The following is a 917,382-nucleotide window of genomic DNA, read 5'->3' as shown; positions in this document are numbered from 1 at the left end:
GCAGCTGGAAGGCGATGCCCGCGCACCGCCCGGCGGAGCACAGGGCCGCGGTGGTCCGGTCGTCGGCGCCCGCCAGCGCCGCGCCGAGTGCCAGCGGGCGTTCCACCGTGTACAGCGCGCTCTTGAGGCAGGCGATGCGTACGGCGCGGCTCAGCGACGCCGTCCCGGTGGCCTGGGCGTGCAGATCGAGGTACTGGCCCGCCACCATCTCGGTGCGCATGGCCTGCCAGTGGTGGCGCATGCGCCTGCGGGCCTCGGTGTCCAGGTCCGACTCGGCCACCAGGTCGTCGGCCCAGGCCAGCGCGAGGTCACCGGCGAGGATCGCGGCGGAGCGGCCGAACGAGCCGCCGGAGCCGCGCATCGCGCGGCCCTCGTGCTGCCGGGCGAAGTCGACGTGCACGGAAGGGGCGCCTCGGCGCAGCGCCGAGCCGTCCATGACGTCGTCGTGGATCAGCGCGCACGTCTGGATGAGTTCGAGGGCGGCGGCCACGTTGAGGGCCGCGACGGCCTGCGGGCCGCCGTCGGCGCCGCCGCCCGCCCGCCAGCCCCACCAGACGAAGGCGGCCCGCCAGCGCTTGCCGCCGCGCAGGGCGAAGCGTTTCACCCGTTCGGCGACATCGTCCGCGAAGACGGCATCGACCGCGGTGGCCTCCGACAGCCTGGTGTCCAGGTACGCGCCGAGCACCTCCTCGACGGCTCCGGCGATGTCCGCGTCCGCGCGGGAGAGCGGCGCACCGCCCTGACGGTCCGCGTGACCGCGCCGCGCCTCGTGCCCGGACGGCTGCGCACGGCCGCCCGTGACCGGTTCGCCGTGCCCCGTGGGGTGGCCGGCGGGGAAGGTCCGCATCGCCCTGGTGGGGGGCATCGCTTGTCCTCTTCTCGCGTCTTTACGGTCGTCGGGTCACCCTTGATTCCCCCCGGAACGCGTTTACGGATGCACCAGCGTTTGCCCGATCTCGCGCGGATGTCCCAGCAGGCTCGGCCGACCGGGCGAACGCGCGGCCCGGCCCGAGCCCGCGCCGACTACTCCGGCGCGGGGGTCCGACCGGCCGAGGCCCGGAGGCCCGTCACGGCGCGCAGAGGTCGGCCACCGTGTCGATCGCCTCTTCGAGGCCGCGCGGCCGGAGCGTGCCCGGGAGGGGCGGGCCGGACCAGCCCGGTCCCGCGACGAGCACCGCGGGACGCGTGCGTGCGCCCCGTATCCCCCAGCCGATGGAGCCGATGTGCTGGGCGAGCGGGCGGCTGGCCGTCGTCCGGGACTGGCTCCACAGCACGACGGCCGCGGGTCCGGTACGACGTACCGCTTCCTCCAGCGCCTCGGCGGGTACCGCCCCGCCGAACATCCGCACCAGGACGCCCCTTTCGCCCAGACCCGCGGCGAGCGCTTCGAGCGGCAGGGTGTGCGTCTCCCCCGGTACGCAGGCCAGCAGCGCGGGGGCGACCCGGGCGGGTCGCCCGGCCGGCGCGACCGCGAGCCTGCGCAGGGCCGTCGAGATGTGCCAGGACATCAGGTGTTCGACCTCGATGTACCGCTCGCCGGAGCTCTCCCATTTACGTCCCACCGCCCGCAGCGCCGGCATGATGACGGAGTCCCAGGCGGTGACGAGGCCGTGTTCCGCGATCGCGGCGGCCAGCAGGTCGTCGATCGAGTCCGCGTCGAGCCGGACGGCCGCGCGGGCCAGCCCCCGGCACTCCTGGCGGACGTCGCCGAGAGGCAGCCCCGTGCGTGAGCCGGGTCCGCGCCGCGGCGGCCGGTCCGCGCCCGGTGGAGGATCCGGGCGTACCGGCGCGGCGCGCTCCGCGGACCGGGCGGGCTCCGCGGCGTCGGCGCCCGCGAGAGCCGCGCGGGCCGCCTCGGCGGGAGGCACCCCGGAGCTGGTGAGCCGGCACATCCGTTCCAGGACGGCGATGTCCTCGGGCGTCCAGCGCCGGTGCCTGCCGCCTTGGTGGGCGGCGGGCCCGATCCCGTAGCGCCGGTCCCAGGAGCGCAGGGTCGTGGGCGAGATGCCCAGCGCCCTGGCCACGGCCCCGGTGCTCAGCCCCGCGGCGAGGCCGACCGGCGACGATACGGCCGGGGGGACCCGGGAGTCACTCACTTCCTCACCATACGGCTCGGATCTTCGCCATACGACGCAGAACCGATGCATGTTGCCGGGCTGTGGCGGTTCGGAAACGCTGTGCCGACCGCAGCGCAGCCGGCCGCGTCCCGGCCGACGGGAGGAGCGACGCCCATGGTGCCCACCACCGCACAGAGCCCGGCCCCGTCCCGCGCCTCGGAGCGGTCGCCTGCCGATGAGGCCCCGGACGCAGAGGAGTTGGCAGCCGGCCTGGTGCGTGGGGACGAGCGCAGCTTCGCCGCCGTCTACCATCTGTGGAGCCCGCTGGTCCACACGCTGGCCCTGCGCGCGCTGCGGGACCCCCGGGAGGCCGAGGACGTGACCCAGCAGGTTTTCCTCGCCGCCTGGCGCGGACGCCTTGGCTACCGGCCGGAGCGGGGACCGCTCGTCGGCTGGCTGGTGGGCATCACCCGGCGCAAAACGGCCGACGCCCTCTCGGCCCGCACTCGGCAGGGCGACCTCACCGCCGCGGCGTCGGCCGCCTGGCACGGCGCACCGGCGGTCCGTGGTCCCGGCCCGGAGGCGGCCCTGGACCGGGTCCTGGTGACCCAGGCGATGCGGGAGCTGCCCGGCATCCAGCGCGACATGCTGTGTCTGGCCTTCTACGCCGATCTCACGCACGCGCAGATCGCCGAGCGGACCGGCGTCCCCCTGGGCACGGTCAAGAGCCATGTGAGGCGAGGCCTGCACCGGCTGCGGCGCTGCCTCGACGGGCAGGCCGACGTACAGGCATGACCTGCCCGAGCAGGCGGGGTCGGGGCAGCCACGAGTGCGACCGGGCAGTCCGGGCAGTCCGGGCAGTCCGGGCAGTCCGGGCAGTCCGGGGAGACGAACGACGCGCAATCGGCGCAAGCTGCGAAAACGGGGCAGTGGGGCGACTGTGGAGAGGGCGGTGTATCGCACACGCGCCGCCGGGGGCACCACCCAGGAGGCAGTCATGCGGCTCAAGGACGAACTGCCGGTCGATCACCGGCTGGCCATGGTCTACCGGGCGGGCGCCGCACTGTGCGGGGTCATCCTGATCGTCTTCGGAAGCCTGGGCTTCGCCGACCGGCTCGGCTTCTTCGACACCACCGGCTCCCGGGTCGCCGGCCTGTCCACCAACGGTCTGCTGAGCCTGATCTCAATCGTCGTGGGGCTCGTGCTCATCGGCGGCGCCGTCGCCGGCGGCAACACCGCGTCGAACGTGAACATGGCGGTGGGCGCGCTGTTCGTCCTGAGTGGATTCGTCCACCTCTTCATCCTCGACCGCCCCGCGAACATCCTCGACTTCAGCATGTCCAATGTCGTTTTCAGTTTCGTCATGGGCCTGCTGATCATGACGTTCGGCATGTACGGCCGGGTCACGGGCGGCCTCCCGCACGACAACCCGTACTGGCGTCTTCGCCACCCCGACCGGGCCGCGCGCGAGGATTCCGCGCGCCGCGCCGGACCTGTCGCCACCCGGGGCCCGCGCCCCGTGTCCGCCACCCCGGCCGGGGCTGCCCCGGCGCGCATCCAGCAGGGGCCCTCGGACGGTAGGGGTAGGCGCAGGACGACCTGATGGCCCGGCCGAGATCCAAGGCGGACGGTGGTGGAAGTTCACCTTGATCACACCCAATTGGCCGAGCTGGCACTGGCTCGCGAGACCCCCGAGGAGCCGTACGCCGAGACCACGCACCTGCTGAGGTGCGCGCACTGCCGAACGGAACTCGACGCGCTGCGGCGGGTCGTGGAGGCGGTGCGCGCCGCCTCCCCCGCGTTGCCGCTCGTCCCGCCTCCCGAGCACATCTGGGACGCGGTCGCCGAGGACGTGTCGCGGGAGACCTGAGGCACGAGAGGCGACGGAGTCAGGAGCGCCGTACGGGCGACCGTCGCACTGGGCCGACCGGGTCACACCCCGCGTCTCCGCGCCGCAGCGGGGTATGCGTGCTTCGACGGGGCCCGACCGAGGGGAGGCGACCATGAGTACCGAGGCCAAACTGATCCTGACGGCCGTGGCCGTAGTAGTGGTCGCGACGCTGGTGCTCACCGCGGTGCTGCTGGTCCGGCTGGTACGGGCGAAGCGGCACCTGCGGCAGGCGGGCGTGCCCGTGGGGAACAAGCTCGCCTTCTGGGGTGCGCTGCTCTACACGATCAGCCCGATCGACCTGCTACCCGACCCCATTCTCCTCGACGACATCGGCGTACTGCTCGTGGCACTGCACTCGCTGCGTGCCGCGGCCGAGGCGGCGGCGGGCCGGGGCGGTCAACCGCTCGCGGCGGGCCTGCCGCCGGTGGAGCACGCGGGGCAACGACGGTAGAGGTCGGTGACGACCGAGGTGGCCTGCTGCCCCGCACTTCGTTCCACGACGAGGTGCGGGGCAGCAGGCGACTGATCGGCCGGACACCCCCTAGATGAGCCCGAGCCGCTCCAACGGGAACGGCGGGCGGGCCAGCGGACCGACCGCGAGCCTGGTGAGCGGCAGGACGTTGTCGTCGCCCGCCGTGCGGTTGGCGTGGAGCACGCCGCAGCCGGCGCAACGGTGGACGAGTATCCATTCACCGTCACCGCGCACGGAGATGGCGAGGGGCTCCATCCGGGCACCGCAGTCGGCCGCGCGGTCGCCCGGGGTGTCGTCGAGGTGACGGCTCCACAGGCAGTTCGGGCAGTGATTGCGGTGGGTGGTGCCTGCGGCGGCCATCGATACGTCGAGACCGCAGTTGAGGCAACGGAAGGACTCGGCGCGCGCCTCGGTGCGCGCCCGTCTGGAGGTGTTGCGGGTAGTGGTGTCACGAGTGGCGTTGTCGCGTGTGCTGGTGCGACGAGTGGTGGCGTTACGGGACATCGTGAGAACGACTCCTGAAGAGATGCGTGGAGGAACGTGGCCGTAGCTGAACGCCGTCTCGCATCAAGGGAGTTGGTACCGGTACGGCGAAGCCGTCAGGGCGTCGCCTGTGCGGAGGACCTGCCTCGATCGCGAGAGCGGTTCCGCGGGGCCCGTGTCATACAGCACCACCCATCTTCTTCAGGTCGGGACGACTCAATGAAAGCGGCGCACCGGCACGGCGGCAACCGATTATTTCCACGCGGGCGAGCGCGGCAGGATCGACGGGCTCGCGAGCCGCACCAGTTCGAGAGCCTGCGAGCTGAACCAGTCGCCGGCCTTCGGGGCGGCCGTGTCCCGCTCGGGGTCCTCGGGGCCGCTCGTACCGCGTAGGCACAGGCCGTCCGACTCCCCCGGTGTCTTGATCCACAACCTGGCGTCGTGCAGCGGGTCCTTGGTCGCCGTACTGGGGCGGGCGCCGAGCCCCCGTCCCGGCGGGTTGCACCAGTCCTGCGGGTCGAGGTACTTGCCCGCCGGCGGAGTCCACGGGCCGCGCCCATTGCGACTGCTGTCGGTGATGAAGTGCTTCAGGTGGTCCGGGGTGGTGTGCGGCTGCTTGTCGAGCCAGGTCAGGGCGCGGGCGCGCGGCCATCGCTGCTCGGCGCAGGCCGTGGCATTGCCGCCCCTCCCGACATGGGCGAGGCAGGCCGAAATGAGCCTGCCGTACCAGGCGTTGGCGCTGTCGGTGCCGAAGTTGGACACGTTGACGCTGAAGCCCGCGGCCCCCTCGATGCCGCCCTTGACCAGGCGGGGCACGATGCTGCTCACCGCGTGCCAGGCCGGGTGGCCGATGTCGAGGTACACCTTGGCGTGCGCCAGGCGCCCGAGAACGGTGACGGCATGACCGAGGTCGGCGTAGCGCGCCTCGGTCCTGGCGGCGACGGCCTTCGGGCAGTCGGCGGGCAACAGGGCGAGCGCGTCGGGTTCAAGGACGACCAGCGCGGGAGCCGGGCCAATACCCCGGGCGACTGCGGCGATCCAGTCCCGGTACCGGGGGCTGTCTTGAGCGCCGCCCGCCGAGTACTGGGCGCAGTCACGGCCGGGGATGTTGTAGAGCACCAGGGCGGGCAGCGCCCGCCGTCGGACGGCGTCCTGGACGACCCGGCGCGTTTCGCGCTCGGCCGCCGCCGGATCGCCGCTCGGCAGCCAGACGGCCTGCGGAGCTTGGACCATGGCCAGGATCCCGGCGGCTTCGCGCGCCTGTCCGGCGCCGGTCAGCGCGGCAGCCTGGCGGTACGCCGCGGGGTTGGCCGCCGGGGTGTAGAGCTTGGTGGCCGCGGGGGTGGTGACCGGATCCTGGACCGCGGCGGGGGTGGTGGCCGCGGCGGGAGAGCCGAGGAGCAGCGTCGAGGTGAGGGCGAGCGGGAGACCCACCGGGAGGAGCCTGCCGAAGATCCACCCGCTGAGCCGCGAGGCGGTCGATGAGGTGGCCGGTGAGCCGATCGCCGGGTTTGTCGATGTGCTTGGCGGTGTGCTGGGCGGCGCATTCGTCGGTGTGCTGTGCACGCGGTCGCTCCGTGGTCGCGAGGGAGTGGTGGGAGCGCCCCCACGGTGTACACGTTCCCCATCAGGTCGCGTGGCGCAGGCCGCCCTGGCGAGGCACCACGGTGCGTATGAGAAGGAAGAGGCCCGCGCCGACGGCGTACCAGAACAGGTCCGGTGCGTTGAAGGTCGAGCCGAGGACCAGCCGGGCGATGACGCTGTGCTGTGACAACTCGGCCGGTACGCCGGTGAGTTGGCCCAGCTCGATCAGCCAGCTGAGGCCGAGACCGACAGCGGCGGCCACCCGGCGCGTCCCGGCCACGGGCGCGATCAGGACGACAAGCGTGCACAGGAGGACGGTGTAGAGCACGTCCCCCGCGTACTTGGCGAGGTCTCCGTCCGCGACCGCCCTGATGCCGAGCCCGGCGCAGAGCGTCACGGCGGCGGCCCCGGCCGCGGCGAGGCGGGTGCGGCGGGCCTCGATCGTCACGGTCACGGCGGTCACGGTCGCCACTTTAGGTCCTGCGCCCGTCGGACCGGCGGGCCGACGCATCGGGCCCGTCGTGTTCGGACCTGCGGGCGGCTGCCCCGGGGCCCGCCGCCTCGGCCGTCCGGCACCAGGCAGCGGCCGTCAGGCGTCCGGCACCAGGCGCCCGGTATCAGACAGCGGTCGTCAGGCGACGGACCCTATCCGCCCCGCGGGCCGCTGCGGGCCCTCGTGGTGGATGGGGGTGTGCGCGCCGGTGAGGGAGACTCCGGTGCCACCGCGCCGGGCGGCGACGATCTCCGCCGCGATGGACAGGGCCGTCTCCTCCGGCGTACGGGCGCCGAGATCGAGGCCGATCGGCGAGCGCAGGCGGGTCAGTTCGAGCTCGGTGACGCCGACCTCGCGCAGCCGCTTGTTGCGGTCCTGGTGGGTGCGGCGGGAGCCCATCGCGCCGACGTAGGCGACGGGAAGCTTGAGGGCCAGTTCCAGGAGCGGGACGTCGAACTTGACGTCGTGGGTGAGTACGCACAGCACGGTACGGCTGTCGGTGGTGGTCGACTCCAGATAGCGGTGCGGCCAGTCGACGACGATCTCGTCGGCGTTGGGGAAGCGGGCCTCGGTCGCGAAGACGGGCCGGGCGTCGCACACGGTCACGTGGTAGTTCAGGAATTTGCCGACCCGCACCAGCGCGGCGGCGAAGTCGATGGCACCGAAGACGATCATGCGGGGGGCGGGCACGCTCGACTCGACCAGCAGGGTCAGCGGCCGGCCGCACAGCCTGCCGTCGGCGCCGATCTCCAGGGTCGCGGTCCGCCCGGCGTCCAGCATCGCGCGGGCCTCGTCGGCGACGGCGCGGTCCAGCTCCGGGTGCCCGCCGAAGCTGCCCTCGTACGCCCCTTCGGCCCGTACGAGCAGGGCGCGGCCCATGAGCTCGGCCGGTCCGTCGGTGATCCGTGCGACCGCCGCCGCCTCCCCTCCGGCGGCGGCGGACAGCGCGGCCGTGAACACCTCCCTCGCGGGAGAGTCCACGCGTACCGGGGTGACGAGTATGTCGATGACTCCGCCGCAGGTCAGACCCACAGCGAAGGCATCCTCATCGCTGTAGCCGAAGCGTTCGAGCACGGTCTCGCCGTCCTGGAGCGCCTGTTGGCACAGCTCGTAGACCGCGCCTTCCACACACCCGCCGGAGACCGACCCGATCGCCGCGCCGTCGCTGTCGACGGCCAGGGCGGCGCCGGGCTGCCGGGGCGAGCTTCCGTTCGTCGCCACGACTGTGGCGACGGCGAAGTCACGTCCCTGCTCGACCCACCGGTTGAGTTCTTCGGCGATGTCCAGCATGGCTGTCTCCTTACGGGGTGAGGAAGGGAGGCGGGTCGCTACTTGACGCCCAGCCAGCCCTCGATCGGATGGAGCGCGAAGTAGGCGAGGAAGACGACGGCCAGCACCCACATCAGCCAGCCCACCTCTCGCACCTTGCCCTGTGTGACCTTGATCAGCACGTGGGCGATGACGCCGGCCGCGATGCCCGCGGTGATGGAGTACGTGAACGGCATCAGCACGGTGGTCAGGAAGACCGGGATGGAGGTCGCCACGTCGTCCCAGTCGATGTGCTTGGCGTTGGTCAGCATCATCGCGCCGATGACGACCAGCGCGGCGGCGGCGACCTGCGTCGGGATGACCTGGGCGAGCGGGGTGAAGAAGAGGCAGAGCGTGAACGCGAGGCCGGTGATCACGCTGGCGAAGCCGGTGCGCGCACCGTCGCCGACGCCCGCCGTGGACTCGACGAACACCGTCTGGCCCGAGGCTCCGGCGAGGCCGCCGATCGCGCCGCCCGCACCATCGATGGCCAGGGCCTTGTTGAGGCCCGGCATCTTGCCGTTCTTGTCGGCGAGTCCGGCCTGCTGGCCGATGCCGATGATGGTGCCCATGGCGTCGAAGAACCCTGCCAGCACCAGGGTGAAGACGATCACGCCGACGGTGATGCCGCCCACGTTGCCGATGCCGTCGAAGGAGACCTTGCCGAAGAGGCCGAAGTCGGGGCTGCTGACGATGGAGCCGGTGATCTCGGGGGCGTTCAGACCGCCCCAGGCCTTCTTGTCGAGGCCCGCGAACTGGTGGACCAGCGCCGCGAACACCGTGCCGCCGACGATCCCGATGAGGATCGCGCCGGGCACCTTGCGCACCTGGAGGAGGAAGATCAGCACGACGGTGAAGGCGAAGCACAGCACCGGCCAGCCGGTCAGCATGTCGGCGGTACCGAGCTGGATCGGCTTGGCGCCGGCGATGCCGCCGTCGCCGGGCATGGAGGTCACGAAGCCGGCCTGCACCAGACCGATGAGGCAGACGAAGAGGCCGATGCCCATGGTGATGGCGTGCTTGAGCGCCAGCGGGATGGCGTTCATGATCAGTTCACGCAGACCGGTGACGACCAGCAGGATGATCACGAGGCCGTAGATGACGCACATGGCCATCGCGTTGCCCCAGGTCATTTCCGGGGCGACCTGGAAGGCCATGACGGCCGAGACGCTCAGTCCCGCCGCGAGGGCCAGCGGCACATTGCCGATGAAGCCCATCACGAGGGTGGTCGCGGCGGCGGCGAAGACCGTCGCGGTGGTGAGCTGGTCACCGTCGAGCCTGGCGCCGGTGGCGTCGGGCACCGAGAGGATGACCGGGTTGAGCAGGATGATGTAGGCCATCGCCATGAAGGTGGTGATGCCGCCGCGCACCTCGCGGGCGACCGTGGACCCTCTGTGCGTTATGTGGAAGTACCGGTCGAGCCAGGACCGGCCGGCGGGCTGGCGCGTTCCCGCGCCGGCTTCCTCCGCCGTCGTCTTCGGCTCTGTGGACTGCTGGGTCATGATGCCTGACTCCCAAGGTTCAAAGGGGCACCCGCGTGGAGACTGGAGATACGGGATTTGGGATGCTGCCGGTGGCTGCACGACCCGGGGGACGGCCCGAGACGAACGGGATGAGCGGTTACTGAGGGTTCTGTTCTGCGGTGCTCTGTGGCGCGGTGGTGCGTGTGGTGCCTGTGGTGCGAAGAACCGCGAGCGGTGCGGTACTTGTGGCCCCGGGCGGCGCAGGCGGCGGAAGTGTGACGTTCCTGGAGGCTTGGCGCCGCCCGGGGAGCTTGGGTGGACTCAGGTGCCCGTGAGGTGCTCGGGTCGTACCGGCGTCCTGTTGAGTTCCAGACCGGTCGCGTTCCGGATCGCCGCGAGGACGGCCGGGGTGGACGAGAGGGTCGGGGCCTCGCCGATGCCGCGCAGTCCGTACGGCGCGTTCTCATCGGCCAGTTCGAGTACGTCGACGGGGATCGTCGGCGTGTCGAGGATGGTGGGGATCAGGTAGTCCGTGAAGGAGGGGTTCTTCACCTTCGCGGTCACCGGGTCAACGATGATCTCCTCCATGACCGCGACGCCCAGGCCCTGGGTGGTGCCACCCTGGATCTGGCCGACGACGGACAGCGGGTTGAGCGCCTTGCCGACGTCCTGGGCGCAGGACAGCTCGATGACCTTGACCAGGCCGAGCTCGGTGTCCACCTCGACGACCGCGCGGTGCGCGGCGAACGAGTACTGGACATGGCCGTTGCCCTGGCCCGTACGCAGGTCGAAGGCCTCGGTGGGCCGGTGGCGCCACTCCAGCTCCAGGTCGACCGACTCGCCTTCGAGGACGTCGACCAGGTCGGCGAGGACTTCGCCGCCGTCGGTGACGACCTTGCCGCCTTCGAGCAGCAGCTCGGCGGTGGCCCAGGCGGGGTGGTACGAACCGAACTTGCCGCGGCCGATCTCCAGGACCTTCTCGCGGACGTTCTCGCAGGTGTTCTTCACCGCGCCGCCCGTGACGTACGTCTGACGGGACGCCGAGGTGGAGCCCGCCGAGCCGACCCGGGTGTCGGCCGGGTGGATGGTCACCTGGGTGACGCCGAGCTCGGTGCGGGCGATCTGCGCGTGAACGGTGACGCCGCCCTGGCCGACCTCCGCCATCGCGGTGTGCACGGTCGCGACCGGCTCGCCGTTGATGACCTCCATCCGCACCCGGGCGGTGGAGTAGTCATCGAAGCCCTCGGAGAAGCCGACGTTCTTGATGCCGACCGCATAGCCGACACCCCGTACGACACCTTCGCCGTGCGTGGTGTTGGACAGTCCGCCGGGCAGGGCGCGGACGTCCGCGTCCTCGCCGGCCGCGAGCCACTGCTGCTCGGGCGGCAGCGGCCTGGCCTTGATGCGGCGCAGCAGCTCGGCCACCGGGGCCGGGGAGTCGCACGGCTGCCCGGTCGGCAGCAGCGTGCCCTGCTCCATGGCGTTGAGCTGGCGGAACTCCACCGGGTCCATGTCCAGCTTCGCCGCGAGCTTGTCCATCTGCGCCTCGTAGGCGAAGCACGCCTGGACCGCGCCGAAGCCGCGCATGGCGCCGCAGGGCGGGTTGTTGGTGTAGAGCGCGAGGGCCTCGATGTCGACGTCCTCGATGACGTACGGGCCCACCGAGAGGGACGAGGCGTTGCCGACAACGGCCGGGGAGGCCGAGGCGTAGGCGCCACCGTCCAGCACGATCCGGCACTTCATGTGCGTGATCTTGCCGTCCTTGGTGGCCCCGTGCTCGTACCAGAGCTTCGCCGGGTGGCGGTGCACATGGCCGAAGAAGGACTCGAACCGGTTGTAGACGATCTTGACCGGCTTGCCGGTGCGCAGGGCCAGCAGGCTGGCGTGGATCTGCATCGACAGGTCCTCGCGGCCGCCGAAGGCGCCGCCGACGCCCGAGAGCGTCATGCGGACCTTGTCCTCGGGCAGGCCGAGGACGGGGGCGATCTGCTTGAGGTCCGAGTGCAGCCACTGGGTGGCGACGTAGAGGTCGACGCCGCCGTCCTCGCCGGGCACGGCGAGACCGGACTCCGGGCCGAGGAACGCCTGGTCCTGCATGCCGAAGACGTAATCGCCGGAGACGATGACGTCGGCGCGCTTGGCGGCCTCGTCGGCGTCGCCGCGCACGATCGGCTGGCGGTGCACGATGTTGGGGTGCGTGACGTGACCGATGTGGTGGTCGTCGCGGCCCTCGTGGATCAGGATCGCGTCGGGGGCGGTCGCGGCTGCCTCGTTGGTGATGACCGGCAGGTCGACGTACTCGATCTGGATCTTCGCGGCGGCGCGGCGCGCGGTTTCCGGGTGGTCGGCGGCGACGATCGCCACCGGCTCCCCGTGGTGGCGGACCTTGCCGTGGGCGAGAACGGGGGTGTCCTGGATCTCCAGGCCGTAGTTCTTCACCGCGGTGGGCAGGTCGTCGTACGTCAGCACGGCGTAGACGCCGGGCAGTGCCAGCGCCTCGGCCGTGTTGATCGACTTGATCTCCGCGTGGGCGACGGTGCTGCGCAGGGTGTGACCCCAGAGCATGTCCTCGTGCCACATGTCGGAGGAGTAGGCGAACTCGCCGGTGACCTTGAGGGTGCCGTCGGGGCGCAGCGTCGACTCGCCGATGCCGCCCTTGGTCTTGGAACCCTGGGTGATGTTGGTGGGTGTACCCGTGGTGGCCATCTCGCTCAGACCGTCTCTTCCTGACGGGCGGCCGCGAGGCGGACCGCGTCGAGGATCTTCTCGTAACCCGTGCAGCGGCACAGGTTGCCGGAGAGCGCCTCGCGGATGTCCTGGTCGGACGGGGACGGGTTCTTCTCCAGCATCTCGTCCGCCATGACGAGCAGGCCCGGGGTGCAGAAACCGCACTGCACGGCGCCCGCGTCGATGAACGCCTGCTGGATCGGCGACAGCTCGCCGCCCTCACCGGCCTGGCCGTCGGAGGGCTTGGCCTGCCAGCGCTTCGCCTGGTCGACGGTGGTGCCGCAGGTGCCGGAGGCACCGGAGACGCAACCGCCGCCGGGGTGCTCCGCCGTGCGGTGCCCGGCGTAGTCCGCCAGGCCCTCGACGGTGACGACCTCGCGGCCCTCGACCTGGCCGGCCGCGACGAGACAGGAACAGACCGGTACGCCGTCGAGGCGGACCGTGCAGGAGCCGCACTCGCCCTGCTCGCAGGCGTTCTTGGAGCCGGGGAGCCCCATGCGCTCGCGCAGGACGTAGAGGAGGGACTCGCCCTCCCAGACGTCGTCGGCCTCGTGCTTACGGCCGTTGACCGTGAAATTTACTCGCATGGTTACGCAGCTCCTTCCAGCGTGCGGCCGGCGCCGCGGTACTGCTCCCAGGTCCAGCCCAGCGTGCGGCGGGCCATGATGCCGACCGCGTGCCTGCGGTACTTCGCGGTGCCGCGCACATCGTCGATCGGGTTGCAGGAACCGGAGGCCAGCTCCGCGAACTGCTTGGCGATGGACGGCGTGATGATCTTGCCGCTCTCCCAGAAGCCGCCCTCTTCGAGCGCGGCGTTCAGGAAGTCCTCGGCGGCGCGGGCGCGCACCGGGGTGGGGGCCGCGGAGCCGATGCCGGTCTTCACCGTGCGGGTCTCCGGGTGCAGCGCCAGGCCGAAGGCGCAGACGGCGATGACCATCGCGTTGCGCGTGCCGACCTTGGAGTACTGCTGCGGCCCGTCGGCCTTCTTGACGTGCACCCACTTGATGAGCTCGTCCGGCGCCATCGCGTTGCGCTTGACGCCGGTGTAGAAGTCGTCGATCGGGATGCGGCGGCTGCCGCGCACCGACTCGACCTCGACCTCGGCGCCCGCGGCGAGCAGCGCCGGGTGGGCGTCGCCGGCCGGGGACGCGGTGCCCAGGTTGCCGCCGACGCCGCCGCGGTTGCGGATCTGCGGCGAGGCGACGGTGTGCGAGGCCAGCGCGAGGCCGGGCAGTTCGGGCCTGAGGTGTTCCATGATCTGGGCGTACGGGACGGAGGCGCCGAGCCGGACGCTCTCCTCGCCGACCTCCCACTCCCGCAGCAGGCCGATGCGGTTCAGGTCCAGGAGGTACTCCGGCCGACGGTGGTCGAAGTTGATCTCGACCATGATGTCGGTGCCACCCGCGATCGGCGCAGCTGAGGGGTGCTCTGCCTTAGCGGCGAGCGCCTCCTCCCAGCTGGCGGGGCGAAGGAAGTCCATGAGCGGCTCTCTTCTCGGTATTCGGGTCGTTCAGTTCAAGCCAACAGGCCGATGGGCCTCTCGACGAAATGTTCATGTGCTGTTAACGCCTTGTGGCCCAAGTACACAAGCCGTGCCCCGCCTGGTGCAGTCACTGAAACCATGAAGGAGTTGGCTGGTCGACTCTCATGTCTTGTAGATTCATATGAAAGGCGGGGCTCAGTAACCTCACCGTTTTCCACCGGCAACAACGAGACAGATCGGCGGCGACACCATGCGGCTGCGCGCACTGCTGGAAACCGATGCGCTGGGCCTGCGGCTGCTGGGCGGCGAGGACGAACTCGACCGCACGGTGCGTGGGGTCATGACCACCGACCTACGGGATCCCAGCCGTTATCTCACCGGAGGCGAGCTGGTGCTCACCGGACTCGCCTGGCGGCGTGATGCCGCGGACTCCGAGCCTTTCGTACGAATCCTGGCCGGCGCGGGTGTCGCGGGGCTCGCGGCGGGCGAGGCCGAGATGGGCGCGATCCCCGCCGATCTCGTGGAGGCGTGTACGCGCCATCGTCTGCCACTTTTCGCGGTCACCGAGGCCGTTGCCTTCGCAACCATCACCGAGCATGTGGTGCGCCAGGTGTCCGGCGAGCGGGCCGGCGACCTGGCGGCGGTCGTCGACCGGCACCGCAGGCTGATGACCTCGGGACCGGCGGGCGGCGGCCCGGAGGTGGTGCTCGACCTGCTCACCTCCGACCTCGATCTGCGGGCCTGGGTGCTGTCCCCCACCGGCCGGCAGATCGCGGGCGCGGGCGCGCCGCTGCCGGCCACCGTGAGCGCGACGCTCGCGGGCGAGCACCTGGCCGCGGTCCGGACCGGCCGCCGCGGGCCGCACCGGACCACCCTCCAGGGCACGACGTACTCGCTGTTCCCGATCCGCGGGGCCGGACGCGGCGCGAGCCAGGTGGCGGCCTCCCGCGATGTGCGCGAGACGGTGCTTTCCGACTGGCTGCTGGCCGTGGAGGCGGACGCGGGCGACTGGCCCGCCGCCCGGCTCGACCTGCTCCAGGGCGTGACCCAGCTGATCGCCGTGGAACGCGACCGGCGCGACGCGGCCCGCACCGTACGGCGCAGGCTCGCCCAGGAGGTGCTTGAGCTGGTGCAGGCCGGCGCGCCCCCCGCGGAGATCGCGGCCCGGCTGCGAGTGGCGGCGCCGGTGCTGCTGCCGGGGCTCGGCTCCGCGCCGCACTGGCAGGTCGTGGTGGCGCGGGTCGACTGGAACGAGGGCGAGGAGATCCCGGCCGGTCCGGTCGCGCAGTCGCTCCTGGAGGAGATCCTGGTCGATCCGATGGTCGTCGGGTCCGACACCTCCGACCGGATCGCGGTGGCGCACGCGGGCGACGAGGCGATCGCGCTCGTACCGCTGGCGGCCGTGTCCTCGATCGGCGGCGACGGCGCCGACGCGGACAGCGAGGGTGACGGCGAGGCCCGGATGCTCGGGCTGCATGCCGATGTCCTGCTCGAAGCGGTACGTGCGCCGCTGTCGGGCGGCCTGGCCGACGACGGCCGGCTGACCCTGGGTGTCAGTGCCGCCGTGAACTCGGCGGAGGGCCTGCGCGGGGCGCTGGAGGAGGCCCGGCACGCCCGCCGGGTGGCGGCGGCGCGGCCGGGCCGGGTGTGCGCGGCCGGCCACCACGAGCTGGCGTCGCACGTCCTGCTGCTGCCGTTCGTGCCGGACGACGTACGGCGCGCCTTCACGGCGCGGCTGCTGGACCCGCTGCGCGACTACGACCGGCGCCACCGCGCGGAACTCGTGCCCACCCTGGAGGCGTTCCTCGACTGCGACGGTTCGTGGACGCGCTGCGCGGCCCGGCTGCATCTGCACGTGAACACCCTGCGGTACCGGGTGGGTCGGATCGAGCAGCTGACGGGCCGTGATCTGTCGCGTCTTGAGGACAAGCTGGACTTCTTCCTGGCACTGCGGATGAGCTAGGAGCCCCGATCGGCCGACCGGGTACCCCCAGAGGGCCCCGCCCGGCCGGTCGGCCGTCTCCCGGGGAGCGCCGCCCGGGAGGCCGGATGCCCCAAACCGGGCACTTCCGCCCACCCTTTGTGAATCCGTTCACCAGACCCCTTGGCCCGGGGTGCCAATCCGTGCTGAGATTCGCCCACTACTCACAGCTCAATGGTGTGCTCGGGGAGGGCAATGTGGCGCAGTCCGCCATGTCTGGTTCCGGAATGACCGCAGGGGACGGAAGCCCACTCCAGACCGCTGTATGGCGGTTGCGCTCACGCGGTTGCTGGACGGACGCCGCGGCGTTGCTCGAACCACATGCGGCCACGCCGGCCGCCGCACTCCAGCGGGCCGCGCTGCTCGTCGAGCGCTGTCTGTTCACCGAGCAGGGCTGGGCCGAGGCGGAGGACGCCCTGCGCACCGCGGAGGCCGTCGCGCGGGAGGACGACGAACGCGGCGCCGCGGCCTGCGAACGCGGCCACCTCGCGTACGCCTCCACCGTGCTCGGCACCCGCGACCGCGCCGACGAGGCACGCGCCGCGCTCGGCAGGGCGGCCGCGCTGCTGGCTCCCACCGCGCCGGCCAGGCCACTGCTCGACTTCCGCCGCGGCCTGATCGCCGAGCACATATCCGACTCCCCGCAGTCGGCCCGCGCCGCCTACCGCCGCGCCCACGCCGGAGCCGCCTCGCACGGCCAGACCCTGCTGCTCTCCTTCACCTGGCGCCACCTGGCCGGACTCTCCCTGCGTGACGGGGAGTTGGCGGACGCCAGGCACGGCTTCGCGGAGTCCCTGCGCATCCGGGAGGAGCTCGGATACCTGGTGGGCACGGCCCCCGCGCTCGCGGCACTCGCCGGGGCGGAGCCGGAGCCGGAGGCGACCCGGCTGCGCGCGGAGGCCGGCCGCCTGTTCCGGCTGCTGGACGGCGTCCCCACCTGGCTGGCGGCGCAGCTGACACCTCCGACGGCGGCTTAGCGGCTCGGACAGTGGTCGCGCCGTCAGCGGCCGGCGGTCACCGGTCGGCGCCCGCGAAGTGCTCCCGTACGAGTGACTGAACCACCGTCAGATCCTGGGCGACCAGCGCGTCGAGCAGCGCCAGATGCTCCGAGGCGGCCGCGACGAGGTCCGCCCGGCGGCCCAACGGGTCACCGGTGGCCAGCGGCCACTGGGAGCGGCGGTGCAGCTCGTCGGCGACCGTCACCAGCTGGCGGTTGCCGGCGAACTTGAGCATCGCCCGGTGGAAGGCCCGGTCCGACTCGGCGTACGCCGCGCGGTCCCCGGTGGCCGCCGCCGCCGTGGTGGCCTCGGCCAGCGGGCGCAGGGCACGCCAGTGGGCGGCCGGGACCGTACGGGCCAGCCTGAGCATGACGGGAACCTCGATCAGGGCCCGCACCTCCGCGAGTTCGGCCAGCTCCAGGGCGCTGCGCACGGTGACGCGGAAGCCCCGATTGGGGACGACCTCGACCGCGCCCTCCAGGGCCAGCTGCTGCATCGCCTCGCGCACGGGTGTCGCCGAGACCCCGAAGCGGGCGCCGAGTCCGGGACCCGAGTAAACCTCCCCCGGTACGAGCTCACCGCTGACCAGGGCCGCGCGCAGCGCGTCCAGGACCTGGCCGCGCACGGAGTGGCGCTGAACGGCCCGGGGGGCGACGGGCTCACTATGTGTGTGCTCGCCGCGCACCTGCTCCGGAACCCGGGTGGCGTAGCCGGGGGCGGAAACGTGCGGGGGTGCGACGCCCCACGGTCTGCCCTGCTCCATCCGGGTCCTCCTCCGGTGCCGTTGTCCCATATGCACGATAGGCGGGCGGGGACACAGTTCAAACCTCGAATTGATCGGGTAAGGTAAGGCTTACCTGCTAACGATCGCGATTCGGTGGTCCTGCATGACCGTCCACACGCTCTTCCCCGGCGTCACCGCGTCCCCTGTCACGGACTCGTACGCACGCCTCGCCGAGGTCTTCTCCGGTCTGCGGATCAGGGAGCTCGACGACGCCGAGCAGGTCCCGAGCGGCGCCGGCTGGGTGGGCGCACAGGATCTCGCGGCCGGTGGCGACGCCCTGGACGCCTTCCTCGCCTGGGACAACGCACAGGTCCTCCGGGACTACGGCCAGCAGGCCCGGCCCGATGTGATCGCCAGCTTCGGCCTCCACCGGTACGCGTGGCCCGCCTGTCTGCTGGTCACCGTGCCGTGGTTCCTGCACCGCCGGGTGCCCCGCGTCCCCGTCGAGGACGTCGCCTTCCAGCGCACGCTGGGCCGGATGACCGTACGGGTCAAGGAATTCGCCTGCCTGCCCGACGACCCCGCGGCCGACCTCCCCGGCGCCCGCGTCGTACCCGACGAGGAGGCCCTGCGCGCCGAGGTCAGGGCGTCCGTCGCCGAGCACCTCGGGCCGGTCCTCGACGGCTTCGGGCCACGGATGCGGCGCGGGAAGCGCGCCCTGTGGGGCATGGCGACGGACGAGATCGTCGAGGGGCTCTGGTACATCGCCCACCTCGTCGGCGAGGAGCGCCGCGCGATGTCGGAGCTGGAGCTGTTGCTGCCGGGTACGACCAAGCCGTACGCGGGCACCGCCGGCTTCCGTGAACTGACCGGGCCGAACGGCGAATCGCTGCCGACCCGGGACCGGGCGAGCTGCTGCCTCTTCTACACCCTGCGCCCCGAGGACACCTGTGTGACCTGTCCCCGGACGTGCGACGCGGAGCGGGTACGGAAGCTGAGCCAGGAGGCGGCGGCAACCGCCTGACGGCACGCCACCCGATCGGGTGGCGTAAATCGAACCCAACTCTCTTTTCCCGTACGCCGGTTCGACCGGATCGCACTCATTCGCATGGCCGGGGACTCCCTTGGCGTCCTCTTGCACCGAAAGCCTCTTCGCGTCACCGCGGTTTTGCCAATATGGCGCCGAAACGCCCTACCGCGATGCAAGGGACACCGCATGAGACTGACCGACATATCGCTGGACTGGCTGCTTCCGGGCGGCGTACTGCTCGTGGGGGTCCTGGCGGCGGTCGCGGTGCTCGCGCGCGGCAAGCGCGCCGGTGGCAAGGCAGCCGCGGCCGACGACTCCTGGGAACGCACCGAGGAGCGGCGCAGGCGCAAGGAAGCGGTCTACGGCACCGCCTCGTATCTCCTTCTCTTCTGCTGTGCGGCGGTCGCCGCCGCACTCTCCTTCCACGGCCTGGTCGGCTTCGGCCGGCAAAACCTCAGCCTCGCCGGCGGCTGGGAGTACCTCGTCCCGTTCGGCCTCGACGGCGCGGCCATGTTCTGCTCGGTGCTCGCCGTCCGCGAGGCCAGCCACGGCGACGCGGCCCTCGGTTCGCGCCTGCTGGTGTGGACGTTCGCGGGGGCGGCGGCCTGGTTCAACTGGGTTCACGCGCCACGGGGGTTGGACCACGCGGGCGCCCCGCAGTTCTTCGCCGGGATGTCGCTCTCGGCCGCGGTGCTTTTCGACCGCGCGCTCAAGCAGACCCGCAGGGCCGCGCTGCGTGAGCAGGGCCTGGTGCCCCGTCCGCTGCCGCAGATCCGGATCGTACGGTGGCTGAGGGCGCCCAGGGAGACCTTCGGCGCCTGGTCGCTGATGCTCCTGGAGGGTGTAAGCACCCTGGACGAGGCGGTCGAGGAGGTCCGCGAGGACCGGCGCGACAAGGAGCAGAACCGTATCCGCCGACGGGAGCACCAGAAAATGGAGCGTGCCCAGTTGAAGGCCATCAACCGACAGCACCGGGCCTGGGGCCGCGGTCGCGGCGGCGGCCGACAGGTCGAGATCACCGGCGGCAGCGCCGCCCCGAGCTCGGGCTCCGCGCCGCAGGCCGTCGCGGAGCCTGCCATAGCAGAGCCAGGACAACTGCCGCTTCGGTCAAGGCCCTCCCTTCAGGCAGCGAAGGGAACTGACATGGTGACGGTCGACCTCACTACCGAGGACGACACCCAGACCCTGCCGCGACTCGACTCCCTGGAGCAGAAGCTGAAGGATCTGGAACAGCAATTCGGCTGAGCCGAAGCTCGGCGAGCAGTCCGTGACCGCGCATCCCGCCCTGGTGGCGGACCGGCCCGTTACGCCAGTCCGCCACCTTTCATGTCGAGTCCGCCGCCACTGAGGTCCAGATCGAACCAGACGACCTTGCCCACACCCTGCGCGCGGACCCCCCAGGCGTCCGCGAGGGCCTGCACCAGCATCAGCCCCCGGCCGTGCGTACTGTCACCGTCGGCCGCCACCTGCGTGCTGGGGTGCCGGGGCACCAAGTCCCTTACCTCCACGCGCAGTTTGGAGGCGGTGAGGGTGACCGTGACCTCGGCGTCGTGTTCCGTGTGCACGAGAGCGTTGGTCACCAGCTCGGTGGTGAGCAGCTCGGCCGTCTCGGCCCGCCCCGAGTCTCCCCGGAGCCTCAGTAACTCACGTAGCGCACGCCGGACTTCGGGCACCGCCGCGAGATCCGAACGCCCGAGTCGGCGTCGTAGATGACCCAGCCCGCCGGCTGCCTTCTCCTTGGCCGCTTCCGCTGTCTCCGGTACGTCCGACGACCCGTGCTTGGCTGCCCTTCGTCCGCCCGCCTGGTGCCCTGCCATAGCCCCCACCCGCACGCTGGATCGGTCCTCTCTCTCGAACAGGTTCACGGGATGCATGCCCCGCAGGCGGGAGGGGCACGCATATGGATTTATCAACAAGTAGTCAGGCTTGGCTCGTTGTTGCCTCGCCGTGGACGCGCCGGGGCTACGGCCTCGGCACGTTGCGCAGATTGGATCGGGCCATCTGGAGCATCCGACCCACCCCGCCGTCCAGTACGACCTTGCCGGCGGACAGCGCGAACCCCGTGACCATCTCCTTGCGGATCTTGGGCGGGATGGAGAGCGCGTTCGGGTCGGTGACCACATCCACCAGGGCCGGGCCCTTGTGCTTGAAGGCGTCCTTGAGCGCGCCCGCGAGCTGCTTGGGCTTCTCGACGCGCACGCCGTAGGCACCGCAGGCTCGGGCGACCGCCGCGAAGTCCGGGTTCTTGTTGGTCGTTCCGAACGACGGCAGGCCGTCCACCATCATTTCCAGCTCGACCATGCCGAGCGAGGAGTTGTTGAAGACGATCACCTTCACCGGCAGGTCATACTGCACGAGGGTGAGGAAGTCGCCCATCAGCATGCTGAATCCGCCGTCGCCGGACATCGAGATGACCTGACGGTTGAGGTCGGTGAACTGGGCTCCGATCGCCTGCGGCATCGCGTTGGCCATCGAGCCGTGGGTGAACGAACCGATGACGTTGCGGCGCCCGTTCGGCGTGATGTAGCGGGCCGCCCATACATTGCACATCCCCGTGTCGACCGTGAACACGGCGTCGTCGTCGGCCAGTTCGTCGAGGACCGACGCGACGAACTCGGGGTGGATCGGAACCTGCTTCTCGACCTTGCGGGTGTACGCCTTCACTACGCCTTCGAGGGCGTCCGCGTGCTTCTTCAGCATCCGGTCGAGGAACTTGCGGTCGGGTTTCGCCTTCACCCGCGGTGTCAGACAGCGCAGTGTTTCCCGTACGTCGCCCCAGACCGCCAGGTCGAGCTTGGAGCGGCGGCCCAGGTGCTCGGGCCGCACATCCACCTGGACGATCTTCACGTCGTCCGGCAGGAAGTCGTAGTACGGGAAGTCGGTGCCCAGCAGGATCAGCAGATCGCACTCGTGCGTGGCCTCGTACGCGGCGCCGTAGCCGAGCAGTCCACTCATGCCGACGTCGTACGGATTGTCGTACTGGATCCACTGCTTGCCGCGCAGGGCGTGCCCGACCGGCGACTTGACCCGCTCGGCGAACTCCATCACCTCCGCGTGCGCGCCCGCCGTCCCGCTGCCGCAGAACAGCGTCACCCGCTTCGCCTCGTCGATCATCCGGGCGAACTTCTCGATCTCCGCCTCGCCGGGGCGGACCGTCGGGCGCGTGGTGACCAGTGCGTGCTCGATGGCCCGCTCGGAGACCTCGGCGGACGCGACGTCGCCGGGCAGCGCCACCACGCTGACGCCGCTGCGGCCGATCGCGTGCTGGATCGCGGTCTGCAGGACACGCGGCATCTGCTGGGTACTGGAGATCAGCTCGCTGTAGTGGCTGCACTCGCGGAAGAGCTGATCGGGGTGGGTCTCCTGGAAGAAGCCCAGGCCGATCTCACCGGACGGGATGTGCGAGGCGAGGGCGATGACCGGGGCCATCGAGCGGTGGGCGTCGTAGAGGCCGTTGATCAGGTGCAGATTGCCGGGGCCGCAGGATCCGGCGCAGGCCGCGATCTTGCCGGTGACCTGGGCCTCGGCGCCGGCGGCGAAGGCTCCGGCCTCCTCGTGCCTGACCTGGACCCAGTCGATCGCGGGCGTACGGCGGATCGCGTCGACGACCGGGTTGAGGCTGTCCCCGACCACGCCGTACAGGCGCTGCACCCCCGCGCGCACGAGGATGTCGACGAACTGCTCCGCCACCTTCTGCTTGGCCATGGAATGCGCACACCCTCTCGGAACGTCGGCTGGTTCGTCGCGGCGCTGCCGCCGAGTCCATCAACCCATGGCGGGCGCCGTTACGCCTCCCAGACCGCCACCGCGGTCCGGTCGTCCGCATACCCCTTGACCCTGAGCCGGATGTCCGCGAGATACTCCGCGAGGCCCGGCGGGTCGGCGCTCGCCCAGCGCTCGGCGAGCTCGTCGGCCAGTGCGGCCTCGCCACGCAGCGGCTCGGCGAGGCCACCGCTGCACAGCAGGAGGGTGTCACCCGGGCGGGCCACCGAGGCCCGGAAGCGGAAGGGCTCGGTGGGCGGCGGCCTGCTCTCGACGTACGGCGAGGGGCCCGTCGTGATGCCGAGGTCCATGGTCAGGCGGTCGCCCTCGGGGCTCTCGGCCGGGACCGAGCCGAAGCCGACGACGGGTTCGCCGACGGCCTCGGTCTCGGGTGCGAGGGGCTCGATGTCCTGCCAGGCGCCGTCGCGCAGCCGGAAGAGGCCACCGCCGCCGACGCCGAAGAAGACCCTGGTCCGGCACTGCGGATCGGCGGAGAGCAGCAGGCAGCGCAGGCTCGCGGTGTACTCCTCGGGCTCCAGGCCGAGGTCACCGGCCTGGGCGCGGAGCTTGCCGTAGCTACGGTCGGTGAGACGGCGCAGGCCCGACTTCAGGTCGCCCCTGCGGCCCGCCCTTATGTCGTCGGAGAGCCGGGCGTGGCTGCGGCCGACGGCCTCACCGATCGACCGGCACGCGCCGGTCGCGGCCAGGTGCGCGCTCTCCGAGGCGCGGGCCCCGCTGGCCACCGCCACCAGGACGAGGGCGCCCACCCCGCTGCCGAAGCGGGCGGTGAGCAGTGCGTCGCGCCGTGGCTCACCCCGGTAGCGGGCCGAGTCGCCGCGCACGGAGGCGCCGCGCAGGGTGTACGTGCCGTACTGCGCCCCGTCGAGCACGGTGTCCGCGACGAGGGTGTCCAGCTCGTGCGGGTCGGCGGAGGGCAGCGCGGTGGGCTCGGCGTCGTAGGTGGGCGGACCGTCCCCGACGTAGTCGCCCCGGGGCCACCGTCCAGGAGCACCGCGCGGCGCGGCGCCCGCCGGGGCCGGCGTGGGCCGGGCAACGGCGGGCGGGGCGTCAGGAGTGGCCGGTCGCGGTGGCTCCGCCGAAGGCGGCCGGGGGCCGGAGGCGGCGGGGACGGCGGGCTGCGGCGGGCGCTCCGCCGGGGCCGGGTGCCCGGCGTCGGGCCGCGAGGGCGCCTCCCGGCCGGGGGCCGGAGGCGGCGGGGACGGCGGGCTGCGGCGGGCGCTCCGCCGGGGCCGGGTGCCCGGCGTCGGGCCGCGAGGGCGCCTCGGGGGCGGCCGGTCGCCAGGAGTCCGGGAGTGTGGGGACGGGCGGCAGGTGCGGGCGCTCCGGCGGCTCGGGCTCGCGTGCCTCCGGGACCGGGGGGACGCCGGGCGGCCGGCGGGGGCCCGGGGGCGTCGGCCGCCAGTCCTCCGGGGGCGCGGTCGCGTCCCAGGCGGCGCGGCGCTCGGCCGGGTGGTGGGGCGCCGGACCGGGCACCGGGCGCCAGCCCTCCGGGGGCGCGGCTCCCGGGGGCGGGCCGGCGGAGGTGCCGGACGGCGGGGGCCGAGTGGGCGTCGCGGGCCGCGCGGGTGCGTCGATCGGGGCGGGTGGCCGCGGCGGCTCCGGCGACTCCCAGGGAGCGCGCCCGCGCGGCACGACCGGCGGCGCCGGTGGGACCTGTGGGGTCGGCGCCGGTGGCTTCAGCTCCGGTGGAGCTGGAGACCGTGGTCCCGGTGTCGTCGGGGCCACGGACGGCTTCGGTGCCGGTGAAGGCGGTGGCTCCGGTGCGGGCGGTCCCGCCTCCGGTGGTCCTACCGTGCCCACCGCCGAGTGGAATCGGTCGTCCAGAGTGTCGCCCGCCGGCGCGGGGCCCGTGTCCGGGGTGATCTCGTCGTCGTACAGCCGACTCCACCACTCGTCCTCGTGCGTGGTGCGCCTCTCCCCCTGCTGGCTCATGCCCCTATTGTCCACCGCGGAGGCCGTGCGAAAACGGGTCATCAGGAAAAAGTCGTCCGCCGGGCGACCCCACCCCCCACGGGAAGGACGCCCGGCGGACGGGTCGTGGCTAACGCACGTCGTACGCGCGCACCACGAGCTGGGTGACGGAGTTGCCCTTGGCGTCCGTCAGTTCGGTCTTCAGCGTGACCGGCTTGCCCGTCGCGCCCGCGTGGTTCACGGTCGCGGTCCAGGTGCTGGACTGCTGTGCGACCTCGGACTCGGTCCAGGTCAAGCCGTCGTCGTAGGAGTACGAGAGCTTCGCCGCCGTCAGCGCCCCCGGCGTGTAACCCCCGTGGCCGCTCACACTGAGGGCGATCTTCTGGCCGTCCTGAGCGGGGAGCGTCTTGCGGTCGTCCGCCGGGAGTTGGTAGCCCGGGAAGAGCAGCGGCACGCCTTGGGAGTAGGCGCTCTCGTCAGGCTTGGAACGGAACTTCCAGACCGTCCGCGTCTCGGTGGAGCGCTTCCAGACTGCCGTGGGCTGCCCGAACTTGGTGGTGGACAACGCCAATTCGTACTCCGCTTCCTCTGACGGTACGTCGAAGACTCCGAATGGGTAAGGAGATTCACCGATCATCTCACCGTCACGGCTCAACTGCGTCGCCGCGACGTGCGGGGTGGCCATCGACGTACCGGACATGGCCTGGTAGGCGTAGACGCCCCGGCCGCCCGCCGCCGCGGCGGATATGGCGAGGCCCTTGAGGTCGGGGTGCTCGGCGTCCGCGCCGGTGTCGAGCACGGCGACCCTGGTGCCCTTGCCGTCGTAGCCCGCGACCCAGGCGAGGTCCGCCCCGACCTGCTCGGACGGCGCGACCGCGGTGACGGCCAGGACAGCGGCGGTCGCCACCCCCACCGCCGTACGCGATATCGGGCGCATCGCTCTCCCCGTGCCATTCCGCACATAGGGAGCAAACGCCCTATGTGTAGAGGCTGTTGGTGCTGCGGTGGCGCCACATTGGCAGAGCGACGGGCGGTGCAGGGATGATGTATGCGGCGGGTTTGTGCCGTGGCCGATTTCCGCCACGACCTGCCAGATCCGCGTCCGGGGAGGGGTCCAGGAGTGCTGGGAGCCATAGGTCTCGATGAGGCACAGGAGTCGACGTACCGCGCGCTCGTCGCTGTCGGCGCCGGGGAGGTGCCCGACCTCGCCCACCGGCTGGCGCTCCCCGAGGCCGATACGGAGCGTGCGCTGCGCCGCCTGGAGAGCCATGGGCTCGCCGCCCAGTCCTCCGCCCGCACGGGACGCTGGGTGGCGGCGCCCCCGGGGGTGGCGCTCGGCGCGCTGCTCACCCAGCAGCGGCACGAGCTCGAACAGGCCGAGCTGGCGGCGGCGCTGCTCGCCGAGGAGTACCGCTCGGAGGCGGCCGAGCCGGCCGTGCACGATCTGGTCGAGGTGGTGACGGGCGCGAGCGCGGTCGCCCACCGCTTCCTGCAGCTGCGACTGGGGGCGTCGAGCGAGGTCTGCGCGCTGGTGACCGGGCGGCCGACCGTGGTGGCCGGGCGGGGCAACGAGACGGAGGAGCGGGCGTCGGCGCGCGGGGTGACGTATCGCGTGGTCATCGAGCGTGAGGTGCTGGCGCTGCCGACCGGCATCAGCGAGTTGTCCGCCGCGCTGGGCCGCGAGGAGCAGGTCCGGGTGGTGGAGAAGGTGCCGACCAAGCTGGTCGTCGCGGACCGCACGCTGGCGATGGTGCCACTGACCGGGCGCGGCGCGGAGCCGGCGGCGCTCGTCGTCCATGCCAGCGGGCTGCTGGAGTCGCTGATGGGGCTCTTCGAGGCGGTGTGGCGCGAGGCGCTGCCACTGCGGCTCGCGGCGGGCGGCGGCGTGGCGGAGGAGGCGGTCCGGGGACCCGACGCCACCGACCTCCAGGTGCTTTCGCTGCTGCTCGCCGGGATGACGGACGCGAGTGTGGCCAAGCAGCTGGACCTGGGGCTGCGGACCGTGCAGCGGCGGGTGAAGGGGCTGATGGAGCTTGCGGGCGTGACGACCCGGCTACAACTGGGCTGGCACGCGTACGAGCGGGGCTGGGTGGCCCGGGACCGGCCGGGCGGGGACGGCCGCGGCGGCGCGGGCCGGGCCGGGAGCGGCCCGCCCCGACTCCCTTGACCTGCGAGAACGCTCCGGCTCCTGCACGCTTGACAGATGGGTACGTGGCAGCTCGTCGCGGTCGGCCTGGTGATGCTCCTGGGTCTGCTCGGCGTGCTCGTCCCCGGTGTGCCGGGCCAGGCGATCGTCTGGGCGGCCGTGCTGTGGTGGTCGCTGGAAGCCCCTACGAGCCTCGCGTGGGGCATCCTGATCGGCGCGACGGCCATGCTGCTGCTCAACCAGGCACTGAAACCGCTGCTGCCGAGCCGCCGGCGCCATGAGTCGGGGGCTCCGTCGCGCACGCTGCTCGTGGGCGGTGTCGCCGGGATCGTCGGTTTCTTCCTGGTGCCGGTGCTGGGCGGCATCGCGGGGTTCGTCGGGGGGATCTACGGGATGGAGCGGACGCGGCTGGGCAGCCACCGGGGCGGTTGGGCGTCCACGCGCACGGTCATGCGCGCCGTCGGCCTTCCGGTGCTGGTGGAGCTGTTCGCGTGCCTGCTGGTGGCGGGGGCGTGGCTGGGCGCGGTGCTCTGGGGCTGAGGGGGCGAAGTGGGCGCCCCTGGCCCGATGTGGGGGCCAACGGGCGTGTGAGGGTGGCCCCATGACCGCTTTCAGCGAAACAGAACGCGCGTATCTCAAGACCCAGCGCCTGGGACGAATGGCCACGGTCGACGCCAAGGGCCAGCCGCAGGCCAACCCGGTCGGTTTCTTCCCGCAGGACGACGGCACGATCCTGGTCGGCGGCCATGCCCTGGGCACGACGAAGAAGTGGCGCAACCTTCAGGCGAATACCAAGGTGGCCCTGGTGGTCGACGACATCGTGAGCTTCCAGCCGTGGGCGGTGCGCGGGGTGGACATCCGGGGCGAGGCGGAGCTGCTGACCGGGCCGCACGAGCTGGGCCCGCACTTCAGCGACGAGATCATCCGGATCCACCCGAACAAGATCCACAGCTGGGGGCTGGACACGCCGTGACGGCGTGACCGGGTGACCGTCACGCCGTTCCCCGGCATCGGGGCGCGGGCGCGCCGGTCACCCGGGCGACGCCCTCGCGCCCCCGGCGCCCCGGCAACCGGCCGGCCGCCGCCCACCCCTACACCGCGCCTCGCATGCCCTCCGCCCACAGGTGACGCATCGCGTACGAGCGCCAGGGGCGCCAGGCCTCCGCGTCCGGCTCCCCGGCCGGTGCCACATCGGGGTCGCCGAGCGCCCGCATCCGGATCAGGCCCGCGGTCCTGGCGGTGATGCCGGGCAGCGCCAGGAGCGCCTGTTCGGCCTCCTCGCGGTCGGCGCCCGGGTCGAGGCGTACGCCGCCGTCGGCGAGCGCGGTCACGAGGACGCGCAGCGCGGGGTCGTCGGCCCCGGCGAGAGCGCCGGGCTCCGGGAAGAGGTGGCTGAGCCCGCCGCACGGCAGGTCCAGGGCCTTCCCGTATGTCTCGACCAGCCGCACGGCGCCCTCCCGGCCGACCAGGGTCCGTACCGCCAGCTCGTCCGGGTCAGCGGCGCCGGGTGAGCGCAGCCCGGGGTGGGCGGCGACGAGCGGGGCGAGGCGGGGGTCGGCGGCGAGCCGTTCGTCGACGGCGTACGGGTCGGCGTCCAGGTCGAAGAGCCTGCGCAGCCGCTGCACGGCGGTGGTGAGGTCGCGCAGGTCGGTGAGGTGGATCCGAGCCTCCAGCCAGCCGCTGTGCGCCGCTTCGTCCACGGCGGCCATCCCGGTGCCGTGCGGCAGCCGCAGGGTGCGCCGGTAGGTGCGGGCGCCGGGCGCGCCGATGACCTCCTCGACGCGGGGCAGCGCTTCGCGCGCGAGGAGGCCGAACACCTCGCCGGCCGCGTACGCCCCCCGGTACGCGAGCCGCAGCGGAATCCCGGCCGCGAGGGCGGGCGCGGCGGTGCTGTCGGCCGCCCTCGCCCCCGCGCCGCCGCCGGTTTTGGTGCCCGACTCCCCGCGCAGCTCGCTCGGGGTGCGGGCGTAGATCTGCCGGATGGTGTCGTTGAACTGCCGCACGCTCGCGAAGCCCGAGGCGAACGCGATCTCCGTGATGGGCAGCCCGGTGGTCTGGAGCAGCACACGGGCGGTGTGCGAGCGCTGCGCGCGGGCCAGCGCGACGGGCCCGGCGCCCAGCTCGCCGGTGAGCTGGCGCTGTACCTGCCGGGTGCTGTAGCCGAGCCGCCCGGCCAGGCCCGGCACACCCTCGCGGTCCACGATTCCGTCGCCGATCATCCGCATGGCGCGGCCGACGACGTCGGCGCGCGCGTTCCAGTCGGCGGAGCCGGGTACGGCGTCGGGCCGGCAGCGGCGGCAGGCCCGGAAGCCGTTGCCCTGGGCGGCGGCTGCCGTCGGATAGAAGCGGACGTTCTTGCGCTTCGGTGTGATCGCGGGGCAGCTCGGGCGGCAGTAGATGCCGGTGGTTGCGACGGCGAAGAAGAACTCGCCGTCGAAACGCGCGTCGCGGCTGCTGACCGCCTCGTACCTGGTCTCTTCGTCCATCACCCTCTCAGTGTGCGCCGGTCCCGGACTCCGGGCTCGCGGGATTCGGACACCGCGTACGGGCGTGCGCGGACACCCGGCGGGAGCCTGGCGGAACTCAGCGCCCGAGCCTCAAGGGCCGGACAGGTCCGGAACCGGGCCCGTCCGGCGCTTGAAACGGGTCAACGATGCCGGCCCCGCTTGGCCTCCAGGGCAGCCCGGCCCTGCGCGGACTTCAGCCGCCACTCACGGCCGATCTCGGCGCGCATCCTGACGTCGGTCTTGGCGGCGATGTGGCGGTTCTCCCGCAGCAGCTTGCGGTAGCTCTCCAGCCGGCGTGCCGGCAGTGAGTCGTCGGCCAGGGCGGCGAGCACCGCGCAGCCCGGCTCCGCCTCGTGGGCGCAGTCGTGGAACCTGCACGATTTGGCCAGGTCCTCGATCTCCGAGAAGACCTGCCCGACGCCCGCCTCGGCGTCCCACAGCCCGACCCCGCGCAGTCCCGGCGTGTCGATGAGTGTTCCCCCGCCGGGCAGCGCCAGCAGATTGCGGGTGGTGGTGGTGTGTCGGCCCTTGTCGTCCACGTCGCGGATGCTCTGCACCTCCATCACGTCCGCGCCGAGCAGGGCGTTGGCGAGAGTCGATTTGCCCGCGCCCGACACCCCGAGCAGCACACTCGTACCGCCGGAGAGCACGGCGGCGAGTACGTCGATGCCGTCGCCCGTCGCGGCGCTGACGGGCAGCACCTGCACGCCGGGAGCGGCGGAGGCGACGTCCTCCACGAGGTAGGAGAGCCCGGTGGCATCCGGCACCATGTCGGCCTTGGTCAGCACGACGACCGGCTGCGCCGGGCTCTCCCGTGAGGTCGTCGCACCGTGCAACAGCGCGTCGCCGCTGGAGCTGGACATCGCGAGCGCGAGGAACCGCTCGATGCGCCCGAGGTCGAGCTCGGCCGCGAGGGACACACAGATGACGATGTGGTCGATATTGGTGGCCAGCACCTGGCCTTCGGAGCGCTTGGACGAGGTGGACCGCACAAAGGCGGTACGCCGCGGCAGGACAGTCCGTACGTACTGCGGATCGCCGCCCGGGTCGACGGCGACCCAGTCGCCGGTGCACACGACCTTCATCGGGTCGCGCGGCACCACGAATTCGGTTTCGGCCCGGACGGTGCCGGCCGGGGTGACGATGTCGCACCGGCCGCGGTCGACCCGGACGACCCGGCCGGGCAACAGGCCCTGCGCGGCATGCGGGGCGAATGCGGAGGCCCAGTCCTCGTCCCAGCCGTAGGCGGCGAGGGCACGCCGGTCGTCGGACGTGCCGGATGCACCGGGCGGGTCAGAAGTACCGTACGTGGAGAGGGTGTTGGGCGATGTGTTGAACGAGCTGGACAAGGGGGGCCCTTCGGAGGGTGGCCCCGGCGGCGCGCTCGGAAAGCGGGATGGGTGTCAGCCGGAAACCACAGGGGTGGAAACGATGATGAACTCCTGAACGCGGGCAGCGCCCGCCACCTTGGTGGTCATCAATGTCCTCGCCTCCTGCTTCTTCAACGAACCGGTACACCCCGGGACGGCACACAGCGTCGCCCGGCAACACCGAGAACCTAGCCCGGCGCCGACGCCGGGTGCCAGCCATTTTCCGGTCGGCCCCCGGCCCACCGGGCCGGGTCAGCCGTCCGGGGGGAACGACTGCTCGGTCCAGATGGTCTTCCCCGACCGCGTGTACCGCGTTCCCCACCGCTGGACGAGCTGCGCGACGATGAACAGCCCCCGGCCCCCTTCGTCGTCCTCGGCGCTGTGCCGCAGGTGCGGTGAGGTGTGGCCGGTGTCCGCGACCTCGCACAGCAGGGTGCGGTCGCGGATGAGGCGCAGGTGCAACGGCCCCTCGGCGTACCTGATCGCGTTGGTGACCAGTTCACTGACGACGAGCTGCGTGGCGAACGTCAGATCCTCCAGCCCCCAGTCGCGCAACTGCCCCGTGGCCAGCTCACGGGCGTGGCTCACCGCGACCCGCTCGGCGGGCAGCTCCCAGTCCACGACCTGGCGGGCGTCGAGTTCGCGGGTACGGACGAGCAGCAGAGCCGTGTCGTCGGCTGTCGTACCGTCGGGCAGGAGCTCCGCCACCGCCCGGTCGCACAGCTCCTCCAGCGAGGCCTGACGATCACTCAACACCCGTCCCAGCGTGTCGAGTCCCACATCGATGTCACGGTCGCGCGCCTCGACCAGACCGTCGGTGAAGAGGGCCACCAGGCTACCCACCGGCAGCTCGATCTCCATGGACTCGAAGGGCAGACCACCGAGGCCCAGCGGCGGACCGGCCGGGAGATCCGGGAACGTCAGCCGGCCGTCGGGGTACACGATCGCGGGCGGCAGATGTCCGGCGCGGGCCATGACACAGTGGCGCGAGACCGGGTCGTAGACCGCGTAGAGGCAGGTCGCCCCGGTGGTCACATCCGGGTAGGAGCCGGCGTCCTCGCCGGAGGCGTCCGGCTGCTCCTCCGCCGCCTGCCCCACCAGATCGTCGAGCCGGGTCAGCAACTCGTCGGGGGACATGTCCATTTGGGCGAAGGCGCGCACAGTCGTGCGCAGTCGTCCCATGGTCGCGGCGGCCTGCAGGCCGTGGCCGACCACGTCCCCCACCACGAGGCCGACCCGCGTCCCGGACAGCGGGATCACGTCGAACCAGTCACCGCCCACCCCCGTCTGGTCGTCCGCGGGGAGATAGCGGTAGGCGAGGTCGACCGCCGACTGCCGCGGCACGTGCTGCGGCAGCAGTTGACGCTGCAGAGCGAGGGCCGCGGTGCGTTCGCGGGTGAAGCGGCGGGCGTTGTCGACGGACACGGAGGTACGGGCCACCAGCTCGTCGGCCAGGGCGACTTCGCCGCTGTCGAAGGCGGCGGCCCGAGAGCCACGGACGAAGGTGACGAGCCCCAGGGTGCCGCCTCCGCCGCGCAGGGGTACGACCAGGGTGTTCTCGTCGAGTACGAGACCTCCGGAGGCGAGGCAGCGGTCCTGGGGCGAGCCGGGCGGATAGTCCACGGGGAGCGGCTCGCGTGGCTCCGCTTCCGGGAGCCCGTCGGCATCCCGGGGGCGGCTCGGGCGTTCCCGCTCCCCGGGCGCCTCCGGGCCGGCGCCGGGCGGCGCGGCCGGTTCCGCCGCTTCCCCGGACTCCTCCGCACACTCCTCCGTGTCCGGCTTCGCGTCCCCCGACGCCCCCTCCTCGGCGTCCGGCGAACCGCCGGAGCGGCAGGCGACGCGTACGAGACCCATCTCCGCCGAGCCACCGGTGACCGGCACCTCGCCCTCAAGGACCGCCTTCCCGAGGTCGACGGTCACAGAATCGGCGAAGTCCGGGACCGCCACTGCGGCGATCTCCTCGGCGGTGACGATCGCGTCCAGCGTGGTGCCGACCCCGCGGCCCGCCTCGACGAGCAGGGCCAGCCGGTTCTGCGCCTGGTAGCGATCAGTGATGTCGAAGGCGTCCTCGCAGACCCCGAGCACGTGCCCGTCGGCGTTCTGGAGCCGGTAGTAGGAACAGGACCAGAGGTGGTCCTTTCCCGGGTCACTGGGCTGCTCGGCGCGGAAGTGCAGGTCCAGGACCGGTTCGCCGGTGTCGATCACCTGACGCATCACCGCGTCGAGGGCCTGTGGGTACCCCTGGGTCACGAAGATCCCGCAGGGGTACAGCTCATCGGCCCGCATGCCGCGGAACGCGGCGAAGGGGCGCCCGATCTCGCGTTCGTACGAAGCGTTGCACCAGGTCAGCCGCAGGTCTGTGTCGTAGATGCCCAGGCCCACGGGCGACTGGGTGGCCAGCCCGTGCAGCATGGACAGCCGGGACTCCCACAGCCGCAGGCCCTCCAGCTCAGCCGCGACGAGGATGCGCTGGGGCGCGCCGGCGGGCGTACTGGCACCCTCGGTACCCGGCAGGAGACACACCGCGGTCGCGACCAGCAGCTCATGACCGTCCTGGCGCCGCGCGACCCGGATCTCGCTGCCGCCGATCGGGGGGTCCAGGGCCGGGAGGGGCTCCTCCGGCGAAGGGAGCGCGGACAGGGGCCGTGACGGCAGGAACGTGTCGAGAGGCCGTCCAACGATCTCGCCGGGCCGGTAGCCGAGGAGCGCCTCCGCCGCTGGACTCCATCCGACGACCATGTCCTGGGCGTCGAGTACCGCCGTGGCCGCCCTGGTGACGTCGAGGGGACCACGGAAGTCGGCACTCTCTGCCGCGTCCCACGCGTTCACGGCGCCACACCAGCACGGTTCATTGCCTCCAGAATCAGCCCTCGCCGGGACCGGCACAACCGCGACGCACAAGACGGCGGGCGCGGTATTCGCCCGGGGATCGCCGCGGTCTGCGCTCAGCGCACGCCGCGCGGGCGGAACTGCACGCTGATGCGGGGCCCCACGGGTCGCGCCGTCTTGGGGATCGCGTGCTCCCAGGTGCGCTGGCAGCTGCCGCCCATGACGATGAGGTCACCGTGGCCGAGCGGCCTGTGCACCGGGGACGGGCCCGGTCTGCGTGGTCTCAGCGCCAGCTGCCTGGGCGCTCCCAGGGAGACGATCGCGACCATGGTGTCCTCCTTCCGGCCCCGGCCGATCGCGTCCCCGTGCCAGGCCACGCTGTCCTGACCGTCCCGGTAGTAGCAGAGCCCCGCCGTCGTGAACGGCTCGCCGAGTTCGGCCGCGTAGTGCGCGCCCAGCGCGGAGCGGGCCTCGACGAGCTTCGGGTGCGGCAGGGGGTCGTGTGCGCCGAAGAAGGACAGCAGCCGGGGTACCTCCACCACCCGCTCGTACATGACTCGCTGCTCGGCCCGCCATTCGACGCCGCGCGCGAGTTCCTCGAAGAGCGCGTCCGCCCCGGTGAGCCACTGGGGCAGGACGTCGATCCAGGCGCCGTGCCCCAGATCGGTGCGGCGCAGTCCTTCCAGGGGGCGCAGCCCGACCTCGTCCTCCTGGTCGAAGAGTGAGCTCTGCAGGTGTACGGCCATGAAAGAAGCGTACATCGAATCAAACACCTGTACGAATACATGGGCTCCCCGCATGACCTCCGGGGCGCGGCTCCGACGGCGAACGACCGCGCGCAGAAGGGCGGCGACCAGCTGGAGGGTCACGGCGCCATCCAGGCGGCCGTCCAGGCGGTGAGCACGAAGGCGCCCCCGTGCGGCATTGCCGGCGCGACGCGTCGTCAGCGGCGCCACGGCCGCCACCACGCCCTCGTCGGCGAGGCAGGCCAGGAACGCCGTGGCCGGACAGACCTTCGGCCTCGGGCGCGAGTCCATAGGCGGGCGCACATTCGCCTCCGCCGATGTAGGCCACGACGCCCAAAGGATCAAGGGCGAGCAGGAGAGGGCAAGGTCACAGCCTTCCCCTCTCCTGCACCTTTGCACGGTTCCCCTAACATCTGAGCATGACGGTCCTCCCCGATGACGGGTTTTCGCTGGCCGCCGAGTTCCCGGACGCGACCCATGAGCAGTGGCAGAGCCTGGTGGCCGGCGTACTGCGCAAAACGGGTAAGGATGTCCCGGACACGGCGGCCGAAAGCCTGCTGTCCACAGCTTTCGACGACGGGCTCACGGCCCGCCCCCTCTACACCGCCGCCGACGGCGCGTACGCGGACAGCTCCGGCTATCCGGGTTTCGCACCGTTCGTCCGCGGCGCCACACCGGCAGGCGGCGCGGTCGCCGGCTGGGACGTGCGCCAGCGTCACGACCGGCCCGATCCGGCGCGTACCAACGAGGCCGTACTCGCGGACCTGGAGAACGGCGTCGCCTCCGTATGGCTCAGCGTCGGCGCGGCCGGCGTGCCCGTTTCCGGCATCGCCACGGCCCTGACCGGCGTCTATCTCGACCTGGCCCCCGTCGTACTGGACGCGGGCGACGAATTCGCCGAGGCCGCCCGGGAGTTGCTGCGCCTGTACGAGGAGCGGGGCGTCGCACCCGAGGCCGCGCTCGGCAACCTCGGCGCCGACCCGCTCGGCCACGCGGCCCGCTCCGGCGACCACGCCGCGCTCGCCTCCCACACCGAAGCCGCCGCCGCCCTCGCCGCGCTCTGCCACGAGAAGTACCCGGGGCTGCGGGCGCTGACCGTGGACGCGTTGCCGTACCACGAGGCCGGCGCGTCGGCCGCCCAGGAGCTGGGCTGCTCGCTCGCCACCGGCGTGTCCCTGCTGCGCGACCTCACCGCGGCCGGGCTGTCCGTGGAAGCGGCCTGCGGCCAGCTGGAATTCCGGTACGCGGCCACCGCCGACCAGTTCCTGACGATCGCCAAGCTGCGCGCCGCCCGCCGGGTGTGGGCGCGTGTCGCCGAGGCGTGCGGAGCGAAATCCGAGGCCGGGGCGCAGCGTCAGCACGCCGTGACGTCCTCGGTGATGATGAGCCGCCGCGATCCGTGGGTGAACATGCTGCGCACCACCGTCGCCTCGCTCGCCGCGGGCGTGGGCGGCGCCGACGCCGTGACCGTGCTGCCCTTCGACCACGCGCTGGGGCTGCCGGACGCCTTCGCCCGCCGCATCGCCCGCAACACGTCGACGATCCTGGTCGAGGAGTCGCACGTCGGCCGGGTCATCGACCCGGCGGGCGGCTCCTGGTACGTCGAGCAGCTCACCGACGAGCTCGCCCAGGCCGCCTGGGCCTGGTTCCAGGAGATCGAGCGGGCCGGCGGCCAGGCGGCAGCCCTGGAATCCGGCCTGGTGTCCGAGCGGATCGGCGCCACCTGGCAGAGCCGCAAGGAGCAACTGGCGAAGCGGCGCGAGCCGATCACCGGGGTGAGCGAGTTCCCGCTGCTCGCGCAGGCTCCGGTCGAGCGCGACCCGCTGCCCGCCACGCCCGGGGGCGGCCTGCCGAAGGTGCGCCGCGACGAGGACTTCGAGGCCCTGCGGGCCCGCTCGGACGCGCACCTCGCGGCGACCGGCGCCCGGCCCCGGGTCTTCCTGGCCGCCATCGGCCCGGCCGCCGCGCACACCGCGCGCGCCTCCTTCGCCGCCAACCTCTTCCAGAGCGGCGGCATCGAACCGGTCCACGACCCGGTGTCCGTCGACGCCGCGTCGGCCGCCGCCGCGTTCGCGGCCAGCGGGGCGTCGGTGGCGTGCGTCTGCTCCAGCGACGCCCTCTACGCCGAACACGCCGCCGGGGTGGCCGAGGCACTCAAGTCGGCCGGTGCCCGGCGGGTCTACCTCGCGGGACGCCCCGGCGAGCAGCGTGAAACGTTTGAGCGGGCCGGGGTCGACGAGTTCGTCGTCGCGGGCGGCGACGTGGTCGCCGTCCTCACCTCTGCCCTCGACCGAATCGGAGTGGCGTGATGCGGATCCCGGACTTCTCACAGGTCGAGCTCGGGCAGCCGGGCGAGGCCGCGGCCACGGCCGGGGTCTCCGACGACCAGTGGCGCACGGCCGTCAAGGAGAGCACCGGCAAGGGCGACGGTGACCTGGTGTGGAACACGCCCGAGGGCATCCCCGTCAAGCCGCTGTACACCTCGCAGGACCTGACCGGGCTCGACTTCCTCGGCACGTACCCGGGCATCGCGCCGTATCTGCGCGGCCCGTATCCGACGATGTACGTCAACCAGCCGTGGACGATCCGGCAGTACGCCGGTTTCTCCACCGCCGAGGAGTCCAACGCCTTCTACCGGCGCAATCTCGCCGCCGGCCAGAAGGGTCTCTCGGTCGCCTTCGACCTGCCGACCCATCGCGGCTACGACAGTGACCACCCGAGGGTGACCGGCGACGTCGGCATGGCGGGCGTCGCCATCGACTCGATCTACGACATGCGACAGCTCTTCGACGGCATCCCGCTGGACAGGATGAGCGTGTCGATGACGATGAACGGCGCCGTGCTGCCGGTGCTCGCGCTGTACATCGTCGCGGCGGAGGAGCAGGGCGTACCGCCCGAGAAGCTGGCCGGGACCATCCAGAACGACATCCTCAAAGAGTTCATGGTCCGCAACACCTACATCTATCCGCCCACGCCCTCGATGCGGATCATCTCGGACATCTTCGCGTACACCTCGCAGAAGATGCCCCGCTACAACTCCATCTCCATCTCCGGCTATCACATCCAGGAGGCCGGAGCCACCGCCGACCTGGAGCTGGCGTACACCCTCGCCGACGGCATGGAGTATCTGCGGGCCGGCCTCGGCGCGGGACTCGACGTGGACGCGTTCGCGCCCCGGCTGTCGTTCTTCTGGGCGATCGGCATGAACTTCTACATGGAGATCGCCAAGCTCCGTGCGGCGCGCCTCCTGTGGGCCAGGATGGTCAAGACCTTCGGCCCGAAGAACCCCAAGTCCCTCTCGCTGCGCACCCATTGCCAGACCTCGGGCTGGTCGCTGACGGCGCAGGACGTCTTCAACAACGTCACCCGCACCTGTGTCGAGGCGATGGCCGCCACCCAGGGACACACCCAGTCGCTGCACACCAACGCGCTGGACGAGGCACTCGCCCTGCCCACCGACTTCTCCGCGCGCATCGCCCGCAACACCCAGCTGCTGCTCCAGCAGGAGTCGGGGACCTGCCGGGTCATCGACCCGTGGGGCGGCAGCGCGTACGTCGAGAAGCTCACCCACGACCTCGCCCGGCGCGCCTGGGAGCACATCGAGGAGGTCGAGGCGGCCGGCGGCATGGCGCAGGCCATCGACGCCGGCATCCCCAAGCTGCGCGTCGAGGAGGCGGCGGCCCGCACCCAGGCCCGCATCGACTCCGGGCGCCAGCCGGTCATCGGCGTGAACAAGTACCGGGTGGAGACCGACGAGCAGATCGACGTGCACAAGGTCGACAACTCCTCGGTGCGCACCCAGCAGGTCGAGAAGCTGCGGCGGCTGCGGGCCGAGCGCGACGAGGATGCCTGTCAGGACGCGCTGCGCGCCCTGACCGCGTCCGCGCGGGCGGGCGCCGACCAGACCAACGGCCTGGACGGCAACCTCCTGGCGCTGGCGGTCGACGCGGCGCGCGCCATGGCGACCGTCGGTGAGATCTCCGACGCGCTGGAGAAGGTGTACGGGCGCCACTCGGGCCAGATCCGTACCATCTCCGGCGTGTACCGAACCGAGGCAGGCACCTCTCCGGCGGTGGAGGCCACCCGCGTCCTGGTCGAGGAGTTCGACCGGGCGGAAGGCCGCCGTCCGCGCATCCTGGTCGCCAAGATGGGCCAGGACGGGCACGACCGCGGCCAGAAGGTGATCGCCACGGCCTTCGCCGACCTCGGCTTCGACGTGGACGTGGGCCCGCTGTTCCAGACGCCGGGCGAGGTCGCGCGCCAGGCGGTCGAGGCCGACGTGCATATCGTCGGGGTCTCCTCGCTGGCCGCCGGGCACCTCACGCTGGTGCCCGCGCTGCGGGAGGAACTGGCCGCGGAGGGACGTGAGGACATCATGATCGTCGTCGGTGGGGTGATCCCTCCACAGGACGTCGAGACCCTGCACCAGGCCGGCGCCGCCGCCGTCTTCCCGCCCGGCACCGTGATCCCGGACGCGGCGCAGGACCTGGTGAGGAAACTCGCCGCCGCACTCGGTCACGAGCTCTGAGCCGATGGCGCCGACGATCGACATCGACACCTACGTCAAGGGCGTGCGCGCCGGGTCGCGGGCGTACATCGCCCGCGCCATCACGCTCGTCGAGTCCACCCGGGCCGATCACCGGGTGCTCGCCCAGCGGCTGCTGACAGAGCTGCTGCCGTACGCCGGGTCGGCCCGCCGGATCGGCATCAGCGGGGTGCCCGGCGTCGGCAAGTCCACCTTCATCGACGCGCTCGGCACCCGGCTCACGGGCCTCGGGCACCGGGTCGCGGTGCTCGCCGTCGACCCGTCGTCCAGCCGGACGGGCGGCTCCATCCTGGGCGACAAGACCCGGATGGAGCGCCTGGCGGTGGACCCGGCGGCCTTCGTACGGCCGTCGCCCACCTCGGGCACGCTGGGCGGAGTGGCCAAGGCAACGCGCGAGACCATGATCGTGACGGAGGCCGCTGGGTACGACGTGGTGCTGGTGGAGACGGTCGGAGTCGGCCAGTCGGAGACCGCGGTGGCCAACATGGTGGACACCTTCCTGCTGCTGACTCTCGCCCGAACCGGCGACCAGCTCCAGGGCATCAAGAAGGGCGTCCTCGAACTCGCCGACGTCATCACGGTCAACAAGGCGGACGGCCCGCACGAGCGCGACGCGCGGTCCGCGGCGCGTGAACTGGCCGGTGCGCTGCGGCTGATGCACCCCGTGGACGCCGCGTGGACTCCGCCGGTGCTGTGCTGCAGCGCGCGCGAGGGCACGGGGCTCGACGCTCTCTGGGAGCGCCTCGAACAGCATCAGGCGCTGCTGGACACGACGGGCCGGCTCGCGGCGAAGCGGCGGGATCAGCAGGTCGACTGGGTATGGGCGATGGTCCGCGACGAGCTCCTGGGCCGGCTGCGGGTCCACCCGGAGGTACGGGAGGTCACCCCGGACCTGGAGCGTCAGGTCCGCGACGGCGAACTGACGGCGACGCTGGCGGCGGAACGGATCCTGGAGGCGTTTCAGCAGGGGCGGCGGCCGGAGACGGGCTAGGGGCGGGGCGCTGCGGGGCGGTTCCGGTCTTCCACCGGATTCCCTCCGACGACGCGCCTGCCCGGCGGACGGGGCGGGCCATGGCGGAACCCGCCCCGGCGACGGTCACCGCGGCCCCTTCGGCCACTTGGGCGACCATGGCATCAGATCCTTGATCGCAAGAGCCTTGATCAGACGCTGGAAGGGACCCACGAGATCATGCACGTCGACGCCGCCCACCCCCCGACCGACGACACCGTTCTGCTGGACACCCGGGGTCGCACGGGCCGCATCACCCTGAACCGCCCGCGCGCCCTCAACGCCCTCACCCACGCCATGGTCCGCCGGATCGAAGCGGCTCTCACCCGGTGGGAGCAGGACGACGACGTACGGACCGTGGTCATTTCCGGAGCCGGCGAGCGCGGGCTGTGCGCGGGCGGCGACATCCGCGCGATCTACGAGGACGCGCGCACCGGCGGCGCCGCGTCGGCGGCCTTCTGGCGCGACGAGTACCGGCTCAACGCCCGGATCGCCCGCTTCTCCAAGCCGTACGTCGCCCTCATGGACGGCATCGTCATGGGTGGCGGGGTGGGCGTATCGGCGCACGGCGACGTGCGGATCGTCACCGAACGCTCGAAGGTCGCCATGCCCGAGACCGGTATCGGCTTCGTCCCCGATGTCGGCGGTACGTATCTGTTGGGGCGGGCGCCGGGTGAGCTGGGCACCCATCTGGCCCTCACCGGGGCACCGGTGGGCGCGGCGGACGCACTGCTGTGCGGGCTCGCCGACCACTTCGTACCGGCCGGGCGGCTGGAGGAGTTCGGCGACGCGCTCGCCGGACTGGACGCCGCGGACGCGGTGGGCCGGTACGCGTCCGCCGCGCCCGAGGGGGAGCTGGCGGGGCACCGGGAGTGGATCGACGGCTGTTACGCGGCCGGATCGGTCGAGGAGATCGTCGAGCGGCTGCTCGACAGCGGCATTCGCGCCGCGAAGGAGGCCGCCGAGGTGATCCTCGCCAAGTCACCGACCGCGCTCAAGGTGACCCTCGCGGCGGTGCGCCGCACGCGGACGCTGGGCTCGCTGGAGGACGTACTGGACCAGGAGTACCGGATCTCGTACGCCGCTCTCTCCTCCCCCGACCTGGTGGAGGGCATCCGTGCGCAGGTCATCGACAAGGACCGCAGCCCGCGCTGGTCGCCCGCGGAGCTCGCGCGGGTGACGGACGCGGACGTGGCCCGGTTCTTCGAGCCGGCGGGCGACGGCGAGCTGGGGCTCGGCGCGGGAGCGGCCACTCTCCGCTGACATCGGCGGTGCGGGCAGGACGCCACCGGTGCCGGCGGTGCGGGGCCGCCCCCGTCAGGCCCGCGGCACGGGCTTGCGGGCCTCGATCAGGAAGCGGGTCGTGTGCGCCACGAAGGAGCCGTCGCGGCGGATCTGCTCGTCCAGTTGCCGCAGCCGGTCGCGGTACTGGTCGACCGTGAAGCCGGGGACCATCCAGATCACCTTGCGCAGGAAGTACACGACGGCGCCGATGTCGAAGAAGTCGGTGCGCAGGGTCTCGGGACGCAGGGTGACGACTTCGAGCCCGGCGGCCTCTGCCGCACGGCGGGCGTCGTCGGGGTGGCGGCCACGGCGGACCTCCTCGGGCTGCGGCCCCAGGAAGTACTCGACCACCTCGAAGACGCTGGCGGGGCCGACCTGCTGGGAGAAGTACGTACCGCCCGGACGCAGCACCCGCGCGATCTCGTCCCACCAGACGGTGACGGGGTGGCGGCTGGTCACCAGCTCGAAGGCGTCGGCGGCGAACGGCAGCGGCGGCTCGTCCGCGTCCGCGACGACGGCCGCGCCGAGCGGGTGCAGCAGCGCGGTGGCCTTGGCGACGTTGGGCGGCCAGGACTCGGTGGCCACCATCAGGGCGGGCAGCTCCGGCGCCCCGGCGAGGACTTCGCCGCCGCCGGTCTGGATGTCCAACGCGGCGGACACGCGGGCCAGCCGCTCGCCCATCGCGCGTTGATAGCCCCAGGAGGGGCGCTGCTCGGTGGCGCGGCCGTCGAGCCAGGAGAAGTCCCATCCGTCGACGGGGGCGGCTGCGGCCTCGGCCACCAGGTCGTCAAAGCTTCGTGACATACCTTGATCTTCGCGGCGAACGGGGCGGGGCGCGAGCGAATATCGTGCGGGCCGGCCGGGGCGGCCCTGCGGTGCTGCCCCTGCCCGCCCCTGCCCGCTGTGCCATTCCGGGGGCCGGCCCCCGGGCTCTCTGCGGGCGTGTCCGCGCGCGCCGGATGAGGGTTTCGGGAGGGGCGGGGACCGGCCCTACAGGGCCTCCGACCGGCCCGCCCGCCCGCCCGCGCTCAGTGTTCCGCCGCCGGGAGCGTCACCTCGAAACGGCAGCCCCCCACCACGTTCCGCACATCCGCGCGCCCCGCATGCGCCTCCACGATGCCCCGGACGATGGCCAGCCCCAGCCCCGCCCCCGCCGGCGGCGTCCGCGCCTCCGTCCCGCGCCAGCCCGTGTCGAAGACCCGCGGCAGGTCCTGCTCCGGGATGCCCCCGCAGCCGTCGGTGACGGAGAGTACGACGGTGTCCGTACCCGGCTCCCCCCGCCGCGCGGCGACCGCGACCGTCCCGTCGGCCGGGGTTCTGCGGATCGCGTTGACCAGCAGGTTCGCCAGGACGCGGGTCATTTCCTTGCCGTCCACCTCGACGGGCAGCGGCTCGACGCCGTCACCGACGAGGCGCACGCCGAGCTCTCGGGCCAGTGGGTCCGCGCCCGCGAGGGCGTCGCCGACCAGGTCGTACAGGGACATCCGGCTCGGGCTGAGGGCGAGCGCGCCCGCGTGGATGCGGGACAGCTCGAACAGGTCGCCGACCATGGAGTTCATGCGGTCGACCTCGGTGCGGATCTGCCGGTAGTAACGCTCGGGATCGGCGACCAGGCCGTCTTCGAGCGCCTCGGACATGGCGCGCAGGCCGGCCAGTGGCGTACGCAGATCGTGCGAGATCCACGCGACGAGCTCGCGCCGCGAAGTCTCCAACGCCCGCTCCCGCTCCCTCGATGCGCCCAGCTTCACACTGGTGGCGGCCAACTCCCTTCCCAGTGCGTCCAGTTCGGCAGTGGCCGCGCGGGCGGGCGCGGCGAAGCTGCCACCGTCGCCGAACGAACGGGCCGCCAGGGTGAGGGCGTTGCTGCGGGCCGCCACCCAGCGACCGAGGATCAGCGCGGTGGCGAGGGAGACCACCGCGGCCATCGCGATAACCGTGGTGACCACGCCGAGGTCGTGCCGGTTGAGGAACATCGCCCAGGCGACGGAGAGGGTCCCGGCGAGCATGGCGGTGACCGCGACGGCGGCGATGACGGTCAGCGAGACCACCACCGAGCGGTGCCGCAGCAGGCGCAGCGCGAGCGCCCCAAGGAGTCCGGCGGCCGCGGCGCCGAGGAAGGCGAAGGCGGCCATGATCAGCAGTGCGCGCACGGCGGTCAGCCCTCTTCCTTCCGGGGCACGTCTGCCGCCGTCCGGGGCAGACCTTCCGGAAGGCCTTCAAGGTCCGCGCACACGGCCCCCGGAAGCCCTTCAGGGTCCGCGTGTGCGGCCTCCAGTGGCCCGTCCGGGTCCGCGGGTACGTCGAACCGGTACCCCACGCCCCACACCGTCCGGATCAGCCGCGGCCTCGCCGGATCGTCCTCGATCTTGCCGCGCAGCCGCCGCACATGAACGGTGACGGTGGACAGATCGCCGAACTCCCAGCCCCACACCTCCCGCATCAGCTGCTCGCGCCCGCACACCTGGCCCGGACGCCGCAGCAGATACGCGAGCAGGTCGAACTCCCGCAGGGTCAGCGCCAGGTCATGGCCGTCCCGGGTGACGCGGCGGGCCCGGGGGTCCAGGTCGATCCCGGCGGCCCGCAGCCGCGGTCCCTCCCGGCCGTCGGCCGACCGGCCGCGGCGCAGCACGGATTCGACCCGGAGCACCAGTTCGCGCGGGCTGAAGGGCTTGGTGACGTAGTCGTCCGCCCCTATTTCCAGGCCGAGGATCCGGTCGTCCTCGTCGCCCCGCGCGGTCAGCATGATCACCGGCACGGGGCCACGGGCGCGCAGTACGCGGCACACCTCCAGGCCGTCCATGCCGGGCAGCATCAGATCAAGGACCACCAGGTCGGGCCACCGCTCGGCCGCCGCCCGCAGTGCGGCGGGCCCGTCGGCGGCCCGGACCACGGCGAAGCCGGCCCGGTCGAGATAGCGGGCGACGACCTCGGAAACCGTCGGGTCGTCGTCGACGACCAGGACATGCACATCGCTGCCGTGCCGCTGGTTCTCCATACCGCCACCGTAGGCCGCCCACCAGGGGCGACCACCTTCCTGGGGCCTTACGAATCCATGACGTCCATGACGTCCGTTTCCTTCAAGAGTCGCGCGCGCCTCCCCGCCTACGGTGAATCCATGACTCCACGACTCGATGCGATCGGCCTGATCGTCGCCGACATGGCCGCCTCTCTCGCCTTCTACCGCAAGCTCGGCCTCGATGTTCCGGCCGAGGCCGACTCCCGGCCGCACGCCGAGGCGACCCTGCCCGGCGGTATGCGTGTCCTGTGGGACACCGAGGAGTCCGTTGCCTCCTTCGACCCGGGCTGGACCCGGCCGCAGGCAGGTGAGCGGCTCGGTCTCGCGTTCCTGTGCGACAGCCCGGCCGAGGTCGACGCGACGTACAGCACCTTGATCACGGCGGGATACGAGAGCCACCTCAAACCCTGGGACGCCGTCTGGGGGCAGCGCTACGCGGTGGTGCTGGACCCCGACGGCTGCGGCGTCTCGCTGTTCGCCAACGCCACGTAGGCGCCGAGGGTCAGCCCGGCCAGGTCACGCATCTCGCGGGAGAGATGGGCCTGGTCGGCGCAGCCCGCGGCGATCGCCGCGTCGGCGTACGTCGAGCCGCCACGTACCAGCGCCAGCGCGCGCTGCAGCCGCAGGACCCGGGCCAGCGTCTTGGGCCCGTACCCGAAGGCGGCCAGCGAGCGGCGGTGCAACTGACGGGCGCCCAGGCCCACGGCGTCGGCGGTCGCGGCGACCGTACGGCCCGCGTTCAGCTGCCCGGCGACGGCGCGCAGGACGGGATCGGGCGGCCCGGTGTCCGCGGCAAGGCGCAGCACCAGGTCCTCCAGGGCGGCGGCCGGGTCCGGGGCGCCGGCGATCCGGGCGGCACGGGCACGGACCGTGGCGCCGGGCCACAGATCGGCCAGCTCCACCCGCCGGTCGCGCAACTCGTGCGCCGGTATCCCGAGGATCGCGGGCCCGGCGCCGGGTGCGAACCGTACGCCGGCGTACGCGGCGCCGGGCTTGTCGCCCCCGGGGTGGGCGTGGGTGTCGGGGCCGGCGACGAGCAGCCTGCCCTCGGACCAGAGCAGGTCCATGCATCCGTCGGGCAGCACGGGGTGTGCGACGGCGGGGGCCGGTGGCGCGGTGTGCGTCCACACGACGGCGCCGTCGAGCCTCGATGCCCACTCGGCGTACATACCGTCCAGGTTAGGCGCGCCTCCCGGGCCGGGGAAGGTCAAGATCGCTGTGGTAGCTTGCGGCTGCCAGTCGAACCCACATTTGGGTCAGGGAATCCGGTGCGAATCCGGAACTGACGCGCAGCGGTGAGGGCGACGGGCGCGGTATCGGCCACTGGACGAGCAGTCCGGGAAGGCGCCGCGTCCGGACGACCCCGAGTCCGAAGACCTGCTGGCAGCCCCGGCCGCACACCCGCTGACCGGGGTGCGACGACCGACAGGCTCCGCGACCGGGCCTCAGACGGAAATGGCTCCTGTGCTGCCTTCCCCTCCTGCCCGCCCCGCCTTTCACCGGGCCCTGGCCGCGGGTCTGCTCTCTCTTGTGCTCGGCGTGCTGACTGCCTGCGGTGCGGGTTCGACGAACACCTCGTCCGACTCGGGCAAGTCCGGCCGGGACGGTTCCGGGTATCCCAGGACCTTCAAGAACTGCGGCCGCGAGGTGACGATCGAGAGCCCGCCCGAGCACGCCGTCTCGCTCGATCAGGGGTCCACCGAGATCCTGCTGTCCCTGGGGCTCGGCGACCGGCTGGCCGGTTCGGCCACCTGGACCGACCCGGTGCTCAAGGAACTCGCGGCGGAAAACGCCAAGGTGCCGCGGCTCGCGGAGAACAGGCCCTCCTTCGAGCGGGTGCTCGCCGAGGAACCCGACTTCGTCTCCGCCTCGTTCGTCTTCACGTTCGGTGAGGGCGGTGTCGCCCCGCGCGCCGACTTCGAGAAGCTCGGTGTGCCCACATATCTCTCGCCCGCCGACTGCGAGAAGTCCAACACGGGCGACGGCGACGGTTCGCGCGGCGAGCCGCTGACGATGGAGAGCGTGTACGGCGAGATCCGCGACCTCGCCCGCGTCTTCGACGTGGAGGAGCGCGGCGAGAAGCTCATCGGTGACCTCAAGGGACGCTACGCCACGGCCGCCAAGGGCGTCGATGCCGGGGACACCACGCTGCTCTACTGGTTCGCGAACTCCGACTCCCCCTACATGGCGGGCTGTTGTGGTGCGCCCGGAGTGGTCACCGAGGCGCTCGGTGCGAAGAACGTCTTCGACGACACCCATGACGAATGGCCCCAGATCAACTGGGAGAACGTGGCCGACCGCGACCCCGACGTGCTCGTCGTCGGTGATCTGACCCGCCGGAGCGAGAGCGCGGAGACGGCCGCCGCGAAGATCAAGTTCCTGGAGACCAATCCGGTCACCCGGCACATGACCGCGGTGCGGAAGAAGCGGTACGTCCTGCTGAGCGGACAGGCCATGAACCCCTCGATCCGTACGATCGAGGGCGTCGAGAAGGTCGGCGCCGCACTGCGTACGTACGGACTCGCTGGTTGAGCGCGGTGAGCGAGGACGGCGCGCGGAGGACCCGCCCCGCCCTGCGAGTGGGCGGGGCGCTGTTCTGGGTGGGCGGACTGGCCCTGCTCCTCGCCTCCATCGCCGTCGCGATCACTTTCGGCCCCGCCGACATCGAGGTCTCCGACGTCTGGGCCGTGGTCGCCGACCGGGCGGGCTGGGGCCACTCCCGGCTTTCGCCGATCCGCGAAGGCATCGTCTGGGAGCTGCGGCTGCCGCGGACCCTGCTCGCCGCGGTGTGCGGCGCGGGCCTGGGGGTGTGCGGGGCCGTGCTGCAGTCGTTGCTGCGCAATCCGCTCGCCGACCCCTTTGTCCTCGGGGTCTCCTCCGGCGCGTCCACCGGCGCGGTCCTGGTGGTGATCCTCGGCGTCGGCGGCGGCCTGGTGTCGCTGTCGGCCGGTGCGTTCCTCGGTGCGCTGTGCGCCTTCGGGCTCGTCCTGGTGCTGGGTTACGCCTCGGGCGGGACGACGGACCGGGTGCTGCTCGCCGGGGTGGCCGCCATGCAGCTCTTCTCGGCGCTCACCTCCTTCGTCGTCATCTCGTCGGCCGACGCCGAGCAGACCCGTGGCGTGCTGTTCTGGCTGCTGGGCTCGCTCGCCAACGCCTCGTGGGCCGACGTCTGGCTGTGCGCCGCGGTGCTGGCCGTGGTGCTGGTGGTGTGCGGCGCCAAGGCGACGGCGCTCGACGCGTTCGCCTTCGGCGAGGAGGCCGCGGCGTCGCTCGGGGTCTCCGTCGGCCGGACCCGGCTGCTGCTGCTCGCCGCGACGGCGCTGCTCACGGCGACGCTGGTCAGTACGTCGGGGGCCATCGGGTTCGTCGGCCTGGTGCTGCCGCACGCGGCCCGCGCGATCGTCGGTACCGGTCACCGTCGACTGCTTCCGGCGACCGCGCTGGCCGGCGCGGTGTTCCTGGTGTGGATCGACACGGTGGCGCGCACCGTCCTGGATCCGCAGGAGCTGCCGGTGGGCGTCATGACGTCACTGATCGGCGTGCCGGCCTTTGTCGTCATCCTCTACCGGGGCCGGAGGCTGCGATGAGTCTGCGTGCTGCGAGCGTGTCGTGGCGGACCGGCGAGGCGCTGATCGTCGACGGGGTGTCCCTGGACGCCGCCCCGGGGTCGACCGTGGGACTCCTCGGGCCGAACGGTTCGGGCAAGTCGACGCTGCTGCGGCTGCTGGCCGGGGTGAGGCCCACGTCGTCGGGCGTGGTGTCGCTGGACGGCGTACCGCTCGGGGAGCTGAGCCGCAGGGACGTGGCGCGCCGGGTGGCCGTGGTGGAGCAGCACGCGGTGACCGAGGTCGACATGAGCGTGCTGGACGTCGTACGGCTGGGGCGTATCCCGCATCGCCGGGCGTGGTCCGCGCCCACGGCGGCCGACGACGCGGCGGTGCGGGACGCCCTCGCGTACACCGGGCTCCGGACCATGGCCGGACGGTCGTGGCACACACTGTCCGGGGGTGAGCGGCAGCGGGCGCAGATCGCCCGCGCGCTGGCGCAGGAGCCGCGCGAGCTGCTGCTGGACGAGCCGACGAACCATCTCGACGTGCGGCACCAGCTGGACCTTCTCGAGCTGGTCGTACGGGCCCCGGTGACCAGCGTGATCGCGCTGCACGACCTCAACCTGGCCGCGATGTTCTGTGATCGGCTGGTGGTGCTCAAGGAGGGCCGGGTGGTGGCGGCGGGCAGTCCGGAGAAGATCCTCACCGAGGAGCTCATCGCCGAGGTCTACGACGTCCGTACGGTCGTGACGGCGGACGGGCCGCAGGGGCGTCCCTCGGTGCGGTTCCTGTCGGCGGCCCGCTAGGGGCGCGGTCTCCGGTGCTTATGGGGCTCTTGGGGCTCCTTGTTCTCCCGTGCCTCGCGGGCCTCCCGTGCCTCCCGTGCCTCGCGGGCCTCCCGGGTCTCCTTGTCGCGCCCGGTGTGCAGCCGGGACTTCAGATCGTCCGGGGGCAGGAACCTCGACCAGCGCTCCGGGAACTCCGAGGGCATGTCCGGGTCGGACGCGTCGTAGTCGTCGCCCGCCGCGCGCACGGCCTCCGCGCGCGCTATCACCGCAGCCGCCTGGGCCGTGCGTACCCGGTCGTTGGCCTCGCGGGCCGCGGCGGTGGCGACGGAGGGCCAGACGCGGTCGATGGCCGCGTTGACCGCGGCGCCGACCAGGACGGCGAAGGCGGAGATGCCGATCCACAGGAGCACGGCGATGGGGGCCGCGAGGGAGCCGTAGATGGTGAAGCCCTCGACGGTCCTGGTCAGGTAGATGCGGAGCAGGAAGCTGCCGAACACCCACATGCCCAGGGCAACCAGCGCACCCGGCACATCCTCGATCCAGGGCGAACGGACGGGCACCGACACGTGGTAGAGCGTGGTGAGGAAGACGATGGACAGCAGTATCACCACGGGCCAGTACAGAACGCTGACGACTTCGGTGCCGAACGGGACGAGGTCCACCACCCGGTCGGGGCCCACGACCATCAGCGGCAGCACCACCGCGCCGATGATCAGCGCGACGATGTACAGCAGGAAGGCGAGCAGCCGGGTCTTGACGATGCCGCGGTGGCCGTCGAGTCCGTACATCACCGTGATGGTTTCGATGAAGACGTTGACGGCCCGGGAGCCGGACCACAGGGCGATCGCGAAGCCGATCGAGATGATGTCCGGGCTTGCGCCCTTGGTGACGTCCGCGAGGAGCGGCTTGGCGAAGTCGTTGACGCCGCGGTCGGACAGCACGGCCTCGGCGGCGGTCAGGATGTTCTTCTCGATGGAGGCGACCGACTCGGCGCTGGTCCACGCGTCGACATAACCGAGCAGACCGATCATGCCGAGCAGCAGGGGCGGCAGGGACAGCAGGGTGAAGAACGCGGCCTCGGCGGCGAGACCCAGGATGCGGTACTCGATGCACGAGTTGACCGTGTCCTTCAGCAGCAACCAGGCCAACTTGCGCTTGGAGACGTTGCGGTAGAGGACTCTGGCCCGGTGGAGCCGGCCCTCGGGCCGTTCGGGTGTTTCTTTTGCTGCCTGCACCTCCTTACCGTAGCGGCATGGCAGTCAGCACCCACACAGTGACCAATCAGCCTCCGCCCCTGGTGGGGTACGACGTCTTCACCGCCGACCGGACCCTGTCCGAGGCAGTGGAACGGCATACGGACCCCTCGATCCTCGACGAAGTACAGGGCGAACTGTCGGAGCTCGGCCGGAGCGCCGGATCCGTGCAGGCCCAGGAATGGGGGACGCGGGCCAATGACAATCCACCGAGCCTGCGGACGCACGACCGCTACGGGAACCGGATCGACGAGGTCGATTTCCATCCGTCCTGGCACCATCTGCTCGGGTACGCGGTGTCGGCGGGCCTGACCGACGCCTGGGGCAGGCCGGCCGGGCATGTCCGGCGCGCCGCCGGTTTCCTGGTGTGGACGCAGGCCGAGGCGGGGCACGGCTGCCCGCTGTCCATGACGCACGCGGCGGTCCCCGCGCTGCGCACGGACCCGGCGCTCGCCGCCGAGTGGGAGCCCCGGCTCACCTCTCATGTGTACGACCAGGACCTGCGGGCCGGGGCGCTCAAGGCCGGGGCGCTCTTCGGCATGGGGATGACGGAGAAACAGGGCGGCAGCGACGTCCGGGCGAACACGACGAACGCCGAGGCGCTGGCCGGTGAGGGCGAGTACCTGCTCACCGGGCACAAGTGGTTCTGCTCGGCGCCGATGTGCGACGGCTTCCTGGTGCTGGCGCAGGCGCCGGGCGGCCTGAGCTGCTTCCTGGTGCCGCGGGTACTGGCGGACGGGACGCGCAATGTGTTCCGGATCCAGCGCCTCAAGGACAAACTGGGCAATAGGTCCAACGCGTCGAGCGAGGTGGAGTTCGACGGGACCTGGGCGCGGCTGGTCGGTGAGGAGGGGCGCGGGGTGCGCACCATCATCGAGATGGTGGCGGCCACCCGGCTCGACTGTGTGATCGGCTCGGCGGCGCTGATGCGCCAGGCCGTGGCGCAGGCCACACACCACGCGGCGTACCGGAGCGCGTTCGGCGGCAAGCTGATCGACAAACCGCTGATGCGCAATGTGCTGGCCGACCTGGCGCTGGAGTCGGAGGCGGCGACGACGCTCGCGCTGCGGCTCGCCGCGGCGTACGACAGCGACACCGAGCAGGACCGGGCCCTGCTGCGGCTCGCGGTACCGGCGGCCAAGTACTGGGTGACCAAGCGGTGCACGCCGGTCACGGCCGAGGCCCTGGAGTGTCTGGGCGGCAACGGCTACGTCGAGGAGTCGGGCATGCCGCGGCTGCTGCGCGAGTCGCCGCTCAACTCCATCTGGGAGGGCTCGGGGAACGTCCAGGCCCTGGACGTCCTGCGGGCGTTGCAGCGCGAGCCACAGGCGCTCAACGCCTTCCTCACCGAGGTCGGGCAGGCACGCGGCGCCGATCACCGGCTGGACGGGGCGATCAAGGGGCTGCTGACCGAACTGGCCGACCTGGACGGCATGGAGGGCCGGGCCCGGCGGCTGGTGGAGCGGATGGCGCTGGTGCTGCAGGGCTCGCTGCTGGTGCGCTGGGCGCCGCCGGAGGTCGCGGACGCGTTCTGCGCGTCGCGGCTCGGCGGGGACTGGGGTGCGGCCTTCGGGACGCTGCCGCACACCCTCGACCTGGGGTCCGTCGTGGAGCGGGCGCGCGCGGAGGTGCCGGACATCCCGTAAACGCTGCGGCTCGGCCGGGTTGATGCCGCGCCGACGCGGCATCAACCCGGCCGAACACAAGCCAGCCTCGTACAACCGGGCCGGGGCGCGCGAGGGTTGCATAGAGTTGCATGGCGTTGCACCGGTTGTACGGAGTGCACTGCACGGGGGCCGACGGCGAGGCACGATGGCCGTGACCGTCTGACGTCGAGTGTCCGTGCCCGTCGGGGAGTATCCAGTGAAGTTCCGACCACCCGACAGCGCTCTGCCGGTTTCCCGGCATACCGCCGAGTCCGTTCGCGCGCTGCACGGCATACGGGACGCCGTGCTCTCCGGCGAACCCTCGCGCATCGCGCCGCGTCCCGTCATCGACGCCTCGTGGCAGCGGATGATGCGTATCGGGATCGATCCCGAGCGCTCCACCAGCAGCCTCCTGCTGCCGGCCGAGGAGATGGAGCGGCGTCGCAGGACCACCGCTCTCGGTGAGCTGCTGCCCTCGCTCAGCAAGGGGCTGGCCGCGATCACCGACGCGTCGCAGCAGATCATGATCGTCACGGACGCGGAGGGCCGGGTGCTGTGGCGCGACGGCAACCGCGGGGTCATGCGCCGGGCCAACGGCATCTGTCTGGAGGAGGGCGCCGCGTGGAGCGAGGACTCCACGGGCACCAACGCGATCGGTACCGCCCTGGAGTCGGGTGTGCCCGTCCAGGTGCACTCGGCCGAGCACTTCGTCCGTACGCTGCACAACTGGACGTGCGCGGCGGCGCCGGTGCACGACCCCAGGGACGGGCGGCTGCTGGGCATCATCGATGTGAGCGGGCCCGACTCCACGTTCCACCCGGCGATGCTCGCGCTGGTCGACTCGGTGGCGCGGCTGGCCGTCGGTGAACTGCGCGACCGGCATCTGATGACGGTCGAGCGGCTGCGGTCGGTGGCTGCGCCCGTCCTGTGCAGGCTGGGCGGCCGGGCGCTGGCGGTGGACTCGCACGGCTGGCTCGCCGCGGTGACCGGGATGCCGCCGGTGGACAGGCTGCCGCTGCCCAGGACGTTCCGCGCGGGCCGCAGGTGGCTGCCGTCGCTGGGGATGTGCACGGTGGAGCCGCTGCCGGGCGGCTGGCTGATCCGCGTGGACGAGTCCCCGTCGGCCCCGGACGAGGCGGCGGCGAACCGGGTCGTACTGGATCTGAGTGAGCGACGGCAGTCGACGGTGACCGTGTCCGGCGCGGCGGGGCAGTGGACCCAGGCGCTCTCCCCGCGCCATGCCGAGCTGCTGTACCTGCTGAGTGCGCACCGCAAGGGGTGCAGCGCGGCGGAGCTGGCGACCGAGCTCTTCGGGGATCCGACGCGCACGGTGACCGTGCGGGCGGAGATGTCGCGGCTGCGGAGGCACCTCGCGGAGGTCCTCGCGCACCGTCCGTACCGCTTCGTGGACGAGATGGAGGTGTCGGTCGTTCCCCCGGCGCACCCGGCGGACCTGCTGGCGCACTCCACGGCCCCGGCGGTTGTGCGTGCGCGGCTCCGGCAGCGGGATGCCGCGGCCCGGGACGCGTCCGGCGGCTGACGGCCGGGGTCCGCTTTGGCCGGAGCGGCGGGGCGTGGTTCTCTGGCTGCCATGAGCAGCAGCACGGTGACCACATGGTCCCTGGAACAGACCTCGCCCGCCGATCTGCGGCCGGCCGTGGAGCCCGCCGGAGACGTCCGGATCGTGCGGGCCGAGGTCCCCTCCCCCGAGTTCAGCCGCTTCCTCTACACCGCGGTGGGCGGTGACATCCAGTGGACCGACCGGCTCGCCCTGACCTACCCGCAGTGGCGGGAGGCCGTGGAACGGCCCGGGACCGAGACCTGGGTGGCGTACGAGAAGGGCACCCCGGCGGGCTACGTCGAGCTGGTGGCGCAGGACGAGGGAGCCGTCGAGGTCATGTACTTCGGTCTGATCCCCGCCTTCAGGGGGCGGCGGATCGGTGGGCATCTGCTGTCGTACGGCGCCGCCCGTGCCTGGGACCTCGCGGACCGGTGGCCGGGCCGGCCGGAGACGAAGCGGGTGTGGCTGCACACGTGCAGCAAGGACGGGCCGCACGCCATGGACAACTACCTGCGTCGTGGTTTCCGGCTGTTCGACACGAAGACGGCCGACGAACCCGATGTGATGGTCGCGAGCCCGTGGCCCGGGGCGCGGGCCTGACCGGCCCACCCGCCTCCCGCCTCCCACCTCCCACCTCCCACCTCCCCCCGACGCCGGGCGTCGGCCTCCGTATCGGCCCTTCAATGGGCCTTCCGTAGCCCGTTCCGCGAGTGACCGACAACACACCATCTCGCTCTTCGAGACAGAGTTGTCCACATATTGGGCAGTGGTGGACTGGCCCGAGATGCGCGTGACACGCTTCCGTCATGTCTTCAGCTGGAGTTGCCTTGGTGAGTCGGCGGCACGTCGACCTCGGCCGCATGTCCAGCGCCATCTGTCCGGCGGGCTGACAGCACCAGCACTGCCGCGTTCTCCGCCGTCGCGGACGAGCCGATTCCCCTTGTCGCACATGTGACCTCCGGCTGCCTGCCGGACCACCTCGTCATGTCGCGCCTGACCGCGTTCGCGCAGGTCGCAGAGGTACGGTCGACATCGTTCCGCACCCCTTCGAGCCGCCAGAGAAGGACGAACCACCATGGCCGCCACTCCCGAACAGCACGCCGCCCCCGCGCCCCGCCGCAAGGCCGGACGCCACCGTGGCGAAGGTCAGTGGGCCGTGGGTCACTTCACTCCGCTCAACGGCAACGAGCAGTTCAAGAAGGACGACGACGGTCTCAATGTGCGGACACGCATTGAGACGGTCTACTCGAAGCGCGGATTCGACTCGATCGACCCCAATGACCTGCGCGGACGTATGCGCTGGTGGGGCCTCTACACCCAGCGCAAGCCCGGCATCGACGGCGGCAAGACGGCGATCCTGGAGCCGGAGGAGCTGGACGACGAGTACTTCATGCTCCGGGTCCGCATCGACGGCGGCCGGCTGACCACCGAGCAGCTGCGTGTCATCGGTGAGGTCTCCCAGGAGTTCGCGCGCGGGACCGCCGACCTCACCGACCGCCAGAACGTCCAGTACCACTGGATCCGCATCGAGGACGTGCCGGAGATCTGGCGCCGCCTGGAGGGCGTGGGGCTCTCCACCACCGAAGCCTGCGGCGACACCCCCCGGGTGATCCTCGGCTCCCCGGTGGCCGGCGTCGCCGAGAACGAGATCATCGACGGCTCGCCCGCCATCGACGAGATCCAGCGCCGCTTCATCGGCAACCCCGACTTCTCCAACCTGCCGCGGAAGTTCAAGTCCGCCATCTCGGGCTCCCCGCAGCTCGACGTGGCGCACGAGATCAACGACATCGCCTTCGTCGGCGTCGAGCACCCCGAGCACGGCCCCGGCTTCGACCTGTGGGTCGGCGGCGGCCTGTCCACCAACCCCAAGCTCGGCGTCCGGCTCGGCGCCTGGGTGCCGCTCGACGAGGTACCCGACGTCTACGGCGGTGTCATCGGCATCTTCCGCGACTACGGCTACCGGCGTCTGCGCAACCGGGCCCGTCTGAAGTTCCTCGTCGCCGACTGGGGCCACGAGAAGTTCCGCCGGATCCTGGAGGACGAGTACCTCAAGTACAAGCTGGTCGACGGCCCCGCGCCCGAGCAGCCGACCGGGACCTGGCGCGACCACCTCGGAGTGCACAAGCAGAAGGACGGCCGCTTCTACGTCGGCTTCGCACCACGCGTCGGACGCGTGGACGGCACCACGCTGGCGAAGATCGCCGACCTGGCCGGAGCGCACGGCTCGGGCCGGCTGCGGACCACCGCCGAGCAGAAGATGATCGTGCTCGACGTCGAAGAGGCGCAGGTCGATTCGCTGGTCTCCGGGCTTGAGGCCCTGGACCTCCGGGTCACCCCCTCGCCCTTCAGGCGCGGCACGATGGCCTGCACCGGCATCGAATTCTGCAAGCTCGCGATCGTCGAGACCAAGGCGCGCGGCGCCTCGCTCATCGACGAACTGGAGCGTCGCATCCCGGAGTTCGACGAGCCCATCACCATCAACCTCAACGGCTGCCCGAACGCCTGCGCCCGCATCCAGGTCGCCGACATCGGCCTCAAGGGCCAGCTGATGCTGGACGCCGACGGCAACCAGGTCGAGGGGTTCCAGGTCCACCTGGGCGGCGCGCTCGGCCTCGAAGCCGGGTTCGGCCGCAAGGTCCGTGGCCTGAAGGTCACTTCGACCGAACTGCCCGACTACGTCGAGCGGGTGCTGCTGCGTTTCAAGGACCAGCGCGCGGACGACGAGCGCTTCGCGACCTGGGCGCTGCGGGCCGACGAGAAGGACCTGTCATGAGCGAGCGAGCGGCGCCCTTCCACTGCCCGTACTGCGGCGACGAGGACCTGCGCCCCAACGAGGCGGGTCACGGCGCCTGGGAATGCGCGGCGTGCAATCGCGCCTTTCAGTTGAAGTTCCTCGGGCTGCTCAGCCGGGGAGTTCGGCGCAATGACGGTGGAGGGGACGAGATATGACGCTTGTTCAGGAAGACCGCAAATCGCAGGATGAGCTCAAGTCGCTGGCCGAACAGGCCGGGCGGGACCTCGAAGACGCCTCCGCCCTGGACATCCTCAGGTGGGCCGCCGAGACCTTCGGTGACCGCTTCTGCGTGACGTCCTCCATGGAGGACGCGGTCGTCGCGCACCTCGCCTCGCGTGCGAGGCCCGGTGTGGATGTCGTGTTCCTCGACACGGGTTACCACTTCCCGGAGACCATCGGCACACGGGACGCCGTCGAGGCCGTGATGGACGTCAATGTCATCACGCTGCTGCCGTGGCAGTCCGTCGAGGAGCAGGACGCCGAGTACGGGCCGAAGCTCCACGACCGCGACCCCGACCTGTGCTGCGCCCTGCGCAAGGTCGCACCTCTTGAGGACGGGCTGAAGGGCTACCACGCCTGGGCGACGGGCCTGCGCCGCGACGAGTCCCCGACCAGGGCGAACACCCCGGTCGTCAGCTGGGACGAGAAGCGGCAGAAGGTCAAGATCGCCCCGATCGCCCGCTGGACGCAGGACGACGTGGACGCGTACGTGACCGAACACGGCGTCCTCACCAACCCGTTACTCATGGACGGTTACGCGTCGGTGGGCTGCGCCCCCTGCACCCGCCGGGTCGAGGCGGGCGAGGACGCACGGGCCGGCCGCTGGGCCGGCAGCAACAAGACCGAATGCGGGCTGCACGGCTGATGACCAATGATCAGGAGAACCACGTGACTGGGGCCACCATCTGGCTCACGGGTCTGCCGAGCGCCGGCAAGACCACCATCGCGCACGCGCTGGCGGACCGGCTGCGCGGCGAGGGCCACCGGGTCGAGGTGCTCGACGGCGACGAGATCCGCGAGTTCCTCTCGGCGGGCCTCGGCTTCGGCCGCGAGGACCGGCACACCAACGTCCAGCGCATCGGCTTCGTCGCCGAACTGCTGGCGTCCAACGGCGTGAAGGCCCTGGTGCCTGTCATCGCGCCGTACGCCGACAGCCGCGAGGCCGTTCGTAAGCGCCACCAGGCCGAGGGCAGCGCGTACCTGGAGGTGCATGTCGCCACACCGGTGGACGTGTGCTCCGTACGCGATGTGAAGGGCCTGTACGCCAAGCAGGCGGCCGGCGAGATTTCGGGACTCACCGGGGTCGACGATCCCTACGAGGAACCCCGGTCGCCCGACCTGCGGATCGAGTCGCACCAGCAGACCGTGCAGGAGTCCGCGGACGCGCTGCACATACTGCTCACCGAAAGGGGTCTGGCATGACGACGACCGCCGGCACTGCCACCGAGGGCCTGGAAAGCCCCTACGCGCTCAGCCACCTGGACTCCCTGGAGTCCGAGGCCGTGCACATCTTCCGCGAGGTGGCGGGTGAGTTCGAGCGACCGGTGATCCTCTTTTCCGGCGGCAAGGACTCGATCGTCATGCTGCATCTGGCGCTCAAGGCGTTCGCGCCCGCGCAGGTGCCCTTCTCCCTGCTGCACGTCGACACCGGGCACAACTTCCCGGAGGTGCTGGAGTACCGCGACCGCGCGGTGGCCGAGCACGGGCTGCGGCTGCATGTCGCCTCCGTGCAGGAGTACATCGACGCCGGGAAGCTCCGCGAGCGCCCCGACGGCGTCCGCAATCCGCTCCAGACCGTGCCGCTGACCGAGAAGATCCAGGCCGAGCGGTTCGACGCGGTGTTCGGCGGCGGGCGCCGCGACGAGGAGAAGGCGCGCGCCAAGGAGCGGGTGTTCTCGCTGCGCGACGAGTTCTCCGCGTGGGACCCGCGCCGGCAGCGCCCCGAGCTGTGGCAGCTCTACAACGGCCGCCACGCGCCCGGCGAGCATGTGCGGGTCTTCCCGCTCTCCAACTGGACCGAGCTGGACGTGTGGCAGTACATCGCCCGCGAGAAGATCGAACTGCCGGGCATCTACTACGCCCACGAGCGCGAGGTCTTCCAGCGTTCCGGCATGTGGCTGACGGCGGGCGAGTGGGGCGGCCCCAAGGAGCACGAGCAGGTGGAGACGCGCCTGATCCGCTACCGCACCGTCGGCGACATGTCCTGCACCGGCGCCGTCGACTCCGACGCCACCACGCTCGAAGCCGTGATCACCGAGATCGCCGCCTCCCGGCTCACCGAGCGGGGTGCGACCCGTGCCGACGACAAGATGTCCGAGGCCGCGATGGAAGACCGCAAGCGCGAGGGGTACTTCTAAATGACCACCATCAACGAGCAGTTGAGCACCACCACCCTGCTGCGCTTCGCCACCGCCGGCTCCGTCGACGACGGCAAGTCCACCCTGGTGGGCAGGCTGTTGCACGACTCGAAGTCGATCCTCACCGACCAGCTGGAGGCCGTCGAGGCGGCGTCCCTCAAGCGGGGTCAGGAGGCGCCCGACCTGGCGCTGCTCACCGACGGGCTGCGCGCCGAGCGTGAGCAGGGCATCACCATCGATGTCGCCTACCGCTACTTCGCGACGACCCGCAGGCGTTTCATCCTGGCCGACACCCCCGGGCATGTGCAGTACACCCGCAACATGGTCACCGGCGCCTCCACCGCCGAGCTGGCCGTCGTCCTGGTCGACGCCCGCAACGGTGTGGTCGAGCAGACCCGGCGCCACGCGGCGGTCGCGGCGCTGCTGCGCGTCCCGCACGTCGTGCTCGCCGTCAACAAGATGGACCTCGTCGAGTACGCCGAGCCCGTATTCGCCGCCATCGCCGAGGAGTTCACGGCGTACGCCGCCTCCCTCGGCGTCCCCGAGATCACCGCCATCCCGATCTCGGCGCTGGTCGGCGACAACGTGGTGGAGCCCTCCGCGCACATGGACTGGTACGGCGGCCCCACCGTCCTGGAGCACCTGGAGTCGGTGCCGGTCAGCCACGACCTGGCCGACTGCCCCGGCCGCTTCCCGGTGCAGTACGTCATCCGCCCGCAGACCGCCGAACTGCCGGACTACCGCGGTTACGCGGGCCAGATCGCCTCCGGCGCACTGCGCGTCGGCGAGGCCGTGACCGTGCTGCCCTCCGGCCGTACGAGCACGGTCACCGGGATCGATGTGCTCGGCGACCCGACGGACATCGCCTGGGCGCCGCAGTCGGTGACGGTCACCCTCGCCGACGACCTGGACATCTCGCGCGGCGACATGATCGCGCCGAGCGCGGCGGCTCCGCGCACCACCCAGGACGTCGAGGCGACGGTCTGCCATGTGGCCGACCAGCCTCTGGTGGTGGGCCAGCGGGTGCTGCTGAAGCACACCACACGCACGGTCAAGGCGATCGTCAAGGACATCCCGTCCCGGCTCACGCTGGACGACCTGTCCCAGCACCCGGACCCCGGGCAGCTGGTCGCCAACGACATCGGCCGGGTGCTGGTCCGCACCGCCGAGCCGCTGGCGCTCGACGCGTACGCCGACTCACGGCGCACCGGTTCCTTCCTGCTGATCGACCCGGCCGACGGTACAACGCTGGCGGCCGGCATGGCGGGCGACTCGTTCGCCGCCCCCGACGCTGTGGCCGAGATCGACGACGACGGCTGGGACTTCTGATGAGCATCGACATCTACGCGACGTTCGCCAGAGAAGGCGGTCGCATCGGCAGCGGCACGCTCGGCGCGGGCACGGGCGGGGTCGCGCGATGTGCGCGATGACGTACGCGCACCGCATGCGCGCCCGCACCCCCCACAAGCCGTACAGACGAAGACCTGCCGACTTCCCGGTCGCGTCACACGTGACGTAGCACCGGGCCAACGAGAGGAACACCTCCCGTGCGTGCCAACCGACCCTCCCTGCGCCGCAGTATCGCTGCCGCCGCCGCTCTTCCGCTGCTGATCGGCGTGCTCGGCGCGTGCGGTTACGGCTCCGAGGCCGAGAAGGACAGGACGGCGCCGGTCGCCAAGGGCGAGAAGGTCGGCGGTGTGGACGAGGTGCGGATCGGCTACTTCGCCAACGTCACCCACGCCACCGCCCTGGTGGGCCTCCAAGAGGGCCTGATCCAGAAAGAGCTCGGCGGCACGAAGGTCAAGCCGCAGGTCTTCAACGCGGGTCCCTCGGAGATCGAGGCCATGAACGCGGGCGCCATCGACATCGGCTGGATCGGCCCCTCCCCCTCGATCAACGGCTACACCAAGTCGAAGGGCGAGAACCTGCGGATCATCTCGGGTTCGGCCTCCGGCGGTGTCTCGCTCGTCGTCAACCCGAAGAAGATCAAGTCCCTGGGCGAACTCAAGGGCAAGCGCATCGCCACCCCGCAGCTCGGCAACACCCAGGACGTGGCCCTGCTCAACTACCTGTCGACCAAGGGCCTGAAGGTCGACGCGGACACCGGCAAGGGCGACGTCACGGTACTGCGCCAGGAGAACAAGGTCATCCCGGCGTCCTTCCAGTCCGGTGCGCTGGACGGCGCGTGGGTCCCGGAGCCGACGGCGTCCAAGCTCGTCGCGGACGGCGGCAAGGTGCTCCTCGACGAGAAGAAGCTGTGGAGGGACGACAAGTTCGTCATTACGAACGTGATCGTCTCGCAGAAGTTCCTCAAGGAGCACCCCGACGTCGTCGAGGCCTTCCTGCGCGGCTCGGTGAAGACCAACGACTGGATCAAGGCCAACCCGGACAAGGCCAAGGCCTCGGTCAACGCGAAGCTCAAGGCCGACTCCGGCAAGGAACTGCCTGCGAAGGTCCTCGACCCCGCATTCGACAACGTCGACATCCTCAATGACCCGCTCGCTTCGACGCTGCGGGACGAGGCCGATCACGCGGTGAAGGCCGGTCTCCTCAAGGGCCCGCTGCTGGACGGCATTTACGACCTGACGCTGCTCAACAAGGTCCTCAAGGCCGAGAAGCAGCCCGCCGTCGAAGACGCCGGGCTCGGCGCCAAGTAAGCAATCCGTCGTATCCGGCAACGCCCTCAGGAGGTGACGCTCATGGCCACCACACTCGTCAAGCAGGCCACCGCGCCCGTAGACACGCTGTCGTACGCGGCCAGGATCGACCAGGTGTCGAAGTCGTTCGGCCGGCCCGGCGCGCAGCAGCTGGTGCTCGACGACATCAGCATCGATGTCGCGCCCGGTGAGTTCGTGACCCTCCTGGGGGCTTCCGGTTGCGGGAAGTCCACCCTCCTCAACCTGGTTGCCGGGCTGGACAAGCCTTCGTCGGGCGCGATCGACGTGCCCGGCGGGCGCCCCGCCCTGATGTTCCAGGAGCACGCGCTCTTCCCGTGGCTGACAGCGGGCAAGAACGTCGAACTGGCCCTCAAGATGCGGGGCATGGCCAAGGCGGAGCGGGCGCCGGAGGCGGAGCGGCTGCTCCGGCTGGTGCGGCTCACCGGCGCGTACGGCAAGCGGGTGCACGAGCTGTCCGGCGGCATGCGCCAGCGTGTCGCGCTGGCCCGCGCACTCGCCCAGGACAGCCAACTGCTCCTGATGGACGAGCCGTTCGCCGCGCTCGACGCCATCACCCGCGATGTGCTCCACGAGGAGCTCACTCGCATCTGGTCGGAGACCAACGTCTCTGTCCTCTTCGTCACCCACAACGTCCGCGAGGCCGTCCGCCTCGCCGAGCGCGTGGTGCTGCTGTCGTCCCGGCCGGGACGCATCGCGCGCGAATGGCGGGTCGACATCCCGCAGCCGCGCCGGATCGAGGACTCCGCGGTCGCCGACCTGTCCGTCGAGATCACCGAACAACTGCGGGGGGAGATCCGCCGACATGGCCAGCACTGACACAAGCTCCAAGAGCGACCTCGCCGGCCTGGAGGCCGGCCTGGACGCCTTGGAGACCCACACCAGCGAGCGGGTGGGCCTGGGCAGGATTCTGCTCTCCAAGGTGGTGCCGCCGTTTGTCGCCGTCGCCCTGGTGCTCACCTTCTGGCAGGTCGCCGCGGTCTCCGACCTCAAGCCCGACTACGTCCTGCCGGGGCCGCTCGACGTATGGAACTCGATCGAGCAGATGTGGCTCGATGGGACCCTGCTCGGCTACATCTGGACGAGCATCTCGCGCGGCGCCCTCGGCTTCGCCGTCTCGGTCGCCATCGGCACGCCGCTCGGTCTGCTCGTCGCGCGGGTCAAGGTCGTCCGGGCGGCGATCGGGCCGATCCTGTCGGGCCTCCAGTCGCTGCCCTCGGTGGCCTGGGTGCCTGCCGCGATCATCTGGTTCGGGCTGACCGACGCGACGATCTACGCCGTGGTGCTGCTGGGCGCCGTGCCCTCCATCGCCAACGGTCTGGTGGCCGGCGTCGACCAGATCCCGCCGCTGTACCTGCGGGCCGGACGCACCATCGGCGCGACCGGCGTCAACGGCATCCGCCATGTGCTGCTGCCCGCCGCGCTGCCCGGCTACTTGGCGGGCCTCAAGCAGGGCTGGGCGTTCTCCTGGCGCTCGCTCATGGCCGCCGAGCTCATCGCCAACTCTCCCGACCTGGGCACCGGTCTGGGCCAGCTGATGGAGAACTTCCGTACCTACAGCGACATGTCGGGGGTGCTGGCCACGATCATCCTGATCCTGATCGTCGGTATCGGCATCGACCTGCTGCTCTTCTCCCCCTTGGAGCGCCGCGTGCTGCGCAGCCGCGGTCTCCTGGTCAGGAGCTGATCCACCATGCACGGCCAGGTCCTTCTCCTCGTCGCCCACGGCAGCCGCGACCCGCGGCACGCGGCCACCGTGCACGCGCTCAGCGAGCGTGTGCGGTGGCTGCGGCCGGGCCTGCGGGTGGAGACCGCCTTCCTGGACTTCAACGCTCCCGCCGTCCCGCGGGTCCTGGAGCGGCTGGCGGCGCAGGGCGTGCGGGACGTGGTCGCCGTACCCCTTCTGCTGACCCGTGCCTTCCACGCCAAGTCCGACATCCCCGCCGTGCTGCGCGAGGCGTCGGCGCGCCTCCCCCAGCTGCGCGTCCACCAGGCCGAGGTCCTCGGCCCGTCGCCACTGCTGCTCAGCGCCCTGGAGCGGCGGCTGTACGAGGCCGGGCTCACCCCCGGGGACAAGCGCTCGACCGGTCTTGTCCTGGCCTCGGCGGGCTCCACAGACCCGGAGGCGATCGCAGTGATCGCTGAAATCGCGCGGGAGCTGCGGCACACCGGTTGGTGCGCCGTGCGGCCTGCTTTCGCCTCCGCATCCCTCCCCCGAACCGAGGACGCGGTACGGGAACTCCGGGCGGCCGGGGTGCGCCGGGTGGCGGTCGCCCCGTACGTCATCGCGCCGGGCCGGTTGCCCGACCGCATCGCGAACGGCGCGGAGGACGCCGACGTGTGCGCCGACGTGCTCGGTGACGCACCCGAGCTGGCGCGGCTGATCCTCACGCGCTTCCACGCCCACCAGGAGCAGCTCGCGCCCTCCATGTCGGCCTGACGGTGCCGTTTCGCCCGCCCGACCGCGCCGGGCCGACCGGATTTTGACGCGCCGTCAATTACGTTACGGCTGCGCGAGGGAGACCCGGCGGGGCCCGTCCCGCCTCAGTCGAAGCGCGGGCTGCCGGTGCGGGTGCGCTTGAGCTCGAAGAAGTCCGTGTGGTTGGCCAGGACCCGGAAGCTGTCGAAGAGGCGCGCCGCCTCCTCCCCGCGCGGGATCGCGTTCAGGACCGGACCGGACCGGACCGAACCAGACCGTGCCGTCGACGTGGATCGTCGGCGTACCCACATAGGAGCCCGCCTCCGGGTCCTTGCCCGCGTCGTGGCTGCGGCCCAATTCCTCGTCGTACACCGTGGAGTGCGCGGCTTCGGCGAGGTCGGCCGGCAGGCCGAGCTCGGCCAGGGCCTGCGCCGTCACCTCGTCGAAGTCCTCGTTCTTCTGCTGGTGGATGCGGGTGCCGAGCGCCGTGTAGAGGTCGCGCAGCACGCCGTCGCCCCGCTGCCCGGCCGCGGCGACCGCGACCCGGACCGGGCCGATCGATCTATCCACCAAGTCGCGGTACCAATCCGGGAGTTCATTGCCCTTGTTGTGCAGGTACAGGCTCATGACGTGGAAGCGCAGATCGATGTCGCGGTGCTGCTCCACCTCCAGCATCCAGCGTGACGCGATCCAGGCGAAGGGGCAGGCCGGGTCGAAGTAGAAGTCGACGGTCGTGGTCCGTGGGGCTGAAGCCTGTGCGGCTGCGGTCTGGGCGGCGGTGGTCATACGACGAGGTTAGCCAGGAGGTGTCCTGGACTCCCGGGCCATTCAGGTGTTGCCTCAGTGGGCCACTTCGGTCGTTTCCGCCGCCGCGTCGAGCACCTGCACCAATTCGCCGACGGTCATGGAGCCGGCCGCCCGGCGCTCGCGGGCGAAGGTGTTGGCGAGACGCTGCAGGGTGTCGTTGACCGGCGTGGGGACGCCGTGGAGCCGGCCGAGCAGGGCGATCTCACCGTTGAGGTAGTCCGCCTCGATCGTGCCCGTGCCGCGGTCGAGGCTCTGCCAGGAAGAGCCGCCGACGCGCTCCGAGCCGTCGAAGGGATCGAACTTGATCCGGCCGTCACGCGCCTCGGACTGCTCCTCCTTGCCCGCGGCCCCGATGCCCGCGGCGGCGAGCACGGCCTGCCCCTCGGCGAGCGCGCGTGCGAACAGGGACCGCCCCTCGTCACTGGTGAGCAGGCCGGAGACGGCCTCGATCGCGTTGGCCAGATTGCTCAGCAGCTTGGCGTACTTCCAGCGCATCACGTCCGGCACGACCGGGGCGAGGAAGCGGGACTTCTCCAAGTCGGCGGCGATGTGCCGGGTGGTCTCGTCGGTGCCCGTGGGATACCTGCCGAGGTGCAGCATGCCGGACAGCGGGGTCCCCGCGGCGGAGACCGCACCCGGCTCGATATGCATGGCGGGCAGCCAGACGCACATGGCGTGGACGCGGCGGAAGCGGCGCAGTGCGAGGCGTTCGCTCTCGACGCCGTTCTGCGCGCAGACCAGGGGCAGCAGTTCGCCCGCGGTACCACCGCCGGTGACGGGGCAGGCGCTCCAGGCATCGAGCGCGGCCGTGCTGTCCTGGGTCTTCACGGCCAGGACGAGTACGTCGTCGCGCCGCAGCGGCGTGAGCTCGTCCGGGCCCTGAACGACGGGCAGTTGATGGACCTGGGTGCCTTCGGGGGTGGTCAGCCGCAGACCTGCGGCGCGCAGGGCCTCGTAGTGAGCCCCGCGTGCGACGAGCACCACGTCGTGGCCGCTCTCGGCCAGCCGTCCGCCGATGGTGCCGCCGACCGCTCCTGCTCCAATGATGATGTAGCGCATGTGTGCGAGCCTGCCATACGGACGCGCTCTAGGAGGCGGCACTGAACGGAGTGCCCTGGTGGAAGTAGAGGAGCCAGCCGCTGTCCGTGAGACGCCACAAGGAGCTGCGGTGCGAGCGGCGTTCGCCCGACTGCGTGTCGAACGTGAGGTGCACCAGGTCGGGGGCGAGTTGCACGCCTCGCATCCCTGAGGTGGTGACCGGCCTGGGCGCCGAGGCTCCCTCGGCGGTGAGCGCGGCGAGGATCGACTCCCGGTCCCAGTGGCGGCCCGAGGTGCCGAACTCACTGAATTCCGGGTGGAGGAGTTCCGCGAGGAGCTCCGCGGAGGCGCGGACGGCCGGGTCGAGGAGGCGCAGTTCGGCCTCGATGGCCGCCTCGACGGCGGGGGACGGCTCAGTCACGGGTCATCTCCACCAGCTTGACGACGGTGTTCCAGTTGCGGCTGGTGGCGACGACGCCCTTGAAGAGGGCGGGTCTGGCCAGTGCCTCGCCGAGCTTCGAGCGGCCGAGGCCGTTCGGGGCGTACAGATACAGGGCGCGGTCGCCGAGCCTGAACTCCTCGGGCAGATACGCCGCAGGGTCGATCCGCGCGAAGCGCTCGGCGGTGAGCGGCTCGGAGCAGTAGGTGACGTGCAGTTGCTTGCCCTCCAGCTCCGCGGCCGGGAAGGGGCAGGCGTCGGCGACGGCGCTCAGATAGGCCGCGCTGCGGACCAGGACGTCGACGGCGAACCCGAAGCGTGTCTCGATGGCCTGCCCCAGGCTCGCGGCGAGCGCGTCATCGGCCGCGTCGGCGTCGCTGGTGAAGACCGCGTTGCCGCTCTGCAGGTAGGTGGCGACGTTCTCGTGGCCCAGTTCGGTCATCAGGACCCGTAGTTCCGCCATCGGGACCGTCCGGTGCCCGCTCACATTGATGCCGCGCAGCAGCGCCGCGTAGGTGGTGGTCATGAACAGAAAGATAGGCGCACGCACAGCGAAGAGAGGCGGTCGCCGCACCCCGTGGGGGAGGGCACGGCGACCGCCCGTTCAGTGCTGCGAGGCAATCCCTACTCGACGACCTTCAACAGCTTGTTCGGGGTGCCGGCGCTCGGGTTGTTGATCTTATCCGGGGTCGCGCCCCCGGTCAGCGCCGTGGCGACCTGCTCCGGGGTGGCGTCCTGGTGGCCCGCCAGGTAGACCGCGGCGGCGCCCACGACGTGAGGGGTCGCCATGGACGTACCGGAGATGGTCTTCGTGCCCTCGTCGCTGTCGTTCCACGAGGAGGTGATGTCCGAGCCCGGCGCGTAGATGTCCACGATCGAGCCGAAGTTGGAGAAGTCGGACTGCGCGTCGCCCTTGGTGCTCGATGCGACGGTGATGGCCTCCTTCACCCGGGCCGGGGAGCTCTGGCTCGCGTCGCCGGAGTCGTTGCCCGCGGCGACGCCGTAGGTGACGCCGGAGGCGATGGACTTGCGTACGGCCTCGTCCAGGGCCTCGTCGGCGCCGCCGCCGAGGCTCATGTTGGCGACGGACGCGCCCTTGTGGTTCGTGGTGACCCAGTCGATGCCGGCGACGACCCCTTCGGTCGTGCCGGAGCCGTTGTCGTCGAGGACTCTGACGGCCACGATCTTGGCCTTCTTGGCCACGCCGTGGGCGGTGCCGCCGATGGTTCCGGCGACGTGCGTGCCGTGGCCGTTGCCGTCGTCCGCGGAGTCGTCGTTGTCCACGGCGTCGAAGCCGTGGGTGGCGCGGCCCGCGAGGTCCTTGTGCGTGATGCGGACACCGGTGTCGATGACGTACGCCGTGACACCCTCACCCGCGCTGTCCGGGTAGGTGTACTTGCTGTCGCCGGCCGTGTCGGCCTGGTCGATACGGTCGATGCCCCAGGACGGCGGGTTGTCCTGGGTGGCGTCGATGCTGAACTTCTTGTTCTGCACGACCTTGCTGACGGCCGGGTCGGCGGCCAGGCGCTTGGCCTCGGTCTCCGAAAGTCCGTCGGCCGAGAAGCCGTTGACAGCGGACTTGTAGTTGCGCTTCAGCTTGCCGCCGTACTCCTTGGCCAGGTCCTGCTTGTCGGCCTTCTGGTCCAGCATCACGATGTAGCTGCCGGCCACGGCGCCCTCAGCGCCCACCCCGTAGACGGTCCCCTGCGCGGGGGCCGCTCCGGCGAAGGGGGAGTTGAGCAGGGTGACACCGGCCGCGGCCGCGACCGCGGTTATCGCCGCGGTGAGCCTGATCCGACTGGTGCGCTTGTGAATTGCCATGAAGAGGGGTCTCCTCGTTCAGATTTGTGGGGGGATCAGCCACCGGCCAGGAAGATCTCCGGTGACTGGGTCGAAACACTTACTGATTGACGCGCTCAGATCAAGGCCTACATACGCCTGTTACTTACTAAACAACCTTTCGTAATAAAAAATGGGGTGGGCCTCCCCAAGTCGGACACACCCCTCGCAACTCCTTTACGTGTAAGGGGCGTTCTTCCATCTCTTCCACCTCGGCGAGGAGCCCGTCGGCGCACAGGGAGGAGACGCGCGATCTACGCCCCCCCCTGCACGCAGGACGAGACCGGCCTTCCGCCGCCATAGCTTCGAAGCAGGTCGCGGCGCGGTGCCGCCACCACTGATGAGGGGGCGACGGGGCATGGGCGACACGGAGGACACGACGGGGTGGGCGGGCCGGCCACCGGGCGGCGCACCACGGGGCATCGCCGCCGGTGAAGGCCAAGAGCCCCGAGTACCGCCGGCCCGCGCCCTCGGTGGAGTTGGAGAAGGTCAGGGTCTGACAGTCACCCTACGGCGCGTATACGCGTCATCCGGCGGGCAGTTCGGCCTCGATGAGGTCGGCTGCCCGCTTCGTGCCGCCCTCTGACTCCATGCCGAGGCGGATTTCCTCGGCCCTGCGGGTCACCTCGGGGTCGGCCAGCAGGCCGAGGACCGCCGTCCGGAGCGCCTCCGCGGTGGCCTCCTCGGTGTCGATACGGCGGGCGACACCCAGCGACACAAGCATGTCGGCGTTGCCGAACTGGTCGACGGCCTGCGGTACCGCGACCATCGGGGTGCCGGTGGCGAGTCCTTCGCGGCTGCCGCCGGCGCCCGCGTGGGTGATGAAGGCGTCGGCCTGCTCCAGGATGTTCAACTGGGGTACCCAGCTGTGGACTTCGATGTTCCCGGGGATGTCGCCGAGGTCGGCGGCGTCGACGTGCTTGCCGATCTGGAGGACGACGTGCCAGCCGGGCAGGGAGCCGAAGGCCTCGATGCAGGCACGGTAGAAGGCGGGCTGCTTGGTGAACGTGGAGCCGAGCGAGACCAGCAGTACCTTTTCGGCCCCGTCCGGGCGCCGCCACTCCCCCTGCCCCGCGCGCCTGCCCTGGCAGGCGCCGACGAAGGTGTAGACGGACCTGTCGACCCGGTCGGCGTTGGGCTGGAGCACCTCGGGGATCAGCACGACGCTGCGGCGGGGCCGGCCCGCGAACCGGTCGGGGTCCGTGTCGGGCAGGCCGCCCGCTTCGAGCCAGCTCCGGAAGCGGGCGAAGTACGCCTTGCCGCGCTCGCTCTGCCTGAGCTCGCGGAACAACGGTTCGGCGACCTCTTCCTCGTACCCCTGCCAGGCCACCAGGTTCGGGGAGAGCGAGACGGCGGGCACGCCCCAGCGGTGGGCGAGGAGCTGCGCCGGATAGGAAGTGATGTCGTGGATGACGAGGTCGGGCTCGTCACCCCGGTACGCCTCGATCAGCTGCGGCAGCGTCTGGACGGCGTCGGCCAGGAACGGCTCGATGTTGTCGATCAGTTCGGTGCCCCACGCCTCGGGGTCGTCGTCGGTGGGCAGTACCGAGGTGTAGACGACGGCCTCGGCGCCGGCTTCGGCGACCTTGTCGGCGAAGGACGCGGGGATCGCGTAGGTGACGCGGTGACCACGGGCGACGAGCTCGCGGATCACTTCGATGCTCGGGTTGACGTGCCCGGCGGCGGCGATCGAGAACATGGCGATATGGCTGCGCGCACGCTTCGGTGAAGTCATGCCCGTACCATAACGAGACGAGACGTCTCGTGCAACACGTTTGAACACCGCCGATCAGCGCTGATAGCGGGCCAGCACCAGATTCCCGTCCTTTACCAGGCGTTTCTCCAACTCGTCACGGTCGATCGCACCGCTGTAATACTCCTGATAGGCGGGGGTGGCGACCTTGTCCTTCCACTCCGGATATCCACGCACCGACTGGGCGGGCGCCGAACGCAGATGCTCGGCGAGGGCGGTGCCGGTGGCCCAGTCGTCCTTCTCGGTACGCAGCGACGGGTCCTTCAGCGCCCGGCCACCGGTCGGCAGCATCCAGTCGCCCTTGGCCAGCCGCACCATGTTCGCCGGCTGGAGCAGGAAGTCGATGAACTCCACCGCCTCCTTCTTGTACGGGCTGTCCTCGGCCACCGAGAGGGTCTGCGGGCTCACGCCCTGGGCCAGGCCATCGCTGCCCGCCGGGGCGGGCAGTACCTTCCAGTCGAAGCCCTCGGGGGCCTGCTGGACGATCTGCTGGCGGAACGAGAAGCCGAGCGGCACCATCGCGTACTTGCCGCCGAAGAAACCGGGCAGCGTGTCGGAGCCACCCATACCCAGTGTCGAACTGGACGCGCTGCCATCGGTGTTGACCTGGTCGTGGACGGTCCGGGGCACCACCGCGTCGCCGTCGGTGAAGCGCACCTTCGCCTTTCCGTCCTCGCCGCGGTGGAAGAGCTCGCCGCCCGCCGAGAGCCCGAGGTTGAGGGTGGCGGAGACCGGCTCCTTCAGCGGCCAGGCCACGCCGAACCTGCCCTTTGCGGTCAGCTTCTTGGCGACCTGCCGGAACTCCTGCCAGCTCCATGGCTTCTCTGCGGTGGGGATACGGACCCCGGAGGCCTTGAGGAGCTTCTCGTTGGCGATCAGGACACGCGGCTCCTGGAGGAACGGAACGCCGTAGATCCCCTTGTCGAACGTCGTCGTCCGCCAACTGCGCTGCGGGATGTCGTCCTTGAGGCGGGCGGGCAGCAGCTTCCGCAGATCGGCGAGATAGCCGCCGTACGCGAAGTCGGCGAGGTCGTCGGACGCGTCGTGGATGATGTCGGGGGCCTCACCGCCCTCGAACGACGTCAGCAGCTGGTCGTGGACGCTGTCCCAGCTGCCCTGGACGTACTCGACCCGGACCTCGGGATGTGCGGCGTTCCACTCGTCGACGAGCTCCCTGTTGGCGTCGACGGACTCCTTCTGCCAGGCCAGGGACTGGAAGCGCAGGGTGATCCGCCCGTCGGCCTCCTTGTCGCCGTCCGAGCAGCCGGTGAGGAGCAGCGCGCAGACGGCGGCCGCGGCGGCGAATCGGGTGGGGATCGCGGTGCGCATCAGGCCTTCACCGCCCCGGCCATCATGCCGCCCGTGATCCGCTTCTGAATGATCGCGAAGACGACCAGGGAGGGAAGGGTGGCGAGGAACGTGGCGGCGGCGAGCGGGCCGAGGTCGGCCACGCCCTCCGCCCCGAGGAAGTGGGTGAGCACGACGGGCAACGTCTGCTTCTCCGGAGTCTTGAGCAGGACGAGCGCGAAGAAGAACTCGTTCCATGCGGTGATGAACGCGAACAGCGCGGTGGCGACGATGCCGGGGGCCAGCAGCGGCGCGGTGACCGACACGAGCGTACGCAGCCGGCCCGCGCCGTCGACGGATGCGGCCTCCTCCAGCTCGCGCGGCACGGCCCGGACGTACCCGACCAGCATCCAGAGCGCGAAGGGCAGGGACCAGACGACGTACACCATCACCAACCCCACCAGAGAGTTGATCAGGTGGAGGTTCTTGAGGATCAGGAAAAGCGGAATGATCACCAGGACGAACGGGAACGCCTGGCTGATCACGACCCAGCCGGTGGCGGCGGCCGACAGCCTATTGCGATGACGGGCCATCACATAGGCCATCGGGGTCGCGATGACGACGGCGATCAGAGCGGCGCAGAGCGCGGCGATCAGGCTGTTGGCGGCGGCCTGGAGCAGCGGCTGTTCCTCGAAGGCCTGCCGGAAATTGTCGAGGGTCGGACTCTTCGGGATCCAGGTGGGGTGCAGGGAGCCGAGCTCCCGGGGCGGCTTGAAGGCCGTCGAGATGAGCCAGAGGAAGGGGAAGGCGAGGAAGACGAGGTATCCGAGGAGCGCGAAGTACTGGCCGGCGCGCGCGGGCCTGCTGGTGCGGAGCGTCACTGGTCTTCGTCCCCCTTCAGGCGGCCGACGAGGTAGAGGGCGAGCAGCACCGAGATCACGGCCACCATGACGCAGCCCATGGCGGCGGCATACCCGAACTGGCCGTAGCGAAAGGCCTCTTCGTAGGCGAAGAGCATCGGGAGCCGGGTGCGGCCCCCGGGGCCTCCGTTGGTCAGGACGTAGACCAGGGCGAAGGAATTGAAGTTCCAGATGAAGTTGAGCGCGGTGATGGCCAGGGCCACGGGCTTGATGGCCGGCCAGGTGACGGTGCGAAAGCGCCGCCAGGCGCCCGCGCCGTCGAGGGCGGCGGCCTCGTGCAGCTCGTGCGGGGTGTTCTGGAGGCCGGCGAGCAGGGCCACCGTGGTCTGCGGCATGCCGGCCCAGATGCCGACGATGATCACGGCGGGCAGCGCGGTGGCCAGGCCCGTGAGCCAGTCACGTCCGTCACCGAGGCCCAGGTCACGGATGGTCTCGTTGAGGATTCCGGCATCCGGGTTGTAGACGAGACGCCACATGATGCCGACGACCACCTCGGGCATCGCCCAGGGGATGATCGCCAGCGATCTGGCCAGCCAGCGGAAGCGCAGATTCTGGCTGAGCAGCAGGGCGAGGCCGAGCGCCAGCAGGAACTGCGGGACGCTCACCCCGACGGCCCACAGCAGGCCGATGCGGAAGGAGTCCCAGAAGAGCGTGTCGTGCAGCAGGTCCTGGAAGTTCAGCGCGCCGACCCACTGGGTGGGTGCGCTGCGGCCCGACTGGGAGTCGGTGAAGGCGAGGGCGATGCCGTAGAGCAGCGGGCCGACGCTGAGGATCAGGATCGGGATCAGCGCGGGCAGTACCAGGAACCAGGCCCCATGATCCGCCGTGCTGCCCGGCCGCTTCCTGGACCGTGCCTTTGCGGTCTCCCATGTCACTGATTCGACTCCTTCGGGCGGCTCATCCTGGTCTGGCCGCCCCGGCGGCCTCCGTCATCGTGCTGACGGGCCGTTGGTTCGTCAAGCCAACCTGCGAGGATGCGAGACTTCGGTCACGGGATCCTGGATCACCGGGAGATATCGCGAGGAGATGTTGATGGACGAGGCACGGGCGCGTGAGGTGCTGGCCGCGGTGCGGCCCGGGTCCCGTGCGGAACTGCTGGCCCTGGGCGAGAACGCGGTGTTCGCCGTGGGCGGCCTGGTCGTCAAGGTCGGCCGCCGGGACATCGAGCTGCTGGCGCGGGCCGAGCGCGAACTGGCCGTGGCGCACTGGCTCGCCGCCTCGGGCGTCCCTGCGGTGCGGGCCGCCGAGCCCGAGCCGCGCTGGGTGGACGGCCATCCGGTGACCTTCTGGCACCGGCTGCCCGAGCCCGTACGCCCGGCCGAGCCGCGTGACGTGGCCGAGCTACTGCGCCAGGTCCACGCCCTGCCCCCGCCCCCCTTCGCGCTCCCCCCGCGCGAGCTGCTCGGCGGGGTCGAGCGGTGGCTGCGACTCGCGGGCGACGCGATCGACCCGGCGGACGCGGCGTATCTGCGTGAGCGGCGCGACGGCTTCGCCACCGCCGCCGCCGCGCTCACCCCGCGGCTGCCGCCGGGCCCCATCCACGGCGACGCGCTCCCCCGCAATGTCCACGTCGGCCCCGAAGGCCCTGTGCTGGTGGACCTGGAGACCTTCTCCGCCGATTTCCGCGAGCACGACCTGGTGGTCATGGCCCTGTCGCGGGACCGCTACGGTCTGGCGCCCGAGGCGTACGACGCGTTCACTTCGACGTACGGCTGGGACGTGCGCGAGTGGTCCGGCTGTACGGTGCTGCGCGGCGCCCGTGAAACGGCCAGCTGTGCCTGGGTGGCCCAGCACGCCCCGTCCAACGCGGCTGCGCTGACGGAATTCCGGCGGCGCGTCTCCTCACTGCGTGACGAGGACCCCGAGGTGCGCTGGTACCCGTTCTGAACGGGCGCGGAGTGTGCGGCCGTGGGGACCGAGCGGCCCGCCGGGCCGCTCAGCCCGCCGCCGGGGCCAGCTCACGCAACGGCCAGGTCGCTTCGACGACCGCGTCCGGGGTGCCCTTCTTGCGGAGGAACTCCTGGAAGCTCGCCGCCCATTGGGCGTACCACTCGATCTGGCGCCGGTGCAGCTCCGGCGGGGCGAGTGCGGCCACCTCGGCATGGCGCTCGGCTATCGCGCAGGCGACGCGGACCGCCGCGAGGGCGTCGGCGGCAGCCTCGTGCGCGCCGTCGAGCACCACGCCGTACTCGACGCAGACCGCTTCCAGCGTCCGCTTGCCCTTGCGGTAGCGGTCCACGGCGCGGTCGATCGTGTACGGGTCGACGACCGGGCCCGCCTCCGCGCCGCCGAGGCGCTCGGCAAGCGGCGGCAGACCGTGCCTGCGCAGCTCCGCGGCGAGCATCGTCAGGTCGAACGCCGCGTTGTACGCGACGACCGGCACGCCGCGCGCCCAGTACTCCGTGAGGGCCTGGGCGATCTCGTCGACCACCTCACGCGCGGACCGGCCGTCCGCGACCGCCCGTTCACTGCTTATGCCGTGGATGGCCGACGCCTGCGCCGGGATGCGGATGCCCGGGTCGGCCAGCCAGCCCCGGCGGCGGACCGACTCGCCGTCCTTCACTTCGACGACCGCGGCCGTCACGATCCGCGCCTCGCGCGGATCGGTGCCCGTCGTCTCCAGGTCGAAGCCGACCAGCGTCTCCCGGTGCCAGCCCATGGCGACTCTCCTTCATGATGCGTGTGCTTCCCCCGTGGTTTTCCCCGGCTGGAAATAACCCTCGCACGCACCACTGACAGTCAGGAGACAGGCCGCGAGTCCGCCCACACGGATTCGAATTCCTCCCGATACGTCTCGAAAAGTCCGTGCTCGGTGTCCTGACCGTGCCGGACCACTCCACGCCCGCCGCCCCGCAGGACCAGCACCGGCGCCTCCATGCCGCGCGCCCTGCGCAGATACGACTGGACGACGGCGAGACCGTCCGAGCCGTCCCCGTCCACCAGGTACGCGGTGAAACGCGGCGTCTCGTCGAACACCTGGATCTCGAACGCCCCCGGGTCGCGCAGCTTGGAGCGCACCCGGCGCATGTGCATGATGTTCATCTCCACCGAACGGCTCATCTCGCCCTTCTTCAGACCCAGTTCGCGCTCGCGCCGCTTGACCGCGCTGCTCGCCGGATTGAGGAAGAGCAGCCGGACCCGGCAGCCCGACTCGGCGAGCCGCACCAGGCGACGGCCCGAGAAGTTCTGCACGAGGAGGTTCAGGCCTATCCCGATCGCGTCGAGCCGCCGGGCCCCGCCGAAGAGATCCTCGGCCGGCAGCTGGCGCTGCAGACGGACCCGGTCCGGGTGGACGCTGACCACGTCCGCGTACCGGTCCCCCACCAGCTCCTCGACCGCGTCGACGCGCAGCCGGTCGGACGACGGCACACCGGCCCCGCTGCCCAGGATTTCGAGCAGCCTGGCCGACGCCCGCTCCGCCTGGGCGAGCACCGCCTCGGACAGGGCCCGGTTGCGGGAGACGACGTTGCGCGTGACCTCCAGCTCGTCCAGGGCCAGCTCGACATCGCGCCGGTCGTCGAAGTACGGCTCGAAGCAGGGCCAGTGCTGGACCATGAGCTCCCGCAGCTGCGGGAGCGTGAGGAAGCTCAGGACGTTGTCGTCGGCCGGGTCGAGCAAATAGCCCTTGCGTCGGCTGACCTCCCGTACGGCCACCGCGCGCTGCACCCACTCCTGGCCCGCCGGCCCGGCGGCCGCGACGACCCAGTCCTCCTCGCCGTGCACCGGCTCGTAGATGGGGCGAAGCACGGCGGCCACGACGGCGCGCAGCCGCTGCTCCACCAGGTTCAGCCAGATGTAGGCCCGCCCCGCCCGCTGGGCGCGCGTACGCACCTCGCTCCACGCGTCCGCGCCCCAGTCCAGCTCCGCCCCGATCTCCACCGGCCGCGCGAGCGAGACCGCTCCGGGTGGGACGTCTGTGGAACCCCCCTCGTGACTCGCGTCACCGGGGGGCAGTTCCAGCCCTCCCGAGCTCACCCACGCACCGCCTTCAGCTCCTAAAAGCCCCCGTCTTCAACGATCAAGGAAGGGTACTCCGGGAGCGGGAGGCGGTGCAGCAGGATCCACAGGGTCTTTTCTCAACTCCCCTGGTCGTGCTGTCCGTTCTGTCCGGCGAGATCGGCCGGAGTGAGCGGATTCATAGCGGTTACGTCCCTGGGTGCGAGGTGGAACCCCTGCCAGTGGACGGGCATGGGCTGCTGGTCCTCGTCCCGGGCGATGTGATGGAACCCGATGTTGACCCACGCGATCGGGGTCTTGAGCGTCTCCCCGTTCACCCATTTGTCGACGCTCTTGGGCGCGTTGGCGCCCCCGCAGTCACGGATGTTGTTGCTGGCGAACTGCTCGCACGCGCGGTGCTGGGTGAAGTACACGTCATGCTGGGTGAAGCCGCGGCCCGGGTACTTGCTGGAGGAGCCGGGGACGATCTCGTAACTGCGCGCGTGTCCGTCCTTGTTCTTGCCGGTGGCGCTGACCATCCGCCACCACCGCATGTTCTTGGCGTCGCCGGCGAGTTCCTTGGTCACCGGGGTGCGGGTGGTCGCGGTCTTGGGCGTGCCGTTGCCCTGCGGCACGGTGACCTTCGAGTCGTACTGCTCGACGCGGTTCTGGGAGTTGCCGTCGAGGCCGAAGTTCAGCCGCCAGAAGACGTTGTGGCTGTGGCTGGTCGCGTAGTCGCGCGCGCCCTTGCCGATCGGCCAGCCGCGGCCGTCGGCGGCGTCGTAGTCACCGGGCGAAAGGCTGCCGGTGGCACCGACGTTGGCCGAGATCGTGCCGTCGGAGGAGAAGCGCCACTCGGTGATGTACTCGTACCAGGACACCTTGTTGACGGTGTAGACGAGCAGGTCCTTGCCCTGCGCCTGCCAGACCTTCGTGCCCATGTCGTTGGCGAGCCGGTACGCGTGCCCGCGCGCACGCGTGGTGGTGCACAGCCCCTTGACGTTGCCCACGTCGCGGACCTTGACGGTCTTGATGGTGCCGCCGGGGCACTCGGCCGGCTTCAGGTTCTGAAGGCCGTAGCCGAAGCCGAAGCCGGTGAGGTCGTCGTACTCCGCCCTGCCGTTGTCGTACGGCACGTGGACCTGTGCGAGCTTGCCGGTCGTCAGGACCCGGATCGGCTTGGGCTCGCCCTTGGGCTGGTACGAGACCCGTTCGAGGACGAGGCCCGCGTCGCTGTCGTAGCTCCAGCACATGCGCCAGGTGGTGCCGCCGTCGAGCTTCTGTTCGATGCGGTACGCGGCGCTGCAGTCGGCCGACGGGGCCGGGGCCCTGGGTGCGGTCCGGGCTATCTCCTTGGGAGCCGCCGCCGTGGCGGTGCTCCCCGTGGCGGCTGCCAGGCTGCCGAGCAGGGCGGCCACGGCGAGGGTCGCCGCGGCGCGTCCGCGGACGCGCGAAGCTCTGTCGAAGTGCATGAAAGGGAACTCCCTCGTACGGAAGTGCGAGATGTGGGATGTGGAATGCGGGGCGACGGGCGGGCGGGTCAGTCCGTGCGGCCGACGGCCCTCGCGCTCAGGTCGACGACGAGGTGCTGGGTGTCGATCCACGGCCCGTTCTTCACCTTGGACGTGATGCGGACGCACCGGTGTTCACCGCAGGCGGCGAGCACCGCGGGCACGCGCGCCTCGCGCTCCTGCCGGTAGACCCCACCGTTCACCTGGAGCTGGTCCACGGAGGTGAGGGCCTTGCCGGTGGCGTCCCGGTAGTCCTTCTTCAGGCCCTCGCCCAGCGGGCTCCCGAGGATCAGCTCGGCCGCCTCGCGGACCTCCCGCGGGTTGGGTGAGGGCTGGACTCCCTGGACGCTGGAGGAACGCTCGACCTTGCCGGTGGCGAGGTTGACGGTCCTCGTGACCAGTTCGTCGGTCTTGTAGTCGTAGTACGAGACGTCCGCGCGGCGCGGCGGCGCGGCGGCGTCGGCCTCCGACGGCTCGGGTTCCCGCAGATTCGTGGCGAGATGCTGGGGACCGCGGTCCCCCTCGACGTCCTGCCCGCTCGCGAACCGCGCGGGCGTCATCGCGAGCTTCTCCACCCGCTCCAGCTCGTCGTCGGTGAGGGGGTCCCGGCCGATCCCCTGCTCCCCGTCCGCCGCGGCGCCCTCGACGATGCCGGGCTCGGGCGCTCCGGCCGCGCCCCCCTGCCCGTTCTGCCTGCTCTGTCCTGTCTGTCCGTTCCGGTCGCCCTGATCCCCCTGGGCGGAGCCGGCGGCTGCCGCTCGTCCGGTGCCACGCCCGTTCGCCGCGTCGTCGGCTCCGGCCGAATCCGGCAGCGTAATCCCGATCATCACTGCCGTGCCGGTGACCGCTATAGCGGCTCCTGCCAGCACTTTCCCCAGATGACGGCGCACTGTCTGGTGCACATTGCCCCCCTACTGATCCCCCCGGCGCCCTGCCGCCACGCTGGTCGCGCCGGCCACTTCCGGCGACAACTGGCATACCGGGTATGCGTGGTCACCCGGTAGGACGGGTCGAAGTCCTAGGAGGTTGCCCTACTTTCCGGGAAGATCTGAGCCAAGTGCCCCGCATCAGCCGGATCAGAAGTGGAAGAGTCTTGTCTATGCAGGTCTGGCCGGGAGAGGCATACCCACTCGGCGCCACGTACGACGGCGCCGGCACAAATTTCGCGGTCTACTCAGAGGCCGCAGAGCGAATCGAGTTGTGCCTGCTGCACGACGACGGTTCGGAAACGGCGGTGGAACTGCGCGAGGCCGACGCCTTCGTGCGCCATGCTTTCCTGCCCGGCATCATGCCGGGTCAGCGTTACGGGTACCGGATCCACGGCCCGTACGACCCGCAGTACGGCCAGCGGTGCAACTCGGCCAAGCTGCTGCTCGACCCCTACGCGCGCGCCATCAGCGGAAAGATCGACTGGGGCGAGGCGGTGTACGGCTACCACTTCGGGAAGCCGGACTCGCGCAACGACCTGGACTCGGCGCCGCACACGATGACTTCCGTCGTGGTCAATCCGTACTTCGACTGGGGCGACGACCGCCCGCCGCGGACCGACTACCACCGCACGATCCTCTACGAGGCCCATGTGAAGGGCCTCACGATGCTGCACCCCGATCTCCCGGACGAGCTGCGCGGCACGTACGCCGCGCTGGCGCATCCGGCGGTCATCGGGCATCTGACGGAACTGGGGGTCACCGCGCTGGAGTTGATGCCGGTGCATCAGTTCGTCAACGACCACAGGCTCGCCGACGCCAACCTGAGCAACTACTGGGGCTACAACACCATCGGCTTCTTCGCGCCGCACAACGCCTACGCGTCGTGGGGCGACCGGGGGCAGCAGGTGCTGGAGTTCAAGTCCGCGGTGCGGGCGCTGCACCAGGCCGGCATCGAGGTCATCCTCGATGTCGTCTACAACCACACCGCGGAGGGCAACCATCTGGGGCCCACGCTGTCCTTCCGCGGCCTCGACAACGCCTCGTACTACCGGCTCGCCGACGATCCCCGCTACTACATGGACACCACAGGGACCGGAAACTCCCTGCTGATGCGCTCCCCGCACGTGCTCCAGCTGATCATGGACTCACTGCGGTACTGGGTCACCGAGATGCACGTGGACGGCTTCCGCTTCGACCTCGCGGCGACGCTGGCGCGCCAGTTCCACGAGGTGGACCGGCTGTCGTCCTTCTTCGACCTGGTCCAGCAGGATCCGGTGGTCAGCCAGGTCAAGCTGATCGCCGAGCCCTGGGACGTGGGCGAGGGCGGCTATCAGGTCGGCAACTTCCCGCCGCTGTGGACCGAGTGGAACGGCAAGTACCGCGACACCGTGCGGGACATGTGGCGGGGTGAGCCGCGGACGATCGCCGAGTTCGCGGGGCGGTTGACGGGGTCGTCGGACCTGTACCAGGACGACGGGCGACGGCCGCTGGCCTCCATCAACTTCACCACCTGCCACGACGGATTCACGCTGCACGACCTGGTCTCGTACAACGAGAAGCACAACCACGAGAACGGCGAGGACAACCAGGACGGCGAGAGTCACAACCGGTCGTGGAACAGCGGGGCCGAGGGCGATACGGACGACCCGGCCGTCCTTGAGCTGCGCGCCCGTCAGATGCGGAACTTCATCGCCACGCTGATGCTGTCGCAGGGCGTTCCGATGCTCTCGCACGGCGACGAGTTCGCCCGGACCCAGCGCGGCAACAACAACGCGTACTGCCAGGACAACGAGATCTCGTGGGTCCAGTGGCCGAAACCGGCCACGGCCGACGGGGAGGAGGACGAGCAGGACAACACGCTGCTCGCCTTCACCCGCGCCATGGTGTGGCTGCGGAGGGACCACCCGGTCTTCCGGCGCAGGCGGTTCTTCCACGGCCGCCCGGTGGAGGGCACGCACGACGACCTGTCGGACATCGCGTGGTTCACCCCGGAGGGCGAGGAGATGGCCCAGCCGGACTGGCAGGCGGCCCACGCCAAGGCGCTGACCGTCTTCCTCAACGGCCATGCGATCTCGGAGCCGGGGCCGCGGGGCGAGCGGATCTCGGACGACTCCTTCCTGCTGATGTTCAACGCGAGCGCCAAGACGCTGGAGTTCACGGTGCCGGTGAATCACGGCAAGCAATGGCTGGTCGTGGTGGACACGGCGCGGCCGGACGGGGTGGCGCCGGGCACCGGGCCGAAGGTGGCCGGGGGCGAGCAGGTCACGATGATCGGACGCAGCCTGGTGGTGTTGCAGCGGCCGGCCTAGGCGGACCGGCCCTCGATCGCCGGACGGGCTCACACGGTGTGAGCCCGTCCGGCGCTTTCCGACCCGCTCGGCGCCCGCGTCCCGCCCGTCGGCCGGCCCGACATCCCGGTCCAGCCTTTCGACCCGCTCGGCGCCCGCGCCCCCGGGTCCGGGCGGGAGCCCCATGCCAACACCCCGCACAGGGCCGCGGCCCCCACCGCCACCGCGAACGCCGCGGGCGGCCCCTGTGTCTCGGCCAGCCGACCGGACACCGCGAGGGCCAGCGCCTGGCCGCCGACGATTCCGCTCGTCAGGAAGGCCATGGACTCCGCCAGCCTGCGCTCGGGGACGATCCGTTCGGTCAGGCCGAAGATCGTGATCAGGTGCGGTGCGTAGGCGACGCCGAGCACGACGACGACGGCGTACAGCGCCCACAGCGTGGTGACGAACAGGAGCGGTACGGAGAGCACGATCAGCGCCGCCGTCGCGGCCCGCCAGCGGGTGGTCAGCGGGATCCGGGCCGGGACGGCCGCCATCGCCAGGCCGGCCACCGCGCTCATGACGCCCATCGCCGCGTAGACGAGCCCGGCCTGTCCCGGCTGCCCGAGCCGCTCCGTGAGTGCGGTGATGCCCGCCTGCGAGGCGCCGAACATCGCGCCCTGCAGGACCATCGCGGCGCGCAGCGCGTACACCTGCCCGGGTAGTCCGGTACGGACGGACGACGCCGTCCGGGACGCGGGGCGTACCCGCGTCGCCGTCGGATGCAGGGCGAACCAGGTGCCGCAGACGGCCAGCAGGCCCGCCGCCACGAACAGGGCGGCGGCCGGGTGGGCGAAGGCCACGGCGAGGCCGACGAAGGCCGGACCGAGGACGAACGACACCTCGTCGAGGGTGCCTTCGAAGGACAGCACGGCGGCGACCACCCGCTCGTCCGCGCCGGACTGCCGGGCGAGAGCGACCGAGCGGGTCCGGGCCATCGGCCCGACCTGCGGCACGCTCGCCCCGGCGAGCGCGCCGACGAGGGCGAGCGGGAGGGTGGCCGTCCGGTCGAGGGCGGCGAGCACCAGCGCCGTCACGGCGACCGCGTTCACGAGGGCGGCGGCCAGGACGACGGTCCGCTGCCCGTGCCGGTCCGCCATTCGGCCCAGGACGGGGCCGCCCAGTGTCTGGCCGGCCGCGAGCGCACCGCCGACGAGTCCCGCCGTGGCGAGGCTGCCGCTGGTCTCGGCGACCAGCAGGAGACTCCCGAGCTGGCACATCGCGGTCGGGAGCCTGCCGAGGAAGGAGACGACGGGCAAGACCGGCCCGGTCAGGGCGACAACCTCGCGGTAGGTGCGAAAAGTTCCGGACATCGGTCGACCGTAGGTCTCCTTCCGGAGACGGACGCATGGGTCGATGACACAGAAGCCTCGAATGCGGGTACGTACGTTCGCATGACGCCGACCGCCACCTATCGCCTCCAGCTCCATTCCGGTTTCCCCTTCTCGGCCGCCGAGGACGCGGTGCCACAGCTGGCCGCCCTCGGGGTCTCCCATCTGCATCTGTCGCCGGTCCTGGAGGCCGTACCCGGTTCGCAGCACGGGTACGACGTCGTGGACCACGCGCGCGTGCGGGCCGAACTGGGCGGTGAGGAGGGGTTGCGCGCGCTGTCCCGCACCGCGCGGGAGCACGGGCTCGGCCTGGTCCTCGACATCGTGCCGAACCACATGGCCCTGCCGACTCCCGAGAGCCTCAACCGCCCGCTCTGGGACGTGCTCAAGGAAGGACCCGCTTCCGCTTGTGCCCGCTGGTTCGACATCGACTGGGAGGCGGGCGGCGGCAAGGTGCTGCTGCCCGTGCTGGGGCACCCGATCGGTGACGAGCTGGACGCACTGCGGGTCGACGGTGAGGTCCTGCGCTACTACGACCACGAGTTCCCGCTGCGCGAGGGCACGGCGGGGCTGCCGCTCACCGAGCTGCTGGATGCCCAGTGGTACCGGCTCACCTGGTGGCGGCTGGCCCGGACGGAGCTCAACTACCGGCGTTTCTTCACCATTTCGGAACTGATCGGGGTCCGGGTGGAGGACCCGGAGGTGTTCGCCGCCTCCCATACGAAGATCATCAAGCTGGTGCGGGACGGGGTGGTGGAGGGGCTGCGCATCGACCACCCGGACGGTCTCGCCGACCCCGAGGCCTATCTGACCCGGCTGGCGGAGGCGACCGGCGGTGGCCTGTGGACCGTCGTGGAGAAGATCCTCACCGGGCAGGAGCGGCTGCCGGCGGAGTGGCCGGTCGCCGGGACGACGGGATACGACGCGCTGTACCGGATCGGCGGCCTGTTCACCGATCCGGTGGGCGTCGGCCAACTCATCGACCACTACCGGGATTTCGCGGGCCCGGCCGGCGACCGGGGCGGCTACTGGGAAGCGACGGTGCGCCGGTCCGCGTACCGGGTCGTCACCCATGAGCTGGCCGCCGAGACCCGCTTCCTGGTCCGCACGGCCGAGCGCATCTGCGCGGCGGACCCCGCCCTGCGCGACCACGCGCCCTGGGCGCTGCGGACCGCGGTGCGGGAGCTGCTGGTCCGGGTCCCCGTCTACCGGCCGTACGTGACGGCGGGCGGCCCCTGCCCCGAGAGCGCGGAGGCCGCCGTTCCGATGGCGGCGGTGCGGCAGGTGAAGGCCGCGTTCTCGGTGGCCGAGGAGGCGGCGGTCGTCGATGTGGTGCGCGACCTCGCGCTGGGCAGGCTGGGATCGGGCCCCGACCACGCGGCGTTCTGCGCGCGCTTCGCCCAGACCTCGTCGGCGCTGCGCGCCAAGTCCGTCGAGGACACGGCCTTCTACCGGTACGTGCCGCTGCTCTCGGCGACAGAGGTGGGCGGCGATCCCGGATTCCCCGCGGTGGCCCCGGCGGACTTCCACGACTTCTGCACCCGCCTGGCGCGCGACTGGCCGGCCACCGGCACGGTGCTGTCCACCCACGACACGAAGCGCAGCGCCGACGTACGGGCCCGCATCGCGGTGCTGTCCGAGTGCCCGCAGCGGTGGGCCGGGCTGCTGACCGAGCTTGCGGGCGTGCCCGCGCCCGACCCGCATCTGGCCTGGACGGCCTGGCAGACCGCGCTCGGTTTCGGCGCCCCCGACGCGCAGCGGCTGACGCCCGCGCTGCTGAAGGCAGTCCGGGAGGCGGGGCTGCACACCAGCTGGACCGAGCAGGACCCGGCGTACGAGCAGGCGGTGGCCGACTTCGTGGCGGCGGGGCCGGCGGGACCGCCGTTCGAGGCGGTGGCGGCATTCTCGCGGGAGCTCGACCCGTACGTACGGGCCAATGTGCTCGGGGCCGCGCTGGTGCACCTGACGATGCCGGGGGTGCCTGATGTCTACCAGGGCACGGAGCACGAGTCCCTCGCCCTGGTGGACCCGGACAACCGGCGGCCCGTCCGGTTCGACGGCGACAGCGGCGGGGACAAGGCCGATGGCCTGTCCGCCGAGAAGTACGCCCTCACGAAGGCGGCCCTGGGACTGCGGCGCCGGCGCCCGGAGGTCTTCGGCGAATCGGGGACGTACCAGCCGCTGACCGTCACGGGCCCGGCGGCCAGGCACTGCGTGGCGTTCTGCCGGACCGGCCGCGCGGTCACGGCCGTCACCCGGCTGTCGCTGCGGCTCGCGGAGGCGGGCGGCTGGCGGGACACGGAGCTGGAGCTTCCGGAGGGGGGATGGGCCGATCTGCTGGCGCCGGGACGGGAGTTCACGGGGTCGGTGCGGCTGGCCGGCCTGTTGGCGGAGGGGCCGGTGGCGCTGCTGGTGCCCGTGGGTGATGAGGTCGAGTGAGGCGGGCAGGGACTCGGGCCGGCGCCGCCGGATCTGACCCGCGGTCGTCGCCGGCGCCCTCGCCGGGACCTGCCTGAACAGCTCCGTAAGGCCATGCGTCGCGCAACAGCTCAGCGAAGGCGGCTGCCGCCCCGGTGAGTTCGACGCGTGAGAAGACGGCGAGGGTGCGTCGCCAGGGCGGGTCGACGGCGAGCACCACGCAGTCCTCACCGACGGCTCCGCGGACGATGTGCGCGGGAGCGGTGGCGACGCCGACGCCCGCAGCGGCCATCCGGACCGCCGTCGACGTGTGTTCGGTACGGACCACCGTGCGCGGCGCGAAACCGGCCTGCGCGCAGGCCCAGTCCAAGAACCGCAGCCCGTCGATCACCGGTTCCATCGCGCAGCGGATCCAGCGATGCCCGGCCAACTCCACCAGGCGCACCGACGTACGCCCCGCGAGGTGGTCGTCGAAGGGGACAACCAGCACGATCTCCTCCTCACCGACCGCCAGCGCGGGCCCCTGCCAGTGGCTGGGCACCGGGCCCACCGCGAGATCGGCGACGCCTCGTTCGACCTGCTCCTCCAAGGCCTCGGTGGTGGCGTATTCGTGCAGGTGGATCGTGACGCCGGGGTGCTCGCGCCGCCAGCGGGCGAACACGTCGGGGAGGATGCCGACAGCCACCGCATGCACCGTCGCGATGTGCAGTTCGCCGCCCTCGGCCCCGGCTGCGGCACGGGCGGCGCGCTGAGCCCGGGCGGCGCTGCGTACGGCGAGTTCGGCGTGCGGCAGGAAGGCGCGACCCATCACGGTGAGGCGCACGCCGCGCGTCATGCGGCAGGGCTGAGCACCGACGAGCGGGGGTTCGTCGCGCCCGCAGACTGGTCCCGTCTGGAGACCGCCGTGCCCGGCATCCATGTGGTCGGCGATCTGCTGCCGCCGCCCTCGCTGGGCCTGGCTCACGCGTCGTTCGCCGAGGGCCTGTTGGTGGCCGAGACTCTGGCCGGGGTGACCTCGCCGCCCGTCGACTACGCGGCGGTCCCCCGGGTCACGTACTCCTCGCCGCAGACCGCCTCGGTCGGCCTGAGTGAGGCGGAGGCAAGGGCGCTGGACCACGATGTCGTCGTCAACACCATCCCCCTGACGGCAGTCGCCAAGGGCATGGTGCATGGACAGGGCGGCGTGGTGAAGGTGGTCGCCGAGCGCGGGGGGAGGGTACTGGGCGTCCACATGGTGGGTCCGCATGTCTCCGAGATGATCGCCGAAAGCCAGCTGATCGTCGGGTGGGACGCGGAACCGGGCGATGTGGCCCGGCACATCCACGCGCATCCGACGCTCTCCGAGGCGGTCGGCGAATCGTTCCTCACGTTGGCCGGGCGGGGCCTGCATCAGCGGTGAGGGGCGGGGACGCCACCCCCTTGCGCATGGTCACCGGGCGCCGGGCGAGCCCGGATCGGGCCGCGTGCCGATGACGACCGTGGCCTCCAGCTCCTCACAGCCGACCACCCGTGGGATCAGCCCGTTGCGGATGAACGTCTCCATCGTCCGCGTCGCCTGCCGCTCGCTCGTCTCGATCAGCAGGTGACCGCCGGGCGCCAGCCACCGCCGTGCTTCGGCGGTGACCCGCCGCTGGACGTCGAGCCCGTCCGCGCCGCCGTCGAGCGCGACCCGCGGCTCGTGTATGCGGGCCTCCGGGGGCAGCAGCCCGATGGCCTCGGTGGGGACATACGGCGCGTTGGCGACCAGGACGTCGACGCGGCCCCGCAGCTCCGCGGGCAGCGGCTCGTAGAGGTCGCCCTGGTAGACCCGGCCGCCCGCCGCGGCGACATTGCGCCGGGCGCACCGCACCGCGGCGGGCTCGACGTCGGCGGCGTGCAGCTCGATCCCGTCCAGGACCAAGGCCAGCGCCGCGCCCACCGCGCCCGATCCGCAGCACAGGTCGACGACGACGGGCCGGGGCCTGGCGAAGGCCACGGCGACCGGGCCGGTGCCCGGCCGGGCGGGGGTGGCGGCGCAGGCCGCCCGGCGGACGAGCGCGGCGGCCTCGCCGACGAGGAACTCGGTACGGCGGCGCGGCACGAAGACCCCGGGGTCCACCGCCACTCTCAGTCCGCAGAACTCCGCCCAGCCAAGGACGTGTTCGAGGGGGAGGCCGTCGGCGCGCCGGTCCACCATGGCGGCGAGATCAGCGGGTGTACGGGCCGTGGAGAGGATCAGCTCCGCCTCGTCCTCGGCGAATACACAGCCGGCGGCACGGAGCCTGACGATGACGGAAGCAGTGAGAGGTGAGGGGAAAACCGGCATGGGAGCCTTTCGGGATGCCTCTGGGCACTCCCGCGGTCACCGGTGTCAGCGTTGGACCGCACGGTCGTGAAGGGGGAGCACCCGACCTGATACAGCGGTAATGGGTCCCACCTCCTTGATCGTTTGTGTCCGAGATGCCGACATTACCCGAGCCGGGGGCCGGGCGCTACAGGACTTTCGCACCCCTGTCCCGCCCGGCCCCCGGCATCACACCCATCCCTGTCACTCCCGCATCAGGCACCCCGGAGACCTCCCGGGACCGCGGTGCCCGTCGGCAGGAACCGGTCCTCGTCGGGCGCCGCGCCCCGGCCCTCGCCCGCGCCGGGCAGCCCGCCGGTGCCGCCCGTCCGCAGCGGCCACCAGCAGCGCTCGCCGAGCAGCGCCATCGCCGAGGGCAGGATCAGGGCCCGCAGCACGACCGCGTCGAAGAGCACCGCCACTGTGAGCCCCACGGCGAGCTGCTTCATCTCGATCCGGTCGATGAACAGGAAGCTGACGAAGACCGAGACCATGATGACCGCGGCACTGGTGACGACGCTCGCGGAGCCCGCGACCCCGTCCACCACGGCCTCTCGCGTGGGAACGCCCCGCCGCACCGCCTCCTTGATCCGGCTGACCACGAAGATCTGGTAGTCGGTGGAGAGCCCCACCAGGATGGCGAAGACCATCAGTGGCATCCGCGATCCGACGAAGCCGGTGGAGTCGAAGCCGAGCAGCCCCTGGGCCCAAGTCCCTTGGAAAACAAGGGTCAGTACGCCCCAGGAGACCAGTACGGTCGTCAGGTTGAGCAGCACGCCGAGCGCCGCCATGACGACGGAGCGGAAGGCCGCGTACATGACGGCCAGGGTCGCCAGCGACACGAAGAGAATCACCCAGGGCAGCCGCTCGGCCTGGTGCGCCGCGTAGTCCGCGCCGTACGCGATCTCGCCGCTGACGGTGGTCTCCGTGCCGGCCACCGCACCGACGGTCGCGGGGATCAGCTCGTCCCGCAGCCGCTCCAGGGACCGCTCACCCTCGGCGGAGTTCTCGGCGTACGGAACGGGCAGTCTCAGCAGGGCCGTGCGGCCGTCCTGGGACATTCGGACACCCGGTTCGCTGTCCTGGGCGAAGAGTTGGTCGCCCCTGGTCCGGTCGGCGAGCCGGCGCAGCGCGGACTCGGCCTGCCCTGCGTGGGCCGCGTCGGACCGTACGAGGACGAGGTGCGCGGTCCCCTGCGAGGGATAGGCGGCAGTCATCCGGTCGTACGTGGCGACAGCGGGCACGCTGTCCGGGAACGTCTCCTTGCCCTCCGTACCCAGCTTCATGTTCAGGGCGGGCAGGGCGAGGGCCGCCGTGGCGGCGACACCGATGAGCAGCGTGGCCAACGGGCGGCGCATCACCGGCCGCAGCAGTGTCGTCCATACCCGACTCTGCCCGGTGCCGCCCCGCCGTACCTTGCGGCGGCCGTCCGTACGGTTGGCCAGTTTGGCGAGCAGCGCGGGGAGCACGGTCAGTGAGCCGGCCACCGCGACGAGGGTGACCAGGATGGCCCCCGAGGCGATCGACGAGAAGATCACGTCGTCCATCAGGTACAGGCCGCCGAGCGCGAGGGCGACCGCCAGGCCCGAGTCGACGACGGCGCGCCCCGAGGTGGCCGCGGCCAGTTCGACGGCGGTGGCGTGGCTGATGGTGCCGCCCGTGCGCTCGCGCTCCTCGCGGGCCCGCTTGAGGTAGAACAGCGAGTAGTCGACGCCGACCGCCATGCCCAGCATGAAGATGACGCTCAGCGCCGCGCCGCCCGCGTCGGGGGTGATCCAGGACGCGAGACCGTAGAGGCCGACCGCGCCGGTGAAGGCGAAGAGCGCGAGCAGCAGCGGGATTCCGGCGGCGAGCACCGACCCGAAGACGACGAACAGGATGATGAAAGTGACCGGCAGGCTGATCGCCTCGGTCCGCTGGAGGTCCTGCCCCTGCTTGTCGTTGACGCCGTTGGAGATGGACGCGTTGCCGGTCTGCTCGATCCGCAGCTCACCGTGGTCGCGCCGGACGGCCTCCGTCTGCTTCAGCAGCGCGTCGACGTCCTCCTTGGCGGTCTCCTTGTTTCCGCGCAGGGTGACGGCCACCATCAGCGCGGATTTGTCGCGCGCGGCGGCCGGCTTCGCGACCGAGACGACGGCGGGCAGGTCCACCATTCGGCGCGAGACGTCGCGCGCCGCGTCCTGCGCGGCGGCCGTGTCGAGCTTCCCGCGGCCCGCGGTGATCAGGATCTGCTCGACGGGCGGCGGCGTGAGCTTCCCGGCCGCGGCGATGGACTCGGCCCGCCCCGCCTCCCCGATCCAGAAGTCGGAGAATTCCCCCTTGTTGGTCCCGGTGGCGGCGCCCGCGCCGACACACACCACGACGAACAGCAGCCATCCCACGATGGCGCGCCATGGATGCGCGGCGCACCATCGTGCGGTTCTGACGGTTACCGGATCTCTGCTGCCCGACATGCGGGTTCCTCCCCCTGGAAACGGTCACTGTGTGCGTGATCAGCGTCCAGGTTCGGGTCACCCCTGGTCACTGGTACCAGCGGCCGTAACGCACTGGGGTTACCCCCACCTCGCGGATCGGGTGCGGCCAGGGTCCGGGAGAGCGGGCTCAGCCCGAGGAGAGCCGGAAGCTCATCCGGCCGAAGCTCACCTGGTCCCCGTCGTGCACCAGGACGGCCCCGGTGACCCGGCGCCCGTTGACCGAAGTGCCGTTGGTCGAGCCGAGATCGCGCAGGATCCAGCTGCCGCCCCGCAGGGACAGTTCGGCGTGCACGCGCGAAACCGTGTCGTGGCTGAGTCGCAGTCCGTTCGCCGGGTCGCGGCCGATCCGCAGCGGGTACGGGCCGGGTTGGGGGAACAGCAGCTTCGGCAGCCGCTCCGACTGCCAGGCCCTGCGCAGCCGCACCGTGAACGCCGACGCCCGGCCCACCGCCGCGAACAGCCCGCGCGCCCAGCGGCCTTCGGTCTCCAGGTCGGCGGTGAGCACGGCCAGTTGCTCGGACCTGCGGGCGACCAGGGCGAGTTCCATCCGGCGCATGAAGGTGTCGTGCGACAGCTTGCCTTCGGCCGCGCCCTCTCTGAGTATCCCAAGGGCACGGTCCCGCTCGGCGTCGGACAGCCGCGCGGGATAAGTGGGGAACTCGAAGGAGGACGTCACAGAGCTGATTGTCGGGCCGACCTGCCCGAGGTGTCCAGAAGAGCATGACATCTCGTACGACCTGCCCTGCCCGGATCAAACCCATTCGAGATCCCGGGGATCGTTGCTAGTGTCTGCCGCCCCGCACACCACAAGGAGACGGCTTGGCCGCCACACCGCAGGACTTGGGCCCGGAACCGCAGTCTGTCCCGGACCCCGCACTGACTTTCCGGCCGCTCACCGAGAGCGACGCGCACCTCTTCGGCTCCCTGCCCGACGCCGGCCTCGTGGGGCGCGCGATCACCGGCCTCCGGTACGCCACCGTCGGGGCGGGCGGCGAGTACCGGCCCGAGTGGACCTGGGTGGCGCTGCGCGACGGCGTCGTCGTCGCGCGGGCCGCCTGGTGGGGCGGGCCCGACGACACCGAGCCGGTGCTGCTCAACTGGTTCGACTTCGCCGACGGCGAGGACGCGGCAGGCTCCGAACTGCTGCGCCGCGCGCCGCTGTCCGTCGAGTACGAGCTGATCCTCCCGGCCGGCTGGCGCGAGGAAGCGGCCGTACGGGCCGCCGCCGAGGCCCGGATCGCCGCCGTGGAAGCCGCCGGGATGAAGCTCCTGGTCGAGCGTTTCCGCTACGCGTGGACACCGGAGTGCGGACTGCCGGAACGGCCGGGCCGGCTGGAGTTCCGGCCGGAGCCCGACGACGAAGTGATCCTCGATGTGCTGCGCCGGGTCCAGGCGGGCACGCTGGACGCCCACGCGCTGCACGCCATCGCGCAGGCCGACAGCACGGCGAGCGGCCTGGAGGCCGCCGCGCGGGAGGAGCTGGACTTCTTCCGCTGGTGCCCGTCGCCGCGCGAGTGGTGGCAGCTCGCATACACCCGGGACGGCGACCTGGCCGGGCTCCACATCCCGGCGCGCAACACGCAGGGGCCGTGCATCGGCTTCATCGGGGTCGTACCGGAGCAGCGCGGCCACGGCCACGCGTACGACCTGCTCGTCGAGTGCACGCGTTTCCTGGCCGCGGAGGGTGCGCAGGTCATCGCCGGAGCGACCGATCAGACCAATACGCCGATGGCCGCCGCGTTCGCCAAGGCCGGACATCCGGTGATTCAGGAGCGGATCCACTTCGTCTGAAGCACGATGGTGTCGGCATCGACGACGAGAGGGGCCGCCAGTGCTTTTCGAGGTGTGGGCACCGCATGCGGACCGGGTGACGCTCCAGTTGGCGGGCAGCGCCGTGGCGATGCGGCGCGATCCGGGGCGGGACGGCTGGTGGGCCGTCGAGGCGGACGCCGACGAAGGCGCCCGCTACGGCTTCACACTGGACGAGGGCCCGGTCCTGCCCGACCCGCGCTCGCGCCGCCAGCCGGACGGGCCCGACGGACTCAGCGCCGTCGTGGACCACGGTTCCGCCGGCCCGCCGGGCGCCTGGGCGGGGCGCCCGCTCCCCGGGGCGGTCCTGTACGAGCTGCACGTCGGTACGTACACCCCGGAGGGCACCTTCGACGCCGCCGCCGAGCGGCTCGGGCATCTGGTGGAACTGGGCATCACCCATGTCGAGCTGATGCCCGTCTGCCCGTTCCCCGGCGTCCACGGATGGGGGTACGAGGGGGTGTCGCTGTGGGCCGTGCACGAGCCCTACGGCGGACCCGAGGGACTGAAGCGCTTTGTCGACACGGCGCACGGGCTGGGCCTCGGCGTCGTACTCGACGTGGTCCACAACCACCTCGGCCCCGCCGGCAACTACCTGCCGCTCTTCGGGCCGTACTTCACCGACACCCACCACACGCCCTGGGGCTCGGCCGTCAACCTCGACGCCCCGGGCTCCGACGAGGTCCGCGCGTTCCTGCTCGGCAGCGCGCTGTCCTGGCTGCGCGACTACCGCGTCGACGGGCTGCGGCTCGACGCGGTGCACGCCCTCGCCGACACCCGCGCGCTGACCTTCCTCGAAGAGCTGTCCACGGCCGTCGACGCGCTCTCCGCCGAGACGGACAGGCCGCTCTTCCTGATCGCCGAGTCCGACCTGGGCGACCCGCGAACGACGACACCGCGCGAGTCGGGCGGGCTCGGGCTGCACGCCCAATGGAACGACGACTTCCACCACGCGCTGCACACCGCACTCACCGGCGAATCCCAGGGCTACTACGCCGACTTCGCCCGCGCCCCGCTCGGAGCGCTCGCCAAGACGCTGGGGCACGCCTTCTTCCACGACGGTACGTACTCGACCTTCCGGGGCCGCGCGCACGGCCGTCCGGTGGACCGGGTGAGGACCGCTTCGCACCGCTTCCTCGGCTACGCCCAGACCCACGACCAGATCGGCAACCGGGCACTCGGCGACCGGCTCTCCGCCTCCCTGTCCCCCGGCCTGCTGGCCTGCGCCGCCGCGCTCGTGCTCACCGGGCCCTTCACCCCGATGCTGTTCATGGGCGAGGAATGGGCGGCGCGTACGCCGTGGCAGTTCTTCACGGACCACACCGACCCGGAACTCGCCGAGGCCGTACGCCAGGGCAGGCGGCGGGAGTTCGCCGCGCACGGGTGGGCGGCGGAGGACATCCCCGACCCGCAGGACCCGCGGACCAGGGAGCGTTCCTGCCTCGACTGGTCGGAGCCCGCGAGTGAGCCGCACGCGCGCGTGCTGGCCTGGTACCGCGAGTTGATCGCTCTGCGCCACGCGCGGCCCGACCTGGCCGACCCGGATCTGGCGGCGGTGAAGGTCGCGTACGACGAGAGCGCGCGCTGGCTCGCGTACCGCCGCGGTGACATCCGCGTCGCGGTGAACCTCTCGAAGGAACAGGCCACGATCGGCCTGGGCCGCAATGGGCGCAGCCGCGTACTGGCGGCGTGGGAGCCGGTGGCGGCGCCGGCCGCCGACGGGCTGCTCGTGCTGCCGGCCGAGTCGTGTGTGGTGCTCGGGCCCGACGTGGCGTGAGGGCCAGGGCGGGGTGGGGGTAAGAGCCCCACCCCGGGCGTCTCAGCCGACGATCGCCATGTCCCGTGCCGTCGTGTTGAGGCGGCGGCCTCCCGTCTCCGTGACCGTGACGATGTCCTCGATCCGCACGCCGAAGCGGCCCGGCAGGTAGATGCCGGGCTCGATCGAGAAGCACATGCCGGGCACCAACGCCCGCACCTCCCCCTCGATCATGTACGGCGGCTCATGCGTGGTCACGCCGATCCCGTGCCCGGTGCGGTGGATGAACCGCTCCCCGTACCCCGCCTCGGTGATGACCGCGCGCGCCACCCGGTCCACGTCCTGGCAGGCGATGCCCGGACGTACCGCGTCGAAGGCGGCCTGCTGGGCCTCCCGTACGACGTCATGGACGCGCTGCTCCTCGGCGCTGGGGGCGCCGACGTGGACCGTGCGGGAGGTGTCGGAGCCGTAACCGTCCTTGAGGCCGCCGAAGTCGAGGACGACCATGTCGCCCTCCTTGATGAGGCGCGGGCCTGCCTCGTGGTGCGGGCTGGCGCCGTTCGGGCCGCTGCCGACGACCGTGAAGTCCACCTGCTCGTGTCCGAACCGCGTCAGGAGGTGGGCGAGTTCGGCGGCCACCTCGCTCTCGCGACGGCCGGAGAAGCGGACCTTGACGATCTCCTCGTACGTGGCGTCCGCAGCCGCGCCCGCCGCTTCGAGGCGCGCCAGCTCGGACGCGTCCTTGACCGCCCGCAGCAAGGGCAGGGCGGTGGTCAGTGACTCGTACGAGGTGTCGGGCAGTTCCCGCTGGAGGCCCAGGAGGTGCATCGCCCAGGCGTTGTCGCTGATACCGAAGCGCCCCCGCGCGTCGAGGAGCGGCGCGGTGACGTCGTACGGGTCCTTGCCGTCGGTCCAGTCGCGCAGGGTGAACGCGGCGGCTCCGGCGGCCCGTTGGGCGTCCGACGCCTCCAGCGTGGGGACCACCAGGACGGGGTCCTGTCCCACGGCCAGGACCAGGAGCGTCAGCCGCTCGGTGATCGCGGTCGGCCGGTAGCCGGTGAGGTGGACCAGGTCGGGGCCGGGGGCGACGAGCAGTCCCGCCAGCCCGGCGTCGGCGGCGGACCGCACGGCGCGGGCCATGCGGACCCGGTAGTCGTCGGCGGTGAAAGGGGCGGGCGTATCTGACATGGCCTCATCCTGCCCGGCGCGGTGGGTCCCCACCAGCCGTCGGCAGGACGGTGCCCGGCGCGAAGGACACGACGAGGTCGGCGCGGTCGCGGCCCTGCCGCACCAGGCGGGCGTTGGCCTCGTCCGAGGTGCGCGCGAAGTGTTCGGCGCGCTGCCGGGGCTTGCCGAAACGTTCATGCCGGTCGATGAGCCTACGCATTCGCTCGTCCTGGTCGAGCTCCAGGAACCAGACCTCGTCGAGCAGGTCCCGCACGCCCGCCCAGGGGCCTTCGTCGAGCAGCAGATAGTTGCCCTCGGTGATGACCAGCGGGACGTCCAGGGGCGCGGGGACCGCGATGCTGCCCGCCACCGGCTCCTCCAGGGACCGGTCGAAGGCGGGCGCGTAGACGACGGTGCCCGGTGGCTGGGGACTGCGCAGCCGCGCGAGGAGTGCGGTGTATCCGGCGGCGTCGAAGGTGTCGGGGGCACCCTTGCGGTCGGTGCGTCCCAGCCGCTCCAGCTCCGCACCCGCCAGATGGAAGCCGTCCATCGGGACGAGTACGGCGGCCCGGCCGAGGCGGTCGGCGAGGTGCGCGGCGAGGGTGGACTTCCCCGCGCCCGGGGCGCCCGCGATGCCGAGGACGCGGCGACGGCCGGGGGCGATGAGGCGGTGGGCGCGGTCGACCAGGTGCTGCGGTTCCATGAGGGCATTGTGGTCGCGGCGGGCCGAGGTGGTACGTATGACTTCCGCCCTCCGACCGGAAGAGGCACCGCCCATGTCGCACATCGCTCTGACCGCCCTCGTCGTCCGTGACTACGACGAGGCCATCGCCTTCTACACCGACGCCCTCGGATTCGAGCTGGTCGAGGACACCGGCCGGGGTGACGGCTCCCGGTGGGTCGTCGTCCGGCCGCGCGGCGCGGGCGCCGGTACGGGACTGCTGCTCGCTCGGGCGAAGGGGGACACGCAGCACGCGCGCGTGGGCGATCAGACGGGTGGCCGGGTCGGATTCTTCCTGTACACCGAGGACTTCGCGGGCGACCACGCGCGGATGGTGGCGGCGGGGGTCCGGTTCGTGGAGGAGCCGCGGCATGAGGTGTACGGGTCGGTGGCGGTATTCGAGGACCTGTACGGGAACCGGTGGGATCTGCTGGAGCCGGCGGTGTGAGAAGCGTGCGGGGGGACGGGGGGCGGCTCGGGTGCGGGGTGCGGGGTGCGGGTGCGGGGTGCGGGTCGGCCGGGCGCGGGGGTGCGGGTGCGGGTGCGGGCGCGGGTGCGGGCGCGGGTCGGCCGGGCGCGGGTGCGGGTCGGCCGGGCGCGGGTGTGAGCGGCGAAGCGCTGCCATATGCAAGCTTGGTGGCGACCTCACCCCGGCAACTTGCATGCGACACGGGGGTGAGAGCGCCGTATGGGCGGGGTCTGCCGGGCATGGGGCCACCCGATGTTCCGCAGGAGTGCTGAACTTGAGGGGACCCCGAGGAGCAACTCCCGAGGGTCCAGGTGCCAAGGTTCCGTTTCTCGCGCCTACCCGCCCGATAAACAGCGACGGTTGTACATGTGATACCCCTCCGGATAGCCCATGTTCACCGAAGTTGGGTCGCGCATCGAAAACGCACTCGCCCCTCCGTCTGCCGCACCCCACCCCCCGCCCGCTACTGCCAACGCGGCGCGCGCGTGCTCTCCCGCTGTTCTGGTTCCCGGACTCCTTCCCCGAGGGCCGTGAGCCCGATCCGGGCGCCGTCTGGCGCAGCCTCAAGGCCTGGCGGGCCGAGGACGACGTCGACCTGCCGTACAACACCTCGACCGTGCCGCTCGCCGAGCGCTTCACCCCTCCCCCGGCCAACCCCACGGCCCGCACCGACCAGGCGCGCGTCTCGGCGCTCGTCTCGTTCGGCCCCACCGCCGGTAATCCCTCGCAGGGTTCGGCGAAGGCGGACTACTAGGCACTCACCCACTGGGCGTATCTGGAGGAGCTGGTCTTCTGGGGCGGCTCGTCGGGCGAGGGCATCATCCTCGCGCCGAACGCCCCAGTCGTGGACGCCGCGCACCGGGCCGGTGTACGGATCCTCGGCAATGTCTTCCTGCCACCCGCCGCGTACGGGGGCAAACCTGCGGTGGACCCGTGAGCTGGTGGGGCGCGACGCGTTCGGTCGCTTTCCGCTCGCCGACAAGCTGATCGAGGTGGCGCGGGCGTACGGCTTCGACGGCTGGTTCCTCAACGGCCAGACGGGCGGCGGAGACCGGCAACTGGCAGCCGATTTCGAGGAGTTCGTGCCGGCGCTGCGTGCGGGGGCGCCCGAACTGAGGATCACCTGGTACGACGACTTCAACTCCCGGGCGGCGTACGGCGGCTGGCCGGCGCGACCGTGCGCACCGGCGACGGCTGGACCACGTCCTCGCTCACGTTGCCGCGCGGCGCCGTGCACGCGCTGGGTGTACGGCTGACCGGCACCGGGACAGGCACCGGCGGGGCCTGGCGGCTTGGCGCACTGTCCGTGCGCGGTGGGCCCGCGACCGCTCCCGGCGCGCCCACCGGGGTACGGGTCGAGGCCGCGCGCGTCCTCGCGCCCGGCGCGGCGGAACTGCGACTGCACTGGCGGGCGACCGCGGGCGCGCGCCACTACGAGGTGCACCAGGTCCTCACCGGCGGTGGGCGGCGTTTCCTCGGCGGCACGGCGGGCATCGCGTACTACGTGCCTCGCTGCGCCGTACTGCGAGCGAGGCGGTCACCTCGCTCGAAGTGCGCGCCGTCGGCCAGTTGCTGAACCCGTCACGTCCCGCCCCGGTCACCCACACCTGGTAGTCACTCCCCACCTTCTCGTCCCAGAACATCGGAGCCACCCTCATGCACGACGACCGAGGCATCGTTGAACACCGCCTGCGCCGAGTGCTCAAGGACCGCATCCTGCCGGCCGTCCACTCCATGCCCGTCCCGCTGGCCATCGAGCGGTGGGAGGCGCCGGGCGAGCCAGTCCCGGTCGCGGAGGGCCTGGCCGCCACGTACGGTCCGGCCGCCGCGGGCGACCTGTGGGGCCCGGCCTGGGGCACCACCTGGTTCAAGGTCACCGGGCGGGTCCCGGCCGAGTGGCGCGGGCGCACCGTCGAGGCCGTCATCGACCTCGGCTTCGACCGGCAGATGCCCGGCTTCCAGTGCGAGGGCCTGATCTACCGGCAGGACGGGGAGGCGGTGAAGGCCCTCAACCCGCGCAACGACTGGGTGCGGATCGGCGAACCGGCCGAGGGCGGCGAGGAGGTCCTGCTGTACGTCGAGGCGTCCTCCAACCCCGTCCTGGTCGACCACACGCCGACGTACGAGGGCGACAGGCTCACCTCGGGTGACGAGCCGCTCTATCGCGTCGAGCGGATGGACCTCACGGTCTTCGAGACCGAGGTGTGGGAGCTGGTCCAGGACCTGGAGGTGCTCGGCTCCCTGATGACGGAGCTGTCGCAGGGCGACGCCCGGCGCTGGGAGATCCTGCGGGCGATCGAGCGGTGTCTGGACGCCGTCGACCTGACGGACGTGCCGGGCACCGCGTCGGCGGCCCGCGCGGAGCTGGCCGGGGTGCTGGCCTCCCCCGCGAACGCGTCGGCGCACCGCATCAGCGCGATCGGGCACGCGCACATCGACTCGGCGTGGCTGTGGCCGCTGCGCGAGACGGTGCGCAAGGTGGCGCGTACGTCGTCCAACATGGTCAACCTCATGGACGACCACCCGGAGTTCGTCTTCGCGATGTCGCAGGCGCAGCAGCTCGCCTGGATCAAGGAGCACCGGCCGGAGGTCTTCGCCAAGGTCAAGAAGAAGATCGCGGACGGGCAGTTCGTACCGGTCGGCGGCATGTGGGTGGAGTCCGACACGAACATGGTCGGCGGCGAGGCGATGGCCCGTCAGTTCCTGTACGGCAAGAGGTTCTTCATGGACGAGTTCGGCATCGAGACCAACGAGGTCTGGCTGCCGGACTCCTTCGGCTACACGGCGGCGATGCCGCAGCTGGTGAAGCTGTCCGGGTCGAAGTGGTTCCTGACGCAGAAGATCTCCTGGAGCCAGGTCAACAAGTTCCCGCACCACACCTTCCGGTGGGAGGGCATCGACGGCACCCGCGTCTTCACGCACTTCCCGCCCGTCGACACCTACAACTCCGACCTCGGCGGCGAGCAGATGGCGCACGCGGCACGCAACTACCGGGAGAAGGGGCGGGGTTCACGCTCCATGGCGCCCTTCGGCTGGGGCGACGGCGGTGGGGGTCCCACCCGCGAGATGCTGGCGCGCGCGGAGCGCCTGCGGGATCTGGAGGGCTCGCCGAAGGTCACGGTCGAGAAGCCGTCTGCGTTCTTCTCGAAGGCCGAGGCGGAGTACCCGGACGCGCCGGTGTGGGCGGGCGAGCTGTATCTGGAGCTGCACCGCGGTACGTACACCTCACAGGCGAAGACCAAGCAGGGCAACCGGCACAGCGAGTCGCTGCTGCGCGAGGCGGAGCTGTGGTCGGCGACGGCCGCGGTGCGTGTCGCGGGCTTCGGCTATCCGTACGAGGACCTGGAACGGATCTGGAAGACGGTGCTGCTGCACCAGTTCCACGACATCCTGCCCGGCTCCTCGATCGCCTGGGTGCACCGGGAGGCGCGGGAGACGTACGCGCGGGTGCGCGCGGAGCTGGAGGCGATCACGGCCGCCGCGCAGACGGCGCTGGCGGGCGAGGGGTCCGACACCCTGACCTTCAACGCGGCGCCGCACGAGCGGAGTTCGGTGCCGGCCGGCGGCGCGTCGGTCGCCGACCCGTCCCCGACGGCCGACACGGTCACGGCCTCGTCCCGCCCGGACGGCGGCTTCGACCTCGACAACGGGCTGCTGCGCGTCACGGTCGACGCACGGGGTCTGGTGGTCTCGGCGTACGACGTGGCGGCGCGGCGGGAGGCGGTGGCGCCCGGTCTGGCGGCCAACCTGCTCCAGATCCACCCCGACTTCCCGAACATGTGGGACGCCTGGGACATCGATGAGTTCTACCGGCACAAGGTCACCGACCTGGTGGACGTCGACACGCTCGCCCTCACCGAGTCGACCGGGGACCGCGCGGTGCTCACCGTCGCCAGGTCCTTCGGCGAGTCGACGGTCGTGCAGCGGCTGACGCTGCGCTCGGGGGCGAAGGTCCTCGACATCGAGACGGACGTGGACTGGCACGAGACGGAGAAGTTCCTGAAGGCGGCCTTCCCGCTCGATGTGAAGGCCGACCGGTCGGCCGCCGAGACCCAGTTCGGTCATGTCTTCCGCGCCACCCACACCAACACGTCCTGGGAGGCTGCCAAGTTCGAGATCTGCGCGCACCGCTGGATCCAGGTCGAGGAGCCCGGCTGGGGCGCGGCGGTCGTCAACGACTCGACGTACGGCCATGACGTCACCCGGGACGTGCGGGTGGACGGCGGGCAGACCACGACGGTCCGGCTCTCCCTGCTGCGCGCCCCGCGCTACCCGGACCCGGAGACCGACCAGGGCAGCCACCGCCTGCGCTTCGCGCTCGCACCGGGCGCCACGGTCACCGACGCGGTCCGGGAGAGCCATTGGATCAATCTCCCGGAGCGCACCCGCACGGGCGACACCAGCAGCCCGGTCGCGCCGCTGGTGTCCCTCGACAACGACCGGATCGTGGTGGAGGCGGTGAAGCTGGCCGAGGACCGCGGCGGCGATGTGGTCGTCCGTATCTACGAGTCGGGCGGCGGTCGCGGCACGGCGACGCTCGCCGCGGGCTTCCCGGTCACGTCGGTGGTGGAGACGGACCTGCTGGAGCGCCCGTTGGCGGACGGGTCCGGGTACGCGCTGACGGGCGACGGGACGGTGGAGCTGTCCCTGCGGCCGTTCCAGATCCTCACGCTGCGGCTGGGGGCGGGCGCGTAGCGGACGACGGTACGGGCGGCCCCCCGGTGGGGCCGCCCGGTGCGGGCGGGGCCGTGCGGGCGGCGGCGTAATGCGATGTACCGGCACGTTCGCTGCCCGTAGCATCCGCCCACGTGTCCTTCGAACTTCACGACCGCGCCGTCGTAGCCGATACCCACAACGACCTGCTGATGGCGGTCACCGACATCCTGCATATCACCGGGGTCGTCGGCGTCGAACACGTGGGCCTGGGACCGGACTTCATCGAGGAGGTCATCGGCGACGTCACCCCGCCGTGCTGCGAGAAGGACTACGGATTCCCCTGGGCGCTGCCCGGCATCGAGGGCCCCCGCGGGCTGCCGCTGGTCACCGAGGCACTGATTCGGCGGGGCCTGCCCGAGGACGATGTACGCAGGATCATCGGCGGCAATGTGCTCGACCTGTTCCGCAAGGAACTGGGGCGGCCCGCCTAGAGGTTGTCGTGCGGGTGGGGCGCTCCCCACGGAGCGCCCCACCCGTACGGACGGGTTCGGTGCGCGTTCAGTACCGCGTGGAGACGGTCGCCCCTTCGAATCCCTGGGCGGCGTGCAGGCTGATGTAGTGCGCCCCGGCCCTGGGGTTGTCGACGGTCAGGGTGTGGTCGTTCCCGACGCCGGTGGATCTGCTGGTGTGGCTGGTGGTGGTCGCCCATCCGGTGGCGCTGTAATAGAGGTCGGCGTTGCCCGTACCACCGGTCGTGGTGATCTTCAGCTGGGTCGTGCCGACCGGTATGTAGAGGTACAGGTAGGCGTAGTTGCCCGTGCTGGCCCGCAGTGCGCTGCGTGCGCAGTCCTCACCGAGCAGCCGGGCGTCGCCGCCGGTGCACTCGGGCAGGGCGGGCGGTGTGGTGGTGGAGCCGCAGTCGCCCGCCGCGCACGCCGTCAGCCAGGCGTTGAACCCGGCGTCGTAGCGGGTTCCGATGGTGGACGTCAGGTGGGTGCGGGCCGCGCCCCAGTTGCCGGTGCGGTAGTGGCCGAGCACCGTGTCGATGTCCGCGCGGTGCGACTGGAGCAGGTAACGGACCGCGAGATAGCCCCAGTTGTAGACCCTGGTCTGGTCGGCGTTTTCGTAGGTGGTGTCGAACAGGGTCCGCAGGGTGTGGGTGTGCGCCCCGGCCTGGGCGATGGCGTCCTCGTAGACGACTTTCCGGTACGAGTAGGAGATGTACTCCGCGAAGCCCTCGATCCACCAGATGGTCGGGGTGCTGACTCCGGCGCCGAAGTCGCCGGACATGTTGAACCGGCCGTCGAGGTAGTGCGTGTACTCGTGGTTGAGGTTCCAGATCTGGAACGCGGGCCTGAGCCACTCGGCCTCGTAGGCGATGAACCGCGGCTGGTTGCCCACGGCGGCGGGGTCGCCCTCCAGGTACATGCCACCGTTGTTGGTGTCGATGCCGTAGATCGCCCCGGCGTAGGTCTGGTAGTCGGTGCTGGAGTCGAACGCGATCACTTCGATGGTGGTGTTGTTGTCCCCGGCCACCGGGCCGTTGTCCCGTGCGACGTCGTGGAAGTAGGCGTCCTGCTCGCGCAGGCTGGTGCAGCTGGTGGCGAGTTCGGCGGTGGACATCTGCTGGGCGAGGATGCGGATGCTGGGGCTGCAGGTGTGGCTGACCGGCAGCACGGCGCGCCTCAGCCGGTTGGCCAGGTCGCAGATGTCGTAGTAGGCGCAGTTGGTCCGGTCGAAGTAGTCGGCCATCTCCGCGACGCCGACCCAGAGCGGGGCGGTGCGTCCGGTCATGGAGCTCTGCTTGAGCAGCGCTGCCGCCAATGGCCTGACCTTGGCGCGCAGCGACGCCTCTTGGAGGAAACGGCCCAGCTCGCGGCCCGCGTTGGAGGCCAGGTACGACTGGGCCGTGCCCAGCAGGTCCAGGTGGCCGGAGGCGAAGGCGTGCAGCGCGTCGATCAGGCTCGGGTCGGCCTCGACGGCCCTGACAAACTCGGGCAGTTGATGCCCGCGGAAGGTCACGGTGTACACGTTGTTGACGGCGTTGAGCATGTACCAGGAGCTGTTGTACGAGGAGTTGTACCCGGCGAGCAGCCGCTTGACCACGTGCAGGTATCGGGCGTTCTGCTCCGCGCTGTCGATCAGCGTGACGGCCTCGGCCAGGGTCTCGCCGTTCGCGTCGGTGACGTCGGAGGAGCGCGGGGCGGCGAAGAAGGTGTCGAGTCCGCCCTGGATGGCGGTGCGCAGAGTGGGGCCGTAACCGCCCACGACGTCGGGGTTGTAGTACTGGACGTAGTAACCGGCCCGCAGGAACAGGACCAGTTGCGGCATGCCCGTGCTGCTGTCCCCGGGGTAGGCAGCCGAGCCGTCGCGCAGGGCGTTGGCGATGCTGACCATCTGGGCTTCGCGGAAGGCGAGATACGCGTTGTTGCCCTTGATGCCGAACAGGGTGTTGACACAGTCGATGGTAGTCGACTTGACGTGCTGGACCAGCGCGCCGCCGGTACGTCCGGTGAAGTCCTCGACCCGGCACTCGGCCGCGGCGCCCGGGGCCTTCATCGACGGTGCGGGGTGGCTCGGCCGGGCGGCGCCCGGGTCGTCGTAGTCCCTCTTGAGGGCGTCCTTGGAAGCGCTCAGCGGCGGGCGGTCCGCCGGCTTCAGGGGCTCGCGGTCCGCGTGGCCGGCGTCCTCGGCGGACGCGGTGGGCGACTGCGCGGCGGGGCCGCCCGGCTTTTCGGCGTCGAGGGCCCTGGACGCGGGCGCCGTTACGGGCGCACCGGGGCGCGGCTCGGCGGCGCGGCTCGGCGCGGCGAGCATGCCGATGCCCAGGCAGGCCGCCAGAACGAGCGTGGCCAAGCCGGTGAGTCTCTGTCGTACGGTTCGGTTCTTCACGTGCCGCCTCCCAGCGGGGTGAAGGCCGCGCGGCGCGCGGCCGTGGGGGTCTCCGGGAGTGAGGCGGGGCGGGGATCCGTCCGCACCGGGGAGAGTCACGGAGCGGATCCGGCCGGCCTCTGGTGCGGCCGTCGACGCCCACGTTGTGACATGGGCACGACCGCCTCTCGCGGCAGTACAATGGCACATGTCACATGGCCTTGGAAGACGCTGCGCGCACATTCGTCGGACGGCGGGTGACGGAGCAACTCCCGTACCTGGTCAGGGGATCGCGGCAGCACTTCGGGACGCTGCGCGCACGACGAAGCGCGCGCACGACAAAGGGATTTCGTACCGCGGGCCCGGGGATTCGGGTGTGCGTCAGCTGCCGCCGGGGCGCTGCTGACCGTCGGCCCACAGCGAGCGGACATGTGACATATGGGCGAGCATGCACGCCTCGGCGCCCTCGGCGTCCCCGGCGACCAGCAGGTCGAGCAGCTCGATGTGCTCCTCGGCCGAGGCCGTCAACTGGCCCGTTTCGGCGAGCCGGTTCAGGCCGAAGAGCCGGGAGCGCTTGCGCAGGTTCCCCACCTCTTCGACCAGTCGGCGGTTACCGGCCAGCGCGAGCAGGCCGAGGTGGAACCGGCGGTCGGCCTCCAGATAGCCCAGGATGTCGTGATTGCGCGCGGCTTCGACGATCTCCAGGGCGATCGGGCGCAGCACTTCCAGCTGCTCGGGACGGGCCAGCCGCGCGATCCGGCCGACAGTGGGGACTTCGATCATGGCGCGGAGTTCGGTGAAGTCGTCGAGGTCCTGCTCAGTCAGCTCGGTGATCCGGAAGCCTTTGTTCCGGACCGCCTCGACGAGCCCCTCCCGGGCCAGGTCGAGCATGGCCTCGCGGACGGGTGTCGCCGAGACGCCGAACTCCGCGGCGAGCGCGGGAGCGGAGTAGATCATGCCCGGCCGGAGCTCCCCGGCGATCAACGCGGCCCGCAACGCGTGCGCCACCTGATCACGGAGGTGCTCCTGCGCCGAGATCACGTTGAGCGAGGTCAGGCGGGCCATGTCTGTTCCTCCAGCGACGGGCGGGGCCCCAACAGTACAATGTGACGTTTTGATTTCGGCCTCCCCGTGCGACCCCTTACTGAGCCGTACAGGGGCGCGCCGGGTCGTACGGACGAGGGGCGGGACGGCGGATGAGAACAGGGGGGCATGAGGGGTGGATCAGGGCCGGTACCGGTGCCGGCCGGCGCCCGCCCCGACTAGGGTGTCCGGAGGGCCCACCCCTTCATCACCCGAGGCCGGGGGTTTGGACCAGTACCCGGTCACCCGTACGATCGCCGCGTTCGGTGTTCTGCCGAGAGCGCCCACCCGGGCCCTGGAGAGCGGGACTTGTACGTGAGGGCTACTCACTGGTTGGGCGCGATACGCACGGTCCACGACCGTCGCCGGGAAGTGCGCCCCTGGCTGCGCGGGGAGTTCCTCCCCTGGCTGAGCACCGGCCTGGTGGCCGCCAGACGCGGCCTGGCCCTCTCGATAACCTCGCAGCTGGGCTGCTATCCGCTCGTCATCCTGTCGGTCGTGTCCCTGCCGCTGCTCCCGCTGGGGGTCGGCATCTTCACGCTCCCGATCATCTCCGTCGCCGTCCGGAACCTGGCCGATCTGCACCGGCGCTTCGCCGGCGAATGGTGCTCGATCTCCATCGCGACGCCCTACCGCCCGCACAAGGACGAGAACTTCGAGCCGCTCGACCTGCCCAGCAGCCTGCGGCGTTCGAGATCGCTGCTCGCCGACCCCGCGACCTGGCGCGATCTGCTGTGGATGACGATCAACATACCCTTCGGCCTGGTGGCCGGCCTGCTGCCGGGATGGATGATCATCTACGGCATTCACGGGGTGGTGGCGACTCCCCTGTTCTGGCCCTGGATGGACGACACCTACGGGTACGCGCTGACCTGGCCGGTCCGCAGCCCGTACACCGCGGTCCTCGCCTTCTTCCAGGGCCTGGTGTTCCTGTTCTTCGGCTTCTGGTCGGGGACGCGGCTGCTGCGGCTGCACTCCCGGTTCACGTACAAACTGCTGGCGCCGACCGAGAAGACCCGCCTGTCCCTCCGCATAGCGCAGCTGACCGAGACCCGCTCGGAGGCCGTGGACGCGCAGGCCGCCGAGCTGCGCCGGATCGAGCGGGATCTGCATGACGGCGCCCAGGCCAGGCTGGTGGCCGTCGGTCTGAAGCTCGGCCTGGCCGACCAGGTGTTCAAGAAGGACCCCGACACCGCCTACCGGCTGCTGACGGACGCGCGGAAGGCCAGCGGCCAGGCCCTGGTCGAGCTGCGGGACCTGGTGCGCGGCATCCATCCGCCGGTGCTCGCGGAGCGTGGCCTCGACGGCGCCATCCGGGCGCTGGCCCTGGACCTCCCGATGCCGGTGGAGGTCGACATCGTCCTGCCGGGCCGGCCGCAGGCGCCGGTGGAGTCCGCGGGGTACTTCGCCGTCGCCGAGGCGCTCACCAACGCGGTGAAGCACAGCGGCGCCACCGCGGCGTGGGTACGGCTGCGGCACGCCAACGGAAAGCTGAGCATGACGGTCGGCGACAACGGGAAGGGCGGCGCGGTGTTCCAGGACGCCGGTGGACTCCACGGACTGCAGCGCCGGCTCGCGACCTTCGACGGAACGCTCGAACTCAACAGCCCGGTGGGCGGACCCACCACCGTGACCATGGAGTTGCCATGCGTGTTGTGATTGCCGAAGATCTGGCTCTCCTCCGGGAGGGCATCACCCAGCTGCTGACGGTCAACGACTTCGAGGTCGTGGAGGCCGTGGACAACGGCCCCGACCTGCTGCGGGCGCTGCTCCACCACCGGCCCGACGTCGCGGTGGTCGACGTACGGCTCCCGCCGACCTTCACCGACGAGGGGCTCCAGGCGGTCACGAAGGCCCGTCTGGAGGTCCCCGGGCTGCCGGTCCTGGTGCTGTCCCAGCACGTGGAGCACCTGTACGCACGGGAGTTGCTCTCGGACCACCGCGGGGGCATCGGCTATCTGCTCAAGGACCGTGTCTTCGAGGTCAGCGAATTCGTCGACTCGGTACGACGGGTGGCGGCCGGCGGTACGGCGATGGACACCTCGGTCGTCTCCCAGCTGCTGGCCAAGAGTTCGGCGCAGGAGCCGATGCAGTCGCTGACGGCACGGGAGCGCGAGGTGCTCGGGCTGATGGCGGAGGGGCGGACCAACGCGGCGATCGCCAGGCAGCTCTACATCTCGGAGAAGTCGGTCGGCAAGCACACCAACAGCATCTTCGCGAAGCTCGGTCTCACGCCCTCGTGCGACGACAACCGGCGGGTGCTGGCGGTGCTCGCCTCGCTCAACCTCTGAGGTTCGGGCCCGGGGACGTACTCCGGACCTCGGGACATCTCAGGATTTTGCGGTTCCGGGGTACTGGCTTCGCTGTTCCCGGGTCCCGGCCTCCGGGCCTCGCCCCAGGATCTCCGAGGTTCGGTCCGGGTCTCGCCCCAGGGCCTCCGAGGCTCCGCGTCTCCGGCGATCCGGAGAGGATGGCGCCGAGGCGCGGCGGGTCAGGCCTCCTCGACCAGCCCTGCGATCTGGAGCTCTTCCACCCAGCGGCCGAGGGCGACCCGCACCCGCAGCGAGTCCATCATCCAGGCCCTGCTCAGCTCCGTCGCCGTGGCGTCCAGCCGCCACTCGTGCTGCTGGAGAGCGACCCACATCGCCGCCCCCTGGGGCCCGCAGGTGAACCGCTCGCCGGTCGCCCTGTGCAGCAACTCCAGCTCGCCGTCGGCCGCGACGGCGGAGATCACGTCGGACACGGGCCGGGCACGGTCATCCCCCAATAGCCTGCATCAGGAAGGCATCAAGCATAAGTACATTACTGAACTTTAATTCGTCACAGGGCAGCCAGGGAGAGGACAGCTAAGAATCATGGGAGAAGCCACCGGAGTCACCAGTCCATGGATTCGGCAGTTTCATCCGGCTCCGGATGCGCCGGTCCGGCTGATCTGCTTCCCGCACGCGGGCGGTTCGGCTTCGTTCTATTTCCCGGTGTCCCGCGCGCTCGCGCCGACGGTCGACGTCGTCACGATCCAGTATCCGGGCCGGCAGGACCGCCGGCACGAGGAAGGCATCGGCGACCTGCACGACCTGGCCGAGGCGCTCGTCGCGGAGCTGCGGCCCCGGACGGACAAGCCGTTGGTGCTGTTCGGACACAGCATGGGCGCCACGCTGGCCTTCGAGGTGGGTCGCCGGCTGGAGCGGGAAGGGATTGTTCCGCTGGCCCTGTTCGCCTCGGGGCGTCGTGCGCCTGGGCGGGCCCGGGACGAGACCGTGCATCTGCGTGACGACGAAGGGCTCGTGGACGAGCTCAAGGAGTTGAGCGGTACGGAGCCGGGTGTGCTCGGGGACGAGGAGCTCCTCCGGATGATCCTGCCCGCCATCCGCAGCGACTACCGGGCGGCCGAGACGTACCGCTACCGGCCGGGACCCGATCTGAGCTGCCCCGTCCACGCGTTGGTGGGCGACAACGACCCGAAGGTGACCGTGGACGAGGCCCGTTCCTGGTCGGATCACACGAGTGGGCCATTCGAGCTGAAGGTGTTCAATGGTGGGCACTTCTACCTCGCCCCGCACGCGGCCACGGTCAATCGCCTCCTCGCCGACTGCGCCGCGGCGCACCCGGCCGGCGCCGCCTAGCGGGTGCGCGGGGATCACTCTGCGAATGATCCCCGCGACACGCCGACTCCCTTGTGCCTCAGGCGGGTTGGGCCGGTCAGCAGCCCTGCGCGTGTGCGCGGGAGGCTTCGCCCTGCCCTGCGGAGCCGATCGCCGGGATGCCGAGGTCGTCCTCCTACTCAACGGGCGCCCTGCCCGGTTCGCGCCGCAGGGACAGCCCTTCCAGCAGCTCGTCACGGCTGCTGACCTGGAGCTTGCGGTAGATCCGGGTGAGGTGCTGCTCGACCGTGCTCACCGTGATGTACAGCTTGCGGGCGATCTCCCGGTTGGTGTGGCCCACGGCGGCCAGGGTGGCGACGCGACGCTCTGCGTCACTGAGCGCCGTGGAGGCGTCGTCCCTCTTGACCTCCGACTCCTCCTTCGCGGACACGAAGGCGTCCCCGGACAGGCCCCGCAGCAGCTGCGTCGACACGGCGTCCGTGTGACACAGCTTCGCCTCCTGCACGGCGCGGCGGCCGGCGGTGCGGGCCTGACCGAAGTCCCCGAGCGTGTGGTGGGCCCGACTGAGATCGGCCAGGGCCCGTACGAGTTCGAGACGGTTGCCGGAACCCTGGAGCAGGTCCACGGCCTTCTTCAGCAGCTTCGGACGCTGGCTGATCTCGCTGGCCCCCTCCTGCACCCGGATGGAGATGCCTCGGATGAACGCGCCCTGCGCACCGGGGCGTTCCATCTGGCGCGCCACCAGTTCCCGGGCCACTTCGGGCCGGGCGAGGCGCAGATATGCCTCGGCGAGGTCGCTGCGCCACGGCATCAGTGTCGGTACGTCGGCCTCCCACGCCCGGACCTTCTGCCCGCAGGCCTGGAAGTCGCTGAGGGCCGCCAGCGCACGGTCGACGGCGAGATGGTGATGCCCTCTGGCCCGCAGATAGAGCGTGCCGAACGCCGTGTCGAACATGGCCTCGGGGACCAGGTGGTTGAGCAGTTCCGCCGCGCGCTCATGTCTGCTCAGTGCCGTGTTGACCATCACCAGGGTGGCGATCGGCAGGCCGATCAGCACCCCCAGCTCTTGGCCTGAAGCCGTCCGAACGCCGCCTCGGCCTGCGCCTCGGCGATGGCCAAGTCCCCCTGACGCAGGGCGATTTCCGCCCGTACGCTCCCGAGCACCGCCTGCCAGGTATTGGCCCGGCGCCGCACGGCCTCCTCGATCAGCCCGTCGCACCACATCGCGGCGAGGTCGGGGCGGCCGGAGAACTGCAGGGCGAGCAGCGCGAACGCGATGATCTCCAGCGTGGTGTCGCTGAGCCGGCAGCCCTGGAGGATGCATTCCGCGCTGATTACGGCGGCGTCATCGGTGTCGCTCTCCAGGACGTTGGTGAGCGTCGCGGTGGCGCGCGCCCAGGGGTTGCCGACGGAGCCGCCCAGCTCGGGGTGGCCCAGGACCATGCGGCCGCCCTCCTGCGGCGGGATCCGGTGGGCCGGGCCGCACATCGACTGGAAGATGAGGCTCAGCTCCGCGGTGAGCTGCGCGTCGTCCAGGTCGCCCGCCTTGTGCAGGATCTTGCGGGCCTCCGTCGCCCCTTCGAGGTCGCCCTGCCAGAGCAGATAGCGGATGACGTTGACCGCGTCGCGGCCCATGAGGTCGCCGCTGCGCACGGCGGCCTGCAGGGTGTCCATGTGCGGCAGGATCGTGGCCGGGTTGATCCGCCAGGCCGCGCGGGCCAGCATCGCCGTGATGGCGACCCGCTCGGCGTCGGTCGTGCAGGCCTCCAGGGCCAGTTCGAGGCACTTGAGCGCGTGTTCGGCGTCATTGCCGGCGAGCGCCTGGGCCGCGGCGTCCCGCAGGACCTCCATGGCCCAGCGGCCGACGGCGCTGTCCGCCGCGATCAGGTGCTTGGCGATCTCCGCGGTGCTGGAGCCGAGCTTGTGCAGCAGTTCGGCGCAGTGCCTGTGCAGCTGCGAGCGGCTCTCCGCCTCCAGGCTGTCGAGGACGGCGGCGGCGACGGGGCCGGGGAATCCGGACGCGCCGCGCAGCCCGGACGTACCGAGGATGTCGAGCATCTCACCGGCCCGCTCCGGCATCATCCCGAGGAGCCTGCCGATCAGCGCCGGGGAGGCGTACTCCCCCAACACCGCCTGCCCCTGGGCGACTTCGAGGAGCGCCGGTTCCCAGCGGTGCAGGCAGCCACGGACGGCCTGGCCGAACGCGACGCCGGGCAGCACCTCGGTGAAACCACGCACCACGGGCTCGTCGAAATGCCCTGGATGTCCTCGATGAGCGCACGGACGAGCATGGGATTGCCACCGGTCAACTCGAAGCAGGAGTTGACGAAGGTGTCCGGTATCTCGGGCCCGAGCGAATGCACGAGCAGCTCTTTGACCCCGATGCGCGACAGGGCGTCCAGCCTGATGCGGTGGTGCGGCTGCCGGGTGGTCTCGGCATGGAAGAAGGGTCTGGCCAGTCGGGGCCGGGACCATTCGTTGAGCACCATGAGGACCCGCGCGGAGCGGATCCGTCGCTGGAGGGTCGAACGGCAAGCGCTCGGGGAAGCTCCTCGCCGTCAGCGACCTCCATGCCGGAATATCCGACAACCAGGACATCGTAGCGGGCATACATCCACAATCCGACGACGACTGGCTGCTTGTCGCAGGTGACGTCGGTGAGATCAGCACGGATATCGAGCGAACGCTCAGGCTCCTCGCCGGGCGTTTCGCCAAGGTGATCTGGGCGCCCGGAAATCACGAATTGTGGACGGTCCCGCAGGACCCTGTCCAGCTCCGTGGCGAGCAGCGGTACCGCTATCTCGTGGAGCTACTGCGGACCCTGGACGTGGTGACTCCGGAGGATCCGTATCCCGTCTGGGAAGGCCCGGACGGGCCCTTGACCATTGCGCCGCTCTTTGTGCACTACGATTACAGTTTCCGCACGGATCCGACGCTGACCAAAGAGGAATCCCTGGCCCGCGCAAGTGACGCCGGAATTGTCTGCACGGATGAATACATGCTGCATCCGGCGCCTTATTCCAGCATGGACGAATGGTGCCGGGCCCGAGTCGCGTACAGCGAAAAGCGTCTGGCCGAAGTTGATCCCGGGGCGCCCCTCGTCCTGGTGAATCACTATCCTCTGGTGCCCGACCCCACTCATGTACTGCATTACCCGGAGTTCGCCCAGTGGTGCGGCACGGAGCTGACCGGCGACTGGCACCGCAGATATTCCACGGCGGCGGTTGTCTACGGCCATCTGCATATCCCGCGTACCACCTGGTACGACGGCGTCAGATTCGAAGAAGTCTCCATCGGATATCCTCGCGAGTGGCGCGCCCGAGGTCTGGTCCGCGGCACTCTGCGTGAAATCTTTCCGGACTGGGAGCAACGGTGATCGAGGAGATCGTGCCCGCGGCGGTCGCCTGCGCCGACCGTTTCGACGACGCGGACCCCGTCTCGCCGTTCCCGCAGGAGGAGGCGGTGGTCGCCCGCTCCGTGGACGAGCGCCGGCGTTCGTTCCACACCGCGCGGCACTGCGCCAGGATCGCCATGGCCCAACTGGGCGTGCCGGCCGCGCCGGTGCTGCCCGGCGAGCGGGGCGAACCACTGTGGCCCACCGGCACGGTCGGCAGCATGACCCACTGCGCCGGTTACCGCGCGGCGGTGCTCGCCACCGCCGGTGACGTGCTCGGGATCGGCATCGACGCCGAACCGCACCAGCCGCTGCCTGACGGCGTACTGGACACGGTGTCCCTGCCCCAGGAGCGCGGGATGCTGGCCGAGCGAGCGGCGCAGCGGCCCGAAATCCACTGGGACCGGCTGCTGTTCAGCGCCAAGGAGTCCGTGTACAAGGTGTGGTTCCCGCTGAACCGCAGCTGGCTCGACTTCGAGCAGGCGGACATCGTCCTGGACCTCGACGGAACGTTCACGGCCCGCCTCCTGGTACCCGAGGGGCTACGGGTGAACGGCGACCGCGTCGGTGTGCTCTCCGGACGCTGGCTGGTCAGGGCCGGTCTGGGGCTCACCGCCATCGCGCTGGAGGCGCCGGGGGCCCGGCCCACCCGTGCGCGATGACCGAGGCGGTCCCGGCACCCCCTAGTGCCGGGACCGGGGCGCGGAGCGTCCGGGGCGGGGTCGACCCTCCCCCGGAATAAGGGCCATAACGGGATTCCGGCGCCCTGACCAGGACCGCAGACTTGAGGCCATGACGCTCGAAGCTGCGATCACGCCAGATGTCCGGCCGGTCCCGCAGGCGACCGGCAGCGATTTCGCCCAGTTGTCCCGCAGGATCGTCCAGGCCGGTCTCCTCGACCGGCGCCCGCTCTACTACACCGTCAGATTCACCCTCGTCGGCCTCGTCTACCTGGGTGGCTGCGCGGCGTTCGTCGTGCTGGGGGACTCCTGGTCGCAGCTGCTCGTCGCGTTCGTGATGTCCCTGGCCCTGCTCACCAGCGAGCTGGAGCAGTGGTGCGGCGCCCCGCTGAGCAGGGACATCCTGTTCAGCCACCCCACCGTCGCCGAGATGGCCGCGGAGGTCGTCCGGGCCGTGGAACAGACAGGGCGCCAGGCCGCGGCCTGACGGCCGTCCGTGGGCGATGCGGGGCCGCCGGGCCGCGCATAGGGGATCGCCACCCGCACATTAGGGGTGAGGAGTCGTAGTGGCACGGTCTCCCCGCCGCCTTCAATGGTCACCACTCGGGTGGCCCGCACAGCGTTGAGGAGCGGTGATGGAATTCCCTGTCATACCGATCGGAGCAAGTGCCTGGGACGCCATGATCGGCTCCGGCTTCGCCCAGGCGCTGCAGGAAGGTCTCTCCCGCGCGACCCTGACGGCGTCCGCGGCCCCGGCCGCCATGCCCGCCGTCGCCCCGGCCGCCGCGCGCCCGGCGGGGCCGCCACCGGAGTTCTTCGACGCGGTGCTGCGCCGCTTCGAGGCGGCCCTGCCGGACACGGTCGGCCAGGTGCTGCGCTGGGAGAGCGCGGTGCGCCAGAGCGTCCTGCGCCAGGCCCGCGCCCTCCTCACGACGGCGCTCGGCGTCCCCGCCGACCTCCCGCGCCCCGAGCCGGCCGGGGACCCGCTGCCGCAGTACAGCACGGCGGCCTCGGTGCTGCTCCTGGAGTGCGTCGTACTGGAAATGATGGAGAGCGGTCACTCGGACCCCGACGCGGTACGGGCTCTGAGTGCGGCGATCCGCGCGAACGAGGCGGCCGACGCCGCGGCCTTGGCCGCCCCCACCCGCGCCGAACGGCTCAGGGCCCCCAGCCCGCTGCGCAAGCCCGCCGCGGCGTGATGCGGCCGGCCCGGTCTCAGGCCTCGTCGGGCGTCAGCCGCAGCGAGATCGAGTTGATGCAGTACCGCTGGTCGGTCGGCGTCGCGTAGCCCTCGCCCTCGAAGACGTGGCCCAGGTGCGAGCCGCACTTCGCGCAGCGGACCTCGACGCGGGCCATGCCCAGGGTGCGGTCCTCGATCAGTTCGACCGCGTCCGTGTCCCTCGGGTCGTAGAAGCTCGGCCAGCCGCAGTGCGACTCGAATTTCGTGTCGGAGCGGAACAGCTCGGCGCCGCACGCCCGGCAGTCGTAGGCACCAGTGGTCTTGGTGTCCGTGTACTCACCGACGAAGGCGGGCTCGGTGCCGGCCTTGCGCAGCACGGCGTACTCGGCGGGGGTCAGTTCCGCGCGCCACTGCTCGTCGGGCTTCTCTACGTCGTACGACATGTGATGCGTCCCTTTCAGTTCGACGGGCCGGCCGACAGGCGGGACAGGATGGCCGGACCGAGGTCCGTGACGTCGCCCGCTCCCATCGTGAGAACGAGATCGCCCGGCTTGGCCATTCCCGCGATCACGTCCGGGACGGTTTCCTTGTCGGAGACCGCGGTCACATCGGCGCCCGCCGTGCGCGCCGCGTCGATGATCAGGGCGCTGGTGACGCCCGGGATCGGGTCCTCGCGGGCCGGGTAGATATCGAGGATCACCGAGGCGTCCGCGAGCGTCAGGGCCTGGCCCATCTCGGTGGCCAGTTCCTGGGTGCGGGAGAAGAGGTGGGGCTGGAAGACGACCAGGATGCGGCCGGAGGGCGAGTCGCCCGCGCCCGCCGCGCCGCGCATGGCTTCCAGGTCGGCGGTCATCTCGGTCGGGTGGTGCGCGTACGAGTCGATGACCTGTACGCCGCTCTCCTCGCCCTTGAGCTGGAGGCGGCGCTTGACGCCCGTGTACTTGCCGAGGGCCGACGCCAGGTTGTGGGCCGGAATGCCCAGGGCCACGCCGGCGGCGAGGGCGGCGACCGCGTTGTGGGCGTAGTGGCTGCCAGGCACCGACACCGTGAAGGTGAGGAACTTGCCGCCGAGGACGACGGTGACCTCGCTCGTCAGGCCGCGCGGGCTGACCTTGTGGACCCGGACGTCGGCCCCGGCGGACGCGCCGTAGGTGACGACCTTCAGGGTGGACAGGTCACGCAGCCGCGACGTCAGTTCGACGGCGCCGGCCTGGTCCGCGGAGATGACGAGCGTGCCGCCGGGGACGACCTTGCCGACGAAGGTCTCGAAGGAGTCGTAGATCTCGTCCATCGACGCGTAGTTGGCGTGGTGGTCGAGCTCGGCGTTGAGGATGATCGCGACCTCGGGGGCGTACTTGTGGAAGCTGCGGTCGCTCTCGTCCGCCTCAGCGACGAAAATCTCGCCGCCGCCGTGCCGCGCGTTGGTGCCGGGCCCGGCGAGGTCGCCGCCGATGGCGTACGACGGGTCGCTGCCCAGCTCGGTCAGGGCGACCGCGAGCATCGAGGTCGTGGTGGTCTTGCCGTGCGTGCCCGCGACGGCGATCGCCCGCAGACCCTCCATCAGCGAGGCCAGCGCATCCGCGCGGTGCACCACGGGGACGCCCAGCTCGGCGGCGCGGACCAGCTCCGGATTGTCCGCGCGGATCGCGCTGGAGACGACTACGCAGGTCGCGTCGGAGGCCAGGTGCGCGGCGGCGTGCCCGATGTGGACCGTGACGCCGAGGTCGCGCAGGGCAGCGACGGCGGCGGATTCCCGCGCGTCGCTGCCCGCGACCTGAGCGCCGCGCCGGGCCAGGATCTTCGCGATGCCCGACATTCCGGCGCCGCCGATGCCGATGAAGTGCGGTCGGTCCATCGAAGTGGGCAGGCCGGGTGCCATACGTGTGTCTCCCAAGGTGCGGCGTGTGAGCGGTGCCCCAGCCTATTCGTTGTGGGAGAAGAGCTTGAGCACCGGTACGCCGACCTTATGGCGCGCGCGGGACGCCCAGTCGCGGTGGAAGAACTCCTCGACGTAATGGGGTGCTGTCAGCACGAGCACCTCGTCGGCGCCGGTCTCCGTCACCACGGACTTGAGCAGGTCCAGCGGGTGGTCCTCCACGACCTGGCCCACCGCCTGGCTGCCCGACGCCCGCAAGGACGCCAGGGACTCCGCCAGGGCGCGTTCCGCGGGCACCCGCGCCTCCTTGCCCTCCGGCTCGTCGCCCTCCCGGACCGCGTCGTCGAGCTCACCCAGCGCGACGTCGTCGATGCTGCGCAGCAACCGGTCCGCCTGGTCGCCGCGGGGCTGCATCAGCACGACGAAGGAGACGGTCTCGTCCCCGTGCAGGGTGGTGACGAATTCCACGTCGACGGGAGTCAGAGGCTTCTCGATCATCAATACGCTCGTGAACACGACGGGCGCCCTTCTCTTCTTCGAGGGCCGGTGCACTTGGGTAGCGCGGCCGGTCCTGCGGAAACCATCCTTCCCCGTGTCCGCACGGGGTCTGCGAGAGTAAGTGTGCCCAACGGGAGCAAACCGGAACGGTAAATTCCGCTGCCAGTTGTCAAATCCGACGGTACTGGGTGTAAAGGAACCCGGCCTCCTCCAGTACCGACGCCAGCGCGAACCGCTCCGGCACCGCCACCTGCGGCCCGTCCGCGATCCGCTGCGCGCGGCCCGCGGTCAGCGTGGGCGAGACGGTCAGGCACAGCTCGTCGAGTACGCCGCCGGTGATGAACTGGGCGAGCAGCCGCGGACCGCCCTCGGTCAGCAACCGGGTGAGCCCGCGCTCCGCCAGCGCCGCCACCGCCTGCGACGGTACGACCGCCGCCCCGTCCCCGGCGATCAGCACCTCGACCCCGGCCGCGCGGGCCGCGCGGATCCTGTCCGAGGGGGCGGTGGCGCCGGTGAGCAGCAGGGTCGGGACGAGCGGGGACGTGAACAGCGGCAGGGAGAAGTCCAGGTCGAGGCTCGCGCTGACCACGGCGACGGCGGGCGCGGGGCCCTGTCCGGCCGCCGCCCTGCGGGCCGCGAAGGCCTCACGCGCGCGCGCCGGGCGGTAGCCCTCCAGCCGTACCGTTTCCGCACCGACGATCACCACATCGGCGAGGCCCCGCAGGGTGCCGAAGATCCGCATGTCGGTGCTGGAGGAGATCGGCTGCGAACGGCCGTCGTGCTGGGCCGCGCCGTCGAGCGAGGAGACCATGTTGGCCCGCAGCCAGGTCCCCGCTCCTTCGGTCGCCTTCGGATACGCGTAGGCGTCGGCCAGCTCGTCGAGGCTCCACTCGCGGTCGGCGGCGGAGACCCTGGCAGGGGCCGTGGCGGAGACTGTCTCGTCGGTCACAGGGAACAGGCGTCGCATGCCGTGCAGTCTGGCACGGCCCTAGAGTGGAGTGTTGTGTCGTCCTCCATCGCCGCTCAGGGGCAGAGCCCCCTGGCCGAAGCGGCCCCGTTGTCCCTGTGCGCACGCGCGCCGCACGTCCGTGCCGACCGGATGGTCGCCGAGATGGTGCCGCCGCCGCGCTTCGACTCGGTGCGCTTCTCGTCGTACGTGCCCGACCCGAATCAGCCCAGCCAGACCGAGGCCGTCCAAGTGCTCGGCGCCTTCGCGGCGGGCCTCGGCGGGGCGTCCGCGATCGGTGGGGGCAAGCGGCGCTGGTTCGCGAAGAAGCCCGCGGCGCCCACCGGCCCGCGCGGCGTCTACCTGGACGGCGGCTACGGCGTCGGCAAGACGCACCTCCTGGCCTCCCTGTGGCACGCCACGCCCGCGGACCGCGAGCAGAAGGCCTTCGGCACCTTCGTCGAGCTGACGAACCTGGTCGGTGCGCTGGGCTTCCAGCAGACCGTGCAGACCCTCAGCGGTCACCGTCTGCTGTGCATCGACGAGTTCGAGCTCGACGACCCGGGCGACACCGTCCTGGTGTCCTCGCTGCTGCGCAGGCTGGTCGAGGCGGGCGTCGCCCTCGCCGCCACCTCCAACACGCTGCCGGGCAAGCTCGGCGAGGGCCGGTTCGCCTCCGTCGACTTCCTGCGGGAGATCCAGGGCCTGTCGGCCCACTTCCGCCCGCTGCGGATCGACGGCGAGGACTACCGCCACCGGGGGCTGCCCGAGGCCCCCGCGCCGTACTCCGAGGAGCAGGTCACCAAGGCGGCGTACGCCACCGAGGGAGCCAGCCTCGACGACTTCCCGCATCTGCTCGACCATCTCGCCAAGGTCCATCCGAGCCGGTACGGGGCTCTCACGGACGGGGTGCGGGCCGTCTGCCTCACCGATGTGCGGCCGGTGGCCGACCAGTCGACGGCGCTGCGCCTGGTCGTGCTCGCCGACCGGCTGTACGACCGGGAGGTCCCTGTCCTGGCGTCCGGGCTGCCCTTCGACCGGCTGTTCAGTGACGAGATGCTGAACGGCGGGTACCGGAAGAAGTACTTCCGGGCGATCTCCCGGCTGACCGCTCTGGCGCGCGACGCGAAGGAGCTGATCACCCAGTAGGTTTGGGGCAGTTCCGCTCCAGATCCGCGAGAAGGGTTCCACATGGCCACCACGCGTCAGGCACACACCGTCTGGGAGGGCGACCTGCTGAAGGGCACGGGCACCGTGACCTTCGATTCGTCCGGCATCGGCGACTACCCGGTCTCCTGGCCGTCGCGCGCCGAGAAGGCGAACGGCAAGACCAGCCCCGAGGAGCTGATCGCAGCCGCCCACTCCAGCTGCTTCTCCATGGCGCTGTCCAACGGGCTCGCCAAGGCCGGCTCCCCGGCGACCAGGCTCAACACGCAGGCCGATGTGACTTTCCAGCCCGGCGAGGGCATCACCGGCATCCACATCACCGTGCAGGGCGAGATCCCCGGCATGGACGAGGCGGACTTCGTGAAGGCCGCCGAGGACGCCAAGGCGAACTGCCCGGTGAGCCAGGCGCTCACGGGTACGACGATCACGCTGACCGCGTCGCTCGCCTGACCCACGCTCCAGCCGGCACTCACCGGCACCCGGCGTCACCTGACACCCTGCAGCGGCCGGGGCGGGGAAACGCCCGGGGCGGCGCGCCACTCACCGCGGCGCGCCGGAGCAGGCATTGTGGCCCGCATGGTTCACGTACCACTCATTGCGTGGTACACACGTGCGGGTCACATTCCTGTCCGCCAACAGGGAGTTGCCCATGTCCGCACCGTCCGCATCCGCAGCATCTTCCACACCGGCCGGAGCATCCGGACCGCCCACCTCATCTGCCCCACCGGCCCCGTCGGCCTCACGGCGACAGGTCCTGGCCCGCACCGGCGCCCTGGGCGTCGGTATCGCGTTCGCCGGGTCCGTATCGGAGATCTTCGCGGGCACCGCGGCAGCGCAGGGCCTCGGCCGCAGTGGCTACGGACCGCTCGTGCCCGACCCCGCCGGACTGCTCGATCTGCCCAAGGGCTTCCGCTACAAGGTCCTCTCCCGGGAGGGCGACCCGCTCCGCTCGGGCGAGGGCAGAGTGCCCGGCAACCACGACGGCATGGCCGCGTTCAGGGGCCATCGGGGCCGCGTCGATCTCGTCCGCAACCACGAGAACCGGCACACCGCCGCGATCGGTGTCCCGACGGTCGAGGGTCTGACGTACGACCCCGGCGCCAAGGGCGGCTGTACGGCCATCGCCCTGGACGGCCGCAACAACGTCCTCGGTGAACGCGTCGCCATCGCCGGCACCGCGGTCAACTGCGCGGGCGGGCCGACCCCTTGGGGCACCTGGCTCACCTGTGAGGAGAACGAGGAGAAGGCCGGCACCAACGGCTACACCAAGGACCACGGATTCATCTTCGAGGTCGACCCGGTGGACCCGCGCCGCAGCGGCGCCGTCCCGCTCACCGCGATGGGCCGCTTCCAGCACGAGGCCATCGCGGTCGACCCCACGAGCGGGGTGGTCTACGAGACCGAGGACGCGTTCCAGAAGCCCTTCGGGCTCTTCTACCGCTTCCTTCCGGAGAAGCCGCAGGGCGGCAGGGGCTCCCTGCGCGCCGGCGGCGAGCTGCAGGCGATGCGCGTTCCCGGTGTACCCGACCTGTCCGCGATCCAGGAGACCGGCGCGACGTTCACCGGGGTCGAGTGGGTGGACGTACCCGACCCGCTGGCGAAGGAGACGCCGGTCCGGCTGCAGGACTTCGGCAGGAAGGGCGTCACGCACGCCCAGAAGCTGGAGGGCTGCTACTGGGGTGAGCAGGCGGTCTACTTCGTCTCCAGCTTCGCGAAGAGCGCCGAGGGCTCGGCGGCCGACCACTTCGGGCAGGTGTGGAAGTACGAGCCGCACAGGCGGCGCCTGACACTGGTCGTGGTCTTCGGTCCGAGCACGGACATCCAGCTGCCCGGCGAGTCCCCCGACAACATCTGCCTGGCGCCCCGCGGCGGCCTGATGGTGTGCGAGGACGGCAGTGGCACGCAGCACGTGTACGGGCTGACCAAGCGGGGCGAGGTGTACGCGATGGCGCGCGGCCGGCAGAACATCGGTACGCCGGAGGCTCCGGAATGGGGCGAGTTCGCCGGGGTCACCTTCTCGCCGGACTGCGAGACGATGTACATGAACTGCTACACGCCGGGGACCACGTTCGCCGTGACGGGCCACTGGAACCACTGAGCCAAGCCGTACCACCGCCCGCCCGCGGTCGCGGTCTGTGCGGTCCCGTCGCAGGATCGGGGGGACCGCACACGGCCGGCAGAGGACCGCAGAGGGGCGCGCAGTGGCCAAGAAGAAGCCCAAGCAGCAGCGGCCGGAGAAGTCGCCGCAGGGAACACGGCAGAGCCCGCGGCAGCCCCCGCTCACGGACCTCCTGCGCGTCCCCGGCGGCGAACGCGTCGATCTCTCCGCGTACGACGCGAAGGCCACCCCCGGTGGGCCGCCCGACAAGGCCGCCGGCCTGGTAGCGACCACCCTGATGGGCGAACGCCTCGCGGATCTCCAGGAGCGCCTGTACGCGGCGAGCACCGCGGGCGACCGGCGGCGCGTGCTGCTCGTGCTCCAGGGCATGGACACCAGCGGCAAGGGCGGCACGGTCAAGCACGTCATCGGCCTCTTCAACCCGTCCGGCTGCCGGATCAGGTCCTTCAAGACGCCGACGGCGGAGGAGCGCAAGCACCCCTTCCTGTGGCGGATCATGCGAGGTCTGCCGGAGCCGGGCGAGATCGGCATCTTCGACCGCTCGCACTACGAGGACGTCCTGATCGCCCGGGTGCGCAGGCTGGCGCCACACGGCCAACTCAGCCGCCGCTACAGCCAGATCAACCGTTTCGAGAAGACCCTCGCCGACGACGGCGTGACCGTGGTGAAGGTCTTCCTGCACATCAGTTACGAACAGCAGCGCAGGCGGCTGCTCGAACGCCTCGACAACCCGGAGAAGCACTGGAAGTTCAACCCGGGCGACATCGAGGAGCGCGCCCTGTGGCCCGCCTACCAGGAGGCCTACGAACTGGCTCTGCGGCGCTGCTCGACCGGGTCGGCGCCCTGGTTCCTGGTCCCGGCCGACCGCAAATGGTACCGCGACTGGGCCATCAGCAAGCTGCTGCTGGAACATCTGGAGGGGCTGGACCCGCAGTACCCGAAGGCGGACTTCGACGTGCCGGAGTGCCGGGCACGGCTGCTGGACATGGCCTGACCGTGAGCGCGGGCCGGACCGCGCCGGAGCGCCGCAGACGGATATTGTCTGATTGATCGGTTAGTTTCCGTCAGTGATCAATTTTGCGCAGAGACTGGTGACCGCGGCTGCCCTGGGCGCACTGCTCACGGGCTGCGGCAGCAGCGCGGACACCGCCCGCTCCAAGGCCGCGCCGCCGCCGCCCGCCGCCCCTTCCTTCCCCCGTGAGGCCCGTCCCGGGCTGCCCGCGCCGCCGACCCTCGCGCCGGGCCCCGGCGGGCTCACCCCCGTCTTCAAGCACGGCCGCGCCACCGGGGCGCAGCCGGCGAAGACCGTGGCGCTCACCTTCGACGCCGACATGACCGCAGGTCAGGGGCCGCGCGCGGCGGGCGGTGAGCGGTTCGACAATCCCGCTCTGATCTCCTCGCTGCGCAGGCTCAAGGTTCCGTCGACCGTCTTCATGACGGGCCGGTGGGCCGAGGAGTATCCGCGGCAGGCCCGCTCCATCGGCCGGGACCCGCTCTTCGAGATCGCCAACCACTCGTACAGCCACTACGCCTTCGCGAACCCTTGCTACGGGCTCCCGACGGTGTCCGGGCCACGGATGCGCGCCGACGTGGAGCGCGCCTTCGCCGCCTTCCGCAAGGCAGGCGCGCGGCACATCGTGCCGTACTTCCGCTTCCCCGGCGGCTGCTACGACGACCGCGCGCTGCGCGCGCTGGGCCCGGCGAAGGTGACGGCGGTGCAGTGGGACGTCGTCAGCGGCGACGCCTTCGCACGGGACGCGGACGCCGTCGCCGAGCAGGTGCTGGCCGGTGTACGGCCAGGATCGCTCGTGGTCATGCACTGCACCCGCAGCGCCGCGCCGGTCACGGACGCGGCCGTCCGGCGCATCGTGCCGGAACTGCGCGAGCGCGGTTATCGTTTCGTCAAGGTCTCCGAGCTCATGGAGCAGTCCTCGCAGCGGCAGGGCCGGCAGGAGCGGTAGGGCGGGCGGGGCGCTCGTAGAGCGTCTCCATGCCGTCCTCCTCGTCCCACAGCTCTCCGACCTCCGCGAAGCCGAAGCCGGCGATCGTGGCCTCCGAGGCCACGTTCCCGGGGCTGATCGAGGCCCGCACGGTGATGGCACGCGGATCGGCTGCGGCCCTGCGCAGCAGCTCCACGAGCATGGCGCGGGCGTGCCCCCGGCGGCGGAACTCCGGCAGCACGCCGTAGCCGACCTCGACCATGCCCACTTCGTCGGGCGGACCGTGGAACCCGGCGTGCCCGACGACGCCGCCGTCCGCCCCGCAGGCGAGAGTGCGCAGAATCCAGGGTGCGCCGCCGGGGTCGTCGGCCAGCTGGCCGAGCCGGTAGCGCCACAGCCACATCAGGCCGTCGGCCAGGAAGTAGTCGGTCAGCTCGACCCCGGTCAGAACACCGGCTTTCGCCAGGTCCTTGTCCAGCAGAGCGGTCATGGCCGCGGCGGGCAGCTCGACGAAGCGCAAGGGCGGTGCGAGGGGATTTGTCATCGTGCGGATCATCGTCGGGCGCCGGGAACGGTGTCCACCGGGTTTTATCCGGAGCAGGCGGTGCGCTGCGCCTCCTGCCACTCGCAGACGGGGCAGTACACAACACCCTTGACCGACTCGGAGTACTCGGTCGGCTCGCGGCACAGCACACACGCGGCAAAGGGCGGACCGCCCGCGACGGGTGTCTCGTGCGCCGGGCTTTCGCAGTACGGGCCGCTGTCTTCCATGTCCACGAGCCTACTCAGCGCGTACGGTCCCGCTCAGCCGCGTCGCGAACTGAGCGCACCGGCCACCGCAGCCGCCCCGCCCGCGATCACCGCGGCGGCGACGAGCGGCAGCACGGGCGTGTGCACGACACCCGTGTGCGAGCCGGTGACCAGGCCGGACACCGCCGCGTGCGCGGGTGAGCCGGTCACCACCAGGGTCAGCAGCGCCCCGAGTGCGGTGGCCGCCAGCGACCATCCGGTGCCGCGCAGCAGCGGCCAGGTGCACAGCGCGCCGACAGCGGTGCCGATCAGGGCGCAGGTCAGCGCCGCGAGCAACCCCGCCCCCGCGGCCGGGAGCAGCGGGATCAGCACCTTGTTGTCGCTGCTGACCGCCCTGCTGATCGCGGTCACCAGCACGGTGCCCAGGACACCGAGCGCCGCGGTGCACAGCAGCGCGGCGAGCAGGGACGAAAGGTGCACCCGGGCCGGACTGGTCGCGGCGGCCGCGCAGTGCCGGGCCGCGTCCGGCTCGTTGGTGACACAGACCCGGGCGAGCCAGGCCCCCGCGGGCAGCAGGACGGCGGCGGCGTACCCGAGCGAGTCCAGGACGGGCTGCCCGGACTGCACTCCGACGGCGAGGAAGGCCGCGTACAGCAGAACGGGCGCCAGCCAGCGCTGCGAGCGCATCAGCAGCGCGGTCTGGTACCGCAACAGCGCGCCGCTCATGCCCGCTCCCCGTCGGCCCCGGCGACGGCCCTTCCCGGGGCCCGGTCCGCGGCGGGAGGGCCCTGGTCCGCGGCGAGAACGGCCCGCACATGCCACGGCGGTCGAGCCGTCAGCAGTGCGCGCAGCACCCCGTCGGAGTACGCGGCCGACACCGTCAGCCGCACGGCCCCCTCCGGGCCCGGCTCCGGAACCGGCGCCCCGGGCAGGCCGGGCGGCAGCGCGGCGCCACCCGGGGCCACCGCGTCGATCCGTACCGGCGGCCCCGTCGCGACGGCCTCCGCCGACGCGGTGATCGGCATCAACGCACCGCCCTCGACCCGGTGCACCTGGTCCACGGCGCCGACGAGCCGCCGCAGGTCGTGGTCGACGAAGACCACCGTCGCACCGCCCGCGACACGCTCGGCCACCGCCCGGTCGAACGCGTCGCGGGCCAGCACGTCGAGGCCGGTCCACGCCTCGTCCAGGACCAGCAACTCCGGCTCCCCGAGGAGCGCCTGGGCCACCGCCACCTTCTGGCTGGTGCCCTTGGACAGCTCGGCGAGCGGCGTGCGCGCATGCCCGGCCGCGCCGAACCGCTCCAGCCACTCCCCCGCCCGCTCCCGCGCCGCGTTCCGGCCGAGGCCGTGGATGCGCCCGAGGTGAGTGAGGTAGCCCGCGGCGGTGAACGGCAGCGCCGCGGGGAAGCGCTCGGGCACGTACGCCGTGCGCGGTCTTTCCAGGACCCGTCCGGCCATCGGCGCGTCGATCCCGGCCAGCAGCCGCAGCAGCGTCGACTTGCCGCTGCCGTTGGCGCCCTCGATGCGGACCAGGCCGCGTGCGGGCAGGTCGAGGTCGACCCCGCGCAGTACCCAGGGACCGCCGAGGCCGTACCGGCGGCCCACCCCTACGAGTTTCAGGCGGCCGGCTTCGCGGTGAGCTCGCTGGGCCGCACGATCACGAAACCGTCGCCCTGGAGCATCAGCTGGACCGCCTCGCCGGAACCGCCGCGCACCATCGATCCGACGGACTGCGAGCGGTGCAGGCTGGTGTTGAGCTGCGCGCTCCAGCCGACCACCGCGTCGGTGTCGACGTACACGGGCTGCTGCTGAGTCACCGGGATCACGATGGGGTTGCCCTCGCAGATCACGGCGAGCTTGCCGTATCCGGTGAAGAGGCTGTTGAAGAGCCCGCCGCCGGTCATGCCGGCGCCCTTCACGGTCTTGATCTCGTACGAGAGGGTCGCGTCGAAGCACAGCACATTGCGGCCGTTGACGGTGAGCGCGTCGCCCTGGTCGATGTCGACGATGAAGCAGTTCTGCGCCTCGTGCGCGAACCACGCCTCGCCCTGGCCGGTGACCGCCATGAGGGCCAGGCCCTCACCGGTGACGGCGCGCTTGAGCATGCCGCCGATGCCCTGGCCCTTGCGCTCGAACTGGAGATTGCCGCGGAAGGCGATCATCGAGCCCTGTCGCGCGTGTATCTCGCCGTTGACGGCGTACTTGACCGACTTGGCGTTCTGGAGGGTCATCCCGGGGACTGTGGCCTGCTGCGCCATGTTCTCTGAGGCAAAAAGATCGCTCTTCATGAGGAGCATCCTCACCCGGAGGGCCTGCCTCCGCCAAGGTGCCAGGGCAATCCGGCTGTGAGCTGTGCGAGACCCGGCTGGCAGACTGGGCGAGTGAGCACCGACGACACCCCCGACAGTCCCTTCCGGCACGAGCAGACGGCACGCGACGAGGCGCCGCAGTACGTGCTGCCGCTGGTCGTCCACATCGAGAAGACCGAGCCCCCTGCCCGTACGGACGCGCTGGAGACCGCGGCCCGTGCGGTGCTGGTGATGCTCTCGGACGAGCGCTCGCTGGGTGAGGGCGAGTGGGCCGAGGCCGTACGGGACTGGCAGGACGCGCGGATCCGCAAGGTGGTGCGGCGGGCCCGCGGGGCGGAGTGGCGCAAGGCGTCGGCGCTGCCCGGCATCACGGTCACCGGAGGTGGAGTCGAAACGGTGGACGCGGCCGAGGTGGCGACGGACACGGCCGGGGGTGCGACGGGCCCGGCGAGCGCCGCCGAGGTGCGGGTCTTTCCGCCCGTGCCACTGGACGGCTGGCCCAAGGAGCTGGCGAAGCTCCAGGTGTCGGGGACGGACCTGGACGACCCGGAGCCGCCGCCCGCCCCCGACCCGGCCGCCCCCGTGCTCTGGCTGAGCCCAGAGCTGGGCATGTCGGCGGGCAAGGCGATGGCGCAGGCCGGGCACGGGGCGCAACTGGCCTGGTGGGAGCTGTCGGAGGTGGAGCGCGATGCCTGGCGGGACGCCGGATTCCCGTTGTCCGTACGAACGGCGTCGGCCGCCAGGTGGCGGGAGCTCACCACGAGCGGGCTGCCGGTCGTCCGGGACGCGGGGTTCACGGAGATCGCGCCGGGCTCCTGCACGGTGGTCGCCGACCACCCCGCGCTCCGCCTCTCGCGACACGTCTGAAACAGCTTCCTCCTGAGTCACGTTGAACACGTCGACTCCGTCACACGTACCTACGAATACCTGTGATTGGGTTGTCCGGCCGTTCAGTAGGCGGTTGGTTCGACGGTGGTAACGCATCGGCTCGGGAGACACATTTTGTTGCGACGTATCAACGGCACAGCGCTCATCATCGCGGCACTTGTCGCCACCCTCGGCGCGCTCGCCTTCCCCGTGTGGTCCTACGCGGACCGCTCGGGAACGGGCGAGGCGAATCTCAACGCCTCGTCCGTCGGGACCCAGTGGGGCCCGCTCTCCGCCGCCGACCGCGATCTGCTGGTGAAGGTGCGGCTGGCGGGCCTGTGGGAACTGCCCGCGGGCCAGCAGGCCATCGAGCGGGCGCCCAGTCAGGCCATCAAGGAGGCGGGCGACCACCTGATCGTCGGCCACTCGGACCTCGACAAGCGGGCCCGTCTGGTGGCCGCGCAGCTCAACGTGCCGCTGCCGAACCAGCCCACGGAGCAGCAGCAGGGCTGGCTCAGGGAGCTGTCGGCGGCCAGCGGCCAGGAGTACGAGCGCAAGTTCGCCAACCTCCTGCGCAACGCGCACGGCAAGGTCTTCTCGGCGATCGCCCAGGTCCGGCACACCACCCGCAACTCCCTGATCCGGCAGCTGGCGACCGACTCCAACCAGACCGTCCTGGACCACATCACCATGCTGGAGGCCACCGGCCTCGTCGACTTCGACGCCATGGCCAACGAGGCGGCGGGTGGCGCCACCGCGAGTCCCAGCGGGCCGCCGCCCCCCAATGGCTCGGTCACCGTGCCCTCGGCGCCGGCCGTGCAGCCGACCGGGGGGCAGAGCGCCACATCGGAGCCCTCCGCGCAACCGACCGGGGAAATCGGCAAGCCCGCGGTCAATACGAACCGCCCCGAGCCCTCGCCGTAGCAGGAACCGCGCCGCGGCAGGAACCTCAAATCAACCTCTGAACGTCCCCTCCTGCGGGTTCGATGCCGTGCGCCGGGGCCATTACCCCTGCACGAAGCGCAGGAGGGGGACACGCACATGGAGCGTCTGGGAATAGGAATCGGCTGGCGTCCCGAGATCGCGGACACGGTGGAGCGGCTGCCCGGCATCGACTGGGTCGAGGCGGTCGCGGAGAACATCTGCCCCGGCCACATCCCCGAATCCCTGCTGCGCCTGCGCGCCCGCGGCACGAAGGTGATCCCGCACGGGGTCTCGCTTGGCCTGGGCGGCGCGGACCGCCCCGACGCCGGCCGCCTGGCCGACCTGGCGGCCCGCGTGGAGGCCCTGGGCTCCCCCTTGGTCACCGAGCACATCGCGTTCGTACGGGCGGGCGGCCCGCTCACCGCCTCGCCGCGGCTGGAGGCGGGGCATCTGCTGCCGGTCCCCCGCACCTGGGAGTCCCTGCACGTGCTGTGCGAGAACGTCCGGGTCGCGCAGGACTCACTGCCGGTGCCGCTCGCCCTGGAGAACATCGCCGCACTGATCAACTGGCCCGGCGAGGAGATGACAGAGGGCCAGTTCCTGGCCGAGCTGGTGGAGCGCACCGGCGTACGGCTGCTGATCGACGTGGCCAACCTCCACACGAACCGGGTGAACCGCGGGGAGGACCCGGCCGCGGCGTTGGACGAACTCCCGGTGGAAGCGATCGCGTACGTCCATGTCGCGGGCGGCGTGGAGAAGGACGGTGTCTGGCACGACACCCACGGGCATCCGGTGACGCGCCCGATCCTGGACATCCTCGCCGAGCTGCGCTCCCGCACGGATCCTCCGGGGGTGCTCCTGGAGCGGGACGAGAACTTCCCGTCGCCGGCGGAACTGGCGGCGGAACTGGCGGAGATCCGTACGACACTGACCGCCCGGCGAGCACGGCCGACGACCGACGGGACCCCACGGCCCGGCGAAGGGCACGTCGAAGGGACGAACCCGCTTGCCGCGCCCGCGCCGCGCGGCGAAGCACGCGCCGCCGGAGGGCCGGGGGCGGGCGCCCGGCTCCGGGAACGGAACGCGGAAAGGGCGGACCCGCCCCCCGCGACCCCGGCCGCACCACGCGCCACCGCGAGCGCCGCCCGGGGTCCGGGGTCCGGCGCCCGGCTCGGGGAAGGGGCGGGCCGGGGGGAAAGCGCCGCCGGTCCCCGCGCGCACGTCGCGCTCGCCCAGACCGCCCTCCTCTCCGCCCTCGTCGCCGGCACCCCCGCCCCCGAGGGCTTCGACTCCACACGCCTGCGCGTCCAGAGCCGCGCGCTCGTCGGCAAGCGGGCCGACGTCGTCGCCAAGGTCGCTCCCGAGCTCGCGAAAATCCTGGGCGACGGCTACCGGGCCGCCTTCTACGCCTATGCCAAGTCCCTCCCGATGTCGGACGGTTACCGCCGCGACGCACTGGACTTCGCCGAGCGGCTGCTGGTCACCGACCCGCCGGCGGACGCCTCCGTGCGCCGCCGGCTGTCCCACTGGTGGCAGGACCACTCCGGCCCGCGCCCGACCGGGCGGGCGACCCGCATCGTCCGGGCTGCGCGTGCCGCGATCACCCGGGAGGCGAAGTGACAGGCCTCCGAGCCCACCGGGGGCAGTCCACATGCTGAACAGCCCATGGCGCCCCGCCGGGCCCTTCGCGTAGACATCCGCCATGTTCTGGGTGCTCTTCCTCGTCGTGGCCTGCGTGGCAGCGGTGACCGCCTGCGCCAGGCTCTGCCTCGCCGCGAGCGCGACCGCCGCGGCCGACTTCGAGGCGGCCTCGGAGGCCGGCGCCACGCGGCGCGGACTGAGCCTGCCCGAGGCCGCGTTCCTCACCGGCGGCCCGGCCAGGGTCGCGGATCTGACCCTGCTCTCGATGCACCGCCGCCGCGGGCTGCTGCTCGCGCACACCGGTTGGGCGACCGTCGTGGACCCGGCGGGCCGCGACGACCTGGAGCGCTCCGTCATCCGCGCGATCGGCTCCGGCGGGCAGGCCAGGACGGCGGCCGTACGGACCGCCACGGCGGCCGCGAGCGCCGTGCAGGGCGTGGCCGACCGGCTGGTCGCCGCGGGCCTCGCCGTCCCCGACGCGACCAGGGCGTCCCTCGACACCGCGGTGCGCGCGGTGCGGGGCGCGACGCTGCTCGTGTCGGCGCTGGGCGCCGTGCCCCTGCTGATGCCCGATCAGGAGCAGTCCGTCCGGCTGCACATCGTGGCATGGTTCGCGCTGCCGCTCGTCCTCAGCCTGGGCTGTCTCCTCGCGGCCCGGATCGAGGTCGGCTCGTACACCCGCCGGGCCTCCCCCGCCGGTCTGCGCATGCTCGGAGCGCTCGCGCTCGCGCCCCGGCCGCCCGGCGACCATGACGACGCCGATGCCGCGTTCCTCACCGGCGTCGCGCTGCACGGCGCCCACGCCGTCGCGGACCCCGATTTGCGAGCGGCTCTGGCCGACACCGAAACCGGGCACGAGACATCGGCATGACGCATCGGGGTCATTGATCCCGACACCGCACCCAGGTGCTTTACATCGCCACGCGTCCCATCAGGATCCCTTTTGTCAGGTAATCGCATGAAGGGACGACAGCGGTGAGAGCAGTTGTGATGTACGGGACCGTGGCATCCCTCGGTTCCCTGGCAGTGACGGCCCTCGTCGCCGTCCCCGCGGGCGGCGCCGAACCGCGCGCCGCCCAGCCCCGCGCCGCCGACACCCGCACCGCCGAGACCCTCGGTACCGCGGAGGCCGCCCGGCGCGCGGCCGCCGCCGGTATCGCCTTCGGTGCCTGCCCCAAGGCCGAGGACCTGCCGGCCCCGGCGCGGTGCGGCACGGTCAAGGTCCCGCTCGACTACGCCAAGCCCTCGGGCCGTCTGATCACCCTGACCGTCAGCCGCGTCAAGGCGGCCGGGAAACCTGCGAAGCGCCTGGGCGCGCTCGTCTACAACCCCGGCGGCCCCGGCGCCTCCAGCATGTACTTCCCGATGGCCGCCGAGCTGCCCGAGTGGAAGCGCATCGGCGCGGCGTACGACTTCGTCGGCTACGCGCCGCGCGGCGTCGGCCGCTCCGCCACGCTCTCCTGCCAGAGCCCCAAGGACTTCACGAAGGCACCGACGCAGGACCCGGCCGAGCCCTCGGCGGCGTACCGGCAGCAGCGGATCGACGGTGCCAAGGCGTACGCCGACGGGTGCGCCCGCAACGCCGGCGACGCACTGCGCCACTACACGTCCCTGAACAACGCCCGCGACCTGGACGTCCTGCGGGCGGCCCTCGGCGAGCGCAGGCTCACCTTCATGGGGGCCTCGTACGGCACCTACTTCGGCGCCCTGTACGCGACGCTCTTCCCCACCCATGTGCGCGGCATGGTCTTCGACTCGGCGGTCAACCCGGCCCCGGGACAGATCTGGTATCGCAACAACCTCGACCAGTCACTGGCCTTCGAGGGCCGCTGGGCGGACTTCCGCACCTGGGTCGCCAAGCACCACAGGACCTACCGGCTCGGCGATACGCCGCAGAAAGTACTGGCCGCCTACGAGAAGGTGCGCGCCGCGGTCGCCAAGAAGCCGGCGGGCGGCACCGTGGGCGCCGGTGAGCTCCAGTCGGCGTTCCTCAGGGCGGGTTACTACGACGACTACTGGGCGATGCGGGCCACCGCGCTCAGCGAGTACCTCAAGGGCAACCCGCGGCCACTGATCGACCAGGCCGCGCCCAAGCCCGAGGCCGCGTGGGACGACGAGAACGGCAACGCCGTGTACACCGCCGTCGAGTGCAACGACGCGCCCTGGCCGACCGACTGGCAGGTGTGGAACCGCGACAACACCAAGCTGGCGGCGCGCGCGCCCTTCGAGACCTGGGCCAACGCCTGGATGAATCTGCCCTGCGCCTTCTGGAGCGCGCCGCGCCAGGAACCGCTGGAGGTGCGGGTGAAGCCGGGCGCGCTGCCCCCGACGCTGATCCTGGCCGCCGAGCGGGACGCGGCGACGCCGTACCCGGGCGCTCTGGAGCTGCAGAGGCGACTGCCCGGGGCCGCGCTGGTCACGGAGCGGGGCGCCGGTACGCACGGCATCGGCGGTGGCGACAACGCGTGTGTCAACGGCCATCTGGAGAGGTATCTGCTGACCGGCCGGACGCCGGTGCGGCGCGCACAATGCGCGCCGCACCGGGAGCCGAACCCGGTGTCGCTGGACGAGCGGGCAGTGGCCCGAAGGCCTGCGCCCGCCGTCTGATCTTCCGGGCCAGGATGACGGAACCGCCGTCAGGCGAGCCCCGCCACCAAGTCCGCGACGTCCTTGCGACGTCCGGTGTAGAAGGGCACCTCTTCGCGTACGTACATCCGGGTCTCGGACGCGCGGAGGTGCCGCATGAGGTCGACGATGCGGTAGAGCTCGTCGGCCTCGAAGGCCAGCAGCCACTCATAGTCGCCCAGCGAGAACGAAGCGACGGTGTTGGCGCGCACATCGGGGTAGCCGCGGGCCATCTTGCCGTGCTCGGCGAGCATGCGGCGGCGGTCCTCGTCGGGCAGCAGGTACCAGTCGTAGCTGCGTACGAAGGGGTAGACGCTGATGTAGTCGCGCGGTGTCTCGTCGGCCAGGAACGCCGGGATGTGCGACTTGTTGAACTCGGCGGGCCGGTGCAGCGCCATGTTCGACCAGACCGGCTCCAGCGCGCGGCCCAGCTTGGTGCGGCGGAAGAGGTTGTACGCGTCCTGGAGCTCGTCCGAGGTCTCCGCGTGCCACCAGATCATGACGTCGGCGTCGGCGCGCAGGCCGGACACGTCGTACGTGCCACGCACGGTGATGTCCTTCGCCGCGAGCTTGTCGAACAGCTCCTGCACCTCGTCCGCGTAACCGGCGCGGTTCTCGGGCAGCACGTCGCGCAGCTTGAAGACGGACCACAGCGTGTAACGGATGACGTCGTTGAGGTCCTTGGCCTTCTTGCCAGCGTTCGGACCTCGGGGGGATGTCGCAGTCTCCGGGGCATCAGTCATAGGGCTATTCTCCCGCGCCGTGATCCGTGCCCCGCGCCGGGGCCAGGGTGACCATGATCTCGTCGGCGGCACGCGCGGCGCTCGCGACACAGGCGGGGATGCCGACTCCGTCGTACGCCGCCCCGCAGACCCGCAGACCGGGGAGCTTCGCCACCTCTTCGCGGACGCGCGCGGTGCGGGCGGTGTGCCCGACGGGGTACTGCGGGAGGCCTCCGATCCAGCGGGTGACCTCGGTGGCCACCGGCCGGGCCGCGAGCCCGGTCGCGGCGCCGAGATCGCGCAGTGACACACCGACGAGCTCGGCGTCCTCGCGGTGCAGGTGTTCCTCCTCGCCGTACCGGCCGATGGAGGTCCGCAGCAGGAAGAGGTCGGGGGCGCCCGCGTCCACCCAGCCCCACTTGCGGGTGGAGAAGGTGGCGGCCTTGATCGTGTGCCCGTCGACGGGCGGCACCAGGAAGCCGGACCCCTGCGGCATCCCGGCCATGTCCTCCCGCCGGAACGCCATGGTCACCAGGGCCATTGAGGCGTACTCGACGGTCGACAGCTCGGTGGCCGCGGCCGGTGACTCGGCCCCGAGGAGCGCGGAGGCCGCCCAGGCGGGCGACGCGAGAACAACGGCGTCCGCCTCGATCAGCAGCGCGTCGGTGCGCACGAGCCAGCCGGTGGCGCCGCGGGTCAGCCCGATGACCGGGGCGTCCAGCAGGATCTCGCCGCCCCGGGCGCGCACGGAGTCGGCGACGGCGTGCGGCAGCGTGCCCACGCCCCCTTCGATGCCCATGAACACGGGACCCGTCTGCTGCTTCTCGTCGGCTCGTCGCTGGATGTCGCGTACGCCGTCGAGGAGTGAGTCGTGCGTCCTGGCCGCCTCGAAGAGTGCCGGTACGGCGGCCCGCATCGAGGTCCGGTACACATCTCCCGCGTACACCCCGCCGAGCAGCGGCTCCACGAGCCGGTCGACGACCTCGCGGCCGAGGCGGGCCGCGACGTACTCGCCGATCGCGATGTCCTCGCCGACCTCGGTACGGGCGAGTTCGTGGTCCTGTCCCATGCGGGCGAGGCCGTTCTCGGAGATGACTCCGCCGAGCACCGCGGGGTCGCCGGGCACCCCCATGACGTGTCCCTTGGGCATCGGCTGGAGGGTGCCCCGGTTCCACAGGGACGCGGTGGCGGTGGCGGGCGGTTGAAGCCGGTCGCCGAGCCCCACCTCGCGCGCGAGATCAACCGCTTCGGGCCGTCGCGCGAGCATCGACTCGGCGCCCAGGTCGACGGCCGCGCCCGCGATCTCACCCGCCAGCAGCTTGCCGCCGAGCCCATGGGTGGCTTCGAGCAGAGTCACGCGCACGCCGGCGCCGGTGAGCCGGTGCGCGGCGGCGAGACCGGAGATCCCGCCGCCGATGACGACGACATGGCGCGCGCGGGGGTCCACGTGGTGCGAAGAACGCTGCATGGGTCCACTCTCTCAAACCCTGAACGAGTCCCGAACGTGACCGCTTCGGGACCCGCATTGGGCAACCCGTTCTGATGCCTCCCACGTCGAACCGGCAACATTCATCACCAACATTCGGGGGAGCCGACATGCGTGCAGTACGTACGCCCGGGCATCGTTCTCTCAAGGTCCTCGCGGCCGCCCTGCTCACCGCCTCGCTGGCACTCGGGGGGTGCGCGGGCGGGGACGGCGAGGGCGCGACATCGAACGACAAGGCCGCGGCGCCCGAGGAGCGGGGCTACGGCGGCGTCGCCGACGGCCCTGACGAGGACGCCGGGGCCAAGGGCCCGGACAACGGGAACGCGTCGGGGGCCGGCAAGCCCGCCGATCGCGCGGGGCAGCAGAAACTCCCGCGCGCCGCGAGCCACGTCGTCCGCACCGCGTCCCTCGACATTCAGGTCGACAGCGCGCCCAAGGCGCTCGCCAGGGCCCGTTCGGCGGCCGAGAGGGCGGGCGGCATCGTCGGAAACGAGAGCACCGAGCGGACCGAGGACGATCATGTCTTCTCGCGGGTGGTCCTGCGGGTCCCGCAGGACGCGTACGACGCCGTGCTCAAGGAACTGGCGGGCACCGGAAAGCTGCTGAGCCGCAAGGCCGAGGCCAAGGACGTCACCGGTGAGGTGGTGGACGTCGAGAGCCGCATCACGTCGCAGCGGACCAGCATCGCGCGCATCCGCGTGATGATGGACAAGGCGACGAAGATCAGCGATCTGGTCATGACCGAGAGCGAGTTGACCACCCGTCAGACGAATCTGGAGGCGCTGCTCGCGCAGCAGGAGTCGCTGAAGGACCGCACGACCATGGCGACGATCACCCTCGAACTCTCCGAGACCGAGCCGAAGAAGGACCCCAAGGACGACGACCCCGGTTTCCTGGACGCGCTCGGGGGCGGCTGGGACGCGTTCGTCACGACCCTGAAGTGGGTCGCCATGGCGCTCGGCGCGGTCGCTCCGTTCGCCGCCGCGCTCGCCGTGCTGTATCTCCTGTGGCGTCTGCTGCGCGACCGGCTGCCGCTGCGGCGGACACCGGCCCCGGCTGCCGCCGCGGCCACTCCGGTCGGGCCGCCCGCCGGGGAGAAGCCGCAGGAGTGAGACTGTTCTCAGGGTTCACACACTGAGGAGGACACGCGATGGCGGCGGAGCGACTGGTGGTCATCGGGGGCGATGCGGCGGGCATGTCCGCCGCATCGCAGGCCCGCCGGCTCAGGGGCAGGAAAGAGCTGGAGATCGTCGCCTTCGAGCGCGGCGACTTCACCTCGTACTCGGCGTGCGGCATCCCGTACTGGGTCGGCGGCGAAGTGGCGGGCCCCGACGCCCTGATCGCCCGTACGCCCGAGGAGCACCGCGAGCGCGACATCGATCTGCGGGTCAGGACCGAGGTCACCGGGATCGATGTCGCCGGGCAGCGGGTCCGCTCCCGCGACGCCGCATCGGGTGCGGAGTCCTGGACCGGCTTCGACAAGCTGATCGTCGCGACGGGCGCCCGTCCGGTGCGGCCTTCGCTGCCGGGCATCGACGCGCCCGGGGTGCACGGCGTACAGACCCTCGGCGACGGCCAGGCCCTCATCGACACCCTGGAGAAGACGAAGGGCCGGCGGGCGGTGGTCGTCGGCGCCGGTTACATCGGGGTCGAGATGGCCGAGGCGCTGGTCCGGCGGGGCTACGAGGTGACGGTGCTCAACCGCGGCGAGCAGCCGATGGCGACCCTCGACCCGGACATGGGCCGTCTGGTGCGCGACGCGATGAACGGCATGGGCATCACCACCGTCTCGGGGGCCGAGGTCACCGAGGTCCTCACCGGCGACGACGGCCGGGTCACCGCGGTCGCGACGAAGGACGCGCGGTATCCGGCTGATGTCGTGGTCCTGGGCATCGGTGTCGAGCCGGAGACCGCCCTGGCCCGCGCGGCGGGGCTGCCGCTCGGCGGGTCCGGGGGGCTGGTCACCGATCTGTCGATGCGGGTGCGGGGGCACGACAACATCTGGGCGGGCGGCGACTGTGTGGAGGTACTCGACCTGGTGTCGGGTCGGCTGCGCCACATCGCGCTCGGCACCCACGCGAACAAGCACGGCCAGATCATCGGGTCGAACGTGGGCGGCGGTTACGCCACGTTCCCGGGGGTCGTGGGCACGGCGGTCAGCAAGGTCTGCGACCTGGAGATCGCCCGCACGGGGCTGCGCGAGAGGGACGCGCGGGCGGAGGGCCTGCAGTTCGTGACCGTGACCATCGAGTCGACGAGCCGCGCCGGTTACTACCCGGACGCGTCGATGATGACGGTGAAGATGACGGCGGAGAAGCGCACGGGGCGGCTGCTCGGCGTGCAGATCGTCGGCCGGGAGGGTGCGGCGAAGCGGGTGGACGTGGCGGCGGTCGCACTCACCGCGCGGATGACGGTGGACGAGATGACGGCCCTGGACCTGGGGTACGCGCCGCCGTTCTCCCCCGTCTGGGACCCGGTCCTGGTGGCGGCGCGCAAGGCGGTGGCCGCGGTGCGGAAGGCGGGGGCGTAGGGGCTGGGGGCGCCTGCGGCGGGCTTGTCCCCTTACCCGCCCCTTCCCGGCACCGGGGCAGGCCCCGGACGCCCCAGGCCCCGGACGCCCCAGGCCCCGGTCCTCAATCGCCGGACGGGCTGAAAGATTTCTTTCAGCCCGTCCGGCGCGCAGGCGCCCGCTCCTACCGTGCCGTCTGCTCGTGGACGTCCTCGACCAGGCGGGTCAGCGCGTCCGGGTTCGTCGTCGGCAGCACCCCGTGGCCGAGGTTGAAGATGTGCCCGTCGAGGCCCGCCGCCGCGTCCAGCACCTCGCGGGTCTTGGTCCTGACCGCCTCGGTGGTGGAGAAGAGGACCGCCGGGTCGAGGTTGCCCTGCAGCGCCTTGCCGGGTCCGACCCGCCGCACCGCCTCGTCCATCGGGACGCGCCAGTCGACGCCCATGACGTCCGCGCCGGCCTCGCCCATCAGACCGAGCAGCTCGCCCGTACCGACACCGAAGTGGATGCGCGGGACGCCGTACCCGGCGACCGCTTCGAAGACCTTGACCGAGGCGGGCATCACCGAGCGCCGGTAGTCGGCGGGCGAGAGCGCGCCGACCCAGGAGTCGAAGAGCTGCACGGCGGACGCGCCGGCCTCGATCTGCACCTTCAGGAACGCCGAGGTGATCTCCGCGAGCCGGTCGAGCAGATCGGCCCACAGCTGCGGGTCGCCGTACATCAGGGCCTTGGTGTGCTCGTGGTTGCGCGAGGGACCGCCCTCCACGAGGTAACTCGCGAGAGTGAATGGCGCACCCGCGAATCCGATGAGCGGAGTGGACCCGAGCTCGCCCGTGAGGATGCCGATCGCCTCGGTCACGTACGCGACGTCGTCCGGCGTGAGGTCGCGCAGCTGTGCGAGATCGGCGCGGCTGCGGATCGGCTGGGCGACGACCGGGCCGACGCCCGGCTTGATGTCCAGGTCGATCCCGATGGCCTTGAGCGGCACCACGATGTCGCTGAAGTAGATCGCCGCGTCGACCTTGTGACGTCGTACGGGCTGCATGGTGATCTCGGCGACCAGGTCGGGCCGCATGCACGAGTCGAGCATCGCGATTCCCTCGCGCACCTTCAGGTATTCCGGCAGCGAGCGCCCCGCCTGCCGCATGAACCACACCGGCGTGTGCGGCACGGGTTCGCGCCTGCATGCCTTGAGGAAGGTGGAGTCGTACGTCTGGCTCTGCGGTCGGCCCGAGGGGCGGTGGTTGGCACTCACGCCCAGAATCTTCGCACGCGCGCCGAAGCCGTCGTCCCGGGCAGGGTGTCTGTCCCTGCGCGAAGCCCTCGTTCCGCCTACTCTTCCCCGCATGGCTCCGGCTCAGGGACGACTTTCGGATGATGCTGACGACATGGGTGGCACGGAGGACAACTCCGCCCCGCCCGCGTTCCGTCAGGCGGTCGACGCCCTGCGTACGGCGAGGCTGCGTCCAGGGATCGAGGTCGATCCGACCCGACCGCCCAAACGACTCGCGGCGTACGCCTACGCCCTGGAGGCGGCGGTCGTCGACGGCGAGGACGATCTGGCGGACGGCCGACTGGTGCTCCTGCACGACCCCGCGGGGCACGACGCCTGGCAGGGGACGTTCCGGCTGGTGACGCTCGTACGGGCGGAACTGGAGCCGGAGATGGCGGCCGACCCGCTGCTGCCCGAGGTGTGCTGGTCCTGGCTGACCGGCGCACTGGAGTCGCGCGGCCTGTCGTACGGGGAGGCGAGCGGCACCGTCACCCGGGCCGGCTCGCACTACTTCGGTGGGCTGGCGGACCGGCGTCCCGCGACCCAGATCGAGATCCGTGCGTCGTGGACCCCCCGCGAGGGCCGAGGCGGCGTACCGGACACCGCCGCGCACCTGGCGGCCTGGTGCGATCTGCTGTGCCAGCTCGCGGGGCTGCCGCCGGCGCCCGTCGGCGGGCCGGGTTCCGGCTCGGTGGACGCGGGTGCGGGCGTGGTGTCGCTGCCGCAGCGGCGCGGGCCCCAGACCTCGTAGGAGAACGTGCCGGGGCGCGCCTTCGGGCGCGCCTTTCGCGCGCCCGGGGCGCTCGGGGCGCGTTCCCCTCGCGTTCCCATTTCTTCACATGATCGATCGTTTGTCTGAATTGCCCGAATTGTTACTCACTAAATCGTGATCTTTCCCTAAAGGAGAGCGGCACTGCTGCCGAAGAGGTCATTGACCCTTCCAGCACGGTTCGCCCCGGCTTCATCCCCGAGCCGGTCCGTCCGCCACTCCCCCCAGGAGGCCTGGTGTCCGTTCTCCTCGAGCAGCCCGCAAGCCTGGTCGCCTACCGCCCGAACAAGCCGACGGCCATGGTCGTCGTAGCCGACCCGCGCGTCCGCTCCACCGTCACCCGCCACCTGTGGGCCCTTGGAGTGCGCGACGTCATCGAGGCTTCGTCCATCGCGGAGGCACGCCCTCGCATCGGCAACCCGCGCGACATCTGTGTCGCCGATGTCCACCTGCCCGACGGTTCCGGGCTGACCCTGCTGTCCGAGACCCGTGCCGCGGGCTGGCCCAACGGCCTCGCCCTCTCCGCCGCCGACGACATCGGCGCCGTACGCAACGCCCTCGCGGGCGGCGTGAAGGGCTATGTCGTCACCGGCACCCGCACGAACATCGGGCATCCCAACCGCCCCGGCGCCGCCCCCATCGGCGCCGCGGCAGCACGAATGCACCGCCGCCCCCCGGGGTCCCCGAGCCACCCGGGCGGCTACCGCGAGCTCTCCGGCCGTGAGGTCGAGGTGCTGCGGCTGGTCGCGGAAGGCCAGTCCAACAAGGCCATCGGCGTCTCGATGGGACTGTCCGCCCTGACCGTCAAGAGCCACCTCGCACGCATCGCGCGCAAGCTCGGCACGGGTGACCGCGCCGGCATGGTCGCGGTGGCTCTGCGCACCGGAATCATCCACTGACCGGTTCGCAACCCTCCAGCGTCCGCCGACGGAACGTTCCGTCGGCGGGCGCTGTCCATACACAGATACCCTTTGCACGTGACCGACGCCCAAGAGACGACCGCAGCAGAGCCAGACCTGCGAATCCCCGGGGACGAGCGACGGCTGCCGCCGCCGTCGCAGGCCCCGGCCGACGTCGAACCGGCGCCGATTCCCTTGCTGGAGCCCCGCGAGGGCATCCCCCCCGTGGTTACCACCGCCGAAGCACTGGCCGAGGTGGTCGCGGCGTTCGCCGCGGGCACCGGACCTGTCGCCGTCGACGCCGAGCGCGCGTCCGGCTACCGCTACGGCCAGCGGGCCTATCTCGTACAGCTGCGCCGTGCGGGCGCGGGCAGCGCGCTCATCGATCCGGTCGGCTGCCCCGACCTCTCCACCCTCGGCGACGCCCTCGCCGACACCGAGTGGATCCTCCACGCGGCCACCCAGGACCTCCCGTGCCTGCGTGAAATAGGCATGGCCCCCTCCCGGCTGTTCGACACCGAGCTCGCCGGCCGGCTCGCGGGCTTCCCGCGCGTGGGGCTGGGCGCGATGGTCGAGTCCGTCCTCGGATACGCCCTGGAGAAGGGCCACTCCGCGGTCGACTGGTCCACCCGCCCGCTGCCCGAGCCCTGGCTGCGCTACGCGGCGCTCGATGTCGAGCTCCTTGTCGACCTCCGGGACGCGCTGGAGAAGGAGCTCGACCGGCAGGGCAAGCTGGACTGGGCCCACCAGGAGTTCGACGCGATCGCGTCGGCTCCGCCCGCGCCGCCGCGCAAGGACCCCTGGCGGCGCACCTCGGGCATGCACAAGGTGCGGCGGCGTCGGCAGATGGCGATCGTGCGCGAGCTGTGGAACGCCCGGGACAAGATCGCCCAGCGCCGCGACGTGTCGCCCGGCAAGGTCCTGAGCGACACCGCGATCATCGAGGCCGCCCTCGCCGTGCCGCTGGACACCCAGACGCTGACCGCGCTGCCCGGCTTCGGCCACCGCATGGGCCGTCGCCAGCTCGACCAGTGGCAGGCCGTGGTCGACCGCGCCAGGGCGCTGCCCGACCTGGAGCTCCCGCAGCCAGGCCAGGCCATGACGGGCCCGCCCCCGCCGCGTTCCTGGGCGGACAAGGACCCGGTCGCCGCGGCCCGTCTGTCGGCGGCGCGGGCGGCGGTCACGGCTCTCGCCGAGGAGCTGAACATGCCGCAGGAGAATCTGATCACCCCGGACACGGTGCGCCGGGTGTGCTGGGAGCCGCCGGCGGACCCGTCACCGGAGGCGGTGGCGGCCTCGCTGGCGACGTACGGCGCACGGCAGTGGCAGATCGACCTGGTCACGCCGTTGCTGACGATGGCGCTCGGCGCCGCCGCCTGACCGCGCCCGCCGCGGCAAGGCCACACCGAGCCCCACGGGCCGCCTCCTTCGAGGCGGCCCGTGGGGTTTTCCGACTGTGACGTTCGACGCTCCCGCCGTGGGGGGTGGGCAGCTTGGTTACCCGCAAGTAGCATGGCGGTACGCAGCACGCCTTCGCGGCGTGCGTGCGTGCTGCAGTGCCACCCCGTTCCCTGGAGGAGAGCCATCGTGCCTCGTACCGTCAGGGACGTCGTCTTCGTCGACGGCGTCCGCACCCCGTTCGGCAAGGCGGGCCCGAAGGGCATCTACCACGAGACCCGCGCGGACGACCTCGTCGTCAAGTGCATCCGGGAGCTGCTGCGCCGCAACCCGGATCTCGACCCCGCCCTCATCGACGAGGTCGCCCTCGCGGCGACCACGCAGATCGGCGACCAGGGCCTGACGCTGGGCCGCACCGCCGGCATTCTCGCGGGTCTGCCCACCACCGTCCCCGGCTACTCCATCGACCGCATGTGTGCGGGCGCGATGACCGCCGTGACCGCCATCGCGGGCGGCGTGGCCTTCGGTGCCTACGACATCGCCGTCGCCGGCGGTGTCGAGCACATGGGCCGTCACCCCATGGGCGAGGGTGTCGACCCGAACCCGCGGTTCGTGTCGGAGAAGCTCGTCGACGAGTCCGCCCTCTTCATGGGCATGACCGCCGAGAACCTGCACGACCGGTTCCCGGCCATCACCAAGCAGCGCTCGGACGAGTACGCGGTCCGCTCCCAGGAGAAGGCCGCCAAGGCGTACGCCGACGGCAAGATCCAGGCCGACCTGGTGCCCGTCTCCGTGCGCCGCACCAACTCGGACGCCGGCGAGACCGGCTGGGGTCTGGCGGTGTCCGACGAGCCGATGCGCCCCGGCACCACGCTGGAGAACCTGGCCGGCCTCAAGACTCCGTTCCGCCCGCACGGCCGGGTCACCCCGGGCAACGCCGCGGGTCTGAACGACGGTGCGACCGCCTCCCTGATCGCCGCCGAGGACGTGGCGCGCGAGCTGGGTCTGCCGGTCAAGATGCGCCTGGCCTCCTACGCCTTCGCGGGCGTCGAGCCCGAGGTCATGGGCATCGGCCCGGTCCCGTCGACGGAGAAGGCGCTGGCCAAGGCCGGTCTGTCCATCTCCGACATCGGACTGTTCGAGGTCAACGAGGCCTTCGCCGTGCAGGTGCTGGCGTTCCTCGACCACTACGGCATCGCGGACGACGACCCGCGCGTCAACCAGTACGGCGGCGCGATCGCGTTCGGCCACCCGCTGGCCTCGTCGGGCGTACGCCTGATGACGCAGCTGGCGCGGCAGTTCGAGGAGCAGCCGCACGTCCGGTACGGCCTCACCACCATGTGCGTCGGCTTCGGCATGGGCGGATCGGTCATCTGGGAGAACCCGCATTTTGACGGAGGCAACAAGTGAGCACCACTACCGCTGAGCTTCTGAAGGGCGCGGCCGAGCTGTTCCCCGGCGAGGTCGTCACGCAGGCGCACGTACGCCACATCGACCTGCCCTCCCACGCGGGGCGCTTCGCGCTCATCACGCTGGACAACGGCCTGGACCACACCAAGCCGACCACCTTCGGGCCGCAGTCGCTGGGCAACCTCGACCGCGCCATCGACCAGGTCGAGAAGGAGGCGTCCGAGGGCACGATCGTCGGCGTCGGCATCACCGGCAAGCCGTTCATCTTCGCGGTCGGCGCCGACCTCAAGGGCGTGGAGCTGCTGAAGCGCCACGAGGACGCGCTGGCCATCGGCAAGGGCGGCCACGACGTCTTCCGCCGCCTCTCCGGCCTCGCCGTCCCCACCTTCACGTACTACAACGGTGCGGCGATGGGCGGCGGCGTCGAAGTCGGCCTGCACTGCTCGTACCGTACGGTCACCGCCGCGCTCCCCGCCTTCTCCCTCCCCGAGGTCTTCCTCGGGCTGGTTCCGGGCTGGGGCGGCTGCGCGCTGCTGCCGAACCTGATCGGTGCGGACCGAGCGGTTTCGGTCATTATCGAGAACTCGCTCAACCAGAACAGGCAGCTCAAGGGCAAGCAGGTCTTCGAGCTCGGGATCGCGGACGCGATCTTCGAGGGCGCGGACTTCCTGGAGCAGTCGCTGATCTGGACGTCCGCGGTGCTGCGCGGCGAGCTTCAGGTCGCACGGCCGGAAATCGACCGCGGCGCGGCCTGGGACCAGGCCGTGGAGCGCGGCAGGGCGATCGCGGACTCCAAGGTGCACGGCGCGGCCCCGGCGGCGTACCGCGCACTGGAGATCATCGCGGCGGCGAAGGACGGCGACCTGGGCGCCGGCTTCGACGCCGAGGACGTCGCTCTCGCCGACCTGATCATGGGCGGCGAGCTGCGCAGCGGCATCTACGCCTTCAACCTGGTCCAGAAGCGCGCCAAGCGCCCGGCCGGTGCGCCGGACAAGTCGCTGGCCCGCCCGGTCACCAAGGTCGGCGTCGTCGGCGCGGGCCTGATGGCCTCGCAGCTGGCGCTGCTCTTCCTGCGCCGCCTCGAGGTCCCCGTCGTCCTGACGGACATCGACCAGGAGCGCGTCGACAAGGGTGTGGGCTACGTCCACGCCGAGATCGACAAGCTGCTCGGCAAGCGCCGCATCAACCAGGACAAGGCCAACCGCTACAAGGCCCTGGTCACCGGTGTGCTGGACAAGGCCGACGGCTTCGCCGACGCGGACTTCATCATCGAGGCGGTCTTCGAGGAGATCGGCGTCAAGCAGCAGGTGTTCGCCGAGGTCGAGGCGGTCGCCCCGGCGCACGCGATCTTCGCCACCAACACCTCCTCGCTCTCGGTCTCCGAGATGGCGTCGAAGCTCAAGCACCCCGAGCGGGTCGTGGGCTTCCACTTCTTCAACCCCGTCGCGATCCTGCCGCTCCTGGAGATCGTCCGCGGCGAGCAGACGGACGACGCCGCACTGGCCACGGCCTTCGGTGTGGCCCGCAAGCTGAAGAAGACCGCGGTCCTGGTGAAGGACGCCCCGGCGTTCGTCGTCAACCGCATCCTCACCCGCTTCATGGGCGAGATCCAGAACATCATCGACGAGGGCACCCCCGTCGCGGTCGCCGAGAAGGGCATCGAGCCCCTCGGTCTGCCGATGTCCCCGCTGGTCCTGCTGGAGCTGGTCGGCCCGGCCATCGGTCTGCATGTCTCCGAGACCCTGAACCGTGCCTTCCCGGAGCGCTTCACCGTCTCGGAGAACCTGGCCGCGGTGGTCAAGGCCGGCAAGCGCGGCTTCTACGTCTACGACACGGGTGCGCCCGTGCTGGACCCGGAGGTCGAGGCGCTCCTCAAGCAGGGCGACCAGGTCCTGACCGCGGACCAGGTCCGCACCCGTGTCCTGGACGCGGTGGCGCAGGAGATCGGCCTGATGCTCGACGAGGGTGTCGTGGCCGAGGCCCAGGACATCGACCTGTGCCTGATCACCGGCGCCGGCTGGCCCTTCCACCTGGGCGGCATCACGCCGTACCTGGACCGTGAGGGCTACTCGGAGCGCGTGTACGGCAAGAAGTTCCTGGCGCAGGGCGTGGCGAGCGTCCCCGCGTAACACCTGACGGACATGACGGAACGGGCCGTACGGAGAGAATCCGTACGGCCCGTTCCGTATGTCCCGCCGGGCGGCGCCGCGCGCTCCCGGGCCGGCCGTGACGCGCGGCGGTGCGTGCTCTCAGGCGCGGGCCCAGGCCGCCAGGGCCAGGCCCTCCTCCGGCTTCTGACGGGCCACGTGGAGCCCGCCGTCCGCGCCGATGACCGCCATGACCACGCGGCCCTTCGCGTCCACCGCGAGCGCCGGTGCGCCCAGGGTCTCGTCGCCCGTTTCCGTCCACCACACGCCGTCCGCCTCCGCCTGCGTGACGCAGGCCGCCAGGACGGGGTGGCCGTCGCCGCCGCGGTGGGCCAGGACCGTGCAGTCGTGGCCGTCGATCGCGGTGCGCAGGACCGCGAGGGGGCCGTCCGACGGCGTGCCGCCCAGGGGGACGCTGTCCGCCCCGGGACGGTGTGCGGTGATGCCCTTGGAGGCCGCGTCGTTCCAGTAGTAGGTGACCGCGCCCTCGGCGGTCTCCAGCCCCGTGACGGTGCCCGCCACCGGGCTGAGCACGATGTCCTCGGCCTGCTTCAGCTCACCGCCCGGCTTCTCCTGCGTCCAGCGCAGCGCCCTGCCGTCCGCCGCGGCCAGCACCTCCACCGTGCCGGCGGCCGTGGCCACCGCCGCCGGGTGGTCCTGGGTCCTGCTGCCGCGCAGGTCCTTCCAGTTCTCCCACTTGCCGTTCGCGGCCTGCCTGCGCATCTGCACGCCGCCGCCCGCGTTGCGTACGAAGACATGGACCGAGCCCGCCGCGTTGACCGTGACGGCCGGGGCGCCGATCCGCGCGATGCGGTCCGCGTCCGCGTACGGGTTGCCCAGCGAGTGCCAGGCGGTCAGCGGACGGCCCGTCTGGTACTGGATCGCGTGCACGATGTCGACGGCCGGCCCCTTCTGGACGGCCTGCCCCTTCCGGCGGCGGCCGATGAGGTGCACATAGCCGTCCGGCCCCTGGGCCAGGACCAGATCGTCGATGTCGGGGGCCGGGAAAAGCTCGGGGCCCGACCAGTCGGGGCCGCCGGGAACCGTCTCCGTCCAGCGCAGCACCCCGCCGGGGGTGGGCGCGTACGCCGTGAGCCTGTTGTCCTTGCCGCGCAGCAGCCAGCGCGCGGACCGGGGGGCGGTGGCCGCCGGGGTGCCGGACTGCGGCGGCGGAAGCTTTCGCTCGGACTTGCCTGCGGCCCGCGGCCTCATTGGCGTCACGCCAGCCTTCCGTGCATCGGTGCTTCCTGCTTTCGAACAAGCATAGCGTTTTGGCTGGTGGCGACCGCTGCGCATGCCACGCTGATGGTATGAGAACTCTGGTGATCGTGGATGCGGCGAATGTCGTCGGGTCCGTCCCGGACGGCTGGTGGCGCGACCGGCGCGGGGCGGCCGAGCGACTGCGGGACCACCTCGGGACGTACGCCGAGCAGGGCATCCCCGGCCACCGAGGCCCCCTCGACATCGTCCTCGTCGTGGAGGGCGCGGCCCGCGGCGTCCAGTCCGTGCCCGGGGTGCGGGTCGAGTCGGCGCCCGGCAGCGGGGACGACCGGATCGTGGAGCTCGTGGTGGAGACGGGGGCGAGACCCGTGCTGGTCGTGACCGCCGACCGGGAACTCGGGCGAAGGGTCGAGGCGTACGGCGCCCGGTGCGCCGGTCCGCGCACGGTGCGGCCCGCGCCTGGCGACGCGGGCGCGGAGCGTGCGTAGGCCCGTCCCGGCGCTCGGCCCCGCAGTCCACATCCGAAGCGGGACGTACGGGGCCGGGCGCGCGGTGGGCAACTGGGCTTCTGTCAGCGGGACTTGCGGCTCATCCGGCTGTGGCTGCGCCCGTACGCGAAATAGATGACGAAGCCGAGCAGCATCCAGATGCCGAACCGCAGCCAGGTCTCGGCCGGGAGGTTGAGCATCAGCCAGAACGAGGCGGCCACCGAGAGGATCGGGACCAGCGGCACCCACGGGGTGCGGAAGGACCGGTGCAGCTCGGGCCGGGTGCGGCGCAGCACGATCACGCCGAGGGCGACCACGACGAACGCGAAGAGCGTGCCGATGTTCACCAGCGTCGCGAGTTCGTTGATGCTGGTGAAGCCCGCGACGATCGCGATGATCACGCCGAGCAGGATGGTCGGGCGGTAGGGCGTGCCGAACCTGGGGTGCGTGACGGAGAAGAACCGCGGCAGCAGCCCGTCGCGGCTCATCGCGAAGAACACCCGGGTCTGCCCGAGCAGCAGGATCAGACACACCGTGGTGAGACCGACCGCGGCGCCGAAGCTGATGACACCGGCGTAGAAGGGGTGCCCGGTCGCCTTGAAGGCATCGGCCAGCGGGGCGCTCACCGAGAGCTCGCTGTAGTGCTGCATGCCGGTGACCACGATGGACACGGCGACGTAGAGCACGGTGCAGATCACCAGCGAGCCGAGGATGCCGCGCGGCATGTCCCGCTGCGGCAGTTTCGTCTCCTCCGCGGCGGTGGCCACGACGTCGAAGCCGATGAAGGCGAAGAAGACGACGGATGCGGCGGTGAAGATGCCCATGACGCCGAAGTTGGTGGGCTCGTAACCGAACAGCAGCTGGACCAGGGGCGCGTCCAAGCCCGCGCCGGCGGGCTGCTTCACGGAGTCGGGGATGAAGGGCGTGTAGTTCTTCGTGTCGATGAAGAAGGAGCCCGCGATGATGACGATCAGCACCACGGTCACCTTGATGGCGACGACGATCGCGGTGATCCGGGCGGACAGCTTCATGCCGATGACCAGGACGACCGTGAGCAGCAGCACCAGCACGAAGGCCAGGATGTCGAAGCCGAAGCCGTCCGCCACGTCGGGCCCGGAGAGCGCTTCGGGCATCTGCCAGCCGATGTTGTCCATCAGCGAACGGACGTAGCCCGACCAGCCGACCGCCACCACCGCCGTGCCCAGCGCGAATTCGAGGACCAGGTCCCATCCGATGGTCCAGGCGACGAGTTCGCCGAGGGAGGCGTACGAGAAGGTGTAGGCGGAGCCGGCCACCGGGACCGTGGAGGCGAACTCGGCGTAGCACAGGGCCGCGAGGGCGCAGACGATGCCCGCCGCGACGAAGGCCAGGGCCGTCGCGGGGCCCGCGGTCTCCTTGGCCACTTTGCCCGTGAGGACGAAGATGCCGGTGCCGATGATGACCCCGACGCCGAAGACCGTCAGGTCGAGGGCGGAGAGGGATTTCTTGAGCGCGTGCTCCGGTTCCTCCGTGTCGAGGATCGACTGTTCGACCGTCTTGGTCCGGAACACACCGTCTCCGGCTGGGCCCGGGTCCTGCTGCGTACTCACGGCGTACCTCCGCGTGTCGACCCCCGCCCAACCTGAAATGAGCGAGTTGCACCCATGATCGGAGCGAATCGGGGGGCACACGCGTGCCGCCGCCCGGTATCACTCCACAGTTGACCCTTTCGGGGTACCCAGAACGGCACACCCGGCACAGGAAAGGCGAAAAAAAGGCCGGGCCCGGAGCGTGCTGCTCCGGGCCCGGCCTCTTCGTACGATCAGCCGTCAGGCGTGTCAGTCGCGCGCGACCTCGGCCGTCGCGTCCGTCAACCGGCCGTCCAGCTTGGCCACCAGGCCCGTCACCTGACGGGCGATGTCGGGCGCGGTGAGCCCGATCTCGGCCATGACCTCCTTGCGGGAGGCGTGGTCGAGGAAGCGCGACGGGATGCCGAAATCGCGCAGCGGTACGTCGACGCCCGCGTCGCGCAGCGCCTGGGCGACGGCGGAGCCGACACCGCCGGCCCTGCTGTTGTCCTCGACGGTGACGACGACGCGGTGCTGCTCGGCGAGCGGCGCGAGCGCCTCGTCGACCGGCTTGACCCAGCGCGGGTCGACGACGGTCGTCGTGATGCCCTGGGCGTCGAGCAGGGCCGCGATCTCCAGGCACATGGGCGCGAGCGCGCCGATGGAGACCAGCAGGACGTCGGGGCGATCGGCTCCGGCGTCCGCGTCGCGCAGCACGTCCATGCCGCCGACTCGGCCCACGGCCTGCACCGCGGGGCCGACCGCGCCCTTGGAAAAGCGCACCACGGTCGGGGCGTCGTCGACGGCGACGGCCTCGCGCAGCTGGGCGCGGAGCTGGTCGGCGTCGCGCGGGGCCGCGATCCGCAGGGTCGGGACGCACTGCAGAATCGACATGTCCCACATGCCGTTGTGCGAGGCGCCGTCGGTGCCCGTGACCCCGGCCCGGTCGAGCACGAAGGTGACACCGCACTTGTGCAGGGCCACATCCATCAGGACCTGATCGAAGGCGCGGTTGAGGAAGGTGGCGTACACCGCGAAGACCGGGTGCAGGCCGCCGGTGGCCAGACCGGCGGCGGAGACCGCCGCGTGCTGCTCTGCGATCCCGACGTCGTAGATGCGCTCGGGGAAGGCCTTCTGGAACTTGTGCAGGCCGACGGGCTGGAGCATCGCCGCGGTGATCGCCACGATGTCCTCGCGCTCCCGGCCGAGCTTGACCATCTCCTCGCCGAAGACCGAGGTCCAGTCCATGCCGGAGGCGGCGATGGGCAGACCCGTGTCGGGGTGGATGACACCGACGGCGTGGAACCGGTCGGCGTCGTCCTCCAGGGCGGGCTTATAGCCGCGGCCCTTCTCGGTGATGCAGTGCACGATGACCGGGCCGCCGAAGCGCTTGGCGCGCAGCAGCGCCGACTCCAGGGCCTCCAGGTCGTGGCCGTCGATCGGGCCGACGTACTTCAGACCGAGGTCCTCGAACATGCCCTGCGGGGCGATGAAGTCCTTGAGGCCCTTCTTCGCGCCGTGCAGGGTCTCGTAGAGCGGGCGGCCGACGACCGGGGTGCGCTCCAGGAAGTCCTTGCCGCGGGCCAGGAAGCGCTCGTAGCCGTCGGTGGTGCGCAGGGTGGCCAGGTGGTTGGCGAGGCCGCCGATGGTCGGGGCGTACGAGCGTTCGTTGTCGTTGACCACGATGACCAGCGGGCGGTCCTTGGCGGCGGCGATGTTGTTCAGCGCCTCCCAGGCCATGCCGCCGGTGAGCGCGCCGTCGCCGATGACCGCGACGACGTGGTCATCCTTCGCCAGCACCTCATTGGCCTTGGCGAGGCCGTCCGCCCAGCCCAGCACCGTGGAGGCGTGCGAGTTCTCGATGACGTCGTGCTCGGACTCGGCGCGCGAGGGGTAGCCGGACAGGCCGCCCTTGGTGCGCAGGCCGACGAAGTCCTGGCGGCCGGTGAGCAGCTTGTGCACGTACGACTGGTGCCCGGTGTCGAAGAGGACCTTGTCCTTCGGGGAGTCGAAGACCCGGTGCAGCGCGATCGTCAGCTCGACGACGCCGAGGTTGGGGCCCAGGTGTCCGCCGGTCTTGGCGACCGCGTCGACAAGAAAGGAACGGATCTCTGCGGCCAGCTGTTCCAACTGCTCAGGGCCGAGCCTGTCCAGATCGCGCGGTCCCGTGATGCGGGTCAGCAGAGCCACCCGTGCCTCCTTGCAGTTGAACTGTCTGGCTTGCCGGTCTACCGAGTCTAATGTTCCGCTCGCGACTGTGGACGGCGGGCGGTGCGTTCTGTGTCACTCGGGCGGCCTACAAGGGGCCGTACACGCAGGCGTGCCCGGCATCAGTGTTCGATGCCGGGCACGCCTGCGGTTCCGCGGTCAGGCGCGGCCCGCGGTCTTCTGGGTCTTGCGCGTGATGGAGTCGATCACGACGGTGGCCAGCAGTACGCCACCAGTGATCATGTACTGGACGGGGGTGGCGATGCCTTCGAGCGCCAGCCCGTACTGGATGGACGTGATCACCATGACGCCGAGGAGCGCGTTCCAGGTGCGACCGCGGCCACCGAAGAGGCTGGTGCCACCGATGACGGCCGCGGCGATGACGTTCATCAGCAGGTCACCGGCGCCGGCGCCCTGGTTGGCCGCGGCGATCTTGGAGGCCCAGAACAGGCCGCCGATGGCCGCGAACATGCCGGCGATGGCGAAGACCGAGATCCGGACCATCTCGACGTTGATACCGGCACGGCGGGACGCCTCGACGCTGCCGCCGAGTGCGAACACCTTGCGGCCGTACGTGGTGCGGCGGAGCACGAAGTCCGTCAGCACCAGCACGACCAGGAAGAGCACGACGGCAAGCGGCGTGCCCTTGTACTGGTTGAACATGATCGCGGCGGCGAAGGCCACGATCCCGAGCAGGACCGTGCGCAGCACGATCTCGCTGAGCGGCCTGGACGGGATACCGGCCGCGTTGCGACGGCGGCTGTCGGTGTAGGACGAGAAGAAGAACGCCGCCACCGCGAGGAGCGCCAGGCCGTAGCCGGCCGCCACATCGGTGAAGTAGTACGTGGTCAGCTGGCCGATCAGGCCGTCGCCGTCCAGGTTGATCGTGCCGTTCTCACCCAGGATCTGGAGCATGAAGCCCTGCCAGAACAGCAGGCCTGCCAGGGTGACGGCGAACGCCGGGGCGCCGATCTTGGCGAAGAAGAAGCCGTGGATGGCGCCGATGAGCGCGCCTCCGGCGATGGCGGCGAGCAGCGCGAGCCACTCGTTGACGCCGTTGGTGACGCTGAGCACGGCGACGATCGCGCCGGACACACCGCTGACCGCGCCGACCGAGAGGTCGATCTCGCCGAGCAGCAGCACGAAGATGACGCCGACGGCCATCATGCCGGTGGCGACCATGGTCACCGAGATGTTGTTGATGTTCTGCGCGGTCAGGAAGTTGGAGTTCAGTCCCTGGAAGATCGCGCAGATGATGATCAGGCCGACGACCACGGGGATCGAGCCGAGGTCACCCGCGCGCATCTTGCGCTTGAACTCCGACAGATAGCCGCCGAAGCCCTGCTCGCGTACGAGCAGTCGCGGGTCGATGGCGGTAACCGCGTCGGCCGCGGGGGCCGGTGCGTCCACGGCGCCCGGTGCGTCCTCGGGGCCCGAGGTCTTCTTGATGTTCACTTCTGGGCCTCCCCATTGCGCGCCGCACGACGGGTCACGGCGTTCTCCGTGGCACCTGTGATGGCGGAGATGATCTCTTCCTGCGAGGTGGTCTTCACATCGAAGACACCGTTGTTCCGGCCCAGCCGGAGCACGGCCACCTTGTCCGCGACGGCCTTCACATCGGCCATGTTGTGGCTGATGAGGATGACCGCGTGGTTGCGCTCGCGCAGCCGCTCGACCAGGTCGAGGACCTGGGCGGTCTGCTCGACGCCGAGGGCGGCGGTGGGCTCGTCGAGGATGACGAGCTTGGGCTCACCGAGCATCGAGCGCGCGATGGCCACCGTCTGGCGCTGGCCACCGGAGAGCGAGGCGATCGGGATGCGCACGCTGGGGATACGGATCGAGAGCGTGGTCAGCAGCTCACGGGCGCGGCGCTCCATCTCGACCTCGTTGAGGACGCCGCGCTTGCGCAGTTCCCGGCCGAGGTAGAGGTTGCCGACGACGTCGAGGTTGTCGCAGAGCGAGAGGTCCTGGTAGACGGTCGCGATGCCGAGCCCCTGGGCGTCGTGCGGCTTGTTGATCGCCACGGGCCTGCCCTCCCACTCGATGACTCCGTCATCGATGGGGTGCACACCGGCAATGGTCTTGACCAGTGTGGATTTTCCGGCGCCGTTGTCGCCGACGAGGGCGACCACTTCGCCGGCGTGGACCTCAAGCTCTACGTCGGTGAGCGCCTGGACGGCACCGAACCGCTTGGAGACCCCTCGCAACGCCATTACGGGCGTAGCGGACACTTGAACCATCTCCTTCGCCGCCTGACCGGCGGGGATGCCGCGCCGGGGTGGGGCGCGGAGGCTGAGCAGAAATGAACGGAAAGGACGAGGTGTTCTGTCCGGCACCCCGCCAGTGCGGCGGGGCAGTTGAAGGCGGGGCACCGGACAGACTTCAACGGTGGGCAAATCCCTTGCGGGGCAGGGGACTTGCCCACCGGTCGGGCTACTTCAGGCCGAGCTTGTCGCACGCCGCCTTGTACTTCGGCGTGCAGATCTCGCTGACCGTGTAGATGCCGTCCTTGAGGACGGTGTCCTTGATGTTGTCCTTGGTGAGCGAGACAACCGGGATGATCTTGCTCGGGACACCCTTGGCGGACGCGCTGTCCGTCTTGTCCGCGGCGAAGGAGTCGAGCTTCTCGCCCTTGGCCAGCTTGACCGCCATCTCGGCGGCCGCGGAGGCCTCCACGGGGTACGGCTTGTAGACGCTCATGAACTGCTCACCGGCGACGATGCGCTGCACGGCGGCCAGCTCGGCGTCCTGACCGGTGACCGGCGGGAGCTTGGTGATGCCGGCGGCCTTGAGGGCGGTGATGATGCCGCCCGCCATGCCGTCGTTCGCGGAGTAGACGCCGTCGATCTTGTCCTTGCCCAGGGCGGAGATCGCACCGTCCATGTTGGCGTTGGCGTTGACCGGCTTCCACTCCTTGGTGTCGTAGCTCTTGCCGATCTTGACCTTGCCCTTGAGCTCCGACAGCGCGCCCTTCTTGTAGAAGGCGGCGTTCGGGTCGGTGATGGCGCCGTTCATCATGACGATCTGGGCGTCCTTCTTACCGCCCAGCGCCTCTACCAGCGCCTTGCCCTGCACGCGGCCGACCTCTTCGTTGTCGAAGGAGGTGTACGCGTCGATCGGGCCCTCGGCGAGGCGGTCGAAGGCGACGATCGGGATGCCCTCGTCCTTGGCCTTCTGCACCGAGTTCTGAATGGCCTTGGCGTCCACCGCGTCCACGATGAGCGCGTCGACCCCGTTGGTGATCATGGTGTCGACCTGCTGGTTCTGGGTCGACGCGTCCTGCTTGGCGTTGGCGTAGACGACCTCGCCCTTGCCGTCGGTCAGTTCCTTGACCTTCTTCTCGATCTGCGGCTTGTCGAACTTCTCGTACCGCGCCGTCTCGTTCTCCGGCAGGAGCAGGCCGATCTTGAGATCGTCGCCCTTCTTGGCGCCGGACTCCTTGGCCTTGTCGCCGGACTCCTTGGCGCTGCCGCAAGCGGCGAGGGAAACGGCCATAGCGGTGGCGGCCACGGCCACGGCGGCACGACGCATCTGCGTGTTCACTTGAGAAACCTCCCTGACGAGGCCGCGACGTTGCGGCCGAGGTGGCTGGAAGTCAACTCGGCCCCGCTGCCAGCGTCAAGGAGTAAATCCTTAACGAGATGACAACGGTGCCATTCGTTATCTAAGTGAAGGCAGGTGTACCAGCGGGCAGCGCACTGTCCAGAAGGGTCGAATCGCCCATTTCATTGAGTACCAGAGCCAGCGCGCCGAGCACTTCCGCCCGGCCGCCGAGCGCCCCGGGCAGTACGGAAAGTTGCCGCGCCGCACTCGGAATGGCGTAACGGGAGACCGAATCGCGGATCGGCCCCAGGACCAGCTCCCCCGCCTCGGCGAGGTCGCCGCCGAGGACGACCCTGCTGGGGTTCAGCAGATTGCACAGGGTCGCGACCCCGCTGCCGATGTGACGACCCACGTCCGCGATGACGCGGCGGCAGCCGGGATCGCCCTCGCGGGCCAGCTGCACCACCTTCTCCATGGTCAGACCGGGCTCGTGGCTGGACTGGAGCAGGGGCAGGACGTACCGGGCGGCCGTGAAGGTCTCCAGGCAGCCGCGGTTGCCGCAGCGGCACACAGGGCCCGATTCGTCGAGCGTGATGTGCCCGATCTCGCCGGCCGTTCCGCCGGGGCCGCGGTAGATCTGGCCGCTTATGACCAGACCGGCGCCGACGCCGCTGGCGACCTTGATGTACGCCAGGTCCTTGACCCCGCGCCCGCTCCCCCAGACCAGCTCGCCCAGCGCGCCGAGGTTGGCGTCGTTGTCGACGTACACCGGCACGCCCAGGCGCCCGGCGAGCTCCTCGCTGGGGTTGATGCCCTTCCAGCCCGGCAGGATTGAGGTCGAGCCGAGCGTGCCCGATTCGACGTCGATGGGCCCCGGCACGCCGAGCCCGACGCCGATGACCTTGTCCTGGCTGATGCCACTGGCCGCGATCAGCCGCTTGACCAGGTGTTCCGCCCGGTCGAAGCCCTCGGCGGAGGAGGCGTCGACGTCCAGCGGCTCGGCCTCTTCGGCGAGCACCTGATGGGCCAGGTTGCCGACGGCGACGCGCAGGTGCGTATGACCGAAATCGACGCCGATGACGATGCCCGCGTCACCGCTCAGCGAGACGCTGCGGGCCCGGCGTCCGCCCGCAGAGGTCGAGATGACCTCGACGGTCCCACCGTCCTTCAACTCGCGAACGATATTGGAGACCGTGGCTGCGGAGAGCCCTGTGGTCCTGGCGATCTCTGCCTGGGTGAGGGAACCCGCCATGCGAACGGCGCGTACGACCCGTTCGAGGTTGGCCCGGTGCAAAGACGTCTGCGACCCCGGAGTCTCCATTGACTCATCCACTCCTGCCCTAGGCGGACGGCCCGAGGGCCGTCCCGGGCGGGGCCGCATCGATGAGGACCCCACCCTTCCTCCAACATATGAACTCTAAGCTGAGCCTTTCGGGTTGTCCCCCGTCAAGACCTTGAGCATTGCAAGACAGCCGCAGGACACACCGAACCGCCCGCCGGCGTGCTGCCGGCGGGCGGTTCGGACGAGGCGGACGTGCTCCCCGACGGGCGCGCTACTTGATGGCTCCCGCGGTCAGGCCCGCGACGACCTGGCGCTGGAAGATGATGTACGCCGCCAGGACCGGCAGCATCGCCATCACCAGGCCCGCGAAGAGGCCCGACCAGTCGCCCTTGTAGCCCTGGCTGGTCGCGAGCTCGACCAGCCCCTGGGAGAGCACCCGGTTCTCCGGGTCGTTGTTGAGCACCGTCGGCAGCATGTACTGGTTCCACTGCCCCAGGAAGTTGAAGATGCCGACGCTGATCAGGCCGGGCTTGGCCATCGGGATCATCACCTGGAAGAACGTCCGGGTGTGCGACGCCCCGTCGATCATCGCCGCTTCCGCCACCGAGCTGGGCAGCGTACGGAAGAACGAGGTGAGGAAGAAGACGGTGAAGGGCAGCGAGTACGCGATGTAGACCATGATCAGGCCGGGGAGCGTCTCAAGGAGCCCCATGTTCTTCAGTACGTAGAACAGCGGGACCAGCGCCAGCATGATCGGGAAGCTCATTCCTCCGACGAAGAGGAAGTAGATGAATCGGTTCCCGGGGAAGTCGAAGCGCGAGAGGACGTACGCCGCCATGGAGCCCAGCAGCAGCGTGCCGACGAGAGAGAAGGCCACCACGATGATCGTGTTGAGGAAGTACTCGCTCATGTGCGCCTCGGACCAGGCCCGCGACCAGTTCTCGAAGTGCAGCCGGTCCGGCAGCGACCAGGGCGATTCGAAGATCGAGGCGTCGTCCTTGAAGGACGTCATGACCGCCCACAGGAGTGGCATGACGACCATGAAGGCCCACAGGATCAGGATGCCGTGCGAGAAGACGTTGAGCGTTCCGCCGCTCACGTCCCTCTTGGGCTTGGCGGGCCCCTGTCCGACGGTCTTCGACACGGGCGGGGCGTCTTCGGTCGCGCCGGCGGGCGGGGTGTCAGTGGTCTTCATCAGAACTCCAGCCGCTCACGCCGGCCCACCCGCATCACCAGGGCCGCGAGGGCCAGAGTGATGACGAGCAGCGCCACACCGATCGTTGTCGCATAACCTGCCTGGCCGTCCCTGAACGCCGTTTGGTAGACGTACAGCACCAGAACGGTCGTCGAGTAGTCGGGGCCGCCGGGGCCCACGGTCATGATCTGGACGACCGCGAAGGACTCCGCGCCCAGCGCGAGGATTCCCATGTAGACCCAGCCCGACTGCACGGTGTCCCAGAGCAGCGGGATGGTGATCCTGAAGAACGTGGTGAACCGGCTCGCGCCGTCGAGCAGCGCCGCCTCGTAGAAGTCCTTGGGAATGGACGCCATTCCGGCGGAGAAGAGCACCACGAAGAAGCCCACCGTGCTCCAGACGAGCACCGCCATGACCGACCAGAGGGCGATGTCGGGGTCACCGAGCCACGAGGGCTGAATGCTGTCGAGGCCGATGGCCCGCAGCGCCCCGTTGATCGCGCCCTCGTTCGGGTTGTACGCGAAGGCGAACAGCACCGCGACGATCGCGATCGAGAGCACCTGCGGGAAGAAGTACGCGATCTTGTAGAAGGACGAGCCGCGGACTCCCCCGATGGCGGCGCCCTTACGGCGCCGCCCGCCCACGTTGAGCATGAAGGCGAAGAAGAGTGCGAGGCCGAGCGTCACCAGCGGCAGCAACAGCGCGAACAGCAGGCTGTTCCACAGCGAATCCCAGAAGATGTCGTCCTTCAACATCTTGCTGTAATTGTCGAAGCCGACCATCTTGAAGTCCGGGCTCAGGCCGGTCCAGTCCGTGAACGAGTAGTAGATGGACTGGATGAACGGCCAAATGACGAAGATTGCGTACAACGCCAGTGGGGCCGCCAAGAACCCCACAATGAACCGGTACTTGCCGTGTTGCATGGTTACCGACCCCGATCTTCCGGCGTGTGCCGCCGCTGGTGACGCTTACTCACTGGTGCTTGTAGTGCTTGATCGACTGATCCTTGGCCGTCGCGTCGGCGAAGGCCTGGATCTTCTTGATGGTCTCGGCCGGGGTCGCTCGGCCGGCCATCATCTCGCCGAGACCGGCGACACCGATCTGCTCCTTCTGGAGCTTCACGTACCAGTCCTGCATACGGGGGTTCACGACGTTCTCTCCGGCCTTCTCCAGCGCCGCGGTGGCGGACGTGAGGCCCGGGGTCAGCTCGATGCCTTCCGTGCCGCCGTTGAGGGCGGTCAGGGACTTCACGCTGGTGGTGAAGTTCTTCGACGACGCCTCGCTGAGCATGATGCGCAGCTGCTCCATGCCGCCGTCGGGGTTCTTCGCCGACTTCGGAACGATGAACGGCTCACCGCCGGACGCCCAGATGGTGCCGAAGGGCAGCTTGTCCGAGCTGTCGAGGCCGGTCGGCGCGCCCACGGACAGCTTGAAGTCCGCCGGCATCGTCTTGGCGGCCTCGTTCTCCACCCAGGAACCGTTCGGGATGAAGAGCGCCTGGCCCTTGGTCCAGGCGGTCTGCGACTGGATGTGGTCGATGCCCGGGGTGCCCTTGAGGATGTAGCCCTTCTTGAAGAGCTCGTAGTACGCCTCGAACGCGGCCTTGACGGCCGGGTCGCCCCAGGCGTTCGGCTCCAGGTTGTCGATCTTGTCGAGGACCTCGCGGCCACCGATCTTCGCGATCATCGGGTAGAGCGAGAACGGCAGGTAGTACGGGTACTTGCCCGCGTACGTCCAGCCGGCGATGCCCTTCTTCTTCGCCTTCGCGCAGACCGCGAGCATGTCGTCCCAGTTCTCCGGGTACGTCACGTCCAGCTTCTCCAGCGCGGTCTGCGAGTACCAGACGCCGTAGACCGTGTACGCGTAGTACATGATCCAGACCGGGTCGCCGTCGAACTGGCCCATCTCGACGATGCCCGGCCGCAGCGTGTCGCGGACCTTCTTGCTCGGGTCGTCGACGGACGGCGAGTCGAGCAGCGGGGTCAGGTCGGTCAGCTGCTTCTTGCCGACCAGTACACCCATGTCCATCTGCTCGGCGCCCGAGTTGTCGATCAGGTCGGGCGGCGTGCCACCGTTGAAGCGCGGCTGCAGCTGGGAGCGGATCTTCTGCGTCGAAGTGAACTTGACCTTCGCCTTGGGGAAGTTCTTCTCGTAGATTCCCTTGGCGTCCTCGGCGTACTTCGTGCCGAACCCACCATCGAAGATCACGATCTCGAGAGCCGCGCTCTCATTGACGCCAAGGGGGTTCTTGGCGGTCTTCTTGCCCTTGTCGACCTTGTCGCCGTCGCCGCTGTCGCCGCTCGCGCAGGCGGACAGGAAGCTCATCGTCGGAACAGCGATCAGGCCGAGAGCGGCCGAACGCTTGATCAGGTCGCGACGGCCAAGGCCCTCATTGTTCTGGGCGGAGGTGGATCCCATGCTCAAGTCCTCGCCTTCTACAGGACTCAGGCGGTGTACCGGTCGCCCGTCCATATTCGCCTCAGGCGAAGGGGCCCCGCCACCGCGGTCAAATGACGCTGGGTCGTGCTCGGTTACAGAAGATACGGGCACGGCGTGCGCAGCCGACAACAAGGCTTCCCCCCACCGTTCCCCGTCCCCCCGGTCCGCGTCCAAAAAATGTGGTGCAGACGCCGACAGGTATAGTCCACTTCCCGCCAACTGAGCAAGATCGAAAGCAAGTTTGGGCAGCAGTCTTTCCCGAGTTGAGACCTCGCGGATATCTGGGGAACGCGCACGTAGCCGTCAGGATCGCCGCGCGCAACCCGGCGCGCCCTCTTTGTCTCACCCGGCACTTACAACACCCTTGACACTGTCGACCACTTGGCTCCCTACTAGGTGCTGCGCACCACTTATGACAACGTTGTCCAAGGGGAGGAACAGCCCGGGATGCCACGCAGACCTCGCTCCAGACAAGGCCACACGGCAGCCGCCCTCGTTACGGCCGCCTCGCTGCTCGCCGTGACGGCGCCCTCCGTGGCCGTCGCCCAGCCCGCACAACCCGCGCCCGCTCCGCGTTCGTTCAGCTCCTCCTTCGAGGAGGACGAGCCGCAGCCGGACTGGCGCAATACCGTCGAAGTCGGACCTGACGGGAAGAAGCGCACATCCGGGGTCGACGGCGGCTTCGGCGCCGGAATCCCGGGCAATGCGACCGACCGGGTCGTCGAGGTCCGGGCCAGCAGCGAGAACGCGGGCGGCGGCGAGACCAAGGAGAACCTCGTCGACGTCCAGCCCTCGACCAAGTGGCTCGCCTTCCAGTCCACCGCCTGGATCGAGTTCGACCTGGACGAACCGGCGAAGCTGGTGACATACGCCCTCACTTCGGCCAATGACCATGCCGAGCGCGACCCCAGGGACTGGGTTCTCAAGGGGTCAGCCGACGGCAAGGAGTGGACGTCCCTGGACTCCCGCGAGGGGCAGGCCTTCGAGAAACGCCTGCAGACGAAGACCTACGACTTCGAGAACACCCAGGCGTACGCGCACTACCGTCTTGAGATCAGCCGGAACAACGGCGCCTCGGACGCCACTCAGCTCGCGGACGTTCAATTCTCGAACGGTGACACCAGCGCCCCCGTCCCCGAGGACATGCGCAGCCAGGTAGACCGCGGCCCCTCGGGCTCGCCCACGGCCAAGGCCGGCGCGGGCTTCACGGGCAAGCGGGCCCTGCGCTATGCCGGTACGCACAAGCCGGACGGCCGCGCGTACTCGTACAACAAGGTCTTCGATGTCGACACGCGCGTCACCAAGGACACCGAGCTGTCCTACCGGGTCTTCCCCTCCCTCCCGGAGACCGACCTCAATTACCCGGCCACGAACGTGTCGGTGGACCTGGCCTTCACCGACGGCACCTATCTGAGCGACCTGCGCGCCCTCGACCGGCACGGCGCCGTGCTCTCCCCGCAGGGCCAGGGCGCCTCCAAGACCCTGTACGTCAATCAGTGGAACCACAAGGAGTCGCGGATCGGCGCGGTCGCGGCGGGCCGGACCGTCGACCGGGTGCTGGTGGCGTACGACTCCCCCAAGGGCCCCGCGAAGTTCAGCGGCTGGATCGACGACGTCACCATCGCCCCCAAGGCGCCCGAGATGCGCCTGGCGCATCTCTCGGACTACGCGTCGACCACTCGCGGCACCAATTCGAGCGGCTCCTTCTCGCGCGGCAACAACATCCCGGCCACCGCGGTCCCCCACGGCTTCAACTTCTGGACGCCGGTGACCAACGCCGGATCCACCAGCTGGCTCTACGACTACGCGCGCGGCAACAACGCGGACAACCTGCCGACGATGCAGGCGTTCAGCGCGAGCCACGAGCCGAGCCCGTGGATGGGCGACCGGCAGACCTTCCAGCTGATGCCGTCGGCCGTGGCGGGCACCCCGGACGCGGCCCGCACCAAGCGCGCGCTGCCCTTCCGGCACGAGAAGGAGAGCGCGAAGCCGCACCACTACGGCGTCACCTTCGAGAACGGCCTCAAGGCCGAGATGACCCCGACGGACCACGCGGCGATGATGCGGTTCACCTACCCGGGTGACGACGCCAGCATGATCTTCGACAATGTGTCGAACGCCGGCGGTCTGACCCTCGACCCGGAGACCCGCTCCTTCACCGGCTTCTCCGACGTCAAGAGCGGCCTGTCCACCGGCGCCACCCGGCTCTTCGTGTACGGCGTCTTCGACGCGCCGGTCACCCAGGGCGGCAAGCTCAGCGGTGGCGGCGGCAGCGACGTGACCGGCTACCTGCGCTTCGACGCGGGCGCCGACCGCACCGTGAACCTGCGTCTGGCCACCTCGCTCATCAGCCTGGACCAGGCGAAGAAGAACCTCGCCGACGAGATCCCGGCCGGCTCCCGCTTCGAGCGGATACAGAACCGGGCGCAGGACGCCTGGGACGGCGTTCTGGGCCGGGTCGAGGTCGAGGGCGCGAGCCGCGACCAGCTGACGACCCTCTACTCCAGCCTCTACCGCCTGTACCTGTATCCGAACTCCGGCTTCGAGAACACCGGCACCAAGTCGCGTCCGAAGCAGCAGTACGCGAGTCCGTTCTCCAAGCAGACCGGCCCCGACACCCCCACCCACACCGGCGCGAAGATCGTCAACGGTGAGGTGTACGTCAACAACGGCTTCTGGGACACCTACCGGACGACCTGGCCCGCGTACTCCTTCTTCACCCCGAAGAAGGCCGGCAAGCTGGTCGACGGCTTCGTCCAGCAGTACAAGGACGGCGGCTGGATCTCCCGCTGGTCCTCGCCCGGCTACGCGGACCTGATGACCGGCACCAGCTCGGACGTCGCCTTCGCCGACGCCTACGTCAAGGGCGTGAAATTCGACGCCGAGGCGGCGTACGAGGCGGCGCTGAAGAACGCCACCGTGGTGCCGCCCGCCTCGGGTGTCGGCCGCAAGGGCATGGAGACCTCGCCCTTCATCGGGTACGCCTCCACCGAGACGCACGAGGGTCTCTCCTGGTCGCTGGAGGGCTACAACAACGACTTCGGCATCTCCAAGATGGCGGAGGCGCTGTACAAGAAGACCAAGAAGCAGCGCTACAAGGCGGAGGCGGACTACTTCCGCGACCGCGCCCAGGAGTACGTGAAGCTCTTCGACGACAAGGCCGGCTTCTTCCAGGGCCGCGACCTCAAGGGCGACTGGCGCGTCCCGTCGGCCACGTTCGACCCCCGCATATGGGGCTACGACTACACCGAGACCAACGGCTGGGGCTACGCCTTCACCGCGCCCCAGGACTCCCGCGGTCTGGCCAACCTCTACGGCGGCCGTTCGGGCCTCGGCGACAAGCTCGACAGCTACTTCACCACCCCCGAGACGGCGAGCCCCGAGTTCGCCGGTTCGTACGGCGGCGTCATCCATGAGATGACGGAGGCGCGTGACGTACGGATGGGCATGTACGGGCACAGCAACCAGGTCGCCCACCACGCCACGTACATGTACAACGCGGCCTCCCAGCCGTGGAAGACGCAGGAGAAGGTCCGTGAGGTCCTCTCGCGTCTCTACACCGGCAGTGAGATCGGCCAGGGCTACCACGGCGACGAGGACAACGGCGAGCAGTCGGCCTGGTACCTGTTCTCCGCCATGGGCTTCTACCCACTGGTCATGGGCGGCGGCGAATACGCCGTCGGCTCCCCCCTGTTCACCAAGACGACCGTGCGCATGGACAACGGCCGCAAGCTGGTCGTCAAGGCTCCGAAGAACAGCGCGAAGAACATCTACGTCCAGGGGCTGAAGGTCAACGGCAAGCCCTGGAAGTCCACGGCGCTGCCGCACGACCTGCTGGCGCGCGGTGGCACGCTGGACTTCGACATGGGCTCCAAGCCGTCCGCCTGGGGCGCCGGCAAGGACGCCGCGCCGGTCTCCATCACCAAGGACGACAAGGTGCCGGCGCCGCAGTCGGACGCGATCAGCGCGAGTGGTCCGCTCTTCGACAACACCTCGGCCACCAAGGCGGAGTTCGAGTCGGTGGAGCTGCCCGTCGGGTCCGCGACCCGCGCGGTCCAGTACACCCTCACCTCTTCGGAGCACGCCAAGGCCCCGACGGGCTGGGAGCTGCAGGGCTCCGACGACGGTGCGAAGTGGACCGGGATCGACAAGCGGTCGGGTGAGGTCTTCGGCTGGGACCAGCAGACTCGGGTGTTCACGGTGGACGACCCGGGCACATACCGGCACTACCGGCTGGTGAGCACCGGGCCCGCGACGCTCGCGGAGGTGGAACTGCTCGCCAAGTAGGCGCACTTCGGGCCGGCGCTGCTGCCGGCGCACGCGAGAAGGGCCGCATCCCCGGTGACGGGGATGCGGCCCTTCAGCGTGTCGCGGGTGCCGATCAGCTACGGATCAGGCTGCGCAGCACGTACTGCGACGTGCTTCACGAACTACTAGTATTAGTCACATGATTTACAAGACCAGAGATCCCCGTGCCTTTCGGGTGCCCCGGCGATGACGTCGACCACTGCGAAGAGGCCCCTTCGTGTCGGGATCTATTGCCGCATCTCTCTGGACAAGAGAGGCGATGAGCTCGGCGTCCAGCGGCAGCTCGACGAGGCGCGGAGCATCGCGCGTTCGCGAGGGTGGACGGTCGTCGCCGAGTACATCGACAACTCGAAGAGTGCGTTCGCGAAGAACGTCAGACGGCCGAAGTACGAGGAGATGGTCGCGGCCGCCAAGAGCGGCCAGATCGACGGGGTCATCGTGTGGGATCTCGACCGCCTCACCCGTCAGCCTCGTCAGCTTGAGGACTGGTGCGACATGGGCGAGGCCCGTGGGTTCATCCTCGTGACGGTCGACGGCTCGCACGACCTGTCCACGGAGAACGGCAGGATGTTCGCCAGGATCAAGGCCTCGGTAGCGCGCCAGGAGTCCGAGCATAAGGCGAAGCGCCAGAAGTTCTCCAACGAACAGCGGGCCAAGATGGGACGTCCGCCGCACACCGGCCGGGCCTTCGGGTACAACATCGACGGCACCATCCGAGAGGACGAGGCCGAGCTCGTCCGCGAGATGTTCTCGCGGTTCGCTGCAGGGTCCGGTCTTCACACGATTGCGCGATGGCTCGGCGAGCAGAGTGTTCTCAACACCCGCGGTAAGCCGTGGGGCCGGGTCGGGGTGCGGGACCTCCTGCTGAACCCTAGGTACATCGCCCAGAGATGGGTTCTGCGCACTCAGCAGGATGGCACGCGCCGTCGCGAGTACGTCGGCCCAGGCGACTGGACGCCTCTGGTGTCCGAGGACCTCTTCCGGGTGGTCGGTGACGTGCTGTCGGACCCTGCGCGACGGGACAAGTACGCGCGGAAGGGCAATGCACGGCTTTACATTGGGGCCGGCACCTTTTTGTGCGGCGAGTGCGAAGAGCCGATGCACACCGGCTACAGCGGGGTGAAGAACGGCGGGACGCCGTACCGGACGTACAGGTGCCCGAAGTGGCATGTCGTGCGGAAGGCGGAGTACGTCGAGGCCGTCGTAGAAGGAGCGATGTGCCGGCGCTTGCGCGATCCGAAAGTCGTTGCTGCGATGGCCTCGGAGAACAACCCCGCGGGGGAAGTTCGACGCCTGCGTGACGAGGCGAACGGACTGCGAGCCCGGCTCGACCAGATCACGATGGACTACGCGGCGGGAGAGCTGAGTGCGCGGCAGCTGAAGGTGGCGACGGAGGTCACCGAGAGCAAGCTCGTGGATGTGGAGTCCCGTCTGGCTCGCATCGGGGCGTCCAACGCCCTCATGGGGCTGATGAGCGCACCCGATCCTGCCGCCGCATGGATGGCGCTCGACGACGTGAACGCGCAGGCCACGGTCGTGAAGGCTCTGGGTGAAGTCCTCGTGCGCAGACAGCCTCGCGGTCGCCGCCCCTCCGAGGCGAACCGGGAGAAGTACGTAGAATGGCTGGAAGGCCTCGCCTCTTCGATCGATATTCGTTGGCATGAGGAGCCGCAGTTCTCGGTCGTTTGAGGTTCCTGCGCTGGGATGCGTCAGGGGAGCGCCTGGCTCGCGATCCTGGAGCCCTGAACCATGAGTCCCTCGACACGCTGCCTCAACGGGCTGCCGGCCATCAGGGCGAAGTAGCCCTGGAGTTCAATCCCCATGGCCGCGTACGGGTGGTCACGGCCGTGCTGGGCGACGAGGTGCTGGGTGGCCCGGTGGGTAGCCTGCTGCGCGGCTGCCCACTGTCCGGCTCGGTCGGCTGCTCGCGCGGTTTCCAGGAGGCGGGTGTCCTGTGGGATGCCCTGGTACCAGACCGGATCGGGGGTGGTGTTGATGGCGGCCGGCTCTGGGCGGGGGTGGATGGTGCCGTCGGCGGCGAGCTGATGGTGTTCAACGTGTCCGTCGGCGTGGCCGATGCTGAGCCGGATCGGCCTGGCCTGCCGCCCGGCCGCGGTGCACAGTGGGCCGCACACGCCCTCGATGAGGACCTCACGCGGTTCGGGGCCCGTACGCAGGAGTCCCTGGGCATGAATGCCGCCGCTCGGGAGGATGAGGATCGTTTCGTGGATGTCGACGGTGGGTGACGATTCCAGGGGCACCGCGGTCTCCCTTGAAGTGGGGTGGGTGGGCGGCGGGTCAGCGGGAGTCGACCATGGCGTGAGCGGGGCGTTTTGTTGTAGACCGACTCGGTCTTGCCGGGGGTGATCTGAAGGCTCGAGTGTTTGACGAGGCTCTCTTGCTTGTGGGCGAGCGGTGCGATCACCAGTACGCCGGAGTCGGCGCGCAGCGCGTAGACCTTCTGGTGGAGCGCGGTCGCGGGGAAGAAGTTCACCGTGGCCCGCGGTCCGAGGTTGTCTCCGCGGTCCTTGTAGGTCTTGAGGATGCTTTTCGCGCTGTCGTTGGGAGGGACAGTTTGCCGCCGTCCTTCGCGCCTCCCGTGGTGAAGAGGTCTTCGACAGCGTTGGTCACGTTGAGGGGGGTCAGCTGGCCGACCGTGGTCTTGGTGTCGGCGGTCGTGGCCAGGCCGTCCTTGACCTCGGGGGCAGGAAGAGTGCGCTCGGGGAAGAGAGAGACGACCTTCTTCCAGGTGTTGGCGGTGTCGGGGGACTTCTCGAAGATCATGACCGTGTGGTTCTTGCCGGTCGTGGTTGCCTCGGCTGCGAACCAGTTGCCCCTGTCGGGGATGTAGAAGGTGCGGTGGGTGAAGAAGAACGGTTTGCCGGCCAGCTTTTTGTCCTTCGCGCTGAGGGTGTGGAACTGCTCGTACTCGGCCTTGCTGCGGGCGTAGAGCTGCCCGGCCTCTACGGTTGCCAGGGCGGCAGCGTCGCGGGCTTTGTTGGCCTTGTTGTTGATCTCCTGATAATGATCAAGTTTACCGATCACGGTTCGAGCCTCCGGGTCGTTCGTTTGAGTGATCAAAACCCACGTCTCGTGTCCCTTTACCGATCCGCCTTGTTGCCTTCGTGACGTAGCGCCAACGAGCGAGGAGAACGGGTGCGGAGCTCGGTGGTCCTGGGGAATCTGCGGGTACAGAAGATGGCTCGAGCCGGGGGCGGTTGGTCGTACACGATCGTGTGGCCCGATGTCACGGTGGACGAGGAGGCGGACAGCTACCTGCGTACGCACGAGGGCAGCGGGTCCCAGAAGACGTATGCCTACTTCTTGGTTGATCACCTGCGCTGGCGTATCCGTGAGCGTCTGACGACGGAGAAGATCACGATCCTCGACATCTTCCGGTACCAGGGGGCGGTCGGCGCCAAGGTGGACATGCCGTACGGGCAGCCGTGGCGAGTGCCGCCGAAACGCCCGTACGGGACGCCAGCCCTGCAGGTCCTGGCGGCCTGCCTGAAGGGCTTCTACCTCCACCAGTGCGCCGTGCGGGGCGTGAACAGCGAACTGCGGGACGCTCTGGACGTCCACCGGCTGCCCACGCAGGCCGACCGCAACCGGGCCTTGCTGGGGCACGTGAAGACCTCAATGCCGACCAACCCGCTCGCACCGAAGGGTGGGACCCGGCGCCGCCACCCCAAGATGCTGCCGAACGGCACCCGGCCTGAGCTGATGGACGTGGTGAACACCGCCCGGGACAGGATGGTGGTGACCTGGCTGTCCGACACGAGCTTGCGCATCGGCGGCCTGGCCGGGCTGCACCTGGTTGACCTGCACCTGCGCGACAACGCTCCGTGCGGCGACTGCGTGAGCCCGCACATCCACGTCTGCCACCGGTGGGGCAACCCGAACGGGGCGGCAGCGAAGATCAAGCCGGACTGGGCGATGGTCGACGGGGTGGTCACCAAGGGGGAGATCTACCGGGTCAGCCCGGCCATGGTCAGCCGCTACTACGAGTACATGACGACGGAGTACGCCCAGTACGCCGCAGGCCACGGCATGCTCCTGATCCAGTTGTCCGGTCCGCGCCGCGGCGAGCCGTGGTCGGCGGACGCGGCCCGCGGGATGCTGCGGCGAGCCGGCCGCCGGGCGGATCTGCCGGGCCGGATCAAGCCCCAGGCATTCCGGCACCAGTTCACGAACAACGTCATGGACGTCACGGACAACGATCCGCACGTAGCCAAAGCCGTCGGAAACTGGGCCTCGGCACAGATGGTCGATGAGGTTTACGGGCATCCTGACCTGCACTCTCCGCAGTTCATTACCGCACTCAACAAGGTGTGGGGTGAGGAGGAGTGACTTCGACGGCGAGACTGCTGCCGCTGGTCGTTCCGGAACCTCGGACGCCGAGCGGGCCGAGCCGCACGATGCGCGACCGGCTGGAAGTGCTGACCGCGCTGATCGCGGCACCGAGCTTCGACCCGGTCTTCCGGCCCGACGTGATGCACATCCCGCGCGACCACCCGGTCTATGGCTGGGGCTGCGGCATCACCGACTGCGAACGCACCCGCGACGCGCACTACGACTACTGCAAGGAGCACAGCGACGACTGGAGGGCCGTCCGGGAGGCCGGCGGGAACATCACGGACTTCCTGGTCACCGCCCAGCCCAAGAAGCTCCGGGCCTGGCTGATCCCTCCGCCCTGCCTCATCTGCCCCGACGTTCCGCCCCGCAGCCAGAATCAGCTCTGCTACTTCCACGCTCAGCAGTGGAATTCCCACCGCCGCCACCTGCGCAAGAAGCATCAGCAGGAGGCCGTCTTCGAGGACTGGCTGGGCAAGGCCCGGCCGTTCGTGGGGTTCGGCCCTGCCAGGTGAGGTCCTGCCCCTACGGCGCTGACCACCCCCTGCAGCTGTGTCACCGCCACCGCACCAGCTACATCCGGCACAAGCATCCCGGCGGGGCCCGGCTGCCGAGGTATTGGAGCCGTGAGCTGGCGAAGACCGGCAAGCCGGTCCAGGTCAGCTACGACGACAAGTCCGCGTTCCGCAGGTGGTGCGACGAGCAGGACCCTCCGCACCGCGTCAACGGCAACCTGACGCTGCTGGGCCTGCGCCCGCTGATCAAGGCCGAGATCAAGTGGTGCATCTTCCACCACACCGTGGGTGAGGAAGGCAGCATCTGGCCCATCTCCTGGATCCAGCGGCTCATCGACGAGTGCCGCCGCCAGGACGTGAACTCGATGGCCGACCTCGACCTGGACGCCTGCAAGCTCCACGTGCGTCAGCTCGCCAAGGTCACACACCACTACCTGCGGCTGATCTACTTCACCCGCGAGGACACCAAGGACGCCGGATTCATCGAGACCGAGCACTTCGGCATCCGCTTCCCCAAAGCCCGCAGCCACATCGATCTCACCCGCATCACCCAGCGCTGGCTGCGGGACATGTGCTGGGACCTGATGGCCGCCCGTCTCCTCGTCGGCCACAATCGCTCCCGGGCTGCCTTCGATTTCGACCGCCGGGGCTGCAACGAGCTCAGCGCCTACCTGGAGATCGAGACCCCGGCCGGCGGCCACGACCCGACCCTGCTCACTGAAGCCCACATGATCGACTTCGTGGCCGACCAGCGGCAGCGCGTCCGGAACAAGCTGCCCTCGCTCGGCCAGCGCGCCAAGGGCAAGGCCCTGGAGAACGGGATCGCCACCCCTGGCACGATGGCCACGATCTTTGACGGCGCCCGTCGGGTCCTGCGATCCGGCCTGGAAACCGGCGAGATCGAACGCCTCGGTCTGGACCGCCGCTTCGTCCTCGCTCTGCCTTTCGGACCGAAGACCAAGGGACGGCGCAGGCCCTTCTCTGGCGAGGTCGCCCGCGCACTCGCCATCGAGAAGAACCTCGAGGCGCTGGACGCGATGGACGTCGAGGACCGCGGGCTGCGGGACGCCTGGGAGGGCCTGGTCGTCACCGGACGCCGGTGCACCGAGGTCCTCGATGTCCGCCTGGAATGCATCAGCCGCGTCGGCAAAGTCCCGATGTTCTGGCACGACCAGACCAAGGTCGGGAACATCGATGAGGGCATCCGCATCCCCGAACGCTTTTACCAGCGGATCGAGGCACGGCAGGTCAAGACCATCGCGCGTTTCGTCCAGCGCAAGGGCCGCCCGCCGACGCCCGAGGAACGACTCGAACTCGCCCTGTTCCCCAGGAAGCACACCAACCGCGAGCTCCTCAAGGGCTGCGGCTACGGCTGGTTCCACACGCTGTTCAAGAGCTGGGTCCTCACCCTCGACATCGGCAAGGCCGTCCCCCATCAGGCCCGCCACACGCTGGCCACCAACCTCTTGAAGGCCGGCGCCAACCTCTCGCAGGTCAAGCGCTACCTCGGTCAGGTCTCCGAGGCGATGGCCGAGCACTACACCCACATCGCCAACACCGACCCCAAGCTCAACGACGCCCTCTATGCGGTCTGGACTAGCGGCCCGGGATCGCTCGAGCCCGGCATCGTGCTCTCCGGCCGCGAGCCGATGACCAGGGGAGAAGCCGAGGCGATGCTCATCGACCTCACCCGCAAGTCCACGCCGGCCGAGGGCGGCTTCTGCACCTACCAACCGGTCGTCGACGGTGACGCCTGCCCCTGGAAGCTCAACTGCCACTCCTGCACCGAGTTCGTCATGTACGGCGCCGACCTCGTCTACTGGCACCGCAAGCGCGAACACTGGCGGATGCTCGCCGAAGGGGCCTCGGACGACGCCACCCGCGACTACATGCACAAGCTCTTCGAGCCCACGGGCCGCGCGATCGACGGCCTGGAACGGGCCCTCGAAGCAGTCGGCCTGCTCGAGGAAGCCCTTCAACTCGACCTGCGCAGGCCCCAGGACTACTTCGGCCGGGTCTGGTCCTCCGCCTTCCGCGCCGAGGAACTCGTCCGCCAGGCCGAGGTCGACGATCTCGATATCGAGCTCGATGACGAGTACGCCATCGAAGTCACCGAGTGAGGCGACGCCATGACCACTCTCGGTGGCTGCCTTGGCCACGTGCAGGGCAGCCGGGTAATCGCCGCTGTCGAATACGGTCCTCGCCATTCGGGTCGCGGCGTCGACCACCTCAGCGGCGGTGTCAGCACCTTGGACTCGCCGCAGAAGGTGCGTCGCATGGCGTGCGAGATGCCCTTCAGTGCGCGTGGCGGGTGCTCGGTGTGCCTGCGCGACAACCTCGGCGTCGAGGAGACGGGCGGCCGAAGCGACAAGGAGCGCGCTCTGGTTGTTCGGCACGGCCGCCGCCACGCTGTCCAGCAGTGCACCGTGTGCCGTGATGCAGCCCGCCGCATCGCCGCGCGCCGCGAGATCCACGAGTGAGACCAACGAGTAGCGCAGCAGGCCCTGCAGCGCGGTTTCGACCCTTACTCCGAGCAGTGGCGGATGGGCTGTGTTCAGGTGTGTTGCGTCAATGGCCTCGGGGCGTAGCGCTGAGAGTGGTATCGGGTCCGAACTCCAGCAGGACAACAGGCGCAGGAGTGTGAGGCACTCGGGATTCCCTTCTTGCGCCAGGGCAGATAGCGAGATCTCCCACGTGCGGCTCACGAGCTGTGGCGCGGTCTTCGCGGGGTCGCCTGGAACTGCGGTCGGGTCGATCTGCTCGGTGGGTGTGTCGTCCTGATGCTGGCGATGGTCACTCATGGGTCGGCTCTCCAGAGGTCGACGGGACAGGGATGGTCCGGGCACTTCGCGAAGGGGAGGCCGTCGGGCCTGTGTCGGCGTCTCGGGGGTACAGGGACGCGCTCGCGCGTATGGGGCGGGAAGGAACCGACGCGGGCGCGGGCGCTGCGGAGCGCTGGTCCGGCCCGCGTCGGTCTGTGAGAAGTGAGGGTTACGGGATGGGCGGGGTCGGCGCCGGATTTGTGCCGTAAGCGTTGGCACAGCCATAGGGCACGTAGCCCCGAATCCTGGCGCGGTCGCTCTTGCGCGTGACCGTTCCGCGCGTATACCAGGCCTTTTCTGACTTTTTGTATGCGAATTGGTCATAAACAATTTTGTCGCCGCGATAGGCGATGCCTCGCGCGGTGGAGTTCTTCGCCGGGCTCTTGCGGACTTTCGCTGCGCTGCAGCTGATCTTCCCGGTGCCGGAGCCCGCGGCCTGGGCGGCAGGTGCGACGGCCAGGCTGGTGCCAACCAGGGCGGCGCTGACGGCGACGGCCGCCGCGAGACGTCCGATGTGCTTCAGGGGGGTCATGTCGACCTTTCTGGTTTGGAGTTCGGGTGGGGGCGAGGGCGTGTGGGACCGGCGGGCCGCGTGACTTCGGTGGTCCGCTCAGGGGTTCCGCGGGCCGAGGTGAAGCCATCCTGGTGAGGAACCGGAGGGGGCGGTGAACAGCCGGCCGCCCAGCGGGAGGCGGGACGCGGCCGGCCCCGTAACGGCGCCGAGTGTCGGCAGCGGTAGTGGTGGTGGCCCCCCTCGGGGCGCTGGCCTGTAGTGCGCGGAACAACGGGTTCTCCTGGGTCGGTGGGGCGATGGCAAGTGGGAGGAGACGGTGGAGCTACCGCCGGATGGTCAGTTGACCGGGGCGGTCTGTTTCCGGTCGGCGCTCGGGCCGGAAGGAGCGTTCGTATGCCTGGAGGTGCTGCGGTTCGCTGGCGAAGAGGTGGTCGTGGCGGGCCATACGGCGGATGACGAGGAGCGGCACAGGGGCGCGGTTGACCGCGAAGCGCGGGTTGTGCACGGCCGGGGCCGGGCAGTGCGGGTGGAACTGGCCCGCCATCAGGCCGCGTCGCATCACGGCCGTCTTACTGTCTGCGTGGACCCGGTCGAGTTCGCCCCAGTACTCCGGAAGGAGGTCCTCGAGCAGAACGATCAGGGAGTGCAGATGTTGGGCACAGGGAGGCCACGGATGGTGGTCGAACTCGTCGAGCGCGGCGGCGAGTACGGACTGGAGCCAGGCGCTGGCCGTGGCGGGGCTGGTCAGTAGGAGGTCTCGGGGCTGCGGGGCGCCGACCGGGCGCACGGCGGCGGCCCGGATATGGACGACGCCTTGGTGGCGGGCTGCGTTGGCGTACGGGCAGACGGCGCCCGCGCGGCCCAGGGACGGGTGCGCGACCGTGATGTAGGTGTCGAACCAGGTGCTGATCACGGCGCGCTGGGCGGTTGTCGGTGGCGTCAGGTGCACAGGCGGGCTTCCGTTCCGGTTGCTTCGCGGGCTGGTCAGGGCTGGCGCAGGTCGCGGCAGAGTTCGTCGAGAGCGGACCGCGTGACGTGGCCGACGGTGATCAGGTGGGCGGTGGGGCCCTCGCAGGCGAGGTGCCATTTGCGGACGATCCAGTCGGCTGGGCGCTCGAAGCAGACCGTGAGGGAGTCGGTGGTGCGCGTGGGGTGTGCGCCAGCGCGGGTGAGTTGGTCGACGGCGTACTGCGCGGTTTCTAGGCAACGCAGGATGTGGGCGCGCAGGCCGGTGTGGCCCTGGCGTCGCAGCGCGGACCAGAGCAGCAGGACGGCCAGTCCGCTCCGCGAGCAGCCCAGGGTCCGCGCGGAGGCCTTGGTGTATTCGCTGGCGATGACCGGGGCGTCCACCAGGTCCTTGCGGGCGAGGACGACGCCGCAGGGCACGGGGGCGCCGATGATTTTGTGGCCGCTGATAGAGATCGAATCTGTGCCGTGCGCGAAGTTCCAGCGCGGGGCAGAAGGGGCGTGGGCCGCGATCAGCCCGCCGGAGGCGGCGTCGGCGTGGACGTAGACGTCTCCCGCTGCCGCGGCTTGTTTGCGGAGTTCGGTGACGTCGTCGTAGGCGCCGCGCATCGTGGTGCCGATGGTGGCCACGACGATGGCGCCCGGGCCTCGACCACCGTGCGGGCGTACGCGGCGGTGGACGAAGGAGGCGACTTTCAACGCCTCGGGGTCGAGTGCGCCTTCATCGTTGCTGGGCACGGTCACCAGCGGCAGGCCAAGGAGGCCGGCGGCCCTGGCGACGCTGTAGTGCGCCTGGTCGGAGGCGTAGACCTTGGCGTGCGGCAGGTGTCGGCGTGCGGTGGCCAACCCGAAGAGGATGCCCTCGCTACCGCCGGAGGTGACGTAGCCGTAGATGTCGTCCGGCCGGGCGTCGGCGGTCTGCGCGAGGAAGCGGACTACGGCTTGTTCGTAGGCCTTGGTGTGGACGCCGCTTGCGTCGCCGCTGGTGGGGTCACCGACGTTGTTGGTCAGGACGGCCAGGGCGGGGCTGAGGTCGCTGAAGTCGAAGTCGAGGTTGCCGGGGAAGCCGAGGACGCGCGGAGCTTCGCTGCGCAGCGCGCTGGTGAGGTTCAGCAGCCGGGTGGTGTCAGCAGCCGGGTCGGCAGGTGCGTCGGCGATGTGCAGTTCGGGCACCTGTGGCACGGTGCCCGGGGCTGGACTGGTCGTCACTGTGTCGGTCACGGGCGGCCTTCCAGGGGTGGCTGGAGCTCGGGCGCGATGGATTGGAGTGCGGCAAACAAGCGGTCTCTCCTGGGCGGGAGGTAGTGGTGCGGTCGAGGGTGACGCTGGCGCGGTCAGCCGATCTCGCAGATCGGATCGAGCACGGCTTTGCCGCGGTAGGGCGCTACGGCCCGGGACCTGCTCTCCGGGCGTGGTGGTGCCGGAAGCCGGAGCGTGGCGAGGGCGCTGCGGAGGAGTTCGAACTCGTCGGCGGTGGTCGGCGCCATCACGCGGATGCCGCCAATGCGGCCACGGACCGTCCCGTCAAAGGCCCGGACGGCGATCCCGTACTCCTCGAGGTGCGCGGCCGTAGCATCGGGATCCTTGAGGTGCACGAAGCGGTAGTGGATGGCCGAGCGAATGACGGCGGTGCCGAACCGCTCGGTCAGGAGCTGTTCAAGGGCCTGGGCATCGCGGCGAATGCGCGGCAGGGCGTGCTGTGCCCAGGCTCTGTCGGTGAGCGCGGCGGTGGCGACAGCGATGTCGAGCAGCGACAGGGGCCAGGTCGGCAGCTGGAGCTGCACGGCGCGATGCAGCACGGGGTTGCGGGTCCACAGGATGCCCGCCCTCGTCGCCGTGATGCCGAACGACTTGCCCGTGGATTGCAGTACGACGAGGTTGACCGCGTCCGCCCCGGCGAGGCTCGCGCCGGGCCCTTGGAACTCGATGTATTCCTCGTCGACCACCAGCGTGCAGTGCGGGTACTCGCGGCATGCTTCGAGCAGGTCGGCCGAATCGACGTACAGACCAAGAGGGTTGTTCGGATTGCTGAGGATGACGTAGCGATGCTTGGCCATGGCCTGGCAGACCCGTTCGAGACGGTGCGATGCGCTATCCGGCTGCCCGGCCGGCGGGTAGAAGGTCGCGTAGCCGAACCGCCGCATCGTCTCGGTGTACTCGGGGGTGACGAGGGCTACGTCTTCGTCCTGGAGATATCGGGCGAGAATCATGAGGAACTCGGTGACACCGCGCCCGCAGAGCAGAGCGTCCTCGTCGACGCCAAGGTGCTCGGCGTACGCAGACGTATAGGTCTTCTCGGCCCCGTACGGCGGCGGCCCCAGATCGCTGCGGCGCTCGGCGGCGAACGCGGCCAGGGCGCGCACCGCGCTGTCGGGTGGGCCCAGGCGGTTGGAGCAGACGCTCAGATCGAGGCTGATCGGGCGGCCGGTGTGGGAGGTTAGGTCTCCGCCTTGGCGGGCGTCCCGGAATGTGTCTTGCTGCTGGTAGGTCATTGATGTCTCCATGTCTGGTTCCGGAAGGCGGCGGACGAGGTCGGGGCTGGTGGGGGCGGGTGCGCTGCCGGGAGGTGCATCACGGGCGTCGAGGTCGTGTGGGCTGTCCGTACAAGCCGAGGTGTTCGGCGGATCGGATCACCCGATGGTTCTGGTCGATGGCCCGGTGCTCGTCCGCGATGAGCAGGAGTTGCCCGGCGATCTGATCGGCTCGCACTGGTGTGTCGGCGAGCAGGGCCGTGCCGGCGGCCCACTCGCGGCTTTGGAAGGGGGTGGCGGCACGGTGCTCGGCGGGAAGTGTGGCTACCGAGGAGTGCCAGGAACTGCACAGCGGCGGGTTCTCCGGTTCGGCGATCAGTAGGCGGCGGTCGCCGGTGCGGTGGGCGCGGCAGTGGCCGGGCGGCGGTGGGCGATCCCAGCGAGCGGCAGGCACAGGGCGGCTCCCAGAAGGCCGGCGGCGAGCGTGGTCAGCAGCAACGCCCAGACGGCGGGCGGCCAGCGTCTTGGTATGGGTGGTTGGGGAGCCTTGATCGTGGTGTCGGGCGCGGTGGTGGCTGACACAGACGCTCCAGGGATGGCGGTTGGGGGACGTTCCTGGCAGGCGGCCGGCATCAGCGGTTCGTTGCGCCAGATGGATGGGTGGGGGCGCCGCCGTGGGCGGGCGGCGCCCCCACGGGCAGCCAGCGCCCGGGCCGCGCAGGGGGGCTGGCGGCGGGGTGACCGTTCCGGGGGTGTGAACGGTGGGGGCTGGCTGGCTGGGGCCTGGCCGACGGGAGCGGAGGTCCGTCAGTCGGCCAGGGGCTGTGAGGTCTAGAGGTCCGGGGGCCAGTGGGCGCTCAAGGTCGTCGCCTCAGGTGGGACGGCGATGGCCGACGATGCGGCCAGGCGTGCGGTACGCCAGGAGCACGCCCGGTGGGGAGAGGAAGAGGTAGACACAGCAGCCTTCGGGGTTGGGGGTGGAGTGGGCCAATGCCGTGGTCGGCTGGGGAGAGGCGTGCACCGGTCCGGGCAGGCCGCTCCGGTGCCTGGCCGCGCTACCCGCCCAGCTGGTACAGGCCGTCGCTGCGGACCCACCCGCGGGTTCCCTTGACCAGCCCGCTCTTGGACCTGGCGGAGAGCTGGGTGTAGTACCAATTGCCGCGGCTGCACAGGAGCTTGAGGCGGTCGCCGTTGTAGAGGGAGCCGCGACTGGTGTAGCCGGTGCCGGGTCCGCCCCTCATGTTCCACCCGTTCTTCTTCACCTTGCCGGTCTCGCCGTGAGTCCAGTTCACGGTGCAGTTGGAGTGCTCACCGACGGCATGGGCGGCCGGGGCGGTGGCCACCGCCAGGCCGGCCGTCACCGACAGGGCGAGGGCGAAGGAGGCGGCCAGACGTGCGGGTGCGCGGAGCTGCATGAGTGTCCTTGGGGTCGAGAAGGAAACGGAGGGAGCGTGCGTGGAAGCGTGCAAATGCGGAGCGCACTGTCTCGGCGACGAACTGGATTGCACCTGTTCGCTCTTCTGCGGGCGGCGGCTTCGGGAACCGGCGAACGTGAGGGGAGCGGGAGGTAGGAGCGCGCTGCGGCGGAGTGAGGGGACCTCGTGCCAGCACCGGCGGAAGAGCGCCGGGCGACGGGATCAGGTGCAACGCGGCAGGAGCAGCTACTGGGAGTCGGCCCGCTCCTGCCGCGCGCCGCTCGCTCCCGGATCGGATCTTCCCCGAGCGTGCCGGTCGCGGATCTGGTAAATCCGCGCCTGGCTATGAAGGCGCCGCCGGGCAGAGCAGGTGCTAGCCGCTGAGCCCTATGGCGCCGAGGTTCTGAGGATGGCCCGGCTCCGCCGAGGAGTGTGGGTGGCCGCCGTACGTCACCACGTCAGTGAGCGGTGTCGGCTGGATCGTCGCGTGCCTGTTGTTCATTCGGTTCGCCCCGGCGAGTCGGGGGGTCTTGGGTTCAGGAGAAGGCCGGCGCCCTGCTGTTGCGGGAGACGCTGGTCTATCCTGAGTTCCGCTGACGTGGTCCAACACGCCGGTGGAAGACCCCGGTGGGTTCCTTGGATCTGCTGGTGGTGACTCTGCTGAGAGTCGTTTTGCTCAGACCCCTGCAAGGGCCTGGTTGTGCACTGGTGAGAGCGGGTGTCCTGACGGGTGGTTCCAGCCACCTGGGATGCCCGCTCTCCTGGTGTTCAGTGGCTTGTCGCTGCTCACCTGATCGGCTCCCCCGCTGGCGAGTTCGGCATTCGCCCCACTCGCCCCACGACCGGTCGGGCTTGCAACGGCAACGCTAGGCATATGCGCATTGAGATGCCATTACACCTCTGCACAAACTGACGGGCAATACCTGTCGACTGTGCACCAGCGGGCCTCATCGCAGCGCGGAGGTGCACCATTCACCTCAGAGCGCTACCGGGAATGCACACCGAAGAGTTCCTCGGATTACTCACCCAGTCACTCGGCGAACCACCTGACCTACCGTCAACACCGTTTGAGCCAAGCGTCAGTGGTCAAACCATACCCGCCTACTCGAATGTTTCCCGACTGACAACAGGGAAGTGAATCCACGCCCTGACCGGCCACTACCCGCCTCGTTTCCCATGGCCAGGGCGGTCTCTGTGGTATTCATGCAGTGTGATCGACATTCCCGCCGAGCCGATGCTGGCGGCTTCTGTCGAGACGTTTACACTGCCGCCGAGGTGGTTTGCCGCACCAAAGTTTGATGGATTTCGGGCCATCGCCGCGCGCCGCGTTGACGGCCCGCCCATTCTGCGTTCACGCAGCGGCAGTGATCTATCAGCTGCATTCCCGGAGATCTCCGACGCGATCCGGCAACTGCCCTACTCCGTCGTGCACGACGGAGAGCTGATCATCTGGGACGAGAACAGGCTCGCCTTCGAATGGCTCACGCAAAGATTGCACCGCCGGGGCGCCGCCGCACGGCAGGCCGGGATCCGTGCACCGGCTCACTACGTGACATTCGATCTTCTGCACGTCGACGGAAGCAGCCTTCTCGCACGTCCCTACACCGAGAGGCGCCTTGCCCTGGAGACGCTCCTTCGCCGGGAGGATCTCGTCGCCCCCTGGACGCTGTGTCCGTCAACCGACGACATCGAGGTAGCCCGCAGCTGGCTGACCTGGTCGGTAGTGGGGGTGGAAGGTTATGTCTTCAAGGACGGCGGCCAGAACTACCGGCCGGGAGCGCGCTCCTGGCGAAAATACCGCGTACGGGATACCCAGGAATTTGTCGCGGGCGCAGTCACCGGGCCCCCAGCCGCCCACGGACTCTACTGCTCGGCCGGCACGACTCCCAGGACCGCCTGCAATACGCGGGGCGCACGACACCCCTGTCCCCCGCGAAGGCCCGGCACGCCGGGGCCGTCCTGCGTCCGGCGGAGGACGAGCACCCCTGGACCGGGCACACGTTCTCCGCCGGCTGGGGGACGCGGGACAAGCGGCACGTAGAACTGGTCACTCCGACGGCCGTCGTCGAGATCAGCGCCGACATCTCCCGCGATACGCACGGCCGTCTGCGCCACCCCGCACGATTCGTGCGCGTGCGGGCGGACATGGCCGTCGCAGACGTGCCCTCGTTCGTCACCATGCGACCGGCCAGCTGAGGGAGCAGGCCGAATCAGTCCGGGTGGCTGTCTCAGGCCACGACGCACAGATCCTGGCCACTGGGATGGGGGCGGAGGTCGAACTCACCGGTAACTACGTGCAGGGCGAAATAGAGGTCGCGAATGCCGTTGAGGCCCGCCAGATCCCGCTGCATATGGGTCTCCACGGCCCGCAGGTGGGAGCGGACGGTCACTTCGGAAAGGCCGAGGGCACGCGCCGCCGGCTCGACGCGCGTGTCGAAAGCCAGCCACGTTCGCGCGGTGGATACCAGGTCACGTCGGTCTTCTTGAACCGGCCGCACCAGCGTCTGCGCCCAAGCCTGCACCTGGGGAGCGGCCAGCAGCCCTTTCAAGGAGGGCAGCGGCTGCGCTCGCGCCGATTGGCTCGGCACGCAGTCTCGTTGCGTGACCAGTTCCAGGGCCAGGGCCACCCCAATGCGATCGCCGACGCGGCCGAAGTCGACCCGGAGAACCTTAGCCGCCCGCGCTGTGCGGCGCATGACGGTGTTGCGGTGCAGGTGCAGTCGGCGGGCCGCGACTGTGTAGGGGTAGGCGAGGGCAGTGGGCAGGGTCTCACGCATGGACTCCCACTGCGACGCGTCGCCCATCAGCGGCTGGAGCAGGCGGCAGGCCCAGCGCTGCGCGTCAGTCTGAGGCAGGAGGCTGACGAGGTCGGCCCCGTGTACCGACAGGGCCACGCAGTCCGGCTGGAGGACAGCGATCCGCTGGGCGGTGAGCGCCTCTTGCAGAGCATCGGCGAGCAAGGTCATCGAATAGATTCCGCTGCCTCCCAGGCACGAGTCGGCACCCAGCGTGCCCACCAGGCGAGTGAGCTCGGCGGAGACTTCTGCGCTAGTGTCCTCATCGCCGATCGGATGCACGACCAGGATCCGCCGCTCGTCCCGCGGGTCTGGCACCACAAGGGACTGGCGGCCGATAGCGGTGGTACAGCGGCGCGTGGCGTTGTCCCGTCGCGCCTGGGTGGTTTCCACCACGAAGACTCGGGCAGTTTGAGCATCCAGAAGCCCGGGCGCCAGTTTGGCCATGACCCGCCGGGCCTTGTCGACCTCACCGTCCAACAGGAGCTCCAGTGCTGCGCTGCGCGCCGAGTGACAGGCGCCGGAGGCTGCGCGGTACTCGCGGTTCGCCTGATCCACGAGGCCCAGCAGTTTTGCCGCATGGCGCAGCAATCGCAGGTCCGCCTCGTCAAAGGGGGTCCGGCGGGCCACCGCGAGGACGGTGTCGGCCGCCGGGGCCAAGGAGATGAGCTGTGTGTGCGGCCTGTAGAGCGCCTCGGGCAGGTTGCCGTCGATGGACTGGCGGATGATGGCCTGCGCGAGCTGCTCGGCGGCCGTGGCCGGCGACGCCGCGAGCACCCGTTCCGGTGCGCTGACCAATACCTGCACGTCGAGTGCCCTAGTGCTGCTCCGCGCAAGTTCGTGGAGGGGTGTTGATCAGGAGGTCTTGAGCGGGGTGCCGTCGTAGGTCCAGCGGTAGGGCTTGGCCTTCTCGTTGTGCGCGATGACGTAGTGGTCCATCTTGTCGATCAGGTCGTCGCGGCTGGAGAAGTCGCCGTGCCGCAGGACCCGGCGGGTCAGGGCGGAGAAGAACAGTTCCACCTGGTTGAGCCAGGATGCGTGCGGCGGGGTGAAGTGCACGCGCCAGCGCGGATGAGCTTGGAACCACTTCCGGGTGTGTTTGGCGGTGTGGGAGGAGCCGTTGTCCAGCACCACGTGGATCTCCTTTCCGGGCTCGATGACCGCATCGAGCCGGGCAAGGAAGGCGGTGAAGGTGACCGCGTTGTTCCGGACGATCGGCTCGCTCAGCACCTCGCCGGTGCGTATGTCCATGGCCGCCACTATGGAGGCGGTGCCGTGCCGGCGGTATTCGAACTCCTCGCGGACATCCCGGCCCGGTGCGGCCGGGACGCCGGGGTGCCTGCGGGAGCGGGCGGCGATCGCGGTCTTCTCGTCGATGGACAGAACCACCGCTCCCTCGGGCGGATTGCGGTAGAGGCTGCACACATCGGCGACCCGCTCCCAGAAGTCGGGGCTGTCACGGCGGGTGAGCCAGCCACGCACCCGGTGCGGCTTGAGGTCCAGGTCAGCCAGAATCCGGCCGGTTTGAGAGGCGGATATCTTCGCGAACACGGTGCCCGCCACCTGGGCGGCGATCGTGCGGTGTGACCAGGTCGACTCCGGATGAGGCGGGGCACTGGTGGCCGCTGCCACGATCGCGACCCGCACCTCGCTCCCGTAGGTACGAGGGCGCCCCGAACGTTGCGCGTCCAGCAGGCCCTGAAGTCCGCCCGCCGCGAACCGGCCCCGCCATTTACGGACCGTGTTCACCGAAATCCCCAGCTCACGGGCGATGCTCCCGTTGGTCAGCCCGTCCGCCGCGGCGAGCACGATCCGCGCCCGCAGGGCCTGACGCACCTGTGCTGTCACCGACGACGCCGCCCGCACCAGCCGATCCCGTACCCCTTCGTCGTCGTCCAGCACGATTGCGACTGCCTCCGCTACCAGCACCGATCCCCTCGCCTCCCCTGCGATCTGCCGGTGATCATGGCGCATCGCGGGGAAGGGCGTGCAGGATGGGTCCCGTGCCGAAGAACCCGCCGGAATCGATGCAGCACTCCCTGCGTCAGCGCCTGAACGACCACGCCCGCAACCGCTGGCCCCAGCTCGCCGGAGTGAAGGTCCGTTACCGGGCCGGATTCGCCTACGTGGAGGGTGAGTTGACGGACGGCGAGTGCCTGCCACTGTGCCGCCTGCGCTTCACCGGCGTCCTGCACACGTGGGGCTTCGCCCTCTACCTCGCCAGCCGAGACGGCTACGAAGACAACATCCTGCCCAGCGGCCTCCCCGCAGGCTCACCCGAAGAAGCCCTCGACTGCGCCTGCCACCTCTACCTCGACACCTGAACACCCCTCCACGAACTTGCGCGGAGCAGCACTAGCCAGCCAGTCGGCGATGCGCTGCATGGCCCGAGGGTCAGCCAGCTGCGCGGGCAACTCCTGCACCAGGGAGCCGAGTTGGGCAGCACGCCGCTCGGCGAACATGAGCCGGTGCTGCTGAATCGCGTCGTGCACGCCTTCCCAGCGCTCAGGCGGTGCGGTCGTCACCAGGAGGGCAATGTCCAGGTGACGAGCGGCTTCCAGCGTGGCCTGGGGAAAAGGCTGACGTGCACCGGGAGCGGCACTGGCGATCAGCCCCGCGCTGCCGTCGCGGCTCATGCGCTGGAGCAGCGAATCGAGCACGGTCGCGATACGGCCGCGGAGGCGGAAGGGCACAATGTCGGTGATCAGAACCGCAGCACCGTCCGGCAGTTGAGCGGGGGCCCCGTGCTCGAGCAGCTGCTCCGGCGTTACGGTGACCACACCGGTGAGCTCCATCGCCTGGGTGAGCGCGGGACGATGCGCAACGAATGCCAGTTCGAGTTCAGGTTTACGGGTGGGCAGCGTGGCCAGCGTTGGCATCGAGCCTTCCTCAAAGCAATCCGGATGAAGCCGTTAACATGCCGTGCGTCGCGCGGCGAGTCTGCACAGCGCGGCCGCCATGTCTTCCGATCGAGGGGACGCCGAGGTTCATGCAACATCTCCGTGAGTGATGACCCGCAGGGGCGCGAAAGGGCGTGGGGCAGCCGAATTGGCATCTCCCGTTTGAGACTGGGTAGTTGGACGACCACACGCAGCGATCATGCTGCACTCGCTCGCCGCTGTCAACTTTTGTAGCCCTCATCGCTCACCGCGCGGCCAGTTAGGCTACAAATTTGGTACATGATGTTGTGTGGACCCCCGGCGGAAGCGGTAGCGTGATGCCCGGAGAAACATTGAGTCGAGTGTGAAAAGAGCAGGAGACCGCCCTTCTATGGACACGCCCGATACGCCCGGAGGGCGAGATGTTGCGGCGGTTGTGGCTGCGCTTTCGAAGCAGATCGAGGCCCTGGGCAGCACCCCCGAGGGTCTGATTGATTTCGCGCACATCGAGGCGACGACGGCCATCCCTGCCGGTGTCGCGCAGCGCCTGTTTTCCGGCGCGACAGTCCCGCCGGAGGAACTCAACCTGTCCTTCCCCGAGCGCCTGAAGTTCCTGCGCCGTACCCGCCCGCGCGCCGACGGCAAGCAGTACTCCGCAGAACAGCTCGCGCACCATCTGGGCATCTCCAAGCCCACGATGACGGCGGTGCTGCGCGGTGACCGCAATCCCAACTTGGAAGTGAACACCGGCCTCGAGCGCTTCTTCGACGTTCCCCCGGGCTTCTTCACAATGAGTGGTGACGAAGCTCTGATCAAGGCGCTGGAACGGGTGAGTGACCAGGTCCTGTTCCTCTGTCGTTTCAAAGGCGTCGAGATCGAGCACATGGCGCTACGCGGAAGCATCGCGGCCGGTGATGACGAACTGTCCCAGCAACTGCGGCAGGCCCTCCTCAGCGGGTTCACCGCCCCCGCACCGGCGACGGCGCAGCAGCCCGAAGAGCGAGAACTGAGGGAGTTCACGGACACAATGCGCGCGATGCCGGCCGGGCGCCGGCGCAGCGTCATGCGCGTGGTGCGCGGCGTCCTCGGGCTGGCCCATTCCGACGGCTCCGACGGCTCCGACGGGTCGGCCCCGGCCGCCCAGTAACTTTTTTCACCGCGGCGGTAGACGCCTGTTGTCTACCGAGCCTGCCGTGAGGCCCGGTACTGACGTGCCAGGACCCCCAGAAGTGAGGGCACGGAGGGCCGCGCACCTCCGTCAGTCAGGCGGCCCCCCTTCTTGCTCACCGCACTCAGCCGGAGCTCCTGCACCCGCAGCAGGGCCGTGATGAACGGACGGTTCTGCTGCGCCACCAGGGGCACCAGCCGCGTACTCGCGGACAACCGCGGACGTGCCAGTTCCACCTGTTCCTGAATCAGTTGCTCCAGCTCCGACCGGACAGTGTCCGTGGGCGCAAGGAGGTCCGCGAGAGACAGGCCGTGGCGCCCCAGTTCCGCATCGGGGATGCCGACTTGCCCTTGCGCCGCGTCCTCGGCGAGGTCCTCCAGGAAGTCCACGCGCTGCATCGCCTCGATGAGGTCACGGCAGCCGTCCTCGAACGCGTCATGCTCCGCCGCGGGGGCCAGGTCCAGCAGACTGGCTACGAGCATGAAGGCGGGCAGCGAGTATCCGTCGACATAGCCCTGCAGTTCGTCCTCGGTGGCGAAGCCGGCGTAGTCCACCTCGTGACGCGCACCGTGCAGGAAGTCCTCGACTCTCCGTTTCAGTTGGGGATGACGGACGGCGGCGTCCGTGAGAGCGCGGAGGGTCGCGTCGCTGGCGGGTGCTCCCTCAAGTGCCTTGCGGGTGACGGCCGCCCACTCCCCCAGGGCCGTTCTGCGGGCCTCGGTCCTGCCGGTGTCGATACGAGTGTCGGTCTCGTGCATGAAGGCCGCCGCAGCGATCACGGGCGGGTGCAGGGGCGTCGGCAGGAGCAGCCGGACGGTCAGATACTCCTCGGTCTTGAAGCGCCGGACGAGACTGCGCTGCTGGCCGTACGCAGTGTGCAGGTCCGGCGCGGTGATTCCGGACTGGCGCAGCGTGCGGGTCCACGTGATCATCTCTGATTCCTTGCCAGGCGGGTGGCTACTTGAACAGGAGTGTGCGCGCGGTGTGCAGCATGACGCGCGGGCTCATGAGGGCCCTGGGGTGGCGACGCATGTGGACAACGTCCATGTACGGACCGTTGACGCGGGGGTCGACGATGGAGGCACGGGTGACTTGATCACCTGCCCAGCGCAGGACCGGGTAGCCGAAAGGGTAGGGCCCGTTGACGTGAGGCTGCGCGAGGTCGGCCGTGGTGGTCACTTTCCAGGCCGCGTCGATGACGGCCGCTGTGCTGCGGAAGTAGTGGCGGGCCGGCCGGTTTGCGGGTGTACCGGAGGTGAGGTGCCGGGCGAGTGCGGCTGCCTGGAGCGTGGCCAGCGTCATTCCCTGGCCGTAGATGGGGTTGACGGAAGCGAGAGCGTCCCCAAGCGCCACGAGGCCTGCGGGGAACCGTGGAAGGTTCGCGTAGTGACGGCGCTGGCTCTCGCGGAAGTGGTAGGCCGTGGGTTCGCCGTCCATCTCACAGGACCGGGCGACCTGCTGGAGCGGCTCGACGCTGCGGAGCATCCGCTTTCGGAACGCATCCGCGTCGCGGCCAGGCCGGTAGTCGTCGTATCCGGCTATGACGACGTTCCATCGCTGGTGCTCCACTGCGACCAGGGCGCCGGGCTCGCACAGCGCGGGCAAATAGTTGTTGGCCGGTCCGGGGGTGGCATGTGCGATGACCGTGGTGGGCAGTTCCTCGCCGCGGTGGAAGCGGGCCGTGGCGTACCCGAGCGAGATTCGCATCCGTTCGGTGCCCGGTGCCGGCCACCCTGCCTTCTCCAACCACTGTCCCAGGCGGCTGGAGCGTCCCATGGCGTCGACGACGAAGTCAGCGGCCAGCTCGGTCACGCGGCCACTGTCGATGTCCCGGCAGGGGACGGCGTATACACAGCCGGAGCGGATACGCACGGCCAGGGCCTTGGCCTTGAGGAGCTGCACGTTGTCCAGTGCGAAGACCCGGCGGCGCACGTGTTGTTCGATGAATGCCCGGGTCGCTCCGATCATGCGTGCGTTCGCTGTGGCGACTTTGAGTCGGCCGTCGACGAAGAACTGCACCTGATCGCCAGTGCCCAAGTGGGCTCCCGCCGACACCATCTCCTTCGTGATGCCTGGGAAGAAGTGCTCCAGCTGATCGTGGCCCATGGACAGCAGGGCATGAAGCTGGGACCGCTGCGGCGCCCCCGGGCTTTCGGACGTGCAGGTTCCGTCCGGCTCCAGGACGACGATCTCGTCCGCGTGGCCGTGCAAGGCCCGAGCGGCGAGTAGGCCCGCGAATGATCCCCCGAGTACGACTGCCCGCACCTGAACCCCCTTCGAGCCAATCGGCTCTCATAGTGCACGTCAATGTCTCCGTTTCCGGCAGCAGGCCGTGCCAGTCCTACCGGTCTTTGCCGGCTGGCTCGTCGCGCAAGGAGCTGTGCGCAGCGGTGCTTCGCCTGGCTGCCGTGAGCTCGAGCGCAGGCGCGACGAGCGGGTGGGTGAGGGCACGGGCAACGCGCACCAGGCGGGCCCGCTCGTCCTGCGCCGCGGTGTTCGCTCCGGGCAGTGCGCCCGCCGTCTGGTCGGCCCCGGACGGCGGGCGTACTCGCCGCTCCCCTGCGGCTCGGGCAGCCTCAGCGGAGGCATGATACCGAGCGGCGGCATCGCGCAGCACAGCTGCGGTGACGACTGCCTCTAGCTCGTCCGCGGGAAGCGGGCGGCCTTTGATGTCGCGGACAGCCTGTGCTGCCTCAGCGCTGGCCCACGGCTGCACGGCCCGGATGCCGTCGAGGATCTCGATGATCCGTCGCGTCATCACGATGCGGAGGATTCCCCAGACATGGGGCTTGGCGCTGGTCGGGCTGTACATGAGTCCTTGATCGATGTCGCCCACGACGAGCTTCCACAGGGGCTGGAGCGCGACCGTGTCGCGGCGGTCACGCAGCCAGGCCGTGACGGCGGTGCCGCTCACGCCGTAGCAGGTGCCCACGCAGCCGAGGATGCCGAAGTAGGAACCGAGCATTCCAAGGGTCTGTAGCTCTTGGTGCCCGAGGGCCGCGAAGACAACCGCTGGTGCCGAGCACAGGACGTAGCCGAAGGTCACGAGCATGCTGCCGCCGAACCAGCGCAGGGCGTGGCGGATCCGGGGGTCCGTGCCTGAGGTCCGTCGGGTGCGTTGCCAGGTGTTGAGTGTTCCGCAAGACAGTACGACGAGCAGAATCCCCAGAAAGACCTGTACGTACGGGTCGTCGGCCTGCTGGGTGTTGAACAGGAGGGGGTCGGCTGGACCATCGAGATCGGCGTGCAGGAACGCGACGACCATCGCTAGGATCGCCAGCCCGTAGCCGGCCGACCAGAGCGCGACGGTCCTGCGCACGGTCGAGCGAGGTGCGTCGTCGGGCGGCGTCCACAGCAGCGTGAGGATGTGGGTGTTGGCGTAGGCGAGCAGGATTCCGGCGTAGATGGGCAGTGTGGCGATTCTCGGTTCGCCGAACTGTGCGCCCAGGATCCGGTACCCGGCGGGCGAGGCCATGGCGTACACGACGCCTCCGTCGAAGAACCCGGCTGCGATGAGTGCGAGAGGGAGCGAGGGCTCACGCAGGAAGGCAAGAGCCTTTAGTCCGGCAATGATCAGGAAAATGACCGCCATCGCCAGGTAGACGGCGGTATTCACGTCAAACACCGGCGCTCCTGTGGGTGAAGATGGAGGTGACGGAGTTGGCGCTCCCGCGTAGGAGCAGGTGGCGTTCGAGCATCACGGTGGCGAAGATTTCGACGCGGCGTTCCTGTGTGGTGTCGTAGTGCGAGCGCTTGAAGAAGGCGCTCACCTCGTCGGCCTTCAAACCCGGGAACAGCTGCTTGGCCAGGTCTGGGTCCAACGGCTTGTGCGCCTCCGCGGAGCCGACGATCCCGCGGCTGGGCGCGTCGTAGAGGAGGTGCCCCAGCTCGTGTAGTTTCGCGTGGAGTTGGGAGAGTTCGCTGGCTCCGGAGTCGACGACGATCGAGTCGAAGTGGCGGCTGGAGCCGCAGCCCGCGCTCACCGGCAGAGGCTCGGCGCGTACGGTGATCGGCCGTCCGCGCCGGGCCGAGACGAGTTCGATCAGGTCGTCGATGTCGCATACGCCTGCCAGGCCCACGTCCTTGCGGATGGCCCGGGCTGTGCGGCGGGTGTCACGGTAAATGGCGAAGCCGTCGAGCAGGTCTCGCCACCGGCGAGTGGTCCGGCGGGAGAGGGCCGCTGCGCGGCGAGGCCGCGCCGTGTCGGCACCCTCGTTCGTCCCGGTGCCGGCTCCCTCCGCTCCCCGGCAGTTACATCCCGCCTGCGCGAAGGTCAGAGGGGCAAGAGCGAACGCGTGGTTCCAGTTGTGCATTTCGACGGCCAGGAGGTGACGGGGGCCGGGGTGCGGCTGTGCGCTGCTGACGCACTCGTGCGGTTTCGGGGGCGGGGTGGGGCTAGTCAGACCTCGTTCAGTGGGGCTGCCCAGACCCTTGGCGTTCGCTTCGGTGACGCCGTCCCCGTTCTGGGCTGGCCGTCGTGGATCACTCCTGGTCATGCGCGCTCCCCGCCCTGATCCCCGTTAAGGTCCACCACACCTGGCTCGCTCCACTGGTCCAGTGCGGCACGCGCGTACCGGCGGAGCACCCTGCGGTGGTGAGCTCGCTTGATCGCGCTGCATTCACCACCTGTAACTGCAAGGTCACTACAGCAGGTTGGACATACTCAACGGGTTGCGAACACAGATTGCAAGGTACAAACTGTGCACTGCCTGCAAGTTGCGGAAAGTGTCGAAAGGAGAGCGTGTGGCCCGCGAGAGGTCTGGTAGGACCGTCGCGCACCGCGTTCTCGCCACCCGGCTGAAAACCCTCCGTGAAGCCGCGGGCATATCCCGAGGGCAGGCCGCCACGGCGCTCGGAGCCCATGCGGCAACCGTCCGCCGCATCGAACTGGCCGAGACCTCCCTTGACGAGGGTCAGGTCCACACGCTCCTGACGGCATACGGAGCGTGCTCTTCGGAGATCGGGGAGTTCCTCGGGCAGCTCGCGACTGCGAACCTCCCCGGGTGGTGGCATCAGTGGCGGTCTGTCATGGACCCGTGGAAGCTGGACCTGATGAGCGTGGAGTCGGCCGCCCACATCATTCGTGTGTGGGAGCCCGTGCTCATTCCCGCGCTGCTGCGCACTCCGGCCTACGCTCGCGCCGTCGACGACGTCCGCAGACCGGACCTGTCGGCCGCGGACAAGGACCAGCGGGCTGAACTGCTGTCCGCACGCCAGGAGCGGCTACGTGAACAGAACACGCGCATCTGGGCACTCATGTCAGCCACAGCGCTCCGCACAACTGTGGGTGGCGAGGGCGTGATGGCAGAGCAGCGGCAGGCCTTGCGGGACGCAGTTGAGCGCCCTGATGTGACCTTGCAGATTCACCCGCAGGAGGGGCCCATGCATGTCATGACCGGCATGCCGACGGTGACCCTGTACCGGGTCGACGTACCCGAGATCCCCGACCATGTGGTCCGTGAAGGAGGGCTTCCGGGAACCGCCGACGTTTCCGACGCACTCGGTGTGGTGACGGCGTATCACGTACTGCTGGACCACGCCTGTGTTGTCGCTCCTCATCCTGACAAGTCGAAGGAAGCACTGGTATGACCGAACCGACTCCTGTGTCCCCCCAGATCGACACTTCCGTCGCGCACAGCGCGCGCGTCTGGAACTACTGGCTGGGCGGCAAGGACCACCATCCCGCTGATCAGGAGGCAGGCGACGCCTACAGCAGCAAGTACCCCAATATCGTTCCATTCGCCGGAGAATCACGGGACTTCCTGCGGCGCACCACCAACTTCCTCGCCAAGGACGCCGGCATTCGGCAGTTCATCGACCTGGGCGCCGGGCTCCCCACATACAACAACACCCACGCAGTCGCACAACGGATAGCGCCCGACTCCCGCGTGGTCTACGTCGATCACGATCCCATCGTGCTGCTGCACGTGCACGCACTACTCACCAGCACCGATGAGGGCGACACCGCCTACGTGCAGACGGATATGCGTGACACCGACGCCATCCTGGAGGGCGCGGCCAAGACGCTGGACATGACCCAGCCGATTGCTCTGGTCATCAACGACGTGCTGGGTCACATCGTGGAATGGGACGAAGCTCGCGGCCTGGTGCGCAGGTTGGTTAGCCATCTCCCCTCGGGAAGCTACCTGTCCCTGAGCCACTCCACCGCCGCGGACGAGGAGCACCAGGCGGTGCAGGATGAATACAATGCCTCCGGAGCGATTCCCTACATGTTCCGCGAGCCGTCGGTCGCCATCGAGCTCTTCGAAGGCACGGAGCTCGTCGAGCCCGGCTTTACGAGCTGGCCTCGCTGGCGCCCGGACGCGAACACCGGGCGCCTGACCGACCGCGCGGGTTGGGGCGGGGTAGCGCGGATCACATGACCATGAGCAGTTTGGGGCCCGCAGCTGCCTCCCCTGAGGAGGCGACGCGGTACCAGGTGGTGCGACGGCTCACCCGTGCAGCAGCCCACTCCGACGCTCAGCTGATCGCTGAAGCGGCAGCCTTGGCCGACGGCTGGGCTGTTCTCGTCGACCACCTGGGGCGCCTCATCTGCGGGGCACCCGCCACAGCCGGACCCGAGGGGGTGCGTGCCGCCGCGCACCCCCAGGTCCACCCGCATCTGACTGTCCGCAAGATGACCGGTGCCGTCCTGGTCATAGGCCCAGGTTCGGCAACGTCCTCGTCACGCACCGATCTGATCGCGCGAACCACCGTCGATTTGTTCAGGATGCGCGCCCGCATTCGCCGGGAGGAAGAGACACACCACGCCGAGCTGCGACTGCATACCGCAGTTCTGCATCTGCTGCTCAAATGCCAGCCCGACCTGGCCATCGACGTGCTGGGTGGGCCCGTCGTCACGCACGCGACGGTGTTCCGTCTCGCCGGGCAGTCGGTGCAGGCAGCGCAGCAGGCGCTGTTGCGAGCCACCCAGCCCAGCGTGTCCCTCAGTAACACCCGCATGCTGGTGTGTGTGAAGGGACAGGAACTGGTGGTCGTCGCCCTACACGGTACCGGTGATGACCGCCGCCGTGCACTCCCCCTCGTCAGGCGCATCGCCGACCAGCACCAGTTGGCGGCCGGTATGTCGGGCCCCGTGCCGCTCGATATGGTTGCCACCGCATGGGCCGAGGCCGGAAGGGCACGGCACAGTTCAGCGGATGGCTGCCTGACCTCCGCCACCGGCATGGGCGCACACGGGCTCCTCCGCGTCGTGCCCGAACATCGCCTCGCCGCCTGGTCCGCAGCAATTCTGCACCCCCTGGACCGCGAGCAGCACCGGACTCTCGAGGCGTCCCTGCGCTCGGGATCCACGCGGGCCACAGCCGCGGTGCTGAACGTGTCTGAAGGAACCGTCCGCACACGACTTCGCGGAATCAGCACGCTACTCGGCACCGAACTGGACCACCCCACCGTGCAGGCGCAACTGCTGCTGGCCGTGCGTACACCGGCCGCGCCGGTTCAGTCTGCCTCCTCTGCGCGCCTCCTCCCCGATCCACCGCTGCCCACCGACCTGCTCAACTCCGACCAAGCCCACCGCTGGGCTTCGGCACGTCTCAGCCCCCTGGATATGCCACAACGCATCGCCCTTCGCTGCTGGCTCCAGCATCGAGGCCGTACCGCTCCTGCCGCTGCTGAGCTGAATCTGAGTCGGAGCACGCTCACCGACTGGCTGGCAAAGTGCGGCAAGGTTCTTTACCTAGACCTGTCATCCGCGACAGTGAGAGCGGAACTCCATCTGGCCGTCGAGACGGTCGCGACACTTGCTGACACATCAGCCCGGCTGCCGCGACGCGGAGGCAGAACGTATCGAGGACAACGGACATAGAAGGAGCGATCAGAAGCCCCGGCCAGCGGAAGAGCCGAACGCCGTCAGATGGTCCTGGGGCCGCGACGTCGCGATGTCCGTAGACCGTTCGTTGCCGGGATACGCCCCCGGACAGCCAACCGAGGTGGCCGCGGCTCCGGCGTTTGCCTTGTACGGCCCTTCCGCCCGCCCGGGCGGCGTTCCCGGCGGGGTTCGCACGGTTGGTGGCCCGCGCGCGTGGCCGGGAGCGGCTGCGGCTGATGTTCGCGGAGCACCTGGGGCTGACGCCGTGGCTGGAAGGCTGTACGCAGGGCCGGGAGGTCCTGGCGGCCATGGAGTTGGAGTACAGCATGGAGGCGCCGGACGACGAGGTCGCCCATGAGGCGGTCCGTGCTGTCAACCCGCGGCAGGCCGCTTTCCGTCGCCGATGGGCGAACGAGCGGCGCCGTGTCTACGACGGGCTGCAGACGTACCTGGCCTCACCTGCTCATCTCGCGGCCAGCGACCAGGCGCACGCCGCGATGATGGACGCCTTCCGCCGGCAGCACGACGCGTAGCTCGGTGAGAAGTCCGACGGCACCGGCCGGTAGAGATGACTACTCACGGGCCCCGGGGACGCGGGGCCCGTGAGATAGGGGTCGGCCGGGCCAGGGGAGCGAAGCCTGGGCCCGGACTTACCCTTTCGGCGAGCAGCCCGCCACGACGGTCACTTCCCGGCCACGTCCACAAGGCCTTCGGAGCGTCCGCCAGGGCCAAGAAGCAAGCAACACGATTCCGCTTCGTCAACGTGTCCTCGAAAAGGCGCGCCCGGCCGTCACTGCTTCGCGCACTGCACGGTGCAGGAGGCCTCCCTGTTACTGGGCGGTGCCGCGAGACGGGCCTGGCAGCGCTGATGAAGACCCTCGCTTCAGTGCGTCCGCACTGTGGAAGCACAGCCTCCAAAACGACGCTCACAAAATGTTCCAGCGGAGTTGCGCAGCCTCGTCGCGCAGTCCTGCAACTCGGCGCTCGACTTCTGCCAGGCTTGGTGGGGCATGCATTGCCTTTCTGGCATTCGTCGTGATCATACGAAGTTCACGCAGGTCGCGGAGCGTCGCGTAGCCGGGCCACCGCGTTACGTCGTAGCCGTAAGAATCGGCGAACTCCTGGTAGTGGGGCTGGCCATAGCCGAATCGGCGACAGTGGACCTCGACGGTGACCAGGTCCCATTCGGGCTGCCCCAGGGCAACTGTGTCCCAATCGCAGAGCACTGCGTCCCCCTTGTCGTCGTGTAGGGCATTGCGGTGCTGGGGATCTCCTTGGAGGACACCTTCAGGCAGAAGGAACTCGACTTGTCCCAGTTCGGCTTCTAGGCGGTCCACTCGGTCGGTGAGGTAGCGAAGTGTTCGCCTGGAGAGGGAGGTGGTGGCCGCGATCGAGAAGCGGATCGCTCGGACGTTGTCATGGCGCGGCAGACTCAAGGCCGGAACAGGCAACGTGTGTAGGGCATAGAGCGGTTTGGCGAGTTGCGCTGCAGCGACAGGGTGATCTGGCTGCGGGAGATACGCCCAGAAGGTCACGGGGTGTCCGTCAATGACGACAGGCTGGATCGCATCGCAATAGAGGGGAACGGTGGGGAAGCCATGATCGATTAGGAACCGGACAAACCGCACCGTGCGCTCGACGTCGGCCGAGCGTGACCCACGACGAGCGATCTTCACTACGACGGGAGCGTGGGCCAGCAAAATGACGGCGTTGGTGTGACCGCGGAGCAAGCGCGCGCCGGAGCTATCGAGTCCCGCGACCGCACACGCGCGGTCCAGAACGTGATGCATGTCTGCCTCTTCGAATCCGCCATTGATCGGCGCCAGTGCTGTCATGGGCTCAAGGCTCGCTGACCGGTTGCCGACCTGTCACCTCTGGCCTGGGGGCAACGCCAGGATCTCGTCCAGGTCTCGCGCCGCTCGACTGCTTCTTACCGCAGGGGGGAGCACCCCGATGACCTGGCGAGCACGCTCTTCGAGAATGGGTGTGCGCTGCGCCGGAAGGACGCCCAAGTAGGTCGCCCCGGCGAGCTGGCAAGCCGGGTCTTCGAATTTAGTGGGGGTGCGACGGTGACGACCTGACGGTTGGTCACCGTCCGTGATGGGCCTGCAGTGCGGGTGCCCCGGACGCGAGAAGCCCGCAGGTCTTCGTGATCATGGTTGTTCTCTACGCAACCGATCATGAAAACCCACGGACTTGAGCACTCACGATACCGAGATCAACAGGGACGCGACACGACTGCTGAGGCTGGAGGGGGTGAGTGTGACCAAGGTCAAGGACGACGGAGCGGGTGGATCGACGGTGTACGTCGTGACGAGCGAGGACTCCGCGAGGGCTTGCCCCTCGTGCGGGGTTTTCGCCACGCGGTTGAAGGACTACCGCACCACCGCCCCGAGACATCTGTCCTGCGGCGGGCGCCCGGTGAGTATCCGCTGGCGCAAGGCGCGCTGGCACTGCACCGAAGTAGCCTGCGCGCGCGGCTCGTTCACCGAGGCGATACCCCAGGTGCCCGCCCGGATGCGTACCACTGCCGCACTGCGCGAAGCGGCTGGTGCCGCAGTGGTCGACGGCGGCCGCACCGTGGTACAGGCCGGCCGGGATCTGGGCCTGTCCTGGCCGATCGTCCAGCACTGCTTCGAGCACTACGCCGCGGAGGTTCTGCCCGAGGACCCGCCGGTGACCGAGGCGATCGGGATCGACGAGACCCGGCGGGGCAAGCCGGTGTGGAAGCAGGACCCGGACACCGAGAAGTGGGAGCTGGTGGCGGACGCCTGGCACATCGGGTTCGTCGACGCCATCGGCGGACGCGGGCTGTTCGGGCAGGTCGAGGGCCGCAACGCGGCCTCGGTCGCCGACTGGCTGAGCGCCCAGCCCACCGCCTGGCGCGAGCGGATCTGCTACGTCGCCATCGATCTTTGCTCCACCTTCCGCGCCGCGATCCACCGCGCACTGCCCCACGCGAGGGTGGTCGTCGACTGCTTCCACATCGTGCAACTCGCCCAGCGCCACCTCGCCGACCTGCGCCGACGCCTCACCTGGAAACAGCACGGCCGCCGGGCCCGCAAGGGCGACAGCATCTACACCGTCCGCAAACTCCTGCGCCGCAACAACGAAGACCTCACAGACAAACAACGCGACCTCCTCAAGGCCGAGTTGGAGTCCATGGGCACCTACGGGAAGCAGATCTACGCGGCCTGGCAGGGAAAGGAACTCCTGCGCGACCTCCTGGGCCTGGCCGTCACGCGCCGGCACGTCACCCCCGACCCCTCCGCGATCTCCACCGCACGCCACCGCTTCTTCGCCCACGTCGCCGACCACGCTCACCTGCCCGAACTCGTCACCCTCGCCGAAACCGTCGAGCAGTGGTGGGACGGCATCGAGACCTACCTGACCACCGGCATCACCAACGCCGCCTCCGAAGGCAACAACCGCCTCATCAAGCTCGAAGCACGTAACGCCTTCGGCTTCCGCAACCGAGCGAACCAACGCCTGCGCTCACGCTGTGCAACCACGCGCCGCAGCCGACGGGAAGCACACCCCCACTAAATTCGAAGACCCGGCAAGCCTCGGTCGGACTGCGGTCCTGCGCCAGACAGATCGCTGCCTCGAGGTGGAGCAGCGCTGGATCGATTCCCGTGCGCGCGGGGTACATCTGCAAGGCTTCGGCTTGTACTTCGCGGGCTTTGCTTGTGTGCGCCATCGCCGTGTAGGCACCGCTCAGGTAGAGGAGGAGGCGCCTGGGTGGGAAAGCGAAGGCATCGTTGTCAGCCCCGGGCTCGCACCGATCGAACACGCTGCGGGCGTACCGGATTGCTGCTTCAGCCGCCTCTTTGTCTCCCCGCTGAGCCAAGGCCCGGGCTTCTGCGGCTGCGGCGAAAGCTCCGGTTGCGATAGGCCTTGCGCGAGAGATCAGGCGGGCCTCCCGGGCGAGGGATATCGCACCTTCCAGGGGACCGTAGTAGTAAGGCAGCATCGCAGCCTGCGCTCTCACTCGCGCCCGCAACTCGACGTTGCCACTGTCGTCAGCCGCGGTGCGCGCAGTATCGTACCAGGCCCGGGACCGAGGAAGGCTTCCCAGCTTCATGAGGGCGTCAGCGACGAGCGTGGCGAGCAGCGCCGTCATTTGCGAGAGCCGTATCTGCACTGATGCGGGCTGGCGGTCGATGGCGAGGTCCTTGACCTCGTCCACGTGGTCGAGAAGTACCTGGAGCATCGGTGCGGGTGGGGTGTAGACGTACTGCTGCCGGACCCATAAGAGACGTTCGTCAAGCAGATCTAGCTGTGTGGTGTTCACGCTCGAAGTTGCAAGGGTGCGGTCCACTGAGCGGCGTGCTGCGTCGACACGATCCGCAAACGGGTCCAGGTGCCGGGCGGGCTGAACTTCAGCCGACAGATGGTGGGATGGTGCCACCAGTATTTGGCTCGGTAGTCGTACGTCGTAGCGCGGGCCCAGGCCCAGGCCAACTGGGTCGGTCTCATAGAGCCTGCACAGGATCTCCACCGCAGCCCGGCGAGGCTCATGACGGCCATTCTCCCAAAGCCCCAGCTGGACGTTGTCCGCGCGCGGAGGGTCTGCGCCCGTCTCCTGTGCGAGCTGTCGGAAGTAATCGGCAGCTGCTCGCTGGGTCCATCCCCGTGCAAGGCGCTGCGCACGCAGCCTGGTGACGGAGCAGCACTCATGAATCAACAGGGCAATTTGATCAACTGTTCGAGTCTTGCTCGCAGGTACTTCCCGGATGCGTTTCGCGCAGGTGGGTCCGTGCGGTGTTGAGCGGTGCTCCATGTGCCTGTCTCCCCTCGCTCTGCATGAGTGAGCCTAGTGAGCGTTCGCCAACTGTGCGTCAAAAATTTGTGACTTGTTCAAAGTCGGCCGCCCAGTTTGTGGACTCGGCTGGCCCGAGTACCAGATTTGTGATTTATGCCAGTTGCCTGCGGGGGAGCCCCCCGGCGAACCTTGCGACTCGCGGATACAGGAATGGAAAGAAGCATGGTCACCGCAGCCCCGTCCGGATCGCACGCTGATGTTCGCTACACCTGGGGGAATCAGTGATCGTCGCGCTAGCAGGACTCCCATCGCCGGCAAGGACCTACCTGGCTCAAGAGCTCGCCGCGCGACTGGCTGGCGTTCTTCTGGACAAAGGACTTCTGCGCGAGCACCTCTTCCCGCCAACCCACATCACCGCTTCTCCGGAGCAAAGCGAATATCTCTTCGAGGTCATGCTCAAGGCGGCTGTCTGGCATCTGAACCACTGTCCCGAGCGCGTCGTACTCCTCGACGGTCGTACCTTCACCCGCGGCAGCGATTTGCGCGCCCTGCAACATTTTTCAACCGGAATAGCCCAGCCGCTGCGGGTCATCGAGTATGTGGCCTCCGGGCCCTCCAGCGCCGACCAGCAAGGACAAGCAGCCGCTTCCGTCAGCGCCAGCGTGCCCGAGGGGCAGTCGGCAGTCGGCAGTCAGTCCAGTCCCCAAGCTCCATCTCAGCACGACGTTGTCCCAGCCCCGCTGTCTGACGCTCGCACTCAGGTTCCTCTCGAAAAGGGAGCCGACGTCGCGGATATGAAGGGCCACACCGGGCTATCCAACTGTGCGGCAGCTCGTTCCGTAGGGCTATCAGGTCCGTCGGGATAACAAGGGAGCTCCGAACACGGCTCCCCCGTGATGAGGCAAACAAGTCCTCCAACTCCCGCCGCGTGCAGCCAAAACGACGGCCCTGCGCATCCCGCTCGGGCTGGGCTGTAGCCGGCAACGGCCCCCACGGGACCTGAAGAAGGAGTCCAAGTGCACCACTTGACGCGGGAGCAGCCGGACGCACGGCCGTGCGCCGCTGTCATGCACGACGGCGCAGGCCGAGGAGCGTGTGCAGTGGCGGATCCCCCCTTCAACATCCATATTCCCGAGAAAGTAGTTGCGTTGGCATCGCCCCGTCGCTTCCAGGCGGCGGCTGCATTTCCGGCCGCGCGGGCGGTGATCCCACAGGTACGCCGTGGGCTGCTCACTCTGCTGCGGCAATCCGGCCTGGCCGAGGTTGCAGACCTAGCCGTTCAGGCTGCGCATGAGGTCGTCGCCAATGCTGTGACACACGGATGTCACGGGTTCGCCCCGGACACCGAGGTCACCATGACGGTCACCTGCGACGGCCAGCGGCTTCGGCTGGAGGTCTGGGACCCGTCGACCACCAAGCCGCGCGTGCGACCAGCGACGCACGACGAGGTAGGCGGCCGCGGCATGCTCCTCGTCGCCGCCTTCGCGGACCGTTGGGGCGTCCAATCACCCGAAGAAGGCGGAAAGATCGTCTGGTTGGAACTGCGCGTCCCGGCCAGTCCGGAGGCGCAGTGAGCCTCACTACTTTAAGCCGGGCGGCCTCACGAAAGCACGTGGCCCGAACGACGGCCGGTGCCCGCTCTGTAGTCGCCGCGACCAGGGAAAACATCGCCCCGCTTCTGGACGAGGACACCCCTTTCCCCGAAAGCGATCAGAACGTCCACGACCTCGCGCTCAGGCTGCGGGGGCATGTGATGCAGCTCGGCCCGGCTGCTGGCGACGTCGATCAGAGGGCGGCCATCTTCCGTGAACATCTGCCGCCGACTGCGACCACTCGCACCGTCGGCCTTCAGGCCTGTCGCTCCCGCGATTCGTGGCACTGACCGCTCGCGAATCACTTCCGTACCCCTGTTCCCCGCCTTGCGTCGCAAGGCTCTGGGAACGCCCGCACCTACTGAGACGGATATTCCATGGCTGGGCGTATCGAGGACTACGCACTCATCGGAGACATGCAGACGGCCGCCCTGATTTGCCGGGACGGCGGCATCGACTGGCTGTGCTTGCCGCGCTTCGACTCTCCTTCTGTCTTCACCCGCCTCCTGGGGACCGAGGAACACGGCTGCTGGCAGATCGGCCCCGCCCGTCCCGACGGGGCTCAGGCCCCGGATGCGGATCGGCGCGGCTACCGGGGGGACTCGCTCATCCTCGAGTCCGAGTGGGACACCCCGACCGGCACCATTCGTGTCATCGACTTCATGCCTCCTCGTGACGGCGACAGCCCGCAGCTCATCCGAATCGTCGAAGGGGTCAGCGGCACGGTTGAGGTCGAATCCGCATGGCGGCCACGTTTCGGGTACGGAAAACACCGGCCCTGGATCTACGAACATCAGGGCCGCACCGTCGCGATAGACGGGCCGGACGCGCTTTGGCTGGACGCCTCTGTGGACACTGTCCAGAAGGAAGACGCCCTGGTCAGCCGGTTCACCGTCGCCGCCGGCGATGCGGTGACGTTTGCCCTTAGCTGGCACTTCTCCCACCACCACACGACACCAGAAGTCCCGGACACCTGGGCTGCGTTAGGGGCCACCGAGGAATTCTGGCGCCAATGGGTGGCGCGGTGCACCTACGAGGGCCCGTACCGGGGTGCGGTCGTCCGCTCCTTGATCACGCTGAAGGCCATGACGTACGCGCCGACCGGCGCGATCGTCGCCGCGGTGACCACCTCTCTCCCCGAGACGATCGGCGGCATGCGCAACTGGGACTACCGCTACACCTGGCTCCGCGACGCCTCGATCACCCTGTCCGCCCTGCTGCGCACCGGCTACCGCCAGGAGGCCGAGGCGTGGCGGCATTGGCTCCGGCGGGCCGTGGCCGGCAACCCTGACAACCCCCAGATCATGTATTCGATCCTTGGCGAGCGGAATCTGCCCGAGCGGGAGTTGCCCTGGCTGCCCGGGTTCGAGGGCTCCAGACCGGTGCGAGTGGGTAACGACGCCGCCGACCAGCTTCAGCTCGATGTCCCCGGCGAGGTCATCGACACGCTGTATCTGGCCCATGTGCATGGCATCGCCCGGTGCGAGCGCACCGCAACCCTGCACCTCGGGCTCGTCGACTACCTCAAGCGGCGCTGGCAGGAACCGGACGACGGCATCTGGGAAGTGCGCGGCGGACGACGCCATTTCGTGCACTCCAAGGTCATGGCGTGGGTTGCAGTCGACCGCACGGTTCGCCTCGTGGAGGCTGGCGTCCTCGACGCCGACCTGGCCGAGCTGGCCGAGCTCCGCGACGCCATCCACGCCGAGGTGTGCAAGAAGGGCTACGACCCCGAGCGGAACACGTTCACCCAGTCCTACGGATCCACTGAACTGGACGCGGCTCTGCTGCTGCTTCCGCGCACCGGGTTCCTCCCGCCGGATGACCCGCGGGTCATCGGCACGATCGTCGCGGTGCGCCGCGAGCTCGCGACGGACGACGGCCTGGTCCACCGCTACCCGACCGACGGCGACCACGTGGGCGTCGACGGCCTTGCCGGTGACGAGGGGAGCTTCCTGCTCTGCTCTTACTGGATGGTCGACGCCCTCGCGCTCACCGGCCAACTGGAGGAGGCCCGGGACCTGTTCGAGCGGCTGCTCGCGCTGCGCAATGACGTCGGCCTGCTCGCCGAGGAATACGACGTGGCCTCCGGCCGGCAGCTGGGGAATGTCCCGCAGGCGTTCTCGATGATCGGCCTGATCGAGAGCGCCGTCCTGATGAGCGAGCTGGAGCGGGCGGCTGTGTCGGTGATCGCCGCATGAACACGGTGCCCACGATCCCGGGCCTCTTCCCTGACACGATCACCGCCGGTGCCCCGGTCACTGTCGAGATCGGCCGTCGCTGTGACACCGCGGCCATGCCCGAGCTAGCAACCCGCCGGATCCTCCCCCCCGCTGGGTCACATCAACCCGCACCCGGTGGGGGCCGCGATGGCCCGCGGGAACGAGTGGGTGCTGATCCTGCCGCCCCACTCCGGCCGCGGTATGTGCTGGCCCTGCCCGGTCGACCACCGTTACAGCGGAGTTCTGGCCGTGCCCCCGCTGAGCTTCGGCCCGGCCGAGGGTCTCCACCGGGCCCGGCGCGGCAACAGCGAGGGCCGTGTCTACTCCGCGCCGCTGCCCCGGGTCAGTGGGGAGGTGCCGAGCGCATGAGCACCCGTACGGAGTCCGCCCTCAAGGCTCCCAAGCCCCGGCTCCTCCTGCCGGAACACGCCTACGACTACGAGTACTGGGCTCGGCGTCTGGTCCACCTCGAGCTGTTACGTGACGCGGTTGCATTGGCGCTCTTCCGGGCCCCGCTGCTTGCCGTGCCGACGGGAGCCACTCGCCGAGGCGGCCAGCTGCACATGGGCGAAGGCTCCTTTGCCCACCAGGCCGTTTTGGCGCTGGAAGGGCTGCCGGGGTTCGCGCAGCTGTCTCACAGCGGCCCGATCGTCGAATGGGGCGACAAACCGCCAGCGCTCTGCCGGCCGAAGGAACGCCTCCAGTTCTATGGCCTGCGCGTTCTGGCCGAGGAACTCGCTGACCACGCGTGGCCACCTGCCGACAGGGGGCACGGCACGGAGACGGGACGCTGGCCTCCCGCATCCGAGCAACCACCCGGCCGAAACTCGCATCCTCGCGAGACCGGTTCGACCGTCGCAGCGCTGGCCCTTCCCTAGGCCGCCCGCGACGCCACGTCCCGTTCTGGTGCCGTGCCGGCCACCCCCGCTACGGCGCGGCACCAGAACGGCTCCCACGAAGACCCGACGGAACACCACCGTCTTGACCGGAGAGCTGATGAGTTCCCTACTGAGCACTCGCCACGCCTGGCGACTGCACCTCAGCGAGACCCCGCTGCCCGCCATGCTGCCGCGTGAGACCGATGTTGTCCGCGTCAGCATGGGGCTCGGCATGGCCGCGCTCGACGTGATGATCGATTCCGGGAATCGGGTCGGCCCGCTGCTGTGCTGCATCACCCACCGACGGCTGCTCGTGCCGGTCGAGGTCGGTACCGCCGATCTGTGGATGGCCGCGCACTCGGTCTGCGACACGGGGCCGTCTCTGCAGTGCTCGAGGCAGGGTGCCCAGTCGGTTTGCCACCACCGCTTCTGGGTCGCCCCGCCCGAATCGCTGGCATACCCGACGACCGACCGGCGGACTCTGCACGACAGCCTCAGCCTGGTGCGCGCCCAGATGCGCAACGTCGACCGGTACCCGATGGGACTTCGCGTACGGGAGATGTGCCATGTCTGATCACGTAGCCCAGGTTTCGGTTCGATCCAGCCGACGCCGACGCGCGCACGCAGGCGACAGCGTGGACCTTCCGCCCGCCTTCACCGCCAGCGCTCTCACGGGAGCGGCTGTGGCCGGTGGCTGGCTGCTCGACGACTTCGACGTGTTGCCCGCCCCAGTCTCCATGGCTATAGCTGTCGCCGGGGCCGCCTGCGTTCTGTGGTGGACGGGAGCGCGTGCACTGTCCGCTCGCCGGAGCCTGACGCGGGGAGATGAAGTCCGCGGGGAGCGTGATGACGCCCTGCGGACTCTGGAAGCAGTCATTGCTGCCATTGAAGAAGGCCGGCAGAGCGTACGTTGGGCGGCCGAGCAGGCTGAACAGGGCGTCGCGCACACCAACTTTGCACCCGCCACCGCCCCGTCCCGCACCGGGGACGTCCGCGTTGACGCGGTTGCCCTCCTGAAGCAGGCCTTCGAGGAGTCGTGGCGGACGGTGATGGCGGCCGCGTCCCGCCAGCACCAGAAGCTCAACGCCCAGGCCGAACTCGCCGAGATCTTCAAATCGATCTCTCCTCGTCTGCAGAGCCTGGTCAACCGCAGCATCACCGTGATCTCCGAGGTCGAGCGGAACATTGAAGACCCGGAACTGATGGCCGAGCTCTTCCGCGTGGATCACCTGCTCACCCAGATTCGACGCGCGGTCGAAAGCCTCGCGGTCCTAGGCGGCAACACTCCTTCGCGTGACAGCGCGCCCGTCATGCTGGCCACGGCAATCCGGCGCGCCGTCGCGGAAATTCCCGAGTACCAGCGCGTGCGCGTGGCGCCGTCCCAACACACAGCCGCCGCGCTGCCGGGTTACGTCAGTCCGAACGTGGTGCACCTGCTCGCCGCTCTGATGGAAAACGCCACCGCCTTCTCCAGCGACAGAGTGGAGGTCTTCACCCATCAGGCCGGCGGTGGGATAGCAATCGAACTACTCGACCGCGGTGCCGGCATGTCGCAGCGGAAGCGGGAAGCTCTCAACCGTCTGCTGGCCGCCCCCGAGACGGAAGATCCCCGTGCCCGCCTCCGTGAGGGCAGGATCGGGCTCCTGGTCGCCGCCCTCCTCGCGAAGCGCCACAAGATCACCATCCAGCTGGCGCCCAACATCGTCGGCGGGACCCAGGCCGTCGTGCTCCTCCCGCCGGATCTGCTTGTCTCCCCCGACATGCAGAACCTGAACAACAGGCCCCCCGCCCATGACTCGCGTCTCTCCATGCCGTCCGGCCCCGCACGGCGGGCACCCGCGGTACCGCGCCCGGACGAGACGGCCGAACTGCCTCGGCGCATCCCACCTGCCCTGCCGGGCGAAGCGTCCCCTTCGGCGTTGCCCGCTCAGAACCAAGGCCGACCGCCCCTGCCGCGTCGCGGCGAGGCCGGGACGCGGGTCCCGCTTCCCGCCCAGCAGGCACCGGCAGGAAACGCAACCGGCGGCCTGATGGCGAGCTTCCTGTCCCGCAGGCCGTCCACGGACACCCCCGCCCCCCATCCGCCCGAGTCCTGAGACACCCCTTGTCCCCTCGCCCCTCCCACCCCCGACCAGGAGACATCCATGCACACCGACGGCAACCCCACCACGGGCACCTCCGCGCGCGAGCACCTCAGTGGACTGCTTGAGGGGCTTCTCAAAAGGGCGCCTGGGGCCACCCGTGCCCTCCTCAGCTCCGGTGACGGGCTGAAGCTGGCCTTCACCGAGCAGTCGCCCGACGACGCCGACAGCCTGGCGGCCGTCATCTCCGGGCTGTACTCGCTCGGGCGGCAGCAGTTCAAGAACACCGCGGGCGGGATCCGCCAGGTGGTCGTCGAGCATGACGGCGGCCGGCTCTTCGTGATGAGTGCGGGCGCGGAGTTCACGGACGACAGGGCGGTGAACACCGTCCTGGCCGTCGTGGCCGCTCCCGGCGCGGACGCGGGTCAGGTCGGCTACGAGATGGAGACCTTCATCAGGGGTCTTGACGAGCATTTGGTCGTGCAGGCCCGGCCCAACTCCTTCAGCGGGTCGGGGATGTGACGTGGCGCCCGGCGGCTGGAACGACAGCTCCTTGGAGGATGTCCGCCCCTACACGATCACTGGAGGCCGAACCCACTCCAACCACCTGCTGCACCTCACCACTTGCCTCATCACCCGCCCGGCCGCCCCTAGGGCGGCCCTCCTCCCGAGTCCCGAGTGCGAGGCGCTGCTGCTGCACTGCAGCGGCGTCCCCCGCCCCGTTGCCGAGCTCGCCGCCCGGCTGGGCCAGCCCGTGCAGGTGGTGAAGGTGCTGATCGGAGACCTTCTCGACTGCGATGCGCTGGCTCTGGCCAATCCCTACGGAGCCACGCCTGATGACGACGTACAGCTACTGGAGGCATTGATTCATGGCCTACGCAGTCGGCTCTGAGCCTGGGAGCGCGGCGGCTCCCCTGGCGGAGCTGAAGATCGTGGTGGCCGGCGGCTTCGGCGTCGGCAAGACCACGATGGTCGCCACGCTCAGCGAGATAGCACCGTTGACGACCGAGGAGGTCCTCACCGACGCCGGCCGTGGCATCGACGACCTCACCGGAGTGGCGAACAAGACCACCACCACCGTGGCCATGGACTTCGGCCGGATCACGTTCGCCGACCCGCCACACCCCATGATCCTTTTCCTGTTCGGCACACCGGGGCAGGAGCGCTTCTGGTTCGCCTGGTCGGACCTCTCGTACGGAGCGGTCGGAGCGGTCGTCCTTGCCGATACCCGGCGCCTGGGCGATTCCTTCGCCGCGGTCAGTTACTTCGAGCAGTTGCAGACGCCCTTCGTCGTCGCCATCAACGAGTTCGACGGCGCCTACCGCTACACACCCGACGAGGTACGTCAGGCCCTTGAGCTTGACCCCGGGGTACCCGTTCTCACCTGCGATGTCCGAGAGCGCGCATCCGCCACGACCGTCCTGATCCGACTCGTCGAACACAGTCTTCGGCGCCGCCCTCACCTCACCTCCGGAGCTCTCGTATGACCTTCTCCGCTGATGTCCCACACCTCGATGCCCCCCAGACCGAACGGGACGCACTCCTGCGAGCCCTCGGCCTGTCCGGCCCCGAACCGGAGCTCGACGCGTTCGCCACGCAACTGGCCCAAGAGGCCGACGCCCCCTACGCGATGGTCAACATCTTCGGAGCCGAGCAGCAGTTCTTCGGGCTGCACACCCCCGGCGAGGAGAGCGAACTGCCGACCGTCGGCCGCAGCATGCCCCTCGATCACGGCTTCTGCCCCGAGGTCGTCGACCGCAAAATGGCTCTGGTCTTGCCCGACGTGTTCGCCTCCCCGCGGTTCGCGGGCAACACCGTCGTCGACCTCATCGGGATCCGCACCTACGCCGGGGCTCCCCTTCTCCACGGCGACACAGTGCTGGGCACCGTGTGCTTCGTGGGCCCGGTGCAACGGGATCTGAGCACCGGCCGGAGCTCCCTGGCACTCATCAAGCAGCGACGCGACGACGTCATGAACTTCCTCTACCGGCGCGCAGGCATCCAGCCGTAACCCGTCTTCGCACGCCGTACGCCACGAGCCAACAGGGAGGGGAGCCCACACCATGTCCGACGTCTATCTCGAAGAACGCCACCACCAACTCCGGTTTGAGGTCCGTGCCTTCGCGGAGTCCAAGGTCGCGCCGCGCGTGGCGGACATGGAGCGCACCGGAGGGATCGAAATCGAGCTCGCGTCGGACATCGCCCGCCAGGGATGGATCGGCGTCACCGTCGACAAGGCCTACGGCGGCATGGGGGCCGGCCATCTCGCCAAGACCATCATCATCGAGGAGCTGTCCCGGGTCAGCGGCGCGATGGGCGCCATGGTTCAGGCCTCCCAGCTCGGCGTCGCGAAGATCATCCATTTCGGCAGCGAGCAGCAGAAACGTACGTGGCTGCCCTCGATCGCCGACGGCTCGTGCCTGCCCACCATCGCCGTCACCGAGCCCGACGCCGGCAGCCACGTGCTGGGCATGCAGATGACCGCCCGGCGCAAGGGACGCCACTACGTCCTCAACGGCCGCAAGATCTACATCGGCAACTCGCACATCGGACACCTCCACGGGGTCGTCGCCCGCACCGGCGAGGGCTCCGCGGGCCTGACCGCTTTCCTCGTCGAAGCGGACCGGCCCGGCCTGACCCTGCCCCCGCCGGGCCGGACCCTCGGGCTCCACGGGTTCAGCTTCGGCGAGCTGCACTTCCACGACTGCCGAATCCCGGTCGGCAACCGCCTCGGCCGGGAGGGAGAGGGCCTGGACGTCGCCTACTCCTCCAGCGTCCTGTACGGGCGCCCCAATCTCACCGCCGTCGCCCTGGGCATCCACCAGGCGATCCTGGAACAGAGCTCCTCCTTCGCCAGCGAGCGCGTCCGCTACGGCAACGCGCTGCACCAGCTGCCCAACATCAAGCTCAAGATCGGGCAGATCCAGTCGCGCGTCATGACCGCCCGACTCGCTGCCTACCACGCCGCCCACCTCCTGGACACCGGCGCGAGCTGCGACCCCGACCTGATGAACGCGAAGCTGATCAACGTCGAGCTGGCCCTGGACTCCGCCCGGGCCGCGATGGAAGTCCACGCTGCGGCCGGGCTGATGGACGACGTCCCCATAGGCCGCTACCTGCGCGACGCACACCACATATTCGCCCCCGCCGGCACCTCGGACATCCAGCTGCTGCGCCTCGCCGAGGTCGCGCTCGGCCAGAGCAAGGGCCAGTGGTCGCATCGGTTGTCCGCCGTGCTCGCACCAGAGCAGGCCCGCTCGGCTCTTACCTGATTCCGGCGAGTCCGGCTCCAGCACCCTCGCGGTGATCGATACAGCAAGTACGCGGCCACATGGCCCGTTTTCGCCTGACTCCGGACCGGAGGACCACCATGCCCACTGCCCCCACCAGCTCCCTCGACCTGTTCGACGACCGGGTCCTCACCGACCCCTACCCGGCCTACGAGGCGCTGCGCGCCATGGCGCCCGCCGTCTACCTCCAGCTCCACGGCGTACTGGCGATACCTCGCTACGAGGACGTCCGGCGCATCCAGCAGGACTCCGACGGATTCAGCTCCCAGGACGGCGTCGCCCTGACCGCGCTGGCCAACGAGCAGATCCTGTCCGGCACGGTCCTTGCCTCCGACGGCGACACCCACAACCGGCTGCGCCGGGTCCTCTCCCGCCAGCTCGGCCCCCGCGCCATATTTCGGACGCGTCGGGACATCGTGGCGCGCGCCGACGCCTTGGTCCTCCAGCACACCCAGCACGGCACCTTCGACGCGGCCGCCCTGGTGGGCCAGTACGTGGCCGACAACGTCATGAGAGTCATGGGCCTGCCTGAGGAGACCCGCAACCGTCTGCTGACCGGCGCCCCAGCGACCTTCGACGTGTTCAGCCCCAAGAACGACCGCTACGACAAGGCGCTCCCGATAGCCGGGGCCATGACCGAGTTCCTGCGCGCGCACGTCACGCGGGACAGCGTCACCCCGGGCTCGTGGATGAACACCATCTTCAACGCCGTCGATGCCGGGAAGATCGACGAAGCCGACGCCGTCCCCCTCGCTTCGGCCTACACCGCCGCCAGCATGGACACCACCATTCTGGGCCTGACCGGCGCGATCGAGCAGCTTGCCCGGCACCCCCGCCAGTGGACTGCCCTGCGCGCCGACCCCAACCTGTCGGAAGCCGCCTTCCACGAGGCGCTGAGACTCGAGACGCCCATACAGGGGTTCGGGCGCCTGGCCAGCCGGCCCGTCGACGTGGGAGGGATCCACATCGACGCCGGCGAGCAGGTGTGGCTGCTCTACGGGTCGGCCGGCCGCGACGAGCGACGGTGGGGCGCGGACGCCGACACCTTCAACATCCGGCGCGCCCAGGTCGATCAGCACCTCGCCTTCGGGGGCGGGCGCCACCACTGTGCCTGGATCCCGCTGGCCGTACTGCAGGCCCGCGCACTGCTGCGTTCCCTGGCCGCCCACTGCACCCACATCACCCCGGCCGGCAACCCCGAGCCGGTGCTGAACAATCTCCTGCGCGGCTACTCCTGCGTGCCGGTCACCGTCGAGGAAGCCCCGCACTCCACGCACGCCCAGACCCCGGGCGCGACGGCGGGGAGGGCGAGTTGACCACCTGTCCGGCCGACGCGTTACGGCCCGAGACGGAGCGCGCCGCTCTGTTCGTGCGCCATAGCGGATGCGCCTTGTCCGTGGGCCCCGGTTTCGAAGTCGCCGTCGTGCCCGTGCCCCTGGCCCAGGAGGCCGTCGGCCGTCGGCCCAAGAGCACGGTTGGCGCCGTGGCCGCGGCGGAAGGCGGGTGGGCCTTCTTCGTGGGCCTGGCGGCGGTAGCGGCTGCTGAGCGGTCCCGCTGGCTGAGCGCGCTGCGCGTGAGCATCCTGCGGTCGCTCACCGCAGGGCATCACCGACCGGCCCAAGGTCGCGCTGTACATCCTGGTCAGGGACGCCAACAGTGCCGCCGGTCGACGCGCATGGGCGCTCGCGCACGCCCGCCGAGCGGGCTTCGAGGTCACCGCGACCTTCATCGACGACGCCTGGCAGAGCGATCCGGAGGCCCGTTTCGCCTTGGCCCGTGCCTACGCGGCCCTGCGCCACGGCGAGATACACGGCCTTGTCGCCGCCTCGCGGGTCGACAACTCCTCCTGCGACGCCACGTACGAGCAGGAGCTCCGCCGACTTCGGGCGGTTGGCGGCTTCCTCCACCTGGCCCTCGACGCAACCCGACTTTGACCAGGAGAGATCGTGCCGCGGCAAGTCCTCCAGCGGCGCGCAACGACTCGGTCGACTCGAAGGTTCGCCCCCAGCCCACAACGCGCTGACCGAGGCTCACCGTCGGTCTTCGCTGGTCCAACAACGTTCCGGAGTACATCTCATGCCTTCCATCGACGACCCCGCAGGCGAGCGTCCACCAGCCATCGAGAGAAACATGGCAACCCCAGAGGTGATCGCGGCCCTGCGTGAGTCACTCCGCGACATGATCGCCGAGGAGCGCCAACAGGTCTCGGGAGCACCGCACACGCTTGCCATCACACGAGGCCGGAACAGTGTCGTGCTCAAAGAGATCGTTGAAGCCCACGGGTGGCCCACCGGCACGCTGGTCGGCGACCGGGCGGCGTTGAACGCTCTGATGATTCTGCTCCACTGCTTGGACCTGCCCTTCCTCCACGCCTGCTGCATTCGCATTGTCTCCGCTGTAGCCGCAGGTGACTGTGATCCGATCCACGGCGCCTACATCGAGGACCACTGCGCAGTTCAGGAGGGGCGGCCTCAGCGCTGGGGCACAAAGATCGACCCGGCCACCCTCCTCCCTTACTTGCTGGAGGATCCCGAGCCTGTCGTCGACCAGCGCAGAGCCGGCATTGGACTGCCCACGGTCAAACAGGAACGGACCCAACACCAAGCAGCCCGCGGACTCCGCGCTTGCCTGCCCTGACACTCGACCCGCTCACGGATGGCTGTCGGTTGCCGTGCAGTTCCCCTTCTCTGACTCCCGGAGCTCCCTCTGTGACCACAGCATCCGAGACCCACAGTCCGTCCGGACGACCCGGCGGCAGGCCCAAGGGTGAGTCCCTCGCCTTCCTGCTGGCAGGCGAAGGCATCGGCTATGCGGGATCTTCCGTCCACAATATTGCCCTTCCAACCCTCGCGGTCCTCTACCTCGGCGCCACACCCGGTCAGGTCGCTCTCCTCGCCTTCGTCACGACAGTTCCGGCGCTGCTGGTCTCCCTACCCGCCGGGGTGCTGCTCGACCGATACCCCCTACGAGCCGTCCTTGTCACCACCGACCTCGCGGCGGCGACCGTGGCCGCCGCGATTCCGGCCGCGGCCCTCCTCGGCGTGCTGACCATGCCGCTGCTCTACTCCATCGCCCTGGCGCTGGGATCCCTGTCGGTACTGCACACGGCTGCGTCGATGGCCGCCGTTCCTCTCCTGGCGGCCCCCGGACAGCTCCACCGAGCCAATGCCCGCTTCGCCGCCGTCATCACTACCGCTGGCGTTACCGGGAGCGCCCTGGGCACTGTCCTCGTCTCAGTGGCCGGTCCCGCCCGCGCGCTGATCGCCGACGTCGTGTCCTTCGTCGTCTCAGCATGCTGCGCGGTCCGCTTACGGGCCCTGCCCGTGCCCGGCCGGGCACGGGTGGCCCGGCGGCCGATGCTCGAAGAGATCCGCGAGGGCCTCCGCTACTCCGCCAGCGACCGTGTGCTGCGACCCCTGTTCCTAACCCTGACAGCTACCGGCATTGGCAGCGGACTGACTACCACCCTGCTGTCCTACCACCTGCTGACCACCGTGCGGGTGGGCACGACCGGACTCGGCCTGATCATTGCCGCGAGCAGTCTCGGCGGCCTCACCGGCGCCCTCATCGCACCCCGCCTCGTCCAGCGCTACGGCTCCGGCACCGTCCTTGCCGTGGGGTTCATCGTCCACGCCCTGATGCAGGTCCCGCCGCTCGTCGCCACACCGGGCCCGGCCTGGCTCCCGGCTCTCACCCTTGCTGGGTATGGCCACTACGCCGCAGCCACGTGCGTGGGCACCACTCAGCGCACCGTGCAGCAGTGGAACAGCCCGCCACGTCTGCGGGCACGCGTCCAGCAGACCGCGCTGTGGCTGATCAACGGCGGCCGCCCCCTCGCGGCCCTCGCGGCCGGAGCTCTCGCCGCGCTCACCAGCGTCCGCGCCGTCATGCTCACCGGCATCCTCGTCCTGCTCCTGTCCGCAGCCACGCTGTGGCGCTCTCCCGTCCGCTCCCTGATGGCCAAGGACGGAGGGACCGTCCGATGAATCTGACCGACGACGCGAACCGGGAGGCCCAGTGCTGTGAAGCGGGGGCTGGGTCGGGCCGCCGCCGATGTCCGGTGCTGCTGGCGGTCACCGACGTCAAACCGGAGGAAGGTGCCGTGCCGGTTGCGGGCGGCTCAGAGTGCGGCCGGTGCGTCGAGCAGGGTGCGCTGCCACTGGGCCGGATCCATCTCAGCGGCGGCGTCCGCCAGGCTGCGGGCGGAACCGGTCTTCAGAGCGGCCCTGCACCTTTCGATCTTGCCGTCGGTGCGATAGCCGATGATCCGGTACTCCAGAGCCCGGTAGAGGCAGTCCAACTTGTCGGCGTCGCGGGCACACCTGGCTTCGGGAGTCTCACCGGCTTCGAACTCCTCGACGGCCAGCGCCACGGCGCTCCCGACGGCCGGGTGCGTGCCGGCCACCTGGTCGGCGGTCACCTTGCGCGGGTCGGCGGTCGTGACATAGCGGCGGGTGACCGGCGTCTGGTCGCCGATACGGGTCTCATGGAGGTCGTGGAGCGCGCACAGCAGGGCGGTGCGGGCGGGATCGGCGCCCTCCATCGCGGCCAGTGCGACGCCGATGACGGTGGTGCGGTGGCTGTGCTCGGCGACGGTCTCGGTGGCAGAGATGGGAACGCCGTCGTAGGGCCAGCCGGTGCGCGTCTGGTTCCGCAGGGCGCCGGCTTCGAAGAGAAGGGCGGCTGTGGCGGCGGTCTCGGCGTCTGTGGGCGTGTGTTCGGGCACGTGGTGTCTCCTGGCGGTGCGTCAATTCGTCTGCTGGAGACGGTAGTGGACCGATTCGAGGTCGCGCCGCGATACCGGGGAGGGGAAGGCGGCGTCGAGGAGTTCGGCCGTCCGCTCGCGCAGGTGCCGGGCGGCGGCAGGGTCGGCCAGCGGCAGCCAGGGATGAAGGCTGAGCAGGGTGTGGAGGGAGTGCACGTACAGGTCGAGGGTGCCTGGCGCGTCGTGGAGCGAGCCGACCAGCTGCTGGAACAGGTGCAAGGCATTCCACGCGGCCGGGTCCGGCCGGTGGAGGAACCCGTCGTCCGGTTGGGTGGGCGGCATGGATCCGAGCCAGTAGCCCCAGTACGCGAGGTTGGCGAGCTCGCTGTGCTGATCCCTGGCCAAGGCCTCGACGAAGTCGCGCAAGGGCGCGGGGTCGCCCTGGCGGGCGGCGACCGTCGCGGCGGTGCGGGCCTCGATCCACCGCGGTGTGTAGTCGCGCAGGGCCAGGGCAGGGCGCATGGTGCGCAGCGCCTGCTCGGCCCAGTCCTCGGCGTCGGGGGCCGGGTCGTAGGACGCGAGGTAGAGGCTCTGGCGGCGCAGGAGCAGGCCGCGCTCCCCTGCCCGGTCGGCGCTCTCCGCGGTCCGGCGCAGGTGGGTGAAGAAGTCTGCCCGGTCGGCGGACCCGAGCTGGGGTCCGGCCGGGGCGGGGCCGCGGCGCGACCGGGCGGCGCGTGCCCGCAGGGCTGGCGGGGTGATGCCGCGTACCGCCCAGGCGACCAGGTGCGCGGTTTCTCGGGACTGCACCCAGCCCGCCAGGGGGTGGTCGGCGGGGTTGCCCAGCGGACGCAGAACGGCGGTGAGGATTCGTTCGGCGTCCATCGCGGCGTCCAGCCATCCGAGGAGGACTCCGTCGGCGCCCAGGAGCGCCATGGTGCGGCGCAGTTGCAGCAGGTCCATCGTGCGGACGTTGCCGAGCGGCCGGCGCCCGCTCTCCCAGCCCTGGAGGGTGCCGAGGTCGATGCCCAGGTGCTCGGCCAGGCCGGTCTGCGGAAGGGGGATGCTCTCGCGCAGCATCCGAAGGACGAACCCCGAGATCACACCGATCTCCGCCCGGCTTCGGCTCCCGGTCCCCATGGCGGTTCCCTCCGGTCGCCCCCGGCCGGACCCTGCGTCCGCCGGCGCGGGCAAACCCGTACCGGGAGTGAGTCTTCATCACCACGCCGTTTTCCTAGGCTAGTTCGGCGGGCCGGACCGCAGTTGCGGTTCGGGACTTCGACTGGGGGTTCGGCGCTCTGCCGACCCCGCTCTACGTCCGGCCGTCCGGGCGTCGTTGTCCGCCCCCGTGTTCCTGCTTCCGGTCCGTCGTGCTCGTTCGGGTACCGACCGAACCGGTCGAATGTTCGAGAGGAGATCCGACATGCAGTCTTCGTTGGTTCGGGCGTGCTCCGCGCAGCCCGCGTCCGCCGGGTTCAGCAGTCCGGCCTGGCTGGTGACTCCCGGCATCACGCCCGCGCGGTTCGACACGGCAATAGGCTCCGGCGCCCAGATCGTGCTGCTCGGTCTTGAGGACTCGGTGCCGGCCGAGGCCAAGGCCGATGCCCGGGCAGCCGTGCTCGCGTTCGCCGGTGCGCGGACGCAGGCTGCCGGGGGGCCGCTGCTGGGCGTGCGGATCAACTCGGTGGACGGTGCCGAGGGCCTGCGGGACGTCGCCGCGATGGCCGAGGGAAGTCTGTGGCCGGACCTCGTCGTGGTGCCCAAGGCCGAGTCGGGTTGCGTCATCGAGGCCGTGGTGCGGGCCGTGCGCAAGGCGCACGCGGCGACTCAGGTCTGGGCGCTGATCGAGTCCCCGCAGGGGATCGTCGGCCTGCCCGGCATCGTGCGCACCCCGGGTCTGGCGGGGGTGCTGTTCGGCGCCGCCGACTACGCGGCGGCGTCTGGGTGCCGGATCACGTCCCGGGCGATGTGGTACCCGCGCTCGCAGCTCGTCACCGCGGCAGCCGCCGCCGGGATCCCGGCCGTGGACTCCCCGTACTTCTCCCTCGATGACCAGGACGGGCTGCGCCGGGAAGCGCTGGAGGCGGTCGAGCTGGGCTTCGCGGGCAAGGTGGCTGTCCACCCGAACCAACTTCTCGTCATTGCACAGGCGTTCGCTCCGAGTCCGCGCGAGCTGGAGAGCGCTCGCGCGGTGCTTGCCGCAGCCGCCGGGGCTGGCGGCGGCGTCACCAGGGCGGGCGGCGCGATGGTGGGGCCGCCCCTCGTCGAGGCCGCCCTCGCCGTCGTCCGCCGGGCCGGCCACAGCCCTGCCCTCACCACTGCCCCCGCTCCGAAAGCGAGTCGATGATGGAGAACAAGCAGCCCCCGTACGTCCCGGCCGGATTCCGCCCGGTGGAGGACGGCCGGATCCGGGAGGTCGTCGGCCTGGGTCTGACCGACCTCGCCCCCGGCCTGGTCATCGAGCACCGGCCGGCGCGGACGGTGACCGAGGCCGAACACGTGCAGGTCCTCGCGCTGATGGGCAACGAGGCGCCCATCCACTCCGACACCGAATACTGCCGCCGCACCGGGCAGCCGCAGGTACTGGTGTGCGGAATGCTCACCCTCAACGTCGTGCTCGGCATGACGGTCCGTTCCACCAGCGGTATGACCACCGGCAATCTCGCCCTGGACGAGGTCTGCTGGATGGTGCCCGTCCACGTCGGCGACACCCTGTCCGCGCGCAGCACCGTCCTGTCCGCCCGCCGCTCGGGCAGCCGCCCCGACCAAGGCATCGTCACTTGCCGGGTGGAGGGGTTCAACCAGCGTGGCGACCTGGCCGTCACCGGCACCCGCACCTTCTTCGTCCCCGTCGACCCGGACGTCGTCCGCGACGTCACCGGCTACTAAGGGAGCCGGACCGTGGACGTTCAGTTCGTTGAGGCCGACGACGGCCGGTGGGAGGAGTACGGCGCTCTCGCCCGTCGTGCCTACGGGCAGCCGGTGCCCGACATCACACGCTTGGGCCCGCACGCGGACCGCCGGGTGGCGGTGCGCGGCGGCCGGGTCGTCGCCGGGGGCATGGGCCTGCTGGTGCCGCAGTGGTTCGGCGGCAGGCCGGTGCCCGCCGCGAGCATGGGCTGCGGTTGCGTCGCCCCGGAGGAGCGCGGCGGCCGCCTCGCGGCCCGCCTCGTTCAGGAGCGGGTGCGTGTGTTGCAGGAGAAGGGTGCGGTCCTCGCCACGCTGTGGACGGCCTCCAACGGCTATGTGCGGCGGCTGGGCTGGGAGGCACCGGCGCAGGTGTTCTCCTGGACGGTGCCGACCGCCGCCCTCCAGCAGGCCGCCGCAGACACGATGAAGATCACCCACGGCGACACCGCGCAGTTGGGCCAAGTACGCGACCGGTTGGCCGGGCGGTGGAACGGACCGTGGCAGCGCCCCGCCTGGTGGGGCTCCTGGCAGCAGGAGGCGCACCCGGACCTGGCGACCTACGCGTTCGCCGAACACGGGCGGGAGCCGAGTGGCGTCCTGAGTGTGGCGACGGAGCGCACCCCGGGTGGCCGGCAGTTGGTCGTCCACGATTTCTGGGCGGCCGACGGGCCGGCCGCCGACGCGATGCTCGCCTTCCTCGGCCGGCACCACGGCCGCGTCCCCACCGTGATGTTCGAGCGCACCGGCCTGCCGCCCGGCTCGCTGCTGCACCAGCGCCTGTCGAGCGTCGGCACGGCGACAGCGAGATCCTGGCATCCGTGGATGCTGCGGGTTCTCGACCCAGCCCGCGCCGTCGAGCTGCGCGGCTGGCCCGGGCACCTGGACGACGAACTCGTGCTCGACCTCGCCGACCCGGACGGCGCCGGCTTCAGCCGGCACACCCTGAGCATCGGTGCAGGCCGCGCCCGCCTCACCCCCGGCGGCGTACGCGGCCGCAGCGCCGACGTCACGTTGACCGGGGGGCAGTTCGCGCTCTGGTACGCCGGCGGCTACCGCAGCCCGGCCGCCGCCGCGCTGGCGGGCCTGCACGGGGAGAGCTCCGTCCTCGCCCGCCTGCTGGCCGCCACCGCCGACCGGGAGCCCTGGCTGGCCGACTACTTCTGACTCCCGACGGCGCGCACCCCGCTCACCGTCCGACCGTTGAACCGGCAGCACCAGCGAGGAGACGACCAGTTGAACCGCGGTCCGCCCCGCGCAACCGCGCGCACGGCTCCACCGAATCCGCCCGCTCCCACGCCCGTTCGGAGACCTACCGTCATGACGACCGCCAAGCCCTTCCCGCCCGAGCTGCGCGACTGGGTCGCCCTCCACCTGCCCGGCCTGGACGCGAACGAGGACCGTTCCTGGCCGCGCAGCACCTCCCTCGTATGGCGCGTGAGCGCAGGGGACCGGGACGCCTACGCGAAGATCAGCCCCAGCGCCCTCGAATTCGAGCGCGAAGTCGCCGGATACGCCTTCGCCGCGGCGCACCTGGGCGAGAGTGAAGCGCCGCGGCTGCTGGCCTGCAACCCGGACCTGCGAGCGATCCTCAGCTCGCCGCTGCCCGGCCGCGTCGTGCGGGACCTGCCCCTGGAGACCAGCACCGAGCTGCACCTGTACGAGGTGGCCGGGCGGCTGCTGCGCCGCTGGCACGACGCATCCGCGCCCGGCACGGACGCGGACCGCGCCGCGGTGCGCTCCGACATGGAGGACAAGGCCCGCGAGGCCGCCGACTGCCTGGAGGACGTCGCGTCGCACCTGGCCGCCGACCGGCTCGCCCTGGTCGAGGCGGCCTCGAAAGAGCTCGCCGGCCTCGCCGAGGGTCTGCCGCTGGTCTACCGGCACGGCGACTACGAGACCCGGAACTGGCTGTACGACGAGGACAGAGGCCGCCACGGCCTTATCGACTTCGCGACCGCCGCGCACGGCGTCGCCGCATCCGAGTTCGTGTGGCTGTTCGGCGCCATCTGGTCAGTCCGCCCGGAGCTGCGCGAAGCGTACTTCACGGGCTACGGCCGGCCGCTGACCGCCGAGGAGAACCGGCTGCTGCAGCTGCTGACCGTCCGCCTCGGCGTGTCCTACCTGCGCAACGGCCTGGCCAAGGACCGCGACGAGCTCGTGGCACGCGGCCACCTCGTCCTCGACCGGATGGCCGCCCACCGGCCGTAGTCCGAACCGCACGCGGACCCGGGGCGGACCCGGGGCCGCGCTCTCCTCGCCCTCTTCCCGCAGAGACCCGGATCAGGAGCTGCCCGATGCCCCTCGCCCCCGACCTGCCCCTCGTCATTGCGTCCAGCGTGTGGGGCGGCGTCCCGCAGCCACTGCGCGCCGCCGCGCCCGCCGACGCGGCCGGCACCTTCGTCACCGCCCTCACCCGGCGCCGCGCCGAGCAGGCCGCCACCTGCCCGCCCGAGCGCCGCACCGAGCGGGAAGGGCAGCTGCGCTCCGCCATGACCTGGCACCGCTTCCACACCCGCGCCCGCACCTGATCCGCCCCGGCCCCCGCCCCCTGACCGGCCGCCCGCTTGGGCCGGTCCCGCCCCGCATGCCGCCGAACGGGAGTCCCATGTCCGACACCGCCCCCTCCACCCGCGCCGCGCCCGCCGACCCGGCGAGCGTGCAGGTGCCGATCGCCGAGGTCACGGACCTGATGGCCCGCACCTGCACGGCCGCGGGCGTCCCCGACGGCGCGGGCCGCCGGGTGGCCGACCACTTCCTGACCGGCGAACTGCGCGGCAAGCCCTCCCACGGGCTGGCGAAGTTCGCCTTCGAGTCCCGCCTCTTCCCCGAGCGGCAGGCCCCGCCCGAGATCGTCCGTAAACGCGGCGCGTTCGCCGTCGTCGACGCCCACCGTGAGATCGGACCGCTCAGCGCCCACTTCGCGACCGCCGCGGCCATCGAGCGGGCGCGTCGTCTCGGCGTCGGCCTGGTCGGGGTCATCAACACCCAGCGCTACGGCGTCCTGTCCACATTCACCGAGGCCATCGCCGCACACGGCCTGATCGGCATCGCCGCCAACACCTCCCGGCCCGAAGCCGTCCCGGCCGGCGGCGCCACTCCCGTCCTCGGCGTCAATCCCCTCTCCTTCGCGCTGCCCACCCTCGGCGAACCCGTGAGCGCGGACATGGGCACCACCCTCGCGCCGATGGGCGTGCTCTGGGAGCACCGCCGCTCGGGCCGGCCCCTGCCCGAGCAGTGCTTCGTCGACGCCGACGGCCGCACCACCCGCGACCCCCACGCCGCCTCCTCCGCGATCGTCTTCGGCGACCACCGCGGCTTCGCGCTGTCCCTGCTCCTGCAGACCCTGACCGGCTCCCTGTTCGGCTTCCCCATGGGCCGCGACGTCGACTCCACCTGGAGCACCGGCTACGCCTTCATCGCCCTCGACCCCACCTTCGCCGCCCCCGACGCAAACGCGGCCGCCGCGAACACCCGCCTCGCAGACCAGCTGCGCACCGCCGCGGCGGCCGACGGCACCTGGCGCATGCCCGGCGATAGGGGCCGCGCCCGCGAGGCAGCCGCCCGCAGAACCGGGACCATCCCCGTCCCTGTCCCGCTCCTCGCCCGTCTGTCGGCCCGGGCCGCCGGCGACTTCACCTCCGACTGATCACCAGGAGAGCTCCCGTGACCCCCTTGCAGTTCCACTGGTTCCTGCCGACCGGCAGCGACGGCCGCACCCTGACCACCGGGATGCGCGGCACCCACGGACCCGGCCATGACACCACCGCGACTGGCGGCCCCGGAGCCGACCGGCACCGCGCCCCCGACCTGCGCTACCTCACCCAGATCGCGCAGGCTGCCGAACACATGGGCTTCGACGCGATCCTCACCCCCGCCGGCACGTTCAACGAGGACCCGTGGATCACCTGCGCCGTCCTCGCCCAGGCCACCGAGCGCCTGAAATTCCTGGTCGCGCAGCGTCCCGACTCCATATCCCCCACGCTCGCCGCGCAGATGGCCGCGACGTTCCAGCAGCAGACCCGGGGCCGGCTGCTGCTGAACGTCGTCACCGGCGGCGACCGGGCCGAGCAGGCCCGCTTCGGCGACCACCTCGACAAGGCCGCCCGCTACGCGCGCACCGACGAGTGGCTGACCATCCTGCGCGGCGCCTGGGCACCCGAGCCGTTCGACTACCAGGGCGCGCACTACGACGTACAAGGCGCGGCCGTCTTCTCACCCCCTGAGAGCGGACAGCGCAAGATCCTTGTAGGCGGACATTTTGGATCCCGCTTGGCGGACAGCTGATCTCCCTGTCGGTACGGCCGTTCGTGTGTTTTCGAACCCAGGTACCGAACTGGTGATCCCTCCGGGGGTTTGCTCGCTGGTGTGAGGACAACGAGCTGGACCGCGCCGGAGGGACCGTGAAGAAGTCTTGCAGGGAGATCATGGAAATCTACGAGGCCCTGGACGCCACCGGGTGTGCGCATTCGGCTGCCCAACTGGCCGGGGTCGACCCGAAGACCGTCCGCAGGTACGCACGGATGAGGGACACCGGTCAGCCATCTGACGCACCGGTGATGCGGCCGAAGCTGATCGACCCGTTCCTTCCCAAGATCGAGGAATGGGTGGAACGTTCGCAAGGCAAGGCCCGCGCGGACAAGCTCCACGAGCGCCTGGTGCTGCTGGGGTTCACCGGCGATGAACGCACCACGCGCCGGGCGGTGGCGGTCGCCAAGGGCCGCTGGGACGCAGGGCACCGCAGAACGTATCGCCCATGGATCACCGAGCCGGGGCTGTGGGTCCAATTCGACTGGGGATGGGGCCCGAAAGTCCCTGGTCCCGGCGGCGGTGCGCCCCGCGTGACACTGCTGTTCTGCGCATGGCTGGCCTGGTCCAGGTTCCGGGTGGTGATCCCGGTCTGGGACCGGACCCTGCCCACGCTGATCTCCTGCGTCGACTCGATGCTGCGGGCGATCGGCGGAGTGCCGACCTATGCGCTGACCGACAACGAGAAGACGGTGACCATCGACAGGGTCGCCGGTGTCGCGGTCCGCCACCCCCAAATCGTGGCCGCGGGACGGCACTACGGCCTTCAAGTACATACGTGTGTGCCGTTCGACCCCGAATCGAAGGGCGGCAGCGAGGCCACGGTCCGCGTCGCGAAGGCCGACCTGGTGCCCACCGACGCCAACCTGCGGCCCGCCTACGACTCGTTCGCCGAACTGCGCGGGGCCTGCGCGATCTTCTGCCAACAGGTCAACAACCGGGTCCACCGTGAGACCGGCCGGGCCCCTTCCACCATGCTCGACATCGAGCGCACCCGCCTGCACGCGCTGCCCGCCGGCCCGCACACCCTCGCACTGGGCGAGTCGAGGCAGGTGCTGCGGGACCAGACGGTGCGCTTCGGGTCGGTGCGCTACTCGACCCCGCCCGGACTGGTCGGCCAGGAAGCGTGGGTGCGCGTCGACGGCGACGAGCTCGTCGTGGTCTGCGACCTGTCCCAGCTCGCCCACCGCCCCGAGTGGATGCAGGGCCCGGCCGGCCTGGCCGAGGTCGCCCGGCACCAGATCGCCCTGCCCGGGCGTCCGGTCATCGACACCGCCCACTACCCCGACCACCCCCAGGAGATGGACGGGTCCCCGCGCCCGCCCAAGGTCAAGCCCGGCAACGACGCCGAGGAAGCCTTCCTGGCACTGGGCCCCGGGGCGAAGTCCTGGCTGATCGAGGCCGCCGCGGCCGGAACCACCCGGATCCGGGTCAAGATGGCGGGCGCCGTCGAGCTCGCCGCCCTGGTCGGCACCGCCGAAGTCGACCTCTCACTCGGACTGGCGGCCATCAACCGGCGCTTCGCCGAGGGCGACCTGATGTCCATCGTCCAGCACCGCAAAGAGGCCGCCCGCCCCGCCGACCTGGTCGTCGCCGACGAGGCACACTCCGCGCAGCCCGGCACCGGCGCCTGGTCCGACTTCGGCCGCCCCGCCACCTGATCCCCCGTTCCCGGGCCGCGAAGCGGCCCGGGAACGGACAGTCCCGAACCATCCAGCAAGGAAAGGCAGTTGCCCATGGCCACCACAGCCGTCATCGATCCGCCCGAGCTGATCCCCGCCCCGTCCCCGGTCCCGCCCGCGCCTCTCGCGCCGCCGATCCCGGCCGAGCTGGACGCGGTGCTGCGAAGGATGCGGTTCCCCTACCTCCGCGCGGCGGCCCCCGACGTACTGGCCACCGCCCGGGCCCAACGCTGGGACCCCGCCGAGGTCGTGCGGATCCTGCTGGAGGCCGAGGCCCACGGCCGCAACGAGGCCACCCGCCGCAACCACCACCGCCAGGCCGGCCTGCCCTCCGGCAAGACCTTCGAGTCCTGGAAGGAAGCCGACTCCTCGATCCCGCTGCCCACCCAGCACGCACTGATGACCCTGGAATGGATCGGCCGCGCGGAGAATTTGGCTGTCACCGGGCCGTCGGGGACGGGCAAGAGCCACCTGGCGGAGGCCCTGGCCCACAAGGCCATCGACGCCGGGATGCAGGTCGCCTGGTTCACCCTGGAATCGCTGACCACCCACCTGGGGCGGGCCACCGTCGACAACACCGTCACCAAGGCCATCGCGAAGATCACCCGGTGCGATTTGATCGTCGTCGACGACATCGGCATGCTCCCGTCCGGACAGGCCGCCGCCGAAGCGTTTTACCGTGTCATCGACGCCGCATACGAGCGCCGCTCGGTGATCGTGACCTCGAACCTGCACCCCTCGGGATTCGATTCGATCATGCCCAAAACCCTGGCGACCGCGGCCGTCGACCGGCTCCTGCACCACGCCCACATCATCCTCACCGAGGGCTCCTCGCTTCGGCTCACCCAAGCCACCACAGGCCAGGGTGTCACCCCGTTGGCCTGAGCCCGACCGAGGGACAAATAGTCATACCGGACAGGGAGATCAGCTGTCCGCACACGAGGACCTGAACTGTCCGCTCACCCGGATGTCCCACTGTCCGTGGACACCCCCCGACCCTCTGCCCGGCGTGTACTTCGGCGGCTCCTCCACCGAAGCCGCCCCGGTCGCCGCCCGGCATGCGGACGTCTACCTCACCTGGGGTGAGCCGCCTGCCGACGTCGCCGCCAAGCTGGAGCGTATCCGCGCCCTGGCCACCGACGCCGGGCGCAGCGCCCCAGGGTTCGGGATCCGGTTCCACGTCGTCGCCCGCGACACGAGCCAGCAGGCCTGGGCTGCCGCCGAGCGCCTGCTGACCGGGATCGCCCCGGCGCACGTCGCCCGGGTGCAGGCCACCCTGGCCGGCAGCCAGTCCACCGGGCAGGCCCGCCAGAGCGGCCTGAACGCCGCCTACCGCGACAGCGGCCACACGTCCGATCTGGAGGTGTGGCCGAACGTGTGGGCGGGGGTGGGGCTGCTGCGCGGCGGCGCGGGCACCGCGCTCGTCGGCTCGCACCGCGAGGTCGCCGACCGGATCAAGGAGTACGCGGCGCTCGGCATCGAGGAATTCATCCTGTCCGGGTTCCCCCACCTGGAAGAGGCCTACGAGGTCGGCGAAGGCGTGCTGCCGCTGCTCGGCGCCGGCGCCGGCCGTGTGGCGGTGGGCCGGTGAGCGCCGCGGTGAACGTGCTGGTCGTCGGTGTCGGCCCGCACGCCCTCCTCAACCACCTGCCCGCGCTGGCCGCCGCGCAGGACACGGGCCTGGCCGGGACCCTCACGGGCGTCGACCTGCTCCACGCTGCCCCTGCGGTCGAATACGGCACGCCCGGCCGGCCGCGGCGGATGCCCGTCGTCACCGTCGAGCCGTTCCCCGCCTCCCGGCGTGCCCTACCCGGCGGGGTGCGCCGGGTGCTGGACGGGGTGGTGGAGCGGGAGCGGATCGGCGCGGTCGTCGTGGCGACCGAGCCGTCCGTGCACCTGCCTTATGCGCTGTGGGCGATGGAGCGGGACTTGCCGGTGCTGCTGGACAAGCCGCTGACCGTTCACCCGGGCGCGTCCACCGACCCGGCAGCCGCGATGGCGATCGCCGACGACTTCGACACCCTGCTGGCCGCCTACCGGGCGGCGTGCCGGCGCGATCCGCGGATGGTGGTCAGCGTGCTGAGTCAGCGCCGCTGGCACCCCGCGTTCCGCCGGGTGCGGGAGCTGATCGGTGAGGTCGCCGAGGCCACGAACTGCCCGGTCACCTCCGTCCAGTCCAGCCACGGCGACGGCCAGTGGCGGCTGCCGGACGAACTCGTCGAGCTCGGCTACCACGGCTTCGATCGCGGCTACGGCAAGGCCGCCCACTCCGGCTACCACCACTTCGACACCGTCCCGTGGTGGCTCGCCGGCGGCGAGCGCCCGGGCAAGGAGATCGACGAGATCGAGGTACACGCCGCGTGCACCAGGCCTGCCGACTTCCTCGCCCAGCTCACCGTCGCCGACCACGAACGGCTGCTGCCCGGCTTCGCCGACCGCAACCCGTACACCGGGGAGGACCTGGACCGGCTCACCGCCGGCTTCGGCGAGGTCGACGTGTTCCTCAACGTCGCCTACCGCAGCCGCGGACGGGTGATGGCGCTCGGCAGTCACAGCCTCGCCCACACCACGTTCTCCCAGCGCGGTAGCCTCCACCCGGTGCCCGGTGGCCTGTACAAAGGCAACGGCCGGATCGGGCAGGAGACCCACATCGTCCAGCAGGGGCCCTTCCAGGCCCTGCACCTGCACGTCCTGCAGACCCTCCACGGCGACCAGGACGGGACCGACCGGCTGGCGGCGGGCGGCGCCGACCACATCGAGCTCCACGTCTTGCGCAACGACCAACTGCGCCCCGACTGGCAGCGGCATCGCAGACTCGGCTTCACCGACCTCGCCCAGGGCAGCGGCGAGGGTGCGGTGCTGCCGACCCAGCGCTCGGCCCGCACCTGCGCCGTCACCGAATTCCTCTCCTACCTCGCCGGCCGCACTCCCCGCGCTCTGCTGGCCTCGGACCTGGCCGACCACCGGCGGCCAGCCCGTCTGATGGCCGCCGCCTACCTGTCGATGGGCCGACGCTGGGCCGACGGCGGGCGGCCCGCCGCCCCCGTCGTCCTCGACTTCCGCCCCACAGCCCCGGCCGAGCGCGCCGGACGGCTTGTCGCCGCCCTGGGAGCAGCACGATGACCGCACCCCTCGCCGCCGACCGCACCGCGCCCGGCCTGGCCGCGGTCCTCGGCCCGCACCTGCACCGAGTCCTTGCCGCGTGCCACCCCCACACCGGACGTCTCACCCGCGTTCAGGCGTGCACCGACGGCAACGTCAGCCACGTCTTCCGCGTCCACGGCGAGGCGGGCAACGTCATCGTCAAGGTCCGCGGCCGCCGTTTCGCCCACATCGCGCACATCGCCACCGACCCGGCGCTGATCGCCCTCGAGCACCGCGCCCTGACACTCCACCACGGCCTGCTGCCCGATCTGTTCCCCAACGCTCTGGCGTTCCTGCCCGAAGCGCACGCCATGGTGATGACCGATGTCTTCCCCGACGGCCGCACCTGGCGCGAGCACCTCGACCAGCGCGACGCCACGGGTGAGGAGTGCACGCGCCTGGGTACCGCCCTGGGCCGCATCCACCGCGCTACCGCAGCTCTGCCGCCGCTGCGTGACGGCGACGGCGACGACATCTTCCGCGCCGAGCACGCCTACGGCTACTGCCTGCGCGCCTGCGGCCACCGCGCCCTCGACCAGGCGTGCCGCCGCCTGGAGGCCCTGCCCGGCCGGCAGCTGATCCTCGGCGACCCCTGCCCGAAGAACCTCAGCCTCGCCGCCGGACACACCGCGTTCGTCGACCTGGACAATGTGCACCACGGTGCGCCGCTGTTCGACACCGGCTACCTCCTCGCCCATCTGGTCCTGCACCACGCGGCCCGGCCCGCACGCCTGCGCCCGCTCGCCGCCGCGTTCCTCGACGCCTACGCCTCCACCCTTCCCGGCCCGGTGTGGCCCTGGCGCGGCGACGCGCTCCTCGCGACGGTGGCCGCCGGGGTGCTGCTGTACCGGCTGGAGGCGCGTACCGTCCCCTACCCGCCGACCGCCCCACCCGCCAGCGCCGAGCGGCTGCGGCGCACCCTGCGCGGCCTGCTGGATGCCGGGCCGTTCACCGTTCCCGGCCTGCTGGACGCAGCCTCCGGGCCGGTGACGGCGTGAACCTCCCCCCCGCCCCGAACGGTGACCATCCGGACCTCCTGGTCCCGCTTGCCGAACTGAGAGCCCGCGGCATCCATATCGACGACGTCCAGTCGCTGGCCTACGACCAGAGCCCGTTCGCCCGCCCCACCCCGGCCTGGACCCGCCGCCCCGCACCGGGCGTGGTCCTCACCGCCCGCCCGGTCGGCCTCGGCGAAGACTGCTTCACCAACGTCTACACCCTCACCGTCGACCTCGACCGAGCCCGGTGCCGGCCCGTCTCCTCCCCGGCCGGCTTTCACCTGCGCCATCTCGTCACCGGGCCCGCCGTCGCCGCGGTCTCCGGCGCCTTCGCCTACATCTCCGACGACCCCAACTACCAGCCCGCCGAGCCCTGCCTCGACCTCGCGGTCCGCGACCACCACGCCGCCAGCCTGCCCACCGTCACCAAGCCTGCCCTCCTCATCCACCGTGGCCGCCCGGTCGTGCGTACCCTGACCGCCACCGGCACCCTCACCGTCGCCGGCCACCCGCACACCTGGACCGGATCCAAGGAAACCCCGCCGCACCCGGCCCCGCCCGGCCACCTCGCCGTGTTCGGCGCGGCCAACTGCCGCATCCGCTACCACGACGACCCCCGCACCGGGTTCCGCCGCGACGTCGACGCAGCCGCCAACACCACGCCCCGCAACGCGGATGTCCTCGACTGCACCGTCACCTCCACCCCCACCGGCCCGCGGATCACCGCCCTGTACCCCGGCGGCGGCGCCGACCTGTTCGCCGGCGCCTACGTCCTGCGCAGCCACCCGCCCTGGCCCGCCCACCTCGCCCCGGGCACGCCCGTCCACGTCATGGCCCTCGACACCCTGGACACCGCCGACGTCGACAGCGCCCTGTCCCTCGGGCCCTCCGCCGCCAACGCCGCCGCCGGACTCACCGCCGCCTGGGACCAGAGCCTCGGGACGAGTCCCTTCCGCCCCGACGCCCGCTACGCCCGCACCCTGCTCGCCCTCGACGGCCGGCACCTGACCCTGACCGTCCTGGACGGCGCTCCCCTCGCCCCCGCCTTCCGGGGCGTCACCGTCCAGGAGGTTGCCGAGCTGTGCGAGCGCGCCGACCACGACCCGGCGGCGGTATTCCACCTCGACGGCGGCCAGACCTCCAAGATCGCCTACCGGAGCAGCCGCGGACCGGCTGACGCCGTCGGCAGCCTCCATTACCTGCGCTGGCCCCGCCACCAACACGAGTCCTTCCGCTGGCAAGGGCTCGACGGCCGCCGTCTGCACAGCGCTCTGCAGATCACCGCCACGGAGGAGCCGAGTTGACCGCCGCCCGGTCCGTCCTTGTCGTCGTCGCTCACCCCGACGACGCTGAGCTCGCCATGGGCATGCGCCTCCGCGACCACGTCCTCGCCGGCGACCGCGTCCGGGTCCACTGCCTGAGCGCCGGGCGAACCGGGAGGGACGACGGTGCTGCGCGCCGCGACGAGTGCCTGGCCGCCGCGAAGATCCTCTGCATCGGCGGCTACACCTTCTCCCAGATCCCCGACACCCGCTTCACCGACCACCGCGGGGCCATCAACGCCACCCTGTTCGACGCCTTCGCCGCCGAGCGCCCCGACGTCGTCTACACCCACTACCCCGACGACCAGCACCTCGACCACGCCGTCACCGGCGAGGAGGCCACCACCGTCGCGATACGCGAAGCCGCCGACCTGATCCACTTCCGCTCCCCCTACAGCCGGAACTTCGAGCCGAACCTCTACTTCGTCGGCACCCCCGATCTCCTGGCCGCCAAGCAGGCCGCCCTGGCCTGCTTCGCCTCCCAGCAGCAGCTCGACATGGCGGTCTTCGGCGGCCTGACCGCGCTGGCCTACCGGCAGCACGTGCACCACCGTGTCGTCGAACGCTTCCCCGACGGCGCCCACGGCGCCGAGATGTTCCGCACCGCCCGCCAGATCATCCACGCCACCCGCCCCGGATCCCTCTGCGGGCAAGGCCCGAACCGACCGTGAAGCCATCGTGAAGGGAAGAACCTCATGACTGCCATGCTTGAATCCTCAGCGGCGAAAGCACCGAGCACACCCACGTTCCTCGAACTGGAAATCACCCGGCGCTGCCAGCTGACCTGCGGGTCACACTGCTACGCCGAGGCCGGCCCCACCCAGGGGCACGGCACCTTGACCGCCGCTGAGTGGCGCCGCATCATCAGCGAGGCCGCCACCCTCGGCACGGAGCGGATCCAGCTGATCGGCGGTGAGCCCACGCTGCACCCCGCCTTCGCCGAGCTCGTCGACCACGCCCTCTCGGAAAGGCTCAAGGTCCTCGTCTACTCGAACCTTTACCGCGTCCGCGCCGAGCACTGGGCGCTCTTCGCGCGGCCCGGCGTCAGCCTCGCCACCTCCTACTACGCTGATACCGACGACGGCCACGACCAGGTCACCGGACGCAAGGGCTCCCACGCCGCCACCCTCGGGAACATCATTGAGGCACACCGCCGCGGTATCCACGTCCGCGTCGGGATCGTCGACGTCCTGGAAGGACAGCGCGTCGCCGAGGCGCGCGCGCAACTCCAGAAGCTCGGAATCACGGACATCCACACCGACCGTGTCCGTGCCGTCGGCAACGCCTCCAAGGGCACAGTCATACCGTCCACCTCCGCACTGTGCGGCCGATGCGCCAACGGCATGGCCGCGATCCTGTCCGACGGGACCGTCACCCCGTGCGTCCTGGGCCGATTCCTGCCCGGCGGCAGTGTGCGGGCCAATACGCTGCGAGACGTGTTCGCCTCCCAGTCCTGGCGCCAGGTTGCCGCGAGCATCCCTGCCAGTCGCCACGACCCGTGCGGCCCCGACTGCGGCCCCAACGACGACTCGTGCAAAGGCGGCGGCACCTGCGACCCCTCCTCCGGCATCACCCCGACCACCGCGCGCTGAACAGGGAGAACCTCGATGGACTGGGAATCAGCGGCACGACAGCTCGCAGCCAGCACCGCCATCCGGCCGGAGTCCCGCTGGTACGAACCCCTGGCCACCACGCCGCGTCACCCATTCGTTCCCCACTGGTGGACTAGGGAGAGTGGAAGCGACGGCCGGCCCGTATGGTCCCTACGCGACGGTGCCGCTGACCCTGAGCAGTGGTTGCGGGAGGCCTACAGCGACAGCACGCTCGTTACCCGCGTGGGCCGCCATCACGCCGACCATGCAGGCCCGGGCCAGGCCCTCGTCCGCCGAGCCGACCAGTACCCCACTTCCTCCTCCACGCTGCCCTCGCTGGTCCTGCTGATGTACCGGTCCGCGTGCATCGCCGACGCCTCCCGCGTGCTGGTGACCACCGGAAGCGGCTACGGCACCGCTCTGGCCTGCGCCCGGCTCGGCGCCGACCACATCACCAGCGTGGACATCGACCCCTACCTGGTCTCGGCGGCACGACAGCGGCTCGCCGACACCGGCCACCACCCTCGACTGGAGGTCTGCGATCTGACGAAGACCCTTCCCGACGGCAGCTACGACCGGATCGTCTCCACCGTGTCGATGCCCACCGTGCCCGTCTCGTGGCTGGAGGCACTCGCCCCTGGCGGACGGCTGGTGACCACCCTCGCCCGGACCGGGTTGATCATTGTCGCAGACAAGACCGGCGACGGCGGGGCGACCGGATACGTCGCGCCGGAGCCGGCCGGCTTCATGAGTACGCGGCACGGCGAGGACTACGACGACATCCTCACGGACGACGCGCCACTGTGGCAGACCGCCCAGCACGCCGACGGCGAGACCGTCAGCACCAGCCGCTACCCGTTGATGTACGTGCCGGACACGTGGGACGTGCGCTCCACCCTCGAAGTCCTCGTACCCGGCATCGGCCACCGCCAGCACACTGCGGACGACGGCACCCGCACCGTGTACATGCTGCACGAAGACGGCTCGTGGGCCCGTGCCACAGCGGCGCAGCGCCGGGACTCCCCGACCGTGCACCAGGGCGGGCCGAGGCGGCTGTGGGACGGGCTTGATCGCATCCGCACGTGGCTCGTCGTGGACGGTGACCTCCCCATCCGGGGCGCCGCGGTGACCATCACCCCCGAAGGGGCCGCCACCCTCTCGCGAAGGGGCTGGTCGGCCGCCATCTCCTGAGCAGCGCCCGGGTCGCAGTCGTGCCGGACACGGTGGTGACCCTGGTAGGACCGACAGGGACCTGCCCCTCCTTCGCGAAGGGATCACATGCTTAGGCGATGGCGATCGAGCTGGGCGGCGGCTCCCGCCGGTTGGCGAGCACGCGGGTGGCCGCGGCGAGCGAGGAGGAGGGCGTCGCGGGTCTGGGGTTCGTCGCCGCGCGGCGTACGCCGGGCCAGAGAGTCCGCGACCGCGAAGGTAGCCGCGGCTGGCACCCGTCGGTAGCGGGCAACAGCGAGTACACCGGCCGCCTCCAGATCGGCGACGACGACTCCCTCAGCCGCGTACTGCTGTACTTCGGTGGCGCTTTCCCGGTACAGCGCATCGGTGGTCCACACGCACCCTTGGCGGACCGCGATGCCGGGTGTGGCGGCCTCGTCCCGCAGGTGTGCGGTCAGCTTGTCGAACACAGCCCGCAGCTTCGGCTCACTGTTGGGCAGCGGCTTGTCGAAGACCTTCTTCCCGGCCGGGGTGAGCCCGTGCCCGTGGTGGGCTGACTTGCCGACGTCCAGGCCGAGGAACACGCCCACGTCTTGGATCCGGCAGGTCTGCATAACGTGGATGCGCAAGCACGACACCCGAGCCGAGGCCGGCACCGTTAACGTCCCTGGGAAGGCGCGATGTTCGAGCCCGCGAACTGTCCGGCATTGCGCCGGACCGGACGGTGGCCGGACCTCTGATCAGCGTCGGCCTGATCGGCCAGGGAGGACTGGTAGAGCAGGACGACGCCGGCGGTGTGGCTGAGGTCAGCGTCATGGTGGCGGGTGCGGATGTAGGCGGCGTGTTCGGCGGGTCGGTGAGTGCGGGGAGCAGGTACTTGTCGGCGGGCAGAGGGACGCCGGTGACCGGGTGCGTCACGGGGCGGCGGTCCGCTGCTCGATCGCGGCCCCTTCTCCCGGGCGGAACAACGAGCCAACGACGTCCACGATGTGCTGAGAACAGAACGTCAAAGATGTCTTGAGCCCTCACACATCAGCGTGGCAGGCGTCAGTGGTTGCGGCCGGTCTCGGCGTCGAGTGGGGCGACGTACAGCGGGCCGCCTTGTCCTCCCGGGCGGTGGATCACGCCGTCTCGGATCAGGTGGTCGACGACCTGCTTGTGCGTCCTCTTGTCGCACCGGTAGGTCGCGGTGAAGGCCGTGCGCGGGGGGAGCTGATCGCCCGGATTCAGGCGGCCCAACTCGATATGCAGCATCACATCAGCGAGCACGTCATCGGCGCTTCGGAGACTTGCGCGGTGAATGTGTCCGTTCCGAAGCCGTAGCACTTCCTCGGGACGGTAGCGGGAGAGCTCCTCTGGGGAGAGGCCGAAGCGTGCGCCGACGTCCGCTCGATGCTCCGGATCGAGGACGGCCATGGTCTCCTGCACGATGGCGGCGGTGATGTCCGCGCGCGCTTCCTGGTAGGCCCGTGACAGCGCTGCCAACCGGTCCACCTCTTTGCGGGTGTACCGCTTCGACTCGTTGGTCATGAACGGTCCGTGTCTCTCGGGTCAGACACCCCATGTCGTTTGGTGTCAAGCGGCATGGGGGTGGGCGTGGTGGGACCAGGCGGTTGCTTCGTCGTAGTGGGTGCGGGTTTTGAGGCAGCCGTGGAGGATGCCGACGAGGCGGTTGCCGACCTGGCGGAGGGCGGGGTTGTAGCCGACTTCGCGGGCGCGTTGCTTGTCGTAGTACTTGCGGACTCCGGGTGAGGCACGCAGGGCGGAGAACGCCTGGGTCTGGAGGGCGTCGGCGAGGCGGTTGTTGCGGACGTAGCGGGCCTGGACGTGGTGGCTTTTGCCGGAGGCCCGGGTGATCGGGCTGGTGCCGGCGTAGTTCTTGCGGGCTTTCGCGCTGTCGTAGCGGGTGGGGTCGTCTCCGAACTCGGCGAGCACCCGGGCGCCGGTGATCTCTGCGATGCCGGGCATCGAGAGGTAGATCTCAGCGTCCGGGTGCGCCAGAAAATGCGCCTTCACCTGCGCTTCCATCGCGGCGATCTGCTCGTTCAGCGCGATCAGCAGCCGTGCGTGGGCCTCGGTGGTGGCCGCGTAGGCGGCGGTGACCGGCTCGGGCAGGCCGAGCTGCGGTTCACGCAGAGCGGTGCGGATGCCGGCCGCCTTCGCGTCGCGGTTGTGCCGGCGGTGGCGGGCCAGAACGGCGGCGATCTGGGTACGGGTCAGTTTCGCCGCCACTGCCGGAGTGGGCGCCTTGATCAACAGTTCCAGCGCGTCAGTGCTGGTCAGCGTCAGATCCGCGTAGGCGTTCAGGGCGGCGGGGAAGTACTCACGCAGCGCGGTGCGCAACCTGTGGAAGGTGCGGGTGCGTTCCCAGATCAGGGTCTGGTGGGCGCGGGCGACGACCTTGACGGCCTGGGCCGCCTCGCTGTCCCCGGCCACCGGCCGCAGCTGGGCCCGGTCGATGCGGACCATATCGGCCAGCGCATGGGCGTCGCCCTTGTCGCTCTTGGCCCCGGAGGAGGCGTACCGCTCCTTGAAACGGACGACCTGGCGCGGGTTGATCGCATAGACCTGGTAGCCGGAGGCGATCAGGGCCTGCACCCACGAACCGCGGTCGGTTTCGATCCCGATCACCACCTCTTCCGGTTCCAGATCCTGGCCGCCGTGGCGGGCGATGAGTTCGTGCAGTCTGGCGATGCCGGCCACCCCCTCGGGCAGGTTCGCGGCGGCCAGCCTTCGGCCGGTCTCGTCCTGAAGTTCGACATCGTGGTGATCCTCGGCCCAGTCGTCACCGATCAGCAGCAACAGACCCTCCCCAGTCACGTACTTGACAAGACGGTGCAGCCTGCGGAAGGCACGGCGCGCGGCCTAATGGATCTAGTGCTCACGCCCTGACGGGCGGGCACGCCACCCCATCAGCGGTCTGGCCTCCCGGCCGACCATCAGGGGCACGGTCTGACCCCAGAGCTCGAACGGCTCCGGCGGCGATAGTGCTCACCTGCTGGCGGCTACGGAACCGAGCATTCCCCGGTTCCGTAGCTCCCATTAGGCGGCGGGCAGACGGGCTCACCCAGTATCCCGCTTTCGGAGTAGGCATCGGTTCACGAGAGTGGCCCCGCCACGAGGGGCGCGGCCAGGGGCTCGGGAGGCGTCTCCCAGTGTGGCAGGCGACAACGCTCAGGCGGCGGCCCACGACTGCGGGGCCGGGAGCGGAGCTTGACTAGTGAAGAGGCAGTATTCCAACCCTTCGCTATTGCTCTCAGTTAACCCGGTGCCGCGGCTGGGTCAGTTAGAGCAAGGCCCGCCGAGGGCGCCGACGCTAGCCATTCGGCTCGTCGCGTGCTTCGCCGCCGAGTCGCTGCCGCTCCGACGGAAGCGCATCCTGAGAACAGCTCTGAGAAGGGATGGCGTCATGGGAACCTGCGGCTTTCTCGCGATGCAAATCGATCTGTTCATGCTTAAAGCCCGAGTCTTCCCCGAATGGGAGCGCTTGGATGCGCGTACCAAGGCAAACGCGAGCTGTCTCAACGGTCGGCTCCTGGTCCACTACCTCGTGCCTGGGACCCTGCATGACTTCCGCGAGGGTTTCGCTGGAGGAGACGGCGGGCTCTGGGCGACGCCTACCCCCTACAGTTCAGGTGACGCTGCGTGCTACCTACGGCTCCCGTGCCCGCAAGTAGCACGCACCCATGCCGTCCTGATCGACCCTACGCAAGTGCCAGAACTGAGAGGGCCGAGACGTGTGCAGCGAGGTGACGGGCTTGAATTCCTGTTGCCGCTGGGTGTGCCGGCTGACGCCATCCTCGACCAGACAGAGATGGAAGTCCGATGACCGGCCACCTGTTGCGCAAAGCTCTGGAGCACGGCATGAAGAACGTCCAAACCGCTACTTACGACTGAATGTATGACGGCGTCGCACGGCACGGCGCCATGGAATGGACGCTAAAATCTGATTTCGATGCCGCCGGACTCATTCGCATCGTCTCGGCGTTCGAAATCCCGCCGCCCGGGGATGACGGTCCTGCGCTGTTCGAGCTGCGAGGCTACGCCTGCGATAGAGAAGACCGCTGTTCAGAGGACGTCGCCTTCACAGGCAGCACGCCGGAGCCAGACATGCTCGACAAACTCGTAGATCAGCATTTCGCAGCCGTCGAGGCGCTGAACGCGGACGACCTTCGCCCCTTGCGGGCGCGGTAGTCGCCTTCGTAAAGCTGGCGTCGACGACCAGATCCGTTTGACTGGGGAAGAGGCTCGTCGTGGGGCTCGCCGTCGCGGCAGTGCCAGCCGGGGCCGGCGGAGTGTGTGGGGTGGGGGTGGTGGCCATCGTGTCCTCGGGCTCACCGATCCTACGAATGACCGACGCAGGCCCGCGCGAAAACGGTAGGACAACCTCAGGGCGTTGGCGTCCTCGCGTTCGTTCGACGGCGAGGCGTCGCAGCAGTTTCTTCTTGGACGCAGGAAGGTAAACCAGCAGCGGGCGTCCGTCGGCGGCCCGGACTGACTTCTTCCACTCGTCGCGGTCGGAACGACGCTGCCGTCCACATCGACCGCACGGCGCGCAGCGAATCAGACTCGGTGCGAAAATCGCAGCATCAACACTGCAACCTGTTATAATAGCAGGATGATTGAGTAGTCTGGGGATCAAGGCAGCACTCCGATGGTGCTGCCTATCCAGGCAAATGCCAGACCGACGCAAGGATCGCGGGACGAGGGACGGACTCGATCGGAGCTCGCCGCGCAGGGCGCGGACGCACGAGACATCTCAGCGATGAACGAGAGGGTCGCCGATACCGGCTCATCGACTCTGTAGATCCGGAAGCGGCTTCAGCGCAGACCGCCTGTGTCGTCGTGCTCTTCGCCGACTGGGAGTGGCCGACGGTTGTCCCCCGGATCCTCGCCGTAGATGACCGCGGAGACCGCGCTGTCGTAGGCATCGTTGAGGCCGTTGCCGCTTGTGCCGAGCATGTTCTCCCAGTCGATTCCCATGCCTACGAGCCTAGCCGTACTGCTCGAGGATCTCGGCGGTGCGGAGATTGAGCTCGTCGGCCCGGGTGAAGATCGCGGCTTCCGGTTCAGGGGTGATGCGCCCCTGAGTCCGCTGGGCCTTCCGGGTTCCGGTGAGGTCAGGCGCAGGTGCCAACCCTCCGCGCCTCAGGCGAGGGTGGGCATGTAGGTCTCGGGCGAGTCCCGCCATGGGGAGCTGCGGGTCGGCCTGGGCGGCGGCGAAGGCCCGGCAGGACGGCCAGTCGAGCTCGCCCCCGTCGTACGGCTCCGCGTGGGCGTCCTCGAGCAGGCGGTCGTCGCGCTCGCGCCTGGCGATGGAGAACCACGACGGGGCTGGCGTCCGGTTCCCCAGTCCACCCACCGGCCCGGTAGGTCGAGGTTGCTCTTCGGGGAGCCGGTCGCCTCGATGTACCCGCCGGTGAACACCACCTCCGCCACCCGCTCGCCGCCGCTCACGCGGATCTTGGCGACCCCGGTCATGTTGGGGCGGTCGTGATCGGCAGCGGGACGGCGACCTGTCCGACGCCGGGCCCGCGGCAGCAAGTTCGGCCAGAACCGACCGGTGGCGGAAGCCCGAGACGGGGAACGTCTACGACCGGGAGTTCAACCAGGCCGCCCGCAACAGCGTCATGCGCCTGGGTCTGCGACCTCTCCGGCTGGCTTGGGGCGGGCATCACGCATCCGGGCGTCGAGAGCGGCCTGGGTCTCAGGGTCGAGCTCGTAGTCGCCGGCGGTTTCAGGGTTGACGTCCCGCGCGTGAGAGCGGAAGGCATCTCGCTCGGCGGTGAGCTGCTGAATGGTCTGGGTGATCCGGTGGATCTTCTGGCGCAGCCTCTCCCACTCCTGCTCGGCGAGGGCGAGTTCGGCGAGCTGGTTCTGGATCTCGGCTTCGTTCTCGCGGGCGTAGTTGTCGCTCACCAGTGTGATCAGAGGGACCCCTAGAGCCTCGGCAGCAGTGACCGCCTCGTCAAGCCTGACCGCGCGGGTCTGCTGCTCGATGCGCGTGATGGCGGTGGAGTCAACGTTCGTGCCGAGCAGTGCGGCCATACGGCGCGCCAGTTCCGCCTGACTGATGCCGAGGCGTTCGCGTTCTTGACGAAGTCGGCGGGCAAAAAGGTCACCGGGCAGTGGGTTCATGACGGTTTGGCACTTCCTGGTCAGATCGCGATCGACGGAGGTATCTGAGGGTGGCCTGCCTCGAAATCGAGCAGGCCAGCGTCGCAGCAGTGCTGGAGCAGCACATTACACATCCCACCCTGCGGATTCCACAGGCGTCCGCCACAGCCCCGCAGCCGCGCGTCGCGATGCCGATTCGCCTCGTTTTCGAGTCTCTTTCGGCTCTTCACAGATAGCCCCTTCCGTGATTTCTACGATCCCTCATTCGAGTGGGGTAGATTGACCATTACAGATATGCACGAATACGAGTCGACAGGGTAGTCGGCGGCATGACACCGATCACTGAACCATCTGTCAGCGCCCGTCCCTCTGGGCGATCTGTGCTTGTGGCCTTGCGACTCGCTGTCATGCCGCCGAATGATTCGAAAGGTGAGAGGAAAGAACCATGACGAAGATCTACGAGGCAGCCGTCCTCACACAGGCCTCCCTGCCGGGCGCAGCCTGGGACCTGACCAGCTTCCTGCAGAACGCCAAGTCCCAGATCCAGCTCTGGGGCGGTCTTCTGCTCATGCTGCTCGGCGCTGTCGGCCTGGTCTGGGGCGGCGTACTCCTGATCAAGAAGCTGATGGCCAACCCGCAGTCCGCGGGCAACCAGCAGGGCTGGGCCACGATCGCGCTCCTCATTCTCGTCGGCGGAGCCCTGGGCACTGGCGGGTGGTCGCTGATCTCGACGATCGGCTCCGGCGGCCAGCAGACCATCACGGACCTCGGCGGCGGCACGGTGATCGCCCAGACCGCCGATCAGGTCAACGGGCTCCTGAGCGGCCCTTTCAAGTAAGTGGCCGTCACAGACCGTGCACACGACCGGGAAGAGAGACGTCGAGCGAACCGGGCCGGTTGAGGTGCAAGGCCTCCTCCGGACCGGTTCGCCATATCAGGGCCACAACACAGCGCAGGCACGAAAGAGAGCAGGGCATGGGGATCAAGGACAAGGCGCTGGCCTTCAGCAGAAAGTTCAGGCTCGATTCGCACCACGCGATCGAGCGCTTTGGGGTGTTCTTCGGCATCTTCGCGGTCACGGGCGCGATCGTGATCAGCACATCGGGGGTCTCGGCGTACCAGGCGGGGCATGACTCGCTGTCACAGACGGCGCTGTACACCAGCGACTTCAAGACGTCGAAGACGAATCTCGACGGCACCGTCGACGGGGTCTACATCAACAAGAGCGGCAACAAGGCGCTCGTGATGATGCACTTCGGCCCGACCGCTCAGATCTCGTACAACGCCACGGACTACAAGGCGTTCCTGCTCGGGTCGGACACCTCGCTGAACAGCGAGCCGGTCAGCACCAGCGGGATCATGGGCTCCTTCTACGCCTTCGGTTCGACCGGCTACGTCGGGGTCCTCCTGAACGCCGACCGGGCCTTCGACCGCCAAGTGTTGAACCTGACGGTCCGCGCGAACGCCGAACTCACCACTCCCGGAGCGAAGCAGACGCAGAGCAGCGGCAAGCTGGCCGGCGACGAGACCTTCTCCAAGTACGACCAGTGGCGGGTCTTCTTCAACCCCGGCGCGTCCGGGGTCCAAAAGATCGCGGCGCTCGATGCTCTGGCCTTCGATCCAGCGCAGGCCTATTACGAGGTCGCGCTCAAGGAGAAGGAGACCGAGGCCAGGGATGCCCTGGACCAGAAGCTCGTCGAGATGCGCACGAATCTGACGCAGATTCAGTCGTATACGTCCGACCTGCAGACGACGAAGATCGACGGTCTGTTCCTGCGTCCGCCGACCGTCCCGGTCTCGATCGCCACCGACAGGATCACGGGTGTCTCCGCAGCCGAGGCCAAGGGCGGCGTCTCGACGCTGGCGCTGCAGACCAAGCACGTCGTCCCGGGCGGCTTCGACCTCAACTGGCGTGCAGACAACGTCTACGACGGCTACCTCGACGCCCTGGTGCCGGCCGGACAGAGCTACGCCCAGTTCTTCACCAAGAAGCGTGACGGGGGCTCGGATCCGACGAGCCAGCAGATCTCGGACATGCAGTGGACTCTCTCGGACGGCACCAGCCTCACCAGGGATTACCAGTCGTCTGACGTGACGATGCGCCCGCTCATGAACGTCATGAACAACCTTTCACAGGCCTATCAGAACTACTCCAGGAACAAGTCTCTGTACGAGTCGGACCTCTCGCTCGACCTGCTCCGACTGGACGTGAGCCTGCGGGACGTGCAGTCCAATAGCACCATTCGCGACGACAAGGGCTTCCTCACCACGCTCCATTGAGTGCGGTGAGGAAGTGACGCATCCCGTTACCTGGCATTGAGCCGGAAAGGAAAACGACATGGCCACCGACAAGCCGAATTGGAGTCCCAAGAAGGGGACAACGAAGGACCAGCCGAGCACGTCGGTGAGTCAGGGGATACCCCGGGAGGGGCGCGGGACCAAGAGCCTCGGCACTGAGGAGGGCACCGAGAAGCCTCCCGAGGGCAAGGCCAGCGTGCCCAAGCAGTTCCCGGGGCCGGGTTCTTCTGGCGCAGCGAACACTGCGCCGAAGATGCCGGACGCGGCGAACATCGCAGAGACCGCAGGCAAGGCGGCTGGTGCCGCGAGTGCTGGGTCGAAGATCAAGCAGGGCATGAACGGCGTCGCCGGAAGCATGGCCGGAGTCGCGGCCCAGAAGGCGATCGAAGGAGACGGCAGCAGCGCGACCCGGCGTCACGCCGGGCGTTACGCGGGAGCTGCCGTCTCTGGTGCTGTGGCCGGCGCACAGGCTGGCGGGCTTCCGGGAGCTGCCGTTGGCGCAGCGAAGAACATCGGCGTCGAGGGGGCCCAGGACGCGGTCAAGGGCGTATCCAAGGTCACCGGCGGCGGCCCGGACGCCAAGCCGGCCGACCAGCGCGAGCTGGGTGTCGGCGGCACGGGCTACGAGCGCGGTGCGTCGAAGGGCGACGAGGGCCTGGGCTCGAAGGCGGCTAAGGGCGTCGGCGGTGGCGCGGCCGCTGCTCCGCCGGCCATGGGTGTGGTTATGGCCATGGCTTTCCTGAACTGGCTCAAGTCTATGTTCTTCGGCGCCATGGCGATGGCCGTCAACGCCGGGAAGCTGCTGTGGACGATCATCGTCAACATCGCTAAGGCGGTTGGTCATGCGATCGCTGCGCCGTTCATGGCGATCGGCAGCTTCATAGCCAACATGGGCGGCGCGGTCCTGGGCGTCACTGTCACGGCGACGATGGCCCCTGTAGCGGCAGCGATGTCGGGCGCCGTCGCGATGACCACCACCGCGGCCCTGCTGGGAACGGTCTTCACTGGCGTCCTCAACTCGACGGCGCTGACCGAAGGCAGCATCAACGCGAACGGGACGGCGTGCGTCGTCAACGCGGGTAGCGTCGGCAACGGTTCCGGGGCCACCGTCCCGGCGGACATGGAGAAGAACGCCAAGGAGATCTACTCGGTACTCAGCAGCTGGGGGATGCCGAAGGAGAACATCGCGGGCATCCTCGGCAACTGGTCACAGGAGTCCGGGATCGACCCGACGAGCGTGCAGAACTTCCCGACAGGGACGTATGCCGTGACCGCCGTGAAGGCCAGCGCCGCACAGAACACGGACAACGGCATCGGTCTCGGGCAGTGGACGTTCGGCCGCAACGCGTTGCTGCGCCAGTACGCGAAGAGCAAGGGCGTCGACTGGTTCACGATCAAAGCCCAGTTGGCTTTCATGGTCGATGGTGACAACGCGGGCGATGTCACGGTCTTCAAGGACATGCTCAAGAAGTCGCAGGGCTCGCCGCGTGCTGCGGCGCTGCACTTCCACGAGAACTGGGAGCGCTCGGCTGACGGCGCGGCCGGGCTCACCGCACGAGGCGACAAGGCCGAGATGTGGTTCGGCAAGATGAGCGGCTGGTCGGTCGACAGCTCGAACGTGGGCGGCGTTGAGAACATCGTCGGCGGGATCATCGAGAACATCGTGAACGGGATAAACACGATCCTGGGAAACTGCACCTCCAAGGGCGGCAGTTCCGTCTCGCTGAAGGACGGCGGGATGACACAGGAGGAGACCCAGGCCTTCGTTGACCTCTTCAACAAGAAGGGCGGGAAGTTCCTGGATGACCGGTACGGTCCGGACGGCGGCCCGGGTTCCTGCAACGGCAACCACGCGATGAACTGCGTGTCGTTCTCGACCTACTTCGTGAACAAGTACACGACGTTCCAGACCTACCCAGCCGGTGACGGCAAGGAGACGGCGTACACGATTGCGAGGGAGACCGGCAAGCAGATGTCCTCGACCCCGACGGCGTACTCGGTGGGCTCCGGCCCGAGCTCCGCCCCCGCCGGCCACACTCTCGTGGTGCTCGGCGTCCAGGGCGACAAGGTCATCCTCGGCGAGGCCGGCTACTGCGCTTTCATGGGTCGGGTTCGCGTCGACAGTGCGGCGCGGATGGCGGCCGAGGGCTGGAAGTTCGTGGACTTGTCGGATGCGATGCTCCCCTCCGACAAGATCAAGACGGTCTGATGCGCTGCATCTGACCTGGGAGTGAGAAGCCGGTGCCGGGTGACCTGGGCACCGGCTTCTCCATGTCCGGTCGGGGGCCTGCACGCCGTCTTCGCTTTTCGGCACTCTTATTGAATGGATTCGCACTCGGCCACGAATGTTTTTCTGTATAGACTTTAGTCGTTTATGAGAGCAGCGTGGAGTGAGGAGTGTATTCGGTGACGACAGTCCATGACGAGTCCGAGAGCACGGGCCCCGAGCAGGAGAGCGGGTCGATGCCCGAGGAGAAGCCCGCGGCACCGAAGACGCACAAGAAGGTCACCGGAGCTGAGCTCGAAGAGCGCTTCGCGGGCTGGACGATGCGCCAACGCGAACGGATCCAGGCACGCAGCCCGGAGGACAACGCGCGTCTGATCCGACGCAGCGTGACCGCATTGATGGGGACCGGGATCCTCACCCTGGTCGTCGCCACGGGCGTGGTCGGCGAGAGCTTCAAGGCGAGCACGGCGGACAACGAGGCCCAGATCATCCAGCTTAAGGGGCATCTGGATGATGCCCAGTCCACTCCCGCGAAGGCGGACGCCGGCGCGCGGCTGTCCAAGCTCACCGAGGCGGCAGCCGCCGACGCGAAGAAGGTCGCGTCCGGGGAGCAGACCTTCGCCACGTTGTACCACCAGGCCAGCGTCCAGCCCAGCCCGAACAACGGGGCTCCGAACCAGGCCACGCTGGAGATCATCAAGCACCGGCGGGACATGGCCCCGCTGTTCAGCAAGGGCTCCTTCGTGGTCAGTGACAAGGAGGCGTACAGCACCTCGTCGCTGACGCCGTTCGATGCGACCACCGAGATCGATCCGCGCCACGCCTGGTACATCCGCTACGACGGCCAGAACGCAGCTGCCCCGAGCACGTACGCATGGAAGGTCGAGACGGTGATGCCCGATCTGAGCGCGAAGGACGGCTCGGGCGCGACAAACCAGGCAAAGGTCGTCTGGCTGTGTCGGGACACGAAGAGCGGCGAGGTGCTCGCCTGGGCGAGCGCGCGCTACGTACGCAACGGGACGACGGGGGACTTCGACCACTTGGCGCTCGTGGTGACCGCCACTGGGGCTCAGTACGAGAACCACGCGATCAAGATGCCGGCCGGGTCCGGAGTCCCTGAACTCAGCGACACGGGCACACGGAAGAAGGACGGGAAGCGATGACGGAGCAGACGGCAGCACCCACGCGGCGGGGATCCTTCCGGCGTAACCTCTCGGTCCTGGTGACGGCAGCGGTCCTCGCGGTCGTCGCGACGGTTGCCAGTGTGACCTGGAGCAGCCAGCACGCGGCCCTGGCTGAGCAGGAAGCCCAGATCAACGACGTCGAGGGACAGCTGGCAGGCATCCAGAAGAAGAACGCCGAGCAGGTGAACGCGGACGTTATGGCGGTCCTGGGTGTCAGCCAGAACCGGCTGAGCACCGACGGTGAGCGCATCACGTCGCTGCTCTCGATGGCCTTCACATGGGACTCGGGACAGGGTTACGAAGCGGCGCGCGCGAGCCTGAAGAGCCGGTTCGGTCTCACCGAGAACGAGACGTTCCTGAAGTCGTTCATGCCTCCGTCGAGGTTCAACGAGGACTCCCAAGGGCGGCGTTACTACTACATCGACACGGTCGGCCTGAACTCGGCCCTCGGTACGGATCCGGACGTCGAGGTCGTCGACGTCAAGGCGGGCGTCTACACCTACGCCGTCCTGGCCGACGTCGAGGTCACCTCCGACGCGGCGTCCCAGAACAAGGCGAGCAAAGCCAGTGTCACGGCGCACCGGCGCGCGCTGCTCTTCCTCACGGTCGACGCCCAGGGCAAGGTCTCGAATCTCTCCGGCACCCCAGCGAGTGGTGAGACTCGCTATTCCAAATGACACAGACTCCCTTTCGACTCGCCTTGTTGATAGAGTTGTCCTGATATTTGAGTGGGACGGCGAGTTGGGGACTAATGGCATCGAAACAGACCGGTGCGTCGGGTGGGGGTGCGGTGCGCAGGACGCGCTTCGTCGCGACGTCCGTGTCCTCACAGGAGGGTGCGGACGCTCCTGAGCAGACGGAGCCCGCGGGCGGCCTGCGCAAGCGCACCCTCGTGGCCGGCGTGAGCATGGGTGTGGGCGCACTGCTGTGCTTCGTACTCTCCGCGGGGTTCTCCGGCGGTCAGGGCGCGGTGAGCGTTACAGCTGCGCCGGAGATCTCCTCTCTCCAGGAGCAGATCAGGATCACCGAGGCGAAGACGGCGGCGCTGCCGAAGGTCGACGACGCCGAGCGTGGTCTGACCGCGGCCCTGACTGCGGCTGGTCAGGTCGCGAAGCTGCAGAACGACTACCGCTACCTGACCCCCAGCGTTGCGGCAGATGGCGGCTCGCTCGACACGGCGATGTCTCAGTCGACGCTGCGCAACCTCATCCCCTACTTCGCCCCCTCGGTGCACCAGGCGGACCTGGGGCCGTGGTACCTGCTCGCCAGCGACAAGGACGGGGCAGCTGGCGTTGGGATCCCGATGAGCTTCAACTCCGGCTTTGAGTGGATCACCCAGGTGCCCTACCTGGTCAACAACGACAGCACCATCACGGTGACCTGGCTGGCGATGGAGACCAGGACAGGTGCGGGCGAGAAACCGGCGGTGCTGGCCTGGGCCCGCGCCGATTACGGCCTGGTCCACAAGGCGTTCGTGAACATCCAGACCGGCACGACGGCCACGGGCGAGGCCCTGAAGCAGGAGGTGAAGGCACCGTGAACGAGGAGATCAAGGACAAGCTGCGCCAGCACGCCGGGAAGATCCTGCTCGGCGGCACCGGGGCGCTACTCGCGCTCTCGGTGCTCACGCTCGGCTCCAGCCTGCTCAGCGACGGCCCGGCCGCGACGGACACAAAGGCTGATGCACTGGACCAGAAGCTCGAAGGCAACCTCGGCGACGCCCAGACCAAGCTGGCGACGCAACACGCGGCGCTGCTGGCCCAGCTGCCGGGCATGGACATCGAGCGGGTGAACCGTGACAGGGCGACGGGCCGGTCCCTTCTGCTCAGTCTCACCGACAGCTCGGCGTCAACCCGGGCCGTCAAGGAGCAGCAGGTGCTGCTCGACGCGCGCTACGGCTTCCTCGACCACGAGTCCCGGGCACTCACCGAGTTCGTGCCGGAGTGGATGACGGCGACCGGAGCCACAAAGGGCGCTGGGCCGACGTACACGCTTGCTGATCTGGACATTGATGTGAGTCAGGTGCAGGGCCTGAACTACTCCTACACGGGGATGGCCCGGCTCGATCCGGTCCGCGTTGGACCGGATCAGAACAGCACTGCCAAGAGCGAGTTCACGGTCTTCACCTACTCCACCTCTCAGGACGGCACGGTGACCTCGCTGGACGCCTATCGGGCCTCCAACAAGACCCGCGACGCCCTCGCTGCCGCCAGCGAGGAACAGCCCTCCCCCAAGCCGACCGGGTGAGCGGAGCGCCCACCCCTTCAGCACGCACCCCAGAAGACCCCGACGAGACGTAAGGACACGAACATGTCGACCCAGACCCTGGAGAAGACCGAGACGACCGCCCCGACGAGCACAGCCGCGACGGCGAAGAAGACCACGGCGAAGCCCGTGAAGGAGCAGAAGGACTCGAAGCTGCGCACCGGATGGCGGCGTCTGGCCCCGAAGAAGGAGGCCGGCAGGTTCTCCGTCGTGGTGTGGGCGGGGTTCTTCCGGGCCATCGTCCTTCTCGCCGACTACCTGCTGGCGTTCATCACGGCCATGGTCATCATCCCGCTGCTGGGCGCATGGCTGCACCAGCAGTCGGGCGCATCCCGGGGTGCGCTCAGTGTGGACGGAACCATCGCCATGTGGCTGATGCCGCTCCTCTTCCTGGTCGCACTGCTGGCCGCGGGCGAGATCGTCGTGATGCGCGGCATGTGGCGCTGGGCAACGCGGATGATCGCGAAGATCCGGGACGCCCGGGGCGAGGCCATCGGGGCCGACGTCACACCGAAGTCCACGACGAGGACCACCAACCAGAGCAAGACCAACCGCAAGAGGAGCAAGTGATGCGCACCGCAGGACTGACGATGAACGACGTATGGGCTCACCGTGTCCTGCGTGAACGGGGAGTGGAGACGTACCGGCTGGAGGGGGTGACCGCCGAGCTCGGCGTCATGGTCGAATCGCTCGACCTCAAGCACCGGGGCAAGGAGGAGAACTACCGCCCGTATCTGCACATGACGGGCGAGCTCCGCTCGGTCACCCCGGCCAAGGCACTGCCGTTCGGCATCTCCCAGGTGACCTACTCCCCCGGCCACGGCGAGAAGGTCGATGCTTTCTACGAGTTCGATGACCAGCAGCTGGTCGTGCTCGCCAGCAAGGGCTACTTCACGAGCGGCTTCGCAGTGCCCGAGCAGGTCACTGGGATCGAGTGGGAGATGCCGGCCACGGCGGACATGCTCGTGCTCGCTCCCTCGGGAGCACAGACCGAAGACACGCCCGTCGTCTTCACCCAGATCCACGGCATCGGGGGCTTGGAGATCGATCTCGAGTCCAGCGGCTACGACCTCGCCGGTTACTTCGCCGACCACTCCAAGGACGGCGTCCCGCGGACTGAGACTGTGGTCGATGCACGCGGGCTGAAGGCGCGCTCGGACGCGATCAACTCCCTGTTCACCGAGGACGAGCTGGGCCTGGACACCGAGGCCAAGCAGATCGTCGGAGCGCCCGTGCCCGAGGCAGCGCCGGTTGTCGACGGCATGAGCGCTCGCCTGCAGCAGGTCGAGGCGGAGATCGCCGCCGAACGGGAGCAGTACCAGACCGAGCGTGCGAGCACTGAGGGCACCACAGAGAACCTCTACCGGGAGCGCGTGGCTGCACCGCTACACAGGGCCGGAGAGCAGAAGGTGCCGTTCGCTCCCCCGGTCCCGGCCCGTGAGGCGCAGCGCGACCTGAACCTGGATCTCGACCTGAAGCTGGAGGAGCAGGAGCAGGAGCAGGAGACCCCTCGACGTGAGGTCAAGCCCGTCCCGAGCCTGGACCAGCGCAAGCGTCAGGTGGCCCAGCGTGCGGCCGATCTGGACTCCGGCGAGGACTTCGAGCAGGGCTTGGGTTCCTGAGGATAGATCAGGCATCACGAGCGCGGCCCCGGTTGCTGGCGGACAGCAGCCGGGGCCGTAGTGCATCGGTACCGAAACAGGAAGGAGAGCGACGATGGGCCTGAAGCAGGACATCGTGATCGTCAATGAGTTCAGCGTGCCGCTGCCCGGCGGCAAGGGATCGCGCGGCGCGACACCGGGCGACTACATCACCCGGTACATGGCCCGCGAGCAGGCGACGGAGTCACTGGCTCCGATCCAGCGCCTGCGCACTGACGATTTCATCCTGCGCTACATGGCACGGGAGTCCGCCGTCGAGCGCGTCGGTATCTCGCGGGGCGCCGCGAAGCATGAGATGCGCCAGGCCCAGGGCAAAGGCGGCGTGGCTTTCGGCTACGGCTCGGTCTCGCTCTCCGACGAGCAGCTCAAGGCGGCCAGCAAGGACATCCAGCACTACTTCGACGCCGGGCACACCGTATTGAAGACCGTGCTGTCCTTCGACGAGGAGTACCTGCGGAAGCACAAGATCGTCGACGAGGACTTCCACTGCGAAGCCCGCGGTGACTACCGCGGCCACATCGATCAGATGAAGCTGCGCATGGCGATCATGCACGGCCTGGAGCGGATGAGCTCGGGCACCAGCGGCTTCGACGACCTGCGCTACGTCGGGGTCATCCAGGTCGACACCGAGCACGTGCACTGCCACCTGGCCATGGTCGACGGCGGCCGGGGCCAGGTCACGACGAACGGCACACAGCGCGGCAAGCTGCTGGACCGGCACAAGTCCCGGCTTCGCCGCGGCGTCGATGCCTGGCTCGGCGAGAAGCAGGCAGTGGCTCACCTCTCCAACGCCGTCGGCTACGAGCGGCGCAACGTCACCACCTTCATCAAGCGGTGGGCGCACGAGCGAATCCGCGCCGAGTCCCTGCCGCAGTTCCTGCTCGCCTGCCTGCCTGCGGACCGAACGCTGTGGCGCGCCGGCTCGAACGACGCTCGCATGCGCAAGGCGAACCAGCTGGTGACCGAGCTCGTGAAGGAGCAGCTCGAACGTGCCGGATCCCCGATGCCGGAGGCCCTGGAGCGAATCGTGGACTACGCCAACGAGCGCCGCGCGAAGGAGTCCCTGAGCACGGAGGAATGGCAGAAGCTGGTCGCGCAGGGACGCGTACAGATCATGGAGCGCGCCGTCAACGGCGTCTACCAGATTCTTCGGGCGATGCCGGAGTCGGAGCTGCGGGTGCGCACGCCGATGCTCGAAGTCATGGGGATGGACTATCAACAGATGGCGGCGCTGGCCGCGGATCGGCAGGGGAACGACGAGAACGCGGAAGCTGATCTGCTCTCCTTCGGCTTCCGGCTGCGCAGCTACGCCTCACGTCTGCAGCACCACCGGGAGAAGGTCGGGGTCTACCGCGACCTCGCGCACCAGTGGGAACAGGCCGATAAGGCCGGCGTGGCCGCTGAGGACTCGCGCCCGCTCTACGACTTCTACCGCTTCGAACATGGCTACCACCGGCGGTTGGTGAGCAAGTACAGGCGCTTCCTGCCCTTCCTCGGGGACGCCGGCCGGTGGTACGAGCAGCAGCAGGAGGTGGCGGCCTACGGCCAGCGGCTGCTTTCGCTCATGGCGCTGCGCGCGGATGCCTCCCTGCAGCGGATGAAGGACCCCGAGGAAGCCGAGAACCTGGGCCGGACAATTTACGATCAGCCCGGCGGCAGGCTCCTGACCGAGGGCAAGCGCGGCCGGGCGGTGCTGGACGCGCGCATCCGGACGATGAAGCAGTCCTATGACCAGAAGCTGGACGGCTTGCGGGCCGACCTCGCTTCCTCCGGCCTGGTGCTGAGCGTGGGGTCGAGTGCCGAGGATCCGGCGAGTACGGAGACCGACGCGGTCAACACGGACTTTGAGATTGTTGCCGGTGCCGCGTATGACTTCGACGAGGTCAAGGCCCTGGACCTGCACCACCTGGGCTACGACTTCGTCACCGACGTCGAGATCGGGCCGCACGCACGCCAGAACTTCGTCGAGACGACCAGGGATCGCCGGCGGCTGCTGCTGGCGGCGATGGACTACCTGGACCAGTCCGGCCAGGCCGAGGCAATTCCCGATCTGCCGGTGGACGATGTCGCGGCGATGACACGGGTCTCCCGGGAGCTGACGCCTCAGCAGACGGACGAGGGATCTGGCTCGCTCGTGTTGCGTTCCCGGATAGCGGAGCTGCGCGGCGAGCGCGAGCGGGCCGAGCGGATGCGGCGGTCCAAGGCTTCGTCGCTGGACGCCGGCCTCGTCGTGCGGGTCCAGGCCCAGGTCGATCAGGCTGTGACCACAGCGGATGCCGGGATGGCATTCGACTCGCATCCGACTTCTATCTCGACCGACTTGGAACGTGACCAGAAAGACTACTTGAAAGTCTTGCCGTATGCTCTATGGCAGTAATAGCGTGAAGGGCGTTCGGCGGGGACCCGACTCCTTGTCCGGCGATGTGACTGATCGCGGGCCGCCTTGTCAGGTGGCAGTCGAAACAAACGGAAGGAAGAGATAGTGGCACTTCTCAAGGGCAAGGGCGCGATGACCGGAATCAACCTCATCGCGAAGGTCTACAAGAACGGTGTCACCAAGGACGGCAAGTCCCAGTACGCCGACGTCCAGCTCGACGCTCGAGATCCGCGCGGTCCGGAACAGACGAACCTGCATCTGAAGTCCGATCGGGTTCAGGGTGAGGACGACAAGGTCCGCTACAACAACGGCGCTCCGTACTCCACCGGTCAGATGGAGGAGATCGTCAAGGTCGCGGGTCCGAACACCGAGCCGATCCTGAACAAGGACGGCAACGAGGTCGGCACCATCTACGGCTTCAAGGGCAACGTGATGCCCGCGACGCGCGGCACTGGCCTGGTGGTCAACACCAAGTCCGTCGAGGCCTCCGAGTTCAAGGTCGACGACAAGACGCTGGACAACCAGTTCGCGTCCATGCGCGCCGCCCGCGAGGCAAGGACGGCGGCCAAGGAGTCGCAGGTTCAGGCCCCGGCTCCCGAGGCCAAGCAGCAGGCAGCCGAGGTCGAGGTCGATGAGCCGGCGGTCGGCTGAGACTGAGGTTGAGTCAAGCCTTATTCGAAAGGCTCCTGGATGTCACTTGGCGAACTCGCGGTCGTCGCAAGCGGAATGCTCGCTGTCGCGGGTGCCTCGACATACTCGCGGCGCCGCTCTCGTCAGGGCGATCAGCCGGCTTCGCACGGGCCCATGCTTGGTGCCTTCCCGGTCGCCGGCTATCCGGATCCGCGTAGCGGTGTTGAGACATTCGCGGCCTTCACGCAAGCGGTGCCACGATGCTGGCGGGCGATCAGATCAGCTGCCATCCATCACGCCTGCCGGGAGCCTCGCGCACACCGGAGCGGACGGGAACACGACGCTGGCCCTCACCGGGGCCGGCACCTACGGCTGGATCCGCCAGGACATGATCAAGTTCCCCTCGCCGACTGACTCCGGCTCCTGTACGGCCGCTGCCATCCCGAAGCGGCGGCCTGGGCAGACCCCCTCCCCACACTCGGAATAGCTACGCAGCTCCAGGCGCGTGCCGGCAGCCGCGGCCGTCCCGGCTTTCGCGCTGCCTGCGCCAGCGAGCGTGCGGTCAGTCCTCTTCTTGGAGTACGTGTTGTCAACTACTCGTGCGTTCACCCCAGTCCCGTCGATTCCTGCTGCACTGCCACCCAGTCCTGACCGCGAGCGGCTGTCCGTCGTCTGGGTGCTGGTGGTGGGCGCCACCCTGATCCGCGCTGCGGGATTCAGCTTTCCGTTCCTCTCCTACCGTCTCGCTGAGCTGCACTTCTCCGCCCAAGGGGTCAGCGTCGTGCTCGCCTTGTTCGGTGTCGGCTGGCTCGCTGGTCAGATCCTCCTGGGCCGGGCAGCTGACGCTCTGGGGCGTCGTTCCACGCTGGTCGGTGCGATGGTTCTGGCTGCCCTTGCGCTGCCCGTCCTGGCCGAAGCCGCGACCCCGGTCACTGTTGCGGCGGCGGCCGTCGTCGCTGGTCTCGTGTATGACGCGCCGCGTCCGGTCATCTCCGCAGTGGTCGCGGACTACGTCCCGGACGACGTCACCCGAACACGCATCGCGGGGTGGCGACATTTCGGGATCAACGTCGGTGCCGCGATCACCGGCGGTGCCGGCGGTCTCCTGGTGGACATCACCGGCCTGTCGGCCTTGTTCTGGATCAACGCGGGCGCCTGCGCCCTTTTCGCCCTGGGCGCGCTGCGCTACCTGCCCGCAGACCAACCGAAACCCACGGCTCCGACGGACACCGGCAACCTCCGCACCGCGCTGCGCGACCTGCGGCTGTGGATGCTGTGGTGCGCCAGCTTCACCGCTCTGATTCCAGTGGCAGGGCTTTTCAGCATTCTCCCGCTGCTGATGACCGACGCCGAACTGCCCGCGTCCGCCTACGGCTGGACGCAGGTCGCCAGTGCCTGCGCGGTACTCGTGCCGTCCGTACCGCTCAACGCCTGGCTGGCACGCCGGGCCGCCCGAGGCGCCTCGCTGGTGCCGCTACTCGCGGTCAGCGCGCTGATCCTGGGCCTCGGCCTCGGCTCAGCTGGCTTCGCCACTACCACCCTGGGGTACGTGTTGGCGGCCTGCGTCGGCATACCCGGCGAGATCATCCTCTTCGTCACCGCAACCATGATCTTGGACCGGCTCGCCCCCGCGCACGCACGAGGTCTGTACGCAGGAATCTGGGGAGCCACCCTGGCGGCCGCTGTCATCTGCGCGCCCCTCATCGCGGGCTGGTCCCTCACCCACGGCGGTCCGCACCTCGTCGCCGCGATGACAGCGCTCTGCGGCCTTCTCGGCGCTGCCCTGTGCGTGCCGCTCGCAGCCCTGATGCGCCACGAGCCGAGCCTACCCACCGCCCCCGCCTGACCTTCCTCCAAGGCCACCTCATCCGCACCCCAGCCCCTCACTGCCCATCCCATCCGACACCCCCTCACCCCCTGGAGATGTCATGTCCTCACGTTCGTTCCTCCTCCTGATCGGAGCCGGCGGGGACGGCGGCGCCCCCTACCGCGAATTCGTCCTGTCCCGCATCGCCTCCGCGGGACACCCCATCGTGCTCGTGGACACCGCTGCGCCCGCATGGACGATCCCCTACCTGGCGCCCGACCACCCCCACGTCTGCGCAGACCTGAGCGATCCCGCCGCCGTGGCCGCCGCGGTCAAAGCCTTCGCCGCGGACCACAACATCGGCGGCGTCATGGCCTACATGGAGCACCACGTGGTGACCGCGCCCGAGATCGCCCAGATGCTGGGCCTGCCTTCGAGCTCTGCGGAGGCGATGGCTGCTGCCCGGGACAAGGCCACCACGCGTCGGCTGCTCGACCAGCACAAGGTCCCCTCCGCCCGAGCCATGGAAGCGCCCACCCTGGAAGCGGCTCTCACTCACGCCGACACGATCGGATATCCGGTGATGGTCAAGCCCCGGTCACAGGCCGGCAGCGCCGGCGTTGTCCGTGCGGACAACCGCGGCCAGATCCATGAGGCGTACAAGCGGGCCAGCAGCGAGACGGTGGCCGGTCTCGAGCAGTACGGCCCCGCCGGTGTGCTCGTCGAGGAGTACCTCGATGGAGCGGAGATCAGCGTGGAAACCGCCGTGCTCGGCGCGGGACAGTCCCGCATTTTGGCCGTCACCCGGAAGCTGCCCGCACCGCCTGGAACGACGCAGGAGTTCGGGCACGTGATCGACGCCGCCGACCCCCTGCTGCACGATGCCGACCTCGCACATGTCATCTCCGCAGCCGTCGACGCCCTCGGCCTCACCCTCGGAGTCCTGTGCATCGAGGTGATGCTCACCGCGACTGGCCCGCGCATCGTTGAGATCAACGGCCGGCTGGGCGGCGATCTCCTGCCCCTCCTGGCCCAGCACGCTCTCGGAATAGACCTGGCTCAGATCGCCGCCGCCCTCGCCACCGGCACCATTCCGGCGCTGGAACCCACGACCCACGCGGCCGCGGCCATCCGCTTCGCCTATCCCTTCGAATCCGGCGTACTGGAGCGCCTGGCGTTACACCCCGCCGTCGGCCGAATACGCGAACTGGAGCGGGCCGTTCTCAGCCAGCGACCCGGGGCCTTCGTGTCCGCTCCGCCGCACTCCACGCTCGATGACCGACTCGCCTACTGGGTGGTCACCGGCCCGAACACAGCCGACTGCCACACCTCCCTGGACCAGGTCGCCCAGCTCATCGACGTCGCCATCACCGCTCCCGCCGCGATGACCCACTGCGTCCGCTAACTGCCCGGGCAGCTCGCGCCGTCGAACCGGCAGTCGTACTCATCATCTCCACCTCACCTGCTGGCTCTTCCTGGCAGTTCATTAGGCAAGTCACTTGTCGGAATCAAGACTGTCGGATTGCACACAGACCGGCGCCAGCGTTGGTGCAGCCGCCAACCGAGCCCACGCGAAGCTGCTCACCATCACGATACGGACGTCGGCTATTCTGCGATGCGCTTCGGGCATCCGAAGCGGAGGTACGGAGCCACTACGCAAGCGCTGCACCCGTTACTGCGGTCGTGCTGTGCGTAGCACAAGCTGTCCTCTGCAGGCGCATCAGATACACGGCGGCCGTAGGCTGCCATACGAATGGGGTGGGGATTGTCCAGTCATCGGCTGTCTAAAAAGGGCCGCTACATAGCCTGGGCGACGACGGGTGTCGTCGTCGCTGCGGGTGCCGGAATCGCAGCACAGACGTCCATGGCGGCCACCGTATGGCCTGCGCAAAAGACCTACACCGGTCGAGCGTTCGATACGTGCACTGCGCCCTCTCTCGCAGCGATGAAAGCGTGGAACACCAAGTTCTACGGCGCCGCCGCTGTCTACATCGGCGGCAAGAACCGTGGCTGTGCCCAGCCCAACCTGACCAAGTCCTGGGTGAAGTCGGTCAACGCCACCGGCTGGAAGCTCATCCCGCTCTACGTCGGCGCGCAGCCGCCCTGCCAGAAGAGCGCGAACCCGGAGAGGCTCACGTCATCTACGGCCGCCTCCCTCGGCGCGAGTAACGCCAAGGACGCGGTGGCCAAGGCGTCAGCGCTCGGGATGAAAGCCGGGAGCCCGATCTACCTGAACATGGAGTCGTACGACATCACCGACAAGGCGTGCAACGACGCCACCCTCACCTACGTGCGCTCCTTCACCAAAACGCTGCGGAACGCAACCTACCGTGGCGGCCTCTACGGCTTCAGCAGCTCCAGTGCCAAGGCCATCGCCACCGCCACGAACAAGACGGACCTGCCAGGCAACCTTTGGTACGCGCTGTGGGACAAAAAGAACACGACCACCACCGACTGGCCGTGGAACCCCGCTCAGTACACCAACCACAGCCGCGGCCACCAGTACATGGTCAACAGCAGAGAAACGCGGGGCGGTTACACCATCACAGTCGACCGCAACGCCTGGGACGCCCCTGTCGCCATCATCGGCTGAGAAGCTCTAACCAAGCGAGACCCCGGCTGGTTGGGGGAGGCCAGCCGGGGCAGCTCAGGGGCGCACGGGGTACCCGAAGGGTGAGGTTACTGCGTCACCGTTGGTGTGCGCCGGTTCCTCTCGGCCCGTACTTCCATCAGGGACACCGCGATCGCAGCCAGGAGCAGGGGGAAGGCGACAGCGTTCGCGACCTGGGGGACGTCAGCGGCTCGCAGCAGGCTGGCTGCGATGGACAGCACAAGAAGGCTGAGGGGGAGGAACCTGCGCCACGCGGGCAGGCCGCGCATTCTGGCGACGCGCGCCGAGTACCACAGGGTGAAGCCGAGTATGGAGATGCCGATGATGGCGATGACGAACAGCATGAGTGTCTCCCGTGCGGGGGTGGGCAGGCTTTCACCAGTTGTTGAAGGCTGTAAACGGATGTGGCGCTCCGCAGACGGATCCGCGGAGCGCCACATTACTCAGGTTCGGTCAGTGTCCGGGTCAGCCTCTGGTGTAGACGATGCGGTAGTAGGAGACGTAGGTCCGTGATGTTCGGGCCCAGCTCCAGCCGCCGGTGCGGGTCCACTTGTAGCCCGACCATGCGACGCGGTACGTGGTGCGGTCGCGGTAGGAGTACTGGTAGCGGGTCTCGAAGGACGCGAGGATCTTCTGCCGGCCCCAGCCGTACCAGGCCACCACCTTGCACTTGAAGACGTACTGCTTGCGGTACTTGTACTGGCGCTTCCAGGAGCTGATGGGCAGCGGGCCCCAGTCACCGCTGACGACGTCCCAGAACCAGTGGTAGTTGTAGCTCTGCCAGCTGCCATAGCTCCAGCCGGTGGTGCGCAGGACGGTCGTATAGCTGCGGCCGGTCCAGGCGTGCTTGGGGACTCGGCAGGTCGCGCAGCCGGTCACGTCCTCGTTGTTGATCGGGTCGGCGCAGGCGTAGTCGTAGGCGTTGCAGCTGCCGCCGGGGACGGGGTCTGCCGACAGGAAGCGCCCCAGGGTGGGGCTGTAGAGGCGCACGCCCATGAGGGTGAGATCCGTGAGGGTCTCGCCGGAGCGGTGCTGTCCGCCGTGCCAGCCATAGCGGGTGGCGGCCTGGTCCGCGGTGCGGTTGCCGTACTCGTCGGTGTTGAGGACCGTGGCGGCCTGTCCGGCGGTGGTGGGCAGCTGGATCGCCACGTCACCGTGCAGGTTGACCAGTTGCAGGACGGTTCCGCCGGTTTTGGCGGTAGTCGCGGCGAGCTGGCCGTCGAAGCCGTTGACGCTGCGGGTCAGGGCGCCGGTGGTGGTGTCTTCGACGATCCAGCGCGGGGTGTCGGCGTCGGAGCTGTAGTGGTTGAGTTTTGACTGGGTCTTGGTCCAGGTGCCCGAGGCGTTGGTCTCGACCGTCCAGGCGCGGGAGCGCAGCTGGGAGTCGAGGGTCCAGATCTGGCGCTGGTTTCCGGTGGCCTGCTGGCGGACCAGGTCGTTGGTGTAGTACGCCAACGTGGTGCCGGGGGCTGCGGTGGTGCGGCCGAAGGCATCGTAGGAGTAACCGGCGTCGACCAGGCGGTCGGCGCTGTCGTAGGTGTGACTGGTGGTCGTCGCACCTGCGGTGGTGCACTCCAGTCCGGGGGCCGCAGCCGCGGTGGCCAGGGTCTTGCGGTTGGAGTTCTTGTCGAAGGTGTAGCTGCGGGTTACGCAGGTGCCGTCGACGGCGTCGTCCGCTGCCCGGGCGAGTCGGCCGGCCTTGTCGTAGGTGTAGGTCTCTCCGGCGGTCTGGCCGGCGGAGCCGGTGTAGGAGGAACGCTGCCCGTGAACGGTGGGCACGATGGTTTCGGAGAAGAGGACTTCCCCGTCGCTGTCGCGGCTGTAGCTCCGGTCGGTGGGCATGCCTGCCGGGTTGGTGCTCTGGCGCATGGTGAAGCCGCCGGGCAGTTTCCGGGTCAGGACCTGGCCATCGGCGTCGTAGGTGACGGTGAACTTACCCGCTACCGAGTCGGTGATGGAGGTGGGAAGTCCCCGGGGGTCGGTCGTGGTGTCGTAGCCGTAGGCGGTGCTGGAGGGGATGTTGTCGCTCACCAGGAGCGGCTGCCCTTCGGCGTCGTACTGGCTGGTGGTCACGCCACCGTCGGCGTCGGTGTAGGAGATCAGCCGTCCGAGCTGGTCGTAGTCCTTCTTGACCGTTCCACCGTCGGCGGATGTGATCGTGGCGACCTTGCCACTGTCGGGGTCGTACGTCGTGGTCACGGCCGGGACGGCAGTGCCGGTCCCTCCGCTGATGGTGACCTTCGATGCGCGGCCGGCGGCGTCGTAGATGGTGGTCGTGACGCGGGTGCTGCCGTTGGCGGTTTCGGTCAGTTTGGCGGTCTCGCCCCACCGGTCGTACTCGGCGGTCGTGGTCACCAGCTCGGAGGGGTTGGATCCGCCGCCGGTGACCGTAGCGGCCGGGCGGGTCCGGCATTCCTCGTCGGCCCATTCGGGCGTTCCGCCGCAGACGCCTGTGCCGTCACCGGTGTAGTAGTCGGTGATCTGGGTGCCGGCGTCGGTTCCGCTGGAAGCGGGCAGGCTGCGGCTGATCAGGCGCCCGGAGCTGTCGTAGGTGGCCTTCTCGGTGATGGCCAGACCGCTCGGGTCCTGGATGGTGCTGGTGAGCTGGCCCTTGACCCAGTCGTAGACCGTCTGGGTGACCCGCGCGTCGGCCGTGAGGGCCGGCCAGTTGCGCAGTTGTGCGCTCACTGTGCTCTTGGTGACCTTGTCGGAGACGGAGGCCGTGCCATCGGTGGGGCGCCCGTTGTCGTATTCGCTGACTGTGCGGTGCCGGGCTATGGCTTGCTCGCCCGAGGCAGCCACCGTGGTGGTGCCCTCCTTCAGGTCCGCTTCCAGCACGACTCGGTGCAGCGGGCCGAGCGTTTCGATCTCACGAGAGCCGTCGGCGTTGTAGATACCGCGGTTGGAGAGCAGCTCCGCTCGCTCTGCCGTCGGCAGAGCAGTAATACCGAGGTCCGCGAGCTGTGCCTTGGCGGGGTCGGTGCCCCCGAGCGCCAGGGCGCGGTTGGCAGCCGACAGCTCCCTGACCGCGTTGCCGAACTGGTCGTACTCGGTGGTGGTGATGTTCTTGCCGGCGTCAGCGGTGTTGACCTCTCGGCCGGAGCCGTCGAGGTAATGCACCATGGCTCGCCGGTAGTCGCCTGCCGTCAGGGCTTGGCCGTCATTCGAGGAGGGCACCGCGTCGGTGGGGAAGACGGCGGTGGCGTCGGTGGGGGCCTCAAGCTGTCCCCACGCCTTGACGTCACTGGCGCTCAACAGGTGAGGCGCCTTTGTCCCGGTCATCGGAACGCCGTAGACGATGGACGTCTGGGCGGTATTGCCGTCGGCTTCTCCGGCGGATCCGGCCTTGAGGGTCGGCCGGGTGACCTTGAGCAGCATCCCCTCACCGGAGAGCGGGTCGCTGCCCACCTTTCCGTAGGTGAAGCTCCACGGCAGCTGCGCGGGAGGCTTCATCTGGGTGACGCGCCCAGCACTGTCGTAGGTGTAGGACATCTTCAGCGCGGGGCTGATCCTGGGGTCCCAGGTCTCGCGCAGACGCCCGGCGTCGTCGTAGGTGTACGACGCCACAGCGGTCGTGGTGGATGCCGAGGCGCCGGGGGACGTCGCCCACACGCGGATCTCGGAGACCTGGCCCTTGAAGTCGCCCAGGGACGAGCCGGTCGCGGTGGTGGAGGCGGCGTACACGAACTCCAGGACCCGGCAGCCACGGGTCGACGGGGTGGCCTCACAGGTGCCGAGCGTCACCGCGCTGGTGGCCGCGATGACCCGCTTGGGCCGGGCCAGGACCTTGCCGTCAACGGTGACGGCTTCAGAGACGACCTCGGTGGTGGAGTTGGCCTGTCCGTCGATCAGCGAGCGGGAAACGGGCCATGCGGTACTGGAGCCCGCCACGGGGCTGAACGTGGTGACGCTTCCGTCGGTGTTCGACAGGGTGAAGTCACCGGATGTGAAAGCGCCCTTGAGGGTCAGTTCCTCGCTGCCGGGCTCGGGGATCCAGCCGGTCTTGGCTGCATTGGCGGTGAATGAGAACGTCTCCCCGTCCGACGTGACGACGTCCAGGGAGGTTGCCGAGGTCTTGCGCAGCTCGGAGTAGTCAGACTGGACCGCCTGGGCGACCGTACCCGCCACCCACTCCTTGCCGAAGATCGGCGCCTGGCTGTCCTGCTTGGCGCCGGCGTTCGGCGAGCGGGAAGAGACACTGCGGGTGACGGTCATGTCCAGCACTGACACATCCGTGCCCGACAGGGTGAAGTCACCGGTGAGAAGGTTGAGCGAGCCGGGGCCGGCCTCGGCTGCCGCGGCGCCATCAGCGTTGCGGTCGACCACGACCGCCAGCGGCTGAGTCTCGCCGCTGGCACTGACCGGGCCAGTGAAGTCGGCCTTGATCTGAACCGAACCGTCCGGGTCGACTGTGTCAGTGGCGTTCCACACCAGGGCGGCATTCTTGCCGTTCGTCAGCGGCACCGGCCACGTGGTCAGCGGCGTGCCCCCAGCCGTGACGTGACCGGCGGGGATCGGCGTCCACGCATCGGCCTCCGAGCGCCGCCAGGAGAAGGATACCTTGTCGTACTTGCCGGCTTCGGCCTCTGCGACCAGCGGGACGCGGCGTGCGGTGCGCTCGCCGTCGGCCGGCTGAATGAATCCGCCCGGTCCGGCGTGGAAGGTGTACTCAACCGGTTCCGACTTGTTGTCCGCCTTGTCCACGGACCGCACCTGAAGAGTGTGGGTGCCGTTCTTGGGCGGGGTGACGGAAATGGTCTTGTCCGCGCTCGCGCCGCTGGTGGCCACCTTGGACCAGGTCACTCCGTCCAGGGACCACTCGACCCAGTTGTGGTCGGCCGCAGGCGGGGCGACGGTGAAGCTACCGGCCTGCCCGGCCCCCTTGACCCACTTGCCCAACGGGTAGTCCGTCGAGGTGATCTTCGTCGGGGCCGAGGGAGAGCTAGTGTCGACGGTGAACGTCCTCCACGCCGACCAGCCCACATTGTAATGGCTGCCGTCATATGGCGAGGTGCGGAACTTGTAGGTCTTGCCGTTGCTCAGTACGCCGGAGGGCACGGTCACCGAGGCGACCTGCCCGGACGGGACGAACGGCGAGACGATGACGTCGCCGACTTGGGTGTTGGTGGCGTTGTCGAAGATCTGGAAGGTGCCGTTGACCTTGTCACCGTTGGCGTCGACGAACGTGTCGCGCAGCGTGGGCGTGACGGTGTTGACGGTGTAGGCGCCGGAGTAGGAGAAGTACGGGGGACCTGCTTCCTGCTTGGTGCCGGTGCGCGGCCGGTAGTTGTAGGTGACGACCAGCTTGGGCGGGTTGGCGGCGGCGTTGGCCGAGTTGACCCGCTTCCACTGCGCCAGCACATTCTCGTCGGTTGCCCGCAGTCCCATGTGGCCGCGGGTGGCCTTGGCCGACGCCCAGTCCTGTACAAGCGTCGTGACGTTGGCGTTGATCCACCCGTCGGACTGGGTGGTGCACGAGGTGTTGCCGCGTGTTTCGGTGGAGGTGGCCTTCTTGGCCGTCATGGTGGGGCGGTTCGTCCACCGGCTGGACGTCGAGGCAGCACCGGAGGACCACACCTCCCACGGGTATGCCTTGCAGTCCACGTCGTTGCCCGAGTGGAAGTTCCACAGGGACAGCTTCGCGTCGGATACGAGCGCATCCTGGATCGGCGTGGTGTTCCAGGAAATGAAGGACTGTGCGGTGCGGGGGGTGCCGTCGGCGTTCTTCGTTCCCGGGTTGCCCAGGTCGAGCTCGACGTCGTTCGACCAGTCGACGGTCTCGCCCTGTTGGACATAGGTGTCGAAGACGCTGGAGAGAGAGGAGGTGGAGGGGTCCACCGTCACCGGGTACTTCGTGGCCGGGTCGGCGAGGAACTCCGCATCTGGGGTGATCACCAGGTCGACGCTGGAGCCCCTGGCCACCACCTTCATGGCGACCGGCACTCGGCGGGTGTGCTCACCGGAGCGCTCGTCGACGGTGGCGTCCCACATCACCGGCGCAGGCATTAGCGCCTGCTTCTTGTTCCTCTTGTCCGTGAACAGAACGCTGCCGTCGGCCTGCTGCTTGGCTTTCAGACCCTTGGACTTCAGAGGCAGTGTGTACGCGTAGCCGTCGGTAGCAGGCTTCTGCTTGATCTCGACGAACTGCTCGAATCCGGTACGGGTGGCCTCGACCACCACGTCCGCGCCAGGCACGGCGTTGACGTACTCAGCCCGTGTGCCGTCCAGCTTCGGTGCGGGCAGCCCGCCCTTCCACTGCAGCGTGATCTGCTGCTCGCCCTCACCGAGCGTCACCAGGTCCGTCGCCTTGGACGCCTGCGCCGCCTTGAGTGACTTAGCGGGAGTGCCGGTCTTGCCCGCGAGCTTCAGTCCGCGAGGGTGGGCCGTAGGCTCGACCGAGCCGTCAGAGCCCTGAACGAGTTCGAGATCAACATCCCGCCACCCGCCAGTGGTTTCGTCTTCGAACCGGACCGGGCCGGCGGCGAGCTCAGTGGTAAGCGAACCGTCCTTGTTGGCCCAGGTCGTGGACGTCTCGGTCCGCTCTGAGAGGGCCTCCACACGCTTACCGGACAGCCGCGCGGTAACCCGCGCAGATGGGATATCCGCTGCTTGCGTGGCCGTCGGCTTCTTCGGCGCCGAAGGCGCCCTGGACGCCGCGGCGTCCGCAGGACTCGCACCGTCGATGAGCGTGACCGACAGGGCCAGCGTGAGTGTGCCCGCTATGAATCGCAGGCTCCAACTTGACCATGGCGTACCGCGCCCTGATCGCGCGGGTATATGAACCGTCATCATCCCTCGGTCTCTTGCTGTGTGCATTTCACTTATGTGATGCATACGTGAAGGTACCGACAAGGAAAAGACAGGGAAGTGTGACAAGAGGGTTCAAGATCGACAGCGCGACGGAGGGCCACCATGTGAAATACGCCACTACCTCGCCCCCAACATACTCGCATACCCAGGTTCTGGTGAGTGACACCTCAATTTGCTCCTGATGTACGGATGTTGGCAGCTGGCGGTGTACCTTCTGGCGAGCCTGTACGTGCGGAGAAGCCGGCGTAGGTCCTGCTGACAGGGCGAGGGAGCGAGGGGTGGGGCTGCGTGAAGCGGCATCGGATATGGGGCACGGCCGCGGCCGTGGTAACCGGGTTGACCGGAGTGCTGATCTTTCAGGGAGCGACCGGCGGCGTGGACGGGCCTACCGGCACAGACGCAAAGCCGGAGCCGGTCAAAGCCAAGGCGTACTCCCAACAGTTGCTGACCAGTCAGGACGGGAGCGCCGCGTCACTGGGCCGTCACGACGCGAAGCCGTTCAGCATGCTGGGCATGACATGGACGGACCCGGGCGCGCGCATCACGGGCAAAGTCGAGGTCCGTACCCGCGACATGAAGACCGGGCAGTGGTCACAGTGGCTTCGGCTGGACGGTGACAGCGGGCAGGGGGAGAACGGCGCGGCCCGGGGTGGCACCGAGCCGGCGTGGGTCGGCCTCTCCAATGCAGTCGAGGCCCGGGTGAACTCAGGTGGACAGACGGCAGCCGGACTGCCCGCCGGATTGCGCCTGGACATGGTCGATCCCGGCCCCGGCGGTGCGAGCGGCATGAAGCCCGCTGCGTTCGCCGTCGAGGAGACCGGCGAGCCGACACCCTCTCCGTCGGACTCCGCTGAGCCGGGACAGGACGCCACGGTGGAGCCGGAGACGTCCTCCAGCCAGGAGCCGCCCATACAGCCGCCAGTCAGCGAGCCGTCGGCCGAACCCACCACGCCACCCACTGAGCCGACCGCCTCCCCCTCCCCGTCCCTGACAGAAAGCCCGAGCCCAACTGCAAGCGCCCCGGCGACTCCGTCGCCCACCACTCCAAGCCCTCCCATCACGTCCCGCGCCGACTGGGGGGCGGATGAGTCGATCAGCCCGGAAGCGCCGGGCTATCTGCCAGAAGGCAAGATCAAAGCGGTAGTGGTGCACCACACCGCCGAGTCCAACACCTACACCTGCGATCAGGCACCGGCGGTGGTCCGCGGCATCTACGCCTACCACGTCAAGCAACTGGGCTGGAAAGACGTCGGCTACAACTTCCTCGTCGACAAGTGCGGCACCATCTACGAAGGCCGCAAGGGTGGCGTAGACAAGCCGGTCCAGGGCGCCCACGCCTACGGCTTCAACGCCGAAACCACGGGCATCTCCGTCCTCGGTACCTACACCGACGCCGCCCCCTCCCAGGCTGCGATGACCTCTGTCGCGCGGATCGCCGCATGGAAACTCGGCCAGTACGGCGTGAACCCCGCCGGCACCACCACACTGACCGCCGGAGATGCGGGCACCAACTACTTCCGCAAGAGCTGGGCCAAAGGCGCTCAGCTGTCTTTCCCCGTCATCCACGGCCACCGCGACGGGTACAACACCCAGTGCCCGGGCAACGCGTTCTACAGCCAGCTGGCCACCATCCGCACCTGGGCATCGGGCCCCGTCTCAGGGCTCGCGGTCAAGTCCGTCACCGGCGCCGGCCTGTACGGGACGAAGTACTACACCAAGGCCGACATCACCGTGAATTGGTCGGCCACCACACCGAATGCGCTGATCAAGCAGAACGAACTGCTCATCGACGGCAAGCCCGTCGCCACTGCCGCGGGCACGGCCACCTCGGCAAAAGCGAAACTCGCCATCGGCAGCCACACTGTGGCCGTCCGCGCCACTCACATATCCGGGAAGACATCGACCAGCTCAGCCGCGACCGTGATCGCAGAGACGACCACTCCCTCCTTCACCACCAAGCCCGCCCTGGCCCTGCGCACCGGCACAGTGAACACCACAGCAGTGCCCCTGACACTGAGCTGGAAAGCAGCCGACAGTGCCGCGCTCAAGGAAGTCCGCCTGACCGCACCGGTAGCCAAGACCTACGGACCGGCCACGGCCAGTGCCTCGCACACCGCCCCATCCGGCACAGCCAGGGCCTGGAATATGACGGCCTACGACTACGCGGGCAACACCGCCTCGGCCTCGGTCACCGCCACACCGGTAATCCTCCAGGAGACCGCAGCCATCAAGTCCGGCACCTGGACGACGAAGTCGTCCTCCAGCTACCTGGGCGGCAAGTCGTACTCCAGCTACCTGGGCGGCAAGTCGTACTCCAGCTCATCCAAGAACGCCTCACTGACATGGACGTTCACCGGCCGCTCAGCGGCATGGGTCGTCTCCCGCGCTTCCACCTCCGGCCAGGCGTACATCTACGTCGACAGCACCAAAGTCGCCACCATCGACCTCAAATCCTCCACCACCAAATACCGTGAAGCCCTCTGGGCCAAGACCTGGAGCAGCAGTACCAAGCACACCGTCAAGATCGTCGTCGTCGGCACGACCGGTCGTCCGGCCATCACCACCGACGGGCTCGTCTACATCAAGTAGACATAAGCTGGGCCGGGCGCCTCGTGCAGCGCCCGGCCGTCAGCTCCATCACGAAGCGGACGACAGAGGTCGGGTCTCCGGCGCTGGGTACGGCGAGGCCGGGAACGAGCTCGACCGGCTGCTGAAGGCACCGGCCAAGGACCAGAGAGGCTGAAGATTCGCCCACGGGGACACCCCTGGCGGCGGCTTCACCAGGATGCTCGCTCTGCGCGCCGCGCATCGTCCACAGGTCGACCCGACGAGCCGTGCACCCCTGGATGCGGAGCAGTTGTGACGGCTGCCGCACTCTTCCCGTGCGGCAGGCCGGTCCGTCGAACACTTCGCAGGCGTCATCCATGACGTCATCGCCTGGAAGCTGACGCTGCAGGATCCGTCATCGACGTGGTGTTGATCGTCGCGGAGCCGGAAGGCGAGTGACGTTTCCTTCATGTCCGAGGCCGTCCTGAGCCTGGTGGAGCTCCAGATCAAGCTCGGCAATGATCCGCCGGAGCGCGGCGCTGGTTTTCTGCTCGTGGGCCAGTGCCTTGGTGGCGTCGGCCAGCCGACCCTTCAGCTGGGCGTTCTGCTCTGCGAGTTCTTGCATCGCGGCGGGAGTGCAGTGTTGCGCCTTCACCCGCGCCTGGAACTCCTCGACGAGGTCCTTGTGGTCGCCGTAGGCGACATCGCGCCGGAGACCGGACTCGCGCAGCAACTCGGAGGCAGTGAGATTCCCGGAGGCGGAGCGCAGGGGCGTGCCGGCCAGGAGGCGATCAGCAGCGGCTCTGAGCGCGGTGCGTTCGGCTTCCAGGTCCCGGGGACGACGGCTCATGCGGTATCCTCCTCGGCGCCAGGGACGCCCTGTACGTGGTGGCGGTCGATGATCCTCGACAGCTGGGTGGCCTGCGCCGCCGCGCGGTCGCGCCGCGGTTTGGGGGTCAGTGGATCAGTCGCGTCGGCCCGATGCCGCTCGCGGCGGAGCTGCACGTCTTCGATGTCGCGGTCGGTGTAGGCGAGGTTGGTGCACGAGGATCGGCACTCCGACTCGTCCGGTGTGTCATCGTCCGGCAGTCCGAGTGCGAGTTTGGCCTTGCGGCAGGCGGCCGTGGCCGCGCGCCATACGCAGGTCATGCCCTGTCCGTGATAGATCGCGGGATCCGCCTGCTCGAGAAGGCGTTCCGCGCTGCCGGCGCTCGTCACCACTCGGCCCCCGAACGACGCGGTGCGCTCCACGCGGGCCCGGTATTCGTCGGCAGAGGGGCCGCTGACGTGTTCACCGGCTGCGAGGTGCTGGCTGTCCTGTTCGACCTGGTCGATAATGAACTCGAGTTTCTCCACGGCGACGTCGTGCAGCCAGGAGGGATCGGCGTACCCGGCATAGCTCATGGTTACTTTTGTATTGATATGGCCGTATTGGAGTGCGGCTGCGATCAGTCCTCGCGGCTTGCGGACGATGAAGCGGGCGAGTGTGCGACGGTAGCGGGCGGCGTTGATGCGGCCAGCGGGATCGGCAGGGATGGTGGCGTCGCTATCCGCCCTGCGGTAGGTGGAGTTGATCCAGGAGATCAGATCCTGGATGTCGTCGTTCATGGCGCGGCCTCTGCGGGCGTTGACCGTGGCGGGACGTTGGTCGTGGGCGTGAATCAGGCTCGAAGGAAAGAGCATCGGCAGATCATGTAGTTCTTCCAGGAGGCCGATGGCGGCGTGCACCACGTCCACGACGACCCACGGGCGCAGGGGCTCGGAAGCGTCTGGCTGGTCGGGGACACGGTCGAAGCCCTTACCGCGGAAGCCGTGGACCAGGAGCTCACCTGTCTCTTCGTCCGTATCGCGGCATCCCCGGCGGAGATTGAGGACCTCACCCGGGCGCATGCCGGAGAGGTAGCAGACCGCCGTGAACAGTGCGGCAGACAACAGCCTTACCAGGGTCGGGAGTTCTGCGACAGTGATAGGGCGCTCGGCCCAGGGGCGGCCATGGGCGCGACCGGCGATGCGGCCGATGCCGGTAAAGGGCTCGGTCGGCAGATCACTGTCGGCAAGGAGGCCCAGCATGGGCGCGGTCATCGCTTGGCGAAGTCCCTTCGGGATGCCTATGAGTCGTTTGATGTGCCCGTGATTGGCGCCTCCGCCTGCTTCGTGGCCCGGCAGGGCGATGTCCTGTTGACGGCAGTACGAGAGGTATGTGCGAAGCCGTTCCTCCCGTGTGCCGGAGTACCGGGCCTGCGAGTGGTGGTTCCCGGCCTCCAGTTGCTGGTACTCGTGCCAGGCGTCCCGAATGTCAGGTCCGATGTCCTCGATCATCACCAGGACCCAGCCCAAGAGGGCCTCCATGGTCCAGTCGGCAATGCGGGGTACCTCGTTCTCCCTCCCCGTCCCTGCCGGTGCCCCGACGACCTCCTTGGCGGTCTGGCCGGGCCAGGGGAAGTCGCAGTCGAGGCGGCACTGGGTGGGCATGTGCTCGCTGAAGAGCCAAAGCAGGCGCAGCGCGCTGATCAGGTCGGATTTTCGGCGACCGGTGCGGTTGAGGCTCAGCACGTAGGTCCGGAAAGTCTCGAGATCGGCGTCGCGTACCTCGGAGAAGTCGTGGATCCCCTGTTCGTCCAGCCAGAGCGCCAGGACCCGCATGTCGATGATCCAGTAGGGGAGGCTGCCGATGCTGGCCTGCTCGGCGGGGCGTTGCCGCCCGCCCGGCTCTACTGGAACGGGGTGGTCAAGGGCTGCCAGGAAGAACGTGCGGAAATGCTGGCGCAGTGTGGCGGGAAAGCTGGGCCAGGAGATGGCCGAGATCTGCACGTGCGCGTCGCGGTGGGCCGGCTGGACATGCCATATCTCGTCTCCGAATCGCGACATGCGCGAGGCCGGAGTGCCGATCCGAACAGGCCGTCCTCGGAGGATGAGGACGTCGTCGGCAGGCCAGTGCACCTGGCCCGGAAGACTGCTGTTTCCCGACGCGGGGGTGGTCGAGGAGGTCGAGGGGGTGGTCATCGGAGATCCAGCCTTCCGCTCAGCAGGTCGTCGACCAGTTCGCTTTGCCCGTCGCTCAGCTTGACGCGGGCCTGCTCTCGTTCGGCAGGGGTGTAGTGACGAAGGATGTCCTCGAGCCGGTCGTTGGCCGCTTGGTATTTCGCGCGCCAGGTCCGGGGCTCGGAGTTGGGGCGGGTGGCGAGAAGTCGGTCGCGGACAACGATCTGAACGGGCAACTGGTGTGGGAGAGCACGAGCGTTCTCGCACCCAAGGCACACGAAGAACGAGGCCGTGCACGGTGTCCCCGGCGGCGTGTCGGGCCCGGACAAGTGATCGACACATCCGGTCAGCACCGTGTCCTGCTCCCCCGCCAACAGCCCCTTCAGGACTTCCGGGTCAAGCCCGGTCTCAGCCGCTGCCGCTTCCGGGTCCTGTGCCGCGCGCTCGACGAAGTCCGGTGTGAACACCGGGACTTCCATTGCCGTGCGTGCTTTCGCGACCTGTTCACGCAGTACCTTGCCGACTACGGTGCGGCTTTGTTCCTGCACGGTGGGGCTGCGTTTGAGGTAGTGGTCCCGCAACGTTTCGCGGCTGTGGGCGACCGGGCGACGCTTCAGTTCCAGCGAACTCTGGCGGATCCGCCTCACCTGTACGGCGGGCGGCCCTCCGGCAACCGCTTTGCGCATAGAGGGGAATCCCCGCGTCTGGCTCCAGTGCTTCACGTGCACCTGGGTGTTCCACATGTCCCTGCCGACGGCGGAGCGCCGCTTGGGGCTATAGCTGATGAACGCGCAGCTCTCCCCGCTCAGGCGGCGTGCGGTCTCGGTCAGTTCCAGCAGCAGCTGGTACATCCTCAGCGGCGAGTGGAAGAGACGGGGCTCGGTGTCCTCGGATTCGGAAAGCTCGCGAAGGGAGGCGGGGAGGTCCTCGAGTGCGGCGACCATGTGCTCGCGGTCGGGGCCGCGGCGTGGTTTGCTCTCCTCGATCAAGGCCACCGCCTGCGTCGTCACGCCGCCATCGGGCCGGGTGTGCGGAGCCGGCCACGTCTTGACGGTGCCGAAGTTCTCTGCGGTCAGCGCGCTCAGCATCAGCGCGAAGGCCGTCGACTCGTCGCGGGTGAGGCTCAGCATGCTGGTGATGGCCATGGCGCCGCCGAGCCGGGCCACCTCGTCCCGCAGGGCACCGGATTCGTTCCGGGGCAGATCCCCCGTTGTGGCGAACTCCTCCAGCATTCTTCTTCCCAGGGCTTCTTCCCTGCTGCCCGGTATGAGTTCACTGTCCCGGAAGCGGGCCAGCAGGCGCACTCCCGCACGGATGCGGTCCCGGCTGATACGGACATCGCGGCGCAGCGCGGTCATGATCTGCTGCCACTCGTGGTCGCTGTACGCCATGACCTGTTCCGCTGTCGTGGCGGCGGGAAGCCGTGTGCGCAGGAGATCGCGGAGGGCTGCTTCCGTCAGGTCTTCGCGCTTGCGCATGAGGCGCCGCAGAGATTGCAGGTGCAGCCGTAGGCTCGTCGGATGGTCCTCGTACCGGTCCCGGAATATCTGGAAGTGCTCGGGTGCCAGTTCGCCCGGCGTCGCCGGCACACGGCCGGCCTCGGAAAGCACCACCGTGAAGCGGTGGAGTATCCAGTGGTATCTCTTCGCCGTGGCCAGGCGCTTGCTGCCGCCGCGCGCACCGCACCGGGCCGCCAGCAACACGGCCATCCACTGCTGCATCGCAAGCGGTGCCGGGAAGGAAGAGAAGTCGAGGAGGTGGCTCTTCCCGCTCTGTTCCTCGTAGAAGACCACCGTCGTCTGATCCCCATCGGCAGGCAGCCGCTCGGGAGGCTGCCAGTCCGGGGGTGGCTGGGCTGCTCGTCGGCCGCCTCGCCGGCGCCCGCTCACAGGGCGCCTCCTGGACCGGTTGCCGCGGCAACGGGCATATTAGTGGAGCCGCCGTGCCGGGCGAAGATGCGGACCAGGGAGTCGACACCGGCCTGTTCGTCGTCATCGAGCAGCGACATCAAGTAGGACAACTGCAGCCCCGTGAAGGGCTCCAGGTAGTGCTCCCGGGTGGTGTCCGGGTGTTTATGGCCGAGCAAGATCGCCAGCTGTAGCCAAATATCTCCCAGTTGATCTCGGAAGTCTTCGATCTCCTCCGCGGTGAACCCCTCCAGCCGCCGCTCTTCCAGCAGGGACAGGATCGAGAACCATTTCAGGGCGAAAGAGTGCCTTGTGCCCGCAGAAGCCGTGTGCGGATCACTCCGTGTTGGTATGGAGCTGGCGAGTCTCGGAGCCGGCGTTCGCTGCACTGACGATGAGCCGTGTTGCATTGCGGGCGTTCTCAAGTGACGGAGCCCACACTTGCGGGTGCCCTGAGGTCAGCCGCGAGGCAGTTCGGGTCGGCTCAGTGATCATGCGCTCTTCCCGCTGTCAGCAGCCCCTGACGAAGAGCTTGGCTCTGGTCTGTGGCCATGTGGTGTGCACGTAGTAGTCCTCGGCTGCGCGCCAACGTTTGATCCACTCCTCGGGATTTTCGCCCCGCGCTCGCACGCGCTGCAGGCAGACGTCTCGCGGGGTGTCGACGTAGGCGGTGAAGTGGTAGTAGCGGGCCAGCTCCGGGCGGGTGGAGTAGACCCCTTCGATGATCACCACGGTTCCAGAGGCGATCTCGCGCCAGGCTCCGAGTTGTCCGGTGGTCCAGTCATAGATCTGGTAGCGCGCGGCCTGGCCGTCCCGCAGCGGGATCAGGACCTGGTCCCGGAGGCGTTCCCAGTCGAAGTAGCGGTGGTAGCCCTGTTCCGCGTCGAGTTGCTCTCGCTCGCGGTCGGGCATGGGACGGTAGAAGTCGTCGACGTGGACGATGACGGCGCCGTCGAGGTGTATGGCCACTGCTGCAGCCAATGTCGTCTTGCCTGATCCTCCGGTGCCGTCGATGGCGACGATCCTGGTGGCGGCCTCCTGGGTCCGGGCCAGGTTCAGGAGGCCGTCGGCAACGTCCTTCGCTTGCTCAACTACGTCCACGAGTTGCTGATGCGCCGACAGCTCGGTGGTCCGCGCGGCGCTCGACAGCACAATCCCCTTCGCTTCCCCGAGGTCCCCAGGGCTGGCTCCCAGCAGTTCCCGGGTGACGACGATCGAGTCAAGGACCCCGGCTCCGAGGTCCCGCAGCCGGCGCTGGACGTGCTCCATGCCCTCGTCTTGGTCCAGCAACAGCTCGCACTGCTCGACCAGGTGGGCAAGTCGCGCGGCATGCTCTGGTGAGAGGCCCCGGATGTTTTCGAACATGGGAGCTCCTCGTGGTCGGCGTGCAGGGCGGGGACAAACTACTTTCTGCGCACCCCAGGAGGCCACTTGTTTCCTGGCCGCCTGAGGTGGGCCGGTTGCGGGCCGTGAGTCAGCTGCACGATCCGATCGAGGTGCTGCGGGCGGTGGGGAGCCGGGTCACGCGGTTGGCCCCTGCAGCGGTCGCTCGCAGGTGGACGATCTCTTCGTGCTGGGCGGCGAGCCGGGCGAGGGCCTGGTGGCGGAAGTCAGTGAGCTCGTCGATGGTGCCTGCGGAGCGGGCCAGTCGTTCCTTCAACGCGATGACCTCGGCTTTCAGGCGTGCGATCTGGGCTTCTCGTGGGTCGGTGACCTCTCCGGCTTGTTGCAGGGCTTGGAGGCGGCGTTCGAACTCTCCTCGCAGGTGGGAGTAGGGGCGGGGGCCGTAGAACGCGGTGCGGTCGATATCCGCTTCTCGGGCGAGGGTCTTGATGTCGCATTTTCCGCCGGGCGGGATCTCACCGCGTAGGAGCCGGTCCATGGCAGCTCGGATGCGGTTTTCGTTCTCGGTGCGCTGGGCGGCGGAGATTCTCAAGAGGACTCCTCGTTCCTGGTGTCGCTGGCGGCGTCGATCTCGGCGACGACCCGCAGGGCTCGATCGAGGTCGTCCTGGAGCCGGGTGCGTTCGGTCTTGCGGGTGGTGCCGAGCTGGCCGATGAAGACCTTTGTTCTGTCGGCGTGCTCGGCCCAGACGGGCCGGTGCCCGGGGTGGTGGGTGGCCTGCGGGCACCGAGCGGAGTCGCACATCCCGATCATCGGACGGTCCGCGGCAGGGGTGCCGGCGAGTTTGAGGCAGAGTGCCCGCGAGGGGTCGGTGAACCAGCAGTAGTTCGCCGGTCCGAGGTGCAGGACCTTGGCGCGTTTGGTCAGGAGGTTCAGAACGTCGCGGTCGTTGCGCTGGGTTTTCGGGGCAGCCGCCGAGGCCGCAACGAGCTGGGCGTCGATGCTGGCGAAGAACTCGGTGAGGCTGCGGGCGCCGGGACCGGCGGGCAGGATGCCCTCCTGGTAGTTTCGGAACTCCTCCAGCACCAGCTGGAGATTGCGCTCGCTCTCGTGCTTGTTGACCTCGACCAACAGCTCGGCCTGGGCCCCTCCGGGGCGGGCAGCATAGCCTTCCGTCGTGGCCACCGCGATATGTTTCATGTGGATCTTGGTGGCCAGGACACCGCCGGGCCGGTAGGCCATTTCCAGGGACAAAGACCGCCGCAGCATCCGCAGATTGACGGGCCCCTCGGGGATCGGCAACAGGCCAAGTCGCAGGCCAGCCTCGGAGTTGGCCCAGTTCTTGAACCATTTGGAGCGGACGTCGAACGAGAACCTGCCGATCAGCAGGGTTCCCTCGTCCGGGGCGTCGTGCAGTTGCTCGAGGAGCTCGATCGCGTGATAGACCGGCTCGATGACGACCCACTCGTCATCGGTGCCGCCCAGCGGCTGCCCTTTGACGATCTTGCTTGCGATCCGGTAGCGGGTCAGGCCCGGGACGGCCTCGCCGGGCGGTCGTCGGCAGCCGATGCGCAATTCCATCAGCTCACTCGCGCGCATGCCTGAGATGGCGGCAACAGTGATGATCGCGGCGGTTCGGACGATGCCGACCAGGGCGACGGCCTGGGCCCGGGACATCGGCAGGGTCCAGGGCGGTGATGAGGTCCCGTCGGCCCCGGGGACCAGGTCGGCATCGCGGCCGAACGGTCTCTCGACGCCGACCTGCGCGAGGGTGTCTTCCAGGATCGGCCGCATGGTGGGCAGCCATGGTTGGCAGAACTGGCTCAACCCGGCCCGGCGGGCAAGGGTGCCCATGGCCACCGGGAGGAGTGGATCGCCCGCGGTCCAGCCCTGGGCGAGCCGTTTCGAGACGTAGTGGTCGTCCAGCATCGGCAGGGCTGTGCACGTTCGTATGTACTCGTCGAGGGTTTCGCTGAGCTCCCGGACCGGGACGCGGTTCTTGGGGCCGATGCGCCGGAGTCCTTGGGCTTGCCGTGCCGAGTGGAGGTCGGATTCGCGGATCTTGTGCGCCAGGTCGACGGCGTGCGGGCACAGTGTGGACATCAGGTAGAGGGCGGCCGCGAGCATCGGCTGCATGATCTCGTCCGCGACCGGGCGGGTCTTGTTCTCGGTCCGGCCGCTGGGCATCTCCGCGATAGCGGAGGCGGTGGCACCGCCCCAGGGCCGCAGTTCGGCGGACACGCGGTCGGCGGTGAACAGATCGCGGTAGTTCACCAGGTCGACGACGACCTGGGCGGCCGATCGTCTGGTCGCGTGGCTGTTCTCGCCGATCACAGCTCCGTCCTCGTCGAGCACGTAACGGCGGTGAGCCAGGTATGCCTCGCAGTCCCGGGTGGTGATCTGCAGCAGACTTCTGGTCGCCCGGCTGCTGAGCCAGCCGAAGAAGCGGACAAGTTCGTCGAGGCGACCTCGGCAACTGGTGACGTGGAGCGGGTTGCGGAAGGCGCGGGGCAACGGAGCGACCGCGCGGTGGCGTGGTGCGAGCATCGCCAGGACCAGTTCCTTGGCCACCAGTCGCCAACGCGTGTTCGCGATCGGGGTGAAGTCGAAGCGCCTCAGCGAGGGGCTCAGTTGCGTCGGAAGGCCGATGACGTCGGCGAAGCCCCAGACATCGTCCTCGAACGCGGGGCGAGCGGCGTTGTCCGGCAGAGCCAGCCCGGCTTCGTCACAGATATCGGCGCCGGCAAAGACGGCAGAGCGTCCGTCGAAGGTGGGAGCGGGAGCGGTGCTCATGCGGTCATCTCCTCGGGTCGCAGGGGAACTTCGTCGTCCCGGTCGACGACGTGGGCGGCGGCCGAGGTGACCACGACCGGATCGAAGCGGTCCAGGACCTGCTGGATGCGGGCCGCGTAGGGGCCGAAGACCGCCATGAAGTGGGCGGCGGGCATCTGCTGCCACTGCCGGGAGAAGAACGCCTTCAGCCGCAGCAGGCTGACCGCGTGCCGCGGTGCGAACACCGCCAAGGGACACAACAGGCAGACCCAGGGGCGGGCCGGACAGGGCTTGCCCTTCGGGCCGTGCAGTCCGGACAGCTGATCGCCGCATGCAGCAGTGAACACATCCCGCTGCCCGCCGACCAGCTCGGCGATCACCTCGTCGTCCAGCTCAAGGTCCGCGACCAGTTGCGGGTAGCCCTCCGCGAGAGCGGCGGCCTCTTCTTCGGTGATCACCGTCGGCGGATGAGACCTGCGGAGCAGGTCATGCTGGGCGTCTTCGATCACTGCCTCGACCGCGCGGTGCTGGGCTGGTGTCGTGGCCGTCAGATAGTGGTCGCCCTCGACGGCCGGGGTGTGGTTCGGGTCGATGGTTGCCCGGCCGCTGCCGGTCCACGCGCTCTTGTCCCGCATCGCCTCGTGCGTGGTGCGGATCCGCGAACGGTGGATCTTCATGGGCTGCCCGTCGTCCCCGACCACCTGGTGCCGCTGGATCCACCGCTGGATGGCGACGCGGTCGAACTGCCTCACCCGGCGGTCACCGCCGGCCCGGCTCAGGCCCAACCACAGTTTGCGGCCCTCGTCCGGCGGAACGAAGCTCCGCAGCAGCGTGGAGTGGGCCAGCCACTGCTCCAGCAGGCGCACGGCCCCGCGCGGCAGATTCAGGCTCTCGGCCGCGGTGCGGCCCTTGACGTAGGAGAGCAGGATCGTTGAGTCCCCGGCCCAGTCGACGTCCGTCGTGACCAGGTCCTCGATGCCGTCCGGCACAATGCCGGAGTAGATGCTGAACAGCAGTCGGTAGGCGATGAGGACGTTCAGGTGCGGGAACAAGGCTTGCGTCGCGTCATGGAAACCGCCGCGGCGGTGAACCAGGGCGGCCGAGATGCCGACGTTGCGGCCGAACTCGGAGATGCTCACCGGCCCGACGGTCGCCAGCAGCCAGCGAAGATTCTGGGGAGTCCATCCGCCCTCAACGGGATGCTGTGCGTGAACGACGACGGTCAGGGCCTGCCGGTGAGCCGCGTACGACTCCTCGACAAGCCGTCGGCAGAGGTCGCCCAGTCGCTGCCATTCGGTCTCCGAGTAGGGAGGCAGAGCGTGGTGGTTCGGCTGGACGTTGAAGTTCCGTCCGGCCGCGAGCTCCAGCACGCCGTCCGCCAGCAAGCCGCCGACCTGGCCGAATGCCTCCACCATCGCGCGGGTGCACGCCTCCCGACCGCCCGAGCACCCCATCAAGTACTCGGCCAGCCTGCCCCGCTTGAGCCGGTCGAGGCCGCCGATGAAGCCCTGCGCAGCCAGGGCCCGCACCATGCCCCGAATCGCCTGGACGTAATGGTTGACCGTGCCAGCGGAATCCGCGGTGCCGTGCGGGTGGATCAGATCCACCAGGCCGATGGCCAACTGCCGGGCCAGCAACGGGTTCGGTAGACCCTCCAACGAGAATTCCGCGCGACTGCCGTCGCTGAACACGCAGGTGATTCCCAGGGGTTGGTCGATCAGCATGGTCGGCATCAGACAGTCCCGTCCTCGAGGTCATCGGTGAACTCGGCGGCGACTTCCCGTTCGGCGGCCGCGTTGTCGGTTAGCCCGGCCGCAGCGCCGGCCCCCACGTAGGCATCCCGGAAAATGCGTGTAGTGTCCAGGCGCCGGAGGTACTTTTCCGTGGTCAGGACGGTGGTATGACCTAGCAGATCGCGGAGCACCAGCAGCGGGTCGGCCTTGCTGAGGTAGAAGACCAGGGCGGCGTCGGCATCGGTGTCCCGTACGAGTTTCGCGGCCTGCCGGTAATGCCCGGTGACCAGGTATTCCAAGGTCCTCATGGAGAAGGTATGGCGACATCGGTGGGGCCAGACGTGCGGGAACCGCGGCTCGAAGCGGGCCCGGATCCGGTCCGATGTGCGCTCGAAGACCGTGGCCCAGGCCGTGAACGGGCCACCGCCGTTCTTCACCGCCAGCAGGCACGAACCGCCCTCCGGGGCGACCAGACGACGACGCTCGGCCGGCGTCAGTGACTCCCAGGGGCGGCGGACCCCGTTGATCAGCCCTCCCCGGGCATCCGGATCGGTCACCATCAGCGGTTCGCCCCAACGCCGCGGCGGCCGCCAGGAGGAGCCGCCCGCCGTGGCGGCCCGGTCCAGCTCGAGGTAGTCGTGCAGCCCGGCCAGAGCCTCGTAAGAAGTCCACGTGGTGCGGAACTTCTTGCCCTTGGCGATCCCGGCCGGCACCGGGAACGGGATGGGGACCGCGGTCAGCTCCGGCGGCAGGGCGGGGATCTCCCAGGGCAGCAGGTAGGTGAACTCCTGCAGCCGCATTCCGGTGGCCAGCGCATGGTCCCCGACCGCCGCGTTGCGGATCAGCTCACGGCCGTGGAAACCGGTGTCCTGCGAGCCGTCCGGGGCCAGCCCCCGCAGCCCCTTGCGGAACAGCTCGGTGAAGTCCGGCTCCAGGTACTTGATCGTCACGTGCGGCTTCGGAGTGCGGCGGACCGCCAGGTTCACCTTCACCTCCCGGCCGGTCCCGGCGAACAGCGCCCGCGCGGCGCGGTAGGTGAACGGCTCGGCCGTCGCGTACTCCTCGTGCATCGCCCACCGGTAGAACAGCGACAGGATGCTCATGTGCTGGCCCCACGTCGTCGCCGCGAACCGGGCCTTCAACGGGCCCGCGGCCCGGTGCTCGGCGTACCGGCTCAACGCGGCCTTCAGTCGCACCCGCGAGTCGAACAGGTCCACCCCGTGCTCGGCCAGGAACTCCATCCACTCCTTGACCACCCGCGCGTAGTTCTCCCACGAGCTCGGCGCGGGCGCCCCGCTGGCCGGGAGCTCCCGCAGCCACCGGTTCACCACCGCTGTCGGGCGCGGTGCGGCCGGGCCGTCCTCGAAGCGCAGGTCGTCGTCAATGAGCACGGGCATCCCCTCGGGGATCAACGGCCGATGCTCGATATCCCAGGACTGCCAGCCCCGGGACGAGAAGAAGTTCAGGATCATGAGCGCTGACAGTAGAAACACCACACGGCTGAGCGCAATGCCCAAACACCCTGGTCAACAGCTCAGCTGGAGTCAATCGCTACACGGAAACTAAGCAGAGACAAAGTGCCGGCACATATGGGCCGTTGCCCACAGCGGGCATTCGCCACGGATCCGCTCGCGCTCCTCCTCGGACAGGCGCCCATCCGGATCGGCTCTGCGCACATACGCTGCCGCGACACGCTTGTTCGCATCGTCGAAGGTGTCCTCCCAGCTGTGGACCTTCTTCGGCAGCCCGCTCACCGACAGCCACAGGCAGAGCGGCTCCAGCCCACCGGGGGTCCGGCGGAAGAGCATGCGGCGCTCGTCCGGCGACAGCACGTCCAAGGCCAGCGTTGCCGGCCCGCTGCTGCCCTCGACGTAGAGCTCACCGGACCGGGGGTTGTGGCCGGTGACAATCCGCACACCGCGCAGCCGGTCGTACCGGCCCCGCCTCTGTGCGCGGCCGATCGCCTCCGTCCGGGAGCCCTCCAAGGGATCCGCGTAGCCTTCCACCGACTGCAGTACGCGTCGCGGGATCCAGTACTTCCGGCCCTCTTCACCGCCCTTGATGCACTTCGCCGCCAGCCACGCCTCCCCCATCCGCTCTGCGCCTGAAGCGGGGAGTTCAACGTCAAGGACGCTGGCCCACTCCCGAACCCGCAGACCCGTGCCGTACAGACCATCGACGAAGGCGCAGTCCCGGTCCTCGTTGACCCCCTTCCATCCGTCCCGACGCAGACCATCGAAGTCGAATCCGCGCAGACCGATGTTCCGCCACTGCTCCAGCGCAGCCCTCAGCAACCACTTCACCTGACGGCGCCTTGAGCCCGCCGGCCGCAGCGGATCCCGCCGCTGTTGCGTGTAACCCGGTCCGGGTCTCCAGCTGGCTTCGTCCGCGTCGTCCGCGTCGTCCGCCTGGACGGTAGGCACCGGGTTGAACACTCCGTAACGTGAACTCGCCCAGGTGTAGAAAGAGTTCAAGGCGGCGCGATCCGTATCGAACGAAGTCGGCCGGATTCGTTCATCATTGCGCAGGTCCGTGATGCGCCAGTCCTTGAACGCTTCGACATCGCGTACGCTCGCGCAGTCCCACGAACTGCCGATGGCATCCAAGAAGTCCAGCCACACGATCAGCGCGTACGCATACCGACGCCAGGTGCTTGCTTCGTGTCCCGCCATACGTCCCGTGCGGAAGAACAGGTTGATGCGAGGGTCCGGCCGACCTGACGGAGAGATGATCACAGGGGTTCCGTGGCGTGCACCGTTGCGGGCCGCTCTGGCGAGCAGATCACCGAACCTCAGAATATCGGGATCATCGGTGGGTGGGGGCGGGATGGTGAAGTCATAGAAATCCACATTCCAGTGCTCGAGTACGTTCATGAGTCCCTCCTGAGACGCCCTGAACCGACAACTCAGAGGAGCCTAGAGAATGCCCGGCCACTGCGCACCCGACGCGGGCGGCCGGGCCGGGGCCCGCCGCCCCGCGTGCCCGCCCCGCGGCATCGCGAGCCCGACCACCCGGCGAAAGACACCTCGTCATGACGGCACTGACTCCCGCCGCCACCGGGCTGACCGCGTTGCTCGCCCGCCGGACGTAACGATGCGGCTGACCTGACCGACCTGCGGAGACGACTCCAGACGCATGGCGGGCCGCGTCACAGCTTTCCGTCGGCGCCAGCATCAGGCGAGCCGGGAGCGCGGTTCAACCCGGTGGTGCGTGAGCGCCAGCCACAAACTCGGCAGCCGGCGGCTCCCGCCCCCGGGGTGATCACCTCTGCGGACGCGCCGAAGGCTTCACCCACGCGGACCTAGTCGGACGCATGGTCGCGTTGGTGGGTAAGGCCGGCGCGGAGGGGAGCAATAAGGCCCCCGCCAGCGAGTGCTTCAACTACCAGTTCGAGGAGCCCCAGCCGCCGGAGGGCAACGAGCCCGAGTACGGCGGGCGAGCGACCGGCGACCAGAGCGCGGAACGAAAGGCCCCGGAGCCCACTCAGCAACCTTTCATCTTTCCCATTCAATACCCTATCAAATGCTAATCATGATAGGATTTCGACTAATTTTACAGTTGAATCTTCAGTCCAGTCGAGAGGTCTTGCGCGGTATGTTTCAAGAGGTACGGCTCAACGAGCGCTACCGGCTCTTGTCCAAGCTCTCCGAGCCACTGAAGAAGGCCGAGCGCGACATCGTCGGCCGCGAGCACGAGACGACACAGCTGCTGGCCTCGATGAGCCGTCCTGAGCTGTGCAACGCGCTCCTGCTGGCCGAAGCTGGCACGGGCAAGACGGCCCTGGTCCAGGCCACGATGCTGGTGGACAAGGACCGTCTCTACCTCGAAGTGGATCCGGCGCGCATGATCTCCGAGGCGGGCACCGCCGAGAACATGGCCGCGATACTCAAGGCCTTCTTCGACGAGGCCGAGGACTTCATCAAGGACGAGAAGCACGAACTGATTCTCTTCATCGACGAGTTCCACCAGATCATTCAGCTCTCCGACGCCGCCGTCGAGGCGATCAAGCCGGTCCTCGCCGCCTCGGGAACCCGCGGCATCAGGGTCATCGCGGCGACGACCTACGAGGAGTTCCACAAGCACATCTCGCCGAACCAGCCGCTCGTCGAGCGCCTGCAGCGCATCAACCTCAACCCGCCGGACCAGGCGACGACCATCAAGATCCTGCAGGGCATGGCCGAACGGTACGGGGTGGCTGACGAGTTCTACGACGACCACATCTTCCGGCAGATCTACGAGTACACCCAGCGCTACATGCCGGCCAGCGCCCAGCCGCGCAAGTCAATTCTCGTGCTCGACTCCATGGTCGGCTGGACTCGCCTGACGCACCGGCCGATGGACCGGGACCTGCTCTCGGACGTGCTCATGGAGTCCCTGAACGTCAACGTGGCCTTCAAGGTCGACGGCGCGAAGATCAAGAAGCAGCTGGACGAGAAGGTGTTTAGCCAGGACTGGGCAACCGGTGCGGTGGCACGTCGTCTGCAGCTGTCGGTGGCGGACCTCAACGACAAGGGAAAGCCAATGGCGAGCCTGCTGTTCACGGGCTCCACTGGTGTCGGCAAGACCGAACTCACCAAGCAGCTGGCGAAGCTGCTGTTCGGCGACGACCAGCGGCACCTGATCCGGTTCGACATGACGGAGTACGCCGAGGACTCGTCGTTCGCGGCCTTCCGCTCCGAGCTCACTAAGCGCGTGTGGGACCTCTCCCACGCGGTGCTGCTCTTCGACGAGGTCGAGAAGGCCTCGGCGATGGTCACGCGCGTGCTACTGCAGGTGCTCGACGACGGCCGGCTCAACGACGACAACAACCGCGAGGTGAGCTTCCTCAACACGTACATCGTCCTGACGACGAACGCCGGCTCGGAGATCTACAAGAGCATCTCGCAGTACGCCGCCGACGATACAGGCTCGGGCAAGCAGCTGATGGAGTACGAGAAGCTCATCCGCCGCTCAATCTCCTCGACGACGGGCGACAACCGGTTCCCGCCCGAGCTGCTGGGCCGTATCGACGCGATCGTGCCTTTCCAGCCGCTGTCGCTGCCGACGCAGCAGAAGATCGTGCGGAAGGAGCTGCGCCAGATGGTGCAGGAGGTGTTCGTCAAGCACAACGTGCGGGTCGACGTCGATTCGAGGGTCCTGCAGTACCTCATCGAGGACAAGGGCGACACCGACTCTGATGCTGGTGGCGCACGTGCGGCCGTGGCGAAGCTGACCGACGAGGTCACCACCGCGGTGGCGACCTTCCTCAACGAGCACCCCTCGGAGCGACGGATTCGCATCGACGTCATCGGCGACCTGGTCAGCGACGACAAGAACCTGCTGAGTTCCGATGCCTACGTCGAGGTCAGTGCGGTGCGATGAGTCGGTCAACGACGGCGGGAACCAGTTGACTCGCGAGTCGATAGTCCTTTCATTCCCTATAGTTGCCTACTTTAATAAGAGGACGATAGGATACTCATAAACCAGACGAACTGTGTTCTTTTAGCGAAGGGATCGGCATCAATGGGCATTCTGGGAACGGCAGCGGCCCGCCAGAAGAAGGAACGGAAGAAGAAGCCCGACGAGCTTCTGGCCTCCGTGGTGAGAGAGACGGCGATCTCGGCTGCGGTCGAGCTGCTGCGGTCGAACACTCCGTTCGTCTTTCCCAGCGGTACGGCCTGGGTGATGCTCGCGCTTGCAGCCGACGAGATCGGCGGCTTGAGCAAGCGGCACGGCCGGGACGAGGCGAAGGGCTCGATCATCGAGCTCATCAGCTCCGACCAGATCCGCACGGTGGCCACGGCGGAGATGATCGAAGAGGAGGTCTTCGGCATCATCCCCACCGACGAGACTCTCGCGCGCATGGAGGAGTACTCGCTGCTCACCAGTGCCACTTACGCCTGGGCCGTCGTGTGGCAGAAGCCCAGCGGCGATCTGCTCGTCGATCTGGTGAACGATGCGACCTTCGTGCAGGCGCGCTCTGTCGCCGCAGGCAGCACGAGTCTCGAAGAGGCCCTGGGTGAGAAGGCGTGGGCGGAGCACAGCGGCCCGGTTGCCGAGGCTGGGGCCACTGGCACTGTCCCCGCGGTCCTCGGGGAGGACGAGGGGGATGTGATCTTCGACGAGATCCCCGGTGACGAGGGGGCTGACGGGGGCCCGGACGACGAGCCGATCTTCAGCGACGTCGTCGACGATGAGGGGGTGGACACACCCATGTTCGACCAGGACGACGCGGGCACCGCTTCGGTCGAGTCGGGGCCGGACTACGACGGCGACGAGGTGGCCGGCTACGAGGGTTTCGACGAGACCGACGCCGGCTACGGCATCGAGAGTGAGTACCAGGAGGCGGGCGACACTGTGCTGCTGGCCGATCAGGCCCAGGCGCGCGACGTCATCGCCCGCCGGTTCCTCTCCGAGGAGCTGGACCTGGATGTCCGGCTCAATGAGTTCAACGCCACCTTCGCCATCGGCGCACCGGTCGTGCAGATCGCTGTGCCCGAGGGCGCGACGGAGTGGCTCGGGGACCAGGTCGCCCAGCTCAACCGGCAGTCCAACGCAGACTTGATGCAGCTCCGTTCCGCGCACGAGGATGAGCTGCGTGCGCTCTACGTCAACCTCATGTCGGCGCACACCGAGCAGGTCATCCGGGATGTGGCCACCGACCGCGAGGGCTCCCGGTACAAGCTGCTGAAGGATGCCGCCGAGGCCGAGCACCAGCAGCGGCAGACGGAGAAGGACGAGAAGATCCGATCCCGCCGGGCGGAGATCGCCAAGGACTACGAGTCGCAGGCCTCCAAGGTGGCCCAGCAGGCGGCCCTCTCGGCGGAACTGCAGTACAAGGAGCGCAACCGCTCGAAGATGGAGCGCGAGCAGATCGACTCCGTCGCCGAGATCGAGCGGGACATCGAGGACACCCACGCGCACAACCAGCAGGAGATCCTGCGGGTCCGGCGTTCGGACGCGACGCTGAAGATGCAGACCGGGCAGACGCGGATCTTCGAGGTGCTGGCCGAGCGGCAGTCGGAGTACCTGGCGGCCGAGGAAAAGCGCCTGAACCAGTGGAAGTCCGAGATCCAGCGAATCGTCGACGACAACCGCAAGGCCGACATCGCTCAGTCCGAGACGCTGGCCGAGCACTTGCGGACCACGGACGAGATCGGCGCCCTACGCCGGGAGCAGCAGGGCCTCCTGGAGTCGGTGCGCACTGAGCACGCCGACCGGATCCGCCGGATGGAGGACGAGCTCGAACGCAACCGCAAAGACGCCATCACGCAGATGACGGCTCGGGACGCCGAGTGGCAGCACAACCTCGATCTGGAGAAGGAGAAGACCAGCTCTCAGGTGGCGCGGGCCACCGACCTGCTCCAGCAGCTGTCGACGGTCGAGGGTTCAGTGGCCAAGCGGTACAAGGCGCGCCTGACGGAGATGCAGGCCGACAAGGAGTCCTACGCCAACGAGCTGGCGCGGGCCTCCGAGATGCAGAGCCGCTCGAACAAGATCCTCGTCGTCATGATCGTCACGCTCTCGCTCCTGATGGGCGTGGCCGGCTTCATCGTCGGGGTGGTCTTGACCCGTTGAGCGATCGGTCATGACCGACGGGGCGATCTGACGGCGCATGGGGCGCGCGTTCCCCATGCGCCGTCGTCGTCTGCGCAGACAGGCGCGCAGGACAGCAGGACAGCAGGACAGCAGAACGAGCGAGGCTCGAGAGTAAGGGATCCCGATGGCCACGAACAGGCGGAAGGCGGCACGGCCGGAGGCGAGCAGCTGGGACAAGATCTCAGCGCGGACGCCCGGCGAGACGCTGACGAACCGAGACGTCTACGACAACCAGCAGCTGGACCGCAGCAAGTTTCTGACCCTGAGGTCGACCAGACCGGGCATCGTCGTCGCGGTGATTACCGGCGTGCTGGTGACGATCGTCGTCTGGGTCTTCTACTCGCTCATCGCCACGGCGGTGCTCTCGGTGGGCGCGTCCGTGGGTTCGGGCGTGCCCAGCAGCAGCACCGGCATGCCGAGCGCGTACTACGTCCAGGACACCACGACGGGTGCGGGCGGCTCGGTCGTGAAGTGTTACCGGCCCCTGGCCAAGGACGGCAACCCGGAGCCGAAGGCGAAGTGTTACCCCAGCGCTGAGGCTGTTCCGGTCCCCAGCTGGTACACCGCGGCGAAGGATGGCAAGCCCAGCGCCGAGAGGCCGGCTGAGCCCAAGAAGAGCGCGACGACGGTCGGCGAGCAGCTGGCCGACGTCTCGGGGTTCAAGCTCTTCATCACGCTCGGCTCGGGTCTGATGGTCGCCCTCGTCATCGGCACGTGGTTCTCGCGGAAGGTCGCCGCGGCGAACCTGATGAACACCACGAGCGATATCAACCAGTACCAGAACGACCAGCACATCGCCCTGCCGGAAGAGATCCAGCAGAACTACGACTGGTTCCCCGACGCCGGTGCTCACTCGAGCGTGCAGGTCAGCTCGATGCTCAGCCACATGATGCTCAGGAAGAAGGGCCTGGGCACCGTCAAGGTCGCCCAGCGCGCCAAGAAGGACGTCATCGATGAGGAGGGGAACCTCGTCTACTACGCCGGCGAGGTCATGGACGACGACGAGGGCAATCCGCTGATGCAGACCCTGCCGATCATCGACGAAGACTTCGGCGACGAGCTGTTCGAGGCATCAGGGCTCCCCAAGGACAAGGGGCTGCGCCAGAAGTACGACACCACGCTGATCCCGTACAACCCTGACGACAAGAACCCGGACAAGCTTGGCTTCGGGTCGGGCAAGTACAAGACCGTCGCTGACCTGATCAAAGAAGACTGGACGTTCCCGGCGTACGAGGTCCAGCGTCCGGCCGGGGCGTACGTGGTCGATACGGCGCCGGTGAACACCATGGTGCTGGCCATCACCCGGGCCGGCAAGGGCCAGACCTACATCGAGCCGGTCATCGACATGTGGTCGCGGGAGAAGAAGCCTTCGAACATGGTCATCAACGACCCCAAGGGCGAGTTGCTGGTGAAGAACTACGTGGCCCTGGTCACGCGCGGGTTCGAGCCGGTGCAGTTCAACCTGATCAACTCCATGAAGACCGACATCTACAACCCCCTGGGGCTGGCGGCCGACGCGGCGCGTGAGGGCAACTTCACCAAGTGTGCACTGTACGTGGAGAACATCGCCGGGATCTTCTTTCCGCTCGACGGCGGCGAGGACCCGGTCTGGCCCAATGCCGCCAACAACGCCTTCAAGCGCGCGGCCTACGGACTCATCGACTTCTACCTGGAGGAGGAGCGGGAGCTGCGCAGCGCCGCAGCCGTGCTGAATATGGACCCGGCGCTGCTGGAGCAGAAGCTCGATGACCTCTGGGGCAAGGTCACGCTCTACAACTGCTACCAGCTCTTCGTGCAGATGAGCTCGAAGAAGATCAAGAACCCTGAGGCCGAGCTGGAGAAGCGGGTCAAGGCCGGCGAGTTCGAGAACAACGAGGACGCCCTGGCCGAAGATCAGGAGAAGGCGGCGGCCCAGGCCTTCATGTGGGAGGGCAAGGCTGATCAGGACATGCTCAGCCTGTACTTCAACGCGAGCGAGGAGCTGCCCCGCAACAACATGCGCACGTTGGTGGGCAACGCCCACAATGCGCTGCGCTCGATGGCCGGGGCGGAGAAGATGCTGGCCTCGGTATACGGCATCGCGATCACCGCCATGTCGTTCTTCACCGACCCCACGATCTCAACGCTGACCTCGGGCAAGCCCTCGCAGAACACCGACCTGGCCGGCCTGAGCTTCCCGCGCCGCCTCGGCGTGCGCTTCGCGCCGAACTACGTCAAGCGCGACCACCTCGTCGGTCAGCAGGCCGTGTGGTCGGCCTACACAGACCCGATGTTCACCGAGAACCTGGGCGAGGACTTTGAGCACGAGGAGATCGTCGGCCGCGAGGGCTGGGCCCGGTACAACTTCAAAGGCAAGTTCCCTGGCGACGAGGCCTGGCTCAAGCTAGAGCTGGTCAACCCGCAGACGAAGATGCTGGTGCGGACCTTCTACTTCAGCTTCACGAAAAACTACCGGCTCTCGCTCAACGGCCGGCACTACGTGGTCGAGCCGGTGACGGGCAAGAAGATCGTGAAGAACGGCGTCATGCGTGAGCTGAAGCCGGTGCGTGAGGGCGGCACTCGGGACGGGAAGATCCTGTCCTTCCAGCCCAGGGAAACGCTCTACCCGGACACGCGACTCGACTTCTCCGGCGGCGGCAACCCGGAGAAGGTCTCGTATCAGGCACGGGCGATTACACAGACGCTGTCGCGCTACTCGGAGTCCCCGAAGGCTCTGTTCCTGGTGACTCCGCCCCACCTGATGAAGTACGCGAAGCTAATCCTGATCTTGGTCAAGCAGCTGTTTGACGTGAGCGCCGACCAGGCGTACATGACGAAGTCGAACCAGAAGCCGCTCTACCGCACGCGGTACATGCTCGACGAGCTCGGCAACCTGCAGTCAGAGGGCAAGGGCATCGACGGTTTCGAGACGATGCTCTCCATCGGCCTGGGGCAGGAGCAGCAGTTCACGCTCATCCTGCAGACACTGCAGCAGCTGCGCGACGTGTACGGCGAGAGCGTCGACAAGATCGTGCAGGGCAACACCTCGAACATCGTCTTCTTGAAGTCCACGGACGATTCGATGATCGAGACGCTGGAGAAGATGAGCGGCAAGACACACCGGTCGTACCGGGACAGCAAGCAGATCAGCCAGGATCTCGACAAGGTCATCGGCGGAAAGACCGAGGGCCGGGTCTCCTACACGATGAATACCAAGGAGGAGCCGCTGATCAGCTACAACGACATGGCATTCCTCGCGCCGCGCAACTCGATCGTCTTCCGGGCCGGCGATGCGCCGATCTGGAACCGCAACCAGACGATCCTGCCGATGTCGTTCCGGCTACTGGGGAACACGATCAAGCACCCGGGGCACACGTACTCGCTGCAGACGATCCCGACGCTGTCCAGTGCCATGGACTTCGACGTGCGTATGAACCAGCCGGACTTCGTGAAGATGCTGGAGAAGCGCATGCGGCAGGCGGTCAAGGCCGCGGACGCAAAGGCGCAGTACAAGGAGATCTACGGCTACCAGGAGGTCGACATCGAGCGCCTGGACCCGGATGTCTACGCCGACGAGGTCATGGAGGTCATCACCACGATGACCACGGTCGACGAGGGCCAGGACCCCAATGCCCCGGTGGTCGTCGACCCCGACGAGTACGAGGGGATGAGCATGTTCGACGAGGCCCAGTTCATCGAGAACGTCGAGGTCGGGGTTGCAGCCGCCGAGAGTCAGGCAGTCAGCGTCGAGCGGCAGCGTCTGCTCTACGCCGAGGGGACGATCAGCAAGGAGATGCTGGTCAATCCCGACGGCTCGGCGAAGGTCAAGAGCCTGGACATCGAGATCGGTGAGGCCTACAAGTCGGCGCAGACTGAGTTGGAACAGGACCGCGAGCACTTCTCGGTCGGCGGCGACGGCGAGCTGCGCAGCGCCGATGGGTCTCAGACCTACATCAGCCAGATCCGCTCGGACTCGTACGCCAATGCGGCCCGCCGGATCAACGGCCACGTGAAGGACGAGGACTCGCGGGTGTTCGCCGAGGAGGACGTCACCGAGGAGGACCTGAAGTCGCTGGTGACGGTGAAGGTCCACTCGGCCTTCTACCAGTACCTGGCCTCGCTGCCGAGCTGGGAGGTGCTGGCCGACGGCCGGTTCGACCGGGCCATGGGCATCGAGATGAACTCGAAGTAGCCGGCGGCCACTTGGGGGCCAGGCAAGGATCACGACCAGTGCCGAGGCCGTCTCTCGACTAAGAGAGACCGCCTCGGCACTGGTCTTTCCGAATGGCCTCTCGCTTCCTTTAGATAGGCGGAGTATGCTCTATAGATACTTATGTAACTCCGAGCATTTATAGGAGGTCGATTAGCTATGAAGAAGGCATACGGGCTGCGCAGGTACTTCTACGAGTACGTCTACTACAAGGCAGTCGAGCAGGCCCGGGAGCAGACCGGACAGGTCATTCCGATCTCCCAGGCCAAGGCGATCCGTGCCCGGGCCGACGAGATCCTCGGCCAGCGGGGCACCGCACTGGCCGACCCGCGGCTGGGCGTCACAGACTGCCTCACCACCGTCGATCAGGCATTCGGTGAGCGGGTGTCCGACTACGAGCTGCAGTTCGTTGACCATTCTCCGCAGAACGAGCGCTACCAGCAGTCGCAGCGGGAGTTCACCCGCGCCACCGGCGTCGGTGACCAGGTCGACCCGAAGTCGGCCCGGCTGCCGATCAGCCCCTACGACCCCGACTGGTCCGAACGCGCGACTGTGAAGCGCGCCGGGACTGCGCTGGTGTACCTGCCGGACGACACGATCGGACGCGTGGCCGGTGGCGAGGTGGAGACCCTGGCCGACCCGCGGCGCGGAGACATGGTGCTCTGGCGCATCGACGACGACGGCAAGCCGTTCGAGGCAGGCCGTGCGATGACGAACGACGACGCCGCTGGACTCACCGCGCTGATGGACAAGATGAGCCAGCAGGAATACGACCAGGTGCGCGAGTGGGTCATCGACGGCGGCCGGGACCGGCAGACGAACCGCGTTGACCGCAACCGCTTCATGTCCCAGCGCGCCGTGGCGCGCTCGGCAGCACTGCTCGAAGAGCTGAAGGCTCAGGGCGTGTCCTACGAGGTGATGCGCGACCGCGAGCCAGGCCAGATCAAGGCGAAGATCGCCGGGACCGGCATGGAGATCCGTCTCACCGACACGCGTCAGGAGGAGTACGCCGGAGCCCGGATCTACGACAACGGCACCGTGCTGCGCTACTCGACGAACTACCGGGTCCCCGGCGGCATGGCGGTCCATTCCCCCTCGCCGGCGGAAGCTGTCCAGCTGCTGCGCTTCGCCCAGGGCCATCGCGTCGAGCGCACGGATCTGCCGGGGCACCCCGCCGGCGAGACCGGCACGACGCACCAGGAGCGCGGCCGTGGCCGCACGGTGGTGCATGTGCCCGACAGCTACCATGTCGACCGCGAGTCGATGTTCGTGGTCGGCGACTACGTGGCACCCGGTGAGTCCGGCCCCCGGCCCGGCTCGAAGGTGATGCTGCGCCGGGACGCGAAGAACCGCTCGCTGCCGGCCTTCTTCATCGACGCCGAGCCAGCCGAGGCCTATGCGAAGGTCGCCGTCGAGAGTGCTCGGGAGAACCTACAGGCAGCCCTTGGCGTCGAGGATCTCATTGCTCGCGCCGAGGCCGAGCTGGAGCGAACCGGCGGACAGCTGGATGCGATCGAGCCGCCGGAGTACTCGGCTGACTCTGAGGTCGCTGCGATCCAGCGCTCGTACTGGGACGTGCTCACCGGCGCGCACAGCGATCTGCTGCGCCCGGGTGCGACCGAAGAGATGTACCAGGAACGGCTGGAGGAGATCGGCGAGCTGCGGGCCGAGGAGGTGCCCGAGATGGGCAACCTCGTCTACGGCGGCACTGCCGTCGAGAAGGTCCGACAGCACGCTGAGGACGTCCCCTTCGAACTCATCGGGACCTGGGAGGCGGAGCCCCACAACGTCGACGGCGAGTGGATCGATCAGCGCTTCAACCCGGACCGGGTGGCGCGGTACATGACCAGCCCCACAGGGCAGTGGTCGAATCTCGACAACCTCGCCTCGGCGCTTCGTCGTTGCGGGATCTCCCCCGACGAGATGATGGGCTCGAGCTTCCAGACGACCCGGTTCAAGGACCGGCTCGTCCGCTTCAACGCCGAGCGCTCCGTGCCAATCGCCGATCACGAATCTGCGTTCATGCGGCGCATCGGGGTCACCGTGCGTGAGAGCATCGAGCGCAACGCGGCGACGGTCTCCGAGATCCTGATCGACGAGCAGGGCGTCATCCGCTGGGGCGGCGAGAAGCTGCGCCGTGACGGCAAGGGGACCCCGATCTCGGGTGAGATCGGCCAGATCTTCGATGTCGGGGAGTACGGCGAGATCACCACCGCCTTCGCCAGCGGGGAGAACGCCCTGGTCGTGCCGGGCTACGAGGCCACGATCACAGCCCAGACTCCGGGCGAGGCTCCGACCTCGGTCGAGGAACGCACCCGCCTGCGCGGCTACGAGCAGCTCATGCACGAGCGCATCCAGTACCAGATCGCCGGCGACCTCATCGCCGGGCGCAGCGAGACCGGCGAGCCCTCCTCGCTTAACGCGGTCTACTCGCAGCTGTACGGCACAAAGCACCCGATCGACTTCATCGAGCGCGCCACCACGTACCAGCTCGAAGAGTCCACCGGCGAGATCAAGAAGCACCTGGAGGAGTGGACGGCCGCGATCCTGCAGACCGAGGCGCGCCGTGTGCGCTACTCCAACGAGATCAAGGCAGGCTCGACGATCTACGCCGAATACCGGGCCCAGCGCGACCGAACTGACCCGGCTGACGACAACCGCTTCGACGCCTGGCGGCTCACCGGCGGGCGGAACATGACGGTGCTCACCGGCAAGGACCGGAACAACGTCGCCGCGCCCAGCGGCTACTTCGACCCGGTGATGACCGGAGGCGCGACCAACCAGGGCATCGTGCGGTACCTGACGACTCAGGCCCAGGCCGGTGCCGACGGCCGGATCGTGCCGGGCGACGAGAGCGTGGCCGGACAGCGTGCGCCGCTCATGGCTCTCCCCGAGCTCGAGACGCTGCGGTACGACCCGTTCGACCGCCAGCAGATGACGGCCTCGACGATCATGCAGTCTTCTGAGGTCACCGCGCCGGCGAAGACGGCGCTGATGACCTTCGGCGGCTGGACAGCTGACGACCCGATCGTGGTGTCGAAGGAGTTCGCCGAGCGCCACCGCATCCGCGGGGCCGGCGGCCAGGAGCGAGATCTCGTCGTCGGCGACAAGATCTCGGATCTGCACGGCAACAAGGGCGTGATCTCGCTGATCGTCGACCGGGACATGCCACGGCAGGACGCGCAGGAGCAGGATGTCGTCGAAGAGGTCAACTGGTTCCGGGCCAACCCGGGCCTAGACGTGGTGATGAGCCCGTTCAGCCTGATCTCCCGGCGCAACGCGGGCTCGGCGCGCGAGCTGATGAGCGGGAATGTCTCCGACCTGCGCTCCCCCAACGGAGAACTGCGGCCGAGCGCCCTGGGCGAGATGCGCTTCGTGGTCACCCATATGGCCGTCGACGAGAAGACGAAGATCTACGACGACAAACAGGTGCGTGCTGGCAAGGGCCGTAAGGCCTCCTCGCAGCTGGCCTGGGCGCTGCAGTCTCAGGACTGCCCGTCGATCATGCGCGAGTTCTACGGCCACAACAGCGGGGCCGAATCGAACCTGCGCGAGTACCTGCTGGTGACCGGCATGGACGTGGAGGCTGACGGCACACTGCGGGTGGTCGGCCAGGCCGAGGGCGTCGACGAGCGCCCCGAGCGCCGGTTCATCCCAATGCCCGAGCTGCTGCGCACTCAGCCGCGCAAGGAGGGCCAGCTCCCGGGACTCAACACCACGGCGATGCGCAAATCCTTCGGCGATCTCATCGGCAACCGCGGTGGCGACATGGAGATCCCGTTCCCGCTCACGTATCCGACCGGTGAGCAGACCGAGACGATGAGCGCGAGCTCGTGGAGACTGCCGGTGATGTCCTCGCATCTGCGCAGTGGCCAGGAGTTCGAGGACGGGGCCTCCGTCACGCACGACTACACCCGCAGCTACCAGGACGTCTTCGTCGATGCCTGCCGCTACCGCTACATGACCGAGCAGCTGGACAGCCAGGGTCTGCCCGCGGAGAAGCGCGCCGAGGTGCGCCGCGGCATGAGCGAGTCGGTCTCGCGCGCTCAGCGCGCCTTCGAGGCGATCACGACCGACGTGCAGAACCGGGTGCTGACAGGCAAGAACAACATCTTCAAGACCGGGCTGATGGCCTCGCGGCTCACCGACTCAGCGACGATGGTGTGGGCCTCAGACCCACGGCTGGACGTCGACCAGGTTGCGCTCAGCTCGGTCAAGGCCGAGCAGCTGGGGCTGGCCGAGGGCGACCACGCGCTGGTGTGGCGTGACCCGGTGCTCCGTGACGCCGGCGTGCGCTACATGCGGGTCGCGATCGACGACCGGCTCACCGGTGCCGCGATCAACCCGGTGATGGACGCCTGCTTCGACGGCGACTTCGACGGCGACGCCGTCGCCGTGGTGAAGCTGCACAGCGGGGCCGCCAAAGCTGAGGCCCTGGCGAAGCTCTCGGTGCCAGCCAACCTGTTGGACACCGGAGTGGTCAAGGGCGATGGTTCACACCCGCTGGCCATGCAGGTGTCGCTGGACACCCAGGTCGCGCTCTTCAAGGATGCCGGACTGGCTGAGGAGTTGGAGAGTTCGCGGAGCGAGGCGAACCGGCTCCGGCTGCAGGCGCTCACGGGCGCAGAGTCGCCGGAGGACATCAAGCTCAACCAGCAGGTCGTGACGGAGGAGCTGAGCGGGCTGTACCGCCAGGCGCAGCGTGGCGAGTTCGGTGCGGCACTGACGTTCTCGGATCGCGAGGCGCACCTGCAGAGCGTGCGCAAGGTCTGTGTCAAGACCGGCGCCAAGGGGAGCGAGAAGAAGCTCACCGACTACACCCGCAACCTGGGCGATGCGCAGGGCACGCCCGGCATCACGCAGGCCGACCAGGAAGCCTCAATGTTCGCCACGGCGATCAAGGCCCACGGCACCGGCCTGGGCGGCTCGTTCAGCCAGCGCGCCGTGCGCGCGCTGCGCGGCGAGGACCTCAAGGCCGTCCTTGAGGTCACCTACCCGGTGACCCAGTCGATCCTGCAGGCCAAGCACGACGCCGCCGAAGCCCGGCACAAGTACGCGATGCTCCAGGGCCCCGGCCGCGATCTCTGGAGGGGCCGCAGCATCGAGCACGTCGGCCCGGGCCAGTGGCGCACGGCATTCCTCGACGGTGAGCCCGTCCAGGCTACGGCCGAGGAGTGGGAGAAGCAGTTCATTGAGTTCTACAAGTCCAAGGAGGGCTTCGGAGTCACGGTCAACCCGGACTATGTGGCCCGCGTGGCAAGTGCGCTGGAGGACCCGAAGACCGGGCTCATCCGCAACTTGGAAGAAGATGCGTCGCTGCGGGGCACCGTGATGGACCGGATGGCCTATGGCGGCGCGTTCGCCGATCTGGTCGAGGCGGCGAAGAACCGCGAGAGCGTCTACGACGGCGAGAAGAACGAGCAGTTCGCGTCCTCGGGGACTCGGAAGGCTCGGGCGGAGATGTCCCGGCAGCTCGATCAGCTGGGCTCCGCCGAGACGCACAGCCTGGACAACGCCGTGATCGCTGTCGATGACTCGGTTGTCAAGCGCGACGTGATCTCTCAGGACGCGGGGGCCTCCCGCACCCGCGGCTCGCATCGCCGCTCTGCGCATGCCGTGCGCGTGGGCGCGCCGCGTCCGGTTTACACGCCGAGCATCGAGATCGATCAGCCGCAGGGCAACGACGACGAGTACGGGATGGGGAATTGAGGTGGTACAGCACAAGGAACTCGGAACGGGACCCGCGGACCGTCGGCGCGCGTCCAAGGCGCTTCCGGTTGACGACGATCGGCATCAGGCCGATGAGCCTGGAGGCAACGCGTATTCCTACGGGGACTCGCGCTCGGACGAGCCGATCGACGCCGAGGTGATCGACGAGCCGGGACCGGAGGACGCAGACGGTGCGCGCGCCTGGCGTGAGCGGCTCCGGGACCGTGCCCGCGGGTTCTTCGGTGAGAAGACCGGGGAGCGGATGGCCGCCCGTGAGCGCGTGCACCGGATCGACGTCGACCGGGCCGAGGACGAGCGCGAGGGCCTGGATCAGCGCGAGCAGCTGCTCAAGCTCCGGGCTGAGACACGGCTGGCCGGTGAGAAGTACATGACCTCGCTACGGGACTCGAAGCTGCTGGTGCCCGGCTTCAACGACGATGAGCGGATGCAGGATCTCGGCGTCATGCACCACGTCTACATGCAGATGATGATGCAGTCGTGTCTCAAGCCGCTCTCGCGCGGAGTGAGCGCCAACTCGATCATCCAGGCGGTCGGCATGGTGATGACGATGCGGATGCTCGCCCCGGACTTCAAGAAGGAGATGGACAGCCACCTCCAGCCCCTCAAGGACAAGATCCAGAAACGCATCGACACCAGGACCCGCGGCATGGTCGCCTCTGCCGAGAGCGGCATCGCGCACCGGCAGAGGATCTTCAAGGACGTGCCGAGCGACGCCCGGCGCGAGCGCCTCATCGGCAGCACGGATCCGCGTGACCACCTGACGAAGAAGTGGCTCAAGCGCTTCGACGCCATGCAGCGCCGTGAGCGCGGCCACCGGGAGATGTTCACTCCAGACTCGGCAGCCATGACCGAGGTCGCACTCATGGAGAACGCCTTCTGGAAGATGCGTGAGCCGGGCGCGGACGCTGGCCTGATCCGCGATAGCTACCAGGCGATGCGCAAGCGGCTGCACGAGCAGATGAGGGAAGACGGCCTGGAGCGCCAGGAGGTCGTCCAGCGCGCGCGAATGATCATCGGCGAGCGGATGGAGTACGAACCCGAGCTGCGCACGATGTTCAACGGCGTGGCCCACGGCCGGATCGTCAAGGCCCCTGCGCACGAGGAGCGGATCGCGAGCTCGAACTGGGTCCGCACGGTTTGGAGCGGGGAGTTCGACGACCAGCTGGGCCAACGTCTGCCCGAGGAAGGGATGTTCACGCTGCGCCGGCCCATGGACGCGGACGCCCACCAGATCCAGCTCGCCGAGACGATGAAGACCTCGCTGCTCAACGCGCTGGGCCGCGGCGACCAAGAAGGCTACGGGGGCAACATGCTCGGCTACCTGGTCAGCTTCGCGGCGCAGAAGCAGGGTCTGGACACCAGCGGGCTGCCCGACATGCTCCAGCACCGCCTGGACCAGTCCGAGGTGATGATCGCGAGCATGGATATCGACGGCCTGCCGCCCGAGGAGCAGCAGCGGGTCTACTCCAACGCTTACGTCGACGCGATGGAGGCAGTGAACGAGAAGTACCCGGACCTTGAGGCTGAGCTGAAGCGGAGCCTCGGAGAGAACTGGCAGCAGACGCTGCAGACGGCGGTCGACGACCCGGGCGCCTTCTTCGAGGAGCAGCGGCGCAAGCCGCGGTCGCGCCCTACGGGCCCGTCGGCCGAGCAGGAGGCCGGCCCACAGAACGACGGCCCGAACGCTGAGACCGATTCCGAGGACTACCAGCCCGCCTGAGGGCGATCCGAGAACACGAACAAGGAGCAGGAGGACGGGTCATGAGCCAGGAACAAAATGAGGGACAGCAGGTCAGGTTCGGATCGCGTTTCGCGCAGATGTTCGGCTACGTCACGCCGGAGGATCGGAGCCGATGGGAGCAACAGCGGGCGCAGAACAAGTCCAAAGTCAACGCGATCAAGCAGGGCGCGAAGTCGTCGCTGGGTTCGATGATGGAGTTCGGAGAGCGCAACATCGGTGCGAAGCTCGATGCGGCCCACCGCGTGGCGGCGCAGCAGCGGTTCGAGGAGTCCCACGACAAGGTCGTGAACCAGCGCCGCGATCCGGACACGCGGAACATCATCGAGTCGGTCGACTACGAGCCCAAGGACGACCGGGAGGAGATCGAGCCAGATCTGGAGCTCTAGTCAAATGAGTCGCGACAGACGTAGCGAGTGCACTCGATAAGCCCGGCTCTCCTTCTCGACTCATGACTATCCTCAGTAGACTGGTTTCTTAGCGAAGCGGCCGCATGAACGACGATAAGACAGGGTGCAGGCATGGAGACGACGGCGAATCCGCGTGTCAGTAAGCGCGAGTTCATCTCGCGGGTCGCGACTCGCAGCGAGTTGCCGATCCGGGTGGTGAACAAGGTGTACGAGTCGTTGCTTGGTGAACTCACGGGGGCGGTCAGCTGCGGAGAGACGGTCGTGCTTACGAGCTTCGGCCGCTTCTACCGACAGGACCATAAGGGTCACAAGGTGCGCTTCGGCAAGAGCAACGTCGACGACTACGTGGTTCTGAAGTTCTCCGCCTCGAGCAGCTTCAACCGCCGGCTGGGGGGCAATGAGGACGACATCTCGCCGGAGACCTACGGGACGATCGAGGATGCCGACGAATTCGAGAACGTCACTGAGGACCGTGAGCTACGGGCCGCATCGTAGACAACGACGAGCCAGCAGAAAAGAGAACCCCCGCGATACCTGTGCATCACGGGGGTTCTCTTTATGGCGGGACGAGCCCAGTTGCGAGGCTCAGCCGTCGGCGATGGCGAAGATCAGCACGAGCACGACGACCGGGACGATGAGCACGCCGGCCCCTGCGAGGAGGTGCTCCCACGCCAGCGGCGAGTTGATCCATCCCATGAAGTTGTTCCACAGGCCGGCGACGGTGCTCGCGATCGAGGCGAAGAAGCCGGTGACCCATCCGACGATGACCGCCAGACTGACGCTGCCGATCAGACCGAGGGCGACGATGGCACGAGCGCTCTTGAATTTGGTCCTGAACATGACGCTCCGCACTACTTCCGGTCCTCGAAGAGCAGGTAGTACAGCCCGATGTGCGGGATGACGAGGGCCGCCAGCGCGATCCAGGCTCGCCCCGGGTCCTCAACCACCCAGCCGATGAAGTCCTTGACGGGTCCGACGTAGGCCAGTAGGGGGGCGAGCACCTCAGGCGGAAGATGATGTGGAAGATGCCGTAGGCCATGCCGAGGGCAACTGCCAGTCCGATGCCGCGCCGTACGAAGAGGGCGGAACGAGGACCGATCCGTCGGCGGCGTCCCATGCCTGCGCTGGACTGGCGTTCGATGTCAGGAGCAATCGCCAGAGCCGCTGGCTCGTAGTCGCACATCGTCACCACCTCACCCCTATCGAATCGCCATTGACTCCATTAGCTGAGAGGCCCTCAACAAGGAACAGAGTAGCGGATTGCGGGTCATTCGAACTGGAGGCCGGGCTCGTTCATGGATAGCGTGTCGAAGCTGCCGATCGAGCGCCGTCGGGGTCGCGAGGGACTCGCAATCGGCTCGCGCTGCGCAGCCAGCTCGGCGAGAGAGAATCCCACAGGGCGCCCCAGACGCTGGCCGGCCATGTAGTAGGCCTGCCCGTTCGCGCGTTCACCCAGGGCGATGATCTCGCGGGCGACGGGCTCACCCGGGCGCTGCGGCGCGCGCTCCCGCCAGACGATCCGGTGCGAGGGCTTCGCATTCGGATCTGCGCCGACGTACGTGGTCTCGCAATCAGAGAGGTCAGGATAACTGGGCATGTACTCCAGCGGGTGCGCGCTCGGCGCGCCCTGCTTGATCCGGCCCAGCTGGTTGAGAGCCACGCGCAGGAGCCGGTCCTCCGGCCCATGAGGGTGCATCACCGCGGCGTCGTGGAGCGCCTGGAGGTCCTGCTTCAGACCGGTCGTCGGCAGGAGGCGGATGGAAGGCTGATGCTCACTCATCACGCTTCTCCTGCTGGGCAGCACGATGCTCATCCGCCCACTGCTGACCGAGCGGGCCGAGGCTCTCAGCGAGTTCTTCGACGGTCACCCCCGCCTCGCCGGAGGCGTCGGACTCCTGGATGCGGCGGGAGAGCTCGGCCTGGAAAGCAGCCTCAGCGTGGACGTGGGCCGTGTGGTCGTACTTCATGAGGCGCACGAACGCGGCGAAGGGGATGATCGCGGCCTCGGGCTTGTTGCCGTCTCCGAAGATCAGCGGCGTGATCTCGCCGCGGCGATAGAGGTTCAGCATCGTGGCGAGGTTCTCGCGCCCGAGCTGGTCGACCGGGACGACATTGACGGAGAACCTCGGGAGTTCGGCGTCGGGAGTGCCGTTGTCGTGAGCGTTGCTGTTGTGAGTCATAGCTTCAGTCTAATCAGTCGGGAATAGATTGCGGTCGACTCGCATGCGACGGTTCTCATCGAGTCGATAAGGGCATCAAATGGTGGATCACTCCGTCTCGTAGAGGCGGGACGGGGCAAGAGAAAGAGGAGACCGTGCTCCAGCCCCGCACCGTGCGGGGCTGGAGCACGGGCGCTGATGGATGGACGGTCGCGACTTCAGAAGTTCCCCTCGTCGACCTGCAGGCAGACGATGCCGAGCGAGCGCCACAGGGCTACCACTCGGTCACGGTCGTCCAGGGCCAGGAGGACGTCGTAGGCGTCACGAATGTGGGCGTTGAACAGCTCGTGCTTGACGGCGTGGTCGGGGCGTATATCCCCCTGGCCGCGCATCAGCAGCAGAGCATCGTCAGCCCACTCCCCCAGGTGCTGGCCCAGCCAGCCCCGGGTCGCAGCGCGGACGCTGTACCCCCGGTCGTCACGCTCGGGCCGGCCAGAGCAGAAGATGATCTGGTGGCCAGCGTCGCGCAGCGCGTTCACCGTATCGATGATCGGCGGGTTGGGCAGATCCCAGACCACCAGGCGGTAGTCGTGATGGCCCCGCAACAGCGTGCCATCGGACAGCACATGCTTGGCGACCGTCCCGTCGATGTCGACGATGACGGCTCGGGGCCGGCGCGGCGTCCCGATAGCCGTGAGTGCGGTCATGACTGGTGTGTCCCTCCTTGTCGAGGCTTGTGCTTCAGTCGCCCTGCGGCGGAGAGCCAGGGAACTTGCGCACGAGGGAGACAAGAAGTGGCGCGAGGGTGTTGAACGGGCCCGCTGCATGCTGCGTTCCGTGCGGGGAGGCGAGGCGGACAGGGATCTCCGGCAGGGTCCCGGACTCGCCGCACTCGAGGCATGCCCAGGTCCAGCCGACGACGGGAGCATGGACGAGATTGCCGTCCTGGACGACCCAGTCGTAGCGGGCGGCCAGGCCGTGCTCGTCGTCGGCGACGAAGTCGGCGTCGAACAGCTCAGCGGGCACGGCGAGTTCAGGCATCGGTGGGCTCCTCTCGGCTGGCAGCTGGCCCCGGCAGCGCCGGGACATCGAATGACGAGGCTTCGATGGATGATCCGGCACCGGTCAGGCGGACCACCTCCAGGACGTGAGCCTCGATGTCGGCGCGGGCCTGGGCGACCACCTGCTCGCCGGCCTCCACCAGCGAGTCGACGGCGAACTGGGCGTTGCTGCCCACACCGGCGACGGCGTTCTCCAGTGCGCTGAGTGCTTCCTTGGTGGCCCTCACGCCCTTCTTCTCGTGGATCGCCTCGTGCAGTGCCGCCGTGGCGGCCTTGACACGGGCGTACATCCGGTCGGTGACCTCGCGGACCTCCCGCAGGCTTTCGGCGGTGCGGGGCTGATGAGGGATCTCGGGCACGAAGGGGTCGTGCTCGGTACGCCGGATGGTCACCGGCACGCCGCTGCCGAGACCCATGGAGGACACGAGCGAGCCCCACTGCGCGAGGCTCATCTCTATCTCCACGAGCTCTAGGCCTGGATGGACCCAGTCGTGGTTGAGGTCGCGTTTGCGCGTGGCCTGGTGGACGGAGAGCGAGATGGTCTCGTTGTGGAGCAGGTCGGACTGGAACAGCGAACGACCTGAGCCACTTCTTCGCGTCACCACCGCGACGCCGAAGGCGGGGTGGATCTCACCGCCGTGCTCCGCGTCGATCGCTGGGACCTGGGTTGGACGGCGGCTCATGCTGGCACAGCCTCAGGGGTCTCAGCCTGCTGGGCCTGGTACTCGTGGTAGAGCCGTACGGCCAGGTCGATGCAGTAGCAGGTGCAGAAGCCACCCATGCCAGCGTCCCAGAACGACCAATCGGGCAGCGGCTGCAGGGGGCTGTGCGGTCGTGCGGACTCGGTGGCGATCCGCTCGGTCATGCTCGCTCCTCGGTGGCGTATTCGATGACGATGGCGGTGTCGCGGACGTGGAAGCGGAGAGCCTCTCCGGGGATCGGCTCTGTGCTGGCGAGCTCGTGCGTCTCCCGGTAGGCGTTGGCAGCCACGGCCCACGCTTTGCTGATCTCCTCCGCTGCGGCGCCCAAAGGCTCGGGGGCGGGGATGATCCAGCGGTGCACACTGTGGGTGACAGTCTCGAACGTGAAGTCAGCCACGAGCCACCGCCACCTTGGACGGGGCTTCCACGATCACGTCAATGTGGGTGAGGTGGATGCCGCCCGTGCAGCCCTCGACGGACACCACAGGGTCGCCGTAGCCGAGCGACCAGGCCGGAGTACGCGTGACGGTCGTCAGGGCGCGGCACAGGTTCGCGTCGGCCTCTCCCACGAAACGACCGTCCGCCTGCCGCTTCCGGACCGCGACAGCCAGCGGGTCCTCCGGGCGGACACCGGAGTACGCGACCACCGGCGTACTAATCGGGTACAGGGCGTTCCACTGCTCGTCGTTCACCGGCTTCCCTCCTCGTTGTCGGCTGGCGGCCGGTGCGGGATGTCGATCCCTTCGCCCAGGGCAGGCTCGTTGTAGGAGGTGAGAACTGCTTGCCACTTCCGCCGGAAGCGGGCGGCCTGGACGAGCGACCACGCCGTGGTCACGATCTGCGCGCACACCAAACCCGTCATCGGCGACGGTGTCTCGCCCGCGGCCACGAGCCAGATGCCGGTCACGACCAGGGCTCCAGCCACGCCGCTCAGGAAGGCTTGGGCGAGCAGCCGGAGGAGCGGGAAGCACGTCACGACGCCACCTCTCCAGCTACCGAGACATCGAGCTGGCCGATCGAGAGGTGGGGGGCCCAGTCGTCCTCGCCGTACGCGCACGGCTCCCAGGTGTCCTTGAAGAACCGCCAGCCGAGCGCGATCCGCTTGCCGTCCTCGGGGTGGGTAGTGATGCTGTCGCAGCGGAACCTCCAGCTCGCTTGCGGGAACTCGGTGTTGACGTAGGTGTGGCCGGGCTGGAAGAAGACCGGCTCCGCGGCCCGGGCGGCGTCGTACTGGGCGACTGCCCACACGGCGGCGTGGCACTGGTACAGGAAGTGGTAACCCAGCTTGTGAATGTTCCACTCGGCGAAGTCGTCGAAGACGAAGCCCGCGGTCTGCCGAACCCGGACGTAGTGATCGTCGCCCTTGCCCTTGTGGGTGAGGAGGTTCCAGCAGGCAGCCGAGCTGTACGAGTCATGGTCCGCACCCTTGCCGCAGGAGCACTCGGACCGGTACTGCATGCCGAGTTGGAACTCGCTGACGAGGCGGAGGGCGTTCTGCTCGTCGTCCATCCAGTGGCTGTCGAGGATTTCCTCCCGAACTGCGGTCTCCAGGCCGGCGGGTGCCCGGCCGTCCTGGACCGCTTCGGCAACCAGGTCGCGAATCTTGTGATCCAGGCGCGTCCGGTCGTACTCCTCGACGGTCTGGCGGCCGTTGACGAGCTTGCTCGCCCATGAGTTCGGGTTCGGCCGACTGCCGCGGATCCAGTTGAGCATGTCCTCGGTGTCCAGGCCGAACCTCTCGAAGTGGTAGCTGCCGTGGGATCCGGTGACGAGGAGGTTGTACGGCCAGGTGACGAGGCTGATCCGGGACATGCCAGAGAGGCCGGTGAATTCGAGGTGGCGGAAGACGCCGTCCTCGCGGTGCACGGTCAGCTTGTGGGTGCTCGCGTCGTTGGCGAAGTGCGCGGCGGCGCGAGCTTCGTCGGTGCCGGGTATTGGGGCGGTCTCTCGGGGAGTCTTCCGGAGTTCCTCTGGTTGCCCCAGGAGCGCTGCGCCTTCTTCGGCAGTGAGGGCAATGGTCGAGGTGACCTCGTGGTGGTTTTCCGGCGACCCGCCCGACAGTCGCTGGGGGGCGATTGAGGTCCCAGGTGCTTCGGGGTGCTGTGTGGAGCTCTGTGGCCCGTGCGCGGCGGTTGTCATAGGGTGCTGCTCCTGAGTGAGGGTTCAGTCGGTGAGGTTGCTGACTGGTTCGTCAGTAGGGGCTTCAAGTCCGGGAGGTCTGGGTTTCGGTGGCGTCGCGTTGCCGGTCGGCCGCGAAGCGGTCGTGGGACTCGCGGAGGAGTTCGATGAGCCGGAGGGTGCCGGCGAACGCGTCGGGCTCGGGGGTGAGGTCATCGAGGAGGTCGGCGACCTCGCATTCGTCGATCTCGATGTGGATGCGGCGTTCGCCGTGGCGGTGGTTGGTGTAGATCCGGTCCATGACAAGTCCCTATGCGCCGTCGGTGTCGGTGGGGGGCTGGGCGGTTGGGGCGCTCGGTGGGGTAGGGGTCTCGTCACCCTTGACCGTGTCGCAGAGGGTGCAGTCACTTCGTGCGAACGGGCACCGCAGAGCTTCTTCCTGGCCCCAGCAGAAGTTCTCGAACTCCGGGGTGCCGGTGAGCGTGATCGCCTCGAGGGGGTACGAGCCGTCCCGGCGCCGGACGTAGATGGTGACGCTGCGAACCGAGCCGCCGGCGGGCCTGGGCGGTCTCGCGTCCGGACTCTTCGAGGTGGCGCCCGAGCAGGTCGACCAGGGGCTTCAGGTCGCGTCGGTCGAGGTCAGTCCTCGTTCTCCTCTTCGTCCACCTCGTCGGTCCCTTCGTCGACGTACATGGCCAGGAAGGGGTCGTCGAGCGGATCGACGGCATGCTCCTCGGCAAACTCGTCCTGGTACTTGCGGGGATCGCCGCCCCCGGGGTGGTTGCGTACCTTGCCAATGACGTCGGCGATCCAATCGAGGGCGTTCGCGCCGGACCAGTCCGGCGAGGTGCCAAGGCCGAGCGCGATCGCGTCGACTGCGTCGGTGTCGGTGAGGGGTGTGTGTTCCCCGCTGCCGTTCGCGCGGGAGAGCGGCAGCTCGCAGTCCGGGATGAAGCCCATGGCCACCAGCACGCTCTCGGGCAACTTGTAAGCGTTCCAGATCGCGCTGGTCGCATCCGTGCGGCTGTCGCCGTTGGCGAGTCCGCCTGAGAGGTAGATCCTGTAGTCGGCGACGGTGAGGAAGACCGTCCCTCGGGAGTCGAGTGCCTTTTCGAGGTTGTCGATGATGGCGAGACCGGCGCGCCGGGCGTACTCGATGAGTACTGCACCGTCCTCGCCGACGAGGTCGAACTCGCCATAGAGGCCCGTCAGCAGCTGCTCCAGCTCTATCGGGGGGTCGTCGAAGTTGAAGAGTGACAGATCCTCGATCTGCTCAAGCAACTGGCGGCCGCGGTCGAAGTCCGGTGGCTCGGCACGTTCGGCCGGGAAGGCGATGGTGGCGATGAGCATGCTTGTGCCCAAGACGATCTGCTCCTTCAGTGAAGTTGGTTCAGCAGGTCGGGTGTGTCGGGGTGGTCAGTACCTCTTGCGCCGGCGTGCGAGACGCCAGCGGTAGAGGGGGCTCGGCACGTAGTTGGACTTCCGCTGGTTGTGCCGGCGGCAGAGCAGCTGGCCGTTCCACAGTTCAGTCGGCCCGCCACAGCTCCAGGGGAGTATGTGATCGGCCTCGGTCCCCTCTGCCGGGCACCGGAACCAGAGGGGCGGCGTGTGCTCGCACCGGCTGTTGGCCTGGCGAATGAGCTGCTGCTTCTGGGACCAGCTGAAAAGTCTGGCGGGGTCCCGCCAGCGCCGCTTACGGCCAACGCCGATGGCGAGGCACAGGATGCCGAGCGCAGCGACGGCCAGGCAGGCGAGCATCACAGTCGGATCTGGCTGCATGGCGCTCAGTGCAGCTCGTTGCCGAAGGGGGTCAGCTCACGCCTGATCGCCCAGAACGGGCCCTCGGAGTCGAAGACCGTAACGAGACGGGCCTTGCCGAGACAAAGGTTGGCCCTTCGGGGCTCACGATGCTCTGGGCCGGGGTCGGGCTCGGAGACGATGCGGTACTTGGGCATGGTCGAAGGCTGCTTTCTCTACAAGAACGCGTGAGCCGGACAGCGAACGCCGAGGAGACCGGAGTGGCTCCTCGGCGGTTCGGATGGGGGCGTCCTCAGAAGTCGATGGAGTACTTCGGGGGACGGCGCAGGGTCACCGCGGCGGCACGCAGGTCCTTCTCGTCGTCGGGCGACCTGTCGTCCTCGTCACGGAGGTCGGTGAGCGTGAAGGCACCATCCGGGAGCAGGTAGCCGTCCTCGGACGGGACGGCGTCGCGCATGCGGAACTGCAGCCCGGTACCGGTGTCCCAGTCGTTGATGGTCTGCAGGCTGTCGCTGTTGAACAGATCGACACGACCGTCGAAGACGTCGGTGTCGCCGTTCTTCCAGGTGATGTGTGCCTCGATCCGCGAGCTGGCATGTTCGCTGCGCTTGATGTTCAGGTCACCGATCACTTCAGCGAACGACTCGCCCAGGCGCAGCTCGAAGGCGATCGCCCGTAGATGGTCGAAGTTGATGTCGTACTTCCGCGAGAAGTCGACGATCTCGGCCACCTGCTTCTCGGCCACTCCGGGCACCTGGTCGCGCAGGTAGGTGGCGACCGTGTCGGGGTCGGGGTAGGCGAAGCGCATGTGGTAGTGGAAGCGGCCGGGGCGGTTGCGCATGTAGTCGTTGACACGGTGCAGCTCGTTGACCGACAGGACGTAGAGGCGCTTCGTCGTGCTCAGCCCGTCGAACAGGCTCAGGAACTGGTTCTGCGACTCGTCGTCCTCGTTGGAGAAGATCTTTTCGAACTCGTCGAAGACGACGACAACTTCGCCCAGCTCGTCGAGGAAGGCGGCCAGCCCCGGCGTGTCGTGCTGCACGAGCACGGTGGGCAGGTGGTGCTCCTCGCGCATACGCTCGGCAAGCAGGCGGAGCATGAGGCTCTTACCCATGCCCTTGTCGCCGGAGAGGATGACGCCGAGCGAGCGGTCCATGGCGGAGTAGCCGGTGACGAGCCGCTGTACACGGGAGGCGTGGCTGCCGTAGACGGTCTCTTCGGCGGATGCCAGCGGCTCCGTCTGGCGCAGGCTGTAGCCGGCCATCTGGGAGAAGGAGATCGTGAAGGTGGCCACGGGCAGATCGGCGAAGGTCTGCACGGAGTCCCCGTAGAGGCGGAACTCCCCGCCGGAGGCGACGATCGTGGATGCGGGCATGGAGATTTCTTGCTTTCGCACGGGTATGTGGGTGGTGGCGGCGCAGCGGCACTCAGCTGATCGGAAGCACGCTGCTGTCCGGGCGGTAGACGCCCTCGTCCTCGTTGAGCACGGACTTGGTGAGGGTGACGGTGGCCGGCATCAGGAGTGTTGCGACAAGCGCGGCCAGGCGCTGCTCGTCGGCGAGCACGATCTTGGGGATGTGGCCAGGCGAGGTGAAGAAGTGCTCGGCGCGCTCGATGAGGCTGGCTGTACGGGCCATGCGGTCGGGGAAGTGCTCGGCGACCGTCTGGCCGGGTCCGTACTCGGTGATGACCGAGTAGAGCGCCTTGGGGGCCGCGCTTTTCTTCGCGGTGGCGCTCACATAGAGCTGGATGCCCCACTCGCGGCAGAGCTTGGCGAGGGCGTTGACGACCTCGTCCGGGGTGGCGCAGAGCTCCTGGAGGTTGCTCTGCCGCTGTGCGATGTAGGCGTTGTGGAGATCGCGGATCCGGGCGGCCCTGGTGGCCGTGATGGTGTCGGCCAGGACATCGGAGTCCGTGAGGATGCCGACGCACATGCGCAGCCGCTGCTCGGGCGACTCGTAGTGGTCGTGGAACACGATCCGGTCTTGGTGGCAGATGATCAGGTCGTAGGTGGCCAGCGGGCCGGGGGCGAGCTCGTCGGAGTCGCCCTGTGTGCCAAGCACGGTCATGGCGTGCTCCTTCGGGCTGCGTCATTCAGGAGTGTGAAGTGTGGAAGACCGCAGAAGCGGGTGTTCTCGACGAGCGAGACACCCGCCCCTGCAGCATGGGGTGGCGGCGGTTGGTCAGACGGCCGCGGTGACCGCGGAGCGGTCGTCGGCGCTGCCGGGAGCAGCGCTGTCGTTGTCGTCCAGGAGATCCGGATCGATGCCGAGGGCGCGAGCGGCGTTCCTCTTGTCGCGCTCGGTCAGAGCCGTCACGATCTGCTCGTAACTGCTCTGGATCGGAGGGTTCTTCACGGTGCCGTAGCCGAGTACGTACTGGCTCTTCATGGCACGGGTGAAGGCGACGTAGAACATCCGCTTGGTGCCTTGGGTCATCTTCGTGTCCTCCCTGTAGAGGACGACAGCGTTGTCGAATTCGAGACCCTTGGCGCCGTGGATCGTCGAAACGACCAGGTCGGCCTTGGACTCGAGGTTCTTCCGCTTGCGCTCCCGGTTCTTCTGCTTGTTGATGTTCAGCTTCTGCTGGTTCCGCTGAATCTCGAAGGAGAGCAGGTTGTCGCGCAGCCGATCGAAGAACGCCTTGTGCGTGAGCGTGCCCTGGTGGCAGAGCGTGACCCAGCCGTTGATGGTCGCGCTGTTCTCGATCCACCACTCGGAGATCGTGCGCAGGATCGCCTTCTCAACGTTGGCGTTGGCAGCGTTCTTCGTCAGCTTGTCCATGTTGTCCTTGATCCCCTGGGAGACCACGAACGCGGCGTTGGTCGGCGGTGCCTGCAGGACGTCGTTCCAGAAGAACTTGATGTACTTCGAGAAGATGTCCGTGGCGTAGACGCGATCGCTGACCAGAGAGGCGACGTGGCGGTCCGGGTAGCGCTTTTCGAGCACATCCTGGATCAAGGACACTTCGCGGCGCGAGTAGGCCAGGAAGGCCACCTGCTCGCCCCGGTCCAGACACTTGTCCACGTAGTCGGGGATGACCGTGTTGCGCACGATCGCCTGCAAGTCCTGGGGTGACGAACCCAGTGAGTCTGGCCACCTCTCGGTACTCCAGGGTGACCTTCTCCTGGAACGAGTCCGCCGTAGGCATTGCGAGTGAGTTCGCCTGCAGCTGGATGTTGGCGAACTGGTTGGTCTCCAGCCCGCCGAGCACGACGTTCGCGAAGTCCAGGATCTCCTGGTTGCTCCGGTAGTTCGTCATGAGCTTGAAGGTCGCGAAGACCCCCGAGCCCTCCAGCGTGTTGAGCGCGCGCGGGTTCGCTGAGCGGAACTCGTACAGCGTCTGCGAGGCGTCGCCGACGATGAACAGGGACTGAGCGTGCTTGGTGATGTACTTCAGCACGTAGATGAACTCGAACACGCTGTTGTCCTGGACCTCGTCGATGATGAGGTACTTCGACTGCACGTGGGCCGGCTCGGCCATGTCGTCGATCTTCTGGTAGCAGATGATGATCTGCAGCTCCAGCGACGTCTGCTCGATGCGGTCGAGCAGGGAGATCACCTCGTCGAAGTGGCTCTCGATGAAGGCGTTCAGGGCCGTGAAGGCACCGGTCCTGTTCTGGTCGACCTCCAGCAGGCGGTGGCGGAACGTCGCCGCGAACTGACTGTTCGGGTAGAAGATGTCGATCGAGTTGATGATGGTGTCGATGGCCGAGACCTTGTGCCGCGGGTGGTTCATCGAGTAGATGTCGATGATCATCTTGGCGATCGTCATCGAGCCGACGTCCGGGTTCTTCTCCGTGATGTTGTCGGCCGCGGCGTTGGTGAACGACAGCACCGTGATGTCCGAGGCGGGGACCCCACAGGCTTCGAGGTACTTGATGCGCTCGAGGATCACGGTCGACTTGCCGGTTCCGGCTCCGGCCTGGGTCATCACCAGCGGCTCGTGCGTGGTGAGCGCGTCGAGCTGCTGCTTGGACAGGTGGGCTGGCAGTGCCGGAGGCGTGGCCGGCTGCGCGGGTACGACCAGCTGAGCCTTCATCTGCTCCAGGTGGTCGAGCGTGCGGTTCATCAGGAGGCTGAGGTTCTGCTTCGACAGCTTCGTGGCGATCCGGTCGGAGAAGGTCGCATCGATCTGCTTGTGGATCTGGCGGTATGCCTCCAGCGGGACGTTGTAGTTCTCCAGGTAGCGCAGCTGGACGGCGAGCATGTTCAGCTGCTGCTCCGTCGGGCCCGCGGGCATGTCCTGGATGTAGCGGCAGACCTCGTCGGCGATCGTCTCGGAGTCCCAGATCTGGGCCAGACGCGTGATGCGCTCGTAGATCGAGTACTGGCGCATCCACTCGTCGAACTCATCGTCGAGGTTGGAGGCAGTCAGGCCGGCGGATGTGAGCACGTCCTGGACGTAGTCGCGAGCGTTCTCCAGCGGGCTGGTGTCCCACTGCAGGAAGACGGCGGCGTCGCGGTTGCCGTAGCCGACCGAGCGCGAGACTGCGGTCGCGCGCTCGGGCTCGGGGAGCCCCTTCTTGAAGAAGTACAGCTCCACCCGGTACTGGATGACGAGGTCGCGCGCGGACTTGCCGCCGGACTTGTCCTGGTAGAACACGAGCGCCTGCGGCGTCATGTCGAAGGCGACGTCCCACTCGTCGAATCGGCTGGACGAGGTGTCGACAGCAAAGCGGTCGTCGACGTGCGGGCTCGGCAGGGTGAAGGACCCGCCGGCGTTCAGAGCACGGCGCGTGATCGGTGCGAGCGGGATCGATGTCGTGGTGATGTCGTGCTGCGTCGAACTCTGCTTGACCTCGATATCGGTGGCCATGGCGTAGGCGGTGTTGGTAGCAGTATTGATCGGCAGCAGGGACTCGTTGAGCAGGCCGATCTTCTTGCCGTTGCCGGTGAGCTTCGAGGAGAAGAACTTCGGGTCGACGGCCTTCTGAGCAACGGCATTGGCCGAGAGGTCGAGGTCATCAAGCAGAACAGGCATGCCATTGCCTTTCTTCGGTGAATCGAGAGGCGGATTGGGAGGAGCATGAATCACTTCGCGCGGCAATTCCGACAAGATGTGCATAGTCAGTCGAATGCTCGAAGGCGAGCGAAAAGCGCAGCGACAAGGCTGGATCATGGGCGCAGGTACGAACACGGGCGGGGCTCTCGTCAGCTGACGAGCCCCGCCCGTGTTCCTCTCAACCCACCCGTCAGGGGCCGTTAGGCCCCTGAATCCGGGGTATGTGGCGAAGCCACGCCCCGGACACCGCGCGCTACCCAGGCGCGCGGTCGTTCATCAGCGGCAGCTCATCTCACTTCGAGGTCGAGTCCGAGCGCCAGTCGGGACCATCGACGGCAGCATCGTCGGCATCGAGATCCCAGGGCCAGGCCGTGACCAGGGATCCTGTGGGATCGATCTCGATCAGGCCAAGCATGAGGCCCAGTTCGCGGAGTTCATCGGTGCTCCGGACATGGGTGGCGAGGATCGCTCGGGCTGCGGCGGAGAGCTCCATGGCTCGCTTTCGATGCTCTTGGCGCAGAGGTTCAGGGAGCATGGTGGACATGACTGTCCCCCTTTCTGAGCAATGAGGGCGTGAGGATGAGGTACGCCGAGCGTTCCTGTTCCGGATGTTCCGGAACAGGAACGCTCGGTTCGATGCGGACGGCTGCTCAGTCGTCCGACGGGGATGCCGAGGATGTGCCGCCGGTCTGGGCAGCGAGCAGGCAGTCCTCGATCCAGGTGCGAACAGCCTTGCGCGCCGGCCGCGCACCCTGGGAGTCCACATAGGTGGTCTCTTCGATGGCGCGCAGCTCGTCGTCGGGCATCGATACGGGAAGCGCCTGGGCCAGCCGCGGCTTGGCCTCGACGATCCGCTCACGCTGCCGCTCGTAGTCGGCGGCCATGATCTGCCGGTAGGTCTGCCGGTCGATAGGGTTGAACCCCACGACCAGTGAGAACCGGCCCAGCAGCTCGGCGTCGAAGAACTGCTCCAGCGCCTTGTTGAGGCTCTGGTTCGAGATGGTCTTCGGGTTGTTGCCGAAGCCGATCATCTTGCCGTCGAGCGAATCACGGGCGGCGTTGGTCGTGCAGATGACCAGGGCCTTGGAGAAGTCCAGCATCTTGCCATGGGCGTTGCGGATGTAGCCTTCGTCGAACGCCGAGAGGAACAGGCGCTGCACAGCCTTGTCGGCCTTCTCGAACTCGTCGAGCAGGATGACCCGGTGGGGGTTGGACTCCAGCGTGTCGAACGGGAGCTCCTGGTTGGAGTCCGATCCGACATAACCGGGAGGTGCGCCGATGATCTTCGACGTCGACCACTCGCTGTGGAATTCGGTCATGTTGAGGATAATCGGCTCGGAGCCGGTCGTCTCCTCAGCGATGATCTTGACCGCCTCGGTCTTACCCACACCCGAGGCCCCGGCAAACAGCCACGTCGTGGGCGTCTTCGTCGGGAACAGGTTGAGCTCTTCGCGGGCCAGACGGTCCGTGAGCTTGGCGAGCACGTCGTCCTGGCCCTGCAGGCGGCCGGTGAGCGTGGCGCTCAGCGCGGCGACGTCGGGGTCCTTGCGCTGGGCGTTTCCGGTCATCAGGCGCTTGGCCACATCGAGCACACGAGTGTTCGTCAGCGGTACCTGCGGGATGGACCGCAAGGTCTGCGCGAGTGCCGTGTCGCCGGCGACCTCGGCTTGAACGATGAGCTTCTTCTGCTCCAGGACCCGATCGGCCATTGCCCGGTCGAGCAGCGTGATGGCGTGGTCCGGCCGGTGCTGGCCAGCCCGGGAGTTCGCTTCGGCGATCTGCACCACCGAGGCCAGGACGTCGTCGGTGACCCCGATCTGGTAACGGTAGTGCGCCACCAGGCCGGGACGGACCGCAGTCATCACGGTCAGTGTCTGCTCCACACTCAGCTCGTCGACGATGAGTCGGGTGAAGCGACGGGCGAAGGCCGGGTCCTCGTCGAAGGCCCGAGACTCGGTGCTGGTGGTCGCACCGATGACGGAAATGTCGCCGCGGGCCAGGGCCGGCTTGAGGATCTGCGAGATCTTGCGGCCGACGGCGTCGCCACGGCTGCCGGACCCTCCGGTGATCTGGTGGATCTCGTCCATGAACAGGATGGCCTTGTTCTTGGGGTCCGAGGCGAACTCGACGATCGCCTTGACCTTCTCCTCCAGCGAGCCAACGATGCCGGTCCCGGCGATGATGTTGGTGATGGGCAGCTCGTAGATCGTGTAGTCCTTGAGCTGGTCGGGAATGAGGGCGTCGCCGAGCGCGATGCGCCGTGCGATGTCCTCGACGATCTTCGTCTTGCCGACGCCGGCGGAACCGACCAGCAGAGCGCTGGGCTTGGTCTTGCTGATGATGACCGAGAGGACCTGCCCGATGAGCGTGTCACGGAACATGGTCGGATCGGCGTTCTTGAACTTCTCGTTGTAGTCGACGAGGAGCTCCTTGACGTCATCGGCGCTGCCACCGCTGGACGGCAGTCCCACGGACGGGAACTGCGGAGGGAAGCTGCCGCCACCGCCGTTGCTCTTGTCGTCGTCGGAGCCGCCGGGTGTGAAGTTGCTGAGACCCACCGGGTCCTCCTTCGGTGCGGGTCGCTCGGCGTGGTGGCGCGCTGGGCGGATGCGCCACGGTGTCCCGAGCAGGGATATGGATGAGTGAGAGGGAAAATTAGGGGTCGTCAAAAGCGGCACTGCTCTTGGCGGTTTTCGAGGAGCGCGGCGGCAACCTCTTCGAAAGCGGCGACCGCCTTGCGAAGATCAGCGACGATCTCCGCGGCGATCTCGGCCGGGTTTCCGTTTTCTTCCGCGTCCCGGGCGGGGATGTCGCGCGCAGGCCAGACCGTGGGCCGTGCGTCGGCCGGACGGGTGGCAGGAATAGTGACGAGGACGGTGTCGACGATCGTCCCGGACTGGGCGAACGCCCGGGCCGGAAGTGCTTCGCCGAGACCACCGCGCTGTTCCACGAGCTTTCGGAAGGCTGTGGTGCTGCCGGTCTGTTCAGTGACGGTCCACGACATGACCGACACCAGCAGCCCATTCGGTTTCAGGAACCGTAGGGCGTGGGTGACGTGGGCCATGTCGGTGCCACGGGTGAACGGTGGGTTCATCAGCACCCGGTCGAAGCGGGGTTCGGCAGGGATGGTGACGAAGTCAGCGAACTGCACCCGGCGCGCCACATGCGTATCGGACAGGACGGTGGCGTATCCGGGGTCCCGTTCGATGCAGTTCACGATCGCACCGCGGGCTGCTGCGGCTGTGGCTATGGCTATGGCACCGGAGCTGGCAGACGGTTCCAACACGGTCATGCCGGGCTCAAGGGCGGCCAGAGCGATGAGCTGGTCGACAACGGGTTCGGGTGTGGGGAAGTACTGAGCAAGGGTGCGCTTCTCCCCCAGGGGCACGACCTCACCGTTGGCAAGCACTGGGGCGAGCACCTCGGCGGCGTGGACGGGAAAGAGGTGCGCACCCTCGGTCTTCGTCCATCGACCGCCGACCGCTTCGAGGACCTCGTTGACGCGCTGGTACAGGGCGGGAGTCAAGCGGGGGCCGACGGGCATCAGGCGATGGCCATCAGTCTTGGTACGGCCTGACAGGGCTGCGAGCACATCCGTGGGGATTCGCATCGGAGGTTCCTTCAGTGCAGGATGCTCGGCGTGATAGATGAGAGAGAAGGTCAGGGTCACCAAGAGCGGTGCCGGCCAGGGAAGTTGGTCGCACGGCACGCTCTTGGCGGCTCTTGGAGGGCGCAGGGTCAGACGACCATGCCGAGGAGCCTCTGCCGGATGCTCGGGTCGATGTGCTTCATCGAGTCGGCGTAGCGTGTGGCCAGGTCCACCATGAACGACCAGTCCATGGCGGAGCACGGCGCGTAGTACAGGTTCTTCGGGTGGTCCTGACGCGTGGACGGCGGCAGCCACTCGAAGTCGGTGACCATGAGCGAGAGCCTGCGCTGGCGCACCCGGCTGGCGTTGATGTACTGCCAGATCTGGGTGTACTCGGTTCCGCCCGACACCTTCGGGATCCTGCGGAACTCCTTCCAGATCTGAGCCGTCGACTTGTTCTCCGTGCGCAGCATCACCTCTTGGGACAGGAAGTGGCTGAACGAGTTGAAGTACAGGTTGATGTTGAGCTTCTTGGCGATCCGGATGAGCATCATGACCGCCTCCTGGTAGTTCTCCTCGGAGATCGAACCGGAGGTGTCGATGTAGATGTGCAGGTCGGGCATGTACTGCACCGAGGTGATCCGGCCGGGCTTGTTGAAGTCGTCCGGGTTCCGGCGGTTGGCCTTGAGGAAGGTCGCCTTCGTCGTGCGGAAGATGTTCTGCGACTTGTTGACCTTGCCCATCCGGCGCAGCACGCGGGTGATGTCCTTGAACAGGTCGAGCTTGCTCGGCGGCTGCTTGCGGAACGCCACCTGGGCGCTACGGCTGCCAGGCTGGCCCGGTGGCTGCGTGGCTCCCAGAGCGGCGGCCCGGGCGGCGGCCCGTGGCAGCGACGTGAGCTTGGACAGCGACGTGTTCGAGACGACCTTCACCGGTGAAGCCAGCGACTGTTTGATGAGGTTCCACTCCCCCGTGATCTTCGCCGCGGTGGCCCGGGCGTGGGCCTCGACGTTGACCAGGACGAGGGAGCGCGGGCAGAACAGCTCCCCGACGGTGAACGGCAGGACGCCGGTGTCCAGGGCGGTGTTCTGCTGGCTGGCCTGGGCCCGCTGCTGCTCGACGTAGTTCATGAGCATGTGCACGAGCACGCGAGCAAAGGAGTGCTCGTCGTTGGCGTCAGAGTCGTCCTTGCGCACCAGCAGCGAATCGGTGAGCCCCTTCAGGGACAGGGCCGTGAAGTCGTTGAGCAGCTTGGTGGTGGCCGGCGGTAGCGCGTTGGCCATCGTCTGCGTCTGCTGGGACAGCCAGATCTTGAAGGCGTCGAAGGCCGCGGAGGACTGGAACCAGAATCCGAGGGTGTCGGGGTGGAAGGTGTAGGCGACCGAGGCGAAGAAGGCGCTCGCCTCGCCGGTCCCCGCCAGCAGAGCCTTCGCGGCCGGGAGGACATCAGCCTGCGCGGTGTAGAGCACCCGCGGGGAGGGCGCGGGCATCTTGTGCTGCTGCCCGGCCTGGACGGCGAAGAGCTCGGCGACTGGCAGCGGTGTGCCCTGGTCGAAGTTGATCAGGGTCTGCCCGAGCAGCTCCTTGACCGTCTGCTCGCTGGCCACGTTCAGCGTGTCGCCGAGGCAGCTCAGGACCAGATCCGGGATGTCCCCCGTCAGATCAGCGCCCTGGGCGTCGGTGATGCTCGCCGAGGCGTTGGGGTTCAACGGCTCCAGCAGCGGGTCGATGAGGGTCTGCTGGATCGCCGGCGTCGGGTCGTAATCACCGGTGCACGAGATGGTGTGCAGTGCGTCGAGTACGGCCGGCTTCTGGTTCGTGACGGTGATCGTCATGGGTCGTGGTCTCCTTCTGAGGACAAGGCAGCGGCAGAGCGCCGTCGGTGGTGGGGAGCTGCAGCAAGGACGGCAGCCCGCAGCAGTCCCCACCACCGGTGAGCGAGCAATCAGAGGAAGGCCGAGAGGACCGGCTTGGCCTGGTTGACGATCGGAGCGTCGATCTCCATGAAGGCCTCCAGGTTCTGGCGGTCGATCTGCTGGCTGGTCACCATCTCGATGAGCGTGCGGGTGTGCTCCGGCTCGATTTGGGTGATGGCCTGGGCCAGCTGCTCGATGAGGCGCGCGTTGTCCTTGCTCTCCTTGAGCGCGTACAGCAGCGATCCGGACTTCTCGTTGTCGGTCAGCGTCGCGACGAGCGCTGCCATGTCGGTCATGTTCGGTGCGGCCTTCAGGCTCTGGTAGCAGTTCGGCTTCGGGACGTTCACCCGGTTCTGCTGCACGCCGCCGGCGTTGTTCGCCAGGTCCTGGGCGATGGTGGCCACGAGCTGTGTGGTGAACATGGTGTCTCCGACGTAGGCCTCGATGGCCTCGTTCAGCAGCGAGGTCTCGCGGTCGCCGATCTGGATCGGGGTGGCCAGGTACTGCGCCAGCTGCTGCGGGTCGGCCACGTTGAGCCACTTCGACAGGTTGTCGATGGTGCGAGGCGTGGTGAGCTGGTTCATCTCCTCGCCGCCGTCGAACAGCTCGGCCATTGTGACGTTGCCGTTGTTGTCCTCGTCCTGACCGTCGGCGACGATGGCCTCGGGCGTCGACTTCTGGAAGATGAGCCCGGGGTACTGCGTGAGCACCGTCTTCACCCAGGGGTTTATGTTGTCGCCGAGGACGGACATGAGGGTTGCGGCGTCGGGCTCGACGTGGAAGATCGCGAAGCGGGACAGGCTTGCCTCGTCGAGCGAGGTGACGTTGCCCCGGTCGTTGCCCGCCACGACGATGCGGACGTTCTTGGGCAGCTCGACGTACCCCATGCGGCGCAGCGTGACCAGGGTCAGCGCGCCGGAGGTGACGTCGGAGGTGGTGCGGTTGATCTCGTCGAGGAAGAGGATCGGCCACTCGCGCGGGTTCTTCTCGGCGTAGTCGATGCACTCCTGGATCACCTGGTGCGGGTAGAAGACCTGCTTGTAGCTCTGCGTGCCGTCGTCCTTGGTGTACGACACCAGGCGTGCGCCGGTGAGGTCGGCCTTGTCGGCAAGCTGGTTGCACGGCAGCGTGAAGGCCTGCGTGCCCATGGAGTAGGCCAGGTCCTCGACGAAGCTGGACTTGCCGATGCCGGGTTCGCCCATGAGAGCGGGCGTCGCGCCGACCTCGAGGGACTGCTTGATGAGGGTAATTAGGGTGTCGTTGAACTTCATGTCGATGTCTTTTCTGCGCGTGGGCGAGGAAGAGAGAGAAAGAGAAGAGACGTCGGAGGACGGCACCGCTGCTCTCGGCGTCGCCGAGGCTGCATAGGCCGTGAACGGTCCTGTGGCGCGGGCCGCGCCGTCGGAGCCTGGCGGAGACCTGCACTCCCCCCATTGGTGGCGATGGAGCCCCGCTGCACATCGCCACCCGATCGCGCTCCGCGCGATCCAGCCTGTCCCCCACCTGTGCTCGGCCTCTCCGGCAGCATTCGTCACCCACCCCACCCGCTGCCGGAGGCAGCAGATGAACCAGGAGCAGAAGCAGGCACAGGCACAGAGCGTCAGTTGGTCGACGAGGAATGGGCCTCGCGGTCGGCCACGAGCGCAGCCGCCCGGTCGAGGAGGAAGGGCCGGCCGTTGCGCCGCTCGCTGTGCTTGGGGCGTGCAGGAATGACGTCGAGCGCCACCTTGTAGAGCAACCACGCGGTGTCGCCCGTCGAGTACTCGACGCCGAGGGCGCTGTAGGCACGCAGTTGCGTCCGCATCCAGCCGTAGAGCGAGGCGAGAACCGAGAACTCCCAGCGGGACATGTCGTGGTTGAAGTCTCCGGGATCCCGGAGCTGGTGGTGTGCACTGGCCAGGGTCTGCTCGACGATGGCCTGCGAGTACGGGATTTCGGGCATGTCCTCGGCGGTGTCGACAGCTGATGCAGAAGCACCGGAGCTGTCGCTGGCCCTCACGGCTAGCTGCGCGTAGAGGTCCTCAATGGAGGCGAAGGCCGGCGCGGTAGTTGCTGCGTCGACGTGGACGACGATGCGACCGGGTACCGACTGGCGGGTGAAAGTCGCCCAGTGGTCCAGGAGCAGCTCGTACCAGCCGTGTTCCTCACGCAGGACACGCTTGCCGGCGGCTACGGGTAAGTCGTGGAAGTTCTTCGGCAGCGGCATGACGAGATGGAAGCCCCGGCCGGACATCGACAGCTCCGAGTAGAGGATGCCCGGCAGCCGCAGCAGGTCTGTGGCCACACCTGGCGGGCAGTCTGCCTCGATGTCGAGGACGAGTAGCCCGTCTGTCTGGGCTTGGAGGTAGAAGGCGGTGTTCGCGGCGTTCGGTATCGCCGCGGTGAGTTCGTCGAGGGTGAGCAGGCAGGTCTCGTCCAGAGCAAAGGCTCCGCGTAGTGGGCCGGCGTGCTTGCAGCTGGACGTGCAGCCGTCGAGCAGGTGGCGTACATCGATCGGGACCTTGCGCTTCTGCGGCTTGGTGGGATCGTCGGAGGTCTCTTCCCCGATCTGTCCGGAGATGGTCCACCGACAGGCACTGGCTAGAGTGCGGATCGCGGGGTTGCCGTAGAAATGCGGGAACCAGGCATGAGGATCGGCTGGAGTCATCGTGGCGCGCGCACTTTCGATCGGAGGGGTCAGGAGGGGGAGAGAAAGACAGGGCCCCCGCACTGCACGGATGCGAGTACGGGGGCCTTATCGACGGTCAGCGTGGATCAGCCCTGGTAGGTGATCCCCACCTCCTGGGCCGGGCCGGAGCCATTCCGAGGGCCGGTGGCCACGGGCGAGCCCACGGCCGAACCGGCGTCCTTGAGGGAGGCGTTCTCGACCTCAAGACGCGCGAGCTTCTGCTCCAGGGTCTCCTTCTGGTCAGGAGCCGGAGCGGCGACAGGCGCGGGAGCAACAGCGACGTTCGCCGGGGCGGTCTGAACCGCAGCCTGCGCGGCCACGGCCACGGGTGCGGACACAGGCTGCGGGGCCGGGAAGGACAGGCCCTCCTCGACCTCGGTCGCCACCGGGACGGCGGCGGCAGGGGCAGCACCGGCAGGAGTGGCCTGAACGGGGCGCGGCGTGCCGTTGAGCACGATGCCACGCGCAGCCAGCTCAGCCTGGTCGACGCCGCCGGTATTGTAGTAGCGCGGCGCCTCGTGAACGATCACCTGTTCGAGGGCCAAGCCGCGGTTGTTGAAGTTCTTCGGCTTGTAGGTGCGCAGCACGAGCGTGACGTCGAGGCCCTGCGCAAGCTCGTGGCCGGACTCGTCCTGATCGTAGGTGCCGTCGCCCTTCAGAGAAGGGATCACGATGACCGGCAGGGTGCTGCCCTTGGAGTCGATGGAGTAGTTGGGTCCGGCTTCGGGCCGCTTCGGGGAGTCGTAGCGGCGCTCGGAGACGAACTGCTCCTCAAGGGTGGGGTTGTTCGGATCGGCGAACTGGACCTCGGCGTGAATGATCGTCGCGGTGGTGTGCGGCTTACCGATGGGGTTCATGCCGTTCTTCGTCTTGCGCTGGTCGCTGGTGACGAGCTCCGCGCCTTCGATGAGGCGGGCGAGTACGGCGAAGCCGAGCTTCCCGCGGATGAAGACGTTCTTGCCCTCGGCGATCTGGCTGGCGGAGATGGAGTAGCTGGTCATGATGCTGCGGTTCCTTCGCTCGGTCTGGCGGTCGGCGGTTCAGGGGCCCATTGGAGCCCTATCAGACAGGCTTCGGACTGCCATACAGGCCCTTATTCTATCAACTTCGATTCATCTACGAGTAGAATGTTGATGTCGGTCACGAATGGTTTGTGCGCGTTATTCGGAGAGGAGTTGGGGCAGGGATGACCGCTACGGTTCAGAGGCCAGTGGGGACGGCGCTGAAGCCGTCGGGCAGATGAGAGCACCTGCCGGGAGTCACGTGGGCCCGATGGGCTTCGGCAACTAACCCGTCAGCGTCATGGTGGGCGGAGCGGCACTCTTCGCCGGGTGGGGCCTGACGCAGCTCGTGACGTCCGACGGCGGCCTCATCCAGGCGCTGCAGGGCAATCGCGCCCCGGTCGAAGCACCGGGGAGTCCCGGCGAGAGGACCGCCGGAGGTGGCAGCGCCCAGCAGCCGAGCGAGGGCGGCGCGGGAAAGCAGGACAAGAGCGGGGCGAGTCAGGATCCGGCGCCCGGTCGCGGCGACGAGGACAAGCACAACGGATCGGGTGCACCGACCGAGGCGAAGCCCGCGCCGAAGGCGATGCCGTACACCATCAAGTCAGGCGATACGCTCATCGCGATCTCGGGGACGACGGGGGTGCCGATCGGCATTCTGGTCGAGACGAACAGAACCCAGAACCCGGATCTCATCTGTGCGAGGGCTTTGCTGCTCATCCCGCCGGTGACGACCCGGCAGGACGGTACTGCCGTGTACCGAGCCTGATTCGATGCCCTGACTGCCTCGTGGCGATCAGAGCATCGTCGTCTTCTCAGGTGGAGGATTCTGCTTCCCGGCGAGCCTGCAGATCCATCAGTCGTGATGCGCGCTGGTGCCGTGCCCGGGGAGAACTACATAGCCGTACCCAGTGCAGCCGCTAGACCTCGTCGTTCACGGACCGGATGCCACCAGAGCGCAGTCCTACGGGTATTCGAGCTTGTACTCGCCGAGCAGCTTGACCGCTAGGTCGTCCATGCTCAGCGGTTTGCTCATGGATTCCGCTCATGGGAGTCGACGGTGTCGAAGACGAACCGCGTGACCCCGTAGGGCTCCCCGCGAGGCGTCACCCGGGGCCGGCGTAAGCCGGTCCACGGCCTGCCTGCACTCGGCCAGGCCTGTGTTCGACACCCGGATCAGCTGCGCTGATCCCCTCCCCTATTGCGAAAATGCGGCACTGTAACAACGTCAGAGATCAGGCGACCCCACCGGCCAGGCTGTCGATGGGATCGCCTGAGGGACAAGTTCGTGGTCTTTCACGCCGCATCAGTGTCATCGGACTCACCCCTGCCAAAAAGGAATCCGCGGACCTCGCCGTTCTTCATCATGTCCTGCAGATGCGCCAGAAACACCACGCGCTGCGTAGCCCGGCGATCGGCTAAGGGCTCGTACTCGCGCAGTACCTCCAGGTTGACGACCCAGCCGTTCTCGCGAGAGATGGCCTGGTAAAGGTGAGAGTCCGGCACGACGTCCATGCCGGTGAAGGCGTGATCGAACTCGGGCGTGATGTCGAGGTGTTGATTCGGCTCGTCGATGTAGAGCGTGTCGACGCCGACCTGCTGGCCGGCCTTGTCGAATGCCACGAGGAACAGACGGTCTGCCCTGGTGGTGTTGTCGACGTGGACCGCTGCAACATTCGCGTCATCGATGAAGCCCGTCTGCCTGAACCGCTCGGACACGCGAGCACGAGCCTCATGGCACCACATGATGCGCCGGGCTTCGTTGAAGCCTTTGAACTCGTCAGAGTTGGACGCTTCTGAGTGGGGGTGGATCATCGGCGTGCTCCTTCATATGCGAGATTCGGGAGGTTTGCGGTGCCAGAGGGCGTAATGGCTAGGACACACGCCTCGAAGCAGCGAGCCTCTCCCGTCCTTCATTGCGGCGCGGCAGGACCTCTCAACGGAGGATCACTTGCACAAGCAACGCTACGCATATGCAACAGGTGGCGCCATTACACCTCTGCACAGACCGACCGGTTGGATGTTTCGGCTCTGCACCTAACAGTCACCAAGCAGCCATCTGGGAGTGCAGGTGTGCACCTTCTGCGAGATGTTCACCTCGGGGGTGCACACCACTGACGCCGGCGCCCCAGGGCAGCCAATCAATTGACCACCAAAGCCTGCACCAGTGTCGACACCGCACGCTCAAGACCTTGCCCCACAGTCAGGCTCTTCCGACCGAGAAGGCCAAGTCCATCTCCACCAGCTCCGACTCACCGCACAAGCAGAATGATGTGCGAGCTTCGACATTGAGGGGATCCCACCCACCTCAGACACCCGTGACCCCGCATGCGGCTCACGCATAGGGGGTCACGATTCACTTTAGCGAACGAAGGAGCCAGCTGACTGGACTCTCGGCCTGGCTCAGGCCACAACTCGCAAACCGTCATCGGGGCGATCCGTGAGAGGGCCTTGACCCAAGGCCCCTAGCCGACTGGCCGTACCACGGAGATTCCCCTCACGACCGTCCGGCCAGCGTGCAGCGGCACCGTCCGCCGCCTCTCTGGTCAACCCGTGGACCAGCCCGGCAGAGCCTCCAAACGGCGGCGGCGGTCCTCGGGCTGCTTCTCCTCCCGGATCAGCTTCTTCTGCTGAAGCATCCACCGGTAGATGCCAATGCCGTTGATCGACTGATCAAAGGGCACCTTGATATCGTCGTGCTCGGCCGCCCAGGCCGCGAGAACGTCAAAACTTGCTTCCCACTGAGCGGCGATGCCGTCCCAGACCCGCTCAGGACGTTCCTCCAGGGTCTCTGCCTGCGCGGGGGGTAAAGTGCCCTTGCGGTAATCAGCGCGCTTCCTGGTGACGGTGTGCCCGAGAGCGAAGACGATGCCGTCCTTCTCCACCTTGTACGCCTGCGGAACCCGGGCGTGCTCGTGCTCGGCGGCTATCCAGCGGAAACTGCTTGCCGACTACGAGGTTGCCATCGGTCGAGCAGCCGGAGTCCGGCCAAACTCGGCCGGAGGTTCTGGTGAAGATCACGAGGTCGTCGTCCCGGATGGCTGCGACGGCCTGCTGCATGTGGCGGGGCCGCTCGCCGAACAGCACGATGTCTGGGCGGGTGCGCGTGATGCCGTCAGGAGCGACTGGAGGCGCAGTGCCGGTTGACACATCGCCGGGCACGTAGTTGGACAACGGGCTGTTCTTCCTCAGCCGGCGGGCCTTGAGGATCGTGCCGTGAGCTTCGAGGACCCGGGTGGATCCTGCACGCTGGTGTAGGCCTGCCGCGAATTCCGAAGCGCCGCGATACTCGAACCGGCATGACCAAAGGGGTCACGAGATGAGACTATGCAGCGAAATCTGAGTTCTGGAAGAACAAGCCGTCAGCGTTCCCAGGGGTGGGCCGGTGGGTGAAGGGGCCGCACGTTCCTGGGTGTCCGGCGCCGGGCTTGCAGTTGAACAGGATCGGGCGGCTACGGCTCTTGCGGCAGACACGGGGGCTCATGGCGTGCGCCTACGGCAGTACGGCGCGAAGCCCGTTGGTGAGCAGGGCCACGGCCGCAGACAACTCGCGGGGCGTGGTCAGCGCGCCCAGCTGGGCGGCCGCAGCCGAACTGCTCTGCCCAGCAGCGGCATTGAGTGCCGCCTGAACGGCATGGCGGACGGTTTCCGTAACACGCATCTGGACTTCGGTGTCCTCCAAGTCGGCAGCTGTGACCTGCCCGCGCCCCATGAGACGGTTGGTCCTGGAGGCGACATCAAGCGTGGTGAGCGCGTCGTCGTCCGCTGCGGGGGCGAGAGCGGAGAGGTTCGCGCCGCCGAAGGCAGTACGGAAGCGTGACGGGCAGTGGGTGTGAAGGTTCATGGCGAGCTCGGCGGCGAGGCCGCGGACGGCTACCAGACCGTAGGTGTTGGCCAGTTGCGTCATGAGCCCGAGCGCTGCGTGAAGATCCCCCTGTCTGAGGGCTATCAGGTAGGCGTCAGTGACGGTGCGTATGAATTTCTCGGGAATCGCTGTGCTGGACACGGTGTTTTCCCCGTTCGGGTGTTCGGGTGGTTGCGCGCCGGCGAACTCGCGGGTGATGGGGTTGTCCCAGTCGTGATCGGTCATGAGAGCGCTGCTCCTTGGGCTTGTTGGGTACGGCAGCTGACTGTGGCCAGCAACGAAACTGCCGGTGGAGCTGGGCTGGTCGCTCCAGCACGGCCCAACCGGCAGGCGGGTGTTTCCACTGGCTCCCGAGCCGGCTGTGCCGGCCCAACGCTTGCGCTTCAGAGCGCATCGTCGAACCACCCATCGTGGTCACTGAGGTCGATCACCACTGATTGGCCCGTCGCACTGTCGGTGGCACTGACGACGCAGGTATCCCCGTCAGTGGCACCGTCGCGGTCGAACTGGTCCGCCCAGACCTGGCGAAAGGCCCCGAGAGCTGTGCTCCCTTCAGCGTCGATCTCCCAACTCACCAGCGGAAATCAGACCGCCGCGAGGAGCTTCAGAGGATCCGCCATAGGCTTGCATCGCAGGACCGAGTCAGTGCAGAACTCGCTGACGTGGACACGAACGTGGTGCCCCAGAAACGAGCAGCCGGGATCTTCGTCAAAGCGTAAGAGCCGTCTCTTTCGGGGTCGTGGAACGGGCGGCAGAGCCGACCCTGCGTCGTTCAGGCGTCGAGTAGCACGCAGACGGGGCACTCGGGTGCCCCGGGCGACGCGTTGCGCTGCACGGTGTAGCCGCACAGGCAACCGTGGGACGTGCCGTCGCTCACGTGCATGTAGGCGTCTTCCCGCCCTCGGGTCTGGTTGCGGGCATCGGTGATCTCACCGGGCTCGACGAAGCTGACACTGGTGACGCCAGTCGGGGCGAGGTTCCCAGTGATGGCCTTCTTGAGGGCCACCACATTCGGATCGTCGTCATCGACGTCCAGACCGGTGAACGTGAAGTTCTGGTCTGCTGGGTTCGACTTGGGGCTCTTGCCGGGCCTGCCGGCGGTGAAGTCCTGCATTGTGTGCTGCCACTCCTCTGTCGTGTTCTGGCACGTCCAGCGCTTCGTAGTACTCATAGCGGGCGCAGGAATACGAAAGCCCTAGAGGGATCCCATCCTCCCCAGGGCTTCTCATCGCCTCACGCCGTCGTCCGAGACCCATCAGCGGAAGAAGCAGTCGTGCCGTTCGTCGTTGCACTCGTGCGACGGGCGCTGGCCGTGCGGGCGCTGCCGGAATGGAACGTTAGGCAATCGAGCCTCCCCGATGTCCACTGGTGGCCGATGCGTGGCCCGACCGGTGCACTGACGGGTCTCATAAGTGTCTTGCTCGGTGCGTCGGCGATCAGCGACACCCTCGCGTGCGGCCGATTGCACCAGAACGTCTCGTATGGGGCATCACCGGGACTCGGAGAGACCCCTGACGTGACGTCGACGTACAACCAGGGAACGGGACGGGTACGCGAACACCGGCCCGTTCCGGCATCGCCCCCACCCCCGGGTCGGCTACGCCGACCCAGACTCCTGCGGCCAGCGCCCGTGGGGCGCGAAGCCGAGGGGGCACTCCGTCAGCCATCGGAACGTGACGTGAGGCGTTCCTCCCACGGGACGAGCGTGCGGCCTCGATGGCGAGCACCATGCGGCCGATCGCCGATCTGCTCGACCTGGGCAAGGCCGACGCCCCGCCGAGTGACGGGACGGCTCCTCACACTGTGAGGAGCCTCGGGGCCAGGGCCTCTTGGTGTGGGTGGTCTCTCTCAGGCGATGCGCTGACAGATCGTGCTCCCAGAGAGGGGTTCAGCTTTCAGACCCGCTTGGAGGCCCAGAGGTCGTTGAGGTCCTCGCGGATCTCTGCCTCCAGGGCCGCGAGAAGCGCCTGCTCGGCGTTGAAGTCCCCGGAGACGGCCTCAATGAGGTCGTCCTGGACCTGCTGCTTGCCAGCGAGCACCGAGGGGATTCGCTCATCCTGCGTGCCCTTGGCGATGAGCCGGTGGACGGTCACCGGCTTCGTCTGGCCCGTGCGGAAAAGCCGGCCGTTGGTCTGCAGGTAGTGCTCGAGCGAGAACGGCAGTGTGTACCAGATCAGCGTCGAGCCGCCGTGCTGCAGGTTCAGGCCGTGCCCGGCAGCGGCAGGGTGTAGCAGCATCACCGGGATCTGCTTGGCGTTCCACCGGCGGACCATGTGGCGCGAACTGTCGAAGGCCTGCGCGTCGATGCCGGCCCTCCGGAGCCGCATGAGTAGCTGCTCCTTGTCGGACTTGAAGTGGTAGGCGATGAGCACGGGGTCGCCGCCGTTGTTCCGCACCAGGTACTCGGTCATCTCGATCTTCTTGTCGTGGATGACTTCGTACCGCCCCTTCGTGGTCGGGTCGTCAGGATCCGCGCTGTAGAGCGTGCCCGAGGCGAACTGCATCAGCTTGCTCGTCAGCACCGCCTGGTTCGCGGCAACGATCGATTCGACGCTCTGCGTCAGCTTCCCGTCGTCGTCGGTGAAGGTCTGCACGATGTCCAGCACCAGGTCGCGCTTGAAGTCCTTGTAGGCCTGGAGCAGGTCCGGCGGAAGCGTGACGTTGACGTCCTGGATGCTGAGCGCCGGGAGCTGCAGGCTCGTGTTCCGCGCGCTCATCACCAGATGCGAGATGGCCTGATGGATCTCAGCCTCGGCGTTCGGCGTGGGGATCCACTTCGCCGGCGTCGTGGTGCCGGGCACCATCTTCGGCGTGAACCAGCGGTTGCGGTACGCGGTGATGTTCTCTCCCAGCGCCCTGCCTTGGTCGAGCAGGTAGACCTGGCTCCATAGGTCATGTAGCGAGTTGTGCGTCACCACGAAGTCCTTGGTGAGGAACAACCCCACTTCTGCGGCGACCGTGATGCACTGTGCTGGGGCAGTGCCGACGGGCTCGATGCTGCGGATTGCCCTCTCGCGGACACGCCAGCGCTTCTCCCAGCTGCTCGCCTTCCTCGTCAGCCGAAATGGGTTCACCGGCAGACCGAAGGAGAGGACATAGTGGCGGCGCATCATGGAGAATTGGCCGGACGGCATCTTCTGAGGGCCTTCGCGCTGTTCGAAACGCTGAGTGACATAGCCACCCAGGGACCAGATGAGGTGCTTCACGCCCGCAGCCAGCTGTGGCGACGAGGTGCTGAACTGCGAAGTCGATCCACGGCCGGTTTTGCTGGAACCATCGGTGTCACACAGTCCTCGCAAAAGTTCGAGCCGAACGCTCTCGTCGTTCCACATGTAGGACTCGGGGATGAATTTCTCCCAGCTTCGCCGGCCATACAACCCGAGTTCCTTGAGTGCCTTCTTCACAGGGTTGGGGGCTTGTCCCCTGCGGGGCCCGGGCATGCTGCCCCCGTGCTTCCCGGTCGTGATGTAGTAGGCGTGAGCCTTCGAGTCCTTACGAGGGGTTTTGCGAGAAAGTCGCATCCCTGAGGGAAGTGCATCCTCGACGTACTGCCTGATCTCGTCGTCCATGGTGGTGAAGGACGGACAGTGGCTGATGTTGCCATCACCAAGAAGCACGCCGAGAAGGTAGGGGTCCAAGGGGACGTTCTGCGAAGGCATTCGGACCGAAGAGACCGTCGGGATGGTCCATCGCGGAGCTCCGTTCTTGTCCATGAGCCCGATCTCAAGATCGGTCGCACGGCTGCGGCTGCGCGCCTTCGTGAGCTCACCGGTGGGGATGACTAGCGGGTCAAGCTCCTTTCCTCGGCGACTGCGGCTGTTGACAGCCCAGAGGTGGTCCTCGGTGCAGTCGACGAAGGTGCCATCGCTGAAGGTGATACGGAAGATGGGCTTGTCCCCCTGGGGCCATACCCCGACGACTTCGGTTGGCTGACCATCAGCGCCGACAACAAATTCGCCGATCTGCACCTCGCCCATGGGCTTCCAACCGGTGGGCGTGAGGATCGGGCTGTCGAGTGTCAGCGCGTTCGGAGCCGGCGTTCCAGTCAGCTCGATGAGCCGGTTCATGGCCGGCCGCACCGTCGCCAGAGCCTGGAAGCGTTGCGAGTCGCGCGCCTTGAAGCCCTGGGACTCGTCGATGATGACCGTCTGGAAAGGCCAGATGATGGTGTTCTGGCCGTTGATGTTCTGGATCGGCAACTGGTCGACCAGACCGAAGCGGCACTGAGCGCAGCCTGCGCCGGAACAGGTTCGGCAGTCATAGGCTTCCCACGTCACCAGGGCTGACTTGAGCAACTCCTGGATCCACGCGCGCACCGCGGTCTTGGCGGGGGGCCGGCCGCTGGCTCTGGCGACCGTCACAGAACGGTACGTGTCGATCAACTCCTCCCGACCCGATGGCCCCTGGGCCTGGAGCAGGCCCAGGATTGCCCTCACCTCCGGCGAGGCGGTAGGAGGAGGCACTGCGCCCGGCACCGGCGTGAGCAGTTTCGTCTCCTGGGGCGACTGGGTGAGCAGTTCCTGGTTGACGAAGTACATCGTCGGAGGATCGGTGGCGACCTCCTGGAAGCGCTGGAGGCGCTTGGCTTTGGGAAGCTTCCTGTCGTTCTCGTCGACGATGAGCGACTTCGTTCGGATGGGGAAGCCCCACTTCTCGATCTCGTCGATCCAGGTGGAGCGTGCTATTGCCACGGGGGCAATGACCAGGATGTGGCCCAGCGGGCGGACGGTCTGCAGGACTGCGAGGGTTGTGAGGCATTTGCCGGCCCCGATGTCGAGCCAGGCGCCAGCGAAGGGGTGGTCGACGAGGAAGTCGTGAAGTAGCTGCTGATGCGGCATCAGCGAGATCGGGGCCGGAGAAGTAGCCGTGGTCATGGTGCTGGTCTCTATTCTGTTCGGGCGAACGGCCCTTGATGGGCTCGTCAACCGGCTGGGCGCGGTCATCGGCGCGCAGCTGGCGGCTGCCGCAGGCGGTACGGGCGATGCCGGCGTCGTCGACCGCGACGCGGTGGACGACTCGGCCGCCACCGGACGATGGCGCGGGTCCTGAGCTGGATGCATTCGGGCACGTGGGTTTCCCCAGGGCGGGCCGGGATCATCCGGCGGCAGGGGCGGGGCGGTTGGCGAGGGCATCGAGGACGTGGGCTTGCCAGAGGGTGGTGCCGTGCCCCCGGAACCGGGTTCTCCCGGCGTCCCAGCCGCACGTGCAGCGCAGGAGCGCGCGATCGTCGTCGTAATGCCACGACGGGCAGTGAGGGGCCTTGCCGTTCCACAGGACGGCGGCGTGGTCCGGGCAGCCATAGCCGACGGCCGAGGACCGGAACCAGCCCGTCTCAACCTCGGCGATGTTGAGCTGTCGGTGGCATCCCGGAATTACGCACAGACGCACGAGCGTGCCCTCCTGCTCCCATCGATGAAGAGCGTTCACGGCGGCGTCTGCGTGGGCCAGCCACTGGGACCGGGAGTGCTCCCATTCGGTGCCGGTGTGGCGGAAGGCCAGCGATCCGGCTTTCTTGGCCATGGCATCGGCGAGGTGCTGGCGCAGCCGGTCGGCAGGCTGCGGGGCGGTTTCAGGCTGGGTCATCGCTGGGCTCCTCGGGTGCGGCAGGGACGACGGGCTGCTCGTCGCCCCCGGGGGTGAAATCGGCGGCGGTGTACGGGGGGAGGCATCGACGGACCCTGACGCCTACGGTGGTCTCGATCCCGTCGTCCGTGCCGCTCGATCAGGTCGAATCAGGTGTCGTGACAGTCGCCGGGCCGCTGCTCTTCCCACTCCAGGCGGACGGCGTCTTTGTCGGACCAGGAGGCCACCCAGGCGGTGGTTGCGCCCTTCGCGGCGGTTTCGCTGTTGGTGCAGCCGATGAGGTAGTCGGACACGTTGCCCGGCTCGTACACGGCCTCCCAGTCGGGGATGGCTGCGGCGCGCGCGGTGTCAGCCCTGGTGCTCTGCGTTGATCGGAGGGGTCTTGAGGAGGTGCGCGATGAACGCGTCGACACTCGGCTTGTCGTCGACGACGTGGACCTCGGCCCCGTGCCGGCGCAACTTGGCGTGCGTGCGCTGTTGTAGCTTCCGCAGCTGACCGCCGGGGCGTTTGACCTCGACGAACATGGTGCCGCGGGGGGCGACGACGATCCGGTCGGGCACTCCCGCGCGGGCCGGCGAGACGAACTTCAGACACAGGAAGCCGTGTGCCCGGCATTGGGCAAGGAGGTAGCCCTCGATGTCCCGCTCGCGCGGGGACGTCATCGGCTCTCACTCTTCTCGTCCGAAGAGGCGGTCGGTGCACCGTACTTCAGCTCACCGGGCTCGACGAGCCGGAGGCCCGTGGAGTGTCTGTACATTCGGGAGACGCTGAGGGTGGAGTGTTTCGTGCCGTAGTGATCCCGGACTTGGGCCTCCCCGTCCGCAACGGACTCGATGACGACGCGGCGGTTGTCCTGCCGGGTGTCGAGGTTCTCCCAGATCTGGCCCGGGCGGACCAGGATGCCCTCGCGGGTAGTGTTCTTCTCCTGTTGGGCCTCGGCGCCGTCGCCCTGGGCGGAAGTGTCGGTCGGCACAGCGTCGTCACTCAGGCGCCGCCGGCGCCCACCGGGCTGGACTGGTTCAGTTGCGGCACTCACAACTCGTCGCCCCCCCCTGACGGTGTGGACGGGAGTGTGGTCTGGAACATGACGTCTCTCGATTCTCTTGCCATGGCGAGCCAGACTCGCCTTCATCTCAAATTCGACTCGGGCGCCGAGCAGCGTCGTGTCGGCGCGACCCGGCGCCCTGCGGTCCGATGGTGGTGCGGGGAGCTGATCAGGCGGCGTTCTTCCAGTTCTTTCTGAACGTCTCGTCGAGCATCTGGGTATAGATGTCGAGGTCGATGGCCCCGATGAGCTGCTCGACCCGGGAGGCCGGCAGCGTACGAAGGTCGTCGTTGATGACGACCACCGACCAGCACGGGTCGATGCCGTTGATCCGGCGGATCACGACGTCCTGGTCATCGGGCAGCAGCTTGAGGCCGTCGGAGGTGCTGGCCTCGCTGCGGTTCTTCGCCCACCCGTGGTGGCGCAGGATCTCCAGCGCGACGGGATCACGCCGTACCCCGGCGCTGCCGGACTCGCGACGCTTGCTCTGGCTGGCCGGGTTCACCTTCCACGCCCCGGCGTTGTGCAGGCTCACGGCACCCTCGGTGCCGTCGTGGACGATGAAGACCCGGTTGGCCATCTGCAGGGCCCGCGGGTTCACCAGCTGCGCATCGGCATCCTCGTTGTCGTCATGGTTGGGCCCGCCGCCGACCGGGTCGGCGGCGAACGGGTAGGTGATTGATCCACGCGACGCGGCGAGGACGTTCTGGAACAGCAGCAGCGTCCGCACGGGATCGGCTGGGTCGATTGCCTCCTCGATCATCTTCCGGCCCAGCACGGGATCGAACGGCTCGGCGAGAGCCTCCTCTCCCCTGTTGGCGACGGTCTGCAGGTATCGAGCCAGGGCGAAGTCGATCACGGCCGGGTGAGCCAGCGACTTCGTCGGGGTAGGACCTGCGTGGCAGGCCAACGTCCCACCCGAGGCGGTGATGATCGGGCTGTCGGCGACGCTCCGGTCCTCTCCGGGCGACTCCAGCTCGAGCCGGTTGTTCGAGTCCTTGCTGATGAGGAACATCAGCTCCGGTTCGATGTCGATGCCGATGGCGGCCTGCTGCTCGGCGAGCACCCGGTTGTTAGTGGCCTCATCGAAACCGTTCTCGCCGCCGACGACGGAGTAGAGACCGTCGGTGTTCGTCGAGATGATCCGCGCGCCGGCCAGCGTCTGGGCCTGCCCGATCCGCCAGCTGAACAGCTGGCCGATGATCCGCATCGAGATGGTGCGGTTGTTCATCCTGATCGGGGTCCGGTGCGCGGCGTCAGCAGCCCCAGAGGCCGAGTTGAGGATCAGCTTCGTGCCGTTGCGCAAGGTCGTGAGCCGGACCTTCTCCTCGGCGGAGATCCCCGGCTTCTTCATCTCGAAGCCCAGGCGCTCCTTCTCGAAGAAGATCGTCGTGTAGCGGTCCTCGCCCAGCTCGGGATTGTAGAACGCCCTCATGTTGCGCAGCAGGCTCGGGTAGTAGCTCGTGAAGTCCTCGTGGATGACCAGGCCTGCCGAGGTACGTGCGTACTTCGGGTGCAGCTTGGTGGACCTGTCGGACTTCGCGGTGAACAGCTCGGGCGCCTTCCTCGCCGGCTCATCGCGGTAGACGGCCTTGACCGCCGAGGCGACGGCCAGGACGACCCTGCCGTCGAGTACGGTCCCGTCGGCCAGGCGCACGTGCATCGCCTCGGTGCCCGGGCGCTGAGTGTCCAGCAGCTGTGCCGGATCACGCACTTGGTCCTGCGCGCACGCGAGCTGCTCAGCCTGGTCCGGGTCACCCTTCTTCGGCTTGCGGTACTTCACCTTCCTCGGGTCCGAGCCCAGCAGCACGAGCCGCTTGTCGACGGCCGTGCCGTCGGGCAGCGCGAGCAGGTTGTGCTGGCGCTTGGCCTCGGCGACGAAATCCTTCGCGTCCGGGTAGAGGAGCTTGGCGAGGCCGATCATGGCTGCCTGTTCTCGGTGCTCGAAGGAGTCGGCGTCGAAGACGGTCATGTCCGCTTCCGCGCCGTGTATGCCGCCTGTGCTGAACGTCGCGAAGCACGACGTCGGGGAGGCGTCACGGTGGAAGTAGGGCACGTTGTTCGGTGTCTTCGGCAGCTCGCGCAAGGACTTGGCCGGGAGGTCGAACAGGTCGCGGTACCCCTCGGAGTCGTTGAAGTTCTGTCCCTCGATCGAGCGGTAGTAGTTGACGACCTGCATGAACTGGCGGTGCGCCTGCGCCTGCGCTGGCGTCGCGGCCGGGTCCCTGGCAGGGTCGGGCGCCACGTGCTCCTCGAAGAAGCGCACGCACTCTTCGAGCACGTTGACCTGTGAGATGCCTCGCTCGTCGGCAATTTCCCTGGCCGGGTAGAGGAACGACACGGCCTCGATGTCGTTCAGCGAGGTGTACGGCGCGAGGATGCGGCCGACGAACTTCGCGGAGGACGAGTCGATGGTCAGGCGGTCCCGGCGCACCGAGCCGTTCTTGGCGTAGACGGTCTCGGAGTACTGCGCCAGCAGGCCGGCCTTGAGGTCGAAGTTGCTGGCGTAGGCCGGGTGCTGGAAGAGCTGTGCCAGTCCCAGGCAGTCGGAGACGTTGTAGGCCAGCAGCTCGTAGAGATCCTCGATCGCGGCGATCGAGGTGTCGTGGCTCAGCTTTTCGGACTCCTTGATCTGGCGGCCGAGCATCCCGAGCAGGCGCTTGAGGCTCACCTTGGTCTGCAGCTCGTTGAGACGGGCGACGTCCAGGTGCCGGCCTGAGTGCATCATGGCGCGGCGGATCTTGGCGGCCGGGCCGTCCCAGCCGAGGTAGCCGGGCATGTACTCGATGTGCTCGTTGAACAGCCTGTCGTTGTGCTCGCGCATCTCGCGCGCGGTGGTCGGCTGGACAAGGCGACCGGAGTGCGGAGCCGGGAAGGTCTCCATCAGGTAGAGCGCGAGCATGGTCATGTCGTAATTCAGCGAGTTGAACCCGGCCAGAAACGGGTGCTTCAGCGGGTCGTACTCACGATCCGTGTCGCAGACCGGGCGCAAGGTCGCCGGATAGGACGAGACCTCGCTTCGGTCGTTGACCTGGTCGGCGTTCGAGAGGCCCATCAGCTCGGCAAGACGGAGGTTGCCCCGCTCGCCGCGCAGGTTCCACAGCTGGACGCTCACCGCGGGCAGGCCCGGGTTGGAGCGCACCACGGCTTCATAGAGCGCCTGCGGGTCCACGGCGTCCGAGAGCGGCTGGACATCGGAGAGGAAAAAAATCTCCAGGTCGTCGACGGCTCTGTCGGGGTGCGGAGTATAGGCACACAGAGTGAAGGCGTCCGACAACGACTCAATGTCGTAAAAGGTGAAGCGCGCCTTCGAGGCCGTGATGGGTGTGCGCTGCGTGGTCATGGTGGGAATCTCCTTTCGTCGGTCCGACCATCAGGGCCGGTGTCTGGGGAGGAAGCACGCGCGGCCATAGATGGAGTTGTAAGAAGAGCGTCAGCGCGGGACGTCCATGAGCCAGGACGCCTCACCCATGAGCCGGGCCCTGTCCACGGGGTCTGCCGTGATCTGCGAGCGGACGATGAGGTGGTGATCCGCTGCTCGCGTGCGCCGGTCGGACATCGCCGTGATCAGGCGGCCCTGGCCGCAGGCGATGTCCGACTACGCCTGGGTGGCTTCGCCGAGTACGCCAGCAGTTTTAGTCATGGGTGCATCAGCCGTGTTCGTCAGCGGTGTCGTCGGTCGGCCCGGATGCACCCGCCTGCCGGAGCAGTCCGCGGTAGTTGGCCTGCAGCGTCGGCTGCGACTTCTTCTTCGGGTCGCTGCCGGTGTAGTTCGGGTGCATCCACTTCTTCAACTCGTACTCGGCGATGAGTACCTCGGGGGTGTGCATCATCTGGCCGGGCCGAATCTTTCGGTTCTTGTCCGGGCAGTGCCACAGGGCGTCCGGCCGGACGATCGCCACGAGGTCGGTGATGAACTGCTTGTTGCTCACCGGCGAGCCCGACGGCGAGACGTCGGCGAACCATGCCTTGTACAGGTCATAGAGGAACGTGAACGGTGCCAGGTCCCAGACCAGTCGCTCGCGGACCTCCTCCCAGAAGGCGCGCACGGGGTCGTTTGCCTCCTTGTATTCGGCCAGGACTGCCTTGGTCGCCACCGGCTCGGAGAGCTGGTAGTAGTCACCCGGAGCTGACGCGCCTGCGCGGTTGACCGCGTACCAGAAGACGTACTCCAGAACCTCACGGCGCTGGAGGTAGTCGTCCTTGATGTACTTCTTCTCGGCCCCCGTGAAGCTTTTGGTGAAGGGTACGAAGAGCTGCCGGCGGTAGAACGACTCGGACTTGTCCTTCACGCGCGGGAACTCGTTCAGGCACTGGACCATGAAGCCGAAGAACTGGTAGGCGATCGGCATCCGGTACTTGCGGTTGATCTGGATGACGTCGTTGGTCACGATCGCCTTCAGGTTGGCCGCCTTGTCGATGAAGGTGCCGACGTCGTTTTCGTCGACGATGATCGCGTTGGCGCGCACCAGCGGTTCCAGCGCGAAGTCCTTGCCGAAGTCCGAGAGCGCGATCGAGGTATGCGCGCCGCTACCGACGAGGTTGCGCATGAGCGCGCAGAGCGTGCCCTTACCGTTGTTGCCCTGCTCCGAGTAGAACCAGGCGGTCTTGCCCCAGCGCACATGCGGCCGGATGATCGCGCCGATGATCTCCCAGATCAGGTCGGCGAGGCCCTCGTCACCGGGCTGGTCGAAGAGTTCTTCGATCCAGGCGACAACTTCCCAATCTCCGTCCCCAGGATGTGTGATGACCTGCTGCGGGGCGTCGTCCACGTAGTCGACGTCGTTCTTTGTCAGCAGCACGATGCCGGGGTCGAAGGGGTGGACCTGCTTGGGCTCGAAGTGGAAGTCCTTGCCGAAGATCGTGACGTCCAGCGGCTCGGTGCCGTAGAAGACGATGCCGTTGCGCGCGGCGATGAAGTCGCGGTTCGTGCTCTGGTGCCGGCGCGGGCTGTCTTCGCGCAGGACGGCCAGGACCTCGGCGAACTCCTTGAGGGTCAGCTGGGTGTTGTACATGCGCGCCGTGGTGCGGATGTCGTCCTCGCTGGTGGTGTACGTCCCACGCGCGCGACCTGCGGCCTGGTACATCGCCAGCAGGTCGTACTCGCGGTCGGTGTCCTTGGCGTTGGGCGCGATGCGGATGACATGGTGCAGACGCAGGAGGATCTGCGCGACCTGCCAGTACGTCAGATATCTCGGCAGGGGGTATTTCAAGGCGGCCATGGCCGCCTTGAAGTTCTCGGCCTTGATGACGCTGCCCACGATCGCCAGCAGTTCCTTCTCCAGCACGCGAGGCGTCGGAGGATCGGTCGGGGCGATCTGGTCGAGGTAGGCGGCGGTGACATAGGTGACGATCTCGTTCGGCGGAGCCATGTCGTCGCGGTTCGAGAAGTACCCCATGACGCTGGCCAGGACGTCGGCGACGGGGTTGGTGCGCGGTCCGGCGTTGGAACCGGCGGCAGGTACGGATGTGGGGGCATCAGGAGGCGTCATGCTGCTGCTTTCTCGATCGTGATCGAGTTCCTGTCGGCGATGAGTGGGAAGCCGATTGAACTCGTAATCGAATGGAACGCGATCTTGACACTATGCCATCCGAGCGCCCTTTCGCAACGATTGAGCCACCCATCAACAAGAGGGTCGACTGATGTACTGGATAGTGATCAATGGGTGATCGAAAGGTCCACCGCCAGCGACTCCGTCGGGCGCATGCCGCACGGAGTCGCTGGCTTCTCGTGCTCGACCACGCACCCGCGGGCGGCGTGAGACGCCCGGCCTGCGGTCGAGGTTCGGAGGAGTTCTTCTGACCGGCCGAGTCGGCTGTCACCAAAGCATCGACTGGGCGCTCTCCAGGAGATCCCGAGAGTCACATACCCACTACGGGTATCCGAGCTGTGTACCACTTGACGTGGTACACCTGTTTTCCCAGGTCAGAGCAGTAACTTCGAGAGTTCAAGAGCAGGGTGTACCACATGGCATTTTCAACGTGGTACAGGCGTTTGCCCAGGTCAGGCAGTGTTTATATACCCCCCGTACCACTTGTACCAGGAAATGGAGACTAGATACACGCGCAGGGGGACAAGAGGGCAGACTGGCGAGCTGGGGCTGGAGCCGCCTGGATCACTCCCGACCGTGTCCCCTATGTAAACGGCAAAAAGAACGCGGTACTCGTGGTACGCGGGCGGGAAACGTCGGCTGACCTGGCAAAACGTCGTACCACGTCGACGCCCCCACGTGGTACACCCGATGCGGAAATGAGCCTCGCGGTACAGGTGTTTACCCAGGTCAGACGCTGTTTTCAGGTGCGTACCACGTCTCGTGGTACAGCCGGCAGCTCGATGCGCCCCCTGACGACCAAGTCGAGGCGGACCACCGCGCCGAGTCGCCGTGCGGCTCCCAGGTAGCGTGGCCGAGCCTCAGCGGGACTGGAAGCCGCACGGAACATCCTCGGCGTCCCGAGGCTCACAGAAGGCTCCTGACGCGTCCTTCGAGCGCGAGTCAGAACCCTGTCCGAGCCGTTCGCCCATGAGGCTCCCACTGGAAGCGAGAGGGCATTGGACCGATATTCGATGCTCATTGCGAGTAATCCGCGACAGCTGCTATCGTTGACGCCAGGTGATCGATGTTGCACTGGAACGTGAAAACAGAGAGGCCGGAGAGCATCCCCGTGGGAAGGGAGCTCTCCGGCCTCTTTGCATGTGCTGATGAGTGTGAGGCGTGGATGGCGCGAATCACCCAGGGGTGACTGTGCTCCCGCCTCGCTGGTATCCCGCATTGGGGGACTCGGGACTGCGGCTACGGGATCGCTCGTCCGCTTCGACGACGTAGAGGATCTCGTAGGAAATCGTGGTGTTGAGGTTGGGCCGGTTCTTGCTCTGGCTCTTCTTCATCGTGATCTTGCGGAAGCCGCGAACGGCCTCAGCGCGATCGAAGAACCGGCGCAGCCTCGCGTTCACGCGCTCACGGGCCTGTTCGGCCGTGATGCCCATGTCGGAGACGACGAAGACGTGCGTGTGACCGCGATCGAAGGTGGGCTTCTCACCAGTGTCGAGGTCCAGACGGATCTTCGCACGGCTGATGTCGAGCGTGTCGGGACGGACGAGCTGTCCTCGTGAGTCGTACGCGCAGGTGCTGACGATAGCCATGGTGAGATCCTCTCCTCTCCCGATGAGTACGACTGAATTGTTACTTTCAGTCACCCCCCCCCGGTGACCGGATCACCCCGGTCACCACGAGCACGCCCTCCGCACGAGGGACCCGGCGGCTGAAAGGCCGCCAGGTCCCGCACGGAGGGCGCCATCGTTATTCAGAAGAGGCTGAGTACCTCGCTCACTGCATCGCGCACTCGCCTCCCGCGCCCTGGACTGCGCCTGGCTCAGTCCCGCCGGCGACCCGCCGGTAGAGCCCCAAGGCACAACCAGCGAAGGCCAGGCACAGGAGCACCGCGGAGGCGGGGTTCGCCAGAGCGCCGAGCGCCTGTGCTGGGACAAGGGCGGCAGCGAGGTTGAAGCCCAGGTGCAGGAGCACGCAGGGCCACAGCGCGCGCGTGCGTTCGTAGACCAGGGCCAGGAGCACCGCCAGCGGCAGGGTCGAGGCGAACTGCACGGCGTTGCCGTGCAGCAGGCCGAACACCACGGCGGTGACCAGCGTGGAGGCGAGGATGTTCACCCGCTTGCGCAGCAACGAGTAGATCAGCCCTCGGAACAGGGCCTCCTCCCCCGCAGGAGCCGCGACCAGGGTGAGCAGCAGGGTCGCCAGGGTTCCAGCCGCGTGCCTGGTCTGGTTCGAGGCGTCGAAGCCGGCAGACCCGACTGTGACGTGGATCCACAAGGCCAGCGACTGACCGGCGAGGAAGGCCAGGGCCGCGCAGCCGAGGACGGTCCATCCGAAGCGTGGGATCTCCGACCTCGGCCGCGGGGCCGGCGCATACGCGAGCCACCGTGGCCGCTGGATCCTCACCGAGCCGACCAGGACGACGACGAGCATGCCCAGGACGGAGGTCGCGACGATCGGCTCTCCGATGAGGAGGACTGCGAAGGTGCCGAGGCCGAGGTAGACCGCGACGACGGCGAACGGCACGAGGGCGCACCACCCGATGCCGAGCAGACGCGAAGTGATCGGTGGCGTCGTCATGGTCTCCTCCTCTACGGGGTTCAAGCAGCCGTGGTGATCTGCTCGTTGATGACGGCCTGGACGCGGGTGTCGCCTCGGAAGGTATTCAGCTGCAGCGTCGCCGTGAAGCGCAGCGTGCCGAGTTCGGTGCGGCTGGCGCGCTGCACGAAGCTCTGGATCACGTCGAACTTCTCCTCGGCGACGTTCCACCACAGGCAGGACAGGCCGGACCGGGTGACCAGGCGCAGGTGCTGCGATTCGGATCCGATCCGGTTCACGCGTAGGCCCAGGGGCTCGATCGCGATCTCGACGACCGGCGCGGTGAAGCCGTGCCCGAAGGGCTTGAGCACGTCGGTCCGGCGCACCAGCTCGAACAACGGCTGCAGGTCCTCGAGGCCGGCGTCGCAGTCGGCATCCGGGCCGAGCACGAGATCACCGTTCGGACCATCGGTACTGACGGCGAGCCGGGCGACCTGAGTGGCCTCCTGCAGCACGGCGACAAGATCGCCCACCTTCTCGGCCTTCGCGACGCGGACGCCGCATGCCTGCTGGTGTCCGATGGCGCTGAGTCCGTCGTGCGGCTCCAGGCTGGTGATGATGTCGAACCACCCCGGCGCGCGACCGGAGCCGCTGACGAAATCGTCGGGACTGGTGGGGCGGTTGAGAACGACGACCGGGTAACCGTGTAGCTCCATCATCCGGTTGGCCAGAAGCCCGTACATGCCCGGGTGGGCGTCCGAGAAGTACACCCACGGGGCCAAGGGCTGGTCGCTGGTGGCGAGTTCTTCCATGTGTTTGATGACCAGCTGCTTGCGCAGCTCGTTGCTCTCGATCACCTGGCGGGCGGCCTTGAGCTTCTCGTCAGCACCGGCGGCCGTGAACACCGCGAAGCACGGCTCAAGCGAGGCCCCCGTGCGCCGGGGGCTGTTCATCGCCGGGGCGAGGTAGAAGCCGAAGAAGCCCTCGTCGAGGTCGTCGATGTCTCGGATCTTGCCGACCTGCGCGAAGGCCTTGAGCACGATCGCGAAGCCCTCGAAGGCCCGGAGGAAGACTGGGTGGTGCGGCTCGGTGCGCAGCAACTGCATCAGGATCGACTGTTCGACGTCGATGGCATCGGGGTCAGCGTCGAACCCACCCCAGGGATTGGGGATCGTCTTCGGCGCGGCGACGCGCAGCAGCCGGGCGATCGAGATCGCGTCGCGCACCAGCTGGCGGTTCTCGTACAGCACAGGCATGACGTCGGAGACGGTGCCCAGGCCGGCGAACAGACGCAGCAGGTGGATCTCCCAGAGCTTCTCGGGCCGGTGCACGCGGGTGTATGCCTCGATCACCTGGTAGAGCACGTGGGCGCCGCAGATCCCGGTGTGGGCGTAGGTCTCCTGGATCCGGCACGGGTCGACGGTGATGTCCGCAGTCGAGCCCGGCGCGAGCTCCTCGTGATGATCGGTCACCAGCGTCGTCCAGCCCAGGGCACGCGCGGCGGCGACGCCGCGGTGGGAGTTCACTCCCCCGTCGCAGGTGAGCAGGACCCGGGTGCCGGGCCACTTCGCCTGGATCTCGGCGATGTCCTCGGGCGCGAGCTCGTGGCCGCGGCGGTAGTCGGGCAGGTGCAGCTCGACGTCGAAGCCGAGCTCGGACAGGCCCGCGTAGCCGAGAACGCCGGAAGAGATGCCGTCCATGTCGAAGTCGGGGGCGATGGTGATCTTCTTGCCCGTAGTCCGGGCGTCATGAAGGGCCTCGACCATCTCGGCCAGGTCCAGGAGCTCATCGTGCTCGGTGGACTCGATCTCCTTCAGGTACTGATCCGACCAACCCCGGCGCTGGCACAGCAGCTCGAAGAGATCGGTGTCCTCGTCGGTGAGCGAATGGTCGTCGACGGTATAGAGCGTGGGCATGGCGGGGACCTCTCGATCCGGGTTGTTGGCCGGTGGAGCACGGGGTAGGCGCCACCCCTTACATTGCTGTGATTTTAGCAGTCTCATTCGAGACCACTGCCCATATAGCAGCGCTTGGGAGTTTCATTCGGGTTCTAAATGACACGCTTATCTCGAATAGCTGAGACAGACTTTCCAAGGCCCTTGCGAATCGGCTATTCTCGCCGGTATGGCCATTCGAAGCATTATCGAGTCAGATCTCAGCGGGAAGCCGGATGCAACTACAGCTACGTTCGGCTTGGGTGACACCTGGTACGAGGTCGACCTCACACCTGAGGAGCAGAAGAAGCTTGAGGAGGCGCTGAAGCCGTACCTGAAGGCCAGCCGGAAAGCCGGACAGTCGGCACCCAAGAAGCGAGTCGTCCCCGAGACGACTCCCGAGGAGCGCGACAAGATCCGCGAGTGGGCCAAGAAGGAGGGCTACGACTTCGCAGAGCGCGGGCGTATCCCCAAGACGGTCATGAAGGCCTATGACGAGGCGCACGACATCGATCGGAGCAAGTAGCGCTGAGCCTGGTGTTCGCCTCCCGGCCGCCCCCCATCCGTCCTTGAAGGGCCCTGCAGCACACTGCAGGGCCCTTCGTGCGTCTCAGAACGGCGGCAGCGACGGATGGATCACGTTGGTCGTCTTGATCCCCGCGGCTCGCGCGCGAGACCTGCAGTGGATGGTGCCGTGCGAGAAGTGCCCCGGCGTATGCGGCATGAGCTGCTCCTGGCCTCGCCGCGGACATCCGGGCTTCCGGTAGAGACCGAGGAAGGCCGTGCACAGTACCTGAGCCCCGGCCTCGCAGAATACCTGGGCGGCATCGACCATCTCCTGGTTGCGTTGGAAGCCGGCCACTCTTCCAGTGGGTCGACCAGTCGGCGGGGAAGGTGATGATCTCGAAGCCTGCGTCCCGCCACAGCAGCTCGGCTATGGCGTCGGCACCCTTAGGGCAGTGCCCCGAGAGGAGCACCGGCCGGGTGACGTTCTTGGGGCCCCAGTCGCGCCAGGCGTCATTGAACGTCTCACGCATGCTCCTCTCGTCGTTCCATCTGCGGGAACCGGTGACGAGGACGACGTGCGAGAACGATTCTGGAATCATTTCAGCAATCAATCGACTCTCCTCTCCCCGTGACTCGGCGGTCTCCACAGCTGGAGTCGAGAGCTGCGGCCATGCTGTCCGGGCAGGCGTGGCGGCCTGCCTGTCGCTGGCTCATACCGGCCGACTGGTACTGGACTCGATGATGGCCAGGTCCTTCTCCAGGTGGAGCTCGACGCGGATCCGATCGTCGCTACACATCGGCATGAGGTGGACGGTGTACCTCCCGTCATCGCTGCGGGAGACGTGCACGGTGACGACCGTGCTGTCCTCGTCGTCGGTGAAGTCGACGTTGCCGATGTCGTCGGCTTGGCCGGAGCGCATCACCTCGACGACAGCTTTGCTGTCGGGCTGCCACAACTTCGGTTCGCAGCGGGCCCCGGTGTCGTAGGGCGAGAGTTCGGGCTGGGATTGCGTCATGGCGATGCCTCTTCGTGGTCTCGGGTACCGGTGGCGAGCATCGGGCGCGGACCCCGGCGGAGGGTGATATCGATGTTCGACGGAGCGCCCGTGCCAGCTCCGCTGGCTTGACGACCCGGCAGATTTCGCAGGCGTGATCTGCTCCCGGATGGGTCGCGCAGCGACCCGTCGGCCGGGGTGTCACTTCCCGCCTGAGCCAGGCGCACAGCGCCAGGCGATCCACCACTGCTGCACCCTTTGCTGCTGTCCACATCTGTGGACAACTGGAGTGGGGCAGTGGTGGGGCTTCCTCTCTCAAGCGCAGCGCTGGGCATAGCCGGAGGGAGCGTCTGTCGGCGGCGGCTGAATCCTGGTTCTGGATCACTTTCAGTGCCAGGGCCACGGAGGGTCACCGAAACCGCAATCATGAACGGCCTCGCGCGTTGAGGAGGACTCGTTTGCGGAGGAGGTCGAAGTTGGCGCGGCCGAACATCTGCCTCTTCAGCATTTTGATCTTGTTGTTGTGGCCTTCGACGGCGCCGGAGCTGTAGCAGAGGCTGAGGCCGGCGACGACAGCATCGAGGTCTTGACCGAGGCCGGTGACGAAGGTGTGCAGGGCGGGCAGGTTGTCGGCCGTCACGCTCTCAATCCACTGATCCAGGTGCTTGCCCTGACGGTTGTTCATGAGTTCGGCGAACGCGCGGACGTGGTGGGCGGTCTGGTCGAGTGCTGGGCAGCGCGCCAGGATCGCTTTGAGCTGCTGGGCTTGGTCGTCGGTGAGGCGGTCGGGGTGGCGGGTGAGCCAGCTGGTCACGTTCCGCACTGATGGCGCTTTGCGGGGAGGGTCGTGCGGGAAGTTCTCGCGGAGTTTGGCCACGTACTTCTTCACGACGTTCACGCCGCCGGGGTAGCCGCGCTCGCGTACTTCCTCGAAAAGGCGGCGGCCAACGGTGCAGCCCTCGGCCCACCGCTGGTGGAGATAGGGCTTATATGGGTCGAGGATGCTGGTGCGGCCGGTCCACCGGCCGACCAAGAGCTCGTCCGTGCCCGCCGCATTTGCATAGCGGCGAACGGTGTTGCGGGCGAGCCCGAGCTGGCGAGCGATCGCGCGCAGGCCGACGCCTTGGCTGAGCAGAGCGTGGACTGCCGCGTGCTGTTCCCGGACGCGGTCGGAGAGCCTGCCAGTTGTCCGGAGCCCGGCAGGAGAGGGTGGGTCGAGGTCCACCGCGTTCTTCATGGCCGCGCTGACCTGGGACGTGGTGGAGTCGTGCGGCTCACGCAGCAGAGCGCGGTGCTGGACGACGGTCTTCTCAACGGCCTCGGCGAGGTTGGACCAGATGTGCCACCGGTCCGCGACGTGGACGGCGTCCGGGGCACCGAGTCGTCCGGCCTCGGCATAGGCGGTGGCGCGGTCTCTGCAGATCACCTCGATGCCGGGATGGTCGGCGAGCCATCGGGCGACCGTCGACGTCTTCCGGTCTGGCAGTAGGTCGATGGGCTGGCTGGTTTCGATGTCGATCAGGATCGTGCCGTAGTTGTGGCCTTTACGGAGCGCGAAATCATCCACCCCGAGCACCCGCGGTGTCGAGGCCGTGGGCTCAGCCAGGCGACGGATCAATCGCAGCAGCGTCGACCTGCTCACCCTGGCCGCCAGGGCATGGGACAGACGAGCGCCGGCCCGGCCAGCCAGCATCACCGCCACGCGCTCCAGCACCATCTGCAGTCCTGCGCTTCGCCTGCCGTGCCGGACGGTCAGCCCGTCGACCTGTTCGGCGAACGTCGACTGCCTGCAGGAACGTTGACCACAGCGGAACCGCCGTACCTGTAACTCGATCAGTACCGGGCGCCCGCCGACCGCGCTGTCGGCAAGCCGCCGTACATACCTGCTGTGCACCCGAGACGACCGTGCTCCGCACGCTGGACAGGCCACTGGCCCCGCAGCCGTCCGGGCCCGTACAACCACCAACTCGCCATCGGACACGACATTTTCGATCACGACACCTTCAACCTGGTGGAACCACAGGTCCTGGAGGACGACATCAGCCACAGCCGTTCATGATTGCGGTTTCGGTGACCCTCCGTGGCCCTGGCACTGAAAGTGATCCAGAACCACGATTCACCCGTCGCCGACAGCGTCAGCGACCGACGGACCTGTGAGCGAAGCGAACGGTGGAACCCGTCGGCTATGCCGACTAACACGTCCTCGGAGCGCAGCGGAGAGGCCGAGCGAAGCGAGGGTCCGCAGGACACGTGTTATCAGGTTCCCTTATGCCCTTTTTGCTTTCTTGCCGTCGTCATCGCTGTTCCACGGCTGGAGCGTTAGCAGAAGCCTGGAACATCAGGGGAAACGGTCCGTACCCTCTTGCCCCGTACCCCTCCCCCTTTTCCGCGCAGCGGGGGTACGGGTCTGGCTGTTTCGCCTGGTCATTGCACCTTCTGGCTGTACTGCTGTTTTGCCGTCCGTGATACGGCCGTGCCCCCGCGCTGATCCACCCTCGCGAGGTACGAGCGAGGTGTGGGTACGGGTCTGCTCCTGACGGGGCGCAGCCCCGGTTCATCGCCTTGCTGCCGCAGGCGGCACAGCCCTCGCCGCGCAGCGGATCCTTCCTCTCGCGACACCGTCGCTCCGGCTGTGGACGACGCTCTGCTCCATCGCTCGCTGCGGACGGTGCAGCCGGCCTCGCCCCATCGCGTTGTGCTGGCTGCACCGACGTGGACTCCACCTCGCTCCGGTCGTTGCTCCGGTGCTGCCGCGGCAGCGTGCCAGCACTTTATGCACCGCGTCCGAGGCGGGCGTTCCGCACTGTGCCGACGACGCACGTTCCGGCCCCGGGCTGTGCTCCGTCTCGCGCTTGCGCGGCGAGCCCGGGGTGGTTCTTCGTGGACGCATCAGAAGAAGAGAGGCCCGGCTGTTGCGACCCATCTGCCCATCGAGCACAGCGAACAGCTCCAGCGTCATCGTGCCGTTGTCGACTTCCTCCAGGGGCTGCTTCCGCAGCAATGGCCTCTGCTCTTCTGCTCCCACGGGCCCTTACTGCGGAAGCAAGTCGTTCCCCGCAGGCTCACTGCGTGCGGGGACCTACTCCCCCTTCGCTCCTTCTCCCTTTCGCTCCTTCTCCCTCTGCTTTCCTCTGCGCGACCATGACGGCCCGATGCTGCCCCTGTACCGACCGACCGTCGCACCAGCGCTGTGCCAGCACCGTGCCGGCGGCTCGTCGGCGGCTGTCTTGATCTCGCTCCGCCGGCGTTCCGTGGCTGCGCTGCCGAAGTCCGCCGAAGGGCTTCGGCAAGGGGCACAGACAGGCTCTTCGGCCCTATGAAACGGTGCCTCCCGCGCGTCTCCGAGGTGACTCATCGGGACACACAGGGGACGCGACTGGAACAAGCATAAGACTCCGACTGTCGCTGTTGGGTCTCTCAGAGTCCCGTACGCGTCCTCATGGTGTCTCGCGCGCGCCCCGACAGCGCCGCACTGGCGTCGCACGCAGACCCTTCGGAGGACTCACCTGTGCAGGGATTCCGGGTGGCGTCTCTCAGGAGACACGACCGGGACGCCAATGGGGCCTCATCCGTACTCCAATGCGGCTCCTCGGGATCAGTGCTGTGACCGCAGGTGTCTCGCAGGCGTCCCGCATGCGCACTTGCCGCGTCGCAGGTAGGGCGCAAAGGCGCACGGCGGCGGCGGCCTGCGTGCGGTCGCCCCAGGTGGAGGTACGGGAGTGCCTCACAAGCGCCCCCGCCGGTACTCGATAGGGACTCGAACAGCGTCTCCCTTGCGTATCGAATGGGACTTGCATAGGACGCGACAGGGGCACTAGAGTGAACTCGCATCGATTCGCATGCGAGGTGAAGCGCGAAAGGCGGTGAGTCCATATGGCAGGGCGAGAGACATCCGGCGAACGACCGGATGGAGTGCAGGATCGAGTGGCGGGGCGAGGTGAGTGCGATGGCGAATCAGTCGGGTGAACCTCGCAAGGTCCGCTGGACCGTGCCCGCTGCCGATAGCTCGGTGATCGAGTGGCTCAATGAGCAGACGGACATCTCGCAGTCGATTCGACTGCTCATTCGGGAGTCCATTCAGCGCGACGGATACGTCGACGTCTACTACAAGCCTGTCGAGCAGCTGCCGCGTCGCGGCCGGCCGCCGCTGGAGAGCACCGAGCAGCGCGAGGACGATGAGGCGGTCACCGAGCGCCGTCCGGCCGCTAGGCCGGTTCAGCTGCAGCCGCAGCCCGTGGTCACCGACCAGGCCGACGCCGTCGTCGAGAAGACAGCACCAGCGCCGGTAGCCCAGCCCGAGGCGGTTCCCGCACCGGTTGAGACGGCCGAGGAGCCCGTGGCAAGCGCCCCCAGCGCACCGCCGGAGCCGCCGAAGCAGGCATCCATCGACGAAATCATGGCGAGTACTCGGCGCTGAGTGACGCGGTGAATTTCATTTTCCAGGCAGACAACACAGACACCGAAGGACCGAATTCATGAGCGCCAACAGCAACGACACCCTCACTCTTACCGGCGGCATCGACGTCGGCAACGGCTACGTCAAGGGCGTCATCCAGAACACGAAGCAGGGGACTTTCGACGAGATCGATCTGCCCAGCGCGGTCGTCTCGACTTCCCGCACCTCGCCGAAGGTGCCGCTCCCCGACGCGGATGCGGCCTCCGTGCTGGCCGGCGACTTCTACAACCAGATCGACTGCTCGCTCACCACTCCCCTGGTGGCGGCGTCGGACCGCCGGATCTTCGGCCGGGCGGCGCTGAGCGTGCGCGGCTCGAAGTTCACCGAGTTCGAGGTGCTGGGCAAGCACTCCAAGGCCGATCAGGAGCTGAGCAAGGTCCTGGTCCTGGGTGTCTTCGCCGCGAAGGCCCTGCGCGACTACGTCCGCGAGAACGGCGCGCTGCCCGATCACGAGCTGCGCGTGCAGGTGCGCGCCGGCCTGGCGCTGCCAATCTCCGAGTTCGTCGCGCGCCGCCACGCCTACGCCGCCGAGTTCATCGGCCTGCTGGGTAGCTCCGACCCCGCGGTGCACCTGGTGACGATCAAGAACTTCAGCACCCCGGTCTCGGTGCGCCTGCAGTTCGTCGACGTCCAGGTGATGGCCGAGGGTGCCTCCGCGCAGTTCGCCATCACCGACAAGGGCGAGCCGCTGGCCCAGGCTCTTCTCGATGATCTGCGCACTCGCGACGCCTCCCTCGTGGAGGGCGTCTCGGCCTCCGATCTGGTGGCGGTGCAGCACACCATCGGCGTCGACGTCGGCGAAGGCACCGTGAACTTCCCGGTCTTCACCGACGGCCGGTTCAACCCTGAGGCGGCGGCCACGCTCGACGAGGGCTACGGCACCGCCCTGATGAACGCCATGGAGCGCATGAGCGAGTCGGACGCCACGCTGCAGTTCTCCTCGCGCAAGCAGCTGGCGGACTTCCTCCACGCGGAGCCGTCGGTGCTGGTGAAGAACCGTCACCAGCGTTCCGCCGGCTTCGTCGAGGACGAGGCCGGCTACCTGGTCGACGAGATCGTCTCTTCCTTCGGCGACGTCCTCTCCCAGGCCGGCGCGACGACCGAGGTCGTCTACGTCTACGGCGGCGGCTCGGGCCCGATCAAGCACCTGCTGCACCCGGTGCTGCTGAAGGCCGCCGGCGACGTGCCCGTGCTCTACCTCGACTCAAGCTACTCGCGGCACCTGAACCGCGAGGGCCTGTACATCGCGGCACGCCACGTCGAGCAGCAGGCCCTCGCTGCGAAGCCCACGGGCAAGCGCAGTAAGGAGGTGGCCTGATGTGTGAGGCACTGGATGCGCTTCCGGGCTCCGCCGCGGTCCTCACGCCCGGCTCGAAGAGCGCCATCGAGCCGAGCGTATGAGCGGCTACCGCGAGATCGTGAAGCTGCTGGCGGCGAACACCGGCGCGAAGCGGATGAGCGAAGTCTTCGACAACTTCGTCGAGATGGCGGCGCTGGCTCTGCGCAACGCCGTGGACGTCCGCGGGAGCGAGGCCTGGGAAGCGCGCGAAGCGCAGTACCTCCAGATCGCCGACCGCTACAGCAGAACAGAGCTGGACCGCTTCGCGCACGCCCTGGTACTGGTGACCACGGAGATGGAGCGCGAGCCCTGCGACGTACTCGGCCGCCTCTACATGGAGTTGGAGCTCGGCAACGAACGGCTCGGCCAGTTCTACACGCCCTACGACATCGCCCGGCTGATGGCCGAGATGCAGATCGGCTCGGTGGTCGAGCAGGTGCACAGGGACGGCTTCGCCAATTTGTATGAACCCAGCTGCGGCGCGGGCGCGTTCATGATCGCCCTGTCGGAGGCCATGCTCGAGCACGGTCTGAATCCGCAGACGCAGCTGCACGTGACGGCGGAGGACATAGCGCCGCAGGCCGTGCACATGATCTACGTCCATCTGACGCTGCTGCACATCCCCGCGGTGGTGCGCCGTCGCGACGTCCTCACGCTGGAGACCTTCGACGCGTGGCCCACTCCCGCTCATGTCCTGGGTGGTTGGAGCCGGAAGCTCAGGCTGACCCGGGCGGTCAATGGATCACGGCGGCTGACCATCGTGTCACCTCAGGAGACCACCGAAAAACCCGCTGCTGCTCTGGAGGTGCAGCGATGACGAACCCGCAAGAACGAACCGATCTCTCTGACGTCGAGAGCGACGACGCCCCGGCCGTGCAGCCGCCCGCCGGTCCTCCTCCACGAAGGCCGCCCATGAGCACCGACGCACGCACCGACGTCGCCCGCCAGCACGCCACCCCGGCCACCGGCCCCGACTCCACGAGCGTCGGCGAGCAGACGGCCGATCCCTACGTCCGGCACGAAGCCGCCGACCCCGGACACAGCGAGGCTCTCGCCCCTGCGGATCAGGAGACGGCAGCCGAGTCGTGCCCGGCGTGCCAGCGCAACGAAGTACGCGCAGGACGCTGCGGCGGATGCGACGCCGCCGTCGGTGCCGAAGCAGCGGAGGCCGCGCTGGCGGGCATGCCCCGGAACGCAGGCGTTCTGGTGCGCGAGGCAGCGGAGCTGGGCTGGGACGTGCGCGCGGAGCGACGCTGGACCGGCCGCCTGTGGGTGCGCGCCGCAGTGATCTCCGGGCTTGTGCTGGTGCGCGCCGGGGTGGAGGAGACAGAGCACGTGTGCGCGTGGAACGAGGCGACGGGCAAGCTCGTGACTTCCGCCTCGACCGGCGGGTTCAAGGCGGTACGTGAGGCCATCAAGGCCGTGCGCGTCGTCTCGCGTGAGCAGGAAGCCACGGGCCGGACGGTGTGGGGTCGGGACGCTGCGGAATGGGTCCGGCAGATGGACGGCGCCGTGGTCAAGGTCAGTGCCGCCCTGTGCGATGCGCGGGACATGTTCAACGCCCTCGACGGCTCCACGCCGACGGGCGCGCGGGCGGTGGAGCTGGCCTCCGTCGCCTACGCGGAAGCCAAGACGGCGGAGCGGTCAGCCACCGACGCCGTCAAGACGGCGCGGGCGTGGCTGGCCGAGACCAACGGCGACGACGCGCGAGGGTGTGCGTCGTGGCGGCGCGCGGTCGTGCTGGCCGGGCAGCACGTCAAGGAAGCCGGGGAGACGATCGCGGACGCCGTGGCGCGCGCGGCGCGGGAAGCGCTCGCCGCTGTGATCGTCGAGGAGGCGCAGGAGGGTCTGAACGCCCAGGAGGCCGGGTGGCGTGAGCGGCTGGCTGCGTCGGGCCGTGAGCCGTCGGCGCGCGGGTACGCCGGGCTGATCACGATGTTTGAGGACTCCTCGCGCGCCTGGTGTGCATGGTTCGACGGCTACACCGACTACGACGGCGTGCAGCATTCAGGGCAAGGTGACCCGTCGCGGTCGTTCGTGGAGCAGTACGACGCCTGGGGAAAGTCGAAGCACTCGGACCGGTCGGTTCACGTCCCGTCGCGGTACACCTCCGCCTCCCTGATCGCCGGTGACCGTGTCGCCGCCGCCGCCGTGGCGTTCACGCTGGCCGTGGTCGACCGGATTGAGGGGCGCGGCGCTGAGACCCTGCGGAAGGCGGAGGCCGCCGTCCGCAAGAACCCGCAGGGGTTCGGCACCGGAAACGACCGCAAGCACCTGGCCGACTGGTCCAAGTACCCGCACAACAGTTACGGGGAGCCGGCCCGGCTTGCCGAGCACGCCCGCGCCGAGTGGGCGGCGCTCGAGACCGCTCAGGCTGCGTACAACGGCGTTGAGGACTTCCACAACGCCCTGTACTGGGATGCGTACTACGCGGGCGAGCGGGCGAACGCGCAAGCGGCGGCCGACCGTTCCGGGCTGGCCGGGCGTGATGACGCCCGCGCGGAGCGCGCGGAGTCCGGTCGTTCGGCGGCCCAGTGGGCGGCAGCTGTGGAGCGGCTGACGGCGGCCCGTGTTCGTGTGCGGGAGGCGGTGGTGCTCGCCGCCGGTGACGTGGAGCGGGCGCAGGCGTGCGGGGAACGCGTCCGGGAGGGTGACGCGCTCGCTGATGACGTGTGGTCGGCCGTCCGCTTCTGTGAAGAGGCGTACGACGACGTGAACCGTGCGAAGCGGGACGCCGCCCGCTATGCGGAGTCGGCACAGACCTACCGCGAGGCGGGCGCCCTGTCGGACTACGTGGCTGAGTGCGCGCGCATGGAGGATGCCGCCGCCCGTGCCGAAGCCGGACGTGAAGAGACGCTGAACCTGTACGGGTGCGCGTTCGATGATGCCGCGAAGGCGGAGGAGACTCGGCACGCCGCGTGTGCCGCACTGCCCGAAGGGGAGCGTCCGGCGGCCGTTGTCGCTGAGGTGACGGACTTCAAGCCGTGGGGCGCCGGGCTGCGCCTGGTGTGCGCGTGCGGCGCGGTCCACGCGCCGACCGTGCCCGTGGTCGACGGCGACGGCGCGCACGTCGGGGCCCTGGTGAACGCCACCGACTGGATGGTCAACGGCATGCTGAAGGCAGCCGGGCTGCGCGCCACGGTCGGCCGCGACCAGTGGTCGCGGGGGGTGCTGTTGGCCTCGGTCGACGGCACCGAGGCATGCCACGGCTGGCGCATTCCGGTAGAGGCAGCGCCGGTTGTCTCGCACTGCCGGGGGTGCGGGTTGAGGGTGGCGGACGGCTCACCGTGGCACGCCACGTGCACGCCAGGAGAGCCCACCCCGGTGGCCATGGGGGCTGCTGTCGGGGAGACGTCCGAGGTGGCGCTCGTCGCGGAGTGCGAGCGGATCGCTTCCCTGTCGGGGCGTGAGCTGGCCGAGGAACAGCGGGAGCGGGCGGCTGCCACGGTCGCCGAGGTCGCCGACGCTCCTGGCGCGTCCGGTGACCGGCACGGCATATGGCGGCGGCGGAGCTGACGGCGGCTGAGGCGGCCGTGTCCCGCTACACCGACCGCGGCGCCGGGCAGCCGGGGGAAGCCGACGACGACGTCGCCGCCGCCGCCCCGCTCGCGGCGGCGCTGGGCAAGGGCGAGTCGATCGCGGCCGTGTCGTTTCTGGACGGGCGGGAGCCCGCCGCCGGTTGGGTACTGACGACGGCGGCCGGGCACGCGTTCCGGATCCGGCCCGTCGCCTACAACCGCCTGGCCGAGGACCAGTGGGAGGCTGGACACGATGCTGACGGCTCGTACTGGTGGGCGGCCAACCTTGAGGACCGGCCGCTGACCAACGTGCTCGCCCGGATCCGCGAGGACTCCGCCACCCGTAGCCGGTTCGCCTCCCTGTGGGCGAAGTACGGGCAGTACACGGTGCAGGCTCCGGCGTTCGCGTGCACGCCGGACCGTGTGGAGCTTGAACCCGGCGTGCTCCTGATCCGCCGCTTCGGCGCCGTGGGCCTGGTCGCCGAGTGCCGTTGGGGATTCGAGCACCGGACCGCCGCCGATGGCCGCCAGGGCTGCACGGGTGAGGCCTGGGCCCGCAAGGGGCCCGACAACCGGCAGTACGTCGCCGAGTGGAAGGTATGGAGTTCCGCCCTGGAAAGCGTGGCGAACTCCCGCCTCCGCGTGATCTCCGTGTGCCCCGACAACGACACGGCGGCCGACGCCGACGCGTACTGTGCGATGTCCACGCCCTACGTCGGCAAGTGCAGCGCGAAGCGCTCCGGTGCCCGCTACTGGGTGTCTGTGGTCACCGATCAGGGCTGCGAACTCGGCCGGTTCGTCGCCTGCGCCCGCTGCCTTTCCGGCCGGATCCTGGACGACGCCCATGGGAGCAGCCGGTACTTCGGGCGCGAAGTGGTCGACCTCACCCGCGACTTGGCCAAGGGCGACCCCAAGACCTGCGCCTTGCACTGGCGGCAGTGGGGCGATCGCGCGGCCGCGCGTGAGCGGGGCGGCGGCAAGAAGGCGCAGGACGAGGCGGCCACCCTGGCCGCCGACCTGCGCGCCGACCGTGCCGCCCTGGTCGCCTCGGTCCGGGCGACCAGGGCGAGCCGGGCCGCGTTCTCCGACCGGCTTGATGCCGAGACCACCGTCGAAGACGCGGAGCGCTCCACCGAGGCCGGCGACCACCAGGCCGCCGAGGAGTACGTGGGGCGCGCGTCCGACCAGGCGTCGGCAGTCGTCGAAGCCGCCACCGTGCCGGACACCGCCGGGTGCAGTCCGGCCGCCGAAGCCGTCGAAGAGGCGGAGCAGGCGGATGAAGCCGCCTGCGAGGCTGTCACTCGCTCCGCCTGTTCGAGGGCGGCGGACAGTGACACAGGCCGGTGGCTCGATGAGAGCAACGCCCGAACCGAGCTGCCGCGTATGGGCTGGTGCGTAGGGCTGGCCGATGTCCTGGCAGCCGTGTACGCGGGAGACCTGCACGCGGACACGTCCGGGATCGTTCGCCGCCGTGAGGGCCAGGGCCGCCGGGTGCGGGCCGCCCTGGTCGAGCTGCTGGCGTCCGGCGGCTACATCGCGGTACCCCGCGCCGGTCGGCGCGGGCCTGTCACGGTCACCCCCGACGGCGTCACCGCGCACCGTTGGTGCGTCGCCGCGCCCGATCTGCTGCACGCGGACGAGCGGGCCGCCTACCGGGCGCGGGTGCGGCTTCACCACACCGGCCGCACCAGCAAGCAGACGGCGCGGGACCGCGCCACGCTCCTTACCCCGCTACCGCACGGGGCGGAGGAGGCACGTCGTCGCGCCGCACAGATGCGGCAGGTAGAGCAGTGGGCCAAGGAGATACAGGCCACGCGGGAGCGGCTTGCGTCGGAGCAGGCGGAGCAGGATGCGCAGGCCGAGCAGGAGCGGGCGGCCAAGTGGGAGCGGATCCGGCAGGAGTCCGCGGCACTGCAGGCGGCGGAGGACGACCGCCGCGATGACGGGCGAGTCATGTCACAGTACGGACCGGCCGAAATCGTCATGGGCACGGGCAAGCGCCGTGTAACGGTGCAGCGGATCAGCCCGAGCATCTGGAACGCGACGACGCACGGAACTGTCTACGTGGTGTCGAAGGAGGACTGCGAAGACTGGCCCTGGCTGGTCATCGCGCCGGACGACACGCGCATCGGCGTCTGTTCGGTGATCAATGACGCGCCGTACGCGGACAGTGTCCGGGACATCGTCCGCGCCCACGCCGACGCCATGGAGCGCGGCGAGACGCTTCCCGAGTGGGCGCCGCCCTGCGCCGCCGCTGAGCCCGAGGGGACCGGCCAGGGTCGGTCGGCGACCATCGGCGGCAGCTGCGGCGCAGAGCGGACCGCGAAGGAGCTGGGGCCGGAGCCGAACGGCCCCGAGGGCGTCGACCGCAGGGTGACCGCTGTTGGCCTCTCGTTGCCCGTCGGCTCGCCCGCGGTCGGAAAGGCGTACAGCAGCGTCGTTCCCGCGCGGGCGGTCGGCCTGGACCTGATCGGCTCCAGGTGGGTGGCCGAGTGCGACCGGCACGGCCCCGTTCCCATGAGGCTGAACAAGTTCGGTGACGCGGTCGCCGACGTCGCCGCTGCCTACGTCTACGACAATGAGCAGGATGCGGCTGATGCTGCCCGCGCCCACCTGGACGTGCACGCTCGGGCAGACGCCGACGTGATGACGCCGGAGGACATCGACGCCGCCCGGGCGCTGAACTTTTCCCGCGACCAGTGGTGGACATTGGGGTGGATACGTGACGGCAAGGTGCGCGAGACCCCCGAAGGGTTCAGCGCCTACGACGTCAGCCCGGACCGCGCCGACGTCTCCAAGAGGATCAGGAAGAACCTGCTTCCGCGCCTGTGGGCGGCCAGGTTCGTGCAGGTGTTCGCCGTCGCCCCCGGGGTGCGCGCGTTCGGTCTCACCGACGAGGGAGAGGGGGCGTTGCGTATGTGGTCCAACGCGATACGCATCAACGCCGTCACGGAGCCGGAGAAGGACACCCGGCACACGGCCGTGAAGGACTCCCCCTATCGGTGGCTTTCCGCCGGAGAGACCTGGCCCGGGGAGCAGAAGAAAGCGCAGGCCGTAGCGGACGCGGAGCAGGCAGCCAACGAGCAGGCCGCCGCACTGCGGGCCGCCGAGGACAAGGCGGCGGCCGCGCGGGCCGCCACCCCCACGGCTGACGAACTGACCGTGTTGGAGGCGCTGAGCGCCGAGGGCCTGGACGCGGAGGCGGCAGCCGTGCTGTCGGCCGCGTACATCGGCCATGTGGTCACCCGCCACCGTCCCGGTGCAACCTCGGTGCGCCTCGATGAGGGCCCGGGCGAGGACGAACAGCGTGTGACGCGTACCTACAACGTCAACGGTGTTGAGAAGCAGGTCACGCCGGAGACTGCCAACGCGCTGTCTGCGATCCCCGCGAACCTCACCGACGCCACGGCCGAGACGTGGCACGCGCTGTGCACGTCGGTGGACGAGCGGTACGGGGTGTACCAGCTCAACCTGGCCGCCGCCATCGAGGCAGGCGCGGCGGCGCTCGCACTGCTCGACCAGGCCGAGATGAGCACAGACCTGGAGCCGGGTGACGAGGTGGTCGTTTCCAACCGCGAGGTCGTGGGCGACGACGCTGCCGCGGCGATCGAGGGGAAGGGCGCGACGCTGCACAGCGTCCCGGAGCCGCATCAGTCGACGAGGACCTTTGGCTACGTGCGGACGGCGAACGGGTCCGCGGATTCTCAGCGTGCCGTCATCGTGAAAACGGTCGGCGCGATCCGGATCTTCTCAGATGAGGGCGTCTCAGGAACCACCGCAGGCACTGACCGCCCCGGGTTGCGCGAGCTGGTGGCGGAGCTGCAGGCAGGCGACGAAGTCGTCGTCTGGCGGTACGACAGGCTCGGACGGACCCTCGAGGCGATGCGGGCCGTCGTTGAGCTGGTCATCGCGAAGGGTGCGACGCTGCGCAGTCTTACGGAGTCCCCCGCCGAGGGGTTGTTTTCGATGAAGTTCATGATGGCTGTTGCCGAGTGCGAGCACGCCTGGAAGCTGGAGAAGTAGGAGCACCGCCGGCCGCTGGCGAGAAAAGAAGATCCCCGTGGAGACGTGCGCTCCACGGGGATCTTCGGCGTTCAGAGTGGGTGTCAGGCACACTGTTCGATGCACGTACCAGTACGGCGGCAGCGTCGCCCGTACTGGCCACGCGCGCTGCGTTGCCGGTCGGTTGCTCAACGGTGCCGCGCCACTCGTCGCCGAGCGGCAGCCACTGCTCGCTGTCGTGCTGCTCGGTGCGCCACACGGCCGAGACCAAGGGGTGTTCTTGACGATGCGGTGCACGTACGTCGAGGTGAGCAGCAGGGCGTCGGTGGTCTGTAGCGCGGGTGTACCGCTCACGTAGGCGTCGAGCACGAGCTCGTCGCGGACCTTGTCGAGGGCGACCGCCTCGTGCCGGATACGCCGGGCATCGTCGTACGTGATCGTGCCGTCGGTCCCCTTGGCCGGCACCGCGGCCTCGACTACTTGCCGCGTCCACTCGACGACCGGGGCGGGCATCGGCACGTCATCGTGGCTACGCAGCGCAGCCACATACGCCGCCGGACTCCCGGGGCCGGTCGCACTGCGTACGGTCGTGCCCTCGGCGTGCGTGGTCACGGCGCGGTGCGCCCCTTCCGACTCGCAGACGCCGCACTGCGGCCGCCGCTGGGGCGTGCGGTGAGCGTGGACATGCAGGGTTTCTCCTCGGGTTGGTTCGGGTTCCGTGGCCGTGGGCGCCCCGCCCAGATGCAGGGCGCCGCAAGGGGGTTGGGGTGTCAGGCGCTCTGGCCGGTCTGTTGAACGTCATTGAAAAGGCCGGCGAGGTTGTTCGCGCCCTTCAGTGCATGGGTCTCGGTCTCAGCGATGGCGACAGCTAGCCCGGAGTGGTGACCGATGCGCCACCGGTAGAAATCGCCGTAGTTCACGGTGTCGGGCAGCTGGTACACGTGCAGGCCCGGCACCGGAGACGTGGATGGCCCCGGGGAGGGTTCGGGTCGGGGTCAGTACGGCTGGGGAGAATCCGCAGAGTGTGGGGTCGGTGCGGTGCGGGTCAGGCTGCGGTGGTGACGTTCGTGCGGAACTGGCGGACGGTCCCCCGGTGTCCACAGCCATCTCGGCGCATGTAGCACTCGATCGGGTCTTCATCGCGGAAGCCGTCGTCGTCTGGAATGACGCGGCCAGGGAAGTGGTCGTTGTCCGGCTGGGAGACGCCCAGGAAGCTGATCCCGTCGTCGAACATGACCACATTCATCGTCATCTGCACCACGAAGGCGGTCTCGTTGGAGCACTCCGGGCACCGAATGCCCGCAAGGTTCTGGGTGTTCATGGCCACCTTCAACATTGGTCGTCGATGATGTTCTTCAGAAGCTGATCCGGATCGGCTCCGCCGATCTGCTCGCCTCTCACGAGAAAGAAGAAGCCCCGCCGCAGGGGTGGAAGCTCCACGCGACGGGGCCATGGTCACCGCTCTACGGCGGCCTTGCTGCGCGGGATGCGCCGGTGCGCCTCGCCCGACCTGCGATGTCCATGACACTGAGTGCAGGCGATGAACTCCGGACTCAGATGGGACGAGGATCGTTGCTCCTTCACTCCGAGGCCTCCCATCGCACGAGTGCAGTGATCAGTAGCAGAACCACCAGCCGCAGCCGCGCTCGTCGAGGCAGCGCACGCCGCCCCCGATGCCGTAGCACTCCGGGTTGATTTCACAGTCGGGGCAGGTCTTACCGGTGAGCTCGAAGCGGCCGCCGTCGACGACGGCGACGTCGCCCGCGAACCAGCCGGCAGTCGGCACGGACTTGCCGTAGAGCCGAGCCAGCACGGCGCAGCTCGCGCGGTGGGCCTGGTTCAGCTCAGAGTCGTAGACCTCGTCAGCGACGACCAGGTTCCTGATCCAATCGGCCAGCATCGAGATCGTGAACCCCGCGGGCAGCTCGATCCGGTGTTTCTGGAGCACACCCATAATCGCCGCCTCGGGGGTCAGATTCTCGGTCCGGCGGGAGTGCTCGATCGCCCGGGCGAGCGGGCGGCTGACGGTCGAGAGGGAGACATTGCGGTGCTCACCCTCGGGCAGCAGGGAAGCAGTGTTGGATGCAACAGCGGTCATGGTCCCGGTCCTTTCGTCGCGACCCGAGCGGGCCTGTCATCAGAGACAGAGAGCCCCCGGCGCTGCTTCGCTGCGTATGGGCACGGAAGAAGGAACCCCACTCCGGTGCATCCGCATCGGGCCGGGCTTCTACTGGCCTGGCGCTCTACCGGCGGCTGTCCCGGATCGCCATGAGCAGCTCGCCGAGCATGTTCTGCCCCGGCGTCCCGGCATGGACCGGGCAGAGGCACGAGCCCCAGAACTGGTCGTGTCAGTGGTTGGTCTCCACGAGATCGAGGTTGCCGGGGCCTCCGGCCGCACGGCGAGGTCGGGCAGCGCGAACTTCGCGACGAGCACCTGCTGCATCACGCGCACACGGCCGCCGGTGTTCCATCTGGGGCGCAGCGCCGCCTGGCGGCCGAATCGCTTGCGCTGCCCCGGCGTCGCCGCGGCGAGGATCTCCGCTCGCTCGGCGGGGTCGATCGTTTTCAGTGCGTTGAAGGTGTGCTCGCCGGAGGCGCTCGTGCCGCCGAGCAGGGGTATCTCGAAAGGAACGGTGTCGAGGTTGGAGAGGAAGTCGAGCTCGTCTCCTCGAAGTCAGGCACAGGACTGCGAAGTCGACCCGAATCCGCGGCCACGGATCCCCACCTGCACAGGAAAGATGCCTCCCCGGCGCAGCACGGGGCTGCAGCCGGGGAGGTATCGATCACGCGGCCACCACGTCCCGGACCGGCAGCGCGAGCTGTTGCAGTCCGAGCGCGTGCTCGTACACCGGGATCCCGTTGCCGGTGATGGCGTCGAGCACCAGCTGAGCAGAGCACTTCTTCAGTTCCTTGACCGCGTCGCGGTTGTTGGTACCGAGGCACTGCGTAATGCCACTCTCGTAGTTGATCTCGATGTTGAGCCGTACGCGGCCGTCCGCGTCGTCGATCACGGCGACGAAGATGTCTAGGCCCAGCATGTGCGCGTAGCCGGCGATGCAGTTGTTGAGCTGCGATCCCCATCGAGCCAGAGCGTCCGCGTCGCGTGCGACGACGAGCTGGAACCCGCCGACGCGCATGCCGTCGAGCTTCTCGGCGACGTCCGCGGCCCACGCCGCGCGCTTCTTCTCGCGGGAAAGGCGCTCCTGACGGTAGCGCTCGGCCCGCGCTTCGCGTTCGCGCTGCTCAGCGGTCATCAGCTCCCGCCGGTACTCGACCAGAAGCTCGTCGGCGGCTTGACGGAACTCCGGGTTCTTCCACAGCTCCCAGGTCGCGGTCGGCAGGCCACGGCCATCGAGCCGGGCGATCTGCTCGTTGTAGCTCTGCATCTCGCGCAGCGCGTTCACCTCGTCGATCATGGCGCTGATCGCCTGGTTCGAGCGCGCAACCGAGCGGCTTTCCACCCGGGTCTCGGGTATCGAGCGAACCAGGGTCTCCAGGTCCTGGGTGCTGCGAATGTGACGCTGCCCCCGAACCTTGATCAACTCGGGCAGGAGGTCCAGGTCGCGCATCTGCACGTAGGCATTGCCGAGGCCCCGCACGGTGTCCCCGATGATCCGGACACTCTGCGCAACGGGTTGGGCGAGGACCCGCCCCAGGATCGGCCGGGGCACGCAGCGGAACAATGTCCGGGCCCGCACGAGTTCGGCCGGCCTCAGGGAGATGTAGTGGTTGCTCTCGGTGCGGCGCATCGACTCGATGATCCAGTCGATCGGCACGAGCCCGCGGAACAGGCGGAACCAGTTCAGCACGCTCATGTCGTGGGACTGACGCGAGTCCGCCCTAGTCAGCATTCGCTCGGCCAGGCGTTGGATCTCGCGCGCCAGAGGCTTGCGGTAGCGTGTCTTGCCGAACACGTTCTCCGCGACCGTCTTGTAGTCCTCGGCGTCCAGGAAGTGCATCTGGCCCGAGTGTCCGAGTCTGCGGGGCAAGACATGTTCCAGTAGCGGGAACCGCTCGTTCACCACGGGCAAGTCGCCGATCAGGCGCAGGGCCTCGCCCTGCAGGTGCTGGAAGATCAGGTTCATCTGTGCCTGGATCTCACGCCACCCGTGGCCCTCGAAGTCGGGCCCCTCGATGACGCGGACGTCCAGGTCGATGACGTCCCATTCGTAGCGGAGCAGGGCCTGGTTGCCGAGCTCGTGCAGAAGCTCCGCGAGTTGGTACTCGCCGCCGGCGAAGAGATGCTGGGTACGGTTCCTCCGGCTGTCGTTCTCCAGCACGCGGAGCGCCACGAGCCCGACCTTGGTACGCAGCAGCGAGAAAGCCTGCACGGTCTGCCAGTAGTAGAAGACCTTGCCGGAGGCGCGCATCCGATGCACGCGACGCCACACCGAGCCCGACACGGTCACGCGGCCATCGGGTGCGGTACGCGCGACAACACGAAGGCTCGTGCCGGTGCGGACGCCCTCGACGGTCGGCTCGATCTGGTCCTTGAGGAACTTGACGTGCAGCAGCACGCGCTCGCTGTTCTCGGACATGGGTGCCTCCCGCGGAGTGTGGAACGTGGATTGCGAAGACGCTGCAGGACGCAGCACCGGCCACTCGGCAGTGCTCGTCTGAGAGGCACCCGGGATCGGCTTCGCCGATCTGCTTGCGAAAAGGAAGAACCCCGTTGCCGTAGCGCGAAGCTCAGACGACGGGGTCCTGTGAGTGGGTCGCGGTCAATGCCCAGGCGCTCTCGATGCGCGTCGCACCGGAGCCGTCATGCAGCTCGTGCACGCGAAGGCGCCCAGGATTCCAGGAACCCTGGGCGCGCGGATGAATTGGTCAGCGGTCCTTAGGCGATGCGCACAACGTGAGCGAAGGTCACGGTCTCTGCGGCATCGCAGTCGAAGCCGCGCTCCCCGGAGTGGCGGATATCCTCGACGGGATCCGCGTCCCGCGCACCACGACCAGGCGGCCAACCGCCGCTGGCGCGGCGCTCGGGGTGGCCGGCCGCCGGCCTTCGACAAGGAGATCCACCGCGACCGCAACGTGGTCGAAACGATGCTTCGCCCGCCTCAAGCAGTTCCGTGGCGTCGCGACCAGGTTCGACAAGCTCGCCGACCCCTACCGAACCGGCGTCGTCCTGGCCTCCTTGATCCTCTGGCTCCGCGAACCGGCCAGGTGATCATTTGTCAGACAGGCCCTAGCGGGGTCTACCGGGCAGCTTCGCTGCGAGTTCCGGGTGGGCCGCGTTGATGTACCGCATCGCGACTTCCTCGTAGGGGTGGTCGAGGGGCTCCGCGTGGTCGGGGCACGTCGGATCGACGTACGCCGACCCCGTGTTGTCGTATCCGGAGAGTCCGATGTCGGACGGGTAGAAGCAGAGCCCGCAATAGACGGGTTCAGGGTCATCCTCGGGGAGGCGGTGATCGGAAGCCTCGACGGTGGAGTCGTCGTTCGGATCGACAGAATGTGCCGTGCTCATGAGGCGCGCCTCACTATGGCGCTGGCCATCGTGTCGAGGAAGACCACGATGGCCCGGTCGATGTCTGGTCGGCACAACACAGGCGCGGTAGTCCTCACTACAGAGCTCAGATCCGGTCCTGGGAGCGCGCCACCATAAGCTCGAAGATATCGAGGTGCTGCTGGAAGAGCGCGGCCTTCTCAAGCTCGCCGTCGGCGGTGCGCACTGCAACGTTGGCCGCGAGGAACGTGCGCAGGTCAGCGATCTTTTCGGCGTTCGTCCTCTCGCCAGCGGAGACGAGTTTGAAGTTTCTCTGGGTCGTGACCATGACGGTTCCTCTCTGTGATGTGGTCTGTCAGCAGCGGCCGTCGTGCTTGGCGGTGTGTCGGCGCACAACGGCTTTGGCGTGAAGTGCCGACCGGCGTGTAGGGCCTCGGCGTGCTCGGCCTCCCGCCGGTCGGTCTGTCGAGCTGCGCGGCGGCCGGCCCCTGCTGGATGGCCACTTCGCGCAGCGCCGCGATGGTGAGCGCGATGACGCCGGCGATGGCCCGCGGATCGTCGCGCAGCTCGTAGACGATGTCGAGCATCCGCTCCCGGCCGGTGCTCCCGTGCGGTACCTGCTCGAGCACCCGCTGAACGGTCGCCCGCGCCCGGCCGGTGGCGGCAACCTGGTCCTCGACGTTGCACAGCGCGCCTCGTCGAGTCCCTTGCCGAACAGGGTCCGCTGCTCCTCGGCGGCCGTCAGGACAGTGAGGGCGGCGGCGTCCTCGGGCACCAGGCGGTCGAGGTCCGGGACGCCGGCGCGGGTTCGCAGGTGGTCCGGGCAGTCCTCGAACACGATGACGGCCAGGCAGAACGGCGATGTGGAGCGTGTGGAAGGCGGAGAAGTCCGCGGCGTGCGCCGCGAGAACGGGCAGAGTGGGCCATGGAGTATTCGGCGGCGCGCTGCTGCACGATCGGCCAGTAGGGGTTCACCGGTAGTCCCCGTCCCACGTGTCGTCGTACGGGCCCTCACCATATCCGCCGGCCTCGTTCTCCTGCGCGTCGGCCTCGGCCCAGCGTTCCTCGTCGGCCGCGTCGAGCGCGTACTCCAGGCTCCGCTCCTCGTCCGGGTCGTACGGCTCGCGAGCATCGTCGGCCATCTGCGCCCAGTACGCGGCCTCTTCCTCGGCCTCGTGCTCCGCGCGTTCCTTGAGGCTGAGGCTGGCCAGCCACGCCTCGTGCTTCTCGCGTTCGGCCGTGTCCCGGGCCTCGCAGTAGCCCTGCCAGACAGGGGCGGGGAAGTGGGGTTCGAGCGAGCACCAGCCCCAGCCGCCGTCGTACTGGCGGTGGCCGGCGGGGCGGGTGCAGCGTCCGCCGTCGAGTGGGTGCACGATGCCCGAGCAGAGGAGGACGAGGTCCTTCGACGGGGTGCGGCGGGGTGCGCCGCGCAGCTCGGCGAGGACGTCGGGGTAGCGGCGGCCGGAGCTGCGGGCGATCTGCCGGGCCTGGCGCTTGAGGTGGTCACTGCCGGTTTTGGTCACGGTTGTCTCCACAGCGGGATCCCACGCTTCCCGCCGGACGTCGCATGATGGACTGCCGGGCAGTCGCGGGTGAACTCCGGCCAGCCCCGTAACCGTCGTGGGGCGGGGCGTCTGGCAGGGCATGGGAGACATCACCACGGCGCACCTGTCCGGGCCGGGCACGGGGTTCGTTGAGATCGTCGCGTACGACGAGGCCACGGTTCGGCAGATCGCGGACCGGCTATCTGCCTCCTGGGCGTCGAGCGGTACGCCGGGGTCCGGCAGGTCGGGCGCGTACCCGGGTAGACGACGTTCACCGGCCGGGTGTACCTGGACACCACCCTCCCGGCGCCCAGGCAGCCCCGGGTACTGCCAGCGGACTGGGTGCGGTTCTTCTCACCGCCCTAGGGCGGCCGGGGCGACGGCGTGAAGCCGACATGCGTGCGCAGCCGGCGGAACGGCACGGCGTGCGAGCGGCAGGCCGCGGAGTGGCCGCGCGGGTACGGCGCAGACGATCCTGGGGCGTACTGGTCGCACCTCACCGAGGAGGAGCAGCAGGAGTGCCTGCGGGTCCGGCAGGCGTACAAGTCTGCGTTCTGGGCGCTGAAGCGCGCGCACGAGCAGGACGCCGGGCACGGCCGGAACGAGCGGTGCCAAGACTGCACGTGGCCCTTCGGGAAGATGCCGCCCGCCGCCTTATAGGCCCCCAGGCGGTCAGCTGTTTTGACGGGTGGTGATCCGGGCCGCGTCGCCAGGGGGGGATGCGTTTCGGCCGTGTCGCCGGTGTATGTGACGAACAGCCCGCGAGCGGGGCATCCTGAGCGGCATGGACTTCCAGCCGGTTGAGCGCGCCTCGGAGGCGTTCCAGCAGTCACTGACCGTGGAGGAGATCGAGAAGGTCTGCCGACGGGCCTTCGGGGGCGCCGCCACGCCGGTGTCCGCTGTCGAGCTGGGCACGGGGATGTACAACAACGTCTATCGCGTGACGGTGGCCGGACAGGAGCGGCCGGTGATCCTCCGGGTCGCCCCGGAGCCCGCCCGGCAGTTCCGGTCCGAGCGTCATCTGATGCGCAACGAGTACGCATCCGTGCCCTACCTCACGGTGATCGCGCCGCTGATGCCGCGGGTCATCGCGGCGGACTGGTCGCACGATGTGATCGGCCGGGACTGGATGGTGCAGGGTCTCCTCGACGGCGTCCCGGCTCCCGAGCGCCTCGGCGACTATCCCCGTACGGCCTGGCCGACGTTCTTCCGGCAACTGGGCGGCATCACCCGGTCCGTGCACGACGTGGGCGGACCGCACTTCGGACCCGTCGACGGCCCGGGATACGCCACCTGGAGCGAGGCGGTGATTGCGTCGCTGGAGGAGATCGCCGCCGACCTGGACGGCGTCGGCCTGGACGCTGCCGACGTGCGGAAGGTCGCCGCGGTGGCCGCGCACGACCGTGCCGTGCTCGACGAGGTCACCGAACCCAGGCTGCTGACCGGGGACCTGTGGACCGTCAACGCCCTGCTGGCCCCTGCATCCCCCGAGCCGGTGATCACCGGCGTCATGGACTTTGATCGCTGTCTATTCGGGGACCCGGCGGCTGACTGGACCATCCGCATGGCGACGGCCAAGGCGGACGAGCGGACCGCGTTCTGGGAGCCCTACGGCGCGCTGGACCGCTCGCCCGCGGCGGTGTGGCGGGCGCGGGTCTACGAGGCCCGGCACCTGGGCGCGATCCGTCTGGAGCGCCACCGGCTGGGCAAGGACTCGGTCGGTGAGAGCTACGGTGCGCTGGCCGAGGTGCTGGCCGGCCTGACCTGACCGGTGTTCTCCGGGAGCGGTTCGACGTGGAGGCGGACCCGGCGCAAGAGCGCGTCGGCCCGCTCCTCGACCTCGCCGGAGTCCGGGCCGGTGACCACGAACGACCCCAGCCGGTGCCCGTTGGCGCCCGGCTCGTGGACGGTGCCGCCGATCGCCGCCCGCCAGCGGACGAACGGTACGCCCAGCCCCGTCTTCGGGAACCCGCACACAGACGTCAGCCGTCCGGCGTGCGGGCTGGTCACGAACCGCACGGTCGCGTACCCGCGGGCGGTCGGGGCGAGCGCGGCCGGGCGGGCGAGGGCGACGTCGAGCAGCGCCGCCCAGACGTCGATGCCCAGGGCGTGCTGGATCAGGACCCCGATCTGCCCGGCGGCGAGGCGGGCGCCGATCTCGATGACCGCGCACCGCCCGTCCCCGCCGACGATGACCTCGGTGTGCGAAGCGCCGTTGCGGATGCCGGCCGCGTCGATGGCCGCCTCTACTTCCCGGTACACGGCCGCCTCGATGGCCGGGGGCAGGCGGATGGGGAGGCTGTGCCCCGTCTCGACTCGCTTCGGACCGCCGGTCACCTGCTTGCGGGTCACGGCGAGGTGCGTCGTGGTGCCGTCCTGCGTGAGGGACTCGATGCTGTACTCCGTCCCTGCGGCGTACGCCTGGACCAGGACGCGCGGGTCGCCGCCGCTTGCGTACATGCCGATCACCTCACGGGCGGCGTCGGCGGCCGCGGCCGCACCGGCCGGGCCGGTCACCACCGTGACCCCGGCGGAGCCCGCCGCGGACAGCGGCTTGACGACGCACGGGAAGCCGACCCGCGGGTCCGCCAGTGCGGCCCGCAGCCCGGCCTCGTCCCCGGCGAGGACCGAGTGCGGGGCGCGCACCCCGGCCGCCGCGAACGCCTCGGCCATGGCGGCCTTGTCCCGGGCCGCCCGCGCCCGGCCCGGATCGTTGCCCGGCAACCCCAGCTCGGCGCAGAGGCGCGCGGCGAGCTCGGTCAGGTACTCGTTGACGGTCAGCACCGCGCCGACACCGCAGCGGCGGGCATACGAGGCGATCTCGTCGAGAGCCCTGTCGGGCCGGGTGAAATCGGTGACGGCCCGCCCGGCCAGCAATCCCTTCAGCTCCGGTCCGTAGCCCGCGTACGCCGCAGCGGTGGTCGCGGCGTGGACCTGGTGCCCCCGGGCGGCGGCCGCCCCGGCGAGGGCGCCCGCCTCGGGGCCGGCCGCGTCCAGCAGCAGCACGCCCGGCAAGGTCACGACAGGTAGTCCTCGAAGCCGCCGGTGCGGTGCGTGTCCAGGGTGAAGCAGTGGAACCCGCCCCCGAACAGGCGCCGGTGCCGGTGCCGTACGGGCACCACGTCGAAGCCCTCGGCCTCCAGCAGCTTGGCCAGGCCGGTGCACTCCCCGTTGACCAGTACCGTGCGCTCGTCGACCGACAGCACGTTGAGGTCGATGTAGGGGCTGGTGAGGACCAGGTCCTCGTAGTCGTCATACACGGGGAACGCTCCCGAGTCCGGCTCCGGCGGCACGATGTAGCGCCACGAGCGCAGCGGTTCGGGCATCAGGTCCCGGATGCCGTCGTGCCGGGCCAGGAACACGCCCGGCTTCAGGGCGAGGACCATGCTGTCGATGTGGTTGTCCGCCATCCGCCACACCCGGTGGACGCGGTACTCGTGGCCGAGGTGCCTCTCCAGCCACTCGGCGCCCCGGGTGTGGTTCTCCTGCGCGACGTTGACGACCAGGTCGCGGCCCAGCCGCAGCACCTGCGCGCCGTCCAGCATCATCTCCACGCCGACGTCGTACGGACTGGCCTGCGGGTCGTCAATGGCCTCCGTCGGCCCGCCCAGGGTGGTCGCGGTGTCCCGGGCGTACGACAAGTCGAAGCTGTTGTCGGTGAGGGTGGGGCGGGGCATCGTCGTCCACCGCGCGCCCTCCTCCCAGTAGGCGGTGAAGACGGGGGCCAGGAGCCGGGTCTCCAAGTAGCGGGAGCGGATCGCGGGCGGCATCTCGATGATCTCGCCCCCGAGGATCAGCGTGTTGTCGCGGACGTTCAGCGCCGGGGTCGGGGCGGCCTCCCATCCCAGACCCGCGATGGGCTTCGCGTCCGGCGGCAGGTGCAGCGGCCGGTGCACGGCGACCCCGAGCCCGGCGAGAGTGGCCGCCAGGTCCTCCACGTCCTCGTGCAGCTCCTCGGCGTACCGCGCCTTGATGGTCCAGCTCTCCCGGTGGCCGGCCGCCGCCTTCATCAGGCGCGGATAGGCCCAGTCCGACCGGAAGCCCTTCAGGTTCTCGTGGTGGAACAGCTCGAAGCTGACGTCGCGGTCGTGTCCCACGTAGTTGGCGGCGGACCCGACGATGACCTCCTTGAGCGGGGTGAAGTCGTCGTGACTGTTCACGCGCATGGGTGTTCCTCTCCGATGTGCGGGGCGGTCAGGCGGTGCGGGGCGCGGCGGTGACGTGCCGGTCGGCGAGCGCGCGCCCGCGGCGGACCCGCAGGGTCAGGCCGCCGTCGCCCTGCGGCTGAAGGGTGCGCTGCTCGCTCCAGCCGGAGAACCGGAACTCGGCGTTGTCGACCGGAACGAGCGCGAACGTGCGCCCGGCGACGATCAGGGCGAGGGTGTCGTCGGCGTCGCGGTCGATTCGGGCGGGGATGAGGGAGCCGTCCAGCGGGGCGGGTGCGTCGAAGTCCGCGAACCCGGACGGCAGCAGTGCCTCGTACGGCAGCCCGGCGGGCCAGGTGGGAGTCTTGGCCGGGTCGGTGTGGTTGAGGAGGACCTCGCCGCGGGTGAGGAGTTCCTGCCAGGAGTTCGGGAACCAGGCCGCGAGGTCGGCGGTGAGCAGGGCGTCGATCACGGCGTGGACCCGGGTCACCGTCTGGCTGGTGTTGCGGACCAGGTGCTCGCGGGAGAAGTCGCCGTACCAGCAGGTGCCCGGCTGCCAGCAGTGTTCGACGCCGTCCAGGACGAGCACTGCGCCCGGGTCGGTGACGACGGGGATGTGCAGGCGCACGATGCCTCGGTCCAGGCGGTACTTGGGGTCGCAGTGCGCCTTCGAGACGGCGCCGGGCCCCAGCGCCATCAGCCGCACCGCGTTCAGCGGGGCCGGGATCGAGCCCAGGATCTCTGCGAGGTAGGGGAGCTGGTCGAGCCAGCGTGTCGCCTTGAACGGCTCCGGGCCAGGGCCGCCCGGGTCGGTGCGCTCCGGATCGCCGCCGAGGCTCCGCAGGGGCAGGACCCTCCAGTCGATCGCGGCGGGCTGGCCGGCCTGTCCGCCGTAGGTGTGGGTGCGCTGCACGTTCCAGGTGTGGGTGGTTACGGCCGTGAGTTCGGCCGCGAGCCGGCCGGAGTCGAAGACGGGAGAGAGTTGGGCGGCCTCGGCGGCCGCGGTAAGGGAGGTGGTCATGGCTGGGACTCCCGGTCAGGAGGAGAAGGACACGGCGCCGGTGCCGATGTGCCGGCTGGCGTCGTAGGTGCCGGCGGCCACGGTCGCGAACCGCGCGTCGAGCCGATCGAACGCGGCCGTGTGGCCCTCGGCGGGGTCGTAGGCGAGGCAGAACACGAACTGCGCCGGCTCCCCGGGGGCGAGGGGGATGGCGGGCATCGACACGATCGCCCCGGTTCGTGTGGCCGGGTTGTACGCCAGGCCCAGCTCGTCGAGCGCGGCCAGGAAGGCGGCGAAGGAGGGCACCGCCCAGGTGGGCGGGACGTGGTACTCGACCACCTGCCGGGCCGGGGCGGCGGCGACGTCGACGATGCCGTGGGCGATCGACTGGTAGATGTGCAAGGACCCGGAGACCTGGGCGTTGACCTCGGTGAACACCACCCTGCCGTCGGGCAGGACCAAGGCGTCCGCGCTCAGATGCCCGCGGTAGCCGAACGCCCGGTACGCCTCGGCCAGCCGGGCGCCGCCGTCCAGCAGCGCCGCCCGTACCGGCTCGGTGACGCCGTCCAGCGGCACGACCTGGTGGCTCAGGCGCCGCCCGACGTACAGCAGGCGGCCCGTCTCGGTGGCCCGGGTGCCGTCGTCGGAGGCGTAGTGCTCGGAGTACACCGCATCCGCGCCGGGCGCGAACTCCTCGATGACGACCGGCCACCGGCCTTCCCCGCTCGCCCACGGCCACCGCTGGGCCCAGTACGCGGCGATGCCGTCCGGGCCCGGGGCCAGGTGGTGCAGGTGCCGGGCCCCGACGTGATCCACGGCCATCTCCGGCTCGCGTACGAGCAGCTGGTTGCCGACCCCGGCCCCGTTGTGGGCCTGCTTGACCACGACCGCCCCGGATACGGAGTCCTTCAGCAGTGCGCCGGTCGATTCGGTCGCTTCGGCGAGGCTGCGGCAGATCCGGCCCGGCAGGATCGGCACCCCGGCCGCCGCCGCCAGGGCCCGGAAGTTCGCCTTGTTGTTCCCGATCTCCCCGCCGCCCTGCCCGAAGAAGGCCGCGCCGGGGAAGCGGCCGGCCACGCCCAGGGCGTCGGCGAGCCGTGATACGGCGGCCGACGGCCACAGCGCGAACACCTCGCTGACCCCGCCGGCCCCGCCCTCGCCGAGCGCGGCCCGCACCTGCTCCACGAACGCGGGCTCGGTCAGGGAGGCGGGATCGAGCAGCCTCTCGCCCCACGCTCCGGGCGGGGCGACCAGCACGGTCAGCTCCTCGCGCTTCACTCCCGTGTGGGCCAGGGCGTAGTCGACGAACGCCTCATCCGGCTCGCAGCACAGGACGAGCAGGTCACCGGGGCGGGCGAACCACAGCAAGCGCTGCGTCCAGGCCCGCATGTCGTGGCGCTCACGGATGGACGGATCGATGTGGTTGCCGATGACGATGCGCACAGCGGACTCCTTCAAGACGTGAGCGGGCGAACGGCGCGCGGCGCCGGGGCGGGGAGAAGATCAGGGGAGGAGGGCGGCGGGCAGCGTGTCGAAGGCCCGCATGGTCGCCGTGCGCCGCCGTACGCCCTCGCCGACAGTGGCCAGGCGGGCGGGGTGCTCGTTCAGGGCCGCGACCAGGGCACGCAGCCCCGCCTGGGCGACGGTCGTCCCGATGCAAGCGTGCGGCCCCCACCCATAGCCGAGATGCCGCTTCGGCGTACGGTCCAGCATCAGCTCGTCGGCTTGTGTGAAAGCAGCCGGGTCGCGGTTGGCCGCCGCGAACAGCGGGACGACCTTCTGCCCGGGGGCGATATCGACGCCACCGATCCGGCACGAGCGCACCGCCGTGCGCGTGGTGCCCTGCACCGGCCCGTCGAAGCGCACCAGCTCATCCACCCCCGTGGCCAGCAGCGACCGGTCCCGCATCCGTTCCAGGGTTCCCGGGTGGGCGAGGAGGGTGTGGACTGCGTTGCCGACGGCGGCCGCCATCGTGCTGTAGCCGCCCTGGAACATCACCCTCGCCGTGTTCTTCACGTACAGCCGGGCGAGCGCGTCGGAATCGGGGGCCGCTGCCTGCCGCGCGTGGGCCAGCAGGCCGGGCCGGGCCGAGGACGCGAACCAGGAGTCGACCAGGTCGCTCAGCTGCTGGCGGGCGATCCGGCCCGGCTCCACGAGCGCCGGGTTGAGGCCGCCGTCCATGCTCCGCATGATCGCGTCCGACACCGCGGCGAACTCCCCGTACGGCGGGGGCTCGACACCCAGCAGATCGGCCACGACCGCCACGGACAGCGGCACCGCGATCTCGGCCATCACGTCGAACGGGCCCCCGCCGACCAGTTGGTCGAGCCGCTCCCGCACCACGATGCGGGCACGGTCCTCGACCGCAGTCAGGTCCTGGGCGCGCAGCGCGCTCATGAACAGGGAACGGACCCGGCTCTGCTGCGGCGGGTCGAGCGTCTGCACGCTCAAGGACGGCTCGGGCACCGTGCCCCCGGTGCGCCGCAGGTCGCGGGCGAAGCTCTCGTGGTCGCGCAGCACCCGCACGCTGTCCGCGTACCGGGTCAGCGCCCACGAGTCCATGCCCGCGTGCCAGAACACCGGCTCACGCATCCGCAGTTCGGCCAGCACCGGGTACGGGTCGCGCAGGACCTCCGTGTCCAAGGGGTCATAGCGGTCAGTCACAGACGACATCCCGGGTCCTTCCAGAGCGGGAAGGGCGGGCCCACCGCAGCGGGCCCGCCCCGGATTCCTCGGGCTCAGTGGTCGTACGACATGGCAGCCCCTCCCTATGCGTTGGCGACGGTGGGCGTGCTGTGGGTGGCGAAGGCTCCGGTCGGCCCTCGCCCGGCGGGCGGGGAGGTGCAGCCCGGCGGACGGGAAAAGGCCGTAGGGACGGTTTCGTCACCGCTTTCCGCCCAGTTACACGGGTGCCGGGCGGAACACGACGAGTACAGCGGCCGCCGGTCGCGGTGCCCAGAGGAAACGCCTATCCCCGCCCTATCCCCGGTCTTCCGGAACGGCTCTCCCAGGCACACAGGGGGTGGTGCAATAGGCGGGTGGACGACGAAATCCGCCACCCCCTCGCGCACGCCAGGAACGAGCGCGGATGGTCGCAGGAGGAACTGGCCCGCCGTATCCGGCAGGCCGCCAAGCGCCGTGGCCTGCGCTCGGGCACCAGGGGGTCAAGGGTCTCCAAGTGGGAGACCGGCCGCGCCGCCCCGGACGAAGACGAATCCCAGCCGCTGATCGCCGAAGTCTTCGGCATCGACTACGCGGCCGTCGCCCATCTCGGCTGGCCCAACTGGCTCCCGGGCCAGGACACACCGCTGCCCCTGGGCCCGCACAACGCCGTTCCCTCACTCCGAGAGGCCCTGATGACCTCCCTGGACCGCCGGTCGTTCCTCGCCTACACCAGCGGTTCGCTGGCCGTTCTCGCCCACCAGTGGGCCATTACCGAGCCCGGACGGTTCGCGCGCTTCGCCGCGCCCGGTGAAGTCGACGCCGAGATGCTTGACTGGCTGGAGGAGAGCGGGGCGGAGCTGATCCGTCTCGCCACCGAACGCAGGCGCCGCACCCGTCATCTGCTCGACGCGCACCTGAGCACCGTCACCGAGTTCATCAGCGAGTCCCGCTACACCTCAGCCGCCGGTAAGCGGCTACACACCCTGGCCGCTTCCCTCTCGCAGGCCATCGCCTGGCAGCACTTCGACGAACGGCGCCACGCCTCCGCCGGCCGCTTCTGGCACGCCGCCCTCCACAACGCTCACACCGCGCACCAGCGCGACCTCGGCGCGGGCATCCTGTCCGACCTCGCGTACCAACTGCTGTGGCTCAAGGACGCCCGCACCGCCGCCGACATCCTCGAACACGCCATCCCCCGCACCCAGCACCCCACAGCGAGGTCCCTCCTCCACCTGCGACAGGCCCGCGCCCTTGCCGTCCTCAACGAGGACGGCCGGTGCCGCCGGGCTCTCACCGCCGCGGAGAAGGCACTGGACACCGTGTCGTACGACCCCGCCCCCGCCTGGTGCTCGTGGATGTCACATGCCGACCTGGCTTCGGACGGCGGCCGTTGCCTCGCCGATCTCGGTCAGCGCCGCCAGGCTCACCGGCTCATAGACGAGGGCATTGCCCTGCTGCCCGCCACCCGCTCCAAGACCAAATCCGTGTTCCTGACCTACCAGGCCGAGACCTACCTCCGCGACGGCGAACCCGACATCGCCGCGGCGACGGCCACACGCTCCCTCGACCTGGCCGGCCGGATCGACGCCCCCCGGTGCGTGACGATGGTGCGCGACCTCGAACCGGCCTTCGCGCCGTACGCGCACACGGCAGGCGTTGACGAACTCCTCGAACGGCTCCGAGCCGTCGGCTAGGCCGATCCTCCGCACATAGCTGAATCGGATGAACTGATGAGTTGGCCGGTACTTCGATAAGTGCGGGTCGTTGTTCTGGACGTGCCGATATCTCGTTCGTGTCGTTCCCGGGTCCAGCGCCCCCGCATGTCGGTGGAGTTGGCGCCTGTGGTGGAGAGGCGTCTGGGTGCTCTGCCTGCCTCTGCCGAGTTTCTGCGCCGGCTGGACGTGGCCGGGATCATCGACGAGCTGTGTCCTGTCCGTGAGGTGGCTCATCTGACGCACGGGCAGGTCGTCGAGGCGCTGATCGCCAACCGGCTGTCCTCGCCGACCTCGATGGTGCGGGTGGAGGACTGGGCGCGGAAGTGGGCTGTCGAGGAGGTCTTCGGCATCGAGCCGGACCTGCTCAACGACGACCGTATCGCCCGCGCTCTGGACGCGATCGCCCCGCACCTGGAGGAGATCACCGGCTCGGTCGGCGCGCAGGCCATCGCGGAGTTCGGCATCGATACCGCTCAGATCCACTGGGACATGACGTCGATCTCCATGTTCGGCGCCTACCCGGACCAGGAAGAGGAGTACGCGCAAGTCAGATACGGTCACCCCAAGGACCGGCGGGTCGACCTGAAGCAGGTCCAGGCCGGGCTGGCCGTCACCCGCGACGGTGGCATCCCCGTCTTCCACCGTGCCTACGACGGCGGAGCGGGCGAGGTCGCCCAGGTCGTCGGCGCGATGAAGGCCCTGCGGAAGATCGCCGACCGCAAGGACTTCCTGCTCGTCGCGGACTCCAAACTGGTGTCCTACCCGAATGTCACCGCCCTGCTTGACGCCCGGGTCGGATTCGTCGCCCCCATACCCGCGGCCCAGGTCAAAGCCGGCTTCTACGCCACTGCCGACCTCGGGGCCGCCGAGCTGGTCGACTACGTCAACGACCGCGACCGCGAGCGGGAGACCCCCGCCGACCAGCGCGAGTCCTACCGGGTCCTGGAAGACGTCCACGCCATGGCAGGACCACGCAAGCGCGACCCGGTCCACCACCTGCGCCGGATCCTGGTCCACTCCACCGGCAACGCGGAGGGCCAGCGCAAAGCACGCGCCAAGCGTCTGGCCAGAGCCACCGAGGATCTGGAGAAACTGCAAAACTCGGCCGGCGGCCGGTACTACACCACCGCCGAGAAGGTCCAGGCCCGGATCGGGGTGATCACCAAGTCCCGCCGGGTCGCCAGCTGCCTGCGTACCACCGTCACCGCCGGCCCCGACGGGAAACCCACTCTGGCCTGGCACTTCGACGAGGACGTCCTGGCCGCCGAAGCCGCCGCCGACGGCTGGTACTCCCTGGTCACCGCTCTGACTCCGGAGCAGGCCGACACGGCCGAGGTCTTCCGGCGCTACAAAGGCCAGGGAGTGGTCGAACGCCGCTACGGCGAGTTCAAAGGCCCCCTGGCCGTCGCGCCGCTGTTCCTGGAGCACAACCGCCGCATCACGGCCTTGATCACCGTGATCTGCCTGGCCCTGCTGGTCTACTGCCTGATCGAACGCCAGGTCCGCCAGGCCCTGGGCCCCGAGCAGACCATGGCCGGCCTCTACCCCGACAACCGCAAGGTCCGACCCACCGGCCGCATGATCCTCTACCACCTCGACGGCCTCATGCTCCGCCCCGGCACCGCCACCGACCCACCCGTCATCCTCATCAGCCGAGGAGTCCAAGCACACCTACTCGAACTCCTCGGCATCGACGAAACCCGGCCCCGCTGGCTGGAGACCTAAAGCCCCATGTGCGAAGTCACCGGCTAGGCGATGTGCTGCAGCTGCGTGTCGTCGCCGTCGCTCAGCCGGAGGATCGCGACGATGCGATCGACCTGCTCCGAAGTCAGCGGAGGAGCATCCTCAGCAAGCCTCTCGCCAGCCTTCGTCAGTGAGGCGATGACATTCGACGAGACTGACGTTCCACAAGTGGAGGATTTAGTAGAAGGTGACTGAGGCTTTGTCGCCTCCCTCTCATCCATCACTGTCGTCATACCTAGAAGACTACTAGATAGAGCAATCGAAAGGCAATCAAATGCTACTCGGCTTGGAGTCGATAGGGATTCGACTGGGGGCAGTGGATGGCGCAGGCTCAGGAGCCTGCCCCGAGTGTCCAAAAGGTCGCATCGACGTCGGTCAGCAAACTGCCCCGCTGCGAGACCGCCACCCCGGACCGGCTCTGGCGGCACTTCCTCGATGCAACCGGCACCCTGCACGTCGCCGAACACGCCGTGACCTGCGCACTCAATCTCCGCACCCACCACCCGGTCCTCATCGAAGCAGGCTTCGCCGACCTGGAGACCCCCACCCCCTGGTGGAACGACCGCACCCTGCGCTTCCGCTTCCCACCACGCTGAGCGAGGCAGCCAACCTCAACCGAATCTCCGCATCGGGAATCGAGGCCCGGTCAGCGTGGATGGTATCTCTCGCGGGACCCGTCACGGGTCTATGTGACGACGGCCGAGAGTTATGTGACAACCCACCTGGGGCCGCGCCGAGCACGCCTAAGATCGATGCATGTCGTCGCCCCTTCCCACGTCCCTTGCTGTGTCCGACGCCATCACCCACTACCGCCAGCTGCGCGAGCTGACCATCGACGAGCTGGCCTACGTGCTCTTGATGCTCGATCATCCGATCTCAGCCGACGCCCTCGCGGAGATGGAGCGATGTGCTCGCCCCGTGACCGTCGACGATCTCGTCGCGATCGCCTATGTGCTCGACACGACCCCCGCGGTGCTGCTGTCGCACATCCCTATCGACATGCCGGAACCCGAGGGGCCTTTCGCCACCGGGCTCCCGAGTGACGTCGACCCAACCGAGCTCCGTGCCTGGATCGAGGGGAAGACCACGCTCGACCGCGAGTCGCGGGTGCGCTGGTGGGAAGAGCGGGCTGGCCGCCTCAGGGTCCGGTCAGCACACCACGAGGAACAGCTGCAGGGAGCGTACGCAGAGCTGCGTGAACTCGGCGACCTGGCAGTCCAAGAAGCAGGCGCCCCGCCCGTGCAGCGTCTGCAGTGGCGCATCCAGGACGGCGAACACGCGCTCAATCAGTCCGAGGTCGCGCTAGCGTTGACTGAGCATCGGCTCGACAACCTCCGAGAAGGCGCCTGACAGGCGGTCCCGGTCAGCCAAAGTCACCTATCCATAGGTTATTTTGACTGGCCTTCTATCTCAAACCGACTATCCAGAACGAACGAAGGGAGAACGCCATGAGCATCACCAGGACCGCGCGTAGGACGCGGGCCAAGATCGCCGTGTCCATCGCGGCCCTGGCCGCGGGCTCACTCATACTCACCGCCTGCAGCGGAAGCAGCGACAGCGCCAGCAAGCTCGACGGTACCTACTACGTCAAGGACATCAACGGCACGTCCGAACTCGGCCAGCTGGTCGTCAAGGGCAACACCGTCTCGCATCATGAGTACACCTGCGATGGTGTCTACGAGAAGCCGGACGTGACCAGCACCGGCGAGTTCAACAAGGATCAGTCCCAGATCATCTGGACGGTCGCCGGAGAGGACAGCCGCAACGAGCGGACCGGCAGCGAGTCCGTCTCAACCAGCGACACCTCGATCAGCATCAGCGGTAGCGCGTACGTACGTGACAACTCCGATGCCGGCAAGGCTCTGCTGGACGGCTTCAAGGCCAAGTGCGGGAAGTAACGTCGACGTCTCGCTCGGCCGGCCAAGCAACACAGAACCCCGTGGACATCGCGTCCACGGGGTTCTGTCTTTCCTCGGCTGATCAAGCCTCTGACGTCAACTCCTGAAGCTGCTGCGCCCGGTACTCCTCGACTGTCTCCGGCGGCCAGCCATACTTCGGAGCATGCTGCTCGACGAAATCGAGCTCGGCCCACGCTGCCGGCCTCCGAATCCTGGACTGGGCCACCACGACGAACACCACGGCGCTGACGCCGATGTTGGACAGACACCACCCAGTCAGCAGCACCAGCATCACAGGCAGATCATCCTCGATCGCCATGGTGCCAAAAACGCCCAAGCCTGCGCCGTTGACCAGAAGGCTCGACACGTACCCCTCGAACGTGCTGGCCAGACGCGCCAGAGTCCGCGGCTCGTCGCGATGCCGCACGGCGCGTACCATCTCGCCGACGAACACCACGGTGGTCACGGCCGCGATAGTGCTCAGTGCCAGCTCGCGGATCCCGGTGATCCACCATCGCGCCGAGCGCCACCAGCCACGCGGGAACACGCCGCGAAGCTTCGATCCGAGCCTCATGCTTCCTTCCTTCTCCTCACGCTACTCAAAGGCTGACGCACCCGGTGAGAACGATCGTCGCGATCATCCTCACCGGGTGCGTCAGCCCTCCACGCTCGCCCTCGACCGGACGATCAGTCCTCCTTGCGCCGGCCCCGGCGGAGGCCACCGGCCGGCCGCTGCTGCGGCTCCGGGGTCTCCACGCTCTGAGGGGCTGGATCGGCAACCCGGCGCGGACGAGGACGCGGACGCGGAACCGGCGCCTGCCGCGGCGAAGGATCCGGTGCAGGAGCCGGCGGCCGCGGAGCCTGCGTCCGAGCCGGGGTCCGCGCACCAGGGGCAGCCGGAGTCTGACCCGAAGCCGAAGCGGCCACGGGACGAGGATCCGACGTGCCAGCTCCCAGCGGTCTCGGAGCCGGGGTGCCCTGAGCGGAGCGCGTCGGACGCGGGCTCGGCGCGGCCGGCTGCCCGGAAGCAGGAGCCGGGGCAGGCACAGCGTCGCCGCTGAAGCGCTGCGGTGCAGCCTGATGGTTGCTGCCCTGCTGGCTCTGCGCACCCTGGGAACCCGTGCCGAACAGCGTCGGGCCCGTCTGACCGGCGACAGCCTTACGGTCTCCGCTGGTCGGAACAGAGTCGGTGCTACCCGCACCGCTTCGGCCCTGAGCGCCACCGCGAGAGCTCGACGGATCCGTGGACGAGGCCAGAACCTCGCCGGGGATGACCTTGTTACCGTCCGAGGTGTACCCGAGGTTCGACAGGCCGCCCTGGTTGCTCAGACCGTGCGCCGTCTGCTTGTCCGAGCGCGAGCTGCCCGCTCCACCACTCGTCAGCTGCAGCGGACCACCCTTGTCGTCGGGTCCGTCGCCCTGATCGGGCGCGCCCTGAGCACCGGCGGGGCCACTGCCGCCCGGCAGAGCCTTGACGTCGTCACTGCCGCCGCCGGAGCCACCACCACCAGGACCACCATCCAGCGCCGGGCTGTCCGGGCCATCCGGTCCATCCTGGCCGCCACCCCCGTGGGCCAGCTGCTGCTGACCAGCGGTCAGCGCCGTGGCGTCACCGTTCGTGCCGCCGGCGTTCGTCGACGCCGTCTTGCCCGCGGGCTTGCCCGTGCTCGGGGACGCCGGACCGCTGGTCTTGCTGTTGAACCCGTTGGCGAGCTTGTTGCCCATGGCCATACCCGCGCCAGCCCCTGCACCCGCGGCCAGAGCAGGCATCATCCCGCCCTTGTCCGGCTTCGGCGCGGTGTTCGTCTCGAGGAACTTGTCCACGAGCTTGGTGACCACCTCGTCCATCGCCTGCAGCACAGTCTTGCGCACCCGTAGCAGGGCGAAGGTGATGCCCGTGATCACCAGCGAGGAGATCAGGGTCAGGATCACCACGATGATCCCGCCGAGCGCGGCGCTGCCCCACAAGCCGCCCGGGCTCATGAAGCTCGACATGGGTCCAGCCATGATGTCCGGGACCGAGATCAGGAACTCCGAGACGAACTGGTAGATGAACAGCGTGAGGAGGACCTCCAGGATGAGCGCCATGGAGTAGACGATCACTTTGGCGATCGCCTGCATCGCACCCAGCGTCGCGAACGGCACGGCGGCCACCAATCCGAAGATCCGCTTAACCGAGCCGGCCAGCATGCCGATGGCGTACCAGAAGCCGAGCAGGACGATGGAGCCCAGGACCGTGGCCGCGTTGCTCCAGTACATGAACTTCGCCGGCCCCGTACCCACCTGGCTGACGGCCATGTGGTTCTCGCGTGTGAACCCGCTGGTGGCGTTGTTCGACGAGTACATGGTCAGCGAACTGGGGCTGAACCCGGTGTTGAGGTAGTTGTACGCCGTCAGCGGGGACAGGTTGCACGAGGAGGGCGTCTTGCCCACCGTAAAGCCACAGCCGCCCTTCGTCCCCGTCGTCGTAAAGACCGTCGAGTCCTTACCGGGACGAAAGGAGGTCAGGCCCGTGCCGTCGGTCGAAATCACCGGGTGATCGACCGGCTTCGGCCCCTTCTCCTCACCGAACTGCTCCACGTCGCCGTAGCTGCTCTTGTCGACAAACCAGCTCTTCTTGACATCCGAGCTCTCGTCCAGCTGCGTGATCGAGCTCTTGATCCCCGACTCGAAGTCGGAGGCCGCTATCTCGCCGCTGGCGATGTACTTGCCGATGATCCCGAAGGTCGAAAACACCGCCTTGAAGTCGTCCGAGGCACTGCCGCCAGTGGCGGAGACCGTGCCGTCCTTCCAGGCCGACTCGGCGTCGTTGGCCTTCGTTCCGATGCTGATGCCGTTGAACGTCGCCCCGTGGGACTGCTTGTTGATCGCCAGCGCGCTCGTGCGCACCGACATCATCGCGTCCGGGCTCGCCTGGTCGCCGTTCCAGGAAACAGTGGCCTGGTCGGGGATCCCCAGACGGTCGTTCATCATCCACGCCTCGAAGTCGACGTAGGTGCTCAGCACGACGCGCGTCGGGCCGGCGTGCTGACCAAGAACGGAATCGTCGAACTTTCCGAGCACGCTGGAGTACATCGACCCGACGAGCGGCAGGCCGACGCCGATGAAGACGACGCGCACGATGAGCTTCTTGATCGCCGAGCCCCGGTCCATCTTCTTGAACATGACCAGGCCGATGAGCAGGAAGCCGATGAAGATCGGCACGAGCGCCTGCCACGAGATATCGACGAGCAGGCCGTACCATCCGCTGATCCAGTGCTGCAGACCCGAGAGCGCGCCTCCTCCGGTATCACCTCCGGTCATACCCTCGGCAAGAGTCGGATTGACCGCCGCGACCGCGCTGTAGAACCACATGAAGGGGTTGATGAGCTTCAGGAACTGGATGATGACGTAGAACAGCGTGCCGACCGCCAGCGCCAGGGCGTAGAGGACCCAGACGATCGACCCCCCGATCACGCTCACGATCTGGCCGCCGATGCCCGAGGACATCGTGTCCAGGCCAAGGTCGTTGTTGGCCGCCCCGAAGTGCGCGTAGTCGAGCATGCCCGAGTACTTCGCGTTGCCCTTGTCATCCTTCGCGGCCAGAGTCTCGTAGGTAACGGTCTGCGAGGACCCCGACACCTCGGCGAAGAACCAGCCCACGACGTTGCCCAGGCTGAACTCCGGGTCGGAGTAGCCGAGCATGGAACCGCCCGAGGCCGGGCTGGACGTGACCGGCTTCCAGTTCTCGTGCATGCCCTTGTCGTTTTGCGGCGAGTTCTTCTCGCTGAAGTACGAGCTCGCGTTCGAGGTCAGCTGGTAGAGGCTGTAGTTGTCGCGCTCCTTCTTGTCGTCCGCGGACGCCGGCGAGGAGGTCGCCATCATGAAGACCGGCACGAGCAGCGCCGCCAGGAGCACGAGGGCGAGCCCGCGCGCGAGCCTGCCCGGGCGGGCTACACCACCGCCGTGGCCGGCCCAGGCAGGCAGCCTCGCCACCGCCGTGATCGTCCTGTTCATCGTCTCTCCTCTACTCCTCGCCCTCGTATCAGTGCTGACCCCGCTCATGTTTTGACCAGCTTCTTCGGCCTGGGCCTCTCCGCTGGTCGCCTTGCGCCGTTCTCGGGCTGCTGCAGGCTCTTGCCGTCGTTGCGCTTGCTCGCGTCGCCCTGGCCCGCGTCAGCCTCACCGTCGCCGCCCTCGCTGTGTTTCCGGATGCTGGTGAGGTTCGCGCCCGGTGCCGGCTTGTCGTGCATGATCGCGTCCATCCGCGTCGCCTCTTCGGCCCTGGCCGCCTCCAGACGGACCTGCCTGCGCTGGGCCTCGCGGTAGGGGTTGATCCCCAGTGCCAAATCCAGGTGGAAGACCACGTTGGAGACGCCCCGGCGCAAGTACGTGAGGTTCTCGCCCTTGGTCGTGATGAGCTGGGCGAGATCCGGCGGGATCCGCTGGTGTAGCTGCTTCTGGTACTCCGCCACCGTTCCGTCGCGCATCGGGCCGAAGAGCGTGTAGTCCGCAGCGTCGAACTTGTTGAAGTCGCTGTCAGCCAGCATCTTGTCGACATCGTTGTAGCTGTAGACCACTCGGCCGCCACGCTCGTGCATGTGGTCGAACTGGTCCTTGATGTACTTCTTCACCCGGTCGTCGATGTGCTCGGTGCCGTGGATGATCACCGTGTCGCCGAGCCCCAGCTTGCCGACGGCGAAGCCGACGACGTTCACCAGCTGCGCCATCGCCACGCCCTTGCCGCGGCGCATGAGCCGTGAGAAGTCATAGACCACGCGCCGGGAGTCCCGGACCCCGTCCACAGCCGAGGCCGTGTGGTTGTTGAAGAGATCGCCGTTCGTGCTCAGCATCGCGTTGGCGATGCCCCTGAGCACGTTGTACGCCCGCAGCTGATCCGCGTCGGTCTTGCTGGAGTTCAGCAGCGCCTTGTGCGCGGTCGCCAGGTAAGAGACGAACATCTGAAGACGCGGCACCTGGGTGTGCGGGATATTCACCACACGCAGGCGGCGCCGCTGCTCCTGGGCGTTGTGCCGCCACATACCCTGCTCGATGTAGAAGTCCGTGGCGGTGTCTTCGAGAGCACTGCGGATGATCGAACCGACGGCACCATCGGTGGTCTCGTAGAGCTGCTCGAACATCAGCTTGAGCTTCTCCATCTGGGCGGAGAAGACCGTCAGTTCGTCCTCCTCCTCGCCGAACATCTCGAACATGTTCACGTCGCCCTGGTTCAGGTCCACGCGCGAGGTGAGCCGTTCGAACTTCGGGCCGAGCTTGTCGAGGTTCGCTCCGTCAAGGACGAGGTGAACGACCTGGCCGTTGTTCAGCAGCGCGGCCTGCGAGATCTTCGAGCACCACATGTTGGCCACCCGCTGGCGGTCGAGGTACTCGCTGAGCGTGGCGTCGGCGACGATCACGTGATGGTCGTAGGCGTTGACGTCCATGAGCACGGCGCTGTTGTTGACGTCGCCGACCATGTAGCCGACGTACTCGCCGCCCTTGTCGTTGAGGCCGTTGGTCACCAGCGAGTACGAGCCGGCCAGCTCGGTCGAGGTGAAGTGGAAGCCCTTGCCCTTCTTCTTCTCGTTGTTCTTCCACAGGCCCGAGAGCTCCTGGCGCTGCTCGCCGGCATAGGGCGCAGCCTTCAGCGTGCCGAAGCGGTCGATGTACAGGCGCGTGACCCGGTCGATCGTGTCGTCCAGGGTCGCCAGGTCGGGGGCCTTGAGAAAGAGCCGGTTGTGCACGGAGAGGTAGCTCGCGCCGTCCTGGAGCTCTCCGATCGTGACCCCGAGGTCACCGGAGATCTTCGCGGCCTTGCGCTTGGAGGAGGTCGTGCCCGTCTCCTCCTGCTCGTTGGCATCGAGCCGTTCCAGCTTCTCCGACTGCTTCGTATACGAGTCGATCCACTTGTCGTCCATCCGCTTGACCTGCTCAAGCACGACCGCGGTGACCCGCTCGTCCAGCCCGTCCGGGATCCGATCGATGCCCCAGAAGGCGGCGAAGTTGTCGTGCGCGGCGTCGCCGTGGAAGTACGCCAGGATGCAGGCGACCGAGCCGTCGACCTCGAAGTAGTCGGAGCGGAAGAGGTACTTCTCCTTCGGCTTCAGCGCGAGCAGATGCGGATAGGCGTCGAACGTGCCCTGGAGGTGCTTCACCTCCCGGCGGCGCTGCCACCAGTTCTTCTTCGGCTCGGCGGCCTCATCGGCCACGCCGTCAGCTGCCGCAGTGTCCTGCACACCCTCAGCCTGAGCAGCGCCGTCCGCGCGCGGATCATCGACCACAAGCTCCGCGGTCTCATTCGTCTCGTCAGGCTTCTTCCCCGGGATGCCGAGCTGTGCCCGGACTTTCGTCATCAGCACCATGGTGTCCTTCGTTCGTTCCTGGTCGTGTCGGTCGGCCTGGCGCTGATCAGTTCAGCGACGCCTTGAGATTGGGCAGTTCGTCGTCGATGCCCTGGTAGAAGACCCGCAGCATCGGCTCGGCCTCCTCGCGGTCGAGCATCGCGGCTTCCCTGATCATGAGAATGGAGCCGCCGACCTCGGCCTGGAGGACCTGGTGCCCCTTGCGTAGTGCGTCGGCGTTCTTGCCCTTGAGCAGCAGGTACTGGTGGATCGAGGGGAACTTCCCGCCCACGTGCTGCGTGAGGATTTCGTACTGCTCGTTCTGCAGCTCGATCAGATCGGGGTCACGGACCTGCAGGGCCTGGTTGCGCCGCTCCAGGATCGCCACCTGGTGGTAGATCCGCTGCGGCTCCTTCGTCGTGATGAAGCTGTGCTCGCAGGTCGTCTCGACCTTGCGCCAGAAGGAGTCGACCCGGTCGAGGATCCCGACCCGGTCCTCGTCGAAGAGCAGATAGCTCGCCGAGCCGACAACCAGGTAGACCCGACCTTCGCCGCCGTCGGAGAAGTGGATCAGCCCGTCCTCGTCGATCCCGTCGACGCCGACGATCGAGTAGAAGTCCGTGGGATTCGAGCTACGACGGGTGAAGACGTGGCGGGCCTTGCGCGGCAGGTACGCCAGGAAGGCCGGCACCCGCATGATGCGCAGCTCCTTCGTCTTCATCAGCCCACCGAAGTAGGCGATCGCCGCCATTCCCCAGAGGACGAAGAACGTGATGGCGACTGGGCCCGAGCTCGCGACGAACGTCGACGTGCTGAACCACAGCAGGGCGAGAATGCCGCCGCCGAAGAAGAGCAGCTGCTTGATCGGGGAGGGCTTCGCCGCCCAACCTCCCTTGCTCAGCGTGATCTCGTGGTCGAGGAAGCTCCTGTTCAGCGAACTCGGCACCTTATAGGAAAGTTTCGCCATGAATCTCTCATCTCACCCTGCGACCACAATGGTCATCGATCGACCTATCCAAAAGCCCTCATATGCGAGGTGTGTGGATGGCATCCTATCTTAGATAGGTCATTTGAATCGAGATCAAAAGGGTCTTGAATGGCGACATGTGGCGAGTCGGACTAGCCGGTCCGAGTCGTCGAGTGTCGTCTGGGCGGCTGACAGATCAGTCGCGCCGCGGGAGCAGAGGCGCTCAGCCCATCGCTACCGCCTCGAAGCGCGGAACGTCGTCGCCCAGGTCAAGCACGGCCAGCGCATCGGCTGAGCCGTCCCGGTCGAGGATCTCCTGACGCACCGGCATCCCATCGAGCACTGCCTGCTCCGAGTGCCGAAAGTGGTAGCGTCCCGCGACGCACAGCGTCCCCTTGGCCGGATCGAGCACCGAGAGCACCCGCGCGGTGTGCACCTGCTGCACCGCGCGCTCATACGCCAGATCGTCAGGGTGTCAGCCGTGGCCGTCGCCGAGCCGCTGGATCAACCCCGGGACCGCCAGCGCCTCGTGGGCGAGCACCACATCAGGGCTTGCCCCGGCGTCCAGAAGACCCGCTGCCTGCTCGTCCGTGGCAGCTCAGCCTCCCACCATGTCAGGCCCGGCATTCGCACGCACCGGTCGATACCCGCGGCCCCTGCCAGCCAACCGACGGGGTGCTGGCCGGCACACACGAGACCGGAGCGGGGGAGGAGCGCCAGATGTGATCCCATCCGGAGGACCCCGGAGCCGTTGCGCGACAACGTGTCGATTACGTCGTAGTTCTCGTGGTCGCCTAACACGACATGCAGGCGCTCGCCCTGCTGGGAGAGCTGCTTGTTCAAAGCCTCCAGAGCCTGGATCTCGCTGCGCGTGCCGCGCCAGAGCATCCAAGTCGCCCAGCTGCACCAACGAGGTGCAGCCTCTCGACGCCAGCGTCACCATTGCGTCGCGCAAGAACCTGGCGGCGCCATGGACATCGCTGATCAGGCCACCCGATCGACCAGCTGCACGATTTCGTTCATCGTCCCCATCACATCGCCTCCTGTTGTCGCTGTCGTGAAAGGCAGCAGCGGGCCCCGAGGTCCGGGACCCGCTGCTGCTCGTCAGTGCCCGTCCGGCATCAACCGAACGACGGGACGATCTTCTTCTTGCCGCCCTCTTCCTTCCAGGAGATGCGGGCGTCGAAGGTCTTGCCCTTGGCCGAGACGAAGCCCGTGCCCTGGATGGTCTCGCCGGCCGCCAGGTCCTTGTGCTGCGCATCGGTGAAGGTCACCTGGCACCAGGACCGAGGCGGCTCGTGGGCGGGGCCGAAATCAAGGATGATCTTCTTCGCCTTCTCGTCCCAGCTGACCTTGCAACTGAAGGTCTTGCCAGTCCGCGCGCTGACGAAGTCGTCGATCTCCAGCGACTGGCCCGCCAGGAGCGCCATGACCTCCGCCGGCGTGAACGTCCGACCAGACCACTTCGTCGGCCTGTCCAGCACCTCCAGCTGGAACCCGACGAACTTGCGGCCCCTGAAGTCGCCGACGCCGAGCGCACCGGTGGCCGTGAAGGGCTTGTCCGCCTTCGACCTCGCCTCGAATGAGATCGTCTCGCCCGCGAGCAGCTTCGCCACCTCGTCATCGCTGAACTCGTGGCCCGACCAGATCTTCTTGAAGGCGACCTTCTTCGGGCCACCCGGAGCGGCCTGCCACACGCCCTCGGCGCGGGCGGCGCCGACTTGCTCCTTCAGGCCCAGCTCAGCGCGCATGGACGCGGCGTTCTTCGTCATCGTGGCGATGTCCTCGCGCACCCAGTCGGCGACGACGGCCAGGCGCTCCTCGGTGGTCGCCGTCCCGGCGGCGATGTCGCGCATGTCGGCGTAGACCTTCTCGGTGAGCCCGAGATCGCCGATGCGCGTGCCAGGCAGGAGCCTCCAACTCATCTCGCCGGCTTGCGCCAGCCTGAGCTTCCTGCCCTTCTCGGTCAGCAGCGGATACTTCGCCTTGTCGTTGGTAACCTCCGAGTACGTCGAAGTGCGGGTCGCGCCCGTGCCCACGTCACGCTTCTCCAGCTGCTTCATGAGCCACCTCATCGTCGGGTGCTCCGGACGCTTGTTCGCGCCCTCGAAGATGAACGGCTCAGCGTTCTGGCCCAGGCCCCTGCTGGACTCGTTCTCGTCGCCTTCGGCCGTGCCGTCGCCGGCGTCCGGATCGAACACGGCCCGCCAGCCGGGGCTCTTGGGCACGTTGGCGATGCCGACGAAGTCCGGGTACTTCTCCACGTGGCCCTTCTGCTGCTCGTAGAGGTAGTCCTCGGCGAGCATGGCCAGGTAGTTCTTCGCGAGCATCTCGTAGATGAGCCGCCCGGCCTTGCCGTACTTGTGATCGACCTCGTCCAGCGACGAGGGCACCTTCGGACCCGGACGGTTCGCGCCGTGAGCGCCCTGGGGCTTCACGTGCGTGGAACGAGGCTGGCGGTGCGTCAGGAGCCCAGCCTCGACGCCGACCACCGCGGCGATCTTGTCGGCCAGCGGCGCGAGGTCCTTGAACTGCTCAGGCGTGATCGTCTTGTCCTCGGTGCGCGGGTACGAGACAACCTGGTCCTCGTACATCTTCTGGTAGGTCGAGAGCGTCAGGTTCGCCTTCACACCCTTGCCAACGAGTATCGAAGACAGGGAGGCAAGGTCGAGCAGCTTCGGCGGCACGGTCTTCTTGTCCGCCTTGCTGTCCAGGACGACAGCGGAGGGGCCGTACTGCTGCGGCACCTGGCCCTTCTGGTCGAACCGCGGCTCGTCCGGGTTCGTGTACATGACGTCGCTCTCGTCGCGGAAGCGGTTCTGGAAGAACGGCTTCTTGACGTACGCGTCGTAGGCCTTCTGCTGGTCGCCGACGAGAGAGACCATCGCCGACTTCAGCCGGCCCTGGCGCAGCACGAGGTCCTGACCGGACTGGCGGCCCATCGCCGTGGCGATACGGGTGAACTGCATCGAGAGGAAGTCCCACTGCGAGCGGTACATCGCCTTGCGGTAATCGCCCTCGTCCTGCATGGACTTCACAGGCCGGCGCTGCTCGAAGGCCTTCTGGATCGATACCTTCGACTCATCGGTGAACTCCATGCGGCTGAACTTCGAGCCGTGGAAGCCGAGTTCGTCGATCGCCTCCCAGAAGAGCAGGTCGCCCTCGCCGGACGGATCCAGGTCCGTGGCGATGACGATTTCGTCGCCGCGGCCGAGCGCGCTGCGCAGCGTCTTGATGACGTCCGCGACGTTCTTCTGCGGCTCGCGCTTCCACGTCAGATCATCGGGATCCCAGGGCAGATTGCTCAGGTCCCACTTCTGATAGACGTCCGCGAGCGAGGAGTCCACCATCGCGTGCGGCTGGGCGAACTCATAGAGATGACCCCGCAGGCTCGCCACCTCATAGGCCGTGCCCTTGTAGCGGCCCTTCGCCCCGCCGAGGGCGCTGGCCATGTTCCTCGCTGCGCTCGGCTTCTCTGCGACCACGATCGCGACCATGTTGACTCCTGCTCGTCATCGACTTGGAAACGAGTTCGATTCTACTCCAAGAGGGCGGTTTAATGGGAGTTAAAGGAAGATTGAAAAGGCATTGAATGGTACGAGGGGCATGCAGAAAAGCCCGGCTCCGGCACGCTGTTAGAGCAATCACCGCTCGTCGAAAAAGGAGGAAACCCCGAAAAGTTTCTTCTCGGGGTCTTCGTCTGCCGAGCGCAACTATCGAGTCGGCATCGCCACGCCGAGCCGGACGCGGTACGCCCGCAGCACCTTGCCGAGCGTCTCGAGTCCCTCAGGGTGCTTCAGGCCTTCCTCCAGCTCCTTCAGTCGGATGGGCCGCACGCCGGCCACCTCAGTGACCTGCTTGTGCGTGGCCTGCCCCCTGAGCTTGATCAGCAGATCCGGCAGGTCTGCGGCGAGGTCTTCGAACATCCGGAACTTCTCCCGCTCGCCCATGCGCGTGTGGCCGACGTGGATCGCGCCACAGCTCTCTTCGCACCAATACCAGCTCGTCGACGCATCTTCCCGGAGCTTCGCGGGGATCTCCTGCTCGCTCCGGTAGCGGCGCTTGAAGGCCCACGTCTCTTCGCGCTGCGTCCGGCATCCGCGCGGCGCGTCCTCGGGCCGCGAGGCCGGCGCGGCCATACCCGCACACCGCGGAGTGCAGTACAGGCCGAGGTGCACCGGGTTCTGGGCGCGGAGGCCCAGACCCTTGCCGCACGTCTTGCAGCGCTGCCGGGCGGGGAAGAGCTTCTCCTTGCTCGTCGTGGTCATCGAATCGGCCGTCCTTCCCGCTCGCGTTCAAGCTTTGACTGCTTCCTGGTCGCCTCCCGGGCCTTGTCCCGGAGGTAGATCGCCTCCTTGTGCGTGATCGGCGCGTCGTGGAGGTTGTGCGAGCCCCGCAGGAAGTTCTCCGTACGGTCGGCGATGGAGTATGCCAGCGCCTGCTCGACCACCGCGCTGGTCTGGCGCACCTCGCCCAACTCGTCGCGCAGCTTGCGCAGTAACCCGTCCCGCTCGCGTTCAGCGGCCTCCATGCTCATCAGCCGTGCCACCACGCTGCCCAGCAGCGGATCGCGGGAACGGAATAGCTCGACGGCGCGCTCGGTGGCAGGATCGGCATCAAGGTGCAGGTCGAGCTGTGCCAGCAGGAACGCCGTCACCAGCGTGCCCTGGCTCAGCCGCTGGCTGAACTCCCGAGCAGCGCTGTCGCTCACGCGCAACTCACGGACTGCGGCTGCTCTCAGCTGCTCCCGCAGCGCGTTCACGATGCTCTCGGGCAGCGCCTTGATGTGCGGCTGGCTCTGCACGCCGGCGAGCCGGAAGCCCGACTGGGGGAGCGTGGCGGTCTCGGCTGTACTACCCGAGCCCCCCTTCGAGGCCGCGCTCTGCACGGCGTCCTGATGGTCGGTGAGCTGCAGTGATCCGGGCGTTACATGCTCGGATTCATCCGGTGCGGCGACGACGTGATGACCAGCAACTTCGGCTGTAGCGGCGTCCTCGACGTCCGGCTGTGCCCCAGGAGCCGGAGCGGCATCAGCCGCAAGGCCCGCCGGCGGGCCGCCCGGGAGCACCCCGTCAGCGGTGTTCTGTCCGCCGCCGGCACCACTGTGCCGATTAGATCCGTCGGCCCGCTCGGAGTCGCCGGCATCGGGCTCCAGGTTCGGGCGATCCGCTTCGGCTTCCACGTCGAGATCAGCCTGCGGACCTTCAACCTTGAGTTGAGAGTCGACGTCGCCGGCCTCATCGAACTGCACCTCCGGCTCGGGCGTTGCCGCCTCAGGCTCAGGCTGTGGCGCCTGGGCCTGGACACGCCTGAGCTCCTCGCTCCCGCCGCGCCTGTAGGCGTCAAGGAAGGACGTGTCCACCTCCATCACCTCGTTGGTAGGAGTGGCCGCCTCCAGCATCTCTGCGAAATCCCGGCTCATGCGAGCTCACCGTCCTCGTCGTCCAAGAGGTAGTTGTCGCCGCGGGTGAGCCCGATCAGCGAGTCGAAGCCCGTGGTGACGACGCGTTCAAGGTTCGCCGAGTTCTTCGCCAGCGCCGCGACCTGGTCGACGAGCTCGTTGAGCCGCGCGATCTCCAGGGTCGGCAGGTCATAGTCGAGGTTCTCGCGCCGGATCTTCTCGACCACCGCCTCGGCCACGTATTCGTTCACCGAGGAGAACCCGCGCTTGTCAGCCCAGTACTCCGCGCGCTGCTTGTCGTCCGAACTCAACCGGACGAACATGCCCTGGCGGCCGCTGCTGCTGTTGCTCTGCGTCGGGCCCGGGGGCTTCCTCTTTGTGCCGCGCGCAGGCTGCGTCATCTTATCCAGCTCCTGTGTGACGGCCATGCGCCGCTTCTCCTTGCCATACTAGACTGGTCCATCAAGAGGTCCTTATCAATGCTACCCGATAATCCATCTACGCTCTTTCTGTCAGGTTTTGAATGACGGTAGAGTCGCAGGCGCGCCCAGTCGTCCCCCTGGCTGCGCATCGCCGTAGCGGGTGGACCTGCTCGATTCCTTTCCCCTCGGGCGGGGACACCTGCTGCGGATCACGCCCACTTTCGCCTGTCTGATGGACTCCCGCTCAGGAGCCGGGGGTGGAAGTCGGCGTCGCGTTCGTCGTGCAGTCGACGAGCCCCTGGGTGAACCTCGGCGACTGCCAGATCGCCTTGTCCTTGTCGCTGGGTAGATGCTCGACGATCGATTTAGTGCCAAGGCGTGCGCCGCTGGCGAAGAAGTGCAGCGCCTCCTGGCTGAAGCCCGCGTCGTAGACCAGGGTCGACAGGCACTGGCCGGCCGTCGCGTAGCTCTTCTTCTGATCCTCGTCCCGGGCGTAGGAGGAGAACGTTGTCCCCGTACTGATGTGAGTGGCTCTGGCTTGATTTTTGTAGCCGGAGATCATCTCGAGGTGAGGGTCGGCTACAAAAATCAAGCCAGAGCCACGTTCACTTGTACGCCGACAAACGTCGAGACCAGGCCCTTGGTGAGCTCGAGGGACGAGTTGACCGGCTGGTCCACACGGACTGGATAGACCGGCCTCAGATCCGGCTTGCCAGCCGCAGGTTTCGCGGCAGCCTTCGGTGGCTCGTAGCTCTGGGCCTCGGTGCTGTTGTCGTTCGGGAGGAAAGCCTTGTCGGCGCACGCGTCGAAGTTCTCACGCAGCGACCGCGAGGCCAGGAGCGCAGCGTCGTCCTCGCTCACCTTGTTCAGTCCGTCGATGACTGCGCCCATGTCGTCGCCGACGATGTAGGCCTGCGCCTCCTCCGGCATTCCCGCCTTCCGCACTGCTCTGGCCAGGCAGGCCCCGCCGTCCTTTCTGGAACCCCCGGTTCCCTGAAAGGCGAGCTTTTCCAGCGCCTCGCCGAGGGCCTTGTCGGTGACCTTGGCAGTGCTCGTGGTCGGACTATGCGCAGGCGACGACTGTGCTGCCTGGGGTGTTCCGCCGTTGCCGCCGGAACACCCGGCGAGCGCAACGCCCGCGGCCGCAGCCAGCGCCGCAGCGGAGAGCCCAGCCCTCCTCGTCCTCCAGGTCTTCATCGCTTCTCGCCCCTCCTGTTGCCGACCAGTCCGATTGGATCGACTGATCTCCGAGAGCATCTTATTCGAATGCCTATTCAATGGCAGTCTGCGGCGAGTCTGAATGCCACGGGGGAGAGGGGTCAGAGGGCGCGCCGAGCGGGGCTCGGGCGCGCAAGGCGCCTGCGGGTCTGTCTGGCGCTGGGGGATCAACGGAGTTGATCCGGAGGACTCTGTGGCACGTCATGCGCGTGTCGGCTGGGGGTGGCTCCCTGTCGGGCGGCTGCTCGTGGGCTTCTCATCTCATCCCGTGAAGGACCGCTCGCCATGACTGCTCTTGCTCCTGCCCCGGCCGCCACCGACGCCGATCTGGTCGACTTCGGCGGCGAGAGCCCGGCCTGTGTCGACAAGCAGGCCTCCGCCTGGCTCAAGGAACGGCCGGACCTCGCCGTCGAGATCGACGATTCGACCTGCTGCGGCGAGTTCCCCAGGACCTTCAACGAGATGTTCGCGTCCATCGCCTGCGACCGGCAGCTCGTGCAAGTGCAGACGCTCTGACGCGCATCCAGCTTTCAGAACGAGAGATAGGACCGACCATGACTCTGTCTGCTGTGCACGTCCCTGCGCCCATGAAGTCCGGGCCGGTCGTCTACACCGACCAGCAGCTCCTGCACGTGCTCATCGACCTGGCGCAGGAAGAGGACACCCTGGGACGTCGCACCTTCGAGCAGCGCCGCAGGGGCACCGATCCATCAGCTCCGCTCTACGAGCGCCGCTTCGGCAGCTGGAACCGTGCGCTGGACCTCGCGGGTCTCGCCGTGATCGAACAGCCCCAGCAGCTCCAGACTGCGACGACGAAGTGGCCCCAGGAGCAGCTCATTGCCGCGATCAGGCAGTGCCTGCAGGAGAGGGGATCCACGACGCTAGCGGCCTACGAGGCCTGGCGCACGGATCCGGCGGACCTGAAGGGTGAGGTCCCGCCGGCCACCACCATCCGCTTCCGGATGGGCAGTTGGTCGCGGGCCACAGAGCTTGCTTGCGGCTGAAATCCATCGGCATCTGCGACACCGTTCGATCCCCGAATGGGGCGCTGAACCGCAAGGATCTGGAAAGGGGAACGGTTATGTCAACCGAAAAGCGGCCTCTCACGGGTCTCCGCGTACGAGTCCATGTGAAGGGTGAGACCGTGTATGGGCTCGCCAGGGTCCGCTACAGGGATGGTCACAAGCACGCTGGCCATTACGAGGTGGAGCGTGTCTCGGCTCCCCCGATTCTGGTTCCGTTCGGGGATGCCGAACCGGGACCGAACGCCGATCAGATTCCGCCTGGGGTGGAATTTCCGGATCGTCGTGTGGTCTATCGCCCGCTGTTTGCTGAGCCGGGAGTCAAAGAGGCATCCGCCAGGGTCTCTGGTGCAAACGTTGTCTTCCCCGGAAACATGGAAAGGCTCCGGGAGCTGATCGCGCTTGTCCAATCGGGCTGGACCGTGCACTGGACCAGTCACGAGGCCAACGAGTTCCGGGGGCAACTGAGCGTTGCCGAAGTCAATGCATCCGAAGTGAGGATGAATCCGACCAAGGGAGCGCCGGGCCGGTACACACGGCCACTGAAAGGTGACGATTTCACCATCGAGGGTACTGCCATCACCAAGTACAAGGCTGACCATGCGTACACCGGCGGTCGAGCGTCCACACTGACGCTGCGGTTCGAAGCACCGCGCTAACCAACAGTCCTGGAGAGACATCAAGGTCCCCTTGTCCGGTGCGAGTCCGGCTATGGAACTCAATCCCCCGATTTCCGGGGCGATTGGAAAGGGGAGGAACGTGCCTGAGGAAGTTCTCGAAGAGTGGGGCAGGCAGCAGCTTGGCTCTCTACATGACGAGCCTCCGTACCACGACCATCCGGATGGCGTGCCGGAGCCTGAACCGAGTACGGCTCAGGTGTGCTGGACCGAGAAGACCCCAAAGGGGAACCTTATGTCCGAACGCGACATCATCGACGTCCGCAAGCTTCCGCCCTACTACAAGGCCGACCTCAACCATCTGCTGCCGGTGGAGCAGTCGTTGCACGGTCGCCATGAACTGATCATCGGCGACATCGCCCGGTACCGCGCAGGCATTGAGTACTACGCACCGATTGCCCCCACCGAAGACGGAAGGCTCCGGGGCGGCACACTCACCCTGAGCGAGGCGCAGGCCCGCCATATCTACGCTCAGCTCGGCGAGCTGTTCAAGCGTTGGGACCTGGAGAACGAGCGTGAGGCCGAATGGTCGAGCCGCCCGCACTTCAGTGCCTGGATGACCTACGGCACCGGTCAACTCTCTCAGCCACACATGGATGTCTCGGTATGGCAGGACAAGCTGACCGGCGAGCACCCGGGGGACGAGCGGGCATGGTCGCCCGACTATGACACGCCTGCTGCGTTCAGCGAGCGCACCACGATCGCCGCCAAAGGCGGAGACCTCGAGGACGGCAGGCGCGAGGCTGAGCGGCTTCTGAGCGATGCTGGGTGGCGAGTGATCGGTGAATGGCGAGACGCCGACGACACAGCGCTGATCGTTAGCGTCGCCCGTGCAGAGGACTGAATCGCCACTTCTAGGAGCTCGCAGCCTCTCTCCTAAATTGGTCGGGCATCCGAGTCATGGCGGGGCGACCAGCCTGCTCAGTGGGGCGCATCCGCCGCGCCTCCAGCGGCTGCACTCAGGAGGCGGCGCCGCCCCAGCCGATGCCGACCAGAACGTTGTAGTCCCAGCCGGGCAGGAACATGTCCGGTCCCTTGGTGCGGACCATCACCATGATCCGCTGGTCGGCGTAGCGGGCGTCGGGACGGCCAGCGGGGTGGTGTCGATGGCGCACATCAGCGGCTCGCCCGCCCGGGCCGGGTACAGGTGCTGGACCAGGGCCTGTCACGGCCGGTCGGCCGAGCCGCCTCCGTGGTGCAGCGCGTCGTACACCGAGCTGTGCCGCCGGAGGACCTCCGGCTCCAACGACAGCTCCACCGGCGACTGCACCGGACCAGCGGTGCACAGGATCGCATCGGCGAGTTCAAGCAGCGTATTGCCCCGACGGTACAAACAGGAGCGCAACTGACCGCGAAACACGGCCAGTTCGCGAAGGCCATCGACACCGGGTGCAGGTGAAGGAAGCGCATCACGGCCTTTGCCTGATCGACTGTCAACTCGTGGCGAGAAGACACGATCATGCAAAAGCTGTCCTGCTGTCATAAGAACCGCGGAATCCGTCCCACACCCCCCGACCGGTACGCATCACCCGGAGTGACCGGGAACTCAAAATACAAGACTTCCGCAACGCCGAGAACCAACGAATACGGACACGGTGTGTCACCGCCCGCCGAGCCCGCGGACACCTCCGCACTGCTCAACTTTGAAGACCCCTCTTTTCGCGCTGTGCGCTGTCCAGCCCTGCGCAAATCCCACTACGACCGAGCCGAGGACCCTATGACCGTCATCGCCGCACCGATCGCTGACCTCCTCCTGACCGACGCCGCGTCGGCCGAGATGGCCCGTACAGTCACCGCGCCTGAACTGCTCGGCGTCGCTGCGCAGCTGCCCGAGCTGGAGTGGTGCCCCTTCTGCTCCTACGACGAGAGCAGCGAGCCGGGCCTGCCCCGCGACATCGTCAAATGCACCGTCGAACCCGCCGTGCCGCCCGAGGACTGGGACCCGGGCTGGGGCCAGGGCCCGCTGTACGAGGTCACCTACCTCTCCTGTGGCCACACCCTCGCCGAGCTCTGCGAGTCGGCGGCTCCACGCTCCACTCACCGAAAGGACTTCGCATGTGCCCCCTGACGCCATTACAGAGCCTGGCGCTCCTCTTCATCGTGCTGGCCATCGTCGCCTGCATCCTCTGGATTGCCCGTGAGATCAGCACCCAGACCCGGACGCCGGCACCGGCGGCGCAGCGCCCGGAGACCGACGGGTCCACACCCATCGTGCGCATCGCGGTCCACCGACCGGACGAGCCCTACGACCACGAGAAGCACGGTCTCTGAAGACCAGCTCTCCATTCATCTGACTGAAATCGCCGTGTACGCGCCCGTCGACAACATCGTCTTCAGCTCGGTGCTGCACGAGATCTACTCGTACGCCCCTGCTTTGCCCGCGGACAAGCGCCGGGCCTACGCCGAGGCGCTGACGCACGCCATCGGCGCTCTTGTTCCTGGCGGCCGGCTCATCATCCGCGACTTCGTTGCGCCGGCAGAGATCTCGGACGACGAGTGGAAGCATCGGCTCGACGACTGGGACCATCTGCTCGACGCTGAAGACCCTGAGACCGATGGCACCTTCGGGCACCTGCCCGGCTGCCAGCTCCCGGACAGCATCGAGGGTGCCTTCGACATGGTGCTGCTCGGATACAAGGACACCACCATCGATCTGAACGCGCACTGCACCATCGAGCACCGCATGCGCCAGGCACTCAACCGGGCGGTGACCCTCGACCTGGACCTCGATGAGGTCGACGGCATGAACAGAATGCTGACCCTCAACCGACGCATCGAGCGCGCGTTCGAGCTCGACCTGAGCACCGCCGAGGGCAGGACTATGCCTCGGCCCGTCGTCGCTGTCGGCCTTGACGATGTAGGCCAGTGCCTCCTCCGGCATTCCCCCCTTCCGCACTGCGCTGGCCAGGCAGGTCCCGCGGTCCTTGCTGGAACTCTCAGTGCCCCGGAGGGCGAGCTTGTCCAGCGCCGCGCCGAGGGCGGTGCTCACGGTCGGACTCGGCGCAGACGGTGCCCGGGTTGTGCTGTCGTCGCCACTGGAGCATCCGGCGATCAGAACGCCCGCGGCCACAGCGAGTACTGGGGCCGCGGGCGCAGCCTTCCTCGTCCTCCAGGTCTTCATCACTTCTCGCTTCGCCTCTCCTGTCGCCGTCCAGTCCGATTGGATCGACTGGCCTTTGAGGACATCTCATCTGAGTGCCTATTGAATGACAGTCCGCGATGAGTCAGAATGCCGCGAGATAGGGGGTGCCGCCGAGCGGGGCTCGGGCGCGCAGGGTGCCTGCGGGTCTATTAGGCGCTTGGGGATCAACGCAGTTGATCCGGAGGGCTCTGTGACACGTCGTGCGCGTGTCGGCTGCGGGTGGCCCTGTCGGCGGCTGTTCGTGGGCTTCTCATCCAACCCCGCGAAGGGCTGCTCACCATGACTTCTCATGCCTCGCGCCCTGCCGCTTCCGCCGAACCTGCTGTGCTCGATCTGGCTGCGTGACGGCTTGGCCGAGACCGCCACGAAGGTGCTGCCGTCCATCATCGGAAAGGAAGGAATCCGCACCGCATGACCAACTCCCGACGGAATCGGATCACCCCCCGGGCCGAGCGCCGGACGCCCGACCTGCTGGAGTGCGGTCACCCGCCCATGCCGAGCGACGGTATGGGCACCGGTTATGCCCGGGACCCGAAGACCAACGACCGGCGCTGCTGCCCGTGCGCGGACGCCTGGCAGCGGAAGCAGATGCAGTCGGCCGACGGGTGGAGCGGCTACATCGGTTACGTCGGCGACGACCGGAAGCGGTTCGCCACCTGGACCGGCGGAGTGCTGGGCGAGGTCACCCGCTACGAGACCGAGGAGCGGGACCGCTACACGCCCAGCGGCGGCCGGTACCGGAATGCGGCACGTGACGGTCCGCACCCCCGTCGGCTTGACATGGCGTGGGCGCGGCAGCACCGCGATGGACGCGATCACGATCCGGCGCGTGTCACAGCCGAAGCCCGACAGCAACGGTCCGAAGGTTTTTCGCGACCTGCTCAAGATCTGAAGGGGGAGCGCATGTTCACCGTCTGCATTCTGGAGCCTTGCTGCACGCTGACCGAGCCGGGTTGCGACCCTGGTCCGCGACCGGTGTGGAACCGGTCGGTGAATGGGTGGCCGCCGAGGTGCGGGCACCCGGCGCCCCGGGTGGCCACGCTCACCACGCACGAGAGGCAGGGCCTGGCCGAAGCGTGGTTCAACGGCAGGGCCCGCGGCTGGTACTCGACGGACGGGTGGTTGTTCGAGGGCGCGATGCCGACGGAGGGCCAGCGACTCCGCATCATGCCGATTCTCGGCTCCCTCACCACGCACTTCGAGCACTCGGCGCCGTTCGAGATCTCCTTCCCCACCATCGAGATGGCCCGCGAGTACGCCCAGGACTGGCACGAGTACCCGGACGGAGAACGACGCAAGGAAATCCTGTTCAACATCGTCGGGGACCAGGACACGATCGTGCGCTGGTCGTCGTACACCGTCGAGGTCGGCACTGAGCTGGAAGCCGGTGCCTACGCCTGAGCCGGTCAGCCGGCTGTGGTTCTTCATGCTCCAGCAGTACGTGCCGCCGGCCGAGGACTCGCCGGCCGCATGGGTCGACACCGCGACCCGCTACGTAGAACTCAAGCCGCGCCGTGACGGGCAGGAATCCGACCCAGTCGCGGCTTACTGCGTACGCCATATGAGAGCGCGTATGCGTAACGGCATGCCCCAATACCGCGTGAAAGTCCGTGAGTTGCGGGGGCGCACGTTCTGCCAGGCATTCGTGGTGCATATCGACGGCACCCGCACACCAATCAGTAAGGAGGGATGAAGTTGTCGGAGGCGACAACCGAGCCGGAAACCTACGTCAGGCGCTCGGCATTCAGCAGCGAGGTACGGGTGATCGGCGCGCCGATCACGCACGCCGAGGACTCAGCAGAAACGCTTGCCGAGCGCGGCGAGCTGGTCCGCGTACGACCGCACTACAAGGTGCCCGACGGCCGGTCCAGCCTCAAGACGGTGCGCTCCCCGTGGTGCTACGAGGCGACCGTCGTTCGGGTGGCCTGCGGCGACATGGTGCTCGTCAAGTACACGTGGGAAATCGAAGACTCCCCCTGGACCAGTACGGGCGCATTCAAGGTGTCGGAGCTGCACAAGGTGCACGAATGCGAGTGCCCGGGATGCTGCGGCAAGGACGGAATCCAGAAATTCGAGGGGGCGTAATTCAATGACGAAAATTACCGAGCTGGGCCTGGACGACAGCCTGCCGGGCGCGCAGTTTGCCCGTGGACTGAAGCAGCAGATGATCGTGAGCGGCACCGAGGACGGCGTCCACCAGTTCGAACGTCTGCCCTCATACGAGGGCTACGCCGGTATGTGTGCGTGTGGGTTCGAGACGCCGGAGCCCTCGTACGACTCGATGGGCCCGCTGGTCAAGGCGATCTTCGAGCACCTGGAGCGGGACGTCTTCCCGCCAGTCGACGAGGCCGCGCTGCTGAAGGAGGCCCGGTTCTTCAACGTCGGGAAGCTGATCGGTTACCACCGGCTGATCGAGACCACTGAGGAACACGGCACCCGGCACACGGGATGGCTCATCGCCGGTATCGAGGGCACCATCCGCGTCCACCCCGACGGCATGGGCCATGTCCAGGGCCGGTGGAGCGCCTTCACGACCGATCCCCAGGAGGTCTGACCCCATGCGAGCTGTGGCTGACAAGTACCAGAAGTACGACCGGAACGACTCAATGCCGATCAACCTCCCGGACACGAAACGGGTCGTCGAGTACGTCGACCAGCTCGTGGAGAAGGTCTGGACACGCGAGGAGCGGTTGGCCTTCGAAGCGGCGTACTACTACCGCGACACCAAGCAGGGGATCATCGAGTTCTGGCAGGCCCGGTGGCTGGAGTACGCCCCGGAGATCGCCCGCCAGGGCCGGTGCGTCGCGTGGAAGCACCAGCGTGACGAGTGGGCGCCCTACCGGGTCGACGGTGTCCGCCTGGAAGACGGCGAGATCAAGGCCGTGATCCTCAAGGACCGCATGGGCTCCCGCTGGCAGGCGTGGCCCACCGACCTGGACCCAGCTCCCGAGCCGCACAAGCCAATCGTTCCGGTCCGGATCACGACCGGCTACCGCACCGACCCCACCCCGGCCCGAGTCAGCGTCGAGGACGCGGTGAAGGTGCTGTGCATGGCCGAGCGCTACAGCAAGGCACCACACGACCCGCACTGGACCGTCACGCGCAAGACCTACACCCACCACGTCAAGGTCGTGATCAGGAGCAACCGCAGCTCGCTGATGGACAGCATCCGAGTCCCGCACGGGGTGGCGCTGCTGGCGGCCGACGGCCGGTTCACGATCACCCACACCTGGGATGGCCACGAGAAGCAGCGGTGGCACGCCCGGTTCTGTGACCAGTTCCTCGGCACGTACGTCACGGACGTCGAGGCCGCCGACCGGCTGCACACCTTCAACGTCAAGCGCATGGGCTGACCAACAACCGATCCCCCAGAAACAGCGAGGAGCGCACATGAAGGAATACACGTTGGACGGCGTCTGGGACGACGCCGGCGGCCTTGAAGTCACCTACGTGGGCGTAGATCTGTCCGAGGCGACGATCGAAGGCGTGGTCGCCGGTAACAGCGACGGCAACGCGTTCACGGACACGGTCGAGGCCGAGTCCGAGTCCGAGGCGTTCCGGGCCCTGGCGGAGAGTTTGGACGCCTACAGCGTCTGGGACTGCCGGGGAGCTAAGGGGCGGCGCGTGTACACGCAACCCGAGGACGACGCGTGATTCTTCTGACCGGTTACTGGGAAAAGGACGCAAATCTCATCATCGAGTCGTCCCAGGAATTTCCCGACAGCACGTCAAAGACGGCACTCGAAGCCCAGGCGCACCGGGAGCTGCCCGACGAGCACAAGCAGAACGGCTGAGCCTGCTCCTTCCTCGTGGATGACCATTCGCGGGCCGTCCAGGAGGCATACGAGACCTACGTGCGGGAGGTCGGAGACGACGGCCCGACGTTGATCGACAACGTGTGGGGCGTACTGGTCGACGACTAAAGGGGGTCTTCGAATTTAGTGGGGGTGCTGCTCCCGTCGGGCTCGCCGGGTTGTAGCGCAACGTGAGCGCAGGCGTTGGTTGGCGCGGTTGCGGAAGCCGAAGGCGTTGCGGGCTTCGAGCTTGATGAGGCGGTTGTTGCCTTCGCTGGCGGCGTTGGTGATCCCGGTCGTGATGTACGCCTCGATGCCGTCCCACCAGGTGTCGATGGTCTCGGCGAGGGTGACCAGTTCGGGGAGGTGGGCGTGGTCGGCGATGTGGGTGTTGAAGCGGTGGCGGGCGGCGGAGATCGCGGAGCGGTCAGGGTGGGTGTGGGTGTGCTTGAAGGCCAGGCGGAGCAGGTCGCGCAGAAGTTCCTTGGCCTGCCAGCCGGCGTATATCTGCCGCCCGTAGGTGCCCATCTGGTCCAACTCGGTGTTCAGAATGGTGAGTTGGTCGGGGTTGAGGTCTTCCTTGTTACGGCGCAACAGCTTGCGGACGGTGTAGATGCCATCGCCCTTGCGGGCCCGGCGGCCGTGCTGTTTCCAGGTGAGGCGACGGCGCAGGTCGGCGAGGTGGCGTTGGGCGAGCTGGACGATGTGGAAGCAGTCGACGACCACGACCGCATCGGGCAGTGCGGTGCGCACGGCGGCCCGGAAGGTCGCGCACAGGTCGATGGCGACGTACTTGACGTGCTGTTTCCAGTGTTCGGGCTGGAGGGTGAGCCAGGCGGCGACGCAGGCGGCGTTGCGTCCCTCGACCTGGCCGAACAGGCCGCGTCCGCCGATGGCGTCGACGAAGCCGATGTGCCAGGCATCCGCGAGGAGTTCCCACTTGCCGGTGTCCGGGTTCTGCTTCCAGACCGGCTTGCCGCGCCGGGTCTCATCGATCCCGACCGCCTCGGTGGCCTCGGGCTCGGCAGGCAGGGCGGTGGCGGCGAAGGAGATGAAGCAGCGGTGGACGACCGGCCAGGAGAGCCCCAGATCGCGGCCGGTCTGGACAATGGTGCGGCCGCCGTCGACCACCGCCGCCCCAGCCGCCCGGCGCAACGTGATCGTCGTCCGCATTCCGGCAGTAACCTGCGGTATCTGCTCGGTGAACGAGCCGCGCTCGCACCGGGTTTCGGCGCAGTACCAGCGGGCCTTGCGCCAGTGGACGGCCACGGGCCGGCCCCCGCAGGGCAGGTGCCTGGGCCGGGTGGTGCGGTAGTCCTTGAGCCGGGTGGCGAACACCCCGCAGCCAGGACAGGCCCGCGCGGCCGGGTCGGCGGTCACCACGTGCACCAGGCTGCCGCCCGCCCCGTCGTCCACGACGTTCACCACACTCACCCCCTCTACCCCCAGCAGGCGCGTCGCCGCCGCGTTGATCTCTGTATCGTTGATGGTCGAGCCCGCAGGTTCTTCTTGATCCGTTGTCTAGACACCAACCATGATCACGAAGCCCTGCGGGCTCTTCACATCGGGGGCGCCACACCCGACTAAACGTCACGCTGCGTAGCCATCGCGGCCGTTGGCACTCACCGCACCCCCACCAAGCTCGAAGACCCACTAAAGGTCGAGCCCGGCGACGAGTAGCGAGTGCAAGCCTCCCCCATGCGACATTCGGCGGGTTCGACTCCCGGGCCGGGCACCAAATGAATTCCAACAGCAGGGAGACCTGAAATGTTCGGCGACGACATGCCCATGCATACCCGCAACGGCGTGCGCATTGTCAGCGGAGTGCAACTGCACAACACCTACGACAACGAGCCGGTGACCGTCGCGCCGGGCCCATGCGCCCGTCACTGCACCCCGTACCGCAGACCAGACGCCGACGGCATCACGCGTCCCACACGGTCGGTACACGCCGACGGGACCGACCGCTACGTCAACGTGTGGGAGGGCTACCACCACGTGGTCGTGCGCACCGGCCCTACCGGTGTGTGCCGTTACGTGCACGCGTCGGAACTGACGACAGAGGAGTGGTCCGGGCAGTTGGCCGTAAGTAAGGAGGGAAATTCGTGAGTGGGCACGGAAGTAAGCGTGCTGTGCGTGAGCTGATCATTGAGACCCTGGAAAAGGAGGGACGCAATCCCCACGCGTACAACATCGCCGGAATCATGCGCGACGCTTTCTACGACCGGGGGCCCGGGTACGGCTACGGGGCGGAGAGCGAGGAGCATTGGCACGCGGCCGTCAAGAAGTACCGACGAGCCTTCGGTGTCGGTGACCTGGTACGCGTGGTCCTAGAAGTCGACGGGCAGACCGAGTTCCACTACGGCACGGTCGCGCAGTTCCGGAAGGCCAACGGGGGCAGCTACCGGGGCACGCCGGTCAAGCCGCACTCCGTGTATGTCGAGCTGGAGCACCACGCGAGTTACGGGCGGACGGTTCCGCTCGACGAAGTCACCCCGATCCTGGACGACTTCGAGTTCATCTGGGACGCCATCGAGGTCCACCGGGGCGCCTTCGGCCCGGCCGGAATGCTGTGGTGCATGGGCTGCCCGCGTCCTTACCCGAAGCCTGCCGACGTGAAGGTGATCCACAAGGCGACGGGCCTGAAGACGCAGTTGTGCAAGGAGCACAACAACGAGGAGCAGTGGGCCCGGCTCGGTCACAGGCCGATGTGGGACGCGCGTGGGTGCCGAGAAGAGATCCAGGCGCTGGTGCGGAACCCCGGGGAAATCACGGGGCCCGCCGACGATGCCGACGCTTGTGCGCTCCGCCAATTCGCCGACGCGTTCCCGTACCTCGTGCCGGAGAAGGCGGCCGAGTTGTACGCACAGTGGAAGGAGGCGCAAGGTGCGTCGGTCCCTGCCTGAAATCCGGGTCCGTATCCAGCACGCGGATGAGCCGGATGCCTACCCATGGTGGGAGTTCGACACCAAGGACGCAGCCGAAATCCGCGAGTGCCGAAAATTCCCCTACATCGTCGAAATCCTGGACGAGGCCGGCCGACTGCTCGGTGACATCTCGAACCTGGTCGCCGGCCCCGGCATCGAGGGCACCTACCGCTCCCCTTGGGACATCCCGGATGAGGCGGTGGCCTACTACGCCGTCGACTGCTGGACGTACGCGTGCGGCATCGAGCCGGGCACGTTGTTCCGCCTCGTCGGAGCCGTCTGCCGCGTGATCGGCGCCGAGCACATCTCCCAGGGCTACGGCGATATCGGGTACGCGACCGGCTTCCTGATCTGCCAGGACACCGGTGGGCACGCCCCGATGCGGATCAACATGCGGCACGCCACAGAGCAGGTGCTGGAGCTGACGGCGCCGAAGTGCGCCATGCCCGACTGCCACGCCTGGGCCACGCACACGTTGGAGAGCGAAAACCCCGACCCGCTCCCGTACGAGCCAGAGTGGGAGTGCGAGCACCTGTGCGGGCCGTGCGGCATGGACTACGTCCAAACCAACCGAATCAAGCACCTCAACGGCGTGCTCCTGAAGGGAATCGTATGAGAACAGAAGTCCAGGGCTGGAAGCTCGTGCAGGCCAGGCGCAGCAAGTGGCGCGGCAAGTACGACGGGGTGTTACTCGGCGAACGCGACGGTGAGTGGGTCGCGGGCCGGATGTTCACCGGCACGAGCATGCGGGACGGGTTCGGCGAGAACGGCGAGTGGTGGTACGCGACCTACTACGACCTCACCACGGAGCACGAGGCGTACCGGGCCCTGCGTGCGGTGCGTGAGTACATCCGGCTGTCGAAGGATGCCGCGGACTGCTGGGACGGCCTTTTCGACCAGCGGGCCGGTGAGGCGATCGACCGGCACTGGGCCCAGCGCGTGCCGCTGGACGAGGTGCACGACATGTCGGCGCTGTGGGTGCGCCCCGGCCTCCCAGGCGTCGGTGACATCCGGAGCGGCAGCTACATGCTGCCCGCGGTGGAGGCGAAGTACGACCTGCTCCAGCTCATGCGACGTTCGTACCGGGTGGGCGAGGCGTTCCGCGACTCGAAGCAGTGCAAGACCGGCTCGGCCCTGCACAAGGCGTACGAGGCCGCCATCAGCGCGGCTGGCCCGGTGAGGCTGACCGTGGACGGCGACCACTTCTCCCTGTCGTACGACGGCAGCTACAACGACGGCGACGAGCACTGGATTCGCACCCGCCGCAAGCCGCACCCGGACCGGAAGACGGGCATCTGATCGTGCGCTGTTCCACTGACTCCTCCTCCATCACCCCCACGGATGACCCGTGTGACGGCAACGCCACACACATGCTGGTGGGCTCGATTCGCGACGGGGAGAGCGGCACGCGAGAGCCGTTCATCGACCCCGTGTGCAAGCCCTGTGGAGAGTCCTACGTCCGGCGCCCCGCGCTCAAGGCTCGCATCGTGCCGCTGCGCATCTACACTCCGACGCCAGAGTTCAAGGACATCGCCGGAGGGCACCGGCTGGTCGACCACCCTTTCCACGAGGCGGCCTGCCACGACTGCCTTCTGCTGGGGTCGGTGGAGTACTTCCGGCAGGGGCGGGACAAAGGCCTGCACGGCTGCGCGCGCCGGCCCGAGTCCGTGAACAGCCACGTGCTGCCCAAGCCCGACAACGACCAGCCCTTCACGCTCAACGAGCTGGCCGGCCTCTGGTGGAGGTACACGACCCACGATGTCGGCATGGGCATCGAGGACTGGTGTCCGATCGCGAACCACCCCTGCCTGGCTGCCACGTTCACCTTCCGCGACCGCGAGTACGGACTGCGGCACTCCCAGGACGGCACCTACGTCTGGGCCGAAAAGCTGGAGAACCGGGGCCGCATGCGGCCGGATGAGATCAACGTCGAATATCGGGAGACCTACAAGCAGGTCGTCTTCCGCGTCCACGGCCTGGAGAACAAGTACGGGAGTCCGGACTTCATCACCTGGACCCCCGGCCGTGAGGGCGTCATGGCCTACGCCGCCGAAGGCCAGCTCAGATCGGTGCTGCGCCTGACCGGTCTGACCCGCCCCGGTGACCCGCTGGCCGAGGTCACCGACGCCGTGTGCGACACGTTCGGCGCCATCGCCCAAATCAAGTTCCAGGAGCGCATCTATGAGTAACGGAAACCTCCCGCCCCCATTCCGCAACTAGCCCGAAAACGAGGAAGAGACCCGCTTCAAGGTCTACACGGACGCACCCGGCGACGACGACGGCTTCCTGTACCAGGGCATCGTCTACGAGACGGCTGACCGCAACTGGGTCGCCGACTGGACCGGCCGCGGCATCGAGTCCATTGCCTTGCCCGGCTTCGCGACCAAGGAGTACGCGGCCTCCGCCCTGTACTAATACACGCCGCCAGCCCAGTCCTTCGGCAGTCGACCGGCCGGCAAGCTCCTGGGAGTGGCCGACGAACTCAAGATCGACAAGTCCGTGTGCGGCAGCTGCACCAAGAACGGCTGCGACTGCGAGGGCTACAACCGAGTCGCCGAGCGGTTCGGCATTACGCAGTCGTACGAGGTCCAGCCGTCGCTCATCCCTCGGCACGGCGTGCTCGTCTCCCTGATGCCGATGAAGGACAGAACACGTGGGGTTGCGGCAGCGGGATCGGCTACCTCCAGCAGCGCGACGACGGCCGCTACGACGTCCGCGTGGGCCCACAAGTCGCTTGGTACCGCGCCGAAGCCGGAGACCGGCATGTGGGCGTGCCTCCAGGCCCGACACCGGCACGAAGTTCTACGAGCGATTCGTGGAGGGGTTCGAGCCGCACGAACACCCCATCCACACCGTCCCCGAGGACAGCTGAAATCAGAATCGGCGACTCGCCGACATCCAGTTCAGCGACCGCATCTACGAGTAGGAGCAACTGTGACTGACCCGATGTACACCGACTTCACGCTCGTGGCTGAACCGCTCCTCCGGATCGCGTACGACACGGCCGCGATGCTCGGCCCTGAGTGGCATGTCGAGGCCATCTTGAGTTCCGCGATCGTGGTGCACCGCATCGGTTTCCGTGTCTGCCTGGACGACGGCACCGATCGGGTCTTGCTGACCGCGCACATGTCGATCAGCACCGACAAGCGCAAGCCCCTGGCGGACGTGACTGCCGAGGTCGAGACCGCCGACGACCAGGCCACCGCCGTGCGCCGGGCGGTCGAGGCCATCCGCACCGAGATCCTGCCGCACTTCGGACGCGAGGACGCTGTGGCCGGCCTGTGCGTGCTGTCTCTCCCGCTGCGGGACGCTGGCATTCCCGCCATCGCTCACGGCGGCACCTACAACACGTTCATCGAATACAAGCCGGAGCTGCTCAACGTGTCGATCCGGGAGTACGAGGAAAGGGAGCGACGCCCGCTCGGGGTGAGCATCACATCCACGGGCGCCGACGACACCCGCGTGGAGATCCGTATCCCGCACCTGCCCCTCCATGAGGCCGCACGTATCACGCAAGGCGTCAGGCCGAGCATCAGCACCCTCATGCGGGGCTACAAGGAGCTGCCGGAGGAAGTTCGCGGCGAGGTCGCCGCCACGTTCCCGGGCCTCACCGCGACGCACGTCGTCAGCGACGTACCCAGGTACACCGACCTGAAGGACGAGAGCGGCGTCCTCACCATCCGCCACGCCCTGACCGTGAAGCGGGTCGATAGCCAGAACCACGGCCGAACGTGGGCGGCCGTCTGGCTGCGCGGGGCGACCGTCGCGCAGGCGTACACGGTCCTGAGTGCCTACGCCTCCTAACTCCAGCGAACGAGAGCCGAGAGGAACACAGCCATGAGCCTGGCGGCAATCAAGCGACGGATTCGCGAGGGGCAGCGGGTGACCGTGGTCAACAACATGCACCCTGTCCTGTCTGGGGAGCGCACGGTGCATGCGGTGCAAACCAAGGGGCTCAGGACGATGCCCGAGGGCGAGGGCACCCCATGGTTCGTGGCGTGGCCGCGCAAGGGGGAATGGCGGGTCGAGGGGGACACGCTGCATTTCGTCGACGTCAAGAACCCCGACAAGATTTTCGTCTCCTACACCTTCCACTTCGAGACCGAAGACCAGACGGAGAGCGACAGCGCATGCGAAGAAGAGACGTCGGTCCGTACGCGCTACCGCCTGACATGGCAACGCACGGGAACGGAGAAGTCCCACACCGAGGACTGCATCGTTGGCTCCGCGCAGATGACACGGCCGGGTGACCCCGAGCAGCTCCTTCGCACGATGCTCGCCAAACGGTGAATGCCAATCGGGCAGATGGAGCCGGAGAACATCACGCTCCAGGACGTCGTGCCGGTATGCAACTGCGAGAACTCCGAGCTGTCTTCGCTGTGCGACTTCGCCGAGGACGGCGGGTACCGCTTCCACCTGGAGACGTCCAACTCGTACGCGGGGTGCGAGATCGTCCAGGACCGGGCCAGCGGCAGGATTCTGGGCATCGTCAGCAACACCCTCAGCGTCGAGTTCCTGACGCTGGTCCGCGAGAAGTACGGCCACCAGTAGCAGCAAGGACGCAACAGAAATCCGTGCGGCTTGCCGACCGGCAGCCGCTTTTTTCATGCCTGGATATGGGGAGGCAGCGTGACGCACATCAAGTCCGGCGACGAGCTGGTACCGCGGGGAGGGGCGTTCGAGCCGGTGGCGGACTACACGTTCCTCTCGCCGTACTTTCGACGTCGAGGGTCCGAACGGAGAGACCGTTCACGTCATCACGTGCACCGGCATGAGCACCGGCAAGATCCTGCGTGTCTACTGGAAGGAAGCGGAGAAGTGAGCCTGGCTCGAACGGTTGAAGTGGTCTGGTACTACCGGGACCCGCGTGGCGGCCCGGGGCAGGACGAGACCGCGGAGCGCAAGACGGACGTGGTCCTGCTGGAGAAGTACGCCGACGAGCACAACATGTCACTGGACGTGTTCGGCGAGGTCCGTCGCTCCCTGGCCGTGAAGTACTTCGGAGAGAGCCTCAAGGGCAACAACATCTTCGCCGACAGGGTCACGAGCGTCTGCAACTGCGAGTCGACCGAGGCGTGCGAGTACGCCGAGTTCGACGGCCACCGGTTCAGCCTCAGCGACGGCTCCCGCATCGGCAGCATGACGATCCGCGAGAACGTGCCGAACCCACACGAGGGCTACCCGAACTCCAAGCTCGGAGTGGAGAACGTCAAGAAGCACTGGGCCGAGCTGACGCTGGCCGCGATCATCGAGCAGGAGGGGCACCGGTGAGCGACGTGCAGGAGCAGCAGGAGCACCTGGCGAAGATGCTGCGGATGTCGGCATCGAGAAGCTCACCGCGCAGAACATCGAGAAGGTGTGGGTCCGCATCCGGATGTGGGAGGACGCCGTACGGTGCTCCCGCTGGGACATCGAGGCCGACGAGCGGCAGTTCACAAGGCCTGAGGAAGTCCGAGAGAACGTCGGCGTGGCCGCGGCCGACGGTACGAAGAAGCTGACGGACGCCCAGTTCGACAGGCAGCTCGCCCACAACGTTCGGGTCGAGGCCCAGAAGTCGTACGCGTCCCTCACCCGCTTCAACTGAAAGGACCGCGATGAACGAGCTGTACGACGAGAAGGACCTGGCAGGACGCCTACCAGGCCGCGGAGGAGAGAGGCTTCGACGACATCGACGTCCGAGAGCAGGGCGGCGGCGAACTGGCCGCCACCGTTGCCGGGTCCTACACCCACAACAAGGTAGGCCAGGACGAAGAGGTGCTGTGGCCGCGGTGAAGGCCGCCGGCCAGCTCTGGGCCCGCTGGGACCCCGAGCAGTTCGAGAAACTGCTCGCCTCCTACGAGGACCTGGCGGAGGACAACCTGGAGAAGCTGATCGAGCAGCACCTCCAGGAGATATACGACGGCTTCCCGATCGAGCACGCGAATGACGTCGAGAAGCTCTTCAAGGAGTACGGGCCCAGGGAGGACGAGGTCTTCGGCCAGGAGAACGGGCGCGTCTTCACCTTCAAGAGGAACCCCTGACCGATGAAGATCGCCGTTGTCAGCTCGGACGCGCTGCTCACCACGGCGTGGAGCAGCCTCCACCACATACCGCTTCCCGCACCGAGCGATTTGGCAGGATCTCGTGCGGTCCCACCGCCTGCTCAAACGACTACAGCAGGCGCACCAGGAAGAAGGCAGCGCAGAAGAGTGGCAGTCCGCGATGAGGATCATCACTGGCGCAGCCGCAGCACGGGCCAGGATCAGCTCCAGCTATATCGAGAAGATCCGGGAGCTCGCTGCCGACAAGACGTACCTGATCGACAACGGGCTCTGCCACGAAGACGAGCGGTAGAACCAAGGACACCACAACGACTCGGCGGCTCACCAATTCTGGTGGGCCGCTTTTGTTATCCCTAGAAGGAGTTCCGCATGACCATTCACATCGATGAGACCGGCCAGACTGTAGAGCCGGGCCAGGAGTTCACCATCCCGAGCCTGAACTACACCCTCACCTACATTCGCACCGACGGCGACAACCTGATCTTCCGCGACAGCGCGGGCGAGTTCACGAGGCCGATCCGGCAGAAATACCTGGCGGAATACGGGCACCGCCTGTCGAACACCGGCGAGAGTGTCGGCGACAACCCGGACTTCAAGACGTTCTCGCCCAGCACGTTCACGTTCAAGTGCGCCGACTGCAAGAAGACCGCTCCGGTAGCCGCATTCCGCGAGATCAACTGCAAGCCCGACGCCACGGACCTGGCGCTGCTGATCTCCACCCAGTCCGGGGAGGCGGGGCGGCCCGGCTCGTGGGACGGCCCCGGCGTGGCGATGGAGCTGGCCGATGGTTCCTGTCGGGTCGACGGGCTCGTTGCCACACTGGCCGCATTCGGTCTCGACACCCTGCTCCAGGCCGAGGATTCCGATGCTCACCGTGCCGCCTTCCATCACGTCGAGGTAGGCGAACAGGGAAACCCCGACTACACCGACGCGATCCGCCGCCTCGGCCCGGTCGACACCGGCCAGAAGGATCTGCTGCCGAAGATCGGGACCGGGCTGCCGCGGACCGACGTCATCACGTACCTCGACTCCGACGGCAACCCCGACACGGAGCTGTTCATCGACGGCGTCAAGATCGCATACCCGCTGCTGCACAACATTCACAAGCACACCATCGACGGCGGCCGGTCCGGTGAGGACCACGCCTGGGCGTGCTCTATGTGGCAGCAGGCGGACGACCCCAGCCTTCCCGCCGCGGTCCGCGCCGAGTTCGCCTCCACGCTCGCGCACACGCGCCACGACTGCACGAGCGAGTGGGAGAAGTGCGAGTCCTGCGAGAACTGCGGCGACGAACCGTGCCCCGTGATCACCGCCGCCAACAACACCGAGGAGACCTCCAAGTGAACGACACCCTGATCCCCATCGCCGAGATCCGTGCCGCGCAGAACAAGCGCCTGGAACTGCTCGGTCTCAACCCGGTGTCCGAGACCGAGTACGAGAACATGCACCACCACTCCGGCGACGACTTCATGACCGAGTACCGCTACAACCGCCGGGGCACTGCCGACAGGGTCGTGGGCACCGTCACCGAGTGGGTCCGCGTCGGCAAGTCCGTGGAAGCGACGAAGCACGAGGTCCGCATCGGCGGCGCGAACCCGGGCACCTACACCGTCATAGAGATGCCCCAGGACACCTACGCGGACTGCCGGATCATGCTGGACGGCAAGCACATCGGCCACGCCGCGACGCTTCTGCGGGCGCACTACCTGGTCGAGCGGCACTTCGTCTACGGCACTGTCGAGCACCACGAGATCATGGACCGGCCGATGTTCATGGAGCACATGGGCGACGGCCTCGACATCCTGGTGACCGAGGGGCCCTGACTTCGACGTCGACCAGTACCCCGACGACGGCTCGTTCATGTTCACGTACGTCAACGACTACGACCCGTGCCGCGGTGAGTACTCCTACCTCGTCAACGACAACGAGGCCATGGCCACCGCGAACTGGGCCTTCATCGACGACAACGAGGAAGATCCGGCCGAGTGGCGGATCAAGTCCATCGACTGCCACTCCGGCGAGCCGGCCGTCGCCTACTGCTTCAACGACGCGCGGGTGCCAGTCGACAAGGACGCTACCTGAACAGCCGGACCGCTTCTGTCCGCCCCCTCGGGGGCGCGGCGGTGGCCGCCCGACCAGCACGTAGCGACGAGAGGACATCCGTGACCAGCAAGACCCAGGCACCCGCGCTCGACGGCGTGAACTGGCGCAAGTGCGCCTCCGAGCTGCCCGGCCGCTACAAGTACAACGTCGGGATGCTCAAGCCCGAGGAGACCACCAGCGGGCTCGGCTACATGGTCGACTGCAACCAGAGCGAGACGAAGTGGGCCGCGTACCGCTACACCGCCGACAACTCCCAGTGGTGGGCCGCGCACGGCGACGGCAACCCGCGGGACCTCGTCGCCCGCCTGGAAGTCGCCGACGGCAAAGACTATGCCGCCGTACAGCAGATCGACGACCGCACCGCCGCCTTCGAGCAGCTCGCCGCGATCGACTGGAACAACGTTCCCGTCGCGGCCGGCGACCACCACGTCTCATGCCTGCTCGCTGGCAAGGTCCGCGACTTCAAGGACTACTACCAGCCCGAGCACACGCACCTGCGCTCGACTGTCGAGGGCTGGCTCACCCGCTACTCCGCCGCCCACGCCTACCGACCGGAGAACTGACCATGGCCCGACAGCTCTGGACCACCGCCCATCTCCGCGCCGGCGACCTCGCCGAGAACGACGTGATCTCCACACCGGACGGGTGGAGGCTCGTCACCGAGGTCTGGCTGGAGGAACACGAGTTCGAGTTCTACGAGAACTACCCCGACGCCAAGGAGGAGTACGGCAAGTACTTCCACGGGTCCGAGCTTCACGCCCTGCTGACCCTCCTGCGCACCGACGAGACCGGACAGATGGGGGAGTACTTCTACCCGCTCGGCTTCCTGGACCTGGTCCCCATCCAGATCCCGGCCGACACCACCAAGGAGTGATCATGACCCGCTACACCCTCGTCGAGCACGAGATGCTCCCGAACTTCGTCGTCGCCGCCCGTGTCACCCCGAAGCTGGAGGCCAAGGCCGAGCAGCACATGGGTGTGATCTTCGACGACTACGCGAAGGCCGACACCGCCGCGGACGAGATCAACGACTGGGCCTGCGTTCAGGCAAACGGCGCCGAGCCGATCTACCCCAACCGCACCGCACACCTGACCGGATTCTCCTCCAAGTGCTCGATCGACGGCTGCCGCCTCTACATCCCGCTCGCCACCCCCGACACCGCCACCGAGGAGAGCTGAACATGAATATCCCCGTTTTCCGCAGCCGCTACGGCGGCTCGATCCAGTGGCGCGGCGGCAAGCAGCACCTCGCGGACCCGGCCGTCAACCACGGCTACCACCACATCGTCGCCTGGCACATCCTGCTGGGCTCGCACGCCTACTACATCATCGACCGCTGCGCCGAGGCGAAGACCGCCGGTGCTCCGAAGGAAGTCTTCTCCTTCGACACCATCGACCGCTTCCAGCCGACCGAGCGCAAGAGCTGGAAGCACTGGGGCACATTCGGCGGCACCGACCAGGTCTGCGAAATCGTCGAGAACATCGTCGCCGAGCTGAACCGCCACACCAAGGCCCTCTCCACGCACCGCGCCGCCATGAAGGGAGCCGGCCGATGAGCCCGATCGAGCTGCGCACACTGATCCATACCGCGTTGAACAAGAAGGCCGGCACACAGTACGGCGATATCCTCACCGTCGAACAGATCCCGCCTGTGCCCGGCGAGCCGGTGCGCCTGCGGGTGCAGGCGCCGGACCCGATGGGCACGATCCGCACCCACCTGATCGAGATCAGCGAGGAGAGCTGACGCCGCCTGCTTCCGTCGCCCCTGGCCCGGTGTGGTCGGGGGACTCCGGCGCCTACGGTGCCGAGCTCGCCCGGGTGCTGGCTGCCGCCGGTGTCACCGTCGTGGACGTGACCGTCTGGACCGCAAGACGCGGCGGTTGAAGGGCAAGCCGACCCGATCGACGCCTACGCCGCCGCGGCGGCCGTGCTGTCCGGCCGGGCCACCGGCACACCGAAGAGCCGGGACGGCGTGGTCGAGGCGGTGTGGGTGCTACGGACAGCCCGCCGCCACCAGGCCCTGGACGCCCAGATCGGCCCGCCGGTCAAGCAGGCGGCCCCCACGCTGCTGGAGCTGTTCGGCGTCGGCCCCGAGACAGCCGGCCAGCTGCTGGCCTCGGCCGGGGACGACCCCGAACACATGTGGTCTGAGGGGGTGTTCGCGCACCACGCCGGTGTCGCTCCGATCTCGGCCTCGTCCGGCCGCACCCACCGTCAGCGCCTCAACCGCGACGGTGACCGGGCCGCGAACAACGCGCTGCACACCATCGTGCTGGTCCGGATGCGCTTCGATGAACGCACCCGTGCCTACGTCGAACGCCGCACCAAGGGTGGGCTGTCCAAGAAGGACATCATGCGCTGCCTCAAGCGATTCGTCGCCCGCGAGATCTACCGCGCCCTGACCAGCACACCGGCCACGCAAATCACTCAAAACGACCTCGCTCCAGCTACTTGACAGCTATAGGAGCATCCCGAGAACGGAAAATCCGATGAGCGCCAGGCTGTACGACGGGCTGCGACTGACCGCGCACGCGCCCGACCTCTTCGAACTCACCCGCGTGATCTCCAAGCACATGCGCGAGGTCTTCCGCGAGCTGGCTGTACCCATCATCGCCAGGAACGTCGCCCGCGTCGTCGACGACGCCGAGGTACGCGAACGCGACATGGGCGGCCCCCTGCACAACTACCTCGTCTACCGGGCCCGGAAGCTCTGGCTCGACGAGCAGGCCGGGCTCGATGACCGCATCACGTTCCACGACCCGCTGCGCTTCAGCATCGTCTTCGGCCAGGTCGACGACGACTACGGCACGCGCCGGCTGGCGTACCCCTTCGCCGGGAACCGCGCGTACACCGACGAGCTCATGGCTCTCGAAGCCAACGGCCGGCCCTTCTTCGTCGACTACCACTACCAGAACCAGGCTGACCGACCGAAGGAGATCCGGAAGGACGAGTGGAAGCGCCGGCGTGACGACTGGAACCATCTGCTCGACGCCGACGACCGCGAGACCGACGGCACCTTCGGACATCTCCCCGGCTGGCAGCTCCCGGACAGCATTGAGGGCGTCTTCGACGCCGTGCTGCTCGGATACGACGGCACCGACGTCGATCTGGACGTGCACTGCGCCGTCGAAGACCGCATGCGCCGGGCACTCAACCGGGCGGTAGTCCTCGACCTGGATCTCGACGAGGTCAACGGCATCAGCAGAGTTCTGACCCGCAACAGGCGTATCGAGCGCGCGATCGAGCTCTACCTGAGCACCGCCGGCGGAGCAGCGATACCGCGGCCCGCGCTGTTGCCGGATGCCCGACACCTCGACATCACAGTCAGCGAGCTGCCGCCGGTCTATGAGCCTCCAGCTGAAGCCGTTGCCCGGATCAGCGAGCTGTATCGCGAACAGGCGCTGGCTGGTGACTGATCTGGATCGACGCAGTCGATCCGGAAGTAGATCTGCAGGGGGCATCGGCATCCCCCTCGCCCACGGGCGCGATCGCTTCGTGGGCCCTGCGGCAGGTCAAGGTCAAGACCGAGCGCCTCGCCGACGACTTCGCGGCCAACGCCGGAACGCACGGCGCGAACTCCCCCGACCTTGGCGCCGCCTGGGGCATGACCCGCCAGGACGCACGCAAGCGCTGGCCCCACCCGGTCAGCACCGAGGCTGTGAGCCCATCCTGGTGGTGAATCGCCACCGCCGCGAACCGCAAGGTCCAGGAGGCAGCCGAGGACCTCACATACGACACGAGCGAAGAGGCCGCTGCCGCCGCCGGCGCCTGACGGCCGAGCAGCGCATCGAGCGGGCCCTGGCGCTGCTGGAGGGTCAGGACACCGACCTGGCCGCCCGGCTGCGCGCCGTACTCCAGGGGGACCAGCCGTGACCGCGAACCGCCACCAGCCTGCCGCCCATGCCTTATCGCTTGTGCTTCAGGCCCGCGGAGCATGTGAAAGCGGAGGCATCAGCTGATCGCGCCCGTCGGCGTCCACAACCCACATCACGAGAAAAGCGAGACCACCATGGCTGAGTCCACGACCACCGTGAAGCACGACGTCACCGTCGCCTTCGGCTGCATCGAGCTGACTGGAGCGCTCGTGCACGACAACGAGAACCGTGTGCTGGAACTCGAAAACGCCGAGGGCCCCGAGCCCATCTCGATCAGCCTGCAGGGCTACGGTCTCACGCCCGAGCCCGGGAACGTCTTCATCAAGGACTGGTCCGAGCACTCTGGCCTGACGGCTCGCCTGGCGCAGGCAGGTCTGGTGACGCCCGTGCACGCACTCACCGTTGGGCCTTACCGCTCGACGGCCTACGAAGTGCAGGTGACGCTGTGAGGACTCCCGCCCCTGAGTTCCTCGTAGGCGCTCTCATCATCCTCGCAATGGTCCTGGTGTTCTGGCTCACCACCGCAACACTCCACCGGGCCAAGATCGCGGATCTCGAACACTCGTACCGGCTTGCTTGCGAGACCGGCGACACCTCTAGAGCAGGCCAGGTAGAAACCGAGCTGCGGGACATCCGAACATCACGTGGGGGTCTGGTCGGGGAAGTGGCCGGTAAATCAACGAAGAACGCGAGTCTGATCGGCGAAGCCGATTCGGGACCCGGAATGACGAAGCATTCGATCAGCGCAGCTGATTCGGATGAAGCATTGAAAGAGAACATCATCTGATCGGCGAAGCCGATCCGGATGGTGGCATGACAGACAAGTGAATATCTCAGCCCAACCCACCCAACTGCGCGCGGACGACGACATCGATCCGGGCGCTGTGCTGTATTCGAGGAGAAGAACTCATGTCGAACCCCCGCAACAACGGACAGCTCATCGGCCGCCTCGCGAACGACCCCAAGGTCTTCGAGAACAAGGACGGTTCCAAGAAGGTCCTCTTCACGGTCTTCACCGACCGCGCCTACACCAACGCGCAGAACCAGCGCGACTCGGACGCCGTACCCGTCGAGGCCTTCGTCCGCGCACAGACCCAGGGCTTGGGCCCCTACGCCAACATCCACAAGGGCGACCTCGTCGCCGTCGGCTACACGCTCCGCATGGACCGGTACTCCAAGGGTGGCGAGCAGGTCTTCGACCTGAAGGTGATCTCCGAGGACATCACCTTCCTGGAGCCGCGCTCCGTGACCCAGGCCCGCCTGAACGAGCGCGTGCAGAACGCCGAGGCCCAGAACCAGGCCCTGCAGGCCCAGACTCCCACCCCGGTCGCGGCTGCCGCTCCGGCCGTCGCGCACGCCAGCGCCGTGGACGAGCAGCTGCCGTTCGGCTGAGCCAAGCCACCACAAGCCACAACTGAATACCGAGAACCGAATACAGCGATCCCCGGTGATGGAGTCTGCCCCGTTCCGTCATAGGGGATCTCCGTTTTCGCTGAATCTCATGTCGCCACGAAGGGGATCAGCGCAGCTGATCCGGATCTGGCAATGAATAACATCCTTGTCACGTCTGGAGGTCACTCATGAGCGCCGTCGCCATCTTGCAGGAGACCCTACCGTTCGACTTCGCGGAACACTCCGCTCGACAGCGAAGAAGACCGCCTGGCCGACCAGGAGCTGTGCAAGGGCTACCTGTGCCGCCGGGCCGGCGCATTCGGCTCTGGCCGCCAGGCGGTGCAGCCCGTCACTTTCGAGGAATTCCGGTCAGCCGCACGGCGGTTGGCCCAGCAGACTGCCAACGGCCTCGTAGTGCGGAGACCGCCGTCAGCAGACCCGCCACAGACTTCTGCACGGAGCGGTTCGAATCCGCAGTGCGCCGACTGATCCCGGCGTGCGCCAGTGGGCACACCGTGCAGACCGACCGCGGAACAGGTTCGATTCCTGAGCGCTGCAGCTGATCCCTGCCGCGCGTCCCTGGAGATCTCCGCGGCTCCGGCTTCCCCAGCACCCCGGTGCGCGCTCCGCCTTCGGGCAGTAGCTGCGCCGGGGTGCTGTGTTTTTTCTTCTTCGTGGCTCGCCCTGCTCGTCCCGTGAAGGCAGTGAGCACAAAGGATCAGCGGAGCTGATCCGGATCTGGCGTTGAAGAACATCCTCGTCACGTCAGGAGCCGAGCCATGAACTGCCCGAACTGCACCATCGACATGGAGTCGAACGCCCACGGCGTCCGCGCCAGCAAGAAGGCCAAGAAGGCCACGCACACGTGCTCCGAGTGCGGCTACAGCGAGACACGCTGAGCGGCTCCTCCTTCCATCCGACTGCGATCTCGAAAGAGACCGCGCTCTGCGCCGAGTTGGCCAAGGACGCATCCCCCGGAAACTCCCCATGTCCTCTACCGCTCCACCGGACGCCACCTGCTGTTCGGCAGCAAGGGCGTGCGCCTGCTGCTCGCCGGCGACCGGGTCGCCGTGCGCGACCCGCATCCCGATCGCGCCGAGCAGATCGCACCTTTCGTGGCTGGCGTCGTCGTCGGCTCACCCGTCGTCCGGTGCTTGCTGCGGCACCCGACAAGACCGGTGTTGTGACAGCCGCCGACACCGCCGCCTTGGTCGCGAACTCCATCCGCCTTCCGGGGACCTGATCTCAGCCCTGGCACGACCACACCGCCAGAGGGAACCTGACCACAGATGGAGCACCAGTGCCTTCTACCGTTGCTACGCCGCAGACCGCCCCCGACCCCGATGCCAAGGCCCGCCGCTGGCCGCCCATCATCTGGGCGGCATTCATCGGAACCTTCACCATCCGCGCCTTCGGCTTCGCCTACCCTTTCCTCCCCTACCACGCCAACAACCTGGGCTTCTCCGCCCATATGACCGGCTGGATCGTGGCCAGCTTCGGCGCCGGCTGGCTCGTAGGACAGGTCGGGTGCGGATGGCTGTCCGACCGATTCGGCCCACGCGCGACGCTCGGCTACGCCATGGGAGCAGCTACCGTGACACTGCCGGTGCTTGCTGAAGTGCAGTCTCCAGTGGCACTCCTCGTATCGTCATTCCTCACCGGAGTGGTATATGACGCAGCACGGCCGGTGATCACGGCACTCATCGACGACACCTTTCCCACCAAGGCTCAGCAGGTACTCGTGAGCGGGTGGCGTCACTTCTGCGTCAACATCGGAGCCGCGCTCACTGGATCACTGGGTGGGTACCTCGCTGCCACAGCAGGACTACCGACGCTGTTCTGGATCAACGCCTGTGCCTGCGCATTGTTCGGGATTGCCGCGGTGCTTCTGCTCCCGCCCCGAAGGCCCGGCCCGGGCCTGGACTGCAGCCGTCCGAGCTACTCCCACCCCCTGCGTGACAGCCGCTTGTGGTTGCTCTCCCTGGCCAGCCTCTGTGCTCTCACCTGTGCCGGCAGTGTCTTCACGGCAATGCCGATGCTTATGAGCTCGGACGGCCTCGACGTGACCGCGTACGGGTGGACGCAGGTAGCAAACGCAGCCGCCGTACTCCTTGTCTCCCCCTTCTTGACCCCTTGGCTCAGCAGACGCGCTGCGCAAGGCGAACCCATGACAGGCCTGCTCGCCGCCAGCTCCATCCTCCTGGGCATCGGCATGGGCCTAGCTGGCCTGGCCGACTCCACGATCGGCTACTGCCTTGCCGCCGCCGCTGCTGTACCCGGCGAGATCATCCTCTTCATCGCGGCAGGAGATCTTGTCAGCCATCTTGCCCCGCCTGGAGCACACGGACGGTACGCCGGCCTGTGGGGCAGCAACCTCGCGCTGGCCGTCGTCACCGCGCCTCTCCTCGCCGCGTGGTCGCTCAGCCACGGCGGGGGTGTCACCGCGACTTGGGTTATCTGCGGTACCGGAGCGCTCGGGGCTGTCTTGTGCTGGCCCTTGCACTCCAGCATCCGTAGCCCAGGGGCATCCTCTCTGCGGTCACCGAGTAGGGCTGACAGCACAGCCAAGTAAGGAAGAGGCCTTGGCCGCCAAGTCAAAGCAGTTCGGCGAGGCAACCCTTTTCCGCCGGCTCCCCGATGACCAGCACCTCGCCCTCCTCCGGCAGCGTCGGCATCATCGTCCGCCCTCCCCGGAACGGCACTGACGACGCCGGGGTGTTCGTCCACTGGCTGACGAAGCCGGACGACCTCGTTCATCAGGACCTCGCCGCCCTGGAGGCCGCACGCATCTACGGCGTGCGCCGCGAACTCGGCGAACTCGCCTACTTCCAATCCGCGTCGGCTGTCCCGACCAAGCACTGACCAAGGAGCACTGACCATCATGAGTTTCCTCAGCCGCATCGGCTTCATCGAGACCGAGGAGCAGGAGCGGACCCGGCTGGCCCAGGCCCCCGAAGGCTCGCTGAACCACTACCTGTCAGCTCTGCCCGTGACCATCGCCGAGTGGCCCAAGGACCTGCTCGTCGAACTGCCCTGGCAGCAGCCGCGCACTGACCAGGCCTACCGCGTCGTCGTGGTGCCGATCGAGTTCCGGAAGGACGCTTTGCCTGAGGGTGTCGAGGAGGAGCCGCTGCCGCGCAAGCGCCACTCCGGCTCCTGGATGTGTGCCGTGGTGTTCTCCGACCACCCGGGCTACCCGGTCGGCGGTTTCCGCATCGACGTCCCGGCCGCCGAGATTGCCCGAGGCCGGAAGGTCGACCTCGCCACCGCCCTGGCCCCGTTGTCATGCGTGTCCGGCGAGACTCTGCACGCCCCGGAACCGCTGTGCGGCTCGTGCGAAGACTACGGCCTGATCACCCACTATGACCGGTCCACGGACGGGATCACCGGTCACAGCCGGTGCGACAACGCGCCGTGTGTGGCGCGAGCCGAGAAGCGCGCGGCCGAGTACGAGCGCAAGCGCGCCGCCGAAGAGGCCGAGGCCGCCGCGCACGTGTGCGCCGATCACCTCTGCTGCCCTCCGTTCTAACGCCACGGCGCCCCCGGATCCGGGGCCTTTGGCCGGCCCCTCCTCGTTCGAGGCGGGGTGGGGGCACTGACCGCACGCCGGTCGGCGTGCGGAGACCACGGCAGCACTCGGGAAGGAACCCCAAACCATGACCACCACCACGGCCCGCAGCATCGTTCGGGAGATCGTCGCCCGCTCCTATCGCCGGTACACCCCGACCAACGGCCGTGCGCCGGAGGGCACCGAATACGGCGTAGACGGCTGGCTGTTCGACCTTCCCGGCGAGACGCTCAACGGCCGCCGGTTTCCGCAGTGCGCCTATGCGGCGTACCAGGTGACCAGGAACGCGGAGTTGGTTTGGATGGTGCGCGAAGTCGGCGGCGAGCGGCGGCAGGTCGGCAGCCACAGCACCACCCGTAAGGGCGCGCTCGCGCTGGCGGTCGGCGCGGTTGCCCACGAGCGGGAGAAGGCCGCTGCCGCGCCCGAGACGGCCGCGCCGGCAACTTGCGACCAGGGCACCCGTGCGCGCGGCGCCGCGTGGCGCATGGCCGCCGAGGGCGGCGAGCGTACCCAGGTGTCGGCCACCATGGACGAGCGGCTAGCGCGCATGCGCGCAAGCCAGCTCTCCGCGCTGCCGACCGTCGCGGAAATCCGGATGGCGTACCCGCTCGCCGGTGGGGGCGCCACGCTGCGGCTGATGACCGCCGAGGGCAGCACGGCGGAACGCCACATGATCCCGCTCACGGAGCGCGGCCCAGCCGGTCGGGAGAACGACCCGGCCGGGATCTACCTGGACGCCATCACCGACGGCGCGAACACGGAAGGACTGAAGATCGCCGCAGGGTGGCACCTGATGCGGCTTGGCTTCAACTACGCGCGCGGCGCGGCCTGGGCGCCGTACACCGGCAGCGCGACGAGCGAGGCCCACTGGAAGGAGTGGGCGCCGATGCTGCCCGACGGGCACCGGTGGCCGCACACGGTGCGCGTCGCCATCGTGCCGACCGCCGAACACCTCGCCTACATACACCGTGCGTTCGGTCCCGCGCCGGAACTGCCGGACCTTCCGGCCGGTGTGAGCGCGCACCCGTCCGGCCCGCGTTCCTGGCAGATCAGCTACGCCAACCGCCGGTTCTGGCAGCTCTCCTACTGGCCCCGTATGGGCGGCGACGTGTGGACCCTGTATGCCGACCCGGCCCGTACCAAGTCCCTCGCCAGGGCCGACAACCCTGGCGAACTCCTCGCCACCATCCCCGTCCGTGACGCCGAAGCACAGTCCCGCGCGGCGGCCCGCAAGGGCTACTGAGTGGCGGCACCATGACTGCCACGATCACCGCGGCGCGCGGCCTGCGAGCACGCCACGGGCCGACCCGAGGACCTGGTGGCCGGCCGCCCCGGCTCCACCGAGTCCACCATCGTGCTCGGGATGACCCTGGACGTCGGCCCCGAGGTGCCCTCCGGGTCTGTGGACCCCGCCGCGCTCGAGGCGATGGCCGGGATCCTGCCCCGCTGGGTGACCGGCGAGACTGTGGTGGAAGTCGCCGAGACGCTCGGCTGGCGGCTGGGCCCGCTCGTCGATGAGCGCGGTTGGATGGGTATCACCGACCCGTGGGCCCGTCGGCACCTGGCGCCGTACGCGAGCTGGGTCACCGGGCACAGCGACAACCCGGTGGGCGCCCTGCGCGCCCGCGCCACCGGCGACCTGCGCGACGAAGACGAGGAAGCCGTCGAAGGGGTGCGGTACGAGCGGCATTACTCCCAGCAGGCGTAAGCCCTCGGTACCATCCGCCACGTCCTCGCCGGGGAGGAACGGCAGGGCGGCGATGCGTGGTGGGCCGTAAGCCGGGTGGAGGAGCCTAGCCGGTGACTTCGCACATGGGGCTTTAGGTCTCCAGCCAGCGGGGCCGGGTTTCGTCGATGCCGAGGAGTTCGAGTAGGTGTGCTTGGACTCCTCGGCTGATGAGGATGACGGGTGGGTCGGTGGCGGTGCCGGGGCGGAGCATGAGGCCGTCGAGGTGGTAGAGGATCATGCGGCCGGTGGGTCGGACCTTGCGGTTGTCGGGGTAGAGGCCGGCCATGGTCTGCTCGGGGCCCAGGGCCTGGCGGACCTGGCGTTCGATCAGGCAGTAGACCAGCAGGGCCAGGCAGATCACGGTGATCAAGGCCGTGATGCGGCGGTTGTGCTCCAGGAACAGCGGCGCGACGGCCAGGGGGCCTTTGAACTCGCCGTAGCGGCGTTCGACCACTCCCTGGCCTTTGTAGCGCCGGAAGACCTCGGCCGTGTCGGCCTGCTCCGGAGTCAGAGCGGTGACCAGGGAGTACCAGCCGTCGGCGGCGGCTTCGGCGGCCAGGACGTCCTCGTCGAAGTGCCAGGCCAGAGTGGGTTTCCCGTCGGGGCCGGCGGTGACGGTGGTACGCAGGCAGCTGGCGACCCGGCGGGACTTGGTGATCACCCCGATCCGGGCCTGGACCTTCTCGGCGGTGGTGTAGTACCGGCCGCCGGCCGAGTTTTGCAGTTTCTCCAGATCCTCGGTGGCTCTGGCCAGACGCTTGGCGCGTGCTTTGCGCTGGCCCTCCGCGTTGCCGGTGGAGTGGACCAGGATCCGGCGCAGGTGGTGGACCGGGTCGCGCTTGCGTGGTCCTGCCATGGCGTGGACGTCTTCCAGGACCCGGTAGGACTCGCGCTGGTCGGCGGGGGTCTCCCGCTCGCGGTCGCGGTCGTTGACGTAGTCGACCAGCTCGGCGGCCCCGAGGTCGGCAGTGGCGTAGAAGCCGGCTTTGACCTGGGCCGCGGGTATGGGGGCGACGAATCCGACCCGGGCGTCAAGCAGGGCGGTGACATTCGGGTAGGACACCAGTTTGGAGTCCGCGACGAGCAGGAAGTCCTTGCGGTCGGCGATCTTCCGCAGGGCCTTCATCGCGCCGACGACCTGGGCGACCTCGCCCGCTCCGCCGTCGTAGGCACGGTGGAAGACGGGGATGCCACCGTCGCGGGTGACGGCCAGCCCGGCCTGGACCTGCTTCAGGTCGACCCGCCGGTCCTTGGGGTGACCGTATCTGACTTGCGCGTACTCCTCTTCCTGGTCCGGGTAGGCGCCGAACATGGAGATCGACGTCATGTCCCAGTGGATCTGAGCGGTATCGATGCCGAACTCCGCGATGGCCTGCGCGCCGACCGAGCCGGTGATCTCCTCCAGGTGCGGGGCGATCGCGTCCAGAGCGCGGGCGATACGGTCGTCGTTGAGCAGGTCCGGCTCGATGCCGAAGACCTCCTCGACAGCCCACTTCCGCGCCCAGTCCTCCACCCGCACCATCGAGGTCGGCGAGGACAGCCGGTTGGCGATCAGCGCCTCGACGACCTGCCCGTGCGTCAGATGAGCCACCTCACGGACAGGACACAGCTCGTCGATGATCCCGGCCACGTCCAGCCGGCGCAGAAACTCGGCAGAGGCAGGCAGAGCACCCAGACGCCTCTCCACCACAGGCGCCAACTCCACCGACATGCGGGGGCGCTGGACCCGGGAACGACACGAACGAGATATCGGCACGTCCAGAACAACGACCCGCACTTATCGAAGTACCGGCCAACTCATCAGTTCATCCGATTCAGCTATGTGCGGAGGATCGGCCTAGCCGGGCCGGGCCGGGTCGCGGCGAGCCGCTACTGGCCGCAGCCGGCGCCCGCCTGGGCAAATCTGTCGGCTTCTCCGCCGGCGACTGCTCACTTGCTCCGGACGGCGAGGGACCTGCGCCGTCCGCATGGTGTCGCATGATGGCCTCACTCCCACACAGGGCTGCCCGGCTGTTGCCCGATACGGCGAGAGCGGCGCGCGCCGACGGAAGGCCGGAAGCCCAGTGCACGCGGTTGTCCGCTTCAGCGTGCCTCCGCCCGGCCCCGGGGCGCCACGGCAAGCAATGCGGATACACCCGGCCGGTGAACAGCGGCTCGGCCCGCCTTCGTGAGGCAAACCTCACGTCCCGGGGAAACGTCGGTGCTCCGGGCATGCGGAAGCCCTGCCTGCCAGTCGTACGGCCGGCAGGGCGAAGCACAAGTGGTTCAGGCGCGGCGTTGGGCCCACGCAGCCGTGGTGGGCTCAGAGGTGTTCGCTGCCGTAGTACCGGCCGATCTGCTCGCGGTAGGTGTTGTCGCCGCGGTGCCGGTCCTTGTCGTACTCGGGTGCGTCCTTGATCTGGTCCTTGGTGCGGCTGACGTGGATCTTCTCTTCTTCCATGTCGACGCGCAGGATGGTTCCTGCGGGGAGCAGGACGTGCTTGCCGAAGATCCACGGGCCGGTGTCGACGACAATGTGGGAGGAGCCGACTTCTTCGGTGGCCTCGTCGACTTTGCCGATGTGCCCGTCGGTGGCTTCGACTTTGAAGCCGGTCAGGGTGCTGCCGGGCGTGTACTGGGACGCGGGCGGGTAACTCCACATGTCAGTCATCGAGGTTGTCTCCTTCTGATTCTGGGCGGCCATCGCGGCCGTCGCTCCGCCTTCATCGAGCCAGTGGCCGCCAGACGCGAGATGACGAAAGCCGTGACGGCCGTTCGTCGGCGAGGTGACCGTGCGCAGGGGGCGCTCCGGCCAAGGTTCGTCAGCTCCTCGCATCCAGGGCAAATGGCTTCGCCATTCCTGCCCACTGCGGTGGGACCGGCAGCGCCGGCCTACGCCATACGCCACAACTGCCACCCGGACGGCTCTGTGCCCGGACCCGGCCATGCGCGGTCGACGTCATACGCGGGCCGGGCCACAGCCGCGCACAGAGCGCTCCGAGTCGGCGCCACGTTCGCGTATGCCGAGAATGCCGAAGTGTCGGGCCGTGAGCCGGGCACGCCTCTCAGTCAGCTGGAAGAGCGGGCCGTTGTGTTCACCGGCGTGCGTGGCGGCGGTGTGTGGGCGAGCGGCGGTGCTGCGCGGCGGGCCGTGGGGTGAAGAGGCGTTCTTCGTAACGGCCCAGGGCGAGGATGAGGCCGAGGAAGACAGCAGGAAGCAGGACTGCGAGCGCGGCCACGGCGGGGCCTCCCCAGATGGACGTCAGGACGGCGCGCCGGCAGCAGTACCGGCGGCGTCGAGGACATCGGGCAGAGGCAGTGCCAGGGCCACGGCGAGTTCGGCCAGCTCTGCTTCCGTGGGGTGGACGGGGCCGTGTGCCCCGTCCTGGGCGAACACGATGCGTGGAGTACGGATACCAGTGCGCTCGGCAAGTGCCTGAGCGGTCAGATGACGGCGGCGCATGGTCTGCTGCAGCAACTGCGAAAGGTCAGCCATCTCATTCTCCTGCCCGGCCCACGCACACTCAGACATTCTCGAACAGCTCCGTCCGCTCCGGCGCACTGAAACTGCCGGAACAGCGGTGGGTGACCGTTCAAGATGCGCGAGCCCCCTGGCACTGATTCGCTGGCCGGGTCCTCTCCCCCAGTTTCAGGAGTGATCATGAGTGTTGCAGGCGAATCCGGCGGGCGCGCCCAGCAGATGCGTGCCAAGGCGCAGGAACTGACGGACGCCGCGGAGCGTGCCACCGACCCGCAGGAGCGCAAGCGGCTGACGGACAAGGCCCGCCGCCTGCAGGAGGAAAGCAAGCAGCAGGAGGACGGCATGGGCGGCCAGGGCATCGACCCCATGTATTAACCGCGGCGCGTAAGCAAGCTGGTGGCCTCCCGCACCTCGACAGGGCCCAGGAAGCCACCAGCCACGCGCAGGGACCCGCCGCAGCCGAACCCCTTCGTCGCCATTGCGCACACCGCGCCTCCGATCACGCGGACTTGCTGTGCCCCTCAGAAGGGCGGCGGGCCGCTGCCCAGCACTCCCACTGACGTCTGGCTGTCGCCGGTTCCTGAAGACTGAGGAGATGTTGACACCCCGCTGTGCGGGAGGTGCTGATCAGCGGGGGAACCTCAACCTGCAAGGCGTCCGGTTAGGATGCTGGGTAGGGTGGAGGGGATCGCAATGCCGCAGAACGCGGCCCAGGTGACCGTCACGATGCCTGACGGGCAGAAATTGCTGGCCCGCCTGTATGAGCGGCGGCGCGCAGCGGTCGGATGGCAGTACCGGGTGGGCATCACCTTCTGGGCAGTTGGCAGCAGCGGCCGTACGGAGCCCGCGGAACAGAGTGTCTGGCTCGACGCCCGTCATGTCCGCCCTCTCGAAGGCAGCGACTACAGCCGCATCCCCACCCTCGCTGCTCCCACCGCCGACGGGCGGCAGGCCTGGACGGTACAAGACCTCCCTCACCGCCCCGGCCACCCCGGAGCACGCCTGATCCACGTCATTGGCTGCCAGCCTCACGCCACACTCATCACCCTCGACCAGGCCCTCGACATCCTCCGCCAACCCCGCACCGTCCCCTGCCGCGAATGCAACGCAGCCACCTCACTCCCCACCGCGACCGACCCGCTGCTGCCGCAACAAGACCGCGCTCCGCTCAGATAAAGGGAGCGCCGTCCGGACCGGCAGTGGTACGGGTGACCAGAGAGCTGGCTGGCAGGATGGGCGTATGAGCGAGGACGCGTTGGAAGCAGCCCGGGGGGAATACCAGTCGGTACAGGAGGCGCTGCACGCTGCCCGCCGAAAGCTGGCCGCCGCCGTCCTGGATGCCTACGCGAACGGCGAGCCCGTCGGCCGGATTGCCGAACGCACCGGCCAGAGCACCACCAGCATTCTGGAACACCCTCGCCGTCCACGGCATCACACCCCGCAGCCGCATCAACGGCTCCACCTGACAGACGCTCCTTTCGATCTCGGAGCACAGGTCGCCGGACGCGGTCCGGCGACCTGTGGAGCCGCTTTGCTGGTGTTCGGTCAGAAGAGCGCCAGGCCTTCGCCGCTGGTGTCGGCGATGACAGGCCGAGGTGCGGCAGGGAGGCCGTCCAGGCGGTCGGGACCGGCTGCGGCCGCCACAGCAGGGGCAGTTTCGGCCAGCCAGGTACCGAACCGCTCGACGGCCTCCCGGTAGGGCACCCGTGCCAGGACGCGGTGCTGACCGGAGGGGCAGAAGTCGACGGAGACGGTGAGCAGGCAGGAGCGGGGTGTGTTCTGGTTGCCCGTCCACGAGACGCGCAGCACTCCGCAGGGCTTCCGCCCGCGGGACCCAGAGTGGGTGGGGCGCAGGGTGCGGGTGGCTGTGCAGGCGGTCCATGCGGCGAGGTGAGGCAGAGGCAGGGTGGTGCGGGTGCGGCAGCCCGGACAGCGGTGCCAGTGGCGCAGCCAGCCGACCGCGTCGGTGTCGAAGAGGCGCCGGTAGCGGCTGGCGACGCGGATGTCGTTGTCGTACAGGTGGTCGGGGCGCTCCAGCGTGTTGCAGGACGGGCAGACCGGGGCGCGGACGTAGCCGTGTTCATGGCAGTGATCCAGCACAGCAGCCGGCGCGGTACTGCAGATGACACACACCCACCCGGCCACCTGGCGGGACATACCCGGCTTGCGGCTCAGCACCGAGTACAACTGACCTCGCAGCTCCCCCGTATACAGGCGCTGCGGGATGGCTGGACCGTTCACGCCCGTCGTGGACTGGCTGTCGGTGGCTCGGGCATCCCGGCGGTGCTGTTCGGTGACAGCTGTGTCCACCTTGCAGGCCCGCGTGGTGTGCAGCCACTCGGTTTCGGTGTGCTCGGCAGCGTCCAGCAGCCTGACCACGGCACGCGGAAGCCACCACGACCGCTCGACCCTGCCACGGGACCGCTGCACCAGCAACCGCCGCCAGTCGATCCCTGCCAGATGAGACCACTGTCCGGGCTCACGGCCCGCCTGCCGTCCGGGGTGATCTGCCTCTTGCAGTTCCCAGCTGATGCGCCGGCGCCAACCATGCAGCGTTCCACCCGTGCACTCCTGCTCCGGCACACCACGGAACGGACCGATACGGACCAGGTCCAGGGCGTCCATCTCCACCGCGGTCCATGCCGCCGCCGCCCGGCGCACCTCAGCCTCCGGAACACTCCACCGGCCGTCGCCCGTCATCACCAGCTCCACCACACAGGCACCGAGCATGACGTACCGCCCCTGCCGGACATCAGAAGGAAAGCAGGTGAATACCGCGGAAGTTGTCGGTACCGCGCTACCGGCCGTCAGGCTTGCCCACGCACTGTCCGCGGCGGCCAGAGTGACCAGACTATCTGCCCGGCCCGGGACAACACGCTCAAACATACCGAAAGACTAACGACCGGCACCAGCGGACCGACAGCCGGTGCCTGGTTCTGGTGCCGAGAGGGCCGCCTGGCCAGCGGCGGGCGCCCAGGAAACGCAGAACGAAGGAATCCGTCCCGGGGCCGGGCAAGCCACCGCAGGCATAGGGCCCCGCGCCCGGCCCCTGCACGTCCCACCCTGCCAGCCCGGCCGCCATTCGTTGAGCCCCTCCCCCACCTCGCGGGAGAGCTTTGGGGCTGAGGCGGTCTCGGTGCACCAGATCCGGGGCTGACCCGCTAGCGGTCGGTGTAGTGGCCGTAGACGCGGGCGATCTCCAGTACGTCACCGCTCACCCGGTACACGAGGCGGTGTTCCTCGGTGATGCGCCGCGAGCACCAGCCCTTGAGTGCGCCTTTCAGCATCTCGGGCTTTCCGATGCCGTTGCCGTCATCGGGGTTGCGCTGGATGTCCGCGATCAGGACGTTGATGCGTTTGAGGGTGCGCCGGTCGGTCACGGCCCACTGCGCGTACTGCTCCCATGCGCGGGTGGAGAACATGACCTTCACTCCGCCGCCTCCGGGCCGATCAGGTCGCGCACGGTGCCGCGTCCGGCGTCCAGCTCGGCAACGGACTCCATCAGCTCAGCGGCGGTGCGCGCGTTGCCGAGCAGGTACATGGTCTCCGTCCACGCTTCGTAGTCGGACTCCGCCATGAGGACGGCGTTTCCCTGCTTGGAGGCGATCCGCACCGGCGCGTGATCGTCGTTGACCTTCTTCAGCAGGGGGAAGAAGTCCCTCCGCGCCTCGGTTCCGGTGATCGTCATTGCTGTTGTCCCTTTCGTTCCAGCCACTCTCGAATGGTACTGAAAAACGTACATCATCGGTACGAATTTCGGTACCAGGGAGCTTGGTGGCTGCCCACCCCCGCCAAGATCACGTAACCGGGCCCCCGGTTCGATCAGATGTCTCGTTGAGGCGCGGTGGGAGGCGACGCTGGACGCCGAGGTCGACATCGTCGTGTTTCAGGGCCACCCCTGGGTGGTTGTCAAGGGGTGCGGCCGGGCCCGGTAGGCTTGCCTGTCGGGGATGGCGGGGTGGATCCGGGTGGGACACCGCCTGTCGGCAGGCGAAGGGATCGGCGCATGGCCACCGTTTTTCGGGTGGTGACCGTGGATGACGAGGACGGCCGTGAGGTTCGGACGCAGTACTACGACGAGGCGGGGGGCGAGATCCCTGCCCCTCGGCTGTCTGTCGGGCGCGGGTCGGCCCGTGGCCCCGTATCCCGTGCTGATGTACCCCCTGCTGCTGTAGCTCATGCGGCTGTTGAGCCCGCGGGGGGTCGGGAAAGGGTTACCTCCCCGGAGTTCGCCGGGGAGCAGTGGGTGGTGTTGTCCGAGCGTGTGGCGGTCTTTCTGCCGGCGGATCCGCCGCGCAGGGGGCGCGTAGCGTTTCACGCGGCGGGTAGTGGCAGGCTTCCCGCGGGTGTGCCGGTCGAGGACGTGGAGATCGTTTCCGCGCATGGGCGTGGGGCGCGTCGGCGTACGGTGTCGGCGGTGGTGCGGCCGTTGGCCGAGGTGCTGCCCTGGCTCTTGGGCGTGGAGGCGGATGCGCCGTGTGGGGAGTCGGTGGCGGTCTGGCGGCATGCCGCTCTGTACGCCCTGCACTTGGCGGGGCGCGGGCTGCTGTTGCCAGGGCTCAGCGCCGGTGACCATGATGCCTGGCGGCTTGGCCCTTATGCGGAGGCGGACGCGACCTGGGTGCGGGCGCTGGCCGAGGTCATGCCGCCCGCCGCGTACGCCGTACCGCTGGAGTCCGCGGAGGAGGGGAGTGCGCGTACGTCGCTACAACTCCTCGATCCTTACGCCCGGTTGAGGGAGTTCATGGACGCGGTGGCGGATCTGCTGCCGCGTACCCCTGCCGCATCGGCGGCCGCGGGGATGCGGCCGTTCGCCTCGCATGATGCGCAGCACCTGCCGGGGCTGCGGGCGTGGGCCGCGCGGGTGGCCGACGGTCGGGATGCCGGTGTGCGCGTCTCGCTGCGGCTCGAACTGCCGGGCAGCGCGATGCGTGAATACGCGGACGACGAGGGCGACGCGTACGGCGAGGACGCGTACGACGCCGCCCCGGAGGCGGCCGGTGCGTCAGTGCGGGCCGTCGTGCAGGTGCACTCGCTGGCCGATCCGCTGCTCCTCGCGGACGCGGCCGGCGCCTTCAGTGGCGAGAGCGGAGGTTTCGGTCCGCGTACCCGCGTCCAGGTGGAGGACGTTCTGCGCCGGGCCGCCGCTGCGTGGCCGCCGCTGCACCGAATCCTCTCGCTGCCGGTTCCAGATGAACTCGCCCTGGACGACCATGAGTTCATCGGCCTCCTTGAAGGCGGGGCGGCTGCGCTTTCGGCCGCCGGGGTGGCCGTCCACCTCCCCAAGGAGCTGGCGCGGGAGATGACGGCCCGTGCGGTGATCGAGCCCGATGGGCCGGCCGAACGCGATCAAGATGCCGAGGCCCCCGCGTTCTTCTCGCCCGAGCAACTCCTCTCCTTCCGCTGGGAGTTCGCGGTCGGCGACCGTACGCTGACGCAAGGCGATCTTGACCGGCTCGCGCAGGCCCGACGCCCCCTGGTGCGGCTGCGTGATCAGTGGGTCGTGGTGGATGCGGATCTGCTGCGCAAGGCGCGCAGGGCCCGCAGGGAACTGGGCGCCCTCGATGCGCTGGCCGCCGCGCTCACCGGCAGTGTGGAGGACCCCGACGGTGTTCTCGTTCCCGTACGGGCAGGAGGGTGGCTGGCCGCCCTGCGCGACCGGCTCGCCGCTCCCGAGCAGGCCGGTGCGGCCGAGTTGGCCGCGCCCGCCGCTCTGGACGCCACTCTGCGCGGCTATCAGCTGCGCGGACTTGCCTGGCTGGACCGGATGACCCGGCTGGGCCTCGGCGCCTGCCTCGCCGACGACATGGGCCTGGGGAAGACGATCACCACGATCGCCCTGCATCTGCGCCGCCAGGAGGATCCGGCGACCGCGGGCAGGCCGGCTCTGGTGGTCTGCCCGGCATCCCTGCTCAGCAACTGGGGCCGGGAGATCGACAGGTTCGCGCCCGGCACCCCCTGGCGCCGCCACCATGGACCGGGGCGCGATCTGGGCGGCCTCAGGCCGGGCGAGATCGTTCTCACCACATACGGAACCATGCGCCGCGACGCCCAGGCGCTCGCCGAAGCCGGGCCGTGGGGGCTCCTCGTCGCGGACGAGGCGCAGCACGTGAAGAACCCGGCAGGGGCCACCGCGAAAGCGCTGCGCACCCTGCCGAGCTCGGCGCGCGTGGCCCTGTCGGGCACCCCGGTGGAGAACAACCTCAGTGAACTGTGGGCGCTCCTGGACTGGGGGACCCCCGGGCTCCTGGGCTCCCTGAAGGCTTTCCGGGACCGTTATGGGCGGGCCGCCGAGCGGGCCGCGCGCGGTGGTGCGACCGGCGAAGCGGACACTGCGGCGGCCGAGCGGCTCGGCCGGCTCATTCGCCCCTTCGTGCTGCGCCGGCGCAAAGCCGACCCGGGCATCGCGCCCGAGCTGCCGCCGAAGACCGAGACCGATGAGCGGGTGCTGCTGAGCAGGGAGCAGACCGTGCTGTACGAGGCGCAGGTACGTGAGTCGCTTGCCGCGATCAAGGAGGCGAAGGGCATTGCCCGGCATGGTCTCGTACTCAAACTCCTCACCGCGCTCAAGCAGATCTGCAACCACCCCGCCCAGTATCTGAAGGAGCCCGACGCGACTCGGTTGACCGGCCGCAGCGGGAAACTGGAGCTCCTCGACGAGCTCCTCGATGTGATCGTCGCCGAGGACGCGTCCGTGCTGCTGTTCACCCAGTACACGCAGATGGCCCGCCTCCTCGAGCACCATCTGACCGCACGCGGCATCAACTCCCTCTATTTGCACGGCAATACGCCGGTGAAGCGGCGCGAGGAGATGGTCGACGCCTTCCAGGGCGGCGAGGCCCCTGTCTTCCTGCTGTCCCTGAAGGCCGCGGGCACCGGCCTCAACCTCACCCGCGCCGGGCACGTGATTCACTACGACCGGTGGTGGAACCCGGCAGTGGAGGATCAGGCCACCGACCGTGCGTATCGCATCGGCCAGACCCAGCCCGTCCAGGTCCACCGTCTGATCACCGAGGGAACGGTGGAGGACCGTATCGCCCACCTCCTTAGCATTAAGCGTGACTTGGCGGACTCCGTGCTCGGCGGGCAGGGCGGGGCCGCCCTCACCGACCTGAGTGACGATGAACTCGCCGACCTGGTCTCCCTGCACTCCGCCCACGGCGACAGGAGCCGCCGATGAGACGCCGCACCGGTATCCTCGCCTTCCCGGCGCCGCAAATGGCGCCGCGGGAGATGGCGAGCGGTTGGTGGGGCAAGGAGTGGATCGCCTCCCTTCAGGCGCCTTCCTCGTCATTCGGGTACGGAATCTCCGCGGGTCACGACAGCCGCCTGGCCCGCGCCCGCACCTACGCCCGCAAGGGGGCGGTCGGCGAGATCACGGTGCGCCCGGGGTCGGTGGCCTCCCGCGTCAAGGGCAGCCGCCGTACCCGCTACCGCTGCGAGATCTACGTACCCGAACTGTCCGAGGCGCAGTGGGACAAGCTCTTCGAGGAGTGGACCGCCGCCGGGCGGGAGCTGTTGCTCGAATTCGCCCAGGGGCGGCTCGGCGTACACGCGGTCCATGCTGCGGTGCGGGCGGAGACGGACCTGGTCCCGCCGTCGGACGCGTTCGTCTATCACTGCTCCTGTCCCGACTGGGGCGACCCGTGCAAGCACGCCGCCGCGCTGTCGTACGCGTTCGCGCGGGCCCTGGACACCCGCGCCGAGGCGCTGCTCGTACTGCGCGGACGCGACCTTGTCGAGGCAGCCACCGAGATCTCGGTACGCCATGGCGAGCGGGAGCAGTCCGCGGCCGACGAGGCGCGGAAGGAGGCCGTACGGGCGGCGCGGCCCACCGGGGTCCCGGCAGGCGTGGCGTTCGCGCGGGCCCGGGCCCGCGCGGCGGACGGCCCTGCCGTACTGCCGGTACTGCCCGCGCCCGTCCCTGCCCCCGCTCCGGCTCCTGTTGTGGGCCAGGAGCGGGCTGAGGCGATGACGGCGGTGCCGCTCGTGGGAGAGTCCGTCGCCCCGGAAGCGCTGCACCTGCTGGCTGTCGATGCCGCCCGGCGCGCGGCGGCCGTCTACGCGTGGGCGGTAGACCGGCGGGATGCCACCAGCCCAGAGGAGGCTGCCGGGGCTGCGCACGCGCAGGCGGTCGGCCTTCTGCTGCTGGACGGCGACCCCTGGCACGACACGGTGCGCCGGGCCGCTGCCGTCGACGGCGACCTGCTGGCGACCTCCCGCCTCCTGAACAGCTCGGACCGGGCCCGCGCCCAGCTCGCCCGGGCACGTGTCGCCTGGCGCTACGGCGGCCCGGCGGCGCTGACCGCCTTGGAAGGGGCACTCGTACCGCCGCCCGAGAGTGAGGCCGCGGCGCGCGAGCGGCTGCTGCAGGTACGGATTCCGGGTCGGTCAGGACCGCCCAGGCCGCGCCGGACCCGTGGCCGCCTGCAGCTGGTCGGCGAGGACGTCGAGCTGCGCTGGGGCTCGGACGGACGCTGGTACCCATACCGGAAGGAGCGCGGCCACTGGTGGGCGGCGGGCCCGCCCGCCACCGACGCCGACGAGGCGCTGGGCGGAGCCCTCGGCGCAGAGTGACCTTGGGGTGAATGGGCGCGTGCGGCGAATGGAAAACCTTCCACCGGCACGACCTGGCAGCTCTCCATCAGCACCGGGCCGCCCCCATCGGCGAATTTGTCCCAGTCGTGGCGGGTGGGCGTTGGGGATGGATTGTTCCGGACGGTTTGTGGGAGATCGCGGAACGGGTCCGAGACCGGGGCTTCGCCCCAAGGCCGGGTAGTTAACGTTTTCGCAGGTCACGCAGGCTCGTTGAAGGATTTCCGACACAAGAGCAACGGAGCTCGTTGGTACAGGCAGTCGACCAAGACAGCTTGTCCCGCAAGGAGCTCCGTTGCCTGTTCATTGTGTCCCGTCGCCTTCGCTGACGGCCATCACCCGTACGGTCACCGTGGCCGCGGGCCGGTTCGCGCCCGACCATCTTGGGGAGCTGACGGCGATCGTGCCGTTCGAACTCGTCGATGCGGTCGTGGCGGAGACGAAGACCGTGCAGCAGCGGCTGCGTGATCTGCCCTCGAGGGTCGGGGTCTACTTCCTCCTCGCGATGTGCCTGTTCCCCGAGGTCGGCTACCGGCTGGTCTGGAACAAGCTGACTGCCGGCCTGTCCGGGATCCCGGTAGCCTTCCCGACCGCGAAGGCATTGCGTGACCTGCGCCGGAGACTCGGGGTTGCGGCGTTGCGGGCATTGTTCGATGTGCTGGCCGGGCCGCTGGCCCAACTTGGGACGCCAGGGGTGCGGTTCGGCCCGTATCGGACGGTGTCGTTCGACGGCTGCAGTTCGATCAGGGTCCCCGACTCCGAGCGGAACCGCTCCTGGCTGGGGAGGACGGCGCATCACGGCTATCCGACGGTGGAGTTGATGACGCTGGTCGAGACCGGCACCCGGGCTCTGATCGGTGCGGTGTTCGGCCCGACCGCTGAGGGGGAGACTAGTTATGCTGGCCGGCTGCTGCATCTGCTGGGACCGGACATGCTGGTGCTGTGGGACAAGGGGTTCGACGGGAACGACTTCCTCGCCGCGGTGACCGCCACCCGCGCCCAGGTCCTGGGCAGGCTCCGCAACAACCGGCGCACCCCGGTCCTGGCCCGCCTGGCCGACGGTTCGTACCTGTCGGTACTCGGCACCGTGAAAGTGCGGGTCATCGACGCGCAGATCACGGTGACCTGCGCGGACAGCACCGTCTTCACCAGCTCCTACCGGCTGGTCACCACCTTGACCGATGCCCGACGCTACCCGGCCACCGCGCTGACGGGGCTCTACCACCAGCGCTGGGAACACGAATCGGCGTATTACGCGCTCCGCCACACGATCACGGGCGGGCGCCTGCTGCGCTCGGGCGACCCGGTCGGCATCGAGCAGGAGATGTGGTCCCTGCTGACGCTCTACCAAGTACTCCGGACGGTCATGGTCGATGCCGCCGAGTCCGTCTCGGGCACCGACCGGACCGCTGCGGGTTCACCATCGCCCTCCAGACCGCCCGTGACCAAGTCGTCCAGGCCGCCGACGTCGTCACCACGGCCGCCGAGCCGGTCGGTCTCATCGGACGCCGGGTACTGGCAGCCCTGCTTCCGCCGAGGCGACAGCGGGTGAGCACCCGGAAGGTGAAATCGCCGACCTGCCGCTACGGCGTTCGCCTTGACGACGGCAGACCCGACAGCAGCCGCACCATCACTGACCTCGACATCACCGTCCTCGCGCCCACAGCCGAAGAGCGCCTCCTGTCCGACGTCTCACGAGACGACAGGCACGCCCACCGCTCCCCGCACAGCCGCCGGGAACGGGTCCTGCACCTCCTCCAGAGCCACCCCCAGCGCCGCTGGAGCACCCACGAACTCGCACAGCACCTCGGCGACATCACCCTCGGCACCATGTACAGACAACTCTCCCGCTGGAGCAAAGACGGCCACATCACAAAGACCGGGCTCGGCATCTACACAGCCGCTACACCAACGCCCATCAACTCCCTTGCGTGACCTGCGAAAACGTTAAATACCCGGCCTTGGGGTCAGGGCCCCCCTGCCCGTGCACCGAAATCCTCAACACCCGGACCAGACCGCCCGGTTGGCTCGAAGAATCGCCATCCCGCAACCCATCACGACGTGGGCAAAACGACCAGACGCCCCGAGAGCATCGCTGAACGTAATCACCTCAAAACTCTCAAAGGTTAAATCTTAAGCTAAGGCCGAAACTCATTCGGTCTGCTTGAGCGTGCGGAAGGGGTGGGAGCGTGGTCGGCTCTGGTGGGGGCCGCCCGTGGCCTGCCGTATGACAAGTAGCCATCGCTTGCCGCGTGGTGGTGGGCCCGCCCAACGAGGCTCCGATCCGGCTCTGGTTCTGCCCGGTGTGGGTACGTCCCCTTATGTGTGAGGAGTTCATCGCATGAAGCTTCGTCGTTCAGTCGCTACGTCTCTGGCCGCTTCGGTCCTGGTGGTCAGCGGCGGGTTGTTGACCGCGCCGCCGGCCGCCGCCGACCCTGTTCCCCCCAGCGCCGCAGCCTGCGTGGGTCTGCTCAAGGACGCGGCCACCGCGGCCGCGGCCCTCGCGGCCGCCAACGTCACTGCGGCGGCCAGCATGGCCGCCGCCCTGGTCATCGCCGCCAACCCGGCCGCAGCCCAAGCCACGGCAGCGGAAGCCCTCAAGGCCCAGAAGACGGCCAACGACGCGGCCGCCGCCGCCCTCAAAACCGCAGCCGCCGCAGCCGGCTGCGTAGTGCCCGCTCCTGTCCCGCCGCTCCCCACACCCTGACGCTCCCCCAGGAGCCACCCCGCAGCGCATCACGCGACGCTCCGTATGAGAATTGGCCCCGCCGCGTGCGCTCGGATGCGCTGCGGGGCGGCTCCCCACACTCATCCGTTCCCGCAGCCGGCAACGGATTGCTTTGCCGCGGAAACCAGCCCGGGTACAACCCCGCCATGAGAGCCGGTGAGCCGACTCTCATGGCGGGAAGCAGGGTGCGGTCGTCACGCCCCTGGGTGTGAGTGGACCAGGTGTCCTTGCGGCGCGATGTCGTGGGGCACCCGGGTATGGCAGGTCACGGTGTTCCGTTCGCCCCGTTCGCGCAGGGGCTGCCCCCACCGAAGGTCCCGCCGATGCCGCCGGTCCCGCCTTGGAAGAGCAGGCCCCCGGTGGCGTTGCCGCCGGCGCCGCCGATACCGCAGGCGCCATCGGCACTGGCGCCTGACTTGGCACCGCCGTTGCCACCGTTGCCACCGTTGCCACCGGAGTTGAGGATGCCTCCGGAGCTCAGGCCCCCGGCCCCGCCGATGCCCGCGGCGCCGCCCGGGAAGGCACCGCCGGTGCTGCCGTTGCCGCCGTTTCCGGCCTTTCCGCCCTTGCCGCCGTTGCCAGAGCTGTTGATGCCGCCGGCGCCGCCGTTACCACCCGCGCCGCCACCGTGGCCGATGCCGCCGTTACCGGCGTTACCGCCCGCACCGCCGGTGGATCCCCCGGCGCCACCGAGGCCGCCCGCGCCGCCCGCTCCGGCGTTGGCGCCGGAGTTACCACCGGAACCACCGGTGCCCCCCGCACCGCCCTTGGTGCCCGCGCCGCCCGCTCCGCCCGCGCCGCCCGCCCCGTCGAGGCCGCCGGTGGCACCGGTCCCACCATGGCCACCCGCCGCACCGTTGGGGCCGGCCTTGCCGCCGATGGCACCCGCCCCACCGGAGCCGCCGCCGAGGCCGGCCCCACCGTTGCCGCCCGCACCACCGGCCCCGCCCAGCACACCATTACCGCCGGGACCGCCCGCACCGCCGGCGCAGTCCCCAGTCCCGGTCGCGGGGCCGCCCGCGGTCCCGGGAAACCCGGCAGGGTGGGCAGTAGTGCCGTTGGCACCCGCGACGCCCGCGGTGCCAGCGGTGCAGGCCAGGGCCGAGGCACCGGCAGGAGCACCGAGGAAAAACGCAGCCCCGGCGAAGAGGGTCGGGAGGGCGAGGAGAGCGGTGGTCTGTTTCCTGTTCACAGGGTTCCTCTGGCTCAGGTGAAGCGAGGGTCGATCCGAAGCGCGAAACCAGGTTGACACGGCACCTAGAAGGAATAATTTCCCTCGAACACTTTTTCGTGCCGCATGCACGGCAGTCCGCCAAGGAAGTCCGTGAAATTCCGCGCAGTTACATGGGACACGCATGTCCCGATATTTGTAATGGTAGGACGAGTGCGATCTTCATCAATATTTTCCCGAGGGGGCAGTACATTATCCGTGGTAGGCAAACTCCCCTGAATTGAGTGTTTGGCCGGGATCCGCCGGTTTGGCAGCCAAGCACCGATGAGAAGTCGCCATTTCTCAAATTTCTGGATCCATAGGCGATGAGCTCCGGGTTCTGCCAGGTCGCGGAGGCCGGAAGGCACTTCTGACCACCCGGCGTCCGGGGCCCGTTGGGCGCGCCGGCGCAGCGCCGGGGCAGGTAGGGCTGGGTGGCGGCGGCACATTGCGTCGACTGTGTGTCTTTCCTTGTTTGAACCGAGGTGGCCGAATCCAAGGATTTTCGACATTTGTGGCCATCCGTGATCGACGGGAAGTTGCAGATCTCATGTTTCTCGTACGCAATCCCGCCGAAAAAATACCGACGGCGAGGGCCGTTGCCGGGCGACCCGCTGAAATTGCGATCGGAGACCTTGCTGGTGTCATGGGCGGTGCTCCGATCGTTGTGCACCGGCCGTCTGCGTGGGGCGGCCGGCGAGTGAGTATGCGCTGCAACGGCGGCGACAAGGTCCTGGGTCTGGCCCATTCCGATCATGACCTGGTGGTGTTCCTCGAAACTGCCGGTGTGTCTGATGGACGCGGTGATGGATGATCCCCGGCGGGTGGAGTGGCGCGGCGGCTGTCCGCATGAGTAGGACGCGGCGTAGCGCACCGTAGCGGCCTGGGTGTGCGGGCCCTGGTGTTGCGGGGCCCGCACGCTGGGCAAGGACGGTGCTTGTGGTGCTGCGTCGCTCTTACGGTGGAATCCGGTCGGCTTTCGGCCTGAGCCCGCCCCGCCCGGCGCACGTTGTTATAAGAGGACGTTCGCTCCCGATTTGTTCCGTCCAATTTCGGCCGTATTTTTACGATTTTCCGTGGTCTGCGCGGGTGAAATATGGGGCTGCTGACCTGTCGCCGAGCGACTGTATCGGACGAATCGGCGCATCTTCGAACGGGACGAGAGCTTCCCAGCCATAGCTGGGCATACTGACCGGTGAACAGGTCGCCACCACCAGCCCATAGTTGGTCTAACTTGCGCAATAGGGATAGTCCAGGCGGTGCGCATATCGGATTTTTTGCTACAGAACGGGAGCGAACGTCCTCTCAGAGGACGTTCGCATCATCTATGTGTTGTTTTGAGTAGTTCTGAACCTAGACTGAAATCAGCTTGAATAGAGCTTTTGAGGAGAATGTGGCAACTGTTCGAGCATGCTCGGCCGGATGATTCGATCGCTTTTAGCCTAATAGCTCCTATCCGGTTCGAAGATGCCGTGAAGGCGACTTTCGTCTCACTCGAATGAGTGATATCCCCGCCAAGCGCACTGTGGGTCAGTGGACTTATGACCAGTCAGCCGCAGCGCAACGCCTACCTCAGCGACCTTACCGATGCCCGCTGGGCCCTGGTGGAGCCGACGGTGACGGCATGGAGAGCCGAGCGGCAGAAGACCTCGCTCGGACTGGGCGGTCCGGTCACTGACCTGCGTGAAGTCATGAACGCGATCCTCTACGTGAACCACACGGGCATCCCCTGGCGCTACCTGCCGCACGACTTCCCGCCGCCCAGCACCGTCTTCTCCTACTTCAGCGATTGGACTGCCGACGGCACGATCGAGCACCTCGGTGTCGGGCTGCGCCGGGTGGTCCGCGAGCAGGTGGGACGCACGGCCGAGCCGACCGCCTGCGTCATCGACGCACAGAGCGTCAAGACCGCCCACACCGTGCCCAACAAAACGCAGGGCATCGATGCCGGGAAGAAGATCGTGGGCCGCAAGCGGAGCATCGTTGTCGACACGATCGGCCTGTTGCTGCTGGTCACGGTGACCGCGGCCAGCGTTTCGGACAACGACGCCGGCAAGCAGTTGCTCACCCGAATCGCCCTCGACCAGCCCGCGATCACCAAGGCCTGGGTCGACACCGGCTACAAGACCCAGGCCATCGAACACGGAGCCGCCCTCGGCATCGATGTCGACGTCGTGCCGCGGAACACCCAGGTCAAGGGCTTCTCCGTGGTCCCGAGACGCTGGGTGGTAGAGCGAACTTTCGGTTGGATCATGATGCACCGCCGGCTGGCACGGGACTACGAGACCAAACCCGCACACTCCGAGAGCATGATCCGCCTCGCAATGATCTCCAACCTCCTGAAGCGGGCAACCGGCGAAAGCGCCATAACCTGGCAAAATCCATGAAATATCGCTCAAGTAACCAGAACGTCCTCTTAGAGGACGTTCGCATCATCTATGTGTTGTTTTGAGTAGTTCTGAACCTAGACTGAAATCAGCTTGAATAGAGCTTTTGAGGAGAATGTGGCAACTGTTCGAGCATGCTCGGCCGGATGATTCGATCGCTTTTAGCCTAATAGCTCCTATCCGGTTCGAAGATGCCGTGAAGGCGACTTTCGTCTCACTCGAATGAGTGATATCCCCGCCAAGCGCACTGTGGGTCAGTGGACTTATGACCAGTCAGCCGCAGCGCAACGCCTACCTCAGCGACCTTACCGATGCCCGCTGGGCCCTGGTGGAGCCGACGGTGACGGCATGGAGAGCCGAGCGGCAGAAGACCTCGCTCGGACTGGGCGGTCCGGTCACTGACCTGCGTGAAGTCATGAACGCGATCCTCTACGTGAACCACACGGGCATCCCCTGGCGCTACCTGCCGCACGACTTCCCGCCGCCCAGCACCGTCTTCTCCTACTTCAGCGATTGGACTGCCGACGGCACGATCGAGCACCTCGGTGTCGGGCTGCGCCGGGTGGTCCGCGAGCAGGTGGGACGCACGGCCGAGCCGACCGCCTGCGTCATCGACGCACAGAGCGTCAAGACCGCCCACACCGTGCCCAACAAAACGCAGGGCATCGATGCCGGGAAGAAGATCGTGGGCCGCAAGCGGAGCATCGTTGTCGACACGATCGGCCTGTTGCTGCTGGTCACGGTGACCGCGGCCAGCGTTTCGGACAACGACGCCGGCAAGCAGTTGCTCACCCGAATCGCCCTCGACCAGCCCGCGATCACCAAGGCCTGGGTCGACACCGGCTACAAGACCCAGGCCATCGAACACGGAGCCGCCCTCGGCATCGATGTCGACGTCGTGCCGCGGAACACCCAGGTCAAGGGCTTCTCCGTGGTCCCGAGACGCTGGGTGGTAGAGCGAACTTTCGGTTGGATCATGATGCACCGCCGGCTGGCACGGGACTACGAGACCAAACCCGCACACTCCGAGAGCATGATCCGCCTCGCAATGATCTCCAACCTCCTGAAGCGGGCAACCGGCGAAAGCGCCATAACCTGGCAAAATCCATGAAATATCGCTCAAGTAACCAGAACGTCCTCTAAGAGAAGCAACGGGCGATTGAAGGGAGTTCATCGTGTCGGAGGAAGCCTTACCACCAAGTTGTGCGACCTGGGCGGCGAAAGATGCGGTCGACGCCCGGACGCGGACCCTGTGGGCCAAGGGAAACGACTCAACCCGTTAGGCGCGGTGCGGTGACACCTGGGACGTCATGGTCATCGCACCGATCGGCCTGGGCCTGGACGCCCTGGACAAGATGGGCGCCGACGTACACCTGGGGTACCCGGTCCTGGCCGACCACATCAGCGACCGGCTCTACGTCATGGTGCCCGCCGGCACAGGCCACACCGCCCAGGGACGGGGTATGCGGGTGCTCTCCCGAAACCAGCAACTGCTCCTGCCCTGCAGCCCGCACGGCACCGCCGCCGCGCACTGGATCAGCGCCCCACGCGACAACACCCCACCCCTGCTCCTGGCAGACAAAATCGCCCTCGCGCTGCGCCAGCTCTGCCAACGGCAGGTGGCTGAACCGTTCCGGGTTTGAACGAGGCTCGATCCTTTGGAAGGATCGAGTCCGTTGGCGAAGCAATACCCGAGGGAGCTCAAGGAGCGGGCCGTGCGTCTGGTCCTGGAGACTCGTGATCAGTACAAGACCGAGTCCGCGGCGATCCGCTTGATCGGCGCGAAGCTCGATGTCGGACCGGAGTCCCTGCGGAACTGGGTGCGTCAGGCCGAGGTCGACGCCGGCGCCCGGAGCGGTACCACGACGGAGGAATCCGCCCAGCTCAAGGCCCTCAAGAAGGAGGTCGCCGAGCTGAAGCGGGCGAACGACATCCTGAAGGCCGCGGCCTTAGATTCAACCGGGCAAGCTCGACCGGCCACACACGCTCGGAGCGTTCATCGACGAGCACCGGGCCCGCTTCGGCGGTGTCGAGCCGATCTGCGGGACGCTCACCGAGCACGACTGCGAGATCGCCCCCTCCAGGTATTACCCGGCGAAGAAGCGCGCGGCCACCCCCTCGGCCCGCCAGGTGCGCGGTGCCGTCCTCATGAACACCCCGCTATCTGCGGGTTTCTGCAGTGCGGGGGCATGGTGTTGGTGGGGCTACTGCTGCGGACGAGTCCGGGTGGGCGAACGGCGTCGTGGTGTCCTACGAGACGGTCCACCAGTGGACACGCAGGTTCGGCCCGGGCTACCCGGCGAAGCCCAGCGCCGTCCCGGCGATCAAGCCGCCCAAGGCCCTGCTATTCCCGCGTTCCTTCGCGTCACAGTTCGCAGGCGCACCGCTACGCAACCCGCCGCTCTGGTTCTTCGTCTTCCTCCTCAGGCAGCTTCACATCACCGACCGCGATGTTGACTCCGATGACCTCCAGGCCGGTCATCCGCTCGATGGCAGTGATCACGTTCTCGCGTACGTCGCCCGCCACCTCGATGATGGAGACGCCGTACTCGACGACGATCTCCAGATCGACCACCGTCTGGACCTCACCGACCTCGACCTTCACCCCGCTGGTAACGGACTTGCCGCCCACGCCGGGAACACGCTCGCGCATGGCCCCCATGCCGCGGGCGAACCCGCCGCCCATCGCACAGACCCCGAGCGCATCCCGGGCCGCCATCCCGGCGATCTTCGCCACCACACCATCGGCGATCGTCGTACGGCCACGCGAACCCGGATCGCTTCCGTGTCCCGCGCCGAGGGATTTCGCGCCGCGCCCGCCCACGGACAGGGTGGTCTCGGTCTGACTGGTCTGTCCGGTATCGGTCATCGCCGGTCATCCCTTCCGAGGAGACAGCAGGGAGCGTGCCGCGCCCTGTCTCCACACTAAACGCGGCGGCCTGATACCGCTGCGGGGAAGCAGCACGCGAGCGATCCGGCCCTGCGAGTCAGTGGCGCTGGCGGCGATGCGAGGAGCGGCGGGGCAGGCTGGACCTGGTCTCGGCCGTCGACGGCGATTGGCGCACTGAAGCTGCCGGAATAGCGGTGGGTGAGCGTTCAAGATGCGCGAGCACCCTGGCACTGATTCGCTGGCCGGGTCCTCTCCCCCACACTTCCAGGAGTGATCATGAGTGTTGCAGGCGAATCCGGCGGGCGTGCCCAGCAGATGCGTGCCAAGGCGCAGGAACTGACGGACGCGGCGGAGCGTGCCACCGACCCGCAGGAGCGCAAGCGACTGACGGACAAGGCCCGCCATCTCCAGGAGGAGAGCAAGCAGCAGGACAGCGGCATGGGCAGCCAGGGCATCGACCCCATGTAGCAAACCCGTGTGTGCACCGGCTGGTGGCCTCCGCACCTCGACAGGGCCCAGGAGGCCACCAGCCACACGCAGGGACCCGCCGCAGCCGAGCACCCCCTTCGTCGCCATTGCGCACACCGCGCCTCCGATTACACGGGGGCTTGCCGTGTTTCTCAGAAAGGCGGCGGGCCGCTACCCAGCACTCCCACTGACGTCTGGCCCGGCGCCAGCCTGCCCTCCAGGACGAACCGGCCCTCCCGCCCGTCCGGCAACCGCATCACCGGCCCTCATCATGGCGTTGAGGCAGGCCGCTTACCCGGCGTTCCGGTGGAGATCCCGCACATCAGCACCACTGGCAGCCAGGGTGCCGTCCTGCTGCTCATAGTGGGACAGAGCAAGCCCCAGCCCGAAAAAGGTGGGCGCCCACTCGCCAACGAAGAGCCCCCAACGGTCCGCTCGGGCCAGGCCGGTGCCGGGTTCCATCTTGAGCGACCCGGCCCAGACAGCGACGGTGAGGCCGAGGCCGGCGGCCCCGGAACTGTCACAAAGGTCCACCATGGGCCGCCCCCATCTGGTCCGGCGCCGTCTCATTCGGCCTGGTCACGTCCCTGAACCAGCTCCAGCACCCCCAGCCGCCCGCCCCGGACGGGAGGCAGCGTCGGGTGCTCCCGGAGCTACTTACGGGGGGCGTAGTGGTGTCTGGCCCAGGCAGGAAGGGCGAGCCATACGGTGATCAGCCAGGCGGCGAGGGCGGCGGTCAGCCAGGCGGCGAGAGTGTCGGCGAGGGCCACACGCAGCAGTAGGAGCAGGGTCACAGTGGTGGTCGCCGCAAGCATGGCCAGGCCGGTCTTGGCCATGCGGGAGGCAAGGGCAACGGCCTGGGGCTTGATGCGGCGGCCCGCGACGACCCGGTGGAGGCAGACCGGGCCGATGAGGGCTCCGGTGCTGGCCGCTCCCAGCACGACGGCGGTGACATACAGGGTGCGGTCGGTGTCGCTGAGGTCGGTGAACGCCGGCTGGAACACGGCGATGAGCAGGAAACCGAAGAGGATCTGCACGCCGGTCTGGGCCACGCGCAGCTCTTGCAGGAGGTCGGCCCACATCCGGTCCGCGCGCTCCTCCGAGGTCTCCTCACGCCCGTGCCGCTGAACGGGAAGAGCTGGGGTGCTGTCTCGGTGACCCCCGGTTTGCCGGGCCATGGCCGCTCCCTCGCCGAAATTTCTCTTTTAGGACACTTTCTCACGATTGTGTGAAATGGGTTGGTCTCGCAGGGAGGGGCTCCGGCGCGGACACCACCTACGCTGGAGATACGCGCAAGGCTCGTCGGAGGTGTGCCATGGGCCGGACTCAGCGCTTCCATCTGGACGTAGCCGATCACTCCGTCACGGTGCTGACACGACACGACACACGCGAGACGGAGCTGCTCGTGGACGGCAAGGTGGTCGGATACCAGCGAGTACAGGCGAGGCGCCGCAGGCCCAGGATCATGCTCACCGGTGAGCTGCCCGGTGACCCACCCCAGCCCTTCGACATCACCCTGCACACCAGTGAGCCCCTCGGCGACGCCCCCACCTGCATACTCGAGCTCGCCGGGCGCATGCACCCCATGCCCCAGATGCCTCCGGGCCGAGTGTCACCCGTCCCACACGATCTGTCCCTCCGTCCACTGCGCCAGATCCGCAGACTCCTGCGCCGGCGCACCGGGCGCCGCTAACCGAGACAGCCGGCCAGTACGCCGTGCGGGCCACTGGTGTACATCCACGGCGTACTGGCCTTGGGCACCCTCGATGAGTTCGAACTGCGCCTGCGGATCATCGCCCAGGCCGCTGGGCTCAAGACCTACGCGGTGGCTACCGGGGGTGCATCGGAGTTCAAGTTCCCCACCCAGATCGAGGAGATCGAGTACGAGTGCGCTGACTGCTCGACCCTGCCCGGCGAGCAGGGCGTGGACCCGGCAAAGATCGAAGTGGGCGGCGACTCAGTCGGCAGGAACACGACGTGCGCGCTCGCCCTGGATCTCCGCGACGAATGCGGGCCCCGAGTGGGCTGCCGGACCGGTAAGGCACAAACATTGACCGGCAGGTCCGGCAGCCTCGGTGTGGCCGGGCAGGCGTCCGAGGCTGCCGGCCTAGGCGTGGTGCAAGGGCGAGTGGGTGCCGTCGCATCACGCCGGTCTATCGGCCCGGCCACGGGGCGGGGCCGGCCAGGTGTCCATCGGTGGCCGCGCCGGCCGGGCACCAGGCCCGGCCTCAACACTGTGCGGCCAGGGCCGTGTAGATCGGCTCGGGGTCGGGTGAGCGAACCGATTCGTCGGGGCCCCCGATGCCCGGCACGGGCCGCAGGGTCATGCCGGGCTAACGGCTCAATGCCGCTTCGGTCACCCCCGGGTGCCGCGGCGCTCGCACACGGCCGCGCGCGCCTGGGAGTCGTCGATCAGGAGCGAGAACTCCTCGAAGGCGATGCGCCGGACATCTTCCGTGGTGACGGGGCCGCCGGAAATGCTGCGAGCGTAGGCCAACTCGGCGGCGCCCAGAGCCAGCAGCCGTTCCCGGTCCGCGTCGTCGTGGCCCTCACCGGAGAGGGCAGCCAGGACTTGACGCCAGATTCCCGAACTCATCGCTTCCCCTCCCCGGGGCGAGGAAATGGACGCCTGCCAGCGGGCCTGCCCCTCCACGCCGTCATGGTCAGCAGGCCATCGGCCGGGAAGGCCGCACTGCCCAAAAAGGTGTGCCGGCCCAAGCCTGCTGGGACGTGCGGCAGCACGGGACTGGGACGGCTTTGGGGGAGGTCAGTCGCAAGAGAGCGCTTCGAGAAGGTCGCCGACCTGGGGATCGGGCAAGGCGCCGGCGACATCGGCCTGGGCGACCATGCCGATGAGGTCGTGGCCGTCGATAACCGGCAGGCGGCGCACCTGGTGCGCGGTCATGGTGCGCAGGATCTCCGTGGCGTCGTCATCGGCGCCGATCGTGACCGCCTCACCCTGCGCGAGTTCCCCTGCCGTGCAGGCGGCGGGGTCCTTACCCGAGCCGAGGACCTTCACCACGATGTCCCGGTCGGTGAGCATGCCCTTGAGCTTGCTGTCGCTGCCGCAGATCGGCAGCCCACCCACACCGAGCTCGGTCATCCTCTGCGCCGCCAGCAGCACACTCTCCTCGGCCCCGATGCACTCGGTACCAGAAGTCATAATCTCTCGCGCGGTCCTCACGTGGCTCTCTCCAGACCTCGAAGACGAAGTGACCGGCCCGGACTTCGCCGTACCAGACCGGTCCACCCGCCCTTCGTACACCCGCACAGGGAAGGAGCCGCAAAGCCACGACGCGGGCGGCGCCCGCGTCATCCGGTTGCCGTCATGTACGCCCAGCGGCAGCCCACCGACACGACGGTCGTCCGGCGCCTGGTCGACGAGATGACCGCAGCAGGCAGGCGTCTGGGGCACATCGCACTCACACTCGCCACGGCGTTCTGGTCCGAGCAGGAAGCCGCCGAGACAATCCTGGCCCGGTACGCAGACGCCATCGTCGTCAACGTGGAACCCGCGCTGGCCGTACGCCGCTACGCACTCACCGGCCACCACCCACACCCTCACCGACGCGGCCACGGTCCCGAAGCCGGCAAGGCGAGTGTGGGACACAAGAATGAGACCAGTTGTCGGAGCTCAGGGGGCCAAGTTGCGCATGGTTCTCGCTCTGACCTGGCCATAGGGGAAACCGAATGACAGCGAACGGTCACGAAGACCAAGGGGACGGCACAGACCTGGTCGCGGCGTTCGCCGCTTGGATGCGCGGCCTGCACCGAGAGGCTAAAAAACCCAGCTACACCGAGATCGTGCGCAGGAGCCGAACACGGTATCCAGGGGCGACCGTCAGACAGAGCACGATCTCAGACACCTTCAACGGCAAACGGCTCCCCCGCTGGGACACCGTCGAACCCATCGCGTGGGCGTTAGGCGGTGACCTCATGGTCGCCGAATGCCTGGAGCGCTGGAAGCGAGCCGACGCGGCCCGCTCCGCCCAGGCCACTCCCACCCCGGCTACGGAACGGAAAGACGCACAACCTGGCCCCGCGCCCGCAGCTCCGGAGCCTGGCCGGCGCAACGAAGTTGGCCCCAGCGTGCCAAGGCGTACTTCCCGGCGGTTCCTGGCGACCGCAGCGGTCGCGCTTTGCCTGCTGGGCTACGTCACCATCCTCCCCGGTTACGGACAAGCGCCCGGCCTGTGGAATCTCGGCCGGGCGCTTGTCCTGTTTGCTGTCCTGCCGCGGGGAACCGCTCACCGGAGGGGTTCAGCAGGGGAGAGTGGTCTTGCCGGCGGCGCCGGTGGCGCCGGTGGTGCCGTCCGCGGTCTTCGTGGCGGGAGTGCCGTTGCCGCCGGGCTTGCCCGGACACACCGGGCTGGCGGCGCCGCCTGCGCCGCCCGCGCCGCCCGTGCGGCCGGCCGCGAGCTTGGAGGCGCCGCCGTTACCGCCCTTACCGCCGGCGATACCGGCCCCGGCATTACCCGCACCACCCACACCGCCCTTGCCGCCGGTACCACCGAGCGCGGCGTCACCGCCCAGCCCTCCGGCCCCGCCGTTGCCCTCGGCACCGCCCGCACCGCCCGTGCCACCAGCCCCGCCGACGCTCCCGAGGCCGGTGGCGTTGCCACCAGCGCCTCCGTTGCCCCCGTTGCCGTTGGCACCCGCGGCACCACCGGTGCCGCCGAGACCGCCGAGACCACCAGAGGTCCCCACACCGTTGGCGCCGTTGGCTCCCGGAGCCCCTGCGGCGCTCAGAGCCCGGGCACCGCCCGCACCGGGCTGCGCGGAAGCGAGGAAGGGAGCGACGGTCAGGCCGGCTACGGCCACCGCGGTAATCAGGAAGGTCCGGGCCGTGGCTGTCGCGCGCACAGAGCGCATAAGACTGTCCTTCGGTTGTGCGGACGGAGAGATTCCCCACCCGGCAGCCCTCACCGTAGGGAAGCGCGACACCCTACGCACCCCAAAGAATGATCAAATGTCTTTAAATAGACTGAATCATCAAACTACGGCCTTAAATCCCCCGCTGCCCCGTCTCCGCGGTGCCGCCGCCGCTGGTCAATGGCCTATTGCGCGCCCTCCCGCCGGGCGGGAGGGAAACGTCGACAAGATGCGTGGCCGTCCCGTACAACGGGCGGCTGGCACGCGAACTTCCCACCCGGGCCCCGACCGGCAGAGCTCCGGTTCGCAGGACACCGCCCCGCGAACTGACACACGACAGGGCCACTACGAACACGTAGCAGCCCATTCCGATGTCCGAGCTTTACGGCCGTAAAGCTCGGACATTTGAGACACTCCGGCTGCGGTTCAGCCCTTGTTGCGCAGAATGCTGAGGGTCTCGGTCAGCATGTCGCCGTGCTTCGCCTCTGCAGTGCGGTCACCTACCGCTCTCATGGCCCGCAACCTGCCGTGGTCGGCGGGCAGCAAGCAGCCGGGGGTACCCACGAAGGGCGCCCCCGGCTGCTGTGTTCGCGCTACTTGCTGACGGCGAAGCGCATCAGATCGCGCTCATCGCCCTGCTTGACCTTCCCGACCTCGTTGATCACCTGGAGCTTCCATCCCGCGCCGTCCCGGATCGCCTTGGCCACGGCGCAGCCGTTGTCGTCGGTGAGCAGACTCGGCCAGATGTCGGCGACCTGCTGGGCGGTGCCGCCCGTCGCGTCGTACACCTTGAAGCTGATGTTCCGGGCGTTCTGGAAAGCGCTGCGCTTCTTGTACGCGGCGGCGACGAACACGATCGACGTGATGTTGGACGGTACGCGGGAGAACTCCACAGTCACTGTCTCGTCGTCGCCGTCGCCCTTCCCCGTCTGGTTGTCGCCGCTGTGCACCAGCGAGCCGTTGCCCAGCGGGTCCAGCGAGTCCAGTCCGGCCAGCCGCACGGGGTCGGCGCCCTGCATGGCGACGGCGATCAGGTCGAGGTCCGTGCCGACCTTCTGGCGGAGCTTGCCCAGCAGGCCGCCGCTGGCCCCGACCGTGGCGTCCCAGGACACCCCGATGGACAGATGAGTCACCCCACCCAGATCCGCCGGGCCGTCTTCCTTCTTGAGCGTGATCATGCGTGTCCTTCTGATGGTGAGACTCTGACCTCTGAAGTGTGGACGATTGGGCCGGGACTCGATGCCAAGCCCCCGAGTCCCCGCCTGCGGGGACCCCTCGTCCCCGGCCGGGCAGAACGACGACGTCGACGACGGCCAGGAGCAGGAGGTGGCCGCGCTCCGGGCCGAGCTGGAACGCGTACGTGCCCGGGGGGAGTGGATCAGCTTGACGCCCAGCCGTGCGCAGGCCCTGAGCAGGGCGGAGTCCACGAAGGCGGACCTGTTGTCGACGTAGACGCCTTCGGGGACTCCGCGCGCCGCCAGCGCCGGGCGAAGCGCCGCGGCCAGACGGACACTGTCCTCGCTCCCGCCCCAGCGGTGCCCGACCACCGCCCGGCTGTGGTCGTCCACAAAAGCGAAGAGATAGCTCTTGTGACCTGCGATTTTCGGACCGTGAAGGGCATCGCCGACCCAGAGTTCATTGGGCCGGTCGGCCTCGAACCGGCCGAACGCCGTCGGGGCCTGCCCGTCCGGGCGGGTCAGCAGTTCGAGCCGGCCCAGGTGCCGGTGGACGGTGCGGTAGGACGGGCCCCATCCCAGGTGCTGCTGCAGGATCCGGACGACCTGGGCCGTCGTGCGCAGGGGGTTCTCCCGCTTCAGGGCCGCGGCCAGGTCCAGCACCTCCTCCGGGGTGCGCGGGGGTGACCTGGCGGATCGGCGGCAGCAGCGCGTCGAAGCCCCCGCCCCGCCAGGTCCTGATCCACCGGTCCAAGGTCTGCCGGGTCACCTTGACCGGCTTCCCGAACGGGTCGGTGTGGGTGCGGGCCGCGATCTGACGCACCAGCGCCCCGCGCTGAGCACCGCTCAGGGCAGGGTCGGCCGCCTCACGGATCAACTGGTAGCGGAACAGCGCGACCTGGTGGGCCCGCTCGGCCCGCCGGCGTTCGTCCTCATCGACCAAAGGCATACCGGTGACTCCCGTCAGAAGCTGCGGACATGTCAACACGTGAGGTTGGCGTGCCCACGGCCGGCCCGACAGGTCCAACTCGTGTTGATCGACTTCACGCCCCCAGATGTGGCCAGCCCGGCGACAGCAGCCGCCCGTGACAGGCCGCCGAGGCCATCCGCCACCTCGGCCCGTTTAGGCCAGGTTCAGGCTTCCGGTGGTCAACTCCATGGCGCTCCCGGCGGGGGGCGGCGGAACAGGGGGCGCGGCGAGGCGCACCTATGCCGGGTCTGGGTCTGTGACAGTCACCTGGCGTTTGGTGAACCGGTGCCACCAGTGGCGGCGCCTGGGATGCACTGCGCGGCCCAGCCGGAGGCCGATCAGCAGGTAACCGATGAGGGCACCCGTGGTGTTGAGCAGAACATCATCGATGTCGAAGGCGCGCCCGGTAATGAGGGCGCCTTGGACGAGTTCGACGAGGATCATCACGAGAGCGGTGGCCGCCGCTACGCGGACCACTCCTCGCGTTCGGGGTACCAGTACCGGCAGCAGCACACCGAACGGTATCCCCATCACGATATTGCCGCCGAGCTGCTTGACGGTGTCAGGGGCCATGGGCTGCGCGAGATAAGCACGGATCGAGTCCCCAGGGCGCAGGTTACTGTGCGTCAACGGCACGGATGCTGCCGAGGATTGCAGAGTCAGCCGGGCCAGAACCACCGCAAAGACGACCGTCCCCGCGAAGGCCAGCATCATCGCCAGCACCCGGCCGAGCGTCGACAGGGGAGGTTTTCCGGGAACCGGCTCCCCAGGATTCTTCGCGGTCTTTTCACGCAGGACTATCCGCGCCATTACGAGCTCCCAGCCAGGGTTGGTTTGCTTGGACGTTCCGATACCCGCGTTGTGGAGCGGCGCGTTTCGCGGCGGTTCACGCAGGGGCCGTACGTGTCCGTATAGGTCGGCTCGCCCAGGATGAGGTGACCCCCGGAGTGTGGACACAGGGGTTCATGCTGCGAGTGAGAGTTTACCTGTCTTGTGGTGCTGCTGCTCGAACTCCATCGGGGAGAGGTAGGCGAGCGCGCTGTGTCGGCGTCGGGCGTTGTAGTAGGTGAGCCACTGGAAGATCTCCAGCCTCGCCTGCCGCATCGTCAAGAACAGTTTCCTGTGCATCGTCTCTCTCTTGAGTCCCTGCCAGAAACTCTCGGCCAGGGCGTTGTCGTAGCTCGAGCCGACTCTGCCCATGCTCCTGCGGATGCCGTGCCGGTCGCAGACCTGGGCGAACGCGGCCGAGGTGTACTGGGATCCGCGGTCCGCGTGGAAGATCACTCCGGTGACGTCGCCGCGGCGGGTCGCGACCGCGGCCTGGAGCGCGTCGATGACGAGCCCGGCCCGCATGTGCGGGGCCATCGAGTAGCCGAGTACCCGGCGCGACCGGATGTCGATGACGCAGGCGAGGTAGAGCCACGCGTCTTTGACCTGCACATACGTGATGTCGCCGCACCACTTCTCGTCCAGCGTGCCAGCAGTGAAGTCCCGCTGGACCAGATCTGCCACCGGCGGCGCGAGGCGGTCCGGGATCGTGGTGCGCTTCTTCTTGCGCAGGTGACGGCCGACGATGCCGTGCTTGCGCATCAGCCTGGCCACCCGCTTAGCCTTGATCCACCGATTTGGTGCCTGTGGGTAACTTTTGGGAAAACGAAGAAGTGCCTTGTGACCTGCGATGATGGGAGTTCTTGAGGCTTCCAGCACACACAATCAGCAAGGCACTTCCGAGATGCAAGTTTCCCATACCCGGGCGGCGGTCTCCGCTGCGTTCGACGACGAGAATCTGATCGCGCATGCCGGGCTGGTCCCGGTGATGCGGCTGGCCGAGCGGTGCGGGCTTTCGCGCCTGGCGGCGGAGAAGGTGAAGCTGACGGGGGCGGCGAACGGCGCGGGCGCGTCGGCCGACGCCAAGGTCACCAGCATCGTGGCCGGGATGGCCGCCGGGGCGGACAGTATCGACGACCTCCACGTCCTGCGACACGGTGCGATGCCTGTCGTCTTCGCGGGCATCCGTGCCCCGTCCACCCTGGGCAGCTTCCTGCGCGCGTTCACCCACGGTCACGCACTCCAACTCCACGCCGTGCACCGGAAATTCCTTGCGGAGCTGGCCGCGCATACCCCGCTGCTGCCCGGCGCCGACGCGATGGCGTTCATCGATGTCGACTCCACCCACAAACGCGTCTACGGCCGGACCAAGCAGGGCGCCGAGTACGGACGGTTCAAGGGCATCCGCACCCTGCACCCCCTGCTGGCCACGATCTGCACCCCCCGGTCGAGGCCGGTGATCGCCGCGGTGCGAATGCGCCGCGGCAAAGCGGCCGACTCCCGGGGCGCCCCGAAGTTCGTGGCCGAGGCCCTGGCCACCGCCCGGGAAGCCGGCTGCACCGGCACCCGCATCCTGCGCGCGGACTCGCAGTTCTACAACGCCGGTGTGATCGCCGCCTGCCGCCGGGCCGGAGCCCACTTCTCGATCACCACCGGCATGAACCCCTCCATCAAACGGGCCGTCCACGCCATCCCCGACCACGACTGGCAGCAGATCACGTACCCGACCGCGGTACCCGACCCCGACACCGGTGAGCTCATCTCGGACGCCGAGGTCGCCGAGATACCCGCATACACCGCGTTCACCGGCCGCAAGAAGAGCGAGCACGTCACCGCCCGGCTGATCGTGCGCCGGGTCCGTGACCTGGCCAAACCCGCCGTCGTGGGCGAGCAGGGCGAACTGTTCCCCCTCTGGCGCTACCACCCCTTCTTCACCGACAACCCGGCCCAGACCCTTCAGGCCGAGCGGGAACACCGCCACCACGCCGTGGTCGAGCAGGTCATCGCGGACAGCAAAGCCGGAGCTCTGGCCCACCTGCCGTCTGGACACTTCAATGCCAACGCGGCCTGGCTGACCCTGTGGGCGATGACCTACAACCTGCTGCGGGCCACCGGTGCACTGACCTCGCCCTTCCACGCCAAAGCCACCACCGCCACCCTGCGCACCCACCTCGTCCACGTCCCCGCCAGGATCGCCCGCTCCGCACGACGCCTCACCCTGCACCTGCCACGCAACTGGCCCTGGCAGCAAGCCTGGACACACCTCTTCGACACCGTCCACGACCCACCCCCGCCAGCCTGATCCCCTGACCACCCCGCCCACCAGGGCCCAACCGGAACCGAACACGTGGAAACGCTGGGCAGACCAGCGGCTACAGGCTGCCCAACCTCAACGGACATCCCGAACCCGGCTCAGAAATCAGTCAGAAGATCACTTTCAGACCACGTCGGTGGATCAAGGCTTAGTGGTTGACCGTGTGGCCGAAGCCGCGCAGTTCGGCGTGGACCCGCAGTGCGCCGTAGTTCTCGCGGTGTTCGGTGTGGATCTCGCGGATCTCGGCGACCAAGGCGTCCTCTTCGGCCTGGCGGGCGTCGCGGACCCTGGCGCCGGCGAGCCACCGGTAGTAGCCCGAGCGGGAGACCTGGAGCACTCGGCACAGCCGCTGAACGCCGAAGACGCCGGCGTGGGCGGAGATGAAGTCCCAGCGGCGGGTGCTCACTTCATCTCTTTGGCGAAATAGGCGGCTGCCCGTCGAAGGATCTCGCGCTCCAGCTGCCATTCCTTCTCGGCCTTCAGAAGCCGGGCGTTGTCCGCCCGCAGCCGGCCCAACTCCGCCTCCGCGTCTGCCGACGTCAGCCTGCCGGCGTCCGCCGGGGGCCCGTCCGCGTCACGCACCCAGACGCGCAGCGTCTCGGGATTGACGTTCAGATCGGCAGCGACATCCCGATACGTCCGCATGCCAGCCGAAGCCCGCCACAACGCGATCGCGTCGGACCGGAACTCCGGACTGTACTTCGAGGGTCTTGCCATGAGGATCTACACCTTCCTGGACCGTCAAGATCCATTGTCAGGTGTGTCCACACTCCGGGGGTCTCCTCACTGACGAAATGATCCAGGCCATGGACGCGGCCCGGCGGCAGGGACTGCAGAAGGACCTGCGCGCCCTCGCCGCCAACATCCGCGCCGACGCCCAAGACCGGTACAACAGCTCGGAGCCCGGGTGGCAGGCCGGAGTCGAGTGGACGCTGCTGTGGATCGAGAACACCGCCAGCCAGCTGACCGAGAACGGGTCGTAACACTCGAGGTGGCCGTCCACCGGCTGTGCCCCACGACCATCCAGCAGCGGCGTAGGGCACAGCGTTCCCATGGAGCCGTTCAGTACCTTACTCAGCGGAACTGCCTGCCCTGCGGCGGGGCGGCTGGTTTGCGGTGGGACCAGACCACCAGGGCCAGCAGGCCCGAGCCGACCACCAGCAGGGCCGAGCCCGCAATGGTAGAGGCAGGGTCGCCGGCGTGCTGTTCGTGGTTGCTGGCGGCCATCTCGTCATAACTGGCCGCCGCCGAGGAGCCGTCCGCGTTGATCTGACGGCCGCCGCCGACGTTGCAGTGGTCACCTGGGGACATCACCTGATCGCCGCACTTCACATCCCCCTCTCCGCTGGGCAGGCCGATGAAGAACAGGGCGAACGCGCCGAACACCATCAGGAACAGACACCCGTAGATCTTGAGCCGGTACGCCGGATCCGCTCCCTGCTGCTGAGCCATCAGACACTCTCCCCCGTTGGCCAACTACGTTGCGGGCAACCGATATCCCGCCCGAGAGTCTATCGGCAACGCGTCGACCCGCACCTGATGCGCAGCGGTTCCCGCCCAGAGGGAGGCAGGGCAGCCCCTCTCCGGGGATGCCCTGCCTGGCCTCGCCTGACTCGCATCAGAGAATCTGGGCAAAACGGGCGCTCGCGCGGTCGGGGATCGCAAACAGTTTCTCAACTTGTCGTTTATCGGCCTGGTGTCGAACGGTCTTCGAACTTGAGCCATTCTTTCGTAGTTCAGCGGACATGCGTGCGGCCTTCGCCCGATCCTGTGCTCCGACCAAGGAGCGCACGTGACCGTAACGAAGGCCGTGGAGTCGAGTCTGCTGGGCGAGGATGTCCGCCGGGAGGCGTTCGCGGAAGCGTCACGCTTCCGGTCGGAGTTCTATGCGTGCCTGACCAGACGGGGCGACGAGCTGTTCGAGCTCTGCGACGCGCTGCTGTGCTCCGACGGGCCGGTGAAGACCCTTGTCGACCTCGCGCTCGCGCCTGAACACCGCCGGGGGCACGGCGCGTTGTACGGCGGACTCAACCGCGGCCACCTCGACATCGCACGGCTTCGAAGGACGCTGACCGGGCTGCCACTGCCCCGGGCCGCGGACGGGCGCCTGGTGCTCGCGGCGGATGTCAGCCCGTGGCTGCGGCCCGACGCGAACACCTCCCCGGACCGCTCGTTCTGCCACACGTACGGGCGGGGCAAGAACGAGCACCGCATGATCCCGGGCTGGCCGTACTCGATCGTCGCGGCACTGGAGGTGGGCCGCACCTCCTGGACGGCCATGCTGGACGCAATCCGGCTGGAACCGGGTGCCGATGTTGCGGCGGTTACCGCCGTGCAGGTCCGCGAGGTCGTCGAGCGCCTGGTCGCCGCCGGTCAGTGGAAGCTCGGCGACCTGGACATCCTTCTGGTCCTTGATGCCGGTTACGACGTTCAGCGGCTGTCGTTCCTGCTGACCGATCTACCGGTCGAGTTGCTGGGTAGGCTGCGGTCGGACCGGGTGATGCGCCGGCCGACGCCGCCGAGGATCTACGACCCGAAGGGTGGGCGACCGCCCAAGCACGGCGGCGAGTTCGTCTTCGGCCAGCCGGACACCTGGGGCGAACCGGATGTCCGCACGGTCACGGAAACGGAGCGGTACGGCACTGCGGTGGCCACTGCCTTTGACCGTCTCCACCCGAGATTAACCCGCCGGGCGGCCTGGCTCACCCACTGGGACGAGCTGCCGATCATCGAGGGCACCGTGATCCGGCTCAAGGTCGACCAGCTGCCCAACGGTGCGGAGCCGAAACCGGTCTGGCTGTGGTGGTCGGGCACCGGGGCGAGCGAAACGGATGTCGACCGGCTCTGGCACGCGTTCCTGCGGAGATTCGACCTTGAGCACACCTTCAGAATGATCAAGCAGACGCTCGGCTGGACCCGCCCGAAACTCCGCGATCCCGAGGCCGCCGACCGCTGGACTTGGCTGATCATCGCCGCTCACACCCAACTCCGCCTTGTCCGTGGCCTGGTCACCGATCTCCGCCGCCCCTGGGAGCGTCCGGCTCTGCCGAACAAGCTCACCCCGGCCCGGGTGAGACGGGGGTTCCTGGAACCTCCGCATGAAGTGGCCTCTGCCAGCCCGTGCACCCAAACCCACCAAGCCCGGCCCCGGCCGCCCACCCGGCGTGAAGAACCGTCGACGGGCCGTCGTGCAGGACGTCGGACGGGTCCTCAAAACCGGCGAACCGCACTCACGCCCCAGCCATCACAAGAAGGGCACCAAACCCAGACGCGTCACGGGGTGAGCAGGCAACCTCGGTGTTCCTCGATCAGGTACGGAGCAGTGAGGCGTGGATGCGAGCGATGGCCCGCAGCACCTCGTCGCGGTTCCTGGCCTGCTGCATCCATGCGGGAAGGCGGGCCACCACGGTCATCTTCCGGCCGTGGTCGTGCCAGGGAATCCCTTCACGCAACGGCGCCTGCACGAATCGCCTGATCAGGTCCAGGTGCTCCAAGTTGTAGGCCCATACCCACCCGTGCCGGGTCTCGGTCTGCAGCCAAAGACGGACGCCGAAATACGGGTCTCTGGCCGACCCGTAGGGGTCCCGGTGCAAGGCCAAACCTCCACGGCGCGATTCCTTCGCCGTCCCGCAGTTCCGGCAGACGAGACGCCTTGGCACGAAGAGGCCCTGGTCGCGTACTCCGGCAGGGTCCGGTGCTGTCCCGATGTGCGCGACTTTGTCGCAGCCGGGACAGCGTACGAGGACAGACTCAAGGAAGTCGTACTTCGTGCTGCGCGGGTCCCGGAACCGATGGCGTGTGGAGATCGGACTCATCAGACCAGTATGCGAGCCAAGCCCCGACGGCTCCTACGGGATAAATCTCAAGCTCAAGCGTGCCCCGCCGACTCCCACAGCGGGCGGGCAAGCCCGGTCCCGTCACAGTGGAAGCACCAGGCGCCCTCGCGGATGTTGTGGGCACTGACGGTGTTGGTGGCGTCCTGGAAGAGCCGGGTGAGGCCGGTGGTGTGCGCCGCGTGGATCGGGAGTTCCTGCCGTCTGCAGAGCGTGAGTTCCAGGGCGACGCCGGGGCCGGTGAAGTGGGCGCGGGGGAGGTCACCGGTCATCGCGCGGAGCGTCTCGTTCACCTGGTGCATCGTCTCCGCGCCGGTCAGCTGCACCCGGGCCGCGAGGATGGTGTCGGCGGCCGCGGTGAAGGACAGCAGCCCGGCCGGGCGGGCGAGCGGCCCGACGCGGCCCACCGGTTCGGGGTGGGTGTGCTGGAGCTGGGCCAGGGCGTGCCACAGGTCGCCCGGCAGATCCTGGGGCGCGGTCTCTTCTCTGCTGCGTCTCATGAGACCTGTTTATGGCCTGGCACCGGCGTACAGCCGGGCTCGGGTTGTTCCCTCCCGTACGGCGGCGCCGCGACTTCCCGGGCCGTCCCGCCGGGCGGGACAGTCACGCCCGGCCCGGCAGGGGCGGCATGCCCGGATCAGGTCCGCCGGCGGAACCAGCCGCGTCCCCTGTCCGACTCAGGGTCGTCCTCCGGCTCCGGCGGCAGGGCGGCCTGGAGGCGGGCGGCTTCGGCGGCGGCTTCCTTGCGGGCGACATCGTCGGCGTGGCAGGCGCCGCACACGGACGCGTCCCCGGCCGTCCAGGCGCCGCCGCGTGCGGTGGTCTCCTCCCAGCGCTGGTCGGTGAACTTCCTTCCGCACCGCATGCACACGGGGCGCCGCTCCTCCCGCTCAGCGCCACGGCGCTGCTCCTCCGCCGCGTCGGCGCGGGCCTCCTGGTCGCGGAAGAGGACGTCGCCGTCGGGGTTGTCCAGCGCGGCCGTCAGCTTCTGCTCGCCCGTGCGTCCCAGCCGCCGCCACACCGCCGCATCCGCGCCGTGCTCCTGGAGCTGTTCCAGGGTGGTGAGGACGACGGGCACCGCCTGGCCGTAGTCCCGCGCCGTGATCCCCCGGTGGTAGGTGTCGTACCGGCGCGGCGCCCAGTAGCGGCGGCCGGCCTCCTCCAGCACGGCGACCGTGTTGGCGACCTTCGCCTCGGTGGTGTCCGCGAACACGAACGCGAGGGGCACCAGGCCCTCCCGGCCGGTCGGCGGATAGAACCGGCGCCACAGCCGCTGCTCATGGCCGACGCTCTCGATCGCGTCCGGCCGCGAGCGGACCCGGTCCACGATGCGCTTGTCGGCGTCCCGTGACAGCAGCCGGCCCCACTCCCAGTACCGGCGCAGCTTGAGCACCAGCTCGGGGAGGGCCCACGTCGAAGAGCTCCCGGACGCACAATCAAGCTGGGCATCTTTCTGAGCAACCAGAGAAACCGACGCGAGCGATTGAGTGAGCAGCAACTGGCGGCGCTCGCCGAACTCGGACTCGACTGGACCTGAGCGGTGACCGGGACAGCAGCCGGTCGTTGAACCTGGCGGCAAGTGAAGTGCACAGAAGTCCCGGACCCGGTCATGGCTCCGGGACTTTGCACTGTCGCCGCCCGGCCAGGCCGCATGACGCGAGCTGGAGTGCGTCTGTCTCAGAAGGGGGCTGGGCCGCTGCCCAGTACGCCCATCGCCGTTTGTCCGGGCGTCAGCTTGCCCTGAAGTACGAAGCGGCCTTCCTGACCGTCTGCAAAGCACATGAGAGCTGTGTCCGCGGTGAGGACCTCGAACATGTCGGCGTCCTCGTAGCCGGACAGGTGGCCGCCCCAGGACTTCGTCCGGCCCCGTTCGGTGACGGACAAGTCGGCTTGCATCGTGGCCTCGACGTCGCCGGCCACTACGGTCACGGGTCCCTGGTAGGTCGTCATGCCTCCAGTGTGGACCGTGCAACTGACAACGAAGGGCACGCACGCAAGTGTGGCGCTTCGCAGGGATGGCTTCGTACGTGAGTGTTCACCTACAAAGCCACTCGGACGCCTGCGTCCCTGGCAGGGGCAGCAGCAGAGAGTCGGTGGCGGAGCGTTCCCTGCGTCTGCCAGTTCTCCAGCGCTGCCGTCAGGCCGCGGCGCATATCCCAGTTCGCCGGCGGCGGTTCGTCTGCGGCCGGCGCGCGGCGGATGGCCTCATCAACAGTGCAAGCGACCGTGCGCGGCTCTTGATCACCGGCCGGTGAGCGTGCGGGCGGCCGGTGTTCCGGCGGGCTTCACGCCGCGGGTGGTGTGCTGGCCGGCTTGGAGCCTCGGTGGTGTTCGGCGTTGATGCGCTGGGCTTCCTCAAGCTGGTCCTCGAGGATGACGATGCGGCACGCGGCCTCGATGGGGGTGCCCTGGTCGACGAGTTCCCGGGCGCGCGCGGCGATGCGCAGCTGGTAGCGGGAGTAGCGGCGGTGGCCGCCCGGGGAGCGGAGCGGGGTGATCAGGCGGGCTTCGCCGATGGTACGGAGGAAGGCCTGGGTGGTGCCGAGCATCTCGGCGGCCCGGCCCATCGTGAAGGCGGGATAGTCGTCGTCATCGAGACGGCCGAAGGAGTCGTCTGCTGTCATCTGTACCTTCCTGTGGAACACGCGTTGGAGGGGCCCGGGTGCCAATGGCACCCGGGCCCCGAAGAAACTGCTACACCACCTGCCGGCCCTGATACTGCGCCGGCCTTCTGTTTCCGCCAACCCGACCGGAATGCTGTCGGGGGTGCGGAGATCGCGGTTGCTTGACCGGAGACCACCTCACGAACGATGTCCTGCGGTACCCGGGCCCAAAACTTTCACCCGGGCGATCCTGATGGCGCTCAATCCCTCCGTTCTTCCCTCTGGGATCAATTCACGTACAACTGCTGGTACTACGTACTGCTCCACGGCCTGCGCCAGCACCGCTCTTCGGCAGCCAGCCCCGTCGCCCGTCCTGCATCCGCTCTGGCTTCGGAACTCCACCACCGCACCGTCCTGCTGGTGGCCTGCGACAGCGCCACTCTTCGGCAGCCAGCCCCGTCGCCCGTCCTGCGTCTGCTCTGGCTTGGAACCCCACTGCCGAACTTCCCGGTACGCGCGCCGCAGCCTGACGCCATTTACCGAGGGACCACTGGTACTGCCGACTGCACCTGGGTACTGCCCTACTGCTCACGGCGGCCCCTGATCACTGCGGGCCGCCCGGTCCGGTCGTCAGTCCCGTCGCCGTCCCACAACTGCTCTGGCTTCGGAACTCCACCACCGCACCGTCCTGCGCACTGCAACTACGTGTACTGCGGTACTGCTTGCCCGGCAGTTCTCCCTGCCAGGCCCTGCGGTCTCTCTTGGCTACGGGGAAAACAATAACCACAGCAACGCGCGGATGTCTACCTCAGCCATGACAGGTTTCCTGTGAGGACTGACAGTGAACTCCTGCGGTCCGCGACGCGTGAAAACTGCAACGGCGCACCCCTCTGAGGAGGTGTGAGGGCCGTCGGACCGGGCAGGTGGGGTGTCACGGCACAAGCGGCACAACCGAACACAGGTGGGGTGTACGCGTATGAACAGCACGACGATCAGCCTTACCTCGACGCCCCCCGTACCGACCGTGGTCCGGGGCGACAGTCCGGCCGGCATCAGCCGGGCCCGCCAGGCCGCCCGCGCCTTCACCGACCGCCTCACCCCCGCGCCCGGCCCGGACATGGCGGACACTCTCGTCCTGGTCGTCTCCGAACTCGTCACCAACGCCCTGCGCCACGGCGGCGGCCACTACACCCTGAAACTCTCCGCCGACCCCGGCACAATGACCGCCGCGGTCAGCGACCCCAGCCCGGCACACCCCCGCGAGCGCACCCCCGACCTGGGCGGCGGCAGCGGCGGCTTAGGCTGGCACATGATCCGCCGCCTCACAGAGCGCCTGACCATCACCCCCGGTCCCGGCTACGGCAAAACCATCCACGCCCAACTCCCCCGCTGACAGCAACCGGACCCGCGCCGCGCAACCGCAGGCACCCCAGTCCCGGAAACCCGCGGCGCGATGACTTCGGCGTCGATCCGTTACCCCTTGCTTGTTCCCGCGTTGAAGGGACGCGCAGGCCGCACATCCTGCGACCTTTCATCTCGCAAGGAGAACTGATGTCGCGTATCGCCAAGGCAACCGCCGCCATCGCCGGCACTTTCGCCATCATGGCCGGTGGAGCCGGCATGGCTACCGCTGACGCCGGAGCGCAGGGTGTCGCCGCGCACTCTCCCGGTGTCCTTTCGGGCAACCTCGTCCAGGTGCCCATCCACATCCCCGTCAACGTCTGCGGCAACACCGTGAACGTGATCGGCCTGCTCAACCCCGCGTTCGGCAACACCTGCGTGAACAGCTCCAGCCACGAGAACCACCACGGCGGCTACGGCAGCTGATCCTCACCCCCCAACCCTGCGGCCTCCCCCACACGCCCGGGGGAGGCCGCAGCCGCGTCCACGGGCGAACGCGTCCGCGGCGACCGCCGCGCCCTGGAAGACACCCGGCTCTGACCACCGGCACCACCCACCGGGTGAATACGGCCTCGCGCGCGTGACCCGACCGGCGCCGGCTCGGTTACCCGGTGGCGTGCATGCAATCCGCCCCACGGATGCGCGCCCCGTGGGGCCCTGACCCGCCCGGCCAAGGCCCCACCCCTCCGCTACACCACGCCCAACGATTTGCCCGCCTCCTGGCGCGCGACATCCTCGCGGAGCTTGAGCACCTGGAGATCGCCGAGCAGCCACGGCCGAGCTGACCGACCACAGAAAGTGTCCCGGCCGGGACACTCGGAGCGGCGGGCAGTGCCGTCGGCGGCGGCGGGCGTGTAGTCCTACCGCAGCACCAAAGTGCTCCGCCCACTCCAGACACGGAGTGGGCGGAGCACTTTTGCGTTGCGGGATCAGATGCAGATGACGGACGACGGTCACGGTCAGGACGGGCAAGCTGACGTAGTAGCGGATGACAACCCCGGCGACCACTGCTTCGCGCCGGTCCGCATCGTCCTTGACCGGGGCCGAGCCCTGCGCATACGGATCCGCCGCCAGGCGCTGCATGCCGGTATCGAAACGAGCCCGCAGCGCCGGTTCCATGGCGCCGCGGGCTTGGTCTGCGGGGGGTGCGTATGGGATGCGGTCGCGGCTCACGCCACCTCCGGCCGGTCGCTGTCGACGGGCACGGCGCCGATGTCCTCACCGCGGGCAAGACGGTCGAAGAGGGCATCGTCTTCTTCGTCGGCGGTGGTGCCGGCCAGGGCCCAGCGCACGAGCGCGGCGGGAAGGTCCACGGCGGGCACGTGCTCAATCTCGCGGTCGAACGCCTCCGCCTGGCCGGGGGGCATGGTGGCGCGGATCGTGGCAATGGTGCCGGGCAGCTCCACCAGAGTGCCGCCGATGACCGTCTTCAGGGTGGCGTCCACGAGTGCCTCCTTAGCTCGTGTGACTACGGTACGCCGCCCACCTAAGCGGGCGGAGCGGAACGGTGTCCCTCCTGCTCGGGCCGCCCCATGACGCCCAGTCGGGCAATCCGCTGCTACGCGGGCGTCATCAGCGACTCGACTGAGGTGAAGGGGCGGCCGTTGCACGGGGTGGCCCTACTCGGGCAGGCAGTGGGTGCCCCGGGGTGGCTGGCTGGCAATCTTGCTGGTGACGGAACAGCCCGCCCCGGGGCATCGCCGTGTCTTCAGGCGTGCTCGCTGCCCGCCTCCGGGCATCGTGCTGTGCGGAACTCAGGCCGCCAGTTGATGGCCGGCCGGGTATCCGATGAAGGTGGCAGGGTCGGCGGGCGTGCCGTCGTGACACTCCAAACAGATGCCGAGCAGGGTCGACAGGCAGTGAAAAAACCTGCGGCGGCACTCGGGGCATGTCTGCCTGGCGGCCATGGCCTTGTCGAGCGCGTACTCCTTGGCGAGCGTCATCGGACGGACAGGCGGGGCTACCGGACGCAGAAGAGGGCCCGCCAAGCGGGCCCTCTTCTGTACGAGGCGGGTGGTGCAACATGCGGCTGAGACTCAGAGATCGGAGGGCAGCTTCTTCCCGGTTGCTGCGTCGTAGGCGATTCCGGTGGGGGACAGGCGGATCGTCTGGGAGGGGGCCCTGGAGCCCTCCTTCCAGCTCTTTCCGCCGATCGCTACCCGTACCGTCACGTCACGTCACGTCAGCAAGGGGATCCTTGATCGGCACTGCGATCTCTGGACCCTTGGGGTAGTAGTCATCTTCGCGAACGCTGTTGGCGCTCTCGCCGGACGCGTCGATCCGTAGATACCTGGCGTCTTCATCGAAATATGAGCTCAGTCCCAGGATTACGCGGGTCTTGTCCTTGCTCCAGCGGTGACGGCCAGCATCTTGCCGGCGGCCGAGTCGCCGCCCTCCAGGAGGGTGGTCAGTACGTTGCCCCGCTCGGAGGTGAAGCGCTTGTTGTCCCGGTAGACCTGCATCACGTCGTCGTGGCGCGAGAGCACCCAGAACCCGGGGACGGCGCGGCCGGGGACCTCATGCCAGCGCACGGGGCCCTCGGCCCTGAACCGGCGCCACATCTCGACCAGTTCGGCGCCGGGCGCCAGGAAGGTCTGCGGGTCGGTGAGGTCGGTGTCGTTGACGGTCAGGGTGGTCATGGTCAGTGCCTCGCCTTTCGCTGGGGCGTGGCGCCCAGCACCTTGAGGTCCCCGGCGAAGGGCCGGCGGCCGCGCGGGGGCGGAGTGTTGTCGCTCATCACCGGGTCACCCGCGTCGGGAGTGCCGTGCGGTCCGGATCCTGGAAGCCGTCGCCCTCGCTGTCCGCGGGCCGCTGCTGCAGGGCGCGCTCGTGCGGCGCCCTGGCCTTCGCTGCCACGGCCGTGCGCATGGCGTCGAAGACGCGGCCGCCGGGCCGGGCGGCCCGGCGGGGGAACGAGCAGCGTGGGTGCGGCGTCGAGCGGTGTGAACTCCAGGCATCGGGCGCGGTGTTCGTGATCTGCCGGCCGGCAGGGACCTTCCTTGAGCACCCGCCCAGGCCAATCGGCCCGCTCCCCGAAGAGGGCCGCGGCAGTCGCACCGGGGTTCGGCGGGACTGCCGCGGAAGGCTCATGGAGATCAGTCACGAAGGCTCCAAAGCTCATAAATCCGTGCGGGCCGCGGAGAGGCGGGGCAGGGACCGCGCGCGCGGATGGCTGGCTCACACCGGCAGGGCTGCAGGGCGTCAGGAAAACGAAACGGAATCCGGCATTCACCGGCGGCGCCGGGAGCGGGAGGGGAAGACGGACAACGGGTGTGCGCGCAGTTCCCGCTCCGCCGGCCGCTCTCCAGTCCACCCCATAGGTTTTTGGTCTTGATTGTCTGCGCGGAACCGTAACGCAAGCAGGCCGGCCCGCTGCCGGTCAAGGTTCGGCCAGGACCCCGGGGCTTCCATTCCCAGTCGCCCTTCCACCGCATCCGGCCATGGCCCCACCACCGCCCCGAAACCGAGAGATCGCACCCAGGTGGAAGTCGCGGGCGGCGGGGCACGTGCCGCTGCGCAGAGTGGGCACCCAGACGTCGCCGCCGCACGAGCCGTATTTGCAGCTAGCCTCGGGCAGGAGCCGACGAAACTTGGGGGAACTTATGGCGCGCGGACGCATCTTGAGCAGACCGGTCGTTCTGAGCGTTGCTGTGATTGTGATTGCCGTTGTCGGGGTGGGCCTGTACCTGTTCCAACCCTGGAAACTGTGGCGGGACGAGACGGTGCGCGAGGCTCTGCCCGCCGCGACAGCACCCGCGCCGGCCACGACGGCGCCACCGGGCGCGAGTTCGGGGCCATCGGCTACGCCTACGGCCCCACAGATCATCTCCACGGGCCAGCTGATCAGCCACGAGCACACCACGACGGGCTCGGCGAAGATCGTCCGTCTCGCGGACGGGTCCCGCACGCTGCGGCTGGAGAATCTCGACACCAGCAACGGGCCTGACCTGCACGTGTGGCTCACCGATGCGCCGGTGAAGGAAGGCAAGGCCGGCTGGGAGGTCTTCGACGACGGCAAGTACGTCAGCTTGGGCAAGCTCAAGGGCAACAAAGGCGACCAGAACTACCGTCTTCCCACCGGCGCCGACCTCTCGCAGTACACGAGCGTGAGCATCTGGTGCGACCGCTTCAACGTCTCCTTCGGCGCTGCGGAACTCACCAAGACCTGATCAGCAGGAACGGTCTCAGCGGCAGATAAAGCGACGCGGCCCGTCGTCTGAAACGGCGGGCCGCATCGTTCAGGCCACTCTCGAAGGGGCACGAGCTCCCGGCCCGCCACGCAACGGCGAGCAAGATTCGCCAACTGCAGAACACACCGACGACACATCCTGGAGCGAATTTTTTTGCTGCAAGACAGCGCCGACCGAGTCCGACGCGCTTGCCAGTACTGGCTTCCGTACGGGTGCGAGAGCCGGGGAAAGGCCTCTGCTCCCTTCGCACCCCAGGACGGCCGAAGGGGCAAGCAGAGGATTCGGCGCGCTCGTCTCTCCGGGGCGGGAGGCCACACGACGGCAGGCGCCGGGGGATCGCCCCATCCGTTGGCCCGCGACTACGAGACGCTTCCGGCCCGCTCCGAAGCCATGATCCACCTCGCCATGACCGCCCTGATGGCCCGCCGCCTCACCGGCGAAGCCACCATCTCCTGGCGCGACCCCGCAGACCAGGATCAAACCCTAATACCGGGATGAAACATTGGGAAAAAACGACCTCTAAAGGCCTCTAAAGGACATGCACGCGATAGTGGTTCACTCATTTTGGGCTATTTAGCACTTTTGCGTGTAATCCACATAGCCACGATCGCTAGCAAAGCAATGCACGCGATCACTAGCGCCGGCCACCAAACCGCAGGTAGGTCCATGGCATTAGGCGAAAACGCGACCAGAGCTAACGCGGAAACGACCAACAGGAGGACGGTAAGGGAGTAACCAGTTTTCTGACGCATCATGCCTTCTTCAGGATGTGGCCAGTGGGGTCACGCCGACAGCAGGCGGGACCCCACTGGCGATATTTAGTTCAGCATGCATTGTCGTCGTAGACACCGCATGCAACTGCACCGACGAAGCTCGTCTGTGCGAGCGCCAAGCTGATACCGCCAGCGACCGTCAGGGAAGCGCCGCCGGTGGGAATGGCTGTGATGAGGGCTACTCCGGTCAAGACCGTTGCCACGGTGTCCCAGCCGGTCCAGAGCCCTGTGGGGTCTGTGTTGTTGATGGGGTCGGCTGCGGCGTAGAGGTAGGGGTTGGTTTCCTGCCCGCTGGGGTCGGGCTGGGTGAAGCGGCCCAGGGACGGGTCGTAGTAGCGGGCGCCCATCTTGTACAGCCCGGTCGCATCCGCGTACGTGCCGGCGTAACGGTAAGGCTGGGCGATCTTTTCCGTGGGGGTGGTGCGTGTCTGGCCGGTGGGGCTGTAGGCGTAGGTGTGCGTGCGCTCGCCCGCTTCGTCGACCAGGCCCAGGACGCTGCCGGTCGCATCGGTGAGGTAGTAGTAGCTCTTGCCCCCGGTGCGCATGGAGTTGAGGGTGCCCGCTGGTTCGCGGATGAATCCGGTGTCGGCCCCGTTTGTCGTGGAGCCGGCCAGTCCCAGTGCGGTGTTGTGGAACCAGGTGTCGCCGAGCTTGGTGCGCTCGTCGTTGGTCGTGCCCGCGTGAACCAGGTCGCGGGCCGTGCCCCCGGTGGTGATCGAGGTGAGCTGGCTGAAGTCGCTCCAGGTCTCACCGGTGCGGGCCGTGGTGGTCGCGGCGGCTGTTTCGTTGCCCGCCTTGTCATACGACCAGCCCGTCGTGCTGCCGCCCTTCGCGGTCAGCTGGGAGGCGTCGTTGTACGTGTACGTCGGCGCCGCCGGGCAGGCCGTCGCCGCGGTGGTGTCCTGGTGGGTGAGGTTGCCCGCCTTGTCCAGGCAGTAGCGCCAGGACGCCTTCCGGGCACCCGCCACGTCGGCTTCCTGCGCGTATGTCAGCCGGTTCTGGGTGTCGTAGCTGTACGACGTCGTCAGCTTGGTCGCGTTGTCCGTACGCGTGCGGATCTTCGTGCCGTCGGTCTTGGCGTCCGTGCCGTAGCCGTAGGTGTACTTCAGGTCGATAAGCGTCGCCGCCCCGGAGGCTGCCTTGATAGCGGCGGGGCGGCCTGAGTTGTCCAGGGTGACACTCTGTGTGGTGCCGCCGGGGTAGGTGGTCTTGGTGCGCTTGTCGTTGTTGTTGTACTCGAAGGTGGTCTTCTTGCCCTCCGGGTCCGCGAGGTGCTCGAGGCGGCCCGCGGCGTCCCAGAGGTAGTCGGTCGTGCCGTTCGGGTCGGTGTACTGCTCGATCTCACCGCCCGGCGCGTACCCCAGCGCCGTCTGCACGCCGTTTTGCAGGGTGCGCGTGCTCTCGCGGTTGAGCTTGTCGAAGCTCCACTTGGTGATGCCCGACGCGTCGCTGCGGAAGGTGAGGTTGCCGTCGCCGTCGTAGGCGAAGGTGACCGTCCGGTTGGTGGAGGAGACTTCCTTGACCCGGTCGCGGCTGTCGTAGGTGTAGACGCTCTTGATGCCGCGCCCGTCGGTGACCGTCTCCGGCCGTCCCAGCGCGTCATACGTGTATGCCGTCTCCCCCAGTGGGGCCGGCGGCTTGACCTTCGACAGATTGCCCTTGGCGTCGTAGGTGAACGAGGTGACCTTGTCGTTGCGGTCCTTGGCCGTGCACCGCTGACCTTCGAAACCACCGCACGTGGGGGCCGCCTTGTTGTACGTGTACGACAGGGAGGTCCCCGCCCCACCACTCGCGGTTGTCGCGGTCGAGGACAGGGTGTTGCCGCTGGCGTCGTACGCGAACGTGTCCTTGCGCCCGTCCGGGGCGCTGAAGTCCTTCGGCAGGTCGGTGCCCGCGACCGTCTGATACGCCGAAACTGCCGCCGTCGCCCCGGTCGGCAACTTCGCCGAAGACGGATTGTTGCGCGCGTCCCACCCATAGGCGACGACGTTGCCGCCGGTTCCGCCCGTCCCGGTGCCCATCGCATCGACCGCCGTCTGGACCTGATGCGCCTGGTAAGAAGTGGAGCGGTTGTGGCCGAGCGGGTCGGTGACCTTGGTGATCTCACCGTCCGCGTTGTGCGTGTGAACGGTCTTGTCACCGTCGGGGTCGGTGGCCGTCGTGGTTCCCGCCGCGGACGGGGACGCCCCCGAGTAGGCGTAGGTCCACGTCGGCCCGTGGTGCCGGCGCAGGGACGTGACCCGGTTCTCCTCGTCGTAGGTGAGCTGCGTGGTAGTGCCCTCCGGCGTGGTGATCCCGGTGAGCCGGCGCGAGGAGTCGTAGTCGAAGACCGTCGTCTTACCGGCCGTGTCCGTCGAACGGGCCAGGTCACCGGCCGGATTGAGGTCGTAGACGACGCTACGGCCGGTGTGGTCCTTCGCCTGCCACTGCGAGGCATCGGTCTTCACCAGGTCGATCCACCGGCCCGAACGCGTCTCCGTCAGCTTGAAGCCGGTGTTCTCACCGCCCGCATCATGCTGGCTGATGGTGATCGTGCCGTTGTTGCGGTCAGTCACCTTCGTCAGCGTGCCGTGCTCGTTGTACGTGTCCTTCGCACCCGACTTACGGGTCGTCAGGGTGTACGTGCCGTCCGCGTTCTTCTTCAGGTCCTTCGAATAACCCGTCGGCGTGCTGTACGTACCGTCCGCGTTCTTGGCGAAACGCACCGCACCGGCGGTCGCGTCATAGATGACGACCTCGGTGCTGGTGAGATGCGCGTAGCGCTCGTATCCCTGCCACCAGCGCTGCGAGACCTTGCCATAAGGGGCGTCCAGCGAGTTGTAGGTCCGCGACAGCTGCAGGTTCTGGCCGGCCCCGGCGATGTCGAAGTCGGTGGCCGCGAGCATCAAGTTGCCGTTGGACAGATTCACCCGGGCGACCAACGAGTCGCTGAGGCGTGTGTCGGACAGCTGATGCCAGGGGACCTGCCCCTGCCCCTCGGGGACGATGGCCAGCAGTTTCACCCGCAACGGCCCTGGCCGCGGAGCCGGCTCCGCGTTCGGGCAGGTGGCGCGCCTTGTCCTGCGCGGTATGCCAGGCTGCGCGCTCCTCAGACGGTTCGGCTGCCTGCCGGGAGGCAGGGGCCTTCGTCGAGCCTGCCTTCACCGCAGGTGCCGCAACCTTGCCGGGCCGGGTCCACGCGGTCGTCGGCTCCGGCTTGACCGGATCGGGCGCCGCCGTAGCGGGCAGGGTGCCGGCCGCGAGCGCGGCCACCGCGACCGCCGCCGTCAGTACGTAATGAGTCGATCTGCGGGCACGCCAAAACGGCGTGCCAGAAGCACGTAAACGCATCAACTTCCCCCCACGGAAAGCTAAATACCAGTGACCACACCGGTCACCGGGACCTCACAAGCTGCCACAACTCCCTCACAGAACGCGGCGCTGTGCCCCCAAGCCCGGAATCCATGCCACAAGAACAAGCCCCTCCCTATCCACCCCGAAAAGCAGACCGAACACCCCAAAAACTCCACCGGACCAGGACGCCTGTTCGAGCAAGCGCTTCACATCTGGCCGGAACCCCACTCGGACTCGCTGGGCATGAACGGCGGCCGGTGACCGGGACAGCAGTCGGTCGTTGAATCTGGCGGCAAGTGAAGTGCACAGAAGTCCCGGATCCTGTCATCGCTCCGGGACTTTGTGCTGTCGTCGCTCGGCCAGGCCGCATGACACGAGCTGGAGTGCGTCTGTCTCAGAAGGGGGCCGGGCCGCTGCCCAGTACGCCCATCGCGGTTTGTCCGGGCGTCAGCTTGCCCTGAAGTACGAAGCGCCCTTCCTCTCCGTCCGGAAGGCGCATGACTGCGGTGTCCGCGGTGAGGACCTTGAACATGTCGACGTCCTCGTAGTGGGACAGGTGGCCGCCCCAGGACTTCGTCCGGCCCCGTTCGGTGATGGACAAGTCGGCTTGCATCGAGGTGTCAACGTCGCCGGCTACAACGGTCACGGGTCCCTGGTAGGTCGTCATCCCCTCAGTGTGGGCCGTGGAAATGACAATGAAGCGGTCGCACGCCGATGTGGCGCTTCGAAGCGTGCGCGACGGGCTCCGCCAGCTGCGCCGGGACCTGAACCGCGGACCGGGCGGCGGGGCCGCGCGCACGTGCGGGGTGCCCTGTCCACGACCGGCCCGGCTCCGCCGCAGTGAACGCCCCGAACCCCAGGCTTGGGGTTCCCGCCCCTTCGAGCACTGACTCGCTGATCGTTTGAGCGGTTCCAGGAGAACCTGGAGGCCGCCAAGGCGTACTACGAGCAGCACTGGACGCTGTGCGCTCCCCGGCCCGCGACGATGCTGGACCGGCCCGTGGGGCAGTGGCTGTCGAACCTGCGGCGTCCGGGTGCGCTGGACGGGCACCCGGAGTGGAAGACGGCGCTGGAGGCCGTGGATGAGCACTGGGATCCGGCGTGGCCGGCGGAGTGGCAGAGGCATTACGCCGCGCTACGGGAGCTGCTGACCGACGAAGAGGACCACTCCGACGTCCTGCCCGGGTTCACCGTCCACGGCATGGACGTCGGGAAGTGGCTGTCGAAGCAGCGTCAGCACACGGTCTGGGCAGGGCTGATGGACGGGCAGCGCGAGCTCCTGGAGGCGGTCCGCGTCGTGCCGCTGCCCCAGGAGCAGGCGGAGCCCGCCAAGAGTCCCAAGGCGGCTGGGAGCGCCTTCGAGAAGGGCGTGGCGGCCCCTGGCGCAGTACAAGGCCCGCACCGGCTCTGTGACCGTCCCCAGGGCTCATGTAGAGCGACTTGAGGACGGAAGTGAGGTGAAGCTCGGAGTGTTCCTCAGCAACAGCAAGAGCCGCCGGGCCAAGCTCACCGCCGACAAACTCACCGCGCTGGCCGACCTCGGACTGGAGTGGGCAGCATGAGCACCGAGCAGCAGCACGACGCGGACGCGTACCGCCAGGAGCTGGCCCGTATCAACTACCACCAGCACGAGGCCGACGCGGCGCGGGTCACTGTGTTCCGGGCCCTGGCCGCCCTCGGGGTCTCCCCCGGGCAGGCGGATGAGATCGTGTCGCAAGTGGAGGCTGGCGCAATCGCTGCGGCGCACACCTGGATCTCCGAGAGCAGCGCCCCGCACGGATCCGAGCCGCAGTTCGAGGACGGCTGGTTCGAAGGTGTCCGCGCGGTCTCCAGCGACCTGCTGCGCATCGCCGACACCACCGCCGCGCAGCGCGGGCGCGCCACCCCCAACACCCTGCGGCTTCCCCACCTTGAGCAACCGGATCCGCCCACCCCGAAAGAGGCCCCCGCGGGCAAGCAGGCTGCGGCGCTGGACGCGAAGGACGTTCTGGCGGCGGCGGAGCGGTTCCCGTGGGCCGTGGCCGCACCAGGCGAGCGGCACTGGCCGGACGGCAGTGACTTCCTGGACGTCGCGCTGAGCGCGGTGCGCACCGAGGAACGCGAGGGGTACATCGAGCACCTTCAGGCGTTCGTGGAACAGCACCGCCCGCGTCTGGAGGAGATGCTGCGCGGCTACGGGCCGGGCAGCAGGCCCGCCTCGCACGGCCGGTACGCGCTGATCGGACAGCCCGAGACCCTGGTCATCGTGGAGCGGATGGAAAGCGCCCCGTTCCTCCTGCGCAGCCAGTGGGCGAAGCGACGAAATGGCTCTTTCGAAGTGACGGAATGCCAAGGGAAGAGGATGGGCGGGTTGTCTGCGGTGGCGCGGGCCGCTGGTTCCCAGGTGGGAACGTGGCTTCTGTTCAAGGGCCGTGGAGTGGGCCTGGTGGGCACGGACGGGGGCCACTGCCTAGGCACGGAATCGTCCGCAGGCAGGCCGTGTCGACTGGTTGCGGAGTGGGTGGGTGGCCGGTTTCCGGGGTCGCGTTGTTGCCTGGGCAGAACTGATGATCGTGTCGAGGTGTCGTGGAGACAGGCTCCCGATAGGCTGTAAAGAACGCGTCAAGAAGCGCGGGGTGTGCCGGGAAGTCTGGTCGGCGTCCAGGGGACAGATATGTCCCGACGCCGCCACCCCGGAGATCTCCTCTGATGAGCCCCTTCCCGCGTGAGCGTTCCCCTTTCCTGGCACTGCTGCCCTGGTCCGAGCGCACGGCGGTAGCCAGGGCGCTGCGGACCGAGACGGTGGGCGGCCTGGTGCTGCTGGCCGCCGCGGTGCTGGCTCTGATCTGGGCGAACTCGCCATGGAGTCAGGCGTATGAGGCGATACGCGACTTCCACTTCGGTGTGCCCGCGCTGGGCCTGGACCTGTCGGTGGGGCACTGGACGTCCGACGGGCTGCTGACCGTGTTCTTCCTGGTGGCCGGTATCGAGCTCAAGCGTGAACTGGTAGTCGGCGAGCTGCGTACCGCGGCGGCCGCAGCCCTGCCGGTGATCGCGGCGGTGTGCGGCATGGCGGTGCCCGCCGCCCTGTACGCCATCACCGCGGGCATCGGCGGCGGCAGCCTGAGCGGGTGGGCGGTGCCGATGGCCACCGACATCGCCTTCGCCCTGGCGGTCCTGGCCGTCCTGAACACTCATCTGCCGTCATCGCTGCGGGCGTTCCTGCTCACCCTGGCGGTCGTCGACGACCTGGGCGCGATCCTGATCATCGCGGTGTTCTTCACCACCGACCTCAACCTTGTCGCGCTCGGCGGCGCCTTCGCCGGGCTGGCCGTCTTCTATTTCCTCCAGCGTCTGCGGGTACGCGGCTGGTGGTGGTACGTCCCGCTGGGCGTGATGATCTGGGCGCTGATGTTCGTGGGCGGGGTGCACGCCACCGTCGCCGGGGTCGCGATGGGACTGATTCTGCGCACCCGGCGCGACGACGGCACTCAGGGCCGGGCCAGGGAAAACGCCTCACCGGGGGAGCGGACCGAGCACCTGCTGCGGCCGCTGTCCGCCGGGATCGCAGTGCCGCTGTTCGCGCTGTTCGCCGCCGGGGTCAGCGTTTCGCTGACGGGGCTGGGCGCGGTGTTCTCCCAGAGCGAGCCGCTGGGTGTGGTGCTCGGACTCGTCGTGGGAAAAACGGTGGGGATCTTCGCCGGGACCTACCTCGCCGCGCGCTTCACCCGCGCCCGCCTCAACCCCGATCTGGCGTGGGCCGATGTGCTGGCTCTGGCCGTCTTGGCCGGTATCGGCTTCACCGTCGCCCTGCTGATCGGCGAGCTCGCCTTCCCCGACCCGGCCACGGCCGCCCCGGTCAAAACCGCCGTCCTGACCGGCTCACTGCTCGCCGCGGCCTTCGCCGCGGTGCTCCTCAGACGCCGCAACGTCCTCTACCGAAGGCTGTGCCAGGAAGAGGACCGCGATGAGGACGCCGACGGCATTCCCGACATCTACCAGCGCGCCCCCGGCACGCCCGCCAGTGGGCCGACCGCCCCTGACCGCACGGATACGTGATCACGGTGATGATCGCTGCGGCAACCCGGTGGCTCTCACCGGTTCCCGCCTCACCTGCCCACGGCGGGCCAGCCGGCGGCCTGCGCTCCGCGCGGCCACGCAGCCGTCGCTGTGGCCGGCTTCAGTACCTCGTTCCCAAGGACGGTCCCGCCATGTTCCTGATCATCAACGCCGTCCTCAGCGTGTGGGCATGGCGCTTGCGGCAGCTTCCTGGGTGGCGGCGCAGGCTTCCCGCCGCCCTCTTGGCCTGTGCGCTGGCAGCCAACGTCACCCGCGCCACCGGAATCACCGCGATCGCCGAAACGGCGGCTTTCCCCCTCCACCTGCTGGCAGCCCTCACCGCCCTGAATGCGCTGACCCGGGCCCGGCGTCTGCGCCGGTCGACAGGAAACGAGGCCGTCGCATGAACCCCTTGGGAAACTGGACTGTCCTCACCAGGGCAGCGGCCTGGCTCGTGGCTGCCGCGGCGGCCGGATGGCTCCTCACTCAGGTCGACTCCCCCTCGATGAAACTGCTGTGCCTGATCGCAAGTGCCGCGGCGCTGCGGATCGCCGCAATGAGCCTGCGCACAGCTCTGTCACCCCGCCCGACCCGCCACCACGCCGTGGTCCGGCTGCGCGGCGAAATCAGCGCCCGCAACGCCGGGAAGACCGCCCGGCGGCTGACCGCTGCACTCAACAACTCCCCTGCCACGCTGGAGATCGACCTGACCCGGGTCACCCGCATCACCAACGACGGCACCGGCGCACTCTTCCACACCGCACGGGCCGCCACTCCAGCCGGCGTGACTCTCATCATCACCGGGGCCAACGCCGACGTCCGCGCCACCCTGCACACCATCGGGTTGGACAACCTGCTGCGCTATAGCCCCGATTAGCCAGCATCCCGTTCCCGTTCTGGGAACGGCCGTTGAGCATCCGCACCGACGAAGTCGGCATACGCGAGTCCACCGGGAATCTCTACATCCCTGCGCGGCACTCCCACTCGACAGCGAGGCTGTTTCAGCAGGTCAGCGAATTTCGTCGGTTGGCCCCAGTGGGAAGGCGAGCTGGAGGACGTTCTGCTGGACGACCTCGAATTCGTCTGGGGGCGTGGAGTGCTTCCCTGATGGTCCGCCGCCACGCGACACCCTGTGCGGGACGTGTGGCCGGATGAAGTGCGCCGACTGTGCGACCTGTGGCTGTACTGACAGGATCTGACTCATCGAGCGCGAGGAGAGCCGAAGATGAACCGTCGGGACCATGCGATAGCTCGAGCTGCTGCACGATATTTTGCGCAGTGGTTGTCCGGAATTGCCGCTGTCGGTGCTTTGGCGCTTTTGGGCGCGGTCGTGGTGGTGAACGGACCAGAGACGTTCATCTTCTTCCTCAAGCGCGGCAGTCTGGCGCCGGTTGTGGCGATCTTCGCTGTAGCGACGCTGGCGTGGCTGTTGCTCCCGCTGGCGGGAGCACGCGACCGTCGACGTGAAGCAGCTTGAAGGTCGGGGTGGATGAGGCATTGGTCGGCGAGAAGCTCTCGGACCTCGCTACCGGCATGACGACGACGGTGATCGGCTGGGTCACCTGGTAAGTAGTCTTAACGAGTCGGCTGGGTGGGGCGATCCGTCGGATCGCCCCACCCAGCCGACTACACAACCCGATATGAGGCCTTCCAGTGTTCTCGTCCACCTTTTCCACCACTGACTGGTGGATAGCTGCCGTTGTATCCGGCCTTGCGTTCGGGGTGGTCATGCAGACTTGGGCCACGAAGAAACGACATAAACTCTACCTGGCAACAGCGCCAGCTCTGGGCGGCTTCGCAGCGACCTTCTTCGGCACCAAAGCACAGGGAAGCGGCGGCGAGGCCCCGCTGATGCTCTACACGATCACCATGTTGGCCCTGCTCGTCACGATGGCCATCTTCACCAGATTCATCAGGCGTCACCTGGCTCGGGTTCGCTCCGGCCAACCGGTCCAGCGCCTGGCACCCAAGCAGGTTTGGATCTTCGGGCTTACCTTCTTTGCCGTCATGCTGTCCCTGGCCGCCGTGCTGTGACCACGCAACCGCGTCGCCCCTGCACGACGGAAAGACTCTGATGGTCCTCCCCCTGTGGCTCGTCACGGCGGTGATTCCCGAGTTCATGCTCACCTGCCTGCCCGGCGACGAACACGCCCTGGCGGAACGCCAGCGGCTCCGGGAGACATCCGAACTGGTCACGCACGGAGGTGTCCAGACCGCGCTGTGGGGCGCCGACACATAAGGGACGCGGTCCGGCGCGATGCCCTGGAGCACATGAGGCCGCCCCGGCCGCGTGCCCTTGCTTCTCGTAGTAGTTGGTCACAGGCACGATCCGTCAGACCAACCCCTGACCAGCACAAACCTGGCTACCCGGACCACGCAGCGATAACAAAATCCCGCGCCGATCACTACATTCCGAGACGATCACTAAATCTGTACCTCAGAGCCTCTCCAGGTCTCCAAGCTCCCCCAGAAACCCCAGCTCAGAGCCGCGCCACACCACAGCAGTAAATCCTGAAACGATCACCAAATCCGCAGTTCAACGCATCGCTCATCTGGTGATCCCTCTCGGATTTGTCAGATGAGCACTGGGATCCGGCGTGGCCGGCGGAGTGGCAGAGGCACTACGCGGCGCTGCGGGAGTTGCTGGCCGACGAAGAGGACCACTCCGACGTTCTGCCCGGGTTCACCGTCCATGGCATGGACGTGGGTAGGTGGCTGGCGAGGCAGCGTCAGCCGGCGGTGTGGGCGGGGCTGATGGACGGGCAGCGCGAGCTCCTGGAGGCGGTCCGCGTCGTGCCGCTGCCCCAGGAGCAGGCGGAGCCCGCCAAGAGTCCCAAGGCGGCTGGGAGCGCCTTCGAGAAGGGCGTGGCGGCCCTTGGCGCAGTACCAGGCGCGTACCGGCTCTGTGACGGTTCCCAGGGGCCACGTAGAGCGGCTTGAGGATGGGAGTGAGGTGAAGCTCGGGGTATTTTTGAGTAACAGCAAGAGCCGTCGGGACAAGCTCACCGCCGACAAGCTCCAGGTGCTGGCCGCGCTCGGGTTGGAGTGGGCAGCGGGCACCGTCAGCGGGAGGGCGTCGTGAGGGGAGAGAGTGCGGGGGCAGGGCGGCTCGGACGGGTGAGCCTGGTGCTGGGCCGGGCGGAAGGCCGGGCGGCGGCATTGTGCCGGCACACCGGCCACCTCGGCGCGGTACACAGCCCGGCCACTCTGGGAGTGGTCGAGGGTGCCTTGGGGTTCGCCGAGGAACGCGACGGTGTGGACGACGTCCGCGCGTTCGAGGACCTGTGGTCGGCCGGCACCCTGTGGGGCCAACTCCCCTCACCACACGTGACACTGCCTGATCTGGGTGAAGCGAACACCGCCGTGCTGGAGCACATCCAGCACCTGCTGGAGCGACTGCCACCGGAGCAGTTGCGCGAGGTGGCCATCGGGATGTCCGTGGAGCAGCACGTGGTCGGTGTGGCGCTGGAGCTCGTGGAGGAGACGGCGGGTGGCGGCCCGGAGTTTCGGGCGGGGCCGGTGGCGGGGTTCGAGCTGGAGGTGCTGCTGAACGAGGACCGGATCGGGGATGCGGTCGATGTGCTGGTGTGGGACGCGCCGGGCCACTGGCCGTCGTTGCAGCGCGGGGCGCTGGTCCTGGCACTGGTGTGGGAGATCGCCGCCCTGGTCGGATACGCGGCGGAACTGTCCTCCGTACAGGCGCGGCCCGCTGGATTGCTGTGGCAGGCGGCCGGCACCGGACACCTGTGTGCCGGTGTGCGTGTCCCCGTACCCGGGCCGAGGGTGCTGGTGTGGGCCTCCGTCGACAAGAAGGAATTCTTGGGGCGGCCCCTGTTCTCCCAGGCCGTGCACCTCGGTGCGTGGGGATGGTCCCTCGACTGGCAGAGCACGGACGGCACCCCCGTTCTCTACAAGGGCGGCCGCGGGCCGAGCAGGACGGCCGCGCGGTGGCGGGCCGAACAGGCCGTGCAGGATCTGCTCGCCGACCCGTACCGGGCCAGGAGCCCCGTGTCCGACGACTGGCTCCTCCCACCGCCCTGAACACCCCACCCGCATGAACACCCGTGCCGGGCCATCCACACGCGGCCGACCGGCAGGACACGGACAAGGGAGTACAGCATGAGCACCGAACAGCATGATGCGGACGCGTACGGCCGGGAGCTGGCCCGTATCAGCCGGCACCAGAGCGAGGCCACGGCGGCCCGGTTCACGGTGTTCCAGGCCCTGGCCGCCGTCGGAATCGCGGACGAGCAGGCGAACGAGCTCGTGTCGCGGCTGGAGGCCGGGGCGGTGGCCGGGGCCCACACCTGGATCTCGGAGAGCAGCGCCCCGCACGGGTCCGAGGAGCGCTTCGAGGACGGCTGGTTCGCCGGTGTCCGCGATGTCGCCACCTACCTGCTGCGCATCGCCGACACCACCGCCACCGCCCAGCGAGGGCGCGCCACCCCCAACACTCTGCTGGTTCCCCACCTTGAGCAACCGGCGCCCCCGGCCCCGAAGGAGACCTCCGAGGAGAGGCCGGCCGCGGTGCTGGACGCGAAGGACGTCCTGACGGCGGCGCAGCGGTGCACGTGGGCCTTGACCGACCCGGGCAACTTCCTCATCCCCGCGGCGTCGGAGGAGATCCTGGCCGTGGCCCTGAGCGCGGTACGCAGGAACGAGCGGGACGGCTACGCGCAGCGGTTGGAGGCGTTCGCCGAGCAGCATCGCGAGCACCTGGCGGAGTTGCTGCGCGCGTACGGGCCGGGCAGTAGGCCCGCCTCGCGCGGCCGGTACGCGCTGATCGGACAGCCCGAAACCCTGATCATCTGTGAGCGGATGGAGGCCGCCCCGTTCCTCCTGCGCAGCCGATGGGAGAAGGAGCTAGAGGACGTCCTGCTGGACGACCTCGAGTTCGTATGGGGGCCGCGCATCCGCCTCAGCCGCTGAACCTCCGGGAACGTACGGCGGGGCCGGGCAGGGTGCTCCTGCCCGGCCCCGCTGCTGTGTGGTCAGCCGAAGTCGAGCGTGTCCGGGGGCGGCGTCGACGGGCGCGGCGTGGGGGGCTCGTTGCCCTGCTGGGCGGCCTCCCAGCGTGCGATCAGCGCTTCCTTCCAGCCTGGCACCAGAGGCCAGGAGACGCCCCATTCAGCAAGCTGGGCACGCCTCCAGCCTCCCTTCTCTGTGCGGGCGGCGTTGATCTCTTCAGGTGATGGCAGTACAGGCATGTGAGATCAACGAACGGCAGGGCGTAGGTGTCACCCGCCAGCGTCGGTTTCGTCGCCCGGGCCAGCGGCATCGCACCCCAGGGCCTACACGCACTCCAGTTTGATGCCGTGGGCCCGGACACCGTGGCATCGCACTGGAGTGCGTGTAGACCCCGGGGGCCTTGGGCCGCGCCCCCCTGCGGGCGTGAGGCGGACTAGGTGTACTGACCCGTGAGGTTGGGGACGCGGCCGGCCGGTGGTTGGCCCTTGAGTGCGGTGTGTCCGATGGGTCACGGAACCCTGCGCCTTGAGCCTCTCGACCCGCTGAACCGCGGGCCGAGAGAGCAGCGCCGGGCTTACGACCTCGGGGGCGATGGCGCGGGGGCTCCCGGCGTCATGCGACTCCGCCTCCGGCGTTGTCGTCGGTCGACGACGCTCCGCGTCGCCTCCCTCCTCCGCCTTGGACGCGAAGCCGCATGACGCCGCTCGCTGATCCACGCTCCATTGCCCCCGAGGTCGTTACGGGGTGGCGCCGAGGTGATCCCAGTTGGTCCAGTTCCCGTTCCGGTCGTGGCCGCGGTACCAGCGCGCTCCGTCGTTGCCTACGACGTGGATGATGAAGTCGTAGGCGGGCAGGTCGTATTGGATAAAGACTTTGCTTTGCGCCAGTCCGCCCATGGATATCCATGGGCCCCAACTCCCGGACGAGTTGGGCCAGCGCGTCCACACCGCCCGGTCCAGACCGATGATGAATTCCTGCCGCCTGCCATCGCTCAGCTTCGCGGTGGTGACCCCGTACTCGCAAATGTAGATGCCACCGCCGCGCTTGCACTCACTCGCATGGGCCGGTGCGGCCATGACGCCCACACTGGCAAGGACTGCGACCGCGACCAACGCGGATTTGATCTTGTTCATGGGCACGATTGTGCGGCACTTCGCTCACGCGGCACTGACGTTTGGCTGACGTCCCAGAACAAGGGCTTCCCGCTGAGCGAGCCAACCCTCCAGCGAGGGAACGACATGACCCATCAGGTACGCCCTAGGCGGTGGCGGGTCGTCAGCGCGGGTTCAGGGCGCGCCGGGCCGCGTTGATGGCGTTGTGGGCGTCGGCCCCGTACACGGCCGATTCCCTCAGTGTTTTCCAGGTCCGCAGGTAGAGGGCGAGGGTGTCGGCGTCGTCGAGCCACAGTTCGGCGTGCCAGGTCTCGGTGACGACCTGGCGGTCGTCGTAGATCCAGAAGCCCAGGCCAGGCGGGACCTTGCGGGACGCGGTGAGGGCACGATGCCGAGTTCGACGCGATGTGCGAGTCGAAGATCGAGAAGTCTTCGTCCGGGAGGTTGACCCGCGCGGCGTCCGCGCGCCACAGATTGCGGACGTCCTCGCCCAGGGCGGCGTTCTTCTCGCCGTGCGCGAGCAGGTACCGCTGTCCCTCGGTGGCTGTTTTCGAAGGTCGGGTGCAAGGGCCGTTAGCGTCGGGTGACTGTCGTCTGTGTATTGGGGCAGGCTGGGGGCATGAAGAGCGATCGGATGCCGAAGCCAGACGAGCGGTTGCGCATGTCCAGCGTCTGGGCAGGCGGCCGAGTGGTGGTGCCGGTGGTGGGCGAGGTAGATCATCTGACCTCAGCTCGACTCGGGTCTGAGTTGGATACCGCTGTCACGAGCGGAGCTCAATGTATTGAGGTCGATTTTCGCCGGGTCAAATTCTGTGACTGCTCAGGCGTGAACGCCTTGCTCGGGGCTCGCCGGACCGCGCTGGAGGCAGGTGCCTGCTTGCACTTGAGCGGCCCGCTCGAACCGGTGGTCGCGCGATTGCTGCAGGTGATGGAGGCAGAATCGTCACTGCTGACGGCCGCCTGAGCGGATCAGACGGCTTGCGTGAGCGATGCCTTGTTCGTCCAGCTCCTCTTGTGCCCGTTGCGAGTGATGCGCCGGGTCATCAGCGTGATCGCCGCCCAAGTGATCAAAGTTTCGGAGTGCTGGATGAGCCGCGTAATCGCGGGCATGGCGGCGGGCGCTACTCGGTCAGCGGGTCGTCCACGACGCGGACCCCGGCCCACCCAGGCGCCGCCCGTGGTCTTCTCGCGGATGCCCCTGCTCCAGGGAGTCTCCAGGTCCCAGAACGGCTTCTCGCCCCGGGCGAACTGGGCGTAGGTGTCGGCCTGTTCGTCAACCGCGTAGCGCCGGCGCGTCTCCAGGTGCCAGGCGCTGTGCTGGAAATTCTCGAAGAGCTGGGCGAACTGCTCGGGGGTGAAGAGGCGCGGTGCGCTGTCGTGTTCCCTGGGGCCGAAGTCGATCAGCGTAGCCGTGGTCCAGGAGCTGGGCGGCCAGGGTGCGCAGGATCGTCGTGGTGCTAACCGCCGGTGCCGGAGCAGACCACCACGCCGTACTCGGTCTGTCTGGCCGTTGCCGCAGAGCGCTTCGGGTTGGCGCCACTCGCGTATTTCGAGACCGCCGAAGTGTGGGGCCCGTGAGCCGGGCACGGGTCTCAGGGCAGCTGGAAGGACCATTGCGGGCCGCTGTGTTCACCGGCGGGCGTGGCGGCGGTGTATGGGCGAGCGGCGGTGCTGCGCGGCGGGCCGTGGAGTGAAGAGGCGTTCTTCGTAACGGCCCAGGGCGAGAATGAGGCCGAGGAAAACAGCAGGAAGCAGGACGGCGAGCGCGGCCACGGCGGGGCCTCCCCAGATGGACGTCAGGACAGCGCGCCGGCAGCAGTACCGGCGGCCTCGAGGACATCGGGCAGGGGCAGTGCCAGGGCCACGGCGAGTTCGGCCAGCTCTGCTTCCGTGGGGTGGACGGGGCCGTTCGCCCCGTCCTGGGCGAAAACCCGGATGCGTGGAGTACGGATACCAGTGCGCTCGGCAAGTGCCTGAGCCGTCAGACGACGGCGGCGCATGGTCCGCTGGAGCAACTGCGAAAGGTCAGCCATCCCATGCTCCTGCCCGGCCCACGCACACTCAGACATTCTCAAACAGCTCCGTCCGCTCCGGCACACTGAAGCTGCCGGAAATAGGGGTGGGTGAGCGTTCAAGATGCGCGAGCCCCCTGGCGCTGATTCGCTGGCCGGGTCCTCTCCCCACACTTCCAGGAGTGATCATGAGTGTTGCAGGCGAATCCGGCGAGCGTGCCCAGCAGATGCGTGCCAAAGCACAGGAACTGACGGACGCGGCCGAGCGTGCCACCGACCCCGAGGAGCGCAAGCGGCTGACGGACAAGGCCCGCCGGCTGCAGGAGGAGAGCAAGCAGCAGGAGGGCGGCATGGGCGGCCAGGGCATGGACCCCATGTATTAACCGCGGCGCGTAAGCAAGCTGGTGGCCTCCCGCACCCCGACAGGACCCAGGAAGCCACCAGCCACGCGCAGGGACCTCGAAACCCATCCTCACCAGGCCACTCATCCGTTATAGGAGTAATCGCCGTTTGATCCATTTGGGTAGAATGCGCCATAAATTGCACTGTTCGGCAGCCGCACCCGCGTTGTCACTGTCGTGGAACCACGTGAATTCTGGGATCGAAACACTGTTCTGGCGGAAGCCTTCTGTACCAGCGACGAGCGGCTGCACCAGGCCCAGTCGGTACTGGACGAGGCGCAGGCCGAACGCAGCAGGACACTGGCCGCGTTCGCCATCACCGTCGGCAACGACGGGACTGTCGCCGACCTGATGGGCCTCAACGAGCGGGAGGTGCGCCTGGCCCGCCGCACCGTGGGTAGGGGGGACGCGCGGACCGTCGCCGAAGAGCTTCTGGAGCGCCATACACAGATGCACACCCAGCCCGTCCCCCAGGCCGCCGCACAGTCTGCACCACCACCGCCACCGGCGGCGGTCAGTCACCAGCAGGGCGCACCTTCCTACTCGGCGGCCCCACCCGGGACCAGGCAGCAAATGGACGAACCCGCCGCCGGCCACACCCCGCCGATGGAGATCCGCCTGCCACACCCGCGCGAGGAAACGGTTCCCCACCTGCCGCACAGACCCCTGGACCCGGCGCCCTCGATGCTCCAGCCGCCCGAAGCGGACAACAACACCGTCCTCTGGTCGCCCAGCATGGACTCGGTCCTGCTCTGGAGCTGGCAGTCCGGCCTCGACCTCCAGACAGTGGCCGCCGAACTGGGCCTGGACACCCGCACGTTGCTACTGCGCGTACAGGCGCTCGCCGACAACAACATGCTGACACCCAGCAACCCGAACTCCGAAACCAACCAGGAAGGACGACACCGCCGCCACCGCCGCCACCACGAGGAGACCTACACCCCGCACCTCAGCCCGACCACAACAACCTTCCCCACCCACGTCCACTGAGCCCAAAGCCCACAGACAGGCCGACTAAGCCCGACAGCCCGCTGACATCACGGTGGTACGGCGCCTGGTCGAGGAGATGGCCGCGGCCGGCGGCCGGCTGGGACAGATCGCTCTCGAACTCGCCCCGGCGTATCTGTCCGAACAGGAAGCCGTCGACACAGTCCTCGCCCGGTACGCGGACGACATCGGCTGCGACGTCGAAACCATCCTCGCCGTACGCCGCTACGCGCTCACCGGCGACCGCCGCGCCCTGGAAGGCACCTGGCTCTGACCACCGGCACCGCCCACCGGGTGAATGCGGCGTCGCGTGCGTGACCCGACCGGCGCCAGCTCGGTTACCCCGTGGGGTCCTGACCCGCCCGGCCAGGACCCCACCCCTCCGGGTACACCACGCCCACCGGGTGGCGTGTGCACGACCGGCAGAGCTCCGGTGTGTCAGCGGCGGAGGAAGCCGAAGATGCCGTTCTCCTTGCGCCACGCCTCCGCTTCCGCCTTCGCCTGCGCCTCCTCAGCCGCCCGTTCCTCAGTCTCCCGGCGCTCGCGCTCCTTGGCGTGGGTGCACACGGTGCAGTCGCTGCCCGGCGGTACGGATTGCCAGCCGTCGCTCGGGTAGACGTCACGGCCGCAGGTCCCACACGCCCACGCGGCGGCCTTCCGTCGCCGCGTGGTCTCTTCCCGCTCGCGCTCCTCGCGCTGTTCCTGGGCGCGGCGTTCGGCGCGGCGTTCCTCTTCCCGGGTGTGGAAGGCGCGGTGGTCGTCTGGGTTGTCCAGGGCCGCTTCGAGGGTTTCCCACGAGGAATGCCCGTAGCGCCACCAGATGGGTCCGTGCGGGCCGTGCGCACTCAGGCGGGCGAGGGTGGTGACGATGACGGGGACGGTGCCGTCGTAGTCGCGGTAGCCGTCCTTCACCTCGGACCCGTAGGTGCTCCCGCCCTGCCAGTGGCCCTTCCAGCACTCCGGGGCCAGGTCGCGGACGGCCTTCATGCGGTTCATCATCGCCTCGGGGCCGACCTGCTTGGTGAACACGATCGCCAGCGGCGGGTAGCCGACGCGGTCGTGGTCGCTGTAGAGAGTGCGCCACATCGGGATGTCCCGCTGGTTGGTGTCCTTGACCGTACGGCGGAAGAACCTGCGGTACTTGCCGATCTTGCCTGCCACGATCTGCGGGACTTCGGTGCCGTTGTCGACTTCCACGAACAGCACCGGCAGCCCCGCGTCCGGAGCGGCCAGGACAGCGTCCGCGCGGGGGCTGCCCTTGACCGGTGTCGTGAACGTTCCGCTCACCGGCAGCACAACCTCGGTCTCCCAGCCGGCCAGCGTGCCCAGCCCCGCAGGCCGGGCCGGCTCCACAGCGGTCGTCTGTGCCGGGACAGGCCGGGGCGGGTGGCTCTTGCGGACGACCGGGCGGGTCGGCTCCCAGACCGGCTGGAGGAACGCGGTGACCGTGTCGGTGACCTTCCGCGCATGCGGAGCACCCGAAGGCGATCGAACGAGGATTCCCGGCTGGGTGGTCTTCCGGCGTTCCGGGGCGTTAAGGCAGGGGCCTCCGCCCAGCTCCGCCGTCAGTTTTCGCTGAAGGTCCGTCGGTAGGCTCCAGGTGTGGTGCCGAGATGCGCCCGGAAACGGCGGCGCAGGTTGACCGCCGAGGCGAGTCCGGCTCGGGTGGCGATGGTTTCGACCGGCAGGTCGGTCTGCTCAAGGAGTACCCGTGCCGCGTCGAGCCGCTGGCCGAGCAGCCACTGTCCCGGGCTGGTGCCGAGCTGCTCGGTGAACCGCCGGGCGAGGGTTCGGCTCGACAGTCCTGCACGTTCGGCGAGGCGGTCGAGGGTCAATCGGGTATCGAGCCGGGAGTTGGCCCACTCCAGTAGGGGCGCCAGTGACACGTCCGCCCTGGCTGGTGCGGGTCGTGCGGCGTACTGGCGTTGGCTGCCCTCCCGGTGTGGCGGCAGGACCATGCTCCGGGCTATCTGAGCTGCGTATGCCGCGCCGTGGTCGGAACGCACCAGGTGCAGACACAGGTCGATGCCCGCGCCGGTTCCGGCGCTGGTCGCCACGTCGCCGTGGTCCACGAAGAGCACGTCCTGGTCTACCTGCACCTTGGGGAAGTTGGCGGTGAGTTGGGCGGTGTTGCGCCAGTGGGTGGTGGCGCGGCGGTCGTCGAGCAGTCCGGCCTGGGCGAGGACGAACGCGCCCGTGCAGATGGCGACGATCCTCGCCCCTCGCTGGTGGGCAGCCCGCAGCGCGTCGGTGACGGTCGGCGGCACCGGTATGCCAGATGGCTCCCAGCCGGGGACGACCACGGTGTCCGCCTCCTGCAAGGCTGTAAGGCCAGCGTCGATGAGCATCGCGAAGCCGGCGGTGGTCTGTAGGGGGCCGGGGTGTTCGGCGCAGGTCCGAAAGCTGTAGCGGGCGGGCATGTCCTGCGGGACAGTACCGAACACCTCGGCGGCGCACGCGAGTTCGAAGGGCGACTGGGGTTGGTTGAGGAGGGCCACCACTCGATGGAGGTTCATGGCGGGAATGTACCTGTGGGTGTCTTTCTGGACTCTCGTCCGGGAGGCCGGCCCCGGTCACAGTGGTCCCATGAGTGACACCACAAAATCCAGAGTGTTGAGGACCGCAGTCCAGGTCGACGGCGAAACGGCCAGCTACCTGACCGTGGAACAGGACGGTCCGGCCGTGTTGCTGCTGCACGGAACGTACTGGAGCCGGGTCTGGCTCCCGGTCTTGGGCCGCCTCGCTGAAGCGGGGCTGCGGCCCATTGCGGTCGATCTCCCCGGTCTGGGGCGCTCGGGAGGCGAGCTCACCCCGGACACGGCCACGGTCCCGGCCCTTGCGGACTGGGTGGCGCGATTCACGTCCGCGCTGAAGCTGTCCGAGCCGACCGCCGTGGCGGGCCATGACATCGGCGGCGCCGTCGCCCAGCATCTCCTCACCCACGGCCGGTTGGAGGTGTCCCGGCTTGCCTTGGTCAACTCAGTCCTCTACGACTCGTGGCCGGCGCCCCACGTGGCCCGCTTCCGTGGCCCGGCATCCACCGCCGAAGACGTGCTCGCCGCCCGCCGGAAGGCGGTGACGGCGTCGCTGGCGGGCGCCGCCACCGAGCAGCGGATCGCGGACTACGTGGATCCGTGGACCGATGCGCGGGTCCGCCGCTCCTGGATGGCGCTGGCGGGCGCGGCCGACAGCCGCTACACCCTTGAGCTCGTTCCCGCGCTGCAGCGGTCCATGACGCCCAAGCTGCTGATCTGGGGCGAGGACGACGCACACGAGAAAGTGGAGTACGCCGAGCGATTCGCCGCGGAGATCCCGCACACCACGCTCATACGTATCCCGGACGCGGACCACATCCCCACGGAGAACGCACCCGGCCGGATTGCCAGCGCGCTCATCGACTTCCTCACGGCATAGAGGTCTTACCTGCTGTCGTTCCGTTGCTGGGGGGGGCGTCGAACGGCAGCCTCGATCGGATGATCGCGGCTGGCTGCGAGCAGTTCACCCGGGCCGATGAAGGTGCACTTCGCGGGTCCTTCGGCTGGGTTGGTGTGGGCGGTAGAGGGCTTGCTGGATCCGTCGATGGTCACCTGCGCCCGGCTCGGGCGGTGCCGGTCCTCAGCGATGATCTCCTCGTACCGGCGCTGGGACACACTCCCGATCTTCTCCACTGCGGGCATATCGCCCACCCCCAAAACGCCAGAGCGTGGCAACGAACGTCACCGACGACAAACCCCGGCCTCCCTCACCCGCAGCGTCAACCCGCCCCCAAATCCATAGCAACCAATGGCCACGACTCCCCACCACTGGAGATGCAACCCGTCTCACGGGCCACACAGGCAGGGTTCACGAACGGGTTCTCACGCTGCGGAAGCAGGCGCAGTGTGTGACGGGTGGCCTGGGCCCAGCGGCGGAAGTTGCCGTGGCACACGCGCCCATCCAGCATCTGAACGGCCTGTATGTCGCTGGTATGCCACAGCTGGTGGAAACGCAGGATCGCCCAACGCACCTCGTCCGGGGTGAGCGCGGGGGCCTTCAGCCACACCGCGGTGCGGGAGGCCAGCATCTTCCGGCGTCGCGATCCCGGTGTGCGCGCTCGCCGCCTACCAGCTCGAGCACTGGACCCGCTGACCCCCGCGCCCTCCCAGACGGTCCGGGGCGGCCGCCGGCGAACGCCCGGCCGCCGGCGCCCCCATCCTCCGCATCGGCCGCTTCGCTCACGACCCACCGAGCACCCGTGCCCCCATGACCGCCCGCACCGCATGGGCAGCCTCACCACCTCACCGGAACGATCTCCTCCGACAAAAGGCACACATACTCACCCGAATCGAGACACAGCGACCGTAAACGCCAGGCTCAGAGGATGGTCTGATCGCCGCCGGACGTCTCCAGGCGGGCGATGGCGGTACGGACCGCCGCGATGAAGCCGGTGTAGACGGGGGTGGTGCTGGTCGCGCGGCCCGCGATGGTGTTCACGGTGAACATGGACTTGCGCAGCTCGGTCGTGAGCTCCAGCTGGGCGCCCCTGGAGAGCAGGGTCCTGTTGCAGATGTTGGACGGGTCGATGCCCGCCAGGTCCGGCTCGGTCGAGCCGTCGATGGTCTGGAATCCGGTGGCACGCAGCGCCTGGTGCAGGTAGGTCTTGAGGGTGCCGTTGAGGCCGCCGACCACGACGGCCTCGGGGCGGGTGCTGGGCGCCCCGGCCTGGGCGGCGGTGCAGCCGTGCAGGCTGACCACGTTGAGGTTCGCGGCGGCGACGGACAGGGCCACCTTGTCGTCGCAGTTCTTCGAGGTGACGTGCAGCTCGCCGTTGTTGGTGCTGCGGATCCCCTCGAACATCCAGTAGTCGTACGCAGGGCCGCCCTTGGCCGCGAGCGTGGCCGGGTCGTATCCGGCGACGCCCAGGCAGAGCTCGGAGGTGCCGCCTTCGATACCGCCGCCGTGCAGCGCGAGCACCGCGGTACGGCCGTACGCGACAGCCGCCTTCTGGTCGCTGTCGACCTGCTCGTGCCGCTTGTAACGTCTGGAGAAGTCGGTACCCTCCTTCCCGGCGAGCTTGGCGTAGAGGTCGGTGTTGGAGTCGTAGAGGTCATTGGCGCCCGTGGCGTGTGCGGCGGTCGCGCCAAGCACGCTCAGCGGACCGGCGACCGTGGCGGTGGCCAGAGCGGTGAGAACCGTACGACGGCTGGTAGTAGTCATGAACCTAATGATCCGGATGCCACAACGGGTGCACCGCGCCGGGGTAGGTCACTGGCCGGACCCGCGCGGCTCGGCCGGCCCGCCGGGCCGACGTCCTCTTCGCCATGCTCCGCGACGGAACCTTCTACGAACCCCAACCCGCCCGATCAGCTTGACCAAACCCATAGGGGCACCACCCGGAGAAGTGACGCAAGGACGAAATCGTCTCCGCTGTCGTGGACATCGAGTTCTTGGGCGGCCGACCGGCCCGCCCCGGCCCAACCCACCGCCGTCAGCGCACTGCGGACTCATTCGCAGGTGACTGAGGGGGTTGATGGTCGCGTACGCCGGGCTCGCGGTAATCCCTTCGCATGGAGTTTCCCCAGCCGATTACGGTCTGCGTATGACGAGGACAACGCCGACTAGACCGGTGTCCCATCCCATTACCGCCGTGGTCCACCCTGCCGGTCGCCCATCGGACACCTCCATGATCGAGGTGTTACGACGACCACTTGAATCCGCCCGCTCCCTGGAGTCGGCCAAGCGGAGCCCTGCGGTGGCGGCCTCGATCTGCTGTTCCTGATCGTCTGCCGCGTGCCAGCTGGCCCGCGGCAGACGATCAGGAACGCGTCCGGTCTCAGGCGTTCATGACCGCCCGGAGCCGCTTGACTCCGGCCTTCACGATCTCCACGCGGCCGACCCGCAAGACGAGGTTGCTGTGTTTGGTCGCTGCGGCGTACCAGGGCATGCCTCGGCGGTACCAGCGTGTCTTCTTGAGGGCCGGTTGGAAAGGTACGGGCGTTGACCAGCCCTGGTCCTGCTGCGACGGGATCCACAACGACGCGGCCCAGGTGCCTGGGGCGAGCTCGTCCACCGACAGGTTCACTGTGAAACCGTGTTCACCCCGCGGAGTGACGGGAAACGTGACGGTCGTGCCGTCTTGGCTCTGCAGCCGCACGCCGAGTGCGGAGGCGGGTACCCCGGCCAGCTTGCAGCTGCCGGAGACTTCGAGCTGAGCAGGCGTCGACGACGACCAGCGCGCCCCGTCGACGTGCAGTTTGTCAGCGATCTTGTGCCGGTTCTCGCCGATGTCGAGGGTCAGATTGCTATACGGGTGCGTGTAGTAGAGGGCCGCGGCAAACTTCTCCTCGCCGTCAGCAAGGACGTAGGTCTGCGGTGCGGCATGCACTGCGGGCAGCCGCTGGTGGCCGAAACGAATCTCCTTGACCACGTCCTGGACCCGCACGGCGATCAGGACGTCCCACAGGCCCTTGGGGAAACGGCTGCCGTTGGCGGCGTTCGCCAGGTCGATCTCGGCCGAGAAACCGGCTGTGGCGTAGCGGTACTCTCCGCCGTCCTCCTCGCCCGCACCGAGATCGGGTGTGGCCAGGGCCGTGGTCAAAAAGCGGTACTCCGTCTTGCTGCCGCGCTCTCGCAGCACCAGCTCGGCGGCGGTTGCGTCCTGCGGCACCCGCCGCAGATAGGCGTGCCCAGTCATCTTCAGCACGCTGCCGTCGACGGTGACGGAATCCAATCGGTGCCGGTCCTGGAGGGCCGTCGTGACGTCGTAGATGTCGTCAAGGATGCCGCGCCCGGCGTCCCGGAAGAACGGCAGCAGGGTGTAGGCACGGTCGCCCTCCACGAGGACGCCGGGCTGGATGCTGGTCGACTGGTACTCGCCGTCGATCCTCTCCAGCTCGATCGTTTCCTGCAGCATCCCGCGCCGGATGAGCTCGCATCGCAGCCGCGTGATCGCGTTGACCTTGGCCTTCAGCGAGTCGGGGTAGGAGCGCTCCAATAGGGCGGCGAGCTGCTCGTAGTTCTTCTTCTGCAGCTCCGGGTCGGACTCCCGGGCCAGGTGGATCAGAGCGTGGAACATGTCGATCGACAGGTGGCGGTTCATCAGCCCGTCGCGGTCGGGGCCGGCCGGCACGTGCTTCTCGATGAGGTCGACCATCAGCTCCAGCACATGGATCCGGCTTTCGGCGCCCCGTGTGGTGGTGGTGATGTTGCCGCCGTCGTCGCGCTTGACGATGTACAGGCAGTCATAGTCGGCGACCACCGATATGCCGTCCGCCTTCAGATAGAGCATGCCGGTGAAGAGCTGGTCCTCACAGGTCTTGTAGCCGAGCGGGAAGCGCAGCGCGTGTCTCTCGATCAGCTCTCGCCTGATCAGCTTCAAGGGGTTGAGCGCCCAGTAGACCCGGGAGCTGAAGACGTCGGTGCGCGGCTGGTTGCGCAGGAACATCGAGGCGGGTGCGCCTCGACCGTTGACGCCGACCATCTTGCCGAGCACCACGTCGGTGTTGTTCTTCTCCGCCATGGCGAGCATGCGCTCGAGGGCTTCCTCACCGAGGTAGTCATCGGCGTCGAGGAAGAAGACGAACCGGCCGCGCGCGTGGTCCAGCCCTTTGTTGCGGGGGGCCGAGGGGCCGCCGGAGTTCTCCTGGTGGAACACCTGGAACAGACCGGGGTATTCGGCGGCGAAGCGTTCCAGCTCCTTGCCGGTACCGTCGGTGGAGCCGTCATTGACGGTGATGATCTCCAGGCGATCACGTCCGATGGACTGCCCGGCGGCGGCGGCGAACGCGCGTGGTGCAGCCCGGACCGCGAACTACTCGATGCGCCAGGCGTCGGCGTCCGCGCGCCAGGCCGTGTCGTTCGCGGTGAGCGCGCAAACCTCCGCCTCCCAGGCGCAGGCCTCGGCCATCGCCGCCGGCAAGGACGCGCATGCAGCCGCTGCGGCCGCAAGCGAGGCCCGCTCGATCGCTGTCGCCAAGCGCAGGGCGGAGATCGAAGCGCTGGCCAAGCAGGCGGCCGCAGCGGCCAAGCAGTTCGAAAAGGACGGGGTGAACCCGACCGACAAGCCCGAGAACGACGATGACACGACCGGCGATACCCAATGGGCCGGCATGTTGCCCCAGGACATTTCCGATGCCAAAGACTGGGCATCCGCCGTCGGGCACTGGAGCACGTTGGCTGGAGGAATCTCGGTCGTCGCCGCCCTCGTAGCGCTCATCCCGTGGGCCGCCCCAGTCGCTGCCCCGGTCGCCCTTTGGGTGGGAGTCGGCTCTTGGGCACTGCAAGGAGCGAGCGCCGCCCTGAGCGGGTTCGGATACGGCTGGGACAGTAAAGAATTCCATACAGGGCTTGGTCTGTTCGCGCTCGGCGGAGCCTTTATCGGCAAGTCGGGCATGACTCGGAGCATGCTCAGGAAGGTCGGTGTGGATGAGGCGATGGTCGGCGAGAAGGTCTCGGACCTCGCTACCGGCCTGACTACGACGGTGATCGGCTGGGTCACCTGGTAAGTAGTCTTGACGAGTCGGCTGGGTGGGGGGCGAGCCGTAGGCTCGCCCCCCACCCAGCCGACTACGCAACCGGACATGAGAGATTTATATGTTTTCGTCTACCTTTTCCACTACTGACTGGTGGATAGCTGCGATTGTGTCCGGCCTTGTGTTCGGCGCGGTCATGCAATCCTGGGCCACAAAAAGAAGAGAGAGAATCTACCTTGCGACAGCGCCAGCCCTGGGGGGCGCTATCGCAATCTTCTTGGGGGCGAAGGCACAGGGGAGCAGTGGGCGGTGTGCATCGTGAAGTCGCAGGTCACGGGTCTGGTGTGAATGGCGAGTTGGGTACTCGTGCCGGTCGGCGGCCGATGACCATGGCGTAGATCATCGGGCAGGTCGGGCTCCGGCGGGATGCCGGGTTCGGCTGCGCCCACGACCGGCCCCCGCCTACGATCCGTCAGCAGGTCGGCACACCGTGAGAACGCGGGAGGGCGCGGGGATGCAGGAGCGGCAGTGGATCACCACCCGCCGGAGCGAACTGGACGCCCTCGCCGAGGAGTTGGCCAAGCAACTCCAGGAGGTCCAGGCCGAGCGGGATGAACTGGCGATCGCGGAGCGGGTGCTGAACCGCCTGGCCGAGCAGGCCCGGGCCGACGCCGGGGCTGTCGCTCCGGTATCGGCGAAGGTGGCCGGGCGGGCAGTCCTGCTCATCCCGCACCGCAGCGACGCGGCCGACGCGGGCGCGCTGCCCGGCGACTACCGCAAGATCCTGGCCATCGTGCGGGAGGCCGACGGCCCGGTGCAGGTCAGGGCGGTCGGCGAGCGGCTGGGTCTGGACGCCTCGGTGCGCGGCAAGCTGGAACCTCTGCGAGCGAAGATGACCAAGCTCGCCGACCGCGGCTGGCTGCACAAGCGGGGCGACGGTCGGTTCACGGCACGTCCGTAGTCGCACGGGGCGTGCCCGTAACTGACGGGCCCCCGACGGCAGTTGAGTTTGTGTGACGAAAAACAACAGTCCCGTCGAGGGCCCTGACGGCCTTGTCTACACCGCCCGCCTGCCGCTGTCGAGCGCCACCCTGAACTGGCTCGCCGACTTGATACGCGGCCACCTCAAGAAGATCGGCTCTAGGTGGCGCGCCCTGCCTCCGGGGAAGATCGCCACCATCGTGCTGGCAGTGCTGCGCTGTGACCAGCGGCCCGGCGACCTGGCCGGCGGCAACGGAGTACACCGCACCACCGTGACCCGATGGGTGAGGGAGGTCGTCGGCCTGCTCGCAGCCCGCGCCCCACGCCTGGACCGGGCCCTGAAGAAGATCACCCGAATGGGCGGCGGCATCGTACTGCTGGACGGATCGGTGATCCGTACCCGGCGCAGAACCGGGAAGGAAAACCGGAAGAACTACTCCGGCAAGAACAAATGCCACGGCCTGCTCGTGATCGCCCTCACCGACGACCGGGGCCGACTGCTGTGGATCTCGGCGGCCCGCCCTGGGCGCACCTCGGAGATCACCGCCTGCCGGCACGACAAGCTCACCGGGAAACTGCGGGAAGCCGGGCTCGGAGCCATCGCCGACCTGGGTTTCGTCGGCCTCGACGACGGCGGCCCCGACGCCGGCCCAGCGGTGATCACCGGCTACAAGGCCGCCCGGAACCGGCCCCTGACGCGAGGCCAGAAGCTGTCCAACACGGCACTGGCGGCCGTCCGGGCACCCGTCGAGCACGGCTTCGCCCACCTCAAGAACTGGCGCGTCCTGAGCAAGGTACGCACCGACCCCGCCTGGGCGACCGCCCTGGTCCGGGCCTTGCTGGTCCTCACGAACCGCGAAGTCGCCCGATGACCGACGATCTTCACCAAAGTCACCTGCCACCGACCAGCACGAGCATCCCGATGCCCACGCACACCAGCCCCATGACCAGCAACTTCAGCTTGCACACCTCTCAGTGGGGAGACACCGCTGATGCTCTTCACGATGGCCATGCTGGGGCTGACCGTCACGATGGCCATCTTCACCAGATACATCAGACGCCAATTGGCCCTGGTCCGGTCCGGTAGGACGATGGAGCCGGCGACACCTGGGCAGGTTGGGATTTTCATGGCCGTCTTCTTTGTCGTCGCACTGTCCCTCGCCGCCGTGCTGTGAAGACGCAGCCGTGTCGTCTCCGCACGACGGAAGGGCCCTGATGGTCCTCCCCCTGTGGCTCGTCGCGGCGGTGATTCCCGAGTTCGTGCTCACCTGCCTGCTGGTGCGATGGCTTCCGGACAAGTGCGAACGGTGGATCCCCGTGATCCCACTCCCGGCGGTCATCGTCCTCGCACTTGTCATGCACTACGGCGCGCAGGTGCCCTGGCCCGGCACGCTCGCCGCCTGCAGCGGCTTCCTGTGGGGCATCACCACAGCGCTGCTGCCCTTTCGCGGATGGGTGTCGTCATGGACCCTTCCCGTACACGGTGAAGCACGCCTGCGCTGGCACCAGTGGGTGCTGGTGGTCCTGAGCGTGAGCACACCGCTGTCGACCAAACGCACGAAGGCTGCGACCGAGAAGGCATTCGCGACCCGCCAGATCGTGCTGGCGCGGGGTCCGTTCCCGCTGACGATGGGCGTGGCCCTCCTGGTGATCCCGGTAGTCTGCGCGCTGGCGGCGGGGTGGGCTGCGAACGCACTGGGACTGACGATCGTCCATCACTGACGCCTCAGGCGCAGGTGGTGCTGGTGGGTGGAGACGCCCGGCGCACCTGGTGATGGTGGGCGCTGTGGAGCACTGGCCGCGGAGTGCGGTGCGCGCCTACAGGGATTCGGACCCCGCTGTCACCGCGGCGGGGGTCATCGACGCGCCGGGCGTGGCCATGTCCACGGCATTCAACGGGCTGCAACTGGTACGCGGCCGACGCATCGCCGACCGGCTCGAAGCCTCTCCCTGCCTGGAACCACAACAGGCAGCCGAACAACTGGGATACCCAGCCATTGCCCGGCGCCGCGCGCTGGCAGCCGCCGAGAGCGAACAGTGCAGGCGGCAAGTGCGGCCCTACCTGCAGGGCTCAAACCGCTGACGACCCCGGCGACCTGAGGGCGCATGACCGCGACGGCCGCCGCAGTCTCAGCCGGTTCTGCGCCGGCAGTTGGCAGTCCGGGGGCGGGCGGACCGGCCGGGCGATGGACCCTGGCGCCCTACCCGAAGCAGGCCTCTCCCCGCAGACGCCACCGCTCCGGGTGACCGACTGACAGTAATAGGTCGCGGGCGGGACCGAAAACCCGGACCTGTGAGGGTCCGATGGGCGGGGACTGGCCTGTCAGGCGTCAGCCCGGGACCGTGACGTGGAGGGCGAGCCGCAGAGTTCTCCGTTGATACGCATGGCTTCACCGAGCTGGTCCTCGAGAATGACGATGCGGCAGGCCGCCTCCACCGTGGCCCCCCGGTCGACGAGCTCACGGACACGACCCGCGATCTTCAGCTGATAGCGGGAGTAGCGGCGGTGGCCGCCCGGGGAGCGGAGCGGGGTGATCAGGCGGGCTTCGCCGATGGTACGGAGGAAGGCCTGGGTGGTGCCGAGCATCTCGGCGGCCCGGCCCATCGTGTAGGCGGGATAGTCGTCGTCATCGAGACGGCCGAAGGAGTCGTCTGCTGTCATCTGTACCTTCCTGTGGAACACGCGTTGGAGGGGCCCGGGTGCCAAGGGCACCCGGGCCCCGAAGGAACTGCTACACCATCAGCCGGCCTTCACTGACTACGCCGGCCCTGTGTTTCCGCATACCTACCAGGAAGAGGTCCGGTGGTTGCGGGGATCGCGGTTGCTTGACCGGAGACCACCTCACGAACGATGTCCTGCGGTACCCGGGCCCAAAACTTTCACCCGGGCGATCACGATGGCGCTCAATCCCTCCGTTCTTCCCTCAGGGATCAACTCACGTACAACTGCTGGTACTACGATCCTGCGTACTGCTCCGCGGCCTGTGACAGCACCGCTCTTCGGCAGCCAGCCCCGTCGCCCGTCCTGCGTCTGCTCTGGCTTGGAACCCCACTGCCAAACTTCCCGGTACGCGCGCCGCAGCCTGACGCCATTTACCGAGGGACCACTGGTACTGCCGACTGCACCTGGGTACTGCCCTACTGCTCACGGCGGCCCCTGATCACTGCGGGCCGCCCGGTCCGGTCGTCAGTCCCGTCGCCGTCCTGCAACCGCTCTGGCTCCGAAACTCCACCACCGCACCGTCCTGCGCACTGCAACTACGTGTACCGCGGTACTGCTTGCCCGGCAGTTCTCCCTGCCAGGCCCTGCGGTCTCTCTGGGCTACGGGGAAAACAATAACCACAGCAACGCGCGGATGTCTACTTCCGCCGTGACAGGTTTCCTGTGCGGACTGACAGTGAAGTCCTGCGGTCCGCGTCGCGTGAAAACTGCAACGGCGCACCCCCCCCCATCCGGAGGTGTGAGGGCCGTCAGACCGGGCAGGTGGGGTGTCACGGCACAAGCGGCACAACCGATCACAGGTGGGGTGTACGCGTATGAACAGCACGACGATCAGCCTTACCTCGGCGCCCCCCGTACCGACCGTGGTCCGGGGCGACAGTCCGGCCGGCATCAGCCGGGCCCGCCAGGCCGCCCGCGCCTTCACCGACCACCTCACCCCGGCGCCTGACCCGGATATGGCGGACACGCTCGTCCTGGTCGTCTCCGAGCTCGTCACCAACGCACTGCGCCACGGCGGCGGCTACTACACCCTAAAACTGTCCGCCGGACCCGACACGGTCAGCGCCGCGGTCAGCGACCCGAACCCGTCGCACCCGCGCGAGCGCGCCCCCGACCTCAACGGCGGCAGCGGCGGCTTCGGCTGGCACATGATCCGCCGCCTCACCGACCACCTGACCATCACCCCTAGCCCCGGCGGCGGCAAAACTATCCACGCCCACCTCCCGCGCTAACAGCAACCGGGCAACTGCGGCATGACGGCCTGGGCCATGGCTGTGCAGCGTGGGTCCTTCGCATAGGAGGCCTCGGGCGGTTGTTTTACGCCTGGCCTGCGAGGCTCGGTAGCGCCAACTTGAGGTCCCGGGCGATCCGCTCGACCAGCGCAGCCCTGGTCGCGGGCGGTCCGCTGATGGGGTGCCCCGAACGCGGCAGTGCCCTTGGCCTCGCGACGTGCTCGGTGATGTGGTCGGGGTCGGGGAGCTACGCCCCGGTGTCCTGCTCGACAGGGCAACCACGCGATGAGCTGGTCGAGATGGCGCCGCCGGCGCCAGGCCCCCGCAACGCGTTGCGAGTGGGGCCGCGGATGAGCTTCGAACTGTTGGCGATGCCAGGGCGCTCGCGCCGACGAGACCCTGCCTTACAAGGAAAGCGCAGGTCAAGGTCGGGCACGCTGCCGTTCGAACCGTCCCGCGGTGGCCGCTGGAAGAAGAGGCGCTGTGACCTGGCTGACCGATGTTCCGGGGGTGAGGCCGGTGTTTTCCGGGGAAGAAGCGGCGGCAGACGATGGGAGGTTGCCATGGATGTCAGAGATCTGGAACTGGGCGAGCTTCTGGCCGCTGCGGAGTCCGCGCCGCCCGGCGAGTCCGTCGACGTCATCGCGCACGACCTGCGCAAGCACTTCGGGGCGGAGAGTGTGTCGTTCCTGTTCGTCGACCTCCTGGGGGAGCGGTTGCTGCGCCTTAGCGCGCCCGCCGAGGGAGAGAGGGCGGACACTGCGGAGCCGATCAACTTGCAAGGCAGCGTCTACGACAAAGTTCTGCGCAGCCAGCGCCAGCATGTGGAAACGGACGGTCAGGGCGGACAGCGTGTGATCTCGCCTGTGACCAATCGTGGTGACTGCATCGGTGTGCTGGAAGTGACGTTGCAATACGCCGACGACACTGTGCTTGGCCGACGCACCACCCGCACCAGCCTGGCCGCCGAGATCCAGCACCAGCTGCTCCCTTCGGCCTCCTGCTGCGAGGCCCCCCAGTTCACTCTCGCCGCCGGGCTGGTCCCGGCCGACGACATCGGTGGCGACACCTACGACTACACGCTCGACCGGGACACGCTGCATCTGTCAATTACCGATGCCATGGGGCACGACACCGGATCCGCCCTGCTGGCCACATTGGTCACCGCTGCGTTGCGTGGCGCCCGCCGCACTGGTTGCGATGCCCTTCATCAGGCCCATCGCGTCCACGAGACCCTGCTCGCTCACAGCCGTGGGCTGGCCACCGGACAACTGTTCTGCGCCGGACAAGTCGATCAGCCAGGACCCGGGCACCGTCTTGTCGAACACGGGGCCCGTGACGTGGACCGGCTCACTGAGACCGACGACCAGCCTGTTCGCGGCGGCGAGGAAGGCGGTGTTCACGTCGATGCCCACCGCGTACTTCTTCGCGCATTCGCCGTCGGTGAGCAGCTGTGGATCGCGGATCCACTCGAAGGCTTCCTCATCGAGGACGTCGGCCGGGGTGCGCTCATGATGGCGGGGAAACAGGGAGGCGACGATCGGGTGCTCGGCCGGGGCCTCCGGCGGCGCTGGGTCGACTGCTTCGGTGAGCGAGCCGGGGACCGGTCCGGATACCCAGGCGCCGGTGGCTTCGTCCTTCACGGCCCGGGTCGGCGGGCGCAGCGCGGTCATCAGCTCCAGGCCCGAGACGGCCGTCGATCCGCGCGGGGTGATGACCCGCTGGGCGTACGTGCCGAGTACCGCGGCGAGTTCCGCCGGCGGCAGTTGGTCGGCGCTTCCCCAGGAGCGGGTGTCGAGTGCGCCCCACGGCAGGATCGCGAACTGTACGCACTGGCGCTGCCCGCCGGTCGCGGGGCGGTAGATGCGGGCCCAGGGGCCGAAGCCGCGCCGGGTGAGCTGCCACTTGGCCTTGGTGATCTGTTTGAGGACCTTGTGGTCCTCGGGAAGGCGCAGGCCCTTGCGGTCTTCGAGTGTGGCGGGCAGTGAGAGGCGTTCGGCGGCGGCTGCGGTGATGACGATGAGCGGGTCGCTGTCCTTGCCGTTGCGGTTCAGCCGGGGCGTGCCCAGCTTCGCCTCGGCCAGGGTCCATTCGACGAGCGCGGCAACGTTCTTGGCCGGGCAGTCGAGCACCAGGCCGCGGGATGCCAGAACAGGCCGCGGTTCCAGGCCGCCGGTCTGCACCGCCAAGTACGTGTGGTCCACTCGGGCCCGAAACCGGCCTCAGCGGGGGCTCTGGCCGCATCCAGCATGTACCGCAGGAACCGGACCTGCGTCAGCAGAGCAATGGCGTCTGTCAGCTCCGCTCGGTGGTGAGTGTGGTGTCTTTCTGGTCTGCCGGATTGGCTCGGTGCTTGGAGCTGGGCGCGCCGGGCCTGCCCTGTGAAGGGACGGATCCGGCTCCTGCCGCCGGCCCGGGTGTCGGCCTCCGCATGCCGGTCCGCTGTGCGGCGCGTCGGCGCAGGCGGGGCAGGAAGGCGTAGAAGCGGTCGGGAAGGAACACGGCGTCCGCAATGATCATCGCGCCGGAGAAGAGGGGCAGCCCAAGGAGTACCGCGATACCGATGTGCATACCCAGCAACAGAGCGAGGACGGGGTACTTGAGCCTGCCGAAGAGCACGAAGGGAAAGGCGACCTGAAGGAGCACCGTCATGTAGCCGGCGATCGCGATCGGGAGCGGGAATTCGTCCACGAGGTGCGAGAGCGCGGGCCAGGGCTGGAAGAGTTCGAGGTTCAGAACGTAGTGGAGAGCGGTGCCGCTGCCCCAGGAAGCGCCCTGGACCTTGTACAGGCCGGTTGATCCGTAGAGGAAACAGACCTGTGCCGCGATGACGAAGATGCCGCAGTTGTGCACCACGGTGGTCAGGGTGCTGCGGGCGTCGCGGAGTTCCTGTGAGGTGAAGCTCCTCACCGGTTCCGGCGTGTCGCCCGCGCGAGCTGCTTTGAGCCGGTTTCTGCGTGCGTCCAGGGACCAGCGCCGACCGCACGCGGTGAGGACGAGGTAGACAGCCATCAGCAGGACCAGGTTGTCGCCCCCGTCCGTCATGAGAATCGAGCGGGCATGGAACGAGATCACCACGACGGCGAAGAGGACGGACATGGCTCGGGTTCGCCAGCCCAGCATGAACAGGGCGGACGTGAGGAGGGCCACGGCGTAGCAGAGTTCGAAGTAGGCCCGGCTGTCGGACAGGGTCAGGATGCTGTTCCACCCCGTCTGTTCGAAGAGCTGGTGCGCCAACGCGGGTGTCCACGGGGAGCCGGGGCCCCAGATCTCGTCGCGGTGCGGGAACTCGCGCAGCAGAAAGACCAGGTAGAGCAGTCCGTAGCCGATACGCAGCACCGACGCGGCGTACAGGGACACCGGCCGGTCGGTCACAAGGTCCCACAGAGCGCGGAGACGGTCGACGGTCCGCTGCGCGGCGCCGGCGAACACAGTCTCCTGCCCCGTTGGCCGTTGGGGCGTTGGTGTCGTGGGGGCGATCTGCGGGGTTTGCTCATTTCCCATGGGCGGTCACCTTCCACCAGGGCAGAAGTCGGTTCTCGGTGGGCTTCGGCGGGTGGCTGCCGGGTGCGGGGATGGGCTGTGTGACGACGCGAAGCTGAATGAAGTCGAATGTGCCGCCATTGTGGGCGGCAACGCGGTCCGCGGCGATGTTGCTCACATACTTCTGGATCATCACGGCGCGTTCCGTGCGTGCCTTGTCGTCTCCTCCGTGTGTTTCGGTGTAGGAGGTCCAGGCGCGGCGCAGAAGATTCTGCGCCGTGTGGCTCGGGAACACATTGTGCTCGACTGCGGAATTATCCACGGCAGTCAGGTCGAACCAGGTGCTCACCTTGACCGATCCGTCGGAGCGCGTGTGTGCGGTTCTCACCAGAATTTGCCGGTTCACGGAGTCGGGGTCCGGGGCGAAAAGGCGCCAATTCTGTTCGAAGTAGGGGTACACCCATGCGTTGATCGCCGGGCTGTATCGCTTGGAGACGGTGTTGGCGGGCGCCACATGAAGGAACACCAGAACAACATGGATGAGAGTCGCGGCCAGACACAGGACCACGGCGGTGCGCAGCCCTGCTTTCAGGACATGGGCACCCGCCTGACGCCTGCCGGGGGTGTTCGCTTCGTCATGACATTCCTGCGAGGCTGGACCGGAATCGGACTGGTGGAGTTCCTTCACCTCCGCTGAATTGGTTCCGCTCGACACCCGCTCACCCTGTCTTTCTCTTTTCAGCTACGCGCACCTGGCGTTTTCTTCTGCCTGTCGCCGATGGCGCACGGCGGATTCGATGAGGATTCCGCCGTGCGCCGTCACGCGATGAGCAGGCTTACCGCGGTGTGCTGCCTAGCCCTCGTGGCTCACGGGCTTGTCGCCGTAGCCGTAGCCGTCGTGCTCGTCGCCATGGCCGGGCTTGTCGGGCGCTCCGTCATGTCCATGGCCCGGCTTGTCGTCGTGGCCCGGGTCGCCAGGCTTGTCATGGTGGTCCGGCTTGCCAGGCTTACCAGGCTTGTCGCCGTGCCCGCCGGTGGTGTTTCCGGCGGTGTTGCCCGCAGTGTTCCCGGAGGTGTTGCCCTGCGTGTTCCCGGCGGTGTTGCCCTGCGTGTTCCCGGCGGTGTTGCCGGAGATGCTCCCCGAGGTGCTTCCGCCCACGATGCTGACAATGGGTCCGCCGAGGATGGGTCCGCCCAGGAGGCCGCCACTGATCAGACCCCTGGTGGTTCCACCGTTGGTCGTGCCAGGCGCGTTTCCACCGGTGGTCGTGCCAGATGTGTTTCCGGTAGTGGTGCCGGACGTCGTTCCACCGGTGCCGGTCGCGCACCCGCCGAGGAAGATCCTGTTGTCGTCGAGTGTCACCGCGGCGTTACGGGCCAGTGCACGGCCCTCAATGTTCGTTCCCGTGGTCACGCTGATTGAGGTCAGAGCCATGATCGTGCCCACGAAGGTGGAGTTGGTGCCGAGCGTGGCCGAACTTCCGATCTGCCAGTACACGTTGCACGGCGAAGCGCCGTTGGTGAGGAGTACCCGGCTGGAGGATGCTGTCGTCAGGGCTTCAGGGATTTGGAACACCCAGACGGCGTTGGGGTTTCCCTCGGCGTTCAGGATCAGGTCGCCGTTGAGTCCGACACCGGATGCAGCAGTGTGGACGCCTGGCAGCAGCGTGTTGCCATTGCCGATTCCCGCCGGAAGCGCGAAGTCCGTGGCCTGGCCGGCCGCATTGTTGTACGCCTGGACCAGGTCGGACTTGGCCTGTTGTGCGACAGCGTCCGCAGAATGTACGGCGCCGCGCACCTCGCCGGGCGGGAACCCGCTGATGGCTGTCCCCGGGTGCACCCCAAGGTCGTGGTCGATCACGGAGGGTCCGGTGTTGGTGACCTCCGAACCTGCCAGAACGGAGAAACTGGCGGCTGTGCCCAGAGGTACGGGTGTCGCGATGGCCAGCGCCTGTGTCGGCGTCACGGCGACCATTACGGCGGCAACCGTTGCGGCGAGAGCCGAGGCCAGCCAGCCGGACAAGGCGCGGCGCTGAGCCGCTTGAGGAATCTTCCGCTTCATCGAAAAGCCATTTCCTGTGGGGGGCCGTGGCGCACCGGGCCCTACCGATCACCCGGGAAGCCTTGTTCATGTCGCTGCCATATTAAGCCAGGAAATCTTCCGCGTGCCACCAACAAGCAAGCGTAGCCGCAATTCAACGGCGAAAAGCGCGATGAAAATATGTGAATTCACATTGCCGATCATCCGACATTCCCCCCTAATGATCAGCGCTCGATTAACTGTGACTGCTCAGGTCGTTGATTACGCGTGAGCGGGTGGCAGCCAGACGTTTCCGGTGAAGAGATCGCGGAGCACGGTCAGGGGATTGAGGTCGTGCTTCTGAACTTGATTGGGTGATGTCGGGGCCATTCGCCTGACAGCGACCCGGCGGCTTCGGTAGTCCTGGGTTGTGAGGTACGCGCAGGGCGGCGGGTTGACCGACGCTGAGAGGGCCGTGCGGGAGCGGATCCGGCTGTTGGCCGTGGAACGCTTCGAGGGCGGGGAGAAGAACCGGGAGATCGCGGGCGCGCTACGGGTGTCCGAGCGGTCGGTGGAACGCTGGCGCCGGCTGTGGCGTGAGGGCGGTGGGTCCGGGGTCCTGTCGAAGGGCTCGCCGGGACGGCCGAGGCTGAGTGACAGGCAAATCGCCAGGCTGGAGGGCGAGTTGGAGCGCGGGCCGCTGGCGCATGGCTGGGATGACCAGCGATGGACACTGGCTCGGGTGAAAACGCTGATCGGCCGCCTGTTCCACGTCACCTACACCGTGGAGGGGACATGGCGGCTGCTCAAACGCCACGGCTGGTCCTGGCAGCAGCCGGCCCGCCGGGCGATCGAGCGTGACGACGCGGCCGTCGAGTTGTGGAAGAAGGAGGTCTGGCCGCGGGTAAAAGCGCCGCGGCGGCTCGCGGGGCCTGGATCGTCTTCGAGGACGAGGCCGGGCAATCGATGAGACCGCCGCGCGCCAGGACATGGGGCCGGGTGGGCCAGACCCCCGAGGTCCGCGTCCGTGGCCGGGGCTCCGGCCGAGTCTCCATGGCCGGTATGACCTGCTACAGGCAGGGCAAGCGGTCCCGGATGTTCTACAGCTTCCACGTCTACCGCGGCCGCAAGAACGAGAAGAAGGGCTTCGCCTGGGAGGACTTCCGCGACCTGATAGTCCGGGCACACATCCAGCTCGGCGGGCCGATCGTCCTGGTCTGGGACAACCTGCGCGCTCACCTCATGCCGCAGATGAGGGCGTTCATCGAAGCGAACGAGGACTGGCTGACCGTCTTCCAGCTCCCCTCATACGCTCCCGACCTCAACCCTCAGGAGGGCGTCTGGTCGCTGGTCAAACGGACCATCGGCAACCTCGCCGCCGCGAACCTCGACCAACTGGCCCGAGCCGTGAAGCGAAGCCTCAAGCAGATCCAGTACCGACCGCACCTGGTCGACGGATGCCTCGCCGGCACCGGCCTGATCATGGAAAACTGATGCCGATCAGGCCGACATCACGAGTTCAAGTTCAGTTGCGGGCGGTGGAGAGGTAGGAGCGCACGAGGAGCCAGTGTTCAGCGCCGGTCAGGGTGCGCCAGCCGCCGGAGATCTTCGCCTGGATCTTGGTCATGCGGATGTCCTGCTCGGCCTGGTTGTTGGTGAAGGGCACCGTCAGGTCGTGCAGGAAGCGCAGGAAGTCGTCGCGTCGGCGGGCCATGCGGTCGGCGAGCTGGCGGGCGAGGGGCTTCTTCCCGCCTGGTGGCGGGTCGGGGTTGGCGGACCGGCCAACCTTCACGGCCTGGTCGAAGCGGGCTTCGAAGGTCGTGATCTCCTCATTGGCCAGGGCGGGTTGACCGTTCTCGCGGGCCCGGTGGCAGGCGGCGAGGGCGTCGGTGAGCGCGTCGGCGGCGGCCTTCGCCCAGACCTGGCCTGCCGGGTCGGCGGTGTGGACGCCGCCGAGGTCGCGCAGCACATGCGCGTTGCACAACGCCGGGGTCAGCGCGGGGTAAGTCTCCAGGCGTCGGTGACGGTGGTGCCGGTGAAGTGCGGCAGCACTCCGGCCGCGTCCATCGCGGTCTTCCCGCGCTTGGGATGGGCGGTGTACCAGGTCAGAGCCCTGGAACGGCCGGACACGCTGGGCCTACGCCATCGACGCCCTGATCGCCGCAACGGTGGCCGGCCGGACCCGGCTCGGGCGCCCGACCGCCGACCTGTGGTCCCGGATCACCGTCCTGACACGCGGCCAGCTCCTGGCGCCCGCCCCGACCGGCTGACGCCCACACGCCGACTGCGGCCCCGCCTTGCCCATTGACGGCTGCCGCCCCGCTTGACGGCTTCCGGGTCGCCCGGCCGACCGCACGCCTGCCCATTGGCGCGTCACCTCGCCGATGCGCGCGACACCTTGCCGCGTACTGCGAGCACACCGGCATGGACCCCCACACGCTGCAGAGCTACCTCCAGGTCGGGCAGCAGGAGATCCGTGCTCACGGCACGCAGGAGGAGGACCGCGCGCACGTGGCGGGTCTGATGGGCGAGGCGCTCGCGTACGAGGCGATGCGGCGTCGACGAACCGGATGCGGCACCACCGGGGCCAGAGCCAGGCGGAGCAGGCGCAACTGCCCGAGGACGACCCGCAGAAGCTGTTCACCGAGGCGTGCCTGCACGGGCTGAAGGCGAAGCTGTGCGACGACGTCGACGCGCTGGACAGCTACCTGCCGCCGCAGGTGGCCGCGATGGCCCGCAAGGTGGCCGAAGCCCTCGAAGTGCCGGAGATGGCCGCGACGTAACACCGGGGCGGTGCCGTCGTTGGACAGCGCGACTCCATAAATCCGGGCCCCGGGGATGTCATGGCTGATCCCCCGGGGCCCGTGGTGTGTCCAGCTCGGGGTCAGTTCTCTCCGGCCGCCGTGAGGGCGAGCCAGTCGGCGGCTTCGGCATCGGTCATGAGCAGGGCCTGCGTCGGGTGGGCGGCGCCGTCCTTCACGACGTGAGCGCGGCCCGGGAGCGGGCTGCTCTTCGGGGCGGGGCCGGCGATCGGGGCGAGCCGCTGCCAGGTGCCCTCACCGACCCGGGCGAGGATGACGGTGGCGAACTGTTCGCGGGCGGCGGGGGCGAGCACGCTGCCGTTGATGTGGCCGTTGTAGAGGACGTGGATGCGGGCCTCGCGTCCCGCGTACAGGACGTCCTCGAGCGCGGTGATGGCCGGGGACTTCTTCGGGTCGTCCTTCTGCCGGAAGGTCTCCCAGTAGCTGGTGAGGTGGCGCAGGGTGGTGTCGGCGCGGTCCAGGACGACCATCAGGCGCGGTGCGTCGTTAAGGGCGCCGTTGAGGTCGGTGCGGCGCTTGAGTTCGGTGGCGAGGCCGACCAGGGCGTCGTGGATGCCAGCGACGTTTCTGCTGCATGGCCTTGAGGTCGCCCAGGCTCAGCTCGTTCGTGCCGCGGTCGGCCGCGCTGCTCTGCGTCCAGTTGAGGATCGCGGGATGGACATCCTCGCGCGAGTACGAAGTGCCGACGGCCGTGTTCTGGCCGTCGGTCTCGGCGAGCTGGGTGAGGTAGGCGGCCAGGGCGTGCGGTCCTCCACCGCCGTAGCCGACGCCGTACCCGTGGCCCTCACGCTGCGGAAGGATCGACAAGTCCCCCTTCTCCGTCCGCGCCCAGAACAGGCTGCGCCCGGTGTGGAAGCGGCTGAAGGTGTCGCCAGGGCGCAGGGCGAGCGGAGCGAACGTCTTGTAGCTCCACTGGTCCGTGCCGCCCTCGCCCCGGTGCTTGAAGTGCTTACCGACGACGGGCAGCCCGAACTCGGGGTCGTAGAAGGTCCGGCGGCACACGCAGCCCGAGCCGGAGACCGCCGACGGGCTGTCGGTGTCCTCCGTGACGCACGGGTGGAACAAGCCCGGGATCTCCGTGGACTCCACGAGCGTGCAGTGCAACGCGTTCGGCTCGCATCGCACCAGCCTGCCCAGCCACTCCTGGAAGTGCGGTGTCACGGTCTGCTGCGCCTCGATGTCCAGCTCGGCGTTCAGCGACGACGAAACACGGCGAGGTGCCCTCGGGTGACGAGTAATCCGGGCGGGCGGCCAACCGGGGGGCCTTGCGCGCGCCCCGCCACTTCCCAAATTCGAACACACGTACCATTGCGAGCGTGACGACGTACGAGTTCCCCCGAGATCTACACGCAGCCCAGATGCGCCTGCACCAGGCCCGAGCCGCCCAGGAAGCCCTGGGCAAAACGCTGCCCTGGTCCGTCGAGCCGGCCGAAGGCTGGAGCGCCCCCGTCACCCAGCAGGGCGGTGAACCGCGCAGCCTGCCGCCCAGCCCCGGCTACACCGAAGCAGAGAAGACCGAGATCGCCCGGCTGCGTGCCGAGGTCCTCGCGCTGAGCATCACGGTCAGCACGCACCCGTACTGGGGCACTTGCACCAATGGTCTGGTCGGACTACGGATGGCACTCAAGCACTTCCACGGACCGGCCGGCGCGTACGACGAAGCAGCCTGAGGCTCGATGTGGAGGAGCGGCGGCCGTCCTGGGACGGAGAGATACCCGACGCAGTGGCGGAGACCGGGCCGCCGGTGACGGTCCTGTTGCCCGACGGACAGGAAGTGCGCGCCCTGCTGCTGGCCAAGGTCCAGAGCGGTGACGGGTCCTGGTGGTACGAGGTCACCCTGCCGCTGTGGAGCCAGCTCATCGACCGCGAGGACCGCATCACCCACACCCCGGCCGACACACTCTTCCTCGCCCCGGCCAAAGTCGTCACCCCCGTCGACGGCCAGGACTACCGCGGCACCCCCATGCGCCGCGATCCTGCCGCTGTGCGCCAGGCGGCCCGCCAACGGCATACCGGCAGACACTGAAACGGACCGCCGGCTCTCTGCGAAGAGCTGGCTGCCCCCGCAGACGGAGCGGAGTTCAAGAAGGGCCAAGCGTGCGCAGCCCCTCGCGCGCTTCGTCGATCTGCCGCTGAGCCAGCTGGAGCTGAGAGTGGGCATGCTCCAGCGCCGCCCGAGCGGCCCGGAGTTCGGCTCTGGGGTCCGCATCCGGGTCCGAGCTGCGGGAGGTCATCAGCGCTTGGGCCGCGTCCAGCAAATGATTCACCGCAGGGGTCTCCGAGGCTGCGGCGGGCCGGTCGTCGGAAAAGTCAGGGATCCGGGTCTCGGCAACGTCGGTCAGGACTCGGTTGACGCGGGCCTGGAGCAGCCGCGCCCACTGCGCCCCGGCGGCCGGCCCTGCAGGTATGCCAAGGACGTAGCCCTCGCGCAGGGCTTCCAGATCCAGGCGATCCGTCGCCAGGGCCTCCGACTCCACAAGGAACAGGAGAATCCCCAGAGCAGCCACGCGCGGCACCCCTTCCGCCTCGGTCCCCCGCACACCCAGGACGCTCAGGCAGTCATGAATCCGAGCCGCACTCAACGGCGGACGGTCGGCCACCGGCACTCCTTCCCTCGTTTGCCGCGCATTGTCCCGCGACCCCCGTGCCACGTCGATCCCTCGCCCGGGTGACGTGACACTTCAAAAACCAGAAGGATCCAGAAGGATAGGGACGGACCACGCCGCTTGAATCTGGAGACCACGGACACTGCACCCCTCGCTGAGCCCCTCAGGGAAGAGAGCGGATACCCCAGCCGCCCGGTACCGGCGCAGGTACCAACGCCGGTACCTGCGCAGGCACTTAGTGGTCCAGTTTTGAAGTCCTTCGGGGGTTGACGCTGAAGAAGCTCCCGTGCCATGCGGTGATGTGGAACGCGGCTGCGTAGCCGAGGGCTCCAGGGGGCGGCCCGACGCGCTGGTGTGCGCTGGTTTCCCCGGGCTCGTCGATTACGGCCTGGCGAGCGGAGCCGGTGGCTTGTACTCGGTGCCGCAGTCCGGTGGCTCTCTTCGCGGGTGCGAGTTGACCTTCAAGTTGGATGAAGGTCAACAATCGGGTCCATGGACGGCACCACGGAACTACTGAGCATCAGTGCCTTCTCGCGGCGAGTGGGTCTCGCTCCGAGCGCGCTGCGTTTCTACGACGACTGCCGTGTTCTGCGGCCGGCGTGGGTTGACGGCGCGACTGGATACCGCTTCTACAGCCCTGCGCAGGAGGCCCGTGCCGCTCTCTTGCGCGGTCTGCGAGATGCGGGACTGCCGCTGGCCGAGGTGGCCGTGGTGCTCGACGGGCCCGAGCGCGAGGGCCGAGAGGTGCTGGAGCGGCACTTGGAGAGGATGCGGAACCAGGCTCAGACCGCCAAGGCCGCCATCGCGGTGGCTCTGCGTTCCCTCTCGACTGCTGACAGCATGACGGAAGCGCGAATCGGCGGCGTGGAGTTGGCCAGTGCTGTCCGCCAGGTGGTGCCGGCCGCAGCTTCCGACGTGGAGCACTCTGCGCTTGGTTGCGTCCTCATCGAGATCGATGACGGCGAGGTCCGTCTGGTGGCTACCGATCGCTATCGCCTATCGATGCGCGTCCTCAGGCCGGCGGCGCTCGACGCAGGGCCCTGCCGTCTGCTGGTGCACGCGGGCGACCTGATCGAGTTCGGGCAATGGGCGGCGCGATTCCACCAGGTCACCCTCCAGGTCGGACCGGACGCGGCCCGAGCACACAGCACGTCAGAGTCCCGCGTCCTGGCGACCGTCGATGACGAGTTCCCTGACTACCGCGAGATGCTCTCGGCTCTGGCCCCGTCCCAATACCGCGTGATCGTGGATCGCCTGGCCCTGCGCGACGCGGTCAACAGCCACGGCGACACTCCCCGTATCGCTCTGAGCTTCGCCGGCGACGAGATGACCATCTCGCTTCCCGATCACTCCAACGCCGCCACCCTGCCAGCGGTCTGCCATGAAGACCTGCCCCAGCGGATCGGCTTCGACCCTGTCGTCCTGGTTCCCGCTCTGGAGGCCAGCGTCGGCCCCGACGTCCTGCTGGAGATCTCCGCCGTAGACCGACCTGTCCTGGTGCGTTCCGCAGACCAGGGCAGCTTCACCACTCTGGTCATGCCGGTCGCCCTCAACACCTCCAGCTGATCCTTCCTCAACACCGCACCCTCACTCAGGAGAGCCATGACCGACCCCGAGAACATCGTCGTGCAGCTATGCGTGCAGGGAATGCAGGCCGAGACCGAAGGACGAGATACCCGAGCACGGGACCTGTTCCGCCAGGCATGGGAAGCGGCCGAGGGCGACTACGACGCCTGCATCGCCGCGCACTACCTCGCCCGGCACCAGCCCACGCCACAGGAGACACTGCACTGGAACCAGGAGTGCCTGAACCGAGCCGACAGGGTCGGCGACGACCGTGTCCGCGGCTTCTACGCCTCACTTCACGGCAACATGGCCCGAGCCCACCGCGACCTGGGCCAGATCGACCGGGCCCGCGAACACTTCGAGTCCGCCGCCCAGCACATCGACGACGTCCCAGCCGGCCCACACCAGCAATGGCTCCGCTACCGCATCGCCGCAGGACTGCGTGCCACCGCCCCGGCCGCACCACAGCAGTACGAAGACCCGGTCGGCGAACTCCTCACCAAGCTCTGCGCACGCACGGACCTCGAAGCCCTGAGCCTGCTGCTGCCCTCGTACATGGGCAGCCTCGGCACACCCGAGGACGAGGAACGCATCACCACCACCCTGCGCATGCTCCACGCCGAGCGTCGCCTTCCCGACGACGAGCAGACCGCCCTCAGCCACGCGATCAAGGTCCGGTCCGCCGTGTGAGCGCCCCCGATCCTCGGTGACAGAGCAGGGGACAGTCGAAATCGCTCAGCCTCATCACCGCCGGAGCTGCCGGTGCCCGCGCCGTTGTTGCGGCGCCGTCGCCGGGGTCGTTCAGGTCGACGGGCCTTCTCCTCACCGAGTCGGCGCGTCGCATCCCACGGCCTACACGCACTCCATGGCGTGCGCTCAAGAATCGATGACACGGTGACAGTTGCAGGAACCCCCGGGGGCGGCTGGGCGCGCTCCGGACTTCGCTAGGACGTGTTTGAGATGTGGTCATAGCGACTGTCGTATCAAGGCGAGTTGGACGGTGGCTTCGTAGCGGACGGCGAGTTTGTCGTATCTCGTGGCGACGCCACGGGCTTGCTTCAGCAGGGCGAATCGGCACTCGACTTTGTGCCTGCGTTTGTATATCTCGCGGTCGAAGGCAGGTGGGCGTCTGCCTGCCGAACCTCGTCGGAGGCGGTGTCCTGCCTGGTCACGCTTCTCCGGGATGGTGTGCGGGATCTGTCGTCCACGCGGGTAGGAGCGGATGGCGCGGGAGGAGTAGGCCCGGTCGGCAAGCACGTGGACGGGCCGGGTCCGTGGGCGCCCACCACCGGTCCGGGGGACACGGATCCGGGCCATCAGCTGCTCGAAGGCCGGTGCGTCACCCTTCTGTCCGGCGGTGATGACAGCGGCCAGGACGTGGAAGGAAGCGTCGACGGCGAGGTGAATCTTGGTGGTCAACCCGCCGCGCGAACGTCCGAGACCGTGGTCGTCCGGCTCGGCCGCCAGGCCGTCCTCGCGCGGCCGGCCCGGATCGTCAGCCCCTTTTTGCGGGCCCCGGCGGCATGCTGATGTGCGCGGCACACGGTGGAGTCGACCGAGACCTCCCACTCGATGGTCCCGTCGGCATCCGCTTTGACCTGCAACTTCGTCAGGATCCGGGTCCAGGTCGCGTCGACCTGCCAGCGCCGGAACACCGCATATGCCGTCTCCCAGGGCCCGTACCGCTCGGGCAGATCCCGCCAGGGCGAGCCGGTCCGGGCCCGCCACCAGATCCCGTCGAACACCTGCCGCCGATCCCTCGGAGGCCGGCCCATCTTCGGTATCGGAGGCAACAGCGGCTCCAGCCGATCCCACTGCGCGTCCGTCAGGTCACCACGAGACATCCCAAGATCATTTCATAACCTTGATCAACATCTCAAACACGTCCTAGTTCACTGGTCCTGTTCCGGGGTGCCCGCTGACTCGGTCTCCTCGGCTTCGTCGTGCAGCTGTGTCAGGGCATCAGGGATGAAGTGCGAGTAGCTTTCACGTAGGTGCTGGGTGACGCGGTCATCGGTCGCCTCATAGTTCAGCTGCTCCTGGAAGAACCGCAGCTTATTCTCCGCGGCGTCGAGGATTTCGCCCCAGCTCTTGACCCAGACCTCGTAGTTGTCCTGTACGTCGGCGAGGCCGGCAGGGCGGTCCTTCTGCCGGATATCGTGACGGATCTTGTCCGAGTATTCATAGGTGACGAGGTAGAAGCGCCATTTGGATCCCACCCCGCTGTACTGGGGGTCGTCGATGATGGCGTGGGCGTAGCCCTTGATCTGGGCAAGTTCTTTCGGGCCGACCTTAACGGTGGGTCGTTTGAGCTCGATGACGAGGCGCTCGGTGCTGTTGTCGTCCTTGCGGCTGCGGAACAGCAGGATGTCGACGCGGCCGCTGCGCCCGTCCGGCTGGGTGACGGCTTCAAGCTCGTGCTCAAGGACCACGTCTTCACCAAGGTGGTCGTCCAGGTGGGCTTGGAGGACGTTGGTGAGTCCCAGCTCGCTCCTGGTCATGTGCCAGTCTTCGCCGAACAGCCACAGGTTCTTGGCGATCATGGGGTGGAGCTGGTCGACCTCGCGCAGGTTCTTGCGGAGGTGTTCGTCGGCGAGGATCTTGCGCAGGGCCTGGATAAAGTTCAGGCGGTTGGTGACGGTGGTGGCCGCGCCGATGACGTGCGTCAGGTCGGTGCTGTCCAGCAGGTTCTTCAGGTGCCGGCGGTCGTCGTCGCTGAGCGCCAGGACCTTTTCAAGGATGGTGTGGAGGTCGCCGGGGTTGCTCTCCAGGGCGGTACGGATGAGGTTGACGGAAAGGCTGCGAGCGGCCCTTTTGTTGGGAAGCGCGTGGCGGGCGGCAGTGACGACGACGTCGAAGGTCTGACGCTCTATGGCGAGCGCGCCGGTCGCCGGCTGGTCGTCGTAGGGGTAGATCCCTTCGGTTTTCAGCTGTCGCACGACTTCTGCCGAGATCTGGGCCCCGCGAACGGCCAGGTGCTTCTGGACGGCTCTGACGGCCGCGTCCAGGAGTCCGGAGTGGGACATCGTCAGGCCGTGCAGGTCGTCGACGGACAGGCCGTTGAACAGGTTGGCGCGCAGGTATGGGGTGAAGCTGATGATGCCGTCGGACCAGTCGCTGCCGTGCTCGCCGAGGGCGATGCCCTCGGCGTTGCAGATGAGCATCCGGCGGTCGCTCATCCGCTTGTTCCACTCGACAAAGGTCACGACCGCGGGCGGGTCCTCGCCGGCGTACTCCTGTGGCAGGTCCAGCTCCAGGTCGATGGGTTCGCCCACGATGATGTCGCTGGGGTCGAGCCGTTTGCCGTCGAACGTGACACACACGTGGGGGTAGGCCCGGAGGTAAAACGCCAGCTTCGCGGTGAGGTTCGCGGCGGCGTCGTCGCGCTCCAGGCTGCTCAGGGGCTTGCCCTGGGGAACAGAGATACGGACCGTCGTGCCGGGCTTTCCCCTGGTCGGCTCTGTTTCCTCAACCTGCCAGATGGTGGCGTGGTCGGCGTTGCCGCGGATGCGGACCCCGACCAAGGCGTCGCCAAAATCCCTGGACTCCCAGGTAGCGGACTCCCAGGTGAGCTGGTCGCCCAGGGCGAAGGCGAAGAGGCGGCCTTCGCCGTTGCGGCCGTGCAGGATGCGTTCCCCGCCTTGGGTGTGCGTCCTGCTGGTCTTCCAGGTGGTACCGAAGGCCTGGAAGGCGGTGCGTGCCCGCTCGGGTGTCATGCCATGGCCGTTGTCGGTCACGACGACGTCGGTGATCGCCGTCATGCTGGAGCGGCGCAGTTCGACGTGGACCTCGGTGGCGTTGGCGTCCAGGGCGTTCCATACCAGTTCGGCAACGGCCGTGATCTGGGGCTTCTTCTTGAACTGGAGGATCTTGCGCTCGCCGACCGAGAGCTCGAACTCCGTCAGCGGCGGCCCGCTCTGCGCCGGCAGTTCGGCGCTGACCACGCCCACGCCAACTCCGGTATGTGCAGCGCCTTGTGTGTTGTGCTCCCCAGACATGCGGTGACCGTACCGGTTGCTCACAGTTCGGTACACATCGCCTTGCGTAAGGGATCCTGTGCGCGTCGGTCTACCACTCGCCATGGTGAGGCAACCGGGGTCCCTGACTGTGGGACAACAGCCGCTGAACTCGCCTCCTTCAGAGACGTTGTCACTGGTCGTCAGCGCATCTCTGTGATCGGGATTTGCGGCGATCTTCCTGCCGTCGCGGCTGGCCACCGGGCCGGGACGCTGAGCGATGATGACCGGCATGGATGAACAGTGGGCCGCAGTGGTGGGAGTAGCGACGGGCGGGGTACTGGCCGGTGTGCCAGCACTGATTACCGCCTGGTGGAGCCGCCAGAGCCAGCGGGAGCAAACTCAGTCCCAACAGGTCCTTCTGGCGGGTCAGCTGCAGTCAGCGCACCTGTTGCAGGTCATGGAACCGAGGCGGCAGGTATACGGCGACTTCATCGCTTTCGTGCGCCGGTTGCGCACCAAGCTGTACGAAGCCGTGGATGGGCCCGGAGACGGCTACGGGCGGCTGCTCCATGTACTGGACGACGAGGAGCTGAGCGAGCGGTTGGAGCAGGCACACGCCCAGGTGGCGCTGGAAGGCCCGGAGACGGTTGTCGCGGCGGCCGAAAGCATTATGGAACTGCTGGGCGCCCTGTACTCGCGTGTCTTTTCCATCGAGGAGAGCGGCATCCTGGGCGAGGCCGCCGCCGCGGGGGAAGATGGGGCGCCCCTTCCCTGGGAGTTGGCTGAGCTGAAGCAGCTACTGGACCACATGACCGCAACGGCCCGGGAAGCTCTGGCCCAGCACGGCGCCGTCGCTCTGCTGCCGCCCGCCAGCAACTAACCTGCCCGGCCGGTGACTGTGGCGCGGCCTGAACCACTGGCGCCAGCACGGCCCCGCCCGGTGCTGCCGCGGCCAGGCGCAGTTCGGGACCCGGATTGCGGAGCGGGCCGCGGGTGCCGAGCGGGTCGTACCTCTGGAGACGCAACGCACGACTACCGAGGCCCGGCGCCCTCTTGGGAACGAATCCGTGGACAGCGGAACCTAAGCTCCTGAGAGATCTCGCCTACGCCCGGTGGGCCCGCCCCGCCCCTGGGGCATGTTCCTCTGCCGCTCCACGTCCACCAGCCTGGACGGCTCCGAACCGCTCCCGTACGCCGCCCGCAATCCTGGCTGCGGCCACCGGTACATGCGGATCGTGACCAACGCGTCCCCGAGCAGGGCCACAGCGGCGGTGCGCACCATCGGCGCCGCGCGAGTCCCGCACGTCGCAAACTGGCGGGTCAGGCGCTGCTCACCGAGACGGCCGCACGGAATTCCTGCGTCATCAAGGCGACCGAGCCGCGCTGTACGGGCGCCGGACCCGGTTCGCCCCACACCTTGTGCAGCGCGGCGCGCATCCGGTCGTTCATCGCGTCGTTGATCACGGTGCTGTGTTCCTCGGGCACCTCACGGGTGTCCGAGACGACGACCATGGTCCCGTGCCGGGTGCCGATCATCCCGATCGTGGTGACCTTCCAGCCCAGCTGCCGGGCCGCTTTACGCATCGCGGCACGGATCAGCTCCACCCCACCCAGCCCGACAGCCTCCTCGTCATCCAGATTCACCTGGTACGAGCCGCCGTAGCCGCCTCCGTTCTCCGGGCAGCTGCGGCGCAGCAGTGGCATCACGGCCTGGGCCATGGCCGTGCAGCGCGGGTCCTTCGCATATGAGGCCATCGTCAGCTCCTTTCCTGCCTGTTGAGGTGCGGCCACAGCAGCTTGAGGTCGCGGGCGACCCGCTCGGCCAGGACGTCGGGGTCGTTGGCGGTCCACTGGTGGGCTGTCCCGATGGCGTCGGCGGCCTTCGTCCTGGAGGTGCTCTTGCCTGGGAAGGAGCCGGACTCCGCGCGGGCGGTGAAGGTCGCCGGGCCCGGCGGGCGGGACCAGAAGAGCAGCGGGTGGCGCGAGGGGGGAATCGAAGTGGCCGAGGCCGGCTGCGGGGTCTTCGTCGAAGAGCTGTGGTTCGGTCCACAGTCCGACGGTGACGACGATCCAGGTGTGCGACCGGTCCGGGTCGCTGCACAGCCACAGGTCGAACGTGCCGACCAGGAGGTCCTCCTCCCACTTCCAGACCTTCGCCCGCGGATCAAGTGCATCGGCCCCGTCGCGGCGCAGCGGCATCAGGGCGCGCTCGAACGGGGCGATCAGATCGTCGTAGGCGGTCCGTATGGCCACGCTGCCGGCGTGGCCATACGTCAGCTCGCGGTCCGGCGTGATCTCCCACTTCAACCCGTCGGGAAGCTGGGTGATCAGGTACTGGCGCAGCGGACCAATGACCAGCGGGAGGCCGTCCTTGCCGGGTCGGGCGTGCTCGGCTGCGGGCATGCGGACCCACCAGGCGTAGTACGGCGTCTCGTCTTCGTAGGAGTCGTAGTCGACGCAGGAGTCGTACACGCAGCCCAGTGACGCGGCCAGCTCCGTCATCGTCTCCCGGGTGCGCTCGTCCAGGTCCGGATCCTCGCCCGCGAGCTGCGACGGGTCTTGGACCTCCAGGCGCCACACCACCCACTCGAAGTCCTTGAAGTCCCTCACGCGCACGCACCCCTCGGCTCAAGGGTGCAACTCCTGCTGTAACCGGCCAACGTCCCGCTCCCCTGCTTCGCCCTGTCTGCTCCGACAGTCCAGTACATCAAGACCCATAGGGTGGGCGAGAACGTTCACAGACACCCGGCCCGGACGAGCGACGCACAGGGTCGGCCGCACCCGGGTTCAGCCGGTGTCAGGGTCGTATCCGAGGCTCTCCGCCGGGCCGACTCCCGTGCTCACGTACGTACGTAGCCATGGAGATAGGCGTCCGGTTCAAGTCGGAAGGGGTGCCCTACCGGTAGGGACTCCAGCGGCCGAAGCGGGCCATCAGCTTCCGTGCCGCGTCCTCGTTCAGTCCGAGAGCTGTAGCGGCCTGTCCGGGAGTCGCATCCTGCCGGGCGTCGTGGGCCGGCCAGTACGCGACCTCCACGGCCGTCACCTCCAGGCGGCGGGCCGCCCGCAAGGCCGCCAGCGGCGAGGTCTTCGCCAACTTCTCAATCTCTTCCTGGAGCTGCGTCAGCAGAGAGGTGACCGTCTCCGGCAGAGGGATGGCCAACCGCCCCACCTCGACGGTGTGCGCGTCCCAGTCCAGCGTGCACGTGCTCGCCGCACCTCCGCCCGCGTCGGCCAGGTCCCGGTCACCGATCGCCTCCCAGTCCAGCGTCCGCTCGGGGCCGGTCCAGCCACAGGAACACACAGCGCGCAGAGCGGCAGCCCGCGGCCCGTGAAAGTCACGGCCGTCATAGACGCTCCACTCCGACACCGACTGCCCGCCCCCACCGGAACTCATCGCGAAGAACACCGGAGACGGGACAGCGCCATCGCTCAGGAGCACGCCGACCGCTCCCTCGTGAGAAGCACCGAACTCCTCCGAAGTCCACGTCTCCCGCTCACCCGTACCCATGGCCACCCCTACCTTCGCCCGCTCCCCAGCACCCCGGAACAGGGGCGCGCTGCACTGGGACCGACCATGCCGCAGCCAGGGCGAGCCGCACCACCGGAATCACCAAAGAGCGGAGTATGGAACAAGCCTCCAAGGGTTTGTCGACCCAGGAGGCTTCGCCGTCCCTGCTTCAGCCTTGTCCGCGCGGTACGAGGCTGAGGGGCGCCGGTGGGCTGGGCGACCTCGACGGCCGGGTGTGCCTTTCGTGTGTCCCTTTCTGGATCCTGTTCCGCCAATGGCCTTGTTCTGTCGCATACTTGCCCCCACTCATCAACAGTGAGGGGGCACATGATGGGATTCCCGAATGCGGTGGGAGCGACCGATTTCCTCCGGGCTTTCCGCTCCGCGGTCTTTCCGAGCAATTGGAGACTGCTGAACAGTCAGACGGTTCCGCCGGTCCTGCTGCGGACCGGGGGCGAGGGCGAGCGGGCCGGACAGCGGTCGAAGCGCGTGCTGGACGCCCTTGAGGAGTCCCTGAAGACACCGGACGGCCGCGCCGTCGCCTTCGCCAGGCCGCAGCGCCATCGTTCCGCCGATCCCGGACAGGATCTGCTCACCCTGCACGTCGGGCGAGAGCTGCCGCGGGATCCGTCCAAGCGGACCGGCCGGCTGAAGCTCCGCGATTTCGATCTGGTGGACAGACTGGTCGAGGAGGCGCGAGGGCTGGCCGCGCAGAGCCCGGACGAACTCAGCGACCGGCAACTGCAAGATCTGCTCGGCGGCGCGACGCTCCGAAACCAGCTGTACGAGCGCAGGGTCGCGGAGCCCGACGGACTCCCGCACGCCCTGGCACAGTTGGCGCCGCCGGTGGACGGCTCGGGTGTGGTGATGACCTATGTGACCCGGGTGGTGGCGAGGCCGCTGTTCTACCGGCTGCCCCGGCGGCTGTGGTCCTGGCGCTGGAAGCGGCGCCTGCTGACGTCGCGGCGGTACGGCTGGTACAGGCAGTGGCTGAACCTGGCCCGGACGCACGGCACGTTCTTCGACCGGATCTCGGAGGTGCTCGGCGGTCAGGCGATCGCCCTGCGGGGCAACGCGCAGGACCAGCAGAATGCCCTGCTGGAGCTGGAGAAACTGCTGCTGCGCGCGATGCTGGCCGATCTGCACCGGGCGCATTCGGGCCGGGTGGGCCCCTGGAAGCGGCGCCGCAGGACCCGGCGCGTGGTCCTGCTGGACCTGCCCGCCGCCGCCGAGGACGGTGGAAAGGACGCCAACCGGTTCCTTCAGGCGTACCGGAGCGTCTACCGCGTGGACGGATCCGCCTCGCTGCTGGTGGTCGGCGCCGGTCAGCCGGACGACTACGTCGAGGTCAGCGGGCAGCGGTGGCATCAGGAGCGGGCCGAGGGACTGGCCGCAGAGGCACAGTATCTGCTGACGCCGCCCGACGGGCACGCCGGGGACAACGATCCCTGGCTGCTGCTTCCTTCGCTGGCCGACAGCGACTTCGACGGCGTCGGACTCGCCGTCGCCCGCGTGCAGCCGCCCACCCCGGTGCTGGGGCCGAGGGCGGAGAGCAGCGTGCAGGTGGCGGTGGTCAGCACCGCCGTGGTCGCGCTCGTTTTAGGGGCGACGCCGATCTGGCGCGGTGGGTCCGGCGAGGACACCCGCTGTCTGGACGGCAGCAAGGTGAGCGACACGGTCGTACCCGAGGCGCTGCGGAACGTGGACGCCACGCAGAACGTGCTGCGCGGCACCGCGGGCAAATCGCCGTACCGGACTGTCGTCGAGCAGATCGAGGAGGTCAACAACAAGGCGGCGCTGGCGGCCGAGCGGCGCGGGGCCACCGTTCGTACGGTGGTCTACCTGGGCTCCTCGGTGAGCGCCGACAAGAGCAAGGGGGAGTACAACGGGGCCGTGGCCGAGCTGCGCGGCGTCTGGCTGGCGCAGATCCGGCTGAACTCCGAAGCGGCGAAGGACCCGCAGAACGAGAAGGTGCAGCTGATCGTCGGCGTCCGCGACAGCGGCAAGGACTTCGTCAACGCGCCGGCGATGGCCGACGACATCGTCGAGGAGACTCGGGCCAATGACCAGTATCAGGACCACCGGACGATCGTCGGTGTGGTGGGGTTCGCCGAGAGCCGGTATAAGACGCTGCAGGCGGCCAGGAAACTCAGCGCCGGACGGGTGCCGTTGATCAGTACGACGGCCACGGCCGACGAGATGCAGACCGCCGGGCAGTATTACCGGCCCATGGCGCCCGGCAACAGCCGGGAGAGCCAGATCGCGGCCGACTTCGCTCTCAGTGGCAGTGTCATCGAGGAGAAGGACGACCCCGAGGAGAACTCCGGATACTGCGAGTCGGCGGTCCAGGCGGTGGTGGTGAGCGACCCCAGCGATCTCTACAGCAAGGAGATAGGGGGCCAGTTCGCCGGGCGGTTCGGCGATGAGGCGAAACGCATCGGCTACCCCGACAGAGACACGGACGGCAGCGATGTGGCGAGGCGGGTGTGCGCGTATAAGAAGCAGGAGCGCCGCACCGTCCTGTACTGGGCGTCGCGGGTGGAGAGCTTCAACACCTTCCTGGACAACTACAACAACACCGGCTGCGCGTACCAGAATCTGACCGTCATCGCGGGCAACGAGCTCACCAATGCGGCGCTGGCCGGGGAGTACACCCCGGCGCTGAACTGGCTGCGGCTCTACCACACGGCACATGTGCTGCCGGTGGGTCACCCCCAGGCCAATGGCGAGGCGAAGCGGTTCGCGCGGCACTACGCCTATTACGCGGGCGAGGACGACCCGTGGCGCAGCGACGGTCACGGGCCGCTGGGCTATGACGCCTACCGGGTGCTGAGCTGGGCGATCGACGGCGCGAACGCGAGCAACAGGGGCGAGGTGAACGCCGCAGGCGTGAAGTCCAAGCTGGACAGTGACATCGAGCTGGAAGGTGTCAGTGGCGCGATCATGTACCCGGAAGGGAACGCCGGGTCCAAGCCGCCGGTGGACAAGGGGTTCGTCATCGTGGGATACACGAAGGCGGGACCTCAACTAGTGCTGCACTGCGGCAAATTCAGCGTGCACAAGCCGAGCGTGGACAAGTGGGGGCCAAACGGCCTGGACTGCCCGAAGGACGAGTAGCGACACGAGGGCGTTGTCAACTCGCAGGAGCCCGCGTTGGTATGGTCGGGGTCGCGATGTGTCTGTCTCGGTTCGTGGCCTGGTTCAGGTGGTCGCTGGCAGGCGGCGCTGGTGGTGATGATGTGTTTGCAGGTGGTGCAGCGGTCGGTCATCTCGGCTCGGTGGCCGGGTGCGGTGAGGAGATGCCGGCGGGGTCGGAAGCGGGGTGAGATCCGGCTGAAGGCGGCCAGGAAGCGCGATGGTTGAGCCTTGCCCGCGCCCCGAAGTGAGCTGGCGTTAGCCGTGCACGGGGCTGACGCTGAGCAGCATTTGCGGTTGCTGTATGACTGGGCGACTACGCGAACGCGCTGCGCCGCCGGCGCCCGCGGCCCGGGGACAAGTGGCTCTACCTTTCTTGATGGGTTGGTCCTCCCATTCGTAGGGTGGGGACACCCAGGGGTGCTGGGTGTGGCTGACAAGTGGCTGCCGTTCATGGCTTCAGATGCTTCGCCGCCTGGCGCCCCACGACGACTCGGCCGCCGATTGGGAAGTGCGAGACAGGTCGCTGTGTAGGGCAATGCCGGCGAGGTCGTCCGTGGTACGTCCTGCAAGTACGACGTTCGGGAGCGATATGAGCCGGATCTGGGCCGGGATCGACAGCGGTAAGGCTCATCGTCACAGTGTTGCCCTGGAAGGCCAGGGCAGGAAGCTGTTGTCGCGGCGGGTGGCCAACGACGAGCCGGATCTGCTCCAGTTAATAGGCGACGTCCTCGCGCTGGCCGACGGCGACGAGGTGACCTGGGCAATCGACATGACCGGCGGTGAACCCGCCCTCCTGCTCACTCTGCTGATCGCCCACGGGCAGGAGGTCCTCTACATCCCCGGGCGCACGGTAAACCGGGCATCCGACGGTTACCGGGGCGAGGGCAAGACCGACGCCCGGGACGCCAACGTGATCGCCGACCAGGCACGCATCCGCCGCGACCTGCGGCCCATCCGCGCCGGCGACGAGGCGGCTGTCGAACTGAAGCTGCTGACCGGCCGCCGGTCCGACCTGGTCGAGGACCGCACCCGCACCGTCAACCGGCTGCGCGGCACACTGCTGGGCATGTTCCCCGCCCTGGAACGGGCCCTGGACCTGGCCAACACCGGACCGCTGGTCCTGCTGACGGGGCACCAGAGCCCGGCGGCGATCCGCCGCGCGGGCGTCACGCGCCTGACGAAGTGGCTGACGAACCGCAGGGTTCGCAACGCCAAGGCCCTGGCCGCCACGGCAATTGAGGCCGCCGACCGCCAGCACACCTCCGTCACCGGGGAGACGACCATCGCCAGGCTGGTCCACACCTTGGCGGGGGAAGTGATCGCCCTCAACGAGCGCATCGCCGAAATCGACAAGCTCATCGAGTGCCGGTTTCGCGAGCACGAACTCGCCGAGATCATCCAAAGCGTCCCCGGCATCGGTGCCGTGCTCGGCGCGGAGTTCCTCGCCGCGGTCGGCGGCAGCCTGGACGAGTTCGCCTCCCCGGACGCCCTCGCGGCCTTCGCGGGCGTCGCCCCGGCCCCCAGGGACTCGGGCAAGGTCAGCGGAAACCACCACCGGCCGCAGGCCTACCACCGCCGCCTGCAACGGGTCTTCTACACCTCCGCCATGGTCAGCATCCGCTGCGACCCCAACTCGCGGAAGTTCTACGACCGCAAGCGCGTCGAGGGCAAACGCCACGTCCAGGCCGTACTCGCCCTCGCGCGCCGCCGCGTCAACGTCATCTGGGCCCTGATCCGTGACCGACGGTGCTACCGCGTCATACCCCCAGTCACTACTACCGCTTGACAACTTCATTGGGAAGCACCTGGACGAGGACTTCATCAAGGTCAACGGTGAGCAGAAGTACCTGTGGCGGGCGTGGACGCCGGCGGCGCAGCGCGTTCGCGTAGTCCTGCCCGAACTTCAGAGTCCACCGGCGGATGGTCTCGTAGGAGACGATGACGCCGCGCTCGAGCATCAGCTCCTCGACCTCGCGGAACGACAGCGGGAAGCGGAAGTACAGCCACACGCAGTGCGAGATCACCTCCGCCGGGTACCGGTGGTTGCTGTACGACGGCGACGCGGACGACACGAAACGCCCCCTCCCACAACGAGCAATCACAAGATCATCCCACGGAACTCCAACAACGTGACAACGCCCTCGGCAACGTTCGCCGCCTGCCTGCCGCCCGTGGTGGGACGGCGCCGTACGGGTCGTGCAGCTGAGCACAGTCGCAAACAAGAGCGGCCGCCCAGATGAAGAATGCCGGGCGGCTACCCCGGGCCTTGCCCAGGCCAAGGCCCCAGGACCCGTTCCAGCGAGGGGTGGATCTGGGTGAGCCGGCCGCGGAGCGGGTTACTGATGCGCGTTGCTTCCCCGGCCAAGTCGTCGTCGAAGCCGACGATCATCTCCAGTTCGGCGATGGTCTCGTCTTCGAGGTCGACCTGGCGGAGGGTGTGAGGTATGACGCGGGCTGCATCCGCAATGGCGAACGCGTCGCGCGGGTCGGTCGTGTCCTCATCCAGAGACCGGCGATCGCCGCATCGTCCGCCCGGTCATGACCCATGGCGGCTGGATCCAGCGGGCAGAGTTGGAGAGGTTTGCTAACTCAAGTTATTAATGGGTTAATGCCACGAGGGCCGTGGCCGCGGAGCAGGAAGCACTCGTCAACCTTCGACTTCCTGGCTCAGTCGCCCTACATGCGCCTTACCGTTAGTAATCGTAAATAAATCGGGGGCTGGCATGTCGAGCATTTCGTCCGGGGCCGCGCCGCGAGGCGGGCGAACGCGCCCTACCGCCAATGACGTGGCCAAGGCTGCGGGTGTCTCGCGGTCGGCGGTGTCCTTCGCATTCAACAGTCCCGAGAAGCTCTCGACAAGCACTCGTGATCGCATCCTCGCCGCGGCGCAGGAGCTCAGTTATGCGCCCAACACCCTGGCGCGGATGCTGAAGGCGGGCCAAACGCAGTCGCTCGGTGTGCTCCTGCCGCAGAACCTGGCGAAAGTCATGGAGAACCCCTACTACGCCCGGTTCCTGACCGGGGTGGGCCAGGTGTGCGACGAGCAGGGGTACACACTGCTGCTGACCCCACCACTGCGGGACTCGATGCTGAAGGCCATCCCGTACGCGGCGGTCGACGGGTTCATCGTGTGCGGACTGGAGCACGACCGCGGTGAAGTGGCAGAGCTGCGTCGGCGGGGCATCCCGTTCGTCCTGGTGGACAGCAGCCCTCACGAGGACGTGTCCAGCGTGGATGTGGACGACGAGGGCGGGGCGTACGAGGTGATGCGTCACGTGCTGGATCTGGGGCACCGGCGGATCGCGCTCCTTTCCATCGATCCCGGACCGGAGCACGCGGAACGCGGCTACAGGGGTCCGCTGGCCCGCCGTATCGCGGGGATCACCCGGGCTTTGGAGGAGTCAGGCATGAGCCTGGATGACCTCGAGCTGGCGGAGGTGCCCGCGACGAGGATGGACGGATTCCGTGCCGCGAAGGCGCTGATGGCGTCGGCGCCGCCCACTGCTGTCGTGGCGATGTCGGACATCCTCGCGTTCGGTGCCATGGACGCCATGCACGACCGCGGGCTGAACGTGCCCGGCGACGTGACGGTGACCGGGTACGACGATCTGCCGGAGTCATCGTGGACGCGCCCGCGATTGACGACCATCCGCCAGGCCATCACCACCAAAGGCCGCACAGCCGCCGACCTGTTGTTCTCCGCGATCCGCAACGAGGACCAGCATCCGCACCAGCTCCTCGGCACGCATCTGGTCGTCCGCGACTCCAGTGGTCGCCCCGGTGGCCGGCCGAAGACCTCCGACTGACGGACTGAGCTCGCCCGACGACCCGCCCACGCCGCTCCTTCGTCCCGGATTCCGGGGCGTCGGGCGGCGTTCCCCGTAGCTGCACCACGGGTGGACCCGGATGGCGAACGCGTTACAAAACCGTTAACTAACTCCTGTTAATAACCTGCTAGCGTCTGCGGAACGAGAGCCCGCGAGGTTCTCGCCCCACCGGAATACGAGGCCCATCCAGCCCCTCCCCTGGTGAGGAAGCATGTCTGCGGCCCGGCCTCCAGCGCACGGACGTGCTGGAGGTGCATCCGCCTACCGCTGCCGGCTTCTTCCCCGCCACCGGCCGCAGTACCGGGTCCGCCGTTGTCGGATCAGCCTTTCCACCGAGGAGTCCTCATGCGCCGTGGCATCGCCGCAGCCGCCCTGATATCGGCCATCACCATCTGTGTAAGCGCCTGCTCCGGCGGCGAATCCGAGACCGGGGACGCCTCCGGCCCGGTGACCATCACGTGGTGGGACACCTCGGACGCCACCAACGAGGGTCCCACCTACAAGGCCCTGGTCAAGGAGTTCGAGAAGGCGAACCCAGGCATCAAGGTCACCTATGTCAGCGTGCCCTTCGGTGACGCGCAGACGAAGTTCCAGACGGCCGCGGGCAGCAAGGGCGCCCCCGAGGTGCTGCGCGCCGACGTCGGCTGGACCCCGGGCTTCGCGAAGTCCGGCTACCTCGCCCCGCTCGACGACACCGCGGCGGGCAAGGACGTCGCCGCCTTCGAGCCCGGCCTGATCGAGCAGGGAAAGTACGAGGGCAAGCTCTACGGCATCCCGCAGGTCACCGACACCCTGGCGATGATGTACAACAAGGACCTGTTCACCGAGGCCGGTATCACGAAGGCGCCGGCCACCTGGGCTCAGTGGAAGAGCGACATCGCCAAGGTCAAGGACAAGACCGGCGTCGACGGTTTCGCCTTCAACCCCCAGGGCTACTACGCCATGCCGTTCCTCTACGGCGAGGGCATCGACATGGTGGACCCCGGAGCGAAGAAGATCACCCTGAACTCTCCGGCCTCGGTCAAGGGCATCGACACCCTCAAGGACCTGGTAACGGCGAAGGGCTCGCGAAAGCTGGACACCACCAGCAACGCCTACCCCAACATCATGGACGCCTTCAGCAGCGGCAAGGTCGCCTCCATCATCCAGGGCCCGTGGGAGAACGCCAACGTCTTCAAGGGCTCGGCGTTCGCCGACAAGAACAATCTCGGCATCGCTCCCGTCCCGGCCGGCAGCACCGGTGAAGCGGGCGCGCCGCTGGGCGGCCACAACCTCGTCGCCTACGCGGGCTCGGACGCCGCGCACCAGGAGGCGTCGAGCAAGTTCATCGCCTTCATGACCTCCGCGAAGTCGCAGAGCCAGGTCGCGGTGAAGAACGGCACCCTGCCCACCCGCGGCGACGCCTACACCGCCGAAGTCACGGCCAACCCGGGCATCGCCGGCTACCAGAAGGTCCTCTCCAGCGGTCAGCCGCGCCTGGCCCTGCCGGAGTACAGCTCGCTGTACACCCCGCTGGAAACCCAGCTGATCAAGATCCTCTCCGGTCAGGAGAGCACCGGAGGCGGCCTGGACAAGGCCGCCGCAGAGGCGAAGAAGCTCCTGTCTGACTACAGCGTCAGCTAGGCCGATCCTCCGCACATAGCTGAATCGGATGAACTGATGAGTTGGCCGGTACTTCGATAAGTGCGGGTCGTTGTTCTGGACGTGCCGATATCTCGTTCGTGTCGTTCCCGGGTCCAGCGCCCCCGCATGTCGGTGGAGTTGGCGCCTGTGGTGGAGAGGCGTCTGGGTGCTCTGCCTGCCTCTGCCGAGTTTCTGCGCCGGCTGGACGTGGCCGGGATCATCGACGAGCTGTGTCCTGTCCGTGAGGTGGCTCATCTGACGCACGGGCAGGTCGTCGAGGCGCTGATCGCCAACCGGCTGTCCTCGCCGACCTCGATGGTGCGGGTGGAGGACTGGGCGCGGAAGTGGGCTGTCGAGGAGGTCTTCGGCATCGAGCCGGACCTGCTCAACGACGACCGTATCGCCCGCGCTCTGGACGCGATCGCCCCGCACCTGGAGGAGATCACCGGCTCGGTCGGCGCGCAGGCCATCGCGGAGTTCGGCATCGATACCGCTCAGATCCACTGGGACATGACGTCGATCTCCATGTTCGGCGCCTACCCGGACCAGGAAGAGGAGTACGCGCAAGTCAGATACGGTCACCCCAAGGACCGGCGGGTCGACCTGAAGCAGGTCCAGGCCGGGCTGGCCGTCACCCGCGACGGTGGCATCCCCGTCTTCCACCGTGCCTACGACGGCGGAGCGGGCGAGGTCGCCCAGGTCGTCGGCGCGATGAAGGCCCTGCGGAAGATCGCCGACCGCAAGGACTTCCTGCTCGTCGCGGACTCCAAACTGGTGTCCTACCCGAATGTCACCGCCCTGCTTGACGCCCGGGTCGGATTCGTCGCCCCCATACCCGCGGCCCAGGTCAAAGCCGGCTTCTACGCCACTGCCGACCTCGGGGCCGCCGAGCTGGTCGACTACGTCAACGACCGCGACCGCGAGCGGGAGACCCCCGCCGACCAGCGCGAGTCCTACCGGGTCCTGGAAGACGTCCACGCCATGGCAGGACCACGCAAGCGCGACCCGGTCCACCACCTGCGCCGGATCCTGGTCCACTCCACCGGCAACGCGGAGGGCCAGCGCAAAGCACGCGCCAAGCGTCTGGCCAGAGCCACCGAGGATCTGGAGAAACTGCAAAACTCGGCCGGCGGCCGGTACTACACCACCGCCGAGAAGGTCCAGGCCCGGATCGGGGTGATCACCAAGTCCCGCCGGGTCGCCAGCTGCCTGCGTACCACCGTCACCGCCGGCCCCGACGGGAAACCCACTCTGGCCTGGCACTTCGACGAGGACGTCCTGGCCGCCGAAGCCGCCGCCGACGGCTGGTACTCCCTGGTCACCGCTCTGACTCCGGAGCAGGCCGACACGGCCGAGGTCTTCCGGCGCTACAAAGGCCAGGGAGTGGTCGAACGCCGCTACGGCGAGTTCAAAGGCCCCCTGGCCGTCGCGCCGCTGTTCCTGGAGCACAACCGCCGCATCACGGCCTTGATCACCGTGATCTGCCTGGCCCTGCTGGTCTACTGCCTGATCGAACGCCAGGTCCGCCAGGCCCTGGGCCCCGAGCAGACCATGGCCGGCCTCTACCCCGACAACCGCAAGGTCCGACCCACCGGCCGCATGATCCTCTACCACCTCGACGGCCTCATGCTCCGCCCCGGCACCGCCACCGACCCACCCGTCATCCTCATCAGCCGAGGAGTCCAAGCACACCTACTCGAACTCCTCGGCATCGACGAAACCCGGCCCCGCTGGCTGGAGACCTAAAGCCCCATGTGCGAAGTCACCGGCTAGGGCTTGAGGTCCGCCCCGCCGGGTGCGGGGCGGACCGCCCGACGTCTCTCTTCCTCTCCCTGTTCCCGAGGTGTCAGATGACCGCCGTCGTCGAGGGCAAGCCTGCCCGCCCAGACCGCCGCCACCGCGCTACCGGACCCGGTTCCGGCCCGCTCGGCCGCGTCAAGAACTCCTACGACCAGCGTTGGTACGCCTGGGCCATGTGCGTACCCGTGGTCCTCGTCCTGAGTGCTGTCGTCGCCTACCCGCTGGTGCAGGGGATCTACCTCACCTTCACCGACGCCACGAGCCAGAACGTCGGCCGCACCATCGGCGTCAACCACATCCCCGACACCTTCTCCTGGGTCGGTCTGAAGAACTACGCCGAGGTTCTCACCGGAGCCAACAACCAGTTCTGGCCGCACCTGGTGTGGACGATCGTCTGGACCGTGGCCTGCGTCGCCCTGACCTACGCCATCGGCCTGGCCCTCGCCATCACGCTCAACCGCGACCTGCGGGCGCGCAGCCTCTACCGGCTGCTCCTCATCCTGCCGTGGGCCGTGCCCACGTTCGTGACCATCTTCGGCTGGCGTCTGATACTGGCCGACGACGGCGTCGTCAACCAGCTCCTGGGCCTGGTCGGCCTGCCCGGGCCGTCCTGGCTGAGCGATCCACTGGCGCAAAAGTTCGCCGCGATCGGCGTGAACATCTGGTGCGGGGTGCCGTTCATGATGATCTCCATGCTCGGCGGGCTGCAGGCCATCCCCCGCGAACTGCACGAGGCAGCGGAGATGGACGGCGCCACCCCCTGGCAGCGCTTCGTCCACGTCATCCTGCCCGGGCTCCGGCCCGTCAGCAGCACGGTGATCCTGCTCGGTGTCATCTGGACGTTCAACCAGTTCAACGTGATCTTCCTGCTGTTCGGCGGGAACAGCGACAGCGTCCAAATCCTCGTCACCTACGCCTACCGGCTCTTCTTCGGCCAGCAGCCCCAGGACTACGCCGGCTCGGCGACCGTCGGCATCCTGTGCCTGTCCATCCTCGTCGTCTTCACGAGCGTCTACCGACGCTGGCTCAAGCGCAACGACCAAGGGGTCCTGGCATGACCACCACCGCGACCACCCCTCCGGCCGCCCACCTGCCCGAGACGGACCGTGCGCCCGCCGCGAGCCGCCCGCGCAGTCACCGCCGCCGCTCCGTCTCCGCCTCGCTCCACGCCTTCCTGACTGTCGCCGCGTTCATCGCCGTCTTCCCGGTCCTGTGGATCTTCTACATCTCGCTCGGCCCGGACAAGAACGACTACCAGCACCCCGGCCGCATCCTGGACAACCTGACCCTGTCCAACTACGAACACGTGCTCCAGGACACCGGGTTCAGCACCTGGATGCTCAACTCACTGGTCGTCGCCTTCGGGACCATGCTCATCGGCGTGCTGATCGCCGCCAGCGCCGGCTATGCCGTCTCCCGGATGAAGTTCCTGGGCCGGGGGTCGCTGATGTACACCTTCCTGCTCACCCAGATGTTCCCGGTCGCCGTCCTGATGGTGCCGCTCTACAAGATCATGGGCAGCATCGGCCTGCTCGACACCTACGGCGGCCTGGTCCTGATCTACTGCTCCACCGCTGTTCCGTACTGCGCCTGGCTGCTCAAGGGCTATTTCGACACCATTCCCGTCGAGATTGACGAAGCAGGACGCATCGACGGCCTGACCCCCTTCGGGACGTTCTGGCGCCTCATCCTGCCGCTGGCCCGGCCCGGCCTCGCGGTCGCCGCGTTCTACACCTTCATCACCGCCTGGGGCGAAGTCGCCTTCGCCTCCAAGTTCATGCTTTCGGAAGGCAACTACACCCTCGCGGTGGGGCTCCAGTCCTACATCAGCCAGTTCAACTCCCAGTGGAACTACATGGCCGCGACCTCCGTGCTCATCGCCATCCCCGCCGGCCTGGTCTTCTACGTCGCCCAGAAACACCTCGTCACCGGCCTCACCGCCGGCGGCACCAAAGGCTGACCCACCGCCGTCCCCAGCCCGCGCCCCGCGCACCCCGTGGCCCTGCTCCGCAGCGAAGCCCTGCCTGCCGTCGGCGCGCCGCGCGCCACCGTCGTGAGGACCCCGCTCCATGCCCCAGAACCTGCTCGCCCACCACCTCGTCCCGGCCGCACCGCCCGCTCCCAGCGCCGACTGGTGGCGCGAGGCAGTGATCTACCAGGTCTACCCGCGCAGCTTCGCCGACGCCGACGGCGACGGCATGGGCGACCTCCCCGGCGTCCGCAGCCGGCTGCCCTACCTCCGCTCGCTCGGCGTGGACGCGGTATGGCTCTCCCCCTTCTACGCCTCCCCCCAGGCCGACGCCGGATACGACGTCGCCGACTACCGGGTCGTCGACCCGGCCTTCGGCACCCTGAAAGACGCCGCCGCCCTGATCGAGGAGGGTCTATCAGGATTCAGGTGTGGTTCGTCTGTTTGGCCTACAGGTTTTTCGGTGGGCTGTTCGGTCTACACCCGTCCGGCGGTGAGGCGGCCGTCGAAGAGGACGTCGAACTCGTTCAACGCCGACTTCCAGCGGTTGTTCCAGCGCTGGCGGCCGCGGCCGGTGGGGTCCAGGGCGAGGGTGGCGAGGTAGAGGCGCTTGAGGGCGGCGGTCTCGTTGGGGAAGTGTCCGCAGGCCTGGGCCGCGCGCCGGTAGCGGGCGTTGAGGGACTCGATCGCGTTGGTGGTGTAGACGACCTGCCGGATGGCGTCGGGAAGGCCGAGGAAGGGCACGAACTCGCTCCAGGCCCGCTCCCAGGTCCCGGCGATCGAGGGGTAGCGCTTGCCCCACTTGTCGTCGAAGTCCGTCAGCCGTGTCCGGGCCTCGTCCTCGTTGACGGCGGTGTAGACGGGCTTGAGGTCGCGGGCGACTTCGGCCCAGTCGCGGCGCGAGGCATAACGCAGGCTGGCACGCAGGAGGTGCACCACGCAGGTCTGGACCACGGTCTGGGGCCAGACTGCGTTCACTGCGTCAGGCAGGGCGCTGAGCCCGTCGCAGACCAGCATCAGCACGTCACGGACGCCTCTGTTCTTGATCTCGGTCAGCACCGTCTGCCAGTATTTGGCGCCCTCGCCGCCGTCCCCGGCCCACAGCCCGAGGATCTCGCGATAGCCGTCGGCGGTGACCGCGACGGCCACGTAGATGGGCCGGTTGGCGACAGAGCCGTCCCGGATCTTCACGTGCACGGCGTCGATGAAGATGACCGGGTAGACCGAGTCCAGCGGCCTCGTGCGCCACTCTGCCATCGATTCCAGGGCCTTGTCGGTGATCGTGGAGATGGTCTCCTTTGTCGTCGTCATCCCGTACGTCTGGGCGAGATGGGAGACGATTTCACCGGAGGTCAGTCCCTTCGCGGTCAGCGAGAGCACCAGGTCGTCCAACGCGCCGGTGCGGCGGGCGTACTTGGGCAGCATCCGGGGCTGGAAGGTACCCAGCCGGTCTCTGGGGACCTGCACCGTGACAGCACCGACCTCCGTCATCACCTTCTTGGCCCGGTACCCGTTACGGGTGTTGCCACCCGAGCGCGACCCGCGTCCACCGACCCGGCCGGCCTCCACGGCCAGATGCTCGTCCATCTCGGCTTCCAGAGCGGACTGCATCAGGTGCTGGGCCAGCTCCGGCAACAGGCCGCCCTCGCCCATCAGCCGCAGTCCCCCGCCGCGGACCTTCTCGGCCGCGAGCGCGGCCAGCTCCTCCAGCAGCTCGCTGGACAGACCGTTGTGCGATACCGGCATCGACTTCACGTCGGCACCCTGAGCGCCATCGCCGACCTCGGCAAGTGACACGCCGTCGACGCCCTCGATCAGGTGATCAGTCGTCGTACTCATCAGGCTCACTCCTTCGGGGAGACCCACACCTGATTCATGACACTCCCATCGAGGACGCCCACGAGCTGGGCCTGCGCATCATCGTCGACCTGGTCCCCAATCACTGCTCGGACGAACATGCCTGGTTCCAGCAAGCCCTGCGGGAAGGTCCGGGATCCCGCCTGCGCGAACGCTTCCACTTCCGTGACGGTCTGGGGTCAGACACCCCATGTCGTTTGGTGTCAAGCGGCATGGGGGTGGGCGTGGTGGGACCAGGCGGTTGCTTCGTCGTAGTGGGTGCGGGTTTTGAGGCAGCCGTGGAGGATGCCGACGAGGCGGTTGCCGACCTGGCGGAGGGCGGGGTTGTAGCCGACTTCGCGGGCGCGTTGCTTGTCGTAGTACTTGCGGACTCCGGGTGAGGCACGCAGGGCGGAGAACGCCTGGGTCTGGAGGGCGTCGGCGAGGCGGTTGTTGCGGACGTAGCGGGCCTGGACGTGGTGGCTTTTGCCGGAGGCCCGGGTGATCGGGCTGGTGCCGGCGTAGTTCTTGCGGGCTTTCGCGCTGTCGTAGCGGGTGGGGTCGTCTCCGAACTCGGCGAGCACCCGGGCGCCGGTGATCTCTGCGATGCCGGGCATCGAGAGGTAGATCTCAGCGTCCGGGTGCGCCAGAAAATGCGCCTTCACCTGCGCTTCCATCGCGGCGATCTGCTCGTTCAGCGCGATCAGCAGCCGTGCGTGGGCCTCGGTGGTGGCCGCGTAGGCGGCGGTGACCGGCTCGGGCAGGCCGAGCTGCGGTTCACGCAGAGCGGTGCGGATGCCGGCCGCCTTCGCGTCGCGGTTGTGCCGGCGGTGGCGGGCCAGAACGGCGGCGATCTGGGTACGGGTCAGTTTCGCCGCCACTGCCGGAGTGGGCGCCTTGATCAACAGTTCCAGCGCGTCAGTGCTGGTCAGCGTCAGATCCGCGTAGGCGTTCAGGGCGGCGGGGAAGTACTCACGCAGCGCGGTGCGCAACCTGTGGAAGGTGCGGGTGCGTTCCCAGATCAGGGTCTGGTGGGCGCGGGCGACGACCTTGACGGCCTGGGCCGCCTCGCTGTCCCCGGCCACCGGCCGCAGCTGGGCCCGGTCGATGCGGACCATATCGGCCAGCGCATGGGCGTCGCCCTTGTCGCTCTTGGCCCCGGAGGAGGCGTACCGCTCCTTGAAACGGACGACCTGGCGCGGGTTGATCGCATAGACCTGGTAGCCGGAGGCGATCAGGGCCTGCACCCACGAACCGCGGTCGGTTTCGATCCCGATCACCACCTCTTCCGGTTCCAGATCCTGGCCGCCGTGGCGGGCGATGAGTTCGTGCAGTCTGGCGATGCCGGCCACCCCCTCGGGCAGGTTCGCGGCGGCCAGCCTTCGGCCGGTCTCGTCCTGAAGTTCGACATCGTGGTGATCCTCGGCCCAGTCGTCACCGATCAGCAGCAACAGACCCTCCCCAGTCACGTACTTGACAAGACGGTGCAGCCTGCGGAAGGCACGGCGCGCGGCCTAATGGATCTAGTGCTCACGCCCTGACGGGCGGGCACGCCACCCCATCAGCGGTCTGGCCTCCCGGCCGACCATCAGGGGCACGGTCTGACCCCAGAGCTCGAACGGCTCCGGCGGCGATAGTGCTCACCTGCTGGCGGCTACGGAACCGAGCATTCCCCGGTTCCGTAGCTCCCATTAGGCGGCGAACAGCCGCCCAACGACTGGGAGTCGGTCTTCGGTGGGTCGGCCTGGACTCGCACCAAGAACCCCGACGGGACCCCGGGGCAGTGGTTCCTCCACCTCTTTGCCCCTCAGCAGCCGGACTTCAACTGGGACCATCGGGCCGTCCATGACGAGTTCGCCTCGATCCTGCGGTTCTGGCTCGACCTGGGTGTCGACGGCTTCCGCATCGACGTCGCCCACGGCCTGGTCAAAGCCCCTGGCCTGCCCGACCTCGGCGTCCATGACCGGCTGCACCTGTTGGACAGCGGCGCCGGGCCGTGCTTCGACCAGGACGGCGTGCACGAGATCTACCGCCACTGGCGCGCCATCCTCGAGGAGTACGACGGGGACCGCATCGGCGTCGCGGAGGCGTGGGCCCCCACCCTTGAGCGCACCGCGAACTACGTGCGCTCCGACGAACTGCACCAGGCGTTCAACTTCCAGTACCTGGCCACCTCCTGGGAAGCAGGTCCCCTGCGGCAGGTCATCGACGAGACTCTCACCACCGTGCGCCATGTCGGCGCCCCGCCCACCTGGGTCCTGTCCAACCACGACGTCACCCGGCACGTCACCCGCTTCGCCAACCCGCCCGGCCTAGGCACCCAGCTCCGCGAAGCCGGCGACCGCGTACTGGGACTGCGGCGTGCCCGCGCCGCCACTCTCCTCATGCTCGCCCTGCCCGGCTCCGCCTATATCTACCAGGGGGAGGAGCTCGGCCTGCCCGACGTCACCGACCTGCCCGACGAGGCCCGGCAGGACCCCTCCTACTTCCGGGCCGAGGGCCAGGACGGCTTCCGCGACGGCTGCCGTGTCCCCATCCCGTGGTCCGGCACCCAGGCTCCCTACGGCTTCGGCGCGGTGACCGGCGGGCCGAGCTGGCTGCCCCAGCCCGCCGAGTGGGCAGGGCTCAGCATCGAGGCGCAGACCGGCGACCCCACCTCCACACTGGAGTTCTACCGTGCAGCCCTGGCTGTACGGCGCACCCACCCCGCCCTTGGCGGAGCCGACAACCTGCGCTGGCTGGACAGCTCCGAGGGAGCGCTCGTCTTCGAGCGCCGCACCCCCGACGGATCGGTCTTCACCTGCACCGCCAACACCACCGGTGGACCGATTCGTCTCACCGTCCCGGGGGAGCTGCTGCTCTCCAGCTCCCCGCTCGCCGTGAGGGACACCGAGACGATCCTGCCGGCTGACACCACCGCCTGGTGGACGTCCCGCTGAACCGGCCGGACGGCCCACCCGCGCCTTCGCCATTCTCCGCCGCACCCTACGAGTTTTCCCGGGACGGCTCCCGTCCCGCCGACGAGACATCGAGGTCTCCATGCTTCGTAGACCCCTCCGCGCGCCCAGTTCCGGCCGACGGCTGATACCCCAGCTCACCGTCACCGCACTCGTCCTCACCTGCACCGCCGGCCTCCCCCCGGCATTCGCCGCGGAAGCACCGCCCGCCGCCGTCGCCATCGCCTCCGACTTCGACACCCAGCTCGGCTGCGCCGGCGACTGGGCACCGGACTGCGACCAGGCCCAGATGGTGCGCCGCGCCGACGGGGCGTGGTCCCTCACCACCCGCGTCAAAGCGGGCTCGTACTCCTACAAGGCCGCGCTCGACAGGAGCTGGGCCGTCAACTACGGGCTCAACGCGGTCCAGGGCGGTGCGAACGTCCCGCTGACCATTGCGGCCGGCGGCGCGGACGTGACCTTCGTCTACGACCCGGTCACCCACTGGGTCACCGATTCGGTCAGCAGCATCCTGGTCACCGCTGTCGGCGACTTCCAGAGCGAACTGGGCTGCACGACGGACGGGGACACCGACTGCCTGGCCTCCTGGCTCACCGACCCCGACGGCGACGGCACGAGTACGTTCACCACCGCCGCCCTGCCCGCCGGGACCTACAAGGCCCGTGCCGCCCTGGGTCTGCCCGGCGCACCCACCGGCACGGAGACCTCGTTCACCGTGGTCGCCGACGGTGCGAAGACGACGTTCAGCCACACCGCCTCCTCGCCGGTCCTCAACGTCTACGCGGGCGACCCCAAGCCCAGCCTCGCCCCCCGGGCCGCACACTGGCTCACCGACGACCTGATCGCCTGGGACCTCGGCGACGATCCAGCCGCCGGGACCTACCAACTCGCCGCCGCCCCCGATGGTGGCCTCGCGGCGGGCGGCACCGGCATCACCGGCGGAACCGTCATCCCGCTGACCCGCGACCCGGCAGGACTGCCCACCGCACTGAAAAAGAAGTACCCCCACCTGGCGAAGCTCGGAGCGTTGCGGCTGCCGCACTCCTGGGCCGCCCAGGCGCCCGGTCTCCTCAAGGGCCAGGTTGCCGTCGCCGCCCTCGACCCTGATGGCACTCTGCGCACCGCGACGGGCCTCCAGACTCCCGGCGTGCTCGACGACCTCTACGCCGCCGCGGCGAAGAAGGCCGGCCTCGGGCCCGTATTCCAGGGCGACAAGCCGACACTGTCGGTATGGGCGCCCACCGCGAAGAGCGTCAGCGCCGAGCTGTACGACACGGCAACGTCCACCGAGCCGCGTCTCGTGGGGATGAAGCTCGACCCCCGAACCGGCGTCTGGTCGGTCCGCGGAGAGAAGAACTGGAAGAACACGTATTACCGGTTCGCCGTGAAGGTCTGGGCGCCCGCCGTCCTGAAGACGGTCACCAACCGCGTCACCGATCCGTACTCGCTCTCCCTGTCCGCCGACTCCCGGCTCAGCGAGATCATCGACCTCGACGACCCCGCGACCGCGCCGCGCGGATGGGAGAACAACCGCTCGCCCAAGGCGATCGCCCCTGGTCAGCAGCAGATCCAGGAGATCCACCTTCGCGACTTCTCAGCCGCCGACGAGCAGGTTCCTGCCGCCGAGCGCGGCACCTACAGTGCCCTCACCCACCCGAAGTCGGCCGGGTTCAAGCACCTGAAGGAACTGGCGGGCTCCGGCGTCACCTCCGTACAACTCCTGCCTGCCTTCGACTTCGCTGGGACCGCCGAAAGGCGCGCCGACCACGCCACCCCCGCGTGTGACCTGTCCTCGATGGCTCCGGACTCCGAGGCGCAGCAGGCGTGCGTGGCCGGTACCCAGGCCACCGACGCCTACAACTGGGGCTACAACCCGTTCCACTTCACCGTGCCCGAGGGTTCTTACGCCACCGACCCGAACGGTGCCTCGCGCACCGTGGAGTTCCGGCGGATGGTCCAGCGGCTCCACGACGCCGGTCTGCGGGTCGTCATGGACGTCGTCTACAACCACACTGCCGCCGCCGGACAGGACCCCGCCTCAGTTCTGGACCGGATCGTCCCCGGCTACTACCATCGCCTGGACGCCGCCGGCACCGTCACCCGCGACAGCTGCTGCGCCGACACTGCCCCCGAGCACGCGATGATGAACAAGCTCGTCGTCGACTCGGTCACCACCTGGGCGAAGCAGTACCGCATCGACGGCTTCCGCTTCGACCTGATGGGCCTCGACCCGAAGCAGACCATGCTCGACGTCGACGACGCCCTGGCCGACCTCACCTCCCGCCGCGACGGCATCGACGGCAAGAACATCGCCCTGTACGGGGAGGGATGGAACTACGGGGTGGTCGCCGACGACGCCCGCTTCGTCCAGGCCACCCAGGAGAACATGGCCGGCACCGGCATCGGCACCTTCAACGACCGGCTGCGCGACGGTGTCCGCGGCGGCGGAATCTCGGATGCCGACCCCCGCCGCCAGGGCTTCGCCAGCGGCCTGTTCACCGACCCCAACGGCGCCGACGTCAACGGCACCCCTGCCCAGCAGAAGGCACGGCTGCTGAAGGACATGGACCTGGTGAAGATCGGGCTGACCGGCAACCTCGCCGCCTACTCCTTCACCACCAACGACGGCACCCGGCGCACAGGAGCCGAGCTCGACTACCACGGCCACCCGGCCGGATACACAACGTCCCCCGGTGAGGCCGTCAACTACGTCGAGGCCCACGACAACCTGGCCCTGTACGACGCGCTGGCCTACAAGCTCCCGACCGGCACCACACCGGAGGCCCGCGCCCGTGCCCAGACCCTGGCCCTGGCGATGAGCACCCTCTCGCAGAGCCCGAGCATGGCCCAGGGCGGCACCGACCTGCTGCGCTCCAAGTCGCTGGACGGCAACTCCTACGACAGCGGCGACTGGTTCAACGCCATCCAGTGGGACTGCCGCGCCGGCAACGGCTTCGGCCACGGCCTGCCGCTCGCCGAGTCCAACCGCGCCCAGTGGGACTACGCCAAGCCCTTGCTGGCCGCGGCGTCCCTGATCCCGGGGTGCGGCGAGATCGGTGACACCGCTGTTCAGTTCCAGCAACTCCTGAAGATCAAGAAGTCCACGCCGCTGTTCGCGCTCGGCACCGCAGCCTCCGTGCAGAAGCGCCTGAGCTTCCCGCTCTCCGGCACGCCGGACGAAACCCCCGGAGTCATCACCCAGCACCTGAACGGCCGCGGGCTCGACACCTACAGGTCCGTCACGGTCGTCTACAACGCCACTCCGCAAGCACAGAAGCAGACCCTGAAGGACCTGACGGGCAGCCGACAGGTGCTGCACCCGGTCCTGGCGCAGGGCAGCGACGCAGTCGTCAAGCAGTCCACGTTCCGCACCGGCAGCGGCACGTTCACCGTCCCCGCGCACACGGTCGCCGTGTTCGTCGAGCGGTAACCAAGCGCCCGGCACAGACCACCCAGCCCGGCAGGACAGCGACCCACCGCTGCCCTGCCGGGCCGCACGTGCATGCCCAACCACCCTGTGCACGCGGCCTACTTCCGTCACGGGAATCTCCTGTGCGAAGTCTTGACGCCCTCCGCCACACATATTATTAAATTGAGTTAGCAAACAGGTTAAGAGCGGTGTCCCCGACTCCCCCGAAGGACACGCGCACCGAAGCCGGCAGCCAACTGCCTTGCCGCACGGCCGCGCCGCCGACGATCAACCGGCGCCGCCCCACCCGCTCACGGCCCTCGAAGACGGCGGTCGGAGCGGCCCCCTTCGAGGAGGCACCTCCATGCACGGCACCTCGCACCCACCCCGGCACCGCAGAGCCCGCACCGTGTCCGCGGTCCTCACCACCGGAGCCATCAGCCTCGCTCTCGTCCCCGCCCTCAGCGCTCCGGCTCAGGCCGCGGCCCCGACCGCGGTCTCCGTCCCCGGCACGTTCAACAGCGAGATCGGCTGCCCGGGAGACTGGTCCCCCGACTGCTCCCAAGCTCAGCTCACCGCCCGCACCGACGGATCAGGCGCCTGGTCCAAGTCCTACACCCTCCCGGCGGGCACCTACGCCTACAAGGCGGCGATCAACAAGAGCTGGACGGAGAACTACGGAGCCAAGGCCCAGTCCTACGGCGCCGACATCCCCCTGACCGTCCCCGCCGGCGGGAAGAAGGTCACCTTCGTCTACGACCCCGTCACCCACTGGATCACCGACGACATCACCAGCAAGATCGTCACCGTCGGGGGCACCTTCCAGTCGGAGATCGGCTGCGCCGCCGACTGGGCTTCGGACTGCCTCAAGTCCTGGCTCCAGGACATCGACGCCGACGGCACCTACACCTGGACGACCACCGCCATACCGGCGGGCACCCATCAGGTGAAGACAGCCATCGGCCAGTCCTGGGACGAGAGCTACGGGCAGGGCGGCAGCCCCACCGGCGGCAACATCAGCTTCACCGTGCCGCGCACCGGAGCCACCACGAAATTCAGCTACAACAGCACCTCACACCTCCTGAGCGTCGAGACCGAACCCGGCGGCAACGAACCCGCGCCCGCCGACGGCACCCTCGGCGCCCTCTACACCCCGGCCAGGACGACCTTCCGCATCTGGTCCCCCGACAGCTCCCAGGCCACCGTCACCGTCGACGGCACGAGCCACACCCTCACCCCCGTGACCCTGTCCGGCTACACCGGCGTCTACCAGGCCCTCGTCTCCGGGGACCTGAAGAACAAGGCGTACCAGTTCCGCGTCGGCAACAACACCGTCCGCGACCCCTACGCCGCAATGGCCAAGCCCGGCACCACCGAAGGCATCGTCCTCGACGCGGGCGCCGTCAAACCCACCGGCGGCTCCTGGGCACCCACCCCGGCGCTGACCAAACGCGAAGACGCGGTCGTCTACGAGATGAGCGTGCGCAACTTCACCATCGACGCCAGCTCCGGCGTGGACAGCACCAAACGCGGCAAGTTCCTCGGCCTCGTCCAGGGCGGCACCACCCATAACGGGGCCAGGACCGGCATCGACCACCTCAAGGAACTCGGCGTCACCCACGTCCAGCTCCTGCCGTCCTTCGACTTCAACAGCACCGTGCCGAACTGGGGCTACGACCCCCTCAACTTCAACGTCCCCGAAGAGCAGTTCTCCCAGTTCAGCGCACCCGAAGACCGCATCCGCGAGTTCAAGGACATGGTCAACGAGTACCACAAGAACGGCATACGCGTCCTCATGGACGTCGTCTACAACCACACCGCCAACAAAGACGTCTTCCAGAACATCAGCGGCAAGTACTACCACCAGACCGACCTCTCCGGAACCGGCAACTCAATCGACGACGGCAACCCGATGGTCAGCCGCATGATCCGCGACAGCCTCGAACACTGGGTGAAGAACTACAACATCGACGGCTTCCGCTTCGACCTCCTCGGCGTCCACCAGTACAAGAACGTCGACAACTGGGCCAAGCACCTCCAGTCCACCTTCCCCGACCGCATGCTGCAGATCCACGGCGAACCCTGGAGCGGCGGCGTCAGTGACCCTCTCGAATCCCAGAAGGTCCGCTACGGCACTGTCCCCGCCCTCGCCGGCGGGCATGTCGGAGTCTTCAACGGCGCCTACCGCGACACCATCAAGGGCGGCACCCGCGACCAGAACCTCGGCTACATGGGCGGCTCCGCCTCCAACGCAGCCGCCGTCGCCACCGGCATGCGAGGCTCACCCCTCGCGGTGAAGAGCACCAGCCCGCTCGCCGACCCCTGGAGCCCGGCCTTCGCCTACGACCCCGAACAGAGCATCAACTACGTCTCCGCCCACGACGACCTCAACCTCTGGGACAAGATCACCTACTCCGGCGTCACCGGAGGCGCCACCGGACGCGCCGGCCAGATGGACCGCTTCGGCACCGGCATGATCCTCACCTCCCAGGGCATCCCCTTCATCCACGAAGGCGACGAGTTCCTCCACTCCAAGGTCGTCAACGGCGACTACGAAACGGCCAAGAACTCCTACGAGGCCGGAGACAGCGTCAACGCCATCCAATGGGGCGAGAAGACCGTCAACGCCGCGATCTTCACCTACTACAAGGACGCCATCGCCCTGCGGAAGTCCACCCCCGCCCTGCGCCTGCCCTCCTGGGATGCGATCAGCGACCAGGTCAGCACCACCGTCAACGGTCAGGTGGTCACCTCCGCGATCAGCTCGAACGCCGCCGCCCCCACCAGCTACGACACCGTCGTGGTGTACAACCCCACCAACAGTGCGTACAGCGTGAATCTGCCCGTCGGCAGCTGGACGAAGGTTCTCGACACCAACGGTGCGGTCACCGCCACTGGCAACACCGCTGGCACCCTGGCCGTCAGCGTCTTTAAGAAGAACTGAACTGTGGACCTGCCCCCGCCTCTGCATGTGCCCCGAGCAGAGGCAGGGGTCGACCGGCGGCCGGCCGCTTTCGAAGCCGACTCCGGTCCTCTCCGGCTTTCCCGGGAGCACCGCCTACCTGCGGACGCTCTCTCACGTCCGGCCGGGTCTGTACGGTGACCGGTGTAACTCCCGAGCTGGAAGCGACAGTTGATGACTGACGTGACAAGTGAGATCAAGGCCGGGGAGGCCGCCGTGGATGCTGTTGATGACGGTCTGGTTGCTGAGTTGGTGGCCCGGGCCGAGGCCGGCGGAGTGAAGCTGACCGGTGAGGGCGGTCTGCTGGCGGAGCTGACACGCAAGGTGCTGGAATCGGCGCTGGAGGGCGAGCTGACCGACCATCTCGGACACGAGCCTGGCGAACGGGCCGCGGGCGGGCGGGAGAATTACCGCAACGGGCACCGGAGCAAGACGGTGTCCACCGAGGTCGGCCCGGTGGAGATCACGGTGCCGCGGGACCGGGCGGGTACGTTCGAGCCTCAGTTGGTGAGGAAGCGGCAACGGCGCCTGGGCGGGGTCGACGAAATGATCCTGTCGCTGTCCGCGAAGGGCTGGGCCTCACCCACGGCGAGATCTCCGCCCACCTGGCCGAGGTCTACGGCACGGAGGTGTCCAAAAGCACCATCTCCACGATCACCGACAGTGTGATGGCCGGCATGGCCGAATGGCAGAGCCGTCCCCTGGACAGCGTGTATCCGGTCGTCTTCATCGACTGCGTGAACGTGAAGATCAGGGACGGCCAGGTCGCCAACCGGCCCGTATACATGGCCTTGGCGGTGACGGCGGACGGACACCGGGACATCCTGGGCCTGTGGGTCGGCGACGGCGGCGAGGGGGCGAAGTACTGGCTGCAGGTCCTCACCGAGATCAAGAACCGCGGAGTGCGTGATGTGCTGATGCTGGTCTGCGACGGACTGACTGGCCTTCCCGATGCCGTCAACACGGTCTGGCCTGCGACGATCGTGCAAACGTGCGTGGTTCACCTTCTGCGGAACAGCTTCCGCTACGCGGCCAGGCAGGACTGGGAGAAGATCGCGAAGGCGCTCAAGCCCGTCTACACCGCACCGACCGAGGACGCCGCGATGGAACGCTTCCTGGAGTTCGGCGAAGCCTGGGGAAGGAAGTACCCGGCGATCGTGCGGCTCTGGGAAGTCGGCTTCATACTGCCTGCCCTGTCTCGTAGTTGGGGTTTGTGCGCGTGAGGTGCGAAGAGGTCTGGACGCGGGTGCGCCAGTACGCCTCGGTCTCGTCGTTCCACGGGATGCACCAGCGGCGGTGACGTCCCTGGCGGGCGGTCATCTCGCCGCTGCGGAGCCAGGGATAGATCGCGGACTCGTGGATGTGCAGGATGCGGGCGACCTGCGGCACCGTGATCTCTCCAGGTTCGGTGGGGTCGTTGCGTTTGGAGCCGATCGCGTGCTGCTGGCGGATGTGCCGGATCGAGGCGACGGTGAAGGGACGGGACTTGCCGGTGGTGAAGCCGAGTGTGTTGAGGTGTTCGGCGATGGCAGCGTCGCTGCAGGTGTCCAGCAGTTCGCGGACGATCAGCACGGCGGCCGTCGGGTTGCGGTTGGTGCGCCGGTCACAGGCGATCTCGTCGGTCGCGCCGGTGTGCCAGCGGACGCCGATGTGTGCGCGAGCGTCGTCGACATGTCGCACGGTGACATCCGCGATCAGGGTCCTCAGCAGGCGCTTTCGGTCTCTGGCCGTGGTGGTCGGCGCGTCCCACAAGGCCGGTAGGTCGTGGGCGAGTTGTTGCAGGCTGCCAGGTTCGGGCACGGCCGGCTCGGCTGCGATCAGGTCCGCCAGTGCGGTCTCGGCCTGGGCGAGGACGGTGAGTTTCGCCTCCCATCGGGTTTCCAGTGACCGGGCGACCATCCGGTTCTCCGGCTCGACCTGAGCGAAGGAGCGCTCGGCACGGTCGGCTTCGTAACGGGCGCGTTCGACAGCGAGTTCGGCGGCCCGGTGGGAGCGCTGGTGACGGTGGTGGACCTGGTCGGCGGCGGCCAGGGCGAGCTGGACGTGCTCGGGGGTCAGCGCGTCCAGCAGCAGCCCTGCGACCTGCGGGTCGACGGCCGCGGCGGCGATGGTGTGACAGCCGGGGGCGAGGACTGCGTCGCTGCGGGCCCGGGTGCACACGTAGTCCGCGGTGTTGTCCGCGCGCCGGTAACTGGTGTTCATCGGGAAGCCGCACGAGCCGCAGAAGATGATGCCCTGGCACAGCGGCGGGCCCTCGCGCGGCGGCCGGGCTCCGGTGTTGGTGCAGTTCGCGGCCAGCTTCGCCTCGATCTGCAGATAGCGCGGCCAGGAGATATACCCCTCGTGATGCTCGGTGATCAGGACTGGCCACTGGTCACGGGGGCGGCCGGTGACCGACGTGGTCACCGTGCCGTCGGGCCGGACGCGACGCACGCTCCTGTCACGACCATAGGCGTAGGCACCGGCATAAGCGGGGTTCTTCAGTACGGCGACGGCCCGGCCATGGGTGAGCCGTCCCCAGCCCAGGCGCCCCTCCCAGACACCGGTATCCCGGCGCGGGAAGCGCCGCCCGGCAAACGCCCGCACCACACCGAGAGCGGAACCATGCTGGTCGAAGAGGGAGAACACGTCGGCGACCGCTGTTCGTACTTCCTCGTCCGGGTCGATGACGATGTGTCCGTCACTGTCGTGGAGCAGGCCGACGGGCAGCGGCAGACGCAGGTCACCGCGCTCGGCGGCGGCCTTGCGGGCTCCCTGCAAGCGTCCCGCCAGGATGTGCAGTTCGGCCTCGCTCATCGTGGACTTCAGGCCGAGCACCAGACGATCGTTGAAATCTCCCAGGTCATAGACACCATCGCTGTCGATCAGGAGGGTGTCGGTGAGCCGGGCGAACTCCAGGAGCCGGCCGAACTCGGCCGAGGACCGGGCCAGCCGGGACACCTCCAGGCCAAGCACAGCCCCGACCTCGCCGAGGCAGACCCGGGCCACCAGCTGCTGGAAGCCGACCCGGGTGCCGGAAAACCGGCCCGAGGTCCCCAAGTCCGCATCCACGACGGTGATATCGCAGGCGGCCCATCCCAGCTCCCGAGCCCGGTCGGCCAGCGCGTACTGACGGGCCGTCGACTCGGTGTTCTCCCTGACCTGCAGCAGCGTCGACTGCCGCACATAGATCAACGCCAGCCTCGACCGGTGCGAGGCAGTGATCTTCTGACTCCCGCTCATCCCTGCTCGCCTCCCCGCGCAGAGCAGACTCGATCATGTTCGCGACCAGCAGCGCAGCAACCCGGTTCCAGTCCTCGGCATGCGTCACCGCCCGTCACCTCCACTCGGGCGACTGCAAGCGGGCCGCCCCTCATGACGTTCCTCCGCCGCTCGGCTCGCCGCAACGGCTCATCAGGGCATTCACCAGGGCAGACAGCGCGCAGAGCCCCTCGATCGCGAGCCGGTTCTCACTCGCGACTGGAGCGCGATCCGTCCACGCCTGCGGCAACGTCACCGTCATGCCGTCACCGGCCGTGCAGATGAAGACCAGCTGCCCCGAACGGCGCACCGTCCGGCACACGCGCACCCGGCGCCCCGACCACGGATGGAACGGGTGAGTGACGGTCAACGAATCCACAGAATCAACACGATCAGGGGCACTATGCGCTGCCCTCTGGGAGAACGCCTGGGCGGAGTTCGTCCCCTTCCTCCAGTTCGATGTGGAGATCCGGAAAATCGTGTGCACCACCAACGCGATCGAGAGCGTCAACGCCCGCATCCGCAAGGCGGTAAGAGCTCGCGGCCATTTCCCCAACGATCAAGCCGCCCTGAAATGCGTGTACTTGGCGGTGATGAGCCTGGACCCCACCGGCCAGGGTCATTGCGTGAAGGCGGTCGGTCCGGTTCGCCGGTCTCGTGCGTGACGTGACGTCATGTCCCAGCTTGGGGCGAGAAGAGCCCAGAACGCGGAGCAGGCACGGCGCTGGTGATCATGTGGTTGTCGAGACCCATGAGAACCGAGCGAGACCGTGCCTGCCCGAACATCATCGCCCATGCCCGCAGGGCTGGAACAACTGGCCCTTGCGAATGCCCGGACCACCGAGGGGGACGCTGCTGACCTGCGTCGCTTCCTGGATCTGGTGCCCGATCCTCGCGGACGGAAGGGGCGACGGTATCCAGCGCACGCGCTGCTCTGTGCGGCCGCGGCGGCGGTCCTGACCGGTGCCCGCTCGCTCATCGCGATCAGTGAATGGATCACAGATGCGCCGCAGCACGTCCTGGGGCTCCTCGGCTTTCCGGCCGACCCTCTCACCGGCCTCCGGACGGTGCCGCACGCCGCCACCGTCCGCCGCCTGCTCCAGCACGTCGACGGCGACGCGCTGGACACGGCCATCGGCGCATACCTGCGGGCCAGAACCCCGCCACCGGCGCCACCCGAACCACCACCGAAACGGCCGGCCCTGCGGGCCATCGCCGTCGACGGCAAGACCGTGCGAGGCTCGCGCACCCAGACCACGACCGCGATCCAGCTGCTGGCCGCGATGGACCACCACGGCGTAGTCCTGGCCCAGCGGCAGATCGCCTCCAAGAGCAACGAAATACCCGCCTTCCAGCCTCTGTTGGACACGATTGATTTGGAGAGCACCGTGCTGACCGGTGACGCCCTGCACACCCAGCACGGCCACGGCGCCTACCTCATCGAGCGCGGAGCCCACTACCTGGCCATCGTCAAGAAGAACCACCCCGGCCTGTATGCGCAGGTCAGGAAGCTGCCCTGGGCCGAGGTCCCGCTGGACCACCACACCCGCGAGCGGGCTCACCACCGCGATGAGATCCGCCGACTCAAGGTCGCCGCGTTCCGCCACATCGACTACCCCGGCGCCCGCCAGGCGATCCAAGTCGTGCGATGGCGCCGCGACCTCGCCACCGGGAAGCTGACGATCGAGCGCGTCTACCTGATCACCAGCCTGGATGTCTTCGACGCCACCCCGGCCGAGCTCGCCGCCTGGATCAGGGGCCACTGGGGCATCGAGAATCTCCTGCACCACGTACGTGACCGGACCTTCCGCGAGGACGACTCCAAGGTCCGCACCGGGACCCTGCCCCGCACCATGGCCAGCCTGCGCAACCTCGCCATCAGCCTCTTCCGCCAGAACGGCGAGACCAACATCGCCGCCGCCCTCCGACGCACCAGCCGCGACTACCACCGACCGCTGTCGGCCCTCGGCCTCAGTGATCAACCCGGACAGATCCCGATCATGCAATGACCCTGCCCCACCGGCGCAGGACGCAAGCGGTGGACCATGCGGTGGAAGGCCGCACTCCAGGCCTTCGACATCGCCTTCGACGGCCGGCTCACCGCCGGACGCCGCTAAAGAAATCCGAACGAGTTCCACCGTTCGCTACACAGACCCCAACCTGCCCCTGCACGACACCGCGCAGAACCAGATCTGGCTGGAGATCGTCCAGCTCGCCCTCGACCTGCTGGCCTGGATGCCCATGCTCGCTCTGACCGGCAAAACCCGCAGGTGGGAACCCCGCCGTCTCCGGCTCCGTCTGTTCTCCGCCGCCGCCCAGATCATCACGACCTCCCGCCGCCGGCACTTGAGATTCGCACGCCACTGGCCCTGGACCGACGTGATCACCGATGCCCTGGTACGACTCGAAGCCCTCCCGAACCCCGGCTGACCAGCACGTTCCCATCCCTGCGAGCAGCACCACCCCGACCGGAACCGTGGAACCCGGCGCCCACCCGACGCGACAGCCGGGCCATCAGCCTGGCCACCACCAGCCCGAACAACCGAAACGGCCCGCCGAAGAAACCGACGGGCCGTCACGAAAGATCGAGGCTAGCGGATTTGTCACAGCGCTTTGCGAGTTGCGACAGCTGTTCCATGTGTTCTGCGCGGCGAGCTTTGACATAGGCGATCTGCCGCCGCGGAGTACAACCACGAGAGAGTTTCACCCGGTCCGACCCGGTGGAATAGTGAATCTGTGAAAGGCCCTCGGCGAGCGCTGTCCGGAGCAACTCGTAGTAGACCAGGCCGAAGTAGATCGGCAGCTTGCCTTGCGCCTCGTAGTCGAATCCGGCCTGGCGGGCGTACATCTCGCCCTGGTGAGTGAACGTGAGAACGAAGCCTGTCAGGTGTCCGTCGAGGTATGCGGTAGTGACGCGCGCCGCAGCGCCCGCGTGGTCGGCGATGCTGTGCAGGACCGCTCTGAAAGCATCCGCATTGGCAGGGGTGCTGTGCTTGGCGTACAGAGCCAGCTCCAGCGGAGCCAGCTGCTCAATGATGTCCGCGCTGAGCGGCTGCGTGAGATAGGTGACCCCCGCCTCGTCCAGGGCACGCAGTTCCCGCTTGATCTTCACTCGACGTCGCTGCTCGAATCCCGCCAGGTAGGTGTCGAAGGAGCCGTCGTCCGGGACTAGCATGGAGTACGCGGTCTGGCCGGGCAGCGCGAGGTACTGGTGGTCCGTGAGGACCCCGCGCAGCAGATCGTCGTCCTCGTCGACGTACAGAAATGACACGGCCTGCAAGTCAGCCGCCCACGCCTCTCGTTCGGCGGCCCTCACGAGGGCCGAGAGCGTCTCGCGCTGCCGGCCCCGATCCAAGCCGCCGTGCATTCCTGCCTTGGTATGTGAGGGATTGCGGCCCCCACAGGCCAGAGCGGGCAGTAGCTCGGCCGTCCAGGGGGCGTCTTCCCCCGTCGCGCTCCGGTGGATGGTGTCAATGACCCGGTCTGGACTACAGAAGACGTACGGCGTGCCGTGCTCCAGCGGGTAGCCGGGCAGGACACCAACCGGCTCGTGGTCATCGAATGCGGTGAAGTAGTACGGCGGCGTGGCGGCAGTGCCCTCGGCGTGCCGCAGCCAGGGGGTTGCGGCGTAAAAGCCGCGGGGTCCGAGCAGTGCGTCCCACCGCCCCGCGTCGACCTCCTTCAGGCTTCGGTGGACGACCACATCCACCGTTTCGGGGTGGTCCGTCCCGGGCGCGGCGCTCATCGCTCGCCCCCGGTCACAGGGGCAATCACCGGGGTGAGCTGGCCCAGAGCCGCCTCCGCCCTGCGCACCGCGTCGCCGGTGGTGTCGCCGACCGCAACGACGTAGCCCAGCAGATCGAGATTACTCTCGGCCGGGCGGACCCGGTCCCCCGGCTCGACTTCCAGGTCCACATCCACCACGCCGGGGACGCGCCGCGCCAGTTCCGCGCCGCCGATCCCGGTCAGGGTGCCGGATGCGCCGGCGGCCAGGTAGCGGGAGGCAGCGGCCTGATCGCGGGTTGCCGTGAGATCGGCGGACTGCCCCGTGTGGAGCCTGACCACCTCACGCTGAAGGTAAATGCCTGTCGCCTCGCGGATGAGCTGAGTGATCTCCGCGCCGGGCATACGGCCGTTGACCTCAACGATGTAGGGGCCCTTGGCGGTCACCTTCACCTCGACGTGCGCGGCGCCGAAGTCGTGTCCGACCGCTTCCAGCGCCCGGCAGGCCAGGTTGGTGCACTGCTCGCGCACCGGTGCCGACAGCATCGACGGAAAGGTATCGCCCATTTCCACGAAGTACGGGTGGGCACCGAGCGCCTTGTCGGTCACGCCCAGGACTCGCCGTTCGCCGTTCACCAGAACGGATTCGACACTCACTTCAAAGCCCAGGAGGTATTCCTCCACGAGCGCGCCGGGACGCCGGGGCTGGCCGCGAAAGTCGGTTAGCGCCGAGCTGATGTCGCGGTAGGCCGCGAGGACCTCGTCCTGCGTACGGCACAGGGTGACGCCGATGCTGGCCGACTCGGTCATCGGCTTCACCACGCACGGGTAACCGAACCGGTCCGCGGCGTCGAGGGCTTCCTGCTCGCTCGTGGCCTGGTGGAAGCCCGGTGCCGCGACACCGGCCGCCTCGCAGGCGTGCCGCATCAGCAGCTTGTCCCGGCATGCGCGGGCGGCCTGCGGGGACAGGCCCGGCAAGCCGAAGCGGGCCGCCACCTCGGCCACGATGGGGATGTTGTAGTCGGTGACCGTCATCACGCCCCGCAGGCGGCCCTCGGCATGGAACGGCTGCAAGGCCTCGACGACCGTCTCCACGGAGTTGGTGTCTGCCTGGATGATCTGGTCGATGTGCTTGGCGAATACCTCCTCGGCGATACCAACCACGCGGTAGCGGTCCGGGTCGTTGCTCACCAGCAATGTGTGAAAGCCGAGTTCGTGAGCCGCGCGCAACGGAGTCAGCCCGAAGTTCGACAACTGGCTTTCAACGACGGCGAGTACGCCGGGTTCGGTGCTCATGCGTGTGGTTCTCCATTGTTCGGGGCCAGCAGTTCGGTGCGCTCCACCTCGGGGGTGGCAACAGCTCGGATGATTGATTTTCGGCCTGCCAGGCTCACTAGGAGGGCGGCGAGCGTGAAGACGGCCGGTAGGCAAAGAGCCGCAGCCGAACCCAAGTGGTCGGCGACCAGGCCCGTGACGGCCGAGCCCGCCGCTCCGCCGATCGCGATGACGCTGCCGACGCCCGCGAAAGCCTGGGTCGCTTTGTCCTGGGCAGCCATTTCTCCGATGAGCTGGAACTCCTCCGCCCCGGCCGGGGCGATCGGCAGGCCGCTGAGCACCAGCAGGGCGCCCAGGAGCACGAGTGCCCAGGAGGCCGACAACCCGGCGTCGTGCGCCAATCGCGTCGTCGGCAGGATGGCCAGCGCGAGGGTCAGCACGACCAGCAGCCTCACGTACCGGTGGTACGTCGTGCCCCCGAAAGTACGGGCACCGTAAAGCAGCCCGCCGACCACGCTTCCGGCGGACTGGAGGGCGACCAGGGTTCCGGCGAGTTCCGGTGCCGACCCCTGGTCCTGCAACGACGCGGTGACCGCCACCACGAGTCCGCTGGACAGCGCCGCCGTCAGAGCGGTGGCCGCCAGCACGGCCGAGGCCGCGGTCCGCCGGGAACCGGACCCGTCCCGGGTCTTCTCCGTCCGGGCGGCGCCGGGCCGAGGCCGGGGGCGGTGCTTCCGTACGGCCGTCGCCCGTCCGTATCCCAGGCCTCCGGCTCCCAGGAGTATCGCCGTGGCCAGCAGCGCACCGCGGGACCCCAGCAGAGTGCCGAGCACCGTGACGGCGGACGGCCCGAGGATGAACAGCAGCTCGCTGAGCGTCGCCTCGAAGGAGTAGGCCCTCTGCCGCAGCCCGGCGTCTTCCGTGAGGCCGCCCCACAGCGCCCGCATCGACGCGCCGACCGGTGCGGTGCTCAGCCCCGCCGCACACGCGGCGGCAAGCACCGCACCCGTTGACGCCGCCTTGGCCCAGAGCGCGATCGCGACCAGGACGAGACCCGCGGCCGGCCCGGTGAGGAGAAGCACCCGGCTGGGGCCGATGCGGTCTATCAGCCGTCCGATGACGGGCCCTCCCACGGCACTGCCCACGGCGTACGCCGCACCCGCGCTGCCGCCGACCGCGAGGGAGCGGCCCGACTGGACGAGTGTCAGCAGCAACGCCAGCGGAACCATGGTTCCGGCCAGGCGCGCGAGCGCGGCGGGTACTGCCGCCGCGCTCGCGCCCGGGAGTCTCAGGAGCTCCAGGTAGCCCTTGACCATTACAGTGTTCCAGGGGTCGCACCCGGCGGAACGGGGTCTGCCAGGCTGAACACGTCCGCGCCGGTCTCGGCCCGCCAGACCAACTCCTCCTGATCGCCGTCGACAGCGACGACCCCGGCCCTGGTCCGGATGAAGTTGTTGCTGCGTCCGAGGGAGTAGGCCCCTGTGTCGTGGAGGCACAGCAGGTCGCCGGGCCGGAGGTCGTCCGGCAGTTCCATAGCCGCGGCATGGACGTCGTTCTCGTAGCACAGCGGGCCGGCCACGGACCAGGTGCTACGCCGGGCCGAGAAGTCTCGGCCGACGGGTGTCAGGCGGTGGATCTCGCCGCTGCCGACCCACGGGGCGACGTTGTTGCCGCCGTCCAGGATCAGCCAGCGGGCTTCCGGCAGTTCCTTGCGCGACATCACCTGCGTCACCATGGCCATGGCGTCCGACACCAGCCAGCGGCCCGGCTCGCAGGCGAGGGCCACGCCTTCCAGGCCGATGCGTTGCATTCGCTTGTCCAGCTCCGGCAGCAGCCGTGCGACCTCCAGGACCGGTTCGTCGTCCTGGGCGGGGGCGGTACCCCCTTGCGCAGTCCACAGTGCGGTCAGCGGGCCGGTACGGGGTCGTCGGATCCCCGGTACGCCGAAGCCGCCACCGATGTTGACCTCGCGCAGCCCGAACCGACGGTGCAGGACCGCGGCTTCGTCCAGCACACGATCCAACGCCTGGAGCATCAGGTCCTGGTGAACGATCTGGCTGCTCAGATGGGCGTGGACGGCGGTGAGCGACAGGTGGCGGGACTCGGCGATCTGCTCGACGAGACGAGCGAGCTGCGGTGACCCCGCGGGCCAGCCGAAGCGGTTGTGGGCCGCCGCCCGCTCGGCCTGGGTCCGGTACGAGGGGTCGGAGGAGGTCGACACCGGCACACCGGGAGAGATCCGGATGCCCACCTCGATGGTCTGCCCCGCTCGGGCGGCGATGCTCCCCAGTGCCGCTATTTCCTGCTCGCCGTCGATGTTGACCCGCACACCGTGCCGCACCGCGGTGGCCAGCTCGGCGTCGGTCTTCACCGGGCCGTTGAACACCGTGGCCGCCGGGTCGAACCCGGCGGCCAGCGCGGCCTCCAGCTCGTATCCCGAGACGACGTCCGCGCCCATGCCGTGACCGGCCAGGCGCCGGAGCAGATACGGCAGGTAGTTGGTCTTCACCGAGTAGTACGCATGGGCCGGCCGGCCCAACCCGCCGAGCACGTCGAGCAGATGTTCCGTCGCCCGGTCCAGCCGAGCGGAGTCCAGTACGTGCACGGGCGTGCCGCGCCGCTGCGCGATGCCGACCAGTCGCTCATAGTCCCAGCCCGGTTCCGACCGGCTGTCCGGCTGGTCCTGGCTCATCGGCGTATCCCCTTCTCGTGCGAATCTCGCGCCGGTGCGGCGTACCGCGAGACACCTGTGAGCAGACGGAAGCCCGCATCGATGTGCTGGCGTGTGAGCAGGTCGGCGTAACGGCGATGCCAGTCACCGGAAGCGAGATCCTCGCTCAGCCGCGCGACGCCGCGGGCGACAGCGTGCTCGTCCGTCAGCGCGAAGGCCGAGCACGCTTGACGCGTCGCAGGATCGAGATATGCCTCCGGTCGCTGCCAGAACGCGGTCATGAACCCGTCCGTGAAGTCGTGCCACACGGACAACTCCGTGACCTCGCACGGCCCGAGAAGTGTGGTGAGGCGGTCTAGGGACGGCACGCGGGAACATTCGGCTGCGGCGATCTGCGGGACGTAATCGCGGGTGAACCAGAAGTCGGCCTGTACGTCCATGTCGTAGGTGACGATGGCGAATCGGGAGGCGACCCGGAGGAGTTCGGAGATCCCGGCCTCCAGGTCCGACCAGTGATGAACAGTCAGCACCGCCATGACCGCGTCGAAGCTCTGGTCGTCGAAGGGCAGGCTCTCCGCGCCGCCGACGACGCAGGGAGCGGCGTCCGGGGGGCGCTGCGCCCGCATCTCCCATGACGGTTCGACCGCGACGACCGGCACGCCGGTCGGCTCGTACGCGCCGGTTCCCGCCCCTACGTTGAGGACCGTGCGGGGGTTTCCCAACGACTCCTGGATCTGATGCGCCCACCGTGGGTCGGGGCGGCGTACGGAGGAGTAGCCGACGCCGATGCGATCGTAGACGGGCGCGATGTCACCGGCTGTCGCATCGGCCGGGAGGACGTGCACTGGATTCAGCATGTCGATCACGCCTCGTTGCTCGCGCGGACTTCGGCTTCGTACTCCTCGCCGTAGCGCCGGTTGTCCCAGGAGTTGACCGCCACCAGCCACACGTCCCGGTGGCCCCCCTCTTCAGTGAGGTGCTCGATGTCGGTGACGTTGTGGAACATCAGGCGGTCGTCGAAGGCGATCGCCTGGCCGTCCTCCAAGGTGGTCCGGAAGAACGGTTCCCCCCCGCCGAGCGGCATGAGCTCGGTCTCGCCGCCGGATATGTTCTGGCGGCGGGTGACGGCGACGATGCCGTACTCGTGGCCGTCCCGGTGCGGCCCCTCGGGGGCGGCGACACCCTCTACATCGAGGGTGGACACGACCCGGCACTGATGGATGTTGAGCTGCCAGTCGGTGTCCTTGTCGAGGCCCAGGGCTTCCGCGCCAGCCGCGATGAGCGGCGTGGGGTCCCCCGTCAAAGGTTCCAGGGTGCGCATCTGGCCACCGACGAGGTCGTTAAACTGGCGCGGTTGGGCAAAGTGGCGGTGCGGCAGCAGTTCCAGCTTCCACCCGCCGTCGTGGACAAGTCGGAACTGGGAGAAGCGGCGGTACCTCTGGGTGGAACCGGTGTAGGGGTCGAGCGGCAGTTTCTCGAACTCGGCCAGTGTGCGGTCGTCCAGCGGAGGCGTATCGATGATGGCAAAGCCCTGCGCGTTAAGGCCCATCCGAACTCCCAATGTCAAGTGCCCCGATGCCCGAGAGGGAGCGGGGCCATGAATGGATCTTGGAGAGGTTATGCAGGTGAACCATGCGCTAACAAGATCTTGGTTACTTCATGAACTTGGGTGGCGTTCGACACAGTGTCGTATGGACATCACACGTGATCGCGTGTATGCGCCGACGGCCGGGCGCGCCAGGCCAAGCGGCACTACCTTGCGCAAGTTGCGGCAGCGGATATTGGCCCGACCGGTACCACCGTGCCCGAAGGCATCCTGGCCCGCCGCTGATGAACGCTCATCCTTCAACGAGATCCCCGACGCACGCGACGAGGCCGGCCTCCTGGAGCGGCTCGCTGGAGGGCCGTACGCTCCACTATGTGCGCTCCGGGCGGCGCTCCCGCAGTGGCCGGTAGCCGGCCGGGTTGAGCTTGGCGAGTTCGGTGTCGACCTCGACGTTGATCGTGCCGTGGTTTTGAGTTCTCGCTGTGCGCCGGGGAGATGTGTGCGAGCAGTTCGTCGTCGACCGCCCGGCCCTCGGCGCGCATCTGGGCGATGGCCAAGCCGTAATACTCTGTCGTCCAGGCCACCACGGAGTTGGTCAGCACGGTCAGGCACCACGCCTGCTCGGTCTGCCGGGCCAGGCAGCGTTCGCTGATCTTGCCCTGATGTGCGTAGTGCAGGTCCCGGCGCAGTTCCCGAAGCTACGGCGAAGACAAGTAGCTCAGCGGGTCCGCGGCAAGGAGGGCATCCTGCTCAGGTTGGCGGAGGCGGTGGTGGCCGATTCGGGCCAACCTCGCCCAGAAGCTTCTGGCTCTGCTCATCATTCAGGTCGTTCAGCGGCGGCTCATCAGCACTCTCAGCATGGCCGCGACGCTACCGGCCCACCCCGGAAGCCGCGATTCTCGGTGTAGTCGGCCAGGATGGGCCCCAGATCCAGCACGTCATCTACCAGGTCCGCGACGAACCGGGCCAGGTGCCCCTCAGGCAGCCAGTCGTCCAGCGACGACGGCGGCAGCAGGACCTGGTGCGGGTCGAACGCCCTAAACCGCTTGTCCATCGTCGCCGGACGGCCCTGCGGCCACTTCTTCTCGACCGGCTCGACCGCGAACACCCCATCCCCACCATGCATACCGCCATCATTCCGCACAAATGATCACGAACAAGCGGCGGGTGTTCGCAGAGCTTTTTGCGGGTGGCGGCCGTCAGCCTTCTTGGCGGAAGTCCAGCATGTAGAACACCTTGTCGTAGCGACGTTGCCCGACGGCGACGAAGTCGCGGAGACGGCCGTACTCGGCAAAGCCCAGCGAGCGGTAGAGCCGCAGGGCATTGGCATTGTCACCACGGGCGTCCAAGGTGAGAACTTCGACGCCGACTGCCTGGGCATCCCCGATCAAGGCGGCAGTCAGCGCCCGGCCGACGCCACGACCGTGGACGGCACGGTCTACCGCGATCTTCTCCAGATCGGCGTGCGGCTTATGGGTCGGCCGGGCGTACCGCAACCAGTACCCCAGCCCTACAAGGCGGCGGTCCAGGTAAGCGACACGCAAGGCCGCATCCCCCGCCCGCACCGCGCAGACAACGTGATCAAGAAGTCCCGCGACCTCCTCCAACGAGGGCGGTTCGGCCCATCCCAACGCGGCGCCCCGACCGACCAGGTCCGCCAGAATCCGGTGCGCCGACTCCGCAAACCCGGCTTCCAACTCCGGATCGCGAGCCAGCTCCGAAGCGTCAAGGATGGCGAGCTCGGCGGCGGTCACACCATTGATCGATTCCGAATTCATGAATGGCAGCCTAGCCAGGCCGAGCCCCCCGGCTCTGGAGCCGACGTCGCCCCAGGCGACGTTGTTACTGACCCACGCCCCTGAGTGGGCGTTCTGCGAGTGTCAGCGGTTCTCGTAGCTGTTGAGGGCGGGTTGTCCGATTCTGGGGCTTCACGGACGTCCGGGGATGCGGTGCGCTGGTGGGTATGGGTGAGCGGGAGCCGTACCTGAGTGATCTGTCGGATGAGGCCTGGGAGTTGATCCGGCCGGTGATCGCTGCCTGGAAGGGGCAGCACCAGTCGGTCAGCGGCCACCAGGGCGGCTACGACCTGCGGGAGATCGTGAACGCGCTGCTGTACCAGGCCCGGACCGGCTGCCAGTGGCGCTATCTGCCCCATGACCTGCCGCCGAAGAGCGCGGTGTACTACTACTTCGGTCTGTGGCGCGACGACGGACCGCCGAGACCGTCCACGACCTGCTGCGCTGGCAGGCCCGGGAGATACGCAAGCGCGCGAGGACCCCACCGCGATCGTGATGGACTCGCAGACCGTGCGGGTCTCCACGAACGCGCCGAAGGAGACGACCGGGCTGGATCCGGGCAAGAGGAGCCCGGGGCGGAAAAGATGCATCGCCACCGACGTGATGGGCCTGGTCACCGCCGTGCTCGTGGTGGCGGCGAGCGTGCACGACAACGCCATCGGGACCGCCCTGCTGGACAAAGTCGCAGCCAGCGCGCCGACGGTGACCAAGGCGTGGGACGCCGGGTTCAAGGAGGCGGTCGTGGAGCACCGCGCCCGCCTCGGCATCGACGGGGAGATCGTCCAGCGCGAGCCGGGGGCGAAGGGGGTCACTCCGCAGCCGAAGCGGTGGGTGGTCGAGCAGACGCTCGGCACCCTCATGCTGCACAGACGCCTCGTGCGTGACTACGAGACCAGGCCGGCCAGTTCGGTGGCGTGGATCCACTGGTCGATGAGTGACGTCATGCTCCGCCGCCTCACCCGCACCACCACCGTGACCTGGCGCGACCCGCCCGCCCTGCACCGAGAACCCCCACCCGGCAGGAGCACCGGTGAACCATCTCCTGGACAAGATCGAGGCCCGGCAGCAGCTGGTACGCGAGACGACCGGACAACTGCGTGAGCAGATCGCGCTCCTCACCGAGCAGCTCGCCGCCGCCGAACGCACCCTGGAACGCCTGAACATCACCCGCGAGACGATGCTGGAACTAGCCTCAGCTGGGAGCGCGGGGTCAGCCGGGAGCGCACGGTCTCGATGTTGTCGCGGGTGAGGCGGTGCCAGCGGGAGGCGTTCGCGGCGTAGGTCTCCTCCAGGAACGTGGCGAGGCGGCCGCTGATCGTCCAGTGCAGGCGGTCCAAGAAGTCGGCGTCGGCCGGGCGCTGTACGTGCTGTGGGTCATCGGGGGCGAAGTCGTACGGCGATGCGTGCACGCGTTCCGGGAAGAGTCCGAGCGAGCGGGTGCGGGCCAGCGCCGCTTCGCAAGGGCAGCTGCTGCCGATGTAGAGGTACTGGTCCCAGCCGACGTGCACGGCGAATGCTCCCTCCGCCTCCAGACGGCACCAGGCGCCGTTGTCGCGGAGCATGGCCCGGACGAGTTCCAGGCCGGCGGCCATCGATACCAGGGCACCGTCGTGGAACCCGGTGAGGCCGGCTGCAAAGAGGTCGGCCAGGCCGTAGCCGTCGACCGGTGGCTCCGCGCCGAAGTCGGCGAAGCCGCCGATCTGCGGCTCGCGAATAGCCAACTGGTCGACATCGGCTTCTTCGGCGAAGGCGGCGATGGCCTGCAAGTATGCGGTTTCGACCGCTCCGTGGTCACTGGTCGCAGGCTCGACGCCGGCGTAGTGGCCGTGCTGATCGCGGTCGGCAGGGTCGTACTTGGTGACCTGGTAGACGTATGGCAGCACGTCACTGCCCGCCGGAGGTTGAAGGCGCTGCTGCTGGGGGCCTAGTGGCTTTCAAGGACGCGGTACACCGTGGCGCGGCTGACGGAGAAGAGCTCGGCGAGGTCGGCGATGGTGTGCTCGTCGGGCTGATGCTGCTGGACCGGGTGACGGCGAGGTCGCCACCGGGCAACGAGATGAAACTCCATCCTCGTGGTTCTGTGACCTGCCAGGCTTCGAACGATGCGTCGGCCGAACACGTCAGATGCGTGCCACTGTCGAACACCATCCGCAGGACGCCGGACTTGAACGCAACCGCGGACAGAACCTTCGCCCCGAATAGTGGAAGAGCCGCAGCCACGTCCTGGGACTCCGGTGTCAGCGGCAGACCAGGACTGGTGTGGAGTGACCCAGTCGAGAGCCGAGCTGGTGTTTCCAGCACGACTTCCCAACCTGCATCCAGGACGAGGGGCAGCCGAAAGTCGATGCTGATCCTGACGACACTCAGGCCTCGGAGGTTCAGGACCCACCGGTCCTCGTGCTCGACCGGCTCCACTTCAGTACTCATCACGACACCATGGTCCACTTCGTCGCAGGCACCAAGAGATTTCGCTCCTCCTCGGCATCACCCTCTGAGGTGTCGATGCTCACTGCCGCTGGACGTTCCGCAGAAGCCAGCTTCGCTGAGAACGCGAGGAGAGGCGTTCGCAGCCATCCTGGCAAACCGGCAGCTCAGGGCAAGACCAACGGACAACTGCAGTGCGACGGGACACGAGAGGCCGCCCCATCAGCGAGAAACGATCTTCGGCTGACTGGGAAGCGATCTTCAACCGTTTCTGTCCCGCCTGGTCAGAGACACTTGTGAACATCCCACAGAAGAACCCCGCACCTGGTACCAGGTGCGGGGTTCTTCGTCGTCGTAGGATGCGCAGCTCCGCTCCGGGAACAGATCGCGTGCGATCATGGTCCCAGGCGGCGTCTTCCGCCCCGTCGAGCGCGAGTGCCCCGCTCCCCGCGAGATGCAGGGGCAGGGCGCTCGTTCACGTCAGGTCAAGAACCGGCAAGTTGGCGCAGCACGTAGTGCAGGATGCCGCCGTTGCGGTAGTAGTCCGCCTCGCCGGGGGTGTCGATGCGCAGCTTCGCGTCGAACTCGACGTCGCCCGCCACCACATGGAGCGTGTCCGGGATGCCACCGTCGTTGAGGCCGGTGACGCCGGTGATCGAGAAGGTCTCCTCGCCGGTCAGGCCCAGGGAGGCCGCCGAGGCGCCTTCCGGGTACTGGAGCGGCAGGACGCCCATGCCGATCAGGTTCGAGCGGTGGATGCGCTCGTAGGACTCGGCGACGACGGCCTTGACGCCGAGCAGCGCGGTGCCCTTGGCCGCCCAGTCACGGGACGAGCCCGAGCCGTACTCCTTGCCCGCCAGGATGACCAGCGGGGTGCCGGCGGCCTGGTAGTTCTGCGAGGCGTCATAGATGAACGACACGGGGCCGCCATCGACGGTGAAGTCGCGGGTGAAGCCGCCCTCGGTGCCCGGCGCGATCTGGTTGCGCAGGCGGATGTTGGCGAAGGTGCCGCGGATCATGACCTCGTGGTTGCCGCGGCGCGAGCCGTAGCTGTTGAACTCGCGGCGCTCGACGCCGTGCTCCGTGAGGTACTTGCCGGCCGGGGTGTCGGCCTTGATCGCACCGGCCGGGGAGATGTGGTCGGTGGTGACCGAGTCGCCCAGCTTGGCGAGGACCCGCGCACCGGCGATGTCCTCGACCGGGGTCGTCTCCATCGTCATGCCGTCGAAGTACGGGGGCTTGCGGACGTACGTCGACTCGGCGTCCCACTCGAAGGTGTTGCCCGTCGGGATGGACAGCGCCTGCCACTGGGCGTCGCCCGCGAAGACGTCCTTGTAGGAGTCGTTGAACATCTCCTGGCCGATGGAGGCGGCGACGACCTCGTTGACCTCGGCCTCGGAGGGCCAGATGTCCTTGAGGTAGACCGGCTTGCCCTCGGTGTCGATGCCCAGCGCCTCGGTGGTGATGTCCACCTTCATGGAGCCGGCGATGGCGTACGCGACGACCAGCGGCGGGGAGGCCAGGTAGTTCATCTTGACGTCGGGGTTGATCCGGCCCTCGAAGTTGCGGTTGCCGGAGAGCACCGAGGTGACGGCCAGGTCGTTGTCGTTGACGGCCTTGGAGACCTCGTCGGGCAGCGGGCCCGAGTTGCCGATGCAGGTGGTGCAGCCGTAGCCGACGAGGTTGAAGCCCACCTTGTCGAGGTACGGGGTGAGCCCGGCCTTGTCGAAGTAGTCCGTGACGACCTTGGAGCCGGGGGCGAGCGTGGTCTTGACCCACGGCTTGCGGGTCAGGCCCTTCTCGACCGCCTTCTTGGCCACCAGTGCGGCGGCGACCATGACGTACGGGTTCGAGGTGTTGGTGCAGGAGGTGATCGCGGCGACGGTGACGGCGCCGTGGTCGATCTCGTACGTCGAACCGTCGGGGGCCGTGACCAGGGTCGGCTTCGTGGGGACGCCGTTGGTCGTCGCGGGCGAGTCGGAGGCCGGGAAGGACTCCTTGCCCGCCTCCTCGTCGTCGTTGACGTAGTTGCGTACGTCGCGGGCGAACTGCTCCTTGGCGTTGGCCAGGACGATGCGGTCCTGCGGACGCTTCGGGCCCGCGATGGACGGGACGACCGTGGAGAGGTCGAGCTCCAGCTTCTCGGAGAAGTCGGGCTCGGCGGCCGGGTCCAGCCAGAGGCCCTGCTCCTTGGCGTACGCCTCGACGAGCGCGACCTGCTGGGCGTCGCGGCCGGTCAGGCGCAGGTAGTTCAGCGTCTCGTCGTCGATCGGGAAGATCGCGGCGGTGGAGCCGAACTCCGGCGACATGTTGCCGATGGTGGCGCGGTTCGCGAGGGAGGTCGCGCCGACGCCCTCTCCGTAGAACTCGACGAACTTGCCGACGACGCCGTGCTTGCGCAGCATCTCGGTGATCGTGAGGACGAGGTCGGTGGCGGTGGTGCCGGCGGGCAGCTCACCGGTCAGCTTGAAGCCGACGACGCGCGGGATGAGCATGGAGACGGGCTGGCCGAGCATCGCGGCCTCGGCCTCGATGCCGCCGACGCCCCAGCCCAGCACGCCCAGGCCGTTGACCATGGTGGTGTGCGAGTCGGTGCCGACGAGGGTGTCGGGGTACGCCTGGCCATTGCGGACCATGACCGTACGGGCCAGGTGCTCGATGTTGACCTGGTGGACGATGCCGGTGCCCGGGGGGACGACCTTGAACTCGTCGAAGGCGGTCTGGCCCCAGCGCAGGAACTGGTAGCGCTCCTTGTTGCGGCCGTACTCCAGCTCGACGTTCTGCTGGAAGGCGTCGGCCGTGCCGAACTTGTCGGCGATGACGGAGTGATCGATGACCAGCTCGGCCGGGGCCAGCGGGTTGATCTTCGCCGGGTCGCCGCCGAGCTCCTTCACGGCCTCACGCATGGTCGCGAGGTCCACCACGCAGGGGACGCCCGTGAAGTCCTGCATGATCACGCGGGCCGGCGTGAACTGGATCTCCTCGCTGGGCTGAGCCTGCGAGTCCCAGTTCCCGATCGCCCGGATGTGGTCGGCGGTGATGTTCGCGCCGTCCTCGGTACGGAGCAGGTTCTCCAGCAGAACCTTCAGGCTGTAAGGGAGGCGCGCGGAGCCCTCGACCTTGTCCAGCTTGAAGATCTCGTACGACTCGTCGCCCACGCGCAGCGTGCTGCGGGCGTCGAAGCTGTTCGCCGACACGACAGTCTCCTTCTTCAATGTGCGCCTTCTACGCGCCTTCTACCGCATCCTGCCGCCGTGACCCCTGGCCCATCCGCTAAGGTAAGACTTACTAAGGTCACCCTTACCGACCGGCGGCTGCGGTACGCCTTCGGCAGATATCTCGATGTCGAGATAACTCTAGTACATGACCGCGACTCGGTCATGCTCGGACCCCGATGACCGCTGCCATCCTTTCGAGGCGTTTGACAGCGAACCCAGTCGTTCTCGCTTCTTTGCCAGTGAACCTAGCCGTGTGAGGTAAACACGCTGGGGGTGCTGGGTGGCCGTACCGGTCGGGGTGGATCTTGCCGGGACGTACGTCGAGCCGTCGTACGTGGACGCTGTACGCATGCGGCGACGGCGTCCGCTGCTGGACTGTGTCACGGCCCGCCTTGAGGACACACCGCCCGTGCGCCCGTTTCGGTGGTCGCGTGGTGAGCGTCACTTCGCCGGCTGGTACTGGGCGGCCACGACTGGGCAGCACGTCGGCTTCGAGTCCTGGCTGGAGCGGGACCGGCTCGTGCTCATGGACTGGGACCCCGAGGTGGTGGGGATCGCCTCGCAGCCGTTCTGGCTGCACTGGCACGACGGCAAGCGGGAGCGTCGGCACGCCCCGGACTACTTCGTACGCCGCGCGGACGGCTCGGCGGTGGTTATCGACGTCGGAGCGGATGAGCGCATCGAGCCGAAGGACGCGGAGACGTTCGAGGTGACGCGGATCGGCTGTGCTCAGGCGGGGTGGGGATTCGCGCGGGTCGGGACACCGGGGGCGGTGCTAGTTGGGAATGTTCGGTGGCTGTCGCGCTACAGACACCCGCGTTGCCTGCACGGCACGGCCGCGAACCGACTCCTGGAGGTCTTCGCGACGCCGGGCCCGCTGCTGGCCAAAGCTGATGCGGTCGGGGACCGGCTTGCGACGTTGCCCGCGCTCTTCCATCTGCTCTGGTCCCAGGAACTGGCTGCTGAAGATCTGTCGGTTGAGTTGCTGGGACCGCACACGGTCGTTCGCCTGGCTGATGGAGGCACTCAGTGACCAGGAGGCGATGGTTCCGCCGACGGCGCGGATCGGGGAGTTCCCTGAGCCGGCCGCTGAACAGGCTCGTTGATGGGAAGGGCACATCCTGGAGGTCCTGCAGGGTCTGCCGCCGGATGCCCCGGGTGGGGCCGTCCCCCGTCCGGAGTTCGACCCGAGGCAGACCTCGCTGGCTCAACGCGAGCTGGCCAAGGCGGCGGAGCTGACCGCGGCCGGGCACCCGGTGACGGCCAGCGGCATCAAGCAGCGGCGGCAGCGTTACCAGCGCGAAGGGCTGACCGGGCTGGCGGACGGCCGGACTGCCAAGCAGATGTCGGCCTTCGGTACGGTTGACCCCGCGGTGGTGGAGGCGATGCGGCAAGCGATCGCCGAGGCCGCCGACGCGTCGTCGAGGACCATCGGATTCATCGTTTGGCGGACGAAGCAGATCCTGGCTGACCGCGAGGGTTCCGTCGCTGTTGAGATGCCCTCGCGGGCCACGCTCTACCGGCTGTTCGACAAGCTGGCCATCGGCACCCACGCGACCGGGCCGGCCCGCACCCGACGCTCGATCGCCTTGCGGCCCCGGGCCCATTCGGGGAAGTGCCGGCCAGTGCGCCGGGCGAGCTCATGCAGATCGACTCCACCCCGTTGGATGTGCTGGTCCGGCTGGATGACGGGATCGCCGAGAAGGCCGAGCTGACCGCGATGGTCGACATCGCGACCAGGTCGATCACCGCGGCAGTGCTGCGGCCGACCACCAAGGCCGCCGACGCCTCCGCACTGCTGGCCCGCAGCGTCACCCCGGAGACGATGCGTCCGGGCTGGCCGGAGGCCCTACGGATGTCTCGCTCGGTGCTGCCGGACCGGCGACTCCTGCCTCTGGACGAGCGCCTGGAGCACGCGGCCGCACGGCCGGTGATCGTGCCAGAGACGATCGTCTGCGACCACGGCAAGGTCTTCATCTCCAACAACTTCCGCGCCTCCTGCCGCTAACTGGGCATCAACCTGCAACCTGCCCACAAGGCAACGCCTACAGACAAACCGGGTGGAGGCAACTACCACTGTTCGACCAGGTTCCGCGTGACTACGGCCGACTCGACATGGCCGCCGCTGCCCTGGCCAGCCCCTGGCTGGCCTGGGCGAAGCACCTCGCCCACCAACTCGCCGAAGCCCGGAGCTGGGGACGCGGCATCCGCTTCGCTGTCAACCGCGGCCCGGCCATCGTGCTCACTGGATACACCGAGGGCGACGCCATCCGCCACAGCGAGATATTCACCCCGCTCCGTGCCCTCGACCTGCGGGTTGGCCACGTCGTCACGGTCCTTGAGGAGATGGGGATCTTCCTGGACGACGAGGAACCTTTCTTCGAGCGATGGCTCGCCGAGCGTCTGGAAGGCATTGCCCCCGGCATCGCTGCGGAAGCCGAGCGCTGGACCCGGGTTCTGCGCGACGGCGGCCCTCGAAGTCTGCCCCGGCAGCAAGCCACGGTCCGGCTCTATCTCAACCGGGCCCGCCCAGCACTGCTGAAGTGGTCGAACCACTACGACCACCTGCGGGAGGTGACCCGCGAAGACGTCCTGGCCCGTGCCAAGACGCTGCACGGCCACCACCGCATGGACGAGCTGGTCGCCCTGCGCTCACTGTTCGCCTGGGCCAAGCGGTCCGGCCTGGTCTTCCTCAACCCGGCCAGCCGTATCAAGGTCGGCCAGATCCAGTACAGCGTGCTCCAACCACTCGCACCCGCCCAGATCGACAGCTCCGTCGCCGCGGCCACCACGCCGACCGCCCGGCTTGTCCTCGCTCTCGCAGCGGTGCTCGCAGCCCGGGTCGCCCAGATCGCCACCGTCATCCTCGACGATGTCGACATCGGGAACCGCCGCCTGACCATCGCCGGGCGAGTCCGGCCGCTCGACGATCTCACCCTGAAACTACTGCTGGACTGGCTGGAATACCGGCGCAAGCGCTGGCCGAACACGGCCAACCTCCACCTGCTGATCAACAACCAGGCCGCCACGGGCACCGGTCGCGCCAGTAACCGCTGGATCCGCGGTGCGCGGCCAGGAGGCGACCTTGGAAAGGCTCCGCGTCGACCGACAACTCGAAGAGGCCATGGTCCAGGGCCCTGACCCCCTCCACCTTGCTGAGGTGTTCGGGCTTCACGAGAAGACCGCCATGCGCTACGCGGACCCCGTGCGGGCCCTGCTGGAGCAGACTGCCGAGACCGACCCCGCGAGTTGACCCCGAACCCACGGGTCCATCCCCCAGGATCAGGGCACCGCACCCTCGGATTCGCGCTGAAGAACCTTCAGTTTCCGCGAACTCGCGGGGGTCCTCGGCCTCGGGGACCAACGGAACAGCCGTTGGCCGTTCTCAGAACCCTCACAGATGGTCCGTTTGTGAGAACCGAGTGCGGCAGTCCGGGGCATCGGATGGAGAGTCAGGAGATCAGGAGGCGGACTTGTTCGTGGGAGCAGTTCAGGGCGCCTGCGATGCGGCGCAGTGGCCAGCCTTCTTGGCGGGCGGCGGTGATGGCTTCGCGCTGGGCGCAGTCGTACAAGCCGCCGAATGCCTGGTTGAGGATGGCCAAGGCGTGCAGCCGGTCGGTGACCGGGGCCCGCTTGAGCTGCTCGCACAGGTCGGTGAGTTGCTGAGCGCTGTGGTGGACGGCTGTGGTCCATTCGCTGGCGTCGGACACGGGGAGCTTCCCTTCGGCGGCAAGGGCTACCTGTCCGGCCCCCTGCACTGCGTCTTTACCGGACGGTCAGGTCGGCGGTGGGCGGGACGCGCAGGGCGAGCAGGGCGGCGTCGTCGCTGGCCCAGCCGCGGCTGTGGGCGTCCAGGAGTTCACCGAGGCGGGCGACGGTCTGGGCGGCGGTCAGGTTGTGGCAGTCGGCGAACGCCCGGGCGAGGGCCTGCTCACCGAACTGGGGGCTCGCCGCCGCCTCGGTTCGGCGGGCGCGGGCTTCGATGGCGCCGTCGGTGTAGAGCAGCAGCGTGTCGCCGGGGGCGAGACGGAAGCGGACATCGCTCAGGCGGACCTGGGTCAGGACGCCGAGGAGGGAGCCGAGGCGGCCGACTTGCTGGACGCGTCCGTCGGCGCGGCGGATGAGGGCCGGGGGGTGGCCGGCGGTGCACAGACGGCCGGCGATGCCGCCGGGGGTGGTACGGAAGGTGGCGTGGACGGCCGTCAGGAACCGTTCGGGGCCGCGCTGGTCGAGCAGGGCGGCGTTCAGGTGCTCGAAGACGGCGGCAGGAGACAGGTGCTGGGTGGCCAGGGCGCGCAGGGTGTAGCGGGCCAGGGCGGTGACCTTGGCCGCTTCCACGCCCTTGCCGCACACATCACCCATCACGGCGCACCACCACGGCCCCTTGACCTGGAAGAGATCGTAAAAGTCGCCGACCACGGTGTTGTCGGCGGCGGGCAGGTAGGAGGCGGCTGCCTCCAGACCGGGCACCTCGGTCAGGGCGGGCGGCAGGAGGCTGTCCTGGAGGTTGCGGGCGAGTTCGGTGGAGGTTGCCAGCGCCTGGCGGGTCGCGGCCAGGGACTGGCGCAGGTGCAGTTCGTTGCCCACCGCGCGGGCGATCGTCGCCAGCGTGGTCAGTTCGCCCGGCTGCCAGTCGTGGGAGATGTCGTCGATCACGCACATGCTGCCCAGCACTTCCCCGCCGGGGCTCAGTACCGGGTAGCCGGCCCAGGCGCCGATCTTCATCGGCGCTACCGAGGGGTGGTCCCTGGTCCGCGGGTCGGCCGCGGCGTCGGCGACGACGAAGGGCTCGCCCTCCAGGCCGACCAGGAAGTAGCAGAAGCTCTCGCGTACCGGGTTCTGCCGGCCCTCCACGTTCTCCAGGTCCACTCCGACGCACGACTTCCAGAACGAGCGGTGCTCGTCGACCAGCGTGACGAAGGCCCGCGCGCAGCCGGTGGCGGTGGCGGCGATCTGGGCCAGGTCGTCGAACACCGCCTCGGGGCCGGTGTCCATCAGCCCGGTCGCAGCCACCGCCGCCAGGCGCCGCGGGTCGTTAAGGGCGGCCGGCAGACCGTCCGCGCGCAGCCCTGCGGGAAAAGCGATGCCGTGGGCCACTGTCACTCGCCGATCCTCAAGCGTTGCCGTCCGCCCCGCCCGGACAGGCGGTGCCGTGCGTCAAAAGAATTGACGCACGGCGACAGTACCCCGGCCCCGGGGCTGCCGTCACGGCCCCGCCGTGCCCCTTCTCATCACCTGGAGACGGCTCAAACGCGCCGCCCTTCCCCAGATGGGGTGGGACCGGAATATGAGCGAAACGTGCCACGCGCCAGCGGCCAGGTTGGTCACAGGCGCGAATCGGTCGCCACCGGCGTCCTCGCCCCAGCCGCGAAGGACCAGGTCGACCTGGTCGACCTGGTCGGCCGGATCGGAAGAGCTGTCCTGGCCGGTCTCCTCCCGGCGCGGCGGGCACGCTTCAGCGCCCGGGCCGTCAAGGCGGGCACCTCCCGCTACCACGCATGGAACCGCCGCCCGGACGACACCAGGCCACTGACCAGTACCAACATCATCACCGTCGAGGTGACCGTCCACGAGCCGCAGCCCAGACCGGAGAGGAAACCGCAGGCCCTCGCACCCGGTCGGCGACCTGCCGTACCGAGATCCCCAGATCAGGCCGGACACACAGCACCCACGGGCACTCGCTGGCAGACCGTGCAGGCCATCCTGCAGCAGGCCCCGGAACACGCACGACGCGCCGAGGACCTCGCAGCCGCGCTCGGCATCACCGGCAAGAAGAAGCCGCACAGCTTCTACGTCCAGATGTCCGCCTGGGCCAGCCGGGGCCGACACGTCAAAGCCGTCCCCGGCACCTACCGGATCCCACTCCAGCCAGCGCTGGACACGGCCCCGTGATCCTTAACTTCGCGGCATTGAGCGACCACCTATGAAACACCGGTGTCCGGCCCGTCGGCGGAACCGAGGATGCCTTCCGTCGTTGAACTGATCATGGCGGCGACTCATCTGCGGGCTTGCGACGTTCCCGAGCTCCGCCAAGTGGGTCGGCACCCCCTCGTCACTCCCGAAGGTTGCGTGGAGGCTCCGATCTGGGCAGAGAGCGCGTCGTCGGCGTCCTGAGGCGTTGAAAGAAGGGACGGGACCGGAACACGCCAGAAATGCGCCGTAGTGACCGGTAAGCGCTGGTCAGCGGGTGGCCGAGCTTGGACTGACCAGATCCTCCGTCTCGGGCAGGCACTCGGAGAGCAGGTCGACGACGTCGCGCCAGGCTCGCTGCGCGTGCCGTGGGTGGTAGCCGACGCCGGGGACCACGGGGTGGTCGACCGGCGGGTGGTGGAAGGCGTGCAAGGCGCCGCCGTAGACCACGAGGCGCCAGTCGACGCCCGCGGCCTGCATCTCGGCGGTGAACGCGCCCCGTTGCGCGGGCGGCATGATCGGGTCTTCCGACCCGACCCCGGCCCACACCGGGCAGCGAATGCGCGCCGCCTCGCCCGGTCGGCCCGTGGTCAGCGCGTTGACTGTCCCGATCGCGCGCAGGTTGACGCCGTCGCGCCCGAGTTCCAGCCCGACGGCGCCCCCGGTGCCGTAGCCGACGGCGGCGATCCGGTCGGGGTCGGTCCGCGGTTCGGCGCGCAACACGTCGAGCGCGGCATGACCGATGCCCCGCATCCGGTCGGGGTTGGCGAGCAGCGGCATGCAACGGGCCAGCATCTCCTCGGGGTCACCCAAATAGCGCCCGCCGTGAAGGTCGAAGGCCAGCGCTACGTATCCCAGCTCGGCGAGAGCATCGGCCCGGCGGCGCTCGACGTCGCTGAGCCCCATGCCCTCTGGCCCGAGCAGCACCGCGGGCCGGCGGTCGACACCGGCCGGGAGTGCGAGGTGCCCGATCATCGTCAGACCGTCGGCCGGGTACTCGACCGCGCGCGTTGTAATCGTCGTCATGAGACTGGACTTTAGTGATCGTCGAGCCCGGTGGGGCCGGGGTTCACCGCTGGCAGACAGCGCGGATGTCCCTCTGAAATGCGGCGATGGCTCACAAGAACCGTCAAAAACCCTGTTCCCACGGCAGCGCTATCGGATCACCCGCCCAGGCCACGGTGTTGGAGGCTGACCCTAGCGGCAGGATTCTGGCGTATACCGGCCCGGCCCCCCTGAAGGGGCGTCACCAGCTAGGCACCTCACGGTTCAGGCGGCCTGGTCGAGGCCGGCGGCGGTCAGGTCCTGCTCGCGAAGCGGGGTGAAGTCGACGTCGAGCTTCGGGTCGTACGCCTCGGGCTGGATGCCGAGCTCGTGAGTGCTGTACTCGCCGAGCCGGTTGGTGTGCTCGGTCAGGTACGGCGAGATGTGCGCCAGGTCCTCCGGGTCGATTTCCCAGCCCTCCTCCAGCAGCTGACGGATGATCTCCGCGATGTCCAGGGCATTGTGGAAGATCACCGCGTTCGTGAGCAGCGCCGACCGCACCGTCACAGCCGCAGAGGACCGGACGTGACTGTCAAGCACGGGTCGGCCGCCGATTCCGGAAGTTCAGAGAATACGTGAACACCCTGATGCTCCAGGACATCCCGGACGAGCCGGATTGGGCAGACCTGCTCACCCCCGCCGACCGGCGCGGCCTGACCCGCTCTTCTGGTCCCATGTGCGCCCGTACGGCGAGGTCAACCTGGACATGGCCGCCCGCCTCAACCTCGCAGCAGCCACGGCGGCCCGCCCCCGCACTCCGGCGGACACCGCCGACCGATCGACCACGGAGACGCGATGACCGAGACGCACGACTTCCAGGACCTCACCGATCCCCGGATGAACGAGCCATCCTTGCGGGCTCACGATCTGCTTCGGGCCTATACCGCACGGGTGCGAAGCTGCCTCTCGGCCCCGGTCTCCCATCTCTGGCCCACGGTCGCAAAGTAACCGCTGCGTGGCCTACCTGATCGCGGTCGCCTGGGACCACACCGCTTGCCACTGGCCGTCGGTGTTCTCGTAGGTGTCGGTGTGCCAGTAGCTCGCGCGGGGTACCCGGTGGTGCCCGAAGATCACCTCAAGCGTGGCCTGGTAGCGGATGACGGCGGCGTTCCCATGGACGCGGACGTCGATGGGGCCGGGCTCCCATTCCACGTAGTTAATGTCTCCGCTGGTGATCGCTTGAAGGTATGCGTCTTTGGATAGCGCATGGCCGACGGGGGTGACGAGCTGGAATTCCGGTGCGTGCAGCTCGGAAGCAGAGCCGACGTCACCCGCGACGAGCGCGCGGAGCCGCGCCCGCTCGATCTCGCGGATCTGCTCGGCGATCGCACCGCCGGCCGGGACGGCTGCTGTCTGTGCCATGGGGTTTTCACTCCTGTGGGTCATAAATGTGGGCGCAGGGCGCGGGACACCTCGGGTGGCCGGGGACCGGTTCTTGGAGCACCCTCTGTGCCTTGTTGGACGGCGTGGAAGCTTCCAGCGTTTTGGACTTGTTGACGCTGAGAGTACATTGCGTCAGAGTGGTCGGCATGGCGGACGACCGAACGGAACACATCCTTAATGCCGCACTGACCGCTTTCTGTCAGTACGGCTACGGCAAGACCACCATGCAGGACGTCGCCCGAGCAGCCGGGATGTCCCGGGCCGCTCTGTACCTGCATTTCCCCAGCAAGGAAGAGCTCTTCCGGGCAGGGTCCCGCCGGGCGCACTCCCGCGCGCTCGGCGAAGTGGACACGGCTCTCGCCGAGCGGGGCGACGTGTTGTCGCGAGTCGATGCCGCGATGACCGCCTACTTCGGAGGACTCCTGGCGCAGATCTCGTCGAGCGTGCACGGCGGGGAAGTCCTCGACGCGAGTCTCGACGTCGCCGGGGACATCGTCAGCGAGGCCCATGCCGCTCTGGTCACCCGGCTCGCCTCCGCGCTGCATGCCGCCGAGGCATCGGGAGAAGTGCAGTTCTCGACCTCCGACGCGAACGCCGAGGACATCGCGCTTCTTCTCCTCGCGGTCGCGGACGGGCTGAAGAAGACGAGCACGGCCCTGCGGCCGCGGCAGGAGCGGAAGGCATTGTTCCTCCGCTTGGTGCACGCGGGAATCGCACCCCTGCGCCACCCGTCCTCAGAAGGCAACGCCCCGCGCTGACGTCCCCGCACTGCCCGCGCCCGTACCCGACGCCCCAGGAGCCCGGCCGCCCGGTTCCTCGGGACCCCGCCGCCCGCCGACTTCGCCGGCCTGTCGGAGCACATCCGCACGGCCTGGACGTCCGGCGGGCTCCCCGTGCCGGACCACCGCGGGCAAGGCCGCGCTCAAATAGACACCGCGCCCTTCCAGCTCGTCCCCGCCCTGCGCTCCGAACTGCACGTTGCCACCCCCGCCGTACGGCACCCCCGTTCGGTCTGGACGGCCCTGCCGGTGCAGAAGTTGGCGGCGCCGGCCGTGCCGATGGAGGTCCGGCTCGCGTACGCCCGTGTCTCCAGCCGCACCCAGGAGATCCAGTCCCAGATCGACGCCCTCGAAGCCTCCGGCGTGCACCGGCTGTTCCAGGAGCGGATCAGCACCCGGGTCCGGGAACGCCCCGAGATGAAAGCCGCCCTGGCGGCGGACCGAGAGTACCGCTCGCTTGGCGCGAAGGTCACCCTCGTGGTGCACGAGATGAAGCGCCTGGGACGCGGCGCCCTGGAGTTGCTGAAGGTCGCCGAGGAACTGCGGGACGTGGAGATCGAGCTGGAGTTCCTCACGGGCCCACTGGCCGGGAAGCACGATCCGGCCGGGCACGGGGCTGCCCTGTTCGCCTTCTTCGCCGCCATGGCGGAGTCCGAGCGCGACTACCTCCGCGACAAGACCCTCGAAGGTCAGGAGACCACCCGCAAGAACGGCAAGGCGATCGGCGGCGTCAAGGTCTCCGACGAGGACATGCTCGCCACCGCCCTGCGCCTGCGTGACCAGGAGCATCTGTCACTGCGCGAGTTCGCCACCCAGCTGGTGATCCGCAACGGAAAGAAGCGCGGCCAGCACCCCGCCCCGGCGACCGTCATGCGAATGCTGCGCGAGCACGACGAGCAGACGGCCGCGGCCGCCCTGGAGCCCGTCCGGTGACCGCCCACCGTGTCACCCTCCAGTCAAGGCCGACGGGTCACGCCTCGGCGGAAGTGGCGGCGATTGCCGTCGTTTGCGGCTGGTGACACGGTTCTTACCGGCACCCCAACACATGGTCGGGTCCCAGTTCGCCGTGCACGACCCCGTACGCGCGCGGCTGCACCACCGCCGCCAGGCCGAGCAGCCGTTCCTCCAGCCGGTCGCGGGCGCCTGCGATCCGCGAATCGCGCGAGGCCGCCTCGGCAAGGTCCCGCAGCCCACAGTCGAGAACCAACCCCTCGCACGACGTACCGCGCGACGTTCCTCCTGCGTCGACCACGGCCACCTTGCCGTACCCCGGTGCCCGGTGGCCCCGCATCGCCTCCAGCGACTCCGCGAGCCGAGCCATGACCGGAGCAGCGGCGCGCCGGTCGCGCGCGAGCAACTCCTCCAGGCTCTCCCCTTGAAGGTCCTCGACGAACGCAAGGTCGGCCGGGCAGTGGGCGCCGTCGCGGTCGACGAGACGGATCGCCGGGACCCGGACGCCAAGCGTGTCCAGCCGCGCGTGCGAGGCCTGGAACAGATCGAGCCCGAGGCCGGGCGAGAAAGGGTCGGTGAGGTCGTCGTCGCCCTCGGCCGCCGGCCAGTAATTCTCGGCGTCATCCCATAGGTAGGCGATCGCCGTCGAGGCATCGTCCATCACCAGGCGGTACACGCCCTTCTTACTGCCGCCCGCGACCCGTTCGGCTGCCTCCAATCGTCGCCCGCCGCCCAGCGCGGCCTGCGCCGCACCCGCCAACTGCTCCCGCGTCACTGCCCCTCGGTGCCACGTTCCGAACCGCCTCTCTGCCACGACAACCCGCGCCCCCTACGGGAGCATCGACGTGGGGGCGATTGGTTTGTTCCGGATCCGAGCACGCGCTAGCTCTGGTGCCCTGGGTGACAGTTGAATACCAGAGCAGTACCGAGGACCGAGAGCGCCTGACCCCGCCCGTCTGCTGTCTCACCCAATCCAGTCGACGCAGGTCAGCGAGATCCCGCCGACCAACTTCGCTGAGACAGGACACCCGGTTGTCCTTCGACAGTGCACCCGCTCGCTCCGTCATCCAGCCCGGGCGACGCCGACAGCGCCGCCGATGTCGCCCCGGCACACCGACTTGAGCGGGTTGTCGATGCCGCTTCTCGGCATTCGCCGGGCCGATGCGGACTTCCACGGCGGCAGGCAGCGCCAACCGCCCCAGTTCCCGCCAGGACCTGTGCGAGAGGCCACTTGGACCGGGAAATCGCAACTTCGACATGGCTCACAGAGGCAGTTACCTTCAGCTGGCCTTCGGTGGTCGGCCACGGTCGCACAAGGGTTCCTACAGGTTGGGCCACCCGCGACGGGACGAGGACGAGTCGGTCACGCCCCACGAACCCTCGCCCCCATGCGTAAGCCACCGAACCGGGTCCACGCCAGGCAGCACCAACCAGGGAGAGACGCATGCCCCATCTTGCTCTGTACACATTCGGCGTCCTGAAGTCACCTCTCGCCGATCCCGCACCTCTCATGCGCGAGTTCAACGACAGCGGTGAGGCCGTCTACCGGAAGATCAGCCGGCATCCCGGATACCTCGCTCGTGCTGAAGCGGCAGGCGGCGTCCGGGGCACACTCTTCAGCTCGGACTGGGGTGCGTGGGGAGAGTTCGCCGTACCGACCTGGTACGGCAAGGGCCGTACGGTGGAAACCACGGCCCTGGCCGCGACCCTCTCGCTCTGGACCGACCCGCGCCCCGCCTTCGACGCCATCTACACCGGTCTGCACCGTGCGGCACTGAACAGGCGTTACGACTGGTTCGAGAGGACAGGACACCCGGCTTACGTGACCTGGTGGGTCTCCGACGGCGTGACACCCACCTGGCAGGACGGGGTTGCCAGGCTGGAGCACCTCCACGACCACGGCTCCGCGCCGCACGCCTTCACCTTCCACCACTCGTTCGCCCCGGACGGAACTCCGACCAGGGTCACAGGCGTCGGGCCGGAGAGCGACCAGGATCACTGACAGGGAAGCCTGAACGACTGGTCGCTGTCGACGACGAACCCGGGAGTACGGCCGCGACGAGCACACCCGTACTCCCGGGGAAAACTTGACGGCAGGTGTCAGGTTTCCGCGGCACGATCCCCGTCATGACGAACCACTTCACGACCACCCAGGTCAAGACCCTGAGCGACCGCGTGCGGGGACCCGTCCTGCTGCCGGGCGACGAGGGATTCGACGAGGAACCGGCCGGGTTCCAGACGGCGTACCAGCACCGGCCTGCCGTGACCGTCGGGGCGAAGGCCACCGAGGACGTGCGCGAGGCCGTGCGGTTCGCGGCGGCGCACGGGCTGCCGGTCGCCGTGCAGGCCACCGGGCACGGGCTCTCAGTGGCGACGGACGGCGGAATGCTGATCACCACCCACCGGATGGACACCGTCCGGATCGACGCCGGGGCGCGGACCGCGTGGATCGAAGCGGGGGCGCGCTGGGAGCAGGTGGTCGAGGCGGCGGCGCCGTACGGGCTGGCGCCGTTGAGCGGATCGGCGCCGGGGGTGGGCGCCGTCTCGTACACCCTGGGCGGCGGGATCGGGCTGCTGGCCCGGCAGTTCGGGTACGCCGCCGATCAACTGCGCAGCGCCGCGATCGTCACCGCGGACGGGCGGCTGAGGCAGGTCGACGCGTCGAGCGACCCCGAGCTGCTGTGGGCACTGCGCGGGGCGGGGCACAACTTCGGGGTGGTGACCGGCATCACCGTGGGCCTGGTGCCGGTCGGCCCGGTCTACGGCGGCGGGATGTACTTCGACGGCGGCCGGGCCGAGGACGTGCTGCGCGCCTATGCCGACTGGGCCGGCACCGCACCCGACGAGGTCACGTCCTCGGTCGGCCTGATCCCCTACCCGGACCTGCCGCAGCTGCCCGAGCCGCTTCGCGGCCGGTACGTCGCACATGTGCGGATCGCGTTCAACGGAACACCGGAGGAGGGCGAGCGGCTGGTGGCGCCGGTGCGGGCGGTCGGGCCCCGGCTGATCGACGACCTGCGGGAACTCCCCTACAGCGAAGGCGCATCCATCTATCAGGACCCGCCCTTCCCGCACGCGTACAGCGGGACCAACGCCATGGTGCGCGAGCTCGATCCGGCCGCACTGCGCGCCGTGCTCGAACTGACCGGCCCCGGCGCGCCGTTGATGCACGTGGTGGACCTGCGGCAACTGGGCGGCGCGCTGTCGCGCGAGCCGGCCGGGGCGAGCGCGGTCGGCAACCGCGCGGCGCGGTACATCCTGCGGGTCGTCTCGATGCTGGCGGGCCCGGACGCGGTCGCACAGGCCAGGGAGGTGCACGACCGGGTGGCGGCGGCGCTCGCGCCCACGGCCACCGGCAGCTCGCTGCCCTTCCTCTACGGCGACGGGGAGCGGGCGACCGAGGCGCAGACCCGCACCGGCTACAGCGAGGAGACCTACCGGCGGCTGACCGCGCTCAAGACAGCCCTCGATCCCGGCAACCTGTTCCGGTACAACCGGAACATTCTCCCCGTCACTCTGGTGGCGCATCCCAACGAGGCTTCATCTCATATCTGAGATAACCTGCCGCTATGGCAGACGACTACCTCGTACGCATCGGCAAGCTCATCCGTGACGCCCGTCAGCACCGGGGCTGGACACAGACTCAGCTTGCCGATGCGCTCGGCACCAGCCAGAGTGCCGTGAACCGCATCGAACGCGGAAACCAGAACATCAGCCTTGAGATGATCGCGCGTATCGGCGAGGCGCTCGACAGTGAAATCGTCTCACTCGGGTACTCAGGTCCCATGCATCTGCGTGTAGTGGGCGGTCGACGCCTCTCGGGCTCCATCGACGTCAAGACGAGCAAGAACGCCTGCGTGGCGCTGCTCTGCGCCTCGTTGCTCAACAAGGGGCGCACGGTCCTGCGCCGGGTGGCGCACATCGAGGAGGTCTACCGCCTCCTTGAGGTGCTGAGCTCCATTGGCGTCCGGGCGCGCTGGATCAACGACGGCAAGGACCTGGAGATCATCCCGCCGGCCCATCTCGACATGGCGGCCATCGACGAGGAGGCGGCGCGCAGGACCCGGAGCATCATCATGTTCCTCGGTCCGCTGCTGCATCGGACGGACCGGTTCACGCTCCCGTACGCGGGCGGCTGCGACCTCGGCACCCGGACCATCGAGCCGCACATGATCGCGCTGCGCCGCTTCGGCCTGGAGATCACCGCGACCGAGGGCATCTACCACGCCGTGGTGGAGCGTTCGACGGGGCCGGACCGGCCGATCGTGCTGACCGAGCGCGGCGACACGGTGACCGAGAACGCGCTGCTCGCGGCCTCCCGTTACAACGGCACGACCGTGATCCGCAACGCCTCGTCGAACTACATGGTCCAGGACCTCTGCTTCTTCCTGGAGGCGCTGGGTGTGCGGGTCGACGGGGTCGGGACGACCACGCTGACCGTGCACGGCGTGCCGAACATCGACGTGGACGTGGACTACTCGCCCTCCGAGGACCCGGTCGAGGCGATGAGCCTGCTCGCGGCGGCCGTGGTGACGGAGTCCGAGCTGACCATCCGTCGGGTGCCGATCGAGTTCATGGAGATCGAGCTCGCGGTGCTGGAGGAGATGGGTCTCGACCACGACCGCTCCACCGAGTACACCGCCGACAACGGCCGTACGCGCCTGGTGGACCTCACCGTCCGGCCCTCCAAGCTGGAGGCGCCGATCGACAAGATCCACCCGATGCCGTTCCCCGGCCTCAACATCGACAATGTGCCGTTCTTCGCGGCCATCGCGGCCGTCGCCCAGGGCAAGACCCTCATTCACGACTGGGTCTACGACAACCGCGCGATCTATCTGACGGACCTCAACCGCCTCGGCGCGCGCCTCCAGCTGCTCGACCCGCACCGCGTCCTGGTCGAGGGCCCGACGCGCTGGCGCGCCGCCGAGATGATGTGCCCGCCCGCGCTGCGGCCGGCCGTGGTCGTGCTGCTGGCGATGATGGCGGCGGACGGCACGTCCGTACTGCGCAACGTGTATGTCATCAACCGCGGTTACGAGGACCTGGCCGAGCGCCTCAACTCGATCGGTGCGCAGATCGAGATCTTCCGGGACATCTAGCGGCGGCTCGCGCACCCCTCCACGGGTAGGCGAGTCACCCCGGAATGCCCCGGTACGTATGCCAGAGTCGGCCGGATGAACACGCGCTCCGCACCAGCCGTGGCCGGGGTCAGTGCCCCCGGCGCCGCTGCGTACCGCAATATCGTCATGGCCACCATCGGCTTCACGCTGACCTTCTGGGCGTGGGACCTGATCGCTCCGCTGGGCACGGCCTACAAGGACCGGCTGGGACTGTCCTCCTTCGAACAGTCGCTGCTGGTGGCCGTTCCGGTGCTGGTGGGCTCGCTCGGCCGGATCCCGGTGGGCGCGCTCACCGACCGGTACGGCGCGCGGCTGATGTTCCCGCTGGTCTCGGCGCTGACCATCGTGCCGGTGCTGTTGCTGATCCCGGCGAAGCACTCGTTCGCCGCGATGCTCGCGGTCGGCTTTCTGCTCGGGCTCGGCGGTACGACGTTCGCGATCGGCATCCCGTTGGTCAACTCGTGGTTCCCGCCCGCCAAGCGGGGCCTCGCGCTCGGGATCTTCGGCATGGGCATGGGCGGGGTGGCACTGTCCGGGTACTTCACCCCGCGCATGGCCAAGCACAGCGAGAACCTGCCCTTCCTCGTCGTCGCCCTCGCGCTGGCCGTCTTCGCGGTGCTCGCCGTGCTGCTGATCACCGACCGCCCCGACCGGCCCGTGCCGACGACCTCGCTGGGCAACCGGCTGGGGCAGGCCGGGCGGTTGCGGGTGACGTGGGAGCTTTCGGCGCTGTACGCGATCGGGTTCGGCGGCATCGTCGCCTTCGGGGTGTATCTGCCGACGTACCTGAAGACCTGGTACGAGATGTCACCCACCGAGGCCGGCACCAAGGCCGCGGGCTTCGCGCTGGTCACCGTGGTGTTCCGGCCGATCGGCGGCTGGCTCTCGGACCGCGTCCACCCCGCCCTCGTCACGGCCACCGCGCTGGGCTTCCTCGCGCTGATGGCCATCGTCCAGGCCTTCGACCCCACGCTGGACCCGGTCGGCACGATCGCGCTGCTGTGCATGGCCGCGGGGCTCGGCACCGCGAGCGGCAGCGTCTTCGCGCTCGTCTCCCAGGTCACTCCACAGCCGCAGGTGGGCAGCGTGACCGGGATCGTCGGAGCCGTGGGCGGGCTCGGCGGGTTCGTGCCTCCGCTGGTGATGGGCGCGATCTACAGCACGAAGGACTCGTACTCGATCGGCTTCATGCTGCTGTCCGACCTGGCGCTCGCCGGGTGCGTGTACGCGTACGGGCGGATGCGCACGATCACGCCGACGCGGGCCTGACGACCCGACGAGCCGACGGGTTGACGGCCTGACGCGTGGGGCCCGATGGCCTGTCGCGTGGGGCCCGATGGCCTGTCGGGTGGGGCCCGGTGGCCTGTCGGGTGGGGGCGGGGGCCGCGGACCCCGCCCGTCGTCCGCCCGACCGGATTCCCGACCGGATTCGCAGTCGGATTCGCAGTCGGATTCGCGGTCAGCGCTCGGCGTCCTCGGGCCAGACGCGCAGATAGTGCGCGCGGTTCTCTTCCGCGGACAGCAGGGGCCACAGGGCGACCTTCCGGCCGAGATGCGCCGACAGTACGTCGTGGACCGCCGGGTCCTCGGAGCCGATCGGCGCCGACTCCCCGCCCGGCAGGCCCAGTTCGACGCGGTCGGAGGGGCCGGAGCGCGGCGGCTGCGGGTAGCGGACGTGGATGTCGAGCATCTCCGGGAGCTTGCGGGCGTCCGCGACGCAGGCGCGCTCCTGGTCGCGCAGCGCCCAGCGCCGGTGCCCAGCAGCCCCTGCGTGGCCCGGTCCGGCATCGCCGAGGCCGATTCACGCCGTTGACCACCGTGTCCGACGCGGCCGCGATGAGGCCAACTGCACACAGCAGGTCAGCGTCGGTATGGATGGTGGATGCGCTGGCCGAGTCCTTCCGGCTCCGCCGCAACGGCGCGGTCGGATCCGTCTCGACCTGGAGCCACCTTCTCCACCGGGAGCAGCATCCCGGCGGCTTGATCAATTGGTCGGGCGAGCCGGGTGACGGGAAGGTGAACGAGCCGAATCCTGGCCATAAAACTGACCAAAACCGGAGGTAACAGCAATCGAGTTTGCGTTCGAGGGAGGCTCGCATGGTGGGATGAGCCGATGCGACCCCCCACACGCATAGCCGGACACCTGCCCAATCCCTACGACGAGCTCGCTCAGCTGGCCCCACCGGAGCCTGACCCCACCGACGACCACCAGGAGCACGGCGGCGAACACCGCAGGAAGCAGAGCGGGAGCGCCGGCAGCGACAGCTACGACGACCCGCTCGGTCTGGGGCTCGCACCGGACGACGAGGACGACGACTGGGCCCCGCCCAACCATCGCGGCAAGAGCCGACTCGCGGCCGTCCCCGTCACGCTCAAGCTGGTCCTCACCAGCCTGCTCGTGGTCTCTTTCCTGCTGCTCTCCGACCGTTTCGCCGTGCTGTACGCGCAGAGCAAGGCCGAGGACAAGCTCCAGGAGTCGCTCGGGCTCGCGACCGCGCCCGAGGTCAACATCCACGGCTTCCCCTTCCTCACACAGGTCCTGGACAAGCGGCTCGACAAGGTCGACGTCGCGGTCCCCGACGTGGCCGCCGACCGGGTCTCGCTCGCCGAAGTCCGGGCCACCGCGAAGGACATCAGCATCGTCGGCAGCCTCCCGTCCTCGATCGAGGGCGCGGTCATCGGCAGCGTGCACGGCGACGTACTGCTGTCCTTCGACGACCTGAACCGTGAACTGGGCTCGTCACAGGCCAAGTTCACCAAGGACGGCACCAACCGGGTCCGGGTGGACGGCTCACTGCCCGTCGCGGGGCACGAGGTGCGCATCGAGGCCGAGGCCCATGTGCGGCGCGAGGGCGACCAGGCGGTCTCCACCACGGTCGACCACATGCAGCTCGACATCCCCGGGCTGGTCATCTACCGGCCGGGCAAGGACCCCAAGTCCTCGGGCCTGCGCCTGCATCCCGAGGCCGCCGAGGCGATCAGCCGCGAGGGCGCGCGCATCAAGGCGATGCTGGCAGTGCCCGCGGTCGTGGACCGGCTCGGCGTGCCCAAGGCGCGGGTCGATCAGGCGTTGCGCAGCGAGAAGGAGCTGAGCAGGCTCACCGGCTCACCGCGCTTCGTCGAGCAGCTGATGAAGGTCAACCTCGTCGATGTGGTCATCGACAACCCCTGGCTGCTGAAGAAGGTCGGCATCGACCCCAAGCTGGTCGCGGCGCTGCTGAGCCTGCGACCGCCGGAGCTCTCCGAGCAGCTCTCGCTGTCCTTCCGGCTGCCCAGGACGCCCGGCGATCTCCGGCTGCGGGACATCACGGTGGAGAGCGAGGGCATCAGGGCGGACCTGGCAGGCACGGGTCTGACCTTCGGCAAGGTGGCGGCGGGCCAGAAGTAGCGGACAGGGGGTGGGGCGGGAGCCGCCCCTGTCCCCACCCCTGTCGCGGGAGTGGACCAGGACGCGGCCGGCGGAGGCCCCCGGTCAGCCCCGCTCGGCGATGAACTCCCGCAGAGCCGTGGACAGTAGCTCCGGCTGGTCCTCCGCGATCAGCGTGCAACTGTCCTCGACCTCGATCAGTCTCCCCTGCGGCAGTACGTCCGCCAGCCGCCGTCCGTGCGCCCGCGGCATCATCCGGTCCTCCGTCGCCCACACCACCAGCGCCGGCTTGTCGAACTTCCTCATCCCGTCCACCGCTTCGAGCAACTCCGTTTTGCGCACCGCCCTGTTGTAGCGACGGAAGTCGTTTCGGATCGCCTTGTCGGTGAGGAGCGGCTTCAGCCAGCCGTCGATGATCTCGTCCGGCACCGGCCGCTTGACGAGGGCGCCCAGGCCCACGGGCAGGCGGCGCAGCGGGCGCAGGGCGAGCGTACGGATGAGGAGGGCGACACCGCCCGGCAGCCTGCACGCCAGCCCAATGAGCTTGCCGGGTACGCCGGGAGGGTAGTTGTCGAACGCCTCGCAGGACGTGAGCACGAGCCGGGCCAGCCGCTCGGGATGCTTGGCGGCGACGGTCTGGGCGCGCCCGCAGTCGTTCTCGACGAGCGTGACGTCGGTGAGGCCGAGCCGCTCCATGAACTCGACGATCAGCTCCACCACGGAGTCGGGGCCGAGCGGTACGTCGAGGCGCATCGGCGTTCGGTGCGATCCGTATGGGAGGGTCGGGGCGACGCAGCGGTGGTCGGCGCGCAGGTCCGCGACGACTTTGCGCCACACCGTCCGGTCGTGCACCAGGCCGTGCAGCAGAACGACGACGGGGCCCTCGCCTCCGGTGTCCTCGTACTCGACGGTCCCCGCGGTGAGTTCGATCTCGGGCACGGATGCTCCTGTCCAGGTCCGGTACGTCGGTTGCGCACACCCTGCCACGGGAGATCGCGGGGACGGGCCCGGTCCGGACAATCGGCCCCGGCGCCGGGCGCCCAGGGCTCCGGGTGCTCGCGGCCGGTCGCGGGGGCGCGGCGCTCAGGGCAGTACGGCCACTCCGTCCAGCTCCACCAGGGCCTGCTCGTCCCACAGCCTGGCCGCCCCGATCACGGCCATCGCCGGATAGTCGCGGCCCGCCAACCGCAGCCAGATCCGGCCCAGTTCGGCGGCGTGGGTCCGGTAGTCGGCGACATCGGTGGCGTACACGGTGACCCTGGCCAGGTCGGCGGGCGCGCCGCCGGCCGCGTGCAGGGCCGTCAGGAGATTGGCGAGGGCCGTCTCGAACTGGTCGGGGAGGTCGGCGCCGACCACCTTGCCGTCCTGGTCGAGCGCGGTCTGCCCGGCCAGGAAGACCAGCCGGGAGCCGGTGGCGGTGACCGCGTGGGAGAAGCCGCTCGGCGGGGAGAGTTCGGCCGGGTTGATGCGGTGCAGGGTCATCGGTAAAGCTCCTTCGCGATGATCGTGCGCTGGACCTCGGTGGCGCCTTCGTAGATGCGGGGGGCGCGGACCTCACGGTAGAGGTGTTCGAGAAGGTGGCCGCGCTCCAGCGCGCGGGCGCCGTGCAGTTGGACCGCGGCGTCGACGACGTACTGGGCGGTCTCGGTGGCGTACAGCTTGGCCATCGCGGCCCGCCGGGGGACGCCGGGTGCGCCCGCGTCGTAGGCAGCGGCGGCGGCGTACACCAGGAGCCGCGCGGCCTCGGTGCGGGTGGCCATCTCGGCGACCTGATGGGAGACGGACTGGAGGTCCTTCAGGGGGCCGCCGAACGCGGTACGCCGGGCCGTGTGCGCGACGGTCGCGTCGAGGGCGGCCTGCGCCATGCCGACGGCGAAGGCACCGACGCTGGGGCGGAACAGGTTGAGCGTGTCCATGGCGACGCGGAAGCCCCGGTCCACCTCGCCGATCACATCGGCGGGAGTCACCGGGACGGCGTCGAAGGCGAGGGCGCCGATGGGGTGCGGCGAGAGCATGTCGAGCGGGGTCCCGGTCAGCCCCGGCCGGTCGGCGGGGACGAGGAACGCGGTCACTCCGCGGGCCCCGGCCCCCTCGGTCGTACGCGCGAACACGGTGTAGAAATCGGCGTACGGCGCGTTGGAGATCCAGCACTTCTCACCGGACAGGCGCCACCCGTCGCCCTCCGGTACGGTCATGAGCGAGAGCGCTGCGGCGTCCGAGCCCGCGCCCGGCTCGCTCAGCGCGAAGGCGGCGACCGCCCGGCCCGCGGTCACTTCGGGCAGCCAGCGCGCACGCTGCTCCGCCGTGCCGAACCGTGCCACGGGCGAGGCCCCGAGCCCTTGCAGGGCAAGGGCTGTCTCGGCCTCCGTGCAGGAGCGGGCCAGCGACTCACGCATCAGGCAGAGGTCGAGGGCGCCGGAGGTGAACAGTCGCTCCAGCAGACCCGACGCGCCCAGCGCCTCGACCAGAGGGCGGTTGATCCGGCCCGGTTCTCCCTTCTCCGCGAGGGGGCGCAGCCGGTCGGCGGCGAGCGCGCGCAGCTCTTCGCACCACCCCTGCTGTTCCGGTTCGAGCGCGAATCCCGGCATAGAGCGGCACCCCACTTGTATCGCGGACCGTTGACTGTCGTCACCCAAACGATACGCTCCAGAGGCGACAAGGGGGCGATCCCGTCATGGAGCTGAATACCTCAGCGCACGTCGATACCTTTCCGCGCGACCAACTACCACCCACCGACCAGTGGCCGGCACTCGTCTTCGACTCACCGGACTCACCCGGCCCGCGCTACCCGGACCGGCTCAACTGCGGGGCCGAGCTGCTCGACCGCACCGTGGAGCGCTTCGGCGCCGAGCGGCCCGTCTTCCGGACGGCCGACGGTGAGGTGTGGACGTACGGCGAGCTCCACGACCGGGTCGACCGGATCGCCCACGTCCTGACCGCCAATCTCGGCGTCGTACCCGGCAACCGCGTCCTGCTGCGCGGCCCCACCACGCCCTGGCTGGCCGCCTGCTGGCTGGCGGTGATGAAGGCCGGGGGCGTCGCGGTGACGGTGCTCGCGCAGCAGCGGTCGGCCGAGCTGGCGACGATCTGCGAGATCGCCCGGGTCGGCCATGCCCTGTGCGACGTGCGCTCCGTGGACGATCTGGTGAAGGCGGAGGTCCCCGGGCTGCGCATCACGACGTACGGCGGTGACGCGCCCGACGACCTGGTACGGCTGGCAGCCGTCAAACCCGCGCGGTACACCGCCGTCGAGACGTCCGCCGACGATGTCGCGCTGATCGCCTTCACCTCGGGGACGACCGGGCGGCCCAAGGGATGCATGCACTTCCACCGGGACGTGCTGGCCATCGCCGACACCTTCTCGCGCCATGTGCTCAAGCCGGAGCCGGACGACATCTTCACGGGCAGCCCGCCGCTCGGCTTCACCTTCGGCCTCGGCGGGCTGGTGATCTTCCCGATGCGGGCGGGCGCCTCCGCACTGCTGCTCGAACAGGCGGGCCCCAAGCAACTGCTGCCCGCGCTCGACCGGCACCGGGTCTCGGTGCTGTTCACCGCGCCCACCGCGTACCGGGCGATGCTCGACGACCTGGGCTCCCACGATCTGGGCGCGCTGCGCCGCTGCGTCTCGGCCGGGGAGAACCTGCCCGCCTCGACCTGGCAGGCCTGGTACGAGCGCACCGGGGTGCGCATCATCAACGGCATCGGTGCGACCGAGCTGCTGCACATCTTCATCTCCGCGGCGGACGAGGCGATCAGGCCCGGCACGACCGGGCTCCCCGTACCGGGGTGGCACGCGCGCGTGGTGGACGCCGCCGGCCGGCCGGTGGCCGACGGCGAGCCGGGGCTGCTGGCGGTGCGCGGGCCCGTGGGCTGCCGCTATCTCGCGGACGAGCGGCAGCGCGACTATGTGAAGGACGGCTGGAATCTCACCGGCGACACCTACGTGCGCGACCCCGACGGCTACTTCCGTTACGTCGCCCGCGCGGACGACATGATCATTTCCGCCGGGTACAACATCGCGGGACCGGAGGTCGAGGACGCGCTGCTGCGCCACCCCGACGTGGTGGAGGCCGCGGTCGTCGCACGGGCCGACGAACGGCGCGGCCAGATCGTCGTCGCGTACGCCGTACTGCGCGAAGGCGCCCCGCGCGACGAGGACACGGTGGCGCTGCTGCGCGACTTCGTCAAGGCCGAGCTCGCGCCGTACAAATGCCCACGCGAGATCGTGTTCCTGGACGCCCTCCCGCGCACCCCGACCGGCAAGCTCCAGCGCTTCCGCCTCCGGGCCGTAGAGTGATCGCGTGGCCGACCAGCACACTCCCCGCTCCCTGATCGTCACCCTCTACGGTGCGTACGGCCGATCCCCGGGCGGGGGCGGCGAGCCGATGCCGGTGGCCTCGCTCATCCGGCTGCTGGCCGCGGCCGGCGTCGACGCGCCGTCCGTGCGCTCCTCGGTCTCCCGCCTCAAGCGCCGCGGTCTGCTCGTCGCCGCGCGGACGACCCGCGGGGCGGCCGGCTACGCCCTGTCCGAGGACGCCCGCCAGCTGCTGGACGACGGGGACCGCCGCATCTACGAACACCCGACGCCACGGCTGTCCGACGGCTGGGCGCTCGCCGTCTTCTCGGTCCCCGAGGCCGAGCGCAGCAAGCGCCACCTGCTGCGCTCCCGGCTGGCCCGCCTCGGTTTCGGCACGGCCGCGCCGGGCGTGTGGATCGCCCCCGCGCGGCTGTACGAGGAGACCCGCCACACCCTGGAGCGTCTGCGACTCGCGCCCTACGTCGACCTGTTCCGCGGGGAGCACCTCGGTTTCGCCGCCACGGCCGGGGCGGTGGCACGCTGGTGGGACCTGGCGGCCGTCGCGAAGCAGCACGAGGAGTTCCTGGAGCGGCACGAGCCGGTACTGCGGGCCTGGACCGCGCGTGGCGCGTCCGCGACACCGCCCGCTTCGCCGGAGGACGCGTACCGGGACTATCTGCCGGCCCTGGACTCCTGGCGGCGCCTGACGTACGCGGACCCGGGCCTGCCCACGGAACTCCTGCCCGAGGACTGGCCGGGCACCCGGTCGGCGGAGGTCTTCGGCACGCTGCACGCGCAACTGTGGGAAGCGGGCGCGCGGTTCGTACGGGACGAGGGCTGAACCGGCTCCCGGCCCCCGCCCTGCCCGCACCTGGGCGGCCGGGGCACGGAGGTCACGACAGGCTGAGCCGCGGCTTCGGCCCGTCCGTGCGGCCGGTCGGGGGCTTGCGGCTGCCTGCCCGGTACGGGAGGGGCCATGGTGCGCCGGGGCCGGTGTAGTCCTGCTCGGCCGCCGCGTGCAGAGTCCAGTGCGGGTCGTACAGGTGCGGGCGGGCCAGCGCGCACAGGTCGGCGCGACCGGCGAGCAGCAGGGAGTTGACGTCGTCCCACGAGGAGATCGCGCCGACCGTGAGGACGGGTGCGCCCGACTCGTTGCGTATCCGGTCCGCGTACGGGCTCTGGTACGAGCGACCGTACTCGGGCGCCTCGTCGGAGACGACCTGCCCGGTCGAGACGTCGATGGCGTCGGCCCCGTGCGCGCTGAAGGCGCGCGCGATCTGCACCGCGTCCTCGGCCGTCGTGCCGCCGTCCGCCCAGTCCGTGGCAGAGATCCGGACCGTCATCGGCCGGTCCTCGGGCCAGATGTCGCGCACCGCGTCGAAGACTTCGAGAGGAAAGCGCAGCCGTCGGTCGAGCGAACCGCCGTAGGCGTCGGTCCGTTGATTGGTGAGAGGGGAGAGGAAGCCGGAGAGCAGATAGCCGTGCGCGCAGTGGAGTTCGAGGAGATCGAAGTCGCAGTGCGCGGCGCGCCGGGCCGCCGAGGCGAACTGCTCGCGGATTTCCAGGAGTCCGGCCCGGTCGAGCTCGTGCGGGACCTGGTTGACACCCGTGCGGTACGGGAGCGGGGAGGCGGCTGACAGGGGCCAGTTGCCTTCGGGCAGGGGCTGGTCGATGCCGTCCCACATCAGCCGTGTCGAGCCCTTGCGGCCCGAGTGGCCGAGCTGGAGACCGATCGCGGTGCCGGGCGACTGCTCGTGCACGAAGTCGGTGATCCGGCGCCAGGATGCGGCCTGTTCGGGGGTGTAGAGGCCGGTGCAGCCTGGGGTGATGCGGCCCTCGGGGCTCACGCACACCATCTCGGTCATGACCAGGCCCGCTCCCCCGAGGGCGCGCGAGCCGAGGTGGACGAGGTGGAAGTCGCCGGGGACGCCGTCCACCGCCTTGTACATGTCCATCGGCGAGACCACGACGCGGTTGCGCAGGGTCAGGCCGCGCAGCGTGAAGGGGGTGAACATCGGCGGTGTGCCCGGCGGGCAGCCGAAACCGGCCTCCACGTCCCGGGTGAAACCGGCGTCGCGCAGCCGCAGATTGTCATGGGTGACGCGGCGGCTTCGGGTGAGCAGGTTGAAGGCGAACTGCCGCGGGGGCTGGTCGAGATACGTGCCCACCTCCTCGAACCAGCGCAGGCTGGCGGCTGCCGCGCGCTGCGTCGACTCGACGACGGGGCGCCGCTCGGTCTCGTACGCGGCGAGGGCCGACGCCCGGTCGGGCTGCTCCTCGATGCAGGCGGCCAGGGCGAGGGCGTCCTCGACGGCGAGCTTGGTGCCGGATCCGATGGAGAAGTGCGCGGTGTGTGCGGCGTCGCCGATGAGCACCGTATTGCCGTGCGACCAACGGTCGTTGACGACTGTGCGGAAGGGGATCCACGAGGACTTGTTGCCGCGCAGCGGCCGACCGCCGAGCGCGTCGGCGAAGATCTTGGCGCACCGCTCGGTGGATTCGGCCTCGTCGCAGCGGTCGAGCCCGGCCGCCCGCCAGACCTCCTCGCGCATCTCGACGATGACGGTGGAGGCGTCCTGGGCGTAAGGGTAGCCGTGCAGTTGCATCACGCCGTGCTCGGTCTCGGCGATCTCGAAGCGGAAGGCGTCGAAGGCGAAGTCGGCGGCGAGCCAGATGTAGCGGCAGCGGTGGGTGGTGATGCGGGGCGCGAAGACATCGGCGTGCGCCGCCCGGGTGAGGCTGTGCACGCCGTCCGCGGCGATGACCAGGTCGTACGCCGTGGAGAGTTCGGCGGCGGGCGGCGCCTCCTCGCGGAAGCGCAGGACGACGCCCAGCGAGCGGCAGCGCTCGTGCAGGATCTCCAGGAGCCTGCGGCGCCCGAGCGCGGCGAAGCCGTGGCCGCCCGAGGTCAGCCGGTGACCGCGGTGGACGACGTCGATGTTGTCCCATCGTACGAACTCGGCCTGCAGCTCACGGTAGACGACCGGGTCGGCGTGCTGGATGCCACCGAGGGTCTCGTCGGACAGGACGACGCCGAAGCCGAAGGTGTCGTCGGGGCCGCCCCGCTCCCAGACCGTGACGGAGCGGGTGGGGTCGAGCCGCTTGAGGAGGGCCGCCGCGTACAGCCCGCCGGGCCCGCCACCGACCACGGCGACGCGCATGACGCGACCGTCGGTGACCGGGGAGGCGGCGCCGGGTGCGGGACCGGGCCCGGATGCGGTGCCGCGCGCGGGCCCGGCGGTGGCCACAGGTGCCGGTCCGCCCGCGGGCCCGGGAGCGGGGACTTCCCGCGCGGCGCCGGTCGCAGGCCTCGCGCCGGGCGCAGCCGCTTCGCCGCTCACTGCCGTGCGCCCGACCGCGCCACCGGGGCCGGCCTCTTCCCCGGGCGCAGCCGTGGGCCCCGGCATGGCTAGCGCCCCCGCCACTTCGGCGGTCGCTTCTCGGTGAACGCCGCGTGGAATTCGGCGTAGTCGTCGCCGTTCATCAGCAGCGCCTGCGTCGCGGCGTCCAGCTCGACCGCTGCGGCGAGCGGCATGTCGAGCTCCGCGGTGAGCAGCGCCTTGGTCTGGGCGTACGCCAGGGCGGGGCCGTCCGCGAGGCGCCGTGCCAGCTCGGCCGCGCGGATGTCCGCCTGCCCCTCGTCCGTCATCTCGCTGATCAGGCCGATCCGCTCCGCCTCGGGCGCGCGCACCGCGTCGCCGAGCATCAGCAGCCGGGTCGCGTGCCCGAGCCCGACGACGCGGGGCAGCAGGTACGCCGCTCCCATGTCGCCGCCCGACAGGCCGACCTTGGTGAAGAGGAAGGCGAAGCGGGCCGACGGGTCGGCGATCCGGAAATCGGCGGCGAGGGCGAGCACGGCGCCCGCGCCCGCGGCCACGCCGTGCAGGGCGGCGATGACGGGGAAGGGGCACTCGCGCAGGGCCCGTACGACCTGCCCGGTCATCCGGTTGAAATCGAGGAGCTGAGCGGTGTCCATGGCGAGCGTGGCGCCGATGATCTCGTCGACGTCGCCGCCGGAGCAGAAGCCTCGGCCTTCTCCACCCAGTACCAGTGCGCGTACCGTGCGCTCACGGGCCAGCTCGGCCAGGAGGTCGCGCAGATCGGCGTACGCACCGAAGGTCAGCGCGTTGAGTTTCTCGGGCCGGGCAAGAGTGACAGTGGCGACCCCGTCATCGACGGTCAGCCGCAGATGGTGCCACTGCTGCGTACCGGACGCTGAGCTGGGAAAGGGGCTCATGGGCTGCGGCCTCCTCACAACTGGGGCTGATGCCTGCCCTGCGAAGTTATCACCTGTCCGTGACTGCCGTCACGAGTGCGCGATATCCGATTGCGCGCGACGCGGCGAAGGTCCCGTTCCGGTGTGTCGGAGGTCCCACCCCCTGCGGCCCAGCGGCTCTACGCGTATCGCATGACACTTTCGTATCGTTGAAAGCACGACCTCTTACTCCCCGAAAGGGGCGTCCCACCTTGCTCGAACCCGCCGGGCCCGCCTGTTGGCGTATCGCGCTGCCGCACACGACGGCCGCTGTGCCGATAGCCCGCGCCCTGATACGCACCGCCCTCGCGGACATCGAGGCGCCCGCGGACAGTGATACGGCGGAGCTGTTGACGGCCGAGCTGGTCGCGAACGCCGTGGAGCACACGAGCCCGGACGAGCCGATCGAGCTGGTGGTGGAGCTGCTGGCCGCCGGCTGTCAGGTCGAGGTGCACGACGGCGACCCGTCCCCGCCCGGCAATCTGGACCGGACGGTGGCCGACCGGTCCCCCGACCCCTGGCAGGAGCACGGGCGCGGGCTGCTGCTCATCCGCACGCTCAGCTCCGCCTGCGGGCACCGCCCCACCGCACACGGCAAGGCGGTCTGGTTCACGCTTCCTGCCGCTCCGGGCCCGCCCGGCTGACCAGCCGCGAGAGGCGGCGGCCGTCGAGCGCGTACACGATCGCTCCGGCCGCTAGGAAGACGCCGAACCGCACCCAGGTCGCCCAGCCCGTCCCGTAGATCAGATACAGACAGAAGGCCACCCCCAGGACGGGGCTGACCGGGAAGAACGGCACCCAGTAGGAGCTGCCGGAGATGGGGATCGCACCGCCCAGCTCCGCGAAGGAGAACGCGGTGAAGACGCAGGTGATCGCGGCGAGGATGAAGGAGATCACGACGGCGGGGCGGCCTCGGCGACGCTGTCGGAGAGCCCGACGAAAATGCCGGTGCCGACGATGGCGCCGACACCGAAGCACACGAGCTGGTAGAGCCCCATGGTGCGCTTGAGGCCGTGCCCCTCAAGGTCGGCGCCGGATTCGGCGACGAGCTGGTCCGGGGACTTGATGCCCTGCATGGGGTGGTTCTCTTCTCAGGTGCTCAAGGTGTTCAAAGGTGCTCGACGTGCTCAATGTGCCGACGGACTGACGTGCCGACGGACTCAAAGCAAATGGGGTTCGAGCGTGTGAGCTCAAACCCCATTAAACGGCGACATACTAGCCACCGTCCCGCTTGTTCCCCCGATCCGGCGCACAGCGCTCGCGCACCGCGCTCCGGCTGCTACTCCGCCCCCGCCATCGTGGCGACCAGCACGGCCTTGATGGTGTGCATCCGGTTCTCGGCCTCGTCGAAGACGACGGAGTGCGCGGACTCGAAGACCTCGTCGGTGACTTCCAGCTCGGTCAGGCCGTACTTCTCGTGGATTTCACGCCCGACCTTGGTCCCCAGGTCGTGGAAGGCGGGCAGGCAGTGCATGAACTTCACGTCCGCGTTGCCGGTGGCGCGGAGCACGTCCATGGTCACGGCGTACGGCGAGAGTGCCTTGATGCGCTCGGCCCAGACCTCCTTGGGCTCCCCCATCGACACCCACACGTCGGTGGTGACGAAGTCCGCGCCGAGCACCCCTTCGGCGAGGTCCTCGGTGAGGGTGATCCGGGCGCCGCTCAGCTCGGCGGCCTTCCGGGCCCGCACGACGACCTCCTCGGCCGGCCAGTAGGCCCTGGGAGCGACGATCCGTACATCCATTCCGAGCAGCGCGCCGGTGACCAGGTAGGAGTTGCCCATGTTGAGGCGGGCGTCACCCAGGTAGGCGAAGGCGATGCGCTCCAGCGGCTTGTCGGTGTGCTCGGTCATGGTGAGCATGTCGGCGAGCATCTGGGTGGGGTGCCAGTTGTTGGTGAGTCCGTTGAAGACGGGGACCCCGGCGTACGCCCCCAGCTCCTCGACGACGTCCTGGCTGTCCCCGCGGTACTCGATGCCGTCGAACATTCGGCCCAGCACCCGCGCCGTGTCCTTCGCCGACTCCTTGTGCCCGATCTGGGAGCCGGAGGGGTCGAGATACGTCGTCGACGCCCCCTGATCCGCGGCGGCGACCTCGAAGGAGCAGCGGGTGCGGGTGGACGTCTTCTCGAAGATCAGCGCGATGTTCCTGCCGCGCAGCCGCTGCACCTCCGCGCCGGCCTTCTTCGCCGCCTTGAGCCCGGCTGCGAGATCGATCAGGCCACGGAACTCCTCGGCGGTGAAGTCCAGCTCCTTGAGGAAGTGACGGCCTGCGAGGTCTATCGCCATGGTGGCTGCTCCTGGGGCGCGAGAGGTCGCGGATCGGGTAAGTCTGGAAGTCTATACGATAGACCGCATCACTATACAGAATCGCGTTCGACGGGGCAGCTCATGCAGCGGGGGCCGCCCCTGCCACGGCCCAGCTCGCTGCCGCGGATCTCGATGACCTCGATGCCCTCCTTGCGCAGATGGGTGTTGGTGGTGACGTTGCGCTCGTAGGCGACGACCACGCCCGGCTCGACCGCCAGCACATTGCAGCCGTCGTCCCACTGCTCGCGCTGCGCCGCGTGCACGTCCTGGGTGGCGGTCAGCACCCGGATCTCGTTCAGACCCAGGGCGGCGGCGATGGCGCGGTGCATGTGCTCGGGCGGATGGTCGGTGACCTTCAGATCGCGGTCGCCCGCGCCCGGTTCGATGGTGTATGAACGGAGCATGCCGAGCCCGGCGTACTGGGTGAACGTGTCGCCGTCGACCATCGTCATCACGGTGTCCAGATGCATGAACGCACGGCGCTTGGGCATGTCGAGCGCCACGATCGTGGTGGCGGATCCGGCCGCGAAGAGACCGCGGGCCAGCATCTCCACGGCCTGCGGGGTGGTGCGCTCGCTCATCCCGATCAGTACCGCGCCGTTGCCGATGACCAGGACGTCGCCGCCCTCGATGGTGGATGGGTAGTCGACCTGCCCCTCCGACCAGGTGTGGAAGGAGCCCGCCTCGGGGCTCTTGAAAAGCGGATGGTGCTTGTAGATCGCCTCGAAGTGGACGGTCTCGCGCTGCCTGGCCGGCCAGCGCATCGCGTTGATGGACACCCCGTCGTAGATCCAGGCCGAGGTGTCCCGGGTGAAGAGGTGGTTCGGGAGGGGGCCGAGAAGGAAATCGTCCAGGTCCATGACGTGGAAGCGGACGGACGTCGGCTCGGGGTGACGTGCGAGGAACTCCCGCTTGGTCATGCCGCCGACCAGCGCCTCGACCAGATCGGTCACGGGCAGGTCGTCGAACGCCTCCCGCAGGTGGTCGGTGGCGAGCGGTCCGTACTCCTTCTCGTCGAAGACCCGGTCCAGCACCAGATTCCTGGCGGCCGGGATCCCGAGCGCTTCGCTGAGCAGATCACCAAAGAGATGCACCTCCACCCCTCGGTCGCGCAGCACATCGGCGAAGCCGTCGTGCTCCTGTCTCGCCCGGCGTACCCACAGCACGTCGTCGAAGAGCAGAGCGTCCTTATTGGTGGGCGTGAGGCGTTTCAGCTCCAGATCGGGCCGGTGGAGAATGACACGGCGCAGCCGTCCGGTCTCGGAATCGACATGGAATCCCATGCCCCCATCCTCACCGCACAGGACGCCGTTCACTCAGCGAATGCCCACTCGTCCCCGGGGCCGTGGGCGGCAGCCGGACCGGCCGCCACCCACAGTCGGGCCCCCGAGGGTCTCCCCCGGGCGTCACAGCCGGGGGTCGACCGGCTCCGACTCCAGCGCGAGGACGGCGAAGACGGCCTCGTGGACGCGCCACAGCGGCTCGCCGTCCGCCAGCCGGTCCAGGGCCTCCAGGCCGAGCGCGTACTCGCGCAGCGCGAGCGAGCGCTTGTGGCCGAGGGTCCGGCCGCGCAGCCGCTGCAGATGCTCCGGACGGGCGTACTCGGGACCGTAGATGATCCGCAGGTACTCCCGGCCGCGCACCTTGATACCGGGCTGCACCAGCCTGTTCTTCGCGTCGCGCACGAGCGCCTGGAGCGGCTTGACCACCATGCCCTCGCCACCGCGGCTGGTCATCTCCAGCCACCAGTCGATGCCCGCCTGTACGTCGGACTCGTCGCCGGTGTCGACGATCAGGCGGCGGGTGGTCTGAAGCAGGCCCGACTGGTCGTGCTCGATCAGCCGGTCGATCAGCGCGAGCTGCTCGTCGTGCGGCAGCCCGGCGAGGCTGCGGCCCTGGGCGGCCAGGATCTGGAAGGGCGCGAGGCGCACGCCTTCCAGCCCTTCGGTCGGCCAGCAGTAGCGCCGGTACGCCCGGGTGAACGCGGCCGCGTCGATGGCCCTCTCGCGCTGCTTGACCAGCAGGCCGTCCACCTCGATGCCACGGGCCCGAGCGGTTTCGAGTGCGTCGATCGCGCCGGGGAAGACCGCGCGCGCCGCGGCGCCCACCGCCGCGTACTGCGAGCGCAGCAGACCGGTGGCCTTCAGCGACCACGGCATCAGCTCGGCGTCGAGCAGCAGCCAGTCCGTCTCCAGCTCCGCCCAGAGCCCCGCGGCCGTGGCCGCCTCGCGCAGCCGCCCCAGGATCTCCTCGGTGACCTGGGGGTCGGCGAAGAAGGGGCGGCCGGTACGGGTGCACAGCGAGCCGGTCGGGCCGTCGACCCCGAAGCGCTCGCGCGCCGCGTCCGCGTCGCGGCAGACCAGGGCCACCGCGCGCGAACCCATGTGCTTCTCCTCGCACACCACCCTGGCGACACCGTCCGACCTGTACTGGGCGAAGGCCTCGGCCGGGTGCTCCAGATACCCCTCGCGCTCCGAGGTCCCGGTCGGCGACATGGTCGGGGGGAGGTACGGCACGAGACGCGGGTCGACCGCGAAGCGGCTCATGACTTCGAGCGCCGCCGCCGCGTTCTCCTCGCGCACGGCGACCCGTCCCATCTGCCGGGTCTCCACGATGCGCCTGCCGTGCACGTCGGCGAGGTCCAGCGGGCGGCCGTCGTGACCGCCGGGTGCCTCGGTGCTGAGCGGCTTGACCGGCTCGTACCAGACCTGCTCGGCCGGTACGTCGACGAGCTCGCGCTCCGGCCAGCGCAGCGCGGTCATCTTCCCGCCGAAGACCGCACCGGTGTCCAGGCAGATGGTGTTGTTGATCCACGAGGTGTTGGGCACGGGCGTGTGGCCGTAGACGACGGCCGCGCGGCCCCGGTAGTCCTCGGCCCACGGGTAGCGCACGGGCAGGCCGAACTCGTCGGTCTCGCCGGTCGTGTCGCCGTACAGCGCGTGCGAGCGGACCCGGCCCGAGGTGCGGCCGTGGTACTTCTCGGGCAGACCCGCGTGACAGACGACCAGCTCACCGCCGTCGAGGACGTAGTGGCTGACGAGCCCGTCGATGAACTCCCGCACCTTCTCCTTGAAGGTGTCGTCCTCCTTCTCCAACTGCTCGATGGTCTCGGCGAGTCCGTGGGTGTGCTGGACGTTGCGCCCCTTGAGATAACGGCCGAGCTTGTTCTCGTGGTTCCCGGGTACGCACAGCGCGTCGCCGGAGGCGACCATGCCCATCACCAGGCGCAGCACGCCAGGGCTGTCCGGTCCGCGGTCGACGAGGTCGCCGACGAAGACCGCCGTGCGGCCGCCGGGGTGGGTCCCCCCGACGTAACCGAGCTTGCCCAGCAGGGTCTCCAGCTCGGATCGGCAGCCGTGGATGTCGCCGATGATGTCGAAGGGGCCGGTGAGGTGCCGCAGGTCGTTGAAGCGCTTCTCCAGCGAGACCTCGATGTTCCCGATCTCCTCGACACCGCGCAGGATGTGCACCTTGCGGAAGCCCTCGCGCTCCAGGCCCCGCAGGGAGCGCCGCAGTTCGCGCTGGTGGCGCTGGATCACATGGCGGGGCATACCGGCCCGGTCGGGGCGGGTGGCGTTGCGCTCGACGCAAACGGATTCCGGCACATCGAGGACGATCGCGATGGGCAGTACGTCGTACTCGCGAGCCAGCTTGACCAGCTCCTTGCGGCTCTCGGACTGCACGCTGGTCGCGTCGACGACGGTCAGCCGTCCGGCCGCCAGCCGCTTGCCCGCGATGTAGTGCAGTACGTCGAAGGCGTCACCGCTCGCGCTCTGGTCGTTCTCGTCATCGGCGACGAGGCCGCGGCAGAAGTCGGAGGAGAGGACTTCGGTGGGCCTGAAGTGGGCCTTGGCGAAAGTGGACTTGCCGGACCCGGTGGCGCCGATCAGCACCACGAGAGAGAGGTCGGGCACGGCGAGAGTGCGCTTGTTTCCGGTCATGCTGCCTTCTCCTCCTTCGAGTCGCTGGTGCGGGCCCTGCTCGAGCGCTCCGGCTCGGCGGTCCTGCTGAACACGGCCATCTGCGTGGGCGGCCCCACCTCGGGGTCATCGGGTCCGACCGAAACGAACTCCACGGTGTAGCCGTGCCGTTCGGCCACCGCCGCGGCCCAGGTACGGAACTCCTCACGGGTCCATTCGAAGCGGTGGTCGCCGTGCCGCACGTGCCCGGCGGGCAGGGACTCCCACCGCACGTTGTACTCGACGTTCGGCGTCGTCACGAGGACGGTCCGTGGCCGCGCCGAGCCGAACACCGCGTACTCCAGGGCGGGCAGCCTGGGCAGGTCGATGTGCTCGATCACCTCGCTGAGCACCGCCGCGTCGTACCCCTTGAGCCGCTTGTCGGTGTACGCGAGGGAGCCCTGCATCAGCTTCACGCGTGCGGCCTGCCGCTCGCCGAGCTTGTCCAGGTGGAGCCGGCGGGAGGCGATGGTCAGGGCGCGCATCGACACATCGACACCGACGATCTCGGTGAACCTCACGTCCTTCAGCAGCGCCTGTACCAACTGGCCCTGCCCACAGCCGAGGTCGAGGACCCGGCCGGCCCCGGACCCGCCCAGCGCCGCCAGGATCGCGTCGCGGCGCTGCACGGCGAGCGGCACGGGCTTGTCCTCGGTGTCCGCCGACTCGTCCACGGCGTTGTCGACGTCCTCGACCACGAGGTCGTCGGCCTCGGCCAGTCGCACCAGCTCAAGGCGCTCCATCGCCTGCCGGGTCAGGCCCCAGCGGCGGGACAGATAGCGGCTGGTGATCAGCTTCTGCTCCGGGTGCTCGGCCAGCCAGCCCTCGCCGGCCCGCAACAGTTTGTCGACCTCGTCGGGCGCGACCCAGTAGTGCTTGGCGTCGTCCAGGACGGGCAGCAGGACGTACAGCTGACGCAGCGCCTCGGCGAGCCGCAGCTCCCCTTCCAGCACGAGCTGTACGTACCGCGAGTCGCCCCACTGCGGGAACTCCTCGTCCAGCAGCACGGGCTCGGCCTCCACCGACGTCCACCCCAGCGGCGCGAACAGCTTCGTCACCAGCTCCGCGCCGCCCCGGGCGGGCAGCGCGGGCAGCTCGATGCGCAGCGGCAGCGGCGACTCGGCGCGCTCGGGAAGCGCCTTGCACAGGCCCTGCAGGGCGGTCCTGAAGACGGTGCTCAGCGCGACGGCGAGCAGCGACGACGCGGCGTACGGCCGGTCGTTGACGTACTGCGCGAGCGCGGAGTCGGGCGAGCTGCCGCGGTCCTTGCCCTTGCTGCGCCGCACCAGCGCCACCGGATCGACCTCCAGCAGCAGCGCGGCCGTGCACCGCTCGGCGGTCGCCTCGGGGTAGAAGACATGCGCCGTGCCGTGCGAGGTCTTGTACGCCTGCGCCTTCTCGGGATGCTTGTGCAGCAGGAATCCGAGGTCGGTGGCGGGGCGCAGGTCCGTTCCTGTGGTGCTGATCGTCATGAACACATGTCTGAGTATCGCCGGATCAATACTTTCCGGCCAGGGAGTTTGACCGGCGGAGTCCGGTCGGTCCGGCGCCGGCCGGGCCCGGTCGGTCCGGATGCAGCTGGTCGCTCCCGGGTGGCGGCAGCGGCTCAGGGGGCTTCGCGCAGGAGGTGCGGCGCGTGTTCCCGGACGGCCTGTCGCAGCTGCCGCATCGACGGGTTCACCATCGGCCGCCCGGCCACGGTCACCGTCGGCACCGTCTCGTTCCCGTCGGCGACCGAGCGGACGTACGCCGCGGCCTCGGGGTGCTTCCAGATGTTCACCTCGGTGCGCCGCAGCCGCGCGAGGCGCAGCCGCAGCCGCAGCTTCATGCAGTACGGGCAGCCGGGCCGCCAGTAGACGACCACTCCGTCATCACCGACCCCACCGACACCGTCACGATCCCCGGCCATGCGTCCTCCCTGCTCCCGTGCGCGTGGAGCCGAGCGTAGTGGTGGAGCAAAGCGGCGGGTGCGCCGGAGTCACCCCGCTTCCGGCCGCAGCAGCCCGGCCAGCTCGGCGATCCGATCCGGCCCGATCCGGCAACAGCCACCGACCAGCCGCGCCCCGTCCGCCCGCCACTCCCGCACCCGGGCCGGATCGTAGGTACGCCGGCCCCGCCATCTCCGGCCCTGCGCGTCCCACTGCTCCCCGCTGTTCGGGTAGACGACGACCGGCTTGCCGGTCACCGAGGCGGCGCACTCCACGGCCCGGTCCGCGTCGTGCGGTTCGCAGCAGTTGACCCCCACGGCGATCACCTGCTCGTTCCCCGCGGCGAGCTCGAAGGCCGCGTCCAGCCGCCGGCCGGCCCGGGTATGGTCCCCCTCGATGGTGTACGAGAGCCAGACGGGCACCCCGCACCCGGCCACCGCCCGCAGCAGCGCCTCCGCCTCGTCGGTGTCCGGCACCGTCTCCAGCGCGAGCACGTCGGGCTCCGCCGCGACAAGGGCCTCGATCCGGGGCCGATGGAAGCGCTCCAGCTCCCGCACCGACAGTCCGTACCGCCCGCGGTACTCACTGCCGTCGGCGAGCATCGCCCCGTACGGCCCGACCGAGGCCGCCACCCAGACCTCCCGCTCGGTGAACTCCCCCGCTGCTCGCGCCAGTTCGACGCTACGCGCCATCAACCCGGCCGCTTCGCGCGGCGCGGCACCCCGCCGCGCGAAGCCCTCGAAGGTCGCCTGGTAGCTGGCGGTGATCAGCACCTGCGCCCCTGCCCGCACATACGCCGAGTGCGCCGCCGCGATCTGCTGCGGGGCATCGGCGAGGAGCCGCGCCGACCAGAGCGCGTCGGACAGATCGCAGCCCTGCGCCTCCAGTTGGTTCGACAGACCGCCGTCGAGGACGACCGGCCCCTCGGCGAGGGCGGCAGCCATGGGACGCACCGGCTTCACAGTGACTCCTTCGCTCTTTATAGCTCTTCCTGCGCCGCTGCCCCGCGAACGCCTCCGCCTGCCTCAGCTCAGCTGGGACTGACCCTGCGAGGAGACCAGCTCAAGGTGATCGAGGTCGTCCAGATCCAGCATCTGGAGGTAGATCCGGGAGGCACCGATCGCGCCGTACCGGCCGATCTTGTCCACCACCTCCGCCGGGGAGCCCGCCAGCCCGTTCGCCTTCAGCTCCTCCACCTCCCTTCCGATGACCGCCGCCCGGCGCGCCACCTCCGTGTCGTCCTTGCCCACGCACGCCACCAGCGCGTTGGAGTACACCAGCTCGCCCGCCCGCCGCCCGGCCTTCTCGGCGGCGGCCCGCACCCGGCCGAACTGCTTCTCGCTGTCCTCCAGGGAGGCGAACGGGATGTTGAACTCGTCGGCGTACTGCGCGGCCAGTCGCGGCGTACGGCTCGCGCCGTGTCCGCCGATCAGGACCGGCACCTTGGCCTGGGCGGGCTTGGGCAGGGCCGGGGAGTCGGTCAGCTGGTAGTACGTCCCGTCATAGCTGAACTTCTCGCCGGTCTTCGTCGCCCACAAGCCGGTGACGATCGCCAGTTGCTCCTCGAGCCGGCCGAACTTCTCCTTGGGGAACGGAATCCCGTACGCCCGGTGCTCGTCCTCGAACCACCCCGCCCCCAGCCCGAGCTCGACCCGCCCGCCCGACATCTGGTCGACCTGAGCCACCTGGATGGCCAGCACGCCCGGCAGCCGGAAGGTGCCCGCCGTCATCAGGGTGCCCAGCCGGATCCTCTTGGTCTCGCGGGCGAGACCGGCCAGGGTGATCCAGGCATCGGTCGGTCCCGGTAGACCGTCGCCCGACCCCATCCGCAGGTAGTGGTCGGAGCGGTAGAAGGCGTCAAAGCCGAGGTCCTCGGTGGCCTTGGCCACGGTCAGCAGAGTGTCGTAGCTCGCCCCTTGCTGGGGCTCGGTGAAGATTCGAAGATCCATGCCTCCATCCTGCACCGTCGAACTGCCGCCTGCCCCACCTCCCTCACCAGGTCCCCACCTGCTCGGTCGGGTGAAATCTCGTCGCCCTCACCCCCCGCACGCCCCCTCACCGTCCGCATTCCCCCTCACGGTCCGCGTTCCGCCTACCCCTCCATACGCCCTGCCCGGCGCCACCGCCCGAGGTGACCGGCCGCCCGGACGGAGCCGCCGGGTCCGTCTGACGGGCGGTCCGGGGGCAGCCGGATCATGACGGCTCCGCCGCCGGGTCCCGATCGCCGCTCCGTGTCCTGCCCTGCTCCCGCACGGTGAGCCGACGCAGCATCCCGCGCACCCGGTCGCTCGACTCGTCGGCGGCGTCGATCCCCTCGATGCACTGCCAGTAGAGCGCCTCCTCGTCGGTGGCACACGCGACCCCGACGAGCGCTGTCCCCACCTCCCCGAGCAGCCCGCCCAGTCCCGTCAACGTCCCATGCGCGTCCGCCACTTCGGACAGCTGCGCTGCGCGCGGGCGGGAATCGGGAGGGATCCCGCCCGGTAAGCACAGCTCGCCCGCGCGCAGCACCGCACTGTCCAGCACCCCGGAGCCCCGCCCGCCCACCTCACTCAGCCCCCGGGCCTCGCCTCTCAGCTCCGGCGGCCCGGTCAGCGCGAGTCGGCCGCCGATCGCCTGGGCCAATGTCTGCGCCTGCCACGCCTCCACCAGGATGTCCAGCGCCGCCCGGCTCTCCGCCAGTGCATGCCGACTGACTCCGATCAGCCGCATCGCGTCCATACACCGCCCCCGTCCCTACGATGGCCCGCTGCTTCTTCTTACGTTCTCCTGTTCACTACCCAGAGTGAGGTTCCTGAGCCCGGAAAGCCAGGGCTATGGCGAAATCTGTGCACTAATCGACGGTTGTGGATATGTCACTCACTCCGAAGAGTGACGATTCTTGGTTTTCGGCACCGGGAAACGATGTTCGTTCCGGTCGATCTTGGCTGCCAGCGCCGCCAGCACATCGACCCCCAACACCTCACAGAACTGCAGGAGATACGCCAGAACGTCGGCGACCTCGTCCGCCACCCGGTGCGCTGAGCGCGGATCCTCCATCACCCGCGCCGACTCCTCGGGCGTCAACCACTGGAAGATCTCGACCAGTTCGGACGCCTCCACGCTCAGCGCCACCGCGAGGTTCTTCGGCGTGTGGTACGGCTCCCACCCCCGCGCCGTCGCGAACTCGGCCAGCCTGCGCTGCAGTCCCTGCACATCCTGTTCCGTCACACCCTCAGGTCTACCACCGTCACCCCGTCCACTCCGCGCGCGTACGGCGCATCCGTGACCGCCCCCACCAGCCGCATGTGCCTCTCCCCGCAGATGTCCGCGGCGAGGGCCAGCAGCTCCCGCGTCTGCGTGGCATCCAGGCATTGGTCGAAGCCGTCCGCCAGAACGGTGAGCGCCTGCATCGCCGGAGGCACCTCGGCGACGGCGTCCATGGCCAGCACCCCCGGCCCGGTCAGCAGCACCAGGGCGAGGGCCAGGTAGCGCAACTCCCCGTCTCCCAGCTGCTCGACGGGTGTGGACCACCGGTCACCGCGGGCCAGCACCGCCCGTACCGTGCCGTCGATGAGCTCCTCGACGGTCAGCTCGGTCACCGGTCCCGCGCATCCGGCGCGCACCATGGCGGTCAGTCGCGCATGGCGCCTCGCGCACTGGCTGCGGGTGCGCCACAGCACCTCCGCGAGGTTGTCGCAGCCCGTTCGCAGCCGTCCCTCTCCCGTCGGCACCGGCTTTCGCATCCGCGGCGGCCTCGGGTCGCAGGCGAACACCGAGCGCAACGCGAGAATCACCTGCTCGGCAGCGGCCAGTACCTGCAGTTGACCCGGCGTCCGGCCCGCGACGCGCAGTGGCAGCAGCGCGGTGCCCAGCCGGTCGTCGGGCAGCGGCGCACGCGTCATCGGCGCGGCTCCCGCCGTGTGCCAGCCCGCCTGCACGGCGCGCCGCGCCGGATCGCGCAGCGCGGTGGTCAACAGCGTCCGCCCGTCGCACGTCAACCGCTCACCGGCGATCCGCAGCTCCGGCTCGACCTGCACGGCGAGATCGAGCCGTACGGGTCCTACGGGCCCGTCCACGGTGCAGCCGATCCGGAAGCCGCGCCGCCCCTGGGCGTCGGGCGCCGCCCGTTCGGGCACGCACTCGGTCGGCCGGGGGAAGGCCTCGGCCAGTTCGGCGCCGCCGCCCAGCCGGGCCAGGGCCTCGTACACCTGGAGGACACTCGACTTGCCGCTGCCACTGGCCCCGGCGAGGAGGGTCACCGGGCCGAGCGGGACCACTGTCCCGCGGTGCGCCTTGAAGGCGGACAGCCTGAGTTCGACGACGGTGGGCGGCCGGTGGGGGCCGGCCGCGGGGGTGGGGGCGGTCGCCCGGGGAAGCACAGTCATGGCCGGACGGTAGCCAGGGCCGGCGGTGGCGAACCGTTACGCCCGACGAACCTTCCTACGATCGGGGGACGGCGGCGGCCTCGGCCCCGTCGACCTCCATGCCCTCCGGAGCCAACAGGAAGACATTGCGGTCGACCCGGTGCATCCCGCTGCCGAGGCCGAAGACGACACCGCTGCTGAAGTCCAGGATCCGCTTCGCCACGTCGCTGTCGGCCGCGGTCAGGTCGAGCAGCACCGGAATCTGCGCGACGAGGTACTCCGCTACCTCACGTGCGTCGGCGAAGACCTGCACGCGCAGCACGATCATGCGCCGTTGCTCGGCGCCGTACTCCTGGGGCATCGTGCGGTGATCGACCTGCGACGGCCACTGGTCCCGGCCGCGCAACGGCACGACCTGGGCGAGCCCGGCCCACTGCTCGTCGGTGGCGTCGTACCTGCTCACCGGACCACCTCGCCCGCGCACTGTGTCTGCATTGAGCCATTCTCACCCGTCTCACCCGTTCGGCCCAACACCGACACGGCCCAGTCCGGGCTCGTCGACAAAAGGGGCGGCGCGCGGGCCGGGCGTTCAGTGGCGGAGCAGCCAGGCCGTCCGGTCGAGGGAAGCGGCGTGGTAAGCCACGAGTATCCCGGCGAGGACCAGAGCCGGGAGTTCGGCGCCGGCCGCGTGGAGCGCCGCAACGCCGCCGAAGAACACCGCCAGTTCGAGCAACAGCCGCACGGGTCCCGCGGTCGCGACCACGGTGTTCCCGGACCGCGACTTGTCGCCGGGGGTGGCGAACACCCCCCAGACGACGGCGACCAGCAGGGGGGCCGCGACCACCGCGACGTACCGCAGCGGCCCTTCGCTCACCTGCCAGGCCCAGTATCCGAAGCAGACCAGCGCCGTCAGCTCCATCAGCAGCCGCAGGCCGAGCATGGCCGGGTGATAGGCGATTCCGAGCCGTGCGGTCATCCGTGCCCTGCTTTCCCCCGGCTGGCGTCGATGCCTGGCTCCCGGCCGCCAATCCTGCCTCAGGGGTGGGCCGTTCATCCTCCGGCTACCGGGATCAGCCTCCGATCGCGGTTTTCAGCGCCGTGAGGCCGTCACGGTAGATGCCGTGGAACAGTGCGACGGCCTCGCTGTCGGTGACGCCGACGGGCGTGAAAGAGCCGGACCATTCGACGACCGGCTCGAAAACCTCGGGCGCGGGCTCGGGCGCGGGGAGGAGGGCGGCCTGTGCATCGGTTACGTGGGCCACGCGACGCACGGCGAGGTGCTGCCGGGCGCCCTGCGCACCCTCTACGACGGGAAGCCGGACGTCCACGTCGCTCGCTACAACCTCCAGCCGGCCGCGCAGCTCGAAGGACTCAGGGGAGCGGAGCCTCGACATCGCCTTCGTGTGCGACCCCCGGAGCACGACGACCCGGACCTGGGCGCCGCCCTGCTCCTGGAGGACCCCTTGCTGATCGCGCTGCCCGCACGGCACCCGCTGGCGCAGCGCGAGCAGCTCACCCCCGAGGACCTGGACGGGCAGCCTTGGATCATGGTGGAGAACACTCAGGACCCGGGGTGGCGCGATGCGTTCCTCGCCTCGTGCGTCGCGGCCGGCTTCACTCCCGAGGCCCGCTGGGAGGCGGCCGAACCGCTGGCCGCGCTGGGCCTGGTGGCCTCGGGGCTCGGCGCGGGGATGATTCAGAAGAGCATGCCGCGCGGCGCGACGGAGGGCGTGGTGGTGCGCGAACTGCCCTGGTACACGCCGTCGACACGGCTGTGGGCCGCGTGGCACCGGGTCGACCTCAGGCCGCTGGTCGCCGAGTTCCGCCGGACACTGCTGGCCGACACCCCTTGAGCGGAGCGCGAGTTCGACGGCGGATCAGCGCGACGCGTACGGCAGCAGGGCCATCTCCCGGGCGTTCTTGATCGCGCGGGCCAACAGCCGTTGCTGCTGGGCGCCGACCCGGGTCACTCTGCGGCTGCGGATCTTCCCCCGGTCCGAGATGAACTTCCGCAGCAGGTCGGTGTCCTTGTAGTCGATGTACGTGATGCGCGCCTGATCCAGCGGATTGGGGCGGGACTTGGCGGGCATTCGGGCGTCGCTGCGACGAGCCACGGTTCCTCCTGGGCGGGGTGATACGTGCGGTCATGGAGTGGGGGCGTCCGGTCAGCCTCGGGTCGAGTCGCGGTGCGTCTGCCCGGGTACGCCAGGCCGGATGTCAGCTCTCCGGGCCCAACAGCCCACGCCGGTAAGCCTTCGCCAGGCGCTGCGGCACCAGGAAGGCGGAGTCGTCGACCGTGATCGGCACCAGCTGCGGTGTGGTCGCCTTCCACTGCGCGCGACGGTGCCGGGTGTTGCTGCGGGACATCTTCCGCTTGGGTACGGCCATGCCGGTCCTCCTGGTTGCGCACTGGCTGCGTGAACGACAGCGACGCTACATGAACATGGATCCCATTATCAATACGAGCCCCACCCCGCTCCGTCGTCGCATGCTCCGACCCGCTTCCCGGCACACCTCCTGTCACAACTCTTGTGCGAGACACGACAAGGGCAGTCAAATATAAGGAAAGGTTCCTAACAGTCGAGCTTCTGCTCCACCCCTCCCCCAGGGCACAGCTGTGCCCTGTCCGTACCTGTCCCCCACGGCCGCGGAGCCCCTATGTATCTCGCCTCAAGCAGATCCACGGACGTGCCCGACAGCCTGGCGGGCGGCCGGCCACCCGGGTCGGGCCCCGCCCGCAAAGGCGTGGCGGGGACGGTCGTCGCGTTGGGTGCGGTCAGCCTCGTCAGTGACATCTCCTCCGAGATGATCACCGCGGTGATGCCTCTCTACTTCGTCCTCGGCCTGGGGCTCAGCCCCCTTCAGTTCGGGTTCCTCGATGGCGTCTACAACGGGATCAGCGCGTTCGTACGACTCGCCGGCGGGCACATCGCCGACCGCCGGCAGCGGCACAAGGCCGTCGCCGGCGCGGGTTACGCCCTCTCCGCGCTCTGCAAGCTCGGCCTGCTCTTCGCCGGCACCTCGGCTCCCGCCCTCTCCACCGCCCTGGCCGCCGACCGGGTGGGCAAGGGTATTCGCACCGGTCCCAGGGACGCGCTCATCACGCTCAGCTGCGACCCGCACGACCTCGGCCGGGCCTTCGGCGTGCACCGCGCGATGGACACAACCGGCGCCCTGCTGGGGCCCCTTGCCGCGTTCGCCCTGCTGTGGGCGACCATGGACGGGTACGAGAGCGTCTTCGTCGTCAGCTTCTGCTTCGGCGTCCTGGGCGTGCTCATCCTGCTCGCCTTCGTCCCCGGGCACCGCGACACCTCGGACCGCAAGGCCGCCGCGCCCAGGTTGCGGGACACCGTGGGTCTGGTGCGCGAGCCGGGCTTCCGCCGGATGCTGATCACCGCTTCGGCGCTCGGCCTGGTCACCGTCGGGGACGGCTTCATCTTCCTGCTCCTGCAGAGCCGCCTCGACTTCACCGCCGGGTACCTTCCCCTGCTGCCGCTCGGGACGGCCCTGGTGTACCTGACGCTCGCCGTACCGTTCGGCAGGATCGCGGACCGCCGTGGCCGCCGTGGGCTCTATCTCCTGGGCCACACAGCCCTGTTGGCCGTGTACGCGGTGTTGCTCACCCCACTCGGCGGCCCTGCGCTCCTGATCGCCGCCCTCGTACTGCACGGCACGTTCTACGCGGCAACCGACGGCGTGCTCATGGCCCTGGCGGGGCCCTCGCTGCCGGGCACCCAACGGGCGGGCGGACTCGCGATCTTGCAGACCGGCCAAGCCGTGGGCCGTCTTCTCGCCTCCGTGCTCTTCGGCGCGGCCTGGACGACCTGGGGCACACAGCCGGCCCTCGCCCTCGCTGCCGCCGGTCTCGCCCTCACCCTGCCGATCAGCCTTTTCCTCCTTCCCACACAGCAGGAGCCGACGCCGTGAACTCCCCCGATGAGCCCACCCCCACCAAGAGCCCCTTCGCCGCCATGAGCCTGCGGTCCAGATTCGTCGCCGTGGGCGCCGCCACCGTGCTGCTCACGACGCTGGGCGTCGTGCACGCCGTGAACAGCGCGCATCGCACCGAGCCCGCCGGCGGCGCACAGAGCGTCCTGTCCCTGGGAGACGGCCCCGCGCTGTTCTTCCGGACCGACAAGGGCAGGCTCGCTTCGGTCTCCCGGCCGGCCGACGGCAAGGGCGGGAGCCGGGGGAAGGTGAGGGAGTCCGCCATGCCCTGTCACCGGTTCTACACGGGAGGCGCCACGGCGGTCTGTCTGGCGTCCAGGCCCGGTATCCCGCCCAGGACAAAGGCAGTGATCCTCGACCGGGACCTCAAGGAGAAGCGCAGCGTGCTGCTTCCCGGCGTGCCCAACAGGGCCAGGGTCTCCGCCTCCGGGCGGATGGTCGCCTGGACCGTCTTCGTGACCGGGGACTCATACTCCTCGTCGTCCTTCTCGACCCGCAGCGGCATTCTCGACACCCGCACCGGCTACCTGATCAAGAACATGGAGACCATCCAGGTCTACCGGGACGGCAAGCGGTACCACTCCTCGGACGTGAACTTCTGGGGCGTCACCTTCGCGCGCGACGACAACCGCTTCTTCGCGACGATGGCCAGCCGGGGAAAGACCTACCTGGTCGAGGGCGACATGAAGAAGTGGAGCGCGCACACCGTCCGGGAGAACGTCGAATGTCCCTCGCTCTCCCCCGACAACACCCGCGTCGCCTTCAAGAAGCGGGTGTCCGGCGGCGGCGCGGCACCCTGGCGTCTGCATGTGCTCGATCTCGGAACGATGCGCGAGACGCCGCTGGCAGAGACCCGGTCCGTGGACGACCAGGTGGCGTGGCTGGACGACCGGACCCTCGCCTATGCCGTTCCCGGCCGCACCGCACGGTCCTCGGCCGTCTGGACGGTGCCCGCCGACGGCTCGGGCCGGGCCCGACTGGCAGTGCCCGGCGCCTCGTCACCGTCCGCGGTGTCCGGAGGGTGACGAGGGCGCCGGGACCGACCGTGCGCCTCGGGGTCAGTGGCAGGTGTACGTGGGGCCGGTGTCCTTCACCTGGCCCGCGGTGTCGACGTACTGCCAGCCGAAGGTGGTGTCGGTGAAGTTCAGCTTGAGCACACCGTAAGGGCCGCTGACGCGCTTCTCACTGTTGGGCTGTACCTCCTCGATCGGGTAGGGCTCGGCGCCGCCCATGCCACCGATGATCTCCACGATCCCGTCGGCCTTGGCCTGCCCGTCGGCGTTCTGCGGGGCGAAGCGCTCGTAGTGGTGGTCGTGGCCGTTCAGGACGAGGTCGGCCTTGGCGCCGTACAGAATCTTCCAGACCGGCTTGCCGACCGGGTCGTTGCCGTGTCCGCCGGAGCTGTAGAGCGGGTGGTGGAAGTACGCGGCGATGCAGCCCTTCTTGTTGCGTGCCAGATCGTCCTTCAGCCACTGGATCTGCGCGGCCTGGTCGAAGGCGTTGGAGTCGAGGGCCACGAAGTGCCAATTGCCCTCGTCGTAGCTGTAGTAGGACTTGCCCTGCGGGTAGGCGATCGCGCCGAAGTAGCTCTTGTAACCGGAGAGCGACCCGGCCGGGTCGTAGGTCTCGTGGTTGCCGGGGACCGGGCGGGTCTTGGCCTTGAACTTCCCCCACGTCGTGTCGTAGTACGAGCGGAAGTCGGAGATAATGGCGTCGTCGTACTGGTTGTCGCCCATGGTCAGATAGAACTTCGGGTCGATCCGCTGCGCCTGCACGGCGGTCTTCGGATGCGCGCAGGAGCTGGAGGACGCGGTGCACCGCGCCGCGATGTCCCCGGCGGCCACGACCGTGAAGGCCCCGGTCGGCGGGGGGCCGTCGGCCAGGCTGCCGTAGACCTCGACCTCGTGGAGCGAGTAGCCGTACGCGGTGCCGCGAGCGGTTCCGTACACCCGCAGATAGCGGCCCTTGCCGGACAGGCCCGCCCATTCGTCCGAACTTCCGTTGCCGGCGGTCTCGTTGGCGAGCCGGGTCCAGGTGGTGGCGTCGTCGGAGACCTCGATGCGATAGGCCTTCGCGTACGCCGCCTCCCAGGCCAGCGTGACCCGCGAGATGGCGGCGGCGGCGCCGAGGTCGACCTGGAGCCACTGCGGGTCCTTGCCCTCGACGCTGGCCCAGCGGGTGGCCGGGTCGCCGTCGAAGGCCTGGGCGGCGCCGAGTGCGGATTCCTCCATGGAGGACGCGGTGGCGGGCTTACCGCCGGAGATCAGTGGATCGGCCGCGGCGTCGGCCCGGTCCGGATTCATCAGCAGCAGGCCGACGATGAGGAGCAGAACGGCGGCGAACGCGGTCGCCAGAACGGTGGTTCTGGTGCGGAGTGGGGGTGGGGCGGTGGTCAGGCGCATGCCTGGACTCCCTGGCTGAGACAGCGAGAGCTGGACAGCTTGCTTGCCGCCACGCCCCTTGTTCAGGGTGGGCGTGACGTGCGGCGGCCGGGTCAGAGCTCTCGCTGAGCGCGTCACGCCCACGAGAAGTCGGGCGCCGCGCCAAGCCGCTGCGGGGCAGCCTGGCAACGCGTCGTGTCCCTGTCAATGGATAACAGGAACCTTTCCTAACTATCGCTGTCCGGTAGGCCACCCGGTGGTCAGGACGTACTGCCGGGGCGACAACGGGGTACCGGGACCAGGTACCCGCAAGCACGGCAGCGCGAGCACAGCAGAGGAGCCGCAGGCATGACCGACAAGCAGAGCGCCACGCAGGACGTCGTAGAGCTGATCCTGGAGGACCACCGAACGATGGAGGACCTCTTCCGCGAGATGCGCAGCGTCGAAGGGGACCGGGGAGGCGCCCTGCGGTCGTTCGCGGAGCTTCTCATCGCCCACGGCGAGGCGGAGGAGGTCAAGGTCTACCCCGCCCTCAAACGCTACAAGCACATCGACAACGAGGAGGTCGAGCACGGCGAAGAGGAGCACGCCGAGGGGAACGAGGCGCTGCTCGCCCTGCTCGAAGTCTCCACGATCGGCTCCGACGAGTGGGACAAGAAGCTGGAGAAGCTGGTCGAGGCGGTCACGCACCACACCGACGAGGAGGAACGCACCATCCTCAACAGCGCCCGCGAGAACGTCACCGACGACCGCAGGGCGGAGTTGGCGGCGGCATTCACCGAGGAGCGGGCACGGCTTCTCGGCGCCGGATGCGGCGACATCGAGACCGTGCGCAAGGTGGTGAAGAGCGGGGCGGAGCCGTACCGGATTCCGTAGCCAGGACCGGACCGGCACCCGGGGCAGCGGCGAGTGGGTCCCATGCTCCGGGAGCGCACCGGCCGGCGGCCGAACGAGGCGGTCCGTTCACCCGGACCGCCGGACCGGCCGCGTTCAGGGGTACGTCGGCCAGTCCTCGGCGGCCACGCAGTCCGGGTCGGCACCGGCCGCCTCCGGCGGGTCGACCGGGGCCGCCATGCCGGCGCCCGCCAGGTAGTCCATGACCGCCGCCGTCACCTCGGGCGGCAGCGGCAGCGCCGCCGAAGCCGCGTCCGCGGTGACCGGCCACGCGAGCAGCCCCACCACCCAGACGGCCTCCGGGCGGTGCAGCACCACCCTGTGCGGCGAGCCGGAGGACTCCAGGGCGAAGCCGGCGCTCTCCAGCGTGAGCGAGACGTCCTTCGGCAACCGGACCGGCCGCCGCGCGGGCAGCCGCACCGGGGTGAACGCGGCATGCCGCGAAGCCGCGGAGACCGAGAGCAGCGGCCCCTTCAGGTCATCGAGTCCCAACGTCCGCACCAGATGAGGGGCAAGTCGGCTCAGCGTCGGCAGCATGACCAGGTGGGTCGCGTCTCCGGAGTCTGAACCGTCCTCCCCCGCCACGATGTTGGCCAGCAGGACCGGGCCCAGCTCCATGCGCCTCAGCGCCTCGCGGAGGAGTGGATCGGGTTGCTCGATCCGCTCCGTGCCCCAGTGGCCCGTGAGGACCAGTTCGTCGTCGCTCTCACCCGGCTCGACGATGACGTCCTCGCACAGGGACCAGAGATGAAATGTGGTGCTAGCAGCCGCAATTGACATGGCACTCCTCCTCCCCCCGTGCCGTGAATTGGCACGAGTATGCGACGGCGTCCGGGATACCGAAAGGCGCGAGATCACATGTGCGGGATGAAGATTTCATGCCCGCCCCCACGTGCGCTTTGGCGGGTCACAAGAACGTCTCCCTAGGGTGCGACGGCAGAGCGTCACGCCACGTCGACGGAAGGGGGCGGCCGGTGGCCGTTCATACAGCTCAGCGCCCGGGAGAGTCCCCTCTCCAGCCAGTCAAGGAGGTGCGTCGTCTGGATCGGGTGATCATTCGGTTCGCCGGTGACTCGGGTGACGGGATGCAGCTGACGGGGGACCGGTTCACGTCGGAGACGGCGACTTTCGGGAACGATCTGTCGACGCTGCCGAACTTTCCCGCCGAGATCCGCGCACCGGCCGGGACCCTGCCCGGCGTCTCCAGCTTCCAGCTGCACTTCGCCGACCACGACATCCTCACCCCCGGCGACGCGCCGAACGTGCTGGTCGCGATGAACCCCGCCGCACTGAAGGCCAACATCGGTGACGTACCACGCGGCGCGGAGATCATCGTGAACACCGACGAGTTCACCAAACGCCCGATGGCCAAGGTCGGCTACGACACCTCACCCCTGGAAGACGGCTCACTGGACGCCTACCAGGTCCACCCGGTGCCACTGACGACACTGACCCTCGAAGCGCTCAAAGACTTCGGACTCCCCCGCAAGGAAGCCGAGCGGTCGAAGAACATGTTCGCCCTGGGCCTCCTGTCGTGGATGTACCACCGGCCGACCGAAGGCACCGAAAAGTTCCTGCGGACGAAGTTCGCGAAGAAGCCGCAGATCGCCGAGGCGAACGTGGCCGCGTTCCGGGCCGGCTGGAACTTCGGCGAGACCACCGAGGACTTCGCCGTCTCCTACGAAGTCGCCCCCGCCACCCAAGCGTTCGCCGCCGGCACCTACCGCAACATCTCCGGCAACCTCGCCCTGTCCTACGGCCTGATCGCCGCCGGACAACAAGCCGACCTGCCCCTGTACCTGGGCTCCTATCCGATCACCCCGGCCTCCGACATCCTGCACGAGCTGTCGAAGCACAAAAATTTCGGCGTCCGCACCTTCCAGGCCGAAGACGAAATCGCCGCCATCGGAGCGGCACTCGGCGCCGCCTTCGGCGGACAGCTGGCCGTCACCACCACCTCCGGCCCCGGCGTAGCACTGAAGTCGGAAACCATCGGACTGGCCGTCTCACTGGAACTCCCCCTGCTCGTCGTGGCCATCCAGCGCGGCGGCCCCTCCACCGGACTGCCGACCAAAACCGAACAGGCCGACCTCCTCCAAGCCATGTACGGCCGCAACGGCGAAGCACCCGTACCCATCGTGGCCCCCCGCACCCCCGGCGACTGCTTCGACACCGCCATGGACGCCGCCCGTATCGCGCTGACATACCGCACCCCGGTGTTCCTGCTCTCCGACGGCTACCTCGCCAACGGCTCCGAGCCCTGGCGCATCCCGGAAGTAGACGAACTCCCCGACCTGCGCGTGCAGTTCGCGACCGGGCCCAACCATGAGCTGGCCGACGGCACCGAAGTGTTCTGGCCCTACAAACGAGACCCGCACACCCTGGCCCGCCCCTGGGCGGTACCCGGCACCCCCGGCCTCGAACACCGCATCGGCGGGATCGAGAAGCAGGACGGCACCGGCAACATCTCCTACGACCCCGCCAACCACGACTTCATGGTCCGCACCCGCCAGGCCAAAATCGACGGCATCAAAGTCCCCGACCTCGAAGTCGACGACCCCGCACAAGCCACCACCCTCGTCCTCGGCTGGGGCTCCACCTACGGACCCATCACCGCCGCCGTCCGCCGCCTGCGCACCACCAACACCCCCATCGCACAAGCCCACCTGCGCCACCTCAACCCCTTCCCCCGAAACCTCGGCGAGGTGCTGGCACGCTACGAGAAAGTCGTGATCCCCGAGATGAACCTCGGGCAGCTCGCCACCCTCGTACGAGCCAAATACCTGGTCAACGCGCACTCGTACAACCAGGTCAACGGAATGCCGTTCAAGGCCGAGCAACTCGCACAGGCCCTCAAGGAGGCCATCAATGACTGAGGCGCTCTCGCTGGTACCCAAGGCCGAAGCCAAGCAATCCATGAAGGACTTCAAGTCCGATCAGGAAGTGCGCTGGTGCCCCGGCTGCGGTGACTACGCGGTCCTCGCCGCCGTACAGGGCTTCATGCCCGAACTCGGCCTGGCGAAAGAGAACATCGTCTTCGTCTCCGGGATCGGCTGCTCCTCCCGCTTCCCCTACTACATGAACACCTACGGGATGCACTCCATCCACGGCCGCGCCCCCGCCATCGCCACCGGACTCGCCTCCTCCCGCCGCGACTTGAGCGTCTGGGTCGTCACCGGCGACGGCGACGCCCTGTCCATCGGCGGCAACCACCTCATCCACGCCCTGCGCCGCAACGTGAACCTCAAGATCCTGCTCTTCAACAACCGGATCTACGGGCTCACCAAAGGCCAGTACTCCCCCACCTCCGAAGTCGGCAAAATCACCAAGTCCACCCCCATGGGCTCCCTCGACGCACCCTTCAACCCCGTCTCACTCGCCATCGGAGCCGAAGCCAGCTTCGTCGCCCGCACCGTCGACTCCGACCGCAAACACCTCACCAGCGTCCTGCGCCAAGCCGCCGACCACCCCGGCACCGCCCTCGTCGAGATCTACCAGAACTGCAACATCTTCAACGACGGCGCCTTCGAAGCCCTCAAAGACAAACAACAAGCCGAAGAAGCCGTCATCCGCCTCGAACACGGCGAACAGATCCGCTTCGGCGCCGACCGCGCCAAGGGTGTCACCCGCGACCCCACCACCGGCGACCTCAAAGCCATCACCGTCACCCCCGACAACGAGTCCCAGATCCTGGTCCACGACGCACACGCGACAAGCCCCACCACAGCCTTCGCACTCTCACGCCTCGCCGACCCCGACACCCTGCACCACACCCCCATCGGAGTACTCCGCAGCATCCACCGACCCGTCTACGACACCCTCATGGCCGACCAGCTCGACACCGCCATCGAGAGAGACGGCAAAGGCGACCTCGCCGCACTACTCGCCGGCAACGACACCTGGACCGTTGGGACTTCTTCATGACGTACGTGATCGCCCAGCCCTGTGTGGACCTCAAGGACAAGGCCTGCATCGACGAATGCCCGGTCGACTGCATCTACGAGGGCCCGCGCAAGATGTACATCAACCCAGACGAATGCGTCGACTGCGGTGCCTGCGAGCCCGTCTGCCCGGTCGAGGCGATCTTCTACGAGGACGCCGTACCCACCGAGTGGTCCGGCTTCACCACCGCGGACGTGGAGATATTCGCCGACCTGGGCTCGCCGGCCGGTGCGAGCGCCGTCGGCGTCATGCCCCGGGACCACCCGGTCGTGGAGGCCGAGCCGGTGCGCGAAACGAGCTGAGGCCGGACCGGCGGGCCGTCGCCGGGCGGGCTCCAGTGCTTCTTCCCTGGTTCTTCAGCGGCCTGGGCCACTGTGGTCGACACCACACACCGCCTGCCACTGAGGATGTCCATGGACATGATGCCCACACCCTCCGTCGGTCCGCGGTCCGCCGCGTTGCGGCAGACCCGTGCCCACCGGGACAGGCCGGTGCTGTCCGCCCCCTCCGTCCTGGCGGCGCACCACTTGGTGCACTGCCCGGACACTCCCGAGGCGTTTCTGCTGGACTCGGCCGCACCGGTTCGGCAGAGCTTCGCCTTCTCCGCCGAACTCCCCGTCGACCACCCGCTGTTCTCCGACACCGTGGGTGCGTACCACGACCTGCTCTTCCCCGTGGAGTCGCTGCGCGAAGCCGCCCTCTTCGCCGCCCAGCGGTACTTCCGGGTCTCCCCGAAGCGACACGTCGTGTTCGTCTCGGGGGCCGCGCGCATCACCGCCATCGCCCCCTGGCGGATCACCACCGGCCGTTCCCAGGTCGGGCTCGGTCTCGACCTGACGCCCACCGACATCATCAACGGGGTTCCCCGCGGGCTGGATTGCCGGGCCACGGTGAGCATCGACGGGCAGCAGTGCGGCACCGCGGAGGCCCGGCTCGCGTTCCTGATGCCCGGTGCCTACCGGAACCATCGCACGATCGGACGGCTGGAGAGCGAGCGCACCGCCGCGCCCTCCCCCGACGCCTACGGCATTCCCGGGGCTCCGGTGCCCGAGCGGATCGGCCGGCGTTCGGCGCGCAATGTCCTGGTCGGACTGCCCGCCGACACCGACACCGACGTCGACACCGGCTTCGACGCGGACATCGGCCTCGGCGTGGACCCGGGCTCGCACTCCGCCGGGCCTGGTCTGACCTTTCCCGTCGACATCCTGGCGGCCCAGGACGTCCTGCCCGGTGAGACCGGCGAGGTACCCGCCGCCCTCATCCTGGAGGCGTCCCGGCAGGCCGCGCTCCTCGCCGCCGCCGAGTTGTACGGGTTCCGGCCCGGTCTCGCCCTGCTCACCCGGTGGAAAGCCGCGTTCTGCGGCTTCGCCGAGCCGGGGATCGCCATGCAGTGCACGGTCACCCCCGCGGCTGCCGAACCCGGCTGCGACCGGGCGGGCCGGGCCGTCGCCGAGCTCCAACTCTCGTTCACCCAGGGCAGCCGCGTCGTAGCGAACGCGTCCGCCTCCGTTCTCCAGGACTGCTAGACCACCACTCTCCGGGACAGCTGGACCACGGCGTCGTCGTGGCATCGCCCAGGAGGGCGCCACTCGAAGGGAATACGACATGCGCTTCCGCATTCTCGGACCAGTCCGCATGCTCCCCCGTACGCCGTCGGCCGCCAAGCCGCGCGCGGTGCTGGCCACACTCCTGGTGCAGTACAACCACGTCGTGTCGACGCACACTCTCATCGACGAGCTCTGGAGCGGCGGGCCGCCCCGCACCGCCGCGACGACGCTCCAGGTGTACGTGTCCCAGCTGCGCAAGGCGCTCCTGGAGGAGGCCGACCCCGGCGCGGAGCAGCCCCTGATCACCCGCCCGCCCGGCTACCTCATCCAGCTGGCGCCCCACGACCTCGACCTGGCGTCCTTCGAGCAGCTGCGCGCGGAGGGCCGGACGGCGTACGAGAACGGCGCGTACGACGAGGCGTCCGTGCTGCTGGGGCGCGGGCTCGACCTCTGGACCGGGTCCGCCCTGTCGGGCATCCCGCAGGGGCCATCGCTGGAGACCAACGCGATACGACTCAACGAGCTCCGCATCGAGGTCCTTGAGCAGCGGATCAGCGCCGACCTGAAGCTCGGCAGGCACCACAAGCTGACCGGTGAACTGATGGCGCTGGCGCACGAGTACCCCATGCGTGAGGCGCTGCACTGCCGGCTGATGGTGGCGCTGTACAGGTCGGGGCGACAGTCGGACGCGTTGCAGGCCTACCATCGGGCCCGGCACGCGCTGATCGAGGAGCTGGGTGTCGAGCCGGGCCCCGCGCTGAGCCGTCTGCTGGAGCGGGTCCTGGCCTCGGACCCGTCGCTCGCCTGGCACAAGGAGCCGGCCGCGGGCGGCGGCCCGCGGCCCCCCGCCGACCATGCCCCCGCGAACGGTCCGGGCCCCGGAGGCGACCTCCCCGTCGTGTCTTCGGGCCCGGCCCTGTGGCTGCCGCCCGCGGTGGCCGACTTCGCCGGGCGGGAGGACGAACTCGCCCTGGGCATGGGGCTCCTGGCGGCCGAATCCCCGGCGCCCGGCAAGATCCTGGCCCTGTCGGGCCGGACCGGCGCCGGGAAGACCGCCCTCGCCGTGCAGCTCGCGCACAGCGCCGCCGCGCACTTCCCCGACGGCCGGATCCTGCTGCCGCTCAGGGACGCCACAGGGCGCCCCGTCGAGCCGGGGGCCGCCCTGGCGACCCTGCTGCGCAGGCTCAGGCCCGGCGTTGATTCCGGGACGCCGACGGACGCCGGGGAACTGTCCGATCTGCTGCACGATGCCACGCGGGGACGCAAGCTGCTGCTCATCATGGACGGGGTGACGACCGAGGCTCAGGTGCGTCCGCTGCTGTCCGCCGTACCGGACAGCACCGTGATCCTCACCAGTACGCGGACGCTGGCCGCGCTGGAGGGGGCGCACCATCTGGTGCTGGGTGTACTGAGCCCGCAGGACGCCGAGTTGATGCTGCTCACGTCCGGCGGTCCCCGGATGGGCGAGGATCTCGGAGCGGTGGCGGAGATCGCCCGGCTGTGCGGGCATCTGCCGCTGGCGCTGCGGGTGGCCGCGGCCGGGCTGGCCGCCCGGCCGCACTGGACGGCCGCGGGTCTTGCCAAGCGGCTGCTCGACGAGCGGACCAGGCTCTCCGCCCTGACGCTCGGCGACCTGGATGTGCGGGCCGGCCTGCTGGCGTCGTACCGGGACCTGGACACCGAACTACGGCGCGCTTTCCGCCTGTTGGCGCTGGCGCCGGTGCCGGACTTCGCCCTGTGGAGCATTGCCGCGCTACTGGCCACGGACCTGCCGATGGCGGAGCGCTACGCGGACGAGCTGGTGCGCAGCCATCTGCTGGAGGTCAGCAGACAGCCCCCGGCGGCCTCCCCCGGGCGCTACGCCCTCCATTCGCTGTTGCGGGCCCTGGTGGTGGAGGTACTGGCGGAGGACGACCCCCGCGCGGTGGGCGCCGCGGCGCAGCGGCTCGGCCGGGCCTTCCTGGACCGGGCGCGGCACGCGGACGCGGTCCTCGCCCCGGGGCGCGACCGGCTCACGGCCCACCCGAAGCCGGTCGCGGGCGCACCGCCGGACCTGTCGGTGGGAGAGACCCCGCTGCAGTGGTTCAGGGAAGAGACCAGTGGTCTGCTGGAGGCCGTGCGGCAGACCCACGCGGCGCAAAACTGGCAGCTCTGCCACGCCCTCGCGTCGGCCTCCGCCGGCTATTTCGAGGCGTGCGCCCGGTGGGACGACTGGCAGTCGAGCCACGACCTCGCGCTGGACGCGGCCCTGCGGGCCCAGGACGTCCACGCCGAGGCCGTCGTACTGCGCTCGCTGGGCGACCTGGCGTGGCAACGCCGGGACACCGTGCGGGCCACGGACCGGTACCGCCGCGCACGGCAGCTCTTCACCCGCTGCGGGGACCGGGCCGGAGCGGCGCGGTGCCTGACGGGCGAGGCCGATGTCCTGCTGGGCCAGGACCTGTTGGCGCGGGCCTGGCAGGGGTACGACTTGGCGCTCACGGTCGCCCGTACGGAAGATGACGCCCGTGGCCGCACGGAGGCGCTGCGCGGACTGGCCCTCGTCGCCCTGCGCAGGGGGCAGCGGGATACGGCGCTGGAGTGGTTGGCCGAGAGCGCGGCCGAGGCCGAGCGGCTCGGTGACCGGCGCCTCAAGGAGCACGCGAACCGCACGGCGGACGCGATCCGCGCCGCGGAGGCGCCGGCCGGGCGGGATCCGGTGGAGGTACGCCCCGGCGTGTGGCTGATCGCGGAGCCGATCCTGTCGGGGGTCGGTGCGGGCTGACGGCTGTGGGGGCCGGCGGCCGGACCGGTTCGGACTGGACCGGTGGTCGGACAGGCGGGCAGGCGGTCGGACCGGTTCAGTGGGGACCGGCGGGTCGATGGCCTGATCGCCGTTGGGCACGGTGGCCGAACCAGCGGGTACCGAGCCCCGGTTGGGCCCACCCTCTACGGAAGCCGCCGAACGCGCGGCGATGCGTACCGGAAGGTGTACCGCGATAGTTAACCGGTGCACAGCCCGCTCGGGCCGACGCCCCGGGCCGGAGGGCCACCCCGTGACGCGGTGCGCGATGTCCGCCACTCACGTCCGCCGACCGCTGCCCGGCCTCACGCGCCGCGGGCCCTGCGCGCCGCGGACCCGCACGTCACGGGTTCCACGCGGCACGGCACCTGCCCCCGGCACGGCCGCTACGCGGGCCGGAGCCTGGCGATGTCCACGGGGACGGCGACCTCGTCGGAGCCCGGACGGCGGGTGCGCAGCATGCGGCGCCACTGTTCGGCGCTGTAGTGGGCGGGCTCCGTCGTGGCGATGAAGTCGCGCAGCACCGAGAGGAACCGGCGCGGGTCGGAGCGGAACGGGAAGTGCCCCGCGTCCTCGAACAGCTCAAGGCGGCTGCCCGGCATCGAGACGTGCCCCAGGCCGCCGTGGATCGGCGGCACCACCTGATCGCGACCGCCCCACACCAGCATGGTGGGCATGCCCTGGGCGAGGTAGCAGCGGTCGAGCATGGTGCCGACCTGACCCCGCCAGTCCACCACCGCGCGCAGGGTACGGATGAAGGCGCTGCGGGAGGTCGCGTCGGGCAGTGCCTCCAGGACCCTGAGCAGGTCGGTGGCGTCCACGCCGAGTCCGGTGTCCAGCTTCTTCAGAATGTGCACGGCCGCGCTGAACTGCCATTTGACGGGCGGCAGTCGGAGGGCCTGGATGAGCAGCGAGGCGCCGGGCAGCGAGGCCGCGCGGAGCATCGGGGTGACCTGGCGGCCGATGCCGCCGGTGCCGACCAGGACGAGCCGTTCGCAGCGCTCGGGGAACTGGTAGGCGAACTGCATCGCCACCGCCCCGCCGAGCGAATGCCCGACGAGCGTGGCCCGTTCGACGCCCAGGACGCTGAGCAGGTCGCGCATGCCGTTCGCGTACGCGGGCAGCGAGTAGTCGGCACGCGGCTTGTCGGATCCGCCGTGGCCGAGCAGGTCGGGGGCGATCACCCGGTAGTTCCTCGCCAGGTCCGGCATGACGTCGCGCCAGGTCTCCGAGGAGTCCCCGATGCCGTGGATCAGCAGGACGGTGTCGCCCTTGCCCGCCATCCGGAAGGCGCGGCGGTAGCCGTGCACGGTGCGGTGCCTGAGCCGGATTCCGGCGGGCTGCTCGGGCTTTCCCTGGTGCGCCGGCACGGTACTCACGCCTCCCTGGGGGCGGTGCGGGACCGGTCGGCGGACGTGCTGTGCCGGTCCGCCGACGGCCGGACCCCGTGACGGGTCGGCGTGAGGTCGCTCTCCAGCAATCCGAGCGAGGCGAGGCTGTGCCAGGGCCGCACGGTGGCCAGCGCGGCACGGGAACGTTGGTTGGGCATATCAGTCATGACTGCCTCTCGCGTGGACGGGATCTCTCGCGTGGAAGGGAGTGGGGAAGGGAGATACGGGGTGCTCAGCGCGGGCCGGTGAAGCGCAGCCGCAGCAGCGAGGAGAACAACCAGCGCCGCATGGCCCCCAGATGGGCGGGCGAGCCGTGCACATCGTCGAAGGTCTTGAAGCGGACGTCGCCTGCCGAGCGGCGCAACAGCGCCTGCTCGCCCGGCGGGATGATCTCGTCGCGGCTGCTGGCGACGTACCGGACCGGGATCCGCAGGGCCCCGAGCTGTTCGGCCGTGAGCGCGAAGTCGGGTAGCAGGGCCCGCAGTTCGGTGCGGTCGGCCGCGCCGCTGAGGCGGCACAAGGTGTCCGCGGTGATGCCCGGCACCCGGGGCCACCACTGCTCGTCGGTGAAGAACTCCCCGACGGGCGCGCCCACGGTGAGGACCCGTCGGATGCGCGGGTCCTCCACGGCGGCGCGCAGGGCGAGGTGGCCGCTGAAACTGAGCGCCAGCATGGAGGTGTTGGTGACCCGGGCACGGTCCGCGACCTGGTCCAGGAGGAAGGGCAACAGACGCCAGGAGTCGGGCCGGTAGCGGAAGGTGTTCTCGCCGACGCCGGGCAGTTCGGCGACGATGGTCGCGAAGCCCAGCTTGCGCAGTTTCGGCAGCAGCGGCGCCCACTGTTCCTTGACGCTGACGATGCCGCCCATGACGACGAGCAACGGCAGGGGCTTTCGGGCGTCGAGCCCCGAGGTCCAGCAGGCGACGCTGCCGTCGGGGTGCTTCAGTTCGAGGCGTTCGATGCCGCCCTGGCGCAGGCGCCAGGTGTCGAAGGTCTCGACGCAGAGGCGCTGTGCGCGCTGCCGGTCCTCGTCACCGTGGTACGGGAAGCGGGCGAGCGCGTAGTGGCTGCAGGCCTCCAGGAGCTTGCCCCTGGAGGCGGCGGCCTTCCCTTCGGTGGTCCACACGGCGGCCCAGGAACTCGGGTCGCCGGGTGTGTCGTTGGTGATCCGGCGCAGCACCTGATCGGCCTGGTCGGCCGGCATGCCCTGACCTCGGGCGTGCAGTCGGGCGAATTCCTTGAGCTCGTCCAGATGGTCCATGCGTGCCATGTCTCACCGTCCCGGTCCGTGTGGCTCCCAGTGTCCCGGGAGCCCCTTTAGGGCCGGTTGCACGTCCGTCACCACCATTCGTCGTCGTCCGCCGGCCCTGCCTCCTCGTCGCCGAGCGCCTCGGTGAGCGCGTCGACGATGCCGGCGTCGAGCATGGTGTTCGCCCGGGTGTCGTCGGTGACGCCGAAACCGGCGTCACCGACGGCGACGCTGACGGTGAACGGGCCCTCCAGGTAGTAGGTCCTGAAGCTCCACTCACTGCCGGTGCCGGGGGTGCCGTCGGGGTGGCGTACGCCGGTGAGTGTGTCGTCCGTGTCGAAGCCGAAGCCCGTGAAGCGGAACTGCATGCCGAGGCCGATCGCCTTGCTGTACGCCTCCTTCAGCGTCCACAGCCGCACCAGCGCGGGGTCCCGTTCGGCGACCGGCAGGGCCTCCAGGAGTTCGACCTCGCGCGGGGTGCACAGGTACCGGCCGAGTCCGGGCCCGTAGAGGGCGCGGTCGCTGCGTTCGGCGTCCACTCCGATGGTGGCGCCGGTGGCGAGGCCGACCAGCAGCAGGTCCTCGGTGTGGCTGAGGCTGATCTGGACTCCGTCGTAGCCGAGGAGATAGGGGCGTCCCGTCGGTGTGTAGCCGAGCTCGACGACCTGTGGCCGCACCCGCAGGGCGGCGGCGGCGGCGAATTTGAGCAGCACGCGGGACGCCGCGAACCTGGCCCGCACCTCGTGGTGGGTCAGGTCCAGGAAACGGTTCCAGTCCCGGCCCAGCAGGGCGCGCAGCCGTGGGCCGCCCACCGCTTCCGGGAGCCAGTCGTCGAGCCGGGCGTAGATCAGGGCGGTGGCGTGCTGCGCCAGATCAGCTCTGACTCTGTTCCAGTCCCCTTTGGGGCCGGACATCACGATCGGCTCCCCGAAGGTCCGGCTCGGGGACAGGTTCCCTGGAGCCGTCATCAAAGTCCTCCATGCTGTATCGGAGATCGCTGAGGACGTCGGCCGCAACCGCGCCGTCGATCACCCGGTGGTCGAAAGTGAGCCCGAGCCGCATCATGGGCGCCGGTACGACGCGGCCGTCGCGGACCACGGCCCGGTCGGTGACACGGCCGGCGCACAGGGTCACGGCGGTGCCGCCCGAGGAGTGGAATCCGTCCACCGAACGGTGGCCGAGCGAGCTGACCGACACGGTCCCGAAGATGCCGGGGCGTTTGCGCGGATCGCGCAGGGCGGCGGCGAAGGCGGCGCGGCCGAGGAGGACGGGGAGCTTCCCCAGCATCCTTACGCCCTTGAACTCCGGCAGCTCCGCCGCCTGTTCGCCGCGGTAGCGGTCGATGTGCTGCTGGATCTCGCGCAGGCTCGCGGTCTGCACCTCCGGCACGAGGGCGGAGAGCACGGTGCGCTCGCCCTCGACCGGCCGGTCGAGGGCGAGCTTGGCGGTGACGCCGTCGAACCGCACCGTGCGCGGGGGGCGCAGCAGTCCGGGCCAGCCGGGGGCCATGACGGCGTTGGCCTCCGGGTACCGGGCCAGGGTGCGTCCCGCGCTGTGCAGCAGATAGCCGACCACCGAGTAGTGGACGCCTTGTGCGCGGGCCGCGGCCCGGTGCGCCTGGATACGGGTCATGTCGATGTCCGTGTCCAGGTGCACCGGGCGCTGGTTGGCCGACCACTCCAGGAAGTAGAGGGTGTGCCGGCGACGGCGTTCCGTGCGGGTCGTCGCCGCCGGCGGGCCCGGGGCCGGACTCATGCGGCGACCGCCAGGTCGTAGATCTCCTTGAGGCTTCGTGTCTCGAAGACCTTGCCGACCGGGACGGGGCTGCCGATGGCCCGCTCCAGGGCGGTGACCAGTTTGAGGAGGTGCAGGGAGTCCCAGTCGGGGAGCTCGTCGAAGTCGGCGGTGACCTGTCCGGGAGCGAGCTCCAGGTCCAGGTCGTCGGCGAGGAGACGGGTGAAGTCGTCGAGGGTGAAGGTGTTCAGGCCGCTGATGCTCATATCTTCTCCAGGGCGAAACCGGCTTTGATCCATTTGCTGGACTCGATGGCGACGGCCAGTGCCTTCTCCCCGCCGGACATCTGGCCCAGCAGCTTCTCGATCTGCAGGAAGGGCAGGGCGTTTCCGTTGTTCCCGGTGTCCGCGACGCAGGAGACCTCCTGGGCCGTCGGTACGTCGAGCTGTTCGGTGATGCGCCTGGTCATGCGGCCGGAGAGCTGGGGCGGCAGCAGGTAGTCCAGGTCCTCGGGGGTCCAGTCGAGTTCGCCGAGGAGCTCCCAGAGGATCTCCACCGCCATCACCGGCACGGACTCCTCGATGGCCTTGTAGTCCTCGGTGAGCGCCTGCCGGTCGTCGTAGCGGTCCGCGAGCCCGAACCACTCGATGACCTGGCCGGGGTCCCGGCCCAGGCCGGTGAAGCGGTTGAGGACGGTACGTATCGCGACGCGTTGGCCGACCGGCTCGTCGGTGATGACCGCCGCGCCCGCGCCGTCCCCGAAGAGCACGAAGTTGACCAGGTCGCCGGGGGCGGCGCCGGACAGGTCGCGCTGGAGGTCCAGGTGCTTGGTGCAGACGTCACCGCCGATGACCAGGCCGGTGCGGTACTGATCGGAGGCGATCATGGTGCGGGCCAGGCTCAGCGCCTGGACCGCGCCCGCGCAGCCGGACTGCAGCTGGAACGTGGGGACCTGGTCCAGTCCCAGCTGGTCGGCCACATGGTTGACGGTGGCGGGCATCAGGGTGTCGGGGGTGGCGGTGCCGAGGATGATGAAGTCGATGGCGGACGGGTCGACGCCGGGGGCGGCGAGCGCCCGCTCGGCCGCCTGTGCGCAGAGGTCCGCCAGCGACCAGCGGACCGTGCCGGTGCCCAGGTCGCGGGCGAAGTGCCGGGTCTTGGTCCCGATGAACACCTCGACCCACTCCTCGTTGATGCCCAGCACCTTCGCCAGGGTGGCGTTGTCGACGGGTTCGCCGGGCAGGGCGGTGCCGACGGAGGCGAGGTAGGCCTGCCGGTCCTCGGGATCCTTGGTGTGCTGGGTCATGCGGTCCTCTCCTCACTGCTGAGACTGCTGACGGCGGTGCTGCTGCTGACGCGTTCGCCGAGGAAGGTGGCGAGATCGCCGATCGAGGAGAGCCGGGGCAGCAGTTCCTGCACGGTGAGCGCCCCGACCTCGGGCAGCCGGTCCTCGATGCGGTTCTTCAACTCCATGATCATTACGGAGTCGAAGCCGAGGTCCTCGTAGAGCCGCAGGTGCGGGAAGATCTCGTCGGGTGCGTAGCCGCCGACCTGGCCCACGGCTTCGAACAGGATCTGCGACACCGGGTCGGGCGCGCCGGTCCTGCGCAGCGCCAACACCCCGGTGGGCGAAGGTGTTTCGGCGGGCCGGGACGCCGTCCCGGTCACCACGGGCAGCGGCCTTGGCGCGGCCGGCCCCGCGGCGGCCGTGACGGGTGTCCGTGTCCAGTAGCGGTGCTCGGAGGAGAAGACGTACGGGGCCAGTCGCAGCACCGTACGGTCCTCGGGTGCGTAGAGCGCGTCCCAGTCCGGGTTGAGCCCGCCGCGATACAGACCGGCGAGCGCGTCGGCGAGATCCCGGCCGCCCGAATCGGGGCCGCGGACCGGCAGGACGAAGGCGGGCCTGGTGCCGCCGGACGGGGGGCCCAGCTTGCGGCTCATCGCGGAGAGCACCGGCTGCGGGCCGACCTCCACCACCTGGGTGGGGCCGTCATCGAGCAGTCGGCTCGCGGCGTCGCCGAAGAGCACCGGGTTCCTGACGTGCGCCACCCAGTAGTCCGCGTCCATCGGCTCGTCGTTCTCCAGCAGCCGGCCACGCACCGTGGAGTACAGGGGCAGCCGCGGTACGCCGCCGCCCACCTCCCGCGCCACCTCGGCGAATTGCTCCAGCATCGGTTCCATGAGCGGCGAGTGGAAGGCGTGCGAGACCGTCAGCCATTTGGTGCGCAGCCGGTCGCCGCCCAGTTCCTTCTCGATGCGGGTGAGCGCGTCGATGTCGCCGGAGAGGACCGAGGCTCGTGGGCCGTTGGCCACGGCGATGCTCACGAGGGGCTCGTCGGCCACGTAGGAGGCGAGCTGCTCGTGCCCGGCCAGCACGGCCAGCATGCCGCCTCCGGACGGGAGTTGCTGCATCAGCGCGCCGCGCGCCGTGATGAGCCGGGCCGCGGCCTCCAGGGGGAGGACGTCGGCGAGGCAGGCGGCGGCGTACTCGCCGAGGCTGTGTCCGAGCACCGCGTCGGGGCGGACGCCGAGCTCGCCGAGGGTCCGGCCGAGTGCGTAGCCGACGGCGAAGAGCGCGGGCTGCGTCCAGGCCGTACGGTGCACGGCCTCGTCCGCGGTGAGGATCAGGTCGCGTACGGACTCCCCGGTGTGCGGGAGCAGCGCGCCGTCGGCCTCGTCGAGGAAATGGCGGTAGAGCGGGGAGTCGCGGTAGAGGCCGGCGGTCATGCCGGCGTACTGCGAGCCCTGCCCGGTGAAGAGGAACGCGGTGCGGGGCCGGCCGGCGGGGGCGCCGGTGAGTCCGGCGAGCTGGTCCTCGTCCGTGGCGGCGCCGCGGAGGCGGCCGACGAGCTCCGCGGTGTCGGACGCGGTGACCGCGAAGCGGTACCGGTGCCCGGACTTGACCCGGCTGCCGCTCCAGCTCAGGGCGGCGAGCGGCACCCGGCGCGCCGCCACCGCGTCGGCCTGGGCCAGCAGGTTGCGGCGCAGGGCGTCCGGGCTGGGTGCGGTGAGGGTGAAGACGGCGGCGCCGATGCCGGTGGTGGGGCGCGGGGACGTTCCGGCGTCGGCCGATGTGCCGGTGCCGGTCGACGGGGCCGCGCCCGGGGTGTCCGCGCGGCGGGCGGCGTGCGGCGGCGCGGACTCCAGCACGGCGTGCGCGTTCGTGCCGCCCATGCCGAAACTGCTCAGCCCGGCGACCGTGGTGCCGCCGGGGAGCCGGAGCGGGGCCTTGAGGAGGCGCAGCCCGTGCTTCTTCAGCTTGAGCTGCTGGTTCTCCTTGGCCGCGAACCGGCTGGCGGGGACGGTCCTGTGGTGCAGGGAGAGCGCCACCTTGATGAGTCCCGCGATGCCGGCGGCGCCCTCGGTGTGGCCGAGGTTTCCCTTGACCGAACCGAGCGCCATGGGGGTGGCGCGGCCGTTGTGGTGGTGGCCCAGGGCCTTGACCTCCATCATGTCGCCGAGTTGGGTGCCCGTGCCGTGCCCCTCGGTGAAGGTGACGTCGGCGGGGTCCACCCCGGCCCTGCGGTAGGCGGCGGCCAGTACGTCCTGCTGGGACCAGCGGTTGGGCGCGGTGATGCCGTTGCTGCGGCCGTCCTGGTTGACGGCGGTGCCGCGGATGACGGCGTACACCTGCTGGCCGTCGGCGACGGCGTCCTCCAGCCTGCGGAGCACCACTGTGCCGACGCCCTCGCCGCGTCCGATGCCGTTGGCCTCGGAGCTGAACGGCTTGCACCGGCCGTCGGGCGCCGACAGGCCCGCCTGGGTGTAGAAGATCGCCAGGGCGGGCGTGAGGGCGATGTTCACACCGCCCGCGATCGCGTAGTCGCACTCCCCCGCGAGCAGGGCGTTGGCCGCCAGGTGGACGGCGACCAGTGAGGAGGAGCAGGCGGTGTCGACCGCGAGGCTGGGGCCCTTGAGGTCGAGGTGGTACGAGATCCGGTTGGCGGCCATGCAGTAGCCGTTGCCGGATCCCGTCTGGGCGGTGACCCGCGCGTAGTCGGTGAGGTGCAGCTGGGCCCACTCGTTGCCCATGATGCCGACGAACACGCCGGTGCTGGAGCCGGCCAGTTCACGCGGCGCCAGGCCGGCGTCCTCCACGGCGCGCCAGGCGCACTGCAGGAGGATCCGTTGCTGCGGGTCCATGGCCGCGGCCTCCCGGGGGGAGACCGTGAAGAATTCGTTGTCGAAGGCGTCCGGGTCGGTGATGAAGCCGCCCTCGGTCGTGTTGGAGTGTCCCTCGGAGCCGTCGGGCGAGTGGAACTCGGCCGCGTCCCAGCGCTGTTCGGGGACCTGCCCGACTCCGTCCTTGGAGCGCATCAGCAGATCCCAGTAGGCGCCCGTGTCGGGCGCCCCCGGGAAGCGGCAGTCGATGCCGACAATGGCTATCTGTCCCATGTCAGACGGCTCCGCTCTCCGCGGAGAACTCTTCCATCAGGTGCTGCGCGAGCGCCTGGACGGTGGGGTAGTCCCAGGCGACCGTCGGTTCCAGCACGAGGTCGAAGTCCTCCTCGATGTCACCGCAGAGGCTGAGCGCCGCCACGGAGTCCAGGCCGTACTCGGCCAGCGGCACCGAGGGGTCGATCTCCGACGGCCGGCGCTTGAGGTAGAGGGCGATGCGCTCGGCAAGCCACGTGGTCAGCGACTCGGAGGTATGGACGGTGGTCGGTGCGGACATGGTGCACTCCTCGGCGGGGTCGGCGGTGCTTGCGTGGGCCGTAATCGGCGGTCAGCCGGCCAGTGGCGTGTTGTACAGGTCGTAGCTGCGGTGGTCGTGGAAGCGGCGCAGTACCTCCTCGTGCACCCGGGCCTCGCAGGTGTCCGGCAGGGCGGGAGTCTGGTGTCCGAGCCGGCGCTCAAGGCGGTGCAGGGCGGCGGCGAGCCAGGACGGGTCGGCGAGGAACGCGTCGTCGCCGCTCAGCGCGGCCTGTCGCCAGACGCCGATGACCGAGGCCGCGGCCAGCAGTACCGAGTAGCGGTCGGCGAGCGCGAAGCTGGTGGGGCTGGCGAGCGCGGTGCGGTCCAGCGGCAGCAGCGCCAGGCTCTCCTCCTGGATCTGCCGGAGCTCGTCCATCATGCGCATCGCCGACCGGTGGACCGCGCACGCCTCCGCGGTGTCGGTGGGCAGTTCGTCCACGGCCGCGACCAGGGAGGCGCTCAGTCCGTCCCGGCCGCTGGCCAGGGCGAGCCGGTCGAAGGGGATCTCCGGGAGGTCGTCGCGGAGCCGGAAGAGCGCGTCGGGCGCGGGCGCGCCGCTGAACCAGGCGCGCCTGGCCAGCCGGGAAAGCTGCGGAATGATCGTGGCCTGGCAGGCCGCGGAGCCCGCGTGGCCGAGGCTGAGCACCGGAAGGTCACGTACGTGCTTCTGGAAGATCCCGAACTCGCCCTCCCTGGTGTAGGACCGGGCCCCGAGGATGATGGAGAGGCTGTGCATCGCCTCGTTGAGGACCTTGGGGACCAGGTACTTGGTCGCGGCCGCGTACACACTGGTCTCGTCGGGCAGCAGGTGCACGGCCCTGGTGGCGGTGAGCGAGAGGCTGTCGCAGATCAGCAGGTCGAGGAAGGCGTCGGACAGGGTGCCCTGGGCGTGCGGGATCTCCATCACCGTGCGGCGGTAAAGATTGCGGCCCAGGGCGAAGCGCACGACGGTGCGCAGGCAGGTGTCGGTCGCGCCGAGCGCCATGCCGGGTACGGCGCTGCGGGTGATCTGGAAGGCGCGCAGGGCCAGTTCGACGCCCTTGCCCTCCTCGCCGACGAGCGCGGTCGCGGGCACCGGGCTGTGGTCGAAGTCGAGCCCGGACAGGTGGCAGCCGCGGACGCCGACGGCGGCGTAGCGCGGCAGCACCCGGTAGGTGTCCGGGTCGAGTTCGGCCTGTTCGGCGTAGAGCACGGAGTGGCTGCGGCTGCCGGGGGCCGGGTCGGTGCGGCTGAACAGGACCCAGGCGGCGGCGCGGTCGGCATTGTTGATGACCTGCTTGGCGCCGTTGAGCAGATAGCCGCCGCCGTCCCGGGGAAGGGCCTCGAACTCGTTGCGCACGAAGTCGTTGCCGTGTGCCAGCTCGTGGTAGGCGACGGACACCTTGCCGTTGTCGAGGAGCAGCCCGGCAAGGCGCTTGCGCTGTTCGTCGGTACCGGTGGTCCAGATGTTGACGCTCGCCATGAAGGTCGTGACGCCGTAGCCGAGGCCCAGCGAGATGTCCCGGCGGAAAACCTGGCGCATCACCCTGACCAGGGTGTCGATGCGCTCCAGCCGGCCGCCGAGTGCGCGGGGCACGAAGTCGGCGTTGAGTACGAGACCGTCGAGCAGCCGCTCGCCGGTCTCGGACAGCTCGCCCGCCTCGTCCGCCTCGAGCAGCCGGGTGTAGGACAGCGCGTTGCGCTCGTCCGTGGGGTCGCCGAGCCGCTCCTCCAGCTCCGCGACCCTGGCCGCGACACGGGCCTCCTGGCCGGTGTGCTCGTACTCCGCATGGCTTGCGGCGGACGCTCCGTGCGCCGCCTGGGCCGCTGTACCGATCCGCATGGCGTCCTCTCAGCTCTTTCCGGTCGTGCCGGTCGTTCCGGTCCAATGACCCGGCTGCCGCTGCGGCAGCAGCGAGAAGACCTCGCCCCGGGTACGGGTGGCCCGCAGGTGGTCCAGCAGGTCCTCGTACGCCCGGGGGTCGTCGGTGCCCGGTTCGCCGAGGCGGACCAGGATCCGGTCGAGGGCCGTCCGCAGCCACAGCGCGTCCTGCCACAGCGCGCCCGCGGACCCGGTGCCCGCCGCGTCCGCGCTGTGCGTCCACAGGCCGAGGCAGACCGCGCCCGCGTAGCACAGGGCGTAGCGGCGGGCGGTATCGAAGACCTCCGGCGGTACGTCGCCCACGACGCCCTGTTGCGTCTCCATCTCGGTGTGCAGCCGGTCGGTGATGTCCATCAGGCGCCGGGCCGCGGCTGCGGCGCCGGCCAGTGCGGGGCTCTTCGCGGCGCGGCGGGACAGTGCGTCGACCGAGTCCTTGAGCCCGGCCTGTACGCCGCTGCCCCGGCGGGCCACCAGCGACAGCTTCGCCGGTTCCAGTGGGGGCAGTGGGGTGGTCAGGTCGTATGCGGCTGCCGCGCCGGCGGCGTCGCCGGTGCCTCGTCGGTGGCCGCGTACGAGTGAACGGAACTGGTTGATCAGGGAGTTCAGGTTGACCAGGGTGTTGCCGTCGAAGAGGCCGACGATGCGGTGGTCGCGCTCGACCTTCTGGAAGCGGCCGTCCGCGTGCACGTCCTTGAGGAAGGCGCGGGCCCCGAGCACCCGGGTCAGGTCGCCGAGCACCTGCTCGGTGCCGCTGGGCAGCAGGTACTTCGTGACGGCCGCGGTGACACTCATCTCCGCGGTCTGGGTGTGCACGGCGCGGGAGGCGACGACGGCCACCGCCTCGTGCAGCAGGACGTCGGCGGCGGCGGTGGCCAGGACGTGGCGGGCCTGCGGGAGCTCGACGAGCCGCCTGCCGTAGAGCTCGCGCTGTTCGGCGAAGTCGACGGTGAGTCCCAGACCGTGGTCCGCGGCGCCCAGCGAGAGCGAGGCGCACATCGTGCGGGTCAGCTGGAGCGCCTTGAGCACGGTCTCGACGCCGCCACCCTCCCTGCCCACGAGCGCGTCCCTGCCCACCGGTGCGGCGTCGAAGGTGATCCCGGAGATGTCGGCGCCCCGGATGCCGTGGGTGCGCACCTTCGGCAGGTGGCGGTAACTCCCCTCGGGCAGGGTGCGCTTGTCGACCAGGAGCACGCTGAAGCCGCGCGGTCCGCCCTCGGGGTCCGTGCGGGTCAGGAGGGAGAGGAGGGTGCCGCGCGTGGCGTTGTTGATCAGCCACTTCTCTCCGCCGACCAGCCAGTCGCCCGCGCCGTCGGCGCACGTCACGCCGACCTGCCCCGCCAACAGGTCACTCCCGTGGGCCCGTTCGGTCAGCGCGAGGGAGACCGCGTGGCCGCCCCGGATGTCCTTGCCGAGCCGCTCGGCCTGCTCCGCCGAACCGTCGACCCACACGCACACACCGCCGAGATAGGTCTTGCCGTGCCCGATGGCGACGGTGAGATCGCGGCGGGCGACGGTACGGCTGAGCTGGAGCAGCTGCTCGTAGTCGTGCAGCCGCCCGCCGTGCTGCTCGGGGACGTAGTAGCCGGCGAGGCCCCACTCCTCCAGGCGGCGGCAGATGTCGGCGGGGAACTCCTCCTTCTCGTCGAGTTCGGCGCAGCGCGCGTACGAGAACGTCTCGGTGGGGTCCCGCGGGTCGCCGAGGAAGCGGTCGAGCTCCTCGGCGAGCCGGTACGGCGGATGCTCCATGTCAGACCACCGGCTCCAGGGTCTGACCGGTGGCGTCGGCGACGATCTCGCGGACCGCGGGCTCCAGCACCTCGTACAGCGGGGTGAGGGCGCCCTCCAGGAAGAGCTTGCGCATCAGGGTGCGCTGGATCTTGCCACTGGTGGTCTTGCGGATGGTGCCGGGGCGGACCAGCATCACGTTCCCGGCGGGGACGTTGAAGTCCTTGCCGATGAGCTGCTGGGCGGCGGTGGCGACGGCACGCAGGTCCGTGCTGACGGCGCTGACCCGTATCTCCTGGAGAATGATCAGGTGTTCGCGGTCCGTGTCGACGGCGAACACGGCGCCGGAGCCGACCGCCAGGGCCTTGTCGCTGGACTGCACGGCGCGTTCGACGTCCTGCGGGTACAGATTGCGCCCGGCGAAGATCACCAGCTCCTTGAGCCGCCCGGTGACATAGAGCTGGCCCTCCTCCAGGACACCGAGGTCGCCGGTGCGCAGCCAGCCGCCGGAATCCTGGCCGCCCCGGCCGTCGGCGATGGCGGCGTCGAAGATCTCCTTGTTGGTCTGCGGGCGCTTCCAGTAGCCCTGCGCGACGCTGTCGCCCTTGGCCCAGATCTCGCCCACGCTGCCGTCGGGCTGCTCCTGGAGGGTCTTCGGGTCGACGATGCGTACGTCGAAGTCCTGGATGACGCCGCTGCTGACGAGGGTGCGGGAAGAGGCGTCCTGCTGCGGGTCGACCAGTTCGCCGCGCTCCAGACCCGCCGCGTCGACGCTGCGGACGACCGGACGGGTGTCCGTCGGTGTACCGGAGACCAGCAGCGTGGTCTCCGCCATTCCGTAGCAGGGGAAGAAGGCCTCGGGGCGGAAGCCGGCCGGTGCGAAGCGCTCGGTGAAGGCCCGGATGGTCTCGACCCGGATGGGCTCGGCGCCGTTGCAGGCCGCCTCCCAGGTGGACAGGTCGAGGGTGGCGAGCTGCTCGTCGGTGACCCGGCGCAGGCACAGTTCGTAGGCGAAGTTGGGGCCGCCGCCGATGGTCACCCCGTAGTCGCCGATCATCTGCAGCCAGCGGTGCGGGCGCTTCAGGAACGAGACGGGCGACATGAGCGCCGCGGTACCGCCCAGGTAGAGGGGCTGGAGGATGTGCCCGATGAGGCCCATGTCGTGGTAGAAGGGCAGCCAGCCGCCGTAGCGGGACCCCGCGTGCGAGGACACGGACCGCTGGATCGCGGCCTCGTTGGCGAGCAGATTGCTGTGCGAGACCATGACGCCCTTGGGGTCGCTGGTCGAGCCCGAGGTGTACTGGAGGAACGCCAGGCTCTCCGGGGTGACCGTGGGCACGGCGTACGCGCTCGCGTCGCCGAACCCGTCGGAGTCGGTCGCCAGGCAGAGCACGTCGTTCATGCCTTCGGCGGCCAACCAGGCGGAGATCTCCGGGGCGTTGGCCGAGTCCGTGAGCACCGCGCAGGCCTGCGCGTCGCGCAGGATCCCGGAGACCCGGGAGAAGTGCTTGCCCTGCTCGCTGGGGAGCGGGGCGGGCACGGCGACGGCCCCGGCGTAGAGGCAGGCCGTGAAGGCCTTGATGAAGCCGGTGCCCGACGGGTAGAGCAGCAGCACCTGCCGGCCGGTCGCGCCGTGCTCCTGGAGCCAGGAGGCGATACGGCGGGCCTCCAGGTCGAGTGCGCCGTACGAAAGATGTTCCGGAGCCGAGCCTTTGGCATCGTCCGGCAGAAAGATGAAGGCATCCTCGGAGCCGAGCTCTTCGGTGCGCGCCAGCACCAGTTCCGTGAATGTGCGGAAGCTTGTCAACGTCTTTCCCTGACCTCTCCGAGATCCGCTGGCATGGCGCCGGCGAGGGTTGTTCGGACGATTCCGATCGTGCTCGGAGCTGCTAAGGGCTCACTTGCGCGGTGCGTTCCGCCCTGTCGGCGGCAGCTTCCGGGCGCTGAATTGTCGGTAACGTTGCGCCAACCACGGCCAGGCAAAGGGGTATTGGGTCATGCGCAGAATTTCTTCCACGATCGAGATATCGGCCGACCCCGAACGGGTGTGGTCGGTACTGTCCGATTTCGGTTCCTTCCATGAATGGAACCCCTTTCTCGTGAGCGCCGCGGGCCGGGCCGAAGCGGGTGCCGGGTTGGTGCTGCGCTTCAGGCTGGCGTCCGGCCGTGAGATGACCTTCAGGCCCACGGTGCTGGTGAGTGAGCCGGGCCGGTTGCTGCGCTGGCGTGGCCGGTTCGGGGTGCCGGGGATCTTCGACGGGGTGCACAGCTTCGAGCTGGCGGCGGTGCCCGGCGGCACCCGGGTGGTGCAGAGCGAGCGGTTCAGCGGCGTGCTGGTCCCGTTCACCGGCCCGGTCATCACGCAGTCCCAGGAGGGCTTCGCCGAGCTGAACGCGGCGCTGAAGGCACGCGTCGAGGCGGGGTAGGGCGGGCGTGGGACCGGTACGCACATGGGCCTGCCGTCCGCCCCGGGGGATTGGGCGGACGGCAGGAGTCGGTGGGTGGTGGGTGGTGGGACGGGCCCGTGGCGTGGGATGCGGGGGTCTCGGCTCTCGGCGTGTGACTCCCGGCGCGCGCCTCTCGGTGCGCCGTGCGCTCGGTGCGCCGTGTTCAGCCGCGCCCGCGCCCGAAGGACGCTTCGAGGGTCACGTGGGCGGGCACCTCGGGGAGTTCCGTGAGCGGGTGGTGGAAGGACGCGGCTCCGTCGGGGTCCTCCGCTGTGGTCCCGAAGCCGACCGAGGGGTAGAAGTCGCGTACCCGGTGGTTCTTCGCCGTGCGCGCGTAGCGGGCGTGGACCGCCGCCGCTCCGGTGTCCGCGGCGTGCCGCAGCAGCGCGGCCATGGCGGCCTGCTCGATGCCGCGGGCGAAGACCCGGCAGCTCAGCAGCACATTGTCGATGTGCAGGCCGGCTTCGTCGAAGTGGGCGAAGAGCGCGCCCACCACCCCGTTGTCCCCGAACCGGTCGCCGGACCGGACGGCGAGCACCAGCTGGTCGGGCGAGTCGAGCAGCCGGCGCACGTCGGACTGCTGCAACCGTTGCGTGGTCAGGTTGAACTGATTGGTGCGCAGGGTGAGTTGGGAGACGCGGGCGAGCTCGTGTTCGTCCACGGGCGAGACGCTGACCCGTACGTCCAGGTCGCGGAGGTACTCCTCCATCGACCCCGCGTTGTCGAGCAGGCCCTGCCGCTCGCCCTCGGTGCGGTACTGCACCGCACGTCCGCGGTCCTCCGCGGTCAGTTCGCGTACGTCGAACCAGCCGTCGGCGAGCAGTCGGTCGATGTGCAGGGCCGGCTCCTCGTCGAGCCGTACCAGGGCAACTTCTGGCAGGCCGGCGGCGACCAGACCGCACTCGAAGGGCGAGTCGTCGGCGAAGACGAAGCTGTCGATCCCCAGATTGATCCGGGACGCGATGTCGCGCAGATTGCCGTCCTTGGGCTGCCAGTTGGCGTTGATCCGGACGAAGTCGCTCTCCCGCAGCACCATGTCGGGGTGGTCGCGCAGCACGCCGAGCACCGGCTCCTGGTCGTTCTTGCTGCAGACGGCGAGCAGGACGCCCTGGGCGCCGATCTGCTTGACGGTGCGCTGGAACATGCCGAAGGCCTGGCCCCGGTAGGTCGTGGCGGCCGCGATGCCGGCCGGGCCGTCGTCGCCGAGGATGCCGTCCCACAGGGTGTTGTCGAGGTCGACGACCAGGACCTTCTTGGCCCGGCCGCGCAGGGCGCGTGCCAGGTGGCCGGCCTCGCGGGCGTAGTGGGCGAGGAGCTCCTCGCCGAGCTGGACCTTCGCGTAGGCGGCGAGCCGGCTGTCGCGCACCGGGCCGCACTCGGCGATCAGCGGGTCGAGGTCGACGACGTGCAGCCGGGGGTGCCGCGATGCGAGCCGCAGCAGACCGGCATTGAACTCCCGCCACAGGGCGGACAGTTCGGTGCGCGACCGGTGGTCGACCAGCTGGTGGGTGTGGGCGCGCAGCAGCGGCAGGGTATTGAGGACGAGCGTGCCCGGCCCGAACTCGCCGTAGCGGGCGACGAGCCGGTCGAGCAGTGCGAGCTTGGACGCGACGGCCTCCGCCACGTCCTCCACCCGCCACGGGTTCGGCAGTTCGTCGAAGACGATCTGGGCGTCGAGCAGGCAGAGCGCGAGGTCGGTGCCCGGGGCGTACAGCGGGCTGCCGGTGTCCTGCAGGTCACGGAGCCACGCGTCGTAGTCGCCGGCGAGGGGCCGCAGCGGTATGCCGTGCCGGGCGAGTTGGGCGGTGAGCGGGGCGATCAGCGCGTCCAGCGTGCCGTGGCCGGTGATCGCGGCGGTGAGCGGCGCCGCGCCGGGGTGCAGCGCGGCGATCTCCTCGGGCGCCACCTTGGCCAGCAGGCGGCCGGCCCGGGACAGCTCGGCCCAGGGGTCGGCGCCCTGGTCGAGCTCGGCGAGGAGCCCCTGCACCGCCGGGTACTCGGCGGCGATCCTGCCCTGCGTGTGCAGCGCGCGCAGTTGGTCCAGCGCTCCGGTCCGCCCGGTCTCCGGGGGGCGCACTGATACGGGTGCGGTCACGACTTCTGCCTCATTTCTCGGTTCGCCTGTGCCGGCTTCGCCGGTGGCGCCGGCTCACCTCTGCCGACTCTTCGCCGGGGCGCCGGAGCCCCCGGCCGCACTCGGGTCACCGGCGCGAACCGGTCGTGGCCGGCGGTGGTCCGTGGAGTTTCAGCAGGGCGCCGCGCCGCAGCCTCTTCCCCGCCAGCCGCCACAACAGCCGGACCGGGGCGGGCAGTCGGCCCAGGAAGGCCGCCCGCTGGTCGTCGCCCGCGGCGGCTGAAAGCGCCCCGAGCATGTACAGCCGGTGGGACCCGGGGACCGCGGCCCGGCCGCGCTCGCTCAGCCGCGCCCATTCGGCTCCGGTGAAGCGTTCGGGGACGAGCGGAAGGACGTACAACTCCTCGTCCGCCAGGTGCTCTTCGAGGGCGGGGACGAGGGCTTCGCAGGCCCCGGCCACAGCCTCGCGCAGCTCCGGGTCGCCGGTGTCGCGCCAGTCGGGCAGTGCTGCGGACAACCGGCCGAGAGCCCGGGCGATCCGCTCGTGCTGCTCCTCCATCCGCTCCACCAGACCCTGTTCGACCGCCGGGTCGTTCATGAGCCGGGGCCAGACCAGTTCGTCCTCGGCGAGGTGGTGTTCCTCCAGCATCACGGCGAGGGCGGCGAGGTACGCGGCGACGGTACGGCTGCGCCCGGTGTTGTGCGCGCCGACGCCGCGCACAAGGGGGGCGGCCGACCCGTACTCCCGCAGGAAGAGGCGGTGCACGAGCACCATCTCGTCGGTGTCCGGGGTGTCCGCACTGTTGCGCGTGTCCACAGCTGCCATGCCGTCCTCCTCCGTGTCTTCGCCCTCGGCCCACGATGCCCTCGACGGTGCGGGTCCCGAGCCTTTCCGAGTGTTCTTAAGGGCTGCTTGCGCGGTGTTGCCCGGCGGGTACGGGCGGTGGCTGCGGGCCCGGATGCAAGCCGTGCTTTAGCCGGCCCTCGGATGCTCGGCGCGACCATCACTCCCGTGGAGAGGCAGAGCGATGACAGCAGCCGTGGAAGCACAGGTCTGCGTGGTGGGGGGCGGCCCCGCAGGTCTGGCCCTTGCGCTGGAACTGGCCCGCAGGTCGGTCTCGGTCGTCGTCGTGGAGCAGAGCAGCCGCTTCGACCGGTCGTTCCGGGGTGAGTCCATCTCCCCCGACTCGGTCTGGCTGCTCCAGCGGATGGGGATCCTCGACAAGGTCCGCGACCAGACGCTGGAGACCCGGCGGATGGAGATCGTGGACCGGGGACGCACCGTCCTGAGCGCCAATTTCTCCGACTACGACCAGCCGTGCCCCTACCCCATGGAGCTGCCCCAGCCGCCCCTGCTGACCGCCCTCGCGGACGCCGGCAGTGAGCTGCCCGGCTTCCGCCTGATGCGCAAAACCGTAGCGACGGCGCTGCTGCGGGAGGCGGGCGGCCCGGTGACCGGGGTGCGCTGCAAGGGGCCCGACGGGGAGTTCGAGGTGCGCGCGACCCTGACCGTGGGCGCCGACGGGCGGTTCAGCAAGACCCGGGAGATGTCGGGTCTGCCGTACGAGAAGGTGCCGCTGGAGCGGGACTTCGTCTGGTTCAAGGTGCCGCGGCCGGCCGTCTGGGACGGGCACACCTACCGGATCAGGATCATCGACAACCGGCACGGGCTCTTCATCCCGACCGTCCCCGATCTGGTCCGGGTCGGGTTCAACATTCCCAAGGGCGGCCTGCGCGATATGCGCCAGCAGGGCATCTCCGCGCTGCACGCCCGGATGGACGAGCTCGCCCCCGAGATCTCCCAAGGCGTCCGGGAGTCCGTCACCCAGTGGTCCGACACCTCGATGCTGGATATCTTCACCACCGTCGTCCCCCGCTGGTCGCGACCGGGTCTGGTCCTCATCGGCGACGCCGCGCACACCCTGACGCCCGTGCTGGGCCAGGGCGTCAACCATGCGATCACGGACGCGGCGGTACTGGCCAGGCTGGTCGCCGACGCGTTCGGCGAGGGTGACGAACCGGCCGCGCTCGGCCGGGCGACGCAGCGGTTCCAGCAGGAACGTGAGGGCGCGGTGACCCGGGCCCGGGGGCTGCAGCTGCGGCAGGAGAAGGCGTTCGCGCTGTCCGGGCGCATCCCCGGCCTGCTCAGGAGCACGGCGTACCGCCTGGCCAATTCCAGCAGTCGCATCAAGCGCAAGGTCTTCGCCAATCTCTACTACCCGCTCCAGGAGGCCGCGGCGAGCGACCCCCTGCTGATCGCCCCGGTCCCGGTCCCGGGCCCGTCGACCACCGTGCACTCCCCCACCTGACACGCATCAGATCGTCACAGCCGTAGAAGCACCTGACCGCCGCAGCTGAAGCAGAAGAAGAGGACGTGCGATGACCGCCAACCCCGAAGCGCCCGAGACTGCCGAGCCGGTTCTCTCCTACCCCTTCGAGCGAGCCGCCGGGCTGCAGCAGTGCCCGATGTACGGCAAGCTCCGCGAGGAGAGCCCGGTGGCGGACGTCCAAATGCCCAGCGGCGATCATGCCTTCCTGCTCACCAAGTACGACGACGTCCGCACCGCGCTGTCGGATCCGCGGTTCAGCCGCGCCGCCACCCTGGAGCCGGGCGCGCCGCGCCTCGCCGCCGCGCCGCAGAACTTCAAGAGCCTGCTCAACATGGACCCGCCCGAGCACACCCGCGTCCGTAAGCTCGTCTCCCGAGAATTCACCGTCCGCCGAGTGGCCGCCCTGCGCCCCCGCATCCAGGAGCACACGGACGCCCTGCTGGACGCGATGGAGGCACAGACCGGGCCGGTCGACCTGGTGCCCGCGCTGGCCTTCCCGCTGCCGGTCACGGTGATCTGCGAGCTGCTGGGCGTGCCGTTCGAGGACCGGGAGAAGTTCGCGGCCTGGTCGAGCGTCTTCCTGGCCACCACCTCCCGTACGAAGGAGGAGATGCTGGGCGCCCAGCTCGGACTGCGCACCTACCTCGGGGAACTGGTCGCGGCCAAGCGGGAGCAGCCCGGCGAGGACCTGCTCTCGGCGCTCGTCTCCATCCACGACGAGGACGACGACCGGCTCAGCGAGGAGGAGCTGATCTTCCTCGGGATCAGCCTGCTGGTCGCGGGGCACGAGACCACCGTGAACCAGATAGCCAACAGCGTGGTGTCGCTGCTTGAGCACCCCGAGCAGCTGGAGCGCCTGCGCAAGGAGCCGGAGCTGATCGGCACCGCGGTCGAGGAGCTGCTGCGGATGCATCCGCCCGGCGACGAGGCGCTGCTGCGCATCACCCTGGAGGACGTCGAGTTGAGCGGGGTGACGATCCCGGCGGGCAGCGCGGTCCTGGCCGGCCTCAGCTCCGCCAACCGGGACGGCGCCCAGTTCGAACGCCCCGACGAGCTGGACTTCGACCGTCCGGCCAACCCGCACTTCGCGTTCAGCCACGGCCCCCACTACTGCATCGGCTCGGGCCTGGCCCGGCTGGAACTGCAGATCGCCATCGGCTCGTTGATCCAGCGCTTCCCGACCCTGCGCCTCGCGGTGCCCGCCAGTGAGCTCAGCCGCCCGGAGGGAATGCTGGTGCACGGCATCAGTTCCCTCCCGGTCACCTGGTAACGGAGCCCCCGGACCGCCCCCCACCCCCACAACCCGGCCACCCCCCGAGCCCCAGCCCCCCGCACACAGCCCGGACAGGGGGTGCCACCCGACACCCGCACCAGGGGCCCCGGCATTCGCCGGGGCCTCCACTGGTGGCAGAGGCAGGAGAAACGTGGATAAAGAACTGAGCACCCAGGTCTGTGTGGTCGGCGGCGGCCCGGCCGGTCTCACACTCGCGGTGGAACTGGCCAAGCGCGCGGTGCCCGTCGTGGTGCTGGAGCAGAGCGCGCACTTCAACCGGTCGTTCCGCGGCGAGTCCGTCTCACCCGACTCGGTCTGGCTGCTGGAGCGGCTGGGGCTGCTGGAGCGCCTGGAGGGCGAGTACGAGCAGATGCGGCACATGGAGATCATGGACGCCGGCCGTACCGTGCTGCGGACCGACTTCGCCGATTTCCCCTACCCGCAGCCCTTCCCGATCGAGCTCCCGCAGTCGACGCTGCTCTCGGCACTGGCCGAAGCCGGCTCCGCGTACCCGGACTTCACCCTGCTGCGCCAGGCCACGGCCGCGGGGCTGATACGGGAGCCGGGCGGTCCGGTCACCGGGGTCAGGGCGCGCACCCCCGACGGCGATGTGACCGTACGGGCGACGCTGACCGTCGCCGCGGACGGGCGGTTCAGCAAGACCCGTTCGCTGTCCGGCCTGCCCTTCGAGAAGCTGCCACTGGACCGGGACGTCGTCTGGCTCAAGCTGCCGATGCCGCCCGAGTGGGACTCCGCCACGTACCGCATCCGCATCGACGGCGATCAGCACGGGCTGTTCATCCCGACCAGGCCGGACAGTGTCCGGGTGGGCTTCAACATCCCCAAGGGCGGCTTCAAGCAGCTGCGCGCGCAGGGGCTGCCGGCGCTGCACGCGCGGATCGCCCGACTGGCACCCGAGCTCGCCGGCACGGTGCGCAGAGAGATTCTGGCCTGGTCGGACACCTCCGCGCTGGACATCTTCACCACCGTCGCCCCGCGCTGGTCGATGCCGGGTCTGACCCTGATCGGCGACGCCGCGCACACCCTCACACCGGTCCTGGGACAGGGTGTCAACCACGCCATCATCGACGCCGTCACACTGGCCCCGCTGATCGAAGGTGCGCTGGCGGACGGCGGTGGTGTGGTCGAACTGCTGCGCGCGAGCGAGGAGTTCCAGCTGGCCAGGCAGGATTCGGTCAGCCGCTCCCGGAGCCTTCAGCTGCGCCAGGAGCGGCTCTTCGCACTGCACGGGCGGCTGGGCGGCGGCTACCGCCGACTGCTGTACCGGACAGTCGACGGCAGTCGGGCGCTGAAGCGGCGGGCGTTGGCCGGTGCGTATTTCCAGCTTCAGCCGCGGCTCAGCCCGCGGAGCGCACCCGCTCCTTCAGCGCCTCGTTCATCGCGCGGAACTGAGGCAGTGTCTCGCCCTCCAGCTGACCCTTCAGGAAGGGAGTGAGGGCGCCGCTGAAGCGCTCGCTCTGCGTGAACCGCACCTGACCGGAGCCGAGGCTCTCGATGGTGAAGCGGTGCTCGCCGTCCGCGAGCCAGCCCGGGCCGAGCCTGCCGATCCAGCGCAGCTCCCGGCCCGGGTCGACGGCCAGTACCTCGGGCGTGAAGGTGGTCTCGCCGCTCGGGTGGCTCATCTGGTTGCGCAGCCGCGCGCCCACCTCCAGGCGGCCCCCGTCGGAGGTCACCTCGGCCTGCTTCATGAAGGGGTTCCACTCGGCGTAGGCGTCGAAGTCCGCGAGGACCTGCCAGACCTCGTCGGGGGTCGCCCGGAGCTCGATGGACGCCGTCAGCCGGACCGGGCGGACGTTGGTCCACACTGTGTAGCCGGTGAGGGCCACCAGGAGCCCCAGTGCGGAGAACACCGGCCACCTCCTGCGCCGCCGCGGGCTACGGGCACCGGCCTCGGGCCGGCCGGGTTCCGGCAAGGGCTCGGCGTTGTCGGTGCTCTCCTGGGGGGTGGTCTTCATCATCGGGTCCCTTCCTGCTGGGGTGGGGGGTGACCTCGCGTGGGCCGTGGCCGGCCCACTGGTGACGAGTCGCTCTGCGCGGGTACGGGTGCGGGGACCGGCCCACTCGGGTGCACGGGTTACCTGGACGAGTCCTCACCGCACGACGGGATTCCGCGCGCCGGGATTCCCGCGCGCCGGGATTCCCGGGTCCGGCCATGGCGGGGCCCGGGGCCCCTTACCGCTCCGGGCCCCGGGTCGTCGTACCGGCTGCTGTCCCAGCACGATTCCTGCCGTACCGGCAGCTACCAGGTCACCGGCAGCCGGTTGAGGGCGTGGACCATCATCCCGGTCGTCATCTCCAGCTTCGCCACGTCCTCGGCGAGCGCCAGCTTCGGGAACCTGCGCAGCAACGAGCCGATGACGATCTGGAGTTCGGCCCGTGCCAGCGCGGCGCCCAGGCAGAAGTGCGGGCCGTGCCCGAAGGCGAGTTGCGCCGTCGCCGACGGTCTGGCCGGGTCGAAGTCGTCCGCCGAGCCCGGCTCCTGGAAGCGCCGCTCGTCGCGGTTGGCCGAGCAGATCGCGGCGAGCACCGCGCTGCCCTTCGGGATGGTGGTGCCCGCGATCTCCACGTCCTCCAGGGTGACGCGCAGCGGGCCGCCGTCGCCGATGGGGTTGATCCGCAGCAGCTCCTCCACCGCGTGTTCCACCATCTCCGGCCGTTCGCGCAGGGCCTTCAGGTGCTCCGGATGGCGCAGCAGCGTCAGGACGGAGGTGCCGATCATGCTGACGGTGGTCTCGTGTCCGGCGACGAGCAGGGTGATGCCCATCGTGATCAGTTCCATCTCGCTGAGGCTGCCCTCCTCGTCCCGGGCGGCGACGAGCGCGCTCATCAGGTCGTCGGCCGGCTCGTCGCGCTTGCGCTGGGCGAGCGCGCCCAGGTACTGGACCATGGACGTCCGCTGCGCGACGACCTCTTCGGGCGAGTGCGAGGTGAGCGACACGAAAGCGTCGGACCAGCCGCGGAAGCGGTCCCGGTCCTCGTAGGGCACGCCGAGGAGTTCGCAGATGACCATCACGGGCAGCGGGAACGCCAGCGCGGTGTTGAGGTCCACCGGCGTGGGGAGCTGCTCCATCGCGTCCAGCAGGCCGTCGGTCATCTCCTGGATGCGCGGGCGCAGATTCTGCACCCGGCGCGCGGTGAACTCGCGTGAGACGAGCTTGCGCAGCCGGGTGTGCTCGGGTGGGTCCATGGTGAAAAGGCCGCCGGCCATGGGCGGGTTCTTCGACAGCTGCGGCGCTCCGGGCGCCACGGTGGCCGCCCGGCTGAAGCGCGGGTCGGCGAGGACGGTACGGACGTCCTCGTACCGGCTGACCACGTATCCCTCGTCACCGCTGGGCAGCCCGACGTGGGCGACCGGGCAGGTGGCCCGCAGTTCCTCGTAGACGGGCGGCACTTCGACGGCCGACGGACGGTGGAAGGGGTACTGGTGGGGCGGGGCGGTTCTGGTCTCGGTGTCCATCAAGTCCTCCTGCGGCAACGGGGAAGCGGGCGTCGGCCGGAACGCGTCACGGTCGGGACGCCCCTGCCCGGACGGTCGGCTGCTGGTCGTGGTCCGGCGGCCGGGGGATGTCCACCGGCTTCGGGGCCGCCCCGGTCGACGGGGGTTCCATCCGGTCGAGGCGCAGCGCGCTGTGCAGCTTGCGCAGCGGGGCCGGCGCCCACCAGTTGGTGCTGCCGAGGAGCGCCATCAGCGACGGCACGAGGAGGGCCCGTACGAGCGTCGCGTCGAGCAGCACGGCGAAGGCCGTACCGAGGCCCAGCTCCTTGATGAAGACCAGCCGGGACAGCGCGAGCGCTCCCACGGCGACGCAGAAGAGCACCGCCGCCGAGGTGACGATGGGGCCCGTCCTGGCGAGCCCTTCGGCGACGGCCTCACGGTCGTCGAGACCGGCCGCCTTCGCCTCCTTGATCCGGCCGAGCAGGAAGACGTTGTAGTCGGTGGAGAGCCCGAAGGCGAGCGCGAAGACCAGGACGGGCGTGGTGACCTCGATGCCGCTCTGGGCCTCGAAGCCGAGGTTGCCGTCCTGGAAGATCCAGACGAGGAAGCCGAGCGCAGCGCCGGTGGAGAGCATGTTCATCAGCAGCGCCTTGAACGGCAGGAGCACCGACCCGGAGAAGGCGAAGAGCAGCAGAAGCGTGACCACAGTCAACACCCCTATGGCCAGCGGCAGATGGTTGCCGATGGACTGCTGCTGGGCGAGGGTGTCGGCGGTCAGGCCGGTGAAGCGGGCGGGGTGCGGGGCGGTCAGGTCCTGCACGTCGGACGCCGCGTCCTGGGCCGTGGTGCCCAGCGGGGTCCCATCGAGGATCGCGTCCACCTCCCAGTGCTTCGCGTCCAGCCGGAACGGCTCGCCCACCGATGCGACGCCGGGTACGTCCGCGACCTCGCGGGCGTACGCGTCCACTTCGGCGCCGCCCTGCGGGGTGTCCAGGACGATCTGCAGCGGCGACGCGGGGGGCATCTCGAAGTCGCGCTCCAGGGAGTCGGCGACCTGGCCCGCGCTGGTCTCGGGGGGCAGGGTGGCGGCGTCGGCGCCGCTGAAGCGGATGCCGAGCACCGGTGAGGCGATCAGCAGCAGTACGGCCGTGGCGACGACGGCGATGAGGCCGGGGCGACGCATCACGGCCGAGGCAAGACGGTGCCAGCGGTTGCCGGCGGCCTCGTCCGTCGACTCGCGGCGCTGCCAGCGGCGCGGGGCGAGGGAGTTGACGCGGGTGCCGAGTGCGGCGAGCAGCGCGGGCAGCCCGAGCAGCGCGAACAGGGCAGCGGCGATCACGGTGATGACCCCCGCGAGGCCCATCGACCGCAGGTAGGGGTGCGGGAAGGCGATGAGCGCCGCCAGCGCGGCGGCGACCGTCAGCGCGCTGAACAGGACGGTGCGTCCGGCGGTCGCGACCGTGCGGCGCAGCGCCTCGGCGCTCGCGCCGTGCACGGCGATCTCCTCGCGGTAGCGGGAGACGATCAGCAGTCCGAAGTCGACCGAGAGACCGAGCCCCAGGGCGAAGGCGAGGTTGAGGGCGCCGGTGGAGACGTCCATGAACTCGGTCGCCAGCCGCAGCCCGGCCAGGGTGAGCAGCAGGGACACGAAGGCGCCGATGAGCGGCACGAAGGCGGCGACGACGCCGCGGAACACCAGGAAGAGCAGAATCAGGATGAAGGGCAGCGCGTAGCCCTCGGCCTTGGCGAGGTCCGTGTTGGACACCTCGGCGACCTGTACGTGGCCGGGGGTGGGACCGCCGAGGAAGACCTTCCCGCGCAGCGCCGGGTTGTCCTCGATGGCTTTCTGCAGGGCGCCCTCGGCGTCGACGGTCGCCGACTCCTTCATCTCGCCGACCATGCCCAGGACGACAGTGCTGCGGGAGTCCTTGGAGATCAGCGCGGGGTTGCCGGCGGACGCGTAGTCGACGACCTTCTCGACCTCGGGCCGGGCGCGCAGCAGCGCCGCCGCGGCCTTGACGGTCTCCGGGAGCGCGGCTTCGGGGGCGATCGGTGCGTCGGTGCGGACGAGGAGGGCGTAACCCTCCTGCGCGTCGATGCCGCTGGCCCGCTCGATGATCTCGCGGGCGGCGACGTTGGAGCCGCCCGGATCGTCGTAGTCGGAGAGCCCATTGGTCAGCTTGCTGTCCACGGTCCCGCCGAAGAAGCCGGCCAGGACGGCGGCGAGGACGGCCAGCAGCAGGCCGACGCGCCGCCGGGCGTGCAGTGCGGAGCCCAGAGCAGAGAACATGGATCGTCACCTTCCGTTGGTGCGAGCAGTGTTCTCCCGGTCCCTTTAGTCCCGCTGAAGACCGAGGTCCGACACTCGGCGCCAGGCTGCGTTCCCGACGTACGCGCCCCGGCAACCGCTGCGACAGGAGACCCAGTTGATCGACAACATGTTCGTCATCGATGCCACGGTCCACCCGTACAACCTGGCCGACAGCAATCTGAAGCAGGACCCGGCCGGCAACCCTGACCTGCACGCCTATGTGCTCCGGGAGATGCTCTGGGGCATGCACGAGCGGTTCTCCACCGAGGGCTCGGGCATTCCCCGCGAAGCCTTCTGCACCGACTGGCCGGTGGAGCTGCTGGCCCGGACGATGTTCACCGAGTCCGATGTCGATTTGGCCGTGAATCATCGCCTGCGCATCGACAGCGTCTTCGAGGACGGCCTGTGCAACGGCGAGAAGAACCGGGAACTGGCCCTGAAGTGGCCGCAGCGCGTCATACCGTACGCGGGGCTCAACCCGATCCTGGGGATCGACCGCTGCCTGCGTGATCTGCGCGAGCAGGTGGCGCAGGTGCCGGGCACCATCGGCATCAAGATCTATCCCAACGCCGGTTCACCGGACCACAGTTGGCGTCTTGACGATCCGTCGTTCGAGCCGCTGTACGACGTCGCCAAAGAGCTCGGCATCAAGATCATCGCGGTACACAAGATCGTGCCCAACGGCCTGGTGCCGCTCTCCCCGTTCGGCATCGACGACCTCGAAAGGGTCGCCATCCGCCATATCGACCTCTCCTTCGAGATCGTGCACGCGGGCCTCCCGCCGTTCGTCGAGGAGGTCGCGATGGCGCTGATGCGACTGCCGAACGTCTACGCCAACCTGGAGATCACCTCCGCGATCCTCACCCATGGCATGGGGTACGTCGAGGAGGCCCTGGCGCAGCTCATCTCCCTCGGCGGCGCCGAGAAGATCATCTACGCCTCGGGCGCCCTGCACTTCCACCCGCAGCCGGTGCTGGAGAAGGTGGCCCGCCTCACCTTCTCGGACCGCGTTCTGGAGAAGTACGGCCTGGAGCAGATCACCCGGGAGCAGCGGGAGGGCTTCCTGGCCGGCAACTACGCGCGCATCGCGGGAATCGACCTCGCCGCGGCGGCCGAGGCCGTACGCGACGACGAGTTCGGGCAGCAGCGCGCCGAGCACGGCCTGCGCCCGATGTGGTCCAACTGGCGTGAGATGCAACCCGAGTTGTGGGCGCCCGCACAGGCCGGGGCCGGCGCGTGAGCGGCGTCGGGGAGAGCGCGGCGGAGCGGGTGCACGACGCGCTCGGCGAGGTCTACGACCCGTGCAGCCAGTCCTGGCAGCGCCCGATGAGCCTGGTCGACCTCGGCCTGGTCCGCGGCGTCGAGGTCGACGACAACGGGCGGGCCCAGGTCACCATCAGCCTGACGGCCCCGTTCTGCATGGCGGTGCCGACCATCCTGCAGTCGATCGAGCAGAAGGTCGGCAATGTCGCGGGGATCACCCGGGTGGCCGTGGCCATCGACGGGGGCACGATATGGAACCCGGATCTCATGACCGACAAGGGCCGCGGCCAGCTGGCCGACGCCCGCGCGGCCGACCGGCGCACGCAGCTGCCACTGATCGTCTGACCGGATGTGACAGGCGGAGGGCCGGACCCGTATCGGACGCTGTTGGTGAATTCCGGCTCCCGCGTGACGTTGGCTCCCCAGACCTGGTTGTGGTCTTGGGAGCCGACGTTGTCGTATGGGGTGGGTGTCGATGTCGATGCGGCCGCAGGGGCCGCAGGGGGATCCCGGTGGAGACGGTGCGGGTGGCGCGGGCGGCCTTCCCGAAAGGGAGCCTGGCGATCCGGGTCCGCGATGAGCTGGGTGTTCTGTTCACCGATGAGCAGTTCGGGAGTCTGTTCCCGGTGCGGGGGAAGACTGCTTGGTCACGGGGGCGTCTCGCGATGGTGCTGGTGTCGCAGTTCGTGGAGGGGCTGACCGACCGGCAGGCCGCTGAGGCAGTGCGGGCCCGGATCGACTGGAAGTTCACGCTAGGACAGGAGCTGACCGATCCCGGCTTCGACTTCCCGGTGCTCTCGGAGTTCAGGGACCGTCTGGTCGGCGGGGACGCCGGGCGGGCGGTGCCGGACGCGATCCTGGTCGCGGCCCAGGAACGGGGACTGCTGACAGGTGGCGGGAACGCGCGGACCGACTCCACCCCGCCACGAATACGAAGCCCTCCATCAGGCCCGGCACCTACAGGCGACCGACGCGTGGAAGGACCGCTACAAGATCCGTGCCGGGGTCGAAGGAACCATCTCCCAAGGAGTGCAAGGCTGCGGCCTGCGCAGATCCCACTACTGGGGCCTCGGCAAGACCAGCCTCCAGCACCAGCTCACCGGCGCCGCGATCAACCTCATCCGCATCAACGCCTGGCTCACCGACCAACCCCACGCCCGCACCCGGACCAGCCCCCTGACAGCGCTCCGCCCCGCCGCATAACGACGGGTCGAAGCATCAGAGCCCAGGATTGACCAACAGCGTCCGTCACTCGGGTCCGGCCCTCCGCCTGTCACACGTTCGCCGCGCCGCCTAGCCGACAGCCGAGGCGCCGACCGCGGGCCGGTCCGCGGGCACGGCAGGGCGGGCGGCCCGCATCCGTGCGAAGTCCAGGACCTGGTCGGTGAGGATGTCGAGTCTGCGGGCCGTACGGAGATCCGCGCAGGTGTCGTCGGCGGCGAAGTCCGTGCCGGCCGGCACGACCACTCCCATCGGCACCGTCCAGCCGCGCAACGCCTGGGCGGAGGAGCGCAGTCCGGCGAGCGCTGAGGCCCCCGCCACGTCGTTCCACGCCACGGTCAGGCAGCCGATCGCCCGCCCGTCCAGATAGCAGGGCGTCTCCTGGGCCAGCTCCTCGGTGTGGTCCAGCGCGTTCTTCAGCAGCCCCGACATGCCACCGTGGTACGTCGGGCTGGCCAGCAACACACCGTCGGCGGCGCGCAGCGCCGCGAGCATCCGCCGGGTCTGCGGGGTTCGGCCGGCGGTCTGCGGGTCGTACAGCGGCAGGGCCAGGTCGGGGCCGTTCAGCAGGGTGACCTGGGCCCCCGCCCTGCGGGCCCGCATGGCGCAGGCGCGCAGGGCCGCCGCGGACACCGACGCTGAACGCAGTGAGCCGCCGAGGGCGGCGATACGGATCGGGCGCATGGCGACTCCGTGAGGGTCTTGGTTCCGGTGCGGTGCTCGGTCGAGGTGGGCCGGGAGGGCCCGCATGGTCGGAGACGGGGCGCGGGAGCCGCCCGTGGTCAGAAGCGGACGGCTGCCTCCTCGGCGGCTCGGACGGCGCTGAGCACGACGGCGTCCGCGAGCAGCCCGTGGGGCCCCACCCAGTCACCGGCGAGGAACACCCCGGGGTGGCCGGGCGCGCGCGGTCCCGGCCGGCCCGTGAGCCCGCCGAGGCGGGCCTCGGGCAACGCGCTCATGGTGGTGATGCGGGGCAGGAAGCGCTCATGGACGAGGACTTCGCGCCAGCCGGGCTGGCAGGTGTCGAGCATGGCGTGCAGCCGCGCCCGCACCTGTTCGGCGCCGAGGCCGGTCCCGTCGTCGTAGCGGGCCAGGTGCAGCACCGCGCCGCCGGGCGGCGCGAGGCGGGCCGTCGTGGAGAAGGCGGAGAGGTAGAGCGGTTCGTCGACGCCGAAGACCAGTGCGCGCCGGGGGTCGGGCAGTCGGCTGAGGGCCACGTCCAGGCAGGCGGTGTGCAGCGGGTGGCCCGCGGAGCCGGCCAGGCCGGGCCGCTCCAGGAGCGCTCCGGCCGCGCGGGGCGACAGCCCGGCGACGACCACGGCCCTGGCGCGTATACCCCGGCCGTCCGCCAGTCGTACGTACGGGGTGGACCCGCCCTCGACGGACGCGGCCCTGGCTCCGGTGCGCACGACTACGCCGAGCGCGGCGGCGCGGCCGAGCAGCGCGTCGACCACGCTGCGCCAGCCGCCGTCCACGTACCGGACGCCTTTGCGCACCTCGGCGAAGTGCCCGGCGAGCGCGTCGGCGCCGATCATGTCGGAGCGCCCCACGTAGGCGCTCATCCGCAGCACCGCGAAGGCCGCCTGCCGGGCCCGTTCGGTGGGCAGCCGGTCGCCGAGCCACTGGGCCGCGTCGGTCCCGGCCATCCTGGCGCGGGGCCGGGAGAGGGCCAACAGTCGGCCGACGGAGACGCGTTCGCGTGCGGACAGCAGCCCGGTCCGCAGCAGCGGCAGGGCGGCGGCGTAGCCGGGGTGGAGCGCGCCGTCGCGCAGGGCCAGTGCCCCGGCGACGTCCGGCTCGTGGCCGGGGACGCGCACGCCCAGGGCGCGCAGCTGCCGTTCGGTGGTCCGGTACAGGGCGCGGGGGCCAAGCCCGAGGAGGTAGCCGCCGTGGTCGGTGGTGCGGGCCCGGCCGCCCGCCTCCGAGCCCGCTTCGAGCAGCAGCACCTTGCGGCCGGGCCCGACGGCCCCGGCCAGCCGGACGGCGGCGGTGAGCCCGGCGAGTCCCGCGCCGACGACGACCGCGTCCGCCCGCTCGTCGCTCCGCGGGCCCGACGAACCGCGCCTGGGGGTGGCGAGTGGCGAGCCCGCGCGCACGGGGCCGGCGCTCACTGCGCGGCTGCCCCGGGCAGGATGAACGGGAAGTCGTGGCGCTGGAGTTCGAGGGCCGATTCGGTGACGGCCGTGTACAGCGCGTCCAGGTCCTCGGTGCTGTGGGCGCCGCCGGTGAACAGCATGGGCAGGCTGAGGGTGTAGAAGCCGCGCTTGCGCAGCATGAGGGTCAGCAGGAAGAAGGCGATCGGGTTCACCGATCCCGCGAACTCCCGGTAGTCGCCGTAGCTCTCCTTCTCCAGGAAGCCGAACGACCCGATGAAGTCGCCGAAGCCGACGAGCCGCAGCGGGATGCCGGTGCTGTCGCGGAATCCGGCCAGGCGCCGCTGGATCGTGGCGACCTTGGCGCGGGTCTCGGTGTAGTACGTGTCCCGCTGCTCGTGCAGCAGCGACAGGCTCGCGTACGAGGCGCTGAGCGCCAGGTGGTTGCCCGCGTGGGTGGTCTGGACGCAGGTCTTGCGGCCGATGTCGGTCAGCGGCAGCCCTGAGGTCTGTGCGTGGTCGAGCAGGGCCGCCCGGCCGCCCACGGCGGAGAGCGGGAGGCCGAGGCCGCTGATGACCTTGCCGAAGCAGTACAGGTCGGCGTGGATGCCGAAGTGTTCGGCCGCGCCGCCTGGTCCGTAGCGGAAGCCGGTGAGGACCTCGTCCAGGATGAAGGGGATCCGCAGCCGCTTGCAGCTCTCGGACGCGGCCCGGATGAGCGGCACGGTGTGTTCGACGTACGGGAAGGAGGAGGAGACGGCCTCGCCCAGGACGCAGGCCAGTTCGTCCTTGTGCCGCTCGATCAACTCCAGCGCTCGGGCCGGGTCGTTGGGCAGGACGAGCAGATCGCGCGGGTCGGCGACCGGAACGCCGGTCAGCGCGGGCGTGCGCTCGACGCCTCCGTCGGCGGCGCTGCTGGGGAAGGGGGTGGCGGGGTGGCCGTGGTACCAGAAGGCGGTGTTGTGCATGCCCAGGTCGTGCACCCCGTGCAGCGACCCCTCGAACTTGGCGACCATCCGGCGCCCGGTGTGCGCGCGGGCCAGCCTGATCGCCGCCGCGGTGGCGTCCGTACCGGAGTTGAGGAACGCGAACTTCTCGCAGTGCGGCACGAACTGCTTGAGCAGGTCGACGAGTTGCGCCTCGATGGGATGGCAGTAGCCGTTGCCCGAGGTGCTGCCCAGCTGGTCGCGTACGAACGCGACGACCTTCTCCGGGCTGTGCCCGTGCAGCGCCTGCGCCCCGAAACCGAGGTGGCAGTCGACGTAGGTGTTGCCGTCCACATCGGTGATGCGGCTGCCGTGCGCCTCGGTCACCACCATCGGGAACTGCGGTGCGTGGAAGGGCCAAAAGACGTGGTTGGACGCGTCGACCTCGCGCAGCCTGGAGGTGGCGGCCGTCGAGCCGGCCTGACGCTCGGACAGTTCGGTGAACAGATCGATCAGCCACGGCTGCGTGAGCAGGTCCGCGACCAGGGACTCGATCGAGGCGGTCGGCGCGGCCGTTGTGGTCATCGCGTTCTCCAGGTCTGGGTGCGGATCGGGGCGGCGGGAGGTGTCAGAGCGGGCGGGTGGCGCGCAGGACTCCGTAGCGCATCACGTCGCGCTCGTACGCCTGCTTCATCAGCGGCACGGAGTTGAGGAAGCGGAAGATGTCCATCCCCTTGGCCCGGATCATTTTCCAGATCATGGAGGGGTCACGGACGACGGGCTTGACGATGTCGGTGGAGAGCTTCCAGGTGTCCGACACCCGCTCCGACCAGTCGACGGTACGGATCTCCGCGAAGCCCAGCTCTTCGGCGATCGCCTGGTAGTGGTCCAGCGGCAGCACGTGGGAGACGACGAAGTCGCGGTAGATACGGTCGAGGAGCCGTGCCTCGTCGGGCGCCAGCCGGTCGTCGCGGGCGCACCAGGTGGCGACGAGCAGGGTGCCGCCCGGCTTGAGCACCCGGTGGCACTCGGCCAGGAACGCCTTCTTGTCCGGCATGAGTTCGCAGCTCTCCAGCGCCCACACCACGTCGAAGGTGGCGTCCGGGTAGTCCGTGTGCATCGCGTCGAGGAGCCGGAAGCCGGTGCGGTCGCTCACGCCCGCCTCGGAGGCCTTGGTCTCCGCGCGGCCGACCTGTTCGGCGCTGAGAGTGATGCCGTCGACCCGGCAGCCGAGACGCTCGGCGAGATAGACGGCGGAGGCGCCGATCCCGCAGCCGGCGTCGAGCACCCGCGTCCCCTCGGGCACCGGGCCGAAGGCGATGAGCTCGTCGACGAGCCGCACCTGGGCGGCGTGGCGTCCCGGGTCGGGCTCGCCCTCGGCCCAGTAGCCGTGGTGGATGTGCTCGCCCCACAGGTCCTCGTACAGCTCGATCAGGCCGTCGTAGTGGTCCTTGATCGCGTGGTGCAGGTCGGGGGTGGTCCATCGGGGCGTCAGCGCGCTGGTCATGGCATGCAGTCCCATCGGGGTCAAAGGCGGGCCGGGAGCGGCCGGTCAGAAGCGGACGAGCGCGGATTCCATGGTCAGGCCGGGGCCGAAGGCCATGATCACGGCGTGCTCGCCCGGCTGCGGGCGGCTGTCGCGCAGGATCCGTTCGAGGATGAGCAGGATGGTGCTGGACGAGCAGTTGCCGTATTCGGCGAGGATCGCGCGGGACGGCGCCAGCTGCTCGGGCGAGAGCGACAGCTTCTCCCCCACGAAGTCGATGATCTTCGGGCCGCCGGGGTGGATCCCCCAGTGCTCGATGTCGCCCGCCTCCATGCCGTAGGACGACAGCAGCTCCTTGACGAACGGCCCGATGGCCTCGGCCAGGTAGAAGGGCACATACGGCGAGAGGGCCATCCGGAACGCGGTGTCCTCGATGTGCCAGCTCATGGCGTGCGAGGTGTCGGGGTGCGTCTCGGTGTGGGTGCCGAGGATCACCGGGCCGGGGCCGCCGTCGTCGGCGCCGAGCAGCAGCATCGCCCCGGCGTCGCCGAACAGGGCGTTCACCACGGCCTGTTCCTTGGTGTACTCGGGTCGCAGATGGACGGAGCACACCTCGGCGGACCCGGCCAGGACCAGCTCGTGGGGGCGGGCCGCGACCGCGTCGATGCCGGTCTTGAGCACGTTGAACGCGGCGTTGCAGCCCATGTGCCCGATGAAGGTCCGCCGCAGGTCCTTGCGCAGCCCGAACTCCTCGGCCAGCAGGATGTCGGGGGTGGGGCCCGAGTATCCGGTGCAGCTGGCCAGGACGAAGGACCCGATCCGGTCGCTGTCCTCGCGGGTGCCGGTGGCGTCGAGCACATCGGCGACGTTGCGCCGGCTCATGGCGAGGAAGTGCTCCTGCCAGGCCTGCATGCGCGGCTTGATGAGCGGAAATCCGTCGGCGTACGCGGTGCGCGGGTCCCACGCCATGTGGCGGGTGCTCACACCTGAGCCCTGGAAGATCTCGGCGGCCTGCGGGACGTCCCGGAACATCTCCCGGTAGTACTCGTCGAAGGCGCTCTGCTGGGGAACGATGTTGTCCGGCGCCGTGGTGCGCAGTGCCAGCACCCGGGCGGCCCCGCGCTCCGGGGCCGTTCCGCCGCTCATGCCGGTACTCCCCCGGCCGTGACCAGGGCCTCGGCGCGCTCCTTGATGGCCTGTACGAAGCCCTCGGTGACCTGGTCGCTCTGCTGCCGGGCGAAGGGCTCGACGAGCGGTACGACCACCGGCGCGATGTTCACATCGGCCTCCGAGCGGGTGTCGATCTCCACGTAGGTGGTGCCCGGTGTGCTGCCCTCCGTGGTGCGGAACTCGCCCCAGGAGCGGAAGTTGTGGCTGCCCACGGGCTCCCAGCCGATCCGCGCGGGGTCACTCGTGTCGAACCGGGAGCGGTGGTCGGGGGTGTGGCTCACGGCGCCGTTGGAGATGGTGGCGAGCACATAGTGGTAGACGTCGTCGCCCTCGGCGGTGAGGGTCTCGACGCCGGGCATCAGCAGCCCGGTACCGACGATGTCGAGCAACAGGCCGCGTACGGCGTCCGGTTCGGCCCGGACCTCTAGACCGCTGGTGCTGGCGGAGCGTATGGCAACCATGGCGTCCTTCACGGTGGGTGAGTGTGGCGCCGCCGCGTTCAGCGGGCGGCCGGGCCGGGCTTGATGGCGTGGCCGATGTAGCTGGCCGAGGTGTCGTCGCTGAGGGCGAACGCACCGAGCGAGCGCCGCCGCAGCAGACCGGGCAGCACTTTCGGGAGGGAGCGGGCGGGCCCCAGACCGTGGATCCCGGCGGGCCGCAGCCCGTGGCGCGGGAGCAGCCGGGCGAGCTCGGCCGGGCGGATGAACATCCGCCAGTCGTGGGTGCCCGGCTGGATGACTCCCAGCAGCTTCTCGGCCACCAGGATCAGCAGCAGGTAGCTGCGCACCGTCCGGTTGACCGTGTCGAAGAGCAGGACGCCGCCGGGCCGGAGCAGCCGGCCGATCTCGGCGAGCGCGGCGGGCAGGTCGTGGAAGTGCTCCAGCACGTCGGAGGCGACGACGGCGTCGGCGCAGCCGTCCGGCAGCCCGGTCCCGTACGCGGAACCGACCCGGTACTCCACCTGGACTCCGGTGGCGGCGGCATGGCGCCTGGCGGCTTCGACGGTGCCGGGCGACAGGTCGATGCCGGTCACCGCGTAGCCGCGGGAGGCGAGCTCCTCGGCGACCAGGCCGCCGCCGCAGCCGAGGTCGATGATCCGGATGTCCTGGGGGCGCTGCCCCGGGAGGCGGCGGCGCAGGACCCGGTCGAAGTAGCCGGTGCGGGCCGGGTTCATCTCGTGCAGGGCGCGAAGCGGGCCCTCGGGGTCCCACCAGCCGTCCCCGACCTCTTCGTAGTACTCGTTGTCGATCCGCACCCGCCCGGGGTCGACCGCTCCGGTGCCCGACCGGCTCACCTCGGTGGCCATCAGACCCACCTGGGGGTCTCGACCGGGCTGATGCCGAGCGCGGCCTTGCCGATGAACTCGCGGGCCATGTCGTTGGTGAAGGGCAGCAGCGGGCCCGCCTTGATGTCCCGCCAGATCTGACCGATGCGCGATCCCTCGCGGATGCCGGAGCCGCCGATGACCTCGAACGCGGTCGCCACGACCTGCTCGGCCTCGTTGGTGATGTAGTACTTCGGTATGCAGGTGTCGGCGACAAAGGCCGGCAGGTCGTCGCCCGGGTCCAGATGGCGGGTCGCGTACTCGGTGAGCAGCGCGTCCATCGTGGCCAGCGAGGAGCGCATCCTGGCCACCGCGAACTGGATGCCGGGCAGCCGGGCGAGGTCGGCGACCGCGGTCGTGGACCGGCCCCGGGTGCGTGCCACGGCGAGCTCGTAGGCGGACTCGGCGAGGCCGAGGAAGACGGCCGCGAAGCAGTAGTGGCCCCACTGCTGACGGGCCATCACGAACAGCGGGGTGAGCCCGTCGGGGAAGACCGAGTCGTCGGCGTCGACCCGCAGGGAGTTCAGCGCAAGCGAGTGCGAGCCGGTCATCGGCAGGGCGAACCCGCTCCACCGTGAGGTGATTTCGATGCCGTGCTCGGGCTTCTCGACGAAGAAGGCCGCGAGATTGAACGGCGGCTCCAGGTGGTCGTCGTCGAGCCCCGCGGTGATCACCAGATGGGTGGCCGCGTCGAAGCCGGTGGCGAAGTGCTTGAGCCCGTCCAGGACGAAGCCGTCGGGTGTGCGCCGGGCGACGGTCGACGGCATGACCCAGTTGCCGCCGGACCCCTCGTCGGTGAACGGGCCGACGATGAAGGCGCCGTCGCGTACCGCGGTGAACATCCGCTCGCGGACGGCCGCGCTCAGGTCGCTGCGCATCGATCCGGTGAGCACCGCGTGGATCGCCAGGGTGAAGGCCGTGGAACCACAGCCCTTGGCGATGATCCGCAGCAGCCTGGTGTTCTCCTCCAGCGTCGCCTCGAACCCGCCGAGGTCGCGCGGGACGTTCACCGCGGTGATGCCCGCGTCGATCAGGTCCTGGATGTTGTCGCCGACGAAGCCGCCGCTGTCGTAGCGCTTCTGGGCCCGCTCGGCGAACCGCCCGGCGAGTTCCTCCGCGGTGCTGCGGAGCCTGGACCACTCCTCGGCCCGGGTCGGGGCTGCGGCGGGTGTGACGGTGGCTGTGTCCGGTGTGACTGCGGCGACGTCCGGTGTGACTGCTGTGGCCATGGTGTTCAGCCCTCCCATCGAGGCTCGGCGAAGACCGGGACGCCGAGCGCGTGCTTGCCCGACCATTCGGCGGTGACATCGGAGTTGGGCGGTACGAGCAGCCCCGCCACGACATCGCGGTACGCGCGCTGGAGCGGGTGGTCGGACAGCAGCCCGGAGCCGCCCTGGACCTGCATCGCGAGGGTGACCACCTCGTGGGCCAGCCGGCACACGCTGTTCTTCATCACGCTCATGTCGATGTAGTGGCCGAGCGGGTCGCTGCCGGACGCCGCCGCGTGGTCGGACCGTACGGCCGCGTACAGATGCGCGTCGGCCGCGGCCAGCCGGGTCGCCATCTCCGCGACCCGGAACTGCACACCGGGCAGATGGGCGACCGTGCGGTCCAGTACGTGCAGGGTGCGCTCGCGCTGGATCCGTACGACCAGATCGAGTGCGCCCCTGGCGATGCCGAGGAAGACGGAGGCGAAGCTGCACCACGCCCAGTGGACGCCCTGCATGAACATCAGCGGGAGCGCGCCCGGTTCACCCACCATGCGGTCGGCGTCGACGCGGAGGTTGTCGATGAGCAGCGAGTGGCTGCCCGTGGCGCGCAGGCCGGCCGCGTCCCACTCGGAGGTGACGGTGACGCCGTGGTCGGGCTTGGGCACGAGGAAGCCGACCGGCTGCGGCAGACCGCGGTCGTCGGTGAGGGCCGCCGACAGGAAGAGGAGGGTCGCCGCGGGGAAGCCGGTGAAGAAGCCCTTGCGGCCGTTGAGTACGTAACCGCCTTCCACCGGGTCGGCGGTGGTCGTCGGGTGCCACCAGTTGCCGCCCACGCCGGGCTCGCTGAAGCCGCCCGCGATCACGGCGCCGTCGTCGACGATGGCCCGGTAGCCCAGCTCCGCCGCCGCCCCGCCGATGCCCGCGATCATCGCGATCCCGTGCACATGCATATTGACGGCGAAGGCGGTGTTGGCACAGCCCGCGGCCAGCGTCTCCTGGGACCGGCACAGCTCTTCGAGGCTCGCTCCCCCGCCGCCGTACTCGGCGGGGACGGTCATAGCCATGTACCCGGAGTCGACCAGGTCCGCGATGTTGCGGTGCGGGAAGGTCCCGTCCTTGTCGTGCGCGGCGGCGCGCTCGGCGAAGGTCTTCGCCAGCTCGGCCGCCAGTGCCACATAGTCGGTGCGCGCCGCCTGCACGGGCGGCTGGGCGAGCGTGGTCATCGCATGCTCCCGGAGACCGCGACGGCGGGGAGGGGCACGTCCGGCGCTTCGGGGATCACCGTCAGCAGGTGCTGGACCAGACCGCCCACGGTGTCGCCCCGGGGCCGGATCGCGCCGGCCATCCAGATGCCGACGTCGAACTCGCCGATGGATTCCCTGACGCGCTCGAAGAATTCGGCGAGCTGCAGGGAGTCCATCGCCAGGTCGACGGTCAGTGACGACTGATCGGTGACCTGCAGCATTGCGGTCTCCGGCCGCACGACGACGATGATTTCGGTGAGCATGGTCCTGAAGGCTTGCGCCCGGTCGTCCTGCACATCCACTCCCGGAGGCCGAAAAAGTGACGGAAGTACTGTCTCGATCCCGATGCTGGTGCAGTGCGCTGAAGCCCGGGTTGCGCGCTGCTTGCGGCGACGGGCGGGGGTGGGTACGGCGCGAACCGACCCGGCGGTACGGGACGGCGGACGGGACGGCGGACGGGACCGGGGCCGTGAACGCGTCATCGCGTTCACGGCCCCGGTCCCGTCGGTTCCCGCGTGTCCTGTCGACCCCGCCGCGTGCCTACCGGCCGGCGGCGTGCTGTACCCCGCGCAGGCGGGCCACCACACCCCACAGCGCGGCCGGTGTGTCGAAGACGCCCGGCACGAGCTCGTCGTCGGGAATGCTGATCCCGTACTCGCCCTCGACCCTGATCAGCACCTCGACCATGGTCAGCGAGTCGAGACCGGCCGCCTTGAGGCTGGTGTCGGGGGGCAGTTCGCCCTGTTGGGCCAGGCGCGGCAGGGTGTCGCGCAGCAGCGCCGCGTACGACTCGTCCCACTGGTCGCTCATGTCAGCTCCTTGACAGCGGTGTGTTGGGTGGCCCGCGGGCCCGGCCCGGTGACCTGGTGGCGTTGCAGGGCGAGCCGGGTGACGGAGACGACCTCGCCGCCGTCCACCACGACCTCGGCCGGAGCCGGGTGGCCGAGGAAGCCGAGCAGGCTCGCCGTCAGTCCGTACGCCCCCACATTGGGGAAGGCCAGTACGGTCCCCGGGCTCAGCCCCGGCAGCGGCACCGCCCGGCCGAGCACATCGGCGGGGGTGCACAACGGGCCGGCCAGGGTGACGCGTTCGGCGCCCTCCGGACCCGGGGCACCGGTGGCCACAACCCCGTCGAGCGGCTGCTCCCTGAGGGGCTTGGCGCTCATCGGCAGCAGCCTGCCGAGGCCGGCGAGCCCGCCGAGGTGGTTGATGCCGGAGTCGAGGACCGCGTAGGAGGTACCCCGGCTCTCCTTGATGTCGGTGACCGTGCACAGCAGCCTGCCACTGTCGCCGACCAGATAGCGGCCCGACTCGAACGCGACGACGGGTGCGCCGTCGCGCCAGCCGGGCAGCGACTCGTCCAGCGCCTTTGACACCGAGGCGCGCAGCCCCGGATAGCGCGGCCGGTCGCCGGGTACGGCGTAGGGCGCGGCGAAGCCGCCGCCGAGGTCGACCAGGCGCAGCTCGATGCCCAGGGTCTCGCGCAGTTCCGCCGCGGTACGGATGCTCTGGACGAGCTCGGCGCACAGCCCTTCCTCGTCCGTGGCGTTGGTCAGCGGGAAGAAGTGCAGGCCCACGATCCGGGTGCCCGCCACCAGCAACTGCTCGGGCGCGTCCAGCAGGACGTCCAGATCGAAGCCGAACTGCGAGGCGCTGCCGGTCATGCGCAGCCCGGCGCTGCCCGGCGCCCCCGCCGCGTTGATCCGCAGCGCGCAGTCGGCGACAGCGCCGCGGGCGTTCGCGGCGGCCCCGATGCGCTCCAGGTCGCCGAACGACTCCACGGAGAACGACCGGACCCCGGCGAGTACGGCCTCGTCGAGCTCGCCCGGGGTCTTGCCGGGGCCCGAGTAGAGCAGTTCCCCGGCCGGGCAGCCCGCTTCCAGGGCCGACGCCAGCTCGCCGCGGGAGGTGATCTCGGCGCGGGCGCCGGCCTCCCGGAGCGCGCCGACGAGCCCGGGGTGCGGATTGGCCTTGAGCGAGTAGTAGATCCGGGACGGCTCGGGCAGTGCCTCCCGCAGGTCCCGGTGCGCGGCGCGCAGCCGGTCGAGGTCGTAGACGTACAGCGGACTGCCGTACCGGGTGACCAGGTCGGCCTCGAATTCCTCACCGACCGTCGAGCTTGTCACTGTCGACCTCCTTCAGGATCGCCTTGAGGCGCTTGCGGTCGGTCTTGCCGTTGGGGGTCAGTGGCAGGGCGGGCAGCACATGGCAGGTGTCCGGCAGCTTCGCCGGTTCCAGCCGCTGGGCCAGCCGGTCGAGGGCCTGCCCGGCCGACAGGTCGCCGACCACGAAGAGGACCATGTCCCGGCCGTCCTCGGGGACCAGCAGGGAGGCCTCGCGCACCCCGTCGACATCGAGGGTCGCGGCCTCGATCTCGATGGCGCTCATCCGCAGCCCGCGTCGCTTGAAGAGATCGTCGCGGCGCCCCTGGAAGTAGAGGTGGCCGTCCTGGTCGAGCCGGCCGTAGTCGCCGGTGTGCAGGGTGACCGTGCCGTCGGCGCCGGTGCGAAAGCGCAGCGCCGTGGGCTCCGGGGCCCGCCAGTAGCCGGCCATGATGTGCGGCCCGCGGACCGCGATCTCGCCCGTTTCCCCGGTCGGCACGGGCCGCCCTTCGTCGTCCAGGACGAGCACTTCGGTCCCGGGCAGCGCGGGGCCGCACGAGCCGGGCTTGGCGAGGTCGCCGTCGGCTTCGAGGATGGTCATGCGCTTGCACTCGGTGGTGCCGAACATCGGGACCACCTGGGCCCCGGGGAACCGCTCCCGCAGGGAGGCGATGAGCGGGGCGTTGAGCGCGGCCCCGGTGTTGGTGAACAGCCGCACGGAGGTCGGCCGGCTGTCGCGGGCGGTCAGCCGGACCAGGAGTTCTCCGAGTGACGGGACGAGCGGCACCACCGTGGCGCCGTTGTCGCGGGCGTAGCCGAGCAGCCTGGCGTGGCTGTCCCCGCCTTCGGAGAGCAGCAGTTCCGCTCCGGCGAGCGCGCAGAGAAGTGCCTGGTAGAGCCCGTAGTCGAAGGACAGCGGCACGGCGGTGAGGACGACGTCGTCCTGCCGGTACGCCAGCCGGGCGGCGATCGCGCGGGCGGCGAAGGCGACGGGTGCGTGCGGGCAGGCCACGGCCTTGGGCGCCGCGGTACTGCCCGAGGTGTAGATCAGCAGGGCGAGCCGGTCGGCGGGCACCGGTCTGGCCGGGCGCCGGGCCAGGTCCGCCGGGGTGAAGTCGATCTCGTCGACAACCACGACCCGGGTGTCGGCGGGCCAGGCCAGCCCGTCCGCGCCGGTGCGCTCGTCCGCCGACGCCACGATGAGGGCGGGCGCGGAGTCGGCGAGCACCGGACGCAGGTGGAAGGTCCGCATGGCCGGGCTGATCGGTACGAAGACGGCTCCGTGCCGCCAGCTGCCGTAGAGCATGGCGGTGAACTCGCGGATGCTGCCGACGCGGGCGAGCACCCGGTCACCCGGGAGCACCCCGAACTCGTCGAGGCGCTCCGCGAACCCCCTTGCCGCGGCGTCCAGTTCGGCGTAGCTCCAGACACCGCCGCGGTCGCGCACCGCGGGCGCTCCGGGGGTCGCGGCGACCGCCCGGCCGAGGAAGACCTCGGCGGCGTTCTCGACGTCGCTCGACACGAAGGTCGAAGCGGGTGCGGGCGCGGGCGCCGGTGTCACGGACGCCCGCCGCCCCGCGGCCGGTGCGGGCGCGGCGGCCGGAGTGACGGTCGGTACGTAGGTCGTCACGATGCCTCCGGGCGTTCGGTGCCATCCTCCGAGGGCCAGTGCGGCTCCCCGGTCATCTCCAGGACCGCACAGGTGCAGCTGAATCCGGAACCGCCGCCGACCAGCAACACCTTGTCGCCGACGCGCAGTTCGCCGCTCTCCACCAGGTGGTTGAGCCCGGCGAACTGGTCGCCGGCGCCCAGGTGTCCGACCCGGCGTGCGAACTCCCAGCCGGACTTCGCGAGGGGCACCCCGAGCAGGGCCTCCACCTGCCAGTCCATCCGGCTGCGCCCGCTGGAGGGCACCACGACCCGAGCGATGCCCTCCAGGTCGGTACCGGCGTCGGCGAGGGCGGTGGCGACCACCTGGCGCACAATGCGGGTCACCCGTTCGGTGGCCGTCCGGAAGCTTCCGGTGGTCCTGATGTAGTGCTCGACGCGACCGGACAGATCCAGCGGCGCGTTGGTCGGTACGGGGATGAATCCGGCTCCCCTGACCACGGCCTCCAGCGAGTTGTCCGCGCCGCTGGCCGTGGACAGCAGCCGGGCGAAGCCGGGGCGCCGCGACAGCATCAGCGCGGTCGCGCCGTCGCCGTACACGAAGCCGGGTTCGCTGCTCCACCGTTGGATGAGGGGCTCGCCGAAGCGGTCCGCGGTGGTGACCATCGCGGCGGCCGTGGGCGGCCCCGACTGTATTTTGCCCGCGGCCAGTTCGAGTGCGGAGAGGCCCGCGTTGCACTCCTGGCGGAGCCCGATCGCGGGGACGTGCCTGCCCAGGGCGTGCCCGGCCACGTACGACGCGGCAGGCCACATCTCGACGCCCTGGAACCAGATGCTGGTGTGCACCAGCAGCTCCACGTCCTCGGCGTCGAGGCCGGACCTCTTGAGTGCGGTGGTGGCAGCCTGTACGGCCATGTCCGGCGGTGCCATGTCCTCGTCCGCCACCCGGACCGAGATCAGGTCGTCCGCGGCGGACTGCTCCGGGTCGTACCGGCCCGATTCCACGGCGGACCGGGCGGTGACCGCTCCGGGCAACCAGACTCCCGTGCCCGCTATATGAACGCCTTCCCAGCGCATGTTCCTCCCATCGTCGGTGACACCATCCGCCGGTACGAGCAGCTGACCGCACCCGGGATGCGCCTGCCGGAATGCTCCGGGTGGCGGCTTTGGCCCGGCTAAAGACCCCGGCCGGGCGCCTTCGCGGCGCCCTGCACAAGCGGCGCTTCAGCGCCCCGCGCGAGGATCCCGGGAAGAGACACGCACGTACGCGTGCCCGCCGGCTGTCGCGATCGCCGGACCGAAGGAGCGACGGAAGGACCTCGATGCAGCCGGCACAGGCACCGAAGGCCTCCGGAGTCGCGGATCCGCGACGCTGGTGGGTGCTGGGGATCCTGTCCCTCGCGCTCTTCGTGATCATCCTCAACAACGGACTGCTCAATGTCGCGCTGCCCGGGATGATGCGGGACCTCGACACCGGGATCGCCCTGACGCAGTGGATCGTCGACGGCTACGCACTGGTCTTCGCCGCCTGTCTGCTCACCGCGGGCACCCTCTCCGACCGGTACGGGCGCAAGCGGGCCACGCTGCTCGGCACGGCCCTGTTCGGGGTCGGCTCCCTGGTCGCGCTGTCCGCCGACGGCGCGGGCCAACTCATCGCGGCCCGGGGCGTCATGGGCGTCGCCGCGGCGTTCGTCATGCCGGGCACGCTGTCGATCCTGGTCGAGGTCTTCCCCCCGGAGGAACGGCAGCGGGCCATCGCCGTCTGGGGCAGCGCCTCCGCCCTCGGGGTGGCCGCGGGTCCGATCGTCGGCGGGGCGCTGGTCAGCAACTTCTGGTGGGGCTCGGTGTTCCTGGTGAACCTGCTGCCCGTACTGCTGGTGCTGGTCGCCGGCGCCCTGCTGCTGCCGGAGTCCGCCGCCCAGGTGCCGCGCCCGGCCGACCCGGTCGGTGCGGTGCTGGGATCCTCGGCGATGGTCGCCCTGGTGTACGGCGCGATCCACGCCGCCGACGAGGGGTGGGCCTCGGCGCCGGTCCTGGGAGCCTTCTCGGCGTCCGCCGCCGCGGGGTGCGCGTTCGCCGTCTGGGAGCAGCGGCACCCGAGCCCGATGGTCGACTTCGTGCTGCTGCGCAAGCCCGCGTTCCTCGGGGCGAGCGCGGGGAACATGCTGCTCTTCCTCGGGCTGGCCGGCACCCTGTTCGTGCTGACCCAGCAGCTCCAGTTCGCCTTCGGCTACAGCGCGCTGCGCGCCGGACTGGCCGTGGCGCCGCTGGCGTTGGCGGTAGGGATCGGCTCGGCGCTCGCGCCGGGTCTCGCCCGGCGGACCGGTGCGCGGGGCGGGGTGACGAGCGGGCTGGCCTGCGCCGCCGTCGGCATCCTCGCGCTCGGCCGGCTGCCCGGCGGCTACCCCGCGGTGCTGACCGGGCTGGTCCTGATCGGCATCGGTGTCGGGCTGGCCCTCACACCGGCGACGGACACCGTGATGGGGCTGGTGCCGCCGGAGCGCTCGGGCAACGCCGCCGCGCTCAACGACACGATGCAGGAGCTGGGCAACGCGCTGGGGGTGGCCGTGGTCGGCACGGTTGTGGCCCGGGGTTACACGGCCGGCGCCGACGCCCGGCCGGGGCCGCCCGCGACGGATGCCGCCCGCGCCGCGTTCGACGCAGCGGCCGGGTCCGGGCTCACCGTCGCGGCCTCGATCGTCGCGGCGGGCGCCGTACTGACCGCGCTGCTGCTGCCGGGCGCACGGCCAAAACCGGCGGGGCCTGCGGGACTGGCCGGGGACGTCCCTGGGCAGAGTGTGCGGGATCGCACTGCGCACACCGCCGCCGACACCACGTACGAGCGGGCCCAGTGATGTCCTGAAGAACGGCGCCCGCCCGCCTTCCCCTCCCCTTGCCCTCATCCCTTTGTCCACAGTTACCGAGGTGCGCACATGGCAGGAACAGCAGGCTCGTTACTGGGCCGGGCGTTGTACACCGGCCCGTCCCTGGCCACTCTTCAGGAGCGGTACGCGAAGGGCGGCATCATCGACGACCGGGCGCCGGTCCTCGCGTCCTGCCAGGTCCACGTCTCGGCCCCGCCGGCCAGGGTGTGGCAATTGCTCAGCGGGCTGGCCGACTGGCCCGCGTGGGTGCCCGGAGTGACGTCCGTACGCCTCGGCCCCGGCGGCTGTGTGCCCGACGAGCCCTTCCGCTGGAAGCTCAACGGCATGTCCATCAGATCGACGCTGGCGGTGGTGGCACCGGAACGCGAGCTGTGCTGGACCGGTCTGCTGGCCGGCACGAGGGCGGTCCACCGCTTCCGTCTCGCCCCTACGGCCGACGGTGGGACCGAGGTGCACAGCGAGGAGTCCATCGGCGGCCCGCTGATCTCGCTCTACTTCGGCAGCGACAAACTCGAAAAGGTGCTCCACGACTGGCTGGTGGCGCTCAAGACCACGTCCGAGGAGCAGAGTTGAATCCCACAGAGCTGAACACCATCGCCCTTGCCTACAACCCGGCCATGCTCATTCTGCGTTTCCTGTTCGAGCTGGCCGCCCTGGGCTGCTTCGGGCTCTGGGCCTGGCGCAGGACACCGAACCCCTGGCGCTGGATCACGGTGGTGGCGCTGCCGGTCGCGATCGGCTGGGCCTGGGGCACTTTCGCGGTGTCCGGTGACGAGTCGCGCTCCGGTGAGACCGATGTCGAGACCCCGGGGCCGCTGCGGCTCCTGCTGGAACTGGCCGTGTTCTTCGGGGCTGTCTGGGCGCTGTACGACCTGGGGATCCGCAAGACCGCGAAATGGGCACTGATCGTGCTGGTGGTCTTCCACATCCTCTCGTACGACCGCGTCTGGTGGCTGCTGACCAAATAGCCCCACCGCCCGATCGACGCAAAGGCGGTGGCGCTCCGGAGCTTCCGGGGCGCCACCGCCTTTTCACTGGCGCCGCGTTCAGGAAACGGGCTGCAGTTCGGCCTCGCGCCCGGTCAGCGCGGCGACGGATGGCTCCACCACCGAGCGCACCGGGTCGAGGGACCCGGCCAGGAACAGCTTGCGCATCAGCATCCGCTGGATCTTCCCGCTCGTCGTGCGCCGTACGGTCCCGGGGCTCACCAGCAGCACATTGCCCGCCGGAACCTCGAACTCGTCGCGGATCGCGGCCTGAACCCGCTCCACCAGACCCTGGTGGTCGAGGTCCTCGGTCCGGCCCCTGAGCTCCAGCACGACGACCAGCCGGTCACGGCCGTCACCGGGCGGCGCGACCGCGAAGGCGGCCCCGGTGCCCAGCGCCGGATCGATCTTGCGGACCGCCGCCTCCACATCGTGCGGATAGATGTTGCGGCCGTTGACCAGCACCATCTCCTTGAGCCTGCCCGTCACATAGAGCTGCCCGTCGCCGAGCGCGCCCAGGTCACCGGTCCGCAGCCAATGGCCCTCTCCGCCTTCCCCTGCGGCCTCCTCCTCGGCCGTCCGCGCCTGGAAGGTCTCCTCGGTCTCCACCGGCCGCTCCCAGTACCCGCGGGACACGCTGGGCCCGCGCACCCAGATCTCGCCGACCCGGTGCTCGCCCATGACGCGCCGGCTCAGCGGATGGACGATGCGTACGTCGAAGTCCTCGGCCCGCACCACCCCGCTGCTCACCAGCGTCCGGCCGGTCCGCTCGTCGGCCGGTTCCGTCAGCCGGCCGTCCTCCAGCGCCGCCGTGTCGACCGTGCACCGCACGGGTTCGCGGCCGAGCGGGGTGCCCGACACCAGCAGGGTCGTCTCCGCCATCCCGTAGCAGGGGAAGAAGGTCTCCGGCCGGAATCCGACCGGCGCGAAGCGTTCGGTGAACGCGGCGACCGTCTCGGCCCGGATCGGCTCCGCGCCGTTGCACGCCTGCTGCCAGCCGGAGAGGTCGAGCCCGGCCAGCTCCGCGTCGCGGACCCGTCGGACACACATGTCGTACGCGAAGTTGGGCCCGCCACCGTGGGTGACCCCGTGGTCGCCGATCATCCGCAGCCACTGGACCGGGCGCCGCAGGAACGACTCGGGGGCCATCAGCGCGGCCCGCCCGCCCAGCCACAGCGGGTGCAGCACATGGCCGATGAGGCCCATGTCGTGGTACATCGGCAGCCAGCTGCCGAGGCAGGAGTCCTGGGTGGAGCCCAACGCCCGTTGGATGGCAGCCTCGTTGGCCATCAGGTTCCCGTGGGACACCATCACCCCCTTGGGTTCGCTGGTCGACCCGGAGGTGTACTGCAGGAACGCCAGGTCGTCGACGTCGGTGCCGGGATCGCGCCAGCTCGACGCGTCCCCCACCGGCCCGCTGTCGGTGGCCAGGCACACCACGTCGGACAGTCCGGCGGCGGTCAACCAGGCCTGGACGGCGGGGGCGTGCTCGGCGGTGGTGAGGACGGCGCCCACCCGGGCGTCGCCCACGATCCGCGACAGCCGGGCGAAATGCCGGTCACGGTCGGAGGGCAGCGGGCCGGGCACGGCGACCGCGCCCGCGTACAGGCAGCCGACGAAGGCCGAGACGAAGGACAGCCCCGAGGGGTAGAGCAGCAACACCTGACGCCCCCTCAGCCCGCGGTCCTGGAGCCAGGAAGCGAGGTCCTTGGCGTGGGCGTCGAGGCCGGTGTAGGACAGCCGCTCGGGGGTGAGCGCGGCGCCGTCGTCCTGCAGGAAGACGAACGCCTCCGCGTCGCCCTTCTTCTCCGCACTGTCCAGCACCCGCCGGGTGAATGACTCGGTTGTTGTCATCGGTTCTCCTTCAGGCGGACGTTCTTCAGGCGGACATGGCGCCCGCGAGTGCGGGCATCGGGGTGTACCGGCGCAGCAGGGAGGCGAGTTCAGACAGGAAGGCCTCTTCGTGCGCACGGATGAAGAAGTGCCCGCCGGGCATGGTCCGCACCTCACAGCCACGCCCCGCGTGCCGCCGCCAGGCGACCACCTCGGGCACCGTGACGAGCCGGTCGCGGCGCCCCGCGAACAGATGCAGCGGTACGCGTACGGGCTCACCGCCGGCGTTCGTTTCGTCGGCGGCGCACATCAGCAGGTCGTCCCGCGCGACGGGCAGCAACGCGGAGAGGAATTCGGGGTGCTTGAGCAGGACACGCGGTATCCCGCCGAGGGACGCCAGGCTCTCCAGCAACTCCTCGTCGCTCGCGTCCGGGTCGGCGATGTTCGGGGCGGGCAGGTGCGGCGCGCGATAGGCACTGAGCACCAGCGCCTTGGGCAGCGGGGCGCCGCGCGCCTGCCGCCGCAGCACCAGGCTGTACGCGATGAGGGCCCCCATGCTGTGTCCGTACAGGACGTGCGGCCGATCGAGCTCCTGGTCGAGCTGCGCGTCCAGGTCGTCCACCAGCGAGCCGAGATCCGTGAACCGCGGTTCGCCCATCCGGCCCTCTCGGCCCGGCAGTTGAACGGGCAACACCTCGGCCCGCGCCCCGTGCAGATCGAGTCCGCGCTGCCAACGCCCGTACGCGGAGGCGCCGCCGCCCGCGTAGGGGAAGCAGAACATCCGCAGCCGGGACCCTGCCGTGTCGTCCGTGCTCTTCGGGGACAGGTAACGCGTCATAGTGCTCCGCCTCGGGCTCGTCCGGATCCGGTTGTGCCGGCCGGGCTCCGCCGCGGCGCGCGGTCCTCGGTACCGACCGGGCGGACGGCACACGGCCCGGACCGGAACGCGGGCGGCTCGGGGGAAGCCGCCCGCGTTCCGGTGGGAGCCCGCGTCCCGCGGTTTTTGGGGCAGGGCCCGGCCGACACGGAGTCAGAGTGCGGTGGGCCGCTAAAAGGCGGCCAAACTGGGCACCGGCGAGTCCAGTACCGGGTCGCACGCGAGGACGGACCGGTGCAGCTCCTGCAACCGTCGCGAGGGCTCTATGCCGAGTTCCTGCACGCAGGACCCACGCAGTCGGCGGAAGACTTCGAGCGCGTGCGAGGACCGTCCGCAGCGGTGCAGGGCCAGCATCAGTTGTGCGTGCAGGTTCTCCTGCAACGGCAAGAGGCTGGCCAGCGCGGTGAGTTCGCTGACGAGGGCAGCGTGCCGGCCCAGGTTGAGGTCGGCCGTGATCCGGGCTTCGAGGACCGCGAGCCGCACCTCCTCCAGCCGCAGCGCCTCGGCCCGCAGCGCGGGCCCGGTGTGCACATCGTCGAACGCGGGCCCGCGCCACCCCGACAGCGCCGCCGACAGCAGCCGGGACGCCTCGACGGAGTCCCCCGTCGCGAGGGCCTGCCTCCCCTGCCGGGAGACCGCCTCGAATTCGTGGGCGTCCACCCCGGCCACGGGCATGTTCAGCCGGTAACCGGTGTACCCCCGGCTCAGGATCTCCTTCGCGTCACTGCCCTCGGCAGGGTCCAGCGCGGCGGCGATATTGCGACGCAGTTGCTTGACGTACGTCTGGACGACCGCGGTGGGACCACCGGGCGGGCAGTCCTCCCACAGCTCGTCCGAGATCGCCACCATCCCCAGTTCACGCCCCGGGTTGGTGGCCAGCAGGGCGAGCAACTGCCTCGGCTTGGAAGCGCTGGGTACCACGGACGTGCCCCGGACCGTGACCACAAGTGGCCCCAGCAACCCGATCTCCATAAACCCCATTTCGGTCCCTCCCCGTCGTTACCGTGACGGTGCCACGGAGAGGGGGCACGCCAACAGGGATCCGGGCACGACCTGGACATGAACGACAGAGCCCCGCGGCATGAGATTTTCATGCCCGTGGCCGGATTTGGCCGCGCTTTAGAGGGGCCCGGCACTCTGGTGCACGTACCGGCCGGGCCCGTCCCACACTGGCAACCGGTGTCCTCCCGTGCGGATGGTCGCACCGCCCACGCAGCACCATCCGGGCGCGGGCCGAGCACCGCCCGCTCGGTCGGCCACGGGGCCACCGCGCGACGGACCCGGCCGGGTACCCCCGCGCCTCAGAGCGCCGGACGCAGGTCGCACTCCGCCCAGACGGTCTTCCCGGGCGCATCGCCCCGAGGATGCCAGCCCCAGCGGGCAGCGAGATGCGCGACCAGCAGCAGCCCCCGACCCGACTCGCCGTCCCCGCCGGGCGGCGCGAGAACCGGGACGCGTTCGGCGCGGCTGTCGGTGAGTTCGACGCACAGGACCGACTCCCGCGCCGACCCCTCCGCCGACTCTCCCGCCCCTGCCGTGGCCACGAGGGTGAGCGCGAGACGGAAGTCGCGTCCGGGCACCCGGCCGTGCTGAACCGCGTTGGCGGCGAGCTCGGCGACGATCAGCGTGAGCACGTCGTGCGGTTCGCTGTCGTACGGAATCCCCCACGTGTCGAACCGCTGCCCGGCAAGCCGCCGAGCAAGCCGCGCGCCGCGCGGAGTCGAGCTGAACCGCATGGCGAAGTGGCGCCCGGGGCCGGTGTTTTGGCTGATACGGGCGGGTGGAACGGTCTCACTGTTCATGCCCCCCACACTTCCGCCCGGTGGCGTAGCGTGACCAGTGGTGACGCGCTGCGGTGTACGAGCTGTACGCACCGGCGCGCGCTGTGTACGAGGCATGAAGCGGGACCAGGGAGACGGGTGGGGTCGATGGAGACTTCGGAACCGATGCGGCCGACGGAGCCGGTTGCCGTACGGGACGACGCCGGACCGGCACCGGAGGACGAGCCGGGCTCGGGCGTGATGGCCGCGTTCGGGAGGCAGCTGAAGCTGCTCAGGATCAGGGCGGGCCTGGAACGACCGGAGTTCGGGAAGCGCACCGGGTACGCGGGCCAGTCGATCGCGTCGTTCGAGCAGGGCCGCCGCATCCCGCCACCGCGTTTCATCGACCGGGCCGACGAGGTGCTGAACGCCGGGGGCCTGCTGAAGGCGCTGAAGGAGGAGGTCGGGCGGGCGCGATACCCGGCGTTCTTCCGGGACATGGCACGGCTGGAGGCGGAGGCGGTTGAGCTGCATGCGTACGACACGCATCTGATCAATGGTCTTTGGCAGACAGAGGACTACGCACGGGCGGTGTTCTCGATGCGGCGCCCTCTCCTGGACGAGGACACCATCGCTCAACGAGTTGCGGCACGCCTGGCACGCCAGGACATCTTCTCCCGCAAGCCCCTGTCGACGATCAGCTCGGTGATCGAAGAGGCCATTCTGCGGCGGCCCATCGGCGGGGCGACGGTGATGCAGGGCCAGCTGGAGCAGCTACTGCTGCACGGGCATCGGCGCAATGTCGAAATCCAGGTCATGCCCACGCAGCGCGATGAACACGGCGGACTGGCCGGACCGTTCACCTTGATCGAGACGCGCGATGCGCGCAGGATTGCCTACGTCGAGGTGCAGCGGAACAGCCGCCTGTACACGGAACGGGCAACGGTCCGCGAGATGGAGGAGCAGTACGGCATCCTCCGAGCCCAGGCTCTCACTCCACGGGAATCATTGGCCTTCGTCGAGAAACTGCTGGGAGAGAAATGAACGTCGCACTCACCGAGCCGACCGTTCCGGCTTGGTTCAAAAGCAGCTACAGCAGCGGGGAAGGCGGCCAATGTGTTGAGATCGCCGCCTCTACCGACGCCGTGCACATCCGGGACTCGAAGACCCATGCCGGCCCGGTCCTGACCGTAACTCCCGCCGCATGGGCGGGGTTCGTGGAGTTGGCCGCGAGGCACACGGTCTGACGTGCTCGTCCGGGACCCAACTACTCTGCCGACGCGGGGGAAACCTTGTCGAGGTGCGCGTAGGCGACGGCGTTCGCGGAGTAGCCGTTCTTCTCCGAATAGCTGCCGCTGCACGTGATGAGCCGAAGCTCCGGGCGCGTGGCGTGACCGTAGACCTTATCGCTGGGGAAGTCGTCCTTCTCGTACTCCTCGACCGCGTCGACGACGAAGGTGGCGATGTAGCCGTCGGCGCGGGTGATCTTGACGGTGTTGTCCTTGTGCAGCGAGCCGAGGTTGTAGAAAATGGCCGGCCCTTCGCGAGTGTCGACGTGCCCGGCGATGACGGCGGTGCCGGTACTGCCGGGCGGGATGCCGTTGCGGAACCATCCGGCCAGGTTCTTCTTGTCCCCCGGCGGTGGCTCCAGCGTGCCGTCCTTGTCCGCGTTGAGCCCGATCAGGGGTGCGTCCACGCCGATCGAGGGAATCTGGATCCGCTTCGGCGGCGAGAGTGGCAGCGCCCGCAGCGATGAGGCCGTACCGGCGGTGTCGGCGGGACCGTTGAAGGCGTCGGCGGCGGCCGGCCTCGGGGGGTCCTTCGCGTCCTCGTCGCTGCTGGAAATCATGAACCCGCCCAGGGTCAGCGCGGCGGCCATCAGCGCGAGTCCCGCGCGACGCCAGCGATAGACGGCCGAGGTTGGCCTCACAGGGGACACGGGCCTTTCCGGGAGAAGATCCGGGTACGAACGCTCCCCGCCACCGGCCCGCAAGGAGGGGCCGGGCGACAGGGAGCGCACGCGTGATGTCGGCTGTCAGCGCTGCCCGGCGGCGTCACGCCGACGCAGCATCACCGCGCCACCGGCGACACCGACGACGAGCACAGCGACACCTCCGGCCAGCGTGGCGCTGTCGCTGTCCGACCCGCCGCCGAGGCCGGTGTGAACCGGTCCGGTGACCTTGTCGGCGACGCTGTCACCGCAGACCCGCTGGGCCTCGGAGGCCGTCAGATTGACCTCGTTCTCGGCGTCGTCCAGCTTCTCCTTCGACACCCCGGTCATCATCTTGAGGTTGTCGTACTCCTTCTGCGCCTCATCGGCAGCCACCTGAGCCTGCTCACAGATCTCCGAATCGGGGTCCGGAGCGGCCTGCGCGGCAGGCACGGACAGGGTCAGGGCAGCACCGGCGAAGGCGAGGCCCGTGAGGACACGTATAGAGCGCATGAAGCTTCTCCACGCGAACACGGCCGCAGCGCCTGGGTGGGCTGCGTGGGGTGATGGACGAACCGCGCTCGTTCAATGCACATAGGTATGACAATCGGTCTATTGCGACACGCATTACCCGGAAAGTGCACTCAACTGGGCTATGACCCCGACCGCCGAACGCGATCCTCGTTCAGGTGGCTCGCTTTTGCGCCCCATGGGCGTCGGCAGATCCACCAGGGTTCAGCCCGCTTTCGCCAGGCTCTTGTACGAGAAGGTGCACCGGATCTTCCCTGACTCCGTCGGCCAGGGCTTGTGTGCGGGCCCGCATTCCGCGCGTGCTGTCCCTTCAGCATGAATTGCCTCTTACCGGATCTGCGACGTGACTGACGAGGGCGCCCGCTACAGACCGGGAAGTGACGGGAGGGATGGGCCGGTCAAGAGGTGCAGCCGTAGGGCAAGTTGGATCTCCAGGGCTCGGGCGGGGGTGTTCCAGTCCTCGCCGAGGAGTTGTCTGATGCGATCCAGGCGTTGCACGACGGTGTTGACGTGGACGTGCAGGGCGTTCTTGGCCTTGGAGAGGCTGGCTCCCTGGGCGTAGTAGGCATCCAGGGTGCGGACGAGTTCCGTGCCGCGATGTGTGTCGTAGTCGATGACGGGGCCCAGGATGCTGTGGACGTACCCGGCCACGTCGGTCCGGTCCCCCAGGAGCACACCGAGGAACCCCAGGTCGGGGAGGCCGGCGCCGTGACCGGTGTGGCCGAGCGCGTGCAGGGCTTCGAGACAGCGAAGCGCCTCGGCGTACACGGCCGGGAGCCGGCCCGGATGTGTGGCCGGGCCGGCGGCTCCCGCGGTGACCGGGCTGCCCAGGGCCTGGCCCAGCTCCGATGCCAGGGACCGGGCGAGGGCACCGGGCTGATCGGTCGGTACCAGGAGCACGACATCCCCTTGATGCAGGCTCGCCAAGCCGTCCAAGGCCCGCGCCTGGCGGGCTGTTTCCGCTGTCAGCCGGGGCCGGAGCGCGTCGTCGCAGTGCAGGACGACGATGGTGTGTGGGCGGGCGAGGTTGACGCCGAGTTTGCGGGCCCGGATCGTCTAACTGCCCATGTCGCGGGTGTGACCGGTGGGTTCGGCGGTCAGCAGGTCACTGAGCAGTTCGCCGCGGACCTGTTCCTCGGCGTGTGCGATGGTCCGGCGCAGCAGCAGCAGGAGTGCGGTGACGAGGCCGGCTCGTTCGAAGAGCCGCCGGTCGGTGTCCGTCAGGTCGGCTCGTCCGGTGAGGGAGATGCTGCCGAGGAGTTCGGGTCCCGCAAGGACCGCACAGACCCAGACGCCGTCCACGGGGACGGCTCGGCCGCCGGAGCGGGAAGCGGCGACACCTTGGATCGGCGGGCCGATCGGGTCGGTGGCGACCCGGGCGAGCTCGGTGCCCTCGGCGTCATGGACCACGAGGCCCCCGTGCAACAGGGCGGCGACCTCCCGAGCGACGTCTCCGACGTCGCCCCCGCGCAGGACCAGGTCGGTGAGGCGGTCGTGGGTTTCGGCGCCGAGACGCATGGCCTCGCCGTGGGCTCGGGCGGTCTCGTTTGCCGCGTTGAGGTCGACGAGCGCGGCGCGCGTCTCCTCCAGCAGCCGAGCGCTGTCGATGGCGACGGCGGCGTGATCGGCCATGGAGGACAGCAGCGCGACCGCGTCCGGTGCGAAATCGCGGGTGGAGCGGTCGGCGGCGTAGAGGACACCGATCACGCGGGTCCCCACCCGCAAGGGCACGCCCAGGATGCCGCGCAGCCCTTCCTCATATACGCCGTGGTCGATGGTCCTCGTGTGCTTGAAGCGGTCGTCCGTGCGGTAGTCGGAGCTGGCGTAAGGGCGGGCCGTCTGGGCGACCAAGCCGCCCAGCCCCTCACCCATGCCCAGGCGCAGCTGCTGGAATGCGGCTGAGACGGAGCCGTCCGTGACCCGCATGAAGGTGTCCCCCGCCCCGGGATCGTTCAGCGTGAGGTAGGCGACGTCCGTGCCCAGGAGCATTCTGGCGCGACGCACGATGGCCCGCAGGACCGCGTCGAGGTCGCGCAGGGCGGCGAGGTCACCGGCCGTGTCGAAGAGGGCGGTGAGTTCCGCTTCGCGCCGCCGGTGCTGGGCAAGAGTGCGGCGGATCTCCAGAGCCACCCGGGTGGCGTCGTCCACCAGGGCCTGATCGGCCTCGGAAGCCCCTGTGCGCCGCGCGTCGGCGGCGGGCTGAGCGAAGCGTTCGGCGGGCGCGCCCCGAGCCAGCAGGTCCAGCAGCTCCCGCATCGCGACGGCTGCCTGGTTGTCCGCCGCAGTGCGGCTGGGATCGTTCACGGGGGCCATGGTGGCAGCCCTTCGGTACAGAGTCGGTGTGCCGGCAGCGAAACGGTATGCCCGCCGCGCCGGACGACCGGAACGGCGGGCATGCCTGTGGCGCTCGGACAGTTCAGGCCGGGCCCGCGGTGGTCGCGGTGGCGGGGGCCGGCTGGTCCTGTGCTGTGGGGACGCGCGTCGAGCTCGCCAGGTCGCGGCCACGGGTCTCCTTGGCGATGGCCACGGTGACGGTGGTGACGATCGCGGCGAAGCAGAGGTACAGAGACACCGGGACGGACGAGTCGTAGTCCTTGAGGAGTTCGATGGCGATGATCGGGGCCAGCGCGCCGGCGACGATCGCGGCGAGCTGGGAGCCCATGGAGGCTCCGGAGTAGCGGACCTTGGTGTCGAACATCTCGGAGATGAAAGCGGCCTGCGGGCCGTACATCGCGCCGTGCAGCAACAGGCCGACGGTGACGGCAAGCGTGATCACGGCGAAGGACTTGGTGTCCAGCAAGGCGAAGAAGGCGAAGGCCCAGACAGCCATGCCGACGGAGCCGATCAGAGTGACCGGGCGCCGCCCGATCCGGTCCGACAGGGCGCCCCACGCGGGAATCGTGCAGAAGTGGATCGCCGAACCGATGAGGACCGCGTTCAGCGCGGTGCTCTTCGGCAGGCCGAGGTGGACGGTGACGTACACCAGCAGGAAGGCGGTGATGATGTAGTACGAGATGTTCTCACCGAAGCGCGTGCCGATGGCGGTGAGCACCTCGCGCCAGCTCTTGCGGAACACCTGCACGACCGGGGCCTGCTCCTTGATCCCCCGTGCAGCCTCGGCCTCCGCCTTGGCCTGTGCCTCCAGGAAGACAGGCGATTCCGAGACGGACAGCCGGATCCACAGACCGACCATCACCAGGAGACCGGAGAGCAGGAACGGGATACGCCAGCCCCAGGCGAGGAACGCCGCGTCGGACTGCACGGCCGCGAGGAGCGCCAGCACGCCCGTGGCCAGGAGATTGCCGCCGGGGGCGCCGGCCTGCGGCCAGGACGCCCAGAAGCCGCGCCGTTCGGCGCCGCCGTGCTCGGCCACGAGGAGCACGGCACCGCCCCACTCGCCGCCCAGGGCGAAGCCCTGCACGAGGCGCAGCACCGTCAGCAGGATCGGAGCTCCGACGCCGATCGACGCGTGGGTGGGAAGCAGGCCCATCGCGAAGGTCGAGCCGCCCATCAGCAGCAGGCTGATCACCAGCAGCTTCTTGCGACCCAGCTTGTCGCCGAAGTGGCCGAAGACGACACCGCCGAGCGGGCGGGCGAGGAAGCCGATCGCGTACGTGATGAACGCGATCAGGGTGCCGACCAGGGGGTCGGCGGTGGGGAAGAACAGGGTGTTGAACACCAGCGCGGCGGCGGAGCCGTACAGGAAGAAGTCGTACCACTCGATCGTCGTACCGATCAGGCTGGCACCGACGATCTTGCCGATGCCGCCGGAGCGGCCCTGTCTGGCCGGCTCTGTGACCTTGGCGTCGGTCATGGGAAGTCACCGATTTCACTAGCAGGTATGGGGACGGGGTGCGGGGAGGGGGCGCCGGGGGTTAGTTCGCGCCCCAGCCTCCGTCGAGGGGGATGGAGGCTCCGGTGATGTAGCCGGTATGGGGGCCGCACAGCCACACGGCAGCCGCGGCGACCTCCTCCGGCTCGATCAGCCGCTTGAGCGGCGACCGGGTCAGCAGCACGTCGGAGAGGACGTCACCTGCGCTGATGCCGTGGGCGGCGGCCTGGTCCTGGATCTGTCCCTCGACCAGCGGAGTGCGGACGTATCCGGGGTTGATGCAGTTGCTGGTCACGCCGTACGGGGCACCTTCGATGGCCGCGACCTTGCTCAGCCCTTCCAGGCCGTGCTTGGCGGCGACGTAGGCGGATTTGAAGGCGCTCGCGCGCAGACCGTGAACGCTGGAGATGTTGATCACTCGGCCCCATTCGCGGTCGTACATGTGCGGCAGTACATGACGCAGCAGCAGGAACGGCGCGGTGACCATCACCTGCTGGATGAGGGTGAAGCGCTCGGGCGGGAAGTCGGTGATGGCGGCGACATGCTGCAGTCCGGCACTGTTGACCAGTACGTCGATCCCGGCAGGCAGTGCCGTGATCGCAGTGGGATCGGCCAGGTCGGCGACGTGTGCCTGACCGCCGATGGTGTCAGCGACCGCCTTGGCCGCCTCCGCGTCGCGGTCCACCACGTGCACGGTGGCACCGAGGGCGGCCAGGGCCACGGCACAGGCCCGGCCGATGCCGCTGCCGCCCCCTGTCACCAGGGCGACGCGCTCCCGCAGATCCACACTCGCTGTCCCGGCGGGCGGCGTGGGATACGGCGGAGGAAATTTGCTCGTCATGGCTGGAAACAGTAGGGACGGCTGACGGTGGAGCCCATGGTGCCGAGCGCCACACTCGCAGGCGTGGATGTGGCGAAGACATCCATATTTCCGCGGGCATACGACGGGAGCTCTCCGAAGAACAGTGCTCCTGTGGCAGGCGTGCCGCGCGCCTTGCGTCGTCGGCGCACGTGGGATCGCTTCCTGTATCTACGCACGGGCGCGCCGAGTCGGATCTCGCACCTGAGGCTGCTTCGGCAAGCTCTCCCGGGCGATCAGGCCGTCATTCGGCCAACGGACACCCGCTATCGCTGCCTGCAACGTCGCGGGTACGAATTCCTCGGTGACCGCGGCAACGCGCACCAATGGACGGGGAGGCCGAAACAATCAGTGACTCCTTGTCCTGAACGGCTGTGACAGGAACCGCGAGACCCTGTCGACCGCGTTCTTCACCGCGCCCGGGACCGAGGCGTCGCACTCGGGAGACGAGATGAGCATGGCCTGGGCCGCCTCGATGCGGTCGCGAAGCGAAACCGCTCCCCGGGGCGACCCATGTTCTGCCCTCCTGGGTGTCTTCGGGAATCGGTGCCGGCCACGCCCTCTCCGTGAGCGCGTGCGGCGGGGCCCCTGCGGGCCGACCGTGCCACGCCGCCGACTCACCGGGCCGTGAGCAAGGCGCCTCATTCAGGCGCCGCTGCGCTTGCCTGAGTTCGGCGTCGACGAGGCCGGGGCCGTCAGCTGTCGAGCGGGCAGCTGGTCAGCAGAGCCATTCGGTCGGCTGAGGACTGCTTGTGGACGGTCTGGCTGCGCGGTGGCTGCTGGCCCCGGTCGAGCCACATCTCCAGCGCGGTGAAGGCGGAGCGGTGGCATGGGGTGAGCGGGCGCAGCCGGTCGGGGAAGGTGTCGACGAGTGAGTCGACGTGTGTGCCGTCCTCGATCCGGTAGTAGCGGAACAGGCTGCCGCGTCCGGAGTCGCGCACCATCGCCGCGTAGACATCGGAGTCCTGGCCGATGGGCAGCAGGACGTCGAGCGTGCCGTGCAGGGTGATCAGCGGTTTGCCGATCCGGCCGGTCAGCGCGATCTTCGAGACGGCCTGGCGGACCTCTTCCGGCCGGGCGGTGTAGTCGTAGTCGGCGTCGCAGACCGGGGCTCCGGTGGTGCAGAAGGGGGTGCCGGCTTCGGTTGCCCCGTCGAAGTCCGGATCCAGTTCCTCGCGGTAGATCCGCTGGGTGAGATCCCAGTAGTAGCGGTGGTGGAAGGGCCACAGGAACTCCGACCCGGCCGGGAATCCAGCGGCGACGATCGCCGCGTGGGCCTTTTCCGCATCAGGCCCGCCCGCCGCGTAGGCGGGGTAGTGACGCAGGGCTGGAGGCAGGAAGGCCAGGAGGTTCGGGCCGTCGGCCCGCCACAGGGTGCCCTCCCAGTCCACTCCGGCGTCGTACAGCTCCGGGTGGTTCTCCAGCTGCCAGCGCACCAGGTAGCCGCCGTTGGACATGCCGGTGGCCAGGGTGCGGCCGGGTGGCCGGTGGTATCGCTGTGTGACGACCGTGCGCGCGGCCCGGGTGAGCTGGGTGACCCGGGTGTTCCACTCGGCGATGGCGTCCCCGGGGGACCGGCCGTCGCGGTAGAAGGACGCACCCGTGTTGCCCTTGTCGGTGGCGGCGAACGCGTAACCGCGGGAGAGCACCCAGTCACCGATGGCCCGGTCGTTGGCGTACTGCTCACGCACGCCCGGAGACCCCGCGATGACCAGGCCGCCGTTCCAGTTGTCGGGCAGCCGGATGACGAACTGCGCGTCGTGGTTCCAGCCGTGGTTGGTGTTGCCGGTGGACGTGTCGGGGAAGTAGCCATCGATCTGGATGCCCGCCACCCCGCTGGGTACGGCCAGGTCCTTGGGCGTGAGGCCCACCCAGTCGGCCGGGTCGGTGTGCCCGGAGGCCACCGTCCCAGCCGTGGTCAACTCCTCCAGGCAGTCCGCCTGTTGCGTCTCGGCGCCTGGCACGCGCAGGAGGGCCTGGCCGGCACAGTGAGCGCCGGTCGCGTTCGAGGTCGCGGTACGGGCCCCAGCCGGGGGCACGGTGACCGCTATCAAGGCTGAGGCCACGACGGCGATACCGGCGAGCCGGGCCGGGGGTGAGATGGATCGGATGGCCAAGGGCATGGAGGAGCCTCCAGGAACGGGTCTCATGACTGGCCGGAGGCTATGGGGCGGGCACCCCGGTCTGGCACGGTTGTGTCCACCATGTTCATGGCCGTCTCGGTGGGGGCATCCGCCATGCCGGACCGTACGCGAGGGCGGGTCGCGGCCGGTCCCGCCCAGCGCGGCCTGGGGCAGCGGTCGTCGATAACGGGCTGCCGGAATCACGATGGCGAGCAGCCGGACGGGGCACCGGGCCGGCTCCGGCAGACGCCGTTCCGCAGCACCGGGCAGCAGGCAGCGCGTGCGTGATCTCCTGCGCGATGACGTGCCGGATCCCTGCACGTAGGGGAGACATACCCCGGGCCGCTTGCTCGGCGTGGATGAGAGAAAACGGCCCGGGGCGGCAGTCACCCTGGAAGCGCCCCGCCCTGGCTGCGGCGAAATGGCGGCGAGCGCCATGATTCAGCCGCGCCTGGCGGGCGTGCCAAGGGATGTGCGGAAGAGCCGCCGACCGCTAACCGGCGACCGTCGCGTCGAACTGCGCGGACAGCGTCAATTCGGCGGCCGTCGCGGCACGGACGTCGTCCACCGTCACTCCCGGGGCCAGCTCGCTCAGGCGGAAGCCCGCGGCGGTGATGTCGATGACCGCCAGATCGGTGATCACTCGCTGTACGACGGCCCGGCCGGTCAGTGGCAGGGTGCATTCCGACACGAGCTTCGGCGTTCCGTCCCTCGCGGTGTGCTCCATGAGGACGATCACCTTGCGGGCGCCATGAACCAGGTCCATGGCGCCGCCCATGCCCTTGACCATCTTGCCCGGGATCATCCAGTTGGCCAGATCGCCCGCGGAGGAGACCTGCATCGCGCCCAGTACGGCAGCGTCGATGTGACCGCCGCGGATCATGCCGAAGGACATCGCGGAGTCGAAGAACGACGCCCCGGGGAAAGTGGTGACCGTCTCCTTGCCCGCGTTGATCAGGTCTGCGTCCACCTCTTCGGAGACCGGGTACGGCCCCACGCCCAGGATGCCGTTCTCCGACTGCAGTACCACCTCGATATCCGGTGGCAGGTGGTTGGGGATGAGGGTCGGGAGTCCGATACCGAGGTTCACGTAGGTGCCGTCGGTCAGTTCCCGGGCTGCACGGGCCGCCATCTGTTCACGCGTCAGTGCCATGTCACAGGCCGCCTTCCTGCTCGGTGCGTTCGGTACGTATCGTCCGGCGCTCGATACGCCGCTCGGCCGCGGGGTCGTCGGGGACGACCCGGACCACCCGCTGGACGAACACGCCCGGCAGGTGAACCTCGTCCGGATCCAGTTCGCCCGGCTCGACCAGGTGCTCCACCTCGGCGATGGTGATACGCCCCGCCATCGCGGCCAGGGGATTGAAATTGCGCGCCGAGGAGCGGAAGACCAGGTTCCCGTGGCGGTCGCCGATCGTCGCCCGCACCAGTGCGAAATCGGTGGTGATGCCCTCTTCAAGGAGATGTTCCCGGCCGTTGAAGACCCTGGTCTCCTTGGGCGGCGAGGCCACGGCGACGCCTCCGTCACTGTCGTACCGCCAGGGCAGCCCGCCCTCCGCGATCTGAGTACCGGCTCCGGCCGGCGTGTAAAAGGCGGGGATACCCGCGCCTCCGGCCCGCAGCCGCTCCGCGAGAGTGCCCTGCGGAACCAGCTCGACCTCCAACTCGCCACTCAGGTACTGGCGGGCGAATTCCTTGTTCTCACCCACGTAGGAGCTGGTCATCCGGGAGATCCTGCCCTCCCGCAGCAGCAGTCCCAGCCCCCAGTCGTCCACACCGCAGTTGTTGGAGACCACTTCGAAACCGGCCGTGTCCCGCTGCAGCAGCGCATTGATCAGTGTGCCGGGAATCCCGCACAGTCCGAAGCCGCCTACAGCCAGTGACGCCCCGGCGGGAATATCCGCCACGGCCTCGGCCGCACCCGCGACCTCCTTGTCCAGACCCATTCGCTGCTCCTCTGTCCCGGTCTCAAGACGTTGATCCGCAGCCGGTCCGGTGCGTCCGGCCGACAGCCACGACCCTAGAAACCGGGGGCGCGTCAGAGCCATGGCGGGCAGCGACACAGTTGACGTGCTCGACATGTGGATGGGTACTGTCCAGGTGACCGACTCCCCTGGGACCGGACCTGTCCCGCCGTGCGGGGTGTCATGGCCCGGGGAGCCATGCCTCACCTCATGGACCGAGTGAACTGCCCCACAGGAACACTCTGCCGCCAGATACCCCCGGTCGCGTAGGCGCACCGCGAGCAGACCGCGAGAGTAGGGGTGCTGACCGGGTCGGGCTCCAGGTGGTGTCGACGAGGGTGCGGCGCGCGATGGCGGTGTTCCTCCGTCAGCGGCGCGACATGGCTCTCGTGGTTCAGTTCATGGGGCTCCTCAGTCGGCGGCGCTGCTCGGGGCCACGGGCATCGGGGCGCCGGCGCACAGCGGCACGGTCTGGCCGACCACCGCTCTGCCAGGCGCAGTTCATCGTCCATGGAGAGGAGGCGAAACTGTCGCGGTCTTGGCCCGGTTGCCCGGGACCACCGAGTGCGGCGGCTCTCTCCTACTTGTACTCGACGGTCAGGGTCGCCTGGGTGTCCTTGTTGAGGAACACATAGGCAGTCGACGTCGGGTTCCCCTCGAAGCGCAGCTTGACCTGAGTGGTTCCCGACCTGTTGATCGCGGACAGTCCGCTCGACGAAAGATTGGTGGAGGACTTGCTGCCCGAGGTGAACTTCGCGATCTCCGCCGCGCCGGGAGCAGTCGTGGAAGCGACCCAGTCGGAGGTCTCGACCGCGCAGCCGCCGAGGCAGCCTTGGTGGACGTCGACCAGCAGGCGGTTGCCGGCCGGGCTGGCCCAGGGGTCGCCCGATCCGCTGTTGCGGGTGACGGTCACATAGGCCCGGCTGATGGTCTTGCCGACCGGAATCTGAGAGGTGTCGAAGGACAGGAGCATCCGGTTGAACTTGGCGTCGCTGCCCCGGCCGACGGCCAGGCCGGAGGAACTCTCCAGCGTGCCCACCTCCGCTCCCGATCCGTCGGCGGCGGCCTTGACGTAACCGTCCTCGGCATCGTTGCTCGGCAGCGTGACCGACTGGCCGGCGGGCGGCGCGACTCCGCCTCGGAGAGCCTTCACCATTGCCATGATCGTCTCGATCTGCTTGCCACCATGCCTGGCGTAATCGGGGTCACCGAGATAACCCCACCAGTTCCAGCAACCGTTCGGGTTGTCCAGCGTCGCAGTCGCGATGGCCTGCGGGTACAGGACGATCAGGTTGTTGGTGTCGGCGTACTCGTTGAGATATGCCTTGTCCATGAACTTGTTGCCGAACCCCTGGTAGGAGTAGCCCTGCTTGCAGCCGTGGAGGGCTACGACCAGCTTGCACGCGGCACCGTCGGCACAGGATTTCGGTACGTAGACGAAGCCCTTCTCGTCCATGGAGATTGGCTTGGCCGTACCGCCAGAGGCGTACTTGTTCTGGTCGAACTCGATCAGGGTGCCATTGAGGGAGGAGCTGGGGGCCGCGACGGAACCGAGCAGGTGGTTCAGCATTTCGCGTTCCGCGTCGACGCCACAGTTGTTGATCCAGGGATTCTGAGTGACGGTGCAGGAGTTCGGCCCGATCGGGCTGATCCACGCATGCCCGGCGGACGTGCTCTTGTTGTAGAGCACAGATGCTCCGAACCGTCCGTAGAAGTCGGCCAGCGCGTCGACCACCGGCCGCTTGACCGTGGAGTCACCGGACCCGCTGAACGCGTAGACAGGGTCCCCGGAGAGATTGGCCACCGGATCAATGAGGCCCTGCGCCGACCAGTCCCTGGTGGTCTGCTCCAGCTGGGAGAGCTGGAGGCTTTGCGTGGTGTTCATGCAGGCGTTCAGGGCCTTGTTGAGATCGTTCTGCGCGCAGTAGTTCGGCCCTGATGCGAACACTCCCGATCCGCTGAACGTCCCGGAGTACGCTACGTGCAGCTGGGTGGCCATGTAGCCACCTGAGGAGACTCCGGCGCTGTATACGGCACCGATGTCGTAGGGCTTCAACTCCCCGGCCATCGGGGCGGGCACCGCCGCGACGGCGGGTATGGCTGTGGTCGCGGGGAGCACCTGAGCGGCGCCGAGAAGCAGCAAGGCCGCCAGTCGGTGGAACCAGGAAACGGGTGACGATCGCAAGGGATCCTCCACGGATGGCTGAGACACGATGCTCTGGATGTCCGGGAGATTAGATCCGCGTTACACAGGTGCCAATGGAGTCGACACCCACATGGGGCGGGGATTGCTATGGCGATCGCGGCCCTTGGCACACCGCAGCGAAGTGGTGCGTCAATGATCCCGTTTCAGTCAGGCGTTGCAGGTGAAGTGAGGGGCACAACCGTGCCGCGGCATCCGCCGACCTGGACCAGCGGTCGGTGAAGGCTGCCCCCGTTATCTTTTTCGCGGTCCTGCAAGAACTGGCCGAGCACTACATGCGCCACTTCGTCGCCCAGGCACGCCGGGAGACCGGCCTCGACATCGAGGAAACGATGTCGTCCTCCCCGCCGGACGTCCTGGAACCGACCGGTCTGACCCAGGTCGGCAACATCAGTATCCAGGGCATCCACCGGGCGGACATCGAGCGCGACACCGCCGAAGCAGTGCAGGACTACGTGATGGCGCGCTACTGGACAGTCTGGCCGGAATGCCCCACGCATCATCTCGGCTACCACCCGGCACTGACGGACGGCACCCCGCAGTGGGAGTGCTCGTCCGGGGGCCACCGCAGGTCGATGCTGGAGGACTGACGCCTGTCGGCGGCTCTCAGCCGAAGGCAGGGACACCGCGGACCGACACCCCGGAACGCCAGTCCTGCCCGTGAGCCACAGAACTCTCCTCACTCCCCGCCGGGGCGGCAGTTCGGACCGGAAGTGGTCCCCGCACATGCGGGGGTGGCCCCTCCTGTCTCTCCCCTCGTAGCGTGAAGACTGTGACTGCTGGGGAAGTTGGGTCATGGCAGAGCAGCGTCGGAAGTTTGAGCCGGAGTTCCGTGAGGGTGCGGTTCGGATCGTGATGGAGACGGGGAAGCCGGTCGCGCGGGTCGCACGGGATCTGGGCGTCGGCGAGGGGACTTTGGGGACGTGGGTGGCAGAGCCAGGAAGGCGTCCGAGAGCGCGAAGTCGGGTGGGCTGAGCAAGTCCGAGCGTGAGGAACTGCAGCGTTTGCGCGGGCAGGACGCCGAGAAGCTGAAGCGGATCAAGGAGCTTGAGATGGAGCGCGATGACCTCAAGCGATGCATGGTCCTCTGGGTGAAGTAGCCGGGAGGACGCCGGCCGAGCTGGCCGCGTTCATCGGTGACCAGAGGACCGAGTACGACATCCCACACCGGACGGCCTGCCGGGTACCGCGGGTGAGCGAGTCGTGGTTCTACAAGTGGCGGGACAAGCCGCACACCGGCCGTGAGCTGCGCAGACAGCACCTCGAAGCGGAGGTCGAGGAGATCTTCAAGGAGTCAGGTGGTACTTACGGATCGCCGAAGATCTTCATCCTGCTGGTTCGGAAGGGCTGGCGGATCTCGGTGAACACCGTTGCGAAGCTCATGGCTGAACTCGGCCTCGTCGCCCGTGTGGTGAAGCACCGCAGGGGTCTGACCAGGCAGGGAAAGCGGTCGGCCGCACCGGACTTCATGAACCGCGACTTCACCGCCGAACAGCCGGATCTCGTCCGGGCGGGCGACATGACCGAGATCGTGACTGGCGAGGGCAAGCTCTCCCTCGCCACCGTCATCGACCGACCTGTTCTCACGCCGCCTGCTCGGCTACGCGATGGCCGCCCATCACGACGCCGGCATGCTCGTCGCCGCGCTGAACATGGCCGCGGCCACCTGCGGCGGGGACGTCCGCGGCGTCATTTTCCACACGGACCGCGGGTCGGAATCTCCGTCTCGGAACTTCGGCCGGGCCTGCCGCAAGCTGGGCGTATTCCAGTCCATGGGCAGAGTCGGATCTTGTTTCGACAACGCCGTGAGCGAGGCATTCAACAGCGTCCTCAAGGTCGAGTACGTCCACCGGCACACCTTCCCCACCGGCGCCGAAGCTCGCATCAACATCGCCACCTGGATCACCGACTTCTACAACACCCGTCGGCTCCACAGCATTTGCAGCTTCAAGAGCCCGATCGACTACGAACACGAGTACCACGCCGGCCTCACCGTGGGGCTGGCCGCATAAGAGAAGTCTCCACGTTCCCAGGGGATTGACAATCCCTACGTGACGCGGGGATCGCCGCGCGGACCAACCCCCACTGATCAGCTGCGGCCCTGAACGACGGTGCGTTATGCCCTGGCGTACGGGCTGATCTGCTGCTTGCCGACCGGACGGGTATCCAGCGCCATGCGCAGGCGCTCCGCGATGCCCTGGTAATGCTGAACGAAGTTGAGGTCCCGGAGCTGGGCAGGCTCGGGCAGCTGCCAATACGGGGCAGGCCAGCGCTCGCAGGTTGTCCAGCCAAGGTCAGCCGAACGTGCTCGGGGTAGCCCGGTCCGCCGGGCGCCAGGAACCGCACGCCGACGTTGTCCATCGGGTTGAGGTAGACCAGAGCGGTGAACCACGGTGCGGCCTTGCGCGGGTGCTTGATCCGCAGCACCGTGAATCTTGTCACCCACCCCCTGACTCCCGCCCGAGCCAAGACCTCTTGACATCAACCAGCCACCCCACCGAGGCGCGAGCAGTATAAGTCCCTTATGCCGATTTGATCTTCATTCCACTCAGCCCCCGAAAGCCCTCGGCCCCAGAACGAGACCGCAGGTCGGCCCCCACGCTCAGCCTTCCGAGGCCCTCGAGCGCCCCCTCCACCTAATGGACAGATTTCCTCCACTTATCCTCACATTCCTTTTACATCTGTGCCTGCCCTGTTCACAGCGGCAGGCACACCTTCGTGGGGAGCACGTTGGTGACACCGATACCGATACCGCGTCGCGGCCACACGCCGCCCGGCCAAAGAAGCACTCTGCGCCGGCATAGACGCATCGCCCTCTGGCTGGCCGCAGCACTCGCCGCCGAGTCGGCGCTCGTCTCCCTCAACTCCGGTGCGGCACTGACCGTCACCGCGATAGCGCAGAAGACCCCCACAGCAGCCTCCTCCGAGGCCCCCACCCCAGCCTCCTCCGCGAACTCAACAGCCGAAGCACTCCTCATGGCCCGGCTGCAGAACCGCAAGATCGAGGTGTCCTCGGAGCGTTCGGCGACCACCACGACGTACGCGCTGCCCAGCGGCGAGCTACAAACGTCCGCCTACGCCGAGCCCGTCCGCACCAAGGCCGACGGCAAGTGGCGCGATATCGACACCTCGCTGTCTGACAACGGCGCCTCCCTGGAGCCGAAGACCACAGCCGCGGAGATCGCGCTGTCGAACGGCGGGGACAAGGCGCTCGCCTTGGTCACCCGCGACGGCACCTCCTTCGGGATCGGCTGGCAGGAGACCCTGCCCAAGCCTGAGATCAAGGATGACACCGCCGTCTACGGTCTCGGCGACGGCCAGAAGCTGACGGTCACCGCGCTGTCCCAGGGCTTCAGCCAGAATGTGCTGCTAAACAAGGCTCCGGACGCCCCGCTGGCGTACCGCATCCCCGTCAAGCTGGACGGGCTGAAGCTGTCGGAGGGAGACGGCGGACACCTGCTGCTCAAGGACGGCAAGGGCAACCTGGTGGCCGAGGCCCCGGCGCCGGCGATGTGGGACTCCTCCAAGGACCCGCGCTCGGGCGAGCCGAAGCACCAGGCCCGGATCCCCGCGGCGGTCGAGACCGCGGCCGACGGTTCGCAGACCCTCGTCCTGACCCCCGCAGCCTCCTTCTTCGACCAGGACCCGACCTACCCGGTCACCGTCGACCCGACCACGACGCTGGCGGTGACCACGGACACCTGGGTCGCCACCAACTACACCGACTCGCAGGTCTCGTCGGACGAGCTGAAGACGGGGACATACGACGCGGGCGCCACGAAGGCGCGTTCGTACCTGAAGTTCGACGTGGCCGCGTTCAAGGGAAAGCGGATCACAGACACGAACCTGGGGCTGTACTCGTACTACTCCTCAACCTGCCAGACCACCGGGTCGGGCACGCAGGTGCGGCGCATCACCGGTAGCTGGGACTCATCCACGATCACCTGGGGTGCGCAGCCCGCGACCACCGACGCGGGCGCGGTGACCAGCACCGCCGCCAGGGGCTACAACTCCAGCTGCCCAGCGGGCACCGTCGACTTCGACACCGACGCGATCGTGCAGGCCTGGGCGGACGGGCAGCCCAACCACGGCCTGCAGGTCCGGGGCGTCAGCGAGACGGACTCGCTGACCTGGCGCCGGTTCCGCTCGGCCAACTACGTCAGCGGCGACCACGCGCAGGAGCCGCACTTGTCGGTGACGTACACCTCCTATCCGGGCACGCCGACCGCGCCAACGATCTCGCCGTCCGCCGTAAACGCGTACAACGGCACCCGGTACGTCACCTCGCTGACGCCGACGCTGTCCGCGAAGGTCACCGACCCCGACGGCGGCACCGTCCACGCCCAGTTCGAGATCAGCCCGGACCCGGCGTACAACGACACGACCTACACGTACACCGGCACCAGCGCCGCGGTGGCGTCCGGGGCGAACGCGCCCCTGACGCTCCCCACCGCCAACAAGCTGCCGTCGGGGCCGAAGCTCCGCTACCGCGTGCGCGGGTACGACGGCACCGTCTACGGGCCGTGGAGCGCGTACCAGTCGTTCGGCGTGAACACCGCTCTGCCTGCCGCGCCCTCGATCAGCTGCGCGTCGTACGAGAAGGACACCTGGATCGCCCGCGCGAGCGAGCCGGTGACCTGCACCCTCGACACCACCGCCACCGACGGCCAGGGCTACCTGTGGGGCCTGAACGACACGAGCCTGCCGCACCGAGTGGACGACAAGGCCAACGGCACCGGCGGTGACGCACTCACCATCTCGATCAACCCGGCCGACGGCTGGCACACCCTGCACGCCAGGACGGTCGACGCCGGCGGCAACGTGTCCACCGACAGCACCGCGTACGCGTTCGGCGTGGGTGCCGACGGCGCCGCTGTTCTCTCTCCGCAGGACGGCGACACCACGGCACGGCGCCTGACGCTCGCCGCCCGCGGCAAGCCCACGTACACCGGGGTAACCTGGCAGTACCGGCGCGGCGAAACCGACACCTGGCGCACCGTCCCCATCGGTGACGTCACTGCCGCGGGCAGCACCGTCGCCGCCTGGCCGGTGAAGGTGACCGCAGGCACGGCCACGCCGCTGGTGTGGAACGCCGTGGGCACGCTCGCCGAGGACGGACTGATCGAGCTCCGCTCCGTGTTCACCGACGGCACCACCAGCGGCAACTCGCAGACCACCCAGGTCACCCTGGACCGCGACGCCGGCACCGCACCGCAGGCCCAGGTCGGCCCCGGCGAAGTGAACCAGCTCACCGGTGACTACACGGTGACGGTCACGGACGCGTCCGCCTTCGACGCGAACGTGACGCGCACCTACTCGTCGCGGGCCAACGACACGGACACCGAGGGCCAGGCGCAGATCTTCGGCGCCCAGTGGTCCGCCTCCGTCCGCGCGGACGGCTCAGACAACGGCTACACGCAGATCCGCAAGACCTCCGACGTGTCCGTCGAACTGCTCAGCTCGGACGGCGGCTCCGTCGCCTTCACCGCCACCGCCGCCGCCACCGGTGGCTGGCAGCCCGAGCCCGGCTCCGAGTCGCTCACCCTTACGGGCAAGCTCTCGGGGGCGACGTTCACGCTGAAGGACAGCGACGCGAACGTCACCGTGTTCGCCAAGGCGGACGACAGCGCGACCACCTGGAGTCTGGCGTCCACCGCCACGGCAGTCGACGACTCGACGGTCACGGTCGCTTCCGAGACGGTCACGGAGGGCGGCAAGAAGCTCACCCGGCCCAAGTACGTCGTCTCGCCCACCGGCGCGGTCACTGCGGCCGTCTGCCTAGCCACACCGTCAGCCAAGGGCTGCCGCGTCACGGAATTCGTGTACGCGGCCTCCTCCACGGCCACGACGACCTCGCTCGGTGACTACGCGAACCAGGTCAAGGCCATCCGGCAGTGGGCCACCAACCCCGGGGCCGACGCGGCCACGGCCGAGACCCTCACCTCGTACACGTACGACAGCTCCGGCCGACTGCGCCAGGTCTGGGACCCGCGCGCCTCTCCCGCGCTGAAGATCGCCTACACGTACGACGCCGACGGGCGCATGGCCACCGTCACCGAGCCGGGCGAACAGCCTTGGACCTTCACCTACGGCAAAGCCGGCTCGGCGCTCACCGCCGGTGCCGGGATGCTGATGAAGGTCTCGCGTCCCACGCTGGCCGAGGGCTCCGCGCAGCAGACGTCCGGCACCGCCGTGACCACGGTGGTGTACGACGTGCCGCTGACTGGTGCCAAGGCCCCGCGTCCGATGGGCGCCGCGACCGTGGCCTCCTGGGCGCAGGAGGACGCGCCCACCGACGCCACCGCGGTGTTCCCCGCCGACGCGGAGCCGGCGTCCAGCACCGGCGGCGACCTGGCGGCCGACGCGTACGCGCGTGCGACCGTCAGCTACATCAACGCCAACGGCGAGGAGGTCAACACCGCGACCCCGGGCGGCGGCCTGAGCGTCGCCGAGTACGACGCGCACGGCAACATCGTTACCGAACTGTCCGCAGTGGACCGCGCACTCGCCCTGGACCAGGGCGAGAACGCCGCCGAGCGGCTGGTCCTGCTCGGCCTGACCGACCTGACCACGGCTGCGCGCGCCGAGCTGCTGTCGTCCAAATCCGTGTACGCCGCCGACGGCTGGCGCCTCCTCGACGAGTACGGCTCGCTCCACCCGATCACCCTCACGCAGGCCATGAACGGCGGTATAGGCGCGGCCACACTCCCGGCGGGGACGGTCGTCAACGCCCGTACCCACGTGGCCTACACCTACGACGAGAACCGCCCGTCCGACGCGGTGGTCGCAGACCTGGTCACCACCACCGCCACCGGTGCCTCGGTCGCGGGCTACCCCGCCGACGGAGACGTCCGGCGGACGTCCACCACCTACGACTGGGCGACGGGCCAGGAAGCGGACCAGATCCAGGACCCGGGCGGCAAGACGATCACCACGCGCACCACGTACGACGCGGCGCACCGCACGGCCACCACCCGGCGCCCCGCCTCCGACGGCGCCGACGCAGGCACCCTGGTCCACGCGTACTACACCGCGGACGGCACCGGCACCTGCGGGAACCGACCCGAATGGGCGGGCCTGCTCTGCCGCACGACGCCCGCGGCGAACGTCACCGGCGGCGGGAGCAACCCGGCGGTGCTGATCAACACCATCTACACGTACGACCGCTGGGGCCGCGTAGCGGCCAAGGCGGAAACCGCAGGCGTGGCCACTCGCACAACCACGAACACCCTGGACACGGCGGGCCGCACCACGAAGGCCGAGGTCACCGGCGGCATCGGAACGGCGACGCCCGCGACGACCTACACCTACGACCAGAACACCGGCCGGACGCTGACGCAGTCGTCCGGCGGAAAGACCGTCACCAACAGGTACGACACCCTAGGCCGGCTCTACTCGTACGATGACGGGGCCGGCAACGTCACGACCACTGTCTTCGACGCCCTGGACCGGCCGGTGAAGATCACCGACTCGGCGCCGTCGACGGTGACGTACACCTATGACACCGCGGGCAACCGGAAGACGCTCACGGACTCGGCCGCCGGAACTTTCGAGGGAACCTACGACGTCGACGGCAACCTCACCCGGCAGACGCTGCCCGGCGGCAACACCCTGACGCTGACCACCGACTCAGAAGGACACCGCACCGGCAAGACCTACACCGCGCCCGACGGCACCCCGGTGCTCTCGGACACCGCCGCCTACACGGCCCACGGTCGGCAGACGGGCCACACGCAGAGCGACGGCGTCTCGATCGAGACGGACTACGCCTACGACGGTGCCGGGCGCCTCACGCAGGCGTCGGACACCACCGTGACCGGATGCGTCACGCGTGCCTACGCGTTCGACGCGAACAGCAACCGCACGTCCCTGACGACCCGTTCGGACGACTGCGACAGCGCCACGGACGACACCGTCGAGGACACCGTCCGCTACGCCCACGACAGCGCCGACCGGCTCACCACCCATACCTACGACGACTTCGGCCGCACCACGGCCAAGGACGGCACGGACCTGGCGTTCTACACCAACGACCTCGCCACCACGCAGACCCGCGGCTCCAGCCGGAGCACCTGGCAGCTCGACGCGGCGGGCCGGCTCGCCGTCCAGGCCACCGAGTCGAAGAACGGGACGGCCTGGCAGCGCGACACCACGGTGACCAACCACTACGGCTGCGCCTGCGACAGCCCGACCTGGACCACCGACGGCACCACCGTCACCCGGTACGTGTCCGACCTCGACGGAGACATGACGGCTCGCACCCCGTCCGGGGGCGCGACCGTTCTCCAACTCTCCAACCTCCAGGGCGACATCGCCGTCCAGCTGCCGCTGGACCAAAGCGGCGCCGTCACCGTCCAGCACTTCGACGAGTACGGCCGCGGGGCGACGGGACCCGCGTACGGATGGCTGGGCAGCCAGCAGCGGGCGACGGCGGCGGTCACCGGCGACGTCGTCATGGGCGTTCGCCTCTACGACCGGTCACTGGGCCGCTTCCTGTCGGCCGACCCCGTGTACGGGGGCAGCTGCAACGCGTACGAGTACGTGTGCGGCGACCCGGTAAGCGGTGTCGACCTCGGCGGCACCAGCCTCAAGTACCGTGACCAGCACGCGTGCACCAAGTACACATGCATCGGCATACGCCGCTCCTGCGACAGCAAGAACCGCTGCGCGCTGTCCCACTACCTGACCTTCCGCAAGCATTGGCGCAACGCCTACATCCACCGCGGAGCGGTGTGGACCATCAGCGTCGACGGCTTCTACGTCAAGAAGGAGACGTACAGCCACGGCGAGAACGGCAAGTACAAGTTCCACGGATACTGGTACAGCAACAACAAGGACAAGGGGCGCGGCTGGTTCAAGTGCAGCTTCTGGACCTGCCGCCTGGACCCGGGTGACAAGGTGATCGTCACCTGGGCGGGGACCGCGACCCTGGGCGGCCGTAGTTACGGCTGGAGCGCCGGCCAGACCTTCTCCGGCGGTGGCCGTTACCACCGCTAGCACCATCTCGCTCCACCCCGGGGGCCGGCCGTCCGCACGTCGACGGCCGGCCCCCGGGCTCGTAGGCCCCCCCGGACTTGTACGCACCCCACCGAGGAGCTCGCCCCATGCCCGACACGCCCGGCGACGGCCCCGACGCCCTGACCCCCGCTTTTCTCGCCTGGGCCCGCAGCCTGTGCGAGGACCTGTGGCTCGGGCTCGGCGAGATCGACGCGTCCAACGACTTCCTGGCCTTCCTGTGGCGGACCTTCTCCGACAACGGCGAAGCCCCATCGGACCGCATCGCGCCCCTGGTACAGCAGCGAAGGATCGAACTGGCCGAGCACTACATGCGCCACTTCGTCGCCCAGGCACGCCGGGAGACCGGCCTCGACATCGAGGAGACGATGTCGTCCTCCCCGCCGGACGCCCTGGAACCGACCGGTCTGACCCAGGTCGGCAACATCAGTATCCAGGGCATCCACCGGGCGGACATCGAGCGCGACACCGCCGAAGCAGTGCAGGACTACGTGATGGCGCGCTACTGGACAGTCTGGCCGGAATGCCCCACGCATCATCTCGGCTACCACCCGGCACTGACGGACGGCACCCCGCAGTGGGAGTGCTCGTCCGGGGGCCACCGCAGGTCGATGCTGGAGGACTGACGCCTGTCGGCGGCTCTCAGCCGAAGGCAGGGACACCGCGGACCGACACCCCGGAACGCCAGTCCTGCCCGTGAGCCACAGAGCTCTCCTCACTCCCCGCCGGGGCGGCAGTTCGGACCGGAAGCGGTCCCCGCACATGCGGGGGTGGCCCCTCCCCCTCTCGCACCAACATCTCGCGGCCCTCGTGATCCCCGCGCATGCGCGGGGGCGGCCCCATGCAGGCTGCGCCGATCTGGGCCATGTCGTTACCGAAAGCAGGAGTTCACTGCCTCCCGCACCCGTACTCCTGCCAGCGTCAGCGAAATCGCAAAGCGGGGAGGGCCCACGCACGCTCGCGCAGGCGCCGGAGAGACCGCTCGCGGTAGAAGGCACCACAACTCGTCGTCAGCGGACCAAGATCCGGGCCATTCCAGGACCATCGCCACTCACCACAGCCCAGAAATCGCTGTTTTGACTGGTCAGCAAGGCAATGGTCCTGGTACCACCAGCAGACGAAGAACCTACTGGGTACTACGCACACGTGGCCGAGCAAAACCGCTTGAGCACCACGAAATTCCCGGCAACCTGCCACACACGCGCAGCCAGCAGACCGCCTGACCAGCGACGCGAAATACCTGACGACCCATCAGAGTGAGCGTCACGAGCGTCATTTCAGCGTCAAGATATCGCCCGTAACACCCACACCGCACACCACCCCAAACGGCAGGTCAGGCATCCTTCTTGATCGGCTCAAGAATCACAACGCACTCCACGTGGTGCGTCATCGGGAACAGGTCGAACGCCCGCATCGTGCGCGGCTTGTAGCCGCCCTCGCGGAAGTACGCCAGGTCGCGCGCCAGCGCCGCCGGGTCGCAGGCGACGTAGGCGATGCGGCGGGCGCTCAGGGCCGACAGGAGCTTGACCGTCTGCTTGCCCGCTCCCGCGCGCGGCGGGTCCAGGACGATCAGGTCGGTCTTGGCGATGCCCGTGCGGGGCAGGACCTGCTCGACCTTGCCCTGCTCGATGCGGACGTAGTCCATGTCCTGGAGGTTGTGCCTGGCGTCCTCGACGGCGCGCTTGCTGGTCTCGATGCCGAGCACCGCGCCCTTGTCGCCGATGCGCTCCGCGATGCCGCCCGCGAACAGGCCGACGCCGCAGTACAGGTCGAGGGCGGACTCGCCCTTGCGCGGCATCAGGCCCTGCATGACGGCCTTGAGCAGGATGTCCGGCGCCTGCGGGTGGGTCTGCCAGAAGCCGCCCATGCCGACGCGGTAGGTGCGGTCGTCGGCCCGCTCGCGGACGAAGGCGCGGCCGTGCACCCGGTGCACTCCCCCGTCGTGCTCCTCCACGCGCAGGACCGAGACGGGCTTGTCGAGCTCGACCAGCGGCAGCCGGCCGCCCTTCTCGGGGGTGAGGATGACCTGGCGGTCGTTGGAGCCGGTGGCGGAGATGGCTTCCACCGAGGCCAGCTGCGGCCACTTGTGCTTCTCGATGCCCAGCTCGCTGACGCCCGGGGCGGCGATCAGGCAGCGGTCGATGGGCTGGACCTCGTGCGAGCGGTGCTTGCGCAGTCCCGCGTGGCCTTCGGGGTCGATGGTGTACTGCACCCGGGTGCGCCACGCGGGCACCTCGCCCTGGGGCAGCTTGTCGCCGGGGGCGGGCATGACCGTTCCGTCCCAGCCCGCCTCCTCCGGCGTGAGGCCCGCGAGCCGCTGGAGCTGCTCGGTGATGACCTCGCCCTTGAGCCGCCGCTGGGCGCCCGGCTTCGCGTGCTGCCAGTCGCAGCCGCCGCACATGCCGGGGCCCGAGTAGGGGCAGGGCGCTTCGATGCGGTCCTTGGAGGCCTCGATGACCTCGACCGCGTCGGCGCGCAGGTAGCGGGAGGTCTCGTCGCCGTCCGTCACACGGGCGATGACCTTCTCACCGGGCAGCGCGTGCCGTACGAACAGCACCCGGCCCGCGGCCGTGCGGGCGATGCAGTGGCCGCCGTGGGCGACGGGGCCGACCTCGACCTCGTACTCCGTGCCGATCAGCGAGTCCGGCACGAACGGCGCTTTGGCCTCCGCCGGGGCCGAAGCGTCCGGCGCTTCCGTCGCGTCGGTGGTGTGTACGTCCGGGGCCCCCGCCACGTCCCGCGTTTCCTTGGTTTCCTTGGATTCTGACTGCATGACGGGGTGACTCCAGAGGATCAAGGGGGAACGGCCGGACTACAGCCCACCAGTCTACGTGGGTGTGGTCCGGCCGTTCACCACGGCGAAGCGGCGCCGGTGAGGCGCGCGCCGGTCAGCTCTTGCCCGAGGGCTCCTTGGGCCGGCGGTCCACCGGTCCACGGCGCACCGCGCCCGGCGCGCTCCAGTTCTGCTGCCGCTTCGCCCGCTTCTTCGCGGCCTCGGACGACACCAGCTGGTACGGGACCGAGGTGACCATCACACCCGGGGTGAAGAGCAGCCGCCCCTTGAGCCGCAGGGCGCTCTGGTTGTGCAGCAGGTGCTCGTACCAATGCCCCACCACGTACTCGGGGATGTACACGCTGACGGCGTCACGCGGGCTCTGGCGGCGCAGGCCCTTCACGTACTCGATGATCGGCCGGGTGATCTCGCGGTACGGCGAGTCGAGGATCTTCAGCGGCACATTGATGCCGCGCCGCTCCCACTCGTCCTTGAGCGCCTTCGTCTCGACCGGGTCGACGCTGATGGAGAGCGCCTCCAGGGTGTCGGAGCGCGTCAGCTTGGCGAACGCGAGGGCCCGCAGCGTCGGCTTGTGCACCTTGGAGACCAGGACGATGGAGTGGACCCGCGACGGACGGACGCTGTCGTCGGACGGGCCCTCGTCGGCGGCGATCTCCTCGGCGACCCGGTCGTAGTGCTTACGGATCGCGCTCATCGTCCCGTAGAAGATCACCATGCCGAGCAGCGCGACCCACGCGCCGTGGGTGAACTTGGTGGCCAGGACGACGACGAGCACCATGCCCGTGAAGAAGGCACCGAAGGTGTTGATCGCGCGCGAGCGCATCATGCGGCGACGCTCGGCCTGCTTCTTCTCGGTCCGCAGGTGTCGGTTCCAGTGCCGCACCATGCCGATCTGGCTGAGCGTGAAGGACACGAAGACACCGACGATGTAGAGCTGGATCAGCTTGGTCGAGTCGGCGCCGTACACCCACACCAACAGGATGGCCGCGCCCGCCAGCAGCACGATGCCGTTGGAGAAGGCGAGGCGGTCGCCGCGGGTGTGCAGCTGGCGCGGCAGGTAGCGGTCCTGCGCGAGGATCGAGCCGAGCAGCGGGAAGCCGTTGTACGCCGTGTTGGCGGCCAGGAAAAGGACGAGCGCGGTGGCGGCGGCGAGCACGATGAACAGGAACGTGCCGTCGCCGAAGACCGCGGCGGCGACCTGAGAGATCACCGGGTCCTGGATGTAGTCCGCGCCCACCGCGACGCCGTTGTGGATCAGGTCCTTCGCCGGGAACTCGGCCATCTTCACGTCGGTGGCCATAGCGAGACCGATGATGCCGCAGAACATCGTGACGGCCAGGCCGCCCATCAGGGCGAGCGTGGTGGCGGCGTTCTTGCTCTTGGGCTTGCGGAACGCGGGCACGCCGTTGCTGATCGCCTCGACGCCGGTGAGCGCGGCGCAGCCGGAGGAGAAGGCGCGCAGCAGCAGGAAGACGAGCGCGAAGCCGGCGATGCCCTGGTGCTCGGGCTTGATCTCGTAGTCGGAGGTCGGCGCGTGCATGGTGTCGCCCAGCGCGAAGCCGCGGAAGGCACCCCAGACGATCATGGTGAAGACGCCCGCGACGAAGACGTACGTCGGGATCGCGAAGAGCTTGCCCGACTCCCGTACGCCGCGCAGGTTCATGACCGTCAGCAGCACGATGACACCGATGGCGCACAGCACCTTGTGCTCGATGACGAAGGGGACCGCGGAGCCGAGGTTCTCGATGCCCGAGGAGATCGACACGGCGACGGTGAGGACGTAGTCGACGAGCAGGGCGCTGGCGACGGTCAGACCGGCCCGGGGGCCGAGGTTGGTGTTGGCGACCTCGTAGTCGCCGCCCCCGCTCGGGTACGCGCGCACGTTCTGGCGGTACGAGGCGACCACGGTGAACATCAGCACCACGACAGCGACCGCGATCCACGGGCTGAATTGGTAGGCCGACACGCCCGCGATGGACAGCACCAGGAGCACTTCCCCGGGTGCGTATGCGACGGAGGAGAGCGGGTCGGAGGCGAAGACGGGAAGTGCGATGCGCTTGGGAAGAAGGGTCTCTCCCAGCTTGTCGCTGCGCAGCGCCCGGCCGATCAGGATCCGTTTGGGCACGTCGGTCAGTTTGGACACGGAGAGGATCGTAAGCGTTCGATATGGGCACCGCTCATCCACCACCCCCCACGGGCACGGAATCTCCTGCCACTGTCCTCCTCCCGCAGCCCGTCGCGCCCGAATGGCACCGGGATGGACGGCGTGGTCGGTGGCGTGTTCGGAGTTGCCGCTACGGTGGACCGAGACAGGGGCGGGGCACTGTTGGGCACTTCTGCCCCGCGCCACCCCGGTGAGCCGAGAAGGAAGATGTGAACAGGGTGTTTCTGCAGGTCAGCCGGGCGACCAGGAGTGCGGGGTAACGGGACGATGCACGTCGTCATCATGGGTTGCGGACGAGTGGGAGCCGCACTCGCGCAGACTTTGGAGCAACGGGGGCACACGGTCGCCGTGATCGACCAGGACCCCACGGCCTTCCGCCGTCTGGGCTCCGGGTTCGGTGGCCGCCGGGTCAACGGGGTCGGCTTCGACCAGGACACCCTCCGCGAGGCGGGCATCGAGGAAGCCGGTGCGTTCGCCGCGGTGAGCAGCGGTGACAATTCCAACATCATCGCCGCCCGGGTGGCCCGCGAGATGTTCGCCATCGAGAACGTCGCGGCCCGTATCTACGACCCGCGTCGCGCCGAGGTCTACCAGCGCCTGGGCATCCCCACCGTCGCCACGGTCCGCTGGACGGCCGACCAGATGCTGCGGCGGCTGCTGCCGTCCGGGGCCGAGCCGCTGTGGCGCGACCCGAGTGGCGGGGTGCAGCTCGCCGAGGTGCACACCTCGCCCGCCTGGATCGGCCACAAGATCAGCAAGCTGCAGGAGGAGACCGGCGTACGTGTCGCGTTCCTCACCCGGCTGGGCGAGGCGATTCTGCCGACGTCTCAGACCGTGCTGCAGGAGGGCGATCTGGTGCACGTCATGATGCACACCGAGGACATCGCGAAGGTCGAGGGCGCCTGCGCGCAGGGTCCCGAAGAAGGCGGTCAGTGATGCGGGTCGCTATTGCCGGGGCCGGCGCGGTGGGACGTTCCATCGCGGCCGAGCTGTTGGAGAACGGGCACGAGGTGCTCCTGATCGACAAGGCGCCGACCGCCATCTCGGTGGAGCGGGTGCCGCTCGCCGAGTGGCTGCTGGCCGACGCCTGCGAGATCACCTCGCTGGACGAGGCCGCGCTCCAGCGCTGCAACGTGGTGATCGCGGCGACGGGTGACGACAAGGTCAACCTGGTCGTCTCGCTGCTCGCCAAGACCGAGTACGGGGTGCCGCGGGTCGTCGCCCGCGTCAACAACCCCAAGAACGAGTGGCTGTTCAACGAGTCCTGGGGTGTCGATGTCGCGGTCTCCACTCCGCGCCTGATGTCGGCACTGGTCGAGGAGGCGGTGAGCGTCGGTGATCTCGTACGGCTGCTGCGCTTCAGCCACGGCGATGCCAACCTCGTCGAGCTGACCCTGCCGCCCGAGTCGGCGCTGGCGGGCACGCAGGTCAGCGATGTGGCGTGGCCCGAGGACACCTCGCTGGTCACCATCATCCGCGGTACGCGTGTGCTCACGCCGACCCCGGAGGAGACCCTGGAGCCGGGCGACGAGCTGCTGTTCGTGGCGGCGCAGGCGCGCGAGGAGCAGCTGGAGGACCTGTTGTCGGTCCGCAAGCAGGACACGTCGGGCTGACAGCTCCGTACACACGCGGGTGGGGCCCGGAACCGACCAGGTTCCGGGCCCCACCTCTTTCGCGTACGGGCGGTCAGGCCTCGCTGCTCCGCGTCTGGGCCGCCTTGCGCTCGTTCTCGGCCTGCTCCTTCGCCTCCATCTCGGCGAACACGTCGATCGGCGCCGGCGCCTTCGCCAGGAAGACCCAGGTCAGATAGACCGCGAGGAGGAACGGCGGGATCTTCAGCGAGACGAGCACCCAGCCGAGCTGCGCGGTGTCGGCCCACCAGTAGAGCGGGAAGAGGATCGCGCACTTGGCCAGCAGGATCAGGCCCCAGGCGTAGCTCGCCTTGGCGTACGCCTTCTTGCGGCCCGGGTTCCTGGTGCGCCAGGAGAGGTTCTCCTTGAAGACCGGGCCGAGGATCAGGCCGATCAGCGGGACTCCGGCGAGTGTGGTGCCGATGTACGCGACGGCCAGGCCCAGCGTGTAGATCATGCCGGGCAGGTAGAAGTCCTTGGCGTTGCCGGTCATCATCGCGAAGACGACACCGAAGGCGACGCCGAAGACCCCGCTGAAGGCGTGCTTCACGGTGTCCCGGCGGATCAGCCGTACGGCGACGAGCAGCAGGGACACCCCGAGGGCGGCGATGGCCGAGACGTGCAGGTCTTTGTTGATCGTGAAGATCGTCACGAACAACAGGCCGGGAAGCACGGTTTCCACCATGCCCCTGACCCCGCCGAAGGCCTCGAACAGTGCGGCTTCCGTGACGGCTTTCGCGTCGTCGGCCTCGCTGCTGCCTTGATCCGTGGTGGTCGGCTTGTCGAGAGACGTCACCGGCTACTCCTGTCCGAGCGGTCGGAGTTCATATTTGGGGTTGAACAGCACACGGCGTCCGTGACTCATGGATATCCGGCCCGAGGCTATGAGCCTGCGTCCCGGTTCTATGCCCACGATGGACCGCCGGCCCAGCCACACCACGTCCAGGGGCGCGGTGCCGTCGAACAGCTCCGCCTCCAGGGCGGGCACGCCGGCGCGTGGACGCAGGGTGACCGTGCGCAACGTACCAGTCACTTTGACGATCTGGCGGTCGTCGCAGTCGCAGATGCGTGAGCACCCCGCGGCCTGGGCGTCCTCCTGCAGCTCCGCGGAGTGCAGATCGTCCTGCGAGGTGGACAGCCGGTCGAGCATGCGGCGGAACCGGCCGGCAGGCTTCTCCGAACGAGGTACGGCACTCATACCAGAAGCGTACCGGGGAGTGGGCCGCACGGATCACCGCTCGAAGCGGTATCCCATTCCGGGCTCGGTGACGAAGTGCCTGGGGTGCGAGGGGTCCGCTTCCAGCTTGCGGCGCAGCTGGGCCATGTAGACCCGCAGATAGTTGGTCTCCGTGCCGTAGGAGGGGCCCCAGACCTCCTGGAGGAGCTGTTTCTGGCTGACCAGGCGGCCGGTATTGCGTACGAGCACTTCGAGCAGGTGCCACTCGGTGGGCGTCAGCCGCACGTCGCGGCCTTCGCGGTGCACCTTCTTCGCGGCCAGGTCGACGGTGAAGTCGTCCATCTCGATGATCACGTCGCCCTCGGCGGAGCCGACCGGCTCGGCCCTGCGGACCGAGGCGCGCAGCCGGGCCAGCAGCTCGTCCATGCCGAAGGGCTTGGTGACGTAGTCGTCGGCGCCGGCGTCCAGCGCCTCGACCTTCTCGTCCGAGGTGTGGCGGGCGGACAGCACGAGGATCGGCACCCGGGTCCAGCCGCGCAGCCCCTTGATCACGTCGACGCCGTCCATGTCGGGCAGCCCGAGGTCCAGGACGATCACGTCGGGGTGGCGGGCGGCGGCGAGCTGGAGCGCGGTGGCTCCGTCGTGGGCCGCGTCCACCTCGTACTTGCGCGCCTTGAGATTGATCACGAGGGCGCGAACGATCTGCGGCTCGTCGTCGACCACCAGCACCCGGGTCATCGGGGGCCTGCCTTTCTGCGGGGCGTACGGGCTGTCGGGGATCCGCACGGCGTACGGGAAACGCTCACGAGGTCACCTGTGCGGGGAGGTCGGGGCGCGCCGGGGTGTGTCCGGCGACCGCCTTGAGGGTGAGAACCATGGTCATGCCGCCGCCGGGGGTGTCCTCGGCGGTGAGGGTGCCGCCCATGGACTCGACGAAGCCGCGGGCGACGGCGAGGCCGAGGCCGACTCCAGAGCCGCGCGGGGCGTCGCCGTAGCGCTGGAAGGGCTCGAATATCCGCTCCTTGCCGTCGTCGGGGACGCCGGGGCCGCGGTCGGCCACCCGCAGCTCGACCCGTGCGCCCAAGGCGCTCGCGGCGACGCTCACGGGGGCGGCGTCCGGGCTGTACTTGACGGCGTTCTCGACGATGTTGGCGACGGCGCGCTCAAGCAGCCCCCGGTCGACGGCCACCATCGGCAGCGACTCGGGGATGTCCAGGAGGACGCTGTCGGCGGGTACGCCGACGAGCGCCATCGGGACCACCTCGTCGAGGTCGGTCTCGCGGATCAGCGGGGTGACGGTGCCGGTCTGGAGGCGGGACATGTCGAGCAGGTTACCGACGAGCGCGTCGAGCCGGTCGGCGCCCTCCTCGATGCCCGCGAGCAGCTCGGCCTCGTCGTCGTCGGACCAGGCGACGTCGTCGGAGCGCAGCGAAGTCACCGCGGCCTTGATGGAGGCGAGCGGGGTGCGCAGGTCGTGGCTGACCGCGGCGAGCAGGGCGGTGCGGATGCGGTTGCCCTCGGCGGATCTGCGGGCCTCCTCCGCCTGGCCGACCAGCCGCTGGCGGTCGAGTACGACAGCGGCCTGGGCGGCGAACGCGGCGAGCACCCGGCGGTCCTCGGCGGGCAGGACACGACCGGAGAGGGCCAGCGCCAGGTTGTCGCCGACGGGCATGTCCACGTCCGCGTCCTCGGGGCGGCCCAGCGGCCTGGGCCCGACGCTGCCCGCGCAGGTCCAGGGGTCGATGTCGCTGGCGCGCTCAAGGAGCGCCACGGAGTCCATGGCGAACGTCTCGCGCACCCGCTCCAGGAGCGCGTCCAGGGTCGTCTCGCCGCGCAGCACGCTCCCGGCGAGGAACGAGAGGATCTCAGACTCGGCGCGCAACCTGGCGGCCTGGTGGGTGCGCCGGGCCGCGAGGTCCACCACGGAGGCGACCGCGACGGCCACCGCGAAGAAGACCACGATGGCGACGATGTTCTTCGGGTCGCTGACCGTCAGATTGTGGACGGGCGGGGTGAAGTAGTAGTTGAGCAGCAGGGAGCCGACGGCGGCGGACGCCAGCGCGGGCTGCAGGCCGCCGAGCAGCGCCGAGAAAACCGTCAGGAAGAGGAAGAGCAGTACGTCGTTGGCGAGTCCGGGACCGTTCTCCATACCGGTGAGCAGCAGCGAGAGCAGAACGGGGGCGGCCACGCCGACCAGCCAGCCCCAGATGATCCGCCCGCGCCCCAGGCGTGCGCCGCGGGCGACGGGCAGACCGCGGCCCTTGGCCACCTCGTCGTGGGTGACGATGTGCACGTCCAGGTCGGGCCCGGAGTCGCGGGCGACGGTGACGCCGACGCCGGGCCCGAACACGTACTGCCAGGTCTTGCGGCGGCTGGAGCCCAGCACGATCTGCGTCGCGTTGACGCCGCGTGCGAACTCGAGGAGCGCGTTCGGTACGTCGTCGCCTATGACGTGGTGAAAGGTGCCGCCCAGGTCCTCGACGAGGGTCCGTTGTACGGCCAGTTCCTTGGGCGAGGCCGAGGTGAGGCCGTCGCTGCGGGCGATGTAGACGGCGAGGATCTCGCTGCCCGAGCCCTTGGCTGCCATCCGTGAGGCGCGGCGGATGAGGGTACGGCCCTCGGGTCCGCCGGTGAGGCCCACGACGATGCGCTCGCGGGCCTGCCAGGTGGAGCGGATGTTGTGCTCGCCGCGGTACTGCTGGAGGTATTCGTCGACCCGGTCGGCGACCCACAGGAGGGCGAGTTCGCGCAGCGCGGTGAGATTGCCGGGGCGGAAGTAGTTGGACAGGGCGGCGTCGAGCTTGTCGGGCTTGTAGATGTTGCCGTGGGCCATGCGGCGGCGCAGGGCCTGGGGCGACATGTCGACCAGTTCGATCTGGTCGGCGCGCCGGACGACCTCGTCAGGGACGGTTTCCCGCTGCCGTACGCCGGTTATCGACTCGACGACGTCGCCGAGGGACTCCAGGTGCTGGATGTTGACCGTGGAGATGACGTCGATGCCGGCCTGCAGGAGCTCTTCGATGTCCTGCCAGCGCTTGGCGTTGCGTGATCCGGGGACGTTGGTGTGGGCCAGTTCGTCGACGAGGGCGACTGCCGGGCGGCGTTCCAGGACGGCGTCGACGTCCATTTCGGTGAAGGCGGCGCCCCTGTGGTCGATCGTGCGGCGCCGCACCTCCTCCAGGCCGTGCAGCATGACCTCGGTGCGCGGGCGGCCGTGGTGTTCGACGAAGGCGACGGCGCAGTCGGTGCCCCGCTCGACCCGTCGGTGGGCCTCGGAGAGCATGGCGTACGTCTTGCCGACGCCGGGGGCCGCACCGAGGTAGATCCGAAGCTTGCCGCGTCCCATGGCCTCATTGTCTTTCAGAAATCCGCTGCGGCCCGATGGGGCAGCTGCTTCGAAGCTACAGCCCCGGAATCCGGCAAAACGGGCGGGGGGTGGTCTCTGAGCAGCACCTTGACGCGATTCTGATGGGCGCCGCCACCACTGGGCGCGTAGCAGGGCAAACGGCCCGCAGTGCGTCCGTACGGGACGGATCACTGCGGGCCGTTCACTGCGGGCCGCGAGAAGGCGGATCCCTGGACGTCAGCCCTCGGCGACGAGCTCCTTGAGCGCGATGTTGAGCTTCAGGACGTTCACCCGGGGCTCCCCGACGAAGCCGAGGGTGCGGCCTTCGGTGACCTCCTCGACCAGCCGGTCGACCTGCCGGAAGCCGAGGCCGTTCCGCTCGGCCACCCGGTGCGCCTGGAGCTGCGCGTACGCGGGCGGGATGTGCGGGTCGAGGCCGGAGCCCGACGAGGTGACGGCCTCGGCGGGCACGTCGGAGGGCTTGACCCGGTAGTCACCCACCGAGTTGTCCTTGACGACGGCGGCCCGGGCGTCCTTGACCCACTGGATCAGCTCTTCGTTGTCTCCGGAGCGGTTGGTCGCGCCGGAGAGGATGAGCTTGTACTGCGTATTGACGCTGTTGGCGCCGAGGCCGTTGGACGGGCGCGGCTGGAACCACTTGAGGTCGGGGTCCGGCGTCTCCTGCCCCTTCTTCGGCGGCAGGTCGTAGCGCTGCCCGATCAGCTCGGAGCCGACGACCTTGCCCTCGCTCCGGATCTCGGACCCGTTCGCCCTGGCGGGGAAGAGGGCCTGCGCGACGCCGGTGACAGCGAGCGGGTAGACGACTCCGCAGACGACGGTCAGGACGAGGAGGGCACGCAGCGCCGCTCCGAGCAGCCGTGCGGTGTTGCCCAGTTGGTTGTTCATGACGTCACCCGATGCCAGGAATGAGGGAGATGAGCAGGTCGATGATCTTGATGCCGAGGAACGGGGCGATCAGCCCGCCAAGCCCGTACACCGCGAGGTTGCGGCGCAGCATGCGGTCCGCGCTCATCGGGCGGTAGCGCACGCCCTTCAGGGCCAGCGGCACCAGCGCGACGATGATCAGCGCGTTGAAGACGACGGCGGACAGGATCGCGGACCTGGGCGAGGACAGGTCCATGATGTTGAGCTTGTCCAGGCCCGGGTGGACCACCGCGAACATCGCCGGAATGATCGCGAAGTACTTCGCGACGTCGTTGGCGATCGAGAACGTCGTCAACGCCCCCCGGGTGATCAGGAGTTGCTTGCCGATCTCGACGATCTCGATGAGCTTGGTCGGGTTGGAGTCCAGGTCCACCATGTTCCCGGCCTCCTTCGCGGCCGAGGTTCCGGTGTTCATGGCCACGCCGACGTCCGCCTGCGCCAGCGCGGGGGCGTCGTTCGTACCGTCGCCCGTCATGGCCACCAGCTTGCCGCCGGCCTGCTCGCGCTTGATGAGCGCCATCTTGTCCTCGGGGGTCGCCTCCGCGAGGAAGTCGTCGACGCCCGCCTCGTCCGCGATCGCCTTGGCGGTGAGCGGGTTGTCGCCGGTGATCATGACGGTCCTGATGCCCATCCGGCGCAGCTCGTCGAACCGCTCCCGCATGCCCTCCTTGACGACGTCCTTGAGGTGGACGACGCCCAGGACGCGCGCGCCGTGCTCGTCCTCCAGCGCCACCAGCAGCGGGGTGCCGCCGGCCTGCGAGATCCGGTCGGTGAGCGCCTGCGCGTCGCCGGAGACGCTGCCGCCGCGCGCCTTGACCCAGGCCACGACCGACCCGGTGGCGCCCTTGCGGACCTTGCGCCCGGCCACGTCCACCCCCGACATCCGCGTCTGCGCGGTGAAGGCCACCCACTCGGCGTCGGCCAGTTCACCCTGAAGGCGCTCACACCTGGCGTACTTCTCCTCGGCCAGTACGACGATCGAGCGCCCCTCGGGCGTCTCGTCGGCCAACGAGGACAGCTGGGCGGCGTCCGCCAACTCGGTGTCCGCGACGCCCGCGACCGGGAGGAACTCGGCGGCCTGCCGGTTGCCGAGGGTGATGGTGCCGGTCTTGTCGAGCAGCAGCGTGGAGACATCCCCGGCGGCCTCGACGGCGCGGCCGGACATCGCCAGCACGTTGCGCTGCACCAGCCGGTCCATGCCGGCGATGCCGATCGCGGAGAGCAGAGCGCCGATGGTCGTCGGGATCAGGCAGACGAGCAGCGCGACCAGCACGATCATCGGCTGCTCGGCGTCCGCGTAGATCGCGAACGGCTGGAGCGTGACCACGGCGAGCAGGAAGATGATCGTCAGCGAGGCGAGCAGGATGTTCAGCGCGATCTCGTTGGGCGTCTTCTGCCGGGCCGCGCCCTCGACCAGGTTGATCATCCGGTCGATGAAGGTCTCCCCCGGCTTCGTCGTGATCTTGATGACGATGCGGTCGGAGAGCACCTTCGTACCGCCGGTGACCGCCGAGCGGTCGCCGCCGGACTCACGGATGACGGGAGCCGATTCGCCGGTGATGGCCGACTCGTCGACCGAGGCGACGCCCTCGACGACGTCACCGTCGCCGGGAATGATGTCGCCGGCCTCGCAGACCACCAGATCGCCGATGCGCAGCTCGGCGCCGGGCACCCGCTCCTCGTTCGCACCGGCCACGCGTCGCGCGATCGTGTCGGTCTTGGCCTTGCGCAGCGTCTCGGCCTGCGCCTTGCCGCGGCCCTCGGCGACGGCCTCCGCGAGGTTGGCGAAGATCGTGGTCAGCCACAGCCAGGCGGTGATCGCCCAGCCGAACCAGTCGGTGGGGTCCCCGACCGCGTAGCCGGTGGTCAGCACGGAGCCGATCAGCACCACGAACATCACCGGCGACTTGATCATCACCCGTGGATCGAGCTTGCGTATCGCGTCCGGGAATGACTTGACCAGCTGCTTGGGGTCGAAGAGACCCGCGCCGACGCGGCCGTCGGCCTCGGGCTCGTGGCCAGTGGGCAGGTCCGGGTGCGGTGCCCGGGTCACAGTGTGGGTGCTCATGACGCGAGCCCTTCGGCGAGCGGACCCAGCGCGAGCGCCGGGAAGTAGGTCAGACCGGCGATGATCATGATCGTGCCGGCCAGCAGCCCGGTGAAGAGCGGCTTCTCGGTGCGCAGGGTGCCCGCGGTCGCGGGCACCGGCGTCTGCTCGGCGAGCGATCCGGCGAGCGCCAGGACGAAAACCATCGGGAGGAAGCGGCCGAGCAGCATCACCAGGCCGATGGTGCTGTTGAACCACTGCGTGTCCGCGTTCAGGCCCGCGAAGGCCGAGCCGTTGTTGTTGGCCCCCGAGGTGTACGCGTAGAGGATCTCGGAGAAGCCGTGCGCGCCCGAGTTCGTCATCGAGTTGCCCGGGGTGTCCAGGGCCATCGCCGCGGCGGTGAAGCAGAGCACCAGCGCCGGGGTGATCAGGATGTAGCACGCGGCGAACTTGATCTGCCGGGTGCCGATCTTCTTGCCGAGGTACTCGGGCGTACGGCCCACCATGAGTCCCGCGATGAACACCGCGACGATCGCCATGATCAGCATGCCGTAGAGGCCGGAGCCCACCCCGCCCGGCGCGATCTCGCCGAGCTGCATGCCGAGCATGGTGATGCCGCCCCCGAAGCCGGTGTACGAGGAGTGGAAGGAGTTGACCGCGCCGGTCGAGGTGAGCGTGGTGGCCACCGCGAAGATCGACGAGCCGCCGATGCCGAAGCGGGTCTCCTTGCCCTCCATCGCGCCGCCCGCGAGGTCGAAGGCCGGGCCGCCGTGGTGGAACTCGGTCCACATCATCAGGGCGGTGAAGCCGAGCCAGATCGTCACCATCGTGCCGAGGATCGCGTAGCCCTGCCGGATGCTGCCGACCATCACGCCGAAGGTGCGGGTCAGCGCGAACGGGATGAGGAGGATCAGGAAGATCTCAAGGAGGTTCGACAGCGGGTTGGGGTTCTCGAAAGGGTGGGCCGAGTTGGCGTTGAAGTAGCCGCCGCCGTTGGTGCCCAGCTCCTTGATGGCTTCCTGGGAGGCGACGGCGCCGCCGTTCCACTGCTGCGTACCGCCCCCGAACTGCCCGACCTCGTGGATGCCGGCGAAGTTCTGGATGGCGCCGCAGGCGACCAGCAGGATCGCGCCGATCACCGCGACGGGGATCAGGACGCGGACCGTGCCGCGCACCAGGTCGGACCAGAAGTTGCCGAGCTCACCGGTGCGGGAGCGGGCGAAGCCGCGTACCAGCGCGACGGCGACGGCGATGCCGACGGCCGCCGAGACGAAGTTCTGCACGGCCAGGCCACCGGTCTGTACGACGTGGCCCATGGCCTGCTCGCCGTAGTACGACTGCCAGTTGGTGTTCGCGACGAACGACGCGGCGGTGTTGAACGCCTGGTCCGGGTCGATGGACGCGAAGCCGAGCGAGCCGGGCAGGCCGCCCTGGACGCGCTGCAGCAGGTAGAGGAAGAGGACGCTCACCGCGGAGAAGGCGAGGACACCGCGCAGATACGCGGTCCAGCGCATTTCCGCGTGCGGATTCGCGCCGATGGCGCGGTAGATCCATTTCTCGACGCGCAGATGCTTCGTCGAGTTGTAGACGCCGGCCATGTGATCGCCGAGCGGACGGTATGCCAGGCCCAGCGCGACGATCAGCGCGAGCAGCTGGAGCACACCGGCGAGGACGGGGCTCATATCGGGCTCAGAACCTCTCCGGGTACACAAGGGCGAGGATCAGATATCCCACGAGGGCGGCGGCCACGATCAGGCCGACGATGTTCTCGGCGGTCACAGCTTTGCCACCCCCTTGGCGACGAGAGCCACCAGCGCGAAGACCGCGATCGTGGTGACGACGAAGGCCAGGTCGGCCACCGTGTGCTCCTAGTTGAGGTCTGGATGTGCGGACCTCTTGAGGAAACCTCGCCGCGGGACCGATCCCGCTTTCGTTGACACCTCCCATACGGGCATCGGCCCGCCCTTGACACATCTCATACGAAAACCCGCCCGAAACCCGCTCCGACCTGCGCCGATCCATGGAAAAAGCCGGTGGGCCGCACCCCCGGCAACGGAGTACGGCCCACCGGCCACGGCATTTTCGAGTCGGCGCCTCAGCGCACCTCGGTGATCTCGGGACCGCGCTGCAGCTGTCCCATGCCACCGGAGAAGCGGGACCCCTCCTGCTCCTCCTGCTGTACGCCCTCGGGCACCATCTGGGCGTCCTCGGGCAGCTTGAGGACGATCGGGTCGCGCGGCGCCATCGGGCCCTCGCCCCGTACCACCACGGTGTCCCGGAAGATCTGCTCCAGCACACCCGCGGCCTGGGGCTGCACGGCACCCTGCCCGGAGATCACTCCGCGCAGGAACCAGCGCGGCCCGTCCACACCGATGAACCGCACCAGCTGCACGCCGCCGGTGCCGTCCGGAAGCTGCACGGGCACCTGGGCCCGCAGCTCCCAGCCCAGCGGGCCCTCGACCTCGTCGATGACACCGCCCTGCTGGGTGATGCCCGAGGCGATCTCCTCGCGGACCTCACCCCAGATGCCTTCCTTCTTGGGTGCGGCGAAGGCCTGCAGCTGCACGGCGCTGTCGCTCAGCACGACCGTCGCCGCGACGATCGCGTCACCCGCGACCTCGACCCGCAGCTCCATGCCCTCCACTCCGGGCACGAAGATGCCGCCCAGGTCCACCCGGCCATCGCCGGGCTCGTGGACCTCCGACACGTCCCAGGGACCGTCGGGGCGGGGCTTCGGCGGCAGGTTCACCCTGCGCGTCCCGCCTTCGCCGTCCGCGACCTCACGGGTCTCGGCGCCGTCGACGACCTGCTCGGCCTCGCCCGCCGTGCCATCGGCGGCTTCGCTCTTCTTGCGACGTCCGAACACGTCACTGTCCTTCCCGGTCGGATACGACCGATGCGTATCGATTCCCACCCGTTGAGCCGTCCACCGCGGCATGGCCACCGGTGGACCCGAAGCCCCCCTCGGCCCGCGCCGAGCCGGGAAGCTCCGCGACCTCATGGAAGCGCACCTTCTCGACCTGCTGGACGACCAGTTGGGCAATCCGGTCGAAGCGCTCGAACCGCACGCTTTCGCGCGGGTCGAGATTCACCACGATCACCTTGATTTCCCCACGGTACCCGGCATCCACCGTCCCCGGGGCATTCACGAGGGCGACTCCACAGCGGGCGGCAAGACCGGATCGCGGGTGCACGAAGGCCGCGTACCCGTCCGGGAGCGCGACAGACACCCCGGTGGGCAGTACCGCTCTTTCCCCCGGAGCCAGTTCGACCGCCTCGGTGGTGACCAGATCGGCGCCGGCGTCGCCCGGATGTCCGTACGAAGGGATCGGCACCTCGGGATCGACGAGACGGATCAGTACGTCGACAGGGTTACGGGTCATGGGTTCACCTCGAAGGCGCGAGCGCGCCTGACCTGGTCGGGGTCGGCCATCGCCGCCCGGATCTCCTCCGGGCGTCCGTTGTCGATGAAATGGTCGACCTTGACTTCGATGAAGAGGGCGTCGGCGCGGACCGCGACGGGCCCGTCGGGGCCGCCGATCCGGCCGGTCGCCGTGGAGTAGATCTTGCGGCCGTGCACCGCGGTCACCTCGGCGTCGAAATGCAGCAGGGTGTCCACCGGCACCGGACGGACGAAGTCGGTCTCCAGCCTGCCGGTCACCGCGATCACCCGCAGCAGCCAGTTCAGCGAGCCGAGCGTCTCGTCGAGTGCGGTGGCCAGCACCCCGCCGTGCGCCAGGCCCGGCGCGCCCTGGTGGGCGGCCTTGACCATGAACTCGGCCGTGACGCTTACGCCCTGCGCCGCCCGCGCCTGGAGGTGCAGCCCGTGCGGTTGACCGTCACCGCAGCCGAAACAGTGCTCGTAGTGCGCGCCGAGCAGCTCTCCGGGCGGTGGGGCGTCAGGATGCCTGACCGGGGCTATGGCGTCGGCCGGCGGCTTGAGCGCCGCAGATCCGGCCCGGGATCCGGGGGTCTTCCCCCGGGAGTTCTCAGTACTCACAGGCGCTGACCTTACCCGCGCGGCTACCGGCAGGTCGCGCCGTGCCAAGCTTGGATTCATGCAGCCTTCCGCCCCGCAGTACACAGAACGCCTGACCGCGCCCCGTTCCTGGTGGGGCATCGCCGCACTGGTCGGGGTGGCGTTCGCACTGATGCTGCTGCCGCTCGGCCCGCTGCCCCTGCTCGCCGGTCTGATCGGTGGCAGCGCACTGGCCGCCGTCGCGGTGAGCTCGTACGGCTCGCCGCGCATCCGGGTGGTCGGGGACGCGCTGATCGCCGGCGACGCCCGCATCCCGCTCTCCGCGCTGGGCGAGGCTCAGGTGCTCGACCCCGAAGAGGCCCGCGCCTGGCGGTCGCACAAGGCCGATACGCGCGCCCACATGCTGCTGCGCAGCTACATCCCGACGGCGCTGCGCATCGAGGTCACCGACCCGCAGGACCCGACGCCGTATCTGTACCTCTCGACGCGCGACCCCGAGGCCCTGGCAGCGGCGCTCACGGCCTAGCCCTCCAGCTCCTTGCGGCCGGGCTGCGGCTCGATGACGGGCTGCTCCATCGGGGGCAGCTCGCGCAGGGCGTCCCAGGGGATCTGGGTTCTGCGCAGGTCCTCGCGGATCCGGTCGGCGAGCCTTCTGGTGTCGCGCCGGTTCATCACGGCGCCGACGGCCGCACCCACCATGAAAGGCATCAGGTTCGGCAGGTTGCGGACCATGCGCTTCATGATCTGCTGGCGCAGCTGGCGCTTCATCTGGCCGCCCATGGCCGCGTTGAACGTGGCCGGCTTGGTCACGTCGATACCCCGCTCCTGGGACCAGGAGTTCAGATACGCGGTGCTGCGGTCCATGAGACCGCCCTGCGGGCGTATCCCGTAGACCTCGTGCAGCTCCGCGATGAGCTTCAGCTCGATCGCGGCGACGCCGGTGATCTCGGCGGCCAGCTCGGCCGGCATCGCGGGCGGCACGGGCAGCATCGCGGCCACTCCGACACCCGCGCCCACCGTGGAGGTGCCGTTGGCCGCACCGGCCACCAGCTTGTCGGCGAGCTGCTCCGGACCGAGGCCCGGAAAGTGCTTCCGCAGCGTCGCCAGGTCGCGTACGGGAACACGCGGCGCCAGCTCGATGAGCCGGTCGGCGAGATGGCCGATCCCGGCCTTCGCGCTCTCGCCACCCTTCCGTACGCCCTGCCTGACCGCCGCCAGGCGCCGGGCCCGCGCTGAGGGCCCTTCCGCTTCTTCGAGCGAGGCCGGCAGGCCCCGCTCGTCGTCACGTGCGCCGACGGCCGCGCTCACGCCGTTCGGCGCCTCCGGTGAATCCTTCCGCCGGAAGCGCTTCTTCCAGGACGGTGTCGCGCCTGCCACGGCCGACCCGACCTAGTCGCAGTCGCGGCAGATCGGCTGGCCGTTCTTCTCCCTGGCCAGCTGGCTGCGGTGGTGCACGAGGAAACAGCTCATGCAGGTGAACTCGTCGGCCTGCTTGGGCAGGACCCGTACGGCGAGCTCTTCGTTGGAGAGGTCGGCGCCGGGCAGTTCAAGCCCTTCCGCCGCCTCGAATTCATCCACGTCAACGGCCGATGCGGTCTTGTCGCTCCGACGAGCCTTGAGCTCTTCAAGGCTGTCCTGGTCGACGTCGTCATCGGTCTTGCGTGGGGTGTCGTAATCCGTTGCCATGTCAGCTCTCCCCCTCTGGGTGGTTGCGGTGTCTCAGCGCCGTAACGCGTGAGAGGCCGGACTTGTGCCCGACCTGAGGCGGAGATTTTGCCTCACATCAAGGTCTGTTACTCAATCGACACCCAACCGAGCTCGTGCCGAGTGATCGGTTTGGATGGCGATCGGGACCGTACACGGTCCGAATGTCGCACTTCACGGGCGCCACCCCGTGTACTTCCCGTGATCTCACCCCTAGGAAACCCGGACTTTTCCGGGTTTTCCCAGGATTTCGTGATCACGGAGAGTGGATGGCCTGAAATTTGCCCCTGTGATCGATCACACACGAATCGTCCGGGATCGAGTCCCGGAAATTCCGCGCAAAGCGAACAGGAAACAGCCTCGCGAACGTCTCAGACCGGAAGGGTGACACGCATGACGAGGCCGCCGCCCTCGCGAGGCTCCGCGATGATACGGCCTCCGTGGGCCCTCGCGACGCTGCGCGCGATGGACAGGCCGAGGCCCACGCCCTTGTCGCTGCCGGTCCGCTCCGTACGCAGGCGTGTGAATGGCTCGAAGAGGTTGTCGATCTCGTACGCGGGAACCACTGGACCCGTGTTCGATACGACCAGGAGTGCCTGGCCGTGCTCGATCTCGGTGGTCACCTCGACCCAGCCCTCCCCGGGGACGTTGTAGCGCACGGCGTTCTGTACGAGGTTCAGGGCGATCCGCTCCAGCAGGACGCCGTTGCCCTGGACGACTGCGGGCGCACGCTCCCCACGGAGCTCCACGCCCTTGGTCTCCGCCTCGCCGCGTGCCTGGTCGATGGCGCGCGAAGCGACCTCGGCGAGATCCACGGGCTTGCGCTCGACGATCTGGTTCTCGCTGCGGGCGAGCAGCAGCAGGCCCTCCACGAGCTGCTCACTGCGCTCGTTGGTGGCCAGGAGCGTCTTGCCGAGCTGCTTGAGCTCCGCGGGCGCCCCCGGGTCGGAGAGGTGGACCTCCAGCAGGGTCCGGTTGATGGCGAGCGGCGTACGCAGTTCGTGCGAGGCGTTCCCGACGAACCGCTGCTGGGCGGTGAACGCCCGCTCCAGGCGGTCGAGCATCTCGTCGAAGGTGTCGGAGAGCTCCTTGAGCTCGTCGTCGGGGCCGTCGAGCTCGATGCGGCGGGACAGGTCGGTACCCGCGACCCTGCGGGCGGTACGGGTGATCCTGCCCAGCGGCGACAGGACGCGGCCCGCCATCGCGTACCCGAAGGCGAAAGCGATGATGCTGAGCCCCAGGAGGGCCAGCAGCGAGCGCGTGAGCAACTGGTCGAGCGCGTGCTGGCGCTGGTCGTTGACGCAGGCGTTCATGGCGGCGTTGAACTGGTCGGGCGTCGCGCTGTCGGGCAGGGCGCACACCGTGCTCTTGACCTGACCGCTCACGATCTTGAAGGGCAGGTCGCTGCCCACCGCGAGGGCCTGGGCGGCCAGCAGATAGATGATCGAGAGGAGCAGGATGCCGGCGATCAGGAACATGCCGCCGTAAAGCAGCGTGAGCCGTATCCGGATGGTCGGGCGCACCCAGGGGAAGGCGGGGTTCTGCCCCCTGGGGTCCCAGGTCGGTTTCGGCGGCGCTGCCGGAGGCGCCGGGCTCGCGGCCATCGGGCGTCAGATCCGGTAGCCGGAGCCGGGCACGGTGACGATGACGGGCGGCTCACCGAGCTTGCGTCGCAGCGTCATCACCGTGACGCGCACGACGTTGGTGAACGGGTCGGTGTTCTCGTCCCAGGCCTTCTCGAGCAGCTGCTCGGCGGAGACGACGGCGCCCTCGCTGCGCATCAGCACTTCGAGGACCGCGAATTCCTTCGGCGCCAGCTGGATCTCATGGCCGTCGCGGTGGATCTCGCGGCGGTTGGGGTCGAGCTTGATGCCGGAGCGCTCCAGGACGGGCGGCAGCGCGACGGTCGTGCGACGCCCCAGGGCCCGTACCCGCGCGGTCAGCTCGCTGAAGGCGAAGGGCTTGGGCAGGTAGTCGTCCGCGCCGATCTCCAGACCCTCCACGCGGTCGCTGACGTCACCGGAGGCGGTGAGCATCAGGACGCGGGTGGGCATGCCCAGCTCGACGATCTTCCGGCAGACGTCGTCGCCGTGCACGAGCGGGAGGTCCCGGTCGAGTACGACGACGTCGTAGTCGTTGACCCCGATACGTTCCAGGGCGGCCGCCCCGTCGTACACGACGTCGACGGCCATAGCCTCCCGGCGAAGTCCGGTGGCCACCGCATCGGCGAGCAGTTGCTCGTCCTCGACGACGAGTACGCGCACGTCGCTGTCCTTCCTCTGAGCCCCTTGCGGGGCAGGTCTGTGCCATTGGCTGTGCGCTGCCATCCTGCCCCTTTCGGTCATAAACCGGCGGTAAGGCAGGAGGCCGGGACGGAGTGCGCCCGGCCCCGGTGGACCCGGGCGGGTCCGCGCACGATTCCCGGCCGCTTGAGGTTTTCCTGAGCCCACCCGTGGGGAGGACGACTGCACACCCCGCGATCACGCCCTGTGCGTGGCACGCCACAACCCGCTCTGTCCCCCAGAGGGAGTGGCGGAGGGCGCATGTGATCCATCACCCTCGGCACACCCCCGTGCCACCGACCCATGACGAGGGGGCGCACCCATGGACGCTTTCACCGCAGGCCTTCTGCAGCGCATAGAGGCCACGGAATCGGACCTCACGCTGGCTCGCGAGGCCGGCGACGACTTCCTGGCGGAGGTCGAGCAGGCTGAGCTGGACGATCTGCACCGCCTCGCGGCGGAGCACGGCGTGCACGTCGGCGCCGCGACAGCCTGACGCGACGAAGGACCCCGCACCGGTGTGAAGGTGCGGGGTCCTTTCGCGCTTCCGGCCCGTCCGGCGTGTGCGGACCCGGGGGCGGAGCCCCGCTTGCGGGGAGGGGCGGGCAGGGCACAGCCCGCCGCAGGCGCCCCGCCCTAGTCGTGCCAGGCCCCGAAGTCCTCAAGCAGCGCCTGGAGCGGCTCGAAGACCCCGGGCGAGGCCGCGATCGTCAGTTCACCCGAAGGGGCCTGTCCCGGCCGGCCTCCGGTCGACGCCCCCGCCTCCCGGGCGATCAGATCCCCCGCAGCGAAGTCCCACGGGCTGAGCCCCCGCTCGTAGTAGCCGTCCAGCCGCCCCGCCGCGACGTCGCTCAGGTCGATCGCCGCGGACCCGCCGCGCCGGATGTCCCGCAGCCGGGGAATCAGCCGCCGGGCGACATCGGCCTGGTGCGTGCGGACCGTGGCGACGTAGTTGAAGCCCGTCGAGACCAGCGCCTCGTCGAGCGGCGGCGCGGGCCGGCACCGCAGGGGGACGTCGTTGGCGAACGCACCGCCGCCGAGCACCGCCCGGTACGTCTCGCGACGCATCGGCGCCTCGACGACCCCCACCACCGTCTCGCCGTCCCGCTCGGCCGCGATGGACACGGCCCAGGTCGGCAGCCCGTACAGGTAGTTGACCGTGCCGTCGAGCGGGTCGATGACCCAGCGGATCCCGCTGCTGCCCTCGGTGGCCGAGCCCTCCTCCCCCAGGACCCCGTCGTCGGGCCGGTGTTCGGCGAGGAAGCCGGTGATCAGCTTCTCGGCGGCGATGTCCATCTCGGTGACGACGTCGATGGGGCTCGACTTGGTCGCGGCCACGCCCAGATCGGCGGGGCGGCCGTCACGCAGCAGCGCCCCGGCCCGGCGTGCGGCCTCCAGGGCGAGTGCGAGCAGCTCGGGCAGGAGGGGGTCGGTCACGGCTCTCCTCGGAGTGCGGACAGGCGCCTGCGGGGTCTGCTTGCGCCTACGGGCTGCGGCCCGCGGGTACGGGCGGTCAGTCCTACACGTACGGGCTGTCGACGCCCGCGGCGGCGGGTCTGGGGGCCCTGGCCGGGCAGCAGCCGACGGGACAGACGTCGTGGCTCGCGCCGAGCGTCCCCAGCACGCAGCGCTCCACCGCGCGCCCCCGCTCGGCCGCCGCGCGCTCCAGCAGCAGATCGCGGACGGCCGCCGCGAAGCGCGGGTCGGAGCCGACGGTCGCTGATCTGGCGACGGGCAGGCCCAGTTCGGCCGCCTTCGCGGTGGCCTCGGTGTCCAGGTCGTACAGGACCTCCATGTGGTCCGAGACGAAGCCGATGGGCACCATGACGACGGCGGGCGCGCCCGCGGCGTGCAGATCCTCGATGTGGTCGCAGATGTCGGGCTCCAGCCACGGGATGTGCGGGGCGCCGCTGCGCGACTGGTAGACGAGCTGCCAGGGGTGCTCGGTGCCCGTCTGCTCGCGGACCGTGTCGGCGATGAGCCGGGCGATGTCCAGGTGCTGCGCGACGTAGGCGCCACCGTCGCCGTGCCCCTCCGCCGGGCCCGAGGTGTCGGCGGCCGCGACCGGGATGGAGTGCGTCGTGAAAGCGAGGTGCGCCCCCGCCCGTACCCCCTCGTCCAGCTCGGCCAGGGACTTCAGGACCCCGTCGACCATCGGCCGTACGAATCCCGGGTGGTTGAAGTAGTGCCGCAACTTGTCGACGCGCGGCAGCTCCAGACCCTCCCCGGCCAGCGTCGCGAGGGCGTCTGCGAGGTTCTCCCGGTACTGACGGCAGCCGGAGTACGAGGCGTACGCGCTCGTGGCGAGAACGGCGATGCGGCGGTGGCCGTCGGCGGCCATCTCGCGCAGGGTGTCGGTCAGGTAGGGCGCCCAGTTGCGGTTGCCCCAGTAGATCGGCACCCCGTCCGGGCCGTCCATACCGTGCTCGGCGAAGTCCTTGCGGAGGGTGTCGAGCAGGGCGCGGTTCTGCTCGTTGATCGGGCTGACCCCGCCGAAAAGGAAGTAGTGCTGCCCCACCTCCTTGAGCCTCTCCTTGGGGATGCCCCGGCCGCGGGTGACGTTCTCCAGGAACGGGACCACGTCGTCCGGGCCTTCGGGGCCGCCGAAGGAGAGCAGCAACAGGGCGTCGTAAGGGGCTGCGTCAGGCTGATCGGGCATGTGACCGATCCTGCCACCCGCGTCTGACGGACCCGAACCCGACACCGGTCACGGCGCGGCGCACCGGTTCGCGGTCGTAGGCTGTGACACCGATCTCCATGCCTTGCCGGAGCGCCTCTTGCCCAGTCCCTACCGCGCGATTTTCGCCGCCCCCGGCGCCCTCGGTTTCTCCGTGGCCGGACTCTTCGGCCGGATGCCGATATCCATGATGAGCATCGGCGTCGTGACCATGATCTCGCAGCTCACCGGCAGGTACGGGCTGGCGGGCGCACTGGCGGCCACCCTCGCGATGTCGGTGGCCGTGGTCGGACCGCGGATCTCCCGGTACGTCGACAGGTACGGGCAAAGGCGGGTGCTGCGCCCGGTCACCCTGGTCGCGGTCGCGGCGGTCGGGGGCCTGCTGATCTGCGCCCAGCAGGGGCTGCCCGACTGGACCCTGTTCGTCTTCGCGGCGGGCGCCGGCTGTGTACCGAGCGTGGGCTCGATGGTCAGGGCCCGCTGGGCCGAGATCTACCGCGGGTCGCCGCGCCGGCTGCACACGGCGTACTCGTGGGAGTCGATCGTCGACGAACTCTGCTTCATCGTCGGCCCGATCATCTCCATCGGTCTCTCGACGGCCTGGTTCCCCGAGGCGGGCCCGCTGATCGCCGCCCTGTTCCTGGTGACCGGCGTGTTCTGGCTGACCTCGCAGCGCGCGACCGAGCCCGTCCCGCACCCGCGTGAGCAGCACACGAGCGGCTCGGCGCTGCGCTCCCCCGGGCTCCAGGTACTGGTGGCCACCTTCCTGGCGACCGGCGCGATCTTCGGGGCGGTCGACGTCGTCACGGTGGCCTTCGCCGAGGAAGAGGGCCACAAGGCGGCGGCCAGTCTCGTCCTCGCGGTCTACGCGCTCGGCTCGTGTCTCGCCGGAGCCCTTTTCGGTCTGCTGCACCTCAAGGGCGCGGCCTCCACGAGGTGGCTGGTGGGTGTCTGCGCGATGGCCGTGAGTATGATCCCCCTCCAACTGGCCGGGAACCTTCCCTTTCTGGCCGTGGCGCTCTTTGTCGCGGGCCTTTCCGTCGCACCGACGATGGTGACCACCATGGCCCTAGTCGAGCAGCACGTACCGCGCTCCAAGCTGACCGAGGGCATGACCTGGACCAGTACCGGGCTCGCCGTCGGAATCGCTCTCGGTTCCTCGGCCGCCGGCTGGGTGGTCGACGCGGCAGGGGCGGAAGCGGGGTACGCGGTGCCCGCCGTGGCGGGAGCTCTCGCGGCCGTGGTGGCGGTGCTCGGTTACCGCCGGCTCCACAGGCCGGTACCGACTCGGGGAGGGCATGGGGCAGATGGCCACCACATCCAGGACAGCGAGCACGTGGCGTAACTGGGCGGGGAATGTCACCTCCCGCCCAGTACGGGAAGTGACCCCGGCTTCGGTCGACGAGCTCGCCGAGGTGGTCCGCAGAGCCGCCGAGGACGGGCTGAAGGTCAAGGCAGTCGGCACCGGCCACTCCTTCACCGCGGTCGCCGCGACCGACGGTGTACTCATACGCCCCGACCTGCTGACCGGCATTCGCGACATCGACCGCGCGGGCGGAACCGTGACGGTGGAGGCGGGCACCCCGCTCAAGCGCCTGAACGTGGCCCTGGCCCGGGAGGGCATGTCGCTCACGAACATGGGCGACATCATGGAGCAGACGGTCGCCGGCGCGACCAGCACCGGCACGCACGGCACCGGCCGCGACTCGGCGTCGACCGCCGCGCAGATCCGCGCCCTGGAGCTGGTCACCGCGGACGGCTCGCTGCTGGTCTGCTCGGAGAAGGAGAACCCGGAGGTCTTCGCGGCAGCCAGGCTCGGGCTCGGCGCGCTGGGCGTGGTCACGGCGATCACCTTCGCGGTGGAGCCGGTGTTCCTGCTGACCGCCCGCGAGGAGCCGATGGCCTTCGACCGGGTCACCGCCGAGTTCGACGAGCACGTCGCCGAGAACGAGCACTTCGAGTTCTACTGGTTCCCGCACACCGGGAACTGCAACACCAAGCGCAACAACCGCAGCGCGGGCCCGGCGGCCCCGCCCGGCAGGGTCAGCGGCTGGGTCGAGGACGAGCTGCTCTCCAACGGCCTCTTCCAGGTGGCCTGTTCGCTCGGCCGGGCCGTGCCGCCCGTGGTGCCCGCGGTGGCCCGGCTCTCCAGCCGGGCCCTGTCCGCCCGCACGTACACGGACATCCCGTACAAGGTGTTCACCAGCCCGCGCCGCGTGCGCTTCATGGAGATGGAGTACGCGCTCCCCCGGGAGGCCGCGGTCACGGCGCTGCGCGAGGTCAAGGCGATGATCGAGCGCTCGCCGCTGCGCGTCGGTTTCCCGGTGGAGGTACGGACCGCCCCGGCGGACGACGTGACGCTCTCCACGGCGGTCGGCCGGGAGACGGCGTACATCGCGGTGCATCTGTACAAGGGCACCCCGCACCGGGTGTACTTCACCGCGGTGGAGCGGATCATGATCGCGCACGGCGGCCGGCCGCACTGGGGCAAGGTGCACACCCGCGACGCCGAGTACCTGGCCGGGGTCTACCCGCGCTTCGGCGAGTTCACGGCCCTGCGCGACCGGCTGGACCCGCAGCGGCTCTTCGCCAACGACTATCTGCGGCGGGTGCTTGGCGACTGACCCGCGCGGACCGCTCGTGGGGCGAGCGGTCCGCACCACGGGTCCTCACGGGGTGGGCGTGGCGCCGTTCGGCGCGTCCTGCTCGCTGCCGTTGCCGGCTCCGCCTTCGCTGCCGCTGCCCGCGGTGCTGCCGGTGCCCTTGTCCGAGTCGTCCGTGTCCTCGCCGGTGGAGCCGGACGGTGTCGGGGTGGGGGTGGGTGTCGGTGTGACGGGCTTCGACGGATCGCCGCCGGTGTCCGGCGAGGACGTGGACGGGTCGGGCGGGGAGCCGGTGTCGCCGGTTGCGGTGCCCGGGTCCTTCTCCGGCGCCGGTTCGTCGTCCGAGCCGCTGCCGGGACTGGGCGAACCCGTGCCGGGGGTGTCCGACGGCGCCTCGGACGGCGGGTCCTTCTTCTGCTCCCCGCCCTGCACGACGTTCGAGAACGTCGTGCCCCTGCCGCCGCTCAGATCGCCGCCCGAGACCAGTTCGTACGCCGTGATCCCACCCATGGCCACCACGAAGACGACGACCGCCGCGATCACGGAGCGCTTCCAGCCCCGGACGCGCGTGCCGTGCGTGGTCCCGTCGGTGAACTCCTCCGCGGTCTCGTCCGGCAGGTCCGCCTTCCACAGCAGCTGCGTACGGTCCGGCGCGCCCGCGATGTCGCTGGGCACGCCCACGGTGCGCATCACCCGTGTCGCGTCGTCGCACGCCTGTGGATCATGCGGATCGCGCGGATCACGGACCGGGACCTGACGGCCCTTCGGCTTCACCTGGACCGTGACCTCGCGGATCTGCTCGCCGGTACGCCGGAACAGGTGCTGGAAGATCGTGCCGCCACAGGTCGCCACGACGCTCACCACCCCGGCGCCGATCATCGTCCCGTACACCCCGAGGGTCGACGCCAGCACCGCCGCCGCGACCGCCGCCAGGGCGCTTCCCGCCACCTGCGGCACGCTCAGGTCGAGCCGCGTCTTTTTCTGCTCGTCTATGTCGGTTTCCGGCTTACCGCCCATGCCCAGCCTCTGCTTGCCCATCTGTTGCACCTTGCATCAGACAAGGACATTTGGGCGAAGCGAATAGTTCCGTTTCCGGTGATTCTGTGAAGCAAGACACCCATAGGTCGCAGGACGGTCCCACCAAAAGATGAATCGATTCGTTCAACTCCCGCACCCCGGAAGAACTTCGGTGGCGCGCCGGTCCACCCCGGTGGCCCGAATGGAGTACTGTGGCGAGCCCTGGGGCCGGTCTCCCGCTTGGGCGTCCGGGACCTACGGTAGGGGGCCGAAAAGCGGCACTCGATCCGGCGGCGCCACGGTTCCGCACGGGCGCCTGCTGCACAGAGTGACGAGTCGGTCACTTTGCGTCGCAATAGGTAACCGTGCCATAACGGCGGTCCAGGGCTGATGCCCGACACGCCGGGCAACTCGGCAAGGTTGTGGCAGGCTGCACCCGGGCAGGCCACACTCGACTAGCGGAAGCAGCGACGCACGTGACGTCGGCAGGCACCACCCGGGAGGTCCCCATGCCCGAACTGCGTGTCGTGGCCGTCTCCAATGACGGCACACGACTGGTGCTGAAGGCTGCTGACAGCACGGAGTACACACTTCCGATCGATGAGCGGCTGCGTGCCGCGGTACGCAACGACCGCGCCCGGCTCGGCCAGATCGAGATCGAGGTCGAGAGCCACCTTCGCCCTCGCGACATCCAGGCACGGATACGTGCGGGCGCCTCCGCCGAGGAAGTCGCCCAGCAGGCCGGCATCCCCGTCGACCGGGTCCGCCGCTTCGAGGGCCCCGTGCTCGCCGAGCGCGCGTTCATGGCCGAGCGCGCCAGGAAGACCCCCGTCCGCCGCCCCGGCGAGAACACCGGACCCCAGCTCGGCGAGGCGGTGCAGGAGCGACTGCTGCTGCGCGGCGCCGACAAGGAGACCGTCCTGTGGGACTCCTGGCGGCGCGACGACGGCACATGGGAAGTCCTCCTCGTCTACCGCGTCGCGGGCGAGCCCCACTCCGCGAGCTGGACGTACGACCCGCCGCGACGCCTCGTCCAGGCCGTGGACGGCGAGGCGCGCGCGCTGATCGGCGAGGCCGACGACTCGGCGATGGCTGCCTCGCCGGAGCCAAGCTTCCCGTTCGTCCCGCGGATAGCCAGGCTGCCGCGCGACCGGCCATTGGACCGCACGCTCGACCGGCCGCTCGACCGCGCCCTCGACCGCCAGCTGGAGCGCCAGTTGGAGCGGCCGTCCGCTCCTGCGGCGCCCTCGGCCGCCGAGCCCGAGGAGATCACCGCCGGCGACCGCGACTCGCTGACCAGCCTGCTGGAGGCCGTGCCGAGCTTCCGCGGCGACATGGTGGTGCCGGAGCGGCCCGCGCCGCCGCCGGAGCCGCCGAGGGACGAGCCGTCGTCCGCGCAGGAGTCCGAGGAGGAGCCCGCCGCCCCGGCGGCCTCCGCCGGGGCCGGTTCGGCGTACGCCGATGTGCTCATGCCGCGAGCCGTGGCTGGGCACCGCGACCGTCTCACCGGTACGACGGACCGTCAGGCGGAGGCGGACGGGGTCCGTCCCGGCCGGCGGGCGGCCGTACCGAGCTGGGACGAGATCGTCTTCGGTACACGCCGTAAGAAGCAGGACTAGGCACCCCGCATGAGGAGGTCCCCGTACGCGATGCGTACGGGGACCTCCTCATGCGGGGTGCTGGTTCTCCGCGCCTGCCGCTACTGCGGGCCGGGGCCGGTGGCCACCGGGCGCGAGCCGTCGGCCGACCACTGCGACCAGGACCCCGCGTACAGCGCCGCCGGGATGCCCGCGACCGCCAGGGCCAGCACCTCGTGGGCTCCCGAGACGCCCGAGCCGCAGTACACACCGACCGCCGCGGCCTTGCCCGCGCCCAGCGCCTCGAAGCGGTCCGCCAGCGCCGCGGCGGGCAGGAGACGTCCGTCCGGGGCCACGTTCTCGGAGGTCGGGGCCGACACCGCGCCCGGGATGTGTCCGCCGACCCGGTCGATCGGTTCCACGTCGCCCCGGTACCGCTCGGCGGCCCTGGCGTCGAGCAGCAGGCCACTTCGAGCCAATCCGGCGGCGCCGTCCGCGTCCAGCAGCGGCAGGGAGCCGGGCACCGGGACGAAGTCGCCCGCCACGGGAACCGGGACCTCGGAGTCGACCGGGCCCGTCCAGGTAGCGAGACCGCCGTCCAGGACCCGGACGTTCTGGTGGCCCGTCCAGCGCAACAGCCACCACGCGCGCGCGGCGGCCCAGCCCTGGCCGCCGTCGTATACGACCACGGGGGTGTCCGCGCGGACACCGGCCCGGCGCATCGCGGCGCCGAACGCCTCGACATCGGGCAGCGGATGGCGCCCACCTGCTCCGGGCGGCCCGGCGAGCTCCTTGTCCAGGTCCACGAAGGCGGCACCGGGGATGTGCCCGGCCTCGTACGCGGGGAGACCGTGCTCCCCGCCCAGCTGCCAGCGGACGTCCAGGAGGACCGGCGGCCGGGGCCCCGCCAAGTCGCTCGTGAGTTCGGATGCGGTAATGATGGCATTCATGGGTGCCATCCTCGCGCAGCGCCCATGGAGTCCGACACCGCGCGGCATTGGCGCCGCAATGGACGCGAAATGGCAAATCGGCCATTCTCCTGCGGGAAGCCGCGGAAAACGGCGCGGCCGTGGCGCGTCGCGCGACAGGTGATGCAAGCATCTGCACGGGTGAGTGCCCACAACGGCGCGCCCGTGTCCCCGCACGACCACTCCAATGGTCCGAGGAGAATGACGATGACCGAGGCAGCGACCCGGTGGCGCACGCCCGGAGCGCCCTGCTGGGTGAGCCTGATGGTGCACGGCCTGGCGACGACCCAGGACTTCTACGGAACGCTGTTCGGCTGGGAGTTCCGGCCGGGACCGCAGCAGCTCGGCCCGTATGCCCGCGCACTGCTCGACGGCAAGGAGATCGCCGGCATCGGGCAGCTGCCGCGCGACCGGCACCTGCCCATAGCGTGGACGCCCTATCTCGCCACCCAGGACGTCGACGCCACCGCCGAGGCGATCAGGAGTTACGGCGGCACGGTCGCGGTGGGCCCGCTCGACGCGGGCGAGGCGGGCCGGCTCGTTCTCGCCTCGGACCCCGCGGGCGCGGTCTTCGGGGTCTGGCAGGCCGCCGCGCACCTGGGCACGGCGCTCGCCGGAACGCACGGCACGCCGGCCTGGAACGAGCTGGTGACCCGCGAGACCGCCACGGTCGGCAAGTTCTACCAGGCGATCTTCGGCTATGAGGTGGAGGCGGTCGTCTCGGCCGACTTCGACTATCTGACCCTGCACGCGGACGGCCGCCCGGTGGCCTCCGTGCACGGTGTGGGCAATGCCCTGCCGCGGGACAGGGGCGCGCACTGGATGACGTACTTCGAGGTCGAGGACACCGATGCGTCGGCCCACGTGGTGGCGGAGCTCGGCGGGCACGTACTGAAGCCGCCCAGGGAGGGCTCCAGCGGCCGGGTGGCGACCGTGGCGGACCCGGAGGGCGCGGTCTTCACGATCGTACGCTCGCCCCGTTGACCGCGGTGTGCCCGTTGGCCCCGGTGACGGGGTCGACGGGCAGCACATCGGGTGACAGGGCCCCGGCCCGCGCGACCGCGGCCGTCATCCGGCGCCGGTGGTGGCGTCGGCAGAGCACCTCGTAGCCGATTTCGTCCGGCAGGTGGTCCACGTCGCCGACGACGACCTGGGCGCCCTCGACGACCATCTCGCCGCCGGTCGTCCGCGCGTTGTGCGTGGCCCGCGCGCCGCACCAGCACAGCGCCTCGACCTGCAGCACCTCCACCCGGTCGGCCAGTTCGACCAGGCGTTGGGAGCCCGGGAAGAGCTTGGAGCGGAAGTCGGTGGTGATGCCGAAGGCGAAGACGTCGATGTCCAGGTCGTCCACGGTGCGGGCGAGCTGGTCGATCTGGTCGGGGTCGAGGAACTGCGCCTCGTCCACGATCAGGTAGTCGGCGCGACCGCCCTGGGACAGGTGGGCGACGAGGTATGCGTAGAAGTCGAAGCCGTCCTCCGCCTCGACGGCGTCGGTGACCAGGCCCAGACGTGAGGAGAGCTTGCCCGCGCCCGCGCGGTCGTCCCGCGTGAAGATCATGCCTGCCAGGCCGCGCGCGGAGCGGTTGTGCTCGATCTGAAGAGCGAGGGTGCTCTTTCCGCAGTCCATCGTTCCGGAGAAGAACACCAGCTCGGGCATGAGGAGTTGAGGGCCTTTCAGATCTGTGCGGGTCGGTCTCTATCGGCGGGGGCCGGTCACGAACGTACTTCGAGGAGCGGGACGAGCTGCTCGGCGGGGGTCATGGAGCCGTGCATGCCCACCATCACGGACTCGCGCGGCTCCTTGCGCGACGCGGTGATCACCACGTCGGTATGGGCCGCCGCGACGACGTCACCGATCCGGCCGTACACCCGCTCGTCGATCCGCGGCCCGAACCAGCCCGCCGCGATCGCCTCGTCCTTGCTCGCCACCCAGAACTGCTCGCCGAGTACCTCGCGCCAGACGGCGAGCACGTCCGCCTCGGCGCCCTGGACGGCGTACACATGCCGGGCCCTGCCCTCGCCGCCGAGCAGCGCGACACCGGCGCTGAGCTCCCAGTCCTCGTCGAAGTCGATGCGCGACTCCTCGTCGAAGGCGATGTCGATCATGCCGTGGTCGGAGGTGACATAGAGGGCGGCGCGGGGCGGCAGCTGCTCGGCGAGGCGCCGGACGAGCCCGTCGACGTACATCAGCTGACCGCGCCAGGCGTCCGAGTCGATGCCGAAGCGGTGGCCCTTGCCGTCGACCTCGCTGTAGTACGTGTAGACCAACGAGCGGTCGCCCGCGGCCAGTTGGGCGGCGGCGAGGTCCATCCGGTCCTCGCCGCTGAGCTTGCCGCGGAAGGTGCCGCCGCTCAGTGCGACCTTGGTCAGCGGGGTGTGCTGGAAGTCCGGGGAGGACACCTGGGCGGTGTGCACGCCCGCTGCGTCGGCGAGCTGGAAGACCGTGGGGTACGGCTGCCAGACGTGCGGGTCGGCCCACGGCTTCCAGCGGAGCTGGTTCATCAGCGTGCCCGTGTCCGGATTGCGGACGGTGTAGCCCGTCAGGCCGTGCGCGCCGGGCGGCAGGCCGGTGCCGACCGAGGCGAGCGAGGTCGCGGTGGTGGCGGGGAAGCCCGCGGTGATCGGGCGGCCGGTGCCGCCGCGGGAGGTGGCGAGGAGCGAGGTCAGGTACGGCGCCTCGTCCGGGTGGGCCTTGATCTGCTCCCAGCCGAGCCCGTCGATCAGGAAGACGCAGTTGCGGTCGGCGGGCGTCAGCTCCGCGATCGCGGCGCTCGTCCCGGGTACGTCCATGCCGGCCGCGAGGGTCGGCAGCAGGTCGGCGAGCGAACCGCTGCCGTACGCGGGGACGGGGGCGGAGCCGAGATCGAGCGGAACCGGTTCCGGCCAGGCGGGCAGCGCCATCAGCGGTCGGCCGCCGCGGTCGCCTCGGAGAGCGCCTGGGCGAACGTGAGCGTCTGACGGACGGTGTCCGGGCCGTCGCCGGCCTCGCTGACCCGCAGGCTCAGGTCGTCGGCGGTGGAGCTGCCGGTGTAGCCGTGGTCCGCCTCGCAGTTGGGGTCGCCACAGGCGGCGGGCTCCAGGTCGATGCGGGAGACGGCGCCCCAGCCGATGGTCAGGACGACCTCACGGGGCAGGGTGCCGGGGGTGTACGACTCCGGGTTGGCGACGACCCGGCTGACCACGACCGAGGAGATCCGGTCGAGCTTGACCGACTCGGTGGAGGTGGTGGCGTACGGCGTCGGGGAGGTCGTGTCGGCGGCCTGCTCGTCGGTGTGGCTGACGACGAAGCGCTTGCCGGTCAGGACCAGGACCGTGCAATGGCGGCGCACCTCGTTGGAGTCGAAGGTCGTCTCCTGGTGCACGAGGTACGACGAGACCGGCTCACCGCCGACAGCGGCCTCCACCGCTTCGGCCACAAGAGCCGGGTAGTAGCCGCTGCGCTCGATCGCCGTGCGCAGCCCCTGAGTCGTCGTACCGGTCTTAGCCATACCCTCCATCCTACGGGGCGCCGGGGGTCCACTGGCTCGTCAGTAACTGGGGAGACGGCGGGGCCCCAGGTCGTCACGGGCGGGCGGGGGCGCGAGCCGGACGCTCGCGCCGAGGACGGACAGACCGTGCGGGGCGACGACCACGGGCTCCAGTGCGATGCCGATCACTTCGGGGTGATCGTCGACCAGCAGCGAGACCCGCAGCAGCAGCTCTTCGAGAGCGGCCGTATCGACGGGGGCGGAGCCGCGCCAGCCGAAGAGCAGTGGGGCGGTGCGGATCGACCTGATCAGTTCGGCGGCGTCCCGGTCGGTGGCCGGGACGAGCCGGTGCGCGGTGTCGCCGAGCAGCTCGGACGCGGCTCCGGCGAGACCGAAGGAGAGGACCGCGCCGGCGGCCGGGTCGATGGCGGCCCGTACGACGGTGTCGACACCGCGCGGGGCCATGGCCTGGACGACCGGCTGGAGCTCGCCCGGCTTGCCGAGGGCGTCCGTCAACTCGTCGTAGGCGCGGCGCAGTTCCTGCTCGGTGGCGAGATCGAGGCGTACGCCGCCGAGGTCGGGGCGGTGGCGCAGGTGCGGGGCCGTGGTCTTGAGCGCGACGGGGTAGCCGAGCCGCCCGGCGGCGGCGACCGCCGCGTCGGGGGTCGGGGCGGGCAGGGTCGGCCGTACGTGGATTCCGTACCGTTCGAGCAGGACGCGGGCGTCGTCGCCCGTCAGGGGCAGCCCCCTGGGGTCGCCGTCCTCGCCCAGCATCGCGGTGATCTGCGCGGCGGCGCCGGTCTCGTCGATGTCGTCGTACTGGGGCACCCGCCCCGGATCGGCGGCCTGCCGCCGCCACTGCGCGTACTTGACGGCCTCGGCGAGCGCCCGGACGGCCCGCTCGGCGGCGGGGTAGGCGGGGATGCGCCGGGTCCGGCCCGGGTCCTGGCCGGCGACCGCCCCTCCCCCCGGCCCGTCGGAGGGCGGGGCGCCCGGCGGCGGTGTCGGGTGGCTGCCCGGTGGGGCCGCGGCGGGCGGGGCAGCCGATGCGGCTGTCGGCGCCGGGCCCGTGGGCTGCCCCGCCGGCGCCGGGGGGACCGGTGCGCCGCCCGAGGGGGGCTGCGGGTCCGCCCCCGGGCGGCTGCCCGGCCCGGCCGCGCGTCCCGGGCCCGTCTGGCGGGCCGTGCTCGTCGCCGCCGACAGGGCCTCGGCCAGGCCGCCGATCTCCACGTGGACCACCGCCACGGGCTTCGCCGGGGCCGTCGCGGCGGCCTCGCGCAGGACGCCGGCCAGGACCTCGCCGTCGCCCGATTCCGTCGTGCCGTTGTCGCCCACCCACGGGATCGCCGTCACGACGACCGCGTCGCACGCCGGGTCGGCGAGAGCCTGGGCGAGCGCCGCGCGGAAGTCGGCCGGTGTCGCGCCCGTCGTCAGGTCCAGCGGCGGCAGCGGGCGCAGCCCCTCGGTCAGGCAGGCGTCGTAGGTGAGGAGCCCCAGGGACTCGGAGTTCCCGAGGATCGCGATTCGCGGGCCCGCCGGGAGGGGCTGCCCGGCCAGCAGCAGCCCCGCGTCGACGAGTTCGGTGACGGTGTCGACCCGGATGACCCCGGCCTGGCGCAGCAGGGCGGAAACCGTGGCATCCGGAATGCGGGTGACGGGCACCGCGTGGCCCGGCGGGACGCTGCCGCTGTGCCGGGCGCCCTTGACGACGACGACCGGCTTCACGGCCGCGGTGCGCCGGGCGAGGCGGGTGAATTTACGCGGGTTGCCGATGGACTCCAGGTAGAGGAGGACGACATCGGTGTCGGGGTCCTCGTACCAGTACTGGAGGAAGTCGTTGCCGGAGACGTCCGCACGGTTGCCCGACGAGATGAACGAGGACAGGCCCGCGCCGCGCCGGTAGAGCCCGGCGAGCAGCGCGATGCCGATCGCGCCCGACTGGGTGAACAGGCCGATGCGGCCCGCCGCGGGCGGCTCGGGCGCCAGCGAGGCGTTGAGCCGGACGGCGGCCGAGGTGTTGATGATGCCGAACGCGTTGGGGCCGATGATGCGCATGCCGTAGGAACGGGCCTGGCGCACCAGTTCCCTCTGCCGTTCGCGCCCCGCCGCACCACTCTCGGCGTAACCGGCGGAAAGAACGACCAGACCCTGGACCCCGTGCTCCCCGCAGTCGGCGACGACCTCGGGGACCCGCTCGGCCGGCACGGCGACGACGGCGAGGTCGACGGTCTCTCCGATGTCGCCGACGGAGCGGTGGGCGGGCACGCCGTCCACCTCGGTGAGGCCGTCGGGGAAGGCGTTGTTCACGGCGTACGTCCGACCGGTGAACCCGGCGGCGAGGAGGTTGCGCAGGACCGCGCGGCCCACGCCGCCCGGTGCGCGCCCGGTGCCGATGACGGCGACCGAGCCGGGGGCGAGGAGGCGCTGCACGGAGCGGGACTCGGCGCGGTGCTCGCGGGCGCGCTGCACGGCCAGCGAGCGGTCGGTCGGCTCCAGGTCGAATTCGAGGCGTACGACGCCGTCCTCGAAGCTGCGCTTCTGGGTGTAACCCGCGTCCGTGAAGACCTTGATCATCTTGGAGTTGGCGGGCAGCACCTCGGCGGCGAACTGCCGGATCCCGCGTTCACGGGCGACCGCCCCGATGTGTTCGAGGAGGGCGGAGGCGACGCCGCGACCCTGGTGGGCGTCTTGGACGAGGAAGGCCACCTCGGCCTGGTCCGCGTCGGGGCCCGAGGCGGGGCGGCCCTGCTCGTTGATGCGGTCGAACCGCACGGTGGCGATGAACTCGCCGCCCACCGTCGCCGCGAGACCCACCCGGTCGACGTAGTCGTGGTGGGTGAAGCGGTGGACGTCCTTGTCGGACAGCCGGGGGTAGGGCGCGAAGAACCGGTAGTACTTCGACTCGTCCGAGACCTGCTCGTAGAAGCTGACCAGGCGCTGTGCGTCGTCGGCGGTGATGGGCCGGATCCTCGCCGTACCTCCGTCGCGCAGCACGACGTCGGCTTCCCAGTGAGCCGGGTACGCGTGGTGCCCGTTCTGATCCAGCACGGCCTGCTCCAGCGGGGGCTGCATGAGGGCAGCCTACGGGTCGCGGGCGTGCAGGGGGCGGGGAAGGCTGAGGAAGGCCGAACGGCGCCCGCACAGGGGCCGGAGGTAGGGTCACCGCAGTCCGCACGCCGTGAGACACTGGTCTAGACAACCGTTAGAACATGAAGGGCTACACCATGGTTGAGCGCCGCGTCACCGTCGGCTGGACCGAGGGCCTGCACGCCCGGCCCGCCTCCATCTTCGTCCGTGCCACGACCGCCTCGGGTGTTCCCGTGACGATCGCCAAGGCCGACGGCAAGCCGGTCAACGCCGCTTCCATGCTCGCGGTGCTCGGCCTGGGCGCGCAGGGCGGCGAAGAGGTCGTGCTGGCCTCCGAGGCCGACGGCTCCGAGGCTGCCCTCGACCGTCTCGCGAAGCTGGTCACCGAGGGGCTCGACGAGCTGCCCGAGACCGTCTGACCCGGACAGTCCGACAGGCCGGTCCGACCTGTACGCAAAAGCCGCGGCGCCCCGAATTCGGGACGCCGCGGCTTTTGCGTTTCGCGCGGAGCGCGCACACGACGACACACGAGTCGATACGGGAACCGGCCCGCAAGTCGTCCCGCAAGTCTATGCGGCGCTCAATTCGGCGGGCTGAATTCAGGCAGCGCGAAAAGGCCGCGCCCATTCTCCTTCTTTGTATACGGCGCGCGTGTTAATTACGGCCGCCCACGGTGTTTACGGCATGTTGCGAAGTCCTCACCCGTTCCGGTGCGGGGTGCCGCAGCCGGTGCGCCGGGATCGCGCGTTCGGCGTGCAGCGCCGTCAGCGCCCTGGCCCGCTCCGCGTCGCCGCGCGCCACCGCGTCCACGATCGCGCCGTGCTCCGCCCAGGACTCGACAGGACGGGCGTGCTGCTCGACGGCGTACATCCAGGCGACCTTGTGCCTGAGCTGGGTGAGCAGGGCCGTCAGGCCGGGGCTGCCGGAGGCCTGGGCGAGGGTCTCGTGGAACCACCCGCCGAGTGAGCGCAGATCCTCGCCCTGCCCCCGGCGGGCCCGCTCCTGACCGAGTCTGACCAGGCCACGCAGCACCTTGAGGTGCGCGTCGGTGCGCCGCCTGGCGGCCCGTGCGGCGCCCAGCGGCTCCAGCAGCGTCCGGACCTCCAGGAGGTCGGCGGCCTCCTGCTCGGTGGGCTCCGCGACGCAGGCGCCCGCATGCCGGCGCGTGGTGACGAACCCTTCGGACTCCAGGGTGCGCAGGGCCTCGCGCACCGGGACGCGCGAGACGCCGTAACGGCGCGCCAGCAGCTCCTCGGTGAGCCGGGCGCCCCGCTCGAAGACACCGGACACGATGTCGTCACGAATTGCCGTGCATACCGAATGCGCAGGAATGCGCATGACCGAACCTCCGCCTCAATCCCCGCGAAACGCGGTCGATCCGCTGCTGTTCTGCGACCCTATTGCAGCAACCGGGAAATTCCGATGGGCGGCCGGAATTCATGGATACCTTTTGGCCATCGCCGCGGGCGGACGGGCGGAGTCGGCCGCACACGCACCGGGGTACGCCGAAGGCCCCGGCGGGAAGCCGGGGCCTTCGGGAATGCCAGGGGCTGCGGCGGGCCAACAGGGCCCGCGCCGTTCCGGACGCGTCAGGCGTTGACGCCGTGTCCGCGCAGGTACGCGACGGGGTCCATGTCCGAGCCGTACTCGGCGCTCGTACGGGCCTCGAAGTGCAGGTGCGGGCCGGTCGAGTTGCCGGTCGAGCCCGAGATACCTATCTGCTGGCCGGGCGTGACGGCCTGGCCGACGGAGGCGGTGATGGACGAGAGGTGGCCGTACTGCGTGAACGTGCCGTCGTTCATCCTGATGACGATGTTGTTGCCGTACGCGCCGCCCCAGCCGGCCTCGACGACGGTGCCCGCGCCGACGGCCACGACGGAAGTGCCGGACGCGGCACGGAAGTCGACGCCGGAGTGGCTGCCGGAGGACCAGAGCGAGCCGCCGGACTTGTAGCCGGTGGTCACGGCGGAGCCGGCGACCGGGAGCGTGTACGAGGTGAGGCGCTTGCGCTCGGCCGCACGCGCGGCGCGCTCCTTGGCCTCGCGCTCGGCGCGCTCCTTCTTGGCCTTCGCCTCGGCCTTGCGCTCGGCTTCGGCCTTGCGCTCGGCCGCTGCCCTGCGCTCGGCTTCGGCCTTGCGCTCCGCCTTCTCGGCGGCCTCGCGCTGGGCCTGGGCCTGGGCGCCTATCTGGTCGGCCAGGGAGTCGTTGATGACGATGGCCTGGGTGAGGCCGGTGTCCTCGACGGAGTGGGCCGGACCTGCGCCCCTGTCCTCGGCGGCGAGCGCCGGGGAGGCCAGCGTTCCGATGACGCCGGTCGTCGCGAGGGCGGCGACGCCTGCGATGTTCGCGCTTCTGCGCGTCATGCGGCTGGGACGCCGGTGCTTCCCGGTGGTGCGGCTGAACGCCATGGAGGGGCTGGTCCTTTCCTTCCTTCTCGCCTACCGGGTTAGCTGACGGGTTCGGAGCAGGAAGGTCTCCTACGGACCCCTCCGGCATACGGAGGCGTCCGATTCACCCCAGGGACTGAATGGGTCCCCGGCTCCCCAGGCTCGCGCCTGACGGGGACTCGGCGATGACTGTCCGGTGCCGCGGCTGCGGCTCATGCTGACGAACAGCCGGACCGACGCTAAGCGGCACATCTTTCAATCACCAAACAGACACAGCGTTTTGTAACGCACCCCACACACCAGACAGGCAACCACCGCAACAAAACGGACATACAGGAAGGACCCCGGCGGCTTGTCGGCCACCGAGGTCCTCCTACATCCCGCTATGCACCCCTATGCGAGTGCGGTCGTACCGGCTCAGCCCGTGACCACGGTCACGTCGCCGATGCCGAGGGCCCTGACGGGCTCCTCGATCTGCGAGGCGTCCCCCACGAGCACCGTGACCAGCCGGTCGCCGGGGAAGGCGCTGACGACGGCCGCGGTCGCCTCCACCGTGCCCGTCTCGGCGAGTCGCGCGTACAGCTGGGCCTGGAAGTCGTCGGGCAGCTGCTGCTCGACCTGGTCGGCCAGCGTGCCGGCGACCGCGGCGGCCGTCTCGTACTTGAGCGGCGCGACACCCACCAGGTTCTGTACGGCGACATCGCGCTCGGCGTCCGTGAGGCCGTCGGCGGCGAGGGTGCGCAGCACCTTCCAGAGGTCGTCGAGCGCGGGTCCGGTGGACTCGGTGTCCACCGAGCCGCTGATGGCGAGCATCGCCGCACCGGTGGCCCCGCCCTCCGAGGACGGAGCGGCGGAGCGCAGCACCTGGCCGAAGGCGCGCACCCCGTAGGTGTAGCCCTTCTCCTCGCGCAGGACCCGGTCGAGACGCGAGGTGAGGGTGCCGCCCAGGCAGTACGTACCGAGCACCTGGGCCGACCAGACACGGTCGTGCCGGTCGGCGCCGATCCGGCCGATGAGCAGCTGCGTCTGTACGGCGCCGGGCCGGTCCACGATGACGACGCGACCCGTGTCGTCGGCGGTGATCGGCGGCACCGGGCGGGCCGGTGCGGTGTTGCCCGTCCAGACCCCGAGGGTCTCGGCCAGCACGGCGTCCAGGTCGACGCCTTCGAGGTCGCCGACGACCACGGCGGTGGCCGTGGCCGGGCGCACGTGCGCGTCGTAGAAGCCCTTGACGCCGGCAGCGTCGATGCGCTTGACCGTCTCCTCGGTGCCCTGGCGGGGGCGCGACATGCGCGAAGTGGCCGGGAAGAGCTCCTTGGAGAGCTGCTTGGCCGCGCGCCGCGAGGGGTTGGCCGCCTCGTGCGGGATCTCGTCGAGCCTGTTGGCCACGAGGCGCTCGATCTCGGTGTCCGCGAAGGCCGGTGCGCGCAGCGCGTCGGCGAGCAGGCCCAGCGCCTTGGGCAGCCGGGAGACCGGGACCTCCAGGGAGACCCGGAGGCCGGGGTGGTCCGCGTACGCGTCGAGTGTGGCGCCGCAGCGCTCCAGCTCGGCGGCGAACTCCTCCGCGGAGTGCTTGTCGGTGCCCTCGGAGAAGGCCCTCGCCATGATCGTGGCGATGCCGTCGAGGCCCTCGGGCTCGGCCTCCAGCGGAGCGGCGAGGAAGATCTCGACGGCCATGACCTGCTGGCCGGGGCGGTGGCAGCGCAGCACGGTCAGGCCGTTGGGCAGGGCGCCGCGCTCGGGGGCGGGGAAGGCCCACGGGGTGGCGGTGCCCGCGCCGGGCTGCGGGTGGAACGTCATGCTGACGGCAGCGGTGTCGGTCACAGGTCCGCCCCTTCCTGCTCTTCGGTCTCGTCGGCGGCGTCCGCGTCGGCCTGGGTCGGTTCGTACACCAGGACCGCCCTGTTGTCCGGGCGGAGCCTGGCCCTGGCGGCTGCCTGGACCTCCTGCGCGGTGACGTCCAGAACGCGCTGGACCGCGGTCAGCGCGAGCTGCGGGTCACCGAACAGGACGGCGTAGCGGCAGAGTTCGTCGGCGCGGCCGGCGACCGTGCCGAGCCGGTCGAGCCACTCGCGCTCCAGCTGGGCCTGCGCGCGCTCCATCTCCTCGGGCGTGGGGCCCTCGGCGGCGAACTTCGCCAGCTCCTCGTCGACGGCGCGCTCGATGTCGGGAATCTCCACGCCGGCCGACGTCTTGACGTCGAGCCAGCCGAGCGAGGGCGCGCCCGACAAACGCAGCAGGCCGAAGCCGGCCGCGACGGCCGTACGGTCGCGGCGGACCAGCCGGTTGTGCAGTCGGGAGGACTCGCCGCCGCCGAGGACGGTGAGGGCCAGATCGGCCGCGTCCGCCTCGCGGGTGCCGTCCTGCGGCAGCCGGTAGGCGGCCATCAGCGCACGCGCCGGGACGTCCTCCTCGACGACCTCGCGCAGCTCCGAGCCGATGGTGTCGGGGAGGGAGCCGTCACGCGGGGGCTGCTTGCCGTCGTGGGACGGGATGGAGCCGAAGTACTTCTCGATCCAGGCGAGCGTCTGCTCGGGGTCGATGTCGCCGACGACCGAGATCACCGCGTTGTTGGGCGCGTAGTACGTACGGAAGAAGGCCCGTGCGTCTTCGAGCGTCGCGGCGTCCAGGTCGGTCATCGAACCGATCGGCGTGTGGTGGTACGGATGTCCCTCCGGGTACGAGAGGGCGGTCAGCTTCTCGAACGCCGTGCCGTAGGGCACATTGTCGTACCGCTGGCGGCGCTCATTCTTGACGACGTCGCGCTGGTTCTCCATGGACTCTTCGTCGAGCGCGGCGAGCAGTGAGCCCATCCGGTCGGCTTCCAGCCACAGGGCCAGCTCCACCTGGTGGGTGGGCATCGTCTCGAAGTAGTTGGTGCGCTCGAAGCTGGTCGTGCCGTTGAGCGAACCGCCCGCGCCCTGCACCAGCTCGAAGTGGCCGTTGCCCTTCACCTGCGCCGAACCCTGGAACATCAGGTGCTCGAAGAGGTGAGCAAGGCCCGTACGGCCCTTGACCTCGTGCCGCGAACCGACGTCGTACCAGAGGCAGACCGCGGCGACCGGCGTCAGATGGTCCTCGGAAAGCACCACACGAAGGCCATTGGCCAGCCGGTGCTCAGTCGCTGTCAGGCCGCCGGAGCCGGCCTGCGCTGTGGCCGTGTGACCCATGGGCATGTACGTCCCTTCGATCGCGATAAGGAGAAGTCCTGCCACTGTATGCAAGCGTGCTGACACCTGGCGAAGTTCCCGTTCCGGATACGCCCTCAGGGAACGCCCTGGAGGGCGCTTCGGACGGGTCGAGGTCGGGGATGTCAGTGCGCCGGTCCACAATGGTCGGCGTCAGACCCAGAACTTGTCCTACAGAACCGCGAAGGAGCCGCAGCCGCGATGGCCCGCCGCAGCACGAAGACCCCGCCGCCGGACGATGCGTTCGAGGAGAAGATCCTCGATGTCGACGTCGTCGACGAAATGCAGGGCTCCTTCCTCGAGTACGCGTACTCGGTGATCTACTCGCGAGCGCTGCCCGACGCCCGCGACGGTATGAAGCCGGTGCACCGCCGCATCGTCTACCAGATGAACGAGATGGGGCTGCGGACCGACCGCGGCTATGTGAAATGCGCCCGCGTCGTCGGCGAGGTGATGGGTAAGCTCCACCCGCACGGCGACGCGTCGATCTACGACGCGCTCGTCCGGATGGCGCAGCCGTTCTCGATGCGGCTGCCGTTGGTCGACGGACACGGGAACTTCGGCTCTCTCGGCAACGACGACCCGCCGGCCGCCATGCGGTACACCGAGTGCCGGATGGCCGACGCCACGTCGCTGATGACCGAGTCGATCGACGAGGACACCGCCGACTTCACGGCGAACTACGACGGGCAGGAGCGGGAGCCGGTCGTGCTCCCCGCGGCCTACCCGAACCTGTTGGTCAACGGCGCCTCCGGGATCGCCGTGGGCATGGCGACGAACATGCCCCCGCACAACCTGGGCGAGGTGATCGCCGCCGCCCGGCACCTGATCAAGCACCCCGGCGCCGACCTTGAGACGCTGATGCGTTTCGTGCCCGGTCCCGACCTGCCGACCGGTGGCCGGATCGTGGGCCTGGGCGGCATCAAGGACGCGTACGAGAACGGCCGCGGCACCTTCAAGATCCGTTCGACGGCGACCATCGAGGACGTGACGCCACGCCGCAAGGGCCTGGTCATCACCGAACTGCCGTTCACCGTCGGCCCCGAGAAGGTGATCGCCAAGATCAAGGACCTCGTCTCCGCGAAGAAGCTCCAGGGCATCGCGGACGTCAAGGACCTCACCGACCGGATGCACGGACTGCGACTGGTCATCGAGATCAAGAACGGCTTCGTCCCCGAGGCCGTCCTTGAGCAGCTCTACAAGCTGACGCCGATGGAGGAATCCTTCGGCATCAACAATGTGGCGCTGGTGGACGGTCAGCCGTTGACACTGGGGCTCAAGGAGCTCCTTGAGGTCTATCTCGACCACCGCTTCGAGGTCGTGCGCCGCCGCAGCGAGTTCCGCCGCACCAAGCGTCGCGACCGGCTGCACCTGGTCGAAGGCCTGCTCGTCGCGCTGCTCGACATCGACGAGGTCATCCGCCTCATCCGCTCCAGTGACAACTCGGCGCAGGCCAAGCAGCGGCTCATCGAGCAGTTCTCGCTGAGCGAAATCCAGACGATGTACATCCTGGACACGCCGCTGCGCCGCCTCACCAGGTTCGACAAGATCGAGCTGGAGAGCGAGCGCGACCGGCTGAACGGCGAGATCGACGAGCTGACCGGGATCCTGGAGTCGGACGTCGAGCTGCGCAAGATGGTCTCGACCGAGCTGGCCGCTGTGGCGAAGAAGTTCGGCACCGACCGGCGCACGGTGCTGCTGGAGTCGGGCAGTTCACCGATCGCCGCGGTGCCGCTGGAGGTCGCGGACGATCCCTGCCGCGTCCTCCTGTCGTCGACCGGGCTGCTCGCCCGTACGGCCAATGGCGAGCCCCTGGTCATGGACGACGCCCGGCGCGCCAAGCACGATGTGATCATTTCGGCGGTGCCCGCCACGGCGCGGGGCGACGTGGGGGCGGTGACGTCGGACGGCCGGCTCCTGCGGCTGGCCGTGATCGACCTGCCGCAGTTGCCCGGCACGGCGTCCGCGCCCAACCTCTCGGGCGGGGCGCCGGTTTCGGAGTTCCTGCCCCTGGAGGCGGACGAGACGCTGATCTGTCTCACCACTCTCGACGAGTCCTCACCGGGGCTGGCGCTCGGCACCGAGCAGGGCGTGGTGAAGCGGGTCGTCCCGGACTATCCGGCCAACAAGGAGGAGCTGGAGGTCATCTCCCTGCGGGACGGTGACCGGGTGGTCGGCGCGGCCGAACTGCGCACGGGTGAGGAGGACCTGGTCTTCATCACCGACGACGCCCAGCTGCTGCGCTTCCAGGCCGGTCAGGTCAGGCCGCAGGGCCGTGCCGCGGGCGGCATGGCGGGCGTCAAGCTCGCCGACGGCGCCAAGGTGATCTCCTTCAGCGCGGTGGACCCGGCGGTCGACGCCGTGGTGTTCACCGTCGCCGGGGCGCGCGGCACGCTGCTCGGCGACACCGAGACATCGGCCAAGCTCACCCCGTTCGACCAGTATCCGCGCAAGGGCCGGGCCACCGGCGGTGTCCGCTGCCAGCGGTTCCTCAGGGGTGAGGACACCTTGATCCTGGCCTGGGCGGGGACGGCGCCACCTCGCGCGGCCCAGCAGAACGGCACACCGGTGGAGCTGCCGGCCCAGGACCCGCGCCGGGACGGCTCGGGCACCCCGCTGCCGGCGGAGATCGCGGCGCTGGCGGGGCCCGTGTAGCCGGGAGGACCATCGGGCCGGGTCAGTCCTCGGCCTGTACGTACCGCAGGACGCCCCACATGCTGCGCTCATCGGCAGCCTGTGAGGCATCCTGCGGTACAGCCTCCCGGCAGTCCGCGAGCTCCTTGGCCAGCGCATCGGCATCGATCCCGGAGCCGATGAGCACGAGCTGGGTGAGGCGCGGCGCGTCCCGGCCCCAGGGCGCCGGGTAGAAGCGCAGGAACCGGCCGACGGCGTGCACCGCGTACTGGTTGCGGACGTCCGCCGAACCGAAGTCGACGTACCCCTTGATCCGGTAGAGACCCGCGGGCCTGGAGTCGAGGAACTCCATCAGGCGGCGCGGGTTCATCGGCTCGTGCGAGGTGAAGGAGACGCTCTCGTACGCCGCGTGCAGATGACCGGCGTGATCACCGTGCTCCTCGTCCGCCTCGGCGCGCAGGTCCTCGAAGGACAACTGGCGCGCCCGCTCCTCGCCGTCCGGCCGTACGGCGGGATCGAAGAGCAGCTCCGGATCGATCCGCCCGTACTCCGCACGGACCACGGCCGCGCCCTCGGTGAGCTCGCCGATGGTGGCGAGGATGCGGTCGAGCTGCTGCTGCTCCACCCGGTCCGCCTTGTTCAGAACGACGAGATCGGCGATGGCGAGGTGCCGGTCGATCTCGGGGTGCCGCTCGCGGGTCGCGTCGAACTCGGCGGCGTCCACGACCTCGGCAAGCCCGCCGTAGACCACCCGGTCGTTCTCACCGGCCAGGATCATCCGGACCAGTTCCTGCGGCTCGGCGAGACCGCTCGCCTCGATGACGATCACATCGAGACCGACCGCGGGCCGGGCCAGTTTCTCCAGGTACACGTCGAGTTCGCTCGCGTCGACGGCGCAGCACAGGCAGCCGTTGCCGAGCGAGACCGTGGAGTCCCCGAGTTGCCCGGCCACCGCCATGGCGTCGATCTCGATGGCCCCGAAGTCGTTGACGATCGCGCCGATCCTGGTGCCCCTGCTCCGGGCCAGCAGATGGTTGAGCAGGGTGGTCTTGCCCGATCCCAGAAAGCCCGCGAGGACGATGACCGGGATCTGCTTCTTGCTCACCGGGGGGCCTTTCTCAGAGCGCGGGTACGGGCTGCGGCGGAGGCGGGCCGATGTACCGGGCCGCCGGACGGATGATCTTGGAGTCCGCCGCCTGCTCCAGGATATTGGCGCTCCAGCCGACCACCCGCGCCGCACAGAACGTCGGCGTGAACATCTCACGCGGCAGCCCGCAGAGCTCCATGACGACTCCGGCGTAGAACTCCACATTGGTGTGCAGCTCACGCCCCGGCTTGAGCTCGGCGAGGATCTTCTCCACCCGCGCCTCGACCTGGACCGCGAGCTCCACCAGTGGGCCGCCGAACCGTTCGGCGATGCCGCGCAGCATCCGCGACCTCGGGTCCTCGGTGCGGTAGACGGGGTGCCCAAAGCCCATGATCCGGTCCCCCGCGAGGACTCGTTCGCGGATCCAGCCGTCGATGCGGTCCGGTGTCCCGATCGCGTCGAGGGTGTCCAGGGCGCGGCTGGGGGCCCCGCCGTGCAGCGGGCCGGAGAGGGCGCCGACCGCGGCGACCAGGCAGGCGGCGATGTCCGCGCCGGTGGACGCGACGACCCTTGCGGTGAATGTCGAGGCGTTGAAACCGTGGTCGACGGTGGAGATCAGATACGGCTCGACGGCCTCCACCTGGGCGGCGTCCGGCTCCGAACCGGTCAGCATATAGAGGTAGTTGGCGGCATACGGCAGGTCGTCGCGCGGCTCCACGGGGTCGAGTCCGCGGCCGAGCCGGTGCAGTGCGGTGAGCAGGGTGGGTACGGCGGCGCAGGCGGCCAGCGCGTCGTCCCGGCGCCGGTCGGCGTCGAGGTCGTACACAGGCTGGTACGCGGAGGCCGCGCCCAGCAGCGAGAGGGCGGTGCGCAGCCCGGCGAGCGGACCCGACCCGGCGCCGGCCCGGGCGAGGGCGGGCAGTGCGTCGCGTACGTCGGCGGGGAGCCGGCGCAGGGCCGCCGTCCTGGCCGTGAAGGCGGCGCGCTCACGGGCGTCGGGCAACTCCCCGTGGAACATCAGGTGCCAGACGTCCTCGAACGTGCGGGTCTGTGCGAGCTCCACGGCTGAGTACTGGCGGTAGTGGTAGAAGCCCTCGCGTCCCCGAACGTCCCCGAGCGCGGTGTCGGTGACGACGACGCCCGCGAGGCCGCGCGGCACATCGAGCGGGGCACGGCTGGTGGTGGTGCTGGTGGGCATGTGGTCCTCCCGGTGCGGCTGAGAAAGCTCGGAGCCTTCCGCTCCGTACATTGATTTGACTGTCTATCCTTGACTCAACCTCTGTCAATATTGATTGAATCAACATGGATACGGTGGATCACATGACGGATCAGGGCGCGGACGGGGAGCGGCTCACCACCCGGGAAGCGGCGCAGCGGCTCGGCGTGAAGCCGGAGACCGTGTACGCCTATGTGAGCCGCGGCCGACTGAGCAGCCGTCCCGCGCCAGGTGGGCGTGGCAGCACCCTCGACGCCGCGGAGGTCGACGCCCTGGCGCGGCGCACCGGCCGACGCGAGCCCTCGGCCGCCGCCGATCCGACGTTCCGCACCCGCATCACGCTCATCGAGGAGAACCGCTGCTACTTCCGCGGTGTCGACGCGGTCGAACTCGCCGGCCGCTACGGCTTCGAGGAGGTCGCGGAGTGGCTGTGGACCGGGGCGCTGCGGCCGGGGATCCGGTTCACCGCGTCCCGGGAGACCCTGGAGGCCGCGCGCAGGACGGTCGCCGCGCTGCCCGCGCACAGCGGGCCGATGGACCGGCTCCGCGTCGCGGCCGTCGCGGCGGCGGCCGCCGACCCGCTGCGCTTCGACCTCTCCCCCGAGGCCGTGATCGGCAGCGCCCGCAGCCTGATCCCCACCCTGGTCGGCGCGCTGCCCGCGGCCGGGCAGCCCGAGCGCGCCGACGACCGGCTGGCCGGGCAGCTGTGGCCGCGGCTCACCGCGCTGCCCGCCGACGACGCGTCACTCACCGTACTGGACACGGCACTTGCCCTCCTGGTCGACCACGACCTGGCGGCGTCCACCCTGGCGGCCCGGGTCGCGGCCTCCGCCAGGGCCCATCCGTACGCGGTGGTCTCCGCGGGCCTGGGCGTGCTGGAGGGCCCTCTGCACGGCGCCGCGAGCGGTCTCGCCCACCGGATGCTCGCCGAGGTCGTCGAGCGGGGCGGCGCGGCCCCCGTGGTCGCGGACCACCTGCGCAACGGGCAGCGCATCCCGGGGCTCGGGCATCGCATCTACACCGCCGAAGACCCGCGCGCCCAGGCGCTGTTCGCGCTTCTGGAGGAGATCCCGCGGGCGGCCCCGGCCCTGGAAGCCGCCCATGACGTCGCCACCACGGCGGCGCGCCACACCCCGCTGCACGCCAATGTCGATCTCGCGCTGGCCGTGCTGTCGGTCTCGGCCCTGATGCCCGCCGAGGCCGGCGAGACGGTGTTCGCGGTGGCCCGGACGGCGGGCTGGATCGCGCACGCGCTGGAGGAGTACGAGGAACGGCCGCTGCGCATGCGCCCCCGCGGCCAGTACGTGGGGCCGCGCCCCCCACAGCCGTTGCCGTAGCGGCCCGTTCAGGACACCGGGGCCAGAAGCGACCCGAAGTGAACGATTGTTAGCGGCGCGCACCGGGCACACATTCGACACGGCGTGCGGCACAAAGCTGAATCGTTCCTCCTGTGCGCCGTCCTTCCGCCTCCCGCCGGCCAGAGCCGCCCGGCATCCTGGGAGGTGGCGCATGCGCAGTCAACGACCGCTCACCCGGCCCGTCCGACTTGCTCCACCTGCTCGGTGGCCGGTGACGGCTGCCTGTATTCCGGGGGTTGGGTATGGATGTACGGGGATGTGGACAACCGCGGGGGGCCGCGGCGGGCCTGGCGTTCGGTGCGGCCGTCGCCGCCCTGATGCTCCAGCAGCGCCATCTGCACCGGCGCGCGGACCTGGCCGACAAGCACCGGCTCCAGTTCGACCTGCTCTGCAAAGCCATGGACGACCCGGAACTGGCCGCCGTACTGGACACGTACGAGGACGAGGTGCGGCCGGAGAGGCAGCGGCAGTTCCTGCTGGCCAACGCTCTCTACCAGAACCTGCTGCATGCCTACCGGCTGCGCACCACGGACCGGGCGGAGACTCTCGGCCATCTGCGGGGCATCTGCCAGAGCCGCATCTTTCGGGCCTACTGGGACGCCACGCGCCATCACCGCCAGAGCCTGCCGGTCGGCTCCCAGGAGAGGCGGCTGGCCGAACTGGTGGACGAGATCGTGGCCAGGGCGAGCGAGGAGCGCGACGAGTGGTGGGTAGCCTGAAGTACGCGCCCTTGAAATACACGCCCTGTTCTCGCTCCGAGCGCCCACCGTATGGCTGAAAAGCGCCGCCAATGACGGCCGCAGACGATACCTTGAGCCCCTTCTTCGTCGTTGATCAGCGGCCAAGATGTGACGTCTGTGAGAAATGGGACCCCGTTGAAGATCGTGCGCAGGGTCGGCGTACCCCCTCGTGCCCGCGGCAGCATGTCCGGTCAGACATGTCCGGACATTTTTGAACTGAATGATGGAAACTTTGCGATCATCGGCACGGATGCCACAGACGCGCTTGACGGGTCCCTGCCCGCGGACGCGGGTCGCGCCGACTACGAGCGGATCGTGGTCATCACTCGCGAAACGCTGATCCGGGCAAAGGCCGACATTCCAGATATGTAGCTTCCCGTGCGGAAGGGCCCGGCGCTCCTATGTGCCGGGCCCTTCCGCACGGCAGGTGTCAGTGGTAAGTGTCACGCCGGTTCAAAATGACGCCCCGGGCGCTCTACCGTGCGTACCTATGAGTGCCGCACCGACCACCTCCGGCAGGCGACTGCGTCTGGGCTGGCCCCAGCGGGTCTTCTCGCAGGTCCTGCTGATGCAGCTGGCCATCGCCACCGGTGTGACCGTGCTGGCCACCGGTCTTTTTCTCGCCCCGCTCAGCACCCAGCTCGACGACGAGGCGATGCGGCGCGCCCTCGCCATCGCGCAGACCACCGCGGCCCGTCCCCGGCTCGCCGAGGCACTGGCCGCCTCGCGCCCCCGCGTCGACGGGCCCGTGCAGACCGAGGCGGACGGCATCAGGCGCGCCACCGGCGCCGAGTACGTCGTGATCATGGACAGGCGTGGGGTCCGCTGGTCCCACACCGACCGGGACCAGATCGGCCGCGTGGTGTCCACCGACCCCAGCGACGCGCTCGCCGGCCGGGAGGTCATGGAGATCGACGACGGCACTCTCGGCCGCTCCGCCCGCGGCAAGGTGCCGTTGCGCGACGCGGGCGGCGGGATCGTCGGGGCGGTCTCGGTCGGTATCGAGTACGACAGCGTGCGGGCCAGGCTGCTGGCGGCGATCCCGGGGCTGCTGGCGTACGCGGGCGGCGCGCTGGCCGTCGGTGCGCTCGCGGCGTATCTGATCTCCCGAAGGATCCAGCGGCAGACCCACGACCTGGCCTTCTCCGATATCTCCGCGCTGCTGACCGAGCGGGAGGCGATGCTGCACGGCATCCGTGAGGGCGTCGTGGCGATCGATACCGCGGGCCGGATCCGGCTGATGAACGACGAGGCGCAGCGGTTGCTCGGCCTCGGCGCCGAGGCCACCGGACTTCCCCTGGACGAGGCGCTGGGCGAGGGCCGTACCGCCGACGTACTCGCAGGCCGGGTCACCGGCGACGACCTGCTGACCGTGCGTGGTCAGCGGGTGCTGGTCACCAACCGGATGCCGACCGACGACGGCGGCGCCGTCGCGACCCTGCGCGACCGCACCGAGCTGGAGCAGCTGGGCCGCGAGCTGGACTCGACCCGCGGTCTGATCGACGCCCTGCGCGCGCAGGACCACGAGCACGCCAACCGGATGCACACACTGCTCGGGCTACTGGAACTGGGGATGCACGAGGAGGCGGTGGAGTTCGTCACCGAGGTCGCCGGTGTGCACCGCGCCACCGCCGAGCAGATCACCGAGAAGATCCACGATCCGCTGCTGGCCGCGCTGCTGGTCGGCAAGGCCACGGTCGCCGCGGAGCGCGGTGTCTCGCTGCGGCTCTCGGGCGCGACGCTGCTGCCCGACCGCCTGGTGGACCCGCGCGGCCTGGTCACCGTCGTCGGCAATCTCGTCGACAACGCGCTGGACGCGTCGGCGGGCTCCCCGGACGCGCGGATCGAGGTCGAGCTGCGCGCGGCGGGGCGCACGGCCGTACTGCGGGTGACCGACAGCGGGCCCGGAGTCCCCGCCGAGCAACGTGAGTTGATCTTCACCGAGGGCTGGTCGACGAAGGAATTGCCCGCCCACGGAAAACGCGGCCTCGGCCTGGCGCTGGTCCGCAGGCTCGCGGAGCGGCAGGGCGGCAGCGCCCGGGTCGGGTCGGGCGCGGACGGCGGGGCCGAGTTCACCGTCGTACTGCCGGAGGAACTGACCGACGCGGAGCTCGACACAGCGGGGCCGGACACGGCGGACCACAACACGGCGGGAGAAGCGCGATGATCGACGTACTCGTGGTCGACGACGATGTCCGGGTCGCGGAGATCAATGCCGCCTATGTGACCAAGGTGGCGGGCTTCCGCGTCGCGGCACGGGCTCATTCCGCCGCCGAGGCGCTGGAGGAGATCCGGACGCGCTCCGTCGATCTGGTCCTCCTCGACCACTACCTGCCGGACGGGAATGGGCTCGCGCTCGTACGGGAGCTTCGTGGACTCGGATTCCAGACCGACGTGATCATGGTGACGGCGGCGCGCGATGTCGCGACGGTCCAGGCGGCGATGCGCCAGGGGGCACTCCAGTACCTGGTGAAACCGTTCAACTTCGCCGGACTGCGCACCAAGCTGGAGGCGTACGCCGCACTGCGCCGCACTCTGGACGGCGGCGGTGAGGCGGAGCAGGCCGAGGTGGACCGCATTTTCGGCGCGCTGTCGGTGTCCGGCTCCCCCGACCTGCCCAAGGGGCACTCGCCGACGACGGCGGAGGTCGTCAGGCAGGTGCTGATGACCGCGGACGGGCCGCAGTCCGCGCACGAGATCGCGGAGCGCGGCGGCATGAGCCGACAGACCGCGCAGCGCTATCTCAAGCTGCTGGAGCGGACGGGACGGGTGCGGCTGAGCCTGAAGTACGGCGAAACAGGGCGCCCCGAACACCGCTACACGTGGGCGGCCAGCCGCTAGCGGTTGCGGCGCCGGGGCGGGGTGGAACCGCTAGCGCTCCGGGGGCGCGCGGCTCAGCCCTTACGCCCCGGGCACACGCCACCACGCTGGGGCGCAAGGGCGCGTGCCCTGGGCGCTGGGAGCACCGGGGGCGCGCGCCCCCGGGGGTCGAGAACGCGGGCGCGCGCCGAGCGCTCGGGTCAGCGGCGCGCACGGACACCCGCGGACCGGAGCCGGCCCCGCCGGCAGGTGAGGACGGCCGCAGGGCCCGGGGCGCCATCACCCCGTCGTGCCGAGCGCTCGGGGCCGATCGGCCGGAGTCCGGACCCGCCGCGGGGCGCCATCGCCCCGGCGGCCGGGGCGATGGCGCCCGGCGGTCCGGCTCCGTCAGACGACACCCGTCACGGTCACCGAGACCACGGCGGGCCGCCCCGTCGCCGCCCGGGTGGTCGCGGCTTCCACCGCCGCGCGGACCGCCCGGGTGACGTCCAGGGCGCGGTGCCCGCGTACGACCGCGAGATGCACCTCGATGCGCCAGGCCGGGGGATCGTCGGTGGCCCTGGCCCGTACGCCGCCCGAGCCTCCCTGCCGCTGCGCCGGGGAGCCGCGCAGGAGGTCCGCGAGGCCGGGGCGCAGGTACGCGACACCGGGGACGCCGAGGGCCGCGGCTGCGGCGAGGCGTTCGAGATAGGTCCGAGTGGGATGCGCTGTTGTCATCGCTCGCTTCCGTCCTGCTCGTTCGCTTCGCCCCGGCCGCTCCGCTCGTACCCGCCGGCCCGCTCCGGCTCCTCGTCGAGGATGTCGGTCACGAGTACGTCGACGGATCGCAGCGGCATGCCGAGCACGTCACTCGCCGCGGCGAAGATCCGGCCGCGTACCGCGTCCGACGCGTCCTGCAGATTCCAGGTCAGGGCGACCGCGACCGCCACCTCCACGCGGGCCGCCGCGCCGACCGGGGCGACGCGGCAGCTGCCGGCCCGTACACCCGGCAGCGAGTCCGCGGCGGCGCGGAAGGCCTTGGCCGCGGCGGATTCGAAGACCCAGCTGTCCTCGTCGGGCTCCCCCAGGGGAAGCGTGCGACCGGGCCTCAGTTCCAGGCGGACGATGTCCATCACACGCGCGGTGACCACCTCCGCGTCGGGCAGATCCGCGTCCGTCGAACGGGCCCGGCCGACGAAGTCGTCCAGCACGCGCAGCTCGGCCAGCGCGGCGGCGCAGTGCGGGCAGTGGGCCGGGTGGCCGTCGGCCGGGTCGTCGGACAGCCGGTCGTCCCAGACATCGGCCAGGGAACGGCCGCACGGCAGCACCTCGTCGTCCGCCGAATCGACGGACGGGCCCTGTTCCGGGTCGTGCGGCATGCCGTCGGGCGGCACGGGGGTCGCGTTCATCGCCATGCGCCCATCGCCTCCATCAGATAGCGCCGTGCGCGGAAAATCCGGCCGCGAACAGCCTGATGGCTGATCCCGACCGCCTCCGCGATGTCGTCGTAGGGCAGGCCGTGCAACTCGCGCAGCACCCAGCACGCCCGCTGCTCCGGCGACAGCCGCGCCAGCGCGACCGACAGTTCCTCCAGGGCCGCGCCCGCCTCGGCCGCACGCGCGGGTGAGCCGGTGTGCTCCGGAGTGGCCTGCTCCGCGACGGCGTCGAGGTCCGCCACCGGCCGCCGCGTGCGCAGCAGGTTCAGACAGCGGTTGGTGACGATGCGGTACATCCAGGTACGGAAGGCCGCTTCGCCCCGGTACTCGGGCAGCCGGCGCCAGGCACTGACGAAGGCGTCCTGCACGGCGTCCTCCGCCTCCGCCCGGTCACCGAGCATACGGACGCCGAGTTGCAGCAGCACCGGCCCGTGCCGTCGTACGAGCACTTCGAATGCCTCTTCGTCGCCCTCTCGGGCGCGCACGGCCAGCAGGGCGTCCTCGTCGTCCGCCCCGGACCGGTCGTGCGTGCGCTGTGGCGGTTCAACCCCGTCCCCGGGCACTCGGCGGCTCCTCTCGATTCCTGCGTTGCTGCGTTCCCGCACTACGACGCTCCCGCGTTTCCGGGTGCGCGCCCACCATGGCGCGTTCCGGTGTCTTCCGCTGCTTGGACACGGCGGCGGCGGTTGTGTCACGCACCCGGTATGACGAACCTGCCCGGCAGGAAGTCGGCGGATCCGCGTGACACTTCGCCGCCCGCCGTGTCCAACGAAGTGACAGGGCAGACATGCCGGGAACTCCGAGAGGGAAACCGATGACAACGAACACAGCCTCCGTCGGCTCGGTCAGCGCCTCCACTCCGCGCAAGGGCACGGACGCCGGGCACACCACCACCGTCGGGACCGGCGCGACCGGCGCGGCCGAGCCCGCGGGGACGCGCGGCAAGACCTCGATCGCCGATGTCGTCGTGGTGAAGATCGCGGGCATGGCGGCGCGTGAGGTACCGGGCGTGCACGACATGGGCGGCGGCCTGTCGCGCACCTTCGGCGCGGTGCGCGACCGCGTGCCGGGCGGGCGCCCCAACGTGGGCCGCGGGGTCAAGGTGGAGGTCGGCGAGCGCCAGACCGCCATCGACATCGACCTGGTCGTCGAGTACGGCGTACCGATCATGGATGTCGCGCGTGACGTACGGGAGAACGTGATCTCCGCCGTGGAGCGGACCACGGGGCTCGAGGTCGTCGAGGTGAACATCTCCGTCGACGACGTGCACCTGCCCGAGGAGTCCGACGACAGCAGCACAGGCGCCGAAGCCCGCGTGGAGTGAAGGACCGCACGCGGATGGGTGGAGGGCAGCTGGGGCTGCTCGTCGGCATGGCGCTGGCCTTCGCCGCCTGGTTCGGCGGCTTCGGGGCGTTCTTGCTGGTCGCGGCGCTCGGCGGGATCGGATTCGCGATCGGCCGGGCGCTGGACCAGGGCATGGACGGGCCCGAGCTGCGGCGGATTCTGGATGGCATCGCGGACCGGAGGCGCTGATGGAACAGGCGGAGCACGACGAGGCGGGTGCGTCGGCCGGTCGGGCCGCCGACCGTGGCGCGACCGTGATCGCGGACCGGGCGGTACGGCGTGTCGTCGCGCGCGCCGCCGAGGAGAGCCTCGGGCGGGGCGGCACGACAGAGCGCGCCGCGGTGGTCCGCCGCGGCGCCTCCGCCCGCGTCTCGCTGGACATCGCAATGAGCTATCCGGTGGACGCCACGGAGCTCGGGTCCCGGGTGCGGGACCATGTGGCAGCCCGGACGGCCGAGTTGACCGGCCTGACGGTGTCCACGACGGCGGTCGGGATCACCCGGCTGCGTCCCGGGGCGGACATCCCCCGGCAGGGTGCCGCCCCGGCGCCGGACGGACCGACCGAACAACCGGCCGCGCCCCGCGCCCGGCGGCGGGCATGGTCGGCCCGGCGGCTTCCGGCCGCGCTCCTGGCGCTGGCGGGGGCCGCTCTGTGCGGCGCTCTCCTGTTCGACGCCCTGACGTCCGGCGGCGATACGGCCGTAAGGCTGCAGGAAGGGGTCCTGGACCGCCTCGCGGACACCGGTTACACCGGAGCCCGGGTGACGGCCGCGGGGGCCTGTGTCGCGCTGCTGGGCGTGTGGCTGATCGTGGTCGCCGTGGCACCGGGTGCCCGGCGTCGGCTGCCGATGGCCACGGGGTCGCCGGACGTACGGGCCGACCTCGACCGCGGCGGTGCGCAGCGCCTCCTGCGGGACGCCGCGCTCGACGTGCCCGGGGTCACCGCGGCGCGGGTCCGGGTACGTCGCGGGATGCGGGTCGGCGCGCGCGTCACGGTGGCGTTCGGCGATCCGGCCGACGTACGCACAGCGGCGACCGCACGGCTGGACGCGGCGCTGCTCGGGCTGGGCAGCACCCGGCCGGGGCGGTTGCGGGTCCGGGTCGTCCGGGACCGGAACTGGCGCGCACCCGACGCCACCGGCGCCGGTCAGGAAGCGAAGGAGACGGGACCGCACGATGAAGCCCAGGAACTTCAGGAAGCCACCGAAAGCCATGAGCCGAACGGGGCGCACCAAGCCCCTGCGTGACAGCGCCAACCGGGTACTGGCGGCGCTCCTCGGCATCGCCGTGCTGGGCGGCGGTCTCTGGCTGTCCGTCACCGGCCTGACCGGGGGACCGGGTTCTCCCGACCCCTGGGCCACCGATGCCTCCTGGTGGCCCAGGCCCGGCGAGGGGCTGCGGCCCGGCGCACCCGACTGGGACGCGCCGGTCACCCTGGCCGTGCTGAGCGGGGTCATGGTGGGACTGCTCTGCTGGCTGGTGGCACAGGCCCCTGCCCCCAGCCCCCGCCGACTGGCGCTGCCCCGGCCCGCCCTTCACCTGAGCACGCGGGCGCTGACCCGGGCCGTGCGCGCCGACGCCGAGGCGGTCGCGGGGGTGGCGCGGGCGCACGTACGCCTGTCGGGGAACACCCGTCGCGGGCGCTCCCGGCTGGCCCTGGCCGTACTCCTGGAGCCGGGGGCCGATCCGGCCACGGTGCTGGCCGGGCTCACCGGCGAGCCGCTGCGCGCCGCGCGCACGGCCGCCGGGACCGAGCAGTTGGCGTTCAGCGTCCGATTCCGGGTACGCGGCCATCGCACCAGGCGCACCCGGTGATGCGGCCCAGGTCCGGCCCTGCGACGGGTGTGGCTGCCGCCCACACGCGCGGGACCGGCCCAAGCCCGCAGGAGGTCCGGGCCGATCAGGTGTACCTGTGTGCGGCGATACGGGCGGGGGCTCGTACGAAGAGAAGGAGAGTCCCTTGCACCCCGGCATGACCCACCAAATCCCGGCCCGTCTCTGCGCCGAACGCCTCGCCGTCCGGCGCGACGTGTCCGTCTCGCTGACGTACGACTGCGACGATCCGCTTGCCGTCCACCTGTCGTTCCCCGCTGTCGTGTCCTGCGACGGCACTCCGGTGAACTGGGCTTTCGCCCGAAGCCTGTTGGCGACGGGGCTGCACGTGCCCGCCGGGGCCGGCGACGTGCAGGTGTGGCCGCACGACGATCGGTGGGTGGCGGTGAAGCTGTTCGCGCCGCAGGGCTACGCGCTGGTGGAGCTTGACCGGCGCGGCCTGCGGCACTTCCTCGCCCACTCCTTCACGGCCGTACCGCCCAAGCGGGAGGCCGGGCGGCTCGACGTCGACGCGCTGATCGAGGCCCTGCTCGCCACCGGCTCGTCCGACGACCCCGGCGGGCGCCAGCCCTGAGGGTTGTCCGGCCCCGACCCGCCGGACAAGCCCTAAGTGGCCCGGCCGGTCCCCCCACGCGTCACATACACCCCCTCACACCGCCCCCGCGCCCGTCAGCGAACGGACCTCCGTCTCCGCGTGCTTGGCCCGGTCCGGCGATTCCGACGACAGGACCGTGCCGAGCCAGCCCGCGAGGAAGCCCAGCGGGATGGAGACGATCCCCGGGTTCTCCAGCGGGAACACCTGGAAGTCGACTCCCGGGAAGAGCGCTCCGGGTGCGCCGGAAACGACCGGCGAGACCAGCACGAGCAGCACCGCCGGGATCAGGCCGCCGTACACCGACCAGACCGCGCCGCGGGTGGTGAAGTCGCGCCAGAACAGCGAGTAGAGCAGCACCGGCAGATTGGCCGATGCCGCCACCGCGAAGGCGAGGCCGACCAGGAAGGCGACGTTGAGGTCGCGGGCGAGCAGGCCAAGCCCGATGGCCACGGCTCCGATCCCGGCAGCGGCGGTACGGGCCACCGCGACCTCGCTGCGCTGCTTGGCGTGTTTGCGTCTGAGCGAGGCGTACAGGTCGTGCGCCACGGACGCGGAGGAGGCGAGCGTGATGCCCGCCACGACCGCGAGGATCGTCGCGAAGGCGATGGCGGCGACCACGGCGAAGAGAACCGTTCCGCCGGTGGAGCCCGCGCCGCCGCCCAGGTCGAGGGCGAGCAGCGGAACCGCCGTGTTCCCCGCGGCGTTCGACGTGCGTACGGCGTCGGAGCCGACGATCGCCGCCGCGCCGAACCCGAGCACGATCGTCATCAGGTAGAAGCTGCCGATGAGGCCGATGGACCAGACGACCGAACGGCGGGCGGCGCGCGCCGTCGGCACGGTGTAGAACCGGGTCAGGATGTGCGGCAGGCCCGCCGTGCCGAGGACGAGCGCGAGTCCGAGGCTGATGAAGTCGAAGCGGGCGATCCAGCCCCCGCCGTACTTGAGGCCGGGCGCGAGGAAGTCCTTGCCGTGGCCGCTGCGATCGGCGGCGGAGACGAGCAGCTGGTTGAAGTCACCGTGGAAGCGCACCATGACGAGCACGGTGAGCGTGACGGCACCCGCCATCAGGAGCACGGCCTTGACGATCTGGATCCAGGTGGTGGCCCGCATCCCTCCCAGCGACACGTAGATCACCATCAGCGCGCCCACGCCGATGACCGTCCAGGTGCGCGCCGCAGCACTGCTGCCGCCGAGCAGCAGCGCGACCAGGCTGCCGGCGCCGACCATCTGCGCCACCAGATAGAGAACGGACACGGTGACGGAGGCGGTTCCCGAAGCGATCCGCACCGGCCGCTCGCTCATGCGCGAGGCGACGACGTCGGCGAGGGTGAACCGGCCGCAGTTGCGGACGAGTTCGGCGACGAGCAGCAGGACGACCAGCCAGGCGACGAGGAAGCCGACGGAGTAGAGCATGCCGTCGTAACCGAACAGGGCGATCAGTCCGGAGATGCCGAGGAAGGAGGCGGCGGACATGTAGTCGCCGGCGATGGCGAAACCGTTCTCCATGGGAGAGAAGAGCCGGCCGCCCGCGTAGAACTCCTCCGCCGAGCCGTGCCGGTTGCGGCTCGCCCAGGTCGTGATCGCCAGGGTCGCCGCGATGAACGCGCTGAACAGCAGCAGCGCCAGGGTCTGGTGATCGCCGGTCACCGCTGGGCCCCCCGCGTCATCTCCTGGGTGTTCCAGCGCAGATCGAGCGCGGCCCGGTCCCTGCGCAGCCGTGCATGGCGTACGTACGCCCAGGTCAGCAGGAAGGTGGTGAGGAACTGGCCGAGTCCGGCGAGCATCGCGACGTTCACCGCGCCGAAGACCGGGCGGGCCATCAGGCCGTGGGCGGTGGTCGCCACGACGACGTAGGCGAGGTACCAGGTGAAGAAGGCGAGAGTGGCCGGGACGACGAACCGCCGGTAGCGGCTGCGTACTTCCTGGAAGGCGGCGCTGGCCTGCACCTCCAGATAGATCTCGGCCGCGCTGTGACCGTGCGCGCTGCCCGTGACGTCGGCGGCGGGCGGCGAGACCTGGGCCGGAGCACCCGTACCGTCCAGTTCGCCCCACCCCGAGGCGAGCGCGTCGTACCAGGGGTCATCGAACCGCACCGCCGCGGCATCGCGCCCTACGTGCTTCTCCACCGAGACAACTCTCCTTGTCCGCGGCCGGATTGGCCGCGCGCCCAAGGATGGACAGAGTGGGAAGATCCCGGACTCTTCAATCCGATGTCTTCACTCCATTAGGTGACGGGGCAGGCATCGGGTCCCGGCGGGTCGAGCGCCGGGACCCGATGGGCTCAGGCGTCGATGCGCGAGCGGTCGAGCGTCGCCGCCGAGCTGGTGATGAACTCCTTGCGGGGCGCGACCTCGTTGCCCATCAGCAGATCGAAGACCTGCTCGGAGGAGTCGAGGTCCCCGATGTTGATCCGGCGCAGGGTGCGGTGGCGCGGGTCCATGGTGGTCTCGGCGAGCTGGTCGGCGTCCATCTCACCGAGTCCCTTGTAGCGCTGGATGGAGTCCTTGTAGCGCACGCCCTTGCGTGTGTACTCCAGGAGTGTCTGGCGCAGCTCGCTGTCCGAGTACGTGTAGACGTACTTGTCCTGGCCCTTCTTGGGCTGGACCAGCTCGATCCGGTGCAGCGGCGGTACGGCGGCGAAGACCCGGCCCGCCTGCACCATCGGCCGCATGTAGCGCTGGAAGAGCGTGAGCAGCAGGCAGCGGATGTGCGCGCCGTCCACATCGGCGTCCACGAGCAGGACGATCTTGCCGTACCGGGCGGCGTCGAGGTCGAAGGTCCGCCCTGACCCGGCTCCTATGACCTGGATGATCGCACCGCACTCGGCGTTCTTGAGCATGTCCGAGACCGAGGACTTCTGGACGTTGAGGATCTTGCCGCGGATCGGCAGCAGGGCCTGGAACTCGGAGTTCCTGGCGAGCTTGGCGGTACCGAGCGCGGAGTCGCCCTCAACGATGAAGAGCTCGCTGCGCTCCACGTCGTCGCTGCGGCAGTCGGCCAGCTTCGCGGGCAGCGACGAGGTCTCCAGCGCGGTCTTACGGCGCTGCGCGTCCTTGTGCTGGCGGGCCGCGATGCGGGTCCGCGCCGCGGCGACGACCTTCTCCATGACCGACCGTGACTGCTGCTTGTCGTCGCGCTTGGTCGAGGTCAGGAAGGTCTTGAGCTCCTTGGCGACGACAGCCGCGACGATCCGGGTGGCCGCCGACGTGCCGAGGACCTCCTTGGTCTGACCCTCGAACTGCGGCTCGGCGAGGCGGACCGTGACGACCGCGGTGAGGCCCTCCATGGCGTCGTCCTTGACGACGTCGTCCTCGGCGACGCGCAGCAGCTTGGCGGAGCGCAGCGTCTCGTTGACGGTCTTGGTCAGGGACCGCTCGAAGCCGGAGATGTGGGTGCCGCCCTTAGGGGTGGCGATGATGTTGACGAAGGACCTGACGGTGGTGTCGTAGCCCGTGCCCCAGCGCAGCGCGATGTCCACGCCCAGCTCGCGGGTGACCTCGGTGGCGGTCATGTGGCCGCGGTCGTCGAGGACCGGCACGGTCTCCTTGAAGATGCCCGTCCCGGTCAGCCGCTGCACGTCGCAGACGGCCTTGTCCTGCGCGAGGTACTCGCAGAACTCGCTGATGCCGCCGTCGAAGCGGAAGGTCTCCTCGCTCTTGCCCTCGCCGTCCAGGGCGCGCTCGTCGCGTACGACGAGGGTCAGGCCGGGCACCAGGAAGGCCGTCTGGCGGGCCCGCTGGTGGAGCGTTTCCAGGTTGAGCTTGGCGTCCTTGAGGAAGATCTGCCGGTCGGCCCAGTAGCGCACCCGGGTGCCGGTGCGGTTCTTGGGAATCTTCTTGCCCCTGAGGGGCCCGTTGGCCGGGTCGAAGGGGGCGCCTGGACCGGACTCGGTGAAGATGCCCGGGACACCGCGCCGGAAGCTGATGGTGTGCGTCGCGCTGCTGCGGTCGACCTCGACGTCGAGACGGGCGGAGAGGGCGTTGACGACGGAGGCGCCCACGCCGTGCAGGCCGCCGGAGGCCGCGTACGAGCCGCCGCCGAATTTGCCGCCGGCGTGCAGCTTGGTCATGACGACCTCGACCCCGGCCAGGCCCGTCTTGGGCTCGATGTCGACCGGAATGCCGCGGCCGTTGTCCCTGACCTCCACGGAGTCGTCGTCGTGGAGGATGACCTCGATGTGGTCGCAGTAGCCGCCCAGGGCCTCGTCGACGGAGTTGTCGATGATCTCCCAGAGGCAGTGCAGCAGGCCGCGGCTGTCGGTGGACCCGATGTACATGCCGGGGCGCTTACGGACCGCCTCTAGCCCCTCGAGTACGAGAAGGTGCCGCGCGGTGTAGTTGGAGCCGTCTCGGTCTGCACCGGTCAGTAGCGCAGTGGACGGCACGGACGTATCGGCGGTCACGCGGTTCGCTCCTCGCTGAATTTGAAATGGGCCCCGATGGGGTACGGGTCCGGCGTCGGTCACCGGTCAGAGGGTACCGAGGCCTGGTAGAGCCGGTGCAACGCCACCCTCAGGAAAAACTCATGCTAGTCCAGAGTCGTATGCATGTTCGATCCCTCAAAGGGGTGACGCACACATCACGTTCCCATCTACGCATGAACCATTTAGGCTCCGGGCACGTCCTCATCAACAACCGGCAAGCCAGCCGGGAGGTCAAACCCCAACAATCGACGCGAAACCGTAAAGCGACGCAATACGGCTCCTTCGCCGCTGACCGGCAACTGACAGCCACCTCGGAAGAACTTTCAAGGAAAAGCCACGAGCGGGAACGTTTTCGGCCTGGTTGGATGTTGACCCTGGTACGACAGCTCGTCGAGCTAGAGAAGAGGCGACGTGACTACTGTTCTGACCCCCGCGAGCCCCCTGACGGCCGCTGACCGATGCGACCGCTGCGGCGCCCAGGCCTACCTGCGCGTTGTCCTGGCCAGCGGCGGCGAACTGCTCTTCTGCGCCCACCACGGTCGCAAGTTCGAGCCGGAACTCAAGAAGATCGCCGCTGAAATACAGGACGAATCGGACCGGCTGACCGCCGCGCCCGCGTCCACAGAAGACGAGGAACACTGACGCCTCGCCACCACGACGAGCAACGGACCGGTCACTGAGCGTTCAAAGGACGGCCCCCTGAGTGTGCAGGGAAGGCCGTCCTTTGTCGTACGCTGCAAGCGTAATCAGCCCGTGGTGCCCCAGAGCTGGGGGCTCACGGCCGACATCCGTGTGTACACCCCGGGGTTCCGGGCCTGGCCACAGCCGCTCCCCCAGGACACCAGCCCGATCAGCCGTCCGCCGACGACCAGCGGTCCCCCGCTGTCCCCCTGGCACGCGTCGTGGCCCCCGGCCGGGTCCCCGGCGCACAGCATGGTGGCCGCCGTGTACCTGCCGTTCGTAAACCCCGGATAGGCCCGCTCGCAGGCCGCGTCCGGCAGCACGCCCACCGGCGCCGCCCGCAGCGCGTACGGATACGCGCCGCCCCCAGTCGTATCGCCCCAGCCGTAGACCGCGGCGAGCGTGCCGGACTCGTACGCCGTGTCCGTCTTCCCCGCGATCGCGATGGCGTCGTCCGCGGGCCGGGCACTGGACAGCGTCAGCACCGCGACGTCGCCCGAGTTCGTCGAGGCGTTGTACTCCGGATTGACCCGTACGGCGCTCACCGGGATCTCCTTGCCATCGGCCTCCCGCAGGTCGCTGCGCCCGGCGATCACCTTCAGGTCCGACATCCGGCCCAGAGGTACGCCGAGCACGTCCTGGCTCACGCAGTGCGCCGCCGTCACCACCTTGTCCGGCGCCACCAGCACTCCACCGCAGAACTGGCCCGCCCGGGTACCCCCGAACCGGTCACGGCTGGCCACCGCCACCACCCACGGGGTCTTCGAGATCTCTACCGGCTGACCGCCGATCACCACGCTGTCGGCAGCGGCGGGAGCGACCGAGACCTGCGGTGCCACGGTGGCCGCGGCCGTCAGCGCCACCACCCCCACCAGCGATCGGGCATAAGAGCGACACATACCGCCTCCTGACTCTCTGCTGTACCTGGCACACCCAGAGTCATCCGAACAGGGCCGGGCCGCACCCGCGCACACAAGAACCGGGGGCCCGGAGTCCCTCGTACGGGTCTCCGGGCCCCCGGCCCGAGGCGGTCGCGCGCTCTTCTAGTCGAGGTAGTCGCGCAGGACCTGCGAGCGCGACGGGTGGCGGAGCTTGGACATGGTCTTGGACTCGATCTGGCGGATGCGCTCGCGCGTCACCCCGTAGACCTTGCCGATCTCGTCCAGCGTCTTGGGCTGCCCGTCGGTAAGGCCGAATCGCATCGACACGACACCTGCCTCGCGCTCGGAGAGGGTGTCGAGGACCGAGTGCAGCTGCTCCTGCAGGAGCGTGAAGCTGACCGCGTCGGCCGGCACGACGGCTTCGGAGTCCTCGATGAGGTCACCGAACTCGCTGTCGCCGTCCTCGCCCAGGGGGGTGTGCAGGGAGATGGGCTCGCGGCCGTACTTCTGGACCTCGATGACCTTCTCGGGGGTCATGTCGAGCTCCTTGGCGAGCTCCTCCGGGGTGGGCTCGCGGCCCAGGTCCTGGAGCATCTGGCGCTGCACGCGCGCCAGCTTGTTGATGACCTCGACCATGTGCACCGGGATACGGATGGTGCGGGCCTGGTCGGCCATCGCGCGAGTGATCGCCTGCCGGATCCACCAGGTCGCGTACGTGGAAAACTTGTAGCCCTTGGTGTAGTCGAACTTCTCCACCGCGCGGATCAGACCGAGGTTGCCCTCCTGGATGAGGTCCAGGAAGAGCATGCCGCGGCCGGTGTAGCGCTTGGCCAGCGAGACCACCAGACGGAGGTTGGCCTCCAGGAGGTGGTTCTTCGCGCGGCCACCGTCCAGGGCGATGATCTCCAGCTCGCGCTTGAGCTTGGGCGCCAGCTTGTCGCTGTTGGCCAGCTTGTCCTCGGCGAACAGGCCCGCCTCGATGCGCTTGGCGAGCTCCACCTCCTGCTCGGCGTTGAGGAGGGGGACCTTGCCGATCTGCTTGAGGTAGTCCTTGACGGGGTCGGCGGTGGCGCCCGCGACGGCGACCTGCTGCGCGGGTGCGTCGTCCTCGTCCTCGTCGGACAGGACGAAGCCCTTGGCCTCTCCGCCCTCTTCCTCCTCCTCGGCACCTGCCTTGGCGGGGGTGGTCTCCTCTGCGCCGTCGTCGCCGTCCGCGTCGTCGTCGCCCTTGCCCGCCGTCTTCTTCGCCGCCGTCTTCCTGACCGCGGTCTTCTTCGCGGCGGTCTTCTTCGACACCATCTTCTTTGCGGCCGCCTTCTTCGCCGGTGCGGGCGCCACGGCCTCGCCGGCCCCGACCTCGCCCGTCTCGTCGGCCACCGCGTCCACCATCTCCGCGGCCGGAAGCGCCGCGGCCGATACCGTCTTCGCGGAGGGCGCCTTGGCCGCGACGGACTGGGTCGCGGTGCGCTTGACCGGGCTCTTCGCCGCCACGCTCTTACGAGGGGGCTTCGGCGGCTCCGCGGCGGTGACCATCAGCGTCACACCCTCTTCCTCGAGGATCTGGTTGAGGCTGCGCAAAACGTTCTTCCACTGGACCGGCGGGATCCGGTCGGCCAAGAAGGCCTGACGCACGTCGTCGCCGGCGATCTGCCCATCAGCCTTTCCCCGCTCGATGAGCGCCATCACAGATTCGGACCCGGCGATCTCCGACGGGAGGGTACGGGATGTGCTGGCCGACACGAACAACCTCTCGGAACGATGGAAACGGCTTCCGGCTTCGCCCCGGGTACGGGCCACCGCCGACGACCGTCGGCTGCGGATGTACCGACGGCGCGGGTTGAACCTCGGACTTTTCACAGCGCCGGGAACGACGGCTGTATTCCTCCTCGGCTGCCACCTCTTAGGTCATCGCACAGTTCCGGGGAGTGTTACGCCCAATCTTCGTGGCCCGAGTCACACCCCTTGCGCCGCAAGGCGGAACCGTGGGGATTTCACTCCGCGCCACCCCCACAGTCGTGTCGCCGGACCCGACGGGATCCGGCGACACGGGGTTGATCGGCGCGGCAGGGCCGCAAGGCAGCCACCCTGGCTGCGGGCCGTTGTCAGTGCTCGCGCGGCGCGGGGACCACGCGGTCCACCTCCGGGTGAACGGTGAGCAGTTGACGCATCGCGGTCTCGGCGGCCACGGCGTCGCCCGCCGCGATGGCGTCGATGATGCGGGAGTGGTGCACGAGCGCGCCCTCGGTGGGACGGTCACACCCGGTCACGGGGCCGCCGGACACCTGAAGGGCGGCGGAGACAATGCCGGAGAGGTGCTCCAGCATCCGGTTGCCCGCGAGCTGGATGAGTAGGGAGTGGAATTCGGCGTCCGCCCGCGAGAACGTGAGGGTGTCACCCTGAGCGAGGGCATGGCCCATGATCTCCACCATGTCACGGAGACGCTGCTGGACGTCCTCGCGGCCGTGACCGGCGGCGAGACGCGCGGCGAGCGGCTCGATCGTCCAGCGGAGCTCGCTCAGTTCGCGACGCTGGTCGTCGCGCTGCGGACCGAAGGCCCGCCATTCGATGATGTCGGGGTCGAGCAGGTTCCAGTCGCAGACCGGGCGGACCCGGGTGCCGACGTTGGGGCGGGCGCTGACCAGGCCCTTGGCCTCAAGGACGCGCAGGGACTCGCGTACGACGGTACGGGAGACCTCGAAGCGCTGGCCGATCTCCTCGGGCACGAGGGGGCGGTCGGCGCCGAGGTCGCCGGATACGATCATCTGTCCGAGCTGCTGGACGAGTTGGCCGTGGAGTCCACGGCCGCGGCTGCCCGCGGAACGGCGGCCGGCCCGGCCCAGGTCCGAGTCGCCGCCCCAGGAGGGCAGGCCCACGCGGTCGGCGCCGGGCGCCTGCGGGTAGGAATATCGGTCGAGTTCACCCGGGGCCGCGAGGCCGGACTCGGCGGTGCGGGCGGCGGTCATCATGGTGTGCGCAAGGGTACTCACGGAACCTTTGTCGGCGTGACTCCCGCGACCCTTGAGGTCTTTGGTGAAAAGCACACGAAAGGGTGATCGCCGCACCCCTCACAATTGACGCCTTATCGGAAAGAAATGGGTGTTCTCCAGGGAGTTACGGGCGATGCGGCACCCATCGATTGGCAGCCGGTCACCAACGAACTCTGCGACGGAGGCCCGTGAACAGATATGCGCAGAGCAGGGCACAGAGTGACAACGCCAACGCCGCACCGACCGGTTGAGCCATGAGTCGCATGGTCGCCACCAGCCATCGGTCGAGTTCGTACGGCCATTCCAGCCACACCAGTTCGCGCAGCCTGCCCGGCAGCCCGGCGACCGAACGCGCGGACGGGCCCACGACCAGCTTCTGCACGGCGGGAGCGACGACGACCGGGACTGCGAGCACCGCGGCCACTCCCGCGGCCGTGGCGCGGAAGACCCCGGCGCCCAGCAAACCGGCCCAGGCGCAGCCCACCGCGAGACCGCCCCAACTGGCCACCAGCGAGGGCCACTTTTCCGGGACCCGCAGCAAGTCGCTCCCGTACAGGAGATGGAGGGCCTCGGCGTCGGCCACCGCGACCAGGAGCGCCAGGAGCAGCGCGGTGGCGGCGGAGACGGCCAGTTTGGCCAGGAGCAGGCCGAGGCGACGAGGAACCGTGCCACGGGCCGACGCGAGGGCCGGGTAGCGGAACTCGTCGCCGAAGGCGAGGGCGCCGAGCAGGCCGGCGCCGAACGCGGCGGGCGGCAGCGGCAGGATGTCCGGCCAGGCGGCGAGCATGCTCGGCAGCGGGGTGCCCACTGTGCGTGCGAGCAGCACGGAGAGGGTGGCCGAGACAGCGAGCACGGCCGCCACGATCAGGAAGGTCGTCCTGGTGCCCAGGAGGCGACGCAGTTCGTAGCGCACGGGGCGTAGGGGGCTGCGGGCCGGGTGGAGGCGCGACAGGGGCGGCCCGGGAGCTGTGGCGGGCATCCGCGCGCCGGCGGGGGCGCGGGGCGGTTTCACGTCGGGGGGCCGGCCGGTGTCGCCGATCTCGTCGGCGAGCTGATGGACCAGGATGCCGTGCCGGAAGGCGGTCTCGCCGATCCGCGCGCAGTCGCTGCCGTAGACGGAGAGGTGGTTGCCGTCCTCGGCGACCACCTCGACGGAGCGCTGGGCGGCGCGGGCCTCCTTGCTGACGAGGGCGCCTAGGCGGGCCGCGTGCGGTGTTCGCACGGCGACCCGGGGGCGCAGGCGGGTGCGGGCGAACTCGGCCGCCTCCTGGTCCGCCACGAGCCGGCCGCCCTCGATGGTGACCACCCGGTCGGCGGTACGGGCGGCCTCCTTGGCATCGCTCGTGGTGTAGAGCACGGTGCCGCCTTGGGCCGCGTGGCCGCGCAGCAGGCCGTGCAGCCAACTGTTCTCGCGCGGGGACAGACCTTCGGCGGGCTCGTCGAGCAGCAGCGTGTGGGGGTCTCCCAGCAGGGCCGAGGCGAGGCCGAGCCGGCGGTCCATGCCGAGCGAGAACATGCCGAGGCGCTGGTCACCGAGACCGGCCAGGCCGACCAGTTCGAGCATGTCGTCGGCGCGGGCGGCGGGCACTCCGGCTGCGGCGCAGAGCATCCGGAGTTGGCCGCGTGCGGTGCGCGCCGGGTGGCCCGGGACATCCCCGAGCAGCACCCCGACCTCGCGGGCGGGGTGGGCGACCTGGTGCAGGGGCCGGCCGCGCAGATAGGTGACGCCACGGCCGGGTTCGAGTTCGAGCATCAGCCGCAGCGCCGTGGTCTTGCCGGAGCCAGCGGCTCCGAGGAGGGCCGTGACCTGGCCCGATCCGGCCTCGAAGGTCAGATCGTCCACGGCCGGGGGGGCTTGTCGGCGGGGGAAACTGGTGAGTCCGATGGCCTGGAGCATCGCTTCTCCCGCGGTAGGTGAGACCGCTCGGCGGCAGGGCACGTACCGCAGCAAGATAACGCGATATATCCGACTTGTGGTGGATCATAGAAACCACGGGTGTCAGACGTCGCCCACACCGGTGGCCGCATCATCGTCATCGCCGTCACCACCGTCATCGCCAATGGCCATGTCCGGGATCGCGGGTCCGATCAAACCTCGGGGCGCAGCATCGGCGGATTGAGCAGTGGCGCGCCACCGGCTCTGAACAACTGCGCGGGCCGCCCGCCCTGCCGGGTCGTGGTCCCGCCCGACGGGACGAGGAATCCGGGGGTGCCGGTGACCTTGCGGTGGAAGTTCCGGGGGTCGAGGACGACGCCCCACACGGCCTCGTACACCCGGCGCAGCTCGCCGACGGTGAACTCCGGCGGGCAGAACGCGGTGGCGAGCGAGGAGTACTCGATCTTGGACCTGGCGCGTTCCACACCGTCCGCGAGGATCTGCGCGTGGTCGAAGGCGAGAGGGGCGGGCTGTTCGTCCTCGCGGTCGAATCCGCCGTCCTTGCTGAGCAGGGCGTCGACCGGGGCCCAGCGGGCGCTGTTCGCGTCGCCGCCCGCCCGGGGCGCGGGGAGGTCGGGGGCGAGTGCCAGATGAGCCACGCTGACCACCCGCATGCGGGGGTCGCGCCCGGGGTCTCCGTACGTGCCGAGCTGTTCGAGGTGCGCCCCGTTCCCGATGGAGGGCGTCCCCGGCTCATGCGCGCACAGCCCGGTCTCCTCGACGAGCTCGCGGGCCGCCGCCACCCCGAGCCCCTCGTCCACCCGGACGAATCCACCGGGCAGCGCCCACCGGCCCTGGTACGGCTGCTCGCCGCGGCGTACGACCAGTGCGCAGAGCGCGTGCCGGCGGACGGTGAGCACGACCAGGTCCACTGTGACGGCGAAGGGAGGAAAGGCCGACGGGTCGTAGGGCGACATGCCGCGATCATAGTCGTCTGCCTGACGATAAACAGTCCCTCTGCCAGGTGCGCGGCCGACGGTGGCCCTGCCCTCCGGATGTGCGTCGGACTGCCTGGCGGAAAGCCTGCCGGAGTGGCTGTCGGAGTGGCTGTCGGGCCTCATCTTCAGACTCCCAGTTGAAGGTTGGCGGCGGCTTCCTCGACCATGCCGAGACCCAGCCTGCTGATCCGTACGGCGAAGGGCTCCCCGGCGACGCGCAGCCCGGCGAGCCGGACGGCGCCGAGCGGGGCACAGCGCATCGGGGACAGCGCGACGGTGCCCGCGGGGGCGTCGGGGCGGATGCCTGCGAGCGTGGTGATCAGATGGATCCCGGCGGCGGCAGCCACCGCCGCCGGCCGGCAGGCGGCGGGGTGCGGCACCGGCGCGCTGCCCCCGGTGCGCTGCTCACCCCCGTACATCTCGGGCAGCCGGTGGCCAAAGGATTCCGCGGCGTCCAGGACGCCCCGCAGCAACGAGGTCGCCTCCTTCTCGTATCCGGCCGCGGCCAGCCCCGCCACGGCGACGGCCGTCTCGTGGACGCGAACCGATCCGCCTCGGTGACCGAACGGATTGTGCCCGGGCTCCTTGACTCCGAGGCTGCGCAGCCCCCACCCCGAGTCCAGCGCGGGGCTGCCCAGCAGCCTCGCCAGCTGCTCGGTCCGCACCCTGTCCAGCAGCCCGGGTGCGAGCTGCCCGGCGCCCAGCAGGCCGGTGTCCAGGAGATGCGCGGCCCCGGCCCCGAGGTGCGGCACGAACCGGCCGTCGGCGGTGCGGGCGGCTGCCGGACGGCCGCCCGCGCGATCGTCGAGCCAGAAGTCCCGCCGGAAGCTGCGGCGCAGCGCACCGGCCCACTCGCGCCACCCTTCGGCCCCCTCCCGGCCGCACCCCGCCAGCAGGTCGGCGCCGAGAAGCGCGGCGCGGTGGGCGTGCGCCTGTGTCTCACCGCGCCGCAGCCCCGCGGAGCCCCGGTCCCGCAGAATCCCGTCGTCCCCGGCGGCGCCGCGCAGCCAGTGCAGACAACGCTCGGCCACCGGCAGCAGCTCCACCAGGTCCTGCTCGGCCATCCCCCAGCGCCGCGCCTCCGCGAGCACCACGGGAAAGGCGAGGGTCGCCTCGACGCCGGTGCAGCTCGGCGGGAGATGGCGGCCCGCGTCCCTGAAGGGGCCCGGGATGCGCCCGCGGTCGGGCCCCGCTCCCATGAGCTGGGTACGGGCGAGGGTCCGCAGCGTGGTCACGGCGAGCCGGGTGCCGAGCGGCAGCGTCATCCGCGCCGCCCACAGCGCCTCGGCGGGCGCGAGCCCACAGCGCCAGGGCACCCCTGCCGCCGGATACACGTCGGCGGGGTGGTCCGGGTCGCGCACCAGCAGTGCCCGCAGATCGTCGAGGCCGGTGCGCAGCAGCTCGCGCACCCGGGGGTCGTCCCCTTCCGCCGTCGCCGCGGAGAGCGGCCCCGCCCCGGCCTTCGACGGCGGCCGTACGACGCGGTCGGTCCGGACGAGGAGCTCGATGGTGCGCGAGGCCCCCGGCAGCAGCTCCAGCTCCCAGCGCAGCAGCCCGGCGGAGGCCAGGGCATCCTCGGGCGGCGGGTCGGCGACGACCTGGCAATGGGCTCCGGGCACCGACCAGCGCAGCCCCGAGCCATGGACGCCGGCGGGCAGTTCGGGCCCGGCGCGGCCCGCCGCGACGGCGCCCAGGTCGGCGAGGTCCGTACCGAGGGCGATCTCCACACGCAACCGCAGGGGGCGCCCCGCCGAGCTGCGCAGGGTGATCCGCTCGGTGCCGTCGGCGTGCCGGAGGCGCTCCACCCCGATGTCGGGGTCCGGCCCCACACAGGCAGGCGTACGCACCACGGCCAGGAACCGGGCTCGGTCGGACGAGAGCAACCTGCCCTGCAGGGCGACCGGATCGCGGCCGGCCACCCGCAGCTCGCACCGGGAGAGGAGCCTGCGGCCCGATTGGTAAAAGCCTTCGAGTCCCCGGCCCGTGAGCTGTCCGTGCTCCGCCGAGATGGCAAGTCCCGGCAGGTCGGCGCAGATCAGCAGGGCATGGACAGAGGGCAGCTCGCCGGGCGGCAGCGCTGCTGGGTCTCTGCCTGGAAGGGGCCTTCGGCCGCCGGCAGGGGGCGGGACCAGGACGGCCATACGGTGCCTCCTCTGTGCTCGGGACGGCCGCGCCGGCCAGGGCGGCGCGGGGTGGTGGCACGACCACACCGGTGAACGTCCGCACGGGCGACCGGGTCACGGCTGTCATCGACCGCTCCTGCTCCCCCGCCGCCCGTCGCGTCGGCGCACCCGGCCACGCGCGCCGACCGCACCGGGGCGTGCCTTCAGGACGTTCACCCCGGCCCGGTCTCCCCTGGAGCGCCGCGCGGCGGCCCGGCCACCCCCCGGTGACACGGGGTGGCGTTGCCCCGGCCGCTCGCGCGGCGCCCGGGGCCCGGTCGTCCCGTGAGCCGCCTGCTCCTGGCGCAGGCAGCGGCGCAGCGCCTCCGGGTCGATGCCCTCGTTGCAGGCCTGGTGCAGGAGTTGAGCGAAGTGGTAGTCGGGGTCGGCCTGCAGGGCCAGCCCGAGCGCGACCCTCGCGCCGGGCTCGTCGCCGGTCGACCAGGCGACCCAGCCGGCGAGGGTGAGCGGTGCGGCGGCATGGGTCTCGTACGGGCCGACGCAGCGGCGGGCGAGCGCCCGCCAGAGCCGCAGCGCCGGCTGCGCGTACGGGCCCTCCATCCATTGGGCCGCCAGGTCCCTGGTCTCCCGGTCCTGGAGCCCCACGATGAGCGCGGCAGCCTCGTCCGGGGCGATGAGGGCGTCGTCCCCGGCGTCCGTGCCGGGCCGCTCCTCCGGCGGCGGCCCGCTCTCCCTCAGCCGCTCCATGAGCATCCGGGCCAGGTCCAGGGTCTCGGCCGCGACCTGCTCGCGCTCGTCCCCGTTCAGAATCCGGGGCACCAGGGTGAGCCCGGCCACGTCCAGGGCCCGCACCTGCTCCCCGTCCTCAGGGCCCGGCCGGGCCATCAGCCGCGTCTCCATCTCCCGCAGTGATCCGCGCACTTGGATGCCTGCGTAGGCGGCGGCCGCCGCCATGACCGAGGTGCCGGGCAGGGCCAGCACGCTGCCCCCGGGCGGGCAGCACCGGGCGTCGGGGCAGCAGTAGGACCAGTACCTGCCGTCGGAGATGCACAGCGCTTCGAGCACGGGGACGTCGAGCGCGCCGCAGGCGGTGCGCAGCCGCTGTGCGAAGGGGCGCAGCAGCTCCATGGTCTGCTGTCCCGACTTCCCCGCCGCCGGGTCCTGGCAGAGGAAGATGACGATGCCGTCGGGCCGGGCGCCACGCCGCTCGCTCCCGGTCACCAGGCAGTCGGCGAGCTGGTCCGCGACGGGCTGCCATTCCTTCGGCGAGCGCGGGATTCCGAGCCTCAGCCGCCCACCGAACCGGCCGCGGCGGCCGTGCAGCGCGACCATCACCACGCTGTCGGTCGGGTGGAAGCCCATCAGGTACGGCAGGGCGTCGGCGAGCTCCGCGGGGCCTCGGAGGGTGATCTGGTCGCCGATGGAAGAGTTCGCGGAAGGGCCGGTGGATTCCTGGTGCTTGTTCATGGCAAGACGTTCTCGCGGACAGCACTTGCTCCGCCAACCCTGTGGACAACTTTATCCACAGGCCGGTGGGGCTTATCGCACAATCCCCATCCGATCGGGGAGCCACAGCCACGGCAGGGCGAATTGGCCTGCCCGCGCACTATCCGTACGGAGAACCGATCAGGCCCGGCACCGCCCTCCGGATCTTTCCCGCGCGGGATGGTCACGCGCGGGAACGGGTGGCGGTGCCGGGCCTGTTGGAACCCCCGGATTCAGGGGTTCAGGCGCTCTGTGCTCAGTGCTTCTCGCGGATGGGCTCGCCCACCCGCCGCAGGTGCCCGAGCGCCTCGGCCTGGGAGGCGATCCAGCCGGTCTGGTGATAGGGCACGCCGATCTCCGCGCAGTAGGCCTCGGTGATGACCTGGGCGTGCTTGAGGGCCGGAGTCGGCATGTTGGGGAAGAGGTGGTGCTCGATCTGGTAGTTGAGGCCGCCCATGGCGATGTCCATGAAGGGGCTGCCCTTCACATTTCGCGAGGTGAGTACCTGGCGGCGCAGGAAGTCGAGCTGGTCCTCATCGGTAATCATCGCCATTCCCTTGTGGTTGGGAGCGAAGATGCATCCGAGGTAAATACCGAACAGCCCCTGGTGGACCGCGATGAAGGCAATTGCCTTGCCCGGGGAAAGAACGGTGAACAGTGCGCCGAAGTAAATGACGAAGTGTGCGACAAGCAGGGCGCCTTCGAGCCACGGGCGCTTCATCGTCGGGCTGCTCAGCGACTTGAAGCTGTTGAAGCTGAGGTTGAGACCCTCCAGCGTCAGCAGCGGGATGAAGAGATGGGCCTGGTGGCGCCCGATGAACCTGGGCAGCCCCTTCGCCGCTCGCGCCTGCCGCTTCGACCACACCAGGATGTCCGGGGCGACGTCCGGGTCCTTCTCCTCGTGGTTGGGGTTCACGTGGTGGCGGGTGTGCTTGTTCATCCACCACCCGTAGCTCATCCCCACGAAGACATTGGACGTGATCAGTCCGCCGATCTCGCTGGGACGACGCCGCGAAAACACCTGACGGTGCGCCAGATCATGGAAAACCAGGGCGAGCTGACCGAAAAGGACGGCCATCGCGGCCGCGAGGATCAGTTGGAGCCAGCTGTCCCCCAGGGCGAAGAACGCCACCCCGCCGGCCAGGCACGAGAGACCCACGATGCCGAACCGAACGCTGTAGTAGAGGGGGCGCCGGTCCAGGAGACCGTCCTGGGCAATCCTTCGGGACAGTTGAGCGAAATCGCTCCCTGTCGCCTTGGTGGCCGGCCCAACGGATGGCGTGATCGCCGCTTCGATCGTCATGACTCAAGTCTCGGTTTCGGACCGGGTCGCCAGAACCCCCTTACCCCCCCAATCCCCGGGGGGGCTAGCCCCCCCCCTCTGCGGCTCCCCCGCGCCACGGGATGTCGTGTATCTCCCGGTTGATCACCGGTCGTCGGTCGCGGGCACGCCCGGTGCACTCGGTCGAGCCACACCGAATGTCCCAGGAGCCCATGTGAAATCTTCACCCTCCGGTGGTGACACCGGCACTGTCTGTGTTCCGTCCCGCTTCGCAGAATCATCCCCGTAAGCAGAACTCGACAGGCAGACACAGAACGGGGATTGATCTTCATGAACAACGTCATCTCGTCCAGCAGCATGTGGCCCACCGAGTCGGCAGCCCCTGCCCACCCCGCGCTCACCCTGGTGATCGAGGACCTCGACGCGCTCAGCGAGCACGCCACCGCGCTCTTCACCGTCTGCACCCTCGGCACCCCGACCGCAGGGCTTCTCTCAGCATGACCGCCGCCGGGGGGCACGGGCACAACACGCTGGTGGGATTCAAGAGTCATCTGCGACCGACGGTCGTACCTGGTGAGGCGGCCTATCTGGTCTCGCCACGCGGCGTCACCGCACTGCACGGAGCGCACGCCGAGGTGCTGGTGCCGCTGCTCGACGGCAGCCGCAGTCCGGACGCGGTGATACGGGACGCCGCTTGGGCGCTCAGCGCCGACGAGACCCGCAGCGCGCTCACCGCGCTCGACCTCGCGGGGCTGCTGCGTCTGCGGCCCCCACTCCCCACCAGCCTGCCCCCCAGCAGGAACGATACGGCCGGCGAGGCGTACTGGGACCTCGCCGGCCTGGACGGCGGGCAGGCCGCCGCCGACCTCAGTGACGCGAGAGTACGAATCGTCGCCCTGACCGACATCGACCCGGAACGGCTGCGCACCGCCTGCCACGACTCGGGCATCACCGTCGCCGGGCCCGACGACAGCGCGGACTTCGCGCTCGTCCTGTGCGACGACTACCTGTCGCCACGGCTGCGGGAGATCGACAGACTCCACCGGGCCTCGCGCACACCCTGGCTGCTCGCCAGACTCGGCGGCGCCGATCCCTGGGTCGGCCCGGTGTTCCGCCCCGACGACGGACCGTGCTGGTCGTGCCTGGCCGTCCGGCTGCGCGGCCACCGAAGATCCGAATGGCCGATCCAGCGCCATCTGGGCCTGGACGGACCGCCGGAGCGACCGCACGCCGCACTGGCCGCCTGCGAGAACATCGCACTGCAACTGGCTGTACTGGAGAGCGCCAAGTGGCTCGCCGGGATGCGCCGACCCTCGCAGAGCGCGGTGCACACCCTGGACACGCTCCAACTGCGGGGCACCGCGCACCCGGTGAGCCGCCTGCCGCAGTGCACCTCGTGCGGCGACCCCGGTCTGGTGGCGCGCCGCGTGGCGGCGCCCTTCACCCCGAGGTCACAGCCGAAGGCCGCCGGTGACCGGGGCGGTCACCGTGCCCTCACCCCCGAGCAGATGCTCGACCGCTTCGGCCATCTCGTGGACCCGGTCACCGGGATCATCAAGGAGATACGCCGGGCGCCGCGCAGCCCGGCATTCGTCAACTCCTTCCTCTCCGGCCACAATCTCGCGATGGGGCCGCAGTCGCTGGCCGGACTGCGCGCCGGACTGCGCGCGCTCAGCGGCGGCAAGGGCCTCACCGAGACCGAGGCCCGCACCAGTGCGCTGTGCGAGGCGGTGGAGCGCTACAGCGGAACCCGCCACGGCGACGAGCCCGCCGTTCTCGACACCTTCCGCGCGCTGGGACCCGCGGCCGTCCATCCCAACGCCTGCCAGCTCTACGACGAGAGACAGCTGCGGGACCGCGACCGCTGGAACGCCCGCGGATCCAGGCTCCAGTACGTGCCGGAGCCCTTCGACGAGACCCGTCCGACGGAGTGGACGCCCGTGTGGTCACTCACCGCGGGGACCCAGCGGCTGCTGCCCACGTCGATGCTGTACTTCAACGAGGCCTGCTCGCCGGACGGCCTGTGGGCCGACTCCAACGGCAACGCGGCGGGGAGCAGCCCCGAGGACGCGGTGGTGCAGGGCTTCCTCGAAGTGGTCGAGCGGGACGCGGTCGCGCTGTGGTGGTACAACCGCACCCGGCAGCCCGCCGTAGATCTGGACGCGGCCGACGAGCCGTACATCGAGCTGCTGCGCGACGGCTACCGGAAGGTGGGGCGCGAGGTGTGGGTGCTCGACCTCACCTCGGACTTCGGGATTCCGGTGATGGCCGCGCTGTCGCGGCGCACCGACAAGCCGGCCGAGGACGTGATCTTCGGCTTCGGCGCCCACTTCGACCCGCGGCTCGCGCTGCGCAGGGCGCTGACCGAGATGGGGCAGTTGCTTCCGGCGGTGTGCGACGCGGCGCCGGACGGCACCGGATACCGCATCGAGGACCCTGACCCACTGAACTGGTGGCAGCGGGCGACCCTCTCCAACCAGCCCTGGCTGACCCCCGATCCGGCGGTCCGGCCGCGCACCGCCGCGGACTGGGCGTACGTTCCGCGCGGTGACCTGCTCGACGACGTCACGGCCATCACCGGTCTGGTGCGGGACCGCGGGATGGACCTGCTGGTGCTGGACCAGAGCAGACCGGATCTGGGACTGCCGGTGGTGAAGGTGATCGTGCCGGGGATGCGCCACTTCTGGTCGCGCTTCGCTCCTGGCAGGCTCTTCGATGTGCCGGTCGCGCTCGGCCGGTGCGCCGGGCCGACGGACTATGAACTACTGAATGCCGTACCCATGTTCGTATAATCAGCCATTCTCTGCACACCTTTCTCGTCCATCGCTTATGATCCGCGAAGGCGCGCAAACGGTGCGACAGAAGAGGCCGCGAAGACGATGCCACCCCACGAGCGAACCCAACAATTTCCTCTGTCGACCCCGAAGTTGCAGGACATCGACAAGGAAGAGGAACAGCGAATTCCGCCATCCGTGGCCGGGCGTGACATCCCGGCCCCCCGGTTGGCTCGTGTGATCCTTACCGCCGCACTACTGAGCTATCTGGCCATCACGACTCTCAACATCCTTGCGGCGAAGCTCGATCCGACCACACTCACGGCGGGCCTGCTGTGCCTGGCAGCCATCTTCACCATCCAGCTGCGGCATTCGCAGCCGGGCGCGAACAGGGCGCCGCTGTGGCAGCGATTGACCACCCTGGGCACCCAGGCGCTTCTCACGTATTTGCCCATCGTCGTGTTCCACGCGGAATGGGGCGCGATGGCAGGATTCCTCGCCGGATCACTGCTGTTGCTCCTGCCGTCCAAGGTGGCCTGGGTGGCGTACGGGGCGGTGGGGCTCTCCATGCTCGTGCCCCCCGCGCTCGACGGCCGCCCGGCGCTCGACAGCGTCTATCTGTGCCAGTCGACGCTGCTCACCGGCCTGGTCGTGTACGGACTGTCCAGGCTGGCCGACCTGGTGCGCATCCTGCACGAGACCCGTGATCAGCTCACCCGCATGGCCGTCACCAAGGAACGGCTGCGCTTCGCGAGGGACTTGCACGACCTGCTCGGTTACAGTCTGTCGGCGATCACGCTCAAGAGTGAGCTGATCCACCGGCTCGTCCCCACCCATCCGCAGCGCGCCATGGAAGAGGTCCACGACGTACTCGCCATATCTCGACAGTCGCTCGCCGATGTCCGGATGGTGGCCAGTGGTCTGCTCGACATGTCTCTGGAGGAGGAACTGACCTCGGCCCTTTCGCTACTGGGCACCGCCGGACTCGAAGTGCACGCCGACATACGGCTGGGGACGATGAACCAGCAGGTCGACACGGTGCTCGCGGCCGTTCTGCGCGAGGCGATCACCAATCTCCTGCGCCATTCCAAGGCCAGCCGCTGCGAGATCACGGCGGTCCGCGAAGACGGCCGGATCAGGCTTTCCGTGGCGAACGACGGAGTCGATCCCACTTATCGCGACCCGTCGCCGCACAGCGGCAGCGGCCTGGGGAACCTGTCGATGCGGCTGAACGCCGTTTCCGGTGAACTGACCACGACACGCGGACCCGACGGAACATTCCTGCTGCTGGCCAACGCGCCGGTGGCCCCGTCGAGACATCCGCCCGACACGGAGGACGATGTGCTGTCCTCACAGGAACCGGCTGCCTGAGCCGGGAAGGGGGGCTCGGTCAGTGGCGATTCGCCTACTGCTCGCCGAGGACATGAACATGGTGCGGGGTGCACTGGTGGCGCTGCTGAACTTGGAGGACGACCTCGAGATTGTCAGTGAGCTGGCACGCGGCGACGAGATCCTGAACGCCGCTCTGGAACACCGTCCCGACGTCGCGATCATCGACATCGACCTGCCGGGCCTCGACGGCCTGAGCGCCGCCGGCCAGTTGCGCGAGAGGCTGCCGCAGTGCCGGACGTTGATACTCACCAGCCTGGGCCGCCCCGGCACCCTGCGCCGGGCGTTGAGCGCGCAGGTGAACGGGTACCTGCTCAAGGACGCCCCGCCCAAGGAACTCGCCAACGCGGTGCGCCGGGTGGCCGCGGGGCAGCGGGTGATCGACCCGCAGCTGGCCCTCGCCGCCTGGGGCGGCACCGAGACGCCGCTCACCGAGCGGGAGACCGAGGTGCTGCGGCTGGCCGCGGAGGGCTCGGAGGCCGGTGAGATCGCCAGGCTGCTGCATTTGTCGCCCGGCACCGTACGAAACTACCTGACGACGATCGTGGCCAAGCTCAACGCCCGCAACCGGGTCGACGCGGTCCGGATCGCCCGGGACTCCGGCTGGCTGCTCTGAGCCTGCCGCGGGACGCCGGGGCCGCCTGGTCGACTCAGGGAACCCCGGCGTCCGCCGGGGCCGCCATGCCCGCCGCCGCCAGATAGTCGAGGACGTTCCTCGTCACGGCGTCCGGCAGCGGCAGCGCCGCCGACGCGTCGGCGGGGGTGATCGGCCAGGCCAGCATCGCGACCACCCAGACCGCCTCCGGCCGGTGCAGCACCACGCGGTAGGGCGAGTCCGAGGACTCCAGCGCGACCCCCTTCGCTCCCAGGGAGAACGACACCCCGGCGGGCAGCCGCACCCGGCGCCCGGCCGGCAGCCGCACCAGGGCGAAGGGCGCGGTCGGGGAGACCGGTGACACCGAGAGCAGCGGACCCCCGAGGTCGTCGAGGCCCAGCGTGCGTACGAGCAGATGGGACAGCCGGGTCAGCAGGGGCAGCAGGACAAGACAGGCTGCGGCCCGCCCCTGCGGCTCTCCCGGCGGCACTTCGATGTTGGCCGGCAGGACCGGGCCCAGCTGCATCCGGCGCAGCGCCTCGTGCACGACCGGGTTCGCGCTGTCGATCCGTTCGGTGCCCCAAGGGCCGGTCAGCAGCAGTTCGCCCTCGTGCTCGCCGGGTTCGAGTACGACGTCTTCGCACAGCGCCCAGAGGTGGACAGTGCGATTCCCGGCCGTGATCGGCACGGCGAGCCCCCCTTCGTCGGGGATGGATCTGTTGAGTATGTGACCGACCGCCGGGGCACGGACAGCCAGGCCATCACGACCCGGACATGAAGTTTTCATGTCCGGGTGCGCGAGTGACCTGGTGTCAGGCCGCGGCCGAGCCGTCCACCACGGCGGAGAAGCCGAGCTTGTCGACGGCCTGGTAGTAGGTCCAGGCCGTCGCGTCGCACGAGACGCGCTTGGCGCCCGAGTAGGCGGCGCACACCCGCTTCAGGTCGGCGTAGAAGGCGCTGTCGACGCGGGCCTTGTTGGCGCTGAAGGAGCCGGCCTGCTTGTAGTTGCGGTAGCCGAAGTCGTGGCGGGCGCACGAGGTCTGGAAGGGGAACCCGAAGGGGTTGTCGGGCGACGAGGAGCAGTAGTCGGTGGACCAGTCGAACCCGTAGGCGCTCCAGGAACCCTGGCTGGCGCGGGCCGAGGTCCAGGAGTTGTAGCTGGCGGCGCTGGTCTGGGTCCAGCCGCTGAGGACCTGGGGCTTGTCGGCCGGGGCCGCGCTCGCGGTGGCGGCGGGCAGGATCGCGGCGGGCAGGGCGAGAGCGAGGGCTGCCAGTGAGAGGGCTGAGAGTCTGCGCATGACGAAACCTCCGGGACGGGAGCGTGCGGTGCGCTCAGACTCCCGTCGCGAGGTCTGCCCGGACAGCCACTGGATCATGATCCTGTCGTGAACATTTCATACGAACGAGCGGCCCCGGCCGTAACCGCTCGTTCCCCGGTTGTCCGACCCGTCCTGTTGTATGGGGTACATGCAGCAGACGAACAACCCCGATCTCCGCGCGGCGGCCGACAAGGTACTCGCCCGGCTCGTCGGCGACCCCACCGGCGCAACCAGGCTTCGCGAGGACCAGTGGCGTGCCATCGAGGCACTCGTGGCCGACAAGCGCCGGGCCCTGGTCGTGCAGCGCACCGGTTGGGGCAAGTCCGCGGTGTACTTTGTCGCCACGTCCCTGCTGCGTGAGCGCGGCAGCGGCCCCACCGTGATCGTCTCGCCGCTCCTGGCGCTCATGCGCAACCAGGTCGAGGCCGCGGCGCGGGCCGGCATCCGCGCCCGGTCCATCAACTCCTCCAACACCGAGGAGTGGGACACCGTCCAGGCCGAGGTCGCCGCGGGCGAGGTGGACGTCCTGCTGGTCAGCCCCGAGCGGCTCAACAATCCCGACTTCCGGGACAATGTGCTGCCCAAGCTGTCCGCGGCCACCGGTCTGCTGGTGGTCGACGAGGCACACTGCATCTCCGACTGGGGCCACGATTTCCGCCCCGACTACCGCCGGCTGCGCACCATGCTGGCCGAGCTCCCGCCCGGCGTTCCGGTCCTGGCCACCACGGCCACCGCGAACTCCCGCGTGACGGCCGACGTCGCCGAGCAGCTCGGCACCGGCGTGGACACCGACGCCCTGGTGCTGCGCGGCCCGCTGGACCGGGAGAGCCTGAGCCTGGGCGTGCTGCAGCTGCCGGACGCCGCGCACCGGCTCGCCTGGCTGGCCGACCACCTCGACGAGCTGCCGGGGTCCGGGATCATCTACACCCTCACGGTCGCCGCCGCCGAGGAGGTCACGGCGTATCTGCGCCAGTGCGGCCACCCCGTCGCCTCCTACACCGGCCGGACCGAGAACGCGGAGCGGATGCAGGCCGAGGAGGATCTGCTCGCCAACCGGGTCAAGGCGCTGGTCGCCACCTCGGCGCTGGGCATGGGCTTCGACAAGCCGGACCTCGGCTTCGTGGTGCACCTGGGCTCGCCCTCGTCCCCGATCGCCTACTACCAGCAGGTGGGCCGCGCGGGCCGTGGAGTGGAGCACGCCGAGGTGCTGCTGCTGCCGGGCCGCGAGGACGAGGCGATCTGGAAGTACTTCGCCTCGGTCGCCTTCCCGCCCGAGGAGCAGGTGCGGCGCACGCTCGACACGCTGGCCCAGGCGGGCCGCCCGCTGTCACTGCCCGCGCTGGAGCCGCTCGTCGACCTGAGGCGTACACGCCTGGAGGCGATGCTCAAGGTCCTGGACGTGGACGGCGCGGTGCGCCGGGTGAAGGGCGGCTGGACCACCACCGGGCAGCCCTGGGTGTACGAGGCGGAGCGCTACGCGTGGGTGGCGCGCCAGCGGGCCACCGAGCAGCAGGCCATGCGGGACTACGCGACGACGAAGAACTGCCGGATGGAGTTCCTGCGGCTCCAGTTGGACGACGAGGAGGCGGCCCCCTGCGGTCGCTGCGACAACTGCGCGGGAGGCAGGTTCGCCGACGGGGTGTCCACCGGCGCCCTCGATGCGGCCCGTGGCGAGCTGGGCAGGCCGGGCGCGGAGGTGGAGCCCCGGAAGATGTGGCCGACGGGGCTCGCCGCGGTCGGGGTGAACCTCAAAGGCCGTATCGCCCAGGGGGATCTGGTCTCCTCGGGCCGCGCGCTGGGACGACTGTCGGACATCGGCTGGGGGAACCGGCTGCGCCCGATGCTGGGCGACCGGACGTCGCCCGACGGGCCGGTGCCCGACGATGTGGCGGACGCCGTGGTGAGTGTCCTGGCGGACTGGGCGAAGGGGCCGGGCGGATGGGCGTCCGGCGGGGCGGACGCCTCGGCGCGGCCGGTCGCCGTGGTCACGGTCGCCTCGCACACCAGGCCGGTGCTCATCGAGTCGCTGGGCCGCCGGATCGCCGAGGTCGGCCGGATGCCGCTGCTCGGTTCCGTCACCTACACGCAGGAGGCGGCCGGCGAGCGGATGTCGCAGACCAACAGCGCGCAGCGCGTACGGGCCCTCCACCAGGCGCTGACCGTGCCGCCCGACCTGGCCGCAGCCCTGACGGAGGCGGGTGGCCCGGTGCTGCTCGTCGACGACCTCTCGGACACCGGCTGGACCCTCGCGGTGGCGGGCAGGCTGCTGCGCCGGGCCGGAGCGCAGGGGGTGTATCCCTTGGTGCTCGCCATCCAGGCGTGACGTCAGGCGTTCCCGGGGGCCGGGCTGGGCAGGGATATCCACGTCATACCCATAGATTCCAGCCGACGGCGCCAATTGCTCGTTGCCGCATGCCCCATGGGGCAGCGAGAATTGGAAGCGCTCCCCGCACGCCCCTCCTGTGGACCGGAAGGGCCGTGCCGCGGCGCGCCCCAGCCGACCTTGCCCGCATTGTGGGCGCGTACGCGAAGGGAGGACCGTGGCCTTCGGATTCGCTCCGTCCGCTGCCTCGTTGAACCCCACGCCCGCCGACAGCGTCAATCGACTCGGCCGGACGCTCGAACCGGCCGAGTGGGGGGCTGCGGGAATCCCCCTGCTGCGCAATCCGCGTGAAGTCGTCAGCGGACTGCACGCCAGGCACCTGCCCGCGCCGGACACGGCCGTGGTGGCCGTCCTGGATTCCGAGGAGCGGCTCACGGCCAGCGCCTCGTTCGTCCGGCGCTCGGCCCCGGCCGACGGCTGGGAGTTCCGCAACGCCCTGCTTTCGCACCTGCGCAGGGTCGTGCCGCACGATTTGCGTCGCCGTACGCCGGTGCGGACAGCGGTGCTGCTCTACTGCCGCGAGGGCGACGAGCGCTGGACCCAGGAGGACGGCGCCTGGATGTGGGGCCTGCGCGACGCCTGCACGTTGCACGGACTGCGCTGCGGCGCCTACATCACGCTGACGGACGGCGGCTGGCAGGTGCTGGGCGAGGGCCGCGGGGGCCGCCGCCCGAGCACCGGATCACGCCCCGGCGGTCTGGCGGACGCCTCTTCCGAGGCCGACCTCTCCCCGTTGAGCACGGGTGGAGGAGCCGCGGACGCGTTGCGGCGGGCGGCCGCCCGCTGAGGAGTCGGCGTCCGCGCGTCGGCTCCGGGGCGGTCCGCCCGCCGGCACGTGTCGGCCGTACGGCGGCGCCGTACGGCTCGGACGCCCGCGCCGGTCAGACGCCCGCGCCGAGTACGGCGTCGACCTTCTCCTGCTCGCCGCACACGATCAGCAGCGCGCCGGCGCGATCCCTGGCCACGGGCAGCGCGCGGGTCACCGCGTCACCGGCCTCGCCGTTGACCGCGACGATCACCACGGGGCGGGTGGCTGCCCGCTCCGCGGCGGACGCGTCCGCGTAGAAGACGTCGTCACGGGCGTCGTGCTGGGCCCAGTAGGACGCTTCGCCGAAGGACAGCTCATGCGCGGCCCACGGGTGCCGCTCACCGGTGGTGAGCACCAGGATGTCGCCGGGCGCACGACCGGAGTCGAGCAGCTGGTCGACCGCCTCGTCGGCGGCGTCGAGCGCACCGGACGCGAGGACCGGGACGATCCGGGTCTCGGGCACGACCGCGGCCGCCGGCTGCGCCGGAGGGACAGGGGCGGGGACCGGAGGAGGTGCGGGGGCCGGAGCCGGTACGGGCCTCGGCTTGGGCGGACCGGGCACGGGACGCCCGGGACGCGGTGTGGCCGCGGTACGCGGACCAGGTACGGGACTGGGGGTCGACGCGGGGCCGCCTGCGGCCGGAGTGGCGCGGGGACCCTGGGCACTCTCGTGAATCTGAGACTCCTCGGGGATGACGTGCAAGACGTGGATGTCTATCAAATGCCGCCGCGGCACACGGCGGCGGGTGGGTACTTGGGTGCGTTCGGGATCAGAAGGCGAAGCCGAGTTGGCCCCCGCTTTCCAGCGCGGCGGCCTCCGCCGAGATCCGGATCTTCTTCAGGTGCCGCCACTGGGGCAGCGCGTCGAGGTACGACCAGGACAGCCGGTGGTGCGGGGTGGGGCCCCGCTCCGCCAGCGCCGCCTTGTGCACGGGCGAGGGATATCCCGCGTTCGCCGCGAAGGCGAAGTCGGTGAAATCCTGCGACTGCGCGCCCAGTTCGGCCATCATCGCGTCCCGCCGCACCTTGGCGATCACCGAGGCGGCTGCGACGGCGATGCAGGACTGGTCGCCCTTGATCACCGTACGGACCTTCCAGGGCAGCCCGAGGTAGTCGTGCTTCCCGTCGAGGATCACCGCGTCCGGACGCACCGGCAGCGCCTCAAGGGCGCGTACGGCGGCGAGCCGAAGAGCGGCGGTCATCCCGAGTTCGTCGATCTCCTCGGGCGAGGAGTGCCCGAGGGCATGACAGGTGACCCAGTCCTCCAGCAGTCCGGCCAGCGCCGTGCGGCGCTTGGGGCTGATCAGTTTGGAGTCGGTGAGACCGTCGGGCGGGCGGCGCAGACCGGTGACAGCCGCGCACACGGTGACGGGTCCGGCCCATGCTCCGCGCCCGACTTCGTCGACACCAGCGATGATCTTGGCACCGGTGGTGGCACGCATGGAGCGCTCGACGGCGTGAGTGGGAGGTTCGTACGGCATGACGCCAATCAGGTTACGCCGCCGGGGCCCCCTGCGACACCCCGGGCATCAACCGTTCCCCGGACGGGGCCGCGGCGCCATGATCATGCGACCGATTCCGACACCCCTTCGGTCCGCCCGCACACTGCCGCACACGGCCGAACGGCACACCGCCCGCCTCAAAAACCAGGCCGTTCCGGGGCGGCACAGGTCCGGGGAACCTAGACCTCCGCACTGACGCATGCGTGCGCCAACGCCTCAGTACTCGTCGGAGATCCCGCGCCCCCCGTCGTACACACCCAATTTCAGACACTCCGTCATATCAATGTCCAGCGGGCGCTCGTCGAGAATCTCCCGCGCCCTGGCCTCGCCGAGGCTCGTCGCGTACCAGGACCCGAGCTTGTCGTCGAGGCGCCTTTCGATGCCCATGAGTGAGCAGGAGCGCAGCGGTTCGGTCAGCGTGTCCAGCGCCGGCACCGCGTCGGCCGACAGGTCCTGGAAGTAGTGCACGTCGATCTTGTCGCTGCTCCGGTACCGCTCCACGTTCCGCTCGGCGACCAGCCCGTCGGGCGAGACGAGGCCGAAGACCAGCACGGCAGCCGCGGCGCTCACCGCCACCGCGCGCGGCAGCCAGCGGGAGCCGAACATCCCGGCCGTCATGATCAGTACGATCACCAGGCCGAGCCACAGCTCGGCGGCCGTCACCGACACCCGCAGCCGCGTCAGCCCGTACTCGTCCATGTACAGATCCATCCGGCGCAGCGCGGAGGCGACGACGACCAGCGTCAGCACGCACAACGTGCCGAGCACCGAGCGGACCAGGGTGCGGTCGCGTGCGCCGCCACGCGGGGCCCAGCGCAGCGCCAGGCCGATGACGCCCAGAGTCAGCACGGTGGCCCAGAGCAACTGCCAGAAGCCCTGGCGCGCGTACTCCGAGTACGTCAGCCCGGTGCTCAGCACCTTCTCGTAGCCGCCGAAGAGGACCGCGAGTTGGACGGCGATGAAGGCGGCGAAGAGCAGGTTGAGCACGATGAGCGGAAGTGCCCATTCCGTGCGGCCACGCGCGCGGGCGGGTCGTACCTCGATACGGTCCCAGCGCATCGGCGCGGCGGCCGTGCGAGCGGCGGCGAGCGCGCCGACGAGACCGAGCGCGAACAGGAAGACCCGCCAGGGGCCGTCCGCCACGGAGACGTCGGGTATGAGGCCGCCGAGCAGGTTGGCGAAGGCGGCGTCGGCGCCCGCGAAGAGCGCGCCGAAGACGACCAGGAGCACGACCGCCACCAGGGTCGTACGCACCACGGGCGCCCAACGCCCGCGCGAGACCTCCGCGCGCTCGCGCACTCCGCGCCAGGCCCAGGCGGTGCCGGAGCCGACCGACCCGAAGATGCCCAGGCAGCCGATGAGGACGCCGGGCCAGGTCCGGTTGCCGTGCAGGGCGAGTGAGCCGAGCGCGAGCGCGGACATGACGGCGAGGAGGGTCGGCCAGCCCGCGTCCCGCAGCGCGGGGACCGCCAGCAGGGCCAGGCCGCCGACGGCCCAGACGAGCGTCCAGGGGCGCACCCTGCGGCCTGCGGCCCGCGCGGCGAAGTACGCGGCGAGGGCGGCCGGGACCGCCACCAGCATCAGGTTCGGGCCCAGCCCGTCGCCCAGCAGTAGTCCGCTCAGCAGCGCGGTGGCCAGGGCGGCCCAGAGGGTGGCGGGGCGGACCCCGGCGGGCGCTCCGGGGCGCACCGCGGTCACCCACTTGGGCGGCTCGGCCTTGGGCGGCGGCCACTGCTGCGGGCGCTGGGTCGCGGCGCGGTGCTGCTGCATGTACGTAGGCATGACGGGCGCCTGCGGAACGGCATCGCTCGGCCCCGTACCGGCGCGCGACCGGTGACCTTGCTCCGGACCGGGCTCGGCGGGCGGCGAACTGGATGGCGTAGTGGCTGGCGTGTCGGACACGGGACCCCCTCCCGACCGGGCACGGCACGCGGCGGCGGCGGCCACGCGGACGTCCCGGTGTCTCGTCGGCGCACGCCCGTCATGATCATCGGGCGGCGTGGCGTCAGACTAACGCCGCCCGAGGCCGCCAGGGCCGCCGGGCCCGTGATGTGGCAGGACCGTGACAGTCCGTGGGCCAGGGGGCATGCGGGTGCGACACGGCAGAACGGCCGGCCACCACAGCCCCGCCAGGCACGGCGCGAACCGTCGCGCCTCCCACCCCGTCAGGCATGCGCGAGCCCCCGCGCCACCACCGGCGCAGCCGCCGACTGGCAGGGCCGAGCCTGCACTCAACCCGTCCGGGCCCCCTCCGGCCCGTCCGGCATCCGAGGACCGGGCCCGGCGGCGGTGCCCCGGTTTCGGCAAGGGGCGGGCAGGCGACAGCGCCGCAGGCACCCACCCACCCGCACCCCGTCGGCCCGCACAGCGCACCGGCTCGCCCCAGGCCACCCGCACCCCGTCGGCCCGCACAGCGCACCGGCTCGCCCCAGGCCACCCGCACCACGTCGACGCCGACTCCAGGCCCCGCCCGCGCATCCGTCCCGCAGGGCCCGTCCGCCTCAGCCGACCCGCGGAGGCACCCAGCCCGGCACCGCTTCGGTCTGCTCCAGCCACTCGACCGGCGGCGCACCCGCCGCCCCCGCGGCCACCACGCCGCCCACGATCGCGCAGGTCGTGTCGACGTCGCCGCCCACCTGCGCGGTGACCCAGAACGCCCGCTCGAAGTCACCCAGCGACCGCGCCGCGGACCACAGCGCGAACGGCACCGTGTCGTGCGCACTCGTCCGCCGGCCGCAGCCCAGTACCGCGGCCACGGTCCCCGCGTCGTCGTAGTCCAGCATGTCCTTGGCCCGTCGGAGGCCCGCGCCCACCGCGCTGCGCGGCACGAGCGCGATGACCCCGTTGAGCAGTTCGGCCGGCTTCGGCGGCCCGGCCGGATTCGCCGCGAACGCGGCGGCGGCGGCCACCGCCATGGCGCCGACCACCGCCTCACGGTGCTGGTGCGTGGTGTAGGCCGAGACCTCGGCCTGATGGGTGGCCTGCTCGGGATCGTCCGCGTACCAGGCCCCGAGCGGGGCGATGCGCATCGCGGCGCCATTGCCCCAGGAGCCCTGCCCCTGGAAGAGCCCGGCGGCGAGCTCGCGCCAGTCGCCGCCCTCTCTGATCAGCCGCAGCATCCGGTTGACGGCAGGGCCGTATCCCCGGTCGAAGTCGTGGTGCTCGGCGAAGGAACGGGCCAGCGCGTCCTGGTCGACCCGGCGGTGCGCGGCGAGCACGGCCAGTACCGAGCAGGCCATCTCGGTGTCGTCGGTCCATTGCCAGGGCCCCGGAGGCAGCTCGCGCCTCTTGAGCAGCGGGTAGTTGGCGGGGACGAAGAACTGGGAGCCCAGGGCATCACCGAGCGACAGCCCGTGCAGGCTGGCCAGTGCGCGTTCGAAGCGCCGGTCGGCGGAGAAGTCAGCGGTCATCGCCCACCCACTCTATCCGGTGATGCCGTATGGCTCGGGCACCCGCCAGCGTTCGAACTGCCGGTCAAGGCTGTAGCGGCCGTCCTCGCCGAGCTGCAGGATCCGCACCTCCGCGTTGCGCGGGTTGGACAGCGACTCGAATTCGGCCACCGACCAGTGGAACCAGCGCATGCAGAACAGCCGCATGGTCAGACCATGGGTGACGAGCAGGACGTTCGGCGGGTGGTCGGGCGCCTCGAAGCTGCGGTAGAGGCTCTCCAGGAACGCCCCGACCCTGTCGTACACATCGGCCCCGGACTCCCCCTGCGCGAACCGGTAGAAGAAGTGCCCGTAGGCGTCCCGGTAGGCCTTCTGCAGCCTTACGTCGTCCCTGTCCTGCCAGTTTCCCCAGTCCTGCTCGCGCAGCCTGGGCTCCTCCCTGGCCCGCGCCCGTTCCTGGTCGAGCTCAAACGCGGCGAAGGTCTCATGGGTCCGGCGGTACGGGGAGACGTACGCGCTGACCTGCTCGTCGCCGAACAGCTCGCGCAGCCGGACACCGGCCTCCCGGGCCTGCCGCAGCCCGGTCCCGGTCAGCCTCAACGCATGGTCGGGCTCGCGTTCGTACACCGTGTCATCGGCGTTGCCCTCGGATTCTCCGTGCCGGACGAGGACGATGCGCTGCGGTCTTGCCATGCCGAAACCCTAGAACGGGATATCCGCGGCGGCTCGACCGGGCCGCCGCCCGGCCTCCATACGGCCGATGGCGATCACACCGTCCAGGACGGTTCCAGCTGGACGACGTCGCCCGCCACATCGGCCACATCGGCCTCGGTCTGGGCCCGCAGCGACAGACGCTCCACCCGCTCGGCGCGGTACTTGCCGTGCTCGGCGGTGGACTGCCACATGGAAAGCACCAGGAATTCGTTGCCCGGCGCCTCGCCGAACATTCCGCGCAGCATCCCCGGCGATCCGGCCATCGCCGGATTCCAGATCTTCGCCTGCATCAGTGAGAAGTGCTCGACCCGGCCCTCGCGCACCTTGCAGTGCGCGACCCTCACCACATCGGCGTCCGCGAACCGCGGCTCGAAGCCCGTCTTGACGTCGAACCGGTGGTCGAAAAGGGCGACTTGGGGATGCTTGAACGTGCCGGACTGGGCCGATGCGAGGCGATGGTGCGCGCTCGCCATGAAGGAGTCGTAGAACGCGCGACTCTCCCAGAAGGTGAAGACATGCGCCACCCCCGGCCGTCCCCGGCTCCAACCACCGCCCTGTCCACGAAAACCCGGTTCCCCCAGCAGCCCCGCCCACTTCCGCTGCCCCTGCTCAAAACCTCGACGGTCGATCACGGTGCAGCGAATCCACTTGACCAGCACCGGGCCATCGTACGACCAGCGACGTGTCGCCCGTCTCGCTCCGGAGGTCACCGGAGCCCGGTTGACGGCCGCACCGCTGCCGCGCCCGCCCCGCACCACGTCCGGCCGTGATCGTTCGCCGCCCGCACGGCAGCGGTGCGTGACAGCATGGCCAATCATGCTGATTCTCCTGACAGTTGTGGGAAGGAACGACCGGTGAGCAGTCTCAACAAGGGCATCGGGAAGGTCGAAGTGACGCTCAAGTGGGACCCCAGTCCCCTTGGTGCCCCTGCCAACGACCTCGACATCATCGCCGCGACGTACTCCGTGGAGGATCCGCACGGCGGTCCGGTGTACGTCGTGCACTTCGGCAGCCGGTCGCCCGACGGCACGATCACACTCAACCGGGACAGCAGGACCGGTCAGGGGTTCGGCTACGACGAGGTCATGACCCTGGAGTTCGACCGGCTGTCCACCACGTACGCCCGGGTCATGGTGGGCGTGGCGATCCAACAGGGCGGCGGGCACAAGGCGTTCGGCGACATTGTGAATGCGAGCGTCCGCATCAGTGAGGACCACACCGTTCTGACGGAAGAGGACTTCACCGCCGTCGCCTCGTCCACGGCGGCCACCATCGCCGAGTTCACCCGGGACGAGGCCGGCGGCTGGGGCATGGTCGAGATCGTGCGCGGGTTCGACACCGACCCGAATTCCTTCGCCCAGCAGATGGGGCATGCGCCTGCCTGAAGTGAGAGGGGGTGCCGGCCCATGGCCGGCACCCCCTCTCACCTCGCGTCTACCGCTGTCGGCTAGCTGCAGCCACTGGTCGAGCCACAGCCCTCACAGATGTAGCAGCTGCCCGCACGCTGCATCTTCGTCCCGCAGGAGAAGCACAGCGGTGCGTCCGCGCTGATGCCCAGCTGCATCTCGATGAGCTCCGCGGAGCTGTGCGCCTGCTTCGGCGCCGGAATGCTCTCCCCCTTGGGCTTGGGGGCAGCGACCGCCTTCAGCGGCTCCACCGGGCGCGGGACGGGCTGGAGCGGAGCGGACTGGGCCAGGCTCTCCACGTCCATGTTGTCGTCGTCGTCCATGGAGGGCTCGTACGAACCGGTCTCCAGGTGACGCTGACGCTCGTCGGCCGAGTGGATGCCGAGCGCCGACCGCGTCTCGAAGGGCAGGAAGTCCAGCGCCAGGCGGCGGAAGATGTAGTCGACGATCGACTGCGCGAGACGCACGTCCGGGTCGTCCGTCATACCGGCCGGCTCGAAGCGCATGTTGGTGAACTTCGAGACGTACGTTTCCAGCGGAACGCCGTACTGCAGACCGACCGACACGGCGATCGAGAAGGCGTCCATCATGCCCGCGAGGGTGGAACCCTGCTTGGACATCTTCAGGAAGACCTCGCCGAGACCGTCGTCCGGGTAGGAGTTGGCGGTCATGTAACCCTCGGCGCCACCCACCGTGAACGAGGTGGTGATGCCGGGACGGCCCTTCGGGAGGCGCTTGCGCACCGGGCGGTACTCGACGACCTTCTCGACGGCGGTACGGATCGTCGCCTCGGTGTTCGCCGTGACCTCTTCCTTGACCTTGTCCTTGGTCTTGGCGGAGAGAGGCTGGCCGACCTTGCAGTTGTCGCGGTAGACCGCGAGCGCCTTGACGCCCATCTTCCACGCCTCGAAGTAGACCTCTTCGACGTCCTCGACCGTGGCCGTCTCCGGCAGGTTCACCGTCTTGGAGAGCGCGCCGGAGATCCACGGCTGGATGGCCGCCATCATCCGGACGTGGCCCATCGCGGAGATGGAACGCTCGCCCATCGCGCAGTCGAAGACCTCGTAGTGCTCGGGCTTGAGGCCGGGGGCGTCGATCACATTGCCGTTCTCGGCGATGTGGGCGACGACCGCCTCGATCTGCTCCTCCTGGTAGCCCAGGCGACGCAGTGCCTGCGGCACCGTGCCGTTGACGATCTGCATCGAGCCGCCGCCGACCAGCTTCTTGAACTTGACCAGCGCGAGGTCGGGCTCCAGGCCGGTGGTGTCGCAGGACATCGCGAGACCGATGGTGCCGGTGGGCGCGATGACCGAGGCCTGCGCGTTGCGGAAGCCGTGCTTCTCACCGAGGCGGAGCACGTCCTGCCAGGACTCCGTGGCCGCGGCCCAGATCGGCGAGTCCAGCTCGTCCACCCGGGGAGCCGTGGTGTTGGCGTCGGAGTGCTGCTTCATGACGTGCTGGTGCGGCTCGGCGTTGCGGGCGTAGCCGTCGTACGGGCCGACGACCGCGGCCAGCTCCGCCGAGCGGCGGTAGGACGTGCTCGTCATCAGCGAGGTGATGGCGCCGGCGAGCGAACGGCCGCCGTCGCTGTCGTACGCGTGACCGGTCGCCATCAGGAGGGCGCCGAGGTTGGCGTATCCGATGCCCAGCTGGCGGAAGGCGCGGGTGTTCACACCGATCTTCTCGGTGGGGAAGTCCGCGAAGCAGATGGAGATGTCCATCGCGGTGATGACCAGCTCGACGACCTTGGAGAAACGCTCCACCTCGAAGGACTGGTTGCCCAGGCCGTCGTCCCTGAGGAACTTCATGAGGTTCAGCGAGGCGAGGTTGCACGAGGTGTTGTCCAGGTGCATGTACTCACTGCACGGGTTCGAGCCGTTGATCCGGCCGGACTCGGGACAGGTGTGCCACTTGTTGATCGTGTCGTCGTACTGAATGCCGGGGTCGGCGCAGGCCCAGGCGGCTTCGGCCATCTTGCGGAAGAGGGACTTGGCCTCGACCTCCTCGATGACGTCACCGGTCATCCGGGCGCGCAGGCCGAACTTGCCGCCCGCCTCGACCGCGTTCATGAACTCGTCGTTCACGCGGACCGAGTTGTTGGCGTTCTGGTACTGGACGGACGTGATGTCGTCGCCGCCCAGGTCCATGTCGAAGCCCGCGTCGCGCAGGGCGCGGATCTTCTCCTCTTCCTTCACCTTGGTCTCGATGAAGTTCTCGATGTCGGGGTGGTCGACGTCGAGGATGACCATCTTGGCCGCACGGCGGGTGGCGCCACCCGACTTGATCGTTCCGGCGGACGCGTCGGCGCCGCGCATGAACGAGACCGGCCCCGAGGCGTTGCCGCCGGAGGACAGCAGCTCCTTGGAGGAGCGGATGCGGGAGAGGTTCAGGCCGGCGCCGGAGCCGCCCTTGAAGATCATCCCCTCTTCCTTGTACCAGTCGAGGATCGACTCCATGGAGTCGTCGACGGCCAGGATGAAGCAGGCGGAGACCTGCTGCGGCTGGGGGGTGCCGACGTTGAACCACACCGGCGAGTTGAAGCTGAAGACCTGGTGCAGGAGGGCGTACGCCAGCTCGTGCTCGAAGATCTCGGCGTCCGCGGGAGAGGAGAAGTAGTTGTAGTCCTCACCGGCCTTGCGGTACGTCTTCACGATCCGGTCGATCAGCTGCCTGAGACGGGTCTCGCGCTGCGGCGTACCGACAGCACCGCGGAAGTACTTGCTGGTGACGATGTTGACCGCGTTCACCGACCAGAAGTCGGGGAACTCGACGCCGCGCTGGTCGAAGTTGACCGAGCCGTCGCGCCAGTTGGTCAGGACGACGTCACGGCGCTCCCAGGCCACCTCGTCGTACGGATGCACGCCGGGGGTGGTGTGAATGCGCTCGATGCGCAGTCCCTGCCGATTGGCGGTCGAACCCTTGGAACCCTTGGTACGGGCCCCTCGTGCCGAACCGCTCGCCGTCTCTGTCATGCCGCCTCCCATATACGGACGAAAACGCCCTGAAGTGCCCGGTTCTTCCCAGGTCACATGTGTTTTTGATGTCCTTGACGTCACACACGGCGCCAGGACAGGTCTGTGTTGTGCCGCCGACCCGGTCAGTCGGTGGCAGCGGCGGGCACGGGGACCTCCGGGGTCACGCCGGCACCACAGCCGCAGTCGCTTGCGGGAGGCTGCTCCTCGCGGAGCTCCGCGATGGCGGCCTCGAAGTCTTCGAGCGAACCGAACGCCCGGTAGACGGACGCGAAGCGCAGGTACGCGACGAGGTCGAGCTCCTGCAGGGGCCCGAGTATGGCCAGGCCCACGTCATGAGTGGTCAGCTCGGCGCTGCCGGTGGCGCGCACCGCTTCCTCGACCCGCTGGCCGAGCTGGGCGAGGGCGTCCTCGGTGACCGGCCGACCCTGGCACGCCTTGCGCACTCCGGAGATGACCTTGGTGCGGCTGAAGGGCTCGGTGACTCCGCTGCGCTTGACCACCATCAACGATGCGGTCTCCACCGTCGTGAAACGTCGGGTGCAGTCGGGGCACTGCCGGCGCCGGCGGATCGAGGTGCCGTCATCCGTGGTCCGACTATCGACGACGCGACTGTCGGGGTGCCTGCAGAAGGGGCAGTGCATGGGTCCCAAGCCTCCTTCACAGCACGACTGAATAGCCTCACCGGCCCCGTGTGGGGCCTCCTGAAGCAGCTCCCAGCATAGGCGATCGCGGGGCCCTTGAGAGACCCGGGACCACAACTTGTGGGCGGCTGAGGCAATCCAACCACTAGATCTGGGGTTCGGCCGCACTTGACGCGTCCGCGCGTGTCGCGCGCGTCGTGTCACCCGGGGGCCGTGCGGGCCGCCACGAGAGTACGGGACACGCCCCGGGCTCCTGAGGCCGGTGCCACGCAATGGCACACTGGGGGGCGACCCCGGCCGCCTGTCGGCCCGGCGCGGAGGTTACCGTAAATGCCCGAATTGCCTTTCACCCAAAAGGCCCCTCGCATACACCCGAACGCATAATCGCGTAAGGCATTCTGCGGTTTTTCACTCGAACGTGTGTTTGGCGCAACCTTTCGAAAGCTACTACCGTTGTGCCAGCCAGGGAGAGAACATCTCGAAGAGGGGCCGACGTGACCACCACCGCTGACAGCGCAACCATCACTGCCCAGGACCGCTCCCAGAGCCGACTCGAGCCGGTGCATGCAATGAATGAAGCAGCCACAAATCCGGAGGGCACCAAGCCCTCGCGTTCGCTGCCTGGCCGACCTCCGGGAATCCGGGCGGACAGCTCCGGTCTCACCGATCGGCAACGACGCGTCATCGAGGTCATCAGGGATTCGGTGCAGCGGCGGGGATATCCGCCGTCCATGCGCGAGATCGGTCAGGCGGTGGGCCTTTCCAGTACCTCTTCCGTGGCCCATCAGCTGATGGCTCTCGAACGTAAGGGCTTTCTGCGCCGGGACCCGCACCGCCCTCGTGCGTACGAGGTGCGCGGCTCCGACCAGCCGAGCAACCAGCCGACCGACACGGCCGGCAAGCCTGCCGCGTCGTATGTGCCGCTGATCGGCCGGATCGCGGCCGGTGGCCCGATCCTGGCCGAGGAGTCCGTGGAGGACGTCTTCCCGCTCCCCCGTCAACTGGTGGGAGACGGCGAGCTGTTCGTCCTCAAGGTCGTCGGAGACTCGATGATCGAGGCCGCCATCTGTGACGGCGACTGGGTGACGGTACGCCGCCAGCCAGTCGCGGAGAACGGCGACATCGTGGCCGCGATGCTGGACGGCGAAGCGACCGTGAAGCGGTTCAAGCGCGAGGACGGCCATGTCTGGCTGCTCCCGCACAACGCCTCGTACGAGCCGATCCCAGGCGACGAGGCCACCATCCTCGGCAAGGTGGTGGCGGTATTGCGGCGGCTCTGACCCCGCGCCGGCCAAGACCGGGCCCCGGAACCCACGGCGCCGGTTCCGGGGCCCTGCTTTGTGCCTCACGGCGCGTCGCTCCGCCCTACAGGCCCTCCGCCTTGGCCTTGGCGTCGATCGCGGCGAGCGACCGGCGGACCAGATTACGGTCCGTGGTGTACCAGAAATCAGGCAGTGAGGCCCGGAGGTAGCTGCCGTAGCGGGCATTGGCCAGCCGTGGATCGAGCACCGCGACGACACCGCGGTCGCCCGTGGCCCGCACGAGCCGCCCGGATCCCTGGGCCATCAGCAGCGCCGCATGAGTCGCCGCGACGGCCATGAAGCCATTGCCCCCGCCCTCCTCGACCGCCTTCTGGCGGGCGCTCATCAGCGGGTCGTCAGGGCGCGGGAACGGGATCCGGTCCATGATCACGAGCTGGCAGCTCGGGCCGGGGACATCGACGCCCTGCCACAGGGAGAGCGTGCCGAACAGACAGGTCTCCGGATCCGCGGCGAAGTTCTTGATCAGCTCGCCCAGCGTCTCCTCGCCCTGGAGCAGGATCGGCCGGTCGAGCTTGCCGCGGAGCTCCTCGGCCGCCGCCTGGGCCGCGCGCATCGAGGAGAAGAGCCCCAGCGTGCGACCGCCCGCGGCCTCGACCAGCTCGGCGAGCTCCTCCATCATGTCGCCGCGCGAACCCTCGCGACCCGGCGTGGCCAGGTGCCGGGCGACATACAGGATTCCCTGCTTCGGATAGTCGAACGGCGAGCCGACGTCGAGCCCCTTCCAGACCGGGACGTCCTCCCCCTCGGTACCTTCCGGTGCCAGGCCGAGCGAGGCGCCCACCCCGTTGAAGTCCCCGCCGAGCTTGAGCGTGGCCGAGGTGAGGACGACGGAGCGCTCGGTGAAGAGCTTCTCGCGCAGCAGCCCCGACACGGAGAGCGGCGCGACCCGCAGCGAGGCGCCGAAGCGGTCGTGCCGCTCGTACCAGACGACGTCCCACTCCGAGCCGTTGCAGATGCGCTCGGCGACGCCGTGGATCGTCTCGACCGCGGCGCGGGCCTGCTTGCGTACGGCGTCCTCGTCCTGGACGGACTTGTCCCGGGTGTTACCGAGGGCCGAGATGACGTTACGGGCGGTGTCGCGCAGCGCCATCAACGCGTACCCGAGGTCTTCGGGGACCTCCTCCAGGCGGCCCGGGAGCGCCAGCTCCATCAGCCGCTCGAAGGACTCCGCGGCGGTCTGCAGGGAGTCGGCGACCTTCTCGTCGACCAGCTTGGCCGCCCTTCGCACCGCGCGGTTGACCTGCCCCGGGGTGAGCTCACCGGTGGCCACACCGGTGACCCGCGAGACCAGCTCGTGCGCCTCGTCGACGATCAGCACCTCGTGCTGCGGCAGCACCGGGGCGCCCTCGATGGCGTCGATGGCGAGGAGGGCGTGGTTGGTGACGACGACATCGGCGAGCTTGGCGCGCTCTCGGGCGGCCTCGGCGAAGCACTCTGCTCCGTAGGCGCACTTCGTCGCGCCAAGGCACTCCCGCGACGAGACCGAGATCTGCCCCCAGGCGCGGTCCGAGACACCCGGCGTCAGGTCGTCGCGGTCTCCCGTCTCGGTCTCGTCCGCCCAGTCGCGCATGCGCAGCAGGTCCTGGCCCAGCTTGCTGGTGGGCGCGGCGGCCTCGAACTGGTCGAAGAGGCCGTCCTCCTCCTCCTGCGGGACGCCTTCCCGGAGCCGGTGCAGACACAGGTAGTTCGAGCGGCCCTTGAGCATGGCGAACTCGGGACGGCGGCGCAGCAGCGGATGCAGCGCGTCGACCGTCCGCGGAAGATCGCGCTCCACGAGCTGGCGCTGGAGGGCCAGCGTCGCCGTGGCCACCACGACGCGCTCGCCGTGCGCCAGGGCCGGGACCAGGTAGCCGAGGGACTTGCCGGTGCCGGTGCCGGCCTGGACCAGCAGATGGGAGTGGTCGTCGATGGCTCCGGCAACGGCCTCGGACATGGTGACCTGGCCGGGCCGCTCCGTGCCGCCGACAGCGGTCACGGCGGCATGGAGGAGCTCGGGGAGTGAGGGCTTCGTCATAGCTCGACCACCCTACGGGGCACCACTGACAGCGCGGATCACCCCGGCCCGGCGCATCAGGAGAGGTGGAGGGGGTTGGGAACGGTGCCGTGCACGGCCGCGTGCGGGCGCTCGGGGCGGTCTCGGTAGCCGTCGAGGTGCAGACGGTTGCGGTTGAGGCAGAGGCGCTCGATCCGCGGAGTGAGCAGGTCGAACAGCTCGTAGCGCTCCTTCAGCTCCGGGAAACGGGCCTGGTACCGCAAGATTTCGGCCCGTACGAGTGACCAGAACTCGTCCTCGGGCAGTCCGAGCTGCTCCTCGTAGAGGGGTGCGAGATAGCGGAAGACGCCCACGAAGAGACCCGAGTGGATGAACTGGGTGAGGAAGCCGGGAGGCTCGGTGAGGAGCACCTCGCGTACGTCGTCCGGCATGGAGCCGTGCTCGGGCAGCGGCTGTCCGCTGACGTTCACGTCGTCCACGAAGTCCTTGATCGCGAGTCGGACGGGGACGTCGTGCTCGTCGAAGACGACGATGGCGTTCTCGCCGTGCGGGGAGAAGACGGTGCCGTAACGGTAGAGGAAGTGCAGCAGCGCCGGCAGCAGTGCCGAGAGGAGTCGCTTCAGCCAGGCCTCGGGGGTGAGGCCGGAGCGTGCGACGAGCTCCGCGGTGAAGGCGCGCCCCTGCGGGTCCGTGAGCAGCAGGGAGGCCAGCGTCCGGGCGCGCTCACCGGGCGCCAGCCGCCCAGTGAGCGGCTCGCGCCAGATCGCGCCGAGCAATTCCTTGTACTGGTACGGGACTTCGGGGAGGCCGTCGTACAGCGGGTGCTCGACGGCGACCGAGGCGACCTCGCCGAGGAGGATCACCCGGCATTCCTCGCGCAGGTAGGCGTCGCTGTCGCGCAGCGAGTGGACCCAGGCGGTGACGGCGGGCGCGGCCAGGGTCCGCTCGGTGGGCAGGCCGCGCCAGACCAGGGTGTTGAGGATGGCGAGGGGCAGCTTGACCGTATGCCGGTCGGGTCGGCTCGTGTTGAGGAACGTGCGGATGGACTGCTGCGGCAGCCGTACGTCGCCGTCGGTGGGCAGCGGCACGATGTCCCCCTGCGCGACAGCGGGGGCGAAGAGTGACAGGACCACTTCGTCCCACTGCCAGGGGTGTACGGGGAGATAGAGGTAACGCTGCGGGTCCAGTCCGCGCGCCATGAGGGTGGCGGCGAACAACTCCCGCGTGGAAGCGTCCAGTTCGCCGACGTAGAGCTGCTCGGGGGTGGCGAGTGAGGACACTCCGCGATAGGCGGCCAGATCGGTACTCACCGCGATCCAGGGGAGCTTGGCCGGCCTGCGCGCCTCGGGCGACCAGTGGGCGGTGTCGGTGGCGGAGAAGCCGATGCGGCCCTTGTTGAGGACGAGCCACGGGTGGCCGGTCTGGTGGCCCTCCAGCTCCGCGTATCCGAGGTCGGCGAGCCGGGCCGCGGGGAGCGCGGTGTGGTCGAGGCGGGTGTCGGCGGCGAGGGTGGCGCTCACCTCTCCGACGAGGTGGCCGAGGGTGGCCCCGTCGAGGCCCAGGAGGCGGCGGGCGAGGACGAGGAAGCGCAGGGGGTCGCCGAACGGTCGAGCCGCGAGGTCGTCGGCGCACTCGCGCAGTTCGATCGTGTCCGGTTCCACGGTCCAGCTGCCGTAGGAGCCGCGCCGGGCCCGGAAGGAAAGGGTTCCGCCGTCGTCGAGCGGGAGGGTGTGACTCGGGACTATCCGGCCGTGGTCACCGGATCCGTCCACGGCGAGGTCGGGCCCGGTGTGCGGGACGGGCTCGATGATCTCCTCGTACGCGAACTCAGCGAGCATCTTGGCCAGCAGGCGGCGGGCGGCCATGTCCCAGGTTTCCGGGTTCAGTTCAGGCGGGGCCAGCAGCGGGGGCGGCTCCTCGACGTCATGGGCGGCGGCGGGGTTCGGCACGGGAACTCCTCTGGATGGAACCCTTTTGGGGCGCGGTGCATGAGAGGTGATCAGTCGTTTCGCAGGCGATTCGATCACAACTGCTGCCGCAGGGCACGATCGCGAACCATCAGGCCGGCCCGTTTGTCGGGAAGGTCGACTTCCGCCGCGAAGCGGAACCCTGCCCCGAGGAAGGCGGCGACGGACGGGGTGTTGCGCAGGGCCGGCTCGGCGACGACGCGGGCGCATGAGGGACGTCGATCGAGAACGAGGTCGGCGACGGCTCTCAGGAGGGCGGTGCCGATGCCCCGCCCGCGGTCGGCGACGCTGCCGACGAGGAGTTGGATCCCGGTGTCGTGGGGACGGGCCGGGTAGTGCCGGGCCAGCGGATCGAGGTCGGCGCGGTAGATCTCCCAGTAGCTCATGGGCACGCCGTCCAGTACGCCGAGGCAGGCGGCGCTGCGCCCGTCCCCGTCGATCCGGCCGCGCAGATGGGCCGCGGTGACGTCGTCCGTGCCCGCCAGGTCCCAGAACGCCGCGACAGCGGGGTCGTTCATCCACCGGGCGATGATCGGCAGATCCCGCTCCACGCGAACGGGGACGAGCCGGAACACGCCGACGGGGGTGGCGACCGGGCCCCAGTCGGCCGGGGTGTCGAGGAGGTCGTTGCCGGCCTGCTGGGGCCCCGTGCCCGCGAGGAACCCGGGTGCGAGGCCGCCGCCGGGACCGGCGTCCTGGCCCGGACGGGCGCGGGACCCCGGGTCGTCCTCCCCGAACAGCGCGACGAGCTCGTCCGGCAGCCTCAGGTCGAGGGTGTCCTCGGTGCTGGATCCGGCGCGGGGAGCGGAGTTGGATCCGGCGTCGGTGTCGGTGGGAGGCACGGCGACGCTCCTCTCAGCAGTTCGGGTGGGTCAAGTCCTTCATTTTCGAAGGGGGTTGGCGACGGTGACGTAGACCGACTGAGTGTCGACCGGGCCGACCAGCTCGTCGAGACCATGCAGTCGGGTCAGCAGGTTCGCCTTGCAGCGCAGGCCGGGGGCCTCCAGGAGGTGCGCGGGCAGTGCGGAGCCGAGGGCCGTGTTCTTCCCGAGGAACTGGCGGAGGGCGGCGATGAGCACGCGCTCGTCGGCCAGGCGCTGGGCGCCGAACGCGCCGATCAGGCCGAGGATGTTGTTGATGCCCAGGTAGTAGGCGAAGCGTTCGTCTGCGACGGCGTCGGTCACGAAGGTGTCGCTGGCCGCGTTGATGCCGGGCAGCCGTTGTTCGAGGGCGGCCCGGTGGGACTCGCGGAAGTAGTAGCCCTGATTGTCGCGGTAACGACCGCCGATGGGCCAGCCGTCCGTGTCCAGGAGCACCAGGGTGTTCTGCTGGTGGGCCTCCAGGGCGATGCCCCCGACGCCGTCCAGCCAGAGAATCGGGCGTACGACGTGGTCGAGGTAGCGCAGGAACCACTCGGCGGCGACGGCTCCGGTGGTCCGGCCGGTGCGGACGGCGAGCCCGGCGACGGCGTCGGCGAGGCGGGAGCGCATGCCGGTCCGGCCCGGCCAGGGGCGCGGCGCGGTGAGTGCCGCGACGCAGACGGCGTCGTCGCCGGGCCCGAACGGGTTGTGGCGCAGCAGGACGTCGAGTCCGGGGACCGGTACGCCGTCCGTCGCGTCGACGGCGAGCCAGGCCGGGTCGCGGACGATGTCGAAGGTGGGGTGGACGGCCCGCCACTGTGCGGAGAGCCCGCCGCGCAGCAGCCGCTGCACCTCGACGCCGCGGTGCAGCTCCTTGCGGAGGTTCTCCCGGCGGGAGTTGGTGATGCGCACGCCGAGCGAGAGCTTGAGCATGGCGGCGGCGCCGGGGCGGTGCACGGTGCGGATCGAGGAGGTGGGGTGCCAGTGCTCGCCGTGCGGTCCGAGATCGTGCAGAAGGCCCGCGTCCAGGAGGCGGGTGACGGCGGGGCGGTGCGACAGCTCCCGGGCCTGCCACGGATGGAGCGGCAACAGCACTGTGTTGTGGGGCAGTTGGAGCCCGTCGGCGAGGCGGGCGGTGAGCTGCCCGGCCGTGACGGTGCGGCCTCGCTCGGTCCAGGCGGAGTCCTCGGCCAGCACGGAGCGGTCGACCGCCATCCAGTGCAGCGGGAAGGAGCCGCGCAACTCGGGCGAGTAGAGCCGCGATTCCGACTCCGAGAGTCCTTCGCGGCTCTTGGGCGTGGGGTGCAGCGGGTGCCCGAGGAGAAGGGACTGCTCTGCGGTGAGGAAGAGGTCCGCGTGGCCGGCGGGCTGCGGCCGGTCGCGCCGGTCGGTGATGAAGTCGGCGGTGTGCCGCACCGAGTCGGCGACCCGGCCGACGAGTTCGGCCCCGCCGCACGCCCCGCCTCCACCAGACCCGTCCTTCCCCCCGGCCGCCTCGCGGCCGAGGAGTGCGGCGACCGTGACGGCGTCGACGGGCGGTGCGCCCTGTGGTGCGCCTTCGAGGTCCGGCAGGCCGAAGCGGTGCCATCCGGTGGCCGACCAGTAGCGGACGGGGACGAGCAGTGCGGCGGCGCTGGCGTCGAGGGGGATGCGCAGGGTCGGGCCCGCCGGTCCGGCGAGATCGTTCTCCCGGACCCAGCACCGCAGCAGGTTCTCGACGGCCGCCGCCTCCGCCGCGGTGTGCGGGTCCGGATGGTCGAGGAGGTCGGGAACGTCCGGCAATCGCGGGGCGGCGGCGGCCGGGCGGGCGTCGGGCGACGGACGTCGGCCTCCCCCGCCCTGCCGCGGGACCGTGGCCTGCTCGACGGCGAGGTCGCTGTGCGTACCCGGTGCGCGGTGCCCGCGGTCGTGGGCGGTGGGACGGCCGTCGGCCGTGGACGCGTCGGATGCAGAGGTGGGATTCAAGGGTCTTCCTTGTGGGCTCGTCCGGTTCAGTGCGACTGCCCGGCCCGCTGCCGGCGCTGCGGGGAGCGCTCGGCGGCCGACAGGGCATCGGCCAGGCGGTCGAGAACCGCGGCGGCCTGGTCGTCGGTGAGGGTCAGCGGGGGAAGCAGGCGTACGACGCCGGAGTGCCGTCCGCCGAGTTCCACGATGAGGCCGCGGGCCAGGCACTCCTGCTGGACGGCGGCGGCCAGCGCGGGGGCGGCCGGCGGCGCCCCCGTCACGGTGCGCTCCGCCGCGTCCGGGTCGACGAGTTCGATGCCGATCATCAGCCCCCGGCCTCGTACGTCCCCGATACAGGGGTGGTCGGCTGCCAGCGCCCGCAACTGGCCGAGCATGCGGGCGCCGAGGACGCCGGCGCGCTCGGCGAGCCGGTTCTCGCGCACGTGGGCCAGAGTGGCCGCGCCCGCGGCCATGGCCAGCTGATTGCCACGGAACGTCCCGGCGTGGGCGCCGGGCTGCCAGACGTCGAGGTCCGCCCGGTAGACCAGGACGGCCAGCGGAAGGCTGCCGCCGATCGCCTTGGACATCACCATCACGTCGGGTACCACCCCGCTGTGCTCGACGCCCCAGAACGTGCCGGTCCTGCCGACCCCGGTCTGCACCTCGTCGGCGATCAGCGGGATGGAGCGGGCCGCCGTGATCTCGCGCATCCTGCGCAGCCAGGCGTCGGGGGCGGGGATCACGCCGCCCTCCCCCTGGACCGGTTCGAGGATCATTCCGGCCGGTGAAGTCACCCCGCTCTTCGGGTCGTCCAGGAGGCTCTCGGTCCAGCGGGCCGAGAGCTCGGCGCCGCGCTCACCGCCCACGCCGTAGGGGCACCGGTAGTCGTACGGATAGGGCAGCCGGGTCACGCGCACGTCCTGCGCGCCGCCCGAGGCGTCGAGCGCCCCGGCCGTCATGCCGTGGTAGGCGCCGGTGAAGGCCAGCAGTCCGCTGCGCCCGGTCGCGGTGCGGACCAACTTGAGCGCCGCCTCGACCGCGTCGGTGCCTGCCGGGCCGCAGAACTGCACGCGCGCGTTGTCGGCCAGCTCGCGCGGCAGCGTCGCGAACAGTTCGGTGATGAAGGCGTCCTTCACGGGCGTGGCGAGGTCCAGTACGTGCAAGGGGGCCCCGGAGTCGATGACCTTCTTGATCGCTTCCAGGACCACCGGGTGGTTGTGCCCCAGCGCGAGGGTCCCGGCCCCCGAGAGGCAGTCCAGATAGCGCCGCCCGTCGGCCCCCTCGATCGTCAGCCCTCGCGCGCGTACGGGAACGATGGGCAGCGAGCGAGCGTAGGTGCGCGCTGCCGATTCGCGCACCGACTGACGTCTGAGAATGCCCTCCTGCGCGGCGGGCAGCACTGCGGAAGCAGGTTCGGTCACGGCCACGTCTGTTGATCCTCCCGCGGTGACGACTCCATCGCGGGGTGTCGCGGATCCGTCTCCCCCGCAGGGCTGAACAATGACCCGGCATCCCCCGTACGTACCAACGACGACGGCGGCGTGGGATCACGGGCAAGCAGAAGATCCTTACGCCGGCGGAACCGAAGCCCTGCCGAACGCCGTCCCCATCGGCACCGGCATAGTGGGGTCCGCACTCGGGGCCCGGAGCTCCACCGCCGGGGTGAGCGACGAGCGCGCGGTGTTCACAGCAGACGAATTCGAAGTCCCAGGGGGATCACGACATGCGACCCATACGCCCGACCTTCACAGCACGTCGTGGGAGGAGCGCACGTCGCGGGTCCTCCCCCGTACTGGCCGCCGTCGGCCTCGCCGCCGCTCTGGCGCTGACCGCCACCGCCTGCGGGCCGAGCGAGGACAACGCGGGTGGTGAGCCTTCCGCCAGCGCCACATTGGGCGGCGACGACAAGATCGTGATTCCGGACGATCTGAAGGAGCGGCTCAAGGAGCAGGGCTTCGACATGGACAAGTGGAAGGGCGGGGCCTGGAAGGACTGGAGCAAGGACGACTGGCTCCGCGAGGCCGAGGACTACATCAACCCGGTCATCGAGGGCCTGTGGGACCCGGACCGCATGCGGGACGCGGAGCAGCCCGACAAGCAGCCGGTGGACAACGACATTTCGGGTGACGCGGGTGTTACCGATCCGACGCCCGCCCCGGTCGAGGCGCAGCCGGTGGCGTCCCCGTACAGCAAGAGCGCTCCCGCGTCGGGCAAGGTCTTCTTCGACGGCCCCGAGGGCTCGATGGTCTGCTCGGCCACGGTCGTCCAGGACCCGGCGCACCCCGGCAAGTCCAACATGGTGTGGACCGCCGGCCACTGTGTGCACGCCGGTAAGAAGGGCGGCTGGTACCGCAACATCGCCTTCGTCCCGTCGTACAACGACGCCGGCAAGTCGGCCGCGCAGCTCCAGGGTGTACCCAAGAGCGAGGTCGCTCCGCTCGGTGTGTGGTGGAGCGACTGGGCACAGTCCTCCGAGCAGTGGATCGCCCAGGGCGGTCCGACCGGTGGCGCCGGCGCCCCGTACGACTTCGCCGTGCTGCATGTGACTCCGGAGAACGGCGGTGGCGGCAAGTCCCTGGAGGAGACGGTCGGTTCCGCGCTCCCCGTCGACTTCAACGCCCCGGCCGTGCCGGAGATCGCGAACATGACGGCGACGGGCTATCCCGCCGCTCCGCCCTACGACGGCCAGAAGATGCTCCAGTGCGCCGACAAGCCGGGCCGGCTGTCGGTCGCGGCGGGCGCCCCGACGATGTACCGCATCGGCTGCACCATGACCGGCGGCTCGTCCGGCGGCGGCTGGGTGGCGCAGGGCCAGGACGGTAAGCCGGCACTGGTGTCCAACACCTCGATCGGCCCCGTGACGGCCGGCTGGCTCGCCGGACCGCGCCTCGGCGACGAGGCCAAGGGGATCTACGACGCGGTCAGCAAGAAATACGCGGGCCAGTAGGACCCGTACGGGCCCGCCGTACGGCGGGTGACAGCACGCCAGGGGCCTTCGGAGCACACAGCCGAAGGCCCCTCGCCCGGCCGGGGAAGCCCCACTCATATCTCCTCGGAGGCAACCGGCATAGTGGGGGCCTGCGTTGGGGCGGTCGCCGCAGAGCATCCCCATACACTTCGTCAACCCGGTCATCAAGGGCCTCTGGAAGCCCGAGCGGCAGCACGAGGCGAAGGACCCGGCCAAGACGATGGCCGCCGGTGACACCTCCGGCGGCCAGGGCGTCTCCGACCCGGAGCCGCGGCCGGTCAGGGCCGAGCAGGAGAAGACCCCGTACCACGAGCACGCCGCCCCGGTCGGCAAGGTCTTCTTCGACTCCCCCAAGGGCTCCATGGTCTGCTCCGCGACCGTCGTCAAGGACCCGAAGAACCCGGGCAGGTCCAACCTGGTGTGGACCGCCGGGCACTGCGTGCACGGGGGTCAGGAGGGCGGCTGGTACCGCAACATCGCCTTCGTCCCGTCCTACAACGACCTGGGCAGGTCGGCGGCGGCGGTGCCGAACGCCCCGGCGCACGAGGTCAACCCGTACGGCGTCTACTGGGCGGACTGGGTCTCGACCTCCGGTGAGTGGATCAACGACGGCGGTCCGACCGGTGGCGCCGGCGCCCCGTACGACTTCGCCGTGATGCATGTGAAGCCGGAGAACGGCGGCAAGTCCCTGGAGGAGACCGTCGGCAACGCCCTGCCGGTCGCGTTCGATGTCCCCGACACCCAGCAGGTCGGTTCGATGGGCGCCTGGGGATACCCGGCCGCGCCCCCGTACGACGGTGCGCTCATGCACAAGTGCGAGGACCGGCCGACCCGGCTGTCGATCAGCCCCGGTACGCCCACCATGCACCGCATCGGCTGCAGCATGACCGGCGGCTCCTCCGGCGGCGGCTGGTTCGCCGCGCAGCCGGACGGCAAGACGGCGCTGGTGTCCAACACCTCGATCGGCCCGGTCACCTCCGGCTGGCTCGCGGGCCCGCGCCTGGGCAAGGGCGCCGAGCAGGTCTTCACGACGATGAGCGAGAAGTACGGCGACAAGTAGCCGCGACGACGAAGGTCCGCCCCCTCACCGATGGAGGGGGCGGACCTTCGTGCTTGCCTGCCGGGTCGTGCGGTGGTGCGCCTGACGCGTCAGGCGGTCGCCGCCGGCACGTACGGAGCCAGGTCCGCGGCCAACTGCTCGTGCACCCGCGCCTTGAGCAGCGTGCCCTCCGCGAGATGCTCCTCGGAGACCACCTCGCCCTCGGCATGCGCACGCGAGATGAGCCCGCCCTGCGTGTACGGCACGAGCGCCTCGATCTCGACCTTGGGACGCGGCAGTTCGGAGTCGATGAGTGCCAGCAACTCCTCCATGCCCGCGCCCGTACGGGCCGACACCGCGATCGCGTGCCGCTCGACGCGCAGCAGCCGCTGCAGCACGAGCGGATCGGCCGCGTCCGCCTTATTGATCACCACGATCTCGGGCACGTCCAGCGCACCGACGTCGCGGATCACTTCACGCACGGCGGCCAGCTGCTCCTCCGGCGCCGGGTGCGAACCGTCCACCACGTGCAGGATCAGGTCGGAGTCGCCGACCTCCTCCATCGTGGAACGGAACGCCTCGACGAGGTGGTGCGGCAAGTGCCGTACGAACCCGACGGTGTCCGCGAGCGTGTAGATGCGCCCGCTCGGCGTCTCGGCCCGGCGCACGGTCGGGTCGAGGGTGGCGAACAGTGAGTTCTCCACCAGCACGCCCGCGCCGGTGAGCCGGTTGAGCAGTGAGGACTTGCCCGCGTTGGTGTATCCGGCGATCGCGACCGAGGGCACCTTGTTGCGCTTGCGCTCCTGGCGCTTGATGTCGCGGCCGGTCTTCATCTCCGCGATCTCCCGGCGCATCTTCGCCATCTTCTCGCGAATCCGACGCCGGTCGGTCTCGATCTTGGTCTCACCGGGACCGCGGGTGGCCATACCGCCACCGCCGCCGGCACCGGCGCCGCCCATCTGCCGGGACAGCGACTGACCCCAGCCGCGCAGCCGCGGCATCATGTACTGCATCTGTGCCAGCGCGACCTGCGCCTTGCCCTCTCGGGACTTGGCGTGCTGGGCGAAGATGTCGAGGATCAGCGCGGTGCGGTCCACCACCTTGACCTTGACGACGTCTTCCAGGTGGATCAGCTGGCCGGGGCTGAGCTCACCGTCACAGACGACGGTGTCGGCCCCCGTTTCGAGCACGATGTCGCGCAGTTCCTGAGCCTTGCCCGAGCCGATGTACGTGGCCGGGTCGGGCTTGTCGCGGCGCTGCACCAGGCCGTCCAGGACCAGCGCGCCCGCCGTCTCGGCGAGTGCGGCCAGCTCCGCCATGGAGTTGTCCGCGTCGGTCACGGTCCCCGAGGTCCAGACACCGACCAGCACCACGCGCTCCAGGCGCAGCTGGCGGTACTCGACCTCGGTGACGTCCTGGAGCTCGGTCGAGAGACCGGCCACGCGGCGAAGCGCGGCACGCTCGGAGCGGTCCAGCTGATCGCCGTCGCGCTCTCCGTCGATTTCGTGGCTCCAGGCGACGTCCTCTTCCATCAGGGCGTCGGCCCGGGGGCTCTCAGCACCGCCGAAGGGGGCGGAGTCTGCCTGTGTGTCCTTGGAAGGGGAGGAAGAGGAGGTCATTGGATCCTTACGTCGATAGGGAAGTCGTTACAGCAGTCACAACGCGTGACGCTCCTGGAAGATTCCCGAAGAATCCCCCAGGTATGCCGTCCGGGCCGGGCCGCTGCCCACAGATAGTGGCACGGCCCGGCCGGGCCCGTCACTCGGGTTTCGGCCCGCCCAGGTTCGGCCTCGGCCCGCCCTCAGCGCTGCTTCGGCCCCGTCGCCGCGGCCCTCGCCGGCGCGGGTGAGACCTTCGGACCGCTCCGCCACTGCGGGTGACCGGGCATCGGCGGTGTCTTCTGCCCGTACAGCCACTCCTGGAAGAACCCGGACAGGTCCCGGTCCGCGAGCTCCGAAGCGAGGGCGGTGAAGTCGGCCGTCGTCGCGGTGGAGTCGCGGTGGGTCCGCACCCAGCGCCGCTCCAGCTCCTCGAAGGTCTCGTTCCCGATCTCCTCGCGCAGCGCGTAGAGCACCAGCGCGCTGCCGTCGTACACGACGGGCCGGAAGAGGCTGATCTTCCGGCCCGGCGCGGGGGGCCTGGGCGCCGCGGGCGGGCCGCCCGCGGCGCGCCACTCGTCGGAGCGCGCGTAGGCCTGGCGCATCCTCGTCTCCAGCGGCTTCTTGGCATGCTCCTCCGCGTACCGCGCCTCGTACCAGGTGGCGTGTCCTTCGTTGAGCCACAGGTCGGACCAGGTACGCGGCGAGACGCTGTTGCCGAACCACTGGTGTGCCAGCTCGTGCACCATGACCGAGTCGACGTACCAGGCGGGGTACTCGGGCCGGGTGAACAGCGCCCGCTCGAAGAGCGACAGCGTCTGGGTCTCCAACTCGAAGCCGGTGGCCACGTCGGCGACGAGGATTCCGTACGTCTCGAAGGGGTAGCGGCCGATCTGCCGCTCCATCCACTCCAGCTGCCCCGGCGTCTTCTTGAGCCACGGTTCGAGCCGCGTGCGGTCGGCGGTCGGCACGACGTCGCGTACGGGCAGCCCGTGCGGCCCCTGCCGGTGCACCACGGTCGAGCGACCGATCGAGACCTGGGCGAGCTCGGTGGCCATGGGGTGCTCGGTCCGGTACGCCCAGGTGGTGCCGTTGGCGCCCGGCCGGGTCCTGGCCGCCGGCAGACCGTTGGCCACCGCCGTCAGCCCCTTGGGCGCGGTGACGCGGAAGGTGAAGTACGCCTTGTCCGCGGGGTGGTCGTTGCAGGGGAAGACCCGGTGGGCGGCGTCGGCCTGGTTGGCCATCGCCAGGCCGTCGGCCGTGCGCACCCAGCCGCCGTCGCCCTCGTCCTTGGGGGCCGGGTCGCTGGTGTGCCGGACGGTGATCCGCAGCGATTGTCCCTCGTCCACCGACTCGGCGGGTGTGATGACGAGGTCCTCGCCGGTCGAGAAGAAGGTGGCGCTCTCCCCGTTCACCTCCACGGACTCGACCTTGCCGCGCGCGAAGTCGAGGTTGACCCGGTCGAGACGCTCCAGGGCCCGCGCCTCGATCTTCGTCACGGCGTCCAGCGGCTTGCTGTTGCTGCCGCCGTAGGTGAAGGCGATGTCGTACGAGAGGACGTCGTAGCCGGGGTTGCCCAGGTGCGGGAAGAGCGGATCGCCGATGCCGAGCGGTACGGGTGCGGGCGGTACGGGTGCGGGGAGCGTCGCCGCGACAAGGGTGACCGAGGCGGCGGCCAGCAGGGCGCCGCGCAGGCGCCGGGAGGTGAGCAGCATGGCCTATCGCTATCAGCGCGCACCGCCCGGAGGGGGACGGCGCGCGTCGGTCCCACTCGAAAGAGCGCCAATCCCGGGTCAGGCGGTCGCCGGGTGCTGGGCACGGCTCACGTCGTACACGCCCGGCACCTCGCGCATCACCCGCATCAGCCCGGGGAGCTCGGCCGCATCCGGCAGTTGCAGGGTGTACGTGTGCCTGACGCGCTGCTCGGTCGGCGGCTCGACCGTGGCCGAGACGACGGCCACGCCGGCGGTGGCGATGGCCTCGGTGAGATCGGCGAGCAGCCCCGGGCGCCCGAAGGACTCGGCCACCAGGGTCACCCGGCAGTCCCCGGTGGTCAGCCAGCGCACCGGGACGGGATCACGGCCGCGCACCCGCATCCGGCCGACCGCGGGACACGCTTCGCGGTGCACGGTGACGAAGCCGCCGCGCACCGCGAAGCCGGTCACGGCGTCCGGCGGCACCGGCGTGCAGCAGCCCGCGAGCCGCACGGTCGTGTCCGGCAGGTCCACCACCGCGTTCTCCGCGCCGCGGCGCGCCGGGCCGGGGAGTGCGGAAGCGGTGGGTCCCGGGCCGGTCGTGGCGGCGTCCTGCGGTGCGGTGCGGGGATCGGCGGGATGCCCCCCGGCGGTCTGCGGCTCGTCGTCCGGGTGCGCGGCGTGCCACCCGGTGATGGCGATGCGTGCGGCGGGCGTACGGGCGTGGTCGAGCCAGTCGGACGAGGGTCCCGAGCCGCTGTCGTGGGCGAGCAGCAGTTGCACGGTGTCGCCGTCGCTGAGGACCGTGCTGAGTGTCGCCAGGCGGCCGTTGACCCGCGCCCCGATGCACGCGTGGGCCACCTCGCCGTACTGCGCGTATCCCGCGTCGACGCAGCTCGCGCCGGCCGGCAGCCCCAGAGTGCCGCCGTCCGAGCGGAAGACGGTGATCTCCCGGTCCTCCGCCAGGTCCGCCCTCAGCGACGTCCAGAAGGTGTCGGGGTCGGGCGTGGACTCCTGCCACTCCAGGAGCCGGGAGAGCCAGCCGGGCCGGGTGGGGTCGGCGCGCTCGCCCTCGACGGCGGGCTCGGCGCTCTCGGTCGGTGAGTACGGATTGCCCAGGGCGACGACGCCCGCCTCGGCGACCTTGTGCATCTGGTGCGTACGGATGAGGACTTCGGCGACCTCGCCCTCCGGGCCGACGACCGCCGTGTGCAGCGACTGGTAGAGGTTGAACTTGGGTGAGGCGATGAAGTCCTTGAACTCGGAGATCACCGGGGTGAAGCAGGTGTGCAGCTCGCCGAGCACCCCGTAGCAGTCGGCGTCCTCTCCGACGAGGACGAGGAGCCGTCCGAAGTCCGTGCCGCGCAGCTCACCGCGTTTGAGTCCGGCGCGGTGGACGGAGACGAAGTGCCGTGGCCTGATGAGGACTTCGGCGGTGATGTCCGCCTCCCGCAGCACCGCCCTGACGTTCTCCGCGATGACGCCCAGCGGGTCCCCGGCGGCGGCGTCCGCGGCGATCAGGGCGCGGGTGTGCTCGTACTCCTCGGGCTGGAGGATCGCGAAGGACAGGTCCTCAAGCTCGGTCTTGAGCGCCTGCACGCCCAGCCGTTCCGCGAGGGGGATCAGGACGTCGCGGGTGACCTTCGCGATGCGTTCCTGCTTCTCGGGGCGCATCACGCCGAGGGTGCGCATGTTGTGCAGGCGGTCGGCCAGCTTGATCGACATGACCCGGACGTCGTTGCCGGTGGACACCAGCATCTTGCGGAAGGTCTCGGGCTCGGCGGCGGCGCCGTAGTCGACCTTCTCCAGCTTGGTCACACCGTCGACGAGGAAACAGACCTCCTCACCGAATCCCGTCCGCACCTGATCGAGTGTCACATCGGTGTCCTCGACGGTGTCGTGCAGGAGCGCCGCGGTCAACGTGGTCGTCTCGGCGCCGAGTTCGGCGAGGATCAGCGTCACGGCGAGCGGATGTGTGATGTACGGCTCACCGCTCTTGCGCATCTGCCCCCGGTGCGAGGACTCCGCGAGGACGTAGGCCCGGCGCAGGATGGAGAGGTCGGCATCGGGGTGGTGCGCGCGATGCGCCTCCGCGACATGGCCGATCGCGTCGGGCAGCCGGTCCCGCGAGACCGGGCCCAGCAGGGCGACACGGCCGAGCCTGCGCAGGTCGATCCTGGGACGGCCGCGCCTGCGGCTGGGAGCACCAGGGTTGGTGGCCTCTGCACTCATGGGGCACCTCCGGCAGAATCGACCGGCGGTGGACGGGTGGACCCACGTCCGGGCCGGTGCTTGATGCTACCGAGCCCACCACGCGGCGAAGACCCGCTCTCGCCCAGCGTGAAACGGACCACCCATTCGAGCGAAGCTTTATGCGACAGCCGTTTCCTTTGGGCCGGGAGCGATCCGGCCGACGGTGCCGAGGTCGAGCCAGGCGGGGTCGATGGTGCCCTCGGCGACGATCACGGCGGGGCCGGTCATCTCGACGGCTCCGTCCGGCCGCTCGGTGATCACCAGGCGCCCGCCGGGGAGGTCCACGGTGTACGTCACGGGGGTGCCCGTCACGGAAGGGTCCTGGCCGTCCCTGCGGGCCGCCGCGACGGCCACGGCGCACGCGCCCGTGCCGCAGGACCGGGTCTCGCCGGAGCCGCGCTCGTGCACCCGCATCGCGACGTGACGCGGGCCGCGGTCGACGACGAACTCGACATTGACCCCGTCCGGGTAGGCGGCGGCGGGGTCGAAGGCCGGGGCGGTGAACAGGTCTCCCGCGTGGGCGAGGTCGTCGACGAACGCGACGGCGTGCGGATTGCCCATGTTCACGTTGCGGGCGGGCCACTCGCGTCCGCCCACGGCGACGGTGACGTCGCCCTCGGGGAGGTCGGCCCGGCCCATAAAGACGGTGATGTCGCCGGGCTCGCCACTCGCGTCCCGCTTGTCGATGTGGACCTGCTTGACGCCGCCCCGGGTGGCGACCGCCAGACCGCCCTCGCCCACCAGTCCGGCGCGCTGGAGGTAGCCGGCGAAGACGCGGACGCCGTTGCCGCACATCTCGGCGATCGAGCCGTCCGCGTTGCGGTAGTCCATGAACCACTCGGCCTGCGCCGCCATGTCGCGCGCCTCGGGGTGCGCGGCGGTCCGTACGACGTGCAGCAGACCGTCGCCGCCGATGCCGGCTCTGCGGTCGCACAGCCTCGCGACGACGGAGGCGGGCAGGTCGATGGCGTTGTCCGGGTCGGGGACGATCACGAAGTCGTTCTCGGTCCCGTGGCCCTTGAGGAAGGCGATCGGCGAAGTGCTCACGCCGTCAATCGTACGGGTCGGCCACGACAGACCGGCCGGGCGGGCACCGGCGGGCCGGGTCGGGCGGACAGCCGCTAACGGAGCCGGGCCACACGCCAGACGGCGAGGGCGACAAGGCCGGCGCACAGGACCACGTAGAGCGCTACGACCCGCCAGTCCGGGCGCCTGCCCGACTCCCTGGAGGGCAGTCCGGGCCAGGTGTACCCCACGCGGCGGGCGGCCATCATGCCCCAGCCCGCGGCGCAGCCGCTGATCAGCAGGCCCAGCATCGCGACGACGGCGCCGCCGTCGCCGAACTCGAAGGCGAGGGGGAAGGCGAACATCAGCGAGCCGAGCGCGGCGAGGGCCACGATCGGTGCGAGCTGCCAGATCCGCAGACGTCGCTGCGGACGGAGCTCGACCTCGACCTCGGGCCCCACTCCCGCGGTGGAGGTGACGTCCTGCTCGTCGGGCCCGTCGGGGCTCAACCGCTCCGGTTCTTCCTGCGCTCTGTCACGAGGGCCGGCTTCCATCGCCACGCGCCCTCCCCACTTGGATTCACCGGTCGATCGAAGCTCGATGATGGCACGCGCGCGGGCGCCGGAATGACGTGCGGAGCGTCCCGATGCCATCACGTGATCAGGCTGTTATAGCCCCGATTTAGGGTTTATGCAGGTCAGATGCCTGCTGCTGGTCAGCGAGTCAGCAAAAGGTCAGCAAGAGTCCCAGGTCAGCGCCGGTTTTACCGGTCGCGACCACCCCTGAGAAGGAACCATCTCGATCATGTCGAACAAGCTTGCGCGGGGCATGGGCAGCTTCTTCAAGCCCTGCGAGTGCCGCCGGCCCTCCGGCTGCCCGCACCCCTACACCATCCGCTTCCGCAACACCCGCGGCAGGCAGTCCGAGGAGTCCGGCTTCCCCACCCAGGACGCGGCCATCGAACGCCTGACCGCGCTCTACACAGCCCGCAAAACCACGCCGAGGAGTGTCGCCGAACAGCAGGAGACGCTCGGCGAGATGACCTTCGAGGAGTACGCGAAGGCATGGTTCGCCCGCAAGCGTGGTCTCACCGGCAGCACGAAGGCCGCGACCGAGTCCCGGATGCGCACCCATGCCTATCCGGAGATCGGCTCGCGGAAGATGCACACCTTCGACAGCTTCGTGGTGGAGCGCTTCATCACCGCCATGGAACGCAGCAACGTCGGCGCCGCGACCCAGGCGCAGGTCTTCCTGCGGGTGAAGGGCATCCTCAAGGACGCGCACCGGCGCGGAATAATAGGTCTCGACCCGCTGCTCGATGTCAGCCCGCCGGAGTACCGCCCGGGCCCGACCGTGATCCCCACCAAGGAACAGGTCGGCCTGCTGCGCGCGGCCCGCGACGACGACGCCTTCCGCCTCATCGTCGACCTCATGGCCGGCATGGGCCTGCGCAACGGCGAGGCCCTCGCCGTCAACGCGAACAACATGGTCGCCAAGGACGTTTACCGGGTGCACCAGCAGGTCCACGACCGCACCGTCACCCTGGAACCCCTCAAGCACAGGAAAACCGGCGAGTTCCGCGAGGTGCCCCTGCCCGCTTTCGCCCGAGAAAGCATCGAACACTACGCCGCCACCCACGGAACCTTTCAAGGCGGCTACCTCCTCAAGACCATGCGCCCCAGCACCGGAAACGCGTTCCTCTCCCCCACCACCCTCCGAAGGTGGTGGACCAACCTCCAGCAGCAGAAGCCGGAACACATCCCCCAAGGGATGACCATGTACAGCTTCCGCCACTACTTCGCCTCCAACGCCCTCGGACAAGGCATCCCCATCACCGACGTCGCGGACTGGATGGGACACTCCGACATCAACATCACCTTCCGCACCTACCGCCACCTCCTCCCCGGATCCGTCTCCAAAGCCGCCACACTCCTCAACAACGGCCTCAACTTCAACACCCCGACCGTGGAAGGGCCCGAGGCCGCCACCGCGGCCTGACATATCGGTCGACATGGGACCGGTTCAGCCGCCCGAGGTAGTTCTTCGCACGCACGGAGCGAGGGAAGCGCAGGTTCCGTACGGGGCTTCAAGTCTCTCCATGATCGGGGCCCACCGGCCCAGGCACGCTTGCGTACACGCCAAGCGATCACATGCCCTACCTGTACGGACCCGGCCTCTACGCCAGCACTCGCGGCGCTGACGCCGCTGTCTTCCACTACGGACACGAACAGGGCTTCTCCGTCGCAGTGCACCTGGAATCAGGGGGACTGCGTGTCATCTGCCTGTCCAACAAGACTGACGTCCCGGCCGATCACATCACCGTCGCCGTACTCCAGAACCTCCGTGTCCATCCGTCACGCGACCACGGCCAGGTCCTCGCAGAGGCAGCGAAGATACGCCGGCCGACCCGCCAGGCTCCGCGCGCCCAGGGCGAGTCCGGCCCGCACACCGACATCGGCACCTTCACCTGCGACCAGGCCCCCGGCAGCCTGAGGCTCACGCGCACCACGGACGCCCTCCACCTGTGGCGTCGCGGCACCTGAGACCCACTCATCCGCTCCGGACCAGACACCTACTCCGGCAATGGGTACACGCTCACCCTGCCCGATTGCACAGGCGGGGTGAGCGGCTTCACTCTCGACCTCAAGCGGGCCCCGGGGCTCCAATACATCCGCCAATAGCCACACCTGACATAGGTCATTAGTTCGAATTCCACGGTCATTGTCAGTGCCTTCTGTCAAGGTGTGCGCAATACGAAGTGAGATGAGGGGCGACATTGGTGTTCCAGCGAGATGACTCGGGAGTATCCGAGTCATTCGATCTTGATTCGCTGACGGTGGGCGACCGCCTGCGATTGTTTAACTTCACCCAGCGTGATGACCATGTGGCGTATCTGTGGGTGCTGCGGGCGATGAACGTACTGCGGGCCGTACATCAGCTGCAGGTCCACCCCGACGATGTGGCGAGCGCGCTCAACGAGCTCGCGGCAGCCCATGACGAGGTGCCGTCTGCCGGAGACTTGCGCCTGCGGGCCATGCTCGACAACCTCTCCGCGGACAATGAGCAGGTCCTCTACCGAGTGGAGGACCCGTTGCGGTGCGGCAATTTGGCCGCATACCGAAACCGGCAGTCGGTCTACCAGTTCACGGAGATCGGTTATCGCGTCTACTGCGCCGTGGAGGAGGTCATCGGCTCCCGTGTGCAAGACGCGAACCTGTCACGGCTGGTCTTCGCCGACATCCTGGCGGACTTCAAGGCGCTGGCGGCCGCGAACCGGGAGGGCGACCGGGATGAGGTGTACCGCAAGCTCGCCCGTCTCGACAGCGTGTTGGAGGACATTACGCAGCGGGCGGCGCGTTTCTATCTGACCCTCAACGATGTGGCGCGTACGACAGATATCTCCCCAGAGACATTCCTGCGCTACAAGCACGCGTTGCTGGCGCACATGAGTGAGTTCACAGCAGAGCTGGAACGCTACGCGCCACGGCTGGCCGAGGCCGTGTACGAGGTGGAAGACAGCGGGGTGGAGACCCTGCTGGAGCGGGCCGCCGCTGTAGATGAGCGGCCCATGATGCGTCCGGCCGCGCGGCGTGAGGACTGGCGGCGGCGCTGGATGGGGCTCCGCCAGTGGTTCTTGGCCGAAGGCTCTGCCGAGACCAAGGCCGCCCAGTTGCAAGGCGCTACCCGCACCGCTATTTCCGGTGTCATCGCTCTGTTGCGTCAGGTGACGGAGTCGCGTCGAGGCGGGGTGAGCCGGACCACCCAGCTGCGCCATCTCGCAGCCTGGGCAGCGGGTGCGCCGGATGAGCAGGCGGCGAACGCCCTGGTGTCCGCCGCTTTCGACCTGCGCTCGGTGCGGCATCTGTCGGGCGCGCATGACGACGGTGACCAGATCTCGCCGCGGTCGACGTGGTGGGATGCGCCCGGGGTGGAGGTCAGCATCAGCTTGTTCAGGCATGGCAAGCGGCCGGCCCCGGGTGGCCCGCAGCCGGTCCGTGCGAGCCGTGGCGCCCATGCCCGGCTGCGTGAGCAGCAGCTGGCGGATCGGGCCGCGGACCGGGAGGCCGCCACGGATCTTCTGGACCATGGGCCCCACGATCGGGTGCTGAACGCGGCGGAGACCCGTGCTGTGCTCAAGCTGCTGACCCGTGCTCTGCAGGCGCGGACGATTGTGGCGGGCCGACTGCGTTCGGGGACCGGCAGCAGCGACGTCCTGACGCTGCGCCTGGTCCCGAGCGAGCGCGGAAGCCAGCTGCGGACCGAGACCGGCACACTGCACCTGCCCGGCTTCACTCTGGAGATCAAGCCCCATGGTGCGATGCGTCGGCGCCGAACGGAGACGTCCTGATGCCCGCCCATCGCGTAGCCGCAACTGTGGAGCCTGCGGACCTCGGCTCGTACCAGCAAGCGGCCCGGCTCATGCTGCTGCACGGCGTCGTCAACGAGACTTACCCGCGGGCCAAGGCCCTTGCGCTGGTGCTGCAGTGGGGCGACGAACTGGCCAAGGATTTCCGGGACCTGTTCGGCTACTCCTTGCAGACCAGCGCCCGTCACGCACGGCTGCTGCGCCGGCTGGATACCTTCGATGCCAGCCAGGCATTCCTCACGGTGAAGAGCAAGAAGCCGTTCGACCGACGACGGCTGGCCTACCTCTGTCTGATCCTCGCGTGCCTGCACCGGTCACGTGTGGAGATCAACCTCGCCGATCTCGTCAAACTCCTCGCGCCCTCCGCCAATACGATCGAGCACCTTGGCTTCGATGCGACCGCACCGGGTCACAAGGACGCGGTCGTTGACGTGGTGGACTGGCTGGTCGACCGCGGTGCGCTGCGGATCTCCGACGGGTCCATGGAGGACTGGGCCCGTGACCCCGACCGTGGGGACGCGCTGTTCGACATCGACCACGACACCTGCGCGGCGCTGTTCCGGCCGAACAAGCCCCTGCAGCACCTGGTCAGCGCTGCTGGCCTGCTGGACACGCCGACCATCAGCACCGGACGGGACCCCCGTCGGCGACTCGCTGCCCAGCGAGCCCGGCGGTTGCTCATCGAGTACCCGGTGGTCTACTTCGGCGACACCGACACAGAGACGGCGATAGCACTGCGCCAGCCCACCCTGGCCGAGGACATCGAACGGCTGACCGGGTTGCCGATCGAGCGCCGAGCCGAGGGGATCATGCTCGTCGACACCACTGGGCACTTCACCGACAAGCGGTTCCCCGGCCGCGGCGGAGCGGTCAACCGTACCGCCGGGCTGATGCTCGCGAAGATCGCAGACCTGCGGGAGGACCCGGACCGAGCCAGCAGTCTCCAGTATCTGCTGCCCGCCGATCCGGGAGGGGAACACGCGGATCTTTTGAGCCGTATCGATATGGCCCTACCGCAGGCCGGCACGCTCGAGGCCCTCGCTTATGACCCCCACGCGGACACCGGTCAACAGGCGGACGAGGCCGATCCGGACGCCACAGAGCACGAAGGGCAGACGGGCTTGCCTTTTGTGGAACACGGCACGCTCGAGCAGATGATCACCGAACTCTACGAAGAGTTCGGCCCCTCCTCCTTCACCAACAAATGGCAGGCCGATCCCGGCGGGCTGCTGGCAGAGGCGATCGCGCTCCTGGCAGACCTGCGCCTTGTCCATATCGTCCCCGGCGGGGTCCTGGTGCGGCCCGCGGCCGGCCGCTACCGCAACATCACCGCCGTCCTGCCACGTCCCGCGCTCGACGGCCAGTTCGCTCTCGACTTCCCCACTGAGGAAACTTCTCGATGACGCTCATCCCTCATTCCCGCACCGCTGACCAGCCGGAGGTTCGCTTCAAGCCCACGCGCGCCGGGGTGATCGGCCTCTGGGACTACACCGATGAGGAGTTCGTCTTCGCCGACGGCCGGCTGGTCCTGCGCGGGCACAACGGTTCCGGGAAGACCAAGGCACTCGAAGTACTGTTCCCCCTCGTACTGGACGGTGTCCTTGACGCGCGGCGTCTTGATCCGTTCAGCGGCGAGGAGCGGACCATGAAGTCGAACCTGCTCTACAAGGAGCAGGAGTCCGCTTACGGCTATGTATGGATGGAGTTCGCCCGCACCGGACCCGATGATGAGGTCCTTGAAGCCGTCACCGTAGGGATCGGCATGCGGGTGACGAAGCCCATGTCCACGCCGGCTCGCTTCTTCTTCGTCGCCGAGGGCAGGGTCGGCATCGACTTCGGTCTGCTGGATGCCGCCTCGCGCCCGCTGCGGGAGAACGCCCTGAAGAAGCTGCTGGGGGAAGGGACCACCTACCCCACGGCGGAGTCATACCGTGAGGCGATCGATGACCGGCTGTTCGGGCTGGGCCGCGAGCGCTACAACCAGCTGGTCAATCTTCTGCTCCAACTGCGGCGCCCTCTGCTGGCCAAGGACCTCGACCCGGTCAAGGTGTCCGACACCCTCACTGCCGGACTGCGCCCCGTCGATGAGGCCCTCGTTCTCCAGGCCGCCCGTGACTTCGAGAACCTCGCCGAGATCCAGGCGCTTCTCAACGCCCTTATGGGGGCGGATACCGCGGTCCGCAACTTCCTGCGTGAATACACCAGTTACCTGCGCGCCCATGCCCGTGACCGCGTCGACCATGTCTCCGGGCGTATCCAGGACACGGCCACCCACTGCGAGACAATCATGGAAGCGGCAGGCGACCGCCGCTCCGCCGATCAGCAGCTGACCGCGGCACAGCAGGAGCGGGATACCGGCGAACGCCGGTGCAACGAGATCGATGCCCGCCTGACCGAGTACAAGAACCACGACGCCATCAAGAAGCAGGACGGGCTCAAGGAGCTGCGCGAGCGCGTACGCACCGACCGCCTGGGTATCGCCGGCAGTGAACGCCACCTCAACCGGGCCCAGGAGAGTTTGGCCACTCTCAAGCGGGAGGCGGACCGCGCCCTCCATCGGCACGATGAACTGCGCAAGGCAGCCTCCCGGCACACCCACGGCCTCATGGACGCAGCGCGCCGTTGCGGCATCCTCCACGACGACGACACGCTGGATCTCGGTGCTGAGCTGGACACGCATATCGCGGGTCGGGTTGCCGCGCGTCGCAGCGAACTGCAGGACGTCCACGACCTGCTCGGGGCCTTCGAGAGCGCCACGAAGGACCAAGAGCGCGAGCAGGAGCACTGTGACGCGGCGAGTGGCGAGCTGACGGAGACCGAGCGGCAGTCCGCTGCGGCAGCGGAGAAGCTCACCACCGCCCGCGTCGAGACCGGGCAGGAACTGGACGACTTCATCGGCCGCTGGAGCGGCAGCGACGACACCGCGGTCCTGGTCGCCGCCGACGGTGACATGCTGCGAGCTGCCATCGGCGCCGTGGAGGAACCCGAAGCGGCCCCGCTGCCGGAGGTCTTCCATAACCTCGTCGACCGGCGCCGTACCCACGCACTTTCCCGCGTTGAGACGTTGAAGCGGCAGCACAGCGACATTGCGGACGCTCTGCGAGCCAGGCAGGCCGAGCACGACACCGTGGCAGCCGAGGGCGACGATGCACCCCCCTCCAGTGACCTGCGCCCTGCCAGCCGCGATGAGCGGCCGGGCGCCCCGCTGTGGCAGCTCGTACGGTTCGCCGATCACATCTCCGACGGCCACGCGGCTGCGGTGGAAGGCGCCCTATACGCGGCCGGCCTGCTTACCGCCTGGCTGCACCCCGACGCTGCACTGACCGACCAGGCTCTGCACGCCAAGGTCGCCGACGCCTATCTGCGCCCGCTGCCTCCCGCTCAGCGCCCCACCGGACGCACTCTGGCCGATGTCCTGCTCGTCGAAGATCAGCAGCACGTCACCTCTGCCACCGTCCAGGCTGTTCTGGCCTCCATCGCCGTCATGGACGACGCCCCGGCAGCGGACGATGCGCTCTCTGCTCCCTTGGTGACCACGGGGTCGCACTTCTGCCTCGGCGTCCAGGTCGGTGCGCATCCCAAGGCACAGCCCGAGTACATCGGGACCACCGCACGGGCCGCCCGCCGGCGCGAACGGCTGGAACGCCTCGAAGAATCCATCACCGCCCTGGAAGCTGAGCTCGCCGGCATCGAGGAACAGCAGCGGTACGCGCACGAAGCATTCGACGACTTCGACCGCGCCAGGCGCGAGCTCCCCCGTACCCAGGCGATCACCGAAGCCGTGCGTGAGGTCGCGGTGGTGGCGGAAAAGGTCGCCGGAGCCCGCCGCCGCCTCACCGAAGCACGCAAGCGACTCGACGGGGCGATCGCCCGGGCCCATGAGAAGAACCGGCAGCTTCGGCATGCCGCCACGGCCGCGCGACTGCCCACGCATCGAGAGGAACTGGACAACGTCGCCCAGGCCATCGACGATTTCGCCGACGCCGGCAAAGCGCTCTCCTCCTGCCGTGAGCAGACCGAGGCCGCCGAGCGCGACATCGCCGGCCGCAAGGAGATCATCGACGAGCAGACCGAGTCCTGTACGGAGCAGGCCGAGGCGCTGCAGGCGCGCAGGGACGAGTTCGCCGTTCAGGAGGAGCGTCTGCGGACCCAGGAGGCAACGCTCGAAGCCCCTCTGCAGGAGATTCTCCAGCAGATCGCGGACTCCGAAGAACAGCTCGCGGAGGCACAGACGACATACGGCCGTGCGAAGAAGGATGCGGAAGAGCAGCGAGACCGGCTTCTGAAGGCTGACCACGCCCTGGAGTTCGGCCGTGCAGCACTGGCCACGGCCGTGGCCGAGCAGGTGCGCACCACACTCACGCTGGAGCCGTACGCCCGGCCCGACCTTCTCGGCCTGCTCGAAGCAACCGCAGACGCCCTCTGGCTACCGCACGACATGTGGCCGAGTCCCGAGCAGGCAGTCCAAGCTCTCATGGACAGCCTCACCTCGCCCGATACCTCCCTCACGGGCACGGAGGCCGCCCGAAGCGTCGTCCCCGAATCCGTCGCCTCACTGATCACCGCGCTCGACGAGGCGACCCGTGGGCGCCCGATCACCGCGAGCCTCCTGAAGACCGTCACGACAAAGATTTCCACCGCCATCACCACGCTGGAGTCAGCCCTGCTGGAATCCGACCAGGGCTACCTCTTCGAGTGGGAGCCGTCCGGCGACATCATCCTGGCCCGGGTCACCGACAGCGAAGGACCCGCACCCGTAGCGGACTTCGGACGCCGTCTGGCCGAACAGCTCGCCGACCAGAGTGTGCTGCTGGAAGACAAGGAACGCACCGTCCTGGAGGACGGGCTCCTGACCGGACTGGCCCAGCAGATCCACGACCGCACCATCGCCGCCCGCGACCTGGTCAAAAGCATGGACGCCGATACCCGGGCCAAGCCGATGTCCTCCGGCGCGACGGTTGGCATCAACTGGGTCGTATCCGACGCCCTCACCGACTCCCAGCAGGCCGTCAACAGGCTGCTCGACAAGGACGCCTCCGGCCTTGGCCCCGCCGGGCTGGCCGAACTCCGCTCCCACCTGCGCAGCCAGATCCGCGCCAAGGCCGCTGCCGACAAGAAGCGCAGCTACCAGCAGGTGATCGCCGAAGTCCTGGACTACCGCGCCTGGCGCAGGTTCGAACTCCGCCTGTTCCGGCAGGGCATGAGCCCGGAGGAGAAGAAGAAGGGGGAGGTCCTCACCAAGGCCAAGCACAGCGTGATGTCCGGCGGTGAGAAGTCCGCCTCGATCCACCTGCCGCTCTTCGCAGCCGCCCACGCCCAGTACAGCTCCGCATACCCCACCTGCCCGCGCCTGATCGCGCTGGACGAGGCATTCGCCGGCATCGACGAGAAGTACCGCCCCGACCTTCTCGCCCTCACCGCCAAGTTCGACCTCGACCTCTTCATGACCGGCTACGACCTGTGGATCACCTACCCCGAGGTGCCGCAGATCTCGCACTACGACATGAAGCACGACGAGGCATCCCACACAGTCTCCGCCATGCTGCTCGTCTGGGACGGCGAACAGATCCTCGACGACCTCGAATACCCAGGATCCGACGACCTGGCCGCCGAACTCCTCGGCTTCACACCCCGTCGCCACGTCCCCGCGCAGACAGGACTGCTCGGTGACATCCCCGACGACGAGCCGACGAGCGACGACGCCGAGGAAGCAGAATGACCAAGGCAGCAGAGACATACGAGCGATACCGGGGCCCTGAGTTCCGCCGGCTCCTGGCCGCTGCCCGGCGCTCGCTCGAGCGCAACGGCGGTGAGATCGAGGGCTCCATCGGCCTGACCAACCCGACCACAGCCGAACGCAACGCAGTCATCGGCATCACCGGCACCTACCGCTCGCCCGACATCCGCCGCATCACCATCCCCCTCGCGGCGCTGGAGGAGAGCATCCGCAACGTCGCGGGCATGTCACTCCGCGATGTCCTGGAACGGATCGGCCCAGAGCTGCGCTTCCGCGCCGATGAACGGACCACACTCGAACAAGCCCGGCAGAGAATCCTGGCCGAGGGCGAGACCAGCCCCCTGCACACCGAGCACTCCTGGTACCAGCAATGGCTAGCCGGCCTCGCATCCGACGGCACGATCACCGGGCTGATCAACAAGAAGGACACCCACCTCCTCAGCCAGGCTGTCCGCGTCCTGGAGTTCCTCAACAGCCGACCCAGCGGATCACCCCCGGTCATGCTGCCTTCACTGGCCGACGCCACCACAGGGGACACCAAAGCTCTCAACCCCGGCCGCGGCTCTCTGCCGACCCTGGTCCTGCGAGCCCTGGCCATGGCACGCGGAATGCCACTCGAATCAGGAGCCGAGGCCCGGCGCGAGTTGTGGGACGCCTTCGACGTCATCGTCGACGACCTGGCCAGCCGCGTCCTCGTCCTCAACCTCCCCGCGACCGGACAAGGGCTGGGCCAGTGGCTCAGCGACGCCGCCCGCTACGGCACCCCTTTCCACATCACCCTTCACCAGCTCATCACCCTGCCGATCACCGTGAACCTGCCAACGGTGTACGTCTGCGAGAACCCCGCCGTACTGCGCCGCGCCGCTGGCGAACTTGGCGCGAGCAGCCCACCACTGATCTGCGCAGAAGGCCGCCCCTCAACCGCCTTCCACCGCCTTGCCCGCCTGATCGTCGACAATGGCGGCCTGCTCCGGTACCACGGCGACTTCGACTGGCCCGGCATCGCGATGACCAACGCACTGCGTACCCGCTACGGCGCCGAGCCATGGCGTATGAGCAGCGCGGACTATCTCAACGGTGTCCGTGCCGACATCGACCATGTCCCGCTCGACGGCAAGCCCCAGGACACGCTGTGGGACCCGAGACTCGCCGAGACCATGGCAAGGGAGAAGCTCGCCGTCTACGAGGAAGCCGTCGCCGACAACCTTCTGAAGGATTGGGCCCCTGCCGCCCACCGCCCTACGGAAGTATCTGGATAGCCGGGGCCTGTCCTACCACCTGCATGGCTCTAGAGCTGCAGCAGGCGGATCATGAAGCCGATCAAGCTCCTGGGCATGAGCATGTAAAACGCCGATTTCAAGCCAACGTCCAGTGCTCGGGGCCACACAGTCCGCGAGAGGCCGGATCATGGTCACCTCTCCCTTTTCTCATGGCCACTGGGATGAGTGCCCGGAGACCAGGCAAACTAGCGGCGTAAGTGACCCAAGCAGATGCTGACGTGGAAAGGCGTGGACTGAGCTCATGACCGGGAGCCCCACTCAGATTGGCCGCTATACGGTGGCTCGGGAGCTCGGCTCCGGCGGCATGGGCGAGGTATATCTCGCGTACTCCCCCGCGGGCTCTCCCGTAGCTGTGAAGGTCATTCGCACCGACAAGCTGGACCCGGTCACGCGAGCGCGCTTCGAGAAGGAAGCTCTGATCGCTCGCACAGTGATCGGCACCAACCGGGTGGCGCGGTTCCTGGATGCCGATCCGTTCGCGGATCGTCCGTGGCTGGCGATGGAGTATGTGGCTGGCCGAACCCTGATGGACTGCGTGGATAGTGACGGCGCGCTGCCGCTGCCGCTGGTGGCCAGCCTCGGAGCGCTCCTTGCCGAAGGGCTGAGTGCCGTACACGATGCGGGGCTGCTGCACCGAGACCTGAAGCCTCAGAACGTCATGCTGGGCAGCGAAGGCCCCATAATCATCGACTTCGGACTCAGTGCGTTCATGGACGCTGCCAAGGACACGCTGTCGCACAGCGGGATGATCATCGGGACCGTGCGTTGCATGCCCCCCGAGCAGGCGAGCGGGCATCCGCAGGTGACGCCGGCGGCGGATGTGTACGCGCTGGGCACGGTCCTCCTATACGCCGCGGCCCGGCACTATCCGTACGACGGACACCAGTGGGAAGCCGTCGCCATGCAGGTCTCGAACCCGGAGATCGGCCCGGACCTGAGCGGTGTGCCGGAAGGCTTCAAGGAGCTGCTCGCAGCGATGCTCGCTCACACGCCGGAAGGCCGGCCCACTCTGGCCAAGGTGGCGGATGCCTGCGCGGATCTCATGAAGGCAGCGGGCAGGACGCCAGCCGACGCGCGGCTCGCCCTCATCGACCGCACGACAGCAGCGGGCGGGAACACTCCGACGCCGGAACCGTCCTCTGCATCGATCGAGAAGCTGATCGATGAGCAGGCCGCGATCGTGGACTCGCACAACCTCGTCAGCCCGCTCGACATTCGGCCTGCGCCTGAGGAGCCGGAAGCCGACGAAGAACTGGTGCCTGAGCTGCCCACGCCACCTGTGAGGCCAAAAGCTCGCACTCCGCAGGAGCGGCGTGTGGCATCCAAGCGGGTGGCGGGCGAACTACGGGAGCAGTACGCGGTGAATTCCACCCTTTGACGGCCCGAGGCCGCTATTGCCTGGTGGGAGACTTGCTGGAACGGGTTCGAGTGGCCGGCTGATCTGCTGGCGGCAGGCCCGTTAGAAGTTGAGCGGCGTGAGTGCCGCTGGTGAAGGATCGGAGCGGACGTTGAGCGTCGAGGCGGGAGCCGCGGGCGGCCAGAGCGATGCGGTGTGGGATGCCTGGGAGCCCGACGAGCCCTCGCCCGAGCAACAGTCTCCCGCCACGTCCGGGTACGCAGCGGGAGCGCAGGTGGAGATCCGCGACGAGCTGTGGCTGGTCCGCAAGTGCCGGTCCACGGCCCGCGACGGGTGGATGGTCGAGGTCACCGGCATCTCCTCGTTCGTCCGTGGGGTCGAGGCCGTCTTCTACGACAAGCTCGATCTTGTGAGCGTGCTCGACCCCCACGAGACGCAACTGGTCGCGGACGACTCTGCCAACCATCGGAGAGCCCGCCTGTTCCTTGAGGCGATCATGCGGAAGACGTTCCTGCCCCAGACCGAGCACGGGCTGGCGCTGGCGGACAACTTCCTCATGGACCAGCAGGTCCACCAGCTGCGGCCGGCCGAGCTCGCGCTGTCGATGAAGAACCCACGACCGCGGATCCTCATCGCGGACGTGGTGGGTCTGGGCAAGACCCTGGAGATCGGGGTGCTCCTTGCCGAGCTCATCCGGCGCGGTCGCGGCGAGAAGATCTTGGTCGTGACGCCGCAGCATGTGCTGGAGCAGTTCCAGCGTGAGCTGTGGACCCGGTTCGCGATCCCGCTGGTACGGCTGGACTCGACGGGGATCCAACGGGTGCAGCAGGACATCCCCGCAGGCCGCAACCCGTTCGCGTATTTCAAGCGGGCCATCATCTCCGTGGACACGCTGAAGAGCGACGTCTACGCCCACCACCTGGAGCACACCGAGTGGGACGCCGTCGTCATCGACGAATCCCACAACCTCGTCAACCAGGGCACGAAGAACAACGCGCTCGCCAGGCTGCTAGCGAGGAAGACCGACGCGCTGGTGCTCGCCTCGGCCACGCCGCACAACGGCGATGCCTCTTCATTCGCCGAGCTGGTCAAGATGCTGGACGAGGCGGCGATCGCCAACCCGAACCGGTACGAGGTCAAGGACCTCGACCACCTCTACATCCGGCGTACGAAGACCACGGCAGAGGTACGCGAGTCCCTCAAGGGTGCCTGGGCGGACCGAGGCCCCTCCCAGCCGCTGCGAGCGCCGGCCGGTGAAAAGGAGCTCGCCGTCTTCCACGAGCTGGCCACGCGCTGGATTCCCGGTGACCCCGACCAGCCCTCGGTCAGCCGGCACCAGCTCGTGCCGTACCAGCTGCTCAAGTCTTTTCTGTCCTCGCACCGGGCCCTACGGGCGTCGATCAAGACGCGGATCGCGACGCTGGACAAGCCACCCGTCGAAAAGCCGGCCGACAAGAAGAAGCAGACCCGGCCGGTTGATCCGAAGGTCCGCGAGGCGGAGGCCAAGCGGGAGCGTGCGGCTCTGGTGGAGTTGCAGCAGCTGAACGAGCAGATCCAGGACTCCGACTCGGCGAAGCTCACCGCGCTCCTGGCGGAGCTGCGCGAGATGGGTGTCGGTCCGGGCTCGGACACCCGGGTTGTCGTGTTCTCCGAGCGCATCCCCACCCTGAGGTGGCTGGCCGAGACCGTACCGGCCGCGCTCGGCTTTCCGAGCGGGACCAGCCCGGATGAGAGCAAGCCGTGGCTGGGCTTCGGCGGTGCGGTGCAGGTCATGCACGGCGAGGCCAGCAGCGACGAAGAGCAGCGGGACATCGTGGAGAAGTTCGGGCTGCGCGACGATCCGGTGCGCATCCTGTTTACCGGCGACGTTGCCTCCGAGGGTGTCAACCTGCACCAGCAGTGCCACCTGCTCGTGCACTACGACCTGCCGTGGTCACTGATCCGTATCGAGCAGCGCAACGGCCGTATCGACCGTTACGGCCAGGCGTACCCGCCACAGTTCCGGGCACTGGTTCTGACCAGCGACATCCCGTGGCGCACGGATGAGGCCAGCGGGCAGCCGCGCACCCTCGATGACCGGCTGGTGGGCGAGAAACTCCTGGGGCGCGAGGAAGAAGCCCACAAGATTGAGGGCTCGGCCGAGGCCGTCACCGGCCTGTATCGGGCCAAGGAGGAGGAGAACCGCCTCACCCAGGACCTGATCGCCGGCCGTACCGTCGAGGAGTCGATCAAGCAGTCCCAGCAGGGAGGTGCCGCCTTCCTGGCCGGGCTGCTCGGTCAGGTCGGTGCGGTCCCCGAACACCCCGAAGTACCGCGCGCGGTGGTACCGACGCTCTTCCGCTCCACCGCCGACTATTTCGACGAGGCACTGCGGCAGGTCTGCCACCCCAACCCCGAGGACCAGCTGTCCCTGCGGCGCGACGATGACGGCACCATCGCCTTCGAGCCCCCGCGCGATCTGCTCTACCGGCTCAAGGCGCTACCCAAGTCGTACCTGGACGAGCAGCGGATCATGCCCCGTAAGACCGAACCGGGCCGGCTGCGCGTCACCTTCTCCAAGGACCTCGCTGACGCGCGTCTGAAAGCGGCCCGGGAGACCTCCAAGTCCCAGTGGCCCAACGTCTCTTACGTCACGGACGTCCACCCGGTCCTTGACTGGCTGACCGACAAGGTCCTCGTCGAGATCGGCCGCCACCAGGCCCCGGTACTCGCCGCCGCCGTTGACCGTCCCACCTTCCTGGTACAGGGCATCTACTCCAATGGTCAGGGCCGACCGACCATCGTGGAGTGGATGGCCGTCTCCGGCCTGCCCGAGGAACCGAACACAGTGGAGCTGACCGAAGAGGCCCTGGAGCGTTACGGAGTCGGCCCGAGCATGCCCGGCCGCGCCACTCCCCGGGATCTGCCTGGTCTGACCGCTCTGGTCCCCGCCGCGATCGATGAGGCCAAGAGGCACCTCGGCACGCTTGAGGAGCACTACCGCCAGCGCATCGAGAAGACCCTCGCCCCCTACCGCAAGCGCGTCACCCACTGGAAGCAGGACGCCCTCTCCGCCGGTCTGCGCCCGGACAAGCAGGGAGTCGGCCAAGCCGCGAGTGACCGGATGCGCCTGGCCAAGTCCCTGGAAACGAAGGGCGAGCCGATGCTGCGGCTCCTGGCTGTCCTGGAACCGCACACTGCTGAAGGGGGCACTGCACGATGAGCACCGACTTCGACTCCTTCGTCAATCGCGGCGAGTACCTGTCCGCGTACTACTTCGCCGAACAGCTCGGTGCCGACCTCAAAAAGGGACTGTTCGCCACCTGGACCCTACGCGAGGGCGACGAGAACGACCCGCGCAAGACCCCTCGCGAACAGGTACGCGCTCTGCGCTCCATGTACCTCGCCGAAGACGTACGCGCCTACTTCGCCGATGCGGCCGAACGCGATGCTGGTGACGATGCGCGATTCCATACGCACAACAACCCTGAGTGGGCCAAGCGGCTCACTGAGTGGCACCAGACCGTGCTGCGCGCCCTCGGATACGACGCCACCCCAGATGAACTCACCGTGCACCGCGCCGGACGCGAGCACACCCTGCCCGTCGCCTACCACGGCCACGGCATCATCGCGCTCGACTGCGGCTGGGCCGCCGACAACGACACCGCCCTGGGTGCCGACGGCTCCGGACGCCTCCTGTCGCCCCTGCGCGTCAGCGCGAGCGAGAGTTACGAGACGGGCGCGGATCTGGCCTCCTGGCTCTTCGAAAGCGAGCTGGACGAGCCCGGCGGCGCTCACCCCCGGTTCGTTCTACTGCTTATCGGCGGTGTGATCCTGCTCGCCGACCGCCAGTCCTGGCGCGAAGGCCGCTACCTCGCAGTGAACCTCGATGCCGCCCTGGAACGCAACGACCGCGCCCAACAGGGGGAACTGGCCACCATTGCAGCCCTGTTCAGTCTGGACATGCTCCGCCCCGGTGACAACGACCAGAGCCGGGCGATCGATGGCCTGCTCAAGTCGTCCAGTACCAACGCGGTCGGCGTGTCCAACGAACTGCGCTATGGCCTACAGCGCTCGGTTGAAGTCATCGCCAACGAAGTCCTCAGCCGAATGACCGAGCCGAAGAACAATGTCGCACCGGCCGACATCGAGAACCCGAAGATCCGCTTCGCCCGGGAACTCACCCGCGAATCCCTGCGCTACCTCTATCGGATCCTCTTCCTTCTGTACGCCGAGGCCCGACCCGAACTCGGCATCCTCCCCGCCGACGACGGCAGCTACGAAGCCGGCTACTCCATGGCCCGCCTGCGCGAACTCGTCGAGCGCGACGAGGAACTCGTCGATGAGGAAGCCAAGAACGGCTTCCACCTCTTCCAGTCCCTGGACGTCCTGTTCAACAAAGTCAACTTCGGCCACCGCCCGTACGGCAGCGAGCCCGACGACGACCAACCCGGGGACGACGAAGAGACTCGCGAGGCCAAGGCCGCACGCCGCAGCGAAGACCGCGGTCTTCGCTTCGAGCCCCTGCGAAGCGAACTCTTCGAACCCACCGCCATCCGCCTCATCGGCACCCGCATCCTGGACCCGACCAGCGACGAGGACAACGACCCGCACTGGCTCGACCTGCGCCTGCGCAACTCCGCCCTCCACGAAGTGCTGCGCCTGCTCACCATGAAGAAGGGCAAGCGCGGGGAACGTGGCGGATTCATTTCCTACCGCAACCTGGGCATCAATCAACTCGGCGCCGTATACGAGGGTCTGATGTCGTACACCGGCATCATCGCCGAGGAAGAGCTGTGCGAGGTCGCCAAGGGCGGCGACCCGGAGAAGGGATCCTGGCTCATCCCCTCGCACAAGCAAGACCAGTACCCCGACACGACCCTCATCCACTACAGCGAGGACGACGCCCGCAAGGGGCTACGCGGCGTCAAGAAGTACGACAAGGGCTCCTTTGTCTACCGGCTCGCTGGCCGCGACCGCGAGACCTCCGCCTCGTACTACACCCCCGAGTCGCTCACCCAGGTCACTGTCGAGCTCACTCTGAAAAACCGGCTCGACCAGGAACGTGACGCCGACGGCAACATCATCAAGACCCGCGCGTCCGAGCTCCTCAAGTACAAGATCTGCGAGCCGGCACTCGGCTCCGGGTCCTTCCTCAACGAGGCCATCAACCAAGTCGCCGACGAATACCTACGCCGCCGCCAGGACGAACTCGGCATTCCCATCCCCACCGCCGACGCGCTCACCGAGAAGCAGAAGGCCAGGGCCTACATCGCCCTACACAACGCCTACGGCGTCGACCTCAATGCCACCGGCGTCGAACTCGCGGAGGTGTCCCTGTGGTTGAACACCATGCACCCCGGCATGCGAGCCCCCTGGTTCGGGCTCCACCTGCGCCGCGGCAACTCCCTCATCGGCGCACGTCGAGCCGTCTATACGGGTGAGGAGGTCGCTTCACCAGCTAAAGCATGGCTGAAGAACAAGGGCGCTCTGGCACCGACTCCGCTGGCATTCCTTAAGGACGGCCAACCCCAACCACTGCCCCATGACGCGGTACACCAGTTCTTGCTTCCCAGTCCAGGATGGGCTGCGGTCGCGGGCTCGAAAGAGGCCAAGCAGCTGGCCGAGGAACACGTCAAGCATCTGGCCGAGTGGAAGAAGGGCCTTCTCCAACGCCCCAAGCGCAGCACCGCCCACCTCAACAAGGACGGCAGCCCAAAACTTCACCCCACGACCAAGCTACCGAAGGCGGAAGCGCCGTCACAGTTCACACGGTTGCGGGACGCCGCCCGCCGAGCCGAGTTCCTGTGGTCGCTCGTCGTCAAGCGCATGGAACTCTCCGAACAAGAGATCGCGCGCAGGATCGATGTCTGGCAGGCCGACCCGACGGATCCCGAGTACGCCTTCCTCCACCACCCTGATCAGGCAGTCCCCAAGGAGAAGGTTCTGGAGGACCTCTTCAACTCTGCCGACACCCCTTATTGGCGGTTGAAGAAGGTCATGGACGCCTGGTGCGCCCTGTGGTTTTGGCCCGTCGGTAAAGCCGGCCTACTGGATGGCACGGATGGCGACTACGCGGTCCGCACCGTGGTGAGCAGCGACAGCCTGAGCGAGCTACTGGGTGAAGTGCCTCTTACCGGCGAAGAGCTCAAGGAACAGGTGGCTCCCGAACCGTTGGCTGCCCCGACACCGAAGGCCGAGCCACGCTTCGTCGAAGCGACGGCACTTTTCGCGCTTGGCGCTGAGCAGACCTCCTTCGAAGATCTCGTACTGACCGCCGACGACGAAGCGATCATCGAGACCAAAGAGATCGGACCGAAGGCAGCAAAGCAGGTCGGCGCAAAGCCAAAGGGACCGATGCGCCGCCCGGTCATCCCGCTCAAGGAGCTGGACGACTGGCTGGACTTCTTGGAATCCATGCTTGGAAGAGCCGACGTACCTGACGGAACTTTCCTCGACAACTTCAAAACCCTGGCAGATCTCAAAACGTACGAAGAGACGCTCCCCGGCTTCATGGGAATGGACACCGGAAACCCGGAGGACGTCTTTCCATGGCTGCGCATTACTCGGGACATTGCCGAGGAGCAGGGATTTCTTCACTGGGAGTTGGAGTTCGCTCTCGTATTCGCTCGCAGCGGCGGCTTCGATCTCCAGGTGGGCAATCCCCCCTGGGTGCGTCCTGACTGGGATGAGGCAAGCGTCCTCGCCGAGCACGAACCTTGGTTTGAGTTGGCGGACAGGCCGTCAGCAACCGAGCAGAGCAAGCGGCGATCCATTGCACTGAATCAGCGAAGGACGTTCGATTATTACATTCATGAGCGCGAGAAAGTAAGCGGCTGCTCCTCGTTTTACGGGCATGAGACCACCTATCCCTTGCTCGTAGGAACTCGCCCAGATCTTTATCGGGCATTCATGCTTCAGGTATGGTCTCATCAGTCTCCGTCAGGTATGGCTGGGCTCGTGCATCCCGATACCCACTTCACCGGCGACAAGGAAGGGGCACTTCGCGAGGCCGCATACCATCGTTTGTGCGTCCACGGAGACTTCGTGAATGCCGGACAGCGTTTCTTCCCTCCGCCCGTCGGGCATGCAGCACACTTTGGCGTGCATATTTACGGCAGCCCTTCGGAAATCAATTTTGACCACATGTCATGGTTGGTGTCAGCGGACGCTCTCCGCGATTCAGCCGCGCATGATGGCTCCGGGGAAGTTCCGGGCGTGAGATGGCAAAATGGCGAATTCGATGAACGCCCTCACCGGTCACGCGTCATTCACGTGAACCGAGATCTTCTCGCCGAATGGCAGCGCCTACTGGATGAATCACACCTTCCAGTTGAACAATCCCGCCTTCTATTCCCTGTCAGCACAGCCGAGGCGTCTGCTATCACAGCTCTTTCTGAATACCCATTGCGGCTTGGTAGGTTCAACCCGCCGATCACGCGCGGGCTAATGGAAAGTGACGCAAAGGCTGCTGGGTTGATCGAATACAACCGTCCGAGCAGCCCCACCGGTCATCCATACCAGCCCGACAGGTGGCGTAATGTCATCTTGAAGGGAACTCAACTGGGTATCGCCACGCCAGTATTCAAGTGCCATGACGCTAATAGTAACGACCCTTACGGTCGGGATTTGACCACCCTTGCGTCAGACTTCGTCCCGGACACTGCCTATGTGCGTGCCCCCGGGATGGCGCAGTCGTATCTCGCCAAGCAAGATCGTTGGGTAGACGGCCGAGCCCTGGAGCGACTACGTTCTGACGGTAGGGCGGTATCCAAGGCGCGTTCGCAAATTGCATTGACCGACAACGTTCCAGAAAGCGATGTCGATCCTGCCAAGATTGATGCCCTACTCGAAGAACGAGCGCGTCGCCGATACGTGGTCTTTCCTCGGCTTGCCTGGCGTCGCCAGATCGCCCCGGACACTGAGCGTGCACTCTATGCCGCATTGGTGCCGCCAGGTGTAGCGCACGTTCACTTGGTACACAGCCTGGCCATGCCGAATCTTCGGCTAACCGCATTGGTAGCCGGTTTCTGGGCCTCGCTCCCGCTCGACTACTTCCTCCGCGCTACTGGTCGTGGCGACTTGCAAGTGAAGGGTGCTAAAGCGATGCCCTCACCCGCTGGCGATCACCCCCTCGCTTCCTCGCTACTCCTGCGAACATTGCGGTTGAATTTCCTTACCAGTGCTTACTCGGGGCTGTGGTCAGAACTGTACGACCCAACTTGGACCACACATGAGTCATGGGCGTGCGACTGGACTGGCCTACCGGCGCTGCACGAGGTGTCGCCAGTCTGGCGTCCGGAAACACCACTACGCACCGAGCGGGCACGACGTTCCGCTCTGGTGGAAATTGATGCTCTAGTCGCAGTGTGGCTCGGAATGGAAGCCGACGCTCTTGTCGCGGCATACAAGGGCCGCTTCCCTGTACTGCAGAAGTACGAGGCAGTGACTTGGTTTGATGCCGAGGGATCGAAGATCGCAGGCAACGCACGCACCTTCGGTCAGCGCCAGACCAAGGAAAGCTGGGGCCAATTTGAGGCGTATCAAGCCGACCCGAACAACTTGCCCGTGCCTGAGGGCTATGTCGCTCCCTTCTCCAAGGCGGATCGCGAAACGGAGATGCGAGAGGCGCACGCCGTCTTTCAGAAACGACTAGATGCCGCAGTCGCTCGCGGCGAGTGGGACCTGGAGAAGCAGGAGGTGCCGAAGCCGTGAGGCCGACGCTGGAGGCACGGGGGCTCAAGGAGAGCCTGTTGCAGTATCTGTCGACGACGTACGCGTTGACGGATGAGGGTGCGCGTGAGGCGCTGCACCGGTTCCTGGGTGATGAGACGTCGGGGATGTTCCGGGGCCCGTATCTGCGGATCCGGACGCCGTTCACGGTGGCCGGCGAGGAGTGGCGGCAGCATCTGGAGTGGCAGCGTGAGGGGTTCACCCCGTACGCCCACCAGGCTGTTGCCTTCGGGCGGCTGACGTCGGCGAACGGGCATGTGCCGCAGCCGACGCTGGTGACGACGGGGACGGGCTCGGGTAAGACGGAGGCGTTCCTGTATCCGGTGCTGGATCACTGTCTTCGCGAGCGGGAGGCGGGGAAGGCCGGCATCAAGGCGGTGTTCCTGTACCCGATGAATGCCCTCGCGACCGATCAGGCGCAGCGCATCAACGAGCTGATCACGGAGAACGATGCGCTGAAGAAGTTGTCGGCCGGGCTGTACATCGGTGACAAGGCGGCCATTAAGTACGACAACGTTCGTACGCGCCGCTCGGACATGCAGCTCTCGCCGCCGGATATCTTGATCACCAACTACAAGATGATGGATCTGCTGCTGCAGCGTGCGGATGACGCACCGCTGTGGCGCGGGTCGGACATCCGGTATGTGGTGGTGGATGAGTTCCACACCTATGACGGTGCGCAGGGCACGGACGTGGCGATGCTGCTGCGACGGCTCGCGGCCGCGGTGGGGGCGTCCGAGGAGGGGCGTCCGCTGGGTTCGATCTGTCCGGTGGCGACGTCGGCGACGCTCGCGTCTGGGACGGATGCCGACGGAGTGGCCCAGCTGCTCGAGGTAGCAACGCAGGTCTTCGGTACGGAGTTCACGGCGGAGTCCATCGTCGGGGAGAACCGGCTGTCTGTGGAGGAGTTCATCCCGCTGGCGGACGTGCGGATGCAGGGGCTGCCGACGCCGGACGAGCTGCTGGCACTGCCCGATCCCGCGACGAGCGATGAGGCGATGCTGGACCTCATCGAGTCGGTTACTGGGGTCCGCGACGACGACCCCCTTGTATTGGGCGAGAATCTGAAGCGGCACCTGTTTACCCGGGCGGTGATGCAGGCGCTGGACGGTGAGGTGAAGGCCGGCGCCGAGGTGCTGGACGTCATGTGGCGTGCAGGTGCGGCTGGTTGGGCGGAGGCGGTGGCCCGGCAGCCGGAGAAGGCCGCTGAGGCGCTCGCCCGGTTCGTGGCGCTGTTGTCGTACGCGCGTGACCCGAAGTCGCCGGTGGGCGAGCCGCCGCGGCCGTTCGTGCATGTCGAGGTGCATCAGTGGGCCCGGTCGGTCTCGCGGCTGCTGCGCGGCGTGCTGCCGTGGCCCAAGGCGGAGTTCCGCTGGGATGTGGCCGGTGCGGCCGATGCTAGTGCGGGAAGCGGGAACCGTTCGGCGCCGGTGACGACAGCCACGTCGGGGCAGAGCGCGAACCTGTTTCTGCCGGCTGTCTACTGCCGGGACTGTGGGCGGTCGGGCTGGGCGGTGTTCTCGCCGGAGAGCGATGACCACGAGGTCCAGTTCGACACGTACAAGATCCGTCGTGCCTCGTTGGGTCAGGACAAGGCTCGGGTGCGGAACTTGGTCTCGGCGACCGAGCGCGAGGCGCGCGAGGGTTCTGGGGCTGCGGTGCTGCCGGCAAGTGGTCGGGGTGGCAAGGGGACCACAGCTTTGCAGAGTGCGGGTGGGCTGCTGATGGTCCTGGACGGTGCCCGCAAGCGGCTGCGGTTGCCTGATCCGCTCAACGATTACGACAAGGAGTCGAAGGAGCCGCGGCTGACGGCCCGCGATTCGGCGTTCGTCCTGGTCAACTTCGGTGATACGGCGAATACCGCGGCCAAGGAGGACTGGTGCCCGGCGTGCGGTGAGCGCAACGCGATCCGCTATCTGGGTACTGGAGCGGCTGCGATGACGGCGGCGTCGATCACCCAGTTGTTCACGGGCGGGGAGCTCGACAAAGAGCGGCATGAAGACAAGACGCTGATGTTCAACGATTCGGTGCAGGATGCCGCGCACCGGGCCGGGTTCGTCGCGAATCGTTCGTACACCTTCTCGTTGCGCGCCCTGTTGGCGAAGCATCTGCGCAGCGACGTGCCCACCGCGCTGAACGATCTGATCGCCGACGTGGTCGAGGCCACGACTGACAAGGAAACCCTGGCTGCGGTGGTGCCGCCGGATCTGCATGGTTTCAAGGGCGTGGACCGGCTGCTGTCCGGGAAGGGGCGCGGCGGGGATCTGCCGACCTGGCGGCTGATCGGTCAGCGCCTGGCGTTCGAAGCGCTGATGGAGTTCGGGTTCCGTTCCCGCAACGGGCGCACCCTGGAGCTGACCCGGACCGCCGCCGCGCAGGTGCGCATCGCGGACCCTGCGGCCGTGGTGGCCCTGGTCAAGGGGATTCACGAGGAGTTCGAGCGCGCCGGTCTGCCCCTTCAGCCGCAGGATGACGCACGCTATCTGGCGTTCGTGCGGGTGTTCTTGGAGCGCCTGCGTACGCGGGGCGCGATCGCGCACCAGTGGTTGGACAAGTACGTCGATGAGGCGGGCACCAGCCGCTACTTCATCTGGGGCAAGCGTGCACCCGGCATGCGCACGTTCCCCAAGCGGGTCGCGGCGCCCGTGTTCCTGCTCGGCTCGCCGAAGAACGGCAGCGAGTTCGACTTCGCGACGGGCCGGCTGTCCTGGTACGAGCGGTGGGCCGGCCGCTGCCTGGGGCTGTCGCGTGAGGCGGCACCGGAGTTCTGGAGCCGCCTCCTGCCGGAACTGGCCGCGATCGGGCTGCTGTCGTGTCGTACGCCGAACGACACGTCGGTGCGGGTCTACGGGCTCAAGCCGGGCAACGTAGAAGCGCTGCTCCTGGACGACGAGCAGGTCCGGCACGCGTATGTGCGCTGCCCGGTGTGCTTCTGGGAACAGACGGTCCACCCCTCCCTTCTCGATCAGTGGCGCGACCAGCCCTGCCCCTCCTACCGCTGCCGCAGCGGCCGTCTGGTGGCCGGAGACCGGCCCGAGCGGCTGGGAGTGCACCACCGCGACCGTGACTACACCCTGGACTACTACCGGCATCTGTACCGGAAGGCCGGTACCTACCAGGTGGTCACCGCCGAGCACACCGGCATGCTCACGCGCCCGCAGCGCGAGAAGGTGGAGGAGGCGTTCAAGCGGCGTACGGGCTTCAAGGACCCCAATGTGCTCTCCTGCACGCCGACGCTGGAGATGGGCATCGACATCGGTGACCTGTCCGCGGTAGTGCTGGCAGCGCTGCCGCGCCGGCCGGCCAGTTACGCCCAGCAGGTCGGGCGGGCCGGACGCCGGACCGGCAATGCGTTCTTGCTGACGATTCCCGATCGTCGACGGCGTGACCTGTATTTCCTGGAGCGCCCCAAGGACCTGATCGCCGGCACGATCGTGCCCCCGGGCTGTCATCTCTCGGCGGTGGAGATCCTGCGCCGCCAGTACCTGGCGCACCTGCTGGACCTCGCGGCGGCCGGCCGCCTCGTCCGCGGTGACGGCATCGTGCTGCGCGCCCTGCCGACCAAGGCACCCGCCCTGTTCGGTCCGTCCGGCTACCTGATCGACCTGGTGGAAGTGGCCATCGCCCAGGGGGAAGAGCTCGCCAAGGGCTTCCTGGAGATGTTCCCCACCGGCGTCAACGACCGGGCCAAGGACGACCTGCGCGAGTACGCGACGCACGAGCTGCGCGGCGCGGTGGAAGAGGCCGAGCGGGAGTGGCGCCGCCGAGACCAGGCGCTGCGCGCCCGGCTGGCCCAGATCGACGAGGCCCACGACGAGCTCCACGACTCCGACCCGGATCAGGCGCGGCAGAAAGCCGAACTGGACGCAGAGCGGCGCGGAGTGGGCAGGCGCCTGCTCAACCTGGGCGATACCGCCGCCCAGAGCGCACTGTGCGACCTGGGGCTGCTGCCGAACTACGCGCTGATCGACTCGGTCACCACGCTGTCCGCGACGCTGTACGGCGAGGACGGGATCGACCCGAAGACGGGGAAGGCGAAGTTCACCTCCACCACCGACTCCTACGACCGACCGCGCCGCTACGCGCTCTCGGAGCTGGCCCCGGGCAACTCCTTCTACGTCAACGGCTACCGGCACGAGATCACCGGACTGGAGATCGCCACCGGCGGCCGGCAGGAATGGCGCACCTGGCGGGTGTGTCCAGGCTGCGGATTTGTGCGCACCGAGGACGCTGCCGAGGACCGCTCACCGTGCCCGCGCTGCAAGAGTGCCCATATCGCCGACGACGGTTCCTGCCTGTTCCAGATCGTGGAGCCGTCGACGGTGACCTCGCGTGACAAGCGCGAGGACGCCCGGATCCGCGACGACAAGGACGACCGCGACCGACGCAACTACTCCGTCGTGGACGCGGTGGACATCCCGGTGGGCGACATCGAGCCCGGCTCGTGGCGTCACACGAAGCAGACGTTCGGCGTCGACTATTGCCGCAGTGCCATGATCCGCCGGATCAACGTGGGGCCGGTCCGTTACGACGCCCCGGCCCGCGACGACTTCGCCGGGCATCTGGTGCGCCTCAACCCGTTCCATGTGTGCACCGCCTGCGGGGCGGCCAGCGCGGACGGCAAGCCGGTCTTCGACCACGACACCGACGCTCTCGACTCCGCAGCGGCCCGTAGCCCGCAGCTCAAGCACCACCGCCCTTGGTGTCCGCTGCGCCGCGGCAAGCGAGACGGGGCCACCCAGGAGCCGGTGCTGCTGGCCCATACGTTGAAGACCGAGGCCCTGCGGGTGTTGATCCCGGCCGCCACGGCGGACGTGGACGCCAAGGTGCACTCCTTCCGTGCCGCGCTGCGGCTCGGTGTGGACCTGCACTTCGGCGGCGACCCGCAGCACCTGGACACCACCGTGGCTTCCATGCCGGATGCCGAGAGCGGAGAGCTCCGTTGGTTCCTGGTGCTCTTCGATGCCCTGCCCGGCGGCACCGGCTATCTGGACCGGCTCACCGATCGCGTCGCCTTCCGCGAAACCCTCGCGGCAGCGTACGAGATGTTGAAGGAATGTCCGTGCGCCGAGGAACAGCGCCGGGCCTGCCACCGGTGTCTGCACCGCTATACGCCCGAGCGTTTCCAGGACATCGTCTCGCGTCAGTCAGCGCTGAACATGCTGGAGTCGCTGCTGTTCACGGCAGAGGGTGCGGACGGCTGGGATATCGCTGACGTTGATCACACCGGGCTGGTCGGTCTGGATGCCCAGGTCGAATCCGACTTGGAGGCGCGCTTCCTGGCCGCCCTGCGCGACTGGGTAAAGGTTACCGATGACGCAGCCCTGGATGAGGACGGCCACGCCAGCGGGCATCTGCGTTTCACCGCTGGTGCCGAGGTCACCCATTGGCGACTGACTGCCCAGCAGCAACTTCAGGGCAGCCGGACTGATTTCACCTTCACCCGGGTCGACGGTCCGGCCCAGAGCGTCAAGGTCTATCTCGAAGGATTCCGTTTCCACGCCAGCCGTGAACACAACCGCATCGCCCATGACGCGGCTCAGCGCACGAAGCTGCGTGCCGAGGGAGAGATCGTCTTCCAGGTGACCTGGGCGGACATCGACCTGTTCGAGAAGCGCCCCACGCGGACCAAACCCGTCTGGCCGCCCTATCGAGGCACGGCCCAGGAACAGGCCAAGGCCGCCTACGAGCAGTACGGCGGACAGCGCGCCCACTTCGCGAACGCCGTCTTCGCCAACCCGATCGACACGTTGATCGCCTACCTGCGCGATCCTGAGGCCGACCGCTGGGCCCGCCGCTCCCGCGCGCTGGTCACCGGCCTGTTGAGCACTGCGGGAACCACTCCCGTCGCCGCGGCCGGGCGCCGCAGCGAGCTGGTGGCGGCGCTGCGCAGTGAGCTGGCCACTTTCAGCAGTAGTGCGCGCCACGACAAGCCGGTTGTACCGGATGCCGCCGGGATCGGGCCCGTGCACGTGTTCCGGACCCAGGACGAGAACGGGCTGCCGATCCTCGTCACCCTGGATGCTGCCGACCCCGAAGCCCCGCGGTGGAGCGCACTCACCGTCCTCGACGACACCGATTCCGTCCTGGAGAGCGACGAGCACAAGCTGCGCTGGCGGTCGTGGCTGTACTGGAGCAACCTCACCCAGTTCCTGTCCCTGGCCGGAGGCGACGGCGTCCAGCTCGCCGCCAGCCGCGCCGCCGCTTTTGAAGTCGAAGTGCTCGCCGTCTGCGGAGGGCTCGGCGAACTCGATTCTCTCGTTGGCGCCCCTGTACCGACGCGCGCCAAACCCGAGGCACCCGCGTCGGCAGAAAGCACCAAACCGGTCGATCCGAACCCGGACCATGACTCGGCCGCCGAGGCCACCCTCGTCCAGATGCTTCGGGACGCCGTCTGGGACGAGGACATCCTGGAGATACTGCGCGAGGAACCCATCGAGGCCCCTGACCTCCTGCGCCTTGCCGAAACCCTCGCCGACCGAGGCAAGCAGGCTCCCGTCTTCGGCTTCGAACTCGGCGCAAGCCGCTGGCAAGCCGAATTCGCCTGGCAGTCCCCCGGACTCAAGATCGCCGTCATGACCGCTCACCAGGGCGAGGACGACCCCGAGGCCCAGCGGCGCGACGCCGCTTACACCGACGACGGCTGGCAGGTCCGCACCGCCGGCGAATGGCTGGCCCAGCTGGACGAGTTGCTCGACCAGCTCCCCGACACGGAAGGCACCACCCGATGACCGCCCGGCTCAGCCTGTACCGCAAGGCCGAACAGGAGCTGTACAAGCTCGACCGCTCGGTCAAGGCCCAGTTCTACGACTTCTGCCACATCTTTAGGACCAACCCCGACCAGCCGGGGCTGAAGAAGCAGAAGCTCAAGGGCGACTCCCGTATCTGGTCCGCCCGGGTCAACCAGTCCTACCGCGCTCTGCTCACGCCCACCGGGGTCGACGCGGACGGTACGGAAAACTGGCTGGTCATCGCCGTACGCCACCGCAGATACGTCTACGAAGAACTCCAAGTCGCCGTCAACCGGGTCACCGGCGAGATCGAGTTCGTCGACCTCGCCGTCGTCGGCGACAGTGCGCTGCGCCGCGCAGGCATTACCCTCACTCCCTCGGAGCCCGAATCTCCGGCCCAGGCACCCGAGCCCGCCCCGGAACCGGTTCAGCACGTCGCCGAACCCGAGGCCGCACCTGCCCTGCTCGCCGCCTACGACGCCGGACAGCTGCGCGACCTCGGTGTCGCCGACCAGCTCATCGAGCTCGCCCTCGCTGTCACCGAGAGCACCGAGCTTGACCAACTCCTCCAGGGCGCCCCGCTGCTGTCCAAGGACGTCCTGTACGGCCTTGCGGCGGGCATGGACATCGACGAGGTCCGCAAGGAGATCACCAAGCCGGTCGAACTCGGCCAGCGGCCCGACCTCGACGACTTCGCCGCCGCCGCGACCCGTACCAAGGTCACCGCTGTCGACGACGACGTCCAGGCCGCCATCGACGAAGGCGACTTCCGCGCCTGGAAGGTCTTCCTGCACCCCACCCAGGAACGCATCGTCCACCGCCACTACAACGGCCCCGCCCGCGTATCCGGCGGTCCCGGCACCGGCAAGACCATCGTCGCGCTCCACCGGGTCAGGCACCTCGCCGAGCAGCTGCCCCCGGGCCACAACAAACCGATCCTGCTGACCACCTTCACCAAGAACCTCACCACCGACCTCCGCCTGCGACTGGCCTCCCTCGTCGAACCCGAACTCCTCGCCCGCGTCGAGATCGCCCACATCGACCAGCTCGCCGCCCGCGTCCTGGGCGAGAACACCGCCCCCGGCCGCGGCAAGCAGCGCGTCTACGACCACGTGGCGCTGAACGAGATGCGACAGCTCCTGGCTGAACTCGACGACCGCCGCTGGGAGCCGGAGTTCCTGCTGGAGGAGTGGGAACAGGTCATCCTCGGCCAGTCCGTCCCCACCCGCTCCGCCTATTTCCAAGCCCGTCGCGCCGGCCGGGGGCGGGCACTGACCCGCCCCGAGCGCAACCACATCTGGAAGCTCATCGAGCAGTTCACCGCCCGCCTGGACAAGCTCGGCGTGGAAACCTGGGGTCAAGCCTCCGAGCGGGCAGCCCGCTTCGAGATCGAACGCGCCGCGAAGATCAAGTCCCGTCGTGCGTACAAGGAAGAGATCGGCGGCAAGGATCTTATCCATCGCGACAACAGCTCCGGCATGCGCTACCTGGGCCACCGCTTCCAACACATCGTGGTCGACGAGGCCCAGGACCTTCGCCCCGCGCACTGGAAGATGCTGCGCGCCATGGCCGACCCCGATCTCGCCAACGACCTGTTCATCGCCGGCGACACCCACCAGCGCATCTACGACCACCAGGTCACCCTCGGCGCGCTCGGCATCAACATCCGCGGTCGCTCCTCCCGCCTGACCCTGAGCTATCGCACCACCAAGGAAATCCTCGTCCAGGCCATGCGCGTCGTCGACGACAAGAAAGCCACGTACGACGACCTCGACGACGGCACCGACAACCTCGCCGGCTACCGCTCCGTCCTCCACGGCCCCGCCCCCACGTTCGTCCCGTATGGCACCTGGGACGACGAACTCGCCGGCCTCGCCACCACCCTGACCACCTGGCGCGACGAACTGTCCACCAACGAGAACGGTGCCCCCAGCGACCCCAGTGGCCGCATCGCCGTCTGCGTCGCCGACCGCGACATGGTCAGCCAGGCCATGTACTACCTGGTCACCAAGGCCGGCATCACCTGCGCCGAGCTCACCAAGGACGGCCCCAAGGGCGACGGAGAAGTACACGTCGGCACCATGCACCGCTTCAAGGGACTCGAGTACCAGCGCCTCGCCATCGTCGGTGCCAGTGACGGCATCATTCCCCAGACCAGCCGAATCGAGCGCTACCGCACCGAAGACCCGCCGCGCTACGAGCGCGAGCAGCGCAAGGCCCGCTCGCTGCTCTTCGTCGCCACCACCCGCGCCCGTGACGCCCTAAGCATCAGCTGGCACGGCAAGCCCAGCCCATACCTGCCGGTCTAGCGTTGCCTCCGGGCCCCGGCCAACGCGCCACCGCCAGGGCCCGGAACTTCACACCGGAGTCAGAAGCGGGACAAGGAGCTCGCCTCGTAGCGCAGTTGGTAGGTACGCAGGCCCTCGCCGTTCATCCGGTAGATGGTGATCGCGGACAAGAACTGCTCCTTGATCTCCATGGTGCGACGGCGCTCCTTCCCGTCGATGTCGCTGATCCACTGCTCGATGTGCTTCGGGAGCTTGAACGCCAACTCGTAGGCGCCGGGCTCCTCTACCGGAGCCAGCGTCCACTCCGCTACCGTCCCGCTGCCGCGCCTCTTGATGCGCACCGCATGATCCGGTCTGGCCTCCGCATACCGAAGGAACCGACGGTGATCATCCGCAGCCAGCGGAAGGATGAACGGCGCGGAGGGGAAGCCGAGCAATAGCTCCGTCTCACTGCGCTGGCGAAGAGCAGCGACCAGTTGCTCGAGCGCGGCACGGGCGGCATTCTTGAACTTCCCCTCAGCAATGTCAGCCGAGGACAAGAAGTGCACCGGGGACGTCTCCAGGGCTTCCCTCAGCTGTCGCCGCATCCAGGTGACCGGGAACCCGGGGGGCTTGGGCAGGTACTTCTCCTGCGCCTGGAACAGGCTCCAGGCGGTGCTGCCGATGGCGCCGAGCAGCCAGGTGAATGAGGCTCCGGAGAGGTCCACCAACGAGATCTGGTGGGCCAAGGCGTATCTCTGCGCGTCCGCCGTGAAGCCACCCGCCGAGAACAACGCGTACGAGTACTGGTAGCGCTGCCGGGGGCGTGTGCCCGCATGCGTCATGAAGTTCTCGTTGACGTCGTGGACCACACCATGGGCGTTGCGGACAATCTCCAACCCACAGGGCTTCTGGTAGAACTTGGCCTCCAGAAACATCCGCACCGGCATGGAGAACGCGGGTGTGAAGGCGAACTCGCCGAGCACGTCTACCTGGTGCAGGGCACCACGGCCGCGTACACGAAGCGCCCCCTCTTGATCAACCAGTTCCTCGGGGTCCTGGTCCTCGTGAACCAACAGTCGATACCCACTGAACCGCAGCAGCCAAGCTAGCGATTCCTCCAGCAAGTACCCCCGCAAGACGGCGTCCGTGGCCACCGCTCCCCCTCCCACCGATGCGACACCATGACCCTGCCTGTGATCATCTCATCCGGAGACCGAAGCGGGCAGGGAAGCAGCCCTCCACACCCTGTGGGCAGTTCTGGCGGCGACCCGTGCGCACATCGGGCATGGCGCACACCGCTCACCCGAGCGATTGAACAAACCACATGCGTGACGCGCCCTGGATACCGATAGTGGCTGCATGGATCCGGTTGTCGTCGCCCGCGCCGTTGTAGAGAAACGTTATCCTGTCGCTCGCGCGGCTTTTCTGGGGGGCAGCGTGCTGACGGAGCGCCGCACGGCCTTGTCCGACTTGGACATCGTGGTGCTGTTGCATGGTCCGCCGGCTCCGTACAGAGAGAGCCTTCAGTACGGCGACTGGCCCGTGGAGCTCTTCGTGCACACCGAAGAATCCTGGCACGCATTCGTGGACCGGGAAATTCGCAAGCGCCGGTCCCCGCTCCTGTGGATGTGTGCGGATGGCGAACTGCTCTTCGACGTGGATGGGCTCGGCGTGAGTCTGGCTGCCGAAGCCAGGAAGCTGGCCCTCGCGGGTCCGCCAGCGGCAACAGTGGAGGAGATCGAGGACTTCCGATATTCGATCACGGATCTCCTGGACGATCTTGCTGGGTGCACCGATGAAGGTGAGCGGCTGTTCATCGCCTCAGAGCTGGCGAGACGGGCAGGCGAACTGGCGCTGGCGCTCGGTGGGGCGTGGGGTGGCGGCGGGAAGTGGCTGGCACGTCGCCTAGCCGACGCAGCGCCCGGCCTCAATGTGCGCCTGCACCATGCTGTTCGTGGGGCGTTGAACGGGCAGACCGAAGCCCTTGTTGGCGTCGTTGACGACGTCCTGGCGCGGGCTGGCGGGCGACTGTGGGTCGGGTATCGGCGCAGTGGGACACCGTGACCGATGGGACGGGCTGCGATGACGCCGATCGACACCGTTGGCGGCTCATCGGCTCTACCGTGGAGCGATGGCTGAAGGTCTGGAGGGTCGTGCTCCGTTCCAGGTGTTGGTGCTGCCGTACCGGCGGACTGAGGGAGGACTGTTCCACGCCGTGGTCCGTCGCTTGGACTGCGCCTACTGGCTGGTGGTGGTGAGGCGGGAGAAGCGCCGCCCCAGGCCGCCAGGCGACAGGCAACCGAAGAGGCTGGCCTGGCTGGCGACTTCGAGTTGCTCGAACTGGATGCTCAGTCGGCGATTCCGCTGGTGAGTGTCACTGGCGAGTTCACGTGGGGCCGGAGGTCTTGGTGATTCCTGAGCATGCATTCGGTGTCCGAGCCGACGCATCGGCGTTGGTGCTGTCCAGCGAGCACACCGAGTACAGCTAGTTCAATCTCAACTAGGCAATTTCAGCCGCGCCTTGGGATTCCAACCGCACAGCGTAGTGGGAACTTGACCACCGTCTCCACCACAGCTCGGTGCCCGGAAAAGTCTTGATGGCCATGGGGACGGCGGAGCGGTTCCGCCGTCCCCATGGCCCTGGCGGATGTGGTTCCACCACCCCGACGGCCGATGCCGTGATCTTCAGGTGTGCCCGCTATTTATGGCCTGCAGATTCACTCTGGGCCGGGGCGGTCTTGGTCAGCGTGTCCAGCCGCGTCGGTCGGCGAGCCAGCGCAGCGTGACTTCTCCGCACCAAGTCTGGTGCTGGCGGATGTACGGGGACCAGTCTGCTGGGGGCTGGGCTCCGGAAACGAGAAAGAACCCGGCGAGGGCAGCCAGGGCCGCGTCGAGCTGTTCTCCGTCGACTTCACGGCCGGTGGGGTGGTCCTCGAAGAGGGTGGTGGCGTCGTGTCCGTCGGCGTGTGCTGTGGCCAAGAGCAGCACAAGATCGAACCAGCTCGCAGCGAGACAAGGCCAGCTCCAGTCGCAGATCCAGGCAGCGCCTCCCGTGTCGATCAGGACGTTGTCCTGACGTAGGTCATGGTGGAGGACCGCATCGCCCGCTACGGCTTGTCGCCAGTGGGATTCCAGTTCGGCCAGGGCGCCGAGCCTGTCGGTGGGTACCCATTCCGGCAGGATGCTCGGGCTGGTGGCACCGCCGGTGAGGTCACGCCAGTCCGCAAAGTCGCTGCCGTCACCGATCGGCTTGAGCCCGACCTTCTGAAGTGCCGCCGAGGGCGTGGAGAGCGCCTCGGCCTTGACTGTGCAGGCGTCGAGGGTCGAGGCAAGCTCGTCAGGCTTCCAGGGCGCGGCAGGCATGCGTCCTCCCTCGACCGCATCGAAGCTAAGGACGATCCATCCGTCTTCCGTCTCCTCGGTCCACCGCAAGCGGGGCGCCGGAACCTCGATCGGCAGGGCTTGGTTAATCAATGCCTCGCGCTGGTAGCAGTCGGCGATCACCGCGTTCTCGTTGGCGTTGACTGCTTTGACGAACTCGGGCCCGCCAGCTCCACGGAGCACGGCGGCGAAGCCGCTAGTGAACCCGCTTCCGGCGCTCGGCCCTGCATCCACTACGCCACCCACGCGCAGGGAGATGAGTCGATGAATGCCCTGGGGGAGGTCGTCCCAGCGTGGGCGTACGGCCGTGGAGCTGTACTGGAGGCGCGGAGTGCTGATGTTCGGCATCCCATCACAGTGGAGGAAGGCATTGCCCCTGCGCGACGGATTTCTCGTACGGGACTGGGCTGATCCATCCGGTGATGGCCACTACCTGGCGCGCGATGAGGCCAACCGCTTTAGACGACGGCACACACTCGTACGCATGTCCGAATCTCGCTCTACTGTCATGTCGGAGACGCGGATTTAATCAGACCTTTCGCCCGGAGCTGGCCGGGGGAAACCGAGAGGAGAGCACAGATGGCAGACAGGACATCCTCGCCAGCGGGGACCAGCCCCGCGCTTCTGATCGCCGTGGAGGAGCTGGCAACTGCTCACGACCGCAGCGAGTCCGAGCGGTCCGACGTCACCAGCTCGCAGAACAGTGCGGGCGATGACGGCGACAACCGTGACCTGAACCTCCCGAAGGAGTAGGGGGATCCCATGGAGCACCGGCTCGTCACCCACATCGAGAAGGCTCTCGGCTGGGACGGGCCGGGTTCCGTGGGGACCGCGTTCGCACGCGGCCGTCTCACGGACCCGGAGCTACCCGCACGGCTGTTGACCCCGCACAAGCTGCTGGACCTGATCAAGCGCCGCCACTTGGGTAATCCGCAGCTGCGCTGCTACGCCCAGGGCGACGAAATGCACCCGTCCACATTCCTGTCCACCAATGTCAACCGGCGCAGGCAAGCCGTGAGTCAGGCCGACATGGCGGCGCTCGGACGGATCCTCAGCGAAGGGGGCACCGTCGTCCTGGACCATGTGGACTTCTTCGACCCGACACTGGAGGTCGCCTGCCGAGCCCTGGGCTGGTGGTCGGGCGAACTGACCTCCGCGAACGCATACCTCGCGGTCGGCGAAGCCGACGGATTCCATCTCCACTGGGATGATCACGAGGTCATCGCTGTACAGATTTCGGGCGAGAAGTCATGGGAGGTACGCGGCCCATCTCGGGCGGCACCGATGTACCGCGACGCGGAACGCAATCGCACCCCCTCCGAGGAAGTGCTGTGGAAGGGCACCATGCAGGCCGGGGACGTCATGCACATCCCCCGCGGCTTCTGGCACACCGCCTCCCGCCTCGGTTCCGGAAGCAGTGGCCACTCACTGCATGTGACGTTCGGGTTCACCAGACGAACCGGCGTCACGTGGGCCAACTTCCTCTCTGACGCAGCCCGCGCGGATCAGATATTCCGCCAAAATCTGGAGAGTGTGGAAGGAGTCGCGCACAAAGTGCTGGCGGACAAGCTCAGCGCCTTGGCCGCCGACTACAGTCCCGAGCGGTACCTGGCCGAACTGAGGTCCAGTACCCCGCCCGCACGCCACATGCCGCACGTAGCCGCCTTCGGCCGGCCGGAGGGAGTTGTGGCCGTCACTGAGTTCGCGCCATCCATCGTCCGCTCCGGGGAAACGGTACAAGTCTCCGGCGGTAGCAAGCGGCTGACCCTCCACGCGCGCGCAGAACCCGGCCTCCGGACGCTCCTGTCAGGCCATCCGGTCTACCTCGACGGCGCATCCGAGGACATCATCACTCTGGCCGACCTGCTGATCACGGAGGGGCTATGCGAACCGCTGACCGAGATATCGTCCTCGGGCTACACCGGTCTGGTCACTCCCGTGACCTACTCGAAGCAGCCGCCGACCTCGGCGTGAAACACCTCGACACCGCGTCTAACTACCTTCGTCATCGCTCCCACGAGGTCCTGAAGGCAACGGCCGGCGACCTGCTGCCGAAGTTCTCGGTCTCCACCAAGATCGGATTTTTCCCCGAGGGGCACAGCCTCGATCCCACCCGGCTACGCAGCGCCGTCGAGCAGGCAATCAAGGGTCTCGGGCGGGAGCCGGACGTGGTGTTCCTCCACAACCCGGAGCACTCGGTGCCGGACGCCGAGACGCTGGCGCAGGCATGCTCGGCCCTGGCCGACACCGTGCGAGCAGGGCTCTGCCGTTCCTGGGGCATCTCAACCTGGGACCCGCGCCCGCTCGTGGACCTCGATGTGCCGTGCCCTGATGTCCTCATGGTCCGGGCAGGGCTACTGGTTGGGATCGACATCCTCGAAGCGGCCGAATCTCTGGTGACGAGGTGGCGTCCGTCGCAGGTATGGGGCATGAGCCCCTTCAGCGGAAATGCGACCCAGGAGGTGTGGGAGCGCTTCGATCCGGGCGTCTTCCTGCGGGATTCCGCCTCGGTCACGAAAGTCCAGGCCGCGTTCCGCTCTGCCTACAACCTGCCCCGGGTCGACGCGGTCGCCGTCGGCACGGACAACGTCGATCATCTGCGGGAGCTGACCGAAGCTCTGACGTTCGAGGTGGATGACCAGATCGTCCAGGAGTACCGGCAGCTCCTCAAGGACCGTCAGGCGACCTGAAGTTCCTGCAGCAGTTGCTCTGCCATCTTCCGCGCGGGGACCAGGCGAGGGTCCTCGGGATCTGCGTACGGGCCGAGGATCTTCGCGGCGACGAAGAGCATCATCAGCTTGCCGTCCCGGCTCGCCAGATCGTGGCGCCGCTCCCTGCGGACACGATCGGCCAGAGCCGAGACGGCGAGGGAGGCTCCCCACAGATGTGCCGCGTCCAGGCCGCGCGGAGCCATGCCCCAGTCCTCCCAGTCAAACAAGCACAACACCGGGGCCGTCATATTTGCCCAGTTGAGATCCCCGTGAGCCGGCCGCCAATCGGCCACTGCCGTATCGACGTCGGCGAAGACGTTGCGGATCGTACCCGTGACCAGTTCCTGCGTAACGGTCTCGGTATCCGGTGTCGCGATCCGATTCGTGTGCTGCGCAGCGAGGGCATCCAACGAAACATTCAGCGAAGCCCACCACTCTACGGACAGTTGAGGGCCCTTCGCGACGACGGCGCTACCCACCGGTGCATCCGGCAGGAGCCCGGTCTCATCCGCCCGCCACACCACCGGATCCACCTCGTCCCGCCACGCGACACCGGCGAACCATGCTGGCTTGGCGATCCCGCGCAGGCCGTCCGCGGACGCGGTGCCATCCCCGCCCTGAACCCTGATCCGGTCGAGCCCACGCCGCTCGATGCGCACCCACGTACCACGGTCCGTACGAGCCCCCACAGACCGCCGCTTACGCACCATAGTCTCGCCATCGAGTCGCACCCCCAGCATTCGCTCGGCGCGATCCAGTACGACCTCTACAGGCTCCTTGCGCAAATCCACTGAACGCAGCGTCATACGCCAGAACGTACCAAGCCCCAGCTGCAGCAGTGCGCTCTTCGGATGCCGTAGGACCGCGTCAACAAGGTATGCGTTGGCCGCCTCGGCCCTGCCGGTGGATTATCGCAGTCGCACCGCGCGGGCTGCGTTCGGGCGATGTCCACTAAGTACTCAACTGGCTAGAGGTGTCCCCCTATCCGAGCAGGGTCACGACCCTAGCGGTTACGCGCTCTGGTGCATTGTCCGTGGCCGTTCTTACCCTTATGAGTTATGGCGAACGGCGTGTGGCACACCGGCTATCACCTCAAGATCGAGTTAACGCATGCGGACCTCGGCCACCCAGACCGTCCCGGTCTGTTCGACGAGATCACTCTGCCGATCGAACAGCGCGACCGTGAGCTGCTGCAGTGTTTGCAGCATCACGGCACCGGCATCTGCCAGGCCGAAGAAGAAGATCGGTCCCCCTGGATGACGATCCGTCGGCGTATAGTCGACGGGGTCACAACCCTGGTGGCCGCGCATTTGCCGGTACGCAACAAACCGACAGCCGATGAGAGCGACAAGCACAAGGCTCTCAAGGAGCGGATCGCGCGAGCCGCGCACCGCCACGGCCTCTCGGCACAGATTGAGGCCCGCAGCACAGACGGCAAGGTACGCAACGATGTCCTGGTGTCGGGTAGTGCAGGGCGCGTCGGGTGGGAGGCGCAGTACTCGCCGATCACGGCATCGACAGTTCGACGGCGTTCAACTGCCGCCGCGGACCGCGAGATCATGCCCCTGTGGGTAACCAACGACGACCGGGCAGCGCTGATCGACCGGGCACCCTGGGTGCGGGTCGATGACTGGCCCTGGCGCGACATCGCTTCCGCACGCACGATGCTCGTGCGCGGCGGAATACGGCATCTACAGGACTGGGCCTGCACGCCAGCCGCCCAGAGGCCCTGCCCCCTCAACGGCAGTTCGTGCGGGGGCCTGCACGTTGCCTGGACCCTGCCGGCGCTATGCCTGCCGCCCAAGCCACACACCCAAGTCGACGCCCTGGTCGCGGCCAGCGCCGAGGGCGACTACGTGCCCATGAAGATCCCTGCCAGCACAACCCCCGGGCCTCGACACGGCTATGGGCACCGACAGCCGACCGGGACCGCTGGCGCACCATCATCGGCGAGGACGAACCACTGCCCGACGCCGAACCCCCGGCGGAAGCAGGTCTGACGTTCACTGAACAGGAGCTCGACTCCACCTGCCGCTACGGCGAGGACACCCGCGTCTTCGACGATCGACGACCGCGCCGTGATCACGCTGAGGCATCCGGCCTGCACACCTTCCCCGACGTGCCCCAGCGGATCTTCCGCATCCCCCGACAACCTCAGCGCCTCCATGTCAGCCCCGAGCAGCGCGCCGAGGCGGCACGGTGCTACGGGTGTCCCATCTGGCATGTCGGCCCATGCGCCGGTTGCGGCGCACCCATTTATCGCTATGGCCCGGGCTCCGCACACGCCTGCACCACCTGTCGAAAGCGCGTGCGCTAGGCGGTGGTGTCTCATCAGAGTGTGGTCACCTCGAACCGGGTGTAGCTCTCGCCGAGGGGAAGGTCGTCGATCAGGTTATGAGGCCGTGGAGCAGTCTCAGCACCAGACGGATCGGTGTTCAAAGGCGGGCGGGTCAAGCCAGGGCGTGATCAAGTTCCCGGGATGGTTGCGTTGTTGGTGATGCCCAGGAGCGGGAGGGCTCGTTCGGGGTTGTCGCGGATGGCTCGCGTTGTTTTGGCCAGGTTGGATGCTTTCGCTGCTTTAAGGGTGCCGATCGCGAGGTTCCGGAAGACGGCCATCGCCCGGGGCGCGGTGCCGGCGTGAACCGTGGAGGCGTCCTCCCTGAAGGTGACGTCCCTGATGTGGTGGCTGGAGTTCTCGACGGCCCAGTGTCCGCGCAGGTAGGTGGCCAGTTCGGCCGGGGTGGCCTGGTGGGTGTCGAGGCTGGTGACCGCGTAGACGGTCTCCCGGGTCTCCCTCTCTCCACTCTCCCTGCGGCGGCGGTGGACGCGCAGGGCGAGTTTCGCGTGGGGGAAAGCGATGCCGCCGAGGTTCTCGTTGATTCCGACGGTCTTGACCGAGCGGGACTCGCGGCGGCCGTGTCCGGTGTTGGACGCGGTGTGCTGGATGGGGACGGCCGTCCATCGAAGTCCGTCCAACTGGGCCCAGACGGTGGGCTGGTTGGTCTTGATGACGGCGATGTAGTGCGCTTGCTTGGTCTCGACGAGCCAGGTGACGTTGGCTTTCACCGAGTGCAGCGCGTCGAAGGTGATCACGTTGCCTTGCAGGTCGAGGGGTGCCAGGAGGGGCTTGAAGTGCGTGGTCTCGTTAGTCTTGCGTCCGATCTCGGCCTGGGCGAGCGTGAGGGGCCGCTCGTGAGTGACGGCGGACAGCAGATGTCGATGGGGCTGTTCGAGCCGGGCCGATCCGCGCAGGGCCTTGCCGTCGACCGCGATCGCGCGCCGCTTCGTGCGGCCTGGTTCCTTCCCGTTCACCGGGTCCGTCTCACGGTGCCGCTGAGCCAGCCAGGCGCCGACGGACGCGTCCAGCGCGTCGCCGTCGAGACGTTCCAGAGCCCTGCCGATCGCCGAGCGGGAGGGGGCGTGTCGCCACCGCATCAGGTGACGTCGTACGCCCAGCTGTTGCAACACTCCGATGTCCGCTCGCGCTCCCCACTCGGCGAGTTCGTCGATGCTTCTGGCCCCCGACACCGCCGCGGCCGCACAGATCAGCAGGATCGATGCCAGTGAGTACCAGCGGCCCCGCCGCGAGCGCGGATCGGGTACCGCCTCCAGGAACGGGCGCAGATCGGTGACGTCATCGGGCCCGAGCGGACCCAGCTTCGTCAGCACGGCAGGGATCAGGGAAGATGGCACAGCGGACACGGGAACCCTCATGATTATTTGGCTTCGACACCACAATGATCACGAACCCCGTGTCCGCACTGCTACCCACCCCAACCCGGCCACTCACGCGTCTCCGGAACTTGCGCAAGCCCTGGGGTCAAGCCGACAGGCCATCTCTTATGAGCCCACGTACAGTTGATCGGCCATGCCAGACCGCAAGCGGCTCACAACCGTGCCATATCGGCAGACGAGACGATGGGAGAGTGACCGTATGGGCGGGTCCCCGACAAAGGCGTGGCTGCAGTTCAGGACCCGAGTGGAAGAACTGGGCGGCGAAGTGCTGGAGGCGCAGTGGCTCGGTAGCCCGGCCAAGCACCGGATTCGCTGCCCCAAGGGACACGAGACGACAGCGATTCCAAACGCAGTGCAACGGGGCCAGGGTATGTGCCGGCCTTGTTCCGGCAGCGATCCGGCCACAGCTTGGGCAGCGTTCAAGGCGCGGGTGCAAGAGCTCGGGGGCACTGTCGTCGAGCCGAAATGGCTAGGGAAGGACAAGCGCCACCGGGTGACCTGCGGGAACGGACACCCGTGCGCACCCCGGCCCGGCTACGTGCGAGCCGGCGGGGGTATCTGTTCAGTGTGCTCCGGCAATGATCCGACAACGGCGTGGGCGGCGTTCAAGGCCCGGGTGCAAGAACTCGGCGGGACCGTCGTAGAGCCGACATGGCTTGGGAAAGCAACACCGCACCGCGTCATCTGCGCGCAGGAGCATCCGTTCACACCCACGCCAAACAATATGCGCAGTGGCACTGGCCGATGCCTCAAGTGCGTCGGCCTTGATCCCGACGCATGTTGGGAGTGGTTTAGGAGCCGGGTGCAAGAACTCGGTGGAACCGTCGACGAACCGCAATGGCTCGGCGATGGAGCGCCGCACCGGCTGTCCTGCCGAGAGGGCCACCAGTGCAAGACCATCCCGAGTGGCGTCAAGCAGGGGCAGGGCATCTGCCGACGATGCACCGGCAAGGTATGGGACGTGTTCTACGTCGTGCAGGACCTGGGCACGGGATGTGTGAAGTTCGGCATTACCTCTGGTGACCCGCGCCCCCGGCTGCGGAATCACTCCGCAGCCGGATTCCGGACACAAGTGCGTGTTGTTCCCGACCTTCCCGGTGACTTCGCACCGAATCTGGAGAACTTCATCCGCCTCACTCTCGCTGACGAGTGTGTGAAGCCGGTGCGAGGACGGGAGTACTTCCCAATTTCTGCCACCCCTTTGATCCTCTCCATCGCTGAGCAGCAGCTCGGCGAGATCGGCCGCTGAGCAAAGCGATGTTCAGGGCTCGGTCTCCGCGCCTCAGCCAGGACGTGGGCGTCCGGACGGCCCGCGAGGACTCGTTCGACCAGGATCCTTCTGCCGTGAACGGTCAGCCGGGCATTACGGTGAGACACGAAGACCTCCAGTGCGGTGCAGTCCTAGACAGCTCCACCACAATGGAGGTCTTCGCCTTTGATCAAGACTCCCATGTCAACAACGTTCGTAATCAATACACCTAGCGGCCAGGGCGGTATAAAGGGGCCTGGTTAAGTGCGTGTTCTAACGTTACGAGGGGCCTCCACGCCGACCCTCCCTCTATTCGACACGCTGCGACTTCACCCAACGGTCAACCTCGCTGCGCCGATAACGCACCTTGGCGGTACGACCACGACCGAATTTGTACCGGGGGAGACCGAGCTGCGTCCCGTATTGGTAGAGCCAGGAAGTCGACACATCCAGATAGACCGCCAGCTCCTTCACTCCCATGAACTGCGAAGCCGCCGACTCATCCGAACGACTTACTACCTGCGTCACGGCTCCTCCAAAACCACCTCGCCCGTCAAGGGGCGAAAAACGAACCACCGAGGTCTGACATCCGCGCGATCCCCTGGTTCCTGAGATCAAGGATCGACGGCCACACTCATCCGCAGGACTCCACCAGCGGAGCCGTCCGCGAACTCCTCAATGGTCGCGACGATCGCCGGTTTGGCTAACCGGCGATCGTCGTCTATGTTGCGCGCCGCATCACGTACCCGACGTCTGCTCGGTCTCTCCATCGGTGAGGGAAAGTAGGTACGAGCGCAAGGCTCTGGGGGTGCTGTCCGACACCACCGCTAGCAGACCGTCGCTCGTAAGCCGGTCGAGATTCACCGTGGCGCAGCGCTCGGGAATCCCGAGGGCCTGCGCCACGTGTCGGGATGTGGTGCCGGGATGCCGTGCAACGTACGCAAGGACGACACGATCACCGCGGTACCCTCGTTGCAAGAGGTCTTCACCGAAAAGGCCGGCCGCACAGACACAGACGCAGAGCCCGGTGGACACCGCAAGGTAGTCGCCCGCCGTTTGGCCAACCCAAGCGTTCAGTCCGCCGAGGGCAAAAAGCGCCGGTGAAGTGAAGCGGGCAGATCGTATTGCGGATTCAGACAGACGGGCCTCCCAAGTAGGGGCCACGCCAGCCGGGCAACCCGCGCGACGCTTCGTTCCGATCGGTATCGGAAACCTGATCGCAGCCGAGCAGTAGCACCGTCTGACCTGGTGTTTGCGGGACGTTGTACGTTGACATAGCCCTGGCACAGCTATCCAGTCTTTCGGCGCTATTTCCTGTCTGCCGTGGCGAATCCGTCCCCGGGGGCCTGCTGAGGTAAGGCTCCCGCATGCGCCGCTGCGAGACGGGCGCGGCGCTTCAGCGCCCCATGGGCCAGATCCAGACCGGCGGCGAAGGCACCGTCATATCTCCGCGAACCCGTCCGACACGAGACGGCGTTGTCCATCGCCGTCCCGGTGTCGGACGCCGGCGCTCCCAGCAGATACCGCGACCCGGCCGCCCAGGTGTACAGCCTGGCTGCGCCGACCCAGTCTCGGGCGCGAAGAGCGAAGTGGCCCTGCGTTCGACGGCCAGGACGGTGTGCGGATGCCGCTCTCCGAGATCGTTGCGGACCTGAGCAGCCAACCGCTCCGCGGCCCCCCGGCGCCCCGCCACTGGGCCGCCCGGTCAGCGGCACGCACCAGCACCGGCAGCTCGTGACGATCAGGCATCCCGTCCATCCACCGCGGATCGACCGGGTCGGTCGGCCGCCTCAGCGGGTGGCGGTCGACGATCACCGCAGTGCCATCCGGGGCAACCGCACGGGCCTCCACCAGCCCATCGGGCCACGCCATAAGTCCAGCTCGGGCTCCCGGATCCTGCGGCGATGTATGGGGACTGACCACCCCCCATAGCCCAGCCGAGCTGGACGTGTGCCGAGATCGTTAGCAGGGGAAGAAAGAGCACGGGAGCTGGCCCCAGTTGCCATGGGGCCAGCTCCCGTCTGGTTCAAGGTCAGGCGAGCAGGTAGTCGAGCTCGCCGGCGCGTGCACCGTCAATAAGGGCCGCGACCTCGGCCTTGGTGTACACCAAGGGCTCCTGCGTCGGCCGCTTGGAGTCGCGCCAGACGATGAACTCGCCTGCCCGGCCGAACTCAGCGCAGTTGTTGTTCCCGCCGGTGAAGGACGTACGCCTCCATTCGACGGAGGAGAGGTCAAGCTCGGCCGCGATCGGCTTCTCGGAGTGCGCGGACTCGGCCGGGGTGGTGCTGCTCACTGATGTAGCTCCTTGATCACTTTCTCGACTCGGTCGAGAGCGGTTGCCAGCGGAATGGCCCGCTGCCAGAGGCTGTTGAATGCCTCGCAATAGGTTTCCACATGCTCTCGTTTCGAGAAGTACGAAGACTCTGCCAGCCCCTCCACCCAGACCACGCTCGGGTTGGGCACGGGAAAGTCCATGATCATGAACGGGCCGTACAGACCTGCGTGACACCCGGTCTCCAGCGGTAGAAGCCTCAGCGATACGGTGCTGAATTCGGCTACTTCCAGCAGCCGCTCCAGTTGCCGCTTCATCAGAGCGGGAGGCCCAACCGGGCGCCTCAGGGCCGCCTCGTCGACGACGGCCTGAAAGACTTTGCCGGCACCGAGCAGCCGCGCCTGGCGCTCCATTCGGATGGTCACCAGTGTCTTGACCTCACGCGCCGTGAGATCAGGTCGCATGGCCCGGATGACCGCCTCGGCGTACTCCTCGGTCTGCACCAAGCCGGGAAGGAGGGCGAGTTCGTAGGCCCGAAGGCCCGTGGCTCCGGCCTCGAACTTGAGATAGCCACCGTACTGCGTGGGGTTGAGTAGGCCGCTATGCCTTCTGTACGGGTCCTCTTCGGCGGAGTCCGCGCGCAGAAGATCGAACATCTTCTCGCGTTCGGAACCCGACACGAGAGTCGCGTAGCAGTCATCGAGAAGCCTGGTGAGCACTTCCTCGGAGACACCGCGGGTAGCCCGCTCGACACGGCTGAGGTGGCCACGGTCCACGCCAGCGACCGAGGCGACCTCGACCAGAGTGCGGCCCGATGCGGCTCGCAACTCCTTCAGAAGTTGCGCAAGTTCTCGGCGTGCCACGGATGCGGGCACTGTGCTCTTCGACTGCGCCATGGCCGCCAGTGTGGCGGCTGTCGGCGCGCTGAACAAGCTTTGTTCAGTCAATTTGACCAGTCACATTGCCACCGACCTCGCAGAGCGGCATGCTTAGCGAGCGTCACAATGCGTGGTACCCCCGTGGCGCCGCGTGGCATATGCGCATGCCCGAGCACTGCGGGAGAGGGGTCCTGGAAGGGTTCCCGTCGTGGAATCAGCTCACAGTACCCGTTGCAGTAAACCCAGTTGACCCTCACGGACAGGGACGGAGGCCATCATGACCTCACGCACGGCCGCCCCGACCTTGTTTCGCGTTCTGGCCCAGCAGCGACGGTGGACCACGTGGGAGATCTTCGCGATCCACTTCGACAAGGCTGCAGCTGCCGTCGTCAGGGCCCAGCCGTCAAGGAAGCCCAAACCGGTCACTGTTGCACGGCGTACGTTCGACCGCTGGTTCACCGGAACATGGCGCGGGCTCCCCCGCGCCGACACGTGCTACGTGCTCGAGCATCTCTTCGGCTTTCCGGCAGAGGACCTCTTCCGGCCCGCCCCAGTCGTTCTGCGCCCTGCGGCAACGCCAGCAGGCCCGGAACAAATCAGGGCGGCCCAGAGCATCGAGACCCGGTGGGCCACGTCCCGTCTGTCGCTCACCACGGCCGGCGGCAGTGGCTGGGACACTTGGGAGCTCGACGGGCGACGCGTGTTCGACGGGACCTCGCTGGCAGTCCACCTCCAGGCCGCGAACTCCCTCGACAACGGGGGCCGGCTGCCAGTCACGGAGCCCGACCAGCTCAAGGAGTTCCTCCGCCCTGTGCGGCGCGGACTCGTCTTAGGCACCCGGACCGCCGACGCAGGACACCAGGTGTTCGTGCTCGACGCTCTAACTGCCCGAAACCAGATCCGAGTCGGTCTCGGGGCCGAGTTCACTTTAGTCATCCCCGACGCTCATCAGCTCGACGACCTGACCTACGGGATCATCTGGGCCATCGCGAACATCGACGACGCCCTCCTGGCCGACGACCAGCTGCTCCACGCCGAGCACGGCGCCCTCAACGCCTACCTCGAACTGCCGCGGACAGCACCAAGCCGCTCTTCGATCCCGGGTCTGACCTCGGTCGGCGCTGCCTGGATCGGCTCCTACTTCTGCTACCGGCACATCACCCGCCACCTTGCCGATGCCTCGGACCTCCCCGTCTTCTGGACACGCGAGCAGTACGGCGAGTCCTCCGTGGGGTGGCTTCTCTGGGCCCACAAGCAGCGGTACCTGCGTGAGATCGAAGACCGCTTCGCAACCCGGCCGGGCCGGGAGGTCACCCGTGCGTTCTGCCTGCCTGAAGCGGCGGTCAAGGACAGCGAGCCGTACGAACTCATTCTCCTGTTCCTGTCCATCGCTCTGATGGAGATGCATCGCGTCAACGTCCACGTCAGCGACGAGCCAGAAATGACGGCCGTCGACGGGTTCGTGCTCGTTCCCGGCCAGCGCGCCGTCATCGCCAACTGGGTTCGCGCAGAGGGGATCTGGCAGGCCACCACAACCAATGGCCATGCCGCGATGCGCGACTACGCCGACGCTGCAGGACACGCAGCACACCACAGCGTGGCGCCCGGGACGACCTCCCCCGAGCGTCTTCAGGCCCTGGCTTCGTACCTCGGGCTCGACTGGGTCTGGACGACGCGCCGCTGCCGCGAGCTGGGCGAGCGGGGCATTGCCGGGATGATCCGCCCCCGGAGCCGGCTGATCGCACTCGACGAACTCGAATCGACGCTTCGCTTCGTCGGAGACCTGGCGACCTAGATCCCCCCTCCCCTCTCGAAAGGCCCCGCCTCGTGTCGCACCGTCCGGAAGTCCACCTCTTCGCCCTCGGTGGCACCATCGCCATGGCTCCCACCGACGGCGAGACGCAGGGCGTGAAGCCCCAGCTCGGCGCGGCGGACCTCCTGGCCGGGGTTCCAGGGCTTTCCGACCTGGATGTGACCCTCCGCTTCACCGACGTCTCGAAGAAGCCGGGGGCGTCGCTGTCAGTGGACGACATCGCGGCACTCGCCCAGATGATCGCCCAGCGCGAGCAAAATGGCGCATCGGGATTCGTCGTGACGCAGGGCACCGACACCATCGAGGAGACGGCGTACCTCCTCGACCTCCTCCATGCAGGCCAGGCGCCCGTGATCGTCACCGGAGCGATGCGACACCCCTCCATCCCCGGCGCGGACGGTCCGGCGAATCTGCTGGCCGCCGTCCAGACAGCGGCCAGCCGGGCCAGCCGGGGAATGGGGTGCCTCGTCGTGTTCTCGGACCAGATCCACGCGGCCAGGTTCGTACGCAAGGAGCACACAACCGCCCCGGGAGCATTCGCGTCACCCCATGCCGGGCCTATCGGGTTCATCGCCGAAGGCGCCCCTCGCCTCCTTCTAACGCCTTCCCCCCAGCAGCACGTGCCGCTGCCCCTTCTCGGGCCCGCGCGCGTCGTCCTAATCACTGCGGCCCTCGGGGACGACGGCGAACTGCTCCAAGGTCTCGGCGACCGTTTCGACGGCGTGGTCATCGCTGCGTTCGGCGCAGGACACGTTCCGGAGACCTGGGTCGAACCGTTGGAGAAGATCGCCGAGCAAATACCCGTCGTCTTCGTGTCGCGTACCGGCGCAGGGAGCACCGCCCGCAACACCTACGGGTTCGCCGGCTCGGAACGCGATCTGCTGCGCCGCGGGCTGATCGCCGCCGGTGACCTCGACCCTTACAAGGCACGGCTCCTCCTGCTCGCCCACCTTCGCGCCGGCACCGACCGCAACGGAATCACCGCCGCCTTCGCCTGATACCGGCTTCCGGGAGAAAACGACCTCATGCGTGCCACCCCATTGACCATCGGCCGGACCTTCGGCGTCGCGTTCGACGACGGGGACGACTTCATTCCGCAGCTCGGCGCGTTCTGTGCCGAGTACGGGATCCGCTCCGCCTACATCCCCATGTTCCTCGGCGGCTTCTACGCCGTGCAGCTCGTCGGCACCTGCGATCCGATCGACGACCCCAGCGCGCCTGTCTGGGCTGCCACGGAGTACACGACGCTGGAGGCGCTCGGCAGCGGAACGATCGCCTGGGACGAAGAGGGTGACGCCCTGGCCCCTCATATCCACGTCGCGGTCGGGCTCAAGGGCCAGGCTGCGGAGGGGAGGACGAGCCATCTCCTCGGAGGTCGTGTGCAGTTCATCTCGGAACTGTTCGTTGTCGAAGTCGCCGACCCACTCATGACCAGGCCCAAGCTCGGACACCACGAGGTGCCCACCTTGCAGTTCAGCCAGCCCACCGGGCCAGCCGCGAACCAGTAACGAAGGGCCTGCGATGCCGGCGCGCACCACCACCTTCCGCACCACCGTGCAAGAGCGACGCTGGACGTACGAGGCGTTCTGCATCCAGTGGAAGCGTGCCTGCCAGGAGCTGGCAGAACGAGACAGAGATCCCCGGCTCGCCACCATCCCGATGTCGCGCCGAACCTTCGACCGGTGGATGAAGGGCGACCTCAGCGAGCGGGGCCCGCGCCCGGACACCGCGCGAGTCCTTGAATACCTCTTCGGCATGGCCGTGTGGCAGGTCTTCGCCGAGTCCGATGAGGGTCTCGACGAGTTTCCGGCCGGCCAACTCTCCGGCCAGGAGCCGGACCAGGCCGAGGCAATCCGCCGAAGGCTCGAAGGAGTCCTTACCAGCGGCCATATAAGCGAAGCCGGGCTCGCTTCATGGGAAGAGACCCTGGCGTGGCACGGCCGGGCCACCCGGTTTCGTCCCGAGGGCGACCTCCTGCGGGACTTACGCCGCGATGCCGACGCGCTCAGCAGGGCGCTCGACCAACGGCAGTCGCTCGGCGCCATGCGCCGCTTGACGAGGTTCTCCGCCCAGATGGCCGGCCTGATGAGCCTGGTACTGGTCCGCCAGGGTGATGATCACAACGCGAACTCCTGGCTGCGCGTCGCCAGGATCGCGGCGGAGGAAGCCGACGACAGCGACGTCCGGGCCTGGATCCTCGCTGAAGACGCGTACGCCCTGTTCTACTGCGGCGATCTCACCGGAGCGGCCCGCGCCGCGCGCCGCGCTGAAGTCTCCAGTGGCCAGCCCACCGTCGGCGCCGCCCTGGCCGCTCCGCTAGAAGCTCGGGCCCACGCCGTCATGGGCGACCGCAGGGAAGCCGAGGCCGCCCTCGACCGGGCGGAGGACACACTGGCGCAGCTGCACGGAGACGACACTGCGGAGTCGGCATTCGGCTACAACGAGGCCCAGCTGCGATTTCACCAAGGCAACGCACTCACCCACCTCGGCCAGACAGACCGTGCCCGGGAAGCACAGCAGCGGGCTCTCCAGCTCTATCCGGCGGATGAGCATCTCGACCGGTCCCTGATCGAGCTGGACGCCGCCATGTGTCTACTCCTGGACGGCGAACCGGCCGCGGCGGCTATGAGTACGGCGGAGATCCTCCGAAACCTCCCGGAGCAGCACCGTTCCGGGATTATCTTGACCAGGGCCTGCCAACTGGAGGGGCTCCTCCCCACCGTCCGCAGCGGCCCCCCCGCCCGTCCGGGAACTCCGCGATGTGCTCGCCCCCCCTCCAGCGGGGCACAGCCTCCGAACACGAAGGAAAGGCGTCATGAGCGAACTCACTGTGACACGAGCCGAATCAGCCGACGTGCCGTGCATCGCGGAACTCGTAACGGCCATCGAGCAGTACTACGGCGGCGCAGTGGAAGGCGATCTGCCTGACCGCGTCGGGCAGCTGCGGGACATGCTCTTCGGAGATCACCCGGCCGCCTCCATCCTTCTGGCACGGATCGGCGACGACGTGGTCGGGATGGCCTCCTTCTCGCTGCTCTGGCCAGCCGCCGGTGACAGCCACTCGCTGTACCTCAAGGAACTGTTCGTACGGGAGGCCAACCGTCGCGACGGGGTGGCGAGAGCCCTGATGGCACAGCTTCACGAAGTCGCCGCCCAGCTCGGATGCAGCCGGATCGAGTGGACCACCGACCGCGACAATCCCGATGCCCAGAAGTTCTACGAGGCACTCGGCGCGACCCCGCAGGACACCAAGATCTTCTATCGCCAGGCCGTCACCCCCAATGCCGCATAGGCGGTCCCGCCGGGCGCCGCCTGTGACGTGGCTGTCGACCACGCCGTGAGGCCGGACAAGAGGTAGAGCACCGGCTGCGCTCCGCTCCACCGACCAGGACCAGGAGGGAATCGACAGGTGACCGTACGCAACAACTACTTCCGTGTGCTCGTCCAGGAGCGGCGCTGGACCTACGAAGCCCTGTGTATCCAGTGGAAGAGGGCGCGCGAGGAGCTGGCGGAGAAAGACGGTGACCCTCGCCTGGCCAGCGTCGACCTTCCCCGCCGAACCTTCGACCGGTGGATGAAAGGCGAGCTCAGCGAGCGGGGCCCCCGCCCCGACTCCGCCCGCGTCTTGGAACATCTCTTCGGCATGACCACCGCGGCCCTCTTCGGCCCGCCACCGGACCGCACCACCGCCCAACAGCCGACTGCGGTCTCCGCGCCCGTTCCTACCAAGGGCGGTTGGGGAAGCCCCGGCGAAATCATTCTCCAAGCGCAGGAGCTGACCACCAGCAACACCGATCCCGCCCTGCTCACTCTGGCGTCGGAGTCGATCGAGAGCATCGTCCAGCGGTACGAGGACCAAGGACCCCAGCAGCTCGCGGGCGAAGCCCGGCTGCTCCGGAATCTGGTGCGCACCCTCCTACTGGGACGGCAGACCTCTATGCAGCGACAGCAGCTCTTCGGCCTGGCTGCCCGGTCGACCGGCCTGCTGGCTTACATGGCGGTCAACGCCGGCCACGCCGACGTGGCCGAGGCGTACTGCGTAGAAGCCGAGGCGTTCGCCGACCAAGTCGGCGACGTGGGAGCAAAGATGTGGATTTTGGGCACCCGGGCCCTGAACCTCTATTACGTCGGTGACTACGCCGCCTCCGACGCTGCGGCTGCCCAAGGGATCGCGCTTTCACCGCAGAGTCCCCAGGCGATCAGACTCTGGGTGAACGGCCGCGCCCGTGCCCTGGCCCGGCAAGGTGACCCCCGCGGAACTGTGCGAGCAATCGGGCGAGCACTTGACCTGAGCGACCAGCAGCAGCTCCCCGGCGGTGTCACCTCCTGCATCTCCTTCGAGGCGTACAGCCCCGCACGGACGCTCGCCAACGCCGTCACGGCCCATCTGTCGACCGGCGACGTCGCTAAGGTCCTTGAGTGCGCCGGTCAAATCGAAGAGCTGGTTGAGCAGTCACCCTCGCAGTGGACCCGGACGCTGGTGTCCCTGGACGTCGCTACCGCGTTGCTGCGGCAGGGTCGGCCCGATCTGGAGCAGGCGTTGTCTCTGGGCACCCAGGCCCTGCACACCAGCGGCAGCGCTCCCATCCATTCGGTGTGGCAGCGCGCTACCGAACTCCTCCAACACACTGGCAAGTGGCAGGCCGAGCCCATCGTGCGCGACTATGCCAGTGAACTGGCTGCCCTGAAATACCAGCCAGCCGTCCAGGCGGAACCCGACGCCGTCCAGGCGGAACCCGACGCGCGGCCGTGACGAACGGCCCGAGCCTCCAAGGAGATCTCTGGTGATGACCCCGCTGATCGACGACAGCAGGGCCTTCCCCGCAGCGCCGCCTCCTGATCTGGACGATCCCCAGAAGATCACTTCGAACGACTGGGATGCCTTCCGGACCGTGGAGAGGATGACCGATCACTGGGACCGGCCCGGATGGGCCCCGGGACACCGGGCCTACTACTGGATGCTGGCCTTCCCCGAGGAGCCGGAGCTGATCGCCCAGGCACTCTCGTGCCAGCAGGCCCTGAAGGGCCTGGACATGGACGAGGTGCCCTCCGATGGACTGCACATCACTCTGAACAAGATCGGTAGTTGCGCGGACATCGGACCTGGCGCGGTAGACGCCCTCGCCCAACTGGCAGACGGCACGCTCGGCGGCGGCTTCGAGATCCGCGCCGAGCCTATGGCCGGGTCCACGGGAGCCATCCGGTTCAGCATCACGCCGTGGACACCATTGGTGGAGTTGCACGCTGCCCTGCACCGCGCGGGACAGCGCGCCGACGTACCAGGCGGAAAGCCGAGCAGCCTCTTCCGCCCCCACCTCGGAATTCTCTACAACAACCGGGCCCGGCATGCCGCACCCGTGATCGACGCCGTGGCCCTTCTGAGGAACCGCCCCTCCGTTGCGCTCCCGGTTGAGCGGGTCGACCTGGTCGAACTGCGCCGGGAGGGACGTACGTACCGATGGCGCGTCCTGCACAGCCTGGCCCTGCCGGGCCGGCCGCCCACCCGCTGACTTCCGTGGCGCAGCTCGTACGGGAATTGGGGACGCCGGCGGGTGCCGGCGCCCCCAATTCCATACTCAGCTGCACCTTGCCACGCGAACACTCCGGGCCTTGAGCGCGATCTCGGCCGCTTCCACGTCCGGGCTGGACCTGGCCGTGACCGCCGCCCCGACCGGCAGCCAGGCCCGGCCGTCCCGCTGGAAGACGGTGCGCAGGAGCTGCGACCACTGGAGTCTGCCTCCGGGTGCCGCACACCCGACCAGGCCGTAGTACGGACCGCGCGGGAACTCCTCCAGCCGCGCGATCTCGGACAGCCCTTCGGTGGGCGAGGCCCCGGTGGGCAACACGCCCAGCAGAACGCTGGCCGGATCGCTTCCGGGCTTGGGCTCCACCTCCAGCCGGGTCATCCCGTGGACCAGTTCTTCGAGTCTCAGGAACTCCGGCGGCCCCGCGCTGACGGCGGCGAACTGGCTGTACGCACTCATCAGCGAGTCGATGGACGACCGGTGCTCTTCGACCAGGCGAAGATCCCAGTCCGGCGGTCGTCGACTGGCAGGACTGTGTCCGGACGTCCCGGACAACTTGTGGCAGGTGAAGTGTTCCAGCGAGCCGTCGACGAGGAGTTCCGGACTGCTTCCCGCGAACTCCAGCCCGCCGTGGTGGCAGTAGAACGAGCGGGACACCCCATGAGCGTCGGCCTGTCCGGCAGCCATGGTGGAGATCAGGTCCACCGGTCCACTCCAGCCGTGCCGCGTCGCGACCGTCAGCCGACGGCCCGGCACCTGCCCCACCCAGCCCAGGGCGTCGGCGACCATGTCGCGGAAGCGATTAACGGTGTCGTCGGCGAGCGCGGGCGGCGAGCCTGAACTGGTGGCTCGCTGCCCTCCCCTCGGCAGGTGCAGCGAACCGGACGCGGACGTGGCGCTGCCGTCGTCCCTGATCATCAGGACGGACTCCGGGGTGAACAGCATCACCTCCGGATCGGAGCCGACGGCCAGCGTGCTGCAACGGCTGTGGTGCGCTCCGAACCCGATGTACCCCATGACCCACCTGCCGTCAGCGGCCTCGAAGAAGGACCGGAGTCCGGCGAGCAGAGACTCCGGCGTTGTCGCTTCCTGGCCGGGAAGCGACAACGAGCACACTCCGCGGGTGACCTCCAACTGCCCCGAGCTGCCCACGCCGACGACGACGCGCCGGCGCGAGCCGTAGCTGAAGACCGTGTTCGACGGGTCCTCGATGCGATGCCCGGCGAGCACTGGCCGGGCGTGCCTGCGGGCATCAGAGATCAACTGGGCTCATTCCCAGGTAGTCCAGGAGGAAGCTGAGGTGGCCCGTGAGGAAGGCAGCCGTCCGGGGACGGTTCTCGCTCGCGCAGACGGCCGCCACCTCCCCGGCCGTCAGCATGCCGCCGAACTGCTCGTCGCGCTCCAGGAGCTTCTGGCGCGAGATCTCTTCCAGGATCTCGGAGACGCGGCCCCACTGCTCCTCGTCCAGTCCCGCGTCGCGGGCGGCCTGGAAGCGGCCGAGCAGGTGCCGGGTCTCGTCCTCGATCGTTCGATCAGCGACGGCAAGCACCTCGCGGTCCACCTCACTGGTGAGGTCCAGCAGGTCCTTCGCGGAGCGGATTCCGAAGTAGAGCCCCAGGCCGCCGCCCTCGGACAGGTCGACCGCGATGGCGCCGAGCTTGTCGTCTCGGTAGCCCAGCCGCAGCTCGGTGAGCGCGCCTCCCTCCCGCAGGTTCCCGAGTTCGGCGATCGCCGGCGGGGGCGTGGCGGACTCGATGAGCAGGAACAGGTCGTGCAGCTGGGCGTAGTGCCGCAGCTCGTCGGAGGCGAAGCTCAACTTGGTGTAGGTGCTCTTCAGCGGGGACGGCGCGACCGCCCCTTGGCCCAGCGGCGCGACCTCTTTGGCCACTTCGGCGATCATGCTTGCCACGGTCGTGTGCCGGGGGCCATAGACCCCACTCCCGGTCCACTCCTTGAACATCTGGTGCCCGATCCAGACCTTATCGGAGACGGTGCTCCTGGCGCTCGAACCGAAGTAACGCAGGGCGATCTCGTGTTCCGCAGCCCAGTACGGGGCGCTCATACGCAGCGCCTGCTGGATCGTTCCCATGGGACCTCCTTGGTTGTGTGCGAGGGAAGGCGCTGCCCAGCTAGGAGGCGGCGCCGTCGGGGATGCGCTCGTGCAGAAGGCCGAAGGCGTTGTCGGCGGCATCGAGCAGCTCCGCGAGAGGCAGGTGCGACTCGGCGACGTGCCGGGACACGCCGTGGCGCTCCAGGACGAAGCGCAGCATTGGGGCCCGCTGGCGGTAGCGGGCGGGCAGACCGGGGGCGGGTCCGGCAGGGTTCCGCCAGTCGGGCGTGAGGTGCCCGGGTGTCGGCGCAAGCAGTGCGCGGCGCAAGGCGCCCTTGTCCGGGACGAGTTCGAGTACGGCGAGGGTGTGACCGGGCAGACCCCGAAGCACGTTCAGCAGATGTTCGGCCTGCACCGCGGTGGCCGGGTAGCCGTCCAGGACGAGGGTGTCGGCCGACCGGCTCAGGACGGCCGAACGCATCAGCCGGCACGCCAGCGGGCCGGGGATATGCCCGAGCGGGTCGCTGGTGTCACGCACAGCCGCAGCTATCGCCGGGCTCGCGGACGCTCGCCGCTCCGTGATGTCCGCAAGTGCGAGGACTTCTCCCTCATGGCGGCGGGCGAGGGCCCCGGCGACGCTGCCGAGCCCTGCTCCAGGCGGACCGATGACCGACAGGACTGTGACCGGCGGGCTGTCCGCAGGCTGCGCGGTCACACCGTCACCTCCATCCGGCGGTAGGCATCACCGGTGGCGTGGAGTTCGTTGCGTATCCGGCCGTAAGTGTCATCGACGAACGCGAGCTCCTCATGCGTCAGCGGCTCTCCGAGGCAGGAGTAGTTCTCACGGACCTGCTCGGGCGTGGTGAAGCCGACGATCACCGCCGTGTGGTCGGCCTGCTGGAGGCTGTAGCGCAGGGCGACGCGGACCAGAGCCTGCGGATGGCGGCCGAAGCGCTGGCGCAGCGTCTCCAGGCCGCGGTCGATGATTTCGAGACCGGGATTGGAGAACCACCGCTTGTGCCGTCGATGGTCGCCGGGACCGAAGACGGCGGGGGTGCCCGAGTGGTACTTGCCGGTCAGCAGCCCCTGTGCGAGGGGCTCAGTGAGCATCAGCGAGACCCCGTGGCGGGCGGTGAAGCTGAAGAGGTCCTCGCCGTCGACCAGGGTCGGCGGGCTCAGCGGGTTGCACCGAGTCCAGAGCACATCGGGGCGCAGCAGACGGAAGATTTTGGCGAACCGAGCGCTGCGCACGTCCGCCGCATCCTTGCGGTCCGAGGCGAGAGGGTGGGGTCCACGCATGCCGATGGCCTTGATGTAGTCGGCATCCCGCAGAGCGTGCATCTGGTTGATGGCGACATGCAGGTAGTAGTCGTCGTCCCCGAAGTCGAGGGTGTGGAGGAAGTAGGCGTCCAGATACTCGACGCCCAGGTTCTCCATGCTCTGCTCGAACTGATGGCGCAGCTTGGGGCCTGCGTAGGGGTGAGGCGCCGTGCCCCGCACCCATCCGACCTTGCTGGCGATGTGCACGGATTCCCGGTCGACTTCCTTGAGGAGCTGTCCCAGCAGCCTCTCGGAGTGGCCGTGTCCGAACACGTCTGCCGTATCAAAGAAGTTGGCGCCGTGCTCCAACGCGGTCCGCAGACCGTCGAGCGACTGCGTGTCCTCGACGGAGCCCCAGCCGACCGCATGGCCCGCGTTGACCGTCGGGCCTCCGATCGCCCAGCAGCCCACTCCGAGCGGATTGGCGGTCAGCCCGGGCGCGATGTGTCGTCGCTTGAGATCGAAGGCGGTCATCGTGAGCTGTTCTCCTGGAGCGCAATGGCGAACACCGCGACCACCGCCTTGCCGCCGGCCGTGGTCGGTTCGGCGAACCACTCCTCGGCCAGTCGCGCAACGATGCCGAGCCCGCGGCCGTTCTCGTCAGACTTCTTCGCAGACTTGACGGCCACCGCAGCGCAGTTCGCACCGGCGTCGAACACCCGCACCGTGGCCCGGTCCTGGTCCACCTCCAGCAGGAGGACCCCGATGCCCGGGGTGTGCCGGAGGGCGTTGGCGACCAGCTCGTCCACGACCAAGACCATGTCGTCGACCGTGGCCGCATCGGCCCTTCCTCGCAGCACCGTGCGGATGTGGGAGCGCGCGGCCTTGGTGGGCCACTCGCTGGCGCTGAGGTCGAGTCGATGCTGTTCGGGTGTGTGGTCGACACGACCAGACGGTTTCAGTGCAGCCGGCAGGGGTGGCACCATCGTCTCCCTCGTGCACGTGCGGTGACCGTCGATGGGCCGAGCCCGTCAGCGGAGGGCCCGGTGAAGGCCCGCTTCCACGGTGAGGGAATCCCGATGGCGTCGGTACGCCATTGGGTTGCCACTCCACTGCCATTTCGTTCTGTGACAAGAGCAGTGGATGCGGCTCATTTGAGATGAGTTATGCGCTTTGCCGGGATGGATGGGAGCGGTGTGCTCGCCGCCAAGTGGCAGAGAAGTGGCAGACGAATGGCGTACCGACGCCATACAGATCCGGCGAATGTAGACGCCAGCGGCCCTCGGCGAGCTGACGTACGGGCAGTTCGCCGAGGGCGGCATTCAGCGCGGCGCCCGGAGTGGCGCACCGCGCACCGATCCCGTTCCTCAGCCGGAGGCTGCCGTGCCCTTACCTTCCACGCCCGAGTCCGGGAACCGCCTCGCCCAGTGCGACACCATCGTCATCGGCGCCGGCCCGGCGGGCCTGCTCGCCGCGATGCGCGCGAGAACCGCGACCGGCCACGTCGTCGTCCTCGATCAGGGCGACGACATCGACGGGCGTATCCGGGCCCGCGAGCTGGGCTTGGACGAAAAGCGCACCATCACATCCGGGTTCGGCGGTGCCGGAATGTTCAGCGACGGCAAACTGTGCCTGTCGCACCGCATCGGTTCGACCGTCTCCCACCGCTTCCCCCCGCATGAGGTCGAGGCACGGCAGTCCGCCATCGACGAACTCTTGCGCGCCGGCGAGGATGCCCCCCTGCATGGCGCCGACAACGCCAAGGCCGCCGAGCTGGCCGAACTGGCCGGAGCCGAAGACCTCGAGTACTTGCATTACCCCGTCCGCCATGTCGGCAGCGACCAGCTCATGCGCATGACCTCCGCCCTGCGCCAGCAGGTCGAAGCCGTCGCTCCCGTGCTCTGCGGCATCCGCTGCACCGAGGTGCGGCCATCGCTCGCCGCTGGCCACCGCTGGGAGGTCCTGATCACCAAGGACGGCTGGCCGGAGCCGGAGGCACTACGCGCGAACAACGTCGTGCTCGCACCGGGAAAAATCGGCGCGGCCTGGCTGCGCGCCCTCGGTGACACCCTGGGGCTGCCCCGCAAGAGCGCGCAGCCCAAGCTCGGCTTCCGCCTGGAAGGGCCGCGAGAATTCCTGGACCTGCTGCTGAAGGTCGCCACCGACCCCAAGGTCATCTGGAAGCCCGGCGCGGGGGCCGAGGTCCGCACGCACTGCGTCTGCTTCGGCGGCGACGTCGTCCCGGCGCAGTACCAGGACCTCACCCTGGTCGGCGGACACTCCACCAGCGACCACGGGCACGACCGCAGCAACACCGCGGTGCTGGCCACCGCCGGAGACGCGTTCCCCCTGAGCACGGAGTACGTGCGCGACCTCGTCACCCGGATGAACCACGCCACCGGAGGCCGGGTCATGGCCCAGACGCTCGGCGACTTCCTGGCCGGCGTCCCCAGCACCGGCACCGTCCCCGACGCTGCGCACGGGTTCGCCCCCAGCATCCCCGACGCCGTCACCGGGAACCTCGCCGCGCTCTTCCCCCAGCCGATCGTCGTCCTGCTGCGCGACTACCTTCAGCGCCTCGCCCGGCTGTGCCCGCAGGTCCTGAATCCCGGCAACATGCTGTACGGGCCAGCCGTCGAGCGCTGGGCCGACCGCTTCGAAGTCGGCGACGACATGCAGGCCCCCGGCCACCCCGGTCTCTACCTGGCCGGCGACGGCCCCGGACTCACCGGCGGGATCATCGGCGCCGCCGACTCCGGCTGGCTCGCCGGTGACGCGATCGCCGCCCGCCACAGCGTCAACGCCTGACTCCCCCGGCCCCGCCTCCCAAGGACTCCCGCATGCTGACCTCCGCCCGCACACCCCGCCCCAAGTGGCTGACCTCCGACGAGGCCCCGCTGTGGGACCGAAGCACCTTCTCGCCCGAAGCCTGGACGTACACGCTCGCCCGCGAGGAGACCATCGAGATCATCGACGCGCTCACCATCGCGCAGAACCGGCTCACCGGCCAGGACATGTTCACCGGCCGCTACATCAACCGCGGGGACTTCCCCCTGGGCCACGTCGGCTCGATCCTGGAAGCGATCTCCAGCGAGGTCTCCGACGGCCGCGGCTTCGCAGTGCTGCGCGGACTGCCCGTCGACCGGCTCGACGAGCGCCAGAACGCGCTGCTCCTACGCGGCCTGACCACCTACCTGGGCCCCATCGCCACCCAGAGCCGGGACGGACAGCTCATCCGGCACGTCCGCGCGACCGGCCGCGCACTGGGCGACGCCACCGTGCGCGGCCACCAGACCGCCGACCGCCTGTGGTTCCACACCGACGGCGCCGACGCCGCCGCCCTGCTGTGCCTGACCGCGTCCGAGACCGGAGGGCTCTCCCGTCTCGCCTCGGCCGCCACCGTCCACAACCAGATGTTGAACGCCTCCCCGACGTGGACCGCCGAGCTGTACCAGCCGTTCCACTTCCACATGGCCGGCGGCAACGTACCCGGCCTGCCCCCCACCTTCATCTCGCCGGTCTTCTCCCTCCACCGAGGCCGCTTCTCCACCCGCTACGTCCGGCACACACTGCTGGAGACCCCCAACGTCACGGAAGTCCCGCTCCACCGGGATGCGATGGCCGCCTTCGATCTGCTGGAAGAGCTCGCCGACGAGAACAGCATCGACATGGAACTGCGCGCGGGCGACCTCCAGTTGGTCAACAACCACACGGTGCTCCACTCCCGCACCGCCTACCGCGACCCGCAGCCCCCCGCCGAGCCCCGCCACCTGCTCCGGTCATGGGTCACCTTCCCCCACTACCACGGCCGCCGGGCCGCAGAGGCCGACGAGTACCTCCGCTTCGGATGGCTCACCGACGACCAGCAACAGCAGCTCGCCACCTCCTGGAAGCCGCCGACCGCTCCCGATCCGGCCCCCACCGCATGAGCGTGCACCCGCCTGGGACGGCGTGGCACGCGGACGTCGTCGGCAAACTCCACCGCACCGCCCGCCAGCGGCCCGACCACCCCGCCGTCATCGACCGCCACGGCACAACGAGCTTCCGCTCCCTCTACCTGGCCGCCGCCCGCCAGGCCCAGGACCTGGAGTCCCGTCCCGATCACGGCGCGGGCGTCGCGGTACTGCGCGCCGCACCCAGCGCCGCGTTCTTCATCCAGGTGTGCGCCGCTCTCATGGTGGGCCGCACGCCCCTAGTCCTGCCCGCCCGCGCGCCCGAAACGGAGGCGCTGCGCGCCGTGCAGACGGCAAGGAGTGCCGGCTGCCGCCCGTGGAAGGCGGTCCTGGCCGTATCGGGCCACCAGCAGGTTCCGGTCGTGACGCACGGCGAATCACCCGCCGCCCCGCGCAAGGCCCGCGCTCTGGGCATGCTGCCCGGCGGCCGTGCCCTCTTCGCAGCCCCCATGCACCTGAACGGGCCGTTCGAGTTCGCGCTACGCCAGCTCCTCCTCGGCGGCTGCATCATCCTCGCTCCCCGCTTCGAGGCCGAGCAGTGGCTGGAGAGCGTCCGCGGCCATAAGCCGGACTGGGCGTTCTTGGTTCCGACGCAGATCCAACAGGTCTGGGACGCACGTCCGCCCCGCGAACTCCGCGGCGACTGTTCCTCGCTGCGTCTGCTCCTGCAATCCTCGGCCCCGTGCCCGCCCCCGCTGCGCCAGCGCCTGACCGACGTCCTGGGGCCCGAGCGTGTCGCGGAGTACTACGGGACCACCCTGTACGACGGGACCGTCAGCCCCTACACCTCTCGCGGCCCCGGCGGATCTCCGCTGCCCGAGACCGAGCTGCGGATCGTCGACCCCAACCGCTGGCCCGTAGCGGCCGGCACCCCGGGAACCATCGAGGGCCGCAGCCGGACCGGCCTCATCTCCCACCGCGCCGACCAGCCGTGCGCCAGCCGGCCGCAATGGCAGAGCGTCGGCGACCGGGGCAGGCGCATCAAGGACACCGACCGCATCGAGGTCACCGACGTGGCCGTCCCCGGCCGCGCCATCGTGGCGGGCGTCAAGATCGCTGTGGCCGAGACCCACGACACCCTGTCCGCCCACCCCGCCGTACGGGACTGCGAAATCCGTGTCAGCCCCCACGACCGGTTCGGATCCGTTCTGTCCGCCGTCGTGCACACCGAGGACCCGGCGCTCACCCCCTCGATCCTGCGTACCTGGTGCGCTCAGCGGCTGACACCACCTCAGCGTCCCCACGCCATCGAGCTGCGCCGGACCGCAGCTCTCGATCACGCGACCCTGTGAGAGGGACATGCTCGACTGTGACCTGTGCCAGGCCATCAACCCGGACATCGGCAACTGCACTCTGCAACGTCATCTCCATGCCGGTCAGCAACGCATCGTCGCCACGTCCGAGTACGCAGCGGCGGTTCCGACCATCGGCGCCTTCGTCCCCGGCTACCTGCTCGTGGTGCCCACCACCCACGTGCTCTCGCTCGGACAGCTGAACGACGACGAGCTGGCGGGGGTGGAGGACCTGGCCCACGACCTCGCCGACCAGCTGCACCAGGTCTACCGGCGCCCGATCCTCACCTTCGAGTACGGCCTCAACCTCCCCTCCGGGCGGCGCATCTGCCATGGCCATCTGCACATGCTGCCCAGCACCGCCGACCTCGGCGAATGGCTCACCGCACGGGCCCCGGGATACGAGATCGCGAACTACGCCCAGGTGCCCCGCAGCCCGGACACCTCCTACATCACCGTGCGGGACCAGACCGGCACCCTCACCTGCCACCCCGTCCCCAACGACGCCTTTCCCCGGATACGGCTGCGGGAGGTCGTGGCCCGGCTCGATCCGCAGATCGAGGACGCGGCATGGGACTGGCAGGCCCATCCGTTCCCCGAACTGATGCGCGCCACCGTCGACGACCTCACCGCCGTCACGCCGACGGCACGCAGGGCACCAGCGTCCAGGGCCGGAGCACCCAGGTGAGCGGTGAGCTCGACTTCGCGAGCCTGTGGCGGCGTATCGCCGCCGACCATCCGGGGCGCCCTGCTCTCATCCACGGCAGCAGCACGGTGACCTGGCGACAGTTCGACAACCAGGCCGCGACGTTGGCCGCGCATCTGCGCAGCCGCGGCCTCGGCCGCGGGGACGTCGCCGCACTCGCTCTGCCCAACCGGCCGGAGCATCTGGTTTGCCTCGCCGCGTGCCTGCGCATAGGGGTCGTGCCCGCCAACATCAACTACCGTTACCGGGCCCGCGAACTGGGTGGCATGCTCACCCTGCTCACGCCGAGCGCCGTCTTTCTGGCACCTGAACAGCTCACGGAGATGTCTGCGGCCCACACCGCACTGCCCGGCTGCCGGACGTGGATCGCTACCGGCCCGCAGGACCTGCCCGCCTGGACGCAATCGCTGGAACGGATCCTGAGCGCCCAGGGGTCGGCCGACCTGGACGATCCCTGGGTGTCCTCCCCGGACGACACCTTCATCAAGTGCACCGGCGGCACCACCGGGGAGCCCGCCGCGATCCGCTGGCGGGTGGGTGACCTTGCCCGCAATCTCAACGCCCACAATCCGTGGCTGCGCCGCAGCAGCATGGAGGCCGCGGGCCTGATCTCCGTCGCGGATGCCCGACTGGTCGTCGCGAGCCCGCTCATGCACGGCTCCGGGCAGACTCGCGCCCTGGGTGCCCTGTGCGCCGGCGGCACGGTGATCACCGTCCCCGAGCCTGGCCCCTCCGCCATCTGGGACACCGTCGCCCAGCACCGCGCCGACACCCTCGCCATCGTGGGCGACCCCCTCGCCCGCCCCCTCGCCACCGCCCTGCACCGCCGGCCCGACCGCTGGGACCTCTCCCGCCTGGCCACCATCACCTCATCCGGTGCCGCGTGGAGCCAGCAGGCCAAGCGCAGTCTCCTCAACGCCCTGCCCCACACACGGCTCATCGAGACGCTCGGCGCCACCGAAGCCACCGGCATCGGCTCCTCCACCGCCACAGCCGACTTCGTGCCGGCCACCGGGACCTTCGATCTCGGCGCCCACGCCGTCGTACTACGGCCCGACGGGACTCCCGCTTCCGTCGGACAAGACGGCCTCCTGGCCGTCGCCCAGCCCCACCCCCTCGGTCTCCACCCCACCGGCGGGCTTCCGGCCGAACGCTTCCGCATCAGCGACGGCACCACGTACCTGCTCTCCGGAGACCACGCCCGCCTGGCCGCGGGACGGCGCATCCTCCTGCTCGGCAGGGACAGCGAGTGCGTCGCCCTCGGCGGGGAGAAGGTCTACCTCCCCGAAATCACCCGCGTGCTGCTGGACCACCCCGACGTCCAGGACGCTGCCGTCATACCCCTGGCTCACCCCGTACGCGGACACACCCTGGGCGCTCTCCTGCACCTGGCGGTCGGTGGCGAGGTGGAGGACGTACGCCGCCACGCCTGCGACCAGCTCGCGGACTTCAAGGTTCCACGCACGATCGTGCGGGTCGCCGCCATCCAGCGCACCGAGGCGGGCAAGCTGGACACCACCGCCGCCCGTACCCAACTTGAGCAGGCACGACGCGCTGCCGCTCCCGTCAGCGAGGAACTCGTCATCGCCCCCCGAGCCCCTGCCACCAGTCCCGGCATCTGGCAGCACCTCACCCAGGTCGCCGAGCGCGAGCAACTCCTCCTGGAGAGTGCTCTGGCCTCCTTGTTCGTCGACCCGACCCTGGACGACAAGATCGGCAAAGCCCTCGGCTACCCCGACTGGCCCCAGCCGCTCACCCTCCTGCCGGTCCTGGCCCCCGAGCTGGCCAGCGCCACCGAGGACCTCGCGTTCTACCTTCAGGCGTCCGCCGACGCCACCGCGGAAGTGATCGACGCGGTCGCCCGGCATCACTGGCCGCGGCTCGACCGGCACGATCCCGCCGCCGTAGACGCAGTCTGGCTGCTGATGCAGCACGCTGATCTAGCGGGCGAGCGCAGAGACGAACTCCTCTTCGAAGCAACCCGCAACGTCACCACGCAGCTCATCGACGGCCGGCACCTGGCGCTGCTGGACGACCGTGTCCAGTCCCTGCACGGACAACCCCAGCGCTACGGCACCTTCGTACTCGTCCGCGACGAGGAACCCCGCTTTCTCTACCCGCTCGACGGCGCCTACGGGAAGGTCGACGAACGGCGCAGGCTCATCGGAATGCCCCTGCTGCACGAGGACCTCAGCCACGCCTACAGTCCGATCACGCCCTACGGCGCCGGACGGACAACCGCAGGCAACCGCTTCTCGCCCCGGCCGGGACCAGCCCGCTTGCACACGGCGGACCCGAACCGGACCCTGCCCAGCGAGAGCGTCCCTCCGGACGCCGTCCCGGTGTACCTCGCGGCCACGCTCCGCCACCGCAACGAAATCCGCCGGCTCCGCGACAGCCTGCCCGCTCCGCTGCACTCCACCTCGCGGTGGCTCGACCTGGACCCGCTCACCCGGCCCAGCTGCCAGTTCGACGCGGGGATAGCGCTCAACCGGCTCGCCGCACGGCTGTGTCTGGACGACGTCCGCCGCTCCAAGGTGCTGATCGCCATGGGGTGCAGCAGGCGCAGCGCGGGGCTGAGCGTGGAGATCGGATGCGCACTGGCCGCCGGCATCCCGGTCATCTACGTGGGCGAGCCGAGCTGTTCCTTCGACATGCTCCCCGAGGTCACCCTCGTGCCCGACGTGGACGCCGCGATCGAGACCGCCCTCACCTGGGCGGGCGACTGAACCGGCATACACGACTTGGCACCGGCGAAGGGGCCGACCCGTGAAACGCATCGCGGGTCGGCCCCTCCTTGTCGCGTCCTCAGCCTCGGCGGGGACTCGTGACGGTCGGCGCGGACATCGCCAGGCCAATCATGTCGGTCCACGCCGCGTCGCCCACGCTGTCCTGGAGCTCCTTGGCCGCGCGTTCATCGGCCGTCAGCACGCCGAACTCCACCCGCGTCTCATAGGGCAGGTAGTCGAGCGCCAGGCGCCGGCCGACGTAGTCCAGGACGGACGTGGCCTGCTTGATCTCGGGGTCGTTGGTCATGCCCGCGGGCTCGAATCGCATGCTGACGTACTCGCGGACGAACACCTCCAGCGGGACCTGGTGCCGCAGGCCCTGGGTGATGGTCGTGCTGAAGCCGTCCATCAGACCCGCCATGGTCGAGCCTTGCTTAGCCATGAAGATCGTGACCGCAGCAGGACGGCCCTCCTCGGTGCAGGCGACCGTGAGGTAGCCCTTCCCCTCACCGACGTTGAACGACCGCGTCGTCGACTTCAGACGCCTCGGGGCCCGCGGGGGCACCTGTCCAAGGGAGTGCTCCCCGCTCCTCTGCGTACGTGCCATGCCGTCAACGGTTCGGTCCGCCATCGAATGTGTCCTCTAAGTGGTCGAGAAGGGCATAACAGGGCTGACGCCCACAACCTATGGGCATCCAGCGTTCGATGACCACAAGATGTGGGATTCCCACCGTAGAGGTGAGGAGCGGTCGGCACCAATCGCGGCACGCCGAACGCGCGCCCCCAGCACGGTTGTTCCGCCGCCCGGGCCGCTCAGACCTCCATGAGGCGGGGCAGCGACCGGACGAGGACGCCGGGGTGTTGTTCGCGGAGCTCCAGGAGCCGCCCCAACACCCGGCGGCGGAAGTCGGGCCGGCCCGACCAGATCGCGCTCCCGGAGTAGGTGTCGCTGCGCGCCCAGTCACGCTGACTCCGCCCGTCGTCCTCGCTGGCCCCGAAGAGCGCCTCGTACATGTCGGTGGCCGGGAACGGCGTGAAGAAGTGATGCTTCTGCTCGTTGTACGGGAGCTGGGCAAGGTCCCGGACGAGACCGAACGTGAGGTCGCTGTCCTCGTCCGTCTCCTGCGGAAGGTCGTGGATCCAGCTGGTGAGCTGGACGATGCGGGCCGCCGACAGCATCCGGCAGCCGTCGATCGTGTGCTGGACCGTCGCGTTCTTCGTCATCAGCTTCAGCATCCGGTCGGACCCCGATTCGCAGCCGACGAAGATCGCGCTGAAGCCGACCTTCCGGAGCCGTTCGAGGTCGATGTGCCCGGCGAGGTTCACGATGTCCTTGGCCCGCATGTTGGCCCGCAGCTGGATGCACAGGCCGCGGCGCTCCATCTCCTCGACGATGCCGATCACCCGCTGGGTGTTCGTGGAGAAGTTCGGGTCCATCAGGCTGATCTGGTCCGGCGCGTAGGTCTTCCACAGCGCCTCGACCTCGTCGACGACCCGCTTCGGAGGCAGCCCCTTCCAGCGGCGCAGGCTGGTCTTGGGCTCGCTGCAGAACCCGCAGGGATGCGGGCAGCCCCAGGAGGTGAGGTAGCTCAGATCCCGGACCCTGTCGGTGTAGTACGCGGTGACCGGAATCAGGGTGTAGTCCAGGGGCGGAACGGTGCTCATGTCCGCCAGTGCGCCGTACGGGGTCTCCAGAATCCGGTCCGCCACCGCGCCGCGCAGCGAGATCTCGCGCCTCCCGTCCCGGTAGGCCAGATTCGGGATGGCCGCGAGGGAAGCGGGGTCGGTCAGGCCGCCTTCGCGCTCGGCCAGCTCGGCCAGTGCCACGGCTGCGGCTTCGCCCGGTCCCAGAACGACCACGTCCACCCACCGTTCCCGCAGGATCCCCCGGTAGGCGAGCGAGGCGTGGTAGCCGCCCCACACCACAGGTACGCCCGGCGCGTGCTCGCGTACCGTGCCGATCGCGTCCAGCACGTTGCCGATGCTCGGGCCCGTCATGCACGAAACCCCGACGTACAGGGCGTCCTTGGCCTCCTCCGCCAGCTTCGTGCGCCAGTCCGGCTCGATCTGGCAGTCGATGATCACCGGCATGTGCCCGGCGGCCCGCAAGGCGGTGCCGACCGTCAGCACGGACAGCGGATGCCAGGGGTAGTCGGACTCGCCGGTGGCAAGCGGGTCCACGCCGGCGAACAAGACGATCTTCCCCACTGAAGGTCACACTCCCAAGCCGTAGAGGTCAGTCGCCGCTCGACAGCGGCCACGGCCCAGCCTCGCGTCGCCACGATGGCGTCGGTACGCCACGGGCCTGCCACTCCACTGCCACTTCCCCGCCGGACCGGAATGGCGAGCCCGGGGGCGGGCTCTCGGGCACCAGCACCTTCCGGCTGCGCAATCCATTCGAGATCACCCCAAAGCGACCACGGCCCGTCGCAAGTGGCAGTGAAGTGGCAGACGAATGGCGTACCGACGCCACGCGCCAGGCGAAACGCTGATGACGGCGGCAACGCGTACGCCGCTGCCGCACCACTACACCGCCCCGACCAATGAGAGATCCGGACCTGTTGGCCATGACGACACAGACGCTCCCGCGCATCACCGGCACCGTCGCTGAGCAGGGCCGACTCCCCGTGCTTCATGGCCCCGACGCGCTCTGGCTGCTTCTGCCCACCCTGCACCCGAACGCTCCGGTGAAAGGGCTGGGCGGCCACCACGGCTGGAACACGGTTACCTTGAACCAGGGCCTGGGCATGTCGGTCCTGCATTCGCTCAGGGGGGCTGGGGTCCCCGTCGGACCCGTCCTGCACTGCGGTGTTCACCGAGCGGTGAACATGCTGGTCTCGACCTGGCCCGAAGGGCTGCCCACGCACGGGGTCCTGACTGTCCGTCGGGCCACCACGCGATGCCCCGACACCTCACACGAGTGCCCCGGTCAGTTGTGGCTGCTGCCCCCGGACGGGCAAGGCTTCTACCTGACCGAAGCCCGGCACCTCTTCCACGCTGTTCACAGCCTGCGATCCGCGCACCGCCGGGCCCATGCGACCTGCTGACCGCGCCCATCGGCCCCCGGCCCCACGGCCAACAGCGTGCTCGCCCCGCGCCGAGCTGCCGCCGGCCCCCCGTTCGCATGCGTCCGTTCCCTACCTGCCCGCGAGGAATCGATGATCAACGACATAGCGGATGCGGCTCCATGGGGCCTGGATGCGGCCCTCGCGGTCGCGGCCGCACTGATCGGACGCCGCTTGGCCAGGACCAAGCGACAGTTGCGCGAGCAGAGCGCAACTGCCACTTCGCAGATCCAGTCGCGCGACGCGGCCTTGGCCGAGCTGAACGACACGCGACTGCCGGCGATCGTCCACGCCATCTCCCAGGGCGAGCCCCTTCCCCCCGGGCGGCCTCCGCTCGACGACTTCACCAAGCACCTGCGCACGGCGGAGGAGCAGGTGGTGCGCGCCCTGGCGGAGGCGAGGGATCGCGCCGGCCAGGTGAGTCAGGGAACGCTGCTCGCGGTCACCCGCACCCTCCAGAGCCTGGTGAACGGCCAACAGGTGGCGGTCACGGACATGATCAACCGGCATGATTCCCCGGAGGTCGTCGCCGACTTGATGGTGTTCGACCACACCACGGGGCAGGTCCTGCGGCGCACCCAGTCGCTCGCCGTGGCCTGTGGCGCCTGGCCGGGAAAGCAGCACGACCCCACGCCGGCCTTTGACGTGGTCCGCGGGGCGCTCGGGCGCATCCTCGACTACCGCCGCGTTCAGATCACCCAGCCGGAGAGCAACCGGGCGGTGATCGGCCGCTCGGTCGAAGGTCTCGTGATCGCCCTCGCCGAACTCCTGGAGAACGCCACCCGCTACTCCCACCCCGACACCGTGGTGCAGGTGCAGTTCCAGCAGGCCCACAACGGCCTGTCGATCGTCATCGACGACGCCGGTGTCAGCCTGCCGCCCGGCGCGCGGGAGCGGGCCCGCCACTTCTTGTCCGGCGAGCACCCCATCGACGTCACCCGTCTCGGCGACCCGCCGAAGATCGGGTTCCCCGTCATCGGGGCCCTGGCCAGACGCTACGGCTTCACCGCGTCGGTCGACACCCCGTCCCCGTACGGAGGGGTGCGCGCCGTGGTCTACCTGCCCAGCGCCACGCTCACCGACGCGGTGCCTCAACCACCCCGCACCGCAGCAGCAGCCCCGCCGGCCCCGCCCAACGACCAGGTGGCAGCCGCCCCAGTGGGATCCACGGCTCACGGCCTGCCCAAGCGACGACGTCACGCGCCGACCGAAGCCCCTGCAGCAGCCGAGCCCTCGGCCAGGATCCGAACCCCCGAGCAGGCCGCCGCACCCTTCGACGCCTTCCTGCGCGGCACGCAGGCCGGCCGCGGGCAAAGCCATTCGACCGATGAAGGGAACACCCTCGCATGACCGACGCCGTGAAGAACGAGAGCAGGCGGCTGGCCTGGATGCTCAACCAGATCCTGGACCAGCCGGAGGTCTACGACGCGATGCTGGTGAGCGAGGACGGCCTGCTCCGAGCCTGTTCGGAGGGGATGAACGAGGCCGCGGCCGACCGGGTGGCCGCAGCCCTTTCCGGGGTCAGGTCCACGAGCGGCGCAACGGCGGAATTCTGCAGGTCGCGCCCCAACTCCTGGCAGCAGAGCCTCATGGAGTTCGGCGACGGCTACGTCATCATGATCAGCGCGGCCGACGGCACCTACCTGGCGGTGGCAACCTCCCGCAACGCGGACATCGCAGTGGTGGCCACCACGATGTACACCGTCGTCGGCCAGCTCGGCCAGGAGATGGTGAGCGCGCCGCGCCAGGAAGACGGCAGCTCGGCATGACGCCCAGGCGCACGCGCACCGACATGGTGCGGCAGTACGTCATCACGGGAGGCCGCTCCGCGCCGTCCCGAAACGCGCCGGCCCTGGACGTGGTCACCCTCGTGGTCTCCACCGGCGACCGCCCGCTGAACAGCCTCGGGCCGGAGCTGGCGGGCATCGTCGAGCTGTGCCTGGGAGGCCACCTCTCCATCGCCGAGGTGGCCTCCCGAACCCGGCTCCCGATGACGGTCACCAAGGTGCTCGTCGGCGATCTGATCGACTCCGGCCACGTGATCGCGCGGCGCCCGCCGCCCAAAGCAGCCCTGCCCGACCACGACCTCATGAAGAAGGTGCTGCGTGGCCTCGAGCGTCTATGACGGCATCTACGTTCGGGAATCCGTCGAGAACACCGCGAAGATCCTGGTGGTAGGGCCCTTCGGGGTCGGCAAGACCACTCTCATCGGCGCCGTCAGCGAGATCACGCCGCTGCGGACCGAAGAGGTCATGACGCAGGCAGGCGCAGCGGTGGACAGCCTGGCCGGGATCCACGGCAAGACGACGACCACGGTGGCCCTGGACTTCGGACGGCTCACGCTCGGCGACGACGTGGCCCTGTACCTGTTCGGCACGCCGGGCCAGGCACGGTTCACGCACATCTGGAACGAGCTCGCCAAGGGCGCCTACGGGGTCCTGATCCTGGCCGATTGCCGACGACTCGACGCCTCCTTCGAGGCGATGAGCCTGGTCGAGCAGCGCGGACTTCCGTACGTCGTGGTCCTCAACGTCTTCTCCGACTCGCCCGAGATTCCCGAGGAAGAACTGCGCGAGGCCCTCGATCTGGAACCCGAGACGCCGCTGGTTATGTGCGACGCCCGTAACCGGGCTTCCGTCGTCAGCGCACTCATCACCCTCGTCAAGCACTTGAGTACCCGCCTCCAGGAGTCCGTGTGACCTCGCACCCGCCCGCCCACGCCGCCGTGCCGCCGCCCGGCTGCCCGGCTCACCAGCCCACTGCGCCCACCGGACTGCCAGCCCTGTACGGGCCGTACTTCGCGGCCGAACCCGAGGCCACCTACCAGTTCCTCAACCAGCAGGGGCCCGCCTCCTGGGTCGAGCTCGCTCCCGGCGTCCAGAGCGTCGTGGTCACGGACTACGGTTGCGCGCTCGATGTTCTGCGCAGCCCCTACTTCAGCAAGGACGCCCGCCGTTGGGAGGCGCTTCGCCAGGGGCTGGTTCCCTCGGACAACGAGGTGCTCCCGATGATGGCGTGGCGCCCGTCCCTGCTCTTCGCCGACGCCGACCGGCACCTGCGGCTGCGCCAGGCCGTCGACGACAGCTTGGCCCGGGTCGACGCACACCAGCTGCGCGGCTTCGTCCAGCGCAGCGCGATCGGCCTGATCCGGCAGGTCTCGGCGGCCGGCAGAGCCGACCTGGTCGCTGAGTACGCCGACCGTCTGCCGGTGCTGGTGTTCACCCAGCTCTTCGGCTGCCCCGATGCGTGGGTGCAGGACATGGCCGCGGCCTGCGCCCAGATGATTGATGCCGAGCCCGCGGCGGCGCAGGCCGGCGGAGCACGCCTGGCCGGTCTCCTGGGCCAGCTGATCTCCGCCAAGCGCGAGCGCCCGGGCGCGGACCTTACATCCTGGATGCTGGAGCACCCGGTCGGACTCAGCGACGAGGAGATGGTCCACCAGCTCGTCGTCCTCATCGGAGCCGGAACGGTCCCAATGACCGCTTGGATCTCCAGCACCCTCATGGTGATGCTCACCGACGACCGATTCGCCGGCGACCTGTCCGGCGGAAGCCTGACCATCGGGGACGCACTCAACGACGTGCTCTGGTCCAAGTCCCCCATGTCGAACTTCTGCTTCCACTACGCGACTTCCTCGTACCGCCTCCGCGACAGCTACGGACGGGAGTTCGACATACCCCCGGGCGTCCCGGTCCTCATCAGCCTCGCCGCGGCCAACGCCCAACTCGGCGCCGGCGGATCAGGAACAACAGGTCGGCGCGCCGCCAACCACGCCCACTTGGCGTTCAGCGCGGGCCCGCACGTCTGCCCGGCACAGGACCTCTCCGGCGTCATTGCCGACGTAGCCGTCGAGACGCTGCTCGACCAGCTGCCCGACGTGCAGCTGGACGCCACGGCACTGTCCTGGCGCCCCGGCCCGTTCCACCGAACCCTCACCGCCCTGCCCGTGCGCTTCCCGGCCGTGCCCGTACCCACACCTACACCCCTTGGAGCCCCGATATGGAACCCGCAGCCCTCCGGCAGTGCCCCGTCCTGGACCCCACCGGCAGCTCCCTCCACGCCGAGGCCGCCAGCCTCCGCGCACAGGGCCCGGCGACCCAGGTGGCGCTCCCTGGTGGCGTCGTTGCGTGGTCGGTGACCCGCTTCGCCCAGATCAAGGCCCTCACGAGCGACCGCCGAGTGTCCCGTGACCCCCGCCGGCACTGGCCCGCGCTCGCCGAGATATCCGACGACTGGCCGCTGAGCGCCCTGGTTCTGCCGGAGAGCGCCTTCAACTCCTACGGTCCCGAGCACCGGCGCCTTCGCGGCCTCATCTCCACGGCCTTCACCCCGCGGCGGACCGAGGCCCTGCGCCCGCAGGTCCAGCGGATCGTCGACCGGCTGATCACCGACCTCATCGCTGTCGAGCCGGGACATCCCGTCGACCTCCGTGCCACCTTCGCGTACAAGGTGCCCACCGAGGTGATCTGCGATCTGTTCGGCGTTCCGTCCGAGCTACGGCCGTGGATGCGGCGTGTCATCGACGCCGCACTGCACACCGCGGCCAGCCCTGAGCAGGCCCAGGCCGACTTCCTCGACCTCCGATCCTGCATGGCCGCCCTCATCGCCGACAAGCGCGCTCACCTGGACCAGGACATGACCAGCGACCTGATCACCGCCCGAGACGCCGAAGGGCAACTCGACGAGGAACAGCTGATCGGCACCTGCATCCTCATGGTCGGCGCGGGGTCGGAAACGGCTGTCAACCTGATCCTCAAAGCCGTCCACGCTCTCCTCTCCCATCCCGACCAACTCGCTCTGCTCCGCATCGGGACGGTGACCTGGGGCCACGTGATCGAGGAGACTCTGCGCACCGAGGGGCCGATCGAGCACATGCCCCTGCGCTACGCGGTCGAGGACATTGACCTGGGCGAAGGCGTCCTCATCAAGGCGGGGGACGCCATCATCCTCGGCTTCGGTGCTGCCGGCCGGGACCCAGCCGTCCACGGCCCGGACGCCGACACCTTCGACGCCACCCGGGGCAACAAGGAGCACGTGGCCTTCGGCCACGGACCGCACTTCTGCCTCGGTGCCCCGCTAGCGCGTATGGAGGCCGACATCGCGCTGCGGGCCCTGTTCGAGACATTCCCCAACCTGACGCTCAGCGACCCCGGACAGGTCCCGCCCCACCAGGAGTCCTTCGTTGCCAACGGGTTCCGGGAGTTGTCCGTCCGCCTCTCGCCGGGACCGGCCGCCGTCTGACTCGGGGTCACCGGGCACGGCCCGCGTCCCGCCCGGGATCCCGCCACACCTCCATCCCTACCGAAGGGTGAATGACCATGGACGATCGCGTCTCGACGGCAGCATCCTCGCGGCTGGTCGACACAGTCCGTCTCGCCTGCCCCGAACTCCCGCCTCTGAGCGACGAAGACGCGAGCGACTACGACCTTCTCCTTCTCAACCCTGGACGACTGCGGTCCCGCCTGGAGCGGCAGCTCCACGACCACGCCGGCAGCATTCGCGTGACGGGTACGCTCGACCGGCGGCTGGTCCTCATCGAGCGGTCCGACGGGCAATGGGTCGCCTCTGATCTTTCCGGCAGTCCCCACGGCACTCGGCGATGGCCGGACTGGACGCACAACCGCCTGGAAGTCGAGGACCCTGACTCCTGGCTCTCGCTCGCACGCCTCGACGTCACCGCAGTGGAGAGGCTGTCGCGGCCAGACGTCCTTCTCGCCGCGTTGTACCACCCCGAGAACTTCCCCCTGCCGCGATTCCCCCTGGGCATCAGCGACGTGGCCCGCGCCGCCAGGGCAACACTGCTGGGCACCGTGTCCTTGACCGACATGCAGTTAGGCACCGAGCTGGAAAACCTGGTCAAACGGGTCACTACCGAGACCCCCGACATCCTCGGCGTCACCCGGCGCCACACCGCCAAGCCGGTCGCCCGCCTCACCACCGAGGACATCTTCCCGGAACTCGATCTGCTGCCGGCCACCTTCGAGCGCCACGGCGTCGCCCAGGTCGAGACCAGCCGGGGATGCACCAACACCTGTTCCTTCTGCCCGCGCGGCCACAAGGGCAAATGGGCGGGTGCCGGAGCTGCGGAACTGCCGTGGCTGCTCGCCGAGATGCGCCAGATCTTCGACCGCTACCCGGAGGTCTCGCGGACCCTCTACCTCGTCGACGAGGAGTTCATCGGCCGCGGCGGCGACGCAGTCGCCCGCGCGCTGAAAGTGGCCAACGTCCTGCACGCACAGGGCTTCAAATGGGAGTCGAGCTGCCGCATCGACCAGGTCGTAAGGGCCGACCCGGACGCGGCCTGGCACGTCGAGCGCGCCCAGATGTGGCGAGACCTGGTCAATCGGGGACCGCGGCGCATGCTGTTCGGCGTCGAGTCCGGGGTGGACTCGATCCTTGCCCGGTTCAACAAGGAGACGACCGGAGACCAGAACGCTCTCGCCATCCGTACGCTCTCCGCGCTCGGCGTGCCCACGAGGTACACCTACATCACCTTCGACCAGCTCATGACACTGGAGGAGCTGAATGCCACCTACGCCTTTCAGGGGCATCCGCCTCCTTACCCGGGTCTTGTCTGGTGCCCAGGTAAGAGCAAAACCTCACAGTCGTCGCCCGGGGGTGCAAAGGGGAGCCGCTGACCGCCGGTCATCCTCGGCGCAACAGAACTGAGGCGACTGCCGCGGGCCGACAAAGCGGTACCAGGCAATCCCCCGGAAGGGTTACCGCAACCCACATGAGTGATCGAACACAGCATCACAGCCCCCCTTGCCCGACCCCACAAGGAGGCGGCCCGGTATTCGAAATCAGGTTCTAGATTTCGCCCTCCTCCACCCGTTACGGCGACAGCAGAACCGCCGTTACCCGATCACCTGTCCGCATCTCGCCCCGAGGAGCCCCCATGCATCCCGCACACCGCCCTGCGCTCGTTCATCCTGCGTTCGAAAACACCGCTCCCTCCTCGGGTGCCCGCCTTCACCTCGCCTCCGACCGCACCGTCCTGCTGGCCGACGGATCACGACCGGATACGAGCTACCTGGCATGACGGCCTCCACTCGCCTTCCCTCCCCCTTCCACGCCTGGGTGGAGAGCGTGCTGGGCCCCCAGGACGCTGTGCGGGACTCCTCGCACGCTCGCGACAACTCCCACGTGTGGAGGGTGACCGGACCCGCCGGCGACCACTACGTGAAGGTGGCGCCCAAGCCGATCCTGTACACGCGGGAGACCCGTGCCTACCGGGTAGCCGTCCCTCACCTCGGTCACGGCAACGCCCCGGTGCTGCATGACAGTTCTGGGGAGCTGCTCGCCCTGATCCTGACCGCCGTGGACGGCGAGCCGTTGAAGGAAGAGGAGTCACCCGCGCGCCGCCGCACGGCCCACCGGCAAGCCGGCCAGCTCCTGCGCCGCTTCCACGACGCGATGACCGGCACCCTGCTCCAGCCGGAAGCCAGCGCAGTCGTCGAGAGCACGGTGGCCGGCCTGGACAAGCACCTCGCCGAGGCCGGCGACCACCTGTCCGCCACGGAAGCCGACCTGCTGCGGCACCTGGTGAGCGCGCTGCCCGGCTGCGGGCCGTTACCGGCCGGGTGGCGGCACGGGGACTTCTGGGAGCGCAATCTGCTCTGGAACGGCCAGCGCTGCGCATTGATCGACTTCGAGCGCAGCGAACCGGGCCCCTGTGTCGCCGACTTCGTCAAACTCGCCACCTCGCTGTGGCCTGATCGTCCCGAGCTGCGGACCGCCCTGTTCGAGGGGTACGGCCGACCTCTGTCCGAGGCAGAGGAATTCGCGCTAGCAGGGTTCGCAGCAGCTGACGCCGCCAGCGCTCTCGCCTACGGTCCCCGGCACGGCGACCCGCTCGTGACTGCGCGCGGCCGGCGAACCGTCGAGCGCCTGATGCAGGAGGGCCGTCTGTGAGCAACGGGCCTCACCTGCTGATCGCCGACGTGGCACAGGTCCTGCTCCGTGCAAACGGCGCCGCCCTGTGCGTACGTCGCAGACCGGACGCGGCCCTCGCACCAGGGCAACTCACCGTCGTGGGTGGCCATCTGGAGGCCGGCGAACCGCTCGACCACGCCGCGCGGCGCGAGGCGGAGGAAGAAACGGGGGTCCGCATCAGCGCCGAGCAGCAGGAGTTCTGCGGCCTCGTTCACCACCACGTACCCGGCGACGGCCCAGACCGGATCACCGCCGTCTTCGTCGCCCAGTCGTGGGCGGGCGAGCCGCACAACGCCGAGCCGCACAAGCACGAGGGGTTGTTCTGGGTGTCGATGGAGAAGCCCCCGCCGGGCTGCCATCCGTACACCACCGCCATCTTCCACATGCTCACCCACGGCCCGTCCTACCGGGCTCTGAACTGGCCGACGCAGGGAGGTACCGAGTGAAGCGATTCTTCGGCAAGGTCCGCATGGCGGAGCCCCAGGTCTCCGAGGCAGAACGCGAGCTCTTCGGCGGGCCGTTGCGCTACGACATGGGCTGGTCCCAACACGAGCATGCGGGCCTGGACTTGACCATGCGCTCCGCGTTGCGCCAGATGCCCAGACTCGTCGGCGCTGCCCTGCGGATGGCCTGGAGCGCGGATCGCCGTGCGCTCGTGGCGGTGGCGATCAGCGAACTCGGTCAGGGCATTGCCGCCGCGGTCGGTCTGCTTGCCATCAACGCGGTCATGCACGCGCTGTTAGGGGGCGGAGACGCTGTCGAGCGGCTGCACGCCCTGTTGCCGGGCCTACTCGCCGCCGCAGGCGTCGCCGTCGTGAACTCCGCTCTGGCCGGGTGGTCGACCTCTCGGGCCGGCCGCCTGGAGCCGAAGGTCGAGCGGATCGCCACCACGCAGTACCTGGCCGCGGCCACCGCCGTCGAACTCGAAGCCATCGACGACCCGGACTTCCGGCGTCTGATCGACATCGCCCAGTACGGGCCCGCCTCCGCGCGCCGCATGATCGGCGCCTGTGTCTCCGCGATGAACAGCAGCATCTCGCTGATCGCCACGGCCGGTGTGCTCACCGTTCTGCATCCGGCGCTGCTGCCCATGCTCCTGGTCATCGCCGCGCCCCGCGGGTGGGGCGCCATGCGGGTGGCACAGGAGCGCTACGTATCAATGATGAGCTGGATCGAGCACGTGCGGGCCAGCCGCCTTATCGGCAACCTCCTCACCGAACGCACCGCCTCACAAGAAGTACGCATCCACGCCGTCGGTCCCTTCCTCCTCGACCGGTACCGGCGCATGGCCGCCAGCGCAGAGTCGGAGCAGGAGCGTCTGGCCTCCAGTAAGGCCGTCACCGAATGGGTCGCCTCCGCGCTGTCCGGGCTGGCGATGGCCGCCACCTACGGAACGATGATCTGGCTGGTCATGGCCGGTCACATGAGCCTCGCCGTCGCCGGCACCGCCGTGATCGCGGTACGGACCGGGTCGGCGAGCCTGGGCGCACTGGTGATGAACATCAACCAGCTGCACGAGGAGTCCCTCTACGTGCGGGACCACGGTCAGTTCCTGGCCGAAGCTGCCCAACGCGCTATCCCCGAGACCGGCAGTCCCGTCCCTGACCAGGTCAAGCAGGTCTCCCTGGAACACGTCACCTACCGGTATCCCGACCGCGACGCACCGGCTTTGGACGACGTCACGCTCACCTTCCCCATGGGTTCGGTCACCGCCGTCGTGGGCGAGAACGGCTCCGGCAAAAGCACCTTGATGAAGATCCTTTCCGGTCTGCTGCTGCCTCACGACGGCACGGTGAAGTGGGGCGAGGCCGACATCTCGGGGCTGGAACGGGCTCAGGTCTTCCACCGCGTCTCCCTGCTCACCCAGGACTTCCAGCGCTGGCCCGTCACGGCCGCGATGAACATCCGCATCGGTCGCCCTGACCACGACGCCTCGGCGCACGACCTGCAGCAGTCCGTCGACTACGCCGGAGCCGGGCCCGTCACCGCCAAACTCCCCAATGGGCTGGACAGCATGCTCGGCCGCATGTTCCGCGGAGCCATCGAACTCTCGGGCGGGGAGTGGCAGAAAGTGGGTCTGGCCCGCACCCACTGGCGTAGCTCAACATCGCAATCGGACAGCGTCCTGATTGTCGACGAGCCGACTTCCGCCCTCGACCCCGAAGCCGAGATCGCTGCCTTCGACCGCATCCGGCGCCTCGCCGCCCCGCACAGGGCCGTCGTCCTGGTCACCCACCGCATGTCCGGCGTCCGCCACGCCGACCGCATCTACGTCCTCAACCAAGGCCGCCTCGTCGAGCACGGCACCCACGACGACCTCATGGCCGCAGGCGGGCGGTACGCCGCCATGTTCGACACGCAGGCCGCCCAGTATGCCCCGACCCCGAATGTCCCGAAGCCTGCTTCGCCCAGCGTCCTGGACAAGGCATGACCCGCTCGACCGAAAGGCAGAGCATGTCCTCCTCCCTCCCTCCGTCAGCACGAGTGGCCTCGCAGTCCGTTCTGTCAGCAGCGCAGTACGCCGCATCCCGGCACGCGGTGTGGCTCGGCGCCGCCGCGATCATCACCGACGAGATCGGCCGCGTCCTACTGGTCCACCCGACCTACCGCGACCACGGCCGGTGGCTGCTGCCCGGCGGAGTCGTCGAATCCGGCGAACACCCGCACGTCGCCTGCCGGCGCGAGATCACCGAGGAACTGGGCCTGGCGGACCTGGCCCTGTCGGGCGTCCTCGCCATGCACTCCCTCTCGCCGCGCCACCCAGACATCAGGCCCGGCACGCCCTTCCCAGGAGAGATCCGATACGTCTTCGACGGCGGAACGCTCACCCCCGACCAGGCGAATGCGATTCGCCTGCCTCGCGAGGAGCTGTCCGAGTACGCCTTCCTCGAAACCCGGGACGCGGTGCAGCGGCTGCGCCCCGTGGACGGGCAGATCATGCTCGCCGCCTACCGGGCTCGGCTCGGGAACACCGCCACCGCCCACCTCGCCGACGGCCGGCACATCCTCGACGTCCCCGCGCTGGACCGTCATGACGTCCACGTCCGCTATCGACCCATGTGGGACAGCCCCCTCAACCCTGGCCCCGTGCCCGAGCGGCTACCCGTGCAGCAAGCCTGGGCCTGGTGCTTCGTTCCCGACGGCAGAGTCGTCCTCGTTGCCGACCCCAGCCCCCGGGGCGCCCTGCCCATGCTGCCCGGCGGCACCGTGGAGCAGACCGACACGACGCCCGAGGACACCCTTCACCGGGAAGCCGACGAGGAGGCCCAGCTCACTCTGACCGACCCGGTGCGTCTGGGCTGGGTGCTCGATGAGACGGGCGAGGTGTACGGCGGGGTGGGGCCCAATGCCAGGGTTCGCCTAGCCGCCCGTGTCACCGACATCGGACCGGCAGCTGTCGACCCCGCCACCGGCCGCCCCTTCGCACGCCTGCTCGCCACCCCCGCCCAGGCAGCCGCCCTGCTCGGGTGGGGCCCCCCAGGAGCTCGGCAAGCCCAACTCGCCATTGAAACGGCCAGGGAGCGGTGGGGCCTGCCCACCGCTGGCCCCACCGCCATCGAGGAAGTCCCGGTCGAGGGGATGCAGCTGGGCTGAAGCGAACGCCCCCGCCTTGACTCGTTCCGCATCGCGCCCCTCTGAGGTACACCCATGCCGCTGTCGCACCACCACATCCGCACCACCGTCGAGACCTATCTCGCTCGTCACCCTCACGAGCGACCGCAGCTCGGCGGCCTCCTGGAAGCTCTCGACCGGCCCGCCGATGTCGCCAGCCGCTCCACCTTCTCCGGACACGTCACCTGCGGCGCCATCGTCGTCGACCCCCTCGGCCGCGTCCTGCACGTGCTGCACCTGGCGAGCGGGAAGGTACTCGCTCCAGGCGGACACGCCGAACCCGTCGATGAGTCCCTCGCAGAGGCGGCCCTGCGGGAGTTGCACGAGGAGACCGGGATCCCACCCCAAGCGGTGGCGCCGTGGCCCGGCTACGAGGACGTGCCGTTCGACGTCGACATCCACGATGTCGACGCCCGCCCGGGCAAAAGCGAGCCAGGACACCAGCATTTCGACGTCCGCTTCCTTTTCCGCCTGCGCTCAGCCGACCAGGTGTCGGTCGTCCTGCAGGAAGAAGAAGTCGGCGGCATCGAGTGGCGGTCCCTGGACAAGGTGGCCTCCCCCTCCCTGCGCGAAAAGCTGCTCAAGCTCACGCCCGCCGTCGAACCGGGGACCGCCAACGCCTCCGCCCTGATCTACAACGACCGCGGTGAGTACCTGCTCCACCTGCGCGACTACTTCCCCGGCCAGATCTGGGAGCCAGGCATGTGGTCGCTCCTCGGCGGCGGCCGAGAACCCCAGGACACCACCCTGGAACACACCGTGCGACGCGAACTCGACGAAGAAGCCGGACTACACATCCCCGACCTGACCCCGTTCGGCACCGAGGAAGCGGTCGACGACACCGGCGCGACCCTGCCCATCGCCATCTACGCCGGCAACTGGAACGGCGACGCTCGCGAACTCCGCCTAACGGAAGGGGTAATGCTCGCCTGGTTCGCTCCCGATGACCTCCACCGTCTGCGCATCACACCCTCCACCAGCGACCTCGTACGACGCCACGCCGCCACCTTCCCAGCCATCGTGTCCACTCTCACCTCACACGTCGCCCGCGCTTCGGAAGCCGAACGTCGACCGGCCTCTCCCCGCGGCACCGTCCCCAACGTGATCGGCGTCCACCTCTATCTGGAGCGCGCCGACGGAACCGTGCTGCTCGGGCTTCGCCACCCCGATTCCGCGTTCGCACCCTCCACCTGGCACACCCTGGCAGGCCACTGTGAGCAGGAGAGCGCTATCACGTGCCTGGTCAGGGAGGCCCGCGAAGAGGCCGGCCTACTGATCGAGCCGCAGGACGTCGAACTCGTCCACGTCGTCCACCTCGTCGACAGGGTCGGGGACCAGCCCCGCCTGGGATTCTTCTTCCGCGCGCGGACCTGGAGGGGCGAGCCGCAACTATGCGAGCCGGATAAGTGCACTGAGTGGAAATTCTGGGACCCGACCGCACTCCCGGAAGCACTCGTCCCCTACACCCGGGGCGTCATCGAAGCCATCCGCGCCGGTCACCTCTACTCGGAGACGGGATGGGCATGAGCCACCGCCGCAAGCTCGTCGAGGCTCTCCGTCGCCGCATCCTCGCCCTGCGCCCGTGGGAACTGGCCGCCCGTCCCGAGAACCTCGCCTGATCTCTATCCGTGTTTTCCACCCTGCCCTCGCCGTAAGGATGCGCCGTTGTTCACCACACAAGATGAATGGAATCGCGGCTACGCCGAAGGGCGCCGGTACCGGCCCCTCGACGACGACGAACGATCATTGCTCGCCCAGCACGTGCCCGTGCCCGACGGCGGCCAAGCACTCGACGTGGGATGCGGGGTGCGACACGAGGTCGCACGTGTTGAGTGGATTCGATTATGGAGGTCGGCCTATGCCGGAATCGTGATCCCGGGTTAGTGCTCAAACAACCCGTCCCCTCCTCGGCGTGCGTCGCGAGTAATTGCGGGGTGCGAAGCCCGGGGTAGAAGCCCAAGGGTGGCTGTCTCATCCAGCCGCTACAGGCAAGGGGAAGACCGGACGGGCGAACGCCAGTGAACCCTAACGATGCCTCGTTACGACTCGAAGGTCCGTAGATGAGTTCTCCAAGGGCCTTTAGGGCTAGCCGTTGGGAAACGGCAGGTGCCAGCCGACGATCCGCAGTCGGCTGGGAAGAGCACCACCGCCTCGGGGTAGTAAGGGCGCCCAACCCGGTCGTATCTCACACGTGTGGAACGTGGAAACCCCGATGGAGTCCCGCCACGGCGGGTAAGCCAACCGCAAGGGAGGCCCAATTCTCCAGCGGGAACAGGAAGGCCCGAGAAGCGAATGCCAGCACTCGAAAGGGAACGGGAAATCAGAAGAGGCATGCGGCACCTCCGCCGCACTCCTGAATAACCGGCTGGATACAGGTATTTACCTGACCCGAAAGGGAGCCCACGCGGGCCTGGTGAGTCTGTGGAGCGACGATGACGAAAACGCTGGAACCAAAGGACAAGTTGGACGACGTTCCCAAGGGGGCGCCGAACGGACCGGAGGACGACCCGGTTGACTGGCATGCCATTGACTGGCCTGCCGCCGAGCGGGAAGTAAAGCGCCTACGTCAGCGGATCTTCACGGCTTCGCGGAAAGGGGACCTCAAACAGGTCCGCAACTTGCAGAAGCTGATGCTCCGTTCACGATCCAACGCGCGCATTGCGGTTCGGAGAGTGGCGGAGAACAACGCAGGACGCACGACCGCGGGGATCGACGGGAAGACCGCGCTCCTGGCACCTACGAAGGCCGCCCTGGTCAAGTGGGTGCAAGAGAACGTGAACTCCTGGACGCCTATGCCGGTCAAGCGTGTGTACATTCCGAAGGCGAACGGGCGGCAACGTCCATTGGGGATTCCGACGGTGACTTCATACTGCGCCTCCTGCTGTGACTTCTTGGGTTTGGGGTGTGAATTTCTGTCCGTGGGCGGCTCGTTGGAGGCAGGCGGCCTTGACGCTGTTACTCCAGGGGATGCTGAGACGCCCGTCCTTGGTTTTGTGGGCGGCGAGTTCGCCGCGGCGGATCCAGTAGTAGAGGGCACCGGGCCGGATGCCGAGTTGCTTGGCCGCGTTCTGGACGCTGAGTTCGCCGCGGGCAGTGGTGCCGGTGGGCAGCAGACGGCTGCCGATGCCCGTAGGGCCGGGCGGATCGGCGGCGAGCTGGGCGCGGATCCGGGTGTGGATCTCGTCGTTCCAGAGGATGGCGATCCGGCCGGTGGCGGTGCGGCGGGCTTGCAGGTGACCGGCCCTGACCTGGTAGTAGACGACGGCGGCCAGCACTTTGAGCCTGGTGGCGGCCTGCTGGACGGAGATTTCGTCCCGCGCCCGGGCGGCCTCGGGCAGGGGTCGGCTGCCTTCGCCGGTGACGGCCGGCTGACCGCTGTGGGCGAGGCGGTCACGGAGGTGGGCGTGGAGGGTGTCGGTGAGCGGGATGCTGAGGCGGCCCTGCTCGGTGCGGTGGGCGGGCAGGTCACCGATGCGGATCCGGTAGTAGATGACGTGCTCGCCGACACCGAGCAGGTCGGCGGCCTGGGCGACGGTGACCTCGCCGTCCAGCGCGGTGCCCCGCGCCGGCCTCGGGTGCGGAGGGGTGAGGTGTCCCGAGGCGGCGATCTGGCGGCGGCAGTTGGTCTCGATGGCCTCGCTCCAGGGAATGCACCAGCGGCCGTGGTCGTCCTTGCGGGCGGACAGCAGGCCCTGGTTGACCCAGTAGTAGACGACGCCCGCGGTCACCTCCAGGATCGAGGCGGTCCGCTGGATGGAGATCTCTCCCTCGCGGAACGGGTCGGGGACCGGGATCTGGTAGGCGTGCCGGGTCCAGCGCACCGCTTTGACGTCGAAGGGACGCCGCTTGCCGGTCTGCAGGCGGGCCGCGGCGAGTTCGGCGACGAGTTCCTCGTCGGTCATGATGGCGCCGAGCCGGGTGATCAGTTCGATCGCGGCCGGCGGGGTGCGGGGCGCCCCACTGCGCGCGGTGGTGATCAGGTCGGTGGCTCCGGTGTGCCAGCGCACTCCGATCCGGACCTCGCCCTGATCGCTGTCGGGCAGCACCGTGACGTCGCTGATCAGGGTCCGCAGCAGGCGCTTGCGATCCTTGGCGGTGGTGGCCGGATCGTCCCAAAGCCGGGGCAGATCGGCAGCGAGGCTCTCCAGTGCGGCACGGCCGGGCAGCGGCGGACGGGCCTCGCGGGTAGCGACCAGGTTGGCCTCGGCCTCGTTGAGTGCGCCCAGTTTCGCCTCCCAGCGGACCTCCAGCGTCCGTGCGACCAGGCGGTTTTCCGGTTCGACCTGGCCGAAGGCCCGCTCGGCGCGGTTCGCTTCGTAACGGGCCCGCTCGACGGCGAGTTCAGCAGCGTGATGCGCGCGGGTGTGGCGCTGAGTGACCTGCTCGGCGGCATCCAGGGCGAGACTGACCAGCGCGGGCGTCAAAGTGGCCAGCAGCAGGCCGACGACCGCCCCGTCGACGGTGGCGGCGGTGACCGAGCGGCAGGACGTGGTGCGGGCGGCGTCCCGATGTCCCATGCAGTCGTACTGGGCCAAGCGGTTCTTGCCCTGGTAGCGGGTGCCGATGCGACAGCCGCAGCCCCCGCAGCTGATGATGCCCTGACACAGCGGCTCGCCCTCGCGGGGCGGCCGGGCACCCTGATGCGTGCAGTTGGCGGTGAGTTTCGCCTCGATGTCCAAGAACTGCTGCCAGGTGATGTACCCGTCGTGGTGATCGTTGATGACGATGCGCCAATCCGCGCGCGGGAGACGGGGGTTGGTCGTGAGCACGCTGCCGTCCGGGCGGACGGTGCGCTGGGTGCGGTGCCGGCCGTAGACGTAGGCGCCGGCATAGGCCGGGTTGGCCAGCACACCCAGGACCCGGCCGTGGGTGAGCTTGCCCCACCGCAACTTCCCGTCCCACACACCTCCGTAGGCACGCAGCGGGAACAGCCTGCCGGCCAGGGCGGCCACCACCCCGTAGGCGGAACCAGTGCGGGCGAACTCCGAAAACACATCGGCAACCGCGGTGCGGACCTCCTCATCCGCATCCAGGACGACGTTCCCGTCCTCGTCATAGTCCAGGCCGACCGGCAGCGGAACCCGCAGGTCGCCACGGGCGGCGGCACTCTGCTTGGCACCCTGGAGGCGGCCGTTGAGCAGGTGGAGCTCGGCTTCGGACATGCTCCCTTTGAGTCCGAGCAGCAGCCGGTCGTTGAAATCCGCAAGATCGTAGACGGCGTCGCTGTCGACGACCAGGGTGTCGGTCAGCCGGGCCAGTTCCAGCAATCGGGCGATGTCCGCGTTGGAGCGGGCCAGGCGCGAGACCTCCAGGCCGAACACGGCCCCGGCCTCGGCCAGACACACCTTCGCCACCACGTCGTGGAAGCCCCCGCGTTCGACCCCGAAGCGGCCCGAGACGCCCAGATCCTTGTCGATGACCAGGATGTTCTCCGCCGTCCAGCCCAGCGCGACCGCCAGATCCACGAGCGCATACTGCCGGGTAGTCGACTCCGAGTGGTCGCGGACCTGCAGCATCGTCGACTGCCGCAGGTAGATGATCGCCAGACGGGAGCGGTGCGACGTGGTGATCTTCTCCTCGCCGTTCACGACCGCCACCTCCCGCCCGCAGCGACGTCTCGATCATGTTCGCCACCGCAGTCACGGCGTCCGCTCGCAGCCAGCCCTCGATGCTCATCCGGCCTCGCTCCCGGCCGCCGACCACCGCTCATGTCTCGTCGGGGCCTGATCACGAGTCTCTGCCTTGCCGATGGTCAGCACAACGTATGGCCAACGCATCCAGCAGCGCGCGCAGTTCGACCAGCGACTCCTGCGAGATCCGTACCTCCTCGGCGGCCGGCCCGCGGTCGGTCCACGCCACCGGCAGCGTCATCCTCGCCCCGGTCCCGGTATCGACCACGAACATCCGCCCGCCGCCCCGCTTCATCGAGTACAGGACCTCGACCCGGTGCCCGGCCAGCGGATGAAACGGGTGTGTCACGACCAACCAACCCGAATACTGCTTGGACGATGCGGCCGTATGCCGCCTCCGTCCCAGTTATCCGAGACCGCGCCCTCCAGGCGATGGTTCTCAACGCGCTGGAACCCGAGTGGGAGGCGCGCTTCGAACCGAGATCCTATGGATTTCGGCCGGGGCGCGGCTGCCATGATGCGATCGAGGCAATCTACCAAGTAGCGAAGGGCCGAAGGGCCCATCGTCGCTGGGTGCTCGATGCGGATCTGGCAGCGGCGTTCGACCGCATCAACCATGAACGCCTACTCGAAGCCCTGGGAACCTTCCCGGCTCGGAGCATGATCAGTGCTTGGCTGAAGGCCGGCGTGATGGAGAAGGGTCGATTCGCGCCCACTGCGGAGGGAACTCCACAGGGCGGCGTGGTCAGCCCATTGCTGCTCAATATCGCTCTCCATGGAATAGAAGAGGCCGCTGGTGTCAGATACCGCGATCACGGCGTGGACGCCGGGAAGACGGTTCGCTCTGATCCGGTGCTGATCAGGTATGCCGACGACTTCGTCGCGCTCTGCCACTCGGTGGAACAGGCACAAGAGGTCAAGGGCAGGCTTGCTACCTGGCTGATGCCGAGAGGGCTCGCCTTCAACGAGGACAAGACGAAAATCGTCTGCCTCGAAGAGGGATTTGACTTTCTCGGGTTCAACATCCGCCGCTACAAAGGGGGCAAGCTACTGACCAGACCGAGCCAGGCGGCAGTGAAGAGGTTCCGGGATCGGCTGCGGACCGAGGTCCGTACGCTGCGCGGCACGGACGCATACACGGTGGTGCAGACTCTCAATCCAATCCTCCGTGGCTGGGCCGCGTATTACCGGACCGGGGTGTCGAAGCAGATCTTCAACGATGTTGACGACCACCTTTGGTGGCTTCTCTATCGCTGGGCGCTGCGCTCGCACCCGAAGAAGTCAAAGAAGTGGGTCATGAAGCGCTACTTCGGCGCGTTCCACCCCACCAGACGGGCCCGATGGCTATTCGGCGACCGATACACAGGCCGCTACGTAGTCAAGACTGTCTGGACTCCGATCGTCCGGCACACTCTGGTACAACGGGACGCCTCCCCGGACGACCCGAGACTTGCCGATTATTGGGCACAGCGGCGGCGCAAGTACCGGCCTCCGCTCAGCGATGGATTCTCCATCCAGGTGAAACTCCAGCGCGGATGTTGCCCCTTCTGCGGCGAACTGCTCCTGTACGCCGACACACAACCACAGCATCCCGATCACTGGGAAACATGGTTCACCGCAATCCGTAGAGCGGTTGTCCGCAAGGTCATCGTCATCCACAAGGAAAGCGGCAGAGGAAACGATCGCGTCTTCCGACCTCAACTCTTCCATGCACATTGCGCGAAACGATGGGAGCAATCGAATGCAGCGCAGCCTGCGGTTTCGCCTACCGCAAGCCTTTAGGACTTGCTTGAGCCGTGTGCCGCGACGAGTGGCACGCACGGTTCTGAGGGGGGCCTCGGCCGGTAACGGCCGGGGCCTACCCGACACCGGCGAACTCGCCCTGCACCTGGCCTCCATGGGCTACGCCGTCGATGCCGTGGACTGGGCCAACTGTGCCTTCCCCAGTACCGACGCGCACCTCGACGATCCCGCCCACAGATCCGTCCGCTGGCAGCACCTGGACATCGAGCGTGCCAACCTCTCGAAATTGCAGGCGGACGGCTATGACCTGATCGTCCTGCGGATGGTGTTCGCGTTCCTGCGCGACCGCACGCGCCTGACCCGTACTCTGGGCCGCCGACTGCGCACGAACGGTGCCCTCGTCGTCATCACACCGCTCGCCGCGACCACCCCCGCCGAGCGACGAGGCATCGCCCTCGACGAGGACGAGGTCGCCCATCTGGTGAGCATGTGGGGCCAGGCACAACGCTTCGACGCGAACGGCATGGCCGTCCTGGTCCTGCGCGGGCTGAAGAAGCCCGCCGCACAGATCACGAACACACCCTCCCCGCCGCTGAGTTCGGTGACCGAAGTGCACGCCGTAGCCACCGACGCCCAGGGCCGCGTCCTTCTGGACCGCTCGCAACAGGGGTGGGAGCTGCCCGGCGCGTCGGCCGAGCCAGGAGAAGGATTCGAGCACACGGCCGTGCGCGCCCTGGCCGAGCAGACCGGCGTGACGGCCGTGCCGACCGACGCGCACGTCCTCGGACTGCACCTTGATGCCCCGGACGGCTTCCCGCGGACGAGCGTCGTGGTCCGCATCTCGGCTCACACCGGGCAGGTCCAGCCGCTGAAGCCGGACGAGGTCGAGCACGTGGACTGGCACCCGCTGCATGCCCTGCACCGTCTGGACCGACTATCCGCAACTTCCGCTCGGGCTCTGGACCTCGTCTGGCCGGGGGTCCTTCCGTACGTGCCCTCCGCGCACATGTATCCAGTCGACAGCACCTACCCGCCGGTGCCCGGGGAGCTGCCAGAGGCGGTCGAGCGGCGCGAGGCCATGGCTGACCGAGTCATTGCCGGCGGCTGGGCCCCCTCCCTGCCGGTACAGCAGGCACTGCGCGCGGTGCCGCGCCACCGCTACACCCCCGAGAGCCCTCTGCGGACGGCGTACCACAGCGACCTGGCCGTGGTCACCGAGCGCAACGACTTTGCGCTGGCGACCAGTTCCGTGTCTGCGGCCTGGCTCCAGGCCGACATGACCGAGCACCTGCGCCTGACCGCGGGGATGACGGTTTTTGAGGGCGGATCGGGCGGCTACAACGCCGAACTGATCGCACACGTCGTCGGCCCGGCCGGTCGCGTGATCACTGTCGACCTTGCCCCGTATGTCGTGCGCCGCACGCGACGGCTGACCGCCGAGGCCGGCAGCGGTCGCGTCACCGCAGTGCTCGGCTCTGCCAGCGACGGGGCCGCCGAGCACATGCCCCGCGGCGGGTTCGACGCCTCAGTGATCACTTACAACTGCTGGGACATCGCTCCCGCTTGGCGCGAACAGCTCGCCGACGGCCGCTATCTCGTGCTCCCGTTGGAAGTCCACGGCTACACCCGAGCCATCGCCTTCCACAAGCACGGCCTGGTGCTGCGTGCCACGGACTTCCAATTCTGCGGCTTCGTCCGCGACCGCGGGCCCGCTGCCTGCACCGTCCCCACCATCGACCTCGCCGACGGCGAACTGCAATTGCGGTTCCCGGACGGCGCCCCCGCCCAGACCGCCGATCTAGACAATGCCCTCGCGGGTCCGCGTCACGAGGTGGCCACGGGCGTGAGCGTGGCCAGCAACGAGTCGTTCGAGACTCTGCAGCTCTTCCTCGCCACCACGCTGCCCGGCTTCTGCCGCCTCGCCCGCAACCGTGAAAGGGACAGCGGCATCACCGCACTGCCCAAGGGCTCAGACGCCGCCGCGATCACAGCCGACGGCTCCCTCGCCTACCTGACCCACATCCTCGTCCAGGACGGCCCCACACCCGAGCAGCGCCGCTCGGAGTTCATGGCCCACGGCTTCGGACCATCCGGGCCCGCTCTTGCCGAACAGCTCGCCGCCGCCGTACGCCGCTGGGACGCCCATGAACGAGCTCACGGGTACCCGGAGTTGCAAGTGCATCCCGCCGGAACCCCGGACGCAGAGCTGCCCACAGGTCACGTGCTGGACAAGACCCACAGCCGGCTCGTGTGGACGTGGCGCTCCGACGCCCCCGACACCCCGGCCCTACAACCGGAAAAGGTGAGCGCCCATGAGTGATCCAGTATCCGGCCCGGTCGAGCCGCAGCACCGGATGGGCCTGTACGAGCGTTACTACGCCCAGGTGGAATCGGGCCGCAAGACCATCGAAGTCCGGGTGCGCACGCCCCGGATGACAGGCGTCGCGGTCGGCGACGTGCTCGTGTTCCACGGCGAAGAGTCGGGGCGCGAACTCGACGTGAGGGCCTCCCGGATCACGCCGTACGCCTCGTTCGCCGAGCTGCTCTCCGCCGAGGACGTCACCCGCATCGACCCTGATGCCGCGCGCGCGGAGCAGCTCGTCAACCTGCGCCGCATCTACCCGCCGGAGAGGGAGTCGCTGGGACCGCTCGCGATCGAGTTCGACCATCGGCCGGCACTCGCAGGGCAACCCATGCCCATGTCCGCCGAGGCGTACGTCCGAACCGTTCCGCACCACACGGTGTACGGCTGCTTCTACGTACGCGACGACCAGGATCGGCCCGTCCAGCTGCGTTCGGTATACGGCGGTCGATCCTGGCAGTTCCCCGGGGGGAACACGGACGCCGGCGAGGATCCTCTGGAGACCGCGCGCCGCGAGACGGCCGAGGAAATCGGGCTCTACCTCGGCCAGGACCCGCCGCGCCTGCTGCTGACGCACTACCTCCACCCCGGGCCTCGCTGGCCGATGGGCAAGATCGGCTTTGTCTTCGACGGCGGCTCGCTCACCGCTGAACAGCTGCGGCAGATTCGCCTCGACCCGGCGGAGCACGACCTGTGGGCGATCCACCGCCTCGACGAGTGGCGACGGCTGATGGGTAAGGAGGCGTTCGCCCGCCTGGAGGCCGTCGAACGGGCCCGCGCCGGTAGCGGCCCGCAGTACCTCGTCACCGGTTCCGCCTGACCCCGCCCTTCCCCCTTGGAGTTCTGATGTCCGTCGAGGTGTCCCCCAACCCCGAGACCTGGGCTGCCTACGGGCAGTTTCAGCTCGACCGGTCCTACATGCCGCCCCTGCCTGAACAGTTGCGCTGGGGCTTCTGGGACGGTGTCGGCCCCGGCGACGACGTGCTCGGCCCACTGGCCGGAAAGCGAGTCCTGGATATCGGATCCGGAGCTGGCCACTACGCCGTCCACCTCGCTCAGACCCACGGCGCACTCGTCGATGCGGTCGAACTCTCACCGACCCAACATCAACGCGCCACCGATCACTTCGGCGACGTACCCGGCGTCCGGTTCCTGCACGCGGACGTGGTCGAGCACCTTCAGCAGGCTCAACCGTACGAAGCGGCGTACGGCATCTGCACGCTCGCCGGAATCGACCCGCACATCGCGCTGCCCGCGCTGCGCGACGGACTACTCCCCAGCGCCCCCCTCGTCTTCTCCGCGCTGCACACCAACTGGCACGGCCACGGTCCCTCCGCCGCCGTTGCCCCGCGTGAGGAGACGGTCGGTCTCAAGGGAATGGAGCCGCTACCGCTGCAGACCTGGGTGCTGACCGCGCAGGTATGGGAGGACCTCCTGACGGACTACGGATTCACGGTGGAGGCCATCAGCCAGCTCCGTGCGCCCGAGCCGGACAACCCCGTGATCTGCCAGCTCATCCAGGCCCGGCGCAGAGCCGTCCTCCCGACGCAGATCACCAGCCGCCCCCGCTCTCAGCGCCCGCCTGTCCCGCACGCGGCGATCGGCGTGGGCGCCATCGTCCTCAGCGACCGTGGTCTGCTCCTGGGCCTCCACCAACGCGGCACTCTTGAGCTGCCGGGCGGATCCGTTGAGGTCGGCGAACCCCTGGAGCAGACAGTCGTGCGCGAGCTGGCCGAAGAGACCGGCATCTCCGCGCGTCCCGAGGACGTCACCCTCCTGGGCACCATCGTCGATCACGTCGGCGACGTCGTGCGCGTCACCGTGGGCGCCCTCGTCACCGCCTGGCAGGGCGAACCCGCCACCCAGCCGAGCGAGAGCATCGGCGACTGGGCCTGGTGGCCGCTCGACGAGCTGCCCGACGGACTGTTCGAGTGCAGCGCCCAGATCCTCGCCGCCTGGCGCCCCGACCTGCCCATCGACAATCCCCCGGCGCACTTCACCCCCTACGCCCGCCGCACGACACCGTCGTCCGACTCGGGAAGCGCAGGTGCATGAAACCATCCCCGCGTACGAGCCTGTGGCGGCACCGCGACTTCCGCCTCTACTGGACGGGCCAAGCCAGCGATGTGCTCGGCTCCTCGCTCAGCTCGGTGGCCATCCCGCTGGTTGCGGTCATCACGCTCCACGCCACGACCTGGCAAGCCGCCATCCTCGCCGCCGTACAGAAGACGCCGTCCCTGCTGTTTTCCCTGCCAGCCGGAGCCTGGTGCGACCGCCTCCGCAAGCGCCCCCTGATGGTCGCCACCAGCCTGGTCTGCGCAGTGGTGATGGGATCCATCCCCCTGGCAGCCGCCTGCGACAGGCTAACCCTCGCCCAGCTGTGCGTGGCGGCCTTCGTGGTCGGCTCCTGCCATGTGGTTGGCATGTCGGCGAGCCTGTCCTACATCCCCCAGCTTCTGCCGGCGGACCGGCTCCTAGAAGCCCACGCCAAACTGGCCGGCGCCAACACGCTGGCCGACATCGGAGGCCCGGCCCTCGCCGGAGCACTGATCGGCGTGATCGGCGCCGCCCGCGCGGTCGCCGCGGACTCCGTCTCCTACCTCGTCACCGCCTGGTGCACCCTGCGCATCCGCACCCCCGAGGCCGCCCCGCCCCCACCCGCAGAAACACCGTCACTGCGGCGGGAGATCCGGGCCGGTCTCGCCTACACCTGGCGCCACCCCATCATCGGGCCACTCGTGACCACCAACGCGATTACCTCCACCGTCCTGGCCGGCACCAGCGCAATCTGGATTGTGTTCCTGATCCGCGAACTCCACTGGTCACCCCAGGTGTTCGCCCTCGTCATGAGCATCGGGGCGAGCGGCGGGTTCCTCGCCTCGCTCACCACACCCCGCCTCACCGCTCGCTACGGAGCGGGCCCCGTCATGATCAGCGCACTGACCCTGGCACCGGCCAGCCAACTGCCGCTCCTGCTGGCCCACCCGGGCTCCGCCGGACAACTCGCCATCGGCTGCGGTCTCTTCGCTCAGCTCTTCGGCGCGGTCACCCACGGCCTGACCCAGCGCACCGTGCGCCAACGCGCCTGCGCGCCCGACATGCAAGGCCGCATGCAAGCAACCGGTCAATGGACCGCGTTCGGGCTCCGCCCCTTCGCAGCCCTCCTCGCGGGCTACGCCGGCACCACCCTGGGCCTGCGCACCACCCTGGCCATCGGCGCGTGCCTACTCCTCCTGCCGCCGCTACGCCTCGCCCTCACGCCGATTCGCGCCCTGCGCCTCGCCCCTACTCCCTGACCAAGACCGCCCCGACACGGTCCGCACACCACGCCAAAAATCAACCGAGAACTACAGGGGAGATCATGAAGGACCTGCACCAGCAAGCCGCCCGCTGGGACCAGTGGGCGCCGCACTACGACGAGGAGACCCGCAACCAGGACCCGAGTGCCGCCGCCGCCGTTCTCTCCGACCTCGCCGGAGACGGCGCGGCCCTGGAGCTGGGCGTCGGGGCCGGCCGCGTCGCTTTCCCGCTTGCCGAATGGGGGACGCCCGTCTTCGGCCTTGACGCCTCCCAGAAGATGATCAGCCGTCTCGAAGAGCACCAAAAGCAGACGCCCGAGGGGCGCTCGCCTGTCCAGGCGCGGGTCGGCGACATGGCGCGGTTCGACCTCGGCACGCACTACCCACTCGTCTACGTCATAGCGAGCACGTTCTTCCTGCTGACCAAACAAGAGGACCAGGTCAGCTGCTTCCGCAGCGCGGCCAGGCACCTCTCCCCCCAGGGCCGATTCGTCGTCGAAGCAGCAGTCCCGCACACCTCGGGCATGGCCTCCGAACGCCAGCAGATGATCGTCCGCGAAATGAGCGAGGAACACCTGAAATGGTCCGCCTACGTCCACGACCCCGTGCACCAGATCGTCCGGGCCCAGGAGGTACGCGTCGGCCCAGATGGCTGTCGCCTTCTGCCGAACGTCATGCGCTATGCCTATCCGGCCGAACTGGACCTGATGGCGCAGCTTGCTGGGCTGCGCCTGGACGGGCGGACCAGCGACTGGAAGGGCTCTCCGTTTACCGCGACCAGTACGCACCATGTGTCCGTCTATAGCCGCCAGTCAGCCGAAAACGACACCTCAACGACCATCGGGCCGTCAGCATGACCGTCCCTCGGCAGCGGCTCGCCGATGCCTTCGGTGACCGTGATGCGCAGACCTCTTGGTGGTCGACCTGCGCGGCACCGGGTTGTGGCGCGCGTCGAGGCGCACCTGCTCAGCACATGTTCGAAGAGCTGCCCCTCACCGGCGGGCTCGCCGGCAGCTAGCTCAGCACGCTGTCGAGATGGGCTTGTACCGGCTCGAAGAGGCCGTACGGAACGAGTTCCGGGATGTCGGCAAGCGCAGCCCATTTCAGCTCGGCCAGCTCGTCCTTGTCGGCCACGTAAGCGGTGCCGGAGGTGACCGCGCAGGCGGTATAGGACATGTTCCTTCCACTCTTGGGGTGAACCCGTTCGCCAAGAGCCTTGACCGCGGTCACGGCCAGGCCGACCTCTTCCTGCGTCTCGCGTACGGCCGCCTCCTCGGAAGTTTCCCCGTCTTCGATCTCGCCGGCGGGGAACTGCCAGGACAACTGGCCCTCGGAGACCCTGCGCCGCACCATCAGGACACGGTTCTCGTGGACCACGATCGCGGCAGAGATGCCCGACCGCTCCGCAGCCGTCTGCTCGGTCATATGTCTTCCTCCAGTACTTCCAGGATTGGCGGGTAAATGTTGTCGGCGGGTATGAAGCGGGTCATCGTGCTTTTGGCTACCCACGTCACGTCCACGTTCTCCACGGCATCGCTGTTCGTCGCGTCCCCAGCGAGGTATTCGCACAGGAAGTACAGGCAGTGCACGCCGGTCACCGGGTGGAGCCGCTCGCCGAGGCTCTGGCGGATGGCGCAGTGCACACCGGTCTCGTCCAGCGTCTCGCGGATGGTCGTGGTCTCAGGCCGGACGCCAGGCTTGATGACGCCCGCGGGGAACTGCCAAGAGATCCCGGACGCGTCATCGCCACGGCGGCAGACCAGCAGAACGTCGTCGCCACGGACGACGACAGCGATGGCGACGCGCAGGGCCTGGGCCTTGGGGACGGTGGCTGCGGTGTCCGCTTGGCCCATTGCCGCCGTCATCGATGCGAATCGTTTACGGACAGCGGCTGGTGCGTCCTCGTGCACGGAGTCGAGCAGTTGTTGCATCTCTGGGCGGGGGATGACGTCGGAGTCGGAGTGCCAGGTGGCGACGGTCCGTGGCGAGATACCCAAGCGGTTGGCGAAGGACTCGTTGGTCATACGGAGGGCGGATTGGAGTGTGCAGGCGAGCTGGCCGGTCCAGACGTCCACTACTTCCATCGCGGCCCTCACGTATCCGATCGGCGACGTGCATGGTCAATGCGCTACGACTGCACGGGAGTTGCACTGCCGCTTCATGGCGGCGGGAAGCGAACACCGGTTGACTCTAAGCCGTGCCGCCCCAGACAGACACCACCTTCTCGCACAGATGTACGAACGATGCGGTCATCCAAGCATGCTAGTTCAGACCCCTGGGGGTTACGCGAGTTGGAGGATCGAAGTCTCGTCCGAAAGAGGCCAAAAGTCGCCGCCCAGGTGCGGTCACGCTACGGCCACCCCAGGCGGCAGGGCGGTTCGTGCCCGCCCCACGTCGGGCACGAACCGCCCTGAGTAGCCCAAGAACGGGAGGACGTCCGATTTCACTCCGAAGACGCCCGTCCGGCGCCCGATGGGCATCACTTTTCGGCTATCGAATGTCCGTATCAGGAGGGTGAGCCAACACCGCCGTCTGTAGCCCAACTGCCGGGCTCTATGGGCTGATCCGGCGCAGGTAACCTCAGTCACTGACGTGCTGAGCGACCGTCATATCACCCGCGTGGCAGATGAAAGGGAACCATGCCCCAGGATCAGGACCAGACAGTGGAGCGCACGCTTGTGCTGCTCAAGCCCGACGCCCTCGTTCGTGGCTTCGGCGGGAAGGTCATCACCCGCTTCGAGGAAGCAGCGCTGAAGATCGTGGGGGTGAAGATGAAGCAGATGGACGCCGAGTTCACCCGGCGCCACTACTTCGACCTCGAAGAGCGCCTGGGCAAGGAGGTCTACGACTTCACCTCCGCGTTCATGCAGCAGGGGCCGGTCATCGCCCTGGTGCTCGAAGGCTTCGACGCGATCGCCACGGTGCGCAAGCTCGTCGGCAGCACCTACCCGAACGAGGCTCCGGCCGGGACGATCCGGGGCGACTTCTCGCACTACGGCAAGGCGGCCAGCGTGGCCTCCGGCAAGGCCGTGGCGAACCTCGTGCACGCCAGCGGCAACAAGGAGGAGGCCAAGCAGGAGGTGGAGCTGTGGTTCGACAAGGACGAGCTACACGACTACCGCACGCTCGCCGAGATCTTCGCTTGCTGAGGCGGACAACGTCACTACGAGGGCGCCGAAGCGTTGAGCACCACTGGGGCACACCGTTAATCGAAAGGGCACCATGACCAACCAGACACGTGTCGCGTCCGTTCAGGAACTGGAGTCGGTTTTCCAGCAGGAGCTGGCGACCGACCGATGGGCCGCGGCGGAGACGGCCTACGCGCTGGCCGTCCGACACCGCGATGCCGACGACTGGGAGAAGTCCCGCGAGTGGGTGAAGCAGACCCTCCAGCTCCTCGAAGGCTTCCCCGCCGAGACCGAGGAGCAGGTGGCCACGCAGCGCACCTCCGTCGGAGGCGTTGACCTGCCGAACTACCTGCACGAAGGCGTCGTGCGCAGCCGCTTCGGTGACCTCGGCTGACACACACGCGCCCTGATACGGCGGTGCGGCTCGCGTCCGCACGCTGACCGCACCGCCGTCGGCCACAACTGCATACAGCCCACCAACCGGACCAGCCAGGCCCCCGCCTGAGCGGGTTCGGACAGACCACCCATGCCCGAAGAAGGGACCAAGCCGTTGCCCATTGAGATCGAGATGCGTGCCCGGTACGACAAAGAGACCCACGACCGGCTCACCGCCCGCCTGGACGGCCAAGCCACTGACCTGGGCCGCGACGACAAGCACATCTACTTCTATGTCCTGCCCGACAAGCTACTCAAGGTCACGGACAACACCGCCGCCGGCACGGCCAAGATCACCCTCAAGCACAGCAAGATCGGCCAGGGCGCGGCCTTCCCGGAGACAGAGTTCCCCATCGCCCGCGAGGACGTCCCCGCGGCTGTGGCCCTCTTCAACGCCCTCGGCTTCGAGCCACACATGCACCAGGCGGACAACCAGCGGCACAACTACCGCTTCCGAGGCGTAGAGATCGCCGTGAAGTGGAGCGAGGCGTGGGGCCACCACGCCGAGTTCGAAGTGCTGCTGGACGACGACGCCAGCGACACGGCCCGCGAGGAGGCCGCAGCCCGCATCACCACCGCAGCCCAGGACCTGGGCGTGACACTGATGACCGAGCAGGAGCTGGCCGACTTCACCGCAGCATTCGAGTCTGCCGAGCAGGCCCGCAAGGATCAACTGTCGTTCGAGGAGATCGAACCGCAGACCTGATCGGTATCCGCCGTTCCGACCCACCGAGGGGGTAGGCCCGATGAGTACCACCCCGCCGGCCGACAGCTTGGTCGAGCTGGCTGCCCGCAAGCAGCTTCCGCACCACCAGTTCACCGACCACGCCACCGTGCGATGGATCGAGGCCAACCGGCCTGACTTCCCCGACACGGTGACTCCGGCGCTCCGGGCCACCTCCCAGCGGCTGGTCTACCGCTCGGCCATCCCCACCGCCTGGATGGCGAACTCCCAGCTTGCAGACTCGCTGCACGGCGTTCGCCACGCCATGCGCACCGCCACCCTGGCCGCACTTCTCGCAGACGCCGACGATCTCACCGAGCACGACACGGCGACGCTCGTGATGGCCGCAGCCGTCCACGACTGCCGCCGAGTCCACGACAAGGACGACCGCGGGCACGGGGCACGCGCCGCGATCTGGCTGACCGGCAACGCCGACATGGTCTGGGCGCACTTCCACATGGCGCCCACCCCGCAGCGCATCGTCTCGGTCGCGACGGCCGTCCGGCTGCACGACGTGCCCTACGACGTCTTCGCCCCGGACGACCTCACCGACTATGCACGAGCCCGGCACATCACCGACCTGCTCAAGGCCGCCGACGCCCTGGACCGTTACCGCCTCCCGAAACTCTCCTGGTGGCCGGATCCCTCCCGCGTACGGGCAGCCGGGTTCGCTGCCTTGCGTCCCACGGCGTTCGAACTCGTAGTGTCCTCCGAAGCCGCTCACCTCGCGGGCATCGACAGCGCGGACGCCGTACTTAAAGCTCTGGAGCAGCGGGGGTCAATCACCTGATGGACACCCACGACTCGTACCACCTGTGGGCCGATGCCCACGCCTTCTACGACACGCCGCTGTTACCCGACACCCGCGACCAGGCGGGGCCCCTCGCCGAGCAGTCTGCTCGGTGGGAGCGCCGGCTGGCTGACGAGACCCCCCACGGCGCGCTCCTGCGGACAAACGCCCTCTTCGACACCCTCAACGGGGATGGGCCGATGCACCTGCTGCACGTCACCCACGCCCTGGAAGAGATCAGCCAGAACGGCTTCCTGTACCCGTCGGGCGGGTGCCTGGTCGGGAGCATTTACTGCGCACCGCTGACTGTGCACGGCAGCGGGTTCCGGATGCACAACCTCGCCGAGTACGTCCTGAACAAGGAAGCCCCGGCGTTCGTGGCCAAGGGCGGCGAAGGCCGTACGCCGACCCCGCTGATCTTCGAGATCACCCGGCCCCGTCGTGCGTACCGCGGCCTGGCGGGCGTGGACTACTTGCGCCTGGGCGCGATCCACCTCAGCATCTACAGCGACCTCGAATATCTGCTGTCCAACGCCGAGCGGTCCGCACTGCGCGAGACGATCGTCAGCCGCATCAAGAACAGCACCGCCTTCCTCGCCCTCGCGGCAGCCATCGTCTACGAAGGCGTGGACGTCGCCGCCCCGTCCTTCCTTGAACTGCTGGACGAGACGATCCCGCGCCTGCCGATCCTCGGATACCTGTACTTCGAGGCCCTGGCCGAGTACCTGATGCTCCACTCCACCAGTGACCACACCCAGCAGCTTGCCGAGCGCGGCGAGTTCAACAATTGGCTCTACAAAGAGATGCTGTTCGCCACGTTCCCCGACATGGCAGGCAGGTTCGACCTCGCCAAGTTCCGCCCTGCCCCCGGCAAGTTCGACAAGCTCCTGGCCAGCGTCGACACCACCGTGGACCCCTTGCACGCCCGCGCCTACCTACGCGACCGGATCAGCTACCTCGTCGCCGCGCGCCTCTTCACCCCCGGCCAGATACCGGAAGCCTGGCGCCACACCCGCTGGGAGTTCGACAGCCTCGCCACCCAGATGGGACCGCTGCTCGGCCACCTCATCCACCGCGAGCTGCGGACCTTCGGCCGCTACCCCGATTTCTACTTCTACTTCGACCAGCACAAGGCGCTCCAGGCGTGGAACTACTGGAACCACATGGACATCATCGCGCCCTTCAACGGCACGATGCCCAAGGGGGAAGTCGGCATCAACCCGGCATACCCCGACCTGGAGTACAGCATCTACCGGGCCGTCCGGGACGAGGCCGGCCGAGTGCACCCCGTCGAGAAGTTGGACCTGACCATCGCGCCCCGGCTCGTGGACATCAAGTACACGCTGATGCGCAACAACAAATGGTCAGTCCCCGAACCCTCACCGAACTGATCCGGCCCCGCCAGGAGACGACATGACCGTGCACCCCGCCGCACCCTCGCTCGACCTCCTCCGCGAGCAGATCGCTGCCCTCCTGCAGGAACCTGCGACGGGCCACGGGCTCGCCCGCACCCTGCGGGCCACAGCCAAGGAGATCGAGATCAGCCGCTACCACCAGGCCAGCAGCAGGGCCTGGCCGAACGGCCGCATCGACACGACGCCAGATAAGGTGCAGATCGGCGGCGGCGCCCACCGGATCGACGGCTTCTTCAACATCGACGCCGTCCCGCCCGCCGACCTCCTGTGGGACATCCGTGAAGGCATCCCCCTGCACGATGCCAGCGTGCAGCTCATGTTCTCCGAGCACTTCCTGGAGCACATCGACTACCCCCGCTCCGTCAAGCACTACGCCTGCGAAGCGCACCGCGTGCTAGCCGACGGCGGACAGCTGGTCACGGGCGCACCCGACGCCGCGTTCCTCCTGAGGCATTACCCCGCCAACCCCGAGCTGGCCACCGAGATGGTGGAACGGTGGTACTCGAAGCGGGACTGCCTCGGCGACATCAACACCTTCCTCGATCTGATCAACTACACCTTCCGCGACCAGGACGACACCCTCAACTACACGCCTCACCTGTGGGCTTACGACGAAGAGAAGCTGATACAGCTATTCACCGAGGCCGGATTCCGGAGTGTAGAACCGTGGGACTTCGACGCCGCGATGGCTAATCCGAAGCGGCAGTGGGGCAGCGTGTACGTGGTCGCCAAGAAATAGCCCCAGCACGAGCAGCACCAGGGAGCACAACATCGTGAGCGCGCCGACCGCCGTCCTGCTCATCGGGATCACCGGCTCCGGCAAGACGAGCCTCGCCCAGGCCCTGGCCGTCCGCGGCCTGGTTCGACTCAGCGTGGACGAGGAGGTCCACCGCCTCCACGGCCGCTACGGCGTCGACTACCCCGAAAACACCTACTTCGAGCGCGAGGCCCCCGCCGTGGAAACCGTACGCACGCAGCTCGCGGAGCACCTGCGCGCCGGCCACCCCGTCGTCCTCGACCACGGCTTGTGGCTGCGTTCCGATCGTGACGAGTGGAAGAAGACGGTCCGGGCCGCCGGCGGACGTCCGCTCCTGGTCTACCTTCCTGCGTCCAAAGAGGAACTTCTGCGCCGGCTCGCCGCACGCAATGAACGCCAGGACGCCAATGCTTTGATCGTGTCGCCCCAGGCTCTCAATGACTTCTTCGCTCGGTTCGAACCGCCCGATGACGACGAAGATGCGGTGACATACAACGGTGATACAGAGATCATCCGCGCCATGGCCCGGTGACGTACACACCTGAGATCCAGGACCGCGCCCTACCCGCTGCACTCGGCTCGTTGGGTGCGCTCCCGCGCAACCTGGGGTTCAACGCTCTTGCGGACGTGCGACGTTCGGGTCCTCCGCAGCTGGCAGCCGCGCGTCCCTGGGGAGAACAACGACCTCGGCTCCGCTAAACAGTCGCCAGCTAAGAGGGGCTCCAGCGGCCTTCCGCGCGCGCCGGTACGTGAGGGCCCAGCCCATGCCCCGCTCGACCTTGCCGTCCGGTCCCATCCGGGTACGCCACCATAGCCAGCCTATCCAGGACTCCCGCTCCTTAAGGAGCGGCGCCGCGAAGGCATAGGCAGTGGTCGTCATCTGCGCCAACGCTCCAGCGAGTTGCTGCATTTCGCCCAGCGATACCAGGTCCTGCCTGATCGAGACCCGGGCCGCCCGTACGGCTCCGCGTACGACGGCCGCGATGAACATGGCGACGAAAACCCCGAGCAGGGCCCAGACCACGATCATCGTGAGGCCCCTATGGCTGCGCGGCTCGCTTCGATCGTGTCCGCCAGCGTGGTGTGGACTTGAAGCGCCGGGCGAGCGAGTGCGAGCTGCGTCACCACATTCGTGCGGCGTACATAGCCAGGATCCGTCCCGACGACGAGAGCGCCGCCCTCACCGACGAGCACCCCCAGTTCGTACAGAGCGATCGGCTGGTGGCTGGTGGGCGACTCCGGAAACCAGAACACGACAAGATGGGCTCGGCGCAAATGCCGGTACTCCCAACCGACTTGGGCCGCTTCCGCGTCCGGGTCGTGCAGCGGGAAGTTACTGCGCCGCGGGTTGAGCAGCGTGACATCGAGGTCATCGAGCGCGGCTGTCACGGTCTTCTGCCAGTCGGGGCAGTCAGAGATGCCCCCGGCGAGAAACAGGCAGGAGCCGGCACCGGTGAACTCCTCGGGGGCTTCGACGTAACGCATCAAGCCACTCCCCGCCCGGCGGTGACGTCGTAGCCGTAGAACTCCACGAGGGCGGGGTACAGCCGGCGCAGCGCTTGCTCGGCACGCTCGGTAGCGGCCTTGGCCTCTTCGGCTCGGGACCATGTCCGCATGGCCGTGCCATTGATGTAACGCATGTCGGTGTTGCGGGATAGTTCCGTGGGCACAGGAGAGTGCTTGTCGCAGTGCCGGATCCAGGCTGGGCGCATCTCCGCGAGCACCCTCACCTCTCGCGCTGCCTCTATCAGCGGGGCGACGAACGGCGCGTTCGGATCGACAAGGCCATGTCCCAGCGCATCAAGGGAGTTGATGATCGGGCCGCTGTCGACCAAGACCTCCGCGACGTGGAACAAGGAGTCCGGATCGCTCGCATCGACCTGCCGGAGGAACGGCGTGCGAGTGGCGACGTCCCACAGCGCAGACCACGCCAGCGCCCGCTCGCTGAACCGCTCCTCCTTCGTGGCCTGTCGCGCCTTCATACCGAACCAATCAGGCATGCGTCCCCCTCCTTCATCCTGCTCCGAAGAACACGGCGCCCCGAGGCGGATGTCAGGCTTACGGCAGCCGTGCCTGGCCTCGGTGGCTCCTTGCGTGTTGGCCACTTGACGGCACGCTACCCGGCTCGCGCCGCCGCTTCACCCCGACGCCGGGCCGACAGGGTTGGTACGCACGTACAGCACGGCAACAGGTCGGCCGGCCCGGGGTAGCGGTGCCGAACCAGCCGGGTTCGGCAGAACGAAGGCGCAGGCAAGACCATCTCTGGTGAAATGGGCCTGCCCCATCCTGACAACCCGGATCCGGTGGGTGCGCGACACAGTGAGCGAGGTGCGGGTTCAAGTGGTGCGACACGGACTCACCAACGAACAGGGCCTTACCGGCGCAGGTCGGGTCACTCTTGAAGTCCCAGGAGAAATCCGTGTACATGACCGGGATGTGACCGGCAGGGAGGAATTCACGACCACCCTCGCCTGTCCCGAGTGTCATGCGACCACTGGGCTGACGCTGGTCGCACGCGATGACTTGGCCTTCCTCGTCTGCCCCAACGGGCGCGCATTCCGCGCTGCGCTGCTCGACGCAGGCATGGTGCGCAAGCTCTTCCTGCTGCACCACGGCCCGAACGGCCCTCTGGATCTCGATCCCCTGGGCGTTGGACGGTTGGGCGTATTCGCCCCGCTTCCGCTCGACGAGGACCGCAGTATCGCCGAGAACTTCGAGGACACCGCCGACGAGGCCACGGAGCAGGTCGCCTGGTCGATCGGGCACACAGTGCGCGCGCTGGCGCCGTTCGATGAGGCGATGGCCTGGTCTCGCCATCTGCTGATTCGGGCGCTGATGCATGAAGGCTGGCTCTTCGAGACCGTGTTCAGTCCACGCAACGAGCCTGCCCTCGACGCCCACATGATCAGCGTGGCCCTGGGGCTGGCCTTGCACGAGATCGCCTGGCGCAACAGGGTCCAAGCCTTCGACAGGGTGTGCTTGCCGGACGTCCTGGACTTGCTCGGGCGGGGAGAGAACCCGACGCAGAGCGTCAACGAGAGGGGGCTGTTGCAGTCCCTTCGCCCGGCCGGCGCCAGAACCCGGGGCGGCCGACTGCGGCTGACCGATGTCGCACGGCTGGAGAACTGCACCGCCGAGGAGTGGAATCGCTGGTGTACCGGCGCGTTCCACGTGGTCTCCTTCCACATCCGGCAACAGCACAAATCGCTCTCGCACGACGTCTTCCAGACCCGCGGGACCCCATTTCACTTGATCGATTTCGGTCGCGATCACAAGGACTCCGGACGCCTCGATCCGTTCTGGTACGCCACGGAGAAGCCGAATCACAGCTCCTGAGCCCAGCACGGCCGCCACTTCGCCGAACCGTGCCGCGCGAGCGGCTACCGCAGCGGTGCGGAGCCAGAGAGCTCAGCGACCCAAGAGGATCTCCGCTACCGGCTCCCACGTCATCCGCCACCCGTCGAGGCCCTCGTCGAAAGTCCACGCCACGTCGAGGAGGTGTACGCGGTCGACGAGGAGCGAGGCGCGGCGTGGGACCACCTTGTTGCGCAACTCGCTGTTGAGCGGATCAGACGAGGCCGTGCCGTGTAACGGCAGCGTCAGATATTGGAACTCTCGGAATGCTTGGAGCTTTGCCATGGTTCGTCCATTCCGCTATTCGCGCTGGGTGCGGATCCTCTGAAGTGATGGTCGGGATCAAGCAGTGAGGTTGTAGTTCTGCTGGTCAGGGCTGGGGTAGAGGCGTTGATGCTCGCGGGCTGCGTGGAAGATCCAGCAAAGTGGCGTGCGCCACACGGGTGGGCGGTTCGAGGCCCGGCTCCGCTGGGCAGGGTGCAGGGGCCGCAGCCGCGTGAGGCTGGTTGCGGCCGGTGCGGCGTGGTCGCGCCGTGGCGCGGTGGCAAGGGATACGAACTGATGGCGACTGGCACTGTGAAGTGGTTCAACTCCGAGAAGGGCTTCGGCTTCATCGAGCAGGATGGTGGGGGCTCGGACGTGTTCGTCCACTACTCGGCCATCGCCGCCAGTGGCTACCGCGAGCTGGCCGAAGGTCAGAAGGTCCAATTCGAGGTCACGCAGGGCCCGAAGGGCCCGCAGGCGGAAAACGTCAGCCCCCTCTGAGCTGACGACCGGCGCGCCGGCGTAGCACCTGGCACCTGGAACACCGGCAGAGCCCGGCCGCGATGCGGCCGGGCTCTTGTCGTACGGGCGGCGGCGCCGGCCTGGAACTGGCTGGTGGCGTGGTGGACGCTGGGGAAGCGTGCCGGCAGCGTGGTTGTCCATGAGACAAGCCCCAGACTCCGCGTGCGGTCCGCGCAGGGCAACGAGAGGGGACCTCCGATGGCTGGTCGCTGTCGCGGTGGCCTCCACGGTGGCGCAACTGGTTCTCGTCGCCCGCTGGGGACTCGACGGTGCCGATGCCGTCCTCCAACTCCGCGCTGATCCCGACCATCACTTCAGAGGATCCGCACCCATTCGCGCTTGCCGAGTGCCGGCAGACCACCCGAGGCCGTTCGGACACAGCGTCCACCACGGGCCGACCATTTGGCCACCAGCAGTTGACGGGCCATCGCGCACCACTGTGCTGCCTCGTCCTGATTCCCTGCGGCCCTCTGCCGGCCGGCCGCGAGCAGAGGGCCGCGCGGGTCTTCCCCTACAGCGGGTCGGCTGTCGAGGATCCGGTTCCGCCGACCAGGACCGCACCTTCACCTCGCAAATCCAGAGCCGGATGCACATTCGCTACAGCCTGTAGCTGGCACCCTCTCATCACTTGTGGTCTTTCGAAGCGGATTCATGATTCCCCGACGCCACACACGGTGACCGGAGGATCATGTCGGGTGACCGTCCCGCTCACTGGAGGTTCTTGATGCCGATCTATCACCGTGACGTCGCGCTCGTGGGTGCCCAGGGGCACGGGAGGACGTCGCTGGCCGCGGCGATCAGCCGTGTCGTGCGCGACCGCCGCCCCGACCTCAATGCCGGCATGACGACGTTCGACCAGCTCCACGACGCGCCCACGCACGCGCCGCGGGAGCAGGGGGGCATGGGGTTCGCGATGTCCCGGCTGGACTACAGCCTGCCTATGCAGACGTACTCCCTGTTCGACTGCCCGACGTACGACGACTACCTCACAGCCCTCGACCAGGACGCCCTGCCGAGGACCTGGGCGATCCTGGTCGTCAACGGCGCCACCGGCCCGACCGATGCGACATCCGATGCGTTCCGCCTGCTGGCGAGGACGAAAACTGCGGATGGCAGCACCCCCGCCACACCCCATGTGGCCATCGCCTTCACCCACGCCGACCAGCTCGCCGACGAGGGGAAGAGGGAAACCCTCAGTAGGCAAGCCGCCGCGAGGCTCATGCAGCTCGGCGTGACGTTCAACGCCGACCGGCCCACGGCCTGGCTGTCGCCGGCCAAGGCCCTGGACGGCGACATGGAAGAGGCCGACCGGTTCCTCGGCTTCCTGAAGGCAGCCGACGAGTTCTTCCCCCGGCCCGGCCGGTAGCCGCAGGAAGGCCGGGCGAGCGGCCCCACGACGGGCCGAACGGGAGCAGCAGCCGGGTGGGCGGCCGGCCGGTTGAGGTATTCCGGCCGGCCTGCGCGTGTGCGGTGTTACGGGTGCGGCTGTTCTGTCAGATGATGGAGTACCTGGTGTAGTCCTGGCCCAGGAACAGGTAGATGTCGGTGTAGTGGTAGGGCCGCTCACTGCTGCCGTCGGGTACGGAGCAGGCCGCATGGATCCCGCCGGCGTAGTCGGAGCCGGCCAGCCCGGGCCAGCCTTCGGCGATGGGCTTGGGACCGGCGACGATCTTTTCCTGGGTGGTGTCGTAGCGGACGTACTGGTCGCCGGTGAAGAGGTACAGATGGGGAGCGCCACCCGGTACGGGGGCGGCGGCGTCGATCTTGTCGGCGAAGGCGGTGTCCGCAAGACCCGGCCAGCCCGTCGCGATGGGTTTCGGACCGACGGTGATCTTCTCTGTGGCGGTGACGTAGCGCACATATTGGTTTCCCCGGAAGAGGTACAGGTCCGGGGAGGGCTGAGGTTGCTGGACGCTGTAGCCGGGGATTTGGGTGGCGGCGTCGATGCCCTGGGCGAAGGCGGTGCCCGCAAGACCGGGCCAGCCCGTCGCGAGGGATTTCGGACCGATGACGATCTTCTCCCCGTGGGCGTCGTAGCGGAGGTACTCGGCTCCCCTGAACAGGTACACGTCGCTGGGGTGGCCGGGCTTCTTCACGGCGGCGTCGATGCCCCCGGTGAAGGAGGTGCCTACGAGTCCTGGCCAGCCCTCCTCGATCGATTTCATCACCAGGGCCGTCTCGGGCAGGTGGCAGCGGATGTAGAGGCGGTAGTGGCCGTTGCTGCCGCTGAAGTTCCAGTAGTCCCGGGCGTCCGGGCGAAGGGCGAGTTCTGTCAGGGCGGGGCGGGTGAAGGCAAGGCTGCGGTCCTGGATCAGGTCGTCGTCGTTCGTGAACAACTCCAGCAGAAGGCCCAGCAGCGCGCTGACGATCGCGACGACCGCCGCCAGGCTGGCCTCCTGGCTCTCCCCGTGTTCCTGAATGTCCGCGCACGCCTCCGCGCACGTCTCGGCCACGTCCGCCAGGCCCTCGCGCAGGTCCTTCCAGATGTCGCCGCCGTCGCGTTCCCAGCACTCGATGTCCGTGATCAGAGTCTGGTGCACCGTGCCGCTGAAGATCGTGGCGTTGGCGTCGAAGGACTTCCATGTGTTGTCTTCGAGCGACCCGAACTCGGGTGAACTGTAGGTTTTGGTGGAGTGGTCGTCGGCGCCGGAGGCGGCCACCCAGTAGATCTCGTCATCTGGGCCAAAGAAGGTGTCGCCCGTACTGCGGATGCAGTGGAAGAGGTCCAGTGCCAGATTCGCGCGAAGTGGCGCGACGTCCTTGCCCGAGGGCAGCTCCGGCCCGGTCACTACCGTCGCTCCCGACCCGTACTCGGCGAGCGCCGCCAAAAACTCCTCGGAGTCCAGGCTGCCGCCCTCGGCGGTGAGGTCCGCGACGTTCACCACGTGCACGTTCGGCTGCGCCAGGATCTCGGGCCCCGCCGCCGCCAGGTCCGCCACCAGGTCCGCCATGGCGTAGCCCGTATCGGCTGAGCGTGCGGTGAACGTGGCAGGCAGCCAGTCCACCGTGTTCTTCCCCGTCGCCTCCCGCCAGGCCCGGCCGAACGCGGCGACCTCCTCCTGGGGCACCGCGGCGCGCAGGACACCGAGCAATCGCCCTTCCAGCTCGGTCAGCTCCCGGCCCGCTTCCTGACGCTCCGCGGCCCGCAGCATCACCCCGCCCAACAGGTTCTGCGCGCGGCTCCCCTTCTGCCGGTGCGCGGCGCGGCGGGACGTCGACGTCCCCGACAGGGTCGCCCGCACCCGGGCCAGACGCTCTTCAGCCGTGGTCTCAAGCTCAGACATTCCGTACTCCTTCAGTCCACTCACACCGGCGCGCACGGCGAGTAGTCGCCCGCATTCAAAGTGTGATGTGTGGCGGCCAACGACGGCCCTCATAGGGATGGCGTGACCGAAAAGCGGACGCAATGGGCCTGAAAGGGATGCTCGGATTCGAAGTTTCAGAGTGCCAGACATTGAGACTGGCTCGCGTTTCGGTCGCACCCCGGGCAGGGGTCCGGCGAATACCTCCAGGATCAGGCCGTGGGTGGTCGGGGTGCTGCCGGTCCACTTCCATGCCGGTGCGGTGCCGCAGCACGCCCTCGATCATCGAGGCGACCTCGGAGGCCGAACAGGACCTGAGCTGGGAGTCGAGAATTCGGGCCGGTGCGGCGGGAACCCGGGGAAGCCCGCCGCACCGTTCCTCAGGCAGGGTCAGCCGGTGCAGCCGGTAACGGGCTGGGGCCCTGCGCACTGGGTGGGCGTGTTCTGCCGGATGCTGCCAGGGGCGACGGTGGCGTTCCCCATGTTGTAGATGCCGCCACCCTGGCCGTTTGCCTCCCCGGCGGGGTCCGCGCGATTGTCACTGACGGTGGCATGGCCCTGCACGGTCAGGTGTCCCTCCCGATCGTTGAAGATGCCACCTCCGAGGCCGCCTCGAACGTCGCTGTCTTTCTTGGCGCTATTGCCTGAGACGGCGGCGGATTCCTTCATGGTCATCGTGCCGCGGTTGAAGACACCGCCGCCGCCGTACGGCCCGCTCACGTTGGAGTTCCCGCTGACGCGGCTGTTGCCGGACATGGTGAACGTGCCTGTGTTGGAGACGCCTCCGTTGGGGAACCCGGTCACTCGTGACTGGTCCCGCATTTCCATCGTTCCGTCTACCGACGCGCCGGTCTGCCCGGGTCCGGACAGTACGGACGTGCCCGCGAGGATGAGCGTTCCGAACGTTCCCTGCCCGTTCTCCGTGTCGCGCATGTCCCGCACGTGGACGGACGCGTCACCATTCGACTCGACTGTGACATCGCGCAGGGTCAGCGAACCTTCCGTGACCTGGATCGTTGCACCGTACTTCGATCTGGTCCTCGGCTTGATCGTGGCCCCGTTGCCCTGCACGACGACCCCCTCCGCACGCGAGGTGAGGTTCGTACTGGCGCCCGTCGTTGCCGAGGGCAGCTCGTAGACGCAGCTCGCCTTCTTGTTCGGGTTGAGGATGATCACGGTCTTCGTGTTCCTGGCCGCCTTGGTGAAGGAAATCCGCAGCAACTTGGCTTTCCCGCACCCCACCTTGTAGGTCGCCGACCCGGGCGCCGCCGTTGCCGGCGGCACCATCACTCCCACCAGGGCCGCAAGAGCCACACCCACCAGAGCTCGTCGCACAAGCCACTCCCACTTCACTCACCGGACCGGGCAGAACAGCAGGACGATCACTGTTCTGCCCGGTACAAAGAGCACCGGGCGGCGAAGTTACGACTGGCGCACGAAGATCCGGTCGCCCGAGCAAGTCGATCGAGCCCATGCGGCACTTCAACCTGAGGCGGACCAGAGCGCGCTCGCCCGTCAACTGCTGATGGCCAAGCGGTCGGCACGTCGCCGGCGCAGCGTACGAACCGTGTCAGGTGACCTGCCTCCCGGCGCCCCAACACTCGGGATGCGTAGGAAAACTCGGTCACAGCAGTGGCCACAGCTTTCAAGGGACAAGATCGTGAGACCAATCGGCCGTGGCCCTCAAATGAGACAACCGGAAAGCCCCAGCTCGCCGCAACGGAACGGGACATTCCAATTGCGGACCTACACGCGCGCGCACGACGTGCTGAAGGACTTCCCGATCACACCGGTCGCGCTTCCCTGGCTGCACATCACCGTCGAGCAGATCACTGACCGCGTGGGAGCGGACATTTCAACGGCTGAACGCGATGCTCTGGTCGCGGAGTTGGGTAAGCAGCTCGCGGAAATCGAGCCGTTCGACATCATGATCGGATCGCTGGAGTCGTATGCGACCGGAGTGATCGCCGACGTCCACCCCGACGAGCCCCTCAACGAACTCCACACCACCGTCCGCGCCGCGATCCAGGCCGTCCGCGGGCCCAACGCGACGGACTACCCCACCAAGGTCCCGCACCTCACGCTCGGATACGCGGCCGAGGAATGCGACTCCGACCAGGTCCAGAGGAAGCTCCGCAACGGAGTACGCCCGGGACACGCCCCGATGAGGGTGGACGCCGTTCACCTCGTGGACGTCACCGCGGACGCAGGGGCCAAGACGATCACATGGGACCACGTCGCGACGATCCCGCTCGGTGCGGGCAGCTGAGGATCGCCGTTCAGTTCGCCGGGCGGGTGCGTACCGGTCGCGTGGCGACGTCGGCCGCGTACGCCGCCCAGTCCCCGCCGCTGGAGTTCTGCCACTGCACGGCTACCGAGCGGTGGATGCCCAGCATGCGCACCAGGATCGCTGCCGGGACCTGAGAGGCCAGCGTGAACAGGGCGGTGCCTCGGTCCTGGCGCGGATTGACGCCCAGCGCCCTTAGCCGGATCACGAGTTGGTCATTGCTGAGTGGCTGGCCGGGGAGCCGCCCGGGGAAGAGCCACTGCCCTGGCGCATCCACGAGTGTGTGACCGCGCCGACTAGCGATCAGTTCCTCCATTAGGGCATCGAGCGGCGCGGGCAGCACGATCGGGCGGTCCCCGAGAAGGATCTCCGGCTTGTCGCCGTCGCGCTGCACATGGTCGACGGTGAGATGGCGGATGGTGTTGACGTGCTGGGCGTAGAGCAGCAGGAGCAGGCCGGCGACCCGGTCGGCGATCGGCGCGTCGTCCTCGTGCAGGAGCCGGCGCGCAACCTCCCACCGCCGGTCCTCATCATGCGGCCCGCTCGGGCCCGCCCACCGGGTGGCGGGAGCGGTGAGGTTGTGGGCGTGGCGGTGAGCCACGGCCCAGCGCACGAAGTGCGCTGTACGCGTCGGGTAGGTGGCGCGGTGGGCCATGAAGTCGTCCACTTCGCTCTGTGTGCACGCGCCCAGCGGCATGCCGTGACCCGCCAGGTCGTCGAGGAGCTGGACGGCGGCATTGATGTGGGTGCGGACGTTCTGGTCCTGGTCGACCGTCACCTGCTGTCCGCGCACGCGCTCACGCAGTCGGCGAAGGTGGTGCCAGATCGCGTATCCGTGCAGGACCCGCCGCTCTGCGAGGTCTTTACGCCCGGCCACTTTCTGGTTGATCCAGTGCTCCAGGTTGGCGAGGCGCTGATCGCGGGCCGGGAGCGAGCCGGTGGCCATCAGGAGGCCGCGCAGGTAGTTCAGGGTCTTGCCTGCCGGCAGCTCGTCGAGCAGCGCGTGGGTCACCGGGCGTGGGTCCTTGCCCAGGGCCGTCAACAGTGCGCGGACCTTTGGCTTGGTCAGCCAGCTCATGGCGTGGTCGGGGCGCTCCACAGCCACCAGCGCGCGCCGGAACGGCTCGAGTTCCTCCGCGACACCGGTGCCATCGCCGAGCAGCTCTCCGAGCTTCAGGTCGACAAGGCACCGCTGGCAGGGCTCGGTGCCGAACTGCCATGTCGTCTCGCAGAGAGGACAGCGGTCCCAGAAGTCCGGATCCGGGTTCAGGCACTGGGCGCACAGCGGGGCAACGAGGGTTCCTCCCTTGAGCGGCGACACCGTCCCGCAGGACGTGCACCGGATGTGCCGGACTCGGCAGTTGCGGCACCACGGCTCGCCCGTCGCGCGCGATGTGGCGCACCAGGTGAGCTGCCCGCAGACACTGCAGTCCTGGTCCTTCCGCGGGCTACACCTCTCACACCACGGTCCCTCTGCCGTGCGGGCTTTGACTTTCCGCCGCCGTCGGCAGCCCGTGCACGGTTCGCGGTTGGCTGGGTCACTCCTCCAGCAATCGGTGCATATCGGGCGGCCATTGTCGTCCCGAGAGCTCACCTTGCGGCGATTGCCGCAGCCCGAGCAGTCCTCGGCACGTGCTTCTTCTTCACAGCGCCAGCAGATCCGCTGGCCGTCCTGCTTCGCGCGCAGATGTTCGGTCGCGCCGCAGCGGGCACAGCCCGGCCGCACCACCGCCGTGGCGCCGGCCTCCACCAGGGCGTTGATGAACGTAAGCACGGACGGCGTGGGCGCCGTGTGCCCGGCGCCGGTGAGCAGCCCGGGCCGGTCGAGGACAGCCCAGGCCACCCGCCAGCGAACGGCGCGTTGAAGTGAGCATCCCGCCAGGGCCTCGGCCACCGTGGCCCGGCTCAAGCCAGGATCGACGCCCACCACCAAGTCGACCAGTTCCTCTGCCGGGTCGTCGTCGACAGGACACCGCTGGCACAGAGGGCGTCCCTTCCGGTCCCGGGTTCGGACATACGCGAGCATGCCGCAGCCGACGCACTCCTCCTTCGGGCGAGTGCACCCGCTACAGCACCACAGCCCGCCCTTGCGGCTGCACAGGCTCAGGATCTCGCGGTTGCAGTCGCAGCAACGCGGCCTCGCCAGCTGCTGTGCCCCCGTCTTCGCCAGCGCAGCCAGGAGTTTTCCCACTGACCAGATCGAGGGAGAGCCACCTGTGACCAGGACCTGCGGGTTGTCCCGCAGCTCTCGGGCGACGCGGCGCCGCGTCGTGGGACCGCGGAGTACAGCTTGCGCCACTTCCTGGATCCGATCGTGGGACAGACCGCGCTCCACGCGAGCTATCTGGTGTACGACGGCGCCGAGCGGGTCGTCTTGGATCAACTGGTCAATATCTATGGTCATCATTCAATCCCGGTGATGCGGGCCCGTTTGGGCCGCAGGGTCCCGAGCCCCGGCTCCGGTGCGCTGCCACCGGCCGCGGCGGCCTTCTTCGGCCGGCTTGCCGCCCCCGCAGCGGCGATCGGCTCGATCAGGTCGTCCATCCGGCAGTCGAGGATGTCGAGCAGCGCCATGAGCACCTTCATGCTCAGCCGCTCCGGGCGATCGGTCACCAGCCGGTAGACCTGGCTGGACGAGAGTGTGATGCCGCGCTCGGCGAGCAGTGGGCTCAGGTCGCTGGTGTTGAACATGTCGCGCTCGGCCATGACTTTGCGCAGGTGCCACTGGTAGTCGAGTTTCGCTGCGGGCATCGGGATGTCCTTCCTCAGCAGCGGTCTCAGGCGAAGGCCGGGGCCAGGGCCCGCTGCAGGGCCGAGTTCATGAAGTCGTCGCTGACGTGGGTGTAGGTGGCCATCGAACTGCTATTTTCGTGGCCAACCTGCTGCTGGATGAACCCGCGGTCCACCCCGTCCTCGGTGAGATGCGTGACGTACGAGTGGCGCAGCGAGTGGGGGACCAACTCCTTGTGGAGCCCAAGCGCGTCCCGGTACGTCTCGAACCGGTCGTTGATCGAACCGGGCTGGAGCCGACCACCCCGCTCCGTGATCCACAACGCCGGCTGATCCGGGAACCCGAAGCGCGGTCGGACATTCTCGACGTAGTCCACGACCGACCCGACAGCCCAGTCCATCACAGACAGCACGTTCCTCCGGCGCGGCGGCTGCCCCTTCTTCGCCTTGCCGTAGCGGACATTGAGCGTGCCGAACCTGCCGAACTGCGGCGCCTTTGCATTGCGCCCGAAGTCCACCAGGTCCAGCCGTGAGGTCTCCGTACGCCGCAGCCCCCACCCATAGATCACCTTGAATAAGGTGGCGTCCCGGTACGCGGCCAGCGCGCCCTTGCGGCCGGTCCGGACCGCGCGCTCGACCTGCTCGTCGGCGTAGTCGAAGAAGAGCTGCAGCTCCTCACGCGTGAACGGGCGGGCCTCCGGATCGCCCTCGTAGTCCTGCAGATGCGGAAGCGTGTTCCATTCATGGCAGATCGCCACGGGGTAGGTGCCGAACGCGTCCTCGCACGCCGTCGCCCACCCGTAACGCCGATCGATGAGGAACTCGGTGAACAGCCGCAACGTGCCGTGGTAGTTGCGCACCGACGAAGGCGACAGGTGATCTTCGCTCGTGAGTTGGGCGGACCATTCATCCATGTGGGCCGGGGTCCACGCCCAGGGATAGTCGTTCACGAACTTGAGGAACCTGCGGATCAGCTTCTCGCGGTTGCTGATCGTTTTCGCCTTGAGATTGCGGGCGAGCATTTGGTTCCGCCAGCCGCGCAGCATGGCGTCGAACATCGCGTCCTCGGGACGCAGGTGAACGACCCCGGAGACCAGCTCAAGGTGAGCCGACCCCGCCAAGTCCACGGTTCGGTACACGACGAAGATCCCCTTCCCGCCTGATGGGCATATCTTGCATCAGACGGGAAGAAGCATCAAGAGTGGCAGGTCAGGCGGCTAGCGAGTACGCTCCTCGGAGTTCCAGATCGTGGCTCCCGGGCCTGGCGACCAGGGCGTTCGCGCCCATCTGATGCAACTCCCGAGGGTTGCTGTAGCCGAGTGAGATGTGCGGGCGCCCGCCGGAGTGCTGAAGCGCCTCGCCACCACGGGCATTCCGGATCGCTGACCGGATCCGCTCGATGAGGGCAACGGTGTCCGCCTCGGGCCAGACGTCCAGGACGGCCCCCGCAATATTTCCGATGGGGGGACCGACCTGCGTTGTGAACGCGGGCACGTCCGACAGCTCCGCGCGCAAGGCATCTGCGACTTCGGTCAGGGCCGCCTCGTCGTACTCGGCGGACGGCGCATCGGCGAGCATCTCGCACGTGAGGTGCAGGAGGCCGGCGTCGCTCGGGTCACTGCCGCACTGCGGGTCGATCGGGTAGCCACCCAGGATCGGCCGGCACGTCTCAGCAAGGCCGAGCAGCTCGTCATCCACTCCAGGCCGAGGCAGCACGTATACGTGGAGGGCTCGCGACCCGCTCTCCCACGGGCGTCCCTGAAACTTCGGCACGAACGGTTCCACGCGTTCCTCCCCGCTGCAACGGACGCCGCTTCAACGCCCCTGGACCATGGTGACCGTCTGCACTGGGCCGGGGTGCCGCTTTCCAGATCTTCCTCAACTTCCCATGGGAGACAGGCCACTGCAGCCGGGAGGATGTGCCAGCCGGCCGCCTGTGCCGCTGCCGGTCAGAAGCGGATGCGCTCGCGGTAGAACGGAGCCAGGACGTGGCGCAGACCATTCTCTCCCGCGTGACCGGCACGCAGCGAGCTGTCGTCAAGGTCCCCGTATGCAGGCTCCTCATGTACGTAGTCCAGCGCGCGCCAGCGCACCGTGACCGGATCATCGGCATCGTCCAACGCATGTCCCAGCGCCACGAGCCGAGTTCGGATCCGCTCGTACGTGCGGAGCCTCCCGGCGCCGGGTGCCGAGTCAGCCAGCTCGTCCAGATCCTGCTCGCTGATGTCGGCCGGGGCGACGGAGCGTTCACGAGCAAGCAGGTAGAGGCTGACTGCCAAAGCCCCCGCAGCCTCGACGTAGTCGGAGCCGACGTCCATGGTGGACCAGGGCGGAGTGAACTTCTCGTCCCCGAACACGGGGGCCAGGACGGTGCGGGTCTGCCGCCACGCTGCGGCCCACAGGGGGTTGCCCTCCCGCTCCGCTTGCGTGACCAGCTCATCCAGGCGGGCGCGGACTGTCAGGACTGAGGAGCTGCCCAAGGGGAGTACCGCAAGGTGGTCCCACCTGTAGTACCCGAGGTCGAGGTCTTGGTGCATGTAGACGGCGTGCACGCTGCTGACGTTGATGTCCGCACGGTCCGGCCGAATCGAGCGAAGGCGGCGGTTGAAGTCGGCGTCATGGACGTCACCGGTGCGAAAGTACGAGAGCGTGGAGTGCGGCCACGGACGATCCATAGCCGGCCGCAAGGTAATGCCGTCCACACTGCAGACCGCCTCGCGGACTTGGTTGCTCACGCGGGCGAGCGCCGTCTCCGGGTACATGGCGACAGTCACGGCACTGGGGCCGGGCCAAACCGGGCCCATCTGGACGTCCGCACGTGTGCTGTCCATGGCCAGCTTGTAGCGGACCCGCTCAACCGCACGCTCCACCTGGTCCCGAGTCAGGCTGTGATGGATACCCAGTACCGTCCAGTGCAGCCACTCGGCCGGCACAGTCCCTACCTGGTGTCCGTACTCGGCCAGCAGTCCATGGTGCGCCCGTGTGTACTCCACGTACGCCGGGTCATCCAGCTTGGCCACGAAGTGCAGATACGGGCCCTGCGCCCATGTCCTCTTCGGAGAGAAGAAGCTCTCCACGCCCCCCACCCTTCCCTTGTCGGGATACGCATTGCGACACTGGCACGCTACCCAACGGTGCGGTACGCCGCCCGAGATGCTTGAGACACGGCCAAGTTGAGTCCCAGCACCCGATCGCCGTGGCGCAGCCGCCGGGAGACCTCTGCGCCCCTCTTACTGCCACCTCTCATTTGCTGATCGGTGTGCCGCTGGCTGACGGCGTCAAAGACTGATTCCCATGGCCATCCCTCCGAGAAGCGACGCCAGATATTCGGCCAGGGCGAGCAAGGTCAGGTCCGAGTAGTTCGGCCCCACGAGCTGTACGCCGATCGGGAGGCCGTCCGCGCTTCGCGCAACAGGTACGACGAGGCTGGGCAGACCGATGTGGCTGGTGAGGTTGGCCCAGCCGGTCTGGTCGAAGAAGCTCCGCTCGACGCCGTCAACCTTGAGAGCGCGGGTGCCGGCCGGGATGGCTGCGGTGGGAGCAGCGGGTGTGATGAGGACGTCGTGTTGGGCGTCAGCGAAGTACCGGTGCCACGTCTCCCGAAGCTGCATGCGTTCCTCGTTGGCGCGGAGCCAGGCACGGTGTGTCTGCGTTCGGTGACGAAGGAAGGCGGCCCGCGGGCTCGCGTCATCTGTGTGCAGGTCACGGGCTGCCGCGAGTTCGGCCGCGCCGGCATCGTCGTCGGTTGCGGCTGTCGCGGTGGCGTGGAGGAGCTGCTCGAAGAGGCGGAGGGAATCAGCGAAGCCGACCGGTCCCGAGGTGCGGCAGACGTTCGTGCCCGCAGAGGCCAGTGCCTGCTCGACGGCGGCGAGGGCGCCTGCGGTTTCACGGTCGACGGGGCAGCTCGTGTCCTCGGCCCACACCGCCACGCGAAGCTGGTCAGCTTCGCGGCGGGGGTTGTGCAGCTTCGCGAGCCAGGGGCTGTTCTCGGCGGGTGACGGCGTCGTCAGCGCGTCGAGGAGCAGGCCGAGGTCACGAGGGTGGCGGGCCAGAGGGCCGGGGGTGACCATGTCGCTGCTGGTGATCCATCCCGGCGGGCGGGGGATGTGGCCGCGAGCCGGGACGAGTCCGTGCGTGGGGCGCAGGCCGTAGACGCCGCAGTAGTGAGCGGGGAGTCGGAGGGAGCCGGCGAGGTCGCTGCCGAGGTCGGCGGGGGTCAGGTGGGCGGCGACCGCGGCGGCTGGGCCCCCGGAGGAGCCGCCGACGGTGCGCTCAGGATCGTGAGGGTTGAGCGTGCGGCCGAACAGGCTGTTGTCGGTGTGCAGGTCCTGGCAGTACGCCGGCGTATTCGTCTTACCCATGATCACGGCCCCTTGGTGGCGGAGCCGGGCGACCGCGTCGGCGTCGCGTACGGGTACGTGATCCGCGAGGGCTTCGGCACCGCTGGTGGTGCGCAGGCCAGCCGTCTCGAAGCTGTCCTTGATCGTGAGGGGAAGGCCGTCGAGGGTGCCGCTGCTCTCGTTGCGGGCGCGGCGTTCGTCTGCTGCTCCCGCGGCGGTCCGGGCTGCGTCGTCGTCGCGGGTGACGACGGCGTTCACGTGGCTCGCGTCGATCCGATCGAGATGGAGGTCAAGTAGCTCGCGGCTCGAGATCTCGCCGCGGTCCAGGGCCTGGAGCTGAACGTGAGCGGGCTGGTGGGTGAGGTCGTTGGTCATGCGGAGACTCGCTCAAGGTGGGGGGCTCGTGCGGGCTGGCGTGGCAGGTGGCGAGCGACATCGAGGAGAGCATTGATGTCGTCCATGGGCCGACTCGTCTGGCGTTCGGAGTCAGCGAACTCCGTGAGCTGGTCGGGCTCCGGGCGGGTGCCTTCGGCCCGGGCAGCGATTCCGGCGAGGATCTGGTCCGCCGTGACGGCGGCCGAAAGATCTTGACCGTGAAGCCCTCGGGCCCGGTGATGGGCTTCGCTGGCCTCGCGGACCGCAGCATCGAGATACCGACGGATCACGAACCGGCCGTCCCGGATCTCGACTGCTCGGCGGTAGAGCCGGATCGAGATGCGGCGAAAGCGACGCCGCTGGGCCCGGTCGACTCGGTCAATCGGCAGCTCGATCTCGGGCGCTTCGCTGTAGAACGCCAGCCAGAGAGGACGCAGGCCGTAGTAGCAGCGGTACTGCTTGATCCGGTACTGGACGCTCTGGGCCTGGTCGCTGATGGTGGGCACGAGCCAGCCGATGAGCGTGAGCATGGCGCCGACATCGCCGCAGGCCCAGGCGAAGCCTTCCCAGTCGGCGAGGGAGGTGTCGAGGGCGCCGGCGATCACGTTGCCGATGCGGACTGCGCTGTATCCGAGGGTGACGGTGGCGCCGAGGGCGACGATGCGCAGGCCGACGCGGACGGACCCGCGGGTGCTGCGGCGGGCCAGGCGCCAGCAGGCGCGGGCGAGGAACAGTTCTCCGATGGTGTAGGCCGTGATGTACAGGGTGAGGTACGCGGCGTACCAGCCGTCGTGCGCGTAGTACAGCGTGAAGTCGATCGGACGCGGCGCGCTGGGCGTCAGCAGAGCGAACAGCACCAGCAGCCCGGTGATCACAGCGAAGCCGGCCCTGAGCCACCGGCGACTGAATCGGCGGGCGACTTCGGGCGGAGACCCCCAGTAGGTGAGAACCACCTGCTGACAGGCGAGGAGCGCGACGACGCACCCCTGCGCGAGGGGTACGGAAAGATTGACGGTGCCGAGCACACGGTCGAGGTAGTTCCACATCGGGGTGATGGAGAACAGGAACGACAGCCCTGACAGCAGGAAGACGGCGGCCAGCGCGGTGGAGGCGGGATCACGGCGGCGGGTCGGCACGTCCCGCAGGAGGCAGAGGAAGCCGAGCGTGGCGACAACGAGGCTGATCGGATGGAGCAAGTCCTTCACGGCCGGGCCTCCCGTCGGCGCAGGAGCGTGTGCGTAACCCGGTCCTGGACTTCGTCCCCGGAGGACTCGTCGCTGCGCAGCCACCGGTCGATGATCCGGCGCTGGAGCAGCGAGGCGAGAAGCTCGGTGTCCCGCTCCTCGTCCTCGTCGTACTTCGTGCGCCCCAACATCATCTCCACGGTGGCCGAACCGACGCTGGTGAAGATCGTCGAGGAGAGCGCGGACGCCGGGCGGTTTTTGTGATGGCCGAGCAGCAGGTGGCTGAACTCGTGGGCGATGATGTGGTCCTGGTGCAGACAGCTGGTCCGCGGGTCGTAGTACACGTAGAAGGCACTCTCCGTGACGGCGCATGCTCCGCACACGGAGGGTGCCTGCTCACGGGGCTCTAGGACCACATTCCGTCCCGTGCGGCGTGAGACCTCGTCGCTGAGATCGCGGATATTGGTGACGTGCGGGAGCCGCAGCTCGGCCAAGAGGTCAGGCCGGCGCAGCCTGCGTACAGACCACATTGATTTTCCTTGATCACTTACTGAACTAAGGCCGATTCACGCGCCACTTGAGGGTGGCAACCCCTCGGATTTTCGTACGCTCTCGACGATCCCCAGGACGGCGTCCTTTCCGTCCGCGGAGACGTCGGATAGGCGAAGAAGAACGTTCTTGATCTTCGCGTCACGAAGCAGTGCGAGCAACTCCAGCTCCTGCACTGTCTTTTCGGCGACGGCATCATCGAACCAATAAGCGGGATCCACCCCGAAAAACCCTGCGAGCGCTTCGAGATGACGCTTCGTCGGGTTATCGCGCTGCCCGGTCCGCAGGAGCCACAGGTACTGCGCGGACAGCTTGCCCAGCCCTCGCTTTTCCATCAGCTCGGCCACTTCGGCGTTGCTGAAGGGGCCGCGATCGGGCGGGTGCACCGTATCGAACAGGCGGTTTAGGCGGTCCATGAGCCCCTGGGGGGGCACCTGGTCTTCGGTCGACTCTTCCATGATCCTTTTCTGGGTGGACTTCGTCGTCACTTCAACCACCACACTACCTCGCCATAAACACCAGTTGACGGCGCGATCCCGCGTATGGAAAGTTCTTCCTCACCAGCACGTTTCCGCGTGGCACGCACCGCCCATTTCGGGTCGGCCTGTCCGTTTCTACCGGCAGGAATGCTCCGGGCGACGTGGCGCGAGCCACATTTCCCTAGCGACATACGTCACGTCTGGCGCACGGGGCTTTTGATCTTCGAACGGAAAGCGTGGAGGCGGCAGTGGAAACACCTCATCCACATCGCATTTCCGCCGTGGGGAATACCAGGCACCCACTCAAATCCGGACACAATGATGCCATATCGGCATTCGGGGCAACCGCGGCAACGGTACCCCTCAACACTGGAAGACGGACCGCACCGAGCCCGAAGACGGCTCCAGCAGCAGATCGCGCGGTGACTCTCTGCAATCAGTACAGAGTTTAAGAACCAAGTCTGGATCTTGACACGGGTCCGTGCGTATGTTCGTCGTCCCCGGGCAGCCCGCCCGCGACGACGCATGTAAGGAGCCGGTGAGCACAGACCGGACCGAGTAGGTCCCGAAAACAGCGACGACGCCCGAGAGCGGTAACTCCCGGACGCCGAACGCTAAGTGGCACAACCGCCCCGGCAAGGGCGGAGATAGCCCACCATCACCACGCTGAGTCCTTCCAGGGGCGCACCAGCGTGGCAACACTGCAAAGGGGATTCTCGCATGCCTCCTGCCCTGCGCAAAAGGCCCATCCACACGGCCTGCGCGGCAGCCACCTCCGTCGCACCGAGCCGTCGGCCCCGCCTCGTGAGCGGGAGCGGCCGATGAGCGTCGAAACCCGCGAGTGGGTATGGAAGTACAGCTCCAGCCGGGGCACCGCGCGACTGGTCCTGCTGTCGATCGCCGACCGGGTGCCCGACAAGCAATGCGTCGCCTGGGCCTCAATGACGAGCCTGGTCGAGCGAACGAACGCATCGCTGACCGCCGTACGCGCGGCTCTCCGGGCGCTCGCCGAGGGCGACGAGCTGGAGCTGCTCGACGTCTACCAGGGCCCCCTTCGTACGACGGTCTACCGTCTGCCCCGCGCCGCTGCCTACCAGGCGAAGGTCGACGCGGCCAGGGAGGAAGACCCGAACGCGGAGGTCGAGCCGTCCGACGCGGATCCGGTGCCCGAGCTGCAGCCGGAGAGGCTCCAGCGGCACGGGATCTGGCCCACGAAGAGGACTGATTCCGCACCCTCACGACGGAATCCGACCGGTGCGAATTCCGCACCCTCGCGACGGAATCAGCACCCTCGACGGTCAGGAATCCGCACCCTCGACGGTACGGATTCCACACCCCAGAACCGTAGTGAACCGAAGGTGAACCGTAGGTACAGCAGTGGTGGCACCTCGCTCACCTCGGCAGCCGAGTGGCAGGTCGACCCAGACACCCACACTTGGACCCGCCAGCAAGGGCACCTCGACCGACTCGGCGAGGAGGGCCTGCAGGCAGCCGACGCGAAGTGGCGCGCCCACCGCGCCGACTTCAAGCCGCGAGGCGCGGGGGCCTGGGCTGCCGACTGGCGCTCCTGGATCGCCCGAGAGCACGCTCCGGGCCGCCCGAATCTCTACGCCCTGCCCGGCAAGGGTCCCGCTCAGCCGGGCGGCATGACTCGGGCAGAGGCCCACACCGCAGCCCTCCTCGCCGCTCTCGACGAGCCGACCGGAACGGAGGGCTGACCGTGGACCGCCGCGAAATCGCCGCCCTTCTGGCCTACATCGGCCGACTCGACCCCCGCACTATCCGCACCGACCGCGAGGCTGGTGACCAGCTCAACCAGTGGCACGAGCTGCTCGGAGATGTGCCGACGGCCACCCCGCACGGCTGGGACGCCAGCGTCGCCGCCCGCAAGCACATCAGCCTCTCGCCGTACCCGATCCTGCCCGCGGACATCGCTCGCCCGTGGGAGAGCTACCGCCGCGACCGCCTGGGCCGGCACACCGACCCCACGCCGTCCGTCGACCCGGACGACCAGGCCGCCTGGACCGCCGAGCTGGTCGGCGCCCGCCGAGCGGTAGCCACCGGCACCGCCCAGCCCGCACAGGCCCGGGCGATCACCATGGGCCAGCTCGATCCGGACCTGCAGGCGAGGCTGCGAGAGATCGGCTCCTGCATACCGCCCGCAGCCCGAGCAGCGCTCGCGCCCTACCGGCCCGCCCGCGCGGCCCGGGAGGCAGCCATCGCACAGGGCCAGCCCGACGCCCTCGGAGTGCGCTGCGACTGGTGCCAGACCCAGGTCGGCGAACCGTGCCGCCGCCGAAGGATCGGCCCCGACGGCGGAGCACGCGGAACCGCCCCGCGTGCCACCCCGCACCCTGGCCGCCTCGACCTCGCCGCCGCCCGGCAGGCCCAGGAGTCCACACCGGGCCGGCAGCCCGCGATGGCCTGACCGGCCTCTCCGCCGGTGCATCCCGCCCGGTGCCCCGCCGCAACACCACCGTCCCGTACCGGCTGCGGCACCGCCCTGCGCCGCAGCCGGCACCCGACGCCGCGTCCGTCCGCCACCGGCCCCCGACCGGCGACGCGGCAGCACATCGGAGACCACCTTGCGCCACATCACCACCCACGACGCCCCGGCCACCGGCCTGCGCGGCATCGGCGACACCAGCTGGCACAGCCGCGGTACGTGCCACGGCATGGACCCCGAGGACGCCGACGCCGTGTTCTTCCCGCTGCCCCGGGATCACGAAGACATCGCCGAGGCGAAGGAGCTGTGCGGCTGGTGCCCGGTCCGCCGCGACTGCCTCAACTACGCCCTGGAGAACGTCCTCAAGGAAGGCATCTGGGGCGGGCTCACCGAAGCCGAGCGGCGCCCCTGGCACGACGGCCTGCCCCAACGCCTCGACTACAGCCGCGTGAGCGCGTTCTTCACCGGACGCGACGTGCACCTGACCGAGGCCGAGCGCCAGATCGTCATCGACCACGCCTACGTCCGGGGCTGGCGCACCGACCGGCTCGCCGGCGCCCTGCAGATCAGCCACAAGCACGCCCGTGACCTGCTGCGACAGGCCGCCCTCAAGGTCTTCGACCGGGACCGCACCTACGGCGTGCCCAGGCCCAAGAAAAAGCGCGCAAAGGGCGCCCCGGCCAAGGGCACCCCCACCCCCAACAAGCCCGGTACGAGCCAGCCGGTGTCCCGTCCGGCGACGTCGGTCTCGGCGCACGCCCCTCTCGGAAAGGCCGCATGACCCACCTCGCCCTGCCCCTCGGCGCCGCACCGAACCTGCCTCTCCTCCTTGCGATCGGCGGGTCCGTCGCCGCCCTCGCCCTGGTGCTGACCGGCTGGGCGGCCCGGCGCCGGGGCGCGCGTTCGCAGAAACGTCTCGGCAGCCCGGCGGTCAAGGTCGCCGCGCTCGCCGCCCTGGGCTGCACCGCCTACAGCGCCGACACGTCGTGGCGCTTCGCCACCGACTACCTCGACATGGCCGGCACCGCAGAACGCGCCGGCATGTTCGCCGCAGCCGAGCTCGCACTCTTCGCGACCGCCCTGATGGCCCGGCAGAACCTGGCCACCCAGGGAGCACCCGGCCTGCCAGGCACTCTGGTCTGGGTCATCACCGGCGTACAGGTGATCCCCGCCTTCGCCGAGAGCGGCCCCGTCGGCGGCACGGTCCGCGCCTTCGTCGGCCCAATCATGGCGGCGATGCTGTGGCACCTCGCCATGGGCATCGAGCTCCGCCTCCACACCCCGGGTGCCGCGTCCCACGGATTGCTCGCCACCCTGGGGCGGGAGGCACGCGAGCGGCTGCTGTCCCGCCTCGGCATCGCCGCCCGAGACCGCGACGCCGCGCAGATCACCCGTGACCGGGCCACCGCCCGCGCGGTCGCCCTGGCCGCCCGACTCGCGGAGCGCACGCCTGAGCAACGGCAGAGCTGGCGCGGCCGACGGCTCACCCGGCGGCTGTCGAAAGCAGTCGGCCGGGCCTCGGTCGGCACCGACCCGCTCCAGCGCGTGCAGCTGCTCGACCAGCTGGCCGCCCGGCGGCACGCACTCGCGCTCGCCACGGTCTCGCTGCCCTCCCCCTGGTCCCCGCACGACGGCAGCATGACGACCTTCTCGGTCCCCTCGCCGAAGGCCCAGAGCGGGCCGGTCCCCAAGGACGGTCCCCACCGTGCCGTCGACATGACCGGGGACTGGGGACCGTGCAAGGAGAGGGGACCGGTCCCCGGAATCGGGGACCACGACGCGGGGACCGAGGACCGTGTCCCGGGGACCGAGCCCGTCAATCCGGAGCCCAACCAGGGTCCCAACGGTAGCGCGGGGACCGGCCGCCTTGCGGTCGAAGTGCCTGCTCAGGCCCAGGGTCCGCGCCGGGGACCGACGGACGCCGGATCGGGGACCGAGCCCACCGGGGACCGGGGACCGACCGACTCCGAAACGGGGACCGAGCCCACCGGGGACCGGGGACCGACCGACTCCGAAACGGGGACCGAGCCCACCGGGGACCGGGGACCGACCGACTCCGAAACGGGGACCGAGCCCACCGGGGACCGGGGACACAAGGTCCCCCTCCGGCGGAAGCCGACCACGAAGGCCAAGGGGAAGGGCAAGCGCAACGGCCGGTCCCGCAGCCCGCAGCCACAACGCCCGCCGCGCGAGTCGGAGCAGTCCGTGGACCAGCTCACCCAGCAGGTCCGCCCGCACGTCCCGGCTCTGCTCGCACGCGACGGCAACGAAGCGATCACCCGGGTCCAGCTGCGGGAGATCCTCCGGCGCGAGGGCCTCAAGGGCGGTCGGAACGACCGATTGAGCCTCGTCCTCCAGCAACTGCGAGACGGCGGCGACACAACGACAAGGAGCACCACCCGATGAAGACATGCCACCAGTTCAAGACCGTCCGTGCCGAGTACGAGCGGGAGATCGGCTTCATGACCGCCCACTCCGAACGGCACGCGGGCAGGCCGGCGGCGAAGTCCAGCGCGAAGCAGGCCGCATCGACGAAGGCACGGATGGCCAGGGCTCTCAGCAGCCACGTCGGGCGCTGCCCCGAGTGCGGCTGACCGGCAAAGCAGCAGCTCAATGCCCCTATCCGCCTCAGGTGGCCCCGCTCCGTGCCGGGCCACCGCCCCGTTCCAGGAGGTCCCCGTGATTCCGCGCCCCGCTCGCTCATCCGAGCCCACGTCCGCCGAGGCGGGTGCCTGGGCGGACGTTCTGGTTCGGTGCAGGCTCCTGCACTCCGCCGTCCTCACCCCAACCGGCCAATGGCTCGTCCAGGACCAGCCCGATGGACCCGTCCAAGTCCTCACCGGACCGGCAGACGTCGTCGAACTGGCCGCCACCATCCAGCACCGCTTCCGCTCCACGAGGACCGACTCCCGATGACGAACCCGCCCCAGAACGGCACCACCCCCGAGCCGTCCCGCGACATCAACTCGACCTCAGGGGGAGCAAGTTGGTGCAAGAGCATTGCTCCCGTTGGGAGCAATGCTCTTGCGTCTCCCGCCCCGGGGGTGGCGGGAGCGGATCGGCACCGGGGGGCGCCGACCGTTCAGGATGCGACCGAGGGCGGCTCGCATCCTGAAGAGGGGGGAAACCATTCCTGCCACAGCACCGACTGCACCCACGCCACGCCGCCGAAGCCCCACGTTCAGCAGCGTGAGCGCCTGCGCCACGAGAAGAAGCGCATGCACCAGCCGAGCTGCCGCATGAACGACGACGAGTACCAGCTCCTCGCCCGCGCCGCTGCCGCATGCAACATGAGCATCGCCAACTACCTTGCCCGCGCAGCCCTCAAAGCTGCCCGCAACCTCGACCTCACCGCCGCAGAAATCGCCGGCGAACGCGAGATGCTGAAGGAACTGTTCGACCTGCGCACCGCATTGAACCGGATCGGCAACAACCTCAACCAGGTTGCGGCAGCGCTGAACTCGGACGAGCCGGCACCGCAGACCAGAGCAGTCCTCGCAGGCGTCGACCGAGTCTCCCTGCGTGTGGACGCCTTGGTCCAGCGCTACCTGGACGGCGAGCGATCGGCAGCATGATCCCCTCAGTCCACGACATGGGCAATGACACCTACGGCCTGCTGCACTACCTGTACGGGCCTGGCAAGGCCGAGGAGCACATCGACCCCCACCTCGTCGCGGCATGGGACCGCTTGGCCCCCGACCCCGGCCGCGACGCCAAGGCGACAGAACGCGACCTGCAGCGGCTACTCGACCAGCCCGTCATGGCCCTGCCCGAAAGCGCCAGGCCCACCGAGCACGTATGGCACCTGTCCGTACGCGCCGCACCCGAAGACCCGATCCTCACCGACGAACAGTGGGCCGACGTCGCCCGCCGCATGGTCGCCGCCACCGGCATCGCCCCCGAAGGCGACGACGGCGCCTGCCGCTGGGCGGCCGTCCGCCACGCCGACGACCACATCCACATCATCGCCACCGTCGTCCGCCACGACGGCCGCCAAGCCCGCATCCGCCAGGACGGCGCCCGCTCCCAGGCGGAAGCCCGGAAAATCGAAGTCGACTACGGACTTCGCCGGTTGAACACCGGCGACGGAACCGCCGCGAAGCGTCCCACCAGCGACGAACGTCACAAGGCCCGACGCCAGGGCCGAGAGCGCACCGCACGTGAGGAGTTGCGCGAGACCGTACGCCGCGCGGTGGCCGGCGTGACGAGCGAGGAGGAGTTCTTCGACCGGCTGGCCGACGCCGGCCTTCTGATCCGCAAGCGCGTCGCTCCTTCCGGTGACCTGCTCGGCTACAAGGTGGCCCTGCCCGACGACCGCAACAAGGACGGCGAGCCCGTGTTCTACCCCGGCGCGCGCCTCGCTCCGGACTTGTCCCTGCCCCGGATACGGGAGCGCTGGTCCGCCGATGGCCCCGTCCAAGCTCCGTCGGCAGATGGTCTCGACCACGCGGCACCGGGCAGTCCGTCTGCCGCACGCCGGCGGACCGCTTCGGCCGCCTGGGCCGCGGTGCTGATCGTCGAGCACGGCGAGGACGCGGTCACCGCCGCGTACATCGCGGCGACCGGGGAGGTCCTGGACGCGCTCGCGAAAACCTCCGCCGCCCACACCCGCCAGGAACTGCGTGCCGCTGCCTCCGCGTTCGAACGCGCTTCCCGCTCCCACGTCCGGGCCGAACGCGGGACCGATCGAGCCCTGCGGCAGGTTGCCCGCGACCTCGTGAACGGCGGGCCCGCCCTTGGCCGGGGCGAGGACGGCGCGACCACCGCCATGGCTATCGACATGCTGTTCTTCCTCATCACCGCCACCATGCTCTGGCACGCGAAGAAGGGACACGCACAGCAGGCCGATGCCGCCTGCCAGGCTGCCGATCACCTGCGCTCCGCCTACCAGGCCGCCTCTGCCCAGCCCATCGGAGCCCTCAACCGGCGCGGCAAGAACCTGAACCGGCCGCTGCTCCAGCGGCAGACAGTGCTGCTGCGCGAGGCGCTTCCGGAGCTGGCTGAGCAGATCCTCGCCGAGCCCGGCTGGCACGCACTCGCCGCCACCCTCGCCGACGTCAAGGCGGCCGGGCACGATCCGGCCGCCCTGCTCACCGATGCAGCGGAGCGACGAGAGCTCGGCACGGCAGAGTCCGTCAGCGACGTCCTGGTGTGGCGACTTCGCCGAACCGCGGGCCTGCCCGCTGACTCCGGTGACAAGGTCAACCGTCGTCCGGGCACAGCCCAATCGATGCGGCCTGCAGGGCAGCGGACACCGGGGCGGCCCGGGTCTCAGCGCACCGGCCCGTGACTGTGGACTTTGTGAATTGAAGTGGTCGGGGAGTTAGGGCACGATCATGATGCGTGCAGGACGAGGAGAGAGGACGCCGGAGTGTTTCACCGAATGCGACGACGGGCCGCGGAGCCCAGCGAGGCGCAGCGCCGGTTCTTCGAGCTGTCGGCGCGGCTGGAGGGCCAGGTGCCGCCGGAGATCGAACGAGCATTGACTGCGGCGGAGCCGGCAGAGTCGGCCCCCGTGGTGGACGACTTCCTTCCGTCGGAGCTGCGCGTGCCGAGCCATGACCAGCTCGACGGCCGGATGACGTCCTGGAAGCAGCCGCTCGTCCTTGACGGCGAGATGGTCGCCTGTGCCGAGTGCGGCGCGTACCGAGACTGGCTCATCCTCTCCACCCAAGACCGGATCTGGCTGCGCTGCCGGGCGGGCCACCAGCAGCAAGAGACGCGCCTCGACACCGCCTGGTACAACCGGCACACCGGCCCCGCGGACGCGACGCACGCCACGTTCGAGGACGGCCTGCGCCACCTCGGCCACTGACCACCACCCCTGCGACCCTCCGGGCCCACGCGCCCGCACTGACCACCCGTCACCTAGCACCAAGGGGTCAGTCCACCATGCGCGTTCGCGTCGCCACCGCCCTCTCCCTCACCGCCATCACCGTCCTCGCCCTCCCGGCCTGCTCCGCCGAAACCACCAAGGCCGAGCCCAGCACCGCCTCCTCCGCTCGTACCGGGAAGCCGGCCGACACCGGCCAGAGCACCGCTCCGCTGGCGTCGGCCGCGCTGGAGAAGCGGCTGCTGGACGAGAGCGACCTCGGCTCCGGCTACCTGCGCAAGCCGGAGCGTCCCTCCCAGCACGACGACGTCACCGTCGTCGGGTGCCCCGCCCTCAACGAGCTGGGCGGCGACGCAGCGACCGGCGGCTCGCTCGACTTTCCCCGCCAGGCGAAGGCCACCTTCACCTACACCGGCGGCAGCAACTCGGAGATCTCCGAGGAGCTCTACAGCAACACCGCCGACAAGCTGTCCGACGGCATCGCCCAGATTTTCGACGCCATGACCGGGTGCCCCACCTACCAGGTCATCTCGGGCAGCACCACGATCGACATGGCCTCGCAGAAGATGACAGCACCCCAGTTCGGCGACGAGCAGTGGAGCCAGCTCCTGACCTTCTCCGCCGGTGGGCAGGACACCGTGGTGAAGCAAACCGCGATCCGTGACGGCAGCGTGCTGCTTGTCGTCTCCGGCCCCCCGGCCCTCGTCGACCGCCACCTCGCCAAGGCCCTCACCAAGGCGGCAGCAACCAGCTGACCCACATCTCCGACATGCTGCTGCCCCCGACCACCGGTCGGGGGCAGCAGTCGTGTGCGACGTGCGCCGCTGACCCATCCGGGCAGCGCCTAGACCTCGCGGCCGGGCTGGTGGAGTTCCATCGGCCCGTCCATTGAGGCGCCCTCGCCCTTGGCGAGAGCCCAGTAGCGGTCCCGAACGAGTAGTGCCACCATTCGAATCCGTAGTCGGGCCCCGTTGGATCCCAGCTCATCGGGACCGCCAAGACAGCTTCCACCAGCCTCTGCGAGACGGAACGTCCGAAGGCTGCGATTCCACCTGCTCGGGTTGCGGAGGTGGGGCGATTCTGTCCGGGCCCAGGCCGATCTTGTCCGGGTGTACGCACGCTGGCACCGCTACGTCGTCGCGGGTGTAGCGGCGCCCGTCCACCGGGTTGACTGGGCACTCCCAGGAGGGCCTGCTGTAGATCACGAACTGCTCTCGCGGGTACACCGTGGACGGGCAGAACCCGCAGACCGGCCTCGTCACGTCGTTGTGGTCCGGGTTGATGTACGGCAGCCCGGTGGGCTCCGGGATTTCCATGCAGCCAGAGGTTAGCGAGCTTCTCGCTCTGCGCCGGATTCTGCACCCCGGGCTCGGGCACCGGCTCCGAATCTCACGGCCCGCACGTGCTCTGGAGGGAAAAGCCAGAAGCCCGGCCTCCCCCTTCGGGAAGACCGGGTTTCGTACGTCGGATGAGAGGGAGCGCGGACCGCTAGCTCGCGGGTGCCCGCAGGAGTCGTTCCCTGGTGCTCTCGGGAAGCATTCGGCG

At 69.1% G+C, this 917,382-nt stretch carries 818 protein-coding genes, 42 pseudogenes and 2 riboswitches (2 of these 862 cut by a window edge); of the genes and pseudogenes, 418 read left to right on the top strand and 442 right to left on the bottom strand.

Features of this window, described 5'->3' with window-relative positions; translation table 11 throughout:
• Both ACLLJJ_RS35470 and ACLLJJ_RS35465 read right to left on the bottom strand, forming a co-directional pair.
• Positions 1–865: the 5' portion of a polyprenyl synthetase family protein gene (locus tag ACLLJJ_RS35470; protein WP_434598770.1), read on the bottom strand. 515 nt of this gene lie to the left of the window's left edge; the window shows 865 of its 1,380 coding nt (coding positions 1–865); it begins with the start codon at positions 863–865; the stop codon falls past the left edge of the window.
• A 202-nt stretch (positions 866–1,067) separates the two neighbouring features.
• Positions 1,068–2,096 (bottom strand): MerR family transcriptional regulator, encoded by a 1,029-nt coding sequence (locus ACLLJJ_RS35465; RefSeq protein WP_434598769.1) that lies wholly within the window; start codon positions 2,094–2,096, stop codon positions 1,068–1,070.
• Between the two features lie 135 nt (positions 2,097–2,231).
• Between ACLLJJ_RS35465 and ACLLJJ_RS35460 the strand changes: the two genes are divergently transcribed.
• The 4 genes from ACLLJJ_RS35460 to ACLLJJ_RS35445 all read left to right on the top strand — a co-directional run bounded on the left by ACLLJJ_RS35460 (position 2,232) and on the right by ACLLJJ_RS35445 (position 4,399).
• Positions 2,232–2,852: an RNA polymerase sigma factor gene (locus ACLLJJ_RS35460; protein ID WP_434598768.1), complete on the top strand. Its 621-nt coding sequence runs from the start codon at positions 2,232–2,234 to the stop codon at positions 2,850–2,852.
• Between the two features lie 202 nt (positions 2,853–3,054).
• A complete protein-coding gene (locus ACLLJJ_RS35455; protein WP_434600609.1) occupies positions 3,055–3,660 on the top strand; it encodes a DUF4383 domain-containing protein in 606 nt (201 codons plus the stop codon).
• 30 nt (positions 3,661–3,690) lie between these two features.
• The gene (locus ACLLJJ_RS35450) at positions 3,691–3,927 is read left to right on the top strand and encodes a hypothetical protein (protein ID WP_434598767.1); all 237 of its coding nucleotides are present in this window, start codon (positions 3,691–3,693) and stop codon (positions 3,925–3,927) included.
• Positions 3,928–4,060: 133 nt separating this feature from the next.
• A complete protein-coding gene (locus ACLLJJ_RS35445; RefSeq protein ID WP_434598766.1) occupies positions 4,061–4,399 on the top strand; it encodes a YkvA family protein in 339 nt (112 codons plus the stop codon).
• Between the two features lie 90 nt (positions 4,400–4,489).
• On the opposite strand, the gene ACLLJJ_RS35440 is transcribed toward ACLLJJ_RS35445, so the two are convergent.
• The 8 genes from ACLLJJ_RS35440 to ACLLJJ_RS35405 form a co-directional block, all read right to left on the bottom strand.
• Positions 4,490–4,924: an RNHCP domain-containing protein gene (locus tag ACLLJJ_RS35440; RefSeq protein WP_434598765.1), complete on the bottom strand. Its 435-nt coding sequence runs from the start codon at positions 4,922–4,924 to the stop codon at positions 4,490–4,492.
• A gap of 231 nt (positions 4,925–5,155) precedes the next feature.
• On the bottom strand, positions 5,156–6,469 hold the full coding sequence (locus tag ACLLJJ_RS35435; RefSeq protein ID WP_434598764.1) for a glycoside hydrolase family 6 protein: 1,314 nt from the start codon (positions 6,467–6,469) through the stop codon (positions 5,156–5,158).
• 61 nt (positions 6,470–6,530) lie between these two features.
• On the bottom strand, positions 6,531–6,950 hold the full coding sequence (locus ACLLJJ_RS35430; protein WP_434598763.1) for a DUF2809 domain-containing protein: 420 nt from the start codon (positions 6,948–6,950) through the stop codon (positions 6,531–6,533).
• Between the two features lie 168 nt (positions 6,951–7,118).
• Entirely contained in the window at positions 7,119–8,270 is a 1,152-nt protein-coding gene (locus ACLLJJ_RS35425) for an XdhC family protein (protein ID WP_434598762.1), read from the bottom strand.
• A 38-nt stretch (positions 8,271–8,308) separates the two neighbouring features.
• On the bottom strand, positions 8,309–9,790 hold the full coding sequence (locus ACLLJJ_RS35420; RefSeq protein ID WP_434598761.1) for an NCS2 family permease: 1,482 nt from the start codon (positions 9,788–9,790) through the stop codon (positions 8,309–8,311).
• Positions 9,791–10,072: 282 nt separating this feature from the next.
• On the bottom strand, positions 10,073–12,457 hold the full coding sequence (locus tag ACLLJJ_RS35415; RefSeq protein WP_434598760.1) for a xanthine dehydrogenase family protein molybdopterin-binding subunit: 2,385 nt from the start codon (positions 12,455–12,457) through the stop codon (positions 10,073–10,075).
• A gap of 5 nt (positions 12,458–12,462) precedes the next feature.
• Entirely contained in the window at positions 12,463–13,065 is a 603-nt protein-coding gene (locus ACLLJJ_RS35410) for a (2Fe-2S)-binding protein (RefSeq protein ID WP_434598759.1), read from the bottom strand.
• Between the two features lie 2 nt (positions 13,066–13,067).
• The gene (locus ACLLJJ_RS35405; protein ID WP_434598757.1) at positions 13,068–13,958 is read right to left on the bottom strand and encodes an FAD binding domain-containing protein; all 891 of its coding nucleotides are present in this window, start codon (positions 13,956–13,958) and stop codon (positions 13,068–13,070) included.
• A gap of 253 nt (positions 13,959–14,211) precedes the next feature.
• On the opposite strand from ACLLJJ_RS35405, the gene ACLLJJ_RS35400 reads away from it, so the two are divergent.
• Positions 14,212–15,924 (top strand): PucR family transcriptional regulator, encoded by a 1,713-nt coding sequence (locus ACLLJJ_RS35400; RefSeq protein ID WP_434598756.1) that lies wholly within the window; start codon positions 14,212–14,214, stop codon positions 15,922–15,924.
• 230 nt (positions 15,925–16,154) lie between these two features.
• Positions 16,155–16,919: a hypothetical protein gene (locus tag ACLLJJ_RS35395; protein WP_434600608.1), complete on the top strand. Its 765-nt coding sequence runs from the start codon at positions 16,155–16,157 to the stop codon at positions 16,917–16,919.
• 37 nt (positions 16,920–16,956) lie between these two features.
• On the opposite strand, the gene ACLLJJ_RS35390 is transcribed toward ACLLJJ_RS35395, so the two are convergent.
• A complete protein-coding gene (locus ACLLJJ_RS35390; RefSeq protein ID WP_434598755.1) occupies positions 16,957–17,703 on the bottom strand; it encodes a GntR family transcriptional regulator in 747 nt (248 codons plus the stop codon).
• A 124-nt stretch (positions 17,704–17,827) separates the two neighbouring features.
• Here ACLLJJ_RS35390 and ACLLJJ_RS35385 point away from each other — a divergent pair, with 124 nt between their 5' ends.
• Positions 17,828–18,688: a (2Fe-2S)-binding protein gene (locus ACLLJJ_RS35385; protein ID WP_434598754.1), complete on the top strand. Its 861-nt coding sequence runs from the start codon at positions 17,828–17,830 to the stop codon at positions 18,686–18,688.
• 192 nt (positions 18,689–18,880) lie between these two features.
• Complete coding sequence (locus ACLLJJ_RS35380; protein WP_434598753.1) at positions 18,881–19,939, top strand: DUF2637 domain-containing protein; 1,059 nt, start codon at positions 18,881–18,883, stop codon at positions 19,937–19,939.
• A gap of 59 nt (positions 19,940–19,998) precedes the next feature.
• Here the strand turns inward: ACLLJJ_RS35380 and ACLLJJ_RS35375 are convergent, their stop codons facing one another.
• The 5 genes from ACLLJJ_RS35375 to ACLLJJ_RS35355 all read right to left on the bottom strand — a co-directional run bounded on the left by ACLLJJ_RS35375 (position 19,999) and on the right by ACLLJJ_RS35355 (position 25,325).
• A complete protein-coding gene (locus ACLLJJ_RS35375; RefSeq protein WP_434598752.1) occupies positions 19,999–20,511 on the bottom strand; it encodes an ATP-binding protein in 513 nt (170 codons plus the stop codon).
• A 145-nt stretch (positions 20,512–20,656) separates the two neighbouring features.
• The gene (locus tag ACLLJJ_RS35370) at positions 20,657–22,399 is read right to left on the bottom strand and encodes a pyruvate dehydrogenase (protein WP_434598751.1); all 1,743 of its coding nucleotides are present in this window, start codon (positions 22,397–22,399) and stop codon (positions 20,657–20,659) included.
• 80 nt (positions 22,400–22,479) lie between these two features.
• Positions 22,480–23,346 carry a protein phosphatase 2C domain-containing protein gene (locus tag ACLLJJ_RS35365; RefSeq protein ID WP_434598750.1) on the bottom strand — a complete coding sequence of 289 codons (867 nt, stop codon included), beginning with the start codon at positions 23,344–23,346 and terminating at the stop codon, positions 22,480–22,482.
• A gap of 178 nt (positions 23,347–23,524) precedes the next feature.
• Complete coding sequence (locus tag ACLLJJ_RS35360) at positions 23,525–24,409, bottom strand: hypothetical protein (protein ID WP_434598748.1); 885 nt, start codon at positions 24,407–24,409, stop codon at positions 23,525–23,527.
• A 109-nt stretch (positions 24,410–24,518) separates the two neighbouring features.
• Positions 24,519–25,325: a hypothetical protein gene (locus tag ACLLJJ_RS35355; RefSeq protein WP_434598747.1), complete on the bottom strand. Its 807-nt coding sequence runs from the start codon at positions 25,323–25,325 to the stop codon at positions 24,519–24,521.
• 183 nt (positions 25,326–25,508) lie between these two features.
• Between ACLLJJ_RS35355 and ACLLJJ_RS35350 the strand changes: the two genes are divergently transcribed.
• From ACLLJJ_RS35350 to ACLLJJ_RS35340, 3 genes are all read left to right on the top strand, one after another.
• Positions 25,509–26,555: a helix-turn-helix domain-containing protein gene (locus tag ACLLJJ_RS35350; protein WP_434598746.1), complete on the top strand. Its 1,047-nt coding sequence runs from the start codon at positions 25,509–25,511 to the stop codon at positions 26,553–26,555.
• Positions 26,556–26,591: 36 nt separating this feature from the next.
• On the top strand, positions 26,592–27,074 hold the full coding sequence (locus ACLLJJ_RS35345) for a DUF456 domain-containing protein (RefSeq protein ID WP_434598745.1): 483 nt from the start codon (positions 26,592–26,594) through the stop codon (positions 27,072–27,074).
• Between the two features lie 61 nt (positions 27,075–27,135).
• Positions 27,136–27,507 (top strand): PPOX class F420-dependent oxidoreductase, encoded by a 372-nt coding sequence (locus tag ACLLJJ_RS35340; protein ID WP_434598743.1) that lies wholly within the window; start codon positions 27,136–27,138, stop codon positions 27,505–27,507.
• A 118-nt stretch (positions 27,508–27,625) separates the two neighbouring features.
• Here the strand turns inward: ACLLJJ_RS35340 and ACLLJJ_RS35335 are convergent, their stop codons facing one another.
• From ACLLJJ_RS35335 to ACLLJJ_RS35320, 4 genes are all read right to left on the bottom strand, one after another.
• Positions 27,626–29,020 carry a DNA-3-methyladenine glycosylase 2 family protein gene (locus tag ACLLJJ_RS35335; protein WP_434598742.1) on the bottom strand — a complete coding sequence of 465 codons (1,395 nt, stop codon included), beginning with the start codon at positions 29,018–29,020 and terminating at the stop codon, positions 27,626–27,628.
• 161 nt (positions 29,021–29,181) lie between these two features.
• Positions 29,182–30,390: a ribosome small subunit-dependent GTPase A gene (rsgA, locus tag ACLLJJ_RS35330; protein ID WP_434598741.1), complete on the bottom strand. Its 1,209-nt coding sequence runs from the start codon at positions 30,388–30,390 to the stop codon at positions 29,182–29,184.
• Positions 30,391–30,663: 273 nt separating this feature from the next.
• Entirely contained in the window at positions 30,664–33,240 is a 2,577-nt protein-coding gene (locus ACLLJJ_RS35325) for a SpoIIE family protein phosphatase (protein WP_434598740.1), read from the bottom strand.
• Between the two features lie 116 nt (positions 33,241–33,356).
• Entirely contained in the window at positions 33,357–33,986 is a 630-nt protein-coding gene (locus ACLLJJ_RS35320; protein ID WP_434600607.1) for an alpha-ketoglutarate-dependent dioxygenase AlkB, read from the bottom strand.
• A gap of 419 nt (positions 33,987–34,405) precedes the next feature.
• Here ACLLJJ_RS35320 and ACLLJJ_RS35315 point away from each other — a divergent pair, with 419 nt between their 5' ends.
• The 4 genes from ACLLJJ_RS35315 to ACLLJJ_RS35300 all read left to right on the top strand — a co-directional run bounded on the left by ACLLJJ_RS35315 (position 34,406) and on the right by ACLLJJ_RS35300 (position 40,804).
• Positions 34,406–36,295, top strand: coding sequence for a methylmalonyl-CoA mutase family protein (locus ACLLJJ_RS35315; RefSeq protein WP_434598738.1), 1,890 nt, complete (start codon positions 34,406–34,408; stop codon positions 36,293–36,295).
• Positions 36,295–38,514 carry a methylmalonyl-CoA mutase gene (scpA, locus tag ACLLJJ_RS35310; RefSeq protein WP_434598737.1) on the top strand — a complete coding sequence of 740 codons (2,220 nt, stop codon included), beginning with the start codon at positions 36,295–36,297 and terminating at the stop codon, positions 38,512–38,514. Before ACLLJJ_RS35315 ends, scpA begins: the two co-directional genes overlap by 1 nt.
• A 4-nt stretch (positions 38,515–38,518) precedes the next feature.
• Positions 38,519–39,523, top strand: coding sequence for a methylmalonyl Co-A mutase-associated GTPase MeaB (gene meaB, locus ACLLJJ_RS35305; protein ID WP_434598735.1), 1,005 nt, complete (start codon positions 38,519–38,521; stop codon positions 39,521–39,523).
• Between the two features lie 198 nt (positions 39,524–39,721).
• Positions 39,722–40,804, top strand: coding sequence for an enoyl-CoA hydratase/isomerase family protein (locus tag ACLLJJ_RS35300; RefSeq protein WP_434598734.1), 1,083 nt, complete (start codon positions 39,722–39,724; stop codon positions 40,802–40,804).
• A 54-nt stretch (positions 40,805–40,858) separates the two neighbouring features.
• Here the strand turns inward: ACLLJJ_RS35300 and ACLLJJ_RS35295 are convergent, their stop codons facing one another.
• From ACLLJJ_RS35295 to ACLLJJ_RS35285, 3 genes are all read right to left on the bottom strand, one after another.
• Positions 40,859–41,629 carry a methyltransferase domain-containing protein gene (locus tag ACLLJJ_RS35295; RefSeq protein ID WP_434598732.1) on the bottom strand — a complete coding sequence of 257 codons (771 nt, stop codon included), beginning with the start codon at positions 41,627–41,629 and terminating at the stop codon, positions 40,859–40,861.
• A gap of 224 nt (positions 41,630–41,853) precedes the next feature.
• Positions 41,854–42,957 (bottom strand): sensor histidine kinase, encoded by a 1,104-nt coding sequence (locus ACLLJJ_RS35290; protein ID WP_434600606.1) that lies wholly within the window; start codon positions 42,955–42,957, stop codon positions 41,854–41,856.
• Positions 42,958–42,980: 23 nt separating this feature from the next.
• A complete protein-coding gene (locus tag ACLLJJ_RS35285) occupies positions 42,981–43,820 on the bottom strand; it encodes a response regulator transcription factor (RefSeq protein ID WP_434598730.1) in 840 nt (279 codons plus the stop codon).
• Between the two features lie 120 nt (positions 43,821–43,940).
• Between ACLLJJ_RS35285 and ACLLJJ_RS35280 the strand changes: the two genes are divergently transcribed.
• Positions 43,941–44,333: a VOC family protein gene (locus ACLLJJ_RS35280; protein WP_434598728.1), complete on the top strand. Its 393-nt coding sequence runs from the start codon at positions 43,941–43,943 to the stop codon at positions 44,331–44,333.
• Here the strand turns inward: ACLLJJ_RS35280 and ACLLJJ_RS35275 are convergent.
• Entirely contained in the window at positions 44,273–45,010 is a 738-nt protein-coding gene (locus tag ACLLJJ_RS35275) for a helix-turn-helix domain-containing protein (protein WP_434598726.1), read from the bottom strand. The two genes, ACLLJJ_RS35280 and ACLLJJ_RS35275, sit on opposite strands and share 61 nt — an antisense overlap.
• A 50-nt stretch (positions 45,011–45,060) precedes the next feature.
• Positions 45,061–45,240, top strand: a riboswitch (cobalamin riboswitch).
• A gap of 56 nt (positions 45,241–45,296) precedes the next feature.
• Here ACLLJJ_RS35275 and ACLLJJ_RS35270 point away from each other — a divergent pair.
• Genes ACLLJJ_RS35270 through ACLLJJ_RS35260 form a run of 3 tightly spaced genes read left to right on the top strand, consistent with a single transcriptional unit; the run spans position 45,297 to position 48,195 of the window.
• Complete coding sequence (locus ACLLJJ_RS35270) at positions 45,297–46,373, top strand: ABC transporter substrate-binding protein (protein ID WP_434598724.1); 1,077 nt, start codon at positions 45,297–45,299, stop codon at positions 46,371–46,373.
• Positions 46,374–46,378: 5 nt separating this feature from the next.
• Positions 46,379–47,428, top strand: coding sequence for a FecCD family ABC transporter permease (locus tag ACLLJJ_RS35265; RefSeq protein ID WP_434600605.1), 1,050 nt, complete (start codon positions 46,379–46,381; stop codon positions 47,426–47,428).
• The gene (locus tag ACLLJJ_RS35260) at positions 47,425–48,195 is read left to right on the top strand and encodes an ABC transporter ATP-binding protein (protein ID WP_434598722.1); all 771 of its coding nucleotides are present in this window, start codon (positions 47,425–47,427) and stop codon (positions 48,193–48,195) included. Before ACLLJJ_RS35265 ends, ACLLJJ_RS35260 begins: the two co-directional genes overlap by 4 nt.
• Here the strand turns inward: ACLLJJ_RS35260 and ACLLJJ_RS35255 are convergent.
• The gene (locus tag ACLLJJ_RS35255; RefSeq protein ID WP_434598719.1) at positions 48,192–49,412 is read right to left on the bottom strand and encodes a YihY/virulence factor BrkB family protein; all 1,221 of its coding nucleotides are present in this window, start codon (positions 49,410–49,412) and stop codon (positions 48,192–48,194) included. The two genes, ACLLJJ_RS35260 and ACLLJJ_RS35255, sit on opposite strands and share 4 nt — an antisense overlap.
• A gap of 17 nt (positions 49,413–49,429) precedes the next feature.
• On the opposite strand from ACLLJJ_RS35255, the gene ACLLJJ_RS35250 reads away from it, so the two are divergent.
• From ACLLJJ_RS35250 to ACLLJJ_RS35185, 14 genes are all read left to right on the top strand, one after another.
• On the top strand, positions 49,430–51,076 hold the full coding sequence (locus ACLLJJ_RS35250; RefSeq protein WP_434598717.1) for an acyl-CoA dehydrogenase family protein: 1,647 nt from the start codon (positions 49,430–49,432) through the stop codon (positions 51,074–51,076).
• Between the two features lie 217 nt (positions 51,077–51,293).
• Entirely contained in the window at positions 51,294–52,616 is a 1,323-nt protein-coding gene (locus ACLLJJ_RS35245) for a GAF domain-containing protein (protein WP_434598714.1), read from the top strand.
• A gap of 51 nt (positions 52,617–52,667) precedes the next feature.
• A complete protein-coding gene (locus ACLLJJ_RS35240) occupies positions 52,668–53,237 on the top strand; it encodes a GNAT family N-acetyltransferase (protein WP_434598712.1) in 570 nt (189 codons plus the stop codon).
• Between the two features lie 206 nt (positions 53,238–53,443).
• Positions 53,444–53,527 carry a putative leader peptide gene (locus ACLLJJ_RS35235; RefSeq protein ID WP_349362105.1) on the top strand — a complete coding sequence of 28 codons (84 nt, stop codon included), beginning with the start codon at positions 53,444–53,446 and terminating at the stop codon, positions 53,525–53,527.
• A gap of 185 nt (positions 53,528–53,712) precedes the next feature.
• Positions 53,713–55,410: a nitrite/sulfite reductase gene (locus tag ACLLJJ_RS35230; protein ID WP_434598709.1), complete on the top strand. Its 1,698-nt coding sequence runs from the start codon at positions 53,713–53,715 to the stop codon at positions 55,408–55,410.
• Positions 55,407–55,586: a hypothetical protein gene (locus ACLLJJ_RS35225; protein ID WP_434598707.1), complete on the top strand. Its 180-nt coding sequence runs from the start codon at positions 55,407–55,409 to the stop codon at positions 55,584–55,586. The genes ACLLJJ_RS35230 and ACLLJJ_RS35225 overlap by 4 nt, the downstream gene beginning before the upstream one ends.
• The gene (locus ACLLJJ_RS35220; RefSeq protein ID WP_434598705.1) at positions 55,583–56,296 is read left to right on the top strand and encodes a phosphoadenylyl-sulfate reductase; all 714 of its coding nucleotides are present in this window, start codon (positions 55,583–55,585) and stop codon (positions 56,294–56,296) included. Before ACLLJJ_RS35225 ends, ACLLJJ_RS35220 begins: the two co-directional genes overlap by 4 nt.
• Positions 56,296–56,853, top strand: coding sequence for an adenylyl-sulfate kinase (gene cysC, locus ACLLJJ_RS35215; RefSeq protein ID WP_434598703.1), 558 nt, complete (start codon positions 56,296–56,298; stop codon positions 56,851–56,853). The genes ACLLJJ_RS35220 and cysC overlap by 1 nt, the downstream gene beginning before the upstream one ends.
• The gene (gene cysD, locus ACLLJJ_RS35210; RefSeq protein ID WP_434598700.1) at positions 56,850–57,788 is read left to right on the top strand and encodes a sulfate adenylyltransferase subunit CysD; all 939 of its coding nucleotides are present in this window, start codon (positions 56,850–56,852) and stop codon (positions 57,786–57,788) included. Before cysC ends, cysD begins: the two co-directional genes overlap by 4 nt.
• On the top strand, positions 57,789–59,117 hold the full coding sequence (locus tag ACLLJJ_RS35205) for a sulfate adenylyltransferase subunit 1 (RefSeq protein ID WP_434598698.1): 1,329 nt from the start codon (positions 57,789–57,791) through the stop codon (positions 59,115–59,117). It abuts the gene before it with no gap.
• A gap of 218 nt (positions 59,118–59,335) precedes the next feature.
• Positions 59,336–60,445 (top strand): aliphatic sulfonate ABC transporter substrate-binding protein, encoded by a 1,110-nt coding sequence (locus ACLLJJ_RS35200; RefSeq protein WP_434598696.1) that lies wholly within the window; start codon positions 59,336–59,338, stop codon positions 60,443–60,445.
• A gap of 42 nt (positions 60,446–60,487) precedes the next feature.
• The gene (locus ACLLJJ_RS35195; protein ID WP_434598694.1) at positions 60,488–61,282 is read left to right on the top strand and encodes an ABC transporter ATP-binding protein; all 795 of its coding nucleotides are present in this window, start codon (positions 60,488–60,490) and stop codon (positions 61,280–61,282) included.
• Complete coding sequence (locus tag ACLLJJ_RS35190; RefSeq protein ID WP_434598691.1) at positions 61,269–62,150, top strand: ABC transporter permease; 882 nt, start codon at positions 61,269–61,271, stop codon at positions 62,148–62,150. Before ACLLJJ_RS35195 ends, ACLLJJ_RS35190 begins: the two co-directional genes overlap by 14 nt.
• Positions 62,151–62,156: 6 nt before the next feature.
• Positions 62,157–62,903, top strand: coding sequence for a sirohydrochlorin chelatase (locus ACLLJJ_RS35185; protein ID WP_434598689.1), 747 nt, complete (start codon positions 62,157–62,159; stop codon positions 62,901–62,903).
• Positions 62,904–63,007: 104 nt separating this feature from the next.
• Here the strand turns inward: ACLLJJ_RS35185 and ACLLJJ_RS35180 are convergent.
• From ACLLJJ_RS35180 to ACLLJJ_RS35140, 9 genes and pseudogenes are all read right to left on the bottom strand, one after another.
• Positions 63,008–63,668: pseudogene (locus tag ACLLJJ_RS35180) on the bottom strand (mycothiol-dependent nitroreductase Rv2466c family protein).
• Between the two features lie 54 nt (positions 63,669–63,722).
• Entirely contained in the window at positions 63,723–64,748 is a 1,026-nt protein-coding gene (locus ACLLJJ_RS35175) for a ketopantoate reductase family protein (protein ID WP_434598687.1), read from the bottom strand.
• A gap of 28 nt (positions 64,749–64,776) precedes the next feature.
• A complete protein-coding gene (locus ACLLJJ_RS35170; protein ID WP_434598685.1) occupies positions 64,777–65,148 on the bottom strand; it encodes a DUF4440 domain-containing protein in 372 nt (123 codons plus the stop codon).
• Positions 65,141–65,692, bottom strand: a complete 552-nt coding sequence (locus ACLLJJ_RS35165) for a DUF1697 domain-containing protein (RefSeq protein WP_434598683.1) — start codon at positions 65,690–65,692, stop codon at positions 65,141–65,143. Before ACLLJJ_RS35165 ends, ACLLJJ_RS35170 begins: the two co-directional genes overlap by 8 nt.
• A 98-nt stretch (positions 65,693–65,790) precedes the next feature.
• Positions 65,791–66,987 carry a S8 family peptidase gene (locus ACLLJJ_RS35160; RefSeq protein WP_434598681.1) on the bottom strand — a complete coding sequence of 399 codons (1,197 nt, stop codon included), beginning with the start codon at positions 66,985–66,987 and terminating at the stop codon, positions 65,791–65,793.
• Between the two features lie 544 nt (positions 66,988–67,531).
• Positions 67,532–68,778 (bottom strand): annotated as a pseudogene (gene mgt / locus ACLLJJ_RS35155) (macrolide-inactivating glycosyltransferase).
• A gap of 16 nt (positions 68,779–68,794) precedes the next feature.
• Entirely contained in the window at positions 68,795–70,087 is a 1,293-nt protein-coding gene (locus ACLLJJ_RS35150) for an ABC transporter substrate-binding protein (RefSeq protein WP_434598679.1), read from the bottom strand.
• On the bottom strand, positions 70,087–70,926 hold the full coding sequence (locus ACLLJJ_RS35145; RefSeq protein WP_434598677.1) for a carbohydrate ABC transporter permease: 840 nt from the start codon (positions 70,924–70,926) through the stop codon (positions 70,087–70,089). The genes ACLLJJ_RS35150 and ACLLJJ_RS35145 overlap by 1 nt, the downstream gene beginning before the upstream one ends.
• Complete coding sequence (locus ACLLJJ_RS35140; RefSeq protein WP_434598675.1) at positions 70,923–71,840, bottom strand: carbohydrate ABC transporter permease; 918 nt, start codon at positions 71,838–71,840, stop codon at positions 70,923–70,925. Before ACLLJJ_RS35140 ends, ACLLJJ_RS35145 begins: the two co-directional genes overlap by 4 nt.
• Positions 71,841–71,997: 157 nt before the next feature.
• Here ACLLJJ_RS35140 and ACLLJJ_RS35135 point away from each other — a divergent pair, with 157 nt between their 5' ends.
• Positions 71,998–72,852 carry a phosphotransferase enzyme family protein gene (locus ACLLJJ_RS35135; RefSeq protein WP_434598672.1) on the top strand — a complete coding sequence of 285 codons (855 nt, stop codon included), beginning with the start codon at positions 71,998–72,000 and terminating at the stop codon, positions 72,850–72,852.
• A gap of 49 nt (positions 72,853–72,901) precedes the next feature.
• On the opposite strand, the gene ACLLJJ_RS35130 is transcribed toward ACLLJJ_RS35135, so the two are convergent.
• The 4 genes from ACLLJJ_RS35130 to ACLLJJ_RS35115 form a co-directional block, all read right to left on the bottom strand.
• Positions 72,902–73,624 carry a 3'-5' exonuclease gene (locus ACLLJJ_RS35130; RefSeq protein ID WP_434598670.1) on the bottom strand — a complete coding sequence of 241 codons (723 nt, stop codon included), beginning with the start codon at positions 73,622–73,624 and terminating at the stop codon, positions 72,902–72,904.
• A gap of 80 nt (positions 73,625–73,704) precedes the next feature.
• Entirely contained in the window at positions 73,705–74,940 is a 1,236-nt protein-coding gene (locus ACLLJJ_RS35125; RefSeq protein WP_434598668.1) for an SAV2148 family HEPN domain-containing protein, read from the bottom strand.
• A gap of 101 nt (positions 74,941–75,041) precedes the next feature.
• The gene (locus tag ACLLJJ_RS35120; protein ID WP_434598666.1) at positions 75,042–76,373 is read right to left on the bottom strand and encodes a copper amine oxidase; all 1,332 of its coding nucleotides are present in this window, start codon (positions 76,371–76,373) and stop codon (positions 75,042–75,044) included.
• Positions 76,374–76,441: 68 nt separating this feature from the next.
• On the bottom strand, positions 76,442–77,314 hold the full coding sequence (locus tag ACLLJJ_RS35115) for a Tat pathway signal sequence domain protein (protein ID WP_434598664.1): 873 nt from the start codon (positions 77,312–77,314) through the stop codon (positions 76,442–76,444).
• A gap of 197 nt (positions 77,315–77,511) precedes the next feature.
• Here ACLLJJ_RS35115 and glgX point away from each other — a divergent pair, with 197 nt between their 5' ends.
• On the top strand, positions 77,512–79,650 hold the full coding sequence (gene glgX / locus ACLLJJ_RS35110; RefSeq protein ID WP_434598662.1) for a glycogen debranching protein GlgX: 2,139 nt from the start codon (positions 77,512–77,514) through the stop codon (positions 79,648–79,650).
• Positions 79,651–79,679: 29 nt separating this feature from the next.
• On the opposite strand, the gene ACLLJJ_RS35105 is transcribed toward glgX, so the two are convergent.
• The gene (locus tag ACLLJJ_RS35105; protein ID WP_434598660.1) at positions 79,680–80,981 is read right to left on the bottom strand and encodes an MFS transporter; all 1,302 of its coding nucleotides are present in this window, start codon (positions 80,979–80,981) and stop codon (positions 79,680–79,682) included.
• An 81-nt stretch (positions 80,982–81,062) separates the two neighbouring features.
• Between ACLLJJ_RS35105 and treY the strand changes: the two genes are divergently transcribed.
• On the top strand, positions 81,063–83,438 hold the full coding sequence (treY, locus tag ACLLJJ_RS35100; protein ID WP_434598658.1) for a malto-oligosyltrehalose synthase: 2,376 nt from the start codon (positions 81,063–81,065) through the stop codon (positions 83,436–83,438).
• Here treY and ACLLJJ_RS35095 read toward each other — a convergent pair.
• Positions 83,356–84,255 (bottom strand): annotated as a pseudogene (locus ACLLJJ_RS35095) (LysR family transcriptional regulator substrate-binding protein); the annotation flags it as partial. The gene treY and the pseudogene ACLLJJ_RS35095 sit on opposite strands and share 83 nt — an antisense overlap.
• Between ACLLJJ_RS35095 and ACLLJJ_RS35090 the strand changes: the two are divergent.
• Positions 84,253–84,816, top strand: a pseudogene (locus ACLLJJ_RS35090) (dihydrolipoyl dehydrogenase); the annotation flags it as partial. The pseudogenes ACLLJJ_RS35095 and ACLLJJ_RS35090 sit on opposite strands and share 3 nt — an antisense overlap.
• Positions 84,817–84,846: 30 nt before the next feature.
• On the opposite strand, the gene ACLLJJ_RS35085 reads toward ACLLJJ_RS35090, so the two are convergent.
• The 3 genes from ACLLJJ_RS35085 to ACLLJJ_RS35075 form a co-directional block, all read right to left on the bottom strand.
• A complete protein-coding gene (locus ACLLJJ_RS35085; RefSeq protein WP_434598656.1) occupies positions 84,847–85,722 on the bottom strand; it encodes a putative protein N(5)-glutamine methyltransferase in 876 nt (291 codons plus the stop codon).
• Between the two features lie 233 nt (positions 85,723–85,955).
• Positions 85,956–88,121 carry an MMPL family transporter gene (locus tag ACLLJJ_RS35080; RefSeq protein ID WP_434598654.1) on the bottom strand — a complete coding sequence of 722 codons (2,166 nt, stop codon included), beginning with the start codon at positions 88,119–88,121 and terminating at the stop codon, positions 85,956–85,958.
• A 220-nt stretch (positions 88,122–88,341) separates the two neighbouring features.
• Positions 88,342–88,890, bottom strand: a complete 549-nt coding sequence (locus ACLLJJ_RS35075) for an FHA domain-containing protein (protein ID WP_434598652.1) — start codon at positions 88,888–88,890, stop codon at positions 88,342–88,344.
• 200 nt (positions 88,891–89,090) lie between these two features.
• On the opposite strand from ACLLJJ_RS35075, the gene ACLLJJ_RS35070 reads away from it, so the two are divergent.
• Together ACLLJJ_RS35070 and treZ are read left to right on the top strand one after the other, a co-directional pair.
• Positions 89,091–90,005, top strand: coding sequence for a GNAT family N-acetyltransferase (locus ACLLJJ_RS35070; protein WP_434600604.1), 915 nt, complete (start codon positions 89,091–89,093; stop codon positions 90,003–90,005).
• Between the two features lie 40 nt (positions 90,006–90,045).
• Entirely contained in the window at positions 90,046–91,800 is a 1,755-nt protein-coding gene (gene treZ / locus ACLLJJ_RS35065) for a malto-oligosyltrehalose trehalohydrolase (RefSeq protein WP_434598650.1), read from the top strand.
• A 42-nt stretch (positions 91,801–91,842) separates the two neighbouring features.
• Here treZ and ACLLJJ_RS35060 read toward each other — a convergent pair whose 3' ends face one another.
• Both ACLLJJ_RS35060 and ACLLJJ_RS35055 read right to left on the bottom strand, forming a co-directional pair.
• Positions 91,843–92,967 (bottom strand): M24 family metallopeptidase, encoded by a 1,125-nt coding sequence (locus tag ACLLJJ_RS35060; protein ID WP_434598647.1) that lies wholly within the window; start codon positions 92,965–92,967, stop codon positions 91,843–91,845.
• 4 nt (positions 92,968–92,971) lie between these two features.
• Positions 92,972–93,649 carry a nucleoside/nucleotide kinase family protein gene (locus ACLLJJ_RS35055; RefSeq protein WP_434598645.1) on the bottom strand — a complete coding sequence of 226 codons (678 nt, stop codon included), beginning with the start codon at positions 93,647–93,649 and terminating at the stop codon, positions 92,972–92,974.
• Between the two features lie 73 nt (positions 93,650–93,722).
• On the opposite strand from ACLLJJ_RS35055, the gene ACLLJJ_RS35050 reads away from it, so the two are divergent.
• The 5 genes and pseudogenes from ACLLJJ_RS35050 to ACLLJJ_RS35030 all read left to right on the top strand — a co-directional run bounded on the left by ACLLJJ_RS35050 (position 93,723) and on the right by ACLLJJ_RS35030 (position 99,283).
• Positions 93,723–94,115, top strand: coding sequence for a VOC family protein (locus ACLLJJ_RS35050; protein ID WP_434600603.1), 393 nt, complete (start codon positions 93,723–93,725; stop codon positions 94,113–94,115).
• Between the two features lie 460 nt (positions 94,116–94,575).
• Positions 94,576–95,269 (top strand): annotated as a pseudogene (locus ACLLJJ_RS35045) (endo-beta-N-acetylglucosaminidase); the annotation flags it as partial.
• Between the two features lie 44 nt (positions 95,270–95,313).
• Complete coding sequence (locus ACLLJJ_RS35040; RefSeq protein ID WP_434598643.1) at positions 95,314–95,712, top strand: GH85 family endohexosaminidase C-terminal domain-containing protein; 399 nt, start codon at positions 95,314–95,316, stop codon at positions 95,710–95,712.
• 80 nt (positions 95,713–95,792) lie between these two features.
• Complete coding sequence (locus ACLLJJ_RS35035; RefSeq protein WP_434598641.1) at positions 95,793–98,831, top strand: alpha-mannosidase; 3,039 nt, start codon at positions 95,793–95,795, stop codon at positions 98,829–98,831.
• Positions 98,832–98,944: 113 nt separating this feature from the next.
• Positions 98,945–99,283, top strand: coding sequence for a membrane dipeptidase (locus ACLLJJ_RS35030; protein WP_434598639.1), 339 nt, complete (start codon positions 98,945–98,947; stop codon positions 99,281–99,283).
• Between the two features lie 67 nt (positions 99,284–99,350).
• Here ACLLJJ_RS35030 and ACLLJJ_RS35025 read toward each other — a convergent pair whose 3' ends face one another.
• The gene (locus ACLLJJ_RS35025) at positions 99,351–101,684 is read right to left on the bottom strand and encodes a collagenase (RefSeq protein ID WP_434598637.1); all 2,334 of its coding nucleotides are present in this window, start codon (positions 101,682–101,684) and stop codon (positions 99,351–99,353) included.
• A gap of 360 nt (positions 101,685–102,044) precedes the next feature.
• Positions 102,045–102,728, bottom strand: coding sequence for a GntR family transcriptional regulator (locus tag ACLLJJ_RS35020; protein WP_434598635.1), 684 nt, complete (start codon positions 102,726–102,728; stop codon positions 102,045–102,047).
• 351 nt (positions 102,729–103,079) lie between these two features.
• Between ACLLJJ_RS35020 and ACLLJJ_RS35015 the strand changes: the two genes are divergently transcribed.
• Both ACLLJJ_RS35015 and ACLLJJ_RS35010 read left to right on the top strand, forming a co-directional pair.
• Positions 103,080–104,405: a sensor histidine kinase gene (locus ACLLJJ_RS35015; RefSeq protein ID WP_434598633.1), complete on the top strand. Its 1,326-nt coding sequence runs from the start codon at positions 103,080–103,082 to the stop codon at positions 104,403–104,405.
• On the top strand, positions 104,393–105,037 hold the full coding sequence (locus ACLLJJ_RS35010) for a LuxR C-terminal-related transcriptional regulator (protein WP_434598631.1): 645 nt from the start codon (positions 104,393–104,395) through the stop codon (positions 105,035–105,037). Before ACLLJJ_RS35015 ends, ACLLJJ_RS35010 begins: the two co-directional genes overlap by 13 nt.
• A 200-nt stretch (positions 105,038–105,237) precedes the next feature.
• Here the strand turns inward: ACLLJJ_RS35010 and ACLLJJ_RS35005 are convergent, their stop codons facing one another.
• Entirely contained in the window at positions 105,238–105,489 is a 252-nt protein-coding gene (locus ACLLJJ_RS35005) for a PqqD family protein (protein ID WP_434598629.1), read from the bottom strand.
• Between the two features lie 112 nt (positions 105,490–105,601).
• On the opposite strand from ACLLJJ_RS35005, the gene ACLLJJ_RS35000 reads away from it, so the two are divergent.
• Positions 105,602–106,369 (top strand): thioesterase II family protein, encoded by a 768-nt coding sequence (locus tag ACLLJJ_RS35000; RefSeq protein ID WP_434598627.1) that lies wholly within the window; start codon positions 105,602–105,604, stop codon positions 106,367–106,369.
• 154 nt (positions 106,370–106,523) lie between these two features.
• Here the strand turns inward: ACLLJJ_RS35000 and ACLLJJ_RS34995 are convergent, their stop codons facing one another.
• Positions 106,524–107,405: a response regulator transcription factor gene (locus ACLLJJ_RS34995; RefSeq protein ID WP_434598625.1), complete on the bottom strand. Its 882-nt coding sequence runs from the start codon at positions 107,403–107,405 to the stop codon at positions 106,524–106,526.
• A complete protein-coding gene (locus ACLLJJ_RS34990) occupies positions 107,399–108,586 on the bottom strand; it encodes a hypothetical protein (RefSeq protein WP_434598623.1) in 1,188 nt (395 codons plus the stop codon). The genes ACLLJJ_RS34995 and ACLLJJ_RS34990 overlap by 7 nt, the downstream gene beginning before the upstream one ends.
• 340 nt (positions 108,587–108,926) lie before the next feature.
• Here ACLLJJ_RS34990 and ACLLJJ_RS34985 point away from each other — a divergent pair, with 340 nt between their 5' ends.
• From ACLLJJ_RS34985 to ACLLJJ_RS34970, 4 genes are all read left to right on the top strand, one after another.
• A complete protein-coding gene (locus ACLLJJ_RS34985; protein WP_434600602.1) occupies positions 108,927–109,724 on the top strand; it encodes a metallophosphoesterase family protein in 798 nt (265 codons plus the stop codon).
• On the top strand, positions 109,721–110,404 hold the full coding sequence (locus ACLLJJ_RS34980; protein ID WP_434598621.1) for a 4'-phosphopantetheinyl transferase family protein: 684 nt from the start codon (positions 109,721–109,723) through the stop codon (positions 110,402–110,404). Before ACLLJJ_RS34985 ends, ACLLJJ_RS34980 begins: the two co-directional genes overlap by 4 nt.
• Positions 110,405–110,534: 130 nt before the next feature.
• Positions 110,535–110,909 (top strand): hypothetical protein, encoded by a 375-nt coding sequence (locus ACLLJJ_RS34975; protein WP_434598619.1) that lies wholly within the window; start codon positions 110,535–110,537, stop codon positions 110,907–110,909.
• Between the two features lie 148 nt (positions 110,910–111,057).
• Positions 111,058–111,621: a hypothetical protein gene (locus ACLLJJ_RS34970; protein WP_434598617.1), complete on the top strand. Its 564-nt coding sequence runs from the start codon at positions 111,058–111,060 to the stop codon at positions 111,619–111,621.
• A 16-nt stretch (positions 111,622–111,637) separates the two neighbouring features.
• Here ACLLJJ_RS34970 and msrB read toward each other — a convergent pair whose 3' ends face one another.
• From msrB to ACLLJJ_RS34950, 4 genes are all read right to left on the bottom strand, one after another.
• Positions 111,638–112,045 (bottom strand): peptide-methionine (R)-S-oxide reductase MsrB, encoded by a 408-nt coding sequence (gene msrB / locus ACLLJJ_RS34965; protein WP_434598615.1) that lies wholly within the window; start codon positions 112,043–112,045, stop codon positions 111,638–111,640.
• Positions 112,046–112,059: 14 nt separating this feature from the next.
• A complete protein-coding gene (gene murC, locus ACLLJJ_RS34960; RefSeq protein WP_434598613.1) occupies positions 112,060–113,481 on the bottom strand; it encodes a UDP-N-acetylmuramate--L-alanine ligase in 1,422 nt (473 codons plus the stop codon).
• A 42-nt stretch (positions 113,482–113,523) separates the two neighbouring features.
• A complete protein-coding gene (locus ACLLJJ_RS34955) occupies positions 113,524–113,994 on the bottom strand; it encodes an indole-3-glycerol phosphate synthase (RefSeq protein WP_434598611.1) in 471 nt (156 codons plus the stop codon).
• 151 nt (positions 113,995–114,145) lie between these two features.
• Positions 114,146–114,943: a pyrimidine reductase family protein gene (locus ACLLJJ_RS34950; protein ID WP_434598609.1), complete on the bottom strand. Its 798-nt coding sequence runs from the start codon at positions 114,941–114,943 to the stop codon at positions 114,146–114,148.
• Positions 114,944–114,979: 36 nt separating this feature from the next.
• Between ACLLJJ_RS34950 and zapE the strand changes: the two genes are divergently transcribed.
• The 5 genes from zapE to ACLLJJ_RS34925 all read left to right on the top strand — a co-directional run bounded on the left by zapE (position 114,980) and on the right by ACLLJJ_RS34925 (position 120,169).
• Positions 114,980–116,071, top strand: a complete 1,092-nt coding sequence (zapE, locus tag ACLLJJ_RS34945; RefSeq protein WP_434598607.1) for a cell division protein ZapE — start codon at positions 114,980–114,982, stop codon at positions 116,069–116,071.
• Positions 116,072–116,113: 42 nt separating this feature from the next.
• Positions 116,114–116,539, top strand: coding sequence for an OsmC family protein (locus ACLLJJ_RS34940; protein WP_434598605.1), 426 nt, complete (start codon positions 116,114–116,116; stop codon positions 116,537–116,539).
• Positions 116,540–116,738: 199 nt separating this feature from the next.
• Positions 116,739–118,187: an alkaline phosphatase PhoX gene (locus tag ACLLJJ_RS34935; RefSeq protein ID WP_434598603.1), complete on the top strand. Its 1,449-nt coding sequence runs from the start codon at positions 116,739–116,741 to the stop codon at positions 118,185–118,187.
• Between the two features lie 103 nt (positions 118,188–118,290).
• Positions 118,291–119,202 carry a PPK2 family polyphosphate kinase gene (locus ACLLJJ_RS34930; protein ID WP_434598601.1) on the top strand — a complete coding sequence of 304 codons (912 nt, stop codon included), beginning with the start codon at positions 118,291–118,293 and terminating at the stop codon, positions 119,200–119,202.
• 73 nt (positions 119,203–119,275) lie between these two features.
• Positions 119,276–120,169 (top strand): polysaccharide deacetylase family protein, encoded by an 894-nt coding sequence (locus ACLLJJ_RS34925; protein WP_434598599.1) that lies wholly within the window; start codon positions 119,276–119,278, stop codon positions 120,167–120,169.
• Here ACLLJJ_RS34925 and ACLLJJ_RS34920 read toward each other — a convergent pair.
• Genes ACLLJJ_RS34920 through ACLLJJ_RS34900 form a run of 5 tightly spaced genes read right to left on the bottom strand, consistent with a single transcriptional unit; the run spans position 120,126 to position 123,188 of the window.
• Positions 120,126–120,692: a GNAT family N-acetyltransferase gene (locus ACLLJJ_RS34920; protein WP_434598597.1), complete on the bottom strand. Its 567-nt coding sequence runs from the start codon at positions 120,690–120,692 to the stop codon at positions 120,126–120,128. The genes ACLLJJ_RS34925 and ACLLJJ_RS34920 overlap by 44 nt on opposite strands.
• A gap of 44 nt (positions 120,693–120,736) precedes the next feature.
• On the bottom strand, positions 120,737–120,919 hold the full coding sequence (locus ACLLJJ_RS34915) for a hypothetical protein (protein ID WP_434598595.1): 183 nt from the start codon (positions 120,917–120,919) through the stop codon (positions 120,737–120,739).
• Positions 120,920–120,952: 33 nt separating this feature from the next.
• Positions 120,953–121,624: an ABC transporter gene (locus ACLLJJ_RS34910; protein ID WP_434598593.1), complete on the bottom strand. Its 672-nt coding sequence runs from the start codon at positions 121,622–121,624 to the stop codon at positions 120,953–120,955.
• Positions 121,621–122,520 carry an ATP-binding cassette domain-containing protein gene (locus ACLLJJ_RS34905; protein WP_434600601.1) on the bottom strand — a complete coding sequence of 300 codons (900 nt, stop codon included), beginning with the start codon at positions 122,518–122,520 and terminating at the stop codon, positions 121,621–121,623. Before ACLLJJ_RS34905 ends, ACLLJJ_RS34910 begins: the two co-directional genes overlap by 4 nt.
• Positions 122,517–123,188, bottom strand: a complete 672-nt coding sequence (locus tag ACLLJJ_RS34900; RefSeq protein ID WP_434598591.1) for an AIM24 family protein — start codon at positions 123,186–123,188, stop codon at positions 122,517–122,519. The genes ACLLJJ_RS34905 and ACLLJJ_RS34900 overlap by 4 nt, the downstream gene beginning before the upstream one ends.
• A gap of 93 nt (positions 123,189–123,281) precedes the next feature.
• Here ACLLJJ_RS34900 and ACLLJJ_RS34895 point away from each other — a divergent pair, with 93 nt between their 5' ends.
• The 5 genes from ACLLJJ_RS34895 (at position 123,282) to ACLLJJ_RS34875 (ending at position 129,248) form a co-directional block, all read left to right on the top strand.
• Entirely contained in the window at positions 123,282–124,076 is a 795-nt protein-coding gene (locus ACLLJJ_RS34895; RefSeq protein WP_434598588.1) for a peptidyl-tRNA hydrolase, read from the top strand.
• 138 nt (positions 124,077–124,214) lie between these two features.
• Entirely contained in the window at positions 124,215–125,000 is a 786-nt protein-coding gene (locus ACLLJJ_RS34890; RefSeq protein WP_434600600.1) for a DUF4142 domain-containing protein, read from the top strand.
• A 117-nt stretch (positions 125,001–125,117) separates the two neighbouring features.
• Positions 125,118–126,620 carry a DUF692 domain-containing protein gene (locus tag ACLLJJ_RS34885; RefSeq protein WP_434598586.1) on the top strand — a complete coding sequence of 501 codons (1,503 nt, stop codon included), beginning with the start codon at positions 125,118–125,120 and terminating at the stop codon, positions 126,618–126,620.
• An 82-nt stretch (positions 126,621–126,702) separates the two neighbouring features.
• The gene (locus ACLLJJ_RS34880; protein WP_434598584.1) at positions 126,703–127,512 is read left to right on the top strand and encodes a TIGR04222 domain-containing membrane protein; all 810 of its coding nucleotides are present in this window, start codon (positions 126,703–126,705) and stop codon (positions 127,510–127,512) included.
• Between the two features lie 119 nt (positions 127,513–127,631).
• A complete protein-coding gene (locus ACLLJJ_RS34875; protein WP_434600599.1) occupies positions 127,632–129,248 on the top strand; it encodes an alpha/beta hydrolase in 1,617 nt (538 codons plus the stop codon).
• 29 nt (positions 129,249–129,277) lie between these two features.
• Here ACLLJJ_RS34875 and hemQ read toward each other — a convergent pair whose 3' ends face one another.
• Both hemQ and hemG read right to left on the bottom strand, forming a co-directional pair.
• Complete coding sequence (gene hemQ, locus ACLLJJ_RS34870; protein WP_434598582.1) at positions 129,278–130,009, bottom strand: hydrogen peroxide-dependent heme synthase; 732 nt, start codon at positions 130,007–130,009, stop codon at positions 129,278–129,280.
• A gap of 4 nt (positions 130,010–130,013) precedes the next feature.
• Entirely contained in the window at positions 130,014–131,456 is a 1,443-nt protein-coding gene (gene hemG / locus ACLLJJ_RS34865) for a protoporphyrinogen oxidase (protein ID WP_434598580.1), read from the bottom strand.
• A gap of 128 nt (positions 131,457–131,584) precedes the next feature.
• Here hemG and ACLLJJ_RS34860 point away from each other — a divergent pair, with 128 nt between their 5' ends.
• Together ACLLJJ_RS34860 and ACLLJJ_RS34855 are read left to right on the top strand one after the other, a co-directional pair.
• The gene (locus tag ACLLJJ_RS34860; RefSeq protein WP_434598578.1) at positions 131,585–132,586 is read left to right on the top strand and encodes a DUF4349 domain-containing protein; all 1,002 of its coding nucleotides are present in this window, start codon (positions 131,585–131,587) and stop codon (positions 132,584–132,586) included.
• A 38-nt stretch (positions 132,587–132,624) separates the two neighbouring features.
• Complete coding sequence (locus tag ACLLJJ_RS34855) at positions 132,625–134,004, top strand: FAD-dependent oxidoreductase (RefSeq protein WP_434598575.1); 1,380 nt, start codon at positions 132,625–132,627, stop codon at positions 134,002–134,004.
• 163 nt (positions 134,005–134,167) lie between these two features.
• Here ACLLJJ_RS34855 and hemE read toward each other — a convergent pair whose 3' ends face one another.
• Complete coding sequence (gene hemE / locus ACLLJJ_RS34850) at positions 134,168–135,235, bottom strand: uroporphyrinogen decarboxylase (RefSeq protein WP_434598573.1); 1,068 nt, start codon at positions 135,233–135,235, stop codon at positions 134,168–134,170.
• Between the two features lie 91 nt (positions 135,236–135,326).
• Here hemE and ACLLJJ_RS34845 point away from each other — a divergent pair, with 91 nt between their 5' ends.
• The 5 genes from ACLLJJ_RS34845 to ACLLJJ_RS34825 all read left to right on the top strand — a co-directional run bounded on the left by ACLLJJ_RS34845 (position 135,327) and on the right by ACLLJJ_RS34825 (position 141,858).
• Positions 135,327–136,004 carry a DUF3000 domain-containing protein gene (locus tag ACLLJJ_RS34845; protein ID WP_434598570.1) on the top strand — a complete coding sequence of 226 codons (678 nt, stop codon included), beginning with the start codon at positions 135,327–135,329 and terminating at the stop codon, positions 136,002–136,004.
• A gap of 254 nt (positions 136,005–136,258) precedes the next feature.
• On the top strand, positions 136,259–136,921 hold the full coding sequence (locus ACLLJJ_RS34840; protein ID WP_283520055.1) for a helix-turn-helix transcriptional regulator: 663 nt from the start codon (positions 136,259–136,261) through the stop codon (positions 136,919–136,921).
• A gap of 78 nt (positions 136,922–136,999) precedes the next feature.
• Complete coding sequence (locus ACLLJJ_RS34835) at positions 137,000–138,301, top strand: HRDC domain-containing protein (RefSeq protein WP_434598567.1); 1,302 nt, start codon at positions 137,000–137,002, stop codon at positions 138,299–138,301.
• Between the two features lie 207 nt (positions 138,302–138,508).
• The gene (locus ACLLJJ_RS34830; protein WP_434598565.1) at positions 138,509–139,729 is read left to right on the top strand and encodes a thiolase family protein; all 1,221 of its coding nucleotides are present in this window, start codon (positions 138,509–138,511) and stop codon (positions 139,727–139,729) included.
• A complete protein-coding gene (locus ACLLJJ_RS34825; RefSeq protein ID WP_434598563.1) occupies positions 139,726–141,858 on the top strand; it encodes a 3-hydroxyacyl-CoA dehydrogenase NAD-binding domain-containing protein in 2,133 nt (710 codons plus the stop codon). The genes ACLLJJ_RS34830 and ACLLJJ_RS34825 overlap by 4 nt, the downstream gene beginning before the upstream one ends.
• A 120-nt stretch (positions 141,859–141,978) precedes the next feature.
• Here ACLLJJ_RS34825 and ACLLJJ_RS34820 read toward each other — a convergent pair whose 3' ends face one another.
• Positions 141,979–143,088: a hypothetical protein gene (locus ACLLJJ_RS34820; RefSeq protein ID WP_434600598.1), complete on the bottom strand. Its 1,110-nt coding sequence runs from the start codon at positions 143,086–143,088 to the stop codon at positions 141,979–141,981.
• 98 nt (positions 143,089–143,186) lie between these two features.
• Between ACLLJJ_RS34820 and ACLLJJ_RS34815 the strand changes: the two genes are divergently transcribed.
• Entirely contained in the window at positions 143,187–143,585 is a 399-nt protein-coding gene (locus ACLLJJ_RS34815; protein WP_434598561.1) for an NTP pyrophosphohydrolase, read from the top strand.
• 83 nt (positions 143,586–143,668) lie between these two features.
• Here ACLLJJ_RS34815 and ACLLJJ_RS34810 read toward each other — a convergent pair whose 3' ends face one another.
• The 9 genes from ACLLJJ_RS34810 to ngcE all read right to left on the bottom strand — a co-directional run bounded on the left by ACLLJJ_RS34810 (position 143,669) and on the right by ngcE (position 155,778).
• Positions 143,669–145,174: an amino acid permease gene (locus tag ACLLJJ_RS34810; protein WP_434598559.1), complete on the bottom strand. Its 1,506-nt coding sequence runs from the start codon at positions 145,172–145,174 to the stop codon at positions 143,669–143,671.
• 228 nt (positions 145,175–145,402) lie between these two features.
• Positions 145,403–147,322 carry a 1-deoxy-D-xylulose-5-phosphate synthase gene (gene dxs / locus ACLLJJ_RS34805; protein ID WP_434598558.1) on the bottom strand — a complete coding sequence of 640 codons (1,920 nt, stop codon included), beginning with the start codon at positions 147,320–147,322 and terminating at the stop codon, positions 145,403–145,405.
• A 177-nt stretch (positions 147,323–147,499) separates the two neighbouring features.
• Positions 147,500–148,795 carry a sugar ABC transporter permease gene (locus tag ACLLJJ_RS34800; protein ID WP_434598557.1) on the bottom strand — a complete coding sequence of 432 codons (1,296 nt, stop codon included), beginning with the start codon at positions 148,793–148,795 and terminating at the stop codon, positions 147,500–147,502.
• Positions 148,792–149,580: an ATP-binding cassette domain-containing protein gene (locus ACLLJJ_RS34795; protein ID WP_434598556.1), complete on the bottom strand. Its 789-nt coding sequence runs from the start codon at positions 149,578–149,580 to the stop codon at positions 148,792–148,794. The genes ACLLJJ_RS34800 and ACLLJJ_RS34795 overlap by 4 nt, the downstream gene beginning before the upstream one ends.
• A gap of 193 nt (positions 149,581–149,773) precedes the next feature.
• Positions 149,774–150,871: a sugar ABC transporter substrate-binding protein gene (locus ACLLJJ_RS34790; protein WP_434600597.1), complete on the bottom strand. Its 1,098-nt coding sequence runs from the start codon at positions 150,869–150,871 to the stop codon at positions 149,774–149,776.
• 133 nt (positions 150,872–151,004) lie between these two features.
• The gene (locus ACLLJJ_RS34785; RefSeq protein ID WP_434598555.1) at positions 151,005–152,204 is read right to left on the bottom strand and encodes an ROK family transcriptional regulator; all 1,200 of its coding nucleotides are present in this window, start codon (positions 152,202–152,204) and stop codon (positions 151,005–151,007) included.
• 232 nt (positions 152,205–152,436) lie between these two features.
• Positions 152,437–153,360: a carbohydrate ABC transporter permease gene (locus ACLLJJ_RS34780; RefSeq protein ID WP_434598554.1), complete on the bottom strand. Its 924-nt coding sequence runs from the start codon at positions 153,358–153,360 to the stop codon at positions 152,437–152,439.
• On the bottom strand, positions 153,360–154,283 hold the full coding sequence (locus ACLLJJ_RS34775) for a carbohydrate ABC transporter permease (protein ID WP_434598553.1): 924 nt from the start codon (positions 154,281–154,283) through the stop codon (positions 153,360–153,362). The genes ACLLJJ_RS34780 and ACLLJJ_RS34775 overlap by 1 nt, the downstream gene beginning before the upstream one ends.
• A 49-nt stretch (positions 154,284–154,332) precedes the next feature.
• On the bottom strand, positions 154,333–155,778 hold the full coding sequence (gene ngcE, locus ACLLJJ_RS34770) for an N-acetylglucosamine/diacetylchitobiose ABC transporter substrate-binding protein (protein ID WP_434598552.1): 1,446 nt from the start codon (positions 155,776–155,778) through the stop codon (positions 154,333–154,335).
• Between the two features lie 468 nt (positions 155,779–156,246).
• Here ngcE and ACLLJJ_RS34765 point away from each other — a divergent pair, with 468 nt between their 5' ends.
• Positions 156,247–160,086 (top strand): GH92 family glycosyl hydrolase, encoded by a 3,840-nt coding sequence (locus tag ACLLJJ_RS34765; protein WP_434598551.1) that lies wholly within the window; start codon positions 156,247–156,249, stop codon positions 160,084–160,086.
• A 207-nt stretch (positions 160,087–160,293) separates the two neighbouring features.
• Positions 160,294–161,796 carry a recombinase family protein gene (locus tag ACLLJJ_RS34760; protein WP_434598550.1) on the top strand — a complete coding sequence of 501 codons (1,503 nt, stop codon included), beginning with the start codon at positions 160,294–160,296 and terminating at the stop codon, positions 161,794–161,796.
• Positions 161,797–161,816: 20 nt separating this feature from the next.
• On the opposite strand, the gene ACLLJJ_RS34755 is transcribed toward ACLLJJ_RS34760, so the two are convergent.
• Positions 161,817–162,368, bottom strand: coding sequence for a hypothetical protein (locus tag ACLLJJ_RS34755; protein WP_434598548.1), 552 nt, complete (start codon positions 162,366–162,368; stop codon positions 161,817–161,819).
• A gap of 229 nt (positions 162,369–162,597) precedes the next feature.
• Complete coding sequence (locus tag ACLLJJ_RS34750) at positions 162,598–163,152, bottom strand: hypothetical protein (RefSeq protein ID WP_434598547.1); 555 nt, start codon at positions 163,150–163,152, stop codon at positions 162,598–162,600.
• A 153-nt stretch (positions 163,153–163,305) separates the two neighbouring features.
• Between ACLLJJ_RS34750 and ACLLJJ_RS34745 the strand changes: the two genes are divergently transcribed.
• From ACLLJJ_RS34745 to ACLLJJ_RS34730, 4 genes are read left to right on the top strand one after another with little or no spacing between them, the layout of a single operon-like run.
• The gene (locus ACLLJJ_RS34745) at positions 163,306–164,457 is read left to right on the top strand and encodes a tyrosine-type recombinase/integrase (protein WP_434598546.1); all 1,152 of its coding nucleotides are present in this window, start codon (positions 163,306–163,308) and stop codon (positions 164,455–164,457) included.
• Positions 164,454–164,975, top strand: a complete 522-nt coding sequence (locus tag ACLLJJ_RS34740) for a hypothetical protein (protein ID WP_434598545.1) — start codon at positions 164,454–164,456, stop codon at positions 164,973–164,975. Before ACLLJJ_RS34745 ends, ACLLJJ_RS34740 begins: the two co-directional genes overlap by 4 nt.
• On the top strand, positions 164,972–167,095 hold the full coding sequence (locus ACLLJJ_RS34735) for a tyrosine-type recombinase/integrase (RefSeq protein ID WP_434598544.1): 2,124 nt from the start codon (positions 164,972–164,974) through the stop codon (positions 167,093–167,095). Before ACLLJJ_RS34740 ends, ACLLJJ_RS34735 begins: the two co-directional genes overlap by 4 nt.
• Before the next feature lie 9 nt (positions 167,096–167,104).
• Positions 167,105–167,455 carry a hypothetical protein gene (locus ACLLJJ_RS34730; RefSeq protein ID WP_434598543.1) on the top strand — a complete coding sequence of 117 codons (351 nt, stop codon included), beginning with the start codon at positions 167,105–167,107 and terminating at the stop codon, positions 167,453–167,455.
• Between the two features lie 511 nt (positions 167,456–167,966).
• Here ACLLJJ_RS34730 and ACLLJJ_RS34725 read toward each other — a convergent pair.
• From ACLLJJ_RS34725 to ACLLJJ_RS34690, 8 genes are all read right to left on the bottom strand, one after another.
• Entirely contained in the window at positions 167,967–168,329 is a 363-nt protein-coding gene (locus ACLLJJ_RS34725; RefSeq protein WP_434598541.1) for a hypothetical protein, read from the bottom strand.
• Between the two features lie 304 nt (positions 168,330–168,633).
• On the bottom strand, positions 168,634–169,260 hold the full coding sequence (locus tag ACLLJJ_RS34720; RefSeq protein ID WP_434598540.1) for a DUF6875 domain-containing protein: 627 nt from the start codon (positions 169,258–169,260) through the stop codon (positions 168,634–168,636).
• A 35-nt stretch (positions 169,261–169,295) separates the two neighbouring features.
• Complete coding sequence (locus ACLLJJ_RS34715) at positions 169,296–170,498, bottom strand: histidine decarboxylase (RefSeq protein ID WP_434598539.1); 1,203 nt, start codon at positions 170,496–170,498, stop codon at positions 169,296–169,298.
• Between the two features lie 113 nt (positions 170,499–170,611).
• Positions 170,612–171,769 (bottom strand): aminotransferase class I/II-fold pyridoxal phosphate-dependent enzyme, encoded by a 1,158-nt coding sequence (locus tag ACLLJJ_RS34710; protein ID WP_434598538.1) that lies wholly within the window; start codon positions 171,767–171,769, stop codon positions 170,612–170,614.
• 79 nt (positions 171,770–171,848) lie between these two features.
• On the bottom strand, positions 171,849–172,202 hold the full coding sequence (locus ACLLJJ_RS34705) for a hypothetical protein (RefSeq protein WP_434598537.1): 354 nt from the start codon (positions 172,200–172,202) through the stop codon (positions 171,849–171,851).
• Complete coding sequence (locus ACLLJJ_RS34700; protein WP_434598536.1) at positions 172,124–172,330, bottom strand: hypothetical protein; 207 nt, start codon at positions 172,328–172,330, stop codon at positions 172,124–172,126. The genes ACLLJJ_RS34705 and ACLLJJ_RS34700 overlap by 79 nt, the downstream gene beginning before the upstream one ends.
• A gap of 473 nt (positions 172,331–172,803) precedes the next feature.
• Positions 172,804–173,163, bottom strand: a complete 360-nt coding sequence (locus tag ACLLJJ_RS34695; protein ID WP_434598535.1) for an SH3 domain-containing protein — start codon at positions 173,161–173,163, stop codon at positions 172,804–172,806.
• A gap of 373 nt (positions 173,164–173,536) precedes the next feature.
• Positions 173,537–173,665, bottom strand: a complete 129-nt coding sequence (locus ACLLJJ_RS34690; protein WP_434598534.1) for a hypothetical protein — start codon at positions 173,663–173,665, stop codon at positions 173,537–173,539.
• A gap of 732 nt (positions 173,666–174,397) precedes the next feature.
• On the opposite strand from ACLLJJ_RS34690, the gene ACLLJJ_RS34685 reads away from it, so the two are divergent.
• Positions 174,398–175,204 (top strand): hypothetical protein, encoded by an 807-nt coding sequence (locus ACLLJJ_RS34685; protein ID WP_434600596.1) that lies wholly within the window; start codon positions 174,398–174,400, stop codon positions 175,202–175,204.
• 187 nt (positions 175,205–175,391) lie between these two features.
• Here the strand turns inward: ACLLJJ_RS34685 and ACLLJJ_RS34680 are convergent, their stop codons facing one another.
• On the bottom strand, positions 175,392–176,765 hold the full coding sequence (locus tag ACLLJJ_RS34680; protein ID WP_434598533.1) for a helix-turn-helix domain-containing protein: 1,374 nt from the start codon (positions 176,763–176,765) through the stop codon (positions 175,392–175,394).
• Between the two features lie 48 nt (positions 176,766–176,813).
• Positions 176,814–177,860 (bottom strand): IS630 family transposase, encoded by a 1,047-nt coding sequence (locus ACLLJJ_RS34675; protein ID WP_434592930.1) that lies wholly within the window; start codon positions 177,858–177,860, stop codon positions 176,814–176,816.
• 101 nt (positions 177,861–177,961) lie between these two features.
• Between ACLLJJ_RS34675 and ACLLJJ_RS34670 the strand changes: the two genes are divergently transcribed.
• The gene (locus tag ACLLJJ_RS34670) at positions 177,962–178,282 is read left to right on the top strand and encodes a hypothetical protein (protein ID WP_434592928.1); all 321 of its coding nucleotides are present in this window, start codon (positions 177,962–177,964) and stop codon (positions 178,280–178,282) included.
• Here the strand turns inward: ACLLJJ_RS34670 and ACLLJJ_RS34665 are convergent.
• Entirely contained in the window at positions 178,232–178,837 is a 606-nt protein-coding gene (locus tag ACLLJJ_RS34665) for a hypothetical protein (protein WP_434598532.1), read from the bottom strand. The two genes, ACLLJJ_RS34670 and ACLLJJ_RS34665, sit on opposite strands and share 51 nt — an antisense overlap.
• A 391-nt stretch (positions 178,838–179,228) precedes the next feature.
• On the opposite strand from ACLLJJ_RS34665, the gene ACLLJJ_RS34660 reads away from it, so the two are divergent.
• Positions 179,229–179,984, top strand: a complete 756-nt coding sequence (locus ACLLJJ_RS34660; RefSeq protein ID WP_434598531.1) for a helix-turn-helix domain-containing protein — start codon at positions 179,229–179,231, stop codon at positions 179,982–179,984.
• A 32-nt stretch (positions 179,985–180,016) separates the two neighbouring features.
• On the opposite strand, the gene ACLLJJ_RS34655 is transcribed toward ACLLJJ_RS34660, so the two are convergent.
• The 4 genes from ACLLJJ_RS34655 to ACLLJJ_RS34640 all read right to left on the bottom strand — a co-directional run bounded on the left by ACLLJJ_RS34655 (position 180,017) and on the right by ACLLJJ_RS34640 (position 184,501).
• Complete coding sequence (locus tag ACLLJJ_RS34655) at positions 180,017–180,937, bottom strand: phytoene/squalene synthase family protein (RefSeq protein ID WP_434598530.1); 921 nt, start codon at positions 180,935–180,937, stop codon at positions 180,017–180,019.
• A gap of 25 nt (positions 180,938–180,962) precedes the next feature.
• Positions 180,963–182,270 (bottom strand): FAD-dependent oxidoreductase, encoded by a 1,308-nt coding sequence (locus ACLLJJ_RS34650; RefSeq protein ID WP_434598529.1) that lies wholly within the window; start codon positions 182,268–182,270, stop codon positions 180,963–180,965.
• A gap of 76 nt (positions 182,271–182,346) precedes the next feature.
• Positions 182,347–183,630: a DUF6545 domain-containing protein gene (locus ACLLJJ_RS34645; RefSeq protein WP_434598528.1), complete on the bottom strand. Its 1,284-nt coding sequence runs from the start codon at positions 183,628–183,630 to the stop codon at positions 182,347–182,349.
• Positions 183,623–184,501: an ImmA/IrrE family metallo-endopeptidase gene (locus ACLLJJ_RS34640; RefSeq protein WP_434598526.1), complete on the bottom strand. Its 879-nt coding sequence runs from the start codon at positions 184,499–184,501 to the stop codon at positions 183,623–183,625. The genes ACLLJJ_RS34645 and ACLLJJ_RS34640 overlap by 8 nt, the downstream gene beginning before the upstream one ends.
• Before the next feature lie 247 nt (positions 184,502–184,748).
• Here ACLLJJ_RS34640 and ACLLJJ_RS34635 point away from each other — a divergent pair, with 247 nt between their 5' ends.
• From ACLLJJ_RS34635 to ACLLJJ_RS34620, 4 genes are all read left to right on the top strand, one after another.
• A complete protein-coding gene (locus tag ACLLJJ_RS34635) occupies positions 184,749–185,594 on the top strand; it encodes a DUF5753 domain-containing protein (protein ID WP_434598523.1) in 846 nt (281 codons plus the stop codon).
• Positions 185,591–186,388: an SAM-dependent methyltransferase gene (locus ACLLJJ_RS34630; protein WP_434598521.1), complete on the top strand. Its 798-nt coding sequence runs from the start codon at positions 185,591–185,593 to the stop codon at positions 186,386–186,388. Before ACLLJJ_RS34635 ends, ACLLJJ_RS34630 begins: the two co-directional genes overlap by 4 nt.
• Complete coding sequence (locus tag ACLLJJ_RS34625; RefSeq protein ID WP_434598519.1) at positions 186,385–187,833, top strand: helix-turn-helix domain-containing protein; 1,449 nt, start codon at positions 186,385–186,387, stop codon at positions 187,831–187,833. Before ACLLJJ_RS34630 ends, ACLLJJ_RS34625 begins: the two co-directional genes overlap by 4 nt.
• 203 nt (positions 187,834–188,036) lie before the next feature.
• Positions 188,037–188,369, top strand: a complete 333-nt coding sequence (locus tag ACLLJJ_RS34620; protein ID WP_434598517.1) for a hypothetical protein — start codon at positions 188,037–188,039, stop codon at positions 188,367–188,369.
• A 393-nt stretch (positions 188,370–188,762) separates the two neighbouring features.
• On the opposite strand, the gene ACLLJJ_RS34615 is transcribed toward ACLLJJ_RS34620, so the two are convergent.
• A complete protein-coding gene (locus tag ACLLJJ_RS34615; RefSeq protein WP_434598516.1) occupies positions 188,763–189,671 on the bottom strand; it encodes a phosphotransferase family protein in 909 nt (302 codons plus the stop codon).
• 361 nt (positions 189,672–190,032) lie between these two features.
• On the opposite strand from ACLLJJ_RS34615, the gene ACLLJJ_RS34610 reads away from it, so the two are divergent.
• The gene (locus ACLLJJ_RS34610) at positions 190,033–191,382 is read left to right on the top strand and encodes an ISL3 family transposase (RefSeq protein ID WP_434595814.1); all 1,350 of its coding nucleotides are present in this window, start codon (positions 190,033–190,035) and stop codon (positions 191,380–191,382) included.
• Here ACLLJJ_RS34610 and ACLLJJ_RS34605 read toward each other — a convergent pair.
• Entirely contained in the window at positions 191,273–192,130 is an 858-nt protein-coding gene (locus ACLLJJ_RS34605) for a hypothetical protein (RefSeq protein ID WP_434598514.1), read from the bottom strand. The two genes, ACLLJJ_RS34610 and ACLLJJ_RS34605, sit on opposite strands and share 110 nt — an antisense overlap.
• 1,571 nt (positions 192,131–193,701) lie before the next feature.
• On the opposite strand from ACLLJJ_RS34605, the gene ACLLJJ_RS34600 reads away from it, so the two are divergent.
• The 15 genes from ACLLJJ_RS34600 (at position 193,702) to ACLLJJ_RS34530 (ending at position 206,650) form a co-directional block, all read left to right on the top strand.
• Positions 193,702–194,175, top strand: coding sequence for an ATP-binding protein (locus ACLLJJ_RS34600; RefSeq protein ID WP_434598512.1), 474 nt, complete (start codon positions 193,702–193,704; stop codon positions 194,173–194,175).
• 395 nt (positions 194,176–194,570) lie between these two features.
• Complete coding sequence (locus tag ACLLJJ_RS34595; protein ID WP_434598510.1) at positions 194,571–196,394, top strand: glycoside hydrolase family 15 protein; 1,824 nt, start codon at positions 194,571–194,573, stop codon at positions 196,392–196,394.
• Between the two features lie 168 nt (positions 196,395–196,562).
• Positions 196,563–196,784, top strand: coding sequence for a hypothetical protein (locus tag ACLLJJ_RS34590; protein WP_434598509.1), 222 nt, complete (start codon positions 196,563–196,565; stop codon positions 196,782–196,784).
• On the top strand, positions 196,781–197,293 hold the full coding sequence (locus tag ACLLJJ_RS34585; protein ID WP_434598507.1) for a DUF6302 family protein: 513 nt from the start codon (positions 196,781–196,783) through the stop codon (positions 197,291–197,293). Before ACLLJJ_RS34590 ends, ACLLJJ_RS34585 begins: the two co-directional genes overlap by 4 nt.
• A 118-nt stretch (positions 197,294–197,411) precedes the next feature.
• Positions 197,412–197,867, top strand: a complete 456-nt coding sequence (locus ACLLJJ_RS34580) for a hypothetical protein (protein ID WP_434598505.1) — start codon at positions 197,412–197,414, stop codon at positions 197,865–197,867.
• Between the two features lie 61 nt (positions 197,868–197,928).
• On the top strand, positions 197,929–199,389 hold the full coding sequence (locus ACLLJJ_RS34575; protein WP_434598503.1) for a hypothetical protein: 1,461 nt from the start codon (positions 197,929–197,931) through the stop codon (positions 199,387–199,389).
• Between the two features lie 48 nt (positions 199,390–199,437).
• Positions 199,438–199,896 carry a roadblock/LC7 domain-containing protein gene (locus ACLLJJ_RS34570; protein WP_434598502.1) on the top strand — a complete coding sequence of 153 codons (459 nt, stop codon included), beginning with the start codon at positions 199,438–199,440 and terminating at the stop codon, positions 199,894–199,896.
• A gap of 31 nt (positions 199,897–199,927) precedes the next feature.
• Positions 199,928–200,266 (top strand): DUF742 domain-containing protein, encoded by a 339-nt coding sequence (locus ACLLJJ_RS34565; RefSeq protein ID WP_434598500.1) that lies wholly within the window; start codon positions 199,928–199,930, stop codon positions 200,264–200,266.
• Positions 200,244–200,861, top strand: a complete 618-nt coding sequence (locus tag ACLLJJ_RS34560) for a GTP-binding protein (protein ID WP_434598499.1) — start codon at positions 200,244–200,246, stop codon at positions 200,859–200,861. The genes ACLLJJ_RS34565 and ACLLJJ_RS34560 overlap by 23 nt, the downstream gene beginning before the upstream one ends.
• A complete protein-coding gene (locus ACLLJJ_RS34555) occupies positions 200,858–201,385 on the top strand; it encodes a GAF domain-containing protein (RefSeq protein ID WP_434598497.1) in 528 nt (175 codons plus the stop codon). The genes ACLLJJ_RS34560 and ACLLJJ_RS34555 overlap by 4 nt, the downstream gene beginning before the upstream one ends.
• A gap of 52 nt (positions 201,386–201,437) precedes the next feature.
• Positions 201,438–202,646 carry an acyl-CoA dehydrogenase family protein gene (locus ACLLJJ_RS34550; protein ID WP_434598495.1) on the top strand — a complete coding sequence of 403 codons (1,209 nt, stop codon included), beginning with the start codon at positions 201,438–201,440 and terminating at the stop codon, positions 202,644–202,646.
• Positions 202,647–202,744: 98 nt separating this feature from the next.
• Positions 202,745–203,980, top strand: a complete 1,236-nt coding sequence (locus ACLLJJ_RS34545; protein WP_434598493.1) for a cytochrome P450 — start codon at positions 202,745–202,747, stop codon at positions 203,978–203,980.
• Positions 203,981–204,433: 453 nt separating this feature from the next.
• On the top strand, positions 204,434–204,598 hold the full coding sequence (locus tag ACLLJJ_RS34540; RefSeq protein ID WP_434598491.1) for a hypothetical protein: 165 nt from the start codon (positions 204,434–204,436) through the stop codon (positions 204,596–204,598).
• Positions 204,599–204,740: 142 nt separating this feature from the next.
• Positions 204,741–205,301, top strand: a complete 561-nt coding sequence (locus ACLLJJ_RS34535) for a DUF6624 domain-containing protein (protein ID WP_434598489.1) — start codon at positions 204,741–204,743, stop codon at positions 205,299–205,301.
• 71 nt (positions 205,302–205,372) lie between these two features.
• Positions 205,373–206,650, top strand: coding sequence for an MFS transporter (locus ACLLJJ_RS34530; protein WP_434598487.1), 1,278 nt, complete (start codon positions 205,373–205,375; stop codon positions 206,648–206,650).
• 134 nt (positions 206,651–206,784) lie between these two features.
• Here ACLLJJ_RS34530 and ACLLJJ_RS34525 read toward each other — a convergent pair whose 3' ends face one another.
• Positions 206,785–207,390, bottom strand: coding sequence for an HD domain-containing protein (locus tag ACLLJJ_RS34525; RefSeq protein ID WP_434598485.1), 606 nt, complete (start codon positions 207,388–207,390; stop codon positions 206,785–206,787).
• Between the two features lie 21 nt (positions 207,391–207,411).
• Positions 207,412–208,506 carry a helix-turn-helix domain-containing protein gene (locus ACLLJJ_RS34520; protein ID WP_434598483.1) on the bottom strand — a complete coding sequence of 365 codons (1,095 nt, stop codon included), beginning with the start codon at positions 208,504–208,506 and terminating at the stop codon, positions 207,412–207,414.
• A 283-nt stretch (positions 208,507–208,789) separates the two neighbouring features.
• Here ACLLJJ_RS34520 and ACLLJJ_RS34515 point away from each other — a divergent pair, with 283 nt between their 5' ends.
• From ACLLJJ_RS34515 to ACLLJJ_RS34440, 16 genes are all read left to right on the top strand, one after another.
• A complete protein-coding gene (locus ACLLJJ_RS34515) occupies positions 208,790–209,713 on the top strand; it encodes an HpcH/HpaI aldolase/citrate lyase family protein (protein ID WP_434598480.1) in 924 nt (307 codons plus the stop codon).
• Positions 209,710–210,255, top strand: coding sequence for a MaoC family dehydratase (locus ACLLJJ_RS34510; RefSeq protein ID WP_434598478.1), 546 nt, complete (start codon positions 209,710–209,712; stop codon positions 210,253–210,255). Before ACLLJJ_RS34515 ends, ACLLJJ_RS34510 begins: the two co-directional genes overlap by 4 nt.
• Before the next feature lie 12 nt (positions 210,256–210,267).
• Positions 210,268–211,440, top strand: a complete 1,173-nt coding sequence (locus ACLLJJ_RS34505; RefSeq protein ID WP_434598475.1) for a GNAT family N-acetyltransferase — start codon at positions 210,268–210,270, stop codon at positions 211,438–211,440.
• A 153-nt stretch (positions 211,441–211,593) separates the two neighbouring features.
• The gene (locus ACLLJJ_RS34500) at positions 211,594–212,484 is read left to right on the top strand and encodes an aminoglycoside phosphotransferase family protein (protein ID WP_434598473.1); all 891 of its coding nucleotides are present in this window, start codon (positions 211,594–211,596) and stop codon (positions 212,482–212,484) included.
• 86 nt (positions 212,485–212,570) lie between these two features.
• Positions 212,571–212,804, top strand: a complete 234-nt coding sequence (locus ACLLJJ_RS34495) for a hypothetical protein (protein ID WP_434598470.1) — start codon at positions 212,571–212,573, stop codon at positions 212,802–212,804.
• Between the two features lie 77 nt (positions 212,805–212,881).
• Positions 212,882–213,922: an Ldh family oxidoreductase gene (locus ACLLJJ_RS34490; protein ID WP_434598468.1), complete on the top strand. Its 1,041-nt coding sequence runs from the start codon at positions 212,882–212,884 to the stop codon at positions 213,920–213,922.
• Between the two features lie 26 nt (positions 213,923–213,948).
• A complete protein-coding gene (locus ACLLJJ_RS34485) occupies positions 213,949–214,560 on the top strand; it encodes an LLM class flavin-dependent oxidoreductase (RefSeq protein ID WP_434600595.1) in 612 nt (203 codons plus the stop codon).
• A gap of 140 nt (positions 214,561–214,700) precedes the next feature.
• Positions 214,701–216,242 carry an IS21 family transposase gene (gene istA, locus ACLLJJ_RS34480; RefSeq protein ID WP_283472000.1) on the top strand — a complete coding sequence of 514 codons (1,542 nt, stop codon included), beginning with the start codon at positions 214,701–214,703 and terminating at the stop codon, positions 216,240–216,242.
• Between the two features lie 75 nt (positions 216,243–216,317).
• Positions 216,318–217,148: an IS21-like element helper ATPase IstB gene (gene istB / locus ACLLJJ_RS34475; RefSeq protein WP_267719259.1), complete on the top strand. Its 831-nt coding sequence runs from the start codon at positions 216,318–216,320 to the stop codon at positions 217,146–217,148.
• Positions 217,149–217,230: 82 nt separating this feature from the next.
• The gene (locus ACLLJJ_RS34470) at positions 217,231–217,854 is read left to right on the top strand and encodes an LLM class flavin-dependent oxidoreductase (protein WP_434598466.1); all 624 of its coding nucleotides are present in this window, start codon (positions 217,231–217,233) and stop codon (positions 217,852–217,854) included.
• The gene (locus tag ACLLJJ_RS34465) at positions 217,851–219,386 is read left to right on the top strand and encodes a hypothetical protein (RefSeq protein WP_434598465.1); all 1,536 of its coding nucleotides are present in this window, start codon (positions 217,851–217,853) and stop codon (positions 219,384–219,386) included. Before ACLLJJ_RS34470 ends, ACLLJJ_RS34465 begins: the two co-directional genes overlap by 4 nt.
• Positions 219,383–220,405, top strand: a complete 1,023-nt coding sequence (locus ACLLJJ_RS34460; protein WP_434598463.1) for a phosphotransferase — start codon at positions 219,383–219,385, stop codon at positions 220,403–220,405. The genes ACLLJJ_RS34465 and ACLLJJ_RS34460 overlap by 4 nt, the downstream gene beginning before the upstream one ends.
• Positions 220,402–221,709, top strand: coding sequence for a phosphodiester glycosidase family protein (locus ACLLJJ_RS34455; protein WP_434598461.1), 1,308 nt, complete (start codon positions 220,402–220,404; stop codon positions 221,707–221,709). The genes ACLLJJ_RS34460 and ACLLJJ_RS34455 overlap by 4 nt, the downstream gene beginning before the upstream one ends.
• Positions 221,706–222,398 carry a PIG-L deacetylase family protein gene (locus ACLLJJ_RS34450; protein ID WP_434598459.1) on the top strand — a complete coding sequence of 231 codons (693 nt, stop codon included), beginning with the start codon at positions 221,706–221,708 and terminating at the stop codon, positions 222,396–222,398. Before ACLLJJ_RS34455 ends, ACLLJJ_RS34450 begins: the two co-directional genes overlap by 4 nt.
• 24 nt (positions 222,399–222,422) lie before the next feature.
• Complete coding sequence (locus ACLLJJ_RS34445; protein WP_434598457.1) at positions 222,423–223,319, top strand: radical SAM protein; 897 nt, start codon at positions 222,423–222,425, stop codon at positions 223,317–223,319.
• Positions 223,320–223,562: 243 nt separating this feature from the next.
• Positions 223,563–224,510 carry a methyltransferase domain-containing protein gene (locus ACLLJJ_RS34440; RefSeq protein WP_434598455.1) on the top strand — a complete coding sequence of 316 codons (948 nt, stop codon included), beginning with the start codon at positions 223,563–223,565 and terminating at the stop codon, positions 224,508–224,510.
• Positions 224,511–224,593: 83 nt separating this feature from the next.
• Here the strand turns inward: ACLLJJ_RS34440 and ACLLJJ_RS34435 are convergent, their stop codons facing one another.
• The 3 genes from ACLLJJ_RS34435 to ACLLJJ_RS34425 form a co-directional block, all read right to left on the bottom strand.
• Positions 224,594–225,103 carry an IS110 family transposase gene (locus tag ACLLJJ_RS34435; RefSeq protein WP_434600594.1) on the bottom strand — a complete coding sequence of 170 codons (510 nt, stop codon included), beginning with the start codon at positions 225,101–225,103 and terminating at the stop codon, positions 224,594–224,596.
• A 433-nt stretch (positions 225,104–225,536) separates the two neighbouring features.
• Entirely contained in the window at positions 225,537–226,019 is a 483-nt protein-coding gene (locus ACLLJJ_RS34430; RefSeq protein WP_434598453.1) for a hypothetical protein, read from the bottom strand.
• A 45-nt stretch (positions 226,020–226,064) separates the two neighbouring features.
• On the bottom strand, positions 226,065–227,291 hold the full coding sequence (locus ACLLJJ_RS34425; protein ID WP_434600586.1) for an IS110 family transposase: 1,227 nt from the start codon (positions 227,289–227,291) through the stop codon (positions 226,065–226,067).
• 1,095 nt (positions 227,292–228,386) lie between these two features.
• Here ACLLJJ_RS34425 and ACLLJJ_RS34420 point away from each other — a divergent pair.
• A complete protein-coding gene (locus ACLLJJ_RS34420) occupies positions 228,387–228,683 on the top strand; it encodes a hypothetical protein (RefSeq protein WP_434598451.1) in 297 nt (98 codons plus the stop codon).
• Positions 228,684–229,310: 627 nt separating this feature from the next.
• On the opposite strand, the gene ACLLJJ_RS34415 is transcribed toward ACLLJJ_RS34420, so the two are convergent.
• From ACLLJJ_RS34415 to ACLLJJ_RS34405, 3 genes are all read right to left on the bottom strand, one after another.
• Entirely contained in the window at positions 229,311–229,472 is a 162-nt protein-coding gene (locus ACLLJJ_RS34415) for a hypothetical protein (protein ID WP_434598449.1), read from the bottom strand.
• A 10-nt stretch (positions 229,473–229,482) separates the two neighbouring features.
• Positions 229,483–229,851: a hypothetical protein gene (locus ACLLJJ_RS34410; RefSeq protein WP_434598447.1), complete on the bottom strand. Its 369-nt coding sequence runs from the start codon at positions 229,849–229,851 to the stop codon at positions 229,483–229,485.
• A 266-nt stretch (positions 229,852–230,117) separates the two neighbouring features.
• Positions 230,118–230,627 carry a helix-turn-helix domain-containing protein gene (locus ACLLJJ_RS34405; RefSeq protein ID WP_434598446.1) on the bottom strand — a complete coding sequence of 170 codons (510 nt, stop codon included), beginning with the start codon at positions 230,625–230,627 and terminating at the stop codon, positions 230,118–230,120.
• Between the two features lie 424 nt (positions 230,628–231,051).
• On the opposite strand from ACLLJJ_RS34405, the gene ACLLJJ_RS34400 reads away from it, so the two are divergent.
• From ACLLJJ_RS34400 to ACLLJJ_RS34335, 14 genes are all read left to right on the top strand, one after another.
• Complete coding sequence (locus tag ACLLJJ_RS34400) at positions 231,052–231,444, top strand: hypothetical protein (RefSeq protein WP_434598443.1); 393 nt, start codon at positions 231,052–231,054, stop codon at positions 231,442–231,444.
• Positions 231,445–231,581: 137 nt separating this feature from the next.
• The gene (locus ACLLJJ_RS34395; protein WP_434598440.1) at positions 231,582–232,886 is read left to right on the top strand and encodes a hypothetical protein; all 1,305 of its coding nucleotides are present in this window, start codon (positions 231,582–231,584) and stop codon (positions 232,884–232,886) included.
• 58 nt (positions 232,887–232,944) lie between these two features.
• Positions 232,945–235,113 carry a phage tail tip lysozyme gene (locus ACLLJJ_RS34390; protein WP_434598438.1) on the top strand — a complete coding sequence of 723 codons (2,169 nt, stop codon included), beginning with the start codon at positions 232,945–232,947 and terminating at the stop codon, positions 235,111–235,113.
• A gap of 197 nt (positions 235,114–235,310) precedes the next feature.
• Complete coding sequence (locus ACLLJJ_RS34385; RefSeq protein WP_434598436.1) at positions 235,311–236,294, top strand: hypothetical protein; 984 nt, start codon at positions 235,311–235,313, stop codon at positions 236,292–236,294.
• The gene (locus ACLLJJ_RS34380) at positions 236,291–236,992 is read left to right on the top strand and encodes a hypothetical protein (protein ID WP_434598434.1); all 702 of its coding nucleotides are present in this window, start codon (positions 236,291–236,293) and stop codon (positions 236,990–236,992) included. Before ACLLJJ_RS34385 ends, ACLLJJ_RS34380 begins: the two co-directional genes overlap by 4 nt.
• 113 nt (positions 236,993–237,105) lie before the next feature.
• Complete coding sequence (locus ACLLJJ_RS34375) at positions 237,106–237,855, top strand: hypothetical protein (protein ID WP_434598433.1); 750 nt, start codon at positions 237,106–237,108, stop codon at positions 237,853–237,855.
• Positions 237,852–238,562 (top strand): hypothetical protein, encoded by a 711-nt coding sequence (locus ACLLJJ_RS34370; RefSeq protein WP_434598431.1) that lies wholly within the window; start codon positions 237,852–237,854, stop codon positions 238,560–238,562. The genes ACLLJJ_RS34375 and ACLLJJ_RS34370 overlap by 4 nt, the downstream gene beginning before the upstream one ends.
• Positions 238,563–238,625: 63 nt before the next feature.
• Entirely contained in the window at positions 238,626–239,150 is a 525-nt protein-coding gene (locus ACLLJJ_RS34365) for a hypothetical protein (RefSeq protein ID WP_434598429.1), read from the top strand.
• Positions 239,150–240,202: a hypothetical protein gene (locus ACLLJJ_RS34360; protein ID WP_434598427.1), complete on the top strand. Its 1,053-nt coding sequence runs from the start codon at positions 239,150–239,152 to the stop codon at positions 240,200–240,202. Before ACLLJJ_RS34365 ends, ACLLJJ_RS34360 begins: the two co-directional genes overlap by 1 nt.
• A gap of 94 nt (positions 240,203–240,296) precedes the next feature.
• Positions 240,297–242,618, top strand: a complete 2,322-nt coding sequence (mobL, locus tag ACLLJJ_RS34355) for a relaxase MobL (protein ID WP_434598425.1) — start codon at positions 240,297–240,299, stop codon at positions 242,616–242,618.
• Between the two features lie 105 nt (positions 242,619–242,723).
• A complete protein-coding gene (locus ACLLJJ_RS34350) occupies positions 242,724–243,269 on the top strand; it encodes a hypothetical protein (RefSeq protein WP_434598423.1) in 546 nt (181 codons plus the stop codon).
• Positions 243,270–243,834: 565 nt separating this feature from the next.
• Complete coding sequence (locus tag ACLLJJ_RS34345; RefSeq protein ID WP_434598421.1) at positions 243,835–245,094, top strand: MFS transporter; 1,260 nt, start codon at positions 243,835–243,837, stop codon at positions 245,092–245,094.
• Positions 245,095–245,176: 82 nt separating this feature from the next.
• Positions 245,177–246,460, top strand: a complete 1,284-nt coding sequence (locus tag ACLLJJ_RS34340) for an ATP-grasp domain-containing protein (protein ID WP_434598419.1) — start codon at positions 245,177–245,179, stop codon at positions 246,458–246,460.
• Positions 246,461–246,820: 360 nt separating this feature from the next.
• Positions 246,821–247,648 (top strand): glycoside hydrolase domain-containing protein, encoded by an 828-nt coding sequence (locus ACLLJJ_RS34335; RefSeq protein ID WP_434598417.1) that lies wholly within the window; start codon positions 246,821–246,823, stop codon positions 247,646–247,648.
• An 86-nt stretch (positions 247,649–247,734) separates the two neighbouring features.
• On the opposite strand, the gene ACLLJJ_RS34330 is transcribed toward ACLLJJ_RS34335, so the two are convergent.
• A complete protein-coding gene (locus tag ACLLJJ_RS34330; RefSeq protein WP_434598415.1) occupies positions 247,735–248,010 on the bottom strand; it encodes a hypothetical protein in 276 nt (91 codons plus the stop codon).
• Between the two features lie 121 nt (positions 248,011–248,131).
• Positions 248,132–254,365 carry a DNRLRE domain-containing protein gene (locus tag ACLLJJ_RS34325; RefSeq protein WP_434600593.1) on the bottom strand — a complete coding sequence of 2,078 codons (6,234 nt, stop codon included), beginning with the start codon at positions 254,363–254,365 and terminating at the stop codon, positions 248,132–248,134.
• Positions 254,366–254,812: 447 nt separating this feature from the next.
• Between ACLLJJ_RS34325 and ACLLJJ_RS34320 the strand changes: the two genes are divergently transcribed.
• On the top strand, positions 254,813–257,065 hold the full coding sequence (locus tag ACLLJJ_RS34320) for an N-acetylmuramoyl-L-alanine amidase (RefSeq protein WP_434598413.1): 2,253 nt from the start codon (positions 254,813–254,815) through the stop codon (positions 257,063–257,065).
• A gap of 373 nt (positions 257,066–257,438) precedes the next feature.
• Here ACLLJJ_RS34320 and ACLLJJ_RS34315 read toward each other — a convergent pair whose 3' ends face one another.
• From ACLLJJ_RS34315 to ACLLJJ_RS34270, 10 genes are all read right to left on the bottom strand, one after another.
• Positions 257,439–257,873: a hypothetical protein gene (locus ACLLJJ_RS34315; protein ID WP_434598411.1), complete on the bottom strand. Its 435-nt coding sequence runs from the start codon at positions 257,871–257,873 to the stop codon at positions 257,439–257,441.
• Positions 257,870–259,891, bottom strand: coding sequence for an integrase (locus tag ACLLJJ_RS34310; RefSeq protein WP_434598409.1), 2,022 nt, complete (start codon positions 259,889–259,891; stop codon positions 257,870–257,872). The genes ACLLJJ_RS34315 and ACLLJJ_RS34310 overlap by 4 nt, the downstream gene beginning before the upstream one ends.
• 131 nt (positions 259,892–260,022) lie before the next feature.
• A complete protein-coding gene (locus ACLLJJ_RS34305) occupies positions 260,023–261,894 on the bottom strand; it encodes a hypothetical protein (protein ID WP_434598407.1) in 1,872 nt (623 codons plus the stop codon).
• Positions 261,891–262,091: a hypothetical protein gene (locus tag ACLLJJ_RS34300; protein WP_434598406.1), complete on the bottom strand. Its 201-nt coding sequence runs from the start codon at positions 262,089–262,091 to the stop codon at positions 261,891–261,893. Before ACLLJJ_RS34300 ends, ACLLJJ_RS34305 begins: the two co-directional genes overlap by 4 nt.
• A gap of 331 nt (positions 262,092–262,422) precedes the next feature.
• Positions 262,423–263,277, bottom strand: a complete 855-nt coding sequence (locus ACLLJJ_RS34295; RefSeq protein WP_434598404.1) for a uridine kinase family protein — start codon at positions 263,275–263,277, stop codon at positions 262,423–262,425.
• A 109-nt stretch (positions 263,278–263,386) separates the two neighbouring features.
• Positions 263,387–263,848: a hypothetical protein gene (locus ACLLJJ_RS34290; protein ID WP_434598402.1), complete on the bottom strand. Its 462-nt coding sequence runs from the start codon at positions 263,846–263,848 to the stop codon at positions 263,387–263,389.
• Complete coding sequence (locus ACLLJJ_RS34285; protein WP_434598399.1) at positions 263,845–266,049, bottom strand: site-specific integrase; 2,205 nt, start codon at positions 266,047–266,049, stop codon at positions 263,845–263,847. Before ACLLJJ_RS34285 ends, ACLLJJ_RS34290 begins: the two co-directional genes overlap by 4 nt.
• Positions 266,046–267,761 (bottom strand): hypothetical protein, encoded by a 1,716-nt coding sequence (locus tag ACLLJJ_RS34280; protein WP_434598397.1) that lies wholly within the window; start codon positions 267,759–267,761, stop codon positions 266,046–266,048. Before ACLLJJ_RS34280 ends, ACLLJJ_RS34285 begins: the two co-directional genes overlap by 4 nt.
• Positions 267,761–269,233, bottom strand: a complete 1,473-nt coding sequence (locus ACLLJJ_RS34275; protein WP_434598395.1) for a site-specific integrase — start codon at positions 269,231–269,233, stop codon at positions 267,761–267,763. The genes ACLLJJ_RS34280 and ACLLJJ_RS34275 overlap by 1 nt, the downstream gene beginning before the upstream one ends.
• 90 nt (positions 269,234–269,323) lie before the next feature.
• Positions 269,324–270,634, bottom strand: coding sequence for an integrase (locus ACLLJJ_RS34270; protein ID WP_434598392.1), 1,311 nt, complete (start codon positions 270,632–270,634; stop codon positions 269,324–269,326).
• A gap of 721 nt (positions 270,635–271,355) precedes the next feature.
• On the opposite strand from ACLLJJ_RS34270, the gene ACLLJJ_RS34265 reads away from it, so the two are divergent.
• From ACLLJJ_RS34265 to ACLLJJ_RS34235, 7 genes are all read left to right on the top strand, one after another.
• Positions 271,356–273,122, top strand: a complete 1,767-nt coding sequence (locus ACLLJJ_RS34265; protein WP_434598390.1) for an AAA family ATPase — start codon at positions 271,356–271,358, stop codon at positions 273,120–273,122.
• Positions 273,123–273,263: 141 nt separating this feature from the next.
• Complete coding sequence (locus ACLLJJ_RS34260; protein WP_434598388.1) at positions 273,264–275,318, top strand: hypothetical protein; 2,055 nt, start codon at positions 273,264–273,266, stop codon at positions 275,316–275,318.
• 145 nt (positions 275,319–275,463) lie between these two features.
• Positions 275,464–279,510 carry a type IV secretory system conjugative DNA transfer family protein gene (locus ACLLJJ_RS34255; protein WP_434598386.1) on the top strand — a complete coding sequence of 1,349 codons (4,047 nt, stop codon included), beginning with the start codon at positions 275,464–275,466 and terminating at the stop codon, positions 279,508–279,510.
• A gap of 177 nt (positions 279,511–279,687) precedes the next feature.
• On the top strand, positions 279,688–285,237 hold the full coding sequence (locus ACLLJJ_RS34250) for a hypothetical protein (RefSeq protein WP_434598384.1): 5,550 nt from the start codon (positions 279,688–279,690) through the stop codon (positions 285,235–285,237).
• A gap of 1 nt (position 285,238) precedes the next feature.
• Positions 285,239–286,978: a hypothetical protein gene (locus tag ACLLJJ_RS34245; protein WP_434598382.1), complete on the top strand. Its 1,740-nt coding sequence runs from the start codon at positions 285,239–285,241 to the stop codon at positions 286,976–286,978.
• Positions 286,979–287,019: 41 nt separating this feature from the next.
• On the top strand, positions 287,020–287,385 hold the full coding sequence (locus tag ACLLJJ_RS34240) for a hypothetical protein (RefSeq protein ID WP_434598381.1): 366 nt from the start codon (positions 287,020–287,022) through the stop codon (positions 287,383–287,385).
• Between the two features lie 132 nt (positions 287,386–287,517).
• Positions 287,518–287,901 carry an HU family DNA-binding protein gene (locus tag ACLLJJ_RS34235; RefSeq protein WP_434598379.1) on the top strand — a complete coding sequence of 128 codons (384 nt, stop codon included), beginning with the start codon at positions 287,518–287,520 and terminating at the stop codon, positions 287,899–287,901.
• A gap of 90 nt (positions 287,902–287,991) precedes the next feature.
• On the opposite strand, the gene ACLLJJ_RS34230 is transcribed toward ACLLJJ_RS34235, so the two are convergent.
• The 27 genes from ACLLJJ_RS34230 to ACLLJJ_RS34100 all read right to left on the bottom strand — a co-directional run bounded on the left by ACLLJJ_RS34230 (position 287,992) and on the right by ACLLJJ_RS34100 (position 309,381).
• Complete coding sequence (locus tag ACLLJJ_RS34230; RefSeq protein ID WP_434598377.1) at positions 287,992–288,246, bottom strand: hypothetical protein; 255 nt, start codon at positions 288,244–288,246, stop codon at positions 287,992–287,994.
• A gap of 11 nt (positions 288,247–288,257) precedes the next feature.
• Positions 288,258–288,407: a hypothetical protein gene (locus ACLLJJ_RS34225; RefSeq protein ID WP_434598375.1), complete on the bottom strand. Its 150-nt coding sequence runs from the start codon at positions 288,405–288,407 to the stop codon at positions 288,258–288,260.
• A gap of 266 nt (positions 288,408–288,673) precedes the next feature.
• On the bottom strand, positions 288,674–289,186 hold the full coding sequence (locus ACLLJJ_RS34220; RefSeq protein WP_434598373.1) for a hypothetical protein: 513 nt from the start codon (positions 289,184–289,186) through the stop codon (positions 288,674–288,676).
• Positions 289,179–289,586, bottom strand: a complete 408-nt coding sequence (locus tag ACLLJJ_RS34215) for a hypothetical protein (RefSeq protein ID WP_434598372.1) — start codon at positions 289,584–289,586, stop codon at positions 289,179–289,181. Before ACLLJJ_RS34215 ends, ACLLJJ_RS34220 begins: the two co-directional genes overlap by 8 nt.
• Positions 289,587–289,783: 197 nt before the next feature.
• Positions 289,784–290,272, bottom strand: coding sequence for a hypothetical protein (locus tag ACLLJJ_RS34210; RefSeq protein WP_434598369.1), 489 nt, complete (start codon positions 290,270–290,272; stop codon positions 289,784–289,786).
• A gap of 34 nt (positions 290,273–290,306) precedes the next feature.
• Positions 290,307–290,606 carry a hypothetical protein gene (locus ACLLJJ_RS34205; protein WP_434598367.1) on the bottom strand — a complete coding sequence of 100 codons (300 nt, stop codon included), beginning with the start codon at positions 290,604–290,606 and terminating at the stop codon, positions 290,307–290,309.
• The gene (locus ACLLJJ_RS34200) at positions 290,599–291,309 is read right to left on the bottom strand and encodes a hypothetical protein (RefSeq protein WP_434598365.1); all 711 of its coding nucleotides are present in this window, start codon (positions 291,307–291,309) and stop codon (positions 290,599–290,601) included. The genes ACLLJJ_RS34205 and ACLLJJ_RS34200 overlap by 8 nt, the downstream gene beginning before the upstream one ends.
• The gene (locus tag ACLLJJ_RS34195; RefSeq protein ID WP_434598363.1) at positions 291,306–291,491 is read right to left on the bottom strand and encodes a hypothetical protein; all 186 of its coding nucleotides are present in this window, start codon (positions 291,489–291,491) and stop codon (positions 291,306–291,308) included. Before ACLLJJ_RS34195 ends, ACLLJJ_RS34200 begins: the two co-directional genes overlap by 4 nt.
• Entirely contained in the window at positions 291,488–291,724 is a 237-nt protein-coding gene (locus tag ACLLJJ_RS34190; protein ID WP_434598361.1) for a hypothetical protein, read from the bottom strand. The genes ACLLJJ_RS34195 and ACLLJJ_RS34190 overlap by 4 nt, the downstream gene beginning before the upstream one ends.
• A complete protein-coding gene (locus ACLLJJ_RS34185; RefSeq protein WP_434598359.1) occupies positions 291,717–292,019 on the bottom strand; it encodes a hypothetical protein in 303 nt (100 codons plus the stop codon). The genes ACLLJJ_RS34190 and ACLLJJ_RS34185 overlap by 8 nt, the downstream gene beginning before the upstream one ends.
• A complete protein-coding gene (locus tag ACLLJJ_RS34180) occupies positions 292,016–292,303 on the bottom strand; it encodes a hypothetical protein (protein WP_434598357.1) in 288 nt (95 codons plus the stop codon). The genes ACLLJJ_RS34185 and ACLLJJ_RS34180 overlap by 4 nt, the downstream gene beginning before the upstream one ends.
• Positions 292,300–293,466 (bottom strand): hypothetical protein, encoded by a 1,167-nt coding sequence (locus ACLLJJ_RS34175; RefSeq protein ID WP_434598355.1) that lies wholly within the window; start codon positions 293,464–293,466, stop codon positions 292,300–292,302. Before ACLLJJ_RS34175 ends, ACLLJJ_RS34180 begins: the two co-directional genes overlap by 4 nt.
• Before the next feature lie 64 nt (positions 293,467–293,530).
• Positions 293,531–293,746: a hypothetical protein gene (locus ACLLJJ_RS34170; protein WP_434598353.1), complete on the bottom strand. Its 216-nt coding sequence runs from the start codon at positions 293,744–293,746 to the stop codon at positions 293,531–293,533.
• Positions 293,747–294,084: 338 nt separating this feature from the next.
• Positions 294,085–294,807: a hypothetical protein gene (locus ACLLJJ_RS34165; RefSeq protein WP_434598352.1), complete on the bottom strand. Its 723-nt coding sequence runs from the start codon at positions 294,805–294,807 to the stop codon at positions 294,085–294,087.
• Positions 294,808–294,861: 54 nt separating this feature from the next.
• Complete coding sequence (locus ACLLJJ_RS34160) at positions 294,862–295,224, bottom strand: HNH endonuclease (protein WP_434598349.1); 363 nt, start codon at positions 295,222–295,224, stop codon at positions 294,862–294,864.
• Between the two features lie 5 nt (positions 295,225–295,229).
• A complete protein-coding gene (locus ACLLJJ_RS34155) occupies positions 295,230–295,400 on the bottom strand; it encodes a hypothetical protein (RefSeq protein ID WP_434598347.1) in 171 nt (56 codons plus the stop codon).
• A gap of 95 nt (positions 295,401–295,495) precedes the next feature.
• Positions 295,496–296,578, bottom strand: coding sequence for an AAA family ATPase (locus tag ACLLJJ_RS34150; protein ID WP_434598345.1), 1,083 nt, complete (start codon positions 296,576–296,578; stop codon positions 295,496–295,498).
• Between the two features lie 52 nt (positions 296,579–296,630).
• Complete coding sequence (locus ACLLJJ_RS34145) at positions 296,631–297,272, bottom strand: hypothetical protein (RefSeq protein WP_434598342.1); 642 nt, start codon at positions 297,270–297,272, stop codon at positions 296,631–296,633.
• 114 nt (positions 297,273–297,386) lie between these two features.
• Positions 297,387–297,986: a 3'-5' exonuclease gene (locus ACLLJJ_RS34140; RefSeq protein WP_434598340.1), complete on the bottom strand. Its 600-nt coding sequence runs from the start codon at positions 297,984–297,986 to the stop codon at positions 297,387–297,389.
• Complete coding sequence (locus tag ACLLJJ_RS34135; RefSeq protein ID WP_434598338.1) at positions 297,946–300,186, bottom strand: UvrD-helicase domain-containing protein; 2,241 nt, start codon at positions 300,184–300,186, stop codon at positions 297,946–297,948. Before ACLLJJ_RS34135 ends, ACLLJJ_RS34140 begins: the two co-directional genes overlap by 41 nt.
• A gap of 313 nt (positions 300,187–300,499) precedes the next feature.
• Positions 300,500–300,751, bottom strand: coding sequence for a hypothetical protein (locus ACLLJJ_RS34130; protein ID WP_434598335.1), 252 nt, complete (start codon positions 300,749–300,751; stop codon positions 300,500–300,502).
• A gap of 106 nt (positions 300,752–300,857) precedes the next feature.
• Complete coding sequence (locus tag ACLLJJ_RS34125; protein ID WP_434598333.1) at positions 300,858–302,765, bottom strand: AAA family ATPase; 1,908 nt, start codon at positions 302,763–302,765, stop codon at positions 300,858–300,860.
• Positions 302,766–302,872: 107 nt separating this feature from the next.
• Positions 302,873–303,877, bottom strand: a complete 1,005-nt coding sequence (locus tag ACLLJJ_RS34120) for a class I SAM-dependent methyltransferase (RefSeq protein ID WP_434598331.1) — start codon at positions 303,875–303,877, stop codon at positions 302,873–302,875.
• A 68-nt stretch (positions 303,878–303,945) separates the two neighbouring features.
• The gene (locus ACLLJJ_RS34115) at positions 303,946–305,631 is read right to left on the bottom strand and encodes a hypothetical protein (protein WP_434598329.1); all 1,686 of its coding nucleotides are present in this window, start codon (positions 305,629–305,631) and stop codon (positions 303,946–303,948) included.
• 110 nt (positions 305,632–305,741) lie between these two features.
• The gene (locus ACLLJJ_RS34110) at positions 305,742–306,983 is read right to left on the bottom strand and encodes an AAA family ATPase (RefSeq protein WP_434598327.1); all 1,242 of its coding nucleotides are present in this window, start codon (positions 306,981–306,983) and stop codon (positions 305,742–305,744) included.
• Between the two features lie 329 nt (positions 306,984–307,312).
• Positions 307,313–308,359 (bottom strand): hypothetical protein, encoded by a 1,047-nt coding sequence (locus tag ACLLJJ_RS34105; protein ID WP_434598325.1) that lies wholly within the window; start codon positions 308,357–308,359, stop codon positions 307,313–307,315.
• A 107-nt stretch (positions 308,360–308,466) separates the two neighbouring features.
• The gene (locus ACLLJJ_RS34100; RefSeq protein WP_434598324.1) at positions 308,467–309,381 is read right to left on the bottom strand and encodes a hypothetical protein; all 915 of its coding nucleotides are present in this window, start codon (positions 309,379–309,381) and stop codon (positions 308,467–308,469) included.
• Between the two features lie 301 nt (positions 309,382–309,682).
• Between ACLLJJ_RS34100 and ACLLJJ_RS34095 the strand changes: the two genes are divergently transcribed.
• Positions 309,683–310,150: a LysM peptidoglycan-binding domain-containing protein gene (locus tag ACLLJJ_RS34095; protein WP_434598322.1), complete on the top strand. Its 468-nt coding sequence runs from the start codon at positions 309,683–309,685 to the stop codon at positions 310,148–310,150.
• 527 nt (positions 310,151–310,677) lie between these two features.
• Here ACLLJJ_RS34095 and ACLLJJ_RS34090 read toward each other — a convergent pair.
• The 6 genes and pseudogenes from ACLLJJ_RS34090 to ACLLJJ_RS34065 all read right to left on the bottom strand — a co-directional run bounded on the left by ACLLJJ_RS34090 (position 310,678) and on the right by ACLLJJ_RS34065 (position 318,120).
• Positions 310,678–311,196, bottom strand: coding sequence for a hypothetical protein (locus ACLLJJ_RS34090; RefSeq protein WP_434598320.1), 519 nt, complete (start codon positions 311,194–311,196; stop codon positions 310,678–310,680).
• A 731-nt stretch (positions 311,197–311,927) separates the two neighbouring features.
• Entirely contained in the window at positions 311,928–312,266 is a 339-nt protein-coding gene (locus ACLLJJ_RS34085) for a helicase associated domain-containing protein (protein ID WP_434598318.1), read from the bottom strand.
• Positions 312,208–312,630 (bottom strand): annotated as a pseudogene (locus ACLLJJ_RS34080) (Sir2 family NAD-dependent protein deacetylase); the annotation flags it as partial. The pseudogene ACLLJJ_RS34080 and the gene ACLLJJ_RS34085, both read right to left, overlap by 59 nt.
• Before the next feature lie 244 nt (positions 312,631–312,874).
• The gene (locus tag ACLLJJ_RS34075; protein ID WP_434598316.1) at positions 312,875–313,471 is read right to left on the bottom strand and encodes a hypothetical protein; all 597 of its coding nucleotides are present in this window, start codon (positions 313,469–313,471) and stop codon (positions 312,875–312,877) included.
• Positions 313,472–314,018: 547 nt separating this feature from the next.
• Entirely contained in the window at positions 314,019–314,417 is a 399-nt protein-coding gene (locus tag ACLLJJ_RS34070; protein WP_434598313.1) for a hypothetical protein, read from the bottom strand.
• A 724-nt stretch (positions 314,418–315,141) separates the two neighbouring features.
• Positions 315,142–318,120, bottom strand: coding sequence for a helicase-related protein (locus ACLLJJ_RS34065; protein ID WP_434598311.1), 2,979 nt, complete (start codon positions 318,118–318,120; stop codon positions 315,142–315,144).
• Here ACLLJJ_RS34065 and ACLLJJ_RS34060 point away from each other — a divergent pair.
• Positions 318,119–318,295 (top strand): hypothetical protein, encoded by a 177-nt coding sequence (locus ACLLJJ_RS34060; protein WP_434598308.1) that lies wholly within the window; start codon positions 318,119–318,121, stop codon positions 318,293–318,295. The two genes, ACLLJJ_RS34065 and ACLLJJ_RS34060, sit on opposite strands and share 2 nt — an antisense overlap.
• Positions 318,296–318,340: 45 nt before the next feature.
• Here ACLLJJ_RS34060 and ACLLJJ_RS34055 read toward each other — a convergent pair whose 3' ends face one another.
• The 10 genes from ACLLJJ_RS34055 to ACLLJJ_RS34010 form a co-directional block, all read right to left on the bottom strand.
• Positions 318,341–318,829, bottom strand: coding sequence for a hypothetical protein (locus tag ACLLJJ_RS34055; protein ID WP_434598306.1), 489 nt, complete (start codon positions 318,827–318,829; stop codon positions 318,341–318,343).
• 149 nt (positions 318,830–318,978) lie between these two features.
• A complete protein-coding gene (locus tag ACLLJJ_RS34050; RefSeq protein WP_434598305.1) occupies positions 318,979–319,140 on the bottom strand; it encodes a hypothetical protein in 162 nt (53 codons plus the stop codon).
• A gap of 37 nt (positions 319,141–319,177) precedes the next feature.
• Positions 319,178–319,492, bottom strand: coding sequence for a VRR-NUC domain-containing protein (locus ACLLJJ_RS34045; protein WP_434598304.1), 315 nt, complete (start codon positions 319,490–319,492; stop codon positions 319,178–319,180).
• Entirely contained in the window at positions 319,489–319,803 is a 315-nt protein-coding gene (locus ACLLJJ_RS34040; RefSeq protein WP_434598302.1) for a hypothetical protein, read from the bottom strand. Before ACLLJJ_RS34040 ends, ACLLJJ_RS34045 begins: the two co-directional genes overlap by 4 nt.
• Before the next feature lie 241 nt (positions 319,804–320,044).
• Entirely contained in the window at positions 320,045–323,218 is a 3,174-nt protein-coding gene (locus ACLLJJ_RS34035) for a hypothetical protein (RefSeq protein ID WP_434598300.1), read from the bottom strand.
• 90 nt (positions 323,219–323,308) lie between these two features.
• Complete coding sequence (locus ACLLJJ_RS34030; protein WP_434598298.1) at positions 323,309–323,434, bottom strand: hypothetical protein; 126 nt, start codon at positions 323,432–323,434, stop codon at positions 323,309–323,311.
• Between the two features lie 91 nt (positions 323,435–323,525).
• Positions 323,526–325,367, bottom strand: coding sequence for a DNA primase family protein (locus tag ACLLJJ_RS34025; protein ID WP_434598297.1), 1,842 nt, complete (start codon positions 325,365–325,367; stop codon positions 323,526–323,528).
• Positions 325,368–326,602: 1,235 nt separating this feature from the next.
• On the bottom strand, positions 326,603–327,016 hold the full coding sequence (locus ACLLJJ_RS34020; RefSeq protein ID WP_434598295.1) for a hypothetical protein: 414 nt from the start codon (positions 327,014–327,016) through the stop codon (positions 326,603–326,605).
• A 184-nt stretch (positions 327,017–327,200) separates the two neighbouring features.
• The gene (locus ACLLJJ_RS34015; protein WP_434598293.1) at positions 327,201–328,004 is read right to left on the bottom strand and encodes a lysostaphin resistance A-like protein; all 804 of its coding nucleotides are present in this window, start codon (positions 328,002–328,004) and stop codon (positions 327,201–327,203) included.
• 20 nt (positions 328,005–328,024) lie between these two features.
• Positions 328,025–329,878, bottom strand: a complete 1,854-nt coding sequence (locus ACLLJJ_RS34010; protein ID WP_434598292.1) for a DHH family phosphoesterase — start codon at positions 329,876–329,878, stop codon at positions 328,025–328,027.
• A gap of 208 nt (positions 329,879–330,086) precedes the next feature.
• Between ACLLJJ_RS34010 and ACLLJJ_RS34005 the strand changes: the two genes are divergently transcribed.
• On the top strand, positions 330,087–330,422 hold the full coding sequence (locus ACLLJJ_RS34005) for a histone-like nucleoid-structuring protein Lsr2 (RefSeq protein ID WP_434598290.1): 336 nt from the start codon (positions 330,087–330,089) through the stop codon (positions 330,420–330,422).
• An 84-nt stretch (positions 330,423–330,506) separates the two neighbouring features.
• Here ACLLJJ_RS34005 and ACLLJJ_RS34000 read toward each other — a convergent pair whose 3' ends face one another.
• From ACLLJJ_RS34000 to ACLLJJ_RS33985, 4 genes and pseudogenes are all read right to left on the bottom strand, one after another.
• Entirely contained in the window at positions 330,507–330,758 is a 252-nt protein-coding gene (locus ACLLJJ_RS34000; RefSeq protein WP_434600703.1) for a hypothetical protein, read from the bottom strand.
• Between the two features lie 67 nt (positions 330,759–330,825).
• A pseudogene (locus ACLLJJ_RS33995) lies at positions 330,826–330,933 on the bottom strand (hypothetical protein); the annotation flags it as partial.
• A gap of 180 nt (positions 330,934–331,113) precedes the next feature.
• Complete coding sequence (locus ACLLJJ_RS33990) at positions 331,114–331,419, bottom strand: hypothetical protein (RefSeq protein ID WP_434598288.1); 306 nt, start codon at positions 331,417–331,419, stop codon at positions 331,114–331,116.
• 403 nt (positions 331,420–331,822) lie between these two features.
• Positions 331,823–333,379 carry an ISL3 family transposase gene (locus ACLLJJ_RS33985; RefSeq protein ID WP_434600592.1) on the bottom strand — a complete coding sequence of 519 codons (1,557 nt, stop codon included), beginning with the start codon at positions 333,377–333,379 and terminating at the stop codon, positions 331,823–331,825.
• A gap of 1,965 nt (positions 333,380–335,344) precedes the next feature.
• Between ACLLJJ_RS33985 and ACLLJJ_RS33980 the strand changes: the two genes are divergently transcribed.
• The 5 genes from ACLLJJ_RS33980 to ACLLJJ_RS33960 all read left to right on the top strand — a co-directional run bounded on the left by ACLLJJ_RS33980 (position 335,345) and on the right by ACLLJJ_RS33960 (position 344,734).
• Positions 335,345–335,815, top strand: coding sequence for a hypothetical protein (locus tag ACLLJJ_RS33980; RefSeq protein WP_434598286.1), 471 nt, complete (start codon positions 335,345–335,347; stop codon positions 335,813–335,815).
• A gap of 58 nt (positions 335,816–335,873) precedes the next feature.
• Positions 335,874–337,172, top strand: coding sequence for a ParM/StbA family protein (locus ACLLJJ_RS33975; RefSeq protein WP_434598284.1), 1,299 nt, complete (start codon positions 335,874–335,876; stop codon positions 337,170–337,172).
• A gap of 79 nt (positions 337,173–337,251) precedes the next feature.
• Entirely contained in the window at positions 337,252–338,010 is a 759-nt protein-coding gene (locus ACLLJJ_RS33970) for an N-6 DNA methylase (RefSeq protein ID WP_434598282.1), read from the top strand.
• Between the two features lie 95 nt (positions 338,011–338,105).
• Positions 338,106–340,709, top strand: coding sequence for a hypothetical protein (locus tag ACLLJJ_RS33965; protein WP_434598281.1), 2,604 nt, complete (start codon positions 338,106–338,108; stop codon positions 340,707–340,709).
• A gap of 17 nt (positions 340,710–340,726) precedes the next feature.
• On the top strand, positions 340,727–344,734 hold the full coding sequence (locus ACLLJJ_RS33960; protein ID WP_434598279.1) for a recombinase family protein: 4,008 nt from the start codon (positions 340,727–340,729) through the stop codon (positions 344,732–344,734).
• A 749-nt stretch (positions 344,735–345,483) separates the two neighbouring features.
• Here ACLLJJ_RS33960 and ACLLJJ_RS33955 read toward each other — a convergent pair.
• The 4 genes from ACLLJJ_RS33955 to ACLLJJ_RS33940 all read right to left on the bottom strand — a co-directional run bounded on the left by ACLLJJ_RS33955 (position 345,484) and on the right by ACLLJJ_RS33940 (position 349,251).
• Positions 345,484–345,654 (bottom strand): hypothetical protein, encoded by a 171-nt coding sequence (locus tag ACLLJJ_RS33955; RefSeq protein ID WP_434598278.1) that lies wholly within the window; start codon positions 345,652–345,654, stop codon positions 345,484–345,486.
• A gap of 104 nt (positions 345,655–345,758) precedes the next feature.
• Positions 345,759–346,034: a hypothetical protein gene (locus ACLLJJ_RS33950; RefSeq protein WP_434598276.1), complete on the bottom strand. Its 276-nt coding sequence runs from the start codon at positions 346,032–346,034 to the stop codon at positions 345,759–345,761.
• A gap of 294 nt (positions 346,035–346,328) precedes the next feature.
• Positions 346,329–346,811 carry a hypothetical protein gene (locus ACLLJJ_RS33945; protein ID WP_434598274.1) on the bottom strand — a complete coding sequence of 161 codons (483 nt, stop codon included), beginning with the start codon at positions 346,809–346,811 and terminating at the stop codon, positions 346,329–346,331.
• A 685-nt stretch (positions 346,812–347,496) separates the two neighbouring features.
• On the bottom strand, positions 347,497–349,251 hold the full coding sequence (locus ACLLJJ_RS33940) for a PcfJ domain-containing protein (protein ID WP_434598272.1): 1,755 nt from the start codon (positions 349,249–349,251) through the stop codon (positions 347,497–347,499).
• 310 nt (positions 349,252–349,561) lie between these two features.
• Here ACLLJJ_RS33940 and ACLLJJ_RS33935 point away from each other — a divergent pair.
• Positions 349,562–349,905, top strand: a pseudogene (locus tag ACLLJJ_RS33935) (transposase); the annotation flags it as partial.
• Here the strand turns inward: ACLLJJ_RS33935 and ACLLJJ_RS33930 are convergent.
• From ACLLJJ_RS33930 to ACLLJJ_RS33920, 3 genes are all read right to left on the bottom strand, one after another.
• A complete protein-coding gene (locus ACLLJJ_RS33930; RefSeq protein WP_434598271.1) occupies positions 349,902–350,183 on the bottom strand; it encodes a hypothetical protein in 282 nt (93 codons plus the stop codon). The pseudogene ACLLJJ_RS33935 and the gene ACLLJJ_RS33930 overlap by 4 nt on opposite strands.
• Positions 350,184–350,289: 106 nt before the next feature.
• Positions 350,290–350,490, bottom strand: a complete 201-nt coding sequence (locus tag ACLLJJ_RS33925; RefSeq protein ID WP_434598269.1) for a hypothetical protein — start codon at positions 350,488–350,490, stop codon at positions 350,290–350,292.
• Positions 350,491–351,133: 643 nt separating this feature from the next.
• Complete coding sequence (locus ACLLJJ_RS33920) at positions 351,134–351,685, bottom strand: hypothetical protein (protein WP_434598268.1); 552 nt, start codon at positions 351,683–351,685, stop codon at positions 351,134–351,136.
• A gap of 121 nt (positions 351,686–351,806) precedes the next feature.
• Between ACLLJJ_RS33920 and ACLLJJ_RS33915 the strand changes: the two genes are divergently transcribed.
• The 3 genes from ACLLJJ_RS33915 to ACLLJJ_RS33905 all read left to right on the top strand — a co-directional run bounded on the left by ACLLJJ_RS33915 (position 351,807) and on the right by ACLLJJ_RS33905 (position 353,474).
• Positions 351,807–352,094 (top strand): DUF6207 family protein, encoded by a 288-nt coding sequence (locus tag ACLLJJ_RS33915; RefSeq protein WP_434598266.1) that lies wholly within the window; start codon positions 351,807–351,809, stop codon positions 352,092–352,094.
• Between the two features lie 11 nt (positions 352,095–352,105).
• On the top strand, positions 352,106–352,366 hold the full coding sequence (locus ACLLJJ_RS33910; RefSeq protein ID WP_434598264.1) for a hypothetical protein: 261 nt from the start codon (positions 352,106–352,108) through the stop codon (positions 352,364–352,366).
• A gap of 124 nt (positions 352,367–352,490) precedes the next feature.
• On the top strand, positions 352,491–353,474 hold the full coding sequence (locus ACLLJJ_RS33905) for a phosphotransferase family protein (RefSeq protein WP_434598262.1): 984 nt from the start codon (positions 352,491–352,493) through the stop codon (positions 353,472–353,474).
• On the opposite strand, the gene ACLLJJ_RS33900 is transcribed toward ACLLJJ_RS33905, so the two are convergent.
• Genes ACLLJJ_RS33900 through ACLLJJ_RS33880 form a run of 5 tightly spaced genes read right to left on the bottom strand, consistent with a single transcriptional unit; the run spans position 353,435 to position 359,524 of the window.
• Entirely contained in the window at positions 353,435–354,727 is a 1,293-nt protein-coding gene (locus tag ACLLJJ_RS33900) for an ATP-grasp domain-containing protein (protein WP_434598260.1), read from the bottom strand. The two genes, ACLLJJ_RS33905 and ACLLJJ_RS33900, sit on opposite strands and share 40 nt — an antisense overlap.
• Complete coding sequence (locus ACLLJJ_RS33895) at positions 354,724–355,872, bottom strand: glycine amidinotransferase (RefSeq protein ID WP_434598257.1); 1,149 nt, start codon at positions 355,870–355,872, stop codon at positions 354,724–354,726. Before ACLLJJ_RS33895 ends, ACLLJJ_RS33900 begins: the two co-directional genes overlap by 4 nt.
• 28 nt (positions 355,873–355,900) lie before the next feature.
• Entirely contained in the window at positions 355,901–356,872 is a 972-nt protein-coding gene (locus ACLLJJ_RS33890; protein ID WP_434598255.1) for an aspartyl/asparaginyl beta-hydroxylase domain-containing protein, read from the bottom strand.
• A gap of 15 nt (positions 356,873–356,887) precedes the next feature.
• Entirely contained in the window at positions 356,888–358,294 is a 1,407-nt protein-coding gene (locus ACLLJJ_RS33885) for a hypothetical protein (protein ID WP_434598252.1), read from the bottom strand.
• Between the two features lie 60 nt (positions 358,295–358,354).
• On the bottom strand, positions 358,355–359,524 hold the full coding sequence (locus tag ACLLJJ_RS33880; protein WP_434598250.1) for a cytochrome P450: 1,170 nt from the start codon (positions 359,522–359,524) through the stop codon (positions 358,355–358,357).
• 365 nt (positions 359,525–359,889) lie between these two features.
• On the opposite strand from ACLLJJ_RS33880, the gene ACLLJJ_RS33875 reads away from it, so the two are divergent.
• Complete coding sequence (locus tag ACLLJJ_RS33875) at positions 359,890–361,209, top strand: helix-turn-helix transcriptional regulator (RefSeq protein WP_434598248.1); 1,320 nt, start codon at positions 359,890–359,892, stop codon at positions 361,207–361,209.
• Positions 361,210–361,335: 126 nt separating this feature from the next.
• Entirely contained in the window at positions 361,336–362,955 is a 1,620-nt protein-coding gene (locus ACLLJJ_RS33870) for an IS1634 family transposase (protein ID WP_434588209.1), read from the top strand.
• A 23-nt stretch (positions 362,956–362,978) separates the two neighbouring features.
• Here the strand turns inward: ACLLJJ_RS33870 and ACLLJJ_RS33865 are convergent, their stop codons facing one another.
• Positions 362,979–363,206, bottom strand: coding sequence for a hypothetical protein (locus ACLLJJ_RS33865; protein ID WP_434598246.1), 228 nt, complete (start codon positions 363,204–363,206; stop codon positions 362,979–362,981).
• An 87-nt stretch (positions 363,207–363,293) separates the two neighbouring features.
• On the opposite strand from ACLLJJ_RS33865, the gene ACLLJJ_RS33860 reads away from it, so the two are divergent.
• The 3 genes from ACLLJJ_RS33860 to ACLLJJ_RS33850 all read left to right on the top strand — a co-directional run bounded on the left by ACLLJJ_RS33860 (position 363,294) and on the right by ACLLJJ_RS33850 (position 364,871).
• Positions 363,294–363,569 carry a hypothetical protein gene (locus ACLLJJ_RS33860; protein ID WP_434598244.1) on the top strand — a complete coding sequence of 92 codons (276 nt, stop codon included), beginning with the start codon at positions 363,294–363,296 and terminating at the stop codon, positions 363,567–363,569.
• Positions 363,570–363,759: 190 nt separating this feature from the next.
• Complete coding sequence (locus ACLLJJ_RS33855) at positions 363,760–364,323, top strand: DNA-binding protein (protein WP_434598242.1); 564 nt, start codon at positions 363,760–363,762, stop codon at positions 364,321–364,323.
• 98 nt (positions 364,324–364,421) lie between these two features.
• Complete coding sequence (locus ACLLJJ_RS33850) at positions 364,422–364,871, top strand: hypothetical protein (RefSeq protein WP_434598240.1); 450 nt, start codon at positions 364,422–364,424, stop codon at positions 364,869–364,871.
• An 82-nt stretch (positions 364,872–364,953) separates the two neighbouring features.
• Here ACLLJJ_RS33850 and ACLLJJ_RS33845 read toward each other — a convergent pair whose 3' ends face one another.
• The 11 genes from ACLLJJ_RS33845 to ACLLJJ_RS33795 form a co-directional block, all read right to left on the bottom strand.
• Positions 364,954–365,445, bottom strand: a complete 492-nt coding sequence (locus tag ACLLJJ_RS33845; RefSeq protein ID WP_434598238.1) for a hypothetical protein — start codon at positions 365,443–365,445, stop codon at positions 364,954–364,956.
• 113 nt (positions 365,446–365,558) lie between these two features.
• A complete protein-coding gene (locus ACLLJJ_RS33840; protein ID WP_434598236.1) occupies positions 365,559–368,867 on the bottom strand; it encodes a hypothetical protein in 3,309 nt (1,102 codons plus the stop codon).
• 44 nt (positions 368,868–368,911) lie between these two features.
• Positions 368,912–371,203, bottom strand: a complete 2,292-nt coding sequence (locus tag ACLLJJ_RS33835; RefSeq protein WP_434598235.1) for a hypothetical protein — start codon at positions 371,201–371,203, stop codon at positions 368,912–368,914.
• 55 nt (positions 371,204–371,258) lie between these two features.
• Entirely contained in the window at positions 371,259–372,158 is a 900-nt protein-coding gene (locus ACLLJJ_RS33830; protein WP_434598233.1) for a hypothetical protein, read from the bottom strand.
• Positions 372,159–372,381: 223 nt separating this feature from the next.
• The gene (locus tag ACLLJJ_RS33825; protein ID WP_434598231.1) at positions 372,382–372,603 is read right to left on the bottom strand and encodes a hypothetical protein; all 222 of its coding nucleotides are present in this window, start codon (positions 372,601–372,603) and stop codon (positions 372,382–372,384) included.
• A gap of 676 nt (positions 372,604–373,279) precedes the next feature.
• Positions 373,280–375,655 carry a DNA topoisomerase gene (locus ACLLJJ_RS33820; protein WP_434598229.1) on the bottom strand — a complete coding sequence of 792 codons (2,376 nt, stop codon included), beginning with the start codon at positions 375,653–375,655 and terminating at the stop codon, positions 373,280–373,282.
• A gap of 216 nt (positions 375,656–375,871) precedes the next feature.
• Positions 375,872–376,426, bottom strand: coding sequence for a hypothetical protein (locus ACLLJJ_RS33815; protein ID WP_434598226.1), 555 nt, complete (start codon positions 376,424–376,426; stop codon positions 375,872–375,874).
• Complete coding sequence (locus tag ACLLJJ_RS33810) at positions 376,423–377,580, bottom strand: hypothetical protein (protein WP_434598224.1); 1,158 nt, start codon at positions 377,578–377,580, stop codon at positions 376,423–376,425. The genes ACLLJJ_RS33815 and ACLLJJ_RS33810 overlap by 4 nt, the downstream gene beginning before the upstream one ends.
• Complete coding sequence (locus ACLLJJ_RS33805; RefSeq protein WP_434598222.1) at positions 377,577–377,987, bottom strand: hypothetical protein; 411 nt, start codon at positions 377,985–377,987, stop codon at positions 377,577–377,579. Before ACLLJJ_RS33805 ends, ACLLJJ_RS33810 begins: the two co-directional genes overlap by 4 nt.
• Positions 377,988–378,225: 238 nt before the next feature.
• A complete protein-coding gene (locus tag ACLLJJ_RS33800; protein WP_434598220.1) occupies positions 378,226–378,573 on the bottom strand; it encodes a hypothetical protein in 348 nt (115 codons plus the stop codon).
• Positions 378,570–379,178 (bottom strand): hypothetical protein, encoded by a 609-nt coding sequence (locus ACLLJJ_RS33795; RefSeq protein WP_434598218.1) that lies wholly within the window; start codon positions 379,176–379,178, stop codon positions 378,570–378,572. The genes ACLLJJ_RS33800 and ACLLJJ_RS33795 overlap by 4 nt, the downstream gene beginning before the upstream one ends.
• A 306-nt stretch (positions 379,179–379,484) precedes the next feature.
• Here ACLLJJ_RS33795 and ACLLJJ_RS33790 point away from each other — a divergent pair, with 306 nt between their 5' ends.
• From ACLLJJ_RS33790 to ACLLJJ_RS33775, 4 genes are all read left to right on the top strand, one after another.
• A complete protein-coding gene (locus ACLLJJ_RS33790; RefSeq protein ID WP_434598216.1) occupies positions 379,485–379,715 on the top strand; it encodes a hypothetical protein in 231 nt (76 codons plus the stop codon).
• A gap of 38 nt (positions 379,716–379,753) precedes the next feature.
• Positions 379,754–380,203: a homing endonuclease associated repeat-containing protein gene (locus ACLLJJ_RS33785; RefSeq protein ID WP_434598214.1), complete on the top strand. Its 450-nt coding sequence runs from the start codon at positions 379,754–379,756 to the stop codon at positions 380,201–380,203.
• Positions 380,194–380,880, top strand: a complete 687-nt coding sequence (locus ACLLJJ_RS33780; protein ID WP_434598212.1) for a hypothetical protein — start codon at positions 380,194–380,196, stop codon at positions 380,878–380,880. Before ACLLJJ_RS33785 ends, ACLLJJ_RS33780 begins: the two co-directional genes overlap by 10 nt.
• A 253-nt stretch (positions 380,881–381,133) precedes the next feature.
• Positions 381,134–381,742 (top strand): hypothetical protein, encoded by a 609-nt coding sequence (locus ACLLJJ_RS33775; protein ID WP_434598209.1) that lies wholly within the window; start codon positions 381,134–381,136, stop codon positions 381,740–381,742.
• Between the two features lie 115 nt (positions 381,743–381,857).
• Here ACLLJJ_RS33775 and ACLLJJ_RS33770 read toward each other — a convergent pair whose 3' ends face one another.
• Both ACLLJJ_RS33770 and ACLLJJ_RS33765 read right to left on the bottom strand, forming a co-directional pair.
• Complete coding sequence (locus ACLLJJ_RS33770) at positions 381,858–382,013, bottom strand: hypothetical protein (RefSeq protein ID WP_434598207.1); 156 nt, start codon at positions 382,011–382,013, stop codon at positions 381,858–381,860.
• 50 nt (positions 382,014–382,063) lie between these two features.
• A complete protein-coding gene (locus tag ACLLJJ_RS33765) occupies positions 382,064–382,381 on the bottom strand; it encodes a hypothetical protein (RefSeq protein ID WP_434598205.1) in 318 nt (105 codons plus the stop codon).
• 234 nt (positions 382,382–382,615) lie between these two features.
• On the opposite strand from ACLLJJ_RS33765, the gene ACLLJJ_RS33760 reads away from it, so the two are divergent.
• The 11 genes from ACLLJJ_RS33760 to ACLLJJ_RS33710 all read left to right on the top strand — a co-directional run bounded on the left by ACLLJJ_RS33760 (position 382,616) and on the right by ACLLJJ_RS33710 (position 387,834).
• Complete coding sequence (locus ACLLJJ_RS33760; protein WP_434598202.1) at positions 382,616–382,966, top strand: hypothetical protein; 351 nt, start codon at positions 382,616–382,618, stop codon at positions 382,964–382,966.
• Complete coding sequence (locus tag ACLLJJ_RS33755; RefSeq protein ID WP_434598199.1) at positions 382,954–383,169, top strand: hypothetical protein; 216 nt, start codon at positions 382,954–382,956, stop codon at positions 383,167–383,169. Before ACLLJJ_RS33760 ends, ACLLJJ_RS33755 begins: the two co-directional genes overlap by 13 nt.
• Positions 383,170–383,203: 34 nt before the next feature.
• On the top strand, positions 383,204–384,121 hold the full coding sequence (locus ACLLJJ_RS33750; protein ID WP_434598197.1) for a hypothetical protein: 918 nt from the start codon (positions 383,204–383,206) through the stop codon (positions 384,119–384,121).
• Positions 384,122–384,329: 208 nt separating this feature from the next.
• On the top strand, positions 384,330–384,455 hold the full coding sequence (locus ACLLJJ_RS33745; RefSeq protein ID WP_434598194.1) for a hypothetical protein: 126 nt from the start codon (positions 384,330–384,332) through the stop codon (positions 384,453–384,455).
• Positions 384,452–385,441 carry a hypothetical protein gene (locus ACLLJJ_RS33740; RefSeq protein ID WP_434598192.1) on the top strand — a complete coding sequence of 330 codons (990 nt, stop codon included), beginning with the start codon at positions 384,452–384,454 and terminating at the stop codon, positions 385,439–385,441. Before ACLLJJ_RS33745 ends, ACLLJJ_RS33740 begins: the two co-directional genes overlap by 4 nt.
• Positions 385,428–385,733: a hypothetical protein gene (locus ACLLJJ_RS33735; protein ID WP_434598190.1), complete on the top strand. Its 306-nt coding sequence runs from the start codon at positions 385,428–385,430 to the stop codon at positions 385,731–385,733. The genes ACLLJJ_RS33740 and ACLLJJ_RS33735 overlap by 14 nt, the downstream gene beginning before the upstream one ends.
• A 2-nt stretch (positions 385,734–385,735) precedes the next feature.
• The gene (locus ACLLJJ_RS33730; protein WP_434598188.1) at positions 385,736–386,125 is read left to right on the top strand and encodes a hypothetical protein; all 390 of its coding nucleotides are present in this window, start codon (positions 385,736–385,738) and stop codon (positions 386,123–386,125) included.
• 4 nt (positions 386,126–386,129) lie between these two features.
• On the top strand, positions 386,130–386,594 hold the full coding sequence (locus tag ACLLJJ_RS33725; protein ID WP_434598186.1) for a hypothetical protein: 465 nt from the start codon (positions 386,130–386,132) through the stop codon (positions 386,592–386,594).
• A 4-nt stretch (positions 386,595–386,598) separates the two neighbouring features.
• Entirely contained in the window at positions 386,599–387,393 is a 795-nt protein-coding gene (locus ACLLJJ_RS33720) for a hypothetical protein (RefSeq protein WP_434598184.1), read from the top strand.
• Positions 387,394–387,430: 37 nt separating this feature from the next.
• Complete coding sequence (locus ACLLJJ_RS33715) at positions 387,431–387,694, top strand: hypothetical protein (RefSeq protein WP_434598182.1); 264 nt, start codon at positions 387,431–387,433, stop codon at positions 387,692–387,694.
• Positions 387,691–387,834 (top strand): hypothetical protein, encoded by a 144-nt coding sequence (locus ACLLJJ_RS33710; protein WP_434598180.1) that lies wholly within the window; start codon positions 387,691–387,693, stop codon positions 387,832–387,834. Before ACLLJJ_RS33715 ends, ACLLJJ_RS33710 begins: the two co-directional genes overlap by 4 nt.
• A 144-nt stretch (positions 387,835–387,978) precedes the next feature.
• On the opposite strand, the gene ACLLJJ_RS33705 is transcribed toward ACLLJJ_RS33710, so the two are convergent.
• Positions 387,979–389,268, bottom strand: coding sequence for an ISL3 family transposase (locus ACLLJJ_RS33705; RefSeq protein ID WP_434596753.1), 1,290 nt, complete (start codon positions 389,266–389,268; stop codon positions 387,979–387,981).
• A gap of 333 nt (positions 389,269–389,601) precedes the next feature.
• On the opposite strand from ACLLJJ_RS33705, the gene ACLLJJ_RS33700 reads away from it, so the two are divergent.
• The 32 genes and pseudogenes from ACLLJJ_RS33700 to ACLLJJ_RS33545 all read left to right on the top strand — a co-directional run bounded on the left by ACLLJJ_RS33700 (position 389,602) and on the right by ACLLJJ_RS33545 (position 409,448).
• Positions 389,602–389,943, top strand: coding sequence for a hypothetical protein (locus ACLLJJ_RS33700; RefSeq protein ID WP_434598177.1), 342 nt, complete (start codon positions 389,602–389,604; stop codon positions 389,941–389,943).
• Positions 389,940–390,740, top strand: a complete 801-nt coding sequence (locus tag ACLLJJ_RS33695; protein WP_434598175.1) for a hypothetical protein — start codon at positions 389,940–389,942, stop codon at positions 390,738–390,740. Before ACLLJJ_RS33700 ends, ACLLJJ_RS33695 begins: the two co-directional genes overlap by 4 nt.
• The gene (locus ACLLJJ_RS33690; RefSeq protein WP_434598173.1) at positions 390,721–391,377 is read left to right on the top strand and encodes a hypothetical protein; all 657 of its coding nucleotides are present in this window, start codon (positions 390,721–390,723) and stop codon (positions 391,375–391,377) included. Before ACLLJJ_RS33695 ends, ACLLJJ_RS33690 begins: the two co-directional genes overlap by 20 nt.
• Positions 391,374–392,060: a hypothetical protein gene (locus tag ACLLJJ_RS33685; RefSeq protein WP_434598171.1), complete on the top strand. Its 687-nt coding sequence runs from the start codon at positions 391,374–391,376 to the stop codon at positions 392,058–392,060. The genes ACLLJJ_RS33690 and ACLLJJ_RS33685 overlap by 4 nt, the downstream gene beginning before the upstream one ends.
• A 77-nt stretch (positions 392,061–392,137) precedes the next feature.
• Positions 392,138–392,950 carry a hypothetical protein gene (locus ACLLJJ_RS33680; RefSeq protein WP_434598168.1) on the top strand — a complete coding sequence of 271 codons (813 nt, stop codon included), beginning with the start codon at positions 392,138–392,140 and terminating at the stop codon, positions 392,948–392,950.
• A gap of 745 nt (positions 392,951–393,695) precedes the next feature.
• Positions 393,696–394,565 (top strand): hypothetical protein, encoded by an 870-nt coding sequence (locus tag ACLLJJ_RS33675; protein WP_434598166.1) that lies wholly within the window; start codon positions 393,696–393,698, stop codon positions 394,563–394,565.
• A 33-nt stretch (positions 394,566–394,598) separates the two neighbouring features.
• Positions 394,599–395,051 (top strand): hypothetical protein, encoded by a 453-nt coding sequence (locus ACLLJJ_RS33670; RefSeq protein ID WP_434598163.1) that lies wholly within the window; start codon positions 394,599–394,601, stop codon positions 395,049–395,051.
• Between the two features lie 15 nt (positions 395,052–395,066).
• On the top strand, positions 395,067–395,312 hold the full coding sequence (locus tag ACLLJJ_RS33665; RefSeq protein ID WP_434598161.1) for a hypothetical protein: 246 nt from the start codon (positions 395,067–395,069) through the stop codon (positions 395,310–395,312).
• Positions 395,313–395,579: 267 nt separating this feature from the next.
• Complete coding sequence (locus tag ACLLJJ_RS33660) at positions 395,580–396,032, top strand: hypothetical protein (RefSeq protein ID WP_434598160.1); 453 nt, start codon at positions 395,580–395,582, stop codon at positions 396,030–396,032.
• 85 nt (positions 396,033–396,117) lie between these two features.
• Positions 396,118–396,345, top strand: coding sequence for a hypothetical protein (locus ACLLJJ_RS33655; protein ID WP_434598158.1), 228 nt, complete (start codon positions 396,118–396,120; stop codon positions 396,343–396,345).
• 175 nt (positions 396,346–396,520) lie between these two features.
• A complete protein-coding gene (locus tag ACLLJJ_RS33650) occupies positions 396,521–396,781 on the top strand; it encodes a hypothetical protein (RefSeq protein WP_434598156.1) in 261 nt (86 codons plus the stop codon).
• A 181-nt stretch (positions 396,782–396,962) separates the two neighbouring features.
• Positions 396,963–397,094, top strand: a complete 132-nt coding sequence (locus ACLLJJ_RS33645; RefSeq protein ID WP_434598154.1) for a hypothetical protein — start codon at positions 396,963–396,965, stop codon at positions 397,092–397,094.
• Between the two features lie 77 nt (positions 397,095–397,171).
• The gene (locus tag ACLLJJ_RS33640) at positions 397,172–398,146 is read left to right on the top strand and encodes a hypothetical protein (RefSeq protein ID WP_434598151.1); all 975 of its coding nucleotides are present in this window, start codon (positions 397,172–397,174) and stop codon (positions 398,144–398,146) included.
• Complete coding sequence (locus tag ACLLJJ_RS33635; RefSeq protein ID WP_434598149.1) at positions 398,143–398,625, top strand: hypothetical protein; 483 nt, start codon at positions 398,143–398,145, stop codon at positions 398,623–398,625. The genes ACLLJJ_RS33640 and ACLLJJ_RS33635 overlap by 4 nt, the downstream gene beginning before the upstream one ends.
• A gap of 37 nt (positions 398,626–398,662) precedes the next feature.
• Entirely contained in the window at positions 398,663–398,884 is a 222-nt protein-coding gene (locus ACLLJJ_RS33630) for a hypothetical protein (RefSeq protein WP_434598147.1), read from the top strand.
• An 80-nt stretch (positions 398,885–398,964) separates the two neighbouring features.
• Complete coding sequence (locus tag ACLLJJ_RS33625) at positions 398,965–399,468, top strand: hypothetical protein (protein WP_434598145.1); 504 nt, start codon at positions 398,965–398,967, stop codon at positions 399,466–399,468.
• 2 nt (positions 399,469–399,470) lie between these two features.
• Positions 399,471–399,779 carry a hypothetical protein gene (locus ACLLJJ_RS33620; RefSeq protein ID WP_434598143.1) on the top strand — a complete coding sequence of 103 codons (309 nt, stop codon included), beginning with the start codon at positions 399,471–399,473 and terminating at the stop codon, positions 399,777–399,779.
• 2 nt (positions 399,780–399,781) lie between these two features.
• The gene (locus ACLLJJ_RS33615) at positions 399,782–400,084 is read left to right on the top strand and encodes a hypothetical protein (RefSeq protein WP_434598141.1); all 303 of its coding nucleotides are present in this window, start codon (positions 399,782–399,784) and stop codon (positions 400,082–400,084) included.
• A 2-nt stretch (positions 400,085–400,086) separates the two neighbouring features.
• On the top strand, positions 400,087–400,461 hold the full coding sequence (locus ACLLJJ_RS33610) for a hypothetical protein (protein WP_434598139.1): 375 nt from the start codon (positions 400,087–400,089) through the stop codon (positions 400,459–400,461).
• Positions 400,458–400,649, top strand: a complete 192-nt coding sequence (locus ACLLJJ_RS33605) for a hypothetical protein (protein WP_434598137.1) — start codon at positions 400,458–400,460, stop codon at positions 400,647–400,649. Before ACLLJJ_RS33610 ends, ACLLJJ_RS33605 begins: the two co-directional genes overlap by 4 nt.
• Positions 400,650–400,693: 44 nt before the next feature.
• A pseudogene (locus ACLLJJ_RS33600) lies at positions 400,694–401,360 on the top strand (transposase); the annotation flags it as partial.
• Positions 401,361–401,394: 34 nt separating this feature from the next.
• Positions 401,395–402,321, top strand: coding sequence for a hypothetical protein (locus ACLLJJ_RS33595; protein ID WP_434598135.1), 927 nt, complete (start codon positions 401,395–401,397; stop codon positions 402,319–402,321).
• 259 nt (positions 402,322–402,580) lie between these two features.
• Positions 402,581–402,778 (top strand): hypothetical protein, encoded by a 198-nt coding sequence (locus ACLLJJ_RS33590; RefSeq protein WP_434598133.1) that lies wholly within the window; start codon positions 402,581–402,583, stop codon positions 402,776–402,778.
• Positions 402,779–402,914: 136 nt separating this feature from the next.
• Positions 402,915–403,229: a hypothetical protein gene (locus ACLLJJ_RS33585; protein WP_434598131.1), complete on the top strand. Its 315-nt coding sequence runs from the start codon at positions 402,915–402,917 to the stop codon at positions 403,227–403,229.
• 47 nt (positions 403,230–403,276) lie between these two features.
• Positions 403,277–403,567, top strand: coding sequence for a hypothetical protein (locus ACLLJJ_RS33580; RefSeq protein WP_434598129.1), 291 nt, complete (start codon positions 403,277–403,279; stop codon positions 403,565–403,567).
• A gap of 122 nt (positions 403,568–403,689) precedes the next feature.
• The gene (locus ACLLJJ_RS33575) at positions 403,690–404,172 is read left to right on the top strand and encodes a single-stranded DNA-binding protein (RefSeq protein WP_434598126.1); all 483 of its coding nucleotides are present in this window, start codon (positions 403,690–403,692) and stop codon (positions 404,170–404,172) included.
• 1,037 nt (positions 404,173–405,209) lie between these two features.
• Positions 405,210–405,359, top strand: coding sequence for a hypothetical protein (locus tag ACLLJJ_RS33570; RefSeq protein ID WP_434598123.1), 150 nt, complete (start codon positions 405,210–405,212; stop codon positions 405,357–405,359).
• A gap of 113 nt (positions 405,360–405,472) precedes the next feature.
• Positions 405,473–406,744 carry an MFS transporter gene (locus ACLLJJ_RS33565; protein ID WP_434598121.1) on the top strand — a complete coding sequence of 424 codons (1,272 nt, stop codon included), beginning with the start codon at positions 405,473–405,475 and terminating at the stop codon, positions 406,742–406,744.
• Between the two features lie 65 nt (positions 406,745–406,809).
• The gene (locus tag ACLLJJ_RS33560; RefSeq protein ID WP_434598118.1) at positions 406,810–407,034 is read left to right on the top strand and encodes a hypothetical protein; all 225 of its coding nucleotides are present in this window, start codon (positions 406,810–406,812) and stop codon (positions 407,032–407,034) included.
• Between the two features lie 19 nt (positions 407,035–407,053).
• A complete protein-coding gene (locus ACLLJJ_RS33555) occupies positions 407,054–407,701 on the top strand; it encodes a hypothetical protein (RefSeq protein ID WP_434598116.1) in 648 nt (215 codons plus the stop codon).
• Between the two features lie 127 nt (positions 407,702–407,828).
• Positions 407,829–408,983 carry a hypothetical protein gene (locus tag ACLLJJ_RS33550; protein WP_434598114.1) on the top strand — a complete coding sequence of 385 codons (1,155 nt, stop codon included), beginning with the start codon at positions 407,829–407,831 and terminating at the stop codon, positions 408,981–408,983.
• A gap of 75 nt (positions 408,984–409,058) precedes the next feature.
• Positions 409,059–409,448 (top strand): hypothetical protein, encoded by a 390-nt coding sequence (locus ACLLJJ_RS33545; protein ID WP_434598112.1) that lies wholly within the window; start codon positions 409,059–409,061, stop codon positions 409,446–409,448.
• Between the two features lie 112 nt (positions 409,449–409,560).
• Here the strand turns inward: ACLLJJ_RS33545 and ACLLJJ_RS33540 are convergent, their stop codons facing one another.
• The 4 genes from ACLLJJ_RS33540 to ACLLJJ_RS33525 form a co-directional block, all read right to left on the bottom strand.
• Positions 409,561–411,180, bottom strand: a complete 1,620-nt coding sequence (locus ACLLJJ_RS33540; RefSeq protein WP_434588209.1) for an IS1634 family transposase — start codon at positions 411,178–411,180, stop codon at positions 409,561–409,563.
• A gap of 591 nt (positions 411,181–411,771) precedes the next feature.
• On the bottom strand, positions 411,772–412,119 hold the full coding sequence (locus tag ACLLJJ_RS33535) for a PRC-barrel domain-containing protein (protein WP_434598110.1): 348 nt from the start codon (positions 412,117–412,119) through the stop codon (positions 411,772–411,774).
• A gap of 424 nt (positions 412,120–412,543) precedes the next feature.
• Positions 412,544–412,687 carry a hypothetical protein gene (locus ACLLJJ_RS33530; RefSeq protein WP_434598108.1) on the bottom strand — a complete coding sequence of 48 codons (144 nt, stop codon included), beginning with the start codon at positions 412,685–412,687 and terminating at the stop codon, positions 412,544–412,546.
• A 23-nt stretch (positions 412,688–412,710) separates the two neighbouring features.
• Entirely contained in the window at positions 412,711–412,944 is a 234-nt protein-coding gene (locus ACLLJJ_RS33525) for an XRE family transcriptional regulator (RefSeq protein WP_434598106.1), read from the bottom strand.
• A 165-nt stretch (positions 412,945–413,109) separates the two neighbouring features.
• Between ACLLJJ_RS33525 and ACLLJJ_RS33520 the strand changes: the two genes are divergently transcribed.
• Together ACLLJJ_RS33520 and ACLLJJ_RS33515 are read left to right on the top strand one after the other, a co-directional pair.
• On the top strand, positions 413,110–413,304 hold the full coding sequence (locus tag ACLLJJ_RS33520; RefSeq protein WP_434598103.1) for a DUF6381 family protein: 195 nt from the start codon (positions 413,110–413,112) through the stop codon (positions 413,302–413,304).
• 318 nt (positions 413,305–413,622) lie between these two features.
• Positions 413,623–414,105 (top strand): DUF6233 domain-containing protein, encoded by a 483-nt coding sequence (locus ACLLJJ_RS33515; protein WP_283522722.1) that lies wholly within the window; start codon positions 413,623–413,625, stop codon positions 414,103–414,105.
• On the opposite strand, the gene ACLLJJ_RS33510 is transcribed toward ACLLJJ_RS33515, so the two are convergent.
• The 4 genes from ACLLJJ_RS33510 to ACLLJJ_RS33495 all read right to left on the bottom strand — a co-directional run bounded on the left by ACLLJJ_RS33510 (position 414,098) and on the right by ACLLJJ_RS33495 (position 416,617).
• Positions 414,098–414,391, bottom strand: coding sequence for a hypothetical protein (locus ACLLJJ_RS33510; protein WP_283522723.1), 294 nt, complete (start codon positions 414,389–414,391; stop codon positions 414,098–414,100). The two genes, ACLLJJ_RS33515 and ACLLJJ_RS33510, sit on opposite strands and share 8 nt — an antisense overlap.
• A gap of 83 nt (positions 414,392–414,474) precedes the next feature.
• Positions 414,475–415,659: an endonuclease domain-containing protein gene (locus tag ACLLJJ_RS33505; protein ID WP_434598100.1), complete on the bottom strand. Its 1,185-nt coding sequence runs from the start codon at positions 415,657–415,659 to the stop codon at positions 414,475–414,477.
• Positions 415,660–416,090: 431 nt separating this feature from the next.
• Positions 416,091–416,360: a Txe/YoeB family addiction module toxin gene (locus ACLLJJ_RS33500; RefSeq protein WP_283522725.1), complete on the bottom strand. Its 270-nt coding sequence runs from the start codon at positions 416,358–416,360 to the stop codon at positions 416,091–416,093.
• On the bottom strand, positions 416,357–416,617 hold the full coding sequence (locus ACLLJJ_RS33495; protein WP_434598097.1) for a type II toxin-antitoxin system Phd/YefM family antitoxin: 261 nt from the start codon (positions 416,615–416,617) through the stop codon (positions 416,357–416,359). The genes ACLLJJ_RS33500 and ACLLJJ_RS33495 overlap by 4 nt, the downstream gene beginning before the upstream one ends.
• Before the next feature lie 558 nt (positions 416,618–417,175).
• Here ACLLJJ_RS33495 and ACLLJJ_RS33490 point away from each other — a divergent pair.
• The 6 genes and pseudogenes from ACLLJJ_RS33490 to ACLLJJ_RS33465 all read left to right on the top strand — a co-directional run bounded on the left by ACLLJJ_RS33490 (position 417,176) and on the right by ACLLJJ_RS33465 (position 424,231).
• A complete protein-coding gene (locus ACLLJJ_RS33490; RefSeq protein ID WP_434598095.1) occupies positions 417,176–420,109 on the top strand; it encodes a DEAD/DEAH box helicase in 2,934 nt (977 codons plus the stop codon).
• Positions 420,106–421,506 (top strand): SWIM zinc finger family protein, encoded by a 1,401-nt coding sequence (locus ACLLJJ_RS33485; protein WP_434598093.1) that lies wholly within the window; start codon positions 420,106–420,108, stop codon positions 421,504–421,506. The genes ACLLJJ_RS33490 and ACLLJJ_RS33485 overlap by 4 nt, the downstream gene beginning before the upstream one ends.
• Positions 421,507–421,819: 313 nt before the next feature.
• Positions 421,820–423,076 (top strand): IS4 family transposase, encoded by a 1,257-nt coding sequence (locus ACLLJJ_RS33480; RefSeq protein ID WP_434598091.1) that lies wholly within the window; start codon positions 421,820–421,822, stop codon positions 423,074–423,076.
• Entirely contained in the window at positions 423,073–423,459 is a 387-nt protein-coding gene (locus tag ACLLJJ_RS33475) for a hypothetical protein (protein ID WP_434598089.1), read from the top strand. Before ACLLJJ_RS33480 ends, ACLLJJ_RS33475 begins: the two co-directional genes overlap by 4 nt.
• A 42-nt stretch (positions 423,460–423,501) precedes the next feature.
• A pseudogene (locus ACLLJJ_RS33470) lies at positions 423,502–423,654 on the top strand (NF041680 family putative transposase); the annotation flags it as partial.
• Positions 423,655–423,865: 211 nt separating this feature from the next.
• Positions 423,866–424,231, top strand: a complete 366-nt coding sequence (locus ACLLJJ_RS33465; protein WP_434598087.1) for a hypothetical protein — start codon at positions 423,866–423,868, stop codon at positions 424,229–424,231.
• 286 nt (positions 424,232–424,517) lie between these two features.
• On the opposite strand, the gene ACLLJJ_RS33460 is transcribed toward ACLLJJ_RS33465, so the two are convergent.
• Positions 424,518–425,444, bottom strand: a complete 927-nt coding sequence (locus ACLLJJ_RS33460; protein ID WP_434598085.1) for a hypothetical protein — start codon at positions 425,442–425,444, stop codon at positions 424,518–424,520.
• A 1,559-nt stretch (positions 425,445–427,003) separates the two neighbouring features.
• Between ACLLJJ_RS33460 and ACLLJJ_RS33455 the strand changes: the two genes are divergently transcribed.
• The 4 genes and pseudogenes from ACLLJJ_RS33455 to ACLLJJ_RS33440 form a co-directional block, all read left to right on the top strand.
• Positions 427,004–427,849: an IS5 family transposase gene (locus ACLLJJ_RS33455; protein WP_434598083.1), complete on the top strand. Its 846-nt coding sequence runs from the start codon at positions 427,004–427,006 to the stop codon at positions 427,847–427,849.
• Between the two features lie 265 nt (positions 427,850–428,114).
• A complete protein-coding gene (locus tag ACLLJJ_RS33450; protein WP_434598083.1) occupies positions 428,115–428,960 on the top strand; it encodes an IS5 family transposase in 846 nt (281 codons plus the stop codon).
• 199 nt (positions 428,961–429,159) lie between these two features.
• A complete protein-coding gene (locus tag ACLLJJ_RS33445) occupies positions 429,160–429,492 on the top strand; it encodes a hypothetical protein (protein ID WP_434598081.1) in 333 nt (110 codons plus the stop codon).
• Between the two features lie 15 nt (positions 429,493–429,507).
• Positions 429,508–429,765: pseudogene (locus ACLLJJ_RS33440) on the top strand (transposase); the annotation flags it as partial.
• 470 nt (positions 429,766–430,235) lie between these two features.
• Here ACLLJJ_RS33440 and ACLLJJ_RS33435 read toward each other — a convergent pair.
• Positions 430,236–430,718: an Asp23/Gls24 family envelope stress response protein gene (locus tag ACLLJJ_RS33435; protein WP_434598079.1), complete on the bottom strand. Its 483-nt coding sequence runs from the start codon at positions 430,716–430,718 to the stop codon at positions 430,236–430,238.
• Between the two features lie 297 nt (positions 430,719–431,015).
• On the opposite strand from ACLLJJ_RS33435, the gene ACLLJJ_RS33430 reads away from it, so the two are divergent.
• Complete coding sequence (locus ACLLJJ_RS33430; RefSeq protein ID WP_434598077.1) at positions 431,016–431,207, top strand: DUF6381 family protein; 192 nt, start codon at positions 431,016–431,018, stop codon at positions 431,205–431,207.
• A gap of 291 nt (positions 431,208–431,498) precedes the next feature.
• Here the strand turns inward: ACLLJJ_RS33430 and ACLLJJ_RS33425 are convergent, their stop codons facing one another.
• Both ACLLJJ_RS33425 and ACLLJJ_RS33420 read right to left on the bottom strand, forming a co-directional pair.
• Complete coding sequence (locus ACLLJJ_RS33425) at positions 431,499–431,744, bottom strand: hypothetical protein (protein WP_434598075.1); 246 nt, start codon at positions 431,742–431,744, stop codon at positions 431,499–431,501.
• A 116-nt stretch (positions 431,745–431,860) separates the two neighbouring features.
• The gene (locus tag ACLLJJ_RS33420; RefSeq protein ID WP_434598072.1) at positions 431,861–432,385 is read right to left on the bottom strand and encodes a DUF6328 family protein; all 525 of its coding nucleotides are present in this window, start codon (positions 432,383–432,385) and stop codon (positions 431,861–431,863) included.
• Positions 432,386–432,522: 137 nt separating this feature from the next.
• Here ACLLJJ_RS33420 and ACLLJJ_RS33415 point away from each other — a divergent pair, with 137 nt between their 5' ends.
• Together ACLLJJ_RS33415 and ACLLJJ_RS33410 are read left to right on the top strand one after the other, a co-directional pair.
• Positions 432,523–432,900 (top strand): hypothetical protein, encoded by a 378-nt coding sequence (locus ACLLJJ_RS33415; protein ID WP_434598070.1) that lies wholly within the window; start codon positions 432,523–432,525, stop codon positions 432,898–432,900.
• A gap of 36 nt (positions 432,901–432,936) precedes the next feature.
• Positions 432,937–433,215, top strand: a pseudogene (locus ACLLJJ_RS33410) (alpha/beta hydrolase fold domain-containing protein); the annotation flags it as partial.
• Between the two features lie 348 nt (positions 433,216–433,563).
• Here ACLLJJ_RS33410 and ACLLJJ_RS33405 read toward each other — a convergent pair.
• The 8 genes and pseudogenes from ACLLJJ_RS33405 to ACLLJJ_RS33370 form a co-directional block, all read right to left on the bottom strand.
• Positions 433,564–433,803, bottom strand: coding sequence for a hypothetical protein (locus tag ACLLJJ_RS33405; RefSeq protein ID WP_434598068.1), 240 nt, complete (start codon positions 433,801–433,803; stop codon positions 433,564–433,566).
• A gap of 171 nt (positions 433,804–433,974) precedes the next feature.
• Positions 433,975–434,370, bottom strand: a complete 396-nt coding sequence (locus tag ACLLJJ_RS33400) for a CBS domain-containing protein (protein ID WP_434598066.1) — start codon at positions 434,368–434,370, stop codon at positions 433,975–433,977.
• Between the two features lie 1,097 nt (positions 434,371–435,467).
• The gene (locus ACLLJJ_RS33395) at positions 435,468–436,079 is read right to left on the bottom strand and encodes a hypothetical protein (RefSeq protein WP_434598064.1); all 612 of its coding nucleotides are present in this window, start codon (positions 436,077–436,079) and stop codon (positions 435,468–435,470) included.
• A gap of 593 nt (positions 436,080–436,672) precedes the next feature.
• The gene (locus ACLLJJ_RS33390; RefSeq protein ID WP_434600591.1) at positions 436,673–437,257 is read right to left on the bottom strand and encodes a TerD family protein; all 585 of its coding nucleotides are present in this window, start codon (positions 437,255–437,257) and stop codon (positions 436,673–436,675) included.
• Positions 437,258–437,503: 246 nt separating this feature from the next.
• Positions 437,504–437,680: pseudogene (locus ACLLJJ_RS33385) on the bottom strand (DDE-type integrase/transposase/recombinase); the annotation flags it as partial.
• Positions 437,681–437,714: 34 nt separating this feature from the next.
• On the bottom strand, positions 437,715–438,203 hold the full coding sequence (locus ACLLJJ_RS33380; protein WP_434598062.1) for a helix-turn-helix domain-containing protein: 489 nt from the start codon (positions 438,201–438,203) through the stop codon (positions 437,715–437,717).
• A 258-nt stretch (positions 438,204–438,461) separates the two neighbouring features.
• Positions 438,462–439,034: a VanZ family protein gene (locus tag ACLLJJ_RS33375; protein WP_434598060.1), complete on the bottom strand. Its 573-nt coding sequence runs from the start codon at positions 439,032–439,034 to the stop codon at positions 438,462–438,464.
• A 153-nt stretch (positions 439,035–439,187) separates the two neighbouring features.
• Positions 439,188–439,895 (bottom strand): annotated as a pseudogene (locus tag ACLLJJ_RS33370) (IS3 family transposase); the annotation flags it as partial.
• A 61-nt stretch (positions 439,896–439,956) separates the two neighbouring features.
• On the opposite strand from ACLLJJ_RS33370, the gene ACLLJJ_RS33365 reads away from it, so the two are divergent.
• Complete coding sequence (locus ACLLJJ_RS33365) at positions 439,957–441,354, top strand: IS1380 family transposase (RefSeq protein WP_434588185.1); 1,398 nt, start codon at positions 439,957–439,959, stop codon at positions 441,352–441,354.
• Between the two features lie 166 nt (positions 441,355–441,520).
• Here ACLLJJ_RS33365 and ACLLJJ_RS33360 read toward each other — a convergent pair.
• Positions 441,521–442,083: pseudogene (locus ACLLJJ_RS33360) on the bottom strand (transposase); the annotation flags it as partial.
• Positions 442,084–442,160: 77 nt separating this feature from the next.
• Here ACLLJJ_RS33360 and ACLLJJ_RS33355 point away from each other — a divergent pair.
• Positions 442,161–442,349: a hypothetical protein gene (locus ACLLJJ_RS33355; protein ID WP_434598059.1), complete on the top strand. Its 189-nt coding sequence runs from the start codon at positions 442,161–442,163 to the stop codon at positions 442,347–442,349.
• Between the two features lie 91 nt (positions 442,350–442,440).
• Here ACLLJJ_RS33355 and ACLLJJ_RS33350 read toward each other — a convergent pair whose 3' ends face one another.
• The gene (locus ACLLJJ_RS33350; RefSeq protein WP_434598057.1) at positions 442,441–442,818 is read right to left on the bottom strand and encodes a hypothetical protein; all 378 of its coding nucleotides are present in this window, start codon (positions 442,816–442,818) and stop codon (positions 442,441–442,443) included.
• 340 nt (positions 442,819–443,158) lie between these two features.
• Here ACLLJJ_RS33350 and ACLLJJ_RS33345 point away from each other — a divergent pair.
• Positions 443,159–444,526 (top strand): annotated as a pseudogene (locus tag ACLLJJ_RS33345) (NF041680 family putative transposase); the annotation flags it as partial.
• Between the two features lie 148 nt (positions 444,527–444,674).
• Here the strand turns inward: ACLLJJ_RS33345 and ACLLJJ_RS33340 are convergent.
• The 5 genes from ACLLJJ_RS33340 to ACLLJJ_RS33320 form a co-directional block, all read right to left on the bottom strand.
• Complete coding sequence (locus ACLLJJ_RS33340) at positions 444,675–445,181, bottom strand: hypothetical protein (protein ID WP_434598056.1); 507 nt, start codon at positions 445,179–445,181, stop codon at positions 444,675–444,677.
• 53 nt (positions 445,182–445,234) lie between these two features.
• The gene (locus ACLLJJ_RS33335) at positions 445,235–445,699 is read right to left on the bottom strand and encodes a hypothetical protein (RefSeq protein ID WP_434598054.1); all 465 of its coding nucleotides are present in this window, start codon (positions 445,697–445,699) and stop codon (positions 445,235–445,237) included.
• A gap of 137 nt (positions 445,700–445,836) precedes the next feature.
• Complete coding sequence (locus ACLLJJ_RS33330) at positions 445,837–446,592, bottom strand: hypothetical protein (protein ID WP_434598052.1); 756 nt, start codon at positions 446,590–446,592, stop codon at positions 445,837–445,839.
• Between the two features lie 284 nt (positions 446,593–446,876).
• Entirely contained in the window at positions 446,877–447,149 is a 273-nt protein-coding gene (locus ACLLJJ_RS33325) for a hypothetical protein (protein WP_434598050.1), read from the bottom strand.
• A 335-nt stretch (positions 447,150–447,484) separates the two neighbouring features.
• The gene (locus tag ACLLJJ_RS33320) at positions 447,485–447,823 is read right to left on the bottom strand and encodes a MerR family transcriptional regulator (RefSeq protein WP_434598048.1); all 339 of its coding nucleotides are present in this window, start codon (positions 447,821–447,823) and stop codon (positions 447,485–447,487) included.
• A gap of 955 nt (positions 447,824–448,778) precedes the next feature.
• Between ACLLJJ_RS33320 and ACLLJJ_RS33315 the strand changes: the two genes are divergently transcribed.
• The gene (locus ACLLJJ_RS33315) at positions 448,779–449,195 is read left to right on the top strand and encodes an ATP-binding protein (protein WP_434598046.1); all 417 of its coding nucleotides are present in this window, start codon (positions 448,779–448,781) and stop codon (positions 449,193–449,195) included.
• 158 nt (positions 449,196–449,353) lie between these two features.
• Positions 449,354–449,629 carry a chaplin gene (locus tag ACLLJJ_RS33310; protein WP_434598044.1) on the top strand — a complete coding sequence of 92 codons (276 nt, stop codon included), beginning with the start codon at positions 449,354–449,356 and terminating at the stop codon, positions 449,627–449,629.
• A gap of 743 nt (positions 449,630–450,372) precedes the next feature.
• Here the strand turns inward: ACLLJJ_RS33310 and ACLLJJ_RS33305 are convergent.
• From ACLLJJ_RS33305 to ACLLJJ_RS33285, 5 genes and pseudogenes are all read right to left on the bottom strand, one after another.
• Positions 450,373–450,648: a hypothetical protein gene (locus ACLLJJ_RS33305; RefSeq protein WP_434598042.1), complete on the bottom strand. Its 276-nt coding sequence runs from the start codon at positions 450,646–450,648 to the stop codon at positions 450,373–450,375.
• Positions 450,649–450,957: 309 nt separating this feature from the next.
• Complete coding sequence (locus ACLLJJ_RS33300; RefSeq protein WP_434598039.1) at positions 450,958–451,146, bottom strand: hypothetical protein; 189 nt, start codon at positions 451,144–451,146, stop codon at positions 450,958–450,960.
• 93 nt (positions 451,147–451,239) lie between these two features.
• Entirely contained in the window at positions 451,240–451,374 is a 135-nt protein-coding gene (locus tag ACLLJJ_RS33295) for a hypothetical protein (RefSeq protein ID WP_434598037.1), read from the bottom strand.
• 165 nt (positions 451,375–451,539) lie between these two features.
• Positions 451,540–451,842, bottom strand: a pseudogene (locus tag ACLLJJ_RS33290) (cytochrome P450); the annotation flags it as partial.
• 97 nt (positions 451,843–451,939) lie between these two features.
• Positions 451,940–452,071, bottom strand: a complete 132-nt coding sequence (locus ACLLJJ_RS33285) for a hypothetical protein (protein ID WP_434598035.1) — start codon at positions 452,069–452,071, stop codon at positions 451,940–451,942.
• A gap of 734 nt (positions 452,072–452,805) precedes the next feature.
• Between ACLLJJ_RS33285 and ACLLJJ_RS33280 the strand changes: the two genes are divergently transcribed.
• Positions 452,806–453,372: a DM13 domain-containing protein gene (locus ACLLJJ_RS33280; protein WP_434600590.1), complete on the top strand. Its 567-nt coding sequence runs from the start codon at positions 452,806–452,808 to the stop codon at positions 453,370–453,372.
• Positions 453,373–453,741: 369 nt separating this feature from the next.
• A pseudogene (locus ACLLJJ_RS33275) lies at positions 453,742–453,891 on the top strand (IS5 family transposase); the annotation flags it as partial.
• 325 nt (positions 453,892–454,216) lie between these two features.
• On the opposite strand, the gene ACLLJJ_RS33270 reads toward ACLLJJ_RS33275, so the two are convergent.
• Together ACLLJJ_RS33270 and ACLLJJ_RS33265 are read right to left on the bottom strand one after the other, a co-directional pair.
• Entirely contained in the window at positions 454,217–457,168 is a 2,952-nt protein-coding gene (locus ACLLJJ_RS33270) for an RHS repeat-associated core domain-containing protein (RefSeq protein WP_434598033.1), read from the bottom strand.
• A gap of 725 nt (positions 457,169–457,893) precedes the next feature.
• Positions 457,894–458,166: a hypothetical protein gene (locus tag ACLLJJ_RS33265; RefSeq protein ID WP_434598031.1), complete on the bottom strand. Its 273-nt coding sequence runs from the start codon at positions 458,164–458,166 to the stop codon at positions 457,894–457,896.
• 255 nt (positions 458,167–458,421) lie between these two features.
• Between ACLLJJ_RS33265 and ACLLJJ_RS33260 the strand changes: the two genes are divergently transcribed.
• The 12 genes and pseudogenes from ACLLJJ_RS33260 to ACLLJJ_RS33205 all read left to right on the top strand — a co-directional run bounded on the left by ACLLJJ_RS33260 (position 458,422) and on the right by ACLLJJ_RS33205 (position 466,466).
• Complete coding sequence (locus ACLLJJ_RS33260; RefSeq protein WP_434600589.1) at positions 458,422–458,943, top strand: helicase associated domain-containing protein; 522 nt, start codon at positions 458,422–458,424, stop codon at positions 458,941–458,943.
• The gene (locus ACLLJJ_RS33255; protein ID WP_434598029.1) at positions 458,909–459,061 is read left to right on the top strand and encodes a hypothetical protein; all 153 of its coding nucleotides are present in this window, start codon (positions 458,909–458,911) and stop codon (positions 459,059–459,061) included. Before ACLLJJ_RS33260 ends, ACLLJJ_RS33255 begins: the two co-directional genes overlap by 35 nt.
• Entirely contained in the window at positions 459,058–460,092 is a 1,035-nt protein-coding gene (locus ACLLJJ_RS33250; protein ID WP_434598027.1) for a hypothetical protein, read from the top strand. Before ACLLJJ_RS33255 ends, ACLLJJ_RS33250 begins: the two co-directional genes overlap by 4 nt.
• Before the next feature lie 95 nt (positions 460,093–460,187).
• Positions 460,188–461,537: a Na+/H+ antiporter NhaA gene (gene nhaA, locus ACLLJJ_RS33245; protein ID WP_434598025.1), complete on the top strand. Its 1,350-nt coding sequence runs from the start codon at positions 460,188–460,190 to the stop codon at positions 461,535–461,537.
• Between the two features lie 152 nt (positions 461,538–461,689).
• Positions 461,690–461,944: a hypothetical protein gene (locus ACLLJJ_RS33240; RefSeq protein WP_434598023.1), complete on the top strand. Its 255-nt coding sequence runs from the start codon at positions 461,690–461,692 to the stop codon at positions 461,942–461,944.
• Positions 461,941–462,414 (top strand): STAS domain-containing protein, encoded by a 474-nt coding sequence (locus ACLLJJ_RS33235; protein WP_434598021.1) that lies wholly within the window; start codon positions 461,941–461,943, stop codon positions 462,412–462,414. Before ACLLJJ_RS33240 ends, ACLLJJ_RS33235 begins: the two co-directional genes overlap by 4 nt.
• A gap of 348 nt (positions 462,415–462,762) precedes the next feature.
• A complete protein-coding gene (locus ACLLJJ_RS33230) occupies positions 462,763–463,014 on the top strand; it encodes a hypothetical protein (RefSeq protein ID WP_434598019.1) in 252 nt (83 codons plus the stop codon).
• 176 nt (positions 463,015–463,190) lie between these two features.
• The gene (locus ACLLJJ_RS33225) at positions 463,191–463,571 is read left to right on the top strand and encodes a hypothetical protein (RefSeq protein ID WP_434598018.1); all 381 of its coding nucleotides are present in this window, start codon (positions 463,191–463,193) and stop codon (positions 463,569–463,571) included.
• Positions 463,572–463,611: 40 nt separating this feature from the next.
• Positions 463,612–463,776 carry a hypothetical protein gene (locus tag ACLLJJ_RS33220; protein WP_434598016.1) on the top strand — a complete coding sequence of 55 codons (165 nt, stop codon included), beginning with the start codon at positions 463,612–463,614 and terminating at the stop codon, positions 463,774–463,776.
• A 338-nt stretch (positions 463,777–464,114) separates the two neighbouring features.
• Positions 464,115–464,619, top strand: a pseudogene (locus ACLLJJ_RS33215) (helicase associated domain-containing protein); the annotation flags it as partial.
• Positions 464,616–465,578, top strand: a complete 963-nt coding sequence (locus ACLLJJ_RS33210; RefSeq protein WP_434598014.1) for a hypothetical protein — start codon at positions 464,616–464,618, stop codon at positions 465,576–465,578. The pseudogene ACLLJJ_RS33215 and the gene ACLLJJ_RS33210, both read left to right, overlap by 4 nt.
• Positions 465,579–465,656: 78 nt before the next feature.
• Positions 465,657–466,466 (top strand): hypothetical protein, encoded by an 810-nt coding sequence (locus ACLLJJ_RS33205; RefSeq protein WP_434598012.1) that lies wholly within the window; start codon positions 465,657–465,659, stop codon positions 466,464–466,466.
• A 62-nt stretch (positions 466,467–466,528) separates the two neighbouring features.
• Here ACLLJJ_RS33205 and ACLLJJ_RS33200 read toward each other — a convergent pair whose 3' ends face one another.
• The 4 genes and pseudogenes from ACLLJJ_RS33200 to ACLLJJ_RS33185 all read right to left on the bottom strand — a co-directional run.
• Positions 466,529–466,744 (bottom strand): hypothetical protein, encoded by a 216-nt coding sequence (locus tag ACLLJJ_RS33200; protein WP_434598010.1) that lies wholly within the window; start codon positions 466,742–466,744, stop codon positions 466,529–466,531.
• Between the two features lie 498 nt (positions 466,745–467,242).
• Positions 467,243–467,638, bottom strand: a complete 396-nt coding sequence (locus ACLLJJ_RS33195) for a hypothetical protein (protein ID WP_434598008.1) — start codon at positions 467,636–467,638, stop codon at positions 467,243–467,245.
• Between the two features lie 142 nt (positions 467,639–467,780).
• A pseudogene (locus ACLLJJ_RS33190) lies at positions 467,781–468,019 on the bottom strand (Scr1 family TA system antitoxin-like transcriptional regulator); the annotation flags it as partial.
• A gap of 2 nt (positions 468,020–468,021) precedes the next feature.
• Positions 468,022–468,159, bottom strand: a pseudogene (locus tag ACLLJJ_RS33185) (DUF6879 family protein); the annotation flags it as partial.
• 77 nt (positions 468,160–468,236) lie between these two features.
• Between ACLLJJ_RS33185 and ACLLJJ_RS33180 the strand changes: the two are divergent.
• A complete protein-coding gene (locus tag ACLLJJ_RS33180) occupies positions 468,237–468,581 on the top strand; it encodes an STAS domain-containing protein (RefSeq protein WP_434598006.1) in 345 nt (114 codons plus the stop codon).
• A 17-nt stretch (positions 468,582–468,598) separates the two neighbouring features.
• Here ACLLJJ_RS33180 and ACLLJJ_RS33175 read toward each other — a convergent pair.
• From ACLLJJ_RS33175 to ACLLJJ_RS33160, 4 genes and pseudogenes are all read right to left on the bottom strand, one after another.
• Positions 468,599–468,740, bottom strand: a pseudogene (locus tag ACLLJJ_RS33175) (IS5-like element IS4811 family transposase); the annotation flags it as partial.
• Between the two features lie 92 nt (positions 468,741–468,832).
• Positions 468,833–469,231, bottom strand: a pseudogene (locus ACLLJJ_RS33170) (DUF6879 family protein); the annotation flags it as partial.
• A 15-nt stretch (positions 469,232–469,246) separates the two neighbouring features.
• A complete protein-coding gene (locus tag ACLLJJ_RS33165; RefSeq protein ID WP_434598004.1) occupies positions 469,247–469,390 on the bottom strand; it encodes a hypothetical protein in 144 nt (47 codons plus the stop codon).
• 23 nt (positions 469,391–469,413) lie between these two features.
• The gene (locus ACLLJJ_RS33160) at positions 469,414–469,650 is read right to left on the bottom strand and encodes an XRE family transcriptional regulator (protein WP_434598002.1); all 237 of its coding nucleotides are present in this window, start codon (positions 469,648–469,650) and stop codon (positions 469,414–469,416) included.
• A gap of 167 nt (positions 469,651–469,817) precedes the next feature.
• Here ACLLJJ_RS33160 and ACLLJJ_RS33155 point away from each other — a divergent pair, with 167 nt between their 5' ends.
• The 3 genes from ACLLJJ_RS33155 to ACLLJJ_RS33145 all read left to right on the top strand — a co-directional run bounded on the left by ACLLJJ_RS33155 (position 469,818) and on the right by ACLLJJ_RS33145 (position 471,291).
• The gene (locus ACLLJJ_RS33155; RefSeq protein WP_434598000.1) at positions 469,818–470,012 is read left to right on the top strand and encodes a DUF6381 family protein; all 195 of its coding nucleotides are present in this window, start codon (positions 469,818–469,820) and stop codon (positions 470,010–470,012) included.
• Between the two features lie 195 nt (positions 470,013–470,207).
• Positions 470,208–471,020 carry a hypothetical protein gene (locus ACLLJJ_RS33150; RefSeq protein WP_434597998.1) on the top strand — a complete coding sequence of 271 codons (813 nt, stop codon included), beginning with the start codon at positions 470,208–470,210 and terminating at the stop codon, positions 471,018–471,020.
• Between the two features lie 76 nt (positions 471,021–471,096).
• Complete coding sequence (locus ACLLJJ_RS33145; protein WP_434597996.1) at positions 471,097–471,291, top strand: hypothetical protein; 195 nt, start codon at positions 471,097–471,099, stop codon at positions 471,289–471,291.
• A gap of 164 nt (positions 471,292–471,455) precedes the next feature.
• Here the strand turns inward: ACLLJJ_RS33145 and ACLLJJ_RS33140 are convergent, their stop codons facing one another.
• Positions 471,456–472,574: a replication-relaxation family protein gene (locus ACLLJJ_RS33140; RefSeq protein ID WP_434600588.1), complete on the bottom strand. Its 1,119-nt coding sequence runs from the start codon at positions 472,572–472,574 to the stop codon at positions 471,456–471,458.
• A gap of 8 nt (positions 472,575–472,582) precedes the next feature.
• The gene (locus tag ACLLJJ_RS33135; protein ID WP_434597994.1) at positions 472,583–473,533 is read right to left on the bottom strand and encodes a GlxA family transcriptional regulator; all 951 of its coding nucleotides are present in this window, start codon (positions 473,531–473,533) and stop codon (positions 472,583–472,585) included.
• A gap of 70 nt (positions 473,534–473,603) precedes the next feature.
• On the opposite strand from ACLLJJ_RS33135, the gene ACLLJJ_RS33130 reads away from it, so the two are divergent.
• Positions 473,604–474,431, top strand: a complete 828-nt coding sequence (locus tag ACLLJJ_RS33130) for an alpha/beta fold hydrolase (RefSeq protein ID WP_434597992.1) — start codon at positions 473,604–473,606, stop codon at positions 474,429–474,431.
• A 5-nt stretch (positions 474,432–474,436) separates the two neighbouring features.
• Here the strand turns inward: ACLLJJ_RS33130 and ACLLJJ_RS33125 are convergent, their stop codons facing one another.
• The 4 genes from ACLLJJ_RS33125 to ACLLJJ_RS33110 form a co-directional block, all read right to left on the bottom strand.
• A complete protein-coding gene (locus ACLLJJ_RS33125) occupies positions 474,437–474,694 on the bottom strand; it encodes a hypothetical protein (RefSeq protein WP_434597990.1) in 258 nt (85 codons plus the stop codon).
• 77 nt (positions 474,695–474,771) lie between these two features.
• The gene (locus tag ACLLJJ_RS33120) at positions 474,772–475,080 is read right to left on the bottom strand and encodes a hypothetical protein (protein ID WP_434597988.1); all 309 of its coding nucleotides are present in this window, start codon (positions 475,078–475,080) and stop codon (positions 474,772–474,774) included.
• Between the two features lie 290 nt (positions 475,081–475,370).
• Positions 475,371–476,213: a poly-gamma-glutamate hydrolase family protein gene (locus ACLLJJ_RS33115; protein ID WP_434597986.1), complete on the bottom strand. Its 843-nt coding sequence runs from the start codon at positions 476,211–476,213 to the stop codon at positions 475,371–475,373.
• Between the two features lie 616 nt (positions 476,214–476,829).
• Positions 476,830–478,731, bottom strand: coding sequence for a glycosyltransferase (locus tag ACLLJJ_RS33110; protein ID WP_434600587.1), 1,902 nt, complete (start codon positions 478,729–478,731; stop codon positions 476,830–476,832).
• Here ACLLJJ_RS33110 and ACLLJJ_RS33105 point away from each other — a divergent pair.
• From ACLLJJ_RS33105 to ACLLJJ_RS33080, 6 genes are all read left to right on the top strand, one after another.
• Complete coding sequence (locus tag ACLLJJ_RS33105) at positions 478,721–479,500, top strand: hypothetical protein (RefSeq protein WP_434597984.1); 780 nt, start codon at positions 478,721–478,723, stop codon at positions 479,498–479,500. The genes ACLLJJ_RS33110 and ACLLJJ_RS33105 overlap by 11 nt on opposite strands.
• A 481-nt stretch (positions 479,501–479,981) precedes the next feature.
• A complete protein-coding gene (locus ACLLJJ_RS33100) occupies positions 479,982–480,428 on the top strand; it encodes a hypothetical protein (RefSeq protein ID WP_434600254.1) in 447 nt (148 codons plus the stop codon).
• Positions 480,429–480,480: 52 nt separating this feature from the next.
• Entirely contained in the window at positions 480,481–481,320 is an 840-nt protein-coding gene (locus ACLLJJ_RS33095) for a transposase family protein (protein ID WP_434597982.1), read from the top strand.
• Between the two features lie 120 nt (positions 481,321–481,440).
• On the top strand, positions 481,441–481,623 hold the full coding sequence (locus ACLLJJ_RS33090; RefSeq protein ID WP_434597980.1) for a hypothetical protein: 183 nt from the start codon (positions 481,441–481,443) through the stop codon (positions 481,621–481,623).
• 40 nt (positions 481,624–481,663) lie between these two features.
• Positions 481,664–482,170 carry a hypothetical protein gene (locus ACLLJJ_RS33085; RefSeq protein WP_434597978.1) on the top strand — a complete coding sequence of 169 codons (507 nt, stop codon included), beginning with the start codon at positions 481,664–481,666 and terminating at the stop codon, positions 482,168–482,170.
• A gap of 64 nt (positions 482,171–482,234) precedes the next feature.
• Complete coding sequence (locus ACLLJJ_RS33080; protein WP_434597976.1) at positions 482,235–482,531, top strand: hypothetical protein; 297 nt, start codon at positions 482,235–482,237, stop codon at positions 482,529–482,531.
• Positions 482,532–482,771: 240 nt separating this feature from the next.
• Here the strand turns inward: ACLLJJ_RS33080 and ACLLJJ_RS33075 are convergent, their stop codons facing one another.
• Positions 482,772–483,110, bottom strand: coding sequence for a MerR family transcriptional regulator (locus ACLLJJ_RS33075; protein WP_434597973.1), 339 nt, complete (start codon positions 483,108–483,110; stop codon positions 482,772–482,774).
• An 875-nt stretch (positions 483,111–483,985) separates the two neighbouring features.
• On the opposite strand from ACLLJJ_RS33075, the gene ACLLJJ_RS33070 reads away from it, so the two are divergent.
• The gene (locus tag ACLLJJ_RS33070; RefSeq protein WP_434597971.1) at positions 483,986–484,402 is read left to right on the top strand and encodes an ATP-binding protein; all 417 of its coding nucleotides are present in this window, start codon (positions 483,986–483,988) and stop codon (positions 484,400–484,402) included.
• A 563-nt stretch (positions 484,403–484,965) separates the two neighbouring features.
• A pseudogene (locus ACLLJJ_RS33065) lies at positions 484,966–485,682 on the top strand (PP2C family protein-serine/threonine phosphatase); the annotation flags it as partial.
• Positions 485,683–486,697: 1,015 nt separating this feature from the next.
• On the opposite strand, the gene ACLLJJ_RS33060 reads toward ACLLJJ_RS33065, so the two are convergent.
• The 3 genes from ACLLJJ_RS33060 to ACLLJJ_RS33050 form a co-directional block, all read right to left on the bottom strand.
• Positions 486,698–487,906, bottom strand: a complete 1,209-nt coding sequence (locus tag ACLLJJ_RS33060; protein WP_434597969.1) for an HTTM domain-containing protein — start codon at positions 487,904–487,906, stop codon at positions 486,698–486,700.
• Entirely contained in the window at positions 487,896–488,573 is a 678-nt protein-coding gene (locus ACLLJJ_RS33055; protein ID WP_434597967.1) for a DUF5819 family protein, read from the bottom strand. Before ACLLJJ_RS33055 ends, ACLLJJ_RS33060 begins: the two co-directional genes overlap by 11 nt.
• A gap of 165 nt (positions 488,574–488,738) precedes the next feature.
• Complete coding sequence (locus ACLLJJ_RS33050) at positions 488,739–489,947, bottom strand: ice-binding family protein (RefSeq protein WP_434597965.1); 1,209 nt, start codon at positions 489,945–489,947, stop codon at positions 488,739–488,741.
• A gap of 388 nt (positions 489,948–490,335) precedes the next feature.
• On the opposite strand from ACLLJJ_RS33050, the gene ACLLJJ_RS33045 reads away from it, so the two are divergent.
• Positions 490,336–491,399, top strand: a protein-coding gene (locus ACLLJJ_RS33045; RefSeq protein WP_434587118.1) for an IS630 family transposase whose coding sequence is annotated in 2 segments (ribosomal slippage) — positions 490,336–490,783 and positions 490,783–491,399 — 1,065 coding nt in all. Because the reading frame shifts where the segments join, the coding sequence is not laid out codon by codon here.
• A gap of 31 nt (positions 491,400–491,430) precedes the next feature.
• Here ACLLJJ_RS33045 and ACLLJJ_RS33040 read toward each other — a convergent pair.
• Positions 491,431–491,889 (bottom strand): IS66 family transposase, encoded by a 459-nt coding sequence (locus tag ACLLJJ_RS33040; RefSeq protein ID WP_434597963.1) that lies wholly within the window; start codon positions 491,887–491,889, stop codon positions 491,431–491,433.
• Between the two features lie 8 nt (positions 491,890–491,897).
• On the bottom strand, positions 491,898–492,035 hold the full coding sequence (locus tag ACLLJJ_RS33035; RefSeq protein WP_434597961.1) for a hypothetical protein: 138 nt from the start codon (positions 492,033–492,035) through the stop codon (positions 491,898–491,900).
• 440 nt (positions 492,036–492,475) lie between these two features.
• On the opposite strand from ACLLJJ_RS33035, the gene ACLLJJ_RS33030 reads away from it, so the two are divergent.
• On the top strand, positions 492,476–492,688 hold the full coding sequence (locus ACLLJJ_RS33030) for a hypothetical protein (RefSeq protein WP_434597958.1): 213 nt from the start codon (positions 492,476–492,478) through the stop codon (positions 492,686–492,688).
• 101 nt (positions 492,689–492,789) lie between these two features.
• Here ACLLJJ_RS33030 and ACLLJJ_RS33025 read toward each other — a convergent pair whose 3' ends face one another.
• Together ACLLJJ_RS33025 and ACLLJJ_RS33020 are read right to left on the bottom strand one after the other, a co-directional pair.
• Positions 492,790–493,197 carry a hypothetical protein gene (locus ACLLJJ_RS33025; RefSeq protein ID WP_434597956.1) on the bottom strand — a complete coding sequence of 136 codons (408 nt, stop codon included), beginning with the start codon at positions 493,195–493,197 and terminating at the stop codon, positions 492,790–492,792.
• A gap of 16 nt (positions 493,198–493,213) precedes the next feature.
• Positions 493,214–493,888, bottom strand: coding sequence for a hypothetical protein (locus tag ACLLJJ_RS33020; protein WP_434597954.1), 675 nt, complete (start codon positions 493,886–493,888; stop codon positions 493,214–493,216).
• 155 nt (positions 493,889–494,043) lie between these two features.
• On the opposite strand from ACLLJJ_RS33020, the gene ACLLJJ_RS33015 reads away from it, so the two are divergent.
• Together ACLLJJ_RS33015 and ACLLJJ_RS33010 are read left to right on the top strand one after the other, a co-directional pair.
• The gene (locus tag ACLLJJ_RS33015; RefSeq protein ID WP_434597952.1) at positions 494,044–494,397 is read left to right on the top strand and encodes a hypothetical protein; all 354 of its coding nucleotides are present in this window, start codon (positions 494,044–494,046) and stop codon (positions 494,395–494,397) included.
• A 53-nt stretch (positions 494,398–494,450) separates the two neighbouring features.
• Positions 494,451–494,753 carry a hypothetical protein gene (locus tag ACLLJJ_RS33010; protein ID WP_434597950.1) on the top strand — a complete coding sequence of 101 codons (303 nt, stop codon included), beginning with the start codon at positions 494,451–494,453 and terminating at the stop codon, positions 494,751–494,753.
• A 55-nt stretch (positions 494,754–494,808) separates the two neighbouring features.
• Here ACLLJJ_RS33010 and ACLLJJ_RS33005 read toward each other — a convergent pair whose 3' ends face one another.
• The gene (locus tag ACLLJJ_RS33005; protein WP_434597948.1) at positions 494,809–495,327 is read right to left on the bottom strand and encodes a hypothetical protein; all 519 of its coding nucleotides are present in this window, start codon (positions 495,325–495,327) and stop codon (positions 494,809–494,811) included.
• 498 nt (positions 495,328–495,825) lie between these two features.
• On the opposite strand from ACLLJJ_RS33005, the gene ACLLJJ_RS33000 reads away from it, so the two are divergent.
• Both ACLLJJ_RS33000 and ACLLJJ_RS32995 read left to right on the top strand, forming a co-directional pair.
• Entirely contained in the window at positions 495,826–496,899 is a 1,074-nt protein-coding gene (locus ACLLJJ_RS33000) for a MerR family transcriptional regulator (protein ID WP_434597946.1), read from the top strand.
• 36 nt (positions 496,900–496,935) lie between these two features.
• The gene (locus ACLLJJ_RS32995) at positions 496,936–497,589 is read left to right on the top strand and encodes a hypothetical protein (protein WP_434597944.1); all 654 of its coding nucleotides are present in this window, start codon (positions 496,936–496,938) and stop codon (positions 497,587–497,589) included.
• A gap of 276 nt (positions 497,590–497,865) precedes the next feature.
• On the opposite strand, the gene ACLLJJ_RS32990 is transcribed toward ACLLJJ_RS32995, so the two are convergent.
• Positions 497,866–498,743 (bottom strand): IS5 family transposase gene (locus ACLLJJ_RS32990; protein WP_434597941.1). Its coding sequence is split into 2 segments (ribosomal slippage): positions 497,866–498,390 and positions 498,393–498,743, totalling 876 coding nucleotides; the frame shifts between segments, so codons are not numbered across the junction.
• Positions 498,744–498,791: 48 nt separating this feature from the next.
• Positions 498,792–500,849: an ATP-binding protein gene (locus ACLLJJ_RS32985; protein ID WP_434597939.1), complete on the bottom strand. Its 2,058-nt coding sequence runs from the start codon at positions 500,847–500,849 to the stop codon at positions 498,792–498,794.
• 298 nt (positions 500,850–501,147) lie between these two features.
• On the opposite strand from ACLLJJ_RS32985, the gene ACLLJJ_RS32980 reads away from it, so the two are divergent.
• Positions 501,148–501,738 carry a hypothetical protein gene (locus ACLLJJ_RS32980; RefSeq protein WP_434597937.1) on the top strand — a complete coding sequence of 197 codons (591 nt, stop codon included), beginning with the start codon at positions 501,148–501,150 and terminating at the stop codon, positions 501,736–501,738.
• Between the two features lie 440 nt (positions 501,739–502,178).
• Here the strand turns inward: ACLLJJ_RS32980 and ACLLJJ_RS32975 are convergent, their stop codons facing one another.
• On the bottom strand, positions 502,179–503,468 hold the full coding sequence (locus ACLLJJ_RS32975; protein WP_434597935.1) for a hypothetical protein: 1,290 nt from the start codon (positions 503,466–503,468) through the stop codon (positions 502,179–502,181).
• 286 nt (positions 503,469–503,754) lie between these two features.
• Positions 503,755–504,297 (bottom strand): hypothetical protein, encoded by a 543-nt coding sequence (locus ACLLJJ_RS32970; RefSeq protein WP_434597933.1) that lies wholly within the window; start codon positions 504,295–504,297, stop codon positions 503,755–503,757.
• Positions 504,298–504,696: 399 nt separating this feature from the next.
• On the opposite strand from ACLLJJ_RS32970, the gene ACLLJJ_RS32965 reads away from it, so the two are divergent.
• Positions 504,697–507,483 carry a hypothetical protein gene (locus ACLLJJ_RS32965; protein WP_434597931.1) on the top strand — a complete coding sequence of 929 codons (2,787 nt, stop codon included), beginning with the start codon at positions 504,697–504,699 and terminating at the stop codon, positions 507,481–507,483.
• 140 nt (positions 507,484–507,623) lie between these two features.
• On the opposite strand, the pseudogene ACLLJJ_RS32960 reads toward ACLLJJ_RS32965, so the two are convergent.
• Positions 507,624–507,746: pseudogene (locus ACLLJJ_RS32960) on the bottom strand (IS6 family transposase); the annotation flags it as partial.
• A 347-nt stretch (positions 507,747–508,093) separates the two neighbouring features.
• Between ACLLJJ_RS32960 and ACLLJJ_RS32955 the strand changes: the two are divergent.
• Positions 508,094–509,290, top strand: a complete 1,197-nt coding sequence (locus ACLLJJ_RS32955) for an IS110 family transposase (RefSeq protein WP_434597928.1) — start codon at positions 508,094–508,096, stop codon at positions 509,288–509,290.
• Positions 509,291–509,306: 16 nt separating this feature from the next.
• Here ACLLJJ_RS32955 and ACLLJJ_RS32950 read toward each other — a convergent pair.
• Positions 509,307–509,576 (bottom strand): annotated as a pseudogene (locus ACLLJJ_RS32950) (IS6 family transposase); the annotation flags it as partial.
• Between the two features lie 206 nt (positions 509,577–509,782).
• Positions 509,783–510,004 (bottom strand): annotated as a pseudogene (locus ACLLJJ_RS32945) (IS110 family transposase); the annotation flags it as partial.
• 286 nt (positions 510,005–510,290) lie between these two features.
• On the opposite strand from ACLLJJ_RS32945, the gene ACLLJJ_RS32940 reads away from it, so the two are divergent.
• From ACLLJJ_RS32940 to ACLLJJ_RS32915, 6 genes and pseudogenes are all read left to right on the top strand, one after another.
• Positions 510,291–511,310 (top strand): LacI family DNA-binding transcriptional regulator, encoded by a 1,020-nt coding sequence (locus tag ACLLJJ_RS32940; RefSeq protein WP_434597926.1) that lies wholly within the window; start codon positions 510,291–510,293, stop codon positions 511,308–511,310.
• Positions 511,311–511,676: 366 nt separating this feature from the next.
• Positions 511,677–512,954 (top strand): extracellular solute-binding protein, encoded by a 1,278-nt coding sequence (locus ACLLJJ_RS32935; protein WP_434597924.1) that lies wholly within the window; start codon positions 511,677–511,679, stop codon positions 512,952–512,954.
• 126 nt (positions 512,955–513,080) lie between these two features.
• A complete protein-coding gene (locus tag ACLLJJ_RS32930) occupies positions 513,081–514,700 on the top strand; it encodes an IS1634 family transposase (protein WP_434588209.1) in 1,620 nt (539 codons plus the stop codon).
• Positions 514,701–514,804: 104 nt separating this feature from the next.
• Positions 514,805–515,812: a carbohydrate ABC transporter permease gene (locus ACLLJJ_RS32925; protein WP_434597922.1), complete on the top strand. Its 1,008-nt coding sequence runs from the start codon at positions 514,805–514,807 to the stop codon at positions 515,810–515,812.
• Positions 515,809–516,714: a sugar ABC transporter permease gene (locus ACLLJJ_RS32920; RefSeq protein ID WP_434597920.1), complete on the top strand. Its 906-nt coding sequence runs from the start codon at positions 515,809–515,811 to the stop codon at positions 516,712–516,714. The genes ACLLJJ_RS32925 and ACLLJJ_RS32920 overlap by 4 nt, the downstream gene beginning before the upstream one ends.
• Before the next feature lie 109 nt (positions 516,715–516,823).
• Positions 516,824–517,135 (top strand): annotated as a pseudogene (locus ACLLJJ_RS32915) (alpha-amylase family glycosyl hydrolase); the annotation flags it as partial.
• A gap of 65 nt (positions 517,136–517,200) precedes the next feature.
• On the opposite strand, the gene ACLLJJ_RS32910 reads toward ACLLJJ_RS32915, so the two are convergent.
• Positions 517,201–518,469 carry an IS256 family transposase gene (locus ACLLJJ_RS32910; protein WP_434600248.1) on the bottom strand — a complete coding sequence of 423 codons (1,269 nt, stop codon included), beginning with the start codon at positions 518,467–518,469 and terminating at the stop codon, positions 517,201–517,203.
• A gap of 131 nt (positions 518,470–518,600) precedes the next feature.
• Here ACLLJJ_RS32910 and ACLLJJ_RS32905 point away from each other — a divergent pair.
• A pseudogene (locus ACLLJJ_RS32905) lies at positions 518,601–518,765 on the top strand (alpha-amylase family glycosyl hydrolase); the annotation flags it as partial.
• Between the two features lie 18 nt (positions 518,766–518,783).
• On the opposite strand, the gene ACLLJJ_RS32900 reads toward ACLLJJ_RS32905, so the two are convergent.
• The gene (locus tag ACLLJJ_RS32900; protein ID WP_434600586.1) at positions 518,784–520,010 is read right to left on the bottom strand and encodes an IS110 family transposase; all 1,227 of its coding nucleotides are present in this window, start codon (positions 520,008–520,010) and stop codon (positions 518,784–518,786) included.
• 246 nt (positions 520,011–520,256) lie between these two features.
• Here ACLLJJ_RS32900 and ACLLJJ_RS32895 point away from each other — a divergent pair.
• The 4 genes and pseudogenes from ACLLJJ_RS32895 to ACLLJJ_RS32880 all read left to right on the top strand — a co-directional run.
• A pseudogene (locus ACLLJJ_RS32895) lies at positions 520,257–521,498 on the top strand (alpha-amylase family glycosyl hydrolase); the annotation flags it as partial.
• A gap of 100 nt (positions 521,499–521,598) precedes the next feature.
• Positions 521,599–524,946 carry a pullulanase-type alpha-1,6-glucosidase gene (pulA, locus tag ACLLJJ_RS32890; RefSeq protein ID WP_434597918.1) on the top strand — a complete coding sequence of 1,116 codons (3,348 nt, stop codon included), beginning with the start codon at positions 521,599–521,601 and terminating at the stop codon, positions 524,944–524,946.
• Positions 524,947–525,289: 343 nt separating this feature from the next.
• A complete protein-coding gene (locus tag ACLLJJ_RS32885; RefSeq protein ID WP_434597916.1) occupies positions 525,290–527,869 on the top strand; it encodes a pullulanase X25 domain-containing protein in 2,580 nt (859 codons plus the stop codon).
• 192 nt (positions 527,870–528,061) lie between these two features.
• Positions 528,062–529,059 (top strand): annotated as a pseudogene (locus ACLLJJ_RS32880) (IS256 family transposase); the annotation flags it as partial.
• 7 nt (positions 529,060–529,066) lie between these two features.
• On the opposite strand, the gene ACLLJJ_RS32875 reads toward ACLLJJ_RS32880, so the two are convergent.
• On the bottom strand, positions 529,067–531,109 hold the full coding sequence (locus ACLLJJ_RS32875; protein ID WP_434597914.1) for a recombinase family protein: 2,043 nt from the start codon (positions 531,107–531,109) through the stop codon (positions 529,067–529,069).
• Positions 531,110–531,144: 35 nt separating this feature from the next.
• Here ACLLJJ_RS32875 and ACLLJJ_RS32870 point away from each other — a divergent pair, with 35 nt between their 5' ends.
• From ACLLJJ_RS32870 to ACLLJJ_RS32855, 4 genes and pseudogenes are all read left to right on the top strand, one after another.
• Complete coding sequence (locus ACLLJJ_RS32870; protein ID WP_434597912.1) at positions 531,145–531,486, top strand: hypothetical protein; 342 nt, start codon at positions 531,145–531,147, stop codon at positions 531,484–531,486.
• A 54-nt stretch (positions 531,487–531,540) separates the two neighbouring features.
• A pseudogene (locus ACLLJJ_RS32865) lies at positions 531,541–531,792 on the top strand (transposase); the annotation flags it as partial.
• A gap of 129 nt (positions 531,793–531,921) precedes the next feature.
• Entirely contained in the window at positions 531,922–533,136 is a 1,215-nt protein-coding gene (locus ACLLJJ_RS32860; RefSeq protein WP_434597910.1) for an ISAs1 family transposase, read from the top strand.
• A 148-nt stretch (positions 533,137–533,284) separates the two neighbouring features.
• A pseudogene (locus tag ACLLJJ_RS32855) lies at positions 533,285–533,557 on the top strand (transposase); the annotation flags it as partial.
• Positions 533,558–533,702: 145 nt separating this feature from the next.
• Here ACLLJJ_RS32855 and ACLLJJ_RS32850 read toward each other — a convergent pair.
• From ACLLJJ_RS32850 to ACLLJJ_RS32810, 9 genes and pseudogenes are all read right to left on the bottom strand, one after another.
• A complete protein-coding gene (locus ACLLJJ_RS32850; RefSeq protein WP_434597908.1) occupies positions 533,703–534,836 on the bottom strand; it encodes a GNAT family N-acetyltransferase in 1,134 nt (377 codons plus the stop codon).
• A 32-nt stretch (positions 534,837–534,868) separates the two neighbouring features.
• The gene (locus ACLLJJ_RS32845; protein WP_434597906.1) at positions 534,869–536,146 is read right to left on the bottom strand and encodes an ATP-grasp domain-containing protein; all 1,278 of its coding nucleotides are present in this window, start codon (positions 536,144–536,146) and stop codon (positions 534,869–534,871) included.
• Complete coding sequence (locus tag ACLLJJ_RS32840; protein ID WP_434597904.1) at positions 536,143–537,441, bottom strand: MFS transporter; 1,299 nt, start codon at positions 537,439–537,441, stop codon at positions 536,143–536,145. The genes ACLLJJ_RS32845 and ACLLJJ_RS32840 overlap by 4 nt, the downstream gene beginning before the upstream one ends.
• Positions 537,441–538,817 carry a diaminopimelate decarboxylase family protein gene (locus ACLLJJ_RS32835; protein ID WP_434597902.1) on the bottom strand — a complete coding sequence of 459 codons (1,377 nt, stop codon included), beginning with the start codon at positions 538,815–538,817 and terminating at the stop codon, positions 537,441–537,443. The genes ACLLJJ_RS32840 and ACLLJJ_RS32835 overlap by 1 nt, the downstream gene beginning before the upstream one ends.
• Positions 538,814–539,653: a class I SAM-dependent methyltransferase gene (locus ACLLJJ_RS32830; protein ID WP_434597900.1), complete on the bottom strand. Its 840-nt coding sequence runs from the start codon at positions 539,651–539,653 to the stop codon at positions 538,814–538,816. Before ACLLJJ_RS32830 ends, ACLLJJ_RS32835 begins: the two co-directional genes overlap by 4 nt.
• Positions 539,654–539,658: 5 nt before the next feature.
• A complete protein-coding gene (locus tag ACLLJJ_RS32825; protein ID WP_434597898.1) occupies positions 539,659–540,345 on the bottom strand; it encodes a 2OG-Fe dioxygenase family protein in 687 nt (228 codons plus the stop codon).
• A gap of 296 nt (positions 540,346–540,641) precedes the next feature.
• On the bottom strand, positions 540,642–541,031 hold the full coding sequence (locus ACLLJJ_RS32820) for a Tn3 family transposase (protein WP_434600585.1): 390 nt from the start codon (positions 541,029–541,031) through the stop codon (positions 540,642–540,644).
• Positions 541,032–541,228: 197 nt separating this feature from the next.
• Positions 541,229–541,396, bottom strand: a pseudogene (locus ACLLJJ_RS32815) (IS5/IS1182 family transposase); the annotation flags it as partial.
• A gap of 145 nt (positions 541,397–541,541) precedes the next feature.
• A complete protein-coding gene (locus ACLLJJ_RS32810) occupies positions 541,542–542,120 on the bottom strand; it encodes a GNAT family N-acetyltransferase (RefSeq protein ID WP_434597896.1) in 579 nt (192 codons plus the stop codon).
• Between the two features lie 185 nt (positions 542,121–542,305).
• Between ACLLJJ_RS32810 and ACLLJJ_RS32805 the strand changes: the two are divergent.
• Positions 542,306–543,137: pseudogene (locus ACLLJJ_RS32805) on the top strand (IS5 family transposase); the annotation flags it as partial.
• A gap of 164 nt (positions 543,138–543,301) precedes the next feature.
• Here ACLLJJ_RS32805 and ACLLJJ_RS32800 read toward each other — a convergent pair.
• The 4 genes and pseudogenes from ACLLJJ_RS32800 to acnA all read right to left on the bottom strand — a co-directional run bounded on the left by ACLLJJ_RS32800 (position 543,302) and on the right by acnA (position 547,759).
• On the bottom strand, positions 543,302–544,021 hold the full coding sequence (locus ACLLJJ_RS32800) for an RNA-binding protein (protein WP_434597894.1): 720 nt from the start codon (positions 544,019–544,021) through the stop codon (positions 543,302–543,304).
• 41 nt (positions 544,022–544,062) lie between these two features.
• Positions 544,063–544,206: a helix-turn-helix domain-containing protein gene (locus tag ACLLJJ_RS32795; protein WP_434597892.1), complete on the bottom strand. Its 144-nt coding sequence runs from the start codon at positions 544,204–544,206 to the stop codon at positions 544,063–544,065.
• Positions 544,207–544,220: 14 nt separating this feature from the next.
• A pseudogene (locus ACLLJJ_RS32790) lies at positions 544,221–544,565 on the bottom strand (DUF6188 family protein); the annotation flags it as partial.
• A gap of 482 nt (positions 544,566–545,047) precedes the next feature.
• Positions 545,048–547,759, bottom strand: coding sequence for an aconitate hydratase AcnA (gene acnA, locus ACLLJJ_RS32785; RefSeq protein WP_434597890.1), 2,712 nt, complete (start codon positions 547,757–547,759; stop codon positions 545,048–545,050).
• A 301-nt stretch (positions 547,760–548,060) separates the two neighbouring features.
• Between acnA and ACLLJJ_RS32780 the strand changes: the two genes are divergently transcribed.
• The 3 genes from ACLLJJ_RS32780 to ACLLJJ_RS32770 all read left to right on the top strand — a co-directional run bounded on the left by ACLLJJ_RS32780 (position 548,061) and on the right by ACLLJJ_RS32770 (position 550,921).
• Positions 548,061–548,813 carry a TnsA-like heteromeric transposase endonuclease subunit gene (locus ACLLJJ_RS32780; protein ID WP_434597888.1) on the top strand — a complete coding sequence of 251 codons (753 nt, stop codon included), beginning with the start codon at positions 548,061–548,063 and terminating at the stop codon, positions 548,811–548,813.
• 582 nt (positions 548,814–549,395) lie between these two features.
• Positions 549,396–549,788 (top strand): hypothetical protein, encoded by a 393-nt coding sequence (locus ACLLJJ_RS32775; RefSeq protein ID WP_434597886.1) that lies wholly within the window; start codon positions 549,396–549,398, stop codon positions 549,786–549,788.
• A 107-nt stretch (positions 549,789–549,895) separates the two neighbouring features.
• Complete coding sequence (locus tag ACLLJJ_RS32770) at positions 549,896–550,921, top strand: hypothetical protein (RefSeq protein ID WP_434597884.1); 1,026 nt, start codon at positions 549,896–549,898, stop codon at positions 550,919–550,921.
• A 311-nt stretch (positions 550,922–551,232) separates the two neighbouring features.
• Here the strand turns inward: ACLLJJ_RS32770 and ACLLJJ_RS32765 are convergent, their stop codons facing one another.
• Together ACLLJJ_RS32765 and ACLLJJ_RS32760 are read right to left on the bottom strand one after the other, a co-directional pair.
• Entirely contained in the window at positions 551,233–551,490 is a 258-nt protein-coding gene (locus ACLLJJ_RS32765; RefSeq protein ID WP_434597882.1) for a hypothetical protein, read from the bottom strand.
• Between the two features lie 55 nt (positions 551,491–551,545).
• Positions 551,546–552,877, bottom strand: coding sequence for a PP2C family protein-serine/threonine phosphatase (locus ACLLJJ_RS32760; RefSeq protein WP_434600584.1), 1,332 nt, complete (start codon positions 552,875–552,877; stop codon positions 551,546–551,548).
• 201 nt (positions 552,878–553,078) lie between these two features.
• On the opposite strand from ACLLJJ_RS32760, the gene ACLLJJ_RS32755 reads away from it, so the two are divergent.
• Positions 553,079–553,672, top strand: a complete 594-nt coding sequence (locus ACLLJJ_RS32755; RefSeq protein ID WP_434597879.1) for a hypothetical protein — start codon at positions 553,079–553,081, stop codon at positions 553,670–553,672.
• A 288-nt stretch (positions 553,673–553,960) separates the two neighbouring features.
• Here ACLLJJ_RS32755 and ACLLJJ_RS32750 read toward each other — a convergent pair whose 3' ends face one another.
• From ACLLJJ_RS32750 to ACLLJJ_RS32740, 3 genes are all read right to left on the bottom strand, one after another.
• A complete protein-coding gene (locus tag ACLLJJ_RS32750; RefSeq protein ID WP_434597877.1) occupies positions 553,961–554,716 on the bottom strand; it encodes a dienelactone hydrolase family protein in 756 nt (251 codons plus the stop codon).
• Positions 554,717–554,959: 243 nt separating this feature from the next.
• On the bottom strand, positions 554,960–555,241 hold the full coding sequence (locus ACLLJJ_RS32745) for a Tn3 family transposase (protein WP_434597875.1): 282 nt from the start codon (positions 555,239–555,241) through the stop codon (positions 554,960–554,962).
• 453 nt (positions 555,242–555,694) lie between these two features.
• Positions 555,695–556,096, bottom strand: a complete 402-nt coding sequence (locus tag ACLLJJ_RS32740) for a nuclear transport factor 2 family protein (RefSeq protein ID WP_434597873.1) — start codon at positions 556,094–556,096, stop codon at positions 555,695–555,697.
• A 167-nt stretch (positions 556,097–556,263) separates the two neighbouring features.
• On the opposite strand from ACLLJJ_RS32740, the gene ACLLJJ_RS32735 reads away from it, so the two are divergent.
• Both ACLLJJ_RS32735 and ACLLJJ_RS32730 read left to right on the top strand, forming a co-directional pair.
• A complete protein-coding gene (locus ACLLJJ_RS32735; protein WP_434597872.1) occupies positions 556,264–556,875 on the top strand; it encodes a TetR/AcrR family transcriptional regulator in 612 nt (203 codons plus the stop codon).
• 135 nt (positions 556,876–557,010) lie between these two features.
• Complete coding sequence (locus tag ACLLJJ_RS32730; RefSeq protein WP_434597870.1) at positions 557,011–557,829, top strand: recombinase family protein; 819 nt, start codon at positions 557,011–557,013, stop codon at positions 557,827–557,829.
• Positions 557,830–557,935: 106 nt separating this feature from the next.
• On the opposite strand, the pseudogene ACLLJJ_RS32725 reads toward ACLLJJ_RS32730, so the two are convergent.
• Positions 557,936–558,622, bottom strand: a pseudogene (locus ACLLJJ_RS32725) (phosphotransferase); the annotation flags it as partial.
• 669 nt (positions 558,623–559,291) lie between these two features.
• Here ACLLJJ_RS32725 and ACLLJJ_RS32720 point away from each other — a divergent pair.
• The 4 genes from ACLLJJ_RS32720 (at position 559,292) to ACLLJJ_RS32705 (ending at position 564,236) form a co-directional block, all read left to right on the top strand.
• Positions 559,292–559,849, top strand: coding sequence for a DUF3291 domain-containing protein (locus ACLLJJ_RS32720; protein ID WP_434597868.1), 558 nt, complete (start codon positions 559,292–559,294; stop codon positions 559,847–559,849).
• Between the two features lie 125 nt (positions 559,850–559,974).
• Positions 559,975–561,402: an FAD-binding oxidoreductase gene (locus ACLLJJ_RS32715; RefSeq protein WP_434597866.1), complete on the top strand. Its 1,428-nt coding sequence runs from the start codon at positions 559,975–559,977 to the stop codon at positions 561,400–561,402.
• Positions 561,403–561,416: 14 nt separating this feature from the next.
• Entirely contained in the window at positions 561,417–562,946 is a 1,530-nt protein-coding gene (locus ACLLJJ_RS32710) for a helix-turn-helix domain-containing protein (protein ID WP_434597864.1), read from the top strand.
• A gap of 75 nt (positions 562,947–563,021) precedes the next feature.
• Positions 563,022–564,236: a nitrate/nitrite transporter gene (locus tag ACLLJJ_RS32705; protein ID WP_434597862.1), complete on the top strand. Its 1,215-nt coding sequence runs from the start codon at positions 563,022–563,024 to the stop codon at positions 564,234–564,236.
• Between the two features lie 190 nt (positions 564,237–564,426).
• On the opposite strand, the gene ACLLJJ_RS32700 is transcribed toward ACLLJJ_RS32705, so the two are convergent.
• Complete coding sequence (locus ACLLJJ_RS32700; protein ID WP_434597860.1) at positions 564,427–564,657, bottom strand: hypothetical protein; 231 nt, start codon at positions 564,655–564,657, stop codon at positions 564,427–564,429.
• 423 nt (positions 564,658–565,080) lie between these two features.
• Here ACLLJJ_RS32700 and ACLLJJ_RS32695 point away from each other — a divergent pair, with 423 nt between their 5' ends.
• Positions 565,081–566,355 carry an LmeA family phospholipid-binding protein gene (locus ACLLJJ_RS32695; RefSeq protein ID WP_434597858.1) on the top strand — a complete coding sequence of 425 codons (1,275 nt, stop codon included), beginning with the start codon at positions 565,081–565,083 and terminating at the stop codon, positions 566,353–566,355.
• An 84-nt stretch (positions 566,356–566,439) separates the two neighbouring features.
• On the opposite strand, the gene ACLLJJ_RS32690 is transcribed toward ACLLJJ_RS32695, so the two are convergent.
• The 3 genes from ACLLJJ_RS32690 to ACLLJJ_RS32680 all read right to left on the bottom strand — a co-directional run bounded on the left by ACLLJJ_RS32690 (position 566,440) and on the right by ACLLJJ_RS32680 (position 568,922).
• On the bottom strand, positions 566,440–567,273 hold the full coding sequence (locus ACLLJJ_RS32690; RefSeq protein ID WP_434597855.1) for an alpha/beta fold hydrolase: 834 nt from the start codon (positions 567,271–567,273) through the stop codon (positions 566,440–566,442).
• Positions 567,274–567,417: 144 nt separating this feature from the next.
• The gene (locus ACLLJJ_RS32685; RefSeq protein ID WP_434597853.1) at positions 567,418–567,816 is read right to left on the bottom strand and encodes a RidA family protein; all 399 of its coding nucleotides are present in this window, start codon (positions 567,814–567,816) and stop codon (positions 567,418–567,420) included.
• Positions 567,813–568,922, bottom strand: coding sequence for an acyl-CoA dehydrogenase family protein (locus ACLLJJ_RS32680; RefSeq protein WP_434597851.1), 1,110 nt, complete (start codon positions 568,920–568,922; stop codon positions 567,813–567,815). The genes ACLLJJ_RS32685 and ACLLJJ_RS32680 overlap by 4 nt, the downstream gene beginning before the upstream one ends.
• 86 nt (positions 568,923–569,008) lie before the next feature.
• On the opposite strand from ACLLJJ_RS32680, the gene ACLLJJ_RS32675 reads away from it, so the two are divergent.
• Positions 569,009–570,631, top strand: a complete 1,623-nt coding sequence (locus tag ACLLJJ_RS32675; RefSeq protein ID WP_434597849.1) for an AMP-binding protein — start codon at positions 569,009–569,011, stop codon at positions 570,629–570,631.
• Positions 570,632–570,635: 4 nt separating this feature from the next.
• Positions 570,636–571,472, top strand: coding sequence for a PaaX family transcriptional regulator (locus ACLLJJ_RS32670; RefSeq protein WP_434597848.1), 837 nt, complete (start codon positions 570,636–570,638; stop codon positions 571,470–571,472).
• Positions 571,473–571,524: 52 nt separating this feature from the next.
• On the opposite strand, the gene ACLLJJ_RS32665 is transcribed toward ACLLJJ_RS32670, so the two are convergent.
• Together ACLLJJ_RS32665 and ACLLJJ_RS32660 are read right to left on the bottom strand one after the other, a co-directional pair.
• Positions 571,525–573,792: a bifunctional salicylyl-CoA 5-hydroxylase/oxidoreductase gene (locus ACLLJJ_RS32665; RefSeq protein WP_434597846.1), complete on the bottom strand. Its 2,268-nt coding sequence runs from the start codon at positions 573,790–573,792 to the stop codon at positions 571,525–571,527.
• Positions 573,793–574,040: 248 nt separating this feature from the next.
• On the bottom strand, positions 574,041–574,868 hold the full coding sequence (locus ACLLJJ_RS32660; protein WP_434597844.1) for an enoyl-CoA hydratase family protein: 828 nt from the start codon (positions 574,866–574,868) through the stop codon (positions 574,041–574,043).
• Positions 574,869–575,098: 230 nt separating this feature from the next.
• Between ACLLJJ_RS32660 and ACLLJJ_RS32655 the strand changes: the two genes are divergently transcribed.
• Positions 575,099–575,530, top strand: a complete 432-nt coding sequence (locus ACLLJJ_RS32655; RefSeq protein WP_434597842.1) for an ATP-binding protein — start codon at positions 575,099–575,101, stop codon at positions 575,528–575,530.
• Here the strand turns inward: ACLLJJ_RS32655 and ACLLJJ_RS32650 are convergent.
• The 15 genes from ACLLJJ_RS32650 to ACLLJJ_RS32580 form a co-directional block, all read right to left on the bottom strand.
• On the bottom strand, positions 575,496–575,783 hold the full coding sequence (locus ACLLJJ_RS32650; protein ID WP_434597840.1) for an amino acid permease C-terminal domain-containing protein: 288 nt from the start codon (positions 575,781–575,783) through the stop codon (positions 575,496–575,498). The genes ACLLJJ_RS32655 and ACLLJJ_RS32650 overlap by 35 nt on opposite strands.
• A complete protein-coding gene (locus tag ACLLJJ_RS32645; RefSeq protein ID WP_434597838.1) occupies positions 575,780–575,962 on the bottom strand; it encodes a hypothetical protein in 183 nt (60 codons plus the stop codon). Before ACLLJJ_RS32645 ends, ACLLJJ_RS32650 begins: the two co-directional genes overlap by 4 nt.
• Positions 575,963–576,165: 203 nt before the next feature.
• Positions 576,166–577,173, bottom strand: coding sequence for an ornithine carbamoyltransferase (gene argF, locus ACLLJJ_RS32640; RefSeq protein WP_434597836.1), 1,008 nt, complete (start codon positions 577,171–577,173; stop codon positions 576,166–576,168).
• Between the two features lie 71 nt (positions 577,174–577,244).
• Complete coding sequence (locus ACLLJJ_RS32635) at positions 577,245–578,477, bottom strand: arginine deiminase (protein ID WP_434597834.1); 1,233 nt, start codon at positions 578,475–578,477, stop codon at positions 577,245–577,247.
• Between the two features lie 123 nt (positions 578,478–578,600).
• Positions 578,601–581,135, bottom strand: a complete 2,535-nt coding sequence (locus ACLLJJ_RS32630) for a polynucleotide kinase-phosphatase (RefSeq protein WP_434597831.1) — start codon at positions 581,133–581,135, stop codon at positions 578,601–578,603.
• A complete protein-coding gene (locus tag ACLLJJ_RS32625; protein ID WP_434597829.1) occupies positions 581,132–582,631 on the bottom strand; it encodes a 3' terminal RNA ribose 2'-O-methyltransferase Hen1 in 1,500 nt (499 codons plus the stop codon). The genes ACLLJJ_RS32630 and ACLLJJ_RS32625 overlap by 4 nt, the downstream gene beginning before the upstream one ends.
• 128 nt (positions 582,632–582,759) lie before the next feature.
• Positions 582,760–583,062 (bottom strand): glutaredoxin domain-containing protein, encoded by a 303-nt coding sequence (locus tag ACLLJJ_RS32620; protein WP_434597827.1) that lies wholly within the window; start codon positions 583,060–583,062, stop codon positions 582,760–582,762.
• A gap of 69 nt (positions 583,063–583,131) precedes the next feature.
• Positions 583,132–584,043 (bottom strand): homocysteine S-methyltransferase, encoded by a 912-nt coding sequence (gene mmuM / locus ACLLJJ_RS32615; protein WP_434597825.1) that lies wholly within the window; start codon positions 584,041–584,043, stop codon positions 583,132–583,134.
• 63 nt (positions 584,044–584,106) lie between these two features.
• Entirely contained in the window at positions 584,107–585,030 is a 924-nt protein-coding gene (locus tag ACLLJJ_RS32610; RefSeq protein WP_434597822.1) for an LLM class F420-dependent oxidoreductase, read from the bottom strand.
• Between the two features lie 244 nt (positions 585,031–585,274).
• Entirely contained in the window at positions 585,275–585,802 is a 528-nt protein-coding gene (locus ACLLJJ_RS32605) for a DUF6099 family protein (protein WP_434597820.1), read from the bottom strand.
• Positions 585,803–585,940: 138 nt separating this feature from the next.
• On the bottom strand, positions 585,941–586,291 hold the full coding sequence (locus ACLLJJ_RS32600) for a nucleotide pyrophosphohydrolase (protein ID WP_434597818.1): 351 nt from the start codon (positions 586,289–586,291) through the stop codon (positions 585,941–585,943).
• Positions 586,288–587,448 (bottom strand): AAA family ATPase, encoded by a 1,161-nt coding sequence (locus tag ACLLJJ_RS32595; protein ID WP_434597816.1) that lies wholly within the window; start codon positions 587,446–587,448, stop codon positions 586,288–586,290. Before ACLLJJ_RS32595 ends, ACLLJJ_RS32600 begins: the two co-directional genes overlap by 4 nt.
• Before the next feature lie 55 nt (positions 587,449–587,503).
• Positions 587,504–587,890, bottom strand: coding sequence for a cell division protein SepF (locus ACLLJJ_RS32590; RefSeq protein ID WP_434597813.1), 387 nt, complete (start codon positions 587,888–587,890; stop codon positions 587,504–587,506).
• Between the two features lie 126 nt (positions 587,891–588,016).
• Positions 588,017–588,403, bottom strand: a complete 387-nt coding sequence (locus tag ACLLJJ_RS32585) for a DUF2568 domain-containing protein (RefSeq protein WP_434597811.1) — start codon at positions 588,401–588,403, stop codon at positions 588,017–588,019.
• 94 nt (positions 588,404–588,497) lie between these two features.
• Positions 588,498–588,689: a hypothetical protein gene (locus ACLLJJ_RS32580; protein WP_434597809.1), complete on the bottom strand. Its 192-nt coding sequence runs from the start codon at positions 588,687–588,689 to the stop codon at positions 588,498–588,500.
• Here ACLLJJ_RS32580 and ACLLJJ_RS32575 point away from each other — a divergent pair.
• Entirely contained in the window at positions 588,681–589,280 is a 600-nt protein-coding gene (locus tag ACLLJJ_RS32575; RefSeq protein ID WP_434597806.1) for a LysR family substrate-binding domain-containing protein, read from the top strand. The genes ACLLJJ_RS32580 and ACLLJJ_RS32575 overlap by 9 nt on opposite strands.
• 24 nt (positions 589,281–589,304) lie before the next feature.
• Here ACLLJJ_RS32575 and rpsR read toward each other — a convergent pair whose 3' ends face one another.
• Positions 589,305–589,517: a 30S ribosomal protein S18 gene (gene rpsR / locus ACLLJJ_RS32570; protein ID WP_434600583.1), complete on the bottom strand. Its 213-nt coding sequence runs from the start codon at positions 589,515–589,517 to the stop codon at positions 589,305–589,307.
• A gap of 127 nt (positions 589,518–589,644) precedes the next feature.
• The gene (gene rpmF / locus ACLLJJ_RS32565; protein ID WP_434597804.1) at positions 589,645–589,815 is read right to left on the bottom strand and encodes a 50S ribosomal protein L32; all 171 of its coding nucleotides are present in this window, start codon (positions 589,813–589,815) and stop codon (positions 589,645–589,647) included.
• A gap of 270 nt (positions 589,816–590,085) precedes the next feature.
• Here rpmF and ACLLJJ_RS32560 point away from each other — a divergent pair, with 270 nt between their 5' ends.
• Positions 590,086–591,354 carry an MFS transporter gene (locus ACLLJJ_RS32560; RefSeq protein ID WP_434597802.1) on the top strand — a complete coding sequence of 423 codons (1,269 nt, stop codon included), beginning with the start codon at positions 590,086–590,088 and terminating at the stop codon, positions 591,352–591,354.
• Positions 591,351–592,400 (top strand): hypothetical protein, encoded by a 1,050-nt coding sequence (locus ACLLJJ_RS32555; protein ID WP_434597800.1) that lies wholly within the window; start codon positions 591,351–591,353, stop codon positions 592,398–592,400. Before ACLLJJ_RS32560 ends, ACLLJJ_RS32555 begins: the two co-directional genes overlap by 4 nt.
• A 33-nt stretch (positions 592,401–592,433) precedes the next feature.
• Here the strand turns inward: ACLLJJ_RS32555 and ACLLJJ_RS32550 are convergent, their stop codons facing one another.
• Positions 592,434–593,777 (bottom strand): discoidin domain-containing protein, encoded by a 1,344-nt coding sequence (locus tag ACLLJJ_RS32550; RefSeq protein ID WP_434597798.1) that lies wholly within the window; start codon positions 593,775–593,777, stop codon positions 592,434–592,436.
• A gap of 327 nt (positions 593,778–594,104) precedes the next feature.
• Between ACLLJJ_RS32550 and ACLLJJ_RS32545 the strand changes: the two genes are divergently transcribed.
• Entirely contained in the window at positions 594,105–594,632 is a 528-nt protein-coding gene (locus tag ACLLJJ_RS32545) for a hemerythrin domain-containing protein (RefSeq protein ID WP_434597795.1), read from the top strand.
• A 114-nt stretch (positions 594,633–594,746) separates the two neighbouring features.
• On the opposite strand, the gene ACLLJJ_RS32540 is transcribed toward ACLLJJ_RS32545, so the two are convergent.
• Positions 594,747–595,430, bottom strand: coding sequence for an NADH oxidase (locus ACLLJJ_RS32540; protein ID WP_434597793.1), 684 nt, complete (start codon positions 595,428–595,430; stop codon positions 594,747–594,749).
• Positions 595,431–595,528: 98 nt separating this feature from the next.
• On the opposite strand from ACLLJJ_RS32540, the gene ACLLJJ_RS32535 reads away from it, so the two are divergent.
• From ACLLJJ_RS32535 to ACLLJJ_RS32515, 5 genes are all read left to right on the top strand, one after another.
• Positions 595,529–597,526 (top strand): 2-oxoacid:acceptor oxidoreductase subunit alpha, encoded by a 1,998-nt coding sequence (locus ACLLJJ_RS32535; RefSeq protein WP_434597791.1) that lies wholly within the window; start codon positions 595,529–595,531, stop codon positions 597,524–597,526.
• Positions 597,519–598,574, top strand: coding sequence for a 2-oxoacid:ferredoxin oxidoreductase subunit beta (locus ACLLJJ_RS32530; protein ID WP_434597789.1), 1,056 nt, complete (start codon positions 597,519–597,521; stop codon positions 598,572–598,574). The genes ACLLJJ_RS32535 and ACLLJJ_RS32530 overlap by 8 nt, the downstream gene beginning before the upstream one ends.
• Entirely contained in the window at positions 598,571–598,894 is a 324-nt protein-coding gene (gene fdxA / locus ACLLJJ_RS32525; RefSeq protein WP_434597787.1) for a ferredoxin, read from the top strand. The genes ACLLJJ_RS32530 and fdxA overlap by 4 nt, the downstream gene beginning before the upstream one ends.
• Before the next feature lie 111 nt (positions 598,895–599,005).
• Positions 599,006–600,118 carry an AfsA-related hotdog domain-containing protein gene (locus tag ACLLJJ_RS32520; RefSeq protein ID WP_434597785.1) on the top strand — a complete coding sequence of 371 codons (1,113 nt, stop codon included), beginning with the start codon at positions 599,006–599,008 and terminating at the stop codon, positions 600,116–600,118.
• Between the two features lie 79 nt (positions 600,119–600,197).
• Positions 600,198–602,903: a BTAD domain-containing putative transcriptional regulator gene (locus tag ACLLJJ_RS32515; protein ID WP_434597783.1), complete on the top strand. Its 2,706-nt coding sequence runs from the start codon at positions 600,198–600,200 to the stop codon at positions 602,901–602,903.
• A gap of 404 nt (positions 602,904–603,307) precedes the next feature.
• Here the strand turns inward: ACLLJJ_RS32515 and ACLLJJ_RS32510 are convergent, their stop codons facing one another.
• The 12 genes from ACLLJJ_RS32510 to ACLLJJ_RS32455 form a co-directional block, all read right to left on the bottom strand.
• Entirely contained in the window at positions 603,308–604,300 is a 993-nt protein-coding gene (locus ACLLJJ_RS32510) for an alpha/beta fold hydrolase (RefSeq protein ID WP_434597781.1), read from the bottom strand.
• Positions 604,297–604,479 carry a hypothetical protein gene (locus ACLLJJ_RS32505; RefSeq protein WP_434597778.1) on the bottom strand — a complete coding sequence of 61 codons (183 nt, stop codon included), beginning with the start codon at positions 604,477–604,479 and terminating at the stop codon, positions 604,297–604,299. Before ACLLJJ_RS32505 ends, ACLLJJ_RS32510 begins: the two co-directional genes overlap by 4 nt.
• A gap of 65 nt (positions 604,480–604,544) precedes the next feature.
• On the bottom strand, positions 604,545–605,582 hold the full coding sequence (locus tag ACLLJJ_RS32500) for an alpha/beta hydrolase (protein WP_434597776.1): 1,038 nt from the start codon (positions 605,580–605,582) through the stop codon (positions 604,545–604,547).
• A 68-nt stretch (positions 605,583–605,650) separates the two neighbouring features.
• On the bottom strand, positions 605,651–606,475 hold the full coding sequence (locus ACLLJJ_RS32495) for a 4'-phosphopantetheinyl transferase family protein (RefSeq protein ID WP_434597774.1): 825 nt from the start codon (positions 606,473–606,475) through the stop codon (positions 605,651–605,653).
• Positions 606,435–607,316: a 2-oxo acid dehydrogenase subunit E2 gene (locus ACLLJJ_RS32490; RefSeq protein ID WP_434597772.1), complete on the bottom strand. Its 882-nt coding sequence runs from the start codon at positions 607,314–607,316 to the stop codon at positions 606,435–606,437. The genes ACLLJJ_RS32495 and ACLLJJ_RS32490 overlap by 41 nt, the downstream gene beginning before the upstream one ends.
• The gene (locus ACLLJJ_RS32485) at positions 607,313–607,561 is read right to left on the bottom strand and encodes a phosphopantetheine-binding protein (RefSeq protein WP_434597769.1); all 249 of its coding nucleotides are present in this window, start codon (positions 607,559–607,561) and stop codon (positions 607,313–607,315) included. Before ACLLJJ_RS32485 ends, ACLLJJ_RS32490 begins: the two co-directional genes overlap by 4 nt.
• Complete coding sequence (locus tag ACLLJJ_RS32480) at positions 607,558–608,601, bottom strand: 3-oxoacyl-ACP synthase III family protein (RefSeq protein ID WP_434597767.1); 1,044 nt, start codon at positions 608,599–608,601, stop codon at positions 607,558–607,560. Before ACLLJJ_RS32480 ends, ACLLJJ_RS32485 begins: the two co-directional genes overlap by 4 nt.
• Positions 608,598–611,690 carry a type I polyketide synthase gene (locus ACLLJJ_RS32475; RefSeq protein ID WP_434597764.1) on the bottom strand — a complete coding sequence of 1,031 codons (3,093 nt, stop codon included), beginning with the start codon at positions 611,688–611,690 and terminating at the stop codon, positions 608,598–608,600. Before ACLLJJ_RS32475 ends, ACLLJJ_RS32480 begins: the two co-directional genes overlap by 4 nt.
• Position 611,691: 1 nt before the next feature.
• Positions 611,692–611,970: an acyl carrier protein gene (locus tag ACLLJJ_RS32470; RefSeq protein WP_434597761.1), complete on the bottom strand. Its 279-nt coding sequence runs from the start codon at positions 611,968–611,970 to the stop codon at positions 611,692–611,694.
• Between the two features lie 51 nt (positions 611,971–612,021).
• Positions 612,022–613,812 carry an acyl-CoA dehydrogenase family protein gene (locus tag ACLLJJ_RS32465; protein WP_434597759.1) on the bottom strand — a complete coding sequence of 597 codons (1,791 nt, stop codon included), beginning with the start codon at positions 613,810–613,812 and terminating at the stop codon, positions 612,022–612,024.
• Positions 613,813–613,821: 9 nt separating this feature from the next.
• A complete protein-coding gene (locus ACLLJJ_RS32460; RefSeq protein WP_434597756.1) occupies positions 613,822–615,597 on the bottom strand; it encodes an acyl-CoA dehydrogenase family protein in 1,776 nt (591 codons plus the stop codon).
• A gap of 1 nt (position 615,598) precedes the next feature.
• Entirely contained in the window at positions 615,599–617,383 is a 1,785-nt protein-coding gene (locus ACLLJJ_RS32455; RefSeq protein WP_434597754.1) for a fatty acyl-AMP ligase, read from the bottom strand.
• Between the two features lie 190 nt (positions 617,384–617,573).
• Here ACLLJJ_RS32455 and ACLLJJ_RS32450 point away from each other — a divergent pair, with 190 nt between their 5' ends.
• Complete coding sequence (locus tag ACLLJJ_RS32450) at positions 617,574–618,002, top strand: SRPBCC family protein (protein WP_434597752.1); 429 nt, start codon at positions 617,574–617,576, stop codon at positions 618,000–618,002.
• Positions 618,003–618,186: 184 nt separating this feature from the next.
• Here the strand turns inward: ACLLJJ_RS32450 and ACLLJJ_RS32445 are convergent, their stop codons facing one another.
• Together ACLLJJ_RS32445 and ACLLJJ_RS32440 are read right to left on the bottom strand one after the other, a co-directional pair.
• Positions 618,187–620,118, bottom strand: coding sequence for an HAD-IIIC family phosphatase (locus ACLLJJ_RS32445; RefSeq protein WP_434597750.1), 1,932 nt, complete (start codon positions 620,116–620,118; stop codon positions 618,187–618,189).
• A 106-nt stretch (positions 620,119–620,224) separates the two neighbouring features.
• Positions 620,225–620,923 carry a hemerythrin domain-containing protein gene (locus tag ACLLJJ_RS32440; protein ID WP_434597748.1) on the bottom strand — a complete coding sequence of 233 codons (699 nt, stop codon included), beginning with the start codon at positions 620,921–620,923 and terminating at the stop codon, positions 620,225–620,227.
• A 202-nt stretch (positions 620,924–621,125) separates the two neighbouring features.
• Between ACLLJJ_RS32440 and ACLLJJ_RS32435 the strand changes: the two genes are divergently transcribed.
• From ACLLJJ_RS32435 to ACLLJJ_RS32425, 3 genes are all read left to right on the top strand, one after another.
• On the top strand, positions 621,126–622,406 hold the full coding sequence (locus ACLLJJ_RS32435) for an FAD-dependent oxidoreductase (RefSeq protein WP_434597745.1): 1,281 nt from the start codon (positions 621,126–621,128) through the stop codon (positions 622,404–622,406).
• A 70-nt stretch (positions 622,407–622,476) separates the two neighbouring features.
• On the top strand, positions 622,477–623,697 hold the full coding sequence (locus ACLLJJ_RS32430; protein ID WP_434597742.1) for a cytochrome P450: 1,221 nt from the start codon (positions 622,477–622,479) through the stop codon (positions 623,695–623,697).
• 154 nt (positions 623,698–623,851) lie between these two features.
• A complete protein-coding gene (locus ACLLJJ_RS32425) occupies positions 623,852–625,156 on the top strand; it encodes an FAD-dependent oxidoreductase (RefSeq protein ID WP_434597740.1) in 1,305 nt (434 codons plus the stop codon).
• Here the strand turns inward: ACLLJJ_RS32425 and ACLLJJ_RS32420 are convergent.
• The 3 genes from ACLLJJ_RS32420 to ACLLJJ_RS32410 all read right to left on the bottom strand — a co-directional run bounded on the left by ACLLJJ_RS32420 (position 625,059) and on the right by ACLLJJ_RS32410 (position 629,447).
• Positions 625,059–625,679, bottom strand: coding sequence for an SRPBCC family protein (locus ACLLJJ_RS32420; RefSeq protein WP_434597738.1), 621 nt, complete (start codon positions 625,677–625,679; stop codon positions 625,059–625,061). The two genes, ACLLJJ_RS32425 and ACLLJJ_RS32420, sit on opposite strands and share 98 nt — an antisense overlap.
• A 281-nt stretch (positions 625,680–625,960) precedes the next feature.
• Positions 625,961–627,178 (bottom strand): cytochrome P450, encoded by a 1,218-nt coding sequence (locus ACLLJJ_RS32415; protein ID WP_434597736.1) that lies wholly within the window; start codon positions 627,176–627,178, stop codon positions 625,961–625,963.
• Positions 627,179–627,224: 46 nt separating this feature from the next.
• Positions 627,225–629,447, bottom strand: coding sequence for an MMPL family transporter (locus tag ACLLJJ_RS32410; RefSeq protein WP_434597733.1), 2,223 nt, complete (start codon positions 629,445–629,447; stop codon positions 627,225–627,227).
• Between the two features lie 136 nt (positions 629,448–629,583).
• Here ACLLJJ_RS32410 and ACLLJJ_RS32405 point away from each other — a divergent pair, with 136 nt between their 5' ends.
• The 4 genes and pseudogenes from ACLLJJ_RS32405 to ACLLJJ_RS32390 all read left to right on the top strand — a co-directional run bounded on the left by ACLLJJ_RS32405 (position 629,584) and on the right by ACLLJJ_RS32390 (position 631,934).
• Complete coding sequence (locus ACLLJJ_RS32405) at positions 629,584–630,708, top strand: amidohydrolase family protein (protein ID WP_434597731.1); 1,125 nt, start codon at positions 629,584–629,586, stop codon at positions 630,706–630,708.
• On the top strand, positions 630,705–631,076 hold the full coding sequence (locus ACLLJJ_RS32400) for a metal-sulfur cluster assembly factor (RefSeq protein WP_434597728.1): 372 nt from the start codon (positions 630,705–630,707) through the stop codon (positions 631,074–631,076). The genes ACLLJJ_RS32405 and ACLLJJ_RS32400 overlap by 4 nt, the downstream gene beginning before the upstream one ends.
• Positions 631,077–631,206: 130 nt before the next feature.
• Positions 631,207–631,651: pseudogene (locus ACLLJJ_RS32395) on the top strand (transposase); the annotation flags it as partial.
• Positions 631,623–631,934: a transposase gene (locus ACLLJJ_RS32390; RefSeq protein WP_434597725.1), complete on the top strand. Its 312-nt coding sequence runs from the start codon at positions 631,623–631,625 to the stop codon at positions 631,932–631,934. The pseudogene ACLLJJ_RS32395 and the gene ACLLJJ_RS32390, both read left to right, overlap by 29 nt.
• Positions 631,935–632,024: 90 nt before the next feature.
• Here ACLLJJ_RS32390 and ACLLJJ_RS32385 read toward each other — a convergent pair whose 3' ends face one another.
• The 14 genes from ACLLJJ_RS32385 to ACLLJJ_RS32320 all read right to left on the bottom strand — a co-directional run bounded on the left by ACLLJJ_RS32385 (position 632,025) and on the right by ACLLJJ_RS32320 (position 646,193).
• Positions 632,025–632,636: an NADPH-dependent FMN reductase gene (locus tag ACLLJJ_RS32385; protein WP_434597723.1), complete on the bottom strand. Its 612-nt coding sequence runs from the start codon at positions 632,634–632,636 to the stop codon at positions 632,025–632,027.
• Between the two features lie 98 nt (positions 632,637–632,734).
• On the bottom strand, positions 632,735–634,063 hold the full coding sequence (locus tag ACLLJJ_RS32380; protein WP_434597721.1) for a phytoene desaturase family protein: 1,329 nt from the start codon (positions 634,061–634,063) through the stop codon (positions 632,735–632,737).
• Positions 634,060–635,556, bottom strand: a complete 1,497-nt coding sequence (locus tag ACLLJJ_RS32375) for an aminotransferase class III-fold pyridoxal phosphate-dependent enzyme (RefSeq protein ID WP_434597719.1) — start codon at positions 635,554–635,556, stop codon at positions 634,060–634,062. The genes ACLLJJ_RS32380 and ACLLJJ_RS32375 overlap by 4 nt, the downstream gene beginning before the upstream one ends.
• A 43-nt stretch (positions 635,557–635,599) precedes the next feature.
• A complete protein-coding gene (locus ACLLJJ_RS32370; RefSeq protein ID WP_434597717.1) occupies positions 635,600–636,478 on the bottom strand; it encodes a methyltransferase domain-containing protein in 879 nt (292 codons plus the stop codon).
• Positions 636,479–636,523: 45 nt separating this feature from the next.
• A complete protein-coding gene (locus ACLLJJ_RS32365; protein ID WP_434597715.1) occupies positions 636,524–637,603 on the bottom strand; it encodes a type III polyketide synthase in 1,080 nt (359 codons plus the stop codon).
• The gene (locus tag ACLLJJ_RS32360) at positions 637,600–638,088 is read right to left on the bottom strand and encodes a hypothetical protein (RefSeq protein ID WP_434597713.1); all 489 of its coding nucleotides are present in this window, start codon (positions 638,086–638,088) and stop codon (positions 637,600–637,602) included. Before ACLLJJ_RS32360 ends, ACLLJJ_RS32365 begins: the two co-directional genes overlap by 4 nt.
• 38 nt (positions 638,089–638,126) lie before the next feature.
• Positions 638,127–638,933: a bifunctional 2-polyprenyl-6-hydroxyphenol methylase/3-demethylubiquinol 3-O-methyltransferase UbiG gene (gene ubiG / locus ACLLJJ_RS32355; protein WP_434597710.1), complete on the bottom strand. Its 807-nt coding sequence runs from the start codon at positions 638,931–638,933 to the stop codon at positions 638,127–638,129.
• Positions 638,933–640,180, bottom strand: coding sequence for an acyl-CoA dehydrogenase family protein (locus ACLLJJ_RS32350; protein ID WP_434597708.1), 1,248 nt, complete (start codon positions 640,178–640,180; stop codon positions 638,933–638,935). Before ACLLJJ_RS32350 ends, ubiG begins: the two co-directional genes overlap by 1 nt.
• Positions 640,181–640,185: 5 nt before the next feature.
• Positions 640,186–641,385 carry an acyl-CoA dehydrogenase family protein gene (locus tag ACLLJJ_RS32345; protein WP_434597706.1) on the bottom strand — a complete coding sequence of 400 codons (1,200 nt, stop codon included), beginning with the start codon at positions 641,383–641,385 and terminating at the stop codon, positions 640,186–640,188.
• Positions 641,382–641,669: a hypothetical protein gene (locus ACLLJJ_RS32340; protein WP_434597704.1), complete on the bottom strand. Its 288-nt coding sequence runs from the start codon at positions 641,667–641,669 to the stop codon at positions 641,382–641,384. The genes ACLLJJ_RS32345 and ACLLJJ_RS32340 overlap by 4 nt, the downstream gene beginning before the upstream one ends.
• 277 nt (positions 641,670–641,946) lie before the next feature.
• Positions 641,947–642,216, bottom strand: coding sequence for an acyl carrier protein (locus ACLLJJ_RS32335; protein WP_434597702.1), 270 nt, complete (start codon positions 642,214–642,216; stop codon positions 641,947–641,949).
• Positions 642,213–643,532, bottom strand: coding sequence for a type III PLP-dependent enzyme (locus ACLLJJ_RS32330; RefSeq protein WP_434597700.1), 1,320 nt, complete (start codon positions 643,530–643,532; stop codon positions 642,213–642,215). Before ACLLJJ_RS32330 ends, ACLLJJ_RS32335 begins: the two co-directional genes overlap by 4 nt.
• Positions 643,510–645,030, bottom strand: coding sequence for a class I adenylate-forming enzyme family protein (locus ACLLJJ_RS32325; RefSeq protein ID WP_434600582.1), 1,521 nt, complete (start codon positions 645,028–645,030; stop codon positions 643,510–643,512). Before ACLLJJ_RS32325 ends, ACLLJJ_RS32330 begins: the two co-directional genes overlap by 23 nt.
• Before the next feature lie 104 nt (positions 645,031–645,134).
• A complete protein-coding gene (locus tag ACLLJJ_RS32320; RefSeq protein ID WP_434597698.1) occupies positions 645,135–646,193 on the bottom strand; it encodes a ketoacyl-ACP synthase III family protein in 1,059 nt (352 codons plus the stop codon).
• Between the two features lie 245 nt (positions 646,194–646,438).
• Between ACLLJJ_RS32320 and ACLLJJ_RS32315 the strand changes: the two genes are divergently transcribed.
• From ACLLJJ_RS32315 to ACLLJJ_RS32305, 3 genes are all read left to right on the top strand, one after another.
• On the top strand, positions 646,439–647,971 hold the full coding sequence (locus ACLLJJ_RS32315; protein WP_434597695.1) for an MFS transporter: 1,533 nt from the start codon (positions 646,439–646,441) through the stop codon (positions 647,969–647,971).
• Between the two features lie 78 nt (positions 647,972–648,049).
• Positions 648,050–648,574: an SRPBCC family protein gene (locus tag ACLLJJ_RS32310; protein WP_434597693.1), complete on the top strand. Its 525-nt coding sequence runs from the start codon at positions 648,050–648,052 to the stop codon at positions 648,572–648,574.
• Positions 648,571–648,969: a YrdB family protein gene (locus ACLLJJ_RS32305; protein WP_434597691.1), complete on the top strand. Its 399-nt coding sequence runs from the start codon at positions 648,571–648,573 to the stop codon at positions 648,967–648,969. Before ACLLJJ_RS32310 ends, ACLLJJ_RS32305 begins: the two co-directional genes overlap by 4 nt.
• A gap of 78 nt (positions 648,970–649,047) precedes the next feature.
• Here ACLLJJ_RS32305 and ACLLJJ_RS32300 read toward each other — a convergent pair whose 3' ends face one another.
• The 4 genes from ACLLJJ_RS32300 to ACLLJJ_RS32285 form a co-directional block, all read right to left on the bottom strand.
• The gene (locus ACLLJJ_RS32300; protein WP_434597689.1) at positions 649,048–650,841 is read right to left on the bottom strand and encodes a fatty acyl-AMP ligase; all 1,794 of its coding nucleotides are present in this window, start codon (positions 650,839–650,841) and stop codon (positions 649,048–649,050) included.
• Between the two features lie 25 nt (positions 650,842–650,866).
• Positions 650,867–651,658: a thioesterase II family protein gene (locus ACLLJJ_RS32295; protein ID WP_434597687.1), complete on the bottom strand. Its 792-nt coding sequence runs from the start codon at positions 651,656–651,658 to the stop codon at positions 650,867–650,869.
• 210 nt (positions 651,659–651,868) lie between these two features.
• Complete coding sequence (locus ACLLJJ_RS32290; RefSeq protein WP_434597685.1) at positions 651,869–652,678, bottom strand: AfsR/SARP family transcriptional regulator; 810 nt, start codon at positions 652,676–652,678, stop codon at positions 651,869–651,871.
• A 320-nt stretch (positions 652,679–652,998) separates the two neighbouring features.
• Positions 652,999–653,499 (bottom strand): ATP-binding protein, encoded by a 501-nt coding sequence (locus ACLLJJ_RS32285; RefSeq protein ID WP_434597683.1) that lies wholly within the window; start codon positions 653,497–653,499, stop codon positions 652,999–653,001.
• A gap of 144 nt (positions 653,500–653,643) precedes the next feature.
• Between ACLLJJ_RS32285 and ACLLJJ_RS32280 the strand changes: the two genes are divergently transcribed.
• Positions 653,644–654,501, top strand: a complete 858-nt coding sequence (locus ACLLJJ_RS32280) for a helix-turn-helix domain-containing protein (protein ID WP_434600581.1) — start codon at positions 653,644–653,646, stop codon at positions 654,499–654,501.
• Positions 654,498–654,704, top strand: coding sequence for a DUF397 domain-containing protein (locus tag ACLLJJ_RS32275; protein ID WP_434597681.1), 207 nt, complete (start codon positions 654,498–654,500; stop codon positions 654,702–654,704). Before ACLLJJ_RS32280 ends, ACLLJJ_RS32275 begins: the two co-directional genes overlap by 4 nt.
• Before the next feature lie 20 nt (positions 654,705–654,724).
• On the opposite strand, the gene ACLLJJ_RS32270 is transcribed toward ACLLJJ_RS32275, so the two are convergent.
• The 10 genes and pseudogenes from ACLLJJ_RS32270 to ACLLJJ_RS32225 form a co-directional block, all read right to left on the bottom strand.
• The gene (locus tag ACLLJJ_RS32270) at positions 654,725–655,387 is read right to left on the bottom strand and encodes a class F sortase (RefSeq protein WP_434597680.1); all 663 of its coding nucleotides are present in this window, start codon (positions 655,385–655,387) and stop codon (positions 654,725–654,727) included.
• A 105-nt stretch (positions 655,388–655,492) separates the two neighbouring features.
• The gene (locus tag ACLLJJ_RS32265; protein ID WP_434597677.1) at positions 655,493–655,900 is read right to left on the bottom strand and encodes a hypothetical protein; all 408 of its coding nucleotides are present in this window, start codon (positions 655,898–655,900) and stop codon (positions 655,493–655,495) included.
• 381 nt (positions 655,901–656,281) lie between these two features.
• Positions 656,282–658,231 (bottom strand): annotated as a pseudogene (locus ACLLJJ_RS32260) (helix-turn-helix domain-containing protein).
• Positions 658,232–658,334: 103 nt separating this feature from the next.
• A complete protein-coding gene (locus ACLLJJ_RS32255; protein WP_434597675.1) occupies positions 658,335–659,732 on the bottom strand; it encodes an MFS transporter in 1,398 nt (465 codons plus the stop codon).
• A gap of 61 nt (positions 659,733–659,793) precedes the next feature.
• Positions 659,794–660,591: a 3-hydroxybutyrate dehydrogenase gene (locus ACLLJJ_RS32250; protein ID WP_434597673.1), complete on the bottom strand. Its 798-nt coding sequence runs from the start codon at positions 660,589–660,591 to the stop codon at positions 659,794–659,796.
• Between the two features lie 366 nt (positions 660,592–660,957).
• Positions 660,958–661,068 carry an NAD(P)H-dependent oxidoreductase gene (locus ACLLJJ_RS32245; RefSeq protein WP_434597671.1) on the bottom strand — a complete coding sequence of 37 codons (111 nt, stop codon included), beginning with the start codon at positions 661,066–661,068 and terminating at the stop codon, positions 660,958–660,960.
• A 236-nt stretch (positions 661,069–661,304) separates the two neighbouring features.
• Positions 661,305–662,732, bottom strand: a complete 1,428-nt coding sequence (locus ACLLJJ_RS32240; RefSeq protein ID WP_434597669.1) for a 3-hydroxybutyrate oligomer hydrolase family protein — start codon at positions 662,730–662,732, stop codon at positions 661,305–661,307.
• A gap of 493 nt (positions 662,733–663,225) precedes the next feature.
• Positions 663,226–663,885, bottom strand: a complete 660-nt coding sequence (locus tag ACLLJJ_RS32235) for a CoA transferase subunit B (protein ID WP_434597667.1) — start codon at positions 663,883–663,885, stop codon at positions 663,226–663,228.
• A gap of 1 nt (position 663,886) precedes the next feature.
• Complete coding sequence (locus tag ACLLJJ_RS32230; protein ID WP_434597665.1) at positions 663,887–664,678, bottom strand: CoA transferase subunit A; 792 nt, start codon at positions 664,676–664,678, stop codon at positions 663,887–663,889.
• Between the two features lie 598 nt (positions 664,679–665,276).
• Positions 665,277–666,881: an extracellular catalytic domain type 2 short-chain-length polyhydroxyalkanoate depolymerase gene (locus ACLLJJ_RS32225; RefSeq protein ID WP_434597663.1), complete on the bottom strand. Its 1,605-nt coding sequence runs from the start codon at positions 666,879–666,881 to the stop codon at positions 665,277–665,279.
• Positions 666,882–667,117: 236 nt separating this feature from the next.
• Here ACLLJJ_RS32225 and ACLLJJ_RS32220 point away from each other — a divergent pair, with 236 nt between their 5' ends.
• From ACLLJJ_RS32220 to ACLLJJ_RS32190, 7 genes and pseudogenes are all read left to right on the top strand, one after another.
• On the top strand, positions 667,118–667,489 hold the full coding sequence (locus tag ACLLJJ_RS32220) for a hypothetical protein (RefSeq protein WP_434597661.1): 372 nt from the start codon (positions 667,118–667,120) through the stop codon (positions 667,487–667,489).
• Positions 667,490–667,694: 205 nt separating this feature from the next.
• The gene (locus tag ACLLJJ_RS32215; protein WP_434597659.1) at positions 667,695–667,874 is read left to right on the top strand and encodes a transposase; all 180 of its coding nucleotides are present in this window, start codon (positions 667,695–667,697) and stop codon (positions 667,872–667,874) included.
• Positions 667,823–667,999, top strand: a complete 177-nt coding sequence (locus ACLLJJ_RS32210; RefSeq protein ID WP_434600702.1) for a hypothetical protein — start codon at positions 667,823–667,825, stop codon at positions 667,997–667,999. Before ACLLJJ_RS32215 ends, ACLLJJ_RS32210 begins: the two co-directional genes overlap by 52 nt.
• Positions 667,975–668,307 (top strand): annotated as a pseudogene (locus tag ACLLJJ_RS32205) (IS3 family transposase); the annotation flags it as partial. The gene ACLLJJ_RS32210 and the pseudogene ACLLJJ_RS32205, both read left to right, overlap by 25 nt.
• Before the next feature lie 127 nt (positions 668,308–668,434).
• Positions 668,435–668,911 (top strand): DDE-type integrase/transposase/recombinase, encoded by a 477-nt coding sequence (locus tag ACLLJJ_RS32200; protein ID WP_434600580.1) that lies wholly within the window; start codon positions 668,435–668,437, stop codon positions 668,909–668,911.
• A gap of 721 nt (positions 668,912–669,632) precedes the next feature.
• A complete protein-coding gene (locus ACLLJJ_RS32195) occupies positions 669,633–675,896 on the top strand; it encodes a DNRLRE domain-containing protein (RefSeq protein WP_434597657.1) in 6,264 nt (2,087 codons plus the stop codon).
• Between the two features lie 107 nt (positions 675,897–676,003).
• Positions 676,004–676,540: a hypothetical protein gene (locus ACLLJJ_RS32190; RefSeq protein WP_434597655.1), complete on the top strand. Its 537-nt coding sequence runs from the start codon at positions 676,004–676,006 to the stop codon at positions 676,538–676,540.
• 707 nt (positions 676,541–677,247) lie between these two features.
• Here the strand turns inward: ACLLJJ_RS32190 and ACLLJJ_RS32185 are convergent.
• Together ACLLJJ_RS32185 and ACLLJJ_RS32180 are read right to left on the bottom strand one after the other, a co-directional pair.
• The gene (locus ACLLJJ_RS32185) at positions 677,248–678,687 is read right to left on the bottom strand and encodes a class I SAM-dependent RNA methyltransferase (protein ID WP_434597653.1); all 1,440 of its coding nucleotides are present in this window, start codon (positions 678,685–678,687) and stop codon (positions 677,248–677,250) included.
• A gap of 115 nt (positions 678,688–678,802) precedes the next feature.
• A complete protein-coding gene (locus tag ACLLJJ_RS32180; RefSeq protein WP_434597651.1) occupies positions 678,803–680,851 on the bottom strand; it encodes an APC family permease in 2,049 nt (682 codons plus the stop codon).
• Positions 680,852–681,139: 288 nt separating this feature from the next.
• On the opposite strand from ACLLJJ_RS32180, the gene ACLLJJ_RS32175 reads away from it, so the two are divergent.
• Together ACLLJJ_RS32175 and ACLLJJ_RS32170 are read left to right on the top strand one after the other, a co-directional pair.
• Positions 681,140–681,808, top strand: coding sequence for a potassium channel family protein (locus tag ACLLJJ_RS32175; protein WP_434597649.1), 669 nt, complete (start codon positions 681,140–681,142; stop codon positions 681,806–681,808).
• Entirely contained in the window at positions 681,808–682,485 is a 678-nt protein-coding gene (locus ACLLJJ_RS32170; RefSeq protein ID WP_434597648.1) for a potassium channel family protein, read from the top strand. Before ACLLJJ_RS32175 ends, ACLLJJ_RS32170 begins: the two co-directional genes overlap by 1 nt.
• Positions 682,486–682,558: 73 nt before the next feature.
• Here ACLLJJ_RS32170 and ACLLJJ_RS32165 read toward each other — a convergent pair whose 3' ends face one another.
• The 11 genes from ACLLJJ_RS32165 to ACLLJJ_RS32115 form a co-directional block, all read right to left on the bottom strand.
• Complete coding sequence (locus ACLLJJ_RS32165) at positions 682,559–683,299, bottom strand: DUF3159 domain-containing protein (RefSeq protein ID WP_434597646.1); 741 nt, start codon at positions 683,297–683,299, stop codon at positions 682,559–682,561.
• A 3-nt stretch (positions 683,300–683,302) separates the two neighbouring features.
• Positions 683,303–683,701, bottom strand: a complete 399-nt coding sequence (locus tag ACLLJJ_RS32160; RefSeq protein WP_434597644.1) for an OB-fold nucleic acid binding domain-containing protein — start codon at positions 683,699–683,701, stop codon at positions 683,303–683,305.
• Between the two features lie 33 nt (positions 683,702–683,734).
• Entirely contained in the window at positions 683,735–684,418 is a 684-nt protein-coding gene (locus tag ACLLJJ_RS32155) for a response regulator (RefSeq protein WP_434597642.1), read from the bottom strand.
• 64 nt (positions 684,419–684,482) lie between these two features.
• Positions 684,483–687,026, bottom strand: coding sequence for an ATP-binding protein (locus tag ACLLJJ_RS32150; protein ID WP_434597640.1), 2,544 nt, complete (start codon positions 687,024–687,026; stop codon positions 684,483–684,485).
• 237 nt (positions 687,027–687,263) lie between these two features.
• The gene (locus ACLLJJ_RS32145) at positions 687,264–687,932 is read right to left on the bottom strand and encodes a potassium-transporting ATPase subunit C (RefSeq protein ID WP_434597638.1); all 669 of its coding nucleotides are present in this window, start codon (positions 687,930–687,932) and stop codon (positions 687,264–687,266) included.
• A gap of 4 nt (positions 687,933–687,936) precedes the next feature.
• Positions 687,937–690,039 (bottom strand): potassium-transporting ATPase subunit KdpB, encoded by a 2,103-nt coding sequence (kdpB, locus tag ACLLJJ_RS32140; RefSeq protein ID WP_434597636.1) that lies wholly within the window; start codon positions 690,037–690,039, stop codon positions 687,937–687,939.
• Positions 690,036–691,700 (bottom strand): potassium-transporting ATPase subunit KdpA, encoded by a 1,665-nt coding sequence (gene kdpA, locus ACLLJJ_RS32135; RefSeq protein WP_434597634.1) that lies wholly within the window; start codon positions 691,698–691,700, stop codon positions 690,036–690,038. The genes kdpB and kdpA overlap by 4 nt, the downstream gene beginning before the upstream one ends.
• Before the next feature lie 7 nt (positions 691,701–691,707).
• The gene (kdpF, locus tag ACLLJJ_RS32130) at positions 691,708–691,797 is read right to left on the bottom strand and encodes a K(+)-transporting ATPase subunit F (protein WP_434597632.1); all 90 of its coding nucleotides are present in this window, start codon (positions 691,795–691,797) and stop codon (positions 691,708–691,710) included.
• A 316-nt stretch (positions 691,798–692,113) separates the two neighbouring features.
• A complete protein-coding gene (locus tag ACLLJJ_RS32125) occupies positions 692,114–692,884 on the bottom strand; it encodes a DUF3710 domain-containing protein (protein WP_434597630.1) in 771 nt (256 codons plus the stop codon).
• A gap of 1 nt (position 692,885) precedes the next feature.
• The gene (gene dut, locus ACLLJJ_RS32120; RefSeq protein ID WP_283518854.1) at positions 692,886–693,401 is read right to left on the bottom strand and encodes a dUTP diphosphatase; all 516 of its coding nucleotides are present in this window, start codon (positions 693,399–693,401) and stop codon (positions 692,886–692,888) included.
• Positions 693,398–693,940: a PaaI family thioesterase gene (locus tag ACLLJJ_RS32115; RefSeq protein WP_434600579.1), complete on the bottom strand. Its 543-nt coding sequence runs from the start codon at positions 693,938–693,940 to the stop codon at positions 693,398–693,400. Before ACLLJJ_RS32115 ends, dut begins: the two co-directional genes overlap by 4 nt.
• Positions 693,941–694,076: 136 nt before the next feature.
• Here ACLLJJ_RS32115 and ACLLJJ_RS32110 point away from each other — a divergent pair, with 136 nt between their 5' ends.
• Positions 694,077–694,523 (top strand): DUF3093 domain-containing protein, encoded by a 447-nt coding sequence (locus ACLLJJ_RS32110; RefSeq protein ID WP_434597628.1) that lies wholly within the window; start codon positions 694,077–694,079, stop codon positions 694,521–694,523.
• Here ACLLJJ_RS32110 and ACLLJJ_RS32105 read toward each other — a convergent pair.
• The 4 genes from ACLLJJ_RS32105 to ACLLJJ_RS32090 all read right to left on the bottom strand — a co-directional run bounded on the left by ACLLJJ_RS32105 (position 694,520) and on the right by ACLLJJ_RS32090 (position 697,965).
• Positions 694,520–695,374, bottom strand: a complete 855-nt coding sequence (locus tag ACLLJJ_RS32105) for a hypothetical protein (RefSeq protein ID WP_434597626.1) — start codon at positions 695,372–695,374, stop codon at positions 694,520–694,522. The genes ACLLJJ_RS32110 and ACLLJJ_RS32105 overlap by 4 nt on opposite strands.
• A 12-nt stretch (positions 695,375–695,386) precedes the next feature.
• The gene (locus ACLLJJ_RS32100) at positions 695,387–695,683 is read right to left on the bottom strand and encodes a DUF4193 domain-containing protein (RefSeq protein WP_214929381.1); all 297 of its coding nucleotides are present in this window, start codon (positions 695,681–695,683) and stop codon (positions 695,387–695,389) included.
• 389 nt (positions 695,684–696,072) lie between these two features.
• Complete coding sequence (locus ACLLJJ_RS32095) at positions 696,073–697,305, bottom strand: sensor histidine kinase (protein WP_434597623.1); 1,233 nt, start codon at positions 697,303–697,305, stop codon at positions 696,073–696,075.
• 6 nt (positions 697,306–697,311) lie between these two features.
• Positions 697,312–697,965 carry a response regulator transcription factor gene (locus ACLLJJ_RS32090; protein WP_283518844.1) on the bottom strand — a complete coding sequence of 218 codons (654 nt, stop codon included), beginning with the start codon at positions 697,963–697,965 and terminating at the stop codon, positions 697,312–697,314.
• Between the two features lie 340 nt (positions 697,966–698,305).
• On the opposite strand from ACLLJJ_RS32090, the gene ACLLJJ_RS32085 reads away from it, so the two are divergent.
• Positions 698,306–698,479, top strand: a complete 174-nt coding sequence (locus tag ACLLJJ_RS32085) for a hypothetical protein (RefSeq protein WP_434597621.1) — start codon at positions 698,306–698,308, stop codon at positions 698,477–698,479.
• Between the two features lie 140 nt (positions 698,480–698,619).
• On the opposite strand, the gene ACLLJJ_RS32080 is transcribed toward ACLLJJ_RS32085, so the two are convergent.
• Both ACLLJJ_RS32080 and ACLLJJ_RS32075 read right to left on the bottom strand, forming a co-directional pair.
• Positions 698,620–699,420, bottom strand: a complete 801-nt coding sequence (locus ACLLJJ_RS32080; protein WP_434597619.1) for an inositol monophosphatase family protein — start codon at positions 699,418–699,420, stop codon at positions 698,620–698,622.
• 82 nt (positions 699,421–699,502) lie between these two features.
• The gene (locus tag ACLLJJ_RS32075) at positions 699,503–700,642 is read right to left on the bottom strand and encodes a ferrochelatase (RefSeq protein WP_434597617.1); all 1,140 of its coding nucleotides are present in this window, start codon (positions 700,640–700,642) and stop codon (positions 699,503–699,505) included.
• A gap of 118 nt (positions 700,643–700,760) precedes the next feature.
• Here ACLLJJ_RS32075 and ACLLJJ_RS32070 point away from each other — a divergent pair, with 118 nt between their 5' ends.
• Positions 700,761–702,005, top strand: a complete 1,245-nt coding sequence (locus ACLLJJ_RS32070) for an MFS transporter (RefSeq protein WP_434597615.1) — start codon at positions 700,761–700,763, stop codon at positions 702,003–702,005.
• A complete protein-coding gene (locus ACLLJJ_RS32065) occupies positions 701,968–703,284 on the top strand; it encodes a D-arabinono-1,4-lactone oxidase (RefSeq protein WP_434597613.1) in 1,317 nt (438 codons plus the stop codon). The genes ACLLJJ_RS32070 and ACLLJJ_RS32065 overlap by 38 nt, the downstream gene beginning before the upstream one ends.
• Before the next feature lie 45 nt (positions 703,285–703,329).
• Here the strand turns inward: ACLLJJ_RS32065 and ACLLJJ_RS32060 are convergent, their stop codons facing one another.
• A complete protein-coding gene (locus ACLLJJ_RS32060) occupies positions 703,330–704,301 on the bottom strand; it encodes a hypothetical protein (protein WP_434597611.1) in 972 nt (323 codons plus the stop codon).
• A 488-nt stretch (positions 704,302–704,789) separates the two neighbouring features.
• Here ACLLJJ_RS32060 and sepH point away from each other — a divergent pair, with 488 nt between their 5' ends.
• On the top strand, positions 704,790–705,899 hold the full coding sequence (sepH, locus tag ACLLJJ_RS32055) for a septation protein SepH (protein ID WP_434597609.1): 1,110 nt from the start codon (positions 704,790–704,792) through the stop codon (positions 705,897–705,899).
• 80 nt (positions 705,900–705,979) lie between these two features.
• Here the strand turns inward: sepH and ACLLJJ_RS32050 are convergent, their stop codons facing one another.
• A complete protein-coding gene (locus ACLLJJ_RS32050; RefSeq protein ID WP_434597606.1) occupies positions 705,980–706,807 on the bottom strand; it encodes a sulfurtransferase in 828 nt (275 codons plus the stop codon).
• A 225-nt stretch (positions 706,808–707,032) separates the two neighbouring features.
• On the opposite strand from ACLLJJ_RS32050, the gene ACLLJJ_RS32045 reads away from it, so the two are divergent.
• Positions 707,033–707,809: a VOC family protein gene (locus tag ACLLJJ_RS32045; RefSeq protein WP_434597604.1), complete on the top strand. Its 777-nt coding sequence runs from the start codon at positions 707,033–707,035 to the stop codon at positions 707,807–707,809.
• Here the strand turns inward: ACLLJJ_RS32045 and ACLLJJ_RS32040 are convergent.
• From ACLLJJ_RS32040 to ACLLJJ_RS32025, 4 genes are read right to left on the bottom strand one after another with little or no spacing between them, the layout of a single operon-like run.
• Positions 707,784–708,482, bottom strand: coding sequence for a thymidine kinase (locus ACLLJJ_RS32040; protein WP_434597602.1), 699 nt, complete (start codon positions 708,480–708,482; stop codon positions 707,784–707,786). The genes ACLLJJ_RS32045 and ACLLJJ_RS32040 overlap by 26 nt on opposite strands.
• A 56-nt stretch (positions 708,483–708,538) precedes the next feature.
• Complete coding sequence (locus ACLLJJ_RS32035) at positions 708,539–709,726, bottom strand: alkaline phosphatase family protein (RefSeq protein ID WP_434597600.1); 1,188 nt, start codon at positions 709,724–709,726, stop codon at positions 708,539–708,541.
• A complete protein-coding gene (locus ACLLJJ_RS32030; RefSeq protein WP_434597598.1) occupies positions 709,726–710,313 on the bottom strand; it encodes a DUF5998 family protein in 588 nt (195 codons plus the stop codon). Before ACLLJJ_RS32030 ends, ACLLJJ_RS32035 begins: the two co-directional genes overlap by 1 nt.
• Positions 710,314–710,352: 39 nt before the next feature.
• Positions 710,353–713,364 carry a GNAT family N-acetyltransferase gene (locus tag ACLLJJ_RS32025; RefSeq protein WP_434597596.1) on the bottom strand — a complete coding sequence of 1,004 codons (3,012 nt, stop codon included), beginning with the start codon at positions 713,362–713,364 and terminating at the stop codon, positions 710,353–710,355.
• A gap of 152 nt (positions 713,365–713,516) precedes the next feature.
• Between ACLLJJ_RS32025 and ACLLJJ_RS32020 the strand changes: the two genes are divergently transcribed.
• Positions 713,517–713,798 carry an HPr family phosphocarrier protein gene (locus ACLLJJ_RS32020; protein WP_283518890.1) on the top strand — a complete coding sequence of 94 codons (282 nt, stop codon included), beginning with the start codon at positions 713,517–713,519 and terminating at the stop codon, positions 713,796–713,798.
• A 235-nt stretch (positions 713,799–714,033) separates the two neighbouring features.
• Here ACLLJJ_RS32020 and ACLLJJ_RS32015 read toward each other — a convergent pair whose 3' ends face one another.
• The 4 genes from ACLLJJ_RS32015 to ACLLJJ_RS32000 all read right to left on the bottom strand — a co-directional run bounded on the left by ACLLJJ_RS32015 (position 714,034) and on the right by ACLLJJ_RS32000 (position 718,942).
• Entirely contained in the window at positions 714,034–714,717 is a 684-nt protein-coding gene (locus ACLLJJ_RS32015) for a GntR family transcriptional regulator (RefSeq protein ID WP_434597594.1), read from the bottom strand.
• 251 nt (positions 714,718–714,968) lie between these two features.
• Positions 714,969–715,787, bottom strand: a complete 819-nt coding sequence (locus tag ACLLJJ_RS32010) for a M23 family metallopeptidase (RefSeq protein WP_434597592.1) — start codon at positions 715,785–715,787, stop codon at positions 714,969–714,971.
• Between the two features lie 12 nt (positions 715,788–715,799).
• A riboswitch (cyclic di-AMP (ydaO/yuaA leader) is annotated at positions 715,800–715,961 on the bottom strand.
• A 222-nt stretch (positions 715,962–716,183) separates the two neighbouring features.
• Positions 716,184–717,566: a M16 family metallopeptidase gene (locus tag ACLLJJ_RS32005; protein WP_434600578.1), complete on the bottom strand. Its 1,383-nt coding sequence runs from the start codon at positions 717,564–717,566 to the stop codon at positions 716,184–716,186.
• A 20-nt stretch (positions 717,567–717,586) separates the two neighbouring features.
• Positions 717,587–718,942 carry a M16 family metallopeptidase gene (locus tag ACLLJJ_RS32000; protein WP_434600577.1) on the bottom strand — a complete coding sequence of 452 codons (1,356 nt, stop codon included), beginning with the start codon at positions 718,940–718,942 and terminating at the stop codon, positions 717,587–717,589.
• Positions 718,943–719,155: 213 nt separating this feature from the next.
• On the opposite strand from ACLLJJ_RS32000, the gene ACLLJJ_RS31995 reads away from it, so the two are divergent.
• Positions 719,156–721,609, top strand: coding sequence for a DNA gyrase/topoisomerase IV subunit A (locus ACLLJJ_RS31995; RefSeq protein ID WP_434597589.1), 2,454 nt, complete (start codon positions 719,156–719,158; stop codon positions 721,607–721,609).
• 22 nt (positions 721,610–721,631) lie between these two features.
• Here the strand turns inward: ACLLJJ_RS31995 and ACLLJJ_RS31990 are convergent, their stop codons facing one another.
• Both ACLLJJ_RS31990 and ACLLJJ_RS31985 read right to left on the bottom strand, forming a co-directional pair.
• Positions 721,632–722,693, bottom strand: coding sequence for a CobW family GTP-binding protein (locus ACLLJJ_RS31990; protein ID WP_434597586.1), 1,062 nt, complete (start codon positions 722,691–722,693; stop codon positions 721,632–721,634).
• A gap of 13 nt (positions 722,694–722,706) precedes the next feature.
• Positions 722,707–723,873, bottom strand: a complete 1,167-nt coding sequence (locus ACLLJJ_RS31985; RefSeq protein WP_434597584.1) for a citrate synthase/methylcitrate synthase — start codon at positions 723,871–723,873, stop codon at positions 722,707–722,709.
• A 122-nt stretch (positions 723,874–723,995) separates the two neighbouring features.
• Between ACLLJJ_RS31985 and ACLLJJ_RS31980 the strand changes: the two genes are divergently transcribed.
• From ACLLJJ_RS31980 to ACLLJJ_RS31960, 5 genes are all read left to right on the top strand, one after another.
• Complete coding sequence (locus ACLLJJ_RS31980; protein ID WP_434597582.1) at positions 723,996–725,228, top strand: citrate synthase; 1,233 nt, start codon at positions 723,996–723,998, stop codon at positions 725,226–725,228.
• A gap of 263 nt (positions 725,229–725,491) precedes the next feature.
• The gene (locus ACLLJJ_RS31975) at positions 725,492–725,968 is read left to right on the top strand and encodes a DUF6082 family protein (protein ID WP_434597580.1); all 477 of its coding nucleotides are present in this window, start codon (positions 725,492–725,494) and stop codon (positions 725,966–725,968) included.
• Between the two features lie 156 nt (positions 725,969–726,124).
• Positions 726,125–726,361 carry a hypothetical protein gene (locus tag ACLLJJ_RS31970; protein ID WP_347120311.1) on the top strand — a complete coding sequence of 79 codons (237 nt, stop codon included), beginning with the start codon at positions 726,125–726,127 and terminating at the stop codon, positions 726,359–726,361.
• A gap of 118 nt (positions 726,362–726,479) precedes the next feature.
• Complete coding sequence (locus ACLLJJ_RS31965) at positions 726,480–728,156, top strand: sensor histidine kinase (protein WP_434597578.1); 1,677 nt, start codon at positions 726,480–726,482, stop codon at positions 728,154–728,156.
• A complete protein-coding gene (locus ACLLJJ_RS31960; RefSeq protein ID WP_434597576.1) occupies positions 728,153–728,830 on the top strand; it encodes a DUF7342 family protein in 678 nt (225 codons plus the stop codon). Before ACLLJJ_RS31965 ends, ACLLJJ_RS31960 begins: the two co-directional genes overlap by 4 nt.
• Before the next feature lie 366 nt (positions 728,831–729,196).
• On the opposite strand, the gene ACLLJJ_RS31955 is transcribed toward ACLLJJ_RS31960, so the two are convergent.
• From ACLLJJ_RS31955 to ACLLJJ_RS31945, 3 genes are read right to left on the bottom strand one after another with little or no spacing between them, the layout of a single operon-like run.
• On the bottom strand, positions 729,197–729,526 hold the full coding sequence (locus ACLLJJ_RS31955) for an Asp23/Gls24 family envelope stress response protein (protein ID WP_434597574.1): 330 nt from the start codon (positions 729,524–729,526) through the stop codon (positions 729,197–729,199).
• Complete coding sequence (locus ACLLJJ_RS31950; protein WP_434597572.1) at positions 729,523–730,203, bottom strand: hypothetical protein; 681 nt, start codon at positions 730,201–730,203, stop codon at positions 729,523–729,525. Before ACLLJJ_RS31950 ends, ACLLJJ_RS31955 begins: the two co-directional genes overlap by 4 nt.
• On the bottom strand, positions 730,194–730,787 hold the full coding sequence (locus ACLLJJ_RS31945) for an RNA polymerase sigma factor (protein WP_434597570.1): 594 nt from the start codon (positions 730,785–730,787) through the stop codon (positions 730,194–730,196). The genes ACLLJJ_RS31950 and ACLLJJ_RS31945 overlap by 10 nt, the downstream gene beginning before the upstream one ends.
• Positions 730,788–731,038: 251 nt before the next feature.
• Between ACLLJJ_RS31945 and ACLLJJ_RS31940 the strand changes: the two genes are divergently transcribed.
• The 5 genes from ACLLJJ_RS31940 (at position 731,039) to ACLLJJ_RS31920 (ending at position 733,975) form a co-directional block, all read left to right on the top strand.
• Positions 731,039–731,548, top strand: coding sequence for an Asp23/Gls24 family envelope stress response protein (locus ACLLJJ_RS31940; RefSeq protein ID WP_434597568.1), 510 nt, complete (start codon positions 731,039–731,041; stop codon positions 731,546–731,548).
• A gap of 14 nt (positions 731,549–731,562) precedes the next feature.
• The gene (locus ACLLJJ_RS31935) at positions 731,563–731,757 is read left to right on the top strand and encodes a hypothetical protein (protein WP_434597566.1); all 195 of its coding nucleotides are present in this window, start codon (positions 731,563–731,565) and stop codon (positions 731,755–731,757) included.
• On the top strand, positions 731,757–732,815 hold the full coding sequence (locus tag ACLLJJ_RS31930; protein ID WP_434597564.1) for a DUF6286 domain-containing protein: 1,059 nt from the start codon (positions 731,757–731,759) through the stop codon (positions 732,813–732,815). The genes ACLLJJ_RS31935 and ACLLJJ_RS31930 overlap by 1 nt, the downstream gene beginning before the upstream one ends.
• Positions 732,781–733,383, top strand: a complete 603-nt coding sequence (locus tag ACLLJJ_RS31925) for a hypothetical protein (RefSeq protein WP_434597562.1) — start codon at positions 732,781–732,783, stop codon at positions 733,381–733,383. The genes ACLLJJ_RS31930 and ACLLJJ_RS31925 overlap by 35 nt, the downstream gene beginning before the upstream one ends.
• Before the next feature lie 157 nt (positions 733,384–733,540).
• Positions 733,541–733,975 (top strand): SsgA family sporulation/cell division regulator, encoded by a 435-nt coding sequence (locus ACLLJJ_RS31920; RefSeq protein ID WP_434597560.1) that lies wholly within the window; start codon positions 733,541–733,543, stop codon positions 733,973–733,975.
• Between the two features lie 75 nt (positions 733,976–734,050).
• Here the strand turns inward: ACLLJJ_RS31920 and ACLLJJ_RS31915 are convergent, their stop codons facing one another.
• From ACLLJJ_RS31915 to ACLLJJ_RS31905, 3 genes are all read right to left on the bottom strand, one after another.
• The gene (locus tag ACLLJJ_RS31915; protein WP_434597558.1) at positions 734,051–735,643 is read right to left on the bottom strand and encodes a solute symporter family protein; all 1,593 of its coding nucleotides are present in this window, start codon (positions 735,641–735,643) and stop codon (positions 734,051–734,053) included.
• The gene (locus ACLLJJ_RS31910; protein WP_434597556.1) at positions 735,640–736,122 is read right to left on the bottom strand and encodes a DUF485 domain-containing protein; all 483 of its coding nucleotides are present in this window, start codon (positions 736,120–736,122) and stop codon (positions 735,640–735,642) included. Before ACLLJJ_RS31910 ends, ACLLJJ_RS31915 begins: the two co-directional genes overlap by 4 nt.
• Before the next feature lie 155 nt (positions 736,123–736,277).
• On the bottom strand, positions 736,278–738,398 hold the full coding sequence (locus ACLLJJ_RS31905) for a DNA gyrase/topoisomerase IV subunit B (protein ID WP_434597554.1): 2,121 nt from the start codon (positions 738,396–738,398) through the stop codon (positions 736,278–736,280).
• A 432-nt stretch (positions 738,399–738,830) separates the two neighbouring features.
• On the opposite strand from ACLLJJ_RS31905, the gene ACLLJJ_RS31900 reads away from it, so the two are divergent.
• Positions 738,831–739,061, top strand: a complete 231-nt coding sequence (locus ACLLJJ_RS31900; RefSeq protein WP_434597552.1) for a DUF7455 domain-containing protein — start codon at positions 738,831–738,833, stop codon at positions 739,059–739,061.
• 104 nt (positions 739,062–739,165) lie between these two features.
• Here the strand turns inward: ACLLJJ_RS31900 and ACLLJJ_RS31895 are convergent, their stop codons facing one another.
• From ACLLJJ_RS31895 to ACLLJJ_RS31860, 8 genes are all read right to left on the bottom strand, one after another.
• Complete coding sequence (locus ACLLJJ_RS31895; protein WP_434597550.1) at positions 739,166–739,999, bottom strand: serine protease; 834 nt, start codon at positions 739,997–739,999, stop codon at positions 739,166–739,168.
• A gap of 144 nt (positions 740,000–740,143) precedes the next feature.
• Positions 740,144–741,721 (bottom strand): RNA polymerase sigma factor, encoded by a 1,578-nt coding sequence (locus tag ACLLJJ_RS31890; RefSeq protein WP_434597548.1) that lies wholly within the window; start codon positions 741,719–741,721, stop codon positions 740,144–740,146.
• 362 nt (positions 741,722–742,083) lie between these two features.
• Positions 742,084–742,968 (bottom strand): FadR/GntR family transcriptional regulator, encoded by an 885-nt coding sequence (locus tag ACLLJJ_RS31885; RefSeq protein WP_434597546.1) that lies wholly within the window; start codon positions 742,966–742,968, stop codon positions 742,084–742,086.
• 160 nt (positions 742,969–743,128) lie between these two features.
• Positions 743,129–744,865 carry an ATP-binding cassette domain-containing protein gene (locus ACLLJJ_RS31880; RefSeq protein WP_434597544.1) on the bottom strand — a complete coding sequence of 579 codons (1,737 nt, stop codon included), beginning with the start codon at positions 744,863–744,865 and terminating at the stop codon, positions 743,129–743,131.
• 191 nt (positions 744,866–745,056) lie between these two features.
• The gene (locus tag ACLLJJ_RS31875) at positions 745,057–745,821 is read right to left on the bottom strand and encodes an NUDIX hydrolase (RefSeq protein WP_434597542.1); all 765 of its coding nucleotides are present in this window, start codon (positions 745,819–745,821) and stop codon (positions 745,057–745,059) included.
• A 146-nt stretch (positions 745,822–745,967) separates the two neighbouring features.
• The gene (locus ACLLJJ_RS31870; RefSeq protein ID WP_434597540.1) at positions 745,968–747,983 is read right to left on the bottom strand and encodes a glycogen debranching N-terminal domain-containing protein; all 2,016 of its coding nucleotides are present in this window, start codon (positions 747,981–747,983) and stop codon (positions 745,968–745,970) included.
• Positions 747,984–748,088: 105 nt separating this feature from the next.
• On the bottom strand, positions 748,089–749,432 hold the full coding sequence (locus ACLLJJ_RS31865; RefSeq protein WP_434597538.1) for a DUF4192 domain-containing protein: 1,344 nt from the start codon (positions 749,430–749,432) through the stop codon (positions 748,089–748,091).
• A 274-nt stretch (positions 749,433–749,706) separates the two neighbouring features.
• Positions 749,707–750,753 (bottom strand): fatty acid desaturase family protein, encoded by a 1,047-nt coding sequence (locus ACLLJJ_RS31860; RefSeq protein ID WP_434597536.1) that lies wholly within the window; start codon positions 750,751–750,753, stop codon positions 749,707–749,709.
• Positions 750,754–751,062: 309 nt separating this feature from the next.
• Here ACLLJJ_RS31860 and ACLLJJ_RS31855 point away from each other — a divergent pair, with 309 nt between their 5' ends.
• From ACLLJJ_RS31855 to ACLLJJ_RS31840, 4 genes are all read left to right on the top strand, one after another.
• Complete coding sequence (locus ACLLJJ_RS31855) at positions 751,063–751,233, top strand: hypothetical protein (protein ID WP_434597534.1); 171 nt, start codon at positions 751,063–751,065, stop codon at positions 751,231–751,233.
• Positions 751,230–753,524, top strand: coding sequence for a TOMM precursor leader peptide-binding protein (locus ACLLJJ_RS31850; RefSeq protein ID WP_434597531.1), 2,295 nt, complete (start codon positions 751,230–751,232; stop codon positions 753,522–753,524). The genes ACLLJJ_RS31855 and ACLLJJ_RS31850 overlap by 4 nt, the downstream gene beginning before the upstream one ends.
• A gap of 219 nt (positions 753,525–753,743) precedes the next feature.
• The gene (locus tag ACLLJJ_RS31845; protein ID WP_434597529.1) at positions 753,744–754,877 is read left to right on the top strand and encodes a sensor histidine kinase; all 1,134 of its coding nucleotides are present in this window, start codon (positions 753,744–753,746) and stop codon (positions 754,875–754,877) included.
• A gap of 22 nt (positions 754,878–754,899) precedes the next feature.
• Complete coding sequence (locus ACLLJJ_RS31840) at positions 754,900–755,511, top strand: response regulator transcription factor (protein WP_434597527.1); 612 nt, start codon at positions 754,900–754,902, stop codon at positions 755,509–755,511.
• Between the two features lie 34 nt (positions 755,512–755,545).
• On the opposite strand, the gene ACLLJJ_RS31835 is transcribed toward ACLLJJ_RS31840, so the two are convergent.
• Positions 755,546–756,178, bottom strand: a complete 633-nt coding sequence (locus ACLLJJ_RS31835; protein ID WP_434597525.1) for an NADH oxidase — start codon at positions 756,176–756,178, stop codon at positions 755,546–755,548.
• A gap of 124 nt (positions 756,179–756,302) precedes the next feature.
• The gene (locus ACLLJJ_RS31830) at positions 756,303–756,788 is read right to left on the bottom strand and encodes a phospholipase (RefSeq protein ID WP_434597523.1); all 486 of its coding nucleotides are present in this window, start codon (positions 756,786–756,788) and stop codon (positions 756,303–756,305) included.
• A 169-nt stretch (positions 756,789–756,957) separates the two neighbouring features.
• Here ACLLJJ_RS31830 and ACLLJJ_RS31825 point away from each other — a divergent pair, with 169 nt between their 5' ends.
• Complete coding sequence (locus ACLLJJ_RS31825; protein ID WP_434597521.1) at positions 756,958–759,132, top strand: RecQ family ATP-dependent DNA helicase; 2,175 nt, start codon at positions 756,958–756,960, stop codon at positions 759,130–759,132.
• Between the two features lie 217 nt (positions 759,133–759,349).
• The gene (locus tag ACLLJJ_RS31820; protein ID WP_434597519.1) at positions 759,350–759,979 is read left to right on the top strand and encodes a hypothetical protein; all 630 of its coding nucleotides are present in this window, start codon (positions 759,350–759,352) and stop codon (positions 759,977–759,979) included.
• A gap of 94 nt (positions 759,980–760,073) precedes the next feature.
• On the opposite strand, the gene ACLLJJ_RS31815 is transcribed toward ACLLJJ_RS31820, so the two are convergent.
• The 6 genes from ACLLJJ_RS31815 to ACLLJJ_RS31790 form a co-directional block, all read right to left on the bottom strand.
• Entirely contained in the window at positions 760,074–760,703 is a 630-nt protein-coding gene (locus tag ACLLJJ_RS31815) for a hypothetical protein (RefSeq protein ID WP_434597517.1), read from the bottom strand.
• 67 nt (positions 760,704–760,770) lie between these two features.
• Positions 760,771–761,481 (bottom strand): ribonuclease HII, encoded by a 711-nt coding sequence (locus tag ACLLJJ_RS31810; protein ID WP_434597514.1) that lies wholly within the window; start codon positions 761,479–761,481, stop codon positions 760,771–760,773.
• Between the two features lie 237 nt (positions 761,482–761,718).
• Positions 761,719–763,284 (bottom strand): DUF4153 domain-containing protein, encoded by a 1,566-nt coding sequence (locus ACLLJJ_RS31805; protein WP_434597512.1) that lies wholly within the window; start codon positions 763,282–763,284, stop codon positions 761,719–761,721.
• Positions 763,285–764,003: 719 nt separating this feature from the next.
• Positions 764,004–764,912 (bottom strand): ADP-ribosylglycohydrolase family protein, encoded by a 909-nt coding sequence (locus ACLLJJ_RS31800; protein ID WP_434597509.1) that lies wholly within the window; start codon positions 764,910–764,912, stop codon positions 764,004–764,006.
• Positions 764,913–764,924: 12 nt separating this feature from the next.
• Positions 764,925–765,584, bottom strand: a complete 660-nt coding sequence (locus ACLLJJ_RS31795) for a histidine phosphatase family protein (protein WP_434597507.1) — start codon at positions 765,582–765,584, stop codon at positions 764,925–764,927.
• Between the two features lie 74 nt (positions 765,585–765,658).
• Complete coding sequence (locus tag ACLLJJ_RS31790; protein WP_434597506.1) at positions 765,659–766,264, bottom strand: YdbC family protein; 606 nt, start codon at positions 766,262–766,264, stop codon at positions 765,659–765,661.
• 195 nt (positions 766,265–766,459) lie between these two features.
• On the opposite strand from ACLLJJ_RS31790, the gene ACLLJJ_RS31785 reads away from it, so the two are divergent.
• The gene (locus ACLLJJ_RS31785) at positions 766,460–766,990 is read left to right on the top strand and encodes a TerD family protein (RefSeq protein ID WP_434597504.1); all 531 of its coding nucleotides are present in this window, start codon (positions 766,460–766,462) and stop codon (positions 766,988–766,990) included.
• Between the two features lie 62 nt (positions 766,991–767,052).
• On the opposite strand, the gene ACLLJJ_RS31780 is transcribed toward ACLLJJ_RS31785, so the two are convergent.
• Both ACLLJJ_RS31780 and nrdR read right to left on the bottom strand, forming a co-directional pair.
• A complete protein-coding gene (locus tag ACLLJJ_RS31780) occupies positions 767,053–769,983 on the bottom strand; it encodes a vitamin B12-dependent ribonucleotide reductase (protein WP_434597502.1) in 2,931 nt (976 codons plus the stop codon).
• A 125-nt stretch (positions 769,984–770,108) separates the two neighbouring features.
• Positions 770,109–770,627: a transcriptional regulator NrdR gene (gene nrdR / locus ACLLJJ_RS31775; RefSeq protein ID WP_434597500.1), complete on the bottom strand. Its 519-nt coding sequence runs from the start codon at positions 770,625–770,627 to the stop codon at positions 770,109–770,111.
• Positions 770,628–771,121: 494 nt separating this feature from the next.
• On the opposite strand from nrdR, the gene lexA reads away from it, so the two are divergent.
• Positions 771,122–771,907 carry a transcriptional repressor LexA gene (gene lexA / locus ACLLJJ_RS31770; protein WP_434597498.1) on the top strand — a complete coding sequence of 262 codons (786 nt, stop codon included), beginning with the start codon at positions 771,122–771,124 and terminating at the stop codon, positions 771,905–771,907.
• Between the two features lie 85 nt (positions 771,908–771,992).
• Here lexA and ACLLJJ_RS31765 read toward each other — a convergent pair whose 3' ends face one another.
• The 5 genes from ACLLJJ_RS31765 to ACLLJJ_RS31745 all read right to left on the bottom strand — a co-directional run bounded on the left by ACLLJJ_RS31765 (position 771,993) and on the right by ACLLJJ_RS31745 (position 780,140).
• Positions 771,993–773,963, bottom strand: coding sequence for an ATP-dependent DNA helicase (locus tag ACLLJJ_RS31765; RefSeq protein ID WP_434597496.1), 1,971 nt, complete (start codon positions 773,961–773,963; stop codon positions 771,993–771,995).
• 56 nt (positions 773,964–774,019) lie between these two features.
• The gene (locus ACLLJJ_RS31760) at positions 774,020–775,891 is read right to left on the bottom strand and encodes an IucA/IucC family protein (protein ID WP_434597494.1); all 1,872 of its coding nucleotides are present in this window, start codon (positions 775,889–775,891) and stop codon (positions 774,020–774,022) included.
• Positions 775,892–775,965: 74 nt separating this feature from the next.
• Positions 775,966–776,751 (bottom strand): GNAT family N-acetyltransferase, encoded by a 786-nt coding sequence (locus tag ACLLJJ_RS31755; protein WP_434597492.1) that lies wholly within the window; start codon positions 776,749–776,751, stop codon positions 775,966–775,968.
• 39 nt (positions 776,752–776,790) lie between these two features.
• The gene (locus tag ACLLJJ_RS31750) at positions 776,791–778,734 is read right to left on the bottom strand and encodes an IucA/IucC family protein (RefSeq protein WP_434597490.1); all 1,944 of its coding nucleotides are present in this window, start codon (positions 778,732–778,734) and stop codon (positions 776,791–776,793) included.
• A gap of 26 nt (positions 778,735–778,760) precedes the next feature.
• On the bottom strand, positions 778,761–780,140 hold the full coding sequence (locus tag ACLLJJ_RS31745; protein ID WP_434597488.1) for a diaminobutyrate--2-oxoglutarate transaminase family protein: 1,380 nt from the start codon (positions 780,138–780,140) through the stop codon (positions 778,761–778,763).
• Positions 780,141–780,436: 296 nt separating this feature from the next.
• Here ACLLJJ_RS31745 and ACLLJJ_RS31740 point away from each other — a divergent pair, with 296 nt between their 5' ends.
• Both ACLLJJ_RS31740 and ACLLJJ_RS31735 read left to right on the top strand, forming a co-directional pair.
• Positions 780,437–781,660, top strand: coding sequence for a trypsin-like serine peptidase (locus ACLLJJ_RS31740; protein WP_434597484.1), 1,224 nt, complete (start codon positions 780,437–780,439; stop codon positions 781,658–781,660).
• Positions 781,661–781,796: 136 nt separating this feature from the next.
• Positions 781,797–782,741: a trypsin-like serine peptidase gene (locus ACLLJJ_RS31735; protein ID WP_434597482.1), complete on the top strand. Its 945-nt coding sequence runs from the start codon at positions 781,797–781,799 to the stop codon at positions 782,739–782,741.
• A gap of 89 nt (positions 782,742–782,830) precedes the next feature.
• On the opposite strand, the gene hflX is transcribed toward ACLLJJ_RS31735, so the two are convergent.
• From hflX to ACLLJJ_RS31710, 5 genes are all read right to left on the bottom strand, one after another.
• The gene (gene hflX, locus ACLLJJ_RS31730; protein ID WP_434597481.1) at positions 782,831–784,339 is read right to left on the bottom strand and encodes a GTPase HflX; all 1,509 of its coding nucleotides are present in this window, start codon (positions 784,337–784,339) and stop codon (positions 782,831–782,833) included.
• A 182-nt stretch (positions 784,340–784,521) separates the two neighbouring features.
• Complete coding sequence (locus tag ACLLJJ_RS31725) at positions 784,522–786,033, bottom strand: M1 family metallopeptidase (protein WP_434597479.1); 1,512 nt, start codon at positions 786,031–786,033, stop codon at positions 784,522–784,524.
• 78 nt (positions 786,034–786,111) lie between these two features.
• Complete coding sequence (locus ACLLJJ_RS31720; RefSeq protein ID WP_434597477.1) at positions 786,112–788,244, bottom strand: RelA/SpoT family protein; 2,133 nt, start codon at positions 788,242–788,244, stop codon at positions 786,112–786,114.
• A gap of 138 nt (positions 788,245–788,382) precedes the next feature.
• On the bottom strand, positions 788,383–789,312 hold the full coding sequence (gene dapF / locus ACLLJJ_RS31715; protein ID WP_434597475.1) for a diaminopimelate epimerase: 930 nt from the start codon (positions 789,310–789,312) through the stop codon (positions 788,383–788,385).
• Positions 789,313–789,386: 74 nt separating this feature from the next.
• Positions 789,387–789,824 carry a hypothetical protein gene (locus ACLLJJ_RS31710; protein ID WP_434600576.1) on the bottom strand — a complete coding sequence of 146 codons (438 nt, stop codon included), beginning with the start codon at positions 789,822–789,824 and terminating at the stop codon, positions 789,387–789,389.
• A 250-nt stretch (positions 789,825–790,074) separates the two neighbouring features.
• On the opposite strand from ACLLJJ_RS31710, the gene ACLLJJ_RS31705 reads away from it, so the two are divergent.
• The 11 genes from ACLLJJ_RS31705 (at position 790,075) to ACLLJJ_RS31655 (ending at position 819,762) form a co-directional block, all read left to right on the top strand.
• Positions 790,075–791,268, top strand: a complete 1,194-nt coding sequence (locus ACLLJJ_RS31705) for a tyrosine-type recombinase/integrase (RefSeq protein ID WP_258049731.1) — start codon at positions 790,075–790,077, stop codon at positions 791,266–791,268.
• 152 nt (positions 791,269–791,420) lie between these two features.
• Positions 791,421–791,813: a hypothetical protein gene (locus tag ACLLJJ_RS31700; protein ID WP_185297978.1), complete on the top strand. Its 393-nt coding sequence runs from the start codon at positions 791,421–791,423 to the stop codon at positions 791,811–791,813.
• Positions 791,814–792,049: 236 nt separating this feature from the next.
• On the top strand, positions 792,050–793,618 hold the full coding sequence (locus ACLLJJ_RS31695) for a TIGR02677 family protein (protein WP_185297979.1): 1,569 nt from the start codon (positions 792,050–792,052) through the stop codon (positions 793,616–793,618).
• Positions 793,618–795,039 (top strand): DUF2398 family protein, encoded by a 1,422-nt coding sequence (locus tag ACLLJJ_RS31690; protein WP_185297980.1) that lies wholly within the window; start codon positions 793,618–793,620, stop codon positions 795,037–795,039. Before ACLLJJ_RS31695 ends, ACLLJJ_RS31690 begins: the two co-directional genes overlap by 1 nt.
• Positions 795,036–799,355 carry a TIGR02680 family protein gene (locus tag ACLLJJ_RS31685; RefSeq protein ID WP_185297981.1) on the top strand — a complete coding sequence of 1,440 codons (4,320 nt, stop codon included), beginning with the start codon at positions 795,036–795,038 and terminating at the stop codon, positions 799,353–799,355. Before ACLLJJ_RS31690 ends, ACLLJJ_RS31685 begins: the two co-directional genes overlap by 4 nt.
• A complete protein-coding gene (locus ACLLJJ_RS31680) occupies positions 799,352–800,632 on the top strand; it encodes a TIGR02679 family protein (protein WP_185297982.1) in 1,281 nt (426 codons plus the stop codon). Before ACLLJJ_RS31685 ends, ACLLJJ_RS31680 begins: the two co-directional genes overlap by 4 nt.
• Positions 800,633–800,894: 262 nt before the next feature.
• Positions 800,895–802,031: a serine/threonine-protein kinase gene (locus ACLLJJ_RS31675; protein WP_185297983.1), complete on the top strand. Its 1,137-nt coding sequence runs from the start codon at positions 800,895–800,897 to the stop codon at positions 802,029–802,031.
• A 130-nt stretch (positions 802,032–802,161) separates the two neighbouring features.
• Complete coding sequence (locus tag ACLLJJ_RS31670) at positions 802,162–805,212, top strand: DEAD/DEAH box helicase (protein ID WP_258049732.1); 3,051 nt, start codon at positions 802,162–802,164, stop codon at positions 805,210–805,212.
• On the top strand, positions 805,209–810,704 hold the full coding sequence (locus tag ACLLJJ_RS31665; RefSeq protein WP_185297984.1) for a hypothetical protein: 5,496 nt from the start codon (positions 805,209–805,211) through the stop codon (positions 810,702–810,704). Before ACLLJJ_RS31670 ends, ACLLJJ_RS31665 begins: the two co-directional genes overlap by 4 nt.
• Positions 810,701–817,453, top strand: a complete 6,753-nt coding sequence (locus ACLLJJ_RS31660; RefSeq protein WP_434597470.1) for a DEAD/DEAH box helicase — start codon at positions 810,701–810,703, stop codon at positions 817,451–817,453. The genes ACLLJJ_RS31665 and ACLLJJ_RS31660 overlap by 4 nt, the downstream gene beginning before the upstream one ends.
• Positions 817,450–819,762 (top strand): UvrD-helicase domain-containing protein, encoded by a 2,313-nt coding sequence (locus ACLLJJ_RS31655; protein WP_434597467.1) that lies wholly within the window; start codon positions 817,450–817,452, stop codon positions 819,760–819,762. Before ACLLJJ_RS31660 ends, ACLLJJ_RS31655 begins: the two co-directional genes overlap by 4 nt.
• A gap of 59 nt (positions 819,763–819,821) precedes the next feature.
• Here ACLLJJ_RS31655 and ACLLJJ_RS31650 read toward each other — a convergent pair whose 3' ends face one another.
• Positions 819,822–820,877, bottom strand: a complete 1,056-nt coding sequence (locus ACLLJJ_RS31650) for a hypothetical protein (protein ID WP_185297987.1) — start codon at positions 820,875–820,877, stop codon at positions 819,822–819,824.
• A gap of 205 nt (positions 820,878–821,082) precedes the next feature.
• Between ACLLJJ_RS31650 and ACLLJJ_RS31645 the strand changes: the two genes are divergently transcribed.
• The gene (locus ACLLJJ_RS31645; RefSeq protein WP_185297988.1) at positions 821,083–821,787 is read left to right on the top strand and encodes a nucleotidyltransferase domain-containing protein; all 705 of its coding nucleotides are present in this window, start codon (positions 821,083–821,085) and stop codon (positions 821,785–821,787) included.
• Positions 821,788–821,955: 168 nt separating this feature from the next.
• On the top strand, positions 821,956–822,135 hold the full coding sequence (locus tag ACLLJJ_RS31640; RefSeq protein ID WP_185302553.1) for an NUDIX domain-containing protein: 180 nt from the start codon (positions 821,956–821,958) through the stop codon (positions 822,133–822,135).
• Positions 822,136–822,465: 330 nt separating this feature from the next.
• Here the strand turns inward: ACLLJJ_RS31640 and ACLLJJ_RS31635 are convergent, their stop codons facing one another.
• Positions 822,466–823,452, bottom strand: a complete 987-nt coding sequence (locus tag ACLLJJ_RS31635; protein WP_185297989.1) for a phosphotransferase — start codon at positions 823,450–823,452, stop codon at positions 822,466–822,468.
• A 231-nt stretch (positions 823,453–823,683) separates the two neighbouring features.
• Between ACLLJJ_RS31635 and ACLLJJ_RS31630 the strand changes: the two genes are divergently transcribed.
• Genes ACLLJJ_RS31630 through ACLLJJ_RS31620 form a run of 3 tightly spaced genes read left to right on the top strand, consistent with a single transcriptional unit; the run spans position 823,684 to position 825,794 of the window.
• Positions 823,684–823,857 (top strand): hypothetical protein, encoded by a 174-nt coding sequence (locus tag ACLLJJ_RS31630; protein ID WP_185297990.1) that lies wholly within the window; start codon positions 823,684–823,686, stop codon positions 823,855–823,857.
• A gap of 9 nt (positions 823,858–823,866) precedes the next feature.
• The gene (locus ACLLJJ_RS31625) at positions 823,867–825,078 is read left to right on the top strand and encodes a JmjC domain-containing protein (RefSeq protein ID WP_185297991.1); all 1,212 of its coding nucleotides are present in this window, start codon (positions 823,867–823,869) and stop codon (positions 825,076–825,078) included.
• Entirely contained in the window at positions 824,988–825,794 is an 807-nt protein-coding gene (locus tag ACLLJJ_RS31620; RefSeq protein ID WP_185297992.1) for an aldo/keto reductase, read from the top strand. Before ACLLJJ_RS31625 ends, ACLLJJ_RS31620 begins: the two co-directional genes overlap by 91 nt.
• Here the strand turns inward: ACLLJJ_RS31620 and ACLLJJ_RS31615 are convergent.
• Entirely contained in the window at positions 825,782–826,621 is an 840-nt protein-coding gene (locus ACLLJJ_RS31615; protein ID WP_185297993.1) for a hypothetical protein, read from the bottom strand. The genes ACLLJJ_RS31620 and ACLLJJ_RS31615 overlap by 13 nt on opposite strands.
• A gap of 252 nt (positions 826,622–826,873) precedes the next feature.
• Here ACLLJJ_RS31615 and ACLLJJ_RS31610 point away from each other — a divergent pair, with 252 nt between their 5' ends.
• Positions 826,874–827,815 carry a hypothetical protein gene (locus ACLLJJ_RS31610; RefSeq protein ID WP_185297994.1) on the top strand — a complete coding sequence of 314 codons (942 nt, stop codon included), beginning with the start codon at positions 826,874–826,876 and terminating at the stop codon, positions 827,813–827,815.
• A 466-nt stretch (positions 827,816–828,281) separates the two neighbouring features.
• Here ACLLJJ_RS31610 and ACLLJJ_RS31605 read toward each other — a convergent pair whose 3' ends face one another.
• Positions 828,282–829,508, bottom strand: coding sequence for an ISAs1 family transposase (locus ACLLJJ_RS31605; protein ID WP_434597462.1), 1,227 nt, complete (start codon positions 829,506–829,508; stop codon positions 828,282–828,284).
• A gap of 844 nt (positions 829,509–830,352) precedes the next feature.
• Here ACLLJJ_RS31605 and ACLLJJ_RS31600 point away from each other — a divergent pair.
• A complete protein-coding gene (locus tag ACLLJJ_RS31600; RefSeq protein ID WP_185303031.1) occupies positions 830,353–830,799 on the top strand; it encodes a GIY-YIG nuclease family protein in 447 nt (148 codons plus the stop codon).
• A gap of 32 nt (positions 830,800–830,831) precedes the next feature.
• On the opposite strand, the pseudogene ACLLJJ_RS31595 reads toward ACLLJJ_RS31600, so the two are convergent.
• The 4 genes and pseudogenes from ACLLJJ_RS31595 to ACLLJJ_RS31580 form a co-directional block, all read right to left on the bottom strand.
• Positions 830,832–830,927, bottom strand: a pseudogene (locus tag ACLLJJ_RS31595) (IS481 family transposase); the annotation flags it as partial.
• 181 nt (positions 830,928–831,108) lie between these two features.
• Positions 831,109–831,327, bottom strand: coding sequence for a helix-turn-helix transcriptional regulator (locus ACLLJJ_RS31590; protein ID WP_185297995.1), 219 nt, complete (start codon positions 831,325–831,327; stop codon positions 831,109–831,111).
• 1,504 nt (positions 831,328–832,831) lie between these two features.
• Positions 832,832–833,092 (bottom strand): DUF397 domain-containing protein, encoded by a 261-nt coding sequence (locus ACLLJJ_RS31585; protein WP_185297996.1) that lies wholly within the window; start codon positions 833,090–833,092, stop codon positions 832,832–832,834.
• The gene (locus ACLLJJ_RS31580) at positions 833,089–833,967 is read right to left on the bottom strand and encodes a helix-turn-helix domain-containing protein (RefSeq protein ID WP_185297997.1); all 879 of its coding nucleotides are present in this window, start codon (positions 833,965–833,967) and stop codon (positions 833,089–833,091) included. Before ACLLJJ_RS31580 ends, ACLLJJ_RS31585 begins: the two co-directional genes overlap by 4 nt.
• Positions 833,968–834,226: 259 nt before the next feature.
• On the opposite strand from ACLLJJ_RS31580, the gene ACLLJJ_RS31575 reads away from it, so the two are divergent.
• The 7 genes from ACLLJJ_RS31575 to ACLLJJ_RS31545 all read left to right on the top strand — a co-directional run bounded on the left by ACLLJJ_RS31575 (position 834,227) and on the right by ACLLJJ_RS31545 (position 841,272).
• On the top strand, positions 834,227–835,744 hold the full coding sequence (locus tag ACLLJJ_RS31575; RefSeq protein WP_185297998.1) for a transcriptional regulator, XRE family protein: 1,518 nt from the start codon (positions 834,227–834,229) through the stop codon (positions 835,742–835,744).
• Between the two features lie 32 nt (positions 835,745–835,776).
• Positions 835,777–836,760, top strand: a complete 984-nt coding sequence (locus tag ACLLJJ_RS31570) for an asparaginase (RefSeq protein WP_434597458.1) — start codon at positions 835,777–835,779, stop codon at positions 836,758–836,760.
• A gap of 27 nt (positions 836,761–836,787) precedes the next feature.
• Positions 836,788–837,270: a PPC domain-containing DNA-binding protein gene (locus tag ACLLJJ_RS31565; RefSeq protein WP_185297999.1), complete on the top strand. Its 483-nt coding sequence runs from the start codon at positions 836,788–836,790 to the stop codon at positions 837,268–837,270.
• Positions 837,271–837,283: 13 nt separating this feature from the next.
• Entirely contained in the window at positions 837,284–838,690 is a 1,407-nt protein-coding gene (locus tag ACLLJJ_RS31560) for a tetratricopeptide repeat protein (RefSeq protein WP_434597455.1), read from the top strand.
• A complete protein-coding gene (locus ACLLJJ_RS31555; protein ID WP_434597453.1) occupies positions 838,671–839,054 on the top strand; it encodes a GNAT family N-acetyltransferase in 384 nt (127 codons plus the stop codon). The genes ACLLJJ_RS31560 and ACLLJJ_RS31555 overlap by 20 nt, the downstream gene beginning before the upstream one ends.
• A gap of 117 nt (positions 839,055–839,171) precedes the next feature.
• Positions 839,172–840,515, top strand: a complete 1,344-nt coding sequence (locus ACLLJJ_RS31550) for a hypothetical protein (protein WP_185298000.1) — start codon at positions 839,172–839,174, stop codon at positions 840,513–840,515.
• 34 nt (positions 840,516–840,549) lie between these two features.
• A complete protein-coding gene (locus ACLLJJ_RS31545; RefSeq protein WP_185302556.1) occupies positions 840,550–841,272 on the top strand; it encodes a 2'-5' RNA ligase family protein in 723 nt (240 codons plus the stop codon).
• A 66-nt stretch (positions 841,273–841,338) separates the two neighbouring features.
• Here ACLLJJ_RS31545 and ACLLJJ_RS31540 read toward each other — a convergent pair whose 3' ends face one another.
• From ACLLJJ_RS31540 to ACLLJJ_RS31520, 5 genes are read right to left on the bottom strand one after another with little or no spacing between them, the layout of a single operon-like run.
• Complete coding sequence (locus ACLLJJ_RS31540) at positions 841,339–842,550, bottom strand: chorismate-binding protein (protein WP_185298001.1); 1,212 nt, start codon at positions 842,548–842,550, stop codon at positions 841,339–841,341.
• On the bottom strand, positions 842,540–843,376 hold the full coding sequence (locus ACLLJJ_RS31535) for a hypothetical protein (protein ID WP_185298002.1): 837 nt from the start codon (positions 843,374–843,376) through the stop codon (positions 842,540–842,542). The genes ACLLJJ_RS31540 and ACLLJJ_RS31535 overlap by 11 nt, the downstream gene beginning before the upstream one ends.
• Positions 843,377–843,416: 40 nt before the next feature.
• Complete coding sequence (locus ACLLJJ_RS31530) at positions 843,417–844,052, bottom strand: nucleoside monophosphate kinase (RefSeq protein WP_185298003.1); 636 nt, start codon at positions 844,050–844,052, stop codon at positions 843,417–843,419.
• Positions 844,049–845,131: an aldo/keto reductase gene (locus ACLLJJ_RS31525; RefSeq protein ID WP_185298004.1), complete on the bottom strand. Its 1,083-nt coding sequence runs from the start codon at positions 845,129–845,131 to the stop codon at positions 844,049–844,051. Before ACLLJJ_RS31525 ends, ACLLJJ_RS31530 begins: the two co-directional genes overlap by 4 nt.
• A complete protein-coding gene (locus ACLLJJ_RS31520; protein WP_185298005.1) occupies positions 845,128–845,583 on the bottom strand; it encodes an ATP-binding protein in 456 nt (151 codons plus the stop codon). The genes ACLLJJ_RS31525 and ACLLJJ_RS31520 overlap by 4 nt, the downstream gene beginning before the upstream one ends.
• Before the next feature lie 397 nt (positions 845,584–845,980).
• Here ACLLJJ_RS31520 and ACLLJJ_RS31515 point away from each other — a divergent pair, with 397 nt between their 5' ends.
• Genes ACLLJJ_RS31515 through ACLLJJ_RS31495 form a run of 5 tightly spaced genes read left to right on the top strand, consistent with a single transcriptional unit; the run spans position 845,981 to position 853,277 of the window.
• Positions 845,981–847,405 (top strand): FAD-dependent protein, encoded by a 1,425-nt coding sequence (locus ACLLJJ_RS31515; RefSeq protein WP_258049737.1) that lies wholly within the window; start codon positions 845,981–845,983, stop codon positions 847,403–847,405.
• A 32-nt stretch (positions 847,406–847,437) separates the two neighbouring features.
• Complete coding sequence (locus ACLLJJ_RS31510; protein WP_185298006.1) at positions 847,438–848,526, top strand: TauD/TfdA family dioxygenase; 1,089 nt, start codon at positions 847,438–847,440, stop codon at positions 848,524–848,526.
• Positions 848,523–849,842, top strand: coding sequence for a class I adenylate-forming enzyme family protein (locus ACLLJJ_RS31505; RefSeq protein ID WP_185298007.1), 1,320 nt, complete (start codon positions 848,523–848,525; stop codon positions 849,840–849,842). Before ACLLJJ_RS31510 ends, ACLLJJ_RS31505 begins: the two co-directional genes overlap by 4 nt.
• A gap of 7 nt (positions 849,843–849,849) precedes the next feature.
• A complete protein-coding gene (locus ACLLJJ_RS31500; protein WP_185298008.1) occupies positions 849,850–850,530 on the top strand; it encodes an HIT family protein in 681 nt (226 codons plus the stop codon).
• Positions 850,527–853,277, top strand: a complete 2,751-nt coding sequence (locus tag ACLLJJ_RS31495) for an AMP-binding protein (protein WP_185298009.1) — start codon at positions 850,527–850,529, stop codon at positions 853,275–853,277. Before ACLLJJ_RS31500 ends, ACLLJJ_RS31495 begins: the two co-directional genes overlap by 4 nt.
• 79 nt (positions 853,278–853,356) lie before the next feature.
• On the opposite strand, the gene ACLLJJ_RS31490 is transcribed toward ACLLJJ_RS31495, so the two are convergent.
• Positions 853,357–853,884, bottom strand: coding sequence for a ribonucleoside-diphosphate reductase (locus ACLLJJ_RS31490; protein WP_258049738.1), 528 nt, complete (start codon positions 853,882–853,884; stop codon positions 853,357–853,359).
• Between the two features lie 206 nt (positions 853,885–854,090).
• On the bottom strand, positions 854,091–855,485 hold the full coding sequence (locus ACLLJJ_RS31485) for a B12-binding domain-containing radical SAM protein (RefSeq protein ID WP_185298011.1): 1,395 nt from the start codon (positions 855,483–855,485) through the stop codon (positions 854,091–854,093).
• 359 nt (positions 855,486–855,844) lie between these two features.
• On the opposite strand from ACLLJJ_RS31485, the gene ACLLJJ_RS31480 reads away from it, so the two are divergent.
• The 14 genes and pseudogenes from ACLLJJ_RS31480 to ACLLJJ_RS31415 all read left to right on the top strand — a co-directional run.
• Positions 855,845–856,324 (top strand): hypothetical protein, encoded by a 480-nt coding sequence (locus tag ACLLJJ_RS31480; RefSeq protein WP_185298012.1) that lies wholly within the window; start codon positions 855,845–855,847, stop codon positions 856,322–856,324.
• A 111-nt stretch (positions 856,325–856,435) separates the two neighbouring features.
• The gene (locus ACLLJJ_RS31475; RefSeq protein ID WP_185298013.1) at positions 856,436–857,692 is read left to right on the top strand and encodes an ATP-binding protein; all 1,257 of its coding nucleotides are present in this window, start codon (positions 856,436–856,438) and stop codon (positions 857,690–857,692) included.
• A complete protein-coding gene (locus tag ACLLJJ_RS31470; protein WP_185298014.1) occupies positions 857,689–858,111 on the top strand; it encodes a roadblock/LC7 domain-containing protein in 423 nt (140 codons plus the stop codon). Before ACLLJJ_RS31475 ends, ACLLJJ_RS31470 begins: the two co-directional genes overlap by 4 nt.
• A complete protein-coding gene (locus ACLLJJ_RS31465; protein WP_185298015.1) occupies positions 858,108–858,467 on the top strand; it encodes a DUF742 domain-containing protein in 360 nt (119 codons plus the stop codon). Before ACLLJJ_RS31470 ends, ACLLJJ_RS31465 begins: the two co-directional genes overlap by 4 nt.
• Positions 858,448–859,041, top strand: a complete 594-nt coding sequence (locus ACLLJJ_RS31460; protein ID WP_185298016.1) for a GTP-binding protein — start codon at positions 858,448–858,450, stop codon at positions 859,039–859,041. Before ACLLJJ_RS31465 ends, ACLLJJ_RS31460 begins: the two co-directional genes overlap by 20 nt.
• Positions 859,038–860,480: a cytochrome P450 gene (locus tag ACLLJJ_RS31455; RefSeq protein WP_258049739.1), complete on the top strand. Its 1,443-nt coding sequence runs from the start codon at positions 859,038–859,040 to the stop codon at positions 860,478–860,480. The genes ACLLJJ_RS31460 and ACLLJJ_RS31455 overlap by 4 nt, the downstream gene beginning before the upstream one ends.
• Complete coding sequence (locus ACLLJJ_RS31450; RefSeq protein WP_434600575.1) at positions 860,375–861,583, top strand: cytochrome P450 family protein; 1,209 nt, start codon at positions 860,375–860,377, stop codon at positions 861,581–861,583. Before ACLLJJ_RS31455 ends, ACLLJJ_RS31450 begins: the two co-directional genes overlap by 106 nt.
• A 71-nt stretch (positions 861,584–861,654) precedes the next feature.
• Positions 861,655–862,980 carry a hypothetical protein gene (locus ACLLJJ_RS31445; RefSeq protein WP_434597443.1) on the top strand — a complete coding sequence of 442 codons (1,326 nt, stop codon included), beginning with the start codon at positions 861,655–861,657 and terminating at the stop codon, positions 862,978–862,980.
• Positions 862,981–863,380: 400 nt separating this feature from the next.
• Positions 863,381–864,256, top strand: a complete 876-nt coding sequence (locus tag ACLLJJ_RS31440) for an aminoglycoside phosphotransferase family protein (protein WP_185298018.1) — start codon at positions 863,381–863,383, stop codon at positions 864,254–864,256.
• Positions 864,253–864,723 (top strand): NUDIX domain-containing protein, encoded by a 471-nt coding sequence (locus ACLLJJ_RS31435; protein ID WP_185298019.1) that lies wholly within the window; start codon positions 864,253–864,255, stop codon positions 864,721–864,723. Before ACLLJJ_RS31440 ends, ACLLJJ_RS31435 begins: the two co-directional genes overlap by 4 nt.
• The gene (locus ACLLJJ_RS31430) at positions 864,720–866,708 is read left to right on the top strand and encodes an ABC transporter ATP-binding protein (protein ID WP_185298020.1); all 1,989 of its coding nucleotides are present in this window, start codon (positions 864,720–864,722) and stop codon (positions 866,706–866,708) included. Before ACLLJJ_RS31435 ends, ACLLJJ_RS31430 begins: the two co-directional genes overlap by 4 nt.
• Before the next feature lie 53 nt (positions 866,709–866,761).
• Positions 866,762–867,871, top strand: a complete 1,110-nt coding sequence (locus ACLLJJ_RS31425; protein WP_308460893.1) for an NUDIX hydrolase — start codon at positions 866,762–866,764, stop codon at positions 867,869–867,871.
• 54 nt (positions 867,872–867,925) lie between these two features.
• The gene (locus ACLLJJ_RS31420; RefSeq protein WP_185298022.1) at positions 867,926–869,416 is read left to right on the top strand and encodes an NUDIX hydrolase; all 1,491 of its coding nucleotides are present in this window, start codon (positions 867,926–867,928) and stop codon (positions 869,414–869,416) included.
• A gap of 905 nt (positions 869,417–870,321) precedes the next feature.
• A pseudogene (locus ACLLJJ_RS31415) lies at positions 870,322–870,636 on the top strand (reverse transcriptase N-terminal domain-containing protein); the annotation flags it as partial.
• A 117-nt stretch (positions 870,637–870,753) separates the two neighbouring features.
• On the opposite strand, the gene ACLLJJ_RS31410 reads toward ACLLJJ_RS31415, so the two are convergent.
• Positions 870,754–873,477, bottom strand: coding sequence for a recombinase family protein (locus tag ACLLJJ_RS31410; RefSeq protein WP_434593865.1), 2,724 nt, complete (start codon positions 873,475–873,477; stop codon positions 870,754–870,756).
• Between the two features lie 139 nt (positions 873,478–873,616).
• Positions 873,617–873,868 (bottom strand): DUF5372 family protein, encoded by a 252-nt coding sequence (locus tag ACLLJJ_RS31405; protein WP_434593867.1) that lies wholly within the window; start codon positions 873,866–873,868, stop codon positions 873,617–873,619.
• On the opposite strand from ACLLJJ_RS31405, the gene ACLLJJ_RS31400 reads away from it, so the two are divergent.
• The 6 genes from ACLLJJ_RS31400 (at position 873,862) to ACLLJJ_RS31375 (ending at position 881,780) form a co-directional block, all read left to right on the top strand.
• Entirely contained in the window at positions 873,862–875,301 is a 1,440-nt protein-coding gene (locus ACLLJJ_RS31400; protein ID WP_434600574.1) for a reverse transcriptase domain-containing protein, read from the top strand. The genes ACLLJJ_RS31405 and ACLLJJ_RS31400 overlap by 7 nt on opposite strands.
• Before the next feature lie 28 nt (positions 875,302–875,329).
• Positions 875,330–877,582, top strand: coding sequence for a methyltransferase, FxLD system (fxlM, locus tag ACLLJJ_RS31395; protein WP_258049742.1), 2,253 nt, complete (start codon positions 875,330–875,332; stop codon positions 877,580–877,582).
• A complete protein-coding gene (locus ACLLJJ_RS31390; RefSeq protein ID WP_258049743.1) occupies positions 877,575–878,444 on the top strand; it encodes an NUDIX domain-containing protein in 870 nt (289 codons plus the stop codon). Before fxlM ends, ACLLJJ_RS31390 begins: the two co-directional genes overlap by 8 nt.
• Positions 878,445–878,470: 26 nt before the next feature.
• Positions 878,471–879,679 carry a bifunctional class I SAM-dependent methyltransferase/NUDIX hydrolase gene (locus ACLLJJ_RS31385; protein WP_185298025.1) on the top strand — a complete coding sequence of 403 codons (1,209 nt, stop codon included), beginning with the start codon at positions 878,471–878,473 and terminating at the stop codon, positions 879,677–879,679.
• Positions 879,676–880,920, top strand: coding sequence for an MFS transporter (locus tag ACLLJJ_RS31380; protein WP_185298026.1), 1,245 nt, complete (start codon positions 879,676–879,678; stop codon positions 880,918–880,920). The genes ACLLJJ_RS31385 and ACLLJJ_RS31380 overlap by 4 nt, the downstream gene beginning before the upstream one ends.
• A 65-nt stretch (positions 880,921–880,985) precedes the next feature.
• Positions 880,986–881,780, top strand: coding sequence for a class I SAM-dependent DNA methyltransferase (locus ACLLJJ_RS31375; RefSeq protein WP_185298027.1), 795 nt, complete (start codon positions 880,986–880,988; stop codon positions 881,778–881,780).
• A 157-nt stretch (positions 881,781–881,937) separates the two neighbouring features.
• On the opposite strand, the gene ACLLJJ_RS31370 is transcribed toward ACLLJJ_RS31375, so the two are convergent.
• Both ACLLJJ_RS31370 and ACLLJJ_RS31365 read right to left on the bottom strand, forming a co-directional pair.
• Positions 881,938–882,348, bottom strand: a complete 411-nt coding sequence (locus tag ACLLJJ_RS31370; protein WP_185298028.1) for an NUDIX hydrolase — start codon at positions 882,346–882,348, stop codon at positions 881,938–881,940.
• Entirely contained in the window at positions 882,345–883,007 is a 663-nt protein-coding gene (locus ACLLJJ_RS31365) for an NUDIX hydrolase (RefSeq protein ID WP_185298029.1), read from the bottom strand. The genes ACLLJJ_RS31370 and ACLLJJ_RS31365 overlap by 4 nt, the downstream gene beginning before the upstream one ends.
• Positions 883,008–883,562: 555 nt before the next feature.
• Between ACLLJJ_RS31365 and ACLLJJ_RS31360 the strand changes: the two genes are divergently transcribed.
• From ACLLJJ_RS31360 to ACLLJJ_RS31330, 7 genes are all read left to right on the top strand, one after another.
• Positions 883,563–884,072 carry a nucleoside-diphosphate kinase gene (locus ACLLJJ_RS31360; protein ID WP_185298030.1) on the top strand — a complete coding sequence of 170 codons (510 nt, stop codon included), beginning with the start codon at positions 883,563–883,565 and terminating at the stop codon, positions 884,070–884,072.
• Between the two features lie 73 nt (positions 884,073–884,145).
• Positions 884,146–884,445 (top strand): hypothetical protein, encoded by a 300-nt coding sequence (locus ACLLJJ_RS31355; RefSeq protein WP_185298031.1) that lies wholly within the window; start codon positions 884,146–884,148, stop codon positions 884,443–884,445.
• Between the two features lie 156 nt (positions 884,446–884,601).
• Positions 884,602–885,192, top strand: coding sequence for a CYTH domain-containing protein (locus tag ACLLJJ_RS31350; RefSeq protein ID WP_185302559.1), 591 nt, complete (start codon positions 884,602–884,604; stop codon positions 885,190–885,192).
• A 40-nt stretch (positions 885,193–885,232) separates the two neighbouring features.
• Positions 885,233–886,000: a hypothetical protein gene (locus ACLLJJ_RS31345; RefSeq protein WP_185298032.1), complete on the top strand. Its 768-nt coding sequence runs from the start codon at positions 885,233–885,235 to the stop codon at positions 885,998–886,000.
• Entirely contained in the window at positions 886,000–887,391 is a 1,392-nt protein-coding gene (locus tag ACLLJJ_RS31340) for a hypothetical protein (RefSeq protein WP_185298033.1), read from the top strand. The genes ACLLJJ_RS31345 and ACLLJJ_RS31340 overlap by 1 nt, the downstream gene beginning before the upstream one ends.
• 22 nt (positions 887,392–887,413) lie before the next feature.
• The gene (locus tag ACLLJJ_RS31335) at positions 887,414–888,154 is read left to right on the top strand and encodes a class I SAM-dependent methyltransferase (RefSeq protein WP_185298034.1); all 741 of its coding nucleotides are present in this window, start codon (positions 887,414–887,416) and stop codon (positions 888,152–888,154) included.
• 34 nt (positions 888,155–888,188) lie between these two features.
• Entirely contained in the window at positions 888,189–888,704 is a 516-nt protein-coding gene (locus ACLLJJ_RS31330; RefSeq protein WP_185298035.1) for an AAA family ATPase, read from the top strand.
• A gap of 78 nt (positions 888,705–888,782) precedes the next feature.
• On the opposite strand, the gene ACLLJJ_RS31325 is transcribed toward ACLLJJ_RS31330, so the two are convergent.
• The 3 genes from ACLLJJ_RS31325 to ACLLJJ_RS31315 are packed head-to-tail and all read right to left on the bottom strand — an operon-like array spanning position 888,783 to position 890,172.
• A complete protein-coding gene (locus tag ACLLJJ_RS31325; protein WP_185298036.1) occupies positions 888,783–889,202 on the bottom strand; it encodes a hypothetical protein in 420 nt (139 codons plus the stop codon).
• On the bottom strand, positions 889,199–889,657 hold the full coding sequence (locus ACLLJJ_RS31320) for a nucleoside 2-deoxyribosyltransferase domain-containing protein (protein WP_185298037.1): 459 nt from the start codon (positions 889,655–889,657) through the stop codon (positions 889,199–889,201). The genes ACLLJJ_RS31325 and ACLLJJ_RS31320 overlap by 4 nt, the downstream gene beginning before the upstream one ends.
• Positions 889,657–890,172, bottom strand: a complete 516-nt coding sequence (locus ACLLJJ_RS31315) for a hypothetical protein (protein ID WP_185298038.1) — start codon at positions 890,170–890,172, stop codon at positions 889,657–889,659. Before ACLLJJ_RS31315 ends, ACLLJJ_RS31320 begins: the two co-directional genes overlap by 1 nt.
• A gap of 307 nt (positions 890,173–890,479) precedes the next feature.
• Here ACLLJJ_RS31315 and ACLLJJ_RS31310 point away from each other — a divergent pair, with 307 nt between their 5' ends.
• A complete protein-coding gene (locus tag ACLLJJ_RS31310) occupies positions 890,480–891,508 on the top strand; it encodes a hypothetical protein (RefSeq protein WP_185298039.1) in 1,029 nt (342 codons plus the stop codon).
• 72 nt (positions 891,509–891,580) lie between these two features.
• On the opposite strand, the gene ACLLJJ_RS31305 is transcribed toward ACLLJJ_RS31310, so the two are convergent.
• Positions 891,581–891,811, bottom strand: a complete 231-nt coding sequence (locus ACLLJJ_RS31305; protein WP_185298040.1) for a hypothetical protein — start codon at positions 891,809–891,811, stop codon at positions 891,581–891,583.
• Positions 891,812–892,087: 276 nt separating this feature from the next.
• Here ACLLJJ_RS31305 and ACLLJJ_RS31300 point away from each other — a divergent pair, with 276 nt between their 5' ends.
• On the top strand, positions 892,088–892,291 hold the full coding sequence (locus ACLLJJ_RS31300; protein ID WP_185298041.1) for a cold-shock protein: 204 nt from the start codon (positions 892,088–892,090) through the stop codon (positions 892,289–892,291).
• A gap of 745 nt (positions 892,292–893,036) precedes the next feature.
• The gene (locus ACLLJJ_RS31295) at positions 893,037–893,678 is read left to right on the top strand and encodes a hypothetical protein (RefSeq protein ID WP_185298042.1); all 642 of its coding nucleotides are present in this window, start codon (positions 893,037–893,039) and stop codon (positions 893,676–893,678) included.
• Positions 893,679–893,805: 127 nt separating this feature from the next.
• On the opposite strand, the gene ACLLJJ_RS31290 is transcribed toward ACLLJJ_RS31295, so the two are convergent.
• Both ACLLJJ_RS31290 and ACLLJJ_RS31285 read right to left on the bottom strand, forming a co-directional pair.
• Positions 893,806–895,596 (bottom strand): hemopexin repeat-containing protein, encoded by a 1,791-nt coding sequence (locus ACLLJJ_RS31290; protein WP_185298043.1) that lies wholly within the window; start codon positions 895,594–895,596, stop codon positions 893,806–893,808.
• Positions 895,597–896,004: 408 nt separating this feature from the next.
• Positions 896,005–896,934 (bottom strand): hypothetical protein, encoded by a 930-nt coding sequence (locus ACLLJJ_RS31285; protein ID WP_185298044.1) that lies wholly within the window; start codon positions 896,932–896,934, stop codon positions 896,005–896,007.
• A gap of 418 nt (positions 896,935–897,352) precedes the next feature.
• Here ACLLJJ_RS31285 and ACLLJJ_RS31280 point away from each other — a divergent pair, with 418 nt between their 5' ends.
• Complete coding sequence (locus ACLLJJ_RS31280) at positions 897,353–897,883, top strand: 2'-5' RNA ligase family protein (protein ID WP_185298045.1); 531 nt, start codon at positions 897,353–897,355, stop codon at positions 897,881–897,883.
• Positions 897,884–897,893: 10 nt separating this feature from the next.
• On the opposite strand, the gene ACLLJJ_RS31275 is transcribed toward ACLLJJ_RS31280, so the two are convergent.
• The 9 genes from ACLLJJ_RS31275 to ACLLJJ_RS31235 all read right to left on the bottom strand — a co-directional run bounded on the left by ACLLJJ_RS31275 (position 897,894) and on the right by ACLLJJ_RS31235 (position 907,567).
• Complete coding sequence (locus ACLLJJ_RS31275) at positions 897,894–899,222, bottom strand: hypothetical protein (protein ID WP_258049745.1); 1,329 nt, start codon at positions 899,220–899,222, stop codon at positions 897,894–897,896.
• Positions 899,223–900,304: 1,082 nt separating this feature from the next.
• The gene (locus ACLLJJ_RS31270) at positions 900,305–900,652 is read right to left on the bottom strand and encodes a helix-turn-helix domain-containing protein (RefSeq protein WP_185298047.1); all 348 of its coding nucleotides are present in this window, start codon (positions 900,650–900,652) and stop codon (positions 900,305–900,307) included.
• Between the two features lie 26 nt (positions 900,653–900,678).
• Positions 900,679–901,770, bottom strand: coding sequence for a tyrosine-type recombinase/integrase (locus ACLLJJ_RS31265; RefSeq protein ID WP_219732119.1), 1,092 nt, complete (start codon positions 901,768–901,770; stop codon positions 900,679–900,681).
• 70 nt (positions 901,771–901,840) lie between these two features.
• Positions 901,841–902,404, bottom strand: coding sequence for a hypothetical protein (locus tag ACLLJJ_RS31260; RefSeq protein ID WP_185298048.1), 564 nt, complete (start codon positions 902,402–902,404; stop codon positions 901,841–901,843).
• Positions 902,405–902,580: 176 nt separating this feature from the next.
• Positions 902,581–903,708 carry a hypothetical protein gene (locus ACLLJJ_RS31255; protein ID WP_185298049.1) on the bottom strand — a complete coding sequence of 376 codons (1,128 nt, stop codon included), beginning with the start codon at positions 903,706–903,708 and terminating at the stop codon, positions 902,581–902,583.
• A 201-nt stretch (positions 903,709–903,909) separates the two neighbouring features.
• On the bottom strand, positions 903,910–905,346 hold the full coding sequence (locus ACLLJJ_RS31250) for an amidase family protein (RefSeq protein WP_185298050.1): 1,437 nt from the start codon (positions 905,344–905,346) through the stop codon (positions 903,910–903,912).
• Complete coding sequence (locus ACLLJJ_RS31245; RefSeq protein WP_185298051.1) at positions 905,343–906,551, bottom strand: MAB_1171c family putative transporter; 1,209 nt, start codon at positions 906,549–906,551, stop codon at positions 905,343–905,345. Before ACLLJJ_RS31245 ends, ACLLJJ_RS31250 begins: the two co-directional genes overlap by 4 nt.
• Positions 906,548–907,060 (bottom strand): hypothetical protein, encoded by a 513-nt coding sequence (locus tag ACLLJJ_RS31240; RefSeq protein WP_258049746.1) that lies wholly within the window; start codon positions 907,058–907,060, stop codon positions 906,548–906,550. The genes ACLLJJ_RS31245 and ACLLJJ_RS31240 overlap by 4 nt, the downstream gene beginning before the upstream one ends.
• Before the next feature lie 36 nt (positions 907,061–907,096).
• The gene (locus ACLLJJ_RS31235; protein ID WP_258049747.1) at positions 907,097–907,567 is read right to left on the bottom strand and encodes an XRE family transcriptional regulator; all 471 of its coding nucleotides are present in this window, start codon (positions 907,565–907,567) and stop codon (positions 907,097–907,099) included.
• A gap of 812 nt (positions 907,568–908,379) precedes the next feature.
• Here ACLLJJ_RS31235 and ACLLJJ_RS31230 point away from each other — a divergent pair.
• From ACLLJJ_RS31230 to ACLLJJ_RS31185, 10 genes are all read left to right on the top strand, one after another.
• A complete protein-coding gene (locus ACLLJJ_RS31230; RefSeq protein WP_185298052.1) occupies positions 908,380–909,276 on the top strand; it encodes a helix-turn-helix domain-containing protein in 897 nt (298 codons plus the stop codon).
• Between the two features lie 2 nt (positions 909,277–909,278).
• Positions 909,279–909,986, top strand: coding sequence for a zinc finger domain-containing protein (locus tag ACLLJJ_RS31225; protein WP_185298053.1), 708 nt, complete (start codon positions 909,279–909,281; stop codon positions 909,984–909,986).
• A 157-nt stretch (positions 909,987–910,143) separates the two neighbouring features.
• Complete coding sequence (locus tag ACLLJJ_RS31220; protein WP_185298054.1) at positions 910,144–910,785, top strand: WhiB family transcriptional regulator; 642 nt, start codon at positions 910,144–910,146, stop codon at positions 910,783–910,785.
• Positions 910,782–912,410 (top strand): hypothetical protein, encoded by a 1,629-nt coding sequence (locus tag ACLLJJ_RS31215; protein ID WP_185298055.1) that lies wholly within the window; start codon positions 910,782–910,784, stop codon positions 912,408–912,410. Before ACLLJJ_RS31220 ends, ACLLJJ_RS31215 begins: the two co-directional genes overlap by 4 nt.
• A complete protein-coding gene (locus ACLLJJ_RS31210) occupies positions 912,407–912,598 on the top strand; it encodes a hypothetical protein (RefSeq protein ID WP_185298056.1) in 192 nt (63 codons plus the stop codon). Before ACLLJJ_RS31215 ends, ACLLJJ_RS31210 begins: the two co-directional genes overlap by 4 nt.
• An 85-nt stretch (positions 912,599–912,683) precedes the next feature.
• Positions 912,684–912,920: a hypothetical protein gene (locus ACLLJJ_RS31205; protein ID WP_185298057.1), complete on the top strand. Its 237-nt coding sequence runs from the start codon at positions 912,684–912,686 to the stop codon at positions 912,918–912,920.
• Positions 912,917–913,579, top strand: coding sequence for a plasmid mobilization protein (locus tag ACLLJJ_RS31200; RefSeq protein ID WP_185298058.1), 663 nt, complete (start codon positions 912,917–912,919; stop codon positions 913,577–913,579). The genes ACLLJJ_RS31205 and ACLLJJ_RS31200 overlap by 4 nt, the downstream gene beginning before the upstream one ends.
• Positions 913,576–915,294: a relaxase/mobilization nuclease domain-containing protein gene (locus ACLLJJ_RS31195; RefSeq protein ID WP_185298059.1), complete on the top strand. Its 1,719-nt coding sequence runs from the start codon at positions 913,576–913,578 to the stop codon at positions 915,292–915,294. Before ACLLJJ_RS31200 ends, ACLLJJ_RS31195 begins: the two co-directional genes overlap by 4 nt.
• Positions 915,295–915,387: 93 nt before the next feature.
• Positions 915,388–915,819, top strand: a complete 432-nt coding sequence (locus ACLLJJ_RS31190) for a hypothetical protein (RefSeq protein WP_374940071.1) — start codon at positions 915,388–915,390, stop codon at positions 915,817–915,819.
• Between the two features lie 77 nt (positions 915,820–915,896).
• Positions 915,897–916,592, top strand: coding sequence for a hypothetical protein (locus tag ACLLJJ_RS31185; protein WP_185298061.1), 696 nt, complete (start codon positions 915,897–915,899; stop codon positions 916,590–916,592).
• Positions 916,593–916,820: 228 nt separating this feature from the next.
• Here ACLLJJ_RS31185 and ACLLJJ_RS31180 read toward each other — a convergent pair whose 3' ends face one another.
• Together ACLLJJ_RS31180 and ACLLJJ_RS31175 are read right to left on the bottom strand one after the other, a co-directional pair.
• Positions 916,821–917,153: a hypothetical protein gene (locus ACLLJJ_RS31180; protein WP_434597427.1), complete on the bottom strand. Its 333-nt coding sequence runs from the start codon at positions 917,151–917,153 to the stop codon at positions 916,821–916,823.
• Between the two features lie 172 nt (positions 917,154–917,325).
• A protein-coding gene (locus ACLLJJ_RS31175) for a DUF317 domain-containing protein (RefSeq protein ID WP_185298062.1) crosses the window boundary here: on the bottom strand, positions 917,326–917,382 show its 3' portion. Its footprint extends 765 nt past the window's final position; the window shows 57 of its 822 coding nt (coding positions 766–822); its start codon lies beyond the right edge, outside the window; it ends in the stop codon at positions 917,326–917,328.

The organism is Streptomyces sp. A5-4, assembly GCF_051131715.1.
GTDB lineage: Bacteria > Actinomycetota > Actinomycetes > Streptomycetales > Streptomycetaceae > Streptomyces.
Note: the sequence above shows the minus strand (reverse complement) of the source record. Positions and strands in the feature narration are given on the sequence as shown.

Excerpts from the sequence above, each read along its gene's own strand:
- ACLLJJ_RS35460 (WP_434598768.1), top strand. The coding sequence starts at position 2,232 with ATGGTGCCCACCACCGCACAGAGCCCGGCCCCGTCCCGCGCCTCGGAG.
- ACLLJJ_RS35455 (WP_434600609.1), top strand. The coding sequence starts at position 3,055 with ATGCGGCTCAAGGACGAACTGCCGGTCGATCACCGGCTGGCCATGGTC.
- ACLLJJ_RS35445 (WP_434598766.1), top strand. The coding sequence starts at position 4,061 with ATGAGTACCGAGGCCAAACTGATCCTGACGGCCGTGGCCGTAGTAGTG.
- ACLLJJ_RS35440 (WP_434598765.1), bottom strand. The coding sequence starts at position 4,924 with ATGTCCCGTAACGCCACCACTCGTCGCACCAGCACACGCGACAACGCC.
- ACLLJJ_RS35425 (WP_434598762.1), bottom strand. The coding sequence starts at position 8,270 with ATGCTGGACATCGCCGAAGAACTCAACCGGTGGGTCGAGCAGGGACGT.
- ACLLJJ_RS35420 (WP_434598761.1), bottom strand. The coding sequence starts at position 9,790 with ATGACCCAGCAGTCCACAGAGCCGAAGACGACGGCGGAGGAAGCCGGC.
- ACLLJJ_RS35415 (WP_434598760.1), bottom strand. The coding sequence starts at position 12,457 with ATGGCCACCACGGGTACACCCACCAACATCACCCAGGGTTCCAAGACC.
- ACLLJJ_RS35410 (WP_434598759.1), bottom strand. The coding sequence starts at position 13,065 with ATGCGAGTAAATTTCACGGTCAACGGCCGTAAGCACGAGGCCGACGAC.
- ACLLJJ_RS35405 (WP_434598757.1), bottom strand. The coding sequence starts at position 13,958 with ATGGACTTCCTTCGCCCCGCCAGCTGGGAGGAGGCGCTCGCCGCTAAG.
- ACLLJJ_RS35400 (WP_434598756.1), top strand. The coding sequence starts at position 14,212 with ATGCGGCTGCGCGCACTGCTGGAAACCGATGCGCTGGGCCTGCGGCTG.
- ACLLJJ_RS35395 (WP_434600608.1), top strand. The coding sequence starts at position 16,155 with ATGTCTGGTTCCGGAATGACCGCAGGGGACGGAAGCCCACTCCAGACC.
- ACLLJJ_RS35390 (WP_434598755.1), bottom strand. The coding sequence starts at position 17,703 with ATGGAGCAGGGCAGACCGTGGGGCGTCGCACCCCCGCACGTTTCCGCC.
- ACLLJJ_RS35385 (WP_434598754.1), top strand. The coding sequence starts at position 17,828 with ATGACCGTCCACACGCTCTTCCCCGGCGTCACCGCGTCCCCTGTCACG.
- ACLLJJ_RS35380 (WP_434598753.1), top strand. The coding sequence starts at position 18,881 with ATGAGACTGACCGACATATCGCTGGACTGGCTGCTTCCGGGCGGCGTA.
- ACLLJJ_RS35375 (WP_434598752.1), bottom strand. The coding sequence starts at position 20,511 with ATGGCAGGGCACCAGGCGGGCGGACGAAGGGCAGCCAAGCACGGGTCG.
- ACLLJJ_RS35370 (WP_434598751.1), bottom strand. The coding sequence starts at position 22,399 with ATGGCCAAGCAGAAGGTGGCGGAGCAGTTCGTCGACATCCTCGTGCGC.
- ACLLJJ_RS35360 (WP_434598748.1), bottom strand. The coding sequence starts at position 24,409 with ATGAGCCAGCAGGGGGAGAGGCGCACCACGCACGAGGACGAGTGGTGG.
- ACLLJJ_RS35355 (WP_434598747.1), bottom strand. The coding sequence starts at position 25,325 with ATGCGCCCGATATCGCGTACGGCGGTGGGGGTGGCGACCGCCGCTGTC.
- ACLLJJ_RS35345 (WP_434598745.1), top strand. The coding sequence starts at position 26,592 with ATGGGTACGTGGCAGCTCGTCGCGGTCGGCCTGGTGATGCTCCTGGGT.
- ACLLJJ_RS35340 (WP_434598743.1), top strand. The coding sequence starts at position 27,136 with ATGACCGCTTTCAGCGAAACAGAACGCGCGTATCTCAAGACCCAGCGC.
- ACLLJJ_RS35335 (WP_434598742.1), bottom strand. The coding sequence starts at position 29,020 with ATGGACGAAGAGACCAGGTACGAGGCGGTCAGCAGCCGCGACGCGCGT.
- ACLLJJ_RS35320 (WP_434600607.1), bottom strand. The coding sequence starts at position 33,986 with ATGGCCGTACACCTGCAGAGCTCACTCTTCGACCAGGAGGACGAGGTC.
- ACLLJJ_RS35315 (WP_434598738.1), top strand. The coding sequence starts at position 34,406 with ATGACGGTCCTCCCCGATGACGGGTTTTCGCTGGCCGCCGAGTTCCCG.
- scpA (WP_434598737.1), top strand. The coding sequence starts at position 36,295 with ATGCGGATCCCGGACTTCTCACAGGTCGAGCTCGGGCAGCCGGGCGAG.
- meaB (WP_434598735.1), top strand. The coding sequence starts at position 38,519 with ATGGCGCCGACGATCGACATCGACACCTACGTCAAGGGCGTGCGCGCC.
- ACLLJJ_RS35300 (WP_434598734.1), top strand. The coding sequence starts at position 39,722 with ATGCACGTCGACGCCGCCCACCCCCCGACCGACGACACCGTTCTGCTG.
- ACLLJJ_RS35295 (WP_434598732.1), bottom strand. The coding sequence starts at position 41,629 with ATGTCACGAAGCTTTGACGACCTGGTGGCCGAGGCCGCAGCCGCCCCC.
- ACLLJJ_RS35290 (WP_434600606.1), bottom strand. The coding sequence starts at position 42,957 with ATGGCCGCCTTCGCCTTCCTCGGCGCCGCGGCCGCCGGACTCCTTGGG.
- ACLLJJ_RS35285 (WP_434598730.1), bottom strand. The coding sequence starts at position 43,820 with ATGGAGAACCAGCGGCACGGCAGCGATGTGCATGTCCTGGTCGTCGAC.
- ACLLJJ_RS35280 (WP_434598728.1), top strand. The coding sequence starts at position 43,941 with ATGACTCCACGACTCGATGCGATCGGCCTGATCGTCGCCGACATGGCC.
- ACLLJJ_RS35275 (WP_434598726.1), bottom strand. The coding sequence starts at position 45,010 with ATGTACGCCGAGTGGGCATCGAGGCTCGACGGCGCCGTCGTGTGGACG.
- ACLLJJ_RS35270 (WP_434598724.1), top strand. The coding sequence starts at position 45,297 with ATGGCTCCTGTGCTGCCTTCCCCTCCTGCCCGCCCCGCCTTTCACCGG.
- ACLLJJ_RS35260 (WP_434598722.1), top strand. The coding sequence starts at position 47,425 with ATGAGTCTGCGTGCTGCGAGCGTGTCGTGGCGGACCGGCGAGGCGCTG.
- ACLLJJ_RS35250 (WP_434598717.1), top strand. The coding sequence starts at position 49,430 with ATGGCAGTCAGCACCCACACAGTGACCAATCAGCCTCCGCCCCTGGTG.
- ACLLJJ_RS35240 (WP_434598712.1), top strand. The coding sequence starts at position 52,668 with ATGAGCAGCAGCACGGTGACCACATGGTCCCTGGAACAGACCTCGCCC.
- ACLLJJ_RS35235 (WP_349362105.1), top strand. The coding sequence starts at position 53,444 with ATGTCTTCAGCTGGAGTTGCCTTGGTGAGTCGGCGGCACGTCGACCTC.
- ACLLJJ_RS35230 (WP_434598709.1), top strand. The coding sequence starts at position 53,713 with ATGGCCGCCACTCCCGAACAGCACGCCGCCCCCGCGCCCCGCCGCAAG.
- ACLLJJ_RS35225 (WP_434598707.1), top strand. The coding sequence starts at position 55,407 with ATGAGCGAGCGAGCGGCGCCCTTCCACTGCCCGTACTGCGGCGACGAG.
- ACLLJJ_RS35220 (WP_434598705.1), top strand. The coding sequence starts at position 55,583 with ATGACGCTTGTTCAGGAAGACCGCAAATCGCAGGATGAGCTCAAGTCG.
- cysC (WP_434598703.1), top strand. The coding sequence starts at position 56,296 with ATGACCAATGATCAGGAGAACCACGTGACTGGGGCCACCATCTGGCTC.
- cysD (WP_434598700.1), top strand. The coding sequence starts at position 56,850 with ATGACGACGACCGCCGGCACTGCCACCGAGGGCCTGGAAAGCCCCTAC.
- ACLLJJ_RS35205 (WP_434598698.1), top strand. The coding sequence starts at position 57,789 with ATGACCACCATCAACGAGCAGTTGAGCACCACCACCCTGCTGCGCTTC.
- ACLLJJ_RS35195 (WP_434598694.1), top strand. The coding sequence starts at position 60,488 with ATGGCCACCACACTCGTCAAGCAGGCCACCGCGCCCGTAGACACGCTG.
- ACLLJJ_RS35190 (WP_434598691.1), top strand. The coding sequence starts at position 61,269 with ATGGCCAGCACTGACACAAGCTCCAAGAGCGACCTCGCCGGCCTGGAG.
- ACLLJJ_RS35185 (WP_434598689.1), top strand. The coding sequence starts at position 62,157 with ATGCACGGCCAGGTCCTTCTCCTCGTCGCCCACGGCAGCCGCGACCCG.
- ACLLJJ_RS35175 (WP_434598687.1), bottom strand. The coding sequence starts at position 64,748 with ATGCGCTACATCATCATTGGAGCAGGAGCGGTCGGCGGCACCATCGGC.
- ACLLJJ_RS35165 (WP_434598683.1), bottom strand. The coding sequence starts at position 65,692 with ATGACCACCACCTACGCGGCGCTGCTGCGCGGCATCAATGTGAGCGGG.
- ACLLJJ_RS35160 (WP_434598681.1), bottom strand. The coding sequence starts at position 66,987 with ATGGCAATTCACAAGCGCACCAGTCGGATCAGGCTCACCGCGGCGATA.
- ACLLJJ_RS35150 (WP_434598679.1), bottom strand. The coding sequence starts at position 70,087 with ATGCGCACCGCGATCCCCACCCGATTCGCCGCCGCGGCCGCCGTCTGC.
- ACLLJJ_RS35135 (WP_434598672.1), top strand. The coding sequence starts at position 71,998 with ATGGACGAGGCACGGGCGCGTGAGGTGCTGGCCGCGGTGCGGCCCGGG.
- ACLLJJ_RS35130 (WP_434598670.1), bottom strand. The coding sequence starts at position 73,624 with ATGGGCTGGCACCGGGAGACGCTGGTCGGCTTCGACCTGGAGACGACG.
- ACLLJJ_RS35120 (WP_434598666.1), bottom strand. The coding sequence starts at position 76,373 with ATGCACTTCGACAGAGCTTCGCGCGTCCGCGGACGCGCCGCGGCGACC.
- glgX (WP_434598662.1), top strand. The coding sequence starts at position 77,512 with ATGCAGGTCTGGCCGGGAGAGGCATACCCACTCGGCGCCACGTACGAC.
- ACLLJJ_RS35105 (WP_434598660.1), bottom strand. The coding sequence starts at position 80,981 with ATGTCCGGAACTTTTCGCACCTACCGCGAGGTTGTCGCCCTGACCGGG.
- treY (WP_434598658.1), top strand. The coding sequence starts at position 81,063 with ATGACGCCGACCGCCACCTATCGCCTCCAGCTCCATTCCGGTTTCCCC.
- ACLLJJ_RS35085 (WP_434598656.1), bottom strand. The coding sequence starts at position 85,722 with ATGCCGGTTTTCCCCTCACCTCTCACTGCTTCCGTCATCGTCAGGCTC.
- ACLLJJ_RS35060 (WP_434598647.1), bottom strand. The coding sequence starts at position 92,967 with ATGTCAGATACGCCCGCCCCTTTCACCGCCGACGACTACCGGGTCCGC.
- ACLLJJ_RS35055 (WP_434598645.1), bottom strand. The coding sequence starts at position 93,649 with ATGGAACCGCAGCACCTGGTCGACCGCGCCCACCGCCTCATCGCCCCC.
- ACLLJJ_RS35050 (WP_434600603.1), top strand. The coding sequence starts at position 93,723 with ATGTCGCACATCGCTCTGACCGCCCTCGTCGTCCGTGACTACGACGAG.
- ACLLJJ_RS35035 (WP_434598641.1), top strand. The coding sequence starts at position 95,793 with ATGCACGACGACCGAGGCATCGTTGAACACCGCCTGCGCCGAGTGCTC.
- ACLLJJ_RS35020 (WP_434598635.1), bottom strand. The coding sequence starts at position 102,728 with ATGGCCCGCCTGACCTCGCTCAACGTGATCTCGGCGCAGGAGCACCTC.
- ACLLJJ_RS35010 (WP_434598631.1), top strand. The coding sequence starts at position 104,393 with ATGCGTGTTGTGATTGCCGAAGATCTGGCTCTCCTCCGGGAGGGCATC.
- ACLLJJ_RS35000 (WP_434598627.1), top strand. The coding sequence starts at position 105,602 with ATGGGAGAAGCCACCGGAGTCACCAGTCCATGGATTCGGCAGTTTCAT.
- ACLLJJ_RS34975 (WP_434598619.1), top strand. The coding sequence starts at position 110,535 with ATGACGCTCGAAGCTGCGATCACGCCAGATGTCCGGCCGGTCCCGCAG.
- ACLLJJ_RS34970 (WP_434598617.1), top strand. The coding sequence starts at position 111,058 with ATGGAATTCCCTGTCATACCGATCGGAGCAAGTGCCTGGGACGCCATG.
- msrB (WP_434598615.1), bottom strand. The coding sequence starts at position 112,045 with ATGTCGTACGACGTAGAGAAGCCCGACGAGCAGTGGCGCGCGGAACTG.
- murC (WP_434598613.1), bottom strand. The coding sequence starts at position 113,481 with ATGGCACCCGGCCTGCCCACTTCGATGGACCGACCGCACTTCATCGGC.
- ACLLJJ_RS34950 (WP_434598609.1), bottom strand. The coding sequence starts at position 114,943 with ATGCGACGCCTGTTCCCTGTGACCGACGAGACAGTCTCCGCCACGGCC.
- ACLLJJ_RS34940 (WP_434598605.1), top strand. The coding sequence starts at position 116,114 with ATGGCCACCACGCGTCAGGCACACACCGTCTGGGAGGGCGACCTGCTG.
- ACLLJJ_RS34935 (WP_434598603.1), top strand. The coding sequence starts at position 116,739 with ATGTCCGCACCGTCCGCATCCGCAGCATCTTCCACACCGGCCGGAGCA.
- ACLLJJ_RS34920 (WP_434598597.1), bottom strand. The coding sequence starts at position 120,692 with ATGACAAATCCCCTCGCACCGCCCTTGCGCTTCGTCGAGCTGCCCGCC.
- ACLLJJ_RS34915 (WP_434598595.1), bottom strand. The coding sequence starts at position 120,919 with ATGGAAGACAGCGGCCCGTACTGCGAAAGCCCGGCGCACGAGACACCC.
- ACLLJJ_RS34910 (WP_434598593.1), bottom strand. The coding sequence starts at position 121,624 with ATGAGCGGCGCGCTGTTGCGGTACCAGACCGCGCTGCTGATGCGCTCG.
- ACLLJJ_RS34900 (WP_434598591.1), bottom strand. The coding sequence starts at position 123,188 with ATGAAGAGCGATCTTTTTGCCTCAGAGAACATGGCGCAGCAGGCCACA.
- ACLLJJ_RS34885 (WP_434598586.1), top strand. The coding sequence starts at position 125,118 with ATGGAGCGTCTGGGAATAGGAATCGGCTGGCGTCCCGAGATCGCGGAC.
- ACLLJJ_RS34880 (WP_434598584.1), top strand. The coding sequence starts at position 126,703 with ATGTTCTGGGTGCTCTTCCTCGTCGTGGCCTGCGTGGCAGCGGTGACC.
- ACLLJJ_RS34875 (WP_434600599.1), top strand. The coding sequence starts at position 127,632 with ATGTACGGGACCGTGGCATCCCTCGGTTCCCTGGCAGTGACGGCCCTC.
- hemQ (WP_434598582.1), bottom strand. The coding sequence starts at position 130,009 with ATGACTGATGCCCCGGAGACTGCGACATCCCCCCGAGGTCCGAACGCT.
- hemG (WP_434598580.1), bottom strand. The coding sequence starts at position 131,456 with ATGCAGCGTTCTTCGCACCACGTGGACCCCCGCGCGCGCCATGTCGTC.
- ACLLJJ_RS34860 (WP_434598578.1), top strand. The coding sequence starts at position 131,585 with ATGCGTGCAGTACGTACGCCCGGGCATCGTTCTCTCAAGGTCCTCGCG.
- ACLLJJ_RS34855 (WP_434598575.1), top strand. The coding sequence starts at position 132,625 with ATGGCGGCGGAGCGACTGGTGGTCATCGGGGGCGATGCGGCGGGCATG.
- ACLLJJ_RS34845 (WP_434598570.1), top strand. The coding sequence starts at position 135,327 with ATGGCTCCGGCTCAGGGACGACTTTCGGATGATGCTGACGACATGGGT.
- ACLLJJ_RS34820 (WP_434600598.1), bottom strand. The coding sequence starts at position 143,088 with ATGAGGCCGCGGGCCGCAGGCAAGTCCGAGCGAAAGCTTCCGCCGCCG.
- ACLLJJ_RS34815 (WP_434598561.1), top strand. The coding sequence starts at position 143,187 with ATGAGAACTCTGGTGATCGTGGATGCGGCGAATGTCGTCGGGTCCGTC.
- ACLLJJ_RS34795 (WP_434598556.1), bottom strand. The coding sequence starts at position 149,580 with ATGGTTCAAGTGTCCGCTACGCCCGTAATGGCGTTGCGAGGGGTCTCC.
- ACLLJJ_RS34790 (WP_434600597.1), bottom strand. The coding sequence starts at position 150,871 with ATGCGTCGTGCCGCCGTGGCCGTGGCCGCCACCGCTATGGCCGTTTCC.
- ACLLJJ_RS34785 (WP_434598555.1), bottom strand. The coding sequence starts at position 152,204 with ATGGAGACTCCGGGGTCGCAGACGTCTTTGCACCGGGCCAACCTCGAA.
- ACLLJJ_RS34780 (WP_434598554.1), bottom strand. The coding sequence starts at position 153,360 with ATGAAGACCACTGACACCCCGCCCGCCGGCGCGACCGAAGACGCCCCG.
- ACLLJJ_RS34775 (WP_434598553.1), bottom strand. The coding sequence starts at position 154,283 with ATGCAACACGGCAAGTACCGGTTCATTGTGGGGTTCTTGGCGGCCCCA.
- ngcE (WP_434598552.1), bottom strand. The coding sequence starts at position 155,778 with ATGGGATCCACCTCCGCCCAGAACAATGAGGGCCTTGGCCGTCGCGAC.
- ACLLJJ_RS34765 (WP_434598551.1), top strand. The coding sequence starts at position 156,247 with ATGCCACGCAGACCTCGCTCCAGACAAGGCCACACGGCAGCCGCCCTC.
- ACLLJJ_RS34760 (WP_434598550.1), top strand. The coding sequence starts at position 160,294 with ATGACGTCGACCACTGCGAAGAGGCCCCTTCGTGTCGGGATCTATTGC.
- ACLLJJ_RS34745 (WP_434598546.1), top strand. The coding sequence starts at position 163,306 with ATGGCTCGAGCCGGGGGCGGTTGGTCGTACACGATCGTGTGGCCCGAT.
- ACLLJJ_RS34730 (WP_434598543.1), top strand. The coding sequence starts at position 167,105 with ATGACCACTCTCGGTGGCTGCCTTGGCCACGTGCAGGGCAGCCGGGTA.
- ACLLJJ_RS34725 (WP_434598541.1), bottom strand. The coding sequence starts at position 168,329 with ATGACCCCCCTGAAGCACATCGGACGTCTCGCGGCGGCCGTCGCCGTC.
- ACLLJJ_RS34710 (WP_434598538.1), bottom strand. The coding sequence starts at position 171,769 with ATGACCTACCAGCAGCAAGACACATTCCGGGACGCCCGCCAAGGCGGA.
- ACLLJJ_RS34695 (WP_434598535.1), bottom strand. The coding sequence starts at position 173,163 with ATGCAGCTCCGCGCACCCGCACGTCTGGCCGCCTCCTTCGCCCTCGCC.
- ACLLJJ_RS34690 (WP_434598534.1), bottom strand. The coding sequence starts at position 173,665 with ATGAACAACAGGCACGCGACGATCCAGCCGACACCGCTCACTGACGTG.
- ACLLJJ_RS34685 (WP_434600596.1), top strand. The coding sequence starts at position 174,398 with ATGCTGGCGGCTTCTGTCGAGACGTTTACACTGCCGCCGAGGTGGTTT.
- ACLLJJ_RS34665 (WP_434598532.1), bottom strand. The coding sequence starts at position 178,837 with ATGCCAACGCTGGCCACGCTGCCCACCCGTAAACCTGAACTCGAACTG.
- ACLLJJ_RS34660 (WP_434598531.1), top strand. The coding sequence starts at position 179,229 with ATGGACACGCCCGATACGCCCGGAGGGCGAGATGTTGCGGCGGTTGTG.
- ACLLJJ_RS34655 (WP_434598530.1), bottom strand. The coding sequence starts at position 180,937 with ATGATCACGTGGACCCGCACGCTGCGCCAGTCCGGAATCACCGCGCCG.
- ACLLJJ_RS34640 (WP_434598526.1), bottom strand. The coding sequence starts at position 184,501 with ATGACCAGGAGTGATCCACGACGGCCAGCCCAGAACGGGGACGGCGTC.
- ACLLJJ_RS34630 (WP_434598521.1), top strand. The coding sequence starts at position 185,591 with ATGACCGAACCGACTCCTGTGTCCCCCCAGATCGACACTTCCGTCGCG.
- ACLLJJ_RS34625 (WP_434598519.1), top strand. The coding sequence starts at position 186,385 with ATGACCATGAGCAGTTTGGGGCCCGCAGCTGCCTCCCCTGAGGAGGCG.
- ACLLJJ_RS34615 (WP_434598516.1), bottom strand. The coding sequence starts at position 189,671 with ATGACAGCACTGGCGCCGATCAATGGCGGATTCGAAGAGGCAGACATG.
- ACLLJJ_RS34595 (WP_434598510.1), top strand. The coding sequence starts at position 194,571 with ATGGCTGGGCGTATCGAGGACTACGCACTCATCGGAGACATGCAGACG.
- ACLLJJ_RS34590 (WP_434598509.1), top strand. The coding sequence starts at position 196,563 with ATGGCCCGCGGGAACGAGTGGGTGCTGATCCTGCCGCCCCACTCCGGC.
- ACLLJJ_RS34585 (WP_434598507.1), top strand. The coding sequence starts at position 196,781 with ATGAGCACCCGTACGGAGTCCGCCCTCAAGGCTCCCAAGCCCCGGCTC.
- ACLLJJ_RS34580 (WP_434598505.1), top strand. The coding sequence starts at position 197,412 with ATGAGTTCCCTACTGAGCACTCGCCACGCCTGGCGACTGCACCTCAGC.
- ACLLJJ_RS34570 (WP_434598502.1), top strand. The coding sequence starts at position 199,438 with ATGCACACCGACGGCAACCCCACCACGGGCACCTCCGCGCGCGAGCAC.
- ACLLJJ_RS34560 (WP_434598499.1), top strand. The coding sequence starts at position 200,244 with ATGGCCTACGCAGTCGGCTCTGAGCCTGGGAGCGCGGCGGCTCCCCTG.
- ACLLJJ_RS34555 (WP_434598497.1), top strand. The coding sequence starts at position 200,858 with ATGACCTTCTCCGCTGATGTCCCACACCTCGATGCCCCCCAGACCGAA.
- ACLLJJ_RS34550 (WP_434598495.1), top strand. The coding sequence starts at position 201,438 with ATGTCCGACGTCTATCTCGAAGAACGCCACCACCAACTCCGGTTTGAG.
- ACLLJJ_RS34545 (WP_434598493.1), top strand. The coding sequence starts at position 202,745 with ATGCCCACTGCCCCCACCAGCTCCCTCGACCTGTTCGACGACCGGGTC.
- ACLLJJ_RS34535 (WP_434598489.1), top strand. The coding sequence starts at position 204,741 with ATGCCTTCCATCGACGACCCCGCAGGCGAGCGTCCACCAGCCATCGAG.
- ACLLJJ_RS34520 (WP_434598483.1), bottom strand. The coding sequence starts at position 208,506 with ATGGGGACCGGGAGCCGAAGCCGGGCGGAGATCGGTGTGATCTCGGGG.
- ACLLJJ_RS34515 (WP_434598480.1), top strand. The coding sequence starts at position 208,790 with ATGCAGTCTTCGTTGGTTCGGGCGTGCTCCGCGCAGCCCGCGTCCGCC.
- ACLLJJ_RS34510 (WP_434598478.1), top strand. The coding sequence starts at position 209,710 with ATGATGGAGAACAAGCAGCCCCCGTACGTCCCGGCCGGATTCCGCCCG.
- ACLLJJ_RS34500 (WP_434598473.1), top strand. The coding sequence starts at position 211,594 with ATGACGACCGCCAAGCCCTTCCCGCCCGAGCTGCGCGACTGGGTCGCC.
- ACLLJJ_RS34495 (WP_434598470.1), top strand. The coding sequence starts at position 212,571 with ATGCCCCTCGCCCCCGACCTGCCCCTCGTCATTGCGTCCAGCGTGTGG.
- ACLLJJ_RS34490 (WP_434598468.1), top strand. The coding sequence starts at position 212,882 with ATGTCCGACACCGCCCCCTCCACCCGCGCCGCGCCCGCCGACCCGGCG.
- istA (WP_283472000.1), top strand. The coding sequence starts at position 214,701 with ATGGAAATCTACGAGGCCCTGGACGCCACCGGGTGTGCGCATTCGGCT.
- istB (WP_267719259.1), top strand. The coding sequence starts at position 216,318 with ATGGCCACCACAGCCGTCATCGATCCGCCCGAGCTGATCCCCGCCCCG.
- ACLLJJ_RS34470 (WP_434598466.1), top strand. The coding sequence starts at position 217,231 with ATGTCCCACTGTCCGTGGACACCCCCCGACCCTCTGCCCGGCGTGTAC.
- ACLLJJ_RS34460 (WP_434598463.1), top strand. The coding sequence starts at position 219,383 with ATGACCGCACCCCTCGCCGCCGACCGCACCGCGCCCGGCCTGGCCGCG.
- ACLLJJ_RS34445 (WP_434598457.1), top strand. The coding sequence starts at position 222,423 with ATGACTGCCATGCTTGAATCCTCAGCGGCGAAAGCACCGAGCACACCC.
- ACLLJJ_RS34435 (WP_434600594.1), bottom strand. The coding sequence starts at position 225,103 with ATGCAGACCTGCCGGATCCAAGACGTGGGCGTGTTCCTCGGCCTGGAC.
- ACLLJJ_RS34430 (WP_434598453.1), bottom strand. The coding sequence starts at position 226,019 with ATGACCAACGAGTCGAAGCGGTACACCCGCAAAGAGGTGGACCGGTTG.
- ACLLJJ_RS34420 (WP_434598451.1), top strand. The coding sequence starts at position 228,387 with ATGTATGACGGCGTCGCACGGCACGGCGCCATGGAATGGACGCTAAAA.
- ACLLJJ_RS34415 (WP_434598449.1), bottom strand. The coding sequence starts at position 229,472 with ATGGGAATCGACTGGGAGAACATGCTCGGCACAAGCGGCAACGGCCTC.
- ACLLJJ_RS34405 (WP_434598446.1), bottom strand. The coding sequence starts at position 230,627 with ATGAACCCACTGCCCGGTGACCTTTTTGCCCGCCGACTTCGTCAAGAA.
- ACLLJJ_RS34400 (WP_434598443.1), top strand. The coding sequence starts at position 231,052 with ATGACGAAGATCTACGAGGCAGCCGTCCTCACACAGGCCTCCCTGCCG.
- ACLLJJ_RS34395 (WP_434598440.1), top strand. The coding sequence starts at position 231,582 with ATGGGGATCAAGGACAAGGCGCTGGCCTTCAGCAGAAAGTTCAGGCTC.
- ACLLJJ_RS34390 (WP_434598438.1), top strand. The coding sequence starts at position 232,945 with ATGGCCACCGACAAGCCGAATTGGAGTCCCAAGAAGGGGACAACGAAG.
- ACLLJJ_RS34380 (WP_434598434.1), top strand. The coding sequence starts at position 236,291 with ATGACGGAGCAGACGGCAGCACCCACGCGGCGGGGATCCTTCCGGCGT.
- ACLLJJ_RS34365 (WP_434598429.1), top strand. The coding sequence starts at position 238,626 with ATGTCGACCCAGACCCTGGAGAAGACCGAGACGACCGCCCCGACGAGC.
- ACLLJJ_RS34360 (WP_434598427.1), top strand. The coding sequence starts at position 239,150 with ATGCGCACCGCAGGACTGACGATGAACGACGTATGGGCTCACCGTGTC.
- mobL (WP_434598425.1), top strand. The coding sequence starts at position 240,297 with ATGGGCCTGAAGCAGGACATCGTGATCGTCAATGAGTTCAGCGTGCCG.
- ACLLJJ_RS34340 (WP_434598419.1), top strand. The coding sequence starts at position 245,177 with ATGTCCTCACGTTCGTTCCTCCTCCTGATCGGAGCCGGCGGGGACGGC.
- ACLLJJ_RS34330 (WP_434598415.1), bottom strand. The coding sequence starts at position 248,010 with ATGCTGTTCGTCATCGCCATCATCGGCATCTCCATACTCGGCTTCACC.
- ACLLJJ_RS34315 (WP_434598411.1), bottom strand. The coding sequence starts at position 257,873 with ATGAGCCGTCGTCCCCGGGACCTGGAAGCCGAACGCACCGCGCTCAGA.
- ACLLJJ_RS34310 (WP_434598409.1), bottom strand. The coding sequence starts at position 259,891 with ATGTCGCGATTCGGAGACGAGATATGGCATGTCCAGCCGGCCCACCGC.
- ACLLJJ_RS34295 (WP_434598404.1), bottom strand. The coding sequence starts at position 263,277 with ATGTTCGAAAACATCCGGGGCCTCTCACCAGAGCATGCCGCGCGACTT.
- ACLLJJ_RS34285 (WP_434598399.1), bottom strand. The coding sequence starts at position 266,049 with ATGAGCACCGCTCCCGCTCCCACCTTCGACGGACGCTCTGCCGTCTTT.
- ACLLJJ_RS34280 (WP_434598397.1), bottom strand. The coding sequence starts at position 267,761 with ATGCCGACCATGCTGATCGACCAACCCCTGGGAATCACCTGCGTGTTC.
- ACLLJJ_RS34275 (WP_434598395.1), bottom strand. The coding sequence starts at position 269,233 with ATGATCCTGAACTTCTTCTCGTCCCGGGGCTGGCAGTCCTGGGATATC.
- ACLLJJ_RS34270 (WP_434598392.1), bottom strand. The coding sequence starts at position 270,634 with ATGAACGTACTCGAGCACTGGAATGTGGATTTCTATGACTTCACCATC.
- ACLLJJ_RS34265 (WP_434598390.1), top strand. The coding sequence starts at position 271,356 with ATGTTTCAAGAGGTACGGCTCAACGAGCGCTACCGGCTCTTGTCCAAG.
- ACLLJJ_RS34260 (WP_434598388.1), top strand. The coding sequence starts at position 273,264 with ATGGGCATTCTGGGAACGGCAGCGGCCCGCCAGAAGAAGGAACGGAAG.
- ACLLJJ_RS34255 (WP_434598386.1), top strand. The coding sequence starts at position 275,464 with ATGGCCACGAACAGGCGGAAGGCGGCACGGCCGGAGGCGAGCAGCTGG.
- ACLLJJ_RS34250 (WP_434598384.1), top strand. The coding sequence starts at position 279,688 with ATGAAGAAGGCATACGGGCTGCGCAGGTACTTCTACGAGTACGTCTAC.
- ACLLJJ_RS34240 (WP_434598381.1), top strand. The coding sequence starts at position 287,020 with ATGAGCCAGGAACAAAATGAGGGACAGCAGGTCAGGTTCGGATCGCGT.
- ACLLJJ_RS34235 (WP_434598379.1), top strand. The coding sequence starts at position 287,518 with ATGGAGACGACGGCGAATCCGCGTGTCAGTAAGCGCGAGTTCATCTCG.
- ACLLJJ_RS34230 (WP_434598377.1), bottom strand. The coding sequence starts at position 288,246 with ATGTTCAGGACCAAATTCAAGAGCGCTCGTGCCATCGTCGCCCTCGGT.
- ACLLJJ_RS34220 (WP_434598373.1), bottom strand. The coding sequence starts at position 289,186 with ATGAGTGAGCATCAGCCTTCCATCCGCCTCCTGCCGACGACCGGTCTG.
- ACLLJJ_RS34215 (WP_434598372.1), bottom strand. The coding sequence starts at position 289,586 with ATGACTCACAACAGCAACGCTCACGACAACGGCACTCCCGACGCCGAA.
- ACLLJJ_RS34210 (WP_434598369.1), bottom strand. The coding sequence starts at position 290,272 with ATGACCGCACTCACGGCTATCGGGACGCCGCGCCGGCCCCGAGCCGTC.
- ACLLJJ_RS34205 (WP_434598367.1), bottom strand. The coding sequence starts at position 290,606 with ATGCCTGAACTCGCCGTGCCCGCTGAGCTGTTCGACGCCGACTTCGTC.
- ACLLJJ_RS34200 (WP_434598365.1), bottom strand. The coding sequence starts at position 291,309 with ATGAGCCGCCGTCCAACCCAGGTCCCAGCGATCGACGCGGAGCACGGC.
- ACLLJJ_RS34195 (WP_434598363.1), bottom strand. The coding sequence starts at position 291,491 with ATGACCGAGCGGATCGCCACCGAGTCCGCACGACCGCACAGCCCCCTG.
- ACLLJJ_RS34175 (WP_434598355.1), bottom strand. The coding sequence starts at position 293,466 with ATGACAACCGCCGCGCACGGGCCACAGAGCTCCACACAGCACCCCGAA.
- ACLLJJ_RS34170 (WP_434598353.1), bottom strand. The coding sequence starts at position 293,746 with ATGGACCGGATCTACACCAACCACCGCCACGGCGAACGCCGCATCCAC.
- ACLLJJ_RS34160 (WP_434598349.1), bottom strand. The coding sequence starts at position 295,224 with ATGCAGCCAGATCCGACTGTGATGCTCGCCTGCCTGGCCGTCGCTGCG.
- ACLLJJ_RS34155 (WP_434598347.1), bottom strand. The coding sequence starts at position 295,400 with ATGCCCAAGTACCGCATCGTCTCCGAGCCCGACCCCGGCCCAGAGCAT.
- ACLLJJ_RS34150 (WP_434598345.1), bottom strand. The coding sequence starts at position 296,578 with ATGCCCGCATCCACGATCGTCGCCTCCGGCGGGGAGTTCCGCCTCTAC.
- ACLLJJ_RS34145 (WP_434598342.1), bottom strand. The coding sequence starts at position 297,272 with ATGACCGTGCTTGGCACACAGGGCGACTCCGACGAGCTCGCCCCCGGC.
- ACLLJJ_RS34140 (WP_434598340.1), bottom strand. The coding sequence starts at position 297,986 with ATGGACAAGCTGACGAAGAACGCTGCCAACGCCAACGTTGAGAAGGCG.
- ACLLJJ_RS34135 (WP_434598338.1), bottom strand. The coding sequence starts at position 300,186 with ATGCCTGTTCTGCTTGATGACCTCGACCTCTCGGCCAATGCCGTTGCT.
- ACLLJJ_RS34130 (WP_434598335.1), bottom strand. The coding sequence starts at position 300,751 with ATGTCCACCATGCTCCCTGAACCTCTGCGCCAAGAGCATCGAAAGCGA.
- ACLLJJ_RS34115 (WP_434598329.1), bottom strand. The coding sequence starts at position 305,631 with ATGACGATCACCGTCACGAACCAGAAGCCGGCCGTACTCGACGCACTG.
- ACLLJJ_RS34110 (WP_434598327.1), bottom strand. The coding sequence starts at position 306,983 with ATGAAGTTCAACGACACCCTAATTACCCTCATCAAGCAGTCCCTCGAG.
- ACLLJJ_RS34105 (WP_434598325.1), bottom strand. The coding sequence starts at position 308,359 with ATGACTCCAGCCGATCCTCATGCCTGGTTCCCGCATTTCTACGGCAAC.
- ACLLJJ_RS34100 (WP_434598324.1), bottom strand. The coding sequence starts at position 309,381 with ATGACCAGCTACTCCATCTCCGCCAGCCAGATCGCCGAGGGCAAGAAC.
- ACLLJJ_RS34095 (WP_434598322.1), top strand. The coding sequence starts at position 309,683 with ATGGTGGGCGGAGCGGCACTCTTCGCCGGGTGGGGCCTGACGCAGCTC.
- ACLLJJ_RS34090 (WP_434598320.1), bottom strand. The coding sequence starts at position 311,196 with ATGATCCACCCCCACTCAGAAGCGTCCAACTCTGACGAGTTCAAAGGC.
- ACLLJJ_RS34075 (WP_434598316.1), bottom strand. The coding sequence starts at position 313,471 with ATGACCGATCACGACTGGGACAACCCCATCACCCGCGAGTTCGCCGGC.
- ACLLJJ_RS34070 (WP_434598313.1), bottom strand. The coding sequence starts at position 314,417 with ATGAGTACTACGAAGCGCTGGACGTGCCAGAACACGACAGAGGAGTGG.
- ACLLJJ_RS34060 (WP_434598308.1), top strand. The coding sequence starts at position 318,119 with ATGGTGCTGGTCTCTATTCTGTTCGGGCGAACGGCCCTTGATGGGCTC.
- ACLLJJ_RS34065 (WP_434598311.1), bottom strand. The coding sequence starts at position 318,120 with ATGACCACGGCTACTTCTCCGGCCCCGATCTCGCTGATGCCGCATCAG.
- ACLLJJ_RS34055 (WP_434598306.1), bottom strand. The coding sequence starts at position 318,829 with ATGACCCAGCCTGAAACCGCCCCGCAGCCTGCCGACCGGCTGCGCCAG.
- ACLLJJ_RS34045 (WP_434598304.1), bottom strand. The coding sequence starts at position 319,492 with ATGACGTCCCCGCGCGAGCGGGACATCGAGGGCTACCTCCTTGCCCAA.
- ACLLJJ_RS34035 (WP_434598300.1), bottom strand. The coding sequence starts at position 323,218 with ATGACCACGCAGCGCACACCCATCACGGCCTCGAAGGCGCGCTTCACC.
- ACLLJJ_RS34030 (WP_434598298.1), bottom strand. The coding sequence starts at position 323,434 with ATGTCCGACCGGCGCACGCGAGCAGCGGATCACCACCTCATCGTCCGC.
- ACLLJJ_RS34025 (WP_434598297.1), bottom strand. The coding sequence starts at position 325,367 with ATGACGCCTCCTGATGCCCCCACATCCGTACCTGCCGCCGGTTCCAAC.
- ACLLJJ_RS34020 (WP_434598295.1), bottom strand. The coding sequence starts at position 327,016 with ATGGCTATCGTCAGCACCTGCGCGTACGACTCACGAGGACAGCTCGTC.
- ACLLJJ_RS34015 (WP_434598293.1), bottom strand. The coding sequence starts at position 328,004 with ATGACGACGCCACCGATCACTTCGCGTCTGCTCGGCATCGGGTGGTGC.
- ACLLJJ_RS34010 (WP_434598292.1), bottom strand. The coding sequence starts at position 329,878 with ATGCCCACGCTCTATACCGTCGACGACCATTCGCTCACCGACGAGGAC.
- ACLLJJ_RS34005 (WP_434598290.1), top strand. The coding sequence starts at position 330,087 with ATGGCCATTCGAAGCATTATCGAGTCAGATCTCAGCGGGAAGCCGGAT.
- ACLLJJ_RS33990 (WP_434598288.1), bottom strand. The coding sequence starts at position 331,419 with ATGACGCAATCCCAGCCCGAACTCTCGCCCTACGACACCGGGGCCCGC.
- ACLLJJ_RS33980 (WP_434598286.1), top strand. The coding sequence starts at position 335,345 with ATGGCGAATCAGTCGGGTGAACCTCGCAAGGTCCGCTGGACCGTGCCC.
- ACLLJJ_RS33975 (WP_434598284.1), top strand. The coding sequence starts at position 335,874 with ATGAGCGCCAACAGCAACGACACCCTCACTCTTACCGGCGGCATCGAC.
- ACLLJJ_RS33970 (WP_434598282.1), top strand. The coding sequence starts at position 337,252 with ATGAGCGGCTACCGCGAGATCGTGAAGCTGCTGGCGGCGAACACCGGC.
- ACLLJJ_RS33965 (WP_434598281.1), top strand. The coding sequence starts at position 338,106 with ATGAGCACCGACGCACGCACCGACGTCGCCCGCCAGCACGCCACCCCG.
- ACLLJJ_RS33950 (WP_434598276.1), bottom strand. The coding sequence starts at position 346,034 with ATGAACACCCAGAACCTTGCGGGCATTCGGTGCCCGGAGTGCTCCAAC.
- ACLLJJ_RS33945 (WP_434598274.1), bottom strand. The coding sequence starts at position 346,811 with ATGACCGCTGTTGCATCCAACACTGCTTCCCTGCTGCCCGAGGGTGAG.
- ACLLJJ_RS33940 (WP_434598272.1), bottom strand. The coding sequence starts at position 349,251 with ATGTCCGAGAACAGCGAGCGCGTGCTGCTGCACGTCAAGTTCCTCAAG.
- ACLLJJ_RS33930 (WP_434598271.1), bottom strand. The coding sequence starts at position 350,183 with ATGAGCACGGCACATTCTGTCGATCCGAACGACGACTCCACCGTCGAG.
- ACLLJJ_RS33925 (WP_434598269.1), bottom strand. The coding sequence starts at position 350,490 with ATGGTCACGACCCAGAGAAACTTCAAACTCGTCTCCGCTGGCGAGAGG.
- ACLLJJ_RS33915 (WP_434598266.1), top strand. The coding sequence starts at position 351,807 with ATGGGAGACATCACCACGGCGCACCTGTCCGGGCCGGGCACGGGGTTC.
- ACLLJJ_RS33905 (WP_434598262.1), top strand. The coding sequence starts at position 352,491 with ATGGACTTCCAGCCGGTTGAGCGCGCCTCGGAGGCGTTCCAGCAGTCA.
- ACLLJJ_RS33895 (WP_434598257.1), bottom strand. The coding sequence starts at position 355,872 with ATGCGCGTGAACAGTCACGACGACTTCACCCCGCTCAAGGAGGTCATC.
- ACLLJJ_RS33890 (WP_434598255.1), bottom strand. The coding sequence starts at position 356,872 with ATGACCACCTCCCTTACCGCGGCCGCCGAGGCCGCCCAACTCTCTCCC.
- ACLLJJ_RS33880 (WP_434598250.1), bottom strand. The coding sequence starts at position 359,524 with ATGTCGTCTGTGACTGACCGCTATGACCCCTTGGACACGGAGGTCCTG.
- ACLLJJ_RS33870 (WP_434588209.1), top strand. The coding sequence starts at position 361,336 with ATGTCGGTGGAGTTGGCGCCTGTGGTGGAGAGGCGTCTGGGTGCTCTG.
- ACLLJJ_RS33865 (WP_434598246.1), bottom strand. The coding sequence starts at position 363,206 with ATGACGACAGTGATGGATGAGAGGGAGGCGACAAAGCCTCAGTCACCT.
- ACLLJJ_RS33860 (WP_434598244.1), top strand. The coding sequence starts at position 363,294 with ATGGCGCAGGCTCAGGAGCCTGCCCCGAGTGTCCAAAAGGTCGCATCG.
- ACLLJJ_RS33850 (WP_434598240.1), top strand. The coding sequence starts at position 364,422 with ATGAGCATCACCAGGACCGCGCGTAGGACGCGGGCCAAGATCGCCGTG.
- ACLLJJ_RS33845 (WP_434598238.1), bottom strand. The coding sequence starts at position 365,445 with ATGAGGCTCGGATCGAAGCTTCGCGGCGTGTTCCCGCGTGGCTGGTGG.
- ACLLJJ_RS33840 (WP_434598236.1), bottom strand. The coding sequence starts at position 368,867 with ATGAACAGGACGATCACGGCGGTGGCGAGGCTGCCTGCCTGGGCCGGC.
- ACLLJJ_RS33835 (WP_434598235.1), bottom strand. The coding sequence starts at position 371,203 with ATGACGAAAGTCCGGGCACAGCTCGGCATCCCGGGGAAGAAGCCTGAC.
- ACLLJJ_RS33830 (WP_434598233.1), bottom strand. The coding sequence starts at position 372,158 with ATGGCGAAACTTTCCTATAAGGTGCCGAGTTCGCTGAACAGGAGCTTC.
- ACLLJJ_RS33820 (WP_434598229.1), bottom strand. The coding sequence starts at position 375,655 with ATGGTCGCGATCGTGGTCGCAGAGAAGCCGAGCGCAGCGAGGAACATG.
- ACLLJJ_RS33815 (WP_434598226.1), bottom strand. The coding sequence starts at position 376,426 with ATGACCACGACGAGCAAGGAGAAGCTCTTCCCCGCCCGGCAGCGCTGC.
- ACLLJJ_RS33810 (WP_434598224.1), bottom strand. The coding sequence starts at position 377,580 with ATGAGCCGGGATTTCGCAGAGATGCTGGAGGCGGCCACTCCTACCAAC.
- ACLLJJ_RS33805 (WP_434598222.1), bottom strand. The coding sequence starts at position 377,987 with ATGGCCGTCACACAGGAGCTGGATAAGATGACGCAGCCTGCGCGCGGC.
- ACLLJJ_RS33795 (WP_434598218.1), bottom strand. The coding sequence starts at position 379,178 with ATGAAGACCTGGAGGACGAGGAGGGCTGGGCTCTCCGCTGCGGCGCTG.
- ACLLJJ_RS33790 (WP_434598216.1), top strand. The coding sequence starts at position 379,485 with ATGACTGCTCTTGCTCCTGCCCCGGCCGCCACCGACGCCGATCTGGTC.
- ACLLJJ_RS33785 (WP_434598214.1), top strand. The coding sequence starts at position 379,754 with ATGACTCTGTCTGCTGTGCACGTCCCTGCGCCCATGAAGTCCGGGCCG.
- ACLLJJ_RS33775 (WP_434598209.1), top strand. The coding sequence starts at position 381,134 with ATGTCCGAACGCGACATCATCGACGTCCGCAAGCTTCCGCCCTACTAC.
- ACLLJJ_RS33765 (WP_434598205.1), bottom strand. The coding sequence starts at position 382,381 with ATGACAGCAGGACAGCTTTTGCATGATCGTGTCTTCTCGCCACGAGTT.
- ACLLJJ_RS33760 (WP_434598202.1), top strand. The coding sequence starts at position 382,616 with ATGACCGTCATCGCCGCACCGATCGCTGACCTCCTCCTGACCGACGCC.
- ACLLJJ_RS33755 (WP_434598199.1), top strand. The coding sequence starts at position 382,954 with ATGTGCCCCCTGACGCCATTACAGAGCCTGGCGCTCCTCTTCATCGTG.
- ACLLJJ_RS33745 (WP_434598194.1), top strand. The coding sequence starts at position 384,330 with ATGCCTCGCGCCCTGCCGCTTCCGCCGAACCTGCTGTGCTCGATCTGG.
- ACLLJJ_RS33740 (WP_434598192.1), top strand. The coding sequence starts at position 384,452 with ATGACCAACTCCCGACGGAATCGGATCACCCCCCGGGCCGAGCGCCGG.
- ACLLJJ_RS33725 (WP_434598186.1), top strand. The coding sequence starts at position 386,130 with ATGACGAAAATTACCGAGCTGGGCCTGGACGACAGCCTGCCGGGCGCG.
- ACLLJJ_RS33720 (WP_434598184.1), top strand. The coding sequence starts at position 386,599 with ATGCGAGCTGTGGCTGACAAGTACCAGAAGTACGACCGGAACGACTCA.
- ACLLJJ_RS33715 (WP_434598182.1), top strand. The coding sequence starts at position 387,431 with ATGAAGGAATACACGTTGGACGGCGTCTGGGACGACGCCGGCGGCCTT.
- ACLLJJ_RS33700 (WP_434598177.1), top strand. The coding sequence starts at position 389,602 with ATGTTCGGCGACGACATGCCCATGCATACCCGCAACGGCGTGCGCATT.
- ACLLJJ_RS33685 (WP_434598171.1), top strand. The coding sequence starts at position 391,374 with ATGAGAACAGAAGTCCAGGGCTGGAAGCTCGTGCAGGCCAGGCGCAGC.
- ACLLJJ_RS33670 (WP_434598163.1), top strand. The coding sequence starts at position 394,599 with ATGAGCCTGGCGGCAATCAAGCGACGGATTCGCGAGGGGCAGCGGGTG.
- ACLLJJ_RS33665 (WP_434598161.1), top strand. The coding sequence starts at position 395,067 with ATGGAGCCGGAGAACATCACGCTCCAGGACGTCGTGCCGGTATGCAAC.
- ACLLJJ_RS33645 (WP_434598154.1), top strand. The coding sequence starts at position 396,963 with ATGAGGATCATCACTGGCGCAGCCGCAGCACGGGCCAGGATCAGCTCC.
- ACLLJJ_RS33640 (WP_434598151.1), top strand. The coding sequence starts at position 397,172 with ATGACCATTCACATCGATGAGACCGGCCAGACTGTAGAGCCGGGCCAG.
- ACLLJJ_RS33630 (WP_434598147.1), top strand. The coding sequence starts at position 398,663 with ATGTTCACGTACGTCAACGACTACGACCCGTGCCGCGGTGAGTACTCC.
- ACLLJJ_RS33620 (WP_434598143.1), top strand. The coding sequence starts at position 399,471 with ATGGCCCGACAGCTCTGGACCACCGCCCATCTCCGCGCCGGCGACCTC.
- ACLLJJ_RS33615 (WP_434598141.1), top strand. The coding sequence starts at position 399,782 with ATGACCCGCTACACCCTCGTCGAGCACGAGATGCTCCCGAACTTCGTC.
- ACLLJJ_RS33610 (WP_434598139.1), top strand. The coding sequence starts at position 400,087 with ATGAATATCCCCGTTTTCCGCAGCCGCTACGGCGGCTCGATCCAGTGG.
- ACLLJJ_RS33605 (WP_434598137.1), top strand. The coding sequence starts at position 400,458 with ATGAGCCCGATCGAGCTGCGCACACTGATCCATACCGCGTTGAACAAG.
- ACLLJJ_RS33595 (WP_434598135.1), top strand. The coding sequence starts at position 401,395 with ATGAGCGCCAGGCTGTACGACGGGCTGCGACTGACCGCGCACGCGCCC.
- ACLLJJ_RS33585 (WP_434598131.1), top strand. The coding sequence starts at position 402,915 with ATGGCTGAGTCCACGACCACCGTGAAGCACGACGTCACCGTCGCCTTC.
- ACLLJJ_RS33580 (WP_434598129.1), top strand. The coding sequence starts at position 403,277 with ATGGTCCTGGTGTTCTGGCTCACCACCGCAACACTCCACCGGGCCAAG.
- ACLLJJ_RS33575 (WP_434598126.1), top strand. The coding sequence starts at position 403,690 with ATGTCGAACCCCCGCAACAACGGACAGCTCATCGGCCGCCTCGCGAAC.
- ACLLJJ_RS33560 (WP_434598118.1), top strand. The coding sequence starts at position 406,810 with ATGACCAGCACCTCGCCCTCCTCCGGCAGCGTCGGCATCATCGTCCGC.
- ACLLJJ_RS33555 (WP_434598116.1), top strand. The coding sequence starts at position 407,054 with ATGAGTTTCCTCAGCCGCATCGGCTTCATCGAGACCGAGGAGCAGGAG.
- ACLLJJ_RS33550 (WP_434598114.1), top strand. The coding sequence starts at position 407,829 with ATGACCACCACCACGGCCCGCAGCATCGTTCGGGAGATCGTCGCCCGC.
- ACLLJJ_RS33540 (WP_434588209.1), bottom strand. The coding sequence starts at position 411,180 with ATGTCGGTGGAGTTGGCGCCTGTGGTGGAGAGGCGTCTGGGTGCTCTG.
- ACLLJJ_RS33535 (WP_434598110.1), bottom strand. The coding sequence starts at position 412,119 with ATGACTGACATGTGGAGTTACCCGCCCGCGTCCCAGTACACGCCCGGC.
- ACLLJJ_RS33525 (WP_434598106.1), bottom strand. The coding sequence starts at position 412,944 with ATGGCTGACCTTTCGCAGTTGCTGCAGCAGACCATGCGCCGCCGTCAT.
- ACLLJJ_RS33520 (WP_434598103.1), top strand. The coding sequence starts at position 413,110 with ATGAGTGTTGCAGGCGAATCCGGCGGGCGCGCCCAGCAGATGCGTGCC.
- ACLLJJ_RS33515 (WP_283522722.1), top strand. The coding sequence starts at position 413,623 with ATGCCGCAGAACGCGGCCCAGGTGACCGTCACGATGCCTGACGGGCAG.
- ACLLJJ_RS33505 (WP_434598100.1), bottom strand. The coding sequence starts at position 415,659 with ATGCTCGGTGCCTGTGTGGTGGAGCTGGTGATGACGGGCGACGGCCGG.
- ACLLJJ_RS33495 (WP_434598097.1), bottom strand. The coding sequence starts at position 416,617 with ATGACGATCACCGGAACCGAGGCGCGGAGGGACTTCTTCCCCCTGCTG.
- ACLLJJ_RS33485 (WP_434598093.1), top strand. The coding sequence starts at position 420,106 with ATGAGACGCCGCACCGGTATCCTCGCCTTCCCGGCGCCGCAAATGGCG.
- ACLLJJ_RS33465 (WP_434598087.1), top strand. The coding sequence starts at position 423,866 with ATGAAGCTTCGTCGTTCAGTCGCTACGTCTCTGGCCGCTTCGGTCCTG.
- ACLLJJ_RS33455 (WP_434598083.1), top strand. The coding sequence starts at position 427,004 with ATGACCAGTCAGCCGCAGCGCAACGCCTACCTCAGCGACCTTACCGAT.
- ACLLJJ_RS33450 (WP_434598083.1), top strand. The coding sequence starts at position 428,115 with ATGACCAGTCAGCCGCAGCGCAACGCCTACCTCAGCGACCTTACCGAT.
- ACLLJJ_RS33445 (WP_434598081.1), top strand. The coding sequence starts at position 429,160 with ATGGTCATCGCACCGATCGGCCTGGGCCTGGACGCCCTGGACAAGATG.
- ACLLJJ_RS33435 (WP_434598079.1), bottom strand. The coding sequence starts at position 430,718 with ATGACCGATACCGGACAGACCAGTCAGACCGAGACCACCCTGTCCGTG.
- ACLLJJ_RS33430 (WP_434598077.1), top strand. The coding sequence starts at position 431,016 with ATGAGTGTTGCAGGCGAATCCGGCGGGCGTGCCCAGCAGATGCGTGCC.
- ACLLJJ_RS33425 (WP_434598075.1), bottom strand. The coding sequence starts at position 431,744 with ATGGTGGACCTTTGTGACAGTTCCGGGGCCGCCGGCCTCGGCCTCACC.
- ACLLJJ_RS33420 (WP_434598072.1), bottom strand. The coding sequence starts at position 432,385 with ATGGCCCGGCAAACCGGGGGTCACCGAGACAGCACCCCAGCTCTTCCC.
- ACLLJJ_RS33415 (WP_434598070.1), top strand. The coding sequence starts at position 432,523 with ATGGGCCGGACTCAGCGCTTCCATCTGGACGTAGCCGATCACTCCGTC.
- ACLLJJ_RS33405 (WP_434598068.1), bottom strand. The coding sequence starts at position 433,803 with ATGAGTTCGGGAATCTGGCGTCAAGTCCTGGCTGCCCTCTCCGGTGAG.
- ACLLJJ_RS33400 (WP_434598066.1), bottom strand. The coding sequence starts at position 434,370 with ATGACTTCTGGTACCGAGTGCATCGGGGCCGAGGAGAGTGTGCTGCTG.
- ACLLJJ_RS33395 (WP_434598064.1), bottom strand. The coding sequence starts at position 436,079 with ATGCGCTCTGTGCGCGCGACAGCCACGGCCCGGACCTTCCTGATTACC.
- ACLLJJ_RS33390 (WP_434600591.1), bottom strand. The coding sequence starts at position 437,257 with ATGATCACGCTCAAGAAGGAAGACGGCCCGGCGGATCTGGGTGGGGTG.
- ACLLJJ_RS33380 (WP_434598062.1), bottom strand. The coding sequence starts at position 438,203 with ATGCCTTTGGTCGATGAGGACGAACGCCGGCGGGCCGAGCGGGCCCAC.
- ACLLJJ_RS33375 (WP_434598060.1), bottom strand. The coding sequence starts at position 439,034 with ATGGCGCGGATAGTCCTGCGTGAAAAGACCGCGAAGAATCCTGGGGAG.
- ACLLJJ_RS33365 (WP_434588185.1), top strand. The coding sequence starts at position 439,957 with ATGCAAGTTTCCCATACCCGGGCGGCGGTCTCCGCTGCGTTCGACGAC.
- ACLLJJ_RS33355 (WP_434598059.1), top strand. The coding sequence starts at position 442,161 with ATGATCCAGGCCATGGACGCGGCCCGGCGGCAGGGACTGCAGAAGGAC.
- ACLLJJ_RS33350 (WP_434598057.1), bottom strand. The coding sequence starts at position 442,818 with ATGGCTCAGCAGCAGGGAGCGGATCCGGCGTACCGGCTCAAGATCTAC.
- ACLLJJ_RS33340 (WP_434598056.1), bottom strand. The coding sequence starts at position 445,181 with ATGAGTCCGATCTCCACACGCCATCGGTTCCGGGACCCGCGCAGCACG.
- ACLLJJ_RS33335 (WP_434598054.1), bottom strand. The coding sequence starts at position 445,699 with ATGAGACGCAGCAGAGAAGAGACCGCGCCCCAGGATCTGCCGGGCGAC.
- ACLLJJ_RS33325 (WP_434598050.1), bottom strand. The coding sequence starts at position 447,149 with ATGACGACCTACCAGGGACCCGTGACCGTAGTGGCCGGCGACGTCGAG.
- ACLLJJ_RS33320 (WP_434598048.1), bottom strand. The coding sequence starts at position 447,823 with ATGACAGCAGACGACTCCTTCGGCCGTCTCGATGACGACGACTATCCC.
- ACLLJJ_RS33315 (WP_434598046.1), top strand. The coding sequence starts at position 448,779 with ATGAACAGCACGACGATCAGCCTTACCTCGACGCCCCCCGTACCGACC.
- ACLLJJ_RS33310 (WP_434598044.1), top strand. The coding sequence starts at position 449,354 with ATGTCGCGTATCGCCAAGGCAACCGCCGCCATCGCCGGCACTTTCGCC.
- ACLLJJ_RS33300 (WP_434598039.1), bottom strand. The coding sequence starts at position 451,146 with ATGACGCTCGCCAAGGAGTACGCGCTCGACAAGGCCATGGCCGCCAGG.
- ACLLJJ_RS33285 (WP_434598035.1), bottom strand. The coding sequence starts at position 452,071 with ATGCGCACGGCCGTGGCAGCGAAGGCCAGGGCGCCGCACGAGCGCGCC.
- ACLLJJ_RS33280 (WP_434600590.1), top strand. The coding sequence starts at position 452,806 with ATGGCGCGCGGACGCATCTTGAGCAGACCGGTCGTTCTGAGCGTTGCT.
- ACLLJJ_RS33265 (WP_434598031.1), bottom strand. The coding sequence starts at position 458,166 with ATGACGACCTACCAGGGACCCGTGACCGTTGTAGCCGGCGACGTTGAC.
- ACLLJJ_RS33250 (WP_434598027.1), top strand. The coding sequence starts at position 459,058 with ATGAGCACCGAGCAGCAGCACGACGCGGACGCGTACCGCCAGGAGCTG.
- nhaA (WP_434598025.1), top strand. The coding sequence starts at position 460,188 with ATGAGCCCCTTCCCGCGTGAGCGTTCCCCTTTCCTGGCACTGCTGCCC.
- ACLLJJ_RS33240 (WP_434598023.1), top strand. The coding sequence starts at position 461,690 with ATGTTCCTGATCATCAACGCCGTCCTCAGCGTGTGGGCATGGCGCTTG.
- ACLLJJ_RS33235 (WP_434598021.1), top strand. The coding sequence starts at position 461,941 with ATGAACCCCTTGGGAAACTGGACTGTCCTCACCAGGGCAGCGGCCTGG.
- ACLLJJ_RS33230 (WP_434598019.1), top strand. The coding sequence starts at position 462,763 with ATGAACCGTCGGGACCATGCGATAGCTCGAGCTGCTGCACGATATTTT.
- ACLLJJ_RS33220 (WP_434598016.1), top strand. The coding sequence starts at position 463,612 with ATGGTCCTCCCCCTGTGGCTCGTCACGGCGGTGATTCCCGAGTTCATG.
- ACLLJJ_RS33205 (WP_434598012.1), top strand. The coding sequence starts at position 465,657 with ATGAGCACCGAACAGCATGATGCGGACGCGTACGGCCGGGAGCTGGCC.
- ACLLJJ_RS33200 (WP_434598010.1), bottom strand. The coding sequence starts at position 466,744 with ATGCCTGTACTGCCATCACCTGAAGAGATCAACGCCGCCCGCACAGAG.
- ACLLJJ_RS33195 (WP_434598008.1), bottom strand. The coding sequence starts at position 467,638 with ATGAACAAGATCAAATCCGCGTTGGTCGCGGTCGCAGTCCTTGCCAGT.
- ACLLJJ_RS33180 (WP_434598006.1), top strand. The coding sequence starts at position 468,237 with ATGAAGAGCGATCGGATGCCGAAGCCAGACGAGCGGTTGCGCATGTCC.
- ACLLJJ_RS33160 (WP_434598002.1), bottom strand. The coding sequence starts at position 469,650 with ATGGCTGACCTTTCGCAGTTGCTCCAGCGGACCATGCGCCGCCGTCGT.
- ACLLJJ_RS33155 (WP_434598000.1), top strand. The coding sequence starts at position 469,818 with ATGAGTGTTGCAGGCGAATCCGGCGAGCGTGCCCAGCAGATGCGTGCC.
- ACLLJJ_RS33145 (WP_434597996.1), top strand. The coding sequence starts at position 471,097 with ATGGCCGCGGCCGGCGGCCGGCTGGGACAGATCGCTCTCGAACTCGCC.
- ACLLJJ_RS33135 (WP_434597994.1), bottom strand. The coding sequence starts at position 473,533 with ATGAACCTCCATCGAGTGGTGGCCCTCCTCAACCAACCCCAGTCGCCC.
- ACLLJJ_RS33130 (WP_434597992.1), top strand. The coding sequence starts at position 473,604 with ATGAGTGACACCACAAAATCCAGAGTGTTGAGGACCGCAGTCCAGGTC.
- ACLLJJ_RS33125 (WP_434597990.1), bottom strand. The coding sequence starts at position 474,694 with ATGCCCGCAGTGGAGAAGATCGGGAGTGTGTCCCAGCGCCGGTACGAG.
- ACLLJJ_RS33120 (WP_434597988.1), bottom strand. The coding sequence starts at position 475,080 with ATGCTGGCCTCCCGCACCGCGGTGTGGCTGAAGGCCCCCGCGCTCACC.
- ACLLJJ_RS33115 (WP_434597986.1), bottom strand. The coding sequence starts at position 476,213 with ATGACTACTACCAGCCGTCGTACGGTTCTCACCGCTCTGGCCACCGCC.
- ACLLJJ_RS33100 (WP_434600254.1), top strand. The coding sequence starts at position 479,982 with ATGCAGGAGCGGCAGTGGATCACCACCCGCCGGAGCGAACTGGACGCC.
- ACLLJJ_RS33090 (WP_434597980.1), top strand. The coding sequence starts at position 481,441 with ATGCTCTTCACGATGGCCATGCTGGGGCTGACCGTCACGATGGCCATC.
- ACLLJJ_RS33085 (WP_434597978.1), top strand. The coding sequence starts at position 481,664 with ATGGTCCTCCCCCTGTGGCTCGTCGCGGCGGTGATTCCCGAGTTCGTG.
- ACLLJJ_RS33075 (WP_434597973.1), bottom strand. The coding sequence starts at position 483,110 with ATGACAGCAGACGACTCCTTCGGCCGTCTCGATGACGACGACTATCCC.
- ACLLJJ_RS33070 (WP_434597971.1), top strand. The coding sequence starts at position 483,986 with ATGAACAGCACGACGATCAGCCTTACCTCGGCGCCCCCCGTACCGACC.
- ACLLJJ_RS33060 (WP_434597969.1), bottom strand. The coding sequence starts at position 487,906 with ATGGGAAATGAGCAAACCCCGCAGATCGCCCCCACGACACCAACGCCC.
- ACLLJJ_RS33050 (WP_434597965.1), bottom strand. The coding sequence starts at position 489,947 with ATGAAGCGGAAGATTCCTCAAGCGGCTCAGCGCCGCGCCTTGTCCGGC.
- ACLLJJ_RS33030 (WP_434597958.1), top strand. The coding sequence starts at position 492,476 with ATGCGGCACCACCGGGGCCAGAGCCAGGCGGAGCAGGCGCAACTGCCC.
- ACLLJJ_RS33025 (WP_434597956.1), bottom strand. The coding sequence starts at position 493,197 with ATGGTCGTCCTGGACCGCGCCGACACCACCCTGCGCCACCTCACCAGC.
- ACLLJJ_RS33000 (WP_434597946.1), top strand. The coding sequence starts at position 495,826 with ATGGACGGCACCACGGAACTACTGAGCATCAGTGCCTTCTCGCGGCGA.
- ACLLJJ_RS32995 (WP_434597944.1), top strand. The coding sequence starts at position 496,936 with ATGACCGACCCCGAGAACATCGTCGTGCAGCTATGCGTGCAGGGAATG.
- ACLLJJ_RS32980 (WP_434597937.1), top strand. The coding sequence starts at position 501,148 with ATGGATGAACAGTGGGCCGCAGTGGTGGGAGTAGCGACGGGCGGGGTA.
- ACLLJJ_RS32965 (WP_434597931.1), top strand. The coding sequence starts at position 504,697 with ATGGGATTCCCGAATGCGGTGGGAGCGACCGATTTCCTCCGGGCTTTC.
- ACLLJJ_RS32955 (WP_434597928.1), top strand. The coding sequence starts at position 508,094 with ATGAGCCGGATCTGGGCCGGGATCGACAGCGGTAAGGCTCATCGTCAC.
- ACLLJJ_RS32935 (WP_434597924.1), top strand. The coding sequence starts at position 511,677 with ATGCGCCGTGGCATCGCCGCAGCCGCCCTGATATCGGCCATCACCATC.
- ACLLJJ_RS32930 (WP_434588209.1), top strand. The coding sequence starts at position 513,081 with ATGTCGGTGGAGTTGGCGCCTGTGGTGGAGAGGCGTCTGGGTGCTCTG.
- ACLLJJ_RS32925 (WP_434597922.1), top strand. The coding sequence starts at position 514,805 with ATGACCGCCGTCGTCGAGGGCAAGCCTGCCCGCCCAGACCGCCGCCAC.
- ACLLJJ_RS32920 (WP_434597920.1), top strand. The coding sequence starts at position 515,809 with ATGACCACCACCGCGACCACCCCTCCGGCCGCCCACCTGCCCGAGACG.
- ACLLJJ_RS32910 (WP_434600248.1), bottom strand. The coding sequence starts at position 518,469 with ATGCCGGTATCGCACAACGGTCTGTCCAGCGAGCTGCTGGAGGAGCTG.
- pulA (WP_434597918.1), top strand. The coding sequence starts at position 521,599 with ATGCTTCGTAGACCCCTCCGCGCGCCCAGTTCCGGCCGACGGCTGATA.
- ACLLJJ_RS32885 (WP_434597916.1), top strand. The coding sequence starts at position 525,290 with ATGCACGGCACCTCGCACCCACCCCGGCACCGCAGAGCCCGCACCGTG.
- ACLLJJ_RS32875 (WP_434597914.1), bottom strand. The coding sequence starts at position 531,109 with ATGAGCGGGAGTCAGAAGATCACTGCCTCGCACCGGTCGAGGCTGGCG.
- ACLLJJ_RS32870 (WP_434597912.1), top strand. The coding sequence starts at position 531,145 with ATGTTCGCGACCAGCAGCGCAGCAACCCGGTTCCAGTCCTCGGCATGC.
- ACLLJJ_RS32860 (WP_434597910.1), top strand. The coding sequence starts at position 531,922 with ATGCCCGCAGGGCTGGAACAACTGGCCCTTGCGAATGCCCGGACCACC.
- ACLLJJ_RS32845 (WP_434597906.1), bottom strand. The coding sequence starts at position 536,146 with ATGAGCACCGAACCCGGCGTACTCGCCGTCGTTGAAAGCCAGTTGTCG.
- ACLLJJ_RS32840 (WP_434597904.1), bottom strand. The coding sequence starts at position 537,441 with ATGGTCAAGGGCTACCTGGAGCTCCTGAGACTCCCGGGCGCGAGCGCG.
- ACLLJJ_RS32835 (WP_434597902.1), bottom strand. The coding sequence starts at position 538,817 with ATGAGCCAGGACCAGCCGGACAGCCGGTCGGAACCGGGCTGGGACTAT.
- ACLLJJ_RS32830 (WP_434597900.1), bottom strand. The coding sequence starts at position 539,653 with ATGCTGAATCCAGTGCACGTCCTCCCGGCCGATGCGACAGCCGGTGAC.
- ACLLJJ_RS32825 (WP_434597898.1), bottom strand. The coding sequence starts at position 540,345 with ATGGGCCTTAACGCGCAGGGCTTTGCCATCATCGATACGCCTCCGCTG.
- ACLLJJ_RS32810 (WP_434597896.1), bottom strand. The coding sequence starts at position 542,120 with ATGAATTCGGAATCGATCAATGGTGTGACCGCCGCCGAGCTCGCCATC.
- ACLLJJ_RS32795 (WP_434597892.1), bottom strand. The coding sequence starts at position 544,206 with ATGGAGTTTCATCTCGTTGCCCGGTGGCGACCTCGCCGTCACCCGGTC.
- ACLLJJ_RS32770 (WP_434597884.1), top strand. The coding sequence starts at position 549,896 with ATGGCCGCCGCTGCCCTGGCCAGCCCCTGGCTGGCCTGGGCGAAGCAC.
- ACLLJJ_RS32750 (WP_434597877.1), bottom strand. The coding sequence starts at position 554,716 with ATGACGACGATTACAACGCGCGCGGTCGAGTACCCGGCCGACGGTCTG.
- ACLLJJ_RS32740 (WP_434597873.1), bottom strand. The coding sequence starts at position 556,096 with ATGGCACAGACAGCAGCCGTCCCGGCCGGCGGTGCGATCGCCGAGCAG.
- ACLLJJ_RS32735 (WP_434597872.1), top strand. The coding sequence starts at position 556,264 with ATGGCGGACGACCGAACGGAACACATCCTTAATGCCGCACTGACCGCT.
- ACLLJJ_RS32720 (WP_434597868.1), top strand. The coding sequence starts at position 559,292 with ATGCCCCATCTTGCTCTGTACACATTCGGCGTCCTGAAGTCACCTCTC.
- ACLLJJ_RS32715 (WP_434597866.1), top strand. The coding sequence starts at position 559,975 with ATGACGAACCACTTCACGACCACCCAGGTCAAGACCCTGAGCGACCGC.
- ACLLJJ_RS32710 (WP_434597864.1), top strand. The coding sequence starts at position 561,417 with ATGGCAGACGACTACCTCGTACGCATCGGCAAGCTCATCCGTGACGCC.
- ACLLJJ_RS32705 (WP_434597862.1), top strand. The coding sequence starts at position 563,022 with ATGAACACGCGCTCCGCACCAGCCGTGGCCGGGGTCAGTGCCCCCGGC.
- ACLLJJ_RS32700 (WP_434597860.1), bottom strand. The coding sequence starts at position 564,657 with ATGCTCGACATCCACGTCCGCTACCCGCAGCCGCCGCGCTCCGGCCCC.
- ACLLJJ_RS32695 (WP_434597858.1), top strand. The coding sequence starts at position 565,081 with ATGCGACCCCCCACACGCATAGCCGGACACCTGCCCAATCCCTACGAC.
- ACLLJJ_RS32685 (WP_434597853.1), bottom strand. The coding sequence starts at position 567,816 with ATGACCCTGCACCGCATCAACCCGGCCGAACTCTCCCCGCCGAGCGGC.
- ACLLJJ_RS32680 (WP_434597851.1), bottom strand. The coding sequence starts at position 568,922 with ATGCCGGGATTCGCGCTCGAACCGGAACAGCAGGGGTGGTGCGAAGAG.
- ACLLJJ_RS32675 (WP_434597849.1), top strand. The coding sequence starts at position 569,009 with ATGGAGCTGAATACCTCAGCGCACGTCGATACCTTTCCGCGCGACCAA.
- ACLLJJ_RS32665 (WP_434597846.1), bottom strand. The coding sequence starts at position 573,792 with ATGCGCGTCGCCGTGGTCGGTGGCGGGCCCGGCGGGCTGTACGCGGCG.
- ACLLJJ_RS32660 (WP_434597844.1), bottom strand. The coding sequence starts at position 574,868 with ATGAGCCCCTTTCCCAGCTCAGCGTCCGGTACGCAGCAGTGGCACCAT.
- ACLLJJ_RS32645 (WP_434597838.1), bottom strand. The coding sequence starts at position 575,962 with ATGCAGGGCATCAAGTCCCCGGACCAGCTCGTCGCCGAATCCGGCGCC.
- argF (WP_434597836.1), bottom strand. The coding sequence starts at position 577,173 with ATGGCGATAGACCTCGCAGGCCGTCACTTCCTCAAGGAGCTGGACTTC.
- ACLLJJ_RS32635 (WP_434597834.1), bottom strand. The coding sequence starts at position 578,477 with ATGGGATTCCATGTCGATTCCGAGACCGGACGGCTGCGCCGTGTCATT.
- ACLLJJ_RS32630 (WP_434597831.1), bottom strand. The coding sequence starts at position 581,135 with ATGACCGGAAACAAGCGCACTCTCGCCGTGCCCGACCTCTCTCTCGTG.
- ACLLJJ_RS32620 (WP_434597827.1), bottom strand. The coding sequence starts at position 583,062 with ATGGCCGGGGATCGTGACGGTGTCGGTGGGGTCGGTGATGACGGAGTG.
- ACLLJJ_RS32610 (WP_434597822.1), bottom strand. The coding sequence starts at position 585,030 with ATGGATCTTCGAATCTTCACCGAGCCCCAGCAAGGGGCGAGCTACGAC.
- ACLLJJ_RS32605 (WP_434597820.1), bottom strand. The coding sequence starts at position 585,802 with ATGGACGCGATGCGGCTGATCGGAGTCAGTCGGCATGCACTGGCGGAG.
- ACLLJJ_RS32595 (WP_434597816.1), bottom strand. The coding sequence starts at position 587,448 with ATGACTGTGCTTCCCCGGGCGACCGCCCCCACCCCCGCGGCCGGCCCC.
- ACLLJJ_RS32585 (WP_434597811.1), bottom strand. The coding sequence starts at position 588,403 with ATGACCGCACGGCTCGGAATCGCCTATCACCCGGCCATGCTCGGCCTG.
- rpsR (WP_434600583.1), bottom strand. The coding sequence starts at position 589,517 with ATGCCCGCCAAGTCCCGCCCCAATCCGCTGGATCAGGCGCGCATCACG.
- rpmF (WP_434597804.1), bottom strand. The coding sequence starts at position 589,815 with ATGGCCGTACCCAAGCGGAAGATGTCCCGCAGCAACACCCGGCACCGT.
- ACLLJJ_RS32560 (WP_434597802.1), top strand. The coding sequence starts at position 590,086 with ATGTATCTCGCCTCAAGCAGATCCACGGACGTGCCCGACAGCCTGGCG.
- ACLLJJ_RS32550 (WP_434597798.1), bottom strand. The coding sequence starts at position 593,777 with ATGCGCCTGACCACCGCCCCACCCCCACTCCGCACCAGAACCACCGTT.
- ACLLJJ_RS32545 (WP_434597795.1), top strand. The coding sequence starts at position 594,105 with ATGACCGACAAGCAGAGCGCCACGCAGGACGTCGTAGAGCTGATCCTG.
- ACLLJJ_RS32540 (WP_434597793.1), bottom strand. The coding sequence starts at position 595,430 with ATGTCAATTGCGGCTGCTAGCACCACATTTCATCTCTGGTCCCTGTGC.
- ACLLJJ_RS32535 (WP_434597791.1), top strand. The coding sequence starts at position 595,529 with ATGCCCGCCCCCACGTGCGCTTTGGCGGGTCACAAGAACGTCTCCCTA.
- ACLLJJ_RS32530 (WP_434597789.1), top strand. The coding sequence starts at position 597,519 with ATGACTGAGGCGCTCTCGCTGGTACCCAAGGCCGAAGCCAAGCAATCC.
- fdxA (WP_434597787.1), top strand. The coding sequence starts at position 598,571 with ATGACGTACGTGATCGCCCAGCCCTGTGTGGACCTCAAGGACAAGGCC.
- ACLLJJ_RS32520 (WP_434597785.1), top strand. The coding sequence starts at position 599,006 with ATGGACATGATGCCCACACCCTCCGTCGGTCCGCGGTCCGCCGCGTTG.
- ACLLJJ_RS32515 (WP_434597783.1), top strand. The coding sequence starts at position 600,198 with ATGCGCTTCCGCATTCTCGGACCAGTCCGCATGCTCCCCCGTACGCCG.
- ACLLJJ_RS32505 (WP_434597778.1), bottom strand. The coding sequence starts at position 604,479 with ATGACTGATATGCCCAACCAACGTTCCCGTGCCGCGCTGGCCACCGTG.
- ACLLJJ_RS32500 (WP_434597776.1), bottom strand. The coding sequence starts at position 605,582 with ATGGCACGCATGGACCATCTGGACGAGCTCAAGGAATTCGCCCGACTG.
- ACLLJJ_RS32495 (WP_434597774.1), bottom strand. The coding sequence starts at position 606,475 with ATGTCCGGCCCCAAAGGGGACTGGAACAGAGTCAGAGCTGATCTGGCG.
- ACLLJJ_RS32490 (WP_434597772.1), bottom strand. The coding sequence starts at position 607,316 with ATGAGTCCGGCCCCGGGCCCGCCGGCGGCGACGACCCGCACGGAACGC.
- ACLLJJ_RS32485 (WP_434597769.1), bottom strand. The coding sequence starts at position 607,561 with ATGAGCATCAGCGGCCTGAACACCTTCACCCTCGACGACTTCACCCGT.
- ACLLJJ_RS32480 (WP_434597767.1), bottom strand. The coding sequence starts at position 608,601 with ATGACCCAGCACACCAAGGATCCCGAGGACCGGCAGGCCTACCTCGCC.
- ACLLJJ_RS32475 (WP_434597764.1), bottom strand. The coding sequence starts at position 611,690 with ATGGGACAGATAGCCATTGTCGGCATCGACTGCCGCTTCCCGGGGGCG.
- ACLLJJ_RS32470 (WP_434597761.1), bottom strand. The coding sequence starts at position 611,970 with ATGTCCGCACCGACCACCGTCCATACCTCCGAGTCGCTGACCACGTGG.
- ACLLJJ_RS32465 (WP_434597759.1), bottom strand. The coding sequence starts at position 613,812 with ATGCGGATCGGTACAGCGGCCCAGGCGGCGCACGGAGCGTCCGCCGCA.
- ACLLJJ_RS32460 (WP_434597756.1), bottom strand. The coding sequence starts at position 615,597 with ATGGAGCATCCGCCGTACCGGCTCGCCGAGGAGCTCGACCGCTTCCTC.
- ACLLJJ_RS32450 (WP_434597752.1), top strand. The coding sequence starts at position 617,574 with ATGCGCAGAATTTCTTCCACGATCGAGATATCGGCCGACCCCGAACGG.
- ACLLJJ_RS32440 (WP_434597748.1), bottom strand. The coding sequence starts at position 620,923 with ATGGCAGCTGTGGACACGCGCAACAGTGCGGACACCCCGGACACCGAC.
- ACLLJJ_RS32435 (WP_434597745.1), top strand. The coding sequence starts at position 621,126 with ATGACAGCAGCCGTGGAAGCACAGGTCTGCGTGGTGGGGGGCGGCCCC.
- ACLLJJ_RS32430 (WP_434597742.1), top strand. The coding sequence starts at position 622,477 with ATGACCGCCAACCCCGAAGCGCCCGAGACTGCCGAGCCGGTTCTCTCC.
- ACLLJJ_RS32420 (WP_434597738.1), bottom strand. The coding sequence starts at position 625,679 with ATGATGAAGACCACCCCCCAGGAGAGCACCGACAACGCCGAGCCCTTG.
- ACLLJJ_RS32415 (WP_434597736.1), bottom strand. The coding sequence starts at position 627,178 with ATGGACACCGAGACCAGAACCGCCCCGCCCCACCAGTACCCCTTCCAC.
- ACLLJJ_RS32410 (WP_434597733.1), bottom strand. The coding sequence starts at position 629,447 with ATGTTCTCTGCTCTGGGCTCCGCACTGCACGCCCGGCGGCGCGTCGGC.
- ACLLJJ_RS32385 (WP_434597723.1), bottom strand. The coding sequence starts at position 632,636 with ATGCGCCCGATCCGTATCGCCGCCCTCGGCGGCTCACTGCGTTCAGCG.
- ACLLJJ_RS32375 (WP_434597719.1), bottom strand. The coding sequence starts at position 635,556 with ATGACCACAACGGCCGCGCCGACCGCCTCGATCGAGTCCCTGGTCGCG.
- ACLLJJ_RS32370 (WP_434597717.1), bottom strand. The coding sequence starts at position 636,478 with ATGACCAGCGCGCTGACGCCCCGATGGACCACCCCCGACCTGCACCAC.
- ACLLJJ_RS32365 (WP_434597715.1), bottom strand. The coding sequence starts at position 637,603 with ATGAGCGGCGGAACGGCCCCGGAGCGCGGGGCCGCCCGGGTGCTGGCA.
- ACLLJJ_RS32360 (WP_434597713.1), bottom strand. The coding sequence starts at position 638,088 with ATGGTTGCCATACGCTCCGCCAGCACCAGCGGTCTAGAGGTCCGGGCC.
- ubiG (WP_434597710.1), bottom strand. The coding sequence starts at position 638,933 with ATGGCCACCGAGGTGAGCCGGTCGGGCACCGGAGCGGTCGACCCCGGG.
- ACLLJJ_RS32350 (WP_434597708.1), bottom strand. The coding sequence starts at position 640,180 with ATGGCCACAGCAGTCACACCGGACGTCGCCGCAGTCACACCGGACACA.
- ACLLJJ_RS32345 (WP_434597706.1), bottom strand. The coding sequence starts at position 641,385 with ATGACCACGCTCGCCCAGCCGCCCGTGCAGGCGGCGCGCACCGACTAT.
- ACLLJJ_RS32340 (WP_434597704.1), bottom strand. The coding sequence starts at position 641,669 with ATGCTCACCGAAATCATCGTCGTCGTGCGGCCGGAGACCGCAATGCTG.
- ACLLJJ_RS32335 (WP_434597702.1), bottom strand. The coding sequence starts at position 642,216 with ATGAGCGACCAGTGGGACGAGTCGTACGCGGCGCTGCTGCGCGACACC.
- ACLLJJ_RS32320 (WP_434597698.1), bottom strand. The coding sequence starts at position 646,193 with ATGCGCTGGGAAGGCGTTCATATAGCGGGCACGGGAGTCTGGTTGCCC.
- ACLLJJ_RS32315 (WP_434597695.1), top strand. The coding sequence starts at position 646,439 with ATGCAGCCGGCACAGGCACCGAAGGCCTCCGGAGTCGCGGATCCGCGA.
- ACLLJJ_RS32310 (WP_434597693.1), top strand. The coding sequence starts at position 648,050 with ATGGCAGGAACAGCAGGCTCGTTACTGGGCCGGGCGTTGTACACCGGC.
- ACLLJJ_RS32300 (WP_434597689.1), bottom strand. The coding sequence starts at position 650,841 with ATGACAACAACCGAGTCATTCACCCGGCGGGTGCTGGACAGTGCGGAG.
- ACLLJJ_RS32295 (WP_434597687.1), bottom strand. The coding sequence starts at position 651,658 with ATGACGCGTTACCTGTCCCCGAAGAGCACGGACGACACGGCAGGGTCC.
- ACLLJJ_RS32290 (WP_434597685.1), bottom strand. The coding sequence starts at position 652,678 with ATGGGGTTTATGGAGATCGGGTTGCTGGGGCCACTTGTGGTCACGGTC.
- ACLLJJ_RS32285 (WP_434597683.1), bottom strand. The coding sequence starts at position 653,499 with ATGAACAGTGAGACCGTTCCACCCGCCCGTATCAGCCAAAACACCGGC.
- ACLLJJ_RS32280 (WP_434600581.1), top strand. The coding sequence starts at position 653,644 with ATGCGGCCGACGGAGCCGGTTGCCGTACGGGACGACGCCGGACCGGCA.
- ACLLJJ_RS32275 (WP_434597681.1), top strand. The coding sequence starts at position 654,498 with ATGAACGTCGCACTCACCGAGCCGACCGTTCCGGCTTGGTTCAAAAGC.
- ACLLJJ_RS32265 (WP_434597677.1), bottom strand. The coding sequence starts at position 655,900 with ATGCGCTCTATACGTGTCCTCACGGGCCTCGCCTTCGCCGGTGCTGCC.
- ACLLJJ_RS32255 (WP_434597675.1), bottom strand. The coding sequence starts at position 659,732 with ATGACCGACGCCAAGGTCACAGAGCCGGCCAGACAGGGCCGCTCCGGC.
- ACLLJJ_RS32250 (WP_434597673.1), bottom strand. The coding sequence starts at position 660,591 with ATGACGAGCAAATTTCCTCCGCCGTATCCCACGCCGCCCGCCGGGACA.
- ACLLJJ_RS32245 (WP_434597671.1), bottom strand. The coding sequence starts at position 661,068 with ATGCTCATCTCGTCTCCCGAGTGCGACGCCTCGGTCCCGGGCGCGGTG.
- ACLLJJ_RS32240 (WP_434597669.1), bottom strand. The coding sequence starts at position 662,732 with ATGCCCTTGGCCATCCGATCCATCTCACCCCCGGCCCGGCTCGCCGGT.
- ACLLJJ_RS32235 (WP_434597667.1), bottom strand. The coding sequence starts at position 663,885 with ATGGCACTGACGCGTGAACAGATGGCGGCCCGTGCAGCCCGGGAACTG.
- ACLLJJ_RS32230 (WP_434597665.1), bottom strand. The coding sequence starts at position 664,678 with ATGGGTCTGGACAAGGAGGTCGCGGGTGCGGCCGAGGCCGTGGCGGAT.
- ACLLJJ_RS32215 (WP_434597659.1), top strand. The coding sequence starts at position 667,695 with ATGGCAGAGCAGCGTCGGAAGTTTGAGCCGGAGTTCCGTGAGGGTGCG.
- ACLLJJ_RS32190 (WP_434597655.1), top strand. The coding sequence starts at position 676,004 with ATGCCCGACACGCCCGGCGACGGCCCCGACGCCCTGACCCCCGCTTTT.
- ACLLJJ_RS32185 (WP_434597653.1), bottom strand. The coding sequence starts at position 678,687 with ATGCAGTCAGAATCCAAGGAAACCAAGGAAACGCGGGACGTGGCGGGG.
- ACLLJJ_RS32175 (WP_434597649.1), top strand. The coding sequence starts at position 681,140 with ATGCACGTCGTCATCATGGGTTGCGGACGAGTGGGAGCCGCACTCGCG.
- ACLLJJ_RS32170 (WP_434597648.1), top strand. The coding sequence starts at position 681,808 with ATGCGGGTCGCTATTGCCGGGGCCGGCGCGGTGGGACGTTCCATCGCG.
- ACLLJJ_RS32160 (WP_434597644.1), bottom strand. The coding sequence starts at position 683,701 with ATGAGTGCCGTACCTCGTTCGGAGAAGCCTGCCGGCCGGTTCCGCCGC.
- ACLLJJ_RS32155 (WP_434597642.1), bottom strand. The coding sequence starts at position 684,418 with ATGACCCGGGTGCTGGTGGTCGACGACGAGCCGCAGATCGTTCGCGCC.
- ACLLJJ_RS32150 (WP_434597640.1), bottom strand. The coding sequence starts at position 687,026 with ATGGGACGCGGCAAGCTTCGGATCTACCTCGGTGCGGCCCCCGGCGTC.
- ACLLJJ_RS32145 (WP_434597638.1), bottom strand. The coding sequence starts at position 687,932 with ATGAACAACCAACTGGGCAACACCGCACGGCTGCTCGGAGCGGCGCTG.
- kdpB (WP_434597636.1), bottom strand. The coding sequence starts at position 690,039 with ATGAGCACCCACACTGTGACCCGGGCACCGCACCCGGACCTGCCCACT.
- kdpA (WP_434597634.1), bottom strand. The coding sequence starts at position 691,700 with ATGAGCCCCGTCCTCGCCGGTGTGCTCCAGCTGCTCGCGCTGATCGTC.
- dut (WP_283518854.1), bottom strand. The coding sequence starts at position 693,401 with ATGACCCGTAACCCTGTCGACGTACTGATCCGTCTCGTCGATCCCGAG.
- ACLLJJ_RS32110 (WP_434597628.1), top strand. The coding sequence starts at position 694,077 with ATGCAGCCTTCCGCCCCGCAGTACACAGAACGCCTGACCGCGCCCCGT.
- ACLLJJ_RS32100 (WP_214929381.1), bottom strand. The coding sequence starts at position 695,683 with ATGGCAACGGATTACGACACCCCACGCAAGACCGATGACGACGTCGAC.
- ACLLJJ_RS32095 (WP_434597623.1), bottom strand. The coding sequence starts at position 697,305 with ATGGCCGCGAGCCCGGCGCCTCCGGCAGCGCCGCCGAAACCGACCTGG.
- ACLLJJ_RS32085 (WP_434597621.1), top strand. The coding sequence starts at position 698,306 with ATGGACGCTTTCACCGCAGGCCTTCTGCAGCGCATAGAGGCCACGGAA.
- ACLLJJ_RS32075 (WP_434597617.1), bottom strand. The coding sequence starts at position 700,642 with ATGCCCGATCAGCCTGACGCAGCCCCTTACGACGCCCTGTTGCTGCTC.
- ACLLJJ_RS32065 (WP_434597613.1), top strand. The coding sequence starts at position 701,968 with ATGGCCACCACATCCAGGACAGCGAGCACGTGGCGTAACTGGGCGGGG.
- ACLLJJ_RS32060 (WP_434597611.1), bottom strand. The coding sequence starts at position 704,301 with ATGGGCAAGCAGAGGCTGGGCATGGGCGGTAAGCCGGAAACCGACATA.
- sepH (WP_434597609.1), top strand. The coding sequence starts at position 704,790 with ATGCCCGAACTGCGTGTCGTGGCCGTCTCCAATGACGGCACACGACTG.
- ACLLJJ_RS32050 (WP_434597606.1), bottom strand. The coding sequence starts at position 706,807 with ATGAATGCCATCATTACCGCATCCGAACTCACGAGCGACTTGGCGGGG.
- ACLLJJ_RS32045 (WP_434597604.1), top strand. The coding sequence starts at position 707,033 with ATGACCGAGGCAGCGACCCGGTGGCGCACGCCCGGAGCGCCCTGCTGG.
- ACLLJJ_RS32040 (WP_434597602.1), bottom strand. The coding sequence starts at position 708,482 with ATGCCCGAGCTGGTGTTCTTCTCCGGAACGATGGACTGCGGAAAGAGC.
- ACLLJJ_RS32035 (WP_434597600.1), bottom strand. The coding sequence starts at position 709,726 with ATGGCGCTGCCCGCCTGGCCGGAACCGGTTCCGCTCGATCTCGGCTCC.
- ACLLJJ_RS32030 (WP_434597598.1), bottom strand. The coding sequence starts at position 710,313 with ATGGCTAAGACCGGTACGACGACTCAGGGGCTGCGCACGGCGATCGAG.
- ACLLJJ_RS32025 (WP_434597596.1), bottom strand. The coding sequence starts at position 713,364 with ATGCAGCCCCCGCTGGAGCAGGCCGTGCTGGATCAGAACGGGCACCAC.
- ACLLJJ_RS32020 (WP_283518890.1), top strand. The coding sequence starts at position 713,517 with ATGGTTGAGCGCCGCGTCACCGTCGGCTGGACCGAGGGCCTGCACGCC.
- ACLLJJ_RS32015 (WP_434597594.1), bottom strand. The coding sequence starts at position 714,717 with ATGCGCATTCCTGCGCATTCGGTATGCACGGCAATTCGTGACGACATC.
- ACLLJJ_RS32010 (WP_434597592.1), bottom strand. The coding sequence starts at position 715,787 with ATGGCGTTCAGCCGCACCACCGGGAAGCACCGGCGTCCCAGCCGCATG.
- ACLLJJ_RS32005 (WP_434600578.1), bottom strand. The coding sequence starts at position 717,566 with ATGACGTTCCACCCGCAGCCCGGCGCGGGCACCGCCACCCCGTGGGCC.
- ACLLJJ_RS32000 (WP_434600577.1), bottom strand. The coding sequence starts at position 718,942 with ATGCCCATGGGTCACACGGCCACAGCGCAGGCCGGCTCCGGCGGCCTG.
- ACLLJJ_RS31995 (WP_434597589.1), top strand. The coding sequence starts at position 719,156 with ATGGCCCGCCGCAGCACGAAGACCCCGCCGCCGGACGATGCGTTCGAG.
- ACLLJJ_RS31985 (WP_434597584.1), bottom strand. The coding sequence starts at position 723,873 with ATGCCCACCAGCACCACCACCAGCCGTGCCCCGCTCGATGTGCCGCGC.
- ACLLJJ_RS31980 (WP_434597582.1), top strand. The coding sequence starts at position 723,996 with ATGACGGATCAGGGCGCGGACGGGGAGCGGCTCACCACCCGGGAAGCG.
- ACLLJJ_RS31975 (WP_434597580.1), top strand. The coding sequence starts at position 725,492 with ATGGATGTACGGGGATGTGGACAACCGCGGGGGGCCGCGGCGGGCCTG.
- ACLLJJ_RS31965 (WP_434597578.1), top strand. The coding sequence starts at position 726,480 with ATGAGTGCCGCACCGACCACCTCCGGCAGGCGACTGCGTCTGGGCTGG.
- ACLLJJ_RS31960 (WP_434597576.1), top strand. The coding sequence starts at position 728,153 with ATGATCGACGTACTCGTGGTCGACGACGATGTCCGGGTCGCGGAGATC.
- ACLLJJ_RS31955 (WP_434597574.1), bottom strand. The coding sequence starts at position 729,526 with ATGACAACAGCGCATCCCACTCGGACCTATCTCGAACGCCTCGCCGCA.
- ACLLJJ_RS31950 (WP_434597572.1), bottom strand. The coding sequence starts at position 730,203 with ATGGCGATGAACGCGACCCCCGTGCCGCCCGACGGCATGCCGCACGAC.
- ACLLJJ_RS31940 (WP_434597568.1), top strand. The coding sequence starts at position 731,039 with ATGACAACGAACACAGCCTCCGTCGGCTCGGTCAGCGCCTCCACTCCG.
- ACLLJJ_RS31935 (WP_434597566.1), top strand. The coding sequence starts at position 731,563 with ATGGGTGGAGGGCAGCTGGGGCTGCTCGTCGGCATGGCGCTGGCCTTC.
- ACLLJJ_RS31930 (WP_434597564.1), top strand. The coding sequence starts at position 731,757 with ATGGAACAGGCGGAGCACGACGAGGCGGGTGCGTCGGCCGGTCGGGCC.
- ACLLJJ_RS31925 (WP_434597562.1), top strand. The coding sequence starts at position 732,781 with ATGAGCCGAACGGGGCGCACCAAGCCCCTGCGTGACAGCGCCAACCGG.
- ACLLJJ_RS31920 (WP_434597560.1), top strand. The coding sequence starts at position 733,541 with ATGACCCACCAAATCCCGGCCCGTCTCTGCGCCGAACGCCTCGCCGTC.
- ACLLJJ_RS31895 (WP_434597550.1), bottom strand. The coding sequence starts at position 739,999 with ATGTGTCGCTCTTATGCCCGATCGCTGGTGGGGGTGGTGGCGCTGACG.
- ACLLJJ_RS31880 (WP_434597544.1), bottom strand. The coding sequence starts at position 744,865 with ATGCTCCAGGCCATCGGACTCACCAGTTTCCCCCGCCGACAAGCCCCC.
- ACLLJJ_RS31875 (WP_434597542.1), bottom strand. The coding sequence starts at position 745,821 with ATGTCGCCCTACGACCCGTCGGCCTTTCCTCCCTTCGCCGTCACAGTG.
- ACLLJJ_RS31870 (WP_434597540.1), bottom strand. The coding sequence starts at position 747,983 with ATGGCCGTCCTGGTCCCGCCCCCTGCCGGCGGCCGAAGGCCCCTTCCA.
- ACLLJJ_RS31865 (WP_434597538.1), bottom strand. The coding sequence starts at position 749,432 with ATGAACAAGCACCAGGAATCCACCGGCCCTTCCGCGAACTCTTCCATC.
- ACLLJJ_RS31860 (WP_434597536.1), bottom strand. The coding sequence starts at position 750,753 with ATGACGATCGAAGCGGCGATCACGCCATCCGTTGGGCCGGCCACCAAG.
- ACLLJJ_RS31855 (WP_434597534.1), top strand. The coding sequence starts at position 751,063 with ATGAACAACGTCATCTCGTCCAGCAGCATGTGGCCCACCGAGTCGGCA.
- ACLLJJ_RS31850 (WP_434597531.1), top strand. The coding sequence starts at position 751,230 with ATGACCGCCGCCGGGGGGCACGGGCACAACACGCTGGTGGGATTCAAG.
- ACLLJJ_RS31830 (WP_434597523.1), bottom strand. The coding sequence starts at position 756,788 with ATGCGCAGACTCTCAGCCCTCTCACTGGCAGCCCTCGCTCTCGCCCTG.
- ACLLJJ_RS31825 (WP_434597521.1), top strand. The coding sequence starts at position 756,958 with ATGCAGCAGACGAACAACCCCGATCTCCGCGCGGCGGCCGACAAGGTA.
- ACLLJJ_RS31810 (WP_434597514.1), bottom strand. The coding sequence starts at position 761,481 with ATGCCGTACGAACCTCCCACTCACGCCGTCGAGCGCTCCATGCGTGCC.
- ACLLJJ_RS31805 (WP_434597512.1), bottom strand. The coding sequence starts at position 763,284 with ATGCCTACGTACATGCAGCAGCACCGCGCCGCGACCCAGCGCCCGCAG.
- ACLLJJ_RS31800 (WP_434597509.1), bottom strand. The coding sequence starts at position 764,912 with ATGACCGCTGACTTCTCCGCCGACCGGCGCTTCGAACGCGCACTGGCC.
- ACLLJJ_RS31795 (WP_434597507.1), bottom strand. The coding sequence starts at position 765,584 with ATGGCAAGACCGCAGCGCATCGTCCTCGTCCGGCACGGAGAATCCGAG.
- ACLLJJ_RS31780 (WP_434597502.1), bottom strand. The coding sequence starts at position 769,983 with ATGACAGAGACGGCGAGCGGTTCGGCACGAGGGGCCCGTACCAAGGGT.
- nrdR (WP_434597500.1), bottom strand. The coding sequence starts at position 770,627 with ATGCACTGCCCCTTCTGCAGGCACCCCGACAGTCGCGTCGTCGATAGT.
- ACLLJJ_RS31765 (WP_434597496.1), bottom strand. The coding sequence starts at position 773,963 with ATGACGAAGCCCTCACTCCCCGAGCTCCTCCATGCCGCCGTGACCGCT.
- ACLLJJ_RS31740 (WP_434597484.1), top strand. The coding sequence starts at position 780,437 with ATGCGACCCATACGCCCGACCTTCACAGCACGTCGTGGGAGGAGCGCA.
- hflX (WP_434597481.1), bottom strand. The coding sequence starts at position 784,339 with ATGACCTCCTCTTCCTCCCCTTCCAAGGACACACAGGCAGACTCCGCC.
- ACLLJJ_RS31725 (WP_434597479.1), bottom strand. The coding sequence starts at position 786,033 with ATGCTGCTCACCTCCCGGCGCCTGCGCGGCGCCCTGCTGGCCGCCGCC.
- ACLLJJ_RS31720 (WP_434597477.1), bottom strand. The coding sequence starts at position 788,244 with ATGAGTGCAGAGGCCACCAACCCTGGTGCTCCCAGCCGCAGGCGCGGC.
- ACLLJJ_RS31710 (WP_434600576.1), bottom strand. The coding sequence starts at position 789,824 with ATGGAAGCCGGCCCTCGTGACAGAGCGCAGGAAGAACCGGAGCGGTTG.
- ACLLJJ_RS31705 (WP_258049731.1), top strand. The coding sequence starts at position 790,075 with ATGTCGAACAAGCTTGCGCGGGGCATGGGCAGCTTCTTCAAGCCCTGC.
- ACLLJJ_RS31700 (WP_185297978.1), top strand. The coding sequence starts at position 791,421 with ATGCCCTACCTGTACGGACCCGGCCTCTACGCCAGCACTCGCGGCGCT.
- ACLLJJ_RS31690 (WP_185297980.1), top strand. The coding sequence starts at position 793,618 with ATGCCCGCCCATCGCGTAGCCGCAACTGTGGAGCCTGCGGACCTCGGC.
- ACLLJJ_RS31685 (WP_185297981.1), top strand. The coding sequence starts at position 795,036 with ATGACGCTCATCCCTCATTCCCGCACCGCTGACCAGCCGGAGGTTCGC.
- ACLLJJ_RS31680 (WP_185297982.1), top strand. The coding sequence starts at position 799,352 with ATGACCAAGGCAGCAGAGACATACGAGCGATACCGGGGCCCTGAGTTC.
- ACLLJJ_RS31675 (WP_185297983.1), top strand. The coding sequence starts at position 800,895 with ATGACCGGGAGCCCCACTCAGATTGGCCGCTATACGGTGGCTCGGGAG.
- ACLLJJ_RS31665 (WP_185297984.1), top strand. The coding sequence starts at position 805,209 with ATGAGCACCGACTTCGACTCCTTCGTCAATCGCGGCGAGTACCTGTCC.
- ACLLJJ_RS31655 (WP_434597467.1), top strand. The coding sequence starts at position 817,450 with ATGACCGCCCGGCTCAGCCTGTACCGCAAGGCCGAACAGGAGCTGTAC.
- ACLLJJ_RS31645 (WP_185297988.1), top strand. The coding sequence starts at position 821,083 with ATGGATCCGGTTGTCGTCGCCCGCGCCGTTGTAGAGAAACGTTATCCT.
- ACLLJJ_RS31635 (WP_185297989.1), bottom strand. The coding sequence starts at position 823,452 with ATGCCGAACATCAGCACTCCGCGCCTCCAGTACAGCTCCACGGCCGTA.
- ACLLJJ_RS31630 (WP_185297990.1), top strand. The coding sequence starts at position 823,684 with ATGGCAGACAGGACATCCTCGCCAGCGGGGACCAGCCCCGCGCTTCTG.
- ACLLJJ_RS31625 (WP_185297991.1), top strand. The coding sequence starts at position 823,867 with ATGGAGCACCGGCTCGTCACCCACATCGAGAAGGCTCTCGGCTGGGAC.
- ACLLJJ_RS31620 (WP_185297992.1), top strand. The coding sequence starts at position 824,988 with ATGCGAACCGCTGACCGAGATATCGTCCTCGGGCTACACCGGTCTGGT.
- ACLLJJ_RS31615 (WP_185297993.1), bottom strand. The coding sequence starts at position 826,621 with ATGACGCTGCGTTCAGTGGATTTGCGCAAGGAGCCTGTAGAGGTCGTA.
- ACLLJJ_RS31610 (WP_185297994.1), top strand. The coding sequence starts at position 826,874 with ATGGCGAACGGCGTGTGGCACACCGGCTATCACCTCAAGATCGAGTTA.
- ACLLJJ_RS31580 (WP_185297997.1), bottom strand. The coding sequence starts at position 833,967 with ATGGCGCAGTCGAAGAGCACAGTGCCCGCATCCGTGGCACGCCGAGAA.
- ACLLJJ_RS31575 (WP_185297998.1), top strand. The coding sequence starts at position 834,227 with ATGACCTCACGCACGGCCGCCCCGACCTTGTTTCGCGTTCTGGCCCAG.
- ACLLJJ_RS31565 (WP_185297999.1), top strand. The coding sequence starts at position 836,788 with ATGCGTGCCACCCCATTGACCATCGGCCGGACCTTCGGCGTCGCGTTC.
- ACLLJJ_RS31560 (WP_434597455.1), top strand. The coding sequence starts at position 837,284 with ATGCCGGCGCGCACCACCACCTTCCGCACCACCGTGCAAGAGCGACGC.
- ACLLJJ_RS31545 (WP_185302556.1), top strand. The coding sequence starts at position 840,550 with ATGACCCCGCTGATCGACGACAGCAGGGCCTTCCCCGCAGCGCCGCCT.
- ACLLJJ_RS31535 (WP_185298002.1), bottom strand. The coding sequence starts at position 843,376 with ATGGGAACGATCCAGCAGGCGCTGCGTATGAGCGCCCCGTACTGGGCT.
- ACLLJJ_RS31525 (WP_185298004.1), bottom strand. The coding sequence starts at position 845,131 with ATGACCGCCTTCGATCTCAAGCGACGACACATCGCGCCCGGGCTGACC.
- ACLLJJ_RS31520 (WP_185298005.1), bottom strand. The coding sequence starts at position 845,583 with ATGGTGCCACCCCTGCCGGCTGCACTGAAACCGTCTGGTCGTGTCGAC.
- ACLLJJ_RS31510 (WP_185298006.1), top strand. The coding sequence starts at position 847,438 with ATGCTGACCTCCGCCCGCACACCCCGCCCCAAGTGGCTGACCTCCGAC.
- ACLLJJ_RS31505 (WP_185298007.1), top strand. The coding sequence starts at position 848,523 with ATGAGCGTGCACCCGCCTGGGACGGCGTGGCACGCGGACGTCGTCGGC.
- ACLLJJ_RS31500 (WP_185298008.1), top strand. The coding sequence starts at position 849,850 with ATGCTCGACTGTGACCTGTGCCAGGCCATCAACCCGGACATCGGCAAC.
- ACLLJJ_RS31490 (WP_258049738.1), bottom strand. The coding sequence starts at position 853,884 with ATGGCACGTACGCAGAGGAGCGGGGAGCACTCCCTTGGACAGGTGCCC.
- ACLLJJ_RS31480 (WP_185298012.1), top strand. The coding sequence starts at position 855,845 with ATGACGACACAGACGCTCCCGCGCATCACCGGCACCGTCGCTGAGCAG.
- ACLLJJ_RS31475 (WP_185298013.1), top strand. The coding sequence starts at position 856,436 with ATGATCAACGACATAGCGGATGCGGCTCCATGGGGCCTGGATGCGGCC.
- ACLLJJ_RS31470 (WP_185298014.1), top strand. The coding sequence starts at position 857,689 with ATGACCGACGCCGTGAAGAACGAGAGCAGGCGGCTGGCCTGGATGCTC.
- ACLLJJ_RS31465 (WP_185298015.1), top strand. The coding sequence starts at position 858,108 with ATGACGCCCAGGCGCACGCGCACCGACATGGTGCGGCAGTACGTCATC.
- ACLLJJ_RS31445 (WP_434597443.1), top strand. The coding sequence starts at position 861,655 with ATGACCATGGACGATCGCGTCTCGACGGCAGCATCCTCGCGGCTGGTC.
- ACLLJJ_RS31440 (WP_185298018.1), top strand. The coding sequence starts at position 863,381 with ATGACGGCCTCCACTCGCCTTCCCTCCCCCTTCCACGCCTGGGTGGAG.
- ACLLJJ_RS31420 (WP_185298022.1), top strand. The coding sequence starts at position 867,926 with ATGCCGCTGTCGCACCACCACATCCGCACCACCGTCGAGACCTATCTC.
- ACLLJJ_RS31390 (WP_258049743.1), top strand. The coding sequence starts at position 877,575 with ATGAGTGATCCAGTATCCGGCCCGGTCGAGCCGCAGCACCGGATGGGC.
- ACLLJJ_RS31385 (WP_185298025.1), top strand. The coding sequence starts at position 878,471 with ATGTCCGTCGAGGTGTCCCCCAACCCCGAGACCTGGGCTGCCTACGGG.
- ACLLJJ_RS31380 (WP_185298026.1), top strand. The coding sequence starts at position 879,676 with ATGAAACCATCCCCGCGTACGAGCCTGTGGCGGCACCGCGACTTCCGC.
- ACLLJJ_RS31375 (WP_185298027.1), top strand. The coding sequence starts at position 880,986 with ATGAAGGACCTGCACCAGCAAGCCGCCCGCTGGGACCAGTGGGCGCCG.
- ACLLJJ_RS31370 (WP_185298028.1), bottom strand. The coding sequence starts at position 882,348 with ATGACCGAGCAGACGGCTGCGGAGCGGTCGGGCATCTCTGCCGCGATC.
- ACLLJJ_RS31365 (WP_185298029.1), bottom strand. The coding sequence starts at position 883,007 with ATGGAAGTAGTGGACGTCTGGACCGGCCAGCTCGCCTGCACACTCCAA.
- ACLLJJ_RS31360 (WP_185298030.1), top strand. The coding sequence starts at position 883,563 with ATGCCCCAGGATCAGGACCAGACAGTGGAGCGCACGCTTGTGCTGCTC.
- ACLLJJ_RS31355 (WP_185298031.1), top strand. The coding sequence starts at position 884,146 with ATGACCAACCAGACACGTGTCGCGTCCGTTCAGGAACTGGAGTCGGTT.
- ACLLJJ_RS31345 (WP_185298032.1), top strand. The coding sequence starts at position 885,233 with ATGAGTACCACCCCGCCGGCCGACAGCTTGGTCGAGCTGGCTGCCCGC.
- ACLLJJ_RS31340 (WP_185298033.1), top strand. The coding sequence starts at position 886,000 with ATGGACACCCACGACTCGTACCACCTGTGGGCCGATGCCCACGCCTTC.
- ACLLJJ_RS31335 (WP_185298034.1), top strand. The coding sequence starts at position 887,414 with ATGACCGTGCACCCCGCCGCACCCTCGCTCGACCTCCTCCGCGAGCAG.
- ACLLJJ_RS31325 (WP_185298036.1), bottom strand. The coding sequence starts at position 889,202 with ATGATCGTGGTCTGGGCCCTGCTCGGGGTTTTCGTCGCCATGTTCATC.
- ACLLJJ_RS31320 (WP_185298037.1), bottom strand. The coding sequence starts at position 889,657 with ATGCGTTACGTCGAAGCCCCCGAGGAGTTCACCGGTGCCGGCTCCTGC.
- ACLLJJ_RS31315 (WP_185298038.1), bottom strand. The coding sequence starts at position 890,172 with ATGCCTGATTGGTTCGGTATGAAGGCGCGACAGGCCACGAAGGAGGAG.
- ACLLJJ_RS31305 (WP_185298040.1), bottom strand. The coding sequence starts at position 891,811 with ATGGCAAAGCTCCAAGCATTCCGAGAGTTCCAATATCTGACGCTGCCG.
- ACLLJJ_RS31300 (WP_185298041.1), top strand. The coding sequence starts at position 892,088 with ATGGCGACTGGCACTGTGAAGTGGTTCAACTCCGAGAAGGGCTTCGGC.
- ACLLJJ_RS31295 (WP_185298042.1), top strand. The coding sequence starts at position 893,037 with ATGCCGATCTATCACCGTGACGTCGCGCTCGTGGGTGCCCAGGGGCAC.
- ACLLJJ_RS31290 (WP_185298043.1), bottom strand. The coding sequence starts at position 895,596 with ATGTCTGAGCTTGAGACCACGGCTGAAGAGCGTCTGGCCCGGGTGCGG.
- ACLLJJ_RS31270 (WP_185298047.1), bottom strand. The coding sequence starts at position 900,652 with ATGCCCGCAGCGAAACTCGACTACCAGTGGCACCTGCGCAAAGTCATG.
- ACLLJJ_RS31250 (WP_185298050.1), bottom strand. The coding sequence starts at position 905,346 with ATGACCAACGACCTCACCCACCAGCCCGCTCACGTTCAGCTCCAGGCC.
- ACLLJJ_RS31240 (WP_258049746.1), bottom strand. The coding sequence starts at position 907,060 with ATGTGGTCTGTACGCAGGCTGCGCCGGCCTGACCTCTTGGCCGAGCTG.
- ACLLJJ_RS31230 (WP_185298052.1), top strand. The coding sequence starts at position 908,380 with ATGAGCGTCGAAACCCGCGAGTGGGTATGGAAGTACAGCTCCAGCCGG.
- ACLLJJ_RS31215 (WP_185298055.1), top strand. The coding sequence starts at position 910,782 with ATGACCCACCTCGCCCTGCCCCTCGGCGCCGCACCGAACCTGCCTCTC.
- ACLLJJ_RS31210 (WP_185298056.1), top strand. The coding sequence starts at position 912,407 with ATGAAGACATGCCACCAGTTCAAGACCGTCCGTGCCGAGTACGAGCGG.
- ACLLJJ_RS31200 (WP_185298058.1), top strand. The coding sequence starts at position 912,917 with ATGACGAACCCGCCCCAGAACGGCACCACCCCCGAGCCGTCCCGCGAC.
- ACLLJJ_RS31195 (WP_185298059.1), top strand. The coding sequence starts at position 913,576 with ATGATCCCCTCAGTCCACGACATGGGCAATGACACCTACGGCCTGCTG.
- ACLLJJ_RS31190 (WP_374940071.1), top strand. The coding sequence starts at position 915,388 with ATGCGACGACGGGCCGCGGAGCCCAGCGAGGCGCAGCGCCGGTTCTTC.
- ACLLJJ_RS31185 (WP_185298061.1), top strand. The coding sequence starts at position 915,897 with ATGCGCGTTCGCGTCGCCACCGCCCTCTCCCTCACCGCCATCACCGTC.
- ACLLJJ_RS31180 (WP_434597427.1), bottom strand. The coding sequence starts at position 917,153 with ATGGAAATCCCGGAGCCCACCGGGCTGCCGTACATCAACCCGGACCAC.